Origin of the sequence: Aquamicrobium lusatiense (assembly GCF_014201615.1) — a bacterium.
Lineage (GTDB): Bacteria > Pseudomonadota > Alphaproteobacteria > Rhizobiales > Rhizobiaceae > Mesorhizobium > Mesorhizobium lusatiense.
Genome location: NZ_JACHEU010000001.1, coordinates 2028463 through 2914411, shown reverse-complemented (window position 1 = coordinate 2914411; position 885949 = coordinate 2028463). Strand labels below are relative to the sequence as shown.

The window sequence follows — 885949 nt, the reverse complement described above, 5'->3', positions numbered from 1 at the left end:
TGTCGCACAACGAGGCCGAGGACATCTCGAAGGAATGGGCCGCAGCAGGCGCCGACGTTCTCCTCCATGCCGTCATCGAAACGGCGGAGATCGTCGAATGAACTGAATCACATGAACCGAATGCTTAAAGCCGCTCGCGAAGAAGCGGCAGCAACAAGGGGAACAAAATGTCGAAAGTCATCAGGAACGGCACCGTCGTAACCGCCGACCGCACGTGGAAGGCCGACGTGCTCATGCAGCACGGCAGGATCGTGGCCATCGGCACGGATCTGCACGGCGACCACGAATTCGACGCCACCGGCTGCTATGTCATGCCGGGCGGCATCGATCCGCACACCCATCTCGAAATGCCCTTCATGGGCACCTATTCCGCCGACGATTTCGAAAGCGGCACGCGCGCGGCCGTAGCCGGCGGCACCACCATGGTGGTCGATTTTTGCCTGCCGGCCCCGCAGCAATCGCTGCTCGAAGCCCTGCAGATGTGGGACAACAAGACCTCGAAAGCGGCCTGCGATTACTCCTTCCACATGGCCATCACCTGGTGGGACAGGCAGGTGTTCGACGAGATGGCGCAGGTGGTGGACAAGGGCATCCCCTCGTTCAAGCACTTCATGGCCTACAAGGGCGCGCTGATGGTGGACGACGACGAGATGTATGCCTCGTTCCAGCGCTGCGCCGAACTTGGCGCGCTGCCGCTCGTCCATGCCGAGAATGGCGACGTGGTCGCCGCCCTGTCGCAGAAACTGCTTGCCGAGGGCAACAACGGGCCTGAGGGCCATGCCTATTCGCGCCCGCCGGAAGTGGAGGGCGAGGCCACCAACCGCGCCATCATGATCGCCGACATGGCCGGCGTGCCGCTCTATGTCGTGCATGTATCCTGCGAGCAGAGCCATGAGGCGATCCGCCGGGCGCGCAGCAAGGGCATGCGCGTCTATGGCGAGCCGCTGATCCAGCACCTGACGCTGGATGAGAGCGAATATTTCAACCGGGACTGGGACCATGCGGCGCGCCGGGTGATGAGCCCGCCCTTCCGCAACCGGATGCATCAGGATTCGCTGTGGGCCGGCCTGCAATCGGGCTCGCTTCAGGCGGTGGCGACTGACCACTGTGCCTTCACCACCGAGCAGAAGCGCTATGGCGTCGGCGATTTCACGAAAATTCCCAACGGCACCGGCGGTCTGGAAGACCGCATGCCGGTGCTGTGGACGAGGGGCGTCAACACCGGGCGGCTGACCATGAACGAGTTCGTGGCTGTGACCTCCACCAACATCGCGAAGATCCTCAACATGTATCCGCAGAAGGGCGCGATCGTGGAAGGCGCCGACGCCGATATCGTGGTGTGGGACCCGAAGCGGACGAAGACCATTGCGGCCGGCAGCCAGCAATCGGTGATCGACTACAACGTCTTCGAGGGCATGGAGGTGACCGGCATGCCGCGCTTCGTCTTCTCGCGCGGAGAGCTGGTGGTTCAGGAAACCGAGATGAGGACGAGGCCGGGCCATGGCGCGTTCGTGGCGCGCAAGCCCAATCCAGCTCCCAACCGGGCGCTGTCGACATGGAAGGAGATCACGGCACCGCGCAGGATCGAGCGCAGCGGCATCCCGGCGACGGGAGTGTGAGGCGGATGAGGACCAGAAATAATGACCGGGGAAGGGCCTGATTTCATGAATGCAATTGCCACCCACAAGCCTTCCTCCCCACTTCCTGCCGGTGAAAACGGTCTCGCCACCGTGGTGACCGCAAGCAAGCTTGGTCTCACCTTCAATACCAATGACGGTCCGGTGCAGGCGCTCAGCAATGTCGACCTGACCATCGGCAAGGGCGAATTCGTGTCGTTCATCGGCCCATCCGGCTGCGGCAAGACCACGCTGCTGAGGGTCATCGCCGATCTGGAAAAGCCCACCTCCGGCACCATTCTGGTCAACGGCATGACGCCGGAACAGGCGCGTGAGCGCCGTGCCTATGGCTATGTGTTTCAGGCGGCGGCCCTGCTGCCGTGGCGCACAATCGCCGACAATGTGGCGCTGCCGCTGGAAATCATGGGAATTTCCAAAGCCGAGCGGGATGAGCGCATCAGGCGCACGCTCGAACTGGTCAATCTGGCCGGGTTCGAGAAGAAATATCCGTGGCAGCTTTCGGGCGGCATGCAGCAGCGCGCCTCGATCGCCCGCGCGCTTGCCTTCGATGCCGACCTTCTTCTGATGGACGAGCCTTTCGGCGCGCTGGACGAGATCGTGCGCGACCATCTCAACCAGCAATTGCTGGAGCTGTGGTCGCGCACCAACAAGACGATCTGCTTCGTCACCCATTCGATCCCCGAGGCGGTTTATCTTTCCACCCGCATCGTGGTGATGTCGCCGCGCCCCGGACGCGTCACCGACGTGATCGAGACCAACCTGCCGCGCGAGCGGCCGCTGGACATCCGCGAGACGCCGGAGTTCCTCGCCATCGCGGCGCGCGTGCGCGACGGTCTCAAGGCCGGCCACTCCTATGAGGATTGAGGGCTGATATGGACAGTTTCCGATCCAAAATCGTTCCCGTTACTACGCTGCTGGCGATACTGGTGGTGGCCTGGTACGCCTTCGCCGTACAACTGAACGGACCGTTCCAGCGCGATCTCGACCGCCGCGCCGGCGAACAGCCCGGCACGCTGGAGTTCCTGATGCGGACGTGGTCGCAGCCGAAGCCGACGCTGCCGGCTCCGCATCAGGTGGCGCAGAATTTCTACAAGTCCACCTTCACGGTGAAGCCGTGGAGCAACCGCAGCCTGATCTACCATTCTTGGGTGACGCTGTCCTCGACCTTTGTGGGCTTCGCCTTCGGGGCCGTGCTGGGCATCCTGATCGCCGTCGGCATTGTGCATTTCGCATCGCTGGACCGCAGCCTGATGCCGTGGATCATCACATCGCAAACCATTCCCATCCTCGCCATCGCGCCGATGGTGGTGGTGGTGTTCGCCTCCATCGGCATCACCGGGCTGTTTCCCAAGGCGCTGATCTCGACCTATCTGTCGTTCTTTCCCGTCGCCGTCGGCATGGTGAAGGGGTTGCGCTCGCCCGAGGTCATGCATCTCGACCTGATGCGCACCTATAACGCCACCCGCCCGCAGGTGTTCTGGAAGCTCAGGGTGCCGGCGTCGCTGCCGTTCCTGTTCGCCTCCATGAAGGTGGCTGTGGCGGCAAGCCTTGTTGGCGCCATCGTGGCCGAGCTTCCGACCGGGGCGGTGGCCGGCATCGGCGCGCGGCTGCTCAACGGCTCCTATTACAGCCAGACCATCGACATCTGGGCGGCACTGGTCGCCGGCTCGATCGTCGCGGTGATACTGGTGGCGCTGGTGGGGCTGGCCGGACGCCTGACCGACCGCGCCATGGGCGGGAGGCCGGCATGAAGGCTTCACTTCCATGGCAGATCCCGGCCGCGCTTCTGGCGGTCATCGTCGGCGCAGTCCTGCAGGCTGCAACCGCTGCCGGTGGGGGGCCGGACAATATCTGGCCGGCGCTCGGGCTGATCGCGTTGGCGGTGGCCGGCACATGGGCGATTGCGGCCAATCTCATCGCGCAGGCGGTGGTTCTCTTCATCGGCGCGCATGGGGCAGCATGGCTGCTGCTCAGCGGCATCGCCGGGCATGAGGGGCAGGCGGGCGCTTCGTTCTATCTGGCGCTTGCCGCGGCCTGGCTTCTCGCATGGTGCTGCGTGACGATCCTGTCCGCGCAAAAGCCGGCTTCACGCCATGCCCGAAAGGCGCTCGGCATCATCATCCCTGTCATCTTCGGCGCGTGGGTGCTGATCGTGTGGGAAGCCGTGGTGCGCGGCGCGGGCATCCCCTTTCTGCTGCTGCCGCCGCCCAGCGCCATCGCGGCCCGGATCACGACATCGACCGGGGTGCTGATGGCGGATGTGCGCCAGACCGTCTTCAAGGCGGTTCTGGCCGGCTACGTCATCGGTTGCGCCAGCGGCTTCGTCGCGGCCATCGCGGCCGACCGCTTCACCTTCCTGCGGCGCGGGCTTTTACCCATCGGTAACATGGCGGCGGCGCTGCCGATCATCGGCGTCGCCCCCATCATGGTCATGTGGTTCGGCTTCGACTGGCAGTCCAAGGCGGCGGTCGTGGTGATCATGACCTTCTTCCCCATGCTGGTGAACACCGTGGTCGGCCTGTCCGCCTCCAGCCACATGGAGCGCGACCTGATGCGCACCTATGCCTCCGGCTACTGGCAGACGCTGTTCAAGCTGCGCCTGCCGGCAGCGATGCCGTTCATCTTCAACGCGCTGAAGATCAATTCGACGCTGGCGCTGATCGGCGCGATCGTGGCCGAATTCTTCGGCACGCCGGTGGTCGGCATGGGCTTCCGCATCTCCACCGAAGTCGGGCGCATGAACATCGACATGGTGTGGGCGGAGATTGCCGTGGCGGCCGTGGCCGGCACGCTGTTCTATGGCGTGGTGGCGCTGGTGGAGCGCGCCGTCACGTTTTGGCACCCGTCTGTCCGTGGTGGGTAGATGGCTTTTCAGAGGGTGAGAACAATGAAAAAAATGCTCGTATCGTTGCTTGCCGGGGCGATGTCCTTTGCCGCCGCGCAGGCCATGGCTGCGGACAAGGTGGTGCTGCAGCTCAAATGGGTGGCTCAGGGCCAGTTCGCAGGCTATTTCGTGGCCAAGGAAAAGGGTTTCTATGAGGAGGAAGGGCTCGACGTCGAGATCAAGAACGGCGGCCCCGACATTGCGCCCGAGCAGGTGATCGCCGGCGGCGGCGCCGATGTGATCGTGACCTGGATGGCGGCGGGACTGGCCGCCCGCGACAAGGGCGTCAATCTCGTCAACATCGCCCAGCCCTATGCCAAGTCTGGCCTTGAACTGATCTGCCCGAAGGATGGGCCGGTGCAGACCGAAGCCGACTTCAAGGGCCATACGCTTGGCGTGTGGTTCTTCGGCAACGAATATCCGTTCTATGCGTGGATGAACAAGCTGGGGCTGCCGACCGAAGGCGGGGCGGACGGCGTGACCGTGCTGAAGCAGAGCTTTGACGTGCAGCCGCTGATCCAGAAGCAGGCCGACTGCATCTCGGTGATGACCTATAACGAATACTGGCAGGCCATCGATGCCGGCTTCAAGCCCGAGGATCTCGTGGTCTTCAACTATACCGACCTTGGCAACGACCTGCTGGAGGACGGGCTCTATGTCATCGAGGACAATCTCAAGGATCCGGCATTCGAGGACAAGATGGTGCGCTTTGTGCGCGCTTCCATGAAAGGCTGGAAATATGCCGTCGACAATCCGGAAGAAGCGGCTGAAGCCGTCATGGAAGCCGGCGGCGAGGACGAAAACCACCAGAAGCGCATGGTGGGCGAGGTCGGCAAGCTGATCGGCGACGGCAAGCTCGACCCGGTGGTCTATGAGCGCACCGCAAAGGCGCTTCTCGACCAGAAGATCATCACCAAGGAGCCGGAGGGCGCCTACACCACGGCGATCACTGACAAGGCGCTGTAATAGACGCAGGCATTGGACGCGAGGAAGAGAAGGGGCGGGAAACCGCCCCTTTCACATTCGCTCAGATGCGCCGTTCCTTGATCGTGCTCATGATGAAGGACGTCTCGATCGAGGCCACGCATTTCAGGCGCGCGATCTTTTCCTTGATGAAGCGCTCATATTCGCCGAGCCCGGAGGCCGCGACCTTGAGCAGATAGTCCCGCTGGCCGGTGACGAGATGGCATTCCAGAACCTCGTCCCACTCCTGAACGGCCTGCTCGAACATGACGATGTAGTCCTCGTTCTGCTGGACGAGCCGGATTGTGGCGAGCGCGGTCATGGTCCAGCCGAAGGCCGCGGGGTCGACCAGTGCGGTGTAGCCGCGGATGACGCCGCTTTCCTCCAGCCGCCGCACGCGCCGCAGGCAGGGCGAGGGCGACAGGCCTATCCTTTCGGCCAGATCGATGTTGGGCAGGCGCGCATCCGCCTGCAACTGGCTGAGAATTTTCCGGTCGAACTCATCGGCAATTTTTTGCGTCATTTTTGGCTGTCCGTGGGCATGAATTGCGGTGTTTCAGTCACAATCAGCTTAAAATAGCAAGGACTGCACGTCATTCTTTGGCTAGATTGCGCAAAGGATTGAAAAAAGGGCCGCAAGGCCGCTTCCGGGAGCCGTCATGACCGCGCCAAAACCCTCCAGAACCCATATCGGCAATCACAAGCTGCATCCCGAGACGATGATGCTGAGCTACGGGTTCGACCCGTTGCTTTCGGAAGGCGCGGTCAAGCCGCCGGTTTTCCTGACCTCGACCTTCGTGTTCCATTCGGCCGAGGAGGGGCGCGATTTCTTCGACTACACTTCCGGCCGCAAGGAACCGCCGCAGGGCACCAGCGCGGGACTGGTCTATTCGCGCTTCAACCATCCCAACAGCGAGATCGTCGAGGACCGGCTGGCGGTTTATGAAAACACCGACAGCTGCGTGCTGTTCTCGTCCGGCATGTCCGCCATCTCGACGGCGATCCTCGCCTACGCGAAGCCGGGTGACGTCATCCTGCACTCGCAGCCGCTCTATGGCGGCACGGAGACGCTGCTGGCGCGCACGCTGGCCGGGCTTGGCATCCAGGCCGTCGGCTTCTCCAATGGCGTCGATGGCGAGGCGGTTCGCAAGGCGGCGAAGGACGCCGCTGCAAAGGGGCGGGTGTCGATCATTCTGGTGGAAACGCCGTCCAATCCCATCAACAGCGTCATCGATCTCGCGCTGATGCGGCAGGTGGCGGATGAGCTTGGCAGTTCGCAGGGCCACCGCCCGGTGGTGATGTGCGACAACACGATGCTCGGGCCGGTCTTCCAGCGCCCGGTGGAACTTGGCGCGGACGTGTCGCTCTATTCGCTGACGAAATATGTGGGTGGTCATTCCGATCTCATCGCCGGGGCCGCGATGGGGCCGAAGGACGTCATCAAGCCGATCAAGGCGCTGCGCGGGGCCATCGGCACCCAGCTCGACGCGCATTCCTGCTGGATGCTCGGCCGCTCGCTGGAAACGCTGGCGCTGCGCATGGAAAAAGCCGACGCCAATGCGAAGGTCGTGGCGCAATTCCTGCGCGACCACGACAAGGTGGAAAAGGTTCATTACCTGCCATTCCTTGACGCCGGCAGCCCGGAAGCCAAGGTGTTTCAGGCCCAGTGCACGGGTGCGGGCTCGACCTTCTCCTTCGACATTCGCGGCGGCGAGAAGGCCGCTTTTGCGTTCCTCAACGCGTTGCAGTTGTTCAAGCTGGCGGTCAGTCTCGGCGGCACGGAATCGCTGGCCAGCCATCCGGCCGCCATGACCCATTCAGGCGTGCCGCTGGAGGTGCGCCAGCGCATCGGCGTGCTCGAAACCACCATCCGCCTGTCGATCGGCGTCGAGCATCCCGATGATCTGGTTGCCGATCTGGAGCAGGCGCTGGCCGCGGCCTGACTGCCGCAAAGGCTCGACAGTTTCGGAGAGCCTTTGCGGCCTCAGCGTTTCTTGCAAAGGCATCAACCGCCGCGCCGGTGAAAGCGGGCGCGGCAGTTTGTTTTCCCCGGTGATGCAGAAGCGGAAAAACTGGTTTCGATCCACGCTCCCGCAGGGGAGCGACGGGCGCCGACAGTGATGGCCGCGCGGACGTCAGCCCGTTTCGATCCACGCTTCCGCGAAGGGAGCGACACGCCATCATCCCACCCGACGCGAGAGCGACAAGGGGGTCGCGATCCACGCTTCGGCTCAGGAACCAAAGCGTCCGCATTTTCCTTCACCTATTGCCAGGCAAAAGTTTCAACCCACGCTCCAGCGAAGGTAGCGACTTCGACGGCCAGCGCTGGAGCTGCTGCCAGATGTAGTTTCGATACACGCTCCTGTGAAGGAACGACGCGGCCGACAATCTCGCGATAAACCGGCCGCCTGCTTTCATTTGCCTTTCCGCAGGCGGAAAGCCGGCTACCGCTTTTCGCGGATGTCGCTCAGCGTGCGCGCGGGCGTGATCGCTTCGGGATCAAGCCTGATCTCGATGATCGCCGGCTTGCCGCTGGTGCGTGCCCGCTCGAAGGCGGGGGCGAAGGCGTCGGTGTTTTCCACCGTTTCGCCATGGCCGCCGAAGGCGCGCGCATAGGCGGCGAAGTCCGGGTTCTTCAGGCTGGTGCCGGAAACGCGGCCGGGATATTCCCGTTCCTGATGCATGCGGATGGTGCCGTAGATGCCGTTGTTGAGGATGACGACGATCACCGGCAGATCATACTGAACGGCGGTCGCGAACTCCTGACCGTGCATCAGGAAATCCCCGTCGCCGGCCCAGACGATCACTTCGCGATCCGGAAACACGCTTTTCGCGCCGACGCCCGCCGGCACGCCGTAGCCCATGGAGCCGGAAGTCGGGGCCGCCTGCGTGTTGAAGCGGCGGAACCGGTGGAAGCGGTGCATCCAGGTGGCAAAGTTGCCGGCGCCGTTGCAGATGATCGCATCCTGAGGCAGGACGCCCTCCAGATAATCCATGATCGGACCCATCTGCACCGCGCCGGGGCCGGTCTTCGGCGGGGTGGACCATGCCAGATAATCGGCATGGCGCTGCTTCGTCTCGCTCGCCCAGACCGGTGCGGTCTTCGGTTTGCGGGAGGCGAAGGCCTCGACGAAGGCTGCGGGCGAGGCGTTGATGGCAAGGGTCGGCCGGTAGACGCGGCCGAGCTCATTGGCATCGACGTGGACATGGACCAGCTTCTGGTCCGGATAGGGGCTCTTCATCAGCGTGTAGTCGGACGAAGGCATCTCGCCGAAGCGGCCACCGACCAGCAGGATGAGGTCAGCTTCCCTGATCGCTGTCGCCAGCTTCGGATTAAGGCCGATGCCGACATCGCCGGCGTAGTTTTCATGGCAATGATCGAACAGCATCTGGCGGCGGAAGGAGACGCCGACCGGAAGGGTCCAGTCTTCCGCGATCCGCCGGATATGGGCAACCGCGTCTTCGCTCCAGCGGGTGCCGCCGAGGATGACGAACGGGCGCTTCGCCTCGCCGAGCAGCTTTTCGAGCTGGCTCAGCTCCGCATCGCCAGGTCGGGTCTCGACCGGCGTGAAGGGAAGGGCTTGCGGGGCCTGGACCTCGGAAACCAGCATGTCTTCCGGCAGCGACACGATGACGGGGCCGGGGCGGCCGGAAGTGGCGACGGCGAAGGCGCGCGTCACCAGCTCGGGGATGCGGGCGGCATCGTCGATCTCGACCACCCATTTGGCGATGTCGCCGAAGAAGGCGTGATAATCGACCTCCTGAAACGCCTCGCGATATTTGGCGTGGCCGGCGATCTGGCCAATGAACAGGATCATCGGCACGGAATCCTGCATGGCGATGTGAACGCCGGCAGAGGCATTGGTGGCGCCGGGGCCGCGGGTGACGAAGCAGACGCCCGGCCGGCCGGTGAGGCGGCCCTGACAGTCGGCCATCATGGCGGCGCCGCCTTCCTGCCGGCACACGATGGTGCGGATGTCGGAATCATGCAGGGCATCGAGCACGGCGAGATAGGATTCGCCCGGTACGCAGAAGATGCGGTCGGTGCCGTTGGCTTCCAGCGCCTCGACGATCAGTTGTCCTCCGGTTTTCATCGCGACTTACGCTCCTCCAGCTCTGCGAGTATTTCCTCAGTGTGTTCGCCCAGACGCGGCGACGGGCGCTCATACGCGAGCGGCGTGGCCGACATGACCATCGGCGCGCGCACCGATGGCAGGGTGTTGCCATGGCCGTCGTCCAGATCGAGCCGCATACCGCGCGCCACCACCTGCGGGTCGGCGAATGTCTGGGAAATGTCGTTGATCGGGCTGGCCGGCACGCCAGCCTTTTCAAGGGCGGCAAGGATTTCGGCACGGCCGAAGCCGGCGAGGGCGGGCACCGTGTGCTCGCGCAGCGCGTGGCGGTTGGCGACGCGTGCCGAATTGGTGGCGAACTGAGGGTCTTCAGCCAGTTCGGCGCGGCCGATGACGGCACAGAACTTGGCGAACTGGCTGTCATTGCCGACCGCAAGTATGAAATGCCCGTCGCTGACCGGCAGCACCTCATAGGGCGCGATGTTGGGATGGGCGTTGCCCATGCGGTTGGGCGCGGTGCCGGACACCAGATAGTTCAGGTTCTGGTTGGCGAGAACCGATACCTGCGTGTCGAGCAGGGCCATGTCGATATGCTGGCCTTCGCCGGTCTTCTCGGCATGGCGCAGTGCGGCCTGCATGGCGATGACCGAATAGAGGCCGGTAAAGATGTCCGTGACGGCGACGCCCACCTTCTGCGGTTCGCGGTCCGGTTCTCCGGTGATCGACATCAGGCCGGACATGCCCTGCACGATGAAGTCATAGCCGGCGCGAGGCGCATAGGGGCCATCCTGCCCGAAGCCGGTGATCGAGCAGTAGATGAGCTTCGGATTGACCGCCTTCAGGCTCTCATAGTCGAGGCCGTATTTCTTCAGGCCGCCAAGCTTGAAATTCTCGATGAGAATGTCGGCATCTGCCACCAGCCGGCGCACGGTCTCAGCACCTTCCGGCGTGGAGAAATCGAGGGCGATGGAGCGCTTGCCGCGATTGCAGGAGTGGTAATAGGCGGCGGACAGGTTCTCGCCGTCCTTGCCCTCGACGAAGGGCGGCCCCCATTTGCGGGTATCGTCGCCCTGCGGGCTCTCCACCTTGATGACGTCCGCGCCAAGATCGGCCAGCACCTGCCCTGCCCATGGGCCGGCCAGAATGCGGGCCAGTTCGATGACGCGGATGCCTTGGAGTGGTGGAGGGGCCATGGTCTGCTCACTGCTTTGGAATGAAGGTTGAAGAGGTGGTAGCAAGGCTTTCTGATGCTGTCACGCCGGGTGAGATGGGCCAGATCCGGCGGGGCAGACCCTTTCCAGCCAGCCCATGAAATCGGCCATGATCTGATCCCGGTTGATCTCGTTGAGGCTCTCATGGCGGGTCTGCGGCCAGATGGTCGTGGTCACGTCGGAAAAGCCCATGGTCTTCATGCGCGAGGAAAGCTGGCGCATGCTTTTGCCGCCATCCGTTGCAGGATCGCTTTCGCCGCCGACCAGATAAAAGGGCAGGGTGCGGCGGATGCCGGCGAATTGCGCATTGTCCGCTCCGTTGCCGGCAAGGCGAAACAGGTCGATCCACAGCGACACCGACGCGTTCCAGCCGCAGAGCGGGTCGGCGATATAGGCATCGACCTCGGCGGGATCGCGCGACAGCCAGTCGAAGAGCGTGCGATGGCCGGGAACCGCCTTGCCCCATGCTTCGAAGGTCAGCTTCGGCAGAAGCCGCGAAGGCACGTCGGAGCCGAGGCGAAAGCGTTCAAGGCCGAGAATTGCGCGGGCCGCAAGCGCGGCAAGGCCGGACTGGAAATTCGAGTTCCAGACGGAAGCGGCATGAATGCGGCCGGAGTGACGCAGCACATAGTTGAGCGCGATCATGCCGCCCATCGAATGGCCGAAAACGATGACCGGCAGGCCGGGATGTTTTTGGGCGATGAGGTCGTGGACGGCGTCGACATCGGCAATCAGCTTCTCCACGCCATCCTTGCCGGCAAAGCGGCCTTTGGTCGTATCGGGGGCCGCAAAGCGGCCGGGGGGCGCATCGGGCGCGCGGGTGAAGCCGTGGCCGCGATGGTCATGCGCGTAGACGTGGAAGCCGTGGGCGGACAGGAATTTTGCAAAAGCCGCGTAGCGGGCGGCATGTTCGGCAAGGCCGTGATTGATCTGGATGACGCCGCGTGGCGCTGCGGAGGCAGGCTCGACATACAGGTTCAGCGTTGCCCCGCTGCCGGTAGAAAGCGTTTGTCGGTCGCTGAAGCTCATCTTTGTTCCCGCCCGCCGGAAAACTGCACGATTGGCGCGGGTCCGATGTCCTTACGGGCAAGGGAGCGCCAGCCGCATGGCTGCACAGAAAGCTTTTACGTGCAACAGCTTCAGAGGGGTCATGATGATTTCAGATGGAATGATGCGCGCGGCGACTGAAAGGATCAGGCCCGCACCTGTGGGGGGCATCTTTCGCGTGTCCGGCAAGGCGCTGCGGGCAGCGGGATCAGTTTCCGTGTACGTCTGTCACCTTGTTTTATGAACGGGTCCCGGCAAAATGACGGTTACAGGTATTATATGCAATAAACATGATATATCGATATATCTTTCAGGGAGGATATATCGATGAAGTTCAGACTTGGGATCGCAATCGTCATGATGGCAATGGCTGTTTTTTCAACATCAGGCCCCGCCGGCGCGGGCGAACGCTACGGCCAGCAGAAGGTTGTCTATCACATCAACGGCGATGGTGGCCCCGAGGGCAAGCTCTACAAGGCGGCCCTGACCAATGTGCAGAACCACGTCAACGCGGTGGGGCGCGATAATATCGAGGTGAAGATCGTTCTTCACGGCGACGGGCTGAAACTGTTGATGCAGGCGCAGGACGATGTCACGCTGCAGTCAGCGGTAACCAGCCTGAAGACGCAGAACGTTTCCTTTCTGGTGTGCAACAACACGCTGACCGGCCGCCACATCGATTTCGAATCGGAGCTGTTCGAGGTCTTCGACGACGACATCGTTCCTTCGGGCGTTGCCGAACTCAGTCATCTGCAACAGCAGGGCTACACCTATATAAAGCCCTGACAGGCGCCATCAGGCCGGCCCGGCCGGCGGAGCAGGGGCATTGCCCCCAGCCGGTCTTTCGCCTACATAGCGGCCAACCTCCGATCACGAATTGTTCAAGGAAGAGCGCGTGGCACGCCAGTTCATCTATCACATGGCCGGCCTGAACAAGGCCTACGGCACCAAGAAGGTGCTGGAGAATATCCATCTTTCATTCTACCCGGACGCCAAGATCGGCATTCTGGGCCCCAACGGCGCCGGTAAGTCGACGATCCTCAAGATCATGGCCGGGCTCGATAAGGAATATACCGGCGAAGCCTGGCTGGCCGAGGGAGCCACCGTTGGCTATCTGGCGCAGGAGCCGAACCTCGATCCGAACAAGACCGTGTTCGAGAACGTCATGGACGGCGTTGCCAAGAAGACGGCCATCATCGAGCGCTACAACGAACTGATGATGAACTATTCCGACGAGACGGCGGACGAGTCGGCGAAGCTTCAGGACGAGATGGACCGACTGAACCTGTGGGATCTCGAACAGCAGGTCGAGATGGCCATGGACGCGCTGGCCTGCCCGCCCAAGGATGCGGACGTGACCAAGCTTTCCGGCGGCGAGCGCCGCCGCGTGGCGCTGTGCCGGCTGCTGCTGGAAGAGCCCGATCTTCTGCTCCTCGACGAACCGACCAACCACCTTGACGCCGAGACGACCTCGTGGCTGGAAAAGCACCTGCGCGCCTACAAGGGCTCGGTGCTGCTCATCACCCACGATCGCTACTTCCTCGACAACGTCACCGGCTGGATTCTGGAGCTCGACCGCGGCCGCGGTATTCCGTACGAGGGCAACTACACCAAATATCTGGAAGCCAAGGCCAAGCGTCTCAAGCAGGAAGGCCGTGAGGACGACGCCCGCCAGCGCGCCATCAGCCGCGAGCGCGAGTGGATCCAGTCCAGCCCCAAGGCGCGTCAGACCAAGTCCAAGGCCCGTATCAAGGCGTTCGAGGATCTGCTCACCGCAGCGGATTCGCGTCGCCCGACCGACACCCAGATCGTCATCCCGCATGGCGAGCGTCTGGGCAATGTGGTCATCGAGGTCGAGGGTCTGTCCAAGGGCTTCGGCGATGAGCTGCTGATCGAAAACCTGTCGTTCAAGCTGCCTCCGGGTGGCATCGTCGGCGTCATCGGCCCGAACGGCGCGGGCAAGACCACGCTGTTCCGCATGATCACCGGGCAGGAAAAGCCGGATGCCGGTTCGATCCGCGTCGGCGAGACGGTCAGGCTCGGCTATGTCGACCAGAGCCGCGATGCGCTCGATCCCAACAAGACTGTGTGGGAAGAGGTGTCGGGCGGTGCTGAGGTCGTCAAGCTCGGCAAGTTCGAGGCCAACACACGCGCCTATTGCTCGTCCTTTAACTTCCGTGGGCAGGACCAGCAGCAGAAGGTGGGGAACCTTTCGGGCGGTCAGCGCAACCGCGTGCATCTGGCCAAGATGCTGCGCAATGGCGGCAACGTTCTGCTGCTCGACGAACCGACCAACGACCTCGACACCGAAACGCTGGCGGCACTTGAAGATGCGCTTGAGAATTATGCCGGCTGCGCTGTCATCATCTCTCACGATCGTATGTTCCTCGACCGTCTGGCCACGCACATCCTGGCCTTCGAGGGCGGCAGCCATGTCGAATGGTTCGAGGGCAACTTTGAGGATTACGAGCAGGACAAGATCCGCCGGCTGGGTCCGGAGGCGGTCAATCCGCACCGCATGACCTACAAGCGCCTGACTCGCTGATATTTCACACGACGCCCCGCCAAAAACGGGGCGTTTTGTTTTGTCGAGTAAGCCATTGGGGGCGCAATGAAAGACTGGTCGGCCACGCAATATCTGAAATTCGAGGACGAGCGCACGCGCCCGTCGCGTGACCTGCTGGCGCAGGTGCCGGCCGTCTCGCCCCATCGCGTTGTCGACATCGGGTGCGGGCCGGGAAATTCCACCGAGCTGCTGGCCGGGCGCTGGCCGGATGCGGAGGTGTCGGGCATCGATACGTCGCCGGACATGCTGGAGAAAGCCTGCAAGCGCCTTCCGGGCGTCAGCTTTGAACTGGCGGACGCCGAAAGCTGGTCGCCTGCGGAGAAAGCGGACGTGCTGTTCGCCAACGCCGTGTTCCAGTGGCTGCCCAACCATCCGCAGGTGCTGGTGCGGCTGATGGGTGAGCTTGCGCCGGGCGGCACGCTGGCCGTGCAGATGCCCGACAATCTGGGCGAGCCCTCGCACCGGCTGATGCGCGAGACGGCCGCCGAAATGCCGTTCGCGGCGAAGATCGCCGATGCGGCGCGCGATCCGCTGCCGCCCGTGCAGCATTATTATGACCTGCTGACGCCGCTGAGCGCGCGCCTCGACATCTGGCACACGGTCTACAACCACCCGCTGGCGGGACCGGATGCCATCGTCGAGTGGCTGAAATCGACCGGGCTGAAGCCTTTCGTCGATCCGCTGGAAGAGGATGAGCGGCAGGCGTTTCTTGCGCGCTATCTGGAAAAGATCGCGGCTGCCTATCCGGCCGCTGCCGATGGCAAGGTGCTGCTGCGGTTCCCGCGCCTGTTCATCGTAGCCGTGCGCAAGGACTGAATCTGCTCAACGGGTCTGTTCAGCCATCTTCGTCGTCAGGATCGAGGAGGCGCGTGGCGCGCCATTTGGTCAGCCATGCGTTGATCTCGTCCACCACGAAGAAGCGGGCCGAATCGCGGTCATAGCCTTCGGCGAGAAGCTTTTCGTAGTCCGTGTGCGCATGTCGGATATGGGCGACCGTTGCCAGCCAGACGGCAATGGAGGCGGGCAGGGCTTTCAAATGCGGCGCGCCAGCATCGGCCCTGATCTTCTCGATATCGGCGTAGGGCGCCATCGGCAGCAGCGCGGTGATTGCCTTTGCGATGGCCTTCTGGCGCCCGGTGGAGCGGATCATGTCCGCTCCTTGTTCGGGATTTCCGCGTCCGCGATGGCATCGACGGACGGGAAATAAGGTTTGATGTCGAGGACAGGCGTGCCGTCCAGCACATCGATCGCATCCAGATCGATGGTGCCGGAACTCCGGTCGATGCGGAGGATGGTGGCGGTGTGCAGGCCGATGGGGTTGGGGCGGGCCGGCGAGCGGATCGCGAAAACGCCTTTGGCTTCAGTCGCATGGCGCGGTTTCTGCACAATCAGATTCCGCGGCGAATGGTGCAGCCATGTCAGGATGTGGATGTGGCTGTAGCCTTCGAGACCGGAAAGCCCGTCGCGGTAAGCGGGTTCAAGCACGAGCCTTGCCGGTGCGTTGCGCTCGCGCGCCTGCCGCATGTTCTTCGGGCATTCCTCGCGCAGGGTCCATGGCGAGGACACGCGGCCGATGAAGACGACATGCCCGTCAGGCTCCATCCCGGCGGGGTCTTCGGCCAGATTCAACTCGTCGTGACGTTGTTCAAACATGCTCGTGCGCTCCGGATTTTCACAAAACGGGTAGGATAAAAATCACCCGTTGCAAATCTGTCGACAATGACATAAACATATCTTTATATCTTTCTTGAATGTCACCCTGGGTAAGGCTGGGCATGAACGTCACCCTCGATACGATGGTAGATACCTTGAAGGCGGCTGCGGAATCCAGCCGGCTGCGCATCCTGATATTGCTGGCGCAGGGCGATCTGACGGTATCCGATTTCACGGAAATTCTCGGCCAGTCGCAGCCGCGCGTTTCGCGCCATCTCAAGCTGTTGCTCGAAGCGGGCCTGATCGGCCGCTATCAGGAGGGGTCGTGGGCCTTTTTCCGGCTCTCGGATCAGGAAATGGCGCGGGCTTTCGTGATGCGCCTGATCGCCGGCGTCGATGCCGCCGATCCGCAGATCGAGCGCGACATGGAACGGCTGGAGACGGTCAAGCGGCGCCGGCAGGAGAGGGCGACCGAATATTTTTCGCAGAATGCCGCAAGCTGGGACGAAATCCGCTCGCTACATGTGCCCGACAAGGCGGTGGAGACTGCCATCCTGGAACTGGTCGGCAAGCGTCCGTTCCAGTCCATGCTCGACCTTGGCACTGGTACCGGGCGCGTGCTGGAGATCCTGTCGCCGCTCTACCGGCGCGGTGTCGGCATCGACATGTCGCGCGAGATGCTGGCTGTCGCGCGCGCCAATCTTGAGCGCGCCGGCGTCACCAATGCGCAGGTGCGGCAGGGCGATATCTTCGCGCCGCCGGTGGAGCGCGATGCCTATGACCTCGTGACCATTCATCAGGTCCTGCACTATCTCGACGATCCTGCCCGCGCCATTTCCGAGGCCGCGCGGTTGCTGCGCCCGTCCGGGCGGCTGATCATCGTGGATTTCGCGCCGCATTCGCTGGAATTTCTGCGCGAGGAGCATGCGCATCAGAGACTGGGCTTTTCCGACCGCCAGATCGGCGAGTGGTTCGCGGAGGCCGGGCTTGATCTGGAAAGCAGTCAGGAATTCGAGCCGCAGGGCAACAGCGGCGGCAGGCTGACCGTCAAGCTCTGGCTCGGTCGCGACCGTCGCCTGCTGATCGCCGATCCCATCCCAACCTCCCATGCAGTACGAATCGGGGAAGTCGCCTGATGAATCAGTATCGTTTTTCCCGGCGTGCCGATCTGGGAGACAGCATCCGCGTCTCGTTCGAGTTCTTCCCGCCCAAGACGGACGATATGGAGACGCGGCTCTGGGAAACCGTCACGCGCCTGCAGCCGCTGCATCCGCATTTCGTGTCGGTGACCTATGGCGCGGGTGGTTCGACGCGCGAGCGCACGGCGCGCACCGTTGCCCGCATCATCCGTGAAACCAGCCTTGCGCCCGCCGCCCACCTGACCTGCATCGATGCCTCGCGCGAGGAAGTCGACGCCGTGATCCGGCAGTTCGTGGAGCTTGGCGTCACGCGTTTCGTGGCCCTGCGCGGCGATCCCGCTGCGGGTGCCGGCACCGGCTACCGACCGCATCCCGATGGCTATGCCAATGGCGCGGAAATGGTGGCGGCGCTTCGCCGTCAGGGTGATTTCGACATTTCGGTATCGGCCTATCCCGAAAAGCATCCCGAGAGCCCGGACTTCGCCACCGATATCGATATGCTCAAGCGCAAGGTGGACAATGGCGCGACGCGCGCCATCACCCAGTTCTTCTTCGACAACGACGTTTATGAACGCTATGTCGAGCGCGTGCGCCGTGCGGGCATCTATATTCCCATCGTTCCGGGCATATTGCCGGTTCACAACATAGGGCAGGTCGTGAATTTTTCGGCCCGCGCCGGCGCGCATGTTCCCCTGTGGCTTCGAGAGCGTTTTGCCGGGCTGGAGAACGATCCGCAGACGCATGCGCTGGTGGCCGCCGCCGTGGCGGCCGAGCAGGTGCACGATCTTGTGGAGCGTGGTGTCAGCGATTTTCATTTCTACACGATGAACCGTTCCGATCTCGCTTTCGCCGTGTGCCATATGATCGGCATTCGCCCGCGCAACGGGAACGGAGCAAGCGTGGCCGCCTGACGGGACGGCCACAGGCCAAACACCAGCAACAAAAAAGGCCGGGCTCTGTGCCCGGCCTTTCTGTTTGATCTCTGCTTTCAGGTTGTGGGTTCTGTGTTACTGGCCCCCTTGACCTTCAGGTCAGGGAAGGACGCCTATGATCAGAGCGCCGACGAACGCGAAAGCGGCGCAGATTATCAATGCGTTGATAGGCCTCGTAAGTCCCATAAATAGCCTCCTTCTGAAAAGCTATTCGCGGAATCTAGAAGCATTTTGCCGGCAGACAAGCAAAAAATTTTCGTCATTGCGGCGGATTTGTGGAGAGGTTTCTGCCTAGTCGCTGAATTTGCAAGGTAAAACCGGTTTAACATTTGTGCATAAATTGTGACGGTGCAACCTGTGGCGAGGGGAAATCCCGGAGGACGCCATGCAGGTTGTGCTGCCTGCGATGATGAAAACCGGCGCAGGGATTCGGTGCCCGCGCCCTCAATGGCTGCCTTGACGCATGCGGGCGTCGCGAAACCGGCCCCGCGTTTCGGCGAGAGGGCCTCAAAGTCGGGACAGAAGATCCATTGTCGGCCAGCCGTCGGCGGGGATGCCGAGGCGAATCTGCTCCTGCCTGACCGCTTCGCGCGTGTTGGTGCCGAGAATGCCGTCGACATTGCCGACATCGTAATTCAGGGCCTGAAGCTTGCGCTGCAGATCCTTCATCTGCTCCATGCTGAGTCCCTGTTCGGGCGAGCGCGGATCATAGGGCTGGGCACCGTCGAGGCGGGTGGCCAGCACCGCCGCCGTCAGGGCGTAGGTGAAGGACTGATTCCACTTCAGGTAGACCTCGAAATTGTCGTAGGTGAGGAAGGCCGGCCCTTTGCGGCCCATCGGCAGGGCAAGCCCGGCGGTCTGGCCGTTGTCGGCCAGCGGGCTGCCGTCGCGGCGGGTGACGCCCCACTGGTTCCACTGGGCCACGGACAGCTTGTTGGTGCGGCTGGTCTGCTCCCACGGCAGATCGTCGGGGATGCGGACTTCCTCGATCCAGGGCTGGCCCGGGATCCAGCCGCGCGACTGGATTTTCTTGGCGGTGGTCATGATGGCGTCAGGCGCGCTGTTGCGCAGGTCCACGATGCCGTCATTGTCGCCGTCGACGCCGTTGTTGAGATAGTCGGCCGGCAGGATCTGGGTCTGGCCGATCTCGCCGGCCCATGCGCCCTTGACGTCGGCGGGCAGCACGCCACGGTCGATCAGGGTGAGCAGCGGCACCAGATGCGGGCGGAAGAGCTGCGGGCGGCGGCAGTCATGCGCCAGCGTCACCAGCGCGTTGAGCGTAGGGAAATCGCCCTGCACGGCACCGAAATCGGTTTCCAGCGCCCAGAAGGCGGTGATCACCGAGGCGGGCGCGCCATAGTCCTGCTCGGCCCGGTCGAAGACGGAGGCGTATTTGCGCATGTTGGTTGCGCCGTGCTTCAGCCGGTAATCGGAGATCATGCGGCCGGAGAACTCGATGAAGGTCTGCGAGAACACGCCCTGCGAGCGGTCGCGTGCCAGAACGCGGGTGTCTATGTCGGCGCCCTCAAGAGCGCGCAGGCCCGTTTCGCCAACGCCGGCGGCCCGGGCTTCCTCAGCCACACCCTGCTTCCATGCATCGAAATCCGTGCCGCATTCCTGGGCAATGGCCGCACCGGACAGGGCCGTCATCAGTGTAGCAAAGGCAAGAACAGGCGTACGCATGGGTTTCCTTCCGGACTCGACGGGATTTTCAAAGGCATCCTTAAAGGGTGCTCTATGGCAACCGCTTATGTCGAAAAGCGGGCAGGAGCCATGGCCGGAACCATGAATGTCATTGGCTCAGGGCTGTCAACGGGTGTTCTGCTTCAGCCACTTTTGCCAGCCAGCCTGTGTCCCGTTGAACACGTTTATGTCGGCCTTGCCCCTGATGCCCGGCACGATACCGGTGCCCGTATACTGCCAGAAGGTGAAGGGGTGCGGCCCGTAGCGGTTCGACGGATGGCCGGCCACGGAGCGCAGCCAGTAGGGGTAGCCATGGAAGGTGGCGAGCCTGTTGTCGTCGAAGAAGTCGATCGAGGTGTAGATGATCGGCTTCTTGCCGTAGTGGTTCTCGATGGTCTTCAGGAAGATCGACATCTCCGTGCGCACCGTCTCAGGCGGCGGACGCAGCTTGCAGGTCGGAGACTGCGGGTTCCATTCCATGTCGAGCACGGGCGGCATTGCCGAAGGGTCCTTCGGCACGTTCTGGATGAACCAGCGCGCCTGCTCGATGGCGGGGCGGCAGAAATAGTAGAAATGATAGGCTCCGCGCGGCACGCCGGCAGCCTTTGCACTACGCCAGTGCTCGTGGAAATAGTCGTCCACGCGGTCGCCGCCCTCCGTGGCCTTGATGAAGGCGAAGGAAATGCCGGCGGCCTTCGCCTGCGCCCAGTCGACCGAGGTCTGGTATTTGGACACGTCGGTTCCGTGCACGGCATAATGCCATGGCGTGGTTCCCTGCCAGTCATGCGGATTGCTGTCGCCGAAACGCGGAGCTTTGCCGGAGACAGATGAGGGGGCGGTTGTGGACGGCACGCTTGTCGGGGCCATGTCCTCCAGCGTGGTGGAGCAGGCGCCGAGCAGGGACAGTCCCAGAATGAATGCCAGTCGGCGCATTTGTAACCCCAAACCCGTTTGCGATAGCAAGTGCAGGCGCCGGGGTATCCCCCAGCGCTTCCCCGTCCCGACGGAATGAACTCTTCCTCAGGTCATCGCCCGGACATGGTTTATATTCGGTTGATGGGGTCGCACGGAACCGCAAATATGCGCGCATGCTGAGCGCGAATCGAGGGGGGAAGGCGATGCGGTTGTTCATCAGGCTCCTGAAAGCCGTGGCGGGGCTCGCCGTGCTTGTCGTTGCCGGCCTGTTCGCATGGCTCTATGCAGCGCCGCCCGAACTGATCCGGGTGGGCTCCGGCTATGCCGCCAAGATCGTCTGCTCGAATGTGTTCATCGCCGGGCGCGATCCTGACGAGGTGCTGGAAGTGGACGTACAGGCGCCCGGCCATCCGCTGCTGAAGCTGATGCGGGTGTCCGTAGATCGCGATGCAAAGACGGTGAAGGCCGGTCTGCTCGGCGTTCTGGGGCAAAGCACCGCCATCGCGCGCGAGGGACTGGGCTGTGCGAGCGTGCCGGATGGCGATCTGGAGCAGGCGCGCGCCGTGCAATTGACGCAGGAGCCGGTTGCGTCGTCGCCGTCGGAAGCGTCGTGGCCTGCGGGGGAGCGGGCCGGGCCGGTTTTGCCCGAAATCGCTGCCATTGTGGGCGACGACGATCTGGCGGGGCCGGGACTACGCGCCATCGTCGTGGTGCAGGACGGGAAGATCGTGGCTGAGCGCTACGGCGCGGGTTTTTCCGAAAAGACGCCGCTGCTTAGCTGGTCGATGTCCAAGACGGTGAACGCCGCCATCATCGGCACCCTGATAAGGGAGGGCCGCATGAGCGTGGACGCCAGCCGTCTGTTTCCCGGATGGGACGGCGACGGGCGGGCGGACATCACGATCGCCGATCTGATGGCCATGTCGAGCGGGCTCGTCTTCAACGAGGACTATGGCGCGGTCGCCGACGTGACCCGCATGCTCTATCTGGAGCCAGACATGGCAGGCTTCGCCGCCACGAAGGAGCTGGGCGGGCCGGTGGGAGAGGTGTTCTCCTATTCGAGCGGCACATCGGTGATGTTGTCGCGGCTGTGGCAGCAGGCGCTGGACGATCCGCAGCAGGCGCTGCAATGGCCGCGCCGCGCCCTGTTCGGGCCGCTCGGCATGTCGAGCGCGGTGATCGAGGCGGATGCAAGGGGCACCTTCGTCGGCTCGTCCTACATCTATGCCACGGCGCGTGACTGGGCGCGTTTCGGCCAGTTCCTGCTCGACGACGGCGTGTGGAACGGCGAGCGGATCCTGCCCGCCGGCTTCGTGTCGTGGATGCGAGAGCCCGCGCCCGCGTCCAACGGCGTCTATGGCAGGGGGCAAATGTGGCTGGAGGCACCGGGCGGCAATGGCTCGCGGATGGGTGTTCCCGCCGACACATTCTGGCTGAAGGGGCATGACGGACAGACAATTGCCGTCATCCCGTCGCGCCGCATGGTGGTGGTGCGCATGGGGCTGACGCCGAGGGCAGCCGGGTATGGCTCCGAACTGCTCGTTGCCGCGCTTACGACGGCGGGTGGCGTGCAGTGACCACCACGCGCACGGCATATCCGCGATAAAGGCTTTCAAAGCAGAGGCTTGCGCCCAGCTTCGCAGATTCCGATTCCAGAACTTCGCGCAGAGAATCACGCGGCGTGACGTGGAACCGGGCCAGCCAGTTGCGCAAGGCGGCGCGAAACCAGCGGGGCAGGCGCTCCTGACGCCCGAAATCCACGATGTGCAGGGAGCCGCCCGGCGCCAGCGCCGAGAGCGCGGCCGAGATGGCTTGCTGCCAGCCGGGGATCATGGAGAGGGAATAGGAAAGGAGGATGCGGTCGAAACGGCCGGAGCCGACAAGGCTTTCGGGATCGAAGTCGGTGGCATCGCCAACGGCCAGCGTGACACGGCTTGCCAGCCCCTTCTGCGCAAGGGCTGCGCTGGCGGTCGACAGCATCTCGGCGGAGATGTCGAGGCCGAAGAAGCGCGCCTGCGGATAGCGTGTGGCCGCGACCGCAAGGTTGCGTCCCGTACCGCATCCAAGTTCCAGAACGGTGTCGCCGGGTGCCGCGTCCAGCCCCTCGATCAGCCGGTCGCGGCCGAGCAGGTAGTATTTGCGGGTCAGGTCATAGATGTGCCGCTGACGGCGGTAGATGCCGTCCATGAGCGCGGCATGGCTGCCCGTGCTCACTGCCCGTCCTTCACATAGAGGTGGAAGCCGCCATAGATGGCCGAACGGTCGGTCCTGCAGAAGGCGCGGGAGGTTTCTTCTTCATAGGACCACTGGCCGAGCAGTTCCGCATCCACCCGTCCGGGCAGGACGCTGGGTTCTGCGGCCGTGCGGAAGATCACGCGCGCGCCCGGTGCCGCCGTGCGGGTAATCTGCGCCCACAGCGCGTTGAGCTGCGCATCGGTCATCCAGTCCTGCGCGTCGAGCAGCACGAAGCGGTCGACCGAGCCATCCGGCTTTGCGCCCAGATAGTCGGTCATGTTGACATGGTTGATGCTGGCACGGTCGATGTTGCGTTTCACGACCTCGTGGCGGGCGGCCACCAGATAATCGGGCAGCGCGCCTTCGCCTGCGGCGGGATAGCGGCGGGCGAAGGCCTGCCAGGCGAAGTAATTGTCCTTCAGCGGAAAGTCGCAGGCGAGCTTTTCAAGCCGGGCGCGCAGCACCCCGGCCATCGAGCCGTCGCCGCAGGCGAGCAGCGCGTCGTACTGGGCGGGCGGGATGCCGAGCGCGAACAATGAGGATTTGCGCGAGGTGATCCATTTCAGCAGCGGCCGGTCGAAGAGGGGCGCCAGCCGTTCCCCGAAGAAGCGGCGCTGCTCTTCAGGCGTTCTGGCCTGCATGATTTCGGCTGGATCGACACCTTGCCATCTGGCGATGCGATGGCCGGCCGACAGGAAGAAGCCGAGCAGGCCGGCATTGTAGAAATTGCCGTTGAACAGCTCGATGCGCCGCCTGCCGCGCCAGTTGCGCTTTTCCCAGTACTGGCGGCTGGCCGGATCGAGATGCGGGGCGATGAAGGCGTCATAGGCAAGGGCATTGTGATCATTGCCCGGCTCGCCGAAGAAGCGGAACAGATCTCCATGGGAGGGAAGGTGGCGGACTGCGGCGAATTTCATGCGGTTCAGCGCGACATGGGCCGCATTGAGGTCCACCGCCTCGACGCTGGCCGGAGAGCGGGTGAGATAGGCGAGGATGTTGCAGCCGCCGGAGGCTATGGTGACGACCCGATGGCCTTCACCGAGCTGCATCGCCTCCATGTCCGTTTCTGGATCCTCCCAGATCTGGGGGTAGACCAGACCGGAAAACAGCAGGGCGAACAGGCGCTCCGACAGGCCGTCGCGGGAGAGGGCGCCATTGCGGCAAACGGCTTTGCCAACTTCCTTGCCGCGCCGGAAAACCAGTTCGCCTGAAACGTCGGTCATGAAAAGCGATTCCCCTGTGGTTGTGGGCACAGCGGGTATCGCAGGGCAATGACAGGCGCGTGACGATGGATGAAGAGTACGCGGAGAGCGGGAGCGCTGTTACAGAACGAAACGCAACGTTATGAAACAGATAGCGCCTTTCGGCATTACATTCGCAACCGCCAGGGAAGGCGGGGGTGTTTGTAAGGAGACTGAAACATGAAGAAGCTCGTTCTTGCATCGATTTCCGCCGTGGCCCTTTTCGGCGTTGCCGCCTGCAGTGACAGCGGTTCCGATGCGACCACCACCCAGAGCACCACGCCGCCGGCCGCCGAGCAGCCTGTTGCGCCTGATGCGACCGCGCCTGCCGCGCCCCCGCCCGCTACGGACGGTTCCACCACGCAGAGCATTACTCCGGCCCCGAGCGACAGCGGTTCGCAGGTTGATCCTGTGATGCCCGCGCCGGCCGAATAATTTTTCCCACACCGTTGAGGTTGCAAAGGGTCGGCGTTGCCGGCCCTTTTTCGTAAGCCCGGATGGTCATGGCAGTCATAAGGGAGAACAGCATGCTTCCCTGCGCGCGCGAAAGGCTCTAAACAGCCACCATGTCCATCTGGAACCGCATCGGCGATTTCATTCAGCGCCTTTCTTCCTCTACGGCTCACGGCGTGGCCGACATGGTGGAGGCCGTCCGTACCCTGTTCGCCGGCGATCCCGAGCTGCGGCGCAAGGTGGCTTTTTCCGTGGCCATGATTGCGCTGTCGGCCAAGATGGCCAAGGCGGACGGCGTGGTGACGCAGGACGAGGTGCGGGCCTTTCAGGCGATCTTCGAGGTGCCGCCGCAGGAAGCGCGCAATGTGGCGCGTCTCTATGATCTGGCCAAGCAGGATACGGCCGGCTTCGAGGTCTATGCGCGGCAGATGGCGGGGCTGTGCGGCAATGGCGGCCCCAACTGCATGATGCTGGAGGACATCCTCGACGGGCTGTTCCACATCGCGACCGCTGACGGGGTGCTGCACGAGCGCGAGGAAGGTTTTCTGCGCCGGGTGGCCGAGATTTTCAGCATCGCCGAGGATCATTACCAGACGATCCTGTCGCGCCATGTCGAACTGGGCACGGCCGATCCGTATATCGTGCTGGGCATCGAACGCGGGCAGCCGCTGGCCGAGGTGAAGCGGCACTATCGCAAGTTGGTGGCGGAGAATCATCCCGACAGGCTGATCGGCCGGGGGCTGCCGCAGGAGTTCATAGCCATCGCCACCACACGGCTAGCTGCGATCAACGCCGCTTATGAGCTGATCGAGCGGAGCCTGCAGGCGGCATGAGCGGTTTCGCCCCCGATCATGCCGGTGCCGAAATCAGGGTCTCGCCCAATTTCGGCCCGCGGCGCGACGGGATGCGGGCTGACATGATCATCCTGCACTATACCGGCATGGAGAGCGGCCACGCGGCCGAGGTGCGGCTTTGCGATGCCGAGAGCGAGGTTTCCTCGCATTATCTGGTGCATGAGGATGGGCGCATCGTGCAGATGGTGCGTGAAAGCGACCGCGCCTGGCACGCCGGCAAAAGCTCGTGGCGGGGCGTGAGCGACATCAATTCCACTTCCATCGGGATCGAGATCGTCAATCCGGGCCATGCGCTGGGCTATCCTCGTTTTCCGAAACCGCAGATCGATGCCGTCATCGCCTTGTGCGGGGGCATCATGCAGCGCCACAAGGTTCGGCCGGAACGAGTCCTCGCCCATTCCGACATCGCGCCCGGCCGCAAGGTCGATCCGGGCGAGAAGTTTCCGTGGAAGCGGCTGTTCGGGGAAGGCGTCGGCCATCTGGTTCCGCCTTCGCCGGTGCGCGCCGGGCCGGTGCTTACCGAGGGCGATGCAGGACCGGACGTCGAGAAATTGCAATCCATGCTGGCGCTCTACGGCTATGGCGTGGAGATCACCGGGGTCTACGACGCGCAGACGCGCATCGTCGTGGAGGCCTTCCAGCGCCACTTCCGCCGCCGCATTGTCGACGGAATTGCCGATGGTTCCACTTTGAGGACACTAGAGCGGCTGCTCGCTTCCATCGCTCAAGATATTGATTAGATTATAATAAATTGCACTTCGTAATATAGTGTAATTTTAATTGAACGACTTTGCCATTTTTGCTCCGGCATCGCCCTTCAGAGGAATGCCCAAGCTGATCGGTCCTCCCGGAAAATAACTCCCGGTCGCATCATATCCAGTGCGTGCGTTGTTCTTCGTGCGCCGATACTGAACAGGATAAAATGACAAAAATAACCGTTTTCACGGCGGCTGTTGCTGCCGCTATGCTCGCTATTGCTTCTGGTCCGGTAAAGGCCGACCGTTTCGATCCGCAACTGGGAGGGCGCGGACTTCTCGTAAAGAAAGCAGAGAACAGCGAAACGCCCCGGACGGCTGCTTCCACCAGGGCAAAACCTTCCACGGGAAAGAAGCGCTCCGCCCGCAAGGCAGGCAAGGCCGCGGCGGTTTCGGGAACCAGCTATTCCACGCTGATCAGCAAATATGCCGCCAGCTATGGCGTGCCGGTTTCGCTTGCACATGCCGTCATCAAGGTGGAAAGCAATTATCGCCCCAATGTGGTGGGCAGTTCCGGCGAGATCGGCCTGATGCAGATCAAGCCTTCAACCGCGCGCATGATGGGTTACAGCGGCTCGTCGAAGGGGCTTTTCAACCCGGAAACCAACATCAAATACGGGATGAAATATCTGGCGATGGCGCACAGCCTCGGCGGCGGAACCACCTGTGGCACGATCCTCAAATACAATGCCGGCCATGCCGCCAAGCGCATGAATCCCGTTTCCTCGGCCTATTGCAGCAAGGTGAAGGTGCACATGGCTTCGCTGGTGCCTTCGAGTTAACGGGGAAGAGGCTGCTTTTCTGTTGCGTTTTGGCGGCGGAACACCTTTATACGCAACTGCCAGCCGGCCGGGCGGCCGCACCAGCAGGAGCCGAAAGGCTGCGGGTGAGGAAAGTCCGGGCTCCATGGAAACACGGTGCCGGCTAACAGCCGGCGGGGGCGACCCCAGGGAAAGTGCCACAGAAAGCAAACCGCCGCGCCTCGTGCGCGGTAAGGGTGAAAGGGTGGGGTAAGAGCCCACCGCGCGACCGGCAACGGAAGCGGCACGGTAAACCCCACCGGGAGCAAAACCGAATAGGGGCGGTGCGGGGGAAACTCCGGGGGCTGTTTCCGGCCCACCGTCCGGGTAGGTTGCGTGAGGCGTCTGGCAACAGGCGTCCAAGATGAATGGCCGCCACGTTTCCGTGCCGCAAGGCGCGGAGGCCATACAAAACCCGGCTTACAGGCCGGCTGGCATTTTTCTCCCGTTTCTTTCGCCTGTGGCCCGCCCGTGAGGCGAGCGACCATTCCATGCCGCCTGAAAGCAAAACCCCGCCGGGGCGGGGTTTTGTTGGTTTCAGTTTGCCTTGTGAATGGCCTGAACAGACTTCTTCGCGCCCTTGACGGGGCCGGAGCCGCCGGCGCCGGAACTGTCGATGATGGCGCTGCCGCGCCTGGCGCAGATGTTGGCCGCGTCGGCATGGCTGATCTGCTGGGTGCCGTTGCCACGGGTCCATCTGTCGCCATTCTCGCAGGTCACGCTGTATCTGCCGTCCTTGTAGTGGATCGTATAGGCGTAGGCGCCGGAGACAGAGGCGGTCAGAACGCCGGCGGCGACGGCCAGCCTGGCAAGGGTTGTGATGGTCATGCTGTGCTCCTCCCGTTGATGACGATGAAACCTTGCCGGCAGGACCATGAACCCGCTCTGAATGGCGGATTCAGCCGGTTTTCATGTCGCGGGACAGCGGTGCCGGAGGCGGCGCAGGCGGGATGCGGAGCGCCGCCCGGGTAAGGTTTCGTTAGGCTTAATGGATCATAAAGAACGGTACCGCAAAACTCTCCGCCGGGACGGGGAGTTGAGAGGTGATCGTGCAATGTGTTCCCGTTGACGCCCATAAAACCCCATGTTATCCCATTTGCAGATTCAAGCCTTTGTTTCGTTTCAGGGTTATGCGTTTGCCAGACGGGCGGCCGCGTCGGCTGCTCGCGCGATGGCGTGCGCCTGTAAGGTCAATGGCAGGGGTCTGAACGAGGGACCGCGCCGCGGCGGCGTGGATGCGACGATGGAAAGGGGTGCGGCGGCGCAAGCGGCTGCAGCACATCATGGACCGTTTTCTGTCAAGCTCAGTGAACCGGATCGACGCCAAGGGGCGGGTGTCGGTGCCTGCGCCCTTTCGCGCGGTGGTGCTGAAGCGCGGCTACTCCGAACTCTATGCGCTGAGGGGGCTCGATGCGCCGGCCATGGATGTTGGCGGTCTCGACCTGCTCGACCGCTACGAACAGCGCATTGCGCAGGAAGACCCTTTCCAGCAGACGGCGGACGACATGTCCTTCTTCTGCCATGGCGACGGCACGTTCCTGAAGCTGGATCAGGACGGGCGAATCATGATGACGGATTTCATCCGCGCGCATACGGGCATCTCTCAGGAGGTGGCCTTCGTCGGTCGCGGGCAGTTCTTCCAGATCTGGGAGCCGGGCCGGCTGGCGGAGCATGGCGCGAAGGTGCGCGAGAGGCTTCTGAAGCTGCGGCAGGCGGCTGCCGGTGCCACCATCGGGGGGCAGACGCCATGACGGCCGGTTCCGACACCGCAGCGCCCCATATTCCCGTTCTGCTCGATGAAGTCATCGAAGCACTGGCGCCGGTACCCGGCGAAGTGATCGTCGATGGCACATTCGGGGCCGGCGGCTATACGCGCGCCATTCTCGGCACGGGCGCATCGGTCGTTGCCATCGATCGCGATCCCGACGCCATCGCGGCGGGAAGGGCGCTGGAAGCAGAGCATGAGGGACGCCTGCGCCTCGTTCATGCGCCGTTTTCGGTCCTGGACGAACATGTCGAACAGGCCGACGGCATCGTGCTGGACATCGGCGTTTCCTCCATGCAACTCGATCAGGCCGAGCGTGGCTTCTCGTTCCGCGCCGACGGGCCGCTCGACATGCGCATGGCGCAGGCGGGCCTGAGCGCTGCCGATGTCGTCAATACCTACAAGACTTCCGATCTGACCCGCATCTTCGGGCTGCTGGGCGAGGAACGCCATGCCGGACGCATCGCCCGCATGATCGAGGCGCGGCGGGAAAAGCGGCCCTTCACCCGCACGCTGGAACTGGCCGACGCCATCGAGACCCTGGTCGGTCGCTCACCGAAGGACAAGATCCATCCTGCCACGCGCGTGTTTCAGGCGCTGCGCATCTACGTCAATGACGAACTGGGCGAGTTGTCGCGCGCGCTGGTCGCGGCCGAACGGGCACTGAAGCCCGGCGGACGGCTTGTCGTCGTGACCTTCCATTCGCTTGAGGATCGCATCGTCAAGCGCTTCCTTGCCGATCGCGACGAGACGACGGCCGGATCGCGCCATCTGCCGCAGGTCGTGCAGCGGCCCGCCACGTTCCGCCGCGCCAACAACGGAATCACGCCCGGCGAGGCCGAGGTGGAACGCAATCCGCGCGCGCGCTCGGCACGGCTTCGCGCTGCAATACGCACCGACGCAGCACCGCGCGGCGACGATCTTTCGGTTTTCGGGCTTCCAAGACTTCCCGCCATTTCGGGAGAGAGGTGAGAGCATGTTCCGCACCAGCGACATCGTTCTGATAGGCGTCATGGTGGCCGCGGCGGCCATGACCTATTCGATCAAGCGCGACGCCGGCGAGCAGCTTGCGACGGTTCGCAAGCTTCAGACGCAGATCCGCACCGAGGAAGAAACCATCGATCTTCTGAAGGCTGACTGGAGCCTGCTCACCCAGCCTGCGCGGTTGCAGCGGTTGGTGGAGCGCTATCAGGAGCAGCTCGGCCTTGAACAGGTCAATCCCTATCAGTTCGCGCGCATCGACAGTCTGCCGCAGCGGCCCTTGTCCATCGAGGACATCACGGCCGCCGATGCGGCCGGACGGCTGATCGATCAGACCCAGACCGGAGCCGTCGAATGATCGGCAGGATCAACCCGTTCCGGCGCATCCGCCAATCCGGCGATGACAGTTCCATCGTCATGGACTCCGCCCGCAAATCCACCGGCGGGCGCACGCGCAACCGCGTGATCATGACCATGGCGGTTTTCTTCGGCATCTATGCCACCATTGGCGGCCGTCTTGTCTATCTGGGCTTTCAGGATCCCGTGCCTTCGGGCGCGCCGGCAAGCCGGGTGACCGCATCGCGGCCCGACATCATCGACCGCAATGGCCAGGTGCTGGCGACCGACATCAAGACGTCTTCGCTGTTTGCCGAGCCGCGCCATATCGTCGACGCCGACGAGGCGATCGAGAAGCTGGCGACGGTGCTGCCGAACCTCGATTACGAGCAGACCTACAACAAGCTCAAGAGCGGTGCGGGCTTCGTGTGGCTGCAGCGCCAGCTTACCCCGCGCCAGCAGTCGGAAATCATGCAGCTCGGCATTCCCGGCATCGGCTTCCGCACGGAAACGCGGCGCTTCTATCCGGCAGGCGCCACCACCGCCTACATCGTCGGCCTCACCAATATCGACAATCAGGGCATATCCGGCCTTGAGAAGTACATAGACGGGCAGGGGCTTGCGGATCTCCAGCAGAGCGGTCTTGCGCTGCCCAAGGACCTGGCCCCGGTGCGCCTGTCGGTCGATCTGCGCGTGCAGCATATCGTTCATGACGAAATCAGCTCGGCCATGGAGCGCTTCAGGGCGATCGCCGCCGGCGCCGTCGTGCTCAACGCCAAGACCGGCGAGGTCGTCGCCATGGCTTCGGTGCCGGATTTCGATCCCAACAATCCGGTCAACGCCCAGGACAAGGATCGCCTGAACCGCATGTCGGCGGGCCTCTATGAGATGGGCTCGACGGTGAAGAGTTTTACCACGGCCATGGCGCTGGATTCGGGCAAGGCCAACCTGAACTCGACCTTCGACGCCACCCGTCCGATCACCATCGGGCGCCAGACCATCCGCGACTTTCATGGCAAGGGCCGGGTGCTGACGCTACCGGAGGTGTTCATCTACTCCTCCAACATCGGTTCGGCGCGCGAGGCCGATATCGTCGGCATCGAAGGCCATCGCGAGTTCCTGCACAGGCTCGGCATCCTCGAACGGATGAAGACCGAGCTGCCGGAAGTGGCGCGGCCGGTGGAGCCGAAAGTGTGGAAGAAGGTTCATTCCATCACCGCATCCTTCGGCCACGGTTTCACCACCACGCCGTTGCAGACGGCGGTGGGAGCCGCCGCGCTGATGAATGGCGGCCATCTCATGAACCCGACATTCCTTGCGAGGACCGTCGAGGAAGCGATGGCGGACGCGACGCGCGTGGTCAGCGAAAAGACCAGCGCCGACATGCGCTATCTCTACAACCTAAACGCGACCGCGCCGGGCGGCTCGGGGCGGCGCGCCACGGTTCCCGGCTACCGGGTCGGCGGCAAGACCGGCACCGCCGAAAAGGTGGTGAACGGGCGCTATGTGAGCGGCAAGCGCTTCAACGCCTTCCTTGCCGCGTTCCCGATGGACGATCCGCAATACATCGTTCTGTCGGTCATCGACGAGCCGCAGGCACTGCCGGGGCAGGGCGCGACCGCGGGCTTCAATGCGGCACCGATCGTTTCCAACATTATTCGCCGTTCGGCGGCCCTGCTTGGCGTCGAGCCGGAATTTGGCCAAGAAAAGGCGGCAACGCTGGCATCCTATTGAGTGATTCTGCTGCAATCCCGCGCAGTCTGAAGAGGTGAGCGTAGATATATGAGACCCGATGATCTGACCGGCATAGTGCCTCTCCACGAGGCGTTTCCCTCCGATACGGAGATTGCCGGCCTGTCGTCGGACTCGCGTGCCATCCGGCCCGGCATGCTGTTTTTCGCGCTCGCGGGCGCGAAGGCCGATGGCGCGAGTTTCGCTGCTGACGCCGCCAGCCGTGGCGCGATCGCGGTGGTGGCTGCGAAAGGCCGTAGGAACGGCGCGCTGTCCGTGCCGGTAATCGAGGTGGACGATCCGCGCCGCGCGCTGGCGCTGGCTGCCGCGAGATTTTACGGCGCGCAGCCGCAGACCATGGTTGCCGTGACCGGCACCAGCGGCAAGACCTCCGTTGCCGCCTTCACCCGCCAGATCTGGGAGCATGCCGGCTTCGCCGCCGCCTCCATCGGCACCACCGGCGTGGTGGCGCCCGGCCGCAACGACTATGGTTCGCTGACCACGCCGGATCCGGTCGCGCTGCACAAGCTGCTGGCCGAACTGGCCGGCGAAGGCGTCAGCCATGCGGCTATGGAGGCTTCCAGCCACGGGCTCGACCAGCACCGGCTGGACGGCGTGCGCCTTGCCGCCGCCGCCTTCACCAATCTCGGCCGCGACCATATGGATTATCACCCCACGGTCGAGGACTATCACGCGGCCAAGCTGCGCCTGTTCCGCGACCTGCTGCCGCAAGGCGCTCCGGCCGTCATCTTCGCCGACGATCCGTGGTCGCAGGCGACCATCGACGCGGCAAGGGCGGCCGGCAATCATGTGCTGACCGTTGGCCGCAAGGGCGATTTCCTCAAGCTCAACCGTGTCGAGCATGAACGTGCGAAGCAGCGAGCCGAGATCGTGCATGACGGCGGCATCTATGAGATCGACCTGCCGCTGGCTGGCGATTTCCAGATCGCCAATGCGCTGGTTTCCGCCGGTCTCGCCATTTCCACCGGCACATCGGCTCCGGCGGCGATGGCCGCGCTGGAGAAGCTGAAAGGTGCGCCGGGCCGCCTCGATCTGGTGGGTGCGACCGCTGCCGGCGCGCCGGTCTATGTCGATTATGCCCACAAGCCGGATGCTCTGGAGAACGTTCTGGCCTCCGTGCGTCCCTTCACCACCGGGCGGGTGATTGTTGTGTTCGGCTGCGGTGGCGACCGCGATCGCGGCAAGCGCCCGATCATGGGCGAGATCGCCACGAGGCTGGCCGATGTGACGATCGTCACCGACGACAATCCGCGCACCGAAGTGCCGGCCGAGATCCGCGCCGCCATCATGGCGGCGGCGCCGGGCGCCATCGAGATCGGCGATCGCCGCAAGGCGATCCGCGAGGCGGTGGCCATGCTGCGGGCGGGTGATACGCTGATCGTGGCCGGCAAGGGCCATGAGGAAGGTCAGACCGTTGGAGCCGAGACGCTGCCGTTTTCAGACCATGACGAGGTGCGCATGGCGCTGAAGGAGGTTGCGCAATGAGCTATCTCTGGACCGCTGAAGCGCTGATCGATGCCATGGGCGGGCGTCCGCTCGGCAACATGCCGGCGGGCATTCACGGCATATCCATCGATACCCGTACCCTGCAGGCTGGCGACGCCTTCTTCGCCATCAGGGGCGAGACCATGGACGGGCATGATTTCGCGACGGCTGCAATCAAGGCGGGCGCTGCCGTTCTGATCGTCGCCGAAGGCAAGCTGCCCGCGCTCGGCCGCCTGACCGCGCCCATGATCGTCGTTCCCGACGTGCTGGCGGCGCTGGAAAAGCTGGCGATGGCCGCCCGCGCTCGCTCGCGCGGCAAGGTGATCGCCGTTACCGGCTCTGTCGGAAAGACGACCACCAAGGAGGCGCTGCGCCATGTGCTGGGCTCGGTCGGCTCCGTTCATGCTTCCGACAAGTCGTTCAACAACCACTGGGGCGTGCCGCTGACCTTGGCCCGCCTGCCGGAAGATACCGAATATGCCGTTTTCGAAATCGGCATGAACCATCCGGGTGAAATCCGGCCGCTGGTGAAGATGGTGCGCCCGCATGTGGCGCTGATCACGCTGGTGGCTGCTGCCCATCTCGGCTTCTTCCGCGACCTCGACGAGATCGCGGAAGCCAAGGCCGAGATCTTCGAAGGCATCGAGCCTGGTGGAGCGGCGCTTCTCAATCGCGACGATCCGCGCGCCAACATGCTGGGCAAACTGGCGCGTGAGGCCGGCGTCGAGCATGTGCTGGGCTTCGGCGAGCATCAGCGTTCGACCTACCGGCTGATCAACTGCGTTCTCAATGCCGACCATTCCACCATGACCGCCCGCATCGGGCGCCGCGAGGTGGTGGCGCGCATCGGCGCGCCCGGCCGCCACATGGTGCAGAACGCGCTGGCGGTTCTTGGGGCTGCCGACCTTGTGGGCGCAGACATCGACCGCGTGGCGCTGGCGCTTGGCACCCTGCCTGCACCGGAAGGCCGCGGCCAGCGCCATATGCTTGCCCATGGCGGCGGCTCCTTCACGCTGATCGACGAGAGCTACAACGCCAATCCTGCTTCCATGAAGGCGGCGCTCGATCTGCTCGACGCAACGCCACTGGAGGGCGACGGCCGCCGCATCGCGGTGCTCGGCGACATGCTGGAACTGGGCGCGCATTCCGAGAAGCTGCACGCGGATCTGTCCGAACTGATCGTCGGCACCGGCATCAGCCATGTGCTGCTCGGCGGGCCGCACATGAAGGCGCTGGCTGAGGTGCTGCCGAGCGACGTCGCCGTCGTCCATCGCGATGAGGCCGACAATCTCGGGCGGCTGCTCATCGACACGGTGCAGCCGGATGACGTGATCATGGTGAAGTCGTCGAAGGGGATCGGCTTCTCAAGGATCGTTGCGGCGCTGCTGAACAGGTTTCCGGCTCACGCCGGCCATTGATGAACGGGCCTGAGGGCCTTTGGGGACGATACGTATGCTGACGCTGCTCGTGGAATTCGCGGACCGGATCACGGTCTTCAACGTTTTCCGTTACATCACTTTCCGTACCGGCGGCGCGCTGATCACCTCGGCCCTGATCGTCTTCATCTTCGGTCCGGCCATCATTGATTCTCTGCGCCTGCGGCAGGGCAAGGGCCAGCCGATCCGTGCCGACGGGCCGCAGACCCATTTCAAGAAGGCAGGCACGCCCACCATGGGCGGCCTGATGATCCTGACGGGCATCGTCGTCTCCTCGCTTCTGTGGGCCAACCTGTCCAGCGTCTATGTATGGGTGGTGCTGCTGGTGACGCTTGGGTTCGGCGCCATCGGCTTCTATGACGACTATCTGAAGGTGACCAAACAGTCTCATCTCGGCTTTTCCGGCAAGGCGCGCCTGACCTTTGAATTCCTGATCGCCGGCATCGCCGCCTGGGTGATCATGCATTACGGGCAGGAGCCGTTCTCCTCCTCGCTGACCTTCCCCTTCGCCAAGGAATTCATCATCAATCTCGGCTGGTTCTTCATTCCCTTCGCCGCTTTCGTGGTGGTGGGGGCAGGCAATGCCGTCAACATCACCGACGGGCTCGACGGCCTCGCCATCGTGCCGATCATGATCGCGGCCGCGTCCTTCGGCGTCATTGCCTACCTGTCGGGCAACGCCATCTTTGCCGATTATCTGCAGATCCACTTCGTGCCCGGCACGGGCGAACTGGCCGTGATTCTGGGTGCGGTGATCGGGGCAGGGCTCGGCTTCCTGTGGTTCAACGCGCCGCCGGCGGCCATCTTCATGGGCGACACCGGCTCGCTCGCCATGGGCGGCCTGATCGGCACCATCGCGGTCGCCACCAAGCACGAGATCGTGCTGGCGATCATCGGCGGCCTGTTCGTGGTCGAGATCCTGTCGGTCATCATTCAGGTCGGCTATTTCAAGATGACCGGCAAGCGCGTCTTCCTGATGGCGCCGATCCATCACCATTTCGAAAAGCTCGGCTGGACCGAGAGCCAGGTGGTGATCCGCTTCTGGATCATCGCCGTCATCCTCGCCCTGATCGGGCTCTCGACCCTCAAGCTGCGGTAGGCGCCAGATGATTGCGGCCAGTTCCTTCGCAGGCAGGCAGGTAGCGCTCTTCGGGCTTGGCGGCTCCGGACTGGCGACGGCGCATGCGCTGGTCGCCGGCGAGGCCGAAGTGCTGGCGTGGGACGACAATCCGCAAAGCGTGGAGAAGGCGCAGGCGGAAGGCATCGCTACCGTCGACCTGCGCGGCATCGACTGGTCGTGCCTTGCCGCTTTCGTGCTGTCGCCCGGCGTGCCGCTGACCCATCCCAAGCCGCACTGGAGCGTGGAACTGGCGCGTGCGGCCAGCGTCGAGGTCATCGGTGACATCGAGTTGTTCGTGCGCGAGCGCAACGCCCATGCGCCTGATGCGCCGTTCATCGCCATCACCGGCACCAACGGCAAGTCGACGACGACGGCGCTGATTTCGCATATCCTGAAATCGGCCGGCCGCGACACGCAGATGGGCGGCAATATCGGCCGCGCGGTGATGACGCTCGACCCGCCGCTGCCTTCAAGGCATTACGTGGTGGAGTGTTCCTCCTACCAGATCGATCTTGCGCCCTCGCTCAACCCGAGCGCTGGCATATTGCTCAATCTGACGCCGGACCATCTCGACCGTCACGGCACCATGCAGCACTATGCCGAAATCAAGGAACGGCTGGTTGCCGGCAGCGACACGGCCATCATCGGTGTCGATGACAGTTTCTGCGTGCAGATCGCGGAGCGGCTGGAGCGGGCCGGCGCTAAGGTGGTGCGCATCTCCAAGCGCCTGCCGCTGAGCGACGGCTATTTTGCTGAAGGAAGCGACCTGATCGAAGCGGTGGACGGCCGCTGCACCCGCATTGCCTCGCTCGACGGCATCGGCTCGCTGCGCGGCCAGCACAATGCCCAGAACGCGCTTGCAGCCCTTGCCGCCTGTCTCAGCGCCGGCCTGACGGCTGAGGAAATACAGGACGGTTTCAGGAGCTTTCCGGGACTGGCTCACCGCATGGAGCAGTTGGGCCGCAAGGGACATGTGCTGTTCGTCAACGATTCCAAGGCAACCAATGCGGAAGCGGCGGCGCCGGCGCTGTCGAGCTTCGAGCACATCTACTGGATCGCCGGCGGCCTACCCAAGGAAGGCGGCATCGGCTCGTTGAGGGGCCTGTTCCCGCGCATCGCCAAAGCCTATCTGATCGGCGAGGCGGCACCCGCTTTTTCCGCGACGCTGGGCGAAGCGGTTGCCTATGAGATTTCCGGCACCCTTGCGGCGGCGGTGGAACATGCTGCGGCCGATGCCGCAGCCAGCGGGGCGGGCGAGGCCGTGGTGCTTCTGTCGCCCGCCTGCGCCAGCTTCGACCAGTTCAGGAATTTCGAATTGCGCGGCGAAGCCTTCAGGCAAGCCGTGTATGCGATTGATGGCATCGAGCCCATCGGAGGGACACGATAATGCAGAGCCGTCTCGATACCAGCCCGATTTCCAACTGGTGGTGGACCATCGACCGCTGGTTCCTTGCCGCGTTCCTGTCGCTGCTTGGCCTTGGCATCGTTCTGTCCTTTGCCGCCAGCCCGGCGGTGGCGGAGCGCATCGGCCTCGATTCCTTCCATTTCGCCACACGCCAGATCATCTTCAGCATTCCCGCACTTGGGGTGATGCTTGCCGTGTCGTTCCTGAATGCCCGCCAGATCAGGCGTCTGGCGCTCGGCATATTGTGTCTGATGCTGGTGATGATGGTGGCGGTGCTTTACATCGGCGTCGAGGTGAAGGGCGCGCGACGCTGGCTCTCCTTCGCCGGCATGTCGATCCAGCCGTCTGAATTTCTCAAGCCCGCCTTCGTGGTCATCTGCGCGTGGCTGTTCGCCGAGCACAAGCGCCAGCCGGAAATCCCCGGAAACCTGTTCGCCATGATCCTGCTCGGCCTCGTTCTGGCGCTGCTTCTGGCGCAGCCCGACATGGGGCAGACGCTGCTGGTGGTCGGCACATGGGGTGTGATGTTCTTCATGGCCGGGCTGTCGTGGGTATGGATCATCGCGCTTGGCGGTCTTGGCATTGCGGGCCTGTTCGCGGCTTATGAAATCTTCCCGCACGTGGCCGGCCGTATCGATCGCTTTCTGACCGGCGAAGGCGACACGTTTCAGGTCGACATGGGCCATGAAGCGCTGGTCAATGGCGGCTGGCTGGGGCTGGGACCGGGCGAGGGCACCATCAAGCGCCTCATTCCCGACAGCCATGCCGACTTCGTGTTCGCCGTCGCCGGCGAGGAATTCGGCCTGATCACCTGCATGGTGATCGCCGCCATCTTCGCCTTCATCGTGCTGCGCGGCCTTTCTGTGTCGCTGAAGGAGCATGACGACTTCACCCGCTACGCAATCGGCGGGCTGGTGACGGTGTTCGGTCTGCAGTCGGTCATCAACATGTGCGTGAACCTGCAACTGATGCCGGCGAAGGGCATGACGCTGCCCTTCATCTCCTATGGCGGCTCCTCGCAGATCGCCATCGCCGTTTCCATGGGCATGGTGCTGGCGCTGACCCGGCGCAAGCCGCAGAAGCGCAAGCCGCTCGCCTATGGGTTCTCCAGCTCGATTCTGCCGGCGGAATAATGTCAAAGGGTACCATTCTTCTGGCTGCCGGGGGCACCGGCGGCCATCTGTTTCCGGCCGAGGCGCTGGCGCATGAACTGAAGGCGCGCGGCTGGCAGGTGCATCTGGCGACCGACGACCGCGCCCAGCGTTTTGCCGGGCAGTTTCCGGCCGATGCCATTCACCCGATTCCCTCCGCCACCATCGGTTCCAAGAATCCGCTGGCGCTGGCGAAGACGTTTTTCAAGCTGTGGCGCGGCGTGCGCGTCGCTTCCGGGGTGATCGCGCGGGTGAAGCCGGCGGCGGTCGTTGGCTTCGGCGGCTATCCGACCCTGCCGCCGCTCTATGCAGCGACGCGGCGCGGGCGCCCGACGCTGATCCATGAGCAGAATGCGGTGATGGGCCGCGCCAACCGGGCGCTGGCGGCACGGGTGACGGCGATTGCCGGGGGCTTCCTGCCAGAGGACGCCAGTGCTTCCGGGCGCAAGACGATCACCACCGGAAATCCGGTGCGGCCGGGCGTCATCGAGGCGGCGAAGGTGCCTTATACCGTGCCGGGCGAGCAGGAGCCGTTCCATCTGCTGGTGTTCGGCGGAAGCCAGGGCGCGCAGTTCTTTTCCGATGCGGTTCCGGCGGCGGTCGCGCTGCTTCCCGAAGCGCTGCGCAAGCGCCTCGTCGTGACCCAGCAGGCGAGGAAGGACGATGCGGAGCGGGTGGCGCAGGCTTATGCCGAGCTCGGCGTGCCGGCCGACATCGCGCCCTTCTTCACCGACATGGCCGAGCGCATGGCGCGGGCGCAGCTGGTCATTTCGCGCTCCGGCGCTTCCACCGTCTCGGAAGTCGCGGTGATCGGCAGGCCGGCTCTGCTGGTGCCCTATCCCTATGCGCTCGATCACGATCAGGCGGCCAATGCGGCAGCCCTTGCAGCCGCCGGCGGCGCGGAGGTGCATCCGCAATCCTCGCTCGATGCCGGGCGTCTGGCGGAACTGATCGGCGGGCTGTTGAGCGATCCGGAACGGCTGAAGGCAATGGCTGCGGCAGCGCGTTCGGCTGGCCGTCCGAATGCCGCAACCTTGCTCGCCGATCTGACAGAGGCTATTGCGTCGGGCAAATCACCCGACGACTTCAGGAAGGAAATTCAAGCATGAAGATGCCGCAGACGATAGGCCTCGTGCATTTCATCGGCATAGGCGGCATCGGCATGAGCGGCATAGCCGAAGTGCTGCACAATCTCGGCTATCATGTGCAGGGCTCCGACCAGAACGACAGCGCCAATGTTCAGCGCCTGCGCGAGAAGGGCATCGAGTGCTTCGTCGGGCACCGCGCTGAAAACCTTGGCGAGGCCGAGGTGGTCGTGGTTTCGACCGCGATCCGCAACACCAATCCGGAGCTCGTGGCGGCGCGCGAGAAGCTGCTGCCGGTTGTGCGCCGGGCCGAGATGCTGGCCGAGCTTATGCGCTTCCGCAATGCCATCGCCATCGGCGGCACGCATGGCAAGACGACGACCACCTCCATGGTGGCGACGCTGCTGGAAGCCGGCGGGCTCGATCCGACCGTCATCAATGGCGGCATCATCAACGCCTATGGCACCAATGCGCGCATGGGCGACGGCGAATGGATGGTGGTGGAGGCCGATGAGAGCGACGGCACCTTCCTCAAGCTGCCGGCCGACATCGCCGTCATCACCAATATCGATCCCGAGCATCTCGACCACTATGGAAGCTTCGACAAGGTGCGCGACGCCTTCCGCCAGTTCGTCGAGAACGTGCCGTTCTACGGCTTCGGCGTGATGTGCATCGATCATCCGGAAGTGCAGGCGCTGGTCAGCCGAATCGGCGACCGCCGCGTCATCACCTATGGCGAAAACGCGCAGGCCGATGTGCGCTTCACCAATCATCGCATGGACGGCGCCGTGTCGGTGTTCGACGTCGCCATCCGCAACCGCAAGAGCGGCGAGCAGCTTGTGATCAGCGACCTTCGCCTGCCGATGCCTGGCCGTCACAATGTTTCAAACGCCACGGCGGCGATTGCCGTTGCCCATGAGCTTGGCCTGACTGCTGCAGCGATCCGGAAGGGACTGTCGTCGTTCGGCGGGGTGAAGCGGCGCTTTACCCATACGGGTTCGTGGAACGGGGTCGAGATTTTCGACGATTACGGTCACCATCCGGTTGAGATCAAGGCGGTGCTGAAGGCGGCGCGCGACGCCACGCAAGGGCGCGTCATCGCCATTGCCCAGCCGCACCGCTTCACGCGCCTGCGCGATCTGTTCGACGATTTCGCCGTGTGCTTCAACGATGCCGACACGGTCATGGTGGCGCCCGTCTATGCGGCGGGGGAGGACGCGATCGACGGCGTTTCCAGCGAGGCGCTGGTGTCGAAGATGCGCGCGGGCGGCCATCGCGATGCCCGCCATATCGCCGATGCGGCAGCCGTGGCGCCGCTGGTGCGCGAGCTGGCGAAGCCGGGCGATTTCGTCGTGTTCCTTGGCGCCGGCAACATCACGCAATGGGCCTATGCCCTGCCGCGCGAACTGAACGGGGACGCAAAATGAGCAGGGGCCAGGCACTTCTCGACAGTCTGGGCGACCGGCTTTCGGGCCTGCGTGGCCGCATGACCCCCGATGCCGGTATGGACAAGGTCACATGGTTCCGAGCCGGCGGGCCGGCCGACGCCATGTTCCAGCCGGCCGACGAGGAAGACCTTGCTGCTTTCCTGAAGGCGGTGCCGGAAGAGGTTCCGGTGATGGTGGTTGGCGTCGGCTCGAACCTGCTGGTGCGCGATGGCGGGCTTGCGGGCTTCGTGGTGCGCCTTTCGGCCAAGGGTTTTGGCGACGTCGAGACGATATCGCCGACACGCCTGCGCATCGGCACGGCACTGCCCGACAAGCGGGCAGCTGCAGCGGCACTGGAAGCCGGCATCGGCGGTTTCCATTTCTACCACGGCATTCCCGGCGCCATCGGCGGGGCGCTGCGCATGAACGCCGGCGCCAACGGCGTCGAAACGCGCGAGCGCGTGGTGGAGGTAAGGGCGCTCGACCGCAAGGGCGAGGTCCATGTGCTTTCAAACGCCGATATGGGCTATGCCTACCGGCATTGTTCGGCCCCGAAAGGCCTGATCTTTACCTCCGTCGTCATGGAAGGCTATGCCGAGGACAAGGATGTGATCCGCGCGGCGATGGACGAGGTGCAGCATCATCGCGAGACGGTGCAGCCGATTCGCGAAAAGACCGGCGGTTCCACCTTCAAGAATCCCGAAGGCACTTCGGCCTGGAAGGAAATCGACAAGGCAGGATGCCGCGGCCTGATGATCGGCGGGGCGCAGATGTCGCCCATGCACTGCAACTTCATGATCAACACCGGTACGGCCACCGGTTATGACCTCGAAACGCTCGGCGAGACGGTGCGCGCGCGCGTTCTGGAAAATTCCGGCATACGCCTGCACTGGGAGATCCGCCGTCTCGGCGCATTCCGTCCCGGGCAGGAAGTTCAGGAGTTCCTCGGACAGTTGCTCTGAGGACTCACAAGGGTAAATTTTCATTCAAATTTGATGAAATTGAATCTCTTGGAATCCTAAGGGCTTGTCACGGAATCAACTCTCTGATTCTTTGGCCTTAAGCGTTTCCTGATTTGAGTCGTTCGGCGCGTAGGTCGCGATCCCCGGTGGGTCGCGGTGCGGGCTCGGATTCTGAGTCGGGAAACAGAGATGGAAGCCCGCCGAGGGGATGACGGGATATGACCAAAAAGCACGTTGCTGTTCTGATGGGGGGATTCTCGTCCGAGAGGCCGGTTTCCATTTCGTCGGGCAATGCGTGTGCCGATGCGCTTGAGGCGGAAGGCTACAGGGTCACGCGTGTCGATGTGGGGCGCGATGTCGGTGCGGTGTTGGCTGAGTTGAGACCGGATGTCGCCTTCAATGCGCTGCACGGCCCTTATGGCGAGGATGGCCTCATTCAGGGTGTGCTTGAATATCTGGAGATCCCTTACACCCACTCCGGTGTGCTGGCTTCCGCTCTGGCGATGAACAAGGAGCAGGCCAAGAGGGTTGCCCGTGCTGCCGGCATTCCGGTGGCGGAATCAAGGGTCGTCAATCGCTTTGATATTCGTGGCGAGCATCCGATGGTGCCGCCCTATGTGGTGAAGCCGGTGGCTGAGGGTTCCAGCTTCGGTGTGGTGATTGTGAGGGAGGATCAATCGCATCCGCCGCAGATTGTCTCGTCGCCCGAATGGAATTACGGCGAGGCTGTCATGGTCGAGCGCTATGTGCATGGCCGGGAGCTGACCTGCGCGGTGATGGGCGATGTGGCGCTTGGGGTGTGTGAAATCATTCCGACCGGCCACGCCTTCTACGATTATGATTCCAAATATGTGCCCGGCGGCTCAAAACACGAAACTCCGGCAAAAATTTCACCGAATATTTACCAAAAAATACAGACACTGGCGCTTAAGGCTCATCAAGCAATCGGCTGCCGGGGCGTGTCCCGGTCTGACTTCCGTTATGACGATCGCCATTCCGAAAATGGAGAGATCGTCTGGCTGGAGGTTAACACTCAGCCGGGCATGACGCCGACGTCTCTGGTGCCTGAGATCGCCGCGCACGCAGGGCATTCATTCGGCGATCTGTTGAGTTGGATGGTGGAGGACGCTTCGTGTCTTCGTTGAGGTCGGGACGGATGGTTGAGGGAAGGCTGGCGGGCCTGTCGCCGCTCGCTCGTCCCGTGTTGCCGCGCTGGCTGCGCCGTCCTCTGCGCGTGTTTTCGAGGCTGGGCGAGGGTGCCTATACGGCGCCGCGCTTTGCTGCGACGATCCTTTCCGTTGCGCTGCTGTCGTCCAGCGCGACCTATGGCGCCTATATCGGCGGCCAGCTTGATGATTTCGTGCAGGGCGTGACCGCCCGCACCGGTTTTGCCGTCGATCAGATCAGGGTCGTGGGCAATCAGCATACGTCGGAAATCGATATTCTCGACCGCCTCGACCTTAACGGCTGGACTGCGCTGGTGGGTCTCGATGTGATCGATGCGCGTGAGCGCATCTCCGCTCTGCCGTGGGTTCAGCATGCGACCGTTCGCAAGGTTTATCCCAACACGCTGGAAGTGCGGATCGATGAGCGTGAGCCGTTCGCGATCTGGCAGCAGGGTCAGTCGCTGAGCGTCATCGAGAAATCGGGGCGGGTGATTGCGCCGTTCACCGGCGGACGTCTGGCGGCGCTGCCGCTGATCGTCGGCGTGGGCGCACCTGAGAACGCCCCGTCGCTGGTTGCGCGGATCGAGCAGGTTCCCGAGCTGGCTGGTCGTGTGAAGGGATATGTGCGCATCGGCGAGCGCCGCTGGGATCTCTATCTCGACAACGGTGTGAAGGTTAAGCTTCCCGAGCTTGATATCGATGCTGCGCTTGAACGGCTTGCCCGGATGGATCGCGAGCAGGGTCTGCTCGGACGCGATATCGTGGCGGTCGATCTGCGCATCTCCGACAGGGTTGCTCTCGAGCTTTCTCCGGATGCTTCCAGCGCGCGTCTGGCGGCGCTGAAAGGTGCCAAGGGCGGCGCGCGCAAGGCGGGGAGCAGCATATGAACTGGCTGCGTAAAAATGGCGATGCTTCGTCGCGGCGTTCGGGTATTCTGACCGTTCTCGATGTCGGCTCCAGCAAGGTCTGCTGCGTGGTCGCGAAACTGAAGCCGTGCGAGGATGGCAACCTGCTGCGTGGGCGCACCCATCGCATTCAGGTCATCGGCATCGGTCATCAGAAGTCGCAGGGCATGAAGTCCGGCGTGGTCATCGATCTGGAGCGTGCCGAGCATGCCATCCGGTTGGCCGTGGATTCGGCCGAGCGCATGGCGGGGCTGACGGTCGACTCGCTGATCGTGAACATGACGGCGGGTCGCCTGAAGAGCGATATCTTCTCCGCCACCGTCAATCTCGGCGGTCATGAGGTGGACGAAAGCGACATCAAGCGCGTGCTTGCCGCAGGCGCGCGGCAGGCGCTGAGATCCGAGCGCGAAGTTGTGCATTCGCTTCCCGTCGGCTTCTCGCTGGACGCCGAGCGCGGCGTGCGCGATCCGCGCGGCATGGTCGGCGACACGCTGGGCGTGGACATGCATGTGCTGACCGGAGATGCAGCGCCCCTGCGCAACATCGAGCTGGCCATCAACCGTTCGCATCTTTCGGTCGAGCGCATGGTGGCGACGCCTTATGCAAGCGGCCTTGCCGCGCTGGTCGACGACGAGCTGGAGATGGGTGCTGCCTGCATCGACATGGGTGGCGGCACCACCACCATCTCGATCTTCTCGGAAGGCAATTTCGTGCATGGTGACGCCATTCCGGTTGGCGGCAACCATGTGACGCTGGATCTGGCCAAGGGTCTTTCCACCACCATCGAGGCGGCGGAGCGGCTCAAGGTCATGCACGGTTCGGCGCTGCCCGGCAGTGCCGACGACCGCGATCTGGTCACCATTCATCCGATCGGCGACGACCATGGCGCCCCCATGCAGGTTCCGCGCTCGGTTATGACGCGCATCATCCGCGCGCGGGTCGAGGAAACGCTCGAAATGCTGCGCGACCGCATCAGCAAATCAGGCTATGGCAGCGCCATCGGCAAGCGAATCGTTTTGACGGGTGGAGCCAGCCAGCTGGCGGGCCTCCCGGAAGCGGCGCGCCGCATTCTTGGACGGAATGTGCGCGCCGGGCGCCCTCTGGGCGTTGCGGGGCTGCCGGAGGCAGCCAAGGGGCCGGCATTCTCCACCGTGGTTGGACTTCTGATCTATCCGCAGGTGGCGAATTTCGAAAGCCGTCCGTCGAAGGGGATTGCCGGTTTCAAGATGACCGGCACCGACGGGCGCCTGTATCGCGTAAGTCAGTGGTTGAGAGACAGTTTCTAGAGTTTGACGGGGACAGCCCCATACACGGCCGCTACGGCGAAGCGGCGGGAAAGGCAAAAGGACGAGGACAATGGCAATCAATCTTCAAAAGCCGGACATCACCGAGCTGAAGCCCCGCATCACCGTGTTCGGTGTCGGCGGCGGCGGCGGCAATGCTGTCAACAACATGATCACCTCAGGCCTGCGTGGCGTCGAGTTCGTGGTGGCGAACACCGACGCTCAGGCGCTGACCATGTCGAAGGCCGAGCGTCTCATTCAGCTTGGCGCGCATGTCACCGAAGGTCTGGGCGCGGGCTCGCAGCCCGAGGTCGGTCGCGCTGCCGCTGAAGAGTGCATCGACGAGATCAACGACCATCTGTCCCACACGCATATGTGCTTCGTCACCGCCGGCATGGGCGGCGGCACCGGCACGGGTGCGGCTCCCGTCGTCGCCCGCGCTGCCCGCGAAAAGGGCATCCTGACGGTAGGCGTCGTCACCAAGCCGTTCCACTTCGAGGGTCAGCGCCGCATGAAGACGGCAGACCTTGGCATTGAGGAGTTGCAGAAGTCCGTCGACACGTTGATCGTCATTCCGAACCAGAACCTGTTCCGTCTGGCCAATGACAAGACCACCTTCGCCGATGCCTTCGCCATGGCCGATCAGGTGCTCTACTCGGGCGTTGCCTGCATCACCGATCTGATGGTCAAGGAAGGCCTGATCAACCTCGACTTCGCCGACGTTCGCTCGGTGATGCGCGAGATGGGCAAGGCCATGATGGGCACTGGCGAGGCTTCCGGCGAGGGCCGCGCGATGGCCGCTGCCGAGGCGGCAATCGCCAACCCGCTGCTCGACGAGACCTCCATGCGCGGCGCCAAGGGCCTGCTGATCTCGATCACCGGCGGCCGGGATCTGACCCTGTTCGAGGTCGACGAGGCCGCGACCCGCATCCGCGAGGAAGTCGATCAGGACGCCAACATCATCCTGGGCGCGACTTTCGACGAAGAGCTGGAAGGCGTCATCCGCGTGTCTGTCGTTGCCACCGGCATCGACAAGTCGGCCGAGGACATTGCCGCGGCTCCGATCGCCATTCGTCCGGCGCAGCCGCCGAAGCCGGTCATTCGCCCTACCGCCGAGGTCCGTCCTGTCCAGCCCGCGCCGCAGCCGGCGCCTGTTCAGGAGCCGCGTGCTGCCGATCCGGTTGCCGAGGCATTCCAGATGGCCGAGCAGAACGCCGCAGCCCTGTCTCACAATGCCGGGTCCCACAATGCGGGTCAGAGTGCCGATGGCTTTCGCCCCCAAAGCCAGCTCTTCCAGCAGCCACAGCCCCACCAGCCTGTTCAGCCATTCCAGCAGCCGGTCGTGACCCAGCAGGCAGCCCTGCAGATGCAGCCTGCGCCGCAGCCGGCTCCGCAGCCGCGTGAAATGCACCATCAGCCCGCTCCGCAGCGCATGCCGCGGGTCGAGGATTTCCCGCCGGTCGTGCGTGCTGAAGTGGAAGCGAAGAAGAACCCGGTCGACCATGAAGAGCGTGGCCCGATGGGGCTCCTGAAGCGCCTGACCAATGGTCTCACGCGCCGCGAGGAAGAGCCTGCTGCCCGTCTGCAGCCGGCACAGCCGCGCGAGCCGAAGCTGCGTCAGGCGGCTCCGGAAGTGCGCCGTGCGCCGAGCCATGATTCGCAGCTCTATGCGCCGCGTCGTGGCCAGCTTGACGATCAAGGTCGCCTCGTCGCCCAGCCGCGTGCTGCGCATGATGACGACCAGCTGGAGATTCCGGCCTTCCTGCGCCGTCAGGCCAACTGACCGCCGCAACATCGCCATGATTTCAAGGGGGCAGCCGGGAAACGGGCTGCCCCTTTCTGCTGTTTTCTTTCCTGTTGATGTCCCGCAAAAACAGGCATTTATCGCGCATCTGCGGATGACGCTGGCTGTTACATGGGGTAAAAAAGCGTGATTTGGATGAAGTGGGGCGCGTCACTATCTTCGCCGGCAGCATAGTTTGCGCGGCCTGCAGGTTGGGGGAATTGCCTTCTTGCCGTATCTGAAACGCCGTTGACCGGTAGTTGGAAGTCAACGGAACGAGCGGGCATACGGGGATCGTTTTGAACGATTATCAGACCACCATAAAATCGCGCGTGACCCTTGCAGGCACAGGCGTTCACAGCGGCAAGCCGGTTTCGGTGACGTTCGCTCCCTCCGATCCCGATACGGGTATCATCTTCCATTTTGTCGACGGACGCGAACCCGGCAAGGAGTTGCGCGCTCTGGTTTCCGAGGTCGGCGCGACCGACCTCTCCACCATGATCGGGAACCCCGACGGCGCGCACGTCGCGACCGTCGAGCATCTGATGGCGGCTGTTCTCGGCGTGGGTCTCGACAACCTCGTCATCGAGGTGGAAGGCAATGAGGTTCCCATTCTCGACGGCAGTGCTGCGGTGTTCGTGGAAGCCATTGACCGGGCCGGGATCGAGACCCAGGCCGTGAAGCGCCGCTTTATCCGCGTGCTCAGGGACGTCCGTATCGAAAACGGGGCGTCATGGGCGGAATTCCGTCCTCACACGGGAACGCGCTTTGAGGTCGAGATCGATTTCGAGAGCCCGGCCATCGGCCGTCAGCAGTTCGCGATCGATCTGAACGGCGAATCGTTTCGCAACGAAGTGGCGCGGGCGCGCACCTTCGGCTTCCTCAAGGATGTCGAGCGCCTGTGGGCGGCCGGCTATGCGCTGGGCTCTTCGCTGGAGAATTCCGTGGTCATCGGCCACGACAACCGCGTCATCAACATGGGCGGCCTGCGCTACCCCGACGAGTTCGTGCGCCACAAGACGCTGGACGCCATGGGCGATCTGGCGCTGGCCGGCGCGCGCTTCATCGGCTGCTTCCGCTCCTATCGCGGTGGGCACAGGCTGAACGCGGCCGCTCTGCGGCGGCTGCTTTCGGACCGCAGCGCCTATGAGATCGTCGAAACCACGACGCGGTATGAACGCGGCCGTATCGCTGAGATCAGCGCCGTCAGCGGCCCGGTTTTCGCGCCCTGGATGATCTGAGCGCTTGACGGGTTCCGATACCAGATCTTTTCACGAAGGTATTTTTCCCGCATATGCCGGGAAGATCGACGCTTGCCACAAAAATGTGCGATTGGCGGCGGATAGCGTTGCCGCGCGTGGCTGTTATGGTCTATGGCTGCACGCTGACCGAGGAAACGGTGCCGAAAGGGCGAATCCCAATCATGATGTTCACACGGGCTGATCGATCGATGGCACCAGCGAAGGGTTCCCTGGGGTGGGTTGTCCTGGCATTGTCGGTTGCCGTCGCGCCGATGGTTCTTGCCGGCTGCTCGGCTTCGGGCAAGGATCTCGACCTTTCGACCTATGTTGAGCAGACCGAACCTGCGGACGTGCTCTACAATCAGGGCCTCGCCAACCTCAATGCCGGACGCCTCGGCGAAGCCGCAAAGAAGTTCGCCGCCGTTGACCGCCAGCATCCCTATTCGGAATATGCCCGCAAGGCGATGGTGATGGGCGCATTCACCAATTACCGGCAGGGCAAATATGACGACGCCATCCAGATGTCGCAGAGATATCTCAATCTCTACCCGACGTCGGAGGACGCCGATTATGCCGTCTACATCGCCGGCCTGAGCTATTTCCGCCAGATTCGCGACGTGACGCAGGATCAGAAGGAGGCGCGCCAGACCGTGCAGACCATGCAGGAGCTGGTCAATCGCTGGCCCGATTCGCAATATGCGGAAGATGCCCGCACCAAGATCCGCTTCGCCAACGACCAGCTCGCCGGCAAGGAGATGCAGGTCGGCCGCTATTATCTGGAGCGGCGCGAATATCTGGCATCGATCAAGCGCTTCCGCACCGTGGTCGAGCAGTATTCCAACACCCGTCATATCGAAGAGGCGCTGGCGCGTCTGGTCGAGGCCTATTATGCGATGGGCCTGACCGACGAGGCGCAGACCGCAGCCGCTGTTCTCGGCCAGAACTATCCGAGCAGCCAGTGGTACAAGGATTCCTACAAGCTGCTGCAGAGCGGCGGGCTGACACCGCGTGAGAATGCCGGCTCGTGGATATCCAAGGCCGGGAAGCTGATTACCGGCTGAAGGCTGCCATGCTCTCCAGACTGTCGATCCGCGATATCGTTCTGATCGAGAAGCTGGACATAGACTTTGCTTCGGGTCTCTCCGTGCTGACGGGTGAGACCGGTGCCGGCAAGTCGATCCTGCTCGATTCGCTTTCTCTTGCGCTCGGCGCGCGCGGCGATGCCTCGCTTGTGCGCCATGGTGCTGCGCAGGGTCAGGTGACGGCGGTGTTCGACGTTCCGCGCAACCACCTCGCGCGCGACATTCTTTCTGAAAATGCCATCGACGATGATGGCGACATCATCCTGCGCCGTATCCAGACGGCGGATGGGCGCACGCGTGTCTTCGTCAACGACCAGCCGGCCAGCGTGGCGCTGATGCGCACCATCGGCCATGCGCTGGTGGAAATCCACGGCCAGCACGACGAGCGCGCGCTGGTCGATGCCAGCGCCCATCGTGAAGTGCTCGACGCCTTTGGCGGCCATGCCAGCGCCGTGCGCGAGACGGCGGAAGCCTGGCGCGTGTGGCGCGGTGCCGAGCAGGAGCTTTCCCGGCACAAGGCGCGGGTGGAGGCGGCTGCCCGCGAGGCGGATTATCTGCGGGCCGCCGTCGCCGAACTGGTGCAGCTCGATCCGCAGCCCGGCGAGGAAAGCGAGCTGGCAGCCCTGCGCACGGATATGATGCGCGCTGAAAAGATCGCTTCCGAGATCAGCGACGCGCAGGACGTTCTGTCCGGACCATCCTCGCCCCTGCCGCAGCTGGCAAGCCTGCTGCGCCGCCTGCAACGCAAGGCGGCGGAGGTTCCGGGTCTGCTCGACGATGTGGTTACGTCGCTGGATGAGGCGATGCTTTCTCTCGATGCCGCGCAATCCGGTGTCGAGGCGGCCCTGCGCGCCACGGAATACGATCCGCAGCGGCTGGAGCAGGCCGAGGAGCGGCTGTTCGCGCTCAGAGCAGCGGGGCGCAAGCACAATGTGCAGGTCGATGATCTGGCGCGGCTGCGTGACACAATGTCTGCCGATCTTGCGGATCTCGATGCCGGCGAAGAGCGGCTGGGGGTTCTGGTGCAGCAGGCAAAGCAGGCGCGCGACCTTTATGATCAGAGCGCTGCTCATCTTTCCGATCTTCGTCAGGCCTCTGCCAAGGGGCTGCGCGACGCGGTGATGGCGGAACTGCCCGAGCTCAAGCTGGAACGGGCCGAATTCATCGTGGAAATGTCGTGCGAGCCCGACAATCGCATGGAAGAGGGCATCGACCAGATCGAGTTCTGGGTGCGCACCAACCCCGGCACGCGCCCCGGCCCGATGATGAAGGTGGCTTCCGGCGGCGAGCTGTCTCGCTTCCTGCTGGCGCTCAAGGTGGCGCTGGCAGACCGTGGTTCCGCCCCGACGCTGGTGTTCGACGAAATCGACACCGGCGTGGGCGGTGCGGTGGCCGATGCCATCGGCCAGCGTCTTGCCCGACTGGCAAAGGGCGGCGTGCAGGTGCTTTCCGTCACCCATGCGCCGCAGGTCGCGGCGCGCGCCTCCACCCATTTCCTGATCTCCAAGTCGGGTGGGGCGGACCGTGTCGCCACCGGCATCGTTGCCATGGACATCGATGCCCGGCAGGAGGAGATCGCCCGCATGCTGGCCGGTGCGACCATCACCGACGAGGCGCGGGCGGCGGCGGAACGGCTTCTGCGCGAGAACACGGCGGCGGCCATCTGAATTATTGAATCAACAACGGACAACCGAAAACCGGAGTCCACTTTCCGGTCGGATGCTCCGGGCCGAACCTATCTGTCCACAACTGACAAGATGATTCAGGAGAGAGGCGCATGCGCCTGTTTCCGTTCGGCTTTGCGCGCGCTACATACTTCATCTTCGCGCAGGCCAACCTGCCGCCCATGAGAGATTTCGCCATGTCCGAGAAACCCGTCGATCTGCTTACCGAGAGCGAGGCCGCTGCCGAGCTGGAACGGCTGGCGAAGGAGATCGCCGCGCACGACAGGCGCTATTACGCGGAAGACGCGCCGACGGTTTCCGATGCCGACTATGATGCGCTGCGCATCCGCAATGCCAGCATTGAGGCGCGCTTTCCCGAACTGGTGCGCGAGGATTCGCCCTCGCTGAAGGTCGGCACCGCGCCTTCCGGCGTGTTCGGCAAGGTGGTTCACGCTGTGCCGATGCTGTCGCTCGACAATGTGTTTTCGGATGAGGATGTGCGCGATTTCGTGACCAGCGTGCGGCGCTTTCTGGCCCTGCCGGTGGACCGCGAACTGGTGTTCACCGCCGAGCCGAAGATCGACGGGCTTTCGATGTCGTTGCGCTATGAAAACCGACGGCTGGTGACGGCGGCGACGCGCGGCGACGGCACCACCGGCGAGAATGTGACGGCCAATATCCGCACCATCGCCGAAATTCCCGAAACGCTCCCGGCCGATGCGCCGGACGTGGTGGAGGTGCGCGGCGAAGTCTACATGCGCCGTGACGATTTCTTCGCGCTTAACCAGCGCATGGCCGAAACCGGCCGCGTCTTCGCCAATCCACGCAATTCCGCCGCCGGCAGCCTGCGCCAGCTCGACCCGGAGGTGACGCGCCAGCGCCCGTTGCGCTTTTTCGCCTATGCATGGGGGGATGCCTCCGCGCCACTTGGCGAGACGCAATATGAAGTCGTGAAGCGCTTCGGTGAGTGGGGCTTTCAGGTCAACAGCCTGATGACGCGCTGCGACACGGTCGAGGCGATGCTGGAGCATTACCACCGCATCGAGGCGGAACGCGCGGAAATCCCCTATGATATCGACGGTGTCGTCTACAAGGTCGACCGGCTCGACCTTCAGGAGCGGCTGGGCTTCCGTTCGCGCAGCCCGCGCTGGGCGACGGCGCACAAGTTTGCCGCCGAGAAGGCGATGACGGTGTTGAACGGCATCGACATTCAGGTCGGCCGCACGGGCGCGATGACGCCGGTGGCACGGCTGGAGCCGGTGACGGTGGGCGGCGTGGTCGTCACCAATGCCACCATGCACAACGAGGACTACATCCGGGGCATCGGCAACAGCGGCCAGCCGATCCGCGAAGGCCGCGACATTCGCATCGGCGACACGGTGATCATCCAGCGGGCCGGCGACGTCATCCCGCAGATCGTCGACGTGGTGCTGGAGAAGCGTCCTACCGATGCGGTTCCTTACGAGTTCCCGCACACATGCCCCGCCTGCGGCAGTCATGCCGTGCGTGAGGAAGGGGAGGTGGTGCGCCGTTGCACCGGCGGCCTGATCTGCCCCGCGCAGGCTGTGGAGCGCCTGCGCCATTTCGTGTCGCGCAATGCCTTCGACATCGAGGGGCTTGGTGAGAAGCAGATCGAATTCTTCTTCCAGTCGGATGATCCGGCCCTTCAGGTGCGTTCGCCTGCCGACATTTTCACGCTCAAGGAGCGCCAGCGCGATTCACTGACCAAGCTGGAGAATGTCGACGGCTTCGGCCCCGTTTCGGTGAAGAAGCTGTTTGCGGCCGTAGATGACCGCCGGCGGGTGGAGTTCTCGCGCTTCCTGTTCGCGCTGGGCATCCGCCATGTGGGCGAGACCAATGCGAAGCGCTTCGCTCGCCATTTCCTGTCATTCGAGGCGTTCCGCAAGCTGGCCGAGGAAGCTGTGATGCCCGAGGGCAAGGGCGATCCCGGCAATGCCGCCTGGCAGGAACTGAACAACATCAACGGCATCGGCTCCATCGTTGCCGGTGCGGTGGTTGAGTTCTTCAACGAGGATCACAACCGGCAGGTGCTTGATGCCCTGCTGAAAGAGGTAACGCCGGTGGACGAGGAGCCGGTCGGCACGACGGATTCGCCGGTGGCCGGCAAGACGGTTGTGTTCACCGGGGCGCTGGAGAAGATGTCGCGAGACGAGGCCAAGGCCATGGCCGAAAAGCTTGGCGCCAAGGTTGCGGGTTCCGTGTCGAAGAAAACCGATCTGGTGGTTGCGGGGCCGGGAGCCGGCTCCAAGCTCAAGCTGGCAACGGAGCTCGGCATCGAGGTCATCGACGAGGATGCGTGGTTCGCACGCGTGGGCAGAGAGTAGGATCTCTGCCCTTTATCCGCTTTTTCTGAACGGCTGGCTCAAGCGAATTCATGTGACAGCGTCCGGCCGGCTGAATAGATAAAACTCTTTTCCGGGAGTGGTCCATGGCAGGACAGGCAGCGGGCGAGCGCTCGATCCTCAGCGAATATTGGCATGGCGTGCGCTTCGGGCTTCCGGTCTGCATCGCGGTGTCGCCATTCGGCCTGCTGTTCGGCACGCTGGCCGTGGAAAACGGCCTGTCGGTTTTCGAAGCCTTCTTCATGAGCGTTGCCGTGTTTGGCGGGGCCAGCCAGATGGTCGGCATCGAGCTGTTCGGCCAGAAAGTTGCGCCGTGGCTGATCGCCTTTTCGATTTTCGCGGTGAATTTTCGTCATGTCCTCTATTCGGCTGCCTTCGGCCGCCATATGGCCGGCTGGCCGCGCATGCAGCAGGCGATCGCCTTTTTCCTGCTGACCGATGCGCAATATGCGCTGGCCGAAAGCCAGATGCAGAGCGGGCGCAAGCTCACCTTCGCGCGCTATATGGGGGCGGGTTTCACCGGCTATCTGGTATGGGTCGGCACGACCGTGCTCGGCGCCATTTTTGGAAAGCTTATCCCCGACACCAGCGCCATCGGCGCGGATTTCCTGCTGCCGATCTACTTTCTGGGGCTGATGATGGATTTCCGCAAGCGGCCGCTCTGGCTGCCGGTGGTGGCCGTGAGCGCGGTGGCTTCGATCATAGCCTTTCGTTTCGTCGGTTCGCCATGGCACGTATTGCTGGGCGCAATTGCGGGTGTCGCCCTTGCTGTCATCCTGCCGCCGTCGCGCAGCGGTATTGACGTAACACCGGCACAGCCCGTGGAGAATCAGGCATGAGCAGCGCTTTCTGGGTTATTCTGGCCGGCGGTATCGCCACCTATCTGACGCGCATTGGCGGGCATCTGGTGATTTCGCGGCTGGAGCGCATTCCGCCGCGCGTGGAGGCCGGCCTCAACGCCGTTCCGGCGGCGGTGCTCACCACGCTGGTGGCGCCTGCCGTGCTGACCGCTGGTCCGGCAGAATGGCTGGCGCTGATCATTGCTGGGCTGGTGGCTCTGCGCGGCGGACTGCTCAGCATGTTCATAGCGGGCGCGGCCGTGCTGCTGCTTGCCCGCCATTTCATGGCCTGAGGTTTAGAGCATTTCTGCTTTTTTCTGAACCGCAGAAATGATCTATCCCTTTGTTTTCTCCGCATTTATGCGACGCCAGATGTTTCCATCTGGCTGCAAAATGCTCTAGCCGAGCAGCGCGCAGGCCTGTTCCAGCCATGCCAGCGCTTCACCATCGACCATCGGGCCGATCTCGGCCAGCACGCGGGCATGATAGGCATCGAGCCAGCTTCGCTCGTCGGGCGACAGAAGATCGGAAACGATCATGCGCCGGTCGAAGGGGGCGAGCGTCAGCGTCTCGAAGCTGTGCATGGCGATGTCGCCGCCTTCGATCTCAACGGCTTTTTCGACCACGATCAGGTTTTCAAGGCGGATGCCGTAGGCACCTTCCTTGTAGTAGCCAGGCTCGTTGGAGAGGATCATGCCTTCGCGCAGCTTCTCCATGCCGGTCTTGGCGATGCGCTGCGGTCCCTCATGCACGGCGAGATAGGAGCCGACGCCATGGCCCGTGCCGTGGGCGTAGTCGAGGCCATGCGCCCACAGCGCCATGCGGGCGATGGCATCGATGTCCGCGCCGCGTGTACCGGCCGGAAAGCGCAGGATGGAAATGCCGATCATGCCTTTCAGCACCAGCGTGTAGCGCCGGCGCATTTCCTCGGTGGGGCGGCCTATGGGAACGGTGCGGGTGATATCGGTGGTGCCGTCCTGATATTGCGCGCCGGAATCGAGCAGGAACAGCTCGCCGTCACCGAGCTTGCGGTTGGTGGCGTGCGAGACGCGATAGTGAATGACGGCGCCGTTCGGACCTGAGCCGGAGATGGTTTCGAAGGACACGTCGCGCAGCGGCATCTGCGTTTCCTCGCCTGCCTGCCGGCGGAAATTTTCCAGCGCCTTGACGGCCCTGATCTCGTCAGTCGCGCCCGGCTTCTGGCTATCCAGCCAGCACAGCATGCGCGCAACCGCTGCCCCGTCGCGACGATGGGCGGCGCGGCTGCCTTCCAGCTCGGCGCTGTTCTTGGTGGCGCGCGGTATGCGGGCCGGATCGGTTGCCGCGACCACGGTGCCGCCATTGGCCTCGATCACCATGCGCAGCTTCTCTGCCGCCAGCACCGGATCGAGGGCGATGCGCGCGCCCTTGCCGGCGAGTGCCGCGATTGCCGGCTCGAAGTCCACGGGCTGGTGCGGTTCGGCGAGCTGGGTGAGATAGGCCTCGACCTCGCGCGAGAATTTCGCCTTGTCCATGAACAGCTGGTGCGAGCCGTCGGCCGCCAGAATGGCGAAGCCGAGCGCCAGCGGCGTGTGCGGCACATCATTGCCGCGGATGTTGAACGCCCACGCGATGGAGGAGGGGTCGGTGAGAACGGCATGCGTTGCGCCGTCGGCCTCTATGGCGGCCGCCAGCCGCACCAGCTTGTCCTTCGCCAGCTCGCCGGCGAAGGCGAGGGGCTGGATTTCCACCGGGGTGACTGGCGCTGCCGGCTGATCCTCCCAGACGGCATCGACCGGGTTCGTTTCCAGCGGCACCAGCTCGACGCCGGCCTTCTTTGCCGCCGCCCTCAGCGTGTCGATCTCGCCGGTGGTGTGCAGCCACGGGTCGAAGCCGAGACGGGTGCCGGATTTCAGGTTCGGGCCGATCCATTTCGCCGGCGGATTGTCGACGAGGCTGTCATAGCTGAAGATGGCCGGATCGGTTTCCTTGCGCACCTGCAGGGTGTAGCGGCCATCGACGAAGATGACGGCGCTGTCGGCCAGCACCAATGCCACGCCGGCAGAACCGGAAAAGCCGGTCAGCCATTTCAGACGGGCAGCGCGCGCCGGCACATATTCGCCCTGATGCTCGTCGGCGCGGGGTACCAGAAAGCCGTCGATGCCGTTTTCGGCCAGCCATGCGCGAAGGGCGGCAACACGCGGCGAGGCAAGCGAGGGATCGCTGGACGAATCGAACGACTGGAACATGTCAGGAATTCCCGGAAATGAAACTTGCCGGAACCTAGCCCTCCCGCGCCATGCTGACAATGCACCAGCGGGCAGGGCAGACCTGATCAGGCCGCAGGCTTGAGGTGGATGGTGACCCAGCCTTCGCGGTGCAGCGTGGTGATGTGGGCAAAGCCCGCAGCCACATAGGCTTCCACCACGGCGTCATGCTGGCGGTCGAGAATGCCGGACAGGACCAGCGAGCCGCCGGGGCGCACATGTGCGGCCATCTGCGGGGCGATCTCGATCAGCGGTCCGGCCAGAATATTGGCGACGATGAGTGCGAAAGGGCCGCGCTCGGCGAATACCGGATGATCGAAACCCGTCGCGGTCACGGCATCGACATGATCGGCGACGCCGTTGAGCTTCACGTTCTCTGCCGCGACTTCCGTTGCGACCGGATCGATGTCGGTGGCCAGAACCGGGACGGCGGACAGCTTTGCCAGCGCAATCGCCAGAACCGCGCTTCCGGTTCCAAGGTCCAGCGCGTTGGCGGGCTGCTCGGCTGCCACAACCTGTTCCAGCATTTCGAGGCAGCCGGCGGTGGTGCCGTGGTGGCCCGTGCCAAAGGCGAGGCCGGCCTCGATCTCGATGGCGATGTCGCCTTCCTGGCGCTGGTCGCGGTCGTGGGAGCCATGAACGAAAAAGCGGCCGGCACGAACCGGCTGCAGCCCTTCCAGCGAGCGGGTGACCCAGTCGATATCGGGCAGTTCCTCACGCCCGATTTCGGGATCGGCGGAGAGGGATGACAACACGGCGCGCAGGCGGCTCTCGGCCTCGTCGATGTCGCCATCGGCGTAGAGCGAAACCTCGTGGATATCGCGATCCTCATCGACTTCCAGAACGGCAATCGGCCAGCCATCGTCCTCGAAGGCCGTTTCGAGGCTGGCGAAAATGCGCTCGGCCTCGTCCTTCGAGGTGGTGAAGTGGAGGCGCGTCTGGGTCATGAGGTCGGGAACCTGTTGGTGTCAGCTGCCGGCGGCCAGGCGCTTCAGCTTTGCCTTGGCCGTATCGGGGCTCTCGCCATAAGCGATGGTGCCGAAAAAGTCACCTTGCGAATTGAGCAGCAGGATCGATGCGGTGTGGTCGAGCGTGTAATCGCCGTCCTCGGTGGGCACCTTCTTCCAGTAGATGCCGAAGGACTTGGCCATATCAAACACCTTGGCGGGCTCGCCGGTGATGCCGATGATCCGGTCGGAGAAGTTGCTGATATAGGTGTTCAGGATCTGTGGCGTGTCGCGCTCGGGATCGACGGACACGAAATAGGCGCGGATGTCCTTGCCCTCGTCGCCCAGCGCGTTCAGCCAGCCGGCGAGCTCGAACAGCGTCGTCGGGCAGACTTCCGGGCAATGTGTGAAGCCGAAGAACAAGGCCGTGGGCTGGCCGCGGAACGCCGCTTCGGTGATCGGCTCGCCCTTCTGGTCGGTAAGCGCGAAAGGTGCGCCGAAGGGTTCTCCACCGTGGCGCTGGTTGTACCAGCTGAAGGTTATGAAACCAATGCCGGCGGCGATGAGGATGAGAAGGCCGACGAGTATCTTGCGCATGGGAGGATAGTCCGCTTTCAGGCGGCGCGGGCCGCATCGGTGAACAGATGAACCAGTTCTGATGTTCGGTTCTAATGGTTGGGCGCACACTGTCAAAGTGGGCCCATTGCCGCAAGGTCGAAGCGCTCACATCGTCGTGCTTGCAAAGCCGGTTGCAGCACCCCAAGTTGCAGGAAATTCCTGCCGCAGACGGAGACAGAAGTGCGCAAGACCATAGCCTGCCTGACAGCCGCCGCCATCGCCGCAAGTGCCGGTTCCGCTCATGCCGAGCAGGTCGGCAAGATCGGCGTCGACTGGTTCGGAAACGACATCAAGATCGAAGCCGTGACCGATCCCAAGGTGGAGGGCGTGACCTGCCATCTGGCCTATTTCGACCGTGGCGTCATCGATCGCCTTCAGAAAGGCAACTGGTTCGAGGATCCGTCGAACGCGGCGCTGTCCTGCGAGCAGACCGGACCGATCAAGATCGGCGACATCGACCTTGGCAAGGGCGGCGAAGAGGTGTTTCGCCAGTCGATCAGCCTGATCTGGAAGAAGCAGGTGGTGAAGCGCATCTACGACAAGGCCAATGACACGCTGATCTATCTGGCCCACTCGCAGCAGGTTCAGGACGGCTCGGCCAAGATGGCGATCACCACCATTCCCCTCTATGGCCAGCAGGTGGAGTGGGCGAAGGGCAAGCCGCAATAAGGGACCGGGCGCGCGAAGGCTTGCCGAAGGGCAGGGGGCGTCGTACAGCCGCCTGATGGACGAGCCGCAAAATCCCGAGCCGCGCGAGCCGCAGCCGCGCATCCATCCGACGGCCGAACTGAAGGGCTGCCGGCTGGAGCCCTATGTGGCCATCGGCGAGCGGGTGGTGCTGCGCGAGGTGACGGTGGGCGCCTTCACCTATTTCGAGCGCCATTCCGAAGCGATATACGCGACGCTCGGCAAATTCTGCTCGGTTGCCGCCAACACCCGCATCAATGCGCTGGAACATCCGATCGAGCGGATCACCCAGCACAAGGTCAGCTACCGGCCGAACGAATATTTCCGCTATCTCGGCGTCGATGCTGCTTTCCGCGAGCGCCGGCAGGCAAGGCACGTCACGATCGGCCATGATGTGTGGATAGGGCACGGTGCGGTGATCCTGCCCGGCGTGAACGTGGGCAATGGCGCGGTGATTGGCGGCAACGCCGTGGTGACGCGCGATGTGGAGCCCTATGCGATAATGGCCGGATCGCCGGCGCGGCGGCTGCGTTATCGTTTCGCTCCGGAGATTGCTGCGCGCATCGAACGGCTGGCCTGGTGGGACTGGCCGGCCGGGAAGATAGGCCGTGCGGTTCCCGACATGCAGGCGATGCCGATCGAAGACTTTCTCAGGCGCTGGGAAGATCCGCAGAGCTGACATGGCATCTGCGCCGGTAACCATATCCCTTAACGTAAAACATTAGCGTTAAGATTCGGTTTATAGGTTGTTTTCAGAAATACTGGCAATCTATGGTTGTGTTTCTTTCCGAAATTCATATCCTGATATCGGAGGTATTCATCTGAGGCGCAAGTACAAACGGAACAACAGAGGAGAGTGTCATGAACAAGTTCACCGTTATTCTTGCAACCGCAGTCGTTTCTTTCACCGCAGTCAGTGCTCATGCCGGCGGATGGGGTTCCAAAGGCAACAACAACAATTCCAGTGGCGGTCTGATCAATGTGGCGCCGGCCGTGGCGCTCGGCGACATCAAGCTGCTGAACGGCCTTTCCATTCTCAACAAGTCGCCGATCCTGTCCGGCAACAACACCGTGCTCGGCAATGGCATCCTGAGCGGCATCGGGCTCGGCATTCTGGGCGTCGGCGCAGGCTCGGCCAACTCGCCCGTCGGCATCGCCGGCGGTGGCAACAGCTACACCGACAACAGCGGCAACAACTACAACAGCGGCAACGGCAATTCGTCCTACTCCGTGAAGAAGCGCCGCTGACCCAACAAGTCGGATTCCGGATCCGGCGGCGGGCAGGAGGGTTCGCGTCCTTCCTGCCCGCATTCCGTTATGTGTTTTCGCGCAATCATGCGCAGGCAGCATCCCACGGCTGGGGTGCTGCTCAATCCGGAGCGGCAGATCGCCGGGATCGCCGCCCAAAGATTGCTTTTAGCCTCAGGCGATCAGCACTTCACGCCGCACGGCACCCACCAGCAGATGCCCCGGTCGTTGCAATACTGGGTTTCGCAGCGCCGCGTGCCATGGGCGATGACACAGAAGCAGTTTCCCGGACATGACTTCGGGGTTGCCCTGGCGGTGGAGATATCCGCTCCGATCGTCATCATCGAAACGCGCCCGCCGTTCGCCCGGTTGACCTCGTCCAGAATGGCGAGGGAACCAGCCTCGTCATGGGCGATCTCGCCGTCCCAGAAATGATAGACATCGTCTCCCTCGACGTTTCCGGCGGCTGCCTTGCTTTGCGGCAAAGTTGCACCGGTTCCCAGTTCCTCCCACCCGCTGTAGTCTGACTTGAGCTGCACGGTACGCCACATGTCATCCTCCCCTGTGTTATGATGGCGTCACAGGATGATACCAATTAAGGGTTGAATCAAATACAATCTTTACGAGTATTTTCGGGATAGGATTCGAGCATGCGAACGGACGCTTCCGCCTTAGCTATATTTGCGCCCGCAGACCCAGGAAGACGTCGGTTGTTCGCTCGCGGATGTCGAGGATCGTCTTGAAGGTTCTGGTAACGTCCACCCGGAAAACGGCGCTGAGGGGCTTGCTGAAAGCATAGCTGGCCTCGGCATAGAAGCCGCTGCCACGTTCCTCGTTTTCCATCAGCAGGTTCTGCTTCACCTCGCGATAGACACCGGCCGACAGGGCAAGCCGTTCCGTGGCTTTCCAGCCGAGTTCCGCTTCCGCCCGATGAAGCCATGAGGCGAGCGGGTCGTCGCTGTCTCCTGTTTCGTAGCGTCCGAACCAGCTTCCGCGCAGTTCGAAATCACGGGGCAGGGGCAGTGCGGCCTTCACCTGCCATGCAGGTCTGATACCTGAATAGATGCCGTGCGCGCCGCGCAGGGATTCCGCGCCCAATGCCAGTCCAACCGTCATTCCCGCTTCGGTGCGCATTTCGAGCTGACCCTGTGCGCCGTAGAGCGCGTAGGACAGCGCCACGGGCGGCGAACCGAGCTTCTCGACCGAGGCAAACAGCGCTGAAAGTGATCCACCGACGGCAACGGGGCCAATCGTGCGCATGACGCGCGCGGCAAGCCTGACCTTGTTGACATCGGGATCGAGCCGCGCCGGCCCGATGATGCCTTCCTCGAAATGCGTGCGGCCTGTCGTTTCGAAAACGTTCGAGACGTCGATGACCAGCGCAGTGGCTTCATCCAGCGCGATGCCGGCCTGCGCCTGTGCGGCCGCAACCTGCTTCAGAGCCCTTGTGCCGATCGCAACAGGGCCGATCTCCAGATGGTCGCCCTTGCTGACTGCCGAATAAGTCAGCGTGCCGCGCAGTTCCAGCGTTGGCGAGATGCGGCGGAAGGCATGCGCCGAGGCGGCGATGCTGCGATCGTCCTCGATCACGATGCGGTCATGGCGCGTAAGCTGAAATTCGGCCGCGATGCCGGCGTTGGCTTCGTCATCGCCCACATCCTGACGCAACGAGCCACGCAACAGCGTGTACCAGTCGGCGATCGCGAATTCGCTGTCCAGCGCATTGCTGGTCCAGTGGCGTTCGAGTGATGCGGAAATTTTTGGGCCTGCCTGCTCCGCCAGCGCGGGGCAGGAGAGGCCAAGGGCGGGAAGAGCAAGAGCCAGCGCGGGAAAGGAAACCGTATGGGTCAATTGCCGCCTCCGCTTCGGCCTCTTCGCCATCCTGCTTCTCCCGGTTCCGGGACCCCTTCCGCCGTGCGGGGGTGGCGAAGCGGAAGGGGCCGGAGGTTCCGCTGAAGCGGAAGGAGCAGGCATCATTGCCTGCATGGACGATGATGCGACTGCGTGTCTAAGATGCCGTTTTTAAAATTTCATCTTAAAGTTGTAAATGGTTGTGTGCTGCACGGTGTGGAACCTATCGCCATGCGCGACGGTTGTTTCGTCAAGCGAGGACCAGACATGCTGGAAAAACCCTTCACAAGGGCAGCCAATGCCGTGGCCTATGTCACCGGCATGCCTATGACTTTCATTCTTTGTGTGGCCGTCGTCATCATCTGGGCGGTGAGCGGCCCGTTGTTCGGCTTTTCGGATACATGGCAGCTCATCATCAACACAGGCACGACGATCATCACCTTTCTCATGGTGTTCCTGATCCAGAACACCCAAAACAGGGACGGCGCGGCCATGCAGGCGAAGCTGGATGAGCTTATCCGGATCAGCAAGGCCAACAACCGTTTCATCGGCATCGAGCATCTGACCGAAACCGAGGTCGAGAAGATCCGCAGGGCCTGTGAGCGGGCCGTGAATCGTTCTGGCGGGCGGGCACGGAAGAAGGGAGAGCAGCGGGCCGGAGATTGACCTTTTCGTTCAGGCAGTCATGCTTGCCGGCTACAACAAGGGAACACCGTGGCAGACTGGATTGAAATCCTGCGCAAACAGACCGAAACCGGCGAAAGGATGGCCCGTGAAGTGCCGGGAATTCTTGGCAACCCGCATGTCACCGAAGCGCAGGTAAGAGCGCTGTTCGACGAACTCGACAAGCAGGCGGAATTCGTCGAGGGCCTGCGCGAGACGCTGGAAAAGTTCGGCCACGACTTCTCCGTGATCGAGGCGGCGGAAAAACTGGAAGAACGCTTCGACGACCTCGCCGCATCCGCCGCCGAAAAGCTCAAGGCGATGCGCAGCCGGACATAGATCGCCTTGCGTCCATTCGGACGCACGAAGGACGATCTAAGTTATTGATAGAGCATCGGAATAACCGAAAACCGGGTTACACTTTCCGGTCCGATGCTCCAGGGTCCAAAACGAGCCGTTGCCGATACGCGGCGCGTCAGGCCGCGGTGACGAAGCTGTCCAGAACCTTTTTCTGCCCGGCGCGGTCGAAATCGATGGTCAGCTTGTTGCCTTCGACAGCCGAGACGTTGCCGTTCCCGAATTTCATATGGAAGACGCGGTCGCCGACGCTGAAAGCGGATGGGGTGTCCGCGACCGACTTCGCCACCAGCTCGCCTTCGATGGTGCGGCTTTTCACCGAACCACGCCCCGCGCCATAGCCGGAATCGGCCTCGCCATAGCCGATGCGCTCGACCGCATGGCCCGAGCGCGTGCCCCAGTTGCGGCTTGTCGCTTCCGTGCGGTTCTGGCGGGCGCGCTGCCAGCCGGGTGTCGCATAGGTATTGGAGAAGGCACCGCCGCTGCCGCCCTGATCGCCGCGCTTGGCATATCCGCCGGTGGGCGAACCGATATTGTCGAAGCGCGAGGCGCCATAGGGATTGCCATAGCCGCCAAAGCCCGAGCCGCTTTCGCTCACCTCGACATGGGCCTCCGGCAACTCGTCGAGGAAGCGGGAGGGGATTGTGGATTGCCACAGGCCGTGGATGCGCCGGTTGGAGACGAACCAGATGTGCAGGTTGCGCTTGGCGCGCGTGAGCCCGACATAGGCGAGGCGGCGTTCTTCTTCGAGGCCGGAGCGGCCGCCTTCATCGAGTGCGCGCTGGTGCGGGAACAGGCCTTCCTCCCAGCCGGGCAGGAACACGGTCTCGAACTCAAGCCCCTTGGCCGAATGGAGCGTCATCAGCGAAACGGCGTCGAGATCCTCGTTCTTGTCGGCATCCATGACCAGCGCGACATGTTCGAGGAAGGCGCGCAGGGATTCGTAATCCTCCATGGAGCGGATCAGCTCCTTGAGGTTGTCGAGCCGCGTCGGCGCATCGGCCGAACGGTCGTTCTTCCACATGTCGGTGTAGCCGCTTTCCTCAAGGATGGTCTCGGCCAGTTCCGTATGCGGGGTGGTTTCCAGCAGATCCTGCCAGCGCGCGAAATTGGCGGCGACCTCGCGCAGCGCTGCCCGAGGCTTCGGCTTCAGCTCGTCGCTTTCGGCAAGCGTGGCGGCCGCCTGCAGCATCGGCACGCCAAGCGCGCGGGCCGTGTCATGCACCTGACGGATGGCGGCTTCGCCAAGGCCGCGCTTCGGCACGTTGACGATGCGCTCGAAGGCGAGGTCGTCGCCCGGATTGGCCACGACACGCATATAGGCCATGGCGTCGCGGATTTCCTGCCGCTCATAGAAGCGCGGGCCGCCGATGACGCGGTAGTTCAGGCCGATCTCGATGAAGCGATCCTCGAAGGAGCGCATCTGAAAGGAGGCGCGCACCAGAATGGCGATGTCGTTGAGCACATGGCTGTTGCGCTGCAACGCCTCGATCTCCTCACCGATGGCGCGGGCCTCCTCGTCGGAATCCCATGCGGCATGGACATTGACCTTGGGATCGTCAGGATCGGGGCTGTCCGTGAACAGGGTCTTGCCGAGTCTGCCTTCATTGTGGGTGATGAGATGGGCGGCAGCGCCAAGGATATGGGCGGTGGAGCGGTAGTTGCGCTCGAGCCGGATCACTGTCGCGCCCGGAAAATCCTTCTCGAAGCGCAGGATGTTGTCCACTTCCGCGCCGCGCCAGCCATAGATCGACTGGTCGTCATCGCCGACGCAGCAGATGTTGACTTTGTTTTCGCTCACGGGCCGCACCGCCGCCTGCGGCGGCTGGCCCTCCGCTGGGGCGGGAGAAACGTCGCCCGGCGCACCGTCGCGCCGCGCTCGGCCTTCGGCCGGTTGGGCAGAGCTGGTGCGCGGGCGCTGGGCCAGAAGGCGCAGCCACATATATTGCGCGGTGTTGGTGTCCTGATACTCGTCCACCAGAATGTAGCGGAAGCGCTTGTGGTATTCGGCCAGAATGTCGTGATGGGCGCGGAAGATGCGGATCGGGTGCAGGAGCAGGTCGCCGAAATCGCAGGCGTTCAGCGTCGTCAGCCGCTCCTGATAGGCGCGGTAGAGCTCGCGGCCGCGCCCGTTGCCGAACGAACGCGCATCCCCCTCGGGAATTTCTTCCGGGCCGAGGCCCTTGTTCTTCCAGCCGTCGATCATCTGGGCGAAGGTGCGTGGCGCCCAGCGCTTGTCGTCCAGACCTTCGGCCTGAATGAGCTGCTTGATGAGACGGATGACGTCGTCGGTGTCGAGAATGCTGAAATCGGAGCGCAGGCCGGCCAGTTCCGCATGGCGGCGCAATATCTTTACACCGATGGAGTGGAAGGTGCCGAGCCAAGGCATGCCTTCGACCGCTTCGCCGACCAGCAGCCCGATGCGCTGCTTCATCTCGCGTGCGGCCTTGTTGGTGAAGGTCACGGCAAGGATCTGCGAGGGGAAGGCGCGGCCGGTGGCAAGGATATGGGCGATGCGGGTGGTGAGTACGCGCGTCTTGCCGGTGCCGGCGCCGGCCAGAACCAGCACGGGCCCTTCGGTGGTTTCCACCGCCTGCCGCTGTTCGGGATTGAGCCCCTTGAGATAGTCGGGCGGGCCGTTCTGCGCCTGTCGCGCGGCCATGGCACGCGCGGCGATACCGGACGGCGCACCGGCGCTGCCGGAGGCAGCCGGAGGTCTCGCGCCCGGTTCATCGAAGAAGGGCATATCGTCGGAAAAGCCGGACATTGTTCCCGAATGTAGTGATTCGGTCCCGAAAGACCAGAAGTGTCGCCGTTTTGTTCTGTTTTCAGAGCATGGCTTAGCCCTGTCGGCGCGCGCCTGCAAGGAAAGCCTGTCGATGGAGGGAACATTGCGGCGCCCGCGCCATTATCCCTGATTACTCATTTCGGCACTCGAAGTTGGGGGATCAGCTTTGGCCATCATCATCACTTCACTGTTGTTCGCCTTGTTCGGCGCCTGGTTTGGTGTAGGGGGCGTATGGCTCATCACGCTTGGCGGCAGCTGGTATTATGCCGTTGCCGGCGTTGTTTTCCTGATTGCGGCGTGGTTGCTCTACCGGCGCAGCATGGCCGCGCTCTGGCTTTATGCCGCCTTCCTGCTGGCGACCCTCGTGTGGGCCATATGGGAGACAGGCTTTGACTGGTGGTCGCTCGGCGCCCGCGGTGGCCTGCTCGTGCTGCTTGCCATCTGGCTGCTGATGCCGGTCATCTGGAGCAGGCTTTCCGGCACGGACGGCCGTGCGCCGCTGATCCTCGTGGTTCTGGCGTCGCTCGGCGTCGCCGGATATTCCATGACCACCGATCCCTACGACATGGCCGGAACCCTGCCGACGGACAAGGTGACGCCGGAGGGCGCCCTTGGCGCAAACTTCCCGGCGGGTGAATGGCACTTCTACGGGCGCAGTCCCTATGGTCAGCGCTATTCGCCGCTGGACCAGATCACGGTCGAGAATGTCGACAAGCTTGAACTGGCCTGGACCTACCAGACCGGCGATGTGCGCCTGCCCAGCGACGTCACTGAAACCACCTATCAGGTGACGCCGCTCAAGATCGGCGACAATCTCTACATCTGCACGCCGCACAACCTCGCAATTGCCGTGGACGCGGCGACGGGCAGGGAAAAGTGGCGCTTCGATCCGCAGATCGGGCCGGAGAACCAGCGCCAGCACCAGACCTGCCGCGGCGTTTCCTATTACAAGGATGCGTCGATCGCTGCCGGCGAAGCCTGTGCGGAACGCGTCTACCTGCCGACTTCCGATGCGCGCCTCATCGCCCTCGATGCGGCAACCGGCCAGATCTGTCCGTCATTCGGCAATGCCGGCACCGTGGACCTGATGGAGCACATGCCGTATCCGAAGGCGGGTTACTATTATTCGACCTCGGCGCCGCTGATCGCGCGCGACAAGATCATCGTGGGCGGTGCGGTCAACGACAATTACTCCACGGAAGAGCCGTCCGGCGTGATCCGCGCCTTCGACGCGCGCTCGGGCGCTGTCGTGTGGGCGTGGGATCCGGGCAATCCCGATCGCACCGAACCGCTCGGCGACGGCGAGACCTATACGGCGAACTCGCCCAACATGTGGTCGACAGCCAGCGCCGACGAGGAGCTTGGGCTGGTCTATGTGCCGCTCGGCAACCAGACTCCGGACCAACTCGGCATGGGCCGCAGCGAACATGTGGAAAAATATTCGTCCTCGATCACCGCACTCGATCTCGACACCGGCAGGGTGCGCTGGGTGCGCCAGACGGTGCATCATGACCTGTGGGACATGGACGTGCCGGCGCAGCCATCGCTCATTGATCTCACCACGGATGCGGGGACGGTCAAGGCGCTGGTCGGCCCGACCAAGCAGGGCGACATCTATGTGCTGAACCGGGAAACCGGCGAACCGGTCATTCCGGTCAATGAGGTGCCGGCTCCGGGCGGGGCGATCGAAGGCGATTTCACCGCGCCGACGCAGCCCGTGTCGGACCTGACCTTCATGCCGAAGCCGCTAACAGGTGCCGACATGTGGGGCGTCAGCCCGTTCGACCAGCTTGCCTGCCGCATCGAGTTCGCAAGGTTACGCTACGAGGGGCGCTACACGCCGCCTTCGGTTCAGGGAACGCTTGTCTATCCCGGCAATTTCGGCACCTTCAACTGGGGCGGCGTGGCGGTCGATCCGGTCAGGCAGGTGATGTTCGGCATGCCGACCTATCTGGCCTTCAAGTCGCAACTCGTTCCGCGCGATCAGGTGCCACCGGCCGATGCCGAGGCACGCGGCAGCGAGCAGGGGCTCAACCGCAACGAAGGTGCGCCCTATGCCGTGATCATGGGACCGTTCCTGTCGCCGCTCGGCATTCCCTGCCAGTCGCCGCCATGGGGCTATGTGGCGGGTGCGGACCTGCGCACCGGCAAGATCGCCTATAAGCACCGCAACGGCACGGTCTACGACATGACCCCGCTGCCGCTTCCCCTCAAGGTGGGCGTTCCGGGCATCGGCGGGCCGATCATCACCGCGGGCGGCGTTGCCTTCCTCGGCGCGGCCGTCGACGATTATCTGCGCGCCTACGACCTTACCAGCGGCAGGCAGTTGTGGAAGGCGCGCCTTCCGGCGGGCGGACAATCCACCCCGATGACCTACACGACGGAGGACGGACGCCAGTTCGTTCTGATCGTGGCCGGCGGCCACGGCTCGATCGGAACCAGGGCAGGCGATTACGTTATGGCGTGGACATTGCCGAAGCAGTAGGCCGGCAACAGCAGGGGAGACGGCGAACCGTCTCCCTAAATCCACAGTTGCCGATTTCTCACAAGGGCAGGGGTCAGTTTACCCTTGCCCCTTCCGCTTGCTCGGTTAAGTCTGTAGCCAATGGCTGTTCCGGAATCGTCCCGGATGTGGCGAGTGATTGCAGGGAATGAATGATGGACGATAATTTCGACAAGGCCGGCATTGCGGTCATCATCGTGTTCGGAGCGCTGCTTCTTGGCGGGCTGATGGCGGCCAATCTGGTTGTCGGTGACCGGAATGGCTTTCTGCTGGCGCTGGGTGCTGCATTTTCGGCCTACATCGCCGGCTATGCGATCCTGTTCGATCTTCCGCGCGTCTATGCCTTCCTGATCGTGGTTGCCGCCGTCATGGGCGTGGCCTCAACCATCGCCTACGCTTTCTGATATTCTGAATCGGAAATCAGGCGTAAGATTTTGATTTTTTAAGAGTACCGGCCGGAAAATTCAGGCGTAGCCACGCCGTGAGCGGGCCTGCTTGAGAATGGCGCGCCAGCGCACCATGTCGAAGGGGATAGGCTGGCCCTTCGCTGAAATCTCGAAAATACGGTTGTCGACATTTCGCAGAGACCGCCAGAAGTCATAGTCCGACACGCGCGGGTCGGCGGCCAGCCTTTCGGCTTCCATTTTCACGCTGCGTGCTGTGCCAGCCTTTTCGACAGAAGGCGGCAGGTTGTTCTGCGTAGCCATACAGACTGATTGGCTGCTGGCGCGATTCGTTGCAACGGAGCAGGCAGCCTATCCACCCTTATTCATTTCTTAAGGTTAATATCGGCGTTGCCGCGCCTGCGGATGCCTATGGTGCGGCCTGCACGCTCGGGCCGGGGGAGATGACGGTGGGCGTCCTGGAATGCCGCCACTTTTGCCGCCACATCTTCCGGAAAGGGCGCAACGCGCGGACCTTCCATGTTGACATGCAGCGACATGCTTTCCGAAGTCGCCGCCAGCCAGCCGTCGACATGGCGGATTTCCTGATAGGCGTGCAGGCGCTTTTCGTCGGAGTCCAGCAACTGGAAGCTCACCTTCACCTGACTGCCCAAATGCAGCTCGCGCACGTAGCAGACATGGATTTCGGACGTGTAGATCGTGTGCCTGCGCTCCGCCGCATAGGCGGAACCGATGCCGAGCAGGTCGAGCACTTCTTCCGCCCCGCGATCGAACAGCACGTTGTAGTAGGCCATGTTCAGATGGCCGTTATAGTCGATCCAGTTTTTCTCGATCTCCATGGTGCCGGAGACGAAGGGTGAAGAAAGGGGCATGAAAGGTCCTTGCGCTGCTGGACAAATCGGCGTGAAAAGCAGATCACCAATCCTATTTGCGGGCCACGCCAAAGAGCAAGCCGGTGGCCTTGCCTGTCCTGATTAAGGAGAAACCATGGCTCTTGGCGATATGATTGTGGTGGAACGCAACGAACAAGGCATCGCGCAGGTGCTGGAAATTCTGCGCAATGCGTTCGGCGACCGCTTCCAGACCGGCAACTCCATTCGCGAGCAGCATGGCCATACCACCACCTATCTGCCGAATCAGATGCCGGATGGCGTCGTCTTCCCTGAAAATACCGAAGAGGTGCAGACCATCGTGCGGGCCTGCGCGGCCCATCGCGTGCCGCTGATCCCGTTCGGAACCGGAACGTCGCTGGAAGGGCATGTCAACGCGCCGGGTGGCGGCATCTCGCTCGATACCTCGCGCATGAACCGCATTCTGGCCGTCCATGCCGAGGATCTCGATTGCGTGGTGGAGCCCGGCGTGACGCGCGAGGACCTCAACCGCCATCTGCGCGATACGGGCTTGTTTTTCCCCATCGATCCGGGCGCCAACGCCTCGCTCGGCGGTATGGCCTCGACGCGCGCTTCCGGCACCAACGCGGTGCGCTATGGCACCATGCGCGAGGCGGTGCTCTCGCTCAAGGCGGTGATGGCCGATGGCGAGGTGGTGCGCACGGCTGGCCGGGCGCGCAAGAGTTCGGCCGGATACGATCTCACCCGGCTGCTGGTTGGCGCGGAAGGCACGCTCGGGGTCATCACCGAGCTGACGCTTCGCCTGCACGGCATTCCGCAGGCCATTTCGGGCGGCGTGTGCCCGTTCCCGACGCTTGAGGCGGCCTGTCAGGCGGTGATCGCCACCATCCAGATGGGCATTCCCGTGGCGCGGATCGAGCTGGTCAACGCGCTCCAGATGAAGGCCATCAACACCTATTCGAAGCTCGATTATCCCGAAAGCCCTTGCCTGTTCCTCGAATTCCACGGCAGCGATGCTGGCGTGGCGGAGCAGGCCGAACTGTTCGCGATGATCGCGGAAGAACAGCAGGGCGGCCCCTTCATGTGGACCACGGTGGCCGAAGAGCGCAACAAGCTGTGGAAGGCCCGTCACGATTCCTACTGGGCTTCGTTCGTGCTGCGGCCCGGCGCGAAGGGGCTTTCCACCGACGTGTGCTTGCCGATTTCAAGGCTCGCCGAATGCGTGGCCGAGACCGAGGCCGACATCGAGGCCAACGGCCTTGTCGCACCCATCGTCGGCCATGCCGGTGACGGCAATTTCCACACGCTGGTTCTGATGGATCCCGAAGATCGCGACGAGGTGGCGAAGGTCGAGGCTTTCGTCGCGCGCCTCAACGAGCGCGCCATCGCCATGGAGGGAACCTGCACCGGCGAGCACGGCATCGGGCAGGGGAAGTCCGGCTTCATGCGCCGCGAGCATGGCCACGGCGTCGATGTCATGCGCACCATCAAGAAGGCGCTCGACCGGGACAATATCTTCAATCCCGGCAAGATGATCGCGGGTTAGAGCAATTCCAGCAAAAGTGCGCAGCGGTTTTGCGTCCGGAATTGCGTAAAAACAAAGAGATGGAGCATTGCGGGCGATTCTTTTTTCACCGGAATGCTCCAGGACGCCGGAAGCGCAGGTGCGGTATTGCCTCTTTATCGTCATCGATATCGGGATAGGATCGGTCCACCCTCTGGATTTGCAGTGAGGACATGCTCGCACGACTGTTCGTGATCATCGGCGGATTGGTGGTTCTGGTGCTGCTTGCAGCGCTGGCGGTGCCGCCTTTCATCGACTGGACCGGCTATCGTGCCGCGTTCGAGCGGGAGGCCAGCATCATTCTCGGCCGCAAGGTGACGGTTCGCGGCGATGCAAGGGCAAGGCTGTTGCCGTTTCCGTCGGTGACGTTCACCGATGTCGTCGTGTCAGGCGGTGCGGATGGCCAGCAGGCGATGGCCGTCGACACCTTCTCCATGGATGCCGAACTGGCGCCGTTCCTGCGCGGCGAGGTGCTGATCTTCGACATGCGTCTGGAGCGGCCGAGAGCTGTAATCGCGGTTGCCGACGACGGGACGATTGACTGGGCGGTGCGGCCGTCGTCGCCATTCGATGCGGGCCAGATCGCGATCGAGAAGCTGACCGTCACAGACGGTGCGGTGGAACTGCGGCATGGTCCGGGCGGGCGCGTCCATGAAGTTTCGGGCATCAACGCCAGTGTTTCGGCAAAATCTCTGCTTGGTCCGTGGCGCGTCGATGGCAATCTCGTTTTCGATGGATTGCCGACGGAAATTTCCGCGACCACCGGGCGCGCCGGTGATGACCGCCAGATGCGGCTGCGGCTGAGGGCCCGGCCGCAGGATTATGCCGCGACGATGGAAAGCGACGGCAACGCGCGCATCAGCAATGGCGCTCTCACCTATGCCGGCCAGTTCCGGCTGACCGAGGATGCAGCCCAGCCGGCGCAACTGAGGGGAGGCGATGGCGAGATGGTTTCGCTCACCCCGGCAAAGGCCGTGCCCGGTTATCGCGCCAGCGGCACGTTCCAGCTCAACCATACCCGGCTTTCAATCGAAGAATTCCGTTTCGAGACGGGGCCGGTGGAAAGTCCTTATTCGGCTGATGGAACGGCCTCACTCGATTTCGGCAAAGAACCGCGTTTTCGCATTGAGGCGTCGGGCGCGCAGGTTCAGTTTGACGAGGCGGTGTCCGGCGAAACCGGAACCGCGTCGAACGCGCAGGCGCGCCTTGCCGGGCTGGAAGAGGCGCTGCGCCGCCTGCCTCGTCCGACGATCCCCGGTTCCGTCGAAGTGCAGCTGCCGGCCGTGGTGGCGGGCGATACGACCATTCGCGATGTCCGTGTCTCCGCCGAGCCTGCCGACGGGGGCTGGACCATCCATTCGCTGGCCGCGACCTTGCCCGGCCGCACCACATTCGAGTCCAGCGGCCTGCTCGCCACCGGCGATGCCATTGGCTTCCGGGGCAGGATGCTGCTCGCCGTCGCCCAGCCGTCAGGCTTTGCGGCGTGGCTCGCCAGCGACGTGGACGATGCGGTTCGTCGTCTTCCCGCGGCAGGCTTCAGCGCCAATGTCGACCTGACCCGTTCGCGGCAGAAATTCAGCGATCTCGAACTGGTGCTGGGCGGAGCAAAATTCGCTGGCACGATCGAGGCGGCGCAGCCGGGCGATGCGCGTTCCTCGATGGCCCTCGCGCTTCAGGGAGGTGCGCTGGACATTGAGAGCCTTTCCGCCTTTGCTTCGATTTTCGTCAGCACTGGGGGCGACAATCGCTTTGCCGGGCAGGATCTGGATCTCGACCTGAAAGCGGGGCCGGTGGAAGCGTGGGGCCTCTCTGCGCAAAAGGCCGAGACGGCACTTCGCCTGCGCGGCGACGTTCTGGAGGTGGACCGGCTGGCGCTGGACGATCTTGCCGGGGCATCCCTCAGCGCGACTGGCCGGCTCTCCGGTTTTCCGGAGAAACCGGCAGGAAAAGTCGATGTTTCGGTGGTGGCGGTCGACCTTGCGCCGCTGGTGGAGGCGCTGGCCGGCACTCATGGCGACAACTCCGTGATTGCCGGGGCCGTCATCGCGGGACTGGCGCAGCGTGTGCAAAACTATCCGGGCCTGCTGGAAGATGCGCGCATCGATGCCGTGATGAGTGCCGCGGGCGAGAATGACGGTGACCGGGGCATCGCCGTTTCGGCGCAGGGGTCCGCTGGCGGGTCTGTTTTTTCCGCCAGCCTTTCCATGAAAACGAAGGCGAAGGATCTGCTCCTTTCGCCGCTTTCCGTCACGCTCGGCATTCGCAACGACGATGCGACGGCGCTGATGGCGCTCGCGGGTCTTCCGGCCCTGCCGCTGGGGCTGACGGGCCCGGGCGTGGCCGATATTTCCGCCAATGGCAGTCTGCGCAACGGCATGGCCACCACGGCGCTCGTCACCGGCGAGGATTTCCGGCTTTCCTTTGACGGCACCGTATCGGCTGACGATCAGGGGCCGGCGATAAAGGGCGGCACCAGCCTCGAAGCGGCCGATATCGAGCCATGGCTGATGACGGCGGGCGTGGCGCTGCCCGGCATGGGAACGGGAACCTCGCTCACGCTTGGCGCGGAGGCCGACTATGGCAGCGGCGTCCTCATTTTGAAGGGGCTTTCGGGCGCCATCAACGAGACCGCGGTTTCCGGCGACATCAATGCCGAAATGAAGGGCGACAAGCCCAGCCTGACCGGCGAGATCAGTCTCGACGAGCTTTATCTCGATCCGTTTGTCGCCATGCTGACCGGCGACGAGGCACTTGCGCCTGTTTCCGGAGAGTGGCCGACAGCGCCCTTTGCTGCGACCGCGCGCGCGCCGGCGGCTATCGACATGAGCGTTTCGGCTGCTGCGCTGATGGCCGGCCATATGGCGACGGCTTATGACGCTTCGATGTCGCTGAAACTGGATGATGACGGATTGCGGGTGTCCGATCTCAACGGCAGGCTGCTTGGCGGTGCACTGAGCGGCATGTTCGAGATCAGGAATTCCGCGGGAACCGGGCTGCTCAATGCCCAGATGGCGGTTTCCGACGCAGATCTCGCCACCATCTTTCCGGGGGCGGGGCTCAGCGGCCGAACTGATCTTTCGGCGACGATTTCCACCAGCGGCAAGTCGGTTGACGGCATGATGACGTCGCTTTCTGGCTCCGGCACGGCTTCGCTGAAGGGCCTTGCCATTTCCGGTCTCAACCCGGATGCGCTTGGTGCTTTTCTGAAGGCTGCGGATGCTGTCGGCCGCGACATAGATGCGCGCCGCACAGCGGAATTTGCGGGAACCATTGCGAAGCAGGGGCGCTTTGCCGCGAAGGACACGGATGTCGCCTTCACGCTCGCGAACGGCATTTTGCGCGCGCCGCCGCTCAGGCTGGAGTCGCAAACATCGGGAATTTCGGCGGATCTGAGCGCCAATCTGGCGGCAGGCACCGTGCATGCGCAGGGCTCGATTGCCTATGCTGCGGGCGAGGACGCGCTGGTCGGGTCCGAGCCGACGCTGAATTTCACCGTGGACGGCGCTTTCGATGCCATGACGGCGAGCTTCGACAGCACGCCGCTGGCACAGTACCTCACCCAGCGTGCGCTGGAGCAGGAGCAACAGCGGGTGGAGGCGATGCAGGCGGCTCTGCTCGAAAAGCAGCGTCTTCGCCGCGAAGCCCGCTATTATGCCGATTTGCAGGCACGCCGCGCGCGCGCGGCGGAAGAGGAACGCCTGCGGCAGGAAGCAGAGCGCCAGAAGGCCGAGGAAGAGGCAAGGGCGAGAGAAGAAGCCGAACGCGCCGCGCGGGAAGCACGGTTGCGGGCCGAGCAGGAAGCGCGCGAGGCGGAAGCGGAACGGGTCCGTCGCGACGCCGAGGCGGAACGCATCCGCCGTGAGACCGAGGGCAGGGCCGGCAGGCCGCAGCCATCGCCGGGGGCTCCCCCCGCCAATGACAATGCGCCCTCAAGCCCGCAGGCTGAGCCATTCAACTTGCAGAACCTGCTGAACTCACTGGAAGGTGGGTAAGGAGGCGCAAACGCTGCGGGATCGACCGTTTCAGTCCCGCCGAACCCTGACCCACTCCAGAACGTGAAGGCGAAGGGCCGAAGACAGGTTCGATGCCTTCGGGCGTGTGGTGTCGATCTCTGCCACCAGCGCGGCAAGCGTCATGCCGCGCGCGGCGGCGATGGCAACGAGATCGTCATAGAACGGCTCTTCGAGCGAATAGCTCGTCCGGTGTCCGTTGATGGTGACGGAACGCTTCTTCACCAGACCCATATGCATCCTTCTCAACCGCTTTCCTGAAGCAGGTCTGCTTTTTGCGAATCGCAGAAGCACTACGGCAGTTTGTTTTGAAACAATTCCGAACGCAAAAATTGCTTCGTGCTTCTGCGGGAATTGCCATAGAGGGTGACGAATCCGGAGCTTTTCGCGCTCCGATCCACGTCAGGCGCTGTCCGTCAGCGTCGAAAAAGCTTCGGCTGGAGACGAGGCCCTTCTCAACAGCCCGAGGACCTGCTCATCGCGGGTCTTGCGTGCGACGGCAGCGAGGATTTTGAGGTACTCGCTGGTGCGTTCCCCTCCGGACAGCAGCAGGAAGACGATATCGACCGGAAGATCGTCCACGGCATCGAACTCGATCGGCTTTCTGAGAACCACAAGGGTGGCGAATGGTGCGTCGAGACCCGCGACAGGTGCGTGCGGAATGGCGACGCCATTCCCGATTCCGGTGGAGCCGAGTTTTTCGCGTCCCATCAGTGCGGTGTGGATCACGTCCTCTTCAAGCCCCGTGCGCGCGGCGGCGTGGGCGGCCAGTGTTCTGATCAGGACGGCTTTTGTCGGGACGGGCAGGTCGAGGATCACATCCTGTGGTGCGATGACGGATGACAGGTTCATGGGATTACTCACGTTGAAGGCACTCGCAGGTTGGCAAGCGTAGCCGGTCACAGTTCCGGTTCACGGAGACGGTAGCCGACGCCTGTTTCGGTCAGGATGTATTGCGGCTGATCGGGCATTGCCTCGATCTTCTGCCGCAACTGGCGGACATAGACCCGCAGATACTGGACGTCGGCCACACCGCCCCACACCTGTTTCAGGATGTGCTGATGGGTGATGACCTTGCCCGCGTGCTGCACGAGAACGCGCAGGATGTCATATTCCCTGGGCGACAGCTTTATCTCCTTGTCCGCGACCCTGACGATCCTCTTAACCAGATCGACGCTCAGATCACCTGTCTGGAATATCGGTCGTTCGCCATGCTGCTGGAGCCTGTGCCTCAGAGCGACGCGGATGCGCGCCGCCAGTTCACGCATGCCAAAGGGTTTGGTGAGGTAATCGTCGGCGCCCAGTTCAAGTGCTCTGACGATGCCCGTTTCATCGGTGCGGCTCGACAGGATGACGATCGGCAATTCGACGAGTTCGGACCGCCACCGCTCAAGCAAATCATGTCCCGACATGTCGGGCAGGCCCAGATCCAGCAGGATCAGATCCGGCTTTTCAGAGGAGACAAGCGCAACCGCCTGCTCCGCATTGCCTGCTTCGACCATGGCATAGCCTTCCGCCGTCAATCCCACACGCAGAAGCTTGCGGATCGGCGGTTCGTCATCCACGACCAGTATCTTGACCGCTGTGGTGCTCATGGCCTGCCTTCCAAATTCGCTGGTTCCGGCCCGGTCGGGAACCGCAGGGTAAAAATGGCGCCGGATCGGTCAAACCGATTGGTCGCCGTGATGGTTCCGCCCATCGCCTCGACGAATCCCCTGCAGATCGACAAGCCGAGGCCGGTTCCGGCCTGAACATGATCCTTCTTGCGTACGCGATAGAAGCTGTCGAAAATCCGGGTGAGATCGTCCGGCGGAATACCTGGCCCCTCATCGATGATCTGCAACATGACATGGGCATCCTGCGCCCACCCCCTGATCGAAATCAGCGATCCCGCTGGCGCATATTTGCGGGCGTTGTCGAGCAGGTTGAACAGCACCTGCTCGAACAGGACCGGATCGAGCCGCACCATCGGCAGATCGGGCGGCACGGCAAGATCGATCCGGTGGTGGAGCAGGATTTTTTCAGCGCGCCGCAGGGCGCTTCCGACGCTGTCCCCGACGAAAAGCGGTGTCAGCGAAACCGCCGCCGCTCCCGATTCCAGCCGCGTCATGTCGAGGAGATTGGCAATGAAGCGGTTCAACCGTTCCGCCTCGTCGACAATCGTTGCCAACAGTTCGGCCCGCCCGGTTTCGGTGAGGGAGGTCGAATAGTCTCTCAGCGCGCCGGCAGATCCGAGTATCGACGCCAGAGGCGTCTTGAGATCGTGCGACAGCGAGGTCAGGAGCGCCGAGCGCAGCTTGTCCGCCTCGGCGGCAAGGCGCGCATTGTCGACATCCGCCACCAGCTGGATCCGCTCGATGGCAAGCGCTGCCTGATCCGCAAGGGAATCGAACAGCCGTTGCTCGGCAGGCGTCAGCACCGGGCCCTGCTTGTCATTGTCTAGACCGATGACGCCGACCTGCGTTCGCGCCGTCTTCAGGGGCAGGTAGAGGCGTTTCGCCCCGGGCAGAGTATCCGCGCCGCGGCCAGCGGGCTTGTCATGCTCCCAGGCCCAGTGGGCGGCAGCGATGTCCGCATCGTCGAGCGTGTCGTCCGGCGGATAGCCTGCCTGAACCGCGATACGACCGTTCTCGGGCAGAAGCACGACCACCCTGACCTTCAGCATCGAAGCGATCTGATAGACGGTTGCCCACAGAACATCTTCCAGCGTGCCCGCGCCGGCGAGCTTCCGGCTGAAGAGATAAAGCCCCTCGGTGGCCTTGGCGCGCTGGCGCGCTGTCACGGCCTGCCGCTGGACCCGGCCCGCGAGATTGCTGGCGACAACCGCGACGCCGAGGAAAAAGGCGAATGCGACGACGCTTTCCGGATCGCCTATATCCAGCGTGTAGAGCGGTTCGAGAAAAAAGAAATTGAAGACGAACGCACTCATCAGCGACGCGAACAATGCGGGCCAGAGGCCGCCACTCATGGCCGAGGCAAGAACCGCCATGAGGAAGACAAGCGCGATGTTGCGCACATCCAGAAAGCGCGAGAGCGCCGTGCCGATGCCCAGCGCGATCGCGACGTAAAGCATGCTCCACAGATAGTGGCCGGGATCCGGGCGCCTTGCCGATTTTGTGCCCGCAGCCGCGGAAGGTCGGGTCTCCTCGCCACTGCTGGCCGAGATCACATGGACGCTCACATCGGTCCTGGCGCGAATGAGGTCATGCGATACCGAGCCCGCGAAAATCTCGCGCCAGCGCGGCGATGTGGGCATGCCGACAATAATGTGGGTGTAGTTGTTGGCGGCGGCGTAAGCCAGAATCTCTTGGGCGATGTCCTCGCCCGGCAAGGTGACCGCTTCCGCCCCGAGTTGCTCGGCAAGCCGCAGCGCATTGGCGATCTTATCCTTCCGGGCCTCTGCGAGGCGCGCGTCCCTGCTGGTTTCAACATGAACGGCGGCCCATGGCGCCCGCAGGCGATCGGCCTGCCTGCGCCCATAGCGCACGAGCGCGCTGGCGCCCGGCTGATCGCCGATGCAGACGAGCACGCGCTCTCCGGCCGACCACGGGCCTGCGATGGCATGCGCCTGCATATGGGTGACGAGCTGATCGTCGACGCGCTGCGCGGTAAGCCGCAGGGCGAGTTCGCGCAGCGCCGTCAGGTTGCTTGGCGAAAAGTAGTTCTGCGTCGCCCGCTTCGCGGTCCCTGGAAGATAGACCTTGCCTTCGTTCAGGCGCTTGATCAGGTCGCCGGGCGTGATGTCGATGATCTCGATGTCGTCGGCCCGGTCGATAATCGAATCCGGGACGGTCTCGCGCACCCGGATGCGCGTGATCTGGGCGACGACGTCGTTGAGGCTCTCGACATGCTGGATGTTGAGCGTGCTGTAGACGTCGATGCCGTTGGCGAGCAGTTCCTCGACGTCGAGATAGCGCTTGGGATGGCGGCTCCCCGGCGCATTGGTGTGGGCGAGCTCGTCCACCAGAACCAGCGCCGGCTTGCGCGCGAGGATGGCATCGATGTCCATCTCGTCAAGCAGATGCCCCCGATAGGGCACATTTCGGCGGGGAACGACCTCGAAGCCTTCGACCAAGGCCTCTGTCTCGGCCCGCCCATGTGTCTCGACCACGCCGATGACGACATCTACCCCATCCGCCCGCCGGGCGCGGCCCGACATCAGCATCTCATACGTCTTGCCGACGCCGGGCGCCGCCCCAAGAAAGATCTTGAGATGGCCGCGCGATTCACGCTCGGCGTTTTCCAGCAACGCGTCCGGCGATGGCCGGTTCTGCTCTCGTATGGGATCGTCAGGCACGCATGGGCTCCGGATCAACGGTCAGGACGCCTATTATAGCCATCCTGACAACTTCGTTCAGCACAGATTGGCGTCGTCGAGCGCCAGGTTCAGCCTGAGAACATTGACCACGGGTTCACCCATGAAGCCCAGCATCCGCGGCTCGACATGGCGCTCGACCAGTTCACGCACGGCGGCCTCGTCGACGCCCCGCGCTTTGGCGACACGGCCGACCTGAAAGTAGGCGGCCTCCGGCGTGATGTGCGGATCGAGCCCGCTGCCCGAGGTCGTCACGAGATCGATGGGAACAGCCTGGTTGCCGTTCGCGGCGCGTTGAGCCTGTGTATCGGCGGCCACGCGATCGCGCAGCGCCTGGCTGGTGGGGCCGTAGTTAGACCCGCTGGATGCGCCCGCATCGTAGCCGTCTGCACCGGCCGCCGACGGGCGCGGGTGAAAATAGCGCTCGCCGGTGAACCGCTGACCGATCAGCCCGGAGCCGACGACCGTGCCGTTGCGCTCGATGAGGCTGCCATTGGCCTGGAAGGGCAGGAGTGCCTGCGCGAGCCCGGTGATGCCGAGCGGATAGAGAAGCCCGGTGATTATCGTGAAGGCAACGATCATGAAAATCGCAGGCCTGATTTGCTTGAGCATCTTGTTTTTCCCGAATGATCCGCCGCTGAACAACAGCAAGGATGCGGAGTGATTGCCTGTTTTGCGGGTCCCGCCTCAGGCGAGGCCCGCGGCGGTGATCGCCATGTCGATGAGCTTGATGCCCGCGAAGGGGACGAGGATACCGCCCAGCCCGTAGATCAGGAGATTGCGCGACAACAGCGAGCCCGCTCCGATCGCACGGTATCTGACGCCTTTGAGCGACAAGGGGATCAGCGCGACGATGATGAGAGCGTTGAAGATGATCGCCGAGAGGATCGCGCTTTGCGGCGAAGCGAGGCCCATCAGGTTGAGCGCGCCGAGCTGCGGATAGAAGACGAGGAACATCGCCGGGATGATCGCGAAATATTTCGCGATGTCGTTGGCGATAGAGAACGTCGTCAGGGCGCCGCGCGTCATCAGCAACTGCTTGCCGATCTCGACGATCTCGATGAGCTTCGTCGGGTCGCTGTCGAGATCGACCATGTTGCCGGCCTCGCGGGCGGCGACCGTGCCGGTGTTCATGGCCACGCCGACATCCGCCTGGGCAAGCGCCGGGGCGTCGTTGGTGCCGTCGCCGCACATGGCGACCAGCTTGCCCTTGGCCTGTTCCTCGCGGATGAGCGCCAGCTTGTTCTCCGGCGTCGCCTGCGCCAGGAAGTCGTCGACGCCGGCTTCCGCCGCGATCGCGGCCGCTGTCATCGGGTTGTCGCCGGTGATCATCACCGTGCGGATGCCCATGCGGCGCAGCTCGGAGAACCTTTCCCTGATGCCGCCCTTGACGATGTCCTTCAGATGGATGACCCCGAGCAGGCGGCCATCCTTCACCACGGCAAGAGGCGTGCCGCCCGCCCTGGCGATTTCGTCGGAGATGTCCTTCAGTTCGCGGACGCTTTCGGCGGAAGCACGCGTGCTGCCGGTCGCGACCGTGGCAAGCTCCACATGCTTGAGAACCGCATCGACCGCGCCCTTGCGGATCGACGTGCCGTCAACGTCGACACCGCTCATGCGCGTCTGCGCCGTGAAGGGCACGAAGGTTGCGTTCAGGCTCGCCATGTCGCGTGCGCGAATGCCGTATCTTTCCTTGGCGAGCACGACGATCGAGCGGCCTTCGGGCGTCTCGTCGGCCAGCGATGCGAGTTGCGCCGCATCGGCCAGATCCCACTCGGTGACGCCACGCACGGGCCGGAATTCGCTGGCCTGACGGTTTCCGAGCGTGATGGTGCCGGTCTTGTCGAGCAGCAGCGTGTCGACGTCGCCGGCGGCCTCGACCGCGCGGCCGGACATGGCCAGGACGTTGAAGCGCACCAGCCGATCCATGCCGGCAATGCCGATGGCCGAAAGCAGCGCGCCGATCGTGGTCGGGATCAGCGTGACGAACAGGGCCACCAGCACGATCACCGGAACCATACCGCCGGAATAGGCCGCGAAGCTCGGAATGGTGACGACCGCGAGCACGAAAATCAGCGTCATGCCCGCAAGCAGGATGTTGAGCGCGATCTCGTTCGGCGTCTTCTGGCGCTCGGCGCCTTCGACGAGAGCGATCATCTTGTCGATGAAGGTCGAACCTGCCGCCGCGGTGATGCGAACCTTGATCCAGTCGGACAGCACCTGCGTGCCGCCGGTGACGGCGGAGCGGTCGCCGCCCGACTCGCGGATGACCGGTGCGGACTCGCCGGTGATGGCGGCTTCGTTGACGGAGGCCACGCCTTCGATCACCTCGCCATCGGAAGGGATGATCTCGCCGGCGGAAACCAGAACGATATCGCCGACCTTCAGGCTGGTGCCCGGAACCGACTCGACTTCCAGGCCCTCGGCATCCACGAGGCGACGCGCCTCGGTTTCGCTGCGCGTGCGCCGCAGCGAATCTGCCTGCGCCTTGCCGCGCCCTTCGGCTACGGCCTCGGCGAAATTGGCGAACAACACCGTGAACCACAGCCACAGCACGATCTGCAACGAAAAGCCGACATTTTCGGCCCCCGTCACGATGTCCTTCACGAGCAGAACCGTCGTCAGAAGCGACACCGCCGCGACGACGAACATGACCGGATTCCTAGCGAGGCTCTTCGGGTTCAGTTTCCGAAAGGCGTCGCCGGCTGCCGGGACGAGGATGCGAGCGTCCAGCATGCTCGCGGATTTGGACTGGTTCATGAGAAACTCCAGCGCGTTTGTTGTTGGGGGCCAACCGCTCGGTCACGCCGCCGCGAGCAAATTCAGGGATAAGCCTTGCAGGGAGCGCCACGCCTGCAGCGCCTGCGCGCTGCCGAAAATGACGTGCTGCCTTCGGCTGTCTGGCCTGCCCCGCTCCGGAAACGGGAGCGGGGGTTCACGACATATCCGATCGATCTCAGCCATCTGGCCGCTGCCACGGTTCTCAGAAGGTCTGGCCCGCCACCATGGCGAAGTGCTCGACAATCGGGCCAAGCGCCAGTACGGGGAAGAAGGTCAGGCCGCCGACGATGAGCGTCACGCCGACGACAAGGCCGATGAACAGCGGTCCTGTGGTCGGCAGCGTGCCCGTGGAAGCCGGCACGCTCTTCTTGGCGGCCAGCGAACCCGCAATGGCCAGCACCGGCACGATGAGCAAAAACCTTCCCATCAGCATCGCGAGCCCGATGGCGATGTTGTAGAAGGGCGTGTTGGCGCTCAGGCCCGCAAAGGCGCTGCCATTGTTGTTGGCGCCTGAGGTGAAGGCGTACAGAACCTCGCTCAGTCCGTGCGGACCGGCATCCTGGATGCTGGACAGGCCAGCAGGAACCACGACGGCGATCGCGGTCAGGACCAGAATGGCAAGCGACGGCCCGAGCATCGCAAGGATGCTCATCTTCACCTCCCGGGCCTCGATCTTCTTGCCGATATATTCGGGCGTACGACCAACCATCAGGCCGGCGATGAAGACGGCCAGGATCGCGAAGATCAGGGTGCCGTAAACGCCGGCGCCGATGCCGCCGAGCGGCGGGATCTGCATGTTGAAGAGAGGCACCAGGCCGCCCAGCGGCATGAGGCTGTCGTGCATGGTGTTGACCGCGCCCGTAGAGGCCGAAGTGGTCACGACGGCGAAGAGCGAGGACAGCGCGATGCCGAACCGCGTTTCCTTGCCCTCCATGTTCCCGCCTTCGAGGCCAAGCGCATGGAGGATCGGATTGCCGGCGGCTTCGGCCCAGTAGACGACCCCGATGCCAGCCACCACGATGGTGAGAACTGCACCAAGCAGCGCCCAGCCCTGCTTCTGATCGCCCACCATGCGGCCGAACACGTTCAGCATTGCGAAGGAGATCGAATAGATCGCCAGAATGTGGATCAGGTTGGTCAGCGCCGTCGGGTTCTCGAACGGATGGGCCGAGTTGGCGTTGAAGAAGCCGCCGCCATTCGTGCCCAGATGCTTGATGATCATCTGCGACGCGACCGGCCCTTGTGCGATCGTCTGCCGGGCGCCTTCCACCGTCGTGGCGACGGTGTAGGGGTTGAGGTTCTGCGGAACGCCCTGCCACACCAGAACCAGACTGCCGACGATGCAGATCGGCAACAGGATATAGAGCGTGCTGCGGGTCAGATCGACCCAGAAGTTGCCGACGGTTCTGACGGAGGCGCGCGAAAAGCCGCGGATGATCGCCATGGCGCCGGCCATGCCGACCGCCGCCGACACGAAGTTCTGCACCGTGATGCCGGCCATCTGAGTCAGGTAGCTCATGGTGGTTTCGCCGCCATAGCCCTGCCAGTTGGTGTTGGTCATGAAGCTGACCGCCGTGTTGAACGAGGAGTCGGCGCTGACCGGCCCCATCCCGGCCGGGTTGAAGGGCAGTCCGCCCTGTATACGCTGCAAGAGATAGAGAAGCGCAAAGCCCGCCAGATTGAAGAGCAGCATGGCCGCCATATAGGTCGTCCAGTGCTGTTCCTCCTTCTCGCTCGTTCCCGCAATGCGGTACAGGCCGCGCTCGAGGGGGCCGAAAATGGTCGAGAGGATCGTGCGCTCACCAGTCATGACGCGCGTGATGTATCCGCCAAGCGGCTTCACCAGCGCGATTGCGATCCCGAGAAAGACCAGAATCTGTATCCATCCGTTTATTGTCATCGATCGTTGCTTTCCGAGCTTTTGCCCTGACAGGAGCATCGGGCGTTCAGACGAACGCCGCTCCAGCCCCCAAATCCTGACCGCATTCATGCAAGGTCAGACGACTACGTCTGACTGCGGAGTGCTCTAGAAGCGCTCCGGGCGAGCGAGGGCATAGAGCAGGTATGCGGTCACGCAGGCGGCAACTGCCGCACCCAGGAAATATTCCATGGTCATCGGTGAATTCTCCCGATCAAAGCTTTTCGCAGACTTTGATGTAGCCAAACATCAGCGCGAAAAATCCAAACCCTATTGCCAGCACAAGAATATCCATCGCTTTCGCCTCGGGATCTTCTGTTGATACCAATGGCAGGCAGGACGCGCGTCCTTGCCTGCCACAACTTCAATTCATCCAGCGCTCACTGGCGCAGGCACGTGTGCCGGAGGAGGAATTTCAGGCAATATGGACGCGAACCGCATATAGGTTCGAGAGAGGACAAGGCCTCGAATAATAGGAATCTGATAAAGATTCCGGCGCCACGCATAAGCATTCCATAAAGATGGCGCCGTTTGCGACCAGAACTCCCTGCACATTCAAATGCACAGCTCGTCGAGGCGGCGCGCGGCAATCAAGTTGGGGGCTTTGGTGATTGTCGTCCGGTTCGGGCTTTCGGGGCGGGAAGGACCGTTACGCCCGGCCAGCGCGTCGTGACTTCTCCGTCATCTGTAATGCAGGCCGGGAGCGATTCCGGGCTGGATCGAGCGCTACGGAAACCCGACCGCACACCGAGGCGAACGCCGCCTCAGCTGGCTGGTCCGCCATGGCCGATGTTCTGGCTTGATTCGGAAATCCGTGTCACGAGCGTAGCGAAACCTGAGATGGTTTCCTCAGGAGAGCGCCTGAGCGGTGAGGCATGATCCATCTCCATGCCTGCCATCGTAATGTCGATCCGGATCAATCCTCTTCGGAAGGGCGCACGGGCTTCAGGAAATGTCCGTCCAGCAGGGTGCGGGATTTTTCTTCCGCTTTGCGGTCGCGTTCCCGCTCCGATTTGGTGCGGCCGTGCAGGGCCCGGTTCTGAGCGGCGGCAAGTTCCTTGTCGTCCCGCGCCTTCCGCTTGCGGATCTGGCGCAGGTTGACGATCTCGCCCATCGGGAAACCCTGCCTATTTCTTGCGGAATGCGTCGAGCGAAACGACTTCGGCGCCCTTCGCGGGGGCAGGCTCTTCTTCCGCCTCGTTCTTTTTCGCTTCCGCGGCCTTCTTCGCGGCTGCCGGCTTCACCTTGGCAGGGGCAGGGGCGGGCTTCTCTTCCTGCTCCTGTTCCGGCCCGGAAGCTTCTGCCGGCTCGGTGCGGACGTCGAATTCAAGCTCGAAATTCACCGAAGGGTCGTAGAAACCGCGCACGGCTGAGAACGGAATTTCCAGCTTCTCGGGAATATCGGAGAAGGAAAGCCCGACCTCGAAGCCGCTGTCCGTGACCTTCAGGTCCCAGTACTGGAACTGGATCACGATGGTCATCTGTTCGGGATAGCGTTCGCGCAGGCGGCTCGAAATGCGAACACCCGGCGCGCCGGTCAGGAATGTGATGAAGAAGTGATGGTTTCCCGGCAGACCCGTGCGTGCAACCTCGGCCAGAACCTTGCGCATCACACCACGCAGGGCTTCCTGAGCCAGGATGTCGTATCTGATATGGTCGTCGGCCATGAGCATTTCCGTTGAATCGTCGCAGTAGCTGTAATCAAGCTTGGCGACCACGTAAACCGGGATATGGGCTACCTGACCAAGATGAGCAAGGTAAGGATGTGTTTAGCCACTATCCTTGCGCGCAGGCCCTGCCTGTTACACGTGAAGGGTGCGGCTGGGTTGCATTCCGGTTCTGGGGAAAACTGCCGGATTTGCGTCAGTTTTTGCTGATGGCATCGCTTCAGGCCAGCTGGCGGACACCGAAGGCACGCAGGAAGGTGCGTACGCCATTGGCCGAGGCGCTCCTGACTTCCTCCTGCGAGGGCGTTTCTCCAATCAGCAGGGTGAGCTGAAGATCGGCATTGGCAAGCGCGAGGAACTGGCGTGCGGCAAGGTCCGGATCGTCGATGACCAGCAGACCGGCATGGGCCAGCCGCGCGAAGCGCGCGGCAAGTGCGGCCATGGTGCGCCGGGGGCCTTCCTCGCGCCAGTCGGCAAACAGGGAAGGGCAGCGCTCGCTTTCAGCCTGAATCAGCCTGCGCAGGAATTTTCCCTCCCTGTTGCAGATGCAGTTGAGGTTCATCCGCATTGCGAAGTCGGTCAGGTCCGTTTCCAGATCGCCGGGATGATCGGGAAAGGTGCCGAGCGTGGCAAAGACGACCGCGTTGGAGCGCTCCGTCATGTCCCTAACGACAGCCCGGAACAGCCCATCCTTGTCGCCGTGGTGATTGTACACCGTCTGTCGGGAAACGCCGGCTTCGGCGGCGATGAGATCGATGTTCGCTCCTGCAAAGCCTTCCCGGCAAAACACTTCGGCAGCCGCCTCAAGAATGAAGCTGCGCTTGGCGGCGTGGCCGCGTGGCGGGAGCGTGTCAGGAACGATCGATGGTTTCATAAAAAATCATATATCACTGATTGACTATTTGGGCAAATGAGTCTAAAAATTTTTTATATCGAATATAAAGATCGGCGTCTTGTCTCTCAGGCATGGCCTGACGATCTTTCTGCGGGTTGTGCTGTTCCTCCCCCGGCGCGCCCGCCAAACGAAAGAGCCAGAAATGCCTGCAAAATTCTACCGCATCGCGGTGGTGCTCGGCCTGCTGTCGGCCATCGGTCCCTTCGCCATCGACATGTATCTGCCTGCACTTCCCACCATAGGTGAAGATCTCGGCGCCAGCACTGCCGCGGTGCAGATGAGCCTGCTGATCTTCTTTCTCGCAACGGCGGTCGGCCAGCTTGCCGTCGGGCCGATCTCCGACATGGCAGGTCGCAAGGCCCCGCTTTATGCGGGGCTTTTCCTTTTCATGATCGGCGGGGTGGGGGCGGCGCTGTCACCCAGCGTGGAATGGCTGATTGCCTTCCGTTTCATTCAGGGGCTTGGCGGCTGCGCCAGCATGGTCATACCGCGGGCCGTGGTGCGCGATCTGCACACGGGTGTCGAAGCCGCGAAATTGATGTCGCTCCTGATGCTTGTGTTCTCGATCTCGCCTATCCTGGCGCCGCTGACCGGGTCCTTCATCATCGACGCCTTCGGCTGGAGGGCGGTGTTCTGGGTGGTGACGGGCGCGGCTCTCGTGGCCTGCCTGTTGCTCGCCACCTCGATCGAGGAAACGCGCCCCGCGGCAGCGCGCGTCGGCAGTTCGCTGCGCACATCGCTCGCCGGCTACCGCCATCTGCTCGGTGACCGCAGGTTTCTCGGTCTCGTCGGCACGGGCGGCTTCGCGATCTCGTCCTTCTTCGTCTACCTGTCGAGTTCGTCCTTCATCCTCATCGATCACTACGGGCTCTCGCCGCATCTCTACAGCGTCTACTTTTCCCTCAATGCGGTGTCGTTCTTCGCCATGTCGCAACTGACGGGCACGCTTGCGCAGCGCTATGGGCTCGCAAGGGTGGTTAGGGTCGCGGTGGCGGGATATGCCGCCACGATGCTGGTGCTTCTGGCGCTGATGGCATCCGGCGCCGATCAGCTCTGGGTGCTGGCGTCGATGCTGTTCATTGGTTACGGCTTTGTCGGACTGGTCATTCCCTCGACCTCCGTTCTGGCCATGGACGACCATGGTGCGATAGCGGGAACGGCTTCGGCGCTGATGGGAACGCTTCAGTTCGGCATCGGCGCCGTGGCGATGGCGGGAGCCGGCATTTTCTTCGACGGTACACCCCTGCCGATGGTGGCAGCCATCGCCGTATGCGCGATCATCGCCTTCGTGCTGGCACAGGTGACGCTGGGGATGAAGCGTGCGCCGAAGGCGGTTAGCGCCCCGGCGGAGTAAGCCGGACCGGAACGGGCATGAAAGGGGCCGGTTCGCCGGCCCTTTTTCATGCAGAAGTTTCGCAGAGGATGAAGCGCACCCGCTCTTCCACCGAACAAAGGGGAAGCGGCACCAGATCGTAGCCCAGTTCGGTGTAGATCTTTTTCATTGCCTCGCATGTGCGCTCCGCCTCGTCGGCCGATTGCCTGCGCTCCGCATCCTGCCCGAATATATCGGGCCAGAAAGGCGCGATGAATATTCTGCGATGGTACCGAAGGGTTTCTGCCGCTTTCATCATGTGAGCAGGCACCGGGAGGCCGGTCAGCCGCAGATAGCCGATTGCGTCGGGAATGCCCCGGTCGAAAAACAGCGTTCCTGATCTTTGCCCTGCCTCTTCATAGGAGCGCATGTCCCATGACAGCATCAGCTCGGCGAACAGGGCCGGATCGCGCCATGGCAGGGCAGGGCCGTCCACCGCCTGCTGGGCGCGGATGATGTTGCGCCCGGCCTCCGGCATGGCGGAATGGCCCGACTCGCGCAGCGCGTCGAGGAGGGTCGTCTTGCCCGAACCCGGCCCTCCGGTGATGACGATGAAGCGGCTGGCATCCATGATGATGCTCCCTTTGCATGCGGGCTGAAATGAGGAAACGGCACGGCGCGGCTCACGGCACGGACCAAAAGGTCGTCGCGTGGACACGGCATGCTGCTGATAAAGATGAAAAGGGGGAGAGAAGTGGAGGTTTCTGTTGCCAGGTACCTCCGAACCCCGCCTGAAGGTGCGAACCCTCAGGAGTTTATTTGAAGCTATCGCACCGCATTACGCAGCGAGACGTGCTTCCGCATAGTTGTCGTTTGCAACTACTGAGTTAGCCCGATGACGGTGGTACAATGCCGGGCAAAAGTACGATCTTTACACCTTCGTCGATCCTGTTTCGCCCCCAGCAAAAGCTGTCCGTCACGACAGTTTTTGGTGGAGGCGCCGGGTACCGCCCCCGGGTCCGAACGGCTTATTACATCGCCCATTTATCACCATAGTCGGTCAAGCCGACAGGTCGAATATAGGCACTCTTCGGGGCAAATGGAAGAGATGCCCGGTTGCAATTATCAGCTGTGGCGGAGGCTGCTTTAACTTGACTTGGCAGGGCAATTTCTTGCAGGCTCGCAAACGGTACGGGATCTCGTCCGGCGACAGGTTGTATCGGCAGATCGTCCGTGAATTGCAGGGGACATAAACTCCGATGAGGGCTATCCATGAGTGACTATCTCGCCGACGTGCAGAAATACGACGCCAAGGCCGACGAGGCCGTGGTGAACAAGATCGTGAAGCATCTGGGCATCGCCCTGCGCAATCGCGATTCTTCGCTGGTTTCGGCCACCGACCAGAAGGAACTGGACCGCGTGCGTGACAGCTGGGGCGTCAAGAAGCTCGGCGTGGACGCTGCCGCAGCGGAGGCCGCCGTCGCCACCGTGGCGAAGACCATGGCCGCTGACCGTTCGAAGGGACGCGTGACCTTCTATTATCTGGTGGCCAAGGAACTCGGTAAGCTCGATTCGCTCTGAGATCTTTCTTCCGCTGCTGCCGGGCGGGGTCCCGAACGGCACACCGATGCGGATTTCACGATTTAAAGCCCGATCGCGGAAAACGTGATCGGGCTTTTGCCAGTCCCGGCTGTGGATGAACAAGGCTTGCGCATCTGTGCTCCGGGCGCGTCTGCGTCTATAGTGTAGCCGAAGCGTCGGACCGAAAACCGGACTCCGGTTTTTCGGCTGTTCCGATGCCCTGTCGATAATTCAGATCTTTGCCGTGCGTGCGGGTGCGCGCATGGAGATCTGGCCAGAAAATCTTCGGAACGGAGCCGATGCGGCAATATCTCGACCTTCTGAGCCACGTTCTTGAAACCGGCGTCGATCGCGGCGACCGCACCGGCACGGGCACGCGTTCGGTTTTCGGCTATCAGATGCGCTTCGATCTGGCGCAGGGCTTTCCCGTCACCACGACCAAGAAGCTGCATCTGAAATCGATCATCCACGAGCTTCTGTGGTTTCTGGCCGGCGACACCAACATCAAGTACCTCAACGACAACGGGGTGACGATCTGGGACGAATGGGCCGACGAGGACGGCAATCTGGGCCCTGTCTATGGCCGCCAGTGGCGCTCCTGGCCGACGTTGAATGAAAACGGGTCGGCGGGAGAGATCGACCAGATCGCCAATCTGCTGATTGAGCTGCGCCGCAATCCGCAATCGCGGCGGCTGATCGTGTCGGCGTGGAACCCGGCGCAGGTGGACACCATGGCGCTCCCGCCATGCCACTGCCTGTTCCAGTTCTATGTCGCCGAAGGACGGTTGTCCTGCCAGCTCTACCAGCGTTCCGCCGATATTTTCCTCGGCGTGCCCTTCAACATCGCCTCATATGCGCTGCTGACGATGATGATCGCGCAGGTGACGGGCCTGAAGCCCGGGGAATTCATCCACACGCTGGGCGATGCGCACCTTTACGCCAATCATTTCGATCAGGCGCGCGAGCAGCTGTCACGCGCGCCGAAGCCGCTGCCCACCATGTGGATCAATCCGGCGGTGGACGATCTGTTTGCCTTCCGCTTCGAGGATTTCCGGCTGGAAAACTACGTGGCGGACCCGAGCATCAGGGCGCCCATCGCGGTGTGAATTCGACGCGCGCCGGCGCCGGGGTCAGTCGACAGCGACCATCACATCGGACGCCTTGACCACGGCATAAGCTTCCACGCCTTCGCGCAGCTTCAGCTCGTCGACCGCTTCATTGGTGATGGATGCGGTGATGATCGCGCCACCGCCGATCTCGATGCGCACATGGGCCGTGGTGGCGCCCTTCGACACCTCGATGATTTTGCCCCTGATCTGGTTTCTGGCGCTGATCTTCATCGTGTGATCCCTTCTTTTCATGGTCCAATCCGGCATCAGTGAAGCACGGTTGCATGTGGAGCGCAAAAGGCTTCCCTTGTTATATTCGTCCGTATATATCGGTTGTGGCGCTGCACAGGGCGGCAAGAGCTTGAAGACAATCTGACAGGGAGAGGCTGAATGATCAGAATCAACAAAACCGGCTTGAAGGCACTGATGACCGCGGGCGCGCTTTCGGCGCTGCTCGTCGCACCCGTTTCCACCGCACAGGCAGATGACAATCAGCTTGTCGTCTTCGCTGCCGCCAGCCTGAAGAACGCGCTCGACGGCATCAACACGGCCTGCGAGGCCGATGTCGGCGAGACCGCGAAGATCTCCTATGCGTCCTCTTCGGCGCTGGCCAAGCAGATCGAGGAAGGCGCGCCGGCGGACGTGTTCATCTCCGCCGATCTCGACTGGATGAAATATCTGTCCGACAAGAACCTGATCAAGACCGACACCGAGGAGCGGTTGCTGGGCAACCGCATCGTGCTGGTGGCGCCTGCGGATTCGTCCGCTGAAGCCAATCTTGAGAAGGGTTTTGACCTTGCTGGCCTGATTGGCGATGGCAAGCTCGCCATGGGCGACGTCAAGGCCGTGCCGGCCGGTAAATACGGCAAGGCGGCGCTTGAGGCGCTCGATATCTGGGGATCGGTCGAGGGCAAGATCGCGCAGGCCGAGAATGTGCGCGCCGCGCTGAAGCTGGTGGCCACCGGCGAAGCGGCGGCCGGCATCGTCTACGCAACCGACGCGGTTGCCGAGCCGGGTGTGAAGGTCATTGCGACGTTCCCGGAAGAAACCCATGCGCCGATCATCTATCCGGTCGCGCAGACCGCCGATTCCAAGGATGCCGAAGTGCCGGCCTTCCTGAAGTGCCTGCACACGGACAAGGCGCGCAAGCTGTTCGAGGAACAGGGCTTCACGGTGCTTGCACCGGCCGCGAACTGAGCCTGAACGCAGCTCATGAACTGGTTGCTGGACCTGACCCCGGATGAATGGACGGCGGTCAGGCTCTCTGTCAAGGTGGCGACGGTGGCGATGCTCGCCTCCGTCCCTCCAGGCATACTGATCGCATATCTGCTGGCGCGGGGCCGCTTCTGGGGCAAGTCCGTGCTCAACGGCCTCGTTCACCTGCCGCTGGTGCTGCCGCCGGTGGTGACGGGCTATCTGCTTTTGCTCGCCTTCGGGCGGCGCGGACCGGCCGGCGCGTTCCTCGCCGAACATTTCGGCATCGTCTTCTCGTTCCGCTGGACGGGTGCCGCACTTGCCTGCGGGGTGATGGGCTTTCCGCTGATGGTGCGCGCGATACGGCTTTCCATCGAATCGGTGGATCGCAAGCTGGAGGCGGCCGCCGGAACGCTGGGCGCCAGCCCCTTGTGGGTGTTCTCCACGGTCACGCTGCCGCTGATCCTGCCCGGCATCATGGCCGGCGCCATCCTGTCCTTCGCCAAGGCCATGGGCGAGTTCGGGGCGACCATCACCTTCGTGTCCAACATTCCGGGGGAAACCCAGACCCTGCCTTCGGCCATCTATACCTTCACGCAGGTGCCGGGCGGCGATGAGGGCGCGCTGCGGCTCACCCTCATCAGCATCATCATCTCCATGCTGGCGCTGGTCGCCTCCGAGGCCATGGCGCGCCGGCTTGGCAAGCGGATGGACGTGGAATGACGCTTTCGGTCGACATTCGCCATCGTCAGGGCGATTTTCAGGTCGAGGCCCGGTTCTCGGGCGCGGGCAGGCTGACGGCGCTGTTCGGCCCCTCCGGTTCCGGCAAGAGCACGCTCATCAACCTGATAGCGGGCCTGATCCGCCCCGACGAAGGCCGCATAGAGGTGGATGGCAAGGTGCTTGTCGATACGCGCGCCGGCATCCATGTGCCGCGCCACAAGCGCCGCATCGGCATGGTGTTTCAGGACGCGCGGCTGTTTCCTCACATGAGCGTGCGCTCCAACCTGCTCTATGGGCGCTGGTTCACGCCGGCCGCCGAGCGCTATATGGAGATGGACGCGATCGTCGATCTTCTCGGCATCGGCGCCCTGCTGGATCGCAAGCCGTCAAATCTTTCCGGCGGCGAGAAGCAGCGTGTCGCTATCGGGCGGGCCTTGCTGTCCAGCCCGCGGCTGCTGCTGATGGACGAGCCGCTCGCGGCGCTTGACGAGGCGCGCAAGGGCGAAATCCTGCCCTATATCGAGCGCCTTCGCGACGAGATGAAAATCCCCATCGTCTATGTCAGCCATTCCGTGGCGGAGGTGGCGCGTCTGGCGAGCGACGTGGTGGTTCTGGCGCAGGGCAGGGTGGCAGCTTCCGGGCCGGTCACCGAAATCCTGCAGCGGCTGGACCTTTTGCCGGCATCCGAGCGCGGCGAGGGCGGATCGCTGGTCGAGACGGTGGTGCAACGTCACGACGATGCGTTTTCCATGTCGGTGCTGCGTTCTGCTGCCGGCGAAATTCACGTTCCGCGCATCGATATTGCCATCGGCCAGCCGGTGCGTCTGCGCATTCGCGCCCGCGACGTGATGATCGCCACGGAACGTCCGAAGGGGCTCAGCGCGCTGAACATTCTTGCGGGCCGCATTGACGGTATCGCCGATGGGGCAGGTGGCGAACGGGAGGTGCGGATCGACTGCAACGGCGTGTCCGTTCTGTCGCGGATCACCGAACAGTCGCGGCAGGCGCTGGCGCTCGCGCCCGGCCTGCCGGTGTATGCAGTGGTCAAGACGGTGAGTTTCGACACCGTCAATGCCGGCGTGGCAGCCAGATAAGACAATGACGTGAACGCCGGCACTGTCGTTATTCCATTTTGGAATAGCGATAGTCTCTGCAAGGCGCTATGTGTACGGGAGACCGTTTTGCGGGAACAGAAGATGCCGTCACTGACATTGCGGATAAACCTCGATCCTGACGGGCGCATCGGACCCGGCAAGATCGAGCTTCTGGAACATATCGCGTCCTTCGGCTCGATTTCGGCCGCCTCGCGCGCCATGCAGATGTCCTACAAACATGCATGGGATCTGGTGGAGGACATGAACCGGGTGTTCGGCAAGCCGCTGGTCAGTGCGCAGACCGGCGGCAAGCGCGGCGGCGGCGCTCAGCTCACACCCGTGGGGCTCGCCGTGGTGAGCCGTTACCGGGCGATCGAGCGGGCAGCGGCCGTTGCCGCGCAGGATCACATGATGGCGCTTCAGGCCGAGATTGACGCGGGATAACGTGTTTATTGCGGCGCGGGCAGGAGGCCGTCTCCGTTATAAGGTGTCTTCTTCAGCTTCACCCTGCTGGCGTAGCAGATAAGTGTCCATGATCCATCCTTTCGCGGCACGTGCCTTGGCGCGGACGGCGACGATCCGATCTTCGACGTCGCCGAGGCGGCCCGAAATGATGATTTCGTCGGGAGTGCCCAGATAGGCGCCCCAGAAGATGGTGAGGTTTTTGCCGGGCAGCGAGCGGAAGGCGCAGTTACCGTCGAGCATGACGACGACCGTGCCGGCGTTTGGCGGCATGCCTTCGCCGAGCAGTCGCCGCCCGGTGGTGATCAGCACCGGATCTGCAATGCGGTTCAGCGCGATCTTGTGGCTGGCGCACAGCGACTGGATGGCGGTAATGCCGGGGATGACCTCGGTGTCGAAGCTCACATTCCCGCGATGGCGTACCCGCTCCAATATGCGCAGCGCGCTGTCGTAGAGCATGGGGTCGCCCCAGATCAGCAGCGCGCCGCAGCCGTTTTCCGCGATCTCGTCCCGGATCAGCGCTTCATAAATTGCTGCGATCGCGGTGTGCCAGTCGTCCACAGTGCTTTCGTAAGATGGTGAGGGCGTGGCGCGCCGGGGCACATCGAAGCTGACGCGCCTTGTTCGGGCATTGGTGACGAATCGGTCGCAGATTTCATGCCTCAATGCGGCAAGATCGCTTTTTTCTTCCCCCTTGTCAGGGATGAACAGCACGTCGGTCTTGTTCAGCGCCGTGATGGCCTGAACGGTCATGTGTTCCGGATTTCCGGCGCCGATGCCGATGACGAAAAGCTTGCGCATGGCTGGTTTCCTGCCCGATCGGGCCGGCGCTGTCCAGCAGCGCGAGCTGCAAGATTATGGCTGCTGCCGTGTCAAAATGGCCGGATGCCAAAAACCACCGTGCCGCGCGGGGTTCTATATGCGATACCGCTTCAGGAAGACCGATACAGGGACGACGGATGAAGACTGCGATCTATGTGGCGATTGCCGAAAATGGCGTGATCGGACGCGATGGCGACCTGCCCTGGCGGCTTTCCACCGATCTCAAACGCTTCAAGGCCGACACGATGGGCAAGCCTGTCATCATGGGGCGCAAGACCTATGAGAGCATTGGCCGCCTGCTGCCCGGGCGGCTGAACATCATCGTCACGCGCGACAGGGCGTTCGGGGTTGAGGGCGCTGAGATCGCGCATTCGCTGGATGAGGCGATCGGGATCGCCGAACGGCATGTCGCCGCGACCGGCGGCGCAGATGAAGTCTGCATCATCGGAGGCGCGCAGATTTATGCGCAGGCGCTGCCGATGGTCGATCGTCTGCATGTGACCCATGTAATGGCCGATGTGGACGGGGATGCCCGCTTTCCGGACATCGACCCGCAGCTTTGGCAACCGGTGGAGCAGCAGGAGGTTCCTGCGGGAGAAAAGGACAGCCACGCAACGCGCTATGTGGTCTACGAAAAGCGGGTTTGACAGCTGCTATCCGTCGCAATGACGGAAAGTTGCACAATGCTGTATGGAGAAGGGGCGTTTTACGCGCTGTGCGCGTTGAAAGCCGGCTTTGGCCTCCCTATAGAGGATCAAGGCTTGCGCGCTGCACAAACGTAGCGTGAGTGACTGCGGACGAAAGGACATTTATGCCCTGGAATGACAAGAGCGGCGGCGGCGGCCCGTGGGGTGGCGGCGGAAACAACGGCGGCGGTGGCGGCGGCCCATGGGGGCAGGGACCGAGAGGGCCCGGCGGACCGCAAGGCAATCCTCCCGATCTGGAAGACATCATCAGACTGGGGCAGGACAAGCTGCGGCGCGCGCTGCCGGGCGGGAACGGCGGCAACAAGGCCATGTTCGGCGTCCTGATCCTGATCGTGCTGGGAATGTGGTTCTTCAAGGCGATCTACACCGTTCAGCCGGATGAGGTTGCGGTGGAACTGCGCTTCGGCAAGCCGAAGCAAGAGCTTTCCGAACCCGGTCTTCACTTCCACTGGTGGCCGGTCGAAACGGTCGAGACCGCCAAGATTTCCGAGCAGCTCGTCAATATCGGCGGACTTGCACGCTCCAACGATACCTCCGGTCTGATGCTCTCGGGCGACCAGAACATCGTCAATGTGCAGTTCTCCGTGGCCTATCAGGTGTCCGATCCGCGCGCTTATCTGTTCGATGTTTCCGACCCCGACGGCATGCTGACGCAGGTTGCCGAAAGCGCCATGCGCGAGGCCGTCGGCCGCCGTCCGGCTCAGGACATCTTCCGCGATGACCGTCAGGGCATTGCCGAATCCGTGCGCCAGATCCTTCAGACCACGCTGGACGGTTACCGCGCTGGCCTGAACGTCAATGCGATTTCGATCGAGGATGCCGCTCCGCCGCGCGAAGTGGCTGATGCCTTCGACGAAGTGCAGCGCGCCGAGCAGGACGAGGACAGGTTCGTCGAGCAGGCAAACCAGTATTCCAACCAGAAGCTCGGTCAGGCCCGTGGTCAGGCAGCGCAGGTTCGCGAAGAGGCGGCAGCCTACAAGAACCGCGTCGTGCAGGAAGCACAGGGTGAGGCGCAGCGCTTCATCTCGGTTTACGACGAATATGCCAAGGCACCGGATGTGACGCGCAAGCGTCTCTATCTCGAAACGATGGAGAAGGTTCTGGGCGGATCGAACAAGGTGGTCGTGGAGCAGGGCGGCGGGCCGGGTGTCGTGCCGTATCTGCCGCTGCCTGAATTGCAGAAGCGCTCCGGCGCTGCGACCGGAGGCGCACAATAATGGCAAACCGTCTTCCAGCCATTGCCGTTGCCGGCATCGTCATCCTGTTCCTGATCTATTCGTCGATCTTCGTGGTCAACGCCCGCCAGCAGGCGATCGTTCTGCGCTTCGGCGAGATCGTCGACGTCAAGAGCGAGCCGGGCATCTACTTTAAGATGCCGTTCTCCTTCTTCGACGCCGACAATGTGCAGATGATCGAGAACCGCGTTCTGCGTTTCGACCTCGACAACATCCGCGTGCAGGTTTCGGGCGGCAAGTTCTATGAAGTCGATGCCTTCATTGCTTACCGCATCTCCAACCCGCGCGTGTTCCGGTCTGCCGTCTCGGGCAGCGTGGAACTGGCCGAGCAGCGGCTCCGCACCCGTCTCGACGCGGCTTTGCGCCGTGTCTACGGTCTGCGCGGCTTCGAGGCCGCTCTTTCCGAAGAGCGTGCAGAGATGATGCGCGAGGTGCGCGATCAGATGCGGCCCGATGCGACCTCGCTCGGTCTCGAAATCGTCGATGTGCGTATCCGCCGTACCGACCTGACGCAGGAAGTGTCGCAGCAGACCTTCGAGCGCATGAAGGCAGAACGTCTGGCCGAGGCCGAGAGGCTGAGGGCACGCGGTAACGAAGCAGCGCAGCGCATCCGGGCCCGTGCCGACCGTGAAGTCGTTGAGATCGTTGCCGAAGCACAGCGGGAAGGCGAAATCCTTCGCGGTGAGGGCGATGCCGAGCGCAACTCGATCTTCGCCGGCGCCTATCTGCGCGATCCGCAGTTCTTCGACTTCTACCGTTCGATGAGCGCTTATGGCACGGCTCTGAACGGCGAGGGCACCACCATGGTCCTGTCGCCCGAATCGGAATTCTTCCGGTTCTTCAGGGATCCGAATCAGAGTGCTCCAGCCTCTGCCGCTCCCGCGCGTCAGGCGCCTGCGCCGGCAACCAGCGGCCAGTAATCCGTGCAGGATTTTCTGGCGGCCCTGGGCCTGGTCCTCGTTATCGAGGGCCTGGTCTACGGGGGCTTTCCCCGGCTGGCGCGCCGGCTTGCGGCCGAGGTGCTTTCGATCCCCGAAGGCGCGCTCCGCATGGCCGGCATGCTGGCCATTGCGGCCGGTGTCGGCATCGTGTGGCTGGTTCGAGGCTGACCGGCAGGGGCAAGGGGCAATCCCTCTTTCCGGTTCGATCAGAATTGATCTGCTCCTGTCAGAGCGCCGTGCGTCGGGTCGGATGCACGGCGCTCTGCCGTTTTGTATGCGGGTCCGGATAATCGCAAACCCGCATACACTTTTCCGTTCGATGCTCTGGTTTCGGTCGCAAACGCGCCGTATTTCATGCCATCATGTCGCATCAACCTCAAAGACGTTCCGGAGCCCGTCCATGATCGATCATTCCGTTGTGCGCGCGGCGCGGACCACCTTGCTGGCAGCCACCGTCCTGTCGTTCGCCATCCCCGCTGCTGTGACGCCATCGCTCGCGCAGAAGGCACCGGCATCCCCGGCGCCAAACTCTCCGGCGCAAACGTCGCCCACGACAGGCGCTGGGCCGGAATCGGTGGCCGATCTCGCCGAGGGGCTCCTCGGTGCGGTGGTCAACATTTCCACGTCGCAGACCGTCAAGGGAACGGACGGGCCGGGCACGGTGCCGATGCCGCAGCTTCCCGAGGGCTCGCCGTTTCAGGACTTCTTCGACGAATTCTTCAAGGACCGCGGCGGCCCGCGCGGGGGCAGCTCCCAGAAGGTCCAGTCGCTGGGCTCGGGATTCGTCATCGACGCGAAGGAAGGCTTCGTCGTCACCAACAATCACGTCATTGCCGATGCCGACGACATCGAGGTCAATTTCTCCGATGGCCTGACGCTGAAGGCGACGCTCGTCGGCACCGACACGAAGACCGACATCGCGCTGCTCAAGGTCGATCCGGCCGATCACAAGCTGACGGAAGTGAAGTTCGGCGATTCCGACAAGATGCGCATCGGCGACTGGGTGATGGCGATTGGCAATCCGTTCGGCCTTGGCGGAACGGTTACGGTCGGCATTATCTCGGCGCGCAACCGCGATATCAACGCCGGTCCATATGACGACTTCATCCAGACCGATGCCGCCATCAACCGGGGCAATTCCGGCGGTCCGCTGTTCAACATGCATGGCGAGGTCATCGGCATCAACACGGCGATCATCTCGCCGACGGGCGGCTCCATCGGCATTGGCTTCTCCATCCCCACCCAGCTTGCGCGCGGTGTGGTGGATCAGTTGCGCGAGTTCGGCGAAACCCGCCGTGGCTGGCTCGGCGTCCGCATCCAGCCGGTGACCGAGGACATCGCCGAAAGCCTCGGAATGAAGGAAGCCAAGGGCGCGCTGATCGCAGGGATCATGAAGGGCGGTCCGGTCGACGACGGCAGCATCCAGCCGGGCGACGTCGTCACGAAATTCGACGGCAAGGAGATCGACGAAGTGCGTGACCTGCCGCGCATCGTGGCGGAAAGCCCGGTGGGCAAGGCCGTCGATGTCGTTCTGGTGCGCAAAGGCAAGGAAATGACTGTCAAAGTCACGCTCGGCCGTCTGGAAGACAGCGAAAAGGTGGCCGAAGGCGAGGATGACGAGGCCGGCCAGCAGGGCGAGGCGGTAGCAACCGCTTCCGTGCTGGGCATGACCATCGGCGAACTGGACGAAGCTGCACGAAGCAAATTCGGCATTGCCGAGGGCGTCAACGGCGTCGTCGTGACGGAAGTGGCACCCGATTCCGCCGCAGCCGAGCGCGGCGTTCAGGCGGGCGAGGTCATCACCGAGATCGCACAGGAATCGGTGGCGAACCCCACCGATGTGGTGGACCGTATCGCAGCGCTTAAGGAGCAGGGGCGCAAGAACGCGCTACTGATGATGGCATCGAAAAGCGGTGAGCTGCGCTTCGTGACCATCCGCATGGACTGAGTGCGGTTTTCGGATCTCACGGCAGTTCGTTTCGCTCATGCCTGCGACAGGGCGGCCCGACTCGCCGGTGAGCAGTCGCCGTTGCGAACCCTGCAGGTTGGGGTGACTGCCGGAGCGTGCAGATCATGGCAACACATAGAAAAAGGCGGTCAGGAGGCCGCCTTTTTCTTTGTCCATTCTTCTGCGGTGATGCGGTAGAAGCTATGGCGCTTCAGGTGCGGGTGGCTGTCGGGTACGCCGGGGTGGTCGAAATCATGGGCGGGTTCGGCCGTCATGCCGATGCGTTCCATCACGGCAGTCGAGCGCCGGTTGGCGGTTACGGCGAAGGACACGATCTCCTTCAGGCCCAGAACCTCGAAACCGTAGTCGAGCCAGGCGCGGGCGGCTTCCGAGACATAGCCGTGGCCCCAGAATTCGGGAGCCAGCCGCCAGCCGATCTCGACGCTGCCTGCGGGCATGAACGGCGTGTCTTCGGTGTAGCTGAGGCCAACGAAGCCGATGCATTCGCCGGTCGTCGCGATCTCAGTCGCTGCCCAGCCGAAATCCTGCCGGGCAAAGGTTTCGCGGAACTCATCCATCTTGGCGTCGGAAGTTGCCCGGTCGCGGCGGAACGGGAAAAACTCCATGACGGTTTCGTCGGAATTGATGCGGTGGAAAAGCTCGCGGTCGCGTTCTTCCCAGTTGCGCAGGATCAGTCGTTCGGTCCGCAATGTTTTCACTGGCTGAACTCCTCGCGCCTGTAGCCTTGCAGATAGAGCAGTGCAGTCAGGTCGCCATGGTCGATCCGCACCTTCGCCTGCGCGGCAACTGAAGGCTTGGCGTGCAGGGCAACACCGGTGCCGGAAAGCCTGATCATGTCGAGATCGTTGGCGCCATCGCCGACAGCGATCGCATCGGCGGGCGTGAGGTTCAGCCGCGCGGAGATTTCATTGAGCGCATCAGCCTTTGCCGCACGGCCCAGAATGGGCTCGACCACTTCGCCGCTGAGCCTGCCATTCTGCTCGACCAGACGGTTGGCGCGGTCTTCGTGGAAGCCCAGCATGGCGGCGATGCGCGAGGTGAAAACGTCAAAACCCCCGGAAACCAGCGCGGTCCAGGCGCCGTTGGCGCGCATGGTGGCGACGAGCGCCTGCCCGCCGGCGGCAAGGGTGAGGCGGTTGCGGACGATGTGGTCGACGATGGTGATGTCGAGATCGCGCAACAGCGCCACGCGCTCGCGCAGGGCGGGCTCGAAGGCGATCTCATTGTTCATGGCGCGGGCGGTGATGGCCGCGACATGCTCCTTCAGGCCCACCTCGTCGGCGAGTTCATCGATGCACTCCTGATCGATCATGGTGGAATCCATGTCCGCGATGAGGATCTTCTTGCGGCGGCTGGCGGGATCCTGAACGGCAACATCCACAGGTGCATCCGCAACGGCATCGCGCAACAGTTGCGTTGCGGCGTCCTCGTCCAGACCGTCGGGAAGCACGATGTCGCAGGCCTCGCGCTCCGCAAGCCAGTGAACCTCACTTGCGTGGACTGCCGCCGACGCCTTATCTGCCAGCGTGGCCGACAGTGAACGGCTGGATGGATTGGAAATGAGAGTTGCGATGAGCGGCATCGGAGTGTCCGGTGAAATGGGGGAGGAAGGGCGCATCAGGAACGCAATCCTGATAGCCGGGCCGACCGCCAGCGGCAAGTCGAAGCTGGCCCTCGATCTTGCCGAAAAGCTGGGCGGCGCGATCGTCAACACCGATTCCATGCAGGTGTATGGCCTGCTCGACCTTTTGACGGCGCGGCCGGACGCGGACGATCTCAGCCGCGTGCCGCATCATCTCTACGGTCACGTCTCCCCGGCCACTTCATATTCGACCGGCGCATGGCTGCGCGATGTCGTGCAACTGGTGGAGGATGGGGCGCTGGCGGGCAGGCGGCCGATCTTCGTCGGTGGCACCGGGCTCTATTTCCGTGCGCTGAGCGAAGGCCTTTCCCAGATGCCCGATATAGCGCCGGACATTCGCGAGCGCTGGCGCGCGGCGTTGCTCGAGGAGGGGGCTCCGGCACTGCACGGCAGGCTTGCGCGGAAGGACCCGGACGCGGCGGCGCGCCTCAACCCCGCCGACGGCCAACGCATCGTGCGCGCGCTTGAAGTGCTGGAGTCCTCCGGCCTCTCCATCCTCGCCTGGCAGGGGCGGCGCGGGACCGCTCTGATCGAGCGGGCGAGTGCGAAATGCTTCGTCATCGAACCCGACCGGGAACAACTTGCGGTACGCATAGGCGCACGCTTCGATGCGATGCTGGAACGGGGTGCCCTCGATGAGGTGCGCGCCTTGTCGGCGCTTGGCCTCGACCCTGCCTTGCCCGCCATGAAGGCGATCGGCGTCAGGGAATTGCAGGCGGCGCTGGCCGGCGAAGTCAGCTTTGGCGAGGCGGCTGAGCGGGCAAAGGCCGCCACGCGCCAGTATGCCAAGAGACAGTCGACATGGTTCCGTACCCAGTCCGGTCCGGAGTGGAAAAGGCTCGCCCTTCGGCAAAGTATTGATGAGGATGTGATTTAACGACAACCTTACAATTGTCGACGGTGCCGAACGGAGATATTCGCGCTCTGGTTGCTGAAATCAGATTTTGTTAAGCTTGTTCGTGAGATAATGATTACGGGTGGAATTCAAGTGGGCAGCGATGCGTTTTCACAAGGCAGAGTCAGCGTTCTTTGTCTTCATCACAGTCATTCTGGGCGCTGGAATGCTGATGATGTTCGCTCACGGAGTCGTGGATTCTCTTGTACATGAGATAAAGGCCCCTGAGGGCTTTGCCGACGTTTCTTACCTGAAGAACCTTCTGTTTTTCACCAGCGTTCTTATGGCGACGGCGCTGTTCTTCGGTGTTTTCTTCATTTATCCGCTCATCCGAAAGCAGGTGAGGGAGGAGAAGAAATTGCGCCAGATGACGGCGTCGCTCAGTGCCCGCTCCGAGACGCTGGAGATCGAGGCGCTGACCGATGGCCTGACAGGGGTGCAGAACCGTCGCTACTTCGATGATGCACTCAGGGAATATATCGAGGAGTTCCGCCGCATCGACAAGCCGCTGGGGCTGATGATCCTTGACCTCGACCACTTCAAGCAGGTGAACGACAGCTATGGGCACGATATCGGTGATCGCGTTTTGCGCGCCGTCGGCAAATGCCTGCGTGACATGACCCGCTATCACGACATCGTTGCCCGTTTGGGTGGTGAGGAATTCGGCATCGTCACGCCCAACATGAACCTTGTCGGGCTGGAAAAACTGGCGGAGCGCATCCGCGATGCGGTCTCAGCACTTTCGATCCCCACAGGGCGCGGTGGCTTGCGGGTGACAACCAGCGTTGGGCTTGCCGTCTGGGAAGGCAAGGAGACAGCCGAGGAATTCTACCGGCGCGCCGACCGCCAGCTCTATGAAGCCAAGCGGCAGGGCCGCAACCGGGTGTGCGCCTGAAACGGAAGCGGGTCCGGGAAAGGCCCGGATTCCACTCGTTTCAGGCTCCGTGAGGCTTCATGCCGAAGGTCGAGGGTTTCAGTCCATAGCGCTGTTCCGCTTCCTCCGTCACTGATCTGCGCAACAGGGAAGATGCTCTGCGATAGTCGGGATCGCCCGGCTGGCTCGTCTTGTCGACCGGCGCGGCCATAGCTATTGACTGCTCAGCCTGCGACGCCGGATGCGATGCCATGCCGTTTCGCAGGCGATTGACGATCGATGCCAGATCGACCTCGCATCCATTGAGACAGGCGGTGGGATCGTCGCCTTTTTGCTGGCCGGGAAGCAGGCTTCTGTCCTGCTTTTCGAACTTCAGCCGCATGGTGGTCGCCACACCCTCCCCGAAAGCGATGGCCTCGCGCTGCCCCATGGAGGACAGGAACGAAAGCGTGGAGGCCGATGAGTCGGCAATTGCGGAGCGGATGATCGCCTTGTCCTGTTCGTTTGACAGACGCATGGCGAAGACGGTCGAGCATTGCGACAGGATGGTCGGGTCCAGTTCGCCCGGTCTCTGGGTGACGATGCCGAGGAAGCAGCCATATTTGCGGCCTTCCTTGGCGATGCGGGCAAGCGCCTCGCGCGTCGGCGCAAAGCCCTGACGCGAGTCGGCCGGCATGTAGCGGTGGGCTTCCTCGCACATGACCAGAAGCTTCAGCCGTCCCTCGCTCCACTGGGCCAGTTCGAAGGCGAGACGCGCCAGCACCGAGCATACGGCATTCACCACCTCCGAAGGCAGGCCGGCCATCTCGAAGCAGGTTACCGGGCGTCCGCCATGCGGCACGCGGAAGATGTTGCCGATGGTCTGGTGGATCGTGTCCTCGATCAGGTGCGAATTGAACATGAAGCGATAACGCGGATCGGCGAAAGCCTGTTCGATGCGGGCCCTCAGCGATTTCAGCGCCGGCCTTTCCGCCTTGCCATCCAGCAGACCGATCCGCTCATCGATCAGTTTCAGCAGATCTGCGATGCGATAGGGCACCGGCGTGTCGGCGGTCAGAGTATCCGAACCACGGCGCGTGACGGCCGATGATCCGCCATTGCGATACATCTGGCGCGCGACGGGAACGAGATCCCGCAAAAGATCAACTTCTTCAGCTACGGCTTCGCGCCCGCGAAACAGCACTTCAGCGAGTTCTTCCAGATGAAACATCCAGAAGGGCAGGTCGAGCGTCGAACTGTCGATGCGTACGCTGTGCTCGGGCAGGGAAGCAGCGAACTCGCTGTGGGGATCGAGGATAAGGATTCTGAGATCCGGGCAGGCGGCGATTGCCTTGCGCATCAGCAGGGACACGGCCGTCGACTTGCCGACACCCGTGCTGCCCACAACAGCGAAGTGACGCGATAGCGTGTCCTCAATGGCGATGTTGGCACTGATGTCGTCATCCTGCGACAGATGGCCGATGGTGACGGCGCGTCTGCCGGCAAGATCGTAGACGGCTTCCAGATCACGGGCGCGGATGCGATGGGCATGCGCGCCGACATGCGGATAACGGGTGATGCCGCGGTCGAATACGGGGCCGGCGCCGGGCTGTGCACCATCCTGCACCTCGCCGACAAGTTCCACTTCGACTTCGATTGCGTTGAGCTCGCCGCGTCGCCAGTCGTGTCCGGGCTTGCCGACGCCATAGACGAGGCCGACGGTGCGGGTTGAACCCAGATTGATCGATATCATGCGCCCCACGGTCCAGCGCTCGGCGGGATCGTCTGTATCGTCATCGCCGGCATAGGAACTGAGGACAGCGCGGGCGCCATCGCAGCGCACCACATGCCCCAATATGCGCAGATCGGATTGCTGCGCATCGCGCCGCTCCTGCGAGGTGGCTTCACCCGGCCGATTGCCGCGCTCAACAAACATGACAGAGACCCCCGTGCTCCATTTCCCGCACTTCTGTCATGGCCGGGTTAAGGTGCCGTGAGGGGGCATGGTTGCGACAGTCTTAATAGAACTGATCCGGCAAATGCATTTTGTGCGGAGATTGGGCGTTGACACGCTATGAAAATCGCCTCTATTGTCCCGGCCCATGGAAAAGGCACTCATTCTCGTAGTAGGAAGGCGCGTGGGCAAGGTGGTGTAACCACCGGGCGAAATCCTCCCATGCGCAACACACAGGCTCCCTCGGGGGCCTTTTTTATTATCCAGAACGGCACTAAACGACGATACAGCGGCCCGCGACAGCGGAAACAGGACGGGACCATACCGATGAGCAACGGACAGAACGAGCGGCGCGAAATGACTGGCGCCGAAATGGTGGTTCAGGCGCTGAAGGACAACGGCGTCAGGCACCTCTTCGGTTATCCGGGTGGTGCCGTCCTTCCGATTTACGACGAGCTGTTCCAGCAGGACGATGTCGAGCACATTCTCGTTCGTCATGAGCAGGGTGCAGGCCACGCGGCCGAGGGGTATGCCCGTTCGACCGGAAAGCCCGGCGTCATGCTCGTTACCTCCGGCCCCGGCGCCACCAATGCGGTGACGCCGTTGCAGGATGCGCTGATGGATTCCATCCCGCTGGTGTGCATTACCGGCCAGGTTCCCACCAGCCTGATCGGCTCGGATGCCTTTCAGGAATGCGATACGGTCGGCATCACGCGGCCCTGCACCAAGCACAACTGGCTGGTGAAGGACGTCAACCAGCTGGCGGCCATTCTGCATGAAGCCTTCCACGTTGCCACGACTGGCCGGCCCGGTCCGGTTGTCGTCGACATTCCGAAGGACATCCAGTTCGCCAAAGGCACCTATGTGTCCCCGCAAACCGCGCCGCTGACCAGCTACAAGCCACGCATGCAGGGCGATCTCAACCAGATCAAGGCAGCCGTCGAGCTTATGGCCGGGGCGAAGAAGCCCGTGCTCTACACCGGCGGCGGCGTCGTGAATTCCGGCCCCGAGGCCAGCCACCTGCTGCGGGAGCTGGTCGACCTCACAGGCTTCCCGATCACCTCGACGCTGATGGGCCTCGGTTCCTATCCGGCCTCGGGCAAGAGCTGGCTCGGCATGCTGGGCATGCACGGCACCTATGAGGCCAACATGGCCATGCATGACTGCGACGTCATGGTGTGCATCGGCGCGCGCTTCGACGACCGCATCACCGGCCGGCTGGATGCCTTCGCACCGCATTGCAAGAAGATCCACATCGACATCGATCCGTCTTCCATCAACAAGAACGTCCATGTCGACATCGGCATCATCGGAGACGTCGCCACGGTTCTGGAGGACATGGTGCGCCTGTGGCGCGCGTCGGCCAAAACCGACAAGAAAGCCCTGCATCCGTGGTGGGAGCAGATCGCCAGATGGCGCGCGCGCGATTCGCTGGCCTACAAGGCCAATCCCGACGTGATCATGCCGCAATATGCGATCTCGCGGCTGTATGAGCTGACGAAGGACCGCGACACCTACATCACCACCGAAGTCGGCCAGCACCAGATGTGGGCGGCGCAGCACTTCCATTTCGACAAGCCCAACCACTGGATGACGAGCGGCGGCCTCGGCACCATGGGCTACGGCCTGCCGGCGGCGCTGGGCGTTCAGGTCGCCCATCCCGACGCGCTTGTCATCGACATCGCCGGCGATGCCTCGATCCAGATGTGCATTCAGGAAATGTCGGCCGCCATCCAGCATGATGCGCCGATCAAGATTTTCATCCTGAACAACCAGTATATGGGCATGGTGCGCCAGTGGCAGCAGCTTCTGCACGGCAATCGCCTCTCGCACTCCTACACCGAGGCGATGCCCGATTTCGTCAAGCTGGCCGAAGCTTATGGTGCCCATGGCATTCGCTGCGACAAGCCGGACGAGCTGGACGATGCGATCCGCGAAATGATTTCGGTGAAGAAGCCGGTGATCTTCGATTGCCGCGTCGCCACCCTCGCCAATTGCTTCCCGATGATCCCCTCGGGCAAGGCGCATAACGAAATGCTGCTGCCGGACGAAGCGACGGATGAGGCGGTGGCGAATGCGATCGACGCCAGGGGCAGGGAGCTGGTCTGACCAGCTCCGCGTGGGTGAAAACTGCGCGAAAACAGTGAATTGTTGCAGATTTTGAATATCGGGATTCAACCATGAACGCACAGCTTCAGCCCACCGGTTCGGCCTATTTCATCTCGCGGGAGACCGAAAAGCCGGAAACGCATACGCTCTCGATACTCGTGGCCAACGAGCCGGGCGTGCTGGCGCGCGTCATCGGCCTGTTCTCGGGGCGCGGCTACAACATCGAGAGCCTGACGGTTTCGGAAACCGAGCATGAAACGCACCTGTCGCGCATCACCATCGTGACGCGCGGCACGCCGCATGTGCTCCAGCAGATCAAGCATCAGCTTGAGCGCATCGTGCCGGTGCACCGCGTGGTGGACCTGACCGTGCGGGCGCAGGAACTCGGGCAGGAGCGGCCGCTGGAGCGCGAGCTTGCGCTGGTGAAGGTTTCCGGCACCGGCACCGACAGGGTCGAGGCGCTGCGGCTTGCCGATGCGTTCCGCGCCCATGTCGTCGATGCCAACACCGAGCACTTCATCTTCCAGATTACCGGCAAGAGCACCAAGATCGACCAGTTCATCGCGATCATGCGTCCGCTGGGTCTGGTGGAAATCTGCCGTACCGGCGTCGCCGCCATGAACCGCGGCCATCAGGGCATGTAGTTTTTCCTCGCCGGGGGAAAACACCTACCGCGCGGTGCGGGCAGCTCTCGTGGTCATGTAAAACGCTCATGCATTCCGCTTGTGCATCGGCTGCTCATGAAGCTGGATATGCCTTTCTGTCCGATAGGCGGCGGGGGCTGGCCGGGTTTTCCTGTCTGCCCATGGATGCTGCTGGCACAAGGATTCGGACGCCATTGGTGCGCCCGAAACAGACTGTTTTTCACTATAGGTCAGCATTGCTGACATTGCAGGTTCCACATGAACTCCGAAGTTCTTTTTGCACTGGCTGCCTATGCCTTCGTGACCTCCATCACGCCTGGCCCCAACAATTTCATGCTGTTGTCGTCGGGTGTGAATTTCGGCTTCGTGCGGTCTATTCCGCATATGCTCGGCATCGGCATCGGCTTCGTCGTGCTGCTGCTCGCTGTCGGGTTTGGGCTGGGTGCGGTGCTGACGACTTTCCCGGCATTGCATACCGGGCTCAAGATCGTCGGGGGGGCCTATCTGCTCTATCTGGCGTGGAAGATAGCGATGTCGCGCTCTGTCGAGAGTGGCGGAGACGGTTCCGCGCAGCCGATGACCTTTTTGCAGGCCGCCGCCTTTCAGTGGGTCAACCCGAAGGCATGGGTCATGGCGGTTACCGCAATGGCGGTATTCTCAAATCCGGAAAACCCGTTTCTGTCCGTCATCCTCATCGCGGTGGTGTTTGGCATCATCAACCTGCCCTGCGTTTCGAGCTGGGCCGGCTTCGGCATGGCACTACGCGGCTTTCTGTCCGATCCGGTGCGCCTGAAATGGTTCAACATCGGCATGGGCGTGCTGCTCGCCGCCACGCTCTGGCCGATGCTGCGGTAACCGGCCGGGCATCGGCAGCGCATCGAGCTTGCTCCGCCCGAGCGAATCGGGTCTGACCATCTCATGCAATTTTCACCGCAGCAGGACGAGGCGCTCAGGGCAGTCGCCACATGGCTCAAGGCTGGCCGGCCGCAGCTTTTCCGCCTCTTCGGCTATGCCGGAACGGGCAAGACGACGCTGGCGCGCTATTTCGCAGAGCATGTCGACGGGCAGGTGCAGTTCGCCGCCTTCACCGGCAAGGCTGCGCAGGTTCTGCGCTCCAAGGGGGCAACGAATGCCCGCACCATCCATTCGCTGATCTATCGTCCGCGTGGCGAGGAAGCGGTCGAGGACGAGACGACCGGCAAGACCTCCATGTCGCCGACCTTCTCGCTCAACCGCCAGAGCCCAATCGCCAAGGCGGCGCTGGTGGTCATCGACGAATGCTCGATGGTGGACGAGCAGCTTGGCCGCGACCTTCTGAGTTTTGGCACACCGATCCTCGTTCTGGGCGATCCAGGCCAGTTGCCGCCGATTTCCGGCGGCGGCTTCTTCACCGAGCAGGAACCCGATTTCCTGCTGACCGAAATCCACCGGCAGGCGCGCGACAATCCCATCATTCGCATGGCGCTCGATGTGCGCGAGGGGCGGGATCTCGCCTATGGCGACTATGGTGGGGCGCGGGTGATCGGCAAGGACGAGGTGACGCAGGATCTGGTCCTCGACGCCGATCAGGTTCTGGTCGGCACCAATCGCACCCGCCGCCGCTACAACCGCAGGCTGCGCGAACTGAAGGGCTTCACCGCCGACTATCCGCAGGCCGGCGACAAGCTTGTGTGCCTGCGCAACGATCCGGCCAAGGGGCTGCTCAACGGCTCTCTGTGGAAGGTGATGACCGCTTCGCGCGAAACGGTGAAGCCGGGCATCAACCTTCTGGTTTCACCGGAAGAGGATGACCCGGACCGTGGCGTGGCCAAAATCAAGCTGCTCAAGGCCGCATTCGAGGATGCCGAGGCCGAGATTCCGTGGCAGCAGAAGCGGCGCTTCGACGATTTCGACTACGGCTACGCGCTCACCGTTCACAAGGCGCAGGGCTCGCAATGGAACGACGTGGTGCTGTTCGACGAAAGCTGGGCGTTCAAGGACACGCGGGAGCGCTGGCTCTACACGGCCATCACGCGTGCAGCCGATAGGCTCACGATCGTGAGGTAAGCGCATGGCTCCGAAGCGAACCGCTTTGAAAGCGGGCCATTTTCGGGGAAGCGGCACGTCTGAAAACCGGGCATGAATTACGTCGCCCGATTTCGTGCGGGCGTTGCATTACGTGCGGGCGCAGCGCGTTTCAGGTGCTCTTCCTTGGTTTCGCGCCCAGCCACTCCCATGCTTCCGCCTCGCGTTCGGCCGGAAAATACCTGAGCTCCTGCTCGGGCTGCAGTTCTGCGCGGATGCGTCTGGTCCAGTCCGGCCCGCCGACGCTGGCGCAGCGCCTGACATTGGCCAGCGCCATCTGCCGGCCCTGCTCGATCGTCTGCGGAGAGGTTTCCGACCAGTCGGCGGTGTCGAAGTCGGTCAGACGCACCAGCATGTCGATGCGCGGATGCAGCGCGCAGGCAGCCTCAAGCAGGCCGTAAAGGTTCTCCGCATCGGCCGAATTCACCTCTCCGACGATGTCGATCGCAAACAGATCATTCCTGTTGCTGTCGATGCGGCGGATGGCAGGCACGGCTTCAAGATAATTCATCCATTCTCCCTCCGGAACGCGTTTGTCTTCTGGAACACACAAATCCGCTGTCTGTTCCCTGCAAAGCGGCTATAGATGCCGGCACATCTGCTCGGGAGGTCGCAATGCCGGTCAAGCTGTCGGTCAATCTCAACGCGGTCGCCATGCTGCGCAACAGGCGCGATCTGCCATGGCCGAGCGTGACCGGGCTCGGACGGATCGCGCTGGCCGCCGGTGCCCACGGACTGACCGTACATCCGCGTCCCGACCAGAGACATACCCGCAACTCCGATCTTCCGGAGCTACGCGCCCTGATCGATGACGAGTTCCCGCAGGCAGAGTTTAACATAGAAGGCTATCCGAACGAGGATTTCCTGCAGCTCGTCGAAAAGAATCAGCCGGAGCAGGTGACGCTCGTGCCTGATGACCCGGCACAGGCCACCTCGGACCATGGCTGGAACTTCATCGAGCACTCCGCGTTCCTCACACCGATCGTACGGCGGCTGAAGAGGGAAGGGGCAAGGGTATCCCTGTTTGCGAATCCAGAGACGGAAGGCCTTTCGGCGGCGCGCGATACCGGTGCCGACCGCGTGGAATTCTACACCGGCCCCTATGCGAGCTATCATTCCGACCCGGACCGGATGGCCGCCGAGCTGGAAAAGCTTGGAAAAGCCGCCGATGCAGCCTTTGCGCTGGGGCTCGACGTGAATGCCGGCCACGATCTCGTTGTCGCCAATCTGCCGGCTCTGGTGAAACGCATTCCCCGGCTTGCGGAAGTTTCCATCGGGCATGGGCTGACCGCCGATGCGCTGGAATTTGGAATGGCCGCCACGGTCAGGCGGTTCCTGAAAGCCTGCGGCTGGCCGTGACCCTGTGCGGCAGCCAGGATGGCGAGCGGACGACGGGGACTTGATATTGCGCCGCGCCGAGAGTAGAGCACCGCGCGCTTAACGGAGTTCTTTCCATGGCCGTTGCCGATCCCGGTAGCGAGGTCGGGTCCGCCGCACCGGCAGACCAACCCGAACACAAGCCCCAAAGCACGCCGCTCATGATGCTCGCCGCGCTCGGCGTCGTCTATGGCGACATCGGCACCAGCCCGATCTATGCCTTTCGCGTTGCGCTCGGCGCCGCATCCGGATCGGAGGGCGCCGTGCGCCACGATATTCTTGGTGTGCTGTCCCTCATCATCTGGGTGCTCACCATCGTGGTGGCGGTCAAGTACATGATGTTCGTGCTGCGCGCCGACAACAAGGGCGAGGGCGGAACGCTTTCCCTGATGGCGCTCAGCCGCTCGGCCTTTCCCAAAAGGCCGGCCCTGATCCTCGGCATCGGCATGCTGGGAGCAGCACTTTTCTACGGCGACGCGGTGATAACACCCGCGATCTCGGTGTTGTCGGCCACGGAAGGGCTGACCATCATCGGCGAGGGCTTTGCCCCCTACATCGTGCCGCTTACCGTCGTGATCCTGCTGATATTGTTTTCCGTCCAGCGTTTCGGCAGCGGCGGTGTCGCAACCATTTTCGGGCCCATCACCCTGATCTGGTTTCTGGCGATCGGCTTTGCCGGGCTCCGGCATATCATCCACGATCCTGAAATCCTGCTGGCGTTCAATCCGCTCTACATGCTGCGCTTCATCGGGCAGGAAACCGCGGTTTCGATGGCCATCATCGGGGGCGTATTCCTGGCCGTCACGGGTGCCGAATCCGTCTATGCGGACCTTGGCCATTTCGGCCGCCGGCCGATCGTGCTCGCCTGGTTTTGGGTGGTGTTTCCGTGCCTGCTGCTGAACTATCTGGGGCAGGGCGCTTTCGTCCTGTCGCATGACGGCGCCGTCGGCCATCCTTTCTTCCAGATGAACGACGGGTGGCTGCTCTATGTGATGGTGGCGCTGGCGACGGCCGCGACCGTCATCGCCAGTCAGGCCGTGATCACCGGCGCCTATTCGCTGACGCGGCAGGCTGTTCAGCTCAATATGCTGCCGCGCATGGAGATCCGCCACACCTCCGAAACCCAGTCGGGCCAGATCTACATGCCGCGGGTCAATTTCCTGATGGCCGTCGTGGTGCTGCTGCTGGTGCTCGGCTTCCGCGAGTCCGAAGGCCTTGCTTCGGCCTATGGCATCGCGGTCACCGGCGTCATGCTGGTCACGACCACGCTGTTCGGCATCATCATGATCCGCATCTGGAAATGGCCTTTGTGGGCAGCGCTTAGCCTCACCGCTCTCTTTGGCCTGATCGAGCTCGGATTCCTCGTCACCAACGCCATGAAGGTGAGGGATGGCGGCTGGGCTTCGCTGGTGGTGGCCTTCATGGTCATCGTGGTGATGGTGACATGGGTGCGCGGATCGCGTCTGCTATTTGAGAAAACGCGCAAGAACGAGATTCCGCTGGAATTCCTCGCCGGCAATCTGGAGAAGAAACAGCCCCAGCTGGTGCCCGGAACGGCGATCTTCCTGACCAGCGACCCGTTCAGCGCCCCGACCGCGCTGATGCACAGCCTCAAGCACTACAAGGTGCTGCATGAGCGGAACATCATCCTGTCGGTGGTGACGGCGCCGCAGCCGAAGGTGCCGGACAGCGAGCGCGTGAAGCTGGAAACGATCAACGACCTCTTCATGCGCATCACGCTGACATTCGGCTACATGGAACAGCCGAACATTCCGCGCGCGCTGGCCACCTGCCGCAAGCAGGGCTGGAAGTTTGACATCATGACCACTTCGTTCTTCCTCTCCAGACGCTCGCTGAAGGCGTCGGCCAGTTCCGGCATGCCGATGTGGCAGGACCGCCTGTTCATCAGCCTTGCGCGAACGGCGGCGGATGCGACGGAATATTTCCAGATTCCGACCGGGCGCGTCGTGGAGATCGGCACGCAGGTGGCGATCTAGCCCGAGATGGTCTCGATCTAATCCGTCACCGTCATCTTGAAGAAATCGCCCTGTATCTCGAATTCCTCGATGCCGGGCGCCGAGGCTGTGAAGACAATGGCGCGGGCCGGGGTGAGGCCCTGGCAGAACTTGCTGAAGCGTCGCGCCAGCCCGCCATCGGAAAATGTGCCGGTACGCAGTGCCGGCAGGTCCGAAGCCAGCAGGTGCCAGTCGCGGGGTAGCTTTCCGCAATCGCCGCGCTCGGCATAGATCGGGCGCGCGTCGCCTACCTTCATGTTCACGACGGGATTGAAGGCAATGATCGGCGCATGGTCGGCCGGACCAGCCCATGGCCGCCAACCAGAAGCGGTGACGAGTGCGCCTGCGGTCGCCCCGACCGCCAGAAGCACCGCGCCGCCAAATGCGGCCTGCATTGCCGAAAAGCGTTTGCGCCCGAGCCTCTCAGGGACAAAAAGGGTTGTCATGCCGGTTTGCCGGCCCGTCACCCGCGTGAGAGCTGTCATGGGGGCGTGGGAAGGCACGGCATATTGCTCCACCGGCACCGGCAGGCCGGGACGGGCCTTGCCTTCCATCTCGCCTGCCTGCCTGTAAAGCTGGTTCCAGAGCTTCTGCGTTTGTGGATCGTCCGCCACATTGAGCAGCTTCGCCAGCACGCGCAGATTGCCGGAGCGCGGCAGATGGCGGCCTGAACGCCAGTTGTTCAGGTTGCGCAGCGCCGTTTCATGCTGCCGCTGGCCCTTGCTGGCGGTCAGCGCGCAATAGGCGCTGGCGAGCGTCGCGTCGTCATAATACCCGGCGCGGTTGCACAGTTCATCGAACAGAACATGCCAGTGCCGGAATGCCGTTTCGTCGGGTTCCCCCATTGTCCCCTCCGCTTCATCTGGTCACGAGGTTTGCCGGATCGTTGACGAAAATCTTGACGAAATCGTCGAGCAGCCGGATTTCCTCGACGCCTGCCGTCCGTGCGGTGAAGCGCACTGCCCGGACCGGCACGACCTTGTTGCAATAGTTGCTCATCTTGCGCGCGAGACCGCCGTCGGTGAAGACGCCGAGCGAGCTGTGGGGAACGCGCGGTGCGGTATAGGTCCAGTCCGGGACGTTGCCACCGTCGCAGTCGCCGCGATCTCCGTGGATGACGCGGCTTTCCCCGACCACCATGACAACGCGTGCATCATAGCCGATGACCGGCAGATCCCTGTAGGGATCGACCATCATCCATCGGATTCCGGTAGCGGCCAGCAAGGCGGCAATGATGCCGGTTCCTGACCAGAGCAGCCGCCCGGCGATGGAGGGGCGCGTTCGGGCATCCCCGCCGGCATCGATGTCGACGGCTGTGTTACCGGTGTCCGGAAGTTCCCGGCCGCGCGCGGCGGCGTAGAGGAGGTTCCATCGCTGCAGAAGCTCGGGATTGTCCGACACCCGCAGCAGTTCGGCGAGGATCATGAAGTTGCGGCGCAGCGGCAGGTGCCGACCGGCCCGCCAGTTGCGCAGGTTTTTTTCCGCGGCGTTGAAATCCTCGCGGGCGGATTTGCCGGAACGGTGGCACAGCTGGCTGGCCAGTGCCGAATTGTCGATATGGCCGCTTCTGTCACACAGCGCGTCCAGCAATGCGTGCCATCGGCTGAATTTGCCCCAATCCTGTTCCTGCATGCCCTGTCCCCGCATGCTGTGCGCATCCGCTCCACTGCCTGAGAGGTGATTTAAAAAGCAATTCATAGAGATAGCAATCAAGTTTGCTCTCGTTTTTCCGGATTTTCCGGTGATTGGCGGACTTTTCGATTTGCTGGCGCGAATGGATTTGGCACGCCGGAAGGACCACCGCCGATGTTCTGCCTGGCTCCGGTGGATCAGTTTTCAGGCGTTACAGAGAGGGGCTTAACAGAGATGCGAAACGCTGTTGTTGTTGGTGCGATGTCGATCCTTTCGGGGCTGGTGCTGTCGGGTTGCGTCACTGCGACCAATGCCGACAAGACCGTCGAGATGAGGGTAGGCGAAACGAAGCACCTGACCGCTTACCGGGGCAATTCGTGCAGCGCCGGTGCGCCGAGCTATGCGGACATCGTGGGCCGGCTGCCGAAATCCTCGATCGTGAACTACTCGGATGGAGGGCTTTCGAGCCGCGTCAGCCGGGATTGCGGCAAGCGCGTGCCGACGCGTGCGGTGAACGGCACGGCCATCGCGACCGGCTCGGAAGGCCATCGCTACCAGTCCGGAACGGTCGCGATCGTCGTGAAATAGGTTTGCGACCGGCAGCAGCCGGCAAGGCAATTTGCGGGGGCGACCGGGCGACGCGGCAATGCGCCGCCTGGTTTCGTTTCTGGCATGGTTGTGGCGGTGCAGGGCTTTGTTGTATCCCGCATGAGGGGGACGCAACCGCAGACGCATGATCCGGCAAACTACGGTGCGGAACGGCATTGCCGGACAAAGCAGGTCTGACGTGCAGCCAAAATTATCGATCGCCATTGCAGGCGCGGGACCGGCCGGTCTTGCCGCGGCACTCTATCTCCACCGCGCCGGGCACAGGATCACCATATTCGAGCGTTTCGAAAATCCGGCTCCGGTCGGCTCGGGGCTTATCCTGCAACCGACCGGGCTTACCGTTCTGGACAACCTTGGATTGCTGGGCGACATCATGGCGCTTGGCAGCCGCATCGACCGGCTGCACGGCACGGATGCGCGCTCCGGGCGCACGGTGCTGGATGTCCGCTACCGGGCCCTGCCGGGCGGCCGCTTCGGGGTGGCGGTGCATCGCGCCGCACTCTTCGGCGTGCTCTACCGCGCGGTTCTGCGCGAGGGCATCGCCATCGAGACGGGCGTCGAGATCGATTCCCTCGATGCGGGCGAGGCGGCAACGCTGATCGATGACAAGGCGCGCGGGCTCGGATCGTTCGATCTGGTGATCGACGCCAGCGGCACACGCTCCCGTCTGCGACGCCATGCCGATGTTCCTGTCGAGCCGCATCCGCTGGCCTATGGCGCGTTCTGGGCGTCGCTGGGCTGGCGCGGAGACGGGTTCGACGAACATGCGCTGCTGCAACGCTATGACCGGGCGCGGGTGATGATCGGCGTGCTGCCCATCGGCCGCGCCGAACCGGGCGGAGAGCGGATGGCGGCGTTTTTCTGGAGCCTGAAGCCGGACGACGCGGCCCGCGTTCAGAGCGAGGGCCTTGAGGATTGGAAAGCCCGCGTGGTCGGCTACTGGCCGCAATGCGCTGCCTATGTCGACCAGATAGACAGTTTCGACCAGCTTTCGCTGGCACGCTATGGCCACCACACGCTGCCGGTTCCGGCAGGGCGGCGGCTGGCCGTCATCGGCGATGCCGCCCATTCCACAAGCCCGCAACTGGGGCAGGGGGCCAACATGGCGCTTCTCGATGCGGCGGCGCTGGCCCATGCGCTGAAACAGAACGCAACTATCGAGGATGCGCTCGCCGCCTATGCGCGGACGCGGCGCTGGCACATCCGCAGCTTCCAGACATTGTCGCGCGTGTTCACGCCGTTCTACCAGTCGGACGGCTGGCTGCTGCCCTTCATGCGTGACAGCGTGGTGGCGACCACGGCGAAGATTCCGCCGTCGCCGCGCATTCTCGCCGCGCTCGTGGCGGGGACCATCATCGATCCGCTGCGCAGGATCGGCCTCAGCGAGACGGACTGGCATCAGGCCACAGCAACGCCGGCGCGGCCTGTTGCTACGATCGCGGAGTGAGCCGCCGGTCCGCCGTCGTATGAAATCCCGGCTTTGATGTGCGGCTTTTCAGGCACCTTTGGCAGTTCCGGCAAAAGCGCGAGGCGGCTTTGCGTCCGGGATTTTATCGAGAAAAAAGATTGGAGCGTTTCCGGGGTTCGGGGAAATGCACAAATGATCCAAGGGATGTTTTTTCAAAAGATCAGCCCTGCGTGAAAAGACCCTCTTGTCTTCCCGATGGTGATCGGGCATAGCAGGAACCGTAACGTACGGTACGGCATCTGAAGATGCGGCCGGCCGATTGGGGGAAGGGCGCGGGCAGGGCTTTTGCTGCCAAGCGATGAGCGGACGACAACGTGGTTCAGGCGTACGAACAGGAGGAAGTGCAGAAGCTCACGGAGCGTCAGAAAGACATTCTGGATGCGGCTCTGCGCCTGCTGGTCGAAGACGGCGACAATCTCACCATGGCTGCCGTGGCGCGCCGGGCGAGATGCTCCAAGGAAAGCCTCTACAAATGGTTCGGCGACCGCGACGGGCTGCTCACCGCGACCGTGCGCTGGCAGGCTTCCAAGGTGCGCGTGGTGCCCGTCGATCAGGGCAGGCCGGACCTGGTGTCGCTCACCGAAAGCCTGGAAAGCTATGCGCGCGACTGGCTGAAGGTGATTTCGAGCGATACTTCCGTGGCGCTCAACCGGGTTGCGATCAGCCATGCAGGCTCAGGCCGCGACAAGCTTGGCGAGATCGTGCTGCAGAACGGCCGTTTCGCGCTTGCCGCGCGGCTGAAGCCGGTGCTCGACGCCGGCAAGCGGGCCGGGCTTCTTGTGTTCGAGGATGCGGAAACCGCGTTCAGGACGTTTTTCGGGCTGGTCGCGCGCGATGTGCAGATCCGGCTTCTGCTCGGCGACTGGCCGGGCATGACGGAGGCGGCGATCGAGGAAGACGCGGCGCGCGCCACCAAACAGTTTCTTGCCCTGCACGGGGCCGGGAAGGGTCAACAGGCCAACTAATCCACACGACAGGTCAATACAGGAACGGGAAGGACTTTTATCATGCGTGTCTATTACGATCGCGACGCTGATCTGAACCTCATCAAGGGCAAGAAGGTTGCCATCATCGGCTACGGCTCGCAGGGCCGCGCCCATGCGCTGAACCTCAAGGATTCCGGCGTGAAGGACATCGCCATCGGCCTGAAGGCCGGCTCGGCGACCGCCAAGAAGGTCGAGGCCGACGGCCTCAAGGTGATGACCGTTGCCGAAGTCGCCAAGTGGGCCGACCTGATGATGATGGCTGCTCCCGACGAGCTGCAGGCCGACATCTACAACAGCGAGATCGCCCCGAATATCCGCGACGGCGCAGCGATTGCCTTTGCGCACGGCCTCAACGTGCATTTCGGCCTGATCGAGCCGAAGTCGTCCGTCGACGTCATCATGGTTGCGCCCAAGGGCCCCGGCCACACCGTTCGCGGTGAATACCAGAAGGGCGGCGGCGTGCCGTGCCTGGTCGCCGTGCATCAGGATGCCAGCGGAAACGCGCTCGACCTCGGCCTGTCCTACGCCTGCGGCGTTGGCGGCGGCCGCTCGGGCATCATCGAGACCAACTTCCGCGAAGAGTGCGAGACCGACCTGTTCGGTGAGCAGGCAGTTCTGTGCGGCGGCGTGGTCGAGCTGATCCGCACCGGTTTCGAGGTTCTGGTCGAGGCCGGCTATGCGCCGGAAATGGCCTATTTCGAATGCCTGCACGAGATGAAGCTGATCGTCGATCTCATCTACGAGGGCGGCATCGCCAACATGAACTACTCGATCTCGAACACGGCCGAGTGGGGTGAGTATGTGTCGGGTCCGCGCGTCATCACCGCCGAGACCAAGGAAGAGATGAAGCGCATCCTGAAGGACATCCAGAGCGGCCGCTTCACCAGCGAGTGGATGCAGGAATACCGTTCCGGCGGTGCGCGCTTCAAGGCAACCCGTCGTCTGGCCGATGAGCACCAGATCGAAGAGGTCGGCGCCAAGCTGCGCGGCATGATGCCGTGGATCTCCAAGAACAAGCTGGTCGACAAGGAAAAGAACTAAGTTTACCGCACCGGAAAAACGAAAGGCCGGCGATGATCATCGCCGGCCTTTTTCCATTTACGGGCAGGGAAAAGGTTCAGCCGTAGGGCGACCGGCACTGACGGCGCGGCCCGTTATAGGGCTGGAAGGTGTTGTCCGAGGCCCGGTAGGAGCGATAGCGATCATAGCACCAGCGCACATGCGCGTTGCCGGACGGCCGATAGTAGCGCCGTGGCTCGGTGTAGTAGCGATAGGCTGGCGCACCCAGTCCGAGACCGAGATAGAAGCCAGACCCGCCGTAATGAGGCCGGTAGTAATGGTGCCGCGGCGGCCGTGGACGGTGCCAGTTGCCGCCATGCTGCGGCGGTCGCCAGTGTGAACCACCCGGACGTTGCGGCCGGTTCCAGTTGCCGGATGGCCGGTTTCCGTGATGAGGAGGCCTGCGCCAGCGTTCGTCGCGAATTTTGGTGACGTCCTGAGCAGCACTTGCCGCAGGTGCGGCGGGTGCATTTGCAGGCGGCGGACCGGCCATGGCCGGAACGGAAAGCATGCCGGCGAGACACAGTACGGTCAGTCCGGCCCTGAGCGGAGAGGATAGAAGCTTTTTCATGTGCCACTCCCGAGGATAGAGCAAGTTGCAGCGCCGGACGGTTCCGGCAATTGGCTGCAGCATGACGACTGGTCAATGAACGCAGGATGAACGGTGCGGGTTCCGTGAGGGCCATGTTTCTGTGCTTGTCTTTGAGGCGACTTGCAGGCAATTGTCGCTGCCATGTCTTTGCGCCTTGCCACCTTCAATGTCGAAAACCTGATGAACAGGTTCGATTTCTCCGGTTTCCGCAATCAGCTCAATCAGGACAGGACGCTGGCCCTGTTCGAGATCAAGAGCGAGGCGGAATACCGCGCACTGGAACAGGCGCGCGCCATCGCCCATTCGGATGATACGCGCCAGCTTACTGCCCTTGCCATCGCGGCGACCCGCGCCGACATCATCTGCATGCAGGAGGTGGACAATATCGAGGCGCTGAAGGCGTTCGAATATGGCTATCTTTTCAAGATGGTGGGGCAGGGATATCGCCAGAAGTACACCACGTCCGGCAATGATTCGCGCGGCATCGATGTCGCGCTGATGATGCGGGACGAGACCGCGCACGGCCAGCCGATCGAGTTCGTGCGCATGACCAGCCATGCCCATCTCACCTATGGCGAGCTTGGCCTGCACACGCCGGAACTGGCAGCGCTGGGTCAGGAGCCGCACGAGCGTATCTTCCGCCGCGATTGTCTTGAAATCGACCTCAAAATCGGCGGCAAGCCGCTGACGCTCTATCTGGTCCATTTCAAATCCATGGGAGGAGCGCCGCGCAACGGCATGGACGGGCGGCAGGCAACCATGCCGATCCGCTTTGCCGAAGCCCGTGCCGTTCGCCACATCATCGAACAGCGTTTCGGCCGGGATCGCGCGACAGACAAGCGCTGGGCGATCTGCGGCGACATGAACGATTACCGGCAGCGCGTGGTGATCGAAGGCGACGGGCCCACCGACTATCGCTTCGAAGTGCGTGATGAGGCTGTTTCCTGCCTCGATGCTCTTCTTCACGACGGGTTTTGCGAGAATGTCGTCGAGCGCCGTCCCGAGATGGATCGCTGGACGCTCTATCACACGCGCGGACCGCAGGAGCGGCATCTTTGCCAGCTCGACTACATCCTTTTGTCGCGCTCGCTTGCGGAGGAAAATGCAGGCGCTGTGCCGGATATCATCCGTAACGGCCAGCCATATCGCACTCCTTTCCCATCGGGACAGGAGGTCAGCCATTTTCCGCGCGTTGGCTGGGACCGGCCCAAGGCTTCCGATCACTGCCCGGTGGCAGTGACGCTGGACATCGTGTGAGGCGGCGGTGAGCTTCAACCTGCCTGCGAACGTGATCCTGCCTGTCGACAGCATCGACGTGCGACTGGACCCCGCGCCGCACCCGTTCGAGCGTGACAATGCCGAGGCGATCGCGGCCGGCTGGCTGGAGCATCAGGCTGGCAATCCCGCCCTGTTCGACGGAACGATGGTTCTGCTGTCGTCGCTGACCTATGACCGCGGGGTGCTGGCGGGCGTCTGTCATGAAGTGCGCTATTCGACCTTCCTGCACTGGCGCCGCCATCCGCAGACGCCCGGCGCGCATCATGCCTTCGCGCACGCCATGCCGGTATCCGGCGACGGCGCGCTGGTGGCGATCCGCATGGCGCCGCATACGCTGAATGCCGGCAAGGTCTATTTCGCGGCCGGCTCGTTCGAGCCCATCGATTTTGTTGACGGCCAGGTCGATATGCATCGCAACATGGCCCGCGAGGTCATGGAAGAAACCGGGCTCGACCTCGATGCCGCCGTGCCCGAAGCGCGTCATCATCTGATCTCGACGCCGGGCGGCGTGGTGATTTTCCGCCGTTACCGGTTTTCACAGTCAGCCGATGAGATCGCCGCTCAGGTTCAGGCCCATATCGCCGCCGATCCCGAGCCCGAAATCAGCGAGGCTGTTCTCATCCGTGACGCTTCCACGCATCCGGCGGGGATGATGAGCTACATGCCGGCACTCGTCGGCTGGCATTTCGCCAGCGCCTGAGTTTTCGGTTCGCCTGACCTCATTCGTGCCTGAGCGCGTCGATGGGGTCGAGGCGGGCGCCGCGCAGGGCGGGGAAGAAGCCGAACACCATGCCGATCAGTGCCGAAAAGCCCACTGCCAGCACGATCACGGCAGCGCTTGGCGCAAACGGGATCGATAGCGCGAAAGCCGCGCCGCCGGCCAGTGACAGACCAATCAGGATTCCGATGATGCCGCCGAGCAGCGACAGAACCGTCGCCTCGACCAGAAACTGGATGAGGATGTGCTTTTCCTGCGCGCCGATGGCGAGCCTGATGCCGATCTCGCGCGTTCGCTCCGTCACCGACACGAGCATGATGTTCATGATGCCGATGCCGCCGACCAGCAGGCTGACGCCCGCAACCGCGCCCAGCATGCCGGTCATGGTGGCGCTGGCGCTGGCCATGGTGTCGGCGATCTGTGTCATGTCGCGTACGCCGAAATCGTCCTCGCCATCGGGGGGAATGCGGCGCACGTCACGCAAGATGTTTTCGATGCGCGTCTGCAACTCGCTGGTCTGCACCGAATCTTCGGCTGAAACATAGATGTTGTCGATGTTGCGGTTGCCGGCGATGCGGCGCTGGAAGGCCACCAGCGGCATCAGCACCACGTTGTCCTGATCCTGCCCGAATCCCGTATAGCCCTTCGGCTCCAGGAGGCCGATGACCTTGCAGGCGGAGCGGTTCACGCGGATCAGTTCGCCGTCAGGATCGCCCGCGCCGAAGAACTGCTGGCGCACCGTTTCGCCAATCAGGCACACGCCCGCGCCATTGCGGGTTTCCTGCTCGGTAAAGGGGCGGCCGGAGGCCAGCGTCCAGTTGCGGGCATCGAGAAAGGCGCTGTCGGTGCCGGTCACGGAAACGCTGAGGCTTTCCGTACCGTAGATGACCCGCACCTGCTTCTGTGAGGCTGCGGAAATGGCGCGCGCGCCGGTCAGGCGCGTGGACAGCGCGTCGAACTCCTTGGAGCCCAGCTTGCGCCGCTGGCCCCAGTCGGTCCCGCCGCCCGGACCGCCGGGACCGGCGGGGCGGCCTGGATGGACGACCAGCAGATTGGAGCCGAGCTGGGCGATGTCGGCCTTGACCTTCTCGGTCGTGCCCGAGCCGATGGTGAGCATGGCGATGACCGCGGCAACGCCGATGACGATGCCGAGCAGGGTGAGGAACGAGCGCAGCGCATTGCGGCGAACCGAGCGGAGCGCTAGGCGGATGGTCTCCCAGATCATGACGCTTTCCTCCGCACGGTGTTGCGCAGGTCTGCCGCCACCTTGCCGTCGAGGAAGTGGATGGTGCGGCCGGCATAGGCGGCGATGTCGGCTTCATGCGTGACCATGACGATGGTCAGGCCGTGATCCGAGTTGAGCTGTGTCATCAGTTCCATGATCTCGTGGCTGCGCGCCGTGTCGAGATTGCCGGTCGGTTCGTCGGCGACCAGAAGGGTGGGGCGGGTGACGATGGCGCGCGCAATGGCCACACGCTGCTGCTGGCCGCCCGAAAGCTCGGCGGGCGTATGGTGCTCGCGGCCTTCCAGACCCACCTGTGCAAGCGCCTGCATGGCGAGGCTGCGCCTTTCCGCGGCGGCAACGCCGCGATAGATGAGCGGCAGTTCGACGTTTTCAGCCGCCGTGGTACGGGCCAGCAAATTGTAGCCCTGAAAGACGAAGCCGATATAGAGGCTGCGCAGCAGGGCGCGGCGGTTACGGTCCAGCCTGCCGGCATCCACGTCCATGAAGGAGTAGGTGCCTTCAGAGGGCGTATCGAGGCAGCCGATGATGTTCATCGATGTCGATTTGCCCGATCCGGAGGGGCCCATGATCGACACGAACTCACCTTTTTCGATGGTGAGATCGACGCCGGCGAGCGCGTTGACCCGCGCTTCGCCTTCGCCATAGGTCTTCCAGACCTTGTCGAAATGGATGAGCGATGAGGCGGCCATGGCGCTAGCCCCGCTGTTGCTGGCCGGTAATCACCAGATCGCCTTCGGAGAGGCCCGACAGAATTTCCGTCAGTTCACCATTGGTCGAGCCGACATGCACGCGCACCGGTTGCGGTTCGCCATTCTTCAGCACATAGAGCGTGCGGCTGCCGTCGGCTTCGCGCTGGCGGCCCTGCTGCTGTCCACGACGTTCGCGCGGAGGCTGCATGCGGCCGGTGAGCATCGAAAGCGCGCTCCAGTCGCTGCCACTCTGCTGGGCGGAAGGCCGGTAACGGAAGGCGGTGGTGGGAACGGTGAGCGCGTCCTTTGCATGTCTCGTCACCACGGTGACGGTGGCCGTCATGCCCGGGCGCAGCAGGAGTTCATCGTTTTCGACCTCCAGCCTGGCATCATAGGTCACGACGCCGTCCGTGGTGACGGAGGCATAGGAAATGTCGCGGATGGTGGCGTCGAAGCGGCGCTCGGGAAAGGCATCGACCGAAAAGCGCGACTGCTGGCCGGCTTTCACCGTGCCGATGTCGGCCTCGTCTATGGCGGCCTTGAGCTCCATCTTCTTCAGATCGGCGGCAAGCACGAACAGCACCGGGGCCTGAAGCGAGGAGGCAACGGTCTGGCCCGGATCGACCGACCGGGTCAGCACAATACCGCTGATCGGCGCATAGATGGTGCTCTTTGCCAGATCGGTCTGCTGTGCCTTGAGATCGGCCTGTGCGATGGCGAGGTTGGCCTCTGCGCTGTCGAGCGCGGCTTTTGCCCGGTCGCGGGTGGCGGTTGCCGCTTCCAGCGCCTGCGCGGTCGCCATACCGCGTCTGGTCAGCGCCTCGGCCCTCACCAGCGCCTGTTCGCTTTCCTTCAGGGTGACGGCTGCGTCATCCACCTTCGCTTCGGCTGCCTTGGCGGATGCCTTGGCGCGGTCGATCTGCACTTCGAGCTTGGAGGTGTCGAGCGTTGCCAGAACATCGCCCTGCTTCACTTCCTGATTCTCGGCGACCGCGACGGAGCGGATGATGCCGGAAAGCTCGCTCGAAATATCGACCTGTGTGAGGGGTTGGAGGGTGCCGGTGGCCGAAACCTCAAGCACGAGGTCGGAACGGGCAGCCGGCTGGGTTGCATATTCGATGCGGGCAGGGGAGGCGGAGAAATAGCTGTAGCCGGCAAAGGCGGCTGCCACCGCCGCGATGCCGAGCACAACATAGCCCAGCCGGCGGCGGGACGGCTTTGCCGCACCCTTGCCGGTGAGACCAAGACTGGCCTCGATCGCGTTTTCCGATTCCGCCCTGGGCGGATTGACAAACTGGTCCACGCCGGACCCCTATATTAGAAGTAATGTCCCTTACCGAACACACATCAGGTGTCAGAGCCTGAAATTCAAATTAAATTTCGCTCATGTTTCGCCATCTGGCGCAGGAAATCCGGCAATGCAGGCTCGCAGATATCTGGTCTATGATGTGTTTACAGAAGAGGCCCTCGGCGGCAATCCGCTGGCGATCGTGCTCGATTGCGAGGGGCTGGACGAGCGTGCGATGCTACGCATTGCACGCGAGTTCAATCTCTCGGAGACAGTGTTCGTCCTGCCCGCCGAACAGGCGCGGCACCGGGCGAAAATCCGGATTTTCACGCCCCATTATGAAATGCCCTTTGCCGGGCATCCGACTGTCGGCACGGCGGTCGCGCTGGCAAGGGAGAGCGGCGAGGGCGCCAGCATTTTCGTTCTCGAAGAGAATATCGGCCCGGTAAGATGCGCAGTTTCGCATGACGGCCAGTTCGCCGAGTTCGATCTGCCGAAACTTCCCGAACGAATCGAGGCTGCGATGACGCCGGAAGCCGTGGGGGCGGCGCTGGGCCTCGCGCCGCATGAGATGGGGTTCGAGAATCACCGCCTGTCCTGCTGGAGCGCCGGCGTTCCCTATGTGATGGTGCCGGTGGCCGGACTGAAAGAGGCGGCGAAGGCCCGTATCGATTCGCAGCTTTGGGCGGAGATTGCGCCCCTCAAGAGTGAAACCGCCTATGCCAGCGCGTATGTCTATTGCCGCGAAACGGTCCGCCATGACAGTGCTTTCCATGTGCGCATGTTCGTTGCCGGCAATCCTTCCTATGAAGACCCGGCAACGGGTTCGGCCGCCGCCGCATTTGCCGGAACGATCATGCATTTCGACGGTCCCGGCGAGGGCATGTCGCCCTTGTGGATAGAGCAGGGGCTGGAAATGGAACGCCCCTCCCGAATCCGTCTGGAACTGGAGGTTCGCAAGGGCCAGCTCGCGGCCGCCCGTATTGGCGGTTACGCTGTCAAAACCGCTGAAGGGCGGCTTTTCGTTTAGCTGCCTGATCTTTTTTTCACATGTGCGAATGTTTTCTCAGCGAAATATCAGGACAGGGGTAGACAGGCCTCATGGCGGCAGCTATATGCCCGCCAACGTTGGTTTTCCCAACGCCCGTGGGTGATTAGCTCAGTCGGTAGAGCAGCTGACTCTTAATCAGCGGGTCGTAGGTTCGATCCCTACATCACCCACCATTTTCAATTATTTAGCGGACATGTCGCCGGGGTCATTTTACAGATGGCCTGATTTTTTGCACTTTACGCCTGTGTCGTTCCGGCTCCGATCATCTCGCACCATGCTCTCGAATGGCCGGACATCTCCGCTATATGCTCTATGTCTGAGGTGCCCGTCCGGGTTCGGTCTGATGACTTAAAATGGCATGCATGCCGGATCCCTCGTCCCATCGATGCTTCGGATCGCCAGCGGCTATCCAACTAGACGACCGGAGCATGGGAATCGCCGCTTGGGCGATGCCGTTCGGGCCTTTGCCCAAACGGACGAGGTGCCCGACGGGCGGCGCGAGAGATCGAACACCATCACGTCGATAAACGAGAAGGCAGGTGTGCTCGCTACAGAGATTCGGAGCCTGCGCTATGTCCTGAACAATGAGGCGCCGTTTGCGCCTGTCAGGATAGCTATCAGAATCCACATCAGGACGAGGCCGCCAACTATCCAGCAGACGATGACAATCGTCTCTGATCTGCGCGAATTTTCTTGTCGGAGCGGTTGCCTAGTCGCTTCAGTAGAAGCGCGATCGGTAGTCTCCCCACTCAGGGGGTGATCCATTTAACCGGGTACTCACAGCGATGAAACTTGGCGTGTTTACCAAACTATTTCATGATTGTCACGATGCGTGAAGTGGGCTGGCGTGCAGTCCAGTCCTGAAGGACAGAATGCCCTCTCTGCAGCGTTGCCGAATGTTTCCACAACACAGGCCATGGTGCCAGAAGCGCGCTCCGTCGATCGGGCGGGTATTTCCAGCATGACCCGTTCGGATCTTCCTGCCGATGGGGCGGCAGGCTTCAGCTTGCGGCGGCGTGGCGCTGCATGCGGTCTCTCGCATAGGATTTCAGGCTGGTCATCATGAAAGGCAGATGCAGCAGGTTGCAGGCCTTGGCGAAATACCATCCCTGCAGGCTGTCGCAGCCCAGTTGAGTCAGGATTTGAACCTGATGTTCAGTCTCGACACCTTCGGCCGTGACTGCCTTGCCCATTCCATGCGCAATGTCGATGACACCGCGAACAATCGCGAGATCGGCGCTGCTCGTGCCCAGATTCGATATGAAGCTGCGGTCGATCTTCACGCGGTCGATCGGCATGTGCCGCAGATGAGACAGGGAGGCAAAGCCGGTGCCGAAATCGTCGAGGGCAATCTCGACACCCGCCGAATGGAGGCGATGCAGGCGGCCCTCAAGCTGTTGGAAGTCGCGTCCGAGAAAGACACCTTCGGTGACCTCGATGCAGAATTTTTGCGGTGGCAGGCCCGTCTCTTCGACAAGCTCGAAAAAGCGGTCGACGAATGCATCGGAGCGGAAGTCGGCATTGGTCACATTGATGGCCACCCGGCGGAGCGGCAGGGACATTTCCTGCATTTTCTGCATGTCGGCGAAGACCTGCTCCAGAACGAACATGCCGAGAGCGGCCATAAGGCCGGGATCGTTCATTTCAGACAGGAATGCACCCGGCGCCAGATGGCCGTGCTGCGGATGTTCCCAGCGCAAAAGCCCTTCCAGTGCCGGGTCGAGCAGTTGATTGGTTGCGATGATGGGCTGATAGAACAGCCGGAACTGGCCTTGCGCGAGGCCGGTCTCGAATGCGTGGATCAGCTCGCTTTTGCGCAGGGCCACCTCGCGCAAACGCGGCACGAAGAACTGGACACGGTCGCGGCCCAGTTCCTTTGCCCGATAAAGCGAGAGGTCGCTTGCCTTGAACAGTTCGTCGAGCGAACCGGCCTGATCCGGGAAGGTCGCAATGCCGATGCTGGCCGAGCAGCGCCGAACCACGGGGCCAAGATTGACGGGCTGGCGCAGGCAGGACAGCACCTTGCCGGTGATCTCATGCACCTGCCTGTCGTCAAGGCCGGTCATGACGATGCCGAACTCGTCGCCGCCGAGGCGCGCAACGAAAACGTCTTCGCTGGTCAGTTCGCAAAGCCGGCCGCTGACGACGCGCAGAAGCTCGTCTCCCACGTCGTGGCCGAAGGTATCGTTGATTTCCTTGAAGGAATCGATGTCGAGAAGAGCGAGATGGACCTTGTTGGCATAGCTGGCGACGTGATTGGCGATAACCGTCTCCAGATACTCCTGAAAGCGGCGCCGGTTGGCGATGCCTGTCAGCGCGTCGATGTTGACGATGTAGCGCAGTTTCTCGTCGGCGCTGTGGCGCGCGGTGATATCAAAGCGGATGGCGGTGTAGCTGTCGACCTTGCCGGCCGAATTCACATGCGGCACGATGGTCGTGTCGACCCAGTAATGGGTTCCGTCCTTGCGCCGGTTGCAGATCTCGCCCTGCCACACCTGACCAGCAGCGATGCGCCGGTACATCTGGCGGAAGAATTTCCTGTCATGAATTCCGGAGTGAAGCATGCGATGGTTGGAGCCGACCAGTTCATTCCGCGCATAGCCTGAGATTTCGCAGAACTTGTTGTTGGCGAAGGTGATCGTGCCGCGCACATCGGTGATGGCAACGATGGCGGCGCTGTCGAGCGCGTAGCGTATGAATTCCATCTCCGACGGAAACGGCCGAATGCTGGATTTCTTCATCTGCGATGTCATGTACGCTGTTGCCCAGGATATTTCGCCCGCCGTGCCCGATGCGCGGCAGGTGATGCCCAAATCCCCTGTGCCGAGTTCTAGGAAAGCCGGGTTAAATTTTAGGAACCTCCGGCCCGTCAGTTGCTGCCGGCAAGCGAAAACGAGACCGTGATTTCCCTTATCCGCCTTTAAACAGTTTCAATTTGCCGGATCATTGCCTAACCCATGCGACACCCTGTCATCTAAACAGGGTTGATCGAGGCCACGTCCAACCTCATGATCACGGCTGTTACAGAGCAGGTGCGCATGGCCCAGAATGCAATTGCAGCGATCCTAAGCGCCGAAACGGCGCCCATTCAGGCCTTGTTCCTGAACGCGGTGGCGCGGTGGCGTGCCGCCGGGCTGGCGGTTTGCGGTCTCATCGAAGAGTCGGACGGCCCCGCGGAAAGCCGATGCAGCGCCGGTTCGCTGCGCAATCTGGTCACCGGCGAACGCTTCGCCATGTATCTCGATGAGCCGCCCGCGCACACCTCCTGCCACCTCGACGAGCTTGGCGTGACCGCCGCAGGCGAAAGCGTGCTCGACCAGATCGCCGGCAGCGACGTGGTGGTGCTGAGCAAGTTCGGCAAGGTGGAGGCTGTGGGCAGCGGGCTGTTCTGCGCCTTCGAGGCTGCGGGTGCTCTGGGCAAGCCGGTCATCACCTCCGTCGCGCCCAAGCACAGCTATCCATGGGAGCGCTTTGCGCCCACCGCCACGATGATAAGGGCGCAGCAGGCCGAGATCGACGGCTGGTGGAAATCCATCGCTCCGGCAGTGCTCAGGCAGGGCCTGGCGGCCTCAGGGCGATAAGGCTCAGCTTTCCGAAACCCCGGCCTCGGCGAAGCTTGCCATGCGGGCGTGGCATTCCAGCGCCGAGCGCAGGATGTTGACCGCGAGGCAGGCCCCCGAGCCTTCGCCCAGCCGCATGCCGAGATCGAGCAGGGGAGCCAGTGCGAGCGCTTCGAGCAGGCGCTGGTGCCCGGCTTCGGCCGACACATGCGCGGCCAGCGTGTGGGCAAGCCCCTGCGGGTGGAGGCGGGTCAGCGGCGCGACCGCTGCCGTGCACACGAAGCCGTCCAGCAGAACCGGCACGTTGCGGTGGCGGGCAGCCAGCGTCGCGCCAAGAATGGCGGCAAGTTCGCGGCCGCCGAGGGCTGCTGCGGCTTTCAGCGGGTCGGCGATGATCGCGCCGTGGCGTTTCAGTCCGGCCTCGATGGCCGCTACCTTGCGGCCGAGCCCGGCATCGTCCACGCCGGTTCCGCGGCCGGTCCAGCCCTGCACATCGCCGCCGAAGAGGGCTGTGGCTATGGCCGCGGCCGGTGTCGTGTTGCCGATGCCCATCTCGCCGAAGCAGACCAGATCTAGGTTTTCGTCCACGGCATCATAACCGGTTGAGACGGCGGCCAGAAATGCCGCCTCATCCATGGCGGGTTCCCGCGTGAAATCGCCTGTCGGCCGGTCGAGGTCGAGCGGGATGACGTCCAGCTCGGCATCCGCCACGCGGGCAAGCTGGTTGATCGCCGCGCCGCCATTGGCGAAGTTCGCCACCATCTGAACCGTCACTTCCGCCGGATAGGCGGAAACGCCCTGTGCGGTCACGCCATGATTGCCGGCGAAGACGATGACCTTGACCCGGTCGAGCTTCGGCATGTCGCGACCCTGCCAACAGGCCAGCCAGCCGGCGATGTCCTCAAGCCGGCCGAGGCTTCCGCGCGGCTTGGTGAGTACCTGCTGATGCTGAGCCGCCATACTTCGTGCTTCCTCGTTGCCGGCCGGCAGGGAGAGGCAGGCAATGCGCAATTCTTCGAGCGATTTAAAAGGCATGTGGCGGGGGGCTCCGAAAATGATTCAGGAAAGGACGGCGCTGGCAACCAGAAGCACGGCGATTTCGCCGAGCTGCTGCAACGCGCCGGCGGTATCGCCCGTCTGCCCGCCGATCTGACGGCGGCAGAGCGCGGCAAAGCCGGCAAGCAGGGCAATGAGAAGGAGGATTGCGAAAAGGGCGGCGCCGGGGCCGAGGGCTAAGAGCGTCACGGCACCGATGATGGCACCGATCAGTGCTGTTTCCCGCGAAACCGTTCCGGCGGCGGCCGAGAGGCCATCCGCGCGCGCCGGCGGCAGAACATGCATCAGGGCAGCGGGCAGGGCGCGCGAGACGCAATGGGCGGCGATGAGGGCGGCGAATACCTGCGCTGGCCCGGCGAGAGCGGCCAGTGCGCTCCAGCGCAACAGCAGGGAGATGATCAAAGCGGCAGTGCCGTAGGAGCCGATGCGGCTGTCGCGCATGATTTCCAGCTTGCGCTCGCGGGTCGACCCGCCGCCGAAACCGTCCGCTACGTCCGAGAGACCGTCCTCATGCAGGCAACCGGTGGCGAGCAGCGCTACGGCAAGGGCAATCGCAGCAGCGGGGCCGGGGGGCAGGCCGAGCCAGACGCCGGACGCGTAGGCGGCTGCGGAGATGAATGCTACCGCTAGTCCGGTGACGGGTGCCGCCCAGATGGCGTCGGCAAGCTGCCGGTCGCGGAAGTCGAGATGCGGCAGCGGCAGTCGCGTGAAGAAGGCGACGCAGAGCGCGACATCGAGCGGCTCGAGCCTTTTTCTCATGCTTCCGCCCGCGCAATAGCATGGAAAAAGGAGCCGCTGACATGGCCACGCCGTCCTCCGGCGGACCCGAGCGGATTGCCCTGACCGTCGGCGAGTTCGGCGAGCGGATCGTCATTACCCGCAGCGACCACCCGCGCATAGTGGAATTCATGACCGCGAATGGTGTCGCCGGCGCGTCCGAGCGGGCAATTAGCCAGAAGGCGCGCCTGCCGGTAGCCGAGGTTCATCTTGCGTCTGGCGAAGCTGGTGGCATGGCCGAGCAGGCCGAGCATCTTGTGGGTGGCGCCGTCGGCATCCTCCAGAACCTCGCCCAGAACCATGTAGCCGCCGCACTCGCCATGCACCGGCTTCTGCGCCGCAAACGCCGACATCCTGCTGCGGAAATTTCCCGCGGCAGCCAGCGCCCCGGCATGGAGTTCGGGATAGCCGCCGGGCAGCCAGCAGACATCGCAATCGGGTGCCGGTCCCTCGTCGGCCAGCGGCGAGAAGGGCACGATTTCCGCGCCCGCGTCGCGCCAATGGCGGGCGACATGTGGATAGAGAAACGTGAAGGCGCGATCCTGCGCCAGCGCGATGCGTTGTCCGGGCGGGGGCAGGGCACAGATGAAATCACCTGTCTGCGGGGCGAGCGGTGCTGCGAGTTCGATCACCCTGTCGAGGTCGATGGAGCGTTCGGCCATGTCGGCCATGCGGTCGATGAAGGCGATCAGATCGTCATGCTCGCCGGCCTGTACCAGCCCCAGATGGCGCTCGGGCATGGTCAGGGTTGGGTCGCGTTCAATGGCGCCAACCACTGGCAGGCCGATCGCCTCCACCGCTTCGGCGCACAGACGGCGGTGCCGCTCGCTGCCCAGCCGGTTCAGCACGACGCCGGCGATGCGCACTTCGGGCCGGTAGATGGCGAAGCCCTTCGCCACAGCTGCGACCGTGGTGGACTGGCCGGAGACGTCAAGCACCAGCAGCGTCGGAATGCCGTAAAGCGCTGCCAGATCAGAGGCGGCACCGGAGCGGCCGGGCGTGCCGGGAATGCCGTCGAACAGGCCCATGGCGCTCTCCAGAACGACGATGTCGGCATCGTCTGCCGCGCGCCCGGCAAGGGCGTTGAGCAGCGACGGCGCCATCGCCCAGCTGTCGAGATTGACGCCGGCGAGGCCGGTTGCGGCTTCGTGAAAGCCGGGGTCGATGTAGTCCGGGCCGGACTTGGCGCCGCGCACCCGCAGGCCGCGCCGGGCCAGCGCCCGCAGCAGGCCGATGGTGACGCTGGTCTTGCCCGCGCCCGAGCGCGGCGCGCCGACGATGATGGCGCGCGCCGTCATGGCCTGCCCGCCAGTTGCCCGCGCAGCGCCACGATATGACCGACAACGATAAGCGCCGGGGAAACGACATTTTCGCGTGCCGCTGCTTCCACCAGCGTGCCGAGCGTTGCGATCACGGTGCGCTCCTGCGCCAGCGTGGCGTTTTCGATAAGCGCTGCGGGCGTGTCGGGTGAAAGCCCGCCTGCCATCAGGTCGGCAACTGTCGCTTCCATATGGGTGAGGCCCATATATATGACGATGGGCTGGCCGGTGCGGGCAAGGGCCGCCCAGTCCGGCCGGTCATCGGAGACGGCAGCGAAGCCGGTGGCGAGGATGATCGCGCCATTGACGCCGCGCATGGTCGCGGGAATTCCGGCCGAGGTGAGCCCGCCGAAAGCGGAAGTTACGCCCGGCAGCACGCGGTAAGGGATGCCCGCATCCACCAGTGCGCGTGCTTCCTCGCCGCCGCGCCCGAACACATAGGGGTGGCCGCCCTTCAGTCGCACAACCTTGCGCCCTTCGCGGCCGAGCCTTACCAGCAGCGCGTTGATCTCCTCCTGCGGGATGGAGAGCCGCCCACCGCGCTTACCGACATGAAATTTCTCGGCCTGCGCGGCGATCGCGATGATTTCGGGCGATACCAGCGCGTCATGCACAAGCGCATCGGCCTGCGCCATCGCGCCCAGCACATCGAGCGTGAGCAGGCGCGGATCGCCGGGACCGGCTCCCGCCAGCCAGACATGGCCGGGTTCCAGCGCCTGCGGCTCGAAATCGAGACGGTTCAGCGCCGCGGCAAGGGCGGCTTTCGGCTTGTCGAGGCTCATGCGCCCTCCCGGCCGCGAAAGCGGCGCTGATACGCGGCATCGTAGAGCGCGCTTTCGGTAAAATCTCCGGCAGTCAGCGAGTGGCCGACGAAGATGATGGCGGAGCGCTCGATCGGGTCTTTGCCAAGCTCCTCAACGATGGTGGCCAGCGTTGCCCTGACGATGCGCTGTTGCGGCCATGAGGCGCGGAAGACGACCGCGACCGGGCAGTCAGCGCCGTAGTGCGGCGTCAGTTCCGCCACCACCTGCTCGATGGCATGGATGGCGAGGTGGATGGCAAGCGTCGAGCCGGTGCGGCCGAAGGCGCCCAGCGTTTCACCGGGCGGCATCTTCGAGGCGCGGCCGGAAATGCGGGTCAGCACAAGGCTTTGCGCCACTTCGGGAATGGTAAGCTCACGCCCGAGCGCGGCAGCGGCGGCTGCGAAGGAGGGCACGCCGGGGGTGAGCGTATAGGCAATGCCGGCGCGCTCCAGCCGGCGGATCTGCTCGGCCACCGCGCTCCAAACCGAAAGGTCTCCCGAATGCAGCCGTGCCACGTCCTGCCCGGCCGCGTGGGCGGCGCGATATTCGGCTTCGATCTCATCCAGCGACATCGGGGCGGTGTCGATGAGCTTCGTTTCCGGCCCGCAATGCTGAAGCAGTTCAGGCGAGACGACGGAGCCCGCGTAGAGGCACACCGGACAGGAGCCGAGCAGTTTTGCGCCGCGCAGGGTGATCAGGTCGGCAGCGCCCGGACCGGCGCCAATGAAATGAACAGTCATGGCGTGTCTCCATCGACCGCGATGGCGCAGGTGACCGGGCCATGGATGGTGCGGGGGCCGAGCAACCGCGACCTTTGACCTGTGGCGGCAAGCGCCGCCGTTTCCGATACGGAGGGGCTGCCGGTGGCGGCCATCGAGGCGGCAGATTTCGTCATGCTGCGCAGCGAAACCATCTGCAGGGCGGGACCGTCGACCAGAAAGACAGGCAGACGCAGCGCATGGCCGGCTTCGATGATCGCCTTTTCGCCTGCCTTCTGCTTGGCGGTAGCGAGGCCGGACAGCAGTTCGGGTGACAGGCCATAAGGTTCCAGTGCTGATTCCACCGCCGCAAGAACCTGTTCGCTCGAAACGCCCCTGCGGCAGCCTATGCCGGCAACGATCATGGTTTCTCCCAGCTCCATTGCGTAACCGGCATGGCCGGTTTCCAGCCGGTCATGGTGCCGACGGGTGCCGCGCGCGCGACGGAAATTCGGGTGAGCGTTCCGCCCAGTGCCGCATGGCGGGCGATCAGCAGCGCCTCCATTTCGAGCGTGACGGCATTGGCGACCAGACGCCCGCCGGGACGCAACGCCTGGATGGCTGCGTCGAGAACGCCCGGATCGGAGCCGCCGCCGCCGATGAAGATGGCATCCGGCGTTTCGAGACCGGCCAGTGCTGCCGGAGCCGCGCCGTGGGCGATTGTCAGGCCCGGCACGCCGAAGGCGGCGGCGTTGCGGGTGATGCGGGCGGCGCGCTCAGCGTCGGCTTCGATGGCGATGGCATGCAGAGAGGGGTGCGCCAGCATCCATTCGATGGCGACGGAGCCTGCGCCCGCGCCAATGTCCCACAACAGTTCGCCGCGCCGGGGGCTCAGCGCCGAAAGCGTCAGGGCACGAACCTCGCGCTTGGTGATCTGGCCGTCATGCTCGAACAGGTCGTCGGCGATACCGGGCGTGAGGGGCAAGATGCGCGCCTGCGGTATCGATTCAATTTCCAGCGCCAGCACGTTGAGTGGATTGATGTTTTCGAGGTCGAAGGATGCTGCGCGAGTGCTGCGGATACGCTCGTTCGGACCGCCCAGCGCTTCCAGAACGGTGATGCGTGACGGTCCGAAGCCGAGTTCGGCAAGCATCGCCGCGATTGCCGCCGGGGCTTCTCCATCCGAGGTCAGAGCGAGGATGCGCGCGCCGGGATGCAGCAGCGTGCGGATCAGGTCGATGGGACGACCATGCAGCGAGACGGTTTCGACGTCCTGCAAGGCCCAGCCCATGCGGGCAGCGGCGAGCGAGATGGAGGAAGGCGCGGGGATCGCGCGGATCTGTTCTGGCGGTATGACACGGGCAAGGTTGGTCCCGACGCCGTGAAAGAACGGATCGCCGGATGCCAGCACGCAGACATTGCGGCCGGCAAGGGCCGTCACCGCGCTCATGGCCGCGTCGAACGGTTTCGGCCATTGGCGCGCTTCGCCCCCGATGAGGGCAGCGGCGAGTTCCAGATGCCGGGCGCCGCCAAACACGAATTCTGCTGCGGCGATCGCATGCTTGGCCTCGTCGCCGAGACCGGATATGCCGTCTTCACCAATGCCGACGATGGTGAGCCACGGGCGGGAAGGAGCCTCAGCCGACATGCGCATCCTCATTCTGGGCGGAACGACGGAAGCGCGGCAGGCTGCGGAAAAGCTTGCGGCCGTGCGGGAACTCGACGTCCAGCTCTCGCTGGCCGGGCGCACCGAAAACCCGGTTCGCCAGCCGGTGCCGGTGCGTGTGGGCGGCTTCGGCGGTGCGGAGGGGCTGGCGCGCCACCTGGCCGAACAGCGGATCGAGCTGCTGATCGACGCCACCCACCCTTATGCGGCGCGGATTTCCGCCAATGCGGCCAAGGCTGCGTGGGAGGCGGGTGTCACGATACTGGCGCTGCGTCGTCCGGGCTGGGAGCAGCGGGAGGGCGACCGCTGGACCTTTGCGGACGGTGTGGCGGATGCGGTGCGGGCGCTCGGGCGCGCGCCGCGCCGCGTGTTCCTGAGCATAGGCCGGCAGGAGGTGGGTGCCTTCGCGGCCGCCTTGCAGCATTTTTACCTCATCCGCAGCGTCGATCCTGTCGAGCCGCCGCTGGCGGTTCCCGATGTGCGCTACATTCTGGCGCGCGGACCGTTCGGCGAAGAGGCCGAGCGTGCATTGCTGACGGAAAACCGCATCGATTCGCTCGTCTCGAAGGACAGCGGCGGCGCGGCCAGCTACGGTAAGATCGCGGCGGCGCGGGCGCTCGGCATCGAGGTGATCATGATCCGCCGGCCGGAACTGCCGCAGGTGCCGTCCGCTTCCAGCGTCGGGGAACTGGTCGCGATGACCTGTACTCATTTCGGCCTCGTCGCGGCTCGCGGCGTGTAGACCAGTGCTGGCCTGTCGCTGCGCCTGATGATGCGCGTCTCTGTCGAGCCGACGATGATGCAGGTGGCCATGTCGGCCATTTCCGGTTTCGCGTCGGCCAGCAGGCAGACTTCGATGCGCTCGTCCGGCCGGCCGGCGGCGCGGCCGAAAATGACCGGCACCGTGCCGGGCAGGATGGCCGCCAGCGCCTCGAATGCGCGGCCGAGCTGCCAGGGGCGCGATTTGCTAATCGGGTTGTAGAGGGCGACGACGAAGCCGGCGCCGGCCGCCGCCAGCAGGCGCAGCTCGATCAGGTCCCATGGCTTCAGGTTGTCCGACAGCGAGATAGCGCAGAAATCGTGGCCGAGCGGCGCGCCGATGCGGGCCGCAACCGCCAGCATGGCGGTGATGCCGGGCACGATCTCGATGTCGAGCGCCTTCCAAGCCTCCGGGCCGGATTCGATCGCTTCGCACACGGCTGCGGCCATGGCGAAGACACCGGGATCGCCGCCCGACACGACGGCGACGCTGTGGCCTTCGACAGCCTTTTCCAGCGCTTCCTTAGCGCGCGCCAGTTCCTCGCGATTGTCGGAGGCGATGCGGGTCTGGTCGGGGCGCAGGTCGAGCCGGTCGACATAGGGCTTGTAGCCGTAGAATAAGGTGGCTTGCGCGACGGCGCGGCTGGCTTCCGGCGTCACCTGCGCTTCATTGCCGGGGCCGAGCCCGATGATGGCGAGGCGGCCGCTCATACCACCACTCCCGAGGCGCGCTCGCCCGGCCGGTTTTCCCAGCCCGCAACGAGGATGATGCTGAAATAGGGAGCGGCATCGTCAGGCTTTTCGGCAAGGCGCATGGACGCGCCATTGGCCATGGTGCCGCGCTCGACATAGATCGCTTTTTCGAGCCGGTTGGAGGCGGCAAGCGCGCGCCTGATCTTGGGCAGGTTGCGTCCCACCTTCATGATCACGGCGGCGTCGGTGTCGGCAAGGCGGCGTGCAAGTTCGGCCTCGCCCATGGTGCCGGGCAGAACGGTCAGCACATCGTCGCCCTGCACGATGGGCTGGCCGGTCGCCGACCAGCACCCCGACATGGCGGTGACGCCGGGGATGACTTCCGTGGGAAAGCGATGGGCAAGGCGCACATGCAGATGCATGTAGGAGCCGTAGAACAGCGGATCGCCCTCCGACAGTACGGCGACCGTGCGGCCGGCCGAAATGTGTGCGGCCACCTTTGCCGCCGACTCCTCGTAGAAGGCGAGGATCTGCGCCTTGTAGTCGGCATGGTCCTTGTCGATCTCGGTTGTGACTGGGTAATGCAGCGGCAGCTCCACCGTGTCCGGCCTGATATGGCCTTCGACGATGGCGCGCGCATTGCCGATGGAGTTGCGCTTGGCGAAATGGGATACGACATCGGCTTCGGCCAGCGCGCGCACTGCTTTCAGCGTCAGCAATTCGGGATCGCCGGGGCCGGTGCCGACGCCGATGAGACGGCCGGTGGTTACGGGCGCGCTCACAGGCCGGGCCTTGCCAGCGCGTTGAGGCATGCGGCTGTCATGGCGCTGCCGCCAAGCCTGCCGCGCACGATGGCGAAGGGAACGCCATAGGAGTTTTCGGCCAGCGCGTCCTTGGATTCGGCTGCGCCGACGAAGCCGACCGGCATGCCGATGATAGCGGCTGGTTTCGGTGCGCCGTCGCGCAGTTTTTCGAGCAGATAGAAAAGGGCGGTCGGGGCATTGCCGACGGCGACGACCGCGCCCGCCATGCGCTCGCCCCACAAGTCGAGTGCGGCGGCGGAGCGCGTGTTGCCGATAGATGCGGCGATTTCGGCCGTACGCGGGTCGCGCAGCGTGCAAATCACTTCGTTTTCGGCGGGAAGGCGGGCGCGGGTGACGCCGCGTGCCACCATCTCGGCATCGCAGAAGATGGGTGCGCCGGCTGCAAGTGCGGCGCGCGCCGCGTCCACGAAGCCGGTTCCGAAGACGAACTGCCGTGCCGCTTCGATGTCGCCGCAGGCATGGATCATGCGGATGGCGACATCGGCTTCCGGCGGCGAAAAGCGTGACAGGTCCGCCTCGGCGCGGATGATGGCGAAGGAGCGCTCATAGATGGCGTTGCCGTCGCGTATGTAGTCGTAGGCGGTCATTCTCATCCCTGCACAAAGGCGTTTGTTACGGCACCAGCACCCAGACGGGCAAGGCAGGCGGCCACGGTTTCGCCGGATCGGCGGTTCCGGCGCGCCAGCGCAGCGATCCGTTCCATTCCGGCCTGTGTGTCGGTAATCACCGTGCTGCTTGCTTCCGGCGATCTGGCGCTACCGTCTAGCGCGATTCCTGCGCCTCCGTAATGGCCGACGAGGGTGATGGCTGCCGGTGCAGGGTGGGCGCAGCCTTTGGCGCAGCCCGAAACATGGAGCGTGAAGGAGCCGTCGAGCAAATCCGCATCATGCGCTGCGATGCGCTCCGCCAGTGCGCGCGTGGCGATCCGGCCGGAAGCGCAGGCCGGGGCTCCCGGACAGGCGGCGATCGACAGGCGCGGGTCGTACGCTTCGGTAATGAAGCCGAGAGAGGTGGCGGCATCGCGCAGGGTTTCGCAGGCGTCGAGGCTCATGCCGGGAAACAGCAGCGCGCGGGATGGGGCGGGGCGGATTTCGGTTGCGCCGAGCGTAATCGCGCCTTGCGCCAGAGCGATGATGTTTTCGGCCGGCATCGAGCCAAAGGGCAGGGCGATGCCGAGGGCGCATGTGCCGTCGACCAGCGGGAATACGGCGATGGGAGTGCCTGTTGGTCGGGCTTGAGGATTACCTCTCTCTGGCTGGCCGGCCATCTTCCCCACAAGGCGAGAGACCGGAGCTTGAAAAGCGCTTTCGCCAGTCTTCGGCGCTGCAAATGCGGAGTCGGCATTCAAGCCGCTTTTCTCTCTCCCTGTGGGGGAGATGGCGGGCAGGCCTGAGAGGATTGTTCTCTCAGCTATATGCTGCGCGTCCAGATCGCGCGCCCTTGCCTCGCGGCCCAGGGTGGCGATGGCTTCGAGGATCAAGATGGTTGCGGCGCAGGCTTGTGCCTCATCGACGAAGCCAAGTGGCCGGGCGCTCGCGGCCGTTCCGCCGATGGAAAGGTGCCATGCTACCATGTCGCGGCAGGCGGTGAGACGCACATCGGCTGATACGCCGTCCATCGGCAGGAGGCCACCGCCATCGACCACCACGGAAACCTTGGGGCCGAGCCGTGCGCCAAGGCCGGCCTTTTCAATTGCCGCCCGGATCTCATTTGCCAGCGGACGGGGATCGGAAATCTCCTGCGCGTCGATGCCGGCGAGCGGACCGGTTTCCACAGGAACACCGCTGCGCACCTCGATCTCCAGAGCATCGACGTCGCGGGCCAGCGCCTGCGCGGATTGCGGCGTGAGGCCGCGGATCTGGATCGAGCCGCGCGCCGTCACCTCGACGATGCCGTTGCCGTGGCGCAGCGCCGATTCGCAGAGTCCGATCAATGCCTTGGGCGGCAAACCTCCAGCAATGGTGTTGAGGCGGGCAAGCAGGCCGTCGCCGGTCTGCATGGGCGTGGAAAGCGCGGGGCAGGCGCCGCGTCTGGCGAAGGCGCTCATGCCGCCACCCGCCTTGCCTCGGCGATGAGCGCCGCGAGGTCGTCGTCTATCGCGTTGCGCAGCGGGTGCCACAGGCCGCGCCGGCGGGCGGAGAGAAAACGCTCGGCGATCAGCGCCGCCGCCTCCCGGTTTTCGCGCAACAGGAAAGCGCGCACTTTGTCATCGCCCAGATAGGCGTCGTGAACGGCCTCGATCAGCGCGCCGGGAATGGCGTGTGTGGTTTCAGCGAAGCCGATAAGACGGTCCACGGTTTCCGCGAACTCGGAAGCGCCGCGCGGGCCGTGGCGCATCTGGCCGGCAATGAAGCGCGGGTTGACGGCGCGGGCGCGAACAACGCGCGAAACCGCCTCCGATACCGAACGCGGCTTCGGTTTTTGCGGATCGGTTGTGTCGAGCACGATGACGTCGGCATTGCGGCCGAGCGCTGCAAGGGCGGCCGAGAAACCGCCGATGAAGGCGACATCGGCGGAGCCTTCGAGAATGTCGCGGCCGGGGTCGTCGCCGGTGTGGACCAGCAGGTCGGCCTCCGACAGCCGGTCCGCGAAAGCGCCGGGCGCGGCCACGCCTTCGCCCTCGGCGCCGCCATAGGCGTGCGAGGCGCTGTCCAGATAGGCGCGGCCGATTTCCTCGCGGCTGTCCCAGTCGCCGCTGGCAAGCAGGCTTTCGATTCCCGCCCCGTAGGTGCCGGGCGAGGAGCCGAAGATGCGCGGGCCGATGCGGCCCCCGGCGCGGGCAAGGGCGGCCAGCGGGTTTTCGTCGTCGGTCTCGTCGCGGGCGGCGACGGCGCGCGCGGCGGCGTCGATCAGCGCGATCTGGGTCGGGAACATGTCGCGGAACAGGCCGGAAATGCGCCAGGTGACATCGACGCGCGGGCGGCCAAGCACGGCCGGTGGCAGCACCTCGATGCCGGTGATGCGGCCGGTGGCGGCATCCCATTGCGGGCGGCAGCCCATCAGCGCCAGCCCCTGCGCGATTTCCTCGCCGCCGGTGCGCAACGAGGCCGAGCCCCACAGGTCGATGACCAGCGCGCGCGGCCAGTCGCCATGGCTTTGCAGATAGGTCGTCACCACCTCATGGGCCGCCGCCTTGCCGAGGTCGAAGGCGGTGGGGGTGGGCATGGTGCGCGGATCGGCGGTGAACAGGTTGCGGCCGGTGGGCAGCACGTCGGTGCGGCCCCGCGCCGGCGCGCCGGACGGGCCTGCGGTGACGTGGCGGCCGTCGAGCGCGGCGAGGAGGCCGGATTTTTCTGTTTCCGCGCTTTGCAGGCACAGCGGATCGGTTTCGTCAGCCGGAGCGCGGCCATAGATGTGCAAGCCGTCCTTGATGGCGAAATCCTTGAGGTCGCACAGCCAGGCATCGATGCGGCGCAGCGCCTCGTCGGGCGCGTCGGTGGTTGTCACGCCGGCCTCGACGGCGAGCCCGGTCTCTGAGGCCGTTTCCACGATCAGCTTCGCCAGTCGGTCGCGGCGGCGGCGGTCGAGCCCGTCGGCCTGCGCATATTCGTCTACCAGCTGTTCAAGCTTCTGCTGATGCTCGTCCAGTCCGGCGCTGGCGAGCGGCGGCGGCAGATGGCCGAGCGTGACGGCTGAAATGCGCCGCTTGGCCTGCGCCGCCTCGCCGGGATTGGAAACGATGAATGGATAGACGACCGGCAGCGGGCCGGTGACGATTTCGGGGAAACAGGTTTCGCTAAGCGCCACCGTCTTGCCCGGCAGCCATTCCAGCGTGCCATGCGCGCCGACATGGACGATGGCATGGGCATCGAGCCCCTTCTGCATCCACAGCCCGAAGGCGACCAGTTCATGGCGTGGGGGCAGGGTGGGGTCGTGGTAGTCGGCCCGGCGGTCCTCGGAGCGGCCGCGATCCGGGGCGAGGGCTACCGTGACGTTGCCGAAACTGGCGGCCCGGAAGGTAAAGCTGGGTTCGGCGGGTTCGCCCCATGCGTCGAGGACGGCCTCGCGTGCTTCAGCGGGCAGGTGGGCGAAGTGCGTCCTGTAATGCTCGGCGGCAATGCCGTGGTCGCCACCGTCGAGCATATCGAGCAGGGCGCGCGGCGATTGCGGAATCCGGTCAACGGCATAGCCGGCATGCTTCAGGTCATGCAGCATGGCGAGCACGCTGTTCGGCACATCGAGACCCACCGCATATCCGGTGCGGCCGGGCGCGCTCGGATAATCCGGGATGAGGATGACGACGCGCCGTTCGGCTGGCGGCGCGGCGCGCAGCCGCAGGAAAGCGGAAAGCCGCCGCGCCACCTGCGCTACGCGGTCGGGCACCGGCTGGTTTACGTTGGCGCACAGGCCGAGTGCGGCATCGACATCCGCCTCCGCCTTGAAGGAGATCGCGCCCGCCATGATGCGCCCGTCGAGTTCCGGCAGCACGGCGTGCATGGCGAGGTCGGCGGGCGTAAGGCCGCGCTGGCCGCTTTGCCAAGCCTCGCGTTTCGTCGTGGCGACGATCACCTGAAACACCGGAATGCCGGTGCGGTCGAACAGGGTTTCCGCACCCGGCTCGGCGCCTGAGGCAAAAGCCGTGGCGGTAACTATGGCCGTCGGTTGCAGAGCTGCGATTGCCTGCTCGACGAAGCCGAGAGAGGCTGCGTCTTTCAGGCTGGAGACGAAGATTGGCACCGCCGCGATGCCGGTAAGGCGCAGTTCGGCGGTCAGCGCATCGATGGGGGCGACGTCGTTCGCCAGCAGCATGGAGCGGTAGAAGAGGATCGGCACGGCGGGTGCGGCGCTCTCGTCCGCGATCTGCGGTGTCTCGACCACGCCCGATCCGGGCTCATAATAGCCGGCTCTCGGCACGGGTTCCGGAGCAGGGGCCTCGGCCTCATGGCCGGCAAGGTTTGCGAGACGCCGCACCAGCGCCTGCATGTTGGCCGGGCCGCCCTCGCGGAAATAGCCCAGCAACAGGGAAAGTTCCTCGCGCGGCAGGGTGGAAGCCTGCGCCAGCCGCTCGTCCTCGTCGCGGCATTCGCCGGGCAGCAGTGCCAGCCTGATGCCTTTGGCGCGGGCGATGGCGGCAAGCTGGTCGCAGCCGTAGCGCCACCAGTCATAGCCGCCCAGAAGCCGCACCAGAATGACCTTTGCGTGGCTGGCGACGCTGTCCACCCACAGATCGACGGACATGGGATGGCGCAGGTCGCGCAGCGCGGCCAGCCGCATGGAGGGCAGGCGATCCGCCTCCGCCTTCCACGCGGATGCAAGCGCCGCCAGATCGCTGTCGGTGAAGGACAGCGCCACCACCTCGCCCGGCGTCTGGCGCAGGTCGACCGGCTCGATAACGTCATCGAGCGAGGCGGAGGTGGTGGTCAGGATATGCATGGTTCAATCCTGATGAGCGGCGCGCCTGCCGTGTTCAGCCCGCCAGTATCTTTTCGATCGCCGGCTGGTCGAGACCTTTCAGGCCAATCACCACCAGCCGCGAACGGCGCTCGTCCTGCGCCGTCCAGGCGCGATCATAATAATGATTGACGCGCGGACCAACAGCCTGAACCAGAAGGCGCATCGGCTTGCCCGCCACGTCCACGAAACCTTTGACGCGCAGCACGTCCTGCTGCTCGGCTGCAGCGGCGATGCGGTGGGCGAGGTCCTCGGGATCGGTGACGGAAGCGATGTCGACGATAAAGGTGTCGAAATCGTCGTGCTCGTGATCGCCGACGCCATCATGATGCGACTTGCGGTTTTCGATGTCGTCCTCGACGGCGAGGCCGAGGCCGAGCAGGATCGAGGGATCGACCTTGCCGTGCTCGGACGGAACCACCTTCACCGCCGGTCCGATATGGGCATCGACGATCCTGCGGGCGCGATCCGCACCAGCTTCATCGAGCAGGTCGTTCTTGGAGAGGATGATGAGGTCGGCGCAGGCCACCTGATCCTCGAAGACTTCTTCGATCGGGTCGTCATGGTCGAGCGACTCGTCCTCTGCGCGCTGGGCGGCAAGCGCGTCCATGTCGGAGGCGACCTTGCCCTCGGCAAGGGCCGGACCATCGACCACGGCAATGACGCCGTCCACGGTGACGCGGCTTTTCACCGTCGGCCACTGGAAGGCCTGCACCAGCGGCTTCGGCAAAGCGAGGCCAGAGGTCTCGATCAGGATGTGATCGACCTTCGGCGTGCGCGACAGGATCTGGTCGAGCGCCGGCACGAAATCGTCGGCAACCGTGCAGCAGATACAGCCATTGGCCAGTTCGACGATGTTTTCCTCGGGACAGGTGTCGATGCCGCAGCCTTTCAGGATTTCGCCATCGACGCCGACATCGCCGAACTCGTTGACGATGAGGGCGAGGCGCTTGCCTGCGGATTGTTCGAGCAGGTTGCGGATCAGCGTGGTCTTGCCGGCGCCGAGGAAGCCGGTGACGACGGTGCAGGGCACGCGGGTGGCGTTTGTGGTCATGATTGGTCCTTCAGAAGGGTCAGGGGAGGAATGCGCGCGACAAGGCCGCGCTTGAGTGAGTCGGGGCGGCCGCGCCACGGAATTTTTCCGTCTTCGGCGTTGGCCAGCTGACACGCGCCGGTCACCAGATCGGCGCCGCTGTCCTCGGCGAGGTCGCCGAAGACGTAGCTCCATGCGCCATCGTGCAGGATGGAGGCGCTGAGGCGGCGCTTGCAGTTGCCGAGGCATTCCACCGTGCGCACCTCGACCGGCTGGCCGGCGGCGGCACGGCGCGCGTCCTCGGCCAGCTTCTCACCGGCGCGCGGATGCGCATCCGAGCCGCTGGCGTCGCGGCAGGAAATGCAGACGATGATCGTGGTGCCGCTGGTCCGGTTGCCGGACTGGCCGGTTTCGCAGGCGGCGGGATTGCTGTCCAAAATACGCTCCTTGCCCGGGAAACCCGCCAGGCTTGCGGCTTTTCTCGTACAGACGGCAGGTCTCCTGGCTTGCGGGTCATCGCCCTGATGCCGCCTTCCCGGGGATCACCCAGTGGCTGCCGGCAAGGACTCGTCGCTTACAGTTGCGGGCACAGCCGCGGAGTCGGGAAAAATCCCTCACCGCGTTCCCTCTTAGCTCCCCTTCTTTGAAAGAGGAGACCGTCGCGGGGATTTAGGCTCGGGCGGGTCGCACTGTCAACGCGCGGCGATGGCGACCAGCGCAGGTCCGAGGCTGCCAGCCGGGGTGATTTCCATGCGGTCGAGCTGCAGCCACTGGCGCATCTGGTCCAGCTCTTCGCAAAGTGCGGCGGCGGTTTCAGGCGGCGCGTCAGGTTCGGCATAGGCGGCATGGACGCGCAGAGTGCCGGCGGGGCGGTCCGCCTTCAGGTCCACGCGCGCCACGATCCGGTCGCCAAGCAGGAACGGCAGGACGTAGTAGCCATATTGCCGCTTTTCGGCCGGCGTGTAGATCTCGATGCGGTAGCGGAAGCCGAACAGGCTTTCGGTGCGGTCGCGTTCGAACACCAGCGGGTCGAAGGGGGCGAGCAGGGTGCGGGCCTCGATCCTGCGCGGCAGGCGCGCGTCGCGATGCAGATAGGCTTGCTTGCCCCATCCTTTGACGGTGACGGGAATCAATTCCCCTTCCTCGACAAGATCTGCGATGAGCGGAGCGGTCTCCGTCGCGGCAAGTCGAAAGTAATCGCGCAGGCAGGCGGCGGTGGCGATGCCGTGGGCGCGCGCGGATATGCGCAGCAATTCGCGCTGGGCATCTGCCGCAGAGAGAACCGGCAGGTCGAGGACCGCCCGGGGCAGGACGCGTTCCGGCAGATCGTAAACCCGCTCAAACCCGCGCCTGTGGGCGGTGGTGATTCTTCCTGCCCAGAACAGCCATTCGAAGGCCATCTTTGCTTCGCTCCAGCCCCACCAGCCGCCGGAGCCCTTGTGGCCGTCCATGTCGGAGGCTGCGAGGGGCCCGCGCGTTTCAACTTCGCGAAATATCTCCGCGATGAAATCCGCCCGCTCGCGGCCGAACCTGGCCAGTCCGCGATACATCTCCTCGCCGCGCTCCGCCCTTTCCATGCGCCATCGCAGCAGCGGATAGGTCTCCAGCGGCAGCAGCGAAGCCTCATGCGCCCAGTACTCGAAAAGCTGGCGCTTCGCTCCCGGACGGGCCGCGTCGTCGAGCAGCGAAAGCGGGTAGGGGCCAAGCCGCGAATAGAGCGGCATATAGTGCGCCCGCACCACGGCGCTGACCGAGTCGATCTGGAAAAGCGCGGTGCGTGAAACGACACGGGAGACGTGCCGGCGGTCGGGTGCAATTTTTGCGCGAGGCGCGCCGAAGCCCTGCGCGGCCAGCGCAATGCGTCGTGCAAGGGCAGGGGAAATGGTTTCCTTCATATGATCCAAGCCTATCTGGAGTCATGGTTTACAGCAGCCCGATTCCTGCACGCTACCAGCTAAACCCCGGGAATACTGTCAGGACTAAAAGTGGAGTAAAAAGTGAAGGAAATCAAAGATGATCAGTTTTGTCGCAGATAGTGTGCAGTGCAGCGTTTTGAACAAGGTTTGACTTGCTTCGGCCATCCGCCTGCGCTAACCCTCGCCGCGTTGCAGCATGGGGCCGAAGAGGTTCCAGGGCAAATCTGTCACGCTTCCGTAACAGGGCCGGCTGCGCTAGTCTCAGGCGGATCCGCCGCCAACGGAAAGTTGCAGCATGAACGAGTTGCTAAGTTCGTATCTGCCGATCGTCATCTTTATCGGCGTGGCACTGGTGATCGCACTGGCGCTGATCGTGGCCCCCTTCCTGGTGGCCTATCGCGACCCCGATCCTGAAAAGCTGTCGGCCTATGAGTGCGGTTTCAACTCGTTCGACGATGCGCGCATGAAGTTCGACATCCGCTTCTATCTGGTGTCGATCCTGTTCATCATCTTCGATCTGGAGGTCGCGTTCCTGTTCCCGTGGGCGGTTTCGTTCGGCGATATCGGCATGCTCGGATTCTGGTCGATGATGGTGTTCCTTGGCGTTCTCACCATCGGCTTCATATATGAGTGGAAGAAAGGGGCGCTGGAATGGGATTGATCAGCGATTCCGGCACGCTTGTCGCGCCGCAGCCTAAGGGTATCCTCGATCCGCGTACCGGAAAGCCGGTCGGTTCGGATGATCCTTTCTTCATCGGCATCAACGACGAGCTGGCCGACAAGGGCTTTCTCGTCACCTCGACCGAGGCGCTCATCACGTGGGCGCGCACCGGCTCGCTGATGTACATGACCTTCGGTCTGGCCTGCTGCGCCGTGGAGATGATCCATAGCGCCATGCCGCACTACGACAGCGAGCGCTTCGGCATCGCGCCGCGCGCTTCGCCGCGCCAGTCCGACATCATGATCGTGGCCGGCACGCTCACCAACAAGATGGCTCCGGCGCTGCGCAAGGTCTACGACCAGATGCCGGAGCCGCGCTACGTGATCTCCATGGGCTCCTGTGCCAATGGCGGCGGTTACTATCACTATTCCTATTCCGTGGTGCGCGGCTGCGACCGCATCGTGCCGGTCGACATCTATGTGCCGGGCTGCCCACCCACGGCCGAGGCGCTGCTCTACGGCATTCTTCTCCTGCAGAAGAAGATCCGGCGCACCGGTACGATCGAGCGGTGATGAAATATGAGTGAAGCACTCACAGAGCTTGCCGCCCACATCACATCAAGGGGTGGTGTTGAGGTCCTGCACAGCGAGCTTGCCTATGGCGAGCTGACGATCACCGTTGCGCCGGCAGATATCGTGAAGATTTCGCGTTTCCTGCGCGATGACGAATCCTGCGGGTTCGTGTCGATCATCGACGTGTCGGGTGCGGATTACCCGGCGCGCGCCAACCGCTTCGATGTGAACTATCATCTGCTGTCGCCGCGCCGCAATCTGCGCATTCGCGTCAAGGTTCATGCGAATGAGGAGACCATCGTGCCTTCCGTCACCGAAGTGTGGCCGGGCGCGGACTGGTTCGAGCGCGAGACCTACGACCTGTACGGCGTGCTCTTCTCCGGGCATCCGGACCTGCGCCGCATCCTCACCGACTATGGTTTCGAGGGGCATCCGCTGCGCAAGGATTTTCCGCTGACCGGCTTTGTCGAGGTTCGTTATGACGACGAGGCCAAGCGCGTCGTTTACGAGCCGGTGGAGCTGAAGCAGGAGTTCCGCAATTTCGACTTCCTCTCGCCCTGGGAAGGCACGGATTATGTGCTGCCCGGCGATGAAAAGGTGAAGCAGTAAATGGCTGAAACCTCCGTCCGCAACTTCAACATCAACTTCGGCCCGCAGCATCCGGCGGCCCACGGCGTTCTGCGCCTCGTGCTGGAGCTCGACGGCGAGGTGGTCGATCGCGTCGATCCGCATATCGGTCTGCTGCATCGCGGCACAGAGAAGCTGATGGAGGCGAAGACCTATCTGCAGGCCGTGCCCTATCTCGACCGGCTCGACTATTGCTCGCCTATGAATCAGGAGCACGCCTTTGCACTGGCCACCGAGCGCCTGCTCGGCATCGAGGTGCCGAAGCGCGGCCAGATCATCCGCGTGCTTTATTCGGAAATCGGCCGCATCATGTCGCACATCCTCAATGTGACGACGCAGGCCATGGACGTCGGTGCGCTCACCCCGCCACTTTGGGGGTTTGCCGAGCGCGAAAAGCTGATGGTGTTCTACGAGCGGGCCTCCGGCTCGCGCATGCATGCGGCTTATTTCCGGCCGGGTGGCGTGCATCAGGACCTGCCGCAGAAGCTGATCGAGGATATCGGCAACTGGATCGATCCTTTCCTGAAGACCATCGACAATCTGGATGCGCTGCTGACGCCGAACCGGATCTTCAAGCAGCGTAACGTCGACATCGGCGTGGTGTCGCTTGAGGATGCATGGGCCTGGGGCTTCTCCGGCGTCATGGTGCGCGGTTCGGGCGCGGCATGGGACCTGCGCAAGTCGCAGCCTTACGAGTGCTATTCCGAGATGGACTTCGACATTCCGATCGGCAAGAACGGCGACAATTTCGACCGCTATCTCATCCGCATGGAAGAGATGCGCCAGTCGGCGAGGATCATGCGCCAGTGCGTCGATCTGCTGCTGGGCAAGGAGAGCGTCGGTCCCGTCTCCAATCTTGATGGCAAGGTGGTTCCGCCCAAGCGTGGCGAGATGAAGCGCTCGATGGAAGCACTCATCCACCATTTCAAGCTCTACACCGAGGGCTACAAGGTTCCGGCCGGCGAGGTTTACGCCGCCGTCGAAGCGCCGAAGGGTGAATTCGGCGTCTATCTGGTGTCGAACGGCACGAACAAGCCGTATCGCTGCAAGCTGCGCGCGCCGGGCTTTGCCCATCTGCAGGCCATGGATTTCCTGTGCAAGGGCTACATGCTCGCCGACGTCGCAGCCATCCTCGGCTCCCTCGACATCGTGTTTGGTGAGGTCGACCGCTAATGAGTGTCCGCCGTCTCGCAGAAGCCAGCGTCCAGCCAGCGGCATTCTCCTTCAACGAGGAGTTTGCTGCGGCCGCGCAGAAGTGGATTGCAAAATACCCGGAAGGCCGGCAGCAGTCGGCCATCATCCCGCTGCTCATGCTCGCACAGGAGCAGGATGGCTGGGTGACCAAGGCCGCGATCGAGAATATCTGCGACATGCTGGGCATGCCCTATATTCGCGGGCTTGAGGTGGCCACTTTCTACACCCAGTTCCAGCTCAAGCCGATCGGAACGCGCGCACATATTCAGGTGTGCGGCACCACGCCCTGCATGCTGCGCGGCGCCGGCGAGCTGATGGATGTGTGCCGCTCGAAAATCCATCACGAGCAGTTGCATCCCAATGCCGACGGCACGTTGTCATGGGAAGAGGTCGAGTGCCAGGGCGCCTGCGTGAACGCACCGATGGTCATGATCTTCAAGGATTCCTATGAGGATCTCACACCGGAGCGTCTGGCCGAGATCATCGACGAGTTCGAGGCGGGCAGGGGCGATTCCGTGCCGACCGGCCCTCAGATCGATCGTCATTTTTCCTCGCCGGCAGGCGGCTTTACCGCTCTAACTGACGAGAAAGCCATTCTGAAATCGACCCGTGATCGCGAGGCGAAGGCTGCTGCCGGAGCTGCCGCGGCCGCAGAGGTTCCGCCTTCCAATGCCGCCCGGCCAACGACCGATGCTCCCGAGACCAGCCCGACTCTGAAGACGCCGGCGGAAGTCAAGGCATCTCCTGCGGGCGAGAAGGCTGCAAGCGTTGCCGCGCCTGCTGGAAAGGTCTCTGCAAAGCCGGCAAAACCATCGCTGGACGACAAGAACCGGCCCGCCGGCATCGCCCGTCCCGCGGCGGTTGACGATCTGAAGCTCATCTCCGGCGTCGGACCGAAGAACGAGCAGGTTTTGCATGAGCTTGGCATCTTCACCTTCGCGCAGGTCGCTGCGTGGAAGAAGGCCGAGCGCGAATGGGTTGACGGCTATCTGAACTTCCATGGCCGTATTGAGCGCGAGGACTGGGTCAAGCAGGCCAAGGCGCTCGCCAAGGGTGGCGTGGACGAATATGTCCGCGTCTTCGGCAAGAAGCCGGTTTGAGGGAAGAACGATGCTTCAGGACAAGGATCGCATCTTTACCAATATCTACGGTCGCTTCGACAGATCGCTCGCGGGCGCCATGTCGCGCGGTTGCTGGGATGGCACCAAGGGCATCATCGAAAAGGGCCGCGACTGGATCATCAACGAGATGAAGGCGTCGGGACTGCGCGGCCGTGGCGGCGCGGGCTTCCCGACAGGCATGAAATGGTCGTTCATGCCCAAGGTGAGCGATGGTCGCCCGAGCTATCTCGTCGTCAATGCCGACGAATCCGAGCCCGGCACCTGCAAGGACCGCGATATTCTGCGTCACGATCCGCACACGCTGGTCGAGGGCTGCCTGCTTGCCGGCTTCGCCATGGGCGCGGTGGCCGCCTACATCTATGTGCGCGGCGAATTCATGCGCGAGCGTGAAGCCCTGCAGCGCGCCATCGATGAGGCCTATGACGCGAAGCTCATCGGCAAGAACAACAAGAACGGCTACGATTTCGACATCTACGTTCACCACGGCGCGGGCGCCTATATCTGCGGCGAGGAAACAGCGCTGCTCGAAAGCCTTGAGGGCAAGAAGGGCCAGCCGCGACTGAAGCCGCCGTTCCCGGCAAATATGGGCCTCTATGGCTGCCCGACGACGGTCAACAACGTGGAATCCATCGCCGTTGCACCGACGATCCTGCGCCGGGGTGCGGCGTGGTTCTCGTCCTTCGGGCGTCCGAACAATGTCGGCACCAAGCTGTTCATGCTGGTCGGCCACGTCAACACGCCCTGCACGGTCGAGGAAGAGATGGGCACCACCTTCCGCGAACTGGTGGAGAAGCATGGCGGCGGCATTCGCGGCGGCTGGGACAATCTGCTGGCGGTCATTCCCGGTGGCGCGTCGTGCCCGGTGGTCAAGGCCGAGGACATCATCGACTGTCCGATGGATTTCGACGGCCTGCGCGAGCGCAAGTCCTCCTTCGGTACGGCGGCCATGATCATCATGGACAAGTCGACCGACATCGTGAAGGCGATCGCGCGGCTCTCCTACTTCTTCAAGCATGAGAGCTGCGGCCAGTGCACGCCATGCCGCGAAGGCACGGGCTGGATGTGGCGCGTGATGGAGCGGCTGGTGCGCGGCGAGGCGCAGAAGAGCGAGATCGACATGCTGCTCGACGTCACCAAGCAGATCGAGGGTCACACCATCTGTGCACTGGGCGATGCGGCGGCATGGCCGGTTCAGGGCCTGATCCGCAACTTCCGCCCTGAAATCGAGCGGCGTATCGACGAATTCACCCGCAACTCCCACCGGGTCGAGCCGGTTCTGGTCGCGGCGGAATAAGCGGCTGCCGCGCTGAAAGACGACAAGGCAGGAACGGAAAGGAAACCGGAACGCAGCCAGATGGCAGGATCAGGCACAGGCCTGAAATCCTGCCGGTGCAGACCGATTTGAAAAGCTTCGAGGCAATGCAGAACAACGCACCACAGATGATACCGAGCGAGATGGCCAGCGCCGTTAATCTGCTCGTCCATCCGGCGGCCGGAATGGCGGCTGCATCGGCGCTTGGGCTGGGTCTGGCCAGTCAGGCTTTCGGGATATGGCTCGGCGCGTTCAATGGTGCGAGCGAGGTTTCCCAGAAGCTGTTCCAGTCCTTCGAGGGCGCTTCCGGGTACGACAACGGCAAGGCGGTTGCGGGCAAAGATGCATCGCGCCCGGCGAAGGCAGCTTCTGAACCGGCGAAGACACATCAGCCGCAGGCGCTGGACAAGCCGTCCGCCCCTGATGATCTGAAAGCGATCACAGGTGTCGGACCGAAGCTTGAGATGGTCCTCAATGGCTATGGCATCTGGACTTACCGTCAGATTGCGGAATGGACGGATGCCGAGATCGCGTGGATGGACGATACGCTCGGTTTTCGCGGCCGCATCCGGCGCGACGACTGGGTCGGGCAGGCAGCGGCGCTGCAAGACGGGCAACGGGTAAAGTAAATCAAGGCAGGGCGCGGCTTCGATAGCGCCGGCAATGAAGATCGCGGCACGGCTGCGGGGTTGAGGCGAAATGGCAAAGCTCAAGGTCGACGGGAAAGAGATCGAGGTACCCGACCACTACACGCTGCTGCAGGCGGCGGAAGCGGCGGGCGCGGAAGTGCCGCGTTTCTGCTTCCATGAACGGCTGTCGATCGCCGGCAACTGTCGCATGTGTCTGGTCGAGGTGAAGGGCGGTCCGCCCAAGCCGCAGGCTTCGTGCGCCATGGGCGTGCGCGATCTGCGCCCCGGCCCGGAAGGCCAGCTTCCCGAGGTGTTCACCAACACGCCGATGGTCAAGAAGGCCCGCGAAGGCGTGATGGAGTTCCTGCTCATCAACCATCCGCTGGATTGCCCGATCTGCGATCAGGGCGGCGAGTGCGACCTGCAGGACCAGGCGATGGCGTTCGGCGTCGATTCCTCTCGCTTCCACGAGAACAAGCGCGCCGTCGAGGACAAATATATCGGTCCGCTGGTCAAGACGATCATGACGCGCTGCATTCACTGCACGCGCTGCGTGCGCTTCACCACGGAAGTGGCCGGCATTTCCGAGCTTGGCCTGATCGGCCGTGGCGAGGATGCCGAGATCACCACCTATCTCGAACAGGCGATGACCTCCGAAATGCAGGGCAACGTCATCGACCTGTGCCCGGTCGGTGCGCTGACCGCGCGTCCCTATGCCTTCCAGGCGCGTCCGTGGGAGCTGACCAAGACGGAATCCATCGACGTGATGGACGCGGTCGGCTCGGCCATCCGCGTCGACACGCGCGGCCGCGAGGTCATGCGCATTCTGCCGCGCATCAACGAGCAGGTGAACGAGGAGTGGATCTCCGACAAGACCCGCTTCATCTGGGACGGCCTGCGCACGCAGCGTCTCGACCGGCCCTATGTGCGCCGTGACGGCAAGCTGAGGCCGGCAAGCTGGGCCGAGGCCTTCGCCGCGATCCGCGACGCTGTTTCCGCAACCTCGCCCGAGCGCATCGGTGCGATTGCCGGCGACCTTGCAGCGGTCGAGGAAATGTATGCGCTGAAGCGCCTGATGACCTCGCTGGGCTCCGCCAACATCGACTGCCGTCAGGACGGAACGGCGCTCAATCCCGCGCTTGGCCGCGCCAGCTATATCTTCAATCCGACGATCGAGGGCATCGAGGATGCCGACGCGATCCTCATCATCGGCGCCAATCCGCGCTTCGAGGCGTCGGTTCTGAACGCGCGTATCCGCAAGCGCTTCCGCGCCGGCCCGCTGCCGATCGGCGTCATCGGTGAGTTCGGCGATCTGCGCTATGATTACGAAGCGCTCGGCGCCGGTCCCGAGACGCTCAAGGATATCGCCGACGGCAATGGCAGCTTCTTCGAGGCGCTGAAGAAGGCCGAGCGTCCGCTGATCATCGTGGGGCAGGGCGCTCTGGCGCGCACCGATGGTGCTGCCGTGCTCGGTCTGGCCGCGAAACTGGCGACGGCGGTGGATGCCGTCGGACCCGATTGGAACGGCTTTGCAGTGCTGCACCATGCCGCCGCACGTGTCGGCGGCCTCGACATCGGTTTCGTGCCGGGCGAGGGCGGCCGGGATACCGCTTCGATGCTGGATAACACGGATGTGCTGTTCCTGCTCGGCGCCGATGAGATCGAGATGGACAAGGTGAAGGCCGGGTTCGTGGTCTATGTCGGCACGCATGGCGATGCCGGCGCCCACCGCGCCGACGTGATCCTGCCGGCCTCGGCCTATACCGAGAAGTCGGGCACCTATGTGAACACCGAAGGCCGCGTGCAGCAGACCAGCCGCGCAGGCTTCGCGCCGGGCGATGCCCGTGAGGACTGGGCGATCTTCCGCGCGCTTTCCGATGTTCTGGGCCACAGGCTGCCGTTCGATTCGCTGGCGCAGTTGCGCAGCCAGCTCTATGGCGAGTTTCCGTATCTCGCCCGCATCGACCAGATCGAAACGGGCGCGGCGGAAGACATTGCCGCTGTTGCGAAGCTCGGCGGCAAGACCGACAAGGCCGGTTTCGTGTCGCCGGTGCGCGACTTCTACCTGACCAACCCGATCACGCGCGCCTCTGCCGTCATGGCCGAGTGCTCCGCGCTGGCGCAGGGTGGCTTCCAGCAGGCGGCGGAATAAGACATGGACGACAGCTTCTTCTCCTTCTACATCCTGCCGGCGCTGATCGTTCTAGCCAAGTCGCTGGCGCTGCTGGTCATCCTGCTGATCTTCGTGGCCTATATCCTCTATGCCGACCGCAAGATCTGGGCCGCCGTGCAGATGCGCCGCGGTCCGAACGTGGTCGGACCATGGGGCCTGCTTCAGGCCTTCGCTGACCTTCTGAAATTCGTGTTCAAGGAGCCGGTGATTCCGGCCGGCGCCAACAAAGCGGTGTTCCTTCTGGCCCCGCTGGTGACGTCGGTTCTGGCCATGGCGACATGGGCCGTCATTCCGGTGAACGAAGGCTGGGCGGTCGCCAACATCAATGTCGGTATCCTCTACATTCTGGCGATTTCGGGCCTTGAAGTGTACGGCGTCATCATGGGCGGCTGGGCTTCGAACTCGAAATATCCGTTCCTCGGCGCGCTCCGCTCCGCCGCGCAGATGGTGTCCTATGAAGTCTCGATCGGCTTCGTCATCGTCACCGTGCTGCTGCTGGTCGGTTCGCTGAACCTGACCGACATCGTGATGGCCCAGCAGAGCGGCATCGGCACCTGGCTCGGGCTTTCCAACAGCTTCCTCGACTGGCACTGGCTCGCGCTGTTCCCGATGTTCATCATCTTCATCATCTCGGCGCTGGCAGAGACCAACCGTCCGCCCTTCGACCTCGTCGAAGCGGAATCGGAGCTGGTCGCCGGCCACATGGTGGAATATTCGTCGACGGCCTTCCTGCTGTTCTTCCTCGGTGAGTATGTGGCGATCGTGCTGATGTGCGCGCTGACCACCATCCTCTTCCTCGGAGGCTGGCTGCCGCCTTTCGACTTCGCGCCGTTCACCTGGGTCCCTGGCGTCATCTGGTTCGTCCTCAAGGTGTGCTTCGTGTTCTTCATCATCTCGATGGCCAAGGGCGTTCTTCCGCGTTACCGCTACGATCAGCTCATGCGGCTGGGCTGGAAGGTCTTCCTTCCGATCTCGCTGTTCATGGTCGTGGCCACGGCCGCTTTCCTCAAGCTGACGGGGCTTGCCTGATGTCTGCATTCGCTCAAGCGGCTAAGTCGCTGATTCTGAAAGATATCGTGGGTGGCTACTGGCTGGGCATCAAGAAGATGTTCGAGCCCAAGGAAACCATCAACTATCCGCATGAAAAGGGCATGATCAGCCCCCGTTTCCGCGGCGAGCATGCTCTGCGCCGCTATCCGAACGGCGAAGAGCGCTGCATCGCGTGCAAGCTTTGCGAGGCGATCTGCCCGGCGCAGGCCATCACCATCGAGGCCGGCCCGCGCCGCAATGACGGCACCCGCCGCACGGTGCGTTACGACATCGACATGGTGAAGTGCATCTATTGCGGCTTCTGCCAGGAAGCGTGCCCGGTCGATGCCATCGTAGAAGGGCCGAATTTCGAATTCGCGACGGAAACGCGCGAGGAACTCTACTACGACAAGGACAAGCTGCTTGCCAACGGCGACCGCTGGGAGCGGGAGATCGCCCGCAACATGGCGCTGGACGCACCTTATCGTTAAGGGCAGCTGCCGGACGCGGTGTCCGGGCAGCGGCATTTGAGACATGGACGGGCCGCGATGGCTCGTCTAAGGAACACGCGATTTCATGACCGGAGGCGGCATGGAATCAGGATTTGGAAACCCGGGGGATCCCCATGCTTGAAGGACTAGAGGCGGCTTTCTTCTACCTCTTCGCCCTCGTCGCGGTCGCATCGGCCCTGATGGTTATTTCGTCGCGCAATCCGGTGCATTCGGTGCTGTTCCTGATCCTCGCATTCTTCAATGCGGCGGGGCTGTTCCTGCTGGCCGGAGCCGAGTTCCTGGCGCTGATCCTGCTCATCGTCTATGTGGGCGCGGTCATGGTGCTGTTCCTGTTCGTGGTCATGATGCTCGACGTCGATTTCGCCGAGTTCAAACAGGGCGCGCTGCGCTACGCGCCGATCGGCGCGCTGGTCGGGCTGATCTTCGCAGCCGAGCTGATCATCGTGACCGGCGGCTATGTGCTCTCTCCCGAGCTTGGAGCTTCCGTCGCGCGGCCGATCCCGGATATGGCTGAGCGCACCAATACGGCGGTTCTCGGCGATGTCCTCTACACGGATTACATCCATTTCTTCCAGATGGCCGGTCTCGTGCTGCTGGTCGCCATGGTCGGCGCCATCGTTCTGACGCTGCGCCACAAGCAGGGCGTCAAGCGGCAGTCGATTTCCGAGCAGGTCGGCCGCACGCCGGAAACCTCCATCGAAGTACGCAAGGTCGAGACGGGGAAGGGCATCTGACATGACCGTCGGCATCGGACATTATCTGACACTCTCGGCAATCCTGTTCACGATCGGCGTGTTCGGCATCTTCCTGAACCGCAAGAACGTCATCGTCATCATGATGTCGATCGAGCTGCTGTTGCTGGCGGCCAATATCAATCTGGTCGCCTTCTCCTCGGTGCTCAACGATCTGATGGGACAGATTTTCGTGCTGTTCGTGCTGACCGTCGCAGCGGCCGAGGCGGCGATCGGCCTGTCCATTCTGGTGGTTTTCTTCCGCAACCGCGGCTCCATCGCGGTGGAAGACGTGAATATGATGAAGGGCTGAGGCGTAACCATGTATCAAGCCATCGTCTTTCTGCCCCTCATCGGGTTCCTGATCGTCGGCCTGTTCGGCAACGCGATCGGCGCCAGGGCTTCGGAGTATCTCACATCAGGCCTGATGGTGATCGTGGCCGCGCTGTCGTGGGTAGCGTTCTTCACGGTCGGCTTCTCCGAGACGGAAACCTTCACCGTGCCGCTTCTGCGCTGGCTGCAGTCGGGCGGGCTCGATGCCGACTGGGCGCTGCGCATCGACACGCTGACCGTTGTCATGCTGGTGGTGGTCAACACCGTCTCGGCGCTGGTTCACATCTATTCGATCGGCTACATGCACCACGACCCGCATCGGCCGCGCTTCTTCGCCTACCTGTCGCTGTTCACCTTCGCCATGCTGATGCTGGTAACCTCCGACAATCTGGTGCAGATGTTCTTCGGCTGGGAAGGCGTCGGCCTTGCCTCCTATCTGCTGATCGGCTTCTGGTACAAGAAGCCTTCCGCCAGTGCGGCGGCCATGAAGGCCTTCATCGTCAACCGCGTGGGTGACTTCGGCTTCCTGCTCGGCCTGTTCGGCGTGTTCGTGCTGTTCGGCTCGGTCAACTTCTCGACCATCTTTGCCAGCACGGCGAATTACCTGCCGGCCGAGGGCGCGGCGGACAGCGCAACCGTGCTGACCTTCCTCGGATACTCGCTCGACAAGACGGCGGCGATGACCATCGTGTGCCTTCTGCTGTTCATGGGCGCCATGGGCAAGTCGGCTCAGGTGCCGCTGCACACCTGGCTGCCGGACGCCATGGAAGGCCCTACCCCGGTTTCGGCGCTTATCCACGCCGCCACCATGGTGACGGCCGGCGTGTTCATGCTGGCGCGCCTGTCGCCTCTGTTCGAGTTGTCGCACAGTGCGCTCACCGTCGTCACCTTCATCGGCGCGACGACCGCCTTCTTCGCGGCGACCGTCGGTCTCGTGCAGAACGACATCAAGCGCGTCATCGCCTATTCGACCTGTTCGCAGCTTGGCTACATGTTCGTGGCGCTGGGCGTGGGCGCTTACGGCGCCGCGGTGTTCCACCTGTTCACGCACGCCTTCTTCAAAGCGCTGCTGTTCCTCGGCTCGGGCTCGGTCATCCACGCCATGTCCGACGAGCAGGACATGCGCAAGATGGGCGGCATCCGCAAGCTGATACCGACCACCTACTGGATGATGATCATCGGCACCATCGCGCTGACCGGCCTCGGCATTCCCGCCACGGTGATCGGCACCGCGGGCTTCTTCTCCAAGGATGCCATCATCGAGAGCGCCTTTGTCGGCCATAACGCTGTTGCCGGCTATGCCTTTGCGCTGCTGGTGATCGCCGCCTGCTTCACCTCCTTCTATTCCTGGCGCCTGATCTTCATGACGTTCCACGGCAAGTCGCGCGCCAGCGAGGATGTTCTGCATCATGTCCATGAGTCGCCGCCGGTGATGCTGGTGCCACTCTACATCCTCGCCGTTGGCGCGCTGTTCGCGGGCTTCGTGTTCCACGATCAGTTCATCGGAGAAGCCTATGAGGCGTTCTGGAAGACGGCGCTGTTCACCTCTGCCGACAACCATGTCCTCCATGAAATGCACAATGTGCCGATGTGGGTGAAGATGTCGCCGTTCGTGGCGATGGTCGTCGGCTTCCTGCTGTCGTACCAGTTCTACATCCGCTCGCCGGAGACGCCGAAGCGTCTGGCCGCGCAGCACCGGGGCCTTTACCAGTTCCTGCTGAACAAGTGGTACTTCGACGAACTGTATGACTTCCTGTTCGTGCGCTCCGCCAAGGCGATCGGCCGCTTTCTGTGGAAGACCGGCGACGGGAAGATCATCGACGGGCTCGGGCCTGACGGTATTTCAGCGCGCGTCGTCGACGTCACGCAGCGCGTCGTGAAGCTGCAGTCCGGCTATCTCTATCACTACGCCTTCGCAATGCTGATCGGCGTTGCCGCACTTGCCACCTGGATGATGCTATGACCGACTGGCCCATTCTTTCTACGGTCACGTTCCTGCCGCTGGTCGGCGCACTTCTGGTGCTGCTGATCAGTGACGAAAGCGAGAACGGTCGCCGCAACATCCGTTCCATCACGCTGCTGACGACAGTGGTCACCTTTGTGGTGTCGCTGTTCATCTGGACCGGCTTCGACACCTCGCAGTCCGGCTTCCAGATGGTCGAGAAGGCGGAGTGGCTGGACAGCGGCATCTCCTATCATATGGGCGTCGACGGCATTTCGATGCTGTTCGTGATCCTCACCACCTTCCTGATGCCGCTGTGCATCCTGGCATCGTGGGAAGCGGTGCAGAAGCGCGTGAAGGCCTATATGATCGCCTTCCTGCTTCTGGAAACGCTGATGATCGGCGTATTCTGCGCGCTCGACATCGTGCTGTTCTACGTCTTCTTCGAGGCTGGTCTGATCCCGATGTTCATCATCATCGGTGTCTGGGGCGGCAAGCGCCGCGTCTATGCTTCGTTCAAGTTCTTCCTCTATACGCTGCTCGGCTCGGTGCTGATGCTGCTCGCCATCATGGCGATGTTCTGGGAGGCCGGCACCACCGACATTCCCACGCTGCTGACGCACGGCTTCCCGGCCGGCATGCAGACATGGCTGTGGCTCGCCTTCTTCGCCTCCTTCGCGGTGAAGATGCCGATGTGGCCAGTGCACACCTGGCTGCCGGACGCGCACGTCGAGGCACCGACCGCGGGCTCGGTCATTCTGGCGGGCATTCTGCTGAAGATGGGCGGCTACGGCTTCCTGCGCTTCTCGCTGCCGATGTTTCCGCTCGCTTCGGACATGTTTCAGCCCTTCGTGTTCACGCTCTCCGTGATCGGCATCATCTACACCTCGCTGGTGGCGCTGATGCAGGAGGACATGAAGAAGCTGATCGCCTATTCGTCGGTCGCCCATATGGGCTACGTGACCATGGGTATCTTCGCCATGAACGTCGAGGGCATCGAGGGCGCCATCTTCCAGATGCTGTCGCATGGCCTTGTCTCGTCGGCGCTGTTCCTGTGCGTGGGTGTCATCTATGACCGCATGCATACCCGCGAGATCGACGCCTATGGCGGCCTCGTGAACAACATGCCGAAATACGCCGTCGCCTTCCTGATCCTGACCATGGCCAATGTCGGCCTGCCGGGCACCAGCGGGTTCGTGGGCGAATTCCTGACGCTGCTCGGTGTGTTCCGGGTCAACACATGGGTCGCCTTCTTTGCCGCGACCGGCGTGATCCTGTCGGCCGGCTACGCCCTGTGGCTCTACCGCCGCGTGGTGTTTGGCGCGCTGACCAAGGAAGGCCTGATGAGCCTGCTCGACCTCTCCACCCGCGAGAAGGTCGTGCTCTATCCGCTTGTGGTGCTGACGATCTTCTACGGCGTCTATCCCGCTCCGGTCTTCGATGTGACCGCCGAGTCGGTGAGGGCGCTTGTGGAAAACGTCACCGCATCGATCAATGCCGCGCAGACCGCGGCCCTAAACTGACCGGAGACCTAGGTAACAATGACGCCGGAACTCTCCAACAGTCTCGCGCTTGTCACGCCCGAACTCATCATGGTGGCAGGTGCCATCGTGCTTTTGATGGTCGGCGTGTTTTCGAAGGGCCGTCCCAGCGCACTGGTCACGACGCTGGCCGTCGTGGTCATGGCGGTGGCCGGCCTGTGGCTGGCTTTCCACACGGGTGAAGGCAAGGCGTTCGGCAATTCCTTCGTCATCGATCCCTTCGCGCGCTTCATGAAGCTTCTGACGCTCGGCGGCTCGGCCGTCGCGCTGATCATGTCGGTTCGCTACACCCGCCAGCAGAATTTCGACACGTTCGAATATCCCGTCCTGGTCATGCTCTCGACCGTCGGCATGCTGCTGATGGCTTCCGCCAACGACATGATTGCGCTCTATCTGAGCTTCGAGCTGCAGTCGCTGGCGCTCTACATCGTTGCCGCCATCCATCGCGACAGCCTCCGCTCCAGCGAGGCGGGCCTCAAATATTTCGTGCTCGGCGCGCTCGGCACCGGCATGATGCTGTACGGCATTTCGCTGGTCTATGGTTACACCGGCTCGATCGACTTCGACGTCATCTCGTCGACGCTGACCGGCAAGGAGCGCCAGATCGGCGTCCTGTTCGGGGTGGTCTTCATCCTCTCCGGTCTGGTCTTCAAGATTTCCGCCGCGCCCTTCCATATGTGGACGCCGGATGTCTATGAAGGCTCGCCGACGCCGGTAACCGCGTTCTTCGCCGTTGCGCCCAAGGTGGCGACCATGGCGCTGATCCTGCGTATGGTCATGGAAACCTTCCAGCCCACAGCCGCGGACTGGCAGCAGATCATCGTCTTCGTGTCCATCGCCTCGATGGCGCTCGGCTCGTTCGCCGCCATCGGCCAGCGCAACTTCAAGCGCCTGATGGCTTATTCCTCCATCGGCCATATGGGCTTTGCACTGGTCGGCCTTGCCGCCAACAGCGAGGCCGGCGTGCGCGGCGTCATGATCTACATGCTGATCTATGTGGTGATGACGCTCGGCATGTTCGCCTTCATCCTCTCCATGCGCCGTGGCGACAGCAACGTCGAGGACATCAGCGATCTCTCCGGCCTGTCGCAGACCAACCCGATCATGGCGACGATCATGACCATTCTGCTGTTCTCGCTGGCCGGTATTCCGTGGCTGGCCGGGTTCTGGGCGAAGTGGTACGTGTTCCTCGCAGCCATCGATGCCGGGCTCTACGCGCTTGCCGTCATCGGCGTCCTGACCTCGGTCGTTGCAGCATTCTACTATCTGCGCATCATCAAGATTATGTGGTTCGATGAACCTGCCGGCGGTTTCCAGCCGATGGCTGCGGAACTGCGCATCATTCTGGGCCTGTCGGGCGCCTTCGTGCTGCTCTACGTGCTCATCGGCGGTTCGGTCAGTTCCATGGCGCAGGCAGCCGCGAAGACGTTCTTCTGATGGCCTTTACGCTGGCGCCCACGGCGGTAACCGACGGCTACCGCCTCGCCGAGCACGACACGATCGGTTCGACCAATGCCGAGGCGCTCGACCTTGCGCGCGCCGGTGACGCGGGCAGGCTGTGGGTGGTTTCGAAGAACCAGCAGGGCGGGCGCGGGCGTCGCGGCCGTGCCTGGCAATCACCGCCGGGCAATCTCGCCGCCACCCTGCTCGTGGTTGCGGATTATGAGCTGAAGCTGGCCTCCACGCTTGGCTTCGTTGCCGGACTTGCGCTGGCGGACGCCCTCGACGCCGTTGTTCCCAACGGCAATATCGCAGTGGGCATTGATGCCGGGCGCGGCGTCGGCAACAACAGCCGCAATCGTTTCGAGCTGAAATGGCCGAATGATGTTCTGGCTTCCGGCGCCAAGATGGCCGGTATCCTGCTGGAATCGACGATGCTGGGCGAGGGGCGCTTTGCCGTCGCTGTGGGCATTGGCGTCAATGTCATTGCCCATCCGCAAGACCTGCCTTATCCGGCCACGTCGCTCAGGGCGCTGGGTGCTGCCTGTGATGCCGAAACGCTGTTTCTGGCGCTGTCCGATGCATGGGCCGACAATGCGCGGCTGTGGAGCGAGGGGCGGGGCCTTGCCGCCATCCGCAACCGCTGGCTGGAACGTGCTGCCGGGATTGGCAGCGAGGTTGCGGTGCGGATCGACAACAGGGTGGTGCGCGGTATCTTCGAGACCATAGATGAGGACTGCCGCTTCGTCATTCGCGACCACGATGGCGGCGTCGTGAAGGTTGCGGCAGGCGATGTTCATTTTGGTGCGGTCGCCAGCGCCAGCGCTGTTTAAAGCGTATTTGCTTTTCTGCCGCTTCGCACTTTTGCCAGAATTGCTATAGGGCCACAGCTTTACAGAGTTTGGAGACGGGAATGGCTGCAACGGAAAACGCCGAACTGGTTTTCATACCCCTCGGCGGCGTCGGCGAGATCGGCATGAATTTCGCTCTCTACGGCTATGGCCCCGCCCATGCCCGTGAATGGCTGATCGTCGATGTCGGCGTGACCTTTCCCGAACCCAATCATCCGGGTGTCGATCTGATCCTGCCCGATACGCGCTTCATCGAGGACAAGCTCGACCGGCTGCGTGGCATCGTCATCACCCATGCGCATGAGGATCATTACGGCGCGCTGCACGACATCTGGCCGCGCTTGCAGGCGCCGGTGTGGATGACGCCGTTCGGCGCGGGGCTTCTCGAAGCCAAGCGGCAATCGGAGCAGGGCGCGCCTAAAATCCCGGTGACGGTCTATCGCGCCGGGGAGAAGTTCACGGTCGGCCCGTTCGAGATCGAGGCCATTCCGGTGGCGCACTCCATTCCCGAGCCGATGTCGCTTGCCATCACCACGCCTGCCGGAACCGTCATCCACACCGGCGACTGGAAGATAGATCCCGCACCCACGCTTGGGCCCAAGACCGACGAAGCCCGTTTCCGCGCTTATGGCGACAAGGGCGTTCTGGCGCTGATCTGCGATTCCACCAATGCGCTGCGGGAAGGGGATTCGCCTTCCGAGGAGGAGGTCGGCGCAAGTCTCAAGACGCTGATCGAGCAGGAGAAGGGCCGCGTTGCCATCACCACCTTCTCCTCCAATGTCGGTCGTATCATTTCGATTGCGCGTGCTGCCCGCGATGCCGGGCGCAAATGCCTCGTGCTCGGCCGTTCGCTGAAGCGGGTCATCGAAGTGGCGGATGAGCTGGGGTATCTGGACGGTCTGCCGGAATTCGTTGCCGAGGAAGACTTCAACTATATCGACCGCCGCGATCTGGTCATCATCTGTACCGGCAGCCAGGGCGAGCCGCTGGCAGCACTGGCCAAGCTGTCGCGCGACGAGATGAAGACGGTTGAGCTCAATGCCGGCGATACGGTGATCTTTTCCTCGCGCACCATTCCCGGCAACGAGAAGGCCATTCTTGAAATCAAGAACCGGCTGATCGATCTCGGCATCCGCATCATCGAGGATGGCGACGCGCTGGTGCATGTGTCGGGCCACCCGCGCCGCAGTGAGTTGAGGCGCATGTATGAATGGGTGCGTCCGCAGATCGGCGTGCCGGTTCATGGCGAGGCGGCACATCTCGTCGCGCAGGGATCGCTGATGGCAATGGAGGGCATCAGGCAGGTGGCGCAGGTGCGCGATGGCGACGTGCTGCGCCTGTGGCCGGGCGCTGCGACAATCATCGACAAGGCGCCGTTCGGCAGGCTCTACAAGGATGGCAAGCTGGTCGGCACCGAGGAGGCGATGGGCATCCGTGACCGCCGCAAGCTCTCCTATGCGGGCCATGTGGTGGTCAACGTGGTTCTGGAAGATCGCTATGAGCTTGCCGGAGACCCGGACATCGTTGCCATTGGCGTGGCGCAGACCGATGCTTCCGGCGAGCCGTTGGAGGATCTGATGGTCGATGCGGCAATCGGCGCGGTGGACTCCATCCCGCGCCAGCGCCGAAAAGATCTCGATCTGGTGCAGGAATCCGTGCGCCGCGCTGTTCGTGCCGCAGCCAATCAGGCCTGGGGCAAGAAGCCGCTGGTGACGGTGTTCGTGACCCGGTAACGGCTGGTTTCATTGGGGAGTGAGGAAATGAAGCTCGGACGTCTCAACCATGTCGCCATCGCGGTGCCGGACCTTGAGAAGGCGACCGCCACCTATCGCGATACGCTGGGCGGCACCGTCACACAGCCGCAGGCCCTGCCGGAACATGGGGTGACGGTGGTGTTCGTCGATCTCGGCAACACCAAGGTCGAGTTGCTTGAACCGCTGGGCGAGGGCTCGCCCATTGCCGCTTTTCTGGAGAAAAATCCGTCCGGCGGCATGCATCACGTCTGCTACGAGGTCGATGATATTCTTACGGCGCGTGATCGGCTTAAGGCTGGCGGGGCACGGGTGCTCGGCGATGGTGAACCGAAAATCGGCGCGCACGGCAAGCCGGTGCTTTTCCTGCACCCGAAGGATTTTTGCGGAACGCTTGTGGAACTGGAACAGTCGTGAGCTGGGTTTCTCTCGTCGCCATCTATTTCGTCACGTGGTGGCTGGTTTTGTTCGCCATCCTTCCCTTCGGCGTTAAAACGCAGGATGACGAAGACAATGTCACGTTAGGAACTGTTTCCAGCGCTCCGCGCGGGCCGCACATGCTGCGCGCGGTGATCTGGACGACGATCGTCACCTCTATCCTCATGGGAATTTATGGCTGGCTGACGCTCGGGCTCGGCTACAGCTTTGACGACATACCCCGGATCGTTCCGGAACTGGTCTGAGGCGTTTTTCCGCGAAGCCTCATCCCGGCTGATGTCCAGCCTCAGGTGTTGACGCCAAGCTCGGCCATGCGCTCGACGCAGGCCTCCTCGGCCTGATCGAGTTCGGCCAGCGTGTCCTCAAGGTCGCGACGCTTCTGACGCAGTTCCTCGCGCTTTTCCTCGATGCGCTTGATCATCAGCTGCAGCTGTCCGACCTCGCCGGGCGGCTCCTTGTACATCTTGATGATTTCGCGAATCTCGTTGATGGAAAAGCCAAGCCGCTTGCCACGCAATATCTGGCGAATGATGTGGCGGTCTGCCGGACGGAACAGACGCGTCCGTCCGCGGCGCACCGGCAGCACCAGTCCTTCATCCTCATAAAACCGCAACGTGCGGGTGGACACGCCGAACTCGCGGGTCAATTCTGTAATGGTGTAATATTCCCGCATCGTCGTCCTGTACTCAAAGATAATGTATTCGCCAGACGGCTGCTTTCTTGCCGGAGATCAACCGGCCATTCAGACCCGGCTCGAAGCACAGCCTGCCTGCGAAAGCTCCTCTCGTCGCAGGCGCTACAGCTTTGTCGCCACGAAACCGAAGCCGCAGAAGAGCTTTTTATCCAGCGCCGGATGCAGTCGCAGAATCATCCGCACGCGAGAATGATTGGGAAATCTCGCACAGCACTTACGTAAAAGTCAATTAAATCCATTTAACCGAAGCCGAACCACAGAGATGCGAGTCCGAGAAAGGCGAAAAAGCCCACGACGTCGGTGACGGCAGTGACGAAAACGGCCGAGGCAACGGCCGGATCGACGCCATATCTGTCGAGCAGCAAGGGAATGAGGATACCTGCCACGGCCGCCACGAACATGTTGATGACCATCGCGCTGGCGATGATGCAACCAAGATAGGGATCCGAAAACCAGGTTGCGGCCACGATCCCGATCAGCACGGCGAAGATGATGCCGTTGATGAAGCCGACGCCCATTTCACGGCGAATGATGCGCCATGCATTGTAGATATCGAGATCCTTCGTGGCGAGCGCGCGCACGGTGACGGTCATGGTCTGCGAGGCCGCGTTTCCACCCATGCCGGCTACGATCGGCATCAACACGGCTAAGGCCACCACGCGCTCGATTGTCTGATCGAACAGGCCGATGACCGAAGCTGCCAGAAACGCCGTAAACAGGTTAACCAGCAGCCACGGCACGCGTGAGCGCGAGGCGGCCAGTATGGTGTCCGACAGTTCTTCGTCGCCAACGCCGCCGAGGCGCATGAGATCTTCCTCGGCCTCTTCCTGGATAACGTCGACGACGTCGTCGATGGTGAGCACGCCGACCAGCCGCTCATTTTCGTCAACGACCGCAGCCGACAGAAGATCGTACTGCTCGAACTCACGCGCCGCTTCTTCCTGATCCATGGTGGCAGGAATGGCGTGGCGGGTTTCGTGCATGATGTCCTCGACCTTCACCGTGCGCCTGGTGCGCAGGATCTGGTCGAGATTGATTGCGCCAAGAAGCCTGAAGGTCGGGTCGATCACGAAGATCTGGCTGAAGCTGTCAGGCAGATCGTTGTCTTCGCGCATGTAGTCGATGGTCTGCCCAACCGTCCAGAAGGGCGGAACGGCCACAAACTCGGTCTGCATGCGGCGTCCGGCGCTTTCTTCCGGATAATCCAGCGAACGGCGCAGCCTGATGCGCTCCGTGAACGGGAGCTGCGCGAGAATCTCGTCCTGATCTTCCTGATCGAGATCTTCAAGAATGTAGACCGCGTCGTCGGAATCAAGTTCCTGAACGGCCTGCGCGATCTGCGCGTTGGGCAAGCTTTCAACGATGTCGAGGCGGATGGCTTCGTCAACCTCGGTCAGAGCCGAGAAGTCGAAATCCGTACCCAGCAATTCCACCAGAGAGCGGCGCTGATCGGGCTGGAGAGCTTCCAGCAGGTGGCCGAGCTCGGATTCGTGGAGAGCTGCTACGTCCTGCTTGAGGGTCAGCGTGTCGCGGTCTGCGATGGCTGCGCCGATATGCGCGAGAAACGAGGCAAGAACGACGCCGTCCTCGTCGTAAATCTCGTTATGGCCGCTCTTAGGGGCCTCTGTCGCGGCAGCTTGATGTTCCTGAGCTTCCAAGAGGCTGCCTCGCACGGTTCTGCATCTGCGGATTTCGGTCTCCGTAGCGCAACTCAGATCAATATTCCAAGAGAAACAAGTGTCCTTCGGCGCTGATTTCTATATGGCGCAGAAATGTCTGGCGACCACCACAGAGTGCTGTAGCTCGTCAGCCGCCGGAAGCAGATGGTTCCGGCTTTGCCCGCATCGGGCGCCTCTGCAACTTCTCCACACGATGATCAGCAACCCCACCTCAAAAGAACGGCCAGACTGGCAGATCAATGCTGCATATTTTTGACAGCCGGCAACTTTCCCGGCGATCAGTTTTCAGGTGCTTACAGAGCGAAAAAACAGCCGATACCGGCTTAACAAGCTTGCATTTCAAGCTATCCGGATACGTGATCCGGAGATGGTGCGGTCGAGAAGCGCCACTCACCCTTAAATAGATAATAAAATCAATCACTTGATCCATACGCTTTTGCCGTCTGTAGTGCAGTTTGTAGTGCAATCCGTGATGCAAATTTGACGTTTTTAAACATGCTCAATTATACCCACCATACTATTTTGGTGACGGGTATAGGGTCCTTGTCAACTTGATAACGAGCGATGCGGATGAAGGCGGGAGGGAATAGCCTGATTGATTGCAAGGGCGCTCGACAGGCTGTTCGCTTCACCCGGAAACGAGCTTCAAGCCGCCAGCTGTAGGCCGTGGCGGAACACCAGAAGGATTGGTCGCAAGGCCGAAGAGAAGGTTTTCAATCTCGCCGACAGGAACCGCCAGACGCTCGGCGATTTCCTTCTTGGTGACGCGCTCGGTCCAAAGAGCCGTCAGCACCTTGTGCCAGACGAGCGACTGTTCTCTCGGAATGCCGAATGGTTCCGAGGTGCGATAGCCTAGGTCAGATGCTTGGATACAGAACATTCGGTACTGCCAATCGGAGATCACCTTCAGCGCATGAAGCCGGTAGATCATTGCCATCACGGAGACGGACCACCGCTTTTTTGCCTCCACGATCTGGTTGAGCGTGTGCACCCGGGGAATTCGGGCCAGCACATCCGCCGCCGGCATCAGGAACGACGAAGCGAACCGGTTTGCCTCCTCCTCCGCTTTACGACCGCTGGGCCCCCCGTGTTTGTGCAGCACGAGGTGCCCCAGCTCATGCGCGGCATCGAAGCGGCTGTGCTCTGCCGTCTTCATCATGTTGAGGAACACGAATGGGCGCCCGCCACGCCAAACCGAGAAGGCGTCGACCGTCCGGGTGTTCTCGACCAATGAGAATACGCGGACACCCTTCGCCTCCATGAGGTGCACGGTGTTCTTGATCGGTTGCTCACCGAGGCCCCACTCCTGCCGAAGCGAGCGCGCCGCCACCTCCGGGGTTTCGCCCTTGAGATCGACCAGTTCAGGCTCGGGTAGGCTGAAATTCTCGTCGACCCAATCGGACAGGATGTAGGCGAGCGTGCCCGCCGCAAGAGCCGCGTCCCGATCCTTGGCCGTCATCGACGTGAGGCTGCGGAAGCTGGCTGCATCGGCGACCACTTCGTCGACATCGGGTGAGGAAAAGAAGCTCTCGGGGAAATCGAGGATCCGCGCAATGCGCTCGATCGTCTCCGGAGGCGGCGAGATTTCGCCGCTCTCGTACCGGAGCACGGTGTGTGGGGCGACGCCCAGCTCTTCCGCGAATCCCTTCTTCGTCAGCCCCCTCCGCTTCCGGGCGAGGCTGAGCCGTCCAGGTGTGAGCATATCGACTTACTTCCGGCGGACGGTGATGTCGAAATCCTGACCGCTGTCGTCGGACGGCGCCTCGATCACGATCCGCTCCCACTCGCCAGGGCGGAGAATCCAGATGCGCTCGCTGTAGCCGATGTAGAAACCGCCCTTAAACTCGATCGGCCGCGACAACTCGGCGCGAACTTCCTTGCCGTCATCGAAAACACAGAGCTGCCAGAGATCGTAGGCGTGTGGCCTGACCTCGCGCGGGTGCTCGCGGCGGAAGAGGTCCAACTGGCTGTTCAGGTCCGTGATCTTCTCAGCCGCCGGCCCCTTTTCCGTACGATTCCTGGGCGAGCGGGTCGCATCGCAGACACCCTTGTCGGCATTCATGACCGTCACCTTACGCCGGAAGTCGCGGTTGACGATCAGCTCGACGCCGTTGTCGTCGCCGGCTTCCCACCCCTCGCGGCAGAAAATCTGCCGCATGCGAGTGATGCCGGCATCCCAAGCGAGGAAGCCGGGCGAGGCCTTGGGATTATGGCTGGTGCACGACCCACGAGCCGCGACCATGGCTTTCACGATCTCGGCCCACTGGGCTTTGGTCGAATTGAAATACTGGGAAAGACGACGATCGCACTCGCGATCTTCCTGGTAGATGGTAGCCGCCACGGCGAATCTCCACGTAACTTTTTCTAGTCACGTTTGTGGAGGAAAAAAGTTACGTGGTCAACTGGCTGCTGGCGCTGCTCAGGGCCTGGTAAGCGCCTGCATCTCCGCGAGTGATCGTGCCACTGTCGGCGTTTTTCTGGACGCGCTTGCCTAGGACGATTTGTGTTGACGCTATTCAGGCGTGCGAACTTTTGGGTGCCCCGTCGTCTTTGACAACAGTACTGGTTTTTTCGCGTAGAGGCGATCGATAAGATAATAAAGCCCATGGCAAGTTGTCACAAGCAGATGGGCTAGCACGAGATTGAAGCCCATGACGATGGCTGCTCGTCCAACTGTCTGGAGCCAAGTTACCGTCTCGACATCAATCCAGCGAGCCGTAGCGCCAATCGCCACGTAGGCAGGATCAGCAACGACGATCAAGAGAATCGCTCCGACGGAGAGCATTAACGACATAAACGCCAGATAACCAAACATCGAACAGACGTACTGGCGACGCGTGAGAAACTCCTCTGGATCCTCGTTTTCAGCCGGGTCCGGTACGGGACGGCTGATGCGACCAACCTCAATCTCTTCGTCGAGATCCCCAACGGATGATGCAAAGCTCGCAACACCAACCAGCGCGGCTATATAGAATCCGGTAAGTACCGCAGCAAAACTGCCAATCCGATCCAGAAATCCTCTATCTGAAAAGTAGTTAGCATCGAAAAATATAAACGGCACGCTCATCACAATTACGACAACTAGGACCGCAACCCAATTGCGCCTAAAGAGCCGCTTCCCGCTCTCATCTTTAAGGGAAAGATAGCTGAGAGGGTATGTGAGGACGCCGCCGCGCACTTCCCATTTATCCTTTCCGGATCAGGTTGAGTACCTTTGCTACGACTTCATCGACAATGTTAACTGAGCAAACTTCGAGCTCCGTCTGGAAATTCAATTCATCAGACCGGACAAAAAGAACCTCCTTGGCCTCATCTTGCTGGTCGAGTTCGACGGCGATTGTCATCAAGTTCGAGATCAACGCTGAAGTCCGTCCATCCTGCTGCCTTCGCCCGCTTGAACATCGCCGGAAGATAATCCCGCCAGTTCCCGCTGGTGACCTCGCCTTGAACCCGAATTCTCATCGTCTCAGTTTGAGGTTGAAACAATCCGTCGGCGTCAACGAAGTCTGCCTTTGCCGGCCTTACAAGCGTGACATAGCTCAGTGTTCCGCTCTTCAGCGCTCCCGAAAGGGTTTCAGAGGGAACGCCAACGGGCTTAAAGGTGCTGTAGGTGTTGACCTGCTTCTTCTTTCGCTCGAAATCGTATTCGTAGTCGTGGAGTGCTTGGCCGATTATCCGCCTGACAACCGCCATGCTGATACCGGGGATTTCTTCGAGGGCGGCCCGATAGGTTCCTTGGCGGATTGCCTCATCCAAAACGATCAGATGTGCCGATACTGATTGCTCTTCGCCCTCCAGCTTTTCGGCCTTACGAACGGTTACCTTGGTTCCCGCCTTCTGGCGGGCTTTTTTGCGATAGGTGGGCTCCGCAGCATCTGGTGACGCGCGGTGGAATAGCAGAATGAGCGCTTTCCTCTTCGCCTCGTAGGTTACCTCCATCAGTTCAACGATGTCGCCGTTCGGCTGGACTTCCAGGGCCTTTTCGTCCACGACGCGTGTATTCAGAGCATCGAAAATGCTGAACTCGTTGGAATCTGCGATGACCGGGAGATGGGGAGCACCGGTATGTCGTGGCGTAAACGAGAGATCAAAACGCCGAAAGAATCGAGAGTGTTTTTCTAAGAACACCAATATGCCTCCCCTTAGAATCCCCACCAAATCAAACCGAAGAAACAACGGAAAGTCGAGTCGATCACATATTCTAGCTTGTTGATGAATGAAGAGCAGAACCGGAAAAAACGCGACGCTCCGCTCGCTCGACGGTTATCGACTCGACGTGGACGGAGTGCAGGTAAGCAATCTTCAGCTCGAGTTCTTCGATGACAACGAGCGAGCGTTCACTTCCGGCTACCCACCCTCAGCGGGGTTTCCGCCTCATGCTTGTAAGCTAGTGAAATCGTCCGGCGAAACGCCGTAGGCGTTGGTGAAAATCCGGTCAGCCCATGCCTTGATTTGCTCGTCGGTTCCGTTGGGTTGAAGCCACCGGAAGTTGTAAGTGAATGGTCCTGGTGTGGTGATCCATTGATAGGTCAGATCGTAGAGCGCGTACCCGCCGTAGAACTCCTGAAACGTCTCCATGACAGTCGCTTCGTCGAGGCCGGTACGGACAATCGGAACGATCATCTCATCCTCCGCACGATCGATAAACATGGGCGATTGGCGCGAGAAGAGACCGATGCTGTCCTGGCTCACGTTGTGACCTGCCATATGCGCGCCCGGCCAGCATAGGATGTGCGGATAGCAGGCCTTGTCGCGCGCGTATGAAGCGAATTGGCCGAAGAGCACCTGAAGGGGGAGATTTAGGGCATCTGCCTTGCCAGCATCGTGGCGTGCCAAGCAGTCCTTGAACGCAGGACCATTCTCGACCCAGCGGTTGATCTCCTGCACAATTTCCAACGGTGTGAAAGTGCTAAGAGCCCGGCAGAGCTTCGTGCTCACATCCACATATTCGCTCGCGCTGTACTCGGTGATCGCGGTCCTCATCTCAGGAAACTGATGCTTCACGATCACCGATAGGTAGATGAAGCGCATGCCGGGATCGACATCGATGATGAAGAATTTCGGGACGAGGACCGGAAACGGAAAGGCTTCGGCCGGATTCATCGCTATGTCGCACACAAGCATGAATAGTGCGACCGTCGGATGATCGATCGTGTCGGGCCGAGCGAATTCGGTTCTTGCCAGAAAATCCTCGAATGCAGCCATGTAGATCGGCGAAAGCATGCCAGCGGCTGCGGCATCGCCCCAATCGAAAGCACCGCCAGTGGCGAAATGTAGATATTGGAGCTGCGCGAACCGAGCCTGCCCTTCGAAAATGTGGAAGGCCCCAACCGGCGACAGGCCGATCGGCGAGCCGTAAAAGTAGCCAGGCTCCTTTGATTGCCTGAGCTTACGCAACTCTTTTTGCCAACTGCGCGGGTCCGGAATGAACTCAAGCTCCCGGTCGAACGTGCTGGAAAGCGCCATGACACCGTTGCTCAAGGCGATGTTGTACGTATGGGCCAAGCTCTCAAACATCGTATTATTCACAAGCAGTTCGGCGCGTTCTGGATTGGTGGCCAGAAACCGATAGGCGGCGATGTCAAACTGATTGTTGATAATAATGTTGGCCGTAGCGCGCGGTGATGCCATATCGCGCGGCCCAGGATTCATTTCCGCCCACGCGCGGATCGGCTTCACTCGCCCGACCTGATCGAGAAACTTCCTCAGGTGCAGAAGGTTAGCGTGGGTTTGCGCGGGGTAGCTGAGGCTCATCATGAACCCACAGGTACTGCCGATGTGCTGCCACCAGTGGATGGTCTCGTGTAGGTAAGTCGAGAAGGCTTGCATCTGCTCAAACGTAGCATCGCTCGAGAAACGGACGCCATTCGGCAAGCTCGCGATGAGCTCGTGAACCCGCGGAGACAGGCGAACTATGAAGCGAAGACCATCGTACAGGCCATGCGCGTTGAGCGTGGCGTTAAAACGTGTTTGTGGAAGGAGGTCGCCGCGGCTCGTATCGAGTAACAATGGATCAGGAATCTGCATTCTAATTTGACATCCTGGTTCGCTCACGCTTCTCACGTATTTTCTTCAAAGCCATCCTTCATGTCAGTGACCCCGGCCGAATGGGCTACTTGCGAAAACCATTTCCCGGTTGGAGTGAGATGTTCCGAACAATATCTTCCTTAGCTGTCATCATGATCTTTTTTGGATGCCCCAAGCATCTGGCGCGAGATAATCGACGGCTATTTTCGGCTGGAGCTATTCCGCCTGGTCGAGACATGTGAGAACCCCCTCTCTTTAGCGTGCTTTAGAGGGCTATCGGCGGGATTTCTCGTGAGATGCCCGAAATATTGTGCGGTGACCGGCTGCTATAGGCGGCAATATCGCGCAATCGGCGTGAAGTGGCAGGCCATACGGGATTCGAACGCATACGTCGAAATAGCCGGCAAGTAGCCATAGGCAAGGTCCGCTTTTGGAGTTCGGCCAAGGCAGCTTTGCCACCCGATTTTTGCGGCGCGAAGCTGTCAGCCGGCCAAGCCAATTGAACGTCGGCTTCCTCGCTCGGTCGCCTATAGGCAGGCAGGCAGGTGAGAAACCGCATGTCTCTGCCGTTGCTATCCGAGTTCCAGAGGCGGCAAGAGCTCTACTGAAGAATATCCACTGTATGACCCGTGAAGGGTAACCCAGTCCCATGCCATGTGTATAAACGGATCAGTCAAACTTGAGATCGGTGCATATCGAAAGACGCGTCGGTGGAATCTGACCAAGGGAAGTAAGAGCGCTATCTGCCAAGACGGCGAGTCATGTCCATTATGCGAGCTTCCAGCGCCTCAAACACCTTGTCCGCCGGAACGACCTTGCCATCAGCGCGGCTTTCCTCGATCGAATGCCGAATGTCTTCTACATGCAGGATCTTGCTTAGGTGGGGTTTTCGGATCGCAGCCGACGGACATTTGTGGGTCATATGGACATCCGGCTTACCGCACAGTTTGTGGCCTGCACCGACATGAATGAAAGAATTGCGGACCTAAAATACAACAGAAAAATCAATTCATTACGTGGAAAACCTTCACACCCTGTAGTGCGATTTGTAGTGCAATTTTTGCAGATTTTGTCAATAAAAAGGGCGGCTAAGCCGCCGTTTTCTCTTTAAAATCAAATACTTGCATATTTGCAATATGGTGCGGTCGAGAAGACTCGAACTTCCACGGGTTGCCCCACAGCGACCTCAACGCTGCGCGTCTACCAATTCCGCCACGACCGCCCGTGGTAGGAGCCGGATTGTGTCCGGCACGCGGCGTGTAGCAAATCGCTTATCGCGAAACAAGGGCATGTTTCCAATAATCGCGCTTTAAATGACAGGCTCATGAACTTAGCGCTGGCCCGACCACCACGACTGGACCTTTTGCGCCAATCTCGCCATATGAAAGGGCATAATCCGGAAGAAATCATGCCTGAACGCAGCCAGATCGCCACGTCTTTTTTTTCGTCGCCCGGTTCGCCGGCGGTAGAATGGCGTATCGAGCCCGGCTTTCTGCCCTATCCGCAGGCTCTGAGCTTCATGGAGAGCCATGCGGAGGCGATTCGTTCGGAAGGGGCCAGCGAGCTTGTGTGGCTGGTTGAGCATCCTCCCCTCTACACATCGGGCACCAGCGCCCGCGTGGAAGACCTGATCGATCCCGGGCGCTTCCCTGTTTTTGCTGCGGGGCGCGGCGGCGAGTACACCTATCATGGCCCGGGCCAACGGGTTGCCTATGTGATGCTCGACCTGAAGCGCAGGCGCACGGACGTGCGCGCCTTTGTGGCGGCATTGGAGGCATGGATCATCCGCACGCTCGATTCTTTCAATGTAAAGGGCGAACGGCGGGAGGATCGGGTGGGTGTGTGGGTGCAGCGTCTGGATCGTCCCCCCACGGCTGACGGCTCGGTCGCCGAGGACAAGATTGCGGCTATCGGCATCCGCATGCGCAAATGGGTCAGCTTCCACGGCATATCGATCAATGTGGAGCCGGATTTGACGCATTTCGGCGGCATCGTGCCCTGCGGCGTGCAGGACCATGGCGTTACCAGTCTGGTCGACCTCGGCCTGCCGGTGACGATGAACGATCTGGACGTGGCGCTCAAGGCCTCCTTTGAGGAGGTGTTCGGCCCCGCGATCTTGACTGAGACGCCGAAGCAGACTGCCTTGCACAGCATCGCCGGTTAACCGCCGCATATCCGGGAATGGACGGAGCCGGACCTTGGGCCCAGGACGTGGGGACCCCGACATGTGGGGAACCCCGGAACCAGCGAACTCAGCGCCTCAAACCCGGTCTTTGCAAACTCGATGCGGAACGCGGCTAACGACGCGGGCGCACCGCCATCCTCGTCCCCGACGTTGCCACTCATCCCGCGCAGTGCCTGTTCATGCAGCGCGTCGGGCTGAAGATCGCAGTCGATAGAATCAAAGAGCCCCGATCCACATCGCCATGGAAACAAGAAAGGTGCCCATGCACACCATTGAGACAACATCCTGAACGAGATCGGTCATGACTGGCTCCTGTTTTCAATATGTTCTTAATTTGTTCTAATTCTGTTCGCATGTCAATTGACAAAATGCGAACACTGTCAGCGCTGAGTCGCGGCCATATTCAGGGTTAAGAACTGGTTTCGGCAGGAAGAGCGGAAGCGATGACCGGCGACGAAGATGGCGGGTCAATGCGCGCGCAGGGCACTATAAAAGTGGGGGGGGGGGCGAATCGAAGGCACTGTCCGCGAATAGCTGAGGACAAGCCTGTGGAGGATGGCGGGACTTTTGTCGGGTCAGGCGAGGGGGCGCTGAGCTGGAAGGCCGGCACCCCAGACCGTGGAGTCGATCGGCGAGGACCGGATTTTGGGCATGGGGCAGACTGGTGAGGCAGGCCGGGCTTGCGGCTGCCGGCCATGCCGGAACGACCGAGGGTGACCCGCGGACCACATGATCCGCGGGGGCGCGCTACGTTACGCGCCGCTCCTTATCGGGAGCCTCAGAGGGGAACGACGCGGCCTTCCGAGAGGGTGACGCGGCGGTCCATGCGTGCGGCGAGTTCGTGATTGTGTGTGGCGATCAGGGCCGCAAGGCCTGACTGTTTCACGAGCGCGGACAGGGCCTGAAACACGTAGGAGGCGGTGACGGGGTCCAGATTGCCCGTCGGCTCATCGGCCAGCAGCACCAGCGGCGCATTGGCCACCGCGCGGGCGATCGCCACGCGCTGCTGCTCGCCGCCCGACAGTTCGGAAGGGCGGTGGGTAGCGCGCTTGCCAAGCTGCATGTAGTCGAGCAATTGCCCGGCACGCTCGGATGCCTCCTCGCGCGACAGTCCCTTTATGAGCTGCGGCATCATCACATTTTCCAGCGCGGAAAATTCCGGCAGCAAATGGTGAAACTGGTAGACAAAACCGATGTCGTTGCGGCGGATCGCCGTGCGCTGGTCGTCCGATAGCTTGCCGCACTGACGGCCGGCCAGAATGACTTCGCCGGCATCCGGGCGTTCCAGCAGTCCGGCCGTGTGCAGCAGCGTCGACTTGCCGGTGCCGGAAGGGGCGACCAGCGCCACCATCTCGCCTGCATGCAGCACGAAATCTGTGCCATTGAGAATGGTGAGCTTGCGCTCGCCCTGCTCGTAATGACGTTCGACCGCCTTGAGCTCAAGAACCGCCCGCGCCATCACTCATACCTCAGCGCTTCGACCGGATCGAGACGTGCGGCCCGCCATGCGGGAAACAGCGTTGCCAGAAACGACAGCACCAGCGCCATCAGCACCACGGAAAGCGTCTCGCCCATGTCCATCTTTGCCGGAAGCTGGCTCAGGAAATAGAGCTCCGGATTGAACAGCACGGTGCCGGAAATCCATGAGAAGAACTGGCGGATACTCTCAACATTGAGGCAGATGAGGATGCCGAGGAAGACGCCGGCCAGCGTTCCCACCACGCCTATGGCCGCGCCCGTCATCAGGAAGATACGCAATATGGCGCCGCGCGTCGCGCCCATGGTGCGCAGAATGGCGATGTCGTGGCCCTTGTCCTTCACCAGCATGACGAGGCCGGAAATGATGTTGAGCGCCGCCACGAGCACGATCAGCGTCAGGATCATGAACATGACGTTGCGCTCCACCTGAAGGGCGGAGAAGAAGGTCTGGTTGCGCTGGCGCCAGTCGCTGAGCAGGATCGGCCGCTGCGCCGCTTCCTCCACCTTCGGCCTGAGCGCATCGACGGCATCGGGATTGTCGACATAGATCTCGATGCTTTGCGCCAGATCTTCCATGTTGAAATAGAGCTGTGCCTCGGCCAGCGGCATGTAGACGATGGAGCTGTCATATTCCGACATGCCCACCTCGAAGATCGCCGTGACCGGATAGCCCTTGAGCCGTGGCATGGTGCCAAGCGGCGTGACGTCGCCATCCGGCGATATCAGGGTGATCATGTCACCCAGTCTGAGGCCCAGATTGTCGGCCATTCGCGAGCCGATGGCGACGCCCTCGGCAGTGTCGAAGCCGACCAGAGACCCCTGGCGGATGTTGTTGGCGACGATGGACACCTTGCCGATGTCTTCGCCCCTTATGCCGCGCACAAGCGCGCCGGTGCCGGAGCCGACATTGCCCTGCGCCAGCACCTGTCCGTCGATCAGCGGCAGGGCATAGCGCACTCCGGCCACGCCGTTGATGCGGTCGGCGACCTGCGCATAGTCCTCAAGAGGCAGATCGATGGGCGTGACGATCAGATGGCCGTTGACGCCAAGAATGCGGGTAAGCAATTCGGCGCGAAAACCGTTCATCACCGCCATGACCACGATCAGCGTCGCCACGCCCAGCATGATGCCGAGGAACGAGATCGAGGCGATGACCGAAATCACCGTCTCCTTGCGGCGCGAGCGCAGGTAGCGCCAGGCGACCATGCGCTCGAAACCGGAAAACGGTCCGGCGGAGGAGGGTTTCGCTGCCGCCTTGCTCATGCAGCCCCACCCAGACGGGAAATGGCGGCGGCGATCGGCAGCGTTTCGCGCTCGCCGGTCTTGCGGTTCTTCAGTTCAACCTCACCGGCGGCAACGCCGCGCGGGCCGACGATGAGCTGCCACGGCAGGCCGATAAGATCGGCGGTGGCGAACTTGGCGCCGGGGCGCTGGTCGGTGTCGTCGTGCAGAACGTCCTTGCCGGCAGCGGTGAGCGTTGCCTCAAGCTCGGCGCAGACGCGGTCGCATTCGGCGTCGCCCGCCTTCATGTTGATGAGCGCAACGTCGAACGGAGCGATGGCTTCGGGCCAGATGATGCCGTTTTCGTCATGGCTGGCCTCGATGATGGCCGCGATCAGGCGCGACGGGCCGATGCCGTAGGAGCCCATGGAGACGAAATGCTCCTTGCCATCCGGGCCGGTCACCCTGGCATTCATCGGCTTCGAGTATTTTTCGCCGAAGTGGAAGATGTGGCCGACCTCGATGCCGCGCGCCGAGACCTTGTCGCTCTCGGCAATGGCATCCCATGCGGCTTCGTCATGCATCTCGTCGGTCGCCGCGTAGGGCGTGGTCCATTTGGTGACGATGCCGGCGATCTCGCCGTCATTGCCAAAGTCGACGTCCTCGCCGGGCACCTCATAGCCGAGATAGTCGCGGTGGCAGTAGACCTGGCTCTCGCCGGTTTCGGCCAGAATGATGAATTCATGGGAGAGGTCGCCGCCAATGGGGCCGGTGTCGGCGCGCATCGGAATGGCCTGCAGGCCCATGCGCGTGAAGGTGCGCAGATAGGCGACGAACATGCGGTAGTAAGCAGCCTTCGCGCCCTCGAAATCGAGATCGAAGGAGTAGGCGTCCTTCATCAGGAACTCGCGCGAGCGCATGACGCCGAAGCGGGGGCGCACCTCGTCGCGGAACTTCCACTGGATGTGATAGAGGTTGAGGGGCAGGTCCTTGTAGGACTTGACGTAGTTACGGAAAACATCCGTCACCATCTCCTCGTTGGTCGGCCCGTAGAGCATGTCGCGCTCATGGCGGTCCTTGATGCGCAGCATTTCCTTGCCATAAGCATCATAGCGCCCGCTCTCGCGCCACAGGTCGGCCGACTGGATGGTCGGCATCAGGATTTCGAGCGCGCCGGCGCGATCCTGCTCCTCGCGGATGATCTGGCACACCTTGTCGAGCACGCGCTTGCCCAGTGGCAGCCACGAGAAACTTCCCGCGCCCTGCTGGCGAAGCATGCCGGCACGCAACATCAGGCGATGCGAGACGATCTCGGCCTCGCGCGGGTTTTCCTTGAGGATGGGCAAAAAGTAGCGCGACAAACGCATAAGCTGATTCCGTGAGAGAAAAGGCAGCGCCGGAATCGGCGCGCCGGGGCCTGTTTGCTTCGGCTTCATAGCCATTTCATGGCAAGTTGGAAACCCGCCGCAAAAACCCGTATTTTCATGCGCCTTCTTACCGCGTCCCTGGCCGGCAAAACCATGACCATCCGAAAGGCAGTTCGTGCCGACTTATTGTGCAATGCAGCACATTTAAGTCCAGATGGAGGCAAAATTTCTAGTGACTTTGCCGGCTTTGTTGGTCTAGTGTGCTCAACATAATCGAGAGAGCAGCACAAAAACTGTTCTCCTACGCGGTCTAAAGTCTTGGGAGGATGCGATCTAGGCGCGGTTACTCGCAGCCGCCGGATACCGGAAGCAGATCGGACGCGTTCATTGTGCAAGGCTTCTGCCTTGCATTTTTTTTGTGCAGAATTCAGCCGCTCTTCACATGCTTCGGGTTGAAATCACGCTTTAACGCGGCATCTCAGGATGTTGTTCCCCGTTGCTTTTCTGATCCGACATTTTTTGTCGCATAGCTGTTGGCCTGGCAGGCGAGACCGTCTCGCCTTGAGGTTCTTTGGGGGCGGTTAGTGGCCGAAGCTACCTCACCTGTGCATTTGCCGGTGAGCCAAGGCATTGTCACGACAGGGTGTCGTAACCTTCCAGATACGCTCTTTACGCTTTAAACGCCTGCTTTACACGTGTCATTGTGGTGGCGGAACAGCAGTGGCTTGCAAGGCGGCCACAGCATGTCTTCAGAACCAGCGCCGGACCTTCTTGGAATAGTCGCGATATCTGCGGCCGAACTTTTCGGCCAGTATCTTTTCCTCGAATTCGATGGCGATCTTCTGCGTCACGAATGCTGCGACGATGGAGATCGGCAGGAACCACCAGTTGCCCGAAACAAGACCGACGCCAAACAGAAGGAGCGTATTGGCGAGGTAAATCGGGTTGCGCGTGATGGAAAAGGGGCCGCTGGTGAGCAGATGGCTGGGTTCGCCCGAGGGATCGAGCGTGGTTCCCGCCTGTCTCATTGCGCGGAAGGAAGACACCCACAAAGCGATGACGGCAATGATGATCAGCCAGCCTATGGCATAGAGCACGTTGCCGAACGGGCCGGTCATGCGCGGCAGAGGGACGAGCAGGCCGAGGACTATACCGGCGGCGATTGCCGCAAGATAGATCAGCGGCGGCCACGGGATCCTGCGCCAGGCTGGAACTGCTTTCATTCTTCCTCCCCCATCAGCTTCATGTCCGTTTCCGCTGTACAGATCGATGCGAGCTCCTGAACGCGACGGGACAGTTCTTCATTTTGCGTTCCGCTCATCACCTTGTCGACAGTGCCGTCTTTTTGAACCGCGTCAAACATGCAGCCGCAATAGGCTGTGCAGAAACTCGGGTCGCGGGATTCCCGGCAATAGGTCTCGCAGCCGTGCATGAACCCGATCCTCGGATCCTGAGCGGGTGCCGGAAAGACCTGTGCGAACAGCCACAGGCAGGCGATCAGGACGGGCTGGTGAATGATGTAGAAGGCAAGGCTGTGCTGCCCGATCTTGACGAGGGGGCGCAGCGCGGGTTGTGGCAGTTCTCCGCCGAGCCGGGCCAGAAGACCGAAATCGCGCGCTAAACGTGCGGCCGCCATGCCGGCCAGAACCGCGGCGAACCATGGAAACAACGGCACATAATCGTTGGAACGCGGGCTGATGGTGGACAGGCCGAGCCACCACAGGCCCGGATGATCGAAGATCGGCATGCGCAGGAATTGCGGCGCCATGGCCACGAGAATGGCTGCAACAGCCAGCGCCCATGCGGGAAAGCGCAGAAAGGCAAGGCCGAGCAGGCTTGCGAGTGCGATGTGGTGCAAGATGCCGAAGAAGATGAACGAGCCCGGCGTGGCGAACCATGTCGCTATGGTGATCGCCGCCGCTGCCGCCACGATCATGGCCAGCCGTTTGCCGAAGCCGTTCCAGCGAATGCCGTTGCCATGGGCGAGCATGAGGCTGAAGCCGACCAGAAACAGGAAGCTGGAGGCGATGCAGCGGGCGTAGATCTTCCAGCCGCCGAAAGCGGTGAGGCCGGGCGTCACATAGCCGAAGAACTCCAGATCCCATGTGAAATGGTAGCTGACCATGGCCAGCAGTGCTGCGCCACGGGCCGCGTCGATGGCCTCGATGCGGCGGCCTGGAATTTGCGAAGCGGGAGTAGGCGAGGATGAGTGCATGGAGGCTCCGGCGGGTCTGTCTGCGAGTCGTACCATGCCCGCCCGGATGCCTGCAGCGCAAATCGGACGGTTTTAAGTTGGTCCAGATCTGAAAAGCCTTTGGACTATTTCGCGTTTTCGGCCGGGAAAGTCGGTTTCCCGCTACCGTCCTGGGTCACAAAGGCTTCACAATGGCGGCGGGCGAATCCGACGGCGGGATTCGACGGGAGGATTTCATGGTTACGCATGTGCGGCACCCCATCTGGCTGCGGCAGGTCCGCCCGGCCGGAGCCCGCACCTTCGCTTCGCTTTATACAGTGGAATCCTTTGCGCGGGCCACCGTGTCCAGCGTGATCCCGATACAGGCCTATGAAATCCTGCAGAGCGAGCAATCGGTTTCCGTTCTTTATACGGTGGTGTCGCTGCTCGGTCTTTCGGTAACGCTGTTCATGCCGATGCTGATCAGGCGCTTCGCGCGGCGCTGGGTCTATACGGCAGGGGCATGCCTTCTGGCTGTCGGATCTCTGTTCTTCATTACCGACACGCTGATCGGGCAGGCGCTTGGCATGCTGTGCCGGGTGATGGGGGCAAGCGCGCTGTCTATCACGCTCAACCTCTATATCATGGACCACATCCGCAAGACCGAGTTCATCCGCTCCGAATCGCTGCGCATGGCATGGTCCACCTTTGCCTGGACCGGCGGGCCGACGCTCGGCATCCTGCTCTATACCCGCTATGGCATCTATGCCGCTCACAGCGTGGTGGCCATCGTCGCGCTCATTCTGCTTGCCCTGTTCTGGTACTATCGCCTGAGCGACAACCAGATGATCGCGGCCGGCAAGAGCCGGGCACTGAATCCGATCACCAATATCGGCCGCTTCATCGCGCAGCCCCGGCTGCGGCTGGCATGGCTGATCGCCTTTGGCCGCAATTGCTACTGGACGACCTTCTTCGTCTACGGGCCGCTGTTCATGCTCATTGCGGGCGAAGGAGAGGTGGCGGGCGGCCTGCTGATTTCCGCCGGTAATGCGCTGCTGTTCACCGCCATTTTCTGGGGCAGGGCCGGCAAGCGCTTCGGCACGCGCGGCACCATCGCGCTCGCCTTTGCCGCCATGTCCGCTGCCCTGTTTGCAGCCGGCTGGGTCAGCACCACCGCACCGCTGATAACCGGGGCGTTGCTTCTGTGCGGCGCGCTGTTCACCATCGCCATCGATGCGCTCGGCTCCACCGTGTTCATGCGCTCGGTCCATCCCTATGAGCGCTCGCAGATGGCGGCGGTCTACCGCACCTATCTCGATTTCTCCGAACTGACCCCGCCGATGGTCTATTCGATCGTGCTGGCCTTTTTCGGCCTCGGCTCCGTTTTCGTCACGCTCGGCCTTTTGATGGTGGGGTGCGCGGCGGTAAGCTGGCGTTATGTGCCGAAGTCGATGTAAGAGTGGCGGCCATGAACGGCCTGACATTCATCATCGGCGGCGCGCGCTCCGGCAAGAGCCGGTATGCGGAAGAACTGGTTGCGGCGCTGCCGGCACCCTGGACCTATATCGCGACGGCGCAAGCCTATGACGACGAGATGCGCGCCCGCATCGGTGAGCATCGCAGCCGGCGCGGCGCCGGCTGGCACACCGTTGACGCACCGCTCGATCTTACCGGCGCGCTGGCTGCGCAGCCGCAGGGACAGCCGGTGCTGGTGGATTGCCTGACGCTGTGGCTGACCAATCACATGCTGGCCGAACACGACCTCGATGCCGAATGCCGCCGGCTTGCCGAGGTTTTCGCCAGTCCGCGCGGGCCGTGGTTCGTGGTGTCCAATGAAGTGGGGCAAGGCATCGTGCCTGACAACGCGCTTGCCCGCCGTTTCCGCGATGAGGCGGGGCGGCTAAATCAGAAAATCGCAGCCATTGCCGACACCGTCCTCATGATGGTGGCCGGGCTGCCGCTGAAGGTGAAATGATATGGCGGACGAAAGCGAAATCGACGATGTGGAGGCGGAGCGCCACCGCGCCAAAATGGAAAAGCGCAAGGCGGTTCAGGATGCAGAAGTGGCCGCAAAGACGGTCGAGAAGGGCCTGCTGATCGTCAACACCGGTCCGGGCAAGGGCAAGAGCACGGCCGCCTTCGGGCTGGCGCTGCGCATGCTGGGTTATGGAAGGCGGGTGGGCGTCGTCCAGTTCATCAAGGGCGCGTGGCATTCCGGCGAGCAGGATGCGCTGGCCCGTTTCGGCGATCTGGTTTCGTGGCACACCATGGGCGAAGGCTTTACGTGGGAAACGCAGGACCTGAAGCGCGACATCGCCGCCGCGCAGGCCGCATGGGCCAAGGCGCAGGAGCTGATGGCCGATCCGACGATCAGCCTTGTGGTGCTTGACGAACTCAACATAGCGCTGCGCTACGACTATCTCGACCTCGACGAGGTGGTGGCGGCGCTGAAGGGGCGTCGCGAGGGGTTGCATGTCGTGGTCACGGGCCGTAACGCCAGGCCGGCCTTGATCGAGGCTGCAGATCTCGTCACCGAAATGGGGTCCACCAAGCACCATTTCGCGGCGGGCGTGAAGGCACAGAAGGGAATAGAATTCTAGTGCAAAATCGTTATGCGACGCTGGCCGCCTGGGTCTATGAACTGGACAAGCCGGTCGGCCGGTCCTTTGGCGACGTCGAATTCTATCTGGAGCGCCTGCAAGGCGTGACGGGTCCGGTGCTTGAACCGGCGGTCGGCAATGGGCGCCTGCTCGTGCCGCTGCTGGAAGCGGGGCTGGACGTGAAAGGCTTCGACGCTTCCGAGGAGATGCTGGCCTATTGCCGCGCGGCCTGTGAGAGCCGATCACTGCCGGCGGGGCTGAGCCGGCAGACCTTCGAGGGTTTTTCCTATGACGAGCGCTTCGAGGCCATGCTCGTGCCGCTCGGCTCCATCCAGCTCATCACCGACTATGACGCCGCACTTGGGGTGCTGAAGCGCTTCCACGACCATCTCGCGCCCGGCGGCCGGCTGATCCTTGACCTCGATGCCATCGACGGTTTTCTCGATGCACCGCATTCGGTGCGGACATGGAAGGCCGGCGAAGAGCTGCTGACGCTGACCGCCGACAGGATCGACACGGACTATGTGGCACAGACCACCACGACCAGCCTGCGCTATGAGCACTGGCGGGTCGGCAAGCTGGTGGACAGCGAGATCGACCTGTTCGCCCTGCGCTGGTGGGGCGTGGCGGAATTCGAGCTGGCGCTGCGGGCCGTCGGCTTCACCGAGGTGATCGCCTGTGGCGATTACCAGCATGGCCGCAAGCCGCAGAAGGGCGATGGCATCATCACTTTCGAGGCGCGGCGCGCTTAGAGCAGCCAGATCGCCGCCGCTGCCAGACCAAATAGCGCGATCAGCATCATGTCGGCGATTCGGTAGAGTTTCAGGGCGCGCCGGATGTCGGCTGCGTCGGCATCGCGCCGACCGCCTTCGCCCATGAAGGAATCGTCCACCGTGACGCCGCCATAGACGCGGGGGCCGGCGAGGGCGAGCCCCAGCGCGCCGGCCATGGCCGCTTCCGGCCAGCCGGCATTGGGTGATCGATGCTTTGCAGCATCGCGGCGGATCGCCTGCCAGCCGGCGTGGGCGTCAGCGCCTTTCACCAGGAAAGCGGCGGCCACGATCAGCAGTCCCGTCAGCCGCGAGGCGGGGAGGTTGACCAGATCGTCGAAGCGCGCCGAGGCCCAGCCGAAGGCCTCATGGCGGGGGGTGCGGTGGCCGATCATGGAATCGGCGGTGTTGACGGACTTGTAGGCCGCGCCTCCGGCCAGTCCGCCCACGCCAAGCCACAGGGCAGGGGCGACGATGCCATCGGAAAAATTCTCGGCAAGGCTTTCGATTGCGGCGCGGGAGACGCCCGCTTCGTCCAGTTGCTCGGGATCACGGCCGACGATCATCGACACCGCCCTGCGTCCCGCTTCAAGACCGCCGGTTTCCAGTGCGGTTGCAACGGCCTCGACATGTTCGCCGAGGCTGCGTTGCGAGAGCAGCGAGGATGCCACTATAGCGGTGACAATGAAGCCGAAGAAAACGCGGCCGAGCAGCGTCTCGATGGCGAAGGCGATGGCTGCCGGCACCGATACGATCACCAGCAGCGCCAGCACGCCGCAAAGCCGCCTTGTCGCGTCGGAAGAGGAGGCGAGGTTGAGCGTTCGGTCGAGACAGGATATCAGCCTGCCGATCCAGGTAACGGGATGGCCGATGGCGCGAAAGAGCCAGTCCGGATATCCGGCGATGCGTTCGGCAACCAGCGAGATGAAGGCAATTAGGACCGACATGGATATTCCGGGCGAAGCATTGGCGGCGGTCGATCATGGCGGAAGCCTCGGCAGGGCCCGGGCGCTGTTTCCGCAGGCGCCGGAACCCTTCGTCGATCTTTCGACCGGGATCAATCCGCACTCCTATCCGCTTTTCGACCTGCCCGCCACCGCCCTGACCCGTCTGCCCGAGCAGGCGCGGGCGGACGAACTCGCTGCCGTCGCGGCCGCAGCCTATGGCGCGCCGTCTCCGGCCAATGTGGCGAGCGCGCCGGGTACGCAGATATTGTTGCCGCGCGTCTGTTCACTGGTGAAGCCGGGCCGGGCGCTGGTACTCGGACCCACCTATGCCGAGCATGCGCGCGCCGCCCGCATTGCCGGCCACGAGGTGGAAGAAACGCCGGATTTCGACACGCTTTCCGCAGCCGACCTTGCCATCGTCGTCAATCCGAACAATCCGGACGGGCGCGTGATTGCCCGCCGCGACCTCACGGAACTGGCGTCCCGCATGGAGGCCAAAGGCGTGTTGCTGGTGGTGGACGAGGCTTTCATGGATGTCGGCCCGCACCGGGAAAGCGTTGCCGGCGATGTGGAGCAGGGCGGGCTGGTGGTGCTGCGCTCGTTCGGAAAATTTTTCGGCCTTGCCGGTGTGCGGCTGGGTTTCGCCCTTGCCGACAAGGAGACCGTGGCACGGCTTGCCGGCGGCTTCGGGCCATGGGCCGTCTCCGGCCCGGCGCTGGAATATGGCATCAGGGCTCTTTCCGACGCGGACTGGCAGCGGCAGATGCGGGCCCGGCTGGAAGGCGAGGCGGATCGGCTCGACAGGCTGTTCGCCGGCCACGGCGTCGAAGTGCGGGGCGGCACGCCGCTCTATCGCTACATGGAATTTGCTGAGGCCGGCAGCCTTTTTCGGGCTCTTGGTGAGCGCGGCATAGTGCTGCGCCATTTCAGTGATCGGCCGCATGCGCTGCGTGCAGGCCTGCCGGGGAATGACGAGGAATGGCTGCGGCTGGAGGCGGCGCTGGCCGGATGGAAGGGCACGCGATGATCCACGTCTGTCCGCTTTCAAAGCTGGAGCAGACCGTCTCGCGAACCGGTGCGGGACGGCTGGTCACGCTGCTTTCCGCCGACACGGACATGGCGCGCCCGGCCTCGGTCGCGGAGCGGGATCATCTTCATCTGCGCATGAACGACATTGCCGAATTGCGCGACGGGCTGACCCTGCCGGGCGAGGCGCATGTGCGCCGCCTGCTGGATTTCGCCTCTGGATGGGACCGCGCAAGGCCGATGGTCATTCATTGCTATGCGGGCGTCAGCCGCTCCCCCGCCGCCGCCTATATCGTCGCTGTTGCCCTCAATCCCGCGCTGAACGAGGCCGAACTGGCCGCGATGCTGCGCTGGCTCTCGCCTTCCGCGACGCCCAATAGCCGCCTGATCGCGGTGGCCGACGCGCTGCTCGGCCGCGAAGGGCGCATGATTGCCGCGATAAAGGGCATTGGGCGTGGGGCAGATGCGTTCGAGGGCGAAGTGTTCGAACTCGACCCGTTCGGTTAGGGCGTTTCCGCTTTTCACCGAATCTCGGGAGCACCCGTAACGCTCTGGGTTGGCGCTATTCCGAACGCAAAACCGCGCCGCACTTTTGCTGGAATTGCTTCAGCTAAGCCAGTCCGCAAGCCGTGCCTTGCGCACATCTTCCAGAAGGGTGATGAAACCTTGGGTCTGATGCTCTGCCGTCAGCCGGCCTTTTTCGGCCGTGGCGGCGGCGGCGTTGCCGACCACGCCATGCGGGTTGAGGTCGCTGGCGATCCACGCAAAGGCATGCGGGCTTTGTGCGTTGAGCAGCGCGAATTCCTGTTCCGCCCTGTCGGCGCGGGAGGCGAAGTTGTCCGCTTTTTCCAATTCAACGAGATCGGGGCGGAAATGCAGCATCAGCGAGGTTTCCACGTCGCCGCCGTGAATGCCGCGCCGCATCTCATGCGCGCTGAACAGCCCTTCCGGCCGTCCGAAGCGTTCCCAGCTGGTACGCACCGCCATCATGCCGAAGTGGACTCGCAGATTGCGGGTGACGATGCCCATCACCTCTTCGTTGCCGCCATGCGAGGTGACGACGACCAGCTTGCGTACGCCCGCGCGCGCCACCGATGCGCCAAGCTCGTTCCAGCATTCGATGAGACTTGTGGCCGGGATGCTCAGCGTTCCCGGCGCGTAGACGTGCTCGTCCGACTTGCCGACCGCCTGAGCCGGCAGGATGCGCAGATCGAGGTCTTGCGGAACAAGCGGGATCGCGGTTGCCAGCATGCCGTTCATGATGTCGGCATCGGTGGACAGCGGCAGATGCGGTCCGTGCTGCTCGACCGCCGCCACCGGCAGCACGGCAATGGTCTCTTCGGGGTCGATCTCAGCGAAGTCGGGCGCCTTGAAGTCGCCCCACCAGATTTTCCGTCCCTGCGCTGCCATTCCGCTTTCCCGAGATCTGCCTTGCCGGATAATCCTCAACCAGTAGCGTTTCCGGCCGGGCCTGTCGATGCAGAGGCGTGGCGGACGCTCAGGCGGCCTTCCTTGCGTAGTCCGACGCGAAGCGGAGCAGCCGGGTCGCTGCCTCCTGCAAAACCGGTTCCGGCTTGCACAGGCTGATGCGGATGTGCCCGGCGGCGGCCTCGCCGAAGCTGGAACCCGGCATGACGCTGATCTTTTCGGCATCGAGCAGCGCCCAGGCGAAGGCCTCGTCGTCCGGCTCGATGGCCGAGATGTCGAGCATGATGTACATGCCGCCTTCGGAGCCACGCACCTGAATCCGGTTGGCGCCGCTTATGGCATCGAGGAAGATGTCGCGCCGGCCGGCATAGCGGGCGGCGATTTCGGCCACGCCGTAATCGTTCTCCATGGCTTCGGCGGCGGCATGGGAAATGAAATCGGGCAGGCCATAGGTGGATACCAGATTGAAGCCGGTCAGCAGCGTGACCAGTTGCTCCGGAGCCGTCAACCAGCCGATGCGCCAGCCGGTCATGCCATGGCTCTTGGACATGGAGTTGATCACGATGGTGCGCTCGGCCATGCCGGGCAGGGCGCGCGGCGACAGGTGTTCGGAAGCGCCGAGCGTCCAGTAAACCTCGTCCGAGAGCAGCCACAGATCGTGACGCCGGCACAGATCGGCGATGCCTTCCAGCGCCGCGCGCGTGTAGACGGCGCCGGTCGGATTGTTGGGCGTGTTGATGAGGATGGCGCGGGTGTTGGGACGCAGCGCGGCCTCGATTGCCGCAGCATCGGGCTGGAAGCCATCGGCGGCACGCGCTTCCACAACCGTGAATTCTGCACCGGCCGCGCGGAACGTGCCGGGATAGGTCGCATAATAGGGCGCGACGACGATGGCGTGGCTGCCGGGATCGAGCGTTGCCTGCACGGCGGCATAAAGAGCTGCCTGTCCGCCGGGTGCCGCTATCACCTGTTCAACCGGGGTTTCAACGCCCGAGCAGCGGGTGGACAAATGCGCCATTGCGGCGCGCAGGCGCGGGATGCCGGCCAGATGCGTGTAGTGGTGACGCCCTTCGCGAACTGCCGCCACGCAGGCTTCGACTGTTTCGGCGGGCGTATGAAAATCATGGTCGCCAACCGAAAGAACGATGATGTCGTCATCCTTCTGACGACGCATCAGCGCTTCCGCGTGGACTTCCCAGCCGCTCTTGCCGGACGGCATGAGGTTTGTGATTCGTAATGAGGCTGAAGGCATTTTTGTTCGGTTTCTCTTGCGGTGGGGCATGCTGCTGGCAGCCGCCAAAACCCCTGAGATGGGTAATTGCACCGCTTCTAACGCAAAGATTTCCTCTTTTGGAGCACCTTTGGCGTATAAACCATTCAGCCAGCGCTCATCGCTTGCCGGGTTCCCGTGACCTCTCTATCTATGACCATTCCCGCGCCGGTACGTCATGGCGGCTGCGGCAGGCGTCAACGGAATTCAGTTCGGATCATGCTTTCGCATATCGCCCGCCTTTGCCTCGTTTTGTTTCTTGTATTCGGTGGCCTCGCCCGGCCTGTTTTCGCACAGGACATGGCGGCGGCGGAGGCTGCGCAACTGCTTGAGGAGCAGCAGCGGGCGCTGGATGCGCTGATCGTCACGCTGGACGGGCTTGAGAAGGACATTACCGAGCATGGTGATGATGATGCCTATCTGGTTCGCCTGCGCCTGAAGCTTGAAGCCGTATCCACCGAGGCATTGCAAAGCGCGCTCGCGTTCAAGCCGCGCCTTGCCGAGATCAATGCACGCGTGGAGCAACTGGGCGCGGCACCCGCCGACGGTCAGCCGCCGGAGGCGGAAACGGTGCGGGAGGAGCGGCAGGCCCTTGCAGCGGAGAAGACGGAGATCAATGCTGTTATCGCGACGGCGCAGAACCTGTCGCTTCGCTCCAACAAACTCATCGAGCAGATCGCCACGATCCGGCGCGACCTGTTCCGCAGCATGCTGACCCGCCGCTATGCATTGTCGGAAACGTTCAGCGGCAAGATGATTTCCGACGCGGCAAACGAGTTTGGAAAGTTCAGCACGGCCATCACGTCGTGGGCTAATTTTGCCTATAAATACAAGTTCAACGCCATGATCGCCGCAACGTTCATGGCGCTGATCGCGGCCCTTGTGCTGATGTTCGGCGGCAGGCGGCTGGTGGGCGGTCTGTTCAGGGCCGACCCCGCCGTGGAAGAACCGTCCTATCTGACCCGGCTTTCGGTTGCCTTCTGGTCGACCCTGCTGCCGACCGGAGCCCTCACCGTATTTTTTGCCGCGACATGGTTCTTCTTCAGTTCAAATCAGGTGCTGCGCGGCGATATCGGGCTCTATCTGCGTTCGGCCATGCTGATGGTGCTCGGCGTTTTTCTGGTGAACCGGCTGGCCAATGCCGCGCTGGTGCCGAAGCTCCCGCAATGGCGGCTCGTGCCGGTGGAATCGCGCCCCGCACGCTGGCTGGTGCGGCTGGCGACCGCGATGGCGATAGCCGTGGCGCTGAACAATTTCCTTTCGCAGGTGGCCGATCAGATGTCGTCGCCACTGTCGCTGACGGTGACGCGCAGCTTCGTAGCCTCGCTGATCGTCGGCGTCATTTTGCTTCTGATCGGCAACGTCAAGCCGTTCAGGACGCCTGAGGGCAACTGGAAGCCGTGGCCGGTGTGGCTGCGCTACAGTCTGTTCCTGATCGGCGGGCTTACCATCGGGGCCGCGCTGTTCGGCTATATCGGCTTTGCCATCTTCCTGTCGTTGCAGGTGGTGATGACGGGCACCATTCTGGTGACGGCCTATATCGGCTTCCTTTGCGCCGCCGCCATCGGCGCGGAGGGCGGGCTGGGCGGATCATGGCTGGGCCGCTGGATGATGGCCAAAGGCTATGCCGAAGAAAGCTCCATGGATCAGATCGGGCTTGGCGTCAGCGTCCTGCTCAACTTCCTCATTCTGTTGATCTTCCTGCCGCTTACCCTGTTCATGTGGGGGTTTCAGCCGGGAGATATTCAGGCATGGGCGCAGAAGCTGGCCACCGGTTTCAGCATCGGTTCGGTGACCATATCGCTGCTCGGCATATTGAGCGGCATACTGGTCTTTGCCATCGGTTATTTCCTGACCCGCTGGTTTCAGGGCTGGCTCGACGGCTCGGTCATGGCGCGCGGCAAGGTCGACGCCGGCGTGCGCAATTCCATCAGCCTCGTGGTTGGTTATGCTGGTATAGCGATTGCTGCGCTGGTCGGCATATCGGCGGCGGGCATCGATCTTTCCAGCCTCGCGCTTGTTGCCGGTGCGCTCTCCCTCGGTATCGGTTTCGGTCTGCAGAATGTCGTCTCGAACTTCGTCTCGGGCCTGATCCTGCTGGCCGAGCGGCCGTTCAAGGTGGGCGACTGGATCGTGGCCGGTGATGTCAGCGGCACTGTGCGCAAAATCAGCGTGCGCGCCACCGAGATCGAGACATTCCAGCGCCAGACGGTCATCCTGCCGAACTCCAATCTCATCAACGGCGCCGTCGGCAACTGGACGCATCGCAACAAGCTTGGGCGCGTTGATATCCGGGTGGGCGTTGCCTATGGCACCGATGTCAGGCGCGTTCAGGAAATCCTGCTGGAGATCACGCGGGCGCAGCCCTCCATACTTAAGAATCCGGAGCCCTTCGTGCAGTTTTCGAATTTTGGGTCAGCGGCGCTGGAATTCGAGATACGCTTCTTCCTTGCCGATATCACCAACAGCGGCGGGGTGCAGAACGACGTCCGCTTCGCGATCATGGACGCCTTCAACCGCGAGGGGATCGAAATTCCTTCTGCGACGCGCGCCGAATACAAGCGGCCGGTTCTGGAGCCATGGCCGCATGATGACGACAAGACCGAGGCCGAGTTTGCCGAGCGGGAGCGGCTGAAAGCAGAGGAAGAAGAAAGAGCGCGCAAGGGCAGGCGCAGGCCGGGCAAGCCGGATCCGGCGTAGAACACCGTACATCCATTGGAATTACCGAAATCGGATTCCATTTTTGGTCCGTTGCCCGACGCCAAATCATCCGCTGCACCCGATTGCGACATGAATGAGGCATTCAGTTGCGGTTCAGCTTCGTTCTCCTATAAGCTGCCTGCATTGGCGGGAATGCCTTGCAATGGCAAACAGGGGCGGTGGCGACACCGGAAACGCAATGTTGAAATCACTGATCGCCGTATCGGTCCTGCTCTCGGCATCCGGGGCGGCTCTGGCGGCCAGCGCCGTGAACAATGATTCCGATCCACGCACGCTGATCGTTACCGAAGGCAGCAGCAAGCGGGAACTGACGCTGGGCCCCGGCGAGACCGTTGAGTTTTGCCCGAATGGCTGTTTCGTGACCATGCCGAACGGCGACCTTGAGGCGCTGACCGGTGCCGAAACCATCGAAATTTCGGGTGGTGTCGCTCGCGTGAAGTAAGTTTGCTCTCGCAGGCAAAAGAAAATTCCGATGCAAAGGCCGGGCTGCAAGTCCGGCCTTCTGCTTTCAAAGGCAAGCGAAAACCATCGCGCGGCTTCCGTCGCGCTGTAGGCGAAGCGTGTCGCAAACAGGCTGCGGTCGGCTCCTCGTCTCGCCCTATAGTCCTTCCCGGACAGCACTTTGGAGTTGCGGGCTATGGCAGGGTTTCCGGAAAAGGCGAAGGTCGTCATCGTCGGCCTCGGCGGTATCGTCGGCGCTTCGGTCGCGCATCATCTGATCGGGCGCGGATGGGACGATATTGTCGGCATCGACAAGTCCGGCATCCCTACCGACATCGGCTCCACGGCCCATGCTTCCGACTTCTGCTACGCCACCAGCCATGACTTCCTGTCCTGCTGGACGACGCTCTACTCCATCGAATTCTTCGAGCGGATGGGCCACTACGCCCGCGTTGGCGGGCTTGAGGTGGCGCGCGTGGGCGACGATGCCCGCATGGAGGAGATCCGGCGCAAGGTGACCTCCGGCCGCGCCTTCGGCACCCGCGCGCGGCTGATCGAGCCGGCCGAGATCAAGGAAAAATTCCCGCTGATCGAAGAGGATATGGTTCAGGGTGGGCTGTGGGATCCCGATGCCGGGCTCGTCATCCCGCGCTCGCAGACGGTGGCAGGCAAGCTGGTCGATGAAGGCGTCGCCGCCGGCAAGCTGCAGACCTTCGCCAACACTTCCGCGCTCTCACTGGTCATCGATGACGGGCGCATCAAAGGTGTGGTGACGGATCGCGGCACGATCATGGCCGATCATGTGGTGGTCTGCGCCGGCCTGTGGGGCAGGCTGATTGCCGAAATGGCCGGCGAGGATCTGCCGGTTATGCCGATCGACCATCCGCTGACCTTCTTCGGCCCCTACAATGAGTTTGCAGGAACCGGCAAGGAGATCGGCTGGCCGCTGATGCGCGATCAGGGCAACTCGGCCTACATGCGCGACACGGGCGACCCGAAGACCGCCGAGGGCGGCCAGATCGAATGGGGCTATTACGAGGAGACCAGTCCGCGCCTCGTCCATCCGCGCGATCTGCTCGAAAAGGAGGAGGCGCGGCTGTCTCCATCACAGCGCGACCTCGATATGGATCAGATCATGGCACCGCTGGAACGGGCCATGGAGCTGACGCCGATCCTCGGCGAGCTCGGCTACAACGAAAGCCATTCCTTCAACGGCCTGCTTCAGGTGACCACCGATGGCGGGCCTTCCATGGGCGAGAGCCAGAAGGTGAGGGGACTTTGGTATGCCGTCGGCATCTGGGTCAAGGACGGCCCCGGCATGGGCAAACTGATCGCCGACTGGATGACGGACGGCCGCACGTCCATCGACCATAACCGTATCGATTACAGCCGCTTCCAGCCCTTCCAGTTGCAGGAAGATTTCATCACCGCGCGTTGCACCGAAACGGCGATGAAGGTCTATAATCCGGCCGTTCATCCGCGCGAGCCTTTCTCCGGTGGCCGCAATGTCCGCCGCTCGCCTTTCTACGAGCGCGAAAAGGAGCTTGGCGGTTATTTCATGGAACTGGGCGGCTGGGAGCGTGCGCACGGCTACGCCGCCAATGAGCACTTGCTGGAGAAATATGGCGAGCGTGTACCGGTGCGTGAGAACGAATGGGACAACCGCCATTTCTGGCGCGTTTCCAATGCCGAGCATCTGGCGCTCAGTGAGGATTGCGGCATCATCAACCTCTCGCACTTCGCCATGTACGATGTCGAAGGCCCCGATCACGTGGCGCTGATGGAATGGCTGTGCGCGGCAAAGATCGGCGGCGAGGCCAATATCGGCAAAGGTATCTACACCCACTTCCTCGACGAGGACGGCATGGTGCGCGCCGACCTGACGGTGTTCCGCATGGCCGACCGCTGCCGCATCGTCGACGGCGCCGATGCCGGCCCGCGCGACTTCAGCTACATGAAGCGGGTGGCGCAGGATAAGGGCTTTGACGTCACCATTACCGATGTGAGTGAGGTATACATCACGCTGGGCGTGTGGGGGCCGAATGCCCGCGCGACGCTGCAGAAGGTGGTGGAAGATCCGAACGGGCTCTCTCAGGAGAACTTCCCTTTCGCCGCCATCAGGCCGATCCGCATTGCCGGCAGGCAAGTTTCCGCGTTCCGCATTTCCTATGTCGGCGAGCAGGGCTGGGAGCTGCACATGGCCTATGAGGACGGTTTGGCGGTGTGGGATGCGCTGCGCTCCACCGGCGTGATCGCGGTAGGTGTCGAGACCTATGCCAACACGCGGCGCATGGAAAAGAGCCTGCGCCTCCAGAACGCCGATCTGCTCACCGAATACAATCTGCTGGAGGCCGATCTTGCCCGCCCCAAGGTCAAGGAAGCCGATTTCTGCGGCAAGGCGAAGCATCTGGAATACAGGTCGCGCGACCATCAGCCGGCGATGTTGTGCACGCTGGTGATGACCGACAATGTCGATGCAAACGGCGTTGCGCGTTATCCGGTCGGCAATATGCCGGTGGTCGATCCGGAAAGCAGTGAGGTTCTGGTCGATGAGCTTGGCCGACGCTCCTACACGACGTCCGTCGCATATGGTCCGACGATCGGCAGGAATATCGCGCTGGCTTATTTGCCGTGGAGCTATTGTCGACAAGGTAGCAGGCTGGCGGTGGAATATTTCGGCGAAACCTATCCGGTCGAAGTCGCAGCGGTGGGGTACAGGCCGCTCTACGATCCGGAAAACCTGAAGCCGAGAAGCTGATGGCAGAAGCCCCGCGCCGACGGCGCGGGGCTTTTCTTCTGCGTCAGAAGCTACTGGTCAGGCCGAGCCAGAAGCGGCGCCCGTCCTCGTAATCATTGTCGAAGCGCTTGTCGCCGATGTTGTAGACGGCGGCGGTTCCCTTGAAATGATCGTTGATGCGGTATTCCATTCCCACATCGAAGATGGCGTGCGAGCCGATGCGGGCGTTGCCGGAATCATGGGTCTGGCTGCGATATTGCGCCTTGCCCCAAAGTGTGAGGTCCTCGGTCGCATGCCAGTCCAGCCCCAGATTGGCGACATGCTCGGGCAGATTGTTGAACCGTTCACCAACCTTCGCGCCCTTGGTGATCTTGCTGCGCGAATAGGTGTAGTTCATCGACACATCCACGTCGCCGACAGGGAAATCGACCGTTGCCTCCACGCCATTCAGTTCTGCCGCATCGCGATTGATGTATTGGTTTATCCATTTGATTGGATTGCCGGGCGCATTCATTCCGCAATCGGTGGGCAGTCCGGGCTCCGGCGTATCATGCGCACAGATCCGTTCCGTTGTGATCTTGTTCTTGAACCTGGTGTGATAGGCTGTGAGGCCGAATTGCAGGCCAAAGTCGCTTTCCCACACCATACCGATCTCATAGTTGGTGCTTTCTTCCGGCTTGAGATTGGTATTACCCTTGTCGCGCGCGCGGCCGTCACCGCCTGAAGGCTCCATGATGTTGTCGTCGGCCTGCTTGAGCTGGGGAACCTTGTAGCCGCCGCTCACGCCGCCCTTGAATGTAAGAACGGGATTCAGGTGATAGACGCCATAGAGACGTGGCGTGAAGTGTGAACCGTAGCGCTCGTTCTTGTCGTAGCGAAGCCCGAATGTGGTGGTGAAGTCTTCGGTGATATGGAAATTGTCCTCGCCGAACAACGCCCAGTGCCAGCGCTCCATGTTGGGGTCGATGTTCGATGAAACGCGGTTGGGCGAGTGGCGGGTTTCTTCCGCCTTGTAGTCGAAGCCGGCGATCAGGTCGTGGCCGCCAAGGCTCGCGCTGGTCTTGGTGTTGAAGTTGAGCTGGTTGTAACCTGAAATATTGGTGCCGTTTTCAAAGTCGACATCCTCATAGGTCAGGAACGATGTCGTTTCATATTCTTGTCCCCAGCGCAGCTTGTGGACGGCGCTGTAGTTCATGTGATTGACGTCGACGCCGCTGGTCGAAGCGGCTCTGGTCTTCGTGTCGCTCCGGTTCTGGGCGATCTCAAGCGCCAGGTCCTGATTCTCGGTGATCGTCATGCTCAGCTTGCCGCCGAGGCTCTTGCGCGACATGTCCTGCGATGCGCCGGTCGTCAGGCCACGGTCTTCGCGGTTGTGCAGGGAGCCCCACAGCGAGAGACCGATCCTGTCGGACACGATCGGTCCGTTCAGGTAGAAACGGCCCTCATAGGAATTGCCGGCCTCGTCATGGCTGTAGGCGGTAAAGCCGGTCGTCACCGTGCCGGTCCACACATCCGAAACCGGCTTGGTGATGATGTTGATCACGCCGCCCAGCGCGGATGAGCCGTAAAGGGAAGACATCGGACCGCGAATGACCTCGATGCGCTCGATGGCGGATGGCGGTGGCAGGTAGCCGGTGGCAAGGCCGGAGCCGAAACCATTATAGGTTGCCTCTGACGAGTTTCCGAGTGGCTTGCCGTCGACCAGCATGGAGACATAGCCTTCGCTCATGCCGCGAATGGAAATCGAGGCGGCGCCGGAACGGGCCGATGGTGTGCTGACGATGACGCCGGGCACATCGCGCAGCACATCGGCCACGCTGGCATACGGCTTGGAAGCAATCTTCTCGCCGCTGATCACGGTGATGGTTGCGGGTGCATCCGGTATTGTCTGTGCATGACCGCTTGCCGTCACGACGATCTGCTTGAGAACGGTCGTCTGTTCTTCTTCCTCTGCATTCTGGCTGGTTTGCGCCAAAACTGCATTGATCGATGCCGACAGCAAAAGAAGACTGGCAAGTCCCCCGACTGTGCCGCGTCCGATTTTGTGCATTTCTTTCCACTCCTGTCCCCACCACGGGTCGCTCCGGAACCGTGATTTTTGCAATTGCCGGCTGCATTTGCAGGTGCAGGTGCGCGCGCAGCCGAAAAGAAGGCACCGGCCGTATCCGGTGCATTTTTTTGGCTGGTCAGGGTTTGACTGGCTGCGGCTGGGGAAGGTGGAAGCTTGTCATTCTGCGACAAGGTGCCGTTCGTGCCATAACCGGCAACGGACGGAGGACATACGCCACCTTCCATGTGCCATTTTCGCAAAACAATCCCCTTCATTCGCGAAAATGGCATCGGATCGAAAAAATCGATCCGAAAACATGAGATTTTTAGTCAATAAATACCCTATATAACCTATTTCGGAAAATGAAAGGGGGTTGCCGCAACGGAAGATGAATTCCACAGGGGTGTCGGATGAGTGTTCTGCTCCCAAAAATGTGAAAGCGCGTTACGTGCGATGGCCGGTGTGCGGCTTTCACATCAGGGGAATTCGGCGTAGCTTCCTTGCCATGTCAGCCTTGTTGAACAATGCAGGACATGTTCTCGCCGCCGGCGCAGCGCTGGTCACGGCGGGGATTTTCTCCGGCGCGGCAGCCAAAGCCGAGCCGGTCGACATCGAACTCGTGCTGGCTGTGGACGTGTCCCTGTCGATGTCACCCGCTGAACTGGAAATACAGCGGCACGGCTATGCGGCGGCACTTACCCACGACAGCGTTCTGCGGGCCATTGCGGACGGGGCGCATGGGCGCATTGCCGTGTCCTATGTCGAATGGGCCGGCACCACCACACAGCATGTCGTGGTGCCGTGGACATTGATCGCGGGCAGGGAAGATGCCGAGCGGGTTGCCGCGCAGCTTTCTCGCAATCCGCCAAACAGCGCGCGGCGAACCTCGATATCCGCTGCCCTGGAGTTTGGCGGCGATCTGTTCGCCGAAAGCGGCTTCGAGGGCATGAAGCGGGTCATCGACATTTCCGGGGATGGCCCGAACAATCAGGGCGCTCCGGTAACTGAAGTGCGCGATCGCTTGGTCAGGCAGGGAATTACGATCAACGGCCTGCCGCTGATGACCAATGGCGGCTTTGATTCAGGCTATGATGTTGCCAATCTGGACCGCTACTATGCGGACTGCGTGATTGGCGGGCCGGGCGCCTTCATGATCCCGGTCAATGACTGGACACAGTTTCCTGAAGCCGTGCGGCGAAAGCTGGTTCTTGAACTCGCGGCTGGTCCGCCTCCCACCGATCAGATGCATCCTCCCGTTATTCTCGCGCAGGCGATGTCGGCCAGCGATTGCCTTGCGGGCGAGAAGATGTGGCGCAACCGCTACTGGATGATGGACGCTCAGTAGAGGGTTCAGGGACTGCGGATGCCGTTCACGCCGCCAGCAGTTGCTTGCGGTCCATGCGCTCCTGCTGGGGCGAGCGCGCGTAGAGTTCGCGGTAGCATTTGGAAAAATGCGATGCCGAAACGAAGCCGCAGGCAATCGCCACTTCCACCACAGGCATGGTCGACTGGATCAGCAGATGCCTTGCCCGGTCGAGACGAATTTCCAGATAATAGCGCGCTGGCGAGCGGCCCATTTCCGAGCGGAACAGGCGCTCGATCTGACGGCGCGACAGATCGACATTGTCGGCGATCTCGATCAGTGACAGCGGCTCGGAAAGATTGGACTCCATAAGTTCGATGATGGTCAGCACCTTGGAATTCTGTACCCCGAGACGCGCCCGCAATGGCAGCCTCTGCCTGTCGGTGGGGCTGCGCACGCGGTCGGTCAGCACCTGCTCGCAAACGCGATTGACCAGATGCTCGTCAAAATCTTCGCCGATCAGCTTCAGGATCATATCCAGAGCCGCGGTGCCGCCGGCGCAGGTGTAGATATTCTGGTCGACCTCGAAGAGATCGGCGAACACATTCACCTTCGGGAACGTTTCGGAAAAGCCCGGCAGGTTTTCCCAATGGATGGCGCAGCGCTTGTTCGAGAGAAGTCCCGCTGCGGCCAGAATATGCGCGCCGGTGCACAGCCCGCCGATGGCGACGCCGCGATTGTATTCCTCGCGAAGCCAGGCGAAGACCGACTTGTTGTGGTATTTTTCCACCTCAAGCCCGCTGCAGACGACGACCATGGATGGCCGCTCCGGACCCGACATCTTGCGGCGCTCGTCCTCCAGCGATGTGGTGACGGCGCACTCGACGCCGTTTGATGCACGCACGGGTCTGCCATCGACGCTGGCGAGGCGCCAGCTATAGGCCTCGTAGCCGAGCATGCGATTGGCCGAGCGCAGAGGATCCAGCGCCGTTGCAAAGGCGATCATGGTGAAGTCGGGTACCAGGAAAAAGACGAATGACCGTTTGATCGGCTGCTGTACGGCGTTCAAGGTACCCTCCCGGTGCCAAGGCGCGTGCGGAACGTCGCTTATGGCATAGCGTCATCAGGAAAATCATTTCCTGTCAATCGGGTAGGGTGTCGGTAAAAAGATATTTTGCCGGCTCGGCGGTCAGGGCGAGCCGGGTTTGTGCGCAGCAACGCAGCAAAGCCTGTATCCGGTGCCGGAAAAGGGGGTCAGCACTGGCCGGCCCGCAAGCCGAGGCTGTTGCGGGCGGCGATCTGAACTGGCGTGCAGGGTGGCTCGCTGGTGTTGGGCCAGCCGATGTCTTTCTGTATCTCCAGCGGCAGGGAGCGCATAATGCGTTCCGTCTGATGGCGTGCGCGCGCCTTGCTGATGGTGTCGATCGCGTTGAAGATAAGCGGCAGCAGGGTCATATCTGTCTCCTTTCATTCCAGCCGGGCGGATGTTCTTAAAGCGCGTCGCGATCTTTCAGCTTCGCTCCCTGCGCTTTAAGTCCCTGTTTCAATCGTGTCGTTGTGCCGAAACCGGTTCCCACTTTGGAGCGACCTGCTTCAGGCGGGGGTATCCGTGCCTCGCTTCGATGAGGTTGACTATCGCGCGACGTTGATGTTCAATCAAACGAAATGGAATGAAGGTTTTGTTCAAAATTACTGAATGAGAAGCTGATGAATGCTCCGCTCAATCACCCCTTGCCGTTGCTCGATCTCGATGTGTTGCGCACCTTCGTCGCCATCGCCGAAACGGGAAGTTTTACGACTGCTGCCAGTTCCGTCTACCGAACGCCGTCCGCGGTTTCCATGCAGATCAAGAAGCTTGAGGATATTCTCGGACGTGCCGTGTTCTCGCGCGATGCGCGCTCGGTGAAGCTGACCACGGATGGCGAGATGCTGCTCGGCTATGCGCGGCGCATGCTGGCCATCAACCGCGAGGCGGTATCGAAGTTCATCGTGCCGGATATCGTCGGGGTGGTGCGGCTCGGCTCGCCCGACGACTATGGCGAGCGCGTGCTGCCGCATGTGCTCAAGCGTTTCGCGCAGTCGCACCCGTCCATCGCCGTGGACGTCACCATCGATCAGAGCGTGAATTTACGCCGCCGCATGGATGACCGGGCGCTCGACATCACGCTGCTCACCAACTCCTATGGCAAGCCTTCGCACGGAGCCGAAACCTTGCTGAGCGAACCGATCGTGTGGGCAGGAGCAAAAGGCGGCTGCGCCCATATGCGCGAACCGTTGCCGGTATCGATCTGGGAGGAGGGCTGCGCCTGGCGTGCCGGAGCGCTTGAGGCGCTCGGGCGGGAAGGCCGCGATTATCGCGTCGCCTATATGAGCGCGCACACGGCTGGCCAGCGCGCGGCCATTATGGCGGATCTGGCGGTGGCGCCGCTGCCGAAGTCGTTTCTCGGCGATGACATGGTGGAACTCGGCCCCGCGGATGGCATGCCGGAGATTGGCAACTACATCCTCGCCATGGTGGTGGCGCCGGAGGCAAGTGCGCCCGTAAAGGCTGTGGCGGATCATATCCGGGCCACTTTTGATGTGCTGCATCGCACAGGAAAATTCTGAAGACGACACGTTTTTGACAGTTGCGATGGAACAACTCCCACAGCTTCCCGTTGCTCACAGGCGAAACTACCGAAGAGGGAGACACTGTTCATGTCACGTCTTGCGCCTGTAACCGTCATCATCTGCGCTCTGGCACTGGCCGCCTGCGCCAACACAGTCAGGGGTGTTGGCAAGGATGTGAAGTCGACGGCCAATGCCGTCGAAGACACGGTCAATAACTGACCGATATCGGATATTCCTGACCAGAAGGGCCGCGCCGCAAGGAGCGGCCTTTTTGCCGGGCGGCTTCTGATGTGTGGTGCACATGACATTCAGGCGTGCCGGCCGGGGCTGGTTGCGCAGATCATCATGACCCTCAGAGACTTGTTCAGCATGTTGCCGAATTGATTCAGGATGGTTGATTAACTCATTGAAATTCGGGCGAATCCGTTTTGGGCGAGATTTCATTTCGCTCGCCGGTGCGGGGAGTTCACAAAATCCGGCTGGTTCTGGTTGTTGACAGCAGGTGGCGGTACGCCTATCAAAAGTCATCAGATGATTTGATGATTAATATGAAACAGGTAGCCAGAACCAATCTTACCGACAGTGCGGCAGAGAGTTTGCGCAGCCAGATCAGCGGCGGCCGCTGGGCCGTGGGCGAGCGGATTCCGAACGAGGCGATGCTGATGGAGACGCTCGGCGTCAGCCGCGGTACCGTGCGTGAGGCTGTGCGTGTGCTTGTATCTCAGGGGCTGCTTGAAACGCGACAGGGTTCCGGCACGTATGTGCTCGCCACCTCCGACCCTGCCGCCACGCTGGACCGGGTGCGCCAGACCTGCCTGCGCGACCAGTGGGAAGCTCGCGCTCTTCTGGATGTGGAAGCCGCCCGGCTGGCGGCGTTGCGCCATACGCCTGATGATATTGCACGGCTGCGCAGGCTGCTCGCAGAGCGCAGCAATGTTGCCGCCGTGGGGCGGGAGGCCTTCGTGAAGCGCGATCTGGCTTTCCATCGGGCCGTTGTGGAGGCATCGGGCAACCAGGCGATGGTCGAGATCTATGATTTCTTCACCGCTGCCATAACCGACGTGATCCAGTCCACTCTGAGCGGTCACCTGCCCGAGCCCGACGATCGCGCTCATGCCGAGATCGTCGAAGCCATTGCATCCGGCGACCCTGACCGGGCTGCTGCTTCCGTACGCGTTTTCATGGCGCCTGTTCTCCTCCAGATCGATCGGCTTCTCTCTCAATGACTGCGCAGACACCTTATTTCGACGCGTCCTCCTCGCAGGACGCCACCGGAGCTCTCGATCAGCAACTGATAGACGCCGAAGTCGACAGCCTCCCGCCGCCCGCGCCTCCGAAGTTCGGGAGCACGGCCGCGCGCCTTCTTTTTGCGGTGAGCCTGGTGCTGATCGCGTTCAACCTGCGCCCGATCTTCCCCTCGCTTTCGGTCGTCCTGCCGGAGGTCATCCGCGATACGGGGCTTTCGACCGTTGGCGCCAGCCTGCTGACGACACTGCCGGTGCTGTGCCTTGGCGTGTTCGCGCCTTTCGCGCCCGGCCTTGCTCAGCGCTATGGCGCGGAGAAGACGCTGGCCGGCGCGCTGCTGCTGCTGGCCCTTGGCACAGCCCTGCGCGGCGTGGATACGGTCTGGCTTCTGTTTTTCGGCACGTTCGCCGCCGGTGCTGCGATCGCGGTTTCAAACGTGTTGCTGCCCGGCGTGGTCAAGCGCGACTTTCCTGAACATGCGGCCATCATGACCGGCCTGTATACGATGGCGCTTTGCGGCGGTTCGGCCGCCGCTGCGGGACTCACGCTCCCTCTGGAACATGTTCTTGGCTCGTGGCAGGCAGCGCTTGCCGCATGGGCGGTTCCTGCATTCGTTGTCCTGCTTATCTTTGTTCCACAGGCGCTGCGGTTGAAATCTCAGTCCGCGCACAAGGGGTTCCGCGTCGAGGGCCTCTGGCGTGATCGTCTGGCGTGGCAGGTCACGCTGTTTACCGGCCTTCAGTCCGCGCTTGCCTATTGCGTGTTCGGCTGGCTGGCGCCGATGCTGCGCGAGCGTGGCTTCGAGCCGACCGTCGCAGGCGGCATCGTCTCGCTATCGGTGATGGTGCAGGTCGTGACCTGCCTTGGCATTCCTTCTCTTGCCGTGCGCTGCAAAGATCAGCGCGGCGTGAACGTGGCGCTGGTTTTCTGCGCCACCGTGGGCCTGCTCGGCATGATGTTCGCCCCCACATGGTCGGTTCTGTTCTGGGCCGCCATGCAGGGCATAGGGCAGGGTGGCCTGATCGCGGCGGCGATGATGGTCATCGTGCTGCGCGCCTCGGATTCGCATGTCGCGGCGCATTTGTCGGGCATGGCGCAGGGTGTCGGCTATGTTCTGGCGGCGGTCGGGCCCCTGCTTTTCGGATTGATCCGGGGCTGGACCGGCAGCTTCGATGCGGCGGCGCTGCTCGTTGTCGCCATCGGGCTGGGTGCCGGGCTGGCCGGAGCCGGTGCGGGCAGGAAGCTGCATGTGGATGTGCGCACCGTTGAGCCGGGAAGCTCAAAATCCTGACTTCGGACGTTTTTTGGATTTTCACGTGCTTTTTTTTGATTTCCACCCAAGGAATGGCCGAATCGCGTCGTCCAAGGCACGATGATGGCTATGATGCTCGATGACGGCGACGCCTCGGATGCCGAACTGATCGGCAGGGCGAGGGATGGGGACAGGGCGGCTTTCGGCGCTTTGGTCGAAAGGCACTATGATTTCGTCCATCGTGTCGCCTGGCGCTGGAGCGGCAACCGCACCGATGCCGAGGATATCGCGCAGGAAGTGTGCGTACGCATGGGGCGCTCGATCCGCGGCTGGCGCGGTGAAGGCGCCTTCAGCACATGGCTCTACGCCATGACGCTGAACGCGGCGCGCGACATGGCGCGTAAGAGCGCACGCGAGACGGTGAAGACGCAGGCCTATGGCAGCGAGGTCCTGACGCTGGTTCAGGCCTCCGACGATGCGGACGAACTGGCCGAGGATCTGTGGCAGTGTGTGCGGCGCCTGCCCGACAAGCGGCGCGAGGCGGTGCTTCTGGTCTATGGCGAGGGGCTGACCCATGCCGCCACCGCCGATGCGATGGCGATTTCGGAAGCAACCGTGTCTTGGCACATCCATGAAGCGAAGAAGCGGCTTAAGGTGCTGATGCGTCAGGCCGGGGAAGTGTGACCATGGTGGATGACAACGAACTTGGAAAGCTTGGCGCTGGGGCCGTCCCCCGGGCAAGCCCGGAGGCGCGGGTGCGCGCGCTGCACGCGGCCATGCAGGCATTCGACGCGGAAGAAGAAATTTCAGCCGTGCCCCAAGGATCGGCTGGGAAGCAACGTCTCATGGACCGAGCACGCAAGCTCTGGAGAGACGTGATGCAGAAAAAACTGATTGCCGTGCCGGCCCTTGCCGGCCTCGTTGCCCTGCCCATCGCCGGCTATACGGCGCTTCACCTGTTGCAGGAGCAACCATTCGCCACAGGCAGGCAGCAGCCGCAGCCTGTTGCGGACGCGACGGATGAGGTCGCCAGCGCGCCCCATGCAGAGACAAAGACGCTGCTGGAAAGCGCCGGAGAGCAGGCCGAGGCGGCGGACGCCGAGATGCAGCCTCAGCCGGCGCCTTCCGCAGCGATGTCCGAGCGGCTGCTGGCTGCGCCGGCGGGCGCACCCGCCAAGGCTCTGGCCGAGCATAGCGCGGTGGCGCAGCTCAATCACCGAACCACCATGCAGCGCGCGCCGGTGGTGCCTCCCATGCCGGAACCTCTGGTGTCGCCTGAGCCGAATCGCGACCGGATCGGCAATTTCGACAGCAACCCGGTGCGCTCTGTCGCAGAGCAGCCCGTGTCTACCTTCTCCGTCGATGTCGATACGGCTTCCTATGCCTATGTGCGCCGTTCGCTGAAGGAAGGCGTGCTGCCGCAGGCCGATACGGTGCGGGTCGAGGAGATGATCAACTACTTCCCTTATGACTGGAAAGGGCCGGAGTCCGCCGACACGCCGTTCAATGCGGATGTTTCGGTCATGCCGGCGCCGTGGAACAGCGCGCACCGGCTGATGCATGTCGCCATCAAGGGGTATGATGTGCAGCCGGCCGAAAAGCCGAAGGCGAACCTCGTATTCCTGATCGACGTGTCCGGTTCCATGAACGAGCCCGACAAGCTACCGCTGCTGCAATCGGCCTTCCGCATGCTGGTCAACCGGCTGGAGGCGGACGATACCGTGTCCATCGTCACCTATGCGGGCGAGGCCGGGACAGTGCTCGAACCCACCAAAGCATCGGACAAGGCGAAAATCCTTGCGGCCATCGATACCTTGCAGGCCGGCGGCTCGACGGCCGGAGAGGCGGGTATCCGCGAGGCCTACCGGCTGGCGAAGCAATCCTTCGTGGAGGGCGGTGTGAACCGGGTCATGCTGGCCACCGACGGTGATTTCAACGTCGGCCAGAGCGACGACAGCGAGTTGAAACGTCTCGTCGAAGGCGAGCGCAAGGCCGGAATATTTCTTTCGGTTCTGGGCTTTGGGCGCGGCAACCTCAACGACAGCATGATGCAGACGATCGCCCAGAACGGCAACGGCACAGCCGCCTATATCGATACGCTGGCGGAGGCCGAGAAGGTGCTGGTTCAGGAATCCGCCTCGACGCTGTTCCCGATCGCCAAGGATGTGAAGATCCAGGTCGAGTTCAATCCGCAGAAAGTCGCTGAATATCGGCTGATTGGCTACGAGACGCGCGCGCTCGCCCGCGAGGATTTCAACAATGACCGGGTCGATGCCGGCGATATCGGTTCTGGCCATTCGGTCACTGCGATCTATGAGATCACGCCGAAGGGCGCAGAGCAGAGGATCGATGACCTGCGTTATGGCGAAGCTTCCACGGACAATGGCGGTGTCGCCAATGCGGACGAATATGCCTTCGTGAAGATCCGCTACAAGCTGCCGGATCAGGATGTGTCAAAGCTGATCACCCGCCCGGTAACGGCGGCGGATGATGTTGCTTCATTCGATGCGGCAAGCGCAGACCAGCGGTTTTCCGTTGCCGTCGCAGCTTTCGGCCAGAAATTGCGCGATGAAGGTGGACTCGATGGCTTCGGCTACGACAGGGTTTCCCAACTGGCGGCGGCGGCGCGTGGGGAGGACCCGTTCGGTTATCGGTCGGAGTTTCTTTCTCTGATACGGCTGGCTGAAGCGCTTTCGGCCGGCAACTGATCGTTAGCCATTCCTCCACGAAGCCGGCTTGTTATCAGCCGGCTTCGTGGGGTTGTTAAAATGCAATCTTTTCGGAACATGCCATCGAAATTCCTTCCGGTGTATGCCTTTGTTTCAGAGACAGGGGCTTTTTTATGCGCATCGACGGAAACACAGGACCGGGAACTTATGTGGGGCGCGAAGCCGTCGCGAATGCGCGCAGCAGCTCCGAACAGATGGGCAGCGCCGTGCAGGCCGCGCGCCAGACGGCATTGTCCGCGCTCACCAATGAGCGCTTCGGGCTGATGCTGGAACGCATCTCCGATCCGCGCAGCAGCGAGGCCCTGATGCTCATGTCACAGAGCGCAAGTCAGGCCAGCGATGCTTCCGTGTTCTCCAGCTATGCGGAGTTCGGCGACTGAAGCAGGTCACCATGCCTGATCTGGTCTGGGACCGGAATTGTGTTATGTTCAGTGCATGAATTTGGCTGTGTCTCAGTCTGCGAGATGGTTTGTCGCGGTGACGCCGTCACCGCGCACCCGTCATGCCGAGCTTCTGCGCCTGTGCGCGCGCATTGGCTATTCACCACCCAACGCTTCCTGAAGCCGTCTCCCGGAACAGTTGCCGGACAGATTCAGGAAACAAGGGTAACATCATGACCTATCAGAATTATTCGCTGAAACAGCTTCAGCAGGTCGACGCCGCGCACCACCTTCACCCCTTCACCGACCACAAGGAACTGCGCGAGGCCGGTTCGCGCATCATCACGCGCGCGGAAGGGCCGTATATCTTCGATTCCGAAGGCAATGAAATTCTCGACGCCATGGCCGGGCTCTGGTGCGTCAATGTCGGCTATGGCCGCGAGGAACTGGCCCGCGCGGCCTACCACCAGATGAAGGAATTGCCCTACTACAATTCCTTCTTCAAATGCTCGACGCCGACGCCGGTTCTGCTGGCAAAGCGGCTGGCCGAGCTGGCGCCGCCAAGCGTCAATCAGGTTTTCTTCGGCTCTTCGGGTTCGGAAGCCAACGATACGGCGCTGCGGCTGGTGCGTCATTTCTGGGCGCTGGAAGGCAAACCGCAGAAGAACCGCATCATTTCGCGCAAGAATGCCTATCACGGCTCCACCGTGGCGGGCACTTCGCTGGGCGGCATGGAGCCGATGCACCAGCAGCTTGGCGGTGCGGTGCCGAATATCGTCCATGTGATGATGCCCTATGCCTATGAATTGGCGCTGCCGGGCGAGAGCGACCACGAATTCGGCCTGCGCGCTGCAAAGGCGGTCGAGGACGCCATCCTCGAAGCAGGGCCGGAAAATGTCGCGGCCTTCATCGGCGAGCCGATCATGGGGGCGGGCGGGGTCAAGATTCCGCCGATGAGCTACTGGCCGGAAATCGAGCGCATCTGCCGCAAATACGATGTGCTTTTGATGCTGGACGAGGTCATCACCGGTTACGGGCGCACCGGCGAATGGTTTGCCGCGCAATCCTTCGGCATCACCCCGGATACGATCACCACGGCCAAGGCGCTGACATCGGGCTATCAGCCGCTTTCGGCGCTGCTGGTGGGTGACCGTATCGCCACGACGCTGACGGAGAAGGGTGGCGAGTTCTATCACGGCTATACCTATTCCGGTCATCCGGTGGCCTGCGCCGTGGCGCTTGCCAATCTCGACATCATTGAGAAGGAAGGGCTGGTCGAGCGCGTGAAGAACGACACCGGACCCTATTTCGCGCAGGCGTTGCGCGAGCGCATCGCCGATCATCCGCTGGTGGGCGAGGTGCGTTCGTTCGGGCTGATGGGCGCGATCGAGATCGTCAGGGACAAGGCGACGAAGGAGAGGTTCGAGGGCGATGGCCGCGCTGCGGTCGTGGTTCGCGATCATGCCATCGCCAACGGGCTGATGCTGCGCGCCACCGGCGACACCATGATCCTGTCACCGCCGCTGATCTGGACCCGCGAGACCATCGACCTTGCCTGCGAGCGGATCGGCAAGGCGCTTGATCTGGCGCACAAGGATCTGTTCGCCTGATTTTCCGGGCTTGAGAAACCGCCGCCGTTTTGCGGCGGTTTTCCTGTCGCGTGATCCGTAAGAAGCAAAAAACCGCGCTCTGTGGGGAGCGCGGCTTTGCCGGATACGCTGGATGTTTCGCTACTCACACGCTGCGAAACCTGAAACGCTTCTCTGAACTTTCCGCTTCGGTACGCATGACCTGATCCGAAGCGTGGGGCGGTCGCCCGCCTTCGGATATGGTTTTACCGCGACATCGTTACCGCGAGGTTAGCAAGAGCTTAATCAAACCTAAATTTGCAATATTTTTCATGGCTTAGAGGTGAACGCAGGACGTGTATTACAGCCGGGATGATGCAACTCGGGAGCGAGAAAGCGACCTGGGCAGGGCGACTGGTTTCAGCCGGTTTTGCCGCGCAGGAACTCGACAATGCCGGAAAAATCCGTTCCTCCGCCGCCCTGTGCATTGAACAGGCCATAGAGCTGTGCGGCTTCGGCGCCGAGCGGGGTTGCTGCGCCGGCGCCCTGCGCGGCTTCCTGAGCCAGCTTCAGATCCTTCAGCATCAATGCGGCTGCGAAGCCCGGCTTGTAACTGTTGTTGGCGGGCGAAGTCGGCACCGGACCCGGCACCGGGCAATAGGTGGTGAGCGACCAGCACTGGCCCGAAGAGGTCGAGGCTACGTCGAACAGCGCCTGATGCGACAGGCCAAGCTTCTCGCCCAGCACGAAAGCTTCGGCGACGCCGATCATGGATATGCCGAGGATCATGTTGTTGCAGATCTTGGCGGCCTGACCGGCGCCATCGCCGCCGCAATGCACGATACGCCCCGCCATCGGTTGCAGGATGGGCTCGGCGCGGGTGAAGGCGTCTTCCGCGCCGCCGCACATGAAGGTCAGCGTGCCGGCGGCAGCGCCGCCCGTGCCGCCCGAAACGGGCGCATCGACGCTGACGTGGCCGTGCTCGGCGGCGACCGCGTGGGCCTTACGCGCCGACTCCACGTCGATGGTGGAGGAATCGATGAACAGCGTGCCGGGCTTCGCAGCCGGGGCGATCTCGCCATAGACGGCAACCACATGCTTGCCGGCCGGCAGCATGGTGACGACGACATCGGCATCGCCGACGGCCGAAATCGCATCCTGCGCGATAGTCACGCCGTTTTCGCGGGCCGTGGCAAGGTTTTCGGCCATCAGGTCGAAGCCCACCACCGTGTGGCCTGCCTTGACGAGGTTGGAGGCCATGGGGTTGCCCATATTGCCAAGGCCGATAAAGGCGATCGTGGTCATCTGTTTTCCTCCGAAACGGGTAAAGAAGCGCTGCAGGGGCAGGGCCGTGGAACGGCCCGGTCCGCAGCCTTGTTTGTGTTATCTGCCGATCATGTGGCGGGCGACGATCAGGCGCATGATCTCGTTGGTGCCTTCGAGGATCTGGTGCACGCGCAGATCACGCACCAGCTTCTCTATGCCGTAATCGTGCAGGTAGCCGTAGCCGCCCAGAAGCTGAAGCGCATCGTTCGCCACGCTAAAGCCCGTGTCGGTTACGAAACGCTTGGCCATAGCCGACCATTTGGACGTGTCATGGGCTTTCGCATCCATCTTGGCGGCGGCCGTGTAGAGGAAGATGCGCGCCGCCTGGAGTTCGGTTTCCATGTCGGCGAGGCGGAATTGCAGCGCCTGGAACTGATCGATGCTCTTGCCGAAGGCCTTGCGTTCGCCTGCATAGGCCAGAGCCTTGTCGAGCGCGGACTGCGCGCCGCCCAGCGAGCAGGCGCCGATGTTGAGGCGCCCGCCGTCGAGCCCGGACATGGCGATGGAGAAACCCTTGCCTTCCTGCGCCAGCATGTTGGCGGCCGGCACCCGGCAATCCTCGAACACGACCTGCCGGGTGGACTGCATGTGCCAGCCCATCTTGTGCTCATTGGCGCCGAAGGAGAGGCCGGGCGTGTCCTTTTCGACCACGAATGTCGAGATGCCCTTCGGGCCGTCCTCACCTGTGCGCGCCATCACGACATAGATCTCGCTGTCGCCGGCACCGGAAATGAACTGCTTGACGCCGTTCAGCACATAATGGTCGCCGTCGCGCACCGCTTTGGTGCGCAGGGCCGCCGCATCGGAACCCGAGCCCGGCTCGGTGAGGCAATAGCTTGCCAGCCATTCCATCGAGGTCAGCTTCGGCACGAAGCGCTGGCGCTGCTCCTCGCTGCCATAGCGGTCGATCATCGACGCAGCCATGTTGTGGATGGAGATGAAGGAGGAAAAGGCCGGGCAGGCCTGCGAAAGCGCTTCAAAAACCAGCACAGCATCCAGGCGCGAAAGGGCGGAACCGCCAACGTCATCGCGCACATAGATACCACCGAGCCCGAGCGGGCCGGTTTCGCGAATGACGTCCGTGGGGAAGCGCTTTTCCCTGTCCCATTCCAGCGCGTGAGGCGCGACACGATCTTCCGCGAAAGCGCGCGCCATCTCCTGAATGGCCCGCTGATCCTCGGTCAGCTCGAACTGGTTTTCATGGCTCGAAACAGCGCCGTCCATCGCGTCCTCCGGTCTATCGGCGGGCCGTCATTTTGCTCGCCGGCAATGCTTGGCTAAGAATGCGTGACACTCTAGACCAATGAAGAGGTCGCGCAACCCAACCTCGAGCGGAGCGGCTGTGCAAAAATTAAAGATCGGGATAGTGCATGCTGGCACAAATGCATGAGCCACTTCGCTGGAAAGCCGTGCGTTGACGGCGCGGGCGATCATGTTGCAGGGCACCGGCTCTGATGTCGGCAAGACCGTACTGGTTGCCGGCCTGTGCCGGGCCGCGCTTCGGCGCGGCCTGAAAGTGCGACCGTTCAAGCCGCAGAACATGTCGAACAATGCGGCTGTGGCCGATATTCCGGGTGAAGCCGGCTCCGGCGAGATCGGGCGCGGGCAATGGCTGCAGGCGCTGGCCTGCGGCGTTGCACCAACCGTCCATATGAACCCGGTTCTGCTCAAGCCCCAGACAGATATCGGCTCGCAGGTGGTGGTGCAGGGCAAGGTGCTGGGTGAGGCACGCGCCCGCGATTACCAGGCCCTCAAGGGTCAGCTCATGGATGCCGTGATGCAATCGTGGGCGAAGGTCGGCGAGGGTGCCGATCTCGTGATCGTGGAAGGAGCCGGCTCGCCGGCCGAGATCAACCTGCGGCCGCGCGACATCGCCAATATGGGCTTCGCCACCCGCGCGAACGTGCCTGTGGTGATGGTGGGCGACATCGATCGCGGCGGCGTCATCGCCTCGCTGGCCGGAACGCATCTCATTCTGCCCGAAGAGGACCGGCACATGGTGGCCGGGTACATCATCAACAAGTTTCGAGGTGATGTCAGCCTGTTCTCGGAAGGCATTGAAGCGATTGGAAAATTCACCGGGTGGCCCTGTTTTGGGGTGGTGCCGTGGCTGAAAGCCGCCTCGCGCCTTCCTTCCGAGGATTCGGTCGTTCTGGAACGTCTGGCCGCCGGCGAGGCGCGGGCGCTGAAGGTGGCGGTGCCGATGCTGTCGCGCATCGCCAATTTCGACGATCTCGATCCGCTGCGCGCCGAGCCGCAGGTCGAGGTGGTGTTCGTGCCGCCCGGGCAGGCATTGCCCGAAGATGCCGGGCTGATCGTCATTCCGGGCTCGAAGTCGACCATCGCCGACCTTATGCGGTTCCGTGAAAATGGGTGGGATCGCGATCTGGAAGCACATCGCAGGCGCGGCGGGCATGTCGTCGGCATCTGCGGCGGATACCAGATGCTTGGCAACAAGGTGCGTGATCCCGACGGGATCGAGGGCAGCGTGCGCGAGACGGAGGGGCTCGGCCTTCTCGATGTCGAGACGGTGATGGAGCCTGAGAAGACCGTGCGCAACGTCAGTGCCCGCTCCGTTGCCTTCAGCTTGCCGCTGGAAGGCTACGAAATCCATCTCGGACGCACTGCGGGGCCGGATTGCAGCCGGCCCGTCGCAGAGATCGAAGGGTTGGCAGATGGCGCTACTTCGGCGGATGGAAAGGTATTCGGTACCTATCTGCACGGGCTGTTCGCAGCCGATCGTTTTCGCGCGCGTTTCCTTGAAAGCCTTGGTGTGAAGGGCTCCGTGTCCGACTATCGCGGCGAAGTCGAGCGGGCGCTCGATGATATTGCCGAGGAGCTTGAGGCTTGTCTGGACTGCGATGCGATGTTTGCGCTGGCGCGGTAGTTTCTACATCCCCAAAGCCACGCGCAGCGGATTGGCCGGGTCGGCCAGCAGCTTTATGGCAAGCGCCACACAGGAAATGACCAGCAGCGGCTTGATCAGGCCGGCACCCACGCGCATCGCCAGCGTCGCGCCCAGCCTTGCGCCGAGAAACTGCGCCACGCCCATGATCAGGCCGATCTTCCAGTAGATCACCCCGGCAATGGCAAAGATGCCGAAGGCGCCGACATTGGTGGCGAAATTGAGCAGCTTGGTGTGGGCTGTAGCCTTCAGCACCCCGTATCCGGCCAATGCCACGAAAGCCAGCATGTAGAAGGAGCCCGTGCCGGGGCCGAACAGCCCGTCATAGAAGCCGATGGCCGGCACTACCGTGAGCCCGAACAGAAAGGGTGACATGCGCTCGGTGCGGTCGAGATCGCCCATGTTGGGCTTCAGGGCGAAATAGAGTGCGATGGCGATGAGCAAGACGGGAAGGGCAGCCTGCATGATTTCAGCCGGCACGATGGTGGCAGCAACCGCTCCCAACGCGCTGCCGATCAGGGCACAGGCGGCGGCGGGCAGTTGCCTGCGCAGGTCCACATGCCCCTTGCTTGCATAGGCCAGCGTTGCGGAACCCGATCCGAACAATCCCTGCAACTTGTTGGTGCCGAGCGTTTCCACCGGCGGCATTCCGGCAAGCAGCAGGGCCGGAATGGTAATCAGTCCGCCGCCGCCCGCGATGGAATCGATGATGCCGGCAAGAAAGGCGGCCAGCGCCAGCAGGGCCACGGTATCGGCGGCGAGTTCGAACATGATTACACCGTGGGAAAGAAGCGGCGGGGTTTTCAGCTTTCCATCATATGGAGCATGATTGCGCAATGGCCACACCCTGCCTTCATGTCGATCCATGAGAGGTGAAAGCGGATTCCCCTTTGCGCCGCGATGCTCTAACTATGTCGGCATTGCCGCATGAGGGGGCCTGCCAATGGCGTTCGCGTTTCTGGACCATATCCGCAACATGTTCGAGGGGGACCCCGGCGTTCGCAAGGTGGCCGACGATCCGGTTCTCTCCGCCGAACTGCTGATGCTGTTTCGCATGATCCTGGCCGATGGTTCGGTCAGCGACAGCGAGATGGAAACCTTCCGCCGCATCTGCCGCGATGCTTTCGGCATTCCTGAAAGCAGCGTCGATGCCGTCATCGAATATCTCAACGAGGCAGGCTACGAGACGACGGGCGCGCAGGCGATCGCGCTGTTCCGCGATCTGCCGGTCGAGCGCCGGCGCGTTCTTGCCGGCCATATGGTCGAGATCGCGAAAGCCGACGCCAGCCTTGCCGCGAACGAGATCAGGCTGCTGAAGCGCACGCTGGAAGTGCTTGACGTCGATCCGGCAGACGTGGTGAAGGCCGCCCGGCGCTGAGCTAACCCTGTTCGCGTAGCCGGCGCGCCAGCGCGCGGCTGAGGTCCGGAGCGGCGGCAACCAGCTCTCGTGCCGCGTCCGATTGCGGGTTGTCCAGCACATCGTGCGTGGGGCCGCGCTCGACGATGCGGCCTTCCTCCATCACCATCACCTCATCCGTTATGGCCCGCGCGACGGTGAGGTCATGGGTGATGAACAGGTAAGCGATGCCAAGCCGCGCATTCAGATCCGCGAACAGGTCGAGGATCTGGGCGCGGATCGACACGTCGAGCGCCGACACCGGCTCGTCAGCGACCACCAGCTTCGGCCGCGTGATGATGGCGCGGGCAATCGAAATGCGCTGGCGCTGGCCGCCCGAGAATTCGTGCGGATACTTGTCGAGCGCGTCCGGCCCGAGGCCGACTTCGGCAAGTGCTGAGGCCACCATCTCGCGGCGTTCCGCCTTTGATGGCTTCCTTTCAAGAAGATGCAGCGGCTCTGCCACCAGTTTTTCGACCCTCTGGCGCGGATCGAAGGAGCCGTAGGGGTCCTGAAACACCACCTGCATGTTTCGCCGCGCCGGCTTCAGCTCGGCCTCGCTCCTGCCGGTCAGGCTTTCGCCCGCAAAGTGGATTTCGCCGGCGGTCGGCTTGTCCAGCGCCAGCACCATCCGCGCCAGCGTGGACTTGCCGCATCCGGAGCGGCCGACCAGCGCCACCGAGCGGCCGGGCGCGATGGAAAACGACACATCGTCCACGGCGCGGGTGGGTGCGCCGCGCCGGAACAGGGAAATCCGGCGGCCGGGATAGTCGCGGGTGAGGTTTTGGACGACAAGCAGCGGGGCCTGCGTGCTGTCGGGCTTGTTGCGCGTGGTTGCGGCGCGGATATCCGGCACATGGGTCGAGGCCTGTGCCAGTTGCCGCGTATAGGGGTGCGTTTGGGTTGAGAGAACCTGTGCGGTCTCGCCATCCTCCATCACCTGTCCATTGCGCAAAATGCTGATGCGGTCGGCCATGTCGGCCACGACCGCAAGGTCGTGCGAGATCAGGAGCAGGCCCATGCGGTTTTCCGCCACCAGATCGCGCAAAAGGTCGAGCACCTGCGCCTGCAGCACAACGTCGAGCGCCGTGGTCGGTTCGTCGGCAATCAGCAGCCGGGGTTTCAGCGCGCAGGCAATGGCAATGACCACGCGCTGACGCTGGCCGCCGGACAGTTCATGCGGAAAGCGCGACAGCGGGAATTTCGTCTCCGGCAGACCGACGCGGTCGAGTATCTGGCGGGCGCGCTCCTCGGCGTCCGCCCGGCTGGAGCGCGTGTGCCAGCGTATGCCTTCGGCTACCTGCTCGCCGATGGTCTTGAGCGGGTTGAGCGCTGTCATCGGTTCCTGGAACACCATGCCGATGTCGTCGCCGCGCAGCGTGCACATGTGCTCTTCGCCGGCCTCCAGCAGATTGGATCCGTCCAGCAGCACACGTCCGGACAAGCGCGCGGCGTGGGGCAGGAGCTGCATGACGGTCAGCGCCGTCATCGACTTGCCGGAACCGGATTCACCCACCAGCGCCACGATCTCGCCTTGCCCAACGGACAGATCGACGTCCTTCAGGACCGGCACGGCCCCGATGGAAAGCGACAGCTTCTCGATCTCAAGCAGGCTCATCGGCGCCGCCTCGACTTCGGATCGAGCAGGTCGGCGATGCCGTCGCCCAGAAGGTTCAGCCCCAGAACGGTGATGACGATGGCCATGCCGGGAAACAGCGCCATCCATGGGGCGATGGTCATGCGCGTCTGGGCATCGAACAGCATGCGTCCCCAGCTCGGCATGGGCGGCTGCGCGCCGAGGCCGAGATAGGAGAGGCCGGCTTCCGCCAATATGCCGAGCGCGAATTGGATGGTTCCCTGCACCAGCAACTGATTAGCGATGTTCGGCAAGATGTGCTCGACGGTGATCAGCGCCTGGCCCTTGCCGGCGGCGCGGGCGGCCAGAATGAACTCTCGCGGCCAGACCGACAGCGCGCCGGCACGCGCCACGCGGGCGAAGACCGGCACGTTGAAGATGCCGATGGCGATGATGGCGTTGACGGCGCCGGGGCCGAAAATGGCGGTGATCATGATCGCCGACAAAAGTGCGGGAAAGGCGAAGACGAGATCGTTCAGCCGCATCAGCGCTTCATCCAGCAGGCCGCCGCGTGCCGCCGCGAACAGACCGAGCGGCACGCCGATCCCCATACCGATGCCTACCGCCACAAGCGCCACGGCAATGGAATTGCGCGCACCGACCATGATCATCGAGGCGATGTCGCGGCCGAAATGGTCGGTGCCGAACCAGTGGACGAGGGAAGGGGCCTGCGTCCGGTCGGCCACCACGAGTTTCGTCACGTCATAGGGCGTCCACAGGAAGGAGACGAGCGCCATCAGGGCAATCAGACCGGTGATCACGCAGCCGGCCAGCAGGGAGCGGTTGGCGAGCGCCTTCATGCCCGGTTCCTGAGCCGGGGATCGACCAGCGCATAGGACAGGTCGACCATCAGGTTGACCGCGATGACGGTGGCGACCAGCAGCATGACCACGCTTTCGACCACGATCAGGTCGCGCTGGGTGATGGCCTGAAAAATGAGACGGCCGAGACCCGGCAGGTAGAACACGTTCTCGATGATGATGGTGCCGGCCAAAAGAAAGGCGAATTGCAGGCCCATGATGGTGACGACCGGGATCAGCGCGTTGCGCAGCGCATGGCCCCACAGCACCTTGCGCCACGGCATGCCCTTGGCGCGGGCGGTGCGGATATAGTCCTCCGACAGCACATCGACCAGCGCCGAACGGGTGACGCGGGCGAGGATGGCGGCCTGCGGCAGGGCAAGTGCCAAGGCCGGCAGGATCAGGGCCTTGAGGGCCGGCCAGACGCCGGTGCTCCAGCCCGGAAAACCGCCGGCTGGCAGCCAGCGCAGCCAGACCGCGAACAGATAGACCAGCAACAGCGCGAACCAGAAGTTGGGCACCGCCACGCCAAGCTGCGCCGCGCCCATCGAGATAGCATCACCGGCCCTGCCGCGCCGCGAGGCGGCGTAGAGCCCAACCGGAATGGCGATGGCCGTGGAGAGCATCAGCGCGATCAGCGCCAGCGGCAGGGAGACCGCGAGCCGCTCCGTGATCAGATCGATGACGGGCACGGAGTAGGTGTAGGAACGGCCAAGGTCGAGCGACAGGAGATTGCCGGACCAGTGCAGGTAGCGCTGCACCGGGCCGCCGTCGAGGCCCATCTGCTGGCGCAGCTGCTCGACCTGTGCCTCGCTGGCATTCATGCCCAGCATGACGCGAGCGGGATCGCCCGGCACGATCTCCAGCACCGCAAACACCACCACGGAAGCCAGCGCAAGCGTGATCGCGGCGATGGCGAGGCGTTTCGCGAGATAGGCCGTCATCGGACGGAGTGTCCGATGCGGGGATTGGCGCTCAGTCCGTCCACCGCACCTTCGTCACATCATTGGCCTGAATGGGCGCGTCCTTCCAGAAGCCTTCGAGCTTCGCGTCCCATACACCCACTTTCGGGAGTTCGTAGAGGAAGCCGACCACGGCATCGTCGGCGAGGATTTTCTGCGCCTGCCCGAGCAGATCGTTGCGCTTTGCCTCGTCGGAGATGAGGTTCAGCTCTGCGATCACCTTGTCGAAGGCCGGATTGTCGTAATTGAAGTAATAGTCCTTGCGCGCATATATATCGATGTCGTTCGGCTCCGTGTGCGAGACGATGGTGAGGTCGAAATCCTTGCGGGTGAAGACCTGATCCAGCCATTGCGCCCATTCGACGGGAATGATTTCGGCCTCTATGCCGACCTCGCGCAATTGCGAGGCGATGATCTCACCGCCGAGACGCGCATAGGAGGGCGGCGGCAGCTTGATGGTGGTCCTGAAACCATTCTCCAGCCCGGCTTCCTTCAGCAGCTCTTTTGCTTTGGCGACGTCGTGCGGATAGGTGCCGGTGAGGTCCACATAGGCTTTCGAGGCTGGCGACTGGTGCGAGCCGATGGGCGTGCCGAGACCTGCCGAAGCGCCGTCGATGATCGCCTGCCGGTCGAGCGCGTAGGAGATCGCCTGCCGGACCTTGAGCTTGTCGAAGGGCGCCTTCTTGTTGTTCATCGTCAGCAGCGTTTCGCCCTCCGTCGCGCCGACTTCCACCTTGAAGCGCGGATCGCCCTCGATCTGGGCGACGCCGTCAGGCTGGAAGAAGGGGAAGGCCTGCACGTCGCCCGAAAGCAGGGCGGGCACGGCGGCTGCTGCATCGGGCACGATGCGGAATTCGACCTTGTCGAGATAAGCCGACTCACCCCAGTAGCTGTCCGCCTTCGCCAGCCGGATCGATGCGCCCTTGGCCCAGCTTTCAAAGCGGAACGGGCCGGTGCCGATCGGCTTTTCCTTGTTGGTGCCGGCCGATTCCGGCGCCACGATCACCGCGTCGCCCCAGCCCATATTGTAAAGAAAAGCGCCCTGCGGATGCCTGAGCGTGATTTTTACCGTGGCCGGATCGACGGCTTCGACGCTGTCGATGGCTTCGAACAGGATTTTCTGGGCGTTGACCGAATCCGCGGCGCGGGCGCGGTCGAGCGAGAATTTCACGTCTTCGGCGTCGAAATCGCTGCCGTCATGGAATTTAACGCCGCTGCGCAGCCTGAAAGTGTAGACCGCGCCGTCGTCGGAAATCTCCCAGCTTTCGGCCAGCGCCGGCAATACTTCGCCGGAGGGGCCGATGCGGGTCAGCCCCTCGAACACGTTGGCATACAGCACTTCATCGATGGCAGCGGCGGCGCCCGCGGTCGGGTCGAGATGGGGCGGCTCCAGCGGAATGCCGATGACGAGATCCGTGCGCGCGGCGAACGCCGGCAGGCTCAGTGCTGTCGCGATCGCTGCCGCAGCAAGGAAAGATGTCCAGGATTTCATCGGTGTTCTCCCTGTCTCCCGATGTGGCAGATCAAAGCGCGGAATCGCCCGTGAGTAAATCGCCTTTGTCGCGCTTTTTGTGCGTTGCGGTATGGCGCGTCAATGTGCGCCGCCGCGCAGCAGCACGTTGAGCCCGATGGCCATGACCTTGGCTGCGTCCACCATGTCGTCGATGCCGACCCACTCGTCAGGGCGGTGGGCCAGATCCAGAATGCCGGGGCCATAGGCGATGCAATCGTATAGATGTCCGAGACGGGCGACGTGCTTCTGGTCGTAGGTGCCGGGCGAAATCACATAGTCCGGCTCGCGCTCGAACAGCGCCATGATTCCTTTCGCTACCGCCCTGACCACCGGCGCATCGCGCTCGGTCATGGTCGGCTGCACTTCCATCAGGTCGCGGATTTCATAGTCGAATTTCGGGCGATCGCGCTTCAGTCGATCGAGAATCGAGACGACTTCCTGCTTCACGTCGCCGATCTTTTCTTCCAGCAGAAAACGCCGGTCGATGGTGAGGCGGCAGCGGTCAGGCACGTTGGGCGAGGGCAGGCCGGGGCGGAAATCGTCGGTCTGGCCACCATGGATCGAATTGATGTTCATGGTGGAGCGGCGCGCGCCTTCCGGCACCACGGGCATCGCCGTGCGCTTGGCGTCCAGCGCCGGAAACAGCTCATCCTCGAAGGCTTGCAGCACCGCGCCCATGTGGCGCACGGCGCAGTCGCCAAGGAAGGGCATGGAGCCATGCGCGATCTCGCCCTTCGTCTCGATCTCCGCCCACCACACGCCGCGATGGCCAAGGCAGATTCGTTCCTTGTTGAGCGGTTCGGGGATGATGACGTGATCGACCTTCGGCGGCGAGAAATAGCCGAGCCTCGCCAGATGGGCGACGCCGCCGAAGCCGCCCGATTCCTCATCCACCGTGCCTGAAATCTCGATGGCACCGGGAAAATCCGGATAGACCTGCATGAAGGCAAGTGCGGCAACTATGGACGATGCAAGCCCGCCCTTCATGTCGCAGGCGCCCCGGCCATAGACGCGACCCTCTTTCACGATGCCGGCGAAGGGATCGACCGTCCAGCCGTCGCCGGCTTCCACCACGTCTATATGCGAATTGAAATGCACGGTGGGACCGGGCACGCGCCCGTCGAAGCGGGCGATCACATTGGTGCGCGGATAGCGATCGGTGTCGCCGGGCGCGCCTTCGCCGCGGATATACTCGATCCCGAAGCCGTGCCGTTTCAGGTAATCGCCGATGAATTCCGCGCAAGGGGTGTAGGCTTCTCCAGGCGGATTGACGGTTGGGAACCTGATCAGATCCCTTGTCAGCGCCGTCACTTCCTCGCGGCGCGCTTCCACGGCTTCAAGCAGCTTTTCAGGCACGGGAACTCGATCTTGCATGGCAGCAGTTGAGCAAGGATCGGGGGGATTTGGCAAGCCGTATGTTCAGCAAGGCAAAAGGCGTCAATGCCGCGCATTGCGTCAGTAAATTCTCAATCAATAGGGAAGATCATCGCAAGGTGATGTCCAGGAAACAAGAAAATGTGGAGAATTTAGCGAACAAGGGCTGAAAGAGGGGAGTGTCGGATGCAGAAAATCATGATTGCCGCAGCCGCGTTGGTTGCGATGATGCTGGGATCGCCGGTTCAGGCAAGCGCCGGAATGCTTGAGGCAAAGGTGAGCATTTCCTCCCAGACCATGACGGTCAGGAAACACGGCCGGGTGCTCTACACATGGAAAGTCTCCACGGCGCGCAAGGGCTATGTCACGCCGCGTGGTACCTGGCGGCCGAAGCGCATGCACAGAATGTGGCATTCGCGCAAATACGACATGTCGCCCATGCCCTATTCTGTTTTCTACCATGGCGGCTATGCCATCCACGGCACCGGTGCTGTCAAACAGCTTGGCCGGCCCGCCTCGCATGGCTGCGTGCGGCTGCAGACCGGCAATGCCGCGACCTTTTATGCGCTGGTGCGCGAGGCGGGCATGAACAACACCCGCATCGTCGTCACCAACTGAGCTGGCAACCAGAAACGCTCCTGTTCATTTTGTATCCTGTGGCGGGCGTCCGGCATTTCCTTTCCGGCGGCGTCCGGCTACCACTGGGTGCAAGGAGCATTGCCGATGAAACCCAGAGAGCGTGTCGCGCTTTCAAGGCCGGTCGCGGATGAGGTGCGCAAGACCACCTGCTACATGTGCGCATGCCGCTGCGGCATCAATGTCCATATCAAGGACGGCAAGATCCGCTACATCGAAGGCAATCGCGACCATCCGGTGAACAGGGGCGTGCTGTGCGCCAAGGGTTCTGCCGGCATCATGCAGCATTACGCGCCGGCAAGGCTGCGGGCGCCGCTGAAGCGGGTGGGACCGCGCGGGTCCGGGCAGTTTCAGGAAATTTCATGGGTTGAAGCGCTGGCCACTGCCGCTGACTGGCTGGGCACGGTGCGTGCGGATGATCCGAAGAAACTCGCCTTCTTCACCGGGCGCGACCAGTCGCAATCGCTGACCGGGTTCTGGGCGCAGCAGTTCGGCACGCCCAATTATGCGGCCCATGGTGGCTTCTGCTCGGTCAACATGGCGGCGGCCGGCATTATGACGATCGGCGGGGCGTTCTGGGAGTTCGGCGCGCCGGACTGGGAGCGGACAAAACTGTTCGTCATGTTCGGCGTGGCCGAGGATCATGATTCCAATCCGATCAAGATGGGCATCGCGAAGCTGAAGAAGCGCGGCGCGCGTTTCGTCTCGGTCAACCCGATCCGCACCGGCTATTCGGCGGTGGCCGACAACTGGATCGGCATCCGGCCGGGCACGGATGGCCTGCTGATCCTGTCGGTGGTGCATGAGCTGCTGAAGGCGCGCAGGATCGATGTCGATTATCTGGTGCGCTACACCAATGCCACATGGCTGGTGATCGACGCGCCCGGAATGGCAGAGCACGGCCTATTCGCGCGCGACGGCGAGGGCAGGCCGCTCGTCCATGAAACGGTAACCGAACAGATCGTGCCGGCCGGCACCAAAGGCGCGCGGGCGGGGCTTTCGGGTCGGGTGCAGCTGGATGACGGCCGATTTGCGGTGCCGTCGTTCCAGCTTCTGGCCGAAAAATATCTGGACGACAAATATGCGCCCGAAGCCGTCTGCGCCGAAACGGGTGTCGCGGCGGACACGATCCGGGGGCTGGCGGCGGAAATCGCACGCATTGCCTTCGAGGAGGAAATCTTCATCGGGCAGCCATGGACCGACATGAACGGCCAGCGCCATCAGGGTTATGTGGGCCGGCCGGTCTCGTTCCACGCCATGCGCGGGCTTTCGGCTCATTCCAACGGCTTTCAGACGACGCGCGCGCTGCACATGCTTCAGGTGCTGATCGGCGCGGTGGATTGCCCCGGCGGCTTCCGCTTCGAGCCGCCTTATCCGAAACCGCTGTCGGCACATCCGACACCACACGGCAAGGCCGAGCATTTCGGTTCCAACACGCCGCTGGCCGGGCCGCATCTCGGTTTTCCGCGCGGGCCGGAAGATCTGCTGGTCGATGAAGACGGCCGCCCCGCCCGCATCGACAAGGCGTTTTCATGGGATGCTCCAATAGCGGCGCATGGCATGATGCATATGGTGATCGCCAACGCCCATGCCGGCGATCCTTATCCGGTCGACGTGCTGTTCATGTACATGGCCAACATGGCGTGGAACTCGTCCATGAACACGGCCGGCACCATCAAAATGCTGGAGGACAAGGACGAGGCAACCGGCGAGTATCGTATTCCGAAAATCATCTATTCCGATGCCTATGCCTCGGAGATGGTCGCCTATGCCGACCTCGTACTGCCCGACACCACCTATCTGGAACGCCACGACTGCATTTCGCTGCTCGACCGGCCGATTTCGGAGCCGGATGCCGTTCAGGACGCCATTCGCTGGCCGGTTCTGGAGCCGGACCGCGATGTGCGGCCGTTCCAGACGGTGCTGCTCGACCTTGGTGCGCGGCTTAACCTTCCGGGTTTTTGCGATGGTCTTGGCCGGCCGCTCTACAAGGACTATGCCGACTACATCGTGCGCCATGAGCGACGGCCGGGCATCGGGCCGCTTGCCGGTTTCCGGGGGCTGCATGGCGACAAGGCCGGCAGGGGAGCTGCCAACCGGCAGCAATTGCGGCGCTATATCGAAAACGGCTCGTTCTTTTCGGCGCATATCTCCATGGAGGCGCAGTTCTTCAAGCACGCGAACCAGGCCTATCAGGATTTTGCCGTGCGCATGGGGTTCTTCGATACGCCGCAGCCGGTGACATTCCAACTCTATCAGGAGAATTTGCAGAAATTCCGGCTGTCGGCCGAGGGGCTGCGCGCGCCGTTCGCACCCCAAACGCATCGGGAGCGCATATTGCAGGCGTTCGACCCGCTGCCGGACTGGTATCGGCCATTCGGCGAGGCGCTGGTGGACCGCAGCGAATATCCCTATCACGCCGTCACCCAGCGGCCGGCCGCCATGTATCATTCATGGGGCTCGATGAATGCCTGGCTGCGGCAGATCCATACGCGCAATCCGCTCTATGTGCCGGGGCCGATCTGTGACGAGCTTGGCCTGAAGGACGGCGACTGGGCATGGGTGATCTCGCATCACGGCCGCATCAAGGTCGAGGTGGCGCGCATGGAGGCGGTCAACGCCTCGACCCTTTGGACGTGGAACGCCATCGGCAAGCGGGCCGGCACATGGGCGCTGGATGCGGGTGCGCCGGAATCCCGAAAGGGCTTTCTTTTGAATCACCTGATTGCGGAACTTCTGCCGCCGCGTGAGGATGGATTGCGGCTGTCCAATTCCGATCCCGTGACCGGACAGGCGGCATGGTATGATCTGCGTGTGAGGATCGAAAAGGCTGATGCCGGTGGTGTCAGCGAACCGCAATGGTCGCCGGTGGCGCAGCCGGAACCCGAGCCGCATCCGGCCGAACTGCGCTACGGGCAGGAGTGGGCGCAATGACGTCGCTTCCCGGCCTGCCCACACCGAAAAAGCTCGGTCTCGTTATCGATCTCGACACCTGCGTCGGCTGCCATGCCTGCGTGGTCAATTGCAAGGAGTGGAACACCGGCGGTTATGGCGCAGCGCTTTCCGATCAGGACCCGTATGGTGCTGAGGTTTCCGGCGCCTGGCTGAACCGGGTGCATTCCTTCGAGGTTATTCCCGAAGGCGAGGTCGTGGGCGAGGCGGGGGAGGCGCGCATCGTGCATTTCCCGAAATCCTGCCTGCATTGCGAGGCCGCACCCTGCGTGACCGTGTGCCCGACTGGCGCTTCCTACAAGCGCGCCGATGACGGCATCGTTCTGGTCGAGGAAGACAAGTGCATCGGCTGCGGCCTGTGCGCATGGGCCTGTCCATACGGCGCGCGGGAAATGGACCTTGCCGCCGGCGTGATGAAGAAATGCACGCTCTGCATCGACCGCATCTACAACGAGACGCTCGAAGAAGCGGACAGGACGCCTGCCTGCGTGCGCACCTGCCCGGCCAATGCGCGACATTTCGGCGATCTTGGCGATCCCGGCTCGGAAGTGTCGAAGCTGGTTGCCGAACGTGGCGGCATCGACCTGATGCCGGAGCAGGGCACGCGCCCGGTGAACAAATATCTGCCGCCGCGCAAGCGTACGCCGCTTGATGCGAGCGCCGGACTTTTGCGGGAAGACACGACCGACGCCACCGGCTTCTTCGGTTGGCTGGACAAGATGCTGGACAGGATCTGAAATTTGCATCCGGCACCGTCTATCATCCTGTTCACCACTCTTTCCGGCCTTGGCTATGGTCTCGCGGCGATGCTTGGCCTCGGCCTGCTCGATCCGGCGCATATCGCCACGAAGGTGGGGCATTTGCTGGCGCTGGCGCTGATCGCGGCGGGGCTTCTGTCGTCCACCGCGCATCTCGGCAATCCGCAGCGGGCGTGGCGGGCGCTCAGCCAGTGGCGTTCAAGCTGGCTGTCGCGCGAGGGGGTAATGGCGATCGCTACTTTTATCCCGCTCACATGGTCGGCATGGCTGGCGGTCATCGAAAGCCGCTATGTCTGGCTGCCGGGGCTGCTGGGCACGGGGATGAGCGCCGTCACGGTGATTTGCACCGCCATGATCTATGCTTCGCTTCGTTCCGTGCAGGCATGGAACACGCGGCTGACACCTGCCAGCTTCCTGCTGTTTTCGGCAGCAGGCGGGCTGGTTCTCACGGCGTTTCTGGCCGCCTGCTCCGGCATGCTTACACCGCTGAAGACGGTGGCAGCGCTGGTGATGCTGGCCGCTGCATGGGCGGTGAAGGTGAAATGGCGCGCGCGCATGAAAGAGCTTTCGCCACTGTCCACGCCCGAATCAGCGACGGGTCTGGGCACCATGGGACAGGTGCGGCTGTTCGAGCGTCCACATATGACCGAAAATTATCTGACGCGCGAAATGGGGTTTCGCGTGGGCCGCAAGCATGCTGCCAAGCTCTGGAACGTGGCGCTCATCGCCGGAGCTATTATGCCGGCAGTGCTGCTTGTCGCCGCTGCCGCGATGGGGCCGGGCGGCGCTTTCGCCATCCTTCTTTCGGCTCTCGCAGCGCTGAGCTTTGTGCTCGGCATACTCGCCGAACGCTGGCTGTTTTTCGCCGAGGCGCGCCACGCGGTGATGAATTACTACTGAAAACAGGAAACGGCGGGAATTTCCCGCCGTTTCAGCCTACGAAATCTGCTTTCCGGACTTTACGCTGCGTTTTCCTGAGGTCTTGCGCTTCAGTGCGCAGTCTTCAGGCGAAGCTTTTTGCTCATATAGTTCGCCGTGTATCCGGTTGCCTGCGGTTCAGCTTTTCAGGTTGAAACCCGCTTGTCCTGCGCCAGCTTCAAATGCTGAGCTTTTCGCAGTTTCAGCGCCAGCCGTCGCAATGCGGCAAACCTTTCGCCGGGCTGCGTGATCTTCTGTTCTCCCCAGGGCGTCCAGAGCATTGGGGGGCGATTGCTATCTCTGGTTGTTCTCAATGGAGCCTCCCTGACCAACATTGCACACGCAGTGTAACACATCGCCTGCAAAGGTGAAGTGACGTGACGGGAGGCTGTCGAACTAATTTTTCGGCTAAATATGTGTCAGGATTGTTCACGCACGGCGCGACGCCTGCCGCTTAGCTGCCAGCGTTTGTGGAACCACATCCACTGGCCGGGATCGTCGCGCACCCAGCGTTCCACCACATCGGTGACCAGTTGGGTCGTGGCCTTTACGTCCACATTTCCCTTCGGGCCGCGCGGCAGATCGAGCTTTTCCTCGATCTCCAGCCGGAAGCGGTTTCCCGGAAGGCGCACGCAGCGGGCGGGATAGACGTCGCACTCGTAATGACGGGCGAGCATGCCGAGCAGCGGATTGCTCTGGCAGGTGCGGCCGAAGAAGGTTGTTTCAAGACCGTTGATGAACTTCTGGTCGACGAGAACGCCGACATTGCCGCCCTGATCGAGAATCGATGCCAGTGCGAAGGACGCGCCGCTGAGCGACGGCATCAGTTCGCCCATGCTGGAGGAGCGCATCGACTGGATATAGTCCGCGATATAGGGATTGTTCGGAGGCCGAAACAGGGCGGTCACCTTCATGCCGAAGGTCGCCGCGGCCACCGGCAGCAGCTCGAAATTACCGAGATGGCCGGTGAAGATGATGTGCGGGCGCTCGTCGGCCGCGATACGCTCGAACAGTGCGATGCTTTCCTTCGACACCTCGATGCGGCCGGGCGTATCGGACCATGGGTCGAGATCGAACAGCTTGTCGAGGAAGATATATTCCGCGCCGAGCCTGGCCATGTTGCCCCACATATCGAGGGCGATGGCTTCGATTTCGGCGTCGCTCTTTTCAGGGTAGGCCTGTCGCAGATTGTCCAGCGTCAGCTTGTGGCGGCCGGTCAGCGGGCCGACGCGGCGGGCAACGCTCCCGGCGAAATTGAGCGCGCTGTCCGGCGGCAGCAGGCGCAGAACCGACATGACGCAGATCGCAAGCTTCGCCACCAGCCAGTGCCGGAATTTGCGAAAGCGCAGGGCGGTGCGGAACTTCAGTTCGCGGCGCCAGTTGCCGGTTGAACCGGAGGCCAAGACGGAACGCCCCTCAGCCGACGTTGAGGATGATCTTGCCGAACACGTCGCGGCCTTCCATGCGCTTCAGCGCCGCGTCGATGCCGTCGAAATCGACAGCGGTATCGATCACCGGATGAACGAGGCCGGCGGCCATCTTCTGCATGGCGTTGGCCATGTTCTCCATGCGGCAGCCGAAGGAGCCGAGCAGCTTGAGCTGCTGCTGGAACAGCATCATCAGGTTCATGTCGGTCGACACGCCGGAGGTGGAGCCGCAGGTGACGAGACGGCCGCCGCGCTTCAGGCTCAGCATCGAACCGGCCCATGTGTCCTTGCCGACATGCTCGAACACGACGTCGACGCCCTTCCTCTTCGTCAGCTTGCGCACGACGCCTTCAAAGCGGTCCTCGCGGTAGTTGATGACGTGATCGGCGCCGAGCGCCTTCGCCTTCCCGATCTTGTCGTTGGAGCCGACCGTGGTGATGACGGTGCAGCCCATTTTTTTGGCAAGCTGGATGGCGGCAGAGCCGATGCCGGACCCGCCGGCATGGATCAGGATCGTCTCGCCGGGCTCCAGCTTCGCGTTGTCGAACAGCATGTGCTCGACAGTGCCGAAGGTGACGGGAGCGACGGCGGCGCCAATGGCGTCGACACCGAGCGGGGCGGGCACCAGAAGGCGGGCGGGCAGATTGATCTTCTCCTGCGCGAAGCCGTCCAGATGGAAGCCATGCACGCCGGAGACGTGCTCGCACAGATTGTCGCGCTTCTCGCGGCAGGCGCGGCACAGGCCGCAGGTGCGCGCTCCATAGATGGAAACCAGCTGGCCGGGTAGAAGGTTCGACACGCCGGGGCCGACCGCCTCGACCTCGCCGGAAGCTTCCGCGCCAACGGTCAGCGGCAGCTTGCGCTTGGCGAAGGCCATGCCGCGCCAGCCCCAGACGTCGATATGGTTGAGGGCCACGGCCCTGATGCGCAGCGTCACCTCACCCTGTCCAGGAGCGGGGGGCGGGGCGATGTCCACCGTCTCCAGACGGCGATCCTCGATGAGTTGCAGTGCGCGCATCGAACGACGCTCCCTATCAATAACAGAATGGGCGGCCAGGCCGCCCCATTCCCAAGAACGAATTCAGAAAAGAGGAATTAGACAGGTTCCCGCGCCATGACAAGGCAGGTGTTCTGGCCGCCAAACCCGAAGGAGTTCGACAGCACCGTGCGCACCTCGGCTTCCCGCTTCACATTCGGCACGACGTCGAATGTGATCGCAGGGTCGGGATTGTCATAGTTGATGGTCGGCGGAATGACGCCCTCGCGCATGGTCATGATCGAGAAAGCGGCCTCGATCGCGCCGGCGGCGGAGAGCGTGTGGCCGATCATCGATTTGTTGGATGAGACCAGCATGCGGTTGATGTGCTCGCCGAATACGGTCGACAGCGACAGATGCTCCATCTTGTCGTTTTCAGGTGTCGAGGTGCCGTGGGCGTTGACGTAGTCGATGCCGTCCTCGCCAAGTCCCGCATCGTCAAGGGCTGCACGCACGGCGGCGATGGCCGGCGAAGCATCCGGCTTGGAGCGGGTGCGGTGGAAGTCGTCGGCCTTTTCACCGCAACCGCGGATGATGCCCAGCACGGTGGCTCCACGCGCCGTCGCGGCTTCCAGCGATTCCAGCACCAGCGCAGCGGAGCCTTCGGCCAGAACGAAGCCGTCGCGGTCCTTCGAGAAGGGCTTTGATGCCTTTTCCGGCGCATCGTTGCTGGTGGACAGCGCCGACAGCAGCGAGAAACGGATCAGCGCCTCGGCGGTTGCCGAGCCATCAGCGCCGATGGACAGGGCGCGGTTGGCTTCGCCGCGCCGGATCGCCTCGACGCCAAGCTGGATGGCGGTTGCGCCGGAGGCGCAGGCGGTCGACAGCGTGATCGGCAGGCCGGTCGCGCCGAAACGGTCCGCCAGCCTGTCGGCAATCGTCGCGAACTGCGAAGAATCGAACATTTCCAGCGAATTGAGGTTGCGCGCCACTTCCAGCAGCCGATCCGGCGCGGGCTTGTCGTCGCCGTTCCTGTAGAGCGCCAGCCGGTCGTGCCAGTCCAGTTCGACCGGCGGGGAGGCGAGGAACAGGGGGCCGCCGAAATCATCAATGGCAAGGCCCGCCTCGGCCACGGCTTCCTCAGCCGCGGTTTCAGCCAGCTCATAGGTCAGCGCGCTCGCGCCCTTGGAGGACGAGGCGAGAAAATCGACGGTGCCGGCAATGCGGGTGTTGAGGTGATCGACCGGGAAGCGGGTGATGGGATGAATGCCGGACCTGCCGGCGGTCAGCGCTTCCCAGTTGTCCTTCTTGCCGACGCCGAGCGAGGTCACAACGCCGATGCCGGTGACGGCGACGACGGGACGTCCAAGATGATCCGTGAATTTCGTCATGCCAGGCTCCGGACTTCAGTCGAGGGCGCTGACCAGCGCCATGCCCTCGAAATGGTGATAGCCGATGGTCGTTGCCAGAACGGATTTCAGCTGCCCCTCGAAAGGCTTCTCATCCGCTTCGAAAGCCGGATAGGAGGCCCTGTTGCTGACGGCAAGAGCCGCAAGCGCCACCGCGAACGGGAACTGCGCTTCCTTGAGGTGGCCGGTCAGTGTCGAGAAGGCGCGCAGCGCGACATTGTCCTTTTCGTCGAAGGCAGCTTTTTCCGTCTCCGTCGCCTTGTGGGCGCCGGATGCACCGGAAATGGTCAGGAAACCCTCAGCGGGCAGGTCGGTGACATTGAGCAGCTTGCCGATGGCAGAGGCCAGTTCGCCCTTGTCGCGGCGGGCGCGGCCACTGGCCACGGGGCCGAGCGTTGCATAGATGCGCTGTCCACGTTTCTCGGCATGCTCGCGGCTTTCCAGCACAAGGAAGGCGCCGCCGGAGCCGGAGACGATGCCGCCGCCTTCTGCGTCCTGCCTTTGCCAGACCGGTTTCCAGTCGCCGCGATGCAGATAGCCGGCGAGCTCATAGCCCAGCAGCATATCGGGATGCTCGGTCTGGAACGCGCCGCCAACCAGCATGTGCGTCGACTGTCCGGAGCGGATGCGGGCGGCTGCCGTCTCGATCGCCGAGACGCCGGCACCTTCCTCGCCCATGAAGGTGCGCGAAGAGCCGGTAACCTTGTGAACGATCGAAATGTTGCCGGCCAGCAGGTTGGAAAGCTGCGCCAGGAAGAGGGTGGGGCGCAGTTCCGTGGTCAGCTTTTCGTTGAGCAGGACATCGAAGTCGTCGCGCTGTTCGGAAGCGGCCAGAATGTCGGAATCGACGGCCACGTCGCGTTCGCCGCCGCCTGCCGCCACCACCATATCCATGGTTGCGCACAGGTCTTCGTTGTCGCGGATGCCGGCATCCGCGAGCGCAAGGCCGGCAACGTAGGTGCCGAGGCGCTGCCATGTTTCCATCTGGCGCTGGTCGCCACGCTTGGCGATCTGCAGACTCCAGTCGATCTCGGGCAGGGGATGGATCGTGTAGGGCGCGAAACGCTCGCTATCCACCACCGGCTTCGTGCCGGGGGCGGACAGTTTCAGCCAATGCGCATCAGCACCTTCTCCCAGAGAGGAGACGAGGCCGATGCCGGTGATGACGACGTCGCGAGCGCTCATGAGGCTTTGCCGATCCTGTGTGCCGATTTCAGGCTCAGGCGCCCTTGGCGGCGATCAGCCCGTCAATCTTGGCGCAGAGATTCTTCATGACGAAATACTCGTCGGTCGAGGCCTTGCCGTCGTTGACCTCCTGGGTCCACTTCTCGAGCGGAACCTTGATGCCGAATTCCTTGTCGATGGCGAACACGATGTCGAGGAAGTCGAGGCTGTCGATGCCGAGATCGTCGATGGTGTGGCTTTCGGGGGTGATGGTGTCGAGATCGATTTCGCTGGTCTCTGCAATGATCTTGGCGACTTTATCGAACGTGGTGGACAAGAGGCTTTTCCTTACGATTTTCGGCCAAAGCTGAATTCAGGTGTTTGGGCGCTGTCTAGTCGGTTTTTGCCGACAGGAAAAGGCCGAATGTGCCATGCCCACGGCCGGCGCACGCTTGCAGGTCAGTTGCGAATGCCTTTTCATGCAGGCCTATGTCGGTTCGCGTGAAGGAGATTGCAATGACCAGCCTCGATATTCGGGAGGCCGATGGCGCCTGCCATTGCGGCGCCGTCCGGTTCCATGTGCGCTTGCGTGACGGGCTGCACTCCGCGCGCCGCTGCACCTGTTCCTACTGCCGCATGCGCGGCGCGGTCGCCGTAACTGCCGAACTCGGTGACCTCGATATTCTCAGCGGTCAGGACAAGCTCACCCTCTACCAGTTCAACACGGACACCGCGAAACACTATTTCTGTTCGGTCTGCGGCATCTACACCCATCACCAGAGGCGTTCCAACCCGAACGAATTCGGCGTGAATGCCGCATGCCTTCAGGGCGTGAGCCCGTTCGACTTCGCTGAAGTTGTCGTGACCGATGGTATCAATCACCCTTCGGACGGTGCCCGGAAAGGATCAGGGATAGCCGGTGTGCTGAAATTCATTGCCACGACGGCCTGACGACCTCAGAACACCACCCGACCCAGAACCCGCACACCGTCACCCTGCGGGGCAACGATGACGACCTCACCCTCGCGGGGCGAAACGCCGGTGATTTCCTGGATGTTTTCCAGATGGGTCACGAGGACGAGAAGGTCCGAGCCTGAATAGGTACGAATCTGTTCGAGGATCATCTCTTTTTGCCGGGCACGGGCCTCCGCGTCGTCGCTCAGCGGGTCGAGAGCCTCAAGTGCTTCCGGCTGCATGCCGAAGGCGAGGCGTGCGGTTTCCAGCGCCCGGCAATAGCGGCTCGATTCCACCCGCTCCACACGCGCGGCGCGCGCGCCGAACAGTGCACCGATCTTGCGGGCCTGCTGCCTGCCACGGTCCGACAGGTTGCGCTGGGTGTTGCATTTGTCGATGTCGAAATTGGCCGGTTCCGTAGTTCCACTGATCATCGCATGGCGCAGCAGAACGACGTGTCCGCCCTCGCGCAACGCCGCCCAGCCCGCATCGGTGGCGAGGGCCGGAAGAGGAGACATAAGCGCAACCAGAAGGATTACATACCGGAGCATAGGCATTCCCGTTTCGATTCCGGACATATAGGGACGGCAAACCCCTTAGAAAAACAAGAAGGCGGGCTTTGCGTGCGAATCGACTATCTCTTTCTATCCGCAACTGAGGCGCTGTGGGGAACAATGACGTGGATGTGACCGGAACGACATGTCGCAACTGATAGAGACCATTCTTTATGTCTTCGGTCTCGTCGCAATTGGATATGTCGCCGCCTGGAGCAATTACCTCAAGGCTGGTGCCGGCGAAATGCTTGGCCAGTTCGCGGTGGGCGTCGCCATGCCCGTTCTGCTGTTCCGCACGCTGTCGAAAGTGGATTTTCATGGCGCCGCGCCATGGCTGCTGTGGGTCGTCTATTTCAGCGCCATTGCCCTTACCTGGACGAGTGGCCATCTGATCATGACGCGCTGGCTGGGCAGGGATGCGCGCGTCGGCGTTATCGGTGGCGTCTCATCTTCCTTTTCCAATCTCGTTCTGCTGGGAATTCCGCTGATTTCCGGCATCTTCGGCCAGCCGGGAACCGATGTGATCTCGCTTCTGATCGCCGTGCATCTGCCGGTCATGATGATGGCTTCGATCATTCTGTTCGAGCTGTTCGGGGAGGGCGATGGTGAATTGCACCCGGCGCGCGTCCTGCGCAGCTTTCTCGGCCGGCTGTTTGCAAACCCGCTGATCGTGGGAATACTTTCAGGCTTGGCATGGCGCTTTACCGGCTGGGAGTTGCCATCCGTCGCCGGGCGGCTGGTCGATGCCTTTGCCGATATAGCGGGCCCGATAGCGCTGTTTTCCATGGGCGCCGGGCTGAAAGCATTCGGCATTTCCGGCAATCTGCGTCCCGCACTGGCCTTGTCGGCCGTCAAGCTGGTGCTGATGCCGGGACTGGCGCTCATATTCGCAATTCTGTTCGGCCTGCCGCCCCTTGCGGCGAAAGTGGCGGTGGTGGCTGCTTCGTTGCCTGCAGGCGTGAACTCCTATCTGATCGCGACGCAGTTCGGCACGGGACAGGGGCTGGCCTCGAACCAGATGACGCTGTCGACGCTCATGGCGGTGATGACGACGTCTGCATGGCTGCTGGTGGTGGGCTGCATATTCGGATGAAGCCGATATCGCTGGACCAGCGCAAAGAAGAGCGCGACGGTTGATCGCGGCGCTTACCTTGGGATAATACCACTAGTGACGCCTGCTCCCGAAGCGCGTCGTTCCATGATTTTTTTGATATTTGCGCTCAGGAGAGCGCCAAGCGGAGGCAGACGATGCTCCAGAAGACCAGCCATTTCATGAAGCAGGCCAATCTCATCAACGGAGAATGGGTGCAGGCGGATTCCGGCCAGACCATCGATGTGATCAACCCGGCCACCGGTCTCAAGATCGGCACCGTGCCGAAATCGGGCGCAGCCGAAACCCGCCGCGCCATCGCTGCGGCGCAGGAAGCGTTCCTGTCGTTCCGCAAGACCTCGGCGCTGGAGCGCTCCAAACTGCTGCGCAAGCTGCACGACGCCATCATGGACAACCAGGATGCGCTGGCCGAGCTGCTCACCATGGAGCAGGGCAAGTCGCTGACCGAGGCGAAGGGCGAAGTGGGCTCCTCCGCCGCCTATGTGCTGTGGTTCGCCGAAGAGGCACGTCGCGCCTATGGCGATGTGGTGCCTTCGCCGTGGGCGGATCGTCGCGTGCTGGTGACGAAGGAGCCCGTCGGCGTCATCGCAGCCATTACGCCGTGGAACTTCCCGTCCTCCATGCTGTCGCGCAAGCTTGGCCCTGCGCTTGCCGCCGGCTGCACGGCAGTCGTCAAGCCGGCTTCCCAGACGCCTTACTCCGGCCTCGCCTGGGGCGCGCTGTGCGAGGAAGTGGGCTTTCCCAAGGGCGTGGTCAACATCGTGACCGGCTCGGCCGGCGCCATCGGCGATGAGATCTGCGCCAACCCGCTGGTCAAGAAGCTGACCTTCACCGGCTCGACCGAGGTCGGCAAGATGCTGATCGAAAAATGCGCCTCGACGGTGAAGAAGGTGTCGATGGAACTCGGCGGCAACGCGCCGTTCCTGGTGTTCGACGATGCCGATCTGGACCGTGCGGTGCAGGGCGCGATCGCGGCCAAGTTCCGCAACTCGGGTCAGACCTGCGTGTGCACCAACCGCTTCTTCGTGCAGGCCGGCATCTACGACGCTTTCGTGGAAAAGCTTGCCGAAGCTTCGGCCGCGCTCAAGGTCGGCTCGGGGCTTGACGAGGGTGTGCAGCAGGGGCCGCTGATCGACGTCAATGCGGTCGAGAAGGTTGAGGAATTCATCGAGGACGCGGTTGCCAAGGGCGGCAAGGTCGTCACCGGCGGCAAGCGCCATGAACTGGGCGGCTCTTTCTTCCAGCCGACCGTGGTGTCTGGCGCTACCCCGCAGATGAAGTTCATGAAGGAAGAAATCTTTGGGCCGCTGGCGCCGGTGTTCAAGTTCGGGAGTGAGGAAGAAGCGGTCGCGCTCGCCAACGACACCGAGTTCGGCCTTGCCTGCTATTTCTACACCGGTGATCTGGGCCGTGCCTTCCGCGTGATGGAAGGCCTGAAATACGGCATGGTCGGTGTCAATGAAGGCATCATCACCACGCCGGAAGCGCCGTTCGGCGGTGTCAAGGAATCCGGCCTTGGCCGCGAGGGCGGCCATCAGGGCATGGACGACTATCTCGACACGAAATATGTCTGCATCGGCGGACTGGGGCTTTAAAACAGCCCTTCATCCGGATCAGGGCGCACTTCGGTGCGCCCTTTTTCGTTGCGATGGAGCGGATGTCCGCTTGTCGTGGAAACAGTGAATTCCATATAATCCATGCGACATCCGGCTTGCCGGGCAAGCGGGTTTCATTTTTTGGCCGGGACGACGTTTTTGGCATCCCTGGGACGCTATCTTCTCATTTCAGCCGCCATCACGGCTGTGCTCATCGCTGTTATCGCTGCCGCCTATCTGTTCGGATATGCGGGAGGAGCAGGCGGCAATGAGCTGGCGCGTGCAAAATCCAGCGAAAGAGGATTGTTCAGCGTTTCCATGAAGCCTGAAACGGGTGCGGTGCGCATTGGCGAAACGCAGGCCTGGCTGGTTACGATCAGGATGAAATCCGGTCAGCCGGTCGAAAACGCGGCGATTCACGTTGCCGGCGGCATGGCGGAGCAGAATCAGGGCCTTCCGACCAGCCCGCAGGCGACCGACTATCTGGGCGGCGGCAGCTACCGCATTCAGGGTGTGAAATTTCCGACGCCCGGCTGGTGGCAACTGCGGCTTTGGATATTTGCGGCGGCCGGAACCGACAGCGTCATTTTCAACGTTGTCCTGTAAGCACTTGAAAAGACGACTTCCTACCTGTCCTTGACCGTTTCCATGGCGACGAAGGTCGATGTCTGCGCCACATGCGGCAGGGCCGATATGCGCTCGCCCAGCACGCGGCGATAGCTGGCGATGTCGCGGGTGCGAACCTTCAGGAGATAATCGAAGCTCGCCGCCATCATGTGGCACTGCTCGATCTCGCGAACGGCCTGAACCGCGCGGTTGAACTCGTCGAGGGCGGCGGAGCGCGTGTCCGACAGTTTCACCTGCACGAAGGCGACATGGCCTTCACCCATGCGTTCGCGATCGATGATGGCGCTGTAGCCGCGGATGAAGCCCTCATTCTCAAGCTTCCTGACGCGTGCCTGCACCGGCGTTTTGGAAAGGCCGACCTTTGCCGCCAGTTCGGCCATGGAAAGCCGTGCCTCCTGCGCGAGAGCAAAGAGAATGTTGCGATCGATGCGGTCCAGTTGGTCTTCCATATCGAATTTGATAGTCCAACATGATTAAATAATGGCATTCTCATAGTTCATAATGACCGTTTCGTCGAGATAATTGGACCGGCTAATTTCATGGGCTCATGCTAGGTTCCTCATATCGGTCGTGGCGGCCGCCAGACCGTTGAGATTTGCCTCTGTTTCGACAGGAACGCCATGCCGACCCTTGCACCTATTCGCCAGCAGATCCGTGCCAATTATCTCCCCGATGAGGACGCCGCCGTAAAACGGCTGGTCGAAGCGATCGCTCTGTCGCCCGAAGAGCGCGTGGCGATCACCCGGCGTGCCGTGGACCTCGTCAAGGCCGTGCGCGGTTCGTCCGATCCGCGGCTGATGGAGGTCTTTCTCTCAGCCTACGGTCTTTCCACCAAGGAAGGCGTGGCGCTGATGTGTCTGGCCGAGGCGCTGCTGCGCGTGCCGGATGCCGAGACCATGGACGATCTGATCGCCGACAAGATTGCTCCGCATGACTGGTCCGCGCATTCGGGCTCGTCGTCCTCGATCTTCGTCAACGCTTCCACATGGGCATTGATGCTGACCGGGCGGGTTCTGGAAGAGGGTGAGAGCGGCATCGAAAAGACGCTGCGCTCCATGGTCCGCCGTCTGGGAGAGCCCGTCATCCGCAAGGCGGTGGCGGCAGCCATGCGCGAGATGGGCGAGCAGTTCGTGCTCGGCCGCACCATCGCCGAGGCGATGAAGCGCGGCAAGTCGATGACCGACAAGGGCTATCTCTATTCCTTCGACATGCTGGGCGAGGCGGCCCGCACCGAGGCCGACGCCCTGCGCTATCTCAAGGCCTATGCGGATGCCATCGCCGCGCTTGATACGCCAGCCAACGGCACCGACATCCGCAAAAACCACGGCATTTCGGTGAAACTTTCGGCCATTCATCCGCGCTATGAGGTGGCGCAGCGGGAAACCATGCTGCCGGTGATGGCAGAGCGGCTGCTGTCGCTGGCGCTGGCGGCGAAGAAGGCCAATATGGGCCTCAACATCGATGCCGAGGAGGCCGACCGGCTCGACTTGTCGCTTGACGTCATCGAACTGGTGCTGGCCGACGAGCGCCTTGCCGGCTGGAACGGGTTCGGCGTCGTCGTGCAGGCCTACGGCCCGCGCTGCGCCTTCGCCATCGACTGGCTGTATGCGCTGGCCAACAAGCTCGACCGCAACATCATGGTGCGGCTGGTGAAGGGTGCTTACTGGGACACCGAGATCAAGCGCGCGCAGGTCATGGGCCTGCCGGGCTATCCGGTCTTCACGCGCAAGGCCAATACGGACGTTTCCTACATGGCCTGCGCGAAGAAGCTGCTGTCGATGACCGACCGCATCTATCCGCAGTTCGCCACCCACAATGCCCATACGGTTGCGGCGATCCTGTCCATGGCTCCGAACCGGGAGTGCTTCGAGTTCCAGCGCCTGCATGGCATGGGCGAGCAGTTGCATGAGGCCGTGCGCAAGGCCGAGGGCACGCGCTGCCGCATCTATGCGCCGGTCGGCGCGCATTCCGACCTGTTGGCCTATCTGGTGCGCCGCCTGCTGGAAAACGGTGCCAATTCCTCCTTCGTCCACCAGTTGACCGACGAGGCGGTGCCGCCGGAGGCCATCGCCCGCGATCCGCTGGAGATCGTCGAGACGCAAGGATCTGCCGCCAATCCGAACATTGCGAAGCCGTTGGCGATCTTCGGCGCTGATCGCCGCAACGCAAAAGGCTGGGACATCACCGATGTCGTGACGCTGGAGGCGCTCGAGAAGGCGAGAGCGCCTTTCGCGGCCCCGCATACATGGCAGGCGAAGCCGCTGACCCGCGCCAAGGGCAAGGGCAGCACGCGCGACGTCATCAACCCCGCCAATGTCGGGGAAGTGGTTGGCACGGTGGCCGAGGCCGGCGAAGCGCAGGTGAAGAATGCCGTGGGCTTCGCAGTGAAAGCCCAACCCGAATGGGCGGCGCGTCCCGTCGCAGAGCGGTCCGCGATCCTGCTCCGCGCTGCCGATCTTTACGAGGCGCATGCGGGCGAGTTCTTCGCGCTTGCCACCCGCGAGGCCGGCAAGACGCTGGCCGACGGGGTGGCTGAGCTTCGAGAAGCGGTGGATTTCCTGCGCTACTACGCTTGCGAAGCCGCCAATGTCGAAGCCGCGGCAGAGGCGCGCGGCGTGATCGCCTGCATCTCGCCATGGAATTTCCCGCTCGCCATCTTCACTGGTCAGATCGCCGCGGCACTCGTTACCGGCAATGCGGTCATCGCAAAGCCTGCCGAACAGACGCCGCTGATCGCGTATCGCGCCGTGGAACTGCTGCGCGAGGCCGGCGTGCCGGAAGACGTGATCCAGCTCCTGCCCGGCGACGGGCCTTCCGTCGGAGGTCCCCTGACGGCCGATCCTCGAATCGCCGGCGTCTGCTTCACCGGTTCCACCGAGGTCGCGAAGCTGATCGAGAAGCAGCTTGCCGAGACGGCGGCGACCGATGCCATGCTGATCGCCGAGACGGGCGGGCTCAACGCCATGGTGGTCGATTCGACCGCTCTGCCCGAACAGGCGGTGCGCGACATTCTCGCCTCATCCTTCCAGAGCGCCGGCCAGCGCTGCTCGGCGCTGCGCATCCTCTATGTGCAGAAGGATGTCGAGAAGAAGGTGCAGGAAATGCTCATCGGCGCCATGAACGAGCTGCGCCTCGGCAATCCGTGGGCGCTTTCCAGTGATGTCGGGCCGCTGATCGATGCAGAGGCACAGGGCGCGATCGGCGATTACTGCCGGGACATGGAGGCACGTGGCAAGGTGGTCGCGAAGCTTGATGCGCCGGAAGGCGGTCGTTTCGTCGCGCCGCATATCATCTCGGTGCGCGGCATCGAGGAGATCGAACGCGAAGTGTTCGGTCCGGTGCTGCATGTGGCGACATTCGACGCCGACAAGCTCGATTCGGTCATCGGGGCGATCAATGCGCGCGGCTACGGCCTCACCTTTGGCCTGCATACCCGCATCGAAGGTCGCGCCCAGCATTTCGTCGACGGCATCCATGCCGGCAACATCTATGTGAACCGCAACCAGATCGGCGCCGTGGTCGGCTCGCAGCCATTTGGCGGCGAGGGGCTTTCCGGCACCGGCCCCAAGGCCGGCGGTCCGCACTATCTGCGGCGGTTCCGCAAGGCGCCGGAGGCTGGCACTGTGCTTGCCAACGCGCGCATCGCTGTGGCGACCGAGCTGAAGGACAATCTGCCGGATCCAGCACCTGGCGGCTGGTCTGCCCGGCCTGACCGCATCGCCATCCTGCGCAAGCATCTGCGCGGCAAGGGGGCTGCGGCGGTGGCCGCGTCGGCGGGACTGGAATTCGGACAGATCGATCTGCCCGGCCCCACCGGAGAGGCCAACACGCTGGCTCTGGTGCCGCGCGGACGGGTTCTGTGCATTGGTCCCGATGCCGATACGCTGCTGGCGCAGGCCATTCAGGCGCTGGCCGCCGGCAATGCCGTGCTGGCCGTGTCGCCGGATGCCGCTGCCATCCTGTCGGCGCTGACCGGCAAGGGATTGCCGATCGCGACGCTCGATGCGCGCGCCGATGCGAATGAGCTTTCGTCGCTGCCGGTCGATGTCGTGGCTTTCTCCGGCGGCGGGGAGGAGGCGAGGGCCATTCGCCGCGCGCTGGCAAAGCGGGCGGGGCCGATCGTGCCGCTGGTTACGGAGGTCATTTATCCGGCAGCCTATGCGCATGAGCGCGCGGTGTGCGTGGATACGACCGCCGCAGGCGGCAATGCCAGCCTGCTGGCGAGCGTCTGACCAGCAGTCTTATCAGCCGTTGGCAAAGAAAAGGCTCCGGGACATGATCCCGGAGCCTTTTGCCGAACATAAGCTGCGAGATCGCAGGGAAGGCGCTCAGGCGCCTTCGATGGCCGAAAAGCCTTCGAACTGAGGATGACCCACAGTGGTCGCCTTGCCGGTGCCGGCATTGCGATGCGAATCGCGGAAATTCTGCGACTTCGTCCAGGCGAGGAAATCGTCCTCGCTCTCCCATACCGTATGCGATGCGTACAGCGTGTAGTTCTCGGCCTCGTTCACCGGTCCGCGCAGCAGGTGGAAGGTCCTGAAACCCTTCATCTCATGCAGCGTCGATTCGCGATTCTTCCAGATGTTCTCGAAATCCGTTTCCGAGCCCTTGAGGACCTTGAAACGGTTCATGGCAATGTACATGGCTGTCCTTTCCGAACGACGGAGGCTGCGGTTATACGCCGAAATTGATGTCGGTCTTCGAGCTGGGCTGAAGAGCCTTCATGCAGGCTGTCGGCTCGATACCATCGCCGGCGCAGTCATTGGAACCGTTCACAAGCGCCCGCGAGATCTTTGCACAGTCGATTCCGGCGAGGTCGAAGCGGCTGACCTTGGTCTTGCCCTGCGGCAGTTCCTTGAAATCGAGGACCGTCATGCGGTCCACCACGCCCGAATCGTTGAAAAGCGCGATTTCGAACGAGGCCTTTGTCAGATCCGTGCCCAGCCCGTTGTTCACGACGAAGGTGAGGCGGCAGCCCTTGTCCGATGGCTGGGCGGCATTGAGTTCAAGGGAAAGTGCTGCCGGCGCGGATTTCGGTGCCGTATCCTGTGCGGAGGCATTGCCCGCCGCCACGGTGCCGCTGGTAAGAAGCGCGATTGATAAAAGAGTGGAGAATCTCACGGTCGTCATCACCTTTCTTGCCGTTCATCATCGATTTTGACCGGCTTGGCCGGCGGCACGATTGTTCGATCAGGATGTAGAGTGTAAAACTTGAACTATCCGGACAGGATATGGCAAGCCCTGCCTTCCCGAAAGCCCATTGTCTGGTGCGCATTTCACGGATGCCATCAGATAATTCGGGAATGACACGCGCGTGACAGGTCTTTCGCCTGCGTTGGCCCTCGAGCCACGGGCTGCCTGAGGGGTTTGAATGGCTCCCGGCCGAAAGAGGCCGCACGAGGGGCGAGGAAAGGGGTTGCAGTGCATTTTTTGCACTGGTGTTTGCCTTTAATGTTGACTAATTTAGTCCGGTATTGCAGTTGTGATAAAACATGATTATTAGAGTCAAGAAATCGAAAATCATGTTCGAGCAGCCCTAGCCACCCCCAACGAGAGGGATCGAGATCGATGACTGCGCACACTCCCAACGACTTCCGCTATCGCGTCCGCCGCGTAGACCAGGCCGTTCCGGTACGGGTCGATCGCACGCCCTTTTCCGTGAGGACGCTGTCGTCCAACAGCCTTTTCCAGGGTGAGCATGAGATCGGCATCGAGCATCATGGCGCACTGTACCGCCTGAAGATTACCCGTCAGGGTAAGCTGATCCTCAACAAGTGATTGGCTCCATCGAGGGTTAGAGCCAATGGACCAGCGCGTGAAGCCGAGCCCGCATGAGATCAGGCGGGCACGGATCGAGAACCCCCGGATGCGCGAGCGTGATCTGTCGGCGCAGCTTGGCATAAGCGAGGCCGAGTTGCTTGCGGCGCATTGCGGTCATGAAGCCGTTCGCATCCGGCCTGACGTGAAGTCGGTGCTCAGCGGTTTGCAGGGCATTGGCGAAGCGATGGCCCTGACCCGAAATGAAAGCGCCGTTCACGAGAAGATCGGCGTCTACGACAAGGTTTCGGTGGGTGAGCACAATGCGCTGGTGCTTGGCCGGGACATTGATCTGCGCATCTTCCCGAAAGTCTGGGCGCACGGCTTTGCGGTCGAAAAGCGCAGCGGCGACGAGGTTCGCCACAGCCTGCAATTCTTCGACCGTGCCGGACATGCCGTCCACAAGGTCCATCTGCGCAATGCCTCCAACCTGTATGCGTTCCACAAGCTGGTGGGCGAGCTTCAGGTCGATGACCAGCTTCCCCGCCTGGAAGTGGAGCCTGTGTTCGGGGAGGTGTCCTCGTCGCCTGCCGAGGCTTTCGTTCGTGTCGAGGAACTGCGCGAGCGCTGGGGTGCCCTGACCGATGTGCACCAGTTCTTCGGGATGCTGCGGTCGCTTCGGATCAGCCGTTTGCAGGCCATGCGCCTTGTCGGGCCGGAATATGCGTGGCGGGTCGATGAGGATGCTGTCGCGGCGCTCATGCATCACGCCGCCGCCGAGGCACTCCCGATCATGTGCTTTGTCGGCAACCATGGCTGCATCCAGATCCACACCGGGCCGATCACCTCGGTGAAGCCGATGGGGCCGTGGCTGAACGTCATGGACGAGACGTTCCATCTGCATCTGCGACTCGACCACATTGCCGAGGTGTGGGGGGTGCGCAAGCCGACCCGTGACGGTTTCGTCACGTCAATTGAAGCCTATGATTCCCAGGGCAGGATAATTATCCAGTTCTTTGGCGAGCGCCATGAAGGCGAAATGGAGCGTGACGACTGGCGCTTCCTTGCCGAGAATCTTCCCAAGGTGCCGGTGTCTGTCCCGGCTTGAAGGTGTTGAAATGAAAATCTTTTCCCGTTTCGCTGCGCGTGCGGCCATGCTGTTGTGCATGGCCGCTTTTACGCCTTTGGCTGCTACTTCCGCCGAGATCGACGGGAAATTCGAGGATCCAACGCGCATTGCCGCCATAGGCGGCTCCATCACGGAGATCGTTTTCGCGCTGGGCGAGCAGGATCGCCTGATTGCGCGCGACACGACCAGCGTGTTCCCGCCTGAAGCTCTTGAATTGCCGGATGTTGGCTACATGCGCCAGTTGTCACCGGAAGGCGTTCTTTCCGTCAACCCCGGCGGCATACTGGCACTTGAGGGCAGTGGCCCCAAGGAGACGATCGATGTGCTGAAAAAGGCCAGCGTGCCTTACATCGAGGTCCCCGAGACGTTCGACCGGGAAGGCATCATCCGCAAGATCGATGTAGTCGGCAAGGCGCTCGGCGTCGAGAAGAAGGCTGATGCACTTGCCGCCGAGGTGGGTGCGAAGATCGATGAAGCCAAAGCGCTCACCGGGAATGTTAAAGACCGCAAGCGCGTGTTGTTCATTCTATCGGCGCAGGGCGGTAAGATCATGGCCTCAGGGGCTGATACGGCTGCCAACGGCATCATAGAGCTTGCCGGTGCCGTGAACGCCATCGAGGGCTATTCCGGCTACAAGCAGCTGACCGAAGAAGCGATTGTCGACGCGCGTCCGGATGTCATCCTGATGATGGGGCAGATCGGTGGCCACCAGAGCGGCGATGACGAGATTCTCGGCAATCCCATCATTGCCACCACGCCTGCCGGCAAGGCCCGCAGAGTGGTGCGCATGGACGGCGCCTATATGCTGGGCTTTGGCCCTCGCACTGCGGATGCTGTTCGTGACGTCGCAGTCGCGCTATACGGCAAAGAAGTCGCCGACTGAAGCGCGCGGAATCCACATGACCAATCCAGTTGCTGCCGGGGAAGCCGGCATAAAACGTTATGCCGTCGCCGGTGACAGATCCGCGCTTGCGCGTCTGGTTATTCTGCTGCTGTGCGTTCTTCTTGCTCTGACCATGCTGTTCAGCCTCGCTTCAGGCGCTTCGGATGCCTCTGCAGTGGCAGTCGTGCGCGGATGGCTGTTTGGGGCGGCAGATGATGCGCTCAGTGTTCGCGACCGCATCATTATCAACGATGTCCGCCTGCCACGCGTGGTTCTGGGAGCTCTTGTGGGCGCTTCTCTGGCCGTGTCCGGTGCGGTGATGCAGGGGCTTTTCCGCAATCCTCTGGCTGATCCCGGGCTCATCGGCGTTTCGGCCGGCGCAGGTCTTGCCGCCGTGCTGATCATCGTTCTCGGTGGGACCGTGCTGGCTCCGGTGACTCTGGCAATGGGGACTTTTTCCCTGCCGGTAGCCGCCTTCTTCGGTGGCCTGGCAGCAACGCTGGTTCTCTACAAGGTCGCGACGCGGCAGGGCCGGACATCGGTTGCCACCATGCTTCTGGCAGGGATCGCGCTTGCAGCGCTGGCCGGTGCGGTGACGGGCATTCTGGTATTCGTGGCCGATGACCGCCAGTTGCGGGACCTGACCTTCTGGCAACTGGGGTCGCTTGCGGGGGCCACCTGGCTGAAGATCGGCGCCGTCGCTCCGATCATGGTGCTGGCCATGGCCGCGACGCCGTTTCTGGCGCGCGGGCTGAACGCGCTGGCGCTGGGCGAGGCGACCGCGACGCATCTCGGCATCCCGGTGCAGCAACTGAAATACATCGCCATCGTAAGCGTGGCCGCTTCCGTCGGCTCGTCGGTGGCCGTGAGTGGAGGCATCGGCTTCGTCGGCATCGTCGTGCCGCATCTGTTGCGTCTCGCCATGGGGCCGGACAATCGATATCTGCTGCCGGCATCGGCGCTGCTCGGGGCATCGCTGCTGCTGCTGGCGGATGCGGTGGCACGCACGATCGTCGCGCCGGCGGAGCTGCCGATCGGCATCGTCACCGCCGTTGCAGGCGCTCCGTTCTTCCTGTGGATATTGCTGCGCAATCGCGGCGTCATCGATCTGTGAGGCCGGCATGATCGAAGCACAGGACATATCCATCCAGATCGGCTCGACGCGCATCGTGCATGGTGTCGGCTTTTCCGCGAAGCCCGGCGAACTCGTCGCCATTGTGGGGCCGAACGGCTCCGGCAAGACGACCCTGCTCAAGGCCTTGTGCGGCGAACTCGCCTATGAAGGGCGGGTTGCCTTTAACGGGCGCGATCTTCGGTCGATGAAACCGCTGGATGCAGCCGGCATACGTGCGGTGCTGCCACAGGCGACATCTCTGTCCTTTCCCTTCACGGTGCGGGAAATCGTCAGGATGGGGCTGACCGGCGGCCGTTCGGGTATAATCGGCACGGAGGCTGAGCAGCTTCCCGAAATCGCGCTGGCGCGCGTTGATCTGGAAGGTTTTGCAGGGCGCTTCTATCAGGAGCTGTCAGGTGGCGAGCAGCAGCGGGTTCAACTGGCCCGCGTGCTGTGCCAGGTGTGGGTGCCGGTTCTGGATGGCCAGCCGCGCTATCTGTTTCTGGATGAGCCCGTATCCAGCCTCGACATCAAGCACCAGCTCATCATCATGGACATCGCGCGCGATTTCGTGAAGGCCGGGGGCGGGGTGGTCGCCATATTGCACGACCTCAACCTTGCTTCGATGTATGCCGACCGCATCCATGTCATGCATCGCGGAAGGCTCGACACGGTTGGCGCGCCGCAGGACGTTCTCAGTGATTCGATGATCGAGCGCGTTTTCGGCTGCCGGTTGCGCGTGGGGGCTGTTCCCGCTCCCGGCACTCCGTTCGTCCTTCCTCAGTCTGCCGCTTAGAAACGAAACGACCGGCACAAGGCCGGTCGTTTCATTTTCTATGTATGCCGTGAACGATCAGGCCGCAGGCACATTGTGCTGGGCCGCGACCTTGCGCGGGGAAACATTGCGCGGCGCCAGATCATCGATACCGAGCGCCTCGCGCATGTTCGGGCGGGCAGCGACGAGATCGGCGATCGTGTGACGTTCCAGCACGGCGAAGAAGGCACCCAGAGCTTCGCGCAGGGCAGCGTTGAGGCCGCAGCTGTCGATCAGCGGGCAGTCGGCCGTATCGTTGTCGAAGCATTCGGCCATCGAGAAGTTGTCTTCGGTGACGCGCACCACGTCGAACAGAGTGATTTCCTCTGCCGGCTTGCCAAGGCGCACGCCGCCATTGCGGCCGCGCACGGTCTCCACCAGCCCGTTCTCGACGAGCGGCTGAAGGATCTTGAACAGGAAGAGTTCCGAAACGGTGTAGGCCGCGGCGATCTCGGGTATGCGGCTCAACTTGCCGTCATTGGTCGCGCAATACATCAGGATGCGTATGGCGTAATTGGTCTGGCGCGTAAGTCGCATGATCCATCCTCGCAGGAAAGCTGTGCGTTATATATGGCCTATACCTTGGAATAATTCTAGACAAGCCCATTAAAAATTATGATTTTTTCTGTCACCTTTATGGGGCCGTTTTACGACAGCCGCTCCGTGAATGCACGATTTATCTTGCACAGGGCGGGTGAGGCGAAAAACCGGCAGATCGGGAGCCCTTCCATTTTGGAATGGCAGCTTCCCGTTCATGTACGTCTATAAGCAACATCAATGACTTGATATTTATGTTGCGTTGCACAATATCAGGAATGTCGGGACGATCTCAGGGAGGAACCCAGAGGAGTGCGACATGGAGCAGACTGTTCACAGCCCCGTTCGCCTGACGGGGACCATACGCCAGCTTAGACCCTCGGATATGCCGAGGTTTCGCGAGCATCTTCTCAGGCTCGATTCGGAAAGCCGGCGTGATCGCTTCAATGGACTGGCCGACGACAGTTTCATTTCATCTTATGTGTACCGTTCCTCCGCTGCCGGAACCACGGTGATCGGCTATGTGGAGGGCGACAAGGTTCTGGGCGCGGCGGAACTGCATGAAAGCCCCGATCAAAGCCAGCCTACGGCTGAAATCGCCTTCAGCGTCGAGCGTCACCTTCAGCATCAGGGTCTTGGCGGAAAATTGTTCGAACGGCTGATCGAGCAGGCGAGGGGGTTTGGCTACACCAGACTTCTTGTCACCACCCACCCGCACAATGCGGCGATGCGTGCCCTTGCCCGACGTTATAATGCGGAGCTGGTGTTTGAGGACGGCGAGACGGTGGGCACCATTCATCTTGAACCTTTGATGCCGGTCGGCGTCATCTCGGCGTCATCGCAGGCGCGGAACCGTACGCTTCATCCGGCCTGAACCTGATCCGGATATCATGAAAAAAGCCGCACCGTTTCCGGTGCGGCTTTTTTGTCTGCGAACAGAGCGCAGATCAGTTCTGGTTGGCCTTTACCGACACTGCGAGCGTTTTGGTCAGGTTCGTCGGATTTGCCATGGCGTCCGCCATGATCAGGGCGAACGGAACCGGGCTGGTCGGCGCGGCCGAGATTTCGAGGCTGCCCGGATTGTCCAGGAACTGGTTGACGGCGGCGGAGGCCTGCGCGGTCAGTTCAGGATTCTGCAACTGGGCCAGCCCGAAAGGAACGATCGCCTTGGCCTGATTGGCGACATCCTTGCCGGACACGCCCTGCTGCTTGCCGAAATAGTCGAGAAGCTTGTTGGTCAGCGAATCGTCCGTGAAGCGGATCGATGTAGAATTGAAGCTCAGCTGCTGCATCAGGCCCAGCATGGCCATGCCCTGTGCCGAGGAATCGGCTTCCTCGGACGCTTCGGCCATCTGCTTCTGCAGTTCCTGCATGGATTTGATGAACTCCGTCGTGTAGCCGCCGAGGCGCATGCTGACACCCAATGTGCCGGCATTGTCGATTTTCGTATCGTACTTCACGATGTTCATGTCGCCGTCTGCGGCGTTCCAGCTTCCTTCCATACGGATCGATCCGTTGATGGTCTGGTATCCGAGAGCCTCGATTGCATCCTTGTATTTCGGGTCGTCGACCAGTGTCAGGTCGGCGGTGAAATTCGGGACGGTCGCTTCCATGGTCACAGGCTTGTCGGTCGCAAACTCGGACATGGTCGCCGAGATGTCTTTGGCGGCGAATGCGGTCTTGCCCGAATTCTTCATGCTGATGTCGTCCAGCCTGATCGAACGGTAGTACATCATGCCGCCGAACGGATTGGAGCTGGCCTCGCCGAACAGGATCACGTCCTTCATGACCATCGGGCTTATCTCGAAGGAAGTCGGGCCGTCGTTGCGCGAGTAGGCATCGCTGCTGATCGAGCCGACATTGAGGTTGCCATCGGCTTCGCTGATGTTTTCAAGGGTGAGGTCGCCGATCTCGAAGGCACTATCCGTGCCGGCTGCCTTGAAGGACACGCCCTGCATGACCATCGATGAAAGGTCGCCGGACAGGCCCTTCCATTCGATCTCAACGCCCTGTTCGGTGAAATTGGACTTCACGCGGGCGGCCACATCATCGATGCTCTGTGCCGAAGCCGGAGCGATGGCCATTCCCAGAAGAATGGTCGAGGCGGTCAGCATTGACCATTTCGCAGATTGCAGGCTCATCAGGGAGGACTCCGAATTTATTCTTTGAGAGGGAGAATGGCGAGCATTTGACTGCAGCATGTGGCACGAGCAAGTGCAATTTTGACCTATTAGTAGAAAATCATCTCAAAATAGCAAACATGAATGCGTTTTTCAGTGATCAGAACCCCACTTGACGCCAGCCTTGCCCTTGCCGCGAATCATCGCCTCGGTTAGTCAAACCCCATGGGAAAAAGCCTTATGCCGCCCGGAGATGGCGGCGATCATATCGAACCAGTCGACCTGAAGCGGGCGCTCGAGGAGCGCTATCTTGCTTATGCGCTGTCGACCATCATGCATCGTGCATTGCCGGATGTGCGTGACGGGCTGAAGCCTGTCCATCGGCGCATCATGCACGCCATGCGCCTTTTGCGCCTCAATCCGGATCAGGGTTTCGCCAAATGCGCGCGCATCGTCGGTGAGGTGATGGGCAAGTTCCATCCGCATGGCGATCAGTCGATCTATGATGCGCTGGTGCGTCTGGCGCAGAGTTTTTCGATGCGCTACCCGCTGGTCGACGGGCAGGGCAATTTCGGCAATATCGATGGCGATAATGCCGCAGCCATGCGCTACACCGAAGCGCGCATGACCGATGTGGCGACCGAGCTGCTCGCCGGCATCACGGAGGACGCGGTCGATTTTCGTCCCACCTATAATGAGGAAGACGAAGAGCCGGTCGTTCTGCCGGGCGCCTTTCCGAACCTGCTCGCCAACGGCTCTTCCGGCATTGCGGTCGGCATGGCGACCTCCATTCCGCCTCACAACGCCGCCGAATTGTGCGACGCTGCTCTTTGCCTGATCGACGGCACCAAATCCGGACAGGAAATCTCCGACGACCGGCTGATGGAGTTCGTTCAGGGACCTGATTTCCCGACCGGCGGCATCATCATCGACAGCCGCGCTTCCATTGCCGAAGCCTATCGCACCGGCCGCGGCTCGTTTCGCGTGCGCTCGCGCTGGCATCAGGAAGATCATGGCCGCGGGACGTGGACGATCGCCGTCACCGAGATCCCTTACGGTGTGCAGAAGTCGCGCCTGATCGAGAAGATCGCGGAGTTGCTCATCGCCCGGAAGCTGCCGCTTCTGGAAGATATCCGCGATGAAAGCGCGGAAGATATCCGCATCGTTCTGGTGCCGAAGAGCCGCACCGTCGATCCCGGCATATTGATGGAATCGCTGTTCAAGCTCACCGAGCTGGAAAGCCGGTTCTCGCTCAACATGAACGTGCTGTCGCGCGGCAAGGTGCCGAACGTGCTGTCGCTGAAGAGCGTGCTGCGCGAATGGCTGGATCATCGCCGCGAGGTGCTTCAGCGCCGTTCGCGCCATCGTCTGGCGGAAATCGAGCGGCGGCTGGAGATCCTTGCCGGCTATCTCATTGCCTATCTGAACATCGATGAGGTGATCCGCATCATCCGCGAGGAGGATGAGCCCAAATCCGTGATGATGGCACGCTGGGACCTCACCGACACGCAGGCCGAGGCGATCCTGAACATGCGGTTGCGCTCTCTGCGCAAGCTGGAAGAGTTCGAGATCCGCAAGGAATTCGATGCGCTGACCGAGGAAAAGCAGCAGATCGAGGCGCTGCTGGGCGATGTGCTGAAGCAGTGGAACACCATTGCCTGGGAAATCCAGACCATCCGCCGCGATTTCGGGCCGGAAGAAAACAAGGAGCTCGGGCCGCGCCGCACCAGCTTCGCGGAAGCGCCGGAGCACGACCTGACCGACATTGCGCAGGCGATGATCGAAAAGGAACCGGTCACCGTCGTCATCTCCGAAAAGGGCTGGCTGCGCGCCATGAAGGGGCATCTGAGCGATTATTCGCAGCTCTCCTTCAAGGAGGGCGACAGCCTCAAGCTGGCCTTCCACGCCCAGACCACCGACAAGATCCTCGTCTTCACCACCGGCGGAAAGTTCTACACCATCGGTGCAGATAGGTTGCCGGGCGGGCGCGGACATGGCGAGCCGATCCGCATCATGGTCGACATGGAGACGGATCAGGACATCGTCACCGCCTTCGTGCATGAGCCGAAGCGCAGGCTGCTTCTGTCGTCCCAGCAGGGCAATGGTTTCATCGTGTCCGAGGACGAGACGGTCGCCAATACGCGCAAGGGCCGGCAGGTGATGAATGTGAAGGCCCCGGATGAGGCGCTGTTCTGCATTCCGGTTGCCGGTGATCACGTTGCCATTGTCGGTGAGAACCGCAAGATGCTGGTGTTCGCAGTGTCGGAAATCCCGGAAATGACGCGCGGCAAGGGTGTTCGGCTGCAAAAATTCAAGTCCGGCGGCGTGCTCGACATGAAGACCTTCACCATGGAAAGCGGCCTGACCTGGCTGGATTCGGCCGAGCGCACCTTTACGCGGTCACAGGCCGAGCTTGCCGAGTGGATCGGTGCGCGCGCGTCTGCCGGGCGAATGGTGCCGAAGGGTTTTCCGCGCACGGGCAAGTTCGGCTAGTCCGCGATCCTGATAGTTATTCATGATTTCAGGAGGTTAGCGGAAGTTGATGTTATTTTGAGTCAGGGACCTCATCCGGATTCCGGTTCGGCAGAAAGAAGCTTCGATCACGCTTACGACACTATTTTTCTCTAGTTCCATCGAAAATGGTTTGTCGTAATGTTTGCTCCACTATCGTCATGCACTGTGGAGCACAGACGAACAGAATCGGCTGGAGGCGCGGCGTTTGAAAGAGCAGGACAGTCAGAAGGGCGGTCGCGAACTTCGCCTGATGGGGCGTGCAGCTCCCATCAGATCAGCTGTGATCCAGCCGCTTTCGGCGGCGCGCTGGCTGCTTATCCTCATCGTCGCCGCCGGCGTCTATTTCTTCCATGGCTTCCTCGTGCCGGTGCTGGCGGCACTGATCATCGCCTTTGCAAGCTGGCCGCTTTACCGCCGGCTTCTGGCTGCCGTAAACGGCAACAGGACAGCCGCCGCCACATGTGCGCTTCTGATGATCCTTGCCTTTCTGATCATCCCGATCGTGCTGGCCTGCATGTATGCCTTCAATGAAATCCACGAGTGGGTTGTGTGGGCAGTTGAAGCCAACAGGCACGGCGCGCCGGTGCCTGAATGGATCGCGGCGCTGCCCGTCATCGGTGAGTGGCTTGCTCAGCAATGGTCGACCACGCTCGATCACCCGGGCGGCATCGGTGAATTGATCCAGCTCGTCAGCGGCGCCAATATCGGCAGTATTTATCGCGGCGTCGTGGCGGCCGGCGGCAGCGCCTTCAGCCTGTTTCTGGCACTGCTGTTCATGCTGATCGCGCTGTTCTTCACCTATCGCGACGGCGAGGCCTTCGCCGCGCAGGTCGACAATCTCGGCGAACGCATCCTGCCGTCACGCTGGGAGCGTTTTTCGCGCGTGGTGCCGGCAACCATCAGCTCGACCGTGACCGGCATGACGCTCATTGCGATCGGCGAGGGGCTGGTGCTCGGCATTGCCTACTGGCTGGCCGGAGTGCCGTCGCCGGTGACGCTGGGCGCACTGACCGGCCTCATGGCGCTGATACCCGGTGGCGCGCCGCTCTCCTTCACGCTGGTGTCGCTCTATCTGGTTGCCAGCGGCTCGCCATTTGCGGGCGCAGCCCTGTTCCTGTGGGGCTCGATCGAGCTCTTCATCGTCGACAAGACGCTGCGGCCCAGGCTGGTGGGCGGGCCGATCAAGCTGCCTTTCCTGCCGACCTTCTTCGGCCTGGTGGGCGGCGTGAAGACAATGGGCTTCGTTGGCCTGTTTGTCGGTCCGGTGCTGATGGCTCTGCTGGTTGCCATATGGCGCGAGTGGCAGCATGAGGTTGAGACCACGTCCACGACTGTGGTTCCCGTCGTGACCACGGAAACGATTGTCCAGCAGGTTCCACTTTCCGGCAGGAATGACCGTTCCGATCAGACAGCCTCCGCCGAGAGCTGAGCAGCTTGCGCGAAGGGGCGTTCGTTCCGCGCATGCAACGGAATGAGGCAGAGCGGGCGACGGCGCTGAAATTCAGACCGGATGCCGCAGTGCCAGCGTAGCGCGGCGGCGTCGGCCATCGCGCAGTTGCCAGATGGAATGGCATATCAGCGTCACTATCAGAATGCCGCCGCCGATCAGGCTGTTTCTGCTCGGCGCTTCGGAGAAGATCATCCAGACCCAGACAGGGGCCAGCACCGTTTCAAGAAGATAGAACATCGCCACCTCGGGGCCGGAAATGTACTTCGGGCCATTGGCGAGGCAGAAGAACGAAACCGGTATCACGATCGCGCCGTTGAAGATGATCCAGCCGGGTTCGGAGATATGCAGCCCATTCTTCCACACCATCGCGGCTGCGACGATACAGGGCAGGATCACGCCAACCAGTGCGGTGAAGCCCATATCTTTGCCGCTCGCCCTCGAAATGGTGATTGCAGTGGCAAGGCAAAAAGCGGCCATGGTTGCCATCATGTTGCCGAACAGATTGCCGGTGCCGAGCGATGAGCCGACGATGATGGATATGCCGACGATCATCAACGCCATGGCGACAAGGGTTTGCGGCCGGGGTTTTTCGCGCAGGAACACCCATGACAGCAATGCCGCAAACATGGTGTTGAAGGCGAGAATGAAGACGAGATCGGCGGTTGTGGTGTTGAATACCGCGGTAATGAACAGGATCGAGCTGATGCCATAGAGACCCGCCACGATCAGGCCGGAGCGACCGGGAATGAGTTTTGGCACATCTGGCGAGAACCAGCGCCAGACGGCCCACATGACGAGCCCGGCAACAAAGGTGGTTGCGCTGCGAACGAACAGGATCGACCAGGAATCGCCGCCGGCGAGCTTGATCAGCGGGATATCCACCGTCAGGGCCATGCCGCCGAGCGCGGTGAGAAGAAGACCCTTGCTGTGCTGATCTTTGTTCGCGGGCAATGCAAAAACTCCGGCAAAAGACGGGAAAAATGCCTTAACGATATGACGAAGCGCTCTGCGCCCTCATTCCGGCGCATCCGGAAGGCCAGAGAAATGCCTGTCCTATTTGGGCTGGTAGCGCTCCCAGCCCTTGGGGCCGAGATGCTCCTGCGGCTGATAGCGCATCTTATAGCCCATCTTGCGCGAGCCGTTGACCCAATAGCCAAGATAGACATGGGGCAGGCCCATGGCGCGGGCGCGCTCGATGTGATCGAGAATCATGAAGGTGCCGAGCGAGCGATCTTCCATGTCGGGATTGAAATAGGAGTAGACCATGGAGAGGCCGTCGGCCATGCGGTCGGTCAGGGCAGCTGCGATCAGCTCGCCTTCGCCCTTGCCGGTGATGAAACTGTCCGGCCCCCGCCGGCGATACTCGATGATCTTGGTGTCGACGTGGGTGTCTTCCACCATCATTGCGTAATCGAGCACGGTCATGTCTGACATGCCGCCGAGGCGATGGCGCGAATCAAGATAGGTGCGAAAAAGCGAATATTGCTCGGTCGAAGGCTGCGCGTCGTGCATGTGCCCCACCAAGTCGCTGTTGTGTTGCAGCACGCGGCGCATGCTGCGGCCCGGAACGAACTCGTTTGCGAGTATGCGCACAGATACGCAGGCACGGCAGGTTTCGCAGGCTGGCCGGTAGGCGATGTTCTGCGAGCGCCGGAAACCGCCCTGCGTGAGCAGGTCGTTCATCTCGTTGGCCTTGTTGCCGACGAGGTGGGTGAAGACCTTGCGCTCGAACTGCCCCTCCAGATAGGGGCAGGGCGAAGGTGCAGTCAGAAAGAACTGCGGCGATTGGGTCAGGTGCTGCGTCATTTGCAAGCCAACTCCAGAATAGTGATAGCTTGGCCCGTTCTTGGAAAATTTCAAGACGTTTGCGTGGGTCCGCTTTCTTCTTCTATGTCGAGTTGCACGATGCGTTGGTCCGCATTGAAGTAGGTGGCGGTGAAGTGACCAAGCGCAACCGCCCCGACACAGAGCACAACCGAGGCGACGATGTTCACCGCGGCACGGCCCATGGCGCCGCTTCTCATGAGATCCAGCGTCTGGAGACTGAATGAGGAAAAAGTGGTGAAGCCGCCGCAAATGCCGACCATGACCAGAAGGCGGACATTTTCCGACACCGGGAATCGACCCTGCGCCAGCGTCAGGGTGCCGAACAACCCGATGATGAATGACCCGGCGATATTGATGATGATGGTGCCCCAGGGCAGCGAGCCGCTGATCGGCTGCGCGACGACGGAAACCAGATAGCGGGCGAGACTGCCGAAAGCGCCGCCGAATGCGACCGCGAGGCATGAGGTAAAGGACATCGGTTTCAATTCCTCTTTATCGGGCGGGCACAAAAAAACCCGCCATGCGGCGGGGCTTTTTCAGGACGCACCCCTGCCGCGGTTTTCATCGCGACAGGAGCCATCAGCCGTTTCCGGCGGTTTCGGGGAGCTCCATCCCCATCTCATGCAGCGTAAGCCGCGCGAGCGGCTTGCGCAAGCCCGTCAGCGGTCGGTGCGCACCACGGCAGTGCCGAGCAGCAGATCATGCAGGGTCCGCTTGCGGTCCGAGAACAGGGTGATCAGCAACACCAGCGGCGTCAGGATCACGTTGCCGGCCCAGAACATGATGGAATGCACAATGGCGAACATGCCATCCACCGGTCGTCCGTCGAGCCGTTCGAGGCGGATGTTCATCATCTTCATGCCGGTTGTGGCCTGATCCCCGCTGCCCAGCGTGAACCAGACATAGGTAAGAGCGACCACTGGCACCAGAAATCCGAACAGCGCCCAGCCGAGGCCGAATGTGATGATTCCAAGCAGCAGTATGACAATGGCGAAGGGGATCGAAATCAGGCCGACGATCAGATAGTCGATCAGAAAAGCGAAGATACGGCGGGTACGCACGCCATCATAAGCCCTGATGTCGTCAAGCCTGCCGGTGATGATCTCGCCATCGAGAACACGAGCGTTCATACGGGTTCGAAGCCTTTCGGTTGCGGTTCCTTCAGGCTTCAGATGGTGAATTTCAGCGAAATTTCAAGATTCGCGCTTCAATCGCCCGTTTTCGCGGGCCGAAGCGCTGCAAGCGCGATCGCCAGCCAGCCGGCAATGAGCAGCGTTCCGCCCGTGGGTGCGGCAAACGGAAACAGGCGGTTGCCGACGAAATCGCGCATCAAAAGGTCGCCGCAGAACAGGACGAGGCCGACGATCAGGATGAGGCCGGCGGCATACAGGATGCGGTTGGCAGTGAGCAGGCCGATGGCCAGCAGCACCGGCGCATGCATCAGAAGGAAGGATGCGGCCGTGCCTGTGAAAGTGCCCCCGCCATGCGAGGCCGAGGCTGAAAGCACGACGCCTGCGGTGCCGCACAGGCCGGCAATGAAGACGAGAATGCGATTGTTCATCAATGTGCTCCGGAGCGAATCGATCTCTGCAGGCGTCGATAGTGCGCAGCTATGGACGCAGCCCGGCACAAATCAATCCGCCAATTTGTCTCTTGCCGCGAACCAGTTCCATACGGCCCCGACACCCAGAAGCACAGCCGTTCCCAGAAAAACGGCGCGCATGCCGATGTGGCCGCCGACGAAGCCGCCGAGAAGGGGCCCCGCGACCTGTCCGGCATATTGGGCGGAGATGGAATAGCCCAGCACATTGCCGCCGACACCGTCCGGCACATTGTGGCGGATGACACTGGTGATCGACGGCAGCAGCCCGCCGAGCGCCAGTCCCATCAGGAAGCGCAGCGCCACCAGTTGCCAGCCCGAGGTGACGAAAGCCTGCGGAATGAGGAGCAGGGCCGCGACCCCGAGCGCGCCGATGACCACGTTCCAGTGACCGATGCGATCGGCCAGCCTGCCGAGCCAGGCGGAGGAAACGATGCTGCCGAGTGCTGCGGCCGACATGACCACTCCGGCCATCAGCGTCACATGCGCCTGATTTTCCACGAGTTGCGCGACATAGACGGTGATGATCGGCTCGATCGACATGTTGGCGAACATCAGGAGCATGCCGGTTGCCAGCATGGCTACGACCGGGCGCTTGTCGGGAATCGAAGCCCACGCGTTGCCGGACTTCTTCCTCCGGTCCTTTCCCGGCTTGTGCTCCTCCCTGATCAGCAGGGAGGTTGCCAGAAAGGCGAGGAAAATCGCGCCGCCTGAAAGCAGAAATGTGGAACGGATGCCGATCAGGGGCGGCAGCAGGCCGCCGATCAGCGGGCCGACCAGATTGCCGGCCATGATGCCGGCCGACAGCGTGCCGAGCGCCCAGCCCGAGCGCGCTTTTGGCGTCTGCATCGCCACGAGAATGGTCGAGCCCGAAGCGTAGCCGCCGGCCAGCCCCACCAGCAGGCGCAACAGGACGAGCTGCTCCACGCTTTGTACCATCCCCATCAGAGACATGCATATCGCCATGCCGAGGCTGGCGCGCACCAACATCAGCTTGCGGCCGTAGCGGTCGCCGAGACGCCCCCAGAGCGGCGCCACGAGCGCGGCGGAAAGAAAGGTGATGCCGTAGGCAATGCCCGACCATTGCACGATGCTGGCATGGCCCTGCGCGCCAAGCTGTTCGACATAGAGCGGCAGGAACGGCAGAAGCAGTGTCATCGCCACGATGGTGGCGAAAGAGCCGGCAAAGCATACTGCCAGATTACGTCGCCAGTGGCGGTCGTACCCTGTTTCCTGCGGCTGGTCGGATGGCTGTGTGGCTGTCGCGGATGAGGGGCCCTGGCCGCTCACCCTTTCAGCTTCTCGGCCACGGCCGGTGCGAAGTAGGTGAGGATGCCGTCAGCGCCGGCACGCTTGAAGGCCAGAAGCGATTCCATCATCGCGCGTTCGCCGTCGATCCAGCCATTGGCGGCTGCCGCCTGGATCATCGAATATTCGCCCGAGACCTGATAGGCGAAGGTGGGCAGGGCGAAGGCATCTTTCAGCAGACGCACGATGTCCAGATAGGGCAGGCCGGGCTTGACCATCACCATATCGGTGCCTTCCAGAATGTCCTGCTCGGTTTCGCGCAGCGCTTCGGCGGAATTCGCGGCATTGATATAATAGGTCTTCTTGTCGCCCTTCAGCAGGCCGGCGGTTCCGATGGCGTCCCGATAGGGGCCGTAGAAGGCCGAATCGAACTTGGTCGCGTAGGACATGATCGCCACGTCCTGAAAGCCGTTGTCGTCCAGCGCGGAGCGGATGACGCCGATGCGCCCGTCCATCATGTCGGAAGGGGCGATGATGTCGGCGCCGGCGGCGGCCTGAAGCACGGCGCCGGCAGCGACCTGCTCGACCGTCTCGTCATTGACGATGATGCCGTCGCGCAGAACGCCATCGTGCCCGTGGCTGGTGAACGGATCGAGCGCGGCGTCGGTGATGATGCCGATTTCCGGCACCGCAGCCTTGATGGCGCGGGTGGCGCGGTTGGTGAGATTGTCAGGGTCGAGGATCAGCGATCCGGTAACGTCGCGCAGCGACAGGTCGACATTCGGGAAGGTGGCGATTGCCGGGATGCCGAGCTTCGCCGCGCGTTCCACTTCACGGATGGCAACATCGATGGACATGCGGAAGACACCGGGCATGGCCGCGATCGGCTCACGCACATTCTCGCCATCGACAAGAAAGATCGGCCAGATCAGATCGTCGACGGTAAGGTGGTTTTCCTGAACCAGCCGCCGTGACCACGCGGCCTTGCGCATGCGCCGCAGGCGCCTGGAGCCGGTCACTTCATCAACGGTGCGTGTACCTGCCGCTTTGGTGGGTGCAAACCTGTTCATGTCCAACTCCGCCGGAACGGCCGTCTCGCCGGTTCCGGTCCTCATTCTTGCGCACTCGTTCCGGCCCATGACAAGCCATATTCCGGACGCTTTCTAACATGGCTGACGCTCCGGACCAATGCGACATCATTGTTCGGGCTGGCTGAAGGAAGGGGACTGGCGCATCTCCCGGCATTGACGTGCCTCCCTGCCGCCCTTAGCACTTTGGTCAACAGGGACAGCGAGGGAATCTGTGGCGATGGATTTTGGTGGCGGCGAAGAGATCCGTTTTGAGGTCATCGGCAAGGCCGGCGTGGTCACGCTGACGCGCACCAAGGCACTCAATGCCCTGACCGAGAACATGGTCCATGCGCTGGCCGCCGCGCTGGAGGCATGGGAGCAAGACGACGCGATCCACTGTGTTCTCGTCAAGGCCGAGGGCAGGGCCTTCTGCGCCGGCGGCGACATCATGAATGTGTATCGGGCGGGCAAGGAAGGAAATGTGCTCGTCGGCTTCTTCGCTGACGAATACAGGATGAACGCGCAGCTTGCGCGGTTCCCGAAACCCTATGTCGCGTTGATAGACGGGATCGTCATGGGCGGCGGGGTCGGCATCTCCGTTCACGGCTCGCACCGGGTGATGACCGGCAATGCCATCGTGGCGATGCCGGAAGTGGGCATCGGCTTCTTTCCCGACGTCGGCGGCAGCCATGCTCTGTCGCGACTTCCCGGCAGCTTCGGCATGTATATGGCGCTGACCGGCAACCGGGTTCGTCAGGGCGATGCATTGGCCGTCGGCCTTGCAACCCATGCAATCGACGCCGAAAGCCAGCAGGCGCTGATCGAGGCCCTCACGACTTCAGGCGACGTGGATGAGGTTCTGCGGAAGTTCAGCGTCGTTGCCGCGCCGCAGACCGATGCCGCGACATTCGATGCCATCGCGCGTCATTTCTCCAGAGACACGCTGGACGAGGTTTTGGAGAGCCTGAAAAAGGACGCCGAACGGGGCGATGACTTTGCCGCAGCGACGCTGTCGACGATGCTGTCGCGCTCCCCCACCAGCCTCAGGGTGACATGGCGACAGATCCGCGAGGGGGCTGCCCTCTCCATGGACGAGTGCATGCGCATGGAGTTTCGTGTGCTCAACCGCATGCTGACAGGCAAGGATTTCTATGAAGGCATCCGGGCCGCGCTCATCGACAAGGGATCGACGCCGGTCTGGGATCCGGCTTCGCTGGACGAGGTCAGCGAGGCTGACGTCGATGCCTATTTTGCGCCTCTGGGTGCGCAGGAACTCAATCTGTGAACGATGCCCTGCAACGCCGTGCGTCGCTGGAGCCGGGGGCGCCTGAAATCGCCTTCGCCGCCTTTCTGCGTCTGGTGGCCTGCCTGTGTCTGTTCTTCGGCGTGCTCTACTGGATAAGGCTCATCGGTTATTATCCGGGAGACCTCTTTCGCTTCGACCTGATGCCGGTGCACTGGCAGATCGCCGCATCGACACTTGCGGTTCTTTTTCCCTTTGCCGCCGCAGGCCTGTGGATGCTTGCTTCGTGGGGGCCGGTGATCTGGTTCCTGTGCGCGGCCGGCGAGATTTCGATGTATGCGGGCTTCCCGCAATATTTCGGCTACCGCCCCACGGTCGTCGCGGTGCATGCCGCGGTTGCCGTCATCTATTGCGCGTTCCGGGTATTCATCCACCTCAGCAAGCGCAAAGCCGTCGCTCCCTGATCGCAGCTTGCCTGCTCCATGGATGGTCTGAGCCGTTAGCTCATTTTTTAGGTTAATTGTCCTCCCCCGCGTGACCATTCGTTAAGCGTCTTCGACGTCTTGCGAAGGTAAGCTCTTGTTAGCCTTGGTGTTTAAGTCGAATTTTATGAGTATTCGATAGTGTCCCAATCAAGGTGAGAAAAACAAAAAATCACCAGGCGACAAACAAGAGGCAAAGACAATGAACAACCCGCGTTCGGCGGCGAAGCCCGCTAGTGTATCGAATGAGACCCATGAGCCGATCCGCTCGCTTTACATGGAGTCGCTCCAGCTTGTTGAACGGTTGCATCGTCGTCTTCTTGATGTGATCAAGGACGAATTCGAGCGCAACGGGCGTTCCGACATCAATGCCATTCAGGCGCTGCTTCTGTTCAATATCGGCAACTCCGAACTGACCGCCGGCGAACTCCGCTCGCGGGGCTACTATCTCGGCTCCAACGTTTCCTACAATGTGAAGAAGCTGGTCGATCTCGGCTTCATCAACCACCAGCGCTCCAAGCTGGACCGCCGTTCGGTGCGCATCAGCCTGACGGACAAGGGCATGGATGTGGCGGAAGTGGTGGCGCGCCTCTATGAACGGCACATCGGCTCCATCGAGCAGGTCGGCGGCATCAACCCCGACGAGTTCAAGCAGATGAACCGCGCCCTGCAGCGTCTCGATCGTTTCTGGAACGACACCATCGCCTATCGCATGTGATCGCCGGCCCACAAATGGGCTGAATAAAGGGCCGGGCGATGCCGGAATGGCACATGTCCGGCCCTTGTCGTGCGTGGCGCAGGTCAAAGGCAGGCCACGGCCACGTTGCTGCCATATTCGGATGGGAGCGAGATTAGGACGATCAGGCGCAGGTTTGTTCGGTGCCGATCCGGTGACATGGTTGGCGAATTGTTAAGATGGGAACTCTAGAGTGCCCGCCTGCATTGCCTGAACACTTGCTGGAAGAATGTCTGGAACGCCCATGAAGACGAACCGTCGTTTGTTTTTGTCTGGAGCCACCGCACTCGCGGCCTCGATGATGGCCGGCGGCGCGCGGGCGCAGGATGCCGTCAATGATATCCTGCGCGCAGCAGGGCGGGGTGGCTGGAACGATACGTTCGATGCCCGCGCCAGCGGCAGTGCCAAGGTTCAGTCGACGCGACCGATCTTCAGCCAGCAGACCATTTCCTATACCGAACAGGCCATCGGCCAGTATCACAATCTGGTCGCGCAGGGCGGCTGGGAGCGGGTACCCGACACCAAGAAGCTCAGGATCGGCGTCATCGATCCGGACGTGGTGCCGCTGCGCAAGCGCCTCATGGTATCCGGCGACCTGCCGCAGAATGCCGGCCTGTCGCAGTCTTTTGATTCTTACGTTGATGCAGCGGTCAAGCGTTTTCAGATGCGCCATGGCCTGCCGGCCGACGGCGTGCTCGGCAAATACAGCTATCTGGCCATGAATGTTTCGGCGCAGACGCGCCTTGGCCAGCTTGAGACAAATCTCGGCCGGCTGCGCGAAAAGGTCGGCACGCTTGGTGATCGCTATGTGCTGGTGAACATTCCCGCTGCACAGATCGAGGCCGTGGAGGGCGATCGTGTCGCACTGCGTCACACCGCCATCGTCGGCAAGATCGACCGCCAGACGCCGATCGTGAATTCGAGGATCAACGAGATCATCGTCAATCCGTACTGGACGGCGCCTACCTCGATCGTGCGCAAGGACATCATTCCGCTGATGCGCAAGAATCCGAACTATCTGCGCGACAGCAAAATCCGCCTGTTTGCCCCTGATGGCAGCGAAGTCGATCCGATGACCGTCGACTGGTCCACCGATGAGGCGGCGCGTTATCGTTTCCGTCAGGAACCGGGCACAAACAACGCCATGGCTTCGGTGAAGATCAATTTCCCGAGCCCGGACGGCGTTTACATGCACGACACGCCGCAGCAGAGCCTTTTCGGCCAGATGATGCGCTTCGACTCGTCGGGTTGCGTGCGCGTCCAGAACGTGCGCGATCTGGTGACATGGATATTGCGCGACACGCCCGGCTGGAGCCGCCAGAAATTCGAGGCGACGATCAAGACCGGCGAAAGCGTGCCGGTTGCGGTCACCAACCCTGTGCCGGTTCACTTCCTTTATGTTTCCGCCTGGTCGACCGGAGATGGTGTCGCCCAGTTCCGTGACGACATCTATGGCTGGGACGGTGTCGAGGAACTCAAGATTTCCTCGGCCTTCTGATCCGGAACCGGATTCTTGCTTTATCGGGCCGTCCTTCGGGGCGGCCTTTGTGTTTTCCGGGGCTTCAATGTCTGGGCCATTGAGTGTTGGCGCTATAGGGCCAGCTAATTTCGCTGTTGAAATTGGCTCGGCAAGGCAACTGTGCTAAGGCGCCTGCGGGCTAACTCCACTTAGGGAACCTTCAGGTAATGGCGATACAGTCGGCTGCATCCAGCTCGTTGAAATCTTTCTTTGAAACCACGCTCGCGGATGCCGATCCCGAGATTTTTGGCGCCGTTCGCAATGAACTCGGTCGTCAGCGTCATGAGATCGAGCTGATCGCGTCTGAAAACATCGTTTCGCGCGCCGTGATGGAGGCGCAGGGCACCGTCCTGACCAACAAATATGCCGAAGGTTATCCGGGCAAGCGCTATTATGGCGGCTGCCAGTTCGTGGACGTCGTCGAAGAGCTTGCCATCGAGCGCGCCAAGAAGCTGTTCGACTGCAAGTTCGCCAACGTGCAGCCGAATTCCGGCAGCCAGATGAACCAGGCGGTTTTTCTGGCCCTGCTGCAGCCGGGCGACACCTTCATGGGTCTCGACCTGAATTCGGGCGGACACCTGACCCACGGTTCGCCGGTCAACATGAGCGGCAAGTGGTTCAACGTCGTTTCCTATGGTGTGCGTGAGGACGATCATCTGATCGACATGGACGAAGTCGAGCGCAAGGCGCACGAGACCAAGCCGAAGCTGATCCTCGCAGGCGGCACCGCCTATTCGCGCATCTGGGACTGGAAGCGTTTCCGCGAGATCGCCGATGCCGTCGGGGCTTATCTGATGGTCGACATGGCCCATATTGCCGGTCTGGTTGCCGGTGGCGTACACCCGTCGCCGGTTCCGCACGCGCATGTGACGACGACCACCACGCACAAGTCGCTGCGCGGCCCGCGCGGCGGCATGATCCTCACCAATGACGAGGACATCGCCAAGAAGATCAATTCGGCAGTGTTCCCCGGCCTTCAGGGTGGTCCGCTGATGCATGTCATCGCCGGTAAGGCCGTTGCCTTTGCCGAGGCGCTGCGGCCCGAGTTCAAGCTTTACGCGCAGAACGTCGCCGCCAATGCGAAGGCGCTGGCCTCCTCGTTGCAGGAAACCGGTCTCGACATCGTATCCGGCGGCACTGACAACCACCTGATGCTGGTGGACCTGCGGCCGAAGAATGCCACGGGCAAGCGCGCCGAGGCTGCACTCGGCCGCGCCAACATCACCTGCAACAAGAACGGCATTCCCTTCGACCCGGAAAAGCCTTTCGTCACCTCCGGCGTGCGCCTCGGAACACCTGCCGGCACCACGCGCGGCTTCGGCGAGGCCGAATTCCGTGAGGTCGGCAAGCTGATCGCCGAAGTTCTGGATGGTCTGAAGGCTGCCAACTCGGACGAAGGCAACGCCGCCGTTGAAGCGGCTGTGAAGCAGAAGGTCGTCAACATCACCGATCGCTTCCCGATGTATTCCTATCTCGGATAAGCATTGCTTCGTTCATCATTGAAGGCGGTCGCCGCGACAACCTCGCGGCGGCCGTTTTTTTGACAGTCCGTGCAGCGTTTGGCGGGGGTGCGATATTGCAATTTCCCCCTGGTGCTTCCTACCTAGTCCGAAAATCTTCAGATCGCCCTCGGTCCGTCCGCGCGCGCAAAGGGTGATCTAAATTATTGATAGAGCATCGGAACAGCCGAAAACCGGTTTCCACTTTTTGGCCCTATGCTCTAGCCTTGTGGCCGGTACAGAATCGGGTGGGGTTTCATGCGTTGTCCTTATTGCCAGTCCGAAGATACGCAGGTGAAGGATTCCCGGCCTGCGGAAGATGGCTCGGCCATCCGTCGCCGGCGGGTCTGCCCTGATTGCGGCGGCCGCTTCACCACCTTCGAGCGGGTTCAGCTGCGCGATCTGGTGGTCGTCAAGAAGACCGGCCGCAAAGTGCCTTTCGATCGCGACAAGCTGCTCCGTTCCGTCGAGATCGCGGTGCGCAAGCGCAATGTCGATCCCGAGCGCATCGACCGTGCGGTCACAGGGATCGTGCGGCAGCTCGAAAGCTCCGGTGAGACGGAAATCCCCTCCGCCGAGGTCGGCCGGCTGGTCATGGACGCACTGAAATCGCTCGACGATGTCGCCTATGTGCGTTTCGCTTCCGTCTATCGCAATTTCCGCGAGGCGAAGGATTTTCACGACGTTCTTGGCGAGCTCAAGGGCGACGAGGAGATGGACTGACCGATGGGCGGCACCGGCGATCCTGAGCAGGACGAACTCGACCGCCGCTTCATGGCGGCGGCACTGCGCCTGTCGCGCCGCAACAGCGGTCGCACCTCCACGAACCCTTCTGTCGGCACGATCATCGTTCGTGATGACGGGGCCGGGCCGATGATCGTGGGCACCGGCGTGACGGCGATCGGCGGACGGCCGCATGCTGAAACCGAGGCGCTGGCGGAAGCCGGTGAGCTTGCGCGGGGCGCCACTGCCTACGTGACGCTGGAACCCTGCGCGCATCATGGCCGCACGCCGCCATGCGCCGAGGCACTGGTCAGGGCAGGTATAGCGCGCGTCGTGGGGGCGGCAAGCGATCCCGACCCGCGCGTGTCCGGTAAGGGCTATGCCATATTGCGCGAGGCCGGCGTGGAGGTGACGGAGCGCGTGTTGGCCGCGGAGGCATCGGACCAGCTCTCAGGCTATCTGATGAGATCGTTGAAGCGGCGCCCCGAGGTCATTCTCAAGATGGCGCTTTCCAGCGATGGCAAGATCGGCGCAAAAGGGCAGGGGCAGGTGGCGATCACCGGCGAGGTGGCGCGCCGCGAGGTTCACCTCATGCGCACGGAGGCGGACGCCATTCTGATTGGCATTGGCACCGCGCTTGAAGATGATCCGGAACTGACGGTTCGACTGCCGGGGCTTGAGAACCGATCGCCGGCGCGCATCATCCTGGACAGCGAAATCAGGCTGCCTCCGACCGCACGGCTGATCTCCGGCGTCGACCGCGTGCCCCTTTACATTGCCTCCAGCCTCGAAGCCGATCCGCAGCGCAGGGCCGCCCTTGAGCGGCAGGGCGTGCGCTTCATCGGCACCGAGGTTCACGACGGCAGGATCGCCCTGCCGGAACTGCTTGAGGATCTGGCAGCGCTTGGCATGTCAAGCGTGATCGTCGAAGGTGGAGTGGCGATTGCCCGGTCGTTTCTCGACGAGGGCCTCGTCGACCGCATCGTTCTGTTCCGGGGTGCGGTGGAGGTGGGACCCGAGGGGCTTCCCGCACCGGTTGATCCCAACCGGATACCGGAAGGTTTTCGCAAATTGCGCGAAATGCAGTTCGATCAGGACGGTTTCGCAGAATGGGTAAGGATCGTCTGATGTTCACGGGTATCGTCACCGATGTCGGCAATGTTGCGGTCGCAGAACCGCTGGACGAGGGCGTACGGCTGCGCATCGAAACGGCCTATGATCCTGAAACCATTGCCATTGGCGCGTCGATTGCCTGTGCGGGCGTATGTCTCACCGTCACCAGATTGCCGGAGGCGGGCTCCAATGCGCGCTGGTTCGAAGTGGAAGCCTGGGAGGAGGCGTTGCGCCTGACCACCGCTTCACAATGGAAAAGCGGAACGCGGCTCAATCTGGAGCGGGCGCTGAAGATCGGCGACGAGCTGGGCGGTCACATCGTCTCGGGGCATGTCGATGGCATGGCCGAGATCGTGGAACGGCGCGACGAGGGCGAGGCGGTGCGCTTCACGCTTGAAGCACCGGCGGAATTCGCGCGCTTCATCGCGCCTAAGGGATCGGTTGGTCTGGACGGCACTTCCCTCACCGTAAACAAGGTGGACGGGAGGCGATTCGACGTTCTTCTCATCCATCACTCGCTTCAGGTGACGACATGGGGTGAGCGTAAGGTGGGGGATCGCGTCAATCTGGAAATCGACACGATGGCGCGCTATGCCGCACGTCTTTCGGAGGCTGCTGCTCAAGGATACCCCGGGGGATACTGACGCCGCACAAGGCTGACCTAACCATTGTCCGGCGCGTGAGGCTTGCGGTCGCCCGCGCTTAGGCCTAATTGACCGGCACTGCCGGAGACGAATTGGACAATGACCCAGAACCAGAAGAAGAAACTGCTCATCATCGAGGCCCGTTTTTACGAGGACCTCGCCGACGCTCTGCTTGAGGGCGCCAAGGCCGCGCTCGATGAAGCCGGCGCGGATTATGATGTCGTCACTGTTCCCGGTGCGCTGGAAATTCCGGCGGTGATCTCCTTCGCGCTCGATGCAGAAGCCGAAGATGGCGAGAGCTATGACGGCTTTGTCGCGCTCGGGACCGTCATTCGCGGCGAGACCTATCATTTCGACATCGTCGCCAACGAATCCGCGCGCGCGCTGATGGAGCTTTCGGTGGATGAATCGATCTGCATCGGCAATGGCATTCTCACGACAGAGAACGAAGAGCAGGCGTGGGCACGGGCCCGCCGCAGCGAAGGCGACAAGGGTGGCTTTGCCGCGCGCGCCGCGCTGATCATGATTGCGGTTCAGGACAGGCTTGGAGCCGTACGCTCGTGACCGAACCTGCAAACACCAATCCTCCGCGGCAGGCCAACAAGCGTGGTGCGGCGCGCCTCGCCGCCGTGCAGGCGCTTTACCAGATGGATGTCGCCGGCAGCGGATTGCTGGAAATCACAGCGGAATACGAATCTTTCCGCCTCGGCAAGGAAGTGGACGGTGCCCTCTACCGCGAAGCGGATGCCCAATGGTTCCGCGCCATTCTGGCCGGCGTCGTCGAGAAGCAGAAGTCGCTTGATCCGATCATCCGGCAGGCTCTGACTGAAGACTGGCCGCTGTCGCGCCTCGATTCGACGCTGCGCGCCATTTTGCGTGCCGGCACCTACGAGCTGATGATGCGCGCCGATGTGCCGGTGGCCGTAATCGTCTCGGAATATGTCGACATCGCCAAGGCATTCTATGAAGAAGACGAGCCGAAGCTCGTGAATGCAGTGCTTGACCGGATTTCACGCCGTGTTCGCGGCGAAGGCCGGGGTAAGGGCCAGGAGGGATTATGAGCGCATCAGGGCAGGCTGCTTCCGGCGCGCTGGCATCCGCGGTTGAGCGGGAGGCGCGCAGGACGGCGCTGATCCTTGCAACCGCTCAGGCTATCGTCGGATCGGCCGCGCCGATCTGCTTTGCCCTTGGTGCCCTTGCCGGTCATTTCCTGCTCGGTGTCGACAAATCTCTGGCCACCGCGCCTCTGACCGGGTTCAACGTCGGCGTTGCCGTGGGCGCGCTGCCAGCAGCGGCAATCGTGCGCCGCATGGGCCAGCGCGACGGTTTTCTTACCGGAACGGGCCTGACGGCGCTTGGCGGCATCATCGCCACCATCGCGCTTTACCAGTCGAGTTTCTGGCTGTTTGCCTTCGGCCTTCTGGTGGTGGGGTTCGGCGGTGCTTTCGTGCAGCAATTCCGCTTCGCGGCGGCCGACAATGCGCCTCCTGCTTTCAAGGCGCGCGCCATTTCGTTCGTGCTGGCGGGTGGCGTGTTCACCGCCATGCTGGGACCACAGGTCGTCATCTTCACCAAGGATCTTCTGGCCCCGGTGATGTTTGCCGGCGCTTTCGCCTCGCTGGTCGTGTTGGCCGGCATTGGCGCCATCGTGCTTGCGCAGCTGCGCCCGCGCCCGATAGTGGAAAAGGTGGTGGAGGTTACATCCACGGGCCGTCCGCTGATCGAGATAGTCACCCGTCCGCGTTTCATCACGGCACTGGTCTGTGCTGTCGGCTCCTATGCGCTGATGACCTTCGTGATGACGGGCGCGCCGCTGGCCATGGTCGGCTGCGGCTTCACCTCCGACGAGGCGACGCTGGGCATTTCATGGCATGTCATGGCGATGTTCGCGCCGAGCTTCTTCACGGGCCGCCTGATCAGCCGTTTCGGCGCGCCCACGATCGTCGCCATCGGCTTCGTGCTGCTGATTGCCTGCGGGCTGGTGGCGTTGTCGGGCATTCAGTTGTGGCAGTTCTGGACGGCGCTGATTCTGCTCGGCCTCGGCTGGAACTTCGGCTTCATCGGCTCCACGGCGATCGTTGCCGAATGCTATACGCCGGAAGAGAAGGGCAAGGTGCAGGGCTTCCACGACTTCGTGCTGTTCTCCAGCGTCGCCTTCGGTTCTCTGATGTCGGGCGCGGTCTACAATGCCTGGGGCTGGGACATGCTGGCGTGGATCCTGTTCCCGTTCTCCGGCCTTTGCCTTGCCATGCTGGCGCTTCAGGGCATGCTCGATCGCCGGCAGCGCGCCGCCTGAATTCAGCGAAGAGCTTGCCGTGGCGGATGATCGAGCGTTACTTCGAGCCTCGTACCGCTGGCTGAGACGACCCATCGCCTGCGGATGATCGCGAAATCGTGGGTTTCGCCATGGCTCACAAGCGAAACAACATCGCCTGTCTGGCTGGCGTCGGACAGGCTCATGCCTTCCAGATCGGGCAGGACGCCTGCGCGCACGGCGTAATGGCGAGCCGATTCCGTGAGTGTGACCCCGGCTTTTTGCTCCCTTGCATGGTGTGGCGGACTCAGCGTTTGATGGCGCTTCGCTGAGTCATCAGAAGGAAATTTTGCCATGACATCGCGCCTTTCCAAAATTGTGATGTGCCTGTGCCTGTCGGCTTTTGCTTTCCTCGTGGCCTTCGGAAACATCACCGACTATGGATCTAACTACGCTTTTGTACAGCATGTGTTGTCGATGGATACGACCTTTCCCGGCAACAAGCTGATGTACCGTGCCATCACAAATCCCTCGCTCTGGACGGCCGGCTACTGGCTGATCATCGTCGGCGAGGCGCTGACCTGCGTGCTGTTCCTGATCGCGGCATGGCAGCTTTGGCAGGCGCGCAACGCCAGCGGCGAAACCTTCAACGAAGCCAAGAAATTCGTCATCATCGGCACGACCATGGGGTTTCTGGTCTGGTATTTCGGCTTCATGGTCGTTGGCGGCGAATGGTTCGCCATGTGGCAGTCCAGCACATGGAACGGGCAGGAGGCTGCCTTCAAGTTCTACATGACCATGCTTGCGGTGCTGATCTACGTGGTCCAGCCGGACCGGGATCTGAAGAAGGGCTGATGATTCGCTCTTTTGCAGCGCGGAATGCGACTTTCAGGCGAAATCCGGGCAAAAATGTAACAATATCTTGACGTTGCGCACAGGTTTCGCCTAAGCCGCTACAATAGGTCGCACTGCACAATAATACGCGGCCTTGTTGCAACGGCCCGGGGAGAGGGTTCTTGCGGGCCACAATGTGAGGAACATCCGGCAATGACCATGCTTTATGTCGTCATCGCCTGCGGCCTGCTTTCTGTCCTGTACGCCATCTGGGCGACCAAATCGGTGCTTGCCGCCGATCAGGGCAACGCACGCATGCAGGAAATCTCCGCAGCCATCCGTGAAGGCGCGCAGGCATATCTGGCGCGCCAGTACACCACCATCGCCATCGTCGGCGTCGTCGTCTTCGTGCTTGCGTGGTGGCTGTTGTCCGCGACCGCCGCATTCGGTTTCCTGATTGGCGCGGTGCTCTCGGGCGTTGCGGGGTTCATCGGCATGCATGTGTCCGTCCGGGCCAACGTGCGCACCGCACAGGCTGCCTCCAACAGCCTCGCCGCCGGCCTCGACATTGCTTTCAAGTCGGGCGCGATCACCGGACTGCTCGTTGCCGGTCTCGCGCTGCTCGGCGTCTCCGTCTACTACTGGGTGCTGACCGGCCCGCTCGGCCATGCGCCAGCGAGCCGCGAAGTGGTCGATGCGCTGGTGTCGCTCGGTTTCGGCGCTTCGCTGATCTCCATCTTCGCCCGTCTCGGTGGCGGCATCTTCACCAAGGGTGCGGATGTCGGCGGCGATCTGGTGGGCAAGGTGGAAGCCGGCATCCCGGAGGATGATCCGCGCAACCCCGCCACCATCGCCGACAATGTGGGCGACAATGTCGGCGACTGTGCCGGCATGGCCGCCGATCTGTTCGAAACCTATGCGGTCACGGTGGTCGCCACCATGGTGCTGGCTGCGATCTTCTTCGCCAACGCGCCGAACCTTGGCGACATGATGCTCTATCCGCTGGCCATCTGCGGGGCCTGCATCATCACCTCGATTGCCGGCACCTTCTTCGTCAAGCTCGGCTCCAACGGCTCGATCATGGGCGCGCTCTACAAGGGCCTGATCGTCACCGGCGTCCTGTCGGTCGCGGGGCTTGCCATCGCCAACCAGTTCACCATCGGCTGGGGTGAGGTGGGCGTTGCCAACGGCATGACCATCACCGGCGGCAGCCTGTTCGCGTGCGGCCTGATCGGCCTCGTGGTGACGGCGCTGATCGTCGTCATTACCGAGTATTACACCGGCACCAACAAGCGCCCGGTGAACTCCATCGCCCAGGCATCGGTGACCGGCCACGGCACCAACGTCATCCAGGGCCTTGCGGTTTCGCTGGAATCGACGGCGCTTCCTGCGATCGTCATCGTCGGCGGCATCATCGCCACCTTCCAGCTTGCCGGCCTGTTCGGCACGGCGATCGCGGTCACCACCATGCTGGGTCTCGCCGGCATGATCGTGGCGCTCGACGCTTTCGGCCCGGTAACCGACAATGCCGGCGGCATTGCCGAAATGTCGGGTTTGCCGAAGGAAGTGCGCCAGTCGACCGATGCGCTCGATGCGGTCGGCAACACCACCAAGGCCGTGACCAAGGGCTATGCCATCGGTTCGGCCGGCCTCGGTGCGCTGGTGCTGTTCGCGGCCTACTCGAACGACCTGCAATATTTCGCTGCCAATTCCGACAAATATCCGTATTTCGCGGATCTGGGCGCTGTATCGTTCGACCTCTCGAACCCTTATGTGGTGGCTGGCCTGATCTTCGGCGGTCTCATTCCCTACCTGTTCGGCGGCATCGCCATGACGGCCGTCGGCCGCGCGGCGGGCTCGATCGTGGAAGAGGTGCGCAGGCAGTTCCGCGAGGATCCGGGCATCATGCAGGGAACCTCCAAGCCGAATTATGCGCGGGCGGTCGATATCCTGACCAAGGCGGCGATCAAGGAGATGATCATTCCTTCGCTGCTGCCGGTGCTGGCGCCGCTCGTCGTCTATTTCGGCGTGCTGCTGATCTCCGGTTCCAAGGCCTCCGCGTTCGCGGCGCTTGGCGCCTCGCTGCTCGGCGTCATCGTCAACGGTCTGTTCGTGGCCATTTCGATGACCTCGGGCGGCGGCGCCTGGGACAACGCCAAGAAATCCTTCGAGGACGGTTTCACCGACAAGGACGGCGTGAAGCACCTCAAGGGTTCCGAAGCGCACAAGGCTTCCGTGACCGGCGATACGGTCGGCGATCCCTACAAGGATACGGCCGGTCCAGCGGTCAACCCCGCCATCAAGATCACCAATATCGTGGCCTTGCTGCTGCTGGCCGTGCTGGCGCACGGCTGATTCGGCCTTTCTTGGAAAAGAAAACCCGCGAGGAGCGATCCTCGCGGGTTTTCTATTGGGAAAAACGTTTCTTGCGAACCGTATCAGTTGCCGCCGATGATGTTGCCGACCTGACCGGGGCTCATCTTTCCGGCGCCGCTGATGACCTGTGCAAGGAAGTTCTGGTCCTTGCCTGCCGTCGGTGTGGTGCGGCTGATGAAGTCGAACACCTTGCCGTCCTTCAGGCCGTAATTGGCGATGTTGGTCACGCGGCCATCATTGCCGAAATAGACGGCGAGCACGCTCTGCTCGACAACCTTCGGATTGGCGAAGGCGACGGAGCGTTTGCGGGTCTGGGAAATGTAATAGAAAACTTCGTTGTCGAAGGTGGCGGTGGTCGAGGGCGTGCCGAGCGCCAGCAGCACCTGCTCGCGGCTGGAACCGACCGGCACCATATCCAGCGATTGCTGGTCGACGACATAGCCCTGATGCAGCGTCTCGCCTGGGTTGAGATCGCCTATCATCTTGGAACTGTTGCATGCCGAAAGGGCGGCCGCGACAACCAGCAATGAGGCAAACCCGGTGGGGCGCGACGAAAATGTCGACTTGAATCTCTTCGCGTGCAACGACAACTCCATCCAATCAGCCTTGCAAGCCCGCTTGCACGGGGCCGCAAAAGCGGTAAACCAGCTTAGCCGCCGATGCAACAAGGCCGCCCAAACAATCAAAGGTCCCGGGAGACCACCTTTTTCATGTTCAAGCGTCTGTTCGGCCGCGAACGCCATTCAAATCGCATAATTGCTGATGCGCTCTACGAGGAAATCGTGGCAGCCGCGCGGCAGCCTCACTTCTATTCGCAGTGGAATGTGCCAGATACCCCGCTTGGCCGATTCGAGATGCTGTCGCTGCACATGTTCCTGTTCCAGCACCGCCTGCATGCCGAAAGCGCCGAAGCCCGCAATATCGCCCAGGTGCTGATCGACGAGTTCTTTCTCGATGTCGACCATTCGCTGCGCGAGCTTGGCATCAGCGACGTTGGTGTGCCGAAGCGGATGAAGCGTCTGGCGAAGATGTATTATGGGCGCACCGCCGCCTATGCCGACGCAATCGAAAGACAGGACGATGCGGCTCTGGAAGCAGCGCTGTGCAGGAATATTCGCCCCGACCAGGAGGAATGGGCCGAATCGCCACAACTCGCCGCCTATGTGAAAGCGGCTGTCGAAAACCTGGCCTCCCAGCCCGTTGAGGCGATCTGCGCGGGCAAGGTCCACTATCCTCAGGCAGATGATCAGGGGAAATGAAATGAACGAAGCCGACGAAAAAAGCCCTGTTTCCTTTGAAGTCCATGTCGCGCGCCTGCCGCAGACGGGATTGCCGGTGACGGTTGAAGCCAGCGAAGACCAGCGCAGGGCCCTTGCCGGGGTGCATGAGCTTGTTTCGGTCGAAGCCTACCGGGCGGAACTGCTGGTGACGGCGTGGAAGCGCAACGGGGTGAAGATCGCGGGCAGGGTGGTTGCCGATATTACTCAGAATTGCGTGGTCACGCTGGAGCCTATCAAAACCCATATAGATGAAGCGGTTGAGGGGCTGTTCCTGTCGCAGGGCTCGAAGCTTGCACGCTTCGAGCAGCAGGGCGAAATGGTTCTCGATGCCGACGGACCGGACAGCCCCGAGCTTTTCAGCGGCGACGTAATCGATGCTGGTGCGCTCGCCGAAGAATTCTTCGGACTGGCGATCGATCCCTATCCGCGCAAGCCGGGAGCGGTGCTCGACACCTCCGGAATGGAGGCTCGGGAGGAAACCGAATTCCAGAAAAAACTGCGTGGTCTTCTCGGAAAAGGCTGAAACGCGTCCCATATCGCAAAAGTCAGTTGTGTGGCCGAGCAAAAACGCTATTTTCGCCGGAAATTTCGGGCGGCCGAAAAACCAGAAGTGAGACAGTGACGGCGTGATCAGAATTTCGATCGATGCAATGGGCGGCGACCATGGCGCTGGCGTGGTTATTCCCGCTCTTGCGACTGTTGCGTCACGGCGTCCGGACATAAGGTTCGTTATCTTCGGCCGCGAAGATGCGGTGCGCCCTGAACTGGCGAAATTTCCGGGCCTCGCTGACGTCAGCGAGTTCGTGCATTGCGACGTGGCCATCCAGATGGATGATAAGCCGAGCCAGGCGCTTCGGCACGGGCGCGGCACATCCTCGATGTGGAATGCCATCGATGCCGTGAAGAACGGTCAGGCGGATGCCTGCATTTCAGCAGGCAACACCGGCGCACTGATGGCCATGGCCAAGTTCTGCCTGCGCACCATGGCCAATGTGGACCGGCCGGCCATTGCAGCCATCTGGCCGAATGTGCGTTCCGAGAGCGTGGTGCTGGATGTCGGCGCAACGATCGGTGGTGACGCACAGCAGCTCGTTGATTTCGCCATATTGGGCACAGGGATGGCCCGCGTCCTGTTCGGCGTGGAACGCCCGACGGTGGGGCTGCTCAATGTTGGCGTCGAAGAGGTGAAAGGGCAGGAAGAGGTCAAGGAAGCGGGGCGGATGCTTCGTGAAGCCGACCTTGCCTCGCTCGACTATCGCGGTTTCGTCGAGGGCGACGACATCGGAAAAGGCACGGTAGACGTTGTGGTCACCGAAGGCTTTTCCGGCAACATAGCGCTGAAGACTGCCGAGGGCACGGCCCGGCAGATCGCAGGATACCTCAAGGCGGCTATGAACCGCACTCTGATGGCCCGTATCGGCTATATTTTTGCCCGCGGTGCGTTCAATCAGCTGCGTGAGAAAATGGATGTCAGCCGCTCCAATGGCGGCGTCTTCCTCGGCCTTAACGGCATCGTGGTGAAAAGCCATGGCGGGGCGGATTCCGGCGGGTTTGCAGCTGCCGTCGAGCTTGGATATGACATGGTCAGAAACAAATTGCTGGAGCGCGTGCAGGCAGATATCGATCTGTTTCATTCGCGAAACCCGCAAGGCCAGACCAGCGAAGAGCCCGTCGTCGGGACCGGCGAAGAAGGATAAGTAGACCTTGATCAGATCAATCGTCCGCGGCGCCGGTTCGGCCTTGCCCCGCCGCATCATGAAGAACTCCGAGTTCGAGGGAATGCTGGAGACCTCGGACGAATGGATTGCGCAACGCACCGGCATTCGCCAGCGCCATATCGCAGCCGCTGACGAGACAACGGCTTCTTTGGGAGCGGCTGCGGCACGCGCTGCGCTCGACAATGCCGGTCTGACGCCTGATGATATCGATCTGATCGTTTTGGCCACATCGACGCCCAACAACACCTTTCCGGCAACTGCCGTCGAAATCCAGAACCTGCTCGGGATGCATCACGGCTTTGCATTCGACATGCAGGCGGTCTGCTCGGGATTCGTCTATGCCGTCACCACGGCGGATGCCTATATTCGCGGTGGTCTTTCCAGACGCGCGCTGGTCATCGGCGCCGAGACTTTTTCGCGACTTCTGGACTGGGAGGACCGCACGACATGCGTCCTCTTCGGTGACGGCGCCGGTGCAATCGTGCTGGAAGCAGGCGAGGGCGAGGGGACCATTGCCGATCGCGGCGTGCTGGCCGCTGCCCTGCGTTCGGACGGGCAGCACAAGGGAAAGCTGTATGTCGACGGCGGTGTTTCGACAACCGGCACTATCGGTCACCTGAGAATGGAAGGCCGCGAGGTTTTCAAACACGCCGTTGGCATGATCACCGACGTTATCGAGGCGACGTTCTCGCAGGCGGGCATAACCGCAGATGATATCGACTGGTTCGTGCCGCATCAGGCCAACAAGCGCATCATCGATGCCTCCGCAAAAAAACTCGGCATCGCCGAGGAAAAAGTGGTGATCACGGTCGATCTCCACGGCAACACCTCGGCCGCCTCGGTGCCGCTGGCGCTATCTGTGGCCGTCGCCGACGGACGCATCAAGCCTGGTGACCTCGTGCTGCTGGAGGCGATGGGTGGCGGTTTCACCTGGGGCGCGGTTCTGCTGCGGTGGTAAAGCTTTGCCCGGCGGCGCCTGAACGGACTTGACCTTTATGGATCAATTACTTAGGCTCCGCCCTCGTTTCTTGTGGTCATTATTTTAACGGATTGGACGGACGCATGGGGGGAAAGACACTTACGCGCGCCGATCTCGCTGAGGCTGTTTACCGCAAGGTGGGACTGTCGAGGACGGAATCGGCCGATCTGGTCGAGGAAGTTCTCAACGAGATTTGCGAAGCGATCGTGCGTGGTGAAACGGTCAAGCTGTCCTCATTCGCCACTTTTCAGGTTCGTTCCAAGAATGAGCGCATCGGTCGTAATCCCAAGACCGGCGAGGAAGTGCCGATTCTGCCGCGCCGTGTGATGACCTTCAAAGCCTCCAACGTGCTGAAGAACCGCATTCTGCGTTCGCATCAGAACCGCAGCAAGGGTGGGAAATAGCCTTCTGTTCAGGCATGGGTTTGTGGCCGTGCCTGTCACAGGGCTTGAATGTTGATCCATAAACGGTTGAAATAAACGTCACTTCAGGTGCGTTTCTGATTATCGATTCGGAACGTTATCTGACAGGCAGGATATGGCCTTGCCGGCGCTCCTGTCTTTTGACGCGTTTCGTGAGGATCGGCCATGGAAAAGAGCCCCGACGCCTTTCGCACCATCAGCGAAGTCGCGGAAGATCTTGATCTTCCGCAGCATGTGCTGCGTTTCTGGGAAACCCGGTTTACGCAGATCAAGCCCATGAAGCGTGGCGGTGGCCGCCGCTATTATCGGCCGCAGGATGTCGAGCTCATCAAGGGCATCCGCCACATGCTTTATGATCAGGGCTACACTATCAAGGGTGTTCAGAAGCTTCTGCGCGAGAATGGCAACCAGTTTCTGGTCGCTATCGGCAATGGCGATCTGGCGGCGGTTGAAGCCATCGCTCAGCGCAAGCACGCCGACGCCGTAGAGCTTACCCCTGCCGCACAGCCCCGGCCACTGGATGAAGAGCAGATGGTGGGGCAGCCAAAGGCAAAGCCCAGCCGCCGCTTTTTCGGGCTGGGCAAATCCGACGAGGAGGGGCCGGTTCAGCCGGACGGTGGCAGGCTCTCGCGTGATAACCGCGCTCTTCTTCAGGAGGCGCTGTTCGACCTTCTGGAATGCAAGCGCCTGCTCGATCAGGTTCGCTGAGGCACTTCCAGCCGCAAGACCACTAAGGATCTGCACAACGCGCCTGATCGCGCACCGAGCCGCCGTCGATTCGCGGCTCGGCACTCATGAGAATTGTTGGAGCGGCACGGGTAAAGCAACGTGGCGTTCGATGGGCATGGGTGATCTGCTTTAATGGCTTTTCAGGAGCCCGGATTTCTCCGATTGCGAACCGGAGTGGAGCCGTTTCACCGTTCACTCACGGCTGGAACAAAATTTGCGATCAGGCGTTTTGCTTCTTTACGGTTTTCAGAAAGAAGGAAACAGCATGGCGCCTTTCTCGTCTCTATCCGATGTCGATCTCGAAAAGCAGGTCGCCCAGCTCTCGAAGGAGCTGAGGTCGATGAAGAAGCAGCTTTCCAGGCGTGGCAACCATTATTACGAGGAAGGCCGGGAGGCTCTTTCGGATTATCGTGATACGCTCTCTGATTATTACGATGAGTTTTCCAGCCGTGTCGGCGATCACCTCCCTGATCTTCGCAAGAAGGCGCGTGCGATCGAAAACACCGCCCGCGAACATCCTGCAGCAGCCGTGGCCGTCGGCCTGGTGGTGATCGGCCTTGCCGCATCGTTTCTATTCGGCCGGCGATAAACTCAGGAATCTGTAAATGCAGGATGCCGGCCGTTTTTGCGGCCGGTATTCTTTTATCTCATGTTGAGTAAAATGGTCGGAGTGGCGGGATTCGAACCCACGACCCCTTGACCCCCAGTCAAGTGCGCTACCGGGCTGCGCTACACTCCGAACCGAGGGAAGCCTTATATTCTGGGCACTTGCAGCGCAAGGGCTAAAACGTCCGAAAAGAACAGAAGCAGATAATTTGCGGGGAAACATCGTGCTTTGCGGTGGAAATCCGGATGAGATTCCCGCGCTTATCCGCCGCTGGGTCGCGCGGGCTCTGGCTTCTCCCAATCGATTGCAGATTTATCCCGCGAACGGTCATTTTCGTGCATCGATCAAACGCTGAATGAAGGGCTTTTGATGCGCTGCCCGCTCATCGCTAAGGGTGGAAAAGGCGGATCTGAAAATGCCAGAAGCCGGAGCAATGAACGCCAGCGGGCCAAAAGGACGGGGCAGGTCACTTGTCCGAATTCATGTTCAGGCGGGGTGCAAAGCGGACGTTGCGAATCTCGGTGGTCATGTCTTCGGTTTCGGCTTGCTGATCGCCAGACACATAATTGAGAAGTGCTACAATTCGCACATATCTGGTGCCCGGGCGGAACTGCGTGTGCGCTTCATCTCCTTCGCCGGTAATGGAACCGGATAAGACCCTCCAGCCCGCATCGCTATACAGTCGGAAGTTGATTGCGCCTGCGTATCTGTATGTGCCGGGACCGCCACGGATCTCCTTCCTATCCTTGTCGAAGGTTGCGACGCCGAGATAGGTCCTCGCCAGACCGTTCTTCACATCGGCTGGGGCAATGCTCCGGACCTCGGCGGAAATGTCATAAGTCAGGCTGGAATCCACAGGTATCATCTGTGACATGATGACTTTGTATCCGTTCGCAGCCACGGCAGGCTCTTCCGCATTGAGGGCCAATGCGTCGCTTTGAGGTGCTCTGTCGTCGGCTTCCGAAAAAAGAGTAAGCCAGCCTGTCTGCAAAGCAATGATGCTGACGATGCCAATTGCTGCGAGAACACCGGCCAGAACACGTGCATAGAAACTGAGTGCAGTGAAAAATGCAGAGTTTTTCATGGAGTGGCTTTTAAAGCCTTAGCTCACCATGGTCCAGATCACCTTGCGAGGGTTGGTTCTGATATCGGGTTTCCAGCGCTATGATTGCCCAGATAATACCCAGCAGCAGGTAAAAATGGCGCCAGTGATCTGTGTCGATGAATGTTCCCAGGCCGACATGGCCAAGGTAGACCACATAGGCGCATAGCAGGTAGGGCTGCCATGGCCGGTTCCGCAAAATCAGCCTGAAGCCGGCCGCGAGCGTCCAGATGGTCAGGGTCAGATAGGCGCTGAAGCCCAGCCAGCCGTAGTCCAGCAACGCTTTCAGCCAGATGTTGTGTGTGTCCTCTCCATAAATCTTGCCGAATACCAGAGGCCCGATACCGGGAGGATGCTCAAGCGCCACCATGAAGCCGATGCCATAACGAGCAAACCGGCCAAGGCGTGCCGAGTCGTAATCCTGTGCGAGGCGTGCGCGTTCGGACAGCATGTCCGCGACGCCGGGAATCTGAAGGGTGATGAGAGCGAGGGCGATGAGCAGCGTGACCGCCGCTACAGTCATGACCACGATCTTCAGGCGGAAACGGCCGCTGTCGCTTTGCAAAAACAGGAGCCCGACCATCAGCACGACACTGACGGCGAAAAGCCCCCAGGCCCCGCGCGAAAAAGACAGGAAGATGCCGCAGGCGATGACCGACAGGGGCAGGGCTGCCAGCATCATGCGGGCAGGGGAGCCTGTCATCAGCCCATGAAGCAGCCAGATGGCCGGAAGAACCAGAAACGGCCCGAACACATTCGGATCCTGAAAGACGCCCGAGGCGCGACCGTAACGCGTGAACACTTCTGCGCCGGGAAACAGGTTGAAATAGCCGGCTATTCCCATCAATGACGTCGCCACCGCCGCAACCACATAGGCATTGAAGATGACGGGCAAAAGGCCGGGGCGGGTTTCGGCGACGGAGGCGTAAAAGATCGCCGTAAATGCCAGAAACACAGAAACAGCGAGATAGAGCGGCGTATCCGCCAGCTCCGCCATCTGTGTCATGGCGATCAGGCCGCCAATATTGAACAGCACGAGCAGGCCGGTCATGGGAGCCGCCGCTCTCGACAGTTTCAGGCCGAAGAGCGCCCATATGCCGACCAGAGCGACCATATAGATGTCGTATGGAGCCGGCTCATGAAGAACGAAGCCGGAGAGCAGGATGGCCAGTGCAACGGATCCGGAAGCGATCAGGCCGGTCAGTTTTATATTGACCGCTGCCCGATGAGCCACAGGGTCGGCGACGGCGCTCAATAGGCGTTTTCCGTGTTCAGCAGACGGAAGGGTGTCAGGATAAGAATCCTGAGATCGAACAACAGCGACCAGTTCTCTATGTAATAGAGGTCGTATTCGGTGCGCATCCGGATTTTTTCGTTGGTGTCCATCTCGCCCCGCCAGCCGTTGATCTGCGCCCAGCCGGTGACACCGGGCTTGACCTTATGCCGGGCGAAATAGCCGTCAACCACTTCGGCGTAGAGCAGATTGTGCGATTGCGCGGCCACCGCATGCGGGCGCGGGCCCACGAGCGAAAGCGAGCCGAACAGCGCGTTGAAGAATTGCGGCAGCTCATCGATTGAGGTCTTGCGGATGAAGCGTCCCACGCGGGTTACGCGCGGGTCGTTTCTGGTGACGGTCTTTTTGGCGGTCGGGTCGGACTGGTCCGCATACATGGACCGGAATTTGTAGACCTCGATCACTTCATTGTTGAAGCCATGGCGCTTCTGCTTGAAGAGCACGGGGCCTTTCGAATCGAGCTTGATGGCGATCGCGGTGGCGATCATTATCGGCGAAAACAGAACGATCCCGATCAGGCTGAAGACGATGTCGAAGGCGCGCTTGGCAACCGAATCCCAGTCATTGATGGGTTTGTCGAATATATCGAGCAGCGGTATCGAGCCGATATAGGAATAGGCGCGCGGCCGGAACTGCAGGGCGTTGGAATGTGCGGAAAGGCGGATATCCACCGGCAGCACCCACAGCTTCTTCAGCAATTGCAGCACCCGCTGTTCGGCGGTGATCGGCAGGGAAACAATGAGCAGATCGATGCGCGCAATCCGCGCGAACTCGATCAGCTCCGAGATGGTGCCGAGCTTCGGGTATCCTGCAACGACGGGCGGCGAGCGCTTGTCGTCACGGTCATCGAATATGCCGCATATGCGGATGTCGTTATGAGGCTGCTGCTCAACGGCCCGGATCAGGTCTTCGGCGGCCTTTCCGCCACCGACGATCACTGCGCGGCGCTCCATCCGGCCGTTGCGTGCCCAGCGCCTGATCATCTTCGCCATGACAAGGCGAAGGAAGAAGATGGCGACGAAGCCGACAACGAACCAGGCGCCGAACATGATGCGCGAGAAATCGCCGCTGACCTTCAGAGCGAAGCCGGTCAGCGCCATCAGCGCGAAAGTGGCAGCCCAGATCAGGAAAATCCGCGAGAACGTGGCGAAGGGGCGCATCAACGCGGCGATCTGATAGCATTCGCCGAATTCCATGAAGGTGACGGCGATGAGAGACCCGCCGGCGATGACGAGGCAGTAATGCCAGAACATGACATCGAGCGGGCCGACATAGAACAGGTAGAGACCAAGTCCCGAAAGCAGAAGCACCGCAAATTCCATGATTCGCAGCATCCCGCTGACCATGACTGGTCTGAGGGTGTCACGTTCCAGTTGAGTGGCGACCTGACGTGCCATTTCATTGAGCACGGCAGGCCTCTCCTCGGAGGAAGAGGCATTCAGTTTGCGCACGGCGTCGGCCGAAAAGCGGCGGGAGGGGTCTATATCGTTCATGGGTAACCTGTTGGTTCCCGGACTGCATAACAGTTGAGAACTAAGAAAGCCTTGAACGCGGTTGCGGCTTTTTCGCTATCCGGCAGTGCAATCCTGCTGATCACCGGCGCGCCCGATTTCATCTTTTCCGTTCAGGGTTGCAGTATAGGCAGCTTCGATCCTGCCCGCCATGACGTTTGCATTGAAGACTTTGCGGAGGGCGACAACATCGGGCATAGCGCGCCTGCAGGCTTCGGGATCGGATAGCGCCGACACTATCGAGGCGGCCAGAATATCGGGTTTGGGTGCGATCAGCGCTTTCGAGCCTGTTCCGAGCACTTCGGGAATACCGCCGACAGCCGAAGCGATGATGGGCCGTCCTGCTGCGAGCGTTTCCAGCACGATGTAGGGCATGGCCTCCGCTCGTGATGGCACGATGACCAGATTTGCCAGTTCAAAAGCCTGTCTGGCGGGCATCGGCTGATGAAATGTGATTCTCTCTTCAAGTCCCAGCCGGGCGACCTGTTCCCTGTATTTTGGAAGGTCTTCTCCGTCTCCCACCATCACGGCAGTCAGGGGGCGGCCCATCAGTTTTTCCGCAGCGGCGAAGGCATCGATGAAGATGTCCGGCCCCTTCAGGTCGCGCATCATGCCGATATAGAGGAAATCGGCGGCATCTTCGCGCACGATGACGGGCGCGAACTCAGCCGCACGCAAGCCATTGTAGACGAGGCTGCTTGGTCCGTGCGGCGCACCCACTTTGTGACGATATGTCCGGCGTTCATGGTCGGAGACGAACAGCAGGTGATCGGTGAGCTTTCCCATGGCCCGCTCCAGCGCAAACAGCGTTTTGCCGGCCAGCGTTTCCTCGTCATAGTGGAGGCTGCCGCCATGGGGAGAATAGATGCGGGCCACGCGAGACCCTGAAACCCGCAACAGTGAGCCGAAAAGGCGGGCGTAAGCGCCGCCTTTTGCACCGTGCCCGTGAAGCACGTCCGGCTGCAATTCCTTGATGATCCTGAATGTTTTCCATGCGGCGAGGGCGTCGCCGATGCCGATGTGGCGCTGCATGGGCGTGCGATGGATTCCCAGCACAAGATTCCCGGAGATCTGCTCGAACAACGCATCTTCAAACGCGCCTCCCGTTGTGGAGTCGCATACGATGCCGACGCTGTGTCCCGCCGCTGCCTGGGCCTCCGTCAGATCGCGCACATGCCGGAATATGCCGCCGAGAGGAGAACGGAAGCAGTGAACGATACGCAATTTGTCCTTCATCCCTCAGAACAGGCGTTCGCGTACATAGACGGTGTCGCCGGGTAACAGAGGATCGGATGTCCGGACGCGCCCGGTGATGACCTCGCCGTTGATATCCCGCGTTATGTCCACGCTCTCCTGATTGGCGCGCGCCGAGAAGCCGCCGGCGATTGCAACGGCTTTCTGAACGGTGAGACCCGGTACATAGGAGTACTGGCCGGCTGCACCCACTTCGCCCATCACGAAGATCGGCCGGTAGCGATCTATCTCCACCGACACGTCGGGATCCCTCAGATAGCCCTGACGCAGCTTGGCCGCGATCTGCTTCTCAAGCTGCTGGGCCGTGTGGCCGCGAGCCGGGATGTTCCCGACAAGCGGGAACGATATATAGCCAGACTGGTCGACACTATATGTATTTGTCAGCCCTTCCTGCTCGAAAACGGTCACGCGAATGCGGTCACCGGCTCCCAGCTGATAAGGCTGGTTGAGCACTTCATGGAAAGCCGCCGGTGTTGGCCTGTAGCTGGAGCAGCCGGACAGGCTCGCGGAGACTGCGATCATAGCGCTCAACAGGATGGCGGGACTTTTCATAACCGGTCGACACCTTCGGCTGGCCGCCGCTGTGGCGGACCTTGAGGATCGTCTCGTTATCAACCTATTAGGGTTAATGGCCGGTAAAATTTGAACGATCCATCGAGAGTGCGGCTCTTCAAAGCCTAATGAATTATTACATCCATCTTAAGGGCTGGGTTACCATAACTCCTTACAGTGGCTTCACCCGTTTCCGGAGTGAGGGCGCATGTCAGGACCCCAGTTGGCCCAGGCCGATCTCGATGTGGACATCAGGCAGCTTTTTGGCAGTCTGTTCCGCAACTGGCTGCGCATACTCATTGTTGCCTTGTGCGCAGTCGGTGCGGCGCTGGCCTTCGCCTCCACCACGACGCCACGCTATCGGGCCGAAACGCGGCTGCTGATAGAAACGCGGGAATCCGTTTTCACCCGGCCGGAGAGCGGGCAGAGCGAGCAACCTGTTCTCGATGATCAGGGCGTCACCAGCCAGGTTCAGGTGGTGTCCTCGACGGAGACACTGGCAAAGGTCGCCGAACAACTTGGGCTGGCGAAGCTGCCCGAATTCGATGAAGGCGCGAACAGTTCGGGGTTGCAGCGGCTTCTCGTGATTGCCGGACTGAAGTCGGATCCCGGTATCATGGCTGTCGAAGAGCGCGTCATTCGCCGCATGCGCGAGAAGCTGAACGTATACCGTGTCGAAGGATCGCGGGTGATCGTGATCGAGTTTTCTTCGGAGGATCCAAAGCTCGCGGCGGAAATCCCCAATCTCATCGCGGACACTTACATCGCGTCTCAGGGAAACGCGAAGCTTGAGTCGAACGCGGCCGCAACCGAATGGCTGGCGCCGGAGATCGAGGACCTTTCAAAAAGGGTGAAAGAGGCAGAAGCCAAAGTTGCGGCGTATCGCGGACAATCGGACATTCTGGTTGGTCAGAACAATTCCGTGCTGGCGACGCAGCAGCTTGCCGAGCTTTCGAGCGAACTTTCCCGCCTGCGCGCCAGCCGCGCTGCCGCTGAAGCCACCGCGGACAGCGTGCGGCAGGCGCTTCAGAATGGTGGCTCGCTCGATGCGCTGCCTGAGGTGATGTCTTCCGGTCTGATCCAGAGGCTGCGCGAACGTCAGATCCAGTTACAGTCGGAAATCACCGATCTCTCCACGACGCTGCTCGACAATCACCCGCGCATCCGTGCCTTGCGCTCGCAGCTTACCGGCCTCGATGCCCAGATTCAGTCCGAAGCGCGCAAGGTATTGTCGGGGCTGATGACCGAAGCGGAAACCGCGAAGGCGCGGGAAAACCAGCTTCTGGCAGAGGTCAACCAGCTCAAGGCTGCATCCGCGCGTGCCGGCGAGCAGGAGGTGGAGCTGAACGCACTTGAGCGTGAGGCCGCAGCCCAGCGTCAGCTTCTGGAAACCTATCTGACCCGGTATCGCGAGGCGTCCGCCCGACAGGACCGCAACTACCTGCCGGTCGATGCCCGGGTTTTCTCACGCGCCGTTGCGCCGGCGGAGCCCTATTTCCCGAAAGTGCTGCCGATCGTCGGCGCTGCTTTCTTCGGCGCCATCCTGATCATGGCAATCATCACCCTGCTTCGGGAGCTTTTTTCGGGTCGTGCAATGCGTCCGGCCCCTGTTCCTTATCCTGTTCAGGAGCAGGAGCCCCTACCAGAGCCTGCCGCCAGCGCTTTGCCAGCGAGCATTCTTTTCGCTGCAACCGGGCAGGCGGAAGACACCGCGAAACCGTTGCAGGAGGCGCAAGCACAACAGGCTGAGCCATTGGAGGAGCCTGCCGAACCGGAGCCTCTGCCTGATCCGGAGCCAGTGATGACGCCGGAGGTTGCTGAGCCGACGGCCCAGACGACGCAGGAGGATCCGGTCGTTGCTGAAGACGTTTCCCTGACGGTGTCTGAGGGTTCGCCTGATGTCGAACCTGACTTGCCGCAACAAATCCTGACGGAGATGGAGCCCGCGCTGATGGAGGAAGAGCCAGCACCGGTTTCCGCCACACCGGCAACGCGTCTCGATCTTGGTGAAGTCGGCATCGACACCGCCGTTCGCAAGCTTATCGAAAGCGGAGCCTCGCGTGCCGTTTTCGTCTCGCCGGAAGGCGATGAAGCGGCTGCCAGCGCAATCATGGTTGCGCGCGACATTGCCGACGCCGGTCTGAGGGTCGTCCTGGTCGACCTGACAGCTTCGGGCGCCGTGTCGGAAGCCATGCTTGAAAGCCTGACCTTGCCGGGAATAACCGATCTTCTGGCGGGCGATGCGCAGTTTACCGATGTGCTTCATCCGGATCATTTCTCGGATTGTCACATCATGCCGGTCGGTGTCGCCGATCCCATCCGTGCCATGCGCGCGGCCAGCCGCCTGCCGGTCATCCTGCAATCGCTGGCGGCTGCCTATGATCTGGTCGTGGTCGAATGCGGGCCGACCGACGCGCAGGGCATCAGGCGTCTGTCATCCAGCGAAGCGGAAGTGTTCATAAGCCTGCTGGACCCGGACGACGTGGCCTTGTCCGCCGCGGCGAACATCATTCGCGATGGGTTTCCCGATGCAATTCTGGTGACACCCGTTGAGAGCCATACACCGCGCGGACCGATGCCGGGCACTAGGGCAGCCTGAGCCGATTGGTCCGTCACGCGTGGCTTCAGTCGCCGAGGCTGACAGCCAGATTGACTGCCGCCGCGACGATGACCGTGTTGAAGAAGAACGACACGATGGAATGCGCCAGCACGATGCGGCGCATATGCGCGGTCGTGACAGAGGTATCAGAAGTCTGAGCCGTCATGCCGATGACCGTTGAGAAATAAAGAAAATCCCAGCCTTGGGGATGTTTGGTGCCTGGAAACTCAAAGCCTCCGGCGGGTTTTTTCTCGGTCGTCTCGCCGGCGTCATCGCTCCAGTAGACATGGGCGTAGTGCAGGGCAGTCATGGCATGGATGGTGAACCAGCCAAGCGGAATGGAAGCCAGTGCGAAGACAAGGCCCGCGGGGCCGACACCCTGACCGTTTATGATCTGGAACAGCGCTCCCACCGCTACGCCGACCACCATGAAGGTGATGATGAAGATGACCGCCAGAGGCTGGTCGGTGGCGCGCGCGTTGCGGCTGAGATAGTCGGCGCTGAGCAGCGGCATTTCCGCCAGCACCAGCGCACTGTAGGCCGCGAAGAAGGCATTGGCACCGATCGAATAGGCAAGTTCGGCCTTCAGGAAAAGCGCCGTTACGAGCGCAGCGAGACCGATCAGGGCCGACACACCGAAAAGCGCATGCCGGTGGATGGGCAGCCAGCCAGATCGTGGCTGCCCCGCGCTCATGCGGACGCGCCTGATTTCAGGGCTATCCGCACGATGCGGTCGAGTTCACCAAGAAAGCGGGACCGGTCTCGCGGCGCGAAGGAGGCATTGTAACCCTTGCTTTCACCCGTTTCGCGCAGATGCTGCTTCAGGTCGCGCATGGCGACGGCCATGCCGATCGTCTCCGGCGTGAAGGGCCGGCCGGTGGGGCCGAGCACATGCGCGCCAAGCGCCACGGTTCGCGCAGCAAGCGGAATGTCGGCGGTGATGACGATATCGTTCGCCTGCGCATGCTCGACGATCCAGTCGTCGGCAGCGTCAGCGCCCGAGGACACCACCACATTGCGGATCTTCGGGTCGCGCGAAGGACGCAATCCGCCATTGGCAACGAAGACCGTTTCGAGGTCGAAGCGTTCTGCAACGCGCACGACCTCGGCCTTGACGGGGCAGGCGTCGGCATCGACGTAGATCACCGGGGCGACACTCATTTGTTGGCCGGTGCGTCCAGAAAGTCCGGAGTTGCCACATCGGCCAGAAGCAGCATCAGATCCACCTCCTCATCAGACGGCTGCTCGCCTTCGAGGGCTCGTTCAAGAGCAGCGTAATTTTCCTCAGTCATATTCCGCTCAAATTCGAGCAGAGCTGCAAAGCTCAGAGGATTTTTGATTTCTCCAAGTCTGATTGCCTCTGCGGCTCTCATCGTCGTCGTATCATCCGGTGTGGGCAGTGTGTCCCATTCCCTGAGAAGTTCCATGAAATCACCGCTTTTCGTGGCGCCATCAAAGGTAGAGAGCTGGGCAAGGGTTTTCCAGCTGTCCGTGTGCTTGCCGCAGGCGCGGGTAAGTTTGGTATAGGCGGACACCGCCAGATATTTTGACTGGCTTTCGCGTTTCGACAGCCCGTCTGCTCGCATGGCGTCGCGAAACATCATGTTGACCTCGGAGGCGACTTCACTTTTGAGGTCACAATAATGATCATGGATAACTGACGCTCTCCGATAGTTTCCTACGAAAGGAGAGCCGGCAAAAGTCCATAAGACGGCCGGTATCGATGCGCCGTCGATCCTGGTTCCCTTTGGTACGGTCCAGCGACGTCCCGCGCTGTCAGTGAAAGATATGTCGGAAAGGGATTGCATGATGCGATGGCGCTGCTGTGGCTCCGAGAGCCATCGGAATGCAAAATCCCCCTCGAACGTCTGGGCCTGAGAAAGGGAAGAAGCGGCCAGCACCCCTGCGACTGCGATCGTGACGGAAAGCCGCCCCATGTACTGGCCCCCTTTTCGTCAGGCTATCTGTCAGTAAACCACCACGCCGCGGACGGACTTGCCTGCGTTCATGAGCTCGAAGCCCTTGTTGATGTCTTCCAGCGGCATGGTGTGGGTGATCATCGGGTCGATCTGGATCTTGCCTTCCATGTACCAGTCGACGATTTTCGGCACGTCGGTGCGGCCGCGCGCGCCGCCGAAGGCCGTGCCCTTCCAGGTGCGGCCGGTGACGAGCTGGAACGGGCGCGTCGAGATTTCCTGACCGGCACCGGCGACCCCGATGACGATCGATTCGCCCCAGCCGCGATGCGAGCATTCCAGCGCCTGCCGCATGACCCTGACGTTGCCGGTGCAGTCGAAGGTATAGTCTGCGCCGCCGATCTGGTCTGCGCCGCGCCTGGTCATGTTGACGATATGTGCTACCACGTCATCAACCTCCGTCGGGTTGACGAAATGGGTCATGCCGAACTTCTCGCCCCATGCCTTCTTGTCGTTGTTGATGTCGACGCCGATGATCATGTCGGCACCGGCAAGCCTGAGACCCTGAATGACGTTGAGGCCGATGCCGCCCAGGCCGAACACGGCCGCCGTCGCGCCGATCTCGACCTTTGCGGTGTTGATCACCGCACCGATGCCGGTGGTGACGCCGCAGCCGATGTAGCAGATCTTGTCGAAGGGTGCGTCGGGGTTGACCTTCGCCAGCGCGATTTCAGGAAGCACCGTGAAGTTGGAGAAGGTCGAGCAGCCCATATAGTGGAAGATCTTCTCTCCGCCGACCGAGAAGCGGCTGGTGCCGTCCGGCATCAGGCCCTGACCCTGCGTGGCGCGGATGGAGGTGCACAGGTTGGTCTTGCGCGACAGGCAGGACGGGCAGGAGCGGCATTCGGGGGTGTAGAGCGGGATGACGTGATCGCCCTTCTTCAGGGTGGTGACACCCTTGCCCACATCAACGACGATGCCGGCGCCTTCATGGCCCAGAATGGCCGGAAAGATGCCTTCCGGATCGGCGCCCGAGAGAGTGAATTCATCCGTATGGCAGATGCCGGTGGCCTTGATCTCGACCAGAACTTCGCCCTCGCGCGGCCCTTCGAGGTCGACTTCCATGATCTCAAGGGGTTTGCCTGCTCCAACAGCAACGGCGGCGCGGGTTTTCATGAAGTTTCCTCCCAGCAATACAATTTCAATTGTCGCTAAACTAGCAGCAAGGGGCGGGGGCGCAAGGTGGCACACCATGATTGGACATTTCGTCGCCGCGCAGACGCAGTTGTGAACAGGCTGGGTCTGGACTCGCAGCCGGCCTGTTCCGACTATAAGGATCAATGAACGAATCCCCGGTTTGCGACTTATGAGCGACGATCAATCAGCCAGCGAGAAGATGAAGACACTCCCTGCGAGTGCATCGGGCCGCATTTTCGTGCATCTGCGCGTCCATTCCGCCTATTCCTTGCTGGAAGGCGCACTTCAGCTTGGTGCGATCGTCGGGCATGCGGTTAAGGACAGTGCGCCTGCCGTTGCCGTCACCGACACCAACAATCTGTTCGGTGCGCTGGAGTTCGCGCAGAAGGCTACCAAGGACGGCGTGCAGCCGCTCATGGGCTGTCAGGTCGATCTGTCTTTCGCAGGTGAGCCTGCGGACGGACCGCGCGACCGGCGACGGGCGGGGCCGGACATGGCGCCGGTCGTGCTCATCGCGGCTAACGAGGAAGGCTATGCCAATCTCGTGCGTCTTGTCAGCCATGCCTATCTCGATACGCCGTCGGGCGAGCCGGTGCATGCCACCAGCGATATGCTGGAGCAATATCGCGAAGGCGTGATCTGCCTGACCGGCGGGCCGCGCGGGCCGGTCGGAGCGGCGCTGAAGGCAGACCGGCAGGAACTGGCGGAATCGCGCCTGCTGTTCCTCAAGGAAATGTTCGGCGACCGGCTCTATGTCGAGTTGGAGCGCGTATCCGGCTATGACCGCGGTATCGAGCAGCGCACCATCGATCTGGCCTACCGGCACGAGTTGCCGCTGGTTGCCACCAACGAGGCCTTCTTCCTCAAGCGCGAGGACTATGAGGCGCACGACGCGCTGATCGCCATCGCCGAAGGCTCGGTGATCGCGGTCGACGACCGCCGGCGGCTCTCTCCGGACAATTACCTGAAATCGCAGGCGGAAATGGCGAAACTGTTCGCCGACCTGCCAGAGGCGCTCGACAATACGGTCGAGATCGCCATGCGCTGCTCCTACTATCCGAAGAACCGCAAGCCGATCCTGCCGCGCTTTGCCGGTGCGGATGTCGAGGACCCGGATGCCGCCGAAAGGGCGGAGGCTGAGGAACTCAAGCGGCAGGCGCGCGAGGGACTGGCTCGCAGGCTGGAGGCGCACGGGCCGACCAAAGGCCATACGGTCGAGGATTACCGGGAACGTCTCGAATTCGAGCTCGGCGTCATCGAGCGGATGAAGTTTCCGGGTTACTTCCTGATCGTTGCCGACTTTATCAAATGGGCCAAGGAACACGATATCCCCGTGGGACCGGGCCGTGGCTCGGGTGCGGGTTCGCTGGTGGCCTATGCGCTGACCATCACCGACATCGATCCGCTGCGTTTCTCGCTGCTGTTCGAGCGCTTCCTCAACCCCGACCGCGTGTCGATGCCGGACTTCGACATCGACTTCTGTCAGGACCGACGCGAAGAGGTGATCCGCTACGTGCAGGGCAAATACGGCCGCGAGCAGGTAGGGCAGATCATCACCTTCGGAACGCTTCAGGCGCGCGCGGTGCTGCGCGATGTCGGTCGCGTGCTGCAAATGCCCTACGGGCTGGTCGACCGGCTGTGCAAGATGGTGCCGGCCAATCCCGCCAATCCGGTCAAGCTCAAGGACGCCATCGAGGCCGAGCCGCGCTTTGCCGAGGAGGTGGAGAAGGAGCCGATCGTCCAGACCCTGCTCGACATGGCGCTGAAGCTGGAAGGGCTCTACCGCCACGCCTCCACCCATGCGGCCGGCATCGTCATCGGCGACCGGCCCTTGTGGGAACTGGTGCCGATGTACCGCGATCCGCGTTCGGACATGCCGGTCACGCAGTTCAACATGAAGAAGGTCGAAGACGCGGGGCTGGTGAAGTTCGACTTCCTCGGCCTCAAGACGCTGACCGTGCTGGAAACGGCGGTGAAGCTGATACGTCGGCGGGGCGTCGACATCGACCTGTCCAGGCTGCCTCTGGACGACCAGCCGACTTATTCCATGCTTTCGCGCGGCGAGACGGTCGGCGTGTTCCAGGTGGAATCGGCGGGCATGCGCAAGGCGCTGATCGGCATGCGCCCGGACTGCATCGAGGACATCATCGCGCTGGTGGCGCTCTACCGGCCCGGCCCGATGGAGAACATTCCCACCTACAACGCCCGCAAGCATGGCGAGGAGGAAACCGCTTCCATCCACCCCAAGATCGATCATCTGGTGCGCGAGACACAAGGCGTCATCGTCTATCAGGAACAGGTGATGCAGATCGCGCAGGAGCTGGCAGGCTATTCGCTCGGCGAAGCAGACCTGCTGCGCCGCGCCATGGGCAAGAAGATCCGCGCGGAAATGGACAAGCAGCGCGAGCGCTTCGTCTCCGGCGCGGTCGAGCGCGGGGTGAGCAAGCAGCAGTCCAACTTCATCTTCGATCTGCTGGCCAAGTTCGCTGACTACGGCTTCAACAAGTCGCATGCCGCCGCCTATGCGGTGGTTTCCTATCAGACCGCCTATCTGAAGGCGCACTATCCGGTGGAGTTTCTTGCGGCGTCGATGACGCTCGACATGAACAACACCGACAAGCTCGCCGATTTCCGGCAGGACGCCATGCGCCTCGGCATCGAGGTGGTGCCGCCATCGGTGCTGACCAGCTATCGCGAGTTCGAGGTCGGCGAAAACAAGATTTTCTATTCGCTGGCAGCCCTCAAGGGCGTGGGCGAAGCGGCGGTCGATCACATCGTGGAAAAGCGCGATGAAGGCCAGTTCCGCAGCCTTGCCGATTTCTGCGAGCGCATCGACCCGAAGATCGTCGGCAAGCGCGTGTTCGAAAGCCTGATCATGGCGGGCGCCTTCGATTGCTTTGGCCACGAGCGCGCCGCCATGATGGCGGGCGTGGAGCGCATGATGGGACTGGCGGCCCTTGCCCAGCAGAACGCAACCTCGGGGCAGGGCGATATTTTCGGTGTTTCGCTCGGCGCGCAGTCGAATGCGCTCAACTTGCCCGCCGTCGAGCCATGGCTGCCGGCGGAGCGTCTGCACCGCGAATTTCAGGTGGTGGGCTTCTATCTCTCGGCGCATCCGCTGGATGAGTACAAGCAGGTTCTGGAGAAGATGCGGGTGCAGAACTGGGCTGATTTCGCCGCTGCCGTGAAACGTGGTGCATCGGCCGGACGTCTCGCAGGAACCGTCACCTCCAAGCAGGAGCGGAAAACCCGTACCGGCAACAAGATGGGTGTGGTGAATTTCTCCGATACCAGCGGCCAGTTCGAGGCCGTGATGTTCTCCGAAACGCTGGCGCAGTACCGCGACCATCTGGAGGCGGGCAAATCCGTGGTCATCGAGGTCGGCGCCGAGGACAGGCCGGAAGGTGTCAATCTGCGCATACAGGCGGTGAGGTCACTGGACGACGCTGCCAGCCAGGTGCAGAAGCTGCTGCGCATTTTTGTGCGTGGTGCCGAGCCTGTCGATTCCGTTGCCGCCCGACTGTCGCAAAGCGGCGAAGGGCAGGTCAGCATCGTGGTGCTGAAGGAGGAGGGGCAGGGCGAGATCGAGGTGGCGCTGCCCAACCGCTATCGCATCGACCCGCGCATCGCCTCGGCAATAGGCGCGGTTCCGGGCGTGATCGAGGTGGAACTGGTGTAAGCCGGCTTCACTGGACGCTCCCGCGGCGAAGCGCTATCGCTTGGCAATGAACAACGACGCCGAAGACGTGCAACTGACCGGTCTTGCCGCCATCCGGGATGGGCTGCGAAAGCTTTACCACGGCAATTCGCCGGCTGCGTTCCGCTTCCAGGTCGCCACCATCGTGGTCGATCTGGCCATCATCATTTTTTTCATCCTGACGCCGGTGTTGCAGGAAACGCCCAGCTTCCTGTGGATCGACTATCTGGTCGCCGCCCTTGTCGCTGCGGACATGGCCGGCAGGCTGCTCGCCTCCACGGACATGTTGCGGCTGATCCGCCAGCCCACCTCCTGGATCGACATCTTCATCCTGCTGACGCTGCTGTTTCCGCAGGCGCTCGCCAATCTGGCGTTCCTGCGCATATTGCGCCTGTGGTCGCTGTCACGCAGCGGCACATTGTGGCGTCATTTCGAGATGAAACGGCTGCGGCCATGGCGCGAGGCCAGCCATGCGGTCGTCAATCTGCTGACCTTTCTGTTCGTGGTTACGGGCTTCGTCTACACATTCTTCTTCCGTAACGGCTCCGGCTTTGAAGGCTATGTGGATGCCATGTATGTGACGGTTGCGACCGTCACGACGACGGGCTTTGGTGACATCGTGTTGCCCGGCGTCGCCGGCAAGCTGACGGCTATCGTCACCATGATCATCGGCATTACTTTGTTTGTGCGGCTGGCGCGGGCGCTGTTTCGGCCCAACAAGGTGTTTTTCCCCTGTCCGCGCTGCGGCCTGCAAAGGCATGAGCCTGACGCCATCCATTGCAAGGCCTGCGGCAAGGTTCTCAACATTCCTGACGACAACGACTGATCCGGTGAAGGACCTCCGGTTCAGATCCGCTCCCAGGGATGGCGCACCTCCGGCTCGTCTTCCTCGCCGGGGCGGGTGGGCTTGCCGCGATGGCCACGGCCGAAAGTGTAGCCCGTCTCGACGGCACCATTACCGAATTTGTTTCGCAGCACGTCGATAGCGCCTTCGGCAAGGGCGCGCTTGTGCGAGCGGGTGTCGACGAGATCCGGAGGATCGGCCTTTTCGGCATCGCACAGATCCGACACGCCGATGCCCAGAAGCCGGTACTTCGTACCGTCGATTTCCCTGCGCATAAGTTCGAGGCCGGTGGCGAAGATGCGGTCGGCAAGACGGGTGGGGTCACCCAGCTGCCGGTTGCGGGTGCGTGTCCTGAAATCCTTGGATTTCAGCTTCAGCACCACCGTCCTGCCGGCCAGATTGGCTTTCTTCAGGCGCGCCGACACTTTTTCGGAAAGAGCGCGCAGCACCGGAACGAGATCGTCCAGTTCTCCAAAATCCGTGTCGAAAGTGGTTTCGGCCGATACGCTCTTGGAGTCGCGGTCGGCGTGGACGACGCGTTCGTCCTGACCACGTGACAGCCTGAACAGCCGGTTGCCCATGCTGCCGTAACGGCGCATCAGTTCGCTCTGCTCCATCTTCTGCAACTGGCCTATGGAGCGGATGCCGCCGCGTTCCAGTGTGGCAGCAAAAGCCTTGCCGACGCCCCAGATCAGCGTCACAGGTTGCCCGGCAAGAAAACTGACCGCTTCCGCTTCCCCGATCACGGAAAAGCCGCGGGGTTTACGGAAATCGGACGCGACCTTGGCAAGAAACTTGCAGTAGGACAGGCCAACCGAGGCGGTGATGCCGATTTCCTTTTCCAGCCTTTGGGCAAAGCGCGCCAGCACCAGTGCCGGCGGCATGGCGTGCATGCGTTCCGTTCCGCTCAGATCGAGAAAGGCCTCGTCGATCGAGATCGGTTCGACCAGCGGTGTCAGGTCCTGCATCATGGCACGCACCTCGCGCCCGACGCGGGCATATTTCTCCATGTCGGGCTTGATGACGGTCGCTTCCGGGCAGGCTTCCAGCGCCTTGAACATTGGCATGGCCGAGCGCACGCCGTTGATGCGCGCAATGTAGCAGGCGGTCGAGACCACACCGCGCTTGCCGCCACCGATGATGACGGGCTTGTCCTTCAGCGCCGGATTGTCGCGCTTTTCCACCGCCGCATAGAATGCGTCGCAATCGATATGGGCCAGATGCAGCCCGTAGAGCTCGGGATGGCGCACGAGCCGCGGGCTGCCGCAATGCGCGCAGCGTCGCACCGCTGCCGGCTGCAGTGTCAGGCAGTCACGGCAGAAGCCGTGTTCGGGATCATTGACGGCGGTGCGCATTTGTCGAACATATGAGGAACGTGTGCCATCCTACGCCAGCGTTGCGGCGGCTTCAACCGCTGCTGGAAGGGGTGAAGCTTGCCGTGCCGACAAGGGCCTCGGCCAGAAGCTGCTCATACTGCGCACGGGGCACGTCTATGGCGCCGAAGCGCTTGAGATGCTCCGTGGTGAACTGGGTGTCGAGCAGGCTGTAGCCCTGTTGCCGCAAGCGTTCCACCAGCGCCACCAGACAGGCCTTGGAGGCGTCGGTTTCTTTCGAGAACATGCTTTCTCCGAAGAAGACGCGTCCCAACGAAACACCATAGAGCCCGCCGACAAGGCGGCCTTCGCGCCAGGCCTCGACAGAATGGCAATGGCCCATGTAGTGAAGCTGCACATAGGCTTCCCGGATGGGGCCGTTGATCCATGTGGAAGGGCGCTCGTCGCGCTTTTCCGCGCAGGCGTCGATCACGCCCTCGAAATCCGTGTCGAACCTGATGTCGAACGGATTGTGCCGCAGCGTCTTGGCAAGGCTTCTGGGTACGTGGAAGGCATCCAGCGGAATGATGCCGCGAATTTCCGGCCGCACCCAGAACACTTCCGGATCCGTTTCGCTTTCCGCCATGGGAAAGACGCCGGAGGCATAGGCCTTCAAAAGGAGATCGGTGGGGATGCGGAAGCCGGGTGCGAAGGGGCGGATCATGGCCGCAGCGTCCGGTCTGTGTTCAGGCAGTCTTCATGCCGTCGTTCACCCCCCTTTTCGAGGGGGGTGAGAATACGGGCCATGACAGGCTCCATCGGCAGGTTACTCGCCTTTGGCGAGATACTTTTCCAGCCAGTGGATGTCATAGTTGCCGTCAGCGATGTCATGGTTGCCGACGAGATCGCGGAACAGCGGCAGCGTGGTGTTGATGCCGTCGACCACGAATTCGTCCAGCGCGCGGCGCAGGCGCATCATGCATTCCACGCGGTTGCGGCCATGCACGATGAGCTTGCCGATCAGGCTGTCGTAATATGGCGGGATGCGGTAGCCGGAATAGACGCCGGAATCGACGCGGATGCCGAGCCCGCCCGGCGTATGGAAGTGCGTGATCGTGCCGGGCGACGGCATGAAGGTACGCGGATCTTCCGCATTGATGCGGCATTCGATGGCATGACCCTGAAAGCGGATGTCTTTCTGCGTCACCGAAAGCCCGCCGCCGGAGGCGACGCGGATCTGCTCGTGCACCAGATCGACGCCGGTGATGGCTTCGGTGATCGGATGCTCCACCTGCAGACGGGTGTTCATTTCAATGAAATAGAACTCGCCGTTCTCATAGAGGAACTCGATCGTGCCGGCGCCCGAATAGCCAAGCTCGGCCACGGCATTGGCGCAGATCGTACCGATGCGCTCACGCTCGGCCTCATTGAGGGCAGGGGAAAGAGCTTCTTCCCACACCTTCTGGTGGCGGCGCTGCAACGAACAGTCGCGCTCGCCGAAATGCACGCCCTTGCCGGCGCCGTCGCCGAACACCTGAAGCTCGATATGCCGGGGCTTTTCGAGATATTTCTCGATATAGACCGCGTCGTCGCCGAAAGCAGCACCCGCTTCAGAGCGTGCCGTGGCAAGTGCTACTTCCAGTTCGGCTTCCGAGCGCGCCACCTTCATGCCGCGACCGCCACCGCCGGCCGAAGCCTTGATGATGACCGGATAGCCGATCTCGCCGGCGATGCGCCGTGCTTCGCTTTCTTCCGTGACCGCGCCGTCAGAGCCCGGAACCACCGGAATGCCGAGGCGCTTTGCGGTGCGCTTGGCCTCGATCTTGTCGCCCATCATGCGAATGTGGTCGCCGGAGGGGCCGATGAAGGTGATGTTGTGTGCGGCCAGAATGTCGGCGAACTTGGCATTCTCCGACAGGAAGCCGTATCCCGGATGCACGGCATCGGCGCCGGTGATTTCACAGGCGGCGACGATCTGGTGAATGTTGAGGTAGCTGTCGCGGGATGGCGGCGGGCCGATGCAGACGGCTTCGTCGGCAAGGCGCACATGCATGGCGTCTGTGTCGGCGGTGGAGTGAACCACGACGGTCTGGATGCCGAGTTCCTTGCATGCCCGCAGAACGCGCAGCGCGATCTCGCCGCGGTTGGCTATGAGAACCTTCTGAAACATGCCCACCGGCCTACTCGACCACAACCAGCGGCTGGCCGAACTCGACCGGCTGCGCGTCCTCGATCAGGATGGCGGTGACGGTGCCGGCGCGGGGCGCCGGGATCTGGTTCATCGTCTTCATCGCCTCGATGATGAGCAGGGTCTGGCCTTCGCTCACCTTCTGGCCGACCTCGACGAACGCCTTGGCGCCGGGGGCAGGGGCCAGATAGGCGGTTCCGACCATGGGCGAGGGCACGGCGTTCTTGGAAAGATCGGGAGCGGCGGGCGCAGCTGCTGCGGCAGGCGCTGCCGGTGCAGCGACCGCGGCAGGTGCCGGCGCATAGGCCGGCGCAACTGCGTGAACCGTCGGCGCCTGCCGCGAGATACGCACCTTGAAATCTTCGTTCTCGACCTCGATTTCGGTCAGGTTGGTGTCGTTCAGAATACCTGCCAGATCACGGATCAGTTGCTGGTCAACACCGGTTTTCTTGTTTGTCATGGTCGAGCCTTCTTGTTGAGTGCTGGTCACAGGCGCGCGACGAGCGCCTGCAGCGCCAGCGTGTAGCCGAGCGGGCCGAAGCCGCAGATCATTCCCACCGCATTCGGCGCGATCATCGAGACGTGCCTGAACGCTTCACGGGCGTGTATGTTGGAAAGGTGAACCTCTACGACCGGCAGCGGCTGAACAGCCTTGACCGCATCGAGGAGTGCAATCGACGTGTGGGTATAGGCAGCGGCGTTGATGACGATGCCCGCCGCCTTGTCGGCGGCTTCGTGAATCCAGTCGACCAGAACACCCTCATGATTGGTCTGGCGGAAATCCACTTCAAGGCCGAGCGCGCGGCCCGCCTCACGGCACTGGTCGGCAATGCCCTCAAGCGTCTGCGTCCCATAGATGGACGGCTCCCGCTTTCCGAGCATGTTGAGATTGGGACCGTTCAGAACGAAAACAGTTTTCAATATGCCGACCTTGTTCCGCGACGGAAGCCGATCACCCCCGCCGGACCCTCTATAAAGCGCTTAACCCGGTGCGAAAAGAGCGCAAGCGGGTTCTTTGCCTGTCCACAACAGGCTCCACCCACCAATTAAGCCGATTCTGTGTCAGAGAGCTTTTTTCGCGTCGGCAATTTTCTCGGCAAGCACCTCTTTGCCAAGCGCGCCGAACACCACTTCGTCACCTATGACGTAGGATGGGGTGCCCGTGATCGAAAGCTTGTTTGCCAGTTCATACGTGGCCGAGAGCGCCTGCGGAATGGACGGATCCTTCATCTTCTCGCGCAGCTCCGCTTCGGTGGCTCCAAGCGAAACGGCGATCCTGATCGCAGCCTCCTCACTGGCCCCGCCTTCTACCGCCATCAATGCGCGATGGAATTCGCCATATTTCTCGGGCTGCAACAGATGGAAGGCCATGGAGACGATGCTGGCTTTTTGCGAATTGGCGCTCAGGATCGGGAATTCCTTGAGCACGAAGCGCAGATCCGGATCATCTTTGGTGAGGGCGTCCATGTCGTCCATGGCGCGTTTGCAGTAGCCGCAGTTGTAGTCGTAGAATTCGACGATGGTGATCTTGCCGTCAGGATTGCCGACCACGCCGTCAAAGCTGGAATTGAAGATCGCGTCCTTGTTCTGCTTGATGGTTTCGAGGCTGGCGACGCGCTGCTGCTCCTGCTGCTTCGTCTCCAGAGAATCCTGCATTTCCAGAAGAATTTCCGGGTTTGCCAGAAGATATTCGCGCACGATGGTTTCGATCGCGGCGCGGTCGGGCTCTTGTGCCTGCGCGGGTGTCACCACCCGAAGATTGCCGCTGCCGGCGATATAGCCGGTTGCCACCAGTGCGAGACCCAATGCCGTGGCGCTGGCCAGAAATGTCTTCTTCATCGTTGCTAACCTTTTCCCGAGCACGGCGTTGCGCGATCTGGCTCTTACTTGCGGGCGGATTTGCCCTGATTGATGATGTCCTGCGCCCGCGTCCAGGCAGGAGAATTGGGCTTCAGGCGGGTTTGGGCTCTGGCTGCGAAGATAGCTGCATCCCGGTAGCCCCCCGAGTAATAGTAGCCTTCGGCGGTGGCAAGTTCGGCCTCGCCGACATTTCCAAGCAGGCCCTTCGCCTGCGCAAGGTAACGATAGGCGGAGATGTTTTCGCGGTCGCGTTCAAGCCCCTTGTTGATGAGGCCAACCGCCTGTTTGATCGCTTCCGGCGTACCGATGGCGAGAAGGGCCTGCCCCTGCATCACCGGCAGCAGGCCGGATTTCGCTTTGTCGAGCTGGATCGCCTTTCCATAGGCGGCCGCGGCTTCCTTCGGCTTGCCCGCCTTCATCAGAATGTCGCCACGCAGCTCCTGAAAATACGGGTTGGAGGGCTGGGCCTTGGCCAGCGCATCCGCCTTGCTCTGGGCCGAACGCAGATTGCCGTAAAGATAGGTGATCTGGGCGTCGCCATATTTCGCGGCGAGCGTGCCGGGGCTCTTGGCGATCATGCGCGAGGCCGCTGCCTGACCGTCCGTATAGGCGGCGATCTTGAAGCGCGCCATATCGTGGCGCTGCTGCAGCGCTTCTGAATCGGCCTTTCCGTAATGCGGGCTTTTTTCGATCAGCGTCTGAAGGTTGGATATGCGGTCCTGCGGCATGGGGTGGCTGACCCGATAGGGATCGACCTTGGCGCCGGAAAGAGACAGCGCGCTCTGGAACCGCTGGAAGGTTCTGAGCATGCCTTTTCCGGACTGGCCGGTCTTGTCGAGATAGGTGATGGCGGAGCGATCGGCCGCCATTTCCTCGCCACGCTGGTAGGAAAGCAGGCTTCGACGCGCCACCTCGCCGCCGCCCGTGGCAAGGCCGATTCCCGCTCCGGCAAGGCCGCGATTGTCGGAGGCTCCACCGGCCACGATCGCACCGGCACCAAGCAGGCTGGCGATGATGGCCATGGTCTTGGCCCGCTCCAGCTGATCGCGCAGCCTCTGCTGATGCCCGCCGGCCAGATGCCCGGCCTCATGGGCGATCACGCCGATGATTTCGTTGGGTGTTTCGGACTGCATCAGCGCGCCGGTGTTGATGAACATGCGGCGGCCGGCAACGAAGGCGTTGAAACTCTTGTCGTTGACCAGAACGATCTGGATACCGGCCTTCGACAGACCGGCGGCGTTGAAGATCGGGCGGGAGTAATCGCGGACTAGAGCCTCGATCTCCGCGTCGCGAACGACGGGAACGCCCTGCGCGAAACTTTGCGCACAGGTGGAGGCCAGCAAAGCAAGACCGAGCGACAGTTTGGCCAGCGCCTTGCCAGCCTGGATCGCAGGCCGGACATTTATGGGCAGGTTCATCATTTCCGCTCCACTCGTAGCTGAGCCTTCGTGCGATGAAAAGGCGCTGGCGTAAAGTTCATGAACTTGTGATCCCCACAGCAATAGGGCAATTGTGCGGCGCCTGCACTGTTTGAAATGCGGGACCGGAACGAGGATTGGTGCAAATGGGTGTGTCGTCGTCACGTCGCGGAGATGTCGAGCCTTTCCATGCAATGGATGTGCTGGCCGGCGCAAACCGGCTGATCGCGCAGGGAATCGATGTCATATCGATGGCGGTCGGCCAGCCCAGCGATCCCGCACCGCTCGCAGTCCGGCGCGCCGCTTCCGAGGCGCTTGAGCGCGGGCGGATCGGCTACACGGATGCTCTGGGGCTGATGAGCCTGCGCGAAGCCATCGCGCGCCATTATGCGGAGAACTACAAAGTCGAGGTCTCGCCCGACCGTATCGCGGTGACGACCGGATCTTCTGCCGCCTTCAATCTGGCTTTTCTTGCCATGTTCGACGCAGGCGATCGCGTTGCCATCGCGGCGCCGGGCTACCCGGCCTATCGCAACATCATGGCCGCGCTCGGCATCGAGGTGGTCGAGATCGAGCTGGATGGCGCGCCCTATCTCGATGCTGCGCATCTGCGCGCCGCCCACGCCGACAAGCCGCTGAAGGGCGTTCTCTTTGCAAGCCCGGCCAACCCCACGGGTTCGGTCATTTCGGAGCCGGACCTTGCCGAACTGAGAGCTGCCGCGCGCGAACTCGGCATCACCGTCATTTCCGACGAGATCTACCACCGGCTGACCTATGGCGCGCCGGACACCACGGCGCTTGCCTATGGCGACGACGTGATCGTCATCAACTCCTTCTCCAAATATTATTGCATGACCGGGTGGCGGATCGGCTGGATGGTGTTGCCGCAGGAACTTGTGCGCCCGGTGGAGCGCATCGCGCAGAGCCTTTACATCTCCGCGCCGGAACTGTCGCAGGTCGCGGCCATCGAGGCCTTCTCGGCGACCGGGGAACTGGAGGCAGTGAAGGCGCGCTATGCACAGAACCGCGATTTGCTGATGCAGCGGCTGCCCGAACTCGGCTTTCCGCTGGCCGCCCCGATGGACGGCGCCTTCTATGCCTATTGCGATGTCAGACGGCATACGAACGACAGCATGGAATTTGCCCGCCGGATGCTGGCGGAAGCCCATGTCGCGGCTACACCGGGGCGGGACTTCGACACGAGGCAGGGCCATCGCTACATGCGTTTTTCCTATGCCGGGAGCAACCGCGATATGGTGGAGGCTCTGGCGCGTCTTGAGCGCTGGCTGAAATAAGGGGAGGTGAGCGTGCCGGATCTGCAGGCTGTTCTCGATGAAATTACCGTTGAGATGCTGGCAAGGACGGATCGCGGCGCTGTTGCCGGCTACATACCCCAACTGGCGAGGGTAGACCCAGGCAAATTCGGGATTGCCGTGGCACTTGTCGACGGCCGGGTGCTGACGGCGGGAGACGCGGATGAAAGCTTTTCCATCCAGAGCGTCTCGAAGGTTTTCACGCTGACGCTGGCGCTCGGGAAGGTGGGCGACGCGATATGGCGCAGGGTCGGGCGCGAGCCTTCCGGCAATCCGTTCAACTCGATTGTCCAGCTTGAGCACGAAGCCGGCGTTCCGCGGAATCCCTTCATCAACGCCGGCGCCATCGTGGTGGCGGATATGCTTCTGGCGGGCCACCAGCCGCGCGAGGCGATCGGCGAAATCCTGCGCTTCGTGCAGTTCCTTGCCGATGATGACGGGATTGTCATCGATCATCAGGTGGCAGCCTCCGAGCGTGCCACGGGATTTCGCAATTTCGCGCTGGCGAACTACATGAAATCTTTTGACAATCTCCTTCATGAACCCGAGCTGGCTCTCGGCGTCTATTTTCACCATTGCGCGATTGCCATGAATTGCCGCCAGCTTGCGCTGGCCGGGCGCTTTCTGGCTGATAAGGGCAGGGCGGCCGGCGGGCATTCTGTCGTCTCGGCCGAAAGGGCGCGGCGCATCAGCGCCCTGATGCTGACCTGTGGCCATTATGACGGTTCAGGCGATTTTGCCTTCCGGGTTGGCATTCCGGCCAAAAGCGGTGTCGGCGGCGGCATTCTGGGCGCGGTGCCGGGCGTCGGCTCCGTCGCCGTCTGGTCTCCGGGGCTCAATGCGCACGGCAACTCGCAACTGGGCACGCTGGCGCTGGAGAAACTGGCGCGGGCGATGAACTGGTCCGTGTTCGGAGCCTGATCTCCTCCTGCCTTGAGCCGCTACAAAAAAGCCCGGCTGCTTTCGCAGCCGGGCTTTTTACCAATCTGTTGCAGGCGGAATTCGTTTTCCGCAAGCCTGCCCGAAGCCGCGATCGGCACCGGGCAGATTGGTTTAGAAGAAGCTCTTGCGCTGCCACCAGCCGGCACGCTTAGGCTTCTCCTCGGCCGGGGAAGCGGCCTGATCGGTTTCGGGCACCACCGAAGACACAACCGGAGCGGCAGGTGCTTCCGCCGTTGCGGCAGGCTTGCGGCGGGTACGCGTCGGTTTGGCGGGCGCCTTTGCCTCGGCAGAAGCTTCCTGATCAGCCGCGCCATTGGACTGAGTGTCCTGAGGCGCAGGTGCCGTTTCTTCCGCAGCGACGGAGGAAGCAGTCTCGGCTGAAGGCCCGGCTTTTGCCTCCTCAACAGGCGCAGAGGCCTGAGCGGGAGATTCCGCCGCAACTTCATCAGCCTTGGGCTTTTTGGCACGCGGCGCGCGGCGCGCACGCTTCGGCTTCTCAGCAGGCTCTGTGGCAACGGCTTCGGGTTCTGCCGCCGCAGCCTCAGGCTGCCCGGCAACCACAGCTTCATCCGCATCCGCCGCGGCCTCGACGGTCTCCGCGACAACCGACACTTCGGCTGCAGCGGGAACCTCGGCCTCGGTGGCGGGCTGTTCAGAAGCTTCAGCTTGGTCGGCAGATGCCGTTGCGTCGCTGCCTTCTGCTGTTTCGTCCCCGGAAGCGACGATCTCGGCGCCATCTTCCTCGCCGTTGCGGCTGCGACGACCACCACGCTTGCCACGACGGCGCTTTCTCGGCTGACCATCGTCGGCTTTCACCGTTTCTGCATTGCCGTCGGAAGCTGCGTTTTCATCATCGGCATCGCCGTCGGTGGCATCGCCTTCTGCGGCGTCGGTTACAGCGTCGGAACCGGCTGTATGGGCCTGCTCATCACCGTCACGATCCTTGCCACCCCGCCTGCGGCGGCGCTTGCGGCGCTTGCGGTCACGATGGTTGTCGGACTGGGTTTCTTCACCCTGAGCTGAAGTTGCCTCTTCGGCTTCCGCTTCGTCCTCATCGACAATGATGTCGTCTTCAGGATCTTCTTCGGTGGCAAATCCGGTCTGGGTATGGATCTCCACGAAGCCTTCCGGCTTCTCGGCGACGGCACCACGGGTGATGACATAGTGCTGCGATGCAGTGCTTTCGTCCGCCTCGACAGTGATCGTCACGCCAAAGCGCTTTTCCAGATCGATCAGCGTGCTGCGCTTGTGATTGAGCACATAAAGTGCCGTTGCAGCGGGCGTGCGCACGGTGATGTGGTTGCGTGCATCCTTCAGCAGGAACTCCTCGATGGCCCTCACGACCATCAGCGCGACGGAGGAATCAGAACGCACATGGCCGGTGCCGCCGCAATGCGGGCATGGCTTCATGGTCGATTCCAGAACGCTTGCGCGGATGCGCTGGCGCGACATTTCAAGCAGGCCGAAATGCGAAATACGGCCGACCTGGATGCGGGCGCGATCGTTCTTGAGGTGCTCCTTGAGCCGCTTTTCAACCGTGCGGTTGTTGCGGCTCTCCTCCATGTCGATGAAATCGATCACGATCAGACCGGCAAGGTCGCGCAGGCGCAACTGGCGAGCCACTTCCTCGGCCGCTTCCAGATTGGTGTGCAGCGCCGTTTCTTCGATGGAATGCTCCTTGGTCGAGCGGCCCGAGTTCACGTCAATGGCAACCAGTGCTTCGGTCTGGTTGATGATGAGATAGCCACCGCTCTTAAGCGTCACCTGCGGCTGCACCATGCGGTCGAGCTGCCCCTCGATGCCGGAGCGCACGAAGATCGGCGTGGTGTCGCGATAGGGCTGGACCACCTTGGCGTGGCTCGGCATCAGCATGCGCATGAAGTCCTTCGCCTCGCGATAGCCTTCCTCGCCGGCGACCAGAACTTCGTTGATATCCTTGTTGTAAAGATCACGCACCGAACGCTTGATGAGCGAGCCTTCCTCGTAAACGAGGGCAGGGGCCGTCGACTGGAGCGTCAGATTGCGGACGTTTTCCCACATCCGCATCAGATATTCGTAATCGCGCTTGATCTCGGCCTTGGTGCGGCTTTCGCCGGCCGTGCGCAGAATGACGCCCATGCCTTCCGGAACCTCCAGATCGGTCATGATCTCCTTGAGGCGCTTGCGGTCCTGAGCATTGGTGATCTTGCGCGAAATGCCGCCGCCACGGGCGGTGTTTGGCATCAATACCGAATAACGGCCGGCCAGCGACAGATAGGTGGTGAGGGCCGCGCCCTTGTTGCCACGCTCTTCCTTGACCACCTGCACCAGCAGGATCTGGCGGCGCTTGATGACTTCCTGAATCTTGTACTGGCGGCGCATCGGCTTGCGGCGGGTGCGCGCTTCTTCAAGCGCATCTTCCGCACCGACCGACTCGACTTCGTTCTCATCGCCATTCGAGGAAGACACTTCCTCGATTATGCCGCGTCCGGCTTCTTCCTGCTCACCTTCGGAAGAGGCGTCGCTGTCGCCCTCGGCAGGCGCGCTCTGTTCATCTTCCGACGAAACGCTCTGCTCGGGCGCGGGTTCGGAAATGACGTCTCCTTCGGAAGCGGCCGCCATGGAGCCGGGCTTCGTGCCATCCGTCTCCGTTGTATCTTCCGACTCGTCGTCGGAGGCTTCGACGGTCTCCGAAGCTTCAGACGTTTCAGCCTGATCCTGAGCGTCAGCTATCTTTTCGACCTGCGGAGCATCTTCACTTTCGGGCTGATTTTCGTCAGCCGCGCTTTCCACAGGTTCAAAAGCGTTCTCGGCGACGGCTACCGCGTCGTCCGATTCATCGTCATCGCTGGTGGCATCCTGCGTTGCACCTTCGGCGTGAACCGCCTCATCGCCATGGTCGCGGGCCTTGCTGCCGCGACGGCGATTGCGGCGTGAGCGGTCGCGCTCCCGGTGCTCGCCACCCGAGTTGCTTTCACCGCCCGAATTCTCTTCGTCGTGCTCGGCCTGTGCATCTTCGGCCTCGGCGGCCAGAAGCGCCTGACGGTCGGCGACAGGAATCTGATAGTAGTCCGGATGAATTTCAGAGAAAGCAAGGAAACCATGGCGGTTTCCGCCATATTCGACGAAAGCGGCCTGAAGCGAAGGTTCTACCCGCGTGACCCTGGCGAGATAGATATTTCCTTTGAGCTGCTTTTTATCCTGGGATTCGAAATCAAATTCTTCAATACGGTTACCGCGAACGACAACGACGCGGGTCTCCTCCGGATGGGAGGCATCTATAAGCATTTTGTTGTTGGGCATTACTGCGTTTCCTCCCGGCAGCCACCCGTGCCGGCCAGCCGGGCCATGCCCGCCGTTGCCGTCTGAAAAGGTTGAGGGTGCCGGATAATTGTATGTCCGCGGCCTGTCGCCGAAGCGCGATGGCAAAGCCGCCCGCTGCCATGGTGGCGCGGTGTGATGCGGAACTTTCCATTTTGGCGCTTGAGGGCATTGTGAGCCACTGGACCTTTTGAACCAAAGCCCGGGAAACCGGACCAGCTTGTTTGCTCTTGATCAGAGCCGGCCGGGCAGACCCGAGCCGTTTTCATGAACGCAGACCACTCCCCGCCACGGGTTCATGCCTGCGAAAACCTTTTTTGTGACCAGCCGCGAACCGTATCTATCCCGCGAGGACGATGCCGGCCACTTTCCATGGCGGGCAGAATCGCAGGGGGACGGTTCCGAGATTGCGGTAGTCCACCGCTGCTTTTAAGATTTGGCGAGGTGGAACGCAACCCTGTTTTCGGATGCCGGCAAACACACACTGCATCGCGCAATGTCGTGTTCGCAAAGGCTTGGTTAACCTTCTTTGGCTACGAACCGTTAATCGAATTGCGTCGTATCGGCGTTACGATCAACAACGGGCAAGCCGCCGCAATGGAAGCCACGCGACATTATATCGGGACGCATACCGAAAATCGCAAGTCGGCCGGCGCCGTCGGGCGTCTGCTTGCCGTTCTTGCTCTTATGGTTCTGCTTTGCGGATTGCAGGCGCTGATGCCTTCATCCGTGCTGGCCGGTGAGACCGTTACCGCCAGCGAATACAGGATGGCCGGCGATGCCACCAAAATGCGCATCGTGATGAATTTCGACGGCGAACCGGAGCCGCACTGGTTCCTGTTGCGTGCGCCGCACAGGCTTGTCATCGATCTTCCGTCGACGAACATGAGAATCGCGACCTCCGATCTCAAGGCTAAGGGTTTGGTGGCCGGTGTGCGCTACGGCAGCACCGGGGATGGCAAATCCCGCCTGCTCATCTCCGGCAAAGGGCCGTTCATGGTGGACCGGCTCGATGTTCTCAAAAACGAGGACGGTAAGGGTTACCGCATCGCCATCGAGATTTCGGCGGCTTCAGACCGCGAGTTTGAGGCGGCGCTGGCCGAGCAGGCGATGACCACGGCCTCGACAGTCGCCGGCGACAAGGGCGACCGCAGGTCGAACCATCCGCTCAAGCGCTTCACCGTGGTTCTTGATCCGGGGCATGGCGGCATCGACGGGGGAGCGGAGGGCGTCAGCGGTACGCAGGAAAAGGAAATCACGCTGGCGTTTGCCCGCGAACTGCAGGCGAAGCTTGCCAGTACGCACAAATACGATGTCATCCTGACACGCGACAGCGACGTTTTCCTGCGCCTGGATGACCGGGTGCGGATCGCGCGGCAGAATGAGGCCGATCTGTTCATTTCAATTCATGCCGATACGATCCGGCTCAAGGGCATCCGCGGCGCCACCGTCTATACCGTGTCCGACAAGGCTTCGGATGCCGAGGCGCAGGCGCTGGCGGAGCGCGAAAACCTGTCGGACCAGCTTGGTGGCGTCGAGGTGAAGGTTGACAGCCCGGAAGTGGCCGACATTCTGTTCGACCTGATCCGTCGCGAGACGCATTCCTTCTCGATGAGCTTTGCCAATACGCTTGTGGGAGAACTGTCCACAACGGTTGGACTGATCAACAACCCGCACCGTTTTGCCGGGTTCAGGGTTTTGCGCGCACCCGATGTGCCATCGGTTCTGGTCGAACTTGGCTATCTGTCCAATCCGGAAGACGAGGCGCAACTGATCAACCCAGAATGGCGGGACAAGGCCGCAAACAGCATCATCAATGCCATATCCGCCTTTGCTTCGGCCAAGGCCGCAGCCGGCGGGTGAGGGCCTCCGGACGGCAAAGGCAGCGTTGCAAGCGCACAACACAGTACGATATTGTGAGGGCCTTCGAGAATCGGGTTTGCCCGCTGCCGTAATTTACCCACATGAGGGCGACAATGGTTCCCGATCCTGGCACTTTTCGGGTTTTTGTGCGCGCTGATGCGTCGTACCGGAGGGCCATGAAGTCTCGAACGGAGCGGGCATGATTCGTCTATTGGGCTATTTTTTCGGCATCGGTACAGCGGTTGCCCTGCTCGTGGCAGCGGGCGTGGCTGTCTATGTCGGCAATCTTTCCAAGGATCTGCCCGACTATGAAGTGCTGGCCAGATATGAGCCGCCCGTAACGACGCGCATTCATGCTTCCGATGGTTCGCTGATGGCTGAATATGCGCATGAGCGCCGGCTGTATCTGCCGATCCAGGCCATACCGGATCGTGTGAAGGCTGCCTTCCTTTCGGCTGAAGACAAGAATTTCTACAATCATCCGGGTATCGACATTCAGGGCATCGGCCGCGCTGCGGTTCGTTATGTCTCCGGCGGTCCCATGCAGGGCGGCTCGACCATTACCCAGCAGGTCGCCAAGAACTTCCTTTTGACCAACGAGCAGACCCTTGACCGCAAGATCAAGGAAGCCGTGCTGTCGTTCCGTATCGAGGAAGCCTATTCCAAGGATCGCATCCTCGAACTCTACCTCAACGAAATCTTCTTCGGTCTCGGCGCCTATGGCATAGCGGGCGCGGCGCTCACCTATTTCGACAAGTCTGTGAACGAACTGACCACCGCAGATGCCGCTTATCTGGCGGCATTGCCCAAAGGCCCGGCCAACTATCATCCGTTCCGCCACACCGAGCGCGCCATAGAGCGCCGCAACTGGGTGATCGACCAGATGGTGGAGAACAATTACATCTCGCGGGAAGAGGCGGAAAAGGCCAAGGCCGAAGGGCTGGGCGTCAAGCCGCGGCGCGGCGGCACCTATCTGTTCGCCGGCGAATATTTCACCGAGGAAGTGCGCCGCGAGATCATTTCCCGCTATGGCCAGACGGCCCTCTACGAGGGCGGCCTTTCGGTGCGCACCACGCTCAACCCGGACATGCAGCGCATCGCGCGCAAGGCCATGCAGACCGGCCTGATCAAATACGACACGCTGCGCGGTTATCGCGGCCCGGTGACGTCGATCGACGTTTCCGGCGACTGGGGCGTGCCGCTGGGCGAGGTCAAGGGGCTGGACGATGTGCCGGAATGGACGCTCGCCGTCGTTCTGGAAAGCGGTGCTTCCGGGCTCCGCATCGGTCTGAAGCCGGCAAGGCAGGTTTCGGGTGAACTGGTCAGGGAGCGCGTCGAAGGCACCGTTTCCAAGGAAGACATGTCGTTTGCCATGCGCCATGTCGTGGACGGCAAGACGCTGAAGGCGAACTCTCCCGCCGATGTGCTGAAGCCCGGCGATGTCGTGTTCGTGGAGAAGCAGGAAGGCGGTGAAAACACCTATCGCCTGCGTCAGATGCCCGAGGTGAGCGGCGGCATGATCGCCATGGATCCGCATACCGGGCGCGTTCTGGCCATGGTCGGCGGCTTCTCCTACGCCCAGTCGGAATTCAACCGCGCCACCCAGGCGATGCGCCAGCCGGGCTCCTCGTTCAAGCCGATCGTCTATGCGGCTGCGCTGGACAATGGCTACACGCCGGCTTCGGTGATCATGGACGGTCCCATCACCATCCACAGCGGCAACACCGTATGGACGCCGAAGAACTATGATGGCCGCGCCGCCGGCCCCTCGACGCTGCGGTCCGGCATCGAGCGTTCACGCAACCTGATGACGGTTCGCCTCGCCAACGACATGGGCATGAAGCTGGTGGCCGAGTATGCCGAGCGCTTCGGCGTCTACGACAAGCTTGCACCTTATCTGCCGATGTCCCTCGGTTCGGGCGAAACGACCGTGATGCGCATGGTTTCAGCCTATGCGATCATGGCCAATGGCGGCCGCTCGATCAAACCTTCGCTCATCGACCGCATTCAGGACCGCTACGGCAAGACCGTTTTCCGGCACGACGATCGCGGCTGCGAGGGCTGCAATGCCAGCGACTGGCAGAACCAGCCGGAGCCTGAACTGATCGACAATGCGGAACAGGTTCTCGATCCGATGACCGCCTACCAGATCACCTCGATGATGGTGGGCGTGGTGCAGCGGGGCACCGCCACCTCCGTGGCCGAGCTTGGCCGCCATATCGCCGGCAAGACCGGCACGACCAACGACGAAAAGGACGCCTGGTTCATCGGCTATACGCCTAATCTAGTGGTCGGCCTCTATCTGGGCTACGACAAGCCGAGGAGCCTCGGTCGCGGCACGACCGGTGGCGGTCTGTCCGCGCCGGTGTTCAAGGACTTCATGCGCGCCGCGCTCGAAGGCACGCCGAATGTCGACTTCAAGGTGCCGGATGGCATGAACCTCGTCTCCATCGACCGCAAGACGGGCATGCAGGCGACACCCGGCCAGCCGGGCACCATCATGGAGGCCTTCAAGCCCGGCACCGGCCCGGCCGACTCCTACTGGGTCATCGGCATGGGCGAGGATGGCTCCAACGGCTACGGCGAAGCACTTTCGCCACAGGCCAATCAGGCCATCCAGTCGGGTGGCGGCGGCCTTTACTGACCCGGCTTTCGCGCTCTGGCAATTCAATGGGCAGGCCGTGCGCCTGCCCATTTCGCTTTACAGGGGCGGCCCCTCTGCCTATGTATCGCGCCCAGCAATCCGATCTACATCAATAAGGGACCAGCGCCGAACCATGCGCGCCGAAACGCAGAATATTGTCGACGAAATCAAGCAGGCCATAACCCTGCTGAGGAGGCATCTTTGACTGGGATCAGGCTCTTAAACGACTGGAGTATCTGAACGTTCTGGCGGAAGATTCCACGCTCTGGAACGATCCGCAGGAAGCCCAGAAACTGATGCGCGAGCGCCAGACGCTTGATGACGGAATCAGCGCCGTCAAAAGCCTGACGCAGTCGCTTGCCGACAATCTCGAACTCATCGGGATGGGCGAGGAGGAGGGTGACGACAGCATCGTCACCGAGGCCGAGGACGCCCTGCGCGCGATGCGCGGCGAGGTGAAGGCCCGTCAGGTCGAGACCCTGCTGTCCGGCGAGGCCGATTCCAACGACACCTATCTTGAAATCCATGCAGGTGCTGGCGGCACCGAAAGCCAGGACTGGGCCTCCATGCTGCTGCGCATGTACACGCGCTGGGCGGAGCGCCGCAGGTTCAAGGTCGAGGTGCTCGAAGTCCATGACGGCGAAGAGGCGGGGATAAAGTCCGCCACGGTGCATATCAAGGGCCAGAACGCCTATGGCTGGCTGAAGACGGAATCGGGCGTGCACCGCCTTGTGCGTATTTCGCCCTATGACAGCAATGCACGCCGCCATACCTCGTTCGCCAGTGTCTGGGTCTATCCGGTCATCGACGATTCGATCGTCATCGAGATTCCGGAATCAGAAGTGCGTATCGATACCTATCGCTCGTCGGGTTCGGGTGGCCAGCACGTCAACACCACGGATTCGGCCGTGCGCATCACCCATATCCCCACCGGCATCGCCGTTGCCTGTCAGGCGGAGCGTTCGCAGCACAAGAACCGTGCCAAGGCTTGGGAAATGCTGCGCTCGCGCCTCTATGAGGAAGAGCTGAAGAAGCGCGAGGCGGCAGCCAACGCAACCGAATCGTCCAAGAGCGATATCGGCTGGGGCCACCAGATCCGCTCCTATGTGTTGCAGCCCTATCAGCTCGTGAAGGACCTGCGCACCGGCGTGGAATCGACCAGCCCGTCGAATGTTCTCGATGGCGATCTGGACGAGTTCATGGAAGCTTCCCTGTCCCAGCGTATCGAAGGCGGGTCCGGCGAAGTGGTTGCAGATCTGGAGTGATGGCCAAATGGCCGGGGAAAGCCCCGGCCTGAGCCCAAAAGGGCTACCAAGTTCCGCTTTTCGCCGTATTTTATGCTAGAACGGGCGGCAAGGGACCAAGGGCGCTTACTGCGTCGCAGCTTATGAGGGATAATCCTGATGAAGACCAGAACAGTGATCGCCATGATGGTTGCCGGCGCTTTGACGGCGGCATGCTCGACCGACCCCTATACCGGCCAGCAGAAGATTTCCAACACGGCCGGCGGCGCGGGCATCGGTGCTCTGGCCGGCGCGGCACTTGGCACGCTTGCAGGTGGCGATGATCGCCGCAACGCCCTGATCGGCGCTGGTGTGGGTGCGCTCGCCGGCGGTCTGGTCGGCGCCAAGATGGACCAGAACGAAGCTGAGCTGCGCGCGCAGTTGCAGGGCACCGGCGTGAGCGTCACCCGTGTCGGCAACCAGATCATGCTCAACATGCCCTCCGACATCACCTTCGGTGTCGATCAGGACGCAGTGCGGGCCGACTTCTATCCGGTGCTGAATTCGGTGGCGCTGGTTCTGCGCAAGTACAACCAGACGCTGGTCGATGTGTATGGCCACACCGACTCCACCGGCAGCGATCAGCACAATTACGACCTGTCGCAGCGCCGTGCGCTTTCGGTCGCCAACTACCTCTCGGGGCAGGGCGTGGATCAGCGCAGGTTCGCCGTCAGCGGTTTCGGCAAGACCCGCCCGATCGCCAGCAACGGCACCGCCGACGGGCGCGCGAAGAACCGCCGCGTCGAGATCCAGCTTTCGCCGCTCACCTGATCGCGGCCACTGCAGACGAAAGAAAAAGGGCGGGATTTCCCGCCCTTTTTTATTGTTTCTGCGCCGGGCATTCGGCGTTTCGAAAAAGCTGAGCTTCCGCTCCGCTCCGGAATGGCGGGCCGGAGCAGCGGGCGTATCGACTACGCAGCCCGTTGCTCAGCTTATTTTCCTTGTCCTCATTTGTGCGATGCCAGACGATTTCGCCTGACTGCAAAATGCTTTCCCCACGTCTGCCTCCATTTCCTCCGCGTGGCATTTATCTGCTGCCCGCAGGTGAGCGCGTCTGCTTCGCGCAGATCTCCGATGTCCGGTCGGATAGAGGTGCACGGAAACGATCTTCACCGGGCTTGGTTCGGGAGCATGGGTGATGTGGCAAGCCATCGGCGGTTTGCCGGGCACAAAAAGAAAGGGCGGGAAAATCCCGCCCTTTCTGTGTCTGAACTATCGCCTTACCGCAGCCGGCCCGAAGCATGGGCCAGCATGGTGTAGACCTTGCCGGTATCCGAGGTGAGATAGGTCTGCGTCATGATGTTGTCGCGGTCGGTGCGGGCAACGTCCTTCAGCAGTTTCTCGAAATCCTCGCAATAGCGATCGACGGCGGCGCGGAATTCAGCTTCCGCCTGATACTTGCGGCGAATGTCGTCGAATGTCTGCTGGCCCTTGAGCGTGTAGAGGCGGCGCGTGAACACGTCGCGTTCGCCACGGCGATAGCGGTTCCACAGCTCGATCGATGCCTCATGGTCGATGGCGCGTGCGATGTCGACCGACAGCGAGTTGAGCGACTCGACGACATGAAGCGGCGAACGCTCGGCCGGCTTTGCCGTGCGCGGCGCATCTGATGCCGCCGGCTTGGCGCCATCCTCACGCGAGGCGCCGCTCAGCAGATCGCGGACCCAGCCGCCCTGCTGTTGCGAGCGGTTTTCCGGTTCGCGCTGGCGCACGGCCGGTTCCGCCCGCGGCCGGGTATCCAGCCCGCCGCGCAGTGCGGTGTCGCCCAGAGGATTGGCGGCCGCCGGCGCCGGTGCTGCCGGCTGAACCGCGGTTTGCGCCTGGCGCGGCTGTTCGGCCGGGCGAGGGGCCGGCGCCGGTGCGGCAGGGCGCAGATTGGCCTCGGAAGCATCCGGGCCACGGCCGGACCTGGCGACGATCGCGGACAGTTCCTTCAGCGCGTTGATCTGCTCGGAAACGGCGCGGCGGATGGCCGTCGTCGATTCCTTGGCCTCGGCCGGCATTTCCACGACGCCGCGCTTGAGTTCGGCGCGGGTCAGGTCCAGCTCGCCCTTGATGGCGGCAGCTGTGCGGCGCATGTCCTCGGTTGCGTCGGCGAAACGCTTGGTGGCGGTCTCGACCACGTCGCCGATGGACGAACGGATCTTGTCCGCCGATTCCAGCGTCCGGCTTTCTGCCGTCTGCAGGGTGCGGCCGACAAGCGACTCGAAGGACTTCATCACCTTTTCGAGGTCTTCCGATTTCTTCACCAGCCCGACGGCGAGGTCGTCCAGCGAGGACTGGCGCTCCAGCGTGTGCTCCAGATTGCTCTGGGCGGAGCTCAGCAGCTCCGACGCACTGGAGAGGAGACGGCTGTGCTCGTCGAATTTGGTGGCGATGGAAGCCACCTCGCGCAGCGTGTTGGACGACAGCTCGGTGAGGCGCGATGCGTTGGAATCCACCAGCCGGGCCGAGCTTGCAAAGGTCTGCGCGGCTTTTTCCGTGGTCGCGGCGAAGCTTTGCGTACTGCCGGCCAGCCGCTCGTCGATCTCGCCAAGATTGGCTGCGGCATTCTCGATGAGCTGGCCGAGCCCCTGGCTCGACGCGCCGAGGCGGCCGATCAGGTCGTTGATGCTCTCGGCGAGGGTAGCCCGGGCGTTTTCCACGGCCGAGAGGGTTTCCGCCGTGCGGTTGGCGAGCGCACCGGCGAGGCGGGCATTTTCATGCCGCAGCTTTTCGGTGGCGCGCTCGGTCGCTTCTTCCATGCTCTTCTGGAGCTCGGAACCGCCTTCGGCGAAACGCTCGACCAGAGGACGCGCGGTCTCGTCGAGGATGCGGGTCATTTCGGCCGAACGGGCGGCCAGCATCTCGTTGAGTTCGCGGGTGTTGGTGCCGATCGTCTTCGCAGCTTCGTTGGTGCTCTGGCCGATATGCTGGCCAACGGCAGTGAAGGTCTCTGCGATGGCATCGGCGCGGGCAACCAACTGGCTTTCGGCGCGGGCAACCTGCTCGCCAAGCTTCTCGCCCATGGTTTCGGCCGAGCGGGCGAGGCGGTTCTCGACGCTGGCGACTTCCTCGCCAATGCGGCTGGCAACCGTGGCTGCACCGGCGGCAAGGCGCTCGTCGGCTCCGGCAAGTGCTGCCTCGATGGAGCGCGCCTGATCGGACAGCGCCCTGCTGGTCTCGGCAGCGCGGGCGGCCACCTGACGTTCCGTGTCGGCGAAGGCGCCGACAATGCTGTCCGCATGCTGGCCGATCGTCGAGGCGGTGTCGGCGATGCGCGACACCATGCGGTTGTCGGCTTCGTCGAACACGCGGGCAATCTCGCCTGCACGTTCGCCGAGAACTTCGGACCCTTCGGCAATACGCTGGGTGAGCTTCTGGTCGACGGCTTCGAAGACGCGGCCCACTTCCGCTGCACGACCAACGAGGGCCTGCGAGCCTTCGGCGATGCGCTGCGTGAGTTTCTGGTCGGCCGCGTCGAACACGCCTCCGATCTCGGCGGCACGACCGGCGAGGGTCTCAGAACTTTCGGCGATGCGCTGGGTAATCTTCTGGTCGACTTCCTCGAAGACGCGACCAACTTCCGCAGCGCGGCCGACGAGGGTTTGCGAGCCTTCGTCAATGCGCTGCGACAGCCTCTGGTCGGCCGCGTCGAACACGCTTCCGATCTCGGCGGCACGGCCGGCAAGGGCCTGTGAGCCTTCGGCGATACGCCGGGTCAGCGTATCATCGGCAGCGTCGAAGATGCGGCCCATTTCGGCGGCGCGGCCGCCAAGGGCTTCCGAGCCCTCCGCGATGCGGGCCATGAGCTGCTGGTCGGCGGCATCGAAGATGCGGCCGAGATCTGCCGCGCGTGCAGCAAGCGCCTCGGCGGATTCGCCGATGCGGGCGCCAAGACGGTTATCCGCATCCTCGAAGTTGCGCAGGATGTCGCCTGCGCGCGCCGCCAGCGACTGCGCCGTTTCCATGGCGCGCTGGGCAAGGCGCTGATCCGCGACCTCGAAGCTCTCGACGATGTTGCCTGCCCGGGCCGCCAGCGTGTCGGCGGTTTCCTCGGCGCGTGCGACGAGCATCGAAGAGGTGTCTTCCGCCCTGGCGGCAAGCCTGTTTTCCGCTTCCTCGAAGGTGCGGGAAATGTCGTGAGCGCGGGCCAGCAGCGCGGCGGAGGTCTGCTCGGCGCGCTCCACGATCTTGCGGTCGGCATCGCTGAGGGCAAGTCCGGCCTGCTCGTTGAGCGCTGCCGTGACTTCCAGCACCTTGTCACGCAGGGCACTGGCGACAGACACCGCGCTCTGTTCAAGCGTGCCGCGGATATTGTCCACACCGATCGACAGGGCGCGCTCCATGGTGCTGGTGCGCTCCTCGATCACGCCGGTCTGGCGCTCGAACGCATTTTCGATGCGCTCGATGTCGCCGGTGATCGAATCGGAAATCCGCGTGCTGGTCGAGGCGATACGTTCGATGTGATCGGTGACGGCAACGTCGATCTCCTGACGGGCCTCCGCAAGCTTGCCGACCTGTCCGGCAACAGCTTCCTCGATCTGGCCGCGGCTGTTGAAGATCTTCTCCAGATCGGCTTCGAGGGCACGCTGCAGGATGGTCCGGCCTTCGGCCAGCTTCTCGACCTGACCGGCAACAAGCCCGTCGATGCCGGCGCGGCTTTCAGCCAGCTTCGCCAGATCGTCTTCAAGCACGCGGGAGAGGGCGCCACGGTCCTGCGCGAGGCGCTCGGCATGCTGATCGATGAGCGCGTTGACGCGGGCGAGGTCCTCGTCCAGCGCCTGAGACAGCCTGGCGCGATCGTTTGCGAGCTTTTCGGCCTGCGCGGCGATCGCCTGCTGAACGGTGCCAAGATCGCCTTGCAGGGCGCGCGTCAGAATATCGCGGCCTTCGGCCAGCTTCTCGACCTGGCCGGTGACCAGCCCGTCGATGCCGGCGCGGCTATCGGCCAGTTTTGCAAGATCCGCTTCAAGGGCGCGCTTGAGGATGTCGCGGCCCTCTGCCAGCTTCTCCACCTGAGCGGCCACGAGACCGTCGATGCTGGAGCGGCTTTCGGCGAGTTTTGCGAGGTCGTCTTCGAGCGCCTTTGCAAGTGCGGCGCGCTCCTGAACCAGACGGTCGGCATGGGCGCCGACGAGGCTGTTGACGTTGCGAAGATCATCTTCCAGCGACTGCGAGAAGCGCTCGCGCTCGCCGGTGATCTGCTGTGACTGTTCGGCAATCACGCCGCGGATGGTGTCGAGGTCGCGCTCCAGTGCGGAGGTGAGAACGTCACGGCCTTCGGTCAGCTTCGCGACCTGACCGCTGACGAGACCGTCAATATCTGCACGGCTCTCCGCCAGTCTGGCAAGATCGGCCTCAAGAGCCTGCGACAGCACGCTGCGGTCGCTGGCGATCTTGTCGGCATGTTCGGAAATGAGACCGTTGATGTTGGCGAGATCCGCTTCGAGGGCGCGGCGCAGAATGTCACGGCCTTCCGCCAGCTTCTCGACCTGACCGGCGACGAGGCCATCGAGCCCGGAGCGGCTTTCTTCCAGCTTCGCAAGGTCGGATTCCAGAACCTGCGAAAGGAGGTTGCGGTCGCCTGCAAGCTTCTCCGAATGGTCGGCGATCATGCGGTTGAGGTTGGCGAGATCGGCCTCCATGGCGCGGCGCAGGACGTCGCGGCCTTCCGCCAGCTTCTCCACCTGACCGGCAACCAGCCCGTCGATGCTGGAGCGGCTGTCCGCCAGCTTGGTGAGGTCGGCTTCCAGAGCGCGGGTGAGAATGTTGCGCCCCTCGGCCAGCTTGCTGACATGGCTGGAGACCATTTCATCAATGTCTGCACGCACCTGCACCAGCTTCTGGGAGTCTTCGTGCAGCGAATCCGCCAGCCGCTTGCGGCCAACATCGAGGGCTTCCAGATGGGAGCCCAGCGAGGCATCGATGGCAGAGCGGGATTCGTTGACCTTGCGCAGGTCTTCTTCCAGCGCGCGCGAGATGAGGTTGCGGCCTTCGGCCAGCTTTTCGATCTGGCCGGAGACGACGCTGTCGATTTCGGCGCGACCCTCGGCGAATTTGGCCAGATCCTCATGCAGCGCAGCAGCCATGCGCTCGCGGCTTTCCGCCATTTCCACGCTGTGCTGGCGCACGGCGTCGTCGATGCCGGCACGCGCTTCGGCCAGACGCTCGATATCGGCGTCGAAGGCGCTGGAAACGGTGTCGCGCGCGGATTCGAGGCGTCCCGCGAAATCGCCGGCGCGGGCTTCGAGCATGGTGGAGGTGGAGGAGATGAGATCCGCCATATCGGCGCCGATGCGGTCGCGGCCTTCCTCGATGAGGGTTGTCAGCGAATCCCTGCCGGACGTGAAGGCCTGTGCGATGTCGCGGGTGCGGTCGGCAAGCGTCTCGTTGATCTGGCGCGCGCGTGCTTCGAGCGCGGCGTTCAGCTTCTGGGTGCCAGTGTCCAGCGCCTCGGCACGGGTTTCGAACTCGCTGATCAGCGCCTGACCGCGCTCGGCCAGCGTGCGCTCGATGCCCGAAAGGCTGGCCTCGAACTCGGAGGTGAGGTTGCGCGCGGCGCCGCCCAGCAGTGAAACCATGCCGGAGGTGCGATCGTCGAGCAGCTCGGTAAGGGAGCGCGTCAGGCCGTCGGCGCTGTCGGTGAGCTTGGCGATCCGCGTATCGAGAAGGCTCGCGAAAGCCTCGCCGGAGGTGGAGAGGCGGTCGGTGATGGAATCGAGACGGCTCTCGACCGATTCGAAAATCGACGAAGAGCTTTCGTTGATCCGGTCGATCAGGGCGTCGCCCGAATTGGTGATGGTCATCGACAGCTGCGTCGATGCGCCCATTATGCTTTCGCGAATGGCGTCACCGGCCGTGTTGATCTCTTCGCGCAGCGTTTCATGCGCGCCGGCGATGGAAGCGCGGACGCGCTCCGCGTGGCCAACGACGGCCTCGCGTTCGCTGCCCAGCCCATCCACCAGCGAGCGGATGCGTGCCTCGTTCTCGGAATAGGAGCGTTCGATCTGGTTGACTTCGCTGTGAACCAGCGTTTCCAGCTCGACGGCGCGGGCCAGCGTGCGCTCGATGCCTTCGCCCATGGCCGCGACTTCGCGGCGTACGGCCTGGCCGAGCGTCATGACACGGTCCTGAGCCATGGTTTCCGGCTCGGCCAGACGGAAGGCCATCTCGGTCATGGACTGTGCGGCAAGGCGCATTTCCTGAGCGCGACGCACCATTGCGGCGAAAGCCCAGAACATGATGATCGGCAAAATGGTGGCAACCACCAGACCCATCAGTTGCGGACGGGCAATGAATTGGTCGAAGCTGCGGACCTGCCACACGTCGGGGCCAAGCGTAAGATTGGCGATCGCGGCAGCGCCTGCAATCCATGCCAGAGACAGGAAGGCAACCACCCAGTAGATGGTATTGGGCGTGCGGCGGTTCAGGCTGTGCAGGAGAGACTTGTAGTCTTTCTGGCGATCATCGTTTGCGGGAGCAAAGCCTGCCGGCTGTGCAGGCTGCGGGTCTACAGGGCGAAGATCAGCCGTTTCAGGCTGTGGCTGAATGGCCGGAGATGGCTGCGAAACAGGAGCCTGGACCTTTGGTGGCGCCTGCACCTGCTGCGTCTGCGCTGACTGGCTGGCGCGCGCCAGCTCGTCCGCAGCTTCCGCAATCTGCGCTTCGAGGTCTTCCATCGAGGCTGCAATGTCGAGGTCGCCGAGATCGCCCACATCAAGATTCAGATCAAGATCGAGGGCTTTTTCGAGCTCCTGGGCAACTTCCTTGTCGATGGACTTTGCCGTCGTGGTTTTCTTCGCCATGCCTTCGCTACCCTGTACTAGCTGCGTGGAGCGTCTTGTTCTGGTCTTTTACGCCCTGCCGAGAGGCCACATATGGAAGCCTCGTATCGTAATGACACAGGGGGGTAAATAAAACATGCATTCGCGCCAATACGTAAAACTTTAAATATAAGGTTAACGGCGCTGTGATGGGAAAACCCTGTAAATCCGCGATTTTTACGTGCGCCGGGGCTCCATTCTTTAACCCGCTATCCACCGGTTTCTGTGATCTTCGGCTGCGGCGCGATCATGCTGTTCGGTGCAGGGGGATATGGGCCGATGAATGAAGGCGGACATGTGACCACTTCGGGACAGGCTTTGGAAAATTGTGGGAAACCCGCAGAGCCGCCCATCGATCTTGCCCATCTGGATCGCCAGACAATGGGGGATGCCGCACTTCAGGCCGAGGTTCTGGGGCTGCTCGACGACCAGCTCAGGACGGTTCTGTCCACCATTCGCGACGCGTCCCCTGAAGAGCGGGCGGCGCTGGCTCATGGCCTGAAAGGAGCGGCTCGCGGGGTCGGAGCATTCGCGCTGGCCGAAGGAGCGGATGCGATCGAGAAGGCCCCCGACCTCGATGGCAATCTGCGGCGTCTGGATGAACTGGCGCAGGCCGTTCTGATGTTCATCGCCCGGCGGTGCAACGGCACGCACAACGGCTGAACCCTGTGGCGGGGGCGCTGCTGCGCCGCAGTTGACTTGCACCACGGAGTGATTATCTCCGCGGAGACTTCCCCCTCAGGTGACCAGATGACCAAGCTGACATTCATCGCCCATGACGGCACCCGCTTCGATGTCGAGGCCGAGAACGGTGCGACCGTAATGGAAAGCGCCATCCGCAATTCCATTCCCGGTATCGAAGCGGAGTGCGGCGGCGCCTGCGCCTGTGCGACCTGCCACGTCTATGTGGACGAGGCGTGGACCGACGTCGTCGGCGAACCGGAGGCCATGGAAGAGGACATGCTCGACTTCGCCTATGATGTGCGCCCGAACTCGCGCCTCTCCTGCCAGATCAGAATCCGGGAAGAACTCGACGGCCTGATTGTCTCCATTCCCGAACGGCAGGGATGACAGATCTCGCCGGAATTCAAATCCGGCTCACTCCGGCATGATGGGCGTTTCCGTCGGCACGGACCCGCGTAGCGCTTTCTGCGGCATGAAGGCGTAGACGATCAGAGCCGCGAGCAGCATGGCGGCCGCCGCCAGGAAGATGATCGAGAATGATCCGTGCGGACCGCTTGCTGTCGTAGCGGCCACGCCTTCGCCCGCCAGCGGCAGGTTGTTGCCGAGCGCGATCGCGCCAATTGCCGCGACGCCGATGGCGCCGCCTAGAGAGCGCAGGAAGGTGAGCAGGCCTGTCGCCACGCCAAGATCCTTCCTTTCAACCGCGTTCTGTACCGAAATCGTCGAGACCGGGAAAATCGTGCCAATGCCGGCACCGATAATCGCGGTCGCAATTTCGATCTCCAGAAGATGTGCAGTGTCTGCGATGTAAGCGAGCACGCCGAGGCCGACAATCGAGGCGCTTATGCCGAAAAAGGCAATTCTCTTGTAGTTCACGACGCGGGGAACCAGCCGTCCGCTGGTTCCGGCACCGACAACTGTTCCAAGAAGCAGCCCCAGCATGGCAAGCCCCGTGTCGCCGGGCGACATGCCAAGCGTGGCCTGCATGTAGACGGGCAGATAGACGGCAAGCCCGATGCTGCCTCCCTGAAGCAGAAACATGGTGAATGTGCCGGTCAGCACGATCCGGTTGCTCAGAACCTCCAGTGAGACCAGAGGCTCCTCCGCCATGCGCAGTCTCAGGCAGAACAGCAGCCAGAAGACCGCTGATCCCGCCAGCAGCCCGATGATCTGCGGGTCACTCCATGCATAGCGGTTACCGCCCCAGTTGACGGCGAGAAGCAGCATGAAGGTTGCGATCACCATCAAAATGGCGCCCCAGCCATCCACTTTATGGCTTGTGCCGGCGATAGCGAGTTTTCTCAGCGGCTTGTTGATGACCGCAACGGCGAGCAGACCGAGCGGCAGATTGATCCAGAAGATGAGCGACCAGTGCAGATGTTCTGCAAAAGCGCCGCCGAGCAGGGGGCCGGCGATGCTGGCGACCGCCCACGTCCCGGAAATCCACGCCGCATAGCGCGCCCTTTCCAGCGGCGGAACGAGGTCGCCGATCACCGTCTGCGTCAGGGCAAACAAGCCGCCGCCACCAAGGCCCTGCACGGCTCGCCCCGCAATCAGCACCAGCATGTTGGGAGCCAGGGCGCACATGACCGATCCGGCAAGGAAAATGAATATAGCGGCGAACATGATCGCGCGGCGTCCGTATATATCGGACAATTTGCCGTAAAGCGGTGAAACCGCCGTCGCCGTGAGCAGATATGCGGTCACGATCCATGACAGATATTCCGCATGGCCCAGCGAGCTTGCGATCGTCGGCAAAGCCGGAGCAACGATCGTCTGATCGAGTGCCGCCAGCAGCATGGAAAGCAGGGAGCCGGCGATAATGACGTTCTTTTCACGGTCGCTGAGCGAAAAATCCGGGACGGCCCGTTTTGGCTGGGCGCTGATCGGTTGATCCATTCTTGTTCTTCTTTGAAAATGCGGCCCGTATTGCCGATAAATGTAAGATCATATCCAAATGCATAAGGTATGTCGCAGCAGATTGCGAACCAGTGCCGGCTTTCAGCGCTTCTTCGCGGCTTTCTCCGCCCTCTCGATGCGGTAACTCAGAAGACGCAGCAAACGGCTTTCAAAATTGATGGTCTCGACGCGGTCGAATTCAAGCTGGGCCCTGTCGTGTCGCGCGAGGGTTTTGGAGGTTATCTCCTTGGCTTTTGCCGCTGCCGCGTCGCAATCCCTGAAGCGTGCCGGCTTTTTCAGGGCCTGTTCCAGTTCCCGCGCATGGGCTTTCGCGATCTCGACATGGCGGTCCTCGTGCCGCTTGATGTCGGCGAAAAGCGTATCCCAGAAAATCCGGTCCTCGGGATCGACGCGGCCGCGCGGCTTCCATCGGGGCAGGATGATGCGGGCCTTCACCACCGTATCGGCCGAAACGATGTGGCAATAGCGGCCGTCATTGGCATATCCGATTTTCGTGGTGAAATTCATTCGGGTCGCACCCGGATGCCGCAGGCCTGTGGATTTGACATGCGGGCCCCGGTTCGAGAGGTCTTTTTCGATCTGCTCGAAAGTCGTGCCGCGGATGTTGAAATAGCTGTAGCTCTTCGCAACCGTTTCGGCGGCGGCGGGGACCGCTGCGCTGGCTGCAATGATCAGGGAAAGGAAAATTTTCTTCATCATGTTGTCTCGCGCTGCACCTTGCGTTACGGCGGCATTCGGCGCAACGGAAAAACAGTCAATCGCCACGGGCTGAACTGAAACTATGATGAGACGATGGCAACTGGCGCATGGACGCCATATCGATCTCGGTCCGCGTGCCGTGGTCATGGGCATCCTCAACGTGACGCCCAACAGCTTTTCCGATGGTGGCAGCTATCGTTCGCTTGATGACGCGCTGGCGCGCGCCCGGCTGATGATGGAGCTGGGGGCGGCGATCATCGATGTGGGTGGCGAATCGACGGGCCCGGCATCCGCACCCGTCACCGCAAAGGAAGAGCAGGGACGCGCCCTGCCGGTGATCGAGGCGCTGGCGTCGCTCGACGGGGCGATCATCTCCGTGGATACCTACAGGGAAGAAACGGCACGGCTGGCGGTGGCGGCTGGCGCCCATATCGTCAACGATGTCTGGGGCCTGCAGCGCGAGCCCGGCATAGCCAATGTGGCGGCGCAAACCGGGGCAGGGCTTGTCATCATGCATACGGGGCGCGAGCGGGAAAAGCTTGCCGACCCGGTTGCGGACCAGTTCCTGTTCCTGCGCAAATCTCTGGAGATCGCGCGGGCGGCCGGCATCGGCGAAGAACATATCGTGCTCGATCCCGGTTTCGGCTTCGCCAAGGAAACACCGGAAGACAATATCGACCTGATGGCCCGGTTCGATGAACTGCTTGAGTTGGGCTTCCCGCTGATGGCCGGAACCTCGCGCAAGCGCTTTCTCGGAGCCGTGACCGGACGCGAAGCGCCGGACCGCGATGCGGCGACAGCCGCCACCAGCGTCATTCTGCGCTTGCGGGGCGCCGATCTTTTTCGCGTCCACGATGTCGCAATCAATGCGGATGCGCTGGCGGTCACGGATGCTATGCTGGCCCGTGAAGCTTACCTTTCCTCATAGTCCGGACACCAGCCCATGTATGTCATCCGTATGAAGAATTGCGCCTTCTTCGCCACGCACGGGCTGCTGGATGAGGAGGAAAAACTCGGCCAGCGCTTCTATGTGGATGCGGTGCTGCATGTGGAGCCGACGAAGCCGCTCGAAGCCGACGCGATGGACGCCACGGTCGATTACGGCGTGGCCTTCAGCGTGATCGAGGAGATCATCACCGGCCGCCGCCATTTCCTCATCGAAACGCTGGCCCATGAAGTCGCCAAATCGCTGTCGGCCCGTTTTCCGCAGATCCAGCGCGCGGAGATAACGGTCAGGAAGCCCAATGCGCCGGTGCGCGGTGTGCTGGATTATGTGGAGGTGACCGTTGCCTGGCCGCGATAGCCGCGTTTTCGTCAGCCTCGGCGGAAATCTTGGCGATCCCGCCCAGTCGATGGGCGCGGCGCTGAGGGCGCTGGACGCGCATTCGCAGGTGCGGGTGACCGCCGTGTCGTCGCTGCACAGGACGCCGCCATGGGGGAAGACCGATCAGCCGGATTTTCTCAATTCGGCAGCCGAGCTTCACACCACGCTGCGCCCCCGCGAATTGCTGGAACTGTGCCTTCAGACGGAACACAGCCTCAAGCGGGTTCGCGAGGAACGGTGGGGGCCACGCCTCATCGACATCGATATTCTTCTGTACGATGACCGGGTCATCAACGAAACGGGGCTGGAAGTGCCGCACCCGCGCATGTTGCAACGCGCCTTCGTGCTGGCGCCGCTTTCGGAGCTTGCTCCGACCCTTGAGATTGACGGGCAGAGCGTCGGGAAGCTTCTGGCCGGTGTTGACGCTGCCGGAATCGAGCGTCTCAACTCCGGCAGGCAATGGTGGCGCGGCTGAGTTGAGCCTTAAGAAGGCTGCCGGTCAGCCCGCGAAGCCGCCACCGTCCAGAAAGGCCTGTTCTTCGGCCGTTGTCACCCGGCCCAGAGGCCCGTTCCTGTGCGGGAAACGCCCGAAGCGCTTTATGATGTCGTAGTGATCGACGGCATAGCTCAGATAGCTGGCCGCATTGGCCTTGTGCAATTCGACCGAGCGCTTCTGATCGTCCAGATCTTCGGAATGCTCCAGCGGCAGATAGAAGAAGACGCGGATCTGCTCGTCCACGGCCATGTCGTGACCGGCTTCAATTGCTCTGGCCGCATAATATCTGGCCAGCGGATCGGTTGCGAACATGTGTCCCGTTCCCCGGAAGCAGTTGCGCGGGAACTGGTCGAGCAGGATCATAAGCGCCAGCGCGCCTTCGCGATCCCCGATCCAGCCCTCCAGTTCGCGGCGGGCGGCCGCATAGTGCAGGTCAAGGAAACGCTTCCGGAAATCGGTGTCGAAAGCCTCATCCTTTTTGAACCATGCTTCCGGTCCGGCCTCGCGCCAGAAGGCGGTGACGGTTTGCGGATTTGCAGTTGAAGTGGTCATGTCTGCTCCTGTTTTTCAGTCGCGAAGGATCATGCGGTCGCCGCGCACGTCAAAGCCCGACAGCGAGCCGATAAAATTCATGCCAAGCAGGCTTTGCCTCAGGGCGCCGGGGGCTGCGACCAGCACGGGCTGGTTGCGGCGCACGATGTTGCCGACGGCGATCTCCTCCGCGCGTACTGCCGCCGCGCTCGCGGTGCCGTTGGCGGTCGAAACGCGGACGGTATAGTTCAGCAAGGCCGGATCAAAACCGACGACGCGCGCGTCCTCGGCGCTCAGAACCGTTGTGGTTGCGCCGGTATCGACCAGCGCGGGGATCGACTTGCCGTTGATCACCATGCGCACTTCGAAATGACCGCTGCGCCCCTTGTCCAGTGCAACAGTGGCGCGGCCGTCCTCGGTGCCGAGCATCAAGGGACTTCCGGGAATCAGGCCGGCGGTGATGCGGCTGCCGAAATCCTGAAGCTCATAGCGGTACTGGTAGCCGGCGATGAGGGCGATGACGATCAGGGCCCACAGGCCAAGGCTGCGCGCCATGTCGCCGAAACGCCGGCCAGAGCGCAGCAGGCCGGCGCCGATCAACGCCGCGAGAAGGCCGAGCCAGATGAGGTTGGCGAAATCCTCGTTGAGGAAGCCCAGCGTCGATCCGGATTCGTGATTGAGCATCAGGAGGATGGCGCCGAGCCCGATGAGGCCAAGTATGATCCACAGGCCGCGGCTCATCGCGGAGCCCTGATGCGCTGGTGCGTTCCGGGGGTGGCCGGGGATTTTGCCTTCATGCTTCCTTCCATCTTTTTCAGTCTTGCGCCCAGCGTATCCATGATGCGGCGACGCTCCGGGGGGCTCATGGCGATCCATCCCGCGATCTCGCTGCCGGTGCGCCCGCAGCCGATGCAGTAGCCGCTCTTCATATCGATCGAGCAAACAAGGATGCAGGGCGATTCGATTGCCGTCATGGATGTTTTCCGAACTCTCAACCCACATGGGACAGGCAAACCGCCGATGCAAGCCTTCTGCGGCACTTGCTGCCGGTGGTTTTCAGCCGATGCGGTTGTCAGGCGGTCCACAGAGGGCTATGCGGGCGGCACGTTTTGCATGGAGCCGGGGCCTATGGTCAGCGCATTGCCGTTTGAAGATTTCCGCGTCCTTCTGGACAAGCTGCCTGAACAGGATGACCGCATTGCAACGGATGTCCGCAAAGTCTTTGCGAAGGCTGCGATGGCGCAGGGGCCTCTCGGGCGCATGGAAGATGTCGCGGCATGGTTCGCCGGCTGGACCGGACGGGCAAGCCCGCAGGTGACGCGGCCGCTGGTTGCCATTTTCGCCGGAACGCATGGCGTGGCCGCGCATGGTGTGTCGCCGCGCCCGGTCACCGCGACTGTCGATGCGGTCGAATTGTGTGCGGCGGGTGGCGCGGCAATCAATCAGGTGTGCCTGACCTATGATCTCGGCCTGAAGGTTTTCGATCTCGCGCTCGATCTGCCGACGGGTGACATCACGCGCGAGCCGGCGCTGGACGAGCGCGGCTGTGCTGCCACCATGGCCTTCGGCATGGAGGCGATCGCCGGCGGATCTGACCTTTTGTGCCTTGGCGATCTCGGTGTCGGCAATTCCACGGTCGCCACTGCGCTGATGGCGGCATTGTTCGGCGGACGGGGTGCTGACTGGGTGGGGCCGGGCAGCGGCGCCGACGAGATCGGAGTGGCGCGCAAGGCCGCCATCGTCGATCAGGCGCTGGCTTTCCATGGGCCGCATCTGGCGGATCCGCTGGAAGCGCTGGCGCGTGTCGGCGGGCGCGAGTTTGCCGCCATCGCCGGTGCGATACTTGCCGCACGCATGGAGCGCATTCCGGTGCTGATCGACGGCTTCGCCGCCACGGCTGCCGCTGCCGCGCTGCACAAGGCTCATCCCGGGGCCCTCGATCATTGCCTGCTGGCCAGCCTTTCGGCAGAGCCGGGACATCGGCGCGCGGCTGAAATCCTCGGCCTTCAGCCGCTGCTGGATCTGGGCATCGGCCACGGCGAAGGCGTGGGGGCCGCACTCGGCGCTGGGCTGGTGAAGGCCGCGGTGCAGATGGCTTCCGGCATGGCGCTGGCGCAAAGGGCCTGATCGCCCGTTTCGGGCTCTTTCCTGCCAGTCGGCCCTGTCAGTCGGCCCTACCAGCCGGCATTGGCTGCCACCTTCGTGGGCATCGCCGGAAGCTCTTCCATGACGCGGGAAGGCGGGAAGATGACGATGGCTTCCGTGCCTTCGCGCAGTTTCGAGTGCAGCTCGAACTCGCCGCCATGCATGGCAACGAGGCCCTGCACGATGGGCAGCCCGAGGCCGGTGCCCTGTTCGGCGCTCTTGATCGCTATGGTGCCCTGACCGAACGCGGACAGTACGACGGGAATCTCGTCCTGCGGGATGCCCGGGCCGTTGTCCTTCACCGAAATGTACTGGCCGCCACCGGCGGTCCAGCCAACGCGCACGCGAACTTCCCCACCGCTCGACGTGAACTTGATGGCGTTGGAGAGAAGATTGAGCAGGATCTGGCGGATCGCGCGCTCGTCCGCGTAGAGGCGCGGCAGCGTCGGCTCGAACTGCTGCACGATACGAATGCCCTTGTTGCGGGCTCTGAGTTCCATCATGTGGCAGGTGTCTTCCGCCAGCATCGTCAGGGTAACGGCTTCTTCCTGAAGCTGATAACGGCCGGCCTCGATGCGGGACAGATCGAGAATCTCGTTGATCAGGTTCAGCAGATGCTGGCCTGAATCGTGAATGTCGCCGGCATATTCGCGGTAGTTCTTGTTGCCGACGGGTCCCAGGACCTCATTGGCCATGACTTCGGAGAAGCCCAGAATGGCATTCAGTGGCGTGCGAAGCTCGTGGCTCATCGAAGCCAGAAACCGTGACTTGGCGAGGTTTGCTTCCTCGGCGCGGTGTCGGGCTTCGTCCGACATGGCCTTGGCCGTTTCCAGTTCGGCGATCAGCTCATCCTTTTGAGACCGAAACGACAGCATCATGACCGACGAATGTTTCAGGTGACTGGCCACATAGGACAGGAACGGAAGGGCGATGATCAGCAGCGCCAGCATCATCACTTCCACCGGCGAGGCCGGCCATGTCGCGCCCCAGGCGTAGGCCAGAACGGGCAGGGCGAATGTGGCGATGAGCGCGCCGCTGATGGACGACGTGAGAATGGCCGTGGCAGCCATGGCAAGAAGCAGCGTCACCGCCTTGACGACATGGAACTGGTCGAGCGTGCAGGCGGCGCAGCCCATCAGGCCGAAAACCGCCCAGCCCATGCCGGAGATCACATGCGCGATCAGATAGTTGCGCGTGGCGGCTCCGGGGTCGATAAGGGCGGCATCGGTTGCATTGTAGCGTCGGGACAGGATCAGCAGGGGGCTGAGGCACGCCAGCGCCAGCGCGCCCCAGAGCAGCATTTCCAGGCCCATGCCCGCTGCCAGACCAGCCACGGAGACAAGCAGAATGAGTGCCGGTATGAAAAATGCGCCGCTGAGCATGGAGTGCGCATGCAGCTTCAGCATTTCGCGGTCGAAATCGGGATTGCCGGCCTGTTGCGCCAGACGGTCGCGGGTTTTGCGGACAGCGCGGGCCACATCGCTGTTGCGATGCGGTTGGCGGCGGTCCACAATATTCTTGTCCGCTGTTGTTGAGCGTTGCAACGGCATTCTATGGGTTCAATCTATGCGGCCAGCATGGTCTGCCAACACGCTACGATCGAATGCTTAAGACTTTGTTTGCCATATGAGCAGATCGCGTTCCCGCAACGGAAGCCGTTATCGAAATCCGCGCTCGCGCAGTCCGGCGAGGCGCATGCTCGACTATGGGCTGACCATTCTGCTGTTTGGAATTCTTGCATTCATGGCGTCGCGGCTGGATCAGGCAAATACGCGCACCGAGCAGGGTGCGGCCCGCATCGTCGACGGCGATTCTATCGAACTGGATGGTTTGCGCGTGCGCCTGCGCGGCATCGATGCCCCCGAATACAAGCAGATGTGCAAGAGGGGCGGCCATGACTATGCCTGCGGACGGCAATCGCGCGAGGCGCTGCTGCGGATGACCGATCGCAGGACCGTCGCGTGCACGGGGTGGCGAAACGATCAGTACGGGCGTCTTCTTGGCGATTGTTCGGCCGATGGCGTGGATCTGAACCGCGAGATGGTCGCGCAGGGATGGGCCGTCGCCTATGGCGATTTCGAGCGCGAGGAGGCGAAGGCCCGTTCGGCAAAGCTCGGCCTCTGGGCGGGCGAGTTTGAAAAGCCCCGGCAATGGCGCGACCGTCAGGGCGGACGGGTCGAGCCGGCTCATGACAGTCTCGCCGCGGTCGGCGACTGGCTGCGGGAAATATTTCGTTTCTGGTGAGCGCAACCCTATATAGCGGCGGTGTCCGCTGTGCATTTCGGGAGCAGGGAGAGAAAGATGAAACTGTTCGATGGCGGGCGGGCGCCCAATCCGCGCAGGGTGCGGGTTTTTCTGGCCGAAAAGGGCATCGAGGTGCCTATCGTGCCTGTCGACATGGGCGCGATGGAGCATCGAAGTGCAGAGGTGAGTGGACGAAATCCGCTGCAGAGCCTGCCGGTTCTGGAACTGGATGACGGTACGATCCTCACCGAAACCGTCGCCATCTGCCGCTATTTCGAGGAGATCCAGCCCGCGCAGCCGCTGTTCGGGGAGGGCGCTGTTGGCAGGGCTCTGGTGGAGATGTGGCAAAGGCGCGTGGAACTGGAACTGTTCATGCGGGTGGCGCATGCCTTCCGCCATATCCATCCGGCCATGAAGGAGTGGGAGGTTCCCCAGATTCCGGAATGGGGCGAGGCGAACAAGCCGAAGGTGACGAAATTCCTGCATTTCCTTGACGGTGAACTCGCCAATCGCGAATTCATTGCCGGCGATGCCTATACGATTGCCGACATCACCGGCCTGATAGCGATCGATTTCATGAAACCGGCCCGCATCGCCCTGCCGGATGACTGCGTCCATGTACGGCGCTGGTATGAGGCCGTTTCGGCCCGTCCGAGTGCTGCCGCCTGATCATGGGCGCAAGCGTGGCACGCCGCGAAGCCGGTGACGAGCTTGCCACGCTGACGGCACGGGTGCGCGCCTGCCGCATATGCGTCGAGGCGCCGCTGGGGCGGCCCCTGCCGCATGAACCGCGCCCGGTTCTGGTGCCGTCCCCGACGGCGCGCATCCTCATCGCCAGCCAGGCGCCGGGCACCAGGGTTCACCTGAGCGGCGTGCCGTTCACGGATGCCTCGGGCGACCGGCTGCGCTCGTGGCTGGGCGTCAGCAGCGCCGAGTTCTACGATCCGTCCAGGTTCGCAATCGTGCCCATGGGCTTCTGCTTTCCGGGGCAGGATGCGAAAGGCGGCGACCTGCCGCCCCGGCGCGAATGCGCGCCTGCGTGGCGTGGCCAGCTCATGGAGCGAATGCCCCAACTCGACCTGATCCTCACCATCGGCCTCTATGCGCAGAAGTGGCATATGGGCTCTTTGCGACAGGGTTCGCTGACCGATACGGTGAAGGGCTGGCGCGGAATCTGGGAGGCGCAAAGCCCGGTCAAAGTGCTGCCCTTGCCGCATCCTTCATGGCGCAACACCGGCTGGCTGAAGCGCAATACATGGTTTGAAACCGAATTGCTGCCTTTTCTGCAGGCGGAAATCAGACGCCGGCTCGAATAAGTTTTTGAGAATTTATCACTCGCAATTTGCCAGTATGACGGAATTTCTTTCTTGTGCGGCGGGTCATAATCACTAAAAATTGGGCAACTTTTCTACAAGGAGCGCCCATGGACCGCCTCGACCGAAAAATTTTGCGCCTCTTGCAGGAGGATGCCACCCTGGCCGTCGCCGACGTCGCCAAGAAGGTTGGCCTTTCCACGACGCCGTGCTGGCGCCGTATCCAGAAGCTGGAGGAAGAAGGGGTCATCAAGCGCCGCGTGGCCATTCTGGACCCGGTGCGGGTGAATGTGCGGGTGAATGTTTTCGTCTCGATCCGCACCAATTCCCACAGCCACGAATGGCTGCGCCGGTTTTCCGAGGTGATTCAGGAGTTTCCGGAGGTGGTCGAATTCTACCGCATGAGCGGCGATGTCGACTACCTGCTTCGCGTGGTGGTGCCGGATATTGCGGCTTATGACGCGTTCTACAAGCGCCTGATCGCCAAGATCGAAATCCGGGACGTGTCATCGGCTTTCGCCATGGAGCAGATCAAGAACACGACCGAGCTGCCGCTCGACTACATGGTTCTGGACAAGGAATCAGGATCCAGCGCGGGCTGATGCGCCCAACACCGTTGAAACCGGGGCAGGCACGTCAGTTCTTGGCGAGCTTGCCGACCGGAGCGCCTTCGATACGCTTGAGGTTGACGCCGATAACCGGCACCACCTGCTTGTCGACTTTCACCGATACGGTGACGATCATTGACTGATCGTCGGGGATGCGGGCCTGCATCACGCCGTTGAGTTCCTTGCGGTTGATGGCGAAGACGACCTTGCGGGGGTCAACGACATTGCCGGCTATGATGTCGAGCCCTTCGCCGGCGGCACCGCCCATGAAGGTGCCCTTGTAGCCGGTGCGGCCCTTGTGTTCGACGGTGGCCGTCATCTGCTGCGTGAAGACGCCGACGCGGCAGGAGCCGTCGAGCGTCATGCCGACCTTCACCTCGGGCGACGAGCCGGTGAATGTGCAGGTGAACTTGGTGCCCTTATATTTGCCTGCGACGATTTCGCCGGGCCCGACCCATTTGCCCTCGACCGACTGGAAGAACTGCTTGTCGCGTTCTCCGGCGGAGGCGGTTGCCGGGAGAATTGCGGTTGCCGAAATGGCGAGCGCCAGCGGCAGCATGGAAGACACGATTACGCTTTTCATCGAGGATACCCGGCAACGAAATACTGAGAGGAACCTTGTCCGAACCATGAACAAGAATGGTTAATGGTTTCTCACCATATGCCCGAGAATTCGAATTTTCGCCAGCGCTGTCATTTGTAAAGCGTCCCGATCCCTGATGCGTCTCAGGCCGAAGGAGACTTTTCCGTGCCGTTGCCCTTGCCGGCGAATGAGGTGAGGGCGGAGAGGAAATCGCCCATTCCCGGCCGCCTCAACGCATGAAACGGCAGGGGGCGCGTGGTGTCCATGGCGGCCAGGCCGATGCGCGCTGTCAGCATGCCGTTGACGACACCTTCGCCAAGCTTCGCCGACAGCCGTGCGGCCACACCGTGGCCCAGTATCTGCTGCACGAAGCCGTCACCCAGCGCGATTGAGCCGGTGATGGCCAGATGCGCGAGCACGCCGCGCGCAAGGCGGAAGAAGCCGAGCGTGCCGGGTCGTCCACCATAGAGCTCCGAAAGCCTGCGGATCAGCCGTGCCGCCTCGAAGGCAACATAGGCGATGTCGACAACGGCGCGCGGGCTTACCGCCGTGACCAGCGAGACGCGCTTGGCTGCGTCGAGGATCATGATTTTCGCACGAGCATCCAGCGGTGCGAGGATTTCGGTTTCCGCAATGCGTATGAGGTCGGCGCTGTCGATGATCTCGCCATCCAGTTCGTCCAGAGCACGGCGGCCGGCCGCCGTTTCCGGTCTTGCCGCGACAAAGGAGGACAGTTCGGCCACCACGGCGCGGGCAGCTTTGGGGTCGTTGCGGTCAATGGCGTCCTGCGCGCGCTTCTGTATCTTTTCCACCTCCGCGAGGCGGGCGATGGCCATGAATTCGCGTGCGAGGACGATGATGAGCGCTACGGCGCCAATCGCGGCTGCAAGTGCCGCCAGCCAGCCGAGCCACGGTGCACGCTCGAACAGCGAGCGGATCAGCCCGTCGATCCACAGGCCAATGGCAAGCGATACAAGCAATCCGGCAGCCCCTGCCAGAATTCGCGCCGCCACGGAGCGCCTGCGTGGCGCTGTGGCGGGCGGCGGCACCATCGCGGCTTCATCCGGTGTCTCGAAGATGTCGTGACCGTCCGGCACGGCGACAGCGACTTCGACCGGTGCGGCGCGCGGCCTGCGCGGCGGCTGAGCGGGATGCTGGGTCTCCTCTGCGGCTTTGCTGGACGGTTCAGGCGCGACGGGGAAGGCGGAGGGCTTGCGGGGTTCGTTGCTCATGCCAGCCGGTCTCCGATCAGGAACTGCAGGGCGCGATCGAGCCTGATATGGGGCAGGGAGAGGGTGACGCCCTCGGCGGTGCGTTCAAGCCTTGGCGGGCGAAAGCGGACAAAGCGGATGGCAGGGTCGGTTTCGTCCTGACGATGGCCGTTAACGGTTTCAAAAACGGAATCAACTTTCTCCGGCAAGTCACCGGGAAATATGGCTGTTTCCGCTTCGCCGTCGAAGATCTGGCCGCCGATCGTTTCCCCGGCCAGCGGTGTGCCGAGAATGACGGGCAGCGTGTCGCGACCCTGCTTGACCGTACCCTCGCGCGTGGCGCGGATGGCTGCCATGGCGACGACGTCGACATTGGCGCCGGTGAAATTGGCGCGGGCTATGGCGCGATCCGCCAGACGCCGCACGATCGCCTGCAGCCGGTCGTGGCTTTCGTGGTGCAGATGGTCGGCCTTGGTGGCGGCAATCAGGATGCGGTCGATGCGCCGCGACACCAGATCGGTCAGGATATTGCCGCGGCCGGGCCGGAAGCAGGCCAGAATCTCCGTTACCGCGCGCTCCAGATCCGCCATTGCGCCGGGCCCGGCATTGAGCGCCTGCAAGGCATCGATGAGAACGATCTGGCGGTCGAGCCGGGTGATGTGCTCGCGGAAGAACGGCCGCACCACATGGGTTTTATAAGCCTCGTAGCGTCGCTCCATCATGGCGCGCAGATACCCCGGTTTTGCGCGGCGCTCGTCGCCCGGCATCAGCGGGGCGAAGGTGAGCGCGGGCGAGCCTTCGAGGTCGCCCGGCATCAGGAAGCGGCCGGGCGGCAGCGTGGACAGGGCGCGGTCGTCGAGCTTGCACGCCTTCAGATAGGCCGCGAAGCTTTCCGACAGGCGGCGGGCGGTAACTTCATCGGACGCCGCATCCGGATCGACGGATGCGGAAAGATCGCGCCACTCCCGCGAAAGATCCGCACGCACCGGAAGCTCCGCCATTTCAAACGCTTCGCGGGAAAAGTCCGCGTAGGACTTGCCGAGCAGCGGCAGGTCGAGCAGCCACTCGCCGGGATAGTCCACAATGTCGAGCGACAGCTTTCCGGCCGAGAACATGCGGCTCCAGCCGGAAGCGGATTCATATTCGATCGTCAGCCTGAGCTCCGAAATGGCACGTGTCGAATCCGGCCACAGCCGATCGTTGACCAGCGTTGCGATGTGATCCTCGTACTGGAAACGCGGTACGGCATCGTCCGGCTGCTCCTCCAGAAAGGCGCGGGCGATGCGGCCGGACTTCTGCGCCTCGAACAGCGGCAGGCGTCCGCCATGCAGCAGATTGTGAACGAGGGAGGAAATAAAGACGGTCTTGCCGGCGCGTGACAAGCCGGTGACGCCAAGACGCAGTGTGGGAGCAAAAAGCCCGGTCGCGCGGCCGGAGAGCGTGTCGAGCGCGATGCGCGCTTCATCCGTGAATGTCGTCAGCGAAGATGCCAATTCGGTTCCTAAAACTCGTCTATCTAGCTGAAATCATGAATTATTCAGGATTGCGAGCGCGTATGAAAGCCTGATTTCAGGGTCGATATAGGGTGCCGGTCGGGGCTTTGTAATAGGCTCAGACGCTGACGGGTGTCAGAAATGCCTGAAGATAGCCTTTGCCGGGACCAGCCTCCTCCAGATTGCCTTCAAACTTCAGGACGGCAAGACCAGCCGTTGGAAAGCCGTGGTTCAGCGTATCGAGCGCTCCCGGTTCTCCATCGCCGGATATGGCCAGGGTCAGGTCTTCCATCATGGGATTATGGCCGATGACGAGAATCGAGCCGAAGTGGCCGTAGGCGCGCACGGTTTCAAGGTAGAAAGCAGCATCTTCCGTATAGAGCGCTTCCAGAAGAATGACCCGGCTGGTATCGAGGCTGCCGGCGATGCCTTCCAGAGTTTCCTGAGCCCTGCGTGCCTTCGAGCACAGGGTGAGGTCCGGCAGGTAGCCGCATTTGCGCATCACGTCGCCGGTCATGGCGGCTTCCTCGCGGCCTGCGGCATCCAGCGGACGATCGAAATCGCACATTCCGGGCTGAGCCCAGCCCGCCTTTGCGTGCCTGAGGAGATAGAGTTTGGCCACCAGCCCTCCCGCCTGTACCTGCCTTAGAAGGATTATCGTTTGACGGCAGCGAGCGCAACGCCTCTGGCCCATGCCGCACAGCAACAGGATTATACGTTCGTGTGATGAGGTGAGTACAGGCTTGTGCGGGGCAGTTTAGGTGAATATATAGGCGCCAATTCTTGGGGCTGTCGGGTGAGTCGAATGAATCAAAACCTTACTGCCGATTACGTACCCTCCGAAGACGAGCCGTTCATGAATGACCGGCAGAAGTCTTATTTCCGCGGCAAGCTGATCGCATGGAAAAATGATATCCTGCGAGAGGCACGGGAGACCCTTGAGATTCTCCAGCAGGAAAACGCAAACCTTCCTGATCTGGCGGACAGGGCCTCCTCGGAAACCGATCGTGCCATCGAGCTCAGGGCACGCGACCGCCAGCGCAAGCTGATATCGAAGATCGATTCGGCACTGCAGCGGATCGAAGAGGGCACTTACGGCTATTGTGAAGAAACAGGCGAGCCGATTTCGCTGAAGCGGCTGGATGCGCGTCCTATCGCGACCTTGTCCATCGAGGCGCAGGAACGTCATGAGCGTCGCGAGAAGGTTTATCGGGACGATTGATAATACCTCTTCTCTGATAGCAAAAAGGCCGCCCGTGAGGCGGCCTTTTTGATTCTGTGGTTATGTGCCCGATCTCAACGCGCTGTCGCGATCCTTCAGATGCGCTCCTTACGAAGCTAAGTTCCCGTTCCTGCGCACGTCGTTATCCTGAAAGCGGTTCCCAGTTTCGGGCGACATGCGTCAGCGCCTGGTGGTTGACAGTTCACCGAGAAGCCGCGACATTTCATCATCGGGAGTCTGGAGCCTTTGTGGGGGCTCGACGGCTGGTTCACCGAGAGAAAGTGTGAGTTCGTCCACAAGCGAAGCGTCGAGCGCGTCTTCCACTGAATGCCGATGCTGCTGGGGGTGCTGAGCCGTCGGAGCCGGCCGGGGTGGTGCGGCGGCAGCCACTTGCGGTGCCACATAGGTGTTTTCCGATGGCCGTGGTTGTGGCGGGGGGGCCGCCGGACGCGCAGGTGCTGAAACCTGCGGCTGGGGAGCAACTGGCTGGCGTTGCTGCACGGGCTGAGGTGGCGGAGCAGCTTTTGGCGGCTGGGGCGTGAAGGCCGGCTCCGCCACTGGCGTTGTGCGTTTTGCGCTGGCCAGCCTGATGTCGCGCTCGACCACCACATCGGTCGGCCCACCGATGAGAATCAGGTGCTCGACATCGTCGCGGCGAACCAGAACCAGCCGCCTGTGGCTGTCCACGGCGGTGGCGTCCATGACGGCGAGACGCGTCTTGCGGTTGCGCCCGCCTGCAACGAAGGTTCCGAAGTTCATGCTGCGGATCATCTTCACGATGAACAGCACAGCCACAAACGCGGCCAGCGCAACCAGAACCCAGAAAATGGCGGCGCCATATCCGTTTCCGCCAGCGCTATCGAGAAAATCAGGCATCGGCACCCCCGGAAGTGTGGCCAAGACGGAAGGATGGCCAAAGAAATCAAACATGACAGTAGAACGCAGTGATGCGCCACCGCAAGTTGCCAGCCCGGTTTATCAACGTGGGGACCGGCATTTGCGAAGGAGTTTTCACGTTCGGGGGGCATTTTACGCAGAGAGTTGCCCCTTTGGCCTTTTCCGGGCAAGGAGAATATGATTCAACCGCCCGGATCGGAACAGGGCAGGAATCGTAAGCAGGGGGCAAATGGCCAAGGACGCGCGCGGCGATTTCTATCCGGTGCCGATGATAGATCAGGATACACGGCCCGGAACGGTAACGCGGCTTATCATCTTCATCCTCATCCTGATCGTCTCGGCAGTTGTGTTCGGGCTGTTTCGGGAACGCTTTGGCGATCCGTTCCTACTCGGCATGCTCGGCGTGCTGGCGATGATCGGCGTCGGTTTCCTGTTCGCGACGGCGATCGGTTTCATCCAGATCGCCCCGCGCTCGACCGGGGACGAGCTTTCCAAGGCCTTCGTGGATTCGATGGCGCAGGGCCTCGTTGTCACTGATGCGAAAAACCGCATCATCTACGCCAACCGTGCCTATGCCGAGATGACCGGAGCGGCCTCGGCTGCCGATATCAGAACCGTTGAAAGCCTGCTGTCGGATGCGCCCGAAGCTTCTTCCGTCATCTATCGGCTGGCCGGCGGTCTGCGGGATGGCCAGCATGGCGATGGCGAGTTTCGCCTCAGCCAAGCTATTCGTCCCGGCGCCGAAGTCGGCGCGCGGTGGTATCGTATCGAAGCGCGCGCGTTCCGCATCCCCGGCCAGCGTCAGCCGTTCAATGCCTGGAAGCTGGCCGACATTTCCCGTGAGCGCGAAGAGCAGGAGCGCTTCTTCCTCGACCTGCAAAAGGCCATCGACCATCTCGATAATGCGCCGGCCGGTTTCTTCTCAACCGATCAGGATGGCCGCGTCACCTATGTGAACGCCACTCTGGCGGAATGGCTGGGCATCGATCTGGCGAGCTTTACGCCGGGCGTGGTAACACTCTCCGACATCGTGGCCGGCGACGGCATGGCGCTGGTGCGCTCGGTACGTCCTGATCCCGGTACGGTTCGCAACGCGGTGATCGACCTTGATCTGACGACGATGAAGGGCGAGGCGCTGCCCGTACGCTTCCTGCATCGCGCCACCGTCAATCGCGACGGACATGCCGGCCCGGCGCGCACCATCGTGCTCAACCGCACGGAAGGCGAGGATTCGTCCGCCGATCTGCGGGCTTCGGAGGTGCGTTTCACACGCTTCTTCAACTCCACGCCTATGGCCATTGCCGGCGTCGATCAGGCGGGACGTATCCTGCGCACCAATGCGCCGTTCCTGTCGCTGTTCGCCTCGGCGGTGGATCGCGATGCGCTGGACCGACGGGTGCGCCTCGATGCGGTCATCCATGAGCGCGACCGGCCGGCGTTCGAGACGGCGCTTGAGAAGGCCCGCCAGAGGCAAGCCGACATTGCGCCGATCGACACGGTTCTGCCCGACAATGAAGAGCGTCACATCCGCTTCTATGTGAATGCGGTTGCCGATGGCGACGGGGCCGAGGAAGCGGCGATCGTCTATGCGGTGGAAACGACCGAGCAGAAGGCGCTTGAAGCGCAGATGGCCCAGAGCCAGAAGATGCAGGCGGTCGGCCAGCTTGCCGGCGGCATCGCGCATGACTTCAACAACGTGCTCACTGCCATCATCATGGCTTCGGACCTGCTGCTGACCAATCACCGGCCGTCCGATCCGTCCTTCCCGGACATCATGAACATCAAGCAGAACGCCAACCGCGCGGCCTCGCTGGTGCGGCAGTTGCTGGCCTTCTCGCGCAAGCAGACGCTGCGGCCGGAGGTGCTGACGCTGACCGACGTTCTTGCCGATCTGCGCATGCTTCTGGCCCGTCTGGTCGGCAACGACATCAAGCTGCGCATCGATCATGGGCGCGATCTGTGGCCCGTGAAGGTGGATATCGGCCAGTTCGAGCAGGTGGTCGTCAATCTGGCGGTGAATGCCCGCGACGCCATGCCCGAAGGTGGCGAGCTCACGGTTCGCACCCGCAATGTGACGACCGATGAGGCGAAGACCTTCCCGTATCGCGAACTGGAAGCCGGCGATTATGTGCTGGTCGAGGTCGAGGACAACGGCAGCGGCATTCCCGCAGAGGTGCTGAAGAAGATTTTTGAGCCTTTCTTCACCACCAAGGAGGTCGGCAAGGGCACGGGTCTCGGCCTTTCCATGGTCTACGGCATCATCAAGCAGACCGGCGGCTTCATCTTCTGCGATTCGGAAGTGGGCAAGGGCACCACCTTCCGCATCTTCCTGCCGCGTCACGTTCCGGTCATTGCTGCGCAGCCCGCGGCCGGCGCGGACCAGAAAGCGATCGCTGGCGGAGCGGAAGCTCCTGCTGCTGCGGTTCAGGCGAAGGCAGATGCCGCGAGAGACCTTTCCGGTTCGGCGACGGTTCTGCTGGTCGAGGACGAGGACGCGGTGCGCATGGGCGGGGTGAGGGCGCTGACCTCGCGCGGCTACACCGTGCACGAGGCTTCCTCAGGGGTCGAGGCGCTGGAACTGTTCGAAGAGCTGGACGGCAAGGTGGACATCGTCGTCTCCGATGTTGTCATGCCGGAAATGGACGGGCCGACCCTTCTGGGCGAACTGCGCAAGCGTCAGCCCGATATCAGGTTCGTGTTCGTGTCGGGCTATGCCGAGGACGCGTTCGCCAAAAACCTGCCCGAGGATGCACAATTCGGCTTCCTGCCGAAGCCCTTCTCCCTCAAGCAGCTGGCCACTGTGGTCAAGGAAGTGCTGGAAGGCTGAATTTCTCAGCGTTCCTGAAGAGGCGGCAGACTATGCCGCCTCGCGCTTCAGGGCGGCCACTTCCTCGGCCATCGGTCTGGAACCGCGCAGATAGAGCGCGCAGGTGGTGCGCAGCATCGAGGCGAAATTTGGCACTTCTCCACGAAGCTCAAGCGCCTCGTCATACAGCTTCGAGATGAATTTCGGCGTCGTCAGCCCCTGGCTTTCGGCGATTTCGTCCAGCAATGCCCAGAACGTCGCTTCGATCTGGATGCTGGTCGAATGTCCGCCGATGCGGATCGACCTGTTGATGGGGCGATAGCCCTCCGGGTCCTGTTCTGCAAAAACTCTGCACATATCAGCCTCCCTGTCATTCTGCTCACGCCGCTTTCAGCAAGCAGCAAGCGACGTGAGCCTGAAACTCCTGTTCCTGAAGGAACAGTTCTGGACTTGAGCGCGCCATTCTGGGTCCAAAATTCTCAAACAGCAATCGCACTTCTACATTCGTGAACGGTGGTAACCCACTGCCACCCTATTTGCCCGCCCGGTTGCATAATCAGCGAAAGATCGGATGCGAACGAAAGGCGCGGCACAGTTTGGCAAAGGCAATCCACAGCATGATCCGGGTTCTCGACGAGACCCGGTCCGTCAGCTTTTACAACAAGGCATTCGGGCTCGATGTGGCGCAAAGGCTCGATTTCGAGACTTTCACGCTCATTTATCTCTCCAATGCGGAGACGGAGTTCGAGCTGGAGCTCACCGTCAACAAGGGGCGCACGGAGCCTTATCAGCTGGGCGACGGCTATGGCCATCTGGCGGTGTCCGTTGCCGATCTCGACAGCGAGCATGACCGGATGGGCGCTCTCGGCCTCAGCCCGAAGAATATCGTCGAATTCAGCCATGCGGGCGCGCCCGTGGCGCGGTTCTTCTTCATCGAGGATCCGGACGGATACAAGATCGAGGTGCTGCAGCGCGGAGGCCGCTTCAGGTAACCGACAGCACAGGAGGTCAGACCGCACGGGAGGTGCGGAGCCAGCCACAGCGTCTTTCAGGCGCTCCAGCAAGCAAGGGAGGAATAAATGGTAACGGTATATACGGGCAAGCAGGGCCTTTCGCGGCGCGAATTGCTCAAACGCGGTGGCGTCGGGGCGCTGCTTGTCGTCACCGGCAGCGCGGTGATCAGCCCGCGGCATGCGTGGGGTCTGGAGACCTCGGCGCTCAAGCCGGAGACGATGGCCACGCTGATCCAGATGGCGCGTGACATCTATCCGCACGATCAGGTGCCCGACAGGTTCTACGCCATTGCCGTGAAGACCCATGACGAGCAGGCCGGCAAGGATGCCGCGCACAGGGATCTCATCGAAAACGGCATTGCCGATCTCGACAAGCGCGCCGGCGAAGCCGGCTATCGCGGGCTCGGCTGGGAAGAAGAGCGCGTCGATGTGCTCAGGCAGATCGAGGATACGCCTTTCTTCCAGGCGATCCGCGGCGGTCTGGTGGTGGGTCTCTACAATCAGAAAGAGCTGTGGCCGATCTTCGGCTACGAGGGCGAGTCCTACTCGAAGGGCGGTTACATCAACCGCGGCTTCGACGACATCGAGTGGCTCTGACCCCTCCGAAATCTCCACAGCCAGACTACGGATACATGGGAGGAAACCATGGCAGCACCTTATGATCTCAACGACGACAGTGTCGTCGTCATCATCGGCTCCGGCGCCGGCGGCGGAACGCTCGGCAACGAGCTTGCCCAGAAGGGCATCGACGTCGTCATTCTCGAAGCCGGCAACCGTATCGAATATGAGGACTTCATCAACGACGAATGGGACAGCTTCGCCCAGCTCTCATGGGGCGATCCGCGCACCGCATCGGGAGAATGGCGCGTGGCAAAGGATTTTCCGGGCCTGCCTGCCTGGATCGTCAAGGCGGTGGGAGGCACCACCACGCACTGGGCCGGTGCTTCGCTGCGCTTTCAGGAACATGAGTTCAGGACGCTGACCCATTACGGCAAGGTCGAGGGTGCCAATCTTCTCGACTGGCCGCTGACGCTTGCCGAACTCGAGCCCTACTATGCAAAGGCCGAGGACAAGATGGGCGTGACCCGTACCAACGGCATTGAGGGGCTGCCCGGCAACAACAACTTCAAGATCATGAAGGCCGGGGCGGACAAGCTTGGCTACAAGGAATGCCACACCGGCAACATGGCCATCAATTCGGACTTCCGGGACGATCGCATGGCATGCCAGCAGACCGGGTTCTGTTTCCAGGGCTGCAAATGGGGCGCGAAATGGTCGACGCTCTACACCGAAATCCCCAAGGGCGAAGAGACCGGAAAGCTGGAAGTGCGGCCGAACAGCCATGTCGTCAGGATCGAGCATGACGACAGCGGCAAGGTGACCGGGGTCGTCTACGCAGACAAGGACGGCAAGTTGCAGGAACAGAAGGCGCGCGTCGTCTGCGTGGCCGGCAACTCGATCGAAAGCCCGCGGCTGCTGCTTAACTCAGCCTCGGCGAAATTCCCGGACGGGCTGGCGAACTCCTCGGGGCAGGTCGGCAAGAACTACATGCGTCACACCACCGGCACCGTCTATGCCATTTTCGACAAGCCGGTGCACTTCTATCGCGGCACGACCATGGCCGGCATCGTCCGCGATGAAGCGCGCCATGATCCGTCGCGTGGCTTTGTCGGCGGCTATGAACTTGAAACGCTTGCGCTCGGCATTCCGTTCATGGCCGCCTTCCTCAATCCGGGCGGCTGGGGCAGGGGCTTCACCACGGCCCTCGACCACTACGACCATCTGGCCGGCATGTGGATCGTGGGCGAGGACATGCCGCAGGAGCAGAACGCCATCAGGCTGCATCCCACCCTCAAGGACCAGTACGGCATGCCGGTGGCGGATGTCTGGTTCACCGACCATCCCAACGACATCGCCATGCGCAATCATGCCTACAGGCAGGGCGCGGCGATCTACGATGCCGTGGGCGCGACGCGCACCATGCCGACGCCGCCCTATCCCTCGACCCACAATCTCGGCACCAACCGCATGAGCGAAAAGGCGTCGGATGGCGTGGTCAACAAGCACGGCCAGACGCACGACATCCAGAACCTGTTCGTGTCGGACGGCAGCCAGTTCACCACCGGCGGCGCGGAGAACCCGACTCTGACCATCGTGACGCTCGCGATCCGGCAGGCCGACTACATCGCCGGGGAAATGGCGGCAAAAAACATCTGAAGCGTTCATTATTGCGACCGGCCCCCGAACAGTTGCCGGTTCGGGGGCCTCTCATCATTTTGTGATGGTGCAGGTCGAAGCGGTGAAGGATCCATGCGGCTGACGCATGATGATGTCGAACGAGGCCGAGGACGGATCGAGCGAAGTCACCTGTGTCAGCGATACGCTGTTGCCGCCGGCGGTGAAGCCGCCAAGCGGGCCCAGCCAGGAAATCTCGCCATTCCGCTCGATCTGGTAGTTGTAGCCCTGCTGCGGGATCGGGAAATATGCCGGGCCGCTATAGACATTGCCCCTGATCGTGATGTCGCCGAGGCTGAGGAACTGCCCCAGCAGATAGACCTCGCAATGATAGATGCCGTCGGGCAGTTGCTGCGCTGCGCCGGCAGGCATGACCGCCGTGAAAATCGCCGCAAAGCTCGTTGCAAGGGCTCGAAAGCTCTTCATCCCGTTCGCCAGTTTGTTCTGTGCAGAGCAGTATATCCGCTTCTCAGTGCCGGATGATTATAATTATCTGCAAAATCGCGTAACGGCCAGAAGGCGGCACAAGAATGGCGCAGGGCAAATTGCATGTTATTCTTTTGGCTGGTCATGGTGAGTCGGCCGTGTTTCCGCGTCAGCCGGAAATGAAATTGGGAAGGCGCCAAGGCGCCTGCAAGCTCTGCGCAAGCCATTCTGCCTAAATTTCTTTCCGTGTCTGGGAGTTGTTCCAAGGGGTTGGGCAAACGGGCAAGGGGAAATGAATGGAGCGATTTCTCGAAGACCACCAGAAACGGCGGCTGACTGACCGTTTCGACATACTCACGGCCATCAACATATTGAAATCGCAGGGTTACGAGGACGATGAACTGATCCGGGAAATCATTCGCGTCTTCTACGTCGATCTCGATACCTATGAGGAAGTGCTGAAACAGGCCCGCGCGGCGTAAAGAATTCTGCGGTTTCATCGATGCTCTTTCTGCCTGCCTGCTTGAACGCGCCAGCGGAATGGGGCAAACCGCAGCGATGGTGCGCCTCCTCGATCATCTTGTGCTGCCGACCGCCGATCTCGATACGGCGCGAACCCGGTTGAACCAGCTGGGCTTTACGGTGGCGCCTCGCGGCATTCACCCCTTCGGAACCGGCAATTGCTGCGTCTATTTCGCGGACGGAACCTTTATCGAGCCGCTGGTCGTTGTCGATGAGTGCGCGGCTGAAGTGGCGGTGAAGAGCGGAAACGTGTTTGTCGCACGCGACCGTTCCTATCGACAGGCTTTTGGCACTGAGGGCTTTTCAGCGGTCGCCTTTGCAGGTGATAACGCCGATGATGAACATCGGGCTTATGTTGAAGCGGGGATTTCAGCCGGCGACCGCCTGGACTTCTCAAGGCCCTTCATAGACGCCGCCGGGCGCAGCGATACTGCTTCTTTCCGTCTTGCCTTCGCCGCCTTGCCGGACGTGGAGGGAACCTACGTTTTCACCTGCCAGCGGGTGAATTCACCGAAGGTCGACCGATCGGCTCTTGAGCAGCATGAGAATGGCACGACACGCATCTGCGAAATCATCGCTGTAAGCGATGATCCGGCGGGGACTGCGGGCTTTCTGCGGCTGAGTGCGGGTTACGATCTTTCAGGCACATCGGATGGTGCGGTGCCTGATCTGCCGAATGCGCGCCTACGCGTTCTCACCAGCGGCCAATATGCAGAAAAGACCGGCCTTGCGCCTCGCGGCCATGGTGTTTTGTCCTTTGAAGCCGTTGCTTTCTGCGTGCGTGACATCGATGCGCTGCGGAGGGGGCTTGTGTCGCGTGGCATCGATCACGACATTCGCGAGGGTCAGGTGGTTGTCGCACCCGCACCGGGGCAGGGCACCACTTTCATATTTCAGGAGTCTGCATGACCACGCTCGATAAAGCGGTGCCCAACAGCGCCGTGAAAGCCGGAACCGTAATCTTCGACAACAGCGCCCCGCTGGCGCTGATTGCCGGCCCCTGCCAGCTTGAGACGCGGCAGCACGCCTTCGACATGGCCGGCGCGCTGAAGGAACTGACCGGAAAGCTTGGCATCGGCCTCGTCTACAAGACCAGCTACGACAAGGCCAACCGCACGTCGCTCTCCGGCAAGCGTGGCGCCGGTCTCGAAGCCGCGCTGCCGATCTTCGACGACATCCGCAAGGAATTCGGCCTGCCGGTTCTGACCGATGTCCACACCGAAGAGCAGTGCGCCATCGTTGCCCCTCACGTCGATATTCTCCAGATACCAGCTTTCCTCAGCCGCCAGACCGACCTGCTGATCGCGGCGGCGAACACCGGCAAGGTCGTGAACGTCAAGAAGGGGCAGTTTCTCGCGCCGTGGGATGTGAAGAATGTCGTCGCCAAGATCGTCGCTTCCGGCAATTCCAATGTGCTGGTTACGGAGCGCGGCGCGTCTTTCGGCTACAACACGCTGGTTTCGGACATGCGCGCTCTGCCGATCATGGCCGAGCTTGGCGCGCCGGTGATCTTCGACGCTACCCATTCCGTGCAGCAGCCGGGCGGGCAGGGCGGCTCGTCGGGCGGCGAGCGGCGTTTCGTGGAAACGCTGGCGCGGGCGGCGGTGGCTGTCGGCGTCGCGGGTGTGTTCATCGAAACGCATGAAGACCCGGACAATGCACCCTCCGACGGTCCGAACATGGTGCCGCTGAAGGATCTGCCGCGTCTGCTGGAAAAGCTGATGGCGTTCGACCGCATCGCCAAGGGGTGAGCCGCTTTCCGAGGAAAGCGGCCGCTGACGCTAAAGCGTGTCGCGATCTTTCAGATTCGCTCCTTACGCTTTAGTCTCTTGTTTTTACGCATGTCGTTATCCCGAAACCGCTTTCCACTTTCGGGCGGCATGCTTTAAGGAAGCGATTGCCTTTTGGCCCCCTGATTGGCTATGACGTGGCCCATCTTTTCAACTGACGGAACGGGGATTTCGAATGACCGCTATTGTCGATGTCGTAGGCCGCGAGATTCTCGATAGCCGGGGCAACCCGACCGTCGAAGTCGATGTCGTGCTCGAAGATGGCTCCGTGGGCCGCGCAGCCGTGCCTTCCGGCGCTTCCACCGGCGCACATGAGGCTGTCGAGCTTCGTGACGGCGGGCCGCGCTATCTCGGCAAGGGCGTGGAAAAGGCGGTCGAGGCCGTCAATGGCGAGCTGTTCGAGGCGATCGGCGGGCTCGAAGCCGAAGAGCAGATCCACATCGACCGCACCATGATCGAGCTGGACGGGACACCCAACAAGAGCCGTCTCGGCGCCAACGCCATTCTCGGCGTCTCGCTGGCGGTTGCCAAGGCTGCGGCGGAGTCCGCCGGCCTGCCGCTCTATCGCTATGTCGGCGGTGTGAATGCGCATGTGCTGCCGGTGCCGATGATGAACATCATCAATGGCGGCGCCCATGCCGACAATCCGATCGATTTTCAGGAATTCATGATCATGCCGGTCGGCGCGTCCTCGGTGCGCGAGGCTGTGCGCTGGGGTTCGGAAGTCTTCCACACGCTCAGGAAGGGCCTGAAAGACGCCGGCCACAACACCAATGTCGGTGACGAAGGCGGCTTCGCGCCGAACCTGAAGAGCGCGCAGGCGGCACTCGATTTCGTCATGGCTTCCATCGAGAAGGCCGGGTTCAAGCCCGGAGAGGAAATCGCGCTGGCGCTCGACTGCGCTTCGACCGAATTCTTCAAGGACGGCAACTACGTCTACGAAGGCGAGAAGAAGACCCGCGATCCCAGGGCGCAGGCCAAGTATCTGGCCAAGCTTGCGGCCGACTATCCGATCATCTCGATCGAGGACGGCATGGCCGAGGACGACTGGGAAGGCTGGAAGTACCTCACGGAACTGACCGGCAAGAAAGTTCAGCTCGTTGGTGATGACCTGTTCGTGACCAATTCCGCCCGCTTGCGCGACGGCATCCGCATGGGTGTCGGCAATTCGATCCTCGTGAAGGTCAACCAGATCGGCACGCTGTCGGAAACGCTGGACGCGGTCGAGACCGCGCACAAGGCAGCCTACACCGCCGTCATGTCGCACCGTTCGGGTGAGACCGAGGATTCCACCATTTCCGATCTCGCCGTCGCCACCAATTGCGGGCAGATCAAGACCGGCTCGCTGGCGCGCTCGGACCGTACGGCCAAGTACAACCAGCTCATCCGCATCGAGGAGCAGCTCGGCCGTCAGGCACGTTACGCAGGCACGTCGATCCTCAAGGGCTGATCGGCCTCCTCAGTATCCATTGTCGAATTGATAGGGCGGGGGAGACCTCGCCCTTTTTGCATCTGACGGCCTGTCGACCCGGCTGGCTGTAACTGTCCATTAAGCACAATCGGCGACAAGGGAGGGAAAGGAATTCCGGGCCGAACCATGTGGACGCGTCAGTACAAGCAGAGAAAGACCGGACGGCTGATCATTCCCGTCCTGTGCGCGGCGTGCGTCGCCTATTTCGGTTTCCACACCTATCATGGTCAGTATGGCATCAACTCGCGCGAGCGCATCGAGGTGCAGACTGCGCGCCTGCAGGAGCAGCTCGACAAATTGCGGGCTGAACGCAGCGAGCTTGAGAAGCGTGTGCGCCTGTTGCATGATGGCACACTGGAAAAAGACATGCTGGACGAGCTGGCCAGAAAGACACTCAATATGTCCGGTCCGGACGAAGTGATTATCATGCTGCGCTGAAAAGCCGGTTAACCGAATTCGGGTTAATCACTATAAATTTCAATGAAAATAACCGCTTAGCTGCATGTCAGTCATGCGTTTTCTGCATGGCGCAATGCAAATATGCATGATAGCTTCCTGAAGATCAGTGGGGAGGCAAGTCTCCCACATGTCCGACAAGAGACGCCTACAGGGAGAGATGCATGGCCACCGCAGCCAGAAAAGCGCCTGCCAGATCGAAGGCCGACAACAAGTCGCCTACCATAGCCGCGCCCAAGCCCGCGGAATTCAGCAAGGAAGATGAACTTGCCGCCTACCGCGAAATGCTGCTTATCCGGCGCTTCGAGGAGAAGGCCGGCCAGCTCTACGGCATGGGTTTCATCGGTGGTTTCTGCCACCTCTATATCGGTCAGGAAGCTGTCGTCACCGGCATGAAAATGGCCCTTATCGAGGGCGACCAGATGATCACCGCCTATCGTGATCATGGCCATATGCTGGCCATGGAGATGTCGCCGCGCGGGGTGATGGCCGAGCTGACCGGGCGTCAGGGTGGCTATTCCAAGGGCAAGGGTGGCTCCATGCACATGTTCTCCAAGGAGAAGCAGTTCTATGGCGGCCACGGCATCGTCGGTGCGCAGGTTCCGCTCGGCACCGGGCTTGCCTTCGCCAACCGTTATCGCGGCAACAAGAATGTGTCGCTGACCTTCTTCGGTGATGGCGCCTCCAACCAGGGCCAGGTCTATGAGAGCTTCAACATGGCCTCTCTCTGGAAGCTGCCGGTCGTCTACATCATCGAGAACAACCGCTATGCCATGGGCACCTCGGTAACGCGCTCTTCGGCCGAGACGGATTTTTCGCATCGTGGCGCATCGTTCAAGATCCCCGGCGTGAAGGTGGACGGCATGGACGTGCGCGCCGTCAAGTCGGCTTCCGACATGGCGGTCGAGTGGTGCCGCAGCGGCAACGGTCCGATCATCCTCGAAATGAACACCTATCGCTATCGCGGTCACTCCATGTCCGATCCGGCCAAGTATCGGTCGAAGGAAGAAGTGCAGAAGATGCGTTCCGAGCATGACCCCATCGAGCAGGTGAAAGCGCGTCTGCTTGAGAAGAAGTGGGCGAGCGAGGATGAGCTGAAGGCCATCGACAAGGACGTGCGCGACATTGTCGCCGACGCCGCCGAGTTTGCGCAAAACGATCCCGAGCCGGATGCATCCGAGCTCTGGACAGATATCGTACTTTAAGGGAGGGGGCACATGCCGATCGAAATTCTCATGCCGGCGCTCTCGCCGACGATGGAAGAGGGCAACCTCTCCAAATGGCTGAAGAACGAAGGCGACAAGATCGTCGCCGGTGACGTGATTGCCGAAATCGAGACCGATAAGGCGACGATGGAAGTCGAAGCCGTCGATGAAGGTATGCTGGGCAAAATTCTTGTTCCGGCCGGGACCGAAGGCGTCAAGGTGAACGCGCCGATCGCGGTTCTGCTGCAGGATGGCGAAAGCGCCGACGACATCGGCAAGGCCGCCGCTCCCGCGGCCAAGGCCGAAGCGCCACACTCCGAAGCGGCGACGGCTGAGGAAAAGCCCGCGCCGGAGGCTGCAAAGCCTGCGCCAGTCGCCGCAGCGCCGAAGATGGAAGTCGCGGCCGACCCCGACATTCCCGCCGGAACCGAAATGGTGTCGATGACCGTGCGCGAAGCTTTGCGCGACGCCATGGCTGAAGAAATGCGCCGCGACGAGGATGTCTTCGTCATGGGTGAGGAAGTCGCCGAGTATCAGGGCGCCTACAAGATCACACAGGGGCTGTTGCAGGAATTCGGCGACCGCCGCGTCGTCGATACCCCGATCACCGAGCACGGCTTTGCCGGCGTCGGCGTGGGTGCGGCCTTTGCGGGTCTCAAGCCGATCGTCGAGTTCATGACCTTCAACTTCGCCATGCAGGCGATCGACCAGATCGTCAATTCGGCGGCGAAGACGCTTTACATGTCGGGCGGCCAGATGGGCGCGCCGATCGTGTTCCGCGGCCCCAACGGAGCGGCGGCGCGCGTGGCGGCCCAGCACTCGCAGTGCTACGCGGCCTGGTACAGCCATATCCCCGGCCTCAAGGTGGTGATGCCCTACACGGCGGCTGACGCCAAGGGTCTGCTCAAGGCGGCGATCCGCGATCCCAATCCGGTGATCTTCCTTGAAAACGAAATCCTCTACGGCCACCATTTCGATGTGCCGAAGCTGGATGATTTCGTGCTGCCCATCGGCAAGGCGCGCATCCACAAGAAGGGCAAGGATGTCACGCTGGTGTCCTTCGGCATCGGCATGACCTATGCGATCAAGGCGGAAGAAGAACTGGCGGCGATGGGCATCGATGCCGAGATCATCGATCTGCGTACCATCCGTCCGCTCGATCTCGATACGATCATCGAGTCGGTCAGGAAGACCAACCGGCTGGTCGTGGTCGAGGAAGGTTTTCCGCAGAGTTCGGTCGGCGATCATATCGCCAATCAGGTTTCGCAGCGCGCCTTCGACTACCTTGATGCTCCGGTGATCACCATCGCCGGCAAGGATGTGCCGATGCCCTATGCGGCCAATCTGGAAAAGCTGGCCTTGCCGAATGTCGGCGAAGTCGTCGAGGCGGTGAAAGCCGTCACCTATCGCTAGGCTCCGGGGGAGGACGATATGCCGATCAATATCACCATGCCGGCGCTCTCTCCGACCATGGAAGAGGGCAATCTGAGCAAGTGGCTCGTCAAGGAAGGCGACAAGGTTTCGCCCGGTGACGTGATCGCCGAGATCGAGACGGACAAGGCCACCATGGAAGTCGAGGCCGTCGATGAGGGCACCGTCGCGAAGATCGTCGTGCCGGCAGGCACCGAGGGCGTCAAGGTCAACGCGCTGATCGCCGTTCTTGCCGAAGATGGCGAGGATGTCGCGGCGGCGGCCAAGGCGTCCGGGGATGCACCGGCCAAGGCTGCCGACGCTCCCAAGCCGGAGGCAAAAGCAGAAAGCGCTGCGGCGCCCGCCGAAGCGCCGAAAGCTGCGGCTCCTGCCGCGCCGGAAGTGAAGGCTGCTGCTCCAACCACGGCTGTCGCAGTAAAGGACACGGATCGTGTCTTCGCATCGCCGCTCGCCCGTCGCATCGCCAAGGATGCCGGTCTCGATATTTCCGCTGTGTCCGGTTCAGGTCCGCAGGGGCGGGTGGTGAAGGCCGACGTGGAAGCCGCGATTGCCGGGGGCGGAGCGAAGGCTGCTACCTTGGCACCAGCGGTTGAAGCGGCAGCGCCTGCCGCTGCCGCCCCGGCTGTGAAGCCGATACCGGATGACGCGGTGCTGAAACTGTTCGAGGAAGGCTCCTACGAGCTGATCCCGCACGACAATATGCGCAAGACCATCGCACGGCGTCTGGTCGAGGCGAAGTCGACGGTGCCGCATTTCTACCTGACGGTGGATTGCGAGCTGGATGCTTTGCTTGGCCTGCGCAAGCAGCTCAACGACGCCGCTCCGGTCAGAAAGACCGAAAAGGGTGAGGAGCCGGCCTACAAGCTCTCCGTCAACGACCTGATCATCAAGGCGCTGGCGCTGGCGCTCAGGCAAGTGCCCGACGCCAATGTGTCGTGGACCGAGGGCGCGATGGTCAAGCACCGCCACGCCGATGTCGGCGTTGCCGTCTCCATTCCCGGCGGGCTGATCACGCCGATCGTGCGCAAGGCCGAGGAAAAGAGCCTGTCTTCGATCTCCAACGAGATGAAGGATCTGGCGGCACGCGCCCGGACCCGCAAGCTGAAGCCGGAAGAGTATCAGGGCGGCACCACGGCGGTGTCGAACCTCGGCATGTTCGGGATCAGGGACTTCGCCGCCGTCATCAACCCGCCGCATGCAACGATCCTTGCCATTGGTGCGGGCGAGCAGCGGGCGGTGGTGAAGGATGGCGAGGTGAAGGTCGCGACGGTGATGTCGGTGACGCTGTCGACCGACCACCGGGCGGTGGACGGGGCGCTGGGCGCCGAACTCATCGGCGCCTTCAAGCGCCTTGTCGAAAACCCGATGGGTCTGGTGGTCTGACGACGCATGCGGACGGTGCTCTGCTACGGTGACTCGCTGACCTGGGGCTATGATGCCTCGGGTCCGCGTCGCCATGCGCTTGAAGATCGCTGGCCGAGCGCTCTTCAGCGCGAACTCGGTGACGGCGTTCAGGTCGTCGCCGAGGGTCTGAACGGGCGCACCACTGCCTTCGATGACAATCTCGCGGGTGCGGATCGCAATGGTGCGCGCTTTCTGCCCACGCTCCTGTCCTCGCATGCGCCGCTTGATCTGGTGATCATCATGCTGGGCTCCAATGACATGAAGTCGTGGATTCATGGCGATCCCTTCGTCGCCCGGCAGGGCATGCGGCGCCTCATCGCTATCGTGCGCGGTCATGACGATCCGCTCGGCCATCCCGAGCCGAAAGTGCTGATCGTCGCCCCGCCGGTGGCTTCTCCCGGCAAGAAGGGAGCGGGTGAGCTGGCCGGCTACTACGAGCAGCTCGCGGATGAGGTGGGTTGCGGGTTTTTCGACGCTTCCGGTGTCTGTGAGGTTTGCCAGATCGACGGCATTCACATGGACGCGGAAAACACGCGCAGGCTGGGTGAGGCGCTCGCACCGGTGGTGCGCGTGATGTTGGAGCTTTGACCGTGCCGGATGCCATCGCCATCAGGCCCGCCCAGAAGAGTGACGCTGCGGAACTCGCCATTCTGGTCGATATTTCGTCGCACGGTTTTGCGTCGTGGTTTTGGTATGGCGCGGTGCTGAACGGCTCGAAGGAGACAGCCTTCGAGGAAGGCCGTTCCTTCATGCGCTCCGATACGCAGCCCGCGGCGTGGCAGGATGCCAGCATCGCTGTGGTTGGCGAAGAGATCGCCGGCGTCATCATCGGCCATCCGGTCCTGCCTTCGATCCGGGAAGAAACGGCGCCGCATCCTGTTGTCGAGCCGATCCTCGAACTGCAGAAGATGATTGTGGATCACTGGTTTATCGACAGCCTCGGCGTTTACCGCCATCATCGCGGCAAGGGGCTGGGCAAACGGCTGCTTGCGCATGAGATCGTTCGCGCCGGCAACCGGCCGGTGAGCCTGATCACCGAAAGTGACAACGACACCGCGCTTGGACTTTACAAATCGCATGGATTCGCCGAGGTGACGCGACGGCAGGCTGTCCCGCTCACCGCAGATGGCAAGCAACATGACTGGGTGCTGCTGACGCGCAGCGCCGCTTGAGGAAAGGCAAGGATTTATGGCCGAGGCTTACGACGTCATCATCATCGGTTCCGGTCCGGGCGGCTATGTGACGGCCGTTCGCTCCGCGCAGCTTGGTTTCAGGACCGCGATCGTGGAACGCGAGCATCTGGGCGGCATCTGCCTCAACTGGGGCTGCATTCCCACCAAGGCGTTGCTGCGCTCGGCCGAGATCAAGCATTACGCCGAGAATCCCGGCGCCTATGGCCTGAAGATCGACGGCAAGGTCAGCGCCGACATCGATGCGGTGGTGGAGCGCTCGCGCGGTGTTTCGCGCCGGCTGAACGGCGGCGTCGCCTTTTTGATGAAGAAGAACAAGGTCGACGTGATCTGGGGCGAGGCCAAGCTTTCCAAACCCGGTGAGATCGTCGTTTCCAAAAGCTCCAAAAAGCCGATGGAGCCGCAGAACCCGGTGCCGAAGGGCGTGAAGGGCGAAGGCACCTATACGGCCAAGCACATCATCGTCGCCACCGGCGCGCGGCCGCGCGCGCTGCCCGGCATCGAGCCGGACGGCAAGCTGATCTGGAGCTATTTCGAGGCCATGGTGCCGAAGGAAATGCCGAAGTCGCTGCTGGTCATGGGCTCGGGCGCTATCGGCATCGAGTTCGCCTCGTTCTACCGCACCATGGGCGCCGAGGTGACCGTGGTCGAGGTGATGCCGCAGGTCATGCCGGTCGAGGATGCGGAAATCTCCAAATTCGCCCAGAAGCAGTTCGAAAAGCAGGGCATGAAGATCCTGCTCGAAGCCAAGGTGACGAAGGTCGAGAAGGGCGCGAACTCGATCACCGCCCATGTCGAGACGAAGGACGGCAAGGTGGAGAAGATCACCGCCGACCGCATGATTTCGGCCGTTGGCGTTGTCGGCAACATCGAAAATCTCGGGCTGGAAGCGCTTGGCGTGAAGACCGACCGCGGCTGCGTGGTGGTGGACGGCTACGGCAACACCAATGTGCCGGGCATCTACGCCATCGGCGACGTCGCCGGCCCGCCCATGCTGGCGCACAAGGCCGAGCATGAAGGCGTGATCTGCGTGGAGAAGATCGCCGGCGTGCCGGGCGTGCATGGTCTCGACAAGTCGAAGATTCCCGGCTGCACCTATTGCAGCCCGCAGGTGGCATCCGTCGGCCTCACCGAAGCAAAGGCCAGGGCGGACGGCCGCGACATCCGGGTCGGCCGCTTCCAGTTCGCGGCCAATGGCAAGGCCATCGCGCTCGGCGAGGATCAGGGTCTGATCAAGACTATCTTCGACAAGAAGACGGGTGAGTTGCTGGGCGCGCACATGGTCGGCGCGGAAGTGACCGAGCTGATCCAGGGTTTCGTCGTGGCGATGAACCTCGAAACCACCGAGGAGGAGTTGATGCACACGGTGTTCCCGCATCCGACCCTTTCGGAGATGATGAAGGAAAGCGTGCTCGATGCCTACGGGCGCGCGCTGAACGCCTGAGCCAGCCTTTTCAGGGGCGAGGAGAAAGCGATCAGGCGCTTTGCTCCCGCACCGGGCCAGCTGTGGAACCAGATGTGAGGTTCGGACGTTGCATGTGAATTCTAATCCTTTCTGGAGGGACCATTCATATGGACGTCAACGGTGTGGGCTGGATCGCGGCTATCTTGGTTGGCGGCGTTGCCGGCTGGCTTGCCGAAATGGTGATGAAGAGCAACATGGGCATCCTCATGAACGTGGTTCTGGGGATCGTCGGCGCAGTGGTGCTGAACGCCATTCTGCAGGCTCTCAATATCGGTTCCTTCGGCGTGGGCTGGCTTGCCTATCTGATCACGGGCTTCGTCGGCGCCTGCATTCTGATCTTCGTCGGGCGGATGGTGCGCCAGTAGCGCCTGGCTCCGACCTGTACTTCGCGAAGGCCGCGGGGGCTTGTGCCTCCGCGGCCTTTCTTATTCCGGAAAAACGTCCTAGATGACAGTGAGTGCGCGGGCCTGTCCCGCGCCAGTGAAGCATTGGATCGGATATGGTCACCGTTCTCGACAATATCGCAAACCCGCCGCGGGTGAGGCACCCTGAAAAGGCGCATCGCCCCGATCAGGAGGTGTTGCGCAAGCCCGAGTGGATCCGCGTCAAGGCGCCGGTGTCGAAGGGCTATGCCGAGACCCGCGAGATCGTGAAGACGAACAAGCTGGTGACCGTTTGCGAGGAGGCCGGCTGCCCCAATATCGGCGAGTGCTGGGAAAAGAAGCACGCCACTTTCATGATCATGGGCGAGATTTGCACGCGCGCCTGCGCCTTCTGCAATGTCGCGACCGGCATTCCCACACCGCTCGACACCAATGAGCCCGATCGCGTGGCACATGCGGTGCGCCAGATGGGGCTTACCCATGTTGTCATCACCTCGGTGGACCGTGATGATCTCGCCGATGGCGGCGCGCAGCATTTTGCCGATGTCATCTACGCCATCCGTGCGGCAGCGCCTTCCACGACCATCGAAATCCTGACGCCGGATTTCCTGCGCAAGGATGGGGCGAAAGCGCTCGAGATCGTGGTCGAGGCAAGGCCGGATGTCTTCAATCACAATCTGGAGACGGTGCCGTCGAATTATCTGACGGTGCGCCCCGGCGCCCGTTATTTCCACTCGATCCGACTGCTGCAGCGTGTGAAGGAACTCGATCCCTCGATTTTCACCAAGTCCGGCATCATGGTGGGGCTGGGCGAGGAGCGCAACGAGGTGCTTCAGCTCATGGACGATTTGCGCACCGCCAATGTCGACTTCATGACCATCGGCCAGTATCTCCAGCCGACCCGCAAGCACCATCCGGTCAGGCGTTTCGTGACGCCGGAGGAATTCCAGTCTTACGCCACCATCGGCAAGACCAAGGGTTTTCTGCTTGTGGCTTCCAGCCCGCTGACGCGGTCGTCCCACCATGCCGGCGAGGATTTCGCCCGGCTGAAGGCGGCGCGCGAATCCTCCCTGCGGAAATCGGCGTAGTTTTTTCGTTTCATGCCAAAGTTCGAGGCCACCCGCCAAGTCGCCCACTCGCCGGATGAAATGTTTGCGCTGGTGGCCGACGTCGAGCGCTATCCGGAGTTCCTGCCGCTGTGCGAGGCGCTGACCGTGCAGTCACGCCGCGAGCGCGACGGCAAGACGCTGCTCGTCGCCTCCATGAGCGTGGGCTACAAGGCCATTCGCGAGACCTTCATCACGCAGGTGCTTCTGAAGCCGCATGAGCGGGCAATCGATGTCAAATACATCGACGGGCCGTTCAAATATCTCAGCAATGTCTGGGAGTTCGAGGAGCACGGATCAGGATGCCTCGTGCGCTTCTTCATTGATTACGAGTTCAAGAGCCGCCTGCTCAGCGCGGTGATGGGAACCATGTTCGATCGCGCCTTCCGCATGTTCGCGGAAGCCTTTGAAAAGCGCGCAGATGCAATCTACGGGCGCTCGGCGGAAACGGCCTGATCGTCGCCAATGGCTTCGAGGCCCATCCGCAACGCATGCTTGACCGTCTCGCGCCGGATGAAATCGCGGCCGCGATTGTCGAAGATGCGGTTTTCGACGTGCACGGGCTTGCCTGTTACCGCCAGACCGAACCAGACAAGACCGACAGGCTTTTCCGCGCTGCCGCCGTCAGGGCCTGCGATGCCGGTGACGGCAATCGCTATGCCTGCGTGGGCGTTTCTGAGCGCGCCTTCGGCCATCTCTGCGGCTGTCTGGGACGATACGGCGCCATGAGCGTCCAGTGTCTGTTCTGAAACGCCCAGCATCTCCATCTTGGCTTCGTTGGAATAGGTGACGAAGCCCCGGTCGACCATGGACGAGGAACCCGGAATGTCGGTCATGGCGGCGATGATGAGGCCGCCGGTGCAGCTCTCGGCAGTGGTTGCCAATATGCCGCTGCGCTTGCAGGCCTTCAGGAAGCGATCCGCCAGTTCTCCGACATCCTGATCCCTGATCTCTCCAACGCCTGCTTCCGTCATGCGGGAACCTCTCCGGGGTAGATGACGCTTGCCGTTACGATGGCCGCAATGCCTTCCTCGCGTCCGACGAAGCCAAGCCTTTCATTGGTGGTTGCCTTGATCGAAATACGCTCTGCCGAAATGCCGAGCATCGAAGATAGTTCCGCCACCATCGCTTCACGGTGAGGGCCAATTTTGGGGGCTTCACAGATCAAGGTCACGTCGGCATTGGCGATACGCCCGCCGCGCTCGCGCACGATCGCCACGGCATGTTCCACGAAAAGGCGCGATGCAGCCCCCTTCCATTGCGGATCGGAAGGCGGGAAATGGGTGCCGATATCGCCGGCGCCACAAGTCGCGAGCAGGGCGTCGGTGAGGGCGTGAAGGCCGACATCGGCATCGGAATGGCCGGACAGCTTGCGCGTGTGCGGAATGCTGACGCCGCACAGCACAACATGGTCGCCGGCCTCAAAGGAATGGACGTCATAGCCATTGCCGGTACGTACATCGGGAAAGCTTGACGCTGTCCCTTTAAGCCTTTGGTCTGCCATGGAAATATCCCTTGCCCATGTGAGCTTAACGTTGTCCGGCGAGCCGGGCACCAGCATGACGGGGATGCCGGCCCATTCGGCGATCGCCGCATCGTCGGTGAAATCGTGGCGGCCGAGCGCATGCGCCCGGTCATGCGCCTGAAGAATTGGCCTGAAGGGAAAACCCTGCGGTGTCTGCGCACCGTGCAGGCCAGCGCGCGGCACCGTCTCGCCGACCATGCCGCCAAAGGCTTCCCGCTTCAGCGTGTCGGCGACCGGCAGGGCAGGCAGCGCACCTTGCGCTTCGGTGATCGTGTCGATGGTGCGGCTGATCAGTTCAGTATCGCAAAAGGGACGAACAGCGTCATGAATCAGCACCTTGTCAGGTGCTTTCTCATGCAGGGCGAGAAGACCCAGCCGCACCGATTCCTGCCGTGTCGGCCCGCCGATGACGATGGTGATGCGATCATGATGGTCTTCCGCCGCCTTGCGCAGCAATTCGCGGTCGTCGGCATGGATGGCGACGATGACGGTATCCACCTGCGGATGCGACAGGAAGGTTTCCAGCGTATGCGCAATGACGGCGCGGCCGCCAATATGGCGGTACTGCTTGGGGCCGTCAGCCTGGCCCGCGCGCTCGCCGCGCCCGGCGGCCACGATCACGGCCGCGATCCGGCACGTTCCCTCGCTAACAGAAATGTCGGTTCGCTCAGCCATGGCGGAGGCTTAGTCGCGCGGAACCGGGAAGGCCAGCATTTTCAGCAGGAGAGCGTGAATGTGACATGATTGTGCATTGCATCATTTCCGGAGATTGTTTAAACAATGTGCATAAACAATAATTGCATGGTTTTTGTGCATGCCCGATCAGGCCATCCTGTCCAAGCCTTTGGATATAGGCGGCGTCGAAATTCGCAATCGCGTTTTTCTGGCGCCGATGTCGGGCGTCACCGATGAGCCCTTTCGCAGGCGGGCCTATGCCCATGGCGCGGGCCTCGTCATTTCGGAAATGGTGGCCAGCGGCGAACTGGCGAAGGGACGCGCGGGCTTCGACCTGCGCATCCGTCACTCTGGCCTGCCGGTGCACATGGTTCAGCTTGCGGGGCGCGAGGCTGCTCACATGGCCGAAGCCGCGCGCATCGCCGTGGGTGAGGGTGCCGACATCATCGACATCAATATGGGCTGTCCTGCCAAGAAGGTGACGGGCGGTTATGCCGGGTCGGCCCTGATGCTGGACCTCGACCATGCGCTGACGCTCATCGAGGCTGTGGTCGGCGCGGTGGACGTTCCCGTCACCGTCAAGATGCGGCTCGGCTGGGATGAAAACGTGCTGAACGCGCCGGTTCTGGCGCAGCGCGCGGAACAGGCTGGTGTGAAGATGGTGACGGTGCATGGGCGCACGCGCTGCCAGTTCTACAAGGGCAGCGCTGACTGGAAGGCGATTGCCGGGGTCAAGGCTGCCGTCAAGGTTCCGGTTGTCGCCAATGGCGATGTCGGCTCGCCGGAGGATGCGGGAACGATCCTGCGGGAGTCGGGGGCCGACGCCGTCATGGTCGGTCGCGCGCATTATGGCGCGCCGTGGACGGCCGGCGAGATCGCTTCTGCTGCCAGCGGTGTCGCCGCGCCGGAAATTCCATCCGCAGGAAGCGAACTGGCCTCCTATGTCACCGCGCACTACGAGGACATGCTGTCGCTTTACGGCAGGGAAAGCGGTCTGCGGCAGGCGCGCAAGCATCTGGGCTGGTATCTCGACCGCCATGCGCCGTCCGTTGGCGCGGGCCAGCGCAAGGCGTTGCTGACCTGCGGCGATCCTCGTCAGGTGATTTCGCTGCTGAACGAGATTTTCAGCCAACCCGCCAATGCGAGGGACGCGGCATGAGTTCGATACCGATCAGGACCGCGGATGCAGGCGATGCCGCGCAGATTCTTCTCAACACGATCAGGCGGCCCGTCATCATGGTCGATCCTGAAGGCTATATCTCCTTCGCCAATGCGGATGCCGAGGACTTCTTCCGCTCCAGCGCCCCGGTTCTGAGGCGCAGCACCTTGTCGAAGCTCATTCCCTTCGGCAGCCCGTTGCTGGCCCTCGTCGATCAGGTGCGCGAGCGCCGCGCGCCGGTGAACGAATATCGCGTCGACATTTCCTCGCCGCGCCTTGGTATTGAGAAGATGGTCGATCTCTATGCCGCGCCCGTTCCGGAGTTCCCGGGCTCCGTCGTGGTTATGTTTCAGGAAAGGTCGATGGCGGACAAGATCGACCGTCAGATGACCCATCGCGGCGCGGCGCGCTCGGTGACGGGCCTTGCCGCCATGCTGGCGCACGAGATCAAGAACCCGCTTTCGGGCATAAGGGGTGCCGCACAACTCCTCGAACAGTCGGCATCCGACGAAGACCGGGCCCTGACACGCCTGATCACCGAAGAGACAGACCGCATCGTGGCGCTGGTGGATCGCATGGAGGTGTTTTCGGACGAGCGGCCGATTGACCGTTATCCGGTTAATATTCATGTGGTGCTCGATCGCGTGAAGGCGATTGCGAAAAACGGGTTCGCGCGCGGCATCACCATCACCGAGGATTACGATCCCTCGCTGCCGCCGGTTTACGGAAATCGCGACCAGCTCATTCAGGTGTTCCTCAACCTGATCAAGAACGCCGCCGAGGCGGTGGGCAGCGATCCGCTGGGGGAAATCGTGCTGACCACCGCCTTTCGCCCCGGCATCCGCATGTCGGTGCCGGGCACGCAGGAGCGCGTGTCGCTGCCGCTGGAATTCTGTGTGCGCGACAACGGGCCCGGCGTGGCCGAGGATCTGTTGCCGATCCTGTTCGACCCCTTCATCACGACCAAGACCAATGGGTCGGGGCTGGGGCTGCCGCTGGTCGCGAAGATCGTGGGCGAGCATGGCGGTATTGTCGAATGCGATTCCAATTCGCGTGGAACCACCTTCCGCGTGCTGATGCCGGCATGGAAGGAGACAGTGCCGGATGAACCGATTCCAGATCAGGGAAATGCCCGATGAGCGTGCATGGACAGATACTTGTTGCGGATGACGACGCGGCTATCCGCACCGTTCTAACTCAGGCGCTGTCGCGGGCCGGCCATGAGGTGCGCGTGACCTCAAATGCCGGCACGCTGTGGCGCTGGGTGGCGGCGGGCGAGGGCGATCTGGTGATCACCGACGTGGTGATGCCCGACGAGAACGCCTTCGACATGCTGCCGCGCATCCGCAAGGCGCGGCCCGAATTGCCTGTGGTGGTGATGAGCGCGCAGAACACTTTCATCACCGCTATCCGCGCCTCGGAGGCCGGTGCCTATGAATATCTGCCAAAGCCGTTCGACCTGACGGAGTTGCTTGGCATCGTGCAGCGGGCGCTTGCCGAGCCGCGCAAGGCGAAGGCCGATCACAGGCCGGAGGATCAGTCCGATTCTCTGCCACTGGTTGGGCGCTCCGCCGCCATGCAGGACATCTACCGCATGCTGGCGCGGATGATGCAGACTGACCTCACAGTGATGATCACCGGCGAATCCGGCACCGGCAAGGAACTGGTGGCGCGGGCGCTGCATGAATATGGCCGCCGCCGCAACGGTCCGTTCGTGGCCATCAACATGGCCGCTATTCCGCGTGACCTGATCGAATCCGAGCTGTTCGGCCACGAAAAGGGCGCTTTTACCGGGGCGCAAAACCGCTCCACCGGCCGTTTCGAGCAGGCTGAGGGCGGCACACTCTTCCTTGACGAGATTGGCGACATGCCGATGGAGGCGCAGACCCGGCTGCTGCGCGTCCTTCAGCAGGGCGAGTACACGACCGTCGGCGGGCGCACGCCGATCCGCACCGACGTGCGCATCGTCGCCGCCACCAACAAGGACCTGCGCGGACTCATCCATCAGGGCCTGTTCCGCGAAGATCTCTTCTATCGCCTGAACGTTGTGCCGTTGCGTCTGCCGGCGCTGCGCGAGCGTTCGGAAGATATTCCCGATCTGGTGCGCCATTTCTTCAAGCAGGGCGAAAAGGAGGGTCTGCAGGCCAAGCGCATTGCCGCCGCCGGCGTCGACCTGATGAAACGCTACCCGTGGCCGGGCAATGTGCGGGAGCTTGAGAATCTCGTGCGCCGGCTGGCCGCACTTTATCCACAGGACGAAATCTCGGCCGACATCATCGATGCAGAACTGAACTCGGGCGAAAGGCCGGATCCGATTGCTGTCGGCACGCTGATTCCTGAGAACCTTTCGATAGGGCAGGCGATGGAGCATTATCTCCAGCGTCATTTCGCGTCCTATGGGCCGGGACTGCCGCCGCCGGGGCTCTATCAGCGCATCCTTGCCGAAGTCGAGCATCCGCTGGTGCTTGCGGCCATGACGGCGACGCGCGGCAACCAGATCAAGGCCGCGGAAATGCTGGGTCTCAATCGCAACACTTTGCGCAAGAAGATCCGCGAGCTGGGCATCAACATCTACAAGTCTGCGGGCTGATGCCTCGGTCCTGAGCCGGCTTTGCTAGGGGAGGCCATATTCTCGCCCGTTTTGTTGCATAATCGCCACAATGTTGCATACATGTAACGCAATTCATGGTGTCACAGGGCGGAATGGCGACTCAAATTCTCAGCACCGGTCAGGTGCGACTGCCCAGAAGCCGCGCGCAGGAAGGCAGGCGTCTGCTCGCCCTGCCGGGCATTCTGGCGATACTGGGCGCCCTTTTTACGGCAGGCGCATCCTTCGCGATTCTCGTTGGCGCCACGCCCATCGCGCCGGACGGCACCATCACGCTCGTTCTCATCGCGGCAAACGCCCTTTTCATTCTGATGCTGATGGCGCTCATCGGCCGCGAGATTCATCGCATCCTGCTGGCGCGACGCATCGGCAAGGCGGCTTCGCGTTTGCATGTGCGCATCGTGACCATGTTCGCGCTGGTGGCGGCTATACCGGCGATCATGGTGGCGATCGTCGCCTCCATCACGCTGAATGTCGGGCTCGACAGATGGTTCGAGATCAGAACCAAGACGATCATCAACTCGTCTCTTTCGATTGCCGACGCCTATGTGCAGGAGAATGCCCGCAACCTTCAGGGCACGACCCTGTCGATGGCTTATGATCTGGACAGCGCGCGTACGCTCTACGGGCTCGACCGTACCGGTTTTCTAGATCTCCTGAACAAGGAGGCTGTGGGACGGGGGCTTGCCCATGCCGCGCTGGTGAGGTCGGACGGCTCATTCGTGATGAGCGCGCAAACCTCGGCTGATTTCGCCATGCCGGAGCCACCGGAAGGTGCCATCCAGGAGGCCGAAAGCGGCCCGCCGCTGCTGATCGAGCCGCGCACGCGCAACATCATGGGCGCGATCGTCAAGCTGCGCGAGCTTGAGGGGCTGTTTCTCTACACGATCCGGGTGATCGACCCGGAAGTGATCAAGGCCCGCGAGATCGTGCGCGCGAATGTCGATGAATATCGCGGGCTGGAATCGAACCGGCGCCCGTCGCAGATCGCCTTCGCGCTGCCCTATCTGTCGATGACGCTGATCATCATTCTCTCCGCCGTCTGGACCGGCATTGCCGTTGCTGACCGGCTGGTGCGGCCGATCCGCCAGCTGATCGGCGCGGCTGACGAGGTGGCGACGGGCAATCTCGACGTGTCGGTGCCGGTGCGTCCATCCGACGGCGACGTCGCCTCGCTGGGCGCGACCTTCAACAACATGCTGCTGGAGCTGAAATCGCAGCGCAACGAGTTGCTGACGGCAAAGGACCAGATAGACGAGCGCCGCCGCTTCTCCGAAGCGGTTCTGGAAGGCGTGACGGCGGGGGTTATCGGCGTCGACGCGGAAGGCATCGTCACCATCGTCAACCGCTCGGCGGAGATCATGCTGGCAATCGATGCGGAGACAGCCACCGGACAGAATCTCTCCGTGCTGCTGCCGCTGGTCGGCCGGGCTTTCGAGATCGGGCGCAAGTCGGAAAAGCCGGTCTATCGCGAGCAGGTGACGTTCTATCGCTCGGGTGCGGAGCGCACCTTCAACATCCAGGTCACCATGGAGGAAGAGGACAACGAGGATGCCTCGAAGTCCTATGTGGTGACGGTGGACGACATCACCGATCTCGTCACCGCCCAGCGCTCGTCCGCATGGGCCGATGTTGCCCGGCGCATTGCCCATGAGATCAAGAACCCGCTGACCCCGATCCAGCTTTCGGCGGAGCGCATCAAGCGGCGCTACGGCAAGGTGATCACCGAGGATCGCGAAGTGTTCGACCAGTGCACGGACACCATCATCCGCCAAGTGGGCGACATCGGCCGCATGGTGGACGAATTCTCCTCCTTCGCACGCATGCCGAAGCCCGACATGAAGCAGCTGGATCTGCGCGAACCTTTGCGCGAGGCTTCGTTCCTCGTCGAGGTCAGCCGCCCCGATATCCGTTTCGAGCGCCAGTTCGGCAATGAGCCGCTGCCCGGAACATTCGATACGAGGCTTTTGTCGCAGGCTTTCGGCAACGTCATCAAGAATGCGTCGGAAGCGATGGAGGGCGTGGAGCGCGAGGATGGCTCGTCGAGCGTCATCATGATCCGCGCCGGCCGCGAGGGAGACACCATCCGCGTCGACGTCATCGATAATGGCAAGGGCCTGCCGCGTGAACATCGCCAGCGGCTTCTGGAGCCCTATATGACGACGCGTGACAAAGGCACGGGCCTCGGCCTCGCTATCGTCAAGAAGATCGTCGAAGACCATGGCGGTCGCCTGGAGCTTCATGATGCACCGCAAGAATTCCATGGCGGAAGAGGCGCCATGGTCACGATCATCCTTCCTGCTGCCGGAGGCTCTGCCCCCACCTCCGCCGGCTCATCGTCTGAAAAAGAAACTGTAAAGGTCGAAAATGGCGTCTGATATTCTTATCGTCGATGACGAAGAAGACATTCGCGAACTCGTCGCGGGGATTTTGAGCGATGAAGGTCATGAAACGCGCACGGCCCATGATGCCGACAGCGCGCTGGCGGCGATCGCGGAGCGCGCGCCGCGCCTGATCTTTCTCGACATCTGGCTGCAGGGGTCGCGGCTGGATGGTCTGGCATTGCTGGACGAGATCAAGACCATGCATCCGAACCTTCCGGTGGTGATGATCTCGGGCCACGGCAATATCGAGACGGCCGTGTCGGCAATACGCCGCGGTGCTTATGATTTCATCGAGAAGCCGTTCAAGGCGGACCGGCTCATCCTCGTCGCGGAAAGGGCGCTGGAAACCTCCAAGCTGAAACGCGAGGTTTCCGATCTCAGGCAGCGCAGCGGAGAGACCTTCGACCTCATCGGCATGTCTTCCGCCATGAGCCAGTTGCGCCAGACGATCGAGCGCGTGGCACCCACCAACAGCCGCGTCATGATCATCGGTCCCTCTGGTTCCGGCAAGGAACTGACGGCGCGCGCCATCCATGCCATGTCGTCGCGCAAGAGCGGGCCGTTCGTGACGCTGAGTGCTGCCACGATCACGCCGGAGCGCATGGAAATCGAGCTGTTCGGCACGGAATCCAACGGCACCGAGCGCAAGGTTGGCGCGCTGGAAGAGGCGCATCGCGGCATTCTCTACATCGATGAAGTGGCCGACATGCCGCGCGAGACGCAGAACAAGATTTTGCGCGTTCTGGTCGACCAGCAGTTCGAGCGCGTCGGCGGCACCAAGCGGGTGAAGGTCGATGTGCGCATCATTTCGTCCACCGCGCAGAACCTTGAGGCGATGATCGCGGACGGCCGCTTTCGCGAAGACCTGTACCACCGTCTGGCGGTCGTGCCGGTCATGGTGCCGGGACTGGCGGAGCGCCGCGAGGACATTCCCTATCTGGTCGACCACTTCATGAAGCAGGTGGCCCGGCAGGTGGGCATGAAGCCACGCCGTGTGGGCGATGATGCGATGGCCGTGCTGCAGGCTCACAACTGGCCGGGGAACATCCGCCAGTTGCGCAACAACATCGAGCGCCTGATGATCCTCGTTCGCGGCGATGACGTGGAAGCGCCGATCACGGCGGATCTGCTGCCGGGGGAAATCGGCGATGTGATGCCCCGCACACCCGGCCAGTCGGATCAGCACATCATGGCGTTGCCGCTGCGCGAGGCGCGCGAGCAGTTCGAGAAGGATTATCTCATCGCGCAGATCAACCGCTTCGGCGGCAATATTTCACGCACAGCCGAATTCATCGGCATGGAGCGTTCCGCTCTGCACAGAAAGCTTAAGTCTCTGGGCGTCTGAGATAATCCATGATTGAATCCCGGCCGTTCAAAGTAACGCCGGGATGCTTTCAGATTGCTGTTTCCTAATTATTTATGAATCCGCCGCTGCCTTCGTATCCGAATATGGGAGGCGCGCCCTGACAAACTGTTTCCACAGTTTTTCAAACGTGTTCCATGGCAGCGAATCAGGTGGTTGATCACCTCATTTGCCGCCTCATTTCTTGTCTAGTGGCTCCGCACGACCAACGGAGCAGATTTAATGACGAAAAGGAACGGGCGGGCCGTGATCATGGCCGCCGTTGCAGCAGGCGTGATGACGGGTGCCTTTACGACCGACGCTTCTGCAACCATTCAGTGTGGACGTGCATCCTGGTATGCGCTGCATTCCAAGACAGCATCCGGCGAGAAGATGAATCCCTCCGCCATGACCGCTGCACATCGCACACTGCCTTTCGGCACACGCGTGAAAGTCACCAACAAGAAAAACGGCAAGAGCATCGTTGTGCGTATCAACGATCGCGGACCCTTCGTGAAGGGAAGGGTTCTCGACCTTTCCAAGGCCGCGGCCAATCAGCTCGGATTTATCCAGTCGGGCCACACATCGGTCTGCATGGCAAAAGCCTGAGATCGCGAAGACCGGTCAAGGCCGCCCCTTGTGAATTACAGGGGGCGGCTTTTTTCTTACCAGCTTCCCGTATTCGGCATGGAAGCCCAGGGCTCGGCTTTTTCCCTGGCGTTCCCCTTTTGCAGCAGCTCGATGGAGATGCCGTCGGGAGATTTGATGAACGCCATATAGCCATCGCGCGGCGGGCGGTTGATGGTGACGCCCTTGTCCATCAGTTTCCGGCAGGTTTCATAGATGTCTTCGACCTCATAGGCGAGATGGCCGAAATTCCTGCCGCCGGAATAGGTTTCGGGATCCCAGTTGTAGGTGAGTTCGAGCAGGGGCGCGCTCGCCTCGCGTCCGTTTTTTTCATCATGATCTGCGGCAAGGAATATCAGGGTGAAGCGACCCTGTTCGTTTTCCTGCCTGCGCACTTCGCTCATGCCCAGCTTGTTGCAGTAGAAGTCGAGCGCGGCGTCGACATCGGCGACCCGAACCATGGTGTGTAGATAACGCATGAAAACCTCCTGAGCGGAGCCTGCAACATAGGGTCGGCGATCAGCGGCGGCAACCGAGGGGTCCGTCAATACAACTGAATGATACGTGCAAAATGTATCTCTGCTCTTGCACAATTGCGAACCCGGAATGCTATCCTGCGGTTGAAGAATCAGTTGTGTGTTGATGCCAGATGGGGGCGTTCTGATGGGGGAAAAAGCCTCTTTTACGGGGCGGGAAGCGGACCGGACCGACACAGTCGCTCGTCAGGAACATGCTGACAGCGCTGATCTCACTGAAGTTTCTGGTGCGATCAAGTGGTTCGACGTCGCCAAGGGATATGGTTTCATCCTGCCGGATGAGCCGCATCTCGGCGATATTCTCCTGCATGTCACCTGCCTGCGCCGTGACGGTTTTCAGACCGCTCAGGAAGGCGCTCGCATCGTTTGCCTGGTTAAGCAGGGGGACCGCGGCCTGCAGGCATTCCGCGTCCTCTCCATCGACATGTCGACGGCAACGCATCCGACGGAGCTTCCCGAGCAGCGCACCCATGTGGTTGTCACGCCGGAAAGCGGGCTGGAGCGAGCCCTGGTGAAGTGGTTCAACCGCACCAAGGGCTTTGGTTTCCTGACCCGTGGCGAGGGCACCGAAGACATTTTCGTTCACATGGAAACGCTGCGCCGCTTCGGCGTCACCGAATTGCGGCCCGGGCAGGTCGTTCTGGTCCGCTTCGGACGGGGCGAGAAGGGTCTGATGGCTGCGGAAATTCACCCCGACGTTGGAACTCTGCCGGTTTCGCACTGACCGCGGATGCCACATTTCCGTGGCTGCCCGTCTATTTCTGTGGCTGATCGTCTCTCGCCACGGCGGTCAGGCAGTGCGTTTCTTTTTCAATCATCTTCGATCTTGCCCGGAAAACCTCCTTGCCAATAAGGTGCCGGCAGAAACTGGCTGAAAGAGTGGCGCAATGATCGTGAAACGCTGGAGTTGGCTGGCGGGTGTGCTTGCCTGCCTCGCGCTGGTGATAGCTGTTTCTGCGCCGTCTCTTTCGCAAGGAACGGAGGTAGCGGCCGGCCAGCCGATGCTTCTGCCGGTCGACGCGGATCCGCTGGAAATCGCCACCACCACCGGCCCGCGTTTTTTTGCCATCGAGGTGGCTGATAACGGCGCCAATCGTTCGGCGGGCCTGATGTATCGCCGGACAATGCCGGACGATCGCGGCATGCTGTTCATTTTTGAGGAAACCCGGCCGGTGAGCTTCTGGATGAAGAACACGCCCATGGCGCTCGACCTCGTGTTCATTGCGGAGCAAGGCCGCATTGAGGCTATTCTGCCGGGCGAGCCTTATTCCATCGCCCCTATCTCGCCGGAAAAACCTGTTCGCTATGTGCTTGAACTGAAGGCTGGAACGACCGGCAGGGAAGGCATATCTGTAGGCGATATGGTACGGCACCCGAGGCTGAACGAAACCGGGGCCACGCAGATGACGCCCGGGAACGGCGGCTAAGGTTCGGCTTTTACGGGCGGGCAGCGGTTTGAAACAGGCGTGCCTTCAGTTTTGCCCGGTGGTCCCCGGTGGTCCATGCGATCGCGATGCAATTCAGGACAGTGAGTTCACATGCAATTCTTTACCCATGACGGTTTCGATCTCGCTTTTCTCGACTGTGAGCCGGCAAGGGGGAAGGGCGACCCGGTGCTGCTCATCCATGGTTTCGCTTCCAGCCATTATGTGAACTGGGTGTCGCCCGGCTGGTTCAAGACGCTCAACGATGCGGGTTACCGGGCCATCGCGCTGGACAATCGCGGTCATGGCAACTCCACCAAGAGCTATGATGAAGCCGATTATACGCCGACGAAGATGGCGTCGGATGCGGTGGCTCTGCTGGATCATCTCGGCATCGAGAGAGCGCATGTCATGGGCTATTCGATGGGCGCGCGGGTTTCCGCGTTCCTTGCATTGGAATCCCCGCAAAGAGTGGCAACGCTTGTGTTCGGCGGGCTGGGGATCGGCATGGTGGACGGTGTGGGCGACTGGGACCCGATCGCCGATGCCTTGCTTGCGGAAGATCCGGCGAAGACCACGCATCCGCGCGGGCGGGCGTTTCGCGCCTTCGCTGATCAGACGCGCAGCGACCGCAGGGCGCTTGCTGCCTGCATCTCGACCTCACGCGAAGTGCTGACCGAGGACGACATGTCCCGCATTACCCAGCCGACGCTCGTCGCCGTGGGTACCAAAGACGACATTGGCGGTTCGCCGCAAGAACTGGCTGCGCTGATGCCCAACGCCGTGCCATTCGCCATCGAGGGCCGCGACCACATGCTTGCGGTCGGCGACAAGAGCTTCAAGCAGCGGGTGATCGGGTTCTACGCAGAGCATCCGCTGTAGAATTTTGCATTATCGCCCGCCGCGCTTGCCGGCGAATACGCTTTCTCAGAAACCCAGAGCAGCGGCTATCTTGGGCCTTGCGTCGTGCCAGTCATGCACGATCGTGATGTCCTGTGGCAGTGGCGGCAGGAATTCGCGCAGGCTGTTATCTGCCATCAGGTGGAAAAGATTGGCGTCTGAGACGGATTCGCGAGCCGAAATCAGGTTCGGCGGCTGGTCGTCGACGAAAGCGACAGGCCGGTTGCCCGGACCGCGCAGGCGCGCCACTGCAGGCCCCTTGGCCATTTCCGTGGTGAGCAGAGGATAGGGAAGGCCGAGCGCGTCGAGATGCGCGCGGCGCGTTTCGCGGTGCCGGTGCGGCATTGCCGTCAGCAGAACGATTTCCGCGCGGCCCTCGAAGCTCGCAAGCGCTTCGGGCGCGCCATCGGTGATGCTTTGCCAGTCGGCCTGCCCGGCGAAGAAGTCGTCCAGCAGGGCCGTGACTTCGGGCTGCTCGACCAGCCTGCCGGTTCCCGTTTCGGCGATGTTGCCGGTCAGGCGAAACGAGGCCATCGTCAACTGAAGTCCGCGCTGTTCCAGAAAACGGGGAAACGGGCGGATGAATTCAAGCAGGACGTCGTCCACGTCGAGGATCAGCAGCGGCCTGTCGTCTGAGGAGAGTTCTTCAATCTGTCGCAGGGTTTCGGGATCGGCACTCATATCGAACTTTCATAGCTTGTATCGCCTGACGGCAGATGGCGCAGGGCCTGACCAACGGCAGCCGGCGGCGTTCCCGTTGCCTCGCAAAAGCGCAGAAGGGTGGGCTCATGCGCCAGAATGAACTGGAGAACACCCGCCAGAAAGCCGGGTTCGCGCGCCGCCTGCCGGATCGAACCGGCGTCGATGCCGGTGATTGCAAGGAAACGTGGCAAAAGTTCGGGGTCCGATGCTACGAAACCGAGGGCGCTGATGGACAAAGCCTCGGCGTGCTCGCGCATTGACGCTGCATCTGTCATTGTTACCCTTCAGTCCTGAGCGAGAATTATTCGAATCGTTCTGGCAAGGTATGTGAATTGCCACACAGGGCAAGTTCTGGAAGCCGTCTGTGGATACCCGACGCAAGATGCGCTTTGTTGACGGTTGATTTCCATTTCATCAATCATCTTGCGCTAGCGTGCATTCGGGTTGGTGCGGCCTGACTGAGTGTAGGGGGACGATGTCATTCTGGAGAATGGCCATCGGGACGGAAAGTCTATGCCGAAGAAAGTAATGATCGTCGAAGATAACGAGCTCAATATGAAGCTCTTTCGCGACCTCATCGAGGCCAGCGGTTACGAAACCGTGCGCACCCGCAATGGTCTGGAAGCGCTCGAACTGGCGCGCACCCACAGGCCCGATCTGATCCTGATGGATATTCAGTTGCCTGAAGTCTCGGGGCTTGAGGTGACAAAATGGCTCAAGGCGGATGATGAACTCCACGTCATCCCGGTCATAGCGGTCACCGCCTTTGCCATGAAGGGCGACGAGGAGCGCATCCGCAAGGGAGGATGCGAGGCCTATATTTCCAAGCCGATTTCCGTTCCGCGCTTTATCGAAACGATCAAATCCTATCTGGGGGATGCATGACCGCGCGCATCCTCGTCGTTGACGACATTCCGGCCAATGTGCGCCTTCTCGAGGTGCGTCTGCTGGCCGAGTACTTTGAGGTCATCACCGCCAGCTCCGGAGCTGAGGCCCTCGATATCTGCGAGACGACCAAGGTCGACGTCGTTCTTCTCGACGTGATGATGCCGGAGATGGACGGGTTCGAGGTTTGCCGCAGGCTCAAGAGCGATCCGGCAACCGCGCATCTGCCGGTCATCATGGTCACGGCTCTCGGACAGGTCTCGGACCGTATCCGCGGACTTGAAGCCGGGGCAGACGATTTTCTGACCAAGCCCGTCAATGATCTGCAGCTCATGACGCGAGTGAAGAGCCTCGTTCGGCTCAAGATGCTGACCGACGAATTGCGGCTGCGTACCGCCACGGCGACCAGCATAGGGCTCGCGAACATTCTCAGCCGTGGCGATAATGGCTCGGACCTGCCTGCCAAGGTGCTGCTGATAGACAGCCGCGTCGAAGTCTTCGAGCGTATTCGCTCGAAGATAAGGGGTGAGATGGAGCTGGAGTTCGCCTCCGATCCCAATGCCGGTTTCTTCCAGGCTGCGGAAGGCAACTACGAGTGTTTGATCCTGTCGACGGTTTTGCCGAATGTGGATCCGCTGCGGTTATGCTCGCAGTTGCGGTCTCTGGATCGCACGCGCTTTCTGCCCATCATATTGCTGGCCGAACAGGACGACGATCCCCGCATCATCCGGGGGCTGGAACTTGGCGTCAACGACTATCTGGTGCGGCCGGTCGATCCCCACGAGCTGACAGCGCGGCTTTATACGCAGATCAGGCGCAAACGTTATAATGACCAGCTGCGGGCCAGCGTCACCCAGTCGATAGAGATGGCGGTGACGGATTCTCTTACCGGGCTTCATAACAGACGCTATCTCGACAGCCACCTTCAGACCTTGTTCGACAGGGCCGTGGCGCGCAGGCGCCCGCTGTCGATCATGATCGTGGATCTCGACCGGTTCAAATCGATCAACGACACTTATGGTCATGACGGGGGCGACGATGTGCTGCGCGAGTTTGCACGTCGCCTGAGGCAGAACATGCGCGGAATCGATCTGATCTGCCGGTTTGGCGGTGAGGAGTTCGTTATTGTCATGCCCGACACGGAAGGCGCCGTAGCTGCCAAGGTGGCCGAACGCATACGTGCGGAAATCGCAAGAACGCCCTTCTCGGTCGGCAGGCAGGGCAACCCGGTCGAGATCACCATCAGCGTCGGCGTTTCGTCGGTCAAAAGGCAGGACGACAGCGTTGCGGCGCTTCTGAAGCGGGCTGATCTTGCTCTCTATGAGGCAAAGAAGAACGGTCGCAACCGCGTCGTCGCCAAGGCGGCGTGAGCATCTCTGCGGAGGGATTCGTCAAGGCGGCGACTGCTGAGAGTTTACCTTAATCCAGCGCTTTCGATTCTCTGGGTTAAGAAATGGTTGATTTTCGCGGTTTCGTGCGCGACGTTGCGGAAATGGTGTAGCAGGCAGTTTCTGGTTACGCCTCAGAGATACCCCATGTTTCTCAGGTCCGCCGCATCTCCTGGGTTCCGTGGGGTTGGCCGGTCGGCCTTGGTAATAGTGGCCTCCTCGTACCGCTGCCATAGTCGACCGGCCCCCGGTTTCCCGGCGCAGTCCCCTTCGGCAAAGCAGCTTGTTCGTCTACAGTGAAAATGCCAGCGTAACGATGTCCACCATCGGACGGCGCACCATGCCCCATGCCTCAAAGTGAGGCTGGTCTATCTCGCTCACGTCGAGCTCGACGATGCCGGAATGGCGCGGGTCGCGCCGGATGGATTCAAACAGGGTTTGAACCTCAGGCCGCGGGCCTTCCAGTATCTGGCACACCCGCTCGCCTTCCACGGCCAGAATGCCGCTGATGCCGTGTCGCTTGTTGAACTCAGCCGCCTTCCCGGTCAGCTCGTCTATGTCTGCCTCGGTGATGTTGGCATTAAAGGTCGATATATAGGTGAGGCGGATCAGCATTGCGGCAATACCCCCGGCAAAAGAATAAAAACATCAGTCAGAATCTGATGCTTTTTATCTGCTCGCAAGGATGAAATACAAGGTCGCGCGATGAAGGGGTAGCCAACAAAAAAAGCCGCCCGTTGGGCGGCTTTTTTCTGTTCGCAGAAATCCGAAGATTACTTGATCTTCGTTTCCTTGAATTCAACGTGCTTCTTGACGACCGGGTCGTACTTGCGGAACGAGAGCTTGTCCGTCTTGGTGCGGCTGTTCTTGCTGGTCACATAGAAGAAGCCGGTGTCGGCGGTCGAAAGAAGCTTGATCTTGATGTTCGCGGCTTTTGCCATGTTGCTCGTCCGTTTATGTTCCTGGGGTTAAGCCGCAACAATACGGGGCGGCGCCCGGAAGCGGAAACTTGGCGCGACACATACCGGATGTGCCCGGAATGTCAAGTCTCTGCTCGTTTTTCGATTATGCAGCCGTCAGCTAGCCCGCAACGATCAGCTCGCATGCGCCACGACGTCTCCAATCGTTTCGGGGAAGAAGTCCGGCGCCGCGCGGTGCTTTCCGAACATCATGTCATACTGGAGGTAGCGGAAATCGCGGATCGAGGGATCGATCTGCTTCTGCCTCGCCCAGTCGGGCGTCGGCTCTCCATCTGCACTGAGCAGCAGCGAGCGCTCCACCACGCTGTAGCGCTGATGCAGATCGCCCAGAAAGCCCGTGTAGTAAGGATGGCTTATCCCCGCAGTCCTGAAGACGTGCAGGGGCAGAAAAGCGGGGCTGACGCCACCGACATCTTCAACGCTGCCGTTGCGATTCGACCAGATGACCAGAGGAGTCGAGCGGTGGAGGCGCATGTTCTCGGGCGTGTCCCGGCGCGGAGCTACATTGGCCTTCAGGAAGCCGGTTTCCACGTAAACGGGGCCGAGGGGCGGCAGATGGTCGCCGAAGAAGGCGATCACCGTCGGACGGTCGCGCTTGCGGGCCCAGTCGATCAGGCGCTGTAACTCGCGGTCGGAATCGGCTGCGCCTTCCGCAAAGCTCGCCAGTGACGCGCGCGCCCAGTCGCTTGTTTCAGCCTGAACGCTATGCGTGGCGTTGCCGTAGCGATTCGGCTCGTAGGGGCCGTGATTCTGGAGACTCACGGAAAACAGGAAGAGAGGCCTTTCGGCTGCATCTGCCGCGGCGATGATCTCGTCCGTCATCGATTCGTCGGAAACAAGCGGGCCACGCTTCGCTATGGTCGCCATCGTTTTTTCGGAGCGAAATTCGTCGAAGCCGAACGCCTTGTAGACATTGGAGCGGTTCCAGAACCAGTCCGTGCCGGGATGGATGGCCAGTGTCTGATAGCCTTCCGAGCGCAGGAAGGTTGCCATGGAAGGCAGCGGCTTTCGCACATATTGCTGGTAGGGAATGCTGCCTGCCGGCAGGAAGGCGTTGGAAAATCCTGTCAGCGCCTCGAATTCCACATTGGCGGTCATGCCGCCGAATTCCGGCGAAAACATTTCGCCCGATTGCAGCGCGCGGGTGGAAGCAATCGGATCTGGCGTGATGGTGACGCCGGGCAATTTGCCGGCATCCCAGAACGATTCGCTCATCACCATGATGATGTCTGGCTGTTCCACCGGCAGTGCGGTGTCGACCGCAGGCTTTGGCAGCGAATCGATCGCCTTGTCGGAGAAGCCGGCCGGGGCCGAGACATGGGCCATCGGCACATTGAGCGCGAAGGCGAGGGTAAAGCCGTTGTTGGCGTAGTTTTCCTTCTGGTCCCACATCATCGGGATGATCCTGAGACGGTCGCGGGTCCAGGAGAATGTCGCATAGTCCATCAGCGAGACGAAGAAGGCGAGGGCCGGCAGAGCCAGCAAAAGGCGCGCGGCGCGGCCCCTGTAGCTCATGCGCGGTATGCGACGCTGCACATAACGCCACGTATAGAGCAGGGCGGTGATCGTCAGAACAAGCCCCAGAACCAGCGCCACGCCGGTCCATGGCCGTTCACCGACCAGAAGCGGCAGCAGCTCGAAGATCTGGCGGGCAAAGAGAATATCCGTCGGAAACAGCGGATCGCCAAGATAGAGCGACTTCTGGTAGCCGATGAAGGCAAGGGTGAGCGTTACCGGCGCGACGGTCAGCAATCCGAGCCAGGCACGGCCAAGAATGGCGTCCAGTCCGAGCAGAAGGAGCGCAAACACCAGAACCGTGGTCCAGCCGGGCTTGTACGGTTGCGTAAAGAAGGCGACCGCGCCTGCGAAATCGCCGCGGAAAATCCATTCGATGGCAAAAACAAGCAGGGCTGAAGCAAGGACCATCAGCACCGCATGACGGGCACTCGCGTTCAGCGCCGAACGGTTGCTGCCGGACGCCATGGCATCCATGCGTGCTGCCTGTTCAGAAAATTCTGGTTTGCGTTTCACCAACTCACAACTTTCCCATTGAATGCCAGCGTCATAGAACTGTCATGCATATGTCACGAAAAGCTATTGCGTGTGGCAAAAATGGGAATAGCCGACGAAAGAATCGTGTTCGTTTTTAACGATATGTGATCCTTTTCCCGCTCCGTCGGATGAAGAGCCATTCCTGCTTCAAAAATCCGGTAAAAAGGGTGCGGGCTTGACTTGCCTTGCTTCAATGCGTCACACGCGGGATTAAGAGCACAAACCGAGGCTGATCATGGCAATAGCATTCACGTTCCCGGGGCAGGGCAGTCAGGCCGTGGGCATGGGCAAGGAACTTGCCGACGCCTACCCCGAAGCGCGCAGGGTGTTCGAGGAAGTGGACGAGGCGCTGGGCGAGAAGCTTTCGGCGCTGATCTTCGAGGGACCCGAAGAAACGCTGACCCTGACAGCCAATGCCCAGCCGGCGCTGATGGCCGTGTCGCTTGCGGCCATGCGGGCGCTGGAATCAAAAGGCTTTTCGCTGAAGGAAAAGGTCGCCTATGTGGCCGGCCATTCGCTTGGCGAGTATTCGGCGCTTGCCGCCGCCGGCTTCGTTTCCATCGCCGATGCGGCGCGCCTGCTGCGCATTCGCGGCAATGCCATGCAGGCAGCCGTGCCGGCGGGCGAAGGCGCCATGGCTGCCATTATCGGACTGGAGCAGGCGGATGTGGAAGCAGCCTGCACGGAAGCCGCGCAAGATGAGGTCTGCCAGATCGCCAATGACAATGGCGGTGGCCAGCTCGTTATTTCGGGCAGCAAGGCGGCCGTGGAGCGCGGAGCGGCGCTGTGCACGGCCAAGGGCGCGAAGCGCGCGCTGATGCTGCAGGTTTCCGCGCCGTTCCACAGCGCATTGATGGGCCCGGCTGCGGATGCGATGCGCGAAGCGCTGGCGGCTGTGGCACGACATGGCCCGGTGGTTCCGGTGGTGTCGAACGTCTCCGTGGAGCCCACCACCGACGCTGATCTCATCACTGCGCGCCTCGTCGAGCAGGTGACGGGCAGGGTGCGCTGGCGCGAAACAGTAGAGTGGTTTGGCGCCGATGGCGTCACCACGCTCTATGAAATTGGCGCTGGAAAGGTGCTTTCCGGGCTTGCGCGCCGTATAAATCGCGATATCGCTGTCAGTTCCGTCGGGACGCCGGCCGATATCGAGGCGGCGCTTGCCGCCCTCGGCTGATCGCGGACTGATCGCTGCTGGCGACGTTTATGGAGGCAGGAATGTTTGATCTGACAGGCCGCAAGGCGCTGGTAACGGGTGCGACAGGCGGAATCGGCGAAGCGATCGCGCGCGTGCTTCACGCGCAGGGCGCCGTTGTCGGCCTGCATGGCACGCGCGTCGAAAAACTTGAAACGCTGGCCAGTGAGCTTGGCGAGCGCGTAAAGCTCTTTCCGGCCAACCTGTCCGATGCCAGCGAGGTCAAGGAACTCGGCCAGAAAGCTGAAGCAGAACTTGAAGGCGTGGATATCCTCGTCAACAATGCCGGCATCACCCGCGATGGCCTGTTCGTGCGCATGAGCGATGCAGACTGGGACGACGTCATCAACGTCAATCTGTCGGCCGTGTTCCGCCTCACCCGAGAGCTGACCCATCCGATGATGCGCCGCCGCCATGGCCGCATCATCAACATCAGCTCCGTTGTCGGCGTTACGGGAAATCCGGGCCAGGCCAACTATTGCGCCTCGAAGGCGGGCATCATCGGCTTCTCCAAGTCGCTGGCGCAGGAGATCGCAACCCGCAACATCACGGTCAACTGCGTTGCGCCGGGCTTCATCGAATCGGCGATGACCGACAAGCTCAACGACAAGCAGAAAGAGACCATCATGTCGGCCATCCCGGCCCGGCGTATGGGAACGGGCGACGAAGTCGCCTCCGCAGTTGCTTATCTCGCCTCGAATGAGGCCGCCTACGTCACCGGCCAGACGATTCATGTGAATGGCGGCATGGCGATGATCTAGGGACAGCTGGCTTTTCGCCTTGGATATGCGGGGAATTTCGTGTAATGCGGCCCGCAATTCCAAGGCTCTTGCCGGAATTGGCCTGCTTCATTGTGTTTCTTGCAGGACCATCTTTCAACTTGATTAGCGTCATGACGACCGCTAACGAAGACAGACCAACCTGAAGACGAGGATGCCCAAATGAGTGACACCGCAGAGCGCGTCAAGAAGATCGTTATCGAGCATCTCGGCGTTGACGCCGACAAGGTGACGGAGCAGGCCAGCTTCATCGACGATCTGGGCGCAGACAGCCTCGACACGGTCGAGCTCGTCATGGCATTCGAGGAAGAGTTCGGGGTCGAAATCCCGGATGACGCCGCCGAGACGATCCTGACCGTCGGCGATGCCGTCAAGTTCATCGACAAGGCCTCTGCCTGATCCTTTCAGGCAGATATTGATTTCAGACATGCGGCGCGTTGTCGTTACGGGTCTTGGCCTGCTTTCGCCTTTCGGAATGGGTTACGAGCACGGATGGAAGGAACTTCTGTCCGCCCGCAGTGCGGCCCGCCGTGTGACCGAATTTGAAGTGGACGATCTTGCCTGCAAGATCGCCCACATCATTCCCCGTGGTGACGGGACGAACGGTACCTTCAATCCGGAATCCGTTCTCGAAGCCAAGGAACTGCGCAAGATCGGTGAGTTCATCCTCTACGGGATCGCGGCTGCCGACGAAGCGCTGAAGGATTCCGGCTGGGAGCCGAAGACCGAGGAGGAGCGTTGCGCCTCAGGCGTCATGATCGGCTCCGGCATCGGCGGCATCGAAGGCATTGCCGAGAATTCCATCATATTGAAGGAGCGCGGTCCGCGCCGTATCAGCCCCTTCTTCATTCCCGGACAGATTATCAATCTGGTGTCCGGGCAGGTTTCCATCCGGCACGGCTTCAAGGGCCCCAACCACGCAGTGGTGACGGCATGCTCGACCGGCGCGCACGCCATTGGCGACGCCGCACGGCTGATCATGTTCGGCGATGCGGATGTGATGCTGGCCGGTGGCGCCGAAGCGCCGGTTAACCGCCTTTCTCTGGCGGGTTTCGCGGCTTGCCGTGCCCTTTCCACCGAACGCAATGACACGCCTGAACAGGCGTCCCGCCCCTACGATCGCGACCGTGACGGTTTCGTCATGGGCGAGGGCGCCGGCGTCGTGGTTCTGGAAGAACTGGAGCATGCCAGGGCGCGCGGTGCGCGGATCTACGCCGAAGTGGTCGGCTACGGTCTCACCGGCGATGCCTATCACATTACGGCTCCCGCCGAAGATGGCGACGGCGCGTTCCGCTGCATGACGGCCGCACTGAAGCGTGCGAACCTCAGGCCTTCCGACATCGATTACATCAACGCCCATGGCACATCGACCATGGCGGATACGATCGAGCTTGGCGCCGTCGAGCGGCTGGTCGGCGATGCTGCCTCGAAGATTTCCATGTCCTCGACGAAATCGTCGATTGGTCACCTCCTCGGTGCAGCGGGTGCAGCCGAGGCGATCTTCTCGATTCTGGCAATTCGCGACAATATCGCCCCGGCGACCATCAATCTGGACAACCCGGAACGCGAGACGGCGATCGATCTTGTGCCGAACAAGCCGCGTCAGCAGCAGATCGACGTTGCGCTGTCCAACTCCTTCGGGTTCGGCGGCACCAATGCTTCGCTGGTCTTCCAGCGCTATAATGGCTGAACAGCCCGCGTAAACGGCATCCGACAGGGTCGGATGCCGTGAATTTTGCCATATTCGCTCCTATTTTTCAGGAGGGGTATCGATTCCACAAAAGACCGGGGTGCCATGAACACCAATTCTGGAGGCAATGAATTCGGGCAGAGCCCGACGCCGCAGAACTCAGCGCCTGCCGGCGCGCCGATCGTGCCGAAAACGGCGAATGAAGCTCTGCGGCCGGAAAAGGGAACTCCTCCGCCGGCGAAGCGCTCGCGCCGCTCCCGCAGCCAGATCGTGGTTTTCCTCAACTTCGTGCTTTCCCTGATCCTTCTGGTGATGGTGGGTGGTGGCCTTGCCGTCTATTTCGGCAAGAAGGCTTTCATCGAGCCGGGGCCTTCCGCCATCGGCGACACCTTGCTGGTCAAGCCGAATACGGGTGTCTCGCAGATTGCAGAGCAGCTGGAGCGTCGCGGACTTATCAGCGATGCCCGCGTTTTCCGCGTTGGTGTGCGCGTCCATAACAATGATCAGGCGCTGAAGGCGGGCGAATACGAGATCAAGCCGCATGCGTCTATGCGCGAGATCATGGAGCTTCTGAAGAGCGGCAAGTCGGTCACCTACGCGCTGACCATTCCGGAAGGTCTGACGGTTCATCAGGCGTTCGAGCGCATCGCGGCCCATGAGGCTCTTACCGGCGATATGCCGTCGCAGCTTCCTCCTGAAGGCAGCATCGCCACCGATACGTTGCGGTTCACGCGTGGCGCGACGCGCCAGCAGATGATCGACAAGCTTCTTTCCGATCAGAAGGCTTTGGTTTCCTCCATTTGGGCGAGGCGTGATTCCGACCTGCCGCTCGCCGACGAGAACGAATTTTTGACGCTGGCGTCGATCGTCGAAAAGGAAACCTCGCGTGGCGATGAGCGCTCGCGCATTGCCGGGGTGTTCCTCAACCGCCTGCGCAAGGGCATGCGGCTGCAGTCGGATCCGACGATCATCTATGGTCTGTTCGGAGGTCAGGGCAAGCCGGCAGACCGTCCGATCTATCGATCGGATATCGACAAGCCGACACCATACAATACCTACACGATCAACGGTTTGCCGCCGACACCGATCGCCAATCCGGGCAGGGCTTCGCTGGAAGCGGTGGCCAATCCGTCCAAGACGGAAGATCTGTATTTTGTCGCTGATGGCACTGGTGGCCATGTGTTCGCGCCGACGCTCAAGGAGCACAACGAGAATGTTGCGCGTTACCGCGCCTGGCAACGCAAGCAGGCCGCGGAGGCTGCCGGGAGCGGGCAGGCTGGCGAGAATGCCGACGACCCCGCAGGAAACAACCCCACCCAGTAGAGGCGGAAAGCCGATCCGGCATTCCGGTCAGACCATGGCTTTGCTGTTTGGGATTTCAATCAGCCGGCCGGAGAGGATCGCATGACCCTGCAGAGCATGACCGGTTTCGCCCGCGCAAACGCCGAGCATAATGGCATTGCCATCGCCTGGGAGGTGAAGTCCGTCAATGGCAAGAGCGCCGAGGTGCGGATGCGTTTGCCTCCCGGCTTCGACCGGCTGGAACTGGCGGCTCGTCAGGCGATCCAGAAACGATTTGCACGCGGGAACTTTCAGGCCAACCTGACCATAACGCGGCCCGTGGGGGCTGGCGTACAGCCTTCGATCAATGAAGCTTTTCTCCGCGATCTTGCTGTCCTCGCCAAGCGGATGCAGGACGATTTCGGAGCGGCGCCGCCGAGTGTTGACGGCCTTCTCGCCCTGCGGGGCGTTCTGGAGCTTCCGGAAACGGTGGAAACGCCCGAGGCGCGCGCCGCTCTGGATGCGACCATTCAGCAGACGCTTGAAGCAGCGCTTTCGCAGCTTCAGCAGGCCCGATGCGAAGAAGGCGAGGCATTGCGCAAGGTTCTGGGCGGTCATCTTGACCGGATTGAGGAACTGACCCTGCAAGCCGAAGCAGACCCCTCAAGGGAGGTGGATGTCATCCGCGCGCGGCTCGCCGATCAGGTAAGCTTGCTGCTCAATTCTGCCGCAGGCTTCGATGAGGCTCGCCTTCATCAGGAAGCGGCCCTTCTTGCCACCAAAGCCGATATCCGCGAAGAGATCGACAGACTGAAGACGCATGTGGCCTCCGGGCGATCCCTTCTCGTCTCAGGCGGCGCCATTGGCCGGAAGCTCGATTTCCTGGCGCAGGAATTCAATCGCGAATCGAATACCTTGTGCTCTAAATCGAATGCAGCTTCGATCACCGCCATAGGGCTCGAACTCAAGGCAGTCATCGATCAGTTCCGCGAACAGGTTCAAAATCTGGAGTAACAGATGCCGTCAAATAATGTCGGATCCCTCATCCGTCGGCGGGGGCTGATGCTCGTGCTGTCTTCGCCTTCTGGTGCAGGCAAGTCGACCATTGCGCGGAACCTGCTGGAAAGCGACAATCAGTTCGAGCTTTCGGTCAGCGTCACCACGCGTCCGCGGCGCGGCAGCGAGATCGACGGCCGCCACTATCATTTCCGCAGCCGGCGGGAATTCGAGATCCTGCGCGACAATGACGAATTGCTGGAATGGGCCGAAGTACACGGCAATTTCTACGCGACGCCAAGAGGCCCGGCCGAAAAGGCGATGGCGGAGGGGCGCGACATGCTGTTCGACATCGACTGGCAGGGCGCCCAGCAGTTGCGGGAGAAGATGCGGGGCGACATCGTTTCCATCTTCATTCTGCCGCCGTCGATGCGCGAACTGAAGGACCGCCTGAAGCGGCGTGCCGAGGATCAGGAAGCGGTGATCGAGACGCGTCTCAAAAACGCGCGTGACGAGATCGAACACTGGACCGAGTATGATTTCGTCGTCGTCAACGACGATCTCGACCGGGCTTTCACGGAAGTCGTGTCCATCGTCACCGCCGAGCGGTTGCGCCGCGACCGCCGGCCTGGACTGTTCGATTTCGTTTCCGGGCTGATGGACGAGGATCTGGGCTGAGAAAGCCGAATTGCAGGGTGGGCGATATGATCCCGCCCATCCTTCTTTCAAACCGTTCCGGGCTTATAGGGGCTGCCACAATCTTTATAAGAATCCTCCAGCGGCCTTCCCGCTGAAGGCTGCTTGCTGCCGTGCGTTCAGACGGCGTTGGCGAGGCGCACGAACTCTTCCACGCTTAGCGTCTCTGCCCGGCGCGTGGGATCGATGCCCACGCTCTCCAGCAGGATCTCGCCGCCCAGTGATTTGAGGCTCTGACGCAGCATCTTGCGACGCTGACCGAAGGCAGCTTCGGTGAGGCGGCCAAGCGTGCGGACGTCTGCTGGAAGCGGTTCTGCCCGAGGCTCCAGATGGACGACCGATGAGGTTACCTTCGGTGGTGGCGTAAAAGCCTGCGGCGGCAGATCGAAGGCGATGCGCGCCCGGGTGCGCCATCCGGCCAGAACGCCCAGCCGGCCGTAAGCCTCGCTGCCCGGTTCCGCCACGATGCGCATGGCCACCTCGCGCTGGAACATCAGCGTCATTGACTGATAAAAAGGCGGCCATTGCGGCACTGTCAGCCAGCGAACCAGCAACTCGGTGCCGACATTGTAGGGCAGGTTGGCCACGATCCTGACAGGGGAGCCGGGTTCGGCAAGCGTAGCGAAATCCGTCTTCAGGGCATCGCCCGGAACCACATGCAGGCGGCCCGGATAATGCTTCGAGATTTCGTCCAGCGCAGCGAGGCAGCGCTCGTCCTTTTCGATGGCGACGACGCGCCTCGCGCCGTGAGCGAGGAGCGCACGGGTCAGCCCGCCCGGCCCGGGACCGACCTCGATGACGGTCACATCACTCAGATCACCGGCGACGCGCGCAATCTTGCCGGTAATATTCAGGTCGAGAAGAAAATTCTGCCCAAGCGCTTTCTTCGCCCGCAACTCGTAGCGGTCGATCACTTCTCGCAAGGGTGGGAGGCCATCGAAGCTCAAGCGGATTCCGCCATCTTTCCGCTGCCTGCCATCTGGCCGGCCAGCCTGAGTGCCGCAATGAAACTGTCGGGCCGGGCCACGCCTTTTCCGGCGATGCCGAACGCGGTGCCATGATCCGGCGAGGTGCGGATGAAGGGCAGCCCAAGCGTGACGTTCACGGCCTCATCGAAGGCAAGGGCCTTGGCGGGTATCAGGGCCTGGTCGTGATACATGCAGATCGCCACATCATAGCCTGCGCGGGCGCTGGCGTGAAACATGGTGTCGGCAGGCAGGGGGCCGAAAGCATTTATGCCCTTAGCCTTCAAGGCTGCTATGGCGGGCGCTACGATGTCGCGATCTTCCGTTCCCATCGCGCCATCCTCGCCGGCATGCGGGTTGAGACCTGAAATCGCAAGGCGCGGGTTGCTCAGCCCAAAGCGGCTCTGCAGATCCCGGGCGGTGATGACCGCCGTTTCCACGATGAGTTCCGTAGTCAGCGCTTTGGGCACATCCGACAGCGCGATGTGGATGGTAACCGGCACCGTTCGCAGTTCCGGCCCCGCCAGCATCATCACCGGCGTGACGGGCGTTCCGGTCCGCTGGGAAGCCAGATACGCCAGATACTCGGTGTGGCCGGGGAAGGCAAAGCCGGCGTCATAGAGCGGCTTCTTGGCTATCGGGCAGGTTACGACAGCGGCCGCCTTGCCTGAGAAGCAATCTTCAACCGCACGGTCTATCGCCTCGATGATGCCGGATGCATTGGCGGCATCCGGTTGTCCCGGGCGGTCGGCCAATCGATTCTCAAGCGCAACAATGGGCAGGCCGTGCGCGAAAGCTTCTGTCGATTGTTCGGGGGAGGTTTCGGCGAACTGAACATCGCTGCCAATCCGCTTGCTGCGCGCGGCAACCAGAGCCGGGTCGGCCAGCAGATAGAAAGCAGGAAGGCGAAGTTCGTTGCGCTGTTGCCATGCCTGAATGGCGATCTCCGGACCTATGCCGGAGGGATCACCAATGCTGACGGCAAGGGGAAGAGGCAGGCGCTGCACGATCAGCGCCGGACGATCTTGGCCGTCTTCTTCAGCTCTTCCATATATTTCTGGCCGAGCTTATCTGCGTCGGCATCGGAATTCTCATTCTGAAGCACCAGTTCGGCAACCCGGTCGTCAGAAACCTCGCGCGCGCTGCAAACGCCGATGAACTCAACCCCGCGTTCCGTTTCGCGAACGCCGGTGGCGCCGCCAGCCTTGGTCTTCTTGATCTGATCGGACCATTCCGGCGGCAATTGCGGAGCAAGAACGCGACCGAGATCGCGCACCGTCACATCGATAAGCCCCTTGGCGAACTGCTGCGTGTTGGCGCAGCCATTGAAGCGCGCCCGCAGCGCTTCCGCTTCGCGCTTGCGCTTGCCCATCGTCGACTTGCGCTCCGCCGGCGGGATGACGAAAATCACCTGCTGCAGCATGTATTCAGTCGCCGAGGGCTTGTTTCCGCCCTTTTTCAGCATGTTGCGCACGGCTTCCTGCTGGCTGGTCAGCCCGCTTCCCGATTGCTCGGCCCGGTAGCGCGCGCCGATTGCCTGGTTCCAGGCCATCTGGGAGCGGATGAAATCCTTGAAATGCTGCTTGGTGACGCCCGATTGCGCCATGACCGAATCGAGCTGTGCCAGCGGCATGTTATTGCTTGAAGCAAAGCGGGCGTAAGCGTCGTTGACCTGCTTGTCACTGATGCGGATGCCGATGCGCTGCGCTTCGGCGAGGCGCAGGGTCTGCTCGATCATCTCATTCGCCGCATCGCCCTTACGCCTTTGCAGACGGAAAAAGGCGTTACGGTGCTGAATATCGGTGGTCGTGATCGGCATATTGTTGACGATATACTTGATCTCGCTTGCCACCGCCGGCGTGGTTACGCCAGTCGCCGCAACAGCCGTCACACCGACGAAAAGGGCAAGGCTTGCAGAGAGAAGATATTTCCGCATTCCGGCATCCAGCTTTCAGTTCACGTCAAAGCACAAATTGAATCGGGCTTCTGCCCGCTTTATACGGCAAAACCGTGTCAGCCACCATTTACTGAACGAAGTTGCTGGTGGCCGAACCGAAATCACCCAGCGTACGGAAGGTGATGTTGAAGCCGATGCTTTGCGAAACTTCCTTGTTGATACGGTCACGCGTCTGAGAATAGGTCATCAGATAGGTGAAGCACTCATCGGCATAGCCAAAGCCTATACCGTTTTTCACCATCACGTTCTCCTCAAGATCGTAGGTGCCGGAGCCGAACACGCGCCAGTTCTCGGCGAACTGAGCGGAGCCTCCGAATGCCACCTCGTGGCGATCTTCAGTGAAACCGTAGTCAGGCTGAGCCTGAATGAAGGCATAACGTGCCGAGAGCGCCAGAGGGCCGCCATTGTATCCAAGCTTTACTTCGGACCGACGGACTTCCCACGTCTGTTCATCAAAACGTCCGCTCAGAGAGGCGGAAATGCCGCTCGGGCCGCTCACGCCGACAAGACCGACATAGTCTGAGCGATCGCTTTCGAGGCCTGAATTGGCGCCGACATTGACCAGATCAGGCGCCGCGAACGAGTTCTCCCCATTCAGGTGGTAAGACTGGCCGAACATGGCATTGGTGGTCCAGCCGCTGTCGAAGGTTCCGACGTAACGGAAGCCAAGATTGGCGCGCGTACCGCCTTCAATGCGATCGTAGCCGGAGAACTTGTCCCGCTCAAACAGCGTGGAGGCATCGAAAACGAAGCTCTGCGCGTCTTCATTGGGCACGGAAAGACCGCCGACATAGTCTTCGTTGGGTCGAACGAAGAGCTGCGCCGTCGGCTCAAGCACATGCGAGGAAGCGGTTGCCGAAAACAGGATCGGCCAGCGCCATTCGAGGCCAAGCGTCGCCATCGAACGGAAGAAGGACGAGCGCATGTCAGCGGTGGTGCCGTTTGTGCTCGCAACACTGTTTATAGCCGCCAGTGATGCTGACGAAGCATTCAGATAGTTTCCATCAGCCTGAAATGCGAGCAGAGGCGTGAACACCATGCCGCCATCAGTGATGAATGATCGCTTCCATTCTGCCTCGGCAGTCAACCGTCCGCTGCTGCCTTCGATTCCGCGAACACGCTGAGTGCTTACATCCAGCTTACTGCGATCAAGGGCACGTGCGTTCACGTTGAAGGACAATTGTCCGCCGGCAAATGAGGCATCGGGGATATAAGCATAGTCAAACGATGGCAGGACCCAGGCCTGCTTGTCGTTACGCGAGCTTGAATTGCTGTCCAGAATATCTTCCTGAATCTGGAACTTCATGCCACGCAGGTCGAAGTAGTTCCGGTCGTTGAGACCAGTCAGATAAACCTCGGAGCGATGAGCATATTGCTCATAATTGTCGATTCCATAGGTTCTGGAGAAATTCTTGTCTGTCTGGAGCAGGACGTTCCAGCCGAAATCCCAGCGCGAATTGATGGCGAACTGGCCTTGCGTGCCCATCATTGCGCGGGTTCGGTTGAGATCACCGGCCGCACCTCTGTTTTCAGTACCTGTCTTAAAAGCCTCCGGATCCTGCTGGCGGATGCCGGCAATCTTCACGCTGTACTGGCCATTGTTGAAGCGCTGGCGCCACTCGGCTTCGCCAAGGAAGCCCTGTTTGGAGTAGTAATTGCCTTTGACCGTCAGATCGTAGGTGGGCGACAGGGCAAAATAATAGGGGATACCGGCTCCGACACCGAGTTCGGACTTGTAGGAAATCGACGGGAAAAGGAAGCCGCTCTTGCGCTTCACCGTCGGGTCGGCAATCTCGAAAACCGGCAGATATGCGATCGGCATTCCGAAGAACTCAAAATTGGAGTTCTGGAATCGGATCGTCTTTTTCTGGCTGTTCCAGATGATCTTCTGCGATTTCACGCGCCAGATGGCGGGCTTGTCGGGCTTATCTTCGCAAGGCTCGCAGGCTGTGTAGACACCGTTGTGGAAGGTGGTCAGCACGCCACCCATGCGCTCGGCGCTTTCTGCAGCGAAATAGGTCTTGTCAACGGTCTCGACCCTCAGCGCGTTGGTAAAACCGTCCGCGAAGTCGTCGGTGATGTCGATATGTTCGGAATGAACCTTGGTGCCGTCGCTGTGAACGATTTCGACGCTGCCGCTGGCGATCAGCCGCTGGGTCTTGCGATCATATTCGACGCGCTGGGCGACGAGGCGATTGCCGGCATAGTCGATTTGCACACCGCCAACCGCGGTCACTGTCTGCGAATCATTATCGTAGACGAGCGTATCGGACTCCAGCAGCATCTGGGCATCCGAAGGGATATTGGAGGTCAGGGAGTCTGGCACCTGCGCAGCGGCAGGAGTCGGCGCAAAGCCGTACGCCATAAGGCAGGCAAGGCCACTGACTCCACACAGGAGCGACAATCGGCTGAACCGACCGTTTTTCACAACCGCCCCCCTCACTAGCCATCTTCCTTGTACAAAAGGAATGTTACCCCGAAAAACATAGCCACGACAACCGGGAACCACGCGGCCACAACAGTGGGCACGAACCCGGCCACGCCGAAAGCCTTGACCAGAACCGAGACGACATAAAGCAGAAAGCCGGCGACAATGCCACCCAGAATCATCGTCACCGATTGCCCCATCCGGGCAAATCTCATCGACACGGTTGCCGCGATCAGGGTCATCGCCACCAGAAGGAAGGGAAGGGCGATCAGAGAGTCGAACTGCATGGCGAAAGCGTTGGCCCCGAGACCGAAGGATCGCGCAACTTCGATCTTCTGCGGCAGCTCAAAAAACGGAATGGTTTCCGGCTGAGCCAGTCTCTCCTGCACGAATTCCGGCTTCAGATCGGTTGGTACGCGATCAACGTCCTTCTTCTCGCCCGGACCGTCGGATGGCCGTACCACGACATTGTGCAATTCCCAGAAACCGTCGCGCAGGTACACTCTGCGCGCGTCGCGGCGTTCGAAGATATTGCCGTCGCGATCGAGCATGAAGAAGGTTGCATCAGCCATCTCCAGCCCTTGGGAAAGGACGGCGCGCGCGCCGATTATGGTATCCCCGGAAGATGTCTTCTGGCGCAGCCACGGCACCGTGTTGCTGTCGACCGTATTTGAGTTGCCCGAGCGCAACAGGCTTTCGACCTGTTGCGAGCGCACCAGCCCATGGGCAGCAAGAGGGTTGAGAACCGTGACCGCCAGGACGCCGAACAGAAAAGCGCCAAGGCATACCGGCAGCAGGAACTGCCATGCTGAGATGCCGGCCGCGCGGGCAACGACCAGCTCATATTTGCGGTTCAGCGATACCAGCGTCGCCATTGCTGCGAACAGGCCGACGAACGGCACTGTCTGAAGCACGAGCATGGGCACACGCAGCCCTGAGATGGCTGCGCCGGTCCAGTAGGTAAAGCCTGCTATGCGGCTGGTACGGCTCGTCAGCTCGGTAAAGTCGATCAGGAAAACGAGAGCGAAGATGCCAAGGAAAAACCAGATGGCGATCACTGTGTAGCGCAGGAAAAAATAGCGCCCGAGGGTCCAGCCCATCACGCAGATCCCTTATGTGCACCGGCTCCGGTGAGCTTCATTCTCAAAGCCAATGCTTTATCGGATATGCGCTTATAGATGCTGTTCAGGGCATCTATCCAGCCGATCGGCAACTCCATGGTTCTCTGCGTGGCGATGCACCACACTGAAATCGCCGAAAATGCGACAGGCACGGCATACAGCGCGTAGTTGAACAGGGGCTGGGTCTTGGTCTGGCCCTCTGCAAAATAGCCCATCCAGCGCACGAACAGCGCAATACAGATGGTGGTCACCAGCGGGTGTATCCGCGCCTCGCGGTGGGACTTGGCATCTCCGGCAACCGCGAGCGCGATAAGCGCGAAGGTGATGGGGAACAGCCACTCGGAAAACCGCTTGTGCAGTTCGTTGCGATAGAGCTGCGGCGTCTTCTTATAGACGTCATCATTGCGGTTCGGATTCAGAAGATAGGCTGTCGTCTGGTCCTTCGGCATCCGGGTGCCGGTTCCGGTGTCGGAATCAAAAGCGGAAAGATCGAATGCATAGGACGTAAAGTGCACGAGCGAGATGTCGCCGCCGACCGCCTTGCGGTGAATGACGCCGTCGTTCATGAGCAGGGCCTTGGTGTCGTCATGATCGATCACCGCACCGGTCTTGGCATAGTAAACCAGATCGACACCCTCTTCGCGGCTGTCGGCGACGAAAATACCGGCCAGCCGGTTGCCCGGAAGGCGCTCGCCTATCTGCACGAACAGGCCATCCTCGATCTTGCGGAATGTGCCTTCCTGAATGACGAGCGAGAGAAAGTCGGCCCTCGCGCCGGCTACGAGGTCGCGATTGCGCTGGCGGGCATAGGGTTCCACGAAATTCTGGATGAGCAAACAGAACACGCTGGCTGCAATTGCCAGAATCAGCACCGGCCGCGCGACGGTCATTCGGGATGCGCCGGCAGCGTTCACGACCACCAGCTCCGAGTCGGCGTTCATGGCCGAAAGGGTCTGCGCTACCGCGCCAGCCAGAGCGAACGGCACGACAATAGGAATGACAGTCGGAATAATAAGAGCGGCCACTTCGAAGAAGGTGAGGGCGGACTGGCCGCCATCGGTCACCAGATCGATGCGCGCCAGAACCTGCGTGGTCCAAACGATAGCCAGCGTCCATGCCAGCGCTCCAAGAAAGAGCAGCAGCATGCGGCGCATTATGTAGCGTTCGATGACCTTCATGCGTACGGTTTCTCTGCCGGTTCAGGCCGTATCAGGGCCTTGCAAAGCGTGTTTGTCCCGGTGCCGCCCGCACAACAGGTGTTCTCCGGAGCCGATATCCGGATCTCATTTTCCATCGATGCAATCTGTGTCCGAATGGATAAAAAAGCGCGAAAAAGCATGGTTAACAACCGGTTCCGGACGGAGAGTGCTTAAATTTCTGACTGAAGCAGGCTGGCGAATCGAACAATCTGCTATTCCCTGTGGCACCATAGCTTGCCAAGACACGTAAAACGACCAACTCTCGACACCTTCCGCGGAACCGAAAGTACAGGCTGATGACATCGACACCTTCTGTGAGCTTTGCCAAATTTTCCGTACCGGCAAAGGGCAGCGTTTGCCTGCTCTACGCCGAAAAGGCCGGCTTTGGCGAAACCGCTGCCAGCATTGATCCGGCCGGTGTTCTCGCGCGAGCCGTGAAAATCTCCGGATTTTCAGGCAAATTCGGGGCGAAGATCGATCTCATCGCGCCTGAAGGTACGCAACTGGACAAGATCGTGGTTCTGGGTGCCGGCGAGGTGGCCAGTCTCAAGGAGCATGCGTGGCTTCGGCTCGGCGGCTCCATCCTTGCCGCGGCGGGAAAAGAGAAGGAGCTGACCATTCTTCTCGATCTGCCCGGTGATGTTGAGGCCGGTGCGGATGAGGCCGCAAGTGTGGCGGCGGGATTGCTGCTTCGCGCCTACGCTTTTGATAAATACAAGACGCGCAGAAACGAAAGCGAAGATGACAAGGCGGGGCGAGCGAAGCCGCCCAGGATCACGATCATGTGCGCGGACCCTGCGGGTGCGCGCAAGGCTTTCACCGGGCTGAATGCCGTTGTCGATGGCGTGAATCTTGCCCGCGATCTGGTCAATGAACCGGCCAATGTCCTTGGGCCTGTCGAATTCGCTGCCCGAGCCAAAGAGCTCGAGGGACTTGGCGTTCAGGTTGAAATTCTCACTGAGAAAGAAATGAAGAAGGCCGGCATGGGCGCTCTGCTTGGAGTGGCGCAGGGCTCGCCGCGCGGGGCGCGACTGGCAGTGATGCGCTGGGAAGGCGGGCGCAAGGGCCGGAAGCCGCTTGCCGTCGTCGGAAAGGGCGTGACCTTCGATACCGGCGGTAACTCGATGAAGTCGCCCGCGGGCATGGAAGACATGAAGGGTGATATGGGCGGGGCCGCTGCCGTCACCGGTCTCATGCATGCGCTTGCCGCCCGCAAGGCGAAAGCCAATGTTGTCGGCATTATCGGTCTGGTCGAGAATTCGGTCGATGGCTATGCGCAGCGCCCCGGCGACATCGTGACCTCCATGTCCGGGCAGACGATCGAGGTGCTCAATACTGATGCGGAAGGGCGTCTCGTTCTGGCGGACGCACTTTGGTATTGCTGCGAGCGGTTCCAGCCTGAGGCCGTCATCGACCTTGCGACGCTGACCGGCGCGATCATGGTGGCGCTTGGCCTCCATCATGCGGGACTGTTCTCCAATGATGATGAACTGGCGGGGCGGCTGACGCAGGCCGGGCTTTCCACGCAGGAATTGCTGTGGCGCATGCCGCTCGGACCCGAATACGACAAGCTCATCGATTCGAAGAACGCCGACATGAAGAACACCGGCGGACGTTATGGCGGTTCGATTGCCGCTGCCCAATTCCTGCAGCGTTTCATCAAGGACGATACGCCATGGGCGCACCTCGATATTGCCGGAACGGCGATGGGGGCGCCTTCAAACGAGGTGAACCAGTCGTGGGGATCGGGTTTCGGCGTGAGACTGCTCGACCGTCTGGTCCGGGATCATTATGAGAAGTAACGGAAGCTCGCGGTTCGCGCGGCCGGAAACTTCAGGGTCATGACCGAAATACTGTTCTACCATCTGACCGAATCGACGCTGGAGGACGCTCTGCCGGGCTTGCTGGAGCGCAGCCTTCAGCGTGGCTGGCGGGTAGTTGTGCAGACCGGCTCCGAAGACAGGCGCGACGCTCTCGACCAGCATCTGTGGATTTTTCGCGACGATTCGTTTCTCGCGCACGGAACCGACCGCGAGGCCTTTCCGGCCGAGCAGCCGGTTCTGCTGACGACGGGAACGGACAATGCGAACGGTGCCCGGATCAGGTTTCTCGTCGATGGCGCCGAACCGCCGGATCTGGCCGTCTACGAGCGGGCGGTGTTTCTGTTCGACGGGCACGATGCCGCGCAGCTTGAGGCCGCACGCCGTCACTGGAAGGTGATGAAGGCGCAGGGGCACGAGGTCACGTACTGGCAGCAGACGTCCGACCGGCGCTGGGAGCGCAAGGCATGATCCGCCACGCCAGCCGTGCAGCCACCGGACAGGATTGAAAATGCGGGTTCTGTTTCTGCTCGTTCTTCTTGCGGGCGCTGCGCTGGGGCTCTGGCCATGGGCCGTGCAGAATTTTTCCGGCTCCGAGATCGGAACGTGGAGCGTCTACAGGGACGGGCGCTTTCTTGCCGCAGAGGTTGGCTTGTCGGCATCCGACGCGCCCGTTCGCGTGCTGGTGGACCTTACCATGTGGAGACCGCACGCCACCCAGAGTGGCATGGCGCTGCTCGCGATAACCGGCACATACAATGATCGCGTGATTCTGGATGAAGGCCTGACCTTCCGTGCGAATCCGACACCCCGGCAGAAAAGCCCGCAGATCACCGAACGGATTTTCCGCGACGATGCGGGTCTCATCGATCCTGTCCAGCCCGGAAATTACCGGTTCGTTCTGCGGCTAGGCGACAAGGTGGACGCGGACATCAAGGCGGTCGATCTGGTTTTGCGGCGCGAGAGCGGCAGTGCGGATCCGCGTATGCTGCAGGCGGGGCTTTCTCTGATGGGGATTGGCTTCATCGGACTGATAGTCGCCTTCCGGCGCTCCGGAAAACGCGATGAGAAAAAGAACTCCGCTCCGCCGCCGCGCTGGGGCAGGGATGGGGGATCATGAATTACCGGCACGCCTATCATGCGGGCAATTTTGCGGATGTGGTCAAGCATGCGGTGCTGGCGCGCATCGTGGAGTATCTGAAGCGCAAGGAAAAGCCGTTTCGGGTGATCGATACCCATGCAGGCATCGGTCTGTACGATCTGGCTTCCGATGAGGCGAGCAAGACCGGGGAGTGGCTGGGCGGTATCGGCCGTATCATGCAGGCGAAGATGAGCGCCGAAGCCGAAGCGCTTCTCGCGCCCTATCTCGATGCGGTCCGCGCCGTGAACGAAGGGCAGGAGCTCGCGCATTATCCGGGCTCGCCGAAAATCGTGCGCCACCTGCTGCGCCGGCAAGACAGGCTGACGGCGATCGAACTGCATCCGCAGGATGCGGCGCAGCTTAAGGCACGGTTCGAGGGCGATATACAGACGCGCGTGATCGAACTGGACGGCTGGCTGGCGCTTGGAGCGCATCTGCCTCCGAAGGAAAAGCGCGGTCTGGTTCTGGTCGATCCTCCTTTCGAGGAAGGAGGCGAGTTCGCCCGCCTTGTGGACGGCCTTGCGAAAGCCCACCGCCGCTGGCCGGGTGGTATCTATGCGCTGTGGTATCCGATCAAGGATCGCGGGGCGGTGGCGACATTCCACGACCAGCTGGCGCAGGCCGGAATTCCCCGCGTGCTCGATATCGGTTTCGACATCAGGCCTTCCGGCAAGGTGCCCCGGCTGGACGGCAGCGGAATGGTGGTGGTCAATCCTCCATTCATGCTCGAAGCCGAACTGAAAGTGATGCTGCCGGAGCTGCACCGGCTGCTTTCGCTGGAACCCGGTGCAAAATGGTCCGTCAACTGGCTGGCCGGGGAGCAGGCAGGTGCTTGACCGCGTGCCGGGAAATCCTCAAAGTGCCGCCAAATCACCTTATGAGGCTGAAATGATCCGCGCCGCCAAGTCCGCTCTTCTCGCTTTTGCAGGCATCTGCGCTTCGGTGCTGATGCAACCTGCCGCCCATGCTGCCGATCTGTCTTCCTATGTGGAGGAGAGCGCGGCGAGCGTTTGCAATGTTCCTTCGGTGCTCAATCGCATCAGCAGCAAATTCGCCCATCAGGTGCGGAACGTTCCCAACCTGCCGCAGGTGGCGATTTCCGATTTCCACCGTATCCATCTGCGCCGCAGCGAGCCGGCAAGCGAAAGATGGCCGATCGCCCGCCATTATTGCGGAGCGAAGGTGACGCTGTCCGACGGTCTTGACCGCGACATCTGGTATCTGATCGAGGAAGGTCAGGGGTACGCGTCGGTCGGCGACAATGTCGAGTTCTGCGTCTCAGGCTTCGACCGCTGGCTCGTCTACAACGCGCAGTGCCGCGTGCTGCAGTAACATTTTGAGGCTTTACCGACCCTCTGCCGAAAAACGCAGGGGCGGAAGCCGTTTGCCTGAAAACATGAAGGAATTCGACATTGCCCAAGCTGCTCTACGCACCAGCGTCACCCTACAGCGCCAAGGTGCGTATGTCGGCTGCATATGCGGGCATCGATCTGGAGGCAGTCGTTACCAATACGGGGCAGCAGCCTGAGGAACTGGTTTCGGCAAATCCGCTTGGCAAGATACCGACTCTGGTTCTCGATGACGGCCGTGTCGTTTTCGACAGCCGGGCCATTACCCAGTATCTGAACCGTGAATCGAAGAATGCGTTGTTTCCACGCAATGCGGACAAGCGCACGGAAGCGGAAGTGCTGGAGGCGCTGGCGGATGGAATATGCGATTGCGCGCTTGCGATCGTGTATGAGCGCCGCATGCGCCCCGAAGAGAAGGTGCATCAGGATTGGATCGACGGGCAGTGGCGCAAGATTGCCCGCGCGCTCGACCATCTCAACGCCAATCCGCCGAAGCTGCCGAAGAAGATCACCACAGGCCACATCGCCGTGCGCGCCATGCTCGGTTATCTGTCCCTGCGCTTCGCCGGCGAATGGGAGCGCGGTCGCAGCCGCCTCACGCGCTGGGCAACGCGCTTCGACGAAAAATTCCCGGAACTGAAGGCCAACATTCCTTCCTGATCCATTGGGTCGAAGCGATTTCAGGCCTTTCAAATAAAAAAAGCCGGAGCATTGCTCCGGCTTTTTTTGCCCAATCCGGTTTCGGATCAGAACTTCATACCAACACCGAAGTTGACGCGATGGTCACGCGAGTCGATGCTGTGCGTGCCATTGTTCAGGTTGAAGTTCTCCTTGCCGTAATCGGTGTAGCGGTATTCGACGCGACCGAACACGGAATCGGTGAACTTGATGTCGGTACCGGCACCGGCGGTCCAGCCGAGCATGGTGTTGCGATCACTGCCGCCGGCGATGTTATCCGTAACCTTCAGGCTCTGTGCGGCGCCACCAGCCGTACCATAAAGCAGGATGTCGGGGCTGATCGCGTAGCCGAGGCGGGCGCGGATCGAGCCTTCAACGCCGGACTTGGCTTCGTAGCCCGAGTTGGAGCCCTTCACGCCGCTGTAGCCGATGTCGCCTTCAGCGCCGATCACGAAGTCGTCGATCTGATGGTTGAAGCCGACGAAGGCGCCGCCGAGGAAGCCGTCGGTGCTGATCGAGTTGTCGATGCTCTTGTCCTTGGCGCGGCCGCTGAAGCCGTAGCCGAGGGTCACACCGGCATAAGGACCAGCCCACGAAGCCACAGGAAGCTCTGCAATCGGAGCCGGTGCAGGGGGCTCTTCCATCACCACGTCTGCGGCGAATGCCGGAGCAGAGACGGCGAAGGCGATAAGGGCTGCCGCTGCCGGCGTTGCGAATTTGAGTTTGGTCGTCATGGTCATTACTCCTTCAGCCACACACACTGGCTTTCCTGACGTGAGGGCGTGGTCTGTCTTGGGAGGAAATGATCCCGCCGCTCATCGGTTCCGAAATTTCCTTCCCAAATGCGGCGGAAGAGAACCTGAAATTAGGTGATTCCCCGGCGCAAATGAGGCCGAAAGGGGGCGTTGCAATCGTGCAACAGAATTTGTCAGGAGAAGGGTGCTTATCCGGTGAAACGCACTTGGTTCAAGGCGTTGGCGGACCTATATTGGGCTGCGGAAAGGTTTGCCGGCCCGCAATTCGACAGCACTGCGAGCGTTTCTGCCACAATCCCGCCCAAGGCGCAAACAGAGTCTGAACGCCGACCGGAGATTACGGTGGGCGGCTGACGGTGGCGACCGCACTGAAAAGAACGGGAATCGATATACATGGCCAAGCCAGCCATAACAGCTCTGGTAACGGGCGGCGCAAAACGGATCGGCCGGGCTATCGTGGAAGACCTGGCCGCTCACGGCTTTGCTGTTGCCATCCATGGCCACAGTTCTTCCGGCGAAGCCAGCGAACTGGCTGCCCAGATCAGCGAGCGCGGTGGCAAGGCTGCCGTTTTCGATACGGATCTCACGAATCCTGTGCAGGCGGGCGAATTGTTCGACAAAGTTCAGCAGGCGCTCGGTCCGGTGCAGCTTCTCGTCAACAATGCCTCGCTGTTCGAAAATGATTCCGTTCTCGATTTTGACTGGCAGCTCTGGGACGACCATTTTTCAATTCACCTCAAGACCCCCGTTCTGCTGTCGCGGAAGATGGCCGAAAGCCTCCCGGAAAACGAGGATGGGCTGGTGGTGAACATCATCGATCAGCGGGTCTGGCGTCTGTCGCCGCGCTATTTCTCCTACACGCTTTCCAAGTCGGCCCTGTGGACCGCGACCCGCACCATGGCGCAGGCGCTTGCGCCGCGTGTTCGCGTCAATGCAATCGGCCCCGGCCCGACGCTGCGCAATGCCCGGCAGGAGGAAGCCGATTTTCGCCAGCAGGTCGATGCCCTTCTTCTGGGGCGGGGACCGGAGCTTGCCGAGTTTGGCGCAACGATCCGCTATCTGTGGGAGGCCCGTTCGGTGACCGGCCAGATGATCGCGCTTGATGGCGGCCAGCATCTGGCCTGGCAGACGCCGGATATCGCGGACGTCGTGGAATGAGTGCAGCGCGCAAGGGTGGCGCGGCGCTGGACATGCCTGACGCCGAACCGGATGACGACATCGTCGAGCAGCCGGCGGGGGCCGTTCCGGACGTTTCGTTCACCGGGATCGATCTCGAAAAAGACCACAACGAGGGCAGGACCGGCGCCGAAGTCATCCAGGAACTGGTCAAGCGTCTGCCCAACGCGCCCGGCGTCTATCGCATGATGAATGCGGCAGGCGACGTGCTTTATGTTGGCAAGGCCCGCAGCCTGAAGAAGCGCGTGACGCAATATGCGCAAGGCCGCTTCCACACCAACCGCATCGGCCGGATGGTGCGCGAAACGGCCCGCATGGAATTCGTCGTCACCCGCACGGAGACAGAAGCTCTTCTTCTTGAAGCCAATCTTATCAAGAGGTTGCGGCCAAGATTTAACGTCCTGATGCGGGACGACAAATCTTTTCCGTACATTCTGCTGACGTCCGATCATCCGTCTCCGGGAATTTACAAGCACCGTGGCGCGCGCTCCCGTAAGGGCGATTACTACGGCCCCTTCGCATCGGCGCAGGCCGTGGGCCGCACAATCAATTCGCTGCAGCGCGCCTTTCTGCTCAGGAGTTGTACCGATTCTTTCTACGAGAACCGCACCCGCCCATGTCTGCTGTTCCAGATCAAGCGGTGCGCTGCGCCCTGCACCGGCGAGATTTCGGCGGAAGATTATGCGGCGCTGGTATCGGAAACTCAAAATTTCCTTTCCGGCCGCAGCCAGAAGGTGAAAGCCGAGATTGCGGAGGCCATGCAGCGCGCCTCGGACAATCTCGATTTCGAGCATGCCGCCATCTACCGGGACCGCCTCGCGGCATTGTCGCATGTCCAGAGCCATCAGGGCATCAATCCGCAATCGGTGGAGGAGGCGGACGTCTTCGCCATCCATCAGGAGGGCGGGCAGAACTGCATACAGGTGTTTTTCTTCCGCACCGGCCAGAACTGGGGCAACCGCGCCTATTTCCCCAAGGCGGACCCCGCGCTTGAGGCGGGAGAGGTGCTTGGCTCGTTCCTCGCGCAGTTCTACGACGACAAGCCGACGCCCCGCGCCATTCTTCTCTCGCACGCGATCGAGGAAGCGGAGCTTCTGGCTGAAGCGCTTACCGCCCGGGCAGGGCGGAAGGTTTCGGTTTCCGTGCCGGTGCGTGGCGAGAAGAAGGACCTGACCGATCATGCTTTGCAGAATGCGCGCGAGGCTCTGGGGCGGCGTCTGGCCGAGACCTCCACGCAGGCGCGCCTGCTGGAGGGATTCGCGGCGACCTTCGGTCTGGAGAAAGCTCCGACTCGCATCGAGGTCTATGACAACTCGCACATCATGGGCACAAATGCGGTTGGCGCGATGATCGTTGCCGGTCCGGAAGGTTTCGTGAAGAACCAGTACCGCAAGTTCAACATCCGCTCGACGACCATCACGCCCGGCGACGATTTCGGCATGATGCGCGAGGTGATGGAGCGGCGCTTTTCGAGGCTGATCAGGGATCATTCCGACGAGGATTCGGACGCCGTCGAGGATGCGCAAGGGTTCCCGGCGTGGCCGGACGTCATCCTGATCGATGGCGGGCAGGGGCAGATGACGGCGGTGCGCCAGATTCTGGCCGATCTCGGCGTCGAGGACCGCGTCGTCGCCATTGGTGTTGCCAAGGGGCAGGACCGTGAGGCAGGCCGCGAACGCTTTTTCGCTCTGGGCAAAGCGCCGTTCACGTTGCCGGTGCGTGATCCGGTTCTTTATTTCGTGCAGCGGCTGCGCGACGAAGCGCACCGCTTCGCCATCGGCTCGCACCGCGCACGCCGCAAGAAGGAAATGGTGGCGAGCCCGCTAGATGAGATCGCGGGAATCGGACCGACCCGCAAACGCGCGCTGCTGCATCACTTCGGCACCGCGAAAGCGGTCGGCCGCGCGGCGATGGAAGACCTCATGGAGGTGGAGGGAATTTCGGAGCGTGTCGCGCAACTAGTCTATGACCACTTCCATGACAATGGCTAGGCCAGATCAGGGAAAGGTCATGGTTTTGCCGTGCTGAGGGCTTTCGATGGTTGCCCATATGACTGCGTTCTGATTTGACTATGCGTCAATCCATCCGATTTGCTTGTGACGAGTGCGCTTAACATGGCCAGCCCAGCCTTCAATCTGCCGAATATGCTGACCTACGCCCGCATCCTGGCGGTGCCGCTGATCGCATTGTGTTTTTATCTGGAGGGGCATCTCAAATCGAGTGACTTTGCCCGATGGTCGGCTCTGGCGATTTTCGTGGCGGCCAGCATAACGGATTATTTCGACGGCTATTTCGCCCGCGCATGGAAGCAGACCTCCAATATCGGCCGTATGCTTGATCCGATCGCCGACAAGCTGCTGGTGGCCACCTGCCTGCTGCTTCTGGCAGCGGACACCGATCATCGCGGCGGCATTGCAGGCTGGTCTCTGTGGGCCGCGATCATCATCCTGTGCCGCGAAATCCTCGTTTCCGGCCTCAGGGAATATCTCGCGGCGCTCAAGGTCAGCGTGCCGGTGACGCAGCTGGCGAAATGGAAGACCACAATCCAGATGGTGTCGATCGCGTTCCTTCTGGCCGGTCCGGCCGGAGACAAGATCTTCCCCTACACGACGCAAACGGGTCTGGCGCTGCTGTGGATCGCGGCCATCGTCACCCTTTACACCGGCTATGACTATTTCAGGGCTGGCCTGAAGCACATCGTGGACGAATAGGCGATGAAGCTCATCTATTTTGCATGGGTTCGCGAGCGCATCGGCAAGGCGGAGGAGGTCGTCGATCTTCCGGCCGGGCTGGAAACCGTGTCGGACCTGCTGGGCTGGCTGAGAGAGCGCGGCGAGGAGTATGAGAACGCCCTCCAGCATCCTGAAGTGATCCGTGTGGCGATCAATCAGGAGCATGTCGCCCATGGCGAGAAGATCGCAGGGGCAAACGAAATCGCCCTGTTCCCGCCGATGACCGGCGGTTGATGTCGATGCCTGCCATTACACCCCATATCCGCATCCAGACCGCGGATTTCGATGTGGGCGAAGAGATTGCCGGGCTCTCCCGCGGCCGCAAGGACATCGGCGCGGTCGTGACCTTTACAGGGCTGTGCCGCGATGAGGCGGGCAAGCTTTCGGCACTGGAACTCGAACACTATCCCGGCATGGCGGAGGCCGCGATACAGCGCATCGCCGGCGAGGCCTGCACGCGCTGGCCGCTTCAGGGTGTTACGGTCATCCACCGTTACGGCAGGATGGAGCCCGGCGACAATATCGTGCTGGTCGCCACCGCTTCCACGCACCGGCAGGCGGCCTTCGAGGCTGCGACATTCATCATGGATTTCCTGAAATCACGGGCGCCGTTCTGGAAGAAGGAACATCGCGCGGATGGTTCGCAGGGCGACTGGGTAGAGGCCAGAGAAGCCGACGAAGCAGCACTTTCCGCGTGGGGCAAGTGACCTTTGGTCAACCACAGGTTTTACGAGGCGCCATGCTTTTTCCTCATTCCTGCGGCCCCTTGGGATCCCGAAACGAGGACATGAAATGCTGAAGAAACTGATTTTGCTGGGACTGGTGCCTGTGGCCGGGCTCGTTGCTGTTTCAAATCCCGCATTCGCCGCCGAAAGGGTGATTTCGGGTGAGGTTCTTTACCGTGAGCGCATGGCCCTGCCGGAGAATGCGGTCGTGTCGGTTCAGCTGGCGGATGTGTCGCGAATGGATGCATCGGCGGACGTGATCGGTGAGCAGGAGATTTCGCCTGCCGGGCAGGTGCCGGTGAAGTTCGAAATCAGGTTCGACGATTCGAAGATCACAAAGAACATGACCTATGCGCTTCAGGCGCGCATCACGGTCGATGGCGAACTCTGGTTCATCAACGACACGCACCATGGGGTGGATCCGCTGACCAGCGAAGCGCAGACCATTCTCGTGAAGAGGATCGCCCGGCATACCACTGACGCGCTTCACGGCGTGGAATGGACGCTGGTATCAATCGAAGGCTTCGGAGAACTGCCAGACAACCCTGTGACATTTTCCATCGACAACGAGGACCGCGCAGGCGGGCGCGGGCCTTGCAACGGTTATTTCGGCGGAGCCAAGATTGACGGTGAGGCGATTTCGCTGAGCCAGATAGGCGCCACCCAGATGGCTTGCGAGCCGGCGCGCATGAAGGCCGAGCGGGCTTATTTCGATGCACTGGGCGAAGTGAAGGCCTACGCCATCGACGACGGGCAACTGGTCCTGAAGGATTCCGGCGGCAAGGAAGTGCTGCGCTTCAAAAAGGGTGCGTAACCTCTCTCCCAAACTAAAAAAGCCGGGGCATGCCCCGGCTTTTTTGCGGCTGGCTGAAATCAGCCAACGATCTCGGTGTCGGAGAACCAGTATTTGATCTCCTGCGCAGCGGTCTCGGGCGCATCCGAGCCATGCACGGAGTTTTCGCCGATCGAAAGGGCGAAGGTCTTGCGGATGGTGCCCTCGGCAGCGTCAGCCGGATTGGTGGCGCCCATCACTTCGCGGTTGCGGGCGATGGCGTTCTCGCCTTCCAGCACCTGAACGATGGTCGGGCCGGCGGTCATGGAGTCGACCAGCTCGCCGAAGAAGGGGCGTTCCTTGTGCACGGCATAGAAGCCCTCGGCTTCGCGGCGGCTCATCCACACGCGGCGGGACGCGACGACGCGCAGGCCGGCCTCTTCAAGCGCCTTGGTGATGGCGCCGGTCAGGTTGCGGCGGGTGGCATCCGGCTTGATCATGGAGAAAGTGCGTTCGAGCGCCATGGGTCTTCCTTGTAAATTGGGATTGAAGTGTGGCGCGCTCTATACAGGTCAGCCTGCCTATTGCCAAGTGTGTGAGATACGAGAGCTTGGCGGCAAGCCGCGGCGGCGTTAGTGGTCTAAGGGCAAATTGGCGGGAGAAATTCCATGAAGCAGCATTTCATGATGTTTGCGGCCTACAACCGGTGGGCCAACGCCCGCATCTACGATGCCGCCAGCGAGCTGAGCGAAGATGAATTCCAGCGCGATGTCGGTGCCGCATTCGGCTCGCTCATGGGCACGCTCAACCATATTCTGGTCGCCGACCGGATCTGGATGAAACGCTTTACAGGCGAGGGCGACGCACCCGCAAAGCTGGACACCATTCTGCACAGGGAGCTTTCGTTACTGCGGGAAGCCCGGCAGGCTGAGGATGCCCGGATTGTCGACTGGATCGGCGGCATGACGCCTGAAGGGCTGGCCGGCCGCTTTACCTACATCACCGTCACCGATGTGCGCACCATCTCGCAGCGACTGTCGCCGGCGCTCGGGCATGTGTTCAACCACCAGACCCATCATCGCGGGCAGGCGCATGCCATCCTGACGATGCTCGGCCAGCCTTCCGTGGTTCTGGATCTCGTCTATTTCCAGCGCACCGAAGAGGGCAGGGCCTACGCCTGAGCGGACGGATCGCGCTTTCGGCCTTGCCATTGGCGTAAAGGCGGGCCAAAACGCGCCACCATGTTGATCATAAATGACCTTTCGCTGCGTATTGCCGGCCGCCTGCTGCTCGACCACGCCTCGCTGACCCTTCCGGCAGGAAGCAAGGCCGGTCTGGTGGGACGCAACGGCACCGGCAAGACAACGCTGTTTCGCGCCATCACCGGCGATCTCGCCTCCGAAACCGGCAATGTTTCGATGCCGAAGAACACGCGCATCGGCCAGGTCGCGCAGGAAGCTCCGGGCACCGAGGAACCGCTGATCGAGATCGTGCTGAAGGCCGACAAGGAGCGCGCGGCCCTTCTTGAGGAAGAAAAGACGGCGACCGATCCGAACCGGATCGCCGAAATTCACATCCGTCTCGCAGATATCGACGCGCATACGGCCGAAGCGCGCGCGGCGACCATCCTGTCCGGGCTCGGTTTCGACGAAGAAGCGCAGAAGCGCCCGGCGTCGTCGTTTTCCGGTGGCTGGCGCATGCGCGTGGCGCTAGCTGCGGTGCTGTTTTCGGAACCGGATCTGCTGCTTCTCGATGAGCCGACCAACTATCTCGATCTGGAAGGCACGCTGTGGCTGGAAAGCTATGTGGCGAAATATCCGCATACCGTGCTGCTCATCAGCCACGACCGCGACCTTCTGAACCGGGCGGTGAACTCCATCGTCCATCTCGACCAGAAAAAGCTGACCTTCTGGCGCGGCGGCTACGACCAGTTCGAGCGCCAGCTCGCCGAGCAGCGGGAGCTTCAGGAAAAGGGCCGGGTCAAGCAGGAGGCGCACCGCAAGCATCTGCAATCCTTCATCGATCGCTTCCGCGCCAAGGCCAGCAAGGCAAGGCAGGCGCAGTCCCGCATCAAGGCGCTGGAGCGCATGAAGCCGATTGGCGCGGTGCTCGATGAATCGGTGCGGCCATTTTCCTTCCCCGAGCCGCAGAAGACCGTGGCCTCGCCCATCGTGGCCTTCTCCGGCGTCGATGTCGGCTATACGCCGGGCAAGCCGGTTCTGAAGCGCATGACGCTGCGCATCGACAATGACGACCGCATCGCGCTTCTGGGCGCCAACGGCAATGGCAAGTCCACCTTCGCCAAGCTGCTGGCTGGAAGGCTGCCGCCGGAAGCGGGCACGATCACCATTGCGCCGGGCCTGAAAGTATCGATCTTCGCCCAGCACCAGATGGACGATCTGCGGCCGGAGGAAAACGCCTATGAGCATGTGCGGCGGCTGATGCCGGATGCGCCGGAGGCGAAGGTGAGGGCGCGCGTCGCCCAGTTCGGTCTTGCAACCGAGAAGATGAACACTGCAGCCAAGGATCTCTCCGGCGGCGAGAAGGCGCGGCTTCTGATGGGGCTTGCCGCCTTTGAGGGCCCCAACCTGTTCATCCTCGACGAGCCGACCAACCATCTCGACATCGACAGCCGCGAGGCGCTGATTCACGCGCTGAACGATTTCCCCGGTGCCGTCATCCTCGTCAGCCACGACCGCCATCTGCTTGAAGCGACGGTTGATCGCCTGTGGCTGGTCAAGGATGGCCGGGTCGAGCCTTTCGACGGCGACCTCGACGACTACAAGACCATCGTCACGGGCCAGCCTGCCGACCGCCGCGAAAAGCGCGAGGCCGAAAAGGCGAACAAGGCTGATCGCCGCCGCGAGGCCGCGCAGCGCCGCGCGGCGCTTGAGCCGCTGGCCAAGCAGATCAGGGCTACCGAAGGCCTGATGGATCGGCTGCGCAAGCGCATCGACGGGATCGAGGACGAGTTGGCCGATCCGGCTCTCTACGAGAAAGACGCGGCCCGCGCCACAAAACTGGCCAAGGAGCGTTCGGAGCTTGCTTCACAGCTCAGTGGGCATGAAGAGCGCTGGCTGGAAATGTCTGCCGAATATGAAGCGGGCATTGCCGAATAGAGCATTTTGCAGTCAGACGGGATCGTCTGACGTAGCACAAATGCGGCAAGGAAAACATGCTTGAGCAGGAGGCGTTCTGACTGACGCCTCCTGCTCAAGCGTCAGGCGATGTCCTTCGGTGTGATGAAGTCGGTCAGGCGGGATGTTTCGGCGGATAGGTCCTGCCAGTTTGAGCCTATTTCGAGGCGCACGATCGCGGCTGTCGGAAACTTACGTTCAAGTTTTTCGAGGGCGGGGACCGAGGAGCCCGGCCCGGCGAGCATGCTGACCAGAAGCTCCAGCCCCGGATTGTGCCCGATGACGAGAAGGCTGCCTGCCTCGTCGGGCGTTTTCTTTATTTCTGCGAGAATGTCAGCCGGGTCGGCTTCATAAATCGTGTCGATAAATATGCTGGTGCAGGGATTTTTCCATTGCGCGGCAGCCAGTTCCCATGTCTGGCGCGTGCGCACCGAAGACGAGATCAGCGCGAGATCGGGGAGCCAACCCCGTCGCGCCATTTCCCTGCCCATGAGTGGAGCGGCCCGCAGGCCGCGGTTGGCGAGCGGGCGCTGGAAATCGCTGAGCGATGGGTCGTCCCAGCTCGATTTCGCATGCCGCAGGAGAAATAGCTGGCGCACCCGCTTCAGGGCGTGAAACGCGCCAGCGCTTCCAGATCGACCTCGTCGCGCAGGTCGGCCGGGGAAAACAGGACGGTGTCCGCATTCTCGACCAGACCTGTGCCAGCGGAAAAGCGGACCTTTCCGTCTTCCATGGCGACCTTGCCCTCTGCCAGCATCTTGAGCGCCAGCACATAGAGCGGATGCTCGGCCTTCAGAATGCGCGCGACAAGCGAAGCTTCGTCGTCGCCGGCCAGAACCGGCACGGCCGCCTGCGCGATGATGGGGCCGTCATCCATCTCGGGCGTGACGAAATGGACCGTGCAGCCATGGACCTTCACGCCGGCCTCAAGCGCGCGCCTGTGCGGTTCGAGACCCTTGAAGGAGGGCAGCAGGGAAGGGTGGATATTGATCATCCGCCCCGCCCATTTCTCGGCGAACCCGGCGGTCAACAGGCGCATGTAGCCGGCAAGAGCGACGATCTCGGCATTGAACCCGTTGAGTGCTGCATCGATGGCGGCGTCGTGATGTGCTTTGCTGGCATAGTCGCTACGCACGATGGTGCGGGTGGGAATGCCGCGCGCGGCAGCTACGCGCAGGCCGCGTGCCTCCGGCTGGTCACTGATGACGCCGACGATTTCAGCCGGATAGCTGGTGTCCGATGCCGCCTCGATCAGCGCGGCCATGTTCGAGCCGCGTCCGGAAATCAGGACGACCGTGCGCTTGCGTGCGGTCTTCATAGGCCGATTTCCCCCCGATAGATCACACCTGCGTCGCCGCGCGGCACGATGCGGCCGACCGGCTTCACGGTCTCGCCGGCTTCCTGCAGAACGGCAGCCACTTGCGCTGCCTGACCGGAAGCCACCACGATCACCATGCCGATGCCGCAGTTGAATGTGCGCATCATCTCATTGGCTTCCACGCCACCCGTCTTTGCCAGCCAGGAGAAGACAGGCGGAACGTCGATGGTGTCGAGATCGAGTTCGGCGGAAAATTCCTTCGACAGCACGCGCGGAATGTTCTCCGGGAAACCGCCGCCGGTGATATGCGCCAGAGCCTTGATGCCATGCGTGCTGCGTATCGCCTTGAGGATCGGCTTCACATAGATGCGGGTGGGTTCCAGCAGGGCTTCGGCAAGCGTCAGATCCTTGTCGAAGGGAGCGGGATCCGACCAGTTCAGACCGGATGCGGCGACGATGCGGCGCACCAGTGAATAGCCATTGGAATGCACGCCAGAAGATGAAAGGCCGAGAATGACGTCGCCTTCGGCGATGTCGTCGGTCGGCAGAAGCTGGCCGCGTTCGGCAGCACCCACGGCAAAGCCGGCGAGGTCGTAGTCGTCGCCGTGATACATGCCGGGCATTTCAGCCGTTTCGCCGCCGATCAGCGCACAGCCGGCATCGCGGCAGCCACGGGCTATTCCGCCCACAATGGCCGCGCCCTGTTCGGGATCGAGCTTGCCGGTGGCCAGATAGTCGAGGAAGAACAGCGGCTCCGCGCCCTGCACGACGAGGTCGTTGACGCACATGGCAACGAGGTCGATGCCGATCGTGTCGTGCTTGCCCGCATCGATGGCGATCTTGAGCTTGGTTCCGACACCGTCATTGGCCGCGACGAGAACCGGATCGGTGAAGCCGGCTGCCTTCAGGTCGAACAGGCCGCCAAAGCCGCCGATTTCGCCATCGGCCCCGGGCCGGCGGGTAGCCCGCACCAGCGGCTTGATTTTCTCGACCATGAGATTGCCGGCATCGATATCGACGCCCGCTTCCGCATAAGTCAGCCCGGTCTTGCGCTCAGCCATCGCTTTCCCCTTGCTAAAGCGGGCTCTTCGCATGAACCGCCCTGTCCCGCAAGGTAGCGCATCGGCACATGATGACGGAACTGGGGAAAGCCACATTTTGCACCTTATGGCGTCGGCAATTTGTCGGTTTGCGGCAATATTGCCGGACAGTCGGCAACTCTCGTTCCACAGGCAGTGCTCCGGATTGTCAGGCCAGCCTCTTGACCATCACTTCGACAGCGGCCTATCTCGATTATTGGCTGAAGCACATGAGCGGCAATGGCAAAGGCAACACGACCGGCAAGCGATAAAGATGCCTCCAGAGCCGACATGTCTGTCGCTCTGAGACGGCAGGCGCTGTTCTGGGGAACAGCGATGGTTCTGCTGATCCTCTTTCTCTACGTGTTCTCGGGAATCCTGCTGCCTTTCGTAGCCGGCATGGCGCTCGCCTATTTCCTTGATCCGGTGGCTGATCGCCTGCAGCGTCTCGGGCTCTCGCGCCTGATGGCGACGATCGTCATTCTGTTCGCCTTCGTCATCGTGCTGGTGCTTGGCTTTGTCGTGCTGGTGCCCATCCTCGCATCCCAGATGGCGGATTTTGCCGCACGGCTGCCAGATTACATGACGCGGCTTCAGGCGCTGGTCACCAATTTCGACCCGGCATGGCTGGAACGCCGCTTCGGCGTTGATGCAGCGGGACTGAAGGAGGGGCTCAACTCCTTGCTGACCTCCGGATTCGGCCTGCTGACGTCTCTCTTCCAGTCGATCTGGAACTCGGGAATGGCGCTGGTTTCCGTGGTCAGCCTGCTGGTGGTGACGCCCGTGGTTGCATTCTACATGCTGCTCGACTGGGACCGCATGATCGCCGTCGTCGACAGCTGGGTGCCGCGCGACCATGTGCAGACGGTGCGGACGATTTTTTCCGACATCAACACGGCAACGGCCGGATTCGTGCGCGGGCAGGGCACTTTGTGCCTGGTTCTGGGGGGCATGTATGCGTTCGGCCTGACGCTGACGGGGCTCAACTTCAGCATCCTGATTGGTCTGTTTGCGGGCCTGATCAGCTTCATTCCCTATGTCGGATCGCTGACCGGGCTCGTGCTGGCGGTAGGCGTTGCCTTTGTGCAGTTCTGGCCGGACTGGATCATGGTCGCGGCTGTCGCCTGTGTGTTCTTTGTCGGGCAGTTCATCGAGGGCAATATTCTCCAGCCTAAGTTGGTGGGAAAGAGCGTGGGCCTGCACCCGGTCTGGCTGATGTTCGCGCTTTTCGCCTTCGGCGCGCTGTTCGGCTTTGTGGGCCTTTTGATTGCCGTGCCGGCAGCAGCCGCAATTGCCGTGCTGGTGCGTTTTGCGCTCTCCCGTTATCTGGAATCTCCCCTCTACAAGGGAATCAGCAACGAAGAAGCGCCGGCTGTGGCGCGCCCCGGAAAAGACTGATCCCGGCATGGTACAGCAGCCCGAAAAACCACGGCAATTGCCGCTCGATTTCGGCCATGCGCCGGGCTATTCGCGCGATGAACTCGTCGTTTCGCCGGCCAACGAAGAGGCTGTGGCGCTCATCGACCGCTGGCCGGACTGGCCGGCGCCCGTCATGGTGCTTTCCGGCCCTACAGGTGCTGGAAAAACCCATCTGGCGGCGATCTGGCGCGCTCAGGCAGATGCTGTGGCGCTGAGGCCAGCCAACATCTCATCTTCACTGGAAACGCTCGAAACCCGGCCGGTGCTGCTCGATGATGTCGACCGCGGACCGATCGATGAAACCGGGTTGTTCCACCTGATCAATCATATACGCGCCAATGACAGCCATCTGCTGATCACCGCGCGCCGTTTTCCGGCTGCGTGGGGTGTGACGCTGGCGGATCTGGTGTCGCGCCTGAAAGCAGCGCCGGTGGTGGAAATACGCGAGCCGGATGACCTGTTGCTCGCCGGCGTCATAACCAAGCTCTTCGCAGACCGGCAGATCGAGGTCGATCTTCCGGTGGTTCAGTATCTCGTGCGCCGCATCGAGCGCTCGCTGGCAACCGCGATACGGGTGGTCGAGCGGCTGGATCGCATGGCTCTAGAAGAGCACAGCCGCATAACGCGCGCTCTTGCCGCCGAAGCCGTCAATGCCATGGACGAGGGGCAGGCCGAATTCGATCTCTGATCGCGGACGGAAGGTATGTTTTCCCGCAATCGTGATGACCAGATTGTCCTGAATTTTTCAGCGGTTACGAAATGAGGATTATCTGACGCAGGAAATATGAACTTGCCATGTGCGTGGCGAGCGCTGCGCATCTTTGCGACGATTAAGGCGGGCGATTTTGTGAAGAAAGAAATTTGGCTGGGGAACCTGGATTCGAACCAGGACTAACGGAGTCAGAGTCCGTGGGTCTACCGTTAACCTATTCCCCAGCAGCGCATCGCCTGCGATGCTTACCTGCCTTTTCCAACCGGTCTCGTTTGATCCGGTCCGGGGCGCCTCGGTAAAGTGCGCCCGGCAAGTGGCTGCGTTTTAATCGTCGCTTTGAATTAGTCAACCCCGCCTGTGATTTCAATTGTGGGATTGTGCATTCAATTGTCGTTTCGACGCAGTTGAGCGCGTTCGAACAGCAGAACGACGCCGAGGCTGATGATCAGCGGCACGATCAGATAGAACAGCCGGAACACCAGCAGGGCGGCCAGAACGTCCACCGCCTCCATATCCGGCAATCCCATAAGAAATACGACCTCCAGCACGCCGAGGCCGCCCGGAGCATGGGAAATCTGCGCCACCGAGAACGACACCAGAAACACGCCGAGAACGACGAGGTAGCCGGGATTGCCTGCTTCCGGCAGCGCGAAATAGATGATCGCGCCAGCGGCAAAAAGCTCCAGAGGCCCGATGATGAGCTGGCGCGCGACGATCGGCAGGCGCGGATAGTGAATTTGCAGAGAGCCGATTCGTAATGGGCGTAGATTGAGCCACGAACAGAAGACATACGCGATAACCGGCACAAGCAGGAGCATGCCTGTCAGGCCGGAAAATTCCCGCAAGCCGAGGTCGGAAAAGCGATCGAGCAGGCCGGGAACCAGAATCAGCACGATTGCGCCGACCGTGATGGTGGAAAGCACGAAGGTGAACCAGCAGACCGCCACCAGAACGCCGACTTCCTGACCGCTCAGCCCTTTGGTGACATAGGCGCGATAGCGAATCACGGCGCCCGAAAACACTGATCCGCCGATATTGTGGGACAGCGCATAGGTGGTGAAGGAACATAAGGTCACGAACAGCCAGGACACACGCTTGCCGATATGCAGGAGGGCGATGTGATCGTATCCGGCAAGGGCCGCATAGGCGACCACCGCACTGAGCGCAGACAGCGCCCAGTGGGTGGACGAGATGGCCATCAGGCTGTCCCAGACATCATCAAGCGAGATGCCGCGCAATTCGTGAAGCAGAATCCAGATGGAGAATGCGACGGCTGCCAGCCCCACGGCCGGCCAGAAATAGCGTTTCCAGTTCATGCACGGCCTGTCATGCGCGGCGGGTGCCTCCATGAGAAAGGTTCAAGGGACATGCATGGCTGCCGGCCCCCCGGCGAATCCGAATTTCAGGAATGCATGATGAATGTGGCTGCTTCAACCTTTGACAGGCCATAAAGTTCACTCTCATGATTCTTTCTGCGGTTTGCTCTTGGTGAAACCCGGCACCGCTGCTAATCTTTCCTCAACTTGAAAATATGAGCGCCTGCAGCGTCCGGCTCTATCGGTTCGCGCGGCGTCGGAAGGAACGACTGTGAGATACCGCGACGCCGGCGCCAGGACGCCGGGGAGTGGCGGGTCCGGGGAATCGGCGGAGCCTTCGGGCGTGTCCGCTCCCGTTGCTGATGGCCGCCTTGAGGGCGCCCCGGCAAATCTGTCCGCTGCCGGGCAGGATGGCCCCACCACCCAGAACGGAAAGCCCAGAAAGCGACGCAAGCGTCGACGTGGCCGTAAGGTTTACGCTCGCGACGGGCAGGGCGCGCCCCAGGGCCAGCCAACGGAAAAAGCGGGGTCGGGTCAGGCCGCCAAAACTGCCTCCACCTCGTCGGGCCGGTCTTCGGCAGGCGTGAAAGAGCGCAGAAGCGAAGCCACTAACGGGCAGGCCTTCACGGGTGCGCCTGCCCGAAAGCCTTTTGAAGATCTTCCCGTATTCGCCGCGCTGGACCTTGGAACCAATAATTGCCGGTTGCTGGTCGCCATCCCCACACGTTACGGCCAGTTCCGTGTCATCGATGCATTTTCGCGCATTGTGAGGTTGGGCGAAGGGCTTTCGGCGAGTGGACGTTTGTCGGACGCCGCGATGGACAGGGCCGTCGAGGCATTGAAGATTTGCGGCGACAAGCTGCGCAGCAGAAATGTGCGCCGGGCGCGCCTCATCGCCACAGAAGCCTGTCGCTCGGCTGAAAACGGTTCGGAATTCATCGACAGGGTTGAGAAAGAGGCCGGACTCAAGCTGGAGATCATAGATCGCCAGACAGAGGCCCGGCTGGCAGTTTCGGGTTGTGGTTCGCTCGTCGAGCGCGACACGCAAGGCGTGGTGTTGTTCGACATTGGGGGAGGCTCCTCCGAAATCGCGCTGATCGATCTGAGCAAGGGGCGGCGCTCCCAGCACCTTGCCAATCACATCGTGTCCTGGACATCGCTGCCTGTGGGCGTTGTTTCGCTGGCGGAGCGTTTTGGGGGACGCACGGTCACGCGCGATTCGTTCGCTGCCATGGTGGATGACGTAGCCACGCGGCTTTCCGCCTTCGAGGGTCGCAACCGGCTCAATCACGTGCTGCAAAGCCCCCGGTTTCACCTGCTTGGCACATCGGGTACGGTGACCACGCTTGCGGGCGTGCATCTTGATCTGCCGCGCTATGATCGCCGCCGCGTCGACGGCTTATGGATGGACCGCACCAATGTCGACCGCATGGTGGAAAAGCTGCTCGGCTGGGATTTCCAGAGCCGCGTTGCAAATCCCTGCATCGGGCCGGACCGGGCCGATCTGGTTCTGGCGGGATGCGCCATTCTGGAAGCGATCCGCGCCGTGTGGCCCTCCCAGCGCCTGCGGGTGGCGGACAGGGGCCTGCGCGAAGGCATATTGAGCGAACTGATGGCGGATGAGGGCGTGTGGCGCGACGCCCGCAGAGGCGGGGCAAGGCGATGACGAAGAAACCGGAAAAGCCGGGCGCGGGCGTCTCCCGCGTGCTGCGTACCAAGATCAAGAAGAAGAGCGGGCTCAAGGAGTCGTCGCGCCGGTGGCTGGAGCGGCACATGAACGACCCTTATGTGCAGCGCTCGAAAGCAGATGGCTATCGCTCGCGCGCCGCCTACAAGCTGATCGAGATCGACGACAAATATAAGCTCCTGAAGCCCGGCATGCGCATCATCGATCTTGGCGCAGCGCCCGGAGGCTGGTGCCAGGTGGCGGCAGCGCGCGTGAAATCGAGCGCGGAAGCGCCGACCGTCGTCGGCATCGACTATCTGGAGATGGATCCGGTTCCGGGTGCAGCCATCCTTCAGATGGATTTTCTCGACGACGATGCGCCTGAAAAGCTGATCGAGGCGCTGGGTGGGGAACCGGACGTGGTGCTGTCCGATATGGCCGCACCCACCACCGGGCATCGCCGCACGGATCACCTGCGCACCATGCATCTTTGCGAGGTTGCGGCCGACTTTGCCATGACCGTTCTGCGGCCGGGCGGGCATTTCCTCGCCAAGACCTTTCAGGGCGGCACCGAGACCGGATTGCTGGACGACCTGAAGAAGAGTTTCCGCACCGTCCATCACGTTAAGCCGCAGGCTTCGCGCGCCGAATCCGTTGAGCTTTATCTGCTGGCACGTGATTTCAGGGGCAGGGCGGAGCAGCAGGAAAATGACGAATAAAGGCTGATCTTTTCCGGCCGCCGCTTTTCAGCGGCCGGGAACCGTGTTACGAGCCACCGCCAATCCTGAAAGGGACAGACGAGTCGGCGCGGGCCATGCGGGTTCCGTGCCCTTCACGCATTCCGGGAAATTGGCCATGGCAAAAATCATCGAAACGTCCACCGGCGCGCTGGCGCTCACCTTTGACGACGTGCTGCTGCAGCCGGGTCATTCGGAGGTCATGCCGGGCGAAGTTGACATCTCAACGCGAATTGCCGGCGATATCGATTTGAATTTGCCGATTATTTCGGCAGCCATGGACACAGTGACGGAATCTCGACTGGCCATCGCCATGGCGCAGGCTGGCGGCATCGGCGTCATCCATCGCAATCTCACCCCTGTCGAGCAGGCCGAGCAGGTCCGCCAGGTGAAGAAGTTCGAATCCGGCATGGTGATCAACCCTGTCACCATCGGCCCGGATGCGACGCTGGCCGATGCGCTGGCGCTGATGAGCGCACATGGCATTTCCGGCATTCCGGTGGTGGAAAATGGCGGAACCGGCGGTCATAAAGCGGGCCGCCTCGTCGGCATTCTGACGAACCGCGACGTGCGCTTCGCCTCCGACCCCGCTCAGCGCGTCTACGAGCTGATGACCCGCGAGAACCTTATCACCGTCAAGGAAAACGTCGACCACGACGAGGCCAAGCGCCTGCTGCATCAGAATCGCATCGAAAAGCTGGTCGTCACCGACGGCAAGGGCGTGTGCGTCGGTCTGATCACGGTCAAGGACATCGAGAAGTCGCAACTCAACCCCAACGCCTCCAAGGATGCGCAGGGACGCCTGCGCGTGGCTGCCGCGACCAGCGTCGGCGCGGATGGTTTCGAGCGCGCCGAGCGCCTGATCGACGCCGGTGTCGATCTTTTGGTGATCGACACGGCGCATGGCCATTCGCAGCGCGTTCTGGATGCCGTCACCCGCGCCAAGAAGCTGTCGAATGAAGTGCGCATCATGGCTGGCAATGTGGCCACCGCGGAGGGCACGCAGGCGCTGATCGACGCAGGTGCCGATGCCGTCAAGGTCGGTATCGGTCCGGGCTCGATCTGCACCACCCGCATCGTTGCGGGCGTCGGCGTGCCGCAGCTGTCGGCTATTCTGTCGGCGGTCGAGGTCGGCCAGAAGGCCGGCATTTCGATCATCGCCGATGGCGGCATCAAGTTCTCAGGCGATCTGGCCAAAGCATTGGCGGCAGGCGCATCGGCCGTCATGGTCGGCTCGCTTCTGGCCGGCACCGAGGAGAGCCCCGGCGAGGTCTACCTGCATCAGGGACGTTCGTTCAAAGCCTATCGCGGCATGGGATCGGTCGGCGCCATGGCGCGCGGATCGGCTGACCGCTATTTCCAGGCGGAAGTGCGCGACACGCTGAAGCTGGTGCCGGAAGGCATCGAGGGGCAGGTGCCGTACAAGGGGCCGGTCGCAGGTGTCCTGCATCAGCTCGCCGGTGGTCTGAAGGCCTCGATGGGCTACGTCGGCGGCGCCGATCTGGCTGAGTTCCGCAATCGCGCTACGTTCGTGCGCATCTCGAACGCCGGCCTGCGTGAAAGCCATGCCCACAACGTGACCATCACCCGCGAAAGCCCGAACTATCCGGGCAGTGTGTGACCCGGGAGTTTTGAGGTTTCCGGCATATTGAAATGATATGCCGGTGATTTCGTGCCCGCATGTCTTGTGCGGGCAACGTCTGCGATCTTCATGATCGTATTCACCGATAGGCGACGTGCTGGGTTCGTCGCCCTTCTGGTTCACCCGCCAGACGCTTTTTCTTCTATTGAGAAGCCAGCAGCGAGACATACCCGCCTGAATGGCGTTCAAGTCTTCCGACAAGGTCCAGTTCGAGCAGAACCATCTGCACCTGTGCGGTTTCCAGACCTGTGTGACGGATGATTTCGTCAATCCCAACCGGGGTTGGCCCCAGCGCATCGATGACAAGACGTCGTTCGTCTTCCTGTGGTGGTGGTGCATCCGACAGGTCGGTCGATTCCTCAAGCGGGAACTCCGCCGGCTGCGCTGTGCCGTAGAGTGGTCTGACCGCCTCCAGAACGTCATTGGGTTCCGTCGTAAGGATGGCGCCATCCTTGAGCAGGCCATTGGTGCCGCCGGCGCGGGGATCGAGCGGGGAGCCCGGAACCGCGAAGACCAGCCTGCCCATTTCTCCGGCAAGGCGCGCTGTGATGAGGGAGCCGGAGCGTTTCGCGGCTTCCACCACCAGCAGCCCTATGCCCATGCCGGCCACGATCCTGTTGCGACGGGGGAAATCCTGCGCGCGCGGCTGCCAGCCGAACGGCATCTCGGAGACGATGGCGCCGCCGCGTTCCGCGATTTCGCGGCAAAGCCCGGCATTTTCCGGCGGATAGGGCATGTCGAGCCCGCCGGCCAGAACGCCGATCGTGCCTGTATCGATACTGCCGCGATGTGCCGCCGTGTCGATGCCGCGTGCGAGCCCGGAGACGATGGCATAGCCGGCCTGACCGATTTTCACGGACAATGCAGCCGCCAGCCTCGTTCCTGCGACGGAGGCATTGCGTGCACCCACAACGGAGATCGCAGGCCGGCTCAGCACCGCTCCCTCGCCGATCACGGCCAGAACGGGCGGCGGATGGTCGACCTGCTTCAGCAGCAGCGGATAGTCTGGATCGCCGATGCAGACGAAACGCGCGCCGAAACCGGCGGCATGATCCATCTCCCGGAGGATTTGCGCTTCATCGGGTATCCGCACGATCCGGCGCGCCCCGGCGGACTGCATGAGATCCGGCAGCATGTCGAGCGCGGTCTGTGCCGAACCGAATCGATTGATGAGATCGCGGAATGATGCAGGGCCTACATTGGGCGTTCGTATCAGGCGCAGCCATGCGAGCCTTTGTCTGTCGCTCAGACCGGGCCGGGCCCGGTTCACCCCCCCTATCACCCCCGGGCCCCGATCCGGCCTTCGGTGCCGGAGGCAAGGCGCTGGATGTTGGCGCGGTGCTTGATGAAAAGGATCACGCTCATCACGGCAAACAGCCCGGCAAGCTGCGGCGTGGCGAGGAACCACAGGGCGACCGGCACGGCGATGGCTGCGCAAAGCGCTGCCAGCGAAGAGTATCGGAAGACTATGGCGACCAGCAGCCAGACGGCGGCGAAGATCAGCGCCACCTGCCATGCGAGAGCGATCAGCACGCCGAGATAGGTCGCAACGCCCTTTCCGCCCCTGAAGCCCAGCCAGACAGGGAAGAGGTGGCCCAGAAACGCACCAAAGCCGGCCCATAAACCGAGATCGGGAGCATAGAAGTTTGCCAGAAGAACGGCTGCGGTGCCTTTCAGCGCATCCAGAAGCAGGGTGGCCGCGGCAAGCTTCTTGTTGCCGGTGCGCAGAACGTTGGTCGCGCCTATGTTGCCCGAGCCGATGGAGCGCACGTCACCGAGCCCGGCCGCGCGTGTCAGCAGCAGGCCGAACGGGATCGATCCCAGCAGATAGCCGAAGATCAGCGCCGCGATGGTGATGAAGGTCATGCTTCCCCCTGGCTGACCGATTGGTTCCGTCCTAGCGCAGTTCCGGCAAAAGTGCGACGCGGTTTTGCGCCCGGAACTGCCTGGAAACAAAGAAACAGAGCATTGGAGGTGATCCGTTATTCACCAAAAACGCTCTAGATGCTGAACACTGTGCGGCCCGCAACCATGGTTTGCAAGACCCTGCCTTGCAGCCGCGCGCCCTCGAAGCAGGTGTTCTTGGACCGGGAGCGGATGCCGGTTTCGCTGACCACCCATGGCTCGTTCAGGTCTACAACCGCCAGATCAGCCGGTGCACCGGGCTTCAGGCTGCCGCCGGGCAGGTCGAAGAGGCGGGCAGGCGCCGTCGACAGCGCCTCGATGATCCTGAGGAGCGGCACCTCGCCGTTGTGATGGAGGCGCAGGGCAACGGCCAGCAGCGTTTCCAGCCCGATTGCGCCAGCCGCTGCATCCGAGAACGGCAGGCGCTTGGTGTCGACGTCCTGCGGGTCGTGAGAGGAGACGATCAGATCGAGCGTGCCGTCCTTCAGCGCATCGATCATGGCGATGCGGTCTTCCTCGGTGCGCAGCGGCGGCGTTAGCCGGAAGAAGGTGCGGTATTCGCCGACATCATGCTCGTTCAGTGCCAGATTGTAGATCGCCACGCCGGCGCTGACATTGGCGCCGTCGCCCTTGGCGCGGCGGATGGCATCGGCTGCCATGCCCGTCGAAATCTTGGCGGCGTGGTAGTTGCCGTGCGTGAGGCGGGCGAGCGCCAAATCGCGCTCCAGCGGGATGGTTTCCGCTTCGCGGGGAATACCGGAAAGGCCGAGCCAGCTCGCATAAAGCCCTTCGTTCATGACGCCGGATGAGGCGAGATCCGCATCCAGCGTCTCGTGAACGATGGTCGCGCCGAAATCGCGTGCATAGGTGAGCGCGCGGCGCATCACCAGCGAGTTGGCGATGGTGTGGCGCCCGTCGGTAAAGGCGACTGCACCCGCCTCGCGCAGAAGGCCGAACTCGGTCATCTCGCGGCCTTCGAGGCCCTTGGTGATGGCAGCGGCGGGGAAGATGTTGACACAGGCAGTATCGCGCGCGGTGCGCAGCACGAATTCAACCAGCGCGACATTGTCGATCACCGGATCGGTGTCCGGCATCATCACCACCGAGGTGACGCCGCCGGCGGCAGCGGCCTGACTGGCAGAAGCGATGGTTTCGCGATGCTCGCCACCCGGTTCGCCGATGAAGACACGGCTGTCGATCAGTCCGGGGATAATGGTTTTGCCTGTGCAGTCGATGACGGTGGCGCCTTCCGGGGCACCCTGATTGAGCGCTTCCTTGCCGGCGGCGGCGATCTTTCCGTCCTGCACGACGACGCTGCCGGTCTCGTCCAGTTCGCGCGAGGGATCGACGATGCGGGCGTGGCTGAAGATGGTGGTGCTCATGCGCTCAGCCCTCCGTCATTATGGGCCGGATTACGGCGTGGATCGAGCAGCGCCTCCATCACCGCCATGCGCACTGCGACGCCCATCTCCACCTGTTCCTGGATCACGCTCTGCGGTCCGTCCGCGATTTCCGACGCGATCTCGACGCCGCGGTTCATCGGGCCGGGATGCATGACCAGCGCGTCATCTTTGGCCGCTTTCAGCTTTTCGGCATCAAGGCCGAAGTAGCGGAAATATTCGCGCACGGAGGGCACGAAGCTGCCGGCCATGCGCTCGCGTTGCAGGCGCAGCATCATCACCACGTCCGCGCCTTTCAGGCCTTCTTCCATGTTGCGGAAGACGTTGACGCTCATCTGATCGATGCCGGAGGGCATCAGCGTCGATGGAGCGACCACGCGCACCTGCGCGCCCAGCGCGTTGAGCAGGATGATGTTGGAGCGGGCGACGCGCGAATGAAGAATGTCGCCGCAGATCGCGATTGTCAGCCCGCCGATGCGCCCCTTGGCGCGACGGATGGTAAGGGCGTCGAGCAGTGCCTGTGTCGGATGCTCATGCGTGCCGTCGCCGGCATTCACCACCGAGCAACCCACCTTCTGCGCCAGCAGGGCGGCCGCACCCGCCGACTGGTGGCGGATGATCAGGATATCCGGCCGCATGGCGTTGAGCGTCATCGCCGTGTCGATCAGCGTTTCGCCCTTCTTCACCGAAGAGCTGGCAACCGACATGTTCATGACATCGGCGCCGAGGCGCTTGCCAGCCAGCTCGAACGAAGACTGGGTGCGGGTCGAGGATTCGAAGAAGAGATTGATCTGCGTGCGCCCGCGCAGGGTCGACGTCTTTTTCTCCGATTGCCGGGAAATCGAGACGGCGCGATCGGCGCGGTCCAGCAATATCTCTATATCGGGTGGGGAAAGGTCCCTTATGCCAAGCAGGTGGCGGTGGGGGAAGAGCGGCAGGGGCGCGTCTGTTTGGGTCATCTCAGGGGCGTGCTATACGGCCAGCAGAAGTGACCTGCAAGGACCCGCTTTGCATTGGATGGGCATCTTCCCCTATTTTCATGGCCTGCTCATGCGACCATGGGATATAAAGCCGCCAATGAAGCGGATTCGACAAGCCGCTGAAGGCCCCGGACCGGAGGCCGCCACGACATACAGGGACATTGCGTGACAGACGACGTGACCAACCAGCCGCCGCCCCTCACAGGCACGAACGCCTGGAGAGGCGATCCGCTGCTGATCCAGCTCGCTGAGCAGTTCTCCGACCCTGTGCGCAAGGACCTGGACGGCCTTGGCCGCTTCGTGCTGACGCAGGAGGCGCAGGATCTGGCGCGCCTGGCCAACACCGAGACGCCGCGCCTTCGCACCCATGACCGGCAGGGCCGTCGCATCGATCTAGTCGAGTTCCATCCGGCCTATCACGCGCTGATGCGGCGCTCGGTGGCCAACGGCCTGCATTCCTCGATCTGGGAGAATGGCGATACGGAAATCGGACGGCGGCATCAGGTGCGTGCCGCGCGATTCTATCTGACCGCCCAGCTTGAAGTCGGCCATCTGTGCCCGATCACCATGACCAGCGCTTCGCTTGCGGCGCTGATGGGCAGCCCGAAAACATTCCGCGAATGGGCGCCCCGCGTCACGACACGCAAATATGATCAGGCGCAGAAGCCGCCTGTGGAGAAAACCGGTCTCACGCTCGGCATGGGCATGACCGAGAAGCAGGGCGGCACCGATGTGCGCGCCAATGTCACCCGCGCCGAACGCGCGGGCTCGACCGGGTTTTTCCGGCTCACCGGCCATAAATGGTTCATGTCGGCCCCGATGTCGGACGCGTTTCTGGTGCTGGCGCAGGCGACCGAAGGCCTTTCGTGCTTCCTCGTGCCGCGCATCCTGGGGGACGGCACCGGCAACGGTTTCCGCTTCCAGCGCCTCAAGGACAAGCTCGGCAATCGCTCCAATGCATCGTCCGAAGTCGAGTTCGAGAATGCCATCGGCGAGATGGTGGGCGAGCCGGGCGCGGGCGTGCGCACCATCATGGACATGGTCACGCTGACGCGGCTCGACTGCGCCGTCGCTTCCTCGGCGCTGATGCGGGCCGGTCTTGCCGAGGCGGTCCATCACTGCCGCCATCGCCAGACATTCGGCAAGCGGCTGATCGACCAGCCCCTGATGCAGCGCGTGCTGGCCGACATGGCGCTTGACGTGGCGGCGGCGACCGCTCTGTCGTTCCGCCTTGCCCGTTCCTTCGACGAAGCCGCGGGCGACCGGGGAGAAGCCGCCTTCGCCCGCGCCATGACGCCGGTGGTGAAATACTGGGTCTGCAAGATCGCCCCCGCACTTCTCTATGAAGCGATGGAATGCCTCGGCGGCAACGGCTATGTCGAGGAAGCTCCGCTTGCCCGCTACTATCGCGAAGCCCCCGTCAATGCGATCTGGGAAGGTTCCGGCAATGTCATGGCGCTCGACGTGTTGCGCGTGCTTGGCCGCGCGCCGGGTCTTTTCGACGATGTCATGGCCGGTATAGACCGGGATCTGGGCGCCAGCGGCCACGGCACCGTCGGTGTGCTGAAAGCGGCCATGCAGGTTGCGTCCAGCGACGAGGGTTCGGCGCGCATCCTGACCGAGCAGCTTGCGCTGGCGGCAGCTGCCGCCGAGTTGCGGCGGCTTGGGGCAGGGCGCATCGCCGACGCCTTTGTCGAGACCCGGCTGGCCGGCCAGTGGCGTACCACCTATGGCCTGCTCGACTCACGGCACGATGCGCGCCTCATCATCGATACGCTCTATCCTCCGGCCAGCTGAGTCAGAACCCTCCGAAAGCAAAACCGCGCAGTTCTGCGGACGTTAACCATAGTTAACGAAATCCGTTGCGATGCGCCGTTGCGACCGTCACTCTTATGGTTAGCAAAGCGTTAACGAGCGGGGTTGATCAGCCGTGCCGACAGGACATCCGGAACAAGACGGCACTGCCCGCAAATTCGCGGGTGTTTGCTGATGCGCTACGTTTTCGCACTGTGGGCCGCACCGCTGCTTCTGTTCTGGGGCTGGTATTTTCTGTCCTTCAACGACATGAATTTCGGCTATGTGATGCTAAGCCGCCCACTGCATGACTTCGTGTTCCAGCTTTACGGCGACATTCTGGGCATCGACCCGGAGATCATTCCGGGCTTGGTGGCGCGGGCGTGCATCATGGACACCGGCCTCATTCTGGCGTTCTGGGCTTTTCGCCGTCGCCGCCAGATCGCTGCCTGGATCAGGAGGAAGCGGGGGCTGGAAACGGAGTCAGCCGTCGCTGCGCAGCCGGCGCAACCTGTCGAGAACGCCCTGCAGGATGAAGGACGCGGCAGCCGAATCGATCTTCCCGCTGCGCTTGGCCCGCGAAAAGTCCATTTCGATCAGGGTGCGCTCGGCAGCCACGGTTGACAGGCGTTCGTCCCAGAACAGGAACGGCAGGTCTGTCAGCTGCGCCATGTTGCGCACAAAGGCGCGGGATTTCTGAGCGCGCGGTCCATGGCTGCCGTCCATGTTGACCGGCAGGCCGATGGCGATGGCTCCCACATTGTCCCTTTTCAGAAGATCTAGGAGGGCTGTGGCATCCTGCGTGAACTTCTTTCGCATGATGACGGGGCGTGGATGCGCGAAGGAGAGGCCGGCATCCGAGACGGCAACGCCAATCGTCTTGTCGCCGAGATCAAGGCCTGCCACGGTCTGGCCCGGTTGAAGACGCTGGATCAGTTGTTCCGCTTCAATGATATTCAAGGTGGCCCCGGCTTTCCTTTGACATGGCTGGTCAGGCTTCTATCCTCGCACCGACTTAAAATCCCGAAATAAATATCATCGAGGACGCTCACCATGAAACTGACCTGGTATGGCCATTCCGCTTTCCGTATCGAAACCGGCGACGCCACGATCCTCATCGACCCCTATCTGGTTGGCAATCCCGTCTGGCAGGGTGGCTGGGAAGAACCCGCGCAGGGTGTCACCCATGTGCTTCTGACTCATGGCCATGACGATCACATCAGCGGAGCGGCGGAAATCCTGAAGCAGTCCGGCGCCATGCTGGTCGCGAATTTCGAGATCTGCATGCATCTGGTCGGCAAGGGCGTCAGCGATCAGAAGATCAATCCCGGCAATATCGGCGGCACGGTGGATTGCGGCGGTTTCACCACGACTTTCGTGCAGGCGCTGCATTCGTCTTCGGCTTCGGCGGAAAACGGCAATGTCTATCTCGGCAATCCGGGCGGTTTGGTGCTGCATTTCCCCGACGCGCCGACCCTTTACCACATGGGCGATACCGACATCTTCTCCGACATGGCGCTGATCAACGAGCTGCATGAACCGAAGATCGGCATCGTGCCGGTCGGGGATCGCTTTACCATGGGCGGCGCGGTGGCCGCATTGGCCTGCCGGCGCTTCTTCCGTTTCGACACGGTCGTGCCCTGCCATTTCGGCACTTTCCCGCTGCTCGACCAGACCGCCGACAAATTCGTCGAGGGGCTGGAAGGGTCGGGCGTGAAGGTTGCGCTGCCCGGGATCGGCAAGCAGATCACGATCTGACCGGCTCTGGATGTTGCACCCGCCAGCCTGCACCGCTATAGCGCAGGCTGGTTCCAAAACAGTTTTGAAGCGGACTTTCTACATGTCGGTCGATCTGGATACGGTCAAACGCGTCGCACGTCTTTCACGCATCGCGGTCAGCGAGCAGGAGGCGGCCGTCATGGCGGACAAGATCAATTCCATCCTTGGTTTCGTCGAGCAACTGAACGAAGTAGATGTAACCGGCGTCGAGCCGATGACGTCCGTGCTTCCGATGGACATGCGCAAGCGCGCGGATGCGGTAACCGACGGCAACAAGGCCGCCGACATCGTTGCCAATGCGCCGGCGACAGAAGAGAATTTCTTCCTCGTTCCGAAGGTGGTCGAATAGAAGCGATGTCGATCTCCATTACCACGGAACCGCCGTTGCAAGACGATGTGCGCACGCTCGTGGCCGAGCTCAACGCCTATCTGATGCCGCTTTCGCCGCGCGAATTCCAGTTCCAGATGACGGTCGAGGAAATGTCCGAGGCTGCTCTCACCCTGTTCATCGCGCGCGACGGCACCGGCCAGGCCGTCGGCATGGGTGCGCTCAAGGAGCATGGCGACGGGCTTGGCGAGATCAAGCGGATGTACACCTTGCCGCAGGTGCGAGGCCAGCGTGTCGGCGCCCGCATTCTTGAGCGCATAGAGGAACTGGCGCACAAGAGGGGGATCAGGCGTCTCGTACTCGAAACCGGCGAGGGCGCGGGCTTCGAGCCCGCCTGGCGTGTTTATGAGCGTGGCGGTTTCCAGGTATGCGGCGCTGTCCTTGACTATCCCGATTCCGGCTATTCGCGATTTTACGAAAAGAAGTTTGCCTGATGACCGACCTGACCAGACTCACGATTTCACAGGCGCGCGAGAAGCTGCGCGCTCGGGAGATTTCCGCCGTCGAGCTGACGGATGCCTATCTGGGCGCCATCGACGCAGCCAATGACAAGCTCAACGCCTACGTGGCGGTCACGCATGACAAGGCCCGTGACATGGCGAAGGCTTCCGACGCGCGGCTGGCCTCCGGGCAGGCCGGCGCGCTCGAAGGCATTCCGCTTGGCGTGAAGGACCTGTTCGCGACGGAAGGCGTCCACACACAGGCATGCAGCCATGTGCTCGACGGTTTCAGGCCACGCTATGAATCGACCGTCACGGCCAATCTGTGGGCCGATGGCGCGGTGATGCTGGGCAAGCTCAACATGGATGAGTTCGCGATGGGCTCTTCCAACGAGACCTCCTATTACGGCCCGGTGAAAAACCCGTGGCGGACGAAAGGCTCGGACGCCGATCTGGTACCGGGCGGCTCGTCTGGCGGTTCCGCTGCCGCGGTTTCGGCGTTTCTGTGCGCCGGTGCGACCGCAACCGATACGGGCGGCTCCATCCGTCAGCCGGCTGCCTTCACCGGCACGGTCGGCATCAAGCCCACCTATGGCCGCTGCTCGCGCTGGGGGATCGTGGCCTATGCCTCGTCGCTGGATCAGGCAGGTCCCATTGCCCGCGACGTGCGCGATGCGGCAATCCTTCTGAAGTCGATGGCCTCCGTCGATGTGAAAGACACCACCTCCGTCGATCTGCCGGTGCCGGATTATGAGGCGGCGCTCGGTCAGTCGGTGAAAGGCATGAAGGTTGGCATTCCGAGGGAATATCGTGTCGAGGGCATGCCGCAGGAAGTGGAAGCGCTCTGGCAGCAGGGTATCGCCTGGCTGAAGGAGGCTGGCGCCGAGATCGTCGACATTTCCCTTCCGCACACGAAATATGCGTTGCCGACCTATTACATCATCTCGCCGGCCGAGGCCTCCTCGAACCTCGCCCGTTATGACGGCGTGCGTTATGGTCTGCGGGTTCCCGGCAAGGACATCGTGGAGATGTATGAGAACACCCGCGCCGCCGGCTTTGGCGACGAGGTGAAGCGCCGCGTCATGGTCGGCACCTATGTGCTGTCTGCCGGCTATTACGATGCCTATTATCTGCAGGCCCAGAAGGTCCGCACGCTGATCAAGAAGGACTTTGACGATGCCTTCGCGGCCGGCGTGGACGTGATCCTGACGCCTGCCACGCCATCGGCCGCTTTCGGCATTGCCGACAAGGAAATGTCGAGCGATCCGGTGAAGATGTATCTCAATGACATCTTCACGGTGACGGTGAACATGGCGGGCCTTCCCGGCATTTCCGTGCCGGCCGGCCTCAATGATCAGGGGCTGCCGCTGGGGCTGCAGCTTATCGGCCGGCCTTTCGACGAAGAGACCCTGTTCCGCACCGCGCACGTCGTGGAGCAGGCAGCCGGAACCTTCCAGCCGCAGAAGTGGTGGTAACACCTGCCCGGGAGGGATAAGACATGTTCTTCTATCTCTCCAAGCTGTTCTGGTTCGTGATGCAGCCGATCAACCTGATCGGCCTGACGGCGCTGGCGGGGATCATGCTCGCCATCGTCGGGTGGCGCCGTTTGTCCATCTTCTTCTCGTCCATCGCGTTTCTTGTGCTGGCCATCGGTGCATGGACTTCGACTGGTGCGCTGATGCTGCACCCGCTGGAGGATCGGTTTTCCCGTCCTGATCCGGCCCCTGCCGGCATCGCCGGCATCATCGTGCTGGGTGGCGGCTTCGAGGGCGGCGTGAACCTTGTGCGCGGCGGCTACGAGCTGAACGCAAGCGGCGATCGGTTTGTCGAGGCAGCCGTTCTTGCTAGGCGCTATCCCGAAGCCCGGGTGGTGGTGACCGGCGGTGCCGGCAGCATGATGCTGGAAGGAGAGGGCGATGGCGACACCGCCCCGCGGCTGCTGACTGCGCTGGGCGTGGAGCCCGGGCGGCTGGTTCTCGAAAACAAGTCTCGCAATACATACGAAAATGCCGTTTTCACACGCGAGATCGTCAAGCCGCAGGCGGGCGAGACATGGCTTCTGGTGACGTCCGCCTTCCACATGCCCCGATCGGTCGGCCTGTTTCGCAAGGCCGGATTCGATGTGGTGCCTTGGCCTGCCGATTACCGCACCGCCGGCAACGAGTATTTCGGCCCGGCGCAGGACAATGTGTCGGACTCCCTCCAGAATCTGACGGTTGGCCTGCGCGAATGGATCGGCTTGCTCGCCTACTGGCTGTCGGGCCGTATCGATTCGCCGCTTCCCGGTCCCGTAGACTGATCGTTCTGCTCATTCATTTCCGTCAGAACGGCTTCGCGCGCATTGGAAAAGAACTGGCGGCGCATCAGAACGACTGCCAGCAGTGCGCTCGACAGAATGAAGGCTACCGGTCCGACGAACCAGCCGAGATAGCCGATCGAGAAGAAAATCGCGCGCAGACCCGAATTGAAATGTTTGCCGGCAAGCTGGTTCATCTTCGCCGCCCGCATCACGGCGTTGCGGGTTTGCGGATTGCGCGCCATCTCCCCATGGGCGACAGGCACGGCGCCGATCAGGATCGAGCAGTAGTTGAACAGCCGGTATGACCAGCCGAACTTGAAGAAGGCGAAGGCCAGGATAATCACCAGGCCGACGACCTTGAGCTGGAAGGCTGTGCGCGTGGCCGCACCCTGAAGGTGGAGATCGGAAAGCACGCCGATCACCTGATCGGATGCGCCAATGAGCGCAAAACATCCGCCGATTGCAATCAGGGAGCTTGAGGCGAAGAAAGCGGTTCCCTGCTGCAATCCGCTCATGATGGCGGTGTCGACGATGCGGATCTCCCGCTCGGCCATGCGCTGCATCCATATTTCGCGCTGCCGGTTCATCGCCATGGTGAGCGATGGCCGATGGAACAGCCAGCCGTCAGAGGCCAGCGTGTGCAGCCCCCAGGCCAGAAGGAAGAAAGCCAGTGCGCCGAAATCGGCCGCCGACAGATGGTAGGAATCGAGCATGGTCATCCTTTACCACAGGAGAGCCTGTAGCCGCAGCAGGCAGGGCTTGTCGCTGGCTCATCGAAAAGTGCAGCAAATGGTGACAGGAAACATTATATAAGCATGATAAGCCAATCTGCATTGGCTGTTTCTGTGAGGTGACGGTTCTTGTTTCTTTCGGTTTTCGACCTTTTCAAGATCGGTATCGGCCCTTCCAGTTCCCACACCATGGGGCCGATGACGGCGGCCGCGCGCTTTCTTGCGGAAATCCTGTCTGACGACTGGCCGCGCCCGGCCGGGGCAAAAGTGAGCCGTGTCGGCGCGAGCCTGCATGGCTCGCTGGCCTATACCGGTGTCGGCCATGGCAGCGACCGGGCTGTCGTGCTGGGCTTTACCGGCCTGGTGCCGGTCAACGTCGATCCCGATGAAGCTGATTCCATTGTCGCGAAGGTGACCGCCGAAAAGCGTGTGACGCCGCCCGGCCATCCCACCTACCATTTCGATCCGGCAACCGATCTGGTTCTCGACAAGAAGACGCCGCTCAAGGGACATGCCAACGGCATGAGCTTCTATGCCTATGACGCCGGTAACAGGGTGCTTCTCAGGCGCATCTACTATTCCATCGGTGGCGGTTTCGTCGTTTCCGAAGAGGAGCTGCAGCGCATAAAGCAGCGCGGCTCTGTCACCACCGAAGGCAAGAAGGTGCCGTATCCCTTCAAGAACGCGGTGGAAATGCTGGCGATGGCGAAACGGAACGGGCTTTCCATCGCCGAGATGAAGCGCATCAACGAAGAAACCTACATGGAGCGCGAGAAGCTCGACGGCGGGCTCGATGACATCTGGGCTGCCATGAAGGGCTGCATCGACCGGGGCCTGTCGCAGGAAGGCATCATGCCGGGCGGCCTCAAGGTGCGCCGGCGCGCGCGCCAGCTCCACGACAAGCTGCAGGAGGAATGGAGCCGCAACCGGCCGAATCCGCTTCTCGCCAATGACTGGCTGTCGATCTATGCCATGGCGGTGAACGAGGAGAACGCCGCCGGCGGGCGTGTCGTCACTGCGCCGACCAATGGTGCGGCCGGCACCTTGCCGGCCGTGCTGCGCTACTGGCTGCATTTTCACCCCGAGGCCGATCAGGACTCCATCCGTGATTTTCTGCTCACTGCTGCTGCCATCGGCGGCATCATCAAGACCAATGCCTCGATTTCGGGCGCTGAGGTCGGATGTCAGGGGGAGGTGGGCTCCGCCTCCGCCATGGCCGCCGCGGGTCTGTGCGCCGTGATGGGCGGCACGCCCGAGCAGGTGGAAAACGCTGCGGAAATCGCGCTGGAACATCATCTGGGCATGACCTGCGATCCCGTTGGCGGACTGGTGCAGGTGCCCTGCATCGAGCGCAACGCGCTGGGGGCGGTGAAGGCAGTGACGGCCGCATCGCTCGCCATCAAGGGCGACGGCCAGCATTTCGTGCCGCTGGATGCCGCCATCGAGACGATGCGGCAGACCGGTGCCGACATGAATGAGCGCTACAAGGAAACCAGCCTTGGCGGCCTTGCCGTCAATGTGGTGGAATGCTGAGCTCCCATTTCGCTGTCAGGTAACGCAATTGTGCAAAACCTCGCGCCGCGTTGAATGACGCGTCGCCAGACGTTAGTTTCCCCTCATGGCTCTGAACATTCTCAAACTGTGCGTAGGCTGTGAAAGCGTCGAGGATCTCGAAGCGTGGGTCGCTCACCGGCTCGAAGAGCGCCGCCGCAATGGCGAGCCGGCCGAGCACTGGCATGTCACGCGCATGGTGCCGACCCGCGGCGCCGAGATTACCGACGGCGGGTCGATGTACTGGGTGATCAAGGGCAGCGTTCAGTGCCGCCAGCTGATCACGGAGATAAGGCCATTTACCGATAATGAGGGCATCGGTCGTTGCAAGATCGTTCTGGCGCCGGAGATCATCCGAACCGAATGGCAGCCGAGACGACCGTTTCAGGGATGGCGCTATCTGAAGGCCGAAGATGCGCCGGCCGATCTCGGAAAGGGAGGGGCGGGTCTCGTCGAACTGCCGCCCAAGCTTCGTCAGGAACTGGCGGAACTGGGGCTGCTGTAGTCCACCCGTCAGCGCTGGACTGGGAAAACTAATCCCTGAACCTGAGCTTCAGGCCCGGCATTCCGCCGGGTGCGCATACCTTCAGGCGGATTCGAACCACAGGCTGCGTGTTGCGCCATGTGCGGGCGCCATGACTCAGAAGAAGGCCGACGAGATCCCGCGTCTTGAAGCGCGAGTTGCCGGGCCGGATATTCTTCAGCCGCGTGGCGGCCTGATAAAGGGCCTGCGTTCCGATGTCGCTGGCCGGTTCCCTGTCCTGGAGAACAGGGTTGGCTAAACCGGCTACCTGCTTTTCTCCGATCACCACTGACACTCCTTCGATACCGAACATTTCCGGGAGTTTTTTTGCCGGGCAGCTTATTGCTGCACGGCAAAGCATTCGATGCGCTGCTTCTTCAGGGCCGTGCAGGCCCGCAGCGCCGCGGTCTGCGTCTCGAAGCCGCCGAAACGGGCGCGGAAGTAAGTCACGCCGCCCTTCCTGAAGGGAACGGTGTAGCCGGAGGCGCTGGCAAGAACGGCGCGGGCCTGCGCGGCTGTCTTGTCGAGCGCGGCTTCCGCCTCGGACTTGCTGGGCGAGGAGGCCACCTGCACGACCCAGCCTGACGGCAGGGAAGCGGTGTTGACAGGATCGATCTGCTGCGGCTCGGGGCCGGAGTAAGCCTGTGCAAACGGGATGTCTGCGGGTTCAGGCGCAGCCATCGCCACCGGAAGCTTGGGCTTCGGCGCGCGGGCGGGAACCGGAGCCGCACTTGCAATGACAGCTTCGACGTCCGTTCCGGGTTTGAAGTCCGGAGTTGGAGCGTCATGCTTGGGCAGCGAAACCCTGGCGATCGCCTTGGAAGCGGTGTCGTTGTCCGTGCGGGCGATCAGCGCCCCGCCGCCACGCTGTGACGCCTTTGGCAGATAGGCATTGATCAGTCGTGCCATTTCATTGTCGCGGCTGGCGCCGGACTTGCCGCCCATGACCACGGCAACCAGCTTGCGGCCATCGATCGAGACGGAGGAAACGAGATTGAAACCCGACGCGCGGGTGTACCCGGTCTTGATGCCGTCCACGCCCTTGATCCGGCCGAGCAGGCGGTTATGGCCATTGATGCGCTGGCGTCCATACATGAAGGACCGCTCTGCGAAATAGCCATAATATTGGGGGTGATGTTCGCGCAGCGCCATGCCCAGCGTCGCCATGTCCCGCGCGGTGGTGAACTGGCCCGGATTGGGCAGTCCGTGCGCATTGCGGAACACGGTGTTGGTCATGCCGAGCGAGCGGGCCTTGGCCGTCATCATTTTGGCGAAATTGGCCTCGCTGCCGCCGAGCAGTTCCGCAAGGGCAGTCGAGGAGTCATTGGCGGACTTCGTCACCATGGACAGGATCGCCGTTTCCACGGTGATCGAACCGCCCGAACGCACGCCCAGCTTGGTCGGCGGCTCTCCTGCTGCATTGGCAGAGAAGGGAACCTGCGTGGTTTTGCTGATCTTGCCCTTCGAGAGTGCCTCGAAGGTCAGATACAGCGTCATCATCTTGGTCAGCGAGGCCGGATAGCGCCGCGCATTGGCATTGGAGGAATAAAGCGTCTTACCGGTGTTGGCATCGATCACGATGGCAGCGTCATTGGCCGCCGCCTGTGATGCCACGGTGGCGCCAGCCAGAAAAACTGCGGCTGCCGTGGCCGTCGCCACGACCCGGAAAGAACGCACGGAAAGGGAAACGATACCCGAGAACGCCTTACGCACTGTTACTTCCTTTGGGTTTCATTGTGGAGGGGACGGCAAAGGTCCTATCCCAGCCTGATTTTGACAGACCCTATCCACCCACCGTTACCAATCCGTTTATGGTAACCGGCGCGTTCACCATTTTCGGCGCAGTCGAGGTTAATTTTATGGGAATTTTAGCAATTGCCGGCCGACAACCGCGCAGTTGACATTTTGTGCAATGCACAATATTTTATCTGGCATCGCACAAATGCCGGTCATTCATTTTGCGTCCGGCCAATCCGATCCCACGAAGGAGGGCATCCGATGTCCCAGACCGCTTACGAAGACTTCAGCAAATACGGCAAGGAATTCGCCGATTCGGGCCTCAAGAGCCTTGCTTCTCTGTCCAAGGGCGCTCAGGCGATTGCCGTAGAGGCCAGCGAATACACCAAGAAGAGCCTGGAGACCGGCAGCGCCGCTTTCGAGAAGCTTCTGTCGGCCAAGTCCTTCGAGGACGCGCTGGCGATCCAGACCGACTACGCCAAGCAGGCTTATGAGTCCTTCGTCGCCGAAGCGACCAAATTCGGCGATCTCTATTCGGATCTCGCCAAGGAAGCCTACAAGCCGTTCGAAGGCATCGTGGCCAAGGCCAGCTAAGTTTCGACAGACTCATTTGCCGGCACGCGCCGGTAAGAACCCGGTTGCGCATCGCGCAGCCGGGTTTTTGCGTTTCCAGCCTGTGTGCAAAGCCCGGATTTCACCGTTGACGCATTATTGGTGTTGTCTGCGTATTGTCAGTGGCGAAGAAGGGCTTAAAATTCCACAATAACGACCTACATGTCGGTTTGCCCTTGGGGCTGGATCGAGAGGCAGGGATAAAGTGACTGGCAGTCTGGTGGCCACGCAAAATACAGTACGGATGCAGAAAGACCAACGTGGCAACGGTGGCGGTCGTGGAACGGCGGTCATCACGCGCACGCAGACCAAGACCAAGCGGCCAAGCCTCTATCGTGTGCTGATCCTGAACGACGATTACACGCCAATGGAATTCGTCGTGCACGTTCTGGAGCGTTTTTTCCAGAAGGACAGGGAGGCCGCCACGCGTATCATGCTTCATGTGCACAACCACGGTGTGGGAGAATGTGGCGTTTACACATTCGAGGTGGCCGAGACGAAAGTGTCTCAGGTCATGGATTTCGCCCGACAAAATCAGCATCCGCTGCAATGCGTGATGGAGAAGAAGTGAGGTAACATGCCGGCTTTCTCCCAAGGCTTGGAAAAGGCACTTCATCAGGCGCTGACAATCGCCAATGAGCGCCACCATGAATATGCGACACTGGAACATCTGCTGCTGGCGCTGATCGACGACACCGAAGCGGCCGCCGTGATGCGCGCCTGCAATGTCGATCTCGACGAATTGCGACAGACGGTCCTGAACTACATCGATACCGAACTCGACAACCTCATCACGGGCTATGATGAGGACTCGAAGCCGACCGCCGGTTTCCAGCGCGTGATTCAGCGCGCCGTCATCCACGTGCAGTCCTCCGGCCGTGAGGAAGTCTCCGGTGCCAACGTGCTGGTGGCGATCTTCGCCGAGCGCGAAAGCCACGCAGCCTACTTCCTGCAGGAACAGCAGATGACCCGCTACGACGCGGTCAACTACATTTCCCACGGCATCGCCAAGCGGCCGGGCGCCTCCGAGACGCGCATTCCGCGCGGTGCAGAGGACGATCAGCCCGGCGGAGCCACCGGCGAACAGCATGAGGACGGAAAGAAGAAGGCGCAGGACGCGCTGACGGCTTATTGCGTCAATCTCAATGAAAAGGCGCGCGCCGGCAAGATCGACCCGCTGATCGGTCGTGGACCGGAAATCAGCCGCACCATTCAGGTGCTGTGCCGCCGCTCGAAGAACAACCCGCTCTATGTGGGAGATCCCGGCGTCGGCAAGACCGCCATCGCCGAAGGTCTGGCCAAGCGCATCGTGGAGGGCGATGTGCCGGAAGTGCTGGCGGACGCGACCATCTTCGCCCTTGATATGGGCACGCTGCTCGCCGGAACCCGCTATCGCGGTGACTTCGAGGAGCGGCTGAAGCAGGTCGTGAAGGAACTGGAAGACTATCCGGGCGCCGTCCTGTTCATCGACGAAATCCACACCGTCATCGGTGCGGGTGCGACGTCGGGCGGCGCGATGGATGCCTCCAACCTGCTCAAGCCCGCCTTGTCTTCTGGTGCAATTCGCTGCATCGGATCAACGACTTACAAGGAGTTTCGTCAGTTCTTCGAGAAGGACAGGGCGCTTGTTCGCCGTTTCCAGAAGATCGATGTCAACGAACCGACCGTCGAGGACGCCATCGAGATCATGAAGGGGCTGAAGCCCTATTTCGAGGAGTTCCACAAGGTCAAGTACACCAACGACGCCATCAAGGGCGCGGTGGAGCTTTCGGCCCGCTACATCAGTGATCGCAAGCTGCCGGACAAGGCCATCGACGTGATCGACGAGACCGGCGCTTCGCAGATGCTGGTGCCGGAAAACAAGCGCAAGAAGACGATCGGCATCCGCGAGATCGAGGCTACCATCGCCACCATGGCCCGCATTCCGCCAAAGACGGTTTCGGCCGATGACGAGAAGGTGCTGGCCGGTCTGGAGAACGAGCTGAAGCGCGTCGTCTACGGTCAGGATACCGCGATCACGGCGCTGAGCTCGGCGATCAAGCTGGCGCGCGCCGGTCTGCGCGAGCCCGACAAGCCGATCGGTTCCTATCTGTTCTCCGGCCCGACCGGCGTCGGCAAGACCGAGGTTGCCAAGCAGCTTGCCGCATCGCTCGGCGTCGAACTGCTGCGCTTCGACATGTCGGAATATATGGAGCGCCACACCGTATCGCGGCTCATCGGCGCGCCTCCCGGCTATGTCGGCTTCGATCAGGGCGGCCTGCTTACGGACGGCATCGACCAGCATCCGCACTCGGTGCTGCTGCTGGACGAGATCGAGAAGGCCCATCCGGACCTGTTCAACATCCTGTTGCAGGTGATGGACCACGGCAAGCTGACCGACCACAACGGCAAGCAGATCGACTTCCGCAACGTGATCCTGATTATGACCACCAATGCGGGTGCTGCCGACATGGCGAAAGCCGCGATCGGATTCGGGTCCTCGAAGCGCGAAGGCGACGACACGGAGGCGATCAACCGGCTGTTCACGCCGGAGTTCCGCAACCGTCTCGATGCGATCATTCCATTCGGCTCGTTGCCGGTGCCGGTGATCCATCAGGTTGTGCAGAAGTTCGTCATGCAGCTTGAGGCCCAGCTTTCCGAGCGCGGCGTGACCTTCGACCTCTCCGACGAGGCCGTCGCATGGCTGGCTGACAAGGGCTATGACGAGCGCATGGGCGCGCGTCCGCTCGGTCGTGTGATCCAGGAGCACATCAAGAAGCCGCTGGCCGAGGAAGTGCTGTTCGGCAAGCTGCGAAAGGGCGGCACGGTTCGTGTCACCGTCGAGACGAAGGACACAGGCGAAACCGGTCTTAAGCTGGAGACTTTGCCCGAGGAGGCGAAAGTCCAGCCGAAGAAGGAACCGGAAGAGCAGCCGAAGGCCCGCAAGCCGGCGGCTAAGAAGGCTCCTGCGAAGAAGGCTGCGTCGGCCAAGGCTACGCCTAAGCCAAGGGACGCCAGCAAGCGCAGTCTGGTGCCGCAACTTCCGCGCAAGTAAACGACAAAAAGGCCCCGGAAACGGGGCCTTTTTCCTGATCCCTGCGATTGGCTGAAGCTGGCTATTGCGCCAGTGCTGCCCGGATTTTCTCCGCATTCGCCGCCAGAATTTCCGGCTTCTCCATTTCCATGGCGTGCTTGCCGAGGTCAACGCCCTCGAAGCGCGGCAGAATGTGGACGTGCAGATGGAACACCGTCTGGCCGGCCGCCGTCTCGTTGAACTGGGAAACGACGACGCCATCGGCATCGAAGGCTTTTTTCACCGCATTTGCCACTTTCTGGACCGTCGTGAAAAGCGCGCCCAGTGTTTCGGGGTCGGCGTCCAGCAGATTGCGCGACGGGGCCTTGGGCAAAACCAGCGTATGGCCGACGCCCTGCGGCATCACATCCATGATCGCAATCGTATGCTCGTCCTCGTAGACGCGATGTGACGGGATTTCGCCGCGCAGGAGTCTGGCGAAGATGTTGGTTGTGTCGTAGGCCATGCTGGTCTCTCGTTCTCTTCTGGAGCATTTTGCAGCCAAGTGGGCTCACTTGACGTCGCATAAATGCGGCAAGCACATATATGGAGCGGCAGCCCGGCATTTATCCGGGTGCCCGCCGCTCCGGGGCATGATCATATCGGATCGATATGCGAATCAAGGGTGAGCACGATGCTCCTGACTTATCTTTATCTGTTTGTGGCAATCATATTCGAGGTGATCGCCACAACGGCGCTGAAGCAGACCGATGGTTTTACCCGGCTTTTGCCTTCGCTGATGACGATTCTGGGATATGCGCTTGCCTTCTATTTCCTCGCCCTGACCCTGCGCACCATGCCTGTGGGCATCGTCTATGCCATCTGGAGCGGAGCGGGCATCATCCTCATCACAGCCATCGGATGGCTGCTGTTCCGGCAATCACTGGATCTGCCGGCGCTGGTCGGCATGGGGCTGATCATGGCCGGCGTGCTGGTGATCAACCTGTTCTCGAAGTTGGTGGTTCACTGATCGTCTTTGCGGAACGGGGTATGTTCCGCCAGATAATCACCCATCAGCTCGACCTCCTGCCTTTCGCGCCGGAGGTAGTCTGCCACCGCCCGGCGGAATGACGGGTTGGCGATGTAGTGCATCGAATGCGTGGTGACAGGCTGGTAGCCGCGCGCCAGCTTGTGTTCACCCTGAGCACCTGCCTCTACGACCCTGATTTTGTTGGCAATGGCGAAGTCGATCGCCTGATGGTAGCAGACCTCGAAATGCAGGAAAGGGTGGTCCTCGATACATCCCCAGTTGCGGCCGAAGAGCGTGTCGGAGCCGATGAAATTGATGGCGCCGGCAACATAGCGGCCGTTGCGTTTCGCCATCACCAGCAGAATGTCGTCCGCCATTCTCTTGCCGATCAGGGAGAAGAACTGCCGGTTGAGGTAAGGACGGCCCCATTTGCGCGAGCCCGTGTCCATGTAGAAGGTGAAGAAGTCGTCCCAGACACGTTCGGTAAGATCGCTGCCCGTCAGCCAGTCTATGCTGATGCCGTCAGCCAGCGCTTCGCGCCGTTCCTTCTTCAGCGCCTTGCGCTTGCGCGACGCCAGCGTGGCAAGAAAATCATCGTAGCCGGAAAAGCCTTCGTTGAAAAAATGGAACTGTTGGTCGGTGCGGTGCAGGAAGCCGGCTGCCTCCATCGGAAGCACATCGTCCTGCGGCAGGAACGAGACATGTGCCGACGAGACGCCAAGCCTGTCGGTAACCATGCGGAGCGCTTCAGCCAGCCCGGCTTTGACGGTGAGTGGATCGCATCCACCGGCCACGAGCAGGCGCGGACCCGTGGCGGGTGTGAACGGAACAGCACTTTGCAGCTTGGGATAGTAGCGGCCGCCGGCGCGCTCGAATGCATCCGCCCAGCCGTGGTCGAAAACATATTCGCCCTGACTGTGCGATTTGGCATAGCATGGTATCGCGCCGACAAGGACACCTTCCGCGCTTTCGAGCCTCAGGTGGTGAGGTTGCCAGCCGCTGCGCCCGCCGACGCATCTGGATTCTTCCAAGGCGCTTAGGAAATCATATGAAATGAATGGGTTATATTGATTTCCGCATGTTTTTTGTGAGCCTGAAAGGCTGTCCCATTCACCACGCGTGAAGCCATCCATGCCGCCGGCAACGCGAACGACATGCCCGGTGGTTTTGCTGTTTGCCTGATCGTTGCCCTGATCCATCCGGTTTACTTAAGTTGCCGGCAGGGAGGTGCAAGCCCGGCCAGCTCAGGCGCTGGCCACGGGTGGCTCGAATCCCTCAAAAGTCATCTGGTCGGCATATCTGAAGGTGAGGTCCACGGCGGGCTGGTCGCGGATGGTCCATGTGATGACCGGCATGCCAAGCTTCTCGCGCACGAACGACACGAAGCTGTTCGGCAGGTCGCCCGCCGCATAGGACACGAACGAAATGCCGTGCGCCAGCATGGTGAAATGGGCTTCTATCTCGTGCTGGCGGCGCCCGCAGGCGGTTAGCCCGGCCGGAATGCCGGGGGCGTGGCGGCCGAAATCGCGGATGAGCCAGTGATCGAAGGACATGATCGCCGCTTCGCCCCGATAGGGTTTCAGGCGCTGGCCGACCGCCTCGACAAGGCCGTCGTCATGGCCCGGCGTTCCCTTCAGCTCGATCACCAGCGGCACGCGGCCGCCGACCAGTTCCAGCATCTCATCGAGGGTCGGCGGATGGTCCGCGGTGCCGCCGATCCTGAGCACGGCCATTTCAGCCGCGGTTCTCTGCCATACGAAGCCATCCTCTCCCGTCAGCCGCTTCAGGTCTCCGTCGTGAAAGACTATCGGAACCCCGTCGCTGGTCAGCTGCACATCGCATTCGATGGCGTAGCCACGCTCCACGGCGGCGGAGAACGCCGACAGGGTGTTTTCCCAACATTTGTTGTTGAGATCATGCAGGCCCCGATGTGCGATCGGGCGTGCCGTCAGCCAGGAGAGACCGGTCATCGCAGTTTATTCGACCTCGAGAATCGCCTCAACCTCGACCGCGGCATTGAGCGGAAGGGCAGCCATGCCGATCGCCACGCGCGCATGCTTGCCGCGCTCGCCGAGTACGGCCACGAAGAAATCGGAAGCGCCGTTGCCGACCAGATGCTGCTCGGTGAAAGTCGCGGCCGAAGCCACATAGACGGTGATCTTCACCAGCCGCCTGATCTTTTCAAGATCGCCGAGTGCCGCCTTGGCCTGCGAAAGCACGTTGATTGCGCACAGCTTCGCGGCCTCCTGACCGGCCGCCAGATCTACATCCTTGCCGAGCAGGCCGGTCACGGCGAGCTTGCCATCCTTGATGGGCAGCTGGCCGGAAGGGAACAGCAAATTGCCGCTTTGCACGAACGGAACGTAGTTGGCGGCTGGTGCCGCAGCCACAGGCAGCGTCACGCCCAGATCGTTCAGCCGCTTTTCGATTGTTTCGCTCATGGTAATTCCCTATTGCTTGATGCCCCTGTGGCGGTGCAGCTGAAAGTGCAATTTTTGCCTCGCTTCCGCCACGACTATTTTTATGCTTGGCCATTCCCGCCGCCGGAACGGCCGGCTGCCATGACCGGAGCTTGTACATGCGCGCAACGCGCCTTGCCTATACCGCCATCCTGCTTCCGACCATTTTTTCCACCGTTCCAGCCTTTGCAGCACCGGTTCTGCAGCCCCACCGCGCCGTTTATGACATCTCTCTGAACAAGGCTAACGAGCGCTCCGGCATCACCGGCATATCGGGGCGCATGGTGTATGAGTTCGACGGCTCGCAATGCGACGGCTACACGGTCAAGTTCCGTCTGGTCACGCGCATCAGCACCACCGACGCCATGCGCATGACCGACCAGCAGACGACGACCTTCGAGGATGGCGACGGCAAGACGTTTTCCTTCGTCACCAAATCCTTCGTCGACCAGAATCTGGAAAAGGAAGTGAAGGGCACCGCCCATCGCGAGCAGGATTCGGTGCGCGTCGACATCGACAAGCCTGAGCCGAACACGGTGACGCTCGATCTCACCCAGTTCCCGACCCAGCACATGTTCGAGCTGATCGACAAGGCGGAGAAGGGCGAGAACTTCTACGAGACCAGCCTGTATGACGGTTCGGAAGATGCCGACCGCACCATGCTGACCACCGTCGTCATCGGAAAGCCGGCCGAAGCGGACGGCAAGGATCCCGAGCTTCCGGTTCTGGCAACGCTGAAAAAGGACAAGTTCTGGCCGGTCGATATCGCTTATTTCAATCCCGCTGAAACCGACGGCGGCGAGGAAATGCCGGAATACCGCATCAGCTTCAAGATGCATGCAAACGGGCTGACACGTGATCTGCAGATGGATTACGGCGACTTCTCGATGACCGGGAAGCTTGTCGATCTGTCGCTGTTCGATGGAGCCCGCGCCGGCTCCTGCAAGAAGTAAGGCGCGTGCGATGGCGGTCTATGTGGATGCCCCCATATGGCACTTCGCGGGCCGGCGCTGGTGTCATCTGATGGCCGACGATACTGCCGAACTGCATGGTTTCGCGGCGCGGCTCGGGTTGAAGCTGTCTTCCTATCAGGGGCCGCCGAAGACATCCGCACCGCATTACGACATCACCGGTCTTGAGCGCGACCGCGCGCTGCGACTGGGCGCTGTCGAATGCAGCCGTGAGGAGATCGTGGCGATCTTCCGGCGCGTGCGCGTGTCGAGCCGGGGCAGGGCGTTTCGCAAGGCAGCGTGAACCTTTTCGCCACCCGGGTTGCGTTTTGCTGCCCGAGCCGATATATGCGCGACCATTCCACACACGGACTTTGGGATCGTGCCGGGAGAAATCCGGCCGGTACCTCCGGTGGCATCGGGGCAGAACCCCGGATGCCGATGTCCGTGGAGGCTAACCGGAAAGGAACTACAGAATGGCAGTGCCAGATTTCACCATGCGCGAGCTTCTTGAAGCAGGCGCGCACTTCGGCCACCAGACCCACCGCTGGAACCCGAAGATGGCCCCATACATCTATGGCGCCCGTAACAACGTCCACATCATCGATCTGTCGCAGACGGTTCCGCTGCTGCATCAGGCCCTGAAGCAGGTTTCGGATGTCGTCTCCCGCGGCGGTCGCGTCCTGTTCGTCGGCACCAAGCGTCAGGCTTCGGACATCGTTGCCGACGCTGCCCAGCGTTCGGCTCAGTACTACGTCAACTCGCGCTGGCTCGGCGGCATGCTGACCAACTGGAAGACGATCTCCAACTCGATCCAGCGCCTGCGCAAGCTCGACGAGCTTCTGGCCAGCGATGCACAGGGCTTCACCAAGAAGGAGCGCCTGAACCTTGAGCGCGAGCGCGAGAAGCTCGACAAGGCCCTCGGCGGCATCAAGGACATGGGCTCCACGCCGGACCTGATGTTCGTCATCGACACCAACAAGGAAGCGATCGCCATTCTGGAAGCCAAGCGTCTTGGCATTCCTGTGGTTGCCATCATCGATTCGAACTGCGACCCGGACAAGGTGGACTTCCCGATCCCCGGCAACGACGACGCTGCCCGCGCAATCCAGCTTTATTGCGATCTGATCGCCAAGGCTGCGATCGACGGCATCGCCCGTCAGCAGGGCGCGCTCGGCATCGATATCGGCGCTTCGGCAGAGGCTCCCGTCGAGCCGGCACTGACCGAAACGCCCGCTGGCGAAGCATCGCCGGAAGCCTGAGGCGTGGGGCCGTCAGGCCCCGTGTTTTCCGCTATATGACGCATTGAGCGTCCGGGCATGGCGCATCGCTGAAAATCCGGCGGTGCGCATTCCCGTTTCTGAACGAAGAGGCATAGAATGAGCATTTCAGCAGCACAGGTCAAAGAGCTCCGCGAGCTTACCGGCGCGGGTATGATGGACTGTAAGGCCGCCCTTGCCGAGACCAATGGCGACATGGAAGCTGCGGTCGACTGGCTGCGCAAGAAGGGTATCGCCAAGGCAGACAAGAAGGCCGGCCGCACGGCAGCCGAAGGTCTGATCGGCGTCGATCAGGGGCTGCGCGAGGCAGCGCTGGTCGAGGTCAATTCCGAGACCGACTTCGTCGCCCGTAACGAGGCTTTCCAGCAGATCGTCGGCAACATCGCCAAGGTCGCCCTTGCATTCGGCGACACCGAGGCTGTCGCTGCTGCGAACTATCCGGGTTCCGACAAGACCGTCACCGACACCATCAAGGATGCGGTCGGCACCATCGGTGAAAATCTGAGCTTCCGCCGCTCCGCCAAGCTCGTGGTCTCCGAAGGCGCGGTGGCCACCTATGTGCACAACGCGGTTGCCGACAATCTGGGCAAGCTCGGCGTGCTGGTCGCCATTGAAACCGCAGGCGACGCGCAGAAGGCTGCTGCCTTCGGCCGTCAGGTTGCCATGCACATCGCCGCGATCAATCCTATGGCGCTCGACATCGACGCCCTGGATCCGGCCGCCGTCGAGCGTGAGAAGGCCATCTTCTCCGAGCAGGCTCGCCAGTCGGGCAAGCCCGAGAACATCATCGAGAAGATGGTCGAGGGTCGTCTGCGCAAGTTCTACGAGGAAGTCGTTCTCCTCAAGCAGTCTTTCGTTCTCAATCCCGACGTCACCGTCGCGGACGCGCTGAAGGAAGCAGAGAAGGAAATCGGTGCTCCGGCTAAGATCACCGCTTATCTCCGCTTTGCTCTCGGCGAGGGTATCGAGAAGGAAGAAACCGACTTTGCAGCCGAGGTTGCAGCGACGGTCAAGAAGTAAGCTTCGGCATCCGCCTGTTATATTGCGAGGGGCGCCGCGTGACATCGCGGCGCCCTTCGTGTATCGGGTCGGCCCATTACATGCAGGCTGGGGCATATTGGCCCCGCAGTGCCATTCAACGCTTTTACCGGGGATCAGTATGACGGGCAGGCTTCCTTACCGACGGGTATTGTTGAAAGCGTCGGGCGAGGCCCTGATGGGAGACCAGCATTTCGGGATCGACGTTTCCGTCGTCGACCGTATCGCCTCCGACATCGCGGAAGCCCGCAGCCTCGGCATCGAGGTCGGCGTCGTCATTGGCGGCGGCAATATTTTTCGCGGCGTGGCTGTAGCCTCCAAGGGCGGGGACCGCGTGACCGGCGACCACATGGGTATGCTCGCCACGGTGATCAATTCGCTTGCGCTGCGGACCTCGCTGATCAAGATCGGTGTCGATGCGGTCGTTCTCTCGGCGATCGCCATGCCTGAGCTGTGCGAGAGTTTTTCGCAGCGGCAGGCAACCGCCTATATGGATCAGGGCAAGGTGGTGATCTTCGCGGGCGGCACGGGCAATCCCTTTTTCACGACAGATTCGGCCGCAGCCCTTCGCGCTGCCGAAATCGGCGCCGATGCGCTGTTCAAGGGCACGCAGGTCGACGGCGTCTATTCGGCGGATCCGAAGAAGGACCCTTCCGCAACCCGCTTCGAGCGCATTACCCATGCCGAGGTGATCAATCGTGGCCTTTCCATCATGGATACGGCTGCAATTGCCCTTGCGCGGGAAAACAACATTCCGATAATCGTCTACTCAATCCATGCACAGGGTGGATTTGGAGAGATTCTGCGAGGCGGTGGCCGCTGCACGGTCGTTGCCGACGATTGAACGGTTCGCGGGGAGGAAATGCCTGCCCGCTTGTGCACATAGTGAATGACGAGCCTGGAACGGCAGGCTGAGGAGAAGATCATGAGCGGCAATTTTGAAGACCTGAAGCGGCGCATGGACGGCGCAATCAACGCATTCAAGCAGGATCTGGCTTCCCTGCGCACCGGGCGCGCTTCCTCGAACCTGCTCGATGCGATTCAGGTTCAGGCCTATGGCTCGGCCATGCCTATCAATCAGGTGGCTACCGTGGCCGTTCCCGAGCCGCGTATGATTTCAGTCTCCGTGTGGGACAAGTCGATGGTTGGCGCGGTGGATCGCGCGATTCGTGAGGCCAATCTCGGTTTCAATCCGATCGTTGATGGCAACAATCTGCGTATTCCGCTGCCGGAGCTCAACGAGCAGCGCCGCAAGGAGCTGGTCAAGATCTCTCACACCTATGCCGAGAACGCGCGCGTTGCCGTGCGCCATGTTCGCCGGGACGGCATGGATGCCCTGAAAAAGGCCGAAAAGGACGGGGATATCAGCGAGGATGATCAGCGCAAGCAGTCGGATCAGGTTCAGAAGCTGACCGACGAAACGATTTCCTCCATCGACAGCCTTCTGGCCGAGAAGGAAACGGAGATCATGCAGGTTTAATCCTGGCTTGCGATCTGTTGCATCAGCCGGCCTGAAGGCGGACGAATGACAAGCCCAACGCATGTTGCGATCATTATGGACGGAAATGGGCGCTGGGCGAAATCCCGGGGCTTGCCGCGCGTTGCCGGTCACCGGGCCGGTGTCGAGGCCCTGCGCAACCTTGTCCGCGCCATGCCGGATTTCGGCATCTCCGTCCTGACCGTCTACGCATTTTCATCCGAAAACTGGTCGAGGCCCAAGTCCGAGGTTACGGATCTCATGGGCCTGCTGAAGCTGTTCATCCGCCGAGATCTGGCCGAGCTTCACAGAAACGGCGTTCGTGTCCGGATCATCGGAGACCGTGCAACCCTCCAGCCCGACATAGGTGGCCTGCTGGAAGAGGCTGAAAACCTTACGCGCGAGAACACCAATCTCACGCTGGTCATCGCTTTCAACTATGGCAGCCGCGACGAGATCGTGCGCGCGGCGCGCAAGCTGGCGGAAGCTGCCGTTCGTGGAGAAATTCTGCCTCAGCAGATCGAGATGGACGACATCACCCGGTCGCTCGACACGGCCGACATTCCTGATCCCGACCTCGTGATCCGCACCAGTGGCGAGTTGCGCCTGTCCAATTTTCTCCTTTGGCAGGCAGCCTACAGCGAGCTTGTATTCGTTCCGTGTTACTGGCCGGATTTCGGCAGCGATCATCTGGCGGAAGCATTGCGTGATTATGCGGGACGCGAGCGCCGGTTCGGCGGGCTTTCGCCTGAGGAGGCCGTGGCGCCGGCAATCGTGCGATGAGCAACCTTCAGCTGAGAATCATATCGGGCGTCATTCTTGCCGCCGTTGTCCTCACGCTCACCTGGCTGGGCGGTGTGCCGTTCCGCTTTCTGGCTGTCCTCATTGCAGGGGCGGTTTTCTACGAGTGGACGCGGATGACGCGTCAGGCTCCCGCCCGGGGGCTGGAACTGCTTCCCGAAGCTCTGATGGCTGTGCTGCTGGTGGCGCTGGCGCTCGGCGTGCCCGCATTGACCTTTCTGGCGCTGACGCTCGCTGGTGTCGTCATTCTTATTGCTTTCGGAGTGGCTCGCGGCACAGGTCAGTGGGACGCTGCGGGGCTGGCCTATGCGTCACTGTCCGGTTTTGCGCTGGCTTATATTCGTGGTGCTGATCACGCTGGTTTTCTGGCAATCCTGTTTTTGTTCGCCGTCGTCTGGACCACCGACACGCTGGCCTATTTTGTTGGCCGCGCGGTTGGCGGGCCAAAGCTTACTCCTGCCATTTCGCCGGGCAAGACGTGGAGCGGGGCCATTGGCGGCACTGTCGCAGGCGTGGTGGCGGGCGTTCTGGTCGTTACTTTGGCCGGAACGGGCAATCAGGGGCTCGCAGGACTTGCCGCCTTGCTTCTTTCGATCGTGTCGCAGATTGGCGACCTGTTCGAATCTTGGGTAAAACGGCGGCACGGCGCGAAGGACTCCAGCCAGCTCATTCCGGGGCATGGCGGCGTGATGGACCGGGTTGACGGACTTGTCGTGGCGGCACTCGCGCTTTACGTCATCGGCAGTCTGGCGGCTTCCCCCGACAGTCCGGCACAGGGTCTGTTTGGAGGGTAGGCGGCCTGATGATGGCGATCCGTGAGGGTTCAGCCGGCTTTGGCGCATCAGTCGCAACAGCGGTTCACTTCTTCCCGAGATGAACCGGCGAATCGAGGACTTGATTTGAACGACATCTGGCAGGCGCTGTTCAGCACCGAAGGTATATTGCTCGGTACTCTGGTGCCGTTTCTTTTCGTGCTGACCGTGGTCGTGTTCGTTCACGAGATGGGACATTACCTCGTCGGCCGCGCCTGCGGCATCGGCGTGCAGGCCTTTTCCATCGGCTTCGGGCCGGAGCTTGTGGGTTTCAATGATCGGCGTGGCACCCGCTGGAAGCTGTGCGCCATACCGCTTGGCGGTTATGTGAAATTCGCGGGTGACATGAATGTCACCTCCAGCCCTGTGGGCGATGATGCGGGCCCGGAGCTGAGCGAAGCTGAACGTCGCGTCGCGTTTCATACGCAGCCGGTCTGGAAGCGGGCGGCGACCGTCTTCGCCGGTCCGCTTTTCAATTTCCTGCTCACCATCGCGGTGTTTGCGGTGATGTTTTCGATCCATGGCCGTTATGTCGCCGAGCCGATGGTTGCCACCGTCAACGCGGGCAGCCCCGCAGAGGAAGCCGGCATCATGCCCGGCGACCGCTTCGTCAGCGTCAATGGCGAGAAGGTGGAAACCTTCGCGGATGTGCAGCGGCTGGTTTCGGGCCGGGCAGGCGATGCGCTTACCTTTGTCATGCTGCGGGACGGACGCGAGGTCAGCCTGACCGCGACGCCGCAGCCGATGGAGCAGGAAGATGCGCTGGGCAACAAGATCAAGGTTGCCGTCATCGGCGTGGTCAACAATCAGGAGCTCGGCCAGCCGCGGCTGATCACCTACACGCCTGTCGAGGCTCTGTCAGCCGCCGTGACGGAAACCGGCCACATCATCGAGCGTACCGGCCAGTTCATGAAGCGATTCGCGTTCGGTCGGGAGGATAAATGCCAGCTCGGTGGGCCGGTGAAGATCGCCGGCATGTCGGCGCAGGCCGCCAAACTGGGCTTCGACTGGCTTGTGCAGCTCGTGGCGCTGCTTTCCGTGGGGATAGGCATCCTGAATCTTTTGCCGATTCCGCCACTCGATGGTGGACATCTGCTTTTCTATGCTATGGAGGTCGTTCTGCGGCGGCCCGTGACAGAACGCACGATGGAAGCCGTATACAAGGTTGGCATGTTCGTGGTTCTCGGCTTCATGGGATTCGTGTTCTGGAACGACCTGTTTGGCTGTTGAAATCATGAACGAATCCTGATCAGGGAGCGAGGTCGTTGATAAGGCGTTTACCATGGCCCGGAATATGCGTGACGCGAAAGCAACGCTGGCCGGCCAAGTAAACACTAATTAACCAGAAGCCTTGCGTGTAGGGAAAATCCGGTTAATACGGTATGGGAATTTTGGCCGAGTGTCCGGTTTCTCGCCGTGGAATACGAGAAGGTTATATAGCCCGATGAAGGCAGCATCCAAGTTTCTGAGCGCCGCTTCCGCGGCGGCATTGTCCGCCGCGCTGGTCGTTCCGGGCGCGTTCACAGTACAGTTGATGTCAGTGTCTGCCGCTGAGGCTGCTGTGGTCAGCCGCATCGAGGTTCGCGGAAATTCGCGCATCGATGCCGATACGGTTCGCAACCAGATCGCGATCAAGCCGGGTCGCGCGTTCTCCAGCGCCGATGTGGACAATGCGGTGAAGACCCTGTTCGCCACGGGCATGTTCTCGGACGTGCGCATCAATCAGGTTGGTTCGTCTCTGGTCGTGACGGTGTCTGAGTATCAGATCGTCAATCAGGTCATGTTCCAGGGCAACAAGAAGGTTAAGGACGCACAGCTTTCGGGCGCCGTGCAGCTGAAGCCGCGCAGCCCCTATTCGCAGGCGGCTGTCGATGCGGATATCGAAGCCATCAAGGATGCCTATCGTCGCGTCGGCCGTGAGGATGCAGCTGTCACCTCACAGGTGGTCGATCTCGGCAACAATCGCGTCAATGTCATTTTCAATGTGGTTGAGGGCGGGCGGACCAAGATTGCTGCGGTGAATTTTGTCGGCAATCAGGCGTTCAGCAGCCGTAGGCTGTCCGATGTCGTCAACACCAAGCGCTCCAACTTCATGTCTTTCCTGCTGCGGGATGACGTCTACAGCGACGACAAGCTGCGCGCTGACGAAGAACTGCTGCGCCGCTTCTACTACAATCGCGGCTATGCCGATTTCCAGGTCGTGTCGTCCTTCGGCGAGCTGGATGAAGCCACCAATCAGTACACGGTCACCATCACCGTCGACGAAGGTCCTCGCTACACCTTTGGCGATGTGAGCGTCGATAGCTCGATCGGTGAGATCGATCCGAATTCACTCCAGTCGCTGGTTCAGACCCGCTCGGGCGCGGTTTACAGCGCCAAGGCGGTTGAGGACACGCTGATTGCACTGACCGAGCGTGTTGCCGAGCGCGGCTATGCCTTCGCGCAGGTGACGCCGCGTGGCGACCGCAATTTCGAGAACCGCACTATTTCGGTGGTCTATACTGTCGATCAGGGCGCCAAGGCCTATATCGAGCGGATCGAGATCCGTGGAAACAGCCGTACGCGTGACTATGTGATCCGTCGCGAGTTCGACCTGAGCGAGGGTGATGCCTTCAACCAGGTGCTCGTCCAGCGCGCGAAGAAGCGCATCGAAGCCCTTGATTACTTCGAGCGCGTCGAGATTTCGACGGCGCCGGGCTCCGAGCCGGATCAGGTTGTTCTGGTTCTCGATGTGGTTGAGAAGTCCACCGGTGAATTCTCCATCGGTGCCGGTTACTCGACCGGTGGCGACACGCCCGGTGCATCCGTGCAGGGTTCCGTCACCGAGCGCAACTTCCTCGGCCGCGGCCAGTATATCCGCCTGTCGGCGGGCGGCGGCAAGGATTCGCGCGACTTCATGGTCTCCTTCACCGAGCCGTACTTCCTCGGTCGTCGCATTGCCGCTGGTTTCGACATCTTCAAGTCAACCCGCGAGTACAAGCGCTATGACAGTGAAGTGACCGGCGCAACCGTCCGCTTCGGTCTGCCGATCACCGAAAACATCACGACGCAGCTTGCTTATAACTACTCACAGGAGAAGTATAAGTATCGTGATAGCTGTGTGGACAATACTACCGGGCTTTATGATCCTGTTGCTTGTGGAACGCTTCCGCAGGCTATCCATGATGCTATAGCGGATGGTACCTGGGATAAATCTTCGGTTAGTGCGAACTTGGTGTATAACACCATCGATGACATGAAGAATCCGCACTATGGCATTTTCGCTAATGTTGGCGCTGAAGTTGCCGGCCTTGGTGGCGATGCGAAGTTTATCAAGTTTACTGCGCGCGGATCCGTGTATCATACGCTCTCCGAGGAAATGGATATTGTCGGCTTGCTCACTGCCGGCGCTGGCCATGTGGAAAGCTATGGCAGCAAGGAATTGCGGGTGTTCGATCATTTCAAGAGTAATGATCGCATCATTCGCGGCTTCGATTACAATGGCATCGGCCCTTATGATAGCACCGACTATGACGGTCATCTTGGCGGCACCACCTACTTCCACGCCTCGGCAGAAGCACAATTCCCGCTGCCGGCTATTCCGGAAAGCTTTGGCCTGCGTGGCGCAGTGTTCGCTGATGCCGCTACCCTTTATGGCAACAAGACGGGTACAAATCTGGCCTCGACCGACTCCAAGTGGCGTGCCTCGGTCGGTGTGGGCCTGATGTGGGCTTCGCCTTTCGGTCCGCTGCGTATCGATTACGCGGTTCCTGTGGCCAAGGAATCGACCGACAAGGTGCAGGAGTTCAACTTCGGCATGTCGACACGCTTCTAAAACAGCGGATAACGGCGGCTCCGGGCGATCGCGCCCGGGCCGAACTGTCCGGGCAAACAGGATAATTGCTCTCGAATGACCGATCCGGTGTTTTTCGTGCCCTCACGCCATTATACGGCGGGTGAGGTGGCTACTCTTACTGGATCGACGCTGGCGAATCCGGCCTATTCCGACACGGTTATAAAAACCATCGCCTCAGCCCTCGAAGGCGGAGACCATGCGCTGGTGTTCGTCGACGGCAAGCGCAACGAAGCGCTGATGGCGAACCTGCACGCCGCTGCCGTTCTCTGCCCCGTCGAACTGGCCGACAAGGCGCCGACAGGCGTGGCCGTTCTCGTCAACCCGCGTGCGCAGCAGGCTTTTGCCCATATCGGGCGGCTGATGTTTCCCGCTGCCGCAACACCCGTTCCGTCTACGTCAGAGCGGAGTGTGTCGCCGCAGGCGCATGTGGACCCCACAGCTGCCATCGAGCCCGGTGCAATCGTTGAAGCGGGCGCAGTCGTCGGGCCCGGCGTTGCAATCGGGTCGGGTACTGTCATTGCCCCTAACGCGGTGATCGGCGCCTCCTGCCGGATCGGCCGCAACAGCTATATCGGCCCGAATGTGGCCGTTCAGTATGCCCTGATCGGTGACCGCGTCATTATCCATGGCGGTGCGCGCATCGGGCAGGACGGCTTTGGCTTCGTTCCCGGCGCGAAGGGCCCGGAACGGATGCCGCAGATCGGGCGGGTCGTTATTCAGGACGATGTCGAGGTCGGTTCCAACACGACGGTGGATCGTGGCGCGATGGCCGATACGATTATCGGTGAGGGCACGAAAATCGACAACCTCGTCCAGATCGCCCACAATGTGCGCATCGGGCGAGGCTGTGTGATTGCCGGCCAGTGCGGCATTTCGGGATCGGTCACATTGGGCGATTTCGTCATGCTGGGTGGCCGCGTTGGCATTGCGGACCACATCAGCGTGGGCGACCGGGTGCAGGTCGCCGCGTCCTCGGGTCTGATGTATGATATTCCCGCAGGAGAGCGCTGGGCAGGTATGCCGGCACAGCCGATGCGGGATTTCTTCCGTGAATTGTCGGCCATCCGTGCATTCACCAAGTCATCTAAAGGGGAAAAGAATGGCTGACGTTGCCGGCTCCGTGCTTGAGGCCGTTGATATTCAGGAACTGCTCAAGCTCCTGCCGCATCGCTATCCGTTCCTGATGATCGATCGGATCGTTGAGATCGATGGTGACGATTCTGCTGTTGGTATCAAGAACGTCACTGTCAACGAGCCGCATTTCCTGGGCCATTTTCCTGGCCAGCCGGTTATGCCGGGTGTGCTCATTATCGAGGCCATGGCGCAGACCGCCGGTGCGATCTGCATTCGCCTTGCCAATGCGGACCAGCCGTCGCTTGTCTACTTCATGACCATCGACAACGCCAAGTTCCGCAAGCCTGTGGTTCCGGGTGATCAGTTGCGCATTCATGTGCGCAAGATCAAGAAACGCGGCAACATCCTGAAATTCGCTTGCGAAGGTCTCGTGGACGGCGCAAAGGTCGCCGAAGCCGAAGTCTCGGCGATGATGGTCGAGAACAGCTGACGAGGCACAATGGAAAACCAGACGATCATACATCCGTCCGCCGTCATCGAGAGCGGTGCCCGGATTGGCAGCGGTGTGCGTATCGGCCCGTTCTGCCATGTCAGCGCGGATGCAACGATCGAAGACAATGTCGAACTTGTCGGACATGTCTCCGTGCTGGGTGCCACCACTCTGGGTTCCGGCACCAAAGTCTTTCCCATGGCAACTCTCGGAGCGCCGCCCCAGAATGCCAAGCATACGGGTGGTCGCACCACGCTGATCGTCGGTGCGAATTGCACGATCCGCGAAGGCGTGACGATGCACACCGGCACCGACACCAGCCGCGGCGAGACGATCGTTGGCGAGAACGGCAATTTCCTTGCCTACGCCCACATCGCCCATGATTGCGTGGTCGGCAAAAACGCAACCTTTGCCAATGGCGCCACGCTCGGCGGTCACTGCGAGATCGGCGACAATGTCAATATCGGTGGTCTGACCGCCGTTCACCAGTTTGTCCGCATCGGTAACAACGCCTTCATCGGCGGCTGCTCGGCCGTAGTGGGGGATGTCATCCCGTTCGCGATTGCTGTCGGCAACCGCGCCAAGCTGCGCGGGCTCAACATCATCGGGCTGAGGCGCTCAGGGTTGCCGCGCGCTGAAATCCATCTGCTTCGTCGCTGCTACCACACCCTGTTCGATCACAGCCGCCCGGTCGCGGAGAATATCGAGATTGCAAAGTCCGAGTTTTCCGGCTCGCCGACTGCCATGAAGATCATCGACTTCATAGGAAGTCGCGGAAAGCGGCAATATACGGTTCCGCCGCTGAAGGGTGGGGCCGCCGACGATGGCGATGACGAGGACTGAGAGCAATCCTCGTGGCCGTGCCGGCGATCCTCACAGCAGGGTCTGCATCATTGCCGGCGGCGGAAACCTTCCCGGTGCGATAGCTGAAGGTCTGGCAAACACAGGCCTGAAGCCGTTTGTCCTGATGGTTGAGGGCGAGCCGGATGCCGAAGCGGGGCTTGAGCGCTACGATCACGAGACAATCGCGCTGGAAGATGCGCCATCGCTTGTTGCGCGCCTTCGCCGGCGTGGCATCACCCATGTGGTGATGGCGGGAGAAATCAAGCGCCGCCCGCGTGTCGCCGCAATGCGTCCCGGAATAGGACTTCTGCGCTTTGTTCCGTCACTCATACGGGCTCTGGCCAAAGGGGACGATGGCCTTCTGCGCTTCGTGGTCGAATGGCTTGAGAAAAGCGGCTTCAAGGTCGTCGGGGCGCATGAAATCGTTCCGGATCTGGTTGCCGTTGAAGGGACTTTCGGCAACCATTCTCCATCCGAGGCAGACTGGCGCGACATCAAGGCGGCGCGCATCGCTGCGGAAGCCATAGGCGCGCTCGACATAGGGCAGGGTGCAGTCGCCATAGGCGGCCGCGCGATCGCGCTGGAAGGCATTGAGGGAACCGACGCCATGCTGGAGCGCGTCCGCGACCTGCGGGATCATGGGCGCCTCGCGGGAAAGAAGCGCGGCGTGCTGGTCAAGTGCGCCAAACCGGGGCAGGAGGCTCGCACGGACCTGCCCTCCATCGGCCCCCGCACGGTGATCGGAGCGCATGCGGCAGGACTGGCGGGCATCGCTGTGGAGGCCGGTCATTCGCTCGTGCTGGACGGGCCGGATATGATCGCACAGGCTAATGCGCTTGGCCTGTTCGTCATCGGCCTGCCGCCTAAGGATACGCCATGAAGGAGCAGCGACCTCTGCGCATCGCCATCGTGGCAGGTGAAGAATCCGGGGATCTTCTGGGCGCGGACCTTATCCGTGAACTGGAAAAGCAGGCCGGCCGCAAGGTCGAGCTTGTTGGTGTCGGCGGACGTCATCTGGAGGGGCTTGGACTGAAGTCTCTGTTCAGTTCGGGCGAGATCGCCCTTATGGGCGTCAGCGCCATCCTGCGTGATCTGCCTCGTCTTATCCGTCGTATTGGTCAGACTGCAGCAGCGATTGTTGCCGCAAAGCCGGACTGCCTGATCACCATCGACAGCCCCGATTTCTCCCTGCGCGTCGCGAAGAAGGTGCGTTCGGGTGATGCCTCGATCCCGATCGTTCATTACGTGTGCCCAAGCGTGTGGGCCTGGCGGCAAGGCCGGGCGGCGGCGATGCGACCTTATGTGGACCGCATTCTGTGCATCCTGCCCTTCGAGGTTGGGGAACTGGAGCGCCTTGGTGGCCCCGCCGGCACCTATGTGGGGCATCGGCTGACTCAGGATGCGGGTGTCAGGCTTGCCGCAGCGGGGCAAGACCAGCCGCGGGATATGTCGGCCGGGAACACCAGAACGCTGCTTCTGTTGCCCGGCTCACGACGCGGAGAAGTGAACCGTTTGCTTGAGCCATTCGGTGAAACGGTGAATGAGTTGCGCGCACGCGGCCACAAGCTGCGGCTGGTTTTGCCAACTGTTCCGCATGTTGCTCCGACGATCGGGAAGTCGACACAGAACTGGGACCAGAAACCGGAAATCGTGACCGAGCCGGATGCAAAGTGGCAGGCCTTTGCAGAGGCTGATGCGGCGCTGATTGCATCGGGAACGGTTTCTCTGGAGCTGGCTTTGTCGGGGGTGCCGATGATCTCCTGTTACAAGCTCGATCCCGTCATCAGGCCTGTTGCGCCGCTCCTGCTGAAAATCTGGTCCGCATCACTGCCCAATCTGATCGCCGACCGGGCCATCGTGCCTGAATTCTACGACCGCTTTGTGCGGCCCGGAATATTGGCCCGACAGGTCGAGGCGCTTCTTATCGATGGCGGGATGCGCGATTGGCAGAAAGCCGGCTTTGCGGAAGTGCGCCGCCGCATGGCAACCGATCGCCCGGCCGGAGCGATTGGAGCCGAGGCGGTGCTGAACATGATCCAGTAAGAGAAATCAGGAAGACAAGCTCTTATTTCAAGAGAAAAAGGCCGCGAACTTCGCGGCCTTTTTCGTATCCGGTCAGCGCTTGGCGATCGGAATGTAATCGCGCTCGGGCGAGCCGGTGTAGAGCTGGCGCGGACGCCCGATCTTCTGGCGCGGATCCTCGATCATTTCCTTCCACTGGGCAATCCAGCCCACGGTGCGGGCGACGGCAAACAGAACGGTAAACATGGTGGTGGGGAAGCCCAGCGCCTTCAGGGTGATGCCGGAGTAGAAGTCGACGTTCGGGTAGAGCTTCTTCTCGATGAAGTACTCGTCAGTAAGAGCGATCTTTTCCAGCTCCATGGCGATGTCGAGCAGCGGATCGTCCTTGATGCCGAGCTCACCCAGAACCTCATGCGCGGTCTGCTGCATGATCTTGGCACGCGGATCGTAGTTCTTGTAGACGCGGTGACCGAAGCCCATGAGGCGGAACGGATCGTTCTTGTCCTTGGCGCGGTTGACGAATTCGGGAATGTTGTCGACGTGGCCGATCTCGGCCAGCATGTTGAGGGCAGCTTCGTTGGCGCCGCCATGAGCCGGTCCCCACAGGCAGGCAATGCCGGCGGCGATGCAGGCGAACGGGTTGGCGCCCGACGAGCCGGCCAGCCGAACGGTCGAGGTCGAAGCGTTCTGCTCATGGTCGGCATGAAGGATGAAGATGCGCTCCATGGCGCGCGCCAGAACCGGATTGACCTTGTATTCCTCGCAAGGCACCGCAAAGCACATGTGCAGGAAGTTGGCGGCAAAGTTCAGGTCGTTCTTGGGATAAATGAACGGCTGGCCGATGTGATACTTGTAGGCCATGGCCGCAATGGTCGGCATCTTGGCGATCAGGCGCATCGAGGCGACCATGCGCTGATGCGGATCGGAGATGTCGGTGGAGTCGTGATAGAAGGCCGAAAGCGCACCGACGACACCGCACATGACCGCCATCGGGTGCGCATCGCGGCGGAAGCCTGAGAAGAATTTCGACATCTGCTCATGCACCATGGTGTGGCGCGTGATGCGGTGATCGAAATCCTCTTTCTGGCTCTTGGTCGGCAGTTCACCGTAGAGCAGGAGGTAGCAGACTTCGAGGAAATCGCCGTGCTCGGCGAGCTGGTCGATGGGATATCCGCGGTGCAGCAGAACGCCTGCGTCACCATCGATGTAAGTGATCTGCGATTCGCAGCTTGCCGTCGAAGTGAAGCCGGGATCGTAAGTGAAGGCGCCGGTGGTAGAGTAGAGCGAGGCGATGTCGACGACGTCCGGTCCGATCGTTCCACTTCGGACCTGGAGTTCGTGAGTTTTGCCGCCAAGCTCCAGTTTCGCAGTTGATCCGGTCATCGCAAACTCCTTGTCAAGTCTCATGCCCAAGCGGCAAAAATCGTTGGTCGATGTTAAATCCGAAATACGGGAAAGTTCAAAAGTGCAGCCTGTATAAGGTGCCGAACCGTTTCGGTTCGCGCGCTAATGTTGCACCGCAACACAGGCCTTTCAACGTCAATTTTCGTAGCCGTGTCCCTTAATCGATTTGATCCCCAATGCGTGCGAGGCTTTCTTCACGCCCAAGCACATCCAGCACATCGAACACGCCCGGGGACGTCGCCCGACCGGTCAGCGCCGCGCGCAGCGGCTGGGCGATCTTGCCCAGTTTCAGCCCGGAACTCTCAGCGTATTCCCGGATCGCCGCTTCGGTCGTCTGAGCATTCCACTCGCTGATATCCTGAAAACGGGTCAGCACATCCTTCAGCACGGCCCTTGCGGCGTCATCGAGTATGGTCGTCGCTTTTTCATCCAACTGGAGAGGCCGCCGGGCGGTCAGATAATAGGTGTTGTCCGCAAGCTCGATCAGTGTCTTGGCGCGATCCTTGAGCCCGGGCATGGCGCGCAGCAGCCGTTCTCTGGCCGCGTCGTCAAAGCCTGTGGCAAGGGCTTCGCCATCCGGCAGATATGGGAGGGCGGACAGGAGAGCTTCGGTGAGTGCCGCGTCATCCATCGAACGCATGTGAATGCCGTTCAGCGCTTCCAGCTTGGCGAAGTCGAAACGCGCTGCCCCCTTGTTCACATCGGTGATGTCGAACCATTCTGTCATCTGGGCAATCGACATCACCTCGTCGTCGCCATGGCTCCAGCCGAGGCGTGCAAGGTAGTTGAGCAGGGCCTCGGGCAGGTATCCCATTGCCCTGTAGGCTTCCACGCCGAGCGCACCGTGGCGCTTGGAAAGCTTTGCGCCATCGGCACCGTGAATGAGCGGGATATGCGCCATCTCCGGCACCTGCCAGCCCATGGCATCATAGATGATGGTCTGCCGCGCCGCGTTGGTGAGATGGTCATCGCCGCGGATGATGTGGGTGACGCCCATGTCGTGGTCGTCCACCACCACTGCATGCATGTAGGTTGGATTTCCATCCGAGCGCAGGATGATGAAGTCATCAAGATCCTTGTTCGGAAAGCGCACATCGCCCTGAACGAGATCACGCACCAGGGTTTCTCCCTCGGTGGGTGCCTTGATGCGGATTGCGCCGGGAACGCCTTCGGGCGCTTCGGAAGGGTCACGATCGCGCCAGCGGCCATCATAGCGTGGCGGGCGCCCTTCGGCGCGTGCCTTTTCGCGCATTTCTTCCAGTTCCGCCGGTGTGGCGTAGCAGTAATAGGCCTTGCCCAGACCAACCAGTTCTTCCGCCACCTCGCGGTGCCGGCCGGCGCGCTCATACTGCGATACGGGATCGCCTTCCCATTTCAATCCAAGCCAGCTCAGGCCTTCGAGAATCGCAGCGGTAGCTGCATCTGTGGAGCGTTCCCGATCCGTATCCTCGATGCGCAGCAACATGGTGCCGCCGGTGTGGCGGGCATAAAGCCAGTTGAACAGCGCAGTGCGCGCACCGCCTATATGCAGGAAGCCCGTGGGCGAGGGGGCGAAGCGGGTGACGACCTTGTCAGACATTCAGTTCTCGCGAGGTGACGAAAGCCAGCTGCCGGACTTTCGCTGTTTGCGCGTTCATGTAGCATAGGAGGTGAGGGGTGCAAGGGGGAGGCTTGGTGACTTTGTCGTCGGCCGGCAGTCACGGCGCAAAGAATGCGCCTTTTGACGTCAGTGAGCGAAATCTTTTTGCTCTGCCGGAGGCAACGGCATTGCCGGCACCGCAGGCGCCCACCCTTCCGGAGGGCACTTCTCCCGCACTTTCTTCAGAGCGTGCTCCACTGCCTCCACGGCGATCGCGATTCCTGCAGGCAGCACATGTCACGCTGCCACTACGCAGATTCGGACGATCTGCTTCACTGGCGTTTGTGCTGGAAATGGAGCGTGGAGCCGGCTTTCTTCTCGTACCGGTGTTCCTGTCCATTGGCGTCGTATTCTACTTTTCGATGTCTCATGAACCTCGATGGACTGTGCTGCTTGGTCTGACCGGGGCTTCTGCGGTTTTGACATGGGCCGTACGCAGACATCACAAAATTCATCTGTGTTGCCTGGCTCTCCTATTTTGCATTTCCGGCGTCGCCCTCTCCAAGTTTCAGACATGGCGTCTGGATACCCGGGTGATCGGCTCCAACATCACCGTACGACTTACCGGCAGGGTCGTTGAAATTGAGGACATGGCGAGCGGGCGCAAGCGTCTGACAATCGATGTCGTGTCCACCGAGCGGCCGAAACTTCGCTACCAGCCGGAACGGGTACGAATTTCCGCTCGCAACCTGCCGCCGGAAATAGGCGCGGGCTCTGACGTGACCGGCCTCGTCCGCCTGCTACCGCCAAGCGGACCGATTCGACCGGACAGCTACGACACATCCTTTTCCAATTATTTTGGAGGCATTGGCGCGAGCGGCTTCTTTCTCTCCGGACCAAAGCTGTCCGAGCAGACTGACGCGCCATTGGCCACCCGCATCAGTGCTGCGATCGAGCGGGGGCGGCAGGCGGTTGCCGAGCGCATCAGACACAGAATCGGCGGGCCGGAAGGCGAAATCGCGGCAGCGCTGATCGTCGGGGTGCGGGCAGGCATTCCCGAAGAAATAAACGAGGCAATGCGCAAGACAGGCATCTATCACATTATCTCCATATCCGGCCTGCATATGGCGCTGGTGGCGGGTACGGTGATGGGATTGATGCGCGGATTGTTCGCCGCATTCCCGGATTTTTCCTCCCGTCATCCGGTCAGGAAATATGCAGCACTTACCGCACTTTTTGCGATTTTCGCCTACCTGCTGATCTCCGGCATGGTGGTTGCTGCCGTGCGCTCGTTCATCATGCTGGCCGTCATGCTGGTGGCCGTCCTGTTCGACCGAAGCGCGCTCACAATGCGCAATCTCGCCATTTCGGCGATCATCGTCATCCTGGTCACGCCCCATGAGGTGGTGGGGCCCAGCTTCCAGATGTCGTTCGCGGCAACGGCGGCGCTCGTCGGCGCCTATGCGGCATGGTCGGACTACAAGGCGCGCCGCCCTGTCGCGCGGGTTTACAAAAAGTCAGGCCTCGTTCGGTCGCTGATCCGCGCTCTGGTCACCATGATGATTGGCCTTGCCGCGACGTCCGTGGTTGCCGGTGTTGCCACGACCCTCTACGCGGCATGGCACTTTCAGCGCGTTGCACCGCTCAGCCTGCTGGCCAATCTGGCGGTGATGCCGGTCGTCTCGATCATTGTCATGCCTTTTGCTGTCTTTGCATCGCTCGCCATGCCTTTCGGGCTTGATGGCCCTCTCTTGCAGATCATGGGCAAGGGGCTGACGGCAGTGATTTTCCTTTCCGAAAAGATCGCGGACATGTCGCCAGTCGACGCGATCGGGCTGATTCCACCCGAGGCAGTGCTTCTGGCGACGATTGCGCTGGTGATTGCAACGATGACGACAACATGGCTGCGCCTTGTTGCACTGCCATTCGCCATAGGCAGCCTGCTCACGCTGGGTTCCGCCCGAACGCCTGACATTCTCATTTCAGAAGATGCCCGGCTGATTGCCGTCGCCATGGAAGGCGGGCAGGTTGCGGTCAACCGACCCCGCCCGAATGCCTTCACCATGGATAACTGGAGCCGGGCGATGGACTCTGAGATGGTATTGCCGCCAACCCGCGTAAAGCAGCCGGACGAAGGTATTTTTCTGCAGGATTTTATCGCCTCTGCGAAGCAGGAAAGTACAGCAGCAGGGTTTGTATGCTCCGGGAAAACATGTGCGTTGCGCAGTCCCTCTGGCCTGCTTGTCGTGCAGGCTCCGGATGCAGCTACGGCCGCCAAAGCATGTGCCCATGCAACAGTCATCGTGATCGAGGACGCGGTTACGCGTAGCCCATGCCGAAAATCTCAGGCAATTGTGGTGACCCGTCGGGAGCTGGCGCAAAAGGGAAGTGCCGAAGTCTATCTGGAAAAGATCGACACTGCTTCTGCTGTTGTTTCAGCCGGAAATTCATTGCCAATCATCGGAGAGCCAAAGGTGCGCTTCGCAATTGAAGGGAATTATCGGCCATGGCACACCCAGCGCCGATACTCGCGGGAAGCCCGTGGCTTGCCGCCCTATGAGAGAAAAGTTGCCTCAGCACCTGCGGAAACGCCTGTTCTCTCGGCCTCGGACAAGATCGAATAAGCGATAAAGACAGGGCGCATCCTGAACAGTGTGCACCTCCCTAGGCACGTCTGCTTGCGCGGGTGGGTAAAATGCAGACCCAGTTACGCGGGAAATCGAACATCGTGGCAGATCGCTCGACTGGCGGCTCACCTATGAAGATAAAATCTGCTCGCCGTTCGTACAGGCCGTAAAGTGCTCTTCAACTATCTGCGATCAACAGATTGATTCCAGCGTTTTAAGAGCGCTCAAATGGCGACATAAATATTTCGATCATTTCCCCAAGATGTTGTTTTAATATCCTGATAGATAATGTTTTTTCAGAACAGAGCGAAAACAAAAATCCGGTTCGCTCCGTTTCATTTCCGGATCAATAACGGCGGATCAATCCGACCAGCCTGCCTTGCACCTTGACGCGGTCGGGTCCGAAAATCCGGGTTTCGTAAGCCGGATTGGCGGCTTCAAGCGCGATGGAGGCGCCTTTGCGACGGAACCGCTTCAGGGTTGCTTCTTCCTCGTCAACGAGTGCCACGACTATATCGCCCGGGGTGGCTGTATCGCCGTTGCGGATGATGACGGTATCGCCATCAAAAATGCCTGCCTCGATCATGGAATCGCCCCGAACTTCGAGGGCATAATGCTCGCCGCCCGACAGCATCTCCGGCGGCACCGAAATGGAATGTGTCTTGTGCTGGATCGCATCGATCGGAACACCCGCAGCGATCCGCCCCATCACGGGGATGGAAACCGCCGAAGCGCTGTCATCGTCATTGCTGGCGACCTGCGGCTTGCGAACATCCTTTGCCGGCTGCCCAAGGCTTCCCTGAATGACGCTGGGTGAAAATTTTCGTGCGCTGTTTAGGCCGGGGGCAATGGAATCGGGCAGGCGCAGCACTTCCAGCGCACGCGCACGATTGGGCAGGCGACGGATGAACCCACGTTCTTCCAGTGCGGTGATCAGGCGATGGATGCCCGACTTCGAGGCAAGGTCCAGCGCTTCCTTCATTTCGTCGAAAGAGGGCGGAATGCCACTCTCCTTCAAACGCTCATGGATAAACAGAAGCAGTTCATGTTGCTTGCGCGTCAGCATAGGTTCCCCCGGCAGCGGCGAATCCAGAATCGGAAAACAAACCCGGAACAAACACTATATGTTCCAGTTGTGTTCCGCAACCGCTTAAAATCAGAACGATCCGGGACGGCTTCAACCGATCATCATCAACTGGCAGGGATCGCCGATTTCCGATGCTGGCTGGAAGGGGGCGCGTATGACGAGACCCCCGGATGCGGCCATGGTGCGCAGCATGGAGGAATCCTGTACACCGAAGGGCGTGGCAATCAGCTGGCCGTCGCGTTCCTCGATGGCGGCACGAACATAGTCCTGCCGATGGTCGTTGGCTGAAACCGGTGCCCCGAGCGTCGCTGTCCTGATGTCCTGATGGAAAGTCCGGCCGCCAAGGCGGGCGAGCAGAGGTTTCAGGAAAAGCTGCGAGCAGACGAGGCTTGCCACGGGATTTCCGGGCAGGCCCAGACATCTGATGTTGTCCATTCTGCCGAACATCAGCGGCTTTCCTGGCCGCATGGCGATCCGCCAGAAGTCGAGCGTCATGCCTTCGCGCGTCAGAACCTTGTGAACGAGATCGTGATCGCCGACGGAGGCTCCGCCAGATGTGACGATGACGTCCGCGCCGGCAGCAACAGCCTGCTTCACCAGCGCCGAGATTGCATCCTCGCGATCTGGTGCGATGCCAAGATCGAGAACATCGGCGCCCACGGCGCGGGCCGCGGCTGCGATGCCATAGCTGTTGGATGAAATGATCTGCCCCGGCCCCAGTTCGCTTCCCGGCAGGCACAATTCGTCGCCGGTGGCGATGATGGCGACCAGAGGCCGTTTGACGACCTTGAGGCGCGCGTGATTGGCCGAAGCGGCAAGCGAAAGCGCGCTGGCACGCATCAGATGGCCTTTTTCGACGAGAAGGTCGCCAGTCGTGAAATCCAGTCCGGCGCGCCGCACATTGCGACCGGCAGCGGTCGGCTCGCGCAGGCGAATGACGCCATCTGCCGGCCTGTCGACATTTTCCTGAATAACGACCGTATCGGTTCCAGCGGGCAGGGGTGCGCCGGTGAAGATGCGCACGCACTGGCCGGCCTCGACAGAGCCTGAAAATGTGCTGCCGGCGGCCACTTCGCCGATGACGGCCAATTCACCGTCCGTGGTCTGCGCGTCGGCGCCCTGCATGGCATAGCCATCCATCGCCGAGGCGTCGAACGGAGGCTGCGTACGCAGCGCCACGATTGACTCGGCAAGCACGCGATCATACGCATCCTTGAGGGGTACGCTTTCGCCATCGAGGGGTCCGACATCCTCCAGAAGGCGTTGCAGCGCCGTTTCCATCGGGACCAGCGCCATGTCAGGGTTCTGCCTTGTAGTCGCCTGATTTTCCTCCGGTCTTGGAGGTAAGCCTGATGTCGGAAATAATCATCGCGCGGTCCACGGCCTTGGCCATGTCGTAGATGGTGAGGCAGGCGACGGACGCAGCCGTCAGCGCCTCCATTTCAACGCCGGTCTTGCCGGTGACGCGCGCCAGCGCCTGAACCCTGAGGCCCGGCAGATCGTGATCCGGCTCGATATCGACGCTGACCTTGGTGAGCAGCAGGGGGTGGCAGAGCGGGATGAGCTCGTGCGCCTTCTTGGCGGCCATGATGCCGGCTATGCGGGCTGTCGAAAGGACGTCGCCTTTCTTAGCGTTGCCTGCGAGGATCATGGCAAGCGTTTCGGCCTGCATGCGAACGCTGCCCCCGGCGATAGCCTCCCGTACGGTCTCGGCCTTGCCGCCGACATCGACCATATGCGCTTCGCCGGAAGCGCCGATATGCGTAAGGCCGGTTCCGGCCGGGGAGGGGCGTTCGCTCACGGCAGCTATGCCTCGCCTGATTCGAGCCCAAGGAGGATGCGCGTGGCACTGGTAACGTCATCCTGACGCATCAGGCTTTCGCCAACGAGGAAGGTGCCGATGCCGCTCCGGGCCAGCCGCTTGCAGTCCTCATTGGTGAAGATACCGCTCTCGCCGACGAGCAGCCTGTCGGCCGGAATCATCGGGGCAAGACGTTCGCTGGTTTCCAGCGAGGTTTCGAAGGTGCGCAGATTGCGGTTGTTGATCCCGATAAGGCGCGAGGAAAGGCGAAGCGCACGAACCGTTTCTTCCTCGTCATGCACCTCGATCAGTGCGTCCATGCCGAGCGAGAAGGCGGTGTCTTCGAGCGCCTGCGCGGTGGCATCATCGACGCTTGCCATGATGATGAGGATCGCATCCGCCCCCCATGCGCGCGCCTCATGCACCTGATAGGTGTCGAACAGAAAATCCTTGCGCAGCGCGGGAAGGCTGACAGCCTCACGCGCCCGGGTCAGATATTCCGGGGCGCCCTGAAAAGACGGTCCGTCCGTCAGCACCGAAAGGCAGGCAGCGCCGCCGGCCTCATAGGCACGGGCAAGAGCGGGCGGATCGAAATCGGCCCGGATAAGGCCTTTTGACGGGCTGGCTTTCTTGATCTCGGCAATGAGCGCGAAGCGGCCTTCGTGATTGCATGTTTCAAGTGCGGACAGGAAGCCGCGCGGCTTTTCCTGATCTGCTGCCCGGGCTTTCAGCTCGGAAAGGGGCCTGCGCGCCTTTGCTGCGGCGATCTCGTCACGCTTGTAGGCTTCAATCTTACGCAGAATGTCTGACATGGCTAAGCGTTGGAAACCTCGATCAACTTGTTCAGAACTCTGGTCGCATTCCCATTGTCGATCGCTTCGCGGGCTCTGACGATTCCGTCTTCAAGTGTCCTGACCCTGTCGGCAACGACCAGTCCGGCACCAGCATTCATCAGCACCGTATCACGATATGCGCCGGGAGTTCCCGAAAGAACACCGCGCAATGCGGCCGCGTTGAATTCCGAATCTCCTCCGCGCAACGCTTCCTTGGAATGGCGTTGCAGCGCAAAGGCTTCAGGGGTGAGGGTGAAACTGCGGATTTCACCGTTCACGAGTTCGGCAACATGGGTTTCGCCCGTTACGGTGATCTCGTCATAGCCATCGCCGTGAACGACCCACACATGTCTGGAACCGAGCGCCTTGAGGGCTTCGGCCACCGGCAGCACCCATTCGGGCGCGAACACGCCCACGAGCTGCCGTCCGACCCCTGCAGGGTTGGTGAGAGGCCCGAGCAGATTGAAGATGGTACGTGTGCCAAGCTCCACCCGGATCGGCCCCACGTGCTTCATTGCCGGGTGATGCGACGGCGCGAACATGAAGCCGATACCAGCTTCCTCAATACACCGAGCTATGGTCTCCGGCGCGAGCTCGATGTTGACACCCAGCCGCGTCAGCACGTCTGCGGTGCCCGTCAGCGAGGAAAGGCCGCGGTTCCCATGCTTGGCCACCGGCACGCCGCAGGCGGCAATGACGAAGGCGGAAGCTGTGGAGATGTTTACGCTGTGCGAGCCGTCGCCGCCTGTGCCGACGATGTCGATCGCTTCCACCGGGGCCGAGACGGGCAGCATCTTGCTGCGCATCGTCGCGACGGCACCGGAAATCTCGCTGACGGTCTCACCGCGAACACGCAGCGCCATCAGGAAGCCGCCGATCTGACCCGGAGTGGCGTCACCCGACATGATGATATCGAAGGCATCGCACGCTTCATCGAAGCTCAGTGCGTCGCCGGTGGCCACCTTGCCGATGAAGGGTTTCAGCGCGCTCATCTGGCCAGTGCCTGCGAGATGGCCACCTGGTCGATCTCCACCGGATACTGGCTCTGCAATTGGGCAACCAGCTGATCGAGGAGATCGCCGGAGAGGCCCGCGGCGAAGGAGTTCTTCACGTCATCCGGAACGGTCTGTGCGTCGGCGGCGGCCGGTTCCACCACCTGAGTGACCTTGAACAGGATTTGCGCGCCGCCGGTCGGTGCCGGAATGACGCCGGACTGGCCCTCGCCGACATCGAACATTTCGGCTGCTCCCTCGCGGCCGAAGTCGGCATCGTCCGCGGAGCGTTTCAGGCCGCGCTTGGTCTGCTTTTCGAGCGAAAGCTCGGAAGCCACCACATCCAGCCCGGCCCCTTCCGCAACACGCTTCTTCAGCTCCTCGGCTTTGGCCAGAAGTCTCTTTTCGGTTTCAAGCGCCGTCCAGTCGGCAACGACGCGGTCCTTCACCTCATCCAGTGCGCGATCACGGGCAGGGGTGACGGAGTTGAGTTCATAGAACAGATAGCCGCCATTCGCCGTTTGCAGCGCCTCGTTCTCGGCGCCCGGTTCGGATTCGAAAACCGCGCGGATGAGGTTGGCCGATTCCGGCAGATTACGAATGACGTTCTCGTCAGGCGCACGGCCTGAACGATCGATCGCCTCGACCGTGACAACCTTCAGGCGTTGTTTGGCAGCGGCCTCTTCCATGGTCTCGCCGCCGGCGCGGGCATCCTCATACGCGTCGTGAACTTCGAGCAGCAGGCGGCTGGCTTCGCTGAGGGCGAGGTCCTTGCGTATCTGATCCTGAACCTCGGAGAGAGGCTTGACCACCTCGGGATTTATTTCGGTCACGCGCAAAAGCACCGGGCCAAAAGTACCTTTTACCACATGGCTGACTTCATTCAGCCCCAGCGCGAAGGCTGCTTCCGCCACGGCCTGATCTGCAATCTTGTCCTTTGCCAGCGTTCCGAGCTGAACATCGGATTCGGTCTTGCCCTGCGCGGCATAGACCCGGTCGAAAGTTCCGCCGTTGTTGATGGAATCGCGAGCCGTCTGCGCATCCTGCTCGGATGAGAAAACGATCTGCTCGATCTTGCGGGTGGCAGGGGTGGTGAACAGCGACTTGTTCTTCTCGTAATCTTCGCTCACCTGCTGATCGCTGATCGCGGCCGGATCGGAAATATCTTCGGGTTCGAGACGGACATAGGAGAATTTACGATATTCGGGCGCGGCATATTTCTGCTTGTTCGCCTCGAAATAGGTGGAAAGCTCGGTGTCGGACGGAGCTTCAACCGGCTCTACCAATGATTTCGGCAGAACCAGGTAATCGACCGTACGGTCCTCACCCTGATAGAGAGCGAATGCCCTGAGGAATGTGTCGGGCACCTTGAGTCCATCCGAAACGGCTTCGATGATCTGCTGGCGCCGGGCGACCTGCGCCCTGTTGTTCAGATAGTCTTCCGGCCGCATGCCGACCTGACGCAGCACATAGTCGAACATCTGCCTGTCGAACTGTCCGTTTGCCCCGCGGAAAGCCGGATCTTCATGGGTGAGGGCGGCGAGGCGGTCCTGCGAGATGCCGAGACCCATCTTGCGGGCCTGTTCGTCGAGCAGCGCTCCGGAAACGAGCTGTGCGATCACCTGACGGTCCAGCCCGAGGGCGTTGACCTGCTCCTGCGTAAGACGCTGGCCGAACTGCTGGGAGAGCGAATTGATCTGCCTGTCATAGGACAGACGATATTCGTTGACCGAGACCGACGTGCCGCCAACGCGCACGACGGATTCGTGGCCGCCGATCACGCCTGCAACCTGACCCGAAATTCCCCAGACAGCGAAGCTCAGCACCAGCATGAGGAGCAAAGTTTTGGCGACCCAGGTTCCCGAGGCTTTTCTCAGACTATCGAGCATGTTCAATTCCGGTTTCAGATGCAGCCAAGGGCAATAGCCTCCTTGTGCGCCAGTGTCGATTGCTTTGTGGCCTGATTTTGATACTGAAGGCGCCCATATGGAAGCTTTCAGGGACAGAAAAGACATGACGCCAGGAATTCGGCCGCTTGTTGCGGGCAACTGGAAGATGAACGGCACCAGCGCTTCGCTCGATGAGCTCAGAATGATCGGCGACGGCTTCATGCGGGGCCTTGATGCCCAGACCGAGGCGCTGGTCTGCGTACCGGCCACGCTTCTGGCAAGGGCTGCTGAAGTCCTGTCCCGCACGCCGGTTCGCGCCGGCGGCGAAGATTGCCACGCCAACAGCAGCGGCGCGCATACGGGCGACATCTCGGCCGAGATGCTGAAGGATGCAGGCGCAAGCCATGTCATCGTCGGCCATTCGGAGCGGCGCACCGATCATGGCGAGAGTGATGCTACGGTTCACGCCAAGGCCGAAGCCGCGTGGCGGGCCGGGCTCATCGCCATCATCTGCATCGGCGAGACGAACGATCAGCGCCAGGCCGGCGACACGCTCGACGTGCTGTCGCGCCAGATCGAGGGGTCGGTGCCTGAAAGCGCCAGCGCCGCCAACACCATTATTGCATATGAGCCGGTCTGGGCTATCGGAACCGGCCTGACGCCAACTGCCGATGATGTGGCAAAGGCCCATGCCCACATCCGGGGCCGGCTTGTGGAACGGCTGGGCGAGGCTGCGAATTCGATGCGCATTCTCTATGGCGGCTCGGTCAAGCCATCCAACGCCGTCGAACTGCTCGGCGTTGCCAATGTGGATGGTGCTTTGGTCGGTGGCGCGAGCCTGAAGGCGGCCGATTTCCTCGGCATAGCCGAAGCATACGAGCATCTGTGACAGAGAAAAGGCTGGCGCACGGCTTCGTGCGCCCCTACATGGTGGCTTCGAAGGCTAATTCCGGGCCCGGACTTGGAAATGCCATCAAAGCATTGTATTGAGCCGCGTCCTCAGGAACGCTCGCGCAAGCGGGCGCAGGCATTGCCAGGGTAGACCTATGGAAACCGTACTTATCGTCGTCCACCTCATGATCGTGCTCGCCCTTGTCGGCGTGGTACTGGTTCAGCGTTCCGAAGGTGGAGGGCTTGGTATCGGCGGCGGTTCCGGTTTCATGACGGCGCGCGGCGCTGCCAACGCCCTGACGCGCACCACGGCAATTCTCGCCGCCGCGTTTTTCGTCACCTCGCTCGGGCTCTCCATCATTGCCCGTTATGGCGCAAAGCCGACCGATATTCTCGATCGGGTTCCTGCTGCGACCCAGCAGCAGAATGCTCCTGCACAGCAGGGCGTTCTCGATCAGCTTCCGGGTCAGGTTGCGCCGCAGGCGCCCGCAGCGGCCCCGGCCGCTCCTGATGTCCCTGCACCCGTTGCACCTACTGCTTCCGAACCTGCTGCTGCGGTTCCGGCGCCTGCCGAAGGCGCTTCGCAGCCTGCGGAACCTCAGGTTCCCAACAATTAAGCCTGTTTCAGTGGCCGGGAGCGGCCACTGCCGGCTACTGTTGTTGTTTGAACACAGTTGTCGCAAATGAATTTTATCACGATGATTTGCCGGGCAAGATGCAAAGCCCCGCTTGAGGTGCGCCCGGCCAATCGATTATAGATCAGCAGATGGTTGCCCGTGCGGGTATTGCGGGCAAAGCCACGGGCAACAGCAGTTTTTCTGATCGGATTTTCGCCATGCAGCTTCGCAGCTTCATTTTGATGAGCCTGTGCGCCTCCCTGTATGCGGGTGCGCCAGTTCATGCAGCCCCCATTGCAGCGGGCGCTGGCCCTAAAACCCCTGCCGCTACTGACGTGGTTGAAGTGGCCGCCAAAAGCGCCGCTTCCGAGCTCAGAACCTTGAAGCGCAAGAAAAAGCCGACCGACGAAGATCTTGCCAGAATCCAGGAACTGGAGAAGCAGGTCAAAATCGAGCAGGCTGAGGCTCGCGCACGGGCTATCGAGGCCAAGAAGCTGGCCATGCGTGAAGCCGCCAAGGCAAAGTCGGAGGCCGAACGCAAGGCATTTCAGGAAAAGCGCGAGCAGAGCAGGGCGGCGCGAGCAGAGCGGGCACCCGCGCCTGCGCGTCAGGCTCCTGTGAAGCCACAGGTCGTCGCAGCCCCTGCCGTGATCGAAGAAGTCCAGCAGCCGCTGTCCGCCGATGCGATGGCCATTGCACGCACCGGCAACAATGGCGAACTCAGAAGTGAAGCACGCGACGTTCCCCAGCAGCGCAGCGGCGGTCTGTTTGGCGGGCTCTTCAACGCCAGCGCATCGGCCGGCGCCGTTGCCTATCTTCCCGAGACGCGGGCTCTCGACTCCGTTTTGCAGGAACGTCAGGCAAAGAAGAAGTTCAATGTGAAGCCGGAATTCGAGCCACAGCAGGTGAACTTCACCGGCTATGAGCCGGGCACCATCGTCATCGACACCAATGCGCATCGTCTCTACCTGGTCGAGACGCCCTTCACCGCGCGTCGCTATGCGATTGCGGTTGGCCGCGACGGCCTTCAGTACAAGGGCACCACGGTCGTCGGCGACAAGCAGGAGTGGCCGCGTTGGATTCCCACCAAGGACATGCAGCAGCGTGAGCCCGCCAAGTATGGCCGTTACAAGGACGGTATGCCGGGCGGCCCGGACAATCCTCTGGGCGCGCGCGCCATCTACCTCTATGAGGGCAAGAAGGACACCTATCTGCGCATCCATGGCACCAATCAGCCGCAGACAATCGGCACCAATTCGTCGAATGGCTGCTTCCGCATGATCAACGACCATGTGATGGATCTCTACAGGCGCGTGAAGACCGGCACGAAAGTCGTCGTTCTCTGACAGTTCGCGTCAGCTTTGAAAGGGGCCGGCCGGAGCCGGCCCCTTTTGCTTGAAACACTTAAGCCCGGGAAAACCTTATGCGGCAGGGTTTTTCCACTGGCGGAATCGGTTCGGCCGCGCTAAGCGATGGTTCCCATGGCGCGATATGTTTTTATTACTGGCGGCGTGGTTTCCTCGCTTGGCAAAGGTATAGCTTCTGCGGCTCTTGGAGCCCTGTTGCAGGCGCGCGGCTATCGTGCGCGCCTCAAGAAACTCGATCCATACCTCAACGTCGATCCGGGCACGATGAGCCCCTATCAGCACGGCGAGGTTTTTGTGACCGATGACGGTGCCGAGACCGATCTGGATCTTGGCCACTATGAGCGTTTCACCGGCAGGTCCGCCAACAAGCAGGACAACATCACCACCGGGCGCATCTACCAGAACATCATCGAGAAGGAACGTCGCGGCGACTATCTGGGCGCGACCGTGCAGGTCATTCCCCACGTCACCGACGAGATCAAGAATTTCATTCTCGATGGCAATGAAGATTATGATTTCGTGCTCTGCGAAATCGGCGGCACTGCCGGTGACATCGAGGCAATGCCTTTCCTCGAAGCGATCCGCCAGCTCGGCAACGATCTGCCGCGCGGTCAGGCGGTGTATGTCCATCTGACCCTGATGCCGTGGATTCCGGCGGCGGGCGAACTGAAGACCAAGCCCACCCAGCATTCGGTGAAGGAGCTGCGCGCCATCGGCATCGCGCCCGACATTCTGCTCGTGCGCGCCGATCGCCAGATCCCGAAGGAAGAGCGGCGCAAGCTCTCACTGTTCTGCAATGTGCGCGAATCGGCCGTCATCCAGGCGCTGGACGTGCGCCACATCTACGATGTGCCCATGGCCTATCATAAGGAGGGGTTGGATTCGGAAGTTCTGGCTGCCTTCGGCATCGATCCTGCGCCGAAGCCGCGCATGGAGCGCTGGGAGGCAGTGGCGCGGCGTATCCACAACCCTGAAGGCGAAGTCACGATTGCTGTCGTTGGAAAGTACACCGGTCTGAAGGATGCCTATAAGTCTCTGATCGAGGCGCTTTCGCATGGCGGTCTCGCCAACCGGGTGCGCGTGAAGCTCGAATGGATCGAGTCCGAGATATTCGAGAAGGAAGATCCGGCGCCCTATCTCGAAAAGGTGCATGGCATTCTGGTGCCAGGCGGATTTGGCGAGCGCGGCTCCGAAGGCAAGATCCTTGCTGCCCGTTTCGCCCGCGAGCGCAAGGTTCCGTATTTCGGCATCTGCTTCGGCATGCAGATGGCCTGCATCGAAGCTGCGCGGTCTCTGGCCGATGTCGAGAAGGCTTCGTCTACCGAGTTCGGGCCTACAAGCGAGCCGGTTGTCGGCCTGATGACCGAATGGCTAAAGGGCAACATGCTCGAAAAGCGCAAGGCGAGCGGCGATCTCGGCGGTACCATGCGCCTCGGCGCTTTTGACGCCACGCTGACGGAAGGTTCGAAAATCGCATCGATCTACGGCACCACGAAGATTTCGGAGCGCCATCGCCATCGTTACGAGGTGAACATCGAGTACAAGGAGCGCCTGGAAGAGTGCGGGCTGCAGTTCGCCGGCATGTCGCCGGATGGCGTTCTGCCGGAGACGGTGGAATATCCCGATCATCCCTGGTTCATCGGCGTGCAGTACCATCCGGAGCTGAAGAGCCGTCCGCTTGAGCCGCACCCGCTGTTCGCGAGCTTCATCGAAGCAGCCGTGGAGCAATCGCGTCTCGTCTGACGAGCGCTCTGACGCATATCGCCCGGAACCGGGAATCGGTTTCGGGATAAGGACATGCGTGAAAACAGAGGCTTAAAGCGTCAGCGAATCTGAAGGATCGCGACACGCTTTAAAGACAGGCAACAAAAATGGCGGGGACATTCCCCGCCATTTTTGTTCATCGGTTTCGCATCAGGCAGCGCTTGCTGTCTGCTTGCGGGGCCTGCGCCGGAACTTGCGCGGCTTCGCGCCATCGGGCGCACGCTCGCCGGAAGGGCGGGGGGCATTGGCCTTTTCCGGCCAGTGCCGGTTGGTGTTGCCGCCGCGCTTTGCGGCATTGGCCGGTCTTGCCTGCCCCTCGGCCGCTCCTGCCTGCCTGCCGTTGCGTCCATTGGCATTGCCGGCGGAAGCGTCAGCACCGGCCTCGCCACCACGTCTCGGGCCACGATTGCCATTGGCGTTGCGCTGGCCGCCGGAAGGGCGGCGATTGCCATCACGCCGCTGCGGACGGGTATCCTCGCTGTCCGGTCTGGCATCGCTTCCCTGCGGCCGCGCCCTGGACTGCGGATCCGGCTCATCGAGGTGATCGGCAAGCACCGGCAGTTGCATGCGGATGATCCGCTCGACCTGTCTCAGCTTGGCGTTTTCAGACGGGTCGACCATGGTGATGGCGACGCCGTCCTGTCCGTTGCGGCCGGTGCGGCCGATACGGTGGACATAGCTCTCCGCCTCGTCGGGCAGGTCGAAATTCACCACATGGCTGATGCCGGGAACGTCGATGCCGCGCGCAGCGATATCGGTGGCCACCAGAATGCGAACGGAGCCGTCACGAAATCCGTTCAGGGCCTTCTGGCGTGCGTTCTGGCTCTTGTTGCCGTGAATGACGCCAGCCTCGAAGCCGTCACGCTCGAGATCGCGGGTCACGCGGTCGGCGCCATGCTTGGTGCGCGCGAAGATGATGACGGAACGCATCGCTTCATCGGCCAGCATTTTGGAGAGGACCTGCCGCTTCTGCTTCGTGCGGGCAAAGATCACGCCCTGCTTTATCTCGGAAGCGGTGGTGCCCTGCGGAGCAACCTCGACGCGGACGGGATCGTGCAGAAGGCCCTTTGCGAGCTCGGCGATCTCGTTCGGCATGGTTGCCGAGAACAGCGCCGTCTGCCTTGCGGGGTGGGTGGCCTTGGCGATGCGGCGAACGTCGTTGATGAAGCCCATGTCGAGCATGCGGTCTGCTTCGTCGAGAACGAGCCAGGTCGTGTCGGAAAGGATGAGGTCCTTCTCGCGCACGAGATCCGTCAGGCGGCCTGGCGTTGCGATCAGGAAATCGACGCCGGGGGCGATACGCTTGACCTGGCTGTGACGCGACACGCCGCCGAGCACAAGCGCGGTCGAAATATGCGCGCCCTTGGCGAGCAGCTTCACGGTGTCTTCGATCTGCACGGCGAGTTCGCGGGTTGGTGCGAGGATCAGCGCCCGCGCTGTCTTCGGCCGGCGCTTGGTGCCCAGAGCGATGATCTTCGACAGGATCGGCAACGCAAAGGCGGCTGTCTTGCCGGAGCCCGTCTGGGCAATGCCCAGAATGTCACGGCCTTCGAGCTGGGCGGGGATGGCCTGTTCCTGAATAGGCTTCGGTTCTGTGAAGCCGGCCGCATGCGTGGCTTTCAGGAGCTGCCCGGAAATTCCCAGAGCGGCGAAGCCGGTCGGCTCCGCAATGGTTTCATTGGTCAAAATTCGTCTTCTTTCAGGCGACATGCAGCCGCCAAAACGTACGGCGGAGCGCAATCCACCTGACATAAACATCGGAAACGACAAGGCGGCGGATGGTATCCGCTCGGCTGCGCTGTCGCGCCCACACGTTTCTGCGTGTGGGGCTTTTCATCACCGCGCCGGCAGGCGCAAGGTGTGAAACAGACGCAACCAGTCTCATTCTTCGAGAAAGCCGGATCAACCGGCCCAAGCGCCTATGAGCCGCATATGGAGGAGCGGGGCCAAAATTGCAAGGAGATTATGTTGCGGCGCAAAAACGATGGCTACGCATCATTGCTCCTGCGGGACCCAGCCCGCCCAAAACTCAGCGGCCGTGAAGACCAGCGCGTGAGCCTGTTGATCACCCAATGGCGAACCGGTCGCGGCAGCATACTCGTCAGCTTGAGGCCCCAGACCAGACGCTTCGGGAAGGCGATTTCAAACCCACCGCGGGTGATGCCCCGCAACATGCGGCTTGCCGCATCCTCAGGGGTCATCAGCGCCGGAACCATGGAAGCCGTCTGCTGCAACTGGAGCAGCGGCGTGTTCACAAAACCGGGGTTGGCGACCTGAATGCGGATGTTGATTTTGTCGAAATCATATTTCAGAGATTGGGCCATCACGTTGATGGCGGCCTTGCTGGCGCCATAAGCAGCCGTGGTCGGCCAGCCGAACCAGGCGCTGATCGATCCGAGCAGCACGATATGGCCGAAACCGCGCTTTTGCATTCGGCGAACTACCGGCACCAGCCCGTTGATGACGCCCTGAAGATTGAGATCGAAGGTCCGCCTGAATTTGCGCACCGAAAGGTTTTCGCCGGCCACCGGCACATAAGTGCCGGCATTGAAAATGGCGAGCACCACCGGACCGGCCGCGCTTTCGATGGCGGCCAGCGTGTTTTCAAGGCGCGCCTCATCGGTAACGTCGCAAGGATAGGACAGAATCCGGCCGGAAAGGGGAGCCGATTCAGCTATCAGCGCCTCGATTTCATCGCCTTCGCGTGCGGTGACCGCCACCGTGTAACCGGCTGCGGCCAGCATTTTCGCAAGTGCCCTGCCTATTCCGGAACTGCCGCCTGTGATCCAGACGACGCCGTCTTGGGGGTTGGCCCTGTAGAGTCCCATTCGTCACCATATCTGCATTGCAAAACGGTCTAGCCATCTGCGCCAGTTTAGGAAAGAGGGGATGTGGGAAGAGAACAAGGTTACAGCTTTCGTGTTGGAATAATGTCCTAAAAAACTGGATTCATGAGAAAAATAGATCCTTGTAAGGAGCCGGATACACTTCTAGTTTCGGACAAATTCACCAGATCGAAGGAATTTCCATGCACCGCTCGGTGATCGACGCTATCGGCAACACTCCCCTGATCAGGTTGCGGCGAGCTTCCGAGGAGACGGGGTGCGAGATTCTCGGCAAGGCCGAATTCATGAATCCCGGCCAGTCCGTGAAGGACAGGGCAGGGCTTTTCATTATACGCGATGCGGAACGGCGCGGTCTGCTGCGGCCGGGCGGCGTCATCGTGGAGGGAACGGCCGGCAACACAGGCATCGGCCTCACGCTTGTGGCCAGGGCGCTGGGCTACCGGACAGTGATCGTCATTCCCGATACGCAGAGCCAGGAAAAGAAGGACGCGATCCGCCTGCTGGGTGCGGAACTGATCGAGGTTCCGGCGGTGCCTTACCGGAACCCGAACAATTATGTGAAGCTGTCCGGGCGTCTGGCGGCGCAACTGGCGGCGACTGAGCCGAACGGCGCTATCTGGGCCAACCAGTTCGACAATGTGGCCAATCGGGACGGCCATATCGAAACCACCGCAAGGGAAATCTGGGAGCAGACCGGCGGAAAGATCGACGGGTTTGTCTCGGCTGTCGGATCCGGCGGCACGCTCGCCGGGGTTTCGGCCGGGCTGCGCAGCAAAAGCAACGGCATAAAGGTGGCGCTGGCCGATCCGCTCGGTGCAGCCCTCTACAGCTATTACACCAGCGGCGAGTTCGCTGCCGAAGGCTCTTCGATCACCGAAGGCATCGGTCAGGGGCGCATCACCGCCAATCTGGATGGTTTCGCGCCGGATTTCTCCTATCAGATCCCGGATGAGGAGGCCTTGCCGATCATCTTCGACCTGATTCAGGAGGAGGGGCTTTGCGTCGGGGGTTCCACCGGCATCAACATCGCGGGCGCCATCCGCCTCGCAAAGGAACTGGGGCCGGGCCATACCATCGTGACCATTCTGTGCGATTACGGTACACGCTATCAGTCGAAACTCTTCAATCCTGAATTCCTGCGGGCGAAGGACTTGCCTGTTCCGGGCTGGATGGAGAAGAAGGTCGGGATCGACGTGCCGTACGAACAGGTGGAATGATGGAACCCAGCACACACGCCCTCTTTCGCGATGATCCCTATCTGAAGGAGGCGGCGGCAAGTGTGCTGGCGGTCAATGAACGCGGTGGCGTCATCCTCGACCGCACCATTTTCTACGCGACCTCCGGCGGACAGCCGGGCGATACGGGGTATTTCGAACGCGCGGACGGAAGCCGTGTCGAGATCGCGGCGACGGTCACCGGCCAGACCAAGGATGAGATCATCCATGTTCCCGCGCCGGATCAGCCGGCCCTTGCTCCTGGTGAATCGCTCAGGATTTCCATCGACTGGCCCCGTCGCTACCTGCTGATGCGCATGCACACGGCCTGCCATCTGCTCACCGTCGTGTGCCCCTATCCGATCACCGGCGCGGCCGTATCTCCCGATGATTCGCGGGTGGATTTCGACATTCCGGATGCAAGCCTCGGCAAGGAGGAGGCGACCCAAAAGCTCATGGAGCTGGTCCGGGCCGATCATCCGGTTTTCATACGCCAGATCAGCGACGCTGATCTTGCTGCCAATCCGGGACTGGTCAAATCCAAGAATGTGCGCCCGCCGCAGGGCACGGGCAGCATCCGGCTTGTCTGCATCGGCGACGAAGGCCTGATCGACAGCCAGCCCTGCGGCGGCACGCATGTCGGCCGCACCTCTGAAATCGGCGAGATACATATCGGCAAGATCGAGAAAAAAGGCAGGGAGAACCGGCGCTTTCGTCTTCGGTTCGGTCCCCTGCCGGTCGCCTGACGCTTAAAGCGTGTCGCAATCTTCCAGATTCGCTCCTCACGCTTTAAGTTCCTGTTTTTACGCATGTCGTTGTATCGAAACCGGTTCCCACTTTCGGGCGACATGCTTTAGTAGAAGAACAGCAACTCAGGGAAGGACACGAACATGGCTGCGGACAGCCCATTTACGGTGGATGCGGAATGGTTGCAGCAGCGCCTCGGTGAGCCGGGCCTGACCGTTATCGACGCCTCCTGGTATCTTCCCGACCAGAAGCGCGACGCGCGCGCCGAGTATGAAGCCGCACATATTCCGGGAGCCGTGTTTTTCGATCATGATGCGGTTTCCGATCCGAATTCGGATCTGCCGCACACGCTGTCTTCGCCACAGCATTTCGCCCGCTTTGTCGGCACGCTCGGCATTTCCGCCGACGACACCATCGTGATTTATGATGGTCCGGGTTTCTTCTCCGCTCCAAGGGCATGGTGGATGTTCCGCATCATGGGCGTCTATCAGGTCTACGTTCTGGATGGCGGCTTCGACAACTGGAAGGCTGAGGGCCGGCCAGTAACCTCGGAAGTCACCCGAATAGCGCCCTGCATCTTCCATGCCGAATTCGACGAGAAACAGGTAGTCGGCCTCGCCGAGATGCGCCGTGTCGTCGAGACGCGCGAGAGCCAGATCGCCGATGCGCGCGGTCCCGGCCGTTTCACAGGCGCCGCCCCGGAACCCAGAGCCGGCATCCGTTCCGGACACATGCCGGGCGCACGCAATGTTCCCTATTCGGCCCTCTCGCGAGATGGCGAGCTCCTTCCGGCTCCGGAATTGCGCAAGCTGTTCGAGGACGCCGGTATCGATCTGAATCGGCCGGTGGTGACGTCCTGCGGGTCGGGCGTGACGGCGGCCGTGCTGATACTGGCGCTGGAAACACTGGGGCACAGTGACAACCGCCTGTATGACGGCTCATGGACCGAGTGGGGCGGATTGACGGACACTCCCGTTGAGACGGGCGCAGGCCGCATTTCTGAAAACTGATCTTACGATGTCGCAGATGCAGCCAGACCCGATAGATGTGACCGTCGTCTTTCTTGAGATGAAGGCGCCACCGTCTTCCTATCCGCCGGCGCCTTACAACCGGCAGATCGCGCTTCTGAAGACCAGCAACATCCCGCTGCACTACTACCGCTATCTGACCGACAGGGTCGGGCGGAAGTGGCACTGGGTGAATTCCCTGCGCAAGAGCGACGAAGAGCTGGATGCGGAACTCCATCGTGAGGGCAGGGAGATCTCCGTGCTCTATCTCGACGGTGCTCCGGCTGGCTTCTTCGACATCAACCGCATTTCACTGGAGATCTCCGATCTGGCGTTCTTTGGCATGATGGAACATGCGATGGGACAGGGGCTCGGCCGCTGGTTTCTGGGGGCTGCCATTGCAGCCTGCTGGGCAACACGCCCTCAACTGGTAACGGTGCAAACCTGTACGCTTGATCACCCTGCAGCGCTGCCTTTGTATCAGAAGCTGGGGTTTACACCCGTGGGGCAGTCCAGAGAAACAATCCGGCCCATGAGCTTCGAGGAGCGGAGCGACAGCGTGATGCGCTGATGATAAGCGCTTGCGTTCCTGAACGCCTCGTTCATGCCCGCTTCAGGCAACTCCTGTAAGTTCGCAATGAGCCTCGAAGAAACACGTGCGGGGCAGCGACACAAGGAGAAGACCATGCTCAACCGCCGCAGCTTTGCGACCGCTCTTGTCGCGGCCGTCATCTTGCCCGGAGCCGCTTTCGCTCAGGCGCAGACACCTTCGGCCGCAACCATCCAGCGCCAGCTTGAAAGCGCGCCGCGTATGCGGCTCAACCAGAACCAGCGCGTCACCGTGGGTGAATTCAAGCGCCGGCCGGATCTGCGCCGCGCGGCCCCTTCGATCGACATCCAGTCGATCAACTTCGAGTTCGCTTCGGCGGAAATCGCCCCATCGCAATATCGCAAGGTTCAGAATATCGCGGATGCCCTGAACGGCATTCTTCGCCGCGACCGGCGTGCGCGCGTTCTGATTGAGGGCCATACCGATGCGGTGGGCTCATTCCAGTCCAATCAGGTGTTGTCGGAACGCCGTGCCGAGTCGCTCAAGCGGGTTCTGGTGCGCCAGTTCGGTGTGCCGTCCCGGGCGCTCGAAACGGTTGGCTATGGCAAGGAATTCCTGCTTGTTCCCACGCAGAACGAAAACTGGCGCAATCGCCGCGTCACCCTGCGCCGCATAGACAGCTTCCTTCGCTGACACTTCACGATACCGATATCCTGAGAAAGCCCGGCTTGACGCGCCGGGCTTTCGGCGTGTCTTCTCTCCCTTCAGTTGTGAGGGCGAGCAATGACGATAAGAGTTGTTATGGCCGGGGCGACCGGTTGGGTAGGCAAGGCTCTGGTGCCAGCTATCATCACTGCGGATGATCTTGCTCTGGCAGGCGCCGTTGCGCGTCAATCCGCTGGGCAGGACGCCGGACTGGCGGCAGGGTTGCCGTCGGAAGCCGGGGTCAAAGTATCGGGTTCTCTGGAGGAAGCTCTGCAGGCACCATCCGATGTGGTGGTGGATTACACCAAACCGGATGCGGTCAAGGCCAACACGCTTCTGTCGATCTCGAAGGGACGTCATGTCGTGATCGGCACTTCCGGACTTGGAGCGGAAGACTATGCCGAGATCGATGCTGCCGCCCGCAGCGCCGGCGTCGGTGTGATTGCGGCAGGCAATTTTTCGATTACCGCCACGCTTCTGAAGCGGTTTGCCCTGATGGCCGCGAAATACGTTCCGGACGTCGAAATCATAGACTACGCCAGCGCCAGGAAACCTGATGCGCCCTCCGGCACCGCGCGCGAGCTGGCAGAACAGCTTGCGCAGATACGAAGACCCGCAACGAGCCTGCCGCAATCGCAGGTGTCTGGCGTGCCTGCCGCACGCGGGGGCGCGGTCGGGCAGGGCGAGGGCGTGCAGGTTCACTCGCTGCGCCTGCCTTCCTACATCCTCTCATGCGAGGCGATCTTCGGTCTCCCCGATGAGCGCCTCACCATCCGGCACGATGCCGGATCCTCGGCAGCCCCCTATGTTGCGGGAACGCTGCTGGCGATACGCCGGGTCGGATCCATCACGGGACTGGTGCGCGGGCTCGACGCCCTGATGGACTGAGATGCGTCTCCGTTAACTCTTTGTTAACCATAAGGGCTCACATTATGAGTAACTGTCGTATTGCCGTTACATTGGCCTTCTAAAAGGCAGGTGTCGACAAGGTTGCTGACCGCGGATGTACCGGCGGCGACCGCGACAGACGAGGAAGCGGAGCACTTGCTCCGCTTTTTTGTTTCTCCCGTTGCCGCCCGGTCGGAATCGCATATTGTGGGCGCGTTTCTCGGGAAAAGACCATGCCGCGCATCGCTTACGTCAACGGGCGTTACATCGCCCATCGGCACGCCACCGTTCATATAGAAGACCGCGGATATCAGTTTGCCGATGGCGTTTATGAAGTCTGCGAGATTGCCCGCGGCTTCATCGTCGACATGAAGGGGCACCTCGACCGGCTGGACCGCTCGCTCTCCGAACTCTCTATCGGCTGGCCGATGCACAGGTCAGCGCTGATGGTCGTGATGCGCGAGGTCATCCGCCGCAACCATGTGCGCGACGGTATCGTCTATTTGCAGGTCACACGCGGGGTCGCGCCGCGCGATCATCCTTTCCCGGTGGGTGTAACGCCTTCTCTGGTGGTGACGGCGAAGAAGTTCGACGCCGCCAAAGTGCACCAGAAAGCCGAAGCGGGCGTGCAGATCATCACTGTTCCGGAAAACCGGTGGGACCGGGTCGACATCAAGAGCGTCGGCCTGTTGCCGAATGTACTGGCCAAGCAGAAGGCCCGGGAAGCCGGAGCGCAGGAAGCATGGTTCGTCGATCCGGACGGCACGGTGAAGGAAGGCGCTTCCACCAACGCCTGGATCGTGACGCAGGATGGCGCTCTGGTCACGCGCCCGGCCGATCATGGCATTTTGCGGGGAATCACCCGGACCACCTTGTTCAAGGTCGCCGAGAGCCTCGGTTTGCGGATCGAGGAGCGCCCGTTTACCGTCGAGGAAGCATTGGCGGCGCGCGAGGCGTTTTTGTCGTCTGCGACCACGCTGGCGACGCCGATCATTGCAATAGATGGCCATCCGGTGGCAAATGGCCACCCCGGTTCGGTGACACTTTCCCTGCGACAGGCGTTTTTTGACATTGCGGAAAAAAGTCCGGCCTGATAACCGCTGGGTGTAAACAATCGTAAATCTCGTCCTGCTTGCTTTTTTGCAGGCAGGTTTGTTTGCGACGGAATATGCCTGCGTTGCAGGTGTATTGACGGACAGACAAAAAGGGATCCGGCGGGAAGATAAGAAAAATGGCCGAACGCTCGCAAAATCTTCAGGACCTTTTCCTGAACTCGGTTCGTAAAAGCAAAAACCCTCTTACGATATTCCTCATCAACGGCGTGAAACTGACTGGTGTCGTGACGTCGTTCGACAATTTCTGTGTGTTGCTGCGCCGCGACGGGCACTCCCAGCTCGTCTACAAGCATGCCATCTCCACGATCATGCCGAGCCAGCCCGTTCAGATGTTCGACGGCGAGGAAGGCTGATACTGCTTGGCACGCAACCGCGACGCCGCTGACAAATCCGGAACGCAGGCTGACAAAGGCGAGGGCGGGGACAAGACCGCGCCCGTCCGGGCCGTCGTCGTCGTTCCGGTTCTGACGCGGCCGCAGGCCGTGGATGAATCATCCCGGCCGCGCCTGACGCGTTCGCCTTCCGCGCGCCATGACGAGGCCGTGGGGCTGACGCGCGCGATCAATCTCGACCCGGTTCACAGTCTGGTGGTGACGGTCAATGACCCCCGCCCCGGAACCCTTCTGGGATCGGGCAAGGTGGATGAAATCGCTGCCCTGGTAGCAGAAAGCGATGCGGAGCTGGTCATTGTCGATCATCCGCTGACGCCGGTACAGCAGCGCAATCTCGAGAAAGAGATGAACGTCAAGGTGCTCGACCGCACCGGGCTCATTCTGGAAATTTTCGGCGAGCGCGCCCGTACCAAGGAAGGCACGCTTCAGGTCGAGCTGGCCCATCTGAATTACCAGAAGGGCCGTCTGGTGCGGAGCTGGACCCACCTTGAGCGCCAGCGCGGCGGTGCTGGTTTCCTCGGCGGACCGGGTGAAACGCAGATCGAGGCCGACCGCCGCATCCTTCAGGACAAAATCGTCAAGCTGAAGCGAGAACTGGAAACCGTTCGCCGCACGCGTGACCTGCATCGCGCCAAGCGCAGGAAAGTGCCTTTTCCGGTGGTTGCCATCGTCGGCTACACCAATGCCGGAAAGTCCACTCTGTTCAACCGGCTGACGGGAGCTGCGGTGCTGGCCGAAGACATGCTCTTCGCCACGCTCGACCCCACTCTGCGCCGCCTGCGCCTGCCGCATGGCACGCCGGTGATCCTGTCCGACACGGTGGGGTTCATCTCCGACCTGCCCACGCATCTTGTGGCGGCATTTCGCGCTACGCTGGAAGAGGTGGTGGAAGCCGATCTCATCCTACATGTGCGCGATATTTCCGATCCCGACACCGCCGCACAGGCGGAGGACGTGGAACGCATATTGGGCGATCTCGGCGTCGATGCGAATGACGACCGCCGGGTGATCGAGGTCTGGAACAAGATCGATCTTCTGGACGACGCCAATCGCGAGCGACTGCTTGGCGAAGCGCATCAGGACCAGCGGCAGGGGCCGATTGCCATCTCGGCCATCACCGGAGAGGGGCTGGAGCGTCTTCTGGCGACCATCGAGACTTATGTCTCGGGCGAACTGGCGGAAATGACCGTCAACCTTGCGCCGGATCAGTTCAGCCTGCTCGACTGGCTCTATCGCAATGGCGACGTCATCCGGCGCACGGACAATGACGACGGCAGCCTCACGCTGGTGTTGCGGGCAACGCAAAGCGCGCGCGAGGAAATCCGCAACCGTGTGCGTGGCGCAGCGAAGGGAGCTGCCGCGGACGAGGGTTAGACCTTACCCTTCGCCTGTTGCCAAAGCTCTTCCATCTCTTCCAGAGTGGCATCTTCAAGCGATTTTCCCTTTTCATCAAGGGACCGCTCTATGTAGTGGAAGCGATTGCGGAATTTGTCATTTGTTCCGGCAAGCGAAGCCTCTGAATCCACGCCGAGATGGCGGCCGAGATTGACGAGCGCGAACAGCGTGTCGCCAAACTCATCCCTGATGGCATCCGATTTTCCCGCTGCCAGCGCCTGACGCAACTCGCCGATTTCCTCCTCGATCTTGTCGAGGATCGGGGCGGCAGCCCCCCAGTCGAATCCGACGCGCGCGGCTTTTTCCTGAAGCTTGAGCGCACGGGTCAGAGCCGGCAAGGGCAGGGGAACGCTGTCCAGATAGCCCTTACCGTTGTCTTCCGGGTCCTGTCCGCGGGCAATTCTGGCCGCGCGCTTCTCCGCCTTTTCTTGCGATTTGATCTTTTCCCACATGCCTTTCGCCATGCCGGCGCTGCGTGCATGGTCGTCACCGAACACATGCGGATGACGGCGGATCATCTTGGTGGTGATCGCCTCCACGACATCGGGAAACGCGAATTCGCCCTGCTCCTCGGCCATGCGGGCGTGGTAGACGACCTGCAGCAGAAGATCGCCCAGCTCCTCGCGCAGATCGTCGAAATCGCCGCGCTGAATGGCGTCCGCCACCTCATAGGCTTCCTCGATCGTATAGGGCGCGATGGTGGAAAAAGTCTGCTCCACGTCCCACGGGCAGCCACCGACCGGTGCGCGCAGCGCAGCCATGATCTCGATGAGCCGGGAAATGTCTTTCGAAGGCGTCAGCGAGGGAATTGCGCCGTCTTTGTCCAGCTTGCGCGCAAAATACCTTACGGTCTTCGAGCCGCCATGAATGGTGGCTTCGCCGACTTCCCGAAAGCCGAGCCGGTCATGAAATGCATCCGATGCCGGATTGGGCGGATCGGAGTTCACCTCGCACACGATGGTATCGTGCCCGGCCCTCAGGGCCAAGTCGAACAGATGTTCATAAAGCCGTCTGGCATGGCCGCGCCCGCGTGCCGCCTCGCTGACGACAACGCGATCAACATAGAGGAAGCGTGGGAAATTTTCGCGGAACCAGAGAAAGTTCGGGCTGTCATAGTCGGCATTCTGGTCGAAGCTTATCAGAAATGCCTCGGCATCCCCAATGCTCAGCGCGTGGGCTGCGTTGTCCAGAAGGTGGGACAGGCGCTCCGGTTCCAGCCATGAAAGCTCCAGCGCATGGAGATTGTTCAGCTTAAGGATCGCCGCCTCGCGATTTCTGTCCACGGATTCGATGGGCGGCAGCGGCTGGCTTGACACGATGAAAGTCCATCCTTGTTGGAAAGCGCCCCACGGTTAGCACCGCTGCCAGCGCCGCAAAAGCCCCTTGTGGCCGGTATGATATCCGTTCAGGGCAGTGTTCAGGGCCGGTCCCGATGCAGCGTCGTGGTAATTACGCTTTGAAAAACCGGTCCGGATGCGCCACATGTCGGGTCAGGCCGTGGTGCGCGGCTCGCCTTGTTGCCAGAAGAACGCGTGAATGTCTGAGTACAAAGAAAAATTCTCAATTGCCCCCATGCTCGACTGGACGGACCGGCATTGCCGGTTCTTTCATCGGCAACTCTCGGGCAAGGCGTTGCTGTATACCGAGATGGTTGTCGCCGATGCCGCAATTTTCGGGAACCGGGCAAGGCTGCTTGGATTCGATGATACCGAGCATCCCGTGGCGTTGCAGCTTGGTGGGTCCGATCCGGTCAAGCTGGCTGAGGCGGCCCGCATCGGTGCCGATTTTGGCTATGACGAGATCAATCTCAACGTAGGATGTCCGTCGGATCGCGTGCAGAGTGGCACATTCGGCGCCTGTCTGATGCTGTCGCCACAACTGGTTGCCGATTGCGTGGCGGCCATGAAGAAAGCCGTCCGCATTCGCGTGACCATAAAGTGCCGGATCGGCGTCGATGAGCAGGATCCGGAAATCGCGCTTGATGATCTTTCTGAGAAAGTTTTCGACGCAGGCGTGGATGCGCTGTGGGTTCATGCACGTAAAGCGTGGCTGAAGGGGCTCAGCCCGAAGGAAAACCGGGATATCCCGCCGCTCGACTATGACAGGGTCTACCGCCTGAAAAGGGCAAATGGCGAGCGCTTTATCGGCATCAATGGCGGAATCGCAACTCTTGAAGAGGCAGCGCGGCATCTGCGCGAGGTCGACGGCGTCATGCTCGGTCGGGCCGCATATCACACGCCTGAAATCCTGACCGGCGTCGATTCACTGCTGGAAGGAAAGGAAGCCCCGGATTTCGATTATGCCGCGCTGGTCGAAACCATGGCGGATTATGCCGCGCGCCATCTGGCCGGGTGCGGGCGCCTTGGGCAGGTCACACGCCACATGGTCGGGCTTTTCCACGGTCTTCCTGGCGCCCGGCGCTGGCGCCAGATCCTGTCGACCGACGCCATGAAGCCCGGCGCCGGCGCAGAAATTCTTTTCGAAGCATTTGCAGCCGTGGACCTGTCCGCGAGACAGGCTGCCTGACAGTCTTCGGAGACGGATCGTTACCCGGCTTACTTCGCCTGATCGTCGGCGATCGGCTTCTGATAGGTGAAGCCCATATCCCACGGGAAGTAGATCCAGGTGTCCTGACTGACTTCGGTCACGAACGTATCCACAAGCGGACGGCCCTTGGGTTTGGCATACATGGTCGCAAAATGGGCTTTCGGCAGCATGGCCCGCACGATGCCTGCGGTCTTCCCGGTGTCGGTCAGGTCATCGATGATGAGGATCGACTCACCGTCATTCTCAAGAAGGCTCGGAGTAACCTCCTTCAGGACCTGCAACTGCCCCTGCGAGCTGTAATCGTGATAGGAAGCCACGCAGACGGTTTCGATGATGCGGATGCCAAGTTCGCGCGAAATCACGGCAGCAGGCACCAGCCCGCCCCGCGTGATGCAGACGATGGCCTTCCACTGCTGGTTGGCGCCGGCAAGCCGCCAGGCCAGCGCTCGGGCGTCGCGGTGAAACTGATCCCACGAAATCGGGAAAGCTTTGTCGGGAAGGGACATCAGAACGCACTCCGCAGGCGCGCTCCGGCGCGCAGGTCACAAGGAATGCGAGCGGAATTAGCCGGAAATCCACATGCTTGGCAAGAGGGCCGAAATCACAGGATGAACCTGTTCAGCGCGATATCAGGACCGTGACTGGAGACGAACGCAGAATCGAACGTGTTACCCCGCCAAAAAGTAACTCTCTCAGCCATGAGTGGCTGTAAGCGCCAAGCACGAGAAGATCTGCACCGATGGCAGCCAGCCGCTCCTGAATGAGCGCCTCCACTGACTGGCTGCCCGATTCCTGCACCGACACGCTGACATTGACGCCGTGGCGTGACAGAGAGGCGGCAATACGGGCTCCGGCCGCATCGGGCCCTTCTTCTGCCGTATGAGATGGATCTATGATAAGTATGTCGGTCTGTTCAGCGTCAATCAGGAAGGGCAGGGCATCGAAAGTGGCACGCGCCGCTTCCTTGCTGCCGTTCCATGCAAGCAGAACCCGGCGATAGGAGGAAAGCACCGCGCCGGATTGAGGCACCATCAGGATTGGCCTGCCGGAATCGTACACGAGGCTTTCCACATCCGTCCCATCCTCGCTTTCGACGTCTCGCTGTGCCGCGATAACAAGATCGGCCGAGCGGATGCTGGAGAGTCCGGATATAGATCCGTCACCGGAAAAGCTTTCGAGGGTGCGCCATTCGAACGACACGCCGGAATCTTCGGCCCGTTCGTGGAAAATCCCCCGCAATTTCAGCGTCGTTTCCTTGTTGAGTTCCGTCGACACCTGAATGAAATCCGTGTCAGGAAAACCAACCGCCGACGTGTATGGAACCGGCAGGACTTCAGCATGGACGCCGACAAGATGCGCTCCGGTGCGAGTTGCAAGCGAGACAGCGCAATCCAGTACGCGTGACGATTCCTGCTCACCTTGCAGGATGACGGCGATGGTCCTGTACGTCATGATCTGACCCTTCCGCGTGGGAATATGGCCAGTATAAATGCGTTTGACGGGTTCCGGTTCCGAAATTTTATCAAGCGTCTGCGCTTAACGCCGAGACCATGGCTTCCACATCGCGGCGGGCGGCTTCCAGAATCTCCGGCGATCGTGCGCGCACGACCAGTTCTGTCCAGAATTTGCCTTCCCCGAATTTCGGATAGGAGCCGATGATGGTTTCCGGGTGTGCCTTCTGGATTTCGGCCAGCGGGCCACCGATGACACCTTCGCCAAGCGCGCAGGGCACGGTGGCCGAAAGCATCTTCAAGCCGGTTTTCAGCGTGGGCACGACCTTGTCCAGCATTGCCTGGAACACGGAAGGAACGCCAGCCATCACATGAACATTGCCGATGCGAAAGCCGGGCGCTACCGAAACCGGGTTTTCGATATGGGAAGCCCCGCGCGGCATTCTGGCCATGCGTTTGCGTGCCTCTGTGAACTCAAGCTCCCGGCGCGCATAGTGTGCGGCCAGCAGGGCATAGGCTGCGTCATCATATTCGCAGGGCACCCCAAAGGCTTTGGCGACCGAATCCGCCGTTATGTCGTCATGGGTCGGACCTATTCCGCCGGACGTGAACACGTAGGTATATCGGGCGCGTACCGCGTTAAGAGCCGAGACGATCTCATCCTCTTCATCGGGAACGATGCGCACTTCCTTCAGGTCTATACCTATAGCGGTGAGGATATCGGCCAGATGCCCGATGTTCTTGTCCTTGGTGCGCCCGGAGAGGATTTCGTCGCCGATCACGAGCATGGCGGCAGTAACGATCCCGGTCATGGCGACTCCTTATTGCATAAGCGCAGGACGTCCAATACCGCGTCAAAGCCACAGGCGCAAAGGCACAGGTTTTGTGAACACTGTGTCGGCATCCTGATACTTTTCCGTGAACGTTCGCTGCCCTAGATTGTTTTTGCAATTCGAGCGGACACTCACGTCCGCCTGCCGCAATCGTGGAGATGAAAATGGCGAAGGTGCTTGTCCTTTATTATTCCAGCTTTGGTCACATGGAGCAGATGGCGAAGGCTGCTGCCGAAGGCGCGCGCGAAGCCGGTGCTGACGTGACGATAAAGCGCGTGCCCGAACTGGTGCCGCTGGAGGTGGCGAAGGCCTCGCACTACAAGCTCGATCAGGAAGCGCCTATCGCCGAACCGCTGGAACTGGCCAATTATGACGCCATCATTCTCGGCGTCGCGACGCGCTATGGCGCCATGGCCTCACAGATGAAGAATTTTCTCGACCAGACCGGCCCGCTGTGGGCCAAGGGCGCGCTTCTCGACAAGGTCGGGTCAGTGATGGTGTCGACGGCGACGCAGCACGGCGGCGCGGAAATTGCTCTGCTCAGTACGCAGGCTTCACTGCAGCATCACGGCATGATCATTGTCCCACTGTCCTATGCCTATCAGGGCCAGATGGGTAATGACGTGGTGCGCGGCGGTGCGCCCTATGGCATGACCACCACCTCCGACGGCGATGGCTCGCGCCAGCCTTCGGCGCAGGAGCTTGAGGGTGCGCGCTTCCAGGGCAAGCGGGTTGCGGAAATCACCGCACGGCTTCACGGCTGAGCCGTCATCCCTCCGGAACTGAAAAGAGCGGCCTCAGGCCGCTCTTTTTGCAGGAATCCAGTAATAGGTGACGGGACAACTATTCCGAAACCTCGGTTTGCGGCCTGTCACGCCCGTCAGACAGTTCCTCATGCCATTTGCCGGAACTGTCCTCATATTCGATGCCGTCTGATTTGCCGGCTATCTGCTGTTCTCCTGCGGCGCGTTCGGCAGCTCTCACCGCGTCATCATGAGTGGGAAAGGTCTCCGAATAGGTCGAGCCGACCTGATAGGCCCAGCCTCCGTCATGCTCCAGAATCTTGTAGACGACTTTGGTCATTATCGCTCTCCGCATATCACCCTATGAAAGGGATGGATGGAAAACGCGGCCGGCATTCATTGGTTGCCTCGTTTCTTCAGGCGGGAACGACCCAGTGGCGCATAGTGGTTATCGAACGCTGGTATTGCGGAGCGGCTGGAACTTCTGCGCCCAGCGTGGCGGCAGCGCGCCATCCCCAGCGGGGATCAGCCAGAAATGGCCGGCCGAGCGCAACCATGTCGGCGCGTTCCTGTACAAGCACTTCTTCAGCCTGTCGCGGTTCCGTGATGAGACCAACGGCCCGAACCGGAATATCGGCGCCCTTGCGCACGGCTTCCGCCAGATGCACTTGGTAGCCGGGGCCGCCGGGAAGCTGCTGCAGGGGAGAATTGCCTCCGCTGGAGCAGCAGATATAGGCGAGGCCTTCAGCCTTGAGCGCTTTGGCCACGGCGATCGCATCATCGACATCGAAGCCGCCGTCTACCCACTCCTTCACCGAAAGACGCGCCCCTACCATCAGCCCCGGAGCAGCCTTGCGCACGGCGCGTCCCACTTCCACGGCGAAGCGCATGCGATTGTCCAGCGATCCTCCCCAGCGGTCGTCTCGCTGATTGGAGAGTGGCGATAGGAACTGAAAGATCAGATAGCCGTGCGCGGCATGAAGTTCGATGAAATCGAATCCTGCGCGTTCCGCTCTTTCCGCGGCTTTCGCGAATTGCCCGATGAGCTGCCAGATTTCGTCCTCGGTGAGCGCGTGAGGCGTCTGCCAGCCCTCATCGTAGGGAACTGCCGAGGCGGAAACGATCGGCCACGGATCCTCATTCCGTTCCAGAGGGCCGCCGCCTTCCCACGGTCGCCGGCACGAGGCCTTGCGGCCGGCATGCGCGAGCTGAGTTCCGAACACGGTTCCCGCAGGAGAAACGCGTCTGGCCGCATCAAGCGCGCGCCTTGCCGCCGCTTCGTTCTCATCCTTGTAAAGTCCGAGACACCCATGGCTGATGCGGCCCCGACGCTCCACATTCGTCATCTCCACGGTGACCATTCCGGCACCGGACATTCCAAGGTTCATCCAATGCTGAAGGTGCCAGTCGTTGGCCGAGCCGTCGTCAGCCGAGTACTGACACATGGGCGCAACGGCCAGACGGTTTGGAACGGCAAGATTGCCAAGCGTGATGGGCTGGAAAAGCGCTGAGGTCATGAGATGCTCCGGGAGAATGTCGGCGCCAATGTAGGCAGGCCGGGTGGCCGTGACCAGTACCGGTTATACACAATCGAACAGGAGTCTCCGTGGAAAGCCAGCAAGTGGTGCGGACGACGGGAATCGAACCCGTACGGATCGCTCCGAGGGATTTTAAGTCCCTTGCGTCTACCAGTTCCGCCACGTCCGCGCGGCTTGTTTCTCACGGCTCGCACGGCGTTCGTCAACTGATGTTTTCCAACACCTGTCATGAATCGTCATGACAGGTGTCGGGTACAGATCTGGATTGGCGGTTCGCGAACCGTTGTCTAACCGCCAGTCGCGATCGACAGTACCTTGAACGGCGTGGTGATGACGATATCTGCCACCGACCCCACGGCCTGACCAATGTCTTTACCGATGGTGCTCATCGGATTGCCCAAATCGCCATTTTCGGCTGCCGCCAGCCCCGCGTTGGACCGCAGGCCTTCGCCAAGAAGCTGAACGAGGAACGGATTGTCGGCGAATTTGGCGTGATTGAGCCTGTCACCGGAGCGGGCCTGAGTAAGGTCCGCAACGATCACGCCATAGCTGGCAAGATCGGCCGCGTCGGCGTAATCGCCCACGCGCGGCTTGTCGCCCGAAATGAAGGTTGAAAGCTGAAGCGCCCGGTCATCGTCCGAGAGCAGGACGACGAACGGCCTCTTCGGCGTTCCGTATCTCAACATCTGCTTCTTGAACACGTCGACGTCGATATCGGGCGAAGCCAGAACCACGTTGCCCAGCTTGCCGCCAAGATCGCGGTCGCCACGGATTGCGAGCTGGCGCAGCGTTTCCATGGTCACCCATGTGCCCATGGAGTGTGCAAGGATATCGATGCTTGTGGCTTTGCTTTTGGCCAGCATGCGCAGCGTCGCTTCAAGGTCGTCACGGGCTGCGTTGGCGCTTTCCTTGTCGTACAGATAGCCGGTTGTCCTGGCGCTCGATGCCCATGAGAACAGCACCGGTGTTCCGCTATACTGCGCGTCATTCACGATCTGCGTGATGCGATACACGCCGTCGTCGAAACCATTGTTAAAACCGTGGACGAAAACAAGAACCCTGTGGTCCTTGTTTTCGACGATACTGGCATCAATGGCGCGGGCAAACTGCTCCGGCTCCTTGTAGAAGCTGACGCTGCGTGCCGTGAAGTGCTTGGCGGGGTCTGCGGGTGCCCGGCCTTTCGCTCTTTCTATGCGGCCTGTCTCGTGGATACGCGGAACCGTTATGTCGACACTTGCATAGGCGACGTTGGCAGAGCGGTCACCACCATAGACGGTGCGCGGCTGATCGATGGACTGGCGCCGGGTGGTGGCCACGAAAATCTCATGCTCCGCCGAAATATCCGAAGCCTTTGCCGGGAACGAGGAGATGTTGAGAAGTTCATGCCGGCCGGGACCTGCACACCCGCTGACCAGCGCGATCAGCGCGACAATCCATAAAGCCTTCAATCGCACGGCACCAAAGCTCCACAGTGTCCAGTCTCCGACACGACTACAAAGCCGCAGGAGCCGTTTCCGAATATAGGCAGAAACCTGTCGGGTCCAGCCCTCCGCCGGGAGTTACCTACAGCAGACCGGCTCCGGCCTGCTGCGTTACCTGACGAATGCGGTCCGTGATCTCCCGATCGGTAGCGAAGCCGTCATCCTCGCGCAACCTCTGGCCCAGCATGCGCACCATGACGGGATTGTCGGCGAATTTCGTGTGGTTGAAGGAATCCGCGCCTTTCTGCTTCGACAGATCGACAACGGTGACGCCGTAATCGGCAAGTTCCTTGCCGGCATCCGCATAGTCGCCGACACGCGGCCGCGAACCGGCCAGCATGCCCGAAAGACGCAACGCGCGGTCGTCCTGCGACAGAAGCAGGATGAACGGCTTTTCCGGTTTGCCATAGCGGCGCATCTGGCTCTTGAACACGTCCACATCGATATCCGGCGACGCCAGAACAACATCTCCCAGCTTGCCGCTGAGATTGCGGTCGCCGGTAATGGCCAGCTGACGCAGCGTTTCCATAGTCACCCAGGTGCCCATCGAATGCGCCACGATATCGATGCGCCGCGCGCCGCTCTGGGCCAGCAGCCGCAGGGTGACCTCTAGCTGGTCGCGGGCAACGCTGGCGCTTTCCTTGTCGTAGACATAGCTGGTGGTCGAACCGCCGGAAGCCCATGAGAACAGCACCGGCGTGCCGGGATAGCCTGAATCATGCGCAATCTGCGTGGCGCGGTAAACGCCGGCATCGAAACCTGTGTTGTAGCCATGGACGAAGACCATGACACGGCCGCCACGAGCCGCAACATCGGCGCTCAGAGCCTGCGAGAACTGCGGCCCGGTATCGTAGCCGACCGCTTCGGAAGCCATGAAATATTTAGAGGGGTCGTCAGATTTCCCACGCTTGCGGCGCTCGATCTGCCCGACCTTATGCTCACGTGGCACCGTCACATTGATGCGGGCGAAATTGAGGGTGGCGGAACGCTCGCCATCGAACACCTTGGAAGGATCGTCGGAACGCTTCCGTGTCGTAGCGATGAAAATCGAGTGATTTCCGGCAATATCCGTTACCGATGCCGGCACCAGTGCGCTGCCGAGAATCGCGTCGGTCTTGTTCGTGGTGCAGCCGGCGACAGCCAGCGAAAGCACAAGGGCGAGCAGGGGCTTCAGGTTCACTTGGTTTTCCGTCAGTCACGCCACGGACGATCTTCATGCCCGCAGTCAGAGCCTTTCCCACCCGCAGAGTGCGGCGGAAGTAAGTCCACAGCCGCAGAAGTCCGTACTTGTCCGTTTGCGACATCTTCAGTGTTGCGTAAATGCCAAAATCGCGTCAGGAACGGATGCTCATTCACGATACCGGAAACACGACATGACAAGCTTCGCCGACAGGGTCGCAACCGCTGCGGAAGCCATACGGGAGATTTTCCCGATAACGCCGCTGCAAAAGAACGACTACCTGTCGCGCAAATATGGCGCACGCATTTATCTGAAGCGCGAGGATCTGACGCCGGTACGTTCCTACAAGATCCGCGGTGCGCTGAATTTCTTCCGAAAGACGCTGGCTGCCGGCAACAATGCCAGTCTTTTTGTCTGCGCCTCGGCCGGAAATCACGCGCAGGGCTTCGCTTTCGTGTGCCGGCATTTCGGCCGCAAGGGCGTGATCTTCATGCCGGTGACCACGCCGCAGCAGAAGATCGACAAGACGCGCATGTTCGGCGGCGAATTCGTCGAGATCAAGCTGGTCGGCGACTTCTTTGACGAATGCTATCAGGCGGCCATCGACTTCACGCAGAGCAATGGCGCACACATGGTGCCCCCATTCGACAGCCGCGACATCATCGAGGGACAGGCAACGGTCGCCCGCGAAATCGTTCAGCAACTGGGAGAGGGGGCAACTCCTGATATCGTCATGCTGCCTGTGGGCGGAGGCGGACTTGCAGCCGGCGTGACGCAATATTTCCAGGCCATTGAACAGACACCACAGTTCATATTCTGCGAACCGGCTGGCGCTCCCAGCCTCTCTCGCAGCCTTGCCGAAGGCAAACGCGTCAGGCTCCCGGTCGTGGATAATTTCGTGGACGGCGCTGCCGTTGCCGAAATCGGCAAGGAGAACTTCCGCCTGCTCAAGGATTTTCCCGCGACATCAACCCGTCTGGTTCCTGAAAACCGGCTCTGCGCGACCATGATCGAGATGCTCAATGTCGAAGGCGTGGTGCTGGAGCCCGCCGGCGCTCTGGCTATCGATGCCCTGAAGGATTTCGTGAAAAAGGACATTCGCGGAAAGACCATCGTTGCGGTGGTGTCCGGCGGAAACTTCGATTTCGAGCGCCTTCCCGACGTCAAGGAACGGTCGCTCCGCTTCGAGGGGCTCAAAAAATACTTCATCATCAGGCTGCCGCAGCGGCCGGGCGCGCTGCGCGACTTCCTGCAGATGTTCGGCCCCGAAGATGACGTCGCGCGCTTCGAGTATCTCAAGAAATCGGCACGCAATTTCGGTTCGGTGCTGATTGGCATCGAAACCCGCGACAAGCGCAATTTCGGACTGCTGCGCGCAAAATTCGATGTCGAAGGCGTACAGTATCAGGACATAACCGACGACGAAACGCTGGCGAACTTCATCATCTGATCGTCATAACAAACTGAAAATATGATCTTTTCAAGGGTGGGGCATGATCTGCGATGCCCTGCTTCGATCGTTTTTACCGGTTCGTTTCCCGGCATTCCGGAGTGTGGATGCAGTTCAGAAAACGCGTCGGAAAGCGGATCAGTTGCCTGAAACGACATCCGCCGAAAAGCGCAGATCGCGCATGGGGCGGACCTTTGCGGTGGTCTGCGAGTAGATCGGGTCCGCCTTGAAAGCATGTAGGGCGGCTTCGTTCTCGAACTCCGCATACACAACGATATCGATCTGGTTTTCATACAGATCGACCTTGCGGTTTACCGACACCTCGAAATGGGACGAGTGGGGGATGCGGCCGAGATTCATGAGCCCTTCGCGCACAGTCTCGACATCCATGTCTGGCTTGACGGTAAAGAACACGATGTGCCGGATCAATTCGGCCTCCTGAAGGGTCGTGGTGGAAGGATGGTCACACATAGCTGTCCGGGACGCGCATTCGTCTGACGCCCCCTTTTGATCCGGAAGGCTGAGTCGCGTCAACCGGCGCGATGTCGCGGCAGGAAATGGCCGGGAAAGCTCAGCCGGTGACCATGCGCAGCAGGTGGTCTGCGGATTTGACCGCCATATCCATGTAACGGCCTCCATTATAGAGGCCGTCCCAGATCAAAAAGCCTGCAATGGCGACAAAGAGGATGACATAGCGCATGGCCGCAACTTAGCTGAAACAGCTCGCCGCTGCCAGATGCCGTCAACCCGGATGGGTCATGTCTTCCGGACGCACCAGACGATCATAGTCCGCCTCGCTGACGAGGCCGGTTGCAAGAGCCTCCTCGCGCAAAGTGGTGCCGTTCTTGTGCGCCGTTTTGGCAATCTTTGCAGCCGCATCATAGCCAATGGTGGGTGCGAGCGCGGTAACCAGCATCAGCGAACGCTCCAGCGAAGCCTTGATGTTATCCTCACGCGCCTCGATGCCGACGACGCAATTGTCGGTGAAGGAAACCGATGCGTCGGCCAGCAGCTTCACCGACTGAAGGAAATTGTAGGCCATCAGCGGGTTGTAGACGTTCAGCTCGAAATGACCCTGGCTGCCGGCGAAGGTCAGCGCGGCATTGTTGCCGAACACCTGCACACAAACCTGCGTCAGCGCCTCGCACTGGGTGGGGTTCACCTTGCCGGGCATGATAGACGAGCCGGGTTCGTTTTCCGGCAGGGCAAGCTCGCCAAGGCCGGCGCGGGGGCCGGAGCCGAGGAAGCGGATGTCATTGGCGATCTTGAACAGCGAGGCCGCAACCGTGTTGATGGCGCCGTGCGAAAACACCATGGCGTCATGCGCGGCAAGCGCTTCGAACTTGTTCGGCGCCGACGTGAAGCCAAGGCCGGTGATGGCGGCGATCTTCTCGGCAACCTTTTCGGCAAAGCCGACGGGTGCGTTCAGCCCGGTGCCGACAGCGGTGCCGCCCTGAGCAAGCTGCATCAGCGCGGGCAGGGTCATCTCGATGCGCTCGATACCGTTCTTCACCTGGGTGGCGTAACCGGAAAATTCCTGACCCAGGGTGAGGGGGGTTGCATCCTGCGTGTGGGTACGGCCGATCTTGACGATGTGGCCGAATGCCGTGACCTTGGCTTCCAGAGCGCCGTGCAGATGCTTCAGGGCAGGCAGCAGATCGTGAACGATGCGCTCGGCGCAGGCGATGTGCATGGCCGTCGGATAGGTGTCGTTCGACGACTGGCTCATGTTGACGTGATCATTGGGATGAACGGGCTTCTTGGAGCCCATTTCGCCGCCCAGCTTTTCGATGGCGCGGTTGGAAATCACTTCGTTGCTGTTCATGTTGGACTGGGTGCCCGAACCGGTCTGCCAGACCACCAGCGGGAAGTGGTCATCGAGCTTGCCGTCGATGACCTCCTGTGCCGCTTCGATGATGGCCGCGCCGAGCGTGGGGTCGAGCCTGCCCAGTTCCATGTTGGCTTCGGCGGCGGCGCGCTTGACGATGCCGAGCGCCCGCACGATGGAAGCCGGCTGCTTTTCCCAGCCGATCCGGAAATTGCCAAGGGACCGCTGCGCCTGAGCACCCCAGTAACGATCGGAAGCGACCTCGATCGGGCCGAACGTATCTGTTTCGGTTCTGGTGTTCTTTGTGCTCACGGGCCAGTCTCCTGAACAAGCGGATTGAGATGGCACCGGCCTAACGCTTTGCCTCTCCGGCTTCAAGGGAAGATTTCCGAAGCCCGATGGCCTAATCGTTTGAACTGTCGACAAGCATCCGGGGCCGCCTTACGGCGAGCTGGAGAATGAGAAAAAGGCGGCTGAGACAGCCGCCTTTTTGCCTGAAAGCTTGTGTTGGAAGTGCTCAATGGGCCTTGCGTACCTTTTCCTTGATGTCGCCGGCGGCTTTCTGGACCTTGCCTTCGACTTTTTCGGCCTTGCCCTTGAGCTCGGTCTTCTTGTTGCCCGTAAGCTTGCCGGCGGCTTCCGTCACCGCGCCCTTGGCCTGCTTTGCAACACCCGACACCTGATCCTTGTTCACCATGATCGCATCTCCTGAGTTGAACTTGCGCGTATCAACGGAGCGCTGGCGGGTTTGTTCCTGCAGGCAAAAGAAAAAGGCGGCCGAAGCCGCCCTTTCCGATGCGAAGCCGGACTTTCTTAGAAGTCCATGCCACCCATGCCGCCCATGCCGCCGGGCATGGCCGGAGCAGCAGCTTCCTTCTTCGGCGCGTCGGCGATCATGGCCTCGGTGGTGACCAGCAGGCCGGCAACCGAAGCGGCGTCCTGCAGAGCGGTGCGAACCACCTTGACCGGGTCGACGATGCCGAGCTGGATCAGGTCGCCATATTCGTCCTTGGCAGCGTTGTAGCCGTAGGTCGCGCTCTTGTTGTCGAGGATCTTGCCTACGATGATCGAAGCTTCCGCACCGGCATTGGTAGCGATCTGACGGGCCGGAGCCTGCAGAGCGCGACGGACGATGTTGATGCCGGCAGCCTGGTCGGCGTTGGCGCCTTCCGCCTTGATCGCCTGGGTAGCGCGCAGAAGAGCGACGCCGCCGCCGGGGACGATGCCTTCCTCAACCGCAGCGCGGGTGGCGTTCAGAGCGTCGTCAACGCGATCCTTCTTCTCCTTGACCTCAACCTCGGTCGAGCCGCCAACGCGGATGACGGCAACGCCACCGGCCAGCTTGGCAAGACGCTCCTGAAGCTTCTCGCGGTCGTAATCGGAAGTGGTTTCCTCGATCTGAGCCTTGATCTGGGCGACGCGGCCCTGGATCTCGGCCTTCTTGCCGGCGCCGTCGACGATGGTGGTGTTTTCCTTCTCGATGCGCACCTTCTTGGCGCGGCCGAGCATGTCGATACCAACGTTCTCGAGCTTGATGCCGAGGTCTTCGGAGATGACCTGACCACCGGTGAGGATGGCGATGTCTTCCAGCATGGCCTTGCGGCGATCGCCGAAGCCCGGAGCCTTGACCGCAGCGATCTTCAGGCCGCCGCGCAGCTTGTTGACGACCAGCGTGGCCAGAGCCTCGCCCTCGACGTCCTCAGCGATGATGACCAGCGGCTTGGAGGTCTGAACGACAGCCTCAAGCACCGGCAGCATGGCCTGAAGGTTGGAGAGCTTCTTCTCGTGGAGAAGAATGTAGGCATCTTCCAGCTCAGCAACCATCTTGTCGGGGTTGGTGATGAAGTAAGGCGACAGGTAGCCGCGGTCGAACTGCATGCCTTCGACGACTTCCAGCTCGGTCTCGGCGGTCTTGGCTTCCTCGACGGTGATGACACCCTCGTTGCCGACCTTCTGCATGGCCTCGGCGATCATCTCGCCGATTTCCTTCTCGCCATTGGCGGAGATGGTGCCGACCTGCGCGACTTCCTCGGAAGTCTTGATCTTCTTGGCCTTCTTGACGAGGTCGGCAACGACTTCGCCCACGGCCAGATCGATACCGCGCTTCAGGTCCATCGGGTTCATGCCGGCGGCAACGGCCTTGTGGCCTTCCTGAACGATAGCCTGCGCCAGAACGGTCGCGGTGGTGGTGCCGTCACCAGCCTTGTCGTTGGTCTTGGAAGCGACTTCGCGAACGAGCTGGGCGCCCATGTTCTCGAACTTGTCTTCCAGCTCGATTTCCTTGGCAACGGAAACGCCGTCCTTGGTGATGCGCGGAGCGCCGAACGACTTGTCGATGACGACGTTGCGGCCCTTGGGACCGAGGGTGACCTTCACCGCGTCGGCGAGGATGTTGACACCGCGCAGCATACGCTCGCGGGCGTCACGGGAGAATTTTACGTCTTTGGCAGCCATTGCTTACTCCTGGACCTTTGGTCCGAAATTCGGATTGCAGTGATTGTTGATGAATGGGAACGGCCAGATCAGCCGATGATGCCCATGATGTCGGATTCCTTCATGATCAGAAGGTCTTCGCCATTGAGCTTGACTTCGGTGCCCGACCACTTGCCGAACAGGACACGGTCGCCGGCCTTGACGTCGAGGGCGACGAGCTTGCCGCTTTCATCGCGGGCGCCCGAGCCCACAGCCACGACTTCGCCTTCCTGCGGCTTTTCCTTGGCGGTATCGGGGATGATGATGCCGCCAGCCGTCTTCTCTTCGGACTCGACCCGGCGAACGACCACACGGTCATGAAGCGGGCGGAACTTCGTCTTTGCCATTTGATTTCCTCGGTCACAATGATGAGAAAGAATTCCTCCGTCCGGCTTGACCGGACCTGTTAGCACTCGCTTTCGGAGAGTGCTAACGAGCCATGAGATAGTCAGCGCCCCGGACGGTGTCAAGAAGCGAGAGCCGTTTCTCTGCGAACAGGAAAGGGCGGCCTCGGTCAGCTTGCCAGAATCATGGCCCAATAGCGCCATTCGGGGCGTTCCGGCCGGGTTGCCCAGGCAAGGCCGAAGCGGCGAAAACGCCCGTCCAGCATGTTGCGGCGATGGGGGGGCGAATTCATCCACATATCGATGGCGCGGGCGGCATCCATGCGCCCTTCGGCAATATTCTCGGCCGCAGCGCCCCTGATGCCGTTGCCTTTGACCCGGGCCTGAAAATCTTTTCCGAAGCCGGTGGTGTGGTTCATCCTGCCCGAGGCGGCCATATACTGCGCCTGTTGCAGGGCTGCCTGCTCCAGTTGGTGATCGGGTGAGACGAGCGCCAGCCCTTCGGCCGTGCGAATGCCATCCATCGTCTGGCGGGAAGCGGTCGACGCACCGCCTCCGGGGCCATGCCGGGGCAGGGAGCCGCAACCGGCAAGCGCCGTGAGAACCAGCGCGCCGCCGCCAGAAATCAGGTTCCGGCGGGCAGGGCTGAATGAAATTTCATTGCGATTGGCAGGCAGAATAAAAGTCATGACGCCTGTAAGGCCAATGATCATGGCTTTTGCCGGGCAGGCATCTGAAATTCGGAGCCTGCCCGGCAGAAGCTTACCTGGTTACGCGCAGATTGGACAACTCGTCCGCGATCTCACGGAACGCATTGGACAGATCGTTGCCAGCCGCGTTCCAAAACAGCTTTGCCGGCTTGCTGGGGTCCGTTGCATCGCGCCGGTTGCGCGAATCCGAGGAACAGGTCATCAGACCGGTGATCTGTTCTTTGACCTTTGCGTCTTTCTTTGCTTCCGCCTCAAGATCCAGACCGACCGTCATGATCATGATGTTGGCGGCCTTCGCATTCGCGCAAAGCTCCTGCAGTTTTTCGTTCATCGCCTTGGAGTAGTTTTCATTAGCGAAGCTAGTCTTGCTGTAGGTCTTGTTCGGACCAAGGAAAAGGCGACCATAGGCGAGCGAGCTGTTGTACGGCTTGAGAAATCCGTAATCGCCATAAATCGACTTTACGTTGTTATTGTCCGACGCCGCAGAGGTCGATCCGTTCAGCCTGCGAACGCTGCTCGGCGTGTAGTACGTGTTAGCTCCATCGGTCAGCACGATGACGACCTTGTCATTGCCCCGATCGGTTTCCGGCCTGCCTTCCGTGAAGGGTTCGCCACTTGAGAGGACACGCCATCCCCACGCAAGACCGCTGCCGACACTGGTGCCACCCAGAGGCTCCATCGCTGCAATGGCATTCTTGATCTTTGTCATTCCCGCGGGATCGGTAACATCGACCAGTGGAGTAATCGGTTGCGTGGTGCAGTTGGCGTTAGGACCGTTGCCCTGTCCCATTTTTTGAGAGCCATAAGGCGCCACATATCCGTTCTGCGTCCCGTTCACAGACGTGCGCAGGTCAAAATACTTGGTCATATCGTGCGGCGCACGGTTGCTGTCACTGTCCCAGAAGAGCGTGTTTTTAGAGGCGTCATTGCTGTTGACCACCTTGGTGATCCAGTCGTTGTAACCGTTTCTGGCATCGTCCGGGTAGAACATCGGAACAAAAAGCGTGTCCGGATTCGACGAGCGTGGCTGTTCATCCGTCAAATCATAAGGGTAGGGGCGCTGTTCCACGCATCCTTCCCATTCGGCATAGGGCAACGTCTCCTTCTTGCCGCTGTCCTTGTAGTACTTCAATTCGTCAAACAGCGTGAGCCGCGTGACGATATCTCCCTCCTTCTCTCCCCAGTCCTTTCCCCGCTTGACGTAGATGTTTCCTTCTTTGGAAATCTTGCGGCTTGCCCAGGTGAAAGAATTCCAGTTGAAATTTTCATGATGGATGGCGGAAATGCCAAGTGTGTCTATCCAGGAAGCATCCTTGTTTGCCTTCCCGACATTCACTGATGTCGCGAACGGCACGAGAGCGAACTGGATAGGCTTTTCGACCTGCTTTACGCTGTCCGCCTGTTTCACCATCGTCGCGATGAGTTCGTCAGCGGCCTTTTTCAGCAATTCCATACGCGTCTGGCTGGAACCCGTTCCTTTTGCGTCCATCGAGCCCGAATTATCCAGCACCAGCGCCACTTCCAGCGTGTTCTTCAGGCGCACTTCTGAGCAGGTTATGAAGTCGTAATCCTCGGATTGCTTGCCAACCAGTGCGGCGGCTGCGGGGAAGAAGATCGGTGAATAGGTCAGCGTGGCGCACATCGTCATCGAGCCGCCGCCGACGACCTGACTTGGCAGCGTAACCTGAAGCGTCGATTTCGCCGGCACCACATGCCGCAGATTGGCGTAGTAGAAATTGTTGGCGTAAGCGATGGCATCGGCGTCGCTGATCTGGGACTGAATCTCGCGTGCCGTTGCGATATTGGCCGCGTCCAGCGCGTTGCGTGTATCGAGGCGCTGCCGGGACATTTCCGAATAGTCGACAGCCAGCGCGACAGCGCCGAACAGGGGTGCCATCAGCAACCCGGTGATCATGGCATAATTGCCGCGCGTGTCGGCAAGGAATTTCCGAAGCATCTGGCTCTAGCCCCCGCTGCCAATATCTGACTGGTTGGAGGCACTATCCCTGAAACATTTAAATTTCGGGTTTGCGCAATTGTCTAAAATTGCTCTCTTTCATTCAAAGCATGTTAACCAGCATCCGGGCCGGCAAGGCAGGAAAGCTGGTGACAGTCAGGGCCGCATCGGTTAATCCGGGAGCCCGCACGGCCAACAGGCCTGACCATCTTCGAGATACGGACGTTTCTGCCGACATGACGGTTCATTCTCCTATCATCACTTCGCTCGAAACGATTTCGGGCAACTATGCCGCTTTGCTGTGCGATGTGTGGGGCGTGGTCCATAACGGGGTTGAGCATTTCCCGCAGGCGGCCTCTGCGCTGGCAGAAGCACGGGCGAGGGGAGTGGCAGTCGTTATGATCACCAATTCGCCAAGGCTCGGAGCCGATGTCGTGGCACAGATGCGCACGATCGGCGTTCCGGACGGCACCTATGACAAGCTTGTCAGTTCCGGCGATGTCACGCGCGATCTGATTGCCGAGGCCCCGCGCCGGATTTTCCACATCGGCCCCGATCGCGACACCAACATCTATGATGGGCTCGATGTCGAGCTGGTCGAGGATTTCGAGGCGCAGGCGGTCGTGTGCACCGGTCCTTTCGATGATGAAACCGAAACACCTGAGGATTATCAGGAACTGCTGACGAGGCTGCGTTCACGCAATCTGCCTTTCATCTGCGCCAACCCCGATATTGTGGTTGAGCGCGGCGACAGGCTGATCTGGTGCGCGGGAGCGATCGCGCGTGACTACGGCCAGATGGGCGGGCGTACGCTGATTGCCGGAAAACCCCACGCGCCGATCTACAAGGCTGCCCTCAGGGCCGCCGCCGACATTGTCGGGCGCGATCTGGACCGGCGCGAAGTGCTCGCGATCGGTGACGGAATCATGACGGACATAAAGGGCGCGGCCGACAATGGTGTCGATGCGCTCTACATTTCAGGAGGCATCCATGCCCGCGATTATGGCGATGCCCTGAATCCGGATCCGAAACAGCTCGCCGGTTTTCTGGAAAAGCATGGCTACGCCCCCGTGGCCGTCATGCCGCGACTGCAATAGGACTTCCCATGCTGGCGCGCATTGCCGGAAATAAGCAACTGCCTGCGGATCTGCGCGGTGGTGTCGTGGCGATCGGAAATTTCGACGGCGTTCATCGCGGCCATCAGGCTGTGCTGGGGCGTGCACTGGAAGAGGCCGGGAAGCGTGGCGTTCCCGCACTGGTCCTCACCTTCGAGCCCCACCCGCGCAAATTCTTCCGGCCGCAGGTCCCGCTTTTCGTGCTGACGCCGCCAGCAATGAAAGCGCATCTTCTCGAAGAGCTGGGTTTTTCAGCGGTTGTGGAGCAGGCCTTCACGGCACAGTTTGCGGCACAGTCGGCGGAGGATTTCGTGGCCGGAATCCTTCAGGAAAATCTTGGCATCAGTCATGCCGTCACCGGCTTCAACTTTCACTTCGGCAAGGACCGCCAGGGCGGCCCGGCCTATCTGATGAACGCCGGAGAACGTCACGGCTTTGGCGTGACTCTGGTGGACGCCTTTCGCGACGAGGGCGCGCAGGTCATTTCTTCCAGCCGTATAAGAGAGCTGCTGGCCGCAGGAAATGTGTCGGAGGCGGCGGGACTTCTCGGCTACCGCTTCACCGTGCAAAGCGAAGTCATCGGCGGTCAGCAACTCGGTCGCACGCTGGGTTTTCCAACGGCCAATATGTGTTTGCCGGAAGATGTGGAGTTGCGCGAAGGTATCTATGCGGTGCGGTTCCGGCGCGCAGACGGAAGCCTTCATGATGGCGTTGCCAGTTTTGGCCGCCGCCCCACGGTCAATGTCAACGGAGCGCCGCTGCTCGAAACCTTCGTGTTCGATTTCTCCGGCGATCTCTATGGCGAAGTCTGCGATGTTTCGTTTTTCGCTTATCTGCGCGGCGAAGAAAAATTCGACGGGCTTGACGCACTCGTCGCGCAGATGAGGCGCGACGAGCAGGAGGCGAGGGCCGTGCTGAGTGGCGTCCGAAGCCTTTCTGCTCTGGACGCCGAAATCAGCTTCTGACCTTTACTTCTTCAGCGCCAGTCCGAACGCAATGAAGGTCCAGCCCTGAAAGACCAGATCGATCGCGAGGAACAGTCCAATCACCCAAAGGCTGTTCACCGGCCAGCCGATGGCAATTACGATGCCAGCCAGAATGGTCACGATACCGGCCGTAACGATCCAGCCCGAGCCCTTCTGTTCCCAGTTCTGATAGCCGACCCATGCCCGCAGCGCGCCGGAGGCGACCAGAGACACGGCCAGCAGAAATGTAAGTGCGGCCGCCGAGGCAATCGGATCGTAGAAAACGAAGAAAATGCCTGCCAGCGCATAGAGCAGGCCGCTCGCAAGCCACAGGAAGAACCGGCCCCAAGTCTGCACTCCGAAAGCGTGAATGATTTCGATGACGCCAGCAAAAAGCATCAGCCAGCCGACAAAATAGACAGATGCAATTGTCGCGATGAACAGATTACCGAACGCGACGCCGCCCAGGATGAGCAGCAGAACCCCGAGTGCTACGAACCAGCCCCATTTGGAGCGCACTTCGTCGGTGATGCTGCGGATTGAATTGTTCTCAAAAGTCATGTTGCCTCTCCTGCTAACCTACCCCTCCACATGACTAAGCTAGTGCCGCCGCTTCGAAGCGTCCAGTAGGCAGGCGCATCATAACATTACGGATTTAAAACAAATTTTACCAAACTGACTGCAACAATCGCTTCAACTCCCACTTGTATTGCGTAAACGGTGAGACATGTCTGTTTTGAAGCCTGCGGCCGCGTTGTCGGCAATGTTTTCTCTTGGCGTCCCCACGATTGTCCATGCTGCCGATGGCATCGGCGGATGGCTGTCCGGTGACTGGTATCTTACCCTCGGTGCAACAGTGCTGGTGGCGCCCGATTTCGAGGGCAGCAAGAAGTATATGCTGGGTGCGACGCCGATCATCTCGCTCGGCAAGGCCGGCAATCCCGTGCGCTTCTCATCGCGTAACGACAACATATCTCTGGCGCTGACCGATCAGGGCGATTTTCGCGCCGGCGTGACGGGCAAGTTCCTGTGGAAGCGCGACAATGACGAAGACGCCATTCGCGGGCTGGATCCGATGCGTTGGGGCGGTGAAGTTGGCGGTTTCTTTGAATTCTATCCGCTGGACTGGGTGCGCATAAGGGCTGAAGTCCGTCAGGGTATCCGCGCTCACAAGGGTGTGGTCGGCGATATCGCGGTAGATGCCTTCCACGACGTCACGCCGGAAATCCGGATTTCCGGCGGACCCCGCGCATCGTTCGCATCATCAAAATATTTCGACGCTTACTATGGCGTCACCGCAGATGAAAGCTTCCGCTCTGGCCTCAGCGAATACAATCCGGGTGGCGGTGTTCGCTCGCTTGGCGTCGGCGGCGCGGTAACATGGAAAGTGTCCGATCCTGTCACCACCAGCGTTTTCGGTGAATACTCGCGCCTCATGGGACCTGCCGCGGATTCCAGCATCGTGCGTGAGCGCGGTTCCCGCAATCAGTTCACGATGGGTGTTTCGGCCACATACCGCTTCGACTTTACCATGTAGCGCCCTTTATTCCTGGGTCTGCATAGGTTAGAAGCGCGGCCATGATACGCCTACCGCACCATGTCGCCTTCGCGATACGAATTACCAGCCCGGTGCTCCGGGCGGGCTGAGATGCAACTCGCCTGCCGGAGCCGCCGGGAATTGCGGTGCGCGCGCTTCGCGCATATTCCAGAAATCATGAATTTCAGGCCCTGTGTCCAAACCGGCCGGGCAATCCATATGGCGAACCTATGACCGATACTGTCGAACCGATCGATTATTCCAAAACACTCTATCTGCCGCAGACGAATTTCCCCATGCGTGGCGGCCTGCCCGAGAAAGAGCCCCAGATCGTGGCCCGCTGGGAGGAGATGGACCTCTACAGGCAGTTGCGCGAGGATGCCGCTGGCCGCCCCAAGTATGTCCTGCATGACGGCCCGCCCTATGCCAATGGCACCATCCATATCGGCCATGCGCTGAACAAGATCCTCAAGGACGTCATCACCCGCTCGTTCCAGATGCGCGGCTACGACTCGAACTATGTTCCGGGATGGGACTGCCACGGCCTGCCGATCGAATGGAAGATCGAGGAAAAATACCGCGCCGCCGGCAAGAACAAGGACGAGGTGCCGATCAACGAATTCCGGCAGGAGTGCCGCGAGTTCGCGCAATCATGGATCGACGTGCAGACGAAGGAGTTCCTCCGGCTCGGCGTGATCGGCGACTTCAAGAAGCCGTACACGACGATGAATTTCCACGCCGAGGCGCGCATCGCCGGCGAACTGCTGAAATTCGCCATGTCGGGCCAGCTATACCGCGGCTCCAAACCGGTGATGTGGTCGGTGGTCGAGCGCACGGCACTGGCCGAGGCCGAGGTCGAGTATCAGGACTACGAGAGCGACACCATCTGGGTGAAGTTTCCAGTGGCCGGCGGCGTCGCAGATCTTGACGGCGCGTCGGTCGTCATCTGGACGACCACGCCGTGGACCATCCCCGGCAACCGTGCCGTCGCTTACTCGCCGCGCATCGCCTACGGTTTGTACGAAGTTACCGCAGCCGAGAACGATTTCGGGCCACAGGCCGGCGAAAAGCTGATTTTCGCGGATGCGCTGGCCGAAGACTGCTTCACCAAGGCCAAATTGCAGTTCCGGCGTCTGAGCGACGTAAGCGCCGATCAAATGGCATCGATCACGCTGGCTCACCCGCTCAAGGGCCTGGGCGGCGGCTATGAGTTTATTGTTCCAATGCTTCCCGGCGATCATGTCACCGACGATGCCGGCACGGGTTTCGTGCACACCGCTCCCGGCCATGGCCGGGAGGACTTTGACGCGTGGATGGATGCATCTCGTGATCTCGCAGGGCGCGGCATCGATACCGCAATCCCGTTCACCGTCGACGATGCCGGCTTCTTCACCAAGGACGCGCCGGGCTTCGGGCCGGACCGTGATGGCGGTGCCGCACGCGTCATCGACGACAACGGCAAGAAGGGCGATGCCAACAAGGCCGTGATCGAAGCGCTGATCGGCAGAAACATGCTGTTCGCGCGCGGACGCCTCAAGCATTCCTATCCGCATTCGTGGCGCTCCAAGAAGCCGGTGATCTTCCGTAACACGCCGCAATGGTTCGTCTATATGGACAAGGAGCTCGGCGACGGCACCACGCTGCGCTCGCGCGCTCTGAACGCTATCGACGCCACCCGCTTTGTGCCGGCTGCGGGCCAGACGCGTCTGCGCGCGATGATCGAGGACCGTCCCGACTGGGTGCTGTCGCGCCAGCGCGCATGGGGCGTGCCGATCTGCGTCTTCTCCGACGAGGACGGCAATGTCCTGAAGGACGAGGCCGTCAATGCCCGCATTCTCGAGGCTTTTGAGCAGGAAGGCGCGGATGCGTGGTTCGCAGAAGGTGCGCGTGAGCGTTTCCTTGGCGAGCGCGCCAACGAGCCGTGGAAAATGGTGACCGACATTCTCGATGTCTGGTTCGATTCCGGTTCCACCCACACCTTCACGCTGGAAGATCGCCCCGACCTCAAATGGCCGGCTGACGTCTATCTGGAAGGCTCGGACCAGCATCGCGGCTGGTTCCATTCTTCGCTGCTGGAAAGCTGTGGAACGCGGGGCAGGGCGCCTTACGATGCCGTCGTCACCCATGGCTTCACCATGGACGAGGACGGCCGCAAGATGTCGAAGTCGCTCGGCAACGTGGTCGTGCCTCAGGAAGTCATGTCCAAGTCCGGTGCCGACATCCTGCGCCTGTGGGTGATGACCACCGACTACTGGGAAGACCAGCGCCTCGGCAAGAACGTGCTGCAGACCAATATCGACGCCTACCGCAAGCTGCGCAACACGATCCGCTGGATGCTGGGCACGCTTGCCCATGACGATGGCGAGGACGTGCCGCTGGCAGACATGCCCGAACTGGAGCGGCTGATGCTGCACCGGCTGGCCGAACTCGATGAGATCGTGCGTTCCGGCTATGACGGCTTCGAGTTCAAGCGAATCACCCGTGCGCTGCTCGATTTCATGGTGGTCGAGCTGTCCGCTTTCTATTTCGACGTCCGCAAAGACGCGCTCTATTGTGAAGCGCCTTCCAGCGTGAAGCGCAAGGCGGCGGTGCAGGTGGTGCGCCATCTGTTCGACTGCCTGGTAAAATGGCTGGCGCCCATGCTGCCGTTCACGACGGAAGAGGCATGGGGCGATCGCTATCCGCAGGATCGCTCCGTGCATCTTGCCCAGTTCCCCAAGGTGCCTTCCGAATGGCGCAATGACGAACTGGCCGCCAAATGGCGCAAGGTGCGGCAGGTGCGCAGCGTCATCACCGGGGCGCTCGAACTGGAGCGGGCGAACAAGACCATCGGGTCGTCTCTTGAGGCCGTTCCTGTCGTCTACGTGACCGACGAAGGGCTCCGGCAGGTTGTGAGCGATGTCGATTTAGCCGAGATCAGCATCACCAGCGATCTGGTGATTTCGTCTGACGAGGCGCCTGCCGGTGCTTTCAGCCTGCGCGAAGTTCCCGGCGTTGCCGTGGTGATCGGCAAGGCGGTTGACCGCAACCTGCGCAAATGTGCGCGTTCCTGGCGTTATACGGACGACGTCGGCAGCGATCCCGCTTTCCCGGATGTGTCAGCGCGGGATGCCAAAGTGCTGCGTGAACTGCAGGCGCAGGGGCGTATCTGATTGTGGCTGAGGGCAGCGCGTACCGGCTACGCGTTGCCCTCGCACACAGCTTAAGGTAAAGACCACGTTTCCCGACGACAAATTGTCGCCGGATTTACCATTACAAGGACATGTTGGAATTTCGACAATGTCCGGCTGGCATCAATCAGGGGGCCGCTCTAAGTGAGTTTTTTCGGCATGACTGACAAAAACCGTGGTCGCGTGGCGTTGCTGGCTTCGCTGTCCGCTTCCGGTCTTCTGCTGGCTGGCTGCGTTTCCTCGCCCACCTATGGCACTGACAAGACCGCTTCCGAGCAACTGGCGACCGATCTCACCAGTGCGCTGACTTTTGCCCCGACGAAGCGCGAAAAGATCGACTATCAGCCGCGCCCCGAGCTGGTGAAGCCTTCCGCTGCCCAGAAGGCCAATCTTCCCGCACCTCAGGACAATGTCGTCACCACCGCCAGCGCACAGTGGCCCGAATCGCCGGAACAGCGCCGCGCGCGCATTCGTGCCAGTGCCACGGCCAATCAGGACAACCGCTTCTACGAATCGGAAGTGATCAACGATCTGCCGACGCAAACGTCGGCTTCCGCGAATCCTTTCGTTTCAGACAAGTTCGATCCCCGTGAAAATGCCCGTATGGCAAGGGAACAAAGCCCTGAGGTGAAGAAGCGACTTGCCCAATCCAAGCAGGGCAGCCCCAACACGCGCCGTTATCTGAGCGAGCCGCCGCTGGATTACCGCGTCGCTTCCGCCAACGCGCCGCAGGATGAGCTTGGCGAGGACGAGTATGTCAAGGAGCGCCGGCTCAAGCGTGCGGCCTCCAAGAAGGGCGGCATGTTCGACTGGCTGCCCTGGTAAACTGGCTTTTCGGTATGATTTCACCGGCTTCTAGCGGCGCGCCCTGAAGAAATCCTTCAGAATCGTGGCCGCTTCGGTTTCGCCGAGACCGGAATAGACGTCAGGCGAGTGATGGCAGGTTGGCTGCGCAAAAAAGCGCACGCCTGAAACGACAGCCCCTCCTTTTTCATCCGTCGCCGCGAAATAGAGCCTGCGCAGACGGGCGAAGGAAATCGCGGCCGCGCACATCGTGCATGGCTCCAGAGTGACATAAAGATCGCATCCACCCAATCGCTCGGCCGAGAGCTTGGCAGCCGCGTCGCGAATGACCAGAATCTCCGCATGAGCGGTGGGATCGGCAAGTTCACGGGTGCGGTTACCGGCCTGAGCGACGACGACGCCATCGGCTACCAGCACCGCTCCGATCGGCACTTCGCCGCGTAACGCCGCATCCTTTGCCTGCTCAAGCGCCAGGGCCATGAAGTCCGGTCGCTTCATTCAATACGATCTCCCGCTATTATCCCCTCGCAAGCAGGGGCCTGTCCTGCTATCTAGCCCGCCAAAAGAGCAAACACCACATGACCGAAGACGACAGATCAAAACGCAGACCCGGAGCGAAGCCCGGCGGACAGAAGCCGCGCGGGCCGTCGGCCGGAAAAGGGGCTGGAAAACCGGCAGCGGGCAAGGGCTTTGCCAAGCGGCCCGGCGCGGATTCGCGCTCCGGAAGCCCGAAGCGTAAATTCGATGCCGCAAACAGCGGCGATGGCGCGAAGAAATTCGGGGATCGTGATCGTCCGAAGCGTGATTTTGGAGGTGATGACCGTCCGGCTCGCGATTTCAGGCGCTCCGACCGGCCGCAAGCCGCCGATGCCGGTGCCGAGCGCCCCTTCCGCAAGGGGCCGCGCCCTGATGGCAAGCCGCCGTTCCGAAAGCGCGAGGATGGTGAACGTCCGTTTGCAGCTCGCGACGGGGATCAGCGCAGAAACGAACGGGGCGACAGACCGCAACGCGATTTCCGGCCGGACCGACGGCCACGCGAAGAGGGCGACCAGAGCAGCGGCGACAGCAGGTTCGCCAGAGGCCCACGCTCCGAGGGCAAACCTTTCGCGAAGCGGGAGGGGGACGGCAAAACCTTCTCCAAGCGCGATGGCGCAAGGCCCTTTGTGAAGCGGGACGGGGGTGACAAGCCTTTTGCCCCGCGCGGCGAGCGTTCTGGCGGCTTCAACCGGAGCGATCGACCCAAGCGTGATTTCGCGGACGATCGCAAACCCTCGAGCAGCCAGTTCAGGCCGAGGCCTCGTCCCGCTGCCGAGGAGCAGGAGAGCGGGGAACGCATAGCCAAGCGGCTGGCGCGGGCCGGCATTGCCTCGCGCCGCGATGCCGAAGAACTGATCGCGGCCGGCCGTGTCCGGGTCAATGGCGTTGTGCTTACCTCGCCGGCCTTCAACGTTCAGGCCAGTGATATGATTCAGCTCGACGGTGTCACCATCCCGCCGATTGAGCGCACGCGGCTGTTCCTGTTCCACAAGCCTGCGGGCGTGGTCACGACCAATCGCGATCCAGAAGGACGAAAGACCGTATTCGACGTGTTGCCGGCCGAGCTTCCGCGTCTGATGACCGTCGGGCGTCTCGACATCAACACGGAAGGCCTGTTGCTGCTGACCAACGATGGCGGGCTGGCGCGGGCGCTGGAATTGCCGGCCACCGGCTGGCTGAGGCGCTACCGGGTGCGTGTCCACGGCAAGGTCGACGAGCAGGCGCTGGCCGACCTCAAGAACGGCATCGCCGTCGATGGCGTATTCTACGGCGGGGCGGAAGCAAGCCTTGAACGTGTGCAGGGCAGCAATGCCTGGATCAACATCGGCCTGCGCGAAGGCAAGAACCGCGAGGTGCGTAACATTCTTGGCGCGCTCGGTCTTGAGGTCAACCGCCTGATCCGTATTTCTTACGGCCCCTTCCAGCTTGGCGAACTGCCGGAGGGCCATGTGCTGGAGATCAAGGGACGCACGCTGCGTGATCAGCTTGGTGAGCGTCTGGTCGAGGAATCCGGCGCCAATTTCGATGCCGACATCGTAAAGCCTTTCTCCAACAAGCCGGTCAGGCGCGAAGAGCGTCGGGATGGCGATTTTGACGAATCGCGTCCTGCAGCGAAGAAGTCGTCGCGCCTCGATATCGGCGAGGGCGGGCTGATAAAGCGCCGCAAGATGCGTGAAGGCAGCCGCGACGAGGCGCTGGGCAAGCTCTCCACCCGGCCGGGGCCGGGGGGAGGTCAGGGCTTCGGCGGCAAGCCCCCGCGCAAGGCGGAAGGTGGCAGGGAAGGTTCCCGCAACAAGGAGCGTCCGCCGCTGGATCCGCCCGGCCAGCGCAGGGCCAATGTGTGGATGGCGCCGGGCGCGCGTCCGCAACGTGAGCGAGATCAGGATTCACCTGCCGACAAGCGTTCCGACGGTGGGCGTTCCCGGGATGGGCGCCCGGACCGTGGGCCTCGCAAGCCTCAGGCCGGTGGTCGCGGCGGACCGGGCAAGGGTCCGAAGAGGTCATAGGCATGCGCATCGTTGGTGGCGAGTTTCGGGGACGGCCGCTGGTCACGCCCCATTCCGATTCCATCAGACCCACGACAGACCGCACGCGCGAGGCCGTGTTCAACGTTCTCGCGCACCGTTTTCCCGACAAGCTGGAGGGCGCGCGGATTCTGGACCTCTTCGCCGGCACCGGCGCGCTTGGTCTGGAGGCTCTGTCGCGGGGCGCTTCGCATGCGGTATTCATTGAGGAGTCCGCCGAGGGGCGGGGCCTGATCCGCACCAATGTCGAGGCATTCGGCCTGACCGGAAGGACCAAAATCTTCCGGCGTGATGCCACGGCCATCGGCAACATCGGCACCTTGTCACCGTTCGGGCTGGTGTTCGCCGATCCGCCCTATGGCAAGGGGCTTGGCGAACGCGCGCTGCGCAGCGTGCGCGAGGGCGGCTGGCTGCAACCCGGCGCTTTGTGCGTTGTGGAGGAGGTCGCCTCCATTCCGTTCGATCCCGGTCCTGACTTCTCGATCATCGATGAACGCGGTTATGGCGATACCGTGATCCGCTTCATCGTCGCTGCCTGACTTCTGCCGCGTTCGGCCTTCACACCACCCGCAATCCTTGAGATTCGGACTGCGAACAACCGGAGACTGCCATGAGATCAGACCCGAACCGCCTTCGTTCAGCGCTTCTGGCTCTTTCACTCGGGATATTCAGTTCCACCGCCTTCGCAGACACGCCAGAGAAGAAGGAATGGGCGGTTTCCCATTTCACGCTTGAAAATGGCATGGAGGTCGTCGTCATTCCCGATGGCCGGGCACCGATCACCACCCACATGGTGTGGTACAAGGTCGGAAGTGCCGACGAGCCCCCCGGAAAATCCGGCATAGCTCATTTCTTCGAGCATCTGATGTTCAAGGGCACCAGCAACCACAAGGCCGGCGAGTTCGACCACGCCATCGCCGAGATCGGCGGCAACAACAACGCTTTCACCTCCTACGACTACACCGCCTATTTTGAAACCGTACCTTCCGACGCGCTTGAGAGCATGATGGGCTACGAGGCCGACCGCATGCGCAATCTCGTGCTCAACGACGAGGTGGTGGCTACCGAGCGCGACGTGGTGCTGGAAGAGCGCCGCTCGCGTATCGACAACGATCCAAGTGCATTGCTGGATGAGGAAGTCAGCGCAACCCTTTGGCAGAACCAGCCTTATCGCATTCCGGTCATTGGCTGGATGCAGGAGATGGAAGAGCTAAACCGCAAGGATGCGCGCGAGTTCTATGATCGCTATTACACGCCCAACAACGCGGTCCTGGTTGTTGCCAGCGATCTCGATGCCGAAACCGTGAAAGCCATGGCCGAACGAACCTATGGGAAGATCGAGCGGGGCCCGGACCTGCCTGCGCGCGTTCGCCCGGTCGAGCCGGAGCAGAACACCAAGCGTACGGTGACGCTGACCGACGAAAGGGTGAGCGTTCCAAGCCTTTCCTCGCAATGGGTCGTGCCTTCCTACAACACGGCAAAACCCGGCGAGGCCGAAGCGCTCGACCTCCTTTCAGAGATACTGGGCGGCGGTCTGCGCAGCCGTCTCTATCAGGAACTGGTGGTGAAGCAGGGCATCGCGGCAAGCGCCGGCGCGTCCTACAACGGCACCATGCTCGATGCCACGAGCTTTACCGTTTACGGCACTCCACGCGGAGAGGCGACGCTGGAGCAGGTCGAACAGGCGATAAACAAGCAGATCGAGCGTATCGCAAAGGATGGCGTTACGGACGACGAGCTGGAAAAGGCCAAGAAGCGCTTTGTCCGGGCAACCATCTTTGCAAGGGATCGCCAGATCAGCATGGCCAACATGTATGGCAGCGCTCTGGCGACCGGGGCAACCGTGCAGGATTTGCAGGAATGGCCGGATCGCATCGGCAAGGTGACGGCAGAGGAGGTCAGAGCCGCTGCGGTGCGCTATCTCCAGCCATCGATTTCCACCACCGGATATCTTCTGCCGACTATGAAAGCCGGGAATTAAGCGCATGCAAAAGCTTTCGATTTCTCTCAGGCAGGCCGGCGCGCTCGTCGCTGGCACATTGCTCCTGTTGTCTCTTGTCGTGCTGCCCGTACAGGCGGACGTGAAGATTCAGGAAGTCCGCTCGGAAAAAGGCGTCACTGCCTGGCTGGTGGAAGACTACACCGTCCCGATCGTCACCACGCGCTTCGTCTTTCAGGGCGGCAGCAGTCAGGATCCTGTCGGCAAGGAAGGCCTCGCCAACCTGATGAGCGGTTTGTTCGATGAGGGCGCCGGCGATCTCGACAGCAATGCCTTTCAGGAAAAGCTCGATGACGTCGGCGCTGAAATGCGATTTTCGAGCACCCGCGACGGCATTTATGGCACGGTTCGCGTTCTGGCCGAGGACAAGGACGCGGCTTTCGATCTGCTGCGTCTGGCCATCGAGAAGCCGCGTTTCGACCAAGGGCCTGTCGACCGTATCCGCAGCCAGCTGCTGACGGGCATCGATGCTGCCGAGCGTGACCCGAACGATCAGGCCAGAAAGCAATGGGCGCGCGCCGTCTATGGCGAGCACCCTTACGCCCGCCCGGACGAAGGCACGAAGGAAAGCCTTGCGGGCCTGTCGACCGATGATCTGCATGCCTTTCACGACAGCCAGTTCGCCCGTGATGGCCTGTATGTCGCGGTTGTGGGAGCAATCGACGCCGAAACACTGAAGCGCGATCTCGATCGGCTGTTCGGCAATTTGCCGGAAAAGCAGAAATCCGTTCCGGTTGCGCGTGTCCAGCCCAAACTCGACCAGCAACTGAAGGTCGCCTACGATCTTCCCCAGACATCGATTCAGATGGCTTTTCCGGGACTTGAACGCACCGAGCCGGACTTCTTCGCTGCAGTCCTGATGAACGAAATCCTCGGCGGCGGAACATTCACGTCGCGCCTGTTCAAGGAAGTGCGTGAGAAGCGTGGACTGGCTTATTCGGTCGGCTCCATGCTTTCAAACCGTCGCTATTCGGAAACGCTGGGCATCAGCACGGCGACGAGATCGGACCGCGCCGCTGAAACCGTGGAAGTCATCCGCAGCGTGATCCGGCAGATGGCGCAGGAGGGGCCGACGGAGGCTGAACTTGAGGCCGCCCGCAAATATCTGATCGGCGCCTATGCGATCAACAATCTCAATTCTTCCGGGGCGATTGCCTCCACTCTGGTGGAATTGCAGGTGACCGGGCTTGGCAAGGATTACATCGAACGCCGGCCGGCCCTTCTGGAGGCGGTCACCGTTGCCGATGTCAAAAAGGTTGCGGCCAAACTTCTTTCGGGCGAGCCAGCTGTCATGCTGGTAGGGCCGGATGTCGAGAAAGTCCCGGCTGAATGAGCCCTACCTTCGGCATCGCATTTGGCGGTGGCGGTGCCAGAGGCCTGGCCCACATCCATATCGTCGAGGCCTTCGACGAACTGGGGATCAGACCGGTGTCTATCGCGGGATCGTCCATCGGGGCGATCATCGGGGCTGCCATGGCTTCCGGCATGACGGGAAAGGAAATCCGCGACTATTGCCGCTCCATTCTGTCGAAACGCTCGGAAGTGGCCAGCCGCATCTGGCAGTCACGCCCGGGCAGCCTTGCCGAACTCATGAAGGGCGGGCTTCACGTCAGCCAGTTCAATATCGAGCGGATCCTGAAAGCGTTTTTGCCGGCGTCTATACCCGATAGCTTTGGCGGATTGCAGATTCCGCTGAAAATCACCGCCACCGACTATTACGGCCACAGCCTGGCGGTGCTGGAGGATGGCGATCTTTTGTCGGCGATCGCCGCATCCGCAGCCATACCCGCTCTGTTCAGGCCGGTCATCCGTGACGGGCGGTTGCTGATCGACGGCGGTATCTACAACCCCATCCCGTTCGATCTGATCAGTCATGAAGCGGACATCGTCGTGGCTGTCGACGTCATTGGCGCGCCGGTCGAAAACGGATCGCGACGCCCGACCTCGGTCGACCTGATGTTCGGTGCGACGCAATTGCTGATGCAGTCGATCATCGACAACAAGCTGACGCAGGTGCGTCCCGACGTCATCATATGCCCGCCGGTTTCCAGGTTCCGTGTGCTCGATTTCCTCAAATTCGATGCGGTGATGAAGGAAACGGCTTCCGTCAAGGACGAGACCAAGCGCAGGATCGACGAGGCCCTGAAGGCGCGTTACGAGCCCAAAAAGCATTGATGCCCATGAAAAAGCCGGCAGAACTGCCTTCGCCATTGCGAAAGCACGGTGCCGACAATAGATGGAAGCTCGAAAGTCGCCATCTCACCCTTCATGGGATCATCTCGATATGACTGACAAGATCGACGCCGCGAAGCTGACAGACCGTGTTTCGGCGCTGGTGGAAGCGGCCAGAAAGGCCGGTGCGGATGCAGCCGATGCGGTCGCCATTCTGAGCAGGTCGACGGGCGTTTCGGTGCGGCTTGGCAAAGTCGAGGAAACCGGCGCATCGGAAAGCGAGGATGTGTCGCTGCGCGTCTTCGTCGGCAAGCGCGTCGCAAGCGTTTCCGCAACTGCCGCATCGGATCCCTCCACGTTGGCTGAAAGAGCCGTATCCATGGCGAAGGTTTCGCCTGAGGATCCTTATCAGGGTCTTGCCGATCCCGCACTTCTGGTTCGCCATCCGGCCGATCTCGACCTGTTCGATGCGACCGAGGTTTCTCCCGGCAGGCTGAAGGAGGATGCTCTGGCTGCGGAAGCAGCGGCACTTGCCGTCAGCGGGGTGAGCAACTCCTCCGGCAGCAGCGCCGGCGCGGGCATGGGCGGGCTCGTTCTGGCCGCCTCTAACGGCTTTGTCGGACACTATGCCGTAACCCGCTTTTCCCGCTCCACAAGCGTGATCGCCGGCGAAGGCACAGGTATGGAACGGGATTATGAGTTTTCGTCCCGCCAGCATTTTGAGGATCTGGAGTCTCCGCAAGATATCGGCCGCAAGGCCGGGGAACGCGCAGTCCGGCGACTGGGCGCACGCAAGGCCGCCACCGGCGCGGTGAATGTGATTTACGATCCGCGCGTGGCGCGCGGCATCGCCGGTCATCTGGCCGGGGCGATCAACGGCGCTGCGGTTGCCCGAAAGACCAGCTTTCTGCGCGACATGATGGGGAAAAAGATTGCCAATGCCGCGATCACCGTGACCGATGATCCCCTGCGCCGGCGAGGTCAGTCCTCTCGTCCTTTCGACGGCGAGGGCGTGTGCGGCGAGAAGCTGGTGATGGTGGACAATGGTGTTCTCAACCATTGGCTGCTTTCGCTCTCCACTTCAGCGGAGCTCGGCCTCATCACCAACGGACGTGGTTCCCGCAGCGGCTCTTCGGTCTCTCCCTCGTCCAGCAATTTCGCGATCGAAGCAGGGGCGGCGTCGCCCCAGGATCTGATCGCCAGCCTGAAATCCGGCTTTTATGTCACGGAAGTGTTTGGACAGGGCGTGAATATGGTGACCGGCGAATACAGCCGCGGCGCCTCCGGTTTCTGGATCGAGAACGGCGAGCTGGCTTATCCCGTTTCCGAGGTAACGATCGCTTCCAACCTGAAAGACATGTTCATGAACATGGTTCCGGCCAGCGATCTGGACCGCAATTTCGGGACGGCCGCGCCGACATTGCTCATCGAAGGGATGACCCTTGCCGGAAGCTGACAAACGCAACCTTCCAGACCCTCAGGAGGATCTGACGCTGCTTCTGGAAGCGGCACGGGAAGCCGGTGAAATTGCCATGGGCTATTTCGGCAAGGACCCGCAGGTCTGGATCAAGGAGGGGTCTTCACCGGTCAGCGAGGCCGATTACGCCGCCGACAGGTACCTGCGTGAGACGCTTCTGAATGCGAGGCCGGGGTATGGCTGGCTTTCGGAGGAAACCGCCGATGACCTGAAGCGGCTGGATGCTCCGCGCACTTTCGTCGTGGATCCCATCGACGGCACCCGCGCCTTCATCGCCGGAAATCCGACATGGTGCGTCAGCATCGCGGTGGTTGAAGAGGGCCGGTCGCTGGCGGGCGTGCTCGACTGTCCCGCCAAGGGGGAAATCTTTTCCGCCACAACAAGTGGCGGCGCTTTCCTTGACGGCAAGCGCATTGCCGTCAGGACGGCTGGCTCATCGCCGGAAATCGCCGGTCCCAAAGACATGATCGATGAGCTACCGAAGGATCTGATCGCGCGCGCCAGCAAGGTCGGCTATGTGCCGTCTCTGGCCTACCGTATCGCCATGATTGCCGCCGGCCGCATCGATGCCAGCTTCGTCAAACCCGACTCTCATGACTGGGACCTCGCCGCGGCCGCGCTCATTCTTGAAGAGGCTGGCGGCAAGCTGATTGCCGAAGACGGACTGCCGCCGCGATTCGCCGATGAGATGATCCGGCATGGCGCGCTGGTTGCTGGCAGCAACGAGCTTCTTGACGAGCTTTATGCCGTGATCGCCAAACCGGAAGGTCGCGCACCACATTTCCCGGTTTAGGCATCGCTAAAGGTTTAATTGTCGGCCGGTTTGGATTAGACCGGGCGCGGTGTTTTTCAGTAAGAGGACGGATATGAGCAGCGGTGATGACAAGCAGCTTCTGCATCTGGTGTTCGGCGGCGAGCTGAAGGAACTCGGAAGCAATGAATTCCGTGACCTCAATGCGTTGGATATTGTGGGAGTTTACCCAAATTATCAGGCGGCGCAGGCAGCATGGAAATCCAAGGCGCAGGCGAGCGTTGACAACGCACATATGCGTTATTTCGTGGTGCATCTGCACAGGCTGCTCGATCCCGATAACAAGGCCGACGCCTGAGCATGGAGCAGGAAGCCGCACCGGCCGAGGCGCAAGCGCCTGCTGTGCGTGAAAAGCGCCAGACGGCGTTGAAGCGGCTGTGGCGTCGCATTCGTCAGCCGCTCGCACGGTCGCGCTTTACCAAGGCTGTGCTGACCAGTCTCCTTTCCTGGTTTCTGCGTCTGGTCCGGCTGACCAATCCTTTGACCCGTGGTTCTACCGTCGTTGCCGACGGCGAACATGAGCATCTGCAGCCGGGAATTATCGCATTGTGGCATGGCCAGCACCTGATGGCGCCGGTTTTCTATCCGAAAGGACGCCCGCTGGTCGCCATGGTGTCACGCAGTGCCGACGCCGAGCTGAATGCGCTTGTGGTCGAAAAATTCGGCATCGAAGCCGTGCGCGGCTCAGGCGGCCGCGAAAATACACGCCATCTGGACAAGGGAGGAGCCAAGGCTCTGATTGCCCTCAAAAAGTCGCTGGTGGCTGGCAAGAATGTAGCCATGATTGCAGACATTCCGCACGGCACCCCGCGCGACGCAGGGCTGGGTGTCATTTTGCTGGCGCGCCTTTCCGGGCGCCCGATCCTGCCGGCAGCCATGACCACCAGCCGCCGCAAGGTTTTGGAAAAAAGCTGGGACAAGACCACCATCAATCTGCCCTTCGGGAGATCGTCCTTCGTGATCGGCACTCCTGTCTTCGTTCCCAAGGATGCGGATGATACGGAAATGGAACGCAAGCGTCAGGAACTGACGGCATCGCTCAACGAAGCTACGGCAAAAGCCTACGCTCTGGTGGATACAGCGCAATGAGCGAACGTGCAGCCCGAACCCTGTTGACGCTCTACCGATATGCGGGAGCTGCCGCGTTTCCCCTGATGGGACCTTATGTTGCCTGGCGTGCCTCGAAGGGCAAGGAAGACAAGGGCCGTTCGAAAGAGCGCTATGGCATTGCAGGACAGCAGCGCCCGGATGGCCCCCTGATCTGGTTCCATGCCGCCAGCGTCGGCGAAACCATCGCGATCGTGCCGCTCGTGCAGACGATCCTGAGCTATGGCGTCAATATCGTGCTGACGACAGGCACGGTGACATCCGCCAAAGTTGTCCGCGAAAGGCTGGGTGACAGCGTCATTCACCAGTATGTGCCTCTGGATATCAAGCCGGCCGTCAGCCGCTTCCTCAATCACTGGCACCCTGACCTCGCGATCATCGCGGAATCCGAAATCTGGCCCATGACCATACTCGAACTCGGTGCGCGCAACATTCCGCAGGTGCTGGTCAACGGACGCATGTCGGACAAGTCGTTCGCATCATGGACCAAGCGGGCAAGTCTTGCCGAGGCTCTGTTCGAGAATTTTTCGCATGTGGTGGCGCAGTCCGAGATCGACGGCGAACGCTTCCGTACGCTCGGCGCACGCCCGGTGAGCGTGTCGGGCAACCTCAAGGTGGATACGCCGCCGCCGCCGGTCGATGAAAAAGCACTGCTGGTTCTCCAGCGCCAGATAGGTGCACGTCCAACCTGGGCCGCAGTTTCCACGCATGACGGCGAGGAAAAGATGGCGGCCGAAATTCATGCCGCGCTGCGCAAGCGCCATCCCGGCCTGCTGACGATCGTGGTGCCGCGCCATCCGGCCAGAGCCGATGAGCTGGCGCAGGAGATCGGCGCCATGGGCCTGCGGCTGGTGCGGCGCAGTTCCGGCGAGCCCGTTGCGGCCGATACCGATATTCTGCTGGGCGACACGATCGGCGAGATGGGGCTTTATCTTCGGCTCACGGAAATTGCCTTCGTCGGCCGTTCGCTGTCTTCCACAGGAGGGCAAAACCCGCTGGAGCCGGCAATGCTGGACACTGCGATACTGGCGGGACGCGACGTCCAGAATTTCCGCGAAGCCTACAAGAATCTGATCGATGCCGGCGGTGCCAAGCTCGTACGTGATCGCAACATGCTTGCAGGGGCCGTCAATTATCTGCTGGCAAATCCGGATGCCAGGCGAGGCATGATGGTTGCCGCAGCGGCGACAGTGCAGAACATGCGTGGGGCACTGGCCGCCACGATGAAGGCGCTGGAGCCGTTCATTCATCCTCTGATCGTGCAATCGAGATTGCACCGGGCAGGCAAGGGCTGACACATGGCCAGCGAAGCACCGCCTTTCTGGTGGGAAAAACCGGACTGGCGCGCCCTGGCGCTTTCGCCGCTGGCTGCTGCCTATAGTTTCGTTGCAGGTCGCCGACTGCGCAATGCGCGCCGCGAAAAAATGCCCGCACCTGTGCTATGCATCGGCAATTTCACCGTCGGCGGCACTGGCAAGACGCCCGTCGCGATCGCTTTCGCCGAGCAGGCCCGCGCCTTGGGTTTTGCGCCCGGCATTCTGTCGCGCGGGCATGGCGGCGGATTTTCAACCCCGCATGTGGTTGACCCCCATCACGACGCGGCGAAGCATGTGGGCGACGAACCGCTGCTTCTGGCCGCGCATGCACCCGTTGCAGTAACCGCCAACCGCGCCGCCGGTGCCCGTCTGCTGCTGGAGCAGGAGGGCTGCAACTTCCTCATCATGGATGATGGTTTCCAGAGCGCCCGCATCCACATCGATTATGCGCTATTGGTGGTCGATTCCCGTCACGGATTAGGCAATGGCAGGGTCATTCCCGCCGGCCCGCTGCGGGCTAAGGTCGTCGATCAGCTGGTCTATACGGATGCCCTGTTGCGAATGGGTGATGGCAGCGCCGCTGATGGCGTTGTGCGGCAGGCGGCACGGGCCGGAAAACCGATTTTCGATGCCGGCTTACAGCCGCTCGATGGCGAACGGTTCGCGGGACGCCGCTTTTTCGCCTTCGCAGGCATCGGTCACCCGGAAAAGTTCTTCGACACGGTAACGAGGGCAGGGGCGACGGTCGTGCAGGCCCGCCCGTTTCCCGATCACCATTTCTATGATGCCGATGAGCTGGCCGGGCTGTTGTCCTCGGCGAAGGCCGAAGGTCTTGAGCTGATCACGACGGCGAAGGATGCGGTGCGGCTGCGCCATGGCGCGGCGGAACCGGAATTTCTGGACAAGCTGAATGTGCTGGAGATCGCTACGGTGTTCGACCAGCCGCATACGCCGGTTCGCATCATCAACGAAACGGTGGAAGCCTGGAAATTACGGCGACTTGCCGAATAGAGTATTTCTGCTTTTCTCTGAATCGCAGAAATGCTCTATCTCTTTGTTTTGGCTGCATTTATGCGACGCCAGATGTTTCCGTCTGGCTGTAAAATGCCCTAGCGGTGTTACTTTGAGCGATCGCGCAGTTGCGGGTTCATCTCAAGTTCGCGCTCGAAGGACACTTTCGCGCTCACATAAGGTTCCTGCCGCTCGACGCTCCAGTATCTCAGCTCATCAAGCGTGATGTTTTCGCCGGTGACAGCGCAGCGAACGAACGAGCCGGGGCTGGTGACCTGAAAGTCGCCATCCAGATAGCGGATGCGGGCCTCGCGGCTGCCGGGCCCTTCAAAACGGTTCATCATGGAAATCTGCCAGTTGAATTGATCTTTCATCGCCGCAAAAAGTGGCAAGGTCAAGTTCGCGCTCGTTATCGCCGGCCGAACAGGCGCTCGATATCGGCAAGCTTCAGTTCGATATAGGTGGGCCGGCCATGATTGCAGGTGCCGGAACCGGGCGTGGCTTCCATCTGCCGCAGCAGGGCGTTCATTTCCTCGGGCTTGAGCCGGCGCCCGGAGCGCACCGAGCCATGGCAGGCCATGGTGGCTGCGATGTGATGAAGCCGCTCCGTGAGTGTTTCGGTGGTATCGTGATCGGCGATTTCATCCGCGAGATCACGGACCAGTTGCTGCACGTCGACTTCACCCAGCATGGAAGGGGTTTCCCGTACCGCAACAGCGCCGGGGCCAAAGCGCTCCAGCCTCAGCCCGAAGCGCTCCAGAGTTGGCGCATGGACAGCAAGCCGCTCGGCATCGTCCTGCGGCAGATCGACGATCTCCGGCAAAAGCAGCATCTGTGAGGGCACGGCCCGCGAATGCAGCGCATTTTTCAGTGCTTCATAGACCAGCCGCTCATGGGCTGCGTGCTGGTCCACGATGATCAGCGAATCCTGCGTCTGGGCGACGATGTAATTCTCGTGGACCTGCGCCCGCGCCGCACCCAGGGCGGTTGCTTCTAGCGCTTCATCTGCCTCGGCAAGGCCTGCGCGCGCATCGGCACTCGCTGCCGTCATCGGCGTAAAGCTTGCCTGATCGCTCTCTGAAAACCGGCTGTCAGAATCGAGCGGACGATGAGGAGAGCCCCCCAGATCGAAATTCGCCGGCCGCTGCATGGGTGCCTGCCCGCCGTAGGAGAAAGCCGGGCCGGCTCCGGTCGAGGGTGCGGGGCCGGAACGAAAGGCCGCCATCATGCCGGCGGCTCCCGTTGTCGCCGCCCGAACACCTGCTTCCGCAAGCGCCTGACGGATCGATCCTACGATAAGGCCACGCACGAGACCGGGATCGCGGAAGCGCACATCGGCCTTCGCGGGATGAACATTGACGTCCACCGTGGCGGGATCGACGTTGAGGAAAAGCACGGTCACGGCGTGCCGGTCGCGTGGCAGAACATCGGCATAGGCACCGCGTATCGCACCTGCAAACAGCTTGTCGCGGATCGGGCGTCCGTTCACATAGGCATATTGCTGAAGCGCGTTGGCCCGGCTGTAGGAGGGAATGGAAACATAGCCCTGAAGATGCACGCCTTCGCGCATGGCATCGATGGGAATAGCGTTCTCTGCAAACTCACGTCCCATGACCTGCGCGATACGCTCCAGCTGGCCCTCTAGCGTATCGCCGGTGGCCGGCAGGTCGAGCGTCGAGCGGTCAGCGCCTGCCAGTGTGAAGCGCACGGCAGGAAAGGCGATGGAAATGCGCCGGATGATGTCGCTCGTCGCGGAACTCTCCGCGCGCTCGGTCTTCATGAATTTGAGCCGGGCAGGGGTGGCGAAGAACAGGTCCCGCACCTCCACGGTAGTGCCGCGATTGGCGGGGGCCGGGCGCACCGGAGCGATGCGCCCGCCTTCGACTGCGATTTCCGCGCCGCTGTCGCTGTCTTGCGCCCGCGATCGGATCGAAAGCCGGGCCACCGATCCGATAGAGGGCAGCGCCTCGCCCCGGAAGCCCAGCGAGCGGATGTCATGAATGTCGTCGGCAAGCTTGGAGGTGCAGTGGCGGCCGATGGCCAGAGGCAGTTCCTGCTCGCTCATGCCCGATCCGTCATCGGTGACGCGGATCAGGTTGAGCCCGCCGCCGCCAGTGACGATTTCGATACGGGCAGCACCCGCGTCGAGTGCGTTTTCAACGAGTTCCTTGACCACCGAGGCAGGGCGTTCGATCACCTCGCCGGCAGCGATCTGGTTGATCATGGTTTCGGGAAGCTGATGAATTCGCATGCCCGCATGATAGCCGGATTCTTCCCTGCAGCGAAAGCGATCCAGCCCTTCCACCCCCAGCCAAATCGATGCGAATGCCAATGCGGATAATCTCTGAATTCATTGCCCGACGCCACGACGAGCGGATAAATGCGTGATATTGACGGGACCGTTCATCGCTGGAGGATTGCAATGAAACTGCCTTTGCTTGCCGCTGCACTTACTGCTCTCGTTCCCTCCGTTGCGATGGCAGGGCCGGCTTCCGATGCCGTGAAATTCTTCTACACGCAGGGCCGTTTTGTCGGAGATACCGACTACCGCGACAGGTTCATCGAGCCGGTCAAGACATTGTTCGACCAGAATGACGCGGCGCTGGACAGCGAAGACGGCGTTCCCTGCATAGATTCCGATCCCGCGCTGGATGCGCAGGATTTCGATGATGAGGAACTTGCCCGCACCCTGAAACTGTCGGAAAGCGTCAACGGCGATCGCGCCGAAGTGACGGCCACCTTCAGGCTGTTTGCCGATGAAGAAGACGGTTCGCGCGAGATGGTCTGGACCTTGCAGAAGGTCGGTGGAAGCTGGAAAATCTCCGACATTGCATCAAAGACCAACGGCTGGCGGCTGAGCGAACTGGAATGCTTTGCCGCTCCCGCTGAATAACCATCCAGCGGGAAACGGGCCTTGGCGAAACTCAGCCCTTTGATTGCTGAATGGCAATGAAGAGATTGGTGCAGCGCGTGCCGGAACGGCAGTAGGCAAGAACCGGGGCGGGAAGTTCCGCCAGAGCACTGGCCTGTTCGGCGACATTTTCCGCAGTCATCTGGCCGCTGATGACGGGAATGTAGCGGAAAGTCAGTCCTGCCGCTTCAACGGCGTTGCGCACGGCGTCATTGCCCGGCTGGTCGGGCTGCTCGCCATCGGGCCGGTTGCAGATCACGCTTTTGAAGCCGGCGTCACTGATCTGTTTTATATCTTCCGGCGCAATCTGGCCGGTTACCGAATAGTCTTCGCTGATCTGGCGGATATCCATGGCTACCTCTGTGCAGAATGTGCCGCGGGATCTGCGGCGTCCGGACCTTCATGCCAAAGCTGAAGTTCGTGGACAAGATATGGACCACCCTTCGGCCAGCTTTTTACGCAACCCGCGGCTTCCGGCATTTCTCAGGCTTGCCCGGATCTGATGTGCTATCTACACAGTTATCGCCCATAAAGGGCGGTCAGAATTTCAGGAGTGGAGACAGAATGAGCATTCGTCGAATTGGAGTGGGCCCGCGCATGAGCGACATCGTCGTGCACGGCAACACGGTTTATCTCGCCGGTCAGGTAGGCGAAGGCGAGACCGTCGAGGCGCAGACGCGCGATATTCTGGCCACGGTCGACAAGCTGCTCGCCGAGGTAGGTTCGGACAAGACGAAGATCCTTCAGACCATCATCTGGCTGTCGGACATGTCGACATTTGGCGAAATGAACAAGGTCTGGGACGAGTGGGTTCCGCAGGGCGACACGCCTGCCCGCGCCACCGGCGAGGCCAAGCTTGCCACGCCTCAGTACAAGGTCGAAATGATCGTTACCGCCGCGATCTGACGTGACACGTCGCTTGCGCGCCACCTGCAGAGATGGCGCGCAGCGATACAGGATGCGTCCGCATCACGCCATTCGGCAGCTTTGTTAAGGTCTGTCGCAAAGCTTTATTGGAGCTGCGCCGCAGGCGCCGCCCCATTGCTCGCAAAACACGAAAAAGCCTGATTTCTCTCCTTTCGCTCCGGTCACTGCAACCGGAATTGGGGGGAGGCTGGCTCGTGTGTGCTGCGGTACGATCTTCAGAAAACCGGATTTGCTGCCGGATGCAACCATTTGCATTTAAAACGGTTTACAATTGAACTGCTCGTGATCGAGCCACGGTTCTTTTTGGCCTCGCGGATTTTTTATGAATATTCAGACCAGCCCGGATAAACTGACAATCGAGCCAGCATCCATTCCTTCGGCTGCGGAGGAACCGATCAGGTCGCAATTTTATCAGGAAGACAGGCTCAGGCTGCTCGGACGGCAGATGGCCGAGGGCGATACGCACAGTCTTGCCGGACTTGGCGCTTTCGATTTCCAGAACCGTATTCGCGAAAGTGCGGCCAAAATTCTGGAAGTGTACCGTTCAACCAATGCCGCTCAGGCCAAAGGCGAGACGATCACGCCAGCAGCCCAGTGGCTGCTCGACAACAACTATCTGGTCGAAGAAACGATCTATCAGATCAAGCGCGACTTGCCGCGCCGCTTTTATCAGCAGCTTCCCACGCTTCAGCTGAAAGACGGCACCTCCGTGCCGCGCGCACTGGCGATCGCCTGGGCCTATGTGGCGCATTCCGACAGTTCTGTTTCCGCCCAGACATTCAAGGCAATCGTGGAGGGCTTTCAGGCTGTCGAACCGATGAAGATCGGCGAGATATGGGCGCTGCCCTCGCTGCTTCGTTTCGTGCTCATCGAAAACCTCAGACGTCTTGCCGTGCGCGTGGAGCGCGCAAGGAAGATGCGTCTGGTGGCGAACGAGGTTGCCGATACGGCTCTTGCCTCTGCAGATGGCAGCGAGCGTGAGCAGACCATCGACCGTTACGGTGTCTATGCCCGCGACACGACCTTCGCCACCCAGCTTCTGTATCGCCTCCGCGACGGATCGCAGAATGCGGGCAGGGCGCTTCTGTGGCTTGAAGGAGAGCTTGAGAAATCCGGCTCCGACGCCGAACAGATCATCATGGCCGAGCACCAGACGCTGTCAGCCGGCAATGTCACCACCGGCAACATTATCAGGGGCCTGCGCCTTATCAATGATGTCGACTGGACGGTGTGGTTCGAGGAAGTCAGCCGCATTGACGAGCTGCTTCGCCAGCGTGGCGATTACGCAGCGCTCGACTTCGCTTCCCGCGACCAGTACAGGACCGCCATCGAGGAACTGGCCCGTCGCTCGGGCCGGTCGGAATATGACGTTGCCGAAACCGCAGTGGCGCTGGCGGAAAAGTCGGCCGGCGAAACAGCCGATGTGGGTTTTTATCTGGTTGGGCCGCGCCGCGAGGTGCTGGAGCAGGAAATTGGTTTTCGTCCCTCATTCGGCCTGTCGCTGAAGCGATCTTTCCGCAAGGCGGGCTGGCCCGGCATAGCGGTTCCCGTTTTCGCCCTCACCGCCTTGCTGCTTTACATGAGCGGCAATGCGCTCGCCGCCCTTGGTCTGTCCGGCTGGGCCCTCGCGATCATGCTGATCCTGTTCGCTGTACCAGCGAGCGAAGGCGCTCTCGGGTTCTTCAACACGGTAGTGCTGTTGTTCCTGAAGCCCACGCGGCTGATAGGCTATGACTACAAGGAAGAAATACCTGCCGCATCGCGCACGCTTGTCGTCGTACCTTCGCTGATTGGTTCGCGCGATGATGTGGAGGAAAACATCCGCAACATCGAGGTGCATCATCTCGCCAATGTTTCCGATGAGCTTTATTTCGCGCTTCTATCCGACTGGCCGGACAGCGACAGGGAACTGAGCCAGTCCGACACGGAAATCCTTGATTTCGCCAGAGCCGAGATCAACCGCCTCAACCAGCGCTACCCTTCGCAGGGCACGCCCCGCTTCCACCTCCTTCACCGCCGCCGCCTCTACAACCCGTCTCAGGGTGTGTGGATGGGCTGGGAGCGCAAGCGCGGCAAGCTGCACGAGCTTAATCTGCTGCTGCGCGGCGACGGCGACACGACATTTCTGCCTCTGGACGCACCGCTTCCCGAAGGCGTCGTCTATGTGATGACGCTGGATGCGGATACGCGCACGACACGTGATGCAGTTTCCAAGCTCATCGGCAAGCTTGCCCATCCGCTCAACCGCCCGCATTTCGATGCGGCGACCAAGAAGGTGAGCGCCGGCTACACGATTCTGCAGCCGCGCATCACGCCGTCGCTCACCACCGGCGACGAGGCGTCATTCCTGCAACGTGTGTTCTCGTCCGACAGGGGGCTCGACCCGTACGTCTTCGCGGTTTCCGATCTCTATCAGGATGTCTTCGGAGACGGCACTTTTACCGGCAAGGGCCTCTATCACATCGATGCTTTTGAAGCCGCGCTCAAGGATCGCTTCGACGAGAACGCCATCCTCAGCCATGACCTTGTAGAGGGTGCTTTCGCGCGCTCCGCGCTGGTCACCGATGTCGAACTGGTCGAGGATTATCCCACTCGTTATTCGGTCGACGCCTCGCGCCAGCACCGCTGGGCGAGAGGCGACTGGCAGCTTCTGCGCTTCATCCTCAATCCGCTTTCGGGCGTGCCGGCGCTGTCGCGCTGGAAGATGGTGGACAATCTCAGGCGTACGCTGACACCCATCTTCTGGGTCATGGCGGCCATTGCCGGCTGGACGCTGCTGCCCTTCACGCAAGCCGCCCAGTGGCAGGCGCTGCTGATCCTGACGCTGTTCATGGCGCCTACCTTCAACATCGTGAACGGCCTTTTCCCCAAGAGCCTGGATACCACGCCGCGCGGCCATTTTTCCGCACTGGCGCGGGACATCGCTTTTGGCACGGCCAATGTGGCGCTGCGCGTGGTGCTGATGGCCCATTCCGCATGGATGATGGGCGATGCAATCATCCGTACGCTCTACAGGCTCTTCGTTTCACGAAAGAAGCTGCTTGAATGGCGAACTGCCTCACAGGCCCATAAGAGCGGAGCCAACGATCTCGGCTCGTACTATTCGGCCATGTACGGAGCCGTCATCATCGGCGTCGTCGGCCTCGCCATTCCCGTTTTCAACGATTCCACCGGCGCTTTCGTTGCATTCTTCTTCGCTCTGTTCTGGGTTGGCTCGCCGGCTTTCGCCTGGCTGATCAGCCGCTCGGCAGAAACCGAGGACCGGCTTCATCTGGCACCGCGCGACATGCACGAACTGCGGATCGCCGCACGGCGGACCTGGCACTATTTCGAAAATTTCGTCACCGAAGAGCACCATCATCTTCCGCCGGACAATTTTCAGGAAAGCCCCGCGCCGGTGGTGGCGCCCCGCACGTCGCCGACCAATGTGGGTGTCTATCTGCTCTCGGTGGTTTCTGCCCGGGATTTCGGCTGGATCAGCATGGCCGATGCCGTCTCGCGGATCGAAGTCACGCTTTCAACCATCGAGATCATGCCGCGCGAGAGGGGACACCTCTTCAACTGGTATGACACCAGAACGCTGGCCCCTCTGCATCCGCTCTACATTTCCAGCGTGGACAGCGGCAATCTCGCCGGTCACCTCGTAACCGTGGCCGCGGCCTGCGCCGAGTGGGCGGAAGCGCCTTCGGTTCACTTGCACGGCGATTTCGAAGGCGTGCTCGACGTTGTGGCCATCATCGATGAAAGCCTCGACGAGTTGCCGGACGACAGGCGCCAGTTGCGGCCGCTGCGCCAGCGTCTGGCCGACCGGCTGGATGGCATGCGCCGCGCTGTTCTGACCATCAAGGAACAGCCCGAGATGGCGTCCATCCGCACCATCAACCTGTCGGTGCTGTCGGGAGAAATCCGCAAGCTTGCGGTCGCCATGCATACCGAAGTGGGCTCCGCCCGTTCCGAAATCCTGGTCGACTGGGCGGCAAGGCTCGAAGCCACCTGCGAAGCGCATGTCCACGATTCCCATGCCGACGATCGCACGGTCGAGGAATTGCGGACCCGTCTGCTCAAATTGCGGGAAAGGGCGCGCCGTTACGCGTTCGAAATGGATTTCTCGTTCCTGATGCGAAACGAGCGCAAGCTGCTCTCTATTGGCTATCGCGTCGATGAGCATCAGCTGGACGAGAGTTGCTACGATCTTCTGGCCTCTGAAGCGCGCATGACCTCCCTGTTCGGCATCGCCAAGGGCGATCTGCCGACTGAACACTGGTTCAAGCTCGGCCGCCCGATTGTCGAGATCGGCTTCCGTGGTGCCCTGATGTCATGGTCAGGCTCGATGTTCGAGTATCTGATGCCGCCGCTGGTGATGAAGGAGCCGCACGGCAGCCTGCTCAACCAGACCAGCAATCTGATCATCAAGCGCCAGATACAGTATGGTCGCTCAAGAAACGTGCCGTGGGGCATTTCGGAGGCGGCATACAATGCGCGCGACCGTGAGCTCACCTACCAGTACACCAATTTCGGCGTGCCGGGCCTTGGCCTGAAGCGGGGCCTCGCGCAGAACCTCGTCATCGCCCCTTATGCGACCATTCTCGCAGCCCAGTTCATGCCGCGCGAGGCGGTTGAGAATTTGAAGCGCCTGAGAAGCATCGGTGCGCTGGGGCGTTATGGCTATCATGACGCCGTGGACTTCACGCCGCAGCGTGTGCCCGAAGGCGCCAACCATGCCGTGGTGCTGAACTACTATGCGCACCATTCCGGCATGACCATTGCCGCCGTGGCGAACGTCGTGTTCGAGGGCCGCCTGCGGGACCGCTTCCACTCCGACCCGGTGATCGAGTCGGCCGAGCTTCTGCTTCAGGAAAAGGCACCGCGCGAAATTCCGGCCGATACGGTCCGCACAGAGGCGGAGGAACGGCCGCTGCTCGACGAGCAGGAAGTGCAGAGCCTCGACACCCGCATCGTACCGGACCCGGCCAACGCGCTGCGCGCGACCAGCCTGATGTCCAACGGGCGCTATTCCATGATGGTGACGGCGACCGGCTCCGGCTACAGCCGCTGGGGCGATCTGGCGGTCACGCGCTGGCAGCCGGATCCGGTGGAAGACCGCATGGGTTCCTACATCTTCCTGCGCGACGTCGATACGGGAGACTGGTGGTCCGCCACGGCGGAGCCGAAGCAGGCGCCCGGCGAGGTGTCACAGACCTACTTCTCCGACGACAAGGCCACTTTTGCCAAGGTCGTGCAGTCGCTGCGCTCGGAAGTGGAATGCATCGTCATTTCCGAAGGCCACGGCGAGGGCCGCCGCGTCACCCTTCACAATGACGGTTCGAGCGACCGCTACATCGAAGTGACATCCTTTGCGGAGCTGGTTCTGGCGCCCGAAGTCTCGGACAATGCGCATCCGGCTTTCTCCAAGATGTTCGTGGAAACCGAGATCGCCGACGACAATGGCGCGATCTTCGCGAAGCGGCGCAAGCGCGACCAGCGCGAGGCCGACATCGTCGCCGTGCATTTCGTGACCGACCCCACCGGCCTTGCCCGCGATACGGAAGCCGAAACCGACAGGCGCGCCTTCATCGGGCGCGGTCGCAACATTGCCGATCCCGCGGCTATGGAACCCGGCGCGCGGCTGGAAGGCAATGCGGGCTTCACGCTCGACCCCATCGCCGCGCTGCGTCGTAAAGTCCGCGTCCCGGCGAACAAGAAGGTTTCGCTCACCTTCTGGACCTGCGTGGGAGCCAACCGGGAAGAGCTGGACGACGCCATCAACCGCCTCGACCATCCCGAAAGCTTTGCCCGTCAGGCCATGCTGTCGTGGACCCGGTCGCAGGTGCAGACCCGCCATCTCGGCCTCAGCCTTGCGGAAGCCGCCATCGGGCAAAGTCTGGCGCGTTATCTGATCTATCCCGACGCCAACATGCGTCTGCCTTCGGAAGCGATTTCGGCAGGGCTCGGCAAACAGTCCAGCCTTTGGCCGACCAGCATTTCGGGCGATTACCCGATCTTCGCCATCCGCATCGACGACCTTGCCGATCTGGAGATCGTGGCGCAGGGCCTGCGGTATCAGGAATATATGCGGGCCCGCGGGCTGACTGCCGATCTGGTCATCGTCAACGAGCAGTCGTCTTCCTATGTCCAGGATCTGCAGCAGGCCATCGACTATCTGTGCGAAAACAGCCGCCTGCGCGGCTCCGAGCTTGGCCCGCGCCAGCATATTTTCGCGGTGCGGCGCGATCTGATGGACGAGCCGACCTATCGCACGCTGCTGGCCTCGGCGCGCGTGGTTCTGCATACACGCAACGGCACGATCAGCGATCAGATCGAGCGTGCCGAAATCACCGCGCTTCAGGCGCGCGAAACAGCCAGCGGCGTCGCCATCGGCGCGGTGGCGACGGCAGCACTGGAGCCGAGCGTGCCGCTGAAGCCGAAGACGGCCGATGGCAAGGGGCTGTCGAACTGGAACGGTTTTGGCGGTTTCGAGGGCGATGGCCGCCGCTATGTGGTGCGGCTGGCGGGGCGTACGGTTACGCCGCAGCCGTGGATCAATGTGATCTCGAACGACGCTTTCGGTTTCCATACGTCCGCCGAAGGCGCGGCCTTCAGCTGGAGCCGCAACAGTCGCGATTATCAACTCACCCCATGGTCGAACGATCCGGTGACCAACCGGCCGGGCGAGGGCATCTACATTCATGACCTCGACAGCGGCGCTTCGTTCTCTCCGCTGGCAGCGGTGGTGCGTGATCCGGGCGTGCTTTACGAGACATGCCACGGGCAGGGCTTTACGACCTTCCGCGCCAGACGCGGCGCGCTCGACATGGAGCTTACCCACGTTGTCGACCCTGCAGATCCGGTGCGGATATCGCGCCTGCGCATCCGCAACACGGGGGCCGGCACCGCGCGTCTGCGTGTCTATGCCTATGCCGAATGGGTTCTGGGCACCCATCGTTCCAGAACCGCCGGCACCATCATTCCCTCGCAGGACACCGCGACGGGCGCCATGCTCGCAACCAACCCGTACAATCTCGATTTTGGCGGGCGCGTCGCCTTCCTTGCCAGCGATCAAAGGCCGGACTCTGTCACTGCCGATCGTGGGGAATTCATCGGCAGGCGAGGTTCGAGTGAGAAGCCCGTCTCTGTGCTCGCCGGCAGCCCTCTTTCGGGCCGTATCGAGGCAGGTGATGATCCCTGCGCGGCGCTCTCTCGCGACGTCGAGCTTGCCGCCGATGGTGAGGTAACACTCCTGTGGCTGCTCGGCGATGCTGAAAGCCCACAGGAAGCAACCGCACTTATCGAGCGGCACCGCAACGTCGATTTCGACAGCCGCCTTGCACAAACTGAGGCTGGATGGCGTGATTTCCTGGACACCATTCAGGTAGAGACGCCCGACAAGACGCTCGATTTCATGGTCAATCACTGGCTCCCTTATCAGAGCCTTTCCTGCCGCATCCGCGCACGCTCCGCGTTCTATCAGGCAAGTGGCGCTTTCGGCTTCCGCGACCAGTTGCAGGATACGCTGTCGCTGATGGCCCATGATCCCGGTCTTGCCCGCGCGCAGATACTGAATGCGGCCGGACGTCAGTTTGCCGAGGGCGATGTGCAGCATTGGTGGCTTCCGCGCACGGGTGCAGGCGTTCGCACCATGATATCGGACGACGTGGTGTGGCTCGCCCATGCCGCTGCTTACTACATCGAGGTTTCAGGCGATCGGGCCATTTTGCGCGAAAAGCTGCCCTTCCTTCAGGGGCCGCAGCTTGGGGAGGGCGAGCACGACGCCTTCTTCACTCCGGAGCCTTCCGCCGAAATTGTCCCGCTTTACGAGCATTGTGCCCGTGCGCTGGACCTTGCTGCGAAGCGCAGCAGCCCCTCGGGCTTGCCACTCATCCTTGGCGGTGACTGGAACGACGGCATGAACAGCGTGGGTGACGAGGGAAGGGGTGAGAGCGTCTGGCTCGGCTGGTTCCTGCTCAGGACGCTGAACGATTTCATTCCGATCGCCAGTGAACAGGGTGATGCAAAGCGTGCAGGGGTGTGGCAGGCTCATGCGGATGTGCTCAAGCGCGCGCTCGAAAACAGTGGCTGGGACGGCCAGTGGTATCGCCGCGGAACATTTGACGATGGAACACCGCTGGGCTCCCGCGAGTCGCAGGAGTGCAAGATCGACTCCATTGCCCAGTCCTGGAGCGTGATTTCAGGCGAGGGCGATCCGGCCCGCTCCCGCACGGCCATAGACAATGCCGGAGAAATGCTGGTCGACGAGGAGCACGGCATACTCAAGCTGTTCACGCCGCCCTTCGCAAACTGGGACAAGGACCCCGGTTACATCAAGAGCTACCCGCCCGGCGTCCGCGAGAATGGCGGCCAGTACACCCATGCGGCAACGTGGTTCGTCATTGCGCTGGCTGAAATGGGGCGCGTCGAGGAAGCCTATAAATGCTTCTCCATGCTCAATCCCGTCAGCCACTCCACGGACGAGGCCTCTGCCGAACATTATCGGGTCGAACCTTATGTCGTGGCCGCCGATGTCTATGCGGCCGACAAGGCAGGCCGGGGCGGATGGACATGGTATACGGGCTCTGCCGGATGGCTCTACCGCGCAGCTGTCGAAGCCATACTCGGCATAAACAGGCGTGGTGACGCGATCGAGATCACCCCGCGCATTCCCGCGCACTGGGATGGCTATACGGCCAGACTGGCTCTGGGCGGCGGCTCCCAGACCATCCGGGTCGTGCGCAACCGGGCTGCGAAAGCGATTTCGCTGGAGGTAAACGGCAGGAAGCTGGACGGCACGACATTTCCGCTGTCGCAAGGCCAGACAGAAGTTGTCGTAACCTTGCCGGCTAATGGTGCTCAGCCGCGTGTGGGCGTCAGTAAGAAGCCTTAAATAAGGGCGGCCTGCTCGCTGTCCTGCCAGTGACATGTGCTTTCCCGCTAAAATTGCGGCAGTCCCCTTGCGGGATTGCCGCAATTTCGCCTTCAGAAGGACATTTTACGTTTGATCTCAAACCGTTAGTCGATCACGCCAGATTTCGTTTCGTAGCTATGTTTTGTTCGCGAAACGGGAACTCCCGCGTTAAGGGAACATTGTTCTGGTTCACATCGGTTCATATGTTTCCAGAAATGGTGCATCGCACAATGAACGGTTTCGCGGAGTAAACGAGTGTCCCTTCTGCAAGTCTACTGGAGAGCGCTCGGCTATATGGCGGCAGACAGGAAGCGCGTTGCGCTTATTTGTGCCGCCAATGTCACCCTGGCTATCGTCGCTATCCTTGAGCCCATCATGTTCGGTCGCGTCATTGATGCGATTTCCGAGCGCGTGAACGTGGTCCCGCCGCTGGTGATCTGGGCCGGCCTTGGCGCCTTCAACATCGTTGCATTTGTTCTCGTGGCGCGCGGCGCCGATCGCATGGCTCACAAGCTGCGCGGCGAAGTGCTTTCGCAGTCGTTCGAGCGCATCATCAACATGCCGCTGGCCTGGCACCATACGCGTGGTACGTCCAATTCGCTGCATACGCTGTTGCGGGCGGTGGAAACGCTGTTTTCGCTGTGGCTGGAATTCATGCGTCAGCATCTGTCCACTGCGGTGGCTCTGATGCTGCTCGTGCCCACCGCTTTGTCGCTCGATGTGCGCATGTCGATGGTCCTGCTCGTGCTTGGCGTGGTGTATTACGGCGTCGGCCGTCTGGTCATGCGCAAGACCCGCGAAGGGCAGGCGAGCGTCGAGCGCCACTACCACAAGGTGTTCGCGCATGTGTCCGACTCGGTCAGCAACGTCGCTGTGCTGCAGAGCTACAACCGCATTGGCCACGAAACGGCAGCCCTGAAGCGGTTCGTCGGTGAGCTCCTCGACGCGCAGTATCCGGTTCTGGACTGGTGGGCTCTGGCCAGCGCGCTGCATCGCCTCTCGTCCACGATCTCGATGATGGTTGTGCTGCTGATCGGTTCGTTTCTGGTCATGAACGGCCAGCTGCGGATCGGCGACGTCATCGCCTTCACCGGCTTCGCTACGTTGCTCATCGCCCGCCTCGATCAGGTTTCCACTTTTGTGAACCAGATCTCGGAGGCTCGCGCCAAGCTCGAAGATTTCTACGGCATGGAAGATTCCGCGTTTGAAATCCGCGAGCCGGAAGGCTTGCGCGATATCGGCAGGGTTTCCGGTCATGTCCGTTTCGAGAATGTCGGCTTCGAGTTTCCGAATTCGGGGCAGGGGCTGGACAATGTCACCTTCGAGGTGGGCGCCGGCCAGACAGTCGCGATCGTCGGTCCGACCGGTGCGGGCAAGACCACGCTCATCAACATGCTGCAGCGCGTGTTCACGCCGCAGCGAGGTCGCATCCTGATCGACGGCATCGATACCCGCACCGTCTCCACGTCGTCGCTCAGAAACTGCATCGCCACGGTGTTTCAGGATGCCGGCATGCTCAACCGTTCGATCGAGGACAACATCCGCATCGGGCAGGCTGAAGCCACCTATCAGGAAATCCACGCGGCGGCAGAGGCTGCGGCGGCACAGGATTTCATTCTTTCCAAGGCCGAAGGTTACGACACCATCGTCGGCGAGCGCGGCGGGCAGTTGTCGGGCGGCGAGCGCCAGCGCATCGCCATTGCCCGGGCTGTGCTGAAAAATGCACCGATCCTCGTTCTGGACGAAGCCACCAGCGCGCTTGACGTGGAAACGGAAGAGCGTGTGAAGCAGGCGATCGACGAGTTGCGCCGTGACCGCACCACCTTCATCATCGCCCATCGCCTGACCACGGTCAGGGATGCCGATCTTGTGGTGTTCATGGACAAGGGCAGGGTTGTCGAGATGGGCGGCTTTGCGGAATTGTCCCTGCGCAATGGCCGCTTCGCTTCGCTGCTGCGAGCAGGCGGACTGCTCAATGACGAGGAAGTGCGTCGTCTGTCCCGGATCTCGCCGGTGAACGAGGACGCCGCTGCCTGACGAAGCACCGGCCTTTGCGTCGCAGTTGCCCGCGGCGCAGGGCAAGGTTATGTAGCTTGTCATGACAGTTTCACGCACCCGCATTGCCAGCTGGATGGACCTCGCCAATCCGACGCGTTTCGTCAGTTTTGCGAACAGAGCTGTTCCATGGCTGGCGGGTGCAGCATGCCTTGTTCTGGCGATCGGCCTCTACATGAGCTTTGCCGCACCCGAGGATTACCAGCAGGGCACGACGGTGCGCATCATGTACATTCACGTGCCGTTCGCCTGGCTTTCCATGATGTGCTACGCGCTCATGGCAGCCTCAGCGATAGGCACGCTGGTATGGCGCCACCCGCTCGCCGATGTCTCCCTGAAGTCGGCTGCGCCTATCGGCGCGTGCTTCACCGCTCTGGCGCTCATTACCGGGTCCATCTGGGGCAAGCCCATGTGGGGCACATGGTGGGTGTGGGATGCGCGGCTGACCTCCGTATTCGTGCTGTTCCTGATGTATCTCGGCATCATCGCGCTGACGCGCGCGCTGGAAGATTCGGGCAAGGCGGCATGGTCGGCGGCGATCATCACATTGATCGGGTTCGTCAACATTCCGATCATCAAGTTCTCGGTGGACTGGTGGAACACGCTGCATCAGCCGGCTTCCGTGTTCCGTGTCGACGGGCCGACCATTGACGGAAGCCTGCTAAGGCCCCTTCTGATCATGGCGATCGGCTTCACGCTGCTTTTCTTCACACTGCACATGATGGCCATGCGCACCGAGATCAGCCGACGGCGTATCGCTTCCATGCGCAGGCTGGCTGCTCGCGGAGAGCGCTGACCTTCGGGACGCTGGCAAAAAACACTGACGGGGAGGGACCATGAAGCGCTCTGGAGTGAATGAGATCATCCGTGAGGGCGACGCCTTCATCCGCTCCTTCGGTTATGTCCTGCCGCCGTTCGCCTATTGGTCCCCCGAAGAAATGAAGCGGCGCGGGGCGGAATCTGCTGGTGTCTTCAATGCCCGGCTGGGCTGGGACATCACCGATTACGGACAGGGGAAATTCGAAGAGCTGGGGCTCTTCCTGTTCACGGTCCGCAATGGCCGCTTCGAGGATATGAGCAAGGGTGCCGGCATGCTCTATGCCGAAAAGATCATGATCTCGCGCAAGGACCAGCTCTCGCCGATGCACCGCCATGTCATCAAGGCGGAGGACATCATCAACCGCGGCGGCGGCAAGCTCGTGCTGGAGCTGTTCATGCCCGACACAGAGGGTGGGATAGATGCACATGCCGAAGTGTCCGTTCCCGTAGACGGAACCATCCGCAGGCTTCCCGCCGGCGGTCTTCTGAAGCTCGATCCCGGTGAGAGCGTGACCTTGCTGCCGGGCGTATGGCACGCATTCTGGGGCGAGGGCGGCGACGTTCTGATCGGCGAGGTCTCCACCGTCAACGACGACCTCACCGACAACATCTTCCGCGACCCCATCGGCCGGTTTTCCGAGATCGAGGAAGATGTGGAGCCGGCTCACCTTCTGGTTTCGGACTATGAGCGCTGGCTGACGCGATAGCACGCATCGCCAGCTTCATTGCCGCGCGCTTTAAGACTTCGCGCCCACCTGACCATTCTCGACAACAAATGTCCTGTCGGTATGGACGGTGCCGCCGGGCTGGTCGGTGCGGTCGATTGCGCGCATCTCTACGTTCAGGCTTTCCGGCGTTACGTCGAAATGCATGTAGCCACGCTTCTGGCTTTCATAGTAGCGAACCTGAGGGTTGGCGGGCAGGGCATCATGCATGGGCCTGGCCAGAGGTTCCGGCCAGAGTGAGCTGATCGAGGTGCCTACGAATTCCGTCATCAGCGACCTGCCTGGCTCCTCGCCCGCGCGGCGGGTGACTTCCGAAATCAGCGTTGAATGAATGTCGCCTGCGATCGAAACCGGATTTGAGACCCTGGAACCTTCAATACGGTCGAGAATGCGTTGCCGGGCGGCCGGATAGCCGTCCCACGACTGCAAATAGCGATACAGCTCGCCTTCGTGATCCATGTCGAAGGTGCTCATCATCACGGTTGAGGCGATGGCGTTCCATTTTGCCTGCGAACCCGAAAGGCGCGCATCCAGCCAGTTTTCCTGCGCGACGCCCAGCATGGAACGTTGCGGATCTTCGGCTGCCTCGCACGGCTTCTGGAACACGCCGAAGGCGAAATCCTTGTCAGATCCGGAAGCGCACACACTTTCCGAATCACGAAACTGGCGGGTATCCGGAATGCTGATCCGCAGCAGGTCGCCAATATCGAGACCCCGCAAGACAGGCATGGTCGGAGCGTGTAGGGCAGGCGCATGGCGCACCGGCTGGAACTCGTACCAGGCATGATACGCGGCGGCGCGATGCGCCAGTTCGCCGGCGTCGCTGGAGTCTTCTGTCAGCGCATCGTGGTTGTCGAGCGTGACCATGAACGGCAATCGCTCGTGCGCGCGCCGCAGAGCCGCATCGGTCTTGTAGAGCGCATGACGACGGCGATAGTCGTCGAGTGTTCTGAGCGGCTTGTCGGTCTCGTGCGTGCGCACACCACCGCGACCGACTTCGTAGATGTAATCGCCCAGATGCAGCACCAGCGAAGAATCGTCGTCGGCCATGCCGTCATAGGCATCGAAGAAGCCGTTTTCCCAGTGCTGGCAGGAGACGACGTTGAACCGAAACCGCGACACCAGCGCATCCGCAGCCGGCAACGTGCGCGTCCGGCCGATGGGGCTCATCTCACCGCCAATGCGAAACGCATACCAGTACCAGCGATCCGGGCGCAGACCCTGAACATCGACATGGACCGAGTGACCATATTCCGGCAAAGCGCTGCCTGTGCCGCTGCAAACGACCTTCGACAGGCGCTCATCCTGGGCCACAATCCATTCCACATCGATCGGCAGTCTGGAGAGGAGTTCGAGATCATCGGCGGCTCTGGCCAGCTTCGTCCATAGCACCACGCTGTTGGCGGTCGGATCGCCGCTGGCCACCGAAAACGGAAAGAGGGACGCCGCAGGCGTTTGGGCGGCGGTGCGGTTCACAAAGACCGCAGGGGCCATGAGAGCCGCTGCCGTACCGGCAATAAACTGGCGTCGTTGAAGAATGGTCATGGGGCTCGCTTTCGGCTGGCAGTTACGCTGCAACGGCACCTAACGCCGCGAGATAACACTCCCATGACAGAGCTGTACGGTGTGTCGTCGATGCAAGAATGTCTCTTGATCTGCCGCCAATTCAATACTTCAGAAAAACATATTTTGAAAATCATAAATCGGATTATCATTCGGAATTTCGTCGGATTTTCATTAATTTTTTCAGTAAAATATAATTATATAAATGAACAATATTTGTTTTACTTTAAAATTCCGTCTTATCAGAATCGGCGGAATACAACGCGCTGAAGGATGAATGAGGATTTCTTTTGCAATCCGGTGAGCTGTGATTAGATGGGGGAAGGCAAACTGAACTATCCTGACACTGGGCATACCAGCCGGGCGCGGCCCGCAACGTGGATTTGACGACATGAACCCGATCGCAATTCTGTGGCCGATGGTGGCGCATTTCGCGCTGGTGGCGATCATGTATGCGTTGCTTGGCATGCGCCGCCGGCAGGCGATGCTGAACGGTTCAGTGGCGCGCGGCCAGTGGAAGCTGCGCTCCGGCGGCGAGCCGGAAGTCAGCGCCGCAGTGTCGAACAACATCATGAACCAGTTCGAGCTTCCGGTGCTGTTCCATGCCGTCTGTCTGGCGCTTTATGTAACGGCGGGCGTGTCATGGATTGCCGTGATACTGGCGTGGCTGTTCGTGCTGCTGCGCTATGCGCACGCGTTCGAACATGTCACCAGCAACCGCGTGTCGCGGCGCGGCATGTTGTTCGGCGGCGGCTTTCTGGTTCTGGTGCTTTTGTGGGCGTGGTTTGCCTTGCATCTGGCCGGAGCTGTCTGAGACAGACCAGACCACCATGCACTGAACCCGGAGTATCCGGCTCAGACTTCCAGCAGCACGATCTTGCGCTTTTCGAACTTGATGGCGATTTCGCCGCGCACAAGACGCAGCGCCTTTTCGCCGAACACCGCCCGTCGCCAGCCCTGCAGCGCCGGTACCTGCGCTTTCTCACCATGAGCGGCGATCTGGTCGATGTCATCGCTCGATGCCAGCACCTTTGCGGCAACGCCTTGCTGTTCGGCGATGATCTTCAGAAGCACTTTCAGCAATTCGGCCGCGGCATTGGTGCCCTCCGGCTGCTGCTGCTGTTTCGGCAGTTTTGGCAATTCATCCTTCGGCACGGCAAGGGCGGCATTCACCGCTCCCAGCAAAGCCACGGCGGTCGATGAGCGCTCCCAGCCCTTGGGAATGGTCCGCAAGCGACCGAGCGCATCACTGTCGCGCGGGGCCTGCTGGGCGATCTCGTAAATGGCGTCATCCTTGATGATCCGGCCGCGCGGCACGTCGCGTTCGCGCGCTTCGCGCTCGCGCCATGCGGCGACCGATTTCAGGATCGCCAGTTCCTGCGGCTTGCGCACGCGCATCTTCAGGCGCTTCCAGGCATCATCCGGATGCGGATCATAGGTCTCGCGCGAGGTCAGAACCTGCATCTCTTCCTTCAGCCAGTGTGCGCGGTCCTCGCGCTCAAGCTGGGCCGTCAGATGCTTGTAGACGTCGATCAGGTGGGTCACGTCCGCGAGGGCATATTCCAGCTGCTTTTCCGAAAGCGGGCGATAGCGCCAGTCGGTAAAGCGAGAGGATTTGTCGAGCCTGACATCGGTGATCTTCTGGACGAGCTGGTCGTAGGAGACGGCATCGCCGAACCCGCACACCATCGCAGCCACCTGCGTGTCGAAAATCGGGGAGGGAACCAGATCGCCCTGATGAACGATGATCTCGATATCCTGCCGCGCTGCGTGGAAGACCTTGACCACATTCTGATTGGCCATGAGCCTGAAGAAGGGTTTGAGGTCGAGGCCGGGCGCCAGCGGATCAACAAGCGCGGTAAAGCCCGGCACCGCCATCTGGATCAGGCACAACACAGGCCAAAACGTTGTTTCCCGAATGAACTCCGTGTCAACGGTGACAAAGTCCGATTGCTCGAGTCTTTCAATGGCGCTCTCGAGTTCGCTCTGCGTGGTAATAAGGTTCATCAAATCGCTTTTCAGATCAAACTCGTTTCTCAATTCCAGCCGCAGACGGGCGCGTCAAGCCATCGGATGTGAAACGGGTGGCAAGACGGGCCCCGAAAGGCGGCTTACGGCCCTCTTGCCTTGACAAAAGGGCCTGCCCATGCGCTTTTCGCGCCAATTTTGCGGTCGGGCAAGTGCTTCGGCCCCATTGAACCATTGTTAGGCGGAAAATCAGGCAATGCATCGTTATCGCAGCCACACCTGCGCGCAGTTGAGAAAGGCCGATGTCGGCTCCAATATCCGTATTTCGGGCTGGGTGCATCGCGTTCGCGATCATGGCGGCCTGCTGTTCATCGACCTGCGCGACCACTACGGGCTGACGCAGATCGTGGCGGATCCGGATTCGCCGGCTTTCAAGACGGCTGAAACCGTGCGTGGCGAATGGGTCATTCGCGTCGACGGCGAGGTCAAGGCGCGCGCGGCCGATGCCGTGAACCCCAATCTCGAAACCGGTGAGATCGAGGTTTTCGCCACCGAGATAGAGGTGCTTTCCGCAGCGAAGGAACTGCCGCTGCCGGTTTTCGGCGAACCGGACTATCCGGAAGATATCCGCCTGAAGTATCGCTTCCTCGATCTGCGCCGCGAAACGCTGCACAGAAACATTGTCATGCGCACGAAGATCATCGCCGAGATGCGCAAACGCATGGGCGAGGTGGGGTTCACTGAATATTCCACCCCGATCCTGACCGCATCGTCGCCCGAGGGCGCACGCGACTTCCTGGTTCCCTCGCGCATCCATCCGGGCACGTTCTACGCGCTGCCGCAGGCTCCGCAGCAGTACAAGCAGCTCATCATGGTGTCGGGCTTCGATCGCTATTTCCAGATCGCGCCCTGCTTCCGCGATGAGGATCCGCGCGCCGACCGCCTGCCGGGCGAATTCTATCAGCTCGACCTCGAAATGAGCTTTGTCGAGCAGAACGATGTGCTGGCCACCATGGAGCCGGTGATGCGCGGCGTGTTCGAGGCGTTTGCCGACGGCAAGCCGGTGACGCAGGAGTTCCGCCGCATTCCTTACGACGAAGCCATGCGGAAATACGGATCCGACAAGCCGGACCTGCGCAATCCTATCGAGATGCAGGACGTGTCCGAGCATTTCAGCGGTTCCGGCTTCAAGGTTTTCGCCAACATCCTCGCCAACGATCCCAAGGCCGAAGTGTGGGCCATTCCGGCGAAGACCGGCGGCTCGCGCGCATTCTGCGATCGCATGAATTCTTGGGCGCAGGGCGAGGGACAGCCGGGTCTCGGCTACATCTTCTGGCGCAAGGAAGGCGACAGGCTCGAAGGCGCCGGACCTATCGCCAAGAACATCGGCGATGAGCGCACCGAGGCCGTGCGCCAGCAGCTTGGTCTTGAGGATGGCGATGCCGCTTTCTTCGTTGCGGGCGATCCGAAGAAGTTCGTTGCCTTTGCCGGAGCTGCGCGCACACGCGCGGGTGAGGAACTGAACCTCGTGGACCGCGATCGTTTCGAACTGTGCTGGATTGTCGACTTCCCGTTCTACGAGTGGAACGAAGAGGAGAAGAAGGTGGATTTCGCTCACAACCCGTTCTCGATGCCGCAGGGTGGCATCGAGGCGCTGAGCGGTCAGGACCCGCTGAGCCTCAAAGCCTACCAGTACGACATGGTCTGCAACGGCTTCGAGATCGCCTCCGGCGGCATCCGCAACCATCTTCCCGAAACCATGGTCAAGGCCTTCGAGATCGCGGGGCTGGACCGGCAGACCGTGGAAGAGCGCTTTGGCGGTCTTTATCGCGCGTTCCAGTATGGCGCACCGCCGCATGGCGGCATGGCGGCCGGCATCGACCGTGTGGTCATGCTGCTCGTCGGTGCGAAGAACCTGCGCGAGGTCACCATGTTCCCGATGAACCAACAGGCCTTTGATCTGCTCATGGGGGCGCCAGCGCCGGCTACGCCGCAGCAGCTGCGCGAACTGGAACTGCGCGTCATGCCGCAGAAAAAGGAAGCCTGAGCGATCAGGCAACAGAAAAAGCCCCGCCGCTTATGAAGCGTGCGGGGCTTTTCTTTGAGCGGTGTCTGGCAAAGGCGGAAACGCTCTATTTTTTAAGCAATTGCGAGCGCAAGACGGCTGCGCACTTTTGCAGGAATTGCTCTAGTGACGAACCTGATATCTGGGCTCGTAATGTCCATCCGGCGTTTTCAGGAACAATTCTCTGATCTGCGGATGACGCACAGGCTCATCTGAAACATCTTCAACCAGATTTTGCTCGGAAACATAGGCGATGTAGTCTGTTTCGGAGTTTTCAGCCAGAAGATGGTAGAAAGGCTGGTCCTTGCTGGGGCGAACGCCAACAGGAATTGCCTCATACCATTCATCGGTATTGGCAAACTCCGGGTCGACATCGAAAATGATCCCGCGAAACGGAAAAAGCCGATGGCGCACAACCTGTCCGATTGAAAACTTTGCTTTTTTGATCGCCAGTCTGTCCATGCTTCTTATTTGGCTCATCACACCGGGTAATTCAATGCTGAACAGGTTACACAGCCATGTGAGCCTGTTTGCGGATTGGGCCGCAGGGCTGAAAGGAAATCCGAAATCTCTCACAGCAGGTTGAAGTTCACGGGGCGAATCTGAAAGCTGGCTGTGCTCCGGGCACAAGGCTGCTGGCCGGTTAAGAGGCGAAACGATCATGTCCGAAATTGCCGGCCTCGTTCTTCCGTTCTTCGGGCTGATCTTCATCGGGTTCGCTGTCGCACGCATCACGCGCCAGCCTCTCGAAGCGCTTGGCTGGCTGAACACCTTCATCATCTATGTCACGCTGCCGGCCCTGTTCTTCCAGCTTCTGGCCAGAACGCCGTTTGAAGAGCTGACGGAATGGAGCTTCATCTTTGGATCGGTGTTCTCCACCTTTCTGATTTTCATGATGATGTTTGCGGGCTCATTGCTGGTAGCCGGCAATATCGCGGAATCCACCGTGAAGGGGCTGGCGGCTGCTTACGGCAATATCGGCTATATGGGCCCCGGGCTGGCGGTGCTCGCCTTCGGGGAGAAGGCCGCGGTGCCCGTCGCTCTCATCTTCTGTTTCGAAAACGTCATGCATTTCACCATTGCCCCGATGATGATGGCGCTTGGCGGTGGCGACCGCAGGTCATGGCCGCAGCTTGCGGCAGGCATCGTCAGCCGCATTGTGCTGCACCCCTTCATCATCGCGACTGCACTCGGCGTTCTGGCGGCTTATTTCGAATGGAGCCCGCCACTGCCGCTCGACCGGTTGCTCGGCTATCTCGCGAACGCGGCCGCTCCCTGCGCCCTGTTCGCCATGGGCGTGACGCTTGCCCTGCGGCCGCTGCGGCGCATACCTGTCGAAATCGTGCCGATCAGCCTGCTCAAGCTCGTCGTGCATCCGCTGCTTTGCTACGTGATGCTGAGCCTGATGGGAGATTTTTCGGAGGTCTGGCTATTTTCCGCCGTTCTGCTGGCGGCTTTGCCCACAGCCACCAATGTCTTCGTCATCGCCCAGCAATATGGGGTGTGGGTCGAGCGGACGTCGGCAACGATACTGGTCACGACCTGCGCCTCGATCATGACCGTCACCGGCCTGCTTTACATGATCCGGGCCGGGATCTTACCGCTGGATCTGTTCCCGTAACGCGCTGCCCAGTGCGGAAAAACCGCTACCGGGATGCAGCCCTTCACGCATGAAGAAAGCACGCAGCGGCGCAAAGCGCCCGAGCAGCTCAAGCGTGGCGCTGCGGGCGATCTGGGCAGGAAGCATATTCGACAGCAGCGACCGGTTGAGGAGATTGACCGCGCTGGTGCGGGCCACGATGTCGGGCCTGCGCCGGAGATCGTAAGTGATCATTGCCTTGTCCGATCCGGGATCGGATCGGTTTTTTGATGAGACATCAACGAGATCGACGATATCCCTGATGCCGAGGTTCAGCCCCTGTGCGCCGATGGGCGGAAATACATGTGCAGCTTCGCCCACCAGCGCCACCCGGTTCCGGGCAAAGCGCTTCGGCGTGGAGGTCGACAGCGGATAGATCTGGCGCTTTGGCTCCACCGCCACTCGCCCCAGCATGGATTGCATGCGCCGCTCAATGTGAAGTGACAGGGCATCGTCGTCCAGTGCCGCCAGTTCGCTGGCGGTTTCGGGACGCACGACGCAGACAAGGCTCGATCTGCGGCCACCGGGAAGCGGCACCTGCGTGAACGGCCCGGTCTGGGTGTGGAATTCGGTGGAGGTGAAGTTGTGATCGAGCGTGTGGCCAAAATTCAGAACCAGCGCCGCCTGCGGAAATGGATGCGATGATACCGAAATGCCGGCAGCCTGGCGGGCCGGCGACATCCGCCCATCGGCAGCGACGACCAGCTTTCCTGAAACTTCGCTGCCATCCGCAAGCCGCGCCACTGCCTCGTCGGAACCGGGGTTCCAGCTTTCCACCAGCGTCTTTTTCCAGTCGATCGACGTGTTTGCCGCCACGGCCTGCGCCAGCGTCGCCACCAGCACCTTGTTCGGTATGTTGAGACCGAAGCGCTCTTCACCGATGTCGCCGGCATGGAAAGTTGCGGGCGTGCTGCGGATCAGCCGCTCCGTCGCATCCACGATGCGCATGATCTTCAGCGGTGCGGACTGATCTGACAGTGCTGTCAGAACGCCGATCCGATCCAGCGTTTCGAGGGCGGGATTCATCAACGCCGTGGTGCGCCCGTCCTCGATATTCGGCTCGGGACCGACCAGCGTGACCGCAAAGCCTGCTCCGGCAAAGGAAAGCGCGGCGATCAGACCGGCAGGGCCGGTTCCTGCAACGAGGATCTTTGCTTCGGCTTCAGCAGGGATGGCGGTCGTTGGCATATCGGAGCCTCCTTGTCGCCAGAGCTATACGCCTTTCCCTATCGGCCCATCAACGCGACCTTTCAGCCGAAGCAAGAAAAACAACGCCTTTGCGCCTGTTACGGTCAAGAAATCCTGTGTGGCCTTATGTCTAATCGACGCTCCCGCATTGACCCCGGCGGACAGGTGGTTGATCAAGAGGGATTATGGATGCCATGCAAGATGGACTGGTGGCCGTGGATAAAAAACCGACCGGCAGGAAGATCAGGGACCGTATTCCCAGACCGAGGAAGAAGGTGACCTGGCCACAGGCAAGAGCCTTTTCCGTGCATCTTCTGACGGCGTCCGGATCTTTCCTTGCTTTCGTTTCTCTCGTTGCGGCCAGCGAAGAGCGCTGGACGGCGATGTTCTGGTGGCTGGGGCTGGCATTGTTCGTGGACGGCATAGACGGCCCGATCGCGCGCAAGCTGGAGGTCAAGGAAATCCTGCCGACCTGGTCGGGCGAATTGCTCGACAATATCATCGACTATGTCACCTATGTGCTGATCCCCGCATTCGCGCTGTATCAGTTCGGGCTGATGGGTGAGGGGCTGTCATTTATCGCCGCCGCCATCATCGTCGTGTCGAGCGCGATCTACTATGCCGATACCGGCATGAAGACCAAGGAGAACTTCTTCAAGGGGTTCCCGGTGGTCTGGAACATGGTGGTGTTCACGCTGTTCGTGGTCGGTCCGGGAGAATGGGTGTCATTCGCTGTGGTCGTGATCTGCGGACTGCTCACCTTCGTGCCGATCAATTTCCTGCATCCGGTGCGGGTCAGGCGCCTGCGCCCGATCAATCTCGCCATCACCTTGCTTTGGTGCGCGTTCGGGGTTCTGGCGCTGGCGGAATCGGCGCTGGCCGAATTCTACAATCAGATCGGCATACTGGCTGAAAACGTCAGCCTGTTTACAAAGGGCGGCATCACGGTCACCGGGCTTTACCTGTTCTGCATCGGTGGCATCATGCAGCTTTTCCCAAATCTCGGCGCGAAGAAGGCGTGAGCTGACATGTCCAAGGCAATTCGTATCCATAAGCATGGCGGTCCCGAAGTGCTGGTTTTCGAGGACGCGGATCCCGGCCGCCCCGGTCCGGGTGAAATTCTGGTGCGCCACACGGCGATCGGCGTGAATTTCATCGATGTCTACCATCGCACCGGCCTCTATCCCGCACCGAACGGCCTGCCATTCACGCCAGGCGGCGAGGCTGCCGGCGTGGTTCTCGAAGTGGGCGAGGGGGTCGACTGGTTGTCCCCGGGAGACCGGGTCGCCTATGTCGTGCAGCTGGGCGCCTATGCGGAGCAGCGTGTTGTGGGTGCCGATCGGGTCGTTCGCATTCCGGATGGGATCAGCGATGAGCAGGCTGCTGGCATGATGCTCAAGGGCATGACGGTGGAATATCTTGTGCGGCGTACATTCAAGGTGAAGCCCGGCGACACCGTACTCTATCACGCAGCGGCCGGCGGTGTGGGGCTGATCTTCGGCCAGTGGGCGCATCATCTTGGCGCCACTGTCATCGGAACGGCCGGCTCGCCGGAAAAGGCCGAGCTCGCGCGAGCCCACGGTTTCCATCATGTGATCGACTATCGCCGCCAGGATTTCGTGCAGGAAGTGGCCCGCATCACAGACGGCAGGAAATGCGATGTCGTCTATGATTCGGTTGGCAAGGACACATTTGCAGGCTCACTGGACTGCCTGAAGAGGCTCGGAACGCTGGTTTCGTTCGGCCAGTCTTCAGGTCCGATCCCACCTTTCGACATCGGCATTCTCGCCCGGAAAGGATCGCTGTACCTGACCCGCCCGACGCTGTTCAGCTACAATGTCACGCGCGAGGAACTTGACGCATCGGCAGCGGCATTGTTCGACGTGGTGCTGTCGGGGGCCGTGAAAATCATGGTCAATCAGCGCTATGCCCTCAAGGATGCCGCGCGCGCCCATTCCGATCTGGAGGGACGCAAAACCATGGGAACAACCGTACTCATCCCCTGAATGTCGCGGCGACTGCCATCGAAATTATTGAAGCTCTTTCAAAGTAAGCATCGGTTTGCGCAGAAACGCGCCAGTGCCTACGATGCCATCGGGAACACAGAACATATCTGTTAAACAGATGGGAGGCACTGTGAGTTTACATCAAGGCGCTGCGGACCTGCTCGAGGTCCGTGGCCTGACCAAGATATTCGGCTCCCTGAAAGCTTGCGACACCATCGACCTTGGCATTGCCAAAGGCGAAATACATGCGCTTCTGGGAGAAAATGGCGCCGGCAAGTCCACTCTGGTCAAAATGCTGTTCGGCTCCCTTGAGCCACATTCCGGCGAGATCCTGTGGAACGGCCAGCCGGTGCGCATCACCAGTCCGGGCGTTGCCAAGAAACTCGGCATCGGCATGGTGTTCCAGCACTTTTCGCTGTTCGAGGCGCTGACCGCAGCCGAAAACATCGCTCTCTCGCTCAATGACGGCGCGCCGATCAGCACTATTGCCGCCAAGGCCCGCGCCTTGTCCTACAGCTATGGTCTGCCGCTCGATCCTGATGCGCTGGTGGGCGATCTGTCGGTTGGAGAACGCCAGCGGATCGAAATCATCCGCTGCCTGTTGCAGACGCCTGAACTCATCATTCTTGATGAGCCGACGTCGGTGCTGACACCGCAGGAGGCCGACAAGCTGTTTGAAACGCTGGAGCGGCTGCGGGCCGAAGGCAAGTCGATCCTCTATATTTCGCACCGCCTCGAGGAGGTGAAGCGTATTTGCGACCGCGCCACCGTGCTGCGTCATGGCAAGGTGGTGGGACACTGCAATCCGCGCGAGGAAACCGCTTCATCGCTTGCGCGGATGATGGTGGGCACCGAGGTTCGCGCTGTCGAGCGCACGCCGGCTGCGGGAATCGACAAGGCCAGGCCGCTGCTGGAGATCGTCAATCTCAACCGAAAGCCGGCAACACCGTTTGCAATTGCCTTGAAAAACATAAATCTTTCCGTGCGGGCAGGGGAGGTTGTCGGCATCGCCGGCGTTGCCGGTAACGGACAAGGCGAGTTTTTCGAGGCCGTGTCCGGTGAGGTGCTTCAACAGGACCGGGGGTCGGTGCGCATTGGCGGCGTCGATGTCGGCGGGCTCGACATAACGGGCCGGCGCCTGCTGGGCGCTGCCTTCGTTCCCGAGGAACGCCTCGGCCATGGTGCTGCACCGCGCATGACGCTGTCGGAAAATCTTCTCCTTTCCCGGCACGCCACGGACGGCAAAAAATTCGTCGGCAAAGGCGGCCTGATCGAAAGCAAGGCGATCTACGACACCGCACAGCGTATCATCGGGATCATGGACGTTCGCAAGAGCGCGCCTGATCCGGAAGCAGCGTCCCTGTCCGGCGGCAATCTGCAAAAATTCATCGTCGGGCGCGAACTCGACCGCAATCCCTCGGTGATGATCGTCAACCAGCCGACATGGGGCGTCGATGCCGGGGCTGCGGCTCATATCCGGCAGGCGCTCATCAGCCTCGCCCGTAATGGCTCCGCCGTGCTGGTGATAAGTCAGGATCTGGATGAGCTTTTTGAAATGTCGGACGCCATTGCCGTGATGCACAATGGCGAGTTGTCGCCCGCACTGCCCATAGCCGAAGCGACCTACGAGAAGATCGGCCTGCTGATGGGCGGCGCCGAGCCCGGGCATGCCGCCACAGCCCATGCAACCGAAACGGCGGAGGTGGCATGATGCGCATCGAGCTCGTCAAACGTCCGCAGCGCTCGGCGCTGTTTTCGATGCTCTCTCCCTTCATCGCCTTCGCGCTGACCGTGATTACGGGCGCGATCATGTTCGCGGTTCTGGGGGTTAACCCCGCCAGGGCGCTCTACGCCTATTTCATCTCACCACTTACTGAAATCTGGCAGTTGCACGAGCTGGCGATCAAGGCCGCACCCCTTATCCTGATTGCGGTGGGCTTGTCCGTCTGCTTCCGCGCCAACATCTGGAACATCGGGGCGGAAGGCCAGTTCACGGTCGGTGCCATTGCCGGCTCGCTTTTGCCCGTTCTTTATCCTGATCTGCAGGGCGCATACCTTCTCCCGCTGATGCTCCTGATGGGCATGATCGGCGGAGCGGCATTCGCGAGCATTCCTGCTTTTCTCAAGGCACGCTTCAACACCAACGAAATCCTCACCAGCCTGATGCTGGTCTATGTCTCGCAACTGTTTCTCGACTGGGTTGTGCGAGGCCCGTGGCGTGATCCCATGGGCTATAATTTCCCGCAGACGGTTCAGTTCAGCCGGGCCGCGCGCCTGCCCGAACTGCTGGATTCCGGCCGGGCCAATCTGGGCTTCATCTTCTCGATCGTTGCGGCTGTGCTCATCTGGCTGATGATGAGCCGCATGCTCAAGGGGTTTGAAGTGCGGGTGATGGGATCCAGCCCGCGGGCAGGGCGGTTCGCCGGCTTCAGCATGAACCGCATGGTGTTCTTCGCCTTCATGCTTTCCGGTGCGCTGGCCGGATTGGCCGGCATTTCGGAGGTTTCCGGCGCTATCGGCAGGCTTCAGCCGACGATTTCACCCGGTTACGGCTTTGCCGCCATCATCGTCGCGTTTCTGGGCAGGCTCAATCCGCTCGGCATTATCGCGGCCGGTCTCGTGCTGGGGCTGACCTATCTCGGCGGCGAGGCGGCACAATCCTCGCTTGGCGTGTCGGACAAGCTGGCGCGTGTCTTCCAGGGCATGCTGCTATTTTTCGTGCTGGGCTGCGACACGCTGATTCATTACCGCATTCGCTTTGTCGGCAGGACAAATCCGGCAGCCGACACGATTGCAGCACAGGAAGGGGCAAACTGATGGATATCTGGATCAGCATCCTTCTCACCATTGCCACTGCTGCCACGCCGCTGCTCATCGCCGCAATCGGCGAACTGGTTGCCGAGCGCGCCGGTGTGCTGAACCTCGGCGTCGAGGGCATGATGATCATGGGCGCGGTTGGCGGTTTCGGGGCCGGGTATCTGACAGGATCTCCGTGGATCGGCGTACTCGCGGCCATCATCATCGGTGTTCTGTTTTCCCTGCTCTTCGCTTTCATGACGCTCACGCTCGCAACCAATCAGGTGGCGACAGGGCTTTCCCTCACCATTCTGGGGCTCGGCCTATCAGGCATGATCGGAACCAGTTTTGTCGGGCAGCCGGGCGTTCGTCTGCAGAATCTTGACATTCCCGGCCTGACCTCGCTGCCTGTGGTCGGAAAGCTGCTTTTCGGGCAGGATCCAATCTTCTACCTGTCGATCGTGCTGGTCATTGCCGTCGCCTGGTTCCTGTTCCGCAGCCGTACGGGGCTTACCATGCGTGCCATCGGCGACAGCCACGGCTCCGCCCATGCCCTCGGTATCCACGTCATCCGCTACCGCTATCTGGCGGTGATGTTCGGTGGCGCCTGTGCAGGGCTTGCAGGCGCGCATCTGTCGCTCGTCTACACGCCGCAATGGGTGGAGAACATGAGCGCCGGGCGCGGCTGGATCGCGCTGGCGCTGGTGGTGTTCGCCTCGTGGCGGCCATGGCGGGTTCTGGCCGGCGCCTACATCTTCGGCGCGATCTGGATAGGACAGCTGCATGTGCAGGCCATCGACCTGTCGGCATTCAGCAATTCGTCGTGGCTGATCTACCAGCCGCTGGCCCTGCTGAAGTCCTTGCCATCCCAGTTCCTGTCGTCCTTGCCCTATCTCGCGACGATATTGGTTCTGGTGGTGATTTCGCGTAACAAGCGCCTGACCATGATGAACACGCCAGCTTCCCTGGCCCAGCCCTTCGTGCCTGAACGCTAAGAAATTCAGCGCGTTAGATGTTAAACCTAAGATGGAGAACACTCATATGAAAAAGACCATGACAGCTCTGATGGCAGCGGTGGCAGCCCTTGCCTTTTCCGCGCCCGCTCAGGCGCAGGACAAGCTGAAGGCCTGCTGGATCTACACAGGTTCCATCGGCGACTTCGGCTTTGCCTTCCAGCACGATCAGGGCCGCCAGATGGTGGAGAACGAGCTTGGCGATCAGGTCGAGACCGCCTTCCTCGAAAACGTTTCGGAAGGGCCGGACGCTGCCCGTTCCTTTGAGCGCATGGCGCGCGACGGGTGCAAGATCATCTTCGGCACCTCCTTCGGCTTCATGGATGCCGAACTCGAAGTGGCGAACAAGTTCCCCGACGTGAAATTCGAGCACGCCACCGGCTTCAAGACATCCGACAACATGGGCGTCTACAACATCCGCTTCTATGAAGGTCGTTATGTCAGCGGCCAGATCGCGGCCAAGCAGTCGAAGACCGGCGTAGCCGGTTACATCGTTTCGTTCCCCATTCCTGAAGTCGTGATGGGCATCAATGCCTTCATGCTCGGCGCCCAGTCCGTCAATCCGGATTTCAAGCTGAAGGTTGTGTGGATCAACTCCTGGTTCGATCCGGGCAAGGAAGCCGACGCCGCCAAGGCGCTGTTTGATCAGGGGGCAGACATCATCGCCCAGCACACCAATTCGACGGCTCCGCTCCAGATTGCCGAAGAGCGTGGGATGCACGGCTTCGGTCAGGCAGCCGACATGTCCAAGTTCGCTCCCAAGGCACAGCTCACCGCGGCAGTGAACAACTGGGGCCCGTACTATGTGAACCGCGTCAAGGCTGTCATTGATGGCAGCTGGAAGGCGGAAAGCCGGTGGGAAGGCTTCAAGGACGACATCCTCTACATGGCACCCTACACCAACGTGCCGGATGAGGTTGCAGAGGCTGCAAAGGCAACCGTTCAGAAAATCACGGACGGATGGAACCCCTACACCGGCCCGATCACCAGACAGGATGGTACGGAATGGCTGAAGGACGGCGAGGTTGCCGATGATCAGACCCTTCTGGGCATGAATTTCTATGTTAAGGGCATCGACGACAAGCTTCCGCAGTAATCGTCAGCGGAGCGAAAGCAGAGAAGGGCGCCTTTCGGGCGCCCTTTTTTGCTTGTTTGGGGGAGGGTGTGCTTTTCAGAAAATGCTTGGGCTCTGCCTCAAGCCAGATAACCGCTAACATGCGGCCACACTTCCAGCGCGCCCCGATAGATCATGTCGAGCGCGACATAGAGGATGATCAGCAAGCCGATATAGGCGATCCAGCGATAGCGGTGGAGAAGCCGTGCAATCAGCGACGCGGCAAGCCCCATGAGAGCGACAGAGAAGACGAGGCCGACGACGAGTACGGTGAAGTGGTCGCGCGCTGCACCAGCTACGGCCAGCACATTGTCGAGCGACATGGAAACGTCGGCCACGACGATCTGGATCGCCGCCTGCAGAAGCGTTTTGCGGGGAGCCTTCGAGGGAGAAGATTCCGCGCCATCGGCCAGAACCCGCGTCGCTTCCTCTTCATCCTCATGAGAGGTGCGCAACTCGCGCCACATTTTCCAGCAAACCCACAGCAACAGGATGCCGCCAACCAGAAGCAGGCCGAGTATTGCAAGGAGATGTACGGTTATCACCGCAAATACGATACGCAGAATGGTTGCAGCCAGAACCCCGATCAGGATCGCTTTCTTGCGTTGGTCAGCCGGCAAGCCAGCGGCTGCAAGACCGATAACGATGGCGTTGTCTCCGGCCAGAACCAGATCGATGAAAATCACCTGAAGGAGCGCAGTGAAGCCAGCTGCGGTAAAAATTTCCATGGCCAGATCGCCTATCCATGTCGTGGGAACACCGGAGGCCTACGCCCAAGCCGGCAATGCAGTCAAGGGTTGTTGGGCCGTCAGGGGTTGTCGTCTCCATCGTCCTGCAACCTGCGAAAGCCCGGCGGTAGGTCACCCTGAGCGCACTTCAGGAAATAAGAATTGCAGCAACCGTCTCATCTGTTGACTGTCGACCATGCTCGGCGCTAAAGCCGTGTATTGCATGCCTTTACTGTGAGGCGGCAGTCGGGCAGGAGGGATGGCCGAGCGGTTTAAGGCACCGGTCTTGAAAACCGGCGAGGCAGTGATGTCTCCGTGGGTTCGAATCCCACTCCCTCCGCCACGACCTCTGATTTCCAATGGCCGCAAAGGCTTTTCCTCTTTCAGCGTACACACGAAAGTACAGTTGTGAAGCAGGGCTACATGCCTGCTTTGCGGCAATATCAAAAAGTCGCATAAGATAGATTATGGAACTATTCTGGTAATCTAATGGGAGATTTGCGCCTTGATCGGAGCCCGGGGGTTATCGTGTGATTCCCAGATGCACACGTACAGAATGGGTGTGTATCGCGGATCAGGCCGGCTGGATTGGAAATTCCAGCACCAAGCCGTCATAGGCCGGCTGAACATTGTCCGGCGTTTCAGCCAGAACCGTCTCGTAATCCAGCGGTATGTGCATATGGGTCAGAACGGCTTGCTTGGGCTTCAGCCGGTCGATCCATTCCAGTGCCTCGCCGAGCGAAAAATGGCTGGGATGACGGCGGTATTGCAAGGCGTCGACGATCAGCAGTTCAAGGCCGTTCAGGCGCAATGCCGTAGTTTCCGGAATACCGCTGACGTCGGGACAATAGGCAATGTTTTCAACACGGAAGCCGAGCGAGGTTATGTCGCCATGCACTTGCGGCAGCGGCTCGAAGGTGAGGGCACCGCCCTCTCCTTCCACAGTGACCGTCCGGTCATGATCGATGCCGCGCGCCCAAAGGATCGGCGGATATGAGCTGCCGGGCGGCGTTTCAAAGCAATAGCCGAAAGCCTCGCGCAGGCGCACCATGGTCGCTGCGTCGGCATAGATGTCGATGAGGCGCTTCTGCTCGAGCACATAGCCACGCAGATCGTCTATGCCATGGATATGGTCGGCATGGGCATGCGTATAAAGCACGGCATCGATATGGCCGACTTTCGCCATCAGCATCTGGGCGCGGAAATCCGGGCCGGTGTCGATCACCACCGTGGTGCGGCGCCCGTCGGCCCTGATGCGCTCGAACATGGCGGAGGCGCGCATGCGTCGGTTTTTCGGGTTGGCGGGATCGCAGGCGCCCCAGTCACCGGTGATGCGCGGCACGCCGGGCGACGAGCCGCACCCCAGGATGGTGACGCGCAGCCGGTCGCTCACGCCTCTATCGCCACTTCATCGGGTCGAGACATCTTACTGAAAAGACGAAAGAAGTTTTCCGTGGTCAGCCTTGCCACCTGTTGGGCATCGACGCCGATGGTTTCGGCCAGAACCGCTGCAGTATGCACCACGAACGCAGGCTCGTTGCGCTTGCCGCGATGTGGAACCGGGGCGAGGTAAGGCGCATCCGTCTCCACCAGCAAGCGCTCATGCGGCACGGCAGCCGCGATGTCGCGAATGTCCTGAGAGTTCCGGAATGTCAGAATGCCGGAAAAGGAGACATATCCACCAAGCGCAACGCCGACCTCTGCCAGCCGCTTTCCGGAAGAGAAGCAATGCAGGACGAAGGGGAAAGCCCCCTTCCCCATCTCCTCTTCCAGAATGGCCGCTACGTCATCATCGGCAGAACGGGCATGGATGACCAGCGGCAAGCCGGTTTCGCGTGCGGCTGCGATGTGATTGCGGAGGCACGCGGCCTGAAGCTGCGGCGTGGCATAGTCGTAATGATAGTCAAGACCCGACTCGCCGATGGCGACCACCTTGGGATGACTGCTGAGCCCGATCAGGTCTTCCGCAGAAACAACGGGTTCCTGCGCCACGCTGTTCGGATGCGTGCCGACTGAACAATAGACCTCATCATACGCCTCAGCGACTTCAAGGATGCGGTCAAACTTCTGCACCTGAGTCGAAATCGTCACCATGCGGCCAACGCCGGCTTCGCGGGCACGGGCGATGATTGCATCCCGCTCCTCGGCGAAATCCGGGAAATCGAGATGGCAGTGACTGTCGACCAGCATCAGGCGGCAGGCTCCTGCTCCACATAGCGTGGGAACACGGGCTGCGGCGCCGGCAGCGGCGTGCCGGGCACCAGAGCGTCGAGCGTGTCGACATGTCCGAAACCGCGCTGATCCTCGCCGACGGCCAGAAGATCGAGCAGTTTGGCGGCGGAACCGGGAATGAAAGGCTGGCACAGAATGCCGACGCGCCGGATGATCTCGGCCGTCGTCCACAGCACCGTTTCCATGCGCGCCGGATCGGTCTTCTTCAGCGCCCAGGGCTCCTGCCCCGCGAAATAGCGGTTGGCTTCCGCCACCACGCCGAAGATCGCTGCCAGCGCCTGATGGATGGCCTGTTCGGCCATGGTCCTGCGCGCGGTCGCCAGCGCGTCCACCGCCTGTGCCAGAATGGCCTTGTCAGCCTCCGCCAGTTCGCCACGCGCCGGCACCACGCCGCCGCAGTTCTTGGCGATCATGGACAGCGAGCGCTGCGCGAGATTGCCGAGATCGTTGGCGAGATCGGCATTGGTGCGGTTGACGATCGCGTCATGGCTGTAGCTGCCGTCCTGCCCGAACGGCACTTCGCGCAGGAAGAAATAGCGAACCTGATCGAGGCCGTAATGCTCCACCATGGTGAAGGGATCGATGACGTTGCCGAGCGACTTCGACATCTTTTCACCGCGGTTGAACAGGAAGCCGTGGCCGAAAACCCGCTTCGGAAGCTCGATGCCGGCCGAAATCAGGAAGGCCGGCCAGTAGATGGCGTGGAAGCGCACAATGTCCTTGCCGATGATGTGCGCGTCGGCAGGCCAGAATTTCCATTTCGCTTCATTTTCATCAGGATAGCCAAGCGAGGTGATGTAATTCGTGAGCGCATCCACCCACACATACATCACGTGCTTTTCGTCGCCCGGCACCGGAACGCCCCAGTCGAATGTGGTGCGGGAGATGGACAGGTCCTTCAGGCCCGAGCGAACAAAGCTTGCCACTTCGTTGCGGCGCTCGGCCGGTCCGATAAAATCGGGACGGCTTTCATAAAGCTCCAGCAGCTTGTCCTGATAGGCGGACAGGCGGAAGAAATAGCTTTCCTCCTCGACCCATTCCACCGGCGTGCCCTGCGGTCCGTAGCGCACGCCATCTTCGCGCACTTCGGTTTCCTCTTCGCCGTAATAGGCTTCATCGCGCACCGAATACCAGCCGGCATAGCCGCCCTTGTAGATGTCGCCCCGGTCGGCCATAGCCTTCCAGATCGCCTGCGAGGCCTTGTAGTGGCGCTCCTCGGTGGTGCGGATGAAATCGTCGTTGGAGGCATTCAGCGCCACGGCCATGCGCTGGAACGCGGCGGCATTTCGGTCCGCCAGTTCACGCGGCGAAATGCCTTCCTTCTTGGCCGTCTGCAGCATCTTGATGCCGTGTTCGTCCGTCCCGGTGAGGAAGAAGACGTCCTTGCCGTCGCAGCGCTGGAACCGCGCAAGCGCATCCGTGGCGATCAGCTCATAGGCATGGCCGATATGCGGCTTGCCGTTAGGATAGGAAATGGCAGTGGTGATGTAGAAACTATCGCGCGACATGAAGGGACCGTCTTGAAGTCTGCAAAGGAAGAATGTGCGGTGGATATAGCATCGGAACGGCGATTGCCATCCCGCGGCAAGGCAGAGCTTCACATTCGAAATGCAGAGTTCAGGCGATCAATCATCGAAAGCGCGTGCTGCTTCTTGTCGAGGTTATAGGTTTCCATCTCGATTATCGCATTGCGTGCGTCCTGCCAAGCATCGGTGAGCGATTTGGCGCGGGCGAGGTTTCCGCCAAGGGCGGCCTGCCGCGCTTCCCCGGAAAGCAGATCGAGCGCGTGACGGTTGAATATGTCAAAGGGCACCGCCCCGTCGCGGCCTGCGACCACATCGGCCAGCCGGTGTGCGCTCCCTACCTCATAGCGCGGCGAATGCACCAGATCGTCGAGGGCCTGCGCTATTTCCAGCCCGCCATATTGGGCGAGCATGATGGCATTGCGTACGCTGCCCCCTGCCCGCTCCGCAACCTCGCTCCCTGCGGAAGACTGCCCCACGGTTTCCAGAACGCTGGTAAGCTGGAGAGGCTCCAGCGGCGACAGGCGCACCACCTGACAGCGGGACCGAATTGTCGGCAGAAGCGAGCCAGGCGCATGCACGATGAGGATGAAAAGCGTGCGCGCCGGCGGTTCCTCAAGGTTTTTCAGAAGAGCGTTGGCCGCATTGGCGTTCATGTCGTCGGCCGGATCGACGATGACCACGCGGTAGCCGCCATCATGCGAGGTCAGGGACAGGAAGCTTCCGACCTTGCGAATCTCGTCCACGGTGACGACCGATTTATAGGCCTTGGTGCGCTCATTGAGCGGCCGCGTGAGATGCAGGACCGAAGGATGCGCGCCCTGCGCGATCTGCCGGAACAGCGGCGAAGCGGGATCCGGCACCGCAAGCTGTGCCGGGGCTTCCTGATGGCGCGGATATTTCAGCAGATGGTGGGCAAGGTGAAAGGCCAGCGTTGCCTTACCTATCCCGACCGGGCCGACAAACATCAGCGCATGGGGCAACTTGCCCGAGCGATAGGCATTGACCAGCATGCCGGAGGCCTCTTCATGGCCGACCAGCACAGGCGTTTCCGCTGGTTCAGGCACGCCTTCCAGAGTGTCATGCTGCTCGGGTGCCAGACGCTCGAACATCATGGCACCTCTTCGCGCTTCTTGCCGTTCGCGAGCGCGCGCGTCTCCAGCCTTCCGAACACGGCTTCCGTCACCGCATCGTCAACCTCGTCGGGAGAGGATGCGGCATCGATCACCACGCAGCGGTCGGGCTCCGCCTCGGCGATGGAGAGGAAGGCCTCCCGCCGCTGCCTGTGCATCTCGATGGTTTCCTTCTCGAAACGGTCCGGCGCATCGCCGCTGGAGCGCCGCGCATCGGCGCGCCTGAGGCCCTCAATCGGATCGATGTCGAAGATGATCGTCATGTCGGGCATCATGCCGTTCACGGTGACCTTTTCCAGCGTCTCCATGAAATCGGGAGGCAGCCCGCCCGTCACGCCCTGATAGACACGCGACGAATCGACAAACCGATCGCATAAGACAATCGCGCCGCGTTCGATTGCCGGCCTGATCAGTTGCTCGACATGATCGGAACGGGCAGCGGCAAAAAGCATCGCCTCCATTCTGGGGCCCAATGCCTCGGCCGCGCCAGAAAGAATGACGTGGCGCACCGCCTCGGCTCCGGATGAACCGCCCGGCTCGCGCGTGACCACGACATCATACTTCTTGGCGCGCAGCTTGCTGGCAAGCCGCTCGATCTGGGTGGACTTTCCGGCGCCCTCCCCGCCTTCGAAGCTTATGAAGAATCCCTGACGCACTGGCTGATGTTTCGTTCCGTTGTCGCGACAAGCCTTTCGCTTATCAGCGCAGCCAGCCTATGGCCAGTTCCTTGAGCGCATCGAAGGCGCGGTTGTGGAGTTTGCCGACCTCGACCGTCTCCGCTGCCTGCAACGGCACTTCCTGGCTCAGCGTGTCGCCTATCCATATGCGCAGCGAACCAACCGCCTGCCCCTGCTCCACCGGCGCCCGAAGTGGCCCCTGATAGACGATCCGCGCCGTCAGCTTGTCGCGATTGGCGACAGGCAGAAGCAGATCGACCGGCCCTGTTGCGGTAAGCGCGACACCGCCCTTGCTGCCACCATAGACCTGCGCGGTTCCCACCGTTTCATTCGCAGCGAAAATTTCGGTTTTCTCGAAGGAGCGCAGTCCCCATTCCAGAAGCTTGCGCGATTCTTCCGCACGCTCGCGATCTGAAGAGAGGCCGGCAAGTGCCGCAATCACGCGCCGGCCGTTCTGCGATAGCGCGCCGACAATGGCAAAACCGTTCTGCTCGCTGGCGCCCACGGCCAGTCCCTCTGCGCCGATATCCATCGCCAGCAACGGGTTGCGGTTGCGCTGGTTGATCTTGTTCCAGGTGAAATCGGTTTCCGAAAACAGCCGGTAAAGATCCGGGTAGGTCTGCTGGAGGTGACGGGCAAGCAGCGCCAGTTCGCGCACCGTGGTCATCTGGCCATCCGCTGGCAGTCCCGTCGCATTGACGAACACGGACTTTTGCAGGCCGATCTTGCGGGCGCGCTCCGTCATCTGGAGGGCAAAGCCGCTTTCCGATCCGGCGACGCCCTCGGCAATGATGATGCAGCCGTCATTGGCTGCCTGCACCGCAATGCCGCGCATGAGGTCCTCAAGGCGAATGCTGGACCTGACAGCAGCGAACATGGTGGAGGTGCGCGAGGGTGCGCCGCCGGTGCGCCATGCATTCTCGCTGACCACGAATGTGTCATCCAGCTTCAGCCGGCCGGATTTCACAGCGTCGAAGGCCATCTCCAGCGTCATCAACTTGGCCAGAGAAGCCGGCTGAATAGTGGCGTCGGCATCCTTGGCGAAGAGCACGCTCCCCGTTTCGCCATCGATCATGAAGGCTTGTGCGGCCTTCGTTTCGAACAGCTGCGCGAAAGCGCCGGCGGCGGAAAGCCACAGGCAGGCCAGGGCCGTCAGGGCAATGAACGGAACGCGCAAAAAAAATGACATTAAGACGCCTGCCCGTAAGGAATGAACTTCAGGCTATCAGGCCGCAGGCTGGCAGATCAACAGCCGTGCATGCGCTTCGATTGCGGCCGTCGCCATCAGTTGCGCACGACGAGGGCATCGGGCGCGCCATTTTCCCATGCTGCCTGCAGGATGGCGTCGAGGTCCGCATGACCGTCAGCGTAAATCTCCAGCGCATGCCATTCGGCTCCCTCGCCTTCTGTGCGCTTGATGACCACCTTGCCCAAACCGGACAGACGCCGCGCGACGCGACGTGCCTCTGCTTCACTATGGTAGGCGCCGGCTGCAATGTAATCGCCCGCTACATTCTGTGTCGGATTGGCGCGCTTCCACGAGTCCACGACAGCCCGCGGCGTCATCGCACCGCGATCGACCGCGGAAAAGGCCTCAGTGGCAGATTGAATGCGTTCGTCCGCGTAGGAAAGCGATGCAAGCGCGAAGGGCGAATCCGCAGGCATGCCGCTGTCCGGGCGTATCGGGACGATTGGCCCGTATTCCGGCAAGCTTCCGTCACCGAAGGCAAATGCCTGCTGCGCATCGGAACTCCGGCCGGGGAACGGCACGCCCCGTGAAGCGGCACCCATGCTCGGGGTCGAGCCGTTCATGGCAATCATCACGCCTGTCGGCAGGCCAACCGATGGATCGGGGGCACCATTTCCGGGCTGATAAGAAGCCATCAGATAAGGTTCGTCGTCGCCATTCAACGGCGCCCGCCCCACATACTCAACCTTGACGTTGGCCGTGCCCGCAGTGCGGTAGCCCAGCATATCGGCCGCGCGCTTCGACAGGTCGATGATGCGGTTGCCGTGATAAGGACCGCGGTCATTGACGCGGACGATCATGGAACTGCCATTGGCCACATTGGTGACCCTGGCATAACTCGGGAGCGGCATTGTCGGATGAGCGGCGGTCAGATGCTCGGTGTCGTAAACCTCGCCATTCGCAGTCAGCCGCCCGTGAAAGGCGTCGCCATACCAGGAAGCAGCCCCGGTTTTCGAGTATTTCGGGTCTTCCTTGGGATGATACCATTTGCCGGCCACCTGATAAGGCTTGCCAACCTGATCGCGGCCACCGCCGCGCCTGATCTTCGAACCCTGCGCCACACGCGGGCTGGCCTTAACGCCATATTTGGATTCGGGGAAATATTCCTTTGAACGCGGCTTGGTCTGCTGCTTTGGCTGTGGAGTTCCGCATGCTGCAAGAGCAATGGCCGAAACCGCAAAGGACATGATGGTAAGGGTGCGGCGAAATCCCCTGCGCGTCACGACCTGCATGTAACACAACCCCCTGACCGACAACAAAGAAGGGCACAGAAAAGAGATCGCTCGCTGCTCGCGCCGATCCCGAGCACGGTTTCCTGCTTGTGCTCATAGTTATTTGCGCAGGAATTTCTTAGCGGCGTATTAACCGATTGTGGCGGCAACCGGGCATCTTTGTGTTGGCGAAGGGAAGCAGCTGATCCTCAGACAATCTCGCGCAGGAGATCGGCGACCTTTGCATTCACGGCTCATCCGCGGAGTGCGAAGTCTCACGGGCGACAGTCCGGCTGACCCATCCTGTCGTTGAGCATGGTCCAAGAGGTTTAGTAGAGAGGCTCCTGAAACAGCAGTTGCTCACCATCCATCAGCGCCTTTACCTGCGATTTCCCGGCGTTTGAAACGGCGACACGCACAGCAAAGGGGCGGCTGCCCATGTCCCGCTCGATAGCGCGCCCCTCGCCCTCGGGCAGATAAAAGCGCTCAATGCCATAGGTGACACGAACCTCTCCCTGCATATGAACGCGGTTCAGCGCAGGTATCTGCCCCTCGATGTCCACTTCATCGGCGCCAGCAGGTGTTGGAGGTGGTCTCACCCATGCATTTACAGCTTCCCAGTATCCGTCCTGCGCCTTGCGCAGGCGCACGACGATGGTGGTGCGCGTTGCAAGCTCTTCGTCAAGCTCATCGATATCCGCAACCATCGAAAGCGGAATGCGCGAGATGCCGTAACTGAGGATCACATAGTCGCCGCGCAAAAGATCGCGCGGATCGACCGGCTCGACTTTCAGGAGCACCTCGCGGCCATCCCGCAGCACAGCAGCGCGGTCCACGATCATCCAGCCCAGAAATATGATCTGCACAAGCGCCAGCGCAATGGAGGCGAATATCAGCTTTCTGCCACTGGTCATGCCCGGCCCCCATCCGTCCGGGTCTGCCCCATCCGCTTTTCAAGCCTGAGGATGATTACGGCGAGCAGCCCCAGCAGCACGGCGGCGAACAGGAAGAAGCCGGCGGTGCCCAGCATGGTACCCATTGTGACCCCATATATCAGGCACAGTTCGAGAGCGAAGGCGAGATAGGCAATCCAGCGGAGTCCACGGCTGGTCCTCCCCTGCAGAACGATCGCTGCGACGATGCCAGCCAGCGTCACCGCAGCGGCAACGGCGAAAGTGTCCTCGCCTTCAAGCTCGATCTGAAGCAGAGCCATTGCGACCAGAAAGCCGATCAGTGCGTGAACGGGTAAACGCCCCCCGAGACGCACAATATTGTCCACCTCGCGCGGCGCGACATGTGCGACGGCAAACAAACCAGCCGAAACGCAGGCCATGACAAAGCCGTTCTCGACGATGTTTCCGTCCACCACCAGCCAGCTCGCATAGGCGATGACCGACAGCAAAATGAGGTGGCGAGCCGTCCCGCTTTGCGTCCAGTAGGAAATGGCGAACAGAACCGCTGCAACCGGCAGAAACAGATGCGGCGTGGCGACATGGGAGAAGCTGAACAGGCCGCCCGTCAGCAAACCAGCAAGCCACGCATCAATAATGCCGACTGCGGCAACGGTAAGCGGACCGGAGCGCAGGACGATGGCCGCCAGGGCCGTTGCCGCGCACCAGGTCAGCATAGCGGCGGATTCATCGCCGGAAATATGATACATCTGGCCGATAAGGGCGAGGGAGCCGCCGAAGGCTGCAGCCGCGACGATCCACAGCGCCTCGCCGATTACCCCGTGCCCCCTGCTTCTAAAGATGGCGCCTCCCACATAGCCGCCGGCTATCACGGAAAACAGCGCGCCGACGCGCAGCAATCTGGGAAAGGCTTCCCAGTTGGCGGCAACGAAGATGAGGATTGCCGCACCAAGGAGCAGCGCCGCCATCATCGCAAGGACAGTTCCCGACCCGAAGCCCTGGCGGTCACGGCTCTCGGCGTCGGCAAGCAGTTTTCCGGCCGTTCCGGTATCGATCAGCCCATTCGAGACCCAGCGCTCAACATCCTGTCGCAGCCGCACGACATAGCGCGCCATATGCTTTTTCCATTAAAAGAGTGGGATTACCAAGCATGCATTCCAAAGCGTTGTTCGAACGTGCTTTTTCGAATTTGACCTTTTTATGTCGGACCCGTGAAGGAGCAAAGATATTGCATTGCACAAATTGCATTGCTGCCATGCGCCATCCGCTCTTTCAAAGCAGGACGGGTCATCCTATCTAGGCTGTGTACCAAGACGAACGAACCCGCAAGAACAATAAAGAGAATGACCATGAACCTGATCCGCAATTACCGCAACTGGCGCCGCTATCGTGAAACGGTTTCCGAGCTGAGCCGCCTGAGCAACCGTGAACTGACCGATCTCGGCATCAGCCGCAGCGACATCCACTTCGTCGCCCGCAAGTCGGTCTGATTTCTTCGGGGTGAGCACCTCACCCCGAAAAAGTTTCTGGGAATACGGCGATGAGGCTGATCCAAAACTTTCGCAGATGGCGCGCATGCCGCAGCGCTGTGATTGAACTGGGTCGACTTTCCAATCGCCAGCTTGAAGACCTTGGCATAGCGCGTCACGAACTGGCGTATCTGAGCCGAAAGGTGTTCTGAAACGGAATTTCGTCGAAGCGACCTCCTCCCCGCTTCGACGGATAAGGTCAGCCCTCCTCCTCCCAATAAGGCTGACCACCCTAACGGCGCCCGCCGGACCTCCTCCCCCGGCGGGCGTTGTTAAGAATTCAGCTCTTCAAAGAGCAACAAGTTTCGTCGAAGCCTACCTCCTCCCGGGCGACGACGATTGGTCGATCTCCTCCTCCTCCCTTGATCGACCACCCTAACGACACCCGCCGGACCTCCTCCCCCGGCGGGTGTTGTCGTTTGTGGGCCACCCCTCCCCGAACATTGCATTCCACGCTGCAACGGATTAAGTGCGCGGCATGACAATCAAGCCCATTCACATCATCGGCGGCGGTCTCGCCGGATCGGAAGCAGCATGGCAGGTGGCGCAGGCAGGCGTGCCGGTCATACTCCACGAAATGCGTCCGGTTCGCGGCACGGACGCGCACAAGACCGACGGGTTGGCCGAGCTGGTCTGTTCCAATTCATTTCGCTCCGACGATGCCGCAACCAACGCGGTCGGGCTTCTTCATGCCGAAATGCGGCTGGCCGGATCGCTCATCATGCAATCGGGCGACGCCAATCAGGTGCCGGCGGGTGGCGCGCTCGCCGTCGATCGCGACGGCTTCTCGCAGGCCGTGACGGCAAAGCTGGAAGCACACCCGATCATCACCATCGCGCGGGAAGAAATGACTGCATTGCCACCCGAAGACTGGGATCAGGCAATCATCGCCACCGGTCCGCTGACGTCAGCCGAACTCGCGGCTGCCATTGCCGAAAAGACCGGCGCCGATGCGCTGGCATTCTTCGATGCCATTGCCCCGATCATCCATTTCGAAACCATCGACATGAACGTGGCATGGTTCCAGTCACGATATGACAAGGTCGGTCCCGGCGGCACGGGTAAGGATTACATCAACTGCCCGATGGACAAGGCGCAATATGACGCCTTCATCGAAGCGCTGATTGCCGGCGGCAAGACAGAATTCAAGCAGTGGGAAGGCACGCCCTATTTCGACGGCTGCCTGCCGATCGAGGTGATGGCCGAGCGCGGCCCTGAAACCCTGCGCCACGGCCCGATGAAGCCGATGGGGCTGACCAATGCACATAATCCGACGATCAAGCCCTATGCAGTCGTGCAGTTGCGGCAGGACAATGCGCTTGGCACGCTCTACAATATGGTCGGCTTCCAGACGAAGCTGAAACATGGCGAGCAGGTGCGCATTTTCCGCACGATTCCCGGGCTGGAGAATGCGGAATTCGCGCGTCTGGGCGGGCTGCACCGCAACACCTACATCAACTCTCCCGAGTTGCTGGACGACACGTTACAGCTCAGGGCCCGACCCGGCCTGCGGTTTGCGGGACAGATCACCGGTTGCGAGGGTTATGTGGAAAGCGCTGCCATCGGCCTGCTTGCAGGTCGGTTTGCCGCTGCTGCACGTCTTGGCCGCTCGCTTTCCGTACCGCCCGTTACAACTGCATTTGGCGCGCTTCTCAATCATATCACCGGCGGACACATCCTGTCGGATGATGAACCCGGCAAACGTTCCTTCCAGCCTATGAACATCAATTTCGGGCTGTTCCCCCCGGCGGAGGTGCCGAAGGTGGAGGGCAAGCGTTTGCGCGGCAAGGAAAAGACCATTGCCAAAAAGCAGGCAATGTCGGCACGTGCCTTGCAGGATTGCGCCGCATGGCTTGAGACGGTCAAAGCTTCCGCGGCCGCTGAATAGCGCACAAAAAGGCGTCGCGTTATGCAGAATCAGGCAGCGCGCCTGATATCGCTTGGTTTTCGCCTGCCGTTGGCTCCAAAATAGTCGCCACTTTCGGTGGCGTGACTACCGCCATCCTCTCATCGCATGGCGCCACAGCAACCAGTGGCGTCGCAGATGCGAGAGCGAAACTCGCCCTTCCAGCACGGCGACCTCCCTGCCTTCCATGCGCTGCAGCAGGCAGGCGGTCAGAGCAAGCGGCAGAAAGGCAGGCCGCAGTGAGACAGGAAGCGAGACCGCGCCTTTCCGGAAAGCAAGCAGGTGCTCACGCGCCAGCGCGACCATCGCCGCGACGGCACCCGCAGCACTTTCCCGATCTTCCCCTTTGATGAACTCCGTGGCCGATGTGCCCACGGCGCCCAGAATATCCGCCGGAATGAAGCATTGCCCCCGCGCCCTGTGCTTCGGCAGCAGCAGAAGCAGGCCCGTTATCGCCTGCGCGCACCCGGCATGGCCTGCCAGTTCGCTAAAGCCGGGCGCCTTCTGAGCATCCAGAATGATGGATGAAAGCTGGATCAGTGCCGATGCAGTCTCCCCGCAATAGCCTTCCAGATCCGTGCGGGAGGGCATGGGATCGTCATAGAGATCGAATATCCGTGCCTCGAGGTAATTCTCGAATGCATCAATCGGAAGATTGTATGTGCTGATCACAGCGCGCAGGGCATCTGCTACGGGCTGACCCGTTTCCGGGCTGCCTGCGGGAGCGCCAAGAGCATCACGCCACCACTGCAGGCGCACTTCACCAGGCAAAGCCTCTCGAATGCGATCCCGCACACCCGCCACCTCTGCATTGAAGGCGTAAAGCGCCATCAGCGCATCGCGTTTCTCCGGCGGGGCATAAAGTGCAGCCAGATAACGGTCGTGGTCGGCCTCTCTTACGGCCTCTGTCACCAGTGGATGGGCGGTATCCATGGCTGTCAGTCGACAGCGATAAAGGCAGCGCCAACTGCACGATTATCCGCAAGCAGCACATTGTAGGTGCGCACGGCCGCTCCGGTCGACATCGGGTCCGAGGCTATTCCGGCCTGTTTGAGCGCTTCCCGCAAAGGCTTGGGCAAAGGCCGCAGATCGGGTCCCATCCCAACCAGAAAAACTTCCACATCGGCAGCTTCAGATAGCAGTCGATCGAAGTCTGCGACCGTCAGGCTTAGGGGATCAGCCGGCTCCCACCCGTAAATACCGGATGGGAGGCATAGGATCGAGCCTTTGTGCGACATGTCGGCAAAGCGGAAACCGCCATTGCCGTACGCCTCGATGGGGGCGCGGCCGGGGAAATGCGCCTTGCGCATGACGATACCCTGTCCCATCGGTTCTCACCGCTGCTCAAAGGATTCAGCCACGCCCGTCATTCACGCCCCTGACGCCGGCGCAGGAGCCGAGCCTGCGCCCTTCTTGGTGCCCTCTTCCTTCTCGAACATTTCCGGCCGGAGCTTGAACAGGATCAGCATGGGGCCGGCAATGAACACCGACGAGTAGCTGCCGACAAACACGCCGATGATGATCGCGAACACGAAGGAGGAAATGACCTCGCCACCGTAGAAATAGAGCGCAAGGAGCGCCAGCAGCACCGTCAGGCCGGTCAGCAGCGTTCGTGACAGCGTGTGGTTCAGAGCCAGATTGATGATCTGCTCGATCGGCATCTTCTTGTACTTCCGCAACATCTCGCGGATGCGGTCGTAGATGACGACGGTGTCATTGATGGAGTAGCCGACCACGGTGAGGATCGCCGCAATGGATGACAGGTTGAACTCCAGTCCGAAGAAGACATAGATGCCCACGATCACGATCACGTCATGTGCCGTGGACACCACCGCGCCAACGCCGAATTGCCACTCGAACCGGAACCAGATGTAGATCAGCAACGCCAGCATCGAAGCGAGAATACCCAGAGTGCCTGTGCGCGCCAGTTCGCTGGAAACGGTTGGACCCACGGTCTCGACACGCCGGAAGTCGTAATCGTCAAGGAACTCGCCCTTGATTTTCTCGACCGCAGACTGCTCGGCATTGTCCCCGGCATCCTGCGCGGCGACGCGAACCATCAGTTCGCCCTGATCTCCGAATTCCTGAACCTGAACGTCACCCAGATTGAGCTGCTCCAGGCGCGAACGGACATCCGCCGCATCGGCCTGATGCGACTTTGCCTGTATCTCGATGACCGAGCCACCCTTGAAGTCGACGCCGTAGTTGAAGTCCTTGACGAACATCATGCCGATGATGGCGAGGGAAAGAACGCCGGAAATAGCAAATGCCCAGTTGCGCAACTTCATGAAAGGCAAGGACGGCTCCAGAGGCAGGTAATGCACCAGCCCCTTCGGATATTCGGTCGGCTTGGAACGCTTGATCCAGAACGCAACCATCCAGCGCGTCAGCGTGAAGGCCGTGAACACAGTGGTGATGATGCCGATGCCGAGTGTGACGGCAAAGCCGCGAACCGGGCCGGTGCCGACATAGAACAGGATGACGGCGACGATGAAAGTGGTCAGGTTGGCATCGACAACAGTTGCAAGCGCCTGCTTGAAGCCCTGATCGAACGACTGGACAATGGATTTTCCATACGCCCTCTCCTCGCGCACACGCTCGAAGATGATGATATTGGAATCGACGGCCATGCCCATTGTCAGCACGATACCCGCGATACCCGGCAGCGTAAGCGTCGAGCCAAGCAGCGTCAGGATGGCGATCATCATGGCGACGGTGGCCGCCAGCGCCAGATTGGCGATGAGACCGAGCTTGCCGTAGACCAGCAGCATGCAGACGATGACAAGAACGGCGCCAACGGCCGAGGCGAACTTGCCGGCGTTGATGGAGTCCGCACCGAGGCTCGGACCGACCGTGCGCTCCTCCACGATCGTCAGCGTCGCAGGCAGTGCGCCGGCGCGCAGAAGAACGGCCAGATCGTTGGCGGTCTGTGGTGTGAAGGAACCCGAAATCTGCCCCGAACCACCAAGGATCGGCTCGTTGATGCGCGGAGCCGAAATCACCTGATTGTCGAGGATAATGGCGAACAGCTTGCCGGTATTCTGCTGTGTGGCCTGACCGAAGCGCGACGCGCCCTTCGAATCGAAGCGGAAAGACACCACCGGCTCATTGGTCCGCTGGTCGAAGGTCGCCTGTGCATCGACGAGGTTTTCGCCGGAAACGATAACACGGTTTTCGATGAGGTAAGGAACCGGCGGATCGTCGCGCGAGAACAGCACGGTCGACCCGGCAGGCGGACGGCCTTCCATGGCTTCCTGAACCGGAACGCTCTGATCGACCATCTGGAATGTCAGCTTGGCCGTCTGGCCCAGAATGTCCTTGAGGCGCTCAGGGTCCTGAAGTCCGGGAACCTGAACCAGAATGCGGTCGTCACCCTGACGCTGAACGATTGGCTCGGTCGTGCCCAGTTCGTTGACACGGCGGCCAACCACCTCGATCGACTGGTTGAGTGCCGTCGCCGTACGGTACTGAATGCCGGAATCGGTCATGGTGAAGCGAAGCAGGCCGGGCTCCGGCTCGTCCATCGACATTTCCGTCACGCTTCCGGAGCCAAACAGGCCGGAAGAAACCGGGGTGGTCAGCGACTTCAGCGCTTCCTTCGCTGCCGGTACCTGCCCGGCATCGCGAATGCGCACCTGCACCACCTTGCTGGTGCCCGACAACCCCGTGTAGCCGATGCGGGCATCGCGAAGCTGCGTCCTGATTTCATCACGCGCACTTTCGAGCTGCGCCTTGATCAGGTCGTTCGTATCGATCTTGAGCAGGATGTGCGAACCACCCTGCAGATCAAGCCCGAGTGTCATCTGCCGAGTTGGAAACCAGTTCGGCAGCGAAGACAGCATAGACTGCGGATAGATGTTGGGTAGCGAAAACAGCACGCCCAGCAGGACGACGGCCCAGATCGAAAACGTCTTCCAGCGCGAAAAATAAAGCATCTGTCGAAAACCTGTTGGCGTGCCCGTGGGCCATGTGATGAGGGCCATCGGCCCCCATTACGGTTATTTCTTGGCGTTCTGGTTCGCGACCGGCTCGCCCTTGACGCGAACGTCAGCAATGGTCGAACGCAGCGCCGTCACTTTCATGCCGCCGAGGTCGATTTCCAGCTCATTGTCGTCGATGACCTTGGTCACCTTACCGATGAAGCCACCGCCGGTGACAACGGTATCGCCCCGACGAATGGCCTGCAGCATCTCGCCACGCTTCTTCATCTGAGCGCGCTGCGGGCGGATGATCAGAAAGTACATTACCACGAAAATAAGAACGAAAGGCAATATGCTGATGAACATATCGGGTGCGCCGCCTGTGGCCTGCGCATATGCCGGGGTCACGAACATGAATAACTCCTGGATAAAAAGGAAAGCCGTATTCCGGCCAGAAAATCCGGCCGGAATATAGTCGCTCAAGCAGCCATTGCAACCGCGCTGCGCGCCCAATCCCGCGCTTTTCGCGCCAACCGACCCATGATACAGCCTTCTCAAACCCATCGATAGCAGAAGAAATACGCCAGCCATGACCGACACTCCACTCGATGCCCTGAACAGCAAGCTCGATCGCCTGATTGAAGCCGTCAGCCGTCTGGCTCCCGCAGAGGTCCCGAAAAGCGACATCGATGCCGCCGATTGCTTCGTGTGGCAGGCAGAACTGTCGTTTCTGGAGCCGGTTCACAGCGTGAACAGGGTGGACATCGACCTCATCAAGGGAGTCGACCGGGTGCGCGACATTCTGGTGGACAATACCGAACGCTTTGCAACCGGCCTGCCGGCCAACAATGTGCTCCTGTGGGGCGCACGCGGCATGGGAAAATCATCGCTGGTCAAGGCGGCGCACGCTACGGTCAACGCATCCGGCAAAGCCCCTTCGCCGCTCAAGCTCATCGAGATTCATCGCGAAGACATAGACACGCTGCCAAAACTGATGAGCCTGTTAAAGGCAGCGCCGCACCGCTTCATCCTGTTCTGTGACGACCTGTCGTTCGACCATGACGACACGTCCTACAAATCTCTCAAAGCAGCACTGGAAGGCGGCGTCGAGGGGCGACCGAACAATGTCATCTTCTACGCCACGTCCAACCGTCGCCATCTGCTGCCCCGCGACATGATCGACAATGAGCGCTCGACGGCCATCAATCCGTCCGAAGCGATCGAAGAAAAAGTTTCCCTCTCCGACCGATTCGGATTGTGGCTCGGTTTTCACAAATGCTCGCAGGATGATTATCTGGCTATGGTGGACGGCTATGCCAGCCACTACGGGCTGGATGCCGACAAGGACTCGCTGCGCGCGGAGGCACTTGAATGGGCAACCACCCGAGGAAGCCGCTCCGGGCGCGTGGCGTGGCAGTTCATTCAGGACCTGGCAGGCCGGATCGGCAAGCCTCTGTCGAAGATCTGATCCTGTCGCGGCATTCACGCCGCAACTGCGTGAATGCTGACGCAATCACTGTTTCGCAAATGCGCTTTCCAAAGACGAAAAACCCGCCCCATCTCAGGGGCGGGTGAAGTGGCGGGGCAGACTGGAGGTCAGGAAGACCCGCCAACAGTTCCTGTTGCCTATTCCAGATAGGTTGACGGATCGACCGGGGCCGAATTCTTGCGGATCTCGAAGTGCAGCTTCGGCGCATTCGCATTGCCGCTCATGCCCGAAAGCGCGATCTGCTCGCCCCGCTTGACGGTCTGGCCGCGCTTGACGTTCAGCTCGCTGGCATTGCCATAGACAGTCACGAGGCCGTTATCGTGGCGCACCAGAACCGTGTTGCCGAACTCCTTGAGACCGTCGCCGGCGTATATCACAACACCGTTCTCTGCCGCCTTCACAGGGGTGCCCTTCGGAACGGAAATATCGATACCGTCTCCGCCAGGTCCGCCAAAGCCCGAAATCACCCGCCCCTTGACCGGCCAGCGCATCTTGCCGATTCCGGTGGAATCAGGAGCTTGCGCACCATCGTCCTGAACCTGATCGAGCGCCTTCGTTGCCTGTTTGGGCGGTGTGTAGGAAGCGACCTTCTCGCTCGCGGTCTGCTGCGGAGCGGGCGGCGTCGAGGCGGTCTTTACCGGATCGACATTGGCCGGGGTCTTCACCGCAGCGACAGCCGTGGTTGCGGCGGCTGTCGCACCCGGCACCTTCAGGCTCTGACCGATACGAATATTGCCATCAGCAAGGCCGTTCGCCTGCTGCAGGGCAGCGACGCTGACGCCGGTCTTGCGCGATATTGCCGAAAGCGTATCGCCCTGCTGAACCGTGTAGGCTCCTGCTGCGGCAGCGACTGCCGGTGCGGGCTTGGCCGGGCTGGCCGGCTGCGGCACTGCCGCGACCTGCTGGGGCTGGGAAACCGGCTGGGTAGTGCGGTCGGCAAGACGCTGCGCTTCCTGCCCTGCCGTCTGGAACGGCTTGTTGGAAGGAACCGGCACCTGCTTCTGCGCCACGGAAGCGGTCGTGGTCGTATCGAGGCGGGGCGCGGCCGCAACCTGCGCCGGAGCAGCGGGAACTGCGGCCGGAGCCGGAGCCTGTGCTACTGCGGCGGGCTGCGACGGCGGTGGCAGCGAAGAACGCCCGACCGATCCGGAACCGTAGCCGCCGCCTGTATAGACGGGCTGTTGTGCTGCAACATCGCCCGGATATGGCTGGGAAACATTGCCATACCCGCCAACATTGGCCCGAGGTGTGGATGCGGTGGTTATCCCGTCAAGACCATCGGTAAACCGCATGGCACCCGAACTGCAACCCGACACGACGGCGACGACCAAGAACATGGCGCATCCGCGCGCCAGATTGCGCCTTTTTGCCTTCAAAATGCTGAATTGCATGACACTGACCCGCGCTGACCCGGAACGAACTGGGTACGATTAAAGCGCGTTAATGTTACTGGTCGGTTAAGCCATTCAATTCAGCGTAAAATTTTCCTAAAAAACGCTGATCAGATGACCGAGGCAATTCCGGGGATAAGCGGCTGGAGACGCACCACGCCGATGTCTTCGCGCTCGAAGCGGCTGCCCACCTTGGTGAGTTTGGCGACGAGCTGCTCGCCTTCCGCCGGCCCGACCGGCGCTATGACAAGTCCGCCGCTCGACAATTGTTCAAGCAGGAAACGCGGGATGCTCTCGAACGCAGCCCACACCACGATGCGGTCGAAAGGCCCTTCATTGTGGAGACCGTTGGAACCGTCGGCATGGCGCACGATGACGTTGGAAATGCCCAGCGCGTCGAAACGCTGCCGCGCCTGCTCGGCCAGCGTCTTGTAGCGTTCGACTGTAATGATGCGGCCGGCCAGCCTTGACATCACGGCTGCCGTGTAGCCCGAGCCGGTGCCGATCTCCATGATCCGCATCCCGGGCTCCAGCCCCATGGCCGCGATGATGGCTGCCTGAATGTCCGCGCCTTCGATTGCCTCGCCGCACTCGATCGGCAACATGCGTTCCGACCAGGCGACATTGCTGAACTGGGGAGCCAGAAAGCCACGGCGAGGTGTGGCTTCTATCGCGGCAATCAGAGCTTTCGGGACTGTTCCCTTGCCACGCAGGCGAAGCAGGAAGGCTGCGAACCCTTCGCGATCCTCATCTGTCATGCAAGCGCCTTGGTCAGCTGATCGCGGATTTCATATGCGGTGAAATCGAGCTGCAGCGGAGTGACCGAAACATAATCATTCTCGATGGCGTGAATATCGGTGCCGGTCTTGCCGTTGCTTTCGCCCCTGCCGAACCGCATCCAGTAATAAGGGAGCCCCCGGCCATCGCGGCGCTCGTCGATCCACAGGCGGTGGACGACCTTGCCCTGCGATGTCACCTGCGTACCCTTCACATCCTGCGCGGCACATTTTGGGAAGTTGATGTTGATGAGCACACCTTCCTGATGCGGCATCGCCAGCAGCTTCTTCAAAAGATCCGGAGCCAGTGCCTCGGCGGTCTCATATGGCACGACGCGCTCCTCGCCATCATGCGTGTAGGACTGGCTGAGCGCGATCGAGCGAATGCCGAGAAGGGTTCCCTCCATCGCACCGGCCACCGTTCCTGAATAGGTCACGTCATCGGCGATGTTGGAGCCGGAATTGATGCCTGACAGAACAAGATCGGGAAGGCCCGGCAGCACCTTGCGCGCGCCCATGATCACGCAATCGGTGGGGGTGCCGCGCACGGCGAACCGCTTCTCGCCGATCTTACGCAGGCGCAGCGGTTCCGAAATCGACAGCGAGTGTGCATAGCCGGACTGGTCGTTTTCAGGTGCCACCACCCACACATCGTCCGAAAGGGTGCGGGCGACGCGTTCCAGTGACTGAAGACCCTCGGCGTGGATACCGTCGTCGTTCGTAAGCAGAATACGCATCTATCTCACTTCTATCTTTTCGAGGCCGCCCATATAGGGCCGCAGAACGTCAGGGACAGTGATCGAGCCATCCTCGTTCTGGTAATTTTCCATGACAGCGATAAGCGCACGGCCCACCGCCACCCCCGAACCGTTGAGCGTATGGATAAAGAGGTTGCCCTTGCCATCCTTGTCCTTGTAGCGGGCGTTCATGCGGCGCGCCTGAAAGTCCCCGCAGACGGAGCAGGACGAAATTTCGCGATAGGTCTTCTGCCCTGGCAGCCACACCTCGATGTCGTGCGTGCGGCGTGCGCCAAAGCCCATATCGCCGGTGCACAGAACCACGGTGCGGAACGGCAGGTCGAGGCGCTTGAGCACATCCTCGGCGCAGGCCGTCATGCGCTCATGTTCCTCGATCGAGCTGTCGGCATCGGTGATCGACACCATCTCGACCTTGTAGAACTGGTGCTGGCGCAACATACCGCGGGTGTCACGCCCGGCCGACCCGGCTTCTGAACGGAAGCAGGGCGTTAGCGAGGTGAAACGCAGCGGCAGCTTTTCGTGCGCCGTGATCTCCTCGCGCACCAGATTGGTGAGCGGCACCTCGGAGGTGGGAATGAGGCCGAGCCTGCCATCGCCATGCGGCACGAAAAACAGGTCTTCCTCGAACTTCGGCAGGTTACCGGTACCGAACAGCGCGTCATCGCGCACCAGCAGTGGCACCTGAACCTCTGTGTAGCCGTGCTCGGTGGTGTGAAGATCCAGCATGAACTGGCCAAGCGCACGCTCCAGCCGCGCAAGCTGGCCCCTCAGCACGGTGAAGCGCGAACCGGAAAGGCGCGCGGCGCACTCGAAATCCATCATGCCGAGCCCTTCGCCGATGTCGAAATGCTCGCGCGTCCAGTTCGCAGGCACCGGCACCTTGCCGACCTTGCGCAACTCGACATTGTCGTTCTCGTCCTTGCCGACCGGCACATTGTCCAGCGGCAGGTTCGGGATCACCGCCAGTGCATCGTTGAGCGCCTTGTCGAGACGGCGCTCCTCCGCCTCGCCATCCTGAATGAAGGACTTGATGTCCCCCACCTCGGCCTTCAGCTTTTCGGCCAGATCCATGTCCTTTGCGGCCATGGCCTTGCCGATCTCCTTCGAGGCGGCGTTGCGGCGTTCCTGCGCCTGCTGCAGCTTCAGCACATGAGCGCGGCGCGCCTCGTCACCGGCAACGATCTCATCGACCGTCGACTGCGCATCCGCCTGCGACCAGGAGCGCTTCTTCAGCGCTTCAACCAGAGCGTTGGGGTTCTCGCGAATCCACTTGATGTCAAGCATGGCAGGCCGTTCCTTGGTGAAGTGTCATCGCCTAAACCGCATCCGGAGACGTTTCAAGCTTGGGACCTGCAAGCGGGTCAAATTTTCGCGCATTGGCGCAATTCCCGCCATCACTTCTTGCCCCTCCGGGCAAACAGGACAAATCTGTCAAGGGTCGATACCCGCCTGAAAGAATCACGTCGCAACAGAAAGCTGCACGACAAGATGACTGATTTCGCGCTTCCCCTGCCTGCCACTCCTTCCGTGGCGATCCGGAACAGCCAGCAGCGTTTTCCGGTCCGGCGCATATTTTGTGTGGGGCGAAATTATGCCGCCCATATCCGCGAAATGGGCAATGACGAGCGCGACCCGCCCTTTTTCTTCACAAAGCCAGCCGATGCGGTCGTGGATTCCGGCACCGTGATCCCCTACCCCCTTGCGACAGAAAACCTTCATCACGAAATCGAGCTGGTGGTGGCCATCGGCGAGCGCGGCGTGAATATTGGCCGCGATGCTGCGGCCGACCATATCTGGGGTTATGGCGTGGGGATCGACCTGACCCGCCGTGACCTTCAGGATGTGGCGAAGAAGGCCGGCAGGCCGTGGGACTGGGCGAAAGCGTTCGATCATTCGGCCCCTTGCGGCCCACTTACCCCGGCGGATCGCAACAGCATTCCGCACAGCGGACGGATCCGGCTTTCCGTCAATGGAGAAACGCGCCAGCAGGGAGATCTGGCCGAGATGATCTGGCCTGTGCCGGATATCGTGGCGATTTGCAGCCAGGCAGTGGAATTGCAGCCCGGAGACCTGATCTTCACCGGCACGCCATCCGGCGTCGGCCCCGTGGTCGCAGGCGACCGCCTCAGTGGCGAGATCGAAAACATTGGCGTGGTCGAGCTGGAAATCGCCGCCCGGCGATAAAGGCCGTCCGCTAGGATGAAGGGCGCCGGCGCGGCTTTCGGCGTCTTTCATAGAACATCACAAGTGTTTCTGCGGTCAGTGCCGGTGTTTCCTCGCCCTCGATATCGATGGTGTTGAGGAACTTCATCAGATACTGCCCCGGCGCCTTGTCTTCCATGGAAAGCAAGGTCGCGCGCAGGCGGACACGCGAGCCGACCCGCACCGGCGCAAGAAAACGCACCTCGTCGAGCCCGTAATTGAATGCCGCCTGCGTGTTTTCCGGGATCGCGCCGAGTTCATGGCAAAGCGCGCCGACGATCGACAGCGTCAGATAGCCATGGGCAATGGTGACGCGCAGCGGGCTTTCCCGCCTCGCCCGCTCGGGATCCGTATGCAGCCACTGGCGATCGCCCGTACAATCGGCAAACTGGTCGATCCGCGACTGGTCCACAATCGTCCAGCCGGAAACGCCAAGCTCGTGGCCGATCATGCTCTTCAGTTCATCGAATGTCGGTGGCCGTCTGTCCATTCCGCCTTTCCAGCATATGCCTTCATCAAATCCGGTTATGGCTACTATAAGCGCTTCAGTGTGGCAATTTTGGAAACGCTGTCGAATCTATCGATTCATTCCGGAAGATCGAACTCCCGAAGAATCAGATTCTTCTAAAACCATACGGATGGATTTGGTTGCCCTATGAAAGAAAAATACTCTCGAACACATAAAGCGCTATGCCGGCAATACCTCCGACGATCATGCCGTTGAAACGGATATATTGCAGGTCCCTGCCAATGTTGATCTCGATCAGGCGCGTAAGCTGCGCCAGATCCCAGCGCTTGACCTGATCGGCGATGAAGGTCGACACGCCGCTCTTCTGGCTTTCCACGAAGGCGGCGAGCGCCACGACGAAGCCTGCGTTCATATCCGCCTTCACCTTGGGATCCTCGGCCAGATGGCGCCCGATCTCCACGAACATGTTGGTGAGATGCGACTGGATCGCCCCTCCCTTGCCATCCGCTCCCTGCTCGATGAAATCGCGCAGGCTGGCCCACATGGTGGAGATCAGTCCGCGCATTTCCGGCCGCGCCAGCAGATCCCGCTTCAGCTTCTCCGCGCGCTCGGCATAGTCCCCGGACGTTTTCAGGCGAACGATGAAGCCCTCGACAAAGCGGTCGAACTCGTCGCGCAGCGGGTGCGCGGGGTCGGCCTGAACATCCTCCAGAAGCGTCACTGCGGAAGCCACGATCTTTTTCAGAAGATAAGCGTCCGCGCGGAAGAGGTTGAAAAGCGTCGGCAATTCGGCGCGGATCTTTTCGCGCATGGCTTCCAGAGCTCGCTCATCGGCGAGAAAGCCCGAAACGGCCCGCACCAATTCATCGAACAGCTTCTGGTGGCCCCGATCATGGGTGAAGGCGGACAGAAGGTCTGCGGCGAGCGGCGCCACCTTCACCTTCTCCAGTTCGTCCGTCAGGCGTTTGCCCACGAAATCCCGCAGTCCGGATTGCTCGACGGCGGCGAGCATCTGCGGCACCAGCCGGCCGACAAATCGCGACAGGCCGGCCGAGCGTTTTTCGTCCGCCAGCCAGTCCGCGACGAGTGCTGCGAAATCCACCTCCTTCAGTTTTTCGCGAACCGGTCCGGGCGCCAGAAAATTGACCTCAATGAACCGGCCGAGATTGTCGGCAATGCGGGTCTGGTTGGAAGGGATGATCGCCGTGTGCGGGATCGGCAGCCCAAGCGGCCGCCGGAACAGCGCCACCACCGCATACCAGTCGGCCAGCCCGCCAATGGTTGCCGCTTCGGCGAAAGCGGCAACCACGCCCATCGCCGGATAGGCCGGTTGCAGAAGCTTCGCCACGGCAAACAGCGCCACGCAAAACAGCAGGGCCATGGCGGCCACGAATTTCGTGCGCCGCAGGGCAGCGATCTTCGCCGCATCCTCCGCAACCGGACCATCGCGCAAAACATCTGCTGTGGGATTTGTCATCGCTTCAGGGTTCCGTTGTTTTCCCGCCGTGCCTTGCGCAAACATGTCAGGCGGCGGGTAAAAGGTAGAAGGGCAATCTTTCAAAAATCGTGTGTGCGACCTTAACCAACGAGGCGCTGGCAAGTTGCATCTCGTTTCTGTAGTTGTTGCACTGCGAAAAGGAAGTTCAAGGAGCAAGCATGTCTTCGAGGACAATCGACTACGCGTTTACTGCGCGCACCAGACGAGGCGCAGCTTCCGATCCCACCTATGCCGGCGCGCTGTCCTTCATGCGCCGCAAGCTCACCAAGAACGTGTCGGGCGCCGATGCGGTGGTTTGGGGCATTCCCTTCGATGCCGCTGTCACCAACCGCCCCGGGGCGCGATTCGGACCGCAGGCCATCCGCCGCGCCTCGGCCATACTCGACAACGACCCGCAATATCCGTTCTCGCGCGATCTGTTCGAGGATCTCGCCGTGGTGGACTATGGCGATTGCCTGCTGGACAGCGGCAACCACAATAAAACGCCGGCCACAATCGAGCGCGAGGCCGCAAAAATCCTGAAATCGGGCGCCTTCCTGCTTACGCTGGGCGGGGATCATTTCATTACATGGCCGCTGCTGAAGGCGCATGCGGCCATTCACGGCCCGCTGGCGCTGGTGCAGTTCGATGCGCATCAGGATACCTGGCCGGATGACGGCAAGCGTATCGATCACGGTTCCTTCGTCGGCCGCGCGGTAAAGGAAGGCATCATCGACCCGGACCGCTCGATCCAGATCGGCATCCGCACCCACGCGCCGGAAACGTTCGGGATCAAGATCCTGCACGGCTATGAGGTGGAGGAAATGCGCGCCGCCGAGATCGCCTACGCGATCGTGGAACGCACGGGCGGCCGCAAGACCTATCTGACGTTCGACATCGATTGCCTCGATCCGGCTTATGCGCCCGGAACAGGAACGCCGGTCGCCGGCGGCCCGTCCTCCGCGCGCATGCTCTCCACCCTGCGCAAGCTTGGACAGGTCGACATCGTGGGTGCCGATGTCGTAGAGGTTGCGCCGGCATACGACCATGCCGATATTACCTCTATAGCCGGTTCCATGATCGCCATGCACTATCTCGGCCTGCTGGCGGAACGGAAGGCAAAACAGGACAACGTCGCAAACAACATCCATCACGGGCAGGACATTTAGTCCTGCCGGCATTCAGGCGGATACGAGCAGGCACACAGGAATGAAACCGAAAATCTTCATTGACGGCGAACACGGCACCACCGGGCTCCAGATCCGCACGCTGCTGGCCGGGCGCGGCGATCTTGACATCATTTCCGTGCCGACCGAACGCCGCAAGGAAAAGGAAGCGCGCGCGGAGTATCTCAACGCCGCCGACATCGCCATCCTGTGCCTGCCGGACGATGCGGCGCGCGAAAGCGTGTCGCTGATCGCCAACGACACCACGCGCGTCATAGACGCCTCGACCGCCCACCGGGTGGCCGAAGGCTGGGACTACGGTTTCGCTGAACTGGACAGGGACCAGCCAGCCCGCATCGCCGCGGCAAAGCGCGTCGCCAATCCGGGCTGCTGGCCGCAGGGCCCCATTGCCACGCTCCGGCCGCTTGTGGAGGCAGAGCTGCTGCCCGCCGATTTCCCGGTCACCATCAACGGCATCACCGGCTATTCCGGCGGCGGGCGCACCATGATCGAGGATTATGAGGCGAAGGGCGAAAGCGCCTGCGAATTCTTCCCCTACGGGCTTTCGCTTCAGCACAAGCATATTCCCGAGATCAGGACCTATGGCCGCCTCAGTCGCGATCCGATCTTGCAACCGGCGATCGGCAATTTCGCTCAGGGCATGATCACCGTCGTGCCGCTGCAACTGGGAACGCTGGATTACATTCCGAGTGGTGCAGAGCTGCACGCAGCCATTGCCGACCACTACGCGGCCATTCCGGGCTCCGTGGTGGAAGTCGCGCCTTACGAGCAGGTCGAGCGCGTTCCGGACATCGATCCGGAGCTCTACAACGGCACCAACAGGATGAAGGTCTATGTCTTCGCCAATGACGACCGCGCACAGGCCCTTCTGATTGCTGTCTACGACAATCTCGGCAAGGGTGCGTCGGGTGCTGCCGTGCAGAATCTCGACCTGATGATCGGCTCGATGACCGGCAAAGGCGTTTGATACAGACGCCGGCATTTCCGGATCGCTGGAACATCAGGACGGCGCGGCTGATCGCGGATACGTTCAGCAGCCGCGTCTGGAAGGTCACGTGTGGCGACGGTTCGATTGCCGTCGTCAAGGACCTCAAGCCCTTCGATGATGTGGACGACGAGTTGCGCGGCGCACATCTGCTTGCCTGGCGCAACGGCGTCGGGCTTGTTCGCCTGATCGATCAGGACGGGCATCGGATGCTGATCGAATATGCCGGCGAGCGGCATCTGACCGATGTGCTCGACGCTCAGGGCGATGCGGCAGCCACCGACATCGCAGCCGACATCATTGTCCGTCTGCACACACCCGGCGCGCACCCTGCCCCGCCGCAGTTGCAGCCGCTGGCCGAGCGCTATGAAGCCTTGTTTACCAAGGCAAAACAGGATCGCGCAGCCGGCATCGACTCGATCTATGTGCAGGCGGCGGAACTGGCGCAGCGGCTTCTCGACACCGTAAGCGACGTGCGCCCGCTGCATGGCGACCTGCATCACGAAAATATTCTGGAAGGGCCGCGCGGCTGGCTCGCCATAGACCCGAAGGGCGTGTTGGGCGAACCCGGCTTCGATGCCGCAAACCTGTTTTTCAACCCGCTGGAACGGGACGATCTGTGCCTCGACCCCGAACGCATAGGGCGCATGGCCGGCCAGCTTGCGCAGGCAATGCAACAGGACCCGCGCCGGCTCCTCGACCATGCCTTCGCCTATGGCTGCCTTTCGGCCGCCTGGCATCACGAAGACGGCAATGCAGCAGACGAAAACCGGGAACTGGCTGTCGCCTCTGCGGTCCGGGAGGTCAGGAAACGGTTCTGACCTCTCCGGGGAGCGGGTAAGCGCCCCTGGTGCCGCGCCAATGCGCAGCGGCGAAACCCAGCACCACCAGCGCGAATCCCTGATGCGTCAGCGCCGCATGCATCGGCACTTCCAGAACCAGCGTGGCGATGCCGATGATGGCCTGTATCAGCACCAGAATGAACAGGAATACGGCGCGACGCGAATGCGTGGTGCCCGGAAGGCGTCGCCCGGTGGAGATCATGTGCCACAGCGCCACCACGAACAGCGTATAGGCGCCGATGCGGTGCACGAACTGCACGGTCTTGGGGCTTTCAAAGAAATTGCGCCACACCGGCTCCAGGATCAGCAGGTCGCCGGGGATGATCCTGCCGTCCATCAGCGGCCATGTCGTGTAGCTCAGTCCCGCATGCAGCCCGGCGACCAGACCGCCCAGATAGATCTGCACCATGATCAGCAGAACGAGGATGCCGGCCATCCGCTGGGTTCCGCGGTCGGCAGCGCCCTGCGAGTGCGGCGCCAGTCCGCGCGCCACCACCATCGTGGCCATGAATATCAGCGAAGCCAGCGTGAGATGCGTGGCGAGCCGGTACTGGCTGACATTGACACGCTCGACCAATCCCGACGCGACCATCCACCAGCCAATTGCGCCCTGAAGTCCGCCCAGAGCGAGTATGCCAATCAGCTTCGGCGTCAGCCCGCGCTCCACCCGCCGCGTTGCCCAGAAGAAGATCAGCGGAATGGCGAACAGGAAGCCGACCCCACGTGCCAGAAGCCGGTGCGCCCACTCCCACCAGAAGATGGTCTTGAACTCATCGAGGCTCATGCCATGGTTGATTTTCTCATATTGGGGAATCTGCTGGTATTTCAGGAACTCCTCCTGCCACTCCTCCACATTGAGCGGCGGAATGACGCCATGAATGGGCTTCCATTCGGTGATCGACAGGCCGGAACCCGTCATGCGCGTCGCGCCGCCAACGAGGATCAGCGCGAACAGCACCACCAGAATGCTGTAGAGCCAGAAACGCACCTGCGCCCGGTTTCGCAAGAGGCGATCCCGGTCAGGCAAGGCAGATGCGTAATCGGCGTCGACAGCCATTGCGTCTCTCCAGCAGTTTCAGCGCATCGGACAGAAAATCGAACCGGCTTCCAGCCTGTTCCGATGGCCAGTCAAAACGTCGGGGCTCTTGTGGCGTGTCGACGACGACGCGCATCACCGTGCCCGGGCGGCGGATTGGTGGACCATGGCGCGTTGGCTGGCAAGACCGGGCGGCGCGGCACGCCGTCGCGCCACTTCATCTTGCGTCAGCTTCCTGCAGGGCCTATGCGAATGCAACGGAAAGGACGACCAGATGCCAGTTCGCCTCAAAAAGCTGATCGGAACGATTCTTCTGGTGCTTCTCGTCGTCGTCTATTCCCTGCTCGCCACGATGATCGCGGTCGCGCAGCTCTCGCAATCCGGCCCCATCGCGCATCTTTTGTTCTTCCTGATCGGCGGCCTCGTCTGGATCCTGCCGGCAATGGTCATCATAAAATGGATGGTCAGCGAACCCAAACGGGGCTGACGCTCATCCCTCGCCGCTCCGCTTACCAAGCCGGTTTCCCGGTTCTTCAACATTTCGTGCATTGATTGCCTGCATTGCGTGCAGAATGGTGACGCGAACAGGGACGGGGAACTGATGGACGCAGCAGCGCCATTCAGCAGGGATGGCCAGCCTCGGAGGGAAACCGCTTCCGTCTCGCTGGCCTCGGAGAGCGCTCTTCGCAACTATGAGCAGCTTTGCGACGTTGCTGTTCATGCTCCGCCGCAGGGACCGCTTTGGGTGCGGAACTGGAGCCGGCACCATCCGGACACCAGCATCATCGCCACACTGAGCGTTGACGGGCGTCCGGTGTTTGCGCTGGCTCTGGAGATCGTCGCCCTCGGACCGCTGCTGATTGCAAGATTCATGGGCGGCTGTCATGCCAACGGCAATTTTCCGGCGACCGACCCTGTGTGGCTCGATCACGCAGGCCCCGCCGTATTTGCCGCACTATTCGATGAGCTGGCCGGCTTCCGCCCCGCAATCGACGTGGTGCTGCTCGACCGGCTTCTCCCGGCCAGCGATGCAATGCCCCTATCCCGACCCAATCCGCTGCGCGCCTTTCGCCCGTTCGACAGCCCCGATATTTCGCTGGCCGTGGACCTCTCCGGCGGCTTCGAGGTGATGATCGCCAGCCCCGAAGGCCGGGGAAAACACAAGAGATACCGCTCGCAGGCACGCAAATTCGCGGCCGCGGGCACCTGCCAGCGTATCGAGGCGACGAATTCAGAGGAAGTGGACAGGCTTCTTGACGCCTTTTTCGAGATGAAGGCGGCCCGCTTTGCCAGCATGGGGATCACCGATGTCTTTGCGCCGCCCGATGTGCGTGCGTTCTTTCGCAACCTGTTTGCCGAATCGCTTAGGGAGCCCTCCCCGCCTTTCGTGTTGCACGGGCTCGAAGTGGCCGGAAAGCTGCGCGCCATCACCGGGTCGAGCCGTTGCGGAAATCGTCTGATCTGCGAATTCGGCTCCATCTCGGAAGATGAGCTCTGTCATCTGAGCCCCGGCAACTTCCTGTTTTTCGACAATATCCGGGAAGCGAGCGAACAGGGGTTTACGGTTTATGATTTTTCCATCGGCGACGAACCCTACAAGCGGCAATGGTGCGATACCGAAATCCGCTATCTGGAAACGCTGATCCCGCTGACAGCCGCCGGCAAGGCCTATGCATTCGCCCACAGGCAGAAGGTCCGCCTCAAGACACGCCTCAAGCAAAGCCCGACGCTATGGCCGCTGCTGAAAACCATGCGCCGCATACTGGCCGGGCGTCCGGCGAAGAAGGATAGCGATTAGCTGGCCATAGCGATCAGCTGGCAGGTGCGCGCACTGCCTCGGTTGCTTCGATCGCCTGACGCAATCGCGCATCACGCCCATAGACATCGCCGAAATATTCCACCTTGCCGGCCATGTCGGGCCATGCGGTGAAGTAGGCGACATAGACGGGAATCCTGCGCGTCACCTTCTCGGTGGAATGCCCCTTGCCGAGCTTTTCGGCCACATGCTCCACCGAGGTGCCGAGCACGGCGGCGGCCATGCCGCGCGGGTCCTGCAAACGCACGCAGCCATGGCTCAGGGCGCGCATGTCACGCTCGAAGTAGGATTTTTGCGGCGTGTCATGCATGTAAATGGCGTGCTTGTTGGGAAACAGGATCTTGAGTTCGCCCAGCGCATTGGCCTCGCTGGGCGCCTGCCGCACGTTGAACGGAACCTTTCCGCCATATTGCGACCAGTTGATCGAAGATGAAGGGATGCGCTTTCCCTTGGAATCGGTGACTTCGTAGCCCGCGCGGTCGAGATAGCCGGGATCGTTGCGCAGCCTCGGCAGCATCTCGTTGACGATGATGGACTGCGGCACCCCCCAGTAAGGGTTGTAATCCACCTGCTTTATCTCGTCGAAGAAGAAGCTGGTCTGGTTGCCGGTTCCGCCAATGACGGTTCGCGTCTTCAGCTTCTCCTCGCCGCCCTCGATATAGCTGGCCGTGAATGCGGGCTGGTTGATGAACACGCGCGGGCTGCCGAGATCGGAAGGCAGCCAGCGGATCTGCTCCATCGCGATCCGCACCTTTTCCTGCCGGCTGGCCCTGGATTCGCCCGCCAGTGCCGCCACGGTGCGCGATCCGATGACGCCGTCCGGTTTCAACCCCGCATTTTTCTGAACTTCCATGAACAGCGGCACCAGTTCGGGATCGTAGGTTTCGCCGCCGCCCAGCCGCGCAATCGTCTCGCCATAGCTGGCGCGCATGTCATCGGTGAGATGCCCGCGCCCGATCAGCGTCAGCAGCTTCGGCAGTTCGGGACTGGACTGGCCCGGCTTCAACAGCAATGCGGGATCGACGAGGATCTCGTTCTCCACGCTCACCTCAAGCGTCTCAAGCTCGACCCGCAGCGCCTCATATTCCGGATTTTGCGGATGCCGTGATTCCAGATAGGCGCGCACCTCGCGCGTGTTGGAAAGAATTCCGAGTACCCCCTTCAGATTTATAGGCTTTTCTGGAAAATCATAATAGCCGGAAATGCGGTTCGGCTGCACACGCCCCTGCCGTGCGTCCCGCACATATCGCAGCGCCCTCGCCGACAGCGCCATCTCGAAACGGATCAGATCGGCCCGCCGCGCGGCCTCGTCGGCGCCGGCCTCTGCGACCGGAACCGCGATGGAATAGTCGGCAGGCGAGAAGCCATGGCTCTCCGCTTCGCCCAGCACGCGGATGGCTTCGCGGGCCTTGTCATCAATGGCGCCATTCGAGATCCAGATGAAATCAGGATGCGCGCTGTAATGCTCGATCAGGGCCTTCGCTATGGCCGGCTCGGCCAGCAGATTATAGCCTTCGAGGCCCGTAAGAGCCTGACGAAAGTCGTCCTTTTCCGCTACCGGCGTAAACGAGGCTTTTTGCGGCGCGTCGGTCAGCGCGGAAAAATCCACGCGCGTCAGCTTGTCGGCCTTGTAGGTGTTGTAGCCCGGGCTCGATATTTTGGTGATCGGGGCCGCCTGTCTGGGTTTCGGCGGCGGCGGAAATTCACCCTGTAAAGGGGCGGAATGGCGTTTGGCCGGACCTCCGAACAGCATGTCCAGCAGGTTCTGGGCATTTACCGGAGAGGCTCCCAGCACAAGACCGGCCCCAACCAGACATGCCGGAACAAGCCGCATCCGTGTTCCCGATCGCTGCATGAATGACCACCTGCTTTGACAACATCACCGCGGCGCCAAACTGCGAGAGCAGCCCGGCACATGTTCGCGACTATAATGATTCACGGCGATTTGGTTAAATTTATCTGAAATTCCTGTTTGTCTGACATCCGGACATGGGTGGCCAGCACCGGCTTGCTGTGCCATCAATCCAGACTGATGCACATTCGGGAGGAGATTTGCATGAAGAAGGGTTTCCGCGCCTTGCTGGACGAGGCCAATGCCGAGGTGGAAGCCATTTCGCCCGAGGCCGCCGCCGAGCTTCTATCGGCCGACGGGATCACATTCGTCGACCTGCGCGACCCGCGCGAGATCGAGCGGGAGGGCAATATTCCCGGCGCGCGGCATTGCACGCGCGGCATGCTGGAATTCTGGATCGATCCGGAAAGCCCGTACCACAAGCCATTCTTCGCAACCGGAAACACCTTCGTGTTTTTCTGCGCCGGCGGCTGGCGCTCCGCTCTGGCGGCCAAGACCGCGCAGGATATGGGACTGGAGCCGGTCAAGCACATCGAAGGCGGTTTCGGGGCATGGAAAAAGGCAGGACTGCCGGTCGAGCCGGCCCCCAATTAAAGCCCGATCATAAGGCAAGAACCTGAGCGTCAGTTTGCCAGCGCGACAGGTACGGGCTGCGCGCGGGCGACGAAATCCACCGACCGTTCGACAACCGCGGGATCGGCGAGGATCCGCCTGTGTCCCAGTCCTTCAGCCCAGTAGATCTGCACATGCGGCCCGGCCTTCGTGAAGGCCTGCGCCTGTTCGGCGGGAACCTCGCGATCATCCGGCGCATGCACGACAAGCGTGGGCACCTGTAATTGCGCCAGTTGCCGGTCGCCGATGAAATCACTGAGCGGGCGACCAGCCATCCGATGCAGGCGCCGCGACATCGCACTTTGCGATCTCGGTCCGACATTGAGGGCCTGACTAAAACCTTCAAACACAGCGGGAATGGAATTCGGAGCGGCAACCAGCACAAGGCGCTTAGCCGACAAAGGCGCAATGCCCGGAATGGAGCCGGCTATGGCATTCAAGGCAACGGCCCCGCCAAACGAATGGCCGACAACCGCGGCGAACGGGCCGAAACGGTCGGAGGCCACCCTTACGGTATCGAGCGCATTGAACATGGTGAGCTTACGCCCTTCTGACCGCCCATGCCCCGGCAGATCCAGTGACACCACTCGGTAACCGGCATCGCGATAGCCGGCGATGAGCCATCGCATATATTCAGTCCGCGAACGCCAGCCGTGGACGACCAGAACCGTATCCTGTCCGGCCGATGAAGGCTCAGGGCTGAATTCATAAGCCGCCACGCGCCCCGTGCGCGTTTCCATCATATGGTGGCGCGCCTCCTTCATGAACCCTGTGGCACTGCTCACCGCCCTGCTCTCACCCGCGGTCAGCTTGCCGGGGTTGGGTGTTCTCGAAAACAGTGCAAAAGCGGCGCGGCCAGTAAGACCGGGAGCCACTCTCTCACCGATACCGAACATGCACCGGATGACCTTCGGCTGAATTGGTGCCATAGTGCAAAATCCAAAACTGGTTCAATGATGAACAATGATAGTTCAAGAATGAACAATAAACAAGAGCTTCCCTGGGACAATCCCCGCTTTCGCAACTGGGTGGCAGTGGCACGCGCGTGTCATGCGCTGGAACGCACCCTGGCTGCCAGGCTGGCCCCGCTCGACCTGAAGCCTGCCCAGCTCGACGTGCTGATGAACCTTTATCGCCATCCCGGCATGTCGCAGCACGATCTGGCGCGCAAGCTGCTCGTCGGCCGTTCCAACATCACAATGCTGTTGCCGCAGCTTGAAAAGCGCCGGCTGGTGCGGCGCGAGGGCGACCCGAAGGACAAGCGCATATTGCGCCTGTCCCTCACCGAAGACGGCACGGCGCTGCTCATGGAATCGCTCACGATCTACACGGGGCTCATCGAGATCGCGATGGCCGGAACCTCGCCGGAACACTGCGACATGATGGGCGACCAGATGCGGCGCATCACCGAGGTTCTGGACAAGGCCCGCGAAGGTTGAACTCTTCCTTGAAAACGTGAGAAATCATCCTCAACATACTGATAATCAATGATTTTGATTATCTCCCATCGCGGGACAGCCCCTTCGCGGCGAGTTCGTCCAGATAAGCCTGCCAGCGGGCTTCCTTTTCCCGGCCGAGTTCGGCAAGGTAGATCCAGGTAAAGATCCCGGTATCGTGGAAATCGTCGAAGGTGATGCGGACGGCATAGTTGCCGACAGGATCGATGCGGGTGATGGCCACTTCGCGCTTGCCGGGAACCGTGACACGCTGCTCGGGCGAATGGCCCTGCACTTCGGCCGAAGGCGACAGCACCCGCAGCATCTCCGCCGGCAGTTCGATCGGCTCCGCGCCCGGAAATGTCACGAACAGCGTTTTGCGGTCCTTCGAGACCCTGAGTTCCGATGGGGCGGTCATGGCAGCCTCTCTCCTTTGGGATGCATCCGTCTACAATAACCGCGCACGGCCCGCCACAGCTGAAGATTAAGTCTGATACGCAAGCCAATTCACCTTGAATGGCAAGCCGCTTCGTATCACATAGGAGTATATAACGCCTGCGCCGGCCACGAGAACGGCTGCGCGGGCGGAAGATGGGAATGCGCAATGGACATGATCGACCCCTTCGGTCGCCATATCAGCTATCTTCGCATATCGGTGACAGACCGCTGCGATTTCCGCTGCGTGTACTGCATGGCCGAGGACATGGCATTCCTGCCGCGAAAGGATCTGCTGTCGCTGGAGGAACTGGACCGGCTCTGCACCATCTTCATCGAAAAGGGCGTGCGTAAGCTTCGACTTACCGGTGGAGAGCCGCTCGTGCGCAAGAACATCATGCATCTGGTGCGCGAGCTTTCGCGACATCTGAAAAGCGGCGCCCTTGAAGAACTGACTTTGACGACCAACGGCTCGCAATTGTCGCGTTTCGCAGGCGAACTGGCGGATGCCGGCGTGCGCCGCATCAACGTGTCGCTGGATACGCTCGACGCGGAAAAATTCCATGCAATCACGCGCTGGGGTCATCTGGACAAGGTCATGGCCGGCATAGATGCCGCGCAAGCTGCCGGCCTGAAGGTCAAGATCAACGCCGTGGCGCTGCGTGGCTTCAACGACATCGAAATGCCTGACATGCTGCGCTGGGCGCACGGGCGCGGCATGGACATGACCGTCATCGAAACCATGCCGATGGGTGAGATCGAGGCAGACCGCACCGACCAGTATCTGCCCCTTTCGGTTCTGCGCGCGCAGCTTGAGAGACAGTTCACGCTCACCGACATTCCATTCAAGACCGGCGGCCCCGCCCGTTATGTAGAGGTGGCGGAAACAGGCGGAAGGCTGGGCTTCATCACGCCGATGACCCATAATTTCTGCGAAAGCTGCAACCGCGTGCGCCTCACCTGCACCGGCACCCTCTATATGTGCCTCGGTCAGGACGACGCAGCGGATTTGCGCGCACCGCTGCGCGCATCGGAGGGCAATGAGCTGCTTTCCGCCGCTATCGATGAAGCCATCGGCCGCAAGCCGAAGGGGCATGATTTCATCATCGACCGCCGCACCAACCGTCCCTCTGTTTCGCGCCACATGAGCGTTACCGGTGGCTGACCGGTAAGTTTCCCCCTCATGGGCCATTGCCGTGCCCGCAACGCCTGCTAGCGTGGGCGCGGGAGTATGAGGGGACCGGTTTCTTGAATCTTTCTGACAATATGCGCGGCGCGCTTTACATGGTCGTCGCGATGATCGGCTTCACCATCAACGATGCCATCACCAAGCTGATGTCAGAATCCATGAATCTGGCGCAAGTTATGCTTGTGCGTGGAATTTTCGCATCAACGACAATCACGCTCATAAGTTGGCGAAGCGGTGCGTTCTCGCAGATGCGCCTGCTGCTTCAGCCGCTGGTCGCAATTCGGGCTGTCAGTGAAGTCGCAGCTACCGTCACCTTTCTCATGGCGCTGTCCCAATTGCCGATCGCAAATGTGTCAGCCATTCTGCAGGCGCTGCCACTGGCGGTGACCATGGGGGCGGCGCTGGCGTTCGGACAAACTGTCGGCTGGCGGCGCTGGATAGCGATATGCGCCGGCTTCATAGGCGTGGTGATCACCGTCCGCCCCGGATATGAAGGCTTCAGCTCCTATTCCCTCTATGCGCTCGCCAGCGTATTCTGCTGCACGGTGCGCGATCTGGCCACCAGCAAGCTGCCCGACAATATCCCGACCTTGCTCGTATCCACGGTCACGTCGATCGTGGTCACGGCCACGGGCGCACTTCTCCTCGCGCCGATGGGGGGCTGGACGCCGATAGAAACCCGCAATCTGGCGCTGATGGCGCTGGGAGCCATGCTTCTGCTGCTCGGTTATCATTTCATCATCATGGCCATGCGAGTGGGCGAGGTGTCGTTCATATCCCCCTTCCGCTACACCTCGCTTTTGTCATCCATCCTGCTTGGGATCATCATTTTTTCCGAACTGCCAGATATGCTGATGATTCTCGGCGCAACGATCATCGTTGCCTCCGGCCTTTACACGCTTTACCGCGAGCGCACGGTCGGCCGATACGAGACCGCGGCCAAGAGCGCCGGCCCCAGCATGGGACCCGACGGCATATAGGACAGCTGAAAACCATGGTGCAGAACATTGCAGGCATCATCCTGGCTGGTGGATTGTCGAGCCGCATGGGCGGCGGCGACAAATGCCTGCTGGAATTGTCCGGCAAGCCAATTCTGCGCCATGTGATTGAACGGATCCGGCCGCAGGTCGCCACGCTCAGCCTTAGCGCCAACGGCGATCCGACCCGTTTTTCTGATATCGGCCTGCCCATATTGCCCGACACCATCGAAGGCTATGTCGGCCCGCTGGCCGGCGTTCTGGCCGGCCTCGAATGGATAGAGAAGCAGGATTCGGTCCGCGCACTGGTCACTGTCGCTGGCGATACGCCGTTCTTTCCGCAGGATCTGGTCAGCCGCCTCGCGCTTGCTGCCGACACCACAGCGGATACGATCGCCGTTTCGCGCGCCGGTGAGCGTGACCACCCGACATTTGCCCTTTGGCCCAAGGCGATGGCCTCGCCGCTACGATCTTATCTGCTTCAGGGCGGGCGCAGGGTGTTCGGCTTCATTGAGGCGCGGTCCAGCGTTGCGGTGGATTTCCAGTCAAATGGCGGGGCCGATCCCTTCTTCAACATCAATACGCCGGAAAATCTTGCCGAGGCGGAACGGATCGTCAGAGAAGGCAGCGCATGAAACACCGTGTCTTTGGCATCACCGGATGGAAGAATTCCGGGAAAACGACCCTCACGGAACGGCTTGTGGCGGAACTCGTCGGGCGCGGCTGGAAAATTTCCACCGTCAAGCACGCGCATCACGGCTTCGACATCGACAAGGAAGGGACCGACAGCTATCGCCATCGCGCCGCCGGTGCAGGTGAAGTCGCCATCGTATCGGGCCTGCGCTGGGCATTGATGCACGAGCTGGCCGGAGAAGCGGAACCATCGCTCGATGACATTCTCGAACGGCTGGCAGAATGCGACCTCGTGCTTGTCGAGGGCTACAAGCGCGAATCGCAGCTCAAGATCGAGGCACGCCGACGCGGTGCGCGCGAACACACGCCGCTTTCCATAAACGATCCCAACATCGTGGCCATCGCCGCAGATCATCCCCAGCCCGGCGAGACACTGCCGGTATTCGACATTGACGACATCCCGGCTATCGCGAGCTTTATCGAGAAAGTTACCGGCCTCAATCCCTGACTCCCGCCTCCCTCCAGCACGTCTCCGCACCGCCCCTGAACGTGTTGCGCTGCAATCTGCATCAATGGTTTTAGCGGTTGCTTTTCCAGCAAAAACAATGGGAATATCTTGCCACCCAGCGGCCGCGAGAGCCACGCGAAGATGCCGAACAGGCATTCACAATAACGATAGGGAACACTATGCGAACTATGGAAACTGCGCCGGTTGCCTCAGTAGACGAAAGCTGTCCGGCAGCAGCCGTAAATACGCTTCAGGCAGTCGTAGACAGGCCCGCCGCGGGTTTCCTCTTGTTGTATCCGGCTTATTGAGCTTCATCAGCAGGCGTGCTCACTTCCCTGAGACGGAAACCGGGCAAGCCTGCTGGCACTTCAAGGTATGTTTGCCGGCTTCGATCCGGCTGGCATGATAACAGACCATTCAAACAGCAGGCACGGGCGGGATAATGCAAAGCGTTTGGACGCTGCTCAGTTGGGGGCCGGAAGGCTGGCTGGACGAGATTGCGTATGGTGTTTTCATCACTGTCAGCCTTGCTCTGGCCACTCTGCCGCTCGGATTGCTGATCGGTTTTCTGATCGCGGTTGCCAAGCAGTCTCAGGAGCGCTCGCTCAGGCTGGCAGCCAACATCTACACGACCATCTTCCGGGGCCTGCCCGAATTGCTGACGCTGTTTCTCGTCTTCTACGGTGCCCAGATCGGCATCCAGCAGGTTGTGAAGTTCTTCAGCCCCGGCGCCAGCGTGGAGGTGAACAGCTTCGTATCCGGCATGATCGCGCTTGGCGTGGTGTTTTCTTCCTATGCCAGCGAAGTTTTCCTTTCCGCATTCAGGGCCATCCCTCAGGGCCAGTATGAAGGCGGATATGCAATCGGCCTGTCGAAGTTCCAGACCATGCGGCTTGTCGTTGTGCCGCAGCTTATCCGCATTGCCCTGCCAGGCCTCGCCAATCTCTGGCTCATTCTGCTGAAAGATACGTCGCTGGTTTCGGCCATCGGGCTTACTGACATATTGCGGCAGGCTGGCGTCGCAGCGCGGGTGAGCAAGCAGGCATTTCTCTTCTTCGGCCTCGCGACGCTGATCTATCTCGGCCTCGCCATCATCTCCTCCATCGGCATCGGCCTGATCGAGCGTCGTGTCGGCCGGCAGGAGGTGCAGCGATGATCATGACGAGCAGGAGCACCAAAGAAGTGCTGCGTCCGCCACCGCCTGCACGCGGATGGCCGCGCCAGCGCATCATCGGCTATGCGCTCGTATCGCTGTGGATCGTGGTTTTCATCGGCCTGATCGCCTATCTGGTGTCTGCGTGGAAACCAGACATGTTCTGGCGTTATGCGCCCAGCTATGTCTCCGGTGTCTGGGTTACGCTCAAACTGGTCGGGCTGTCCGTCGTGATCGGCGCGGTGCTGTCGGTGCCGATCGCCTATGCACGTACTTCGCGCAATCCGTTCATCGCTGCCCTCGCCTATGCCTATGTCTATTTCTTCCGCGGCACGCCGCTGCTGGCACAGGCCTTCCTGATCTATTACGGGTTCGGATCCTTCCGCGCGCAGTTCGAGGCGGTCGGCCTGTGGTTCTTCTTCCGCGACGCCTTCAATTGCGCCCTTTTCGCCTTTTCGCTCAACACCGCAGCCTATCAGGCGGAAATCCTGCGCGGCGCCATCGCCAGCGTGCCGAAGGGCCAATGGGAAGGCGCGAACTCTCTTGGTCTGCCGCGGCTGATAACGCTGCGTAAGATCATCCTGCCACAGGCACTGATCGTAGCGCTGCGTCCCTACGGCAACGAGCTGATCCTGATGATCAAAGGGTCGGCCATCGTCGCCATCATCACCGTGTACGACCTCATGGGCGTGACCCGTCTCGTCTATTCGCGTACTTTCGATTTCCAGTCTTATCTGTGGGCTGCAATCATCTATCTGCTGATCGTTGAAACATTGCGCCACGCAGTGGAATGGATCGAAAAACGCATTACACGACATCTCAAGCGCTGATTCTCCCACGCATCGATGCGGCCCGCGAGCGGCATCGCTTCGCATGAAAGGATATTGAACAATGGCAACAGTGGCTTTCCTCGGTCTGGGCGTCATGGGCTATCCAATGGCCGCCCATCTGAAAAACAAGGGAGGCCATGACGTCACGGTCTACAACCGCACCGGGGCCAAAGCAGAGCGCTGGGTGGCCGAGCATGGCGGCAGGTTCGCCGCCACACCGGCTGAAGCCGCGCGCGACAAGGATTTTGTGTTCTCCTGCGTCGGCAATGATGATGATCTCCGTTCGGTAACGATCGGCCCTGACGGCGCATTCCAGAGCATGAAGAAGGGTGCTATTTTCATCGACAACACTACGGCGTCGGCGCAGGTGGCACGCGAACTCGCCGCTCACGCGGATAAAGCCGGTTTTTCCTTTCTCGATGCTCCCGTGTCCGGTGGTCAGGCCGGCGCTGAAAATGGCGTTCTGACAGTCATGGTCGGCGGCGAGCAGGCCGCTTTTGACCATGCTCGCCCGGTGATTGAATCCTTCGCCCGAATGGTGGGCCTGATGGGACCAGCGGGCGCCGGCCAGCTCACAAAGATGATCAATCAGATCGCGATTGCGGGACTGGTGCAGGGACTGGCAGAAGGCATCCATTTCGGCAAGAAGGCCGGTCTCGACATCGAAAAAGTGGTCGACGTCATCTCCAAGGGCGCGGCAGGCTCGTGGCAGATGGAGAACCGCCATAAGACCATGAACGAAGGCAAGTATGATTTTGGCTTCGCAGTGGACTGGATGCGCAAGGACCTTGGGATCTGCCTCGATGAAGCCGACCGAAATGGCGCAAAACTGCCGGTGACGGCCCTGATCGACCAGTTCTACAAAGACGTGCAGGACATGGGCGGCAATCGCTGGGATACGTCTTCGCTTCTGGCGCGTCTGGAACGGTAAATGGCCGGCACTCAGGCAGATCGCGCGCTCCCGAAGAATGCTATCTGCTCAAGGTGTTCCGGAATACGTTGTTTCCTCAAAACAGGCTCTTGCTTCCCGGCACCATGCTTTAGCTGTGTCCACGCGGTTTTCTTGCTTGTTCGTATCATTTAATCCGCTAATCATCGCATCCCATGGCAAGTGCATCGCAAGAACCACGAAAAGCAACACTCGACCGCATCGATATCGCTATTCTCGATACGTTGCAGAAGGACGGGCGCATTCCCAATGCGGCGCTGGCCGAGAAGGTCGGGCTGTCACAGTCCGCCTGTTCGCGTCGCCTCGACAATCTGGAGCGCTCCGGCACGATCCGGGGGTACCATGCGCGGCTGTCGAATGCGGCGCTCGGGCATCACACGACGGTGATCGTCCACATCTCCCTTTCCGGGCAGTTTGAAAAAACGCTGTCGGATTTCGAGGCTGCCATCAAACGCTGCCCGAATGTGCTGTCCTGCCATCTGATGTCGGGCGAGTACGATTACATACTGCGCATCGCTGCCCGTGACCTCGCGGACTACGAACGCATCCACAAGGAGTGGTTGTCGGCGATGCCGCATGTCACGCGCATCAACTCTTCCTTTGCGTTGCGTGAAGTCGTGGATCGCACAGCGCTCGGCATGAAACCGGAAATGGCCTGATCGCCGCCTTACTTGGCGACGATCACGTCCGGTTGCCCTTCAACAGCCAGAACCATACGCAGCCCCAGGACTTTTCCGAGCTGGGTGACACGCGCCGCCGGTCGCTCGCCATAAAGGCCGGAGAGATTCTTCGGAATGACCAGAGCGAGAACGCCGTCATCGCGCTTTCGCCATCGGAGTTGCGGTATGACGCCGGGCATTGCCGCCGAAAGCAGGTAAACCACCCGCATCGCACCGGCCAGAATCCGCGCCCGCTCAAGATAGCGCGGCGTTGCCAGTTCATGGAACGCTGGCGCCAGCCCGCTGAAAAGCCCCTCATGCCGGAACAGATTCGTCAGCGCCAGATAGGCGCGCCCCGGATGATCGACGCCAAGAAACGCAGCATGGGCGATGATGTTGAGCGACTGTGTTCCACGATATTCCGGATGCGCTCTCCAGCCAATGTCGGCCAGCAGACAGGCGGCTTTCCGGTAGCGCGCCTCATTAACCGTTTCCTCTATGCCGAACGTCCGGAAGGACTCGCTCGTCCACTCGACAAGTTCACGAACGTGAGTGAACGAGCGCGAGCGCAGCCGTGCAAGCTCCTCGCAGGCTGAAAGCAGCGGATCTGCCGTCTGTTCCGCAGCCGGCAGAAGGGAATGGAGATAGCCCTCACGCACGCCGACCGCCGACACGATGATGCGCGACGGCTTCATCGCGGTGATGATTTCCTTCTGAACGATGGCGCCATACGGCAACAGCGCACGGCGAGCCTTCGACACGCCTTCGATGCCCTTGATGCGTTCGATATTTCCCTTGGCGACCTGCTTGAGAAAGGACATCGCGCTGGCGGGGTCGATCTCATAGTGATGCATCACGCCAAGCGGATATCCCGTCTTCTCCATATGGAGGCGGGCGAGATTTCGCCAGGTGCCGCCCACGGCATAGAAGGTGCGCCCCTGCCCCGCCTTGAGAAGCTTTGCTCTGGCCACCTCTATGCGCGCAATCTTGGTTGCCACTTCCAGCGAATTGCCTGCCATATCCTGCAGGCGAAGGCCGCCCAGAGGCAGCGTAATGCCGTCGCCGATGGTCGTGCCCGCAACATCGACAAGTTCGAGGCTGCCACCGCCGAGATCGCCTGCAATACCATTTGCAGGTTCAAAGCCCGAGATGACGCCGAGCGCCGAATAATAAGCTTCCTGCCGGCCACTGAGCACGTGAACTTCCGTGCCGAGCACATCTTCCGCCCGGCGGATGAAATCCGGGCCGTTTTCAGCCTCGCGCGCGGCCGCCGTGGCCAGCACATGCATGTGAACGGCGCCCGCCTGCTCGGAAAGGCTGCGAAAGCGCCGGAACTCTTCCATCGCCCTGGTAACCGCTTCAGGATCGAGCTTGCCGGTGGAGACGATGCCGCGGCCCAGACCCGCCAGCATCTTCTCGTTGAACAGCATGGTGGGAGACCGCGCCAGTCCTTCATAGACAACGAGGCGTATGGAATTCGATCCGATATCGATGATCGAAACCGGGCGCCGGTCCTGAAGCCGGCCCTGAGATGCAGCAATCATCAGCTGGTCGTCGGATCAGTTTTCTTGCGGCGCTTGAACTGCGCGATCCGCTTCGGCGCATGCAGTTTCAAGGCATCACCCCGTCCGGAAAGGCTGGGATTGGTCATGAAATATTCCTGCGCATTGAACGGCTCCTCGCCCTCTTCAATCGTCACCCGGCGCGATGTGCCATCCGGCAATACTTCGAAACTTTGCTGGTTGTCCACCAGATTACCCAGCATGATCTGTCCGAGAATCTGCTCATGCACGGTGGGATTGGTGATCGGCACCATCGTTTCGACGCGGCGGTCGAGATTGCGCGGCATCAGATCGGCCGAGCTGATATAGACGATGGCCTCATCCGACGGCAGGCCGTGTCCGTTGCCGAAGCAATAGATGCGGCTGTGTTCAAGGAAGCGGCCAACAATCGATTTTGCCCGGATGTTCTCCGACAGCCCCGGCACCTGCGGCCGCAGGCAGCAGATGCCGCGCACGACGATGTCGATCTCCACGCCGGCACTGCTGGCATCGTACAGCGCATCGATCACCTGCGGATCGACCAGCGAGTTCATCTTCATCCAGATTCGCGCCGGGCGCCCTGCCCTGGCATGGGCGATCTCGTTTTCGATATGCCCGAGAATGCGACTGCGCAGGGTATAGGGCGAAAGCGCGATCGCCATTTCGTCTGTCGGCTCAGCATATCCGGTGATGAAATTGAATATCTGAGCGACGTCACTCGCCATCTTCGGGTCGCAGGTGAAGAAGGACAGGTCCGTATAGATACGCGCCGTGATCGGGTGGTAGTTGCCGGTGCCCAGATGAACGTAATTGCGCAGCTTGCCATCCTCGCGCCGCACCACGGAAGACATCTTGGCGTGCGTCTTCAGCTCCAGAAAGCCGAACACGACCTGCACGCCGGCCCGTTCCAGATCGCGAGCCCAGCGAATGTTCGCCTCTTCATCGAACCGTGCCTTGAGCTCGACAAGCGCGGTCACGGATTTTCCGGCCTCGGCCGCATCTATCAGCGCGCGCACGATCGGGCTGTCGTTGGAGGTTCTGTAAAGCGTCTGCTTGATTGCAACGACTTCGGGGTCGACCGCTGCCTGACGCAGGAACTGCACCACCACATCGAAAGATTCATATGGGTGGTGGACGACGATATCCTTCTCACGGATGGCCGCGAAGCAATCGCCGCCATGCTCGCGAATGCGCTCAGGAAACCGTGGATTGTAGGGCGTATATTTCAGGTCGTCGCGCGCAATGGAGACAATCTCCGAAATCTGGCTGAGCGCCAGCGGCCCCTCGATGACGCTGACGCGGTTGCCGGCAACCCCAAGCTCTCCCGCCACGAATTCACGCAGGCTTTCCGGCATGCGGCTGTCGAACTCGATGCGGATGACCGAGCCGCGCCGACGGCGCTTCAGCGCGGTCTCAAACAGACGCACCAGATCTTCGGATTCTTCCTCGACTTCGATGTCACTGTCGCGGATGATCTGGAAGGTGCCCGAACCCTTGACCTCGTAACCGGGGAACAGGCGTCCGATATAGAGACCGACCACATCCTCAAGCGGAACGAACCGAATGCGGGTCTTGCGATCAGGCAGGCGGACATAGCGCTTCAACGCCGGCGGCAGACGCAGAAGCGCGCTCATTTCCTCGCCTTCCCGCAGATGGCGCAGCTGCAGCGCCATGGAGAAACCAAGGTTCGGGATGAAGGGAAAAGGGTGCGCGGGGTCGATCGACAGCGGGGTCAGAACCGGAAACACCTGCTCGCGGAAATACTCTTCCAGCCAGACCTTTTCGTCCTTGGCAAGCGCAGAAACGCTGACCGTTTCGATGCCTTCCGCGTCGAGACGTGCCATCAGTTCCGCCAGCACCTTCTGCTGGTCAGCCTGCAGGCGCTCAACTTCGCGCAACACCTGTTCGAGTTGCTGCTCCGGGGTGCGTCCGTCCGGGCTTTTCAGGCTGATGCGCTGCCGCACCTGCCCGGCCAGACCCGCGACACGCACCATGAAGAACTCGTCGAGATTTGCGGCGGATATGGAAAGGAAGCGGACACGTTCGAGAAGCGGGTGGCGTTCGTTGCGGGCCTCCTCAAGCACGCGGCGGTTGAACTGCAACCACGAAAACTCACGATTGACGAAACGATCAGGGTTGCCGCTCTCTGTTGCCGCGACCTCAGATGTCGTGAACTCTGCCTGTTTTGGCCTCAATCCGCTCATATCCCCGCTTTCCTGCCTCTGCCGGCGTGAAACCCGTCACACCGCCAGCCGGCTACATTGTTTCACATTATCCTCTGGCAGGGTTTTACGACAGTTTGATTTCACAAGCCTTGCAAAGAACCCTGTTATGATCCAAACGCTGGATAACAGCTCGAAGGAGACGATGATGGCTGGCGGTATCATTCCCCACTTCCAGAACGATCAGGGTCACGCAGCGATCGAGATCGGCGTCAAGGAATTCATGTGCGTGGGAGCGACCTCTCCGTACGATCATCCGCATGTGTTTCTGGACATGGGCGCGGATGACGAGAAGGTTTGCCCCTACTGCTCGACGCTGTACCGCTACAATGCGGCCCTCGCTGCAGACGTAACCATCCCCGCCGGCTGCGCCTATATCGACCGGGCCGCCTGAGCGGCAAACGGCCGGAACCCATCATGGCATACAGGGGCGAAAGCCCGATCGTGATCGCCGGGGCCGGCATTGCCGGCCTTACCATGGCGATTGCTCTCGCGCGCCGGGGTATAGCCTGCCGTGTTTTCGAGCAAGCGCCCAAACTGGAAGCCTTTGGCGCGGGGCTTCAGATTTCGCCAAACGCCGCACGCATTCTGAAAGATCTCGGCGTTCTGCCGCATCTGCACCCCCACGCTGTGCAGCCGCAGGCCGTGCGACTGAAAGACGCCAACACGTTGCGCGAACTTGCCGGCGTTCCGCTTGGGAAATTCGCTGAACAGCGCTGGAACGCGCCCTATCTCGTTTCGCACCGCGCCGACCTTCAGCAAGCATTGCTGACGGAGGCGCGTTCACGGCCGGAAATCGAAATCAACACGGGCATGAAACTGGCGGAGGTTTCGCGCGAACCGCCGGGCCATGTTATCGCAAGCTTCGGGGACCCTGAAGGCAACACGACCACCGCAGAGTGCCCGCTGCTGATCGGAGCCGATGGCGTCTGGTCCGCTTCCCGCCGGTTTGTCGAACACTCGGCCCGAAACCGATTCAGCGGACAGATCGCATGGCGCACGACCATAGACACCAACAGCGCCGCCGGCGAAGCGTTTCGCAAGCTTGCGGACAGCGACAGTGTCACCACTTTCGTGCATGCCAGCTTTCATCTGGTGGCATACCCCTTGCGGGCCGGAGCAGAAATCAATCTGGTCGCATTCACGCCCGCGATGGATATCGCGCAAAGCTGGGCAGTACAGGCGGAAATGTCGATTCTGCTGCATGCCGTCGCGCGAAGTTCACCCGCTCTGGCGCGTCTGGTGGAAATGGCGGGGCATTGGACGGCATGGCCGCTTCATACGGTTGACCCTGTGGCCAGCTGGACCACACCGGGAATCGCACTCATCGGGGATGCCGCGCACGCCGTCACCCCCTTTGCGGCGCAAGGTGCCGCCATGGCCATCGAAGATGCGGCCCTGCTGGCGCAATATATCGCTGAGCCCAACACCCGTGAACAAGGCGCGATATCCTTGTGGGAACAGCAACGTAAAGCGCGGCTGTCTAAAGTCGCGCGGCGTGGCGCACTGAACAAAATGGCGTGGAATGCAGCAGGGCCGGTGGCTCTGGCGAGAAATCTTGTGCTCAGGATGCGCTCTCCGCAAAGCCTCGCAACCGATCTTGACTGGCTTTATGGGTGGCGGCTCCCGCAGGAGCGCTGAACAAGCAGCCGCCCTCTTCGTTTCCAGATTCCGGAAGCTGCGCGGCCTAGCAAAATTGCTATGCCGCGCTTGTCTTCCTCAATGCAGGATCTGGCTGAGGAACAGCCGGGTGCGCTCGTGCTGGGGGTTGTCGAAGAACTCGACCGGCGTGTTCTGCTCCACGATCTGGCCCTGATCCATGAAGATCACCCGGTTCGCAACCTGACGCGCGAAGCCCATTTCATGCGTCACGCACAGCATCGTCATGCCTTCCTCGGCAAGCCCGACCATGGTTTCCAGAACCTCCTTCACCATCTCCGGGTCCAGCGCCGAGGTCGGCTCGTCGAACAGCATGATCTTCGGCTTCATGCACAGCGAGCGCGCGATCGCCACCCGCTGCTGCTGCCCGCCCGAGAGCTGGCCGGGATATTTGTGCGCCTGCTCGGGGATCTTCACCCGCTCCAGATAGTGCATGGCCGTCGCCTCGGCCTCCTTCTTCGGAACCTTGCGAACCCAAATCGGCGCCAGCGTGCAGTTTTCCAGAATGGTCAGGTGCGGGAACAGGTTGAAGTGCTGGAACACCATGCCGACGTCGCGGCGCACCTCGTCGATCTTCTTCAGATCGTTGGTCAGTTCCTTGCCATCGACGATGATCTTGCCCTTCTGGTGCTCCTCCAGCCGGTTGATGCAGCGGATCATCGTCGATTTGCCCGAGCCCGAGGGACCGCAGATGACGATGCGCTCGCCGCGCATCACCTTCAGGTTGATGTCCTTCAGCACATGAAACTCGCCATACCACTTGTGCATGCCGATGATCTCGATCGCGACCTCCGTCGCCGAAACCTGCATCTTGCCGGTGTCGACCTCGATCTCTTCAGCGCTGACTGCGTTTTCGGTGGCCATTTGCCATTCCTCTTGCCTAGCGTTTGTGACCGGTATCGAGCCGGCGTTCCATATACTGAGAATAGCGCGACATGCCGAAACAGAACACCCAGAAGATTGCGGCTGCAAAAATGTAGCCGGTCTTTGCCGTCTGCGGGGTCGCCCATGTGGGATCACCCGAAATGTTCTGCTTCACGACGCCGAGCAGATCGAACATCGAAATGATCAGCACCAGGGTCGTATCCTTGAACATGCCGATGAAGGTGTTGACGATGCCGGGTATGACCAGCGTCAGCGCCTGCGGCATGATGATCAGCCCCATCTTCGGCCAGTAGCCGAGACCGAGCGAATCCGCGCCTTCATATTGCCCCTTGGGGATGGCCTGCAATCCGCCGCGGACCACCTCCGCCATATAGGCCGAGGCGAACAGAGCGACACCGATCAGCGCCCTCAGGAGCTTGTCGAAACTGGTGCCCGGCGGCACGAACAGGGGCAGCATGAAGCTGGCCATGAACAGAACGGTGACCAGTGGCACGCCACGCACGGTTTCGATGAAAATCACCGAAAGCAGCTTCACGATCGGCATTTCAGAGCGCCGGCCGAGTGCCAGTATGATGCCAAGTGGTAGTGACACGACGATGCCGACATAGGAAATGACCAGCGTCACCATCAGGCCGCCCCACATCGGGGTTTCGACATAACGCAGGCCGAAAGCGCCGCCCACCAGCAGGAAGTAGGCTACGAACGGAAACACGCCGAAGAACAATATGGCGTTCAGCTTCTTGTAGGGTACGCGCGGTATCAGAAGCGGCGCCAGCAGCGCCACGAAGATGATGCCGGTGAGGATCACGCGCCACCGCTCGTCCATGGGATAGCGGCCGAACATGAACTGGCCGAAGCGGCCGCTTACAAAAGGCCAGCACGCGCCGGACCATCCGGCCGGAAGCTGGCCGCCCTGCTCGGTGGTCAGGCAGGCTGTGCGGTCAGCGCCTGTCCACACCGCTCCGAAGAACAGCCAGTCGAGCGCCCGCGGCAGAAGCGAAGCCACAACCAGTAGGGCAAGCACGGTGAGAACCGAGTCAATCGGAGTAGCGAACAGGTTCTTGCGCAGCCACGCTGCCGCACCCACCTGCGAACGGGGCGCAGTTTCGGCCAGAGCCATTTCGGTGCGCACCCAGGATATGTCATGTTCCTGCATAGCTCACCTCTCCTTCAGGGCCATTTTGGTATTGAACCAGTTCATGAAGATCGAGGTAATGATGCTGATGCTGAGATAAACGGTCATGAAGATGACCACCACCTCGATCGCCTGCCCTGTCTGGTTGAGAATGGTTCCGCCGATTGCGTAGAGATCGGGATAGCCGATCGCCACAGCGAGAGATGAGTTCTTCGTCAGGTTCAGATACTGGCTGGTGAGCGGGGGAATGATGATGCGCATTGCCTGCGGGATCACGATCAGCCGCAGCCCCTGCCCCGAACGCATGCCCAGCGCCGAATAGGCTTCCGTCTGCCCTTTGGAAACACCCAATATGCCGGCGCGCACGATCTCGGCGATGAACGAGGCCGTATAGAAGGACAGCGCCAGATAGAGGGACAGGAACTCGGGCTTCACATTGAAGCCGCCAGACAGATTGAACGTACCCTTCTGCGGATAATCCACCGAGACCGGCATCCCGGCCAGAAGATAGGCCAGCAGCGGCAGCAGAATGATCAGCGCAAGGCTGGTCAGGAAGACCGGGAATTGCTGGCCCGTGGCCATCTGTCTTGCCCGCGCGCGCCTTGCCACATACCAGGACAGGATGACCGCCACCACGAACCCGGCAAGGATCAGCCAGGCGCCCGGTTCCCACACCAGCCGCGGAAAGTAGAACCCGCGATTGTTAAGGTAGGAGCCAAGCGGCAGCGAGAGACTGTCGCGCACATTGGGCAGCACGGCCAGCACGCCCTGATACCAGAACAGGATGACCAGCAGCGGCGGAATGTTGCGGAACACTTCCACATAGACCGTCGCCAGCTTGCGGATCAGCCAGTTGTTCGATAGGCGGCCGACGCCGACGAGAAAGCCCAAAATCGTGGCTGTCACAATGCCGGCTGCAGCTACGATCAGCGTATTGGCGATACCCACCAGAAGCGCGCGGCCATAGGACGAATCCGACGTGTAGTCGATCAGCCGGTCGGAAATATCGAATCCCGCCCGCCCCCGCAGAAACGCGAATCCGGTGGAAATGTTGGAGCGACGCAGGTTCTCGATCGTGTTGTCGACGATCCACCACACGCCAAGCACCAGCAGCGCGACCAGAACAACCTGAAATGCAATGCTGCGAACCCTCGGATCATATATCAGCGGGACCCGCGCGGATTCGTCTCTGATAACTTCCTGTGACACATGGTTCCCCTTGAACAGGTGTCTGAATTCCCGCCGGTGTTTGTTTTTGTGTTCCGGCAGGAAGGGAAAAAGCCGGAAAGGTGAACTCTCCGGCTTTTCTGGTCGTCAGCGGATCGGCATACCGTATTGCAGGCCGCCCTTGGTCCACAGCGCGTTGACGCCGCGCGCGATCTTGAGCGGGCTTCCGGTACCAACATTACGCTCGAAGATTTCGCCGTAATTGCCGGTGGCCTTGATGATGTTCACGACCCAGTCATTGCCGAGGCCAAGGTCGGTGCCGATCTTGGTTTCAGCTTCCGTTCCAAGCAGACGCTTGATGTCGGGATTGGCGCTGTTCTTCATCTCATCGACATTGGCCTGCGTGATACCGGCCTCTTCCGCGTTGAGAAGAGCGAAATAGGTCCACTTCACGATGTCGAACCACTTGTCGTCACCCTGCCTGACAGCCGGACCGAGCGGCTCCTTGGAAATGATTTCCGGCAACACGACATGGTCGTCGGGTGCCGCCATCTGCAGGCGCACGGCATAGAGGCCGGACTGGTCGGTCGTGTAGGCATCGCAACGGCCCGCATCATAGGCGGCGTTGGCTTCCTCGAACTTCTCGAACACGACCGGATTGTATTCCATCTTGTTGGCGCTGAAATAGTCAGCCAGATTCATTTCCGTGGTCGTGCCGGACTGGACGCAAACCGAAGCGCCGGAAAGCTGGAGCGCGGAATTCACGCCCGGAAGCTTCTTCGCGTTGATCATGAAGCCCTGACCATCATAGTAGGTCACGCCGGCAAAATTGAAGCCGAGAGCCGTGTCGCGGTTGATGGTCCACGTCGTGTTACGCGAGAGAATGTCCACTTCGCCGGACTGAAGCGCTGTAAAGCGGTCTTTCGCGCTCAGGCTCGTAAACTTGACCTTGGTTCCATCGCCGAATACCGCCGCAGCCACAGCACGGCAGAAATCGACGTCAAGCCCCATCCACTCACCCTTGTCATTGGGAGCGGAGAAGCCGGCGAGCGACGTGTTCACCCCACATTGCAGGAAGCCCTTGGCTTTCACATCGTCAAGCGTATCCGCGCTGGCTGCTCCCGCCAGCATTCCGAATGCGGCAGCACCGAGCACACCGATTGCCAACTTTTTCATAACCCACATACCCTTTTCTGTTATCCGGGAATCGACCCGGTTTCGTCGTGTCCAGGCGATCTCCCCCGACCGCTTTTTACTCGGGATGTAAAGTCTTCAAGACCTATGACCCGCTCCCATTCACGAACGTCATCGAAGGCGATAATCTTCGTGAGGTCAAGAAAAATGAATGATTGGGCCAGAGCACTGGTCATTTTGCACTCAACACATTGCCGTGAAAGCAAAATTCATTCCTGAAATTGCGTCACGGTTCCGTTGCGGAAGGCTTCTTCATGTCCTGAAAGCGACATAAAATGTCGCCTGACCACCGATCTTGGGAGGTTGTTTCCCCGACCGGCAGCTTTTTGCACAACGAGCAAAATGCAAGCCGCTCAGGGGTATCACGGTTGCGGGTGCATAAGTGCGCCACTAAGCTTGCGAAACAACATCTGGAGCGATCTCTACATGGCCAAAGACAGCACCGACCTGGGCATCAATACGCGCCTTGCCCACTGCGGAAGCAATCCCCGGGATTTTTATGGATTCGTGAATCCACCCGTCGTCCACGCATCCACCGTGCTGTTCCCGGATTCAGCCACGCTTGTAGGACGCTCACAGAAATACACTTACGGTACACGCGGAACGCCGACCACCGATGCTCTGGCTGCGGCCATGGACGAGTTGGAGGGGTCGGCCGGAACGATTATCGTTCCATCCGGCCTTGCAGCCGTCACCGTGCCGCTGCTTGCCTTTGCCGAGGCCGGGTCTCATGTCCTGATCGTGGACTCCGTCTACCATCCCACCCGTCACTTCGCCGACACCATGTTGAAGAGACTGGGCGTGGAAGTGGAATATTACGATCCGCATATCGGCGCCGGAATCGCCGCACTCATGCGCCCCAATACCAGCGTCGTCTTTACCGAATCGCCCGCATCCAACACATTCGAGGTGCAGGATATTCCGGCGATTTCAAAAGTGGCGAAACAGGCCGGCGCCGTCGTCATGATGGACAACACATGGGCAACGCCGCTCTATTTCAGGCCGCTCGATTTCGGCGTGGACATCTCCATCCATGCCGCCACCAAGTACCCCGCCGGGCACTCCGATGTGCTTCTGGGCACGGTATCTGCCAATGAGCAACACTGGCAGCGCCTGCATGATGGCTTCATCACGCTGGGCTGCTGTTCCGCGCCCGATGACGTGTATCAGGTTCTGCGCGGTCTTCGCACCATGGGCATCAGGCTCGAACATCACCGCACCAGCGCGCTTGCAGTGGCCGAGTGGCTTGAAGGCAGGCCCGGTGTGGCCAGCGTGCTGCACCCTGCCCTCCCAGGCCATCCCGATCATGAGCTTTGGAAGCGCGATTTCTCCGGATCGAGCGGCATTTTCTCCATTGTCCTGGACGGCGGCAGCCAGAAGCAGGCGCACGCCTTCCTTGATGCACTGAAGATATTCGGGCTGGGATTTTCATGGGGCGGCTATGAAAGCCTTGCCGTTCCCGTGTCGCTGGCTGACAGAACGATCGCCAGAGGCAAATATGCGGGACCGGTCATACGCCTCCAGATCGGACTGGAAGATGTGGAGGATCTGAAGACGGACCTGCAGCGCGGGCTCGACGCTGCAGCATCGGCCTGAGTTTTCGCCTCAGGTTCTCACTCTGGCCCGGCGCAACAAATACTCCCGTTCCGGAATGCCTTCAAAAATAAAAAGGAAACAGCGGCCGGGTCGCAGAACCATTGTCTGCACCCTGTCGCTTTCGTGAAAAGTCATTTCGCCATCCCAACGGGAAGAGGCACTACCTTTCTTTATCCGCGCCGCCGTCGCAGCCAGAATTTCAGCGGCACGATAAGGTGCCTTGGCTATTCGGCAGGGACGCGTTGATGACTTTCAAATTCAAGACGGCATTCGATTCCACCAATGCGGCCCTTGCCGCTGCACCGCAAAATGCACGCGCTACATTTTCAGCCAGTTCCACCCTTGGAGACGGCGTCAACAGCAACGTCGCGATTCGACAGTTCAACGTGGCCGTTGACGAGCCGCAGGCGCTTGGCGGCACCGATACCGCCCCCAATCCGGTCGAATACATTCTTGCCGCTCTCGGCTCGTGCCAGGAAATCACCTACCGTCTTTACGCGGACGCGCTCGGCATTCCAGTGAACAGGGTTTCCGTTCGGCTTGAAGGAGACATCGATCTGCGCGGCCTGTTCAACGTCGACAAATCCATCCGCCCTGGCTTTCAGGGTATCACCGCCGAGGTGACCATAGACAGCCCGGCTTCGGAAAATGATCTTCTCCGTCTCAAAAGCGTGGTCGACCGCCACTGCCCGGTTCTCGATATTCTCCAGAACCCGACGCCCGTGCAAATCGACTTCCGCCACGAGCAGGCTCACGCGCTGGAGCCGGTTTGAGGCACCGCCAACACTGTGGAAAAATCCGGTGAAGGGCGAGCGGAACGATAAGTTGCAAATGCAGGCTTGCATGCAGGCATCCGGGCTGATACGGCATCCCCACTCGCAAATTGTTGGTGAAAACTGACAGCAGCCGGTGGTCACCGGAGTGTAGCGCAGCCTGGTAGCGCACCTGATTTGGGATCAGGGGGTCGCAGGTTCGAATCCTGCCACTCCGACCATGTAACCTCAGCTTTGGAATGACGGTGCTGCGGCGTTTGCGATCTTGCCGCCGCCGGTTTTGCGAAGTATGGAGACGCTACGGCTCGCAAGCCGCACTGCAAAGAGGTTTCCATGTCCGCGCGCATTTTCAGCCCTGCCAAGACTGCTATGCAATCCGGCACAGCCAAGACCGGATACTGGGTTCTGGAGTTCGAGCCCGAACAGCCGCGCAAGATCGATCCCCTGATGGGTTACACCACGTCCGGCGACATGAAGAGCCAGATTCGCCTCACCTTCGAGACGAAGGAAGAAGCCATCGCTTATGCCGAGCGCGAAGGTCTGGCTTACCGCCTGCAGGAACCCAATCAGCCGAAGCGCAGGCAAATCTCCTATTCGGATAATTTCCGATACGACCGCCGCACGCCCTGGACGCATTAAATAACTGGAATTTTACTGCGCTGCTTTTTGTACAGTCGCGTATATCTGGTCCCGTAGCTCAGCTGGATAGAGCACCGGCCTTCTAAGCCGATGGTCGCAGGTTCGAATCCTGCCGGGATCGCCATCCTTTCGGCCCCTTCCACTCCGGAAATCTCACCCATCCATAAGGCGTGAGTCCGGTACCAGCCGAGCCCCCCTGTCTTTTAACTATGAGCTTTCATACCGACTAGCAGACTTTCAGGCGATTTTAGCTCTGCGAGGCTCTGCCCCTTCCCGGTTCTGAAACCGATCGCGCTTGCTTCTCCTTCCAGCGCGGCATCACCATCTCGACGCCGTTTCCTGCCGTTGTTGAGCCGGTTTCTGTGGCGCCCGGGGCTGATGGCTTCAAGGTTGTACAGCTCGCAATAATTACAGCGCAAAGCGCTTCGCCCTGCTCACAGGGGATTTTTGATCTTTCCAGACAGGAATGTCGAAGTAAGGTGGGAAATGCCTTGTCACCGGCACTGCAAGGCGCAAGCTGTGTCTGGAAGTCAACAGCAGGTGCCTCACGATGATGAGGCAGAAGACGTTGTGCCACGAAATATTCTTAAGGAGGGATCGTGAAGGCTCTTATCGTGATCGACATGCTCAACGACTTCGTGACGGGCGTACTCAACAACGAAGCCGATGCGGCAAAAATCATCCCTCCGATTAAGCGCCTGATTCAGCATGCACGCGCAGATCCCGACTGGCTTGTTGTGTACTCGAACGATGCGCATCGTTCAGATGACAGGGAGATCAGCGTCTGGGGCCGCCATGCTATGGCCGGCACATACGGTGCCGCGGTTGTCGACGAACTTGCGCCTGTCGGAGCGGAGCGGGAAATCGTTTCGCCGAAACGCTTCTATGGCGCTTTCGACGGCACTGATCTGGAAGAAGTTTTCAGAAAATACGGGGTAAGCGAGGTCATTCTGACCGGTCAGCATACCCATTGCTGCGTGCGCCATACCGCCTATGGGGCATTTGTTCGCGACTATAAAATTCGGGTCCCCGCAGATGCGGTTTGTGTCTTTCCCGGAGTGGATGGTGATGCGGCACTCGATTATCTGAAAATGGTGTATGGAGCAGAGATCACAACCACATCTGCGGTAATGCTGCCCAACAGCTGATTCCATGCCAGCCTTGGCGAACGGTTGGCCCTACAATGAAGATTTATCCCCTCTGCCCGAGGCAGCAGCGCCGGGCAAAAGGTGATCCCGTTATCTGACTTAAGGCGCGCACAACGCCAGCGCTCCGCCTTCTTGCGGCAACTCATTGTGTCGCAGATGGCGCGTCGGCGCGGCTAAAGTAGAATAAAGATGCCTGATGATGGTGAGCCGGGAGGGGATCGAACCCTCGACCACATGATTAAAAGTCACGTGCTCTACCGCTGAGCTACCGGCCCATCATTGAAATGCGGGATGTTCCGGGAAATCTCCGGAACCTGACTTCAGACGATGCCTCTCCTGCACCTTCCGCCCACCGCATTATCCGCAGCAGTTCGCTGCCCCGGAATTGGGCCGGAACATAGGGAGCGACACAGAGCCGGTCAACAGTAAAAAGAGCCTCCCGACAGCCTTTCCAGATTAACTTCAACAGAAGTCAAACAGGGGCGCAAACCGCCCCTCGAACTCCGTCATCGAACGACAGTTTCTGTTGCCGTGGGAACAATTTCGCCGCTAATCTGTTTCAGACACAAAGGGACGCTATCGCAGATCAGGAGAATCTTATGAAACGCATCGTTGCAGGTCTGCTTGCATCGGCCGTATCGCTGTCGTTTCTGGCGGCGGACATCTCGCTCGCCAGCGCGGCACCTATCTATGTCGCACCGAGTCAAACCATGACGAGCGACATCCAACAGATCGACCACAGGCCGGGGCACCCTCCGCGCGCCAATCCCCGTTACAAACGGCCGGATCGACGCCCCGGGCCACGCCCCGATGGAAGGCACGAATATCGCCGTCCTCATAACAACGATGTCTACTGGCGCGGCCATCGTGGCTATCGCGAACCGAGACCCGGCTACAAACGCCACGGTGATTACTGGTTCCCGCTGGCTGCGTTCGCAACGGGCATGATCATCAGCGGCGCCATAGCCAACAGTGCACCGCCACCTCCTGCTCCTGCCTATCGCGGCGGCGGCAATGCTCACGTGAACTGGTGCTACAATCAATATCGCAGCTATCGTGCGTCGGACAACACGTTCCAGCCCTATAACGGGCCGCGCAAGCAGTGCGTATCGCCCTATTACTGAGGGTTCCCGAACAAAAAAAGCCCGCACAATGTGCGGGCTTTTTTATTTAGATCCAGAAGCTTATGCTCTTCTTCCGAAAATCAGCTTCAACGCTTTCAGGCCTTACCAGAAGAAGATGAGGTGGTCAGCGTACGCCGCACCGCATCGCGCCAGCCTTTGAGCTTGGCTGCCCGTGTGGCTTCATCAAGCTCGGGATTGAATTGCCTGTCGAGAGACCAGCTCTTCGCAAACTCTTCCATGCCGGGCCAAACCCCTGCCCTCGAGCCTGCAAGCCATGCGGCACCGAGAGCCGTGGTTTCCAATATGGTCGGCCGGTCGACAGGAGCATCCAGAATATCCGAAAGACGCTGCATGGCCCAATCGGAGGCGACCATGCCGCCGTCCACGCGCAGCACCGTGTCGGCCCCATTCGCCTTCCAGTCCTTGTGCATAGCATCGAGCAGATCGCGGGTCTGATAGGCCACCGATTCCAGCGCTGCATGGGCGAATTCCGCCGGCCCCGTGTTGCGCGTAATGCCATAGATGGCTCCCCGCGCCTCGGCATCCCAATGCGGTGCTCCAAGGCCGACGAAGGCCGGAACCAGATAGACCGACTGCGCCGGATCGGCTTTAAGCGCCAGAGGTCCGGTTTCGTCGGCACGGCTGACGATCTTCAGCCCGTCGCGCAGCCATTGCACCGCAGCGCCGGCGATGAAGATCGATCCTTCCAGCGCATAAGTCGTCTTGCCGTCAAGGCGGTAGGCTATAGTCGTGAGCAACCGGTTCTTCGACCGCACGAGATCGCTGCCGGTGTTCAGCAGCGCGAAGCAGCCCGTGCCATAAGTGGATTTCATCATTCCCGGCTGAAAACAGGCCTGCCCGATCGTTGCCGCCTGCTGGTCGCCGGCGACGCCCAGAATGGGAATGGCAGCGCCAAACAGCTTTTCGTCGGTCGCGCCGTAATCGTCGGCGCAATCTTTCACCTCCGGCAGAAGCGAGGCCGGGATGTTGAGGATGCGCAGAAGCTCCTCATCCCACGCGTTCTTCTCGATGTTGTAGACGAGCGTACGGGACGCGTTGGTGGCATCGGTGGCGTGAACCTTGCCGCCGGTGAGGCGCCAGATCAGAAAGCTGTCTATGGTGCCTGCCAGCAACTCGCCTTTCTCGGCACGCTTGCGCGCGCCCTTCACCTTGTCCAGCATCCAGGCGATCTTGGTGCCTGAAAAATAGGGATCGAGGAGGAGGCCGGTCTTGCGGGTAAACTTCCTCTCCAGCCCCTGCTTCTTCAGTTTCGCGCACATCTGCGCAGTCCGGCGGTCCTGCCACACGATAGCGTTGTGGATAGGCTTTCCGGTTTCCTTGTCCCAGATGACGATGGTTTCACGCTGGTTGGTGATGCCGATGGCGGCCACATCGCCGGCCGCGCATTTCGCCTTTTTCAGCGCCTGTCTGACGGTTGCCAGAACGCCAGACCAGATTTCCTCCGGATCGTGCTCGACCCAGCCGGATGCCGGATAATGCTGGGTGAATTCTTTCTGACCGACACCGACGACGTTCCTGTCCTTATCGAACACGATAGCCCGGCTCGACGTGGTGCCCTGGTCGATAGCAAGGATGAAGCCGTTCACGGTTTTCTCTTGTCGCTGATGCAGTTCAATACGGCATCCTTCCGCATTTGGCAGATGGGATGCAAGGCTTTGAATGATTTGTCAAAGTAAGGACGGGGACGGCCGAAGCCGCCCCCGCTGCAGTCGTCTGGAGGATTATTCCTGCCAGCTCTTGACCAGTTCGTCATAATTGACGGTGAGAGGCTTTTCCTTCTCGTTCTCGATCTTGAGCTGAGGCGCGAGGCTGCCCTTCGCCACCGCATCCTTGTTCCAGTATTCAAGGTCATGCTGCTCGGCCATCTTCGGGCCGATGTCACCCTGAACGCCGGAACGCTCGATGCGCTCCATCACCTTTTCCTGCTCCGCGCAGAGCGAGTCCATGGCCTCCTGAGCAGTCTTTGCACCCGAGGATGCATCGCCGATGGCCTGCCACCACAGCTGCGCCAGCTTCGGATAGTCAGGAACGTTGGTGCCCGTGGGCGACCACTGCACGCGGGCCGGTGAGCGATAGAACTCGATCAGGCCGCCCAGCTTCGGTGCACGCTCGGTGAAGCTTTCGTGACGGATCGTGCTCTCACGGATGAAGGTGAGGCCGACATGCGCCTTCTTCACGTCCACGGTCTTGGAGGTGACGAACTGCGCATAGAGCCATGCGGCCTTGGCGCGGTCATCAGGAGTCGACTTCATGAGCGTCCAGGAACCGACGTCCTGATAGCCGAGCTTCATGCCTTCCTTCCAGTAGACGCCATGCGGCGACGGGGCGAAACGCCACTTCGGCGTACCATCCTCGTTCACGACCGGCAGGCCTTCCTTGACCAGATCAGCCGTGAAGCCGGTGTACATGAACATCTGCTGGGCAACCTCGCCCTGCCCCGGCACCGGGCCGGATTCGGAGAAGGTCATGCCCTGTGCGGCGGGCGGAGCGTAGGCCTTCAGCCAGTCCAGATACTTCTGGATGGCGTAGACCGCAGCCGGGCCGTTGGTGTCGCCGCCACGGGCAACGCACGAACCGACCGGACGGCTGTTCTCGTCAACCTTGATGCCCCATTCGTCGACCGGAAGGCCGTTGGGCAGGCCCTTGTCGCCATTGCCGGCCATGGAGAGCCAGGCATCGGTGAAGCGCCAGCCGAGGGACGGGTCCTTCTTGCCGTAGTCCATGTGGCCATAAACCTTCTGGCCGTTGACATCACGGCCGGTGAAGAATTCGGCAATGTCCTCATAGGCCGACCAGTTGACCGGAACGCCGAGATCGTAACCGTACTTCTCCTTGAAGTCGGCCTTGTTCTTCTCGTCGTTGAACCAGTCGTACCGGAACCAGTAGACGTTGGCGAACTGCTGGTCGGGCAGCTGGTAGAGCTTCTTGTCCGGAGCGGTCGTGAACGAAAGGCCGATGAAGTCGTCAAGGTCGAGATTCGGGTTGGTGACGTCCTTGCCTTCATTGGCCATGAAGTCGGTTAGGTTGCGCACCTGCTGGTAGCGCCAGTGGGTGCCGATCAGGTCGGAGTCGTTGACCCAGCCATCATAGAGGTTCTGGCCGGTCTGCATCTGGGTCTGAATCTTTTCAACGACATCGCCCTCCTGGATGATGTCATGCGTGACCTTGATGCCGGTGATGGCCGCGAAGGCCGGGGCCAGCACTTCGGATTCGTAGGAGTGGGTGGTCATCGCTTCCGAAACCACCTTGATCTCCATGCCCGCGAAAGGCTTGGCGGCGTCGATGAACCACTGCATCTCGGCTTCCTGATCGGCACGCGAGAGCGATGAGACGTCACCGATCTCCTTGTCCAGAAACGCCTTTGCCTCGTCCATGCCCGCATAGGCGCTGCCGGCGCCAAGCAGAAGGACGAGCGCTGTCGTCGATGTTAAGAGCTGCCGTCGCATGAAATTTCCTCCACTGTTAAGGTTTATGCGTAAGCCCGACGCAGCCGTCCTCAGACGGATGCGCCAACCGTTCCCTCCCTAGACGTAGCGAAACACCAGAATGGCGTAGACTACGGACAGAGCGAGAGCCCACCACAGGCCGGGGCCGACAAGCCCCAGCCACGCGAGATGGATGAATGCGCTGCCAAGCAGCGATATGAACAGGCGGTCGCCGCGCGTCGTCTCGAAACGCAGAACGCCCACACGCGGATTTCCACCCGGCGAAACATATTCCCAGACGCCCATGCTGAAGATCAGCAGAGCGATGACGATGAAGAAGGTGGCGGTCGGCCACGTCCACGCCATCCATGACATGTCGATGCCCATGATCAGACCCTCCCCAGGGCAAAGCCCTTGGCGATGTAGTTGCGGACAAACCAGATGACGAGCGCGCCGGGGATCAGCGTCAGTACGCCGGCGGCGGCGAGCAGCCCCCAGTCCATGCCGGCCGCCGAGACGGTGCGCGTCATGGTGGCGGCGATCGGCTTGGCGTCGGTGGTCGTCAGGGTGCGTGCGATCAGCAGTTCCACCCATGAGAACATGAAGCAGAAGAAGCAGGCCACACCGATGCCGGAGGCAATCAGCGGCATGAAGATCTTCACGAAGAAGCGCGGGAAGGAATAGCCGTCGATGTAGGCGGTTTCATCGATCTCCTTGGGCACGCCGGACATGAAGCCTTCGAGAATCCACACTGCCAGCGGCACGTTGAAGAGACAGTGCGCCAGCGCCACCGCGATGTGCGTGTCGATCAGGCCGAAGGCCGAATAAAGCTGGAAGAACGGCAGGGCGAACACTGCCGGCGGAGCCATACGGTTGGTCAGCAACCAGAAGAACAGATGCTTGTCGCCAAGGAAGCGGTAGCGAGAGAACGCATAGGCGGCAGGCAAGGCAACGGCAACCGAAATCACCATGTTTATAACCACATAGATGATCGAGTTGATGTAACCCGAATACCATGAGGGATCGGTGAATATGATCCGGTAATTGCGCAGCGTGGGCTCGTGCGGATAGAGCGTCAGCGACGATATGATCTCGTTGTTGGTCTTGAAGCTCATATTGATGAGCCAGTAGATCGGCAGCATCAGGAACACGATGTAGAGGGTGGGAACGACCCACCACCATTTCGATTCCTCGCCACGGCGCTTCATGAGGCGGGCGATCGCTTCCTGCGACATGCCGGAAGAAGCACTGCCTGCGCTGCGGGCAGTCGCCTGTTCGGTTCGTTCGTTGACACCAGCCATATCAGCGCTCCGCGTCATAGTTGGTCATGACGGTGTAGAACACCCACGACAGCAACAGCACGATCAGGAAGTAGACCAGCGACATCGCCGCTGCCGGCCCCAGATCGAACTGGCCAAGCGCCATCTTGACGAGATCGATGGACATGAATGTCGTCGAGTTGCCCGGCCCGCCACCGGTCACCACGAACGGTTCCGTGTAGATCATGAACGAGTCCATGAAGCGCAGCAGCACGGCGATGAGCAACACACGCTGCATCTTAGGCAACTGAATGTAGCGGAACACGGACCAGCGCGAGGCGCCGTCGATTTTCGCGGCTTGATAGAAGGCATCGGGAATGGAGACCAGACCGGCATAGCAGAGCAGCACGACAAGGCTGGTCCAATGCCACACATCCATGACGATCACGGTCATCCATGCATCGAACGGATCGCGCACATAATTGTAGTCGAAGCCCATCGAGTTGAGCGTGTAGCCAAGCAGTCCGATATCGGTGCGTCCAAACACCTGCCAGATGGTGCCGACGACGTTCCATGGAACCAGCAGCGGCAGCGCCATCAGCACAAGGCAGAGCGGCACGCCCCACCCTTTGCGCGGCATGTTGAGCGCAATGAAAATGCCGAGGGGCACCTCGATCGCGAGGATGATGAAGGAAAAGACGAGGTTGCGGCCCATGGCCGCCCAGAAACGGTCGGAATGCAGCAGTTCCTCGAACCATTCGGTTCCGGCCCAGAAGAACTGGTTGTTGCCGAACGTGTCCTGAACCGAATAGTTCACCACCGTCATCAGCGGAATGACCGCCGAGAAGGCCACCAGAACCAGCACCGGCAGCACCAGGAACCATGCCTTGTTGTTCCAGGTCTTTTCCATATCAGCCCCCCTTGCCGCGATGGCCGTTTTCGGCGCGCGCGCCGTCTGCCCGCGCCACGTCTGCCCGCCCCATCTCCACCCGCCATGAATCGGCATAGATGTTGATGCCGGCCGGATCGAACAGAACGTGGGGCTCGGCCGGGATCTCCGCATCCTCGCCGACGATAGCCGCGATGTCCTGACCTTCGAGCGTAGCGCGCAGCACCTTGTGGCGGCCCACATCATCGATACGGGTGACGGAAACCGGCATGCCCTCTCTGCCGACACGCACATATTCGGGGCGGATGCCCAGTTCGATCTTTCCGGGTCCGACGGACGGCGCGGCGGGCAGTTTAATAGTCTGGCTGCCCAGCCGGGCGGCATTGCCGTCGATTTCCGTGGCGAGGAAATTCATGCCCGGAGAGCCGATGAAATAGCCGACGAATGTGTGCTTTGGCCGCTCGAACAGTTCGGCCGGCGTGCCGATCTGCACGATCTGGCCGTCATACATGACGACCACGTGCTCGGCGAAGGTCAGGGCTTCGGTCTGGTCATGAGTCACATAGACCATGGTGTGGCCGAATCGGCGGTGAAGCTGCTTGAGCTGCGAGCGCAGCACCCATTTCATGTGCGGATCGATGACGGTCAGCGGCTCGTCGAACAGGATGGCGTTGACGTCGGAGCGCACCAGACCGCGACCCAGCGAAATCTTCTGTTTCTGGTCGGCTGTGAGCCCCCGCGCCTTGCGCTTTGCCCAGTCGGCCAGATCGATCATGGCCAGCGTCTCGCGCACCTTGCGGTCGACCTCGGGCTCGGACACGCCGCGATTGCGCAGCGGAAAGGCCAGATTGTCGTACACCGTCATGGTGTCGTAGATCACCGGAAACTGGAACACCTGAGCAATGTTGCGCTCCTGCGTCGACAGGTTGGTGATGTCCTTGCCATCGAACAGAAGCTTGCCGTGCGAGGGCTTCAACAACCCTGAAATGATGTTGAGCAGCGTGGTTTTTCCGCAGCCGGAAGGTCCCAGAAGCGCGTAGGCGCCGCCATCCTCGAAAGTGTGATGCACTTCGCGCAGCGCGAAATGCTCATCGCGCGTCGGGTTGGGCAGATATGAGTGGCGGATATGGTCGAGATCGATGCGTGCCATGTGTCCCGCTCCTATGCCGCCTGTCCGGCCACCGCGACCGACCGGCCGGCGGCGTCGAACACCATGATGTGGCGGGGATCGATGAAGACCTCGATCTCATCGTCCGGCTCAAACTGATGGATGCCATGGGCCAGCATTACCCAGCGCACATCGGCGAAATCCAGATGCACGAAGCTTTCCGAACCGGTGATCTCGGTAACGGAAACCCTGGCGCGAACCGGCACGGACGCTGCATCGACGCGCTCAAGCGACAGATGATGCGGCTGGAAGCCGATCGTATAGCTGCCGTCAGCAATGGATGCGATCTCCGGGGAGACCGGCAGGTTGATCGCGCCGTCGAGAATGAACGAAGCGCCCTTCTTCGGCAGCACGATGGTGTTGAGGGGCGGATCCGCGAATGTGCGCGCGGTCAGCAGATCGACCGGCTTGCGGAAGACTTCAACGGTCGACCCGAACTGGGTGATGCGCCCTTGCGAAAGCGTTGCCGTGTTGCCGCCCAGCAGCAATGCCTCATGCGGCTCAGTGGTCGCGTAAACGAAGATCGTGCCGGCTTCAGCGAAGATGCGCGGCAGTTCCAGCCGCAATTCCTCACGCAGCTTGTAGTCGAGATTGGCCAGCGGCTCATCCAGAAGCACAAGGCTGGCATTCTTGACGATGGCGCGCGCGAGCGCCGTGCGCTGCTGCTGCCCGCCGGAGAGATTGAGCGGCGTGCGATCGAGATAGGGCGTCAGCTTGAGCAGTTCGGCCGCACGGCGCACCTCGCGGTCGATCTTTGCCTTGTCGACACCAGCCACGCGCAGTGGCGAGGCGATGTTCTCATAGACCGTCATCGCCGGATAGTTGATGAACTGCTGGTAGACCATGGCAACGTTGCGCTTCTGCACGGGCGTTCCGGTCACATCCCTGCCGTCGAACCAGACGGAGCCGCTGCTCGGCACGTCGAGGCCCGCCATCAGGCGCATCAGGCTGCTCTTGCCCGAAAGGGTAGGACCAAGCAGCACGTTTAGTGATCCATGGTTCAGGGAAAGCGAGACATCCGCAATATGCGTTTCTCCACCCACCACCTTGGAAACATTTCGTAATTCCAGCACAGGCCCCTCCCCGCTATTCCGCCGCAGCCGATTCCCGGCGGCTCAGGCCCTTCATAAACTCATCCAGCGCAGCGGCTTCCTTCTGCGACAACCTCAGACCACGCTTGGTCCTGCGCCACAGTACATCTTCCGACGTCACCGCCCACTCATGATCGACAAGGTAACGCACTTCGGCTTCATAGAGATCGGCGCCGAAATTCCGGCCCAGTTCAGCGAGAGATTTCGCATCGCCCAGCAGAACACCGGCATTCGTGCCGTAAAGACGCACAAGCCGCCGTGCATGGTGAAGATCAAGGAAAGGATATGCCTTCCGCAACTTCTCCACTTCAGCCTCATAGCCGGTCGGTGGAAAATCACCGCCGGGCAGCGGCGCATCTGCCGTCCATGACCGACCTTTTTTGCCGAGGATGCCCTCGATCTTCTCAAGCATGGATTCCGCAAGGCGCCGATAAGTCGTGATCTTGCCGCCAAAAGCGTTGATGATCGGCCCGTCGCCCGGCTCGGTTCTCAGCACATAATCGCGCGTTGCTTCCTGCGCCTTCGACGCTCCATCATCGTAAAGCGGACGCACAGCGGAATAGGTCCATACGATATCGGAGCGCTGCACAGGCTCGACGAAATATTCGCTGGCCGCGGCGCAAAGATAATCGATCTCCGCATCGGTGATCTTCACATCATGCGGATCGCCCGCATAATCCTGGTCGGTCGTGCCGATCAGCGTAAATTCTTCCTCGTAGGGGATCGCGAAAATGATGCGCCCGTCCGCATTCTGGAAGAAATAGGCGCGCGGATCATCGAATTTTCTGCGCACGACAATATGACTGCCCTGCACGAGGCGCACATTGTGAGCGTTGTTGCGACCAAGCGCACGCGACAGCACCTGATCAACCCACGGACCTGCGGCATTGACAACCAGACGCGCCCTGACCTCGCGATGCTCCTCAGTCAGCCGGTCATGAAGAAGAATGCTCCAGATACCATCCTCGAAGCGGGCATCCTCCACCATGGTCCGGGTGTGGATTTCCGCACCCCGCGCCGCGGCATCGGTTGCATTCAGCACAACGAGGCGGGCATCGTTGACCCAGCCATCCGAATATTCAAAAGCTTTAGCGAAACCGGGCTTGAGTGGCTTGCCTGAAGGATCGCGACGCATGTCGAGCGTGCGCGTCGGCGGCAGCAGCTTTCGCCCGCCGATATAATCGTAGATGAACAGGCCGAGCCGCAGCATCCATGCAGGACGCAGACCTTTCGCATAGGGCAGGACGAAGCGCATCGGCCAGATGATGTGCGGCGCATTGCGCCACAGAACCTCGCGCTCCATGAGCGCTTCGCGCACCAGCCGGAACTCGTAATGTTCCAGATAGCGAAGGCCGCCATGAATGAGCTTGGTGGAGCCAGACGAGGTGCCGCTGGCCAGATCGTCCATTTCGGCAAGGAAAACCGAATATCCCCGGCCCACGGCGTCACGGGCGATACCGCAACCGTTGATGCCGCCGCCGACGACAAGAATGTCATAGACTGGGGAACTATCCACCAAATGCCTCCCATGGTTTCGCAGCGCAGCAAATTTGCCGGCATCCAAACCATAAGAGAATTATTACGAACTAAATACGAATGTCAAACGAAACATGACGAAAATCTGACAGTCATCCACCGGCTGCCGATGTCTCGATCAGCGTCACGCCTGCATCTGAGCAGATGCGCCGAACAGACTCGATCTCGCACCGGTCGGTGATCATGGTGTTGACCTGCGACAGGTGCCCGATGCGCACCGGAGCCGTGCGCTCGAACTTGGTCCTGTCGGAAACGAGGATGACATGGCGCGCATTGGCGATGATCGCCTGTGCCACCTTCACCTCGCGAAAATCGAAATCGAGCAGTGCCCCGTCATGATCGATCGCGGAGGCTCCGATTACTGCGTAATCGACCTTGAACTGGCGGATGAAATCGACCGCGGCCTCGCCGACGACACCGCCATCGGAGCCGCGCACAACGCCGCCCGCGATCACGACCTCAATCGAAGGGTAAACCCGCATCCTGTTGGCAACATTGATATTATTGGTAATGACCATCAGGCCGGAATGATCGAGAAGCGCCTTGCTGACCGCTTCCGTGGTGGTGCCGATGTTGATGAACAGGGAAGCATTGTCGGGAATGAGTTCCGCGGCGGCCTTCCCGATCGCATCCTTCTCGTCGGCCGCGATCTTGCGCCGCGCCTCATACTCCATGTTCTCGATGCCAGACGGAAACAGCGCGCCGCCGTGAATGCGGCTCAGCAGGCGCTGGTCACACAGGTCGTTGAGATCCTTGCGTATTGTCTGCGGCGTGACGGCAAAATGGGCGGCAAGATCATCGACCAGAACCCTGCCCCTGTCCTTGGCCATCTGGAGGATTTCGGCGTGGCGTGGCGGCAGATACATATCCGGCATGCTGCATGGCTCCGTTTTCGCTTTTTTCGCTTTTAAACGAAAACGAAAGCCGTGAATAGTGCAAACACTTCCCTTGCGGCATGCATAAGGCAGGTGCGCCTAGCCACCCTCAGGGGGGCTCGCTCACCGCAACTACCTAGAAGGCCCGGAAAGTCACCATCGTAAAAGTATCCTTGATGCCCGGAATGATCTGCACGCGCTGATTGACGAAGTGGCCGACATCCTCGTCATCATCGACATAGAACTTGGCGAGCAGGTCGAACTGGCCGGCAGTTGAGTAGATCTCGGAAGCGATCTCGGCATCCGCCAGCTCGCTGGCCACCTCATAGGATTTGCCGAGGTCGCATTTGATCTGCACGAAAAACGTCTTCATCGCCTGTCCAGTCCGCAATCGGTTATGTTGATGCTGTTGTCGCAGTTTGGCCGGCTGCTTTCAAGTTGTGCGGCGAAAGGCTTACAGGGCCGGGATGTCGCCCCTCGCCCAACCTTCCGAAATTGCGGCGGCACGCTCGACGAACTGTCCGGCCTCGATGGCGTCGCGAATATCCTGCATCAGGCGCTGGTAGTAGGCGAGGTTGTTCCAGGTCAGCAGCATCGCCCCCAGCGCTTCCTGCGAACGCACGAGATGATGGAGATAGGCCCGGGAATAGTCGCGCGCGGCGGGGCAATCGCTTTCCTCGTCCAGCGGACGGTGATCGTCGGCATGGCGGGCATTGCGCAGATTGACCTTGCCGCGACGCGTGTAAGCCAGCCCATGCCGCCCTGCCCGCGTCGGCATCACGCAGTCGAACATGTCGATGCCGCGTGCCACTGATTTCAGTATGTCGTCGGGCGTACCCACGCCCATCAGGTAGCGCGGCTTGTCGATGGGAAGTTCCGGACAGGTGATCTCAAGCATGTCCAGCATCACTGCCTGCGGCTCGCCCACGGCAAGACCGCCAACCGCGTAGCCTTTCAGGTCCATCGCCTTCAGCGCCTGTGCAGACCGCACCCGCAGTTCCGGATTGTCGCCGCCCTGCACTATGCCGAACATGGCCTTGCCCGGCTGGTCGCCGAATGCCGTCTTGCAGCGCTCCGCCCAGCGCAGCGACAGCTCCATGGCGCGCTCGATCTCGGCATGTTCGGCCGGCAGCGCCGTGCATTCGTCGAGCTGCATCTGAATGTCGGAATCGAGCAGCCCCTGTATTTCGATCGAGCGCTCGGGCGTCATCTCATAGGGTGCGCCGTCGATGTGCGAGCGGAAGGTGACGCCATGCTCGGTCAGCTTGCGCAGCTTCGACAGGGACATGACCTGAAAGCCGCCGGAATCGGTGAGAATGGGCCACGGCCACCGCGCCAGTTCATGCAGGCCACCAAGCCGGGCCACCCGCTCCGCGCCCGGCCGCAGCATGAGGTGGTAGGTGTTGCCAAGGATGATGTCGGCGCCTGTGCCGCGCACCTGATCCATATACATGGCCTTGACGGTTCCGCCGGTGCCTACAGGCATGAAAGCCGGAGTGCGCACCGTGCCGCGCGGCATCACAACCTCGCCTCGCCGCGCTTTGCCATCACTCGCGAGCACGCGAAAGGAAAAATTTTCCGTCATGTCTGCTGCCTGAAAAGAAGGCTGGAATCGCCATAGGAATAGAAGCGATAGCCGGTCGAAATCGCATGTTCGTAAGCGGCCCGCATCGTTTCCATTCCGGCAAAGGCCGAAACCAGCATGAACAGCGTGGAGCGCGGCAGATGGAAATTCGTCATCAGCATGTCTGCGGTGCGGAAGCGGTATCCGGGCGTGATGAAAATATCCGTGGCCCCGGACCATTCCTTCAGGGAGCCATCTTCCGCCGCCGCACTTTCCAGAAGACGCAACGAAGTCGTCCCGACCGCAACGATGCGGCTTCCACGCTCGCGGGCGGCATTGAGGGCAGCGGCAGTTTCAGCGGATACGACGCCGCTTTCGGCGTGCATCCTGTGCTGGTCTGTATCGTCCGCCTTGACTGGCAGGAAGGTGCCGGCCCCGACATGAAGCGTCACGAAGCGGCGTTCCACGCCCATGTCATCGAGTGCCGCAAACAGCTCCGGCGTGAAATGCAGGCCGGCGGTGGGAGCGGCGACCGCGCCTTCTTCCCTGGCATAGATGGTCTGGTAGTCGAGACGGTCGCGCTCGTCATCCGCGCGCTTCGAGGCGATGTAAGGCGGAAGCGGAATGTGTCCGACCGCATGCAGCGCCTCGTCGAGGAAGGGACCCGACACATCGAAAGACAGCAGCACTTCGCCGCCTTCCCGCTTTTCAACAACAGTGGCATCAAGCTGACCGAGGAAACAGGATGAGCCGTCGTGGCCGAAATGAATTCGGTCGCCTTCGGCTACCCGTTTGCCGGGCCGCATGAAAGCCAGCCACCGGTCGGGGCCGACGCGCATATGCAGCGTCGCGTCAACCAGCGCCGTTGCTTCGCCGCGCCGGCGCATGCCCTTCAGCTGTGCGGGGATAACTCTGGTGTCGTTGAACACCAGCACGTCGCCCGGCTGCAGCAACGAGGGCAGATCGCGCACGGAGAGATCTTCAAAAGGTTCGCCGGAGCGGACTTTCAGCAGCCTTGCGGAGTCGCGAGGCTCGGCCGGGCGCAACGCAATGTGCTCTTCAGGAAGATCGAAATCGAAAAGATCGACACGCATCAGAGATAGCGGACCATCACCGCTCCGACGATCAGGAGCCCCGCGCCGGCCAGCCGTCCGAGCGATATTTCGCGCACGGCAACGCCCAGAAATCCAACGCGGTCGATGACCATTCCTGCAATGAGCTGTCCGGTAATCAGAAAGGCGATCAGCGCTGCGGCACCGATGCGCGGAATAAGGAGAATGCTCGTCGTGACATAGACGGTGCCGAGCAAACCGCCCGCCACGAACAGCCACGCCTGCGGCTCGCGCCAGGTAATAGAGGTGCCCTGCGTGCGGGTCACGATGAAAGTCACCACACCAAGCACGATGGCCCCGGCAAGAAAGGAGATGGCAGCAGCAGCCAGCGGCGAGCCAAGCCCGCGCGCCAGTTCAGCATTGATGGGCGCCTGAATGGCGACGAAAGCGCCAGCCATCACGCCCAGCAGTGCCCACAATACAGCTGCCATCTCCATGGTCCCTTCAGCTTCAGGCTGCGACGTCGGCCGCGACCTTCAGCGAGACGATCTTGTCGGGGTTCTGCACCGGCTCACCGCGCTTGATCTTGTCGACGTTCTCCATGCCTTCGATCACCTGACCCCAGACCGTGTACTGCCGGTTGAGGAAGGAAGCGTCCTCAAAGCAGATGAAGAACTGCGAGTTGGCGGAATTCGGATTCTGGGCGCGGGCCATGGAGCAGGTGCCGCGACCGTGATTGGTGTTGGAGAATTCGGCCTTCAGGTCCGGCTTGTCCGAACCACCCATGCCGGCGCGGCCCGGGTTGAAATCCTTCGAGTCCGTCTTGCCGAACTTCACGTCGCCGGTCTGGGCCATGAAGCCATCGATGACGCGGTGGAAAACAACGCCATCATAAGCGCCTTCGCGGGCCAGTTCCTTGATGCGCCCGACATGGCCGGGGGCCAGATCGGGGAACAGTTCAATCACCACCTGTCCCTGCGTGGTTTCCATGATGAGCGCGTTTTCGCGGTCCTTGATCTCAGCCATGTTCAGAATTCCTCTTTTAAAATGATCAGTTGTCGGCCGCTATGCGGGCTTTGACGATGCGATCGGGACTGGCCACCGCACCATTCTGCGCGTTTGAGCCCTTCTTGATCTTGTCCACCAGGTCCATGCCGCTCTCGACCTTGCCGACAACGGTATAGTCGCCGTTCAGCGACGGAGCCGGTGCAAACATGATGAAGAACTGGGAATTCGCAGAGTTCGGGTTCTGCGCGCGGGCCATTCCGACCACGCCACGCTCGAACTTCTCGTTCGAGAACTCCGCCGGCAGGTCCGGAAGATCGGAGCCACCCGTGCCGACGGCACCCGGATTGAAGCCGTCTTCCATGTCGCCGTATTGCACATCGCCGGTCTGGGCCATGAAACCGTCAATGACCCGGTGGAAGGCCACATTGTCATACGCGCCGTCGCGCACCAGCTTCCGGATCTGCTCGACATGCTTTGGCGCGAGGTCCGGGCGCAGCCCGATGGTGACATCGCCATCCTTGAGTGTCAGGACAAGAGTGTCTTCAGGTTCGGCGGCCGTGACCGGGAGCGCGGCGACGGCAAGGCCGCCAACCACGATGGCAAAGGCCGCGAGCTTCTTGAGCATGATGGAATATCTCCAGCTATTTCGCGAATTTGGCGATCAGAGGTGAGACGACCGCAGCGGGCACGAACGGCTCGATATTACCGCCCATGGCAGCGATCTGCCGCACGAGTGTGGCGGTAATGGTTCGCACCGAAGGACTTGCCGGCAGAAAGATGGTCTGAAGATCAGGCGCCATGACTTCGTTCATGCCGGCCATCTGCATCTCGTAATCGAGATCCGTGCCGTCGCGCAGCCCGCGAATCATGATCGAGGCCCCCAGACGGCGCGCCGCCTCCACCACAAGCCCATCGAACGAAACGACGGAAATGCGCTCGCTGTCGCTGCCCAGTTCATGGCGTGCAACCGAGCTGATCAGATCGACGCGTTCTTCGAATGAGAACAGCGGCTTCTTGCCCGGATGAATGCCTATGGCGGCATAAACCTTATCGGCAATCGCAAGCGACGCTTTCAGCACGTCCAGATGGCCGTTGGTGAGCGGGTCGAAGGAACCGGCATAGATGGCGATACGTTCAGTCATGGCAGATTGCTTCTAGAGACAGCCGGAGCCGAACGCAACGCATTGGCTTCCTCAAATGGGTTTGGCGCACATGAATGCAGAATGAACAGGCATGTCAGAAGCCGTTCAAGGCGAATCGCCGAACTTAAGCAGAACAATCAGCATGAAACCAAAATCACAGTCACGCGTTGAGGTTACAGGAGACACGATCATGATTATTTACATGCTCGCAGCCGCCATGACTATCGCGATGCTGATAGCCACAGTTTTCGGACTGCATCAGGAAGCGGAACGCAACCGCTCACAACGCCGCTCTGCCGGCTTTCCGCTGCGCCCGCGCAATCCCTACCAGATGTAGGGAAGCGCAGGAGTTGTGCTGAACCGACATGAGTCGCTGCGGATCATTCCGCCTGCGGCTCACCGCCTTCAGAAATTTCCGGTCCTTCGGAAGTAGCAGGAATATCGCCGGCTGCGTCAGAACCTTCGCCGCCATTGACGGCATCAGTTTCGGCGTCGCCGTTTTCGTCCTCGTCAGATCCGGGTTCGGAAATCCGCTCGACGGAAACCACCTTCTCGCCTTCGGCGGTATTGAAGATGGTAACGCCCTTGGTGGCACGGCTGGCGAAGCGAATGCCGTGGACGGGGACGCGGATCACCGTACCGCCATCGGAAACCAGCATGATCTGGTCGTCATTACCCACAGGGAATGTCGCGACAAGCCGGCCGATTTCATCGACCTTCGAGACGTCGGTGGCACGAATGCCCTTGCCGCCACGATTGGTCAGCCGGAAATCGTAAGATGAAGAGCGCTTGCCATAGCCGAACTCCGTGACGGTGAGCACGAACTGTTCGTGCGCCTTCAGGAATTCATAGCGCTCGTCATCTATCTGCGCATCCTCGCCAACTTCCTCGTTGGTGAGCGCAATTTCCTCGTCGTCACCATTGCCGGACAACAGACGCCGCTCGACGGCAGCACGCTTGAGATAGGCGGCGCGCTCGGCCGGGCTTGCATCGACATGTTCGATGATCGTCATGGAAATGGCGCGATCGCCTTCCGCCATCGATATGCCGCGCACGCCGACCGAATTGCGGCCGGCAAAGACGCGCACATCCGAGACGGAGAAGCGGATGCACTGTCCCGACGCAACCGTCACCAGCACGTCGTCATTCTCGGTGCAGGTCTCGACCCCCAGAATTTCGTCGCCTTCATCCAGCTTCATGGCGATCTTGCCATTGCGCTTGACGTCAACAAAGTCGGACAGCTTGTTGCGGCGCACGGTGCCACGGGTAGTGGCGAACATCACATCCAGTTCACCCCAGCTTGCCTCATCCTCGGGCAGCGGCATGATGGTGGTGATGCGCTCGCCCTGCTGCAACGGCAGCATGTTGATGAGCGCCTTGCCGCGCGATTGCGGGCTGCCGATGGGTAGTCGCCACACCTTTTCCTTGTAGACGATGCCGCGTGACGAGAAGAAAAGCACCGGCGTGTGCGTGTTGGCCACGAACAGCCGGGTGACGAAATCCTCGTCCTTTGTCGACATCCCGGAGCGGCCCTTGCCGCCGCGACGCTGCGCCCGGTAAAGCGACAGCGGAACGCGCTTGATGTATCCGGAATGGCTGACGGTAACGACCATATCCTCACGCTGGATGAGGTCCTCGTCATCCATATCGGCGCCGCCATCGGCAAGCTCCGTCCGGCGCGGAACGCCGAACTCGTCACGAACGGCGATCAGCTCATCCTTGACGATCTGCTGGATACGGGCGCGCGAGGACAGAATGTCCAGATAGTCGCGGATTTCCTCACCGATGGTGTTCAGCTCGTCGGCGATCTCGTCACGTCCAAGCGCGGTGAGGCGCTGCAGCCGCAGTTCGAGAATGGCGCGCGCCTGTTCCTCGGAGAGGTTGTAGGTGCCGTCCTCGTTGATGCGGTGGCGCGGATCGTCGATCAGATGGATCAGCGATTCCACATCCGCCGCCGGCCAGCGGCGCTCCATCAGCTGCTCACGAGCTGTCTGCGGATCGGGTGCATGACGAATCAGCTTGATGACTTCATCGATATTGGCAACGGCAATCGCCAGACCGACCAGCACATGGGCCCGGTCGCGCGCCTTGCGCAGCAGATATTTCGTGCGGCGGCTGATCACCTCCTCGCGGAACGTAGCGAAGGCCTTCAGCATGTCGATGAGCGTCATGACCTCCGGCTTGCCGCCATTCAGAGCCACAACATTGGCGCCAAACGAGGTTTGCAGAGGCGTATAACGATAGAGCTGGTTGAGGATCACCTCGGCATTGGCGTCGCGCTTCAGCTCGACCACCACGCGATACCCCTGACGGTCGCTCTCGTCGCGAATATCGGAGATGCCCTCAATGCGCTTGTCGCGCACCAGTTCGGCCATCTTCTCGATCATCGAGGCCTTGTTCACCTGATAGGGAACCTCGGTGATGACGATGGCTTCGCGATCACCGCGCATGGGCTCGATATCGACCTTGCCGCGCATCACGATGGACCCGCGGCCGGTCGAATAGGCATTGTAGATGCCCGAACGGCCAAGGACGATGCCTCCCGTTGGGAAATCCGGACCGGGAATGATCTCCATCAGGTCCGTCAGATCGATGGCGGGATTGTCGATGACGGCGATGGCGCCGTTACAGACCTCGGCCAGATTGTGCGGCGGAATGTTCGTGGCCATGCCGACCGCGATACCGCCCGAGCCATTGACCAGCAGGTTCGGGAAACGAGCCGGAATGACGCGCGGTTCCTGACCGGAGGCGTCATAGGTATCCTGAAAATCGACAGTGTCCTTGTCGATATCCTCCAGAAGCTCGTGAGCGACCTTCGCAAGGCGCGCTTCGGTATAGCGCATGGCAGCCGGCGGATCGCCGTCGATGGAGCCGAAATTGCCCTGCCCGTCGATCAGCGGCACGCTCATCGACCAGTCCTGTGCCATGCGCACAAGGGCGTCGTAGATCGAGGCATCGCCATGCGGATGGTATTTACCCATCACGTCGGCCACCGGGCGGGCCGACTTCACATATTTGCGGTTCCAGTGGTAGCCGCTTTCATGGGACGCGTAGAGGATACGGCGATGGACGGGCTTGAGGCCGTCGCGAACGTCAGGCAGAGCGCGGCTGACGATCACGCTCATGGCGTAATCGAGATAGGAGCGCTGCATCTCCTCGACGATGGAAATCGGTTCGATGCCAGTCGGATCGCCGTCGGCACCGCGCGGTGTATCTTTGTCGGTCAAATCAGGTCACACATTCTGGGAATCATTCTTCCCTTATATAGGATCGACCCTCAATTCTCCAACAGTCAGCGATCTTTTCCAGAACTGATTTTCCACGTTATTTCAAATGGATATGGGTTTTTAGAGAAAATCGGCAAACCGGTTGCCTGCACGCGCGGAACCATCCGCCCGAATACGCCGCCCCGCCACTGGCGCCAGCGGCCGCGTTGCGTTAGCCTGAAACGACAGGGGACATGTGCCAATGCCGAATTTCGACAGCCTTTTCAATGCGTTCGTTACACTGCTTGTAACGATAGATCCGCCCGGACTGGCGCCGATATTCCTGGCTGTAACGAGCAACATGAACCGCGCCCAGCGCAAGCAGGTGTCAGTGCGTGCCAGCGTGATCGGCTTTGCCCTGCTGGCGCTTTTCGCAGTCGCGGGCTCTTCCATCCTCTCCGTCTTCGGCATCACGCTGGCGGCATTCCGCGTCGCCGGCGGATTCCTGCTTTTCTTCATTGCCTTCGAAATGGTTTTCGAGAAGCGCAACGACCGCAAGGAAAAGATTTCGGACGTTGCCATAACCCGCGATCACATCCACAATATAGCCGCCTTCCCGCTCGCCATTCCCCTGATCGCCGGCCCCGGCGCAATTTCCGCCACCGTGCTTCTGTCGGGCTCGTTTCAGGGCTTTGCCGGACAGGCAGCGCTTGTCGGCATCATCTTCCTGTGCCTTGCCGTCACCTATCTGGTGTTTCTTCTGGCTGAGCGCATCGACCGCATTCTGGGCGAAACCGGACGCTCGATCCTCACGCGCCTGCTGGGCGTCATTCTGGCGGCGCTGGCCGTGCAATTCGTGGCGGATGGCGTGAAAGCCCTCATCGCCGGCTGACAGGCCGGCTCAATCAAATCTTAACCCTCATTCCCGAGTTTCGGAAAATCATCCTTTCCGGAGAATCGTCATGAGCAGGTTTCTGATCATCGCCATCGCCGTTGCGTCGCTGTCAGGGTGCGGCTCCTCGCAGGCCATGCGCACAGCCAGCGGCGCTGCCATCGGTGCGGGTTCGGGCGCACTTGCAGGCGCCGCAGTCGGCGGAACCGGCGGAGCCGTTGTCGGCGGGCTTGGCGGCGCGGCACTTGGAGCCGTCATCGCCAGCAGCAACTGATACAGGGCTGCCCAAACGTAAGTCGCGCGATCGGTAAAATCGGTTCCTTCTGCTTGACCCTGATTTCCACGCGATGTTGAACTTGCCTGCATTGCATCACGAGCAGGAGCCAGCCATGCATCATCTTCCCCTCATCGCCGCTGCCGGGCTTGCCGCCTGTGTGGTCTCCGCGCCTGCACACGCCCAGCAGGCCCAGCCCCACATCACGCTTCCGCTCGAAGCCTCCGGTGAAGCGAGCATGAATACTGTTACCTACACATGCGGAGGCGAGACCCTTTCGGTCAGCTATGTGAATGCGGATCCGAACTTCCTCGCCATCCTGCCGGTCGAGGGAAAATCAACCGTCTTTGCCTCGGTGATAGCCGCTTCGGGAGCCCGCTACGCAGCAGGCCAGTATGAATGGTGGTCAAAGGGCGACGACGCCACATTGCGCGACCTGACTGCCGGTGAAGACGCAAAACCCGTTCTCGAATGCACTTCGGCTTCCGAATAGCAGAAAAGCATCGCAGGCATTTTTACCCGGAAAAAAACCGCCCCGTCGCAAAACGGGGCGGTTTCATTTTTGGAGGCAAGCTGATCAGTCGTTGGCGGACAGGTTGGTTCCCAGCGTGTCCTTGACGAATAGCAGGCCGACGATCAGCGACATCGCCGCAATCGCCACCGGGTACCAGAGGCCGAAGTAGATATCGCCCTTATAGGCACTCAGTGCAAACACGGTTGCCGGCAACAGGCCACCGAACCAGCCATTGCCGATGTGATAGGGCAACGACATGCCGGTGTAGCGGATGCGGGTCGGGAACATTTCGACCAGAATCGCGGCGATCGGCCCGTAAACCATCGTCACATAAAGGACGAGGATGAACAGGATGCCGATCGTCAGCGGCCAGTTCACCTTGTCGGGGTCGGCGTACATGGTGAACGCACCCGAGTTAGGAATGCTGTAGGCCGTTATCTCGGTGGCGCCGGCAGCTTCCTCCGCAGTGATCACCTTGTCGGTGATGGCCTGCGCGACCGGAATGGTCTTCTTGTCACCATTGCGCACGGCCGCCGCATCCAGATTAAGTTCAGGATTGGCTGCGACGAAGGCATCCAGTTTCTGGTCGGCCACCACGCTGGCTGCACGCCGCAGCGGATAACCGCCATCCTGCAGCGCGATGTTGACGCCCTTCTGGAAGGCCGTTTCCTTTGCCTTGGCATCGGCGCCGGCGGCAATGGCATCGAACGACCCGACCGTTTCATCACCGATCGTAACGGTGGCTGCCGTGCCCGGCGCGGCTGTCGCCACCACGTCATACGGCACCGAGTTGCGGGTGAGGAACGATGTGGCGATGTCGCAGGATGTGGTGAACTTGGCCGTGCCAACCGGATTGAACTGGAACCGGCAGTCGCCCGGCGCGGCGGTCACGGTTGCACGCATGTTCTGCTGAGCGGCCGCGAGCGTCGGGTTCGCCGCCCATGTCAGTGCCTTGAACAGCGGGAAGGTGGTGAGGATCGCCAGCACGAAGCCCGCCATGATGATCGGCTTGCGGCCGATCTTGTCGGAAAGCCAGCCGAACACAACGAAGAAGATCGAACCAACCGCGAGCGCAATCGCGATCATGATGTTCACCGACCACGCATCGACCTTCAGCACATTGGTGAGGAAGAACAGCGCGTAGAACTGGCCGTTGTACCAGACCACGGCCTGCCCGGCGGTGAGACCCAGCAGCGCCAGCAGCGCGATCTTGGCGTTTTTCCACTGGCCGAAAGCCTCAGAGAGCGGCGCCTTGGAGGTCTTGCCCTCAGCCTTCATGCGCTTGAAAGTCGGTGATTCCGAAAGCGACAGCCGGATCCATATGGACACGCCCAGCAGCAGGAAGGAGACGATGAACGGAATGCGCCAGCCCCATGCGGCATAGCTCTCGGCGCTCAGCGAGGCCTGCACCAGCAGGATCACGATCAGCGACAGGAAGAGACCGAGCGTTGCCGTGGTCTGGATCCACGAAGTGTAGAAGCCGCGCCGGTCGTCGGGCGCGTGCTCGGCGACATAGGTGGCGGCACCACCATATTCGCCGCCCAGCGCAAGGCCCTGAAGCATGCGCAGAACGATCAGGATGATCGGCGCGGCCATGCCCCAGCTCGCATATCCCGGCAGGATGCCGACCAGAAACGTCGAAAGCCCCATGATGATCATGGTGACGAGGAAGGTGTATTTGCGGCCGACGAGATCACCGAGGCGGCCGAACACCAGCGCGCCGAATGGGCGCACGAGAAAGCCGGCAGCGAAAGCGAGCAGAGCGAAAATGTTGCGGGTTGCTTCAGGGATAGCCGGGCTGAAGAAGGTAGAGCCGATGAACACGGCCAGAGACCCGTAAAGATAGAAATCGTACCATTCGAAGACGGTGCCGAGAGAAGAGGCAAAAATGACCTTCTTCTCCTCCCGGGTCATGCCGCGGCTCGAACCGCCGGCGGTTGATGCCATTGCCATTGGGGGTCCTCCTCTTTGCTGCCTCCCTGGCGACCCTCCTGTCGCCGGTAAGAGGCAAAAAGGCGCCGACTTCAGCCGTGCGCCATATGCAAAAAAGTGACAGAAAGCCGTGGCAAACGGCACCAGTGCTTTCGGATTATGACTTTGGTCTAATATAGCCGGCAAAGCGATGCCTGGCCGGTTTCGCGCGCCGCGTCATGCTGTGGCGGCAAGTTCCTGTCGCGAAAAAGTTTTCCGCTGCTCGATCAGCCGAGACTGTCGAGCAGCTTTACTGCGGCGACGAAATCATGATGCCGCTGTGCGCGTCGCGCCACGGCCTCGGCATCCTGCCCCCACTGGGCGATCTGCCAGTCTTCGTCGACATGGGCTGCCAGCCAGGCGGCTTCCGATTCGATCTCACTGGCTTCAACCGCCAGTGCCAGCAAGGCCGAACCGGTCAGCGATGTCATGACATGCAGGCCGGCCAGCCGAAAGGGATCATTGCGGCGCGCCAGCCATACGCCCAGCACCGCAATCGACTCGCGCGGCTGCTCGACATGCATGACGCCTTCGGCAAGATTGAAACGCGCGCCCACGCCCGTCTGAACCCAGTCGAGAACCGGATCCCAGTGTGTGTTCTGTCTTTCGACAAGGCTTTCCGGGCCTTCCGCGCGATAGCAAAGCATGTCCGTCGAGGCGAAGCGCAGAATATCCTCCAGCACCGCCTGCGGATCGGTGGCCACGCCATCAATCGCCGTGTTGACCAGCCTCAGGACCGGCATCTTCATCGGATCGATGACTTCGGTCTGCTCTTCGAATTCCTGCGCCACCAGCTTCGCCGCCGCCTCGGTCGGCAATGCGAGCAGGTTCTTGCCGGGCGTGCGCACAGGTTTGCCATCGAGATGAACGGCAAAGCGGTCTCCATCCTGCACAACGGCGGCCTGCTTGTAGAACCGCTTCGGCAAAGGGGTGCGCATCTGGATCTGGGCGCGTTTGACCGGATCGGGATCCGACAGCTGAATGCTGTTTTCAACGTCTTTCAGCACATCTCGCATATCCGGCTTCCCGCCCTTATCCGGTGAACCCATTACTCGTCCTCGGCATTCTGCTCGTCAAAGCCGAGCAAATTCCAGCTCTGGCGCATATGTTGCGGCATGGGCGCGGTCACATCGATCCGGCCGCCGTCGGGATGGGGAATCACGATGCGGCGAGCATGGAGGTGCAGGCGGTTCTGCATTCCACCGGGGAAATCCCAGTTGGTGTCAGCTTCGAAATATTTCGGATCGCCGATGATCGGGCAGCCGATATGGGCCGCATGCACACGCAGCTGGTGAGTGCGGCCCGTATAGGGCTCCATTTCCAGCCATGAGAGCGACTGCGCCGCCTGCTCGACGACACGGTAGAAGGACACGGCATGGTCGGAGCCCTTCTCGCCATGTTTGGCCACCCGCATACGGTCGCCATCCGGCGTCTGCTCCTTGATCAGCCACGTGGAGATCTTGTCCTCGCGCTTCGGCGGAACGCCCTTCACCAGTGCCCAATAAGTCTTCTTCGTCTCGCGATGACGGAACGATTCCGAAAGCTTCATCGCCGCCAACCGCGTGCGCGCCACCACGAGCACGCCGGACGTGTCGCGGTCGAGTCGATGGACGAGGCGCGGCTTCTCGCCCTTCTTGTTGCGCAGTGCTTCCAGCATGTCGTCGACATTGCGGGTCACGCCCGAACCGCCCTGCACGGCAAGGCCGGCCGGCTTGTTGAAGACATAGACCTTCGGGTCTTCATGCAGCAGCATGCGGGCCAGAACATCTCCGTCATCCTGATTGCGGATGGAATGGCCGGTCATGTGCTCGCTGGCCTTGCGGTCCACCTCAAGCGGCGGAATGCGGATGACATGGCCCGGCTCGACGCGCGTATCGGCCTTGGCGCGGCCGCCATTGACCCGAACCTGCCCGGAGCGCAGCAGTTTCTGCAGATGTCCGAAACCCAGCCCCGGATAGTGAGCCTTGAACCAGCGGTCGAGCCGCATGCCGGCCTCGCCGGCCTCAACCGTTATCTGTTCTACGCCTGCCATGAGCCTGTCCATTGATCCCGGCCGCCAGATAGCACCAAGCGCCAGCTTTTGCGAGCCGCTTGGGAAGATGGATCAACGATCTTTGGACAATTGGGAGGTTTCTTTCGCGACCGGCCACGTTGCGCTATGATGGCGAGCCTGCATTACAGCTTCCATTGCCAAGGCAAGCCACAAGTCTCGTAGCGGCCATTGGGTAGGCCGCTTTACAGATCTGGCCTTGGCAAAGAAAACTGAGGTAAGGAATTCAGGCAAACTAAGTTGGCCCTTTGCCTGATTGCATTCACGACAACTGGGAACAGTTACAAAACCGCCATCATGAGCGCGTGGTAAAATATGATCGCGCGTGGCGCCGGTTAGGGCCGGACTTGGCCCCTTACGCATCCGCATCTGCCGTCCACAATAAGCGCACCATTTGCGTCGCTCATCTTGCCACCAGTCCCCGGTCTTCCTCGCAATAAGGTCGACTGGATTTTTTAACGGTCTGGATGCGGCCTTCACCTTGCTCATGCAGAATCTATATGCCAGCAATTCTTTCGTTTTATCTAATCTGAGTTTCCTGATTTGCCGCGTTCCTTGCGCAGCTTCGCCCAGTATTCAAGGCGTTTCCTGATCTCGCGCTCGAAACCGCGTTCGGGCGGATCGTAAAACGTCTTGCGGCCCATCTTTTCCGGGAAATAGTCCTGCCCTGAAAAAGCGTCCGGCTCATCGTGGTCGTAGCGATAGCCGGCGCCGTAGCTTTCTTCCTTCATCAGCTTTGTCGGCGCATTCAGGATGTGCCTTGGCGGCAGCAGGGAACCGAACTCCTTCGCGGCACGCATCGATGCCTTGTAGGCGGTGTAGACCGCATTCGATTTCGGGGCGGTGGCGAGATAGACGCAGGCCTGCGCCAGCGCCAGTTCGCCCTCCGGCGAGCCCAGAAAATCATAGGCATCCTTGGCGGCGTTGCAGACCACCAGCGCCTGCGGGTCGGCGAGCCCGATGTCCTCCACGGCCATGCGCACCAGCCGGCGTCCCAGAAACAGCGGGTCCTCGCCGGCATCGAACATGCGGGCCAGATAATAGAGCGCCGCGTCCGGGTCTGAACCGCGCACGGACTTGTGCAGGGCCGAGATCAGGTTGTAATGCCCGTCCTGCCCCTTGTCATAGATCGGCGCGCGCCGCTGCACCACGTTCAGCAGGGTTTCCGCGTCGAACACCTCGCCCGGTCCCGCCGCCCGCCACACTTCCTCGGAAAGGGTGAGCGATGCGCGCCCGTCGCCGTCCGCCATGCGGATCAGCGCCGCCCTCGCCTCCTCATCCAGCGGCAACGGCTTGCCTTCGGTCTCCTCGGCACGCGAAAGCAGCTTTGCGATGCTGTCCTCGTCCAGCGAACGGAAGGTCAGCACGCGGGCACGCGAAAGCAGCGCCGCATTCAGCTCGAAGGACGGATTTTCCGTCGTCGCGCCGACGAGAATGACGGTGCCGTCCTCCATCACGGGCAGAAAGCTGTCCTGCTGGGCGCGGTTGAAGCGATGAATCTCGTCGACGAAGAGCAGGGTCTGGCGGCCGTTGGCACGGCGCAGGCGCGCCGCCTCGAACACTTTCTTGAGATCGGCAACGCCGGTGAAGATCGCTGAAATCTGCTCGAAGGCGAGGCTTGTCTCGCCTGCCAGCAGGCGGGCGACCGTGGTCTTGCCCGTTCCCGGAGGTCCCCAGAAGATCATGGAGCCCAGCGAGCCTGAGCGGATCATGCGCGACAATGCACCGTCCGGCCCGGTCAGATGCTCCTGCCCCACAACCTCGGCCAGCGTTTTCGGCCGCAAACGGTCAGCCAGCGGCTGGCCGGGCGGGGTTGCCTCGGGCGTTGCGGAACCGAACAGGTCAGCCATCAGCGCCGTCTCAGTACCGCAGCACCTGACGCATGAGCTGGCCGTTGCGCTCGATGGTAAACCGCCACCAGCGCGCGTTCTGCTGCGATGCGTCGGACAGCTTGCGCGCGCTGTCGATAGTCTGGCCGTTAACCTCGCGCACGATGTCGCCCGGCCTGAGGCCGAAATCGCCGGCCGGCGAATTGCGATCGACCTCGACGACAGCGACGCCCTTGGTATCCGCGTTCATGCCCAGACGCTGGGCGAGCCGCGGCGACAGTTCCGCCACCTTCGCGCCGGCGAAGGGGCTGCGACCGCGCAACTGCACCTGTGCCACCGACGCACCTTCCGGCGCACGCTGCAAGGCGATGTCGACCGTCTTTTCCTCACCCTTGCTCAGGACGCCGAGTTGCGATTGCGTACCGATCGGCTGCGTTGCCAGACGGTAGCCGAGCGCATCGACACCTTCGATGCGGGCGCCGTTGAAGCTCAGCACCACGTCGCCCGGCCGAAGCCCGGCCACTTCCGAGGGTCCCCCGGCCTCGACCGCGGAAACCAGAGCACCGTGCGGCGTTTCCATTCCGAGCGATTCCGCGATCTGGGGGGTGACCGCCTCGAAAGTCGCGCCGATATAGGGACGCTCGAAGAAATCGCGGCCGGCCTTAGCCGCCTCCACGAAAGCGCGCACCATGTTGGAGGGAATGGCGAAGCCGATGCCGATCGATCCGCCGCTACGGCTGTAGATCGCCGTGTTGATGCCCACGAGCTGGCCGCCCATGTTGATCAGGCCGCCACCGGAGTTACCCGGATTGATGGCCGCATCGGTCTGGATGAAGAAGCCGGAATCGGAAATGCCGATGTGGCTGCGCGCAAGCGCGGACACGATGCCGGAGGTCGTCGTCTGGCCGACGCCGAAAGGATTGCCGATGGCAAGCACGAGATCGCCGACCTGCAACGCGTCGGAATCGCCGATCGCGATCACCGGAAACGGCTTGTCGGAATCGATCTTCAAGACGGCGAGATCGAGCGACTCATCCTTGAGCAGCACCTTGCTCGAAAACTCGCGGCCATCGGACATGGCCACCTTCACCTCGTCCGCATCCTTGATCACATGGAAATTGGTGACGATGAAGCCGGCTTCATCGACGAGAACGCCGGAGCCGAGCGAGGACTGCGAGCGCGGCATGGAGCGGCCGAAGAACTGCTCGAAGAAGGGATCGCCATCGAAGGGCGAGCGCACGCGCGCGGTCTGCGAGGCATAAACATTGACCACGGCCGGCGCGGTCTGCCGGACCAGCGGCGCGTAGGACAGCTGCACTTCATCGCGGCCGAAAGGCACCCGGCGGTCGGGACCGCTGTTCTCGCTGCCGCCCGATCCCTGCAGAAGATCGGTCAGGACTTCCGAGAGCCCGGGAGACTCCTTCTTTTCCTGCGAAATCGCGTAAGGCACGGAAGGTGCGGCGAGAAGCAAAGACAGAGCGCCTATGAAAGCTAGGCTGAAGCGCTTGGCGACCATGGACGAATCCTCCGGGCAATATCACTGCTTATTGTGGTGATGATTGTGCTGAATGAAAGGCCTGATAAGCCTGAATTCCCGCCCCCTTCAAGGCATCTGGAAAAGATTTCCCGAAACCCGGCAATTCCCCGACCGTCCGGCACTTTCCGTTTCATTAGACCAGCGGACAGGCACCACCCGCGCATACACGAAAATGTGGCCGGCAGAAGCCGTCGTCACGGTCGAAACCATGCCATGCGGGCGTTATATAGTTGAAATCGTGACAAGGACAACGCCAGCGAGGCAACGCCAATGCCTGCCTATTCCTCCCCCCGGATCACAAACAGGGAAATCACGCCGGAAGCCGCATTTCTGGATCGGCGGCGCTTCCTTGCCGGTGCCGCCGGACTGCTCGCCTTCGGTGCAACCTTGCCCGCCACGGCAAAACCGCTCAAGGCGAGTGAGAGCGCTTTGTCGACCGACGAGAAGCTGACGTCGGAAGATGACATCACCTCCTACAACAACTTCTATGAGTTCGGCCTCGGGAAAGGCGATCCGAAATCCAGATCGGGTAAATTCGAGCCGACTCCGTGGACCATCAGCGTCGACGGAATGGTGGCAAAGCCGCGCGAATTCGGGGTGGACGATCTTCTGGCCTTCCCGCTTGAGGAACGCATCTATCGCATGCGCTGCGTGGAAGCATGGTCCATGGTCATCCCATGGACGGGATTTCCCCTGTCGGCCCTTCTCGACAAGGTCGAGCCGCTCGGTTCGGCCAGATATGTGGCTTTCGAGACGGTGGTGCGGCCGGACCAGATGCCCGGCCAGAGCGGTTATTTCCAGTCTATCGACTGGCCCTATGTCGAAGGCCTGCGGCTCGACGAGGCACGCCATCCGCTGACGATTCTGGCGCTCGGCCTCTACGGCAAGACATTGCCCAGTCAGAACGGCGCGCCCGTGCGCCTTGTCGTGCCGTGGAAATATGGCTTCAAGGGCATCAAGTCGATCGTGCGCATCACGCTGACCGACAAGCAGCCGCCGACCAGCTGGAATATTCTGGCGCCGCATGAATATGGCTTCTTCGCCAACGTCAACCCGGCGGTCGATCACCCGCGCTGGAGCCAGGCCAGCGAAATCCGCATCGGAGAAAGCGGCTTCTTCGGAGCGAACCGGCGCCCCACCCTGCCCTTCAATGGTTATGGCGCAGATGTTGCCGATCTCTATGCCGGCATGGATCTGGAAGCCAATTTCTGATGGCCGGATTTCCGGCAGCGTTGTCGCCGCGCCTGCGCAAGGCATCGATATGGATGCTCTACCTGCTCGGCCTCCTTCCGGCGGCATGGGGCTTCTGGCTAGGCGCCACAGGCCGGTTGCCGGGAAATCCCGTCAAGGAATTCGAGCACCTTCTGGGCTTGTGGGCGCTGCGTTTCCTCATCGCCACGCTGGCAGTCACGCCGTTGCGCGACCTGTCTGGCATCAACCTGTTGCGCTACAGGCGCGCGCTCGGTTTGCTGGCGTTCTGGTATGTGCTGATGCACTTCACGACCTACATGGTGCTCGATCAGTTCCTGAATGTCGCGGCGATCGTCGAGGATATTACCCGGCGTCCCTTCATAACCATCGGCATGGCGGGCCTGCTGATGCTCGTGCCGCTGGCGCTCACCTCCAACAACTGGTCGATCCGCAAGCTGGGCTCACGCTGGGGCAAATTGCACCGGCTGGTTTATGTCGCGGCGGCTGCCGGAGCGCTGCACTACGCGATGTCGGTAAAGATCGTTGGGCCGCAGCAATGGATTTACATCGCAATCATCGCGCTGCTGCTGGCGTGGAGACCACTGCGCCCCTATTTCAACGCTCGCAAACGCCGCCGGCGCCCACCTGAAAAGCCGGCATGAAACGGAGCAGCCTCTGAAATACAAAAAGGCCGGGAGATCGCTCTCCCGGCCTTTTTCAATTATTCAGATGCACCTGAAAATCAGGCTGCATCGGTCTCGGCAGCAGCTTCGGCTTCCAGGCGGGCGCGGTCGGCAGCGCCCTTGGCCGAGGTGTCGCGCTCGACGAACTCGATCACGGCCAGCGGAGCGTTGTCGCCGCGGCGGAAGCCGGCCTTCATGATGCGCAGATAGCCGCCGTTGCGGTTGGCGTAGCGCGGAGCGATGGTGTCGAACAGACGCTTCACCACGTCTTCGTTGCCGATCTGAGCGATCACCTGACGGCGGGCATGCAGGTCGCCGCGCTTGCCGAGGGTGACCAGCTTCTCGACGATCGGACGCAGGTCCTTCGCCTTCGGCAGCGTGGTGACGATCTGCTCGTGCTCAAGGAGCGAAACAGAAAGGTTCGCGAGCATCGACTTGCGATGGCTTGCACTGCGGGAGAAACGACGGCCTTTGAAACCGTGGCGCATGGCTCTTTTCCTTCTTTAGCTGTTCAGGAGGCCACGGCCTCCGATGGTTTTCCGCATGGCCGTCGGACCGGAATATCCGGTCCTCGGTACCATGCTCTATTCAGGCTCAGTACTGGTCTTCGTACCGCTTGGCGAGATCTTCGATGTTCTCCGGCGGCCAGTCCTGAACCTCCATACCGAGGTGCAGACCCATGGAAGCCAGAACTTCCTTGATCTCGTTCAGCGACTTGCGACCAAAATTCGGAGTGCGGAGCATTTCCGCCTCGGTCTTCTGGATCAGGTCGCCGATGTAGACGATGTTGTCGTTCTTCAGGCAGTTGGCCGAACGGACCGAAAGCTCCAGCTCGTCCACCTTCTTCAGAAGCGCCGGGTTGAAGGCGAGTTCCGTCACCTGCTCGGCGGCGGCTTCCTTCTGCGGCTCCTCGAAGTTGACGAACAGGGCAAGCTGGTCCTGCAGGATGCGGGCAGCGAATGCCACTGCGTCCTCGCCGGTCACCGAACCATCGGTTTCGATGGTCATGGTGAGCTTGTCCTTGTCGAGTTCCTCGCCGTGGCGGGTGTTCTCGACCTTGTAGGAGACCTTCTTGACCGGGGAGTAGAGGCTGTCGACCGGGATGAGACCGATCGGGGCGTCCTCGGCCCGGTTGCGCTCGGCAGGAACATAGCCCTTGCCGGTGTCGACCGTGAACTCCATGCGGATTTCCGCCCCCTCGTCCAGCGTACAGATCACGTGGTCGGGGTTCAGAATCTCGACGTCGCCGACAGTCTGGATGTCGCCGGCGGTGACGGTGCCCGGACCCTGCTTGCGCACAACCATGCGCTTGGGGCCTTCGCCTTCCATCTTGATGGCGATTTCCTTGATGTTCAGGACGATGTCGGTGACATCTTCGCGAACACCGGCAATCGACGAGAACTCGTGAAGAACGCCGTCGATCTGCACGGCAGTGACGGCTGCGCCGCGCAGCGACGACAGCAGCACCCGGCGCAGGGCATTGCCCAGCGTGAGACCGAAACCGCGCTCCAGAGGCTCGGCAACCAGCGTGGTCACCGTCTTGCTCTTTGACGAGAACTCGACCTTGTTCGGCTTGATCAGTTCCTGCCAGTTTTTCTGGATCATATTGTATTCCTTCCGCTACCCCACCACCATCCAATCGTGGTGGGCGATCTGGAAAACCGCAAAAGCGCCCAAAGGGCGCTCAAGCAGAGAGAGAAAAGTCAGACGCGACGCTTCTTGCGCGGGCGGCAGCCATTGTGCGGAATCGGCGTCACATCACGGATCGAGGTGATGGTGAAACCGGCAGCCTGAAGCGCGCGAAGAGCCGACTCACGACCCGAACCCGGACCGCAAACCTCGACTTCCAGCGTACGCATGCCATGTTCCTGCGCCTTCTTGGCGGCATCTTCGGCAGCCATCTGGGCAGCGAACGGGGTCGACTTGCGCGACCCCTTGAAGCCCTGGGCGCCAGCCGACGACCAGGCAATCGCGTTGCCCTGGGCGTCGGAGATGGTGATCATGGTGTTGTTGAAGGTCGAGTTGACGTGAGCGACACCCGACGAAATATTTTTACGTTCGCGACGACGAACGCGTGCGGCTTCCTTGGCCATTTTTGTCCTTTCAGTTGATCTCTGCACCGCCGTAATGCCAGCGGCTACACCTTTGAAGCGATGCGGGTATGGCGCAGGACAGCATCAACCGATGCCACCCTGCCCCGCACATTCCAAAAATTACTTCTTCTTGCCGGCGATTGCCTTGGCAGGACCCTTGCGGGTGCGCGCATTGGTGTGCGTGCGCTGGCCGCGAACCGGCAGCGAACGGCGATGACGCAGGCCACGGTAGCAACCCAGATCCATCAGGCGCTTGATGTTCATCGAAACTTCGCGGCGCAGATCGCCTTCAACCTGATAGTCGCGGTCGATCGTCTCGCGGATCGCCAGAACTTCGGCGTCGGTGAGCTGGTTCACGCGGCGCTCAGCCGGAATGCCGACCTTGTCGACGATTTCCTGAGCGAACTTCTTGCCAATGCCGTGAATGTACTGGAGCGCGATAACGACGCGCTTGTTGGTCGGAATATTTACACCGGCTATACGAGCCATCTTCCAGTTCTCCATGTGGGCCGGGCTGAGCCGGCACTGTTGCATTTACCCGCGTCCGGTGGAGGCCGGCCCCTGCGGGGTAGTCAAACAAGCGAACATGCCAAAAAGGCACGCACACCTCACGCCTTGTGGGAATGAGGGGTCGCCATACTTCACATGACGGCTTACGTCAAGTGAAAGTCTTAATAGTTAACCGACTGTCTCGGGCAGCAACGCCTCGATCTGCGCGGTTACCTCGTCCATGGACGCCATGCCATCGACGCCCCTGAGCATGCCCTTGGCGTGGTAGTAACCGATCAGAGGAGCGGTCTTCTTGTAATATTCCCGCAGGCGTTCCTCGAACACTTCCGGATTATCGTCCTTGCGCACCGGCTGTCCGGCGGCCTTTGCTTCTTCGGCGCGCCTGACGATACGGCCCACCAGGGCACCATCATCAACCACCAGCTCAATCACCGAATCAAGCTTCTGGCCGCGCTCCTTCAGCATCGTCTCTACCGCATCGGCCTGTGCGAGCGTACGCGGATAGCCATCGAGGATGAAACCTCTGGCGCAATCCGGCTGGTCTATGCGCTCGGCAACGATCGCATTCACGATCGCATCCGAAACCAGTTCGCCGGCATCCATGACCGCCTTGGCCTTCTGGCCAACCGGCGTCTGGGCAGCGACGGCAGCACGGAGCATGTCGCCGGTGGACAGCTGCGGAATGCCGTATTTGCTGACCAGCCTCTGTGCTTGGGTCCCCTTGCCCGCCCCCGGCGGGCCCAGCAGTATAAGCCTCATCTTCCCCTCTTACCTCCACGCAGCTTCGACTTCTTGATCAGTCCCTCGTACTGATGAGCGATCAGGTGCCCCTGAACCTGAGCCACAGTATCAAGCGTCACGCTGACCACGATGAGAAGCGAGGTGCCGCCGAGGTAGAAAGGAACGCCCGTCGCCGCAATCAGATATTCCGGCATAAGGCAGATGGCGACCAGATAGATGGCCCCGATCACGGTGATGCGGGTGAGCACATAGTCAATGTACTCAGCAGTCCGCTCGCCGGGACGATAGCCGGGAATGAAGCCCGAATGCTTCTTCAGCTGGTCAGCCGTTTCCTTGGGATTGAAGACGATAGCCGTATAGAAAAAGGCGAAGAACACGATCATCGCGCCATACAGGAACATGTAGATGGGCTGACCGTGACCGAGCGCCGTCAGAATGGTCGACGCCCATGAAGGCAGGTTCTGTGTATTGGAGAATCCGGCGAGCGTTGCCGGCAGCAGCAGCAGCGACGACGCAAAGATCGGCGGGATGACGCCTGCGGTGTTGAGCTTCAGCGGCAGATGCGACGTGTCGCCCTGGAACATGCGGTTACCGACCTGACGCTTCGGATACTGGATCAGCAGCCGGCGCTGGGCGCGCTCGACGAACACGATGATGGCGATAACCGCCACAGCCAGAACCATGATGGCAAGCACCAGCCCGGTGGACAATGCGCCGGTCCGGCTCAGTTCCAGCGTACCGCTGATCGCTGCAGGCATACCCGCCACGATACCGGCGAAGATGATGAGCGAAATACCGTTGCCGATGCCGCGCGCGGTAATCTGCTCACCCAGCCACATCAGGAACATGGTGCCGCCCGTCAGGGTGATGACGGTTGAAATCTGGAAGAACAGCCCCGGATTCGAAACGATGTTGTTGCCGCCCTGAAGTCCGACGGCGATGCCATAGGACTGAACCAGTGCCAGCAGAACAGTGCCGTAACGGGTGTACTGATTGATGATCTTGCGCCCCTGCTCGCCTTCCTTCTTGAGGGCTTCGAGCGTGGGAACGACGGACGTCATCAGCTGCATGATGATCGACGCGGAAATGTAGGGCATGATGCCCAGCGCGAAGATCGCCATGCGCTCGACTGCACCGCCGGCAAACATGTTGAACATGCCAAGAACGCCGCCGCTCTGCTGCTGGAAAGCCTGCGCAAAAGCGTCGGGGTTGATTCCGGGCAGCGGAATATAGGTGCCCAGACGATACACAAAGAGCGCACCGAGCGTAAACCAGATGCGCTTCTTGAGATCTTCGGCCTTGGCGAAGGCCGCAAAATTGAGATTGGATGCCAGTTGTTCAGCAGCCGAAGCCATGCAAAATTCTCCGCAGGATGACGCGGGGGCCCGCTTCGGGCGGCGCGTATCACCGAAGACCCGAGATAGGCCCGGCGCAGCCAAGATGCAAGCGGCCGCATTGACGCGGCCGCTTCATTATTCCGAAATTATTCGGCAGCCGCCACTTCGGGCAGCTTGATGGAGCCGCCGGCCTTCTCGATCTTCTCGACCGCGGCCTTGGAAGCGCCAGCAACGTCGAAGGCAACCTTGGCCTTCAGCTCGCCGCCGGACAGAATGCGAACACCGTCCTTGACGCGACGCACGACGCCGGCCTTCACCAGCACATCAGCCGTCACCACTTCCTTGGCGTCGAGCTTGCCGGCATCGATTGCCGTCTGGATGCGCTCGAGCGAAACCACGGAGTAGCTCTTCGCGAAGATGTTCTTGAAGCCGCGCTTGGGCAGACGGCGATAGAGCGGCATCTGGCCACCCTCGAAGCCGTTGATGGCCACGCCGGAGCGCGACTTCTGACCCTTGACGCCGCGACCACCGGTCTTGCCGAGGCCCGAGCCGATGCCACGGCCCACGCGCTTCTTCGAAGGCGTCGCGCCTTCGTTATCACGCAATTCATTGAGTTTCATGTCAGGTCTCCTGCGCTGTAGCTCAGCCCTCGTCCACAACGCGGACGAGATGCGAGACGGCGGCGATCATGCCACGCACCGAAGGCGTATCCTCCAGCGTGCTCTTCTTGTGCATCTTGTTGAGGCCGAGGCCGACCAGCGTGGCACGCTGCTCCTTCGGACGGCGGATCGGCGAACCGATCTGCTCAACAGTGACGGTCTTGGTAGCTGTTTTTGCCATGATGATGATCCCTCGTCAGCGCCGACTATTCCTCGGCAGCCACGGCAGTACCGCGACGAGCCTGGAGGGTCGAATACTTGATGCCACGGGCAGCGGCGACATCCTTCGGATGAAGCTGCTTCTTCAGGGCGTCGAAAGTGGCGCGAATCATGTTGTAGGGGTTCGAGGACCCCATCGACTTGGCGACCACGTCATGCATGCCGAGCGTCTCGAAGACAGCGCGCATCGGACCACCGGCGATGATACCGGTACCCTGCTTGGCGGTGCGCAGAAGCACGCGGCCAGCGCCGTGACGGCCTTCAACATCATGGTGAAGCGTACGACCCGAGCGCAGCGGCACGAAGATCATGTCGCGCTTGGCAGATTCGGTTGCCTTGCGGATGGCTTCCGGCACTTCGCGTGCCTTGCCGTGACCGAAGCCGACGCGCCCCTTCTGGTCGCCGACGACGACGAGAGCCGCGAAGCCGAAGCGACGACCACCCTTGACCACCTTGGCGACGCGATTGATGTGAACCAGCTTGTCGACGATGCCGTCGTCGCGCTCTTCACGGTCGCGACCGCGCTCGCGGCCACCTTCCCTACGTTCCTGTGCCATATCCTGATCCTTGTTTTTTTCCGGAAGCACGGATTGCTGAAATGCCGGCACCCCTGTTCTGGAATGCCGGCGGCGAAATTTCGTCTCCTGTGGACGATCCGGACGAAAAAGTCAGCAACTTTTTTGTCGCTGACTTGTCCGAAACGCCTTAGAAGCTCAGCCCACCCTCACGGGCGGCATCGGCAAGAGCCTTGATGCGGCCATGGTAGATGTAGGCGCCACGGTCGAAAACGACTTCTTTCACGCCTGCCTTGGCAGCACGCTCGGCGATCAGCTTGCCCACTTCCGCTGCAGCAGCGGTGTCGGCGCCGGTCTTCTTCGAGTCGCGGAAAGACTTTTCCAGCGTCGAAGCAGCAGCCAGCGTGCGGCCCTGAGCGTCGTCGATGAGTTGAACATAGATGTTCTTCGACGTGCGGTGAACCGACAGGCGCGGACGACCGTTGGCAACGGCCTTGAGCTGACGGCGAACACGGGCGGCGCGGCGCTGTGTGGTTTCCTTGGAAGCCATTTTGTATTTCCTGCCTTGTAAAACGGGAGCTGCTTATCCGGTAAACCAGAATGCGCGGTAGACCAGACAGTCTCCCGCAGCACCTTCCCGTGGCGTTGACGTTATTACTTCTTCTTGCCTTCCTTGCGGAAGACCTTCTCACCCGCATAGCGCACGCCCTTGCCCTTGTAGGGCTCCGGCTGGCGGTATTCGCGGATCTCGGCAGCCACCTGGCCAACCTTCTGCTTGTCGATACCAGTGATGCTGATCTCGGTGGGCTTCGGGCAGGCAAGCGTGATGCCTTCAGGGGCCTCGTACACCACTTCATGGCTGAAGCCCAGCGAAAGCTGGATATTCCTGCCCTGCATGGCGGCACGATAGCCGACGCCCTGGATTTCAAGCTTGCGCTCGAAGCCGTCCTTGACGCCGATCAGGATGTTCTCGATCTGCGAACGGGACATGCCCCACTTGGAGCGGGCGTCCTTGGACTGGTCACGCGGCTCGACGCTGATCTCGCCGTTCTCCAGCTTGACCAGAACCTCTTCGTTGACGACGAACTGCAGTTCGCCCTTCGGGCCCTTCGCCGTAACGGTCTGACCGTCGATCGTCGCGGTCACGCCCTGCGGGACGGATAGGGGCTTCTTACCAATACGAGACATGGTATTGTCCTCGTCACTCTAATTGTTTCAGGTCCTGCCGGGAGTTACGCACTCACCGGCAATTCCTATCGGGAACGGTTACCTGATCAGAACACCTGGCAGAGAACTTCTCCGCCAACATTCTGTTCACGGGCCTCGTGATCAGCCATCACGCCCTTGGGCGTCGAAAGGATGGCAATTCCAAGACCGTTGGCAACCTGCGGGATCGACTTGGCCGAAACATAAACGCGGCGGCCGGGCTTGGAGACGCGGGAAATCTCGCGCACCACCGGGGAGCCGTCGAAATACTTCAGCTCGATCTCGATCTCGGACTTGCCGTTGTCAAAGTCGGTCTGGCTGTAATCACGGATATAACCTTCAGCCTTCAGCACGTCCAGAACACGGGCACGCAGACGCGAAGCGGGCGTGGAAACGGTGTTCTTCTTGCGGCCGTAGGCATTACGGATACGGGTCAGCATATCGCCGAGAGGATCGCTCAGGGACATCTCGTCTACTCCTTACCAGCTCGACTTGACCAGGCCCGGGATCTTGCCCGTATTGCCCAGATCGCGCAGCGCGATACGCGAAACCTTGAGTTTGCGATAATAGGCGCGCGGACGGCCGGTGACTTCACAACGGTTGCGAATGCGGATCTTGGCCGAGTTGCGCGGCAGGGCCGACAGCTTGAGCTGAGCGCGGAAACGCTCCTCAAGCGGCAGCGACTGATCCATCACGATGTCCTTCAGCGCCTTACGCTTGGCTGCGTACTGATCGACAAGCTTGCGGCGCCTGTTGTTCTTCTCGACTGAGCTGGTCTTTGCCATTTCAGATTTTTCCTTTTCTCGCTGCCGTTACTGGCGGAAGGGGAAGTTGAAAGCCTTGAGCAGCGCCCGGGCTTCGTCGTCCGTCTTCGCAGTCGTACAAACGATGATGTCCATGCCCCACATCTGATCAACCTTGTCGTAGTTGATCTCCGGGAACACGATGTGCTCCTTGAGGCCCATGGCGTAGTTGCCACGACCATCAAAGCTCTTCGGATTGAGGCCACGGAAGTCGCGAACACGCGGCAGCGCAATGTTCACGAGACGATCGAGGAACTCATACATCTTCTCGTTGCGAAGGGTCACCTTCGCGCCGATCGGCATGTTTTCACGCACCTTGAAACCGGCGATCGACTTGCGTGCGCGGGTTACAACGGCCTTCTGACCGGTGATGAGGCCAAGATCCTCAGCAGCCACCGAAGGCTTCTTGGAATCTGCGGTCGCTTCACCGACGCCCATGTTCAGCACGATCTTCTCGATGCGCGGAACCTGCATTTCGTTGGAGTAGTTGAACTGCTCCTGCAGCGACTTGCGGATGGTCTCTTTGTAGACCTTCTTCAGGCGCGGCGTGTTCTTGGCTTCTGCCTGTGCTGCCTTAGCCATTGATCGTTTCTCCCGAGCGCTTGGCGAAGCGCACCTTCTTGCCGTCCTGCTCAACACGGAAGCCAACGCGGGTCGGCTTTCCATCCTTGGGGTCGGCAATGGCGAGATTCGACAGTTGAATCGGCGCTTCCTTGGTGATGATGCCGCCTTCCTGAGACTGGGTCTGCTTCTGGTGGCGACGAATGAGGTTCACACCGCGCACAATGGCGGTGTCTTCCTTTGGCTGCACGGAAAGCACTTCGCCGGAGCGGCCCTTATCCTTGCCGGCCAGGACGACAACCTTGTCGCCTTTACGGATCTTTTGCATGATTGCGGCTCCTTACAGCACTTCAGGCGCGAGCGAAATGATCTTCATATGGTTCTTCGCGCGAAGCTCGCGCGGAACCGGCCCGAAGATACGCGTGCCGACCGGCTCTTTCTTGTTGTCGACCAGAACCGCTGCGTTCTTGTCGAACCGGATCACGCTGCCGTCCGGACGACGGATGTCCTTGGCCGTGCGAACGACGACCGCCTTCATCACATCACCCTTCTTAACGCGGCCGCGCGGAATGGCTTCCTTGATCGACACCACGATGATGTCGCCAACGGAGGCATACTTCCGCTTCGAACCGCCCAGCACCTTGATGCACATGACACGACGTGCGCCGGAATTATCCGCCACGTCGAGGTTTGTTTGCATCTGAATCATGACTGGCCGCCTTTTTCTTCTCTATTGGGAGAGGCCCTGCCCTCCCCGGTCTGTCCAAAATTCGTTAAACGCCCGATCAAGCCTGGTCCTGGGTCACGACAACCCAGCGCTTGTCCTTGGAGATCGGCGCCGATTCCTGGATCAGGACGCTGTCGCCAACCTTGTGGACGTTGTTCTCATCGTGCGCCTTGTACTTCTTCGACATGCGCACAACCTTCTTCATCACCGGATGGGTGAAGCGACGCTCCACCTTCACGACGACGGTCTTGTCATTCTTGTCGCTGACGACGACGCCCTGCAGAATACGCTTCGGCATGGTTTTTTCCTTATGCCTTCTTGGCCGCGGTTTTCTCCGCGGCGATGGTCTTGATGCGAGCGATGTCCTTGCGGACCTGCTTGACGCGGTCGGTCTTCTCAAGCTGGCCGGTGGCCTTCTGGAAGCGCAGGTTGAACTGTTCCTTCTTCAGGGAAGCCAGTTCGTCAGAGAGCTGATCCTGCGTCTTCGAGCGGATATCTGAAGCTTTCATCTCTGCTCTTCCTTATTCAGCGATGCGCTGCACAAAGCGCGTGCGCACCGAAAGCTTGGCAGCACCGAGACGCAGCGCTTCACGCGCGACATCTTCCGGAACGCCGTCGATTTCGAACATCACGCGACCCGGCTTGACCCTGCAAGCCCAGTAGTCGACCGAGCCCTTACCCTTGCCCATACGGACTTCGGTCGGCTTGCTCGTCACGGGAAGATCCGGGAAAATACGGATCCACACGCGGCCGGCGCGCTTCATTTCACGGGTGATCGCGCGGCGGGCCGCCTCGATCTCACGCGCGGTGACGCGGTTCGGCTCCAGCGCCTTCAGTCCGAAACCACCGAAATTCAGATCGGTGCCGCCCTTGGCGGTGCCGTGGATACGGCCCTTGAACTGCTTGCGGAACTTTGTGCGCTTTGGCTGCAGCATCTTACTTGCTCCAAATTCTCAATTATCAGGCGTTCTCGCGACGACGCTGGCCGCCCCGATCGCTACGCTCGCCAGTGTTCGCATCACCCTCGGTGGCCCGACGCTCGGAAGCCATCGGATCGTGTTCGAGGATTTCGCCCTTGAATACCCACACCTTCACGCCGCAGATGCCATAGGCAGTCTGGGCTTCAGCTGTGCCGTAATCCACATCGGCGCGCAGCGTGTGCAGCGGAACGCGACCTTCGCGGTACCACTCCATACGAGCGATTTCGGCACCGCCGAGACGGCCGGCGCAGTTGATGCGGATGCCCTCGGCGCCCAGACGCATCGCCGACTGAACGGCACGCTTCATGGCGCGGCGGAAAGCGATACGGCGCTCGAGCTGCTGCGCGATGGACTGCGCGACCAGCGTGGCGTCGATCTCGGGCTTGCGCACTTCAACGATGTTGAGGTGCGTTTCCGACTGGGTCATCTCGGTCAGCTTCTTACGAAGCTTCTCGATGTCCGCACCCTTCTTGCCGATGATCAGGCCCGGACGAGCGGCGTGGATGGTCACGCGGCACTTCTTGTGCGGACGCTCGATCACCACCTTGGAAATGGCAGCCTGCTTCAGCTCCTTTTCCAGATACGCGCGGATCTTCAGATCCTCATGCAGCAGCTTGCCGTACTCTCCGGTGTTCGCGTACCAGCGCGAATCCCAGGTGCGGTTGATGCCGAGGCGGAGACCGATCGGATTGATTTTCTGGCCCATTATGCGGCCTCCCCTTTCTCTTCGACTTCACGAACAACGATCGTGAGGTGCGAAAACGGCTTCTCGATCCGGCTGGCGCGACCGCGGCCACGGGCATGGAAGCGCTTCATGACAATCGACTTGCCAACATACGCTTCCGCCACAACCAGCGAATCAACGTCGAGATCATGGTTGTTCTCTGCGTTTGCGATCGCCGATTCCAGTGTTTTCTTCACTGTTTCGGAAATACGCTTGCGCGAGAATTCCAGATCGTTCAGCGCAGTCTGGACCTTCTTGCCACGGATGAGCGCGGCAACCAGATTGAGCTTCTGCGGGCTGACGCGGATCGTGCGCAGAACGGCACGTGCCTCGTTGTCAGCAAGCCTGCGCGGAGCTTTGGCCTTGCCCATCGTTACTTCCTCTTCGCCTTCTTGTCCGCTCCATGACCGTAATAGGTACGGGTCGGGGCAAATTCACCGAACTTGTGGCCGACCATGTCCTCATTCACCGAGACGGGAACATGCTTCTGACCATTGTATACACCGAAGGTGAGGCCGACGAACTGCGGCAGGATGGTGGAGCGACGGCTCCACATCTTGATCACCTCATTGCGACCGCTTTCACGAACCTTGTCTGCCTTCTTCAGAAGGTAGCCGTCGATGAAAGGGCCTTTCCAAACAGAACGAGTCACAGGGGCTTACCTCTTCTTAGCTCTTACGCTGATGACGCGAGCGAACGATAAACTTATCGGTCGCCTTGTTGGACCGCGTCTTCTTGCCCTTGGTCGGCTTGCCCCATGGCGTCACAGGATGACGGCCACCCGACGTGCGTCCCTCACCACCGCCGTGCGGGTGGTCAACCGGGTTCATGGTCACGCCGCGGTTATGCGGACGCTTACCGCGCCAACGGGTACGGCCAGCCTTGCCGTCCTTGATGTTGGCGTGTTCCGGGTTGGAAACGGCGCCAACCGTGGCAAAGCAGGAGCCGTGAACGATGCGCTGCTCACCCGAGTTCAGGCGAAGGATCGCCATGCCCTGGTCGCGACCGACGAGCTGACCATATGCACCCGCCGAACGGGCAATCTGGCCGCCCTTGCCGGGCTTCAACTCGATGTTGTGGACGATCGTGCCGACCGGCATTGCCGAAAGCGGCATTGCATTGCCGGGCTTCACGTCGGCGGACTCGCCGGCCACAACCTTGTCGCCGGCAGCAAGACGCTGCGGAGCCAGGATGTAGTTCAGCTCGCCGTCTTCGTACTTCACCAGCGCGATGAAGGCCGTACGGTTCGGATCGTACTCAAGACGCTCCACCGTGCCCACGACGTCAAGCTTGCGGCGCTTGAAGTCGATGATGCGGTAAGTGCGCTTGTGACCGCCGCCGATGAAACGCGCGGTGACGCGACCGGCGTTGTTACGGCCGCCCGACTTGGTCAGGCCTTCGGTCAGGCCCTTGACAGGCTTGCCCTTGTGAAGACCGGCGCGGTCGACGATGACCAGCTGGCGGGTGCCTGGCGTGATCGGGTTATAGTGTTTCAATGCCATTTTCTTATCCTCGCCGCTTCGCTCACAGGCCGGTCGCGACGTCGATGGAATGGCCGTCGACGAGGGTGACGACCGCCTTCTTGACGTCGCCCTGACGGCCAATCGTGCCGCGGAAGCGCTTGACCTTGCCCTTGCGGACAAGTGTGTTCACTGCCGAAACCTTGACGCCGAACAGCGCCTCGACAGCAGCCTTGATTTCCGGCTTCGTCGCCTTCTTGGCAACGTTGAACACAACCTGGTTCTGCTCGGATGCCATGGTCGACTTTTCGGTGATCGCCGGCGAGACGATCACGTCGTAGTGGCGGAGATCGGTCATTTGAAGCGCTCCTCGAGAGCCTCGACGGCGGCCTTCGAAAGGACCAGCGTGCCGCGGCGCAGAATATCGTAGACGTTGATGCCCTGAACCGGCAGCACGTCGATGTTCGGGATGTTGGTAGCCGCCAGCTTGAAATTGGCGTCCAGTTCCGCACCACCGATCACCAGAGCGTTGGTCAGGCCCAGCGACTGCAGGCTTGCAACCAGCGACTTGGTCTTGGCCTCAGCAAGCTTCAGCTCGTCCACGACGATGATCGAGGATGCTTTGGCCTTGGCCGAGAGCGCATGCTTCAGACCCAGAGCGCGAACCTTCTTGGGAAGGTCATGCTCGTGGCTGCGGACAACCGGGCCGTGGGCCTTGCCACCACCACGGAACTGCGGTGCACGTGCCGAATGGTGACGGGCGCGGCCCGTACCCTTCTGCTTGTACATCTTGGCGCCGGTGCGTGCGATTTCCGAACGACCCTTGGCCTTGTGCGTGCCCTGCTGCTTCTTGGCAAGCTGCCAGCGCACGACGCGCTGCAGAATGTCCTCGCGCGGATCAAGACCGAAGATCTCGTCCGAGAGCTGAACCTTGCCAGCATCCTGGCCGGCAAGCGTTGTGATCTTGATATCCATTATTCCGCTCCCTCGCTGGCCGGAGCTTCAGTCTTTTCAGCTGCCTTGGCAGAGGCACGGAAGGCCGCCGGCTTCGGCGCATTCTCGGGCAGCGCCGCCTTCACGGCGTCGCGCACCAGAATCCAGGCACCCTTGGTGCCGGGAACGGCGCCGCGGATTAGGATGAGGCCACGCTCGACGTCGGTCGAGACGACCTCGACGTTCTGTGTGGTGACGCGGGTAGCGCCCATGTGGCCGGCCATCTTCTTGCCCTTGAACACCTTGCCGGGGTCCTGGCGCTGGCCGGTCGAACCATGCGAGCGATGCGACACGGAGTTACCATGGGTAGCGCGACCACCACCGAAGTTGTGACGCTTCATGACGCCCTGGAAACCCTTACCGGTCGAAGTACCGGTCACGTCGACCTTCTGGCCCGCGACGAAATGGTCGGCGGTGATCTCGACGCCGATATCGAGCAGGTTATCGTCAGAGACGCGGAACTCGGCCAGCTTGGCCTTGGGTTCCACGGAGGCGGTGGCGAAATGGCCACGCATCGCCTTCGACGTGTTCTTGACCTTGGCGAGGCCGACGCCGAGCTGAACGGCCGTGTAGCCATTCTTCTCCTGCGTGCGCTGCGCCACGACCTGGCAGTTCTCCATGCGGAGAACCGTGACAGGGACATGCTCCCCGGCATCGTTATAGATGCGGGTCATTCCCAGCTTTTGTGCAATTACACCTGAACGCATCGGTTCATTTTCCTTCAGAGGAGCTCAGGGTTTCCCCTTTGAGCTCATGTTTTAAGCTCTCAGAGCTTGATTTCGACGTCCACACCTGCGGCCAGATCGAGCTTCATGAGCGCGTCAACCGTCTGCGGGGTCGGGTCCACGATGTCGAGAAGACGCTTGTGGGTGCGCATCTCGAACTGCTCGCGGCTCTTCTTGTCCACATGCGGCGAACGGTTGACCGTGAACTTCTCGATACGGGTCGGAAGCGGGATCGGGCCGCGGACATTGGCGCCGGTGCGCTTTGCCGTCGAAACGATTTCCCTTGTCGAAGCATCGAGCACGCGATGGTCAAACGCTTTCAGGCGTATGCGGATATTCTGTCCGTTCATTCGTCTATTCCTTGTTCTGGCGCGGCGCGGGCGTTTACCCGCCCGCGACAGATCGATTGTTTGTTCTTATTCGACGATTGCGGCGACGATGCCGGCGCCGACGGTGCGGCCGCCTTCACGGATGGCGAAGCGCAGGCGCTCTTCCATCGCGATCGGCACGATCAGCTCAACATCAACCGTGATGTTGTCGCCCGGCATCACCATCTCGGTGCCTTCGGGAAGCGTCACGATGCCCGTCACGTCCGTCGTGCGGAAGTAGAACTGCGGACGGTAGTTCGTGAAGAACGGCGTATGACGGCCACCCTCTTCCTTCGTCAGAATGTAGGCCTCGGCCTTGAACTTCTTGTGCGGCTTCACCGAACCGGGCTTCGCCAGAACCTGACCACGCTCCACGCCTTCACGGTCAACACCGCGCAGCAGCGCACCGATGTTGTCGCCGGCCTGGCCCTGGTCGAGCAGCTTGCGGAACATCTCGACGCCCGTGCAGGTCGTCTTCGTCGTCGGACGGATGCCGACGATCTCGAGTTCCTCGCCAACCTTGACGATGCCGCGCTCAACGCGACCGGTCACCACCGTGCCGCGGCCCGAGATCGAGAACACGTCTTCGATCGGCATCAGGAACGGCTGGTCAACCGGACGCTCAGGCGTCGGGATGTACTCGTCAACCGCAGCCATCAGCTTGCGGATCGCGTCCTCGCCGATTTCCTTGTTCGAGTCCTCAAGGGCAGCAAGCGCCGAGCCCGGAACGATCGGAATGTCGTCGCCGGGGAACTCGTAAGCCGACAGAAGCTCGCGGACTTCCAGCTCAACCAGCTCCAGAAGCTCCGGATCGTCAACCTGGTCCACCTTGTTCAGGAACACCACGATCGCCGGAACGCCAACCTGACGGGCAAGCAGGATGTGCTCGCGCGTCTGCGGCATCGGGCCGTCGGCAGCCGAAACAACCAGGATCGCGCCGTCCATCTGCGCGGCACCCGTGATCATGTTCTTCACATAGTCAGCGTGGCCGGGGCAGTCGACGTGGGCGTAGTGGCGCGCATCCGTCTCGTACTCAACGTGCGACGTCGCAATCGTGATGCCGCGCGCCTTCTCCTCAGGAGCGTTGTCAATCTGGTCATAAGCCTTGAAATCACCGAAATACTTCGTGATCGCAGCCGTCGTCGACGTCTTGCCATGGTCAACGTGACCAATCGTGCCAATGTTCACATGAGGCTTATTGCGCTCGAATTTACCTTTTGCCATGTGAGATCTCCATTCCTGCTTGCCCACCGGGGCGTTGAATTAAGTTACAATGCAACCCGTGTGGGATTACGCGTATTTCTTCTGGACTTCCTGAGCCACGGCAGTCGGGACCGCTTCGTAGTGGTCGAACTGCATGGTGTACTGGGCGCGGCCCTGAGACATCGAGCGCAGCGTATCCACGTACTTGAACATGTTGGCCAGCGGAACCATGGCGTTGATGACCACGGCGATGCCGCGGGCTTCCTGCCCCTGGATCTGACCACGACGGCTGTTCAGGTCGCCGATGATGTTGCCCACATACTCTTCCGGGGTCACGACTTCGACCTTCATGACCGGCTCGAGCAGCTGCACACCGAGCTTCGGAGCAGCTTCACGGAAGCAGGCACGGGAAGCGATTTCGAACGCCAGAACCGACGAGTCGACATCGTGGAAGGCACCGTCGATGAGCGTCGCCTTGACGCTGATCATCGGGAAGCCAGCGAACGGGCCGGAAGACAGAACGCTTTCGATGCCCTTCTGAACGCCGGGGATGTATTCCTTCGGCACGGCGCCGCCGACGATCTTGGACTCGAAGGAGTAATCCTCGCTCTCGGTGTTCGGCTCGAAGACGACCTTGACGCGGGCGAACTGACCCGTACCACCGGTCTGCTTCTTGTGGGTGTAGTCCTGCTCGTGAGTACGGGTAATCGTCTCACGGTAGGCAACCTGCGGCGCACCGACGTTGGCCTCGACCTTGAACTCGCGCTTCATGCGGTCGACGATGATGTCGAGATGAAGCTCGCCCATGCCGGCGATGATGGTCTGGCCGCTTTCCTCGTCGGTCTTGACGCGGAAGGAAGGATCCTCGGCAGCAAGGCGATGCAGCGCGAGGCCCATCTTTTCCTGGTCAGCCTTGGTCTTCGGCTCGATCGCGATCTGGATGACCGGCTCGGGGAACTCCATGCGCTCAAGGATGACCGGAGCCAGCGGATCGCAGAGCGTGTCGCCGGTGGTGGTTTCCTTGAGGCCGGCCAGAGCAACGATGTCGCCAGCGAAGGCTTCTTCGATGTCAGCGCGCGAGTTGGAGTGCATCTGCAGCATGCGGCCGACGCGCTCTTTCTTGCCCTTGACGGTGTTCTCAACCGACATGCCCTTGGTGAGCTTGCCGGAATAGATACGAGCGAAGGTCAGCGAACCAACGAAAGGATCGTTCATGATCTTGAACGCCAGCATGGACAGCGGCTCATCGTCGGTCGAATGACGAACGATCTCAGCCTCAGTCTTGGCGTCGATGCCCTTGATGGCCGGGATTTCATCCGGAGCCGGCAGGTAGTCGATCACAGCGTCGAGCAGAGGCTGAACGCCCTTGTTCTTGAACGCCGTACCGCAGAATACCGGATGGAACTTGACCTCGATGGTGCCCTTGCGGATCAGCTCGCGCAGCTCGTCGATGGAAGGAACATTGCCTTCGAGATAGGCGTTCATCGCATCGTCGTCCATTTCGACGGCGGTTTCGATGAGCTTCTCGCGATATTCTTCAGCCTTAGCCTGCAGATCGGCAGGAATCTCAACGACGTCCCACTGAGCGCCCAGAGCTTCATCATGCCAGATGAGAGCCTTCATCTCGAGCAGGTCGATGACGCCCTTGAAATCGCTCTCAGCACCGATGGGGAGCTGCATGGCCAGCGGAACAGCACCAAGACGCGACTTGATCATGTCGAGGCAGCGGTAGAAGTCCGCGCCGATCTTGTCCATCTTGTTGCAGAAGATCATCCGCGGAACGTCATACTTCTCAGCCTGACGCCAGACGGTCTCGGTCTGCGGCTCAACGCCAGCATTGGAGTCCAGCAGGGTGATGGCACCATCGAGGACGCGCAGCGAGCGCTCGACTTCAATGGTGAAGTCGACGTGGCCGGGGGTGTCGATGATGTTGAAACGACGATCCTTGCCATCACGACCCTTCCACGACGTGGTCGTGGCAGCCGAAGTGATGGTGATGCCGCGTTCCTGCTCCTGCTCCATCCAGTCCATGGTCGAAGCGCCATCATGCGTCTCGCCCATCTTGTGGTTCTTGCCGGTGTAATAAAGGATACGCTCGGTCGTCGTCGTCTTGCCAGCATCGATGTGAGCCATGATGCCGAAGTTACGATAGTCGTGGATGGGAAATTCGCGGGCCATGGGAGGTGCCTCTTACTCTTCTTTCGCGCTTTACCAGCGGTAGTGCGCGAAGGCGCGGTTGGCTTCCGCCATCTTGTGGGTGTCTTCACGTTTCTTGACGGCAGTACCGCGGTTGTTCGCAGCATCCATCAGTTCGCCCGAAAGACGATCGATCATGGTGGTCTCGTTGCGGTTGCGGGCAGCGGAGATCAGCCAGCGGATGGCCAGAGCCTGACGACGCTCAGGACGAACATCGACGGGAACCTGATAGGTTGCACCACCAACGCGGCGCGAACGAACTTCCACATGCGGCGCGACATTGTCGAGCGCCTGATGGAAAACCGAAACCGGCTCCTGCTTGGTCTTGCTCTGAACCTGATCGAGCGCACCATAGACGATGCCTTCGGCGACCGACTTCTTGCCATCATACATGACGGCGTTCATGAACTTGGTGATGACCAGATCGCCGAACTTCGGATCCGGGTTGATCTCACGCTTATCTGCACTGTGACGACGGGACATGCTCTTGTCTCTCTTCTCTCGCGCGGCGCCTTAAAAAAGAAGCGCCGAAGCCGCAAACTTACTTCGGACGCTTGGCGCCGTACTTGGAGCGACGCTGCTTGCGGTTCTTGACACCCTGCGTATCGAGCACGCCGCGAATGATGTGATAGCGCACACCGGGAAGATCCTTGACGCGGCCGCCACGGATCATGACCACGGAGTGCTCCTGGAGGTTGTGCCCCTCACCCGGGATATAACCGATGACTTCAAAGCCATTGGTCAGGCGGATCTTCGCAACCTTGCGCAGAGCAGAGTTCGGCTTCTTCGGGGTCGTCGTATAGACGCGAGTGCAGACGCCGCGCTTCTGCGGGTTCTGCTGCATGGCCGGGACTTTGTTGCGCACTGCCGGCGCTTTGCGCGGCTTGCGGATCAGCTGGTTGACGGTAGGCATTAAACCCTCTTGTCTCTCAATTCCGTGTCTCAAACCCAGTCAGGGCAGTCTCAAGGACCGTTTCCATACGCAAATTCGGGCCACAAACCGCGCTTCGCGGTGCTGCCCGAACAAAAAGCAGAGGAAGCGTTACCGCTTCATGCGTGACGGAAATGTCTTTTCGCTCGTAAAACGAACCCTGTTTGAGGCTAACTCCGAAGCGCGTCGCCTCGAAAAGGAAAGTCTCACATCGGTTCAGACTGGGCGGCTTCTACTCGCAACACCCGGTTTCGTCAACCCCGTGACGCCATATTCTGCGCCAAAACCCTGCAAACGCGCTGTTTTGAGCGCTGCTGGTAATTTTCTGTCCCGGCGGATATGCGATTGCGCATAATGTGGTCGCGTTTTCGGTGCCGGGCAAGGTCCCTTCAAGTGATCTGCGACTCATGACAGTGATAATCCACGAACAATTCGGGAATCAGCCATGAACGACAACGATACTCACGACTCAGAGCGGGCCGTCACCATCATCACCGGCCGGGTCTGGCGGCGTAAGGGCGGTAAGGCCGAAGGCGTTCACGTGATGCTGGTTGCGCCGGATGACGATACGGCGGTCCGCAAGGCACTGGAATCACTTGCGGCGGAAGGCTACGCAGAAGCCGAACTCGACCAGATCGGCGACATTCAGGGCGAGCCGGACGACGAACCCCATATTTCAGCCTATCAGGGAGCGCTTGAGGGCGAAGTTTCCGTCATCACGTTTGACGAACCGGATTAAGCTGCCCCGCAGCTCCAGACGGCCACCCTGCCCTGATCGAGCACTGGCCGGCTTTCTGGGCACAACAAAAAGGCCGCCGGATCGCTCCGGCGGCATTTTTCTTTCTGTAAGACCTGTTGCGAGACTTACTCGGCAGGCGTCGTCATGTCGACCAGCATCGGCTCGGCTGTTTCCGCGCCCGAAGCCTTGCGGCGCTCGTCGAGGATCAGCTCGTCGCGCGAAGTGGCGATGCGGCGGATCTGGCTCATCTGCCCACCGGTACCGGCCGGGATCAGGCGGCCCACGATGACGTTCTCCTTGAGGCCCTGCAGCATGTCGGTCTTGCCGGCAACCGCTGCCTCGGTGAGAACGCGCGTGGTCTCCTGGAACGACGCTGCCGAGATGAAGGACGGCGTCTGCAGCGATGCCTTGGTGATGCCGAGCAGCACGGGTTGACCTTCGGCAGGCTTCTTGCCTTCCTCGATCAGACGGTCGTTGACCTCGTCCAGCTCGATCACGTCGACATGGTCGCCCGCGATGTAGGTCGAGTCGCCCTGCTCGGTGATCTCCACCTTCTGCAGCATCTGGCGAACGATCACCTCGATGTGCTTGTCGTTGATCGGCACGCCCTGCAAGCGGTAGACTTCCTGGATCTCGTTGACGAGATACGAAGCAAGCGCTTCGACACCGCGGATCGCCAGAATGTCGTGCGGCGCCGGATTGCCGTCGAGGATGTAATCGCCCTTCTCGATCGCGTCGCCGTCCTGAAGATGGAACGGCTTGCCCTTCGGGATCAGGTATTCCATCGGTTCCAGCGTCGAGTCCTGCGGCTCGATGATGATGCGGCGCTTGTTCTTGTAGTCGCGACCGAAGCGGATCGTCCCATCGATCTCTGCGATGATGGCGTGGTCCTTCGGACGACGGGCCTCGAACAGTTCCGCAACGCGCGGCAGACCACCGGTGATGTCCTTGGTCTTGGCGCTTTCCATCGGCACACGGGCCAGCACGTCACCCGGACGGACCAGCGCACCAGGCTCGACCGAGAGAATGGCCTCGACCGAAAGCAGGAAGCGTGCGTCGCCGCCCTTGGACAGCTTGGCGACCTTGCCCTTGGAGTCCTGAATGACGATGGCCGGCTTGAGGTCCGTACCACGCGGCGTGGAACGCCAGTCGATAACCTCGCGCTTGGTGATACCGGTCGACTCGTCGGCGGTTTCCCTGACCGAAATACCGTCGACCAGATCCTCGAACTCGACGCGACCCTCGACCTCGGTGAGAACCGGACGGGTGTAGGGATCCCACTCGGCCACACGCTGGCCACGCTTCACCGTATCGCCGTCATCGACGAAGATACGCGAACCGTAGGTGACGCGGTGCGTGGCGCGTTCCTTGCCAGCCTCGTCGAGGATCAGGATCGCCATGTTGCGGCCCATCACCACGAGATGACCGTCGGAGTTGCGCACCACATTGCGGTTGCGGATCGCGACGGTGCCCTCATAGGAGGCTTCGAGGAACGAGCTATCCACCACCTGCGCCGTACCGCCCATGTGGAAGGTACGCATCGTGAGCTGCGTGCCCGGCTCGCCGATCGACTGAGCGGCGATGACGCCGACAGCCTCGCCGATGTTGACCGGCGTACCACGGGCAAGGTCACGGCCGTAGCAGACCGCGCAGACGCCGGTGCGCACTTCACAGGTGAGCGCCGAGCGGATGCGGACGGACTGAACGCCGGCCTTCTCGATGAGCTCGACATCGCGCTCGTCCATAAGCGTGCCGGCCTTCACCAGCACCTCGCCGGAAACCGGATGCAGGATGTCGTCAAGCGCGGTGCGCCCCAGCACGCGCTGACCGATCGAAGCGACCACCTGGCCGGCATCGACGATCGGCTGCATGGTGAGCCCCTTGTCGGTGCCGCAGTCGATGGAGTTGACGATGCAGTCCTGCGCCACGTCGACAAGACGACGGGTCAGGTAACCCGAGTTCGCCGTCTTCAGAGCCGTGTCGGCGAGACCCTTACGAGCACCGTGCGTCGAGTTGAAGTACTCGAGAACGGTGAGACCTTCCTTGAAGTTGGAGATGATCGGGGTCTCGATGATTTCGCCCGACGGCTTGGCCATCAGGCCGCGCATACCGGCAAGCTGACGCATCTGCGTGGGCGAGCCACGTGCGCCGGAGTGCGACATCATGTAGATCGAGTTCATCGGCTTCTGGCGACCACTGTCGTCGAACTCGACAGCCTTGATGCGGCCCATCATTTCCTCGGCGACCTTTTCCGAGCACTTGGCCCAGGCATCGACCACCTTGTTGTACTTCTCGCCCTGAGTGATCAGGCCGTCGTTGTACTGCTGCTCATATTCCTTGGCGAGCGCTTCGGTGTCAGCCACCAGCTTGGCCTTGGTGTCGGGGATGACCATGTCGTCCTTGCCGAACGAAATGCCGGCGCGGCAGGCATGGGCAAAGCCGAGCTGCATGATGCGGTCACAGAAAATGACCGTCTCCTTCTGACCGCAATGGCGGTAGACGGTATCGATCATCTTGGAGATGTTCTTCTTGGTCATCTCCTGATTGGCGATGTCGAACGGCACATTGACGTTCTTCGGCAGCAATTCGCCGATGATCATGCGGCCGGGGGTGGTTTCGTAGATCTTCGAAACTTCCTTGCCTTCCGCGTCCACGGTGCGGAAGCGGCCCTTGATCTTGGCATGAAGCGTAACGGCCCGGGTTTCGAGCGCATGCTGCATCTCGCCCATATCGGCGAACGCCATGCCCTCGCCCGGCTCGTTCTGGTTCATGATCGACAGGTAGTAGAGGCCGAGAACCATGTCCTGCGACGGCACGATGATCGGCGCACCGGAAGCCGGATGCAGGATGTTGTTCGTGGACATCATCAGCACGCGGGCTTCAAGCTGCGCTTCCAGCGAAAGCGGAACGTGCACGGCCATCTGGTCGCCGTCGAAGTCGGCGTTGAACGCGGTACAGACCAGCGGGTGGAGCTGGATCGCCTTGCCTTCGATCAGCGTCGGCTCGAACGCCTGAATGCCGAGACGGTGCAGCGTCGGAGCACGGTTCAGAAGCACCGGGTGTTCGCGGATAACCTCATCAAGGATATCCCAGACCTCCGGACGCTCCTTCTCGACCAGCTTCTTCGCCTGCTTCACGGTCGAGGAGAAACCCTTGGCATCGAGGCGCGCATAGATGAACGGCTTGAACAGCTCCAGAGCCATCTTCTTCGGCAGGCCGCACTGATGCAGCTTCAGCTCGGGACCGGTCACGATGACCGAACGGCCAGAGTAGTCGACGCGCTTGCCGAGCAGGTTCTGACGGAAGCGGCCCTGCTTGCCCTTGAGCATGTCGGACAGCGACTTCAGCGGACGCTTGTTGGCACCGGTGATGACGCGGCCGCGGCGGCCGTTGTCGAACAGGGCGTCGACGGCTTCCTGCAGCATGCGCTTTTCGTTGCGCACGATGATGCCGGGCGCACGAAGCTCGATCAGGCGCTTCAGGCGGTTGTTACGGTTGATGACGCGACGATAGAGGTCGTTCAGGTCGGAGGTCGCGAAGCGACCGCCGTCCAGCGGAACCAGCGGACGCAGGTCCGGCGGGATCACCGGCACGACCTTCATGATCATCCATTCCGGACGGTTGCCGGATTCCATGAAGTTCTCGACCACCTTGAGGCGCTTCAGCAGCTTCTTCTGCTTCAGCTCCGAGGTCGTGGACGCGAGATCCGAACGCAGGTCGCCCGCGATCTTCTCCAGGTCCATGGAGGACAGAAGCTCATGAATGGCTTCCGCGCCGATCATGGCGGTGAAGCTGTCCTCGCCATACTCGTCGACGGCCAGCATGTACTCTTCTTCGGAGAGAAGCTGGTTTTCCTTCAGCGCGGTGAGGCCCGGCTCGGTGACGATGTAGTTCTCGAAATAGAGAACGCGCTCGATGTCCTTGAGCGTCATGTCGAGCAGCGTGCCGATACGGCTCGGCAGCGACTTCAGGAACCAGATGTGCGCGACCGGTGCAGCCAGCTCGATATGGCCCATGCGCTCACGGCGAACGCGCGACAGCGTGACTTCAACGCCGCACTTCTCGCAGATGACGCCCTTGTACTTCATGCGCTTGTACTTGCCGCACAGGCACTCATAGTCCTTGATCGGGCCAAAGATGCGCGCGCAGAACAGGCCATCACGCTCGGGCTTGAACGTACGGTAGTTGATCGTCTCCGGCTTCTTGATCTCACCGAAGGACCACGACAGGATCTTTTCCGGGCTGGCGAGCGAGATCCGGATGGAATCGAACACCTGCGCAGGGGCCTGCGGGTTGAAGAGATTCATGACCTCTTGGTTCATGCCATTCTCCTTTGCGGGGTCCTCGAATACCCCAATTTCGTTTTCGTGCGGGGGAAACCCGCGAGAACCGGCCTCAGCCGGAAAATTTCACGTGGCCGTTCAGGCCAGCCGGCAGCCGCGCTCCGGCGCGGCCGCGTCAGGCTTTTACTCCGCAGCGTCAGGCATCTGCGTCGGGGCATTGTCCTGCTTGGTATTCTCAAGCTCGACATTGAGACCCAGCGACCGCATTTCCTTGACGAGAACGTTGAAGCTCTCGGGAATGCCGGCCTCGAAGGTGTCGTCGCCGCGCACAATCGCCTCGTAGACCTTGGTACGGCCTGCCACGTCGTCCGACTTCACCGTCAGCATTTCCTGCAGCGTGTAGGCGGCGCCGTAGGCTTCGAGCGCCCAGACCTCCATCTCGCCGAAGCGCTGACCGCCGAACTGCGCCTTACCGCCCAGCGGCTGCTGGGTGACGAGCGAGTACGGGCCGATCGAACGGGCGTGGATCTTGTCGTCGACCAGATGGTGAAGCTTGAGCATGTAGATGTAGCCCATGGTCACCTTGCGGTCGAACGGCTCTCCGGTACGTCCGTCGTAGAGCTGCGACTGGCCGGAGGTGTGCAGGCCGGCCTGGCTCAGCATGTGGTCGATGTCGGCTTCGTTCGCACCGTCGAACACCGGCGTTGCGATCGAGACGCCGCGGCGCATCTGCTCGCCCAGACGCACGACGGACTCGTCGTCATACTCGCGCACCGGCTCGTTGCGGTCGTTGGCAGGGATGACCGCCTCGACCGTCTCGCGCAGGGGCTTGATGTCGCCGCTGGCCTTGTAGGCATCGATCAGCTCACCGATCTTCCTGCCCATGCCGGCGCAGGCCCAGCCAAGGTGCGTTTCGAGAATCTGGCCGACGTTCATGCGCGAAGGCACGCCGAGGGGATTGAGCACGATGTCTGCATGCGTACCGTCTTCGAGGAACGGCATGTCCTCGACCGCAACGATGCGCGACACGACGCCCTTGTTGCCGTGACGGCCGGCCATCTTGTCGCCCGGCTGCATCTTGCGCTTCACAGCCACGAACACCTTGACCATCTTCATGACGCCCGGAGGCATCTCGTCGCCGCGCTGCACCTTCTCGACTTTGTCCATGAAGCGCTGCTCAAGCGCCTTCTTGGAGTCGTCGTACTGGCCGCGCAGGGCTTCCAGCTCGCTCTGCAGCTTTTCGTCCTCGACGGCGAACTGCCACCACTGCGAGCGCGGGTAATCGTCCAGCGTCTCGCGTGCCAGCGTGGAACCCTTCTTGAAGCCCTTCGGCCCCGCAATGGCTTCCTTGCCGATCAGAACGTCAGCCAGACGCGCATAGACGTTGCGATCCAGGATCGCCTGCTCGTCGTCACGGTCCTTGGCGAGGCGCTCGATCTCCTCGCGCTCGATCGCCATGGCGCGCTCGTCCTTCTCCACGCCGTGGCGGTTGAAGACGCGCACTTCGACGACCGTGCCGAAGGTGCCCGGAGGCATGCGCATGGAGGTGTCGCGTACGTCGGAGGCCTTCTCACCGAAGATGGCGCGCAGAAGCTTCTCTTCCGGCGTCATCGGGCTTTCGCCCTTCGGCGTGATCTTGCCGACGAGAATGTCACCCGGCTGCACTTCCGCGCCGATATAGACGATGCCGGCCTCGTCGAGGTTCTTCAGCGCTTCTTCCGAAACGTTCGGAATGTCGCGCGTGATTTCTTCAGGCCCGAGCTTGGTGTCGCGCGCCATGACCTCGAACTCCTCGATGTGGATCGAGGTGAAGATGTCGTCGGCCACGATCCGCTCGGAGAGCAGGATGGAGTCCTCGTAGTTGTATCCGTTCCACGGCATGAACGCGACCAGCACGTTGCGGCCGAGCGCCAGATCGCCGAGATCGGTCGACGGACCGTCAGCGATGATATCGCCCTTGTTGACGTGATCGCCAACCTTCACCAGCGGACGCTGGTTGATGCAGGTCGACTGGTTCGAGCGCTGGAACTTCATCAGGCGGTAGATGTCGACGCCCGACTTGCCGGGATCAAGATCTTCGGTGGCGCGCACGACGATACGGGTTGCGTCCACCTGATCGACGATACCGCCGCGGCGTGCGCCGATGGCAGCGCCGGAGTCACGGGCGACGATCGGCTCCATGCCGGTGCCGACGAACGGAGCCTCGGCGCGCACCAGCGGCACGGCCTGACGCTGCATGTTCGAGCCCATCAGAGCGCGGTTGGCGTCGTCGTTTTCAAGGAACGGAATCAGCGCTGCGGCGACCGACACCATCTGCTTGGGCGAGACGTCCATAAGGTCGACCATCTCGCGCGGCGCCATCATCACCTCGCCGGCGTTCCGGCAGATGACGAACTCGTCCACGAACTGACCGTTAGAGTCCAGCTCGGCGTTGGCCTGCGCCACATAGTGCTTGGCCTCCTCCATCGCCGACAGATAGACCACGTCATTGGTGAGCTTGCCGTCCACGATCTTGCGATACGGGCTTTCGATGAAGCCGTACTTGTTGACGCGCGCAAAGGTGGCCAGCGAGTTGATCAGACCGATGTTCGGGCCTTCCGGCGTCTCGATCGGGCAGATGCGGCCGTAATGCGTCGGGTGCACGTCGCGCACCTCGAAGCCGGCGCGCTCGCGGGTCAGACCACCCGGCCCGAGGGCCGAAAGACGACGCTTGTGGGTGATTTCCGACAGCGGGTTGGTCTGGTCCATGAACTGCGAGAGCTGCGAGGAACCGAAGAACTCGCGCACGGCAGCCGCGGCCGGCTTGGCGTTGATCAGGTCCTGCGGCATGACGGTGTCGATCTCGATCGACGACATGCGCTCCTTGATGGCGCGCTCCATGCGCAGGAGGCCCAGACGATACTGGTTCTCCATGAGCTCGCCCACCGAACGCACACGGCGGTTGCCGAGATTGTCGATGTCATCGATCTCGCCCTTGCCGTCGCGCAGGTCGACCAGCGTCTTGACCACGGCAAGGATATCGTCCTTGCGCAGCACGCGCACGGTGTCCGGGCAGTCCAGTTCCAGACGCATGTTCATCTTGACGCGGCCGACGGCCGAGAGGTCGTAGCGCTCTGCATCGAAGAACAGCGAATTGAACATCGCCTCGGCTGTCTCAAGCGTCGGCGGCTCGCCCGGGCGCATGACGCGGTAGATGTCGAACAGGGCGTCCTGACGGCCTTCGTTCTTGTCCACGGCCAGCGTGTTGCGGATATAGGCGCCGACATTGACGTGATCGATGTCGAGGATCTGGATTTCTTCCTCGCCCGTGCCGAGCAGAACCTTCAGCGTCTTCTCGTCGATCTCGTCACCGGCTTCGAGATAGATCTCGCCGGTCTGGTAGTTGACGATATCCTCGGCGAGATACTGGCCGATCAGGTCCTCATCGGTTGCCTTGATGGCCTTGAGGCCCTTTTCGGCAAGCTGCCGTGCCTGACGGGCGGTGATCTTCTTGCCAGCCTCGACCACGACTTCGCCGGTATCGGCGTCGACCAGATCGTTCACGGCCTTGAGACCCTTGAAGCGATCCTGATTGTAAGGGATGCGCCAGTGATCGCCTGCACGCTTGTAGGTGATCTTGTTATAGAACGTCGACAGGATGTCTTCGCCATCCATGCCGAGCGCCATCAGCAGAGAGGTCGCCGGAATCTTGCGGCGACGGTCGATACGGGCGTGCACGACATCCTTGGAATCGAACTCGATGTCGAGCCACGAACCACGATAGGGAATGACGCGTGCGGCGAACAGCAGCTTGCCGCTCGAATGCGACTTGCCCTTGTCATGGTCGAAGAAGACACCCGGCGAACGGTGCATCTGCGAAACGATGACGCGCTCGGTGCCGTTGACGATGAAGGTGCCGTTGGACGTCATGAGCGGCATGTCGCCCATGTAGACGTCCTGCTCCTTGATGTCCTTGATCGACTTGGCGCCGGTGTCCTCGTCGACATCGAACACGATCAGACGCAGCGTCACCTTGAGCGGCGCGGCATAGGTCAGGTCGCGCTGACGGCACTCGTCAACGTCGAACTTCGGGGCTTCGAACTCGTACTTGACGAATTCGAGCATCGAAGCGCCGGAAAAATCGGAGATCGGGAAGACCGACTTGAAAACCGCCTGCAGTCCCTCGTCCGGGCGGCCGCCTTCGGGCTCCTCGACCATCAGGAACTGGTCGTAAGACGCCTTCTGAACCTCGATGAGGTTCGGCATTTCCGCGACTTCGGGTATCTTCCCGAAGAACTTCCTGACGCGCCTGCGGCCGTTAAAAGTCTGGGTCTGGGCCATTATAGCTCCTTAGCTCGCATCTCGGGGCGGATCACGCCGCGATCCGCCTTGCTTCCAGGCCGCACGATAGCGACCTTGTCCAAAACAGGTGAAAACCTGTTTCCTGAAAGCCCGTTTTTGGCCCTCAGGAAAGAGGTTCTCAAACACATCCGCCGGGCCACCTCCGAAAGCGGAGGTGGCGGACGGCCCGAAAGCCGTCCGCCGGAACCCAAACGCTTACTTGAGCTCGACCTTGGCGCCAGCTGCTTCGAGCTGAGCCTTGATCTTGTCGGCGTCGGCCTTGTTGGCGCCTTCCTTGACGGGCTTCGGAGCAGCTTCAACCAGATCCTTGGCTTCCTTGAGGCCCAGGCCGGTGATGGCGCGGACTTCCTTGATGACCTCGATCTTCTTGGCGCCGGCGTCAGCGAGAATGACGTCGAACTCGGTCTTCTCTTCAACCGGGGCAGCAGCAGCGGCGCCCGGAGCAGCAGCAACGGCGACCGGAGCAGCAGCGGAAACGCCCCACTTCTCTTCCAGCAGCTTCGACAGCTCAGCCGCTTCGAGAACGGTCAGGGCCGACAGGTCTTCAACGATCTTGGCGAGATCAGCCATTTTGATTTTCCTTCAATAAGATTCGAACGTGTTGATGTTTTGGTGTGAGGAACAGCCTCACGCCGCCTCGTCCTTCCGGGCATAAGCGCCGATAACGCGCGCGACATTGCCTGCCGGTGCGTTGACGACCTGTGCGATCCGGGTTGCCGGGGTGGAAATCATACCCACCAGACGTGCACGCAGCTCGTCGAGCGACGGCAGCGAGGCAAGAGCCTTCACACCATCGGCATCGAGCGTGGTCGAGCCCATTGCGCCGCCGAGAATGACAAGCTTGTCATTGCCCTTGGCGAAATCGGACGCGACCTTCGGAGCCGCAACCGGATCGTCCGAATAAGCGATCAGCGTCTGTCCCTTGAACAGATCGATGATGCCTTCGGATTCCGTGCCCTGAAGAGCGATTTTGGCGAGGCGGTTCTTCGCGACTTTGACAGTTCCACCGGCTGCGCCCATCTTCACACGAAGATCGTTCATCTGCGCAACGGTGATACCGGCATAGTGGGCCACGACGACTGATCCGGCGCCCTTGAAGGCGTCGTTCAGACTCGAGACGAGTTCGCGTTTTTCCGCTCTATCCACTGCCTATCTCCAGTTGACCCCCGCAACATTTGCGAAGCGGGCGTCGGGTTGCCTTTTGCCGGTCGCTACAGCCCTGGAAAGAGCTTTCACGATCAGCGCTCGAGGATCCTGTCCCCTTTCCGCCATGCCCGAAGGCATACAGACAAAAGGCACACACGGTTCGAACCTTTCTTCGGAGGGATACCCTCCTCTGTCCGGTCTTCACCCGTCTCATGCAGACCCGTATGGATTAAGGACCACCCGAAAGAGGTCCGCCTGCAATCTCGGACAGGATTCCGGGACTTTCATCCCGGCTTCCGGCCCCCGCATGAGCGGGAGCCGGAATTTCAGAAAGGACCGGCGCCTACGCGCCAGCCCTCGGAAATCGCATCAGGAAATGGCGAGAGAAGCCACATCCAGCTTCAGGCCGGGGCCCATGGTCGAGGACAGAGCCACCCGCTTGACGTAAATGCCCTTGGCGCCCGTCGGCTTGGCCTTGTTGACCGCATCGGCGAAAGCACGAACGTTCTCTTCCAGAGCCTTGACCTCGAAGGAGACCTTGCCAACGCCGCCGTGGACGATACCGGCCTTCTCGACGCGGAACTCAACGGCGCCACCCTTGGAAGCCTTGACCGCACCAGCCACATCGGTGGTCACGGTGCCGACCTTCGGGTTCGGCATCATGCCGCGGGGGCCGAGCACCTTGCCCAGACGACCGACGAGCGGCATCATGTCCGGCGTGGCGATGCAGCGATCGAAGTTGATCTCGCCCTTCTGGACGATCTCGACCAGTTCCTCGGCACCGACGATGTCCGCACCGGCTGCCTTGGCCTCGTCAGCCTTGTCGCCACGGGCAAACACGGCGACGCGAACATCACGGCCGGTGCCGTTCGGCAGGTTGACCACGCCGCGGACCATCTGGTCGGCATGACGGGGATCAACACCGAGGTTCATCGAGATTTCGATGGTCTCGTCGAACTTGACGGAAGAGCGGTCCTTCAGAAGCTTGATCGCGTCTTCGAGGCCGTAGACCTTATCGGGATCAAGGCCTTCACGAACCTTGGCTATGCGCTTGGAAATCTTTGCCATCTGATCAGCCCACCACTTCCAGGCCCATCGAGCGGGCAGAACCTTCGACCATACGCATCGCCGCTTCCACGTCGTTTGCGTTGAGGTCCTTCATCTTGGCTTCGGCGATCTCGCGCACCTTGTCGCGGCTGATCTGGCCAGCCTTCGCCTTGCCCGGCTCCTTGGAACCCGACTTCAGGTTGACGGCCTTCTTCAGGAAGTAGGTCACCGGAGGCGTCTTCATGACGAAGGTGAACGACTTGTCCTGATAATAGGTGATCACGACGGGGATGGGCGAACCCTTCTCCATCTCCTGGCTCTGGGCGTTGAACGCCTTACAGAATTCCATGATGTTGATGCCACGCTGACCAAGCGCAGGGCCGATCGGAGGCGACGGCGTAGCCGACCCCGCGGGAACCTGAAGCTTGAGCTGGCCTGCAATTTTCTTAGCCATCTCTTATCTGCCTTGTTTCATGCCAGCCCCGAAATCGGGAAAGCCGGCGGTTGCAGTCCGGTGGTGCGGTTCCGGCAGCCGGCTAAGCCGCCCTCGCCTCCCACCATTCAAGCGACGCAGAGACTGCGCCACCCTTCGGCACCATCACAGGGACAGCGCCGCTTCGGATCAGCCCTTTTCGACCTGTCCGAATTCCAGATCCACAGGCACGGCGCGCCCGAAGATGGAAACCTCAACCTTGAGACGCGCCCGCTCCTCGTCCACTTCCTGAACGAAGCCGTTGAAGGAAGCGAAGGGACCATCGGAAACGCGGATCGCCTCGCCGACCTCGAAGGTCACCGAAGGCTTCGGCCGCTCCACGCCTTCCTGCACCTGATGCAGGATGCGCTCGGCCTCCTTGTCGGTGATGTACATCGGCTTGGCGGTGTGCTTGTCCTCACCGAGGAAGCCGGTCACGCGCGGCGTGTTCTTGACCAGCGAGATCACGGCGTCATTCAGATCAGCCTTCATCAGCACGTAGCCGGGGAAGAACTTGCGCTCCGCATCGACCTTCTTGCCACGGCGAACCTCGACCACCTTCTCGGTGGGCACGACGATCTGCTCGATCCTGTCGCTCAGCCCCTTCTGACGGGCCTTGTTCTCAATGTCATCCGCCACCTTCTTCTCGAAGTTGGAATAGGCGTGAACGATGTACCAGCGCGCGGTCATGTAAAGACTTCTCCGTAATCGCCGAACTTAGCGCCCGATGCCGAGAATCAATTCGACGGCAAAACCCATGAGCTGATCGGCAGCAAAGAAGAAGAGCATCGCCAGCAGCGAAAAGATCAGAACCATCACCGTGGAGATCATCGTCTCGCGCCGCGAAGGCCAGGTGACCTTGGCAGCCTCGGACCGAACCTGCTGAAGGAAGACGAAAGGATTGGTTGTCTTCGACGCCATGTGCCACTCTGCTTTCAGGATCCGTGGGCCGGACCCTCTGGATGATCCCGCCGGGCGGGACGTGAGACATGAACTTGGCTACCGCAGCGAATCAGCAAGTAGTTTCGTTCATGCAAATCAGACGCGCAAAGCTGGATTACCAGCTCCACGCGTCGCGTGTCTGTTGGTGCCTACATAAAACCGATTCTCGACACGCGCAAGTGGCAAGCATCCGCTTTACGATCATATGCCGCCTCGGAACCATCCAGTCGTCCCGTCCCGGCCACGCCGTCTTATGGCGTAAATCGCATTGTAAAGCAAGAGATCGCCGAAACGAAAGCTGTCCGGCAGAAAAATGGCAGGGGCAGCAGGGCTCGAACCCGCGACCTGCGGTTTTGGAGACCGCCGCTCTACCAACTGAGCTATACCCCTAGGTCGGCCGCATATCGATGCAGCAGCCGCTTCCTAGTCAGTAGAGCCGCATCTGTAAAGAGAGAAAGCGCATCATCGCACGCAACTGGGAAAAGACAGGCGAAGGCCGCGAAAGTCAGCCTTTTCAGACCACACTTTACGACTGATCGGCAACGGCGCGATCCCCCGGAAAAATTTCAGTATCGGGAAAAGGCGGAAGCCACGACTCGCGACGAATGCACCACAGTTCATAAGTGGGTCTGAACAGATTCGTTTCATCCAGCGCACCGAGATTGATTTCGACTTCTTCGCCGGTTCGGCCAAACATCGATGAGCCGCAGGCCGGGCAAAAATGCCGCCCCTTGTACGACCCGGCTTCTCCCCCGAAGCTGAACTCGGAGGCCGGATAGATGGCCGACGCATGGAAAAGCGCGCCATGGTGCCTGCGGCAATCCATGCAATGGCAAATGCCGACCCGCAGCGGCTCGCCGCGAGCGCGGAAGCGCACCTTGCCGCACAGGCATCCACCTTCCACAATCCTCATCGCCTAACCTCCCAGCCGGCACAACCTCCGGAGTGCTCCTGCTCGCCGCCACCCGACACAGTGGTCAGCAGGGTTGCCCGTGCAGACAAGCAACAATACCGCGATAAAGAAAAAGGGCGACCCGAAGGCCGCCCTTTTCCATGTTCCTGCTGACAGAAAGCGTCAGCTTATTCGACGATTGCGGCGACGATGCCGGCGCCGACGGTGCGGCCGCCTTCACGGATGGCGAAGCGCAGGCGCTCTTCCATCGCGATCGGCACGATCAGCTCAACATCAACCGTGATGTTGTCGCCCGGCATCACCATCTCGGTGCCCTCGGGAAGCGTCACGATGCCCGTCACGTCCGTCGTGCGGAAGTAGAACTGCGGACGGTAGTTCGTGAAGAACGGCGTATGACGGCCACCCTCTTCCTTCGTCAGAATGTAGGCCTCGGCCTTGAACTTCTTGTGCGGCTTCACCGAACCGGGCTTCGCCAGAACCTGACCACGCTCAACGCCTTCACGGTCAACACCGCGCAGCAGCGCACCGATGTTGTCGCCGGCCTGGCCCTGGTCGAGCAGCTTGCGGAACATCTCGACGCCCGTGCAGGTCGTCTTCGTCGTCGGACGGATGCCGACGATCTCGAGTTCCTCGCCAACCTTGACGATGCCGCGCTCGACGCGACCGGTCACCACCGTGCCGCGGCCCGAGATCGAGAACACGTCTTCGATCGGCATCAGGAACGGCTGGTCAACCGGACGCTCAGGCGTCGGGATGTATTCGTCAACCGCAGCCATCAGCTTGCGGATCGCGTCCTCGCCGATTTCCTTGTTCGAGTCCTCAAGGGCAGCAAGCGCCGAGCCCGGAACGATCGGAATGTCGTCGCCGGGGAACTCGTAAGCCGACAGAAGCTCGCGGACTTCCAGCTCAACCAGTTCCAGAAGCTCCGGATCGTCAACCTGGTCCACCTTGTTCAGGAACACCACGATCGCCGGAACGCCAACCTGACGGGCAAGCAGGATGTGCTCGCGCGTCTGCGGCATCGGGCCGTCGGCAGCCGACACAACCAGGATCGCGCCGTCCATCTGCGCAGCACCCGTGATCATGTTCTTCACATAGTCGGCGTGGCCGGGGCAGTCGACGTGGGCGTAGTGGCGCGCATCCGTCTCGTACTCAACGTGCGACGTCGCAATCGTGATGCCGCGCGCCTTCTCCTCAGGAGCGTTGTCAATCTGGTCATAAGCCTTGAAATCACCGAAATACTTCGTGATCGCAGCCGTCGTCGACGTCTTGCCATGGTCAACGTGACCAATCGTGCCAATGTTCACATGAGGCTTATTGCGCTCGAATTTACCTTTTGCCATAGTCTCTTTCCTTAGGCGCGTGGACCTTTGGTTCAGTCGGATGCGGGGCGATTAGCGAGAACGGCCGCAAAACACAAGTGTCTTTTGGCCAGCGACGGTGCAGCCATACACCCTGACATGCAACTGCGGGTGAATGACGCAGATATAGGCAGAAAATATTGCTGTTGTAAGGGGCTGGATGAACGAACCCGGCCCTGCGCTTCGCATTCAGAAAACTGGAGCGGGTGAAGGGAATCGAACCCTCGTATTCAGCTTGGAAGGCTGCTGCTCTACCATTGAGCTACACCCGCATTTCAGGTCTCCGGTGCGGCAGTGGTGGAGGAGGTTGGATTTGAACCAACGTAGGCTAAGCCAACGGATTTACAGTCCGTCCCCTTTAACCACTCGGGCACTCCTCCAGTCTGCCGACGGAGCCTGCTGCGAGGCACTTACAGATGCCGGAGCCCTGTCGATGCCCGCCATCAGCGAAGCGCCTTATGGCCGCAAGGTTGTTTTGTGTCAACCGCGCCGGAGACGTTTTCTCCGCAGTTTTTTCATGGCGTCGCCGCCATAGGCAAAAGCAGGCACTACAGCTATAGGACGAGCATGAGCGACATCAAGAAATCCGGCACCCCCAAAGACGCGCATTATGCAAGGCTGCGTCGAACCTTTCGTGACGAAAAGGCCGGCGGGCCACGCGCGCACAGGCCACGGCGCAAGGTCATGCCCGGCGACGGTCCCTCCGAAGGTCTCGTGCATCTCTATGGCCTGCACACGGTGCGCGCAGCCCTTGCCAATCCCGCGCGCAAGGTGCGCTCCATGCTGGTCACGCGCAATGCGGCCGAGCGGCTGGAACTCGGCCCTGTGGATGGCCTTCCCTTCCCGGCCCGCATCGTCGAGCCGCGCGAGATCGACAAGATCACCGGATCCGACGCCGTCCATCAGGGCGTGCTGATCGAGGCCGAACCGCTCAGGCCCAAGCGCCTCGACGCGCTGGGTGACACGAATCTCGTGCTTGTGCTGGATCAGGTGACGGATCCGCACAATGTCGGCGCAATTCTGCGTTCCGCCGTGGCCTTCGGCGCCGGCGCGCTCATCACGACCAATCGTCACAGCCCGACCGAATCCGGCGTGCTGGCCAAATCGGCATCCGGCGCGCTGGAACACATAGACCATATCGAGGTGCGCAATCTCGCCGAAGCGCTGGAAACGCTGCATGGGGCCGGCTTCCAGACGATCGGTCTCGATTCGGATGGACCCGCCGAGCTGGAAAAGACCTTTTCCGCACAAAGGCTGGCGCTCGTTCTCGGCGCGGAAGGCAAGGGCCTGCGGCAGAAGACGCGCGAGACGGTGAGTGCGCTGGCCCGGCTCGACATGCCCGGCGCCATCCGCTCGCTCAATGTCTCCAACGCCGCAGCCGTGGCGCTCTATGCGGCGGGGCGGTTTCTGAACGAATAGAGAGAACAGCAGGCGTTCAGGCAAAGGCTGATTCCGCTGCTCCAGTCCCCAGTTTAGCGGGATCTATGCGATGTCAGTCGCTTGCGTGTGACTGCAAAATGCCCAAACGGGCGGCAAGGGGAACATCTTTTTGGGAACACGACCGTTCCCCTCCCCGCCCGCTGTTCGCACCGGCTGTTTGCCGGTTCGATTCGCGTGATCGTCTGGCCACTTTGTGCCGATTTGATCGTCAGGCTACGTCGTGGCCGGCCATCCGCTCCAGCGCGCGCACCAGTGCCGAATGATCCTCCTTCGCCCCGCCATTGGCGGCGCAGGAGTTGAAGAGCTGCTGCGCCGTCGAGGTGTTGGGCAGCGAGACGCCGAGCGAACGGGCGCCTTCGAGGGCCAGATTGAGATCCTTCTGGTGCAGTTCGATGCGGAAGCCCGGGTCGAAGGTGCGCCTGATCATGCGCTCGCCATGCACTTCGAGGATGCGCGAGGCCGCGAGCCCGCCCATCAGCGCCTGCCGAACCCGGGCAGGATCGGCTCCCGCCTTGGACGCAAACACCAGCGCCTCGGCCACCGCCTCAATGGTGAGCGCGACGACGATCTGATTCGCTACCTTGGTCGTCTGCCCGACGCTATTGGGGCCGACCAGCGTGATGTTCTTGCCCATTTTCTCGAAAACGGGGCGCGCTCGCTCAAAAGCGTTCTCCTCGCCGCCGACCATGATGGTGAGCGACGCAGCCTTTGCGCCTACTTCACCGCCCGAAACCGGCGCGTCCAGATAATCGCAGCCCAGAGCGTTGATCTTCTGCGCGAAGGTTTTGGTGGCGATCGGCGAAATAGACGACATGTCGATGACCAACTTGCCCTTCGACAGGCCCGACGCCACGCCATCCTCGCCGAACAGCACCTCATCCACCTGCGGCGTGTCCGGCACCATGGTGATGATGATGTCTGCGGCCTGTGCCACGGCGGCGTTGCCGGTCACGGTCTTCAGGCCTTTGTCGACAAGGTCGGCAGGCGGCGGCGAGCGATGGTCGGTGGTGATGACCGAATAGCCTGCATCCAGCAGATGCCCGGCCATGGGAGATCCCATGATGCCCAGACCTATGAAACCGATGTTTTCCATTGTGGCGTCCTTTCGATTCGTCACGCTGCCGCGTCCGCCTTGCCGGCGAATTTCCCGAACCAGCCAAGTCCCGCTTCGGTGCCGGCTTTCGGCTTGTATTCGGCACCAATCCAGCCGGAATAGCCGAGGCCGTCGATGAAATCGTAGATGAACGGGTAGTTGATCTCGCCCGTTCCAGGCTCATGGCGGCCGGGGTTGTCGGCAAGCTGGATATGGGCGATGCGCGGCAGGTTGGCCTCTATCGAGCGCGCCAGATCGCCCTCCATGATCTGCATGTGATAGATGTCATATTGCAGCCACAGGTTCTGCGATCCGACCTTTTCCATCAGATTGAGCGCCTGCTGCGTGCCGGTGAGGAAGAAGCCGGGAATGTCGCGGGTGTTGATCGGCTCTATCAGCAGGCGAATGCCAGCCTCGCCCAGCCTGTCGGCGGCAAATTTCAGGTTTCCGACGAACACCTCTTCAAGCTCTTCACGCGGCGCACCGGCAGGCACGATGCCGGCGAGGCAGTTCACCTGCCCGCAATCCAGAGCCCTCGCATAGGTGATAGCCTTGTCGACCCCGGCGCGGAACTCCTCGATCCGGTCCGGCAGGATGGCAATGCCGCGCTCCCCGGCGGCCCAGTCGCCGGATGGCACATTGAAGAGAACCTGTGTCAGTCCGTTCTTCTTCAGCCGTGCCGAAACTTCTTCGGCGGGATGGTCGTAAGGACCGAGATATTCCACGCCGCGAAACCCGGCCCGGGCGGCGGCATCGAAGCGGTCGAGTAACTCATGTTCCCCGAACAGCATGGAAAGATTGGCTGAAAACCGTGGCATAGCTGAATTTCCTCACAAATTGATTCAGTCGAGCATGGCGATTGCAGTGGGCGCATCCTCATTGCGCTCGGCCAGTTCCTCGAACTCGGTGATGTTGTCGATCTCGGTGCCCATGGAGATGTTGGTGACACGTTCGAGAATGAATTCCAGCACGACCGGAACCTGATGTTCCTTCATCAGCCGGCGCGCTTCAGCGAAGGCACCGGCGAACTCGTCCGGCCGGCGCACGCGCAGCGCCTTGCAGCCCATGGCTTCGGCAACGGCGACATGATCGACGCCATAGCCGACCTCCGCATGGCCGACGGTATTGATGTTCTCGAAAGCGAGGCTGACCTCGTAGTCCATCGAAAAACCGCGCTGCGCCTGCCGGATGAGGCCGAGATAGGCGTTGTTCACCACGACATGGATGTAGGGCAGCTTGTGCTGGGCGCCGACGGCCAGTTCCTCGATCATGAACTGGAAGTCGTAATCTCCTGAAAGGGCGACGATATTCGCATCCGGACGGGCGGCCCTCACACCGAGCGCCGCCGGCAATGTCCACCCCAGCGGACCGGCCTGCCCGCAATTGATCCAGTTGCGCGGCTTATAGACATGCAGGAACTGCGCGCCCGCTATCTGGCTCAGACCGATGGTGGTGACATAGGTGGTGTCACGGCCGAAAGCCTTGTTCATTTCCTCGTAGATGCGCTGCGGCTTCAGCGGCACCTGCTCGAAATGGGTCTTGCGCTTCATCGTCTTCTTGCGCTGCTGGCATGCCTTCGCCCAGCCGGACCAGTCGCGCAGTTTTCCGGCCGTCTTCCATTCGGTCGCCACATCGAGCAGCATCTTCAGCGCCGCGCCGGCATCGGAGACGATGCCGAGATCGGGCGCGAAGACACGGCCTATCTGCGTCGGCTCGATGTCGACATGGATGAATTTCCTGCCCTTCGTATAGACGTCGACGGAACCGGTATGACGATTTGCCCAGCGGTTGCCGATGCCGAACACGAAATCGGCCTCCAGCATGGTGGCGTTGCCATAACGGTGCGAGGTCTGGAGCCCGCACATGCCGGCCATCAGCCGGTGATCGTCCGGAATGGCGCCCCAGCCCATCAGCGTGGGGATGACCGGAACCCCGGTGATCTCCGCGAATTCGATCAGCAGGTCGGACGCATCGGCATTGATGATGCCGCCTCCGGCGACGATCAGCGGCTTCTCGGCCTCGTTCAGCATGGCCAGAGCCTTCTCGGCCTGCGCTCGGGTCATGGCGGGCCTGAAAGCAGACATCGGCTCGTAGGCATCGATGTCGAAATCTATTTCGGCCAGCTGAACATCCAGCGGCAGGTCGATCAGCACCGGGCCGGGCCGCGACGAGCGCATGAGATGAAACGCCTTTTGCAGCGCCATCGGCACCAGATAAGGCTCCATGACCGTAACCGCCCATTTGGTGACGGGCCCCGCGATGGCGGCAATGTCGACAGCCTGAAAATCCTCCTTCGTCAGCCGTGCGCGCGGGGCCTGCCCAGTGATGCACAGGATGGGAATGGAATCGGCAGACGCGGAATAAAGCCCGGTGATCATGTCGGTTCCGGCGGGACCGGACGTGCCGAGGCACAGGCCGATATTGCCGCTGGCGGCGCGCGTATAGCCTTCCGCCATATGCGAGGCGCCCTCCACATGACGGGCAAGAATATGACGAATCGTTCCCCGTGCCTTCAGAGCGGAATAGAGCGGATTGATGGCTGCGCCCGGCACCCCGAACGCACAGGAAATCCCTTCCTTTTCAAGAACGAGAACAGCGGCATCGACAGCACGCATTCTGGCCATGGCGGCATCCTCCAGAGCAATTCTGATGATTTGAGGATGTCAGCACTTCACCTATTTTTCAATTTTTTCAAAAAAGTTTTTCATTTCTGTTATTTCCTCATAAAATGCTGACAAACCTAGCCATTTCATTTTTCATTTACGCGCTTTTCAATTTCTTATAAAAAAGTTTTTCATTTTCATGGGAAATCGAAGGCGCCCGCGATGGAACAAGCCGAAAAACGTCAGCGCGGCAGGCCACGCGCCTTCAGCCCTTCCCCGGATGCCGGGCCGGTGCAGTCTCTCGACCGGGCCTTGCGGATACTGGCGATCGTGGCGCAGGCAAGCGGCCTTTCGCTGAGCGAGATCGCCGACCAGTCGGGCATTGCCGCGGCGACCGCCTATCGCATGCTCACCACCCTCGAAGCGCATGGCATGGTGGAATTCGACCGAACCGAACAATTATGGTCGATAGGCGTCGAAACCTACCGAATGGGGTCGGCCTTCCTGCGCGGGCGCAAAATTGTCGACCGGGCGCGCGTGGTGATGCAGGATCTGATGGAGAAAACCGGAGAAACCGCCAATCTGGGGCTGGCGGAAGATGATTGCGTGGTGTTCGTCAGCCAGGTCGAGACGCATCAGGCCATCCGCGCCTTCTTCCGGCCCGGCACCCGCACCGCCTTTCATGCTTCCGGCATCGGCAAGGCCGTTCTCTCCCATATGGATCCGGAGCGGGTGGCCGTGCTCATCGACCGGCTGGGTCTGGAAACCTATACGGACCGCACCCTTGCGACCCTGCCCGAGCTAATGCGGGATCTCGCCGAGGCAAGGGTCCGCGGCTGGGCCGTGGACGACGAGGAACGCAATCTCGGCATGCGCTGCGTGGCCGCCGCCGTTTTCAACGAACATGGCGAGCCGGTGGGAGGGGTGTCCGTCTCAGGCCCCACGGTGCGGGTCACGCCGGAACGGCTGGCGCAGATCGGGCCTGTTGTTCGCGATGCGGCGGCAGAAGTCACGGCGATGATCGGCGGCAGGAACTGAGTTCCCTCCCCTTCAGCCCATTGCGCTGACGTGGCGCAGATAGAACGCAAGCGCGACAAAGCCGACCATGAAAGCGACGCCGGTCCAGTCTATCTTCAAGCCGCGCATCACCCGGATCGTATTGAGCACCAGCGCCCACGCAGCAAGCACAATCAAAGCGACGATGACAAATCTGAGCATCGGCTCTCCCCTGAATGGCTCTTGTTCTCCATGTAGGGAGCAGCAAAGGCTATTTCAGCATGCGAAACGGTGAATCCGGCTCTGATTTGTCTTTACTGACACGACAAATATGCTAACCGGAGCACGTTGCCCTTGTAGCTCAGCTGGTAGAGCAGCGGTTTTGTAAACCGAAGGTCGCGGGTTCGATCCCTGCCGGGGGCACCACCACCCATTTCAGGGTGTTGATTTTCCTTGTTAAATCGGATCATTTCGCCCCACCTTCTGCACCACTTCACATAGTGGGACAGTTTCTTCCATTTTTGTTTTTGTTGCCGGGTTCCATGAGGTGGCACATCCGCCAATCCCGGAGATGCAAAAGCGGAATCGGCCATCCGATACGGTTCCAATAATGCCTTCAACGCAGTGGGACCGCCCGCGGGATCAGGAATTTGTATCGGCAATGGAAATGAGGTGACAACACAGTTGCCCCCTCTGTTTGGAATGGTCTGATAGGTCACGATGACACTGCGGGGCCGCCAACGTGTCCCCAACCATGCACAGGCTGAGCGGGAAGCGCAATAAAAGTCGTGCCGCGTGAGCGATGATCTCGGCGGGAAAGCGGCAGCGACTACAGGATGGGGCACGAGCAGTTTTCAACATTGCCCATGCTTGCTGAGCTTCATCAGATGTCGGTTAAATTTTAGCGTGCCGTTCTTGCTCGGATCCCAAACAGCAAGCCGACCAACTTGACAGTTTATGCGATCTGCGATCACATAATAATACCCGCGATCGGTATCGTGCGGGCGCTGCCACCATAGCCGGACCTGCTGATCGCGGAGGAGATCTCCTCGTTGTTCGAGCCAGCGCGGTTGATAACCAATTCCGAACAGCAACAGCGACGACAAAACCTTGTGGTTGCCATGGAGACAGAAATGACCGACGGCACGAACGAGCGCCTGCGCAACCCGATGTCGCCGGGCGCCCCGATCATCCCGCGTAACGAATGGGATTATCCGCCCTATCATCGCTGGACGTTCCAGCACATCCGCGAGATGACGCCGACGGCACAGATATGGCGCGGCCCCGGGCCGGTACTGCCCTTGCCGAGCGCACCAGTCGATATCGATCAGGTGAAGTTCGAAACCAGCGGCACGACGCATACAATCGCGGAGTTTCTCGATGGAAGTTTCACCGACGGCTTCCTGGTGCTGTGGCGCGGCAATATCGTCGCCGAGCGTTACATGAACGGCATGCGCCCCCACGGCCAGCATCTCGCAATGTCGGTCACCAAGTCGATTGTCGCCACGCTGTTCGGCGTGGTGCATGGCAAGGGTTTGGTAGATACGCGCGCACAGGTGACACACTATCTTCCGGAACTCGCCGCGACCGCCTATCGCGGAGCGACTGTGCAACACCTTCTGGACATGACTGCCGGCGTCACCTTCGACGAGTCATACACGACCGAGGGATCGCACATGCAAAAGCTCGACCATGCCTGCGGATGGAAGCCAATCACGCGACCTGATTGGCCAAAGACCATGTGGGAGCTGATCATTACCCTGACCGAGCAGGAAAGGCCGCACGGCAGCCAGTTCAGTTACCGGTCGATCGAGACAGACATTCTGGCACTTGTACTGGAGCGTACCACCGGCACGTCGCTGGCCGAGCTCCTCAGCTCGGAACTGTGGGCGCCGATGGGGGCGGAGGAAGACGCTTACATCACCGTCGATCCGGCTGGCATGGCGCTGGCCGACGGCGGTTTCAACGCGACGCTGCGCGACATGGCCCGGTTCGCACTGCTGCATCTCAACCGTGGATGGGTGAACCACCGGCAGGTCGTTCCCGAAGAGTGGATCAGCGAATGCCGCAATGGCGGCAATCCCGACCTCTATACGGGCGTGTATCGCACCAGCCTGCCGGATGGCGCCTACCACAACCAGTTCTGGATCGAGGATCAGCAGCGCCGCGCCTACATGTGCCGGGGCACATTTGGCCAGTTCATTTACATGGACCCGCAATCCGAATTTGGCGTCGTCAAGCTGTCCACCTGGCCGGAATTCGTAAGCTCTGAGCGTACCATCGAAACCCTCGCCGCGTTCCATGCAATCCGCGACTATCTGGAGCGCGAGTGCCTATGAGAAAGTGCGTCTGACCGTCAGGTCGGATCTTTGTGCGGGGGCCTTCCTCACATTGCTGCCGCGGCGAGGATTTCGGCGGCTGCGGCCTGTTGGAGAGATTGGATGAACCTTCGTTTCCTTGAGACATTTCTCTGGATTGCGCGGCTTGGAAGTTTCTCGGCCGCGGCGGCGCGGCTCAACACGACACAGGCGGCCATCTCTCACCGCATTGCCTCTCTTGAAGCAGATCTCGGCGTGCAACTGTTCAGCCGCGAAGGACGTGCGGTGTCGCTGACGCTGGCCGGACGGCGAGCCATAGCCCATGCGGAAGAAATCATGCTGGCCGTTGCCTCATTCCGCGAAAGCGTCGCAGATCCGAGCCGGATGACCGGATCGGTGCGGATCGGCACCAACGACGTGATCGTCCATACATTCCTGTCGCGCTTCATGGACGATGTGCGCAAGGCGCTGCCTGACATCACCATCGATCTCAGTCTCGATACCAGCCCGGCGCTGGCGCGTGACGTGCTCGGCGAAGACATCGATATGGCCTTGGTGCTTGGACAAATCGTGAGCGGCAGCGTTACCAATGTCGAGCTGTCGTCGTTCAGGTCGGTGTGGGTTGCCAAGGCGGATTCAGGCCTGGCTGGCCGGCCTTTGACGCTGGCCGACGTTGCCACTCACCCATTGCTGACGTTCTCGAAGGACAGTGCTCCCTATCACTGGCTGCTGCAGCAATATTCCGAAGCCGGGCTGGGCGCGCCGAAGATTACCAACATCAACTCGCTGGTGACGATTGTGCAGCTCGCCGTGGACGGCTTCGGCATCACCGCGCTGCCGCGGGCCGTAGTGCTCAACCAGCTTGCCAGCGGCCAGCTGGTCGAGCTTGACGTCACTCCGCAGTTTCCACCCTTCGTCTTGTTTGCGTCGTTCATCGACCGCAATGACCGACCGGTCTTGCCGATGCTGGCGGCCATCTGCGCGAACGCGGCCTCAGCGTTTGCGCGTGGTGGCTAGCGTCGCCACCTATAGATTTCTCCTATCAATGAAGACAAAAACTTCTCATTTGAATTAATCGAACTGCCCGCCGATACTTCGTTTTACGAAATCCGGAGTATCCAATGAAGATCAGCGTTGTCCAAATGAATTCTCAAGGAGATAAAGAGGAAAATCTCCGTAATGCAGAAATTGAAATTCGATCTATTTATGAAGATGAAAAACCAGACCTGATCGTTCTTCCTGAGTACTATGCATCTCTTGGCGGAAATCGCGATCACGTCTATGCCAATAGCGAGACATTTCCTGACGGACAAGCCTACAGACTCATGTCTGCCCTCGCGTCTGAGCTCAACCTGACAATTCATGCAGGCAGCCTGGTGGAGCGGGAAGGAAACCGCTACTTCAACACCACGCTCGTTTTCGGGCCAGACGGCAGCGAAATCGCCAAATATCGGAAGATCCATCTCTTCGATATCGATGCGCCCGGGGGAACGTCCTACCGCGAGTCGGATACGATCAGCCGCGGGACGGAAGTCGTCACCTATAAGGTCGGTGACGTCATTGTCGGCTGCTCGATCTGCTATGACATCCGCTTCCCCGAACTGTTCCGGGCGCTGCGCGATCGAGGCGCGCAGGTGATCGTCCTGCCCGCCGCATTCACGTTGATGACCGGCAAAGATCATTGGGAAGTGATGTCGCGGTGCCGCGCGATCGAGACACAGACCTATTTCGTCTCTGTTGGCCAGACGCTGTCGCATGGTGACGGCAAATTCTGGTGCTGGGGTCATTCGATGATCATCGACCCGTGGGGTCATATCATAGCGCAGTGTTCGGACGGCGTCGGCAGCACGACAGCCCGGATTGATCTCGCTTATCTCGACAAGGTCCGCGCCGCGGTGCCGGTCGCCAACCACCACGTGCTCTGAGGTCCGCTATGTTCGAAGTACACGATATGCCAGCTCAGCTCGATCAAGATCTGATCGAACTCATGGGCAAGGTAGAGACTGCCACCGTCGGCCATTTTCGTCATGCAGGCTTTATTGACAATCGTATCGGCGCAATTCTTGGGGACTGCCGCGTAGCCGGTACGGCTGTGACGATCCGACTGCCGCACGCCGATTCGACGGCACTGCATTATCTCACGAGACTGGTCCGTCCGGGCGACTTCGTCGTTGTCGAGCGTTGCGGCGATCTGAGGCACGCATGCTGGGGCGGGGTCGTGACGCACGCGATGGCACTTGCCGGAATTGCCGGCGCGGTAATCGACGGGCCGGCGACCGACCTGTCCGAAATCAGGAAAGTGAGGCTCCCGGTGTGGTGTCGTGGTCCATCACCGATCACGACCAAGATTCTCGGCCTTGCCGGTGCGATCAATGTGCCGGTAACAGTCGGGGATCAGGTGGTCATGCCTGGCGACGCGATCATTGCAGATGAGAGCGGCGTGATCGCGATCTCGCCGGAAGACGCGGAAGTCGTGGCTCGCCGCGCGATTGCCATGCAGGAGGGGGAGATCGTGCTTCTGGAGCGCCTGCGCAAAGGCGAGAGCCTGCCCGACATTTCCGGCGCGACAAGAATGGTCGAAGAAAAGCGCAAGGGCGCCTAGGAGGAGGACAGACATGAGAGTTTCTGCGTGGTTGGCCACAAGCGCCATCGCTCTGATCGTGCCGGGGGCGGCGCTGGCTGACACCGTAGCACTCGCCGGCTATTCGGGCCTGTTCAAGGAACGCTACGTCAAGGCGGTCGTCGAACCTTTCATGGCAAAGAACCCCGACATCAAGGTGGAGTTCTTCGCGATGCCAAACTCCGCACAGATGCTCGGCACGCTGAGGGCGCAGAAATCGGCGCCGCAGATCGATGTCGCCATCCTCGATGTTACCGTGTCAAAGGTGGGAACCGACGAGCAGCTTTTCGCCAGGGTGGACGAAAGCGTCTCGGCCAATGTGGCTGACCTGATCCCGGCGGCACGCCGGGAGGGCGTCAATGGTGTCGGCCTGACACTGGACAGCCTCGTCATGCTCTACAATCCCGCAGAGGCGGAAGCGGCGCCGACATCGTGGGAGGCCCTTTGGGATAAGCAGTTCGATGACAAGCTCGCGCTGCCGGCGGTACCGGACATTCAGGGCATCGCGCTGACCGTCATTGCCGACAAGCTTGCTGGCGGCGCGGACTACACAAAAAGTCTCGAGGCCGGGTACGGGAAGCTCGAAGAGCTGGCGCCAATGGTGCAAAGCTGGGAGCCGAAGCCGGATATCTACACTGCGGTCTCAAATGGCCAAATTGCCCTGGGAATCAGCTGGAATGCACGCGCCCAGTCCTTTTCCGAAACGCTTCCCAATCTGAAGGTTGCCATTCCGCAGGAAGGAACCAGCTTCCAGATGAACACGATCAATCTGGTTGCCAACGGACCGGCCGGTGAGTCCGCCAGGAAATTCATCGATTATGCCCTGAGCGTCGAGGCGCAGTCAGCCTTCGCCAATGCGATGTTCTATTCGCCGACCAACAGCAAGGCGACGGTTGAAAAGGATGCCGCGGATCGGCTGGTGTCGACAGAGACAGGACAGGCCGTCGACATCAATTGGCTTGAGATTGCCAAATTGCGCGAAGGCATCACCGAAGAGTGGCGTCGTCGTATCATCCCCTTGAGCCGATAGGGTGTGAAGCCAGTGAACATCAAGATATGTGAAGCATCGCTGGCCCAGCAATCGGGCCGGAGTTCCATTGGCGCATCGCCTTATCTGCGGCTCGACAAGGTGGCCAAGCGTTACGGCTCTTTTGAAGCAGTCACGGATTTCGACCTTGAGGTGCCGCGCGGCGATCTGGTCGCGCTGCTTGGGCCGTCCGGGTGCGGCAAGACCACGACGCTGCGAATGATCGCTGGCCTGATCACGCCATCGTCCGGGACGATCAGGGTTGCCGACACAGATGTGACCAATCTGCCGCCACACCGGCGCGACATGGGCCTCGTGTTCCAAAGCTACGCGCTGTTTCCGCATATGTCGGTTGCGCGCAACGTGGCCTTCGGGCTCGATGTTCGATCCGTGCCAGATCAGGAAAAGCGACGGCAGGTGGCGGCCGCGCTCGATCTCGTGCAACTTGGCAAGCTCGCCGATCGCCGCCCGCGCGAACTGTCGGGAGGCCAGCAGCAACGCGTTGCGCTTGCGAGGGCGCTCGTCATCCAGCCCTCGATTCTCCTGCTCGACGAACCCCTTTCCAATCTTGACGCCAAGCTGCGCGATGAGATGCGAACGCAAATCCGCGATATTCAGCAAGAGCTCAGGATCACGACCGTTTTCGTCACACACGACCAGGTGGAAGCGTTGAGCATGTGCGACAGCATCGTCGTCATGAATGGCGGGCACATAGAGCAGATCGGAACACCTTATCAGATCTACGAGCAGCCGGCGTCGCCCTTTGTGGCATCTTTCGTGGGACGCACGAACCGAATTTCTGGCAGGCGCACCGACAGCAACAGGCTCGACTTCGCCGCTGGAGCAATCAGGACTGCTACCGACGTGGCGGAAACGAATGTCGAGGCAATGGTACGACCTCACCGCATCGCGGTGTCGTGGACGAACAAGGGCAGTGGTCCTCTTTTGCCGGGCGACCGCAACAGCCTCCAGGCAAAATTGCAACGGGTCACTTTCGTAGGCGACATGATCCAGTTCCATTTTGACGCCAATGGCGTAGGGCTCGTCGCCGAGCAATCCTCGATCCAGGCGCATGACATTCGCGAACCCGGAACCGAGGCGACATTGTCATGGGCTGTGTCGGATACCCGAATGTTCGGCAGGGCCGAATGAGTGCGGCGGCGATCCCGGACAAGCCGGCAACAAGCGGACTTGGCGGCCAAACGGGCCTTGCATTGCTGTTTCCGATCGTGCTGGTGAACGTGATCGGTTTCATCATACCGATGCTCAATCTCGCTCGCATGTCGTTCAATGAATATGTGCCCGGAGGCGGCATCCGTGAGGCCTTCATCCTCGGCAACTGGATCAAGGCGATCGCCGATCCGTTCAATCTGCAACTGATCGCCAACAGCATCACGCTCAGCCTTGGCGTCACTCTGGCGACGCTCATCGTCAGCTACCCGATCGCGCTGTACATTCACTGGTCCAGCGGCCGGTGGCGTAGCTTGCTGATCTTCCTCGTGATTGCGCCACTGCTTACGTCGGCAGTCGTCCGCACCTATGGCTGGATAGCACTGCTGTCCAATGACGGCCCGATCATCCGCTCGATCAAGGCTCTCGGCGTCGAAAACCCACCGCGGCTCCTGTTCAACACAACAGGCGTCATGATTGGTCTGACTGAAATCCTGATGCCTTACATGATCCTGGCGCTGCTGGCCGGCTTCGGCAGGCTCGATCCCCGCTTTGAAGAGGCGGCACGTTCGCTCGGCGCGACTCCAGCCCAGACGTTCCGCAGGATTATCCTCCCGCTCACCTTGCCGGGCATCGCGCTCGGCTGGCTGCTCTGTTTTGTTCTCGCCATCTCCTCTTTCGTCACGCCGAAACTGATGGGCGGCGGCCGTGTATTTCTGTTGGCGACAGAGATCTATGACCAGGCGATCGTCACATTGAACTGGCCGGTTGCCGCGACGCTTTCGATCCTGGTGCTCATCCTGTTTGGCCTATCGCTCGCCGTCTACACCCGATTGTTGAAGAGGCTCGATTGATGGAGGGACATCAACTTTCTTGGCCGCTGCGCGCTCTAGTGTTCGTGCTGATGCTGTTTCTGTTAGCGCCCGCGCTTCTGGTCTTCCCGATCTCGTTCAGCGGCGACCGCCTTCTCAGCTTTCCACCAAGCTCTTGGTCGTTTCGCTGGTACCAATCGCTGTGGCAGAACGAGCTCATCATCTCGTCCTTTCTTACCAGCCTGTCCCTGGCGGTTGTCGTCACCATGTTGTCGCTGGCAATCGCGATTCCCGCAGTTTACGCAATCATCAGATTGAAGACGCCTGGCTCGGAATTTCTCTACAATCTGTTCACCGCCCCACTCCTGCTGCCGACCATCGTTCTGGGTCTGGCGATACTGATCATCTTCGCGACCATCGGCTTGCTTGGCACGTTCCACGGTATCGTGCTCGCGCATCTCGTCGTCACGCTGCCCTACGCGCTGCGCGTGCTCGCCGTGGCGCTGGGTAACGTCAATCTGGCCTGTGAGGAGGCGGCAGCCTCGCTGGGTGCAGGGCCGCTGACGGTCGTACGGCGCGTCACACTGCCCATGATGATGCCCGGCATCATTGCGGCGACAGCGTTATGCTTCCTCGTCTCGTTCGACGAGTTGGTCATCACTCTGTTTCTGACGGGGCCGAAGCTGACCACACTGCCGGTGGAATTGTTCCGATACGTCGAGACAAGCGCCGACCCGATGGTCGCCTGCGTCTCGGTGTTGCTGTTCTTCTTCACGCTGGCGATCATCATGATCATCGATCGAGCCATGGGACTGACCCAAACCTTCGTCCGCTAGCCGGTTGCCGTAGCCCACCCGGGCAATCGGGCGAGGCCACGGCCATGATTAGTCCGCAAGTTGTTAGCGGCTTCCGCCGAGGCTGGATGAAGCGCCCGGCGTTTCCGTTGGTGCGCTGGGGTATAGGGCCTTGTGCACTTGTGACGGATGCCGTGATCGGCGAGTGCCTTGCGGAAGAGATGGCATTCGCAGGCCGCGCCATTGTCGGTTACGCCCCGCTCGATGGTGATCCCATGTGTCTCGAAGAGGACGAACGCTCGCTCAAGGAAGGCGGCTGCGCTCGCTTTTTTCTCGTCGGGCAGACTCTCGGTGCAGGCCAACCCGGAGGCGTCAGCGATGGCAACCTGCAGCGCCCTCCCATTCCAAACCCTGACCACGCGCGCGACGGTTGCTCTGACCATGCCGGTTTGCGGCGATGCGCTCCAGCTTTTTGGAATCGATTCTGATCAGTTCGACGATCTGCCCGACAAGACCAGAGACTTCATGTCTGGACTTCATTGTGGTGAAGTCGACACCCTCGACGGATGACATCCGGGTGGATCTGTGGATGTTGTCGGATTGGTCATCTTTGTCACGTTATCATTGCGGGCAAAACAGCGACTGATTTGGGGCCATGGTTTCAGAATATTTGTTCGCCATTGTCGCAACGATGATGCTCTCGAACGGGCTGGTTCTGGCAATCATGTCCCGCGATCTGCCGGACAACCTGCGCCCTGCCGCCCACACATGGCAGGCCGGAACATTTCTGATCGCCATAGGATGCGGACTGTTCGCCATAGCGTCGGAACGACCTCCTCCGATGCTGCTGGTGATCGTCAACACCGCTTTCCTGATAGGGCTGCTCGCCTATAATCGGGCTCTGGCCAAGTTCTACGGTTTCAAAGCCTCGAACTGGCTCTATCTGCCGATAGCGGTGGGTGCATTTTCAGTATTCTGGTTCTCGATGGTAGACGAGAATTTTCAGGCCAGAATCATCATCATCACGATAGCCTGGTGCTGGCTGATGCTCGCCAGCATCAGGATACTGGCGCGTCCGCCACGGGCGGATGACTCCATCAGCCGTCGGGTACTTCTGATCATCTTCATGATTATGGCCGTGTTTACAGCATTGCGCGCCAGCGTTTTCCTCTTCAGCCCCCTGCCCACGGACTTCAGTGTCACCACCGGCGCATCGACGGTAAATGTGGTGACTCCCATCTTCATGGCCGTTCTGCCTGTGCTTGGCACAACGTCATTCATACTTCTGTGTTCCGACCGCATCCGCCTGCAATGGGAGCATGCCGCCTCGACCGACTACCTGACCGGCCTGCCGAACCGGCGCACGCTGACCCAACGTGCCGAACAGCTTTTCAAGACGGCAGGACAGGCAGGTGCCGGACTGAGTGTCGCGATCTTCGATATCGACAGTTTCAAGAAGATCAACGACACCCACGGCCACGATGTCGGCGACAGGGCACTTCAGCATGTGGCCGATATTCTCAGCACACATGCCGGCAACCGAACCATGGTCGCCCGCTCCGGCGGCGAGGAATTCGTCATGCTGCTCGATGGCCCGCCGGAACAGCGGCTGGAAGGCCTGAGAAAGGCGGTGGAGGACGCTCCGTGCAAAACGGACGGTAAGGTTCTGCCACTGACGGTTTCCGTCGGCGGCGCGTCACGCGGTCCGTCGGACGCGGATTTTTCCGGACTGCTGCGCCGAGCCGACCGGGCGCTCTATGCTGCCAAGTCTCTTGGCCGGAACCGGGTCGAAGTAAGCGACCCGCAAGAGGATGGTTTAGCCGCAGCGGGGCCGCGAGCTGTCTAGGCCGGTGGCAATTCAAAAAGCCTGGAACCGTTACCCTGCAGTTGCTCGTAGCCGATTATGCGGAACCACCGCGTCACCTCCGGCTCACCAAGCCAGCTTCTCGAACGGATCGGCATGTTTCCTGTCAGTTCCTGTATGCGCCTGATGTGTTTTTTGCAGAACCTCACCGTTGAAGCGGTGAAGAAGCCTTCGCGCGCCGCAAAGGCGGTTTCCGCGACGTGATCGATTTCGTGCCAGGTAATGATGGCAACCACAGTGTCATCATCTAGCAGTGCATGAGCCCGCCCCTCTTTCAGATCCATCGTCAGGCTGTCCTGCGCACCTTCAACGGTCAGGCCAGCAGCAACATAGTCAGCGGACATGCGACCGGAAAGGTCGCGGAACACCGTTTCGAGATCGCCAATCGTGGCTGTACGTGCTCTCATTCCGTCTCCTTGTCGAAAAGTGGTATTATGGCGTCCCTAATGGGTGAGGCCAAGCAAACTCTGCCTCCATCCATTTCCGAATGCGCAAATCTGTTCCCGTTCGATGACGAAGGAATGACTACATCTGGCGCCGCGTCGGGCAGGCTACGCCGGTTCCCTCTCCGCAACTCACATCCGAAGGCTCCTGCCGGGAAACCCCTGAATCTGTGTTCCTGACCAGATTCGAGAAGGCCATGGCAAAGGCTGCCATGAGGAGAGCGATGATGAACATACGTGTGAACGGCAATTGGGAAGTCCCTGTCAGTCAGGCCCCCGCCTTCCATGCCGAAGCAGCATCGGCCGCTTCCGTTTAAGCCAGCTTAATATGTGTATCCTTTCCGGTAAACCTGTCGGCCCGCAAGGCGGCGCTCCTGTCATCCGCTTTGCCAGCACCCGAAACCCATGTTAGGTCCACATTGCATTCTGATCGGGGCCATCGCATTAAAATGAACACCAAGCCCATGACGAAGAAGCCATCCGCGCTGGCTTTCGTGTCCTCCGGCACTCCCGAAGCGCTTGATGCCCTGGCTGCATTGTCAGCCGAATATGGGCAGGTTCCGGTCGAGCAGGCCGACATCATCGTGGCTCTGGGTGGTGATGGATTTCTCCTCCAGACCCTGCGCGAGACGATGGAGACCGGCAAGAAGGTCTATGGCATGAACCGTGGCACCATCGGTTTCCTGATGAACGAGTTCGCGCTTGACGCCCTGCCCGAGCGGATAGGCGCCGCCGTGGCCGAAACCATCCGCCCCCTTGAGATGGAAGCAACCACCATGGACGGCGAAACGGCAAAGGCGGTTGCCATCAACGAGGTGGCTTTGTGGCGGCAATCCTACCAGACCGCAAAGATCCGGATCTCGGTGGATGGCAAGGAGCGGCTGGAAGAACTCAGTTGCGATGGCGTGATGGTGGCGACGCCTGCCGGATCGACCGCCTACAATCTTTCCGCCCACGGTCCGATCCTGCCTCTGGATGCGCCGCTTCTGGCGCTGACCCCCGTCAGCCCGTTTCGCCCGCGTGCCTGGCGCGGCGCCCTGCTCTCCAACCGCTCCGAAGTGCGGTTTGACATCCTTGAGCCCGGCAAACGACCGGTCAATGCCGCGGCAGACCATACGGAAGTCAAGAGCGTGCAATCGGTCACCGTGCGCCAGTCAAGAAAAGCAACGGCGACCCTGCTGTTCGACCCCAGCCACTCGTGGAACGAACGCATCCTGAAGGAACAATTCAGATATTGATGGTGAATTCGGTGCTATAAAGGGCCGGGCACCACGGCAGACCCGGCAATTGCCGCGATTATGCTCTGTTTGTGTTGACAAGACGCGGGCTTGAGCCTATCGCGATGCACATTAATAGCGTGACCATATGGCATGCTGCAATGCAGACCGCCACGCGATCCGAACCAGCTCAAAGACAGCAAGCGAACTTGTCCTCAGACACCCAGACCGCTCAAGAAGCGTTGACATTCGCAGACCTCGGCCTTTCGCCGAAGGTTGTTTCCGCAGTCGCTGACGCCGGCTACACCCAGCCGACGCCAATTCAGGCAGGCGCCATTCCTCACGCCCTTGAAGGCAAGGACGTTCTGGGCATCGCCCAGACCGGCACTGGCAAGACCGCCTCTTTCGTGCTTCCCATGCTGACACGGCTGGAAAAAGGCCGGGCCCGTGCGCGCATGCCGCGCACGCTCATCCTTGAGCCGACGCGTGAGCTCGCCGCGCAGGTCGAGGAAAACTTCGTCAAATACGGCAAGAACCACAAGCTCAACATTGCCCTGCTGATCGGCGGCGTTTCGTTCGACGAACAGGACAAGAAGCTCGAACGCGGCGCCGACGTGCTGATCGCCACGCCGGGACGTCTGCTCGACCACCGCGAGCGCGGCAAGCTGCTGCTCAACGGCGTCGAAATTCTCGTCATCGACGAGGCAGACCGCATGCTCGACATGGGATTCATTCCCGACATCGAGCGCATCTGCGAGATGATCCCCTTCACCCGCCAGACGCTTTTCTTCTCCGCGACGATGCCGCCGGAGATCACAAAGCTGACGGAGAAATTCCTCCACGCGCCTGTTCGGGTAGAGGTTGCGCGCGCCGCCAGTGCGGCCACCACCGTTACCCAGCGGCTGGTCAAGTCCATGTCCAAGCCGTGGGAAAAGCGCGACGTTCTGCGCAAGCTGATCAAGCAGGAAGAAGAAGGCCTCAAGAACGCAATCATCTTCTGCAATCGCAAGGTGGATGTGTCGGAGCTTTACAAGTCGCTCATGCGCCACGAATTCAGCGTCGGCGCGCTTCATGGCGACATGGATCAGCGCGCGCGCATGACCATGCTGACCAATTTCCGGGACGGAAAGCTGAAGCTTCTGGTCGCCTCCGACGTGGCCGCGCGCGGGCTCGACATTCCCGATGTCAGCCATGTCTTCAATTACGACGTTCCGATCCATTCGGAGGATTATGTCCACCGCATCGGCCGCACCGGCCGCGCCGGACGCCTCGGCAAGTCGTTCACCATCGCGACGCGCAACGACACGAAATACATCGACGCAATCGAGAAGCTGATCGGGCAGTCGATCGAGTGGCACGATGGCGACCTCTCGACTGTGGAAGAGAGCGAGGGTGAAACCGATGCTCCCCGTCGCGGCAAGGGTGCCCCGCGCCGTGCAGGACGCAAGGACGAGGGTCGCGAGCGCAAGCCACGCGGCGCGCGTCACGATGCAGGCGAGGCCGCCGCACCCAAGGCAGAAGCCGATCAGGAAGTGCAGGCGCAACCGGCACCTGCCCGAGCAGCCGCGCCTGCGCGAAAGCAGCGTGACTGGTCCAATGAAGGCAACAGGCCCCCGCGCGAAAATCGCAACTACCGGCGACGCGATGACGATGATGGCGACACACCGGTGGGCTTCGGGGATGATGTCCCGGCCTTCATGCTGATTGAAGCCAAGGTCTGACTTTCAGACGAACAATTAAACAAGAAGGGCGGCCTTGTTGGCCGCCCTTCTTGTTAGGAAAACCTTCGGTTTTGTTCAGAGAAGCTCCGCGCTCCAGAAGACAATCTGCGCGGCCGCATCGCGGAAAGCGCGGTCGAGTGCTGCAACATAGGCCTGATTTCCGGTTCCGCCCGAAACAGGCGCCACAGCGGTGAAGCTACGGGCTGCACGCACTTCCCCGGTCCGGTCGTTCAGCAAGCGCACGAAAAGCTCCACATTGGCCTTCTGGCCACCGGAGACACGCACGTCGAAAGCACGTATCTCGGCGATCACCTGATAGTCGATGGCGAGCCCCTCGCCCGGCTTGCCAACGCCCGCGAAGCGGCCGGAGCGCTGGAAGGTCTCGGCCAGCCGCGCCTGTACCATCAGCGGCAGGCGGTCCGCCCATTGGGCGCCCTTCAGATATTGTATCGATCCGTCGGAGGGCTTGATGACGATGTTCTGGCCATCGAAGGCTTTGAGGGCAGACGGTTCCGCGATGAGGATCTGGCGGCGGCTGCGCCCCTCGACGCTGACATTCGCCGCCGACAGTTCGAAGGTGTCGAGCGGAGCAGGTCCGCCACCCGGCAAGGCTGCGCAACCTGCCATGCCGCAGGCAAGAAGAAGGGCTGCGAGACGAAACTTCACGGAACTCGGCATACAACCTCCGCCCTCAAAGGCTCAGCTCCCGACGGAGCACGGCTGGCGTGGGAAACTCTAAGGAATTTGCAATCACAGGCCATCAACGGCGAACCCTTCCGTCATATTGCCTGACCTCGCCATCGCCCCCCGACAGAATGCGCTGCGGATTGCGTTGCAGGTCGCTGACGGCCTGCTCGATGCGATTGATCGAGCGGCGGCTGTCATTGACCAGCGCCTCCACATTCTGAAGCCCCTTGCCGGAAAAACGTTCCAGATTTGCGGTGATGGTGCCGAGCCGCGCGTTCAGCGTATCGGCCACCTGTTTGAACGACTTCAGCGTCTCGCGCGCATCCGCCATCACGCCGTCCGCCTGATCCGAACCCAGCATGGTATCCACCTTGGCCAGAATGCCGTCGACACGCACGGAAGCGTTGTTGAGGCGTTCGGCCAGTTGCTGCGCGTCGGAAATCGTCTTGTCGATGTCATCGGCCCGGTTGCTGAACTTCTCGGTCACCTGCGCCACGTCGGCCGCCGCCTTGTTGGCGTTCTCGCTGGCGGTGCGAATGTTTGCCAGCGCCTCGCGCACATCATCGGGATCGATGCCGTCCAGAACGCCGTCCACCTTGGCCAGCGTGCCCTGCGTGCGCGTGGCAAACTCGTTGATGGATGCGACCGCCTTGTCCACGCCATCAATGACATCATCGAATTTTTCGCCCGACCTGCTGAGGTTGCGGGTGAAATCATCGACGTTCGACACGATCTGCTTCACACGATCCTGATCGATCGAGTTCAGCAGTCCCTCGGCCGCCTTGAGTGTGCCGTCAAGCTTGCCCGAAACACCCTGCAACTCCTCCGACAGCGCACCGACGCTGGTCAGGAACTTGTCGATGGAATTGGCATTGTTGGCCAGCGCTTCGGAGAACTTCTGCGCATTCTGGACCGTCTGGGTCAGCGGTCCGCGCACATCGGTGGCGAAACCTTCCAGCTGCGAGACGACGCTTTCGGCGCGCGTGAATATGTCCTGCGCTGTCTGCAGCAGATTCGTGACCGCAGAGGGATTGGCCGTGATTTCGGCCACGGTGCCCGCGGCCTCTGCCTCATCAAGCAGCTTCGGTTCGTTGCGGTTGGCGCCCTTCAGCTCGATATTCGCCTGGCCGGTAAGGCCGGCGAGGCCGATGTCAGCCTGGGTGGAGCGGGTGATCGGGGTCAGCCGGTCGATTTCCGTGTCGGCAATGGCGACGCTCGGATTCTCCACATCGATATAGACGCGGCGCACGTCGCCAACCTTCACGCCATTGAACAGCACGAAGCTGCCGCGCCCGAGGCCCGAGGCCGAGCCCGGTATGCGCACACGCATCATCACGGTTTCGCCACGGTCGCCAATCGCCGCCGTCCAGTAGACGAAGCCGAATGCCGCCAGTATCGCAACCAGCGTGAAGATGCCGACAATGACGTAGTTGGCTCTTGTTTCCATTACACCACTTATCGCTATGTACGGGCCGAGAGATCAAGCTGACGGGCGCGTTTTCCGCGGAAATAGGACTTTACCCACGGTTCTTCGCTCTTGAGCATCTCTTCTATCGTACCTTCGACGATCACCCTTTTCTGGCCGAGGACTGCGATGCGATCACAGGCGGTAAACAGCGAATCGAGATCGTGGGTGACCATATAGACGGTCAGTCCCATCGTATCGCGCAGCTTTATGACTAGCTCGTCGAACTCGGCCGCGCCGATCGGGTCCAGCCCCGAGGTCGGCTCATCGAGAAAAACGATATCGGGATCGAGCGCCAGTGCGCGCGCCAGCGCGGCGCGCTTGATCATGCCGCCCGACAGCTCCGAGGGAAATTTATAGGCTGCATCCGGCGGGAGGCCCACCAGCTCGATCTTGAGCATGGCCAGTTCATCCATGAGCCTTGCCGGCAGATCGAGATATTCACGCATGGGAACCTGCACGTTTTCCAGCACCGTCAGGGCCGAAAACAAAGCCCCATGCTGGAACAACACGCCAAGCCGCATATCGATCCGAACTCTTTCGGCATCGCTCATCTTATCCACGTCCTCGCCGAAAAGGCGGATCGTGCCGGAGCGCTTGGGCGTGAGCCCGAGCACAGTGCGCAAAAGCACCGATTTGCCGGAGCCGGAAGCGCCGACAAAGCCCAGAATTTCGCCCCGCCTCACCTCAAGCGACAGGTTCTGCAAAACTGTCTTGGTTCCGAACGCCACCGTCACATCGGTAGCCGACAGGACCACGTCGCCCTGCCCGTCCGCGTCCGGTTCTGCGATAGAATGTTCGCTCACGCCTGCCATCTCAGAAATCGATCGCCGCGTAGAACATGGCGAAAAGTCCGTCGAGCACGATGACCACGAAAATCGCCTTCACGACCGAGGTCGTAACCTGCTTTCCGAGCGATTCCGCGCTGCCGCCGACCTTCATGCCCTCGACCGAGGCGATGGTGCCGATGATGATGGCCATGAAGGGCGCCTTGATCAAACCCGCAGCGATGGTGCTGACATCGATAGCCACCCGCAACCGGTCGATAAAGGCGGCCGGCGGAATGTCCGAATAAAGCCAGGCCGCGACGATGCCGCCGCCAAGGGCGGCGAAATTCGCGAGAATGGTCAGGCAGGGCAAGGCAATCACCAATGCCACCAGACGGGGAAACACCAGAACCCCGATGGGATTGAGGCCGATGACCTTGAGGGCATCAACTTCCTCCCGCATCTTCATGGATCCGATCTCGGCTGTGATGGCGCTGCCGGAGCGGCCGGCGATCATGATCGCGGTCAGCAGCACGCCAAGCTCGCGCAACACCAGCACGCCGACCAGATCGACGACGAATATGTCTGCTCCGAAATAGCTCAGCTGATACGCGCCCTGCTGGGCGACGATGGCGCCGACGATCCCCGACATGAGAAACACGACCGGGATCGCCCCGACACCCATGCGGTCGATCTGGTTGAAGATGGCGGCCGGATTGACGGCATGACCGCGCCCGAGCTTCATCTGCGCGCCACGGATCGTGGCGCCAAGAATGTTCATTCCGGCGATGAAGTCGTCGCGCATGGAATACACGCCGCGCCCCACCAGTTCCAGAAACCGGATGATGATGTTGACCGATGGCTCGGCCGCCGTTTCCGTCTGCCGACGCGATATTTCGCCCACGGCTCCGAGCAGGATGCCGGCGACATCGCTCTGGCCCTCCACGCGAACCGGGCCGCCGCGCGATTCGCAGGCCACCACCAGACGATCGATCAGCCAGGCGCCCGCGGTGTCCAGCTTGTCAATGCCGGAAAGATCGACGGTCAGCGCCCCCCCGGCTGCGCGTTTGGCGACATCGCGCATCTGTGCATCGACATGGGCCACGGTCAGCGTGGTCCAGACGCCGGAAAGCGCGCAGACAAGGCCGCCGTCGCGCTCGCTCAGATGCACGCGCGGGGTTTGCGTGTCATCTCCTGATTTTGCTGCGCTTGCGCCGCGTTTGCCGATGGTCAACATGGTGTCCTGTTTAACCTGACGTGGCCGGCCTGTCGAACGGCAGATGGCCGCCACATGGCGAACCGGAGAAAGAAAGATATGGCGCGTGTCATTTCCGTCGAGGTCGAAAAATTCCCGATCGCGGGAAGCTTCACCATCTCGCGGGGTTCCAAGACCGAAGCGGAAGTCGTGACGTGCATCCTGCGCGACGGGACCAATAGCGGACGCGGCGAATGCGTGCCCTATGGCCGCTATGGGGAAAGCGTCGAAGGGGTACGCGCGGCGATAGAAGCGATGGCGGAGAGAATCTCTGCCGGCCTCGACCGCCAGTCGCTGCTCGATTCGATGCCAGCGGGTGCGGCCCGCAATGCCGTGGATTGCGCGCTGTGGGATCTGGAGGCCAAGGCTTCGGGAAAACCCGTGCGCAGCCTGATCGCGCCGGATGCGGGGCCGCTTGAAACCGCATACACGCTCTCCCTTGCCGCCCCGGATGAGATGGCAAGGCAGGCAAGCCTCAACGCCGCGCGCCCGCTGCTCAAGGTCAAGATCGGCGGAGGCGGAGACGACATTGCCCGCATCCGTGCGGTGCGTGAGGCAGCCCCGCAAAGCAGGCTCATCATCGACGCCAATGAAGGCTGGACCGACGAGAACGTGGAGCGCAACCTTACGGCTGCGGCCGAACTGGGCGTCGCGCTGGTCGAGCAGCCCCTGCCGGCGGGCAGGGATGAAATCCTGCGGCGGATAGCTCATCCGGTTGCGATCTGCGCCGATGAAAGCGTGCATCAGGCCGCCGATCTCGATGCGCTTGCCGGGCTCTACGATGCGGTCAACATCAAGCTCGACAAGGCGGGCGGGCTGACGGCAGCGCTTCTGCTGCGCGACCGGGCCCGCGCGCTCGGCATGAAGGTCATGGTCGGCTGCATGGTCGGCACATCGCTTGCCATGGCACCGGCCGTGCTTCTGGCGCAGGGCGCGGATTTCGTCGATCTCGACGGGCCGCTGCTGCTTGCCCGCGACCGTAATCCGAACCTTCTCTATGAGGGGTCGGTGGTCTTCCCGCCTGAGCCCGGGCTCTGGGGCTGAATCTTCAGGCGGCTTCCGTCAGGCGGGCATCGATGCGGATCGGCACCAGCACATCGCCCGATGGCGGTGCTTCGATCTGCACATGCGACCAGCGCAGGATTTCCATCTGGCCATCGAAATGCTCGACAACCGCCGTACAGCTCTCAACCCAGTCGCCGGTGTTGATGTATTCGACGTCGCTGGTCTTTTCGATAACCGCATGGTGGATGTGGCCGCAAATCACCCCTTCAACCCCGCAGCGCTTTGCTTCGTCGGCAAGCACCTTCTGGAAAGAACCGATAAAATTCACAGCCTTCTTGACCCGAAGCTTGGCCCAGGATGAAAAGGACCAGTATTCGAGGCCCATCATATGCCGCAGCCGCGCGATCGCCCGGTTTGCCAGCATGGCAGCGTCATAGGCATGGTCGCCGAGATAGGCGAGCCAGCGCGCGTTGTGCACGACGGTGTCGAACTGGTCGCCATGAATGACGAGATAGCGCCTGCCGTCGGCGGCTTCATGGATGACGCTGTCGGCCACGACGATGCCGCCGAAATGCACGCCCTGGAACTGCCGCGCGAACTCGTCATGATTGCCGGCTATGTAGGTGATGCTGGCACCCTTGCGCGCCTTGCGCAGGATCTTCTGCACCACATCATTGTGCGCCTGCGGCCAGTGCCAGCTGCGGCGCAGCCGCCAGCCATCGACGATATCGCCGACCAGATAGATGTTGTCCGCATCGTGATGACGCAGAAAGTCAATCAGAAACTCGGCCTTCGCGGCTTTCGAGCCAAGATGAAGGTCCGAAATGAAAATCGTGCGGAAACGACGAGGCTGCTGACCCGGCATTGGCAATCCCACCTTTCGTGGCACCGCTATGCCTTGATTCATGCAACAAACATGTGACGCTCATTCACAAACGGTCTTCATTCGCAAGAATAAAATCCAAAATCAGCCTTGCCTCGCAATTGCCACGGTGCGTGCTAAAAGACCATTGTACGCTTCCGGAGCGTTGCCGCTTTTCCAGGCATCGCTGCACCGCTCCAACTCTTTATTTTCATGCAGATCCGATCGCGGAACCGGTTTCGTTTCCTGCGCGGATTGATTCAGGGGGTCCGCTTTGATGGATAACGGCAACGGCAAGAGAACACGCTCCGACATCGAGGAGGCAGCGCTGTTCTTCCACCAGTATCCGGTGCCGGGAAAGCTTGAGATACAGGCGACAAAGGCTCTGGGGAATCAGCGCGATCTGGCGCTCGCCTATTCGCCGGGCGTTGCGGCGCCCTGCCTTGAAATTCAGGAAGACCCCGAATCGGCAGCCCTCTACACCACCCGCGCGAATCTCGTAGGTGTGGTCTCCAACGGAACCGCTGTTCTCGGTCTCGGCAATATCGGCCCGCTTGCCTCCAAGCCGGTCATGGAAGGCAAGGCGGTTCTTTTCAAGAAATTCGCAGGCATCGACGTATTCGACATCGAGATCGATGCGCCGGAAATCGACCAGATGGTGAGCACGATCTCCGCGCTGGAGCCGACCTTCGGCGGCATCAATCTTGAAGATATCAAGGCACCTGAATGCTTCGAGGTCGAAGAGCAGCTCAAGGCGCGCATGAACATTCCGGTTTTCCATGACGACCAGCATGGAACGGCGATCATCGTTGCTGCCGCGATCCTCAATGGGCTGGAAATCGCCGAAAAGAAGATCGAGGACGTCAAGATCGTGACCTCGGGCGCGGGCGCGGCTGCGCTTGCCTGCCTCAACCTTTTGGTTTCGCTCGGCGCGAAAATCGAGAACATCTGGGTCACGGACCGTTTCGGCGTCGCCTACAAGGGCCGCACCGAGGAAATGGACCGCTGGAAGGACCCCTACGTCAAGGACACCAAGGCCCGTAAGCTGGGCGACGTCATCCGTGGTGCCGACGTGTTTCTCGGCCTCTCCGCAGCAGGCGTCCTGACACCCGACCTGCTCAAGATGATGGCTGAGAAGCCTCTTGTGCTGGCGCTGGCCAACCCCTCGCCGGAAATCATGCCGGAGGTTGCCCGCGATGCCCGCCCGGATGCCATGATTTGCACTGGCCGTTCCGATTATCCCAATCAGGTCAACAACGTATTGTGTTTTCCTTACATCTTCCGTGGCGCCCTCGATTGCGGCGCCAGGGCGATCAATGAGGACATGAAGATGGCTGCCGTGCGCGCCATAGCCGGCCTTGCCCGCGAGGAACCTTCCGATGTCGCCGCGCGCGCCTATTCGGGGGAAACGCCGATGTTCGGGCCAGACTTTCTCATTCCGTCGCCTTTCGACCCGCGCCTTATCCTGCGCATTGCTCCGGCAGTGGCCAGAGCTGCCGGTGAAACGGGTGTGGCCACCCGTCCGATCACCGATTTTCCCGCCTATATCGACAAGCTCAACCGATTCGTGTTCCGTTCGGGTCTCGTCATGAAGCCGGTGTTCACCGCCGCGCGGTCATCGGCGAAGAACCGCATCGTCTACGCCGATGGCGAGGACGAGCGCGTTCTGCGCGCGACCCAGGTGGTGATCGAGGAAGGAATCGCAAAGCCGATCCTGATCGGCAGACCGCATGTCATCGATGTGCGGCTGCGTCGCTACGGGCTGCGCATCCGCCCCGGCGAGGATTTCGAACTGATCAACCCTGAAGACGATCCTCGTTATCGCCACTATGTCGACCTGTTGATCGACATCGCCGGCCGGCGCGGCGTGACGCAGGAAGCCGCGCGCACCATGGTGCGCACCGACAACACGGTGATCGCGGCACTCGCCCTGCAGCGCGGCGATGGCGACGCCATGCTGTGCGGTCTTGAAGGCCGTTTCGGAAAGCATCTGCGCAACGTGTCGCTCATCATCGGCCCGCGTCCGGGCATACGCGACCGCGATCTGTCGACGCTGTCGATGCTGATCACCCAGCGCGGGCCCCTCTTCTTCACGGATACATTCGTGACGGTGGACCCATCCGCCGAGGAAATCGCCGAAATGACGGTTCTGGCAGCAGAGGAAATCCGGCGTTTCGGCATCGAGCCGAAAGCAGCGCTCCTGTCGCACTCGGATTTCGGCTCGCGCGATACGCCGAGCGCCGAGAAAATGCGGCGCGCAGCCGAGATTATCCGCGAGATCGCTCCCGACCTCGAATGCGACGGCGAGATGAACGCGGACTCCGCCCTGTCGCCAATACTGCGCCAGCGCGTCTATCCGCATTCGCGCCTCAAGGGCGAAGCCAACCTGCTGGTCTTCCCTAACCTGGACGCCGCCAACATCGCGATGGCGACCGTCAAGCAGATGATGGATGCCCTGCATGTCGGGCCGATCCTGCTGGGTGCCGCCATGCCGGCGCATATCCTCACGCCGTCTGTCACGTCGCGCGGCGTGGTCAACATGACGGCGCTTGCCGTCGTCGAGGCCACGCAAAGGTCGCAGGCCTCCGTCGACATGGATGCGCTGCTCGCCGCCGCCTCGGAATAGCGAAAGGCGGAATTAACCGGCAACCGCTACTCTGCCCGCGCAATTCATGGCGAGGTTGGAGTGGCGGGCCCGGTTCGCAATATTGGCTTAGGCATCATGTCGGCTTTTGCACTGGTGGGAACGCTGGTGCTTTGCGGCGTGACGCCCGCCAATTCGGCCCCTTCCTGCCGCCAGCTGGAGGCCGAACTTGCCCGCGCCTCCGTGCCGAGGAAAGTGGGCCAGGCAAAAAAGTACGACGACGCGATAGCCAGGCAACGCGACCAGATCGCCAGGGCGCGCCAGCGTGCCAGCGCCTCGGGGTGCAGCTTTTCCATCTTCGCCCGCAAAGGGTCACAGTGCGGCGAGCTGAACGAAACCATCAAACGCATGACGCAAAATCTGCAAAGCCTGCAGAACACGCGCGCGGGGATGGGCAAGGGCGTTGGACGAACCGACCGCAAGCGCATACTGGCGGCGTTGGACGCAAACGGATGCCGTGCCAGGAAGGCGCCTGCCAACGCGGCGGTCCGCAATGCGTCTCCCCTCGCCCAAAATGACACCGACGCGGGCGCCAATGCGGGGGTTGTCATCCGCGGCACCGGCTCCTCGTCCATCTATTATCCGGCAAACCGGCCCTACCGGACGCAATGCGTGCGCACCTGCGACGGCTATTTCTTCCCGATGTCGAAATCCACGAGCCCGGCCGACTTCCAGCGGGACCAGAACCGCTGCGAGGCGGCCTGCCCCGGCACGCGAGTCGAGATGTTCTACAGCCAGAGCAAGGGCGAGGACACGACCGCCATGATCTCGGCGGTGACCGGAAAGCGCTATGCCGACCTGCCCCGCGCGCTGTTCTTCCGGCGACTGGACGTTCCGACGGAGCCGGGTTGCAGCTGTGGCGGCAACATGGCGGCGCAGGCCACTTCCTTTGCCGGTGAAGCCGTCCCGCCCCCTGTCCGCATATCGACGAAACCGGGCTCCTCCGTTTCAGCCATGGAAGCACCGCGCAAAAGTGGCGGTCAGAACGAGACCGCGGAAAAACCTGTCGAAACGGTGGAGCGGGAAGCTGACGACGACCGCAAGATCAGGGTCGTCGGGCCAACGTTCCTTCCCGACCGATAATCGGCAGAAGCTCCGCCAGTTCCGGGCCGGATGAACGCCCGGTCAGCGCCAGCCGCAGCGGCGCGAAGAGCTCCTTGCCCTTTCGCCCGGTTTCCTTGCGGATCGCCCCCGTCCACTGTTTCCAGACGGTATCGCCCCACGGCTCTTCGGGCAGGAGTGCGAATCCTGACCGCAGAAACTCCAGCGTCTCCGCATCGAACTGTTGCGCTTCCAGCGGCCCCTCGTTGACGATGCGCCACCAGTCGCGGGCATCTGCGATCTTGTCGAGATTGCCGCGAACGGCATTCCAGAAGGCCTCCGCCCGCTCATCGGCGATGCCGAACAGAACGAGCCGGTCGCGCACCTCTTCAAAAGGCATGCGATGCAGCAGCGCGCGGTTCAGAACGAACAGCTCGTCCGGGTCGAATTTGGCGGCCGATTTCGAGGTCGATGCGGGATCGAAATGCGTGGCCAGTTCCGCCAAAGAGTCGATCGCCTGAACATTTTCGGAGGTGCCGATCAAAACCGCCAGTGAAGCAATCGCCATCGGCTCGACGCCCGCCTCACGCAGGCTCTCGACCGAGAGCGCGCCGCTGCGCTTGGAAAGCCCCTCGCCCGACGATGTGGTGAGCAGATTGTGATGGCCGAACACCGGCGGTTCGGCTCCCAGCGCCCTGAACAGCGCAATCTGCACGCCGGTATTGGTGACATGATCGTCACCACGAATGACATGGGTGACACCCATGTCGATGTCGTCGACGACCGACGGCAGGGTGTAGAGATAGGTCCCGTCCTCGCGCACCAGAACCGGATCGGACAGCGATGCCAGATCGACGGTTTCCTCGCCCCGCACCAGATCATTCCAGTGCACTTCGGTGCGCTGCGTTTCAGCGGGGTCGCTGGCGAAATTGGGCAGCAGGAAACGCCAGTGCGGCCTGCGCCCATCCGCCTCGAACTCTGTGATCTCATCCTGTGTCAGGGCCAGCGCTTCGCGGCCATAGACCGGCGGCAAACCGCGCGTGCGCCTGATCTTGCGGCGCAGATCCAATTCCTCCGGCGTTTCATAGCAGGGATACAGAACTCCGGCCGCCTTCAGCTTCTCCACTGCCTGATCGTAAACGTCGAAACGCTTCGACTGATATTCGATGCTGTCGGGGAAAATTCCCAGCCAGTGAAGATCATAGAGGATGGAGTCCGCATATTCCTTGCGCGACCGCTCCACATCGGTGTCGTCGAAACGCTGGATGAAGCGGCCATTGTGCTTTTGCGCGAACAGCCAGTTGAACAGGGCCGTACGGGTATTGCCGATATGGATTCGGCCCGTGGGCGAAGGTGCGAAGCGGACGGTTATGGTCATCGTTGTGGCCTACCGGATGGGGTGGAAATTGGCAACACAGCCATTGGCAGTGTGCTGTGGCATTTCGTTGGCGTAACAATGCCTCAGCGCACGAAGCGCATATACATGCCATCTCTCGAGACTTCGAAGCCGAAAGCCTCATAGAACGAATGCGCGTCGCTGGTGCGCAGACTGAAAGCCGGAATGCCGGCGAGGTCGGGATGGTCAAGCATGGCCTGCACAAGCTTCTTGCCGATACCCGCCCCACGCTTGTCCGGCCAGACGATCACGTCACAGAGATAGGCAAAGCAGGCATAGTCCGTCATCGCGCGGGCGAAACCGACCTGCTGTCCATCGATGAAAGCCGCCGCGCAGGCCGAGTGGTCGAAAGCCCTGCGGTTGATCGCATCAGTGCGCTTTTCGCCCCAGTAGGAGGCTCTGATCAGTTCCGACGTGCGCTCGAAGTCGATCCGCTCAAGATCATAGGAAATCTCGACTTCGGGCCTGTCAGCCACGGTCGCGGAACCTGTTGGTGATCGGGTAGCGGCGGTCGCGGCCAAAGTTCTTCTTCGTGATCTTGACGCCCGGAGCCGCCTGGCGGCGCTTGTATTCGGCAATGTAGAGCAGGTTTTCTACGCGCATCACCGTCTCGCGGTCATGTCCGCGCGCGACGATGTCATCAACGCCCATCTCGTTTTCGACCAGACATTCCAGAATATCGTCGAGAACCTCATAGGGTGGCAGCGAATCCTGATCGGTCTGGTTCTCGCGCAATTCGGCGGTCGGAACCTTCTCGATGATGTTGACTGGGATAACCTCGCCGGAAGGCCCCAGGGCACCCGGCGGCACTTCATTGTTGCGCCATCGCGAAATGGCATAGACCTGCAGCTTGTAGAGGTCCTTGATCGGATTGAAGCCGCCATTCATGTCGCCATAAAGGGTGGCGTAGCCGACCGACATCTCGCTCTTGTTGCCGGTAGTGACGACCATGGAGCCGAACTTGTTTGAGATCGCCATCAGCAGGGTGCCGCGGGCGCGGCTTTGCAGGTTTTCTTCGGTGATACCCGCCTGCGTGCCCTCGAAAAGCTGCGCCAGCGCGTTCTGGAAGCCTTCGACGGGCTCGGCAATCGGCACGATGTCATAGCGGCAGCCGAGAGCACGTGCGCAATCCTCGGCATCTTTCAGCGATTCCTTCGAGGTATACCGGTAAGGCATCATCACGCAGCGCACACGCTCCTCGCCCAGCGCATCCACGGCGAGCGCAGCGCAGATGGCTGAATCGATACCGCCCGACAGGCCGAGAACGACATTTTTGAAGCCGTTCTTGTTCACATAGTCGCGGAGGCCAAGCATGCAGGCACGGTAATCCGCCTCTTCCTTCTCAGGAATCCGCGACATGGGCCCCTGATCGCAGGCCCAGTGGTCGCCCTGCCTTTTCCAGGTGGTGACGGCGAGCGTTTCCTCGAACTGGCTCATCTGGAAGACAAGCGACTTGTCGGCCCCGATGGCGAAGGACGCGCCATCGAACACCAGCTCGTCCTGCCCGCCAACCTGATTGGCGTAGATCAGCGGCAGGCCGCTTTCGATCACCTGCCGGATGACGATCTGATGGCGAATGTCGACCTTGCCGCGATAGTAGGGCGATCCGTTCGGCACGACCAGCAGCTCCGCGCCGCTTTCGGCCAGCGTCTCGCACACGCCGAAATCGCCCCAGATGTCCTCGCAGATCGGAATCCCAAGACGAATGCTCCGGAAATTCACCGGGCCCGGCATGTCCGGCCCCGCCTGAAAGACGCGCTTTTCATCGAATTCGCCATAGTTCGGCAGATCGACCTTGAAGCGCTCGGCAATGATCTTGCCACCATCGGCGACGATCACGGCATTGTGGGTTCCGCTGCTGCGCTTCAGGGGAACGCCGATGATGATGCCCGGACCACCATCGGCCGTTTCCGCCGCGATCTCTTCGGCGGCCCGCTCGCAGGCCCTGAGGAAAGCGGGCTTCAGGATCAGATCCTCCGGCGGATAGCCGGATATGAACAGTTCAGTGAACAGGACGAGATCGGCGCCCTGGCTGGCCGCGTCGGCCCGCGCCTGCCGCGCTCTGGCAAGATTGGCCGCAACATCCCCGACAGTGGGGTTGAGCTGGGCAATGGCGATGCGGAGAATATCGGGCGATGTCTTCTTGCTCATGATGCCGGTTTAGCGGGAGTCTGCGCAGAAGGAAACTGCCCCTAGACCGGCGATCCGAACAGCCGCTCGAAGATGGCGACCACCCAGACACCGCCGGACAGAAGAATAGCGATCAGCACCGCCAGCGATCCGCAATCCTTGGCGAGCTGTATGTCGATGTTGAATTCCCGGCTGACGGCATCGCATGCAGCCTCGATGCCGGTATTGAGCACCTCGACGAGGATCAGGAAGAGAACCGCGGCGATCAGGAGCGCATAGCCCTTCCACGATGACGAGACGAGCCAGCCCACCGGAATGGCGATCAGCAACAGGATCAGCTCCTGCTGGAAGGCAGGTTCGCTCCCGGCCAGACGGCGGAAAGCCCGCACCGAGTTGAAGAATGCATCCATGAGCCGCTTCATGTCGTCTTTGCCTCCTGCCGGGCGTCCTGCTGATCGCAGGCGAAGAACGGGAAGAATGTGACCGTTCCGTGAACCGGATGCGCTTATCCCTCACCCTCCCGAAATGGGCAAGCGCACTCAGCAGAGCAGAATGCCTGAACCATGCGGCCCCATATCCCTGAAGTTGAAAATCTTCATATTCATGACATCAGGTTGTAGGTTTTTAATAAAGATTTAGCGCACACCGACTAAGAATTTCAGTGCGCGGTGTGCATTGGGGGCATGGGACAGCGCCATTTGTCTGATGCATATCAAGGCTCCCGATTGGGCGCATGCCTGACAGGCGCGCCGGAACAACGGACAAACGAGTCATCTTTATGCAGGCCGCAGCAACGCATCAGGAAAGACCCCAGAAAGATCTGGCCGGAGCTGTGGTGGCAACGATGCGCCGTCTGGGTGTTATTGGACTGCCGCGCAACTATGAAATCTTTTATGAAGCGCTCAGCGGCGCCAACCCTGCCCTGGGGCTGGCCGTGGTGGCGCTCGGCAATCGCCCCACGCAGCAGCAACTGGATGAAGTGGGCAAGCGCTTTTGCGCGCATCACTATGGCCAGGGTTTCGTGGAGCAGGCACGCGAAGTTCTTGCGCGGGAACTGGAAGACGTCGCCACGCTTCTGCGCAGCGAACGCACGCAGGTCGAAAAATACGGCCGCATCCTGAGCGAAACATCCGACGGCCTTGCCAACAGATCGGCCATTTCGCGGGAACTGTTGCAGAAGATCGTCGGTGCCGTGGCGGTGGCCACGACCTCCACCATTGACCGTGGCAGGCAGATGGAAAGCACGCTCAGCGAAAAATCCGACGAGCTGGAAGCTGTGAAGTGCAAGCTTGAGGAATACAAACGCCTCGCCGAAACCGATCCGCTCACGCAAATCCTCAACCGTCGTGCATTCGACACGGAAATCGCGCGTATCTACAGTTCTAAAAAGGACATACTGTTCAACGCGCTGATCCTTGCCGACATCGACGATTTCAAGAAGATCAACGACCGTTTCGGCCACCCGGTAGGTGACCGCATCATCCGCTCCATCGCAGACATATTCCAGAGCAGCGTGCGTCGCGGCGTGTTCGTCGCCCGTACTGGCGGAGAGGAATTCGCCATCATCGTCGAGGGAACGAGCGAGGACCACACCACCGAGATCGCCGAACGCCTGCGCAGGCTGGTGGAGCAGACCCGGTTCACCGATCCTGTGACGGGGGTGAGCTACGGCCCGGTGACGGTTTCGATGGGCATCTGCATGGCAGCCGAAGCCGCGACCTCGGATGAATTGTATATCAAGGCAGACAGGGCGCTCTATCGCTCGAAAGTCGCGGGCAGAAATCGCGTGACACGCCATTCCGACATCGGCACCGAAAGCACCAACAAATGGCTGCTTTACCGGAAGGATTGATGATCCCCTCGCGCTTCATGCGCAGCCGCAGGCATAAAAAAGGCGCTCACCGGGAGCGCCTTTTTCCTGTTCTGCAAGAATGATCAGGCTGATGCGGCCTGCTTCTGCTGTTCCGCAGGGCGGTTGTCACGCAGAAGATCGGATACCAGGAAAGCAAGCTCGATCGCCTGATCGGCGTTGAGGCGCGGATCGCAATGGGTGTGGTAGCGATCCTGAAGCTCCTCGGCGGTGATCGCACGCGCACCGCCCGTGCATTCCGTCACGTTCTTGCCGGTCATTTCCACATGGATGCCGCCCGGATGAGTGCCTTCGGCGCGATGCACGTCGAAGAAGGTCTGGACCTCCTTGAGGATGCGGTCGAAGGGACGCGTCTTGTAGCCGGCCGCAGTGATGGTGTTGCCATGCATCGGATCGCACGACCAGACCACCGAACGACCCTCGGCCTTCACCGCCCGCACCAGCTTCGGCAGATGCTCTTCCACCTTGTCCGAGCCGAAGCGCGCGATCAGCGTAAGGCGGCCGGGTTCGTTTTCCGGGTTCAGCTTGTCGATCAGCTCAAGCAGATTGTCAGGAGTGATGCTCGGGCCGCACTTCAGGCCGAGCGGGTTTTTGATGCCCCGGCAATATTCGATGTGAGCGTGATCCGCCTGACGGGTACGGTCGCCGATCCAGATCATGTGACCGGAAGTGGCATACCAGTCGCCGGATGTGGAATCGACGCGCGTCAGCGCTTCCTCGTAGCCAAGAAGCAGCGCCTCATGGCTGGTATAGAAATCGGTCTCGCGCAGAGCATGGTTGGTTTCCGAGGTAATGCCGACGGCCTTCATGAAGTCCATCGTCTCGGTGATGCGATGCGCGAGCGATTCATACTTCTCGCCCTGTGGGCTGTCGGACACGAAGCCCAGCATCCAGCGGTGGACGTTCTCAAGGCTGGCATATCCGCCCTGCGCGAAGGCGCGCAGAAGATTGAGCGTCGCCGCCGACTGGCGGTAAGCCATGACCTGACGGCGCGGATCGGGTACGCGGGACGCGGCGTCGAAATCGATGCCGTTGATGATGTCGCCGCGGTAGCTCGGCAACGTCACTTCACCCTTGGTCTCGTTATCGGACGAGCGCGGCTTGGCGAACTGGCCGGCAACGCGGCCGACCTTAACCACCGGCTGTGAGGCAGCAAAAGTCAGGACGACCGACATCTGGAGGAAAACGCGGAAGAAGTCGCGGATGTTGTCCGCGCCATGTTCCACGAAGCTTTCGGCGCAGTCGCCGCCCTGAAGCAGGAAGGCTTCGCCGGCAGCCACGCTGGCAAGCTGCTTCTTGAGCTTTCGCGCCTCGCCCGCAAAAACGAGTGGCGGAAAGCTGGCGAGCTGGGCCTCGACAGCCCGCAGGGCGTCGACGTCCGGATAAGCCGGAACCTGCTGGATCGGCATTGCTCTCCAAGAATTCGGGGACCACTTCGTCATTGTCTCAACCACTCTTAATTTCCGGGGTCTCGCCCCATTACTCCCATATATAGTATAGGAAACGTCGCTCCATACATGAAGCGGCACTTTAGTGCCAGCCTGCAATTTACCCTGCGTCCGCCAGACCTCCCCACGCGCATTCATTCCTGAACACAAGCGCGTCGCTGATTCGCCGGCTCAAAGGATTCCCGGCCATCAGGCCGACAGAAATGCGTGGTGTGCAGCCTCCCGGTCGCAGCGGGCACTCGCGATCTATTTACCAAACGTAAACCACGCAAGAGTCTCAGGGAAAAACCATAGCCAACTGATTTAAATCGATTTTTTCGAATTCAAATTAGCTCTCTCGCGTTTTGCGTGCTGTGGCGCTGATGTCACTTCACGCCACAGCTTTGCTGTTCACGACACATTACTCATTGAATCTGATCAAGCAGTGTTACTCTCTGTAACAGAATTCGAGAGGTTCGATCGGTATCGTGTTCAGGTTCGGCACAGCACAGTGGGGAGGCAGCAGAGGCGACGGCAAGACGCCGGCTTCCCGCACGCCTGTTTCCGCGATGCAGTCGTTCTGGGGGCTGATGCGTGCCTACTGGTTCTCCGACAGATGGAGAGAAGCCTGGGGCCTTACCCTCGTTGTCGCGTTCCTGACCGCATTTTCCAGCAAGGTCGGCGTATGGTTCGCCGTGGCTTCGGGCGAGTTGGTCAATTCCATCGCCTATTTTCACAGCCCCACAAACGAGGCGCCGCTGGCCAGTCTTCTGAGCAATGCGGCCTTCCTCGTCGCTCTGGTTGTGTTCAAGGATGCGGGCATCACCGGCACCAAGAGCTTCGTGTCGGCCACGCTGCATCGCCGCTGGCGCGCCTGGCTCAACTCCAGGTTCAACGACGCGCTGCTGGATGCCAACCACACGCATTTCCACGCCCAGCACGGAGCCGATACCGCGCCCGACAATATCGACCAGCGCATACAGGAATCGATCAAGGGCATGACCGGTGGCGCCATCGGGCTTGCCATGGGCGTCATCGCGGTGGCGAGCTCGGTTTTCTTCGTCGGCCAGAAGCTACTTGAAACCTCTACTGAGGTGCGCGGCTTTGAATTTCTGGGTGAATATGGCGGCCTTGTCTTCGCGCTGGTCGCGGTTGCCGCCTATGTGCCGGTCAACACATGGATCGCGGTCCGGCTGGGCGGCCTTCTGGAGCGCTTGTCGATCCGCATGCAGAAGGCCGAAGGCAGCTACCGCGGCGAGCTTTCCACCCTGCTGCGGCGCAGCTTCCATGTGGCATCCGCCCACGGCGAAGCGGTGCAGAAGACCATGCATGAGCGCCTCTACACCGAGATCGACCGCACCTGGGGGCGGCTGAACTGGATCAATGCCGGCTACGGTTCCTTCGAACGCATCTATAATTTCGTCGGCGCCCGCGTCGTAGCCTATGGACCGGGCCTGCTGCCTTTCATTCACAACCGCATAGACCTCAAAGGCTACATCACCGGCGCGGAACTGGTGAACTCCCTGATCAGCCAGTGTTCGTGGTTCATCCATGTCATGCCGGCGATCGCGACCCTGCGCGCCAACAGCCGTCGTGTCATCGATCTCGCTCAGGCCATCGAGAGCGTGCAGGAGCCGGTGAATTTCTATCGCCTCACCGGCGACTGCGAATTCCGCTATATGACCCAGAACCCTGTGTTCGGGCTTGCCATCCACAATCTGCGCCTCAGCCATCACGGCCATGGCAGCGAACCTTTCCTTGTCTGCGACAGGCTTGGCTTCAGGCGTGGCGAATGGACTTTCCTCAAAGGCGAATCCGGCTGCGGAAAAACATCGCTGATCAAGGCCCTCAACGGTCTGTGGCCTTACGGCGGCGGCACGATCGCATTCCCGGAAGGGGTGACGAGTTTTTATGCCGCGCAGGAAGTCAAACTGCTGCCCGTCACTCTCAAGGAGCTTGTCTGCCTGCCGCAGGGGGCTGAAAACCACAATGACGCAACAGTGGCAGCAGCGCTTCACAAGGCGGGGCTCGGCGAATTCATCGAACATCTGGCCGACGAAACCCGCGCGGGCAAAAGCTGGGACCAGTTGCTGTCGGGCGGTCAGAAGCAGAAGCTGGTGGTTGCCCGCATCATCCTGCACAAGCCCGGCCTGCTGTTCCTCGATGAGGCGACGGGCGCGCTGGATCCGGAAAGCAAGATTGCCTTCCATCAGGCCATCCGGGACAATTGCCCCGGCGTGACCGTCATCAGCGTCATGCACGAACAGGCTCCGCCGCGGTCGGCTTCCGGTGAAGAGTTTTATCACAGCGTTCTCACCATTGCCGACGGCGTGGCGACCAAGGAGCCGATGATCCCCAGCCTGCCGCCCGAACTCACCGAAATTCTCAACCGGCCACCACAGGCGGCCGACGGCTGGCTGCACATTCCGCGTCGTCGCCTGAGAACCAGCAGCCAAAGTTGACCGGACCAGATTTCCTGCCTCATTGCCGGTTGACTTGCCCTTTTACTTTCCTATGTTGCGGCCACTCGCAGCCCTCAACCAAACCTGCGATCGGAAAGGTCAACCCCGCCATGTCTGGCGACAGTTACAGTCGAATAAAATCGCCGTCTGTCTGATGTGACCCTTTCGGGCTCGCCTCCGGCCGACGGCAAGGAGTGAGCCAAATGAACAATTTTTCGCCCGCCATGAGCGGCGACGCCATCGCAATCGCCCGGGTTCTCGCCAACGACCATGTCGCGGATATGGTCGAAGCGCTGAACAATGAGCCGCGCGATCTGGCGGCCGAGCTGCTTTCGACAGTTCCGTTCGAGCGCGCGGTCGAAATCTTCGACCAGCCCGAGCTTGAAGACGCATCGGAGCTGATCGCCGCCCTGCCCCGGCCGCTTGCCGGCAGGCTGCTTGCGGAAATGTCCGCCGACCGCGCCGCCGACGTGCTGCGCGAACTTTCGGAGCCGGCCAGATCGGAGCTGCTGCATGCCATGGCGCCTTCGCTGCGCCATTCGCTGCTGGCTATCCTCGGCTACCCGGAAGGCAGCGCCGGCTCGATCATGACCACGGAATATGTCAGCGTTCCGCCGGACTGGACCGTGGCGCGCACGCTCGACTACATCCGTCAGGTGGAGCGCACCCGCGAGACGGTCTATGCCATCTATGTTGTCGACCCCGCCACGCACCATCTGCTGCGCGCCTTCGGCCTGCGCAAGCTGATCACCAGCCAGCCGGAAGACCGCATCGTCTCGATCGCAGCCGACACCACGCCGGTTTCCGTGCCGCCGCTGATGGATGTCGAGCAAGTGGCGCAGCTCATCCGCAAATACGACTTGCTGGCCGTTCCGGTGGTCGAAGACGACAAGATCCTAGGCATCGTCACGGTGGACGACGTTCTGGACACGATGATCGAGGAAAACACCGAGGACGTGCACCGCCTCGGCGGCATGGAAGCGCTGGACGAGCCCTACATGAAGATGGGCTTCCTTTCGATGATCGGGAAGCGCGGCGGCTGGCTGTGTGCGCTTTTCCTCAGCGAAATGCTGACGGCCAGCGTCATGCAGCACTATGAGGTGGAACTCGAAAAGGCGATCGTGCTGACCCTGTTCATTCCACTCATCATGAGCTCCGGCGGCAATTCCGGCTCGCAGGCCACCTCACTGGTCATCCGCGCGCTCGCCCTGCGCGAGCTTTCGCTCGGCGACTGGTGGCGGGTTGCCCTGCGCGAACTGCCGAGCGGTCTTGTGCTCGGCGCGATGCTTGGCGCCGTCGGCATGATCCGCATCGTTCTGTGGCAGTATCTGGGACTTTACGACTACGGCCCCTACTGGCACCTCATCGCCCTGACCATCGGGCTGGCGCTTGTGGGCATCGTCACCTTCGGTTCCCTGACCGGCTCGATGCTGCCCTTCATCCTCAAGCGCATCGGCTTCGATCCGGCCAGCGCCTCTGCGCCATTCGTGGCAACGCTGGTCGATGTGACGGGGCTCGCCATCTACTTCACGGTGGCGGCGCTCATCCTGACCGGCACTATCCTGTAGTCTGAGCCCGGCGGGCGGATCAGTCGATCCGCTCGCCGTTGCGCACCCGGTAGGTGGGCTTGTACATGGTGACAAGCTCCTCGGCAGCGGTTGGATGGACCGCCATCGTACGGTCGAAATCATCCTTGGTGACGCCGGCCTTCAGAGGAATGCCGAGCAGCTGCGCCATCTCGCCGGCATCAGGCCCCATGATGTGCGCGCCGACCACCCTGCGCGAGACGGCATCGACAATCAGCTTCATCAGCATCTTCTCGTTGCGGCCCGACAGCGTGTTGCGCATGGGCCTGAAGGAAGCGCGATAGACTTCCAGTTCAGGATATTTTTCCGCCGCCTCATGCTCGGACAGACCGACCGTGCCGATTTCCGGCTGCGAGAAAACGGCCGTGGCGATGAGATCGTGATCCGGCGCGGTGGGATTGTCCCTGAAGGCGGTTTCGACGAAGCACATCGCTTCGTGGATCGCCACCGGGGTGAGCTGCACGCGGTCGGTCACGTCGCCGATCGCCCAGATGTTGTCGACATTGGTGCGCGAATAGGGATCGACGACGATCGCGCCCGTCACCGAAGTCTCGATGCCGACGGCCTCCAGCCCAAGGCCTTCCGTGTTGGGTGAGCGGCCCATGGCCAGCATGAACTGATCGACAGTGCGCGTCTCGCCGTTGCTCAGGCGCACGTCGAGGCGGCCATCGTCACGGCGCACCACCTCCTCCGCGACGGCCCGACAAACGATCTCGATGCCCTTGTCGGTCATCGCTTCCTGCAGCCCGGTGCGCAGGTCGTCATCAAAATGATTGAGGATCTTCACTCCGCGGTAGACCAGGGTGGTCTCGACGCCCAGCCCGTGGAAGATGTTGGCGAACTCGACCGCGATGTAGCCCCCGCCCCCGACCATGACAGATTTCGGCAGCGTCTCCAGATGGAATGCCTCGTTGGAGGTGATGCAGTGCTCGTGGCCCTTAAGTGCCGGATGCGGTGACGGACGGCCGCCGGTCGCGATGAGAATCTGATCAGCGCTCACAGTTCGGCCATCAGCAACCAGCCGCACCGTGTGACGATCGACAAGTTCGGCGCGCGTATCAAGGATCGTTGCACCCGAGGCTTCGACATTGCGGCGATAAATGCCTTCAAGCCGGGCGATCTCGCGGTCCTTGTTGGCCAGCAGCGTATTCCAGTCGAAGCTGGCTGGCGGAACGTTCCAGCCGTAGCCGGCGGCGTCCTCGAAATGCTCGCTGTATTGAGAAGCATAAACGAAAAGCTTCTTCGGCACGCATCCACGGATGACACAGGTTCCGCCGAAACGATACTCTTCCGCGATTGCTACACGTTTTCCCATGGCCGCAGCTACACGCGCGGCGCGCACACCGCCTGAACCTCCACCGATGACGAAGAGGTCGTAGTCGTAAGCGGCCATATGAAAAACCCTTCAGGCAGGAGTGATGCTTACAGGTAGGACGCACCCGCAGAAAAGAAAAGCCCGGCACAGGCCGGGCTTCATGCGACATTCAGTCAGACGGAAAATCAGTTGCCGCTGGCGGGCGCCTGCCCTTCGGCCGGAGCCTCCGTGCCATCTGCCGGCTGCACCTGCGCACCTGCCGCCGACTGCAAGGCTTCACCGACTTCCTGCGCCAGATCACGCGCAATGCCGTTCTGCCAGATTTCGGCGGCGCGAACGAGTTCACGCGAAACGATCGGGCCGCTTTCAAGCAGCTTCTTGCCTGCAGCCGAGGTGTAGAATGCGGCAATGGCCTTCAGATCGTCTTCAGAAAAAACCTTCGCATAGGCAAGGGCTGCCTCACGCTCAAGATCGGCACGGCGGGATGCCATGGCCAGCGCCTTGGCGGAAACCGTTGTACCGATAAGCTCCTGCAGATCCGGGTTCTTCTGGATGAGGCTCGCCTGCAGCGAGGCTGCGGCCTGCGGCAGGATGGCGTCGAAGGCGTCCGTTGCATTGATGGAGGCAACGGCGTCGCGGGCAGCCTTCAGATGGCTGTCGGAAACATCCTGCGCGAAAGCCGGCACAGAGAAGGACACCAATGCTGCGGCCGTGCATGCGACGGCAAGGCGACGAATCCGGTTCTGAAATTTCATGATCTGGCAGGGCTCCCTGATTTTACCGGACGGCTTGTATGGTATCGATGCCGTCGCTGCCGGCGACAACCGCCGCAGACGCCAGCCCGATGAAAAGACCGTGCTCCACCACGCCCGGAATGGCGTGCAAAGCTTCGGATAGCGCTCTTGTATCCGGAATGCGGCCAAAAGATGCATCCAGGATGAAATGATCGCCGTCTGTAACAAATGGCTGCGAATCCGTCATCCGCAAATTTATATCGCCGGAAAGCCCAAGCCGGCCGGCCGCTGCGGCGATCGCCAGTTCGGTGGCACGCAAGCCGAAACGGTTCACTTCTATGGGAAGCGGAAAGCGTCCCAGCGTGTCGACCACCTTCGATTTGTCGGCAATGACGATCATGCGCGCCGAAGCGGCAGCAACGATCTTCTCACGCAGGAGCGCGCCGCCGCCGCCCTTGATCAGGCTGAGCTCCGAATCAATCTCGTCGGCGCCATCGATGGTGAGGTCGAGTTCGGGCGTCTCATCCAGCGTCGAAAGCGGCACGCCGAGTTCCCGGCACAGTGCCGCCGTCCGCTCCGACGTCGGAACGCCGATGACGTTCAGACCCGTGGCAACCTTCTGCGCCAGCAGGCGCACGAATTCCTCGGCGGTGGAGCCGGTGCCGATACCAAGCCTCATCCCGTCCGAGACGTGGGCCAGCGCCTCACGCGCCGCCTCGATCTTCATTTGCTTCTGGTCCATTGGAACGCCCGCCATGTTTTGCGATGCCGGCTCCTAGCACTTTTGACGGTGCGGTCAAAGCTTCCTGTCTGCGCGTCTTCGAACGTGCCGGCAGCCGCGCTTGCAAGCCATGGACCTGCGGGCTACCAGCTTTTGACACATAAAATCAGGAACAGCAGATGACCGCACCGATTATAGTCTTCGACCTCGACGGAACTCTGGTCGATACCGCACCTGATCTGATGGCAAGCCTGAACCACACGCTGGAAACCGCAAGGCTTGATGCGGTATCCGAACCGTCATTCCGGCAGTTTGTCGGCAATGGTGGCCGCGTGATGATCGAGCGCGCCTTCGCCGCGCAGAACAAGGAGCTTTCGACCTCGGAGCTGGACAGGCTGCTGAAGGTTTTCCTTGAGCACTACACGGCCAATATTCCCGGCAGATCGCAGCCCTTTCCGGGTGTGACCGGAACCATCGAGCGCTTTGAAGCCGAGGGTTACCTGCTGGCGATCTGCACGAACAAATATGAAGCGAATTCCCTTTCTCTGATCGAGGCGCTGGGTCTCAGAAGGCATTTTTCAGCCAATTGCGGGCAGGATACCTTTCCCTTCCGCAAGCCGGATCCGCGGCATCTCACGGAAACCATTCTGAAAGCCGGCGGCGATCCGCGCAACGCAATCATGGTGGGCGATTCCCGTACCGATATCGACACAGCCAAGGCTGCCGGGATTCCGGTGATCGCGGTGGATTTCGGCTACACCGACCGTCACGTCCGCGAATTCGATCCTTCCGTCATCGTCTCGCACTTCGATGAGATCACCGTGGAGATGGCGCGCCGCCTCATGGAGGCTGCGCGCTGACGGACCGGCGCACCGCGATAGGCCCCCGCAAAAATGTTTGCTTACAGTCGCAACCGGGGTGGTTGACAGAAACGGATACCGCCCCTTATATCGCGGCGCGCTTGGCCGACAAGGCAACGAGCGGGCGATTAGCTCAGCGGGAGAGCACACCCTTCACACGGGTGGGGTCGTAGGTTCAATCCCTACATCGCCCACCATTCCTTCTTCGAAGCTGATACTCAGCATTCGCTCGCAGGAATGGACAACGTTTATCCAACAGAAACCTTACAACTGATGCGGATACGAAATAAGCGTGTCTGACATTGGATTTCCGCGCATTCGCTGTAAGTGTGCCTTAGATTTGGCCGGTATCACTGCCATGATGACGTCGATGGCACCGATGCTTCAAGAATGAAGGGGCGCAGCCGATGAAACCGCGCTACACGACCTCAGCAGCATTCATCGTGCTGGCGCTCAGCCTTGCCGGCTGCGGTTCCACGACCGTGAAACCCTCCGCCTATCAGTCGGTCTCCTGCACCGAACTGGACGACGCAATCGGCGTGAACTCAAAAGAGATTTCGGCGACGGCGATTCGTCGGGGAAAGGTGGACAGCTGGCAACCTCCCTTCTGGATGGCGGGCGCGAAAAAGGGCGCGGCCGCAGTTCACAACAAGCAAACCCGGAAGATCGGGCGCCTGCAGGAGCAGGGAGAGCAGATGACCGGCGAAAGAGCGCGGCGCTGCCGGGGCATATCACCCTGAAATCATAACATTTGCGGAAGATGGGGTGAGGTGCCAGATACAAGTCTCGGGAACCGAAACCGTCAAAAAAGCGTGCTCAGCACCTGAGTTCGGTCTCTTCTCACCCGGTCAGGATATCACCCTGTCCGCTTCCCATTTTTTTCGGCTCACGCGAGCGATATTCTTTCTGGCACGTTTCTTCCGATAAAGATTGCTGTCGGTCTGGGCGATCATGTCCCTGAATGTCTGACCCTGCCGGCAAACCTCGTAACCGCATGAAATGGAAAGAACAGGCTCGTCCTTTCCGATTCTTTCGCGGAACTGGCGACCCGCAAGACCTTCGATCCTTGCGATCAGCTCAGCAGCGCTTTCGCCATCCCGCAGCGGAATGAATGCGCAGAATTCGTCACCGCCGATACGTGCGATCAGGCTGCCCTCTCCAAGAGCCGATTTCAGGGCAAAGGCCGTCGAGATGATGGCATCGTCACCCGTCAGATGCCCGTATTCATCATTGATCGTCTTGAGATAATCGACATCTGCGATCAGGAACCCGCCCCTGATTCCATGCTCCATGGCGAGGTCGAACTGATCGGCGAAACTGCGCCTGTTGAGCAGGCCGGTCAGAGGATCGGTGCTGGCGGAATAGGCCAGGTCGCTGGCCTGTTTCAGCAGGCTTCGATAGGCCATGTCCAGGCTTTCCAGCTTGCTGAACCAGATGATGCCCAATGGAATGGCAATCATGAAAGGCAGCACAAAGCGGACGACCACCGTTATCGTATCCGCCTCAGAGCCGGTCAGATAGCGAATTCCCGAGGAAATGGATATCGATATGGCGGCCGCCAGCAAGGCGGTAACTGCGGTACGCTTCAGCACATATCGGGATGGCCATCTCAACGAAAGCACCATGTCCAGACCATTCAATCCAAACCACTGATACAACAGATAGTCACGAGAAGTGATGACACCAACGAAGATTGCTGTTGATTGTAGCGGCTGCGACATACGGTCCGGCTTGGCAAGACATGCCCCTGCCCTGACCCAACCCATTGCGTGGCGCTCCCGCCCATGGTTCATGGCTCTCAGGCCATCGTGTCCCGGACAAAGACAGAACCGTTGCGGTCTCCCAGATGTATGAAAAGATCACGGACGATTATCTGCCGAAGCACAGGTTCGCCACGCGAATGCTGCTTCATGCCGCTCTGGTTCTGGCTCTGATGGCAGTCTCGATTGGCGTCGGCGTGATCGGCCTTGTGTTTTTCGAGGGGAAGGGTCTTGAAGAAGCGATACTGCACGCTGCCTATATGCTGAGCGGCTTCGGACTGATTGAAGTGCCGACAAGCTTTTCGGGCAAACTTTTCATCGGTCTTTACGGCCTCTACGCCAGCGTTTTCTTTCTGGCTTCCTTCAGCATCATCTTCGCACCGATCGTTCACCGCATCCTGCACAAGCTGCATCTCGACTAGGAAGGTGCAATCGCGCCGGCGCACATGATGTGATGCGCTGCCTTTCCACCTGCCATTAGCAAACGAATTTGTGAACACCGGCAGGCGGCAAGTCTGCCTATACTCCTGCGTTGCCAACAGCGCGGAGCGCCGGTCATGACCCGTCTCACAGCGAAGGATTTTCCGCAGGAACTGCTTGAACTCTACGACTATTACGCACACGGCAGGATCAGCAAGCGCGAGTTCCTCGACCGCGCCGCCAAATTCACCGTAGGTGGCATGACCGCCGCAGCCATTCTGGCATCGCTGAGCCCGAACTATGCGCTCGCACAACAGGTCGAATTCACCGATCCGGACATCATCGCTGAATACATCACCTACCCTTCGCCGAATGGAAATGGCGAAGTGAGGGGTTATCTGGTGCGCCCGGCTGCGGCTGAAGGGCCTGTGGGCGGCGTCGTGGTGGTGCACGAGAACAGGGGGCTCAATCCCTATATTGAGGATGTAGCGCGCCGCGTCGCGAAGGCAGGTTTCGTAGCGCTTGCGCCCGATGGCCTGACATCCGTTGGCGGATATCCCGGAAATGACGAAAAAGGGCGGGAATTGCAGCGGCAGGTCGATCCAGAAAAGCTGATGAACGACTTCTTCGCAGCCATAGAATTTCTGATGAAAAGCGACCTCGCCACCGACAGGATCGGCATTACCGGCTTTTGCTATGGTGGAGGCGTTTCCAATGCGGCAGCCGTGGCCTATCCGGAACTGGCCGCAGCCGTTCCCTTCTATGGACGTCAGGCAAGAACCGAAGACGTTGAGCGCATACAGGCACCGCTGCTGATCCACTATGCCGAACTCGACACCGGCATCAACGAGGGCTGGCCCGCCTATGAGGCTGCACTGAAGGAACACGGCAAGACCTATGAAGCCTACATCTATCCTGGGGTGAACCACGGCTTCCACAACGACTCGACCCCGCGTTACGATGAGGCTGCGGCCAGGCTTGCCTGGGACCGCACCATCGAATGGTTCAGGCGCTATCTGACATAGGATCTACAGGCGTGCCGCGGACGCACAGGCCATGCACGGGAATAAGCGCCGGGAGCGCAAGGCGCGTTTGACCGGAAGCAGGCGATTCCGCTAAAGGCGGCGATACTTAGCTGGGAATCGCCGCATGAAGAAGCTTGTACAGATCGTGCTTATCGCCGCCATAGCGGTCGCCGTTGCCGTAAGCTGGCGATGGTACAGCTACGTGACGAATACCGAAACGCCGTATGACGAGGTCGGTATTGAGTTCAACAGCCGCATGCCCGGTCCGATCAACAAATGGGGCTGCGATCGGCTTCACGCGACCTTCGGCAATGTTGCTCCGCCTCTGGGATGCCGTGCAAGCGGCGAAGGCCGGTCCTGGCGATAATGCACCTCGGCCACGCCTTGCCCGAGGCGTGGCTTTTCCTGACCGGATCCAGCCTTGAACGCGCTGATTACTTCTTGTTCAGCGATGAGACGGCGAGATTGGTGAGCTTGTTGTTGGCCGCCTTTTCCTGATCGAGAATCTCGGTCAGCAGATTGTGCGCCTCGGTGTTTCCGAGCACCTTCGCCCATTCCCGCAGCGAGCCATATCTGGCGATCTCGTAGTGTTCGACGGCCTGCGCAGCGGCCAGCAGGCCTGCATCCAGCGCATTACCCGATGCCTCTTCCATCAGGCCTTCGCATTCCCTGATAAGGCCCTCGATCGCATCGCATTTTTCACCTTCGGCTTTCACGTCGATCGTCGCGAAAACCTTCTTCAGGGTTTCGATCTGCCCCTTCGTCTCTTTCAGGTGACCGTCGACGGCTTTCTTCAGGTCGGGGCTTTTCACCGCCTTTGAAACCTTGGGCAGAGCCTTGGTCAGCGCGTTTTCCGCGTAGTAGATATCCTTGAGCGTGTGCTCGAAAAGTTCGGCCAGCGTTTTCATCTCTTGTCCTCGTTAAGAACTGGATATCCCGCCCTCATCTGAAATGTGGAGAACACCTCCAGGTTCCACTGACCCTGCGTAATCGCAGGGTGAGCATCTGCGCATTGGAGGCCGGCGCAGGCCTTTGCACACAAAAAATCGCCCGCTGCGGATGGCGGGCGATTTCATCTGCAAGGACAAGATGATCAGGCCGGATTGTCGGCAGGCGGGCTGTCTTCCGGCTTTTCTTCCTCGCCGTCTTCGGCTTTGCGCGCGCTTTCTTCTTTGGCCTTGGAACGCTCGATCATGCGGGCCGTGATGATCGAGATTTCGTAAAGGATGATCGTCGGAATGGCGAGACCGATCTGGCTGAGAGGGTCGGGTGGCGTGAGCACCGCCGCCACCACGAACGCGATGACGATTGCCCACTTGCGCTTGTCGACCAGTGCCTGAGACGACAACATTCCCACCCGCGCCATCAGGCTTGTCACCACCGGCAGCTGGAACACGAGGCCGAAGGAGAAGATCAGCGTCATGATGAGGCTGAGATATTCCGAAACCTTCGGCAGCAGGGAAATCTGCACCTCACCGTCCCCGCCGGACTGCTGCATGGTCAGGAAGAACCACATCACCATCGGGGTGAAGAAGAAGTACACCAGCGATGCGCCGATCAGGAACAGGATCGGCGAGGCGATGAGAAAAGGCAGGAAAGCCGCACGTTCGTTACGATAGAGGCCCGGTGCGATGAACTTGTAGATTTGCGTGGCAATGAGCGGAAAAGCAATGACCATGCCGCCAAACATGGCGAGCTTGATCTGCGTGAAGAAGAATTCCTGCGGTGCCGTATAGATCAGCTCGACCTTGGTCGGATCAAGCCCGGCCCAGCTGGTCGCCCATTTGAACGGGACGACCAGAAAATTGAACAGCGCCTTGGCAAAGAAGAAGCAGAACAGGAAGGCGACGAAAAACCCACCGATCGACCAGATCAGCCGGGTCCGCAATTCCATCAGGTGTTCTATGAGAGGCGCAGACGACTGCTCGACCTCATCCTTATCGCTGGCGCTCACTTGGGCGTCCTCGTCGTCTTGCTTGCAGTACGGGTGCGGGATTTGGCGGCAGCCGGCTTTGCCGCCGCTACCGTTTTGGGTGCCGCAGCATCAGTTTTGGCGGGTTTGGGAGCGGCCGGCTTTGGCGCCACAGCCTTAGGAGCCACGGCTTTGGGTGCGGGGGCTTTCGGTGCTTCTGCCTTCTTTGCCGGAGGAGCTTTTGGTGCCGGTGCCTTCTTCGCGGCGGGAGCTTTCACAGCTTTGGCGGCGGCAGCTTTCTTCGCGGCAGGCGCATCCGCAACACTGGCCTTGCCATCCGCTTTCGCCGCAGACGTCTTCGCCGTGTCTGCCGCTGCCGTGGTTTTCACCGTCCTGGCGGCAACACTGGTTTGCTCGGGTGGCACTGAGGCGTCTGTCATTGCTGGGAAAGGCGCGTCACTTGCAGCCGGCGCGACCCCAGGAACAGGCGTCGCCTTCAGCTTTCCGGCATCATCGATGCTGCTCCTGACGTCGGCAGCGGCCTTTTCAAACGGATTCAGCTGCTTACGGATTTCTGCTGCCGGATTGAGACTGCGCAGGGAATCGACGGATTTCTTGACGTCGTCAAGTTCGGCTTCCTTGATCGCCTCGTTGAACTGCCGCTGAAAATCATTCGCCATGCCGCGCATCTTGGTCGTCATACGACCAAAGGTACGCAGCATCTTGGGCAAATCCTTTGGCCCGACGACCACGATCATCACGATCGCGATCACCAGCATCTCAGACCAGCCGACATCAAGCATGGCTATTCAACCTGACAAGCGAAAATGGAATCAGCTCTTGCCAGCTTTTTCCTTGGAAGGGGAAACGGTTTCATCGGCGCGATGTTCGACAGTGCGCTTGTCGTCATCGTCGTCGGCCATACCCTTCTTGAAGCTCTTGATGCCCTTGGCCATATCGCCCATCAGTTCCGGAATCTTGCCGCGGCCGAAAACCAGCAGCACGATCACCAGCACGATAAGCCAGTGCCAAATCGAAAACGAACCCATTGCACTCTCTCTCGTAAGTGTTCCTGAACACTGATCTATGCGTTTTCGCGTTCAGTTTCAAACGCAACCAGCGCTATGTTCACGACTGATTTAAGATTGTCACGCAGTTTCAGGTCTCAATGCCGCGCAAAAGCGCGCACCCTGGTGCCGCAACGGTTTCAATCTTCCGTGACACGGGGCGTCAGCAGGCCCAGATCCTCAAGGTCGAGGTCCGTCAGCGGGTCCTCGTCATCGCTCAGCGCATCGGCATCGACCGGCGGTAAGGGAATAGAGAAATTGGCCGGCATGCGGCCGGACAGGAGCCCTGCCCCTTTCAGTTCATCAATTCCCGGCAGATCACGCAATTCCTCAAGGGAGAAATGATCGAGGAAAGCTTCCGTCGTGCCATAGGTAACTGGTCGCCCCGGAGACTTGCGCCTCCCGCGCATACGCACCCATCCGGTTTCGAGCAGCGTGTCGAGCGTGCCCTTCGAGGTTTCTACACCGCGAATTTCCTCGATCTCTGCCCGTGTCACCGGCTGGTGATAGGCAATGATGGCCAGAACTTCGAGCGCGGCCCGTGACATTTTCTTCTGCTGCACCGTATCCCGGCTCATCAGAAAGGCCAGATCTCCGGCCGTACGGAACGCCCAGCCGTCGCCGATACGCAAAAGGTTCACGCCGCGTGGAGCATAGATTTCCTGCAACCGCCGCATGGTAGCCGCCACATCGGCCCCGGCGGGCAGACGTTCCGCAAGCTGCTTTTCGCTGACCGGTGCGGCGCTTGCAAAGACGATCGCTTCGGCCATGCGGATCACCTCCGCGATGTCGCTTCGGGAGCTTTCATTCGTCCCCTCGTCATCGAATGGAAAAGGGATCACCGAGGCATTGCGGCCGTCGCTCATGATGAAGCCCCGCCGGAATCGCCGGTGTCGCGCGCGCGCACATAGATGGGGGCGAAAGGTTCATTCTGGCGCACCTCAACAGACCCCTCTCGAACGAGTTCCAGAGAAGCGGCAAAGGAACTGGCTATCGCCGTGCGCCGCTCCGCCGGTGCAACCAGATATTTGATGAGAAAACTGTCGAGCGCCGTCCAGTCGCGCAGTTCGCCGACCATGCGGGTCAGAATATCGCGCGCCTGCTTAAGGGACCACACGCCGCGCTTCGCGATCTGCACATTGGTGATGGCCTGCCGCTGACGCTGGGAAGCATATGCGCTCAGAAGATCGTAGAGCGTTGCCGAATACTGGTTGCGCTTTTCAACGATCACGAGTTCGGGCATGCCGCGCGCGAAAACATCGCGACCGAGACGGTTTCGGTTGACCAGCCTTGCTGCCGCGTCGCGCATCGCTTCCAGACGGCGCAGGCGAAATTGCAGCACTGCTGCCAGTTCCTCGCCGCTTTCCCCCTCCTCACCCGGCTGCTTCGGGATCAGCAGCTTCGATTTCAGGAAGGCCAGCCACGCAGCCATGACGAGATAATCGGCGGCAAGCTCCAGCCGCAGCGCGCGCACCTTGTCGATGAAGACAAGATATTGCTCGGCCAGCGCCAGCACCGAAATGCGGGCCAGATCGACTTTCTGGTTGCGGGCCAGATGCAGGAGAAGGTCGAGCGGGCCTTCAAATCCATCGACGTCGACGACAAGAGCAGGATCGTCGGTGCGGCGATCGTCGTCACCATCCGCCCACAGCCGCTCCATGGGCGTTGGCCTGACTGGCTTCTGATCACCTGCTGCCGTTTGCGCCACGTTCCGTTGCTCCGATATGCCTGTTGGGCCGCCTTGCAGCCCTTGTCGGTGGTCAGGCCACCGCCGCGAAATACTCCGCAAATTCGGCGCGAAGCTCGTCTTCAGCACCTTCATTCTTCGCACCGATGACAGCCATTGCGCTGTCGGCCCGCCTGCGTGCCGCACCTTCCAGCGCTTTTGCCTTCGCTGCGGCGGCAGTCATCTCCTCCATGACCCCGTTACAGTGAAGAACGATATCGACGCCGGCCGCAAGGATTGCCGCTGCCTTGGCCCCGAAATCCCCAGAAAGCGCCTTCATGGAGATGTCATCGCTGATCAGCAGGCCATCGAACCCGATCTCGCCCCGGATCACCTCCTCCACGACCTTGCCCGAAGTGGTCGCCGGCCCTGCCGGATCGATGGCGCTGAACACCACATGCGCCGTCATCGCCGCCGGCAGATCGTTCAACGCCGTGAACGGGGCGAAATCGTGTCTGCGCAACGCATCAAAGGAGGCGTGCACCGTCGGCAGTTCGAAATGCGTATCGGCAGAGGCGCGACCATGGCCGGGAATGTGCTTCATGACCGGCAGCAGGCCGCCGGCCATCAGCCCTTCGGCCGAGGCGCGGCCGAGAGCGGCCACCGCCTCGGGATCGCGTCCATAAGCACGCTGGCCGATGACATCGCTGGCACCCTCGACCGGAACATCCAGAACCGGCAGGCAATCGGCGCTGATCCCGTAACGCGCAAGATCGAAGGCGTGCATGCGGCCATGCAGCCAGGCGGCGCGCAGGCCGGCCTCGCGATCCCGCCGGTAGATTTCACCGACCGCAGCAGCCGGCGGATAGTTCGGGGCCAGTGGCGGGCGCAGGCGCTGCACTCTGCCCCCTTCCTGATCGATGAACACCGGCGCATCGTCGCGTCCCACGCAATCGCGCATCGATGCCACCAGATCACGGATCTGCTCCGGCTCGCTGATGTTGCGGGCGAACAGGATGAAACCCCACGGACATTCGCCGCGATAGAAGCGGATTTCCTCGCGGGAAAGCGAGTGGCCGGCACAGCCGAGAATAAGTGATTTTGATTCGGTCATGGCCCGAATTTACCGGGTTCGTGCCGGAAAGGGAATCATTCGCCACGCCCATGCAAAAGGGCCGGCGCATAGTGGCACCGGCCCTTTTTTAAAAGTCTGACTCGCAGGCGCTTTACTTCGAAACGAAGCAGTTCCCGCCAGCGGCCTTGTAGCTCTCGCAGAGGCTGATCGCATCGGCACGCGACTGGCTTGCCACGCGGACCCGGTAGAAGGTGCCCTTACCGGCCACTTCAGCCTTGACGATGTTGACGCTGCGGCCCTGAAGCACGCCGGCATAGCGGCGGGCCAGATCCTGATAGGTGGACTGGGCGGCCTCGACGCTTGGCTGCGAAGCGATCTGCACAGCCCATGTTCCGGCTGCCGCCGCGTTGGGGTCGAGTGCTGCGACCTGCCCCGGCTTGACCTCGCCAACGATGTTCACCGGCTGTTCAGCAGGGCGCTGCGGAGCAACAGGCGCTGCCGAAGGCGTATTGGCGGATTGCTGGGGCTTTGCCGCCGGCGTCACGGCACCGGTCTGCTCGGCACCGGGAGCGCTCACCGCCTGCGGCGCCGGATCCTGCGGTTCGGTCGCCGCAACCTGCTGGGCCGGCGCGGGCTCTTCGCGAGGCACCAGCGTGCCGTCGGGCTTCACGACCATGGTGCGAACCTTGCGCGGTGCAACGGCAGGTGTTTCCTCGGAGGCGACATCATCAACGGTAGCCGGAGCGACGCGCTCTTCCGACTTGGCAGAAGCCGGCGCACCCTCGCCCACCACGCGCGCCTCGGGAGCCCTTGCGGCAACATCCACAGGCTTTTCGGCGTCAGAGACGAGCTTTTCCTGAGTGGGGGCCGCCGGAGTACCGCCCCTGGCAACCATGTCGTAGACCTTGTTGTCCTGATTGGGGATCACGGTGCCGCCCGGATTTTCCGGCTTGACCTTGATCGGTGCGTCATCAGCGCGGACAAGTACAGGCGCATCGCCGGAATCGCCCCCGCCGAAAGAGAGGGCAAACGCCCCAATGCCACCGATGACGGCCACTGCGGCGACGATCGCGCCGGCCAGCCACAAACGGTTGCGCGGCTTCTTGTCCTCCGCTTCCGAAATGGTCTCGCCATAATCGGGATCATAGTCGAATCCGTCATCCGCAGCCGCTGCTGCGGCAGGCTGATAGGACTGTTGTGCAGCGGCATCGAAATCGAAGTCGAAATCCTCGTCAAAAGTCCGGTCATAGGATGACGATGGCTGAGCCGCCTGTGCGACAGCATTTTCCGCCTGTTTCTGAGCAGGCCCAGCAAACACGTCAGCCTGCTGTGCGGCAGGTTGAGCGGCTTCAGCTTCGGCGGTGTTCATATCGCTGAGAAGATCGGCGAAATCGGCTTCCAGATCATCATAGGAAGCCGGCTCGGCGACATCCTGCTCGAACGGCACATCCGGAATTTCCAGATCATCGGCAAGAGCGACGGCCCGCTCAGGAATATCGATGGTCTCAAGCTCGGGGATTTCCGCAACGGGCGGCCGGGCCGGTGCCTGCGGCACGGGCGGCTCGTGCGCCACCGGAGCTGCAGCGGGCGTCTCAGGCACGTAAGCGTCGGAGGTCACCTGATAGGCACCGGATGACGGCTGCGGCTGATGACGCTGCCATGCCGCGGCATTCGCCTGCGCATCGGGCTGAGCGCTCGCCTGCGGCTGCGGCACTGCAGCAGGCTGTTGCTGCGGGCGCAGGAACGGCGTGCTGCGGCTCCAGCTGTGAGCCTGCGTTGCCGCCGCGACAGTTACGGCAGCCGGGATGAACGACTTCAATGCATCGACAGGATCTGCCGGTGTCTGCGGCTCGAACTGCCGCTGAACGCTCTGCGCAGATTCGGAACCGAAATCGCCGAGATCGAGATCCAGGTCGAAATCATCACGCGCAGATGCGGGCGCAGCAGCTTGCTGCGTGGCACCGGCTGCCTGATGCTCCACATGAACGTCGAGAGGCCGTTCCAGCTCGAAATCCGGTTCGTAGCCGGGCTGAGGACGTGCCGACATGCGGTTAAGCAAGGCGTTCAGCTCATCTTCAAGGGTGGGAGCTGGCGCTTCGGCAGCCACTTCCGCCTCAACGGAAGGCAGCTCGGCATGAGCATATGCAAAATCATCGTGCGGCTGCTCATAGGATTGGGGTGCAACATGCAATCCATCGGCAGGGGCAGCATCCCATTCGGGCTCATCCGCAGATGCGGCAGGCTGCTCATCGAACACCGCGGCAGCCAGCTGACGTTCAAAATCGTCACCAGCATCAAAAACCTGCTCAGAGGCTGCGGGCGCCTGCGGCTCAGGCGCTGCAACGGCAGGTTCTTCAAAGACGAAATCGGCATCGTCGAAGACGGCAAAATCATCTGCTGGCTGCGCCTGTCCGGCCAGCTCATCGGTGAGAGCGGCATCGAAATCGGCGAAGGGATCCGCGTCGGCAGTTCCGGCGACCGTCAGCTCATGCTCCAGAGCAAGATCGAAATCCTGATAGTCCGCCTCTGCGCTCTGAACAGCGGCGACCTGCGCTTCCGAATGGGCGCCGGCTTGCTGCTCAAAGGCAGGCTCATCGAACGAGATGTCGTCGAAATTGAAATCCGGTTCAGCAGCCGAATGCGTTTGGGCAGCGGCATCCGCACCTGCATAGCTCGCGGAAGCATCATAGCTTACAGAAGCATCGTTGCCGGCTTCCGGCCAGGCCGCAGCCTGCGGCTCCTCGCCAAACTCGCCCATCAATTCCTTTTCAAGGTCGATGGTGAAATCATCGTCAGCAACGTCTTCGAAGCGAGGTTCATTGTCCGGCTTCACTGGCACGCGCGGGTCGAAACCCATGATCCGTGTCAGCTCCGCGAACGGATCATCCGCCGCGATATCGTCGCGGTCTGCTATCCTCAGCTGGGTTCTGTCTGCCATCGTCGTTCCCGAACTCGCACAATCGGACGCCATCGACGTCGCGTAAGGTTGGCCCCTACCAGCGCAATGTGGGCAAATGGTGACAGGTACTCCGCTGCTGTCTAACGCATTTCCTTCGGCGCATCGGCCCCGATCAGCGTCAGACCGGATTGAAGTACATCCGCAACGGCCTGCACCAGCCCTAGTCTGGCAAGGGTCAATTGTGGATCGTTAACCTTAACAAAACGTAAGTCCGGATTATCCGTGCCGCGATTCCAGTGTGCATGGAACGCGCTGGCAAGGTCATAAAGGTAGAAGGCAAGCCTGTGCGGCTCCTGCGAGGAGGCAACCTGCTCTATCAGGCGCGGGTATTCGGCAAGCTTGCGCACCAGCCCGATTTCGCCCTCGTCGGTAAGGCCGGAAACGGCAGCCGAAAGCGTTGCGCGCTCGGGCTCCGAGATGCCCATCTGCTCTTTCGCCTGACGGAACACGGAGTGGCAGCGCGCCGAAGCATACTGCACATAGAAAACCGGATTGTCCTTCGACTGCTCGGTGACCTTGGCGAAGTCGAAGTCCAGCGGCTCGCTGTTCTTGCGGTAAAGCATCATGAAGCGGATCGGATCGCGCCCGACCTCCTCGACCACTTCGCGCAGAGTGACGAAGTCGCCCGAGCGTTTGGACATGCGCACAGGCTCGCCGTCGCGGAACAGCTTGACCAGATTGCAAAGCAGAACGGTGAGCTTGACCTTGTCGCCGCCAACGGCGCGCGCCAGCGCCTCCAGACGCCGGACATAGCCGCTGTGATCGGCCCCCAGCACATAGATCAGCTCCACGAAGCCGCGATCGACCTTGTTCTTCAGATAGGCAACGTCAGCGGCGAAATAGGTGTAGGTTCCGTCGGACTTGACCAGCGCGCGGTCAAGGTCGTCGCCAACAGCGGTTGAGCGGAACAGCGTCTGCTCGCGATCTTCCCAGTCTTCCGGCTTCTCACCCTTGGGAGGCGGAAGCTTTCCCTTGTAGATGTGGCCCTTCAGGGTCAGGTCGTTGATGGCCGAGCGGATTGCATTGGCATTATCGGCGTGCAGGGTGCGCTCGGAAAAGAAGACGTCGTGGCGCACGTTGAGCAGCGCCAGATCATCTTTGATCATCTTCATCATGGCGTCGATGGTGCGATCCTTGACGATTGCCAGCGCCTCATTGTCCGGCATTTCCAGCAACTTACGGCCAAATTCCGAAGCAAGATCCTGCCCCACGGGCACCAGATAATCGCCGGGATAGAGGCCTGCCGGAATATCGCCGATGTTTTCGCCAAGGGCCTCGCGATAGCGCAACAGAACGGAACGGCCGAGCACATCGATCTGCGCACCCGCATCGTTGATGATATATTCCTTGGTCGCCTCATAGCCGGCGAAATCCATGATGTTGGCGAGCGCATCGCCCACCACCGCGCCGCGGCAATGGCCGACATGCATGGGTCCGGTCGGGTTGGCCGAGACATATTCCACATTCACCTTGCGTCCGGCACCGGCGGTGGAGCGGCCATAATCGGTGGCCTTGCCCAGGATGAAAGCCAGATGCTTCTGCCAGAACGCATCGGTGAGGCGCAGATTGACGAAGCCGGGACCCGCCACTTCCGCCCCGGCAACATCGGCATCCTCGCGCAGCGTCGCGACGATACGATCCGCCAGCGCGCGCGGATTTTGTCCGGACGGTTTGGCCAGCACCATTGCAGCGTTGGTGGCCAGATCGCCATGGCTTGCATCCCGCGGCGGTTCGACGGAGATGCGTGACAGATCGAGCACGTCCCCATCCTTGTCCTTCAGATCAAGCGCTTCGACTGCTTTGATGATCCGCGCGGTGAAGTCGGCGAAGATGTTCATGAGGGGGCTTTCGATAACTGCGGAAACTCATTCACACGCTTTTGCGTGAAAATCATGGAAAAAGCGGCGTTTTCCTGCGCCTAACTCAAATCCGGCGTGTGGTCAAACAAACGCCGGTGCTCTTTCACGGCGTAGGTATCGGTCATGCCGGCGAGGAAATCGGCGACATGACGCGCCTTTATGCGATCTTCCGCGCGATCAAGCCCCTCTCGCCAGCCTTCCGGCATGGCGCGCGGGTCGGAGAAATAGACGTCGAACAGATCGCAGACGATCTTCTCCGCATTGACGCGCACGCGCATGACTTCCGGATGCCGGTAGAGATGCTTGTAGAGAAACGCCTTGAGTTCCTTTTCCTCCACCGCCATGGCCGGCGTGAAGGTGACGATGGTTTCGCCGGCCGCCCTCACCGCCTCGGCGCTTTCGGGCCGCAGGCGCGCCAGATTTTCAGTGGCGGCCCTGATCACGTCTTCGACCATGATGGTGATCTGACGCCGCATCAATTCGTGGCCGACGCGCACATCGTCCAGAGCGGGATAGCGCTCCCTCACCTGACGCAGGATACTGCCCGGCAGGGCCAGATCCTCCAGCATGTCCAGTTCGAGAAGCCCTGCTCTCAGGCCATCGTCGATGTCGTGGGTGTTGTAGGCAATGTCGTCGGCGATCGCCGCGCACTGGGCTTCTATCCCGGCGAAGCGGTCGAGTTCGAGATCATGCAGTTCGTTGTAGGCGCGGATGGTGGCAGGCAGAGCACCATCAAGCCCCTCGCCGTTCGCGCCGGTTAGAGGCCCGTTGTGCTTCACCAGTCCTTCCAGCGTTTCCCAGCTCAGGTTCAGACCGTCAAACTCCGCGTAGCGCCGCTCCAGTCGGGTGACGATGCGCAGAGACTGGGCATTGTGATCGAAACCACCCCAGGCAGCCATCTTCGCGTTCAGCGCATCCTCGCCTGTATGCCCGAAAGGGGTGTGGCCGAAGTCGTGGACGAGCGCCACCGCCTCGGCGAGATCCTCATCGCCGCGCAGCGCACGCGCCAGCGCCCGGGCAATCTGCGCCACCTCGATGGAATGGGTCAGCCGTGTGCGGAAATGGTCGCCTTCATGGGCGATGAACACCTGCGTCTTGTGCTTCAGACGCCGGAATGCGGTCGAATGGATGATGCGGTCGCGGTCGCGCTGGAAAGGGGTGCGGGTCGGGCTTTCCGGCTCCGGCACGAACCTTCCCCGCGTTCTGGCGGGATCGGTTGCATAAGGCGCGCGCGGCCGGTAGCCGAAGCCTATTCCCTCATAGACGGCGTTCGCGATGCCCTTTCCGGCGTGTCCTTCGTCCATGCTTTCTCCGCAGATCGCAACGGCCACTCATGGCCAGCGACCAGTTGTTGACTTGATGGCACGGCGTACATACCTATCAAGAGAAATCAAATGCAAGGTGACGCCGTGAACGCGAACGCCGCGATGAACTCCAACGTCGAAGTAACCGAGGCCGCAGCAAAGCGGATCGCCAGAATCGTTTCCGGCGAGCCGGGCAAAAGCGCATTGCGCGTTTCCGTCGAAGGTGGCGGCTGCTCTGGTTTCTCCTACAAGTTCGATCTCGTTGAAGGCCCCGATGATGGCGACGTCGCCATCGAGAGAGATGGCGCAACAGTGCTGATCGACGACATTTCTCTGGTCTATCTCGGCGGCTCCGTCATCGATTTCGTCGACGACCTGATGGGCCAGTCATTCCAGATCAGGAACCCGAACGCCGTGGCGTCCTGCGGCTGCGGAACCAGTTTCTCCATCTGACGCAGCAGTCTGCCACAGAAAAAGGCCGCCCTTGGGGCGGCCTTTTCGTGTTGATCCGCGATTCTGGCCTCAGGCTTCGGCCGACATGGCGGCCTTGCGCAGGCCCTGCGCATCACCAGTGGCCCCGTTGAAGACCAGATTGAGCGCCACGGCGGCAATGGATGCCAGCAGGATGCCGGAGTCCACCAGCGGGCCGATGGCCTTCGGCAGCCAGATGTGGAAGTCGGGCGCCACGACCGGGATCATGCCGAAGCCGAGCGAAATCGCCACGATGAACAGGTTGTTGCGATTGGCCTTGAAATCCACGGCCGACAGGATGCGGATTCCGGTTGCGGCCACCATGCCGAACATGACGATACCCGCACCACCGAGCACCACCGTGGGAAGCGCCTCCACCAGCGCACCCATCTTGGGGATGAGGCCCAGAACCACCATGATGACGCCGCCCGCCACGCAGACGAAGCGGCTGCGAATGCCGGTAACGCCCACCAGCCCGACATTCTGCGAAAAGCTCGTATAGGGGAAGGTGTTGAAGATGCCGCCTAGCACGGTGCCGAGACCGTCCATGCGCAGGCCTGCCGACAGCATCGGCTGGGTGATCTTCTTTTCCGTCATGTCGCCGAGGGCCAGGAACATGCCCGTCGACTCGATCATCACCACGATCATCACCAGAACCATGGTGATGATGAGGACCGGATCGAAAATCGGCATTCCGAAATGGAATGGCGCGATCGGGGCGAACCACGCGGCGTTGGCCACCTTGTCGAAATGCATCATGCCGAGCGATGCCGCAATGATGCCGCCGGCTACGATACCGACGAGAACGGCGACGTTCGACAGAAAGCCCCTCGCGTAGCGCGCGACACCTATGATGACGCCAAGCACGACCAGCGAAAGCACGATGTTCGATACGGGCGCATAGGCGGCATTCGGAACGCTGGGCGCCAGCCCCATCCCGGCCGGCACGGGGGGCAGCGTCGAGCCGGCGGCCCCTGCCGCCTCCTTCACCGAATTCAGCCATGCCGCATGTTCGGGGTTGATGATCTTCGGCGCCGTAGGCCCGAACGGCATGCCGAATATCCAGTTTATGCCGATCTTCATCAGCGACACGCCGATGACGAGGATGATCGTGCCCGTGACCACAGGCGGGAAAAGCCGCAGCATGCGGCTGACAAAGGGAGCGATGAGCACGGTTATGATGCCGGCCCCGATGATGGCGCCGAAGATCATGCGCGCGCCTTCATAGCCTGGGTTTGCCGACGCCATGGAGACCATGGGGCCAACGGCTGCAAAGGTTACGCCCATCATCACCGGAAGCTTGATGCCGAACCATTGCGTTGCGCCCATGGATTGCAGGATCGAGGCGATGCCGCAAACAAACAGATCCGCGGAAATGAGGAATGCGACGTCGGCCGGTTCAAGCTGAAGCGCCCTGCCCACGATGAGCGGCACGGCAATAGCGCCTGCATACATAACAAGAACATGCTGAAGGCCGAGCGTAAACAAACGCGGCGCAGGCAGCATCTCGTCGACGGAATGCGTCGATGCTGTTGACATTATGGTCCCTCCCTTTGCGCGACAGCTGAAACGGGTTCCATAGACTGCCGCGATGGTGCAGGATGACCTCAATCAAACCGACATGCCATCAAGAACTGTTTGAAATAGTCGCGAGAATTTCATGAAGATTGCCACCTGGAACATCAACGGCGTGCGGGCCCGTATCGGCAATCTCACCCATTGGCTGCAGGAGAGCGCGCCGGACATCGTCTGCCTGCAGGAAATCAAATGCGTCGATGAACAGTTCCCACGTCTGGAGATCGAGGCGCTTGGCTACAATGTCGAAACGCACGGCCAGAAGGGGTTCAACGGCGTTGCCCTGCTTTCCAGGTTGCCATTCGACGAGGTGAATCGCGGCCTGCCCGGTGACGATGGCGACGACCATGCACGGTTCATCGAAGGCGTTTTTTCGACGCCAAAAGGCGCGCTGCGCGTCGTCTCGCTCTACCTGCCCAATGGCAATCCCATAGATGATCCGGTGAAATTTCCCTACAAGCTCGCCTGGATGAAACGCCTTGAAGACTGGGCGCACGAGCGACTTGCTCTGGAAGAGGCGCTTGTTCTGGCAGGAGACTACAACGTCATCCCGGAGCCGATCGACGCAAGACATCCCGAAGCGTGGGTCAACGACGCGCTTTTCCAGCCTCAGACCCGGCAGGCATTCCGGCGACTGGAGAACCTCGGCTTTACCGAGGCGGTGCGCGCGGTTACCGACGAACCGGACGTCTACACATTCTGGGACTATCAGGGCGGTGCCTGGCAGAAGAACAACGGCATCCGCATCGACCATCTACTCCTGTCGCCGGAGGCGGCTGACATGCTGGGTTCGGCATCGATCGAGAAACATGTGCGAGCGTGGGAAAAGCCGTCCGATCATGTTCCGGCGGCTGTGGAACTCAGGCTGGAAGCTGCCTGAAGCGCTTCGTGAAGCAAAGGTAACGATTCAAGGGAAGCCCGCATCCTGCGGAAAAAGAATCACAATCGCGTCTGACTTTAATCAGCGGGCGCGTTTGGCTTTGAGCAGCGAACACGCCGGGCTGCACGCGGCCAGTTACTGGTTGATGCCCTTGGTCAGCATGTCATCGGCCAGAGCGATAGCCGTGCGGCGGTCGGCCTCCGGCGCCAGAGCGAAGGCCTCTTCCTGCATGTTGCGTATCCAGCCCTGATCGACAGGCTGGGCACGCTCAAGGGCTACGGTCATCAGAGCCAGACCGCGAACCGCTTTGCCGCTGTGAAACAGCAGATTGCCGAGCGTTGCCTGCGCGCCGGCGTGCCCCTTCTCGGCAGCAAGCTGCAGCCAGCGGCCGGCCTGCCTTGCGCTGGCCTTCACGCCGCCCTCGCCATTGAGGAACATCCTGCCCATTTCGTACTGGGCATTGGGGTTGCGGTAATTGGCTGCGGCGCGCATGAAATATTCCTGCGCAGCGGTCGCGTCCGGCTGGACCGGCGTTCCGGGTATTCCTCTGCGGATATAATCTCCCAGCGCAACCAGCGCATCGGAAACATAGCTTTCCTCAGGCGAACCCGGCTCGACATCCTGTTCGGCGATTTCGCTGAAAAACTTGAAGGCTTCATAGTCGTTGCGGGCGACACCGTCTCCCTCGGCATACATGCGGGCCAGCTTCCACGTTGCGCCGATCTGACCATTTTCCGCTGCGTAGCGATATGCCTCGACCGCCTGTTCCTTATGGCCGCTGTGATAGGCGGAGAAACCAAAACGGAAAACGGCGAACGGATTGGATTTCGGCTTCACGCCGGTCTTGTCGTCAAACACCTTGTCGTCAAAGGCAAGCGCGGGCTCGACAGCAGACAGGGAGGCACAAGCTATCACTGTGCCCAGCATACATGAGCGCAACACCCCCGAAATCTGTCGGGAATGGGTTGCCACGGAATGAACCGGCTGTTGCCGCACGCCGGCATCTCTTCCCGCGCGGGGAAGCAACATCGAAACTGAGCGGGAAATAACCGGGACTTCCATACTCTTCCTTGCGCCTGCCACACTGCCAGCCTGCCTCATCATCCGTTGATGAAACCACGACTGAAAATACCTGCGGACCCCTGTTCCTTGCCGCTTGTTTTTCCGGGGCCTTAACGAAGTGCCCCCGGTTTATGGCGGGAAGTTGGCGGTTCTCGCTGCGGCAGGCCTAGCACAAGGGAAGTTGAACGACTGTTGCAGATTCACCACAGACTGAAGAAGTCGCTAACCGAAGGTGAACAGCCGTTCGGAAACAGATTCCGAAAAACCTGTCAAGCGTATGATATTAAAAGATAAAAGCCCGGCAATGCCGGGCTTTTATGTCATTCAGGAGATCAACTCACCACTTGAGGCTGTAGCCTGCAAGACCGGAAACGGACCAGCCACTGCCGACGGCGTAGTTATAGTTGGAGCTGCCGTCCCCGTATTTGTCTTCCTTCACGGAACCGACCCGCGAAACGCCACCACCAAGACGCAGTTCACCGAAGCCGTCCTTCATGATCAGACCAGCGCCGAGGGTGACAACGTCTCCGTGCAGATCCCAGCCCGTGGAGGTGCCGCGGTCCCACATGAGGAATGCGGTGCCCGAAATCTGATCGTTGAACGAATGACCGATACCGCCCATGATGGTCCAGCCATCACGCCAGTAATATCTGTTCTGGCTGCTGAACCCCAAATTCGTCGTGAGATCCAGCGTCTTGTTGACAGACCAGTCGGTCCATTTCACCGAACCATAGGCAAGCCAGCCCGGCGCTATTCCGGTCTGGAACTTGGCTTCAACACTCTGAGGAAGCTTTCCCTCACCCTCGGCATACCCAAGGCCGCCTGCAGCAGTGCCGGTCGCTTCGATCTTCGTTCCCGAACGATAAAGCACCTGCGCGCGCAGCGCGATGTCCGGGATCTCATAGGCGAGACCGCCGCGCCAGCCCCAGGCGGTGCCGCCCAGTTCGACAGGCAGACGAGTGGGTGCACCACCGGTACCGGGAATGACGACACTGAGGTCGTAGTCAAAATCGTCGACATAGGCGCCGGCGATAACGGACAGTCTTCCCTTGTCCAGGTCAAAGCCTACGGCGCAGGTTGCTGCATACTCCATGACCGTGAAGGTTTCATCGAGCTTGCCATACATGGTGTAGGGGAAAGCCGCGGCCTGAGCGCGTGGCGCATCGAAGGAAGATGCTGCACCAAACGAGTTCGCGACCGTACCCGCGCATGACAGATTGTCCGAAATGCGGAACTTCGCCGCCAGCGACGGCATTACATAGCTGTCGGCATAATCGTGGCCGACATTGGAAGGACCGCTGACGATCTTCCGTTCCGGGCTCACAACCGTGACGCTGGTGCGCGCGTTGAAATTGCCCTGCTCGAACAGAATATCCGTATCTGCGGTTCCACGCGAAAAACCGCCAGCATTGGCCGCAGCCATCGCAAGAAGAGAAAGCGCGGTTGCTCCGGAAAGCGTCGCGATACCCTTAATAACCATGAAGTCCTCTCCCCGAAAGTTCCTGATTTCTAGGTAGAACCAATTAGACGGCGCGATGCAACACCGTTGTGTACGCCGTACAAGTACGAGAAAATCCGACAACTGTCCGCAGACTTGCCGTCATCTTGAGCAGGCGCCTGAAAACCGGATTTTTCAGCAGCGCAAGCCTTGAAATTGCCCGGCATGTTATACGGGATACTCAAAAACAGGCCGTTTTCGAGAGAAAAAGGGGACATTGTTACATTATGGCAACAATGGGGCCTAATCTTCCGTATACGTCAATTCTTACGTTACGGGAGGGCCTCGAAATGAGGCCTCAAAGCGCAACCGGAAGTTTTGAGAGTACGCGAATCGCGCAACAAAAAGACCCGAAAACCGGGCAGGGTTTTCGGGTCTTTCAGCAACAGCAAGCTGGCCCTGAGTGTTTAACCGGCTGAGCGCACCCGTTCGAGAGCCGTGGCAAGCCGTGCCTGCGTTTCCTCGAACTCCGCCAGCTTCTCCCGCTCAGCCGCCACCACATCCTCGCGGGCGTTGGCGACGAACTTCTCGTTTGAAAGTTTCTTGGCGATGCGGGCGATCTCCTCGGTGACCTTGGCCACTTCCTTCTTGAGGCGCGCTTCCTCGGCCTGGAGGTCAACCAGATCGCCAAGCGGCAGACAGATCGTTGCCTCGCCCAGAACCAGCTGCGCCGACCCTTTCGGAGCGGTATCGGCCAGCGTTATATTGCCAACGCGCGCCAGCCGGCGAATGGCCGTCTCATGGCGGACAAGGCGTTCGCGGGTGGTCTCATTGGCTTCCACCACCACCAGCGGCGCGATTGCGGCTGCCGGCACATTCATTTCCGAGCGAACCGAGCGGATGCCGGAAACCAGATCGACAAGCCAGTTGACGTCGCCCGCTGCCTCCGCGTCCTCGAACTCGGGAGCCGGCCATGCCGCGTGGCACAGCAGCGTCGAACGCTCACGCCCCTCGCCCGCCGTCTGCGCCCACAGCTCTTCGGTCATGAACGGCATCATCGGATGCAGAAGCTTGTAGATCTCATCCAGAACGAAAGCGAAGCAGGCGCGGCTTTCGACCTTGGCAGCTTCATCGTCACCCATGAACACAGGCTTCAGCAATTCGACATACCAGTCGCAGACCAGATTCCAGACGAAGCGATAGGCAGCGCCCGCGGCCTCGTTGAAACGATAGCTGGTAATGGCTTCGGTAACAGCGCGCGCAGTGCGGGTCAGTTCCGTGAGGATCCAGCGATTGACCGCCAGCTTCGCATCGCCAAGCCAGAAATCGTCATTGCGCGCCACGCCATTCATCTGTGCGAAGCGCGTGGCGTTCCACAGCTTGGTGCCAAAATTGCGATAGCCGGCAATGCGGGCGGGATCGAGCTTCACGTCGCGCCCCTGCGCGGCCATGATGGTCAGTGTGAAGCGCAGCGCATCGGCGCCGTATTCGTCGATCAGTTCCAGCGGGTCAATGACGTTGCCCTTGGACTTCGACATCTTGGCGCCGTTCTTGTCACGAACCAGTGCATGGACGTAGACCGTGTGGAACGGCTCCTCGTCCATGAAGTGCAGGCCCATCATCATCATGCGGGCGACCCAGAAGAAGATGATGTCGAAGCCGGTCACCAGCACGTCGGTCTGGTAATAGGTCTTCAGTTCGGGCGTCCGGTCCGGCCAGCCAAGCGTCGAGAACGGCCACAGCGCCGAGGAGAACCATGTGTCCAGCACATCCTCGTCGCGGGTGAGGATCGCGCCCGGCTCGAAATTCTCCAGCCGCTCCTCGACCCATGCCTTCCACGGGCCTTCATGGGCGAGATAATGCTGGATGGCAGCATTCAGCGCCTCTTCCTCGCTCTTTTCCACGAAGATATGGCCGTCCGGTCCGTACCAGGCCGGAATCTGGTGTCCCCACCAGAGCTGACGGGAGATCGTCCATGGCTGGATGTTTTCCATCCAGTCGAAATATGTCTTCTCCCAGTTCTTCGGCACGAAGTTGGTGCGGCCTTCACGAACCGATGCGATGGCCGGTTTCGCCAGTTCGGCGGCATTCACATACCACTGGTCGGTCAGCAGCGGCTCGATCGGCACGCCGCCGCGATCTCCGTGGGGAACCATGTGGCGGTGCGGCTCGATCTTTGCGAGGAAACCGCCCTCTTCCATGATCTGAACGATGAGCTTGCGCGCCTCGAAACGGTCGAGGCCATGGAGTTGCTCCCACACGCCCTCGCGCAGAGGCGTGACCTCGACACCTTCGAGAAAATCCTCGTTGTCGCGGATATCGATCTTCGCCTCGGTTGTCAGGATGCTGATGGCGCGCAGATTGTTGCGCTTGCCGACCTCGAAGTCGTTGAAGTCGTGCGCCGGCGTGATCTTGACCGCGCCGGTTCCCTTTTCCGGGTCGGAATATTCATCGGCAACCACCGGGATCAGCCGGCCGACGATCGGCAATACGACATTGCGCCCAACCAGATTTTTGTAGCGCTCGTCATCGGGGTGAACGGCAACGCCCGTATCGCCCAGCATCGTCTCAGGACGCGTGGTGGCGACGGTCACATAGGTGGCCGGGTTTTCAGGGTCGTAGCTCTCGCCCTCGACGGGATAACGGAAATGCCAGAGATTTCCGTCCATCTCCTTCTGCTCGACCTCCAGATCGGAGATCGCGGTGAGCAGCTTGGGGTCCCAGTTCACAAGGCGCTTGTCCTTGTAGATCAGCCCTTCCTTGTAGAGGGTGACGAATACTTCGAGCACGGCCTTCGACAGGCCTTCATCCATGGTGAAGCGCTCGCGCGACCAGTCGCAGGATGCGCCCAGCCGCTTGAGCTGGTTGAAGATCGAGCCGCCAGACTCGGCTTTCCACTCCCACACCTTGTCGATGAATTCTTCGCGGGTCAGATCGCGGCGATGAATGTTCTTTTCCGCCAGACGGCGCTCGACCACCATCTGCGTGGCGATGCCCGCATGGTCCATGCCCGGCTGCCACAGAACATTCTTGCCACGCATACGCTCGAAGCGCACCATGATGTCCTGCAGCGTGTTGTTGAGCGCATGGCCCATATGCAGCGAGCCGGTGACATTGGGGGGCGGAATGACGATGGCGAACGCTTCAGCGCCTTCCTCGGCACCAGCGCCGGCGCGAAAGGCTTCTGCCTCGTCCCACGTGGCGGCAATTCTGGGTTCGACGGTCTTCGCGTCGTAGGTTTTTTCAAGCATCAAATGGGGTCCGGACTGTCGGGAACTGGTTTTCACGGTAAATCGGATGGGCAGCTACAAGTCAACCGCGCGTCAACGGCGCGCCGCAGCGACAAGTTCCGCCAATACGGGCGGAATCGCCTGCGGCAGGTCTTCGGCAATCAGGCCCGGACCGAAGCGGCTGCCGACCTCCGCATGCATCCATACGGCCGCGCAGGCGGCCTCGAAGGCCGGCATGCCCTGGGCCAGAAGCCCGGCCACCAGTCCCGCCAGAACATCGCCAGAACCCGCGGTCGCCAGCCATGGCGCGCCGTTGGAGTTGATGGCGGCGCGACCGTCGGGTGCAGCAATGACCGTATCCGCCCCCTTGGCAATGACGACGCCATGCGCCCGTGCCGCAGCCTCACGCGAGCGTTCCAGCTTGGACAGGTCTTCCTCTGACGCCAGATCGGGGAACAGCCGCGCAAACTCACCATCATGCGGCGTCAGGACCAGCGCCGGTGCGCCTTCCGCGTCCGCCGCCTCAAACAGAGCTGCCGGCTCATCCCGAAACGAGGTGATGCCGTCCGCATCGAGCACCATTCCCCCGGCTCCCGAGCGAGAGGCCAGCACCGCCAGCGTGAACTCCCGCGCCTTGTCACCCACGCCGAAGCCGGGGCCGAGCACTAAGGCTGATGGCCGACGATCTGCGAGATATGCGCCCAGCTCTGAGACTTCATCGGCCTTTCGCAGCATGATGGAGGTGAGATGCATGGCGTTCACCGCCAGCGCATTTGCCGGCGACAGAACGGTGACCGCCCCTGCCCCGCTGCGCGCTGCGCCAAGCGCGGAAAGACGCGCGGCGCCCGTTGAAGCCGGTCCGCCTGAAAAGATGCCGACATGGCCACGCCGGTATTTATGGGTATCTACGCCCGGCACCGGAAAATGCGGCAGCCACAGTTTTGGAGCATTGGCAAAGGTGCGCACGTTGAGTTCCGCGATCACGGCGTCCGGGATGCCGATGTCGGCCAGAACGACCTCCCCGCAATGGTCCCTGCCCGGCAGCAGCAGATGACCGGGTTTCCTGCGGGCGAATGTAACCGTCAGCGCCGCACGGAACGCCGGGCCGGTGATTTTTCCGCTCGCGCCCGAAACACCGGACGGCAAATCGATGGCGACCACCGGCAAGCCCCTCGCCGTGACCAGTTCGATCGCGCGGGCGCTATCGCCCTCCACTGGCCTGGACAGGCCGGCCCCATATAGCGCATCGACAATGACCGCCCCCGCATCGGCATCGAGTGCGGCAAGCGGTGCAGGCTGAAGCGGGCACTCTGCAGCCGCGACGGCGGCATCGCTTCCCGGCCGCGGCTCTTCCGAAGCCCACAGCGAAACAGCCATGCCGCTTTCGGCAAGCAGCCCTGCCACAACATATCCATCGCCACCATTGTTACCGGGACCGCACAGCACATGCACCTGTTCGGCAGCCGGGTAATGTCGCATCACTTCCCGCGCTACCGCTGTGCCCGCATTGCGCATCAGTCCCATGCCGTCGAACGGTCCGCCCACGATCGCCCTGCGATCGGCCTCTGCCATTTCCGTCGGCGAAAGAAGTTCGGTTTTCATGGGTAGATTCCCGCAGTTACCGCTTCAGGCACAGCGCCCTGCTTCCATATTAGCATCCGGGCGCGCTTGCGACGATGGCTTTGCCACCGTCTCTCCGCTCACGAAATGTCCACCATGCCTATTTTTTGTGCAGCATCCATATGGACATTGCGGCGCGCGTGGCTTCCCATGCTGCCAGCTATGCCAGTCCTGAGCATGCAGGCAGCGAAAATTGCCTTTGTGAGGGTTCATCGACCGAATTGGCACGGTTCATGCTTGAGATTTGCGCGAGTGGGTTTTTTACCCCTATGCCATTGGAGATTCAGCTCATGAAGAAGATCGAAGCGATCATAAAGCCGTTCAAGCTCGATGAAGTGAAGGAGGCCCTGCAGGAAGCGGGTCTGCAAGGCATTACCGTTATCGAGGCCAAGGGCTTCGGCCGCCAGAAAGGCCATACCGAGCTCTATCGTGGCGCCGAATATGTCGTCGATTTTCTGCCGAAGGTTAAGATCGAGCTGGTGCTGGGCGACGACGCAGTCGACACCGCCGTGGAAGCCATCCGCAAGGCCGCCCAGACCGGACGCATCGGCGACGGCAAGATTTTTGTCTCCAACATCGAGGAAGTCGTGCGCATCCGCACCGGCGAGACCGGCACCGACGCCATCTGACCCTCTTTTTCCATTTCCAATATTCTCAAGCCAAGGAAGCCTGAAATGACTACAGCCGCCGACATTATGAGGCAGATCAAGGACAACGACGTCAAGTTTGTCGATCTGCGCTTTACGGACCCCAAGGGCAAGCTGCATCACGTCACCATGGACGTGGCCGAAGTCGAGGAAGACATGTTTGCCGACGGCGTCATGTTCGACGGCTCGTCCATCGCCGGCTGGAAGGCGATCAACGAGTCCGACATGGTGCTGATGCCCGATCCCGAGACGGTGCATATGGACCCGTTCTTCGCGCAGTCGACCATTGTCATCCTGTGCGACATTCTCGATCCGGTTTCCGGCGAATCCTACAATCGTGACCCGCGCGGCATTGCCAAGAAGGCCGAGGCCTATATGAAGGCGGAAGGCATCGGCGACACCATCTTCGTCGGCCCCGAAGCGGAGTTCTTCATCTTCGACGACGTGAAGTACAAGTCCGATCCCTACAACACCGGCTTCAAACTGGATTCGTCCGAGCTGCCGTCGAACGACGATACCGACTACGAAACCGGCAATCTGGGCCACCGCCCCCGCGTCAAGGGCGGCTACTTCCCCGTTCCGCCGATCGATTCGTGTCAGGACATGCGCTCGGAAATGCTCTCCGTGCTGACCGAAATGGGCGTGCGCGTGGAAAAGCATCATCATGAGGTAGCAGCCGCCCAGCATGAGCTTGGCGTGAAGTTCGATACGCTCGTACGTAATGCCGACAAGATGCTGCTCTATAAGTATGTCGTTCATCAGGTAGCCAACGCCTACGGCAAGACGGCGACCTTCATGCCGAAGCCGGTATTCGGCGATAACGGCTCGGGCATGCATGTCCATATGTCGATCTGGAAGGACGGCAAGCCGACCTTCGCCGGCAACGAATATGCGGGCCTTTCGGAAAACTGCCTGTACTTCATCGGTGGTGTCATCAAGCACGCCAAGGCCATCAATGCCTTCACCAACCCGCTGACCAACTCCTACAAGCGGCTGGTTCCGGGCTATGAGGCCCCGGTGCTGCTGGCCTACTCCGCCCGCAACCGCTCGGCCTCCTGCCGCATTCCCTTCGGCTCCTCGCCGAAGTCGAAGCGTCTTGAGGTCCGCTTCCCCGATCCGGGCGCGAACCCCTACCTCGCCTTCGCCGCGCTGCTGATGGCCGGTCTCGACGGCATCAAGAACAAGATCCATCCCGGCCAGCCGATGGACAAGGATCTGTACGACCTGCCGCCGAAGGAACTGAAGAAAATCCCGACCGTTTCGGGCTCGCTGCGCGAGGCGCTTCAGAACCTCGACAAGGACCGCGCCTTCCTGAAGGCCGGCGGCGTGTTCGACGACGATCAGATCGATTCGTTCATCGAACTGAAGATGGCCGAAGTGATGCGCTTCGAAATGACGCCGCACCCGATCGAGTTCGACATGTACTACTCGGTCTGATCCGGCACCTGCACCATCAAAAGAGGCCCCGCACGCTGTTGCGGGGCCTTTTTCTTGGCTGCCCGGAGCCGTCTCCCTGACTGCGGAACCCGGTTTATACGATTGTCGTGACATATGCAGATTGTTTGTCGGTTATGTCTTGGCAATTGCCGCCGGATCGACTAGATCAGCCCCGCGCCTGCTGCTTTGCGGCTGCGCGCTGGACAGGCAGCCCGAAGGTCATGGCTGCTTCAGCGGCTTTCGGGCCGATGTCCGCGGAAGTGTGCATTTCCGACCAGCACGGCGCAACCGGCCGCTGCCAGCACACAAGACGGAGAGGTGGCCGAGTGGTTGAAGGCGCACGCCTGGAACGCGTGTATAGGGGCAACTCTATCGAGGGTTCGAATCCCTCTCTCTCCGCCACATTCAGACACCGAATCCGTCCAAGGGCCCCGATTGGGGCCTTTTTTCTTTTTGTTTCAAAGCGCGTTGGCAGGGCCATCCGCCCTTCGGAGACCGGGCGCTTGACGTAGAATGGGTCTCCGAATGGCCTGCGTCTCTCTTCGAGCGCCCCTCGACGGCCACAGGACGGCGTAAACATCCTCGCATTTCCAATGGGTTGCCATGTTCATGGGGTCGCCCCGTTCGCGAGATAATCCGGTGACGGAGACCGACACGAAGGCGCAGGGCGGTCAGAAGGACGGCTCCGTGGCGGCCGATCACCGGGCCGGTGCGCTGGTGCATGGGCCGGCGACAGCAGCAAGATCCCTGCCGGAAGTCTCTGATGACAAACAGACTTCGCGCCCATAGCCTGGCGCAATGTCGAACGGGCCCTGGACGGATGAAGAGAATGACCTGATCGTCGCGGATTACTTCGCGATGCTGGCCGACGACATCTCCGCGCGCCGCTACAGCAAGGCCGAACACCGTCGCGCGTTGCTGCCGCTGCTGAACGACCGGTCCGAGGGGTCTGTCGAGTTCAAGCACCAGAACATCAGTGCGGTGCTGAAGGGCCTCGGCGAGGACTGGATCCCCGGTTACAAGCCCGCGTTCAACTTCCAGATGACCTTGGTGGACGCCGTGGCGCGGTGGCTGGCGCTGAACCCGGCCTGGCTCGGGCGCCAACCGAGGCTGCGAACCGCCGCTGGCCTGCGCGAGGCAGCGCAGATCTGGATCGGACCGCCGCCGACGCTGTCGAACCAGCCGCCGCCGCAGGACCTGGACCAGATGCTGCACATCGCCCGCAAGTTCGACGTGGCGGGCCGGGACGAGCGCAACCGGGCCCTCGGGCGCGCGGGCGAGGAGCGTGTGTTGGCGCATGAGCGCGCGGCATTGCGGACGGCAGGACGTGACGATCTGGCGCGCAAGGTGCGCTGGGTGTCGGAGGAGGATGGCGACGGCGCGGGCTACGACATTGCGAGTTTCGCTCCGGACGGGTTCCCGCGGCTGATCGAGGTCAAGACGACGAACGGATGGGAGCGCACGCCCTTCCACATCACCCGCAACGAGTTGGCCGTGGCCGAGGAGCGCCGGTCGGAATGGCGCCTGTTCCGGCTGTGGAATTTCTCACGCGAGCCGAAGGCATTCGAACTGCACCCGCCGCTGGACGCGCATGTCTCGCTGACCGCGACGACGTTTCAGGCGAGCTTTCACTGAGGCTCAGTCGAACACCTGCCCCGGCTGTTCGTGCCATGGCAGGGCCGCGACATCGGTCAGTTTCAACAGGGTCACGGCAGGCACCTCGCGCTTGTAGACCAGTCGCTTGAGGACACCTGGCGCGAGATAGGCGAGCCGCAGCTGTCGGCTGACATGGCGTTCGGCAAGCCCTACGGCTTTCGCCAGATCGGTGACCGTGTTGAATTCACCAGCCTCCATGCGCCGCCGCCAGCCCCACGCCCGGCCGATGGCGCGCAGGATATGCGGATCCTGCGTCCGGTCTTCGCTGGGCAGATAGGTGGCGGGCGGCATGATCTTTGGCCGCCCGTTCTGCTTGCGAACCTTGAGCGGCACGAAGATCTGGATGGAGTCGTCGGGTTTCATCATTCCGCCGCCACCTTCTTTCGTGGCGCCATCATGTCGCGCATGACGCCGGAGACGCCGTCGGTCCGGACATCGATCACCAGTCCCTCGGACGTCACGGTGACCCGGCGCACCAGCAACTGCACGATCCGGGTCTGCTCTGCAGGGAACAGCTGGCCCCAGACGTCATCGAACGTTTGCAGCGCGGAGATCACGTCGGCCTCGGCGAAGACGTGACCCTCGCGCGCCAAGTGGGCGATGACCTGCGCCGTGATCGAGGGCGCGCGCATCACCCGCCGCAACTCGGTCACCACGGCCGCTTCCACGAGGTCGGCAGGAAGACGGCGCGGGATGCCTTCATCGCTGGGTTCGCGGTTTTTGATGACGTCCATCGAGACGTAGTACCGGTATCGCCGCGCGCCCTTCTTCGTGCTGCTCGGGGTCATGGCGGCGCCCGTGGCCGTGAAGATCAGCCCCTTGAGCAGCGCTGGCGCCTGCGCGCGGGTGTTGTTGGCGCGCTTTCGCGGATTCTGCCGCAAGATGGCATGGACCTGATCCCACAGCTGCTCGTCGATGATGGCCTGATGCTCGCCGGGATAGGCCTTGCCCTTGTGGACCGCCTCGCCGCGATAGACGCGGTTCACCAGCACTCTGTAGAGATATCCCTTGTCGACCAAGGTGCCCTGCTTGTTGCGGAGCCCTTTGCGGCGCAGTTCGCGGGCCAGCACGGTCGCTGATCCGACCTCGACGAACCTCTCGAAGATGCCCCGCACGGTGGCAGCCTCGTCTTCATTCACCACGAGCTTGCGGTCCTTCACATCGTACCCGAGCGGGACATAGCCGCCCATCCACATGCCCTTCATGCGGGAGGCGCGGACCTTGTCCCGGATGCGCTCGGCCGTGACCTCGCGCTCGAACTGCGCGAAGCTGAGCAGGATATTCAGCGTCAGGCGCCCCATGGACGTGGTGGTGTTGAAGGACTGCGTGACCGACACGAAAGTCACGCCGTTGCGGTCGAAGACCTCGACCAGCTTCGAGAAGTCCATCAGCGACCTCGACAGGCGGTCGATCTTGTAGACGACCACCACATCGATCAGGCCGTCCTCAATGTCGGCCAGAAGCTGCTTGAGGCCGGGCCGTTCCAGCGTCCCGCCCGAGATGCCGCCGTCGTCATACTGATCGCGGACCAGCACCCAGCCCTCGGAGCGTTGGCTGGCGATGTAGGCCTCGCAGGCCTCTCGTTGGGCGTGCAGGCTGTTGAACTCCTGCTCCAGCCCTTCCTCGGACGACTTGCGCGTGTAGATAGCGCAGCGCTGGCGGCGGACGGGATTTGGACGCTGATCCATCAATCATTCCCCCGCTTTCGTTCGCGCAACCCGAAGAAGCGGTAGCCATTCCAGCGCGTCCCGGTGATCGCCCGCGCAATCGCGGACAAGGATTTGTACGGTCGCCCTTGCCACTCGAATCCGTCCCGCAAGACCGTGATCGTGTGCTCTACCCCGTTCCATTCTCGGATCAGCCTCGTGCCGACCACGGGATTGCGAGGATCGGCGATCTGGCTCTTGCGTGTCAGAGTGCCGCCGACCTCGTCGGCTAGCAGGTCCAGCATGCGCCGGGTTTCGCGATCAGGACCGCCATAAGTCAGTTCCTGGATGCGGTAGGCCAACCGGCTCTCGAGGAACGCCCGACTATTGTTTGGCGCCGCCGTGGTAAAGATCGTCTGCCACTCCGCCTTCAACTGGGTGACGGACATGGACTTCAGCGCGGCCAGGCGCGCGGGGATGGGATCGGGCTTCGTCATGCGTTTCTCCGGTGAGTTGGAGTTGCATGACGGCATTGGTCGTCGGGATAGTGTAGGCAACGTTCTCCAGTATTGTCAGATACTTCGCGTCCATCCTGTCCGAGCAGCCGAACCAGCCCGAGCGCCAGCAGGCCGCAGAGTTCGGCGCGGCGCTCGGAGGCGGTCATCTGGTCGGGAGGGAGCGGGTTCGGGCGTTTCATGTCTCGGCAGCCGTGTTCGGTGGTGTCGTTACCGATCAAAAGCCACCCAGCCTCCCCCGACGGGACATCTCAGCTGAACGAGATGAGTGAATGCGAACAGGAAGGGAACGTCAGGGCTTGCCGATCACGGATTTGTCCATGATCATCGGGAGTTGAATCAAGCGAGAGCAGTTGTTCGATGAGGTGAGTTCATGCCGTGCAAAGCAAGCCCGATCGGTCCCCGTATTTCGGCGCTGATCGAGGACGCGCGCGTGAATCTTGCCCTAACGATTCTCTCGGCCCGGGAGGGTGGTGTTAGTCAAATCGGCCCCCTGAGGCGACGTCGCGGTGTCGAGCCCCGAGCTAGGCACTACGGTCGCGATCTATAGTTCAGCTCAGTATTTTCGGAGATTTATATGGTACGCGCCCCGGCCAGAACTTGCCCCAATCTTTCTCGGCTATTCGACGATGCAGAGCCGGAACTGCTGTCCGGATTCCTCAAGAGCAAGGCTTTCGAGAGGCTGAGCTGGCTTGGGCCCTACAGGTTCGACCCCGAGAATCCGGACGGTCCGTCGGTTGCCAGAAATATGCTGTCCCAGGAAAAGAAGGACCGGCTGGGGCCTCTCGAAGCTGAAGCTGCCCGGATCGTCACAATCGCAAGCGACCGTGGCGAGTATGTCCTCGAAGGTCTCGCCAAGACCACGCTCGAACCCGAGCGCGCCAAGGAACTTCTGAACCGGCGGGACAAGCTCGCGCGAAGCCTGTGGGCTTACGCCAACGAACACGGCTTGTTTGAAGCGGCGGAGAACAGCCTGCACCTGCGTCTCTACCGGCGCTACGACAAGCACTACCAGACCTTCATGGCCGAGCCTTCGGTCGATGGGGGCCCCGACGCCGGCAGTGCATTGCTCGACGAGCTTCTGGTCGACCTCAACAAGCGTCTCGATCGCGGCGACGGCTACAGCATCGACAAGTTCGACATCCCCGAGGACGGCGATGAACCGGCGGCGGAGATGTACCTGCTGTTCCATCCCGATCCCCCCACGAGCGTTCGGGAGATCGATGACGATGGCAATCGGTCGAGCATCTATTTCCGCCCGCCTGGAGAGGCGATGATCGTCTACACGCCATCGACTGGGCGGGTCCATGTCCGCGCAGGCAACCGAAAGCTCAGGCACACAGTTGCCGAACGCTTCATCGAGACTGCCCTCGAGCAGACTTACTCCAACCAGCCCGTCGACTTTCAGGCCTACGACATTTCGCAGTTCCTGCAGGGGCTCGATCTTGAACCGCCGGAACTTGACGACGTGGTGATCGACCGCGCGCAGGTGATCCGCGCTGACATCAGCATCGGCAATCTCGCCAACCGCCTCTCGCTTTCCACCACGATCGACCAGGACATCTCAGAGATCATCGACAGTCATCCGGGCCTTCCGAGGATCTTCGAGCGGGCGCTCGCAATCCGCTTCGTTGAGATTGCGGTCCGGTATTTCCGCGCGGGACGAGATGAGGCGCAAACCCTCAACTTCACGCTCACCGACCGCAACACGAGCAGCCTTCTCAGCATCGACGACCCTTTCGAGCGCGTTCTGGGGCATCGCTTGCTCAGACACTGGAACATCCTCCGTGATGGCCGTGCACCGGGCGATGAGGAGAGCATGGCTGTCATGCCCGCCTTGCTGGCCATATGGGATATCGGAGCTGACAGGGTCACCGGCGCATGGCTCCAATCTCGCGGTGTCGATCCTGGCCTCCTGAACGATCTGGGCTTCCTCGTGCCGGCCGGCTGGGAAGGCGACGACCTGATCGACGATGAAGACGAGGTCGGCCCGGTGGCAGCCGAAGTAGTCGTTCGTATCGAGAAGGGAGATGCAGAGGAAGAAGACCGTAAGGTGGCCGACCTCAAGGTCACTGAGGGACAGGCGACGTCTGCGGGCAACCCGGATCGCTACAGGATCTATCGGGTGCGTGACGGCTGGGTCGCGCAACACCTGAAGGAAAGTCTCGAAAAGGCGCTCGATGCGCCCGCCATCGAGAAGCTGACCGATCATCTCCTCTACCTTGGAACGCTCAGTATCGATGGCGGCGATGTTCCGATCTACCTTGCGCGTGGTCTCGACCGGGAGAGGGTCCGGTCTGCCGTCGATACGGAACTTCGGGCGCGCCACAACCTCGGTATTGGACTGGTTCTGCAGGCCGGCACCGCTCCTGGACCGTGCCTGGCGGCCAATGTTCTGACGCCGCTTGTTGATCAGATCGACACCAAGCAAGCCGAAATCGCGTTGGTCGCAGACAAGCTCCGGTCCGTGTTCCGGCGACATCGGATATTGGCCCGTGGAGGCATGACGGTCGGACTCACCCGTAGTGGCGATGATATCGCGACCCTCTTCGTGCCAGGGAAAGGCACCATCGACATCAAGGGCGAAAACCGCATCCAGATCATCCAGCGGCTGGTCGATGCCCACAACAACGGCCCGACGCCGATGTCGACCAAGGATCTTGTCAAGGGAATCGCTGAAGACCAGTCCCTGTCGAACATCTTCAAGCAGCCGCTGTGGGACAAGCTGAAGGCCAACTTTCTGAGAAGTCTTGGCGCCAAGGGGCCGTGGGAGATCGCAATCTGACAGCTGGCTCCGATCCGGCTCCGATTGGGGGGTCTGACGGGCTCCGATTCCTCAGGCCAATGGGAGTGCTCCATCGATCAGAGGAGCACTTCCATGCCGACTCCCTTCCCCTCGCGCCAGGCAGCCCCGACGAACTGGTCCGGCGCCGCGACGACCAAGCCCACCACCTCCAACTCGGAATGGCGCTGCACGCGCTGTGACAAGCTGCTCGGCGTCTGCCGGGACGGCCGCATGCACCTGCGCTTCGCGCGGGGGCACGAGTATCTCGTGGGCTTCCCGGTTCAGGCGACCTGCCGGGGCTGCGGCACGCTGAACAGCGCGACCGCACCCGCGCGCTGACGCGCGCATTCACCCAACCCCCTGAAATCGCAGAGACGCGCGACGTCCTGACCTGGCCACGAGAAGGCGCCGGACGCCTGGCCGCAAGGCAGGCGTCCGATGTCCTTCGCGTGGCACCAGATCCGTGATCACCTTATGCATTCGTCCTCCAACCTTCACTTCCAGCGCAGTTTCGACGCCGTCCGGCGTGCGCAGGCTGCCCTCACACCCTTCCGCGATCCTGCGGCCCTGCTGGACGGGTTGCACCGCACGACCGGCGATCCCGCCCGGAAAAACCTGATCTTCGCCGCGCTCGTCAGAGCGGCGCAGGGCGACGGGCCCGCGTCCGACTGCGCCCTGACGCTGCTGTTGCTGGCACTCTGGCCCGGCCTCGACGCCATCCGCCGCCGGTCGATCTGGCGCAGGATCGGCACTGCCGACGAGGTTGCATCCGACGTTCTGGCGCGCACGACCGAGGCGGTCCGCAGGCTCGACCTCGGGCGTGTCAACTGGATCGCGGCCACGGTGCTGCGGAATGTCGAGCGCGACATGATCCGCGCCCGCCAGCGCGACCAGACACGCGAACATCTCGCCAGCGGCGCCGATCCCGACGAGGTGGCGGACAACGGTGACAGCGGGATCGGCGCGGCCGGGTACGCACGACTGAACAGCGCCGTGCGGAATCTGCTCGGCGATGACGCCCTCCTGGTGATCCGCGTGGCGATCGAGGGCTTCTCTCAGGCCGAGGCGGGAGCCGAACTGGGCCTGACCGAGGCCGCCGCCCGCAAGCGGTACCAGCGCGCCATGCGCCGGCTGCACGACGCCCTCGAGGAAATCCCCTGAGCCGATGTCCCGATCCGGCCCCGCCGATGGCTTTTTCCATTCGAGCGCCCCGAGCGCCTTCCCTCCAACCGAAAGCAGACACGCATGAACCGCACTGCCGATCTGTCGCTCGAGGATTTCAGGCGTCTTCCGGGGCTCTATCGCCGCTGGGAGCTGACCGAGGTCTGCGAGCCCAACCGCAACTACCAGATCGAGGACGCCGGCGCCCATGCCGACGGGACGCCGCTGCTGGCGATCTACGTCGCCGAGCCCGCGCCCGACGTCCGCGAGGCCGCGTGATGCACCTCCTCGATCACATCATCCCACGGAGAACAGCTATGCCGGACCAGCCGGACGACATCACCCGTCTTCGCAAGGCGAGCTACGCCCTTGAAGACCTCCCCGAAACTATTTCCCTGCCGCAGCGCGCCGGTGACGAGCCGCACGAGCCGCTGCCGGTCGTCGAGGCCACCGTCGACGAGATCGCCTTCGCGATCGTGGAGGCTGAGCGCGAGAGCACGGCTGCCTACCGCCGCGCCGATGCGCTGAAGCGGCTCTACAAGCTCGCCCGCGAGGCGGGGTGCATCGGCGCCGATCGCGCCGCCACGGCGGTGATGAAGAAGGAGGGCCAGTGATGGCCCTTCCCATCATCGGCGCCGACGAACGGCTCGCGCAGCGCAAGGGCATCAAGGGCGTCATCTTCGGCCGGTCCGGCATCGGCAAGACCTCGCTGCTCTGGACACTGAACGCCTCGACCACGCTCTTCCTCGACCTCGAGGCCGGGGATCTGGCGGTCGAGGGGCTGGAGATCGACACGCTCCGGCCCCGCACCTGGAAAGAATGCCGGGATTTTGCGGTGTTCATCGGCGGGCCGAACCCGGCGCTGCGCGAGGACCAGCCCTACAGCCAAGCGCATTTCGACGAAGTCTGCGGGCGCTACGGCGATCCGGCGGTGATCGGAAAGTACGAGACCGTCTTCATCGACTCGATCACCGTGGCCGGGCGGCTCTGCTTCCAGTGGTGCCGCGGTCAGCCCGAGGCGTTCTCCGAGAAGACCGGCAAGCCCGACATCCGTGGCGCCTACGGGCTGCATGGCCGCGAGATGATCGGCTGGCTGACCCATCTGCAGCACACGCGCGGCAAGCATGTCTGGTTCGTGGGCATCCTCGACGAGCGGCTCGACGACTTCAATCGCAAGGTCTTCCAGCCGCAGATCGACGGATCGAAGACCGGGCTCGAGCTGCCGGGCATCGTGGATCAGGTCATCACCATGGCCGACATCCCTGACCCGGGCGGCCAGCCGCAGCGCGCCTTCGTCTGCCAGACGCTGAACCCCTGGGGCTATCCGGCCAAGGACCGCTCGGGCCGCCTCGACAGGGTCGAGGCCCCGCATCTCGGCCGGATGATGGAGAAGATCCAGCGCCCCGCGGCGCCTGCCTCCGAACGCCTGACCTGGCCGCCAGTGACGCCCGCCGATCCCGCCCCCGCGCAGGAGCCCGTCAATGGCTGAGCGCCTCTCGCCACGCCCGGTGTCCCGATCCGGTCGCCGGGGTGGCTTTTCCCCTCTGACGCCGCTGCGCGTCCCATCCTCCAACTGAAAGGAGCCGCGCAATGTCCGGACCCTGGAACGACTTCAACTCCGCGCAATCCAACACCAACGTCATCCCCAAGGGCACGCTCGCCAAGGTGCGCCTGACGCTCCGCCCCGGCGGCTTCGATGACCCCTCGCAGGGCTGGACCGGCGGCTGGGCGCGCCGCGCCGCCACCGGCGCCGTCTATCTTGACGCCGAATACACTGTCGTCGAGGGCCCCTATGCCCGGCGCAAGGTCTGGTCGCTGATCGGCCTCTACAGCCCGAAGGGCCCGGACTGGGCGAACATGGGGCGCGGCCTGATCCGCGGCATCCTGAACTCGGCGCGCGGCGTGTCCGACAAGGACAACTCCCCCGAGGCGCAGGCCCGCCGCCGCATCAACGGCTTCGGCGATCTCGACGGGGTCGAGTTCGTCGCCCGCATCGACATCGGCACCGACACCAACGGCGAGGACAAGAACGAAATCCGCGCCGCCGTCACGCCCGACCATCGCGACTACGCCGCGCTGATGGGCACGGTCGCGCCGCAGTTCACCGCCGCCCCGGCGCAGGGCCACGCCGCGCAGCAGCCTGCCACCGCCACCCAGCCCAGCCAGCCCGCGTCCGCCCCCGGCGCCGCCGGTCGGCCGAGCTGGGCGCAGTAAGGGGAGACCGGCCATGCGCCTGCGCCCCCGCCAGAAGACCTTCGTCGAGCGCAGCGTGGCTGCGCTCGCTTCCCGCGGCAACACGCTGGGCGTGGCGCCCACGGGCGCGGGCAAGACCATCATGCTTTCGGCGGTCACCGGCGAGATGATCGGCGACGGCGCCAAGGCCTGCGTGCTGGCTCATCGCGACGAGTTGACGGCGCAGAACCGCGCCAAGTTCCAGCGCGTGGTGCCGGGCGTCGCCACCTCGGTCATCGACGCCACGGAGAAGTCGTGGGGCGGTCAGGTCGCCTTCGCCATGGTGCCGACGCTGGCGCGGGCCTCGAACCTGGCCGACATGCCGCGCCTCGACCTGCTGGTCGTCGACGAGGCGCACCATGCCGTCGCCGACAGCTACCGCCGCATCATCGACCGCGTGCGGGAGGCCAATCCCGACGCCCGCATCTTCGGGGTCACGGCAACGCCGAACCGGGGCGACAGGAAGGGCCTGCGCGACGTCTTCGACAATGTCGCCGACCAGGTTCGGCTGGGCGAGCTGATCGCCTCGGGCCACCTCGTGCCGCCGCGCACCTTCGTCATCGACGTGGGCGTGCAGGACGAGTTGCGCTCGGTCCGCAAGACCATGTCGGATTTCGACATGGCGGAGGTGGCGGGCATCATGGATCGCGCCCCCGTCACCGACGAGGTGATCCGCCACTGGAAGGAAAAGGCGGGCGATCGGCAGACCGTGGTGTTCTGCTCCACCGTCGCGCATGCCGAACACGTCACCGAGGCGTTCCGGGCCGCGGGCGTTTCCGCCGCGCTGATCCACGGCGACCTGGCGGCCGAGACCCGCAAGGCGATCCTCGCCGACTACGCGGCGGGGGACATCCGCGTCGTCGTCAACGTGGCGGTGCTGACCGAGGGCTGGGACCACCCGCCCACCTCCTGCGTCGTGCTGCTGCGCCCCAGCTCCTACAAGTCCACCATGATCCAGATGGTCGGGCGCGGGCTGCGCACCGTCGACCCCGAGGAACACCCCGGCATCGTGAAGACCGACTGCGTCGTGCTGGATTTCGGCACCTCGAGCCTGATCCACGGCACGCTGGAACAGGATGTCGATCTCGACGGCAAGACCGAGACCGGCGAGGCGCCCACCAAGACCTGTCCGGCCTGCGAGGCGGAGATCCCGCTGGCCGCCACCGAATGCCCGCTCTGCGGCGAGGCGTTCCCGCGGGAGGACGAAGAGGCCGGTGAAGGTGGCGGCGCCATGCCGCTCTCGGGCTTCATGATGACCGAGATCGACCTGCTGAAGCGGTCCAGCTTCGCCTGGGTCGACCTCTACGGCACGGACGACGCGCTGATGGCCACGGGCTTTGCGGCCTGGGGCGGCATCTTCTGGCTGGACGGGGTCTGGTACGCCATCGGCGGCGCGAAGGGCGAACGCCCGCATCTGCTGGGCGTGGGCGAACGGACCGTCTGCCTCGCGCAGGCAGACGACTGGCTGAACACCCACGAGACCGACGAGAGCGCCTTCAAGACGCGCTCCTGGCTGCGCCAGCCGCCCACGGAAAAGCAGTTGCAGTACCTGCCGCCCGAATGCCGCAATGACTTCGGCCTGACGCGCTACCGCGCCTCGGCGCTGATGACCTTCGGCTTCAACAAGCGCGCCATCCGCCAGCTGATCGGCACGGCGGCCTCTCCCGAACGGAGGGCGGCATGACCCATGGCTTCCATCACCCCCATCACCGCCGAGGACCGGCGGCGGCTCTGGCATCCGCGTGGAACGCTCTGTGCTGTCTGCCGGCAACCCACCCGTGGTTTTGGCTGGTTCGATCCGCACCGGTCGAAGCAGCCTCGGCCTTCGGTCTGGTTCTGCTCGATGCCCTGCCAGTCCTTCTGGACGCGCTTGGCGCGGGAGCGTTTCGCCATGGTTGACCTGACCGAGGAAGAGCGCGCCGCGATCACCGCCACCATGAAGCGCGTGGCTCTGCTGATGGACGAGATCGGCTGGGCCACCCCGCTTGCCGAACTCACCGAGGCGCAGGTGCGCGCGCTGATCGAGGAAGCCGTCGAGGGCTTCCGCGAGGCCATGTCCGACATCGCCCGGGCGCAGACGCCGGAGGTGCCGTTTTGACCCTCGATTACAATCACCGGCCCAGCTTCGCCGAGCGAGTCAACGCCGCCGTCGATCGGGCGCTCACCGCCGATCAGGCGACGCGGCCGCCCCGCGACTATCTCGGCGGCTCGCGCCTCGGCCATGCCTGCGAGCGGGCGCTGCAGTTCGAGTTCACCGCGACGCCGAAGGACGAGGGCCAGGACTTCTCGGGCCAATCGCTGCGCATCTTCGCCATCGGCCACACGCTCGAGGATCTGGCCGTCGCCTGGCTGCGCGGCGCGGGCTTCGACCTCTACACCCGCAAGGGCAACCGGCCCGATGGCGGCCAGTTCGGCTTCTCGGTCGCGGGCGGGCGCATCCGGGGCCATGTTGATGGCATCATCGCCGCCGGGCCCGAGGGCTTCGGTCTTGCCGTTCCGGCCCTCTGGGAATGCAAGACGATGAACGCGAAGAACTGGCGCGCCTGCGTCAAGGACGGCGTGACCAAGTCGAAGCCGGTCTACGCCGCCCAGATCGCGCTCTATCAGGCCTACATGGAAACCAGCGTGCCAGGCATCAGCGCCGCGCCTGCTGTGTTCACCGCGATCAACAAGGACACGGCCGAGATGCACCACGAACTGGTGCCATTCGACGCCGACCTCGCGCAGCGCATGTCCGACCGGGGCGTGCGGATCCTGCAGGCGACCGATGCGGGCGAGTTGCTGCCGCGCATCGCCACCACGCCCGACTTCTTCGAGTGCCGCTTCTGCCCGTGGGCCGAGCGCTGCTGGAGGCTGCCGGCATGAGCGACGACGGCATCCTGCATTTCAACCCGTGGATGGACTTCAATGACGGGCCACCGTCCGAGAACCCGTTCGGCTGCGACCCTGATCCCCAGCAGATCGCCGTCTTCCTCGACACCGTGTTCAGCTGGTGCGAGGGGCTGATCCCGCTCCGGGGTTTCGTCGACAAGGGTCAGGGCCGAGACGGCAAGCCGCACAACATCTGGATCCCGGCCGACGACACCGCGCCCGAGAAACTCGCAACTTTCGCTGGATGGGCGAACCGCGAAGGCGCCGCCGTTTATGTCATCCCCGGCACGGTCGCCGAACAGGGTCAGGCCCGCGCCGCCGATGTGCTGCAGATGCGGGCCATCGTCGTCGATCTCGACGCAGGCGATATACCAGCCAAGCTGGATCATGTCACCCGCCACATCGGAACGCCGACGCTGATCATCGAAAGCGGCGGGCGCACGCCAGAGGGCGCCGCGAAGCTCCATGTCTGGTGGAAACTGACCGAACCCGCCGAGGGCGGTGATCTCTCCACCCTCTGTCGCCTGCGCGGCGAGATTGCCGTGAAGGTCGGCGGCGACACGCATTTCCGCTCGGCACACCAGCCGATCCGGGTGCCCGGCACAGTCTATCACAAGCACGGCCACCAGCGCCTCGTGCAGATCCGCGAACAGCGCGACGTCGAAGTCGACCTTGCGGACTTCGCCGAGAAGGTCGCCGAGATGCCGCCGCTGCCCGGTGTGGGCTTCGCCAGCGACGTTGCCGCGCCGACCGCGAAGCCCGGCATCGACGCGGTGCTCACCACGCCGGTGCGCGAAGGCGCGGTGGACGACTGGTCCCGCTTCCAGGGGGCCAGCGCCGCCATCGGCCATTACGTGCGCCTGGTGCACGAGGGCCGCCTCGACCCCTTCGCGGGCTGGGAGGCGATCTGCGGCTACAACGCCGCCATGCTGCGCCCATCGTGGCCGCTCGATCGGCTCATGGCGGAGTCCGAACGGCTCTGGGCGCTGCATGTGAAGCGCAACGGTCCGCCGCTCCTGCGCGCAGCCCACGTCGATGCCCCGACCAGCCCGCTGCCGACCTTCAGCCTTGGCGCGCTCCTCGACGACACGAGCCCGATGCCCGAGGACGTCATCGGGCCGCGCGTGCTGACGCCGGGCGGTCTCCTGGTGCTGGGCGGCGCGCCCAAGGTCGGCAAGAGCGACTTCCTGATCTCATGGCTCGTGCACATGGCCGCTGGCGTGCCGTTCCTCGGCTTCACGCCGCCCCGGCCGCTGCGCGTGTTCTATCTGCAGGCCGAGATCCAGTATCACTATCTGCGCGAGCGCATGCAGCAGATCGCGCTGCCCGCCGCCGTGATCGCCGCCGCGCGCGACACCTTCATCGCCACGCCGAAGCTGAAGCTACTGCTCGACGCGGAAGGCGTCGCCCGCGTGGCCGAGGCGATCCGGGCCGCATTCCCCGAGGCGCCACCCGACATCATCGTCATCGACCCGATCCGCAACCTCTTCGATGGCGGCCCTGAGGGCGGCGGCGAGAACGACAACACCGCCATGATGTTCTTCCTGAAAGATCGGGTGGAGCTTTTGCGCGAGGCGGTCAATCCGGACGCGGGCGTCATCCTCGCCCACCACACCCGCAAGGCCACCAAGCATCAGGTCAAGGACGATCCCTTCCTCGCGCTCTCCGGCGCAAGCGCGCTGCGCGGTTTCTACACCTCGGGGCTGCTCATGCACCGGCCCGACGAGGACAGCACCGTCCGCAGGCTGGAGATCGAGCTGCGCAACGGCCCCGCGCTGCCGGGCAAGCTGATCGACAAGGTGAAGGGCGAATGGGTCGAACTGAACCCGCTGAACGAGCGACTGGTGCGCAAGGAGGTCGGGGCCAGGCTCGATGCCGAGCGGCTACGCAAACACGATGTCATCCTCGGCATGCTGCTGGATGAGGCGGCGAGCGAGCGCCTCTACACCGCGATGCAGTTCGCCGAGACCTTCGAGAACCGGGGCGGTCTGGGCAGCAAGCACACGATCCGTGAACGCCTCAGCGTGCTGGCGACCAAGGGCTTCGTGAAGTTCCTGCGCGACCCCTCGGGGTTCGGCTTCCCCGTCACCCGGTCGCGGTTCGGCTATCTCTGCGTCGAGGGCATGCAGTTCGGCGCGCCTGTCGAGGAGGTCGATCCGGACATCGGCGAGGTCACCACAACCGCCCGTCCGGTCCTGCCCAGCCACTTCAAATGCCCCCAATCCGGGCTCTGCCTGCAGGTCGAAAACCCCGCCGTCTGGGTCTACCCGGAGGGGCTGGAGGACGACCTAACTCATATGAGTGAGGCCTGACTCATATGACAGCGCCAACTGTGCACTCAACGAAATCAAGGGGTTACGGGCAAATAAGAGTCAGGTCCCTAACTCATGCCCGAAGACTTCATGAAGTCTTATTCCGTAATGATTTCAGCTACTTGTCCTCCCCGGAACAGTTAGGTGTCAAACCCCCATACTACGTATGGGAGGGCCACCCCACAGGGTTGGCCACTCCTCCCATACGTCCGGGCCAGCCGCGCGCGCCGCCGTGACGCTCCCTTGTGCTTCCCGATCCGACGACGGCGGCCCCGTACCGCCAAGCACCAGACCGCCGTCGTCTTCCACCACCACAGGCCACCGGCAAAGGAGACCCATCATGGCTCAGCCGACTCTGATCCCGAATTGCGACGGCGCAAGATTTGAATCGCTGCCGCTCGACACGCCCCGCAACCGCTGCATCCTCGCGCTCGACCTCGGCACCTCGACCGGCTGGGCAATCCGCGGACATGACGGCCTGATCACCAGCGGCACCGTCTCGCTGCGCCCCGGCCGCTTCGACGGGGGCGGCATGCGCTACCTGCGTTTCACGAACTGGCTGACCGAGATCGACCGGCTGTCCGGTCCTGTTGCTGCGATCTGGTTCGAGGAGGTACGCCGCCACGCAGGCACCGACGCGAGCCACATCTACGGCGGGCTCATGGCCACGCTGACCGCATGGGCGGAACTGCGTGGCGTGCCCTACGAGGGCGTCCCGGTCGGCACGATCAAGCGTCATGCCGCAGGCAAGGGCAACGCCGACAAGGCCGCCATGGTCGCCGCCGTCCGCGCCCGCGGTTTCAGCCCGGCCGACGACAACGAGGCCGACGCTATCGCGATCCTGCTCTGGGCGATCGAGACGAACGGGGGTGTCGCATGAGATGGCACCCCCATGGCTACGGCGGCCGACGCCGCGATCCCGAGCAGGTCAAGCGCGAGGGCTGGCACGAACAGGGCGTCCTCGCGGTCTCCGCCGATGACGACCGCCTCACCTGGCCCGAGCGTGAACTGGTCCGCCAACTCGGCGAAAAGCTCTACGGCCCGCGCCCTTCCGACAGGGAGGCGCGCCATGGCTGATCGCGAATGGACCGCCGACTGCGTCGCCGATCATTTCGAGGAGGCGTTCCGCACCCTGCGCAAGCTGCCGCCGGTCAAGGCGCAGGGCTACTTCAACACCTGGCCCGACATCGTGCGGACGAGCCGCGAGATCGCGGCGATGGAGCCGCAGCCGATGCGGGTCTGGCCCTCGGCCGCCGCGATCACCCGGCTCGAGCAGACCTTCGACTGGGTGCTCTGGATCGAGGAGGCGGAGCGCAAACTGGTCTGGTCGCGCGCGGCCCGGGTGCCGTGGAAGCAGATCAGCGGCGAGCTCGGTTGCGACCGCACGACAGCGTGGCGTCGCTGGCAACTGGCGCTGACCAAGATCGCCGCGCGCCTGAATGCGCAGTGACTCCAATGTGTTGCAACACTTTTTCCTTCGACATCTGCAACAGATCCATGCTATTCGGAAGGCAAGATGGGGAGAGTGCGCTGGAAAGCTCGCTCTCCCCTTTGCGTTGACGGGGGCCACCTGGACCCCGGCATCCAGCGAGGGTCCGGCCCGGGTCCACCTCACGGCAGTTTCCGGTTCCTTCCTGGCGACATTCCTATGCTGGCGGGCGAAGCGCGGGACATCGCCAGCGACAGGGCCGGATTTTTGGGAAGCCACCCGGAAGCCGGAGCCACTTACGCCCCGCGCAAACACCAATGAACGCTGGCCTTACGACCGGACACCGCTTGTAGCCGCTGGACTCCGTTTGGAGTCCGGCCCGGCATCCGGAGTCCGGAAGCCACCGGCATCCACCCGACCGAGGAACCTTGCCCACCATGACGCTGAGCTTCGCCCCGGACGCGATCGAGACGTGGCCGCTGTCGCGCCTCCAGCCCTACGCGAAGAACGCGAAGGCGCATGGGGCGGACCAGGTGGCGAAGATCGCCGCCAGCATGGCCGAGTTCGGCTGGACCGTGCCCTGCCTCGTCGCCGAGGACGGGGAGTTGATCGCGGGCCACGGGCGCGTGCTGGCCGCAACCCAGCTGGGACTGACCGAAGCGCCGGTGATCGTGCTGGGCCATCTGACCGAGGCGCAGCGGCGGGCCTACCGGATCGCGGACAACAAGCTGACGGAACTCGGCACCTGGGACGAGGCGCTGCTGTCGGCGGAACTGAACGACCTGATGGCGGAAGACTTCGACCTGTCGCTGGTCGGCTTTTCCGATGGCGAGTTGGACAAGCTGCTGGCCTTCGTGCCGGAGGCGGACGGTGAAGAAGGTGGCGCCGGAGGCTCCGTGCCGACGGTGACCATCCCCGAACCACCCCGCAACCCGGCGTCGCGCACGGGCGATCTGTGGATCCTCGGAGACCATCGCCTCCTTTGCGGCGACAGCACCAGCGCTGCCGATGTGCGCCGCCTGATGAATGGCGAGCGGGCGGTGCTGTTCGCGACCGACCCGCCGTATCTCGTGGACTACGACGGCTCGAACCATCCGACCCGCAACAAGGACTGGTCCGCGTCCTATGGCACGACCTGGGACGACAGTTCGCAGGGGGCCGAGCTTTACGATGGCTTCATCGCTGCAGCCGTGACGGAAGCCATCGCCGAAAATGCTGCTTGGTATTGCTGGCATGCCTCGCGCCGCCAGGCGATGCTGGAGGCCTGCTGGGAAAAAGCCGGGGCCTTCGTCCATCAGCAGATCATCTGGGTGAAGGACCGAGGCGTCCTGACCCGGTCCCACTACCTCTGGAAGCACGAACCCTGCTTCATGGGCTGGCGCCGTCCGAACCGTCCGCCGAAGGTGGCCGAGCAGACACTGCCGTCGACCTGGGAGATGCCGTCCTTCGCCAAGGACGAGCGCCCCGACCATCCGACGCCGAAACCGCTCGACGCCTTCGGCATCCCGATGCGCCAGCACGTCGCCCGCGGCGGCCTCTGCTACGAACCCTTCTCGGGGTCCGGCTCTCAGATCATGGCAGGCGAGGCCAACGGACGCCGCGTCTTTGCGATGGAGATCAGCCCGGCCTATGTCGATGTCGCCGTGGAGCGCTGGCAGGCCGAGACCGGCCGCGACGCGATCCTCGACGGCGACGGCAGGACCTTCGCGCAGGTGAGAACCGAGCGGCTGGGCGACGACGCCGAAGCCCCGGCCGATACGCCGGACCTGGACGCCGCCCCCGAACCCGCGCGAAAGCGCAAGACCGCCGCGTGACATGCATGACCTGGCTTTACCTTCCTCCGGACGCGCTTCCGGGGCCGGAGACGCATGCCTCTTCGGCCTCTCCCTCTGCTCCGGCGCGGGCGGTCTCGACCTCGGGCTGCACCTCGCGTGCCCCGGATATCGTGCTGTGGGCCATGTCGAACGGGAAACCTACGCCGCAGCCACTCTCGTGGCGCGGATGGAAGACGCGTCCCTGGATCACGCGCCTGTCTGGGACGACGTTGGAACCTTCGACGGCCGCCCATGGCGCGGCGCGGTGGACATCGTTACTGCGGGCTATCCGTGCCAGCCGTTCTCCGTCGCGGGCAAGCGCCGGGGTGCGGATGACCCGCGCCACCTCTGGCCCCATGTCGCCCGCATCATCGGCGAAATCAAACCGCCCTTCGTCTTCCTCGAGAATGTCGCCCATCATCTCCGCCTCGGCTTCCCCGAAGTCGCCGCAGGACTGGTCGGCATGGGCTACAAGCTTGCGGCAGGCCTCTTCACGGCGGCGGAAGTCGGCGCGCCCCACAAACGCGAGCGGCTGTTCATCCTCGCCATCCGCGAGGGGGACGAGCTGGCCGACCCCGCGCGCCTGCTCTGGCACCCGATCGAGTGGCGGGAACCGGACGGAACTGCTGCGCCTCTGGCCGACGCCGAGGGCCAGCGCCAACGAGAACCGGCAGACGAAGCCGACGCCATCGCAGGAAGCAGGCCAGCACGGCATGAACCTGGCGACCACGGCCGCGCTCTGGCCGACGCCGCAGATCGACAGTTTCCGCAGCCGGGGTGGCGAGCGGAGGGACGAGAAAGGTCTGGACCGCATGGCGCGGGATTGGCCGACGCCGATGGCGAACGACGGCTGCAAGCCGAGCGCGGGCAATCGCCGGACGGCGGACCTGACCCATGCGGCGGGGATGTGGATGACGCCGACGGCCCGCGATCACAAGGACGGGGCGACGACGCTGGCGAACACGCCGGTCAACGGCCTGCTTGGCCGCCAGGTCCTGGTGATGCCGATGGCTGGGAGCGATACCTCCGAGCCGCGCCGGACCTTGAACCCGCTGTTCGTCGAGGCACTGATGGGCTGGCCCACCGGGTGGACCGGCTTCGCCTCTGTGGCAATGGCGTGGTCCCCCTGGTTGCGGCGCATGCGCTGCGAACTCTCGCGGCTGAATTGCTGGCCGATGGATGAGGCGGCGACATGAAGCAATCACGCCTCATGTCGCTGGTCGAGTCCGTCGCCAACGTGATCGTCGGCTACGGCGTCGCGGTCATGACGCAGATCCTGATCTTCCCGATCTTCGGCCTGCACACGACGCTGGCGCAGAACCTGAAGATGGGCGCCATCTTCACCATCGTGTCGATAGCGCGTTCCTTCGCCTTGCGGCGGGTGTTCGAGGCGATCCGGATGCGGACCGCCAAATGATCGACCGCCGCCCCGGAGGGACGGCGGCCATCAACTTGTCGGGTCTGGTGCGTCAGGCTGCGGGGAGTTTGTACACGCGCCCCCGGTTCTCGACCTTCTCCGAGGTCACCTCGAGCCCGAGTTTCTTCTTCAGCGCCCCGGCCATCGCGCCGCGCACCGTGTGCGACTGCCAGCCCGTCGCGGCCATGATCTCGTCGATGGTCGCGCCGTCCGGCGCGCGCAGTATGGCGATCAGCGTGGCCTGCTTGGTGCCCTCGCGCGGCGTGCGCATCTTGCGCGCGGTCTCGGCCCCGGTGGGGGTATCAGGCGCGGGCTCCTTGGTCGGCGCGTCCGTCGCGCCCGCAGGCGCGAGGTTCGCGTCCTCGGGCTCGATCCCGATGGCGGCGAGGCCTGCCTCGGTGGCGATCAGTGTGACGCCGTGGCCGTCGCCGGTCTCGCGCCAGACGAGCTCGCCCTTGCGCATGTCCGCGTCGGCCTCCTGCAGGAACCCCTTCGCGAGCATCGCGCCGACCACCTTGGCGGCAGCTCCGCCGCGCAGGCTCTCGGGCAGCGGCAGGGCGATGTGCTCGTGCCGCTGGGCGGCGGCGCTCAGGATCAGGGCTTGGGTGTCGGAAAGCTTGGTCATCGTCGTCTCCCGTATCGGGGCGCGCGGAATGCGGGCCCTTCTACGAGGTCGAGCCCGCCAGTCGGCGGGCGGGACCGGGACCGGGTCGTCTCATTCGGCGTATTCGCCTTCCTTGAAGGCGCTGTCGGTGATCTCGCGCAGCTTGGCGCGGTAGTGGTTGAGGGTGCCGACATGGCCCCAGTTGATCTCGTCGGGGTGGGTCTCGAAATGCTCCGCGCTGAGGGCGGCGAGCCGCTCCAGCATCGCGTCGATCTCGGTCTTCGCGGCGATGAAGGCGTCGAGGGCTTTCGTGTTGTCGGTCGCGCGGCGGGTCATCGGGGTGGCTCCTTTGTGAGTTGCATCGCTTCGTTGGAGTGACGTTCGCTCCGGTCGCGACGCTTATCAACTCGATAAGCACATGATTCGGAATGATAATCGGAGCCGTCGATGCAGGGCATGAGCGAGCGCCAGTACGCCGCGCATGTCGGGTTGTCGCGTGGCGCGATCCAGAAGGCGAAGACCGCCGAGCGGCTGGTTCTCTATCCCGATGGCAGCATCAACGCGGCCGCCAGCGACGCCCGGCGTGCCGAGACGACGGACCCATCAAAGACCCGCAAGCCGCCCGCGCCGAAGCTGAAGCCCGTTCCCGAAGCGGCGGTGGCCGCCGTCGGCGACACGCTGCGCGAACAGGGGCTGGCAGTCCCCGCCGTCGGCGGCGGGGCGACCTTCCTGCAGGCGAAGACCGCGAACGAGGTGCTGAAGGCGCAGGAGCGGCGCATCCGGCTCCAGAAGCTGAAGGGGGAGTTGATCGAGCGGGCCCGCGCGCTGGCGCTGGTGTTCCGGCTGGCGCGGGAGGAACGGGACGCATGGGTGAACTGGCCCGCGCGCGCCGCCGCGCTGATGGCGGCAGAGCTCTCGGCCTCGAGCAGCGACGCGACGGGCCAGCAGATCGCCGTGGAGTCCGCCGCGATGCAGAAGGTCCTGGAGAAACATGTACGCGCCCACCTCATTGAGCTCGCCGAGGTCCGGCCCGACTTCCGGTGAGAGCGGCGATGGCCTGACGGACTTCGACGGTGCGGGCGAGATCCTGCGCGCCTGGGGCGCAGGGCTGCGGCCCGACCCAGACCTGACCGTTTCGGAATGGGCGGACCGGCACCGGATGCTCTCGGGCCGCGCCTCGGCCGAGCCCGGGCGATACCGCACGGTGCGCACGCCCTACATGCGCGAGATCATGGACCGGCTGTCGCCCGGCGACCCCACGCAGCGGGTCGTGTTCATGAAGGCCGCGCAGGTCGGCGCGACCGAAGCCGGGAACAACTGGATCGGGTTCGCCATCCATCAGGCGCCCGGGCCGATGCTGGCGGTCCAGCCGACGGTGGAGCTGGCGAAACGCAACTCTCGGCAGCGGATCGATCCGCTGATCGACGAGAGCCCGGAGCTGCGGGAGCGGGTCAAACCGGCGCGCTCGCGCGACGCGGGCAACACGATGCTGTCGAAGGAGTTCGCGGGCGGCATCCTGATCATGACCGGGGCGAACTCGGCGGTCGGGCTGCGGTCCACCCCGGCGCGGTACATCTTCCTCGACGAGGTCGACGCCTATCCGGCCTCGGCCGACGAGGAAGGCGATCCGGTGACACTTGCCGAGGCGCGGTCGCTGACCTTCGCGCATCGGCGCAAGGTGCTGCTGGTCTCGACGCCGACGATCCGGGGTCTGAGCCGGATCGAGCGCGAGTACGAGGCATCCGACCAGCGCCGGTTCTTCGTGCCGTGCCCGCATTGCGGCGCGATGCAGTGGCTGAAGTTCGACAGGCTGCGCTGGCAGAAGGGCCGCCCGGAGACGGCGGAGTATCACTGCGAGGGCTGCGACGCGGCAATCGCGGAACACCACAAGACGGCGATGCTGGAGGGCGGCGAATGGCGGGCGACCGCCACGGCCGCCGATCCGACCACGGTCGGGTATCACCTCTCGGCGCTCTATTCGCCGATCGGCTGGCTGAGCTGGGAGCGGATCGTGCGGGCTTGGGACGCGGCCCAAGGGTCGGACGAGGCGATCAAGGCGTTCCGCAACACGATCCTCGGCGAGACATGGGTCGAAACCGGGGAAGCCCCCGACTGGCAGCGGCTCTACGACCGACGCGAGAGGTGGACATCCGGAACGGTGCCTGCGGGCGGGCTGTTCCTGACCGCCGGGGCCGACGTGCAGAAGGACCGGATCGAGGTCGATGTCTGGGCATGGGGGCGTGGTCTGGAAAGCTGGCTCGTCGATCACGTCGTGATCGAGGGCGGGCCGGATCGGCATGACGCATGGTCGGAGCTGACCGCGCTGCTCGACCGGTCCTGGCCGCATGAACGCGGCGCGCAACTGCGGATCGCGCGGCTCGCCATCGATACCGGCTACGAGGCCCCGGCGGTCTATTCCTGGTCGCGGGCGCAAGGCTTCGCGCAGGTCTCGCCGGTCAAGGGCGTCGAAGGGTTCAACCGCTCGAGCCCGGTGTCTGGGCCGACCTTCGTCGACGCGACCGAGGGCGGGAAACGCCTGCGGCGCGGGGCGCGGCTCTGGACCGTGGCGGTGTCGACCTTCAAGGCCGAGACCTACCGCTTCCTGCGGCTGGCGCGGCCAACCGAGGAGGAGATGGCCGAAGGCGCGGCGTTCCCGCCCGGCTCGGTGCACCTTCCGCATTGGGTCGAGAACGAATGGCTGAAGCAGTTCGTGGCCGAGCAGCTGGTGACGGTGCGCACCAAGCGCGGCTTCGCCCGGCTGGAATGGCAGAAGCTCCGCGAACGCAACGAGGCGCTGGATTGCCGGGTCTATGCCCGCGCCGCCGCCTGGATCGCGGGCGCGGACCGCTGGCCCGACGAGAAATGGCGCGACCTCGAGGATCAGCTCGGGGCCGCCCCCACCGACACCGATCCCGCCGGACAGATCAACCGGCCGGGACAGGCCCCGCAGGGCAAGCGCCGCTCCGACTGGCTCGGGCGGCGCGGAGGATGGTTCTGAAGATGACCGACTGGACGGAAACCGAGCTCTCGGCGCTGCGCCGGGCCTATGCCAGCGGCACGACCCGGGTCAGCTATGACGGCAAGTCGGTGGACTACGGCTCGGCCGAGGATCTTCTGGCGCGCATCCGCACCATCGAGCGCGCCATCGCGGGCACCACACGGCCGCTGCCCGTGGCCGGGCTCGCAGGCTTCTCGCGCGGGGATCGCTGATGTCGGCGACCTGGTTCGATCACGCCATCGCATCGGTGGCGCCGCGCATGGCCGCGCGTCGCGTGCTGGCGCGTCAGGCCTTCGAGACCCTGACGCGGGGCTATGACGGCGCTGCACGCGGGCGGCGGACGGAGGGCTGGCGCGCGCCGGGATCCTCGGCCGATACCGAGATTGGCGTGGCCGGGGCGCTGCTGCGCGACCGGATGCGCGATCTGGTGCGCAACAACCCGCATGCGGCCAAGGCCGTGGCGGTGCTGGTGAACAACATCATCGGCGCGGGCATCATGCCGCGCGCCGCCAGCGGCGACGACAAGCTCGACCGGAAGGTCGATGCTCTCTTCGAGCGCTGGACGGCGGAGTGCGACGCCGACGGCCAGCTCGACTTCTACGGTCTGCAGACGCTGATCTGCCGCGAGATGGTCGAGGCGGGCGAGGTGCTGGTGCGGCGCAGGCTGCGGCGGTCGAGCGATGCCCTGCCGGTGCCGCTGCAGTTGCAGGTGCTGGAAGCGGACTTCCTCGACGCCACCAAGTCCGGAGCCCTCGGCGCAGGCCGCCTCGTGCAGGGGATCGAGTTCGACCCGGTCGGGAAGCGCCGGGCTTACTGGCTCCATGCCGAACATCCCGGCGACGCCTATGGGGCCTTGCAGAACGGTCTGCAGAGCCGCCCGGTCCCCGCGACCGAGATCGCCCATGTCTACGAGAAGCAGCGCACGCAGGCGCGCGGCGTCCCTTGGGGCGCGCCGGTGATCCGGTCCTTGCGCGATCTCGACGACTATGAAGTAGCCGAACTGGTCCGCAAGAAGACCGAGGCCTGCGTCACCGCCATCGTCTTCGGCGACGACGAGGCGCAGCAGGGCATCGCGCCCTCCGTGGTCGATGCCGACGGCAACCGGGTCGAGCAGTTCGAGCCGGGGCTGATCGCCTATGCGCGCGGCGGCAAGGACATCCGCTTCAACCAGCCCTCGGCCACCGGCGGCTATGGCGAGTACAAGCGGGCCAGCCTGCACACGATCTCGGCCGGCTTCCGGGTGCCCTACGAGCTGCTGACCGGGGACCTGTCCCAGGTGAACTACTCCTCGATCCGGGCGGGGCTGGTCGAGTTCCGCCGCCAGATCGACGCCGTCCAATGGCAGCTCTTCATCCCGATGTTCTGCGCGCCGGTCTGGCGCTGGTTCACCGAAGCCGCATGGGCGGCGGGGCAGATCCCGTCGCCGACCGTGCCGGTGGAATGGTCGCCGCCCAAGTTCGAGGCGGTGGATCCGCAAAAGGACGCGATGGCGAACCTGCTGTCGATCCGCTCCGGCACCATGACGTTGGCCGAGGTGATCGCCCGGCAGGGCCGCAATCCGGACGCGGTCCTGGCGGAAATCGCCGCGACCAACGCCAAGCTGGACGCGCTGGGGCTGGTGCTCGACAGCGATCCGCGGCGGGTGACCAAGACCGGCAGCGCGCAGAGCAGCGATCCGACGAACGACGACCCGGCCGCCGACGAAACGGACACCGACGACCCGGCCGCCAACGCGGACAATGACCCGGCGCAGGCCGACCAACAGGACTGACCTTCATGGACACGATGATCGAACTGCCGGCCATGCGCCGGTCGGCGGAGCTTGCGCCGAACACGGCCGATGCCGACAGCCGCACCGTCGAGGTGGTCTGGTCGGCGGGGGCGCGCGTCCGGCGCGCGACATTCTTCGGGGAGCCCTACGACGAGGAGCTGAGCCTCGATCCCGCCCATGTCCGGCTCGACCGGCTGAACGCGGGCGCGCCGTTCCTCAAGGTGCACGAGCTCGACACGCTCGACGCGGTGATCGGCTCCGTCGTGCCGGGCTCGGCCCGGATCGAGAACGGCCGCGGCATCGCGCTGGTGCGGATCAGCGAGCGTGCCGATGTCGAGCCGATCTGGCGCGACATCCAGGACGGGCACATCCGCGCGGTCTCCATCGGCTACCAGGTCCACCGCTTCGAGGTCTCGAAACCCGAGGCCGCCCGCGAACTCTGGCGCGCGGTGGATTGGACGCCGTTCGAGGTGTCCGCCGTCGCGGTCGGCGCCGACCCCGCCGCGGGCTTCCGCGCCCAGCATCCCCTTCACGACTGCGTCCTCCACCGCCGGGACGCCCCTTCAAGCACGAAAGGACCGATCCCGATGACCGACAAGACCCAGACCCCGGCGAGCGACGCCGCAACCCCCGCCACCACCCAGCCGACCGCGCCGGTCGAAACCGAGGACACCACCATGACCGAGCCGAAACCGGCTGCGCCCGACCCGAAGGTCGCCGCCAGTGAGACGCGCGACCAGCCGAAGACGCAGGCAACGCCTGCGCCCGACACCGAAGCGGTTGCCACCCGCGCCCGCGAGGCCGAGCGCGACCGCGTCTCCACCATCTACGATCTCGCGGGCCGCCTGAACCTCGAGCGCGGCTTTGCCGATGATCTGGTCAAGCGCGGCGTCAGCGTCGACGAATCCCGCCGCCTGATCCTCGACCAGGTCGCCGCGAAGTCGGACGAGACCCGGACCTTCGGCCATGTCTCCGTCCCGCTCGGCGGCCGGGACGAGCGCATCACCCGCCGCGACGCGGTGGCGAACGCGCTGCTGCACCGCTACAGCCCGACGCTGTTCCAGCTGGAGGACGCCGCCCGGCAGTATCGCGGCATGACGCTGCTGGAACTGGCCCGCGAAAGCCTCGGCAATGCCGGGGTGAACACGCGCGGCCTCTCGCGCGACGAGGTGGCGACGCGGGCCCTGCATTCGACCTCGGACTTCCCCGAGATCCTGTCGGCGGTGACCAACAAGACCCTGCGGCAGGCCTACGAGGCCTATCCCCGCACCTTCATGCTGTTCTGCCGCCAGGTGCTCGCCACCGACTTCAAGGCGATGCACCGGGTCCAGCTCGGCGAAGCGCCGCAGCTGCTCGAGGTCGGCGAAAGCGGCGAGTTCAAGCGCGGCACGCTGGGCGAGAGCAAGGAGAGCTACAAGGTCAAGACCTATGGCCGGGTGGTGGCGATCACCCGTCAGACGCTGATCAACGACGATCTCGACGCGTTCACGCGGATCCCGGCGATGTACGGCAACTCCATCGCGCAGCTCGAGTCGGATGTGGTCTGGGGCATCATCACCGCCAACCCGGCGATGGCCGACGGCAACGCGCTGTTCCACACCACCCACAAGAACCTCGCGGGCACCGGCGCGGCGCTGGCGGTCGATGCGGTGGGCGCGGCGCGCGCAGCGATGGCCAAGCAGACCGGCCTCGACAAGAAGACGGTGCTGAACGTCCGCCCCGCCTTCCTGATCGTGCCCGCCTCGCTGGAACTGAAGGCCGAGCAGCTGGTCGCCCAGAATCTCGTGCCCGCGTCCAGCGGGAACGTGGTGCCGCAGTCGATCCGCACCCTCGCGCCGATCAGCGAGCCCCGGCTCGACGCCGCCAGCGAGACTGCGTGGTACCTGGCGGCCAGCCCGAACCAGATCGACACCATCGAGTACGCCTATCTCGAGGGCCAGCAGGGTGCCTACATCGAGACCCGCAACGGTTTCGACGTCGACGGCGTCGAGATCAAGTGCCGTCTCGACTTCGGCGCCAAGGCCATCGACTGGCGCGGCCTCTACAAGAACCCGGGCGCGTAACCCGCACCCCATGCTGAACCCTGACACGCGGGCGGTCCAATCGGGCCGCCCTTCGTCTTTCCACGAGGACCCTCCCCATGAAAAACTACGTCCAGCCCGGCAACACCATCACCCTGACCGCGCCCTATGCCGTCGCCTCCGGCGATGGGCTGCTCGTCGGCTCCATCTTCGGCATCGCCGCCGGAGACGCCGCCCTCGCCGAGCCCGTCGAGACCGCGCTCGTCGGCGTCTTCGACATCACCAAGGTTGGCAGCCAGGCCTGGACCGTCGGCGCCAAGGTCTACTGGGACGACACCAACAAGCGCTGCACCACGGTCGCAACCGACAACATCCTCATCGGCGTGGCGTTCGAGGCGGTGGCGAGCGGCGCGGGTGACACCGTCGGCCGGGTGCGGTTGAACGCGACGTTCTGATGAGCGCCTTCGCCGCCGCCGTTGGCGCGCTCTTCGCCGATCCGAATATCGGCCGGGACGCGGTCTACATCGCCGACGGTGGCGCGCCCGTACTGGTGCGTGTCGTGGCCCGGCGCGCGGACGCGGTCACCGACTTCGGCGACGCACGGCTCTGGTCCGAGACCACCCGCATCGACCTGCGCGTCGCCGAGGTGGCGAACCCGCGCCCCGGCGACCGTATCGAGATCGACGGGGACGCCTTCCTCATCCAGGGCGAGCCCGTCCGCGACCGCGAGCGGCTCGTCTGGACCGTCGATCTGAGGCCCGCGTGATGGCCATGAAGCTGAAGCTCGACATTGATCCCGACATCGTCGCGATGATGGCCGCCGAGGTCGCGGCGGGCGAACGCGCGGTGACCGCCGCCATGCGCGAGGCCGGAACCGGGCTGAAGTCCGCATGGCGGCTGCAGATCACCGGCGCGGGGCTCGGCACACGGCTGGCCAACTCGATCCGGCTCGCCAACTTCCCGAGGTCGGGCGAAAGCCTGGATGCGGCGGCGCTGGTCTGGTCCAAGGCCCCGGTGATCGTCGGCGCCCATGACACAGGGCCGCTGATCCGCTCGAAGAATGGCTTCTGGCTGGCGATCCCGCTGCCTGCGGCAGGCAAGTCCCTCCGCGGCGGAAGTATCACCCCCGGCGAATGGGAACGACGGCGCGGGTTGCGCCTGCGCTTCGTCTATCGGCGCACGGGTCCGAGCCTGCTGGTGGCGGAAGGCCGGCTGAACACGAAGGGCCAGGCTGTGGCGTCGCGCTCGAAGACAGGGCGGCGAAAGGTTACGGCGCCTATCTTCCTGCTGGTGCCCCAGGTCAAGCTGCCGAAGCGGCTGGATCTGGCGCGGGACGCGGAGCGTGCACATGAGACCGTGCCGGGGCTGATCGTGGCGAACTGGGTGGAGGTGCGGCTGTGATTACGTTGGATCGCCAAACGCCGCAGCCGGTGCGAATCCGCCGGATCGATCACCCGGCGCAGCACGACAGCTTCGCGACATCCTTGTCGAAGGTCTGCGCAGCGAGTTTCAGGCCCTCGACCGTGGTGAGATAGGGGAAGATCGTCTCGCCGAGCGCCTTGGTGGTCATGCTGGCCTTCAGTGCCATGGCAAGGGTCTGCACGCTGTCGGCGCCCTCCGGCGCCATGATCACGCCGCCCAGAAGGCGGTCGGTCCTGGCGTCCGCGACCAGCTTGATGAGCCCTCGCGTGTCGCGAGCGGCGAGCGCGCGGGGCACGTTCTCGAGGGCCAGCAGGCTGGTCTTGACGTCATGGCCCGCCGTGCGCGCCTGTTGTTCGGTCAGCCCGACGCCGGCGACCTGTGGGTCGGTGAATACCACCCACGGCATCGCGGCGTTGTCGTAGCGCTCGGACCCACCTAAAACCGCGTTGCGGGCCGCGAGCTTGGCGCCATACGCGGCCATGTAGACGAACTGGTCCCGGTCCGTCACATCGCCCGCCGCATAGATGCCGGGGCGTGTCGTGGCCATGTCGTCGCCAACCTTGATCGCGCCGCGTCGATCGGTCTCGATGCCCATTTCGGCCAGACCCAGTCCTTCGGTGTTGGGCGCGCGTCCGGTGGTCAGGACAAGGTGGTCCGCGGTCAGATCGCGTACGGTGCCGTCAACCGTTACCGTCAGAACGGCGCGGTCGCCGTCGCGCCGCGCGGCGTCATAGGTCACGCCGTCGAGGATCGTGAGACCTTCGGCACGCAAGACCTTGGCGAGCGCTTCGGACACCTCCGGCTCGATGCGCGGCAAAAGGCGCGAGCGGCAGACGATGGTGACGCAGGTGCCCATCCGCGCCATCATTTGCGCGAGTTCCACGCCTATGTAGCCGCCGCCGAGGAAGATCAGGCTCTCGGGCAGCCGCTCCAGCTCCAGGAGCGACGTGCTGTCGAGCGTAGGGACGTCCGGGGTACCGGGGATGTCGGGAACGGCGGGCCGCCCGCCGGTGGCGACGATGACCTTGGGGGCTGTGATCTTGCGCCCGCCGATTTCGACGCCGCCTTCGACCAGACGTGCCGGACCCTCGTCGAGATAAGTCACGCCATCGTAGCCCGGCAGCAGGTCGACATATTTCTTCTGGCGCAGCGTCGAGACGAGATCGTCCTTGGCCGCGACCAGCGCCGCCCAGTCGGCGACCTGCGCCTCGCCCTTGAGGCCCGGGAACCGATGCGCCGACTGCGCGCCGTGCACAGCCTCGGCGGCGCGGATCATCGTCTTGGACGGCACGCAGCCCACGTTCACGCAGGTCCCGCCGATGGTGCCATGACCGATCAGGGCAATCCGCTTGCCTCCTTCGGCGGCGGTGATCGCGGCCGAGAACCCGGCCGAGCCGGCACCGATCACGGCAAGGTCGAAATCGTCTTTCGGGGCGCAGTCGTCTTTCATTGGGTCATCCGTCCGTTCGAGTGTTCAGTCGCCGCTGCCGCCGTCAGACGGCATGGACCTGTAAAAGGCGCCCAACAGCCACCCGCTGCGAGCCATCCCTTTCGGGCCGGGCGATCCGCGGTCGGGCTGCCCGTTCGGTCGTCTGCAAGCTCCCTGTCGCGTACCTCTCGTCTGCTATTGATGAGGGGTGTAGGGTCTGTAGCGACTACAGGCTCAAGGGGAAACTGACCGATGACCGATCACGAGAGCGAGAGCGGCCTCACACGCGGAGACCTGGCCCGGACGACCGGCTGCAACATCGAGACGATCCGCTATTACGAGAAGACTGGCCTGCTGCCCGACCCGCCCAGGACGGGCGCAGGCTACCGCATCTACTCCTCTGTGCACGCCAGGCGCCTGCGCTTCATCCTGCGCGCGCGCGAACTCGGGTTCTCAATGGAGGACATCCGCGGATTCATGGGGCTCGAAGACGGTGCCGCGCCAACTTGCGCAGAGGTCAAGGAGCGGACCGAGCGCCACCTTGCCGATGTCCGCGCGAGGATCGCGGATCTCAGGCGCATCGAAATCGTCCTCACCGAGACCGCATCCAAGTGTTCGGGCGCCGAGGTTCCGGACTGTCCGGTGCTCGACGCAATTTCCAGGTCCGCCAATCCATGACCTCTCGCGAAACCATCCTCGCCGCGCTGCACGCGCGGCTCTCGGCGCTGCCCGCTACCGCCCTGCGCGGTGAGGTGCTGCCCGAGCGCGTCCCGGCCGAGGGCCTGCTGATCCTGCGCGATGGCGAGCCGGGGGAGCCCGAGGTCACGCTGTCGCCGCTGGCCTACCACTACCAGCACCGCGCCGAGATCGAGGCGGTCGTGCAGGGCACCGACCGTGACGCTGACTTCGACACGCTGATCGCCAGCATCGGGGCTGCGCTCTCGATCGACCGCACACTCGGCGGCCTCTGCGACTGGGTCGAGGCGGAAGCGCCGCGCCCGGTCGATCTGCCGGTCGAGGGCGCGGCCAGCCTGAAGGCTGCCGTCATCCCGGTGGTGCTGCATTATTCCACGGCCGACCAGCTGGCCTGACCCAACCGATCATAGGAGACGAACATGGCACGAGCCCAGGGGGCGCGGGCGCTGATGGCGCTTGCGTTCGAGACCACCTATGGAACGCCGCCCGCCAGCGGCTTCACCCGCATGCCCTTCGCCAGCACCTCGCTCGGCGCGGAGCAGCCGCTGCTGAACTCGGAACTGCTCGGCTACGGCCGCGATCCGCTGGCGCCGATCAAGGACGCGGTGACGGCCGATGGCGACGTCGTCGTGCCGCTCGACGCGGAGGCCTTGGGCTTCTGGCTCAAGGCGGCCTTCGGCGCGCCCACGACTACGGGCGTCGAGGCCCCGTACAGCCACGAGTTCCAGTCGGGGTCCTGGACACTGCCCAGCATGTCGATCGAGACCGGCATGCCCGAGGTGCCGCGGTACGCGATGTATTCCGGATGCGTGCTCGACCAGATCACCTGGCAGATGCAGCGCTCCGGCCTCCTGACCGCGACGGCCCGGCTGGTGGCGCAGGGCGAGACGGTGGGCACGACCACCAGCGCCGGAACACCCGCTGCGCTGGAGCTTAAGCGCTTCGGGCATTTCAACGGGGCGATTACCCGCAATGGGACCGCCTTGGGGAATGTGGTCTCGGCCGAGATCACGTACGCCAACAACCTCGACCGGATCGAGACCATCCGGAACGATGGTCGCATCGACGGCGCGGACCCGTCCATCGCCGCGCTGACCGGCCGGATAGAGGTGCGCTTCGCCGACCAGACGCTGGTGACGCAGGCCATCAACGGCGAGGCCTGCGAGATGGAATTCGCCTACGTCCTGCCGTCCGGCGAGAGCTTCACCTTCACCGTGCACGCCGTCTACCTGCCGCGTCCGCGCATCGAGATTTCCGGGCCGCAGGGCGTGCAGGCCACCTTCGACTGGCAGGCCGCGCGCGACAGCGTCGTCGGCCGGATGTGCACCGCAACCCTCGTGAACGATGTGGAGACGTATTGATGCTGACGCTAGACCTGACCAACGCGCCGCGCTGGCATGACCTCGCCCCGGGCGTGCGGGTGCAATTGCGACCGCTGACCACAGCGCTGATGGTGGCGACACGCAGCGACCCCGCCGTCGAGGCGGTGCCCGAGGAGGCTTCCGACGAGGAGCGCGCGGTTGCCTTCGCCAAGGCGCTGGCGCGACGGGCTGTGCTCGGCTGGGCGGGCATCGGCGATGCCGACGGCAACCCGATCGATCCCAGCCCGGAAGCCATCGATGCTCTGCTCGACGTCTGGCCGATCTTCGAGGCCTTCCAGCTGACCTACGTCTCGAAGGGCCTGCTGCTGGAACAGGAAAAAAACGCCTCCGCGCTCTCGCCGAATGGTCCTTCGGCGGGGGCGAGCGCTACTGCGAAGCCTGCGCGCAAGCCTGCCCGGACTGCCCGGCGCGGCTGAACCGCCCGGAAACTCCGGAGGGTTGGCAGGTCTGGGACCTCGTCGGCCGTCTGGGTGGCCAGCTGCGCGTCCTGCCTGGCGCGGTGATCGGCTGGGACATGTCGGCGGCGCTGGCGCTCGGGGACGCCCTCGGCGTGCCGCCGCTCGCCATGGCCGAACTGCTGCCCGTCATCGAAGCGGTGATGGTCGCCAAACTCAACGAACAGATGGATCATTCCCATGGCTGAGAAGAGGGTCAGCGTCCGCCTCGCGGCCGTGGGCGGACGGCAGGTGCGCGCCGAACTCGAAGGCGTGGGCGAGGCCGGGTCGCGCGGCTTCGGACGGCTGAGCCGGGAGATGGAGGCGGCGAACGCCCGGCTCGCGGCCTTCTCGCGCCGGGTCCGGGTCGCGGCCGCCGCCGCCGTGGCCGCCGCAGCCGCCGCGGGCGTGGCGATGATCCGCTCCGGCCTCCAGACGGTCGATGCGCAGGCGAAGCTGGCGCAGTCGCTCGGCACCACCGTCGCATCGATCCAGACGCTGGAGCGCGCGGGCGAGCTCGCGGGCGTCTCCATGTCCGGCATCGAGCAGGCGACGAAGGATCTGACGCGCCGTCTCAGCCAGGCGGCCGCCGGGACCGGCCCGGCTGCTGACGCGCTCGACCGGCTGGGCCTTTCCGCCACCGACCTGATGGCGCTGCCGCTGGACCAGCGTGTGGGGGCCATCAACGCCGCCATCGAGAGCTTCGTGCCCGCCGCCGAACGCGCCGCCGTTGCGGGCCAGCTCTTCGGCGAGGAAGGCTCCATCGCCATGTCGCGGATCGACACGGCGACGCTGCGCCAGGCGACGGAGGATGTCCTCGCCTTCGGCGTCGTCGTGTCGGAGCAGGACGCCGACCAGATCGAGCGCACGAACGATGCGATCTCCCGGCTCGGGCTGATCTGGCGCGGGCTGTCGAACCAGCTGGCCGTGGCTGCGGCGCCTGCGCTGGAAGCGGTCGCGGATGCCATGGCGGCGGTCGCCAGCCGGACCGGTCCGCTCGGCATCGCGATCCGCGGCCTCTTCGAGAACATCGGCCGCCTGACGACCTACGCCGCCACCTTCGCAGCCTTCCTCGCGGGACGGTGGGTGGCTGGCATGGCCGCTGCCGCGCTCTCGGTTCGTGGCCTCGCCACGGCGCTGGTCGTCCTGCGCGGGGCGCTGATCCGGACCGGCATCGGCGCGCTCATCGTCGGCGCGGGCGAGCTCGTCTACCAGTTCACTCGCCTCGTGTCCGGTGCGGGTGGCTTTGGCGAGGCCATGGCGCTCCTGAAGGACCTAGTAGTCGAGATCTGGGAGCGGATCAGGATGGGCGCCGCTGCGGCGGGTGCGGCCACCACGGCGATGTTCCTCGACCTGAAGGCCGACGCCGCCTCCGGGATGCAGAGCGCCATCGAGAGCGTCGTGGCTTTCGGCAACACGGCGGCGAACACCTTCGAAGGCGCCTACGAGGCGATCAAGGCGATCTGGGGTCTGCTGCCCGCCGCCATCGGCGATCTGGCGTTCCAGGCGGCCAACAGCCTGGTCGACGGCGTCGAGGCGATGCTGAACGGCGTGGTCTCGCGCATCAACGGCTTCATCGGCGGCATCAACCAGGGGCTCGAAGCGCTCGGGTCCGAGCGGCGCATCTCGCTGGTGCCCGACCTCGACCTCGGCGAGATCGAGAACCGCTTCGAGGGCGCGGCCAGCGCTGCCACCACGGCGGCGCAGGCGGCGTTCGACCGGGCCTTCGAGGACAACCCGCTCACCGCGCCCGATCTCGGCCTGACCGAGGCGGCAAACCGCGCGCTCGAGTCCGCCAACCTCTATCGCGGGGCCGCGCGCGATCTGGCGGAAGGGGCACGTGCGCCCCTCGAAAGCTGGCAGGCGCTGCGCGACGCGGTGCGTGGAACTGACGAGGCGAGCGCGGACGCGCTGACCGAGGCCACCAGCGCGGCCGAGCAACTCGAGACGGCACTCGGCGATGCGGAACGGGCCGCGACGGGTGCAGGCGCGGCGGCCGGGGCTGCTGCGGCTGCGGCGGAGCCCGAGATTGAGACTGCCGTTACCGGCTGGCAGGCGGTCACGGCGGCGCTGTCGGACTACGCCAGCAAGGCGCGCGAGATCGGTGGCGACATCGGCCAGAGCCTCGTCGGCGCCTTCCAGTCGGCCGAGAACGCGGTGGGCCAGTTCGTGAAGACCGGCAAGCTGAACTTCCGCGATCTCGTCACCTCGCTGCTCGCCGATCTCGCCCAGCTGGCGGCGCGGCGGTTCATCCTCGGGCCGATCGCCAATGCGCTCTCGGGCGTGTTTTCTGGGGCGGGCGATATCTTTGCCAACGTCCTGCATGCGGGCGGGATGGTCGGATCGGCCGGACCCTCGCGGATGGTGCCTGCCATGGCATTCGCCGCAGCGCCTCGGATGCATGGTGGCGGCATGGCCGGGCTTCGCCACGACGAGGTGCCCGCGATCCTGCAGCGCGGCGAGCGGGTGCTGTCGCGGCGAGAGGCGCAGAGCTACGGCGCGGGCGGCGGGGTCAACGTCACCATCATGACCCGCGATGCCGAGAGCTTCCGTCAATCGCGGACGCAGGTTGCGGCCGACATCGCCCGTGCGGTCTCGCTCGGGCGGAGGGGCATGTGATGGCGTTCCACGAGGTCCGGTTTCCCGACAACATCAGCCGCGGCGCGCGTGGCGGACCGGAGCGGCGCACCCAGATCGTCGAACTCGCCTCGGGCGACGAGGAGAGGAACGCCAGCTGGGCCAACTCGCGCCGCCGCTATGATGTGGCCTACGGCATCCGGCGCGCCGACGATCTGGCGGCGGTGGTCGCGTTCTTCGAGGCGCGGAACGGTCGGCTGCATGGCTTCCGGTTCAAGGACTGGGGCGACCACAAGTCCTGCCTGCCTTCGGGCACGCCAGCGCCAACCGATCAGGCCATCGGCACCGGCGACGGCACGACGACCGCCTTCCAGCTGGTGAAGCGCTACGCCTCCGGCGCGCAATCCTGGTCGCGCGCCATCGCCAAGCCGGTGACGGGCAGCGTGCGCATCGCGCTAGCCGGGGTGGAGCAGCCCTCCGGCTGGTCGGTCGACACCACGACCGGCGTCTTCACCTTCGGCGCCGCGCCGGGCGCTGGCGCCGCGATCACCGCGGGCTTCGAGTTCGACGTGCCGGTCCGCTTCGACACCGACGTGCTCGACGTGACGCTCGACCTCGAGCGGCTCGGCTCGATCACCTCCATTCCGCTTCTGGAGATCCGGCGATGAACGACACCGGCAGCTTCATTGCGGCCGTGCTGCGCGAGCTCGCGGCCTCGACCGCCGTGATCCTGGCCGCCTGGGGGGCGCTTGGCGGCGCGACGAACGCGCTGACCACGAAGATGCGGCTGCGCGATGCGCTCCGGCACATCCTGCTCGGCGGTCTGATCGCGGCCGGGATGGGCAGCCTTTCCATGGCCGTGATCACCGCCTGGCTCGGCCTTCCGCCCGAAGCGATCCCGGCGGGCGGGGCGGCGGGGTCTGCCGCCTATCTCGTAGGGGTCTTCGGACCGGCCTTCATCGAGATGCTGCTCGCGCGCCTGCGCCGTGCCAACGAAGGCGGCGGCGATGAATGACCTTCTCCGCCTCGCGCGCTCTCTCCGCTGCGACCCCGCCCACCCTCGGCAGGCCTTCGCTCACCGCCTGCGTATCGGTCTCGTCGTCGCGGCACTGATCCTGATCCTCTCGCTTCTCCGGTAATCCCATGCACATGACCGACCGGGGCCTGCTGGCCCTCGTCCGGCACGAAGGACTCGTGCCCGGACCCTATCTCGATGTGAAACAGGTCTGGACCTTTGGCATCGGCCACACGGCCGCGGCCGGGCCGCCCGATCCGGCCAGCATGCCGCGCGGCATGCCCGCTGATCTAGACGCCGGGATCCGCGAGGCGTTCCGGGTCTTCCGCGCCGATCTTGCGCGCTACGAGGCCGCCGTCCTGCGCGCCGTGAAGGTGCCGCTGGCGCCGCACGAGTTCGATGCGCTGGTCAGCTTCCACTACAACACCGGCGGCATCGCCAAGGCCGCGCTGACCCGACATCTCAATGCCGGAAATCGCGTTGCAGCCGCCAACGCGTTTCTGAACTGGCGGCGACCGGCCTCGATCATCCCCCGCCGGGAGGCCGAGCGCGACCTGTTCCGCCATGGCCGCTATCCCGGCGGAACCATCCCGGTCTGGTCCGTGGATCGTGCAGGCCGCGTGGATTTCTCGCGGCCGATCCGACGCCTGACCGAGGATGAGGCTCTGGCCTTGGCTCGCGGGCCGTCGCCGACGCCTCCGGTCCTCGCTCCTTCACCCACCGCGCCGACCGGCTGGCTCGCCCGGCTGGCCGCCTTCTTCTCCACCCTGATCCGGAGGGCCTGACTCATGCGCTACGTCCGACCCAACTCGCTCACCTGGTGGGCGGGACTTCTCGCCATGCTCACCGGCATCGCCTCCCTCGCATTGCCTTCCACCGGGCCGCTCGGGGAACTCTCCCGTCTCGTCGCACTGCTGGCCGGCTCCGGCGATGCCTCGCCCGCAGGCCTCATGTTCCTCGGTCTTGGCCTGATCGGTCTGCGCGACCGGATCGAGCGCGGGTTCCGCGGCGATGCTTGAGTTCTTCGCAGGTGTGTTCGTGGGCGGCTTTCTCGGCGTCTTCGTCGTCGCCCTCTGCGTCGCCGCCGCATGCGGGTATCGGGACGATGGCTGATCTCCTGATCTGGCTGGTCGCGGCTCTGGGCGCGGTCGGGGGCGTCGTCCTCGGCCGGGTCTGGGGACGCGCGGAAGGAGAACGAACGGGCAAACGGGAGGCGGAACGCGATGCCATGGAAGACAAGAACAACCGTGTTGAGCGCGGTCGCGACGCGGTTCGTGATGGCCGCGGCGCTGGCGATCCCGCTGACCGGCTGCGCCGTAACGACGGGCGCTGGTGATGCGGGCTGTGCCTCCTATGCGGAGGCGCGGCTCTCCCGGCCAGATGCCGAGACCGTTGCGAAGGTTCCGCCGGACTGGGCGAACTGGATCGCCGATCTCGACGACCGCATGACGGGAACCTGCCGATGAAATCCCTCTTGCCCGCCCTGCAGGCCCATCTCGACGAGGGCACGACGACGCTCGCGTGGTGCTGGCGGATCACCCGCGCCGATTGCGTCGCCTTCGGCTTCACCGACCACGACCGGACGCTCAGTTTCGACGGCACCGACTTCGAGCCGGAGAGCGGGCTGACCGCCTCCGAGGTCCGCTCGGGCTCGGACCTGTCGGTCGACGCGCAGGACGCGGAAGGCGTTCTGACCTCGGACCGGATCACCGAGACCGACATCCTCGACGGCCGCTGGGACAACGCCGAGGTCGAAGTCTGGCGCGTGAACTGGGCGGACACGGGCCAGCGCGTGCTGATGCGGCGCGGCGCCATCGGCCAGATCCGGCGCGGGCGGCTGGCCTTCGTGGCCGAGGTGCGCTCGCTCGCCCATGTGCTCGGCCAGACGGTCGGGCGAACCTTTCAGGCGACCTGCGATGCTGCGCTCGGCGATGCGCGCTGCGGCGTCGAACTCGAGGATCCCGCCTACAAGGGCACGGGCGCCGTGATCGATCTGCTGCGCGACCGGGCCTTCACCGCCTCGGGGCTCGGCGGGTTCGAGGCGGGCTGGTTCACCTTCGGCACGCTCGAATGGACGAGCGGCGCGAACGCGGGGCGGCGCACCGAGGTGCTGGGTCATGACATCACCGATGGCATCGCGATCCTGACCCTGCTCGAGGCACCGGTGCGGCCCATTGGCGAAGGCGACGCCTTCACCATCCGTGCGGGCTGCGACAAGCGGATGGAGACCTGCGGCGCGAAGTTCGCGAACGCAGGCAACTTCCGCGGCTTCCGGCACATCCCCGGCCAGGACGCAGTTCTGCGCTATGCCACCAAGGACGGCGGGCACGAGGGATCGGTGCTGTGACCAACGTCGCTTCCACCGGAAACGACGGGCGGCAGTGCATCGCATCGCGATGCACGAGAGCCACCGCCGATCCCCAGCGCGTCATCGCCATCGCGCGGGCCTGGCTGGGCACGCCTTATCACGACCAGGCCAGCCTGCGCGGCGTTGGCTGCGACTGCCTCGGGCTGGCCCGGGGCGTCTGGCGCGAGGTGGTGGGCCCCGAGCCGTTCCCGATCCCGTGCTATAGCCGGGACTGGGGCGAGACGGGCCCGCGCGAGGTGCTGGCCGAAGGCGCGCGGCGCATGATGATCGAGGTGGAACCGGCAGAGGCCGGTCCCGGCGCGCTGGTCCTCTTCCGCATGAAGCCCCGCGCCATCGCCAAGCATGTCGGGATCCTAACGAGCCCCGACTCCTTCCTCCACGCCTACGAGCGGCTCGGCGTGATCGAGGAACCACTCACCCCATCCTGGCGGCGGCGCATCGCCTTCGCCTTCCTGTTCCCGCAACGCTGAGACCCCGACATGGCAACGCTCGTTCTTGGTGCCGCTGGCGCCGCCATTGGCGGCAGCATCGGCGGCGCGATCCTTGGCGTCAGCGCCGCGACCATCGGCGGCTTCATCGGCTCCAGCATCGGCTCCGTGGTCGACAGCTGGATCATCTCGTCGCTGGCGCCCAACCAGCGCATCGAGGGTGCGCGGCTCGACACGCTGCGCATCACCTCGGCCACTGAGGGCGCGGTGATCCCGCGGCTCTATGGGCGCATGCGGATGGGCGGCAACATCATCTGGGCGACGGACTTTCGCGAGGAGACCAAGACCACCACGCAGGGCGGCGGCAAGGGCGGCGGCGGCGGCAAGGTCAAGACGACCGAGTATCTCTACTATGCCAGCTTCGCGGTCGCATTGTGCGAGGGGCCGATCACCGGGATCGGGCGCATCTGGGCCGACGGCAAGCCGATGGACCTCTCCGGCGTCATATGGCGCTGGTATCCCGGCGGCGAGGCGCAGACGGCGGACCCGTTCATCGCGGCGAAGATGGGCACCGCCAGCACGCCTGCCTATCGCGGCACGGCCTATGTGGTCTTCGAGGAACTGGCGCTGTCGACCTACGGCAACCGCCTGCCGCAGCTCTCCTTCGAGGTGTTCCGCCCGCTCGCGGATCCCGACACCGCCGAGGGCCTGACCCGCGCCGTCACCATGATCCCGGCCTCGGGCGAGTTCACCTATGCCACGCAGGCCATCCGGAAGACCGATGGCGGCGCGACGGTGCCGGAGAACCTGAACGCGCTGGCCGACTCCACCGACATGGTGGAGGCGCTGAACCGGCTGCAGGCGATGGCCCCGGCGGTCGAGAGCGTCAGCCTCGTGGTGGCGTGGTTCGGCGACGATCTGCGCGCGGGATCCTGCAAGGTGCGGCCGGGCGTCGAGGTGTCGGCCAAATCGACCACGCCCGCCAGTTGGTCGGTCAACGGCGTGAGCCGCGCCAATGCCTTCCTCGTCAGCCGCGACGATCAGGACCGCCCCGTCTATGGCGGCACGCCGTCCGACTTCGCCGTGGTGCAGGCGATCCAGGAGATGAAGGCGCGCGGGCTGCGGGTCACCTTCTATCCGTTCATCCTGATGGACGTGCCGCCCGGCAACACGCTGCCGAACCCGTATTCCGACAACGCTGCCGAGGCAGGTCAGCCCGCGTTCCCCTGGCGCGGGCGGATCACCTGTTCGCCTGCCGCTGGTTTCGCCGGGACCGTGGACAAGACCGCCACGGCCGCAAGCCAGGTCGCTGCGCTGTTCGGCGCGGCCACGCCCGCGAGCTTCAGCGTTTCGGGTCAGTCAGTTTCGTGGACCGGCACGCCCGGCGACTGGGGCCTCCGGCGCATGGTGCTGCACTACGCCCATCTCTGCGCGGCGGCAGGCGGGGCCGATGCGTTCCTGATCGGCACCGAGATGCCTGGGCTGACCACCATCCGCTCGGGTGCGTCCACCTATCCGGCGGTGCAGGCCTATCGCGATCTGCTCGCGGATGTGCGCTCGATCCTCGGCTCCGGGACCAAGATCGGGTACGCGGCGGACTGGTCGGAGTATTTCGGGCACCAGCCCGGCGATGGCACCGGCGACGTGTTCTTCCACCTCGACCCGCTCTGGGCCGATCCGGAGATCGATTTCGTCGGGATCGACAACTACATGCCGCTGTCCGACTGGCGCGACGGCTTCGAGCATGCCGACGCGGCCGAGGGCTGGCCCGCGATCTACGACCGCGCCTACCTGCAGGCGAACATCGCGGGCGGCGAAGGCTTCGACTGGTTCTATGCCAGCGCGGCCGACCGAAGCGCGCAGGTCCGGACCCCGATCACCGACGACTCGGCCAGCAAGCCCTGGGTGTTCCGCTACAAGGATCTGCGGGCCTGGTGGTCGAATCCGCACTACGACCGTCCGGGTGGGGTGGAGAGCGGGACGCCGACCGGGTGGGTGCCGCAGTCCAAGCCGATCTGGTTCACCGAGCTCGGTTGTCCCGCCATCGACCGGGGCACCAACCAGCCCAATGTCTTCTTCGATCCGAAGTCGTCCGAGAGCTTCACGCCGCATTTCTCGCGGGGCTGGCGGGATGACGCCATCCAGCGCGCGTATCTGGAGGCGACGTATCTCTGGTGGGGCGAGGCCGCGAACAACCCGGTGTCCTCGGTCTACGGCGGCCGGATGGTGCATGTGCCGGAATGCGCCGCCTGGACCTGGGACGCGCGGCCCTATCCGTTCTTTCCCGCACTGACCGATGTCTGGACGGACGGCGCGAACTGGCGGCTCGGGCACTGGCTGACGGGGCGGCTCGGCGCGGTGTCGCTGGCGGCACTGGTGCGGCACCTCTGCCTCCGCGCCGGGCTCTCTGAGAGCCGGATCGACGTCACGGGCCTCTGGGGCGCGGTCGAGGGCTACGCCATCACCGCGCTCGAAAGCCCGCGCGCCTCGATCACCACGCTTTCGCGGCATTTCGGCTTCGACGCGGTCGAGACCGAGGGCGTGATCCGCTTCGTCATGCGCGGCCGGGCGTCTGTCGCCACCCTCGCGCCCGACGATCTGGTCGCCGCCCGCGAAGGCGACGTGCTGGAGCTGACGCGCGGCCAGGAGACCGAACTGCCGCAGGCGCTGAAGTGGCAGGTCGCGCGGGCGGACGAGGATTACGACGCGGCCCTCGTCGAGGCGCGACGCATCACCGTGGACACGACGCGCATCGCGTCCGAGTCCTTCCCGATGGCGGTCCCGCCCGAGGAAGCCGAGCGGCGCTGCCGCCGCGCGCTGATGGAGGCGTGGGTGGGGCGCGAGACGGCGGCGTTCCGTCTGCCGCCCTCGAGGCTCGCTCTGGATCCGGCCGACGCAATCCGGCTCCCGCATGACGGGAGGTTGATCGATCTGCGGCTTGTCTCCATCGCCGACGCCGAGGCGCGTGGGATCGAGGCGGTCCGCCAGGACCGCGCGACCTACGACCTGCCGCCCGGCGATCCCCGCGCGGCGTCGCTGACGCGCGCCGTCGTGTTCGGCGCGCCGGATGCGGTGTTGATGGACCTGCCGCAGCTGACCGAGGACCAGCCCGCGCACCGGCCACTGGTCGCCGCGCATGCGGTTCCCTGGCCGGGTGAGATGGCGGTGTTCCGCAGCCCCGCGACGGACGGGTTCGCGTTGCTGACCACGTTCGGCAGTCGCGCCCGGATCGGGGCGCTGGTCTCGGACCTCTACGCGGGGCCCACGTCGCGCTTCGATCTTGGCAATACGCTTGTGGTCGATCTGCTCACCGGCACGCTGGAAAGCGTCACCGACCTGACGCTGTTCGGAGGGGCCAACGCGCTGGCCATTGAGAGCGCGCCCGGCACCTGGGAAATCGTGCAGGCGGGCGTGGCAGAGCTTCTGGCGCCGGGTCGGTATCGGCTGACCCGGCTTCTGCGTGGCCAGCGGGGTACCGAAGGTGCGATGGGTAACCCGGCGCCTGCAGGCGCGCGAGTCGTCGTGCTGGACGCCGCGCTCGCATCGCTGCCGATCGCCGAGGCCGACCTCGGCATCCCCTGGACCTGGCGCATCGGCCCGGCCAGCCGCCCGGTCAGCGACGAGACCTACGTGGCGCAGGCCTTCACGCCCGCGGGCGCCGGCCTGCGGCCGTTCTCGGTCGCCCATGTGGAGCAGCCGTGGCGCCAGGCGCGCAGTCCCGGCGATCTGACGATCCGCTGGACACGCCGGTCCCGGGCACTCGCTGCCGACAGCTGGGGCGGGCTCGAAGTGCCGATGGCGGAGGAACTGGAAGCCTACGAGGTCGAGATCCTCGACGGCGCGGCGGTCAAGCGGGTGCTGAGCACGACCACGACCAGCGCGGCCTACACCGCCGCCCAGCAGACCGCTGACTGGGGTGCGCCGCTCGGCCCCGGCGACAGCCTCACCGTCCGTATCTTCCAGCTCTCCGCCCTCGTCGGGCGGGGCGCGCCGAAAACCGTCACGCTCACATTCTGAGGACCCCATGTCCGACGCCACGACCCATCTCCTGCTGCCCTACATCCTGGCAGCGCAGGCCCAGAAGCACGTCACCCACAACGAGGCGCTGCTGATCCTCGACGGGCTCGTCCAGCTCTCCGTCCTCGAGCGCGATCTGGCAGCACCCCCAGCGAGCCCCGCCGATGGCGACCGCTACATCGTCGGCTCGGGCGCGACGGGCGACTGGGCGGGGTGGGATCTGAACGTGGCACTCTGGACCGACGGCGCCTGGCTACGCCTGCCACCCCGGACCGGCTGGCGGGCGTGGGTCGAGGACGAGGGACTGCTGCTGGTCTACGACGGCGCGGGCTGGACCGGCACCACGCCCACGACGCTGCAGAACCTCGCGCTGCTGGGGCTCGGCACCACCGCGGATGGGGCGAACCCGTTCTCTGCCAAGCTCAACGCCGCGCTCTGGACGGCGAAGACCGTGGCCGAGGGCGGCACGGGCGATCTGTTCTACACCATGAACAAGGAGGCGGCGGGCGACGATCTCGGGCTGACGCTGCAGACCGGCTTCGTGACCAAGGCGCTGGTGGGGCTGTTTGGGTCGGACCGCTTCCGGCTCGCCGTCTCGACCGACGGCAGCACCTTCTTCGACGGGCTAAGCGTCGACAACGCCACCGGCATCGTGGACCAGCCCCGGCTGCCGCGCTTCAAGGCGTATACAAACTATGACAACTACGTCGGCGTCGGAACCTGGACGAAGATCGGTCTGAACAACACCGACTACAACGATCAGGGGGCGTTCGACGCTGCGAACAGCCATTTCGTGGCGCCTGCCGATGGCACCTACCTCGTCGGTGCGACGCTCCTTTACAAGATCAACGCAAGCGCCACGGCGCGCATGCGCGGACGGCTGGTCCTGAACGGCACGACGGAAATCCGCGGCTCCCTCGGCGAAATCTCCGCCACCCACGTCTCGCTCGCCACCGCGATCTGGCTGCAGACCATGGTGCCGCTGACCGCGGGCGATACCGTCGAGCTCCAGGGGTATTTCCGGGTCGCGGACGGCTACTTCGCCGCCGATCACACCTCATTTTGGGGGATGAAAGTTGGCTGAGGAGCAGCAGCGCAGTCGCACTGCCCAGACAGGGCGTCAGCCTAGTATGTGTCGCGGCCTCCGTTCGTCTCGGATCGCAGTTGCTATCTAAGCCTACTCATTCCGACTCTATCCGCAGTATAACGATTGTGATAGCCTCACTACAGTCGTATCCAGACGTATGGGAAGCAATGAGCGATCGTTGGGTCTCCGTGACAGATGTCGCTGAGCATCTCGGTATCTCACGGGACACTATCTACCGTTGGATCGAAACGAAGGGTCTTCCTGCGTACCGCGTTGGCCGGCACTGGAAGCTTAAGCTGGCAGATGTCGATCGGTGGGTCCGTCAGGGCGGCGCCAATGAAGCCGCTAGTGTTTTGCGAGGCAGCGAGGATTAAAGGTGTACGAAGAACTCCAGCATTATTCGGACGCGCTCCGCACCTACATTACTTCCACCTACCACATTTCGAACCCCGCCTTGGTCGATCTACGAGATGAATTGCTCTCTCGGAGTGGGGCCATTGCGCAGACACCCTACCTAGAGAGCACCGCGAGGTACGCAGCTTCGCGACGTTATGAGGAACTTTCGCTTCCGTCGGATGTGGCGGGCCTTCTAAGATGGCTCGGCGAGCGAGGGGTTATTTTCGATCCGCCGTACGACCACCAGGCGCATGCTCTCGAACTCGCGCTTACACCACCGTTCCGTGACCTCGTCGTGACGACCGGAACTGGTTCGGGCAAGACTGAGACCTTCCTCCTCCCGATATTGGGCCGAATGGCGGAGGAGGCTATGAGCGGGAGCTCGTTCTCGACGCGCGCCGTTCGGGCGTTACTCCTCTACCCGATGAACGCGCTGGTCAACGATCAACTCGGCCGCTTGCGTGTGCTCTTCGGCGACAACAACGTCGCACGCTGGTTCACTGACAAAGGTGGGCGCCCAATGAAGTTCGCTCGCTATACGGGGCGGACCCTGTACCCAGGCAGCCGCAGGGAGGACACTAAAAAGCACTGGACGCGCTTAAAAGAGCCGCTCGAGTTCTTCACGAAACTCGAAGATCGCGCAGCTTCTGATGCCGACGTGAAACGCTTGATCGGCGAGTTGCGGCGCCGCGGCAAATGGCCAGCGAAGCCGCCAACCAGTCCGGATTGCGAGGACGGCATGAGCGCCTGGCTGGGCAAGGGCGCTTGGAAGCGAGGTGACGAGTGGGTCCGTACTGTCGAGCGTCCAGAGGATCCAGAACTATTCCTGCGGCACGAGGCGCAGGAGGGGGTTCCTGATCTCCTTGTCACCAATTACTCGATGCTGGAGTACATGCTCCTTCGTCCCATTGAACGGGACATCTTCAGGGTGACCGCCGAGTACTATGCGGATCATCCAGAAGAGCGGCTGATCCTCATTTTGGACGAGGCCCACCTTTACAGGGGCGCACAGGGGACTGAGGTGGCGATGTTGATCCGCCGCCTACGTAACCGACTGGCACTTCGTCCGGAGCAGTTGCAGGTCATCTGTACGAGCGCGTCGTTTTCAGATCCTTCAGCGGCAAAGAAGTTCGCCGCTGACCTCGCGGGCAAGCCTCCAGAAGGATTTGAGGTTCTTAGAGGGACGAAGCGCGCGTCTCATCCCTCCGGGCCCGGCGACAGGCGAGTTGCGGAGACGCTAGCGGGAGTGGACCTCCGCCGGGTCTACGAAGGCGACCTGGCGGCTCGTCTTGACGCGGTCATGCCGGTTCTTCAGTTGGCAGACGATCAAGTCTCGTCTGAGTCCCTGCTGGACGAGGCAAGCGCGTCGCCTGACGGAGATCCGTTGGGGAGGGCTCTCCACCGCGCGCTCAAGCAGTTCCCGGTGACCGGTCGCCTCGTGAACCTCACAAGCGGCGCGGTAGCCGACGAAGACCTCGAACGTGACTCTGCAGGCGTGGGACCGGCTCAGGAGATCGGAGAACTGGCCTCACGGCTCTTTCCGGAAGTTGAGGCTGATCTTGCCCGCGTTGCCACTAACGCCTTGGTTGAACTCACTTCCATGGCGAAGCCTGACAGCAAGCAGGCACCACTCCTAGCTGCTCGCGCCCATGCATTCTTTCGAGGGCTCCCGGGCTTATGGGCATGCTCGGATCCGCAGTGCTCCCATGTCTCCGACTCTCAGCGAGAGCGTTGGGACACATTACCGCCGACTGGAGCGCTTTACGCTCAGCCTCGTCGGACATGCGAGTGTGGAGCGCGGGTGTTCGAAGTTTACACGTGCCGGTCGTGTGGCTGCGCATACTTTAAGGCCTATTCGTTCGATCCCGGCACTCCCGACTATCTGTGGGCAGAGGATATCGGTGAAGTGGACGGCGTGGACGGGGTCGTCCAGCCCGTATTTCTCTCACTGGAGGAACCTCCCGCAGGCTCAGGAGCGCGGTTCGAGTACCTGGATCCGGTGTCTGGCCGCGTAGGATCAGGGAACGACGCAGCTCGTGAGATATGGCTCCCGCCTCTTGGGCAAAAGGACACGAGCCCCGGAGAGTTTCAAAACTGCCTCCGCTGCGGAGCGGACGGTTCAGACCACATAATGGACCATGTGACGAAAGGCGATGAGCCGTTCCAGGAGATCGTTTCCTCGCAGGTCCTCGAGCAGCCCCCGCGCCAAGAGGTCGACACTCCGCTCAAGGGGCGCAAAGCACTCATCTTCTCCGACGGGCGACAAGCAGCCTCACGGCTTGCCGGGAAACTTCAACAGTATTCGATGCGCGACGCGGTGCGGCCGCTGCTCCTAGACGGGTTGAGCCGGCTAGAGCAGCGTTTCGGAGGTCCGGTGACACTCGACCATGCCTACGCCGCCCTCCTGACAGGCTGCGCCATGAACGGTGTCACCCTGCGCCCCGCTCAGGCGCCGCACTTCGAGGAGGATCTTGCTCTATTCCGGGAGTTGCTGACTAGCGCCCCGCCAACCACGGAGCAGGAAATCCGCAGCAGGTCAGCGGAACTGAACACGCACCGCACAAATAAGGCCCTGATGCTCGCGCTCTATCCGGTGCTGAAGGACCCACATACCGGGCTCAGCGCCCTTGGCTTGGCGACAATCCGCGCCTCGCTCGACCCAACAGACCTGCGAGCGTTCCAGAAGTTGCCGGCGCCGCCTGAGCCCGGTCACCTTAGCGAGGAAGAGCGCCGTTGGGCGCTGCTTGATCTTTGGCTGAACGACGCGGTCCTTAGTCACGCATTGTATCTGCCCACCACGCCGAGCGAGTGGCTCGACGCTAGCACAGGGGCGAAGATACGGCGCACAAAGGCGACGTTTCCATCGTTCGTGAAGGATTTCGTCGGTACGAAGTGGTTCAACGCAAACCTCAAAGGACGAACAGGGGCGCCGTCGGAATGGGGGAAGTTCCTCTCGAAGGTCTTCGGGACCAACGAGACCGCCAATGGATTTATACTGAGGGCCGCCAAGCTCCGAGTGGTTACAGAGGAAATCGAGTGGCGCCGCTGCGATACGTGCACCACAGCCCAGCCGTTCAACCCGCTCGCCGCCGATCGCTGCCGCGTTCGTCCGGGCCACAGGGTCTGCACCGGCACGACTAGCGCGCTAGATCCTGCGACCGACACCGTGTTCCGGTCGCGAAAGGGGCACTTCCGCCGACATGTGGAGAGGCTCGCGGCCGAGCCCGATTACGCGCCCCACCCATACGTCGCCGCCGAGCACTCCGCTGCGCTCAACGACAGCAGCAACAGCGGCGCAGTGGCGCGAGCGGAATGGCATGAACTGAGGTTCCAAGATCTCGACGTTGAGGGTCCGGAGGGGCGGCGCGACGGCCCTATCGACGTTCTGTCATGCACGACGACGATGGAAGTCGGCATCGACATTGGCAGCCTCACGGCTGTAGCCTTGCGCAACGTGCCGCCTGGGCGGGCAAATTACCAGCAACGTGCCGGCCGGGCCGGTCGCCGGGGCTCTGCTCTCTCGACCGTAATTACCTACTGCGGCGCGGACAGCCATGACCAGGAGTTCTACTCGCACCCCGCAGCGATGGTTAGCGGCCCAGTGCCTGACCCGACGCTGAACCTGGACAACCTTGAGATCATTCGCCGGCACTGCTTCGCGCTCGTGATGAGCATGTTCCAGATGGCCGCGATCGCCGATCCCGACGACGAAAGCGTCAGTTCCAACGTCTTCGAGAGCCTCGGAATGCTGCAGGACTTCCGGACCGGAGATGCGATGGAGTTCTCCTACGCCGGCCTCAAGGCATGGCTCAATCGAGAGGCGGCCCGAGTCCGCGGTGCGTTAGAGGAGATCGTCCCTGCGTCCGTTGTTGCTGCGGCACCAGGGTTCGTGGACGACGTGCCTTTGGCGCTGCTGTCCGCACTGCGCGAGGTGGGCGCCGGCCCGTTGGAGGCATCGGAGGTGGAGGATCAGTTCTCACCCGCCGTCGAGGAACTCGTCGCGGAAGGTGGCGGGGAGGAGGCACAAGCTGCCCGTGGCACGCTAATGATGGGCTGGGGTGACGACGTAGACTTCGATGCGGTCGATACCGGCGCACCTGAAGCAGCGCACACCTCGGCGGACGTTGATCGGACCGAGGACGCGCCCGACGGAGGGCTCGATCCGGAGAAGTTGCTGGATCGTCTCTTTGATCGTGGGGTGCTCCCACGATACGCGTTCCCTACTGATGTGGTGACCTTTCACGTCTTTGATCCGGCCGCGAGTACCGAGCGCAAGGCAGTCCTCAAGTACTCTCCGCAACTCGGTCTCAACCAAGCGCTATCGGGCTATGCGCCAGGTCGAGAGGTTTGGGTGAACGGTGAGCGCCACTACTCGTTCGCCATCTGGACGCCATTCAACCGCCGGGACTGCTGGCAGGCGTGGTTCGGCATGAAAGTCTACTTCGAGTGCGACCGCTGCGGTTACGCTCGCGTCGAGCAGAGGAGCGACGAACACTATGTTGGCCAAGTTCTAGACTGCCCAGCCTGTGGTTCTGGCGGTTCCCTAGGGGTCGGTACGCGCTGGCTTCGTCCGCCGGGCTTCGCCCATCCGGTCGACCTCGACGCTGAGCTCCCCCTAGATGACAGCCCCACTCCCACAAGGCCGACCCGCGCGAAACTGAGCGCGCCCTTCACCGACAGCGGACCAGCCGAAAGGTCGGACATTGCAACCAACGGCGCAGGCTACGAAATCTGGACTGCCAAGCAGCGGCTCGTTCTAACGAACACGGGCTCCCATGATCAGATGAAGCCGGGCTTCCTCTATTGCCCGAAGTGCGGTCGAGCAGAGCCGAACGGGTGGGCTGCCGGCCGCTTCCAGCGGGGCGGTCACCCTCGTCCAAACCCAGACCATCATCCGCATGGCGCGAGTTGCAACGGTACCCCCACGGTGGTGGTCCTAGGCAATGAGTTTGAGACGGACATCGCTCTATTCCGCTTTCAATTGGCCGGCGCTGTCGCCCTACCGCCGGGGTCGGTCGTGGCCAAGATTGTGCTCACCACCGTCGCGGAGGCGCTTGCCTCCGCAGCGGCAATGATCATGGACATAGAAGAGTCTGATATCGGCGCTGAGTTCCGCGTGGCGATGACAAGCGGAGGCCGGACGGGGAACGAAGTCGAGGTATACCTTTATGACCTCACACCGGGCGGCGCCGGGTTTGTGCGCTCTGCGGCCGCAGATCCGAAAAGGCTCTTCGAGGAGGCCCTCACGCGCTTGGAGTCCTGTGACTGCACGCATTCCTGCTACGAGTGCCTGCGCAGCTACAAGAACAAGTGGGACCACAAGTATCTCGACCGCAACTTGGGCGCGGCATTCATTCGCCACGTCATTCATGGTGAAGCGCCTACACTCGGGACCGATGACGAAGAACGCCTCCTTCAAGCGCTAGAGGTGGACCTGACTGAGTCGGGACATACAGTGGAGCGGCTAGAGGGGGGACTAAGGCTGTTGGACCTCTCGGGTCGGATCGTGGTGCTCGGGCATCCGATGACGCCCGGCGCGGCCGGCTCAGCGACCGGCAGAGCACTCATCGCGAGCGGAGCGCCTCACGTCGTAGTGGATAAGTTGCTCGTGGACAGAGCACTCCCAGCAGCGGTTCGGGAGGCCACTGGGGCAAAAACAGGCGGCAACTCTGGATTCACGCTACCTGCGTTTCTCCCCTCAGAAGACGACGGCTGCCCCGTCTACGACTTGGCCTCTCTCGCTACCGACGAGCAGCCAGAGCCGCTCGCTAGGGTGGCGGTTGGCGGTGCCCCATCGGGATCGTTCATCGTTCAGCTAGCACGCCCCACGCTGGAGCGAATGGGAAATAGTGAGTTCGCCGCGGGGGCTTGGGTGGTCTTCACACCGACGCATCAGGATGACTTCGTAGTCGGCAACAAAGACCACACGCCTCGCTTGCTTGTCAGCAAGGCTGGGGCCTTCAACGCCACAAACGACCGCTGGACCTTTGGCTTGCCGCGCCTCCGGAAGGACAAGGTGAGTGTCCTGTATCTATCCCATGTCGCGCCCCGCTCGGAGACGCCGCGGGCCCAGGACGTGAGCGTCCTAGGGAGAGCGTTTGGCGTGTTCGTAAACGGTGTCCTCCACAAGTTGGGAGAGGCGTAATGGCCCGGATGCTGCCCGACGTTGATCCTTCCCAACTCCAGCACGCCTCCGAGGAACCTGTATATGTCGCGCTACGCGACCAGTTGGGCGACGATTATATCGTTCTACATTCCTATCCGTGGCTTCGCCCGTGGCGCAGCAAGGCTCTTGCCGAAGGCGAAGCGGATTTTGTCGTGCTCCACCCTTCCCGCGGTCTTCTCATCCTCGAGGTCAAGGGAGGGGATACGATCCGCTACGATGGCTACCGATGGTTCCGCGACACAAAGACCGGGCCGGACGAGTTCCAAGACCCGTTTAGGCAGGCGCAGCGCAACATGCACGCGCTTTTGGAAATCGTACGAGAGCGATCGGGAGAACGGATCCGAAAGCAGGACCTCGTACATGGTTATGCGGTTGTCTTCCCACACCTAGACTACGAGGGTTTGCCGCCACCTCACGCCGACAAGGCCATCGTGATCTCTCGGCGCAATCTCCCCTTCATGGCACAGGCAATCGAGACTGCATTCGCGGCTTGGACCGATGAACCGCGATTGCTTCCTCGCGATCGATACACGATGCTGGTGAACGACTGCCTGATGCCCAAGTTCAGGGTCTTCAGGCCCGTAGGCCCGGATATTGAACTGGTGGCCAACCAGTTGCTCGAACTTACCGAGACACAGGCCCAAGTGTTCACCGGTCTCTACGTCCAAGACCGGGTGCTGGTTGAGGGAGTGGCTGGGTCTGGTAAGACGTTCCTCGCGATACATCGGGCGCTAGCTTTCGCGCGCGAGGGTATGAAGACCCTGTTCGTCTGCTTCAACAAGGAACTCGCGGCCTGGATTCGGCGACAGGTGCAGGAAGATCCGAGTACGGCCGACTTCCGCGATTTGCTGACGGTCAAGCATTTCCATGGTCTCGCCGCGGAACTTGCAACTGAGGCGGGCTTAGATTTCCGCCCTGCGGCTGGTGGCGCTCGAACGGAGGCATTCTGGAACGACGAAGTCCCTGACCTCATGGAGCAGGCCATTGTCGATCTCGCCATGGAGGGTCGCGAGATCCACTTCGACGCCATTGTCGTGGACGAGGCGCAAGACTTCTCGTTGGGCTGGTGGTACACGCTGACACAGTCGCTTCTGTCGGAGGCAGATGGCCCCCTTTATGCCTTCATAGATCCCAATCAGTCGCTTCGCGGTGAAGTGCAGTGGCCTGATGTCGAATTTGCAGCGCGCTTCAAGTTGACGATCAACTGCCGAAATACAAGGCGGATCGCCTTGGCGAGCGCCTCGGTTCTCAATCTAGAGTGTCACATATTCCCGCGTGCACCCCAGGGGAGTGCTCTGCGAGTGCTCCGCGCCAATTCCTCTAGGCAGCAAAAGGGGTTGGTAATTCAGGAACTACGGTCGTTGTTGCAGCGGGAGGACGTGGCGCCTAGACAGATCGCGGTGATAGGACCTGCAGCCAAGGAGAACGGTAGTCTGTCAGACCTGACGGACATTGATGGCGTACCTCTAGTTATGTCAGCGGAGGAGTGGCGCGACGGTGGGGGTATACTCGTAACCACGGCCCGCTCATTCAAGGGACTCGAGGCCGAGGTGGTCGTGCTGTATGATCTCGACGGTTTTGGCCGACTGTTCCGAAGGGAGGACCTCTACGTCGCGTGCACACGCGCTAAGGTGCTGCTGATCGCGGTCGTGCATGGGGACCAGTGTCGCGAGGTTATAACAGCGGCCCAATCAGTTTCCGAGGCGTAGGCATGAGACTTCGAACGCAGTCTCGTGCCCAACTCAGCACCCAGTTTGGCTACCTCGATGCCGAGGGGAGGCCGAGCGAACGTGCAATCGCAAATATTGTGCGCGCGCCGCTGAGCCGCTGGGGGCTGAGTCCCAAGCGAGATGTTGTCAAGCACGCACGCGCCGAGTTCCGGGCCAGCGGCGTTGAAGACGTTAGCGATATCCCACGCGTCCTACGGCGGCTTGTCGATATAGGCGAATGCGAAGAGGTTTACGTTGGGCACGAACTCTATTTGGCGCCGACTACACCGAGGTGGATCTCAGTGGGTGAGGGTGTCTCCGCTTTTCTGGGAGTGTCGGAGCCCCCCGATGGACTCTCGCTGGTGGACAGCGACAACCACGACATAGTTCGCAGACTTCGTGTCGGCACTGACGACGAAGTCGCTATTTTGGAACTTGCTGGGGTGCAGGAGGTATCGCTCTCGGAGTGGTTGGTGCCTCCAGGCTACCTTCGTCACGCAAGTAGGCGAATGCGGCAGCCTGCGAGGAGCGACGCGGTCACGCTCGGCCGATTCTGGGACTTACTTGAGGAGGCACTGACCGAGGAAGGACTGACGGTCAGTGCTGACGCTGAGGTGCGTTTTCTAGGGGGGCGTCCAGGAGATTTCTTCGGCCGTCACAACTCGGCGCAGCCTGAGGGTAGGTGGACGACAGATCCGGGAGAGGGGCTGTGGTGTGCCTATCGCCGCGGCTACGGAGACACTCACTGGCACCCATGCATCGTCGCCGTGGCTGGAGACGGTCAGCGGGCGCTTGACCTCTACGACGAGGATGAGTGGCGATGGGCTGTGCTCGCGCGTGGGAGGCGTGTCGGCGCCGAGGAGGTCGTGCGTGCAGACGGGCTCAGGATCCAGTTAACGTTCCCGGCGCCGGTTCAGTTGCGCGCGGCCATGGATATCCTTGGAAGTCCTAGCGGCGCATGGGCATGGGATGTGAGCCCGAAGGGCCCCGACCTGTGGCGACTGCTAACCTAGGCCAACGCTCCCACGGCTAGGAGACTTTTCGAGTTTGAATTATTGCTGTCAGCTTTTCTCGAGGGAGGACCGTGCGAACCTCCTCCTTGCACTCCCGAAGCCAGCGAGTGCGCTCGTCCCAAAACGCCCGGGTCATGCCCAGAGTGTCCCCAGCGGCATTACGAGCATTCTCCGCACGCGTGATCTGTGCTCGATTGCCTCGCTCCCGTGCCAACTCAAGAGCCGCCTCAGCCCGACGCAGTTCCTCAGTGGCAATTGCGACCGCATCGTGGCCTTCCTCTTCGACGACCACCAAGCGAGCCGTGAGCGACTCCCCAAAGTTAGAAAAGCGATGGCTCCACGCTGAGCGTGCGGCCGTCGCGTCAGCCTGCCGCTGACTAGACAGTTCCGCCTCAGCGGAGGCGATGTCCGCCCCGTCTTTGCGCAGGTCGCTTGCCCTCGGGACGCCATTGCGCTCATGTGCCATAGGGTTGAAGAGCGCCGCAGCCTCCTCGGCTTCGACCTGGACCCAATTTCCGTGCTCCTGTCTTCGTAAATCGAGGGTCATGCACGCGGTGAACTGTGCGCGGAGCCAACGAACGTCAGCTTCCATCGCGCAACGCATAACTTTCCTAAAAGGACGCAACAGATCGGGAAGTCGATCAATTTCACTGAGAGTTGCGGCTTGGACCACGGCTCCGAGTGTCCTCTCCTCCAAGCCTCGTGCCATGAGTGCATCCGCCGGATCAATGACGGACAGCCTAAGAAGGTACAGACCGGGCGCCCGGTACTGCCAAACGCTGTGATCGTCGAAGAACGTGACGCTCAGCTTCAATAGGCCATTACGTTGCGGTAACCAGCCGTCAATTAGTTCATCGTGGAGCGCATCGCCAAAGTTGAGGAACCGAAGAGTCCGTCGGACATGGTCACCGTCCAGCACCATGGTGACGCTCCGCCGAGGGGGAGTCCCGATGTCACCGCGACGAGTTATGAATGCGTACGCGTGTCGTGGGCTGCGCTCGTGCGATGGATCCGCGCCGAACGAGAAAACCACCTTCGACCGGACCTCTCGCCGACCGTACATCCCCTTCTCACCGAACTGATACCACAGCGTCCGAAAACGGCCACCTGTCTCCGGGTCTGTGTTCCAGCGGATGTGGTAGTCGGCAGCATAGTCAAGCAAACTTAGCATCCCCTCGAGCGCCCGATCCCACGCTCGGGGGCCTAACGCCGAGTGCTCGGGAAGAGCTTTGAGGACAGGAGGAGCGGGAGGTATTGAATCCAGCCACTGGCGCTCAGCGGTGGCTAAGTCGACTGTCCAAGGGAGGTGCTTGCGCAGAGCAGAGGCGAGTTCCTGTACCTCGTCTTCGGCCGCCATCTCCTCCGTAGTGTCCGCTAGTTCTCGCCAGTCGATCCGTTTTGGGCGTAACGCGGCGTCTTCAATGAGGCTCGCTAGCTCGTCGAGGTGGTCTCCGTCGAGGTTCACACTTCTCTCAAAGACATGGAAGCGCTGGAGAACAGTGACGACCTTCTCATCGACGAGGCCACGCTGAGCAATGGTGTACACGTCGATCGTCTTTGCACCGCCCTCGTTCGAGAAGGCGGCGACGTTGCCGATCCTGTCGAGCCTGCCGATCCACTGCTCAACTTCCTCGGGGCGCCACGGGACACTGTAAAGAACCAGAACGCGTGCGCATTGGAGATTCAGGCCGACTTGCACGGCCTCTGGCGCGAACAATACCTGCGCGTCGCCGCGTTGAAAGGCCTCAAGGTTCTCGTTTGTCTCGTTGCCAAATCCACCGAGATCCTCGACCGCCCCCGTCATCATCCCTTGGCGAACCCGAGCTGCAACCAGCGGGACTCGCTGGGAGAGTGGACCAACGACCGAGAGTCGCGCCTGGACGAGATCAAAGAGATAATCGACTGTCAGGTTGTCCTGCGCTGCTACGAGTACGCGTTCAGTTGGGTCCTCGGTCCAGATTTCCGCCAGAAGATCGATGAGGGCATCGGCGCGGGAGTCACCTTGGCTGCGGTGAACGAGCGGTTTGACGCGCTCAAGCAGGCCAGCGCGCTCGTGCCCTCTTCGCCGGAGGAAGTCTACGCGCTGCTCGAGCGACGGTGGGCTGAGGACAACACGTTTCGCGAGACGTACTGAATCGAATTCCCGGCTCAGATCGCCGAGGTGTTCGAAGTACTGCCACATCAAGGACTGTCGCTCAACTTCCGCGCCGAGAGGCTCGACGACAAGCGGCCGGTGACAGCGGCGAGGGAGCACGCCGCTGTAATCCACCCGTCTCGTTCGAATGACCCTACGGTACGCGCAATGAGCTAGCGCCGCAGTGCAAAGGCTGGAATGCACTGAGGCGGACGCCGCGGTGCGATCAGCCTCGATAAACTCATTGACCACGGCGGCCGCAGCCCATTCGGGCCACTTAGAGACGTCGTCGCCAGCCGCCAGACCTTCGGCAACTCCGCGATCTCCGGTGGAGATTCTTCCTCGCGCCAGCGAGGCCCGCTCCGGCTCTAGCAACGCGAATAGCTGCGCATGTCGCTTGACGTGCTGGAAGGCGGGCGTCGCCGTGAGCGCCAGTACGTGCTCGAAGCGGGCAGCGACGCGAACAATCCGGTCCTGGACATCTGCGCGCAAGCGATGGAGTTCATCAACTACGAGGACATCGAAGCGGTCGGGGTCGATGTCAGAGAGCGCGAACTTCGGGTTGCCCGCGGCGTCACGCATCCCGAACTGCTCCTCCCAAGCCAAGCGGATATACTGCCTGCCCTCGGCTGCGTCGTGTTCCCCGAACGGTGCGGTATGAGCTCGCGTCATGATCTCGTCGCGCCACTGAGTGACAAGTTGATCGGGCACCATGATCAGTACTTGCAGGTCAGCCCTCTGGCTCCGAAGCGCGTTCAGCACCATCAGAGCTTGGACGGTCTTGCCGAGCCCAACCTCATCGGCAAGCAGATGCCTAACCCTTACGTCCGTCAGCACCCTATGCACGTTCGCGACCTGATGTGTGTAGAGCGATGCAGCTATGCCGACTGCGGGAGCAAGCGGCGTCCGGATGCGTTCGAAATCGCGCCGGACGGCTTGAATTTGTAGACACAGGTCGACGTAAATGTTTCTCATCTGCTGCTACTTCCTCGGGCCGCCCGTCGACTTCGCAGGGCCAAGTATCGTGCAGCGCGAGCAACGGACCGCTCAGCGAGCAGCACGTCAAGTGCGCGGCGCCAGTCCAGGCTTGCGGCGGCCTCGGGCTCGGCCCACAGCGCGAGGATTACCTTGAGGGTGTCGCTTGGCGGCACGCTCCCGGAAAGCGCTCTCCTCGCGCTTCGGGCCCACGCGGTGAGTTCCTCGGTAAGTTCGTCTAGCGTCATCATGGACGGTTCGAGCGTCATGAGCCCATGAGCGGTGTCGGATGGGAGAAGCATTTCGGCGAGCGGCTGAAGTTCTGCCGTAGACTTTACGCGTCTAAGGACGGAGTCCCAGTCGTCTGGCGCCGCGCCGGGGTCGCCCTCTGCAATCCCTGTGGCGAAGTCCTCCTTACCTTTATTTCGGTACTTATCGGCAAGTTCTGTATACGCGCGGGCGCAGGCCAGATCGAGCGCCTCATAGTCTTCCTGGCTCAGGGCGCAAAGCGGGCCGACGCGCGCCCAGAGGTCTGGGAACTCAGACCGAATCTCTCGGATGGCGATGCGTGTCACCTCAACCTCGTCCTCGCGCGAGAGTTCGACATACGAGTCACGTCCGAAGCCTGTCTCGTCGCAGTCTCGGGCCAATTCTTCCCACGGGTCCACATCGCCCAGCGCCGCCTCGCGACGCACCCACTCCTCGCCGCAGCAGATTTCTGTTAGCCATCCGTCCAGTACCGCGGCGATCTGCCGGCGCCATATCTCGGCGATGAACGTAGTACTTTCGGCGAGGGACCATCTTAGGTAACTCTCGACCATGTCCTCGAGGCCGAGCGCGCCATTTCCAGCGTAACGGCGTCTGGTGAGGATCGGCTTCTTGATAGCGGGTAACCCTAGTCGCGCATGCGAGGGAGCGATGCAGAGCGTGGTGAACTCGGCGACCCCGCCGTGCTCCGAGACGTCAAGCCCGATCGGTGCGAGCAGTCGCGCCTCTTCGTGCGAGTCGTCGAGTTCCGGCGCTGGCGGAGCCGCTGGAGTGGTCGCCAGCACCCAGCCGAAGGGGAGCATCCCGACTTCGCTTGTGAGGGCAATCGTACCGTCGTCAGTTCGCTGCCACCAACAGGGCCGCACGCGCTGCTCCAACATCATATAGTGTGAGCATAGGTTCCCCACGCTGAGCCGCAGTTTGAGCGAGGGAGACCGCGCCAGTAGCCCACGAGTCTCGTCATCAAGTAGCGTCGCGAAGGGCTCCTGCTCCGAGGAAACCGAGCAGGGGAGAGGGCCGAGCGGGGCGGTGGCAAAGAGCCTTCGACCGCTGGCATCGATCTCAACTGTAAGTTCCAGGCCGTCGAGCGGGGCAAAACTCTCGACGGCGAATTCGAGCGCGCCGCGCAAGAACGCCTGGACTGTCAGGTCACCGAAACGCGGTTCTATTGAGCAGATCGTGGGCGGCACAGATCGAGGCGCTAGCGTCCCGCGGAACGTGTAATCGCGGTCCTCACTACCGTTCGACACCCGCAGCGTATGGTCACCTCGCTCAACTCTAACGGTCACGACGTCGTCGCTCGAAAGATGGACCTGTTCGTCGTCCAACTGGACACTCAAGCCCTCTGGCGGAACACGTCGAGGCACCACAGTCCGTTGGTCGCCGACCACGAAGACCGGAACCGGCGCATCGCGTTCAAGCGGAGGTCTGCCTGCAAATTCAACTGAGATGCCGAAGTGCACATGAAATCCAAGTTCGCGCAGAACCTTCCGTGCGATCTCTTCCGCGGGGTCTAGCAGATAGCAGTCGTACGGCCCAACGTCCCTCAGGGCTGCGAAACCCGAAGGGCCCTCGCCTGACGGGGAGAGGAGCCAATACTTGCGGTGGCCAGAGATACTCGGACCGTGAACCCGACGTCCAATTTCTTCATCGGAGTCAACGGCGAATAGCAAGGGGCACGCGATGTTCAGTTCGAAGGTGGCAAGTACGTCGCGAAGTTCCTGGTCGATTTCTACCTGGCCGAGGTCTGGAAAGAGTTCCGCAACCTCTGACGGGACTGACGTTAACTTGAGCGTGAAGGGGAGCCCGGAGAGCAACTGTTCACTGGGAACCGGCCCTGATACGCCCCACAGACGTGCGGCGTATCGGCGACGGCGCAGCGCTCGACGGAGTTTCCCTTGCAGGTCCGCTTCCACTTGTGGAAAGGCGGCCTGGAGCGTCATTGAACTGTCTTGGCGTCGGATTGTGAGCGAACCTGCGATCGATGGAAGTTGCAGCCACGATGATGCGGCAGGTGTCTTTCGCTGCGCGACAGTGCGTTGTCTCCGGCGAGCGACCGCAACTGCGCGCCGAGCGATTTGGTCGGAGGCGAGGTCAGTTGCGATACGCTCCATCGTCTGGGGACAGAGTTCGGCACTGTCGTCACCCAACAACCTTCTCGTCACGGCTACCACCAGAGTTGCGTCCTCGAGCAAAGTCGCGAACCGCGCCGAAGAGTTGGAAGCAACAATTCGGATTGCGCGGTGCAGACCATCGTCATCGAGTTCGCCGACGTTCACGCGCAGGTTCGCAAGCGTGAGCGCGAGCGGACGATGGAACTCAAGAGGCACAAGCGCGTGAGTGATTGGCCAGGCGATGAAGCGGAAGGCGTCGGCCCACGGGGTAGCTGGCGGCTGCGCACCTCGGTAGGTCTTTGCAGCGCTGGCGAAGAGATCGCGAATGTGATGTCGATCAGGCGCACTGATACGCAGGCCGAGTTTGGCCTCAAATACCGGCCAAAAGTCAGTCCCTGACCCTCTATAGCGGTACCCGACCTCTGTGGCCGCGACGAGCAGTGGGAGGCAGTTGGTGCGCCACCATCCGCTTTCAATCGGGTGCGTGCTTAAGACATGGCTAACGTTCGCGAAGACGTCAGTGACCTCGTCTTCACTTAACCCGTGCTCGAGAAAGAAGACCGGCCCCGTTCTTGAATCCCGGAGCGTGCGGTACCTCTCGTCGAGTCTGTTGTGCGTCTCAAGCATTGGGCCCGCCGCGCGATAGGTTTTTCCGAACAGCGCAGTGAGCACGGAGCAATTTCGGGCATTCGTCGCACGACGCAGATGCAGCGTGGCTGGAGACGCGCTCGCTCGCGCGCCAGTTGCCCTCGTTCGCAATCTTTAAGAGCATCTCGTCCTCTCCGGCGGCGAACTGGCTTTCATAGGCGGTCGAACAGCCGACAATGCTTTTCTGGAACGCGATAGCGGCGCAGCACGCAAGGCACTGTAATGCTTAAAGCTTGGTTGTGGGACCTCGTGGGCCATAGTTGCTCAGCGCTAGTATGTGAACTCTTCAAAAAGGGTCGCCTGACCGTCGTCGATATTAGGGAGCACGACCCGCGCCCCGTGGCGGATAGGTCGGACTAGAGTATGTTGTTCTATCCTCGCCAAGACGTCGTCGGATTCGATGCGATTTCTCAACCAACGCTCTGTCCACCAGCGGCCAATCTCCCCAGTGCTGCGTTCTGGTTCGTTCAAGTCGAAGCAGTACTCAGGCTCATTATCCATTCCGAGGAGGAACTCGCGAAGGTTTCTTACGACTGGAACGCCATACACGATGCGCTGCCGTCCGTGCTGGAGGAGCACGTCGGTCGGAAGTTTGAGCGCGTCGAGCCCATCTCGGATCTTCCGGAGTTTTGGGCTCACGCCCTCGCCGAAAATGCTGTTGACACGTTGGCCGTTACTTGACTGCTGGACCAGAGAGACGAGGGCTCTGACCGTGTCCGAACTAAATTGCGAAGTCCCATAGGCGTCTGACTTACCAAGTTCAAGAAACGCGAGTTTCTCGCCTTTCTTGCCACCGATGCGCTCGGCCGGCATCCGCAACCTGTTGTATTGGCTGGATCCGATCCCGTAGAGCGAAGTCGTCCCTAGGAACACGAGTTCTGATCGCCGGATAATCGGCCGTCCCGCCATCGAGGAAGCGATTTCGCTCTCTTGCGCTAGATACTTGTTGCGGTAGGCGGTCACGACCTCCGGGCTGGCTGCGAGCATCGAGACGAGTTTCCCCCCGAGGATCAGGTTATATGGGGCTACCGAGCCGCAAACCGTTATGTCCGCCATCGCGATACCGACGCGGTCGGCCTTGGCTTTCCGCAGGATGTTCTTCACTATCCTGCGCCCATCGCTCGTGTTGAGCAGCGCGCGCACTTCTTCGCTAGTTGGCGGCGACGACAGGTGCTGCTGAAGAACCATGCGCGATCGGAGCATGTCCACCAGTGAGAGCGCTCGTTTGCTGCGGTAGAGGTGTGTCCGTGCACGCGCCTTCCAGTGCGCATCAGTGCTGCCCGTATCGTCGCGCTTTGTTGAGCGCTTCAGATCCTTCGAACTGGCAAGTCGATGGTGGAGTTCCCGCTGGTTCTCCCCGAAAGCGGACAGATCCCGAAGGACCTCCGGCGTCGGAGTGCGGAGGTCGAGCGGAGACAGCAGTTCTTCCTCAAAAAAGTCGTCGAGGTAGATCTCGCCAATAGCTGTTTCCACCGTTTTGTGGAGCCAAATCCCGAGTTCTGCGGACGGCGACTCGCTAGCGAACTCTAAGAACGCCTCTGGTTGCCAGCCTATCCAGGCATCGCGCTCGCGGATTTGCACAATTGGGCTCCCGAGAGACCCGATCCCTATGACTGGGTGGTACTCCCGCGCGCGGTCTCGGATTAGGAAGGCCATTGAGCGCCCAGGTGTGGCCGTGTACTGGTTCGTCCATGTGTGGCGGAAGTATCGCCAGATGTCTTGCAGACGGAGCCCGGTGTGCTCGCAGTACTCGGCCCCGTCGACGAATTGGAGGTAGGGATTGATCACCTCCCTCAACGCGCGAACGCGATCTTCGCCTTTTAGTGCGCGCGCGGCGCGGAGCGACTCCGCGAGTTCTCGCCCGTCCCGAATGACCGAGTAAATCGACACTAAATTCCCATTGTGGAAGGACTTCTGCTCCATCCCCTTAATGAACCGCCTCGCCGCGGGTTCTCGAAGTTGCTCATCGCGCTTGATGAGTTCCTGGGCTCGGATGCGCGCCTTCTCGCGCAAAGGGTCGAGTTGATTTTCTGCGGGGCGCTTCACCTCGACGCCGCGTTCCTCGTTGACCCGGATGGACCAGCGCTGCCGAGCCAGGTCGGTCAAGACGCACAACGCAGCGCGTAAGGCGGCATCGTGCTCGTCTGCGGTGTGGACGCGCAGTAAGCGCTTGAGAGCCTCATCGAAGTTCTCGCCGTCGCATTCCTCGCTCAGCAGTTTTGACAAACTTGCCGCATGGGCGCGGAAGGCCTGCTTTGCGGGGCTGCGTTCTGGGAGTGGTGGTGAGAGCACGACCCAGTTGTTTTGTGCTTGGCGGCTCATCCTCTAACCGTTCAGGAAAGTAGCTAGCGTGTCACTCCAATCGGCCCGCAACTGCTCGGCGACTTTGAGACTCTCTTTGTTCTCGAGCAGCGCCTCGGCACGCGCCGCCGCGAGCAGCAGTAAGTCGATCTGCGATCGCACGATCTCGTCACTTGGACTGTCCGATTCAAGCAGAGGCTTGTAAACAAGCTTATAGAATGGGTGTTCCGGGTTTAGCACGAGGATCAGCCGACCTTGGTCGCGCGCATAGTTGAAGAAGGCGGTCTCGTTTAGTGCGGTAGGGACGATTCGGTATTCAGTCGAGCCACCACAATTGTCGCGTGCGCTCTCGGTTGACGTCAGTTTCTTGCCCAGTGCGTCGAGGACCCTCTTGTCGCGGAGCCGCGGCTTCGGTGGCAGCGGCGCCAGCATCTCGTCCTTCTCGCTTGCGCGGTATTCAGACCTAGTGAATCGCTCCGCGACCTTCGCATTTAGGTGTGCCTTTCTCGCGCGGCTATTGAGTGCGCGAGCCATCACCTCCAAATCTGCGCTCAGTGCCTCGATGAGGTGGAGGCGTGGCCGGATTTGCTGCTTCGTGTGGGTGATGCCAAACGCCTCGTCTAGGATTGGGTCGAACCTGATCTCGCAGCGCCACCAGTCGTCGTAGTTCTCGCGGCGCTTTCCTCCGAGGAAGAACCAGCCGTAATCCACCTCGCGCCCCGCACGTACGATTGATACGCCCGCACCCTTAGCGATCCCGCGGGCTCTCTTCTCCTCGTTACTCAACTTCGACCAATCGTCGACAGGCAGTTCCGAAAAGCGTACCTTCACGATACCGGTGATGCTGGGGTCGTCGGGGTTCGCTGCAACCTCGTAGACCATGTCCTCTGCGAACTGAGTTGCGCCACTGTACAGCGCGGCAGGGTGGAGGAAGAGCGGGTCGATGGGCTGTACAGCGTCGCCGTTCACCTTGATGGACACGCCGTTCCACAAGAAGTGTCGGAACTGCCGCCCCAGAGCCCCCAAGAGTTTCCGTGTGATCGTAGAAATGCGCTTGTGATCGAGCCGGTCGCAGCGCGACCAAGTTACGGCGGTGCCAGACTCATATCCATTTACGAACTCTGGTCGTTTGACCCAACGTGGCTGCGGCACCTCGGTCAGTTTCCCGGCCGCAATCATCTCGAGATCGAGATAGGAAGTGAGTACCTGACCGCGCTTCGAGTTCCAACTATGCACCGTGACCCGCTTAGCCTGGCTCAACGAACTGTTCGGCAGACCCATGCCGTAACGCCCAAGGCCGTCACGATCGTTGAAGCGAGTGCTACCGCCGAACCGAAGCGCAGTCCGCAAGGTCTGGGCGTCCATGCCAGATCCGTTGTCGATAACGGTTAGGACGATCGAGCGCCCGTCCTCTTCCTCATCCACCGTGAGGGACACCGTGATTGAGGTCGCGCCCGCCTGCAGCGAGTTGTCGACAAGTTCTGCGACAGCATTCGACGTTCCCTTGTACCCCGAGTCGCGGGTCGCCTGGATGAACTTGTCGACGGCGACAATCGAGAAGTCCTGTTGTCTAGTGGTGTTCATTCGCCTGATTCCGTCCCTTCCGCATTCGCTTCTCCCGTCGATCCGACCTCCACTCGCTGCGCCTCCAAGTACCCCTCAAGGTCGCACTCTTTGACGCGGAGTTGACCGCGCTCGCCCACTTTGTAGGCGGCAAGATCACCGCGCTTGATCAGTCGTCGGACCGTTTTCTCGGAGACCTTCATCGCGTCCGCGACGTCCTGAACTGTGAGAAGCTTCATGTTCCTCGCTCCTCGCGAGCATGGCCATCATTGACCAGCAATGTCCATGAAAGACCCTAGACGGGGCCGCATGTCAACGGTTGGTCACATGTGACCCCTCACCTGATCGGACTTTTGGGCGATGTCTCGATTTGGTCTCTGATCGCCTGGGTCAAATCTGGTCCTTCTCCTCTTCATCCCGCGCGCCGTGCCGATGAAGATTCTGGAGAGGGAATTGGGGTTCGGTACCTTGTGCGAGATCTGGATGACCCGGGCACAATCCGATTTCAGATATCATCCAACTTGGCTTAGAATTGAGTATCGGCGTCGCGGATCAGGAAACGCGTCGTGATCCCTGCATTGGTGCGCCACATCAGTTTGTTGCGGGTCTGCTGCATGGAGTCCGCGTGGAGAGAGTTCGGTATTTGGTACACTTCCTCCGCCACTGTCAACTGAAAAATCCCATATTTTCAAAGTGTTTGCGACCGGGCGGTTAGTTACCTGCTAACCTATCAGCTAATCACTCCCTGCCGATGACTTCACCGTTAAATGCGCTTGACGACGGCATTGTGCAATCTATGACGGCTTATGGAACTTATAGCGACGCGGGGGTAATCAATATGAAGCACATTCTTGCAGTCATTCCATTAATCGCACTTACTGCGTGCAGCGAATGCGGTGGCGGCGAAGGCATGGCTGAAATCATGGCCGAAAAATTTGTTAAGAAGCAGTTGAATGACCCATCATCCGCAGAATTTGACCCGCCGTCCACATTGGATATGGGCGAATGCAAATATCAAATTGTTGGTCATTTTCGCGCGCGGAACGGTTTCGGTGGTATGATAAAATCCCGCTACGCCATAGAGATTAAATACAACAACGAAACACGTATGTGGCATAAAAATACAATATTAATAAAATAATAATATGTTTTTTCCAAAAATACCAAATAAATTTATTAAATCATAGAAACACGACTTCCTATATTTCAAAAATATGTAACAGGACAGAATCAGTCGCTTACGTCGATTTCAAGTAGGACGCTAGGTTCACGATGCTGCAAAGCTGCGAACGCGTCGGGGTGCTGTCGAATGAATTCGGCCTTGATGTGGTCGAGTTCTCCCGGAACGGCCATGCCACCCGCCGCAGCAAGAGATGCGGTCGGATAGGAATCGATACGTATTCCATCGCCGCCGCCGAACAGACGCTGAAACGACTTGAAGAATTGCCTCCCGTCTTTCCAATCGCGCTGTTCTACAGCCCACACCAGCAAATCTATCAGCGCCAGCCCGTCCACAAACAGGATGGCTTTTTGCCTGTCGAAGTGTGTTCGCTTGGAATGGTCTGCGAGCCGCAATTCTTCGACAATGCGAACATCGGAGAAATGCTTGTCTGCTCGGCCTTTGATGACAGCGAGAATTGTTTGCGCGTTTCCATCAATGACAAGCCCGAATTTCTTCCCCTTGATGTAGTAAATGTCCTTATCGTTCAGATCGATCATCGTATGTTCTCCATTATCTGCCGCCACTTCTCTGCGGCCTCCGCTTCACTATCGGTTGTCAAGATTTGCGGCAGTTGGGGGAATAGTTGGCGCTCAACATGCCGGGGCAGTTTTGGGCCCGTGTCGCCGTCGATTATCGCGGTATATAGCTCTGACCCGGTGAACTGGCGGCACCACGCAACCCGTGCATGCTTCCATGTGTCATATGCCGCGCGATCCGCTGACGGCAGAGCGTCCAACCTGCGCTGAAGTGGACTGACCATCTTGCTTTCGAGCGCTTCCAGCCGAACCAACAAGCTTCTACCGCGCTGCATTTTGAAGCCTTTCGAGAGCTTCCAGCCGTTCACGAAGCTCTGTGACCTGCTCGATTGACGCGACCTTTTCGAGCACCGTGGCGACGTTTTTCGCTTCCTCGCTCGTGATCGTGCCGTTAATCAGCGCGCCCGTGATTGCCGATGGTGTCGCCGCGTCCAGTTCAATCGGACGGCCTTTTGGCAAACAGCGCTCCAGCACGAACAGAACCGCTTGCCAGTCGCCAGCAATCAGCTTTTCACGCAATTGCTGGATTGCGGCGTCCTTCATGTCCCGGACGGCGGCCAAAGCCGCATTAGATACGAGATTTTTGCTGCCCGGAACACGCCCGCCCGAACCCGGCGCAAATTGCCCGTTCGGCAGCCGCTGCAACTGATGGACGGTTGCGCTAGATGAAGCGGGATTATCGGTCATAGCCATTCCACTGTCACACCATGCTTAACGAGCCATGCAGCTACGTCGCGGGTCCGCATTCGCCGCTGCTGGCCAGATGCCGGAAAATCATACCGGCTGCGGTAATTATGGAGCCGCTGGCGGCTCCATCCAGTGAGCCGCAGGACCTCGCCGGACGTGACTGTGGCCGCAGCCGGGAGCCATATGGCTCCCTGCAAGCCCTGAGGCCCCGACAAGCTTGGTAGGCTCATGCTGCGAATTCCGCCCATGTCGCGTCCACGGTCTTTCCGGTAGCAGAAGCAGCCAACCTGACCACATCTCGAAGAACACCAGCGGCAAGCTGCACCCGGTCTGCCTGCACTCTGAACGCCGCAAGCTGAGGTTTCACCGCAGCCATGGCAGCTTCTGTGTCCGCACCCACCGGTAGTGGATTATCGAAGGATGGCTTAGCGCTGTAGTCAGCCTGCGCACCCGTTCTGATGGCATAGCCGAGCAGCATGTGCCGTTCCATCACGTCAGCAATAACCCGCTCGGGCAGTTCGAGCCAATCCAGATCGCCATGGCGGACCAGTGCCGACGATTGCTCGTAAGACAGGTTGGCTACAGCGCCGATACGCTTCGGCACGTCCATGGCAGCCAGCGACTGGACGAACCGGCTTTCATACGCTGCGTCAGTCTGTGGACCGGGTTGGCGTGCTCTGGCGTCCGCTTCTGCTACCGTCCTGGCCTCAGCCCGATAAGCGCTCATGGCGGCGCGCCATGCCGTCCGCAGGTTCGATATAGCGACCGCGTTTGCCTCGGGAACAGCCTCAGGCTGATAGACAGTGCTATTTGCGGCGATGGCCGCAACGGCGGCACTCAGCGCCGTTTCAAGGGTCTCTGTGGGTTTAGCCAGCGCGCCGGTCCTTAGTTCGGACGGTACGAAGGCAATGCTACCTTCGACTTCGTAGATGGTTCCACGTTCTGTCGGCTGATTCCGGGTGTGCATGTGGATGGTTCCTTCTATTGCCGGCAGCAAGGAATCACATTCTCTCATGTAATGTCAACATAGAACGACAAATTATACTGTCTTTTTTTCAATAACTCCACATCGTAAACTTAGAATGAAAGTACATCGTAAATAACAAACGCAACTAATCGTAAACAGCAAACGCAACGCATCGGAAATGGTTAGCGATTTTGATTAGCTGCCAATCGGAAACGGCAACTACAGTTGAATTCGCAACATAATCGGCTGCCGCATATAGGACCAGTGCTCCGCCACAGTCAGTAGCAGCCTGCTTAACACTGCTTAACATGGCGTCCTAATCGGCCTAATCGCGTCCTAATCTTAAAACTTTAGGGCGTACTATTTCTATTATATTTCAATGACTTAACATATGCACGTCCTAATCGGCCTAAAGTTTCTATACTGCTAGGGAAAAATACATATAATATACGCCTATATAGAGAGTGAGTGGGGTTTTTTAGGCCGATTAGGACGCCGCGAAATACCCGTTTAAAATCAACATGTTATGCGACGCCCTAATCCGCGTCCTCAAGTTTTCGATTAGGACGTCCCGTCGATTAACGGCGGTTAACGGCATTTAACGGCCAGTTGCTGCAAATAACGGAAAAAAAGAGGCTCGTCAGTAATTAACGAGCCTCTCTGTAAATTGCTGCAATTATAGCAAATTGCTATTCGTATCCTTGTGCCCGTCCATAATCGGCCAGATTGGCGTTAGGCGATGTGTTCCAGAGCCAAGGCCGCTTTGTCGGGTTAGCTGGATCGTCCTGCATCCACCCGCGTCCAGCCTTGCCGATCCTGTAATAGCCCAGTTCTTCCAAAGCCTGTCCGAGTGAGCGACTGGCTACTGTCTTGCGCTGTCCAGACAGGAGCCGCTGGACCGCTGATGTGCTGATCCAGCCGCCCCTGAACCCATTGGCCTCGCCGTCCACCGCTTCCATAATCATCTGCGCCAACCAGCCCCGGCTTTCGATCAGGGCGGCTTCCGTAGATGACGTGACCGGTGCGCGCTGGCTGATGGCACCGCGCTCGACGGGATAGGCCATAAGCCATCCCGCCACGGCCTAAGTCCGTATTGATGCCCGCCGTTCTGATGGTCCCCAAGCCAGCTATAGAGCCGTCCGAAATAGGTATCGTTCATGCCGCGCGCGGCCAGATCGGATACCGACTGAATAGCGCTGTAGAAAATGCCGAACCGCCGTCCGTTCCGATGAATTGGAATTGCATCCTTGTGGTTCGAGAGAAACAACCAGTTCCCCGGCGTGTCTCCCATGCGCTGGTTTGAACCCTTGCCCTCTATCTCAAGCTGAGTTTCCGTAACGAAAGGTTTCAGCGTCTCTACCATGTCCCGCTTCTCGCCGGTCATAATCTCGTCCACAAGGAAAAATAGCCTCCCCTCCATCCAAGCGTTAAATTTGCTGCCGCTGTCATTCAGCTGCTTGGCTTTCGGCTCATAGAAGTAATGCGAGCCGATGGCATAGCGCATGACCTGCTTGATCACGTTTTTGCCGACGCCTTCGGTCGATTGAATGAGCGGAGCCCATGGGATTTTGTATCCCGGATATTTCACACAATGCGCCAGATATTCCGCCAGCGCGCGCCTGTCGTTCGGGTCAGGCAGAAGCAATTCCAGATGTCGCAAAAATGGCGTTACATCAGCCTGAAAGGTTTCAATGGTCGCTGGCACGTATGTGTTGACGTAGGTCCGGCCTAGCGCGTCCGTGCTGATCTCGCCGGTAGGCCGTCCCGGCAGGAACCGCGTGCCGTCCACCTTCGGAACCGTCCAAAGCATCGAGTTGGTTGCCGCTTCCCACGCCCGGTTTGTGGTCTTGCCGTTCGGGTCGATGACGAACAGCTTGCCGCCAAACGCAGAGTTGAAAGCGTCCGGGCCATAAGTGACACCGCGCGGCCCTATAATCCTATTCTCGGGCCCAACCAGCGTGCAGCCTGCGAACCATTGGCGGCATTCAGTTTCGCCAAAGATCGGTTGCGCCAGATCGATTGTCAGCGGCGGTGGCGGTCCATCGTATATGCTTGCGAATGCTGTGGCGCACAGGATGCGCAGGTTGCCTGCACGGAACGAAACGGGTACTGTGTTGGTCATTGGAATGCACTTTCTAGCCCGGCCACGTCCGCAAAACGTGCCGGGCTTTTCTTTGCGAGCGGAGGAACCGTCCGCCGCAGGATTTCACGTAACTGTCGGAAATGATTGGCTGTGCCGGTTCTATCGTCTGGAAACCAACCGATACGGCCCACCACTACGCCGCATTTTGCTGTCTTGATGCCGCTTCACGCTGCTGCATCAGCCATGCGTGAGCATCTGCTCGTAGATATCCGACACGGCGCAGAGACACATGGATTTTGAGCGGAAACGTGGGGTCCGCCTTCTCAAGCCGCTGGCGGGTGGTGTCGCTGATGTTGAGAAGTGCGCAAAGCTGGTCGCGTGTGATGAGGGTCGTATGGTCGGACATGGGTGCCGCCTCTGTCTGGGAGTTGTCGGCACCGTAGCAACGCCTTCTGAAATCGATTTGGGCGACGGCTCCATATCCTGATCACAGTACGGAACCAGTAGTCAAGCCTACCCATAAAGAAAAAGCCCGCCGAAGCGGGCATTGTTCATGCTGCAATATCTATTTCATTTACCGCTATATAGCGTTTCCACTTAATTTCGTATTCAGTTTCTTTCATTGTCAGATAATCGCACCAGTGTTGCATGAGAATTGCGCGCCGTTCAAACGCTTCTCCACGTCGATATGCTGCTTCCGTCTTGTTTCCGATAGTATGTGCAAGCGATGTTTCCGCGATTTCCGATGAATGCAATGTCGTATCGGTAATCCAGTCGCGGAACGACGAACGGAAGCCGTGAACCGTCCAGCCGTACCCCCTCATGCCGCGCAGGACCTCAAGCATTGACATGTTGCTCAACGGCTTGCCGCGTTTCGCGCCGGGAAACACGTATCTGTCGCCCTGAAACCGTGGCTGCGTCCGCAGCAATTCGACTGCCGCACTGGACAGCGGCACGCGGTGCTGCCGTCCTGCTTTCATTCGCTCCGCTGGTATGGTCCACACGGCGGCATCCAGATCGATTTCAGACCATTCGGCATGCAAGCACTCGTTTGTGCGGACGGCACTCAATATGGTGAGTGCCAGCGCCCGAGAACTGAAATCCCGTTTGCCTAGCAACTCCTGTACGATTGCTGGCACATCCTGATACGGCAGGGCTGCAAAATGGTCCGATGCCGACTTGTCCTTTGACAGCCAGTGTTCCAGACCATCTTTCCAGATCGCAGGGTTTACATGCCCGGTCCATAGCGCGCGCACGTCTCGGTCGCCGCTGCCAACGCCTTTCGATTTTGCCGCACTGATGATTTTCTCAATGCGCATTCGGACGCGGCTTGCCGTCTCCGGCACGCTGTCCCACAGTGGCGCGGCTTTCTTGCCGTTTCGCCTCCTGTGCGATTGCTGCAACACGCGCAGCACGTCCTCTATGCCGATTTCATGCGGGCGCATGTTGCCGATACGCGGATAGACCAGTTGCGTGAGCGTGCTTTCCCACTGGTCAGCGTGCTTCTCGTTCTTCCAGCCGCCACGTTGCGAAGCAATGTAGCCTTCGGCCACTTCCCGGAATGTCTCGACGGTGTTCGTTTGTACGGCACCGTTGACCTTACGCTGTGCGAGGGGATCGACGCCACCTTTGACCAGATCGCGCAACTCGATGGCGCGCAGTTCGAGCGCCTTATAGTCCTTGTCGCTGATGTGGTCCGAATGCGATTGCAGTGTCATCACGCGGCGCTTGCCGCCGAACGTATATCTGAACACCCAGTCTGCCCGTCCGCTCTTAGCGAGCGCGAAACACAGACCGTTGCCGTGTGACCACAGATTGGGCTTGCCGGCCCGGATGCGGGTCCGAAGTTCCTTGTTGAGGCTGTCAATTTTTGATGCCATTGCGGAGCGTCCTTTGCGGTTAGTCGGCGTGTCGTGACCAACCACTTTGAAGCCCGTCGCAGATATTATGCCTATTCACGGTTAGACAAAATCGTTAAATATCAACAGGTTGGCTATAAGTGACTAACCACGAATAGCCTCATCATTGGACTCTCTCTCCGCCACTTTCACAGACTAAATCCTTTTCCTTGGCACTTCGTTTCAGTGCGCGAGCTCTTTCCTTCGGTGTCGAACCTGCATCGGCAGATGGTTTAGGCGGGATTGCTCCTGGCTTTCAGTCGGTTATTCTGCAGCCATGAAAAAAGCTGGCGTTATCTCTGTTTCAATCCGGGCATTTGCCTTCGCGCTGCTTGCGGCAGTCCCAGTGGCAGCTCAGGAGACGTCGCCGCCTTCAGAGGAACCTCCCGTTCTGGTGCAGCAGGATTGGAATCGGGCAGTCAGCGCGCGGTTGCAGAGAGCTGGGGCGGAAGTGGTGGCGAGGGGCAGCGAGAGCGGTATTTCCGGGCAATTCACGGCAAAGGTCGGATTTTCAGTAGCCGCGGATGGAATGATCACGGATGTAAAGATTGCCGGATCGTCAGGAAATGCGGCTGTGGACCAGCTTGCCGTCCAGATTCCGACACTGGCCTCGCCGATGCCTTCGTTCACACCTGATATGACACCTGACGCAAAGGCCGTGGTTGCGCCTCTGCAACTGAATTTCGAAGCACCGCAAACCGGAGACACCACCCAACCGTGATGTCATTCAGGAGGCTGCCTAAAAGCAGCGCTGCCTCGCGGTAATTGTGAACGGAGAGAAACGAATGAAATTCAGATCAGCGCTTGCGATCGGACTGATCGCTGCCGGTACCCTATCTCAGCCGGCTCAGGCCGCATTGTCTGGCTACTGGGAAAGCTCCAAGGTTCTGCATGCTATTCTGGGCCGCAACGAAGTGGCCGATGCGCTCAGGCAGCAGCCCGTCTCTTCCATCGAGACCACCAGATCCGGCTATCGGCTGAAAAGCAGGGATTGCACCGTGGACGTGACGGTCGAGCGGCAAAACACCCGCCGCCCTGGGCCCGGCAACATGAAAATCATGGTTGGCAACGGCCGCTGCCGCTAAAGCGTATTGCGATCCATAAGAATCGCGCCTTACGCTTTAGGTTCCGATTTTTACGCATGTCGTTGTCATAAAACCGGCTTTCGCTTTCGGGCGACATGTTCCGGCATTTGCCGGTTTATTTGCCGGACGGGCTACGTAGATCACAGCCGGTCGCCGTTTTGAACATCAGCATGATCAGATCCTCGACCGGCAAGGCATCCGCGGCCGTTGCCTGAACGATGGAGCCTGACCACAGCGCATGCAGGGCAATCGAAAGCTGAAGCGGCGGAATGACAGGTTGCAGCTGGTAATGCTCGATCACCTTGGCGATCACCTGCGCGAACTCCCGGTGATAAGCCGCTTTCACGCGCTCGAAATGGGCCGCAAAGACGGGGTCGCGCAGCGCATGAATCTGAAGCTCGATAGCCAGCAATGAAAGCACCGGCCGGCGTGCAAGCTCTGCAAGACGTGTTGCAATGCCCCGCAGGCTCTCCTCAAGAGAACTGTCACTCGCCTGATCGACCGCGCCGTCGAGAACGGTGGCGATCTCGCTCATATATCGCTCCATAAGGACGAGCAGAAGCTCGTCCTTGGAAGCAAAGTTGGAATAGAAGGCGCCCTGCGAAAAACCGGCCCGTTCGCACACGCCTCTTATGGAAGCCGCCGCCACACCACTTTCTGCGATGATGTGGAAAGCAGCCTCCAGCAGGCGGGCACGGGTATCCTGCTGCATCTCGCGACGCGTTCGACGTTTGTGCCCTGCCTGCATCGTCATGGGTAGGTCCGTTTTCTCAATCCTTGCGGCGCAAGCCTTCCCGCAGATTTGCATACCAGTCTGCTGCGGCTTTCAGCGACTGGCTGCCCTTTCCGAGCAGAGCCGCCAGTTCGTCCTCGAACCGTTCCTTCAACGTCGTTTCCTGCTCCCTGATGGGTGGCAGGACATGCGCAAAATAGGTTTTGTCGAGAATGCGATGCAAGAGCCGCTCGCCGGGGAAAGGTTCGCCATTGCTCAGCGCTCGGGCCGCTTTCAGCAATGTACGGATATCATATTGCGTGGGGCTGATGTCGGGAACCTGCTTGTTGAGGCCGAGCAATGTATAAACCGCGACGCGCGCCGTGCGCACGGAGCTTTCCATCGTAAACACCACGTCGTTGCGGGTTTCCACGAACTGGCCGATCAAAGCCAGATTGGTACAGCCTGCCGGCACGACTTCGGGACGGTCGCCCGCGGCACGCGGCATGAACTGAGCGGTGATGTAGGGCATTAGTGCCGTGCGAACCCTGGTGTTGGCGGCCACGTCATCCAGCTGATCGACGATGCCGAGATGATAGCAGAGCTCGGCCAGAATCTCACGTCCGGTGCATTCGGGCATGGCCTTCTTCACATAATTGCCCTGCTTGTCCATGAGCAGCGCATAGACCCACAGCACAAGCACATCCTTTGGCTGGTCGGGGAAATGCGGCTGCCGGTTGGCGGTGAAGCTCAGCACCCAGTTTGAATCGGTGAAGGTGATGACGCCGCCGGTAACGGTGCGGCCCGAATATGGATCGTTGACGGACAGCTCCTTCAGCTTCTCAACCAGCGCAGATGGCCTGCAGGTGAGCGTCGCCGACTCCCAGATCGACCGGTCGATATCGCCATAAAACTTCTCAGGCTTGCCGAAGACTGGGGACTTGTTCGCGAGATTGCGCCACAGGGTCCAGTCGCTGTCCTCGCCGGGTTCGGTGCGGCCGCGTTCAAGCACGGGAACCGTGTCGAGATCGCCATAGGCCGTGCCTTCCGTCATGGTGCCGGTCAGCGCGAATACCAGATCCTGCGGCCCTACCTTGATTGTGGTTTCCTTGCCGGACACCTTGCAGCGAATAGCGGTGACGGTGCGCTTTCCGTCTTTCTCCTCCATGTCGAGATCATGGACGCGGGTGTCGAACTGCACTTTCACGCCCTTGTCGCGCAGCATTTTGATCAGAGGACGCACGAAGCTGTCGAACTGGTTGTATTTTGGGAAGACCAGCGCCGACATATCGTTGAGGCCGTCGAGCGCATCGAGGAAGCGGTGCATGTAGAGCTTCATCTCAAGCAGGCTGTGCCAGTTCTCGAAGGCGAACATGGAACGCCAGAAGAACCAGAAATTGCTCTCAAGAAAGCCCGCGCTGAAATAATCCTCGATGGTGAGGTCATCGAGATCTTCCTTGCGCTTCATCAGCAGGCGCGTCAGTTCCCATTGCTGGGAGCGGGTCAGGCCGAGCGTGGAAAAGTCGCGGATCTGGCCCTGCCTGTGCATGAGGCGGGCTTTTGAATAGTTGGGATCGTTGTCGTTCACCAGACGGTATTCATCGAGCACGCTGTAGCCTTCGGGCAGTTCCAGCGCCGGCACGTCCTGAAACACGTCCCAGAAATTATCGTAGTTCCAGTTCATCTCGCGGCCGCCACGCACGATGTATCCATCCTGCGCATTGCCGGCGCCGTCGAGCGAGCCGCCCTCGATGTCGAGGCTTTCAATGATGGTGATGTTCTTTGCCGGCATGCGGCCGTCGCGGATCAGGTAGAACGCCGCCGTCAGCCCGGCAATGCCGCTGCCGATGATGTAGGCCTTGCGCTTCTCCACCCCTTCGACCGGCATGGGACGGTTGCGCATATAAGCGCCGACCATGTCCGGCGGCGGAACGGTGTTGTCGGGCGAATTGTGCCAGTAGGCCGCTCCTGCATCCGGCTGCTTTTCCAGTTGAACGGTTTTCTTGTCGGTGAAGGGAACGTCGTTCATCGCAAATCCTTTCGTGCCGGAACGGCATCAGCCTGTTGAACACATCCGGAAAGCTAGAACTTCAATTTAAAATGTCAATTGATATTTGAATATCGAATGAAATTCAGAATGGAGGATTTCTCAGCCAAGCCCCCCCGGCAGAGAGCTCCCTGCACAGTCCTCAGACCACGCCCGAAAGCGTGAACAGGCGCACGTGCCATGCGAAACAGGGCCAGATGAAAAGGATGAAATCTTCAACTTTGCCCGCGCTCGTTGAAACTGGCCACTCTTCGCGAACAGGAAGCCGGATGGCCAAGACCTTCGCGTCTATAAAAGCTGCAGAAGCGCAAAAGAGGCAGCGTCGGAAACGCTGCCTCCCTCACCCGCCACCCTCATTTTCAGGCTTCACCAGGAAGGTGATGCCATCTCGCCACCGGCAAGCTTGCAGACCACAGCCGGTCTCGGTCAGATCGCCAGATATTCGTTGCGCAGTTCCTCGCTTTCAAGCAGGTCTTTTGCAGCACCGGCAAAGACAAGCTCGCCGGTATCGAGGATGACAGCACGGTCGGCGAGCCGGAGTGCCGCCACCGCATTCTGCTCGACGATGATCGTGGTGATGCCGCGTTCCTTGATGCCGTGGACGATCGTCTCGATCTCCCGGACGATGACCGGCGCCAGCCCTTCATAAGGCTCGTCGAGAAGCAGGAGCTTTACCTCCCGCGCCAGCGCACGGGCCACGGCCAGCATCTGCTGCTCGCCGCCGGACATGGTCACGGCTTCCTGTTTGCGGCGCTCCGCCAGCCGGGGAAAATGCTCGTAGAGCTCGTCGATCGACATGCCATGCCCCGGCGCCACCTGCGCGAGGATCAGGTTTTCCTCCACCGTCATGCCGGGAATGATACGCCGGTCTTCGGGAACGAGCTGGATGCCCGCGCGCGACGCCTGCCACGACTTCATCGTGTGGAGCGGCTTTCCTTCCAGCCAGATTTCGCCCGAACGCAGCTCGGGGTCGTCCATGCGGGCGATGGTGCGCAGCGTCGAGGTCTTGCCGGCCCCGTTGCGCCCCAGAAGGGCGAGGATCTCGCCCTTCTTCACGTCGAGCGTCACGCCCTGCACGATATAGCTTTCGCCGTAATAGGCGTGGACATCGCGCACCGCGAAGAAGGCTTGCGACGGATCGGCCTCGGTCGCGGCCGAAATTGCTTCCCGTTTCATTGTCGCGACGCTCATTCCACGCTCCCGCCGAGATAGGCTTCCTGCACACGCGGGTCTTCCTTGATTTCCTGCGGAAGTCCCGAGGCGATGATGCGGCCCTGCGCCAGAACCGAGATCCGGTCGGCCAGCGAAAACACCACATGCATGTCGTGTTCGATGATGACCTTGGTCATGCCGCCCAGCTTGATCTTGCGCAGAAGATCGATGGTGCTGTTGGTGTCATGGCGGCTCATGCCGGCCGTCGGCTCGTCCAGCAGCAGAAGGCGCGGCCTCTGGATCAGGCACATGGCCAGCTCCAGCCGCCGCTTGTCGCCGCGCGACAGCGAGCCGGCGTGGTCCCCGCGCCGGCCGTGCAGGCCGATATCGTTGAGCATGTCTTCCGCTTCTTCACGAATCTCCGTTTCGGAATCGACGCTGCGGAACATGTTGATGCGAAAGGCACCATCGCGCCGTGCAAATGCAGGCGCCATGACATTTTGCAGGACAGGCAGATCGGGGAAGATCTCCGGCGTCTGGAACACCCGTGAAATGCCAAGCTGGTTGATCTCGTAAGGCGCTTTGCCGGTCAGCACCGTGCCGTCGAAAATCACCGCTCCGCTGCTCGGCGGTATGCGGCCGATGATAACGTTGAGAAGCGTCGATTTGCCGGCCCCGTTGGGGCCGATGATGGCGTGGGTCTTGCCTTCCTCGATCTGCAGGTCGATATCGGACAGGGCGCGCAGTCCGCCGAAATTCTTGTGAACGTCGGCTGCGTGCAGAATGATGTTGGGCGGTGTATCGCTCATGGTCTTTCCCCTATTCCGCCGGCTGGACCGAGGTGGCGCCATCCGGAACCGCCTTTCGTCGCTTCAGACGTGCCGTCAGCCGATGGAAACCTTCAACCAGACCACCCGGCAGGAACACCACGATCAACACGAACATCAGGCCGAGCGTGAGGTGCCATCCCTCACCCACGAATTTGGACAGCACCGTCACCACGAAGCTCTGAACGCCGTCCGGCACGAAGGAGAAGAAGTTGTTGAGCATGTTGGTGTTGATGGCCGAGAAGATGTTCTCGAAATATTTGATCAGCCACGCACCGATCACCGGGCCGAACAGGGTTCCGACGCCGCCGAGAATGGTCATCAGAACAACGTTGCCGGACTCCGTCCACTTCATGCGCTCAGCACCCGCAAGCGGATCGGTGATCGACAGAAGACCACCAGCCAGACCCGCGAACATGCCGGAGATGACGAAGGCCGCCAGCATGTAGGGCTTGGTGTTGAAGCCGGTATAGTTCATGCGTGTCTGGTTGGACTTGATGCCGCGCAGCGCCATGCCGAAGGGCGAAGCGAAGATCTTCTGCGACACGAAGAAGGCAATGATCAGGACCACCGCGCAAAGATAAAAGCCCGTGTAGCCGGTGACCGAGTTGCCAAAAAGAGTTGGCTGCGGCAAGCCGGCCACGTTCGCCTGCGCACCCAGCATGGCGTCCAGATAACGCGGATCGTCACGCGCCAGCAAAAGCCCGGTTTCACCGTTGGTGATGGGCGTCAGCACCGAGTAGGCAAGGCTGTAGCACATCTGGGCGAAGGCCAGCGTCAGGATCGAAAAGTAGATGCCGGTGCGGCGCAGGCTGAAATAGCCGATCACCAGCGCGAACACCCCCGTAGTGATGATCGCGAAGATCATGGCCGGTACGATGTCCATGGTCAGCAGCTTGAACGACCACACGGTTGTGTAGGAGCCGACACCGATGAAGGCCGCATGGCCAAAGGACAGATAGCCGGTGAGGCCAAACAGAATGTTGAAGCCGATGGCGAAGATCGCGTAGATCGCGAACTTCTGCATGAGGCCGGGATAGGCAGCGCCCAGCGGCGACAGCCAGATCGGCATGGTCAGCACCACGGCAGAGAATACCACGAGTGCGACGAGGTCCTTGCGAGAAAGCGAGAACATGGCGGATCAGCTCTCCATGATTCCGCGCCGTCCCATCAGGCCGCGCGGACGCACGAGCAGGATGATGACTGCGACGAGGTAGATGATGACCTGGTCGATGCCCGGGATGAGCGATTTCACCTCGGTCATCGATGCGAAGGACTGCAAGATGCCAAGCAGGAAGCCGGCGGCCACGGCACCGGGCAGCGAGCCCATGCCACCGACGACGACGACCACGAAGCTCAGCACGAGGAAGTCCATGCCCAGATGATAGTTGGGCGCCAGCAGCGGCGTGTACATGACGCCGGCGACACCGGCGACGACGGCCGCCAGACCGAAGACGATGGTGAAGCGCCGGTCGATATCGATGCCCATCAGCCCGACGGTTTCGCGATCTGCCATGCCGGCGCGCACGACCATGCCGAAGGTGGTGAACTGGAGGAAGGCGAACACCCCGCCGATCACAAGTCCGGAGAACAGCAGGTAGATCAGGCGCCACCAGGGGTAGGTCAGCACATGCGGGGCCATGCCGAACCACACGCCGATGTCGGCCGCGCCACGCAGGTCCGTCGGGATCGGCTGCGGCACCGGATTGGCGCCGAAGAAGCTCTTGACGATCTCCTGCAGCACGATCGCGAGACCGAAAGTCACGAGGATCTGCTCGGCATGGGTGCGCTTGTAGAAATGCTTGATGATGCCGCGTTCCATGGCAATGCCGATGATCAGCATCGTCGGAATGGCCAGCAGGATGGAGATCGGAACCGAATAGTCGACCAGAACCGCGCCGAAATCGCCGAACCAGTTCTGCACCAGCGGCGTGCGCACTTCCACGGGAGCGCCCCAGGGCGAGAGCTTTTCAGGGTCGACCGTCACCGTTTCCAGCGTGATGAGATAACGGAAGGTAACGGCACAGAAGCAGCCAAGCATGAACAGGGCGCCATGGGCGAAATTGACCACGCCGAGCGTGCCGAAAACCAGCGTCAGACCAAGGGCGATCAGCGCATAAGCGCCGCCCTTGTCCAGCCCGTTGAGCAACTGGGCTAAGAACACGTTCATCAGAATATTCCTTCGATGCGAGACGCAACGCAGTTCAGATGTCAGGGAGCGGACGAAAGGGCTTTACCCCGCCTGTCTCACACAGGCGGGGCAGATACCTTCATTCCCGTCAGCACTTGTTGGGTTCGTAAGGTCCCAGTTCCCCGCCGAAGATCGAGGCGTCATAGGTGACGTCCTCGCGCGTCGTCTTGCCGATCACGTTGAGCACATCGAAACGGCTCGACGGATTTTCATTGCCGCGCACCACCAGAACTTCCTTGAAGCACTGGTGATCGCTGTCGCGATAGACGGTGTGGCCATTGCCCATCCCATCGAACTCGAAGCCTTCGAGCGCCTTGATGACTTCAGGCGGATAGAAGGTTCCCGCACGCTCAACGGCATCCGCGTAGAGGATGGTCTGCACGTAGCCTGTGTGGGCCGACTGCGACGGCGGCTCTCCGTAGGCTTCCCCGTAGGACTTGGTGAAGGCCTTGGTGCCTTCATCATCCAGCGACCATTGCCAGTTCGAGGTGCCGATGATGCCCTTCACCGCCTCGCCCGCGCCCACCGCCATCAGTTCGGAGAACATCGGCACGACGATCTCGAAGTTCTTGCCGTTGGCCTGACGGTCGCGCAGGCCGAACTGCACCGCCTGCGGCAGAGAGTTGACCATGTCGTGACCGTAGTGGTTGAGAATGAGCACGTCGGCGCCGGAATTGAGCACCGGCGTCAGATATTGCGAATAGTCGCCTAGGCCAAGCGGGGTGCGCACGGTGGCCACCGTTTCCCAGCCGAGCGCCTCGGTGGCGTTCTTGATCGATTCTTCCTGCGTCCAGCCCCAGGTGTAGTCCGCAGTCAGGTGGTAGGCGCGGCGGTCCTTGCCATACTCCTGAGCCAGGAACGGCGCGATCGCGACACCCGACTGATAGGCATTGAAGAAATGCCGGAATCCGTAACGGCGCTTGTCCTTGCCGGTGGTGTCGTTGGAGTGGGTCAGGCCGGACATGTAGATGACGCCCATTTCCTGACACAGGCTCTGCTGCGCGATCGCCTCGCCGGAGGTGACGGACCCCGTGACCATGATGGCCTTGTCGCGCTCGATCATGCGCCGTGCGCCATCGCGCGCCGCGTCGGTATTGGTCTGGGTGTCGCCGGTCACATATTCGACCTTGCGCCCGAGCACGCCGTTGCCCTTCAGGGCAATGGGCTTCAGCGTCTTCATCAGCCCGCCGTCGCCTTCGCCGTTGATGTGCTTCACCGCAAGCTCATATCCCTTGAGCTGCTCCAGCCCCTCCTCCGCATAGGATCCGGTCTGCGGCACGTTGAAGCCCAGCACGATCTTGCCGTTGGTCGGGTCGTTGCAGAAATTCTGCGCCCAGGCCCCCCTGGTGAATATGTACGGCGTACCGAGCGCGGCAATGCCAGCGCCCGCGCCCTTGATCAGGCTGCGCCTGGTGGGTTTAAAAATAGCCATTTCATCTCCTCCACGCGTCCGAGATTTCGGTTTCGCATCAAGAGACTGTCACAGATTGTTATATTCTCAATAAGTATTTGACATTAAATGCATTTTTTGTCAAAAATCGGATATTAGTAAATTCACTTTTGTAAATAATTTACAATGCCGAAAGTAAGAACACCGATCGGAGCGCGTATCCGGCGAAAGCGTCTGGCGGCAGGCCTGTCGCAGGTTACGCTTGCGCGCATGCTCGGCATCTCGGCCAGCTATCTCAACCTTATCGAGAACAACAAGCGCAGCATTGGCGGAACGCTTCTGCTGCGGATCGGCGAGCGGCTGGGCATCGATCTCGAACATCTTTCCGGTGACAGCGAGGCGCGCAACATAGCCGCCATCGGCGATCTGATGGCCGATTCGCTGATGAGCGGCATCGAGCTTGATGCTGCGGCCATCCGCGACCTTGTCGCCCGCTTTCCCGAGGCCGCAGCCGCGCTCGTGCGCCTACATCGCACCTATGCCGATGCGACGATGGAAATCGAGATGCTTCAGCACCGGCTGAAATCGGATCCGCTGCTTTCAGAGCTTCTGCACGAAATCCTCAATCGCATTGCCGGCATCAAATCCGGCGCCGAGATTCTGGCCGACATTCCCGACCTCACCGAGAATGAACGCAGCCGTTTTGTGGGCAACATCAATGCCGAAGCGCGCGATCTTGTACCCGTCACGCAAAATCTCGTCGCCTATTTCGACCAGACTTCCGCCCGGCAGCGGCCCGTATCACCACTTCGCGAAGTCGATGAAGCGCTGATCACCCACAACAATCATTTTCCGCAGCTTGAAGAGATTGCCGCCGACCTGCGCCGGGATCTGGCCAGCGCTCAGGGCATAGATGAAGACAAGCTGTCAGCGGCGCTCGCCGAAAAGTTCGGGGTAAGCTGCACTATCAGCACGGAAGCGCCTGCCGCCCGATCTCCCGCCGCTGGCGCAGCGTCCCTGCTCTTTCCTCCGACGATGCCCCGACCAGCCCGGATTTTCCGTATGCTGCACGCCTATGCGGCGCGCGCCGCAGCCGGCGTTCTCGAAGAGACGACGAACGGATTTGAGCTTTCCACCGACGAGGCGCGCGAACTCGCATTGCGTGCTATCTCCTCCTATGTCGCGGGGGCGATGATGATGCCGTACGACGAGTTTCTGTCCACGGCGGAGGAATGCCGCTACGATGTGGAGTTGATCAGCACCCTTGCCGGGGTAAGCTTCGAGCAGGCCGCTCACCGTCTGGTTACGCTGCGCCGCAAAGGGCGCGAGGGCCTGCCCTTCGGCTATCTGCGTGCCGATCGTTCGGGACGCCTCACCAAGCGTTTTCCCCTGCCCGGCCTGACCATTCCGGGCTTCGGGCATGGCTGCCTGCTGTGGCCTATCTACGATGCATTCGCGACGAATGACGTGGTGCGGCAGGTCTCCGCGTTTCCCGGAGGCGGACGCTTCCTGCTCATCGCCAGAACCGTGGCCAAGCACGCCACGCGCTTTGGCCAGAAGCCGCTGACCTTCTCCATCATGCTGGCCTGCGACATCGTGCATGCCGATCGCACAGTCTATGGCGACGGGCTCGATCTCGGCGGCATGCCGGTGGAAGTCGGCCCCTCCTGCGTACCCTGCCCCCGGCTTGGCTGCAGCCACCGGCAGGAAATCCCCGTGTGAGGAAAGCGGCCCGGCAGATACGCTCCGCTGATGGCACTTCCTTCATGCATCCAGTGGGGCAGGCGTTGTCTGCGCCTCCTGCCATACCGGAAGTATGATGCGGAAGCAGGCGCCGGGCAGCGTGCCAGTGGTCAGTTCGAGGCGGCCATTCAGTTTGCCGACGATCTTGTGGCTGATGTTCAGGCCCAGCCCCAGACCTTGCGAATCCGGCGTCCCATCTGGCTCGGCCCGCACGAATTTTTCGAATATCTTGGTGTGGAACAGCGGAGGCACGCCGGATCCATTGTCCGAAATCTCGACGCTGTAGACATCATCATCCAGCCGCGAAGAAATATGGACGACCGGTTCCCTGGCATCGTTGTGGGAGATTGCATTGGCGATGATGTTGATGAAAACCTGACTCAGTCGTCCAGCATCTGCAAGAACCACACATGCGCCGGCCCGCGGCCCGCTTTCAATCGTAACCAGCCGCTTTCTGGCAAGCGCCTCGCACACGGCAATCGCCTGATCGAGAATCGCTTCCGCATCGACCGGCACGTTCTCCCAATCCCGTTCGCCCTGCTCCAGCGCGCTCAGATCGAGTATTTCGTCGAGTAGCTTGGTCAGGCGTACGCTTTCATTATGAATGGTGGTGATAAAGCGCGCACGCTGCTGCTGCGTCAGTTCATCGGGCACCATCAGGATTTCGGCGAATGACCTGATCGAGGTCATCGGCGTGCGCACCTCATGGCTGACCTGCGACAGGAACTCATCCTTCTTCTGATGCAGTTCCTTCAGCAGTGCATTGGCTTCCTTGAGTTGCTGAGCGGTCGAGTGAAGCTCCTGCGACTTCACCTCCAGCGCATGCGAATATTCGATCGCCTGTTGGGTCTCATCGGCGATCTGCATCATTTCCTCCAGCGATATGGCATCGCCGGCCACCGCCTTGGTCAGCAGGATATGAGCCGATGCCGAGCCGATGGAGCCGGCAAGCTCCCTTTCGAGACGCGCGATGAAATCCGCTGAAACGCCCTGCTGGGGAGCGGCCTGCCTGTGCGGCACCCCGGCTGAATCAAACAGCGCTCTCGCCCGACTCCACCCCAGAACGCGCTCGGCAACGAAGAACAGTTCGCTGGTGGTGGCAGAGCCACGCAATATGCGCGGCTGGTAGGATGCTGAACGGCGAAACACGTCTACGAAGAGCGAAGCCTGAATGCGCTCCAGCGCGTTCTGGCTGGTTGCCGCCGACACGCACAGAAGGACGGACACATTGGCGAGCATGCTCCAGAACACGGAATGCACGAGCGGGTCGAGCCCTTCCATGCCGAACAGCGCCTGCGGCCGCAGCGCACGAATACTCCAGGGACCTTCGGCGATGAGATCCTTAACCACCGGGCTGAAGGTGACGAAAGACGGCAGGAACAGCGTCCACGCCCAGACGATGAACCCCACCGATATGGCTGCCAGCGCCCCCTTCATGGTGGCGGTGCGCCAGTACAGTGCCGCCATCATGGCGGGAAAGAACTGCGCCACGCCGCCGAAGGAGATCAGCCCGATGGGGGCAAGCGCGTCTGACCCCTGCGTGAGCCAGAAATAGAGAAAGCCCAGCAACAGCATCAGCGCGATGGAGATGCGCCGGCTGCGCAGCAGAAGCCGGGCAATGTCGTGCTCTCCCTTTTCATCACCGGGCGAGGTTCTGCGCAGCGCAAGCGGGACCACGATATGGTTCGAGACCATGATCGAGAGGGCGATGGATGCGACGATGATCATCGATGTCGCGCTGGAAAAACCGCCGATGAAGGCAAAAAGCGCCAGCGCATCGTGGCCCGTCATCATCGGCAAGGTGAGAACGAACATGTCGGGGTTCGATCCCGCCGGCATGGTTGAAAGCCCATAGAGCGCAATTGGCAGGATAAAGACGCTCATCGCCAGCATGTAGCAGGGGAAGGCCCAACTCGCGGTGCGCAGATGATCCTCGTTCGAATTCTCCACCACGGTGATCTGGAACTGGCGTGGCAGGCAGATGACGGCACAGGCCGACAGGAACAGCGCTGCCACCCAGCGGCTGCCAAAAGTGTCCGCTTCGTGGATGCGTACGCCGGCCTCGACCGCGCGGGCATAAATATCGCCGATGCCGTCGCTGACGCCGTAGATCACGAAAATACCGACGGCCAGCAATGCCAGCAGTTTGACCACAGCCTCGAAGGCGATGGCCGCCACCACGCCCGGGTGCTGTTCGCGGGCGTCGACATTACGGGTGCCGAAGAGAATGGTGAACACGGCCATGCCGATGGCGACGCCCAGCGCCAGCGTCACCTCGTCCAGCGTGGCAAGATGATCCGCGCCGGTTCCCTTGGCGACCGACACGGTCTGGATGGAGGTGGTGATCGCCTTGAGCTGCAGGGCGATGTAAGGCGTGATGCTGACCACCGCGATCAGCGTGACCAGCACGGCAAGCCGGCTTGACTTGCCGTAGCGGGACGAGAGAAAATCGGCGATTGAGGTGATGTGCTGGCTGTGCGCGATGCGGATCAGCTTGCGCAGCAAAAACCACCAGCCGACGAAAACCAGCGTCGGCCCCATATAGATGGCCATGAATTCCAGCCCGCTTCGGGCGGCGGTTCCGACCGCGCCATAGAAGGTCCAGCTTGTGCAGTAGACGGATATCGACAGCGTATAGATGGCGGGAGAGCTGAGGAAACCGGCATTGCCGCTCTTGGCGCGGGCATCTGAAATATAGGCCAGCAAAAACAGAAGCCCGACATAGCCGACAGCCGTCAGGATGACGAAGTCCGGCGACAGCATCAGGCATGCCCCGGAGGCTCGGGCGGCACAGCCGGCCCGGTTTCCGGCAGGGATTTGGCAGGTGTCTCCCGAAACTGACGCCCGCGCGACAGCAGCACGGCGCCTGCAATCACCAGAAACCAGACCCCGAACAGATACAGCACCTCAACAGGCACACCGAATGGGCCGATCATGCCTGCAAACAGGTTGAGGAATGGCGGCAGCAACAGAACCACTCCGAAGAAGGGCACAAGAGCCGCGACGTCCTCGCGCTCGGTCCGTTCCTCCCTGGGTGCCGGAGTGCTAGACATGTGCTGCCGGGCGCGGCTGGCTGTCAAGAATGCGCCTTACCGCATCCACGACCTCGCCATTGGCGTAAGGCTTGGTGATGAAACCGTCGGCTTTCAGATCCATGGCTGCCTGCCGGTCATATTGCTGGCCGCGCGCGGTCAGGATCACCACGAAAGTATCGGCGAACAGTTCATTGGCCCGCAAGGTCTTGAGCACTTCCAGCCCGCCGCGCTTGGGCAGCATGATGTCGAGCAGGACCATACGCGGCCTGAAACGGTGTGCAGCCTCAAGCGCGGCCTCGCCATCGCGCGCCACGCCGACGGACCAGCCGCAACGCGTGAGAATGAACTCAAGCGATTCCGATATCGCCGGCTCGTCCTCGACTATAAGAATGTCCGTCATCACAGCAGCCCCTCCCAAGGCTGTGAACGGGCTCGTCTTGCCATCCCGGGATGGCATGCGCCGGAACATTGAACGCCCGGTCTTTTTATTTTCCCCCTATCCCAGTCGAAACCGGCCAGTAAATCAAGTCATCTAAAGTCGTGGTCCAGCGAACATCATCCTTCCCAAGTTTCAGATCACGCCCGGCCTGATTATCACCGGAACTTCCGTCACCGGACGTAAGATCTGCAGGCCTTTGTTTTTCCAAACAATTTTATAAGAACAAGCGTTTCCGCGCTGCTCAAATGACGGCTGGGCATAGTTTTCCGGCTATCGCTGACCCAAAAGAATGAAAAACGCCGCGCGGCCTTTCGGTCGGCGGCGTTTTTCTGGTTTTGATCTCAGTCGCCCCATGCCGGGGTCAGCCCCTCAGGCCAGTGGTCACCCCTTCGGGCATTGCTCAGTTTGCCGGCAGCCGATCAGAACGGAATTTCGTCGTCAAGGTCGCGCGAGCCGCCACCGCCCATTCCGCCGCCACGCGAGCCGCCGAAATCGCCGGAGCCGGACTGGCCGAAATCGGAACCGCGCCCACCGCCACCGCCGCCGCCGGAATAACCGCCGCGATCGTAGCCGACCTGACCGCCGCCTTCACCCTGCCCGCGCGCGTCGAGCATCTGCAATTCACCGCGGAACTTCTGCAGCACGATCTCTGTCGTGTAGCGCTCCTGACCGTTCTGGTCCTGCCACTTGCGGGTCTGGAGCTGGCCCTCGATGTAAACCTTCATGCCCTTTTTCAGGTACTGCTCGGCCACCTTGGCAAGGTTGTCATTGAAGATGACGACGCTGTGCCATTCGGTTTTCTCCTTGCGCTCGCCCGACATCTTGTCGCGCCAGCTTTCAGAGGTGGCAATGCGCAGGTTGACGACCGGATCACCGGAGTTCAGGCGCCTGATTTCCGGATCAGCACCCAGATTGCCAACCAGTATGACCTTATTGACGCTGCCCGCCATGACGCTGTCTCCACGCTCGTCCTAAATTGGAAGTCGCTTACCTTACAGTCTGCCGCGCCGTTTGGCCCGCACGGTCCTGCTGTTTCCCCAAAAGGTTTTTTTTGTTCTCTTTTTGCTCGTTAATTTTCAACCAATGTCAATGCCGATTGGCACTCTGTCACACGTCTCTGTGAACCATAAAGGAAAGCAGCGCTCTGGAAGAGCCATCCACATCCGCTTATATCAGGCTCATGAACCACGTTTTAGCAGCTTTTCTCTGCGCCCTGCCCGTGCTTGTGGCTGCCAGCCCGGCCCTTTCCGGAAGCAGGCAGACACCGGCGACAACGCCCGCTCAGACGAACACCGACCTGCCCGGCGTGGACCGCAGTTTCAGCATCGTAACGCCTTTGCCGCCCGAACCGGACGATACGCCCCGTCCCGGCCAATTCGGTCAGTTCAGGGTCGGGAATTTCGATGTGAAGGTTTCAGGCAAACTCACCTTCGATGTCGGCGTCGGTAACCTGCCTCCAGCCAAACGCTGAATTTCAGCCGAAAAAGCTTTTTCAGGTGCGAGAAAGCAGCAGTCTGCTCCTCATGCCCTCACAAAAAGACAAGCTCCTGACGCTGTCATTGCAGCATCAGGAGCTTTTTATGGGCTTTCCCATAATGCCGGGAGCATTTTACCGGCTTTTCCTCGGATGCTTCGCGGCGTTCAACCGACGATCCGACTAAAGTCTCTGATTTTCGGGGGAACGGCCAGGCTCCGGCTTCACGATGAAAATCTTCACCTGCCAGATGGCTGACCGCGGTTCCGCTCAGGCGCGAAACCAGTTCGAACTGTCAGGTGGGGTCATACCTCGCTCCTTCTGTTCGTTTCCACGCATGATCGAAAGCACTTCATCCGCAGGCGCACCATCCATCCCGCGACTTTTCGCAGATGCCATGCGCCTTCCGGAGATCAGCCCCGTAAGGCGATCGGCTTCCGTTCCTGAAATCTGGCGCTTCTGTTACCCTACGTCAACCGCCCAAAGCGCCATCAGCCAAAATGTGAACTTTGTAACAGCATACCCGCCCTTTATGTCAGGAGGCTGTTCATTTTTTGTTCTTTTCACTTGCCTGCCCCGCTGAAAGGCGCGTAAACCCTCAAACGGAAAGTCGCGGCATCTCTCGAAACCGCGCAGGAACGACCTATATTCGCGGAGGACGGGCAAGCCCGCCATTCCGAAACATCCAGTCGAGGCGGCGGAGCGGCCATGGCCGACCATAAGTTTATTTCCATTCGCGGTGCCCGCGAGCACAATCTCAAGAATGTCGATCTCGACCTGCCCCGCGACTCTCTGGTCGTGATGACCGGCCTGTCGGGCTCGGGCAAGTCATCGCTGGCGTTCGACACCATCTACGCCGAGGGCCAGCGCCGCTATGTGGAAAGCCTGTCGGCCTATGCCCGGCAGTTCCTCGAAATGATGCAGAAGCCGGACGTCGATCAGATCGACGGCCTGTCGCCGGCGATCTCCATCGAGCAGAAGACGACCTCGAAGAACCCGCGCTCCACCGTCGGCACGGTCACCGAGATCTACGACTACATGCGCCTGCTTTTCGCGCGCGTGGGCGTTCCCTATTCGCCGGCCACCGGCCTGCCCATCGAAAGCCAGACCGTTTCGCAGATGGTCGATCGCATTCTGGCACTGGACGAAGGCACCAGGCTTTTTCTCCTTGCCCCCATCGTTCGTGGCCGGAAGGGCGAATACCGCAAGGAGCTTCTGGAACTCCAGAAAAAGGGCTTCCAGCGCGTCAAGGTCGACGGAACTTTCTACGAGATCGCCGACGTTCCGGCGCTGGACAAGAAATACAAGCACGACATCGATGTCGTGGTGGACCGCATCGTCGTGCGGCCCGATCTTGCGACGCGCCTCGCCGACTCCATGGAAACGGCGCTGCGGCTGGCCGATGGACTGGCGGTCGCCGAGCTTGCCGACAAGCCGCTGCCTCCGGAAGAAACCGCCGGTGGTGGCGGCGCTAATAAGTCGGCCAACGACACCCATGAGCGGATCCTGTTTTCCGAGAAATTCGCCTGCCCGGTTTCCGGCTTCACCATCCCGGAGATCGAGCCGCGTCTGTTTTCGTTCAACAATCCCTTCGGCGCATGCCCGACCTGCGACGGGCTGGGCAACCAGCGCGCCATCGATCCCAATCTGGTCGTTCCCGACGACAATGTGACCCTGCGTGACGGCGCCGTCGCCCCGTGGGCGAAATCCAGTTCGCCCTATTATGCGCAGACACTGGAGGCGCTGGGCGCGGCTTACGGATTCAAGCTCGCCGACAAGTTCAGCGCTCTGCCCGAGGAAGGGCGCAACGCCATATTGCATGGCACCGGCAAGCGCGAGATAGCCTTCGATTACAATGACGGCCTGCGCGCCTACAAGACGACCAAGACCTTCGAGGGCGTCATTCCCAATCTGGAACGGCGCTGGAAGGAGACGGAATCGGCGTGGATGCGCGAGGAGATCGAGCGCTACATGTCGGCCACCCCCTGCCCGGCCTGCGGCGGCTATCGCCTCAAGCCCGAAGCACTGGCGGTGAAGATCGCGGGCAAGCATATCGGCGAGGTCACCGAGCTTTCGATCCGCAAGGCCGATCTGTGGTTCAACGAGTTGCCGGGCCTTCTCAACGACAAGCAGAACGAGATCGCGCTGCGCATCCTCAAGGAAATCCGCGAGCGTCTGCGCTTCCTCAACGATGTCGGCCTCGACTATCTGACCCTGTCGCGCAATTCGGGCACGCTTTCGGGCGGCGAAAGCCAGCGCATTCGCCTCGCCAGCCAGATCGGCTCCGGCCTGACCGGCGTTCTCTATGTGCTGGACGAACCCTCCATCGGCCTGCACCAGCGCGACAACACCCGCCTGCTCGACACGCTCAAGCATTTGCGGGACCTCGGCAATACGGTCATCGTCGTCGAGCATGACGAGGATGCGATCCTGCATGCCGACTATGTGGTCGATATCGGCCCCGCCGCCGGCGTGCATGGCGGACGCGTGATCGCGCAGGGAACGCCGCGCGAGATCATGGCCAATCCGAACTCGATCACCGGAAAGTATCTGTCCGGCGAGATGGAGATCGCCACGCCGGCCGAGCGTCGCAAAGGCAAAAAAGGCAAACGCATCAGGGTCGTGGGCGCGCGCGGCAACAATCTGAAGAATGTAACAGCGGAAATTCCACTCGGCACCTTCACTGCCATCACCGGCGTGTCGGGCGGGGGAAAATCCACTTTCCTGATCGAGACGTTGTTCAAGGCCGCCTCGCGCCGCATCATGGGTTCGCGAGAACATCCTGCCGAGCACGACCGCATCGAAGGGCTGGAGTTCCTCGACAAGGTCATCGACATCGACCAGAGCCCGATCGGACGCACGCCGCGCTCCAACCCCGCCACCTATACGGGTGCGTTCACGCCGATCCGCGACTGGTTTTCAGGCCTGCCGGAAGCCAAGGCGCGCGGCTATCAGCCAGGCCGTTTTTCCTTCAACGTCAAAGGCGGCCGCTGCGAGGCGTGTCAGGGCGATGGCGTCATCAAGATCGAGATGCACTTCCTGCCGGACGTTTACGTCACCTGCGACGTCTGCCACGGCAAGCGTTACAACCGCGAGACGCTCGACGTCACCTTCAAGGGTAAATCCATCGCCGACGTTCTCGACATGACGGTGGAGGAAGGTGTCGAATTCTTTTTAGCCGTGCCCGCTGTTCGTGACAAGCTACAGACGCTCAAGGATGTCGGTCTTGGCTATATTCGCATCGGCCAGCAGGCGACCACGCTTTCCGGCGGTGAGGCGCAGCGTATCAAGCTGGCCAAGGAACTGTCGCGTAAGGCCACCGGCAAGACGCTCTACATCCTCGACGAGCCGACCACCGGCCTGCATTTCCATGACGTGGCAAAACTGCTCGAAGTGCTGCAGGAACTGGTCGAACAGGGCAACACGGTTGTCGTCATCGAGCACAATCTGGAGGTCATCAAGACCGCCGACTGGGTTCTCGACCTTGGACCGGAAGGCGGCGATGGCGGCGGCGAACTGGTCGCTTCCGGAACGCCTGAAGACATCGTAACCGAACCGCGCAGCTACACTGGCCAGTTCCTGAAAGAGCTTCTGGAACGGCGGCCGGGCGGAAAGCAGGTCGCTGCGGAGTAGCACGGCAAGCCGTCAGACTTTCGGCTCGATTATCGGCAGGGGTTCGGGCGACTTTGCCTCCCGACCTCTTCCGCTCCTTCCGGGACGGTGGCGGGACGATTTTCAGGCGCACCCGCGCGGTTCCGGGCACGATATCTGGCCCGGGAAAGCCGCGCTTCGGCCCGTTTCATGAGTGTGCCCAGCGTATCGCGCTCCATCACCTCTGCGAAACCGAAGCTCGCCATAATCGGAACGCTTTGCTCCGGCTCGCCGCAGCAGATGTCGTCAATGGCGTTACGGAGCAGACCTACCCAGTTGAGCGCCCCTTCATTCGTCGCGCCCTGAAGCAGGATGGCGAATGACGCTTCCTCCATGCGGCCGACGACATTGACAGGCCCGGCCGCATCACGGAGCAAAGTCCCCATTTTAGAGAGCACCCTGTCATCAAAGGCAGTTTTCGGCGCGTCGCCGACCGGCCGGGAATGGTGAAGCGCGCACAGCACCAGCGATATTGGAGCATTCCATTGGCCGTCCAGAATGGTTTTGATGCGCCGCTCAAAGCCTCGCCGGTTCAAAACTCCGGTCAACCGGTCCTTATGGTGACGGGTTCGCCTGTATCCGATCCGTACCACCACCAGCGCACAACAGAAGGTGGCCAGCACAACTGCGCCGGCGAATGCCAGATCGATGTCTGCAAGGAGTTCATCCATCAGTCATACCAGCCGCCTTGCATGAAACCGGAGCGCGTGGACATCATGTCATATATCGGGTCGACAGCCCCTGCCTCATGCGCCACTCCCTCTTTCTGAAGTGGCATCGGTGCAGGCGGCACTGTCAGCAGACAACGCCGCACGGTTTGCACCGGTTCCTCCGTGATGAAATACTCTTGCAATCCTTCTTCTTTTTGCGCCCGGGAGCGACAGATGACCCAATCAGGAACGATCCGTGCCGGCATGGGTGGCTGGACCTTCGAGCCATGGGACACTTCCTTTTATCCCCAGAAACTGCCGAAGACCAAACAGCTCGGATATGCGACGCATCAGGTGCCGACGATCGAGGTCAACGGCACCTATTATTCGTCGTTCAGGGAGCCGACCTTCATCAAGTGGGGGAATGACGCTCCGGACGGTTTTATCTACGCCCTCAAAGGCAACCGCTTCGTGACCAACCGAAAGGTTCTCGGCGAGGCCGGAGAATCGATGATGCGGTTTCTTGGCTCGGGAATCGCTGCGCTGGGCGAAAAACTCGGACCGATCCTGTGGCAGTTCGCACCGACCAAAAAATTCGAGCCGCAGGATTTCGAGGCCTTCCTGAAGCTGCTGCCAGAGCGTCAGGATGGCGTGAAACTGCGCCACGCGCTTGAAGTACGGCACGACAGCTTCGTCACTCCCGATTTTGTCACGCTGGCGCGGAAATATGGTGCCGCCATCGTCTATGCCGACCACGCCAAATATCCTGCGATAGGCGATCTGACCGGCGATTTCGCCTATCTGCGCCTGCAAACGGGAAGCGACGATAATCCGGATTGCTATACGCCGCAGGCACTTGACGAATGGGCGGAACGCGCGCGCGTTCTCGCGGCAGGCAAAATGCCTCCGGATCTGCCGCTGGCCGATCCCGCCACATCAGCACCGGAAAAGCCGCGTGACGTCTTTGTCTACTTCATCACCGAGGGAAAGGTCCGTGCGCCGTTTGGCGCGATGGCCCTGATGCAGAGGGTGTCAGGATAGAGCACGTCACCTGTGCCTGACAAATCGATTCAAGCGGCTCTCATTCCGATTCATGAAATGAACGCATAGCGTTGATTTCTATATCAAACCGGATGCAGGCAGCCGGTTGAAAAGTCGGCCGGGGGCGCCTCAGGCGCACCGCGCCACCCGCTCGATTTCCTCGCGCACCAGTCGCTCGACCAATGTGGGGAGATTGTTGTCGAGCCAGTCCTGCAGCATCGGGCGCAGCATCTCTTCCGCCATCTCGTCCAGAGATTTCTTGCTGCGCGCCGCGAATGCGTCCGACAATTCCCCGAACGCAGCGGCAACCTGCCGGCTGGTCTTCTCGGAAACCAGAGCAGGTTTGGGTGCAGCGACGTCATGCGCCTCGGCAGCGGAAGGAGTGCTCGGAAGAGGCGCTGGCTCCGCCTCTGTTTCCATGGCGGAAGCTTCTGCGCCCTGAATATCCTGCACGCTGTGGAGCGATGCCGACGATACCGGATCCGCAGGCTGGTTCTCAGAATGGCCGGAATGCCTGCCTTTGTCGCCGCTGCCGACATCCAGGGGCACCAGCCAGTCATCAGCCTTGGTCGCAGGCTTCTCCGACGCAGGAGCCGCCGGGCTGGAGAGATCGGTTCGCGTGAAATCAATTCTCTTGAACGAGGAGGATGCGGACGGCTCCTCGTCCGTCTTGCTGTCTGCCGCCACCGCCTCCGGCTGATGCGCGGGTGCAACCTCGGTCGGCTTTGGCGCATCGATATCCGCAGAAGGCTTCAGCGGCACGGCTTGCGAGCCTGAGCGCAGCTCATTGCGAAATACGTCTACGACGGCTGGAGCCGGCTCATCCGGAATGCCAGCCTCGTCGCCAGCCTGAGCAAAAGCCTCGGCTGGCTTGCGACCCGAATCGCTGTCCTCGATGATCCTGCGAATCGACGCAAGGATCTCTTCCATCGAAGGTTCACGCTGCACACTGCTTGCCGTCGCCATCGTCACGTCCACCGCCCCCGCGATTCGCTATTCTGGTCAGCATCGGCCGCGGCTCACCGGGTCAGTGCCGGCCGAATCATCTGCCTTTAGCGTAACGGACCCTGCGGCCGGGGAGAATCCCCAAACGTTATCAGCATCCTGTTTCAACAGAATAGAGCCGAACGACACACCCCGAACGGTAATCAGTCCCTGTCAGATATACAGTTCACAACAAAAAAGGCGCCGAAGCGCCTTTTCCCTGAAGCTCAAAAAGCCCGGAACGCGTCAGCGGCCATCCGGGGTGCGCAGGCCGAACCACTTGTCCTTGACCGCATTGTAATGCTCTTCCGGCTGGTACTTGGTCACCTGCAGGCCCAGACGCTCGACCGACAGCCTGCCCATGGCCTGAAGAATGGCATAGCTGGCGAGAACGACATCACGCTCCGCGCTGGCAAGGTTGATCTTGGCGTTGATCACGTCGCGCTGCGAATCCAGAACCTCCAGCGTGGTCCGCTGGCCGACATTGCGCTCTTCGATAACACCGTTCAGGGCGAGCTGGGCGGCGCTGACCACGGTGCGGTTAGCGGCAACGGCTTCCTGCGCGGCAGTATAGCCTGTCCAGGCTGCGGTGATCGCCTGCCGCACCTGGTCGCGGCTGACATCGACCTCGATACGGGCCTGACCGAGCTGTTCCTTCGACTTGCGCACCTGAGCGGATGTGCGGCCACCCTGATAGATCGGCACGGAAAGCGTAGCACCGATATTGGCGGCGTTAGAATATCCGTCGGTATTGCTGATGCCACCGGGAGAGGTGTGGCTGTAGTTGCGCGAAATGCCGGCGGATGCAGTCACCGACGGCAACAAGGCACCCTCAGCGGCTTTCACGCCAAAAGCCGCGGCATCGACCAGATGGCTGGTTGCGATGATCGCCGGATGCTCCTGGGAAGCGACGGCAACCGCCGCGTCGAGGCTGCGTGGCAGCTGCTTGGCCAGCGGTGCGGCGGCCTTGAGCTGGCCCGGCTCCTCACCGATCAGCTGCCGGTAGGCAGCCGCACTGGACAGGGCCTGCGCGCGGGCGGCGCTGAGCTGCGCCTCCGCGTTCGACCGCGCCGCGTCAGCCTGCGCAACGTCGGTGCGGGTGCCCTCGCCGACCTCAAGGCGCGAACGTGCGGCACGTGTCTGCTCGTTGAGGAATTCCAGATTCTGCTGTGTGAGAGCCGCGACCTGACGGTCGTGAATGACGTTCATATATGCCTGTGCGGCACTGTACAGGATGTTCTCTTCCGTGTTGCGCAGGCTCTCCTGCGAGGCGCGAACCCGCGCTTCGGCCGCGGCGACGGTGTTCTTGGTCTGAAAGCCATCGAACAGCATCTGATTGACCTGAACGCCGAAGCTTCCCGAAGTCAGGCGGGTCGACATGTCGTTGCGCCGCCTTTCCGTGTAGTCGATGCTGGCAGAGCCCACGACGTTCGGCCGGTATCCGGACTTGGCGATGGCCACGTCCTCATCGGTCACGCGAACGCCGGCGCGCGCAGAATTAAGCTGGGAGTTGTTGCGGTAAGCTTTTGATAACGCTCCGGTGATAGTTTCAGCCGAAGCTGCAACCGGCGACAAAGCCGTTGCGGTGATCAAAAGGGCGGCAAAAACGGTCTTGCTAAAGGACTGCACGTCGACCCTCAACTTTACAAATAATGACGACGCAACTGAAATCCTGTTCAGGCTTGTTGCGCCCTTACGCTCATACGCACCGCAGATACGACCCTTACGGCCCGCATCAGATTCGGCTCAGGCGCCAAGCCATCATGCCTAGGCTTCGGCTGCAAGTTAAATCCATTCAGAACTCGAAAACTCTGCTGCGTTCGAATCCCGGTAGTGGCCTAATTGCCGCATTGAAGGCACGTCTGCCGGTTACAACACCATTGGTATTCAGGAAGATACGGGCGACGCCCGCATTGCCTCTGCCCTCCACGGCAACCAGCCGGCCGCCCTCGGCAAGCTGCACCTGCAACTGCTCCGGAAGCTCGTCAATGCTGCCCTGCAACACAATTACATCATAAGGCGCGGCAGTTTTCCAGCCGTCACGAAGTGGGCCTTCCACCACCGAAACATTCCCGCAACCGAGCGCCCCCAGCGTCTCGCGCGCCTTGCCGGCCAGCACCGGATCACTTTCCAGCGCTGTGACAGAGGCGGCGACCTGCGAAAGAATTGCCGACGAGTAACCCGTGCCGCAGCCGATATCGAGAACAGAATCGCCTTCCCGGATCTCCGCGGCCTGCAAAAGGCGGGCCAGCGGCGAAGGCTCCATAAGGAAGCGGGGGCCACTCTCAGTGTCCGCTATGCGGATATCCTCGTCGATATAGGCAAGCTCACGCATCGCCTCTTCAACAAAAAGCTCGCGCGGAACAGACAGAAAGGCTTCAAGCAGCGGCACATTCGTGACATCGGTCGTGCGAATCTGTCCGTCGACCATTTTGACGCGGCGTTCGGTAAAATCAGCGCTCATGTGCAAGCTGCCCCGCTCTGGCGCGCACCGCGCGCTTTCAGTACGTTGGAACGAACAAATCCTGCCGAATGCGGCAGGATGCCCTGAAAAACTGGAGGCCTCGCCCGGAATCGAACCGGGGTGCAAGGATTTGCAGTCCTCTGCGTAACCACTCCGCCACGAGGCCCCACGCTGTGCAAGCGTTCCAGCGGCCTCAATAGGTTAGCCCCATTTCCCAGTCAAGCCGCTCTCCGTCATTCTCAATGTTTTCCTTGCTTCATTCTGAAGAGCCATCTTCGGTGCGCCGGCATCACGCTGAAAAATGTCACCGAAAGCGCAATCCCAGCCCCCCCCGAGCCATTTCAGGGCAATCGTGATTATCCCGCAGGAATGGAACCGCCTCGGCCTCCGGCACGTTTGTCCTGCCGGTTCACCTCACCTCATGCAGCGGTTTTGCAATAGCCGGCGGGTATGGTTAGCTGAGGCGTTAAAGACAGAAGGAGATATCATGGCCATTAGCCGCAAAGAGGAAGAACGGGCACTGGATAAGGCCGAGCAGGAGCTTGTAGCCAATACCCGCCATCCTGCATTGCAGGAGCTGTCGGATAAGGATCTCTCCCACCATATCAAGCTGTTGCGCGAACGGCGGGACAAGGCGCAGGGAGAAGTCCAGCGCCGCCGGCGGGAGATGCGCGGTAAGGCAACCGCCAAAGGCGCGGAAGCGGCAACATCCGCGGCTGGCAACAGCACGAAGCAGGAAGTGCTTTCGCAGGCAGTACGCCGTCTGAATGCAGAACGCACAAGGCGCGAACGCATGGCCGCGCAGGTTTCGCAAGCCGAGCTTGCGCACACGGCACTCCAGCTCAAGCAGGCTTCCACGGATCAGGGAGCGCCTCTTAACACGCGGCACGCCCATCAGGGCATGCGCAATGCGGCGTCACAGCGGCCCAAGAACCTGATCAGACCCATGGAACTCGGCCGCCAGCGCAAGGCCGGTGCGGTTGCACAGGCAAAACGCGACAGCTGACAACGCAGCAATCGGCCGGAAGGAACAAGTCTCCCGCAGGACAGCGCTCCTTCCGGCTATCCACGCCCCCGGCTATCCACTCCCCCGATTATCCACTCCATTGAACACGCGCGCGACCTGCGGTCAGGTCGGTAACCAGGCGCTCTATGTCAAATGCCGCATCCTTCGGAACATCGAAGGACAGCTCGGCCCCGCTCTCGTTGAACCGGGGCGCGTGAAGCTTCGCATCCGGCACAGCCTCCAGCCTCGACTGCACAAGCGACAGATCGCTGAACCCGCAGGCGACAGTGGCTGACAAGGTTTCCACCAGCGGCTTCCTAGAAGCCTCATGCAGGCATGATGCCGCCGTTCCGCCATAGGCACGGATCAGCCCACCGCTTCCAAGCAGCACGCCGCCGAACCAGCGCGTGACCACCACCGCCACATTGTCCAGCGACTGACCATCAATGGCCTGCAAGATCGGTTTACCCGCCGTCCCACCGGGCTCTCCATCATCGCTGAACCGGTAATTTTGCCCCACACGCCACGCCCAGCAATTGTGATTTGCGGTGCGTTCGGCATGCATATCTATAAAGGCTCTGGCCGCAGCTTCATCGGCGACAGGTCCTGCTACGGCGACAAACCGACTCTTTTTGACTTCGAGCCGCGCGGATACCGTGTCGATAAGTGTAAAAAGCTTGCTCATTTCCCCCATGTAACATGAATGCGAACGCCTTAGCGGCGGCGGCGACGCTCCCACCATACGGCGGCGCGCCTGCGCCAGCGGCGCACACGGGCGAATTCATAGGAGAGTATCAGAAGCCCGAGCGGAATCATCCAGAAGCCCAGCACCGGCAGGAAGCCGAAACAGCCGAGCACCATCAGGCTTATGCCGATGGCGATGCGCGCACGGCGCGACCGCGGCAAGGTAAACTCCTTGCCCAGCAAAGTGATCTTGCGGCGCGTCTCTTCACAACCGTTTGAGGAATCGTCCTGAATCATAATTCTCCATGCACCGTTCAGCTGCGTATCCGGTAACACGACATCTCGGCAAATCCGCGGTTCAGCCCATGTTTATGCTCTTAACCTCCGGCTCCTGACGGCTGGCCGTGGGGTCAATATGGCCACAGGCCTGCGACATTTCGAGCAGGTCTGTGAAAATGGTGTAAAAAAAGCGAAATGCTTCTTTGCAAAGCCGAAAAGGGTTTGCTATAGGCTGCCTCGTTCACGCAAGAGCCTGCTGTTCCCCGGTAGCTCAGCGGTAGAGCAACCGGCTGTTAACCGGTTGGTCGATGGTTCGAATCCGTCCCGGGGAGCCACTTCAAGTGGCAAAGGCAAGTGAATTATCCCTTCGGTTATCTGGTATGCCTTGCCTGGTGTTTGTTCGGGCATGTTTCAGCCTGCGATTTGCCGGCTTCGGATCAGCACTTATGCTGACGCATTATACCGATGCTACAATTGTCAATCTGCCCTCGCCTCCCTGATACCTTGAGAACGGCATCCGGCCAGCATCGGCCGATGCCGAAAACAATCTTCCACGACCATCCGCGACACAGGTGACAAGTCTGCACGACTAGTCTATGCATTCGGGCGTCGGGGGGCCTCACAAGGGCTTCAACTGTTTGCGGGAGAGAGCAGCGCAAAGCTGCCGCCGAAGGGGAAATCGCCCGAAATCTCTCAGGCAAAAGAACCGTAAGCAGGAACGACACTCTGGAAAGTCGAGGCATTGCTGCTTCGCGCCGAAGGTGTAAGTGCCGCCGACAGAGTTCCGGTTGCACGAGTCTCTCAGGCTTCAGACAGAGGGGCACGAATGGTCGCCGTTGCGGCCGGTTTCGTGTTGTTCTGGAGAAGTTATGGCAGGCCCTGAAGACAAGCACCTCCCCCTTGAAGATCTGCACAAACAGGCCGGAGCGCGCTTTGGCGCCTTTGCCGGCTGGTCCATGCCGCTGACCTATCCGGCCGGCGTCATGAAAGAGCATCTGCACACGCGCGAACATGTCGGCGTGTTCGATATATCGCACATGAAGCTGATCGAGCTTTCCGGCAGCGGTGCCGGCGCGCTTCTCGAACGCGCCTGCCCTCTTGATTCTGCGGCGCTGCCGCTGCTTCAGTCCAAATATTCCTTCCTGCTCAACGATGCCGCCGGCATCCTCGACGACGTGATCGTCACCCGTCTTGGCGACGACAGCTTCATGCTGGTGGCCAATGCCGGCAACGCGGCACAGGACGAGGCGCATCTGCGCAGCCTCGCCGAGGGGCTCGACGTCACCATCGATCCGCTCGATCGCGTCTTCCTCGCCATTCAGGGCCCCGAAGCCGAAGCCGCCCTCAACAAGGCCGGCGTCGAAACCGGCGCGCTCATCTTCATGCATGGGGTCGAACCTCGCGACGGCTGGTTCCTGACGCGCTCCGGCTATACCGGCGAAGACGGCTTCGAGATCGGCCTTCCGGAAAAGGACGCCCGCGAGCTGCTCGAAAAACTGTTCGCCGACGAGCGCGTGATGTGGGTGGGCCTTGCCGCCCGCGACAGCCTTCGCCTTGAAGCCGGCCTGTGCCTGCATGGCAACGACATTACGCCCGACACCAATCCGGTGGATGCGGTGCTGATGTGGGCCGTGCCGAAGAGCCTGCGCGCCGAAGGCCGGTTCGTGGGCGCAGACGCGTTGCGCGATCTGATTGCCCGCGGCGCTTCCGAAAAGCGCGTCGGTCTCAAGCCGGAAGGGCGCCAGCCGGTGCGCGCCGGCGCTTCCCTCTTCGATACGGACGGCAATCCCGCCGGCCGCATCACCTCGGGTGGTTTCGGTCCTTCGGCCGGACATCCGGTCGCAATGGGCTACGTGCCCGCCACTCAGGCAGCCGTTGGTACCAGGCTGTATGCCGATGTGCGTGGCACGAAAGTGCCGGTCGACATACATGCCCTGCCCTTCACACCGCATCGCTACCGCAAAGGATAATTCTCATGGCAACGACCTATTACACCGAAGACCACGAATGGCTGCGCGTCGAGGGCGATGTGGCGACCGTAGGCATCACCGACTATGCGCAGGAGCAGCTTGGGGATCTCGTCTTCGTCGAACTGCCTGAGACCGGCAAGAGCCTGAGCAAGGGCGACACGGCCGTCGTGGTGGAATCCGTCAAGGCGGCGTCGGACGTCTATGCGCCCGTCGATGGCGAAGTGACCGAAGCCAACGAGGCACTTTCCTCAGACCCGGCACTGGTGAATTCCGCCGCCACCGGCGACGGCTGGCTGTGGAAGATGAAGCTTTCCGACACGAGCCAGCTCGACGGTCTCATGGATGAAGCGGCCTACAACGCCCATATCGGCTGACAGGACAAAACAATGACCACGGCACCCTTTACTTTCACGGATCGCCATATCGGCCCCGGCGATGACGATGTGCGCGCCATGCTCACCCGCATCGGCGTCGCTTCGGTCGATGAGCTGATTGATCAGGCTGTTCCGAAGTCGATCCGCCTTGATCGCGCCCTCGCCCTGCCGGCCCCGGCCAGCGAAGCCGAAGCGCTTGCCGAACTCTCGGCAACCATGTCGCGCAATGTCGTCATGAAGAGCTTCATCGGCGCGGGCTATCATGGCGTTCAGGTGCCGCCGGTCATTCAGCGCAACATGTTCGAGAACCCGGCCTGGTACACGGCGTATACGCCCTATCAGGCAGAGATCAGCCAGGGCCGTCTGGAAATGCTGTTCAATTTCCAGACGCTGGTGTCGGAGCTGACCGGCCTGCCGGTGGCGTCCGCCTCGCTGCTCGATGAAGCCACGGCTGCCGCCGAGGCCGTCGGCATCGCCGTGCGTCATCATCGCGACAAGCGCAACAAGATTGCGCTCGCCGGCGTACCGCTGCCGCAGACGCTCGACGTTCTGCACACCCGCGCCGAACCGCTGGACATCGTGATCGACGGCGACACGATCGATGACGACACCGCAGCCCTCATCGTTTCATGGCCGGACGCCAATGGCGTCTATGGCGACCACAAGGCGGCGATCGAGAGGGCGAAGTCAGCCGGCGCGCTGGTCATCTTCGTGTCCGATCCGCTGTCGCTGACCGTCACCAGCTCGCCGGCAAGCCTCGGCGCGGATATCGCCGTCGGCTCCATGCAGCGCTTCGGCGTGCCGATGGGCTTTGGCGGTCCGCACGCGGCCTATTGCGCCGTGTCGGAAAAGCTCACCCGCCTGATGCCCGGCCGGCTCGTCGGCCAGTCGGTCGATGCGCATGGCCGCCCCGGATTCCGCCTCGCACTGCAGACCCGCGAGCAGCACATCCGCCGCGACAAGGCCACCTCCAACATCTGCACGGCGCAGGCCCTGCTCGCCAACATGGCCACCGCCTATGCCATCTGGCACGGTCCGTCCGGCCTGAAGGCTATCGCCACCCGCATCCACAGGCTCGCCAACGGATTGGCCGAGGGCCTGAACGCCGCAGGTGTGAAGGTGCTCGGCAGCCGTCGCTTCGATACGGTCACCGCCGAAGTGAAGGGCAAGGCCGAAGCGATTGCCGCTGAAGCCGAGAAGGGCGGCAGGCTGCTGCGCGTCATTGATGCCGATCATGTCGGCATCGCCTTCGACGAGACCTCGACCGAAGCCGATCTCGAAGCCATTGCCGCGCTGTTCAACGCAAAGGCAACGGCCGCCGCTTCGGACAACCTGCCCGGCAAGCCGCGCGGCGGGGAGTTCCTCACCCAGCCCGTGTTCCACGAAAACCGCTCCGAAACCGACATGATGCGCTATCTGCGCCGGCTGGCCGACAAGGATCTGGCGCTCGACCGCGCCATGATCCCGCTCGGCTCCTGCACCATGAAGCTCAATGCGGCAGCGGAAATGATGCCGGTGAGCTGGCCGAACATCGCCAACCTGCATCCCTTCGCCCCGAAGGCACATACTCTCGGCTTCCGCGACATGATCGCCGAGCTCGAAAGCTGGCTGGCCGAGATTACCGGCTTCGATGCCGTGACCCTGCAGCCCAATGCCGGCAGCCAGGGCGAATATGCGGGCCTGCTCGCCATTCGCGGTTATCACAAGTCGCGCGGCGAAGGGCACCGCAACATCTGCCTCATCCCTTCCTCCGCGCATGGCACCAACCCGGCTTCGGCCGCGATGGCCGGCATGAGCGTTGTGGTGGTGCGCTGCACCGATGACGGCAACATCGACATCGACGATCTGAAGGCCAAGGCCGAACAGCACGGCGCCAATCTGGCGGCCCTGATGTTCACCTACCCGTCCACGCATGGCGTGTTCGAGGAAGGCGCCAAGGACATCTGCAATATCGTGCACGCGCATGGCGGACAGGTCTATTTCGACGGCGCCAACCTCAACGCGCTGGTCGGTCTCGCCCGACCCGGTGACATCGGCGCGGACGTCTGCCACATGAACCTGCACAAGACCTTCTGCATCCCGCATGGCGGCGGCGGCCCGGGCGTCGGGCCGATCGGCGTCAAGTCGCATCTGGCTCCGCATCTGCCGGGCCACGTCGCGGAAGGGTCTGCCCATGCGGTTTCGGCAGCCCCCTTCGGCAGCGCATCGATCCTGCCCATCACATGGATGTATATCCGCATGATGGGCCCCACCCTGAAGAAGGCGACGGAGATTGCCATCCTGTCGGCCAACTATCTGGTGGCGCGGCTCGGCAACCACTTCTCGGTGCTCTACCGGGGCCGTGGCGGACGCGTGGCGCATGAGTGCATCCTCGACACCCGCGTGCTCAAGGACCGTTCCGGCATCACCGTCGACGACATCGCCAAGCGCCTGATCGACTACGGCTTCCACGCTCCCACCATGTCGTTCCCGGTTGCCGGAACGCTGATGGTGGAGCCGACGGAATCCGAGCCGAAGGCCGAGGTGGATCGTCTGTGCGAAGCGCTGATCGCCATCGCCGACGAAGCCGCCAGAGTGGAGAAGGGCGAATGGCCCGCCGATGACAACCCGCTGGTCAATGCGCCGCACACGGCATCCGAGGTTCTGGCCGGCGAGTGGGCGCATCCTTATTCGCGCATGGAAGCCGCATACCCGGCTGAAAATGCCGACAGCATCGTCAAATACTGGCCGCCGGTGTCGCGCATCGACAATGTGGCCGGCGACCGCAACCTGATCTGCTCCTGCCCGCCCGTGTCCGAATACAGCGACGCGGCCGAGTAAGCCGATCCGGAATGAAGACATGGCAGAGGCCGGCGCAAAATGCCGGCCTTTGCTTTTTGGGGCAGCGTTTGGAAGCGTCCGGCCCTTGCTCCCCGCGCTAATCCTCTGTATTGCGTGGAAACGATCCTGAACAGAACCGGAACCTTGGTCGCGCTTGCCCCCAAAGCGTGGCAGACTAGCCGGTGATTCGCAGCCTCCGCTCACGGACCCGCATGGACGACAGCAACGATCTTTTCGCCCGCATCGATGACAAGCCGCAGCCGGTGCGCGCACCTGCACGCCCGGCCGATCCGCTTGTGGAAGCGGCCCGCAAGGCGGCGACGGCTGCTGCCCCGGCAGCATCCGCAACTCCGAAGACGGTGCCTTCCGCGCCTGCGCCAATCGGCGACGGATACAGCGCGGCCGACATCGAGGTTCTGGAAGGGCTGGAGCCGGTTCGGCGTAGGCCCGGCATGTATATCGGCGGCACCGACGAAAAGGCGCTGCATCATCTGTTTGCCGAAGTCATCGACAACTCGATGGACGAAGCCGTTGCCGGCCACGCCACCTTCATCGAGGTGGAGCTTTCCGCCGACGGTTTTTTGACCGTGACCGACAATGGGCGCGGCATTCCCGTCGATCTGCACCCGAAATACAACCGCCCTGCCATTGAGGTCATCATGACCACGCTGCACTCCGGCGGCAAATTCGATTCCAAGGTCTATGAAACCTCGGGCGGCCTGCATGGCGTCGGCGTCTCCGTCGTCAACGCGCTTTCAGAAGAACTGGAAGTCGAGATCGCGCGCGGGCGCAAGCTCTATCGCCAGCGGTTTTCGCGCGGCAAGCCGCTCGGCGATCTCGAACATCTGGGCGACATCCACAACCGGCGCGGGACGAAGATCCGCTTCAGGCCGGACGATCAGATTTTCGGCAAGGGCGCGAAGTTCGATCCGGCACGCCTCTACAGGATGGCACGCTCCAAGGCTTATCTTTTTGGCGGCGTCGAGATCCGCTGGAGTTGCGATCCGCTGCTGATCGGCGAGAAGGACACCACGCCCCCGAAGGACGAGTTCCACTATCCGGGCGGTCTCAAGGATTATCTGGCCGCCTCGCTGGGCGGCGATTTTCAGGTCACGCGTGAAATCTTCGCCGGCAAGACCGAGCGTCAGGGTGGTCATGGCTCGGTCGAATGGGCCGTGACCTGGTATGGCGGCGACGGCTTCCTCAACTCCTACTGCAACACCATTCCGACCGGTGAAGGCGGCACGCATGAAACCGGCCTGCGCAACGTGCTGCTGCGCGGCCTGCGCGCCTATGCCGATCTGGTCGGCAACAAGCGCGCCTCGGTGGTGACGTCCGAAGACGTGATGATCTCGGCCGCCGGCATGCTGTCCGTATTCATCCGCGAACCGGAATTCGTCGGCCAGACCAAGGACCGCCTTGCGACGGTCGAAGCCGTGCGCATCGTCGAAAGTGCGATCCGCGATCCGTTCGACCATTGGCTGGCCGACAACCCGCAGGAAGCCTCGAAGCTGCTCGACTGGGTGATCCAGCGCGCCGACGAGCGCGTTCGCCGCCGTCAGGAGCGCGAGGTGTCGCGCAAGACCGCCGTTCGCAAGCTGCGCCTGCCGGGCAAGCTGGCCGACTGCACCCAGAATGCCGCCGCAGGCGCTGAACTGTTCATCGTCGAGGGCGATTCGGCTGGTGGCTCCGCCAAGCAGGCGCGCGACCGCGCCACGCAGGCCGTTCTGCCGCTGCGCGGCAAGATCCTCAACGTCGCCAGCGCCGGTCACGACAAGCTCACCGCCAACCAGACGATTTCCGACCTGGTTCAGGCGCTGGGCTGCGGCACGCGCTCGAAATATCGCGATCAGGACCTTCGCTACGACCGCGTCATCATCATGACCGACGCCGACGTCGACGGCGCGCACATCGCCTCGCTGCTCATCACCTTCTTCTATCAGGAGATGCCGCAGCTCATTCATGGCGGGCATCTCTACATGGCGGTTCCGCCGCTCTATTCGATCCGGCAGGGCGGCAAGGTCGCCTATGCGCGCGACGACGCCCACAAGGACGAGTTGCTGCGCACCCAGTTCACCGGGCGCAGCAAGGTGGAGATCGGGCGTTTCAAGGGCCTTGGCGAGATGATGGCGCATCAGCTCAAGGAAACCACCATGGACCCGAAGAAGCGCACGCTTCTACGCGTCGATGTGATCGATGAGGAAGCGGCAACCCGCGATGCCGTGGATGCGCTGATGGGCACGAAGCCGGAAGCACGTTTCCGGTTCATCACCGAGCGTGCCGAATTCGCCGAGGCCGACGCGCTGGACATCTGAGACCCCGATGCGGGCGATGAACCGGATCAGGGACACGCTTACAGGCCTGATGCGTCCGACGCGCGGCGACTGGGTTTTCGCGCTTCGCACCACGCTTGCCGGTCTTGTCGCGCTGTTCGTGGCCTATGCCCTGCGGCTGGAGCATCCGCACTGGGCCATGATGACGGTGTTCATCGTCGCCCAGCCTGTTGCCGGCATGGTTCTGGCCAAGAGCTTCTACCGGCTGATTGGAACGCTGGCGGGCGCATTTGCAGCGCTCGTCATGGTGCCCCTGTTCGGTGGCAATGCCTGGCTGTTCCTGGCCGTGCTGTCGCTGTGGATCGGGATCTGCACATGGTTCGCCTCCATGTTGCGCAATCCGGAAGCCTATGGCGCCGCCCTCGCCGGCTATACGGCGATCATCATCGGCTTGCCCGGCTTTGCCGAACCGCATCTGCTTCAGGATCTGGCCCTGGCGCGCTGCGGCGAGATCGTCATCGGCATCTTATGCGCCGGTATCAGCAGCCGGCTCATGCTGCCGCAACTGGCTTCGGAAGCCATGGGAACCCGGCTGGCCGGCTGCATCAGTGACCTTGCCACTTATGCGCGCGGGGCCTTTTCAGACGCCGACATTTCAACGCTGCGGCCCGTTCACCGCAAGCTGGTGACGGACATACAGGCACTCAGCGAAATGCGCGCCTATGCGCGGCTGGAAACGCCCGGACGCGCCAGCCGCGCGCATTCCGTGCGGCGCGCCATCGGCCATCTGCTGTCCGCCATTTCGGCGACCCGGATGCTGCGCCAGCACGCGCTGCCGGACAATGAGGCGCTGCAACCCATACGCGACGCACTGAAATCGCTGGTCGACGATATGGCCGCGCCCGGCGTCCTCGACGATACGTCCCCGTTCATCGCGCGCCTCGACGAGATCGCAACCATGGCGGCAATGGCGAGATCCACGGACGGGGACGATCCCGTCGCCACGGCTTCGCGGCTGGCGCTGGTGCGGGAGTTCGTCCATGCGCTGAAAGGTGCCTTGCGCGGGCTGGACATGCTGCGCCACGAGCCCGACCGGCAGAAAAGCCTGCGCCGGCAGCCGGCTCTCGTCATTCACCGCGACCATGATGCGGCGCGGCGCAACGCCATCCGCGCCATGGTGGCCACGGCGCTGGTCGCGGCCTTCTGGCTGGAAACGCAATGGTCGAGTGCGGCGGGCATCGTCGTCATTGTCGCCGTCGTGGCCAGCCTGTTCGCGGCGCGGCCGTTTCCGGTCAAGGTCGCATGGGGCTTCTTCAAGGGTACCCTCCTTGCCCTGCCTTTCGCCTTCGTGGTCGGACAGGTGCTCCTGCCCGCCTTCCCCGGATTTTTCTGGTTCGCGCTGTTCGTGGTGCCGATACTGGTGCCGGCGGCACTTGCCATGGCCAATCCGCGCCTGACCGGCGTCGCAACCGCATTTGCGATCAATTTCCTCGCCTTCCTGAGCCCGCACCAGTCCATGAGCTACGACCCGGCGGAGTTTCTCGCCGGTTCTGGCTCGATACTGATCGGCATCCTGCTGGCGATAGGCGTGTTCCTCACCGTGCTTCCAGCTAATCCGCGCCGGACGGCCGAAGGCATCGTGCGCGCCATGCGTGAGGATCTGGCGCGCCTGTGCCTGCATGAGCGCATCGCGAAGCGATCCGCTTTCGAAAGCCTCGCATACGACCGTATAAGCCAGTTGCTGCCGCTGTTGCAGGGGAGCGGAAAGGAAGGCGAGGCGCTCATCGCCGGCAGCGTGGCGGCGGTGACGGCCGGCCTTTCGGTGCTGCGCCTGCGCATTTCCATGCTGGGCAGCGGGCTGACGGCAGCAGACAAGGAAGAGGCAGGTGATTTCCTGCGCCAGGTGGCGCGCGGGCTGCTGGTGAAGCCTGCCGGCTCGTCATGGGCGGGAACGGTTGCCGCCGCTCGCCAGACAGCCGGCCGGATCGCAGCTTCCGGCAAGGGCGAGGCCTTGCAGGCCGCTGCCTCCATGCGCGTTATCGCGGCGGCGATCGAGGATCACCCGGCCTTTTTCAGTCGCAGGGCCTGATTTCAGGCAGCGGCTATGGCGAGGGCGTGGCCACGCGCGTTTTCGCGCAGCGCATCGAGGTGGATGGATTTCACCAGCGTGGCGAGGTCGCCCTGCGCGCCCTGCCCGCCGAGTTCCTTCAGCATCAGCCAGCTCACCTCCTGAACGCCGGCGACGCGCTTGCCGTTTGCGACCTCGCGCCAGATCTTCAGCGCGCGCAGGATGATGGCATGGGTGGCATCCGCAAGGCCGGCACTTGTCAGCAATGCACGCAGGGCAACGTCGTTGCCGGCGGCCAGCAGGGAGGCCACGCGCTGCTCGCTGCGGCGCGTCAGAACCACCAGCGCCCGGCCGAAGAAATCGATCTTGCCGTGGGCAACCGTGCGGATGAGAAAGGAAGCCGTCAGGTCTCCGCGCAGGCGCAGATGCTCGGCCAGCGCCTCATGTTCATCGGCATTGGTTGCCTCTATCAGCGTCAGCGACGCCTTTGTGCAGGCATCGCGCAGCAGGCGGTCAGCGCGCGCGGCACCCATCAGCGCCTGAACCAGCGGCGATCCTTTCAGCGTTTCGCCAAGCCTGACAAGCAGCGTGTGCCGGCAATCCGCAGGCAACCGCACATCGCCAACGAGCGCCTCACGCACCGGCCCCAGATGGCCGAAACGTTCCGTCATGCGGCGAAAGCTCAGCGAGGCAATATCCGCCCCGCAGTTTTTAAGCAGCATAACGCAGGCGTCCGCTTCGCCGATCTCGGCGATAGCGGCAGCCACCTGCATCGACACGAAGGGGCGGTCTGCCACCAGCTTCTGGGTGGCGAGGGTTCCCGCAGCAACCCGGTCGATGAGATCGGCATCCGTCAAAAGCGGCGAGCGGGCAACGACGAGGGCCGCCACTTCCGGCTGGTCGGCGGCAAGGGCAGCGATCACCTGAACCGGCGCATGCCGGCTCATGGAAAGCGCCTCGGCCATGGCCTGCCGCACCTTGGAGGACGGGTCGTCGAGCAGCAGCGTCAGCGCCGCCTCGGCCGCGCAGCGGTCCTCGAAAGGCAGCGTGTTGTTGACATAGGCATGGGCAAGAGCCGCGGCCGCGGCCGCGCGTTCCGAGACCTTCGCCGTGCAGATCCACTTCAGGAAATGCGAAACAACTATCATATGCCCTGCCCCACCAGGCCAGCCCCGGCCATGCAACACAGGATAGATTCGATGGCTTAATAAAGCGTTCACCATGTTTCAGCGTGAAGGCAACGCTTGCGGGACATGCGGCAGCGCCCTATCAGAAAACACGAAGAGGAGAATGCAATGGCCGGTCTTTATCTTGAGGAATTCGAAGTCGGACACGTCTTTCGCCACACGCTGCGCAAGACCGTCACCGAAAGTGACAACATGCTGTTTTCGGTAATGACGCTGAACCCGCAGCCTCTGCATATCGATTTCGATTTCGCCTCGAAGACCGAATGGGGCAAGCCGCTGGTCAATTCCCTGTTCACGCTCGGCCTGATGATCGGCATCGCGGTGAACGACCTTACCGTTGGCACCACCATCGGCAATCTCGGCATGACGGACACGGTGTTCCCGCACCCCCTATTCCATGGCGATACGGTCCGGGTGGAAACCACCGTCGTCTCGGTACGCGAATCGAAATCCAAGCCCGATCGCGGCATCGTCGAGATGGAGCACAGGGCCTACAACCAGAACGACGTTCTGGTGGCGAAATGCCTGCGGCAGGCCATGATGCTGAAGAGGCCGGCCTGATGCGCTCGCTTCTTTTCGTTCCCGGCGATTCGGAAAAAAAGCTGGAGAAAGGCTTTTCATCCTGGGCCGATGTGGTGATCATCGACCTTGAGGACTCCGTGGCGCCGGACAACAAGGAAAACGCGCGCCGAATCGCCGCCGATTTCCTTTCCGCGCGCCAGTCAGGCGGAAAGCCTGACGTCTATGTGCGCGTCAACGATCTTGCGACCGGCCTCACCGATGGCGACCTCGCCGCAGTGGCGGGCGCCCGCCCGCAGGGCATCATGCTGCCCAAATCGACCAGCGGCGCGGATGTGCAGCAGCTTTCCGCAAAGCTGCGCGTGCATGAAGCGCAAAACGGACTGCCGGATGGCGGTATCGCCATCATCGCCATCGCCACGGAAACGGCTGCCTCCCTGTTCACAGGTGCTACCTATGCCGGTGCCAGTGCCCGCCTTGCCGGGCTGACATGGGGAGCCGAGGATCTGTCGGCAGCCATCGGCGCGCGTTCGGCACGCGATGCGGACGGGCGCTACACGGACGTGTTCAGGCTAGCCCGCACCGTCACGCTGCTCTCGGCATCAGCCGCCGAAACCACGGCCATCGACAGCGTGTATCCTGATTTCCGCGATCTGGCCGGGCTGGAAGCCGAATGCCTTGAAGCCGAGCGCGACGGGTTCACCGCCAAGATGGCGATCCATCCCGCGCAGGTTCCCGTCATCAACGCCGCCTTCACGCCCTCGGCCGAGGCGATAGAGCATTCGCAAGCCGTGGTGGCGGCGTTCGAGGCCGCCGGAAATCCGGGCGTGGTGGGTATCGGCGGCAAAATGTACGACCGCCCTCACCTGCGCCTCGCCGAGCGCCTTCTGGCACGGGCACGGGCCGCCGGTGTGACCAGCTAGAGCATGATCATCCCTGCCAGGGGCCGGTGTAATCCGCATAAAGCGTTACCGGATCGGGACGCGGACGGTCCTGCACCGGCCCGTCGAAAGACCCTATGTGGACGAAGCCGACGACACGCTCGTCGGGCGCCAATCCCAGCACCGCCCGGCCTTCGGGACTATCAGAATACCAGTTGGTGATGAGATTGGTGCCGAAGCCCAGCGCATTGGCGGCGATCATGAGGTTCATCGCCGCCATGCCGCCCGAGAGGAATTTCTCCCAGTCGGGTATCGACGGGTGATGTTTTGGCGTCGAGACCACGCCGATCACCACGGGCGCGCGTGAAAACCGCGTTTGCTCTTTCATGCGCCGCCCTTCCGGCAGCGGGCCTTCCAGCTCTTCGGCAAGAGCCACCAGCCGGCGCCCGACCTCCTCACGCGCTTCACCGCGATAGATGATGAAGCGCCACGGCGCCAGCTTGCCGTGATCCGGCACGCGGGAAGCCGCCGCGATGATCTTCGCGATCTGGGCATCGTCGGGACCGGGAGCTTTCAGGTCCTGAACCGGAACCGAGGTTCTGGTCAGCAGGAAGTCCATGATCGTCTCGTTCATCGGCATGCATCCTCCGGAGGGATTGGGTTCGGCGGCTGGGGCGTTCGATCTTGCGATCTGCCCGGGCATTGCCGGAAAATGAAGGCATCCGTCCACACGGATGCTGTCGGGCCTTGAAATTGCCACCAGCTTGCGGTTCAAGGCAAGGTATGTTTGCAGCGGTTCGCCGTCTTTCCCCGTTCCTGTTGGCCGCCGCGCTCGGCATGGCCATGACCGTGCCATCCGGGGCACAGGACGATGACGGCATCGGCGAACTCAAGCTCCCCGGCATTTCCAGCTATGCGACGCCGCACAGCGACACCCAGCTTGCCGTCTCGGACGGAAACGTCACCCTCAGCGCACATCTCACCGAAGGCGGAGAGGACATCAGCCGCGGCATGGTGTGGCGCGTTTTCAGGCCCGAGCCGGATGCCGACGGCAAACTGCCGCTGATCGCCTCGGCTCAGGGCGGCACCACCTCGTTCGAGCTCGAACCGGGCAGCTATCTCGTCCACGCCTCATATGGCCGCGCAGGCGCTACCAAGCGCATTTCCGTGGGCAGGCAGCCCCAGCGCGAGAGCTTCGTTCTCGATGCGGGCGGCCTCAAGCTTGATGCTGTAGCCGTAGGCGGCGGGCGCATTCCGCCGGCAAAACTGCGCTTTGCGATCTATGAGGGCGATGGCGACAGCCCCGGCGAACGCCCGCTGATCCTGCCCAACGTGCAGCCGAACACCGTGGTCCGGCTGAATTCCGGCACTTACCACATCGTTTCGACCTACGGTTCGGTGAACGCCATCATCCGCTCCGACATAAGGGTCGAGGCCGGCAAGCTCACCGAGGCGACCGTGGAGCACCATGCCGCTGAAGTCACGCTGAAGCTGGTGCGTGAAGCCGGCGGCGAGGCTATTGCCGATACGTCGTGGTCGGTCCTCAACGAAGCCGGCGAACAGGTCAAGGAAAGCGTCGGGGCCTTCGCGCCGATGGTTCTGGCCGATGGCGACTATACGGTGATCGCCAAGAACCGTGATCGCATCTACCAGACGGATTTCAAGGTGGAACCGGGCCGCAACCGCGAGATCGAGGTGGTGGCGTCCGAAGCCTCGGCGGTGGACCCCGAAGCCGCAGACTGACTGTTCACCACTTTCAAGGTTGCAACAGTTTTCCTCCCATGACACAAATACAGCGTTCTCAGGGCGGGGTGAAACTCCCCACCGGCGGTATGCAGGCGTAGCCTGCGAGCCCGCGAGCGCTTTCCTCCCAGCCATTTTCTCCGGCCTGTGGGGAAAGGTCAGCAGATCAGGTGCGATGCCTGAGCCGACGGTTACAGTCCGGATGGAAGAGGACATGTGGGCACCGCCGGCTATGCGGGCGAAGTGCCTTCATGTGATCGCCTTGGGTGACGTGTCTGTTGCTGAAAGGAGATCGCCATGACACAAGCCCGATCAGAAGTAGCTCACCCTTCTTTTTCCCGTTCCGCGCGCTATGCCTTCATCAAGGCCAACTGGCACAGTGACATCGTCGATCGCGCGCTGGAAGGATTTACCCAGCTCATCCCCGCCGAACAGGTCGATGTCTTCGACGTTCCCGGTGCATTCGAGATGCCGCTGCTCGCCCGTGATCTTGCGCAGACTGGCCGCTACGCGGCTGTCGCGGCGGCCGCGCTTGTGGTGGATGGCGGCATCTACCGGCACGATTTCGTCGCGCAGGCGGTTGTCGACGGACTGATGCGCGCCGGCATGGATTCCGGTGTTCCCGTGCTGTCGGTATCGCTTACCCCGCACCACTATCAGGAAACCGAGCATCACAACCGCATCTTTTCCGAGCACTTCGTCAAGAAGGGCCGTGAGGCGGCCGAGGCGGCGCTGACCATCGGGAGGACCCGAGCGCAGCTGGCTGCCGCTGCCTGAATAATCTATTCATCAAAATAAAAACGGCGGCGGATTGCTCCGCCGCCGTTTTTCGTATCCCTGAGCCCAGCCTGATTAGCCTGCGCGGGCGCGCTTGAGGTCTGGCGGGGTCGCCTCGTCGACAAGTGCGGTAATCGCCTCGTCCAGCGTCATCGACTGCTGGTCGCGGGAACCGAGGCGGCGCATGTTGACCGAACCCTCCTCGGCCTCGCGCTTGCCGCAGACGAGGATGACCGGCACTTTCGCCAGGCTGTGCTCGCGCACCTTGTAGTTGATCTTCTCGTTGCGCAGATCTGCTTCGGCAGACAGGCCGGCGGCCTTCAGCTTCGCCACCACCTGCTTCACATAGTCGTCTGCATCGGAGGTGATCGTCGCCACCACCACCTGCAGGGGCGCGAACCACAGGGGCATCTGGCCGGCATGGCTCTCGATGAGAATGCCGAGGAAGCGCTCCAGCGAACCGCAGATGGCGCGATGCACCATCACCGGCTGCTTCTTCTCCGAATCCGCACCGATGTAGAAGGCGCCGAAGCGCTCCGGCAGGTTGAAGTCCACCTGCGTGGTGCCGCACTGCCATTCGCGGCCGATGGCGTCCCTCAGCGTGTACTCGAACTTAGGCCCGTAGAAGGTGCCCTCGCCTTCGTTGATGCCAATCTTGATGCGGTTGTCCTCTCGCGCCATGCGCGCCAGCGCGCGGCGCAGGATGTCCTCGGCATGATCCCATGCCGCATCGGTGCCGACGCGCTTTTCCGGCCGCGTGGCGAGCTTCACCACCACTTCCTCGAAGCCGAAATCCTTGTACACCGACATCATCAGGTCGTTGATCTTGAGAATTTCCGCTTCAAGCTGATCCTCGGTGCAGAAGATATGCGCATCATCCTGCGTGAACGCGCGTACGCGCATCAGACCATGCAGAGCGCCGGACGCTTCATAGCGATGCACATTTCCGAACTCCGCAAGCCGGATCGGCAGGTCGCGATAGGACTTCAGGCCATGCTTGAAGATCTGCACGTGACCCGGGCAGTTCATCGGCTTGAGTGCAAACACGCGCTGATCGGCATCCGGATCATCCGGATGGGTGAAGGCGTGGGCCGACTTCACCGCGAACATGTTCTCCTGATACCAGCCCCAGTGGCCGGAGGTTTCCCACAGGCTCTTGTCGAGCACCTGCGGGGCGTTTACCTCCTGATAGTCGTCGCCGAGGCGGCGGCGCATATAGGCGATGAGGTTCTGGAACATCTTCCAGCCCTTGGCGTGCCAGAAGACGACGCCCGGCCCTTCCTCCTGGAAGTGGAACAGGTCCATCTCGCGGCCAAGGCGGCGATGGTCGCGCTTCTCGGCCTCTTCCAGCATGTGCAGATACTGGTCGAGCTGTTCCTGCGTCGCCCACGCGGTGCCGTAGATGCGCGTCAGCATCGGGTTGTTGGCGTCGCCGCGCCAGTAGGCGCCGGCCACCTTCATCAGCTTGAAGGCGTTGCCGATCTGGCCGGTGGAGGCCATGTGCGGACCGCGGCAGAGATCGAACCAGTCGCCCTGATAGTAGATTTTCAGGTCCTGATCCGCGGGGATCGCCTCGACCAGCTCGACCTTGTAAGCCTCGCCCTTGTCGCGGAACACCTGCTTCGCCTTCTCGCGCGACCAGACTTCCTTCGTGAAAGGCTTGTTGCGCTGGATGATCTCGCGCATCTTCTTTTCGATGGCCGTGAAATCGTCCGGCGTGAAAGGCTCGTTGCGGGCGAAGTCGTAGTAGAAACCGTTGTCGATCACAGGACCGATGGTCACCTGCGTGCCCGGCCACAGCTCCTGCACGGCTTCGGCCAGAACGTGCGCGGCATCGTGGCGGATCAGCTCCAGCACGCGGGGATCGTCGCGGGTGACGATCTCGACCTTGCCGGACCCGCCCAGCGGATCGGACAGATCGCGCAGGGTGCCGTCGAAAGTGTAGGCGACAGCCTTCTTGGCCAGCGACTTCGAGATGGATTCCGCAAGTGCTGCACCGGTCGTCGCGGCGTCATACTCGCGCGACGAGCCATCGGGAAATGTGAGGGAAACGGTATTCGACACGGGTGTTCTCCTATCCAGTCCCGCAAACGAGCGCGGGTGGGTTTGATGCGGCTTGAATGCCGAGCCGGTCTGATAGTGCCTGTTCCCGCGTGAGTAAAGGCGGCGAAGCATCGCGGCATCCCCGCGATTTGCCGCCGCCCGGTTCAGGGAACTTCGATGGTGATGCAGTCGTGCCGGTTGCTCTTCAGCATCGCGCAGGCGCGGGTGGCGGCTGCCTGATCCTCGAACCCCTCGAAGCGGGCGCGATAAAGCGTGCGGCCGCGGCGGGATGTGGTTTCGATCTGCGCAAGAGCTCCCGTATGGACCGTGCGCACCAGCGAGCCCACCTTGTCCAGAAGCTCCTGTGCCGCGCCCCGGCTGGGCAGCGCGGCGATCTGGATCTGCCAGCCCGTCAGGGAAGGTACCGGAAAGCCGCCGTCGCCCTGCTCGATTTCAGGCATGTGCATCTCGGGCATGTGCATGGCAATTTCCACAGCCGGCCTCGGCGTCGGCACCGGCACATTCATCGCCACCAGAGGCGCTTTGACGCCTTCACCATTGCTGAAGCGTGTCAGCAGCGTCGCCATCTGGTTGTCGCGCGCGCGGGCCGTCTTTCCGCCCAGCACGACGCCGATCAGGCGATGACCGTTGAGGTTGAGGGAGCTTGCGAGGTTGTAGCCGGCTGCATCGGTGTAGCCGGTCTTGATGCCGTCAACGCCGCCATAGCGATACATGAGGTTGTTGTGGCCCCTGCGCAGCTTGCCGCGGAACACGAAGGACGGCTGCGCAAACAGGCGATATTCCTTCGGAAAATCCCGCTGCAGGGCAAGGCCGAGCAGAGCCATGTCGCGCGCGGTCGTGGTTTGTTTCAGGCCATCCGTCAGCCCCGACGGGTTGGTGAAGGCCGTATCCTTCATGCCGATCTGCCGGGCGCGCTGCGTCATCAGGCGCCCGAACTGAGCCTCCGAGCCAGCCAGATACTCGCCGATGGCAGCCGCAGCATCATTGGCGGAGACGACGATCATACCGTCCACGGCTTCGCGCACGCTGATGGTGTCGCCGGGTTTCACCCACAGCTTGGTGGGGATCTTGATAGAAGCGTTGCGGGATACGGTGACGCGGTCCTCCCAGCGCAGACGGCCATCGCGGATCGCCTCGAAGGTGATGTAGAGCGTCATCATCTTGGCCAGCGAAGCCGGCGGCTGGATGCGGCTGCCACCGTCCTCGCCGACGAAAACGCCGCTGTCCACGTCGAAGACTGCCCAGGAGGTTTCGGCGAGTGCCGCACCAGCGCCCAACACGATGGAGCCAGCGGCAAACAGGGCCGCAAGAAAATTGCGGACACCCCGCCCAGCACGAAAAGCCTGCATCAAGTCCCCTCGAACGAATCGCGTCTGTGAAAAATATCGCGGCAAAATGTAAGGCTCGGGATCGAAAAAGCCGAAGCCGTTCCACCCTCACCATGGTAAATTTTTGCTAACAAATAATGAGGAAAGTTTTAACGGTTGCCAATCCGGCGACACGATCTGCAGACTATCCACAGCCGCGTTTTCTGCCGATCTCGCGATACCGCCACGGCAGGAACCAGCGAAAGCGCTGTCCGAGCTGTTCGGGCACGTTATCAATGCCGCGCGTTCCGCCCGGCCCGCAGCGCAGAAAGCGGAAAAGCCCCATCCAGCCGCCGGCCCACAGGCCATGGCGGGCGATCGCCTCATAGGCATATTCGGAACAGGTCGGCAGATGCCGGCAGGTGTTGCCGACGAACCCTGACAAGGTCAGCTGATAAAACCGAACCAGCGCCGTACCCAGAACGCGGCCCGGCGTTTTGCGCCACGGCCCGGCCCAGTTGCGGCCTGCCCTGCCGCCCTGCGGTGCATGATGGTGCCCGTCTGTCACGCTTTTGTCCCGGCTGATTGCTCATCCAGACAGATGCGTTTTCCAGGCGGGCTTTGCAACGTTTCAAGGGCGCGGCGTCAAGGATAAGTGAACACTGCGTTGTCGCCTCCAGCCATTTGAATGGACGGTCAGGCCTGACTATCTTCGGCGCAACACAACGCCCGGTCACACCCCGGACAGGAGGCCGCTATGCCCGACATCACTGAACCGCAGATCATAGAGCTCGGACTGGACACTTTCGGCGACGTCACCTTCGCCGATGACGGCACCCTGCTGCCGCAGGCGCAGGTGATCCGCAACCTGATCGATCAGGCCGTTCTTGCCGACCAGACCAAAGTCGACTTCATCGGCGTTGGCGAACATCACCGGGATGACTTTGCGGTCTCCGCCCCCGAAGTGGTTCTGGCCGGCATTGCGGCACGCACGGAACGCATCCGGCTTGGCTCCGCCGTCACCGTTCTGAGTTCGGACGATCCGATCCGCGTGTTCCAGCGCTTCTCGACGGTGGACGCGATTTCCAACGGCCGCGCCGAGGTCATTCTCGGGCGGGGGTCGTTCACCGAATCCTTCCCGCTGTTCGGCTTCAAGCTCTCCGATTACGAGACGCTGTTCACCGAAAAGCTCGATCTGTTTTCGGCGCTGATCAAAGGCGGTCCGGTAACGTGGCAGGGCTCAGTGCGTCCGCCACTCCATGAGCAGCGTGTCTATCCGCCCATCGAGCATGGCACGCTGAAGACCTGGATCGGGGTTGGAGGCAGCCCGGAATCGGTGATCCGCGCAGCGCGCTACCAGCTGCCGCTGATGCTCGCCATCATCGGTGGCGATCCGAAGCGCTTCAAACCCTATGCGGATCTCTACCGCGATGCGCTCTCGCAGTTGAAGGCACCGGCCCTGCCCATCGGCGTGCATTCGCCCGGCCACATCGCCGAGACCGACGAGCAGGCGCGCGAGGAACTGTGGCCGAGCTACAAGAAGATGCACGACCGCATCGGCGGCGAGCGCGGCTGGGGCCCTGTGACGATCGCTGCCTTCAATTCGGAGGCCGATATGGGCTCGCTCTATGTCGGCTCGCCGGAAACGGTGGCGAAGAAGATCGCTGCAACCGTCAAGGCGCTCGGCGCCCAGCGGTTCGACCTGAAATATTCCTCAGGTCCGATGGAACACGGAAAGATGATGCGTTCGATCGAGCTTTACGGAACGCGCGTCATTCCCATGGTTCGCGAACTGCTGGCAGACTGACCTGCGAAAATCCCTCTCCCATGACCGGGAGGGGGATTTTTTATGCCGCTTCCCCGGCCTTCGCCTTTTCGATCTGATCTATGCAGTCGACCACAGCGTCGAACACCAGCATGGTGGAGGCATGACGGGCCTTGTAGTCGCGCACCGGCTCCAGATATTTCAGATCGTCGAAACGCCCCTGCGGTGCAGCCCCTTCTTCCTTCAGCATTTTCAGCATGGTCTCACGCAGGTCGCGCAGTTCCTGCGCGTTCGCGCCGACGACATGCTGCGCCATGATCGACGAGGACGCCTGACCGAGCGCGCAGGCCTTCACGTCATGCGCATAGTCCGTCACGATGCCGTCGCGCATGGACAAATCGACGACAACCGTCGAGCCGCACAGTTTGGAATGTGCTTTCGCAGTTGCGTCAGGATTTTCCAGCCGCCCGATGCGCTCGATATTTCCGGCAAAAGCCAGAATTTTCTTGTTGTAGACGTCGTCGATCATGATTTTCCGGTTCCTCGCCATCAAATGGACGGCGATTGCCTGATCCACACTTTCAATCGTGGCCCTTGCTCCATATATAATGATGAGATTCCGGGAACGGCAAGCTGCCTTTGCGCGTCTATGCTTCCGGAACCCAGTCACGCCGCATGCGGGCTTTCAAGCGATCCCGTAACAGGCTGTGGTCCGTTCAACTCGTTCCTCCACCGAGGGGAACTACGGGAGACGCCTTTATGGACGCCGTCATCAAGCAGAAAATGCCTGCCTCCTCCTATCTCGACAAACCGGTTACCGACCGGCCGACGCAGGAAGAGGTCGAAGCCGCGGTGCGCACCCTGCTGCGCTGGACGGGAGACAATCCCGATCGCGAAGGCCTGATCGATACGCCCAAGCGCGTGGCCAAGGCCTATCGCGAGATGTTCAACGGCTACGACATGTGCCCGGCCGAAGAGCTTGGCCGCACCTTCGAGGAAGTGGCCGGCTATGACGATCTCGTCGTCATCCGCGACATCCAGTTCCATTCGCATTGCGAGCACCACATGGTGCCTATCATCGGCAAGGCGCATGTCGGCTATCTGCCGGACGGCAAGGTCGTCGGCCTCTCCAAGATCGCGCGCGTGGTGGACATCTTCGCCCATCGCCTGCAGACGCAGGAATCGATGACGGCGCAGATCGCCAACGTCATTCAGGATGTGCTCAATCCGCGCGGCGTGGCCGTGCTGATCGAGGCGGAACACATGTGCATGGCCATGCGCGGCATCCGCAAGCAGGGCTCCACCACCCTCACCTCCACCTTCACCGGCACGTTCAGCGACAATGTCGAGGAACAAATCCGGTTCATGACCATGGCGCGGGGCGGGCTGGTGCGCTAGACGCGCCTTCCCCACTTTCGCAGCCAACGCACTTACGGGAGCAGCCGGCATGGCGCTGACCTTCACCCCCGCCCCTGCGGACAAGACTGCGCTCGAACAGGAGGACGGGGCCTTCACCCCGCGCTTCGATGCCAGCGGGCTTGTCACCGCGGTGGTCACCGATGCCGCTGACGGCATGCTTTTGATGGTGGCGCATATGAACGCCGAGGCGCTGGCGCTGACGCTGGAAACCGGCGTAGCCCATTACTGGTCACGCTCGCGCAACGCCTTGTGGAAGAAGGGCGAGACGTCGGGAAACCTGCAACAGGTCGTGGAACTGCGCACCGACTGCGATCAGGATGCGGTGTGGCTGCGCGTTAAGGTCGCAGGCCACGATGCAACCTGCCATACGGGCAGGCGTTCCTGCTTCTACCGGAAAGTGGACGTTCGCGACGGCGATGCCATCGTTTCCGGAGATGGAACCGCACCCCTGTTCGACGCAGATGCCATCTATCGAAAGTCTCACTGACCCACCCGCCGGCTTGCTTCTATACTGATTCACCTTTTCGATACGGGACGGGCATAGACTGAACGGAACACAAGGGAGATCGTGATGCTCGAATGGGCGTCATTACGTGGCAAACCACAGGTCAGCGAAGCCAACGGGCTCTCGTCGGCCAGCGGCTCCGCAGATCCCTTTCCACCTCCTGCAAAAGGCATTGCGCTGGCACTCGGCGGCGGCTGCGCGCGCGGCTGGGCGCATATCGGCGTGCTGCGCGCGCTGGACGAAGCCGGCATCGAGATCTCCATGATCGCCGGCACCTCCATCGGCGCGCTGGTGGGCGGCTGCTACCTTGCAGGCAAGCTGGATGAACTCGAAGAGTTCGCCCGCAGCCTCACCAAGCGCCGCATTTTCGGCCTGCTCGACATCACCTTTCGCGGCAGCGGCCTGTTCGGCGGGCTGAAGCTCGATGCGCGCCTGCGCGAGCATCTCAACGGAACGCGTTTCGAGGATCTTCCCAAACCCTTCGTCGGCGTCGCGGCGGAAATTCACAGCGGGCACGAAATCTGGCTCTGGAAAGGCTCGCTGATCACCGCGATGCGCTCCTCCTATGCCCTGCCCGGCATATTCGCGCCGGTGCAGTGCAACGGACGGCTGCTGGTGGATGGCGCGCTGGTCAATCCGGTGCCGGTGTCGGTGTGCCGCGCCTACGAGCAGCCGGCGGTGGTTGCCGTCAATCTCAGTTCCGACAATTTCGGCCGCGCGGCCGTGATCCGCCATGACGCCGGAAACGGAGCGACCGACGCTTCCGCCCATGCGGCCGAGCAGACTTCGGCGCATGACGCGCGGCTTGGCATTACCGGCGTGATGTTCGAGGCCTTCAACATCATTCAGGATCGCATTTCGCGGTCACGGCTTGCAGGCGACCCGCCCGATCTGTCGCTGCAACCGAGGCTCAGTCATATCGGGCTGGCCGATTTCCATCGCGCCAGCGAGGCCATAGATCTCGGCTACGAAGCCGCCATGGCAAATGTGGAGCAGCTCAGGCGGCTGCAAAGCGCGCTGGTCTGATCGTGCCGCCCTGATTACGATTCTGCGGCGTCGATGATCCTGAACTGGGCGCTGCGGTTGCCGTTCCAGTAGTTTGACGACAGCGAACCTGCCGTATGAATGGTCTGCCCGCGGTTCCTGAACAGGAAATCGCCAAGTGCGGTGTCGGCGGCGCGAAAGGCGATGCCCTGAATGCGACCGCCGCTATCCGAGCGCAGTTCTGCCCGGATGTGGTTTGCGCCCACCAGCCGCGCATCGACCAGCCTGTGACGCGGCAGCGCGAACACCGGCGCGACATGGCCGGTGCCGTATGGTCCTGCCTTTTCCAGGGTGTCGAGCAGTTGCAGCGTTGCGCCTTCGGCAGCAAGGGCTGCGTCGATCAGCAGACTTTCCTGATCCTGAAGCCGGAAGACATCGGCCGCCGCCCGCTCCTCGAAGAAGGCGCGCAGCGCGCCGAGCTTTTCCTTCTCTACAGTGATGCCTGCCGCCATGGCATGGCCGCCGCCCTTGACCAGCAGCCCCGCCTCCACCGCCTCGCGCACCATGCGCCCGAGGTCGAAACCCGGAACCGAGCGACCCGACCCGGTGCCGATGCCATTTGGATTGAAGGCGATGGCAAAGGCAGGCCGGCGCGCGTGATCCTTCAGGCGCGAGGCGAGAAGCCCGACAATGCCCGGATGCCATGACGGATCGGCCGTAACGAGAACAGCAGGGCCATTGCCGCCAGCCAGCTCGGCGTCCGCCTCGGCGCGAGCCTGCGCCAGCATCTCGGTTTCCATCGCCTGCCGCTCCTGATTGAGGCGGTCGAGCGTTTCCGCGATCGATTGTGCCTCGACCGGGTCGTCGGTTGCCAGCAGCCGGCTGCCCAGCGCGGCATCGCCGATGCGCCCGCCGGCATTGATGCGCGGTCCGATGAGGAAGCCGAGATGGAAGGCGTTGATCGGCTCGCCGATGCGGGACAGTTTCGCCAGTGCTGCAAGCCCCACATTGGACTGCTGGCGCATGATCTGCAGCCCCCTGACCACGAAGGCCCGGTTCACCCCTACCAGAGGCACGACATCGCAGACCGTCGCCAGCGCGACCAGATCGAGCAGACCCAGCAGGTTCGGCTGCGCGCTTCCGGCAAGTCGCTGGCGCAGCACTTTCGCAACCTGCACAAGTGTCAGGAACACGACGCCTGCGGCGCACAGATGCCCCTGCCCCGAAAGGTCATCGTCCCGGTTTGGGTTGACCACCGCCACGCCCTGCGGCAGCGCGCCGCCAACCTGATGGTGGTCGATCACCACGACATCGGCGCCGGCTTCCTTCGCCGCGTCGATTGAGGCGGCACTGTTGGTGCCGCAGTCGACGGTCACGATCAGCGAAGCGCCGCGGGCCACCAGTTCGCGCATCGCATCCGGATTGGGGCCGTAGCCCTCGAAAATGCGGTCTGGAATGTAGATTTCGGATTCGACGCCGAAATGCGCGAGAAAGCGCTTCAGCAGGGCGGAAGAGGCAGCGCCATCGACGTCATAGTCGCCGAAGATGGCCACTTTTTCCTTGCGTGTCACGGCATCGGCGATGCGGCTGGCCGCCTGCTCCATGTCGGTCAGCGAGGCAGGGTCGGGAAGCAGGTCTCGGATCGTCGGGTCGAGGAAGCGCGCAGCATCGGCAGCCTGCACACCGCGCCCGGCCAGCACCCGCGCCACGATATCGGGAACGCCGTGCCCCTGAGCGATCGCCAGAGCAATCATGTCCTGGCGGTCGCTCAGCCGGTGTTCCCAGAAGATGCCCGTCGCGGAACGCCGGACATCGAGGAAAAGACGCTTGTCGGCCATTATCTCTCGCATTCCCTGTGTGAGACGCGATTACAGGCCGACAGCATCGCCACCGTAATCAGAACTTGTCCAGATCCTGATGGCGCGCCTTGATCTCGCGCACGGTGCGCGAGGACGAGCGCAGCACGATGGTGTGCGTGGTGATGTAGTTGCTGGCGAACTTCACGCCCGACAGCATGTTGCCATCGGTGACGCCGGTTGCGGCGAACAGCACGTCGCCGCGCGCCATTTCCTCGGCGCGATAGACCTTGCGCGGATCGCTGACGCCCATGCGGGCGGCGCGCTCGACCTTTTCCCGCGTGTCCAGAATAAGGCGGCCCTGAATCTGGCCGCCGATGCAGCGCAGCGCGGCAGCCGCGAGCACCCCCTCAGGCGCACCGCCGGTGCCCATATAGATGTCGATGCCGGTCTCGTCGGGATCGGTGGTGTGAATGACACCGGCCACGTCGCCGTCGCCGATCAGGCGGATGGCGGCACCCGTGGCGCGCACGGCCTCGATGATCGCGACATGGCGCGGACGGTCGAGAATGCAGGCGGTGATCTCGGAAACCGGCACGCCCTTGGCCTTGGCGAGGCGGGCGATGTTCTCGGCCGGCGGCGCGTCGATGTCGATCACGTCAGCCGCATAGCCAGGACCGATGGCGATCTTTTCCATGTAGACGTCGGGGGCGTTGAGCAGGCTGCCCTTTTCGGCCAGCGCCACGACGGCGAGCGCGTTGGGCAGGTTCTTGGCGCAGATCGTCGTGCCTTCCAGTGGATCGAGAGCGATGTCGACTTCAGGACCATTGCCGGTTCCGACTTCCTCGCCGATGTAGAGCATCGGCGCCTCGTCGCGTTCGCCCTCGCCGATCACCACCGTGCCCTTGATGGCAAGGCGGTTCAGCTCGGTGCGCATCGCATCCACGGCAACCTGATCGGCGGCCTTCTCGTCGCCGCGTCCGCGAAGCCTGGCCGCAGCCACCGCCGCACGCTCGGTAACGCGCACCAGTTCCATGGTCAGAACCCGGTCAAGGCCCGCACTGATCTTGTCTGCCGCATTCATGATCTTGCTCAATCCCTTTTCCCATGCCCCTTCGTGGAGCTTTGCCCTCTTTTGTCAAAGGCGCGTGACAACAGCAAGTCCCGGCGCAACAATCAACAAAGAAGCAGCAATATCAATCGATTGAAAGGCCTGGAGCAGTGGGCGTTCTGACGAACGAACCCCCGCTGCTCCAGCTTGTTTTCCCGGCCGCATTTGTGCAACGTCAGACGATTCCGTCTGACTGCAACATGCTCTATCCGGCCCGTTCGATACGGATCACCTGCGGCTTGTCGACCAGATGTCCATCCGCGACGATACCTTCCACGGCCCTGCGCACCGCCGCTTCCGTGGTCTCGTGGGTGACGAGGATGACGGTCTTCTGCGTTTCAGGGTTGGCGCCGTTGGCGTGCTGGACAATGGATTCCAGAGAAATCTCGTTCTCGGCCATGCGCGTGGCGACGGCGGCGAAGACACCGGCGCGGTCATGCACGGTCAGGCGGATGAAATAGCCGCCCTCATGCGTGCGCATGCGCGCCCTGACATAAGGATGCAGTTCCTTCGCCGGGCGCCCGAACACCGGCCCATGCTGGAACCCCGGACGGCTCTTGGCGATGTCGGCAATGTCGCCGATGACGGCGGACGCCGTGGCGTTGCCGCCGGCACCGGGGCCGGACAACAGCAATTCACCCAGAATATCCGTCTCGATCGCCACCGCGTTGGTGACGCCATGCACCTGTGCGATGACCGATGCCGTCGGCACCATGGTCGGGTGCACGCGCTGCTCGATGCCGGTTTCGGTGCGCTGGGCAACGCCCAGCAGCTTAATGCGATAGCCGAGTTCGCTGGCAGCGCGGATGTCGGCCTGGGTGATATTGGAGATGCCTTCGAGATAAATGTCGTCGGGAGCGATACGGCTGCCGAAGGCAAGGCTGGTGAGGATCGACAGCTTGTGCGCGGTGTCGTTGCCTTCGATGTCGAAGGTCGGATCGGCCTCGGCATAGCCAAGGCGCTGCGCGTCCTTCAGGCAGTCCTCGAAGGACAGGCCTTCCGCTTCCATGCGGGTAAGGATGTAGTTGCAGGTGCCGTTCAGGATGCCGAACACCCGGCTGACCGTATTGCCGGCCATGGCCTCGCGCATGGTCTTGATGACCGGAATGCCGCCGGCGACTGCCGCCTCGTAGTTGAGGAGAATGCCGCGCTCTTCCGCAATGCCCGCCAGTTCCACGCCGTGACGGGAGAGGAGAGCCTTGTTTGCCGTGACGACATGACGGCCGGCTTCGAGTGCGGCGGTGACGCTGGCGCGGGCTGCGCCCTCTTCCCCGCCGATCAGTTCGACGAAAACGTCGATATCGGCATTGCATGCGAGGTCCACCGGATCATCGAACCATTTCGCGCCCGAAAGATCGACGCCGCGGTCACGGCTGGCATCGCGCGCTGACACCGCGCTGACAATAATGTCCCGGCCGCATTGGCGAGTGAGTTCAGCGGCCTTTTCCGCCAGAACCCGTGCGACCGAGGCACCCACGGTGCCGAGGCCAGCTATTCCAACGCGCAATGCTTCAGCCATGACAGGCTCAGTCCCTTCTTCAGATGTTCAAGAGTGTAGCTGGCCGTCAGCGATGGGCTGAAAGCGGAACCACATTTTGAAATTGAGCGGCGTCCATGGACAGGAAGCGCTTGATGTTGCGCGCTGCCTGACGGATGCGATGCTCGTTTTCGACCAGCGCCACGCGAACGAAGTCATCGCCATGTTCGCCGAACCCGACACCGGGAGCGACGGCGACATCGGCGTGTTCGATCAGGAGCTTGGAGAATTCCAGAGAGCCGAGATGCCGATACTTCTCCGGAATGGGAGCCCACGCAAACATCGAGGCCGCGGGCGCTGGAATCGGCCAGCCGGCGCGCGTGAAGGCGTCCACCATCACGTCGCGGCGCTTGTGATAGACTTCGCGCACCTCGGCGATGTCGGAACCGTCGCCATTGAGTGCCGCGGTCGCGGCCACCTGAATGGGGGTGAAGGCGCCATAGTCGAGATAGGATTTCACCCGGGTCAGTGCCGAGATCAGCCGTTCGTTGCCGACGGCGAAGCCCATGCGCCAGCCGGGCATGGAGAAGGTCTTCGACATGGAGGTGAACTCCACGGTGCAGTCCATCGCGCCCGGAACCTCCAACACGGAAGGCGGCGGGTTGCCGTCGAAATAGATTTCCGAATAGGCGAGATCGGAGAGGATGATGATGTCGTTATTCTTCGCGAAGGCGACCACATCCTTATAGAAGTCGAGCGAGGCGACCAGCGCCGTCGGGTTCGACGGATAGTTCAGGATCAGAGCCAGCGGCTTCGGGATCGAATGGCGAACGCCACGCTCCAGCGCCGGAATGAAGTCATCATTCGGCTCGACCTGCATCGAGCGGATGACGCCGCCGGACATGATGAAACCGAAGGCATGGATCGGATAGGTCGGATCCGGGCACAGCACGACATCGCCCGGCGCGGTGATGGCCTGCGCCATATTGGCGAAGCCCTCCTTGGAGCCGAGCGTGGCCACGACCTGCGTGTCGGGATCGAGCTTCACGCCGAAGCGGCGGGCATAGTAATTGGCCTGCGCCTTCCTGAGACCCGGAATTCCGCGCGAGGAGGAATAACGATGCGTGCGCGGATCGCGAACGACCTCGCACAGCTTGTCGACGATCGCCTTCGGCGTCGGCAGATCGGGATTGCCCATGCCAAGGTCGATAATGTCCGCGCCACGGGCTCGCGCGGCCGCCTTCAGGCGGTTGACCTGCTCGAACACGTAAGGTGGAAGGCGGCGGACTTTATGAAATTCTTCCATGGCAATTCCAGCGATCGGAAAGCGTAAAAACAGGTGCGCGGTATAGACCTATTTACAGGTCGGGTCGAGGGCGGGATCGCATTTGCCCTCGATCTGCCTCAGCGTATCGGGACCATGCGTCGCAGCAAGCTTGCGCAGGGCCGCGCTTTCATCCTTCACGCCCTTGGAGCGGGCCGGATTCTGCGCGGATGCACGCTCGGCATTAAGCTGCCTTAGCTTGGCCTGCGCCTCCGCATCAGTGAACTGGGGGGCCGCCTGCCCCGGCTTTATATTCAGGTTGGGATAGGAGCCGGTATCGCGCGGGCCAACCACATTGCCGCTGGCCAGCGAGGAGGCGCCCTGAGCGCTGCTGCCGGAAGGCCCGTTACTGGCGCAGGCAGAGAGGCCGAGGGCCGTTGCTGCCACTGCGATTGCAAGGAAATATCGCACCCTTGAGCCTGCCGCTTTTTCGATACCAGCTGTCATCGTAAATCCGTAAAATCCGGGGTAGACCGTGTTGGACCCTATCCGCCTAGTCATGATAGCATGTCAACCACAGGGTCAGGGAGGAGTTGCGCGAACCATGTCCGAAAAAGCGGGCCAAGGCAAAGGCGAAAGCGACAATCATTCCTCCATCGAGCAATATCTGGTGAAGGATCCTGAGCTTTTCGCGCTCAATCTCGCCCGCATGATCGAACAGGCCGGCAAGGCAGCCTCGGCATGGGTGGAGCCTCGCGAAAAAGGCGAGGTTCGCGACCACATGGCCGAGCCGGTGGCCGACATGGTGAAAACCTTCTCCAAGCTCAGCGAATACTGGCTTTCCGATCCGCAGCGGGCGCTGGAGGCGCAGACGCGCCTGTTTGCCGCTTATATGGACGTGTGGAGCAAGGCCATCCAGCGCCTGAACACGACGCCTGACACGCCGCAGGTCGAGGATGCCGTAAAGCCGGAGCGCGGCGACAAGCGCTTTCAGGACCCTGAGTGGGGCCGCAACGCCTTTTTCGATTTTCTCAAGCAGACATATCTTGTCACGTCGCGATGGGCTGCCGATCTCGTGCACCAGACAGAAGGGCTGGACGAACACACGCGGCAGAAGGCCAATTTCTACGTCAAACAGGTTTCGGCAGCCATGTCGCCGTCGAATTTTCTGTTCACGAACCCCGAACTGTTCCGCGAAACCATGGCCTCACATGGAGAGAACCTCGTTCGCGGCATGAAGATGCTGGCCGAGGACATCGCCGCCGGCAAAGGCGAACTCAGACTGCGGCAGTCGGACTACAAGCGCTTCTCGATCGGCGAGAACATCGCCGTCACGCCGGGCAAGGTGGTGGGCCGAAGCGACGTCGCCGAAATCATCCAGTACGCGCCCTCGACCGACAAGGTGCTGAAGCGGCCGCTGCTGATCTGCCCGCCATGGATCAACAAGTTCTATATTCTCGACCTGAATCCCGAAAAATCCTTTATCCGCTGGGCCACGGAGCAGGGTCACAGCGTGTTCGTCATCTCATGGGTGAACCCGGACGAACGCCACGGTGCCAAGAACTGGGAGGCCTATATCAGAGAAGGCCTGCAATACGGGCTGGACACAATAGAGAAGGAAACCGGCGAGCGTGAAGTCAATGCCATCGGCTATTGCGTCGGCGGCACCCTGCTTTCGGCCGCGCTGGCCCTCATGGCGCAGGAAGGCGACCACCGGGTACGTTCCGTGACCTTCTTCACAACGCAGGTCGACTTCACCCATGCCGGCGACCTCAAGGTGTTCGTCGATGAGGATCAGATCAGCGCGCTGGAACGCGCCATGCAGGAAAAGGGTTATCTGGACGGCACCCGGATGGCGACGGCCTTCAACATGTTGCGCTCCAGCGACCTCATCTGGCCCTATGTCGTAAACAATTACATGCGCGGCAAAGACCCTATGCCCTTCGACCTGCTGTACTGGAACGCCGATTCCACGCGCATGACGGCGGCCAACCACTCCTTCTATCTGCGCAACTGCTATCTGGAGAACAATCTTTCAGCGGGACGTATGCAGCTTGCCGGCCGCACCATATCGCTCGCCGACATCAGCATCCCCGTCTATAATCTGGCGGCCAAGGAAGATCACATCGCCCCTGCCCGGTCCGTTTTCCTCGGCTGCAAATTCTTCGGCGGCGATGTGGAATATGTGATGGCAGGGTCGGGCCATATCGCCGGCGTGATCAATCCGCCGCATCTCAACAAGTACCAGTACTGGACCGGCGGCAAGCCCGAAGGCGATTTCGACAAATGGTTCGCGCATGCCAAGGAAACCCCGGGTTCCTGGTGGCCGCACTGGCACGGATGGATCGAAAGCCAGGATGCGGATCGCGTGGATGCCCGCCTTCCCGGACAGCGGATTCAGCCTCTGGATGAGGCGCCCGGCACATATGTCCGTGTGCGTGTGTAACAATCTGTAATGTCTGGTGAGTTGACGACCGACGCCAAGCGGGTGAAATGGCTGCGTCAACTCTCTGGTAATCTTATTCTGTCGATAGTCGCCGAATTCACAGCAAGGTTGCCGATTTGACACAGGTCCCGTTTGCGAACCCGGGGACACGATCAGATCGATGCTGACGCCTCAAACGCCTGCGTCGATACGACATCGGACGGAATGCAAGGGAGTTTTGTTTTGAAATCAGCAGGATCGCGCCTCGCAAAAGGTGAATGCCGGTTCGTTACCGCTGCCCTCCTGTCCATATTCCTTGCTTCCTGCTCGTCGACCGTCGATCCGACTTTGTCTGTCGGCATGCCGGGCTACAATGCAACTGATCTTACGCCCGCATCCTCTGCCGCTTTCGCCGGCGAATCAGCAGCCGCCGCCGAGCCGCAGCAGCTGATGAGCGCCGAGGGTGACACCGATTTGCCTGATCAGGTCGCTTTCATGCCGGCGCAGAAACCCTCGACTTCGGTTGCAGCGATGGAAGCCGTGAACGGTGAGGCCGCGCACACGCTTCAGGCCCAGGCTGCAGCGCTGGGTCAGACACAGGCTCCGCAGGAAACGGCTCCAGCCGCAGAAACGCCCGCAGTGGCAACGGCAACAGAACCGGTGCCTGACGCAAAACCGGTTCAAACAGCCTCCGTCCAGACTGCACAGCCGGCTGAGGTCCAGCAAAAACCCGTAGAATTTTTCGTAACCGCCACCGAACCCCCGCAGCAGCCGGCGCCGCAAAAGAAGAAGGGCTTCCTTGCCTCTTTCTTCGGTGCCTCTTCAGCTTCAGCATCTCCTGCAGCAAAGTCGAACCCGGTCGTTCCGGCGCAAACCGCCGCCAAGCCGGTCGTAACGCTCGCCTCGACCGGCGCTGCGAAGCCCGTGATTGCCTCCGCGAGCGCGACGCGCAGCAATTTCTCCGGTGATTCCCTTCCCGGCGTTCGCCAGAACGCCCTTTTCGAGATCAAGCGCAAATCCGGTATCGATGACGACAGCGATGTCGATATCAATGAGGATGAAGGCCCGGCCACCTATCAGGTGGCTTCGGCAGCTGGGCTCGCCCGCCTTGCACCCAACGGCCTTCTGAAACAGACGGAGAGCGTGGACGTCGCGTGTCTCAAGCCTTCGCTGGTGCGTGTGCTCAAGAGCATCGAGAACCACTACGGCAAGAAGCTGATCGTCACTTCAGGATATCGCGACCCCTCCCGCAACCAGCGCGCACGTGGCGCGAAGAATTCACTGCACATGTATTGCGCAGCCGCCGACGTGCAGGTTCCGGGCGTCAGCAAGTGGGAGCTTGCCACCTATCTGCGCTCTATGCCGGGACGCGGTGGCGTTGGAACCTACTGCCATACCGAGTCGGTTCATGTGGATGTCGGCCCCGAGCGTGACTGGGATTGGCGCTGCCGTCGCCGCAAATAAGCTTCCCGCCCGGAATTTTTCGGGCGATATCGAAAAAACGGCTTTCTCCACAAGCATTTCGAGAAAAAAGTTGTCGCAGAGCCGGATGATGGGTTGCCCCTTTCAAACAACCCAACTATATACCGCCAACATCTGAACGCGCCCATCGTCTAGCGGTTAGGACGGCGCCCTTTCACGGCGCAAACAGGGGTTCGATTCCCCTTGGGCGTACCAGATTTTTCAAGCACTTCATCCAGACCCGGTACGTCGCACAAGCGGTCGCTCGTGCGCTGTCAGCCTTGCCCGTAACATGCTTTTGCAAATCGTCATTGGCATGCGAGGGCTGCCGATGCGATCAGTTCGGCAGCGGCGGACCTTCGGGCGAGCTTGCGGGGGTGGCTTCAGGCAATGCTCCTTCGGGAGCGCCGCCCTTGAATATCTCCCCTCTGGCCGATCTGTGTGGTCCGGTTTGATCGGACAGCCTGCCGTGATATGGTCGCGATGGGGCTGGCGGAAGACGGGTTGTGAAATTGAGCGAAGCAGAGCAGGTCAGCGGGCGGCAGATCGCAGCCGGAAGGGTTTTGGCGGGCATTGGTCAGGACAGGCTGGCGCGGCTCGCAAACATCTCCATCACAACCTTGCGGCGCATGGAATCCAGCGAAGGCCCGGCCGGCGGTCTCCCAAACAATGTGCGCGCCGTCAAAGCTGCTCTTGAGCAGCTGGGCATCCGTTTCATTCCCGAAAATGGCGGCGGCGCTGGCGTCCGGCTGAAGTTCAGCGCTTCCGAAGTGAGACGAATCGCAACGCTGGAAGGCGAAGGCGGGATCGTCGCGGACGACGACTTCTGATCAGTCCTCAAGCCCCGGATCAGCACCCTGCCTGACAGGGTGTTTCATCATGCATATCTGAAAGGAAACTCTTATGACCGACATCGTGGTTCGTGACAGCAACGGAAACCAGCTCAATGAAGGCGACAGCGTCACCCTCATCAAGGACCTGAAGGTCAAGGGCACGTCGGAAACCATCAAGCGCGGCACGATGGTCAAGAACATCCGCCTGAACGGCAATCCGGGCGAGATCGAAGCCAATACCAAGCAGGTCAAGGGTCTGGTCCTGAAGACCGAATTCGTCAGGAAGGCGTGAACAAGCGGAGAGGCACAGCGCGTTTTAACGGAACATTGACTCTTGCACTCCATACCCGAAAGCATGAGCCAAAATGACGAAAAACAAGCGCCGCGCCGCTGGGAGACACTGATCTGCCTGGCGCGGGTCGGTGTGCTCTTCGCACCTGTTTTCGTTGGCCTGCTTGCGCTGGCGATTCTTTCGGCCAGAGAGCCTTCGAGGTCCCTTCCCGCCGCGGTCGATCCCTTCATGACAGGCTCGATCCGGCGCTGAGGCGTCAGCCTTTTCTGGTCGCTTTCACGTCCCGAACAAGCGCACTGATGACAAGCCAGACACCGTCGTCTGGCTTGCAGGCCTGCCCCGAAGGTGTTTTCCGGTGATCAGGCCGTACCATCGCGCTGTTGCAGGTAGCTTCCCTGAAGCTCCGCCTGAACCGCATCCTGCAAGCCAAGTATCTCGGTGCGGATTGCATCGTCACTGAGACCGGCTCCCCGCATTTCACGAACGATGCCGGCAATGCGCTCGCGCCAGAACAGATTGGCCGCAGGGCCGTGCACGACCTTGAGGTCGTCAACGAGGGACCGGATAAGCCGGGTGCGGGAATGAAGGGGGAAAGGAATCAAGTCAGCCATGGGAGGCATGCTTGAGCCATCATGGTTTACAGATGGTGAACGCGGAACGAATTATCGTCCTTCAAATCGATACGCGCTCGGCCTTGAAACCCCGATTCAGGGTTAACATATCCTGACAAGGTGAAGCCGCGCCGTGGCGCGCCACCCCATTCAATTCGCAAACTCTTCGGATTCAGGAGGACCTGATGAGCACAAGGACGTTCGACAGCCCCGTTTTCGTCAAGCAAAGCAGCGGGCTTATACAGGAGATCGCATGCCTCGAAGATGCACTCGAATTTCTATACGAGTGGCCGGGCGAACGGCGTGGCCCCATCCATGCCACAGCGCTGCGTGCCTGCCAGAAAGCCTTCGAAACGGACTATCCGCTTGCCGCGGCACGCGCCGCATTCGTTGGCTTCGCAAAATCCAGTCGAATCCTCGAAGACATCACCACAACCATGCCGTGGTCTCAGGTGAACAGTTCGACGGCGGGCAGCGCACGCGGAGCATGACGGAGGTGATTTTCGCGAGCGCTTTGCCGCTATGCCATCGCCTCAGATCTTCGCCTGACGCAGCAACTCGTTGATACGCGACTGCCAGCCGGGACCGGTGGCCTTGAACTTGGCCACCACCTCCGGATCCAGCACATTTTCCATGCGCATTCCCTCCTGCGGCACAGGGCTGGGGCGGCGCCAGCGGCGGCGCTCATCAATGGCGTTAAGAACATCACATGCCGAGCGCGCCTCGCTTTCGGAGAGGCTGCACAGCACCCTGTCGCCGAACACCGCCGGCGTCTCTTCCTCGCCATCCCACACAGTCCACAGATTGGTGGGATCAAGGACGATACTGAATCGTTTCTCGCGAATCGACATCTCGCTGCTTCCGGTCTGCGCCCCCGACAGCAGGTTGTTCGCGATTCCTATCGCTGGATGATTAATATGAACAGCGAGATTGTATTCAAATAAATATCTGTTTTTACTAAACTTTTATGGATCGATCGAAGTTGTGGGTCAGCGACGGGTTAGCGTCAGGCCGGCCGGATCCGATGCTCCTCGCCGCCTCGATCCGAAAGCACCGCATCTTTGGCAAGCAGGTCGCTCACGCGACAGAACGCAGCGAACGCCTTGCGCGCCTCCTCAGTGGAAACAACATCGACGCTCGCGCCAAAGCAGGCATCGAAAGCTGCCTGAAACAATGGCCCCTGCCTGCCCACCGGCCAGTTCTGGAGAAAGGCGAGCGCCTGGTCGACGCAGTAAATCTCTTCAACGGGCTGCCCGTCCTTCAATGAAAGACGCACCGGAACTGAAAACTGTAGCCTGTCCATTTGCTTTTCCCCGTTTCGGCCGATCCTGTGAGAATATGGTGAGGCGGCATCGGCTTTCACAGGTCAGCGCCATGATTGCCGCCACAGTGCCGGCTGTCTGGTAAATGCAGCGGGGTCCCGGTGGTTCCCGAAAACACCCCCGTTTCGGGCGATGGGTTGAAGACGAAGGCAATCGGTGCCAAATGATGGGGAAATCAATTCTGAAGTCAGTCGCCGGAAGCCATGACCACTTATCTCGACGCCGAGACCGCGCCTCTTCGCAATACCGGGCAGATCCGCCTCTACAATGAAGAAGGCTTTGCCGGCATGCGCAAGGCCTGCAACCTGACCGCGCGCTGCCTCGACGCGCTCGTCGACATCGTCAAGCCCGGCGTGACGACCAATGCGATCGATCGTTTCGTGTTCGAGTTCGGCATGGACAATGGCGCCCTGCCCGCAACGCTGAACTATCGCGGCTATACGAAGTCGACCTGCACCTCCATCAATCACGTCGTCTGCCACGGCATTCCCGACGACAAGCCGCTGCGCGACGGCGACATCGTCAACATCGACGTCACCTACATCGTGGATGGCTGGCATGGCGATGCCAGCCGCATGTATTCGGTTGGCACCATCAAGCGCGCCGCCGAGCGCCTGCTCGAAGTCACCTATGAGTGCCTGCTGCTCGGCATCGCGGCGGTGAAGCCCGGCGTTCGCACCGGCGCTATCGGCGCCGCGATTCAGGCCTATGCCGAGGGCGAACGCTGCTCCGTGGTCCGCGACTTCTGCGGCCATGGCGTCGGCCAGCTTTTCCACGATTCGCCGAATATCCTGCACTACGGCAACGTCACCGACGGCGTGGAGATGCGCCCCGGCATGATCTTCACCATCGAGCCGATGATCAATCTCGGCCGGCCCCATGTGAAGGTGCTGTCCGATGGCTGGACCGCCGTGACCCGTGATCGCTCCCTTTCCGCGCAGTACGAGCACTCCATCGGCGTGACCGAAACGGGCTGCGAGATATTCACCTTGTCACCCAAGGGGCTCGACCGACCCGGCCTGCCGTCCTAACATCAGGGCCGCCGGCAAAGGTGGCCTGCGCGTTATGGGGGTCTGCATGGGTGTGTCGGGGGGCGTATGAGCAAGAACGGCGGCGATTCGCACGGGTTTCTGGCGGAGCAGCCAATGCCCGAGCTTCGCAAAAGCGCCTCAGCCGACGAGAAGCCGCACTATCTCGGACACCGGGACCGGCTGCGCGAACGCTTTCTCACCTCAGGACAGGGCGCCCTGCCCGACTACGAGCTTCTTGAGCTGTTGCTGTTCCGCCTGATCCCGCGCTCAGACACCAAACCCGTTGCCAAGGCGCTGCTTGCAAGGTTCGGTTCGCTGGCGGAAGTTCTGGGTGCTCCCATCAATCTTCTGCAGGAAGTGAAAGGGATTGGTCCGGCCGTTGCTCTGGACCTCAAGGTCATCGCGGCCGCTGCCCAGCGCATGGTGCTCGGCGAAATCAAAGGGCGCGAGGTGCTGACTTCATGGTCGCAGGTTCTGGACTATTGCAAGGCCGCCATGGCCTTCGAGGAGCGCGAACAGTTCCGCATCCTGTTCCTCGACAAGAAGAACGGACTGATAGCCGATGAAGTACAGCAGACCGGAACGGTCGATCACACGCCCGTCTATCCGCGTGAGGTGATCAGGCGCGCTCTGGAGCTTTCCGCAACTGCCATTGTGCTCGTCCACAATCACCCCTCGGGTGATCCGACACCGTCGCGCGCGGACATCGACATGACGAAGGAAATCATCGAGACGGGCAAGCGCCTCGGCATAGCCGTGCATGACCATCTCATCATCGGCAAGAAGGGCTATGCCTCGATGAAAGGCCTGCTGCTGATCTAAGGCCTGTCGACCTGAAGTCGGAACCTGTTTCGGGACAACGGCATCCGTGAAAACAGGAACTCCAAGCGCGGGGAGCGGTCCTGACGGTCACGACACGCTTTAAGGCTCAGCTTCAGTTCGTTCCTGCAGCGTCCGGGGCCGGAACGTCGGACTTCTGCTTGCAGTCCTTCAGCCACACGTCATAGACGGCGTGTTCCACGGCGTTGAGGCCCGGGCTTTCGGCAAACATCCAGCCGGTGAAGATGCGCCTGATCTTGCGATCCAGCGTGATTTCATCGACCTCGACGAAAGAATCCGTCTTCGGAGCTTCAGCACCCGGGCGGGAATAGCAGACGCGCGGCGTGACCTGCAGCGCGCCGAACTGGACGGTCTCGTCGATGTAGACATCGAAGGTGATGATGCGGCCAGTGATCTTGTCTAGCCCTGCGAACTCGGCAACTGCGTTGTTCACGCGCTCTGCGACCGTGGATTCGGCAGCATGAAGCGGTGCCGAAAATGCGCAGGCGGCGATGACCGACGCCGCAGCGCTTTGCCAGATACGGCCGAATTCCCTCATGCAAAAACACCGATTGTTGCGCCAGCGATGATTCGAAACGCTAGCGGGCGTTGCGGATGAGGCAACCAGCTAAACACAAAATGTGGCAACAAAAGCCACGCAGCACTGGATTCCTCAGGCGCCCGGCGTCCAGGCGTCATAATCGCCGGTAACCTGCGGACGATGGCCTGTGCCGAGAATCGAGCCCTTCGGACGATAGGCCGCCGGCGTTCCCGTCAGATTCGCGTGGTGCGGCTTCTGCCAGTCGCGGGGCTTGTAGTCTTCCCTGACCGGCGGAACGTCAACGCGGTGATGGATCCAGCCATGCCAGCCCGGCGGAATGGCCGAGGCTTCCGAATAGCCGTTGAAAATGACCCAGCGGCGCGTGCGCCCTTCCGAATTGACCCCGCCTTCGTAATAGACGTTGCCGAATTCGTCTTCACCGACGCGCTTGCCCTTGCGCCACGTATAGAAGCGCGTGTTCAGCGTCTGGCCGTTCCACCAGGTGAAAATCTGCAGGAGAAACTTTTTCATCCAATCCTCGCCGGGCAAAACCGCCTGCCCGCTGCTTATGACCCTGCCATATGGCAATGACAAGCGTTTTGGGCAAGCCTTTTGCTATTGCGGTGCACAATGCGCCTTGCCAAGCCCCTGTCATATTTCTAATGCTGCCAGCCCATCGGGGCCATGCGGCAAAATACCGGAGGGAGAGAATGGCACCTGTCTTGTCGGCGCAATCGCACGCCAGAACCGAGGCGATCCGCTCCGCCAAGGGCGGCGAACCGGTGGTGTGCCTCACTGCCTATACCTATCCGGTCGCAAAGCTTCTGGACCCGCATGTCGATCTGCTGCTGGTCGGCGACAGCGTGGCCATGGTTCTGCACGGCCATGAAAACACGCTTGGCGCCACCATGGACATGATGATCCTGCATGGGCAGGCCGTCATGCGCGGGGTGCGCAATGCCTGCGTGGTGGTGGACATGCCAGCCGGCAGCTACGAAGATTCGGCCGAACAGGCGCTGGCCTGTGCCAAGCGGATTTTCGAGGAAACGCATTGCCATGCCGTGAAGCTGGAAGGCGGCATGGACATGGCCGACCGAATCGCCGCTATCGTCAAGGCCGGCATTCCGGTGATGGGCCATATCGGTCTGCAGCCCCAGTCCGTCGAGAAAGAAGGCGGTTACAAGATCAAGGGCAGGACCGACGAAAGTGCGGCAAAGCTTTTGGCGGATGCGCGCGCGGTTGAACAGGCCGGCGCGTTTTCCGTGGTGATCGAGGGCACGATTGAGCCTCTTGCCGCAGAAATCACGCGGATTCTCTCGATCCCGACCATCGGCATCGGAGCAAGTGCGGCCTGCGACGGGCAGGTGCTGGTGATCGACGACGCCATTGGTCTGACCATCGACCGGGTTCCGAAATTCGTCAAGGAATATGCCGATCTGCGCAACGAGGTTGCCAAGGCGGCTATGAGCTATGCGGCCGAAGTACGCGCCCGCGCCTTCCCGACTGCGGACCATGTGTTCCGCAAGCAGACACCGAAGGGCTGACATGAGCGGACCGCATATTTCACCGACCATCGCGGATCTGCGCGCGCAGGTGAAAGACTGGCGCCGGCAGGGGCTGAGCGTCGCCATGGTGCCGACCATGGGCGCACTGCATGAGGGGCATCTTTCGCTGATGCGCGAGGCGCTCTCGCGCGCCGATCGCTGCATCGTGTCGATTTTCGTCAATCCCGCGCAGTTCGCACCGACAGAAGACCTCGACAAATATCCGCGCCAGCTTGAGCGGGATATCGAGCGGCTGGCGGAAGTCGGCGTGCAGCTTGCCTTCACGCCCACGCCTGCCGAAATCTATCCGGCCGGCTTTGCGACCAAAGTGTCGGTAGCGGGGCCTTCCGCCGGACTGGAAACGGACTTTCGCCCGCACTTCTTCGAGGGCGTGGCAACGGTCGTCACAAAGCTCCTGCTGCAGGCCGCACCCGATTGCGCCGTGTTCGGCCAGAAGGATTATCAGCAGCTATGCGTGGTGCAGCAACTGTGCCGTGACCTCGACATTCCCGTCGAGATCATCGGCGCGCCGACGGTTCGCGATGAGCACGGCCTCGCCATGTCCTCGCGCAACGCTTATCTGGATGAGGCACAGCTCACCACCGCCCGCAAGCTCAACGTCATCCTGCGCACGGCATCCAGCGCGATTTCGCGCGGAGCCGATCCAGAGCAGGAAGCAGCGAAAGCCGGGCAGGCCCTGCTGGATGCGGGTTTCAGAAGCGTGGACTATGTAGCGGCGCGCGAAAGCGGTTCGCTGGGACCATGGCAGCCTTCAGCCGAGGGGCGGCTGCTCGTTGCCGCATGGCTTGGCAGCACGCGGCTGATCGACAATGTGGAAATTGCCGCGGTGGCTTGAGCGTTGCCGTCCATCGGCACGGCAATATCGGCGCTCGCTGATCAGGCGAGCGCTTTTTCCATCACCACGACCGAAACCTCATCCTGCGTCGTTTCAGCGGCATCCGACACGATAAAGCCCTGTGCGCGGTAAAACCCGATTGCGTTCAGGTTTTCCGCTTCGACCTCAAGCCGGATCAGGCTGGCCTCGGGGAAGCTCTCGGACACCTCGTCGAGCAACATGGCGCCGATGCCGCGTCTCTGCTGTGCGGGCAGCACGTAGAGCTGACGCAGCCACACCACCCTGCCCTCATCTACAGAAGCGGCGAATGCCATCCCGGCGATGGCCTTGCCGTCATCGGCGACAAGGAATTCGGAGTGCGGGTGCGTCAGGCGCGTCCTCAGCGCAGCCATCGAATGCCATTCGGCGGTGATCTCGTTCACACGCTTCCGGCCGTAGATGGCATCGTAGGTGGCGTGCCAGGTTTCAGCCAGAAGCGCCTTGATCGCCTCCAGGTCGCGTTCTCCGGCGGTGCGGATGAACATCTATTCGAGGCCCAGTTTTGCCTTGATCAGATCGTTGACGGCCTGCGGATTGGCCTTGCCGCCGGTCGCCTTCATCACCTGACCGACGAACCAGCCGGCCAGCGTCGGCTTGGCCTTCGCCTGCTCGACCTTGTCGGGATTGGCGGCGATGATCTCGTCCACAGCCTTCTCGATGGCGTCGGTATCGGTAACCTGCTTCATGCCGCGCTGTTCCACCACCGCGCGCGGATCGCCGCCTTCGTTCCAGACGATCTCGAACAGATCCTTGGCGATCTTGCCGGAGATGGTGCCTTCCCTGATCAGGTCGAGGATGGCGCCCAGCTGATCGGGCGAAACCGGAGTCTCTTCAATGGCTTTGCCGGCTTTGTTGAGGGCGCCCAGCAGGTCGTTGATGACCCAGTTGGCGGCCAGCTTGCCGTCGCGTCCAACCACGACCTGCTCGAAATAGTCGGCGATCGCCTTTTCGGAGACGAGGATCGAGGCATCGTAGGCCGACAGGCCGAGCTTTTCGATCAGCCGCGTCTTCTTGTCGTCGGGCAGTTCCGGCAGATCGACCGCCAGCGCATCGACATAAGCCTGATCGAACTCCAGCGGCAAAAGATCCGGATCGGGGAAGTAGCGGTAGTCATGCGCCTCTTCCTTCGAGCGCATGGACCGGGTCTCGCCCTTGTTGGCATCGAACAGGCGGGTTTCCTGATCGATCTTGCCGCCATCTTCCAGAATAGCGATCTGGCGGCGCGCTTCATATTCGATGGCCTGACCGACGAAGCGGATCGAATTGACGTTCTTGATCTCGCAGCGCGTGCCGAACCCTTCGCCCGGACGGCGCACCGAAACATTCACGTCGGCGCGCATGGAGCCTTCATCCATGTTGCCGTCGCAGGTGCCGAGGTAGCGCACGATGGTGCGCAGCTTGGTCAGATAGGCCTTCGCCTCGTCGGACGAGCGCATGTCGGGCTTCGACACGATCTCCATCAGCGCCACGCCGGAACGGTTCAGGTCGACATAGGACATGGTGGGATGCTGGTCGTGCATCGACTTGCCCGCATCCTGTTCCAGATGCAGACGCTCGATGCCGATCTCGATGTCCTCGAACTCGCCCTTCTTATCAGGCCCGACCGAGACGATGATCTGGCCTTCGCCGACGATGGGCTGCTTGAACTGCGAGATCTGGTAGCCCTGCGGCAGGTCGGGATAGAAATAGTTCTTGCGGTCGAAGACGGACTTCAGGTTGATCTGCGCCTTCAGGCCAAGGCCGGTGCGGATCGCCTGCTTCACGCACTCCTCGTTGATCACCGGCAGCATGCCGGGCATGGCCGCATCGACCAGCGACACATTGGCGTTGGGCGCGGCGCCGAACGCCGTGGAAGCGCCGGAAAAAAGCTTCGACTGCGACGTCACCTGCGCATGGACTTCCATGCCGATGACGACCTCCCAGTCTCCGGTTGCGCCGGGAATAAGGCGTTTTGCGTCGGGCGTGCGGGTGTCTACGAGGGTCATGTGCGGCCTGTCGTCTTTTCGGATATGCCGGAATAGGCTTGCTTACCCGGCGGATATAGATCGTATCGCTTGGCTATTGCAAACCCGGCTGCCAGACAAGCACAAAGCCGGCATAAAGCCGGCTCTGGCAGTTTTCGAGCTAAACTCTGGAAGGCTCTGGCAAGCCTCCTATGCGGTGGCGATATAGGCCTTGATCTCCTCGGCCTCGCGCTCCGCATCCTCTATGCGTCGCTTCACCACGTCACCGATGGAAATAATGCCGTCCAGCCTGCCATCCTTTTCAACGGGAAGGTGGCGGAAGCGGCCCGCCGTCATGACTTCCATGACTTCGGTGATGGTGTGGTGCTCGTGGCAGATTTTTACTTTAGCCGTCATGCCGTCCCGGACGCCCATGTCGAGCGCCGAAGCTCCATGGGCGGCCATGACACGTACGATATCCCGCTCGGAGATGATGCCGACGATGCGGCCCTCCTCATTGGTGACGACCAGCGCACCCACGCGGTGTGCCGCGAGTTTGTGGATCGCCTCGGCGAGCTTTTCGTCAGGCCCGAGCGTCAAAACGTCGTGCCCCTTCTGGGCGAGAATAGCTTTAACCGTCATTGCGTCCTCCTCTGCGTTCGGCCGGACCGCTCCTCCGGCCATGACGTTCGCAGGGACATGGTGCGCCCGGCCCGCCAGCTTTTCAAGCTTCCGTGGAGACACAACCGGTCAGAAGCGACGGCGCGGACCTGCCTCGAAAAGACGCAGCCCAAAGAAACCGGCCAGAAAACCGCCGATATGCGCTTCCCATGCGATCTGGGATTCCTCGCCCGGAACGAACCCGGCAAGGCCGGTGACGAGATTTATGACCATCCACACCGCCAGAAAGGTCACGACGCTGCGCGAGCGCACGATTTCGCCCATCGGCAGCGGATCGCCGGCAAAGGCGCCCTTGCCTGAAGAACGGTCGATGCGGAAGGCGAAGCGCGCGGCAGCGCCCATCATGCCGGAAATGGCGCCGGAAGCGCCGACAAGCGGGTTCTGCCCCAGCGGGTGGATCGCATAGAAGAAGAAAGCGGCCGCGAGGCTTGTCACCGCGAAAAAGATCGCGAAGCGCACTGCCCCCAGCCGGTTGGCGAGCGGTGCGCCGAACGCCGCCATCCAGACCATGTTGACGGCAAGGTGCGCGAAGCTTCCGTGCAGCAGCGCATAGGTGAAGGGGCTGGAGAACGCATAGACATCCAGCACATAGTCACCGGAATAGCGGATCGGCACGAATGCGGCGCGGATGATCAGCTCGAAATCCTGCTCGGCGGTCAGAACATAGGTGCGCAGCACATGTATGCCGGTGCAGAGCACCAGAAGCGCAATCACGATGCCCGGCAGGTTGAACATCGGCTCGCGGCGCTGCATCGCAGGCTGCGTCGGCATGTAGGGCTCGGGCTGGCTCATGATATCGTCCTGTTTGAGAGATGCGATGTAGGCGACACACCGGCTTTTTCCAAACGGCGAATCGTCGCCACAGCGCGGACGGGACTTCTGAAACAGGCGAATCGAATCAAAAAAATGGCCGTTCAGGACATGTCCTGAACGGCCGATCGAGCCCCTGGGCTCCCCTGGACTTCTGACTGGAAAACCGCCGCCGCTTTCCGGCAGGCCGTTTTCTGGAATGAATTCAAAGTCTCACATGTCATGCGTGGCCGCAATCTAAACCGTTTGTTAACCTTAACGGCCTCGATCCGTGAACAAGCCGCCTCAAAGCTGGCACGGTTTATGCTCCGCACCGCATGTAGGTAGTCGGAAATGTCCTCCTGTTCATCGTTGGGACAATCAGACTTCAGATTGCACGAAGCGGAGCGAACATGAAACTCGCAGGATCCATTGCACTGTTCCATTATTGGAATCGGCTGCGCGGGGACCGTTCTGCGCCACAGCGCACGGAGATCGAGCCGGCAGACATTAAAAAGCTGCTTGCCGATACTTTTATTCTTGAAAAGGATACGCGTGGCGAGGCCGTGTTCCGCCTGGCGGGAACACGGCTGTGTGCTGCTTATGGGCGGGAACTGAAAGGTTTCAGCTTCCCTTCGCTTTGGCGTCCGAAAGACCAGAGGCTGGTCGCCCGCCTGCTCGACAACGTGTTCGACAGGCACGCGGTGATATTGATCCGTTACGAGGCAATCAGTCAGGCAGGACGCGCCCTTCCCTTTGAACTGCTGGCCCTGCCTCTGGAAAGCGGAATCGGAAGCTCACGCTGCCTGGGCGTCGCAGCCCCCGCGCACAAGCCATTCTGGCTGGGTGCAGATCCCATCAACGACGCGGTCATCGAAGCCCTGCGCGTCGTGGACCCCGCTACCGAGAAAACCGAAGCCTTTCAGCGTCCTGCAATCGAGGCGCCGGAACTCGCACCTGTCGATCTCGACACGGCCAGCACCATTGCCGGTTACGGCAAGGCCCGCAGGATACGTCACCTGCTGGTGCTTGACGGCGGCCGCGACGAGTAAGCGCCCTGCAGATGCCTTGTTTGCCGGTTGTTAACTTTCCCCATTCATAATCTGGTCAGGAATCCGCCCGAAAGGCGGGACGGCCAGTGGGGTGAAGGCAGTTATGGTTTCTGCGGCGAAGGTCCTCGCGCCGTCTGTTGCCGAAAGGCGCAGCTTCCAGCGCGTTCGCGTCAAGGTCTACGGACGCTTCATGCTTGAGGACCGCTCCGAACACCCCTGTCAGGTCATTGAAATGTCGCCCGGCAATATGGCTCTGCGCACGGACCGCATCGGCGAGCCGGGTGAGCGCATTATCGCTTATATCGACCATATCGGCCGCGTTGAAGGCATTATCGTTCGCACCTTTCAGGACGGATTTGCCATGACCGTGCTTGCCTCCGAGCGCAAGCGCGAGAAACTTGCCGCCCAGCTCACATGGCTCGCGAACCGTCACGAGCTCGATCTGCCGGAAGATCGCCGCCATGAGCGCATCGCGCCGCGCAACCCGATCAGCGTTCTGCGCCTCATGGACGGTCGCCAGTATCCCTGCCGGATCATCGACCTGTCGCTGTCTGGTGCCGCGGTTGAGATCGAGGTCAAGCCGGCGATCGGCGTGCAGGTCACGCTGGGCACCATGCGCGGCCAGATCGTACGCCACTTCGAAGATGGGGTGGCCATCGAGTTCGCCGTCGTCCAACGGCCCGAATCCCTGAACGCGGAATTCAACACGACACTCGGCTGAAAATAGTCGCGTCAAGCGGGAGCGGTTTCCCGCATTGGGCTTCTTCTGCGCCGGTCAACCCTGCTGACACTCCTGCCGGGCCCATCAGACGTTAACACACCTCAGCTTCCCGGGTGGACGTCTTCGCCACCCATCGCCGGGCAAAACCCACGAAATCAGGCGAGTTGCGCCCTGCCGCTTCAGGCGCAGACATGCGCCCATGCTTTGCCAGAAAGGATAAAATTTGAATCAAATTTGTTTATTATTTTATTCTTGTTTTCTCTTAAAATGATCTATGTTTTACTCAATGTCTTCTTCGGTACTTTGCGCCAAATAAATCCGGACCTGTCATTGTCTCCTCAAACGGGGAGACACCGCAATGACTTTCAACTGGGGCGCTTCGCTTATAACGGCCATGACGATGCTGATCGCCACGCTGGGCAGCGCCCATGCCGGCAACAGCTTCATGCCTACGGGCGGCCGCACCACACAGCCGGTCGGACACTATGAGTTCTGTCAGGGTCTGCCGCAGGAATGCCGCCAGAAGACTGCGAAGAAAGCTCCGGTCGAACTCACCCGCAAGCTGTGGGCAACGATCATTTCCGTCAACAACGACGTGAACACCAGCGTCATCCCCATGACCGACATGGAAATCTGGGGTCGAGAGGAAGTCTGGTCCTACCCGGTCAACGGCATGGGTGACTGCGAGGACTATGTGCTGGAAAAGCGCCGCCGCCTCATGCAGGCCGGTGTGCCGGCCGGCAACCTGCTCATCACCGTCGTGCGCCAGCCCAATGGCGAAGGCCACGCGGTTCTGACCGTCCACACCAGCATGGGCGACTTCATCCTCGACAATCTCGAAAGCCGGGTTCTGGCGTGGTCGCAAACCCAGTACACCTACCTCAAGCGCCAGTCCGCGCAGAATTCGGGTGTGTGGGTTTCAATCACCGATGGCCGCGCCGACGCGGTGGCCTCCGTCCGCTGACCTCAGCCAAAGCTGAATGGCTGGCTTTCCGCCAAAAATCCGGTCGAGTCCCCCCGCCCCCCCCCGACGACCGGATTTCAGGAGCCGGCTTTTAACCGGAGCCGGCTCCGTTTTCTCAGGCCGCAGACGGTTGTCGTCAGGGTCAGTCTTCGAGTTTTCTGAAACCTTTATTGAAACGGCGGCCATTCGCCACGTAATGCCCGGCAGATTGCCGCAACCGCTCGATGGCTGCCTCATCCAGCGTTCGCACCACCTTGGCCGGAGAACCGACGATCAGTGAATTGTCGGGAAATTCCTTGCCCTCCGTAACCAGCGCGCCGGCACCGACAAGCGAGTTCCTGCCGATCTTCGCGCCGTTGAGGACAATCGCGCCCATGCCGATCAGGCTGTTGTCGCCAATGGTGCAGCCATGCAGCAGCGCGCGGTGGCCGACCGTGCAGCCCTTGCCGATGGTGAGGGGGAAGCCGGGGTCCGTGTGCATGATCGTGTGTTCCTGCACATTCGTATCCTCGCCAATCACGATCGCTTCATTGTCGCCACGGATGACGGTACCGAACCAGATGCCGACATTACGACCGACATGGACATTGCCGATGAGCGTCACGTCCGGGGCAAGCCAGTTGGTGTCCCTGTCCTCGAAGCTGGGCTCTGCTGCATCGATTGCGTAGGTGGGCATATCTTCTCCTGTCAGACCGGCACGGTTGCCGCAGCCGTTTCTTTACCCTCCCTTTACCATAAATCTCCACAGTCTCACCTGATACGCCGCTGTTTCTCGCGGCCACTGCAAC

834 protein-coding genes, 18 tRNA genes, 2 other RNA genes, 6 pseudogenes and 4 riboswitches are annotated in these 885949 nt (G+C 61.7%); of the genes and pseudogenes, 460 read left to right on the top strand and 400 right to left on the bottom strand.

Annotated features, from left to right (window positions below; translation table 11 throughout):
• Positions 1 to 167 precede the first annotated feature (167 nt).
• The 5 genes from hydA to HNR59_RS13935 are packed head-to-tail and all read left to right on the top strand — an operon-like array spanning position 168 to position 5487.
• A complete protein-coding gene (gene hydA / locus HNR59_RS13955) occupies positions 168 to 1619 on the top strand; it encodes a dihydropyrimidinase (protein WP_183831196.1) in 1452 nt (483 codons plus the stop codon).
• 45 nt (positions 1620 to 1664) lie between these two features.
• A complete protein-coding gene (locus HNR59_RS13950) occupies positions 1665 to 2501 on the top strand; it encodes an ABC transporter ATP-binding protein (protein ID WP_210307253.1) in 837 nt (278 codons plus the stop codon).
• Positions 2502 to 2509: 8 nt separating this feature from the next.
• A complete protein-coding gene (locus HNR59_RS13945) occupies positions 2510 to 3388 on the top strand; it encodes an ABC transporter permease (protein WP_183831194.1) in 879 nt (292 codons plus the stop codon).
• A complete protein-coding gene (locus HNR59_RS13940) occupies positions 3385 to 4500 on the top strand; it encodes an ABC transporter permease (RefSeq protein ID WP_183831192.1) in 1116 nt (371 codons plus the stop codon). The genes HNR59_RS13945 and HNR59_RS13940 overlap by 4 nt, the downstream gene beginning before the upstream one ends.
• A gap of 24 nt (positions 4501 to 4524) precedes the next feature.
• Positions 4525 to 5487, top strand: a complete 963-nt coding sequence (locus HNR59_RS13935; protein WP_183831189.1) for an ABC transporter substrate-binding protein — start codon at positions 4525 to 4527, stop codon at positions 5485 to 5487.
• Between the two features lie 61 nt (positions 5488 to 5548).
• On the opposite strand, the gene HNR59_RS13930 is transcribed toward HNR59_RS13935, so the two are convergent.
• A complete protein-coding gene (locus tag HNR59_RS13930) occupies positions 5549 to 6007 on the bottom strand; it encodes an Lrp/AsnC family transcriptional regulator (protein ID WP_183831187.1) in 459 nt (152 codons plus the stop codon).
• A gap of 136 nt (positions 6008 to 6143) precedes the next feature.
• On the opposite strand from HNR59_RS13930, the gene HNR59_RS13925 reads away from it, so the two are divergent.
• Positions 6144 to 7427, top strand: a complete 1284-nt coding sequence (locus HNR59_RS13925; protein ID WP_183831185.1) for a cystathionine gamma-synthase family protein — start codon at positions 6144 to 6146, stop codon at positions 7425 to 7427.
• Positions 7428 to 7928: 501 nt separating this feature from the next.
• Here the strand turns inward: HNR59_RS13925 and HNR59_RS13920 are convergent.
• Genes HNR59_RS13920 through HNR59_RS13910 form a run of 3 tightly spaced genes read right to left on the bottom strand, consistent with a single transcriptional unit; the run spans position 7929 to position 11797 of the window.
• A complete protein-coding gene (locus tag HNR59_RS13920) occupies positions 7929 to 9578 on the bottom strand; it encodes a thiamine pyrophosphate-binding protein (RefSeq protein WP_183831183.1) in 1650 nt (549 codons plus the stop codon).
• On the bottom strand, positions 9575 to 10750 hold the full coding sequence (locus tag HNR59_RS13915) for a CaiB/BaiF CoA transferase family protein (RefSeq protein WP_183831181.1): 1176 nt from the start codon (positions 10748 to 10750) through the stop codon (positions 9575 to 9577). The genes HNR59_RS13920 and HNR59_RS13915 overlap by 4 nt, the downstream gene beginning before the upstream one ends.
• Positions 10751 to 10810: 60 nt before the next feature.
• Positions 10811 to 11797: an alpha/beta fold hydrolase gene (locus HNR59_RS13910; protein WP_183831179.1), complete on the bottom strand. Its 987-nt coding sequence runs from the start codon at positions 11795 to 11797 to the stop codon at positions 10811 to 10813.
• 345 nt (positions 11798 to 12142) lie between these two features.
• Between HNR59_RS13910 and HNR59_RS13905 the strand changes: the two genes are divergently transcribed.
• The 3 genes from HNR59_RS13905 to tam all read left to right on the top strand — a co-directional run bounded on the left by HNR59_RS13905 (position 12143) and on the right by tam (position 15197).
• Positions 12143 to 12601 carry a DsrE family protein gene (locus tag HNR59_RS13905; RefSeq protein ID WP_183831177.1) on the top strand — a complete coding sequence of 153 codons (459 nt, stop codon included), beginning with the start codon at positions 12143 to 12145 and terminating at the stop codon, positions 12599 to 12601.
• Positions 12602 to 12710: 109 nt separating this feature from the next.
• Positions 12711 to 14360 (top strand): energy-dependent translational throttle protein EttA, encoded by a 1650-nt coding sequence (gene ettA / locus HNR59_RS13900; protein WP_183831175.1) that lies wholly within the window; start codon positions 12711 to 12713, stop codon positions 14358 to 14360.
• 66 nt (positions 14361 to 14426) lie between these two features.
• A complete protein-coding gene (gene tam, locus HNR59_RS13895) occupies positions 14427 to 15197 on the top strand; it encodes a trans-aconitate 2-methyltransferase (RefSeq protein WP_183831173.1) in 771 nt (256 codons plus the stop codon).
• A 19-nt stretch (positions 15198 to 15216) separates the two neighbouring features.
• Here the strand turns inward: tam and HNR59_RS13890 are convergent, their stop codons facing one another.
• Positions 15217 to 15531, bottom strand: coding sequence for a DUF2293 domain-containing protein (locus tag HNR59_RS13890; RefSeq protein ID WP_183831171.1), 315 nt, complete (start codon positions 15529 to 15531; stop codon positions 15217 to 15219).
• Positions 15528 to 16034, bottom strand: a complete 507-nt coding sequence (gene tsaA / locus HNR59_RS13885; RefSeq protein WP_183831169.1) for a tRNA (N6-threonylcarbamoyladenosine(37)-N6)-methyltransferase TrmO — start codon at positions 16032 to 16034, stop codon at positions 15528 to 15530. Before tsaA ends, HNR59_RS13890 begins: the two co-directional genes overlap by 4 nt.
• Before the next feature lie 122 nt (positions 16035 to 16156).
• On the opposite strand from tsaA, the gene HNR59_RS13880 reads away from it, so the two are divergent.
• On the top strand, positions 16157 to 17170 hold the full coding sequence (locus HNR59_RS13880; protein WP_183831167.1) for an ArsR/SmtB family transcription factor: 1014 nt from the start codon (positions 16157 to 16159) through the stop codon (positions 17168 to 17170).
• Complete coding sequence (metF, locus tag HNR59_RS13875; RefSeq protein ID WP_183831165.1) at positions 17170 to 18084, top strand: methylenetetrahydrofolate reductase [NAD(P)H]; 915 nt, start codon at positions 17170 to 17172, stop codon at positions 18082 to 18084. Before HNR59_RS13880 ends, metF begins: the two co-directional genes overlap by 1 nt.
• A 528-nt stretch (positions 18085 to 18612) precedes the next feature.
• On the opposite strand, the gene HNR59_RS13870 is transcribed toward metF, so the two are convergent.
• The gene (locus tag HNR59_RS13870; RefSeq protein ID WP_183831163.1) at positions 18613 to 19788 is read right to left on the bottom strand and encodes a lytic murein transglycosylase; all 1176 of its coding nucleotides are present in this window, start codon (positions 19786 to 19788) and stop codon (positions 18613 to 18615) included.
• Between the two features lie 126 nt (positions 19789 to 19914).
• Positions 19915 to 20721: a glycoside hydrolase family 25 protein gene (locus HNR59_RS13865; protein ID WP_183831161.1), complete on the bottom strand. Its 807-nt coding sequence runs from the start codon at positions 20719 to 20721 to the stop codon at positions 19915 to 19917.
• Positions 20722 to 20906: 185 nt separating this feature from the next.
• Here HNR59_RS13865 and HNR59_RS13860 point away from each other — a divergent pair, with 185 nt between their 5' ends.
• Positions 20907 to 22280 carry a serine hydrolase domain-containing protein gene (locus HNR59_RS13860; RefSeq protein WP_183831159.1) on the top strand — a complete coding sequence of 458 codons (1374 nt, stop codon included), beginning with the start codon at positions 20907 to 20909 and terminating at the stop codon, positions 22278 to 22280.
• On the opposite strand, the gene HNR59_RS13855 is transcribed toward HNR59_RS13860, so the two are convergent.
• Positions 22255 to 22890: a class I SAM-dependent methyltransferase gene (locus tag HNR59_RS13855; protein ID WP_183831603.1), complete on the bottom strand. Its 636-nt coding sequence runs from the start codon at positions 22888 to 22890 to the stop codon at positions 22255 to 22257. The two genes, HNR59_RS13860 and HNR59_RS13855, sit on opposite strands and share 26 nt — an antisense overlap.
• Positions 22891 to 22913: 23 nt before the next feature.
• The gene (locus HNR59_RS13850) at positions 22914 to 24161 is read right to left on the bottom strand and encodes a BtaA family protein (RefSeq protein WP_183831157.1); all 1248 of its coding nucleotides are present in this window, start codon (positions 24159 to 24161) and stop codon (positions 22914 to 22916) included.
• A gap of 198 nt (positions 24162 to 24359) precedes the next feature.
• On the opposite strand from HNR59_RS13850, the gene HNR59_RS13845 reads away from it, so the two are divergent.
• The 5 genes from HNR59_RS13845 (at position 24360) to rnpB (ending at position 27480) form a co-directional block, all read left to right on the top strand.
• Positions 24360 to 24614 (top strand): hypothetical protein, encoded by a 255-nt coding sequence (locus HNR59_RS13845; protein ID WP_183831155.1) that lies wholly within the window; start codon positions 24360 to 24362, stop codon positions 24612 to 24614.
• 131 nt (positions 24615 to 24745) lie between these two features.
• Positions 24746 to 25465, top strand: coding sequence for a J domain-containing protein (locus tag HNR59_RS13840; protein WP_183831153.1), 720 nt, complete (start codon positions 24746 to 24748; stop codon positions 25463 to 25465).
• A complete protein-coding gene (locus tag HNR59_RS13835; protein WP_183831151.1) occupies positions 25462 to 26226 on the top strand; it encodes a peptidoglycan recognition protein family protein in 765 nt (254 codons plus the stop codon). Before HNR59_RS13840 ends, HNR59_RS13835 begins: the two co-directional genes overlap by 4 nt.
• A gap of 182 nt (positions 26227 to 26408) precedes the next feature.
• Entirely contained in the window at positions 26409 to 27023 is a 615-nt protein-coding gene (locus tag HNR59_RS13830; protein ID WP_183831149.1) for a lytic transglycosylase domain-containing protein, read from the top strand.
• 59 nt (positions 27024 to 27082) lie between these two features.
• Positions 27083 to 27480, top strand: an RNA gene (rnpB, locus tag HNR59_RS13825) — RNase P RNA component class A.
• Positions 27481 to 27578: 98 nt separating this feature from the next.
• On the opposite strand, the gene HNR59_RS13820 is transcribed toward rnpB, so the two are convergent.
• Positions 27579 to 27869 carry a hypothetical protein gene (locus tag HNR59_RS13820; protein ID WP_183831147.1) on the bottom strand — a complete coding sequence of 97 codons (291 nt, stop codon included), beginning with the start codon at positions 27867 to 27869 and terminating at the stop codon, positions 27579 to 27581.
• Positions 27870 to 28324: 455 nt separating this feature from the next.
• On the opposite strand from HNR59_RS13820, the gene mraZ reads away from it, so the two are divergent.
• From mraZ to HNR59_RS13710, 22 genes are all read left to right on the top strand, one after another.
• Positions 28325 to 28792, top strand: a complete 468-nt coding sequence (mraZ, locus tag HNR59_RS13815) for a division/cell wall cluster transcriptional repressor MraZ (RefSeq protein WP_183831145.1) — start codon at positions 28325 to 28327, stop codon at positions 28790 to 28792.
• Positions 28789 to 29778, top strand: coding sequence for a 16S rRNA (cytosine(1402)-N(4))-methyltransferase RsmH (gene rsmH / locus HNR59_RS13810; RefSeq protein WP_183831143.1), 990 nt, complete (start codon positions 28789 to 28791; stop codon positions 29776 to 29778). The genes mraZ and rsmH overlap by 4 nt, the downstream gene beginning before the upstream one ends.
• Before the next feature lie 4 nt (positions 29779 to 29782).
• Positions 29783 to 30145 carry a cell division protein FtsL gene (ftsL, locus tag HNR59_RS13805; RefSeq protein ID WP_183831141.1) on the top strand — a complete coding sequence of 121 codons (363 nt, stop codon included), beginning with the start codon at positions 29783 to 29785 and terminating at the stop codon, positions 30143 to 30145.
• The gene (locus HNR59_RS13800) at positions 30142 to 31857 is read left to right on the top strand and encodes a peptidoglycan D,D-transpeptidase FtsI family protein (RefSeq protein ID WP_183831139.1); all 1716 of its coding nucleotides are present in this window, start codon (positions 30142 to 30144) and stop codon (positions 31855 to 31857) included. The genes ftsL and HNR59_RS13800 overlap by 4 nt, the downstream gene beginning before the upstream one ends.
• A gap of 48 nt (positions 31858 to 31905) precedes the next feature.
• Complete coding sequence (locus HNR59_RS13795) at positions 31906 to 33360, top strand: UDP-N-acetylmuramoyl-L-alanyl-D-glutamate--2,6-diaminopimelate ligase (protein WP_183831137.1); 1455 nt, start codon at positions 31906 to 31908, stop codon at positions 33358 to 33360.
• The gene (locus tag HNR59_RS13790; protein WP_183831135.1) at positions 33357 to 34778 is read left to right on the top strand and encodes a UDP-N-acetylmuramoylalanyl-D-glutamyl-2,6-diaminopimelate--D-alanyl-D-alanine ligase; all 1422 of its coding nucleotides are present in this window, start codon (positions 33357 to 33359) and stop codon (positions 34776 to 34778) included. The genes HNR59_RS13795 and HNR59_RS13790 overlap by 4 nt, the downstream gene beginning before the upstream one ends.
• Before the next feature lie 34 nt (positions 34779 to 34812).
• Entirely contained in the window at positions 34813 to 35895 is a 1083-nt protein-coding gene (mraY, locus tag HNR59_RS13785; protein ID WP_183831133.1) for a phospho-N-acetylmuramoyl-pentapeptide-transferase, read from the top strand.
• Between the two features lie 7 nt (positions 35896 to 35902).
• Positions 35903 to 37303, top strand: coding sequence for a UDP-N-acetylmuramoyl-L-alanine--D-glutamate ligase (gene murD / locus HNR59_RS13780; RefSeq protein WP_183831131.1), 1401 nt, complete (start codon positions 35903 to 35905; stop codon positions 37301 to 37303).
• On the top strand, positions 37303 to 38454 hold the full coding sequence (gene ftsW, locus HNR59_RS13775) for a putative lipid II flippase FtsW (RefSeq protein ID WP_183831129.1): 1152 nt from the start codon (positions 37303 to 37305) through the stop codon (positions 38452 to 38454). Before murD ends, ftsW begins: the two co-directional genes overlap by 1 nt.
• Positions 38454 to 39581, top strand: a complete 1128-nt coding sequence (gene murG, locus HNR59_RS13770) for an undecaprenyldiphospho-muramoylpentapeptide beta-N-acetylglucosaminyltransferase (RefSeq protein WP_183831127.1) — start codon at positions 38454 to 38456, stop codon at positions 39579 to 39581. The genes ftsW and murG overlap by 1 nt, the downstream gene beginning before the upstream one ends.
• Entirely contained in the window at positions 39578 to 40984 is a 1407-nt protein-coding gene (gene murC / locus HNR59_RS13765) for a UDP-N-acetylmuramate--L-alanine ligase (protein ID WP_183831125.1), read from the top strand. The genes murG and murC overlap by 4 nt, the downstream gene beginning before the upstream one ends.
• On the top strand, positions 40981 to 41946 hold the full coding sequence (gene murB, locus HNR59_RS13760; RefSeq protein ID WP_183831123.1) for a UDP-N-acetylmuramate dehydrogenase: 966 nt from the start codon (positions 40981 to 40983) through the stop codon (positions 41944 to 41946). Before murC ends, murB begins: the two co-directional genes overlap by 4 nt.
• 218 nt (positions 41947 to 42164) lie before the next feature.
• On the top strand, positions 42165 to 43091 hold the full coding sequence (locus HNR59_RS13755; RefSeq protein ID WP_183831121.1) for a D-alanine--D-alanine ligase: 927 nt from the start codon (positions 42165 to 42167) through the stop codon (positions 43089 to 43091).
• Between the two features lie 11 nt (positions 43092 to 43102).
• Complete coding sequence (locus tag HNR59_RS13750; RefSeq protein WP_183831119.1) at positions 43103 to 43999, top strand: cell division protein FtsQ/DivIB; 897 nt, start codon at positions 43103 to 43105, stop codon at positions 43997 to 43999.
• Positions 43996 to 45303, top strand: coding sequence for a cell division protein FtsA (gene ftsA / locus HNR59_RS13745; protein WP_183831117.1), 1308 nt, complete (start codon positions 43996 to 43998; stop codon positions 45301 to 45303). Before HNR59_RS13750 ends, ftsA begins: the two co-directional genes overlap by 4 nt.
• Before the next feature lie 70 nt (positions 45304 to 45373).
• A complete protein-coding gene (gene ftsZ / locus HNR59_RS13740) occupies positions 45374 to 47083 on the top strand; it encodes a cell division protein FtsZ (protein WP_183831115.1) in 1710 nt (569 codons plus the stop codon).
• Between the two features lie 299 nt (positions 47084 to 47382).
• Positions 47383 to 48324: a UDP-3-O-acyl-N-acetylglucosamine deacetylase gene (lpxC, locus tag HNR59_RS13735; protein WP_183831113.1), complete on the top strand. Its 942-nt coding sequence runs from the start codon at positions 47383 to 47385 to the stop codon at positions 48322 to 48324.
• A gap of 209 nt (positions 48325 to 48533) precedes the next feature.
• Positions 48534 to 49385 (top strand): outer membrane protein assembly factor BamD, encoded by an 852-nt coding sequence (locus tag HNR59_RS13730; protein WP_425488651.1) that lies wholly within the window; start codon positions 48534 to 48536, stop codon positions 49383 to 49385.
• Between the two features lie 8 nt (positions 49386 to 49393).
• Positions 49394 to 51073 (top strand): DNA repair protein RecN, encoded by a 1680-nt coding sequence (recN, locus tag HNR59_RS13725; protein WP_183831111.1) that lies wholly within the window; start codon positions 49394 to 49396, stop codon positions 51071 to 51073.
• Between the two features lie 194 nt (positions 51074 to 51267).
• A complete protein-coding gene (ligA, locus tag HNR59_RS13720) occupies positions 51268 to 53415 on the top strand; it encodes an NAD-dependent DNA ligase LigA (protein WP_183831599.1) in 2148 nt (715 codons plus the stop codon).
• A 104-nt stretch (positions 53416 to 53519) separates the two neighbouring features.
• On the top strand, positions 53520 to 54272 hold the full coding sequence (locus HNR59_RS13715) for an AzlC family ABC transporter permease (RefSeq protein WP_183831109.1): 753 nt from the start codon (positions 53520 to 53522) through the stop codon (positions 54270 to 54272).
• Positions 54269 to 54565, top strand: a complete 297-nt coding sequence (locus tag HNR59_RS13710) for an AzlD family protein (RefSeq protein ID WP_183831107.1) — start codon at positions 54269 to 54271, stop codon at positions 54563 to 54565. The genes HNR59_RS13715 and HNR59_RS13710 overlap by 4 nt, the downstream gene beginning before the upstream one ends.
• A 105-nt stretch (positions 54566 to 54670) precedes the next feature.
• Here HNR59_RS13710 and HNR59_RS13705 read toward each other — a convergent pair whose 3' ends face one another.
• The 3 genes from HNR59_RS13705 to HNR59_RS13695 form a co-directional block, all read right to left on the bottom strand.
• Positions 54671 to 56500 (bottom strand): aminopeptidase P family protein, encoded by a 1830-nt coding sequence (locus HNR59_RS13705; protein WP_183831105.1) that lies wholly within the window; start codon positions 56498 to 56500, stop codon positions 54671 to 54673.
• 86 nt (positions 56501 to 56586) lie between these two features.
• Entirely contained in the window at positions 56587 to 57465 is an 879-nt protein-coding gene (locus tag HNR59_RS13700; protein WP_183831103.1) for a 50S ribosomal protein L11 methyltransferase, read from the bottom strand.
• 21 nt (positions 57466 to 57486) lie between these two features.
• Positions 57487 to 58062, bottom strand: a complete 576-nt coding sequence (locus HNR59_RS13695) for an SCO family protein (protein ID WP_183831101.1) — start codon at positions 58060 to 58062, stop codon at positions 57487 to 57489.
• A gap of 201 nt (positions 58063 to 58263) precedes the next feature.
• Here HNR59_RS13695 and HNR59_RS13690 point away from each other — a divergent pair, with 201 nt between their 5' ends.
• The 3 genes from HNR59_RS13690 to HNR59_RS13680 all read left to right on the top strand — a co-directional run bounded on the left by HNR59_RS13690 (position 58264) and on the right by HNR59_RS13680 (position 60018).
• Positions 58264 to 58752, top strand: coding sequence for a CreA family protein (locus tag HNR59_RS13690; RefSeq protein WP_183831099.1), 489 nt, complete (start codon positions 58264 to 58266; stop codon positions 58750 to 58752).
• 55 nt (positions 58753 to 58807) lie between these two features.
• Entirely contained in the window at positions 58808 to 59449 is a 642-nt protein-coding gene (locus HNR59_RS13685; RefSeq protein WP_183831097.1) for a DapH/DapD/GlmU-related protein, read from the top strand.
• 182 nt (positions 59450 to 59631) lie between these two features.
• Complete coding sequence (locus HNR59_RS13680; protein ID WP_183831095.1) at positions 59632 to 60018, top strand: hypothetical protein; 387 nt, start codon at positions 59632 to 59634, stop codon at positions 60016 to 60018.
• A 182-nt stretch (positions 60019 to 60200) separates the two neighbouring features.
• On the opposite strand, the gene HNR59_RS13675 is transcribed toward HNR59_RS13680, so the two are convergent.
• The gene (locus tag HNR59_RS13675) at positions 60201 to 60569 is read right to left on the bottom strand and encodes a hypothetical protein (protein ID WP_183831093.1); all 369 of its coding nucleotides are present in this window, start codon (positions 60567 to 60569) and stop codon (positions 60201 to 60203) included.
• 124 nt (positions 60570 to 60693) lie between these two features.
• Positions 60694 to 61869: a hypothetical protein gene (locus HNR59_RS13670; protein WP_183831091.1), complete on the bottom strand. Its 1176-nt coding sequence runs from the start codon at positions 61867 to 61869 to the stop codon at positions 60694 to 60696.
• Positions 61870 to 62136: 267 nt separating this feature from the next.
• Here HNR59_RS13670 and HNR59_RS13665 point away from each other — a divergent pair, with 267 nt between their 5' ends.
• Together HNR59_RS13665 and HNR59_RS13660 are read left to right on the top strand one after the other, a co-directional pair.
• Complete coding sequence (locus HNR59_RS13665) at positions 62137 to 62535, top strand: low affinity iron permease family protein (RefSeq protein WP_183831597.1); 399 nt, start codon at positions 62137 to 62139, stop codon at positions 62533 to 62535.
• Positions 62536 to 62583: 48 nt separating this feature from the next.
• On the top strand, positions 62584 to 62871 hold the full coding sequence (locus HNR59_RS13660) for a hypothetical protein (protein ID WP_183831089.1): 288 nt from the start codon (positions 62584 to 62586) through the stop codon (positions 62869 to 62871).
• Between the two features lie 136 nt (positions 62872 to 63007).
• Here the strand turns inward: HNR59_RS13660 and HNR59_RS13655 are convergent, their stop codons facing one another.
• Positions 63008 to 65656 carry an ATP-dependent helicase gene (locus tag HNR59_RS13655; RefSeq protein WP_183831087.1) on the bottom strand — a complete coding sequence of 883 codons (2649 nt, stop codon included), beginning with the start codon at positions 65654 to 65656 and terminating at the stop codon, positions 63008 to 63010.
• 187 nt (positions 65657 to 65843) lie between these two features.
• Between HNR59_RS13655 and HNR59_RS13650 the strand changes: the two genes are divergently transcribed.
• Positions 65844 to 68162, top strand: a complete 2319-nt coding sequence (locus tag HNR59_RS13650) for a glucose/quinate/shikimate family membrane-bound PQQ-dependent dehydrogenase (protein WP_183831085.1) — start codon at positions 65844 to 65846, stop codon at positions 68160 to 68162.
• Positions 68163 to 68335: 173 nt separating this feature from the next.
• Positions 68336 to 68584: a hypothetical protein gene (locus tag HNR59_RS13645; RefSeq protein ID WP_183831595.1), complete on the top strand. Its 249-nt coding sequence runs from the start codon at positions 68336 to 68338 to the stop codon at positions 68582 to 68584.
• A 60-nt stretch (positions 68585 to 68644) separates the two neighbouring features.
• Here the strand turns inward: HNR59_RS13645 and HNR59_RS13640 are convergent, their stop codons facing one another.
• Both HNR59_RS13640 and HNR59_RS13635 read right to left on the bottom strand, forming a co-directional pair.
• Complete coding sequence (locus HNR59_RS13640) at positions 68645 to 68887, bottom strand: hypothetical protein (protein ID WP_183831082.1); 243 nt, start codon at positions 68885 to 68887, stop codon at positions 68645 to 68647.
• 62 nt (positions 68888 to 68949) lie between these two features.
• A complete protein-coding gene (locus HNR59_RS13635) occupies positions 68950 to 69456 on the bottom strand; it encodes a thioesterase family protein (RefSeq protein ID WP_183831080.1) in 507 nt (168 codons plus the stop codon).
• 115 nt (positions 69457 to 69571) lie between these two features.
• Here HNR59_RS13635 and HNR59_RS13630 point away from each other — a divergent pair, with 115 nt between their 5' ends.
• Together HNR59_RS13630 and HNR59_RS13625 are read left to right on the top strand one after the other, a co-directional pair.
• Entirely contained in the window at positions 69572 to 70981 is a 1410-nt protein-coding gene (locus HNR59_RS13630; protein ID WP_183831078.1) for an FAD-binding oxidoreductase, read from the top strand.
• A 191-nt stretch (positions 70982 to 71172) separates the two neighbouring features.
• Positions 71173 to 74991, top strand: a complete 3819-nt coding sequence (locus HNR59_RS13625) for an AsmA family protein (protein WP_183831076.1) — start codon at positions 71173 to 71175, stop codon at positions 74989 to 74991.
• 30 nt (positions 74992 to 75021) lie between these two features.
• On the opposite strand, the gene HNR59_RS13620 is transcribed toward HNR59_RS13625, so the two are convergent.
• The 11 genes from HNR59_RS13620 to HNR59_RS13570 all read right to left on the bottom strand — a co-directional run bounded on the left by HNR59_RS13620 (position 75022) and on the right by HNR59_RS13570 (position 86564).
• The gene (locus tag HNR59_RS13620; RefSeq protein ID WP_183831593.1) at positions 75022 to 75243 is read right to left on the bottom strand and encodes a ribbon-helix-helix domain-containing protein; all 222 of its coding nucleotides are present in this window, start codon (positions 75241 to 75243) and stop codon (positions 75022 to 75024) included.
• A gap of 168 nt (positions 75244 to 75411) precedes the next feature.
• Positions 75412 to 75861 carry a PTS sugar transporter subunit IIA gene (locus tag HNR59_RS13615; RefSeq protein WP_183831074.1) on the bottom strand — a complete coding sequence of 150 codons (450 nt, stop codon included), beginning with the start codon at positions 75859 to 75861 and terminating at the stop codon, positions 75412 to 75414.
• 47 nt (positions 75862 to 75908) lie between these two features.
• The gene (locus HNR59_RS13610) at positions 75909 to 76604 is read right to left on the bottom strand and encodes a response regulator transcription factor (RefSeq protein WP_183831072.1); all 696 of its coding nucleotides are present in this window, start codon (positions 76602 to 76604) and stop codon (positions 75909 to 75911) included.
• Positions 76601 to 79306 (bottom strand): DUF4118 domain-containing protein, encoded by a 2706-nt coding sequence (locus tag HNR59_RS13605; protein ID WP_183831070.1) that lies wholly within the window; start codon positions 79304 to 79306, stop codon positions 76601 to 76603. The genes HNR59_RS13610 and HNR59_RS13605 overlap by 4 nt, the downstream gene beginning before the upstream one ends.
• Positions 79307 to 79363: 57 nt before the next feature.
• Complete coding sequence (gene kdpC, locus HNR59_RS13600; RefSeq protein WP_183831068.1) at positions 79364 to 79936, bottom strand: potassium-transporting ATPase subunit KdpC; 573 nt, start codon at positions 79934 to 79936, stop codon at positions 79364 to 79366.
• A gap of 75 nt (positions 79937 to 80011) precedes the next feature.
• Positions 80012 to 82084 (bottom strand): potassium-transporting ATPase subunit KdpB, encoded by a 2073-nt coding sequence (kdpB, locus tag HNR59_RS13595; protein WP_183831067.1) that lies wholly within the window; start codon positions 82082 to 82084, stop codon positions 80012 to 80014.
• Between the two features lie 223 nt (positions 82085 to 82307).
• The gene (kdpA, locus tag HNR59_RS13590) at positions 82308 to 84005 is read right to left on the bottom strand and encodes a potassium-transporting ATPase subunit KdpA (RefSeq protein WP_183831064.1); all 1698 of its coding nucleotides are present in this window, start codon (positions 84003 to 84005) and stop codon (positions 82308 to 82310) included.
• 126 nt (positions 84006 to 84131) lie between these two features.
• Positions 84132 to 84221, bottom strand: a complete 90-nt coding sequence (locus HNR59_RS13585; protein WP_183831062.1) for a potassium-transporting ATPase subunit F — start codon at positions 84219 to 84221, stop codon at positions 84132 to 84134.
• 718 nt (positions 84222 to 84939) lie between these two features.
• Positions 84940 to 85137: a DUF4169 family protein gene (locus tag HNR59_RS13580; RefSeq protein WP_183831060.1), complete on the bottom strand. Its 198-nt coding sequence runs from the start codon at positions 85135 to 85137 to the stop codon at positions 84940 to 84942.
• Between the two features lie 13 nt (positions 85138 to 85150).
• Positions 85151 to 85690, bottom strand: a complete 540-nt coding sequence (locus HNR59_RS13575) for an SspB family protein (RefSeq protein WP_183831058.1) — start codon at positions 85688 to 85690, stop codon at positions 85151 to 85153.
• 220 nt (positions 85691 to 85910) lie between these two features.
• Positions 85911 to 86564, bottom strand: a complete 654-nt coding sequence (locus HNR59_RS13570) for a TetR/AcrR family transcriptional regulator (protein WP_183831056.1) — start codon at positions 86562 to 86564, stop codon at positions 85911 to 85913.
• Positions 86565 to 86727: 163 nt separating this feature from the next.
• On the opposite strand from HNR59_RS13570, the gene HNR59_RS13565 reads away from it, so the two are divergent.
• Positions 86728 to 87939 (top strand): multidrug effflux MFS transporter, encoded by a 1212-nt coding sequence (locus tag HNR59_RS13565; RefSeq protein WP_183831054.1) that lies wholly within the window; start codon positions 86728 to 86730, stop codon positions 87937 to 87939.
• Between the two features lie 46 nt (positions 87940 to 87985).
• Here HNR59_RS13565 and HNR59_RS13560 read toward each other — a convergent pair whose 3' ends face one another.
• Positions 87986 to 88528: an AAA family ATPase gene (locus HNR59_RS13560; RefSeq protein WP_183831052.1), complete on the bottom strand. Its 543-nt coding sequence runs from the start codon at positions 88526 to 88528 to the stop codon at positions 87986 to 87988.
• A gap of 122 nt (positions 88529 to 88650) precedes the next feature.
• Positions 88651 to 89006: a transfer-messenger RNA gene (gene ssrA / locus HNR59_RS13555) on the bottom strand.
• A gap of 163 nt (positions 89007 to 89169) precedes the next feature.
• Between ssrA and HNR59_RS13550 the strand changes: the two genes are divergently transcribed.
• Positions 89170 to 89478 carry a DUF2853 family protein gene (locus tag HNR59_RS13550; protein WP_183831050.1) on the top strand — a complete coding sequence of 103 codons (309 nt, stop codon included), beginning with the start codon at positions 89170 to 89172 and terminating at the stop codon, positions 89476 to 89478.
• Between the two features lie 299 nt (positions 89479 to 89777).
• A complete protein-coding gene (locus HNR59_RS13545) occupies positions 89778 to 90584 on the top strand; it encodes a thymidylate synthase (RefSeq protein ID WP_183831049.1) in 807 nt (268 codons plus the stop codon).
• 24 nt (positions 90585 to 90608) lie between these two features.
• Here the strand turns inward: HNR59_RS13545 and HNR59_RS13540 are convergent, their stop codons facing one another.
• A complete protein-coding gene (locus HNR59_RS13540; RefSeq protein WP_183831591.1) occupies positions 90609 to 90818 on the bottom strand; it encodes a TOBE domain-containing protein in 210 nt (69 codons plus the stop codon).
• Positions 90819 to 90977: 159 nt separating this feature from the next.
• On the opposite strand from HNR59_RS13540, the gene modA reads away from it, so the two are divergent.
• The 4 genes from modA (at position 90978) to HNR59_RS13520 (ending at position 94042) form a co-directional block, all read left to right on the top strand.
• Positions 90978 to 91784, top strand: coding sequence for a molybdate ABC transporter substrate-binding protein (gene modA, locus HNR59_RS13535; RefSeq protein WP_183831047.1), 807 nt, complete (start codon positions 90978 to 90980; stop codon positions 91782 to 91784).
• A gap of 15 nt (positions 91785 to 91799) precedes the next feature.
• A complete protein-coding gene (gene modB, locus HNR59_RS13530) occupies positions 91800 to 92504 on the top strand; it encodes a molybdate ABC transporter permease subunit (RefSeq protein WP_183831045.1) in 705 nt (234 codons plus the stop codon).
• Positions 92501 to 93598: a molybdenum ABC transporter ATP-binding protein gene (modC, locus tag HNR59_RS13525; RefSeq protein WP_183831042.1), complete on the top strand. Its 1098-nt coding sequence runs from the start codon at positions 92501 to 92503 to the stop codon at positions 93596 to 93598. Before modB ends, modC begins: the two co-directional genes overlap by 4 nt.
• Before the next feature lie 102 nt (positions 93599 to 93700).
• Complete coding sequence (locus HNR59_RS13520; RefSeq protein ID WP_183831040.1) at positions 93701 to 94042, top strand: winged helix-turn-helix domain-containing protein; 342 nt, start codon at positions 93701 to 93703, stop codon at positions 94040 to 94042.
• A 36-nt stretch (positions 94043 to 94078) separates the two neighbouring features.
• Here HNR59_RS13520 and cobF read toward each other — a convergent pair whose 3' ends face one another.
• The gene (gene cobF / locus HNR59_RS13515; RefSeq protein ID WP_183831038.1) at positions 94079 to 94861 is read right to left on the bottom strand and encodes a precorrin-6A synthase (deacetylating); all 783 of its coding nucleotides are present in this window, start codon (positions 94859 to 94861) and stop codon (positions 94079 to 94081) included.
• Between the two features lie 158 nt (positions 94862 to 95019).
• Between cobF and HNR59_RS13510 the strand changes: the two genes are divergently transcribed.
• The 5 genes from HNR59_RS13510 (at position 95020) to HNR59_RS13490 (ending at position 99713) form a co-directional block, all read left to right on the top strand.
• Positions 95020 to 95529 (top strand): dihydrofolate reductase, encoded by a 510-nt coding sequence (locus HNR59_RS13510; RefSeq protein ID WP_183831036.1) that lies wholly within the window; start codon positions 95020 to 95022, stop codon positions 95527 to 95529.
• A gap of 164 nt (positions 95530 to 95693) precedes the next feature.
• Complete coding sequence (hflK, locus tag HNR59_RS13505) at positions 95694 to 96806, top strand: FtsH protease activity modulator HflK (protein WP_183831033.1); 1113 nt, start codon at positions 95694 to 95696, stop codon at positions 96804 to 96806.
• Positions 96806 to 97744, top strand: a complete 939-nt coding sequence (hflC, locus tag HNR59_RS13500) for a protease modulator HflC (protein WP_183831031.1) — start codon at positions 96806 to 96808, stop codon at positions 97742 to 97744. The genes hflK and hflC overlap by 1 nt, the downstream gene beginning before the upstream one ends.
• Before the next feature lie 3 nt (positions 97745 to 97747).
• Positions 97748 to 97933 carry a DUF2065 family protein gene (locus HNR59_RS13495; RefSeq protein ID WP_183831029.1) on the top strand — a complete coding sequence of 62 codons (186 nt, stop codon included), beginning with the start codon at positions 97748 to 97750 and terminating at the stop codon, positions 97931 to 97933.
• A gap of 232 nt (positions 97934 to 98165) precedes the next feature.
• Complete coding sequence (locus tag HNR59_RS13490; protein ID WP_183831027.1) at positions 98166 to 99713, top strand: DegQ family serine endoprotease; 1548 nt, start codon at positions 98166 to 98168, stop codon at positions 99711 to 99713.
• 149 nt (positions 99714 to 99862) lie between these two features.
• Here HNR59_RS13490 and HNR59_RS13485 read toward each other — a convergent pair whose 3' ends face one another.
• Positions 99863 to 100432, bottom strand: a complete 570-nt coding sequence (locus HNR59_RS13485; protein ID WP_183831025.1) for a GNAT family N-acetyltransferase — start codon at positions 100430 to 100432, stop codon at positions 99863 to 99865.
• Positions 100429 to 101316 (bottom strand): phosphoserine phosphatase SerB, encoded by an 888-nt coding sequence (serB, locus tag HNR59_RS13480; protein ID WP_246374576.1) that lies wholly within the window; start codon positions 101314 to 101316, stop codon positions 100429 to 100431. Before serB ends, HNR59_RS13485 begins: the two co-directional genes overlap by 4 nt.
• Here serB and miaA point away from each other — a divergent pair.
• Complete coding sequence (miaA, locus tag HNR59_RS13475; protein ID WP_246374575.1) at positions 101306 to 102253, top strand: tRNA (adenosine(37)-N6)-dimethylallyltransferase MiaA; 948 nt, start codon at positions 101306 to 101308, stop codon at positions 102251 to 102253. The genes serB and miaA overlap by 11 nt on opposite strands.
• A 211-nt stretch (positions 102254 to 102464) precedes the next feature.
• A complete protein-coding gene (locus tag HNR59_RS13470; RefSeq protein ID WP_425488650.1) occupies positions 102465 to 103166 on the top strand; it encodes a GGDEF domain-containing protein in 702 nt (233 codons plus the stop codon).
• 40 nt (positions 103167 to 103206) lie between these two features.
• Here the strand turns inward: HNR59_RS13470 and HNR59_RS13465 are convergent, their stop codons facing one another.
• On the bottom strand, positions 103207 to 105060 hold the full coding sequence (locus HNR59_RS13465; RefSeq protein WP_183831019.1) for an ATP-binding protein: 1854 nt from the start codon (positions 105058 to 105060) through the stop codon (positions 103207 to 103209).
• A gap of 345 nt (positions 105061 to 105405) precedes the next feature.
• On the opposite strand from HNR59_RS13465, the gene HNR59_RS13460 reads away from it, so the two are divergent.
• The 4 genes from HNR59_RS13460 to HNR59_RS13445 all read left to right on the top strand — a co-directional run bounded on the left by HNR59_RS13460 (position 105406) and on the right by HNR59_RS13445 (position 109877).
• Positions 105406 to 107187: an acetolactate synthase 3 large subunit gene (locus HNR59_RS13460; protein ID WP_183831017.1), complete on the top strand. Its 1782-nt coding sequence runs from the start codon at positions 105406 to 105408 to the stop codon at positions 107185 to 107187.
• 71 nt (positions 107188 to 107258) lie between these two features.
• On the top strand, positions 107259 to 107831 hold the full coding sequence (ilvN, locus tag HNR59_RS13455; protein WP_183831015.1) for an acetolactate synthase small subunit: 573 nt from the start codon (positions 107259 to 107261) through the stop codon (positions 107829 to 107831).
• 258 nt (positions 107832 to 108089) lie between these two features.
• Positions 108090 to 108686 carry a LysE family translocator gene (locus HNR59_RS13450; RefSeq protein ID WP_183831007.1) on the top strand — a complete coding sequence of 199 codons (597 nt, stop codon included), beginning with the start codon at positions 108090 to 108092 and terminating at the stop codon, positions 108684 to 108686.
• Positions 108687 to 108749: 63 nt separating this feature from the next.
• Positions 108750 to 109877: an ATP-dependent DNA helicase gene (locus HNR59_RS13445; RefSeq protein ID WP_183831005.1), complete on the top strand. Its 1128-nt coding sequence runs from the start codon at positions 108750 to 108752 to the stop codon at positions 109875 to 109877.
• Positions 109878 to 110007: 130 nt separating this feature from the next.
• Here HNR59_RS13445 and HNR59_RS13440 read toward each other — a convergent pair whose 3' ends face one another.
• Positions 110008 to 110406 carry a SpoIIAA family protein gene (locus HNR59_RS13440; protein ID WP_183831003.1) on the bottom strand — a complete coding sequence of 133 codons (399 nt, stop codon included), beginning with the start codon at positions 110404 to 110406 and terminating at the stop codon, positions 110008 to 110010.
• A gap of 104 nt (positions 110407 to 110510) precedes the next feature.
• On the opposite strand from HNR59_RS13440, the gene HNR59_RS13435 reads away from it, so the two are divergent.
• On the top strand, positions 110511 to 111254 hold the full coding sequence (locus HNR59_RS13435) for a pyridoxine 5'-phosphate synthase (protein ID WP_183831000.1): 744 nt from the start codon (positions 110511 to 110513) through the stop codon (positions 111252 to 111254).
• Positions 111255 to 111349: 95 nt separating this feature from the next.
• On the top strand, positions 111350 to 113269 hold the full coding sequence (locus HNR59_RS13430; protein ID WP_183830998.1) for a potassium transporter Kup: 1920 nt from the start codon (positions 111350 to 111352) through the stop codon (positions 113267 to 113269).
• Between the two features lie 17 nt (positions 113270 to 113286).
• Here HNR59_RS13430 and HNR59_RS13425 read toward each other — a convergent pair whose 3' ends face one another.
• Both HNR59_RS13425 and HNR59_RS13420 read right to left on the bottom strand, forming a co-directional pair.
• A complete protein-coding gene (locus HNR59_RS13425; protein ID WP_183830996.1) occupies positions 113287 to 114132 on the bottom strand; it encodes a hypothetical protein in 846 nt (281 codons plus the stop codon).
• Positions 114133 to 114145: 13 nt separating this feature from the next.
• Positions 114146 to 114919, bottom strand: a complete 774-nt coding sequence (locus tag HNR59_RS13420; RefSeq protein WP_183830994.1) for a hypothetical protein — start codon at positions 114917 to 114919, stop codon at positions 114146 to 114148.
• A 234-nt stretch (positions 114920 to 115153) separates the two neighbouring features.
• Between HNR59_RS13420 and HNR59_RS13415 the strand changes: the two genes are divergently transcribed.
• From HNR59_RS13415 to ilvC, 4 genes are all read left to right on the top strand, one after another.
• Complete coding sequence (locus tag HNR59_RS13415) at positions 115154 to 115507, top strand: hypothetical protein (RefSeq protein WP_246374574.1); 354 nt, start codon at positions 115154 to 115156, stop codon at positions 115505 to 115507.
• Between the two features lie 199 nt (positions 115508 to 115706).
• A complete protein-coding gene (locus HNR59_RS13410; RefSeq protein WP_343060821.1) occupies positions 115707 to 116975 on the top strand; it encodes an FAD-dependent oxidoreductase in 1269 nt (422 codons plus the stop codon).
• A gap of 335 nt (positions 116976 to 117310) precedes the next feature.
• A complete protein-coding gene (locus HNR59_RS13405) occupies positions 117311 to 117961 on the top strand; it encodes a TetR/AcrR family transcriptional regulator (protein WP_183830990.1) in 651 nt (216 codons plus the stop codon).
• A gap of 42 nt (positions 117962 to 118003) precedes the next feature.
• On the top strand, positions 118004 to 119023 hold the full coding sequence (ilvC, locus tag HNR59_RS13400; RefSeq protein WP_183830988.1) for a ketol-acid reductoisomerase: 1020 nt from the start codon (positions 118004 to 118006) through the stop codon (positions 119021 to 119023).
• 76 nt (positions 119024 to 119099) lie between these two features.
• On the opposite strand, the gene HNR59_RS13395 is transcribed toward ilvC, so the two are convergent.
• Entirely contained in the window at positions 119100 to 119612 is a 513-nt protein-coding gene (locus tag HNR59_RS13395; protein ID WP_183830986.1) for a BA14K family protein, read from the bottom strand.
• A gap of 162 nt (positions 119613 to 119774) precedes the next feature.
• Here HNR59_RS13395 and HNR59_RS13390 point away from each other — a divergent pair, with 162 nt between their 5' ends.
• Both HNR59_RS13390 and HNR59_RS13385 read left to right on the top strand, forming a co-directional pair.
• Entirely contained in the window at positions 119775 to 120890 is a 1116-nt protein-coding gene (locus tag HNR59_RS13390; RefSeq protein ID WP_183830984.1) for an endonuclease/exonuclease/phosphatase family protein, read from the top strand.
• A gap of 7 nt (positions 120891 to 120897) precedes the next feature.
• Complete coding sequence (locus HNR59_RS13385; RefSeq protein ID WP_183830982.1) at positions 120898 to 121611, top strand: hypothetical protein; 714 nt, start codon at positions 120898 to 120900, stop codon at positions 121609 to 121611.
• 19 nt (positions 121612 to 121630) lie between these two features.
• Here HNR59_RS13385 and HNR59_RS13380 read toward each other — a convergent pair whose 3' ends face one another.
• Genes HNR59_RS13380 through HNR59_RS13370 form a run of 3 tightly spaced genes read right to left on the bottom strand, consistent with a single transcriptional unit; the run spans position 121631 to position 124867 of the window.
• Complete coding sequence (locus HNR59_RS13380) at positions 121631 to 122854, bottom strand: ABC transporter permease (protein ID WP_183830979.1); 1224 nt, start codon at positions 122852 to 122854, stop codon at positions 121631 to 121633.
• On the bottom strand, positions 122851 to 123564 hold the full coding sequence (locus HNR59_RS13375; RefSeq protein ID WP_183830977.1) for an ABC transporter ATP-binding protein: 714 nt from the start codon (positions 123562 to 123564) through the stop codon (positions 122851 to 122853). Before HNR59_RS13375 ends, HNR59_RS13380 begins: the two co-directional genes overlap by 4 nt.
• Before the next feature lie 4 nt (positions 123565 to 123568).
• On the bottom strand, positions 123569 to 124867 hold the full coding sequence (locus HNR59_RS13370; RefSeq protein WP_183830975.1) for an efflux RND transporter periplasmic adaptor subunit: 1299 nt from the start codon (positions 124865 to 124867) through the stop codon (positions 123569 to 123571).
• Positions 124868 to 124982: 115 nt separating this feature from the next.
• On the opposite strand from HNR59_RS13370, the gene HNR59_RS13365 reads away from it, so the two are divergent.
• Both HNR59_RS13365 and HNR59_RS13360 read left to right on the top strand, forming a co-directional pair.
• Positions 124983 to 125882 (top strand): PhzF family phenazine biosynthesis protein, encoded by a 900-nt coding sequence (locus tag HNR59_RS13365; protein WP_183830973.1) that lies wholly within the window; start codon positions 124983 to 124985, stop codon positions 125880 to 125882.
• Between the two features lie 118 nt (positions 125883 to 126000).
• A tRNA-Lys gene (locus HNR59_RS13360) sits at positions 126001 to 126076 on the top strand.
• A gap of 828 nt (positions 126077 to 126904) precedes the next feature.
• Here HNR59_RS13360 and HNR59_RS13355 read toward each other — a convergent pair.
• On the bottom strand, positions 126905 to 128644 hold the full coding sequence (locus tag HNR59_RS13355; RefSeq protein WP_210307250.1) for a putative bifunctional diguanylate cyclase/phosphodiesterase: 1740 nt from the start codon (positions 128642 to 128644) through the stop codon (positions 126905 to 126907).
• A 297-nt stretch (positions 128645 to 128941) separates the two neighbouring features.
• Here HNR59_RS13355 and HNR59_RS13350 point away from each other — a divergent pair, with 297 nt between their 5' ends.
• A complete protein-coding gene (locus tag HNR59_RS13350) occupies positions 128942 to 129484 on the top strand; it encodes a DUF2478 domain-containing protein (RefSeq protein WP_183830970.1) in 543 nt (180 codons plus the stop codon).
• 3 nt (positions 129485 to 129487) lie between these two features.
• On the opposite strand, the gene cobT is transcribed toward HNR59_RS13350, so the two are convergent.
• Genes cobT through cbiE form a run of 7 tightly spaced genes read right to left on the bottom strand, consistent with a single transcriptional unit; the run spans position 129488 to position 135764 of the window.
• Complete coding sequence (cobT, locus tag HNR59_RS13345) at positions 129488 to 130498, bottom strand: nicotinate-nucleotide--dimethylbenzimidazole phosphoribosyltransferase (RefSeq protein ID WP_183830967.1); 1011 nt, start codon at positions 130496 to 130498, stop codon at positions 129488 to 129490.
• A gap of 24 nt (positions 130499 to 130522) precedes the next feature.
• Entirely contained in the window at positions 130523 to 131278 is a 756-nt protein-coding gene (cobS, locus tag HNR59_RS13340; protein ID WP_183830966.1) for an adenosylcobinamide-GDP ribazoletransferase, read from the bottom strand.
• Positions 131275 to 132594 carry a cobyrinic acid a,c-diamide synthase CobB gene (locus HNR59_RS13335; protein ID WP_183830963.1) on the bottom strand — a complete coding sequence of 440 codons (1320 nt, stop codon included), beginning with the start codon at positions 132592 to 132594 and terminating at the stop codon, positions 131275 to 131277. Before HNR59_RS13335 ends, cobS begins: the two co-directional genes overlap by 4 nt.
• Positions 132591 to 133397 carry a uroporphyrinogen-III C-methyltransferase gene (gene cobA / locus HNR59_RS13330; protein ID WP_183830961.1) on the bottom strand — a complete coding sequence of 269 codons (807 nt, stop codon included), beginning with the start codon at positions 133395 to 133397 and terminating at the stop codon, positions 132591 to 132593. The genes HNR59_RS13335 and cobA overlap by 4 nt, the downstream gene beginning before the upstream one ends.
• Positions 133394 to 134158 carry a precorrin-4 C(11)-methyltransferase gene (gene cobM, locus HNR59_RS13325; protein ID WP_183830959.1) on the bottom strand — a complete coding sequence of 255 codons (765 nt, stop codon included), beginning with the start codon at positions 134156 to 134158 and terminating at the stop codon, positions 133394 to 133396. The genes cobA and cobM overlap by 4 nt, the downstream gene beginning before the upstream one ends.
• Positions 134155 to 134541, bottom strand: coding sequence for a cobalamin biosynthesis protein (locus HNR59_RS13320; protein WP_183830957.1), 387 nt, complete (start codon positions 134539 to 134541; stop codon positions 134155 to 134157). The genes cobM and HNR59_RS13320 overlap by 4 nt, the downstream gene beginning before the upstream one ends.
• A complete protein-coding gene (gene cbiE / locus HNR59_RS13315) occupies positions 134538 to 135764 on the bottom strand; it encodes a precorrin-6y C5,15-methyltransferase (decarboxylating) subunit CbiE (protein WP_183830955.1) in 1227 nt (408 codons plus the stop codon). Before cbiE ends, HNR59_RS13320 begins: the two co-directional genes overlap by 4 nt.
• Here cbiE and HNR59_RS13310 point away from each other — a divergent pair.
• Positions 135763 to 136524: a cobalt-precorrin-6A reductase gene (locus HNR59_RS13310; protein ID WP_183830953.1), complete on the top strand. Its 762-nt coding sequence runs from the start codon at positions 135763 to 135765 to the stop codon at positions 136522 to 136524. The genes cbiE and HNR59_RS13310 overlap by 2 nt on opposite strands.
• Here HNR59_RS13310 and HNR59_RS13305 read toward each other — a convergent pair.
• From HNR59_RS13305 to HNR59_RS13270, 8 genes are all read right to left on the bottom strand, one after another.
• Positions 136491 to 137252, bottom strand: a complete 762-nt coding sequence (locus tag HNR59_RS13305; RefSeq protein WP_183830950.1) for a precorrin-3B C(17)-methyltransferase — start codon at positions 137250 to 137252, stop codon at positions 136491 to 136493. The genes HNR59_RS13310 and HNR59_RS13305 overlap by 34 nt on opposite strands.
• Positions 137249 to 138016: a precorrin-2 C(20)-methyltransferase gene (locus tag HNR59_RS13300; protein ID WP_343060819.1), complete on the bottom strand. Its 768-nt coding sequence runs from the start codon at positions 138014 to 138016 to the stop codon at positions 137249 to 137251. Before HNR59_RS13300 ends, HNR59_RS13305 begins: the two co-directional genes overlap by 4 nt.
• The gene (locus tag HNR59_RS13295) at positions 138013 to 138645 is read right to left on the bottom strand and encodes a precorrin-8X methylmutase (RefSeq protein WP_183830946.1); all 633 of its coding nucleotides are present in this window, start codon (positions 138643 to 138645) and stop codon (positions 138013 to 138015) included. The genes HNR59_RS13300 and HNR59_RS13295 overlap by 4 nt, the downstream gene beginning before the upstream one ends.
• A 2-nt stretch (positions 138646 to 138647) precedes the next feature.
• On the bottom strand, positions 138648 to 140105 hold the full coding sequence (gene cobG / locus HNR59_RS13290; protein WP_183830944.1) for a precorrin-3B synthase: 1458 nt from the start codon (positions 140103 to 140105) through the stop codon (positions 138648 to 138650).
• Complete coding sequence (cobN, locus tag HNR59_RS13285) at positions 140102 to 143431, bottom strand: cobaltochelatase subunit CobN (RefSeq protein WP_183830942.1); 3330 nt, start codon at positions 143429 to 143431, stop codon at positions 140102 to 140104. The genes cobG and cobN overlap by 4 nt, the downstream gene beginning before the upstream one ends.
• Before the next feature lie 34 nt (positions 143432 to 143465).
• The gene (cobW, locus tag HNR59_RS13280; protein WP_183830940.1) at positions 143466 to 144503 is read right to left on the bottom strand and encodes a cobalamin biosynthesis protein CobW; all 1038 of its coding nucleotides are present in this window, start codon (positions 144501 to 144503) and stop codon (positions 143466 to 143468) included.
• Complete coding sequence (locus HNR59_RS13275; protein WP_210307249.1) at positions 144500 to 144919, bottom strand: DUF1636 family protein; 420 nt, start codon at positions 144917 to 144919, stop codon at positions 144500 to 144502. Before HNR59_RS13275 ends, cobW begins: the two co-directional genes overlap by 4 nt.
• A 37-nt stretch (positions 144920 to 144956) precedes the next feature.
• A riboswitch (cobalamin riboswitch) is annotated at positions 144957 to 145158 on the bottom strand.
• Positions 145159 to 145174: 16 nt separating this feature from the next.
• Complete coding sequence (locus HNR59_RS13270; RefSeq protein WP_183830938.1) at positions 145175 to 146377, bottom strand: winged helix-turn-helix domain-containing protein; 1203 nt, start codon at positions 146375 to 146377, stop codon at positions 145175 to 145177.
• A 316-nt stretch (positions 146378 to 146693) separates the two neighbouring features.
• Here HNR59_RS13270 and HNR59_RS13265 point away from each other — a divergent pair, with 316 nt between their 5' ends.
• The 19 genes from HNR59_RS13265 (at position 146694) to HNR59_RS13175 (ending at position 165500) form a co-directional block, all read left to right on the top strand.
• Entirely contained in the window at positions 146694 to 147059 is a 366-nt protein-coding gene (locus tag HNR59_RS13265; RefSeq protein WP_183830936.1) for an NADH-quinone oxidoreductase subunit A, read from the top strand.
• Entirely contained in the window at positions 147050 to 147631 is a 582-nt protein-coding gene (locus HNR59_RS13260; RefSeq protein WP_183830934.1) for a NuoB/complex I 20 kDa subunit family protein, read from the top strand. Before HNR59_RS13265 ends, HNR59_RS13260 begins: the two co-directional genes overlap by 10 nt.
• Before the next feature lie 6 nt (positions 147632 to 147637).
• Positions 147638 to 148240 (top strand): NADH-quinone oxidoreductase subunit C, encoded by a 603-nt coding sequence (locus tag HNR59_RS13255; RefSeq protein ID WP_183830932.1) that lies wholly within the window; start codon positions 147638 to 147640, stop codon positions 148238 to 148240.
• Positions 148241 to 149431, top strand: a complete 1191-nt coding sequence (locus HNR59_RS13250) for an NADH-quinone oxidoreductase subunit D (RefSeq protein WP_183830930.1) — start codon at positions 148241 to 148243, stop codon at positions 149429 to 149431.
• Positions 149431 to 150552, top strand: a complete 1122-nt coding sequence (locus tag HNR59_RS13245) for an NADH-quinone oxidoreductase subunit E (protein WP_183830927.1) — start codon at positions 149431 to 149433, stop codon at positions 150550 to 150552. The genes HNR59_RS13250 and HNR59_RS13245 overlap by 1 nt, the downstream gene beginning before the upstream one ends.
• Positions 150553 to 150562: 10 nt before the next feature.
• Positions 150563 to 151867, top strand: a complete 1305-nt coding sequence (nuoF, locus tag HNR59_RS13240) for an NADH-quinone oxidoreductase subunit NuoF (RefSeq protein WP_183830925.1) — start codon at positions 150563 to 150565, stop codon at positions 151865 to 151867.
• A gap of 125 nt (positions 151868 to 151992) precedes the next feature.
• Positions 151993 to 152514: an NADH-ubiquinone dehydrogenase gene (locus HNR59_RS13235; RefSeq protein WP_183831583.1), complete on the top strand. Its 522-nt coding sequence runs from the start codon at positions 151993 to 151995 to the stop codon at positions 152512 to 152514.
• A 70-nt stretch (positions 152515 to 152584) separates the two neighbouring features.
• Positions 152585 to 154666 (top strand): NADH-quinone oxidoreductase subunit NuoG, encoded by a 2082-nt coding sequence (nuoG, locus tag HNR59_RS13230; RefSeq protein ID WP_183830923.1) that lies wholly within the window; start codon positions 152585 to 152587, stop codon positions 154664 to 154666.
• Positions 154667 to 154669: 3 nt separating this feature from the next.
• Positions 154670 to 155716, top strand: coding sequence for an NADH-quinone oxidoreductase subunit NuoH (nuoH, locus tag HNR59_RS13225; protein ID WP_183830921.1), 1047 nt, complete (start codon positions 154670 to 154672; stop codon positions 155714 to 155716).
• Positions 155716 to 156207 carry an NADH-quinone oxidoreductase subunit NuoI gene (nuoI, locus tag HNR59_RS13220; RefSeq protein ID WP_183830919.1) on the top strand — a complete coding sequence of 164 codons (492 nt, stop codon included), beginning with the start codon at positions 155716 to 155718 and terminating at the stop codon, positions 156205 to 156207. The genes nuoH and nuoI overlap by 1 nt, the downstream gene beginning before the upstream one ends.
• A 134-nt stretch (positions 156208 to 156341) precedes the next feature.
• Positions 156342 to 156962, top strand: a complete 621-nt coding sequence (locus HNR59_RS13215; protein WP_183830917.1) for an NADH-quinone oxidoreductase subunit J — start codon at positions 156342 to 156344, stop codon at positions 156960 to 156962.
• Position 156963: 1 nt separating this feature from the next.
• Complete coding sequence (gene nuoK, locus HNR59_RS13210) at positions 156964 to 157272, top strand: NADH-quinone oxidoreductase subunit NuoK (protein WP_183830915.1); 309 nt, start codon at positions 156964 to 156966, stop codon at positions 157270 to 157272.
• Positions 157273 to 157281: 9 nt separating this feature from the next.
• Positions 157282 to 159255: an NADH-quinone oxidoreductase subunit L gene (nuoL, locus tag HNR59_RS13205; protein WP_183830913.1), complete on the top strand. Its 1974-nt coding sequence runs from the start codon at positions 157282 to 157284 to the stop codon at positions 159253 to 159255.
• Positions 159252 to 160757 (top strand): NADH-quinone oxidoreductase subunit M, encoded by a 1506-nt coding sequence (locus tag HNR59_RS13200; RefSeq protein ID WP_183830911.1) that lies wholly within the window; start codon positions 159252 to 159254, stop codon positions 160755 to 160757. Before nuoL ends, HNR59_RS13200 begins: the two co-directional genes overlap by 4 nt.
• Before the next feature lie 18 nt (positions 160758 to 160775).
• Positions 160776 to 162212, top strand: coding sequence for an NADH-quinone oxidoreductase subunit NuoN (gene nuoN / locus HNR59_RS13195; RefSeq protein ID WP_183830909.1), 1437 nt, complete (start codon positions 160776 to 160778; stop codon positions 162210 to 162212).
• Positions 162212 to 163048, top strand: coding sequence for a biotin--[acetyl-CoA-carboxylase] ligase (locus HNR59_RS13190; RefSeq protein ID WP_183830907.1), 837 nt, complete (start codon positions 162212 to 162214; stop codon positions 163046 to 163048). The genes nuoN and HNR59_RS13190 overlap by 1 nt, the downstream gene beginning before the upstream one ends.
• An 80-nt stretch (positions 163049 to 163128) precedes the next feature.
• Positions 163129 to 164799, top strand: coding sequence for a ribonuclease J (locus tag HNR59_RS13185; protein WP_183830905.1), 1671 nt, complete (start codon positions 163129 to 163131; stop codon positions 164797 to 164799).
• 27 nt (positions 164800 to 164826) lie between these two features.
• Positions 164827 to 165234, top strand: a complete 408-nt coding sequence (gene mce / locus HNR59_RS13180) for a methylmalonyl-CoA epimerase (RefSeq protein ID WP_183830903.1) — start codon at positions 164827 to 164829, stop codon at positions 165232 to 165234.
• Positions 165231 to 165500: a DUF1467 family protein gene (locus HNR59_RS13175; RefSeq protein ID WP_183830901.1), complete on the top strand. Its 270-nt coding sequence runs from the start codon at positions 165231 to 165233 to the stop codon at positions 165498 to 165500. Before mce ends, HNR59_RS13175 begins: the two co-directional genes overlap by 4 nt.
• Positions 165501 to 165541: 41 nt before the next feature.
• Here HNR59_RS13175 and HNR59_RS13170 read toward each other — a convergent pair whose 3' ends face one another.
• The 8 genes from HNR59_RS13170 to HNR59_RS13135 all read right to left on the bottom strand — a co-directional run bounded on the left by HNR59_RS13170 (position 165542) and on the right by HNR59_RS13135 (position 174877).
• Positions 165542 to 165928: a MerR family transcriptional regulator gene (locus HNR59_RS13170; protein WP_183830898.1), complete on the bottom strand. Its 387-nt coding sequence runs from the start codon at positions 165926 to 165928 to the stop codon at positions 165542 to 165544.
• A 260-nt stretch (positions 165929 to 166188) separates the two neighbouring features.
• A complete protein-coding gene (gene mgtE / locus HNR59_RS13165) occupies positions 166189 to 167607 on the bottom strand; it encodes a magnesium transporter (protein WP_183830896.1) in 1419 nt (472 codons plus the stop codon).
• Between the two features lie 649 nt (positions 167608 to 168256).
• Positions 168257 to 169330 carry an XRE family transcriptional regulator gene (locus HNR59_RS13160; protein WP_183830894.1) on the bottom strand — a complete coding sequence of 358 codons (1074 nt, stop codon included), beginning with the start codon at positions 169328 to 169330 and terminating at the stop codon, positions 168257 to 168259.
• 6 nt (positions 169331 to 169336) lie between these two features.
• The gene (locus tag HNR59_RS13155) at positions 169337 to 169969 is read right to left on the bottom strand and encodes a hypothetical protein (RefSeq protein WP_183831626.1); all 633 of its coding nucleotides are present in this window, start codon (positions 169967 to 169969) and stop codon (positions 169337 to 169339) included.
• A gap of 171 nt (positions 169970 to 170140) precedes the next feature.
• A complete protein-coding gene (locus tag HNR59_RS13150; RefSeq protein WP_183830892.1) occupies positions 170141 to 170806 on the bottom strand; it encodes a hypothetical protein in 666 nt (221 codons plus the stop codon).
• 131 nt (positions 170807 to 170937) lie between these two features.
• On the bottom strand, positions 170938 to 171759 hold the full coding sequence (locus HNR59_RS13145; protein ID WP_183830890.1) for a hypothetical protein: 822 nt from the start codon (positions 171757 to 171759) through the stop codon (positions 170938 to 170940).
• A gap of 243 nt (positions 171760 to 172002) precedes the next feature.
• Positions 172003 to 173655 carry a hypothetical protein gene (locus HNR59_RS13140; RefSeq protein ID WP_183830888.1) on the bottom strand — a complete coding sequence of 551 codons (1653 nt, stop codon included), beginning with the start codon at positions 173653 to 173655 and terminating at the stop codon, positions 172003 to 172005.
• A gap of 1137 nt (positions 173656 to 174792) precedes the next feature.
• Positions 174793 to 174877: transfer RNA gene (locus HNR59_RS13135), tRNA-Leu, on the bottom strand.
• A gap of 186 nt (positions 174878 to 175063) precedes the next feature.
• Between HNR59_RS13135 and lipB the strand changes: the two genes are divergently transcribed.
• Positions 175064 to 175819, top strand: a complete 756-nt coding sequence (gene lipB / locus HNR59_RS13130) for a lipoyl(octanoyl) transferase LipB (RefSeq protein WP_183830886.1) — start codon at positions 175064 to 175066, stop codon at positions 175817 to 175819.
• 799 nt (positions 175820 to 176618) lie between these two features.
• Here the strand turns inward: lipB and HNR59_RS13125 are convergent.
• The 5 genes from HNR59_RS13125 to HNR59_RS13105 form a co-directional block, all read right to left on the bottom strand.
• Positions 176619 to 177299 carry an ABC transporter ATP-binding protein gene (locus tag HNR59_RS13125; protein ID WP_210307247.1) on the bottom strand — a complete coding sequence of 227 codons (681 nt, stop codon included), beginning with the start codon at positions 177297 to 177299 and terminating at the stop codon, positions 176619 to 176621.
• On the bottom strand, positions 177299 to 178582 hold the full coding sequence (locus tag HNR59_RS13120; protein ID WP_183830882.1) for a lipoprotein-releasing ABC transporter permease subunit: 1284 nt from the start codon (positions 178580 to 178582) through the stop codon (positions 177299 to 177301). The genes HNR59_RS13125 and HNR59_RS13120 overlap by 1 nt, the downstream gene beginning before the upstream one ends.
• Positions 178579 to 179907, bottom strand: a complete 1329-nt coding sequence (gene proS / locus HNR59_RS13115) for a proline--tRNA ligase (protein WP_183830880.1) — start codon at positions 179905 to 179907, stop codon at positions 178579 to 178581. The genes HNR59_RS13120 and proS overlap by 4 nt, the downstream gene beginning before the upstream one ends.
• A gap of 749 nt (positions 179908 to 180656) precedes the next feature.
• The gene (locus HNR59_RS13110) at positions 180657 to 181130 is read right to left on the bottom strand and encodes a methyltransferase family protein (RefSeq protein ID WP_183830878.1); all 474 of its coding nucleotides are present in this window, start codon (positions 181128 to 181130) and stop codon (positions 180657 to 180659) included.
• The gene (locus HNR59_RS13105; protein WP_183830876.1) at positions 181127 to 182122 is read right to left on the bottom strand and encodes a heparan-alpha-glucosaminide N-acetyltransferase; all 996 of its coding nucleotides are present in this window, start codon (positions 182120 to 182122) and stop codon (positions 181127 to 181129) included. The genes HNR59_RS13110 and HNR59_RS13105 overlap by 4 nt, the downstream gene beginning before the upstream one ends.
• 215 nt (positions 182123 to 182337) lie before the next feature.
• Here HNR59_RS13105 and HNR59_RS13100 point away from each other — a divergent pair, with 215 nt between their 5' ends.
• The 4 genes from HNR59_RS13100 to HNR59_RS13085 are packed head-to-tail and all read left to right on the top strand — an operon-like array spanning position 182338 to position 185432.
• Complete coding sequence (locus tag HNR59_RS13100) at positions 182338 to 183537, top strand: MFS transporter (protein ID WP_183830874.1); 1200 nt, start codon at positions 182338 to 182340, stop codon at positions 183535 to 183537.
• Positions 183538 to 183548: 11 nt separating this feature from the next.
• Entirely contained in the window at positions 183549 to 184055 is a 507-nt protein-coding gene (gene cobU / locus HNR59_RS13095; RefSeq protein ID WP_183830872.1) for a bifunctional adenosylcobinamide kinase/adenosylcobinamide-phosphate guanylyltransferase, read from the top strand.
• A gap of 1 nt (position 184056) precedes the next feature.
• Positions 184057 to 184680 carry a cob(I)yrinic acid a,c-diamide adenosyltransferase gene (cobO, locus tag HNR59_RS13090; RefSeq protein ID WP_183830869.1) on the top strand — a complete coding sequence of 208 codons (624 nt, stop codon included), beginning with the start codon at positions 184057 to 184059 and terminating at the stop codon, positions 184678 to 184680.
• Positions 184680 to 185432, top strand: a complete 753-nt coding sequence (locus HNR59_RS13085) for a methyltransferase domain-containing protein (RefSeq protein WP_183830867.1) — start codon at positions 184680 to 184682, stop codon at positions 185430 to 185432. Before cobO ends, HNR59_RS13085 begins: the two co-directional genes overlap by 1 nt.
• Here the strand turns inward: HNR59_RS13085 and cbiB are convergent.
• Entirely contained in the window at positions 185429 to 186397 is a 969-nt protein-coding gene (gene cbiB / locus HNR59_RS13080) for an adenosylcobinamide-phosphate synthase CbiB (RefSeq protein ID WP_183830866.1), read from the bottom strand. The genes HNR59_RS13085 and cbiB overlap by 4 nt on opposite strands.
• Here cbiB and cobD point away from each other — a divergent pair.
• Together cobD and HNR59_RS13070 are read left to right on the top strand one after the other, a co-directional pair.
• Entirely contained in the window at positions 186375 to 187424 is a 1050-nt protein-coding gene (gene cobD, locus HNR59_RS13075; protein ID WP_246374572.1) for a threonine-phosphate decarboxylase CobD, read from the top strand. The genes cbiB and cobD overlap by 23 nt on opposite strands.
• The gene (locus HNR59_RS13070) at positions 187421 to 187930 is read left to right on the top strand and encodes a tyrosine phosphatase family protein (RefSeq protein ID WP_183830864.1); all 510 of its coding nucleotides are present in this window, start codon (positions 187421 to 187423) and stop codon (positions 187928 to 187930) included. The genes cobD and HNR59_RS13070 overlap by 4 nt, the downstream gene beginning before the upstream one ends.
• A 99-nt stretch (positions 187931 to 188029) precedes the next feature.
• Here the strand turns inward: HNR59_RS13070 and HNR59_RS13065 are convergent, their stop codons facing one another.
• Positions 188030 to 188833 (bottom strand): creatininase family protein, encoded by an 804-nt coding sequence (locus HNR59_RS13065; protein WP_183830862.1) that lies wholly within the window; start codon positions 188831 to 188833, stop codon positions 188030 to 188032.
• Positions 188834 to 188921: 88 nt separating this feature from the next.
• Positions 188922 to 190103, bottom strand: a complete 1182-nt coding sequence (locus HNR59_RS13060; RefSeq protein ID WP_183830860.1) for a pyridoxal phosphate-dependent aminotransferase — start codon at positions 190101 to 190103, stop codon at positions 188922 to 188924.
• A 237-nt stretch (positions 190104 to 190340) separates the two neighbouring features.
• Here HNR59_RS13060 and HNR59_RS13055 point away from each other — a divergent pair, with 237 nt between their 5' ends.
• From HNR59_RS13055 to HNR59_RS13045, 3 genes are all read left to right on the top strand, one after another.
• Entirely contained in the window at positions 190341 to 192821 is a 2481-nt protein-coding gene (locus tag HNR59_RS13055; RefSeq protein ID WP_183830858.1) for a mechanosensitive ion channel family protein, read from the top strand.
• A gap of 199 nt (positions 192822 to 193020) precedes the next feature.
• Positions 193021 to 193284 (top strand): hypothetical protein, encoded by a 264-nt coding sequence (locus HNR59_RS13050; RefSeq protein ID WP_183830856.1) that lies wholly within the window; start codon positions 193021 to 193023, stop codon positions 193282 to 193284.
• Positions 193285 to 193479: 195 nt separating this feature from the next.
• Positions 193480 to 196041 (top strand): GcvT family protein, encoded by a 2562-nt coding sequence (locus HNR59_RS13045; protein WP_183830854.1) that lies wholly within the window; start codon positions 193480 to 193482, stop codon positions 196039 to 196041.
• Between the two features lie 43 nt (positions 196042 to 196084).
• On the opposite strand, the gene HNR59_RS13040 is transcribed toward HNR59_RS13045, so the two are convergent.
• Positions 196085 to 198070: a TonB-dependent receptor domain-containing protein gene (locus HNR59_RS13040; RefSeq protein ID WP_183830852.1), complete on the bottom strand. Its 1986-nt coding sequence runs from the start codon at positions 198068 to 198070 to the stop codon at positions 196085 to 196087.
• A 505-nt stretch (positions 198071 to 198575) separates the two neighbouring features.
• On the opposite strand from HNR59_RS13040, the gene HNR59_RS13035 reads away from it, so the two are divergent.
• On the top strand, positions 198576 to 199415 hold the full coding sequence (locus HNR59_RS13035; RefSeq protein WP_183830850.1) for a DUF1194 domain-containing protein: 840 nt from the start codon (positions 198576 to 198578) through the stop codon (positions 199413 to 199415).
• A gap of 25 nt (positions 199416 to 199440) precedes the next feature.
• Here the strand turns inward: HNR59_RS13035 and HNR59_RS13030 are convergent, their stop codons facing one another.
• Positions 199441 to 200379, bottom strand: a complete 939-nt coding sequence (locus HNR59_RS13030; protein WP_425488663.1) for a GlxA family transcriptional regulator — start codon at positions 200377 to 200379, stop codon at positions 199441 to 199443.
• Positions 200380 to 200627: 248 nt separating this feature from the next.
• Positions 200628 to 200828 (bottom strand): hypothetical protein, encoded by a 201-nt coding sequence (locus HNR59_RS13025; RefSeq protein ID WP_183831624.1) that lies wholly within the window; start codon positions 200826 to 200828, stop codon positions 200628 to 200630.
• 252 nt (positions 200829 to 201080) lie between these two features.
• On the opposite strand from HNR59_RS13025, the gene HNR59_RS13020 reads away from it, so the two are divergent.
• The 8 genes from HNR59_RS13020 (at position 201081) to HNR59_RS12985 (ending at position 209199) form a co-directional block, all read left to right on the top strand.
• Positions 201081 to 201980, top strand: coding sequence for a LysR substrate-binding domain-containing protein (locus tag HNR59_RS13020; protein ID WP_183830846.1), 900 nt, complete (start codon positions 201081 to 201083; stop codon positions 201978 to 201980).
• Positions 201981 to 202070: 90 nt separating this feature from the next.
• Positions 202071 to 202202, top strand: a complete 132-nt coding sequence (locus HNR59_RS13015; protein ID WP_239799010.1) for an EncA/B family entericidin — start codon at positions 202071 to 202073, stop codon at positions 202200 to 202202.
• Between the two features lie 329 nt (positions 202203 to 202531).
• Positions 202532 to 203209, top strand: a complete 678-nt coding sequence (locus tag HNR59_RS13010; protein ID WP_183830844.1) for a FadR/GntR family transcriptional regulator — start codon at positions 202532 to 202534, stop codon at positions 203207 to 203209.
• A complete protein-coding gene (locus HNR59_RS13005; protein ID WP_183830842.1) occupies positions 203206 to 204519 on the top strand; it encodes a CynX/NimT family MFS transporter in 1314 nt (437 codons plus the stop codon). Before HNR59_RS13010 ends, HNR59_RS13005 begins: the two co-directional genes overlap by 4 nt.
• An 84-nt stretch (positions 204520 to 204603) precedes the next feature.
• Positions 204604 to 205164: an RNA polymerase sigma factor gene (locus HNR59_RS13000; RefSeq protein WP_183830839.1), complete on the top strand. Its 561-nt coding sequence runs from the start codon at positions 204604 to 204606 to the stop codon at positions 205162 to 205164.
• A gap of 194 nt (positions 205165 to 205358) precedes the next feature.
• Positions 205359 to 207188 (top strand): vWA domain-containing protein, encoded by a 1830-nt coding sequence (locus HNR59_RS12995; protein ID WP_425488649.1) that lies wholly within the window; start codon positions 205359 to 205361, stop codon positions 207186 to 207188.
• Between the two features lie 134 nt (positions 207189 to 207322).
• Positions 207323 to 207589, top strand: a complete 267-nt coding sequence (locus HNR59_RS12990; protein ID WP_183830836.1) for a hypothetical protein — start codon at positions 207323 to 207325, stop codon at positions 207587 to 207589.
• A 233-nt stretch (positions 207590 to 207822) separates the two neighbouring features.
• The gene (locus HNR59_RS12985) at positions 207823 to 209199 is read left to right on the top strand and encodes an aspartate aminotransferase family protein (RefSeq protein WP_183830833.1); all 1377 of its coding nucleotides are present in this window, start codon (positions 207823 to 207825) and stop codon (positions 209197 to 209199) included.
• A 378-nt stretch (positions 209200 to 209577) separates the two neighbouring features.
• Here HNR59_RS12985 and mmsB read toward each other — a convergent pair whose 3' ends face one another.
• Both mmsB and HNR59_RS12975 read right to left on the bottom strand, forming a co-directional pair.
• The gene (mmsB, locus tag HNR59_RS12980; RefSeq protein WP_183830831.1) at positions 209578 to 210462 is read right to left on the bottom strand and encodes a 3-hydroxyisobutyrate dehydrogenase; all 885 of its coding nucleotides are present in this window, start codon (positions 210460 to 210462) and stop codon (positions 209578 to 209580) included.
• Between the two features lie 78 nt (positions 210463 to 210540).
• A complete protein-coding gene (locus HNR59_RS12975) occupies positions 210541 to 211707 on the bottom strand; it encodes an isobutyryl-CoA dehydrogenase (RefSeq protein WP_183830828.1) in 1167 nt (388 codons plus the stop codon).
• A 208-nt stretch (positions 211708 to 211915) separates the two neighbouring features.
• Here HNR59_RS12975 and HNR59_RS12970 point away from each other — a divergent pair, with 208 nt between their 5' ends.
• Positions 211916 to 213370, top strand: a complete 1455-nt coding sequence (locus HNR59_RS12970; RefSeq protein ID WP_183831577.1) for a cobyric acid synthase — start codon at positions 211916 to 211918, stop codon at positions 213368 to 213370.
• 3 nt (positions 213371 to 213373) lie between these two features.
• Here the strand turns inward: HNR59_RS12970 and HNR59_RS12965 are convergent, their stop codons facing one another.
• Positions 213374 to 214159 (bottom strand): TSUP family transporter, encoded by a 786-nt coding sequence (locus HNR59_RS12965; protein ID WP_183830826.1) that lies wholly within the window; start codon positions 214157 to 214159, stop codon positions 213374 to 213376.
• A gap of 172 nt (positions 214160 to 214331) precedes the next feature.
• Between HNR59_RS12965 and HNR59_RS12960 the strand changes: the two genes are divergently transcribed.
• On the top strand, positions 214332 to 214766 hold the full coding sequence (locus HNR59_RS12960; RefSeq protein WP_183830824.1) for a tellurite resistance TerB family protein: 435 nt from the start codon (positions 214332 to 214334) through the stop codon (positions 214764 to 214766).
• A gap of 1 nt (position 214767) precedes the next feature.
• Here HNR59_RS12960 and HNR59_RS12955 read toward each other — a convergent pair whose 3' ends face one another.
• The 5 genes from HNR59_RS12955 to HNR59_RS12935 form a co-directional block, all read right to left on the bottom strand.
• Positions 214768 to 216402, bottom strand: a complete 1635-nt coding sequence (locus HNR59_RS12955; protein ID WP_183830822.1) for an ABC transporter ATP-binding protein — start codon at positions 216400 to 216402, stop codon at positions 214768 to 214770.
• On the bottom strand, positions 216399 to 217220 hold the full coding sequence (locus HNR59_RS12950; protein WP_183830820.1) for an ABC transporter permease: 822 nt from the start codon (positions 217218 to 217220) through the stop codon (positions 216399 to 216401). The genes HNR59_RS12955 and HNR59_RS12950 overlap by 4 nt, the downstream gene beginning before the upstream one ends.
• The gene (locus HNR59_RS12945) at positions 217217 to 218164 is read right to left on the bottom strand and encodes an ABC transporter permease (RefSeq protein WP_183830818.1); all 948 of its coding nucleotides are present in this window, start codon (positions 218162 to 218164) and stop codon (positions 217217 to 217219) included. The genes HNR59_RS12950 and HNR59_RS12945 overlap by 4 nt, the downstream gene beginning before the upstream one ends.
• A 31-nt stretch (positions 218165 to 218195) precedes the next feature.
• A complete protein-coding gene (locus HNR59_RS12940) occupies positions 218196 to 219674 on the bottom strand; it encodes an ABC transporter substrate-binding protein (RefSeq protein ID WP_183830816.1) in 1479 nt (492 codons plus the stop codon).
• A gap of 99 nt (positions 219675 to 219773) precedes the next feature.
• Positions 219774 to 221051, bottom strand: coding sequence for an acetylornithine deacetylase/succinyl-diaminopimelate desuccinylase family protein (locus HNR59_RS12935; RefSeq protein ID WP_183830814.1), 1278 nt, complete (start codon positions 221049 to 221051; stop codon positions 219774 to 219776).
• Positions 221052 to 221255: 204 nt separating this feature from the next.
• On the opposite strand from HNR59_RS12935, the gene HNR59_RS12930 reads away from it, so the two are divergent.
• The 4 genes from HNR59_RS12930 (at position 221256) to HNR59_RS12915 (ending at position 226315) form a co-directional block, all read left to right on the top strand.
• Entirely contained in the window at positions 221256 to 221687 is a 432-nt protein-coding gene (locus HNR59_RS12930) for a L,D-transpeptidase (protein ID WP_183830812.1), read from the top strand.
• A gap of 105 nt (positions 221688 to 221792) precedes the next feature.
• Positions 221793 to 224639, top strand: a complete 2847-nt coding sequence (locus HNR59_RS12925; protein WP_183830809.1) for a molybdopterin oxidoreductase family protein — start codon at positions 221793 to 221795, stop codon at positions 224637 to 224639.
• Positions 224636 to 225394 (top strand): 4Fe-4S dicluster domain-containing protein, encoded by a 759-nt coding sequence (locus tag HNR59_RS12920; RefSeq protein WP_183830807.1) that lies wholly within the window; start codon positions 224636 to 224638, stop codon positions 225392 to 225394. The genes HNR59_RS12925 and HNR59_RS12920 overlap by 4 nt, the downstream gene beginning before the upstream one ends.
• A gap of 3 nt (positions 225395 to 225397) precedes the next feature.
• Positions 225398 to 226315, top strand: a complete 918-nt coding sequence (locus HNR59_RS12915; protein ID WP_183830805.1) for a dimethyl sulfoxide reductase anchor subunit family protein — start codon at positions 225398 to 225400, stop codon at positions 226313 to 226315.
• Positions 226316 to 226752: 437 nt separating this feature from the next.
• On the opposite strand, the gene HNR59_RS12910 is transcribed toward HNR59_RS12915, so the two are convergent.
• The 5 genes from HNR59_RS12910 to HNR59_RS12890 form a co-directional block, all read right to left on the bottom strand.
• Positions 226753 to 227736, bottom strand: a complete 984-nt coding sequence (locus HNR59_RS12910) for a lipid A biosynthesis lauroyl acyltransferase (RefSeq protein WP_183830803.1) — start codon at positions 227734 to 227736, stop codon at positions 226753 to 226755.
• Between the two features lie 13 nt (positions 227737 to 227749).
• On the bottom strand, positions 227750 to 228778 hold the full coding sequence (locus HNR59_RS12905; protein ID WP_183830801.1) for a zinc-binding dehydrogenase: 1029 nt from the start codon (positions 228776 to 228778) through the stop codon (positions 227750 to 227752).
• 77 nt (positions 228779 to 228855) lie between these two features.
• Positions 228856 to 230127 carry a beta-ketoacyl-ACP synthase gene (locus HNR59_RS12900; protein ID WP_183830799.1) on the bottom strand — a complete coding sequence of 424 codons (1272 nt, stop codon included), beginning with the start codon at positions 230125 to 230127 and terminating at the stop codon, positions 228856 to 228858.
• A gap of 15 nt (positions 230128 to 230142) precedes the next feature.
• Positions 230143 to 231330 carry a beta-ketoacyl-ACP synthase gene (locus HNR59_RS12895; RefSeq protein WP_183830797.1) on the bottom strand — a complete coding sequence of 396 codons (1188 nt, stop codon included), beginning with the start codon at positions 231328 to 231330 and terminating at the stop codon, positions 230143 to 230145.
• A 34-nt stretch (positions 231331 to 231364) separates the two neighbouring features.
• Positions 231365 to 231646, bottom strand: coding sequence for an acyl carrier protein (locus tag HNR59_RS12890; RefSeq protein WP_183830795.1), 282 nt, complete (start codon positions 231644 to 231646; stop codon positions 231365 to 231367).
• A gap of 179 nt (positions 231647 to 231825) precedes the next feature.
• Between HNR59_RS12890 and HNR59_RS12885 the strand changes: the two genes are divergently transcribed.
• Positions 231826 to 232260, top strand: a complete 435-nt coding sequence (locus tag HNR59_RS12885) for a GFA family protein (RefSeq protein WP_210307245.1) — start codon at positions 231826 to 231828, stop codon at positions 232258 to 232260.
• Positions 232261 to 232265: 5 nt separating this feature from the next.
• On the opposite strand, the gene HNR59_RS12880 is transcribed toward HNR59_RS12885, so the two are convergent.
• On the bottom strand, positions 232266 to 232814 hold the full coding sequence (locus tag HNR59_RS12880; RefSeq protein WP_183830791.1) for a histidine phosphatase family protein: 549 nt from the start codon (positions 232812 to 232814) through the stop codon (positions 232266 to 232268).
• A gap of 148 nt (positions 232815 to 232962) precedes the next feature.
• Between HNR59_RS12880 and HNR59_RS12875 the strand changes: the two genes are divergently transcribed.
• From HNR59_RS12875 to HNR59_RS12865, 3 genes are all read left to right on the top strand, one after another.
• On the top strand, positions 232963 to 233910 hold the full coding sequence (locus tag HNR59_RS12875; RefSeq protein ID WP_183830789.1) for an AEC family transporter: 948 nt from the start codon (positions 232963 to 232965) through the stop codon (positions 233908 to 233910).
• A gap of 155 nt (positions 233911 to 234065) precedes the next feature.
• Entirely contained in the window at positions 234066 to 235523 is a 1458-nt protein-coding gene (locus HNR59_RS12870) for an NAD-dependent succinate-semialdehyde dehydrogenase (RefSeq protein ID WP_183830786.1), read from the top strand.
• A gap of 159 nt (positions 235524 to 235682) precedes the next feature.
• The gene (locus tag HNR59_RS12865) at positions 235683 to 236129 is read left to right on the top strand and encodes a FixH family protein (protein WP_183830784.1); all 447 of its coding nucleotides are present in this window, start codon (positions 235683 to 235685) and stop codon (positions 236127 to 236129) included.
• A gap of 20 nt (positions 236130 to 236149) precedes the next feature.
• Here the strand turns inward: HNR59_RS12865 and HNR59_RS12860 are convergent, their stop codons facing one another.
• Positions 236150 to 236599: an Lrp/AsnC family transcriptional regulator gene (locus tag HNR59_RS12860; protein WP_183830782.1), complete on the bottom strand. Its 450-nt coding sequence runs from the start codon at positions 236597 to 236599 to the stop codon at positions 236150 to 236152.
• 171 nt (positions 236600 to 236770) lie between these two features.
• Between HNR59_RS12860 and putA the strand changes: the two genes are divergently transcribed.
• Positions 236771 to 240382 carry a bifunctional proline dehydrogenase/L-glutamate gamma-semialdehyde dehydrogenase PutA gene (gene putA / locus HNR59_RS12855; protein ID WP_183830780.1) on the top strand — a complete coding sequence of 1204 codons (3612 nt, stop codon included), beginning with the start codon at positions 236771 to 236773 and terminating at the stop codon, positions 240380 to 240382.
• A 96-nt stretch (positions 240383 to 240478) separates the two neighbouring features.
• On the opposite strand, the gene hmuQ is transcribed toward putA, so the two are convergent.
• Positions 240479 to 240793, bottom strand: coding sequence for a heme-degrading protein HmuQ (hmuQ, locus tag HNR59_RS12850; protein WP_183830778.1), 315 nt, complete (start codon positions 240791 to 240793; stop codon positions 240479 to 240481).
• A gap of 31 nt (positions 240794 to 240824) precedes the next feature.
• On the bottom strand, positions 240825 to 241280 hold the full coding sequence (locus tag HNR59_RS12845; protein WP_183830776.1) for a hypothetical protein: 456 nt from the start codon (positions 241278 to 241280) through the stop codon (positions 240825 to 240827).
• A 438-nt stretch (positions 241281 to 241718) separates the two neighbouring features.
• Between HNR59_RS12845 and hemP the strand changes: the two genes are divergently transcribed.
• Genes hemP through HNR59_RS12820 form a run of 5 tightly spaced genes read left to right on the top strand, consistent with a single transcriptional unit; the run spans position 241719 to position 245829 of the window.
• Positions 241719 to 241928 carry a hemin uptake protein HemP gene (hemP, locus tag HNR59_RS12840; protein WP_183830774.1) on the top strand — a complete coding sequence of 70 codons (210 nt, stop codon included), beginning with the start codon at positions 241719 to 241721 and terminating at the stop codon, positions 241926 to 241928.
• 25 nt (positions 241929 to 241953) lie between these two features.
• On the top strand, positions 241954 to 243015 hold the full coding sequence (locus tag HNR59_RS12835) for a hemin-degrading factor (RefSeq protein WP_183830772.1): 1062 nt from the start codon (positions 241954 to 241956) through the stop codon (positions 243013 to 243015).
• 10 nt (positions 243016 to 243025) lie between these two features.
• Positions 243026 to 243919, top strand: coding sequence for a heme/hemin ABC transporter substrate-binding protein (locus tag HNR59_RS12830; RefSeq protein WP_183830770.1), 894 nt, complete (start codon positions 243026 to 243028; stop codon positions 243917 to 243919).
• A 16-nt stretch (positions 243920 to 243935) separates the two neighbouring features.
• The gene (locus HNR59_RS12825) at positions 243936 to 245033 is read left to right on the top strand and encodes a FecCD family ABC transporter permease (RefSeq protein ID WP_183830767.1); all 1098 of its coding nucleotides are present in this window, start codon (positions 243936 to 243938) and stop codon (positions 245031 to 245033) included.
• A 7-nt stretch (positions 245034 to 245040) separates the two neighbouring features.
• Entirely contained in the window at positions 245041 to 245829 is a 789-nt protein-coding gene (locus HNR59_RS12820) for a heme ABC transporter ATP-binding protein (RefSeq protein WP_183830765.1), read from the top strand.
• Positions 245830 to 245886: 57 nt separating this feature from the next.
• On the opposite strand, the gene rirA is transcribed toward HNR59_RS12820, so the two are convergent.
• Entirely contained in the window at positions 245887 to 246384 is a 498-nt protein-coding gene (gene rirA, locus HNR59_RS12815; protein WP_183830763.1) for an iron-responsive transcriptional regulator RirA, read from the bottom strand.
• 319 nt (positions 246385 to 246703) lie between these two features.
• On the opposite strand from rirA, the gene HNR59_RS12810 reads away from it, so the two are divergent.
• Positions 246704 to 247258 (top strand): GNAT family N-acetyltransferase, encoded by a 555-nt coding sequence (locus HNR59_RS12810; RefSeq protein WP_183830761.1) that lies wholly within the window; start codon positions 246704 to 246706, stop codon positions 247256 to 247258.
• A gap of 73 nt (positions 247259 to 247331) precedes the next feature.
• Here the strand turns inward: HNR59_RS12810 and HNR59_RS12805 are convergent, their stop codons facing one another.
• Complete coding sequence (locus tag HNR59_RS12805; protein WP_183830759.1) at positions 247332 to 248525, bottom strand: hypothetical protein; 1194 nt, start codon at positions 248523 to 248525, stop codon at positions 247332 to 247334.
• 204 nt (positions 248526 to 248729) lie between these two features.
• Here HNR59_RS12805 and parC point away from each other — a divergent pair, with 204 nt between their 5' ends.
• Both parC and HNR59_RS12795 read left to right on the top strand, forming a co-directional pair.
• Positions 248730 to 250997, top strand: a complete 2268-nt coding sequence (gene parC, locus HNR59_RS12800; protein WP_183830757.1) for a DNA topoisomerase IV subunit A — start codon at positions 248730 to 248732, stop codon at positions 250995 to 250997.
• 226 nt (positions 250998 to 251223) lie between these two features.
• Complete coding sequence (locus tag HNR59_RS12795) at positions 251224 to 252447, top strand: AI-2E family transporter (RefSeq protein WP_183830755.1); 1224 nt, start codon at positions 251224 to 251226, stop codon at positions 252445 to 252447.
• Between the two features lie 72 nt (positions 252448 to 252519).
• On the opposite strand, the gene HNR59_RS12790 is transcribed toward HNR59_RS12795, so the two are convergent.
• From HNR59_RS12790 to hemB, 7 genes are all read right to left on the bottom strand, one after another.
• Positions 252520 to 253419 carry a DMT family transporter gene (locus HNR59_RS12790; protein ID WP_281379443.1) on the bottom strand — a complete coding sequence of 300 codons (900 nt, stop codon included), beginning with the start codon at positions 253417 to 253419 and terminating at the stop codon, positions 252520 to 252522.
• A gap of 102 nt (positions 253420 to 253521) precedes the next feature.
• Positions 253522 to 254274 (bottom strand): arginyltransferase, encoded by a 753-nt coding sequence (locus HNR59_RS12785; RefSeq protein ID WP_183830753.1) that lies wholly within the window; start codon positions 254272 to 254274, stop codon positions 253522 to 253524.
• Positions 254275 to 254324: 50 nt separating this feature from the next.
• Positions 254325 to 254771: a fluoride efflux transporter CrcB gene (gene crcB / locus HNR59_RS12780; RefSeq protein ID WP_183830751.1), complete on the bottom strand. Its 447-nt coding sequence runs from the start codon at positions 254769 to 254771 to the stop codon at positions 254325 to 254327.
• An 87-nt stretch (positions 254772 to 254858) separates the two neighbouring features.
• Positions 254859 to 254920, bottom strand: a riboswitch (Fluoride riboswitch).
• 34 nt (positions 254921 to 254954) lie between these two features.
• Positions 254955 to 255425 (bottom strand): RDD family protein, encoded by a 471-nt coding sequence (locus tag HNR59_RS12775; protein WP_183830749.1) that lies wholly within the window; start codon positions 255423 to 255425, stop codon positions 254955 to 254957.
• Positions 255426 to 255502: 77 nt separating this feature from the next.
• A complete protein-coding gene (locus HNR59_RS12770) occupies positions 255503 to 255856 on the bottom strand; it encodes a DUF423 domain-containing protein (RefSeq protein ID WP_183830747.1) in 354 nt (117 codons plus the stop codon).
• A 72-nt stretch (positions 255857 to 255928) separates the two neighbouring features.
• Entirely contained in the window at positions 255929 to 257185 is a 1257-nt protein-coding gene (locus tag HNR59_RS12765) for an MFS transporter (RefSeq protein WP_183830745.1), read from the bottom strand.
• Entirely contained in the window at positions 257182 to 258213 is a 1032-nt protein-coding gene (gene hemB, locus HNR59_RS12760) for a porphobilinogen synthase (protein ID WP_183830743.1), read from the bottom strand. Before hemB ends, HNR59_RS12765 begins: the two co-directional genes overlap by 4 nt.
• A gap of 238 nt (positions 258214 to 258451) precedes the next feature.
• Here hemB and HNR59_RS12755 point away from each other — a divergent pair, with 238 nt between their 5' ends.
• The 11 genes from HNR59_RS12755 (at position 258452) to HNR59_RS12705 (ending at position 268468) form a co-directional block, all read left to right on the top strand.
• Positions 258452 to 259498, top strand: a complete 1047-nt coding sequence (locus HNR59_RS12755; protein WP_183830741.1) for an enoyl-CoA hydratase/isomerase family protein — start codon at positions 258452 to 258454, stop codon at positions 259496 to 259498.
• Positions 259495 to 259920, top strand: a complete 426-nt coding sequence (locus HNR59_RS12750) for a DUF6163 family protein (protein WP_183830739.1) — start codon at positions 259495 to 259497, stop codon at positions 259918 to 259920. The genes HNR59_RS12755 and HNR59_RS12750 overlap by 4 nt, the downstream gene beginning before the upstream one ends.
• Before the next feature lie 220 nt (positions 259921 to 260140).
• Positions 260141 to 260656 (top strand): transcriptional regulator LdtR, encoded by a 516-nt coding sequence (gene ldtR, locus HNR59_RS12745; protein ID WP_183830737.1) that lies wholly within the window; start codon positions 260141 to 260143, stop codon positions 260654 to 260656.
• Between the two features lie 262 nt (positions 260657 to 260918).
• The gene (locus tag HNR59_RS12740) at positions 260919 to 262172 is read left to right on the top strand and encodes a L,D-transpeptidase family protein (protein WP_183830735.1); all 1254 of its coding nucleotides are present in this window, start codon (positions 260919 to 260921) and stop codon (positions 262170 to 262172) included.
• 188 nt (positions 262173 to 262360) lie between these two features.
• Complete coding sequence (gene glyA / locus HNR59_RS12735; protein ID WP_183830733.1) at positions 262361 to 263674, top strand: serine hydroxymethyltransferase; 1314 nt, start codon at positions 262361 to 262363, stop codon at positions 263672 to 263674.
• A 276-nt stretch (positions 263675 to 263950) separates the two neighbouring features.
• Positions 263951 to 264415: a transcriptional regulator NrdR gene (gene nrdR, locus HNR59_RS12730; protein ID WP_183830731.1), complete on the top strand. Its 465-nt coding sequence runs from the start codon at positions 263951 to 263953 to the stop codon at positions 264413 to 264415.
• Between the two features lie 3 nt (positions 264416 to 264418).
• Complete coding sequence (ribD, locus tag HNR59_RS12725) at positions 264419 to 265543, top strand: bifunctional diaminohydroxyphosphoribosylaminopyrimidine deaminase/5-amino-6-(5-phosphoribosylamino)uracil reductase RibD (protein ID WP_183830728.1); 1125 nt, start codon at positions 264419 to 264421, stop codon at positions 265541 to 265543.
• Positions 265543 to 266172 (top strand): riboflavin synthase, encoded by a 630-nt coding sequence (locus tag HNR59_RS12720; protein WP_183831573.1) that lies wholly within the window; start codon positions 265543 to 265545, stop codon positions 266170 to 266172. Before ribD ends, HNR59_RS12720 begins: the two co-directional genes overlap by 1 nt.
• A gap of 99 nt (positions 266173 to 266271) precedes the next feature.
• The gene (gene ribH / locus HNR59_RS12715; RefSeq protein WP_183830726.1) at positions 266272 to 266736 is read left to right on the top strand and encodes a 6,7-dimethyl-8-ribityllumazine synthase; all 465 of its coding nucleotides are present in this window, start codon (positions 266272 to 266274) and stop codon (positions 266734 to 266736) included.
• Positions 266733 to 267233 (top strand): transcription antitermination factor NusB, encoded by a 501-nt coding sequence (gene nusB, locus HNR59_RS12710; protein WP_183830724.1) that lies wholly within the window; start codon positions 266733 to 266735, stop codon positions 267231 to 267233. The genes ribH and nusB overlap by 4 nt, the downstream gene beginning before the upstream one ends.
• Positions 267230 to 268468, top strand: coding sequence for an MFS transporter (locus tag HNR59_RS12705; RefSeq protein ID WP_183830722.1), 1239 nt, complete (start codon positions 267230 to 267232; stop codon positions 268466 to 268468). The genes nusB and HNR59_RS12705 overlap by 4 nt, the downstream gene beginning before the upstream one ends.
• A 2-nt stretch (positions 268469 to 268470) precedes the next feature.
• Here the strand turns inward: HNR59_RS12705 and HNR59_RS12700 are convergent, their stop codons facing one another.
• Positions 268471 to 268782: a hypothetical protein gene (locus HNR59_RS12700; RefSeq protein WP_246374571.1), complete on the bottom strand. Its 312-nt coding sequence runs from the start codon at positions 268780 to 268782 to the stop codon at positions 268471 to 268473.
• Between HNR59_RS12700 and HNR59_RS12695 the strand changes: the two genes are divergently transcribed.
• Positions 268781 to 269281: a DUF2165 family protein gene (locus tag HNR59_RS12695; protein ID WP_183830718.1), complete on the top strand. Its 501-nt coding sequence runs from the start codon at positions 268781 to 268783 to the stop codon at positions 269279 to 269281. The two genes, HNR59_RS12700 and HNR59_RS12695, sit on opposite strands and share 2 nt — an antisense overlap.
• 192 nt (positions 269282 to 269473) lie before the next feature.
• Positions 269474 to 271615 (top strand): sodium-translocating pyrophosphatase, encoded by a 2142-nt coding sequence (locus HNR59_RS12690; RefSeq protein WP_183830715.1) that lies wholly within the window; start codon positions 269474 to 269476, stop codon positions 271613 to 271615.
• Positions 271616 to 271698: 83 nt separating this feature from the next.
• Here the strand turns inward: HNR59_RS12690 and HNR59_RS12685 are convergent, their stop codons facing one another.
• Positions 271699 to 272220, bottom strand: a complete 522-nt coding sequence (locus tag HNR59_RS12685) for an outer membrane protein assembly factor BamE (RefSeq protein ID WP_246374570.1) — start codon at positions 272218 to 272220, stop codon at positions 271699 to 271701.
• 126 nt (positions 272221 to 272346) lie between these two features.
• Here HNR59_RS12685 and HNR59_RS12680 point away from each other — a divergent pair, with 126 nt between their 5' ends.
• The 7 genes from HNR59_RS12680 to HNR59_RS12650 all read left to right on the top strand — a co-directional run bounded on the left by HNR59_RS12680 (position 272347) and on the right by HNR59_RS12650 (position 277353).
• Positions 272347 to 272895 carry a ubiquinol-cytochrome C chaperone family protein gene (locus HNR59_RS12680; RefSeq protein ID WP_183830713.1) on the top strand — a complete coding sequence of 183 codons (549 nt, stop codon included), beginning with the start codon at positions 272347 to 272349 and terminating at the stop codon, positions 272893 to 272895.
• 1 nt (position 272896) lies between these two features.
• Entirely contained in the window at positions 272897 to 273439 is a 543-nt protein-coding gene (locus HNR59_RS12675) for a YceD family protein (protein WP_183830712.1), read from the top strand.
• A 103-nt stretch (positions 273440 to 273542) separates the two neighbouring features.
• Positions 273543 to 274613 carry a phosphate acyltransferase PlsX gene (plsX, locus tag HNR59_RS12670; protein ID WP_183830711.1) on the top strand — a complete coding sequence of 357 codons (1071 nt, stop codon included), beginning with the start codon at positions 273543 to 273545 and terminating at the stop codon, positions 274611 to 274613.
• A gap of 7 nt (positions 274614 to 274620) precedes the next feature.
• Entirely contained in the window at positions 274621 to 275592 is a 972-nt protein-coding gene (locus tag HNR59_RS12665) for a beta-ketoacyl-ACP synthase III (RefSeq protein WP_183830710.1), read from the top strand.
• A 104-nt stretch (positions 275593 to 275696) separates the two neighbouring features.
• On the top strand, positions 275697 to 276017 hold the full coding sequence (locus HNR59_RS12660; protein WP_183830709.1) for an integration host factor subunit alpha: 321 nt from the start codon (positions 275697 to 275699) through the stop codon (positions 276015 to 276017).
• A gap of 183 nt (positions 276018 to 276200) precedes the next feature.
• Entirely contained in the window at positions 276201 to 276743 is a 543-nt protein-coding gene (locus tag HNR59_RS12655) for a MerR family transcriptional regulator (RefSeq protein ID WP_183830708.1), read from the top strand.
• Positions 276744 to 277104: 361 nt separating this feature from the next.
• The gene (locus tag HNR59_RS12650) at positions 277105 to 277353 is read left to right on the top strand and encodes a hypothetical protein (protein WP_246374569.1); all 249 of its coding nucleotides are present in this window, start codon (positions 277105 to 277107) and stop codon (positions 277351 to 277353) included.
• A 73-nt stretch (positions 277354 to 277426) separates the two neighbouring features.
• Here HNR59_RS12650 and HNR59_RS12645 read toward each other — a convergent pair.
• The 6 genes from HNR59_RS12645 to HNR59_RS12620 all read right to left on the bottom strand — a co-directional run bounded on the left by HNR59_RS12645 (position 277427) and on the right by HNR59_RS12620 (position 283084).
• A tRNA-Pro gene (locus HNR59_RS12645) sits at positions 277427 to 277503 on the bottom strand.
• A gap of 334 nt (positions 277504 to 277837) precedes the next feature.
• Positions 277838 to 278455 (bottom strand): hypothetical protein, encoded by a 618-nt coding sequence (locus tag HNR59_RS12640; protein ID WP_183830704.1) that lies wholly within the window; start codon positions 278453 to 278455, stop codon positions 277838 to 277840.
• Between the two features lie 10 nt (positions 278456 to 278465).
• Entirely contained in the window at positions 278466 to 279728 is a 1263-nt protein-coding gene (locus HNR59_RS12635; RefSeq protein ID WP_183830702.1) for an O-antigen ligase family protein, read from the bottom strand.
• Positions 279725 to 281260, bottom strand: a complete 1536-nt coding sequence (locus tag HNR59_RS12630) for an undecaprenyl-phosphate glucose phosphotransferase (RefSeq protein WP_183830700.1) — start codon at positions 281258 to 281260, stop codon at positions 279725 to 279727. Before HNR59_RS12630 ends, HNR59_RS12635 begins: the two co-directional genes overlap by 4 nt.
• A gap of 75 nt (positions 281261 to 281335) precedes the next feature.
• Positions 281336 to 282514: a glycosyltransferase family 4 protein gene (locus HNR59_RS12625; RefSeq protein WP_183830698.1), complete on the bottom strand. Its 1179-nt coding sequence runs from the start codon at positions 282512 to 282514 to the stop codon at positions 281336 to 281338.
• A gap of 3 nt (positions 282515 to 282517) precedes the next feature.
• Positions 282518 to 283084: a polysaccharide biosynthesis/export family protein gene (locus tag HNR59_RS12620; RefSeq protein ID WP_183830696.1), complete on the bottom strand. Its 567-nt coding sequence runs from the start codon at positions 283082 to 283084 to the stop codon at positions 282518 to 282520.
• A 208-nt stretch (positions 283085 to 283292) separates the two neighbouring features.
• Between HNR59_RS12620 and HNR59_RS12615 the strand changes: the two genes are divergently transcribed.
• A complete protein-coding gene (locus HNR59_RS12615; RefSeq protein ID WP_183830694.1) occupies positions 283293 to 285683 on the top strand; it encodes an exopolysaccharide transport family protein in 2391 nt (796 codons plus the stop codon).
• Between the two features lie 25 nt (positions 285684 to 285708).
• Here the strand turns inward: HNR59_RS12615 and HNR59_RS12610 are convergent, their stop codons facing one another.
• From HNR59_RS12610 to HNR59_RS12595, 4 genes are read right to left on the bottom strand one after another with little or no spacing between them, the layout of a single operon-like run.
• On the bottom strand, positions 285709 to 286377 hold the full coding sequence (locus tag HNR59_RS12610; protein ID WP_183830692.1) for a DUF1345 domain-containing protein: 669 nt from the start codon (positions 286375 to 286377) through the stop codon (positions 285709 to 285711).
• Positions 286374 to 286844 carry a YaiI/YqxD family protein gene (locus tag HNR59_RS12605; protein WP_183830690.1) on the bottom strand — a complete coding sequence of 157 codons (471 nt, stop codon included), beginning with the start codon at positions 286842 to 286844 and terminating at the stop codon, positions 286374 to 286376. Before HNR59_RS12605 ends, HNR59_RS12610 begins: the two co-directional genes overlap by 4 nt.
• Positions 286841 to 287620, bottom strand: coding sequence for a DUF1353 domain-containing protein (locus tag HNR59_RS12600; protein ID WP_183830688.1), 780 nt, complete (start codon positions 287618 to 287620; stop codon positions 286841 to 286843). Before HNR59_RS12600 ends, HNR59_RS12605 begins: the two co-directional genes overlap by 4 nt.
• 30 nt (positions 287621 to 287650) lie before the next feature.
• Positions 287651 to 288775 carry an S-(hydroxymethyl)glutathione dehydrogenase/class III alcohol dehydrogenase gene (locus tag HNR59_RS12595; protein WP_183830686.1) on the bottom strand — a complete coding sequence of 375 codons (1125 nt, stop codon included), beginning with the start codon at positions 288773 to 288775 and terminating at the stop codon, positions 287651 to 287653.
• Between the two features lie 220 nt (positions 288776 to 288995).
• Between HNR59_RS12595 and dnaE the strand changes: the two genes are divergently transcribed.
• On the top strand, positions 288996 to 292475 hold the full coding sequence (gene dnaE, locus HNR59_RS12590; RefSeq protein ID WP_246374691.1) for a DNA polymerase III subunit alpha: 3480 nt from the start codon (positions 288996 to 288998) through the stop codon (positions 292473 to 292475).
• 46 nt (positions 292476 to 292521) lie between these two features.
• Positions 292522 to 293319: an ion channel gene (locus HNR59_RS12585; protein ID WP_183831571.1), complete on the top strand. Its 798-nt coding sequence runs from the start codon at positions 292522 to 292524 to the stop codon at positions 293317 to 293319.
• Between the two features lie 20 nt (positions 293320 to 293339).
• Here HNR59_RS12585 and HNR59_RS12580 read toward each other — a convergent pair whose 3' ends face one another.
• From HNR59_RS12580 to HNR59_RS12550, 7 genes are all read right to left on the bottom strand, one after another.
• Positions 293340 to 294692, bottom strand: coding sequence for a DNA polymerase IV (locus HNR59_RS12580; protein ID WP_183830682.1), 1353 nt, complete (start codon positions 294690 to 294692; stop codon positions 293340 to 293342).
• Positions 294693 to 294744: 52 nt separating this feature from the next.
• Entirely contained in the window at positions 294745 to 295374 is a 630-nt protein-coding gene (gene aat / locus HNR59_RS12575; RefSeq protein ID WP_183830680.1) for a leucyl/phenylalanyl-tRNA--protein transferase, read from the bottom strand.
• A gap of 102 nt (positions 295375 to 295476) precedes the next feature.
• A complete protein-coding gene (gene accC, locus HNR59_RS12570; RefSeq protein ID WP_183830678.1) occupies positions 295477 to 296820 on the bottom strand; it encodes an acetyl-CoA carboxylase biotin carboxylase subunit in 1344 nt (447 codons plus the stop codon).
• A 10-nt stretch (positions 296821 to 296830) separates the two neighbouring features.
• Positions 296831 to 297298, bottom strand: coding sequence for an acetyl-CoA carboxylase biotin carboxyl carrier protein (gene accB / locus HNR59_RS12565; RefSeq protein WP_183830676.1), 468 nt, complete (start codon positions 297296 to 297298; stop codon positions 296831 to 296833).
• A 26-nt stretch (positions 297299 to 297324) separates the two neighbouring features.
• The gene (aroQ, locus tag HNR59_RS12560; protein ID WP_183830675.1) at positions 297325 to 297759 is read right to left on the bottom strand and encodes a type II 3-dehydroquinate dehydratase; all 435 of its coding nucleotides are present in this window, start codon (positions 297757 to 297759) and stop codon (positions 297325 to 297327) included.
• A gap of 141 nt (positions 297760 to 297900) precedes the next feature.
• Positions 297901 to 298677: a DsbA family protein gene (locus tag HNR59_RS12555; RefSeq protein ID WP_183830672.1), complete on the bottom strand. Its 777-nt coding sequence runs from the start codon at positions 298675 to 298677 to the stop codon at positions 297901 to 297903.
• A 44-nt stretch (positions 298678 to 298721) separates the two neighbouring features.
• Complete coding sequence (locus HNR59_RS12550; RefSeq protein WP_425488648.1) at positions 298722 to 300116, bottom strand: M48 family metalloprotease; 1395 nt, start codon at positions 300114 to 300116, stop codon at positions 298722 to 298724.
• A 146-nt stretch (positions 300117 to 300262) separates the two neighbouring features.
• Here HNR59_RS12550 and HNR59_RS12545 point away from each other — a divergent pair, with 146 nt between their 5' ends.
• Positions 300263 to 301411 carry a pyridoxal phosphate-dependent aminotransferase gene (locus HNR59_RS12545; RefSeq protein WP_183830668.1) on the top strand — a complete coding sequence of 383 codons (1149 nt, stop codon included), beginning with the start codon at positions 300263 to 300265 and terminating at the stop codon, positions 301409 to 301411.
• A gap of 12 nt (positions 301412 to 301423) precedes the next feature.
• Complete coding sequence (locus HNR59_RS12540; RefSeq protein WP_183830667.1) at positions 301424 to 302350, top strand: glutaminase; 927 nt, start codon at positions 301424 to 301426, stop codon at positions 302348 to 302350.
• A gap of 132 nt (positions 302351 to 302482) precedes the next feature.
• On the opposite strand, the gene HNR59_RS12535 is transcribed toward HNR59_RS12540, so the two are convergent.
• Positions 302483 to 305653 carry an Rne/Rng family ribonuclease gene (locus HNR59_RS12535; RefSeq protein WP_183830666.1) on the bottom strand — a complete coding sequence of 1057 codons (3171 nt, stop codon included), beginning with the start codon at positions 305651 to 305653 and terminating at the stop codon, positions 302483 to 302485.
• Positions 305654 to 306268: 615 nt separating this feature from the next.
• Between HNR59_RS12535 and HNR59_RS12530 the strand changes: the two genes are divergently transcribed.
• The 4 genes from HNR59_RS12530 (at position 306269) to HNR59_RS12515 (ending at position 312232) form a co-directional block, all read left to right on the top strand.
• The gene (locus HNR59_RS12530; protein WP_425488647.1) at positions 306269 to 307534 is read left to right on the top strand and encodes an N-acetylmuramoyl-L-alanine amidase; all 1266 of its coding nucleotides are present in this window, start codon (positions 306269 to 306271) and stop codon (positions 307532 to 307534) included.
• Between the two features lie 199 nt (positions 307535 to 307733).
• Positions 307734 to 310178, top strand: a complete 2445-nt coding sequence (locus HNR59_RS12525; RefSeq protein WP_183830665.1) for a penicillin-binding protein 1A — start codon at positions 307734 to 307736, stop codon at positions 310176 to 310178.
• A gap of 133 nt (positions 310179 to 310311) precedes the next feature.
• Positions 310312 to 311443, top strand: a protein-coding gene (gene prfB, locus HNR59_RS12520) for a peptide chain release factor 2 (RefSeq protein WP_183830664.1) whose coding sequence is annotated in 2 segments (ribosomal slippage) — positions 310312 to 310377 and positions 310379 to 311443 — 1131 coding nt in all. Because the reading frame shifts where the segments join, the coding sequence is not laid out codon by codon here.
• 138 nt (positions 311444 to 311581) lie between these two features.
• Complete coding sequence (locus HNR59_RS12515; RefSeq protein ID WP_183830663.1) at positions 311582 to 312232, top strand: YiaD family glycine zipper/OmpA-like lipoprotein; 651 nt, start codon at positions 311582 to 311584, stop codon at positions 312230 to 312232.
• A gap of 449 nt (positions 312233 to 312681) precedes the next feature.
• On the opposite strand, the gene HNR59_RS12510 is transcribed toward HNR59_RS12515, so the two are convergent.
• Entirely contained in the window at positions 312682 to 319248 is a 6567-nt protein-coding gene (locus HNR59_RS12510; protein WP_183830661.1) for an apolipoprotein A-IV repeat region-like domain-containing protein, read from the bottom strand.
• A 297-nt stretch (positions 319249 to 319545) separates the two neighbouring features.
• Here HNR59_RS12510 and HNR59_RS12505 point away from each other — a divergent pair, with 297 nt between their 5' ends.
• Entirely contained in the window at positions 319546 to 319929 is a 384-nt protein-coding gene (locus HNR59_RS12505; protein WP_183830659.1) for an Hpt domain-containing protein, read from the top strand.
• 87 nt (positions 319930 to 320016) lie between these two features.
• Positions 320017 to 320337: a 2Fe-2S iron-sulfur cluster-binding protein gene (locus HNR59_RS12500; RefSeq protein WP_183830656.1), complete on the top strand. Its 321-nt coding sequence runs from the start codon at positions 320017 to 320019 to the stop codon at positions 320335 to 320337.
• Positions 320338 to 320364: 27 nt separating this feature from the next.
• Here the strand turns inward: HNR59_RS12500 and HNR59_RS12495 are convergent, their stop codons facing one another.
• Both HNR59_RS12495 and HNR59_RS12490 read right to left on the bottom strand, forming a co-directional pair.
• Positions 320365 to 321849, bottom strand: a complete 1485-nt coding sequence (locus HNR59_RS12495; RefSeq protein WP_183830654.1) for an MDR family MFS transporter — start codon at positions 321847 to 321849, stop codon at positions 320365 to 320367.
• Between the two features lie 102 nt (positions 321850 to 321951).
• Positions 321952 to 322569, bottom strand: a complete 618-nt coding sequence (locus HNR59_RS12490) for a DUF922 domain-containing Zn-dependent protease (protein ID WP_183830652.1) — start codon at positions 322567 to 322569, stop codon at positions 321952 to 321954.
• 85 nt (positions 322570 to 322654) lie between these two features.
• Here HNR59_RS12490 and folP point away from each other — a divergent pair, with 85 nt between their 5' ends.
• From folP to folK, 3 genes are read left to right on the top strand one after another with little or no spacing between them, the layout of a single operon-like run.
• On the top strand, positions 322655 to 323497 hold the full coding sequence (folP, locus tag HNR59_RS12485; protein ID WP_246374567.1) for a dihydropteroate synthase: 843 nt from the start codon (positions 322655 to 322657) through the stop codon (positions 323495 to 323497).
• Positions 323498 to 323512: 15 nt separating this feature from the next.
• Positions 323513 to 323872 (top strand): dihydroneopterin aldolase, encoded by a 360-nt coding sequence (gene folB, locus HNR59_RS12480; RefSeq protein ID WP_183830648.1) that lies wholly within the window; start codon positions 323513 to 323515, stop codon positions 323870 to 323872.
• Positions 323856 to 324368: a 2-amino-4-hydroxy-6-hydroxymethyldihydropteridine diphosphokinase gene (gene folK, locus HNR59_RS12475; protein ID WP_183830646.1), complete on the top strand. Its 513-nt coding sequence runs from the start codon at positions 323856 to 323858 to the stop codon at positions 324366 to 324368. The genes folB and folK overlap by 17 nt, the downstream gene beginning before the upstream one ends.
• A gap of 24 nt (positions 324369 to 324392) precedes the next feature.
• Here the strand turns inward: folK and HNR59_RS12470 are convergent, their stop codons facing one another.
• From HNR59_RS12470 to HNR59_RS12460, 3 genes are read right to left on the bottom strand one after another with little or no spacing between them, the layout of a single operon-like run.
• Entirely contained in the window at positions 324393 to 324941 is a 549-nt protein-coding gene (locus tag HNR59_RS12470) for a DUF924 family protein (RefSeq protein ID WP_183830643.1), read from the bottom strand.
• 15 nt (positions 324942 to 324956) lie between these two features.
• Positions 324957 to 325661, bottom strand: a complete 705-nt coding sequence (locus tag HNR59_RS12465) for a TIGR02281 family clan AA aspartic protease (RefSeq protein WP_183830641.1) — start codon at positions 325659 to 325661, stop codon at positions 324957 to 324959.
• A complete protein-coding gene (locus HNR59_RS12460) occupies positions 325658 to 325894 on the bottom strand; it encodes a DUF1289 domain-containing protein (RefSeq protein ID WP_183830638.1) in 237 nt (78 codons plus the stop codon). The genes HNR59_RS12465 and HNR59_RS12460 overlap by 4 nt, the downstream gene beginning before the upstream one ends.
• 154 nt (positions 325895 to 326048) lie before the next feature.
• On the opposite strand from HNR59_RS12460, the gene HNR59_RS12455 reads away from it, so the two are divergent.
• Complete coding sequence (locus tag HNR59_RS12455) at positions 326049 to 327047, top strand: nicotinate-nucleotide--dimethylbenzimidazole phosphoribosyltransferase (protein ID WP_183830635.1); 999 nt, start codon at positions 326049 to 326051, stop codon at positions 327045 to 327047.
• A 47-nt stretch (positions 327048 to 327094) separates the two neighbouring features.
• Here the strand turns inward: HNR59_RS12455 and HNR59_RS12450 are convergent, their stop codons facing one another.
• Complete coding sequence (locus HNR59_RS12450; RefSeq protein WP_183830632.1) at positions 327095 to 328615, bottom strand: sensor histidine kinase; 1521 nt, start codon at positions 328613 to 328615, stop codon at positions 327095 to 327097.
• A 145-nt stretch (positions 328616 to 328760) separates the two neighbouring features.
• Here HNR59_RS12450 and HNR59_RS12445 point away from each other — a divergent pair, with 145 nt between their 5' ends.
• The 4 genes from HNR59_RS12445 to HNR59_RS12430 all read left to right on the top strand — a co-directional run bounded on the left by HNR59_RS12445 (position 328761) and on the right by HNR59_RS12430 (position 331224).
• Positions 328761 to 329309, top strand: a complete 549-nt coding sequence (locus tag HNR59_RS12445; protein ID WP_246374566.1) for a thermonuclease family protein — start codon at positions 328761 to 328763, stop codon at positions 329307 to 329309.
• 57 nt (positions 329310 to 329366) lie between these two features.
• A complete protein-coding gene (locus HNR59_RS12440; RefSeq protein ID WP_183830624.1) occupies positions 329367 to 329978 on the top strand; it encodes a glutathione S-transferase in 612 nt (203 codons plus the stop codon).
• Positions 329979 to 329980: 2 nt separating this feature from the next.
• Positions 329981 to 330625 carry a uracil-DNA glycosylase family protein gene (locus HNR59_RS12435; RefSeq protein ID WP_183830621.1) on the top strand — a complete coding sequence of 215 codons (645 nt, stop codon included), beginning with the start codon at positions 329981 to 329983 and terminating at the stop codon, positions 330623 to 330625.
• 107 nt (positions 330626 to 330732) lie between these two features.
• Positions 330733 to 331224, top strand: a complete 492-nt coding sequence (locus HNR59_RS12430) for an Lrp/AsnC family transcriptional regulator (protein ID WP_183830618.1) — start codon at positions 330733 to 330735, stop codon at positions 331222 to 331224.
• A gap of 34 nt (positions 331225 to 331258) precedes the next feature.
• On the opposite strand, the gene HNR59_RS12425 is transcribed toward HNR59_RS12430, so the two are convergent.
• From HNR59_RS12425 to HNR59_RS12410, 4 genes are all read right to left on the bottom strand, one after another.
• On the bottom strand, positions 331259 to 331813 hold the full coding sequence (locus HNR59_RS12425; RefSeq protein WP_183830614.1) for a hypothetical protein: 555 nt from the start codon (positions 331811 to 331813) through the stop codon (positions 331259 to 331261).
• Between the two features lie 143 nt (positions 331814 to 331956).
• Entirely contained in the window at positions 331957 to 333045 is a 1089-nt protein-coding gene (locus HNR59_RS12420) for a YcjF family protein (protein WP_183830611.1), read from the bottom strand.
• Positions 333042 to 334517: a YcjX family GTP-binding protein gene (locus tag HNR59_RS12415; protein ID WP_183830608.1), complete on the bottom strand. Its 1476-nt coding sequence runs from the start codon at positions 334515 to 334517 to the stop codon at positions 333042 to 333044. Before HNR59_RS12415 ends, HNR59_RS12420 begins: the two co-directional genes overlap by 4 nt.
• 118 nt (positions 334518 to 334635) lie before the next feature.
• Positions 334636 to 335139, bottom strand: coding sequence for a histidine phosphatase family protein (locus HNR59_RS12410; RefSeq protein ID WP_183830605.1), 504 nt, complete (start codon positions 335137 to 335139; stop codon positions 334636 to 334638).
• 183 nt (positions 335140 to 335322) lie between these two features.
• Between HNR59_RS12410 and dksA the strand changes: the two genes are divergently transcribed.
• Complete coding sequence (dksA, locus tag HNR59_RS12405; protein ID WP_183830602.1) at positions 335323 to 335739, top strand: RNA polymerase-binding protein DksA; 417 nt, start codon at positions 335323 to 335325, stop codon at positions 335737 to 335739.
• Positions 335740 to 335919: 180 nt separating this feature from the next.
• Here dksA and HNR59_RS12400 read toward each other — a convergent pair whose 3' ends face one another.
• A complete protein-coding gene (locus tag HNR59_RS12400; protein WP_183830588.1) occupies positions 335920 to 336615 on the bottom strand; it encodes a flagellar biosynthetic protein FliO in 696 nt (231 codons plus the stop codon).
• Between the two features lie 250 nt (positions 336616 to 336865).
• On the opposite strand from HNR59_RS12400, the gene cckA reads away from it, so the two are divergent.
• Positions 336866 to 339463, top strand: coding sequence for a cell cycle histidine kinase CckA (cckA, locus tag HNR59_RS12395; protein WP_183830584.1), 2598 nt, complete (start codon positions 336866 to 336868; stop codon positions 339461 to 339463).
• A 30-nt stretch (positions 339464 to 339493) separates the two neighbouring features.
• Here the strand turns inward: cckA and HNR59_RS12390 are convergent, their stop codons facing one another.
• Positions 339494 to 339799 (bottom strand): ribbon-helix-helix domain-containing protein, encoded by a 306-nt coding sequence (locus HNR59_RS12390; RefSeq protein WP_183830568.1) that lies wholly within the window; start codon positions 339797 to 339799, stop codon positions 339494 to 339496.
• Between the two features lie 239 nt (positions 339800 to 340038).
• Between HNR59_RS12390 and HNR59_RS12385 the strand changes: the two genes are divergently transcribed.
• The 3 genes from HNR59_RS12385 (at position 340039) to HNR59_RS12375 (ending at position 342672) form a co-directional block, all read left to right on the top strand.
• Positions 340039 to 340434 (top strand): VOC family protein, encoded by a 396-nt coding sequence (locus HNR59_RS12385; protein WP_183830565.1) that lies wholly within the window; start codon positions 340039 to 340041, stop codon positions 340432 to 340434.
• 87 nt (positions 340435 to 340521) lie between these two features.
• Entirely contained in the window at positions 340522 to 341052 is a 531-nt protein-coding gene (locus tag HNR59_RS12380) for a twin-arginine translocation signal domain-containing protein (RefSeq protein ID WP_183830562.1), read from the top strand.
• A gap of 48 nt (positions 341053 to 341100) precedes the next feature.
• Complete coding sequence (locus tag HNR59_RS12375) at positions 341101 to 342672, top strand: GMC family oxidoreductase (RefSeq protein WP_183830559.1); 1572 nt, start codon at positions 341101 to 341103, stop codon at positions 342670 to 342672.
• A 54-nt stretch (positions 342673 to 342726) separates the two neighbouring features.
• Here HNR59_RS12375 and HNR59_RS12370 read toward each other — a convergent pair whose 3' ends face one another.
• Positions 342727 to 343062, bottom strand: coding sequence for a hypothetical protein (locus tag HNR59_RS12370; protein WP_246374687.1), 336 nt, complete (start codon positions 343060 to 343062; stop codon positions 342727 to 342729).
• Between the two features lie 350 nt (positions 343063 to 343412).
• Here HNR59_RS12370 and HNR59_RS12365 point away from each other — a divergent pair, with 350 nt between their 5' ends.
• The 14 genes from HNR59_RS12365 (at position 343413) to HNR59_RS12300 (ending at position 355995) form a co-directional block, all read left to right on the top strand.
• Entirely contained in the window at positions 343413 to 343598 is a 186-nt protein-coding gene (locus HNR59_RS12365; RefSeq protein WP_183830553.1) for a hypothetical protein, read from the top strand.
• 58 nt (positions 343599 to 343656) lie between these two features.
• Positions 343657 to 344547 (top strand): VOC family protein, encoded by an 891-nt coding sequence (locus HNR59_RS12360; protein ID WP_246374565.1) that lies wholly within the window; start codon positions 343657 to 343659, stop codon positions 344545 to 344547.
• Positions 344544 to 345389: a 3-deoxy-8-phosphooctulonate synthase gene (gene kdsA, locus HNR59_RS12355; RefSeq protein WP_183830550.1), complete on the top strand. Its 846-nt coding sequence runs from the start codon at positions 344544 to 344546 to the stop codon at positions 345387 to 345389. Before HNR59_RS12360 ends, kdsA begins: the two co-directional genes overlap by 4 nt.
• Positions 345390 to 345603: 214 nt before the next feature.
• The gene (gene eno / locus HNR59_RS12350; RefSeq protein WP_183830547.1) at positions 345604 to 346878 is read left to right on the top strand and encodes a phosphopyruvate hydratase; all 1275 of its coding nucleotides are present in this window, start codon (positions 345604 to 345606) and stop codon (positions 346876 to 346878) included.
• A 147-nt stretch (positions 346879 to 347025) separates the two neighbouring features.
• Entirely contained in the window at positions 347026 to 347337 is a 312-nt protein-coding gene (locus HNR59_RS12345; protein WP_183830544.1) for an FtsB family cell division protein, read from the top strand.
• A 182-nt stretch (positions 347338 to 347519) separates the two neighbouring features.
• A complete protein-coding gene (gene pdhA, locus HNR59_RS12340; protein WP_183830541.1) occupies positions 347520 to 348560 on the top strand; it encodes a pyruvate dehydrogenase (acetyl-transferring) E1 component subunit alpha in 1041 nt (346 codons plus the stop codon).
• 12 nt (positions 348561 to 348572) lie between these two features.
• Positions 348573 to 349973, top strand: a complete 1401-nt coding sequence (locus tag HNR59_RS12335) for a pyruvate dehydrogenase complex E1 component subunit beta (protein WP_183830538.1) — start codon at positions 348573 to 348575, stop codon at positions 349971 to 349973.
• 18 nt (positions 349974 to 349991) lie between these two features.
• Positions 349992 to 351374 carry a pyruvate dehydrogenase complex dihydrolipoamide acetyltransferase gene (locus tag HNR59_RS12330; protein ID WP_183830535.1) on the top strand — a complete coding sequence of 461 codons (1383 nt, stop codon included), beginning with the start codon at positions 349992 to 349994 and terminating at the stop codon, positions 351372 to 351374.
• 6 nt (positions 351375 to 351380) lie between these two features.
• On the top strand, positions 351381 to 351983 hold the full coding sequence (locus tag HNR59_RS12325; protein WP_183830532.1) for an SGNH/GDSL hydrolase family protein: 603 nt from the start codon (positions 351381 to 351383) through the stop codon (positions 351981 to 351983).
• A gap of 2 nt (positions 351984 to 351985) precedes the next feature.
• Positions 351986 to 352567, top strand: a complete 582-nt coding sequence (locus tag HNR59_RS12320) for a GNAT family N-acetyltransferase (protein ID WP_183830529.1) — start codon at positions 351986 to 351988, stop codon at positions 352565 to 352567.
• A 16-nt stretch (positions 352568 to 352583) separates the two neighbouring features.
• Complete coding sequence (gene lpdA, locus HNR59_RS12315) at positions 352584 to 354029, top strand: dihydrolipoyl dehydrogenase (RefSeq protein WP_183830526.1); 1446 nt, start codon at positions 352584 to 352586, stop codon at positions 354027 to 354029.
• Between the two features lie 128 nt (positions 354030 to 354157).
• Positions 354158 to 354415, top strand: coding sequence for a GlsB/YeaQ/YmgE family stress response membrane protein (locus HNR59_RS12310; protein WP_183830523.1), 258 nt, complete (start codon positions 354158 to 354160; stop codon positions 354413 to 354415).
• Positions 354416 to 354549: 134 nt separating this feature from the next.
• A complete protein-coding gene (lipA, locus tag HNR59_RS12305; RefSeq protein ID WP_183830520.1) occupies positions 354550 to 355521 on the top strand; it encodes a lipoyl synthase in 972 nt (323 codons plus the stop codon).
• Between the two features lie 12 nt (positions 355522 to 355533).
• On the top strand, positions 355534 to 355995 hold the full coding sequence (locus HNR59_RS12300; protein ID WP_183830518.1) for a type II toxin-antitoxin system RatA family toxin: 462 nt from the start codon (positions 355534 to 355536) through the stop codon (positions 355993 to 355995).
• On the opposite strand, the gene HNR59_RS12295 is transcribed toward HNR59_RS12300, so the two are convergent.
• Positions 355968 to 356513, bottom strand: a complete 546-nt coding sequence (locus HNR59_RS12295) for a CinA family protein (protein WP_183830515.1) — start codon at positions 356511 to 356513, stop codon at positions 355968 to 355970. The two genes, HNR59_RS12300 and HNR59_RS12295, sit on opposite strands and share 28 nt — an antisense overlap.
• Positions 356510 to 357739, bottom strand: coding sequence for a bifunctional 2-C-methyl-D-erythritol 4-phosphate cytidylyltransferase/2-C-methyl-D-erythritol 2,4-cyclodiphosphate synthase (locus HNR59_RS12290; RefSeq protein ID WP_183830511.1), 1230 nt, complete (start codon positions 357737 to 357739; stop codon positions 356510 to 356512). The genes HNR59_RS12295 and HNR59_RS12290 overlap by 4 nt, the downstream gene beginning before the upstream one ends.
• Positions 357740 to 357878: 139 nt before the next feature.
• On the opposite strand from HNR59_RS12290, the gene dusB reads away from it, so the two are divergent.
• The 6 genes from dusB (at position 357879) to HNR59_RS12260 (ending at position 365841) form a co-directional block, all read left to right on the top strand.
• On the top strand, positions 357879 to 358898 hold the full coding sequence (gene dusB / locus HNR59_RS12285; protein ID WP_183830508.1) for a tRNA dihydrouridine synthase DusB: 1020 nt from the start codon (positions 357879 to 357881) through the stop codon (positions 358896 to 358898).
• Complete coding sequence (locus tag HNR59_RS12280) at positions 358895 to 360037, top strand: two-component system sensor histidine kinase NtrB (RefSeq protein WP_183830506.1); 1143 nt, start codon at positions 358895 to 358897, stop codon at positions 360035 to 360037. The genes dusB and HNR59_RS12280 overlap by 4 nt, the downstream gene beginning before the upstream one ends.
• Entirely contained in the window at positions 360034 to 361488 is a 1455-nt protein-coding gene (gene ntrC / locus HNR59_RS12275; protein ID WP_183830503.1) for a nitrogen regulation protein NR(I), read from the top strand. The genes HNR59_RS12280 and ntrC overlap by 4 nt, the downstream gene beginning before the upstream one ends.
• Before the next feature lie 113 nt (positions 361489 to 361601).
• Positions 361602 to 363884: a sensor histidine kinase NtrY-like gene (locus tag HNR59_RS12270; RefSeq protein ID WP_183830500.1), complete on the top strand. Its 2283-nt coding sequence runs from the start codon at positions 361602 to 361604 to the stop codon at positions 363882 to 363884.
• On the top strand, positions 363874 to 365235 hold the full coding sequence (ntrX, locus tag HNR59_RS12265) for a nitrogen assimilation response regulator NtrX (RefSeq protein WP_183830497.1): 1362 nt from the start codon (positions 363874 to 363876) through the stop codon (positions 365233 to 365235). Before HNR59_RS12270 ends, ntrX begins: the two co-directional genes overlap by 11 nt.
• A 270-nt stretch (positions 365236 to 365505) precedes the next feature.
• Positions 365506 to 365841, top strand: coding sequence for a septal ring lytic transglycosylase RlpA family protein (locus tag HNR59_RS12260; RefSeq protein ID WP_246374684.1), 336 nt, complete (start codon positions 365506 to 365508; stop codon positions 365839 to 365841).
• 56 nt (positions 365842 to 365897) lie between these two features.
• Here HNR59_RS12260 and gloA read toward each other — a convergent pair whose 3' ends face one another.
• Positions 365898 to 366338, bottom strand: a complete 441-nt coding sequence (gloA, locus tag HNR59_RS12255; protein WP_183830492.1) for a lactoylglutathione lyase — start codon at positions 366336 to 366338, stop codon at positions 365898 to 365900.
• Between the two features lie 184 nt (positions 366339 to 366522).
• On the opposite strand from gloA, the gene HNR59_RS12250 reads away from it, so the two are divergent.
• The 3 genes from HNR59_RS12250 to HNR59_RS12240 all read left to right on the top strand — a co-directional run bounded on the left by HNR59_RS12250 (position 366523) and on the right by HNR59_RS12240 (position 368701).
• Positions 366523 to 367119: a cold-shock protein gene (locus HNR59_RS12250; RefSeq protein WP_183830489.1), complete on the top strand. Its 597-nt coding sequence runs from the start codon at positions 366523 to 366525 to the stop codon at positions 367117 to 367119.
• Positions 367120 to 367282: 163 nt separating this feature from the next.
• The gene (locus tag HNR59_RS12245; protein WP_183830486.1) at positions 367283 to 367822 is read left to right on the top strand and encodes a DUF192 domain-containing protein; all 540 of its coding nucleotides are present in this window, start codon (positions 367283 to 367285) and stop codon (positions 367820 to 367822) included.
• Between the two features lie 111 nt (positions 367823 to 367933).
• Positions 367934 to 368701 (top strand): alpha/beta fold hydrolase, encoded by a 768-nt coding sequence (locus HNR59_RS12240; RefSeq protein ID WP_183830483.1) that lies wholly within the window; start codon positions 367934 to 367936, stop codon positions 368699 to 368701.
• Positions 368702 to 368746: 45 nt separating this feature from the next.
• On the opposite strand, the gene HNR59_RS12235 is transcribed toward HNR59_RS12240, so the two are convergent.
• Both HNR59_RS12235 and HNR59_RS12230 read right to left on the bottom strand, forming a co-directional pair.
• Positions 368747 to 369400, bottom strand: coding sequence for a hypothetical protein (locus HNR59_RS12235; RefSeq protein ID WP_183830480.1), 654 nt, complete (start codon positions 369398 to 369400; stop codon positions 368747 to 368749).
• Positions 369397 to 369696: a DUF3572 domain-containing protein gene (locus HNR59_RS12230; protein WP_183830478.1), complete on the bottom strand. Its 300-nt coding sequence runs from the start codon at positions 369694 to 369696 to the stop codon at positions 369397 to 369399. The genes HNR59_RS12235 and HNR59_RS12230 overlap by 4 nt, the downstream gene beginning before the upstream one ends.
• Before the next feature lie 253 nt (positions 369697 to 369949).
• Between HNR59_RS12230 and HNR59_RS12225 the strand changes: the two genes are divergently transcribed.
• Together HNR59_RS12225 and HNR59_RS12220 are read left to right on the top strand one after the other, a co-directional pair.
• Positions 369950 to 370306: a response regulator gene (locus HNR59_RS12225; RefSeq protein ID WP_275592389.1), complete on the top strand. Its 357-nt coding sequence runs from the start codon at positions 369950 to 369952 to the stop codon at positions 370304 to 370306.
• Positions 370303 to 371676 (top strand): PleD family two-component system response regulator, encoded by a 1374-nt coding sequence (locus HNR59_RS12220; RefSeq protein ID WP_183830472.1) that lies wholly within the window; start codon positions 370303 to 370305, stop codon positions 371674 to 371676. The genes HNR59_RS12225 and HNR59_RS12220 overlap by 4 nt, the downstream gene beginning before the upstream one ends.
• A gap of 309 nt (positions 371677 to 371985) precedes the next feature.
• Here the strand turns inward: HNR59_RS12220 and HNR59_RS12215 are convergent, their stop codons facing one another.
• From HNR59_RS12215 to HNR59_RS12205, 3 genes are all read right to left on the bottom strand, one after another.
• Positions 371986 to 372309 carry a BLUF domain-containing protein gene (locus HNR59_RS12215; protein WP_183830470.1) on the bottom strand — a complete coding sequence of 108 codons (324 nt, stop codon included), beginning with the start codon at positions 372307 to 372309 and terminating at the stop codon, positions 371986 to 371988.
• A gap of 158 nt (positions 372310 to 372467) precedes the next feature.
• Positions 372468 to 372635: a 50S ribosomal protein L33 gene (gene rpmG, locus HNR59_RS12210; protein ID WP_035033210.1), complete on the bottom strand. Its 168-nt coding sequence runs from the start codon at positions 372633 to 372635 to the stop codon at positions 372468 to 372470.
• 153 nt (positions 372636 to 372788) lie between these two features.
• Entirely contained in the window at positions 372789 to 374657 is a 1869-nt protein-coding gene (locus HNR59_RS12205) for an LTA synthase family protein (RefSeq protein ID WP_246374682.1), read from the bottom strand.
• Positions 374658 to 374961: 304 nt separating this feature from the next.
• Between HNR59_RS12205 and fabD the strand changes: the two genes are divergently transcribed.
• The 7 genes from fabD (at position 374962) to gmk (ending at position 381345) form a co-directional block, all read left to right on the top strand.
• Positions 374962 to 375903 (top strand): ACP S-malonyltransferase, encoded by a 942-nt coding sequence (gene fabD, locus HNR59_RS12200; RefSeq protein ID WP_183830468.1) that lies wholly within the window; start codon positions 374962 to 374964, stop codon positions 375901 to 375903.
• Positions 375904 to 375944: 41 nt separating this feature from the next.
• Entirely contained in the window at positions 375945 to 376682 is a 738-nt protein-coding gene (gene fabG / locus HNR59_RS12195) for a 3-oxoacyl-[acyl-carrier-protein] reductase (RefSeq protein ID WP_183830466.1), read from the top strand.
• A gap of 180 nt (positions 376683 to 376862) precedes the next feature.
• A complete protein-coding gene (locus tag HNR59_RS12190) occupies positions 376863 to 377099 on the top strand; it encodes an acyl carrier protein (RefSeq protein WP_035033204.1) in 237 nt (78 codons plus the stop codon).
• Positions 377100 to 377127: 28 nt separating this feature from the next.
• Positions 377128 to 378390: a beta-ketoacyl-ACP synthase II gene (gene fabF, locus HNR59_RS12185; RefSeq protein ID WP_183830464.1), complete on the top strand. Its 1263-nt coding sequence runs from the start codon at positions 377128 to 377130 to the stop codon at positions 378388 to 378390.
• Positions 378391 to 378495: 105 nt separating this feature from the next.
• A complete protein-coding gene (gene mltG / locus HNR59_RS12180; RefSeq protein ID WP_183830462.1) occupies positions 378496 to 379713 on the top strand; it encodes an endolytic transglycosylase MltG in 1218 nt (405 codons plus the stop codon).
• A gap of 81 nt (positions 379714 to 379794) precedes the next feature.
• Positions 379795 to 380685: a YicC/YloC family endoribonuclease gene (locus tag HNR59_RS12175; protein ID WP_183830459.1), complete on the top strand. Its 891-nt coding sequence runs from the start codon at positions 379795 to 379797 to the stop codon at positions 380683 to 380685.
• Between the two features lie 3 nt (positions 380686 to 380688).
• Positions 380689 to 381345, top strand: coding sequence for a guanylate kinase (gene gmk, locus HNR59_RS12170; protein WP_183830456.1), 657 nt, complete (start codon positions 380689 to 380691; stop codon positions 381343 to 381345).
• Between the two features lie 137 nt (positions 381346 to 381482).
• On the opposite strand, the gene rsmA is transcribed toward gmk, so the two are convergent.
• From rsmA to lptF, 6 genes are all read right to left on the bottom strand, one after another.
• Entirely contained in the window at positions 381483 to 382310 is an 828-nt protein-coding gene (rsmA, locus tag HNR59_RS12165) for a 16S rRNA (adenine(1518)-N(6)/adenine(1519)-N(6))-dimethyltransferase RsmA (protein ID WP_183830453.1), read from the bottom strand.
• Positions 382307 to 383335, bottom strand: a complete 1029-nt coding sequence (gene pdxA / locus HNR59_RS12160) for a 4-hydroxythreonine-4-phosphate dehydrogenase PdxA (RefSeq protein WP_183830450.1) — start codon at positions 383333 to 383335, stop codon at positions 382307 to 382309. The genes rsmA and pdxA overlap by 4 nt, the downstream gene beginning before the upstream one ends.
• 2 nt (positions 383336 to 383337) lie before the next feature.
• On the bottom strand, positions 383338 to 384264 hold the full coding sequence (locus HNR59_RS12155; RefSeq protein WP_183830447.1) for a peptidylprolyl isomerase: 927 nt from the start codon (positions 384262 to 384264) through the stop codon (positions 383338 to 383340).
• Positions 384265 to 384352: 88 nt separating this feature from the next.
• The gene (locus tag HNR59_RS12150; protein WP_343060805.1) at positions 384353 to 386728 is read right to left on the bottom strand and encodes an LPS-assembly protein LptD; all 2376 of its coding nucleotides are present in this window, start codon (positions 386726 to 386728) and stop codon (positions 384353 to 384355) included.
• Positions 386728 to 387816: an LPS export ABC transporter permease LptG gene (gene lptG / locus HNR59_RS12145; RefSeq protein ID WP_183830444.1), complete on the bottom strand. Its 1089-nt coding sequence runs from the start codon at positions 387814 to 387816 to the stop codon at positions 386728 to 386730. Before lptG ends, HNR59_RS12150 begins: the two co-directional genes overlap by 1 nt.
• Positions 387813 to 389012, bottom strand: a complete 1200-nt coding sequence (gene lptF / locus HNR59_RS12140; RefSeq protein ID WP_183830441.1) for an LPS export ABC transporter permease LptF — start codon at positions 389010 to 389012, stop codon at positions 387813 to 387815. The genes lptG and lptF overlap by 4 nt, the downstream gene beginning before the upstream one ends.
• Before the next feature lie 317 nt (positions 389013 to 389329).
• On the opposite strand from lptF, the gene HNR59_RS12135 reads away from it, so the two are divergent.
• The 6 genes from HNR59_RS12135 (at position 389330) to HNR59_RS12110 (ending at position 394003) form a co-directional block, all read left to right on the top strand.
• The gene (locus tag HNR59_RS12135; RefSeq protein ID WP_183830437.1) at positions 389330 to 390835 is read left to right on the top strand and encodes a leucyl aminopeptidase; all 1506 of its coding nucleotides are present in this window, start codon (positions 389330 to 389332) and stop codon (positions 390833 to 390835) included.
• Positions 390836 to 390874: 39 nt separating this feature from the next.
• Positions 390875 to 391324, top strand: coding sequence for a DNA polymerase III subunit chi (locus HNR59_RS12130; protein WP_183830434.1), 450 nt, complete (start codon positions 390875 to 390877; stop codon positions 391322 to 391324).
• A 40-nt stretch (positions 391325 to 391364) separates the two neighbouring features.
• Complete coding sequence (locus HNR59_RS12125) at positions 391365 to 391973, top strand: hypothetical protein (protein ID WP_183830431.1); 609 nt, start codon at positions 391365 to 391367, stop codon at positions 391971 to 391973.
• Positions 391970 to 392830: a 23S rRNA (adenine(2030)-N(6))-methyltransferase RlmJ gene (locus tag HNR59_RS12120; protein WP_183830428.1), complete on the top strand. Its 861-nt coding sequence runs from the start codon at positions 391970 to 391972 to the stop codon at positions 392828 to 392830. The genes HNR59_RS12125 and HNR59_RS12120 overlap by 4 nt, the downstream gene beginning before the upstream one ends.
• Positions 392831 to 392882: 52 nt before the next feature.
• Entirely contained in the window at positions 392883 to 393326 is a 444-nt protein-coding gene (locus tag HNR59_RS12115) for a hypothetical protein (RefSeq protein WP_183831560.1), read from the top strand.
• Between the two features lie 80 nt (positions 393327 to 393406).
• The gene (locus tag HNR59_RS12110; protein WP_183830425.1) at positions 393407 to 394003 is read left to right on the top strand and encodes a glutathione S-transferase; all 597 of its coding nucleotides are present in this window, start codon (positions 393407 to 393409) and stop codon (positions 394001 to 394003) included.
• Between the two features lie 86 nt (positions 394004 to 394089).
• Here HNR59_RS12110 and HNR59_RS12105 read toward each other — a convergent pair whose 3' ends face one another.
• Positions 394090 to 394755: an outer membrane protein gene (locus HNR59_RS12105; RefSeq protein ID WP_183830422.1), complete on the bottom strand. Its 666-nt coding sequence runs from the start codon at positions 394753 to 394755 to the stop codon at positions 394090 to 394092.
• A 414-nt stretch (positions 394756 to 395169) separates the two neighbouring features.
• Between HNR59_RS12105 and HNR59_RS12100 the strand changes: the two genes are divergently transcribed.
• From HNR59_RS12100 to HNR59_RS12075, 6 genes are all read left to right on the top strand, one after another.
• The gene (locus HNR59_RS12100; RefSeq protein WP_183830419.1) at positions 395170 to 395934 is read left to right on the top strand and encodes an SDR family oxidoreductase; all 765 of its coding nucleotides are present in this window, start codon (positions 395170 to 395172) and stop codon (positions 395932 to 395934) included.
• A complete protein-coding gene (gene uvrC, locus HNR59_RS12095) occupies positions 395931 to 397943 on the top strand; it encodes an excinuclease ABC subunit UvrC (protein WP_183830416.1) in 2013 nt (670 codons plus the stop codon). The genes HNR59_RS12100 and uvrC overlap by 4 nt, the downstream gene beginning before the upstream one ends.
• A 123-nt stretch (positions 397944 to 398066) precedes the next feature.
• Complete coding sequence (pgsA, locus tag HNR59_RS12090) at positions 398067 to 398663, top strand: CDP-diacylglycerol--glycerol-3-phosphate 3-phosphatidyltransferase (protein ID WP_183830413.1); 597 nt, start codon at positions 398067 to 398069, stop codon at positions 398661 to 398663.
• 3 nt (positions 398664 to 398666) lie between these two features.
• Positions 398667 to 398918, top strand: a complete 252-nt coding sequence (gene moaD, locus HNR59_RS12085) for a molybdopterin converting factor subunit 1 (protein WP_183830410.1) — start codon at positions 398667 to 398669, stop codon at positions 398916 to 398918.
• Between the two features lie 5 nt (positions 398919 to 398923).
• The gene (locus HNR59_RS12080; protein WP_183830407.1) at positions 398924 to 399391 is read left to right on the top strand and encodes a molybdenum cofactor biosynthesis protein MoaE; all 468 of its coding nucleotides are present in this window, start codon (positions 398924 to 398926) and stop codon (positions 399389 to 399391) included.
• 85 nt (positions 399392 to 399476) lie between these two features.
• A complete protein-coding gene (locus HNR59_RS12075) occupies positions 399477 to 400223 on the top strand; it encodes a YbaY family lipoprotein (protein WP_183830404.1) in 747 nt (248 codons plus the stop codon).
• Between the two features lie 59 nt (positions 400224 to 400282).
• Here the strand turns inward: HNR59_RS12075 and ndk are convergent, their stop codons facing one another.
• Positions 400283 to 400705, bottom strand: coding sequence for a nucleoside-diphosphate kinase (gene ndk / locus HNR59_RS12070; RefSeq protein WP_183830401.1), 423 nt, complete (start codon positions 400703 to 400705; stop codon positions 400283 to 400285).
• A gap of 144 nt (positions 400706 to 400849) precedes the next feature.
• Between ndk and HNR59_RS12065 the strand changes: the two genes are divergently transcribed.
• Together HNR59_RS12065 and HNR59_RS12060 are read left to right on the top strand one after the other, a co-directional pair.
• The gene (locus HNR59_RS12065) at positions 400850 to 401362 is read left to right on the top strand and encodes a DinB family protein (RefSeq protein ID WP_183830398.1); all 513 of its coding nucleotides are present in this window, start codon (positions 400850 to 400852) and stop codon (positions 401360 to 401362) included.
• A gap of 60 nt (positions 401363 to 401422) precedes the next feature.
• Positions 401423 to 403300, top strand: coding sequence for an ABC-F family ATP-binding cassette domain-containing protein (locus HNR59_RS12060; protein WP_183830395.1), 1878 nt, complete (start codon positions 401423 to 401425; stop codon positions 403298 to 403300).
• A gap of 101 nt (positions 403301 to 403401) precedes the next feature.
• Here the strand turns inward: HNR59_RS12060 and HNR59_RS12055 are convergent, their stop codons facing one another.
• Genes HNR59_RS12055 through purM form a run of 3 tightly spaced genes read right to left on the bottom strand, consistent with a single transcriptional unit; the run spans position 403402 to position 405697 of the window.
• On the bottom strand, positions 403402 to 403917 hold the full coding sequence (locus HNR59_RS12055; protein ID WP_183830392.1) for a histidine phosphatase family protein: 516 nt from the start codon (positions 403915 to 403917) through the stop codon (positions 403402 to 403404).
• Positions 403918 to 403922: 5 nt separating this feature from the next.
• The gene (gene purN, locus HNR59_RS12050) at positions 403923 to 404636 is read right to left on the bottom strand and encodes a phosphoribosylglycinamide formyltransferase (protein ID WP_183830388.1); all 714 of its coding nucleotides are present in this window, start codon (positions 404634 to 404636) and stop codon (positions 403923 to 403925) included.
• Positions 404633 to 405697, bottom strand: coding sequence for a phosphoribosylformylglycinamidine cyclo-ligase (gene purM / locus HNR59_RS12045; protein ID WP_183830385.1), 1065 nt, complete (start codon positions 405695 to 405697; stop codon positions 404633 to 404635). Before purM ends, purN begins: the two co-directional genes overlap by 4 nt.
• Before the next feature lie 258 nt (positions 405698 to 405955).
• Here purM and HNR59_RS12035 point away from each other — a divergent pair, with 258 nt between their 5' ends.
• Together HNR59_RS12035 and hdaA are read left to right on the top strand one after the other, a co-directional pair.
• Entirely contained in the window at positions 405956 to 407113 is a 1158-nt protein-coding gene (locus HNR59_RS12035) for an AI-2E family transporter (RefSeq protein WP_183830382.1), read from the top strand.
• 7 nt (positions 407114 to 407120) lie between these two features.
• Complete coding sequence (gene hdaA, locus HNR59_RS12030) at positions 407121 to 407822, top strand: DnaA regulatory inactivator HdaA (protein ID WP_183830379.1); 702 nt, start codon at positions 407121 to 407123, stop codon at positions 407820 to 407822.
• 174 nt (positions 407823 to 407996) lie between these two features.
• Here hdaA and HNR59_RS12025 read toward each other — a convergent pair.
• Positions 407997 to 408070, bottom strand: a tRNA-Gln gene (locus HNR59_RS12025).
• A 159-nt stretch (positions 408071 to 408229) separates the two neighbouring features.
• Complete coding sequence (locus HNR59_RS12020) at positions 408230 to 409162, bottom strand: putative bifunctional lysylphosphatidylglycerol flippase/synthetase (protein WP_183830376.1); 933 nt, start codon at positions 409160 to 409162, stop codon at positions 408230 to 408232.
• Positions 409163 to 409553: 391 nt separating this feature from the next.
• Here HNR59_RS12020 and HNR59_RS12015 point away from each other — a divergent pair, with 391 nt between their 5' ends.
• The 3 genes from HNR59_RS12015 (at position 409554) to guaB (ending at position 413186) form a co-directional block, all read left to right on the top strand.
• The gene (locus HNR59_RS12015) at positions 409554 to 410828 is read left to right on the top strand and encodes a Ppx/GppA phosphatase family protein (protein WP_210307348.1); all 1275 of its coding nucleotides are present in this window, start codon (positions 409554 to 409556) and stop codon (positions 410826 to 410828) included.
• Entirely contained in the window at positions 410825 to 411547 is a 723-nt protein-coding gene (locus HNR59_RS12010) for an RlmE family RNA methyltransferase (protein WP_183830369.1), read from the top strand. The genes HNR59_RS12015 and HNR59_RS12010 overlap by 4 nt, the downstream gene beginning before the upstream one ends.
• 136 nt (positions 411548 to 411683) lie before the next feature.
• Complete coding sequence (guaB, locus tag HNR59_RS12005) at positions 411684 to 413186, top strand: IMP dehydrogenase (protein ID WP_183830366.1); 1503 nt, start codon at positions 411684 to 411686, stop codon at positions 413184 to 413186.
• A gap of 163 nt (positions 413187 to 413349) precedes the next feature.
• On the opposite strand, the gene dprA is transcribed toward guaB, so the two are convergent.
• From dprA to HNR59_RS11985, 4 genes are all read right to left on the bottom strand, one after another.
• Positions 413350 to 414477, bottom strand: a complete 1128-nt coding sequence (dprA, locus tag HNR59_RS12000; protein ID WP_183830363.1) for a DNA-processing protein DprA — start codon at positions 414475 to 414477, stop codon at positions 413350 to 413352.
• A gap of 8 nt (positions 414478 to 414485) precedes the next feature.
• Positions 414486 to 415073, bottom strand: a complete 588-nt coding sequence (plsY, locus tag HNR59_RS11995; RefSeq protein WP_183830360.1) for a glycerol-3-phosphate 1-O-acyltransferase PlsY — start codon at positions 415071 to 415073, stop codon at positions 414486 to 414488.
• A 134-nt stretch (positions 415074 to 415207) separates the two neighbouring features.
• Complete coding sequence (locus HNR59_RS11990) at positions 415208 to 416494, bottom strand: dihydroorotase (protein ID WP_183830357.1); 1287 nt, start codon at positions 416492 to 416494, stop codon at positions 415208 to 415210.
• A complete protein-coding gene (locus HNR59_RS11985) occupies positions 416491 to 417471 on the bottom strand; it encodes an aspartate carbamoyltransferase catalytic subunit (protein WP_183830354.1) in 981 nt (326 codons plus the stop codon). Before HNR59_RS11985 ends, HNR59_RS11990 begins: the two co-directional genes overlap by 4 nt.
• Positions 417472 to 417657: 186 nt before the next feature.
• On the opposite strand from HNR59_RS11985, the gene HNR59_RS11980 reads away from it, so the two are divergent.
• Positions 417658 to 419289, top strand: a complete 1632-nt coding sequence (locus tag HNR59_RS11980) for an acyl-CoA dehydrogenase family protein (RefSeq protein WP_183830352.1) — start codon at positions 417658 to 417660, stop codon at positions 419287 to 419289.
• Positions 419290 to 419481: 192 nt separating this feature from the next.
• A pseudogene (locus HNR59_RS20795) lies at positions 419482 to 419751 on the top strand (DUF6105 family protein); the annotation flags it as partial.
• Positions 419752 to 419769: 18 nt separating this feature from the next.
• On the opposite strand, the gene ruvX reads toward HNR59_RS20795, so the two are convergent.
• Positions 419770 to 420246, bottom strand: a complete 477-nt coding sequence (ruvX, locus tag HNR59_RS11975; RefSeq protein WP_183830349.1) for a Holliday junction resolvase RuvX — start codon at positions 420244 to 420246, stop codon at positions 419770 to 419772.
• A 93-nt stretch (positions 420247 to 420339) separates the two neighbouring features.
• On the opposite strand from ruvX, the gene HNR59_RS11970 reads away from it, so the two are divergent.
• From HNR59_RS11970 to HNR59_RS11950, 5 genes are all read left to right on the top strand, one after another.
• Positions 420340 to 421044, top strand: a complete 705-nt coding sequence (locus HNR59_RS11970; RefSeq protein WP_183830347.1) for a metal-dependent hydrolase — start codon at positions 420340 to 420342, stop codon at positions 421042 to 421044.
• An 82-nt stretch (positions 421045 to 421126) separates the two neighbouring features.
• On the top strand, positions 421127 to 421414 hold the full coding sequence (gatC, locus tag HNR59_RS11965) for an Asp-tRNA(Asn)/Glu-tRNA(Gln) amidotransferase subunit GatC (RefSeq protein WP_183830344.1): 288 nt from the start codon (positions 421127 to 421129) through the stop codon (positions 421412 to 421414).
• 5 nt (positions 421415 to 421419) lie between these two features.
• Entirely contained in the window at positions 421420 to 421887 is a 468-nt protein-coding gene (locus HNR59_RS11960) for a GNAT family N-acetyltransferase (protein WP_183830341.1), read from the top strand.
• On the top strand, positions 421887 to 423368 hold the full coding sequence (gene gatA, locus HNR59_RS11955; RefSeq protein ID WP_183830338.1) for an Asp-tRNA(Asn)/Glu-tRNA(Gln) amidotransferase subunit GatA: 1482 nt from the start codon (positions 421887 to 421889) through the stop codon (positions 423366 to 423368). The genes HNR59_RS11960 and gatA overlap by 1 nt, the downstream gene beginning before the upstream one ends.
• Positions 423369 to 423391: 23 nt before the next feature.
• The gene (locus HNR59_RS11950) at positions 423392 to 424192 is read left to right on the top strand and encodes a YdcF family protein (protein WP_183830335.1); all 801 of its coding nucleotides are present in this window, start codon (positions 423392 to 423394) and stop codon (positions 424190 to 424192) included.
• Here HNR59_RS11950 and HNR59_RS11945 read toward each other — a convergent pair.
• Entirely contained in the window at positions 424141 to 424905 is a 765-nt protein-coding gene (locus HNR59_RS11945; protein ID WP_183830332.1) for a DUF599 domain-containing protein, read from the bottom strand. The two genes, HNR59_RS11950 and HNR59_RS11945, sit on opposite strands and share 52 nt — an antisense overlap.
• Positions 424906 to 425052: 147 nt before the next feature.
• Between HNR59_RS11945 and HNR59_RS11940 the strand changes: the two genes are divergently transcribed.
• The gene (locus HNR59_RS11940) at positions 425053 to 426456 is read left to right on the top strand and encodes an L-serine ammonia-lyase (RefSeq protein WP_183830329.1); all 1404 of its coding nucleotides are present in this window, start codon (positions 425053 to 425055) and stop codon (positions 426454 to 426456) included.
• An 85-nt stretch (positions 426457 to 426541) separates the two neighbouring features.
• Positions 426542 to 426979, top strand: coding sequence for a DUF1489 family protein (locus HNR59_RS11935; RefSeq protein ID WP_183830325.1), 438 nt, complete (start codon positions 426542 to 426544; stop codon positions 426977 to 426979).
• 28 nt (positions 426980 to 427007) lie between these two features.
• Here the strand turns inward: HNR59_RS11935 and HNR59_RS11930 are convergent, their stop codons facing one another.
• Positions 427008 to 427283, bottom strand: coding sequence for a hypothetical protein (locus tag HNR59_RS11930; RefSeq protein WP_183830322.1), 276 nt, complete (start codon positions 427281 to 427283; stop codon positions 427008 to 427010).
• A 53-nt stretch (positions 427284 to 427336) separates the two neighbouring features.
• Positions 427337 to 428710, bottom strand: a complete 1374-nt coding sequence (locus tag HNR59_RS11925) for an SPOR domain-containing protein (protein WP_183830319.1) — start codon at positions 428708 to 428710, stop codon at positions 427337 to 427339.
• A gap of 285 nt (positions 428711 to 428995) precedes the next feature.
• Here HNR59_RS11925 and HNR59_RS11920 point away from each other — a divergent pair, with 285 nt between their 5' ends.
• From HNR59_RS11920 to clpA, 3 genes are all read left to right on the top strand, one after another.
• A complete protein-coding gene (locus tag HNR59_RS11920) occupies positions 428996 to 429328 on the top strand; it encodes a phasin family protein (protein ID WP_183830316.1) in 333 nt (110 codons plus the stop codon).
• Positions 429329 to 429590: 262 nt separating this feature from the next.
• Positions 429591 to 429917 carry an ATP-dependent Clp protease adapter ClpS gene (gene clpS, locus HNR59_RS11915; RefSeq protein WP_210307345.1) on the top strand — a complete coding sequence of 109 codons (327 nt, stop codon included), beginning with the start codon at positions 429591 to 429593 and terminating at the stop codon, positions 429915 to 429917.
• Positions 429918 to 429923: 6 nt separating this feature from the next.
• Positions 429924 to 432380, top strand: a complete 2457-nt coding sequence (gene clpA / locus HNR59_RS11910) for an ATP-dependent Clp protease ATP-binding subunit ClpA (protein WP_183830310.1) — start codon at positions 429924 to 429926, stop codon at positions 432378 to 432380.
• Between the two features lie 61 nt (positions 432381 to 432441).
• Here the strand turns inward: clpA and HNR59_RS11905 are convergent, their stop codons facing one another.
• Complete coding sequence (locus HNR59_RS11905; RefSeq protein ID WP_183830308.1) at positions 432442 to 432864, bottom strand: HIT family protein; 423 nt, start codon at positions 432862 to 432864, stop codon at positions 432442 to 432444.
• Between the two features lie 168 nt (positions 432865 to 433032).
• Between HNR59_RS11905 and HNR59_RS11900 the strand changes: the two genes are divergently transcribed.
• Complete coding sequence (locus HNR59_RS11900) at positions 433033 to 433368, top strand: DMT family transporter (protein ID WP_183830305.1); 336 nt, start codon at positions 433033 to 433035, stop codon at positions 433366 to 433368.
• Here HNR59_RS11900 and HNR59_RS11895 read toward each other — a convergent pair.
• Genes HNR59_RS11895 through HNR59_RS11885 form a run of 3 tightly spaced genes read right to left on the bottom strand, consistent with a single transcriptional unit; the run spans position 433362 to position 435809 of the window.
• On the bottom strand, positions 433362 to 434567 hold the full coding sequence (locus tag HNR59_RS11895; RefSeq protein WP_183830302.1) for a GNAT family N-acetyltransferase: 1206 nt from the start codon (positions 434565 to 434567) through the stop codon (positions 433362 to 433364). The two genes, HNR59_RS11900 and HNR59_RS11895, sit on opposite strands and share 7 nt — an antisense overlap.
• 45 nt (positions 434568 to 434612) lie before the next feature.
• Positions 434613 to 435338 carry a glycerophosphodiester phosphodiesterase gene (locus HNR59_RS11890; protein WP_183830299.1) on the bottom strand — a complete coding sequence of 242 codons (726 nt, stop codon included), beginning with the start codon at positions 435336 to 435338 and terminating at the stop codon, positions 434613 to 434615.
• A gap of 6 nt (positions 435339 to 435344) precedes the next feature.
• Positions 435345 to 435809, bottom strand: coding sequence for a RidA family protein (locus tag HNR59_RS11885; RefSeq protein WP_183830296.1), 465 nt, complete (start codon positions 435807 to 435809; stop codon positions 435345 to 435347).
• Between the two features lie 137 nt (positions 435810 to 435946).
• Here HNR59_RS11885 and HNR59_RS11880 point away from each other — a divergent pair, with 137 nt between their 5' ends.
• The 15 genes from HNR59_RS11880 to lpxB all read left to right on the top strand — a co-directional run bounded on the left by HNR59_RS11880 (position 435947) and on the right by lpxB (position 450470).
• On the top strand, positions 435947 to 436780 hold the full coding sequence (locus HNR59_RS11880) for a cell envelope integrity EipB family protein (protein WP_183830293.1): 834 nt from the start codon (positions 435947 to 435949) through the stop codon (positions 436778 to 436780).
• A gap of 10 nt (positions 436781 to 436790) precedes the next feature.
• Positions 436791 to 437081, top strand: coding sequence for a DUF4031 domain-containing protein (locus HNR59_RS11875; protein WP_183830290.1), 291 nt, complete (start codon positions 436791 to 436793; stop codon positions 437079 to 437081).
• 172 nt (positions 437082 to 437253) lie between these two features.
• Complete coding sequence (gene rpsB / locus HNR59_RS11870) at positions 437254 to 438039, top strand: 30S ribosomal protein S2 (protein WP_183830288.1); 786 nt, start codon at positions 437254 to 437256, stop codon at positions 438037 to 438039.
• A 117-nt stretch (positions 438040 to 438156) separates the two neighbouring features.
• The gene (gene tsf / locus HNR59_RS11865) at positions 438157 to 439077 is read left to right on the top strand and encodes a translation elongation factor Ts (protein ID WP_183830285.1); all 921 of its coding nucleotides are present in this window, start codon (positions 438157 to 438159) and stop codon (positions 439075 to 439077) included.
• Positions 439078 to 439216: 139 nt separating this feature from the next.
• Positions 439217 to 439939, top strand: coding sequence for a UMP kinase (pyrH, locus tag HNR59_RS11860; protein ID WP_183830282.1), 723 nt, complete (start codon positions 439217 to 439219; stop codon positions 439937 to 439939).
• An 81-nt stretch (positions 439940 to 440020) separates the two neighbouring features.
• A complete protein-coding gene (gene frr, locus HNR59_RS11855; RefSeq protein WP_183830279.1) occupies positions 440021 to 440575 on the top strand; it encodes a ribosome recycling factor in 555 nt (184 codons plus the stop codon).
• A 45-nt stretch (positions 440576 to 440620) separates the two neighbouring features.
• The gene (locus tag HNR59_RS11850; RefSeq protein ID WP_183830276.1) at positions 440621 to 441355 is read left to right on the top strand and encodes an isoprenyl transferase; all 735 of its coding nucleotides are present in this window, start codon (positions 440621 to 440623) and stop codon (positions 441353 to 441355) included.
• The gene (locus tag HNR59_RS11845; protein ID WP_183830273.1) at positions 441352 to 442167 is read left to right on the top strand and encodes a phosphatidate cytidylyltransferase; all 816 of its coding nucleotides are present in this window, start codon (positions 441352 to 441354) and stop codon (positions 442165 to 442167) included. Before HNR59_RS11850 ends, HNR59_RS11845 begins: the two co-directional genes overlap by 4 nt.
• A gap of 105 nt (positions 442168 to 442272) precedes the next feature.
• Complete coding sequence (rseP, locus tag HNR59_RS11840; protein WP_183830269.1) at positions 442273 to 443415, top strand: RIP metalloprotease RseP; 1143 nt, start codon at positions 442273 to 442275, stop codon at positions 443413 to 443415.
• 214 nt (positions 443416 to 443629) lie between these two features.
• On the top strand, positions 443630 to 445999 hold the full coding sequence (bamA, locus tag HNR59_RS11835; RefSeq protein ID WP_183830266.1) for an outer membrane protein assembly factor BamA: 2370 nt from the start codon (positions 443630 to 443632) through the stop codon (positions 445997 to 445999).
• 75 nt (positions 446000 to 446074) lie between these two features.
• The gene (lpxD, locus tag HNR59_RS11830; RefSeq protein WP_183830263.1) at positions 446075 to 447127 is read left to right on the top strand and encodes a UDP-3-O-(3-hydroxymyristoyl)glucosamine N-acyltransferase; all 1053 of its coding nucleotides are present in this window, start codon (positions 446075 to 446077) and stop codon (positions 447125 to 447127) included.
• Positions 447120 to 447584, top strand: a complete 465-nt coding sequence (fabZ, locus tag HNR59_RS11825) for a 3-hydroxyacyl-ACP dehydratase FabZ (protein WP_183830260.1) — start codon at positions 447120 to 447122, stop codon at positions 447582 to 447584. Before lpxD ends, fabZ begins: the two co-directional genes overlap by 8 nt.
• Positions 447585 to 447593: 9 nt before the next feature.
• Positions 447594 to 448427 carry an acyl-ACP--UDP-N-acetylglucosamine O-acyltransferase gene (gene lpxA, locus HNR59_RS11820; protein WP_183830257.1) on the top strand — a complete coding sequence of 278 codons (834 nt, stop codon included), beginning with the start codon at positions 447594 to 447596 and terminating at the stop codon, positions 448425 to 448427.
• Positions 448414 to 449307: an LpxI family protein gene (locus HNR59_RS11815; RefSeq protein WP_183830254.1), complete on the top strand. Its 894-nt coding sequence runs from the start codon at positions 448414 to 448416 to the stop codon at positions 449305 to 449307. The genes lpxA and HNR59_RS11815 overlap by 14 nt, the downstream gene beginning before the upstream one ends.
• Positions 449304 to 450470 carry a lipid-A-disaccharide synthase gene (gene lpxB, locus HNR59_RS11810; protein WP_183830252.1) on the top strand — a complete coding sequence of 389 codons (1167 nt, stop codon included), beginning with the start codon at positions 449304 to 449306 and terminating at the stop codon, positions 450468 to 450470. The genes HNR59_RS11815 and lpxB overlap by 4 nt, the downstream gene beginning before the upstream one ends.
• A 72-nt stretch (positions 450471 to 450542) precedes the next feature.
• On the opposite strand, the gene gltA is transcribed toward lpxB, so the two are convergent.
• Together gltA and gltX (HNR59_RS11800) are read right to left on the bottom strand one after the other, a co-directional pair.
• Positions 450543 to 451832 carry a citrate synthase gene (gene gltA / locus HNR59_RS11805; protein WP_183830250.1) on the bottom strand — a complete coding sequence of 430 codons (1290 nt, stop codon included), beginning with the start codon at positions 451830 to 451832 and terminating at the stop codon, positions 450543 to 450545.
• Between the two features lie 178 nt (positions 451833 to 452010).
• On the bottom strand, positions 452011 to 453432 hold the full coding sequence (gltX, locus tag HNR59_RS11800) for a glutamate--tRNA ligase (protein ID WP_183830248.1): 1422 nt from the start codon (positions 453430 to 453432) through the stop codon (positions 452011 to 452013).
• A gap of 95 nt (positions 453433 to 453527) precedes the next feature.
• Here gltX (HNR59_RS11800) and HNR59_RS11795 point away from each other — a divergent pair, with 95 nt between their 5' ends.
• Entirely contained in the window at positions 453528 to 456056 is a 2529-nt protein-coding gene (locus HNR59_RS11795) for a ComEC/Rec2 family competence protein (RefSeq protein ID WP_183830246.1), read from the top strand.
• A gap of 349 nt (positions 456057 to 456405) precedes the next feature.
• Here the strand turns inward: HNR59_RS11795 and lexA are convergent, their stop codons facing one another.
• The 6 genes from lexA to HNR59_RS11765 all read right to left on the bottom strand — a co-directional run bounded on the left by lexA (position 456406) and on the right by HNR59_RS11765 (position 462661).
• The gene (lexA, locus tag HNR59_RS11790) at positions 456406 to 457125 is read right to left on the bottom strand and encodes a transcriptional repressor LexA (RefSeq protein WP_183830245.1); all 720 of its coding nucleotides are present in this window, start codon (positions 457123 to 457125) and stop codon (positions 456406 to 456408) included.
• Positions 457126 to 457236: 111 nt separating this feature from the next.
• On the bottom strand, positions 457237 to 458442 hold the full coding sequence (locus HNR59_RS11785) for a molybdopterin molybdotransferase MoeA (RefSeq protein WP_183830242.1): 1206 nt from the start codon (positions 458440 to 458442) through the stop codon (positions 457237 to 457239).
• A gap of 1 nt (position 458443) precedes the next feature.
• Positions 458444 to 458947: a cyclic pyranopterin monophosphate synthase MoaC gene (moaC, locus tag HNR59_RS11780; protein WP_343060800.1), complete on the bottom strand. Its 504-nt coding sequence runs from the start codon at positions 458945 to 458947 to the stop codon at positions 458444 to 458446.
• A 5-nt stretch (positions 458948 to 458952) separates the two neighbouring features.
• Complete coding sequence (trpC, locus tag HNR59_RS11775) at positions 458953 to 459759, bottom strand: indole-3-glycerol phosphate synthase TrpC (protein ID WP_183830239.1); 807 nt, start codon at positions 459757 to 459759, stop codon at positions 458953 to 458955.
• A gap of 2 nt (positions 459760 to 459761) precedes the next feature.
• Positions 459762 to 460772, bottom strand: coding sequence for an anthranilate phosphoribosyltransferase (gene trpD, locus HNR59_RS11770; protein WP_183830236.1), 1011 nt, complete (start codon positions 460770 to 460772; stop codon positions 459762 to 459764).
• Positions 460769 to 462661: a SurA N-terminal domain-containing protein gene (locus tag HNR59_RS11765; RefSeq protein ID WP_183830233.1), complete on the bottom strand. Its 1893-nt coding sequence runs from the start codon at positions 462659 to 462661 to the stop codon at positions 460769 to 460771. Before HNR59_RS11765 ends, trpD begins: the two co-directional genes overlap by 4 nt.
• 124 nt (positions 462662 to 462785) lie before the next feature.
• Between HNR59_RS11765 and tpiA the strand changes: the two genes are divergently transcribed.
• A complete protein-coding gene (gene tpiA, locus HNR59_RS11760) occupies positions 462786 to 463550 on the top strand; it encodes a triose-phosphate isomerase (protein ID WP_183830230.1) in 765 nt (254 codons plus the stop codon).
• A 157-nt stretch (positions 463551 to 463707) separates the two neighbouring features.
• Positions 463708 to 464169, top strand: coding sequence for a preprotein translocase subunit SecG (gene secG, locus HNR59_RS11755; protein WP_183830227.1), 462 nt, complete (start codon positions 463708 to 463710; stop codon positions 464167 to 464169).
• On the opposite strand, the gene HNR59_RS11750 is transcribed toward secG, so the two are convergent.
• Entirely contained in the window at positions 464166 to 464453 is a 288-nt protein-coding gene (locus tag HNR59_RS11750) for a hypothetical protein (RefSeq protein WP_183831620.1), read from the bottom strand. The genes secG and HNR59_RS11750 overlap by 4 nt on opposite strands.
• A gap of 96 nt (positions 464454 to 464549) precedes the next feature.
• Between HNR59_RS11750 and HNR59_RS11745 the strand changes: the two genes are divergently transcribed.
• Positions 464550 to 465515, top strand: coding sequence for a L,D-transpeptidase (locus tag HNR59_RS11745; RefSeq protein WP_343060799.1), 966 nt, complete (start codon positions 464550 to 464552; stop codon positions 465513 to 465515).
• A 126-nt stretch (positions 465516 to 465641) separates the two neighbouring features.
• Positions 465642 to 467279 carry a CTP synthase gene (gene pyrG / locus HNR59_RS11740; protein WP_281379435.1) on the top strand — a complete coding sequence of 546 codons (1638 nt, stop codon included), beginning with the start codon at positions 465642 to 465644 and terminating at the stop codon, positions 467277 to 467279.
• 171 nt (positions 467280 to 467450) lie between these two features.
• On the opposite strand, the gene HNR59_RS11735 is transcribed toward pyrG, so the two are convergent.
• Positions 467451 to 469010: a DEAD/DEAH box helicase gene (locus HNR59_RS11735; protein WP_425488646.1), complete on the bottom strand. Its 1560-nt coding sequence runs from the start codon at positions 469008 to 469010 to the stop codon at positions 467451 to 467453.
• Positions 469011 to 469288: 278 nt separating this feature from the next.
• Positions 469289 to 470128 carry an SDR family NAD(P)-dependent oxidoreductase gene (locus HNR59_RS11730; protein WP_183830216.1) on the bottom strand — a complete coding sequence of 280 codons (840 nt, stop codon included), beginning with the start codon at positions 470126 to 470128 and terminating at the stop codon, positions 469289 to 469291.
• Between the two features lie 200 nt (positions 470129 to 470328).
• On the opposite strand from HNR59_RS11730, the gene HNR59_RS11725 reads away from it, so the two are divergent.
• The 9 genes from HNR59_RS11725 (at position 470329) to hflX (ending at position 478138) form a co-directional block, all read left to right on the top strand.
• Positions 470329 to 471363 carry a cysteine synthase A gene (locus HNR59_RS11725; protein WP_183830213.1) on the top strand — a complete coding sequence of 345 codons (1035 nt, stop codon included), beginning with the start codon at positions 470329 to 470331 and terminating at the stop codon, positions 471361 to 471363.
• Positions 471363 to 472106 carry an alanyl-tRNA editing protein gene (locus HNR59_RS11720; RefSeq protein ID WP_183831556.1) on the top strand — a complete coding sequence of 248 codons (744 nt, stop codon included), beginning with the start codon at positions 471363 to 471365 and terminating at the stop codon, positions 472104 to 472106. Before HNR59_RS11725 ends, HNR59_RS11720 begins: the two co-directional genes overlap by 1 nt.
• A 144-nt stretch (positions 472107 to 472250) precedes the next feature.
• Positions 472251 to 473117, top strand: a complete 867-nt coding sequence (sseA, locus tag HNR59_RS11715; protein ID WP_183830210.1) for a 3-mercaptopyruvate sulfurtransferase — start codon at positions 472251 to 472253, stop codon at positions 473115 to 473117.
• Between the two features lie 7 nt (positions 473118 to 473124).
• Positions 473125 to 473685: a GNAT family N-acetyltransferase gene (locus HNR59_RS11710; protein ID WP_183830207.1), complete on the top strand. Its 561-nt coding sequence runs from the start codon at positions 473125 to 473127 to the stop codon at positions 473683 to 473685.
• A gap of 114 nt (positions 473686 to 473799) precedes the next feature.
• Positions 473800 to 474357, top strand: a complete 558-nt coding sequence (locus HNR59_RS11705) for an OmpA family protein (RefSeq protein WP_183830205.1) — start codon at positions 473800 to 473802, stop codon at positions 474355 to 474357.
• A 90-nt stretch (positions 474358 to 474447) separates the two neighbouring features.
• A complete protein-coding gene (gene dapB, locus HNR59_RS11700; protein ID WP_183830202.1) occupies positions 474448 to 475257 on the top strand; it encodes a 4-hydroxy-tetrahydrodipicolinate reductase in 810 nt (269 codons plus the stop codon).
• A 233-nt stretch (positions 475258 to 475490) separates the two neighbouring features.
• Complete coding sequence (locus HNR59_RS11695) at positions 475491 to 476351, top strand: D-amino-acid transaminase (protein ID WP_183830199.1); 861 nt, start codon at positions 475491 to 475493, stop codon at positions 476349 to 476351.
• 137 nt (positions 476352 to 476488) lie between these two features.
• The gene (gene hfq / locus HNR59_RS11690; RefSeq protein ID WP_183830195.1) at positions 476489 to 476725 is read left to right on the top strand and encodes an RNA chaperone Hfq; all 237 of its coding nucleotides are present in this window, start codon (positions 476489 to 476491) and stop codon (positions 476723 to 476725) included.
• A 6-nt stretch (positions 476726 to 476731) separates the two neighbouring features.
• The gene (hflX, locus tag HNR59_RS11685) at positions 476732 to 478138 is read left to right on the top strand and encodes a GTPase HflX (protein ID WP_183830192.1); all 1407 of its coding nucleotides are present in this window, start codon (positions 476732 to 476734) and stop codon (positions 478136 to 478138) included.
• On the opposite strand, the gene mazG is transcribed toward hflX, so the two are convergent.
• Positions 478135 to 478959 (bottom strand): nucleoside triphosphate pyrophosphohydrolase, encoded by an 825-nt coding sequence (gene mazG, locus HNR59_RS20790; RefSeq protein ID WP_246374679.1) that lies wholly within the window; start codon positions 478957 to 478959, stop codon positions 478135 to 478137. The genes hflX and mazG overlap by 4 nt on opposite strands.
• Positions 478960 to 479010: 51 nt before the next feature.
• Positions 479011 to 479442: pseudogene (locus HNR59_RS20785) on the bottom strand (GNAT family N-acetyltransferase); the annotation flags it as partial.
• Between the two features lie 253 nt (positions 479443 to 479695).
• Here HNR59_RS20785 and dusA point away from each other — a divergent pair.
• Positions 479696 to 480685: a tRNA dihydrouridine(20/20a) synthase DusA gene (gene dusA, locus HNR59_RS11675; RefSeq protein ID WP_183830185.1), complete on the top strand. Its 990-nt coding sequence runs from the start codon at positions 479696 to 479698 to the stop codon at positions 480683 to 480685.
• Between the two features lie 29 nt (positions 480686 to 480714).
• Here dusA and gpt read toward each other — a convergent pair whose 3' ends face one another.
• The 3 genes from gpt to HNR59_RS11660 all read right to left on the bottom strand — a co-directional run bounded on the left by gpt (position 480715) and on the right by HNR59_RS11660 (position 482969).
• Positions 480715 to 481212 (bottom strand): xanthine phosphoribosyltransferase, encoded by a 498-nt coding sequence (gene gpt, locus HNR59_RS11670; RefSeq protein ID WP_183830181.1) that lies wholly within the window; start codon positions 481210 to 481212, stop codon positions 480715 to 480717.
• A gap of 112 nt (positions 481213 to 481324) precedes the next feature.
• The gene (locus HNR59_RS11665) at positions 481325 to 482158 is read right to left on the bottom strand and encodes a universal stress protein (RefSeq protein ID WP_183830178.1); all 834 of its coding nucleotides are present in this window, start codon (positions 482156 to 482158) and stop codon (positions 481325 to 481327) included.
• Positions 482159 to 482228: 70 nt separating this feature from the next.
• Entirely contained in the window at positions 482229 to 482969 is a 741-nt protein-coding gene (locus tag HNR59_RS11660) for a competence/damage-inducible protein A (protein ID WP_183830175.1), read from the bottom strand.
• 185 nt (positions 482970 to 483154) lie between these two features.
• Between HNR59_RS11660 and wrbA the strand changes: the two genes are divergently transcribed.
• The gene (gene wrbA, locus HNR59_RS11655) at positions 483155 to 483754 is read left to right on the top strand and encodes an NAD(P)H:quinone oxidoreductase type IV (protein ID WP_183830172.1); all 600 of its coding nucleotides are present in this window, start codon (positions 483155 to 483157) and stop codon (positions 483752 to 483754) included.
• Between the two features lie 79 nt (positions 483755 to 483833).
• Here wrbA and HNR59_RS11650 read toward each other — a convergent pair whose 3' ends face one another.
• From HNR59_RS11650 to HNR59_RS11630, 5 genes are all read right to left on the bottom strand, one after another.
• Complete coding sequence (locus tag HNR59_RS11650) at positions 483834 to 484073, bottom strand: DUF2188 domain-containing protein (RefSeq protein ID WP_183830169.1); 240 nt, start codon at positions 484071 to 484073, stop codon at positions 483834 to 483836.
• 76 nt (positions 484074 to 484149) lie between these two features.
• Positions 484150 to 485250: an NADH:flavin oxidoreductase/NADH oxidase gene (locus HNR59_RS11645; protein ID WP_183830166.1), complete on the bottom strand. Its 1101-nt coding sequence runs from the start codon at positions 485248 to 485250 to the stop codon at positions 484150 to 484152.
• Positions 485251 to 485355: 105 nt separating this feature from the next.
• Positions 485356 to 485440: transfer RNA gene (locus tag HNR59_RS11640), tRNA-Leu, on the bottom strand.
• Positions 485441 to 485558: 118 nt separating this feature from the next.
• Complete coding sequence (locus HNR59_RS11635) at positions 485559 to 486725, bottom strand: alpha/beta hydrolase (protein ID WP_183830163.1); 1167 nt, start codon at positions 486723 to 486725, stop codon at positions 485559 to 485561.
• Positions 486726 to 486834: 109 nt separating this feature from the next.
• Positions 486835 to 487932: an alpha/beta fold hydrolase gene (locus tag HNR59_RS11630; RefSeq protein WP_183830160.1), complete on the bottom strand. Its 1098-nt coding sequence runs from the start codon at positions 487930 to 487932 to the stop codon at positions 486835 to 486837.
• A 193-nt stretch (positions 487933 to 488125) separates the two neighbouring features.
• On the opposite strand from HNR59_RS11630, the gene ilvA reads away from it, so the two are divergent.
• On the top strand, positions 488126 to 489382 hold the full coding sequence (ilvA, locus tag HNR59_RS11625) for a threonine ammonia-lyase IlvA (RefSeq protein WP_183830157.1): 1257 nt from the start codon (positions 488126 to 488128) through the stop codon (positions 489380 to 489382).
• A gap of 138 nt (positions 489383 to 489520) precedes the next feature.
• Here the strand turns inward: ilvA and HNR59_RS11620 are convergent, their stop codons facing one another.
• The 8 genes from HNR59_RS11620 to HNR59_RS11590 form a co-directional block, all read right to left on the bottom strand.
• Entirely contained in the window at positions 489521 to 489811 is a 291-nt protein-coding gene (locus tag HNR59_RS11620; RefSeq protein ID WP_183831554.1) for a Dabb family protein, read from the bottom strand.
• Between the two features lie 142 nt (positions 489812 to 489953).
• Positions 489954 to 490082 (bottom strand): hypothetical protein, encoded by a 129-nt coding sequence (locus HNR59_RS20930; RefSeq protein WP_275592312.1) that lies wholly within the window; start codon positions 490080 to 490082, stop codon positions 489954 to 489956.
• Between the two features lie 42 nt (positions 490083 to 490124).
• Positions 490125 to 491522, bottom strand: a complete 1398-nt coding sequence (gene fumC / locus HNR59_RS11615; RefSeq protein ID WP_183830154.1) for a class II fumarate hydratase — start codon at positions 491520 to 491522, stop codon at positions 490125 to 490127.
• Between the two features lie 205 nt (positions 491523 to 491727).
• Positions 491728 to 491907, bottom strand: a complete 180-nt coding sequence (locus HNR59_RS11610) for a CsbD family protein (RefSeq protein ID WP_183830151.1) — start codon at positions 491905 to 491907, stop codon at positions 491728 to 491730.
• Between the two features lie 116 nt (positions 491908 to 492023).
• Complete coding sequence (gene groL, locus HNR59_RS11605; protein WP_183830148.1) at positions 492024 to 493664, bottom strand: chaperonin GroEL; 1641 nt, start codon at positions 493662 to 493664, stop codon at positions 492024 to 492026.
• Positions 493665 to 493732: 68 nt separating this feature from the next.
• Positions 493733 to 494029, bottom strand: a complete 297-nt coding sequence (gene groES, locus HNR59_RS11600; protein WP_183830146.1) for a co-chaperone GroES — start codon at positions 494027 to 494029, stop codon at positions 493733 to 493735.
• Positions 494030 to 494196: 167 nt separating this feature from the next.
• Entirely contained in the window at positions 494197 to 494739 is a 543-nt protein-coding gene (locus HNR59_RS11595; RefSeq protein ID WP_246374562.1) for a CAP domain-containing protein, read from the bottom strand.
• Positions 494740 to 494788: 49 nt separating this feature from the next.
• Positions 494789 to 496693: a TadE/TadG family type IV pilus assembly protein gene (locus HNR59_RS11590; RefSeq protein ID WP_183830143.1), complete on the bottom strand. Its 1905-nt coding sequence runs from the start codon at positions 496691 to 496693 to the stop codon at positions 494789 to 494791.
• 236 nt (positions 496694 to 496929) lie between these two features.
• Here HNR59_RS11590 and HNR59_RS11585 point away from each other — a divergent pair, with 236 nt between their 5' ends.
• Positions 496930 to 497790 carry a TIGR01459 family HAD-type hydrolase gene (locus tag HNR59_RS11585; RefSeq protein WP_183830141.1) on the top strand — a complete coding sequence of 287 codons (861 nt, stop codon included), beginning with the start codon at positions 496930 to 496932 and terminating at the stop codon, positions 497788 to 497790.
• Positions 497791 to 497798: 8 nt separating this feature from the next.
• On the top strand, positions 497799 to 498773 hold the full coding sequence (locus HNR59_RS11580; RefSeq protein ID WP_183830138.1) for a bifunctional riboflavin kinase/FAD synthetase: 975 nt from the start codon (positions 497799 to 497801) through the stop codon (positions 498771 to 498773).
• A 3-nt stretch (positions 498774 to 498776) separates the two neighbouring features.
• Here HNR59_RS11580 and HNR59_RS11575 read toward each other — a convergent pair whose 3' ends face one another.
• Positions 498777 to 499334 (bottom strand): HdeD family acid-resistance protein, encoded by a 558-nt coding sequence (locus tag HNR59_RS11575; protein ID WP_183830133.1) that lies wholly within the window; start codon positions 499332 to 499334, stop codon positions 498777 to 498779.
• Between the two features lie 202 nt (positions 499335 to 499536).
• Here HNR59_RS11575 and HNR59_RS11570 point away from each other — a divergent pair, with 202 nt between their 5' ends.
• The 3 genes from HNR59_RS11570 (at position 499537) to HNR59_RS11560 (ending at position 504305) form a co-directional block, all read left to right on the top strand.
• On the top strand, positions 499537 to 500310 hold the full coding sequence (locus tag HNR59_RS11570; RefSeq protein WP_246374677.1) for a MipA/OmpV family protein: 774 nt from the start codon (positions 499537 to 499539) through the stop codon (positions 500308 to 500310).
• Between the two features lie 230 nt (positions 500311 to 500540).
• Entirely contained in the window at positions 500541 to 503462 is a 2922-nt protein-coding gene (gene ileS / locus HNR59_RS11565) for an isoleucine--tRNA ligase (RefSeq protein ID WP_183830127.1), read from the top strand.
• A gap of 177 nt (positions 503463 to 503639) precedes the next feature.
• Positions 503640 to 504305 (top strand): hypothetical protein, encoded by a 666-nt coding sequence (locus HNR59_RS11560; protein ID WP_183830124.1) that lies wholly within the window; start codon positions 503640 to 503642, stop codon positions 504303 to 504305.
• 30 nt (positions 504306 to 504335) lie between these two features.
• On the opposite strand, the gene HNR59_RS11555 is transcribed toward HNR59_RS11560, so the two are convergent.
• A complete protein-coding gene (locus HNR59_RS11555) occupies positions 504336 to 504782 on the bottom strand; it encodes a nucleoside deaminase (protein ID WP_183830122.1) in 447 nt (148 codons plus the stop codon).
• A gap of 80 nt (positions 504783 to 504862) precedes the next feature.
• On the opposite strand from HNR59_RS11555, the gene HNR59_RS11550 reads away from it, so the two are divergent.
• From HNR59_RS11550 to lpxK, 11 genes are all read left to right on the top strand, one after another.
• Positions 504863 to 506827, top strand: a complete 1965-nt coding sequence (locus HNR59_RS11550) for a pseudouridine synthase (protein ID WP_183830120.1) — start codon at positions 504863 to 504865, stop codon at positions 506825 to 506827.
• A gap of 2 nt (positions 506828 to 506829) precedes the next feature.
• Complete coding sequence (rsmD, locus tag HNR59_RS11545) at positions 506830 to 507384, top strand: 16S rRNA (guanine(966)-N(2))-methyltransferase RsmD (protein ID WP_183830117.1); 555 nt, start codon at positions 506830 to 506832, stop codon at positions 507382 to 507384.
• Between the two features lie 71 nt (positions 507385 to 507455).
• On the top strand, positions 507456 to 508826 hold the full coding sequence (locus tag HNR59_RS11540; RefSeq protein ID WP_183830114.1) for a M16 family metallopeptidase: 1371 nt from the start codon (positions 507456 to 507458) through the stop codon (positions 508824 to 508826).
• Between the two features lie 4 nt (positions 508827 to 508830).
• Positions 508831 to 510177 carry a M16 family metallopeptidase gene (locus HNR59_RS11535; RefSeq protein ID WP_183830111.1) on the top strand — a complete coding sequence of 449 codons (1347 nt, stop codon included), beginning with the start codon at positions 508831 to 508833 and terminating at the stop codon, positions 510175 to 510177.
• Entirely contained in the window at positions 510174 to 511019 is an 846-nt protein-coding gene (locus HNR59_RS11530) for a patatin-like phospholipase family protein (protein WP_183830108.1), read from the top strand. The genes HNR59_RS11535 and HNR59_RS11530 overlap by 4 nt, the downstream gene beginning before the upstream one ends.
• A gap of 109 nt (positions 511020 to 511128) precedes the next feature.
• Positions 511129 to 512472, top strand: a complete 1344-nt coding sequence (locus HNR59_RS11525) for a TldD/PmbA family protein (RefSeq protein ID WP_183830106.1) — start codon at positions 511129 to 511131, stop codon at positions 512470 to 512472.
• Complete coding sequence (locus tag HNR59_RS11520) at positions 512459 to 513286, top strand: 3'(2'),5'-bisphosphate nucleotidase CysQ (RefSeq protein WP_183830103.1); 828 nt, start codon at positions 512459 to 512461, stop codon at positions 513284 to 513286. Before HNR59_RS11525 ends, HNR59_RS11520 begins: the two co-directional genes overlap by 14 nt.
• A 73-nt stretch (positions 513287 to 513359) precedes the next feature.
• Entirely contained in the window at positions 513360 to 513602 is a 243-nt protein-coding gene (locus HNR59_RS11515; protein WP_183830100.1) for a DUF4170 domain-containing protein, read from the top strand.
• A gap of 2 nt (positions 513603 to 513604) precedes the next feature.
• Entirely contained in the window at positions 513605 to 514393 is a 789-nt protein-coding gene (locus HNR59_RS11510) for a lysophospholipid acyltransferase family protein (RefSeq protein WP_183830097.1), read from the top strand.
• Complete coding sequence (waaA, locus tag HNR59_RS11505) at positions 514390 to 515706, top strand: lipid IV(A) 3-deoxy-D-manno-octulosonic acid transferase (protein ID WP_183830094.1); 1317 nt, start codon at positions 514390 to 514392, stop codon at positions 515704 to 515706. Before HNR59_RS11510 ends, waaA begins: the two co-directional genes overlap by 4 nt.
• A gap of 3 nt (positions 515707 to 515709) precedes the next feature.
• Positions 515710 to 516738: a tetraacyldisaccharide 4'-kinase gene (lpxK, locus tag HNR59_RS11500; RefSeq protein WP_183830091.1), complete on the top strand. Its 1029-nt coding sequence runs from the start codon at positions 515710 to 515712 to the stop codon at positions 516736 to 516738.
• A 107-nt stretch (positions 516739 to 516845) separates the two neighbouring features.
• Here the strand turns inward: lpxK and HNR59_RS11495 are convergent, their stop codons facing one another.
• Together HNR59_RS11495 and mutL are read right to left on the bottom strand one after the other, a co-directional pair.
• Entirely contained in the window at positions 516846 to 517082 is a 237-nt protein-coding gene (locus HNR59_RS11495; RefSeq protein ID WP_183830088.1) for a DUF2093 domain-containing protein, read from the bottom strand.
• 65 nt (positions 517083 to 517147) lie between these two features.
• The gene (mutL, locus tag HNR59_RS11490) at positions 517148 to 518989 is read right to left on the bottom strand and encodes a DNA mismatch repair endonuclease MutL (protein ID WP_183830085.1); all 1842 of its coding nucleotides are present in this window, start codon (positions 518987 to 518989) and stop codon (positions 517148 to 517150) included.
• Positions 518990 to 519160: 171 nt separating this feature from the next.
• On the opposite strand from mutL, the gene HNR59_RS11485 reads away from it, so the two are divergent.
• The gene (locus tag HNR59_RS11485; RefSeq protein WP_183830082.1) at positions 519161 to 519631 is read left to right on the top strand and encodes a DUF3828 domain-containing protein; all 471 of its coding nucleotides are present in this window, start codon (positions 519161 to 519163) and stop codon (positions 519629 to 519631) included.
• 31 nt (positions 519632 to 519662) lie between these two features.
• On the opposite strand, the gene HNR59_RS11480 is transcribed toward HNR59_RS11485, so the two are convergent.
• Complete coding sequence (locus HNR59_RS11480) at positions 519663 to 520001, bottom strand: protein tyrosine phosphatase family protein (RefSeq protein WP_183830079.1); 339 nt, start codon at positions 519999 to 520001, stop codon at positions 519663 to 519665.
• Positions 520002 to 520213: 212 nt separating this feature from the next.
• Here HNR59_RS11480 and HNR59_RS11475 point away from each other — a divergent pair, with 212 nt between their 5' ends.
• The 5 genes from HNR59_RS11475 to HNR59_RS11455 all read left to right on the top strand — a co-directional run bounded on the left by HNR59_RS11475 (position 520214) and on the right by HNR59_RS11455 (position 533056).
• Complete coding sequence (locus tag HNR59_RS11475; RefSeq protein ID WP_183830076.1) at positions 520214 to 520555, top strand: RidA family protein; 342 nt, start codon at positions 520214 to 520216, stop codon at positions 520553 to 520555.
• Positions 520556 to 520898: 343 nt separating this feature from the next.
• Positions 520899 to 529454: a glycoside hydrolase family 94 protein gene (locus HNR59_RS11470; RefSeq protein ID WP_183830073.1), complete on the top strand. Its 8556-nt coding sequence runs from the start codon at positions 520899 to 520901 to the stop codon at positions 529452 to 529454.
• Positions 529455 to 529730: 276 nt separating this feature from the next.
• Positions 529731 to 531512, top strand: a complete 1782-nt coding sequence (locus HNR59_RS11465; protein ID WP_183830070.1) for a glucan ABC transporter ATP-binding protein/ permease — start codon at positions 529731 to 529733, stop codon at positions 531510 to 531512.
• Positions 531513 to 531573: 61 nt separating this feature from the next.
• Entirely contained in the window at positions 531574 to 532326 is a 753-nt protein-coding gene (locus HNR59_RS11460; protein ID WP_183830068.1) for a heme ABC transporter permease, read from the top strand.
• 40 nt (positions 532327 to 532366) lie between these two features.
• Entirely contained in the window at positions 532367 to 533056 is a 690-nt protein-coding gene (locus tag HNR59_RS11455; RefSeq protein ID WP_183830065.1) for a D-lyxose/D-mannose family sugar isomerase, read from the top strand.
• Positions 533057 to 533086: 30 nt separating this feature from the next.
• Here HNR59_RS11455 and HNR59_RS11450 read toward each other — a convergent pair whose 3' ends face one another.
• Entirely contained in the window at positions 533087 to 534619 is a 1533-nt protein-coding gene (locus HNR59_RS11450; protein ID WP_183830062.1) for an alkaline phosphatase D family protein, read from the bottom strand.
• 409 nt (positions 534620 to 535028) lie between these two features.
• On the opposite strand from HNR59_RS11450, the gene HNR59_RS11445 reads away from it, so the two are divergent.
• Complete coding sequence (locus HNR59_RS11445) at positions 535029 to 535451, top strand: MAPEG family protein (protein ID WP_183830059.1); 423 nt, start codon at positions 535029 to 535031, stop codon at positions 535449 to 535451.
• A 41-nt stretch (positions 535452 to 535492) separates the two neighbouring features.
• Here HNR59_RS11445 and rnd read toward each other — a convergent pair whose 3' ends face one another.
• Positions 535493 to 536644 (bottom strand): ribonuclease D, encoded by a 1152-nt coding sequence (rnd, locus tag HNR59_RS11440; protein ID WP_183830056.1) that lies wholly within the window; start codon positions 536642 to 536644, stop codon positions 535493 to 535495.
• Between the two features lie 217 nt (positions 536645 to 536861).
• On the opposite strand from rnd, the gene aspS reads away from it, so the two are divergent.
• Positions 536862 to 538652: an aspartate--tRNA ligase gene (gene aspS / locus HNR59_RS11435; RefSeq protein ID WP_183830053.1), complete on the top strand. Its 1791-nt coding sequence runs from the start codon at positions 536862 to 536864 to the stop codon at positions 538650 to 538652.
• 141 nt (positions 538653 to 538793) lie between these two features.
• Here aspS and hspQ read toward each other — a convergent pair whose 3' ends face one another.
• Positions 538794 to 539117, bottom strand: coding sequence for a heat shock protein HspQ (hspQ, locus tag HNR59_RS11430; protein ID WP_183831550.1), 324 nt, complete (start codon positions 539115 to 539117; stop codon positions 538794 to 538796).
• Between the two features lie 214 nt (positions 539118 to 539331).
• Here hspQ and HNR59_RS11425 point away from each other — a divergent pair, with 214 nt between their 5' ends.
• Positions 539332 to 540291 (top strand): AEC family transporter, encoded by a 960-nt coding sequence (locus HNR59_RS11425; protein ID WP_183830050.1) that lies wholly within the window; start codon positions 539332 to 539334, stop codon positions 540289 to 540291.
• Here HNR59_RS11425 and HNR59_RS11420 read toward each other — a convergent pair.
• Complete coding sequence (locus tag HNR59_RS11420) at positions 540268 to 541497, bottom strand: UbiH/UbiF family hydroxylase (RefSeq protein ID WP_183830046.1); 1230 nt, start codon at positions 541495 to 541497, stop codon at positions 540268 to 540270. The genes HNR59_RS11425 and HNR59_RS11420 overlap by 24 nt on opposite strands.
• Positions 541498 to 541691: 194 nt before the next feature.
• On the opposite strand from HNR59_RS11420, the gene pcsA reads away from it, so the two are divergent.
• The 6 genes from pcsA (at position 541692) to HNR59_RS11390 (ending at position 548408) form a co-directional block, all read left to right on the top strand.
• Entirely contained in the window at positions 541692 to 542519 is an 828-nt protein-coding gene (gene pcsA, locus HNR59_RS11415) for a phosphatidylcholine synthase (RefSeq protein WP_183831548.1), read from the top strand.
• 6 nt (positions 542520 to 542525) lie between these two features.
• Positions 542526 to 543503, top strand: a complete 978-nt coding sequence (locus HNR59_RS11410; RefSeq protein WP_183830041.1) for a quinone oxidoreductase family protein — start codon at positions 542526 to 542528, stop codon at positions 543501 to 543503.
• Positions 543504 to 543621: 118 nt separating this feature from the next.
• Positions 543622 to 545214, top strand: a complete 1593-nt coding sequence (locus tag HNR59_RS11405) for an ABC transporter ATP-binding protein (protein WP_183830038.1) — start codon at positions 543622 to 543624, stop codon at positions 545212 to 545214.
• Complete coding sequence (locus HNR59_RS11400; protein WP_183830035.1) at positions 545211 to 546320, top strand: ABC transporter permease; 1110 nt, start codon at positions 545211 to 545213, stop codon at positions 546318 to 546320. The genes HNR59_RS11405 and HNR59_RS11400 overlap by 4 nt, the downstream gene beginning before the upstream one ends.
• A complete protein-coding gene (locus tag HNR59_RS11395) occupies positions 546320 to 547294 on the top strand; it encodes an ABC transporter permease (protein WP_183830032.1) in 975 nt (324 codons plus the stop codon). Before HNR59_RS11400 ends, HNR59_RS11395 begins: the two co-directional genes overlap by 1 nt.
• 46 nt (positions 547295 to 547340) lie before the next feature.
• Complete coding sequence (locus HNR59_RS11390; RefSeq protein WP_183830029.1) at positions 547341 to 548408, top strand: BMP family ABC transporter substrate-binding protein; 1068 nt, start codon at positions 547341 to 547343, stop codon at positions 548406 to 548408.
• A gap of 98 nt (positions 548409 to 548506) precedes the next feature.
• Here the strand turns inward: HNR59_RS11390 and HNR59_RS11385 are convergent, their stop codons facing one another.
• A complete protein-coding gene (locus tag HNR59_RS11385; RefSeq protein WP_183830027.1) occupies positions 548507 to 549154 on the bottom strand; it encodes a TerC family protein in 648 nt (215 codons plus the stop codon).
• A gap of 253 nt (positions 549155 to 549407) precedes the next feature.
• Between HNR59_RS11385 and HNR59_RS11380 the strand changes: the two genes are divergently transcribed.
• Positions 549408 to 549497 (top strand) — tRNA-Ser (locus HNR59_RS11380).
• 231 nt (positions 549498 to 549728) lie between these two features.
• Here the strand turns inward: HNR59_RS11380 and HNR59_RS11375 are convergent.
• The 9 genes from HNR59_RS11375 to HNR59_RS11335 all read right to left on the bottom strand — a co-directional run bounded on the left by HNR59_RS11375 (position 549729) and on the right by HNR59_RS11335 (position 559205).
• Complete coding sequence (locus tag HNR59_RS11375) at positions 549729 to 550547, bottom strand: MBL fold metallo-hydrolase (protein ID WP_183830025.1); 819 nt, start codon at positions 550545 to 550547, stop codon at positions 549729 to 549731.
• A complete protein-coding gene (locus HNR59_RS11370) occupies positions 550544 to 551344 on the bottom strand; it encodes a TatD family hydrolase (protein WP_183830023.1) in 801 nt (266 codons plus the stop codon). The genes HNR59_RS11375 and HNR59_RS11370 overlap by 4 nt, the downstream gene beginning before the upstream one ends.
• Positions 551344 to 552894: a methionine--tRNA ligase gene (gene metG / locus HNR59_RS11365; protein ID WP_183830021.1), complete on the bottom strand. Its 1551-nt coding sequence runs from the start codon at positions 552892 to 552894 to the stop codon at positions 551344 to 551346. The genes HNR59_RS11370 and metG overlap by 1 nt, the downstream gene beginning before the upstream one ends.
• 89 nt (positions 552895 to 552983) lie before the next feature.
• Entirely contained in the window at positions 552984 to 554024 is a 1041-nt protein-coding gene (locus HNR59_RS11360) for a DNA polymerase III subunit delta' (RefSeq protein ID WP_183830019.1), read from the bottom strand.
• Positions 554021 to 554698, bottom strand: a complete 678-nt coding sequence (tmk, locus tag HNR59_RS11355) for a dTMP kinase (RefSeq protein ID WP_183830017.1) — start codon at positions 554696 to 554698, stop codon at positions 554021 to 554023. The genes HNR59_RS11360 and tmk overlap by 4 nt, the downstream gene beginning before the upstream one ends.
• Positions 554699 to 554741: 43 nt before the next feature.
• Entirely contained in the window at positions 554742 to 555908 is a 1167-nt protein-coding gene (locus HNR59_RS11350) for a D-alanyl-D-alanine carboxypeptidase family protein (RefSeq protein WP_183830015.1), read from the bottom strand.
• 95 nt (positions 555909 to 556003) lie between these two features.
• Positions 556004 to 557200 (bottom strand): septal ring lytic transglycosylase RlpA family protein, encoded by a 1197-nt coding sequence (locus tag HNR59_RS11345; RefSeq protein WP_183830013.1) that lies wholly within the window; start codon positions 557198 to 557200, stop codon positions 556004 to 556006.
• 308 nt (positions 557201 to 557508) lie between these two features.
• Positions 557509 to 558093: a GDYXXLXY domain-containing protein gene (locus tag HNR59_RS11340; protein WP_183830011.1), complete on the bottom strand. Its 585-nt coding sequence runs from the start codon at positions 558091 to 558093 to the stop codon at positions 557509 to 557511.
• On the bottom strand, positions 558090 to 559205 hold the full coding sequence (locus HNR59_RS11335) for a DUF2157 domain-containing protein (protein WP_183830009.1): 1116 nt from the start codon (positions 559203 to 559205) through the stop codon (positions 558090 to 558092). The genes HNR59_RS11340 and HNR59_RS11335 overlap by 4 nt, the downstream gene beginning before the upstream one ends.
• Before the next feature lie 234 nt (positions 559206 to 559439).
• On the opposite strand from HNR59_RS11335, the gene HNR59_RS11330 reads away from it, so the two are divergent.
• The 3 genes from HNR59_RS11330 (at position 559440) to trmFO (ending at position 561507) form a co-directional block, all read left to right on the top strand.
• The gene (locus tag HNR59_RS11330) at positions 559440 to 559580 is read left to right on the top strand and encodes a DUF1127 domain-containing protein (protein ID WP_183830007.1); all 141 of its coding nucleotides are present in this window, start codon (positions 559440 to 559442) and stop codon (positions 559578 to 559580) included.
• 50 nt (positions 559581 to 559630) lie between these two features.
• Positions 559631 to 559771, top strand: coding sequence for a DUF1127 domain-containing protein (locus HNR59_RS11325; protein ID WP_183830005.1), 141 nt, complete (start codon positions 559631 to 559633; stop codon positions 559769 to 559771).
• A gap of 326 nt (positions 559772 to 560097) precedes the next feature.
• Positions 560098 to 561507 (top strand): methylenetetrahydrofolate--tRNA-(uracil(54)-C(5))-methyltransferase (FADH(2)-oxidizing) TrmFO, encoded by a 1410-nt coding sequence (trmFO, locus tag HNR59_RS11320; protein ID WP_183830003.1) that lies wholly within the window; start codon positions 560098 to 560100, stop codon positions 561505 to 561507.
• 105 nt (positions 561508 to 561612) lie between these two features.
• Here the strand turns inward: trmFO and HNR59_RS11315 are convergent, their stop codons facing one another.
• The 4 genes from HNR59_RS11315 to yajC form a co-directional block, all read right to left on the bottom strand.
• A complete protein-coding gene (locus HNR59_RS11315) occupies positions 561613 to 562458 on the bottom strand; it encodes a phytoene/squalene synthase family protein (RefSeq protein WP_183830001.1) in 846 nt (281 codons plus the stop codon).
• Positions 562459 to 562463: 5 nt separating this feature from the next.
• Positions 562464 to 562853 carry an Mth938-like domain-containing protein gene (locus HNR59_RS11310; protein WP_183829999.1) on the bottom strand — a complete coding sequence of 130 codons (390 nt, stop codon included), beginning with the start codon at positions 562851 to 562853 and terminating at the stop codon, positions 562464 to 562466.
• Between the two features lie 42 nt (positions 562854 to 562895).
• Positions 562896 to 565460: a protein translocase subunit SecDF gene (gene secDF / locus HNR59_RS11305; RefSeq protein WP_183829996.1), complete on the bottom strand. Its 2565-nt coding sequence runs from the start codon at positions 565458 to 565460 to the stop codon at positions 562896 to 562898.
• A 63-nt stretch (positions 565461 to 565523) separates the two neighbouring features.
• The gene (yajC, locus tag HNR59_RS11300; RefSeq protein WP_183831546.1) at positions 565524 to 565859 is read right to left on the bottom strand and encodes a preprotein translocase subunit YajC; all 336 of its coding nucleotides are present in this window, start codon (positions 565857 to 565859) and stop codon (positions 565524 to 565526) included.
• Positions 565860 to 566034: 175 nt separating this feature from the next.
• Here yajC and HNR59_RS11295 point away from each other — a divergent pair, with 175 nt between their 5' ends.
• Positions 566035 to 566913: an ATP-binding protein gene (locus HNR59_RS11295; protein ID WP_183829994.1), complete on the top strand. Its 879-nt coding sequence runs from the start codon at positions 566035 to 566037 to the stop codon at positions 566911 to 566913.
• Between the two features lie 158 nt (positions 566914 to 567071).
• Here the strand turns inward: HNR59_RS11295 and HNR59_RS11290 are convergent, their stop codons facing one another.
• The 4 genes from HNR59_RS11290 to serS all read right to left on the bottom strand — a co-directional run bounded on the left by HNR59_RS11290 (position 567072) and on the right by serS (position 571143).
• On the bottom strand, positions 567072 to 568271 hold the full coding sequence (locus HNR59_RS11290) for a peptidoglycan DD-metalloendopeptidase family protein (protein ID WP_425488645.1): 1200 nt from the start codon (positions 568269 to 568271) through the stop codon (positions 567072 to 567074).
• Between the two features lie 164 nt (positions 568272 to 568435).
• Entirely contained in the window at positions 568436 to 569083 is a 648-nt protein-coding gene (locus tag HNR59_RS11285; RefSeq protein WP_183829988.1) for a protein-L-isoaspartate(D-aspartate) O-methyltransferase, read from the bottom strand.
• Positions 569080 to 569838: a 5'/3'-nucleotidase SurE gene (surE, locus tag HNR59_RS11280; protein WP_183829985.1), complete on the bottom strand. Its 759-nt coding sequence runs from the start codon at positions 569836 to 569838 to the stop codon at positions 569080 to 569082. The genes HNR59_RS11285 and surE overlap by 4 nt, the downstream gene beginning before the upstream one ends.
• Positions 569839 to 571143: a serine--tRNA ligase gene (serS, locus tag HNR59_RS11275; RefSeq protein ID WP_183829982.1), complete on the bottom strand. Its 1305-nt coding sequence runs from the start codon at positions 571141 to 571143 to the stop codon at positions 569839 to 569841.
• A gap of 204 nt (positions 571144 to 571347) precedes the next feature.
• Here serS and HNR59_RS11270 point away from each other — a divergent pair, with 204 nt between their 5' ends.
• The gene (locus HNR59_RS11270) at positions 571348 to 572043 is read left to right on the top strand and encodes a fumarylacetoacetate hydrolase family protein (protein ID WP_183831544.1); all 696 of its coding nucleotides are present in this window, start codon (positions 571348 to 571350) and stop codon (positions 572041 to 572043) included.
• A gap of 10 nt (positions 572044 to 572053) precedes the next feature.
• On the opposite strand, the gene HNR59_RS11265 is transcribed toward HNR59_RS11270, so the two are convergent.
• Both HNR59_RS11265 and HNR59_RS11260 read right to left on the bottom strand, forming a co-directional pair.
• Positions 572054 to 572551: a MaoC family dehydratase gene (locus tag HNR59_RS11265; RefSeq protein WP_183829979.1), complete on the bottom strand. Its 498-nt coding sequence runs from the start codon at positions 572549 to 572551 to the stop codon at positions 572054 to 572056.
• Positions 572552 to 572714: 163 nt separating this feature from the next.
• Positions 572715 to 574007 (bottom strand): DUF445 domain-containing protein, encoded by a 1293-nt coding sequence (locus HNR59_RS11260; protein ID WP_183829977.1) that lies wholly within the window; start codon positions 574005 to 574007, stop codon positions 572715 to 572717.
• Positions 574008 to 574186: 179 nt separating this feature from the next.
• Between HNR59_RS11260 and speB the strand changes: the two genes are divergently transcribed.
• From speB to HNR59_RS11245, 3 genes are read left to right on the top strand one after another with little or no spacing between them, the layout of a single operon-like run.
• Complete coding sequence (speB, locus tag HNR59_RS11255; protein WP_183829974.1) at positions 574187 to 575176, top strand: agmatinase; 990 nt, start codon at positions 574187 to 574189, stop codon at positions 575174 to 575176.
• Positions 575177 to 575216: 40 nt separating this feature from the next.
• Positions 575217 to 576161 (top strand): N-acetyl-gamma-glutamyl-phosphate reductase, encoded by a 945-nt coding sequence (argC, locus tag HNR59_RS11250; protein ID WP_183829971.1) that lies wholly within the window; start codon positions 575217 to 575219, stop codon positions 576159 to 576161.
• Positions 576158 to 577000: an aminoglycoside phosphotransferase family protein gene (locus HNR59_RS11245; protein WP_183829968.1), complete on the top strand. Its 843-nt coding sequence runs from the start codon at positions 576158 to 576160 to the stop codon at positions 576998 to 577000. Before argC ends, HNR59_RS11245 begins: the two co-directional genes overlap by 4 nt.
• Here the strand turns inward: HNR59_RS11245 and HNR59_RS11240 are convergent.
• Positions 576984 to 578078 carry a COX15/CtaA family protein gene (locus HNR59_RS11240; protein ID WP_183829965.1) on the bottom strand — a complete coding sequence of 365 codons (1095 nt, stop codon included), beginning with the start codon at positions 578076 to 578078 and terminating at the stop codon, positions 576984 to 576986. The genes HNR59_RS11245 and HNR59_RS11240 overlap by 17 nt on opposite strands.
• Before the next feature lie 253 nt (positions 578079 to 578331).
• Between HNR59_RS11240 and HNR59_RS11235 the strand changes: the two genes are divergently transcribed.
• Positions 578332 to 578544: a DUF2842 domain-containing protein gene (locus tag HNR59_RS11235; RefSeq protein WP_183829962.1), complete on the top strand. Its 213-nt coding sequence runs from the start codon at positions 578332 to 578334 to the stop codon at positions 578542 to 578544.
• 114 nt (positions 578545 to 578658) lie between these two features.
• Complete coding sequence (locus HNR59_RS11230) at positions 578659 to 579855, top strand: GNAT family N-acetyltransferase (RefSeq protein ID WP_183829959.1); 1197 nt, start codon at positions 578659 to 578661, stop codon at positions 579853 to 579855.
• Positions 579856 to 579868: 13 nt separating this feature from the next.
• Here the strand turns inward: HNR59_RS11230 and HNR59_RS11225 are convergent, their stop codons facing one another.
• A complete protein-coding gene (locus HNR59_RS11225) occupies positions 579869 to 581728 on the bottom strand; it encodes a L,D-transpeptidase family protein (protein WP_183829956.1) in 1860 nt (619 codons plus the stop codon).
• Positions 581729 to 581929: 201 nt separating this feature from the next.
• Between HNR59_RS11225 and HNR59_RS11220 the strand changes: the two genes are divergently transcribed.
• Positions 581930 to 582319 carry a rhodanese-like domain-containing protein gene (locus HNR59_RS11220; protein ID WP_183829954.1) on the top strand — a complete coding sequence of 130 codons (390 nt, stop codon included), beginning with the start codon at positions 581930 to 581932 and terminating at the stop codon, positions 582317 to 582319.
• A 29-nt stretch (positions 582320 to 582348) separates the two neighbouring features.
• On the opposite strand, the gene HNR59_RS11215 is transcribed toward HNR59_RS11220, so the two are convergent.
• Positions 582349 to 583266: an alpha/beta hydrolase gene (locus HNR59_RS11215; RefSeq protein ID WP_183829951.1), complete on the bottom strand. Its 918-nt coding sequence runs from the start codon at positions 583264 to 583266 to the stop codon at positions 582349 to 582351.
• Between the two features lie 48 nt (positions 583267 to 583314).
• Between HNR59_RS11215 and HNR59_RS11210 the strand changes: the two genes are divergently transcribed.
• Positions 583315 to 583776, top strand: a complete 462-nt coding sequence (locus tag HNR59_RS11210) for a MarR family winged helix-turn-helix transcriptional regulator (protein WP_183829949.1) — start codon at positions 583315 to 583317, stop codon at positions 583774 to 583776.
• Between the two features lie 58 nt (positions 583777 to 583834).
• Here HNR59_RS11210 and HNR59_RS11205 read toward each other — a convergent pair whose 3' ends face one another.
• The gene (locus HNR59_RS11205) at positions 583835 to 584191 is read right to left on the bottom strand and encodes a gamma-butyrobetaine hydroxylase family protein (protein WP_183829945.1); all 357 of its coding nucleotides are present in this window, start codon (positions 584189 to 584191) and stop codon (positions 583835 to 583837) included.
• 186 nt (positions 584192 to 584377) lie between these two features.
• On the opposite strand from HNR59_RS11205, the gene moaA reads away from it, so the two are divergent.
• From moaA to HNR59_RS11165, 8 genes are all read left to right on the top strand, one after another.
• On the top strand, positions 584378 to 585373 hold the full coding sequence (moaA, locus tag HNR59_RS11200) for a GTP 3',8-cyclase MoaA (RefSeq protein ID WP_183829941.1): 996 nt from the start codon (positions 584378 to 584380) through the stop codon (positions 585371 to 585373).
• A gap of 83 nt (positions 585374 to 585456) precedes the next feature.
• The gene (locus tag HNR59_RS11195) at positions 585457 to 586377 is read left to right on the top strand and encodes a DMT family transporter (RefSeq protein ID WP_183829939.1); all 921 of its coding nucleotides are present in this window, start codon (positions 585457 to 585459) and stop codon (positions 586375 to 586377) included.
• A gap of 14 nt (positions 586378 to 586391) precedes the next feature.
• Complete coding sequence (mobA, locus tag HNR59_RS11190; protein WP_183829936.1) at positions 586392 to 587009, top strand: molybdenum cofactor guanylyltransferase MobA; 618 nt, start codon at positions 586392 to 586394, stop codon at positions 587007 to 587009.
• Positions 587006 to 587515, top strand: coding sequence for a molybdopterin-guanine dinucleotide biosynthesis protein B (mobB, locus tag HNR59_RS11185; RefSeq protein ID WP_183829933.1), 510 nt, complete (start codon positions 587006 to 587008; stop codon positions 587513 to 587515). Before mobA ends, mobB begins: the two co-directional genes overlap by 4 nt.
• A 442-nt stretch (positions 587516 to 587957) precedes the next feature.
• Positions 587958 to 588671, top strand: coding sequence for an ABC transporter permease (locus HNR59_RS11180; protein WP_183829930.1), 714 nt, complete (start codon positions 587958 to 587960; stop codon positions 588669 to 588671).
• A 2-nt stretch (positions 588672 to 588673) separates the two neighbouring features.
• The gene (locus tag HNR59_RS11175; protein WP_425488644.1) at positions 588674 to 589498 is read left to right on the top strand and encodes an ABC transporter permease; all 825 of its coding nucleotides are present in this window, start codon (positions 588674 to 588676) and stop codon (positions 589496 to 589498) included.
• A gap of 61 nt (positions 589499 to 589559) precedes the next feature.
• Positions 589560 to 590429, top strand: a complete 870-nt coding sequence (locus HNR59_RS11170) for an NAD(P)-dependent oxidoreductase (protein ID WP_183829924.1) — start codon at positions 589560 to 589562, stop codon at positions 590427 to 590429.
• A 173-nt stretch (positions 590430 to 590602) separates the two neighbouring features.
• A complete protein-coding gene (locus HNR59_RS11165) occupies positions 590603 to 591106 on the top strand; it encodes an Lrp/AsnC family transcriptional regulator (protein WP_183829922.1) in 504 nt (167 codons plus the stop codon).
• Between the two features lie 8 nt (positions 591107 to 591114).
• Here the strand turns inward: HNR59_RS11165 and ppx are convergent, their stop codons facing one another.
• Entirely contained in the window at positions 591115 to 592650 is a 1536-nt protein-coding gene (gene ppx / locus HNR59_RS11160) for an exopolyphosphatase (RefSeq protein WP_183829919.1), read from the bottom strand.
• On the bottom strand, positions 592650 to 594851 hold the full coding sequence (locus HNR59_RS11155) for an RNA degradosome polyphosphate kinase (protein ID WP_183829916.1): 2202 nt from the start codon (positions 594849 to 594851) through the stop codon (positions 592650 to 592652). The genes ppx and HNR59_RS11155 overlap by 1 nt, the downstream gene beginning before the upstream one ends.
• A gap of 166 nt (positions 594852 to 595017) precedes the next feature.
• Here HNR59_RS11155 and HNR59_RS11150 point away from each other — a divergent pair, with 166 nt between their 5' ends.
• Positions 595018 to 595263, top strand: a complete 246-nt coding sequence (locus HNR59_RS11150; RefSeq protein WP_183831542.1) for a zinc-finger domain-containing protein — start codon at positions 595018 to 595020, stop codon at positions 595261 to 595263.
• 23 nt (positions 595264 to 595286) lie between these two features.
• Complete coding sequence (locus tag HNR59_RS11145; RefSeq protein ID WP_183831540.1) at positions 595287 to 596510, top strand: FAD-dependent monooxygenase; 1224 nt, start codon at positions 595287 to 595289, stop codon at positions 596508 to 596510.
• A gap of 78 nt (positions 596511 to 596588) precedes the next feature.
• Here HNR59_RS11145 and HNR59_RS11140 read toward each other — a convergent pair whose 3' ends face one another.
• From HNR59_RS11140 to HNR59_RS11125, 4 genes are all read right to left on the bottom strand, one after another.
• Complete coding sequence (locus tag HNR59_RS11140; RefSeq protein WP_275592311.1) at positions 596589 to 597392, bottom strand: amino acid ABC transporter ATP-binding protein; 804 nt, start codon at positions 597390 to 597392, stop codon at positions 596589 to 596591.
• 16 nt (positions 597393 to 597408) lie between these two features.
• A complete protein-coding gene (locus tag HNR59_RS11135; RefSeq protein ID WP_183829913.1) occupies positions 597409 to 598569 on the bottom strand; it encodes an amino acid ABC transporter permease in 1161 nt (386 codons plus the stop codon).
• Positions 598570 to 598572: 3 nt separating this feature from the next.
• On the bottom strand, positions 598573 to 599757 hold the full coding sequence (locus HNR59_RS11130; protein WP_183829911.1) for an ABC transporter permease subunit: 1185 nt from the start codon (positions 599755 to 599757) through the stop codon (positions 598573 to 598575).
• A gap of 105 nt (positions 599758 to 599862) precedes the next feature.
• Positions 599863 to 600891, bottom strand: coding sequence for an amino acid ABC transporter substrate-binding protein (locus tag HNR59_RS11125; protein ID WP_183829908.1), 1029 nt, complete (start codon positions 600889 to 600891; stop codon positions 599863 to 599865).
• A gap of 444 nt (positions 600892 to 601335) precedes the next feature.
• On the opposite strand from HNR59_RS11125, the gene HNR59_RS11120 reads away from it, so the two are divergent.
• From HNR59_RS11120 to HNR59_RS11095, 6 genes are all read left to right on the top strand, one after another.
• On the top strand, positions 601336 to 602505 hold the full coding sequence (locus tag HNR59_RS11120) for a cystathionine beta-lyase (protein WP_183829905.1): 1170 nt from the start codon (positions 601336 to 601338) through the stop codon (positions 602503 to 602505).
• 245 nt (positions 602506 to 602750) lie between these two features.
• Positions 602751 to 603278, top strand: coding sequence for an OsmC family protein (locus HNR59_RS11115; RefSeq protein WP_183829902.1), 528 nt, complete (start codon positions 602751 to 602753; stop codon positions 603276 to 603278).
• 144 nt (positions 603279 to 603422) lie between these two features.
• A tRNA-Pro gene (locus HNR59_RS11110) sits at positions 603423 to 603499 on the top strand.
• Positions 603500 to 603611: 112 nt separating this feature from the next.
• Positions 603612 to 603917, top strand: coding sequence for an ETC complex I subunit (locus tag HNR59_RS11105; protein ID WP_183829899.1), 306 nt, complete (start codon positions 603612 to 603614; stop codon positions 603915 to 603917).
• Positions 603918 to 603964: 47 nt separating this feature from the next.
• A tRNA-Arg gene (locus HNR59_RS11100) sits at positions 603965 to 604041 on the top strand.
• Positions 604042 to 604516: 475 nt separating this feature from the next.
• Positions 604517 to 605065 carry an isochorismatase family protein gene (locus tag HNR59_RS11095; RefSeq protein WP_183829896.1) on the top strand — a complete coding sequence of 183 codons (549 nt, stop codon included), beginning with the start codon at positions 604517 to 604519 and terminating at the stop codon, positions 605063 to 605065.
• Positions 605066 to 605265: 200 nt separating this feature from the next.
• On the opposite strand, the gene HNR59_RS11090 is transcribed toward HNR59_RS11095, so the two are convergent.
• Positions 605266 to 605340 (bottom strand) — tRNA-Lys (locus tag HNR59_RS11090).
• A 324-nt stretch (positions 605341 to 605664) separates the two neighbouring features.
• Between HNR59_RS11090 and HNR59_RS11085 the strand changes: the two genes are divergently transcribed.
• A complete protein-coding gene (locus HNR59_RS11085) occupies positions 605665 to 606189 on the top strand; it encodes a BA14K family protein (protein WP_183829893.1) in 525 nt (174 codons plus the stop codon).
• A 95-nt stretch (positions 606190 to 606284) separates the two neighbouring features.
• Here HNR59_RS11085 and glpK read toward each other — a convergent pair whose 3' ends face one another.
• The 16 genes and pseudogenes from glpK to coaD all read right to left on the bottom strand — a co-directional run bounded on the left by glpK (position 606285) and on the right by coaD (position 621219).
• A complete protein-coding gene (gene glpK, locus HNR59_RS11080; RefSeq protein WP_183829890.1) occupies positions 606285 to 607796 on the bottom strand; it encodes a glycerol kinase GlpK in 1512 nt (503 codons plus the stop codon).
• A 135-nt stretch (positions 607797 to 607931) separates the two neighbouring features.
• Entirely contained in the window at positions 607932 to 609656 is a 1725-nt protein-coding gene (locus tag HNR59_RS11075; RefSeq protein WP_183829887.1) for an ABC transporter substrate-binding protein, read from the bottom strand.
• A gap of 78 nt (positions 609657 to 609734) precedes the next feature.
• Positions 609735 to 610022: a DUF2160 domain-containing protein gene (locus HNR59_RS11070; RefSeq protein ID WP_183829884.1), complete on the bottom strand. Its 288-nt coding sequence runs from the start codon at positions 610020 to 610022 to the stop codon at positions 609735 to 609737.
• A gap of 2 nt (positions 610023 to 610024) precedes the next feature.
• Complete coding sequence (locus HNR59_RS11065) at positions 610025 to 610936, bottom strand: carbohydrate ABC transporter permease (RefSeq protein WP_183829880.1); 912 nt, start codon at positions 610934 to 610936, stop codon at positions 610025 to 610027.
• A 1-nt stretch (position 610937) separates the two neighbouring features.
• Positions 610938 to 611804, bottom strand: coding sequence for a carbohydrate ABC transporter permease (locus HNR59_RS11060; protein WP_183829877.1), 867 nt, complete (start codon positions 611802 to 611804; stop codon positions 610938 to 610940).
• A gap of 76 nt (positions 611805 to 611880) precedes the next feature.
• Positions 611881 to 612933, bottom strand: a pseudogene (locus tag HNR59_RS11055) (ABC transporter ATP-binding protein); the annotation flags it as partial.
• An 11-nt stretch (positions 612934 to 612944) separates the two neighbouring features.
• Complete coding sequence (locus HNR59_RS11050) at positions 612945 to 614024, bottom strand: ATP-binding cassette domain-containing protein (protein WP_183829871.1); 1080 nt, start codon at positions 614022 to 614024, stop codon at positions 612945 to 612947.
• Between the two features lie 13 nt (positions 614025 to 614037).
• Positions 614038 to 615558, bottom strand: coding sequence for a glycerol-3-phosphate dehydrogenase (gene glpD / locus HNR59_RS11045; RefSeq protein WP_183829867.1), 1521 nt, complete (start codon positions 615556 to 615558; stop codon positions 614038 to 614040).
• A gap of 112 nt (positions 615559 to 615670) precedes the next feature.
• Positions 615671 to 616444, bottom strand: a complete 774-nt coding sequence (locus HNR59_RS11040) for a DeoR/GlpR family DNA-binding transcription regulator (protein WP_183831536.1) — start codon at positions 616442 to 616444, stop codon at positions 615671 to 615673.
• A gap of 145 nt (positions 616445 to 616589) precedes the next feature.
• Positions 616590 to 616826, bottom strand: a complete 237-nt coding sequence (locus tag HNR59_RS11035; protein WP_183829864.1) for an Lrp/AsnC ligand binding domain-containing protein — start codon at positions 616824 to 616826, stop codon at positions 616590 to 616592.
• Positions 616827 to 616907: 81 nt separating this feature from the next.
• Positions 616908 to 618038: a tRNA guanosine(34) transglycosylase Tgt gene (gene tgt, locus HNR59_RS11030; protein WP_183829861.1), complete on the bottom strand. Its 1131-nt coding sequence runs from the start codon at positions 618036 to 618038 to the stop codon at positions 616908 to 616910.
• Positions 618035 to 619111, bottom strand: coding sequence for a tRNA preQ1(34) S-adenosylmethionine ribosyltransferase-isomerase QueA (gene queA, locus HNR59_RS11025; protein WP_183829858.1), 1077 nt, complete (start codon positions 619109 to 619111; stop codon positions 618035 to 618037). Before queA ends, tgt begins: the two co-directional genes overlap by 4 nt.
• Positions 619111 to 619560: a DMT family transporter gene (locus HNR59_RS11020; protein ID WP_183829855.1), complete on the bottom strand. Its 450-nt coding sequence runs from the start codon at positions 619558 to 619560 to the stop codon at positions 619111 to 619113. The genes queA and HNR59_RS11020 overlap by 1 nt, the downstream gene beginning before the upstream one ends.
• A gap of 19 nt (positions 619561 to 619579) precedes the next feature.
• The gene (locus tag HNR59_RS11015) at positions 619580 to 620095 is read right to left on the bottom strand and encodes a peptidylprolyl isomerase (protein ID WP_183829852.1); all 516 of its coding nucleotides are present in this window, start codon (positions 620093 to 620095) and stop codon (positions 619580 to 619582) included.
• Positions 620096 to 620120: 25 nt separating this feature from the next.
• Entirely contained in the window at positions 620121 to 620702 is a 582-nt protein-coding gene (locus tag HNR59_RS11010; protein WP_183829849.1) for a peptidylprolyl isomerase, read from the bottom strand.
• Positions 620703 to 620718: 16 nt separating this feature from the next.
• Positions 620719 to 621219 (bottom strand): pantetheine-phosphate adenylyltransferase, encoded by a 501-nt coding sequence (coaD, locus tag HNR59_RS11005; RefSeq protein ID WP_183829846.1) that lies wholly within the window; start codon positions 621217 to 621219, stop codon positions 620719 to 620721.
• Positions 621220 to 621310: 91 nt separating this feature from the next.
• On the opposite strand from coaD, the gene HNR59_RS11000 reads away from it, so the two are divergent.
• A complete protein-coding gene (locus tag HNR59_RS11000) occupies positions 621311 to 621556 on the top strand; it encodes a hypothetical protein (RefSeq protein ID WP_183831617.1) in 246 nt (81 codons plus the stop codon).
• 43 nt (positions 621557 to 621599) lie between these two features.
• On the opposite strand, the gene gyrA is transcribed toward HNR59_RS11000, so the two are convergent.
• On the bottom strand, positions 621600 to 624446 hold the full coding sequence (gene gyrA / locus HNR59_RS10995; protein WP_183829843.1) for a DNA gyrase subunit A: 2847 nt from the start codon (positions 624444 to 624446) through the stop codon (positions 621600 to 621602).
• A 241-nt stretch (positions 624447 to 624687) separates the two neighbouring features.
• Here gyrA and HNR59_RS10990 point away from each other — a divergent pair, with 241 nt between their 5' ends.
• The 3 genes from HNR59_RS10990 to HNR59_RS10980 all read left to right on the top strand — a co-directional run bounded on the left by HNR59_RS10990 (position 624688) and on the right by HNR59_RS10980 (position 626084).
• Positions 624688 to 625317: a MarC family protein gene (locus tag HNR59_RS10990; protein ID WP_183829840.1), complete on the top strand. Its 630-nt coding sequence runs from the start codon at positions 624688 to 624690 to the stop codon at positions 625315 to 625317.
• Positions 625318 to 625387: 70 nt separating this feature from the next.
• Positions 625388 to 625591, top strand: a complete 204-nt coding sequence (locus tag HNR59_RS10985; protein ID WP_183829837.1) for an osmotically-inducible lipoprotein B — start codon at positions 625388 to 625390, stop codon at positions 625589 to 625591.
• A 115-nt stretch (positions 625592 to 625706) separates the two neighbouring features.
• Entirely contained in the window at positions 625707 to 626084 is a 378-nt protein-coding gene (locus HNR59_RS10980) for an MliC family protein (protein WP_183829834.1), read from the top strand.
• Positions 626085 to 626168: 84 nt separating this feature from the next.
• Here HNR59_RS10980 and HNR59_RS10975 read toward each other — a convergent pair whose 3' ends face one another.
• The 5 genes from HNR59_RS10975 to HNR59_RS10955 form a co-directional block, all read right to left on the bottom strand.
• Positions 626169 to 628058: an MFS transporter gene (locus tag HNR59_RS10975; protein ID WP_183829831.1), complete on the bottom strand. Its 1890-nt coding sequence runs from the start codon at positions 628056 to 628058 to the stop codon at positions 626169 to 626171.
• Between the two features lie 245 nt (positions 628059 to 628303).
• The gene (locus HNR59_RS10970) at positions 628304 to 629092 is read right to left on the bottom strand and encodes an ATP12 family chaperone protein (protein ID WP_183831534.1); all 789 of its coding nucleotides are present in this window, start codon (positions 629090 to 629092) and stop codon (positions 628304 to 628306) included.
• A gap of 32 nt (positions 629093 to 629124) precedes the next feature.
• Positions 629125 to 630108 carry an RluA family pseudouridine synthase gene (locus tag HNR59_RS10965; protein ID WP_183829828.1) on the bottom strand — a complete coding sequence of 328 codons (984 nt, stop codon included), beginning with the start codon at positions 630106 to 630108 and terminating at the stop codon, positions 629125 to 629127.
• A gap of 542 nt (positions 630109 to 630650) precedes the next feature.
• Complete coding sequence (locus HNR59_RS10960) at positions 630651 to 631976, bottom strand: replication-associated recombination protein A (protein ID WP_183829825.1); 1326 nt, start codon at positions 631974 to 631976, stop codon at positions 630651 to 630653.
• A gap of 10 nt (positions 631977 to 631986) precedes the next feature.
• Positions 631987 to 633471, bottom strand: coding sequence for a DegQ family serine endoprotease (locus HNR59_RS10955; RefSeq protein WP_183829822.1), 1485 nt, complete (start codon positions 633469 to 633471; stop codon positions 631987 to 631989).
• A 291-nt stretch (positions 633472 to 633762) separates the two neighbouring features.
• On the opposite strand from HNR59_RS10955, the gene msrP reads away from it, so the two are divergent.
• Together msrP and msrQ are read left to right on the top strand one after the other, a co-directional pair.
• Positions 633763 to 634704: a protein-methionine-sulfoxide reductase catalytic subunit MsrP gene (gene msrP, locus HNR59_RS10950; protein WP_183829819.1), complete on the top strand. Its 942-nt coding sequence runs from the start codon at positions 633763 to 633765 to the stop codon at positions 634702 to 634704.
• A complete protein-coding gene (msrQ, locus tag HNR59_RS10945; protein ID WP_183829816.1) occupies positions 634704 to 635345 on the top strand; it encodes a protein-methionine-sulfoxide reductase heme-binding subunit MsrQ in 642 nt (213 codons plus the stop codon). Before msrP ends, msrQ begins: the two co-directional genes overlap by 1 nt.
• An 80-nt stretch (positions 635346 to 635425) precedes the next feature.
• On the opposite strand, the gene rplQ is transcribed toward msrQ, so the two are convergent.
• The 31 genes from rplQ to rpsL all read right to left on the bottom strand — a co-directional run bounded on the left by rplQ (position 635426) and on the right by rpsL (position 654299).
• Positions 635426 to 635854: a 50S ribosomal protein L17 gene (gene rplQ, locus HNR59_RS10940; protein ID WP_183829813.1), complete on the bottom strand. Its 429-nt coding sequence runs from the start codon at positions 635852 to 635854 to the stop codon at positions 635426 to 635428.
• A gap of 106 nt (positions 635855 to 635960) precedes the next feature.
• A complete protein-coding gene (locus HNR59_RS10935) occupies positions 635961 to 636971 on the bottom strand; it encodes a DNA-directed RNA polymerase subunit alpha (RefSeq protein WP_183829810.1) in 1011 nt (336 codons plus the stop codon).
• Between the two features lie 98 nt (positions 636972 to 637069).
• On the bottom strand, positions 637070 to 637459 hold the full coding sequence (rpsK, locus tag HNR59_RS10930; RefSeq protein ID WP_018427863.1) for a 30S ribosomal protein S11: 390 nt from the start codon (positions 637457 to 637459) through the stop codon (positions 637070 to 637072).
• A 120-nt stretch (positions 637460 to 637579) separates the two neighbouring features.
• Positions 637580 to 637948: a 30S ribosomal protein S13 gene (gene rpsM / locus HNR59_RS10925; RefSeq protein ID WP_035032425.1), complete on the bottom strand. Its 369-nt coding sequence runs from the start codon at positions 637946 to 637948 to the stop codon at positions 637580 to 637582.
• Between the two features lie 189 nt (positions 637949 to 638137).
• Positions 638138 to 638728: an adenylate kinase gene (locus tag HNR59_RS10920; RefSeq protein WP_183829807.1), complete on the bottom strand. Its 591-nt coding sequence runs from the start codon at positions 638726 to 638728 to the stop codon at positions 638138 to 638140.
• Complete coding sequence (gene secY / locus HNR59_RS10915) at positions 638725 to 640065, bottom strand: preprotein translocase subunit SecY (RefSeq protein WP_183829804.1); 1341 nt, start codon at positions 640063 to 640065, stop codon at positions 638725 to 638727. The genes HNR59_RS10920 and secY overlap by 4 nt, the downstream gene beginning before the upstream one ends.
• A 128-nt stretch (positions 640066 to 640193) precedes the next feature.
• Positions 640194 to 640667: a 50S ribosomal protein L15 gene (gene rplO, locus HNR59_RS10910; protein ID WP_183829801.1), complete on the bottom strand. Its 474-nt coding sequence runs from the start codon at positions 640665 to 640667 to the stop codon at positions 640194 to 640196.
• A gap of 22 nt (positions 640668 to 640689) precedes the next feature.
• A complete protein-coding gene (rpmD, locus tag HNR59_RS10905) occupies positions 640690 to 640887 on the bottom strand; it encodes a 50S ribosomal protein L30 (protein WP_183829798.1) in 198 nt (65 codons plus the stop codon).
• Positions 640888 to 640912: 25 nt separating this feature from the next.
• Positions 640913 to 641482, bottom strand: coding sequence for a 30S ribosomal protein S5 (gene rpsE / locus HNR59_RS10900; RefSeq protein ID WP_183829795.1), 570 nt, complete (start codon positions 641480 to 641482; stop codon positions 640913 to 640915).
• A gap of 148 nt (positions 641483 to 641630) precedes the next feature.
• The gene (rplR, locus tag HNR59_RS10895; protein WP_183829792.1) at positions 641631 to 641990 is read right to left on the bottom strand and encodes a 50S ribosomal protein L18; all 360 of its coding nucleotides are present in this window, start codon (positions 641988 to 641990) and stop codon (positions 641631 to 641633) included.
• A 104-nt stretch (positions 641991 to 642094) separates the two neighbouring features.
• The gene (gene rplF, locus HNR59_RS10890) at positions 642095 to 642628 is read right to left on the bottom strand and encodes a 50S ribosomal protein L6 (protein WP_183829789.1); all 534 of its coding nucleotides are present in this window, start codon (positions 642626 to 642628) and stop codon (positions 642095 to 642097) included.
• Positions 642629 to 642714: 86 nt separating this feature from the next.
• A complete protein-coding gene (gene rpsH, locus HNR59_RS10885) occupies positions 642715 to 643113 on the bottom strand; it encodes a 30S ribosomal protein S8 (RefSeq protein WP_183829786.1) in 399 nt (132 codons plus the stop codon).
• Positions 643114 to 643125: 12 nt separating this feature from the next.
• The gene (gene rpsN, locus HNR59_RS10880) at positions 643126 to 643431 is read right to left on the bottom strand and encodes a 30S ribosomal protein S14 (RefSeq protein WP_183829783.1); all 306 of its coding nucleotides are present in this window, start codon (positions 643429 to 643431) and stop codon (positions 643126 to 643128) included.
• Positions 643432 to 643458: 27 nt separating this feature from the next.
• Positions 643459 to 644031, bottom strand: a complete 573-nt coding sequence (gene rplE, locus HNR59_RS10875) for a 50S ribosomal protein L5 (protein ID WP_183829779.1) — start codon at positions 644029 to 644031, stop codon at positions 643459 to 643461.
• Complete coding sequence (gene rplX / locus HNR59_RS10870; protein ID WP_183829777.1) at positions 644024 to 644338, bottom strand: 50S ribosomal protein L24; 315 nt, start codon at positions 644336 to 644338, stop codon at positions 644024 to 644026. Before rplX ends, rplE begins: the two co-directional genes overlap by 8 nt.
• 12 nt (positions 644339 to 644350) lie before the next feature.
• Positions 644351 to 644719 carry a 50S ribosomal protein L14 gene (gene rplN / locus HNR59_RS10865; protein ID WP_024924768.1) on the bottom strand — a complete coding sequence of 123 codons (369 nt, stop codon included), beginning with the start codon at positions 644717 to 644719 and terminating at the stop codon, positions 644351 to 644353.
• A 76-nt stretch (positions 644720 to 644795) separates the two neighbouring features.
• Positions 644796 to 645035, bottom strand: a complete 240-nt coding sequence (gene rpsQ, locus HNR59_RS10860) for a 30S ribosomal protein S17 (RefSeq protein ID WP_183829774.1) — start codon at positions 645033 to 645035, stop codon at positions 644796 to 644798.
• 10 nt (positions 645036 to 645045) lie between these two features.
• On the bottom strand, positions 645046 to 645246 hold the full coding sequence (gene rpmC, locus HNR59_RS10855; RefSeq protein WP_183829771.1) for a 50S ribosomal protein L29: 201 nt from the start codon (positions 645244 to 645246) through the stop codon (positions 645046 to 645048).
• A 12-nt stretch (positions 645247 to 645258) separates the two neighbouring features.
• Positions 645259 to 645672: a 50S ribosomal protein L16 gene (gene rplP, locus HNR59_RS10850; RefSeq protein WP_183829768.1), complete on the bottom strand. Its 414-nt coding sequence runs from the start codon at positions 645670 to 645672 to the stop codon at positions 645259 to 645261.
• 25 nt (positions 645673 to 645697) lie between these two features.
• Positions 645698 to 646423: a 30S ribosomal protein S3 gene (gene rpsC / locus HNR59_RS10845; RefSeq protein ID WP_183829764.1), complete on the bottom strand. Its 726-nt coding sequence runs from the start codon at positions 646421 to 646423 to the stop codon at positions 645698 to 645700.
• Positions 646423 to 646812, bottom strand: coding sequence for a 50S ribosomal protein L22 (gene rplV, locus HNR59_RS10840; RefSeq protein WP_183829761.1), 390 nt, complete (start codon positions 646810 to 646812; stop codon positions 646423 to 646425). Before rplV ends, rpsC begins: the two co-directional genes overlap by 1 nt.
• 2 nt (positions 646813 to 646814) lie before the next feature.
• Positions 646815 to 647093, bottom strand: a complete 279-nt coding sequence (gene rpsS / locus HNR59_RS10835; RefSeq protein WP_183829758.1) for a 30S ribosomal protein S19 — start codon at positions 647091 to 647093, stop codon at positions 646815 to 646817.
• Positions 647094 to 647109: 16 nt separating this feature from the next.
• Positions 647110 to 647943 carry a 50S ribosomal protein L2 gene (gene rplB, locus HNR59_RS10830; protein WP_183829755.1) on the bottom strand — a complete coding sequence of 278 codons (834 nt, stop codon included), beginning with the start codon at positions 647941 to 647943 and terminating at the stop codon, positions 647110 to 647112.
• A 22-nt stretch (positions 647944 to 647965) separates the two neighbouring features.
• Positions 647966 to 648259, bottom strand: coding sequence for a 50S ribosomal protein L23 (locus tag HNR59_RS10825; protein WP_183829753.1), 294 nt, complete (start codon positions 648257 to 648259; stop codon positions 647966 to 647968).
• Positions 648256 to 648876, bottom strand: coding sequence for a 50S ribosomal protein L4 (gene rplD, locus HNR59_RS10820; protein WP_183829750.1), 621 nt, complete (start codon positions 648874 to 648876; stop codon positions 648256 to 648258). Before rplD ends, HNR59_RS10825 begins: the two co-directional genes overlap by 4 nt.
• On the bottom strand, positions 648876 to 649601 hold the full coding sequence (rplC, locus tag HNR59_RS10815) for a 50S ribosomal protein L3 (RefSeq protein WP_183829747.1): 726 nt from the start codon (positions 649599 to 649601) through the stop codon (positions 648876 to 648878). The genes rplD and rplC overlap by 1 nt, the downstream gene beginning before the upstream one ends.
• 59 nt (positions 649602 to 649660) lie before the next feature.
• Positions 649661 to 649969 (bottom strand): 30S ribosomal protein S10, encoded by a 309-nt coding sequence (gene rpsJ / locus HNR59_RS10810; protein ID WP_006205468.1) that lies wholly within the window; start codon positions 649967 to 649969, stop codon positions 649661 to 649663.
• 66 nt (positions 649970 to 650035) lie between these two features.
• The gene (tuf, locus tag HNR59_RS10805; protein ID WP_183829707.1) at positions 650036 to 651211 is read right to left on the bottom strand and encodes an elongation factor Tu; all 1176 of its coding nucleotides are present in this window, start codon (positions 651209 to 651211) and stop codon (positions 650036 to 650038) included.
• Positions 651212 to 651277: 66 nt separating this feature from the next.
• Entirely contained in the window at positions 651278 to 653368 is a 2091-nt protein-coding gene (gene fusA, locus HNR59_RS10800) for an elongation factor G (protein WP_183829743.1), read from the bottom strand.
• A gap of 30 nt (positions 653369 to 653398) precedes the next feature.
• Complete coding sequence (rpsG, locus tag HNR59_RS10795) at positions 653399 to 653869, bottom strand: 30S ribosomal protein S7 (RefSeq protein ID WP_183829739.1); 471 nt, start codon at positions 653867 to 653869, stop codon at positions 653399 to 653401.
• 58 nt (positions 653870 to 653927) lie between these two features.
• On the bottom strand, positions 653928 to 654299 hold the full coding sequence (rpsL, locus tag HNR59_RS10790) for a 30S ribosomal protein S12 (RefSeq protein ID WP_035033399.1): 372 nt from the start codon (positions 654297 to 654299) through the stop codon (positions 653928 to 653930).
• Positions 654300 to 654762: 463 nt separating this feature from the next.
• Between rpsL and HNR59_RS10785 the strand changes: the two genes are divergently transcribed.
• Positions 654763 to 655056: a transcriptional regulator gene (locus HNR59_RS10785; protein ID WP_183829736.1), complete on the top strand. Its 294-nt coding sequence runs from the start codon at positions 654763 to 654765 to the stop codon at positions 655054 to 655056.
• A 125-nt stretch (positions 655057 to 655181) separates the two neighbouring features.
• Here HNR59_RS10785 and rpoC read toward each other — a convergent pair whose 3' ends face one another.
• The 13 genes from rpoC to HNR59_RS10720 all read right to left on the bottom strand — a co-directional run bounded on the left by rpoC (position 655182) and on the right by HNR59_RS10720 (position 669941).
• Positions 655182 to 659378: a DNA-directed RNA polymerase subunit beta' gene (rpoC, locus tag HNR59_RS10780; protein WP_183829733.1), complete on the bottom strand. Its 4197-nt coding sequence runs from the start codon at positions 659376 to 659378 to the stop codon at positions 655182 to 655184.
• Between the two features lie 144 nt (positions 659379 to 659522).
• Positions 659523 to 663659 carry a DNA-directed RNA polymerase subunit beta gene (rpoB, locus tag HNR59_RS10775; RefSeq protein ID WP_183829730.1) on the bottom strand — a complete coding sequence of 1379 codons (4137 nt, stop codon included), beginning with the start codon at positions 663657 to 663659 and terminating at the stop codon, positions 659523 to 659525.
• A 216-nt stretch (positions 663660 to 663875) separates the two neighbouring features.
• On the bottom strand, positions 663876 to 664250 hold the full coding sequence (gene rplL, locus HNR59_RS10770) for a 50S ribosomal protein L7/L12 (protein ID WP_183829728.1): 375 nt from the start codon (positions 664248 to 664250) through the stop codon (positions 663876 to 663878).
• Positions 664251 to 664307: 57 nt separating this feature from the next.
• The gene (gene rplJ, locus HNR59_RS10765; RefSeq protein WP_183829725.1) at positions 664308 to 664826 is read right to left on the bottom strand and encodes a 50S ribosomal protein L10; all 519 of its coding nucleotides are present in this window, start codon (positions 664824 to 664826) and stop codon (positions 664308 to 664310) included.
• Between the two features lie 369 nt (positions 664827 to 665195).
• A complete protein-coding gene (gene rplA / locus HNR59_RS10760) occupies positions 665196 to 665894 on the bottom strand; it encodes a 50S ribosomal protein L1 (RefSeq protein ID WP_183829722.1) in 699 nt (232 codons plus the stop codon).
• A 4-nt stretch (positions 665895 to 665898) separates the two neighbouring features.
• Positions 665899 to 666327, bottom strand: a complete 429-nt coding sequence (gene rplK, locus HNR59_RS10755) for a 50S ribosomal protein L11 (protein WP_183829719.1) — start codon at positions 666325 to 666327, stop codon at positions 665899 to 665901.
• 168 nt (positions 666328 to 666495) lie between these two features.
• On the bottom strand, positions 666496 to 667035 hold the full coding sequence (nusG, locus tag HNR59_RS10750) for a transcription termination/antitermination protein NusG (protein WP_183829716.1): 540 nt from the start codon (positions 667033 to 667035) through the stop codon (positions 666496 to 666498).
• Positions 667036 to 667062: 27 nt separating this feature from the next.
• The gene (gene secE, locus HNR59_RS10745) at positions 667063 to 667266 is read right to left on the bottom strand and encodes a preprotein translocase subunit SecE (protein ID WP_183829713.1); all 204 of its coding nucleotides are present in this window, start codon (positions 667264 to 667266) and stop codon (positions 667063 to 667065) included.
• A gap of 335 nt (positions 667267 to 667601) precedes the next feature.
• Positions 667602 to 667677 (bottom strand) — tRNA-Trp (locus HNR59_RS10740).
• Positions 667678 to 667813: 136 nt separating this feature from the next.
• Entirely contained in the window at positions 667814 to 668200 is a 387-nt protein-coding gene (locus HNR59_RS10735) for a GFA family protein (RefSeq protein WP_183829710.1), read from the bottom strand.
• 167 nt (positions 668201 to 668367) lie between these two features.
• A complete protein-coding gene (tuf, locus tag HNR59_RS10730; RefSeq protein ID WP_183829707.1) occupies positions 668368 to 669543 on the bottom strand; it encodes an elongation factor Tu in 1176 nt (391 codons plus the stop codon).
• Between the two features lie 216 nt (positions 669544 to 669759).
• Positions 669760 to 669833 (bottom strand) — tRNA-Gly (locus tag HNR59_RS10725).
• A 23-nt stretch (positions 669834 to 669856) separates the two neighbouring features.
• Positions 669857 to 669941 (bottom strand) — tRNA-Tyr (locus HNR59_RS10720).
• A gap of 187 nt (positions 669942 to 670128) precedes the next feature.
• Between HNR59_RS10720 and HNR59_RS10715 the strand changes: the two genes are divergently transcribed.
• Positions 670129 to 670980 (top strand): TrmH family RNA methyltransferase, encoded by an 852-nt coding sequence (locus tag HNR59_RS10715; RefSeq protein ID WP_183829704.1) that lies wholly within the window; start codon positions 670129 to 670131, stop codon positions 670978 to 670980.
• Between the two features lie 229 nt (positions 670981 to 671209).
• Here HNR59_RS10715 and HNR59_RS10710 read toward each other — a convergent pair whose 3' ends face one another.
• The 3 genes from HNR59_RS10710 to gcl are packed head-to-tail and all read right to left on the bottom strand — an operon-like array spanning position 671210 to position 674718.
• Entirely contained in the window at positions 671210 to 672145 is a 936-nt protein-coding gene (locus tag HNR59_RS10710; RefSeq protein ID WP_343060833.1) for a 2-hydroxy-3-oxopropionate reductase, read from the bottom strand.
• Positions 672115 to 672912: a hydroxypyruvate isomerase gene (hyi, locus tag HNR59_RS10705; RefSeq protein WP_183829698.1), complete on the bottom strand. Its 798-nt coding sequence runs from the start codon at positions 672910 to 672912 to the stop codon at positions 672115 to 672117. The genes HNR59_RS10710 and hyi overlap by 31 nt, the downstream gene beginning before the upstream one ends.
• Positions 672913 to 672936: 24 nt before the next feature.
• Positions 672937 to 674718 carry a glyoxylate carboligase gene (gene gcl / locus HNR59_RS10700; protein WP_183829695.1) on the bottom strand — a complete coding sequence of 594 codons (1782 nt, stop codon included), beginning with the start codon at positions 674716 to 674718 and terminating at the stop codon, positions 672937 to 672939.
• Between the two features lie 201 nt (positions 674719 to 674919).
• On the opposite strand from gcl, the gene bhcR reads away from it, so the two are divergent.
• Positions 674920 to 675735 carry an HTH-type transcriptional regulator BhcR gene (gene bhcR / locus HNR59_RS10695; protein ID WP_183829692.1) on the top strand — a complete coding sequence of 272 codons (816 nt, stop codon included), beginning with the start codon at positions 674920 to 674922 and terminating at the stop codon, positions 675733 to 675735.
• 12 nt (positions 675736 to 675747) lie between these two features.
• Here bhcR and HNR59_RS10690 read toward each other — a convergent pair whose 3' ends face one another.
• Positions 675748 to 675915: a hypothetical protein gene (locus HNR59_RS10690; protein ID WP_183829688.1), complete on the bottom strand. Its 168-nt coding sequence runs from the start codon at positions 675913 to 675915 to the stop codon at positions 675748 to 675750.
• 128 nt (positions 675916 to 676043) lie between these two features.
• On the opposite strand from HNR59_RS10690, the gene HNR59_RS10685 reads away from it, so the two are divergent.
• Positions 676044 to 676119 (top strand) — tRNA-Thr (locus HNR59_RS10685).
• Between the two features lie 275 nt (positions 676120 to 676394).
• On the opposite strand, the pseudogene HNR59_RS20780 reads toward HNR59_RS10685, so the two are convergent.
• Positions 676395 to 676554 (bottom strand): annotated as a pseudogene (locus tag HNR59_RS20780) (IS6 family transposase); the annotation flags it as partial.
• Positions 676555 to 676826: 272 nt separating this feature from the next.
• Here HNR59_RS20780 and HNR59_RS10680 point away from each other — a divergent pair.
• From HNR59_RS10680 to HNR59_RS10645, 8 genes are all read left to right on the top strand, one after another.
• Positions 676827 to 678032 carry a serine hydrolase domain-containing protein gene (locus tag HNR59_RS10680; RefSeq protein WP_183829685.1) on the top strand — a complete coding sequence of 402 codons (1206 nt, stop codon included), beginning with the start codon at positions 676827 to 676829 and terminating at the stop codon, positions 678030 to 678032.
• Positions 678033 to 678134: 102 nt separating this feature from the next.
• A complete protein-coding gene (locus HNR59_RS10675) occupies positions 678135 to 679028 on the top strand; it encodes a LysR family transcriptional regulator (RefSeq protein ID WP_183829682.1) in 894 nt (297 codons plus the stop codon).
• 104 nt (positions 679029 to 679132) lie between these two features.
• Positions 679133 to 679936 (top strand): carbon-nitrogen hydrolase family protein, encoded by an 804-nt coding sequence (locus tag HNR59_RS10670; RefSeq protein ID WP_183829679.1) that lies wholly within the window; start codon positions 679133 to 679135, stop codon positions 679934 to 679936.
• Positions 679937 to 679944: 8 nt separating this feature from the next.
• Positions 679945 to 680613, top strand: a complete 669-nt coding sequence (locus HNR59_RS10665) for an RraA family protein (protein WP_183829676.1) — start codon at positions 679945 to 679947, stop codon at positions 680611 to 680613.
• Positions 680614 to 680626: 13 nt separating this feature from the next.
• Positions 680627 to 681661, top strand: coding sequence for an ABC transporter substrate-binding protein (locus tag HNR59_RS10660; protein ID WP_183829673.1), 1035 nt, complete (start codon positions 680627 to 680629; stop codon positions 681659 to 681661).
• A 12-nt stretch (positions 681662 to 681673) separates the two neighbouring features.
• Positions 681674 to 682810, top strand: coding sequence for an ABC transporter ATP-binding protein (locus HNR59_RS10655; RefSeq protein ID WP_343060787.1), 1137 nt, complete (start codon positions 681674 to 681676; stop codon positions 682808 to 682810).
• Positions 682807 to 683682, top strand: a complete 876-nt coding sequence (locus HNR59_RS10650; protein ID WP_183829670.1) for an ABC transporter permease — start codon at positions 682807 to 682809, stop codon at positions 683680 to 683682. Before HNR59_RS10655 ends, HNR59_RS10650 begins: the two co-directional genes overlap by 4 nt.
• Positions 683682 to 684476: an ABC transporter permease gene (locus HNR59_RS10645; protein ID WP_183831530.1), complete on the top strand. Its 795-nt coding sequence runs from the start codon at positions 683682 to 683684 to the stop codon at positions 684474 to 684476. Before HNR59_RS10650 ends, HNR59_RS10645 begins: the two co-directional genes overlap by 1 nt.
• On the opposite strand, the gene HNR59_RS21040 is transcribed toward HNR59_RS10645, so the two are convergent.
• Positions 684473 to 684877, bottom strand: coding sequence for a DDE-type integrase/transposase/recombinase (locus HNR59_RS21040; RefSeq protein WP_183829667.1), 405 nt, complete (start codon positions 684875 to 684877; stop codon positions 684473 to 684475). The two genes, HNR59_RS10645 and HNR59_RS21040, sit on opposite strands and share 4 nt — an antisense overlap.
• On the opposite strand from HNR59_RS21040, the gene HNR59_RS10635 reads away from it, so the two are divergent.
• Both HNR59_RS10635 and HNR59_RS10630 read left to right on the top strand, forming a co-directional pair.
• On the top strand, positions 684813 to 685004 hold the full coding sequence (locus HNR59_RS10635; protein WP_183831615.1) for a hypothetical protein: 192 nt from the start codon (positions 684813 to 684815) through the stop codon (positions 685002 to 685004). The two genes, HNR59_RS21040 and HNR59_RS10635, sit on opposite strands and share 65 nt — an antisense overlap.
• Before the next feature lie 85 nt (positions 685005 to 685089).
• Positions 685090 to 686280 (top strand): GGDEF domain-containing protein, encoded by a 1191-nt coding sequence (locus tag HNR59_RS10630; RefSeq protein ID WP_183829664.1) that lies wholly within the window; start codon positions 685090 to 685092, stop codon positions 686278 to 686280.
• Here the strand turns inward: HNR59_RS10630 and HNR59_RS10625 are convergent.
• On the bottom strand, positions 686277 to 686705 hold the full coding sequence (locus HNR59_RS10625) for a hypothetical protein (protein WP_183829661.1): 429 nt from the start codon (positions 686703 to 686705) through the stop codon (positions 686277 to 686279). The two genes, HNR59_RS10630 and HNR59_RS10625, sit on opposite strands and share 4 nt — an antisense overlap.
• Positions 686706 to 687205: 500 nt before the next feature.
• On the opposite strand from HNR59_RS10625, the gene HNR59_RS10620 reads away from it, so the two are divergent.
• A complete protein-coding gene (locus HNR59_RS10620) occupies positions 687206 to 687979 on the top strand; it encodes an NAD kinase (RefSeq protein WP_183829659.1) in 774 nt (257 codons plus the stop codon).
• A gap of 188 nt (positions 687980 to 688167) precedes the next feature.
• Positions 688168 to 689679, top strand: a complete 1512-nt coding sequence (locus HNR59_RS10615; protein WP_183829656.1) for a DEAD/DEAH box helicase — start codon at positions 688168 to 688170, stop codon at positions 689677 to 689679.
• Positions 689680 to 689754: 75 nt separating this feature from the next.
• Here HNR59_RS10615 and HNR59_RS10610 read toward each other — a convergent pair whose 3' ends face one another.
• From HNR59_RS10610 to HNR59_RS10595, 4 genes are all read right to left on the bottom strand, one after another.
• Entirely contained in the window at positions 689755 to 690357 is a 603-nt protein-coding gene (locus HNR59_RS10610; protein ID WP_183829653.1) for an ABC-type transport auxiliary lipoprotein family protein, read from the bottom strand.
• Between the two features lie 82 nt (positions 690358 to 690439).
• Positions 690440 to 691813 (bottom strand): MlaD family protein, encoded by a 1374-nt coding sequence (locus HNR59_RS10605; protein ID WP_183829649.1) that lies wholly within the window; start codon positions 691811 to 691813, stop codon positions 690440 to 690442.
• Positions 691814 to 691827: 14 nt separating this feature from the next.
• A complete protein-coding gene (locus HNR59_RS10600) occupies positions 691828 to 692646 on the bottom strand; it encodes an ABC transporter ATP-binding protein (protein ID WP_183829645.1) in 819 nt (272 codons plus the stop codon).
• A 1-nt stretch (position 692647) separates the two neighbouring features.
• Positions 692648 to 693835 carry an ABC transporter permease gene (locus HNR59_RS10595; RefSeq protein WP_183829642.1) on the bottom strand — a complete coding sequence of 396 codons (1188 nt, stop codon included), beginning with the start codon at positions 693833 to 693835 and terminating at the stop codon, positions 692648 to 692650.
• 78 nt (positions 693836 to 693913) lie between these two features.
• Between HNR59_RS10595 and dgcA the strand changes: the two genes are divergently transcribed.
• Complete coding sequence (gene dgcA / locus HNR59_RS10590; protein ID WP_183829639.1) at positions 693914 to 694897, top strand: N-acetyl-D-Glu racemase DgcA; 984 nt, start codon at positions 693914 to 693916, stop codon at positions 694895 to 694897.
• A gap of 4 nt (positions 694898 to 694901) precedes the next feature.
• Here dgcA and HNR59_RS10585 read toward each other — a convergent pair whose 3' ends face one another.
• Complete coding sequence (locus HNR59_RS10585) at positions 694902 to 695723, bottom strand: UDP-2,3-diacylglucosamine diphosphatase (RefSeq protein ID WP_183829636.1); 822 nt, start codon at positions 695721 to 695723, stop codon at positions 694902 to 694904.
• Positions 695724 to 695997: 274 nt separating this feature from the next.
• Here HNR59_RS10585 and HNR59_RS10580 point away from each other — a divergent pair, with 274 nt between their 5' ends.
• Together HNR59_RS10580 and HNR59_RS10575 are read left to right on the top strand one after the other, a co-directional pair.
• Positions 695998 to 698346: an NADP-dependent malic enzyme gene (locus tag HNR59_RS10580; protein ID WP_183829634.1), complete on the top strand. Its 2349-nt coding sequence runs from the start codon at positions 695998 to 696000 to the stop codon at positions 698344 to 698346.
• Between the two features lie 96 nt (positions 698347 to 698442).
• A complete protein-coding gene (locus tag HNR59_RS10575; protein WP_183829631.1) occupies positions 698443 to 699447 on the top strand; it encodes a DUF2865 domain-containing protein in 1005 nt (334 codons plus the stop codon).
• Here HNR59_RS10575 and gltX (HNR59_RS10570) read toward each other — a convergent pair.
• The 4 genes from gltX (HNR59_RS10570) to HNR59_RS10555 all read right to left on the bottom strand — a co-directional run bounded on the left by gltX (HNR59_RS10570) (position 699410) and on the right by HNR59_RS10555 (position 703353).
• Complete coding sequence (gene gltX / locus HNR59_RS10570) at positions 699410 to 700783, bottom strand: glutamate--tRNA ligase (RefSeq protein WP_183829628.1); 1374 nt, start codon at positions 700781 to 700783, stop codon at positions 699410 to 699412. The genes HNR59_RS10575 and gltX (HNR59_RS10570) overlap by 38 nt on opposite strands.
• 83 nt (positions 700784 to 700866) lie before the next feature.
• Positions 700867 to 701277 carry a GNAT family N-acetyltransferase gene (locus HNR59_RS10565; protein WP_183829625.1) on the bottom strand — a complete coding sequence of 137 codons (411 nt, stop codon included), beginning with the start codon at positions 701275 to 701277 and terminating at the stop codon, positions 700867 to 700869.
• A complete protein-coding gene (locus HNR59_RS10560) occupies positions 701270 to 702952 on the bottom strand; it encodes an NAD+ synthase (protein ID WP_183829622.1) in 1683 nt (560 codons plus the stop codon). The genes HNR59_RS10565 and HNR59_RS10560 overlap by 8 nt, the downstream gene beginning before the upstream one ends.
• A gap of 41 nt (positions 702953 to 702993) precedes the next feature.
• Positions 702994 to 703353, bottom strand: coding sequence for a diacylglycerol kinase (locus tag HNR59_RS10555; protein WP_183829620.1), 360 nt, complete (start codon positions 703351 to 703353; stop codon positions 702994 to 702996).
• A gap of 422 nt (positions 703354 to 703775) precedes the next feature.
• Here HNR59_RS10555 and HNR59_RS10550 point away from each other — a divergent pair, with 422 nt between their 5' ends.
• Positions 703776 to 704783, top strand: coding sequence for a GGDEF domain-containing protein (locus tag HNR59_RS10550; protein ID WP_246374674.1), 1008 nt, complete (start codon positions 703776 to 703778; stop codon positions 704781 to 704783).
• A gap of 83 nt (positions 704784 to 704866) precedes the next feature.
• Here the strand turns inward: HNR59_RS10550 and HNR59_RS10545 are convergent, their stop codons facing one another.
• A complete protein-coding gene (locus HNR59_RS10545) occupies positions 704867 to 706243 on the bottom strand; it encodes a class II 3-deoxy-7-phosphoheptulonate synthase (RefSeq protein WP_183829615.1) in 1377 nt (458 codons plus the stop codon).
• 554 nt (positions 706244 to 706797) lie between these two features.
• On the opposite strand from HNR59_RS10545, the gene HNR59_RS10540 reads away from it, so the two are divergent.
• Positions 706798 to 708690: an ABC transporter ATP-binding protein/permease gene (locus HNR59_RS10540; RefSeq protein WP_183831528.1), complete on the top strand. Its 1893-nt coding sequence runs from the start codon at positions 706798 to 706800 to the stop codon at positions 708688 to 708690.
• Between the two features lie 203 nt (positions 708691 to 708893).
• A complete protein-coding gene (gene mgtE / locus HNR59_RS10535; RefSeq protein ID WP_183829611.1) occupies positions 708894 to 710258 on the top strand; it encodes a magnesium transporter in 1365 nt (454 codons plus the stop codon).
• 19 nt (positions 710259 to 710277) lie between these two features.
• Here the strand turns inward: mgtE (HNR59_RS10535) and gor are convergent, their stop codons facing one another.
• The 3 genes from gor to rpiA form a co-directional block, all read right to left on the bottom strand.
• On the bottom strand, positions 710278 to 711669 hold the full coding sequence (gene gor / locus HNR59_RS10530; protein WP_183829608.1) for a glutathione-disulfide reductase: 1392 nt from the start codon (positions 711667 to 711669) through the stop codon (positions 710278 to 710280).
• A gap of 107 nt (positions 711670 to 711776) precedes the next feature.
• Positions 711777 to 712346: a DUF2059 domain-containing protein gene (locus tag HNR59_RS10525; protein ID WP_183829605.1), complete on the bottom strand. Its 570-nt coding sequence runs from the start codon at positions 712344 to 712346 to the stop codon at positions 711777 to 711779.
• A 22-nt stretch (positions 712347 to 712368) separates the two neighbouring features.
• Positions 712369 to 713067, bottom strand: a complete 699-nt coding sequence (gene rpiA / locus HNR59_RS10520) for a ribose-5-phosphate isomerase RpiA (RefSeq protein WP_183829603.1) — start codon at positions 713065 to 713067, stop codon at positions 712369 to 712371.
• A 158-nt stretch (positions 713068 to 713225) separates the two neighbouring features.
• Between rpiA and HNR59_RS10515 the strand changes: the two genes are divergently transcribed.
• From HNR59_RS10515 to HNR59_RS10505, 3 genes are all read left to right on the top strand, one after another.
• A complete protein-coding gene (locus tag HNR59_RS10515) occupies positions 713226 to 713906 on the top strand; it encodes a phosphoglycolate phosphatase (protein WP_183829600.1) in 681 nt (226 codons plus the stop codon).
• A 122-nt stretch (positions 713907 to 714028) separates the two neighbouring features.
• Positions 714029 to 714103, top strand: a tRNA-Val gene (locus HNR59_RS10510).
• A gap of 210 nt (positions 714104 to 714313) precedes the next feature.
• Positions 714314 to 714646 carry a hypothetical protein gene (locus HNR59_RS10505; RefSeq protein WP_183829597.1) on the top strand — a complete coding sequence of 111 codons (333 nt, stop codon included), beginning with the start codon at positions 714314 to 714316 and terminating at the stop codon, positions 714644 to 714646.
• 108 nt (positions 714647 to 714754) lie between these two features.
• Here the strand turns inward: HNR59_RS10505 and HNR59_RS10500 are convergent, their stop codons facing one another.
• A complete protein-coding gene (locus tag HNR59_RS10500) occupies positions 714755 to 715519 on the bottom strand; it encodes a GGDEF domain-containing protein (protein WP_425488662.1) in 765 nt (254 codons plus the stop codon).
• 233 nt (positions 715520 to 715752) lie between these two features.
• Here HNR59_RS10500 and HNR59_RS10495 point away from each other — a divergent pair, with 233 nt between their 5' ends.
• From HNR59_RS10495 to HNR59_RS10485, 3 genes are all read left to right on the top strand, one after another.
• Positions 715753 to 716088: a hypothetical protein gene (locus HNR59_RS10495; protein ID WP_183829594.1), complete on the top strand. Its 336-nt coding sequence runs from the start codon at positions 715753 to 715755 to the stop codon at positions 716086 to 716088.
• A gap of 135 nt (positions 716089 to 716223) precedes the next feature.
• Positions 716224 to 717111 (top strand): YghX family hydrolase, encoded by an 888-nt coding sequence (gene yghX / locus HNR59_RS10490; RefSeq protein WP_183829591.1) that lies wholly within the window; start codon positions 716224 to 716226, stop codon positions 717109 to 717111.
• Between the two features lie 124 nt (positions 717112 to 717235).
• Positions 717236 to 717478: a hypothetical protein gene (locus HNR59_RS10485; protein WP_183829588.1), complete on the top strand. Its 243-nt coding sequence runs from the start codon at positions 717236 to 717238 to the stop codon at positions 717476 to 717478.
• Between the two features lie 67 nt (positions 717479 to 717545).
• Here the strand turns inward: HNR59_RS10485 and HNR59_RS10480 are convergent, their stop codons facing one another.
• From HNR59_RS10480 to HNR59_RS10435, 10 genes are all read right to left on the bottom strand, one after another.
• Positions 717546 to 718019, bottom strand: a complete 474-nt coding sequence (locus tag HNR59_RS10480) for a YciE/YciF ferroxidase family protein (RefSeq protein WP_183829585.1) — start codon at positions 718017 to 718019, stop codon at positions 717546 to 717548.
• A gap of 185 nt (positions 718020 to 718204) precedes the next feature.
• On the bottom strand, positions 718205 to 719005 hold the full coding sequence (gene tatC / locus HNR59_RS10475; RefSeq protein WP_183831524.1) for a twin-arginine translocase subunit TatC: 801 nt from the start codon (positions 719003 to 719005) through the stop codon (positions 718205 to 718207).
• A gap of 56 nt (positions 719006 to 719061) precedes the next feature.
• Entirely contained in the window at positions 719062 to 719826 is a 765-nt protein-coding gene (gene tatB, locus HNR59_RS10470) for a Sec-independent protein translocase protein TatB (protein WP_183829582.1), read from the bottom strand.
• Positions 719827 to 719856: 30 nt separating this feature from the next.
• Positions 719857 to 720072 carry a twin-arginine translocase TatA/TatE family subunit gene (locus HNR59_RS10465; protein WP_183829579.1) on the bottom strand — a complete coding sequence of 72 codons (216 nt, stop codon included), beginning with the start codon at positions 720070 to 720072 and terminating at the stop codon, positions 719857 to 719859.
• Positions 720073 to 720230: 158 nt separating this feature from the next.
• Positions 720231 to 720956 (bottom strand): SMC-Scp complex subunit ScpB, encoded by a 726-nt coding sequence (gene scpB, locus HNR59_RS10460; RefSeq protein WP_183829577.1) that lies wholly within the window; start codon positions 720954 to 720956, stop codon positions 720231 to 720233.
• On the bottom strand, positions 720953 to 721750 hold the full coding sequence (locus HNR59_RS10455; protein WP_183831522.1) for a segregation and condensation protein A: 798 nt from the start codon (positions 721748 to 721750) through the stop codon (positions 720953 to 720955). Before HNR59_RS10455 ends, scpB begins: the two co-directional genes overlap by 4 nt.
• 100 nt (positions 721751 to 721850) lie before the next feature.
• Positions 721851 to 722870, bottom strand: a complete 1020-nt coding sequence (nagZ, locus tag HNR59_RS10450; protein WP_183829574.1) for a beta-N-acetylhexosaminidase — start codon at positions 722868 to 722870, stop codon at positions 721851 to 721853.
• 112 nt (positions 722871 to 722982) lie between these two features.
• Positions 722983 to 725769, bottom strand: coding sequence for an SPOR domain-containing protein (locus HNR59_RS10445; protein WP_183829571.1), 2787 nt, complete (start codon positions 725767 to 725769; stop codon positions 722983 to 722985).
• A gap of 101 nt (positions 725770 to 725870) precedes the next feature.
• On the bottom strand, positions 725871 to 727628 hold the full coding sequence (argS, locus tag HNR59_RS10440) for an arginine--tRNA ligase (RefSeq protein WP_183829568.1): 1758 nt from the start codon (positions 727626 to 727628) through the stop codon (positions 725871 to 725873).
• A gap of 80 nt (positions 727629 to 727708) precedes the next feature.
• Complete coding sequence (locus HNR59_RS10435) at positions 727709 to 728953, bottom strand: deoxyguanosinetriphosphate triphosphohydrolase (protein WP_210307237.1); 1245 nt, start codon at positions 728951 to 728953, stop codon at positions 727709 to 727711.
• Positions 728954 to 729076: 123 nt separating this feature from the next.
• Here HNR59_RS10435 and erpA point away from each other — a divergent pair, with 123 nt between their 5' ends.
• Complete coding sequence (gene erpA / locus HNR59_RS10430; protein ID WP_183831518.1) at positions 729077 to 729406, top strand: iron-sulfur cluster insertion protein ErpA; 330 nt, start codon at positions 729077 to 729079, stop codon at positions 729404 to 729406.
• Positions 729407 to 729475: 69 nt separating this feature from the next.
• Here the strand turns inward: erpA and HNR59_RS10425 are convergent, their stop codons facing one another.
• Entirely contained in the window at positions 729476 to 730966 is a 1491-nt protein-coding gene (locus HNR59_RS10425; RefSeq protein WP_343060832.1) for a nucleobase:cation symporter-2 family protein, read from the bottom strand.
• 118 nt (positions 730967 to 731084) lie between these two features.
• Between HNR59_RS10425 and xth the strand changes: the two genes are divergently transcribed.
• Positions 731085 to 731879: an exodeoxyribonuclease III gene (xth, locus tag HNR59_RS10420; protein ID WP_183829562.1), complete on the top strand. Its 795-nt coding sequence runs from the start codon at positions 731085 to 731087 to the stop codon at positions 731877 to 731879.
• Positions 731880 to 732014: 135 nt separating this feature from the next.
• Here xth and HNR59_RS10415 read toward each other — a convergent pair whose 3' ends face one another.
• The 4 genes from HNR59_RS10415 to HNR59_RS10400 form a co-directional block, all read right to left on the bottom strand.
• On the bottom strand, positions 732015 to 732806 hold the full coding sequence (locus HNR59_RS10415) for a tetratricopeptide repeat protein (RefSeq protein WP_183829559.1): 792 nt from the start codon (positions 732804 to 732806) through the stop codon (positions 732015 to 732017).
• A gap of 472 nt (positions 732807 to 733278) precedes the next feature.
• Entirely contained in the window at positions 733279 to 734421 is a 1143-nt protein-coding gene (locus HNR59_RS10410; protein WP_246374558.1) for an outer membrane protein transport protein, read from the bottom strand.
• A gap of 425 nt (positions 734422 to 734846) precedes the next feature.
• Positions 734847 to 737630, bottom strand: a complete 2784-nt coding sequence (locus HNR59_RS10405; RefSeq protein ID WP_183829554.1) for a valine--tRNA ligase — start codon at positions 737628 to 737630, stop codon at positions 734847 to 734849.
• A 72-nt stretch (positions 737631 to 737702) separates the two neighbouring features.
• On the bottom strand, positions 737703 to 739211 hold the full coding sequence (locus HNR59_RS10400) for an NAD(P)H-hydrate dehydratase (RefSeq protein WP_183829551.1): 1509 nt from the start codon (positions 739209 to 739211) through the stop codon (positions 737703 to 737705).
• 308 nt (positions 739212 to 739519) lie between these two features.
• Between HNR59_RS10400 and HNR59_RS10395 the strand changes: the two genes are divergently transcribed.
• From HNR59_RS10395 to HNR59_RS10380, 4 genes are all read left to right on the top strand, one after another.
• Positions 739520 to 739858: a P-II family nitrogen regulator gene (locus HNR59_RS10395; protein ID WP_035025932.1), complete on the top strand. Its 339-nt coding sequence runs from the start codon at positions 739520 to 739522 to the stop codon at positions 739856 to 739858.
• 45 nt (positions 739859 to 739903) lie between these two features.
• On the top strand, positions 739904 to 741313 hold the full coding sequence (glnA, locus tag HNR59_RS10390; RefSeq protein ID WP_183829548.1) for a type I glutamate--ammonia ligase: 1410 nt from the start codon (positions 739904 to 739906) through the stop codon (positions 741311 to 741313).
• Positions 741314 to 741625: 312 nt separating this feature from the next.
• A tRNA-Ser gene (locus tag HNR59_RS10385) sits at positions 741626 to 741715 on the top strand.
• A gap of 396 nt (positions 741716 to 742111) precedes the next feature.
• On the top strand, positions 742112 to 742948 hold the full coding sequence (locus HNR59_RS10380; RefSeq protein ID WP_183829545.1) for a protein NO VEIN domain-containing protein: 837 nt from the start codon (positions 742112 to 742114) through the stop codon (positions 742946 to 742948).
• 3 nt (positions 742949 to 742951) lie between these two features.
• Here HNR59_RS10380 and HNR59_RS10375 read toward each other — a convergent pair whose 3' ends face one another.
• The 3 genes from HNR59_RS10375 to HNR59_RS10365 are packed head-to-tail and all read right to left on the bottom strand — an operon-like array spanning position 742952 to position 745112.
• On the bottom strand, positions 742952 to 743335 hold the full coding sequence (locus HNR59_RS10375) for a hypothetical protein (RefSeq protein ID WP_183829542.1): 384 nt from the start codon (positions 743333 to 743335) through the stop codon (positions 742952 to 742954).
• On the bottom strand, positions 743332 to 744657 hold the full coding sequence (locus tag HNR59_RS10370; protein ID WP_183829538.1) for a recombinase family protein: 1326 nt from the start codon (positions 744655 to 744657) through the stop codon (positions 743332 to 743334). Before HNR59_RS10370 ends, HNR59_RS10375 begins: the two co-directional genes overlap by 4 nt.
• Positions 744657 to 745112, bottom strand: a complete 456-nt coding sequence (locus HNR59_RS10365; RefSeq protein WP_183829535.1) for a DUF2924 domain-containing protein — start codon at positions 745110 to 745112, stop codon at positions 744657 to 744659. The genes HNR59_RS10370 and HNR59_RS10365 overlap by 1 nt, the downstream gene beginning before the upstream one ends.
• A 595-nt stretch (positions 745113 to 745707) precedes the next feature.
• Between HNR59_RS10365 and HNR59_RS10360 the strand changes: the two genes are divergently transcribed.
• From HNR59_RS10360 to HNR59_RS10280, 18 genes and pseudogenes are all read left to right on the top strand, one after another.
• Positions 745708 to 747915 (top strand): hypothetical protein, encoded by a 2208-nt coding sequence (locus HNR59_RS10360; protein WP_183829532.1) that lies wholly within the window; start codon positions 745708 to 745710, stop codon positions 747913 to 747915.
• Between the two features lie 93 nt (positions 747916 to 748008).
• Positions 748009 to 748254: a hypothetical protein gene (locus tag HNR59_RS10355; RefSeq protein WP_183829529.1), complete on the top strand. Its 246-nt coding sequence runs from the start codon at positions 748009 to 748011 to the stop codon at positions 748252 to 748254.
• A 99-nt stretch (positions 748255 to 748353) separates the two neighbouring features.
• Positions 748354 to 749076, top strand: a complete 723-nt coding sequence (locus tag HNR59_RS10350; protein WP_183829527.1) for an RNA polymerase sigma factor — start codon at positions 748354 to 748356, stop codon at positions 749074 to 749076.
• Between the two features lie 84 nt (positions 749077 to 749160).
• Positions 749161 to 749355, top strand: a complete 195-nt coding sequence (locus HNR59_RS10345; RefSeq protein ID WP_018303655.1) for a hypothetical protein — start codon at positions 749161 to 749163, stop codon at positions 749353 to 749355.
• Positions 749355 to 749690, top strand: a complete 336-nt coding sequence (locus HNR59_RS10340) for a hypothetical protein (protein WP_183829524.1) — start codon at positions 749355 to 749357, stop codon at positions 749688 to 749690. The genes HNR59_RS10345 and HNR59_RS10340 overlap by 1 nt, the downstream gene beginning before the upstream one ends.
• The gene (locus HNR59_RS10335) at positions 749690 to 750565 is read left to right on the top strand and encodes an ATP-binding protein (RefSeq protein WP_183829523.1); all 876 of its coding nucleotides are present in this window, start codon (positions 749690 to 749692) and stop codon (positions 750563 to 750565) included. Before HNR59_RS10340 ends, HNR59_RS10335 begins: the two co-directional genes overlap by 1 nt.
• A 101-nt stretch (positions 750566 to 750666) precedes the next feature.
• Complete coding sequence (locus HNR59_RS10330; protein WP_183829520.1) at positions 750667 to 751290, top strand: hypothetical protein; 624 nt, start codon at positions 750667 to 750669, stop codon at positions 751288 to 751290.
• Positions 751291 to 751303: 13 nt separating this feature from the next.
• Positions 751304 to 752992, top strand: a complete 1689-nt coding sequence (locus tag HNR59_RS10325; protein WP_183829517.1) for a DEAD/DEAH box helicase — start codon at positions 751304 to 751306, stop codon at positions 752990 to 752992.
• Positions 752993 to 752995: 3 nt separating this feature from the next.
• Positions 752996 to 753406: a DUF6511 domain-containing protein gene (locus tag HNR59_RS20625; RefSeq protein WP_210307236.1), complete on the top strand. Its 411-nt coding sequence runs from the start codon at positions 752996 to 752998 to the stop codon at positions 753404 to 753406.
• Positions 753403 to 754173: a PD-(D/E)XK nuclease family protein gene (locus tag HNR59_RS10315; RefSeq protein WP_183829514.1), complete on the top strand. Its 771-nt coding sequence runs from the start codon at positions 753403 to 753405 to the stop codon at positions 754171 to 754173. The genes HNR59_RS20625 and HNR59_RS10315 overlap by 4 nt, the downstream gene beginning before the upstream one ends.
• Complete coding sequence (locus tag HNR59_RS10310; protein WP_210307235.1) at positions 754170 to 756491, top strand: AAA family ATPase; 2322 nt, start codon at positions 754170 to 754172, stop codon at positions 756489 to 756491. Before HNR59_RS10315 ends, HNR59_RS10310 begins: the two co-directional genes overlap by 4 nt.
• A gap of 340 nt (positions 756492 to 756831) precedes the next feature.
• A complete protein-coding gene (locus HNR59_RS10305) occupies positions 756832 to 757371 on the top strand; it encodes a hypothetical protein (RefSeq protein ID WP_246374557.1) in 540 nt (179 codons plus the stop codon).
• A complete protein-coding gene (locus HNR59_RS10300) occupies positions 757368 to 757568 on the top strand; it encodes a hypothetical protein (RefSeq protein WP_018303645.1) in 201 nt (66 codons plus the stop codon). Before HNR59_RS10305 ends, HNR59_RS10300 begins: the two co-directional genes overlap by 4 nt.
• On the top strand, positions 757561 to 757941 hold the full coding sequence (locus HNR59_RS10295) for a DUF6362 family protein (protein WP_018303644.1): 381 nt from the start codon (positions 757561 to 757563) through the stop codon (positions 757939 to 757941). The genes HNR59_RS10300 and HNR59_RS10295 overlap by 8 nt, the downstream gene beginning before the upstream one ends.
• Before the next feature lie 416 nt (positions 757942 to 758357).
• A complete protein-coding gene (locus tag HNR59_RS10290; protein WP_183829507.1) occupies positions 758358 to 759734 on the top strand; it encodes a site-specific DNA-methyltransferase in 1377 nt (458 codons plus the stop codon).
• 1 nt (position 759735) lies between these two features.
• Positions 759736 to 760242 (top strand): annotated as a pseudogene (locus HNR59_RS20775) (DNA cytosine methyltransferase); the annotation flags it as partial.
• Positions 760243 to 760447: 205 nt separating this feature from the next.
• The gene (locus tag HNR59_RS20770; protein ID WP_246374704.1) at positions 760448 to 760930 is read left to right on the top strand and encodes a hypothetical protein; all 483 of its coding nucleotides are present in this window, start codon (positions 760448 to 760450) and stop codon (positions 760928 to 760930) included.
• Positions 760927 to 761151 (top strand): DUF7220 family protein, encoded by a 225-nt coding sequence (locus tag HNR59_RS10280; RefSeq protein WP_183829501.1) that lies wholly within the window; start codon positions 760927 to 760929, stop codon positions 761149 to 761151. The genes HNR59_RS20770 and HNR59_RS10280 overlap by 4 nt, the downstream gene beginning before the upstream one ends.
• A gap of 52 nt (positions 761152 to 761203) precedes the next feature.
• Here the strand turns inward: HNR59_RS10280 and HNR59_RS10275 are convergent, their stop codons facing one another.
• Positions 761204 to 761776, bottom strand: a complete 573-nt coding sequence (locus tag HNR59_RS10275) for a DUF3489 domain-containing protein (protein ID WP_183829498.1) — start codon at positions 761774 to 761776, stop codon at positions 761204 to 761206.
• 90 nt (positions 761777 to 761866) lie between these two features.
• On the bottom strand, positions 761867 to 762091 hold the full coding sequence (locus HNR59_RS10270) for a hypothetical protein (RefSeq protein WP_183829495.1): 225 nt from the start codon (positions 762089 to 762091) through the stop codon (positions 761867 to 761869).
• Positions 762092 to 762202: 111 nt separating this feature from the next.
• On the opposite strand from HNR59_RS10270, the gene HNR59_RS10265 reads away from it, so the two are divergent.
• The 8 genes from HNR59_RS10265 (at position 762203) to HNR59_RS10230 (ending at position 769946) form a co-directional block, all read left to right on the top strand.
• Positions 762203 to 762799, top strand: coding sequence for a hypothetical protein (locus tag HNR59_RS10265; RefSeq protein ID WP_183829492.1), 597 nt, complete (start codon positions 762203 to 762205; stop codon positions 762797 to 762799).
• Positions 762747 to 764753: a phage terminase large subunit family protein gene (locus HNR59_RS10260; protein ID WP_183829489.1), complete on the top strand. Its 2007-nt coding sequence runs from the start codon at positions 762747 to 762749 to the stop codon at positions 764751 to 764753. The genes HNR59_RS10265 and HNR59_RS10260 overlap by 53 nt, the downstream gene beginning before the upstream one ends.
• A gap of 2 nt (positions 764754 to 764755) precedes the next feature.
• Positions 764756 to 764965: a phage head-tail joining protein gene (locus HNR59_RS10255; protein WP_028030714.1), complete on the top strand. Its 210-nt coding sequence runs from the start codon at positions 764756 to 764758 to the stop codon at positions 764963 to 764965.
• A complete protein-coding gene (locus HNR59_RS10250) occupies positions 764965 to 766524 on the top strand; it encodes a phage portal protein (protein WP_183829487.1) in 1560 nt (519 codons plus the stop codon). The genes HNR59_RS10255 and HNR59_RS10250 overlap by 1 nt, the downstream gene beginning before the upstream one ends.
• A gap of 5 nt (positions 766525 to 766529) precedes the next feature.
• Complete coding sequence (locus tag HNR59_RS10245; RefSeq protein ID WP_183829484.1) at positions 766530 to 768587, top strand: prohead protease/major capsid protein fusion protein; 2058 nt, start codon at positions 766530 to 766532, stop codon at positions 768585 to 768587.
• 77 nt (positions 768588 to 768664) lie between these two features.
• Positions 768665 to 769000, top strand: a complete 336-nt coding sequence (locus tag HNR59_RS10240) for a DUF2190 family protein (RefSeq protein WP_183829481.1) — start codon at positions 768665 to 768667, stop codon at positions 768998 to 769000.
• Positions 769000 to 769311 carry a head-tail joining protein gene (locus HNR59_RS10235; RefSeq protein ID WP_115379843.1) on the top strand — a complete coding sequence of 104 codons (312 nt, stop codon included), beginning with the start codon at positions 769000 to 769002 and terminating at the stop codon, positions 769309 to 769311. Before HNR59_RS10240 ends, HNR59_RS10235 begins: the two co-directional genes overlap by 1 nt.
• Positions 769311 to 769946 (top strand): DUF6441 family protein, encoded by a 636-nt coding sequence (locus HNR59_RS10230; RefSeq protein ID WP_246374556.1) that lies wholly within the window; start codon positions 769311 to 769313, stop codon positions 769944 to 769946. The genes HNR59_RS10235 and HNR59_RS10230 overlap by 1 nt, the downstream gene beginning before the upstream one ends.
• Before the next feature lie 49 nt (positions 769947 to 769995).
• On the opposite strand, the gene merA is transcribed toward HNR59_RS10230, so the two are convergent.
• Positions 769996 to 771417: a mercury(II) reductase gene (merA, locus tag HNR59_RS10225; RefSeq protein WP_183829478.1), complete on the bottom strand. Its 1422-nt coding sequence runs from the start codon at positions 771415 to 771417 to the stop codon at positions 769996 to 769998.
• Positions 771418 to 771648: 231 nt separating this feature from the next.
• On the opposite strand from merA, the gene HNR59_RS10220 reads away from it, so the two are divergent.
• From HNR59_RS10220 to HNR59_RS10135, 21 genes are all read left to right on the top strand, one after another.
• A complete protein-coding gene (locus HNR59_RS10220) occupies positions 771649 to 772074 on the top strand; it encodes a MerR family transcriptional regulator (protein ID WP_183829475.1) in 426 nt (141 codons plus the stop codon).
• Positions 772071 to 772487, top strand: coding sequence for an acyl-CoA transferase (locus tag HNR59_RS10215; protein ID WP_183829472.1), 417 nt, complete (start codon positions 772071 to 772073; stop codon positions 772485 to 772487). Before HNR59_RS10220 ends, HNR59_RS10215 begins: the two co-directional genes overlap by 4 nt.
• Positions 772488 to 772511: 24 nt before the next feature.
• On the top strand, positions 772512 to 773453 hold the full coding sequence (locus tag HNR59_RS10210; protein WP_183829469.1) for a phage tail tube protein: 942 nt from the start codon (positions 772512 to 772514) through the stop codon (positions 773451 to 773453).
• Entirely contained in the window at positions 773453 to 773890 is a 438-nt protein-coding gene (locus HNR59_RS10205) for a hypothetical protein (protein ID WP_183829467.1), read from the top strand. The genes HNR59_RS10210 and HNR59_RS10205 overlap by 1 nt, the downstream gene beginning before the upstream one ends.
• A gap of 98 nt (positions 773891 to 773988) precedes the next feature.
• Positions 773989 to 774117 (top strand): DUF7697 family protein, encoded by a 129-nt coding sequence (locus HNR59_RS20925; protein WP_023414271.1) that lies wholly within the window; start codon positions 773989 to 773991, stop codon positions 774115 to 774117.
• Positions 774110 to 776527 (top strand): phage tail tape measure C-terminal domain-containing protein, encoded by a 2418-nt coding sequence (locus HNR59_RS10200; protein WP_183829464.1) that lies wholly within the window; start codon positions 774110 to 774112, stop codon positions 776525 to 776527. Before HNR59_RS20925 ends, HNR59_RS10200 begins: the two co-directional genes overlap by 8 nt.
• Positions 776527 to 777153, top strand: coding sequence for a DUF2460 domain-containing protein (locus tag HNR59_RS10195; RefSeq protein ID WP_183829461.1), 627 nt, complete (start codon positions 776527 to 776529; stop codon positions 777151 to 777153). The genes HNR59_RS10200 and HNR59_RS10195 overlap by 1 nt, the downstream gene beginning before the upstream one ends.
• Positions 777150 to 777500, top strand: a complete 351-nt coding sequence (locus HNR59_RS10190; protein ID WP_183829458.1) for a hypothetical protein — start codon at positions 777150 to 777152, stop codon at positions 777498 to 777500. The genes HNR59_RS10195 and HNR59_RS10190 overlap by 4 nt, the downstream gene beginning before the upstream one ends.
• Positions 777493 to 777624, top strand: coding sequence for a hypothetical protein (locus HNR59_RS20920; RefSeq protein ID WP_281379425.1), 132 nt, complete (start codon positions 777493 to 777495; stop codon positions 777622 to 777624). The genes HNR59_RS10190 and HNR59_RS20920 overlap by 8 nt, the downstream gene beginning before the upstream one ends.
• Before the next feature lie 4 nt (positions 777625 to 777628).
• The gene (locus HNR59_RS10185; protein WP_183829456.1) at positions 777629 to 778285 is read left to right on the top strand and encodes a lysozyme; all 657 of its coding nucleotides are present in this window, start codon (positions 777629 to 777631) and stop codon (positions 778283 to 778285) included.
• A gap of 3 nt (positions 778286 to 778288) precedes the next feature.
• Complete coding sequence (locus HNR59_RS10180; RefSeq protein WP_115395219.1) at positions 778289 to 778519, top strand: hypothetical protein; 231 nt, start codon at positions 778289 to 778291, stop codon at positions 778517 to 778519.
• The gene (locus HNR59_RS20765) at positions 778512 to 778613 is read left to right on the top strand and encodes a DUF3789 domain-containing protein (RefSeq protein ID WP_246374555.1); all 102 of its coding nucleotides are present in this window, start codon (positions 778512 to 778514) and stop codon (positions 778611 to 778613) included. Before HNR59_RS10180 ends, HNR59_RS20765 begins: the two co-directional genes overlap by 8 nt.
• 137 nt (positions 778614 to 778750) lie before the next feature.
• Entirely contained in the window at positions 778751 to 778966 is a 216-nt protein-coding gene (locus HNR59_RS10175) for a hypothetical protein (RefSeq protein ID WP_183829453.1), read from the top strand.
• Positions 778963 to 779847 (top strand): DUF2163 domain-containing protein, encoded by an 885-nt coding sequence (locus tag HNR59_RS10170; RefSeq protein ID WP_183829450.1) that lies wholly within the window; start codon positions 778963 to 778965, stop codon positions 779845 to 779847. The genes HNR59_RS10175 and HNR59_RS10170 overlap by 4 nt, the downstream gene beginning before the upstream one ends.
• Positions 779844 to 780338: an NlpC/P60 family protein gene (locus tag HNR59_RS20760; RefSeq protein WP_343060777.1), complete on the top strand. Its 495-nt coding sequence runs from the start codon at positions 779844 to 779846 to the stop codon at positions 780336 to 780338. The genes HNR59_RS10170 and HNR59_RS20760 overlap by 4 nt, the downstream gene beginning before the upstream one ends.
• Before the next feature lie 9 nt (positions 780339 to 780347).
• Positions 780348 to 784313 carry a baseplate multidomain protein megatron gene (locus HNR59_RS10160; RefSeq protein ID WP_183829448.1) on the top strand — a complete coding sequence of 1322 codons (3966 nt, stop codon included), beginning with the start codon at positions 780348 to 780350 and terminating at the stop codon, positions 784311 to 784313.
• 7 nt (positions 784314 to 784320) lie between these two features.
• Positions 784321 to 785397, top strand: a complete 1077-nt coding sequence (locus HNR59_RS10155) for a DUF2793 domain-containing protein (RefSeq protein WP_183829444.1) — start codon at positions 784321 to 784323, stop codon at positions 785395 to 785397.
• Positions 785398 to 785567: 170 nt separating this feature from the next.
• On the top strand, positions 785568 to 785774 hold the full coding sequence (locus HNR59_RS10150; RefSeq protein WP_183829441.1) for a helix-turn-helix domain-containing protein: 207 nt from the start codon (positions 785568 to 785570) through the stop codon (positions 785772 to 785774).
• Between the two features lie 2 nt (positions 785775 to 785776).
• On the top strand, positions 785777 to 791941 hold the full coding sequence (locus HNR59_RS10145; protein WP_183829438.1) for a DEAD/DEAH box helicase: 6165 nt from the start codon (positions 785777 to 785779) through the stop codon (positions 791939 to 791941).
• Positions 791941 to 793671 (top strand): NERD domain-containing protein, encoded by a 1731-nt coding sequence (locus HNR59_RS10140; RefSeq protein ID WP_183829435.1) that lies wholly within the window; start codon positions 791941 to 791943, stop codon positions 793669 to 793671. The genes HNR59_RS10145 and HNR59_RS10140 overlap by 1 nt, the downstream gene beginning before the upstream one ends.
• Before the next feature lie 2 nt (positions 793672 to 793673).
• Positions 793674 to 794684: a hypothetical protein gene (locus HNR59_RS10135; protein ID WP_127189839.1), complete on the top strand. Its 1011-nt coding sequence runs from the start codon at positions 793674 to 793676 to the stop codon at positions 794682 to 794684.
• A gap of 16 nt (positions 794685 to 794700) precedes the next feature.
• On the opposite strand, the gene HNR59_RS10130 is transcribed toward HNR59_RS10135, so the two are convergent.
• Positions 794701 to 797793, bottom strand: a complete 3093-nt coding sequence (locus HNR59_RS10130; protein ID WP_183829432.1) for an SNF2-related protein — start codon at positions 797791 to 797793, stop codon at positions 794701 to 794703.
• Complete coding sequence (locus HNR59_RS10125; RefSeq protein ID WP_183829429.1) at positions 797790 to 800003, bottom strand: hypothetical protein; 2214 nt, start codon at positions 800001 to 800003, stop codon at positions 797790 to 797792. Before HNR59_RS10125 ends, HNR59_RS10130 begins: the two co-directional genes overlap by 4 nt.
• A 300-nt stretch (positions 800004 to 800303) precedes the next feature.
• Here HNR59_RS10125 and HNR59_RS10120 point away from each other — a divergent pair, with 300 nt between their 5' ends.
• Complete coding sequence (locus HNR59_RS10120; RefSeq protein ID WP_183829425.1) at positions 800304 to 800573, top strand: hypothetical protein; 270 nt, start codon at positions 800304 to 800306, stop codon at positions 800571 to 800573.
• Between the two features lie 519 nt (positions 800574 to 801092).
• Here HNR59_RS10120 and HNR59_RS10115 read toward each other — a convergent pair.
• Genes HNR59_RS10115 through HNR59_RS10105 form a run of 3 tightly spaced genes read right to left on the bottom strand, consistent with a single transcriptional unit; the run spans position 801093 to position 804925 of the window.
• The gene (locus tag HNR59_RS10115; protein WP_183829422.1) at positions 801093 to 803144 is read right to left on the bottom strand and encodes a Druantia anti-phage system protein DruA; all 2052 of its coding nucleotides are present in this window, start codon (positions 803142 to 803144) and stop codon (positions 801093 to 801095) included.
• Between the two features lie 3 nt (positions 803145 to 803147).
• Entirely contained in the window at positions 803148 to 804707 is a 1560-nt protein-coding gene (locus HNR59_RS10110; RefSeq protein WP_183829419.1) for an ATP-binding protein, read from the bottom strand.
• Positions 804704 to 804925 (bottom strand): helix-turn-helix domain-containing protein, encoded by a 222-nt coding sequence (locus HNR59_RS10105; protein ID WP_127189833.1) that lies wholly within the window; start codon positions 804923 to 804925, stop codon positions 804704 to 804706. Before HNR59_RS10105 ends, HNR59_RS10110 begins: the two co-directional genes overlap by 4 nt.
• A gap of 599 nt (positions 804926 to 805524) precedes the next feature.
• On the opposite strand from HNR59_RS10105, the gene HNR59_RS10100 reads away from it, so the two are divergent.
• Positions 805525 to 805827, top strand: a complete 303-nt coding sequence (locus HNR59_RS10100; protein ID WP_183829417.1) for a hypothetical protein — start codon at positions 805525 to 805527, stop codon at positions 805825 to 805827.
• Positions 805828 to 805916: 89 nt separating this feature from the next.
• Here the strand turns inward: HNR59_RS10100 and HNR59_RS10095 are convergent, their stop codons facing one another.
• The 7 genes from HNR59_RS10095 to HNR59_RS10065 all read right to left on the bottom strand — a co-directional run bounded on the left by HNR59_RS10095 (position 805917) and on the right by HNR59_RS10065 (position 812061).
• The gene (locus tag HNR59_RS10095) at positions 805917 to 806405 is read right to left on the bottom strand and encodes a hypothetical protein (protein ID WP_183829414.1); all 489 of its coding nucleotides are present in this window, start codon (positions 806403 to 806405) and stop codon (positions 805917 to 805919) included.
• Positions 806406 to 806705: 300 nt separating this feature from the next.
• Complete coding sequence (locus HNR59_RS10090; protein ID WP_183829411.1) at positions 806706 to 807131, bottom strand: hypothetical protein; 426 nt, start codon at positions 807129 to 807131, stop codon at positions 806706 to 806708.
• A gap of 226 nt (positions 807132 to 807357) precedes the next feature.
• A complete protein-coding gene (locus HNR59_RS10085) occupies positions 807358 to 808098 on the bottom strand; it encodes a hypothetical protein (RefSeq protein WP_183829408.1) in 741 nt (246 codons plus the stop codon).
• A gap of 689 nt (positions 808099 to 808787) precedes the next feature.
• Positions 808788 to 809162: a hypothetical protein gene (locus HNR59_RS10080; RefSeq protein WP_183829405.1), complete on the bottom strand. Its 375-nt coding sequence runs from the start codon at positions 809160 to 809162 to the stop codon at positions 808788 to 808790.
• Entirely contained in the window at positions 809090 to 810220 is a 1131-nt protein-coding gene (locus HNR59_RS10075; protein WP_183829402.1) for a primase-helicase family protein, read from the bottom strand. The genes HNR59_RS10080 and HNR59_RS10075 overlap by 73 nt, the downstream gene beginning before the upstream one ends.
• Before the next feature lie 154 nt (positions 810221 to 810374).
• Positions 810375 to 810587 (bottom strand): helix-turn-helix transcriptional regulator, encoded by a 213-nt coding sequence (locus HNR59_RS10070; protein WP_183829399.1) that lies wholly within the window; start codon positions 810585 to 810587, stop codon positions 810375 to 810377.
• 145 nt (positions 810588 to 810732) lie between these two features.
• Positions 810733 to 812061 (bottom strand): tyrosine-type recombinase/integrase, encoded by a 1329-nt coding sequence (locus HNR59_RS10065; RefSeq protein ID WP_246374553.1) that lies wholly within the window; start codon positions 812059 to 812061, stop codon positions 810733 to 810735.
• Between the two features lie 295 nt (positions 812062 to 812356).
• On the opposite strand from HNR59_RS10065, the gene HNR59_RS10060 reads away from it, so the two are divergent.
• Together HNR59_RS10060 and HNR59_RS10055 are read left to right on the top strand one after the other, a co-directional pair.
• The gene (locus tag HNR59_RS10060; RefSeq protein WP_183829396.1) at positions 812357 to 812800 is read left to right on the top strand and encodes a TonB family protein; all 444 of its coding nucleotides are present in this window, start codon (positions 812357 to 812359) and stop codon (positions 812798 to 812800) included.
• Positions 812801 to 812864: 64 nt separating this feature from the next.
• A complete protein-coding gene (locus HNR59_RS10055; protein ID WP_183829394.1) occupies positions 812865 to 813164 on the top strand; it encodes a hypothetical protein in 300 nt (99 codons plus the stop codon).
• A 115-nt stretch (positions 813165 to 813279) separates the two neighbouring features.
• Here HNR59_RS10055 and HNR59_RS10050 read toward each other — a convergent pair whose 3' ends face one another.
• From HNR59_RS10050 to HNR59_RS10020, 7 genes are all read right to left on the bottom strand, one after another.
• On the bottom strand, positions 813280 to 813918 hold the full coding sequence (locus HNR59_RS10050; RefSeq protein WP_183829391.1) for a TetR/AcrR family transcriptional regulator: 639 nt from the start codon (positions 813916 to 813918) through the stop codon (positions 813280 to 813282).
• A 16-nt stretch (positions 813919 to 813934) separates the two neighbouring features.
• Positions 813935 to 815905: an oleate hydratase gene (locus HNR59_RS10045; protein WP_183829388.1), complete on the bottom strand. Its 1971-nt coding sequence runs from the start codon at positions 815903 to 815905 to the stop codon at positions 813935 to 813937.
• Positions 815906 to 816349: 444 nt separating this feature from the next.
• On the bottom strand, positions 816350 to 817114 hold the full coding sequence (locus HNR59_RS10040; protein WP_183829385.1) for an ABC transporter ATP-binding protein: 765 nt from the start codon (positions 817112 to 817114) through the stop codon (positions 816350 to 816352).
• Positions 817111 to 817884, bottom strand: coding sequence for an ABC transporter ATP-binding protein (locus HNR59_RS10035; protein ID WP_183829383.1), 774 nt, complete (start codon positions 817882 to 817884; stop codon positions 817111 to 817113). The genes HNR59_RS10040 and HNR59_RS10035 overlap by 4 nt, the downstream gene beginning before the upstream one ends.
• A 10-nt stretch (positions 817885 to 817894) precedes the next feature.
• Positions 817895 to 819037 carry a branched-chain amino acid ABC transporter permease gene (locus HNR59_RS10030; RefSeq protein WP_183829380.1) on the bottom strand — a complete coding sequence of 381 codons (1143 nt, stop codon included), beginning with the start codon at positions 819035 to 819037 and terminating at the stop codon, positions 817895 to 817897.
• 6 nt (positions 819038 to 819043) lie between these two features.
• Positions 819044 to 820072: a branched-chain amino acid ABC transporter permease gene (locus tag HNR59_RS10025; protein WP_183829377.1), complete on the bottom strand. Its 1029-nt coding sequence runs from the start codon at positions 820070 to 820072 to the stop codon at positions 819044 to 819046.
• Positions 820073 to 820181: 109 nt separating this feature from the next.
• Complete coding sequence (locus HNR59_RS10020) at positions 820182 to 821525, bottom strand: substrate-binding protein (protein ID WP_183829374.1); 1344 nt, start codon at positions 821523 to 821525, stop codon at positions 820182 to 820184.
• A gap of 144 nt (positions 821526 to 821669) precedes the next feature.
• Here HNR59_RS10020 and HNR59_RS10015 point away from each other — a divergent pair, with 144 nt between their 5' ends.
• A complete protein-coding gene (locus HNR59_RS10015) occupies positions 821670 to 823205 on the top strand; it encodes a helix-turn-helix domain-containing protein (protein WP_183829371.1) in 1536 nt (511 codons plus the stop codon).
• Between the two features lie 42 nt (positions 823206 to 823247).
• On the opposite strand, the gene HNR59_RS10010 is transcribed toward HNR59_RS10015, so the two are convergent.
• The 4 genes from HNR59_RS10010 to ssb form a co-directional block, all read right to left on the bottom strand.
• On the bottom strand, positions 823248 to 825989 hold the full coding sequence (locus HNR59_RS10010) for a sensor histidine kinase (RefSeq protein ID WP_183829368.1): 2742 nt from the start codon (positions 825987 to 825989) through the stop codon (positions 823248 to 823250).
• The gene (locus HNR59_RS10005) at positions 825989 to 826279 is read right to left on the bottom strand and encodes a hypothetical protein (RefSeq protein ID WP_183829365.1); all 291 of its coding nucleotides are present in this window, start codon (positions 826277 to 826279) and stop codon (positions 825989 to 825991) included. Before HNR59_RS10005 ends, HNR59_RS10010 begins: the two co-directional genes overlap by 1 nt.
• A complete protein-coding gene (locus tag HNR59_RS10000; RefSeq protein WP_183829363.1) occupies positions 826272 to 826661 on the bottom strand; it encodes a response regulator transcription factor in 390 nt (129 codons plus the stop codon). The genes HNR59_RS10005 and HNR59_RS10000 overlap by 8 nt, the downstream gene beginning before the upstream one ends.
• Before the next feature lie 458 nt (positions 826662 to 827119).
• Positions 827120 to 827650, bottom strand: a complete 531-nt coding sequence (ssb, locus tag HNR59_RS09995; RefSeq protein ID WP_183829360.1) for a single-stranded DNA-binding protein — start codon at positions 827648 to 827650, stop codon at positions 827120 to 827122.
• Positions 827651 to 827880: 230 nt separating this feature from the next.
• Between ssb and HNR59_RS09990 the strand changes: the two genes are divergently transcribed.
• A complete protein-coding gene (locus HNR59_RS09990) occupies positions 827881 to 828171 on the top strand; it encodes a hypothetical protein (protein ID WP_183829357.1) in 291 nt (96 codons plus the stop codon).
• A gap of 711 nt (positions 828172 to 828882) precedes the next feature.
• Positions 828883 to 831807 (top strand): excinuclease ABC subunit UvrA, encoded by a 2925-nt coding sequence (gene uvrA / locus HNR59_RS09985; protein ID WP_183829354.1) that lies wholly within the window; start codon positions 828883 to 828885, stop codon positions 831805 to 831807.
• Positions 831808 to 831836: 29 nt separating this feature from the next.
• On the opposite strand, the gene HNR59_RS09980 is transcribed toward uvrA, so the two are convergent.
• Entirely contained in the window at positions 831837 to 832496 is a 660-nt protein-coding gene (locus tag HNR59_RS09980) for a GGDEF domain-containing protein (protein ID WP_183829351.1), read from the bottom strand.
• A 213-nt stretch (positions 832497 to 832709) separates the two neighbouring features.
• On the opposite strand from HNR59_RS09980, the gene HNR59_RS09975 reads away from it, so the two are divergent.
• Complete coding sequence (locus HNR59_RS09975) at positions 832710 to 833516, top strand: DUF72 domain-containing protein (RefSeq protein WP_183829347.1); 807 nt, start codon at positions 832710 to 832712, stop codon at positions 833514 to 833516.
• 129 nt (positions 833517 to 833645) lie between these two features.
• Here HNR59_RS09975 and HNR59_RS20915 read toward each other — a convergent pair whose 3' ends face one another.
• From HNR59_RS20915 to HNR59_RS09955, 4 genes are all read right to left on the bottom strand, one after another.
• Positions 833646 to 834482: a PopZ family protein gene (locus HNR59_RS20915; protein ID WP_183829344.1), complete on the bottom strand. Its 837-nt coding sequence runs from the start codon at positions 834480 to 834482 to the stop codon at positions 833646 to 833648.
• 264 nt (positions 834483 to 834746) lie between these two features.
• Entirely contained in the window at positions 834747 to 836129 is a 1383-nt protein-coding gene (locus tag HNR59_RS09965; protein ID WP_343060774.1) for a TolC family outer membrane protein, read from the bottom strand.
• Positions 836130 to 836295: 166 nt separating this feature from the next.
• On the bottom strand, positions 836296 to 836964 hold the full coding sequence (locus HNR59_RS09960; protein ID WP_183831506.1) for a protein-L-isoaspartate O-methyltransferase family protein: 669 nt from the start codon (positions 836962 to 836964) through the stop codon (positions 836296 to 836298).
• A 92-nt stretch (positions 836965 to 837056) separates the two neighbouring features.
• Positions 837057 to 837130 (bottom strand) — tRNA-Cys (locus tag HNR59_RS09955).
• A 321-nt stretch (positions 837131 to 837451) separates the two neighbouring features.
• Here HNR59_RS09955 and HNR59_RS09950 point away from each other — a divergent pair.
• A complete protein-coding gene (locus HNR59_RS09950) occupies positions 837452 to 837970 on the top strand; it encodes a hypothetical protein (protein WP_183829338.1) in 519 nt (172 codons plus the stop codon).
• Between the two features lie 88 nt (positions 837971 to 838058).
• Here the strand turns inward: HNR59_RS09950 and HNR59_RS09945 are convergent, their stop codons facing one another.
• Entirely contained in the window at positions 838059 to 838655 is a 597-nt protein-coding gene (locus HNR59_RS09945) for an IMPACT family protein (protein ID WP_425488643.1), read from the bottom strand.
• 29 nt (positions 838656 to 838684) lie between these two features.
• Entirely contained in the window at positions 838685 to 838951 is a 267-nt protein-coding gene (locus HNR59_RS09940) for a hypothetical protein (protein ID WP_183829333.1), read from the bottom strand.
• Between the two features lie 242 nt (positions 838952 to 839193).
• Here HNR59_RS09940 and HNR59_RS09935 point away from each other — a divergent pair.
• The 6 genes from HNR59_RS09935 to HNR59_RS09910 all read left to right on the top strand — a co-directional run bounded on the left by HNR59_RS09935 (position 839194) and on the right by HNR59_RS09910 (position 848459).
• Positions 839194 to 839268, top strand: a tRNA-Asn gene (locus HNR59_RS09935).
• A gap of 296 nt (positions 839269 to 839564) precedes the next feature.
• Positions 839565 to 839652: riboswitch (glycine riboswitch) on the top strand.
• A gap of 150 nt (positions 839653 to 839802) precedes the next feature.
• Positions 839803 to 840903, top strand: a complete 1101-nt coding sequence (gene gcvT, locus HNR59_RS09930) for a glycine cleavage system aminomethyltransferase GcvT (protein WP_183829330.1) — start codon at positions 839803 to 839805, stop codon at positions 840901 to 840903.
• A gap of 5 nt (positions 840904 to 840908) precedes the next feature.
• Positions 840909 to 841277: a glycine cleavage system protein GcvH gene (gene gcvH / locus HNR59_RS09925; RefSeq protein ID WP_183829327.1), complete on the top strand. Its 369-nt coding sequence runs from the start codon at positions 840909 to 840911 to the stop codon at positions 841275 to 841277.
• A gap of 12 nt (positions 841278 to 841289) precedes the next feature.
• Positions 841290 to 844097 (top strand): aminomethyl-transferring glycine dehydrogenase, encoded by a 2808-nt coding sequence (gene gcvP, locus HNR59_RS09920; RefSeq protein ID WP_183829324.1) that lies wholly within the window; start codon positions 841290 to 841292, stop codon positions 844095 to 844097.
• A gap of 212 nt (positions 844098 to 844309) precedes the next feature.
• Complete coding sequence (gene parE, locus HNR59_RS09915; RefSeq protein ID WP_183829321.1) at positions 844310 to 846412, top strand: DNA topoisomerase IV subunit B; 2103 nt, start codon at positions 844310 to 844312, stop codon at positions 846410 to 846412.
• A gap of 16 nt (positions 846413 to 846428) precedes the next feature.
• Positions 846429 to 848459 carry an FUSC family protein gene (locus HNR59_RS09910; protein WP_246374552.1) on the top strand — a complete coding sequence of 677 codons (2031 nt, stop codon included), beginning with the start codon at positions 846429 to 846431 and terminating at the stop codon, positions 848457 to 848459.
• A gap of 2 nt (positions 848460 to 848461) precedes the next feature.
• Here HNR59_RS09910 and HNR59_RS09905 read toward each other — a convergent pair whose 3' ends face one another.
• Complete coding sequence (locus HNR59_RS09905) at positions 848462 to 849586, bottom strand: DUF2336 domain-containing protein (protein ID WP_183829315.1); 1125 nt, start codon at positions 849584 to 849586, stop codon at positions 848462 to 848464.
• A 147-nt stretch (positions 849587 to 849733) separates the two neighbouring features.
• On the opposite strand from HNR59_RS09905, the gene HNR59_RS09900 reads away from it, so the two are divergent.
• Entirely contained in the window at positions 849734 to 850186 is a 453-nt protein-coding gene (locus HNR59_RS09900; RefSeq protein WP_183829312.1) for a MaoC family dehydratase, read from the top strand.
• Positions 850186 to 851067: an HpcH/HpaI aldolase/citrate lyase family protein gene (locus HNR59_RS09895; protein ID WP_183829310.1), complete on the top strand. Its 882-nt coding sequence runs from the start codon at positions 850186 to 850188 to the stop codon at positions 851065 to 851067. The genes HNR59_RS09900 and HNR59_RS09895 overlap by 1 nt, the downstream gene beginning before the upstream one ends.
• Before the next feature lie 7 nt (positions 851068 to 851074).
• On the opposite strand, the gene HNR59_RS09890 is transcribed toward HNR59_RS09895, so the two are convergent.
• Positions 851075 to 851659 (bottom strand): nitroreductase family protein, encoded by a 585-nt coding sequence (locus HNR59_RS09890; RefSeq protein WP_183829307.1) that lies wholly within the window; start codon positions 851657 to 851659, stop codon positions 851075 to 851077.
• 149 nt (positions 851660 to 851808) lie between these two features.
• On the opposite strand from HNR59_RS09890, the gene HNR59_RS09885 reads away from it, so the two are divergent.
• Complete coding sequence (locus tag HNR59_RS09885) at positions 851809 to 852768, top strand: hypothetical protein (RefSeq protein ID WP_425488642.1); 960 nt, start codon at positions 851809 to 851811, stop codon at positions 852766 to 852768.
• Between the two features lie 50 nt (positions 852769 to 852818).
• Positions 852819 to 852986: riboswitch (FMN riboswitch) on the top strand.
• Between the two features lie 79 nt (positions 852987 to 853065).
• On the top strand, positions 853066 to 853545 hold the full coding sequence (locus tag HNR59_RS09880) for a 6,7-dimethyl-8-ribityllumazine synthase (protein WP_183829304.1): 480 nt from the start codon (positions 853066 to 853068) through the stop codon (positions 853543 to 853545).
• Between the two features lie 75 nt (positions 853546 to 853620).
• Here the strand turns inward: HNR59_RS09880 and thrS are convergent, their stop codons facing one another.
• From thrS to yidD, 3 genes are all read right to left on the bottom strand, one after another.
• Entirely contained in the window at positions 853621 to 855609 is a 1989-nt protein-coding gene (thrS, locus tag HNR59_RS09875) for a threonine--tRNA ligase (RefSeq protein ID WP_183829301.1), read from the bottom strand.
• Positions 855610 to 855752: 143 nt separating this feature from the next.
• Positions 855753 to 856958, bottom strand: a complete 1206-nt coding sequence (locus tag HNR59_RS09870; protein WP_183829298.1) for a D-alanyl-D-alanine carboxypeptidase — start codon at positions 856956 to 856958, stop codon at positions 855753 to 855755.
• Between the two features lie 163 nt (positions 856959 to 857121).
• Positions 857122 to 857484 (bottom strand): membrane protein insertion efficiency factor YidD, encoded by a 363-nt coding sequence (gene yidD / locus HNR59_RS09865; RefSeq protein ID WP_183829295.1) that lies wholly within the window; start codon positions 857482 to 857484, stop codon positions 857122 to 857124.
• Between the two features lie 189 nt (positions 857485 to 857673).
• On the opposite strand from yidD, the gene HNR59_RS09860 reads away from it, so the two are divergent.
• On the top strand, positions 857674 to 858723 hold the full coding sequence (locus tag HNR59_RS09860; protein WP_183829292.1) for an LLM class flavin-dependent oxidoreductase: 1050 nt from the start codon (positions 857674 to 857676) through the stop codon (positions 858721 to 858723).
• Between the two features lie 40 nt (positions 858724 to 858763).
• Here the strand turns inward: HNR59_RS09860 and HNR59_RS09855 are convergent, their stop codons facing one another.
• Positions 858764 to 859210, bottom strand: a complete 447-nt coding sequence (locus HNR59_RS09855; RefSeq protein WP_183829289.1) for an iron-sulfur cluster assembly scaffold protein — start codon at positions 859208 to 859210, stop codon at positions 858764 to 858766.
• Positions 859211 to 859440: 230 nt separating this feature from the next.
• On the opposite strand from HNR59_RS09855, the gene folE reads away from it, so the two are divergent.
• From folE to HNR59_RS09840, 3 genes are all read left to right on the top strand, one after another.
• A complete protein-coding gene (folE, locus tag HNR59_RS09850; RefSeq protein ID WP_183829286.1) occupies positions 859441 to 860079 on the top strand; it encodes a GTP cyclohydrolase I FolE in 639 nt (212 codons plus the stop codon).
• A 49-nt stretch (positions 860080 to 860128) separates the two neighbouring features.
• Positions 860129 to 860587 carry a phosphoribosyl-AMP cyclohydrolase gene (hisI, locus tag HNR59_RS09845; protein WP_183829283.1) on the top strand — a complete coding sequence of 153 codons (459 nt, stop codon included), beginning with the start codon at positions 860129 to 860131 and terminating at the stop codon, positions 860585 to 860587.
• A gap of 84 nt (positions 860588 to 860671) precedes the next feature.
• A complete protein-coding gene (locus HNR59_RS09840; RefSeq protein ID WP_183829281.1) occupies positions 860672 to 861631 on the top strand; it encodes a patatin family protein in 960 nt (319 codons plus the stop codon).
• Between the two features lie 14 nt (positions 861632 to 861645).
• Here the strand turns inward: HNR59_RS09840 and recJ are convergent, their stop codons facing one another.
• The 5 genes from recJ to HNR59_RS09815 all read right to left on the bottom strand — a co-directional run bounded on the left by recJ (position 861646) and on the right by HNR59_RS09815 (position 867744).
• Positions 861646 to 863427, bottom strand: a complete 1782-nt coding sequence (recJ, locus tag HNR59_RS09835; RefSeq protein ID WP_183829278.1) for a single-stranded-DNA-specific exonuclease RecJ — start codon at positions 863425 to 863427, stop codon at positions 861646 to 861648.
• 58 nt (positions 863428 to 863485) lie between these two features.
• Positions 863486 to 864469 (bottom strand): class II fructose-bisphosphatase, encoded by a 984-nt coding sequence (glpX, locus tag HNR59_RS09830; RefSeq protein WP_183831502.1) that lies wholly within the window; start codon positions 864467 to 864469, stop codon positions 863486 to 863488.
• 232 nt (positions 864470 to 864701) lie between these two features.
• Positions 864702 to 866015 (bottom strand): homoserine dehydrogenase, encoded by a 1314-nt coding sequence (locus HNR59_RS09825; protein WP_183829276.1) that lies wholly within the window; start codon positions 866013 to 866015, stop codon positions 864702 to 864704.
• A 46-nt stretch (positions 866016 to 866061) separates the two neighbouring features.
• The gene (locus tag HNR59_RS09820) at positions 866062 to 867279 is read right to left on the bottom strand and encodes an LL-diaminopimelate aminotransferase (RefSeq protein WP_183829273.1); all 1218 of its coding nucleotides are present in this window, start codon (positions 867277 to 867279) and stop codon (positions 866062 to 866064) included.
• A gap of 48 nt (positions 867280 to 867327) precedes the next feature.
• Entirely contained in the window at positions 867328 to 867744 is a 417-nt protein-coding gene (locus tag HNR59_RS09815; RefSeq protein ID WP_246374551.1) for a hypothetical protein, read from the bottom strand.
• Between the two features lie 97 nt (positions 867745 to 867841).
• On the opposite strand from HNR59_RS09815, the gene HNR59_RS09810 reads away from it, so the two are divergent.
• From HNR59_RS09810 to HNR59_RS09785, 6 genes and pseudogenes are all read left to right on the top strand, one after another.
• Positions 867842 to 869683: a PHA/PHB synthase family protein gene (locus HNR59_RS09810; protein WP_183829270.1), complete on the top strand. Its 1842-nt coding sequence runs from the start codon at positions 867842 to 867844 to the stop codon at positions 869681 to 869683.
• Positions 869684 to 869905: 222 nt separating this feature from the next.
• The gene (locus tag HNR59_RS09805; RefSeq protein WP_425488641.1) at positions 869906 to 871126 is read left to right on the top strand and encodes a YcbK family protein; all 1221 of its coding nucleotides are present in this window, start codon (positions 869906 to 869908) and stop codon (positions 871124 to 871126) included.
• 138 nt (positions 871127 to 871264) lie between these two features.
• Positions 871265 to 871339, top strand: a tRNA-Glu gene (locus tag HNR59_RS09800).
• A gap of 296 nt (positions 871340 to 871635) precedes the next feature.
• Positions 871636 to 871878 (top strand): annotated as a pseudogene (locus tag HNR59_RS09795) (transcriptional regulator); the annotation flags it as partial.
• Between the two features lie 148 nt (positions 871879 to 872026).
• Positions 872027 to 872248 carry an alkylphosphonate utilization protein gene (locus HNR59_RS09790; protein WP_183829263.1) on the top strand — a complete coding sequence of 74 codons (222 nt, stop codon included), beginning with the start codon at positions 872027 to 872029 and terminating at the stop codon, positions 872246 to 872248.
• Between the two features lie 42 nt (positions 872249 to 872290).
• Complete coding sequence (locus HNR59_RS09785) at positions 872291 to 872500, top strand: hypothetical protein (protein WP_183829260.1); 210 nt, start codon at positions 872291 to 872293, stop codon at positions 872498 to 872500.
• 107 nt (positions 872501 to 872607) lie between these two features.
• On the opposite strand, the gene HNR59_RS09780 is transcribed toward HNR59_RS09785, so the two are convergent.
• A complete protein-coding gene (locus HNR59_RS09780) occupies positions 872608 to 872859 on the bottom strand; it encodes a DUF6074 family protein (protein WP_183829257.1) in 252 nt (83 codons plus the stop codon).
• 185 nt (positions 872860 to 873044) lie between these two features.
• On the opposite strand from HNR59_RS09780, the gene HNR59_RS09775 reads away from it, so the two are divergent.
• On the top strand, positions 873045 to 873350 hold the full coding sequence (locus HNR59_RS09775; RefSeq protein ID WP_183829253.1) for a DUF982 domain-containing protein: 306 nt from the start codon (positions 873045 to 873047) through the stop codon (positions 873348 to 873350).
• Between the two features lie 42 nt (positions 873351 to 873392).
• On the opposite strand, the gene HNR59_RS09770 is transcribed toward HNR59_RS09775, so the two are convergent.
• Positions 873393 to 873710, bottom strand: coding sequence for a BrnA antitoxin family protein (locus HNR59_RS09770; protein ID WP_183829250.1), 318 nt, complete (start codon positions 873708 to 873710; stop codon positions 873393 to 873395).
• A 155-nt stretch (positions 873711 to 873865) separates the two neighbouring features.
• Positions 873866 to 874222 carry a DUF982 domain-containing protein gene (locus tag HNR59_RS09765; RefSeq protein WP_425488640.1) on the bottom strand — a complete coding sequence of 119 codons (357 nt, stop codon included), beginning with the start codon at positions 874220 to 874222 and terminating at the stop codon, positions 873866 to 873868.
• A gap of 162 nt (positions 874223 to 874384) precedes the next feature.
• Here HNR59_RS09765 and map point away from each other — a divergent pair, with 162 nt between their 5' ends.
• Both map and radC read left to right on the top strand, forming a co-directional pair.
• Positions 874385 to 875212, top strand: coding sequence for a type I methionyl aminopeptidase (map, locus tag HNR59_RS09760; RefSeq protein WP_183829247.1), 828 nt, complete (start codon positions 874385 to 874387; stop codon positions 875210 to 875212).
• Between the two features lie 66 nt (positions 875213 to 875278).
• Complete coding sequence (radC, locus tag HNR59_RS09755; RefSeq protein WP_183829244.1) at positions 875279 to 876034, top strand: RadC family protein; 756 nt, start codon at positions 875279 to 875281, stop codon at positions 876032 to 876034.
• A 112-nt stretch (positions 876035 to 876146) separates the two neighbouring features.
• Here radC and HNR59_RS09750 read toward each other — a convergent pair whose 3' ends face one another.
• Together HNR59_RS09750 and HNR59_RS09745 are read right to left on the bottom strand one after the other, a co-directional pair.
• A complete protein-coding gene (locus tag HNR59_RS09750) occupies positions 876147 to 876590 on the bottom strand; it encodes a DUF2155 domain-containing protein (RefSeq protein WP_183829241.1) in 444 nt (147 codons plus the stop codon).
• A gap of 114 nt (positions 876591 to 876704) precedes the next feature.
• Positions 876705 to 877103 (bottom strand): NADH:ubiquinone oxidoreductase subunit NDUFA12, encoded by a 399-nt coding sequence (locus tag HNR59_RS09745; RefSeq protein ID WP_183829238.1) that lies wholly within the window; start codon positions 877101 to 877103, stop codon positions 876705 to 876707.
• 179 nt (positions 877104 to 877282) lie between these two features.
• Between HNR59_RS09745 and panB the strand changes: the two genes are divergently transcribed.
• Together panB and panC are read left to right on the top strand one after the other, a co-directional pair.
• Positions 877283 to 878116, top strand: coding sequence for a 3-methyl-2-oxobutanoate hydroxymethyltransferase (panB, locus tag HNR59_RS09740; RefSeq protein WP_183829235.1), 834 nt, complete (start codon positions 877283 to 877285; stop codon positions 878114 to 878116).
• Between the two features lies 1 nt (position 878117).
• Positions 878118 to 878972, top strand: a complete 855-nt coding sequence (gene panC, locus HNR59_RS09735; protein ID WP_183829232.1) for a pantoate--beta-alanine ligase — start codon at positions 878118 to 878120, stop codon at positions 878970 to 878972.
• A 41-nt stretch (positions 878973 to 879013) separates the two neighbouring features.
• On the opposite strand, the gene HNR59_RS09730 is transcribed toward panC, so the two are convergent.
• From HNR59_RS09730 to HNR59_RS09715, 4 genes are all read right to left on the bottom strand, one after another.
• Positions 879014 to 879496: a GNAT family N-acetyltransferase gene (locus tag HNR59_RS09730; RefSeq protein WP_183829229.1), complete on the bottom strand. Its 483-nt coding sequence runs from the start codon at positions 879494 to 879496 to the stop codon at positions 879014 to 879016.
• A complete protein-coding gene (gene gatB / locus HNR59_RS09725; RefSeq protein ID WP_183829226.1) occupies positions 879497 to 880996 on the bottom strand; it encodes an Asp-tRNA(Asn)/Glu-tRNA(Gln) amidotransferase subunit GatB in 1500 nt (499 codons plus the stop codon). It lies immediately after the preceding gene.
• Between the two features lie 168 nt (positions 880997 to 881164).
• Positions 881165 to 881596 (bottom strand): CBS domain-containing protein, encoded by a 432-nt coding sequence (locus tag HNR59_RS09720; protein WP_183829223.1) that lies wholly within the window; start codon positions 881594 to 881596, stop codon positions 881165 to 881167.
• Positions 881597 to 881704: 108 nt separating this feature from the next.
• Positions 881705 to 882427, bottom strand: coding sequence for a rhomboid family intramembrane serine protease (locus tag HNR59_RS09715; protein ID WP_183829221.1), 723 nt, complete (start codon positions 882425 to 882427; stop codon positions 881705 to 881707).
• Between the two features lie 410 nt (positions 882428 to 882837).
• Between HNR59_RS09715 and HNR59_RS09710 the strand changes: the two genes are divergently transcribed.
• The 3 genes from HNR59_RS09710 to HNR59_RS09700 all read left to right on the top strand — a co-directional run bounded on the left by HNR59_RS09710 (position 882838) and on the right by HNR59_RS09700 (position 885161).
• The gene (locus tag HNR59_RS09710) at positions 882838 to 883476 is read left to right on the top strand and encodes a PAS domain-containing protein (protein ID WP_183829218.1); all 639 of its coding nucleotides are present in this window, start codon (positions 882838 to 882840) and stop codon (positions 883474 to 883476) included.
• Positions 883477 to 883579: 103 nt separating this feature from the next.
• The gene (locus HNR59_RS09705) at positions 883580 to 884197 is read left to right on the top strand and encodes a PilZ domain-containing protein (RefSeq protein ID WP_183829215.1); all 618 of its coding nucleotides are present in this window, start codon (positions 883580 to 883582) and stop codon (positions 884195 to 884197) included.
• A gap of 358 nt (positions 884198 to 884555) precedes the next feature.
• Entirely contained in the window at positions 884556 to 885161 is a 606-nt protein-coding gene (locus HNR59_RS09700) for a transglutaminase-like cysteine peptidase (RefSeq protein WP_183829212.1), read from the top strand.
• A gap of 142 nt (positions 885162 to 885303) precedes the next feature.
• Here HNR59_RS09700 and HNR59_RS09695 read toward each other — a convergent pair whose 3' ends face one another.
• Positions 885304 to 885837 (bottom strand): gamma carbonic anhydrase family protein, encoded by a 534-nt coding sequence (locus tag HNR59_RS09695; RefSeq protein ID WP_183829209.1) that lies wholly within the window; start codon positions 885835 to 885837, stop codon positions 885304 to 885306.
• Between the last annotated feature and the right edge of the window lie 112 nt (positions 885838 to 885949).

Coding starts and splice junctions, on each gene's coding strand:
- tpiA (WP_183830230.1), top strand. CDS start 462,786: ATGACGCCAGGAATTCGGCCGCTTGTTGCGGGCAACTGGAAGATGAAC.
- HNR59_RS09815 (WP_246374551.1), bottom strand. CDS start 867,744: ATGACAGCTGGTATCGAAAAAGCGGCAGGCTCAAGGGTGCGATATTTC.
- HNR59_RS13245 (WP_183830927.1), top strand. CDS start 149,431: ATGAGTGTCCGCCGTCTCGCAGAAGCCAGCGTCCAGCCAGCGGCATTC.
- HNR59_RS11875 (WP_183830290.1), top strand. CDS start 436,791: ATGGCGGTCTATGTGGATGCCCCCATATGGCACTTCGCGGGCCGGCGC.
- rpmC (WP_183829771.1), bottom strand. CDS start 645,246: ATGAAAGCTTCAGATATCCGCTCGAAGACGCAGGATCAGCTCTCTGAC.
- HNR59_RS13460 (WP_183831017.1), top strand. CDS start 105,406: ATGAGCAACGGACAGAACGAGCGGCGCGAAATGACTGGCGCCGAAATG.
- HNR59_RS11750 (WP_183831620.1), bottom strand. CDS start 464,453: ATGAACTGGCGCACCCGCATACAGGGAGGCGCACAGGCTCATCAAAAT.
- HNR59_RS09720 (WP_183829223.1), bottom strand. CDS start 881,596: ATGACGGTTAAAGCTATTCTCGCCCAGAAGGGGCACGACGTTTTGACG.
- fabG (WP_183830466.1), top strand. CDS start 375,945: ATGTTTGATCTGACAGGCCGCAAGGCGCTGGTAACGGGTGCGACAGGC.
- HNR59_RS12995 (WP_425488649.1), top strand. CDS start 205,359: ATGCAGAAAAAACTGATTGCCGTGCCGGCCCTTGCCGGCCTCGTTGCC.
- HNR59_RS12990 (WP_183830836.1), top strand. CDS start 207,323: ATGCGCATCGACGGAAACACAGGACCGGGAACTTATGTGGGGCGCGAA.
- HNR59_RS10000 (WP_183829363.1), bottom strand. CDS start 826,661: ATGACGGACATTCTTATAGTCGAGGACGAGCCGGCGATATCGGAATCG.
- HNR59_RS10195 (WP_183829461.1), top strand. CDS start 776,527: ATGGCGTTCCACGAGGTCCGGTTTCCCGACAACATCAGCCGCGGCGCG.
- merA (WP_183829478.1), bottom strand. CDS start 771,417: ATGAAAGACGACTGCGCCCCGAAAGACGATTTCGACCTTGCCGTGATC.
- HNR59_RS13940 (WP_183831192.1), top strand. CDS start 3,385: ATGAAGGCTTCACTTCCATGGCAGATCCCGGCCGCGCTTCTGGCGGTC.
- HNR59_RS11705 (WP_183830205.1), top strand. CDS start 473,800: ATGCTCAACCGCCGCAGCTTTGCGACCGCTCTTGTCGCGGCCGTCATC.
- HNR59_RS10975 (WP_183829831.1), bottom strand. CDS start 628,058: ATGGCAATGGCATCAACCGCCGGCGGTTCGAGCCGCGGCATGACCCGG.
- HNR59_RS10040 (WP_183829385.1), bottom strand. CDS start 817,114: ATGAGCGTCGCGACAATGAAACGGGAAGCAATTTCGGCCGCGACCGAG.
- HNR59_RS10030 (WP_183829380.1), bottom strand. CDS start 819,037: ATGTTCTCGCTTTCTCGCAAGGACCTCGTCGCACTCGTGGTATTCTCT.
- rpoB (WP_183829730.1), bottom strand. CDS start 663,659: ATGGCCCAGACCCAGACTTTTAACGGCCGCAGGCGCGTCAGGAAGTTC.
- HNR59_RS11815 (WP_183830254.1), top strand. CDS start 448,414: ATGACGAGGACTGAGAGCAATCCTCGTGGCCGTGCCGGCGATCCTCAC.
- rirA (WP_183830763.1), bottom strand. CDS start 246,384: ATGCGACTTACGCGCCAGACCAATTACGCCATACGCATCCTGATGTAT.
- HNR59_RS13365 (WP_183830973.1), top strand. CDS start 124,983: ATGCAGGCTCGCAGATATCTGGTCTATGATGTGTTTACAGAAGAGGCC.
- gatC (WP_183830344.1), top strand. CDS start 421,127: ATGTCGGTCGATCTGGATACGGTCAAACGCGTCGCACGTCTTTCACGC.
- HNR59_RS10525 (WP_183829605.1), bottom strand. CDS start 712,346: ATGAAATTTCAGAACCGGATTCGTCGCCTTGCCGTCGCATGCACGGCC.
- HNR59_RS10045 (WP_183829388.1), bottom strand. CDS start 815,905: ATGAACGACGTTCCCTTCACCGACAAGAAAACCGTTCAACTGGAAAAG.
- HNR59_RS09855 (WP_183829289.1), bottom strand. CDS start 859,210: ATGATCGACGACGTCTACAACAAGAAAATTCTGGCTTTTGCCGGAAAT.
- HNR59_RS13445 (WP_183831005.1), top strand. CDS start 108,750: ATGCAATTTTCACCGCAGCAGGACGAGGCGCTCAGGGCAGTCGCCACA.
- cbiB (WP_183830866.1), bottom strand. CDS start 186,397: ATGTCGGTCCTAATTGCCTTCATCTCGCTGGTTGCCGAACGCATCGCC.
- HNR59_RS12400 (WP_183830588.1), bottom strand. CDS start 336,615: ATGCCTGATTTTCTCGATAGCGCTGGCGGAAACGGATATGGCGCCGCC.
- lipA (WP_183830520.1), top strand. CDS start 354,550: ATGGTCACCGTTCTCGACAATATCGCAAACCCGCCGCGGGTGAGGCAC.
- HNR59_RS13005 (WP_183830842.1), top strand. CDS start 203,206: ATGACTGCGCAGACACCTTATTTCGACGCGTCCTCCTCGCAGGACGCC.
- HNR59_RS11525 (WP_183830106.1), top strand. CDS start 511,129: ATGACTGACAAGATCGACGCCGCGAAGCTGACAGACCGTGTTTCGGCG.
- plsY (WP_183830360.1), bottom strand. CDS start 415,073: ATGACCTTCATCACCATCGCGGCGCTGATCTTCGGCTATCTGCTGGGA.
- HNR59_RS11010 (WP_183829849.1), bottom strand. CDS start 620,702: ATGCTCAAGAAGCTCGCGGCCTTTGCCATCGTGGTTGGCGGCCTTGCC.
- cbiE (WP_183830955.1), bottom strand. CDS start 135,764: ATGTCGGCTGAGGCTCCTTCCCGCCCGTGGCTCACCATCGTCGGCATT.
- HNR59_RS12700 (WP_246374571.1), bottom strand. CDS start 268,782: ATGGCAAAATTTCCTTCTGATGACTCAGCGAAGCGCCATCAAACGCTG.
- speB (WP_183829974.1), top strand. CDS start 574,187: ATGTCTTCGAGGACAATCGACTACGCGTTTACTGCGCGCACCAGACGA.
- HNR59_RS10240 (WP_183829481.1), top strand. CDS start 768,665: ATGAAAAACTACGTCCAGCCCGGCAACACCATCACCCTGACCGCGCCC.
- cobW (WP_183830940.1), bottom strand. CDS start 144,503: ATGACCACAAACGCCACCCGCGTGCCCTGCACCGTCGTCACCGGCTTC.
- HNR59_RS12075 (WP_183830404.1), top strand. CDS start 399,477: ATGCTGAAGAAACTGATTTTGCTGGGACTGGTGCCTGTGGCCGGGCTC.
- HNR59_RS11990 (WP_183830357.1), bottom strand. CDS start 416,494: ATGAGCACCACCATCTTCAGCCACGCCCGCATCGTCGATCCCTCGCGC.
- HNR59_RS12875 (WP_183830789.1), top strand. CDS start 232,963: ATGTCGCAACTGATAGAGACCATTCTTTATGTCTTCGGTCTCGTCGCA.
- HNR59_RS13575 (WP_183831058.1), bottom strand. CDS start 85,690: ATGGCCGACGACCATATCAGATACGACATCCTGGCTCAGGAAGCCCTG.
- scpB (WP_183829577.1), bottom strand. CDS start 720,956: ATGAGCGACGGCCGCAATGCCTCGGTGATCCCTTTTCCATTCGATGAC.
- HNR59_RS11650 (WP_183830169.1), bottom strand. CDS start 484,073: ATGACCAAAGTCGTCTACAAGATTCTGGAGCATGACGGAGGCTGGGCC.
- HNR59_RS10215 (WP_183829472.1), top strand. CDS start 772,071: ATGACCTCTCGCGAAACCATCCTCGCCGCGCTGCACGCGCGGCTCTCG.
- HNR59_RS11205 (WP_183829945.1), bottom strand. CDS start 584,191: ATGACCGCCCCATCGGAACTCAGGGTCTCGAAGGACCGCAAAACGCTG.
- HNR59_RS12175 (WP_183830459.1), top strand. CDS start 379,795: ATGACCCTGCAGAGCATGACCGGTTTCGCCCGCGCAAACGCCGAGCAT.
- rpsM (WP_035032425.1), bottom strand. CDS start 637,948: ATGGCTCGTATAGCCGGTGTAAATATTCCGACCAACAAGCGCGTCGTT.
- bhcR (WP_183829692.1), top strand. CDS start 674,920: ATGGAACAAGCCGAAAAACGTCAGCGCGGCAGGCCACGCGCCTTCAGC.
- HNR59_RS13795 (WP_183831137.1), top strand. CDS start 31,906: ATGAGACCCGATGATCTGACCGGCATAGTGCCTCTCCACGAGGCGTTT.
- HNR59_RS09940 (WP_183829333.1), bottom strand. CDS start 838,951: ATGATTCAGGACGATTCCTCAAACGGTTGTGAAGAGACGCGCCGCAAG.
- HNR59_RS10505 (WP_183829597.1), top strand. CDS start 714,314: ATGAAACCGCGCTACACGACCTCAGCAGCATTCATCGTGCTGGCGCTC.
- fabD (WP_183830468.1), top strand. CDS start 374,962: ATGGCAATAGCATTCACGTTCCCGGGGCAGGGCAGTCAGGCCGTGGGC.
- HNR59_RS13855 (WP_183831603.1), bottom strand. CDS start 22,890: ATGGACGGCATCTACCGCCGTCAGCGGCACATCTATGACCTGACCCGC.
- HNR59_RS11420 (WP_183830046.1), bottom strand. CDS start 541,497: ATGCCAACGACCGCCATCCCTGCTGAAGCCGAAGCAAAGATCCTCGTT.
- recJ (WP_183829278.1), bottom strand. CDS start 863,427: ATGGCCGACAAGCGTCTTTTCCTCGATGTCCGGCGTTCCGCGACGGGC.
- groL (WP_183830148.1), bottom strand. CDS start 493,664: ATGGCTGCCAAAGACGTAAAATTCTCCCGTGACGCCCGCGAGCGTATG.
- HNR59_RS13755 (WP_183831121.1), top strand. CDS start 42,165: ATGACCAAAAAGCACGTTGCTGTTCTGATGGGGGGATTCTCGTCCGAG.
- parC (WP_183830757.1), top strand. CDS start 248,730: ATGGGAAAAAGCCTTATGCCGCCCGGAGATGGCGGCGATCATATCGAA.
- HNR59_RS10560 (WP_183829622.1), bottom strand. CDS start 702,952: ATGAGCAAGAAGACATCGCCCGATATTCTCCGCATCGCCATTGCCCAG.
- moaD (WP_183830410.1), top strand. CDS start 398,667: ATGAAGCTCATCTATTTTGCATGGGTTCGCGAGCGCATCGGCAAGGCG.
- HNR59_RS13880 (WP_183831167.1), top strand. CDS start 16,157: ATGAACGTCACCCTCGATACGATGGTAGATACCTTGAAGGCGGCTGCG.
- HNR59_RS13235 (WP_183831583.1), top strand. CDS start 151,993: ATGCAGAACAACGCACCACAGATGATACCGAGCGAGATGGCCAGCGCC.
- HNR59_RS11020 (WP_183829855.1), bottom strand. CDS start 619,560: ATGGCAGCTGTATTGTGGGCACTGCTGGGCGTGATGGCTGGCGCTTTC.
- HNR59_RS12825 (WP_183830767.1), top strand. CDS start 243,936: ATGACCAATCCAGTTGCTGCCGGGGAAGCCGGCATAAAACGTTATGCC.
- HNR59_RS12080 (WP_183830407.1), top strand. CDS start 398,924: ATGCCTGCCATTACACCCCATATCCGCATCCAGACCGCGGATTTCGAT.
- HNR59_RS09780 (WP_183829257.1), bottom strand. CDS start 872,859: ATGGCTGACTTGATTCCTTTCCCCCTTCATTCCCGCACCCGGCTTATC.
- HNR59_RS13950 (WP_210307253.1), top strand. CDS start 1,665: ATGAATGCAATTGCCACCCACAAGCCTTCCTCCCCACTTCCTGCCGGT.
- HNR59_RS10550 (WP_246374674.1), top strand. CDS start 703,776: ATGCGCCGTCTGGGTGTTATTGGACTGCCGCGCAACTATGAAATCTTT.
- HNR59_RS10255 (WP_028030714.1), top strand. CDS start 764,756: ATGACCGACTGGACGGAAACCGAGCTCTCGGCGCTGCGCCGGGCCTAT.
- HNR59_RS11850 (WP_183830276.1), top strand. CDS start 440,621: ATGACAAGCCCAACGCATGTTGCGATCATTATGGACGGAAATGGGCGC.
- HNR59_RS10635 (WP_183831615.1), top strand. CDS start 684,813: ATGGCAACCTGCAGCGCCCTCCCATTCCAAACCCTGACCACGCGCGCG.
- HNR59_RS12880 (WP_183830791.1), bottom strand. CDS start 232,814: ATGCTCCGGTATGTAATCCTTCTGGTTGCGCTTATGTCTCCTCTTCCG.
- ilvC (WP_183830988.1), top strand. CDS start 118,004: ATGCGTGTCTATTACGATCGCGACGCTGATCTGAACCTCATCAAGGGC.
- HNR59_RS11535 (WP_183830111.1), top strand. CDS start 508,831: ATGCAAAAGCTTTCGATTTCTCTCAGGCAGGCCGGCGCGCTCGTCGCT.
- folP (WP_246374567.1), top strand. CDS start 322,655: ATGAGACGATGGCAACTGGCGCATGGACGCCATATCGATCTCGGTCCG.
- HNR59_RS12335 (WP_183830538.1), top strand. CDS start 348,573: ATGCCGATCGAAATTCTCATGCCGGCGCTCTCGCCGACGATGGAAGAG.
- hyi (WP_183829698.1), bottom strand. CDS start 672,912: ATGCCACGGTTTTCAGCCAATCTTTCCATGCTGTTCGGGGAACATGAG.
- HNR59_RS13930 (WP_183831187.1), bottom strand. CDS start 6,007: ATGACGCAAAAAATTGCCGATGAGTTCGACCGGAAAATTCTCAGCCAG.
- rpsC (WP_183829764.1), bottom strand. CDS start 646,423: ATGGGCCAGAAAATCAATCCGATCGGTCTCCGCCTCGGCATCAACCGC.
- HNR59_RS12805 (WP_183830759.1), bottom strand. CDS start 248,525: ATGAGCCTGCAATCTGCGAAATGGTCAATGCTGACCGCCTCGACCATT.
- HNR59_RS10660 (WP_183829673.1), top strand. CDS start 680,627: ATGAGAGTTTCTGCGTGGTTGGCCACAAGCGCCATCGCTCTGATCGTG.
- HNR59_RS13380 (WP_183830979.1), bottom strand. CDS start 122,854: ATGATCTGGGAGACCATCCGCCTAGCGCTCCGCTCGGTTCGCCGCAAT.
- HNR59_RS13620 (WP_183831593.1), bottom strand. CDS start 75,243: ATGGGTCTGGTGAAGAAGCGTTCCGTCACCATCAACGGACACCGGACG.
- HNR59_RS13430 (WP_183830998.1), top strand. CDS start 111,350: ATGGCCGTTGCCGATCCCGGTAGCGAGGTCGGGTCCGCCGCACCGGCA.
- HNR59_RS11550 (WP_183830120.1), top strand. CDS start 504,863: ATGACCGAAGACGACAGATCAAAACGCAGACCCGGAGCGAAGCCCGGC.
- secG (WP_183830227.1), top strand. CDS start 463,708: ATGGAAACCGTACTTATCGTCGTCCACCTCATGATCGTGCTCGCCCTT.
- metF (WP_183831165.1), top strand. CDS start 17,170: ATGAATCAGTATCGTTTTTCCCGGCGTGCCGATCTGGGAGACAGCATC.
- HNR59_RS10065 (WP_246374553.1), bottom strand. CDS start 812,061: ATGGCATCAAAAATTGACAGCCTCAACAAGGAACTTCGGACCCGCATC.
- HNR59_RS13550 (WP_183831050.1), top strand. CDS start 89,170: ATGAGTGACTATCTCGCCGACGTGCAGAAATACGACGCCAAGGCCGAC.
- panB (WP_183829235.1), top strand. CDS start 877,283: ATGGCACCTGTCTTGTCGGCGCAATCGCACGCCAGAACCGAGGCGATC.
- cobA (WP_183830961.1), bottom strand. CDS start 133,397: ATGAGCCTCGACAAGCCGAAAGCCGCCCTTGCCGCGGCGCTGAACCGT.
- HNR59_RS13695 (WP_183831101.1), bottom strand. CDS start 58,062: ATGCGCAAGATACTCGTCGGCCTTCTCATCCTCATCGCCGCCGGCATT.
- HNR59_RS12695 (WP_183830718.1), top strand. CDS start 268,781: ATGACATCGCGCCTTTCCAAAATTGTGATGTGCCTGTGCCTGTCGGCT.
- HNR59_RS10330 (WP_183829520.1), top strand. CDS start 750,667: ATGTCCGGACCCTGGAACGACTTCAACTCCGCGCAATCCAACACCAAC.
- HNR59_RS11470 (WP_183830073.1), top strand. CDS start 520,899: ATGAATATTCAGACCAGCCCGGATAAACTGACAATCGAGCCAGCATCC.
- rplN (WP_024924768.1), bottom strand. CDS start 644,719: ATGATTCAGATGCAAACAAACCTCGACGTGGCGGATAATTCCGGCGCA.
- HNR59_RS12905 (WP_183830801.1), bottom strand. CDS start 228,778: ATGCGCGCACTGCAACTCATCGAGGATCGCCGTCTGGAGACGGTGGAC.
- HNR59_RS12135 (WP_183830437.1), top strand. CDS start 389,330: ATGACATCGACACCTTCTGTGAGCTTTGCCAAATTTTCCGTACCGGCA.
- HNR59_RS12325 (WP_183830532.1), top strand. CDS start 351,381: ATGCGGACGGTGCTCTGCTACGGTGACTCGCTGACCTGGGGCTATGAT.
- HNR59_RS20920 (WP_281379425.1), top strand. CDS start 777,493: ATGAATGACCTTCTCCGCCTCGCGCGCTCTCTCCGCTGCGACCCCGCC.
- HNR59_RS12155 (WP_183830447.1), bottom strand. CDS start 384,264: ATGCGGAAATATCTTCTCTCTGCAAGCCTTGCCCTTTTCGTCGGTGTG.
- HNR59_RS11400 (WP_183830035.1), top strand. CDS start 545,211: ATGATGCGCATCGAGCTCGTCAAACGTCCGCAGCGCTCGGCGCTGTTT.
- HNR59_RS10465 (WP_183829579.1), bottom strand. CDS start 720,072: ATGGGTTCGTTTTCGATTTGGCACTGGCTTATCGTGCTGGTGATCGTG.
- HNR59_RS12440 (WP_183830624.1), top strand. CDS start 329,367: ATGAAACTGTTCGATGGCGGGCGGGCGCCCAATCCGCGCAGGGTGCGG.
- HNR59_RS13630 (WP_183831078.1), top strand. CDS start 69,572: ATGGCTCTTGGCGATATGATTGTGGTGGAACGCAACGAACAAGGCATC.
- HNR59_RS13715 (WP_183831109.1), top strand. CDS start 53,520: ATGGCAGGACAGGCAGCGGGCGAGCGCTCGATCCTCAGCGAATATTGG.
- HNR59_RS12975 (WP_183830828.1), bottom strand. CDS start 211,707: ATGGACGGCGCTGTTTCGAGCCATGAAAACCAGTTCGAGCTGACCGAG.
- cobU (WP_183830872.1), top strand. CDS start 183,549: ATGAACGGCCTGACATTCATCATCGGCGGCGCGCGCTCCGGCAAGAGC.
- HNR59_RS13305 (WP_183830950.1), bottom strand. CDS start 137,252: ATGAGCGGCCGCCTCGCCATCATCGGGCTCGGCCCCGGCAATGAAGCG.
- HNR59_RS12245 (WP_183830486.1), top strand. CDS start 367,283: ATGATCGTGAAACGCTGGAGTTGGCTGGCGGGTGTGCTTGCCTGCCTC.
- HNR59_RS11350 (WP_183830015.1), bottom strand. CDS start 555,908: ATGTCATTTTTTTTGCGCGTTCCGTTCATTGCCCTGACGGCCCTGGCC.
- HNR59_RS10095 (WP_183829414.1), bottom strand. CDS start 806,405: ATGATCGATCTGAACGATAAGGACATTTACTACATCAAGGGGAAGAAA.
- ftsZ (WP_183831115.1), top strand. CDS start 45,374: ATGGCAATCAATCTTCAAAAGCCGGACATCACCGAGCTGAAGCCCCGC.
- HNR59_RS11225 (WP_183829956.1), bottom strand. CDS start 581,728: ATGCAGCGATCGGGAACACGGATGCGGCTTGTTCCGGCATGTCTGGTT.
- HNR59_RS09990 (WP_183829357.1), top strand. CDS start 827,881: ATGAACCACGTTTTAGCAGCTTTTCTCTGCGCCCTGCCCGTGCTTGTG.
- folE (WP_183829286.1), top strand. CDS start 859,441: ATGGACGCCGTCATCAAGCAGAAAATGCCTGCCTCCTCCTATCTCGAC.
- HNR59_RS13420 (WP_183830994.1), bottom strand. CDS start 114,919: ATGCAGGAACAGGATTGGGGCAAATTCAGCCGATGGCACGCATTGCTG.
- HNR59_RS09700 (WP_183829212.1), top strand. CDS start 884,556: ATGACTTTCAACTGGGGCGCTTCGCTTATAACGGCCATGACGATGCTG.
- HNR59_RS13010 (WP_183830844.1), top strand. CDS start 202,532: ATGAAACAGGTAGCCAGAACCAATCTTACCGACAGTGCGGCAGAGAGT.
- map (WP_183829247.1), top strand. CDS start 874,385: ATGACCACTTATCTCGACGCCGAGACCGCGCCTCTTCGCAATACCGGG.
- miaA (WP_246374575.1), top strand. CDS start 101,306: ATGAGCGGCATCGGAGTGTCCGGTGAAATGGGGGAGGAAGGGCGCATC.
- HNR59_RS11970 (WP_183830347.1), top strand. CDS start 420,340: ATGAAACTGACCTGGTATGGCCATTCCGCTTTCCGTATCGAAACCGGC.
- pdhA (WP_183830541.1), top strand. CDS start 347,520: ATGGCCACCGCAGCCAGAAAAGCGCCTGCCAGATCGAAGGCCGACAAC.
- gcvH (WP_183829327.1), top strand. CDS start 840,909: ATGGCAACGACCTATTACACCGAAGACCACGAATGGCTGCGCGTCGAG.
- gatA (WP_183830338.1), top strand. CDS start 421,887: ATGACCGACCTGACCAGACTCACGATTTCACAGGCGCGCGAGAAGCTG.
- HNR59_RS12190 (WP_035033204.1), top strand. CDS start 376,863: ATGAGTGACACCGCAGAGCGCGTCAAGAAGATCGTTATCGAGCATCTC.
- HNR59_RS11530 (WP_183830108.1), top strand. CDS start 510,174: ATGAGCCCTACCTTCGGCATCGCATTTGGCGGTGGCGGTGCCAGAGGC.
- HNR59_RS11425 (WP_183830050.1), top strand. CDS start 539,332: ATGTCCGAAATTGCCGGCCTCGTTCTTCCGTTCTTCGGGCTGATCTTC.
- HNR59_RS13490 (WP_183831027.1), top strand. CDS start 98,166: ATGATCGATCATTCCGTTGTGCGCGCGGCGCGGACCACCTTGCTGGCA.
- HNR59_RS11395 (WP_183830032.1), top strand. CDS start 546,320: ATGGATATCTGGATCAGCATCCTTCTCACCATTGCCACTGCTGCCACG.
- fabF (WP_183830464.1), top strand. CDS start 377,128: ATGCGGCGCGTTGTCGTTACGGGTCTTGGCCTGCTTTCGCCTTTCGGA.
- HNR59_RS12435 (WP_183830621.1), top strand. CDS start 329,981: ATGGGCGCAAGCGTGGCACGCCGCGAAGCCGGTGACGAGCTTGCCACG.
- tam (WP_183831173.1), top strand. CDS start 14,427: ATGAAAGACTGGTCGGCCACGCAATATCTGAAATTCGAGGACGAGCGC.
- HNR59_RS12495 (WP_183830654.1), bottom strand. CDS start 321,849: ATGGATCAACCGATCAGCGCCCAGCCAAAACGGGCCGTCCCGGATTTT.
- cckA (WP_183830584.1), top strand. CDS start 336,866: ATGGCCAAGGACGCGCGCGGCGATTTCTATCCGGTGCCGATGATAGAT.
- rplR (WP_183829792.1), bottom strand. CDS start 641,990: ATGGCTTCCAAGGAAACCACACAGCGCCGCGCCGCCCGTGTTCGCCGT.
- HNR59_RS13835 (WP_183831151.1), top strand. CDS start 25,462: ATGAGCGGTTTCGCCCCCGATCATGCCGGTGCCGAAATCAGGGTCTCG.
- HNR59_RS12870 (WP_183830786.1), top strand. CDS start 234,066: ATGCTCCAGAAGACCAGCCATTTCATGAAGCAGGCCAATCTCATCAAC.
- nagZ (WP_183829574.1), bottom strand. CDS start 722,870: ATGACCGAATCAAAATCACTTATTCTCGGCTGTGCCGGCCACTCGCTT.
- argC (WP_183829971.1), top strand. CDS start 575,217: ATGAAACCGAAAATCTTCATTGACGGCGAACACGGCACCACCGGGCTC.
- tatB (WP_183829582.1), bottom strand. CDS start 719,826: ATGCTTGATGTCGGCTGGTCTGAGATGCTGGTGATCGCGATCGTGATG.
- HNR59_RS09770 (WP_183829250.1), bottom strand. CDS start 873,710: ATGTCGATTCGCGAGAAACGATTCAGTATCGTCCTTGATCCCACCAAT.
- HNR59_RS10485 (WP_183829588.1), top strand. CDS start 717,236: ATGAAGAAGCTTGTACAGATCGTGCTTATCGCCGCCATAGCGGTCGCC.
- HNR59_RS12945 (WP_183830818.1), bottom strand. CDS start 218,164: ATGACGGCCTATCTCGCGAAACGCCTCGCCATCGCCGCGATCACGCTT.
- HNR59_RS10395 (WP_035025932.1), top strand. CDS start 739,520: ATGAAGAAGATCGAAGCGATCATAAAGCCGTTCAAGCTCGATGAAGTG.
- HNR59_RS09975 (WP_183829347.1), top strand. CDS start 832,710: ATGACCCAATCAGGAACGATCCGTGCCGGCATGGGTGGCTGGACCTTC.
- HNR59_RS13750 (WP_183831119.1), top strand. CDS start 43,103: ATGGTTGAGGGAAGGCTGGCGGGCCTGTCGCCGCTCGCTCGTCCCGTG.
- serB (WP_246374576.1), bottom strand. CDS start 101,316: ATGCCGCTCATCGCAACTCTCATTTCCAATCCATCCAGCCGTTCACTG.
- HNR59_RS10495 (WP_183829594.1), top strand. CDS start 715,753: ATGTATGAAAAGATCACGGACGATTATCTGCCGAAGCACAGGTTCGCC.
- msrQ (WP_183829816.1), top strand. CDS start 634,704: ATGGCCGGATTTCCGGCAGCGTTGTCGCCGCGCCTGCGCAAGGCATCG.
- HNR59_RS11330 (WP_183830007.1), top strand. CDS start 559,440: ATGAACCTGATCCGCAATTACCGCAACTGGCGCCGCTATCGTGAAACG.
- HNR59_RS09890 (WP_183829307.1), bottom strand. CDS start 851,659: ATGAACGAGACGATCATGGACTTCCTGCTGACCAGAACCTCGGTTCCG.
- glyA (WP_183830733.1), top strand. CDS start 262,361: ATGGCGATACAGTCGGCTGCATCCAGCTCGTTGAAATCTTTCTTTGAA.
- cobG (WP_183830944.1), bottom strand. CDS start 140,105: ATGAGCGCCTTCGCCAGACGCGGCGCCTGCCCCGCGCTTTCCACGCCC.
- HNR59_RS10970 (WP_183831534.1), bottom strand. CDS start 629,092: ATGCGAGATGTGCTGAAAGACGTTGAAAACAGCATTCAGCTGTCGGAT.
- HNR59_RS10515 (WP_183829600.1), top strand. CDS start 713,226: ATGACCGCACCGATTATAGTCTTCGACCTCGACGGAACTCTGGTCGAT.
- HNR59_RS10600 (WP_183829645.1), bottom strand. CDS start 692,646: ATGGCAGGCGTGAGCGAACATTCTATCGCAGAACCGGACGCGGACGGG.
- HNR59_RS12445 (WP_246374566.1), top strand. CDS start 328,761: ATGCTCGACTATGGGCTGACCATTCTGCTGTTTGGAATTCTTGCATTC.
- HNR59_RS10690 (WP_183829688.1), bottom strand. CDS start 675,915: ATGCTCAGATTTGTCATCGTCGCTTTGATTGTGCTTGCTGCGTGGGCG.
- ilvA (WP_183830157.1), top strand. CDS start 488,126: ATGACAAGCTTCGCCGACAGGGTCGCAACCGCTGCGGAAGCCATACGG.
- nuoN (WP_183830909.1), top strand. CDS start 160,776: ATGACGCCGGAACTCTCCAACAGTCTCGCGCTTGTCACGCCCGAACTC.
- HNR59_RS13030 (WP_425488663.1), bottom strand. CDS start 200,379: ATGATCGCCTTTGCAACGGCGCTGGATCCTCTGCGCTCGGCCAATCGC.
- nuoG (WP_183830923.1), top strand. CDS start 152,585: ATGGCAAAGCTCAAGGTCGACGGGAAAGAGATCGAGGTACCCGACCAC.
- HNR59_RS12515 (WP_183830663.1), top strand. CDS start 311,582: ATGAAGACCAGAACAGTGATCGCCATGATGGTTGCCGGCGCTTTGACG.
- HNR59_RS10645 (WP_183831530.1), top strand. CDS start 683,682: ATGGAGGGACATCAACTTTCTTGGCCGCTGCGCGCTCTAGTGTTCGTG.
- frr (WP_183830279.1), top strand. CDS start 440,021: ATGAGCGGCAATTTTGAAGACCTGAAGCGGCGCATGGACGGCGCAATC.
- HNR59_RS12545 (WP_183830668.1), top strand. CDS start 300,263: ATGGGTGTGTCGTCGTCACGTCGCGGAGATGTCGAGCCTTTCCATGCA.
- HNR59_RS12250 (WP_183830489.1), top strand. CDS start 366,523: ATGGGGGAAAAAGCCTCTTTTACGGGGCGGGAAGCGGACCGGACCGAC.
- rplE (WP_183829779.1), bottom strand. CDS start 644,031: ATGGCTAAGGCAGCACAGGCAGAAGCCAAGAACACGCCGCGCCTGAAG.
- uvrA (WP_183829354.1), top strand. CDS start 828,883: ATGGCCGACCATAAGTTTATTTCCATTCGCGGTGCCCGCGAGCACAAT.
- hflK (WP_183831033.1), top strand. CDS start 95,694: ATGCCCTGGAATGACAAGAGCGGCGGCGGCGGCCCGTGGGGTGGCGGC.
- cobF (WP_183831038.1), bottom strand. CDS start 94,861: ATGCGCAAGCTTTTCGTCATCGGCATCGGCGCCGGAAATCCGGAACAC.
- ldtR (WP_183830737.1), top strand. CDS start 260,141: ATGAACAACCCGCGTTCGGCGGCGAAGCCCGCTAGTGTATCGAATGAG.
- HNR59_RS10585 (WP_183829636.1), bottom strand. CDS start 695,723: ATGCCGGGTCAGCAGCCTCGTCGTTTCCGCACGATTTTCATTTCGGAC.
- HNR59_RS12615 (WP_183830694.1), top strand. CDS start 283,293: ATGTCAGGACCCCAGTTGGCCCAGGCCGATCTCGATGTGGACATCAGG.
- dksA (WP_183830602.1), top strand. CDS start 335,323: ATGAATCAAAACCTTACTGCCGATTACGTACCCTCCGAAGACGAGCCG.
- lpxD (WP_183830263.1), top strand. CDS start 446,075: ATGACCGATCCGGTGTTTTTCGTGCCCTCACGCCATTATACGGCGGGT.
- nusG (WP_183829716.1), bottom strand. CDS start 667,035: ATGACCGCGCGCTGGTACATCGTTCACGCCTATTCCAACTTCGAGAAG.
- HNR59_RS13050 (WP_183830856.1), top strand. CDS start 193,021: ATGTTGAAATCACTGATCGCCGTATCGGTCCTGCTCTCGGCATCCGGG.
- rpsG (WP_183829739.1), bottom strand. CDS start 653,869: ATGTCCCGTCGTCACAGTGCAGATAAGCGTGAGATCAACCCGGATCCG.
- HNR59_RS12965 (WP_183830826.1), bottom strand. CDS start 214,159: ATGTTCGAACTCGCCGCCGATACCGTGGCCCTGCTGGCGCTGGCCGCC.
- HNR59_RS13840 (WP_183831153.1), top strand. CDS start 24,746: ATGTCCATCTGGAACCGCATCGGCGATTTCATTCAGCGCCTTTCTTCC.
- HNR59_RS12490 (WP_183830652.1), bottom strand. CDS start 322,569: ATGATGAAGAAAATTTTCCTTTCCCTGATCATTGCAGCCAGCGCAGCG.
- aat (WP_183830680.1), bottom strand. CDS start 295,374: ATGATCCGCCCCTTCGCACCCGGCTTCCGCATCCCCACCGATCTCCTT.
- HNR59_RS13060 (WP_183830860.1), bottom strand. CDS start 190,103: ATGCCTTCAGCCTCATTACGAATCACAAACCTCATGCCGTCCGGCAAG.
- HNR59_RS10410 (WP_246374558.1), bottom strand. CDS start 734,421: ATGGTTATTAAGGGTATCGCGACGCTTTCCGGAGCAACCGCGCTTTCT.
- HNR59_RS12370 (WP_246374687.1), bottom strand. CDS start 343,062: ATGCCTGCCGGCGCAGCGCAGCAACTGCCCGACGGCATCTATCATTGC.
- rsmH (WP_183831143.1), top strand. CDS start 28,789: ATGACGGCCGGTTCCGACACCGCAGCGCCCCATATTCCCGTTCTGCTC.
- HNR59_RS10160 (WP_183829448.1), top strand. CDS start 780,348: ATGGCAACGCTCGTTCTTGGTGCCGCTGGCGCCGCCATTGGCGGCAGC.
- HNR59_RS12930 (WP_183830812.1), top strand. CDS start 221,256: ATGCAGAAAATCATGATTGCCGCAGCCGCGTTGGTTGCGATGATGCTG.
- HNR59_RS12625 (WP_183830698.1), bottom strand. CDS start 282,514: ATGAAGGACAAATTGCGTATCGTTCACTGCTTCCGTTCTCCTCTCGGC.
- HNR59_RS10625 (WP_183829661.1), bottom strand. CDS start 686,705: ATGAGAGCACGTACAGCCACGATTGGCGATCTCGAAACGGTGTTCCGC.
- lpxK (WP_183830091.1), top strand. CDS start 515,710: ATGGCCAGCGAAGCACCGCCTTTCTGGTGGGAAAAACCGGACTGGCGC.
- queA (WP_183829858.1), bottom strand. CDS start 619,111: ATGCGTGTCGATCTTTTCGATTTCGATCTTCCTGAAGAGCACATTGCG.
- HNR59_RS12280 (WP_183830506.1), top strand. CDS start 358,895: ATGAGTTCGATACCGATCAGGACCGCGGATGCAGGCGATGCCGCGCAG.
- trpC (WP_183830239.1), bottom strand. CDS start 459,759: ATGTCAGACATTCTGCGTAAGATTGAAGCCTACAAGCGTGACGAGATC.
- HNR59_RS12300 (WP_183830518.1), top strand. CDS start 355,534: ATGCCAAAGTTCGAGGCCACCCGCCAAGTCGCCCACTCGCCGGATGAA.
- HNR59_RS11450 (WP_183830062.1), bottom strand. CDS start 534,619: ATGACCATTCTTCAACGACGCCAGTTTATTGCCGGTACGGCAGCGGCT.
- HNR59_RS12835 (WP_183830772.1), top strand. CDS start 241,954: ATGGACCAGCGCGTGAAGCCGAGCCCGCATGAGATCAGGCGGGCACGG.
- coaD (WP_183829846.1), bottom strand. CDS start 621,219: ATGACTGAACGTATCGCCATCTATGCCGGTTCCTTCGACCCGCTCACC.
- HNR59_RS13705 (WP_183831105.1), bottom strand. CDS start 56,500: ATGTTCCAGTCGTTCGATTCGTCCAGCGATCCCTCGCTTGCCTCGCCG.
- HNR59_RS09905 (WP_183829315.1), bottom strand. CDS start 849,586: ATGATAGTTGTTTCGCATTTCCTGAAGTGGATCTGCACGGCGAAGGTC.
- rpsQ (WP_183829774.1), bottom strand. CDS start 645,035: ATGCCGAAGCGTATTCTGCAGGGCGTCGTCGTCAGCGACAAGAATGAC.
- lpxB (WP_183830252.1), top strand. CDS start 449,304: ATGAAGGAGCAGCGACCTCTGCGCATCGCCATCGTGGCAGGTGAAGAA.
- gloA (WP_183830492.1), bottom strand. CDS start 366,338: ATGCGTTATCTACACACCATGGTTCGGGTCGCCGATGTCGACGCCGCG.
- tatC (WP_183831524.1), bottom strand. CDS start 719,005: ATGGAATTGCGGACCCGGCTGATCTGGTCGATCGGTGGGTTTTTCGTC.
- HNR59_RS13355 (WP_210307250.1), bottom strand. CDS start 128,644: ATGAAGAAATCCAGCATTCGGCCGTTTCCGTCGGAGATGGAATTCATA.
- hflC (WP_183831031.1), top strand. CDS start 96,806: ATGGCAAACCGTCTTCCAGCCATTGCCGTTGCCGGCATCGTCATCCTG.
- nuoK (WP_183830915.1), top strand. CDS start 156,964: ATGACCGTCGGCATCGGACATTATCTGACACTCTCGGCAATCCTGTTC.
- HNR59_RS12105 (WP_183830422.1), bottom strand. CDS start 394,755: ATGACGACCAAACTCAAATTCGCAACGCCGGCAGCGGCAGCCCTTATC.
- rnd (WP_183830056.1), bottom strand. CDS start 536,644: ATGAACCTTATTACCACGCAGAGCGAACTCGAGAGCGCCATTGAAAGA.
- HNR59_RS10015 (WP_183829371.1), top strand. CDS start 821,670: ATGCCGAAAGTAAGAACACCGATCGGAGCGCGTATCCGGCGAAAGCGT.
- HNR59_RS12505 (WP_183830659.1), top strand. CDS start 319,546: ATGAATGAAGGCGGACATGTGACCACTTCGGGACAGGCTTTGGAAAAT.
- mraY (WP_183831133.1), top strand. CDS start 34,813: ATGCTGACGCTGCTCGTGGAATTCGCGGACCGGATCACGGTCTTCAAC.
- trpD (WP_183830236.1), bottom strand. CDS start 460,772: ATGAGCGCGCTGAAACCCTTCATCGGCAAGGTGGCCACCGGCGACGCA.
- gcl (WP_183829695.1), bottom strand. CDS start 674,718: ATGGCCAGAATGCGTGCTGTCGATGCCGCTGTTCTCGTTCTTGAAAAG.
- HNR59_RS13295 (WP_183830946.1), bottom strand. CDS start 138,645: ATGACCGCCTACGACTACATACGCGACGGCAACGCCATCTATGAGCGC.
- HNR59_RS13860 (WP_183831159.1), top strand. CDS start 20,907: ATGCGGTTGTTCATCAGGCTCCTGAAAGCCGTGGCGGGGCTCGCCGTG.
- lptF (WP_183830441.1), bottom strand. CDS start 389,012: ATGAAGGTCATCGAACGCTACATAATGCGCCGCATGCTGCTGCTCTTT.
- HNR59_RS12345 (WP_183830544.1), top strand. CDS start 347,026: ATGTGGACGCGTCAGTACAAGCAGAGAAAGACCGGACGGCTGATCATT.
- HNR59_RS13335 (WP_183830963.1), bottom strand. CDS start 132,594: ATGACGGCGCGCGCCATCATCGTCGGCGCGCCGCGCTCGGGCGCGGGC.
- mobB (WP_183829933.1), top strand. CDS start 587,006: ATGAAACACCGTGTCTTTGGCATCACCGGATGGAAGAATTCCGGGAAA.
- HNR59_RS12960 (WP_183830824.1), top strand. CDS start 214,332: ATGGCGTTCGCGTTTCTGGACCATATCCGCAACATGTTCGAGGGGGAC.
- gltA (WP_183830250.1), bottom strand. CDS start 451,832: ATGACCGGATCAACTGCGAAACTGGAGCTTGGCGGCAAAACTCACGAA.
- HNR59_RS09900 (WP_183829312.1), top strand. CDS start 849,734: ATGGCCGGTCTTTATCTTGAGGAATTCGAAGTCGGACACGTCTTTCGC.
- HNR59_RS13675 (WP_183831093.1), bottom strand. CDS start 60,569: ATGTGGCGTACCGTGCAGCTCAAGTCAGACTACAGCGGGTGGGAGGAA.
- HNR59_RS12420 (WP_183830611.1), bottom strand. CDS start 333,045: ATGAGCAACGAACCCCGCAAGCCCTCCGCCTTCCCCGTCGCGCCTGAA.
- HNR59_RS13850 (WP_183831157.1), bottom strand. CDS start 24,161: ATGACCGACGTTTCAGGCGAACTGGTTTTCCGGCGCGGCAAGGAAGTT.
- ppx (WP_183829919.1), bottom strand. CDS start 592,650: ATGATTGCTGCATCTCAGGGCCGGCTTCAGGACCGGCGCCCGGTTTCG.
- HNR59_RS10250 (WP_183829487.1), top strand. CDS start 764,965: ATGTCGGCGACCTGGTTCGATCACGCCATCGCATCGGTGGCGCCGCGC.
- HNR59_RS10005 (WP_183829365.1), bottom strand. CDS start 826,279: ATGTCTAGCACTCCGGCACCCAGGGAGGAACGGACCGAGCGCGAGGAC.
- hisI (WP_183829283.1), top strand. CDS start 860,129: ATGGCGCTGACCTTCACCCCCGCCCCTGCGGACAAGACTGCGCTCGAA.
- HNR59_RS12535 (WP_183830666.1), bottom strand. CDS start 305,653: ATGCCCAACAACAAAATGCTTATAGATGCCTCCCATCCGGAGGAGACC.
- HNR59_RS13425 (WP_183830996.1), bottom strand. CDS start 114,132: ATGGGGGAACCCGACGAAACGGCATTCCGGCACTGGCATGTTCTGTTC.
- HNR59_RS10025 (WP_183829377.1), bottom strand. CDS start 820,072: ATGAACGTGTTCTTAGCCCAGTTGCTCAACGGGCTGGACAAGGGCGGC.
- HNR59_RS13580 (WP_183831060.1), bottom strand. CDS start 85,137: ATGGGCGAGATCGTCAACCTGCGCCAGATCCGCAAGCGGAAGGCGCGG.
- HNR59_RS13140 (WP_183830888.1), bottom strand. CDS start 173,655: ATGCAGATTCCTGATCCATTGTTACTCGATACGAGCCGCGGCGACCTC.
- HNR59_RS10785 (WP_183829736.1), top strand. CDS start 654,763: ATGAACGACAACGATACTCACGACTCAGAGCGGGCCGTCACCATCATC.
- HNR59_RS13190 (WP_183830907.1), top strand. CDS start 162,212: ATGGCCTTTACGCTGGCGCCCACGGCGGTAACCGACGGCTACCGCCTC.
- secY (WP_183829804.1), bottom strand. CDS start 640,065: ATGGCTTCGGCTGCTGAACAACTGGCATCCAATCTCAATTTTGCGGCC.
- nuoF (WP_183830925.1), top strand. CDS start 150,563: ATGCTTCAGGACAAGGATCGCATCTTTACCAATATCTACGGTCGCTTC.
- HNR59_RS10670 (WP_183829679.1), top strand. CDS start 679,133: ATGAAGATCAGCGTTGTCCAAATGAATTCTCAAGGAGATAAAGAGGAA.
- HNR59_RS10445 (WP_183829571.1), bottom strand. CDS start 725,769: ATGGCAGACAGAACCCAGCTGAGGATAGCAGACCGCGACGATATCGCG.
- pyrG (WP_281379435.1), top strand. CDS start 465,642: ATGGTTCCCATGGCGCGATATGTTTTTATTACTGGCGGCGTGGTTTCC.
- HNR59_RS13610 (WP_183831072.1), bottom strand. CDS start 76,604: ATGAGCACCACAGCGGTCAAGATACTGGTCGTGGATGACGAACCGCCG.
- lexA (WP_183830245.1), bottom strand. CDS start 457,125: ATGCTGACGCGCAAGCAACATGAACTGCTTCTGTTTATCCATGAGCGT.
- HNR59_RS13790 (WP_183831135.1), top strand. CDS start 33,357: ATGAGCTATCTCTGGACCGCTGAAGCGCTGATCGATGCCATGGGCGGG.
- HNR59_RS10270 (WP_183829495.1), bottom strand. CDS start 762,091: ATGACCCGCCGCGCGACCGACAACACGAAAGCCCTCGACGCCTTCATC.
- HNR59_RS13800 (WP_183831139.1), top strand. CDS start 30,142: ATGATCGGCAGGATCAACCCGTTCCGGCGCATCCGCCAATCCGGCGAT.
- accC (WP_183830678.1), bottom strand. CDS start 296,820: ATGTTTCAGAAGGTTCTCATAGCCAACCGCGGCGAGATCGCGCTGCGC.
- HNR59_RS11610 (WP_183830151.1), bottom strand. CDS start 491,907: ATGGTGAACAAGGATCAGGTGTCGGGTGTTGCAAAGCAGGCCAAGGGC.
- HNR59_RS13015 (WP_239799010.1), top strand. CDS start 202,071: ATGTCACGTCTTGCGCCTGTAACCGTCATCATCTGCGCTCTGGCACTG.
- HNR59_RS12510 (WP_183830661.1), bottom strand. CDS start 319,248: ATGGCGAAGAAAACCACGACGGCAAAGTCCATCGACAAGGAAGTTGCC.
- HNR59_RS11845 (WP_183830273.1), top strand. CDS start 441,352: ATGAGCAACCTTCAGCTGAGAATCATATCGGGCGTCATTCTTGCCGCC.
- HNR59_RS10310 (WP_210307235.1), top strand. CDS start 754,170: ATGAGCGACGACGGCATCCTGCATTTCAACCCGTGGATGGACTTCAAT.
- HNR59_RS11985 (WP_183830354.1), bottom strand. CDS start 417,471: ATGACCCAAACAGACGCGCCCCTGCCGCTCTTCCCCCACCGCCACCTG.
- HNR59_RS10935 (WP_183829810.1), bottom strand. CDS start 636,971: ATGATCCAGAAAAACTGGCAGGAACTGATCAAGCCGAACAAGGTCGAG.
- HNR59_RS13665 (WP_183831597.1), top strand. CDS start 62,137: ATGCTGGAAAAACCCTTCACAAGGGCAGCCAATGCCGTGGCCTATGTC.
- dgcA (WP_183829639.1), top strand. CDS start 693,914: ATGGCGCGTGTCATTTCCGTCGAGGTCGAAAAATTCCCGATCGCGGGA.
- HNR59_RS12720 (WP_183831573.1), top strand. CDS start 265,543: ATGTTCACGGGTATCGTCACCGATGTCGGCAATGTTGCGGTCGCAGAA.
- HNR59_RS13700 (WP_183831103.1), bottom strand. CDS start 57,465: ATGACCCAGACGCGCCTCCACTTCACCACCTCGAAGGACGAGGCCGAG.
- cobM (WP_183830959.1), bottom strand. CDS start 134,158: ATGACTGTTCATTTCATTGGCGCCGGTCCGGGCGCTGCCGACCTGATC.
- HNR59_RS10290 (WP_183829507.1), top strand. CDS start 758,358: ATGACGCTGAGCTTCGCCCCGGACGCGATCGAGACGTGGCCGCTGTCG.
- HNR59_RS13255 (WP_183830932.1), top strand. CDS start 147,638: ATGAGTGAAGCACTCACAGAGCTTGCCGCCCACATCACATCAAGGGGT.
- HNR59_RS10375 (WP_183829542.1), bottom strand. CDS start 743,335: ATGATGAAACCCGACGACTCCATCCAGATCTTCGTGCCGCTCAAGGTT.
- rpsJ (WP_006205468.1), bottom strand. CDS start 649,969: ATGAACGGACAGAATATCCGCATACGCCTGAAAGCGTTTGACCATCGC.
- rplP (WP_183829768.1), bottom strand. CDS start 645,672: ATGCTGCAGCCAAAGCGCACAAAGTTCCGCAAGCAGTTCAAGGGCCGT.
- HNR59_RS11235 (WP_183829962.1), top strand. CDS start 578,332: ATGCCAGTTCGCCTCAAAAAGCTGATCGGAACGATTCTTCTGGTGCTT.
- rplD (WP_183829750.1), bottom strand. CDS start 648,876: ATGGATATCAAGATCACAACGCTTGCCGGCCAGGATGCTGGCAAGGTT.
- HNR59_RS12705 (WP_183830722.1), top strand. CDS start 267,230: ATGAGCGCATCAGGGCAGGCTGCTTCCGGCGCGCTGGCATCCGCGGTT.
- HNR59_RS12785 (WP_183830753.1), bottom strand. CDS start 254,274: ATGACGCAGCACCTGACCCAATCGCCGCAGTTCTTTCTGACTGCACCT.
- HNR59_RS11210 (WP_183829949.1), top strand. CDS start 583,315: ATGAACAATAAACAAGAGCTTCCCTGGGACAATCCCCGCTTTCGCAAC.
- HNR59_RS10070 (WP_183829399.1), bottom strand. CDS start 810,587: ATGTCCGACCATACGACCCTCATCACACGCGACCAGCTTTGCGCACTT.
- HNR59_RS13465 (WP_183831019.1), bottom strand. CDS start 105,060: ATGTTTGTTGAGCGCGGCAATCGGCCGGGTGAAGCCACCTCGCAGGAG.
- HNR59_RS12775 (WP_183830749.1), bottom strand. CDS start 255,425: ATGAACGCTCGTGTTCTCGATGGCGAGATCATCACCGGCAGGCTTGAC.
- HNR59_RS11015 (WP_183829852.1), bottom strand. CDS start 620,095: ATGGCTGAGATCAAGGACCGCGAAAACGCGCTCATCATGGAAACCACG.
- HNR59_RS13450 (WP_183831007.1), top strand. CDS start 108,090: ATGAACTCCGAAGTTCTTTTTGCACTGGCTGCCTATGCCTTCGTGACC.
- gltX (WP_183829628.1), bottom strand. CDS start 700,783: ATGACCATAACCGTCCGCTTCGCACCTTCGCCCACGGGCCGAATCCAT.
- HNR59_RS12230 (WP_183830478.1), bottom strand. CDS start 369,696: ATGACAGATGCAGCGTCAATGCGCGAGCACGCCGAGGCTTTGTCCATC.
- HNR59_RS11510 (WP_183830097.1), top strand. CDS start 513,605: ATGGAGCAGGAAGCCGCACCGGCCGAGGCGCAAGCGCCTGCTGTGCGT.
- secE (WP_183829713.1), bottom strand. CDS start 667,266: ATGGCGTCGAAGACAACCAATCCTTTCGTCTTCCTTCAGCAGGTTCGG.
- HNR59_RS12020 (WP_183830376.1), bottom strand. CDS start 409,162: ATGAACTGGAAACGCTATTTCTGGCCGGCCGTGGGGCTGGCAGCCGTC.
- HNR59_RS10620 (WP_183829659.1), top strand. CDS start 687,206: ATGACGAAGAAGCCATCCGCGCTGGCTTTCGTGTCCTCCGGCACTCCC.
- HNR59_RS11240 (WP_183829965.1), bottom strand. CDS start 578,078: ATGGCTGTCGACGCCGATTACGCATCTGCCTTGCCTGACCGGGATCGC.
- HNR59_RS13350 (WP_183830970.1), top strand. CDS start 128,942: ATGGCCCAGAATGCAATTGCAGCGATCCTAAGCGCCGAAACGGCGCCC.
- HNR59_RS13065 (WP_183830862.1), bottom strand. CDS start 188,833: ATGGCAGCGCAGGGACGGAAAATCTGGTGGGGCGACTTCAAGGCGCCC.
- HNR59_RS12455 (WP_183830635.1), top strand. CDS start 326,049: ATGGTCAGCGCATTGCCGTTTGAAGATTTCCGCGTCCTTCTGGACAAG.
- HNR59_RS11725 (WP_183830213.1), top strand. CDS start 470,329: ATGCACCGCTCGGTGATCGACGCTATCGGCAACACTCCCCTGATCAGG.
- HNR59_RS11405 (WP_183830038.1), top strand. CDS start 543,622: ATGGGAGGCACTGTGAGTTTACATCAAGGCGCTGCGGACCTGCTCGAG.
- HNR59_RS11140 (WP_275592311.1), bottom strand. CDS start 597,392: ATGGCCACCGAAAACGCAGTCAGCGCTGAAGAGATCGAGGTCGACACC.
- HNR59_RS11165 (WP_183829922.1), top strand. CDS start 590,603: ATGGCAAGTGCATCGCAAGAACCACGAAAAGCAACACTCGACCGCATC.
- HNR59_RS13820 (WP_183831147.1), bottom strand. CDS start 27,869: ATGACCATCACAACCCTTGCCAGGCTGGCCGTCGCCGCCGGCGTTCTG.
- HNR59_RS10060 (WP_183829396.1), top strand. CDS start 812,357: ATGAAAAAAGCTGGCGTTATCTCTGTTTCAATCCGGGCATTTGCCTTC.
- HNR59_RS11570 (WP_246374677.1), top strand. CDS start 499,537: ATGTTTTCTCTTGGCGTCCCCACGATTGTCCATGCTGCCGATGGCATC.
- ilvN (WP_183831015.1), top strand. CDS start 107,259: ATGAACGCACAGCTTCAGCCCACCGGTTCGGCCTATTTCATCTCGCGG.
- HNR59_RS10230 (WP_246374556.1), top strand. CDS start 769,311: ATGGCCATGAAGCTGAAGCTCGACATTGATCCCGACATCGTCGCGATG.
- HNR59_RS20930 (WP_275592312.1), bottom strand. CDS start 490,082: ATGCGCTATGTCATCCTCTTTGTCGCCATTGCAGGCTTTTTGATCTGG.
- nuoI (WP_183830919.1), top strand. CDS start 155,716: ATGTCTGCATTCGCTCAAGCGGCTAAGTCGCTGATTCTGAAAGATATC.
- HNR59_RS11150 (WP_183831542.1), top strand. CDS start 595,018: ATGGCTGGCGGTATCATTCCCCACTTCCAGAACGATCAGGGTCACGCA.
- HNR59_RS13265 (WP_183830936.1), top strand. CDS start 146,694: ATGAACGAGTTGCTAAGTTCGTATCTGCCGATCGTCATCTTTATCGGC.
- HNR59_RS12220 (WP_183830472.1), top strand. CDS start 370,303: ATGACCGCGCGCATCCTCGTCGTTGACGACATTCCGGCCAATGTGCGC.
- HNR59_RS11945 (WP_183830332.1), bottom strand. CDS start 424,905: ATGCTCGATTCCTACCATCTGTCGGCGGCCGATTTCGGCGCACTGGCT.
- HNR59_RS10415 (WP_183829559.1), bottom strand. CDS start 732,806: ATGCTGGGCACAGTGATAGCTTGTGCCTCCCTGTCTGCTGTCGAGCCC.
- HNR59_RS13415 (WP_246374574.1), top strand. CDS start 115,154: ATGCGAAACGCTGTTGTTGTTGGTGCGATGTCGATCCTTTCGGGGCTG.
- HNR59_RS13120 (WP_183830882.1), bottom strand. CDS start 178,582: ATGAGCAAGGCGGCAGCGAAACCCTCCTCCGCCGGACCGTTTTCCGGT.
- cobD (WP_246374572.1), top strand. CDS start 186,375: ATGAAGGCAATTAGGACCGACATGGATATTCCGGGCGAAGCATTGGCG.
- HNR59_RS11325 (WP_183830005.1), top strand. CDS start 559,631: ATGAGGCTGATCCAAAACTTTCGCAGATGGCGCGCATGCCGCAGCGCT.
- pyrH (WP_183830282.1), top strand. CDS start 439,217: ATGACGGGCAGGCTTCCTTACCGACGGGTATTGTTGAAAGCGTCGGGC.
- HNR59_RS12010 (WP_183830369.1), top strand. CDS start 410,825: ATGACGAAGAAACCGGAAAAGCCGGGCGCGGGCGTCTCCCGCGTGCTG.
- fabZ (WP_183830260.1), top strand. CDS start 447,120: ATGGCTGACGTTGCCGGCTCCGTGCTTGAGGCCGTTGATATTCAGGAA.
- HNR59_RS12610 (WP_183830692.1), bottom strand. CDS start 286,377: ATGAGCGCGGGGCAGCCACGATCTGGCTGGCTGCCCATCCACCGGCAT.
- HNR59_RS13070 (WP_183830864.1), top strand. CDS start 187,421: ATGATCCACGTCTGTCCGCTTTCAAAGCTGGAGCAGACCGTCTCGCGA.
- HNR59_RS10085 (WP_183829408.1), bottom strand. CDS start 808,098: ATGCACACCCGGAATCAGCCGACAGAACGTGGAACCATCTACGAAGTC.
- rplB (WP_183829755.1), bottom strand. CDS start 647,943: ATGGCATTGAAACACTATAACCCGATCACGCCAGGCACCCGCCAGCTG.
- parE (WP_183829321.1), top strand. CDS start 844,310: ATGGACGACAGCAACGATCTTTTCGCCCGCATCGATGACAAGCCGCAG.
- HNR59_RS13440 (WP_183831003.1), bottom strand. CDS start 110,406: ATGAATTATCTTGAAGCCGTGCCTGCCATCCGCCGCATCGACAGCAAC.
- HNR59_RS10480 (WP_183829585.1), bottom strand. CDS start 718,019: ATGAAAACGCTGGCCGAACTTTTCGAGCACACGCTCAAGGATATCTAC.
- gcvT (WP_183829330.1), top strand. CDS start 839,803: ATGGCAGGCCCTGAAGACAAGCACCTCCCCCTTGAAGATCTGCACAAA.
- HNR59_RS11180 (WP_183829930.1), top strand. CDS start 587,958: ATGCAAAGCGTTTGGACGCTGCTCAGTTGGGGGCCGGAAGGCTGGCTG.
- HNR59_RS13845 (WP_183831155.1), top strand. CDS start 24,360: ATGAAGAAGCTCGTTCTTGCATCGATTTCCGCCGTGGCCCTTTTCGGC.
- HNR59_RS10035 (WP_183829383.1), bottom strand. CDS start 817,884: ATGAGCGATACACCGCCCAACATCATTCTGCACGCAGCCGACGTTCAC.
- HNR59_RS10405 (WP_183829554.1), bottom strand. CDS start 737,630: ATGCTTGAAAAAACCTACGACGCGAAGACCGTCGAACCCAGAATTGCC.
- HNR59_RS12955 (WP_183830822.1), bottom strand. CDS start 216,402: ATGAGCCTGCTTGAGATCGAGAAGCTGTCGCTTTCCATCGGGGCCGTG.
- waaA (WP_183830094.1), top strand. CDS start 514,390: ATGAGCGAACGTGCAGCCCGAACCCTGTTGACGCTCTACCGATATGCG.
- HNR59_RS12820 (WP_183830765.1), top strand. CDS start 245,041: ATGATCGAAGCACAGGACATATCCATCCAGATCGGCTCGACGCGCATC.
- HNR59_RS11480 (WP_183830079.1), bottom strand. CDS start 520,001: ATGGATATCCGCCAGATCAGCGAAGACTATTCGGTAACCGGCCAGATT.
- HNR59_RS11170 (WP_183829924.1), top strand. CDS start 589,560: ATGGCAACAGTGGCTTTCCTCGGTCTGGGCGTCATGGGCTATCCAATG.
- HNR59_RS11575 (WP_183830133.1), bottom strand. CDS start 499,334: ATGACTTTTGAGAACAATTCAATCCGCAGCATCACCGACGAAGTGCGC.
- HNR59_RS10825 (WP_183829753.1), bottom strand. CDS start 648,259: ATGACCGATCTCCGCCACTACGACGTGATCGTCTCGCCGGCGATCACC.
- murG (WP_183831127.1), top strand. CDS start 38,454: ATGTCAAAGGGTACCATTCTTCTGGCTGCCGGGGGCACCGGCGGCCAT.
- ileS (WP_183830127.1), top strand. CDS start 500,541: ATGACCGATACTGTCGAACCGATCGATTATTCCAAAACACTCTATCTG.
- HNR59_RS13680 (WP_183831095.1), top strand. CDS start 59,632: ATGAACAAGTTCACCGTTATTCTTGCAACCGCAGTCGTTTCTTTCACC.
- HNR59_RS10135 (WP_127189839.1), top strand. CDS start 793,674: ATGAGACTTCGAACGCAGTCTCGTGCCCAACTCAGCACCCAGTTTGGC.
- HNR59_RS10220 (WP_183829475.1), top strand. CDS start 771,649: ATGACCGATCACGAGAGCGAGAGCGGCCTCACACGCGGAGACCTGGCC.
- HNR59_RS10180 (WP_115395219.1), top strand. CDS start 778,289: ATGCGCTACGTCCGACCCAACTCGCTCACCTGGTGGGCGGGACTTCTC.
- HNR59_RS21040 (WP_183829667.1), bottom strand. CDS start 684,877: ATGGTCAGAGCAACCGTCGCGCGCGTGGTCAGGGTTTGGAATGGGAGG.
- HNR59_RS11155 (WP_183829916.1), bottom strand. CDS start 594,851: ATGAGCGGATTGAGGCCAAAACAGGCAGAGTTCACGACATCTGAGGTC.
- HNR59_RS12330 (WP_183830535.1), top strand. CDS start 349,992: ATGCCGATCAATATCACCATGCCGGCGCTCTCTCCGACCATGGAAGAG.
- rpsE (WP_183829795.1), bottom strand. CDS start 641,482: ATGGCACAGGAACGTAGGGAAGGTGGCCGCGAGCGCGGTCGCGACCGT.
- HNR59_RS12225 (WP_275592389.1), top strand. CDS start 369,950: ATGATCGTCGAAGATAACGAGCTCAATATGAAGCTCTTTCGCGACCTC.
- HNR59_RS10190 (WP_183829458.1), top strand. CDS start 777,150: ATGAACGACACCGGCAGCTTCATTGCGGCCGTGCTGCGCGAGCTCGCG.
- HNR59_RS11595 (WP_246374562.1), bottom strand. CDS start 494,739: ATGATCATTGGCCTTACAGGCGTCATGACTTTTATTCTGCCTGCCAAT.
- HNR59_RS11890 (WP_183830299.1), bottom strand. CDS start 435,338: ATGACCGGTCTCTCCTGGCTGACGGCACGCCCGATCGCACATCGGGGC.
- dapB (WP_183830202.1), top strand. CDS start 474,448: ATGACGATAAGAGTTGTTATGGCCGGGGCGACCGGTTGGGTAGGCAAG.
- mltG (WP_183830462.1), top strand. CDS start 378,496: ATGAACACCAATTCTGGAGGCAATGAATTCGGGCAGAGCCCGACGCCG.
- HNR59_RS12365 (WP_183830553.1), top strand. CDS start 343,413: ATGGAGCGATTTCTCGAAGACCACCAGAAACGGCGGCTGACTGACCGT.
- ftsL (WP_183831141.1), top strand. CDS start 29,783: ATGTTCCGCACCAGCGACATCGTTCTGATAGGCGTCATGGTGGCCGCG.
- HNR59_RS13560 (WP_183831052.1), bottom strand. CDS start 88,528: ATGGATGCCAGCCGCTTCATCGTCATCACCGGAGGGCCGGGTTCGGGC.
- uvrC (WP_183830416.1), top strand. CDS start 395,931: ATGAGTGCAGCGCGCAAGGGTGGCGCGGCGCTGGACATGCCTGACGCC.
- HNR59_RS13035 (WP_183830850.1), top strand. CDS start 198,576: ATGTCAGCCTTGTTGAACAATGCAGGACATGTTCTCGCCGCCGGCGCA.
- HNR59_RS12895 (WP_183830797.1), bottom strand. CDS start 231,330: ATGAGCGCTCGCGACGTCGTCATCACCGGCATCGGCCTCGTCTCCTCT.
- HNR59_RS11905 (WP_183830308.1), bottom strand. CDS start 432,864: ATGGCCTACGACACAACCAACATCTTCGCCAGACTCCTGCGCGGCGAA.
- HNR59_RS11485 (WP_183830082.1), top strand. CDS start 519,161: ATGAAACTGCCTTTGCTTGCCGCTGCACTTACTGCTCTCGTTCCCTCC.
- kdpB (WP_183831067.1), bottom strand. CDS start 82,084: ATGAACCAGTCCAAATCCGCGAGCATGCTGGACGCTCGCATCCTCGTC.
- HNR59_RS10295 (WP_018303644.1), top strand. CDS start 757,561: ATGGCTGATCGCGAATGGACCGCCGACTGCGTCGCCGATCATTTCGAG.
- HNR59_RS10115 (WP_183829422.1), bottom strand. CDS start 803,144: ATGAGCCGCCAAGCACAAAACAACTGGGTCGTGCTCTCACCACCACTC.
- HNR59_RS13640 (WP_183831082.1), bottom strand. CDS start 68,887: ATGGCTACGCAGAACAACCTGCCGCCTTCTGTCGAAAAGGCTGGCACA.
- rpsH (WP_183829786.1), bottom strand. CDS start 643,113: ATGTCCCTGAGCGATCCTCTCGGCGATATGCTGACCCGTATCCGTAAT.
- moaA (WP_183829941.1), top strand. CDS start 584,378: ATGGACATGATCGACCCCTTCGGTCGCCATATCAGCTATCTTCGCATA.
- HNR59_RS11665 (WP_183830178.1), bottom strand. CDS start 482,158: ATGACGTACAGGACCATCGCCGTCATCCTGCAAGGTGAGCAGGAATCG.
- HNR59_RS13920 (WP_183831183.1), bottom strand. CDS start 9,578: ATGAAAACCGGAGGACAACTGATCGTCGAGGCGCTGGAAGCCAACGGC.
- HNR59_RS11035 (WP_183829864.1), bottom strand. CDS start 616,826: ATGAAGACGTTTTTCGTGCAGATCAAATGCGACCTCGGCAAATCCTAT.
- HNR59_RS11455 (WP_183830065.1), top strand. CDS start 532,367: ATGAAGCGCTCTGGAGTGAATGAGATCATCCGTGAGGGCGACGCCTTC.
- HNR59_RS10170 (WP_183829450.1), top strand. CDS start 778,963: ATGAAATCCCTCTTGCCCGCCCTGCAGGCCCATCTCGACGAGGGCACG.
- HNR59_RS09880 (WP_183829304.1), top strand. CDS start 853,066: ATGACACAAGCCCGATCAGAAGTAGCTCACCCTTCTTTTTCCCGTTCC.
- rpmD (WP_183829798.1), bottom strand. CDS start 640,887: ATGGCAAAAACAGCTACCAAGACCGTCACTGTTGAGCAGATCGGTTCG.
- HNR59_RS12115 (WP_183831560.1), top strand. CDS start 392,883: ATGATCCGCGCCGCCAAGTCCGCTCTTCTCGCTTTTGCAGGCATCTGC.
- HNR59_RS11710 (WP_183830207.1), top strand. CDS start 473,125: ATGTCGCAGATGCAGCCAGACCCGATAGATGTGACCGTCGTCTTTCTT.
- HNR59_RS13540 (WP_183831591.1), bottom strand. CDS start 90,818: ATGAAGATCAGCGCCAGAAACCAGATCAGGGGCAAAATCATCGAGGTG.
- dusB (WP_183830508.1), top strand. CDS start 357,879: ATGCCCGATCAGGCCATCCTGTCCAAGCCTTTGGATATAGGCGGCGTC.
- HNR59_RS12830 (WP_183830770.1), top strand. CDS start 243,026: ATGAAAATCTTTTCCCGTTTCGCTGCGCGTGCGGCCATGCTGTTGTGC.
- HNR59_RS10575 (WP_183829631.1), top strand. CDS start 698,443: ATGTCGGCTTTTGCACTGGTGGGAACGCTGGTGCTTTGCGGCGTGACG.
- modC (WP_183831042.1), top strand. CDS start 92,501: ATGACGCTTTCGGTCGACATTCGCCATCGTCAGGGCGATTTTCAGGTC.
- HNR59_RS20625 (WP_210307236.1), top strand. CDS start 752,996: ATGGCTTCCATCACCCCCATCACCGCCGAGGACCGGCGGCGGCTCTGG.
- HNR59_RS09745 (WP_183829238.1), bottom strand. CDS start 877,103: ATGAAAAAGTTTCTCCTGCAGATTTTCACCTGGTGGAACGGCCAGACG.
- gpt (WP_183830181.1), bottom strand. CDS start 481,212: ATGTCCCTTCCCGACAAAGCTTTCCCGATTTCGTGGGATCAGTTTCAC.
- hdaA (WP_183830379.1), top strand. CDS start 407,121: ATGGTACAGCAGCCCGAAAAACCACGGCAATTGCCGCTCGATTTCGGC.
- ssb (WP_183829360.1), bottom strand. CDS start 827,650: ATGGCGGGCAGCGTCAATAAGGTCATACTGGTTGGCAATCTGGGTGCT.
- HNR59_RS10980 (WP_183829834.1), top strand. CDS start 625,707: ATGCATCATCTTCCCCTCATCGCCGCTGCCGGGCTTGCCGCCTGTGTG.
- HNR59_RS12525 (WP_183830665.1), top strand. CDS start 307,734: ATGATTCGTCTATTGGGCTATTTTTTCGGCATCGGTACAGCGGTTGCC.
- HNR59_RS10545 (WP_183829615.1), bottom strand. CDS start 706,243: ATGACGAAGTGGTCCCCGAATTCTTGGAGAGCAATGCCGATCCAGCAG.
- HNR59_RS10630 (WP_183829664.1), top strand. CDS start 685,090: ATGGTTTCAGAATATTTGTTCGCCATTGTCGCAACGATGATGCTCTCG.
- HNR59_RS12900 (WP_183830799.1), bottom strand. CDS start 230,127: ATGACGAAATTCACGGATCATCTTGGACGTCCCGTCGTCGCCGTCACC.
- rplA (WP_183829722.1), bottom strand. CDS start 665,894: ATGGCAAAGATTTCCAAGCGCATAGCCAAGGTTCGTGAAGGCCTTGAT.
- serS (WP_183829982.1), bottom strand. CDS start 571,143: ATGCTTGACATCAAGTGGATTCGCGAGAACCCCAACGCTCTGGTTGAA.
- HNR59_RS10300 (WP_018303645.1), top strand. CDS start 757,368: ATGAGATGGCACCCCCATGGCTACGGCGGCCGACGCCGCGATCCCGAG.
- HNR59_RS11880 (WP_183830293.1), top strand. CDS start 435,947: ATGCGCGCAACGCGCCTTGCCTATACCGCCATCCTGCTTCCGACCATT.
- HNR59_RS10990 (WP_183829840.1), top strand. CDS start 624,688: ATGCCGAATTTCGACAGCCTTTTCAATGCGTTCGTTACACTGCTTGTA.
- dusA (WP_183830185.1), top strand. CDS start 479,696: ATGTCTGAGTACAAAGAAAAATTCTCAATTGCCCCCATGCTCGACTGG.
- HNR59_RS10370 (WP_183829538.1), bottom strand. CDS start 744,657: ATGGATCAGCGTCCAAATCCCGTCCGCCGCCAGCGCTGCGCTATCTAC.
- HNR59_RS11560 (WP_183830124.1), top strand. CDS start 503,640: ATGACTGACAAAAACCGTGGTCGCGTGGCGTTGCTGGCTTCGCTGTCC.
- yghX (WP_183829591.1), top strand. CDS start 716,224: ATGACCCGTCTCACAGCGAAGGATTTTCCGCAGGAACTGCTTGAACTC.
- aspS (WP_183830053.1), top strand. CDS start 536,862: ATGCATCGTTATCGCAGCCACACCTGCGCGCAGTTGAGAAAGGCCGAT.
- HNR59_RS11495 (WP_183830088.1), bottom strand. CDS start 517,082: ATGATGAACCGTTTTGAAGGGCCCGGCAGCCGCGAGGCCCGCATCCGC.
- dnaE (WP_246374691.1), top strand. CDS start 288,996: ATGAAGACACTCCCTGCGAGTGCATCGGGCCGCATTTTCGTGCATCTG.
- HNR59_RS12600 (WP_183830688.1), bottom strand. CDS start 287,620: ATGGGGCGGCTTTCCGTCACGATCGCAGTCGCAGGGGTGCTGGCCGCT.
- HNR59_RS11335 (WP_183830009.1), bottom strand. CDS start 559,205: ATGGCGCGCTATGTCGTGCGGCTGCGACAGGATGTTGAGCGCTGGGTC.
- HNR59_RS12620 (WP_183830696.1), bottom strand. CDS start 283,084: ATGAAAAGTCCCGCCATCCTGTTGAGCGCTATGATCGCAGTCTCCGCG.
- HNR59_RS09825 (WP_183829276.1), bottom strand. CDS start 866,015: ATGGCTGAAGCATTGCGCGTTGGAATAGCTGGCCTCGGCACCGTGGGT.
- HNR59_RS13510 (WP_183831036.1), top strand. CDS start 95,020: ATGAAGACTGCGATCTATGTGGCGATTGCCGAAAATGGCGTGATCGGA.
- HNR59_RS13655 (WP_183831087.1), bottom strand. CDS start 65,656: ATGTCCGGCTTTTCCGACGATATGCCCTTCTTCGATGAACCGGGCGCG.
- HNR59_RS12390 (WP_183830568.1), bottom strand. CDS start 339,799: ATGTGCAGAGTTTTTGCAGAACAGGACCCGGAGGGCTATCGCCCCATC.
- HNR59_RS10985 (WP_183829837.1), top strand. CDS start 625,388: ATGAGCAGGTTTCTGATCATCGCCATCGCCGTTGCGTCGCTGTCAGGG.
- HNR59_RS11295 (WP_183829994.1), top strand. CDS start 566,035: ATGACCGACACTCCACTCGATGCCCTGAACAGCAAGCTCGATCGCCTG.
- HNR59_RS11135 (WP_183829913.1), bottom strand. CDS start 598,569: ATGCAGGAACATGACATATCCTGGGTGCGCACCGAAATGGCTCTGGCC.
- HNR59_RS13890 (WP_183831171.1), bottom strand. CDS start 15,531: ATGATCCGCTCCACCGGGCGCCAGAAGGCCATCGCAAAGGCAATCACC.
- guaB (WP_183830366.1), top strand. CDS start 411,684: ATGGCAAAAATCATCGAAACGTCCACCGGCGCGCTGGCGCTCACCTTT.
- HNR59_RS12465 (WP_183830641.1), bottom strand. CDS start 325,661: ATGAGCCGCGGCCTGTGGATCATACTTGGCCTCATCGGGCTCGGCGCC.
- HNR59_RS10345 (WP_018303655.1), top strand. CDS start 749,161: ATGAACCGCACTGCCGATCTGTCGCTCGAGGATTTCAGGCGTCTTCCG.
- HNR59_RS10150 (WP_183829441.1), top strand. CDS start 785,568: ATGAGCGATCGTTGGGTCTCCGTGACAGATGTCGCTGAGCATCTCGGT.
- HNR59_RS11785 (WP_183830242.1), bottom strand. CDS start 458,442: ATGGCGCTGGTCCCGATGGAAACGGCGCTGCAACGCCTTCTGGAGGAT.
- HNR59_RS13520 (WP_183831040.1), top strand. CDS start 93,701: ATGCCGTCACTGACATTGCGGATAAACCTCGATCCTGACGGGCGCATC.
- HNR59_RS11445 (WP_183830059.1), top strand. CDS start 535,029: ATGAACCCGATCGCAATTCTGTGGCCGATGGTGGCGCATTTCGCGCTG.
- HNR59_RS13055 (WP_183830858.1), top strand. CDS start 190,341: ATGCTTTCGCATATCGCCCGCCTTTGCCTCGTTTTGTTTCTTGTATTC.
- hydA (WP_183831196.1), top strand. CDS start 168: ATGTCGAAAGTCATCAGGAACGGCACCGTCGTAACCGCCGACCGCACG.
- HNR59_RS12555 (WP_183830672.1), bottom strand. CDS start 298,677: ATGAAGAAGACATTTCTGGCCAGCGCCACGGCATTGGGTCTCGCACTG.
- HNR59_RS12675 (WP_183830712.1), top strand. CDS start 272,897: ATGAACGAAGCCGACGAAAAAAGCCCTGTTTCCTTTGAAGTCCATGTC.
- rplV (WP_183829761.1), bottom strand. CDS start 646,812: ATGGGCAAGGCCAAAGCTCCGCGCAGGCTTGCTGACAACGAGGCACGT.
- HNR59_RS13910 (WP_183831179.1), bottom strand. CDS start 11,797: ATGAGCTTCAGCGACCGACAAACGCTTTCTACCGGCAGCGGGGCAACG.
- HNR59_RS10960 (WP_183829825.1), bottom strand. CDS start 631,976: ATGGCTGACCTGTTCGGTTCCGCAACGCCCGAGGCAACCCCGCCCGGC.
- rplQ (WP_183829813.1), bottom strand. CDS start 635,854: ATGCGCCACGGTTTCAAAGGCCGTCGTTTCTCCCGCAGTGCAAGCCAT.
- rpsL (WP_035033399.1), bottom strand. CDS start 654,299: ATGCCTACCGTCAACCAGCTGATCCGCAAGCCGCGCAAAGCGCCGGCA.
- HNR59_RS10680 (WP_183829685.1), top strand. CDS start 676,827: ATGACCGACGGCACGAACGAGCGCCTGCGCAACCCGATGTCGCCGGGC.
- HNR59_RS10280 (WP_183829501.1), top strand. CDS start 760,927: ATGAAGCAATCACGCCTCATGTCGCTGGTCGAGTCCGTCGCCAACGTG.
- HNR59_RS10020 (WP_183829374.1), bottom strand. CDS start 821,525: ATGGCTATTTTTAAACCCACCAGGCGCAGCCTGATCAAGGGCGCGGGC.
- HNR59_RS20925 (WP_023414271.1), top strand. CDS start 773,989: ATGTCGGCGGCGCTGGCGCTCGGGGACGCCCTCGGCGTGCCGCCGCTC.
- HNR59_RS13185 (WP_183830905.1), top strand. CDS start 163,129: ATGGCTGCAACGGAAAACGCCGAACTGGTTTTCATACCCCTCGGCGGC.
- gor (WP_183829608.1), bottom strand. CDS start 711,669: ATGGCCGCTTACGACTACGACCTCTTCGTCATCGGTGGAGGTTCAGGC.
- HNR59_RS11000 (WP_183831617.1), top strand. CDS start 621,311: ATGTCAGAAGCCGTTCAAGGCGAATCGCCGAACTTAAGCAGAACAATC.
- HNR59_RS12060 (WP_183830395.1), top strand. CDS start 401,423: ATGTTGATCATAAATGACCTTTCGCTGCGTATTGCCGGCCGCCTGCTG.
- tsaA (WP_183831169.1), bottom strand. CDS start 16,034: ATGTTTGAACAACGTCACGACGAGTTGAATCTGGCCGAAGACCCCGCC.
- HNR59_RS12235 (WP_183830480.1), bottom strand. CDS start 369,400: ATGAGTGCCGATCCCGAAACCCTGCGACAGATTGAAGAACTCTCCTCA.
- eno (WP_183830547.1), top strand. CDS start 345,604: ATGACCGCTATTGTCGATGTCGTAGGCCGCGAGATTCTCGATAGCCGG.
- yajC (WP_183831546.1), bottom strand. CDS start 565,859: ATGTTCGTGACCCCGGCATATGCGCAGGCCACAGGCGGCGCACCCGAT.
- rpmG (WP_035033210.1), bottom strand. CDS start 372,635: ATGGCAAAAGCCGCGAACATCAAGATCAAGCTTCTTTCGACCGCCGAC.
- HNR59_RS12120 (WP_183830428.1), top strand. CDS start 391,970: ATGAATTACCGGCACGCCTATCATGCGGGCAATTTTGCGGATGTGGTC.
- HNR59_RS10125 (WP_183829429.1), bottom strand. CDS start 800,003: ATGACGCTCCAGGCCGCCTTTCCACAAGTGGAAGCGGACCTGCAAGGG.
- HNR59_RS11730 (WP_183830216.1), bottom strand. CDS start 470,128: ATGGGACTCTACAGGGCCAACCCCCAAGACGGCGTCGTCTGGATCACA.
- HNR59_RS10605 (WP_183829649.1), bottom strand. CDS start 691,813: ATGGAAACAAGAGCCAACTACGTCATTGTCGGCATCTTCACGCTGGTT.
- HNR59_RS12950 (WP_183830820.1), bottom strand. CDS start 217,220: ATGAAGGCGCTCGCCAACCGCTCCCTGCTGGCCGGCTGCGTGATCACC.
- gatB (WP_183829226.1), bottom strand. CDS start 880,996: ATGACCCTCGTAGACACCCGCACGCCCGACGCAAAACGCCTTATTCCC.
- HNR59_RS12970 (WP_183831577.1), top strand. CDS start 211,916: ATGTTGCAGGGCACCGGCTCTGATGTCGGCAAGACCGTACTGGTTGCC.
- HNR59_RS12550 (WP_425488648.1), bottom strand. CDS start 300,116: ATGAACCTGCCCATAAATGTCCGGCCTGCGATCCAGGCTGGCAAGGCG.
- HNR59_RS12310 (WP_183830523.1), top strand. CDS start 354,158: ATGGACGTCAACGGTGTGGGCTGGATCGCGGCTATCTTGGTTGGCGGC.
- HNR59_RS11040 (WP_183831536.1), bottom strand. CDS start 616,444: ATGTATCTGCCGCCACGCCACGCCGAAATCCTCCAGATGGCCAAGGAC.
- HNR59_RS11065 (WP_183829880.1), bottom strand. CDS start 610,936: ATGGCTGGTGTCAACGAACGAACCGAACAGGCGACTGCCCGCAGCGCA.
- kdpC (WP_183831068.1), bottom strand. CDS start 79,936: ATGCTCAAGCAAATCAGGCCTGCGATTTTCATGATCGTTGCCTTCACG.
- HNR59_RS12205 (WP_246374682.1), bottom strand. CDS start 374,657: ATGGCGTCCGGCAGCAACCGTTCGGCGCTGAACGCGAGTGCCCGTCAT.
- HNR59_RS10715 (WP_183829704.1), top strand. CDS start 670,129: ATGAGCGACATCAAGAAATCCGGCACCCCCAAAGACGCGCATTATGCA.
- HNR59_RS13100 (WP_183830874.1), top strand. CDS start 182,338: ATGGTTACGCATGTGCGGCACCCCATCTGGCTGCGGCAGGTCCGCCCG.
- HNR59_RS12680 (WP_183830713.1), top strand. CDS start 272,347: ATGTTCAAGCGTCTGTTCGGCCGCGAACGCCATTCAAATCGCATAATT.
- HNR59_RS13565 (WP_183831054.1), top strand. CDS start 86,728: ATGCCTGCAAAATTCTACCGCATCGCGGTGGTGCTCGGCCTGCTGTCG.
- HNR59_RS11270 (WP_183831544.1), top strand. CDS start 571,348: ATGACTGATTTCGCGCTTCCCCTGCCTGCCACTCCTTCCGTGGCGATC.
- hemP (WP_183830774.1), top strand. CDS start 241,719: ATGACTGCGCACACTCCCAACGACTTCCGCTATCGCGTCCGCCGCGTA.
- HNR59_RS09960 (WP_183831506.1), bottom strand. CDS start 836,964: ATGAGCGCTGATTTTACCGAACGCCGCGTCAAAATGGTCGACGGACAG.
- HNR59_RS10210 (WP_183829469.1), top strand. CDS start 772,512: ATGGCACGAGCCCAGGGGGCGCGGGCGCTGATGGCGCTTGCGTTCGAG.
- nuoL (WP_183830913.1), top strand. CDS start 157,282: ATGTATCAAGCCATCGTCTTTCTGCCCCTCATCGGGTTCCTGATCGTC.
- HNR59_RS11125 (WP_183829908.1), bottom strand. CDS start 600,891: ATGAAAAAGTTGGCAATCGGTGTGCTCGGTGCTGCCGCATTCGGAATG.
- mce (WP_183830903.1), top strand. CDS start 164,827: ATGAAGCTCGGACGTCTCAACCATGTCGCCATCGCGGTGCCGGACCTT.
- HNR59_RS11590 (WP_183830143.1), bottom strand. CDS start 496,693: ATGCTTCGGAAATTCCTTGCCGACACGCGCGGCAATTATGCCATGATC.
- HNR59_RS10090 (WP_183829411.1), bottom strand. CDS start 807,131: ATGACCGATAATCCCGCTTCATCTAGCGCAACCGTCCATCAGTTGCAG.
- HNR59_RS10435 (WP_210307237.1), bottom strand. CDS start 728,953: ATGGACGAAGGACACGCCGGAAAGGGCATCGCGAACGCCGTCTATGAG.
- glnA (WP_183829548.1), top strand. CDS start 739,904: ATGACTACAGCCGCCGACATTATGAGGCAGATCAAGGACAACGACGTC.
- HNR59_RS11075 (WP_183829887.1), bottom strand. CDS start 609,656: ATGCGACGGCAGCTCTTAACATCGACGACAGCGCTCGTCCTTCTGCTT.
- ntrC (WP_183830503.1), top strand. CDS start 360,034: ATGAGCGTGCATGGACAGATACTTGTTGCGGATGACGACGCGGCTATC.
- HNR59_RS12215 (WP_183830470.1), bottom strand. CDS start 372,309: ATGCTGATCCGCCTCACCTATATATCGACCTTTAATGCCAACATCACC.
- HNR59_RS12460 (WP_183830638.1), bottom strand. CDS start 325,894: ATGACGGCAATCGAATCGCCCTGCATCCTTGTTTGCTCGATCGATATG.
- HNR59_RS12270 (WP_183830500.1), top strand. CDS start 361,602: ATGGCGACTCAAATTCTCAGCACCGGTCAGGTGCGACTGCCCAGAAGC.
- HNR59_RS11645 (WP_183830166.1), bottom strand. CDS start 485,250: ATGACCTCAGCGCTTTTCCAGCCCATCACGCTTGGCAATCTTGCCGTT.
- ribD (WP_183830728.1), top strand. CDS start 264,419: ATGGGCGGCACCGGCGATCCTGAGCAGGACGAACTCGACCGCCGCTTC.
- HNR59_RS10265 (WP_183829492.1), top strand. CDS start 762,203: ATGCAGGGCATGAGCGAGCGCCAGTACGCCGCGCATGTCGGGTTGTCG.
- HNR59_RS11220 (WP_183829954.1), top strand. CDS start 581,930: ATGAAGAAGGGTTTCCGCGCCTTGCTGGACGAGGCCAATGCCGAGGTG.
- rplC (WP_183829747.1), bottom strand. CDS start 649,601: ATGCGTTCAGGTGTAATTGCACAAAAGCTGGGAATGACCCGCATCTAT.
- HNR59_RS12035 (WP_183830382.1), top strand. CDS start 405,956: ATGGCAAAGGCAACACGACCGGCAAGCGATAAAGATGCCTCCAGAGCC.
- HNR59_RS11895 (WP_183830302.1), bottom strand. CDS start 434,567: ATGGATCAGGGCAACGATCAGGCAAACAGCAAAACCACCGGGCATGTC.
- HNR59_RS12100 (WP_183830419.1), top strand. CDS start 395,170: ATGGCCAAGCCAGCCATAACAGCTCTGGTAACGGGCGGCGCAAAACGG.
- nrdR (WP_183830731.1), top strand. CDS start 263,951: ATGCGTTGTCCTTATTGCCAGTCCGAAGATACGCAGGTGAAGGATTCC.
- murB (WP_183831123.1), top strand. CDS start 40,981: ATGAGCAGGGGCCAGGCACTTCTCGACAGTCTGGGCGACCGGCTTTCG.
- HNR59_RS13020 (WP_183830846.1), top strand. CDS start 201,081: ATGAATGCTCCGCTCAATCACCCCTTGCCGTTGCTCGATCTCGATGTG.
- HNR59_RS13105 (WP_183830876.1), bottom strand. CDS start 182,122: ATGCACTCATCCTCGCCTACTCCCGCTTCGCAAATTCCAGGCCGCCGC.
- HNR59_RS11370 (WP_183830023.1), bottom strand. CDS start 551,344: ATGCTGGTCGACAGTCACTGCCATCTCGATTTCCCGGATTTCGCCGAG.
- groES (WP_183830146.1), bottom strand. CDS start 494,029: ATGGCAAAGACGAAGTTCCGCCCGCTTCATGACCGTGTGGTCGTTCGC.
- HNR59_RS13625 (WP_183831076.1), top strand. CDS start 71,173: ATGCTCGCACGACTGTTCGTGATCATCGGCGGATTGGTGGTTCTGGTG.
- msrP (WP_183829819.1), top strand. CDS start 633,763: ATGCCTGCCTATTCCTCCCCCCGGATCACAAACAGGGAAATCACGCCG.
- HNR59_RS10380 (WP_183829545.1), top strand. CDS start 742,112: ATGTCGAACGGGCCCTGGACGGATGAAGAGAATGACCTGATCGTCGCG.
- accB (WP_183830676.1), bottom strand. CDS start 297,298: ATGACAAACAAGAAAACCGGTGTTGACCAGCAACTGATCCGTGATCTG.
- HNR59_RS12425 (WP_183830614.1), bottom strand. CDS start 331,813: ATGAAAAGCGTAATCGTGTCTTCCATGCTGCCGCTGGCGCTCGCCATT.
- HNR59_RS12660 (WP_183830709.1), top strand. CDS start 275,697: ATGGGGGGAAAGACACTTACGCGCGCCGATCTCGCTGAGGCTGTTTAC.
- HNR59_RS09950 (WP_183829338.1), top strand. CDS start 837,452: ATGGCCATTAGCCGCAAAGAGGAAGAACGGGCACTGGATAAGGCCGAG.
- HNR59_RS11115 (WP_183829902.1), top strand. CDS start 602,751: ATGACTTTCAAATTCAAGACGGCATTCGATTCCACCAATGCGGCCCTT.
- HNR59_RS09705 (WP_183829215.1), top strand. CDS start 883,580: ATGGTTTCTGCGGCGAAGGTCCTCGCGCCGTCTGTTGCCGAAAGGCGC.
- rpiA (WP_183829603.1), bottom strand. CDS start 713,067: ATGGACCAGAAGCAAATGAAGATCGAGGCGGCGCGTGAGGCGCTGGCC.
- trmFO (WP_183830003.1), top strand. CDS start 560,098: ATGACAATCAAGCCCATTCACATCATCGGCGGCGGTCTCGCCGGATCG.
- HNR59_RS10100 (WP_183829417.1), top strand. CDS start 805,525: ATGAAGCACATTCTTGCAGTCATTCCATTAATCGCACTTACTGCGTGC.
- HNR59_RS11085 (WP_183829893.1), top strand. CDS start 605,665: ATGAAACGCATCGTTGCAGGTCTGCTTGCATCGGCCGTATCGCTGTCG.
- HNR59_RS11515 (WP_183830100.1), top strand. CDS start 513,360: ATGAGCAGCGGTGATGACAAGCAGCTTCTGCATCTGGTGTTCGGCGGC.
- HNR59_RS12640 (WP_183830704.1), bottom strand. CDS start 278,455: ATGAAAAACTCTGCATTTTTCACTGCACTCAGTTTCTATGCACGTGTT.
- HNR59_RS10055 (WP_183829394.1), top strand. CDS start 812,865: ATGAAATTCAGATCAGCGCTTGCGATCGGACTGATCGCTGCCGGTACC.
- HNR59_RS10205 (WP_183829467.1), top strand. CDS start 773,453: ATGCTGACGCTAGACCTGACCAACGCGCCGCGCTGGCATGACCTCGCC.
- modA (WP_183831047.1), top strand. CDS start 90,978: ATGATCAGAATCAACAAAACCGGCTTGAAGGCACTGATGACCGCGGGC.
- HNR59_RS09860 (WP_183829292.1), top strand. CDS start 857,674: ATGCCCGACATCACTGAACCGCAGATCATAGAGCTCGGACTGGACACT.
- folB (WP_183830648.1), top strand. CDS start 323,513: ATGTATGTCATCCGTATGAAGAATTGCGCCTTCTTCGCCACGCACGGG.
- HNR59_RS11720 (WP_183831556.1), top strand. CDS start 471,363: ATGGAACCCAGCACACACGCCCTCTTTCGCGATGATCCCTATCTGAAG.
- HNR59_RS13045 (WP_183830854.1), top strand. CDS start 193,480: ATGGCAGGGTTTCCGGAAAAGGCGAAGGTCGTCATCGTCGGCCTCGGC.
- HNR59_RS13935 (WP_183831189.1), top strand. CDS start 4,525: ATGAAAAAAATGCTCGTATCGTTGCTTGCCGGGGCGATGTCCTTTGCC.
- erpA (WP_183831518.1), top strand. CDS start 729,077: ATGAACTCCAACGTCGAAGTAACCGAGGCCGCAGCAAAGCGGATCGCC.
- HNR59_RS10235 (WP_115379843.1), top strand. CDS start 769,000: ATGAGCGCCTTCGCCGCCGCCGTTGGCGCGCTCTTCGCCGATCCGAAT.
- HNR59_RS11290 (WP_425488645.1), bottom strand. CDS start 568,271: ATGTTCTTGGTCGTCGCCGTCGTGTCGGGTTGCAGTTCGGGTGCCATG.
- gltX (WP_183830248.1), bottom strand. CDS start 453,432: ATGTCTGACAAGGTCGTCACCCGCTTCGCCCCCTCGCCCACGGGCTTC.
- HNR59_RS10305 (WP_246374557.1), top strand. CDS start 756,832: ATGGCTCAGCCGACTCTGATCCCGAATTGCGACGGCGCAAGATTTGAA.
- pgsA (WP_183830413.1), top strand. CDS start 398,067: ATGGCCAGCCCAGCCTTCAATCTGCCGAATATGCTGACCTACGCCCGC.
- putA (WP_183830780.1), top strand. CDS start 236,771: ATGCCGACCCTTGCACCTATTCGCCAGCAGATCCGTGCCAATTATCTC.
- HNR59_RS11385 (WP_183830027.1), bottom strand. CDS start 549,154: ATGGAAATTTTTACCGCAGCTGGCTTCACTGCGCTCCTTCAGGTGATT.
- HNR59_RS11390 (WP_183830029.1), top strand. CDS start 547,341: ATGAAAAAGACCATGACAGCTCTGATGGCAGCGGTGGCAGCCCTTGCC.
- secDF (WP_183829996.1), bottom strand. CDS start 565,460: ATGCTTTATTTTTCGCGCTGGAAGACGTTTTCGATCTGGGCCGTCGTC.
- HNR59_RS11460 (WP_183830068.1), top strand. CDS start 531,574: ATGACAGTTTCACGCACCCGCATTGCCAGCTGGATGGACCTCGCCAAT.
- HNR59_RS12925 (WP_183830809.1), top strand. CDS start 221,793: ATGAAACCCAGAGAGCGTGTCGCGCTTTCAAGGCCGGTCGCGGATGAG.
- HNR59_RS13915 (WP_183831181.1), bottom strand. CDS start 10,750: ATGGCCCCTCCACCACTCCAAGGCATCCGCGTCATCGAACTGGCCCGC.
- HNR59_RS12380 (WP_183830562.1), top strand. CDS start 340,522: ATGGTAACGGTATATACGGGCAAGCAGGGCCTTTCGCGGCGCGAATTG.
- HNR59_RS12650 (WP_246374569.1), top strand. CDS start 277,105: ATGAAGAAGCAGCTTTCCAGGCGTGGCAACCATTATTACGAGGAAGGC.
- hemB (WP_183830743.1), bottom strand. CDS start 258,213: ATGAACAGGTTTGCACCCACCAAAGCGGCAGGTACACGCACCGTTGAT.
- HNR59_RS13025 (WP_183831624.1), bottom strand. CDS start 200,828: ATGACCCTGCTGCCGCTTATCTTCAACGCGATCGACACCATCAGCAAG.
- HNR59_RS12470 (WP_183830643.1), bottom strand. CDS start 324,941: ATGACCACTTCAACTGCAAATCCGCAAACCGTCACCGCCTTCTGGCGC.
- HNR59_RS12240 (WP_183830483.1), top strand. CDS start 367,934: ATGCAATTCTTTACCCATGACGGTTTCGATCTCGCTTTTCTCGACTGT.
- HNR59_RS09810 (WP_183829270.1), top strand. CDS start 867,842: ATGTCCGAAAAAGCGGGCCAAGGCAAAGGCGAAAGCGACAATCATTCC.
- HNR59_RS13110 (WP_183830878.1), bottom strand. CDS start 181,130: ATGAAAGCAGTTCCAGCCTGGCGCAGGATCCCGTGGCCGCCGCTGATC.
- mraZ (WP_183831145.1), top strand. CDS start 28,325: ATGGACCGTTTTCTGTCAAGCTCAGTGAACCGGATCGACGCCAAGGGG.
- HNR59_RS20770 (WP_246374704.1), top strand. CDS start 760,448: ATGAACCTGGCGACCACGGCCGCGCTCTGGCCGACGCCGCAGATCGAC.
- rplK (WP_183829719.1), bottom strand. CDS start 666,327: ATGGCTAAGAAAATTGCAGGCCAGCTCAAGCTTCAGGTTCCCGCGGGG.
- HNR59_RS09885 (WP_425488642.1), top strand. CDS start 851,809: ATGTTTGCAGCGGTTCGCCGTCTTTCCCCGTTCCTGTTGGCCGCCGCG.
- HNR59_RS12755 (WP_183830741.1), top strand. CDS start 258,452: ATGGATTTTGGTGGCGGCGAAGAGATCCGTTTTGAGGTCATCGGCAAG.
- HNR59_RS10275 (WP_183829498.1), bottom strand. CDS start 761,776: ATGACCAAGCTTTCCGACACCCAAGCCCTGATCCTGAGCGCCGCCGCC.
- tuf (WP_183829707.1), bottom strand. CDS start 669,543: ATGGCAAAAGGTAAATTCGAGCGCAATAAGCCTCATGTGAACATTGGC.
- HNR59_RS11360 (WP_183830019.1), bottom strand. CDS start 554,024: ATGATGTTCGAGCGTCTGGCACCCGAGCAGCATGACACTCTGGAAGGC.
- HNR59_RS12530 (WP_425488647.1), top strand. CDS start 306,269: ATGGAAGCCACGCGACATTATATCGGGACGCATACCGAAAATCGCAAG.
- HNR59_RS12605 (WP_183830690.1), bottom strand. CDS start 286,844: ATGAGTGTCGCCCCGGTGATCTACGTCGATGCCGACGCCTGCCCCGTC.
- HNR59_RS13170 (WP_183830898.1), bottom strand. CDS start 165,928: ATGCGGGAATATTACACCATTACAGAATTGACCCGCGAGTTCGGCGTG.
- HNR59_RS12920 (WP_183830807.1), top strand. CDS start 224,636: ATGACGTCGCTTCCCGGCCTGCCCACACCGAAAAAGCTCGGTCTCGTT.
- HNR59_RS12655 (WP_183830708.1), top strand. CDS start 276,201: ATGGAAAAGAGCCCCGACGCCTTTCGCACCATCAGCGAAGTCGCGGAA.
- HNR59_RS09790 (WP_183829263.1), top strand. CDS start 872,027: ATGACCGACATCGTGGTTCGTGACAGCAACGGAAACCAGCTCAATGAA.
- kdpA (WP_183831064.1), bottom strand. CDS start 84,005: ATGACAATAAACGGATGGATACAGATTCTGGTCTTTCTCGGGATCGCA.
- HNR59_RS12810 (WP_183830761.1), top strand. CDS start 246,704: ATGGAGCAGACTGTTCACAGCCCCGTTCGCCTGACGGGGACCATACGC.
- HNR59_RS09820 (WP_183829273.1), bottom strand. CDS start 867,279: ATGGAAGAATTTCATAAAGTCCGCCGCCTTCCACCTTACGTGTTCGAG.
- HNR59_RS13710 (WP_183831107.1), top strand. CDS start 54,269: ATGAGCAGCGCTTTCTGGGTTATTCTGGCCGGCGGTATCGCCACCTAT.
- HNR59_RS10555 (WP_183829620.1), bottom strand. CDS start 703,353: ATGAAGCGGCTCATGGATGCATTCTTCAACTCGGTGCGGGCTTTCCGC.
- gmk (WP_183830456.1), top strand. CDS start 380,689: ATGCCGTCAAATAATGTCGGATCCCTCATCCGTCGGCGGGGGCTGATG.
- surE (WP_183829985.1), bottom strand. CDS start 569,838: ATGCGTATTCTGCTTACGAACGACGACGGTATCCACGCCGAGGGTCTT.
- HNR59_RS09715 (WP_183829221.1), bottom strand. CDS start 882,427: ATGAGCCAGCCCGAGCCCTACATGCCGACGCAGCCTGCGATGCAGCGC.
- HNR59_RS12360 (WP_246374565.1), top strand. CDS start 343,657: ATGGGGCAAACCGCAGCGATGGTGCGCCTCCTCGATCATCTTGTGCTG.
- rpsK (WP_018427863.1), bottom strand. CDS start 637,459: ATGGCCAAGGAAGCCGCACGCGTTCGTCGTCGCGAACGTAAAAATATT.
- HNR59_RS11885 (WP_183830296.1), bottom strand. CDS start 435,809: ATGAGCGAAACAATCGAAAAGCGGCTGAACGATCTGGGCGTGACGCTG.
- HNR59_RS10735 (WP_183829710.1), bottom strand. CDS start 668,200: ATGAGGATTGTGGAAGGTGGATGCCTGTGCGGCAAGGTGCGCTTCCGC.
- HNR59_RS11960 (WP_183830341.1), top strand. CDS start 421,420: ATGTCGATCTCCATTACCACGGAACCGCCGTTGCAAGACGATGTGCGC.
- rpsN (WP_183829783.1), bottom strand. CDS start 643,431: ATGGCAAAGACCAGCTCAGTCGAGAAGAACAACAGGCGCCGCAAGCTT.
- HNR59_RS12580 (WP_183830682.1), bottom strand. CDS start 294,692: ATGCGCACCGCCGTCAATGATCCCGAACACGGCTTCTGCCGTGACTGC.
- HNR59_RS13125 (WP_210307247.1), bottom strand. CDS start 177,299: ATGGCGCGGGCGGTTCTTGAGCTCAAGGCGGTCGAACGTCATTACGAG.
- cobS (WP_183830966.1), bottom strand. CDS start 131,278: ATGAGAAAAAGGCTCGAGCCGCTCGATGTCGCGCTCTGCGTCGCCTTC.
- HNR59_RS10340 (WP_183829524.1), top strand. CDS start 749,355: ATGCACCTCCTCGATCACATCATCCCACGGAGAACAGCTATGCCGGAC.
- clpA (WP_183830310.1), top strand. CDS start 429,924: ATGCCGGCTTTCTCCCAAGGCTTGGAAAAGGCACTTCATCAGGCGCTG.
- recN (WP_183831111.1), top strand. CDS start 49,394: ATGCTCTCCAGACTGTCGATCCGCGATATCGTTCTGATCGAGAAGCTG.
- HNR59_RS13830 (WP_183831149.1), top strand. CDS start 26,409: ATGACAAAAATAACCGTTTTCACGGCGGCTGTTGCTGCCGCTATGCTC.
- gcvP (WP_183829324.1), top strand. CDS start 841,290: ATGACCACGGCACCCTTTACTTTCACGGATCGCCATATCGGCCCCGGC.
- hmuQ (WP_183830778.1), bottom strand. CDS start 240,793: ATGTACATTGCCATGAACCGTTTCAAGGTCCTCAAGGGCTCGGAAACG.
- rsmD (WP_183830117.1), top strand. CDS start 506,830: ATGCGCATCGTTGGTGGCGAGTTTCGGGGACGGCCGCTGGTCACGCCC.
- HNR59_RS11315 (WP_183830001.1), bottom strand. CDS start 562,458: ATGGATACCGCCCATCCACTGGTGACAGAGGCCGTAAGAGAGGCCGAC.
- HNR59_RS09910 (WP_246374552.1), top strand. CDS start 846,429: ATGAACCGGATCAGGGACACGCTTACAGGCCTGATGCGTCCGACGCGC.
- HNR59_RS10130 (WP_183829432.1), bottom strand. CDS start 797,793: ATGAGAAACATTTACGTCGACCTGTGTCTACAAATTCAAGCCGTCCGG.
- HNR59_RS10595 (WP_183829642.1), bottom strand. CDS start 693,835: ATGTTGACCATCGGCAAACGCGGCGCAAGCGCAGCAAAATCAGGAGAT.
- HNR59_RS11120 (WP_183829905.1), top strand. CDS start 601,336: ATGGCCAAAGACAGCACCGACCTGGGCATCAATACGCGCCTTGCCCAC.
- HNR59_RS10955 (WP_183829822.1), bottom strand. CDS start 633,471: ATGGTCGCCAAGCGCTTCAGCCTAGCTTTCATAGGCGCTCTGTCTTTG.
- HNR59_RS11070 (WP_183829884.1), bottom strand. CDS start 610,022: ATGGGCATCGACATGTCATGGATGGCGTGGACGTGGCCGACCGCCACC.
- HNR59_RS10920 (WP_183829807.1), bottom strand. CDS start 638,728: ATGAGGCTTATACTGCTGGGCCCGCCGGGGGCGGGCAAGGGGACCCAA.
- HNR59_RS11900 (WP_183830305.1), top strand. CDS start 433,033: ATGCTCCTGACTTATCTTTATCTGTTTGTGGCAATCATATTCGAGGTG.
- ftsW (WP_183831129.1), top strand. CDS start 37,303: ATGCAGAGCCGTCTCGATACCAGCCCGATTTCCAACTGGTGGTGGACC.
- HNR59_RS10335 (WP_183829523.1), top strand. CDS start 749,690: ATGGCCCTTCCCATCATCGGCGCCGACGAACGGCTCGCGCAGCGCAAG.
- HNR59_RS13870 (WP_183831163.1), bottom strand. CDS start 19,788: ATGCGTACGCCTGTTCTTGCCTTTGCTACACTGATGACGGCCCTGTCC.
- pcsA (WP_183831548.1), top strand. CDS start 541,692: ATGCAAGATGGACTGGTGGCCGTGGATAAAAAACCGACCGGCAGGAAG.
- wrbA (WP_183830172.1), top strand. CDS start 483,155: ATGGCGAAGGTGCTTGTCCTTTATTATTCCAGCTTTGGTCACATGGAG.
- panC (WP_183829232.1), top strand. CDS start 878,118: ATGAGCGGACCGCATATTTCACCGACCATCGCGGATCTGCGCGCGCAG.
- HNR59_RS10540 (WP_183831528.1), top strand. CDS start 706,798: ATGCAGTCGTTCTGGGGGCTGATGCGTGCCTACTGGTTCTCCGACAGA.
- HNR59_RS13545 (WP_183831049.1), top strand. CDS start 89,778: ATGCGGCAATATCTCGACCTTCTGAGCCACGTTCTTGAAACCGGCGTC.
- HNR59_RS11555 (WP_183830122.1), bottom strand. CDS start 504,782: ATGAAGCGACCGGACTTCATGGCCCTGGCGCTTGAGCAGGCAAAGGAT.
- xth (WP_183829562.1), top strand. CDS start 731,085: ATGAAGATTGCCACCTGGAACATCAACGGCGTGCGGGCCCGTATCGGC.
- HNR59_RS13390 (WP_183830984.1), top strand. CDS start 119,775: ATGTCTTTGCGCCTTGCCACCTTCAATGTCGAAAACCTGATGAACAGG.
- HNR59_RS11230 (WP_183829959.1), top strand. CDS start 578,659: ATGGACGCAGCAGCGCCATTCAGCAGGGATGGCCAGCCTCGGAGGGAA.
- HNR59_RS09730 (WP_183829229.1), bottom strand. CDS start 879,496: ATGTTCATCCGCACCGCCGGAGAACGCGACCTGGAGGCGATCAAGGCG.
- HNR59_RS13000 (WP_183830839.1), top strand. CDS start 204,604: ATGGCTATGATGCTCGATGACGGCGACGCCTCGGATGCCGAACTGATC.
- HNR59_RS12430 (WP_183830618.1), top strand. CDS start 330,733: ATGGACCGCCTCGACCGAAAAATTTTGCGCCTCTTGCAGGAGGATGCC.
- HNR59_RS11735 (WP_425488646.1), bottom strand. CDS start 469,010: ATGTCGCCTGAAAGAAGACGAATTTTGACCAATGAAACCATTGCGGAG.
- HNR59_RS09980 (WP_183829351.1), bottom strand. CDS start 832,496: ATGGATGAACTCCTTGCAGACATCGATCTGGCATTCGCCGGCGCAGTT.
- HNR59_RS12860 (WP_183830782.1), bottom strand. CDS start 236,599: ATGGAAGACCAACTGGACCGCATCGATCGCAACATTCTCTTTGCTCTC.
- HNR59_RS13905 (WP_183831177.1), top strand. CDS start 12,143: ATGAAGTTCAGACTTGGGATCGCAATCGTCATGATGGCAATGGCTGTT.
- HNR59_RS10455 (WP_183831522.1), bottom strand. CDS start 721,750: ATGGAGCGGCTGTGGGCGGATGGTGACGACGATCGCCGCACCGACGAT.
- cobO (WP_183830869.1), top strand. CDS start 184,057: ATGGCGGACGAAAGCGAAATCGACGATGTGGAGGCGGAGCGCCACCGC.
- HNR59_RS12630 (WP_183830700.1), bottom strand. CDS start 281,260: ATGAACGATATAGACCCCTCCCGCCGCTTTTCGGCCGACGCCGTGCGC.
- HNR59_RS10260 (WP_183829489.1), top strand. CDS start 762,747: ATGTACGCGCCCACCTCATTGAGCTCGCCGAGGTCCGGCCCGACTTCC.
- HNR59_RS13160 (WP_183830894.1), bottom strand. CDS start 169,330: ATGCTCACACCTGGACGGCTCAGCCTCGCCCGGAAGCGGAGGGGGCTG.
- HNR59_RS13570 (WP_183831056.1), bottom strand. CDS start 86,564: ATGAAACCATCGATCGTTCCTGACACGCTCCCGCCACGCGGCCACGCC.
- HNR59_RS12130 (WP_183830434.1), top strand. CDS start 390,875: ATGACCGAAATACTGTTCTACCATCTGACCGAATCGACGCTGGAGGAC.
- HNR59_RS12125 (WP_183830431.1), top strand. CDS start 391,365: ATGCGGGTTCTGTTTCTGCTCGTTCTTCTTGCGGGCGCTGCGCTGGGG.
- HNR59_RS10245 (WP_183829484.1), top strand. CDS start 766,530: ATGGACACGATGATCGAACTGCCGGCCATGCGCCGGTCGGCGGAGCTT.
- lpdA (WP_183830526.1), top strand. CDS start 352,584: ATGGCCGAGGCTTACGACGTCATCATCATCGGTTCCGGTCCGGGCGGC.
- HNR59_RS11585 (WP_183830141.1), top strand. CDS start 496,930: ATGACGGTTCATTCTCCTATCATCACTTCGCTCGAAACGATTTCGGGC.
- rpsB (WP_183830288.1), top strand. CDS start 437,254: ATGGCAGTGCCAGATTTCACCATGCGCGAGCTTCTTGAAGCAGGCGCG.
- HNR59_RS13635 (WP_183831080.1), bottom strand. CDS start 69,456: ATGCCCCTTTCTTCACCCTTCGTCTCCGGCACCATGGAGATCGAGAAA.
- HNR59_RS10580 (WP_183829634.1), top strand. CDS start 695,998: ATGGATAACGGCAACGGCAAGAGAACACGCTCCGACATCGAGGAGGCA.
- rplO (WP_183829801.1), bottom strand. CDS start 640,667: ATGAAACTCAATGAATTGCGTGATAACGAAGGCGCGACGCCTTCGAAG.
- lipB (WP_183830886.1), top strand. CDS start 175,064: ATGCCTGAACGCAGCCAGATCGCCACGTCTTTTTTTTCGTCGCCCGGT.
- HNR59_RS13685 (WP_183831097.1), top strand. CDS start 58,808: ATGGACGAGCCGCAAAATCCCGAGCCGCGCGAGCCGCAGCCGCGCATC.
- HNR59_RS10200 (WP_183829464.1), top strand. CDS start 774,110: ATGGCTGAGAAGAGGGTCAGCGTCCGCCTCGCGGCCGTGGGCGGACGG.
- HNR59_RS13645 (WP_183831595.1), top strand. CDS start 68,336: ATGGACGATAATTTCGACAAGGCCGGCATTGCGGTCATCATCGTGTTC.
- HNR59_RS10080 (WP_183829405.1), bottom strand. CDS start 809,162: ATGGCCTATCCCGTCGAGCGCGGTGCCATCAGCCAGCGCGCACCGGTC.
- purM (WP_183830385.1), bottom strand. CDS start 405,697: ATGGCTGAGCGCAAGACCGGGCTGACTTATGCGGAAGCGGGCGTCGAT.
- HNR59_RS12065 (WP_183830398.1), top strand. CDS start 400,850: ATGAAGCAGCATTTCATGATGTTTGCGGCCTACAACCGGTGGGCCAAC.
- HNR59_RS10965 (WP_183829828.1), bottom strand. CDS start 630,108: ATGGCAGGCGTAGAACAGATAACGGTTGAGGCCGGCGAGGCCGGCATG.
- HNR59_RS12500 (WP_183830656.1), top strand. CDS start 320,017: ATGACCAAGCTGACATTCATCGCCCATGACGGCACCCGCTTCGATGTC.
- HNR59_RS09750 (WP_183829241.1), bottom strand. CDS start 876,590: ATGAGGGAATTCGGCCGTATCTGGCAAAGCGCTGCGGCGTCGGTCATC.
- tgt (WP_183829861.1), bottom strand. CDS start 618,038: ATGACGGAAAATTTTTCCTTTCGCGTGCTCGCGAGTGATGGCAAAGCG.
- cobT (WP_183830967.1), bottom strand. CDS start 130,498: ATGCCTTTTAAATCGCTCGAAGAATTGCGCATTGCCTGCCTCTCCCTG.
- HNR59_RS10155 (WP_183829444.1), top strand. CDS start 784,321: ATGTCCGACGCCACGACCCATCTCCTGCTGCCCTACATCCTGGCAGCG.
- nuoH (WP_183830921.1), top strand. CDS start 154,670: ATGGACGACAGCTTCTTCTCCTTCTACATCCTGCCGGCGCTGATCGTT.
- proS (WP_183830880.1), bottom strand. CDS start 179,907: ATGCGTTTGTCGCGCTACTTTTTGCCCATCCTCAAGGAAAACCCGCGC.
- HNR59_RS13215 (WP_183830917.1), top strand. CDS start 156,342: ATGCTTGAAGGACTAGAGGCGGCTTTCTTCTACCTCTTCGCCCTCGTC.
- HNR59_RS11175 (WP_425488644.1), top strand. CDS start 588,674: ATGACGAGCAGGAGCACCAAAGAAGTGCTGCGTCCGCCACCGCCTGCA.
- rplF (WP_183829789.1), bottom strand. CDS start 642,628: ATGTCTCGTATTGGTAAGAAGCCCCTATCCGTCCCGCAGGGCGTGACC.
- HNR59_RS12845 (WP_183830776.1), bottom strand. CDS start 241,280: ATGACGACCGTGAGATTCTCCACTCTTTTATCAATCGCGCTTCTTACC.
- HNR59_RS13945 (WP_183831194.1), top strand. CDS start 2,510: ATGGACAGTTTCCGATCCAAAATCGTTCCCGTTACTACGCTGCTGGCG.
- HNR59_RS11145 (WP_183831540.1), top strand. CDS start 595,287: ATGGCATACAGGGGCGAAAGCCCGATCGTGATCGCCGGGGCCGGCATT.
- ribH (WP_183830726.1), top strand. CDS start 266,272: ATGACCCAGAACCAGAAGAAGAAACTGCTCATCATCGAGGCCCGTTTT.
- argS (WP_183829568.1), bottom strand. CDS start 727,628: ATGAACATCTTCGCCGACTTCACCGCGCGGATCATCAAAGCAGTCGAA.
- HNR59_RS11105 (WP_183829899.1), top strand. CDS start 603,612: ATGTCCGCGCGCATTTTCAGCCCTGCCAAGACTGCTATGCAATCCGGC.
- HNR59_RS11695 (WP_183830199.1), top strand. CDS start 475,491: ATGCCGCGCATCGCTTACGTCAACGGGCGTTACATCGCCCATCGGCAC.
- glpX (WP_183831502.1), bottom strand. CDS start 864,469: ATGAATGCGGCAGACAAGATCAGTGCGGGCCTTGACCGGGTTCTGACC.
- hfq (WP_183830195.1), top strand. CDS start 476,489: ATGGCCGAACGCTCGCAAAATCTTCAGGACCTTTTCCTGAACTCGGTT.
- ligA (WP_183831599.1), top strand. CDS start 51,268: ATGTCCGAGAAACCCGTCGATCTGCTTACCGAGAGCGAGGCCGCTGCC.
- HNR59_RS11265 (WP_183829979.1), bottom strand. CDS start 572,551: ATGGACAGACGGCCACCGACATTCGATGAACTGAAGAGCATGATCGGC.
- HNR59_RS13395 (WP_183830986.1), bottom strand. CDS start 119,612: ATGAAAAAGCTTCTATCCTCTCCGCTCAGGGCCGGACTGACCGTACTG.
- HNR59_RS11580 (WP_183830138.1), top strand. CDS start 497,799: ATGCTGGCGCGCATTGCCGGAAATAAGCAACTGCCTGCGGATCTGCGC.
- HNR59_RS10350 (WP_183829527.1), top strand. CDS start 748,354: ATGTCCTTCGCGTGGCACCAGATCCGTGATCACCTTATGCATTCGTCC.
- HNR59_RS12375 (WP_183830559.1), top strand. CDS start 341,101: ATGGCAGCACCTTATGATCTCAACGACGACAGTGTCGTCGTCATCATC.
- HNR59_RS12290 (WP_183830511.1), bottom strand. CDS start 357,739: ATGGCTGAGCGAACCGACATTTCTGTTAGCGAGGGAACGTGCCGGATC.
- HNR59_RS12450 (WP_183830632.1), bottom strand. CDS start 328,615: ATGCCGTTGCAACGCTCAACAACAGCGGACAAGAATATTGTGGACCGC.
- HNR59_RS10010 (WP_183829368.1), bottom strand. CDS start 825,989: ATGCTGTCGCCGGACTTCGTCATCCTGACGGCTGTCGGCTATGTCGGG.
- HNR59_RS11920 (WP_183830316.1), top strand. CDS start 428,996: ATGTCCCAGACCGCTTACGAAGACTTCAGCAAATACGGCAAGGAATTC.
- HNR59_RS12595 (WP_183830686.1), bottom strand. CDS start 288,775: ATGAAAACCCGCGCCGCCGTTGCTGTTGGAGCAGGCAAACCCCTTGAG.
- clpS (WP_210307345.1), top strand. CDS start 429,591: ATGCAGAAAGACCAACGTGGCAACGGTGGCGGTCGTGGAACGGCGGTC.
- HNR59_RS12295 (WP_183830515.1), bottom strand. CDS start 356,513: ATGACGGAAGCAGGCGTTGGAGAGATCAGGGATCAGGATGTCGGAGAA.
- HNR59_RS12690 (WP_183830715.1), top strand. CDS start 269,474: ATGACCATGCTTTATGTCGTCATCGCCTGCGGCCTGCTTTCTGTCCTG.
- HNR59_RS13730 (WP_425488651.1), top strand. CDS start 48,534: ATGGCACCAGCGAAGGGTTCCCTGGGGTGGGTTGTCCTGGCATTGTCG.
- mutL (WP_183830085.1), bottom strand. CDS start 518,989: ATGCGAATTCATCAGCTTCCCGAAACCATGATCAACCAGATCGCTGCC.
- HNR59_RS13250 (WP_183830930.1), top strand. CDS start 148,241: ATGGCTGAAACCTCCGTCCGCAACTTCAACATCAACTTCGGCCCGCAG.
- HNR59_RS11310 (WP_183829999.1), bottom strand. CDS start 562,853: ATGGGACAGGGTATCGTCATGCGCAAGGCGCATTTCCCCGGCCGCGCC.
- ntrX (WP_183830497.1), top strand. CDS start 363,874: ATGGCGTCTGATATTCTTATCGTCGATGACGAAGAAGACATTCGCGAA.
- HNR59_RS11285 (WP_183829988.1), bottom strand. CDS start 569,083: ATGACAGATGAGGATCGCGAAGGGTTCGCAGCCTTCCTGCTTCGCCTG.
- HNR59_RS11410 (WP_183830041.1), top strand. CDS start 542,526: ATGTCCAAGGCAATTCGTATCCATAAGCATGGCGGTCCCGAAGTGCTG.
- purN (WP_183830388.1), bottom strand. CDS start 404,636: ATGAAGACCGCACGCAAGCGCACGGTCGTCCTGATTTCCGGACGCGGC.
- fusA (WP_183829743.1), bottom strand. CDS start 653,368: ATGGCCCGCGAATTTCCCATCCACGACTATCGTAACTTCGGCATCATG.
- rpoC (WP_183829733.1), bottom strand. CDS start 659,378: ATGAACCAAGAGGTCATGAATCTCTTCAACCCGCAGGCCCCTGCGCAG.
- HNR59_RS10075 (WP_183829402.1), bottom strand. CDS start 810,220: ATGACCAACACAGTACCCGTTTCGTTCCGTGCAGGCAACCTGCGCATC.
- metG (WP_183830021.1), bottom strand. CDS start 552,894: ATGTCGCGCGATAGTTTCTACATCACCACTGCCATTTCCTATCCTAAC.
- HNR59_RS11540 (WP_183830114.1), top strand. CDS start 507,456: ATGAGATCAGACCCGAACCGCCTTCGTTCAGCGCTTCTGGCTCTTTCA.
- cobN (WP_183830942.1), bottom strand. CDS start 143,431: ATGCATATCCTGACCACCACCTCCGCCTCGCTCGATGACGTTATCGAG.
- HNR59_RS11060 (WP_183829877.1), bottom strand. CDS start 611,804: ATGGAAAAGACCTGGAACAACAAGGCATGGTTCCTGGTGCTGCCGGTG.
- HNR59_RS13925 (WP_183831185.1), top strand. CDS start 6,144: ATGACCGCGCCAAAACCCTCCAGAACCCATATCGGCAATCACAAGCTG.
- HNR59_RS13585 (WP_183831062.1), bottom strand. CDS start 84,221: ATGACCATGGAATATTTCCTGGGTGCGGCAGTTGCCGCCTGCGTGACC.
- HNR59_RS13375 (WP_183830977.1), bottom strand. CDS start 123,564: ATGGCCGCCTCATCGCTCATCCATTTCGACAAGGTCTGGAAGACCTAT.
- lpxA (WP_183830257.1), top strand. CDS start 447,594: ATGGAAAACCAGACGATCATACATCCGTCCGCCGTCATCGAGAGCGGT.
- HNR59_RS20765 (WP_246374555.1), top strand. CDS start 778,512: ATGCTTGAGTTCTTCGCAGGTGTGTTCGTGGGCGGCTTTCTCGGCGTC.
- HNR59_RS09695 (WP_183829209.1), bottom strand. CDS start 885,837: ATGCCCACCTACGCAATCGATGCAGCAGAGCCCAGCTTCGAGGACAGG.
- HNR59_RS13435 (WP_183831000.1), top strand. CDS start 110,511: ATGCCGGTCAAGCTGTCGGTCAATCTCAACGCGGTCGCCATGCTGCGC.
- HNR59_RS10185 (WP_183829456.1), top strand. CDS start 777,629: ATGCACATGACCGACCGGGGCCTGCTGGCCCTCGTCCGGCACGAAGGA.
- HNR59_RS10355 (WP_183829529.1), top strand. CDS start 748,009: ATGCCGACTCCCTTCCCCTCGCGCCAGGCAGCCCCGACGAACTGGTCC.
- HNR59_RS11215 (WP_183829951.1), bottom strand. CDS start 583,266: ATGGCACCAATTCAGCCGAAGGTCATCCGGTGCATGTTCGGTATCGGT.
- HNR59_RS10400 (WP_183829551.1), bottom strand. CDS start 739,211: ATGAAAACCGAACTTCTTTCGCCGACGGAAATGGCAGAGGCCGATCGC.
- rplL (WP_183829728.1), bottom strand. CDS start 664,250: ATGGCTGATCTCGCCAAGATCGTTGAAGACCTGTCGGCCCTGACCGTT.
- HNR59_RS13615 (WP_183831074.1), bottom strand. CDS start 75,861: ATGAACCTGTCATCCGTCATCGCACCACAGGATGTGATCCTCGACCTG.
- HNR59_RS13200 (WP_183830911.1), top strand. CDS start 159,252: ATGACCGACTGGCCCATTCTTTCTACGGTCACGTTCCTGCCGCTGGTC.
- HNR59_RS11340 (WP_183830011.1), bottom strand. CDS start 558,093: ATGACCAGTGGCAGAAAGCTGATATTCGCCTCCATTGCGCTGGCGCTT.
- sseA (WP_183830210.1), top strand. CDS start 472,251: ATGGCTGCGGACAGCCCATTTACGGTGGATGCGGAATGGTTGCAGCAG.
- radC (WP_183829244.1), top strand. CDS start 875,279: ATGAGCAAGAACGGCGGCGATTCGCACGGGTTTCTGGCGGAGCAGCCA.
- ftsA (WP_183831117.1), top strand. CDS start 43,996: ATGAACTGGCTGCGTAAAAATGGCGATGCTTCGTCGCGGCGTTCGGGT.
- HNR59_RS11345 (WP_183830013.1), bottom strand. CDS start 557,200: ATGCAGGTCGTGACGCGCAGGGGATTTCGCCGCACCCTTACCATCATG.
- HNR59_RS12740 (WP_183830735.1), top strand. CDS start 260,919: ATGAAGACGAACCGTCGTTTGTTTTTGTCTGGAGCCACCGCACTCGCG.
- HNR59_RS12985 (WP_183830833.1), top strand. CDS start 207,823: ATGACCTATCAGAATTATTCGCTGAAACAGCTTCAGCAGGTCGACGCC.
- mgtE (WP_183829611.1), top strand. CDS start 708,894: ATGAACAATTTTTCGCCCGCCATGAGCGGCGACGCCATCGCAATCGCC.
- HNR59_RS10140 (WP_183829435.1), top strand. CDS start 791,941: ATGGCCCGGATGCTGCCCGACGTTGATCCTTCCCAACTCCAGCACGCC.
- HNR59_RS09895 (WP_183829310.1), top strand. CDS start 850,186: ATGCGCTCGCTTCTTTTCGTTCCCGGCGATTCGGAAAAAAAGCTGGAG.
- HNR59_RS10650 (WP_183829670.1), top strand. CDS start 682,807: ATGAGTGCGGCGGCGATCCCGGACAAGCCGGCAACAAGCGGACTTGGC.
- HNR59_RS11935 (WP_183830325.1), top strand. CDS start 426,542: ATGGCTCTGAACATTCTCAAACTGTGCGTAGGCTGTGAAAGCGTCGAG.
- HNR59_RS11950 (WP_183830335.1), top strand. CDS start 423,392: ATGTTCTTCTATCTCTCCAAGCTGTTCTGGTTCGTGATGCAGCCGATC.
- HNR59_RS10050 (WP_183829391.1), bottom strand. CDS start 813,918: ATGACGATGCAGGCAGGGCACAAACGTCGAACGCGTCGCGAGATGCAG.
- HNR59_RS10325 (WP_183829517.1), top strand. CDS start 751,304: ATGCGCCTGCGCCCCCGCCAGAAGACCTTCGTCGAGCGCAGCGTGGCT.
- tsf (WP_183830285.1), top strand. CDS start 438,157: ATGAGCATTTCAGCAGCACAGGTCAAAGAGCTCCGCGAGCTTACCGGC.
- mmsB (WP_183830831.1), bottom strand. CDS start 210,462: ATGACCACGATCGCCTTTATCGGCCTTGGCAATATGGGCAACCCCATG.
- HNR59_RS12940 (WP_183830816.1), bottom strand. CDS start 219,674: ATGAAATCCTGGACATCTTTCCTTGCTGCGGCAGCGATCGCGACAGCA.
- kdsA (WP_183830550.1), top strand. CDS start 344,544: ATGACCACGCTCGATAAAGCGGTGCCCAACAGCGCCGTGAAAGCCGGA.
- HNR59_RS12885 (WP_210307245.1), top strand. CDS start 231,826: ATGACCAGCCTCGATATTCGGGAGGCCGATGGCGCCTGCCATTGCGGC.
- HNR59_RS12770 (WP_183830747.1), bottom strand. CDS start 255,856: ATGAACAATCGCATTCTCGTCTTCATTGCCGGCCTGTGCGGCACCGCA.
- rplX (WP_183829777.1), bottom strand. CDS start 644,338: ATGCAAAAGATCCGTAAAGGCGACAAGGTTGTCGTCCTGGCCGGCAAG.
- HNR59_RS13310 (WP_183830953.1), top strand. CDS start 135,763: ATGCGCATCCTCATTCTGGGCGGAACGACGGAAGCGCGGCAGGCTGCG.
- HNR59_RS10665 (WP_183829676.1), top strand. CDS start 679,945: ATGTTCGAAGTACACGATATGCCAGCTCAGCTCGATCAAGATCTGATC.
- HNR59_RS12585 (WP_183831571.1), top strand. CDS start 292,522: ATGAACAACGACGCCGAAGACGTGCAACTGACCGGTCTTGCCGCCATC.
- HNR59_RS13270 (WP_183830938.1), bottom strand. CDS start 146,377: ATGAAGGAAACCATTTCCCCTGCCCTTGCACGACGCATTGCGCTGGCC.
- tuf (WP_183829707.1), bottom strand. CDS start 651,211: ATGGCAAAAGGTAAATTCGAGCGCAATAAGCCTCATGTGAACATTGGC.
- murC (WP_183831125.1), top strand. CDS start 39,578: ATGAAGATGCCGCAGACGATAGGCCTCGTGCATTTCATCGGCATAGGC.
- HNR59_RS10360 (WP_183829532.1), top strand. CDS start 745,708: ATGGTACGCGCCCCGGCCAGAACTTGCCCCAATCTTTCTCGGCTATTC.
- murD (WP_183831131.1), top strand. CDS start 35,903: ATGATTGCGGCCAGTTCCTTCGCAGGCAGGCAGGTAGCGCTCTTCGGG.
- HNR59_RS09840 (WP_183829281.1), top strand. CDS start 860,672: ATGCTCGAATGGGCGTCATTACGTGGCAAACCACAGGTCAGCGAAGCC.
- HNR59_RS20915 (WP_183829344.1), bottom strand. CDS start 834,482: ATGGCGACGGCAAGCAGTGTGCAGCGTGAACCTTCGATGGAAGAGATC.
- bamA (WP_183830266.1), top strand. CDS start 443,630: ATGAAGGCAGCATCCAAGTTTCTGAGCGCCGCTTCCGCGGCGGCATTG.
- HNR59_RS13320 (WP_183830957.1), bottom strand. CDS start 134,541: ATGATCGTTGCCGGCATAGGCTGCCGCAGGGGCGTTTCGAGCGAACAG.
- HNR59_RS10610 (WP_183829653.1), bottom strand. CDS start 690,357: ATGCCGAGTTCCGTGAAGTTTCGTCTCGCAGCCCTTCTTCTTGCCTGC.
- HNR59_RS13040 (WP_183830852.1), bottom strand. CDS start 198,070: ATGCACAAAATCGGACGCGGCACAGTCGGGGGACTTGCCAGTCTTCTT.
- HNR59_RS11260 (WP_183829977.1), bottom strand. CDS start 574,007: ATGACAAATCCCACAGCAGATGTTTTGCGCGATGGTCCGGTTGCGGAG.
- HNR59_RS09710 (WP_183829218.1), top strand. CDS start 882,838: ATGAAACTCGCAGGATCCATTGCACTGTTCCATTATTGGAATCGGCTG.
- mobA (WP_183829936.1), top strand. CDS start 586,392: ATGGTGCAGAACATTGCAGGCATCATCCTGGCTGGTGGATTGTCGAGC.
- HNR59_RS10110 (WP_183829419.1), bottom strand. CDS start 804,707: ATGAACACCACTAGACAACAGGACTTCTCGATTGTCGCCGTCGACAAG.
- HNR59_RS13260 (WP_183830934.1), top strand. CDS start 147,050: ATGGGATTGATCAGCGATTCCGGCACGCTTGTCGCGCCGCAGCCTAAG.
- modB (WP_183831045.1), top strand. CDS start 91,800: ATGAACTGGTTGCTGGACCTGACCCCGGATGAATGGACGGCGGTCAGG.
- HNR59_RS11765 (WP_183830233.1), bottom strand. CDS start 462,661: ATGCTCGATAGTCTGAGAAAAGCCTCGGGAACCTGGGTCGCCAAAACT.
- HNR59_RS11660 (WP_183830175.1), bottom strand. CDS start 482,969: ATGACCGGGATCGTTACTGCCGCCATGCTCGTGATCGGCGACGAAATC.
- HNR59_RS10365 (WP_183829535.1), bottom strand. CDS start 745,112: ATGACGAAGCCCGATCCCATCCCCGCGCGCCTGGCCGCGCTGAAGTCC.
- HNR59_RS10105 (WP_127189833.1), bottom strand. CDS start 804,925: ATGAAGCTTCTCACAGTTCAGGACGTCGCGGACGCGATGAAGGTCTCC.
- HNR59_RS09870 (WP_183829298.1), bottom strand. CDS start 856,958: ATGCAGGCTTTTCGTGCTGGGCGGGGTGTCCGCAATTTTCTTGCGGCC.
- HNR59_RS09945 (WP_425488643.1), bottom strand. CDS start 838,655: ATGAGCAAGCTTTTTACACTTATCGACACGGTATCCGCGCGGCTCGAA.
- HNR59_RS11475 (WP_183830076.1), top strand. CDS start 520,214: ATGAGCATTCGTCGAATTGGAGTGGGCCCGCGCATGAGCGACATCGTC.
- HNR59_RS09775 (WP_183829253.1), top strand. CDS start 873,045: ATGAGCACAAGGACGTTCGACAGCCCCGTTTTCGTCAAGCAAAGCAGC.
- crcB (WP_183830751.1), bottom strand. CDS start 254,771: ATGTCCTTTACCTCATGCCTCGCGGTCGCATTCGGCGGCGCTTTCGGC.
- HNR59_RS13865 (WP_183831161.1), bottom strand. CDS start 20,721: ATGCGCCGACTGGCATTCATTCTGGGACTGTCCCTGCTCGGCGCCTGC.
- ndk (WP_183830401.1), bottom strand. CDS start 400,705: ATGGCGCTCGAACGCACTTTCTCCATGATCAAGCCGGATGCCACCCGC.
- HNR59_RS10675 (WP_183829682.1), top strand. CDS start 678,135: ATGAACCTTCGTTTCCTTGAGACATTTCTCTGGATTGCGCGGCTTGGA.
- HNR59_RS12260 (WP_246374684.1), top strand. CDS start 365,506: ATGGCCGCCGTTGCAGCAGGCGTGATGACGGGTGCCTTTACGACCGAC.